The organism is Frigoribacterium sp. PvP121, assembly GCF_017833115.1.
In the GTDB taxonomy this organism is placed as follows: Bacteria; Actinomycetota; Actinomycetes; order Actinomycetales; family Microbacteriaceae; genus Frigoribacterium; species Frigoribacterium endophyticum.
Map to the genome: position 1 here is coordinate 1 of NZ_JAFIBR010000001.1, position 909698 is coordinate 909698.

Sequence of the window (909698 nt, forward strand, 5' to 3'; positions counted from 1 at the left end):
CGATCTCGGCGCGGCTGCGCCCCGCGGCGCGGATGAGGAAGACGCGGCCGAAGCGCTCCTCGTACGTGGCGTTGCCCTCGGCGAGCGCCTTGGCGAGCTGCGGGTCGTCGGTCTGCGCCGACGCCTCCTGCTCGCGCCGGCTGAACTCCTGCGCGGCGCCCTCGCCCGTCGGCGCCTCGCCGATGCGCGGGTGGTGCGCCATGGCCTCGTCGACCTCGGCCTCGCTGAGCGGGCTGCCGGCGGCCGTCGCGGCCCCGACGAGAGCGTCGACGTCGGCGAAGGGCCCGGCCGCGGCCACCTCGTCGACCCAGCGCTGCACGGACAATGCGGTGGCCAGCCGCTCGCGCAGCTCGCTCTCGGGGAGGTCGATCATGGTCGCCACTGTACTGACCGCGACCCGGGGGCGGGTGCCGTCGTGGACCTGATCACCGTGCGCGAGGTGCGCACCCCGACGACGCGGGCCGAGCTGCGGTTCGGCCCCGGTGAGCTGCCCCTCGGCGGCGGCACCTGGCTGTATTCCGAGCCGCAGCCGGGGCTGACCGGCCTCGTCGACCTGACCACCCTGGGCTGGGCCCCGCTCGAGGTCGTCGGCGACGCCCTCAGCGTCGCGGCCACGTGCACGCTGGCCGAGCTGACGCGGCTGCCGGCGGAGCCGGGCTGGGCGGCGCACCCGCTCGTGCGCCAGTGCGCCGAGAGCCTGCTCGCCTCGTTCAAGATCTGGAACACGGCGACGGTCGGCGGCAACGTCGCGACGAGCCTGCCGGCGGGCGCGATGACGTCGCTGCTCAGCACCCTCGACGCCGTGGCCGTCGTCTGGACCCCCGACGGCGGCGAGCGCCGCGAGCCCGTGGTCGAGCTGGTCACGGGCGTGCGCGAGAACACGCTCCGCCACGGCGAGGTGCTGCGGTCGCTCGAGGTGCCCCTCGCGTCGCTGCGCTCGCGCACCGGGTTCCGCCGCGTCGCCCTGAGCCCGCTGGGCCGCTCGGGCACGCTCGTCACGAGCCGCACCTCAGCCGACGGCGAGTGGGTGCTCACGGTCACGGCGGGCACGACGCGCCCCGAGCAGCTGCGCTTCGACGAGGTGCCCGGCGAGCGGGCGCTGGCCGACGCGCTCGCCCGCGTCGACACCTGGTACGACGACCCGCACGGCGCCCCCGACTGGCGACGGCACGTCAGCGCGCTCTTCGCGCACGAGCTGCGGGCCGAGGCCCTCTCGCCCGCCCCGACGCCGCCCGTGCGGCCCTTCGTCCACCGACCGGGCCCGGCCCGGTCGGCCGGCACCCCGACCCGAGGAGGCGCGGCATGAGCACCCCAGGAGAAGCCGACACCAGCACCCCCGGCGGCAGCAGCGCCCCCGGCGGTGCCCCCGGCGGGCGCGTGACCGGCCCGGCGACCGCCAGCGAGGCGGCCGTGCCGAGCCGCGCCTCCGGCAGGACCGTCTCGTTCGAGGTCGACGGGCGACCGGTCGACGCACCGGTGGCGCCCGGCCAGGTGCTGCGCACGGTGCTCCGCGAGGCCGGCGTGCACTCGGTGAAGAAGGGCTGCGACGCGGGCGACTGCGGCGCCTGCTCGGTGCTCGTCGACGGCGAGCCCGTGCACTCGTGCATCTGGCCGGCGCACCGCCTCGACGGCCACGCCGTCACCACGGCCGCCGGCCTCGGCACGGTCGAGCACCCGCACCCCGTGCAGCAGGCCTTCGTCGACGCCGCGGGCTTCCAGTGCGGCTTCTGCACCGCGGGCATGGTCGTGACCGCGTCGACCCTCACCGAGGCCGACCACGACGACCTGCCCCGGCTGCTCAAGGGCAACCTCTGCCGCTGCACCGGCTACCGGGCGATCGGCGACGCGATCTGCGGCGTCGCCAACACGACGACGCCGGCCGCGGGCACGGCCGTCGGGCAGTCGACGACGGCCCCGGCCGCCCTCCGGGTCGTGACCGGCGGCGAGGAGTACACCCTCGACTTCCGTTCGCCGACGAAGCTGCTGCACCTCGCCGTGCTCGGCAGCCCGCACCCGCACGCCCGCGTCGTGTCGATCGACGTCTCGGCCGCCGAGGCCATGCCGGGCGTCCACGCCGTCCTCACGCACCACGACTCCCCCGCCACGCTCTTCTCGACCGGTCGCCACGAAGACCGGGAGGACGACCCCGACGACTCGCTCGTGATCGACCCCGTGCTGCGGTTCCGCGGCCAGCGCGTCGCGGCCGTCGTCGCCGAGTCCGTGCGCGAGGCCCGCCTCGCCCTCGACGCCGTCGTCGTCGAGTACGAGCTGCTGCCCGCCGTCTTCGACCCCGAGCAGGCCCGGCGCCCGGGCGCCCCGCTGCTGCACGGCGAGAAGACGAGCGAGGTGTCGCGCATCGCCTTCCCCGAGCGCAACACCGTGGCCGCGATGCACGGCGAGACGGGCGACGTCGACGCGGCCCTGGCCGCCGCCGACGTCACGGTCGAGGGCACCTGGCGCACGCAGCGGGTCAGCCACGCGGCGCTCGAGACGCACGCGACGAGGGGCTGGCTCGACGACGACGGGCGGCTCGTGCTCCGCACGTCGAGCCAGGTGCCCTTCCTCGTCCGCGACGAGGTGGCCCACGTCTTCGGCCTGCCGCAGGAGTCCGTGCGCGTCTTCACCAAGCGGGTCGGCGGCGGCTTCGGCGGCAAGCAGGAGCTCCTGACCGAGGACCTCGTGACGCTCGCCGTGCAGCGCACCGGGCGCGCCGTGCAGTACGAGATGAGCCGCGACGACGAGTTCACCGTCGTGCCGACCCGGCACCCGATGCGCGTGCGCGTGCGGCTCGGGGCCACCCGCGACGGCGTCCTCACGGCGATGCACGTCGACCAGCTGATGGACACGGGCGCCTACGGCAACCACGGCATCGGCGTCATGTACCACTCGGTGCACGAGTCGACCTCCGTGTACCGCTGCGAGAACAAGAGGGTCGACGCCGAGAGCGTCTACACGAACAACCTGCCGTCGGGGGCGTTCCGCGGCTACGGCCTCGGCCAGGTCGTCTTCGGCGTCGAGTCGGCGATGGACGAGCTGGCCCGCGAGCTCGGCCTCGACCCGTTCGAGCTGCGCCGCCGCAACGTCGTCGTGCCGGGCGACCCCATGGTCGTCACCGACCCCGACGAGGAGACGGACCTGCTCTACGGCAGCTACGGCCTCGACCAGTGCCTCGACCTCGTCGAGCGGGCCCTGACGACCCCGAGCGACGACCCCGCGGTGGCCGCCGCCGACGTCGTGCCCGAGGGCCCGGGCTGGAGCGTCGGCACCGGCATGGCCCTCGCGATGATCGCGACCATGCCGCCCCGCGGCCACTTCGCCGACACGTCGGTCGCGCTGCGGCCCGACGGCGGGTACGACGTGGCCGTCGGCACGGCCGAGTTCGGCAACGGCACGACCACGGTGCACGGCCAGCTGGTCGCGACCGTGCTCGGCACCACGCCCGACCGTGTGACGATCCGGCAGAGCGACACCGACGTGGCGCGCTACGACACCGGCGCCTTCGGGTCGGCCGGGGTCGTCGTGGCCGGCAAGGCCCTGCTCGCCGCGGCGCAGAAGCTCAGGGCCGCGATGGTGGAGCGGGCGCTCGACCTCACCGGAGGCGCGGCGGCGGTCGTCGACGGAGGCCCGCTGCCCGAGGTGGTGACCGGGGGCGTCGTCGTGACCCGCGCCTCCCGCACCCCCGGGGGCGACCCCGAACGCGTCGTCGTCGACGCCGGGCAGCTGCTCGCCGACGGACCGCTCTCGGCCGACGGCAGCCACGACGGGACGCCGCGGTCGGTCGCGTTCAACGTGCACGCGTTCCGCGTGGCCGTCGACCGGTCGACCGGCGAGGTGCGCATGCTGCGCTCGATCCAGGCGGCCGACGCGGGCACGGTGCTGAACCCCGAGCAGCTGCGCGGGCAGGTCGAGGGCGGCACCGCGCAGGCGATCGGCACGGCGCTCTACGAGGAGGTCCTGCTCGACGAGGAGGGGCGGGTCACCACGACCGCGCTCCGCAACTACCGCGTGCCCAAGTTCTCGGACGTGCCGCGCACCGAGGTGCTCTTCGCGGCGACCCACGACGACCTCGGGCCGCTCGGGGCCAAGTCGATGAGCGAGGCGCCGTACAACCCGGTCGCCCCGGCGCTCGCCAACGCGATCCGCGACGCCCTGGGCGTCCGGCCGCACGAGCTGCCCATGTCGCGCGACCGGCTCTGGCGGCTCGCGCGGGGCTGAGCCCGCGCGGCCGCTGGCCTACAGTACGGAGCACCATGCGCATCGCCCTCGCCCAGATCACCAGCACCGCCGACCCGGCCGCGAACCTCCGCGAGCTGGAGCGGGTCGCCGAGCTCGCGGCGGCCGACCGCGCCGAGCTCGTCGTCTTCCCCGAGGCGACGCTCTGTGCCTTCGGCGGCCCCGACCTCGCCACGGTCGCCGAGCCGCTCGACGGCCCCTGGGCGTCGGCGGTGCGGGCCCTCGCCGCCCGGCTGGGCACGACGATCGTCGTGGGCACGTTCACGCCCGGCGACGACGGGCGGGTGCGCAACACCCTCCTGGTCGCGGGCCCCACGCCCGGCGACGGCGCGCACTACGACAAGGTGCACGTCTTCGACGCCTTCGGCTACGCCGAGTCGGAGTCGGTGCAGCCGGGCGATCGGGCCGTCACCGCCCGGGTGGCGGGCGAGACCGTCGGGCTGGCCACCTGCTACGACGTGCGCTTCCCCGCGCTGTTCCTCGCGACGGCCGCGGCGGGCGCGCGCGTCAGCCTCGTCTGCGCGTCGTGGGGAGCGGGCCCCGGCAAGGTCGAGCAGTGGCGGCTGCTGACCCGGGCCCGGGCCGTCGACACGACCACCGTCGTCGTGGCCGTGGGCCAGGGCGACCCCGCGACGCAGGGCGTCGAGCCCTCGGGCGGGGCGCCCACCGGGGTCGGGCACAGCGTCGTCGTGTCGCCGCTCGGCGAGGTGCTCGTCGAGCTCGGCGCGGCGCCCGAGCTCCGGGTCGTCGACGTCGACCTCGACCAGGTCGACGCCGCCCGCGGGTCGCTGCCCGTGCTGGCGAACCAGCGCTTCGCGGTCGCGAGCGGGCCGCAGGGCTGACCCGCGCCTCCGTCGCGCTGGGCCGCGCTACGGCGCGCTGGGCGACTCGACGACGAGCTCGCCGCTGACGATGCTCGCGCGCACCGCGTCGAGCTCGGCCTGCAGCTCGGCCGGCACCGACGACGCCAGGTCGTGGAAGGGCGCGAGGTCGACGCCGCCGTTGTCGAGCGTGCCGACGTAGGGCTCCGCCGTGAACGAGTCGTCGGTCGACGAGACGGCGATCTGCTGCACGGCCTGCTCGGTGTCCTTGATCACGGAGGTGAGCATGATCGGGCGGTACTCCTCGGGCAGCGTGTCGTAGCCGTCGTTGTCGACCCAGATCACCGAGACCCCGCCCGCGTCGAGGGCGGCCGAGGCCGCGCCCTCGCCGACCTGGCCGGCCACCGGCATGATCACGTCGGCGCCCTGGTCGATCAGCGCCTGCGCGAGCTGCTTGCCCTTGTTGACGTCCTCGAAGTCGCCGGTGAACGAGCCGTCCTGCGCCTCCTTCGACCAGCCGAGCAGCTCGACCGAGGTGCCGTGCGCGGCGTTGTAGGCGTCGACGCCGTCCGAGAAGCCGTCCATGAACAGGGTGACCGGGGGCTGGTTGCCGCCGCCGAACGTCGCGACCGCCCCGGTCTTGCTGACCCCGGCGGCGAGGTAGCCCGCGAGGTACGAGGCCTGGGCCGTGTCGAACAGGATCGGCTTGACGTTCTCGCCCTCGACGCTCTCGTCGACGATCGCGAAGTCGACGTCGGGGTTCGCGGCGGCCTGCTCCTGCGTCGCCGCGGCGAGCTCGTAGCCGACGGTCAGCACGAAGCCGCAGCCCGAGCCCACGGCCTGCTCGACGTTGGGGGCCAGGTCGGTCTCGCTCGTCGACACGAGCACCTTCGCCTCGATGCCGTCCTCGGCCTGGGCCGCCTGGAGGCCCGCCCAGCTCGACTGGTTGAACGACCGGTCGTCGAGGCCGCCCGAGTTCGTCACCATGCGCGCGCAGTGCGTGCTGTCGGTCGCGGCGACGTCGTCGCTCGGCGCGCTGGCGCAGGCGCTCAGCAGCACGAGGGCCGAGAGCCCGACGACGCCCCCGAGGAGGCGCGAGGGGCGACGAGAGGACGACGCACGAACGGGGGCGGCAGGGCGGGCAGGGCCGACGGGGCTGACGGTGCGGGCGGGGCGGACTGACACGACGGGGAGACCTCCGGGCTGGGGGATGCTGCAGGGGTGAGCAGCATCATGGCACCGATCGGCCGCGGTGCCGCCTCCGTGACGCCGGCGTGCGCGCCCGGCGACGGCGGGGCGCACGTCGTCAGCGCGCCCCGCCCACCCGGTGCACCAGCATCGCCAGGTCGACCCGCCCCTCCACCTCGAGCTTCTCGTAGACGTGGCCGACGTGCGTCTTCACCGTCGCGAGCGTGATGAAGAGGTCGGCCGCGACCTGCGCGTTCGTGAGGCCGCGCGCCACCGCCCGGGCGACCTCCGCCTCCCGCTCGGTCAGCCGCTCGAAGCGCTCGACCTCGCCGACGACCGCGGCGGCGGCGCCACCCGCGTCCGAGCCCGAGCCCGGGCCCGTGCCCTGCCCCGCGCCCTGCCCCGCTCCCCCGCCGCGCCCGGCCGCGACCTCGATGACCCGGTCGAGCACCGACGGCGAGAGCGTCGAGCGCCCCTCGGCGGCCGCGTGCACGGCGGCGACCAGCTCGGCCGGCGGCGTGTCCTTGAGCACGAAGCCGCGGGCACCGCTCCGCAGCGCCCCGAGCACCATCTCGTCGGCGTCGAAGGTCGTCAGCACGAGCACCGCGAGGTCGGGCCGTCGCCGCAGCTCGCGGGCGGTGGCGTCGAGGCCGTTGCAGCGCGGCATGCGGATGTCCATCAGCACGACGTCGGGCCGGGTGCGGGCGATGACGGCCTCGGCGGCCAGGCCGTCCTCCGCCTGGCCCACCACCTCGATGCCCGGGTCGCCGCCGAGCAGCAGGAGCAGGCCCTCGCGCACCAGGCGCTCGTCGTCGACCACGACGACGCGCACGGGGGCCGGCCCCGGGGAGTCGCGGGTCACCTCGTCCACGGCAGCCGCGCCTCCACCGCGTGCCGGCCGTCGACGTGCTCGACGGTCAGCGACCCGCCCGCCAGCCGGGCCCGCTCCTCGAGGCCCGTCAGGCCGTGCCCGCGCCCGGGCACGCCGAGGCCGCCGGCGTCGGCGGCTGCCGCCGTCGCCGCCGTCGTCGTCGCCGCGCTCGGGGCCGGGTTCTCGACCCGCACCCGCAGCTCACGCCCCGGCCGCCCCGAGAGCCCGACCGTCACCGGCTGCCCCGGCGCGTGGCGGCGCGCGTTCGTGAGGCACTCCTGCACGACGCGGAAGGCGTGGCGCGAGGTCGACGTCGGCAGCGCCTCCAGCCCCCGGCGCGTGTCGTCGTCGACCCGCAGCGTCACGACCGAGCCGGCCGCCCGGGCCTCGCCGAGCAGCCCGTCGAGGCCCGCCAGCGTGGGCTGCGGCGGCACGGCCGCGGGGTCGGCGGCGGCGCCGTCGCGCCCGGCACCGCCCACGCCGCCCTCCCCGGCGCCCTCCCCGGCGCCGTCCCGGTCGCCGTCGCCGTCGCCGTCACGCAGCACGCCGAGCACCTCGCGCAGCTCGGTGAGCGCCGCCCGGGCCGCGTCGCGGATGACCCCGGCCGTCGCCCGAGTCTCCGCCTCGCCGAGCCCCTCGCGGTACTCGAGCGCCCCGGCGTGCAGCGCCACGAGCGAGAGCCGGTGGGCGAGCACGTCGTGCATCTCGCGGGCGATCCGGGTGCGCTCGTGGTCGCGGGCCTGCGCGAGGCGGAGCGACTGCTCCTCCTCCGCGAGGCGGGCCCGCTCGCGGAGCGAGCGCAGCAGCTCGCGGCGACCCCCGACGTAGAGGCCCACGGCGACGAGCAGGGCGACGACGAGCACCGACACGGCGACGACCTGCCAGAGGGGCGTCGCCGCCGTGGCCTGCGTGACGATGCGGTCGCCGAGCACCGACGCCCCGACGAAGACGACCGACACGAGACCGATCTCGACGGGGCGGCGACGGGTCGCCAGCGAGACGGTGGCGAGCACCGCGGCGCCGATGCCGAGCGCGGAGGCCCCGCAGATCGTCACGACGACGAGGGCCACCACCAGGGGCGCGTGCCGTCGGAAGGGCACGAGCACGAGGGCGGCCAGCCCGAGCACGAGGTCGAGCAGCACCAGCATCGTGAAGCGGGGCTCGCCGAGGGCCTCGGGCACCGCGTCGTCCGAGAACCAGACGAGCACGAAGAGCAGGAGGCCGATGACCGCGGCGACGACCCAGCGCCAGGTCTCCGACCAGAGCCGCGCCGCGACGCCGGGGCGGTCGCCCTCGGCGGGGCGGCCGACGTCGGCGGGGCTCGGCGGCGGGCTCACGGGCCAGGCTGTCGCGGTCATGCGGCGAGCCTACGGAGCGGCCCTCGGGGCCCGGATCGACCGAAGGTCGGAGATCCGGGCCCCGCGACCGCGCCCGGGGTCATCCGGTGTTCTGCAGGCCCGCGGCGATCCCGTTGACGGTGAGCAGGAGGAGGCGGTGGTCGGCGTCGGCCGGGTCCTTCTCGACCGCGCGGCGGATGCCACGGAGCGCCCGCAGCTGCAGCAGCGACAGCGCGTCGACGTACGGGCTGCGGAGGCGCACCGAGCGCTTGAGCACCGGTCGCCCCTCGAGCACCTCGGCGTGGCCGCTCACGCGGAGCACCCACTCGCGGGTCAGCGCCATCTCGGCGAGCACCCGGTCGGCGAGGTCGGTGCGCTCGGCGAGGCCGAGGTACTCGCGGGCGATGTGGTCGTCGGTCTTGGCGAACGACAGCTCGACGTTCTTGATCATCGTCGTGAAGAGCGGCCACGAGGCGTACGCCTCGCGCAGCAGCTCGACGTCGCCCACCGCGGCGAGCGCGGAGCCGAGGCCGTACCAGCCGGCGAGGTTGATGCGCGCCTGGGTCCAGGCGAACACCCACGGGATCGCCCGGAGGTCCTCCAGCGACTCGACCGAGAGGCCGCGCCGCGCGGGGCGCGAGCCGAGCGCGAGCAGGCCCACCTCCTCCATCGGGGTGACCGTGGCGAACCACTGGGCGAAGCCGTCCGCCTTGACGAGGCCGAAGAAGGCGTCCTTCGAGGCGGCGTCCATCGCGGTCGCGAGCGGGGCGAAGCGCTCGGCCGCGGCGGCGTTGCGCGCGGCCGTGGCGGGGCTCGACGCCTGCAGGGTCGCGGCGGCCATCTGCTCGATGTGCCGGGCGGCGATGGTCTTGTTGCCGTAGTGCGCCAGGATCACCTCGCCCTGCTCCGTGATCTTGAACCGCCCCTCCACCGATCCGGGCGGCTGGGCGCGGACGGCCTCGTGGGCCGGCCCGCCGCCGCGGCCCATCGAGCCGCCGCGGCCGTGGAAGAGAGTCAGCACGATGTCGTTGCGCTCGGCCCACTCGGCGATGCGCGCCTGGGCGTCGTACAGCGCGAAGCTGGCGCTGACCGGCCCGACGTCCTTCGACGAGTCGGAGTAGCCGAGCATGACCTCGAGCCGGCGGCCGTTCGCCGCGAGGCGACGCTGGACGGGCTCCGTCTGCAGGGCCTCCTCGAGGATGCGCGTCGACGCCTCGAGGTCCGCGAACGTCTCGAAGAGCGGGATGACGTCGAGCACGGGCGCCGCCTCGGCCGAGCCGAGCGCGAGCTCGGCCAGCTCGACGACGTTCGCGAGGTCGGCCGACGACTGCGTGAACGAGACGATGTAGCGGGAGGCGGCCTGGCGCCCGAAGCGCTGCTGCAGCTCGGCGACCACGCGGAACACCTCCAGCACCTCGACGGTGGTGGGGCTCAGCTCGCCGCCGGCCCGCGCCTCCTCGAGGGCGGTGCGGTGCACCTGCGAGTGCTGGCGCACCTCGAGCTCGGCGAGGTGGAACCCGAAGGTCTCGACCTGCCACACGAGGTTCTGCAGCTCGCCGTTCGCGGCGCGGTCGGCCCCCGCGGCCCGCAGCGAGCGCTGCACGGTGCGGAGGTCGTCGAGCAGCTCGTCGGGGCGGCCGTAGGCGAGGGGCTCCTGGCCGAGGCGGGTCGCCTCGAGGCGCGCCGCGACGAAGAGCAGCACCCGGCGGTGGCTCTCGTTGGGCGAGCGGATGCCGATGCGCGAGGCGACGTCGGGCTCGAGCTGCCGCTGCTGCTCGGCGAGCGCCACCAGGCCCTCGTCGCCGGGGGTGTCGGCCTCGTCGAGCGTGAGGGTGCTGCCGATGCGCGTGGTCGCGCGCTGCAGGCCGATCAGCACGTGCTCGCTGGCGATCTCGGCCGCGGCCCGCGTCACCTCGGCGGTGACGTGCGGGTTGCCGTCGCGGTCGCCGCCGATCCAGCTGCTGAGGCGCATGAAGGCGGGGGCGCGCACCGGCTCGCGGCCGGCGCCGTCGCCCTGCAGGCGGTCGTCGAGCAGGCGGTAGACGGTCGGCACGACCTCGAAGAGCGTCTGGTCGAAGACGTTCATCGCGGTGCGGACCTCGTCGAGCGGGGTCGGGCGCGTCGTGCGGAGCGGCGAGGTGCGCCACAGCGTGTCGATCTCCTCCAGGAGGCGGCGCTGCGTCTCGGCGCCGGTCACCTCGTTGGCGGAGATGTCGCGCTCGGCGAGCAGGTCGCTGATGCGGCGGATGGTCGACGCCACGGCGCGGCGGCGGGCCTCCGTCGGGTGGGCCGTGAAGACGGGCTGGAAGCGCAGCTCGGCGAGGCGCCGCGACGCCTCGTCGGCACCGAGCTCGTCGACCAGCCGCTCGACGGCGGCCGGCAGGGAGTCGGGCCCCGAGCCGCGGCGCGTCAGCACGCGCACGCGGTGGTGCTCCTCCGCGAGGTTGCTGAGGTGGAAGTAGCAGGTGAAGGCGCGGGCGACCTGCTCGGCGCGCTCGTGGTCGAGCGACTCGACGAGGTCGCGGGCGCGGGCCCTCGCCACCTCGTCGGTGTCGCCTTCGTAGGCGCCGATCACGGCGGCGCGCAGGGCCTCGACGTCGGCGAGCAGCTCGGGGCCGCCGGCCTCGGTGAGCACGCGCCCGAGCAGGCTGCCGAGGAAGCTGACGTCGGCGCGGAGGGCCGCGTCGACCTCGCCCCGGACGTCGTCGCGGGAGGTGCCGTCAGGGCGTCGGGGGGTCTCGGTGTCCGTCACGCGACCATTCTGTGGCACGCGGGCGGAGTGTGACGAACATCGGGGCCCCGGGGGTCGGCCTAGGGTGGCGGCATGAGCCCCGAGCCCTCCGCGAAGACCGTCCAGCTGCGCCGCTACGACCTGGTGCCGGGGGTGCTCGACGAGTTCCTGGCGTGGTTCCACGCCGAGATCGTGCCCGTCCGCACCGCCCAGGGCTTCACGGTCGAGTTCGCCTACGCCGACCGCGAGGCCGAGCAGTTCACCTGGGCGGTCAGCGTGCCCGGCGACGCCGCGGCGTTCACCGCCCTCGAGCAGACGTACCTGTCCAGCGAGGGCCGGGCCGCGGCGTTCGCGGGCCAGCCGACCCGCGTCGCCGTCTCGCACGTGCGCCTCGTCGAGACCGTCGTCGAGGCCGGCAGCCGCGCGTAGCGCTGCGCCTGCGCCCGCGCCTGCGCCCGCCACCGGTCGGGGGCACGCGGGGCGGCAGGCGGCAGTGCGTCAGGCGGCGGAGACGCCGACCATCGCGGCGCTGCGCTCCCAGAGGCCGCGCGAGAGCTCGCGGTCGCCGGCCTGCGCCGCGACGCGGCCGGGCGCCTTGAGGCGGTCGAAGTAGTTGCCGCTCGGGGCGGGCACCGAGGCCGCCGCCGCGAGCCGGACGAGGGGCTCGGCGCCCTGCTCGGTGCTGATCGCGAGGTTCTTCGCGAGGCTGACGACGGGGCCGCCGCCGCCGAAGCTCGAGGCCACGAAGCCGGGGTGGAACGCGAACGCGTCGACCGCGGTGCCGCGGAGGCGGCGGGCCAGTTCGCGCGTGAACAGGACGTTCGCGAGCTTCGAGGTGCCGTAGGCCCGCATGCCGCCGAGCCACGGGCCGGTCGAGGTGTCGAGGTCGTCGAGGTCGACGCGGCCCATGAGGTTGCCGGCGCTCGAGGTCTGGATGATCCGGACGGCGCCCGGCGGGACGTCCTGCGCGGTCTCGGTGAGGCGCGGCAGCAGGATCGAGGTCAGCAGGAAGGCCGCGAGGTGGTTGCTCTGCAGCGTCGTCTCGAAGCCGTCGCCGGTGGTGCCGCGCTCGGGCATGAGGCCGCCGGCGTTGTTCGCCAGCACGTGGATGCGGGGGTGGTCGGCGAGCAGCTGCTCGCCGAGCGAGCGCACGGCGGCGAGGTCGGTGAAGTCGGCGAGGTAGGCCTGGCCGCCGACCTCGTCGGCGACGCGGCGGGTGCGCTCGGCGTTGCGCCCGACGACGGCGACGGTGGCGCCGAGGCCCGACAGCGCGACGGCCGCGGCACGGCCGATGCCCGAGCTCGCGCCGGTGATCACGACCGTGCGGTCGTCGAGTCGGGCGGGGGCGGGCAGCGTGACGGTCATGCCGTGCACGATAGCCGCGCGCCCCCCGCCCCGCCTGGGTGCGGGAGGAGGGGCGCGGGGCGGAGCGCGGGAGGCGCGGTGCGGCTAGCGGCGGCGCTTCCGGTCGCGCCAGGCCCCGGTCGACCAGAGCGCCCAGGCGATCAGCAGCGGCTGGCCGAGCAGGCGCAGGCCGCGCTTGGTGTCGGTGTCGAGCCCGAACGCGTCGCGGTGGTGGACGAGCTGCGCGATGTTGCCGGGGAAGATCACCGTGAAGAAGATCGCGGCGACCCAGCCGACCGTCACGCGACGGCCGCGCAGGGCGATCAGCGCGGCGCCGAGCGAGATCTCGGCGACGCCCGAGGCGAGCACCGTGACGTCCTCGCTGAGCGGCACGAACTCGGGCACCTGCGCGCGGAAGTCCTCGCGGCCGAAGGTGAGGTGGCTGGTGCCGGCGAAGACCAGCGCGGAGCCGAGCAGCACCCGGCCGATCGTGCGGGGCACGGAGGTGCGGGGGAGCTTGCGCGAGGTCATGGTCGGTCCGTTCGGTCGGTGCGGGGGGAGTCGGGGTGCGGGTCGGTGTCGCCCACGGCGCCGTCGAGCGGGGCGACGGGCGCCCCCGTGGCGAGGGCGGCGGCGGTGGCGGTCTCGCCGGCGGCGGACGTGGCGGCGGGCGCCCCTGCGGTGCGGCCCCGCGCCTCCGCCTCGAGCCGGTCGGCCTCCTCGCCCGTGACGGCCTCGCCGCGGGCGACCATGCCGGCCACGTCGCTGAGGGCGATCTGCGGCAGGAAGAGCGCGAGCACGAACGCCACGGCGATGAACGGGATGAGGTAGGCGAAGACCGGCGCCAGCGCGTCGGCGTAGCCTTCCACGACCTGGCGACGGATCGCCTCGGGCAGCTGGTTCAGCGTCGCGGGGTCGAGGGTCGCCGTCGACTGCGCGGCGTCGCCCGCCGAGGCCCCGGCACCGGTGAAGACGCTGGTGAGGTTCTCGGTGAGGCGGCTCGTGAAGAGCGCGCCGAAGATCGCGACGCCGAGCGCCGCGCCGACCTCGCGGAAGTAGTTGTTCGTGCTGGTCGCCGTGCCGACGTTCGCCGCGTCGACCGAGTTCTGCACGACGAGCACCACGACCTGCATGATGAGGCCGAGGCCGGCGCCGAAGATCAGCAGGAAGACGCAGATCAGCCAGAGGGGCGTGTCGGCCGTGAGCGTCGTGAAGAGCGCCATCGCGATGCCGGTGAGCACCGTGCCGACGATCGGGAACGCCTTGTAGCGGCCGGTCTTCGTGATCAGGTTGCCCGAGATGATCGAGGTGCCGATGAGGCCCGCCATCATCGGCAGCAGCAGCAGGCCGGAGACCGCCGCGGAGGCGCCCGACGACATCTGCAGGAAGGTCGGCACGAACGCGATGGCCGAGAACATGCCGATGCCGAGCACGAAGCCGACGGCCGTGGCGAGCACGAACACGCGGTTGCGGAAGAACGAGAGCGGGATGATCGGGTCGTCGGCCCGCGACTCGACGAGCACGAAGAGGCTGACCGCGACGAGCACGCCGGCGCCCCACAGCCAGGTCTCGGGGGCGCCCCAGCCGTGGTCGGCCTGGCCGCCGAACTCCGTGAAGAAGATGAGGCAGGTGGTGGCCGCGGAGAGCAGCACGACGCCGAGCCAGTCGACCTTCTTCGTGGCCTTCTTGCTGGGCAGGGTCAGGGCCATCCAGGCGATGACGAACGCGGCGACCCCGACGGGCACGTTGATGTAGAAGGCCCACTGCCAGGTCAGGTGGTCGACGAAGAAGCCGCCGAGCAGGGGCCCGCCGATGGCGGAGAGGCCGAAGACGGCGCCGAGCGGGCCGAGGTACTTGCCGCGCTCGGAGGCCGGCACGATGTCGGCGATGATCGCCTGCGACAGGATCATCAGGCCGCCGCCGCCGAGGCCCTGGATCGCCCGGAAGACCACGAACATCCAGAAGTCGGTCGCGAAGGCGCAGCCGATGCTCGCGAGGGTGAAGATCGCGATGGCGACGAGGAAGAGGCTGCGCCGCCCGAGCACGTCGCCGAACTTGCCGTAGATCGGCATGACGATCGTCGTCGCGAGCAGGTACGCCGTGGTGATCCAGGCCTGGTGCTCGACGCCGCCGAGCTCGCCGACGATGGTCGGCATGGCCGTCGAGACGATGGTCTGGTCGAGGCTCGACAGCAGCATGCCCGAGATCAGCGCCCCGAAGATGATCCAGATGCGCCTCTGGGTGAGCAGGAAGGGGGCGTCGGCCCGCTTCTCGGTGGTGGTCGTCATGCGGGTCGAGGCGCCTCTCGGTCGGTGGTGCGGAGCGGGGGTGTCACGGGGGCGGGCGTGTCGGCCGGAGCGCGGGCGCCGGCGGCCAGCAGCTCGCGGGCGAGCCGCAGCTGCTCGGCGAGCACCGCGTCGAAGCGCTGGGCCCCGTCGCCCTCGGCGGTGAAGAAGACGGCCATCGAACGCTGCGCGAGGCCGGTCATCAGGGTCACGACGACGTCGACGCGCGGGTCGGCGACGTCGAGCCCCTCGTGCGCGGCCACGGAGGCGGCGATGCGCCGCTGCTGCTCGTCGCCCTGGCGCATCACGCTGCCGAGCAGGCGCGGCTCGCGGTCGAGCGCGGCCTTGAACTCGGCGGCGCGGGCCCGGGTGAGGCCGACGTGCTGGATCCGCTCGACGAGCATCGTCGACAGGTCGTCGAAGGTCGTGGCGAACGGCGGCAGCGCGGGGTCGCGGCGGGTCGTGCCGTAGGCCACGAGCGGCGCGTCGCCGTCGTCGTCGAGGGCGACGCCGACGACGACGTCGTCCTTCGAGGCGAAGTGGTTGAAGAAGGTGCGGCGCGAGATGCCGACGGTCGCGCAGAGCTCGTCGATCGTGAAGCCGGCCAGGCCCTCCGCGGCGGTGAGCCGACGGGCCTCGGCCACGAGCTCGGAACGCACCCGCAGCCGCCGCAGCGCGGCCTTGCCGAGCGTCTCGGGCACGGACTCGGGCACGCGCTCCGGCGCGCTCTCGAGCGGGCTCTCGACGGGGCTGTCGGTCACGTCGCGCCTCCTCTCGATCGTCGCGGTGCGGGCCGGCGACGTCGCCGAGGGCGCGGTGCCCGACGAGAAGAATTGCACCCTGGGCCGCAGAGTGCAACTCTCAGCAGCTGAGAGATCGCCGAGACGGCCCGACCACGCACGGGAGGCGCGGTGCCGGTCAGACCGACACCGCGCCTCCCGCAGTCGCTCCCGGAAGAGCCTCTACTTCGAGGAGCCTTTGTCGCTCTCGTCCGGCCGCTCACGACCTGCGGGCACGGCACGCTTCACCGCGGCAGAAGTGACGTACCTGCCGGTGACCGCACTTCGATGCACTCCGACCACGCGGTAGACGCCGCCACCGAGCGCCTGATATGACGAGTGCTTCTGGGAATCTGCCATCACGCCTCCGAAGTCGTGTCAGAAGTGTAGGCCCCAGAGGGCCATTCGAGGCCGTCTGTGAGCCGAGTGCTCCAGGCGTCGCCGATGTCCGCCAACGGCCCCTTCCACCGGTAGCTGGATGACTCGTAGCGCCTCGCCTCGTCGGGGAGGCCGACGGTGATCACGGCACTGGTCATCGCGGGCAGGTGAGGATGGAGGACAGGGATCGGCAGGGCTATCACCGAGGACCAGCGTCGCAACCGATCGGGTGGGAGGTCCTTGACCAGCAGCTCGTCGCTGCCGAGGGCCCGCCCGGCGATCCACATGCTGTCGAAGCCCGTGTCGGCCCGTCTCAGAGCAGATGCCCCGTCATAGTGCCGATCTTGGGAGGCCCACCGCGCAAGGGTCCCATCGGCATCGCTCAGCCACAGTGACACGTTGAGGGTCTCGACATCGAGGACGCCCTGGAGGATCTCTGCATCTTCGCGCAGGAAGGCCACGTAAGCGTTCTGGAGGGCACGGAAGTCGTGCTCGTGGTGGCGCCAGACGCAAGCAGCCCGGTCGGCGGGCGAGAGGTACCCGTCACGGTCTATGTAGCGGAGCTCCCTGACGACCTGGGCAGCGTCGGCGTAGTCGTGGACGAGGACCGGGCGGATCCCGATGGCGGTCCACTGCAGGCTCAACGATCTCGCGAGGCTTCGGAATTCCTCCTTGGTGACTCCGAACCCCTCCCGAGCCAGGATGACGAAGACAGCGTGATGGCTCGGCGCCTCCGCCAGGGCGGCGTGGAACCACTGCCGGATGTCCGGGTCACGATAGGAGGTACCGGCGATGATCACCGCTCCGCGCTCTACTACCCGCCGCAGGAACACGAGCTGCCAGGGGCTCTCTTGCTCGACCAGCTCCAGGACGTCGGTGAGAGCGACGACGACGCCCTCGGAGGACGTGGGCGTGACGATGCCGTGCAGGTGATGCACCACGAATCCGTCATGCCCGTCGGGGGCGACACTGGTGGTCGCGGGGAGGGCCGCGGCGCCGACCTCGGCTTCCAGAGCACCCTCCAGCAGCGTGTCGAAGTTCAGCGTCGCCAAGGTGGTCCCGCCGGGGCCCGACTCGATGGCGTGGGCCGCCGTCGCCCTGTGGAGAGCCGAGAACTCCGCCGCGGTGACGCCCTCGTAGAGACTCGCCCTCAGCTTCCGCTCCCAGTCGCTCCCCAGGGCGGACCGCGCAGCCTCGACGACGATGAGGGGATCTTGACGAGTCAGGAGGAGCTGAGCCTCCTCCGGAGAGCCGACAGCCCCGCTCGCGACGAGGACCCGCTCGGCTAGCTGGTCCCACGTGGGGAGTCCAGAGGTCACGGAAGCACCCGCCCCGAGGAGCACCGTGGTGTGGGCCGTCAGGCCCGCGGATCGCAGCGCGCTGACGGTCTCCTCGCTCAGATCCGGTGCGCTCATGGCCAGATCATGCCAGCAGGGCCCGTCATCACGGATGCACCTGTGGACAACTCGTCGCGAACGTCGTCACGAGACTGGCCCGACCACGCACGGGAGGCGCGGTGCCGGTCAGACCGACACCGCGCCTCCCGCAGTCGCTCCCCCGCGCTCGCGGGGCCCGGGCTAGGCCCGGTGCGCGCCGTCGCCGTCGTGCGACGTCGCCGTCACCGGCGCGTCGACCTCGGCGTCGGGAGCGACGTGCGAGTGGTGCTGTTCGTCGGCCGTGTGCGCGGCCGCCGGGTGCGAGCGCTCGAGCGAGGCGCCCTCCACGTCGACGTCGGGCAGGATGCGGTCGAGCCACTTCGGGATCCACCACGCGGCGTCGCCGAGCAGGTGCATCACGGCCGGGATCAGCAGCAGGCGGACGACGAACGCGTCGACGAGCACGCCGAGGGCGAGGCCGAGCCCGATGGACTGGATCATCACCGAGTTCGAGAAGACGAAGCCGGAGAAGACCGCGGTCATGATCAACGCCGCCGCGATGACGACCGTCCGCCCGGCGTGCACGCCGCGCTGGACGGCGAGGCGGGCCGGGGCGCCGTGCGCGAACGACTCTCGCATGCCGCTGACGAGGAACAGCTGGTAGTCCATCGCGAGGCCGAAGAGCACGCCGACCATGAGGATCGGCAGGAAGCTCAGGATGGGCCCCGGGTCGTGCACGCCGAACACCGGCGCGAGCCAGCCCCACTGGAACACCGCGGTCACGCCGCCGAAGGCCGCGAACAGCGACAGCACGAAGCCGAGCGTCGCCGTGATCGGCACGAGGATCGACCGGAACACGAAGATCAGGATGATCAGCGACAGCCCGACGACCACGAGCAGGTAGAGCGGCAGCGCCGAGGCCAGCTTCTCGCTGACGTCGATGTTGCCCGAGGCGTTGCCCGCGACGCCGAGCGCTGCGACGCCCTCGACGTCGAGCCCGCGCAGGTCGCGCACGAGCTGCTCGGTCGACTCGCTCGACGGGCCGCCCTGCGGGATCACCTGGAAGGCGAGGGTGCGGTCGTCGTCGGAGGCGCCGATCGGCGCCACCGCCACGACGTCGTCCTCGCCCTTGATCTCGGTGCCGATGCGCACCTGCTCGGCGACGAGGTCGTCCTCCGAGACCGCCTGGTCGAGGTCGGCGACGACGATCAGCGGGCCGTTGACGCCGGCGCCGAACTTGTCGTCGATCAGCTTGTACGCCTTGTACGCGCTCGAGTCGACGGGCTCCGACGAGCCGGCCGGCAGGCCGAGGCGCATCGACAGCGCGGGGATCGCGACGATCAGCAGCACGGCGACGCCGGCGACCAGCGTGAGCACGGCACGGCCGGTGCGCATCGGCGAGGTGGGCACCTTCACCGGGCCGGTCTGGCCGACGCGGGCGCGCACCTTCTTGGTGAGGATGCGCATGCCGACCAGGCGCAGCAGCGCCGGGGTGAGCGTGACGGCGATGAGGATGGCGACGAAGACGCAGACCGCGCCGACGGTGCCCATCAGGCCGAGGAAGGGGATGCCCGTGAGGTTCAGCGCCAGGAGGGCGATGAGCACGGTCGAGCCGGCGAAGACGACGGCGTTGCCCGAGGTGCCGTTGGCGAGCCCGATCGACTCCTCGAGGGGAACCCCGTCGCGCAGTTGCTGCCGGTGGCGGTTGAGGATGAAGAGCGAGTAGTCGATGCCGACCGCCAGGCCGAGCATCACGCCCAGCACGGGGGTGACCGAGAGCATCTCGACGGTGCCCGAGAGGGCGAGCGAGGCGAGCACCCCGACGCCCACGCCGATCAGGGCGTTGACGAGCGGCAGGCCGGCGCCGATGAGGGTGCCGAGCATGACGAAGAGCACGATCGCGGCGATGACGACGCCGGCGACCTCGCCCGGGCCGAGGATCTCGGGGATGCTCGCAGCGATGTCGTTCGACACCTCGACGTCGACGCCGGCGATGTCGGCGCCCTGCATCTCCTCGACGAGGGCGTCCTTCGACTCCGTCGTCACGAGGTTGAGGGCCTTGTCGAACTGGATGCTGGCGACCGCGGTCGTCTCGTCCTTCGAGACCTGGCGGATCTCCTCCGCGAGGGCGAGCAGGTCGGCGCCGTCCTCCAGCGTGGTCGACTGCGTCTCGAGCTCGGTGCGGCTGGCGTCGAGCGTGGCCTGCTGCTCGTCGATCTGCTGCTGGCCCGCGGTGATCTGGGCCTGCTGCGCGTCGAGCTGCGCCTGGGCGGCGGCGAGCTGGCCCGCGGCCTCGGCCTGGGCCTTCGCCGCGTCGAGCTGCTGCTGGCCGGCGGTCAGCTGCGCCTGCGCGGCGTCGATCTGTGCCTGCCCGGCCTCGAGCTGCGCCGTTCCCGCGTCGATCTGGGCGCGCCCGTCGGTGACCTTCTGCGCCTGCTCCGCGAGCTGCGCCTGGGTGTCGAAGGGGTTCGTCGTGCCCTTGACGTCGTCGAGCTCCTCCGTGCGGGTGAGCAGGTCGGCGATCTCGGTCTTCTGCTCGTCGGTGAACGCCGAGTCGTCCGAGGTGGTGAAGACCACCGAGCCCGAGCCGCCGCTCGCCGCCGGGAACTTCTCGGAGAGCTCGTCGCTCACCGCCTGGGTCGCGGTGCCGGGGATGCTGACGGCGGAGGTCAGCGTGCCGCCGAACAGGGCGAAGGCGCCGCCGGCGAGGCCGAGCACGACGACCCACGCCACGATCACCAGCCAGGCGCGTCGGGCCGCGAGGCGGCCGAGTCGGTAGAGCAGTGTCGCCATGGTGGTGGTCCTCCAGGTGGGGCGGTGGTGGCCGTGCGGTGGTGGCCGGGGGCGGTGGGCCTCGCGTCGTCGGGAGGAGGGGCGGAGCAGCCGGGGTGCGGCGGGTCAGGGGTGGTGAGTCGGGGCGCCGGGTCGGGGCGCCGGGGGCGGTCGGGGCGGGTCAGGGCCCGTCGGGGCCGCGGGCCGCGGGGTAGCCCGTGCGCACCGTCTCGACGAGACGGTCGAGCAGCTCGCCCCAGACCGCGCGCGACGCGTCGTCGAGCGCGCCGTCCGTGCGACGGACCCAGTGCACCGCGATCACGGCGATGCCGTGCATCAGCGAGCTGACGAGCAGCTCGACGTCGAGGTCGTCGACCTCGGAGCTGCGGCGCGCCGCGTCGGCCGAGAGGTGCTCGGTCGCCCGCGAGAAGACGTCCTGCATGACGTTCGGCTCGCCCGGCCCCTCGCTGCCGCCCTCGAGCACGCGCCAGAGGTAGGCGATGACGGCCGGCAGGTCGATGCTGCGGAGGGCGAGGGTGACCTCGTCGAAGAGGGAGGCGCGGGTCAGCACCGCGGCGGGGGTCGCCACGGCCGCGGTGGCGGTCTGGAACTCCTCGACCGCGTTCGTGATGGCGACGGTGCCGAGGGTCAGCACGACCTGGTCGAGGCCGGAGAAGTGGTTGAAGATGGTGCGGCGCGACACGTCGGCGCGCTCTGCCAGCTCGTCGACGCTGAACCTCGGGGCGCCCCGCTCGGCGATGAGGGCGTCGGCCGCGTCGAGGATCGCCTGCCGGTGCCGCGCCTTCAGCGCGGCACGTCGGTCGAGGGCGGGAGCGGCGGTCACGGCGCTTACACTAAGTGCACCCACGCACTCGGTGCACCCAGTTCTGGGTGCATTCCCAGGCCCCCGAGCCCCGGGCCCTCGTCAGGGCCGGAGTCGCCGCGCGAGGTAGGGCGCCGTCCGGCTCGCCGGGCTCGCCGCCACCTCGCGCGGCGTGCCGCTCGCCACGACCTGCCCGCCCGCGTCGCCGCCGCCCGGCCCGAGGTCGATCACGTGGTCGGCCGCCGCGACGACGTCCATCGCGTGCTCGACGAGCACCACGGTGCCGCCGGCGTCGACGAGCCGCTGCAGCTGGGCGACGAGCAGCTCGACGTCGGCCGGGTGCAGCCCCGTCGTCGGCTCGTCGAGGAGGTAGAGGGTGCGGCCGCCGCGGGCGCGCTGCAGCTCGGTGGCCAGCTTGATGCGCTGCGCCTCGCCGCCCGACAGCTCGGGGGCCGGCTGCCCGAGGCGCAGGTAGCCGAGGCCCACCTGCCGCAGGGCCTCGAGCGCCCGGGCGGCGGCGGGCACCTCGGCGAGGAACCCCGCGGCCTCCTCGACGGTCATGCCGAGCACGTCGGCGACGGTGGCGCCGTGCCAGGTGACCTCGAGCGTCTCGGGCGCGTAGCGCGACCCGTGGCACTCGGGGCACGGCGCGTACGAGCCGGGCAGGAAGAGCAGCTCGACCGACACCGACCCCTCGCCCTGGCAGACCTCGCACCGGCCGCCCACGACGTTGAACGAGAAGCGGCCGGCGCCCCAGCCGCGGGCCCGCGCCTCGTCGGTCGCCGCGAAGGAGGCGCGGACCGCGTCGAAGAGGCCGGTGTACGTCGCGAGGTTCGAGCGCGGGGTCCGCCCGATCGGCTTCTGGTCGACCTGCACGACGCGGTCGACGCCGGGGTGCTCGACCGCCTGCTCGGCGACGACGTGGCCGACGAGGGTCGACTTGCCGGAGCCGGAGACGCCCGTGACCGCGGTCAGCACGCCGAGGGGCACGTCGACGTCGAGCGCTCGGAGGTTGTGCCGGGTGACGTCGCGCAGCTCCAGCCACGCGGTCGGCGTGCGCGGCTCGCGGTCGGCGGGGCGCGCCTCCTCGGCTCCCAGGAAGCGGCGGGTCACCGACGCCTCGACGTCGGCCAGCCCGGCGACCGGGCCGCTGTAGAGCACCTCGCCGCCCCCGGCCCCGGCGGCGGGCCCGACGTCGACGATCCAGTCGGCGCGGCGCACGACGTCCATGTCGTGCTCGACGACGAAGACGCTGTTGCCGCTCGCGACGAGCTGCTCGAGCACCTCGACGAGGGGCTCGGCGTCGGCGGGGTGCAGCCCGGCGCTCGGCTCGTCGAGCACGTAGACGACGCCGAACAGGCCCGAGCGCAGCTGCGTCGCGATGCGCAGCCGCTGCATCTCGCCGGGTGAGAGGGTCGGGGTCGCGCGGCCGAGGCTGAGGTAGCCGAGGCCGAGCTCGGTCAGCACCTCGACCCGGGCGAGCAGGTCGCGGCTGATCGCGACCGCGACCTCGGTGCGCTCGCCCGACGACGCGCGCGACGTCGCGACGCCGGCGTCGGTGATGGCCGCGATCGGCCGCAGCAGCTCGGCGACCTCGGTGAGCGGCAGCGCGTTCAGCTCGGCGACCGTGCGGCCGGCGACCGTCACGGCGAGCGCCGCCCGGGTGAGGCCGGTGCCGCCGCAGAGCGAGCACGGCCCCGACTCGACGAACTGCAGCACCTTCGTGCGCTGCGCCTCGCTCTGCGAGTCGGCGAGGGTGTGCAGCACGAACTGCCGTGCGCTCCAGAAGCGACCCTTGTACGGCTTGGCGACGCGGTCCCGCTGGGGCTGCACCTCGACGACCGGCTGCTCCTCGGTGAAGAGCAGCCAGTCGCGGTCCTCGCGTGACAGCTCCCGCCACGGCCGGTCGATGTCGTAGCCCAGCACGGCGGTGACGTCGCGGAGGTTCTTGCCCTGCCAGGCGCCCGGCCACGCCGCGATCGCGCCGTCGCGGATGCTCAGCGACCCGTCGCGGACGGCCGAGGCCTCGGTCACCTCGTGCGCGACGCCGAGGCCGTGGCACCGCGGGCACGCGCCGGCCACGGTGTTGGGCGAGAACGAGTCGGACTCGAGGCGGTCGGCGCCCTCGGGGTAGGTGCCCGCGCGCGACCAGAGCATGCGGACGGAGTTCGACAGCGTCGTCACCGTGCCGACCGACGAGCGCGAGCTGGGAGCGCCGCGGCGCTGCTGCAGCGCGACGGCGGGCGGCAGGCCCGTGATCGAGTCGACCCGGGGCGTCGACCCCTGCGCGATCAGCCGGCGGGCGTAAGGGGCCACCGACTCGAGGAACCTCCGCTGCGCCTCGGCGAAGACGGTGCCGAAGGCGAGCGACGACTTGCCCGACCCGGAGACCCCGGTGAACGCGACGATGCGGTCGCGGGGCACGTCGACGTCGACGGCCCTCAGGTTGTTCTCGCGGGCGCCCCGCACCCGCACGAAGCCGTCGACCGGGTCGGGGGCGGACGAGGAGGCGCGGGTGCGGTCGGCAGGCATCCGGTCGATGGTAGGCGGCGAGCCAGCGGCGGGGCCGGGGACGCTCCCCGGCAGACCACCTTGTCTGCCCGGGCGAGCGTGGCTAGCGTGGGGGGACGACGCCCGGGGGCGTCGGGGCGCGAGGCAGCACCGCTGCACACCGACTCGTCGCCGGCGACACCGGATCAGGGAGACGGCACGATGGCGGAGACGACGCAGGGCTGCCCGGGGCGGACGACGGCACGGGGCCGCAGCGGGCGGACGACCGCACGGGCCGCCGGAGCGACGTCGTGAACCCGGCCGCGCGCCTCCTCCTCTCCCCCGCCCTCGCGGCCCGGTACGCGTGGCTCTGCGCCCGGTCGACGACGACGCCGCGGCCCCGTGACGTGCCCTTCGGCGCCGGGGCGGGCCTCGACCCCGACCGGGTCCTCATCGTGGGCGCCGGGCCGGCCGTGGGCTGGGGCACGAGCTCGCACTCGGTCGCCCTGCCGGGCCGCCTGGCGCGGCGCCTGGCCCGCCGCACCGGCCGGGGCTCGCACGTCGCGGCCCTCGCCGACCCGACGCACCGGGTGCCGTCGCTGCACGCGGTGCTGGCCGACGCCTTCCTCGAGAACTGGGACGTCGTGGTGGTGACGCTCGGGGCCGCCGAGGCGATGACCCTGCGGTCGCCGCGCGCCTGCGCCCGCGACCTCGACGGCCTCGTGTCGACGCTGCTCGAGCGGACGAGGCCGTGCGCGCGGGTGGTCGTCGCCTCCACGCCCCTCGCCGACGCGCTCGGCACGTTCGGGGTGCAGCCGACGGCCGTCGCCGAGCGCCACTCGGCCCTGCTGGCTGAGGTCTCGGCGGGGGTCTGTGCCGAGCACGCCCGGGTCACCCACCTGACGCTGCCGACGGGGGGAGGCGCGGAGGCCGTCGACGACGACCGGTCGCCCGGGCGTGCCGAGGCCACGGCCGAGCTCTACGAGAGCTGGGCGGAGGCGCTCAGCGAGCACGTCGCGCCCCTGCTGCACGCGCAGCGGGCGCGGATCGACTCTCCGCAGCGGGCCCGCAGCCGCCCGCAGCCCGAGCCGACGCGGCTCGAGGCGATCGCCGCGTCGGGCGTCGTGCAGCCCGAGCCGGAGGCGGCCTTCCAGCAGATCACCGACCAGGCCAGGGCCCTGTTCGAGACCGACGGCGCCGCGTTCAACCTCGTGCTCGACGACCACCAGTGGAACGTCGTGAGCACCCTCGGCTCGAGCACGGCTGTGCCGCTCAGCGAGTCGTTCTGCGCGACGACGGTCGACGCCGACGAGCCCTTCGTCGTGGCGGACGCGTGGCAGACCACCCTGGCGGTGCCCCGCAACGACATCCGGTTCTACGCGGGCTACCCGGTGCACACGGCGGAGGGCGTCCGCATCGGGGCGCTCTGCGTCTTCGACCCGAGGCCGCGCGACGTGCGGGGGCTGCCCCTCGACGCGCTGCGGGAGCTGGCCCTCGACATCGAGCGGGAGCTCTGGCGCCGAGCCGCCTAGCGCGGCTGGTCGCCGGGGGCCTGCGACGTCACGCTCGACGGCACGGGCGACGGTGCGGGCGCGGCGGTCGCCGCGACCACCGGGGCGGCCACCGGGGCGGCCCCTGAGGCCTCGTCGGCCCCGGCGCCCTTCTCGGTCTCCTTCTTGAAGATGCTGATCGACTGGCCGAGGCCCTTGGCGAGGGCGGGCAGCTTCGTCGAGCCGAAGAGCAGCAGGACGATGCCGAGGATGATCAGCAGGTGCATTCCGCCGAGGTTGGCGAGCATGGGGACTCCTTGGGTCGTGGGCGCCCCGGAGGTCCCGGGTCGTGCCGCACCGTAGGCCGTGCCGCGCGGCCCGCGGGCGGGCGGGCCCCGTCGCCGTCGCCGTCCCGCCCCGCGATGCCACCTCCGCCTCCACCCTGCCCGTCGACCGGTCTCACGTCGGTGAGGAGGAGATCTCACCTCCGGCGTGATGAGTGTGATATTTTGTGTTCCTGCACTGGATATCTTCCACTCGAGAGGCCCCCATGTCACCCACGTCCACGCTCGCCGAGCACCGCTCCCCCGACCAGGGCCTCCGCGGTCGCCCTCGCACCCGCCGCCACGTGCTGCGCCGCGACGGCGTCTCGGAGGCCCTCGGCCGTGCGGCGGAGGCCTCGGTCGTCGTGGTGCGCGGGCCCGCCGGCGTCGGCAAGACGACCGCGGTCGCGGCCTGGCTCGACGAGGCGTCGGTCGGCGGCGCCTGGTGGACGGTGAGGGCCGACCAGGCCGTCGACGACGTCTGGGCCGGCGTGGCCCGCCTGCTCGACCCGACGGCCGACGACGTCGACGACGCCCCCCTGGCCGCGCTCGACGAGGTGCTGGGCGGCCTGGCCGCCCCGGTCACGGTGGTGCTCGACGACGTCGACCGCCTCGACGACCCCCGGCTCGCGGCCGACGTCGAACGCCTCGTGCTGCGCCACGACCACCTCCACGTCGTGCTGGTCGGCCGCGTGCGGACGGCCTTCGAGCGCGCCGCCGGGGCCGACCTCGACGTCGAGCTCGTCGCCCCCGACGTCTTCGAGCTCGACCGCGGCGAGGTCGCGGCGCTGCTCACGGCCCGCGGGGTCTGCTTCGACGACGCCGCGCTCTCGCTCGTCGACGAGGCGCTCGGCGGCTGGGCCGTCGCCGTGCAGCGCCTGGCGCACGAGCTGGCCCTGCAGCCGCGGCGCCTCTGGCGACGCCGTGACCTCGCCCCGCTGGTGGCCCGGCTCGAGGGCGAGCTGGCCCGCGACGTGTCGGCCGAGGCGGAGGCCCTCGTCGGGGCCGACGCGCTCCGGGCCGCCGCCGAGCTCCCCTTCCTCTCGCCCGAGCTGCTCGAGGCCGTCACCGGCGACCGCGACGCCGCGGCGGCGCTCCTCGACGTCGTCGAGCGGTCGGGCGTCGGCGGCTGGACGGTCGTCGGCAGCACCCGTCACCTCGTGCTCGTACCGGTCGTCCGGCGCCTCCTGCTCGAGCGCCGGGTCGACGAGGCCCAGCGGCAGGAGGCCCGGCGCGTCCAGGTGGCGGGCGCCCGTCAGCTGCTCGACGACGGCGACGCCCGGGAGGCCCTGGGGCTCGCCGCCGCGGCCCACGACTGGCCCCTGCTCGGCGAGGTGCTCGAGCGGCACCACGCCGAGCTGACCCGCGACCACGCCGACGAGGTCCTCGCCGTGCTCGAGACCGTGCCGGAGGCGCCCCTGCGCGCCGACCCCTGGCTGCTCTGCCTGCTCGGCAAGCTCTTGGCGTTCCGCGGTCGCAGCTGGCTGGCCGCCGCGGGCACCCTCGCCGCCGCCGACACGGCCGCGCGCGAGCTGCAGAAGGACGCAGGGCCCACCGGCGCCCTCCGGCTCGCCGCGGTGCGCATCGCCGCGCTCCGGCGCGCCGGCAGCGTCGGGCGGGCCGCGGCCCTCGCCCGGCGCACCCGGGAGTCGATGGCCCAGCTCCGCGTCCCGCGCACCCCCGAGCTCGCGCGGCGCCTGGCCGACGCCCACCTCCAGATCGGCCTCTCGCTCTTCCACGAGGGCGCGTACGACGAGGCGCTGCTCGAGTTCGGCGCCGTCGGCCGCCTCGACGAGGCGACCGACCCCGTGCGCCTGCGGGCCCTCGGCACGGCGGCCCTGGTGCACGCCCTGGACGGCCGGCTCGGAGAGGCCCGCGGGCTGATCGCCGCGGCGGAGGGCGACGAGCGCTGGTCGGACTGGCGGCACACGGTCTGGGCCCTGCCCGCCCACCTCGCGGCCGGCGTCGCCGCCCTCGACGCGGGCGACGACCGGGAGGCCCGGCGCCGCATCCGCACGGCGACGAGCATGCCGGCCTCGGTCGAGGAGTGGCCCGTCGTCGCCTGGCTCACGGCCCTGCGGCACCTGGCCCACGGCGACGGCGCCACGGGCTTCAGCGTCATCCGCGACGCCGAGGCCGCCCACCCGCAGGGCGTGGCGAGCAACCACCTGCACGGGCTCCTGACCGCCCTGAAGTCCGACTTCCTCCTGCTCTCGAAGCAGGCGCGCTCGGCCCTCGGCGCCCTGAGGCCCTTCGTCGACGGCCGCGAGTCGGTCGCCGGCGCCCACGCCCGGGCCCTGCTCTTCGCGGGCGCCGCGGCCGACGCCCGGGTCGTGGCGGACCGCATGGTCTGGCGGGGCCGGCTCGCGCCCCGTCCGCAGCTCGAGCTTCAGCTCGTGCGGGCGGTCGCCAGCGGCCGCGTCGGCGACCTCGACGTCGCACGGACGGCGCTCGAGCAGGCCGTCTCGGTGTCGGCCCACCACGACCTCCGCCTGCCGTGGTGGCTCGTCCCCGCCGAGGAGCTCCGCTCCCTCGCCCGGCAGGCGGGCGTCGACCTCGACCCGGTGCTCGCCGACGCTCCGCGCATCTACTCGAGCGGCCTCACCGTGCCGAAGCTCACGCGACGCGAGGCCGTCGTGCTCGCGCAGCTGCGCGGCGCCGGCTCCGTCGAGGACATCGCCCGCACCCTCGGGGTCTCCCACAACACCGTCAAGAGCCAGGTGCGGAGCCTCTACCGCAAGCTCGGCGTGAGCACGCGGCCGGCGGCCCTCCGCGTCTCCTACGAGTGGCGGCTCCTGGCCCCCGTCAGCCGCGAGCAGGCGGCCACCGCCTCCTAGGCCCGTTCCGCCCGCTCGACGAGCCCCTCGGCCACCAGCTGCGCGACGAAGGCCGAGACCTGCTCGCGCACCGCCGCGGGGTCGGCCCCGGGGTGGTCGCGGAGCGACGCGTCGACGAGGTCGTCGACCGCGGCGACGCCGTCGAGCCGCCCCCAGAGCTCGGCCGCCGTGCCCTCGAGCCGACGGAGCGTGCTGCGGTCGAGCTGCGCCACGACGAGCGCGTCGCCGTCACGGGCGACCGCCGCGCGCGGCGACACACGGACGACGAGGCCGCCGTCGACCCCCGAGCGCCCGGGGCCTCCGGTGCCTCCGCCGGGCGGTGTCGCACGCCCCTCGTCCGGCCCTCGGCCGGTCCCCTCGCCGTCGGTCATCCGGTCATCCTCCCACGCCGCCCCGGCCGGGGCACCCGGGGTGTCATGCGACATGTCACCCCGGTGAAGGACGGGGTGACATCTCGGGGGCCGGGGCCCGTCGCGCCGCCCGACCCGCGACTCCCGGGGGTGACGACGCTGCCTACGGTGCACGCCTCTGACACCGACCCCGAGGAGCTGATCACGGTGCCACGCCCCGAGACCCGACCCGCCGCCCACCGCCTGCCCTGGGCCACCGCGACCGAGCCCGCCGAGCCCGCCCGGGCGGACGGCCCGTTCGCGATCGTCGTCGTCTGCCGGGCCAACGAGGCCCGCTCGCCCCTGATCGAGAGGCTGCTCGGCGCGGAGCTCGAGCGCCTCGCCCCCGGCGACTTCCGGGTCACGAGCTGCGGCACCCGGGCGCGGGTCGGCGCCGGCGCCGCGCACGGCACCCTCGAGTTGCTCCGGTCGCACGGCATCGACGCGGCCGACCACCGCGCCCGGCAGCTGACCCCGGCCGAGCTCGACGACGTCGACCTCGTCGTCACGGCGGAGCGGAGCCACTCCGACCGCGTGCTGGACCTCGCGCCCGGGCTCCTCAAGCGCACCTTCACCTTCCTCGAGCTGGCCGGCCTCGCCGTGCACGCGGAGACCGGCGCCCTCGAGGGCCGGGCGTTCGTCGAGCGGGCCGCCGCCCTCCGCGCAGGCCTCGCCGACGTCGACGGCCACCGTGCCGACCTCGACGACCCGGTCTCGACGGTCCCCGGCGCGTTCGAGCTGCTCGACCTGCGCACGCAGGACGCGGTGTTCGTCATCGCCCGGGCCCTCGCGGGTGCGTCGTGACCGGCACCGTGCCGCCCCGCGACGACGCCGCCCCCGTGACGGACGGGCTGGCGATCGTCTTCCCGGAGAACGCCGGGGAGCCCGTGTCGCTGCCGCCGCGGCGTCGGCGCAGCCACCAGCCGCACGCCTCGTCGTCGCGCAGCGCCTCCCGCGCCGCCGGGGGCTCCCGCGCCGCCGGGCCGCGCGGCCGGTCGGCCGCACGCGGCCCCCGTCGCCGACGCGCCCTCCGCCGCCTGTCCGCCGTGCTCGTCGTCCTCGTCGGGCTGCCGCTGCTCGCCGGGGCTCTCGTGCAGCTCGGCTGGCGATCGGGGGTGACCACCTTCGAGGCCGATCCCTTCCCGTCCGGCAGCCGACCCGCGCCTCCGGCCGACGGGGCCCTGAACGTGCTGCTCATCGGCTCCGACAGCCGCGACGGCGACCTCGACCCGGTCGACGAGGCCGGCCCCACGGGCCAGCGCTCCGACACGATGATGCTCGTCAACGTGTCGGGCGACCGCCGCGAGGTGACGGTCGTCTCGATCATGCGCGACCTCTGGGTGGACGTGCCGGGGCACGGCGAGGCGAAGGTGAACGCGGCCTACGCCTGGGGCGGCGCCCCGCTGCTCGTGCAGACGGTCGAGCAGCTGCTCGACACCCGCGTCGCCCACGTGGCCCTGGTCGACTTCGAGGGCTTCGCGTCGATGTCGACCGCGCTCGGCGGCGTCGAGGTCGACTCCCCCGTCGCGTTCAGCAGCCGCAACGTGCCGGGCCACGACTTCAGCGCCGGGCCGAACACGGTCGCCGGCGAGCGGGCCCTGGCCTTCGTCCGCGAGCGCTACGCGTTCGCCGACGCCGACCACCAGCGCGTGCGGAACCAGCAGGCGTTCCTCCGCGGCGTCGTCGACGGTCTGCTCCGCGACGGCCTCGCCGACCCGGGTCGCCTGGCCTCCTTCGTCAGCACGACGAGCCGCTGGGTGACCGTCGACGCCGGGCTCGGCCCCGCCGAGACGACCCGTCTCGGCTACGAGCTGCGCGGCGTCCGGGCCGACGACGTCGCCTTCTTCACCCTCCCCACCGCCGGCGGCGGAGTGCGGGGCGGCGGCCAGTCCGTCGTCCTGCCCGACGAGGCGGCGACGACCGCCGTCGCCGAGGCCCTCGCCGACGACGACCTGCGCCGCTGGAGCGACGCGTCCGACCTGACCCCGGAGCGACCATGACCAGCACCCTCCCGGGCCCGACCACCACGGGCCCCGCCACGACCGACGCGACCACCACGGCCCGGGCCCGGCCCGCCGACCGGCCCGCCGAGCGACCGGCCGGGCGCCCCGACGACCGCACCGCGCCCCGGGGGCCGGCACCGCGCCTCCCCCGGCGTGCGCTGCCCGTCGTCCCGATGGCCGTCACCGAGGCGGCCGCCCTGCTCGTCGCGACGTCCGCCGCGCAGCTCGCCTGGTTCGGGCGCGGCCCCCAGGGGCTCGCGATCGGCGACGGCGGCGTGGGCTACGGCACCGTCTCGGTCGCGCTCACCGCGGCCTGGACGGTGCTCCTCCTCGTCGTCCGGGCCGACGTCCGACCCGACGACCTCTTCGCGACCGGCGCCGCGGCGTTCCGCGACGTGCTGCGCGCGACGGTCGTCGTGGCGGTCGGCGTGAGCCTCTTCTCGGCGGCGACCCAGACGCAGATCTCCCGCGGCTGGCTGCTCGTCGCCGTGCCCGCCGGGCTGGCCGTGCTGCTGCTGAACCGGCTCGCGTGGCGGGCGCACGTCCGGTCGCTGCGGGCCGCCCGGCGCATCGGCACCCGCACCGTGGTCGTCGGCACGGCCGCCGGCGTGGCCGGCCTCCGCCAGGTCCTCGCCCGCGACGCGTCGTCGGGGCTGGACGTCGTCGCCGAGGTCGTCCTGGACGACCTCGACGACGCCCCGGTGGCCCACGTCGCCCGCACGGCGGAGCTCGTCGCCCTCGTCGAGCGACGGCTGGCCGCCGAGGGGGCCGAGGGCGTCGTCGTCGTCGGCAGCGGGCTCGTCGGCGACGAGTTCGTGCGCCGCCTGTCGTGGGCGCTCGAGGGCACCGACGTGCAGCTGATCGTGTCGCCGCAGGTCGGCCCGGTGTCGAGCCGGCGCCTGCAGCCCGTCGCCGTCGGCGGGCACCAGCTCATCCGCGTCGACCGCGTGCAGCTCGGCGGGCGCCAGTCGGTGCTCAAGCGCCTGATGGACGTGGCGCTCTCCGCCGTGGGCCTCGTGGTGCTGGCGCCGCTGCTCGCCGGGGTGGCCGCCGCGATCCGCCTGACGTCGCCCGGCCCCGCGGTGTTCCGCCAGACCCGCGTCGGCGTCGACGGCGACGAGTTCACCCTCTACAAGTTCCGCAGCATGGTGACCGGGGCGGACGCCCTCGTCACCGACCTCGTCTCCGACGACGACGACGCCAGGGGCCCGCTCTTCAAGATGCGCGACGACCCCCGGGTGACGCGGGTCGGCCGCGTCATCCGCCGCTTCTCGGTCGACGAGCTGCCGCAGCTGGTCAACGTGCTGCGCGGCGACATGAGCCTCGTGGGCCCCCGCCCGCCGCTGCCGCGCGAGGTCGCCGCCTACGACCGGACGGCCCACCGTCGCCTGCTGACCCGCCCCGGCCTGACCGGGGCCTGGCAGGTCAGCGGCCGCGCCGACCTCGACTGGGAGGAGGGGCTCGTGATCGACCTCCTCTACGTCGAGAACTGGACCCTCGCGGGCGACCTCGCCATCCTCGGCCGCACCGTCGGCGCCGTCCTCCGCGCACGGGGGGCCTACTGATGTCGCTCCTCACCGCCCCCCTGCTGCGCGTCGGCGCACGGGGCACGCACCTCGACGGCCGGCCGCTCTTCCGCGGCGGCCCCGACGAGCTCCTCGACGAGATGGAGGCGCTGGTCGCCTCGGGCGGCCGTCACCTGGTCATGACCCCCAACGTCGACCAGGTGCTGGCCCTCCGCACCGATCCGCGCACGGCCGCGGCGCACCGCGCCGCCTCCCTGCTGATCGCCGACGGCGCCCCCCTCGTCGGCCTCGCCCGTCTGCTCGGCGACCAGCGCATCCAGCGGCTCACGGGCGCCGACCTCCTCGGCGACGTCGTGGCCCGGGCGGCACGGAACGGCTGGCGCGTCGCGATCGTCGGGGGCGCCGAGGGCGTCAGCGACGACGCGGCGGCGCGGCTGAGGGCCGGGTCGCCGGGCGTCCGGCTCGTCACCGTGCCCTTCCCGTTCGTGCACTCGGTCGACGACGCCGGGTGCGCCGCCGTCGCCGACGCCCTCCGCGCCGAGCGGCCCGACGTCGTCTTCGTGTGCCTCGGCTCGCCGAAGCAGGAGGCCTGGTTCCTCGAGTGGCGCGACCGCCTCCCCCCGGGCGTCTACGTCGGCGCCGGCGCCGCCGTCGAGTTCGCGGCCGGCGCCCGGGCGCGGGCCCCGCGCCTCGTGCAGCGCCTCGGCGGGGAGTGGCTCTGGCGCCTCGCCCAGGAGCCGCGCCGCCTGGCGCACCGCTACCTCGTCCGCGGGCCCGCGTTCGTCGGGGTCGTGCTGGGGTCGCTCGCCGCGGCCGGCGGGCGGCGCCCGTGAGCGCGCCCCGGGTCACCGTCGTCTCCGCCGTGCACCGGCCGGGCGCCCACCTGCCCGCCTTCCTCTCCCGCCTCGACGCCTGCCTCGCGGCGGGTGCGCAGGTCGTCGTCGTCGACGACGCCTCCGGCGACGGCACCGGGGAGGCGCTGGTCGCCTGGGCCGCGTCGCGCCCGTCCGCCGTCGTGGTCGTCGCCGACGAGAACGCGGGCGTCGCCCGCAGCCGCAACCGGGCGCTCCGCCACGCCGTCGGCGACTACGTGTGGTTCGTCGACCACGACGACGAGTGGGAGGACCACGCGCTCGCCGTCCTCACCGCCGCCACGGGCGACGACGACGACGACCCCGTCGACGTCGTGTGGTGCCGGGCCGACCACCGACGGGCCGCCGGGGTGCCGGGCAAGGTCGTCGACGGCCTCGCCGAGCGCCGCACGGTGCCCGGCGACGTCGCCCTCGCGCTCCTCCTCGACCGCCGGGTCGACGGGTTCCTCTGGTCGAAGCTGCTGCGACGCCGCCTGCTCGGCGACGCGCCCTTCCCCGAGCTCACCTCGCAGAGCGACGTGGCGGGGGCGGCGGCGGTGCTGGCCCGCGCCTCCCGGGTGCGGTTCGTGCCCGAGGTGCTCTACCACTGGACCCACCGCCCGGGGTCGATCACCCGCGTCTCGACCCCGCGCCTCGCCAACCTCGAGCGGGCCCACGACCTCGTGCTGGCGGCGGCCGGGGCCCGGGGCGGCGCGGCCGCGGACGAGCACGTGCGCCAGCGCTTCACCACGACCTTCCTCTGCCTCGCGCTCGTCGCCCTGCCCGTGCGCCTCGGCGCCCCCGCGGAGGTGCGGCGGGAGGGGCTCCGACGAGCCCGCCGGGCCCTCGGCGGCGTCGACCTCGCGGCGGTGCGACGCCGCGACCCGCTGGCCTGGGGCGTGCTCCGGGGCGCCCTCGTGGCGCCCGCCGCGACGACCGCCGCGCTCCGCGTGCTCTACGCCGCGCACGACGCGAGGGGCCGGGTCCGGCTCCGCTCCGGGCTCCGGCGCGGGCCCGCCGCGCCGGCACGCCGCGCGGTCCACCCGGGGTGAGACCCGGGGTGAAAGCCCCGACGGCTCCGGGGCCCGTCTGCCCCGTGCCCCCGGGGATCGGCGCGCTGCCAGCCCCCGGAGCCCCGCGCCGCGCGCGGTAGGAACGACCCGGCGCCCGCCTCCGGACGCCCTCCGGCCCCCGGCCGGCACCCGCCCCCCGCGACACCAGCAGCACCGCCACCGCGACAGGAGAAGCCCGTGGACCGACCCGACACCGAGCCCCGCCCCAGGACCCTCGACCTGCAGGACTACCTGCGCATCGTGCGGTCGTACTGGCTGGGCGCCTTCCTCATCGTGCTGCTCGGCGTGACCGCCGGCGCCGGCTGGACCCTCACCCAGACCCGCGTCTACGAGTCGAGCGCGTCCGGCGTCGTGCAGGTCGCGGCCGGCGGCGACGCCAACCTCGCCTTCGCCGCCGACCAGCTGGCCAAGTCGCAGGCCCTGTCGTACGTCGAGCTCGGCGGCTCGCTCGCCGTGGCCGAGTCGGCCGCGACGACGCTCGGCGGGTCGGCGTCGCCGACGTCGCTGCTCGGGCGGGTGACCACGGCGCTGCCGGAGGACACCGCCATCATCAGCGTGACCTCCCGCGGCGCGAGCCCGGCCGAGGCCGCGGCGCTGACCGACGCCTGGCTCGCCGCGATGGGCGAGCAGATCGCCGCGATGCAGGAGGAGAGCACCGACACGGGCGGCTCGGCCACCTCGTTCGTCCCGCTCTCGTCGGCGTCGGTGCCGACCTCTCCCGCGTCGCCGAACGTGGAGGTCGCCCTCCTGCTCGGCGGGCTCTCCGGCCTCATGCTCGCGGCCGTCTACCTGCTCGTCCGCAACACGCTCGACCGCCGCATCCGCTCCGCGGCCGAGGTGGAGTCGCGGTTCGGCGTGGGCGTGATCGGCACCATCCCGCAGAACGACGCGCTGGCCCAGCACGGCGGCCTCGTCGCGGCCCTGCCGAACGCCACCGCCGACGACCGCCACGTGAACTTCGCCATGTCGGAGGCGCTGCGCGAGCTCCGCACCAACCTCGCCTACGTCAAGGTCGACGCGCAGCCGCGGGTGATCGTGATGACCAGCCCGCAGCCGGGCGACGGCAAGTCGACGCTGGCGGCCAACCTCGCGGAGTCGCTCGCCGTCTCGTCGGACCAGCGCGTCGTCGTCATCGACTGCGACCTGCGCCGGCCGACCCTCTCGAAGGTGCTCGGGGTCTCCGAGGGCGCGGGCCTCACCGACGTGCTCTCCGGCCGGGCGCAGCTGCACCAGGTCATGCAGCAGACCGAGGCCGCGTCGAACCTCTGGGTGGTCGGGGCGGGGCGCATCCCCCCGAACCCGAGCGAGCTGCTCGGGTCGCAGACCTTCCAGGACCTCGTCTCGACCCTCGCCGAGCACGCGACCGTCATCCTCGACGCTCCCCCGGTGCTCGCCGTCACCGACGCCGTCGTGCTGGCGGCCAAGGCCGACGGCGTCCTGATGACCGCCTCGGCCGCGCGCACCACCTTCGACCAGCTCGACCGGGCGCTGCAGCTCGTCACGCGGGGCGGCGGCGACGTGCTCGGCGTCGTGCTGAACCGCGTGCCCACCAAGGGCCGCGACGCCCGCGAGTACGGCTACTTCGGCGGGAGCTAGTACTACTACGAGGGCGACGTCGGCACGGGCGGGGCCGTCGGCACGGGCGGGGCTGTCGGGCCCGGCGCGGGCTCCGGCACGGCGCCCGCCTCCCGCGAGGCCGTGACGGCCCCCGCGCCCGTGGTCGCCCCGACGCCTGCTGCGGCCCCGGCCCCGGCCCCGGCTGGTGCCGCGGCGGCTGCTGCTGGTGCCGCTGCTCCTGGTGCGGCGCCGGCTCCTGCCCGGGTCCCCGCCTCGCCCACGGCACCCGCCTCGCCCGCGGCGCCCACGTCCCCCGTCGAGGCCCCCGGCGGCGCGCTGACCCGCCGCGAGATCCGCGAGCGCGAGCGCACGCGGTGACCGGGCCGGCCGTCGTCGTGGCCGCCGCCCCCGTCGTCGAGCTGGCCCACGCCCTCGTCGCCGACGTGGCCGGCGGCGTCGGCCTGCGGGCCCTCGTCGTCAAGGGCGACGGCGCCTCCCACCACGGCCTCCGGCCGCCGCGCGTCAGCGCCGACGTCGACGTCCTGCTGCGCGACCGGGGCGACGCCCTCCGGTTCGGGGCGGAGCTGGCCCGGCGGGGCTGGCGCACCCGCCCCGCCGACGCCGACCTCACGGCCTTCCCCCGCCACTCCGACACCTGGTTCCACCCGGGCTGGAGCTGCGACCTCGACGTGCACCACCGCTTCCCGGGGCTCGACGACGACCCCGGCGCCGCGTTCGACGCCCTCTGGGCGCGCCACGAGGTGCTCGACCGGGGCGGCCGCGACGTCGCGGTCCCCTGCCGGGGCGACACGCTCCTCCTGCTGGCCCTGCACTGCCTGCGCAGCCCCTGGGTCGAGCGCCACGCCGACGAGCACGACCGCCTGGTCGAGCACGCGCGGGCGCTCCCCGTCGGGGAGCTCGTCGACGCCGCCCGGCGCCTCCGCGCCCTCGCCCCGCTGCGCCCCTTCGTCGAGGACGCCACGGGGCGGCTCGACCTCGACTGGGGCACGCCGTCGGCGGAGTGGCGGCTGCGCACCCTGTCGTCGTCGCCCCTCACGCGTCGGCTCGTGGCCTTCCGCGACGCCGGCGCCCGCGAGCGGCTGCACGCTGTGCGCCTCGCGCTGCTGCCGCCGCGGGAGACCCTCGTGAAGGACGGCCTCGGCGCCGATCTCCGGGGCGTCGACCTGCTGCGCGCCTACCTCGTGCGCTGGGCACGGGGCCTCCGCGGGCTGCCCGCGGCCTGGCGCGACGCGCGCCGCGGCTGAGGCCCCGCCCGTCGCCTCAGACGGCGAGCGCCGGGCGGCGGTCCTCGCGGGCCGGCTCGTCCTCGACGCTCGCGTCCTCGCGGTCCCGGCCCTGCTGCTCCGCGCGGTCCGACGCGGCCAGCGCCGCGGCGCCCGGCAGGGCGAAGAAGAGCGACATCAGCACCCCGACCCCGAGCCAGACGACGAGGTCGAAGGAGGCGCCCATGCCGAGGAAGAGCACGACCACGGCGCGGGTCAGGCGGTCGCCGCGGGCGAAGGTCACCACGGCCACGAGCAGGAAGGCCGACAGCCCGAGCACCCCCGTGGTGCCGAGCAGGTACACGTAGAAGTTGTCGACGACCTCGAGCCCGAAGGTCAGTCGGATGTGCCCGTCGCGGAAGAGGCCGACCTCGCTGCCGAAGCCGGTGCCCCAGAGCGACTCCGCGAGCGGCCGGGCCAGCAGGGCGGGCACCGCCTGCACCGACTCGAGGCGGTGCACCCACGAGCCCGAGGCGAGCAGGTCGTCGACGATCTCGGAGAGGCCGAGGTCGAGCAGCAGCACCCCGCTGCCCACCACCGCCGCGATCGCGACGTTGCGCAGCCAGGCGGCGAGCCGCGACCGGAGCAGCAGGTGGACGCCGACGGCCACGACGAGGCAGGCCGCGATGCTCCTCGTGCCCGAGAGCAGCACGCCGCCCGCGCACACGGCGAGCAGGGCCCACCGGGCCCGGCGGGAGAGCTGCCACGGGTCGGCCCAGACGAGCAGGACGGCGAGGCCCTCGAGCAGGCCGAGGATGATCGGGTGGCCGAGGGTGCCCTGCACGCGGTCGACGGCGTCGCCGAGGAAGGGGTTGAGGCGGATGCCGCCACGGAGGCCCCACAGCAGCGGCTCGCCGACCGCCAGCTCGGCCACGGCGAGGCCGACCTGCACCACCGCGACCGCGACCACCGCGCCGAGCACGAGGTGCACCTCACGACGGGTGAGCTGGCCGGCGACGAGCGCGACGACGACGGCGAGCCCGAAGTACACGACGAGGCGGGGCACGGAGTACGAGCCGGCGACGAGCGCGCCCACGGCGAGCCAGGCCCAGAGGCCGGAGACGAGCAGGAAGGGCACGCCGCCCACGCGACGCTCGAGGCCGCCGCGCGCCACGGCCACGAGGAGGAGCACGGCCGAGAAGACGAAGCCGGCCACCCACGCGGCGGGCGGTGCGCTGTTGTTGCCGACGGCCACGACGACGGCGACGGTCACGGCGAGCGCCGCCGCACGGACGCACCACGCGGGCACGACGAGGAGGAACACGGCGAGCACCAGCAGGCCGGCGCTCACGAGCAGGAGGAGGGTCATCAGCATGGGGGCGGTCTCCGTTCGGGAGGGCCCATCGCACCACGTGGCCCGGTCGCCGCCGGGCCCTCCGCCCGCCGCCGCGGGGCCGGGCGGCGCCCCTTCCACCCCGCGCTTCGCCCGGGGTGAGTCCCGGGATGAAGCGCCGTGCCCCCGCCCCCGTCAGAGCCCGGGGCGACGGGCGGAGGCGGTCGTCACGCCCCGCAGGATCACCGGGTGTCGATCTCCCGAGGAGGACCCGTGACCCGCTCCGTCGCACCCGCACCCGCACCCGCCCCCGCCGCCGCACCCGCCGCCCCGCGCCCCGCCCCGCACGCCGCGCCCCGCTTCCGCCCCGACGTCGAGGGGCTCCGGGCGCTGGCCGTGCTGCTGGTGCTCGCCGACCACCTCGTCGGCGCCCCGTCCGGCGGGTTCGTCGGCGTCGACGTCTTCTTCGTCCTCTCCGGCTTCCTCATCACCGGGCTCCTGCTCCGGGAGGCGGAGACCACCGGGCGCGTCGACCTCCTGGCCTTCTACCTGCGGCGCACCCGCCGGATCGTGCCGGCCGCGCTGCTGGTCGTCGTCGTGACCGTCGTCGCGTCGGCCCTCGTCCTCCACCGCGTCGGCGCCCTCCGCGTGCTCGGCGACGGGGTCGCGTCGGTGCTCATGGTGCAGAACTGGCACCTGGTGCGGCTCGGGGTGAGCTACTTCGGCGGCGACGGCACCGGCTCGCCCCTGCTGCACTACTGGTCGCTCGCCGTCGAGGAGCAGTTCTACGTGCTCTGGCCCTGGCTGTTCGTGGTCTGGGCCTGGTCGCGTCGGCGCTCGCGACGGCGCGCCCCGGCCGGGTCGACGACGCCCCGCCCGGGCTCCGGGCGCGAGGCGCTGCTGGTGGTCGTGCTCGCGGCGACCGCCGCCTCGTTCGGGGCCTCCGTCGCGGAGACCGAGCTGCGCCAGGGCTGGGCCTACTTCTCGTTCCAGTCGCGCGCCTGGGAGCTGGGCGTGGGGGCGGCCGTCGCCGTGGCGGCCCCCGCCCTCGCCCGGGCGGGCCGGGCCGGTCGCACCGTGCTCTGGTCGGGCGGCCTCCTCGCGATCGTCGCGTCGGCCGTGCTCGTCGGCCCCGAGCACGCCTTCCCCGGCGTCGCCGCGCTGCCGGTCGTGCTCGGCACCGCCGCCCTGCTCGCGTCGGGAGGCGCCTCCGGCGGGCGCCGGCTCGCCCCCGTCGTGCTGCTCGACAACCCGCCGATGCGCTGGCTCGGCCGCGTCTCGTACTCCCTCTACCTCTGGCACCTGCCCGTGTTCGTCCTGCTCTCGGCCGTGTGGCCGGGTCGCGGCCTCGCCGTCGCGGGGCTCTCGGCCACGCTGTCGGTCGGCCTCGCCGCCCTCACCCACCGGTTCGTCGAGCAGCCCCTCCGCCACGGCGCCGTCGGTCGGCGCGGCCGCTCGGCCGAGCCCCGGACGGAGTCGCGGGCCGAGTCGCGCGCGGAGGCCCGGACGGAGGCGCGGCGCCGGTCGCACGGCCTCCTCGCCGGAGCGACGGTGGCCGTGGCCGTGCTCGCGCTCTCCGCCGTGCAGCTCCTCGGCCCGGCGACCGTCCCCCTGCCGACGCGGGCCCCGGCGGAGCGCGCCGCCGCGGTGCCCTTCCCCGACGAGGCCGCCCTCCGCACCGCCGTGCGGGAGGCCGCGGACTCCGCGGGCTGGCCCGCCCTCTCGCCCTCCCCCGACGACGTGTCGCCGGCCGACGGCGCGGCCGCCTCGGCCGGCCCCGGCTGCCTCGTCGACCCGGTGGGCGCCTCCCCCCGGTCCGTGGCGGAGGCCGCGGCGGCCTGCACCACGGGCGCCGAGCACGCCGAGCGCACCGCCGTCGTGCTCGGCGACTCCATCGCGACCAGCTGGCTGCCGGGGATCACCGGCGCGCTGGTGCCGGAGGGCTGGAGGGTGGTCGGCCAGGGCCTGCAGAGCTGCCCCGCCGTCGACGTGCGCACCACCGACCGGCTGGAGCGCGTCTCCTTCGCCGACGACTGCGCGGCCGCCCGCGACGCGGCCGTGGAGCGCGTGGTGGCCGAGGCCCCCGACCTCGTCGTGCTGTCGAGCTCCCTCGGCGCGTACCAGCGGCTCACCGGGCGGGGCGACGAGGCCGACGCGGCGGGGGCCTGGCGGGAGGGCACGGCCCGCACGGCGGCCGAGCTCGCGGCGACCGGCGCGACCGTCGTCGTGCTCAGCTCGCCGCCCGAGTCCGCGCCCGCGGCGGAGTGCGCCGTGCGCCCCCGCGGGCCCGAGACGTGCCTCGGCACGCCCTCCCGCGCCTGGCTCGACAAGACGGCCGCGGAGCAGGAGGCCGTGGCCGGCCTCGCCGACGGCTCGACGCCCGGGGCGCCGCTGCGCGCCCGGTTCCTCGACACCGCGCCCTGGACGTGCACCGACGAGCTGCGCTGCCCGGCCTTCGTCGGCGACGCCCTGGTCAAGGTCGACGCCGGGCACCTCGCCGAGCGGTGGTCGGCCTCGCTGGCGCTCGTCCTCCGCGAGGCCCTGCTCGACGCAGCGGGTGACGCCCGGTGAGCGGGTCGACCAGGGCGGCCGACGCGGCTGGCCCGGCCGCCGCCGAGGAGCCCGGCGCACCGCTCCGAGTGGTCCACGTCCTCGACTCGTTCACGACCGGCGGGGCCCAGGCGGTCGCCGTGCAGCTGGGCCGCTGGCTGGCCGAGCGCGGCGTCGAGGTGCACCTGACCGGCGTCGACGGGCCGCTGGCCGCGGAGGCCCGACGGGCCCTCGCTCCGGCACGCGTGCACGTCCGCCCCGGGACGGTCGCCGTCGGGGGCTCCGTCGGGCGCTTCGTCGCAGGCCTGCGCGCGCTCGACCGGACCTGCCGCGAGGTCCGCCCCCACGTCCTCCACGCGCACCAGCGCCGCGAGGCCCTGCAGTGCCTCCTCGTCGGTGCCCGGCACGGCGTGCCCGTCGTCGAGCACGCCCACACGTTCCTGCCCCGCCCGGGCCTCCGGGCGCTCTCGTTCCGCGGCGCGGCGGTGTTCGCGGTGAGCGAGCACGTCGGCGCGATGGTCGCCGACCGCTTCGGCCGTCGCGACGGCGTCCTGGTGGTCGGCATCGCCCCGGCCCGGACGACCGACCGGCCCGTGCTGCCCGTCCCGCCGCCGGGCGGCCGCCCGCTGCGGATCGTCGGCCTGGGCCGGCTGGTCGAGCAGAAGGACCCGCTCCGCTTCGTCCGCGTGGTGGCGGCGGCGGCCCGGGTCGTCGACGTCGAGGCGGTGTGGCACGGCGAGGGGCCCCTCCTCGACGAGGCCCGGGCACTGGCCGCCCGCCTCCGGGCGCCCGTCGTCTTCGCCGGGCACGCCGACGACGTGCCCGCGAGGATCGACGCGGCCGACGCCCTGCTCATGACCTCGGCCTGGGAGGGGCTCCCCCTCGTGGTCCTCGAGGCCTTCGCCCGGCACCGGCCGGTCGTCGCCACGGCGGCCTCGGGCGCGCCCGGCGCGCTCGGCGGCGGCCGCGCGGTGGTCGTGCCCGACGACGCCGACGACGAGACGGCGGCGCGCCTGCTGACCACGGCCCTCGGCGACCGGGCGAGGACGACCGAGCAGGTCTCGCTCGCCGCCGCCTGGCTGGCCCGACGGGCGACCCCCGACGCCGTCTTCGGCCCCGTGCTGCGGACCTACGATGGACTGCGGCGCCGCGCCGCACCGAGAGGGCGACGACCGTGAGCCACCAGAGCGACCCCGCCGACCACGACGGCACCGACCCCGGGCGGGCCGCCCTCGACGCCCTCGCCGTCACGGCGATCGGCTGCCGGGTGGTGGTCGGGCTCGTGGGGCTCGACGCCGGGCAGCGCGCCGACCTGGCGGCGTCGTGGGCGTGGTGCGAGCCCGTCCTCGAGCGTCGACCCCGCTCGGAGTGCGACGCCGTGGCCGTGCTCGGCGGCGGCGCCGCCGACGACGCCGCCCCCGCCGACGCCGACGCGGACGCCGACGGCCCCGTGCTCGTCGTGGCCGACACGCTCGACCAGCTCGCGGAGACCGTCACCACCGTGGTCACGCAGCTCGCGATCGACCAGCGTCGCGACGACCTCCTCCTGCTGCACGCGGGCGGCGTCGCCGACCCCGTCACGGGCGCCGTCGTCGCGTACGTGGCACCGTCCGGGCACGGCAAGACGACGGCCTCCCGCGCCCTCGGCCGCAGCCTCGGCTACGTCACCGACGAGACCGTCGCCGTCGGCGACGACGGCGTGGTGGTGCGCTACCCCAAGCCCCTCTCGGTGCGCGGCCCGGCCGGGCCCGGGGCGTCACGGCCCAAGGCACAGGTCTCGCCCGACGCGGCGGGGCTCCGCCGGGCCCCCGACGGGCCCCTCACGCTCGCCCGGGTGGTGCTGCTCGACCGCGACCCCGCCGCGACCGAGGTGACGGTCGGCCCGATCGGCCTCGCCGAGGCCGCCGCCCGGCTCTTCCCGCAGATCAGCTACCTCGGCGCGCGCACCCGCCCGCTGCGGCGGCTGCAGGCGCTGCTCGAGCGCACCGGCGGCCTCCTCGTCGTCCGGTACGCCGAGGCCGCGACCCTCGAGCCGACCGTGCGCGCGCTGCTCGCCGCGCCGACGTCGGCCGCGACGCCGCGCGGCGAGGGCCCCGGGGAGGCGACGGTCGCGCTCGACGCGCACCGCGCCTCCTCGGGGGCACCGAGCGACGTGCCCGGCGGGGGCGCCCTCGTCGCGACGGCGGTGGACGACTGGGTGGCCGACGCCGGCTCGGTCGTGGTGCTGCACCGCGACTCCCTCCGGACGGTGTCGGGCATCGGCGTCGCCGTCTGGCACGCGGCCCGGGCCGGCCGCACGCTCGACGAGGCCGTGGCCGCCGTCGTCCGCGAGCACGGCCTGCCGGGCGCCGGGCCCGAGGCGGGGGCCCGGGCCCGTGAGCTCGTGCGGGCCGCCGTCGACGAGCTCGCCGCCGCCGGCCTCGTGCGTCAGCACTGAGGGGGCGGCCGCGAGCGCGGCCCCGTCAGCGAGCGGCGCCCCGTCAGCGAGCGGCGCGCGAGGCGTCAGCGGCGAGCGCCGCGGCGACGCCCGGCGGCCGCCGTCACGGCCTCGGCGAGCGCGTCGTCGAGCCCCCGGAACTCGGCGTGCACGTAGGCGTCCAGTCGTGCACGGGCCCCGCCGACCGCGCCCGGGCGTCGGTCGGCCAGCCCCTCGACCACCCGGGCCAGCGCCTCCGGGTCGGCGGCCGGCACCGTCACCAGCTGGCCCCCGACGAGGTCGCGGAGCTCGTCGAGCGCCGCGCTCTCGCGCGTGACGACGACGCGTCCGGCCGCGAGCCCCTGCCAGACCTTGTTCGCGATGACCGAGCCCGCCTTCTCGGAGTCGCCGAACAGGCCGAGCACGACGTCGTGCTCGCCGATCAGCTCGCCGAGGCGCTCCGGGCTCGTCGCCGGCAGGAAGGCGACGCGGTCGCCGACGCCGAGCTCCGCCGCGAGGGCCGCGGCGTCGGCCTCGCCCCCGGCCCGGTCGGCGCTGCCGACGACGGTCAGGGCGACGTCGGCCCGTCGGGTCGCCGCGAACCCGCGGACGATCGTCGGGACGCCGTGCAGGGGCAGGAACGACCCGTAGAAGAGCAGGCGGAGGCGCGGGTCGGGCGTGAGGGGCCGCTCCCGCGCCCAGGTCGGCGCTCCCACCGGCAGCGACAGGACGGTGGCGCGCGGGTGACGCCGGCCGAGGTGCTCGGCCCGCACCCGCGTGTCGACGAGCGCGACGTCGGCGGCGCGGACGGCGACCCGGTCGACGAGCGCCCAGAGCAGCGCGCGCGGGGACCACGGGGCCCGGAAGCCCTGGTCGCCCACGAGGGTCTCGTGCTTGCCGATGAACACGTCGACGACCAGGGGCAGGCGGCGCACCCGGGCGACGGCCCACGCCGCGGCGACGAAGTCGAGCGACATCTCGGAGACGAGCACGACGTCCGCCGCCCGCGAGCGCACGACGAGCGCCCGGAGGTCGACGAGGTGGCGTCGGGGGCCGTGCGCCCGCTCGTGGAGGTCGACGCGGTGGCCGCGGGCCTCGAGGTGCTCGCGCACCCTCACGTTGCGGGGGTAGCCCGGGTCGTGCACGCGCCACTGGAGCACCCGGAGCCCGGCGCCGGTCGCCGTGGCGTGCCCGTCGCCGCCCGCCCTGCCAGCCCCGAGCGCCTGTGCGGACACGCGCCCGCGCCGGTCCGCGACGGCCCGCCCGAGCGCCCGCAGCTGCACGACGAGCACGGCCGCCTCGGCGACGACCTCGCCCGCCAGGGCGCCGACGACGCCGCCCTGGTGGCCCAGCAGCAGGATGAGCGGAACGCCGACGAGCGCCCCGACGAGGGCGCTCCGCGCGAGCCCCCGCACCTCGCCCACCACGACGAGCGCGATGCCGCCGACCGCCCGCGACAGGCTCACGACCACGACGAGGGTCGCGCTGATCGCGGCCTCGCGGTGGCCGAGCGTCGCGACGCCGGAGAACACGACGGCCGACAGCCACGGGCCCGCCACGGTCAGCACGACGCCCGCCGCGGCCCCGACCAGGCCGTTCACGACGATCGCGACGCGGGCACGGTCGAGGCGGTGCTCGACGGCGGCCGGGGCCCCGACCCAGCCCTGGAGCGCGTTCGGCACGGCCTGCAGGCCGGAGAGCAGCATGCGCTGCAGCCGCTCCGCCGCGGCGAAGACGGCGGTCACCGAGGTGCCCGCCACCGCGCCGACGAGCACCACCGGGAGGGCGATGTACGCGGCGCTCAGCGCGCGGCCGGTGAGCGCGTGGCGCTGCCCGGCCAGGGCCCGGAGCACGCGCCGGGGCGTCAGCCCGGCGGTGTGCCGGGGCCGCACCCCGACGACGGCGAGCCCGACGACCGGGCAGACGACCGAGGGCAGCAGGCACGCGGCGACGAACCACCAGAGCGACCCGCCGAGCGACACGGCCCCCGCCGCGACCACCATCGCCGCGATGCGCGGCCCCGCCTCGACGGCGAGCACGAGCGACGGTCGCCCCGTGCCGATGAAGAGCCAGGTGGCGTTGAGGCTGCTGAGGGCGCCGCCCGCCGCGATCAGCAGCGCCTCCACGGGGTGGCGCGGCACGAGCAGGGCGACGGCGAGGGCGACCGCGGCCAGCGTCGGCAGCGCCGCGACCAGTTTCGTCGCCGTCACGAGCGCGAGGAGGCGGCGGCGCGCCTCCGGGCCCTGTCGCGCCGCCCGCTGGGTGCCGGTGAGGCCCCAGCCGAGCTCGACGACGACGGCCGCGGCGGCGCCGAGCGACTGGGCCACGGCGACGCTGACCCAGGCCCCCTGACCGAAGGCGGCCGTGATCGCGGGGAGGACGAGCAGCGGCGCGACGGCGGTGAGCAGCGGCAGGGCGACGAAGCCGCCGAGCCGCGCGGCGGCGGTCGCGACCGGGCCGCGTGCCCCTCCGCGCCCCGCGGCGGGCGCGGGAGGCGCGGCGGACGCGGCGGACGCGGGGCGGTCGTCGGTGGTCGGGTCGGGCATCGGGGGCACCTCGGTCGGGGACGGTCCTCGGCGGGACGGGACGGAGCAGGACTCCCAGGGTGCGACTCCCCGGTCACGCGCCTCCGGGGGCTCGGGTGTGGCCCGGCGGCCCCGGCCCCGCGACCTCACCCCGGCCTTCACCCCCGGACGACACGAGCCCCCCACCCGGGTCGGGCAGGGGGCTCGGGTCGCGCCGAGGCCGCGGTTGCGGCGGGTCGGCGGGGAGGGCGACCTACGCGGGCACGGTGCCCGCGAACAGGTGCGTGCTGCCGTCGGGGGCGCCGCCGATGGCCGTGGCCGGCACGACGGTCGGGTTCGCCCCGCTGCCGAGCTGCCACGCGCCGCGGTTGTCGGTCGCGATGTACGAGTGGCCCCAGACCTCGCCGGTCGCGGTCACCATCGTGTAGGCGATCTGCGGGTCCTCGCCGGCACGGTGGGCGCTGGCCGCCGAGATCCCCGCGACGGCGCCCGTCGCGCCCTCGGCCTTGCGCGCGATCGGGTCGAAGCCGTCGCCGTACGACCAGGCACGCCAGAGCTGGCCGCCCTTGGCGTAGTAGTGCACGCTGCCCGTGGCGTTGCCGCCGATCGCCGTGGCGGGCCGCACGGCGCCGTCGACGCCCGTGTCCTGGAGCTCCCAGGGCACCTCGTTCGCGAGCGTGCTCGCCGAGGCCCAGAGCTGACCGGTGCTGGTGATCGCCGTGGCCGCGAGCTGGCCCACCATCTCCGGGTGGTAGGCGTCGACGGCGTCGATCTGCACGACGGCGCCGTCGACGCCCTCGAGCTGGCGCTCGGGCGAGGCCGCGGACGCCGCGGTGTTGGAGACGAGCCAGAGCTGACCGTCCTTGACGTAGCGGTGCTGGCTCGTGCCGCCGGGGCCGCCGACCGTGGTGGCCGGGCGGACCGACGACGAGGCGCCGGTGTCGACGAGCCGCTGGCCCTGGCCGGTGTTGAACGACGCGAAGGCCCAGACCTGGCCCGTGCTCGTGACGGCCGTGAGGGCGAGGGGGGTCGACGCGCCGGAGAAGTGGCCGTTCGCGGCGGAGACCTGGGTCACCGAGCCGGTCGCGCCGGTGAGGAGGCGGTTCGGGCCCGCGCCGGTGCCGGCGCCGCCGTACCACCAGAGCTGGCCGTCCTTGACGTAGAGGTGGTAGCTCCAGCTGCCCGTGTAGCCGATGGCCGTGGCGCCCTCGACCGCGGGGTCGGCCCCGGTGTCGACGAGGCCCCAGCCGGCGGCGGCGCCCCGGGTCGCGCCCAGCGCCCAGACCTCGCCGGTCGTGGTGACCGCCGTGTAGGCGACCTGGCCCGGCTGGCCGGGCAGGGTCACGGTCGCGGCGGAGACGTGCGCGATGTTGCCCGTCGCGTCGGGGATCTGCCGGGCGGCCGGCTGGTCGCCCGTGCCCGCCGTGACGGGGACGAGGAAGAGGCCCTCCTGCACGACCGTGACGGTGGCGGTGACGGGCGCGACGCCCGCCACGGTGGCCGTGAGGGTGACGACGCCGCCCTCGGCGGCGCTCGCGACGAGGCCGGTGGCGACCGCGACTCCCGCGGCGTTCGTCACGGTCGTCCAGGTGGTCGAGCCGCCGAACGAGGCGGGGCCGGTGACGGTGAAGGTGACGGTCTCGTTCGCGAGCGGGACGCCGTTCTGCGAGAGCACGAGCACGCTGGCGTCCGACAGGTCGGAGCCGAGCGCCCGCGGCAGCTCGTTGGAGAAGCCGATGGTGGCGCGGGCGTTCGACGACGCGGCGTGGGCGGGGGTCGCGAGGGCGATGCTCACGACGGGCACGGCCCAGGCCGCGGCGGTGACGACGGCGCGGCGCGAGGGCCCTGCGTGCCCCTCGACGACGGACGGCGGGGCGGCCGGGTTCACGGGCAGGGAGCGATGACGATCGGTCACGGTGGGGGTCCTCTTCGTGTGGGGGGTCGACGACGACCAGACGTCTCCCGTCTGGCTCGTGTCGGCACCCTGGACCCTCCGTCGGGGCCGGTCACCGCGACTCCTGCGCCCCTGCGCCGTCGGCGCACCGACATTTCACCCGCTCCGTCACCTGGCGCCCCGGTGAGGGCAGGAGTCGCGGGGCCGCCGGCGGGGCGCGGTCAGGCGCGCGGCGGCCCCGCGCTCTCGCGGACGACGAGGTGGGTCGGCACGATGCGGTCGGCCGACGGCTCCTGGCCCTCGAGCATCTCGAGCAGCACGTGCATCGACCGCAGCCCGATCTCGCCGAAGTTCTGGTGCACGGTCGTGAGCGGCGGCCAGAACGAGCTGGACTCCTCCGAGTCGTCGAAGCCGACCACGCTGACGTCGCCGGGGATGGACCGGCCGAGCTCGTGGAGCGCGTGCATCACCCCGAGCGCCATCTGGTCGTTCGCCGCCACGACTCCGGTGACGTCGTCGCGACGACCGATCTCGAGGCCGATGCGGTAGCCGGAGGCGGTGGTCCAGTCCCCGCCGAGGGGCGCCTCCGGCTCGAGCCCCGCGTCGCGCATGGTGTCGAGCCACGACGTCGCGCGGCGCGAGGCGGAGTACGAGGTGGCCGGGCCGGCCACGTGCACGACGCGGGTGTGGCCGAGGTCGAGCAGGTGGCGGGTGGCCAGGCGCATGCCCTGCTCTTGGTCGGTGTCGACGACGACGTAGGGGTCGCCGGCGTCGGAGTCGATGATGACGACGGGCAGGCCCACCGGGACGATGAGGTCGGCGCGGTCGAGCATCTGCGCCTCGATGATGATGACGACGCCGTCGACCGCCTCCTCCTGCAGGCGGCTGAACGCGCCGGCGACCTCGCCCTCGGTGGGGTGCGCGACCGGCATGAGGGTGATCGTGTAGCCCGCGCCCGAGGCGGCCGTGACGATGGCGTCGAGGGTCTTCATGTTGCCGAGGGTCGAGAGCGTGAACATGATGACGCCGATGCTGCGGAAGCGACCGGTCTTCAGCGCCCGGGCGGCGCTGTTCGGCCGGTAGCCGAGCTCGGCCATCGCGTCGAGCACCCGCTGGCGCGTGCCGGCCTCGACGTTGGCGGCCCCGTTCGAGACGCGGGAGACCGTCTGCGACGACACCCCGGCGCGCGCCGCGACGTCCGCCATCGAGACGGTGTGCGTGCGGGAGGGGCGCCGGCTGCTCGACTTGACGATCGGCGTCGAAGGTGTCATGGTTGCGAGCATCCCAGATGTTTACGCAAACACCCAATCAGTGGCTGCGAGACGAACCCCGACGAAGTGGATGGACATGACGACGTTGTCGACACCGGCAGCCCGGCCGAAGGCCGACGCGGCCCCGAGCCCCGCGGGCGGCGGCGCCCCGATCCGTCGTGACAAGCGTCGCTGGACGGGCTGGGGCTTCGTCCTCCCCTTCCTCGCCGTCTTCCTCGTGGTGCTCGTCGCCCCGGTCGTCTACGCGATCTACCTCAGCCTGTTCCAGGAGAAGATGATCGGCGGCAACGCCTTCGTCGGCATCGCGAACTACGCGCAGGCCCTGAGCGACCCGAACTTCTGGGACGCCCTCGGCCGCGTCGCGCTCTTCCTGGTCGTGCAGGTGCCGATCATGCTGGTCATCGCCCTGGTCGCCGCGCTGGCCCTCGACTCGGCCCGGCTGCACCTCACGTCGTTCTTCCGCATCGCGATCTTCCTGCCCTACGCCGTCCCCGCCGTGGTCGCCGCCCTCATGTGGGGCTTCATCTACGGCAACCACTTCGGGCTCGTCGGCAACCTCGAGGACCTCACGGGGTGGGCCCTCCCCGACCTGCTCTCACAGGGCTGGATCCTCGCGTCGATCGGCAACATCGTCACCTGGGAGTTCGTCGGCTACAACATGCTGCTGTTCTACGCCGCCCTCCGCGTCATCTCGCCCGACCTCTACGAGGCCGCCGAGCTCGACGGCGCCGGCCCGCTCCGCATCGTGAAGAACATCAAGCTGCCCGCGATCCGCGGGGCCATCGTGATCGGCATCATCTTCTCGATCATCGGCAGCTTCCAGCTCTTCAACGAGCCGAACATCCTGCAGACGCTCGCGCCGAACTCGATCAGCACGTACTTCACCCCGAACATGTACGCCTACAACCTCTCGTTCGCAGGCCAGCAGTTCAACTACTCCGCCGCGATCGCGATCATCATGGGCGTCCTGACGATGGTCGTCGCCTACGTGGTCCAGCTCGTCGGCTCGCGGAAGGACGCCTGACCATGTCGACCCTCACCGGTTCCCCCCTCGCGGCGCCCGACGCCGGCACCCCGACCGTCACCCCCACGCGCGAGACGCGCGACCGCAAGCGCCGCGCCGGCGCCCCGCGCGACAAGCGCAGCGTGCTGCTCACGCTCGTCATGGCGCTGCTGCTCATCTACTCGGTGCTGCCCCTCTTCTGGCTCCTGGTCAACTCGACCAAGACGCAGGAGGCCCTCTTCAGCTCGTTCGGCCTCTGGTTCAGCGGCGACTTCGCCCTCTTCGACAACATCGCGGGCGTCTTCACCTACGGTGACGGCGAGTTCATCCGCTGGCTCGGCAACACGCTCCTCTACGTCGTCGTCGGCGCCGGCGGCGCCACGCTGCTGGCCACCCTGGCGGGCTACGGGCTGGCCAAGTTCGACTTCCCCGGCAAGAAGGCCGTCTTCGCCGTCGTGCTCGGCGCCGTGGCCATCCCCGGCACGGCCCTGGCCGTCCCGACGTTCCTCATGTTCAGCCAGATGGGCCTGACGAACACCCCGTGGGCGATCATCCTGCCCTCCCTGATCAGCCCCTTCGGCCTGTACCTGATCTGGACGTACGCGGTCGACTCCGTGCCGAACGAGATCCTCGAGGCCGCCCGGATGGACGGCTCCAGCGAGGTGCGCACCTTCTTCACGATCAGCCTGCGCCTCCTCAGCCCCGGCCTCATCACGGTGCTGCTGTTCTCGATCGTCGCGACCTGGAACAACTACTTCCTGCCGCTGATCATGCTGAGCGACTCGCGCTGGTACCCGCTGACGGTCGGCCTCAACCAGTGGAACGCCCAGTCGACCACCGTCGGCGGCGACCCGATCTACAACCTCGTCATCACCGGGTCGTTCCTCGCGATCATCCCGATCGTGATCGCGTTCCTCTTCCTCCAGCGCTACTGGCAGTCCGGCCTGTCGGCCGGCGGCGTCAAGGCCTGACGCCCCTCCGTCCCTCCCCCCCCTGCACCACCACCCGCACCGCCCCCACAGCACCACCTCCACGATGAAGTGAAAGGCACCACAATGTCCCGTTCCCTCTCCCGCCCCGCCGCGCGCGCCATCGCGCTCGGCCTGGGCGTCGTCCTCGCCGGCTCGCTCGCGGCCTGCTCCTCCGGCTCCGGCGGCGGCTCGAGCCCCGACACGGCGTCGGCCGACGAGCTCGCCGCGGCCCTGACGGAGAAGTCGACGATCACCGTCTGGGCCTGGGCCCCGGCCGTCGAGCCCATCGCCGAGGCCTTCGAGGCGAAGTACCCCGACATCACCGTCGACGTGCAGAACGTCGGCACCGGCGCCGACCAGTACACCAAGCTGCAGAACGCCATCAAGGCCGGCAAGGGCGCGCCCGACGTGGCCCAGGTCGAGTACTTCGCGATCCCGCAGTTCTCGCTCAGCGACTCCCTCGCCGACCTCAGCGGCTTCGGCTACGGCGACCTCGAGAGCGACTTCACCGCCTCGACCTGGAACGCGGTCTCCGACGGCGACGCCGTCTACGCGCTGCCCCAGGACTCCGGCCCCATGGCGATGTTCTACCGCCAGGACGTCTTCGACAAGTACGGCATCGCCGTGCCGACGACGTGGGACGAGTACGTCGCGGCCGCCGAGACCATGCACTCGGCCGACCCGAACCAGTTCATCACCAGCGACACCGGCGACGCCGGCTTCACCACCAGCATGATCTGGCAGGCCGGCGGTCAGCCGTACAAGGTCGACGGCGAGACGGTCTCGATCGACCTGCAGGACGAGGGCGCCAAGAAGTGGACCTCGACCTGGAACACGCTGGTCGAGAACGGCTCGCTCGCGCAGACCCCCGGCTGGACGGACGAGTGGTTCCGCGGCCTGAGCGACGGCTCGATCGCCACGCTCCTGACCGGCGCCTGGATGCCCGGCAACCTCGAGGGCCAGGCCGCCGAGGGCTCCGGCCAGTGGCGCGTCGCGCCCATGCCCCAGTACACCGAGGGCGACACCGCGACCGCCGAGAACGGCGGATCGTCGATCGCCGTCATGCAGCAGTCGGCGAACAAGCTCGTCGCCGCCGAGTTCACCCGCTTCGCCACGGCGGAGGACGAGGGCAAGCAGATCTCGTTCGACGAGGGCGGCTTCCCGTCGACCACGGCCGACCTGAACGACCCGGCCTTCCTCGCCGAGGCCCCCGAGTACTTCGGCGGCCAGAAGATCAACGAGGTCCTGTCGCAGGCCGCCGCCGACGTGGTGCCCGACTGGCAGTACCTGCCCTTCCAGGTCTACGCGAACAGCATCTACAGCGACAGCGCGTCGTCGGCCTACTCGAACGGCACCTCGCTCGACCCCGTCCTCGAGGCCTGGGGCAAGGCGTCCGCCGACTACGGCACGCAGCAGGGCTTCGACGTCACCACGAAGTAGCGCCCGCGCTCCCGGGCACCGGGCGGGGAGGCACGACGCAGGTCGCGCCTCCCCGCCGTGCGTCCGCCGCACCTCCCCGCACTCCACCGCCACCGACAGGACACGCCACATGTCGAGCCCCGTGCCCGCCTCCGCCGCCACCAGCCGCCGCTTCGTCGTCGGCCCCGAGCACTTCGAGCTCGACGGCGCCCCGCACCGCGTCCTCGCCGGTGCGCTGCACTACTTCCGCGTCCACCCCGACCAGTGGGCCGACCGCATCCACAAGGCGCGGCTGATGGGGCTGAACACCATCGAGACGTACGTCGCCTGGAACGCCCACTCGCCCCAGCGCGGCGACTTCGACGCGACCGGCGGCCTCGACCTCGGCCGGTTCCTGGACCTGGTGGCCGCCGAGGGCATGCACGCGATCGTGCGCCCCGGCCCGTACATCTGCGCGGAGTGGGACGGCGGCGGGCTGCCCGGCTGGCTCTTCGACGACCCGGCGGTCGGCGTCCGCCGCAGCGAGCCGCTGTACCTCGCCGCCGTCGACGAGTTCCTCACCCGCGTCTACGAGATCGTCGTGCCCCGGCAGATCGACGCGGGCGGCCCCGTCGTGCTCGTGCAGATCGAGAACGAGTACGGCGCGTACGGCGACGACGCCGAGTACCTGCGCCACCTCGTCGCCCTGACCCGCGCCTCCGGCGTGACCGTGCCCCTGACCACGGTCGACCAGCCCACCGACGAGATGCTCTCGCGCGGCAGCCTGCCCGACCTGCACCGCACGGGCTCCTTCGGCTCGCGCGCCGACGAGCGGCTCGCGACCCTGCGTCGCCACCAGCCGACGGGCCCGCTGATGTGCTCCGAGTTCTGGGACGGCTGGTTCGACCACTGGGGCGAGCACCACCACACGACCCCCGTCGCCGAGGCCTCGGCCGAGCTCGACGCGCTGCTCGCGGCCGGGGCGTCGGTGAACATCTACATGTTCCACGGCGGCACCAACTTCGGCTTCACCAACGGCGCGAACCACAAGGGCACGTACCAGTCGCACGTCACGTCGTACGACTACGACGCCCCCCTCGACGAGGCGGGCTTCCCGACCGACAAGTTCTTCGCGTTCCGCGACGTCATCGCCCGGTGGGCGCCGGTGCCCGACGAGCTGCCCGCCCGGCGCACGCCGGCGCCCGTGCTGCGGACCGACTTCGACGCCGTCGTGCCGCTCGACCAGCTGGTCGGCGACGCGGGCGAGCTCGGTGACGACGTCGGAGCGACCGCGCAGGAGTCGCGGGTCGACACGCACGCGTCGGTCGCGACCGCGACGCGTCGCCGTGCCGCCGTGGCCCCCGCCGCCGGGCAGTGGCACCGCACCGCGGCCGTGCCCACCATGGACGAGCTCAGCGCCTTCCGCGGGTTCTCGCTGCACCGCGTGGCACTGCCGGCCGGCGACGGCCCGCGGGCGCTGTCGTTCGCGGGGGTGCGCGACCGCGCCGTCGTCTCGGTCGACGGCCGCCGGGTCGGCGTGCTGCAGCGCGACCAGCACGAGCGCTCGGTCGTCGTGCCGCCCGGCGCGCGGCTCGAGGTGCTCGTCGAGGACCAGGGCCGCGTCAACTACGGCCGCCACATCGGCGAGGCCAAGGGGCTCGTGGGCCCCGCGCTGCTCGACGGCATGGAGCTGCTCGAGTGGGAGTCGCTGCCGCTCGATCTCGACGCGCTGGTGGCCGCCGTCACCCGCCGGGCCGACCGCGCGGCAGGCTCGGTGCGGTTCCTCGACGGGCCCGTGTTCGCGCACGCGACCGTCACGGTCGAGGAGCCCGCCGACCTCTACCTCGACACGCGCTCGTGGGGCAAGGGCGTGGCCTTCGTGAACGGCTTCGCGCTCGGCCGGTACTGGACGCGCGGCCCGCAGCACACGCTCTACGTGCCCGGCGAGCAGCTGCGCGCCGGCGACAACGACCTCGTCGTCTTCGAGACCGGCGCCGCGGCGCGGCCCGAGGTGTCGTTCGTGGCCGAGCCCGACCTGGGGCACCTGGAGTCGTAGCGGGGCGGCGAGCCCCCGAGGCGGGCCCGCGGGCTCCCGGAGGCGGGCCCTCACAGGGCCTGCCTCCGCCGCCGGCCCGCCCGTATCGTCGTCGGCATGGACCCCCGAGCTGACGTGCGCGACTTCCTCTCCAGCCGCCGGGCGCGCATCACCCCCGAGCAGGCCGGCCTCGGTCGCGGCGGCGGTCGCCGGCGCGTGCCGGGGCTGCGCCGCGACGAGGTCGCGACGCTCGCCGGGGTGAGCGTCGACTACTACACGCGCCTCGAGCGGGGCGACCTCGGCGGCGTCTCCGACAGCGTCCTCGACGCCATCGCCGGGGCCCTCGAGCTGACCCGCGCCGAGCACGACCACCTCTACGACCTCGCCCGCTCGTTCTCGCCCACCCGACGCCGCGGCCCCGTCGTCGAGGCACGCGGAGCCGCGTTGCAGGCGCCGGTGCAGCACCTCCTCGACGCGGTCACGGCCGCGCCCGCGTTCGTCACGAACACGCGCATGGACATGGTGGCCGCCAACGCCCTCGGCGTCGCCCTCTACTCCGAGATGTACCGCGGCGACGAGCGGCCTGCGAACCACTCCCGCTTCATCTTCCTCGACCCGCGGGCGCGGGAGTTCTACCCCGACTGGGAGCGCGCGGCCGCCGTCAACGTGGCCATCCTGCGCCGTGACGCCGGCCGCGACCCCCGAGACCGGGGCCTCGCCGAGCTGGTCGGCGAGCTCTCGGTGCGCAGCGACGAGTTCCGCGCGCGCTGGGCCGCCCACGAGGTGCGTCGGCACTACTCGGGAGCCAAGTCGTTCCGCCACCCGGTCGTGGGTCTGCTCGAGCTCGACTACCTGGTCATGGAGCTGCAGGACGCCCCGGGCCACTCGATGACCGTCTACCCGGCGGCGCCGGGCAGCCCGTCGGCCGAGGGGCTCGCCCTCCTGGCCTCGTGGGCGGCGACCGAGGGCGTCGGCGCCGTGCCGGGGCGCTCGTGAGCGCGACCCGCGCGACGGCCCCGGTCGCCCCGAGGCCGCCGGAGGGCGAGGTGACGCGCCTGCCGGTCGTCGCCCTCGTGCTGCTCGCCGCCATCGGCTTCGTGCTGGTCGCGATGGAGACCATGCCGGCCGGGCTCCTGCCGCAGATCGCGGCGGGCCTCGACACCGGCGAGGGCACGGTCGGCCTCCTGATCAGCGCGTACGCCCTCGGCACCGTCGTCGTGACCGTGCCGGCCATCACGCTGACCCGCGGCCTCCGCCGCAAGCCCCTGCTGCTCGGCGCGGTCGCGGGGCTCGTCGTCGCCAACGCGGTGACGGCGGGCTCGACCGAGGTGGCCCTGGCGCTCGCCTCCCGCTTCGTCGCCGGGGCCTTCTCCGGGGTCATCTGGGGCATGCTCGCGGCGTACGGCCGCCGGATCAGCCCGCCGTCGCGGGCGGGGCTGTCGCTCGCGATCGTCTCCACGGGCGCCCCGCTCGGCTTCGCGTTCGGCACGCCGCTCGGCTCGTGGATCGGCAGCACGCTCGACTGGCGCTGGTCGTTCGGCGGGCTGTCGCTCGTGGCCGCGGTGGTCGCGGTGCTCATCGCCCTCGTGGTGCCCGCCGCCACGGCGCCCGCGGCGACCGGCGACGCGGCGGCCCGCCGCCTCCCCCTGCTCCGCGTGGCCCGGCTGCCCGGCATCGCGGTCATCCTCGCGGTGATCGCGACCTGGATGCTCGGGCACAACACGATCTACACCTACGTCGCCCCGTACCTGCGGTCGACGAGCGCGGACTTCTCGGTCGAGCTCCTCCTGCTGCTCTACGGCGTCGCGTCGATCGGGGGCGTCGTGCTGACGGGGGCCCTGCTCGACCGCCACCCGCGGCCGCTGCTGCACGGCAGCCTCGCCGTCTTCGTGCTGGCCGGGGTCGTGCTGCTCGTCGGCCGCGACGTCACCGCCGCGGTCGTCGTCGCCGCCGTGCTCTGGGGCCTGACCTTCGGCGGCGCCTCGGCGCAGCTCCAGGCCGCCCTGACGACGGCGGGAGGCGCGGAGTCGGACGTCGCGAACTCGTTCCTGCCCGTGGCGTTCAACGTCGCGATCTTCGCGGCCGGCGTCGTCGGAGCGGTGCTGCTCCAGCACGCCGACGGGCTCGTGCTGCCCGTCGTCATGATCGTCGGGGGCTCGGCGGCGTTCGTGCTCACGCTGTGGGGGCGGCGCACTGCCTTCCCCGCCAGACTGGTCGGGTGACCACACCGCACGACCTCGCCATCGTCGCCCGCCCGTACGACCACCCCGACGTGCAGCAGCTCGTCGAGGGCCTGCAGCAGCTGTACGTCGAGATCTACGGCGGCCGCGACGAGAGCCCGATCGACGCCGCCGAGTTCGAGCCGCCGCGCGGGGCGTTCGCGGTGGCGTACCTGTCGGAGGGCCCGCAGCCAGCGGGCTCGGACGGCGAGGGCTCGCCGGCGGGGCAGCCCGTCGGCATGGGCGCCTGGCGGCTGCTGCCCGACGGGCGCGGCGAGCTCAAGCGGCTCTTCGTGCGGCCCGGGCACCGCGGTCGGGGCGTCTCGCGACGGCTGCTGGGCTGGCTCGAGGAGTCGGCCCGCGACTCCGGCGTGGCCTGGATGGTGCTCGAGACGAACACGGCGCACCCCGAGGCGATCCGGCTCTACCGCTCGGCCGGATACGAGCCGGTGCCCGACTACGGCCACTACGCCGACGAGCCGGAGACGGTGTCGCTCGGACGGGAGCTCTGAGACCGGCTCGTCGGCGGACGTCGGAGGGCCCGGCACCGCTCGGGTGCCGGGCCCTCCGGCGGCGCGGCGTCTCCGCCGTCGCGCTCGTCGCGCTCGTCGCTAGAGCTCGATCTTCTCGTTCTCGCCCTCGAGGGCCTCGCCGGTCACCTTCGACTTGACGAAGGAGAGCACCGAGGCGACCTTGCCGCCGGGGGTGTCCCAGTACTCGGCGCTGTCGGCGCTGAACTTCACCAGCCCGACGTTCGGGTCGGCGGGCCCGTCGGGGAACCACGCCTCGACGCGGCTGTTCCAGAGCTCCTCGAGCTTCGCGTGGTCGTCGACCACCGCGGCGGTGCCGGCGAGCGACACCCAGGAGTCGTTCGAGCTCAGCGTGACGCCGACCGTCCGCTCACGCGCCAGGTGGTGCACGGCCGAGGAGTCCTGCCCGACGATGAACCACAGGTCGCCGTCGAACTCGGCCTCCTGCACGGTCATCGGGTGGCCGACGAGGGCCCCCTCCTCGTCGATGGTGGTGAGCATCGCGAAGTCGAAGCCGCGGAGCAGCCGGGCGAGCTTCGCCACGTCGTCGTCGTGGGTGCTGGTGGTGTCGGTCACGGTGTGCTCCTTCGCGCAGGGCCGGGCACGGTGGGCGCCCGGGGTCGCTCCCACTCTGCTCTCCCCCGGGCTGGGCGCGCCCAGCCTTCCGACTACTCCGCGTCGAGGGGCAGCAGGATGCCCGCGACCCGCGGGTCGGTCGCGAGGAACTCCTGCACGGCCGGGTCGCGGAAGGCCTCGACGAGCTTCCGCACCGCCGCCTCGTCGGCGAAGTCGCTGCCGATCGTGAGCTGGCCCGCGAACTCGTCGGGCGCGGCGGGGGCGAAGATCTGCTGCTCGATCGGGACGCCGGCCGCGAGGTAGTACTCGGTGTAGCCGACGGCGGCGTCGAGGTCGGGCAGCGCCCGCGACTGGGCCGCGAAGTCGAGCAGGGTGAACCGGAGGCCCTTGGGGTTCGACGCGATGTCGTCCTGGGTGGCGTGGCCCACGTCGACGCCGTCCTTCAGCGTGATCAGGCCGGCGCGCTCCAGCACCGACAGCCCCTGCGCCTCGTTGGCCGGGTCCGAGTAGAGCGAGATGGTCGCCCCGTCGGGGATCTGGCTGACGTCGGTGTACTTCGACGACCAGAGGCCGAAGCCCCAGCGGAACACCGGCGTCGCCGCATCCTCGCGGAAGTCGGGGTTGGCCGCGAGCACCTGGTCGAGCCAGAGCGAGTGCTGGTAGACGGTGCCGGCGATCTCGCCCTCGCTGACCGCGCGGTTGATGGTGTTGCTGTCGCTCAGCCCCTCGAACTCGACCGAGATGCCGTACTTCGGGGCCACCTCGTCGGCGACGAACTGGACGAGCGCCTGCTCCGAGGCGTTGCCCTCGGCGGTCGCGACCGTCAGGGTCGCGCCCGCCTCGGCCACGGCCGGCACGTCGGGGCGGACGAGCGGCACGACGACGGCGACCGCGACGGCGACGACGACCGCCGCGCCGCCCGCGATCCAGGGCCAGCGACGACGACGCCGCAGCTCGAAGCCGTGGTCGTGGGCGGCGGCGTCCGGGGCGGTGGGGTCGGCGGCGGCGCGGGCGGAGTCGGCGGCGGGCGTGGTCTCGGGCATGAGCAGGGTCCTTCGGAGCGGGCAGCCGGGGCTGCGGAGGGCGTGACGGAGCACCGGTGACCGCGGCGGGGCCGGGTCCGGTGAGGAGGGGCGGGGCAGACGAAGTGGGGAGAGGAGCCAGGGCTGAGGGGCCGGAGGCGCGGTGCGCCCGCCGCCCCGGCCGGCGTCACACGGCGGTGACGGCGACCGGCGTCGGCCCGTCGGAGCGGCGACGCCACCAGCGTCGGCGCGGCACCGGCTCGGGGCTGGTGGCCCGGACGGCGGCGTCGCCGACCAGCTGCACCGCGGCGACGGTGGCCACGAGGAGGACGATCGTGACGATCATCACCGTGTGGTCGAAGCGCTGGTAGCCGTAGGTGACGGCGACGTAGCCGATGCCGCCCGCGCCGATGGTGCCCGCGATCGCCGAGTACTCGATCATGGCGATCGTGTTGATGGTGAGGCCGCCGATGAGGCTCGGCAGCGCCTCGGAGAGCTGGGCGGTGCGGACGATCTGCAGCGGGGAGGCCCCGCTCGCCGTCGCGACGCGCACCCGGTCGGAGGGGACGCTGCGGAGCGAGTTCTCGACGATCCTCGTGAAGAACGCGACGCCGGCGATCGACATCGGCACGACCGCCGCCGCGATGCCGATGTTCGTGCCCGTGACGAAGCGGGTGAACGGCACGATCGACGCCATCAGGATGAGGAAGGGCAGCGAGCGCCCGATGCTGACCACCCCGCTGAGCACGGTGTGCACCGCGGGGGCCGGGGCGAGGCCGGCCGGGCCGAGGTTGTGCACGAGGGCACCGAGGGGCACGCCCACCACGACGACGACCGCCATCACGATGCCGACCATGAGGAAGGTGTCGCCGAGCGCGGGCAGCACGAGCGCGGGGATCTCGGCGAGGGGCACCGAGTTGTCGTACGCCGCGGGCGCCCCGGCGGCGAGCAGGGCGCTCATCGGACCAGCTCCGCGCCGGCCACGGCAGCCGGGGCCGTCGCGGGGACGCTGCCCTGCCCGGCGCGGCGGGCCGCGAGGCCGAGCGCCGCGGCGACCCCGGGGAGGCGGTCGGCGACCGCCTCGGGGACGGCCACGGTCGCGTGGCCGACGGTGGCGCCTCCCAGGCTCTCGACGGAGGCGCCGAGCAGGGCCACCGGGGCGCCGAGCGCCTCGCCGAGCCGGGAGGGCCAGTCGGCCGGCACGTCGGCCGAGACGTAGTCGAGCCGCCACGGCCGGGCGCCGGGCGGGGCCTCGGCCGCCTGCCGGGCGGGGCGGAGCGCCGTGCCGAGGGGCGACGCGGGGTCGCGCAGCAGGTCGAGCAGACGGCCCCGGTCGACGACGCGGCCGTGGTCGAGAAGGGCGACGCTGTCGGCGATCTGCAGCACGGTGTCCATCTCGTGGGTGACGAAGAGGATCGACAGCCCGAGGTCGTCGCGCAGCTCGCGGAGCAGGCCGACGATCGACGCGGTCGAGGCGGGGTCGAGGCCGGACGTGGCCTCGTCGGCCAGCAGCACGCGGGGCCGGAGCGCGAGCGCCCGGGCGATGCCCACCCGCTGCCGCTGCCCGCCCGACAGCTCGTGCGGCCGGGCGTCGGCCCGGTGCCCGAGGCCGACGCGGTCGAGCAGCTCGGCGACCCGGCGTCGCGCCTCGACGCGCGTGACGCCGAGGTACTCGAGCGGCAGCGCGACGTTCTGGGCCGCCGTGCGACGCCCGAAGAGCCCGTCAGACTGGAAGACGGTGCCGATGCGGCGCCGGGCGACCCGCAGGTCGCGCTCGCCGAGGGCCGTGAGGTCGTCGCCGTTGACGACGACCCGACCCGAGGTGGGGCGCTGCAGCAGCGTGACGCACTCCGCCAACGTGCTCTTGCCCGCTCCGCTCGGGCCGACGACGGCCGCGATCTCGCCGGCGCCGACGGTGAAGTCGACGTGGTCGAGCACGGTGGTGCGTGTCGTGCCGGTCACGTGGACCTTGGTCAGCGCCTCGAGGCTGATCATGGCGTCCTCCTGGGTCGGTGGGGCGGGGGCCTCCCGCCGGGTGCCGCCGAGCATAGGGAGGCGCGGGTCGACCCGCGAGGGATCATCACGTCATGTGTCCCCCCGTGACCCCGTGCGTCGTCGCGCGTCCCCGTGCGTCGTCGCCGGTCCGTGCCGACCGGTCGCGCCCCTCGCGGGGCGGGTCGGCTCCGCCGGGCGGGCGCCGACGCGTAGGGTTGTCCGCACATGGGGGTCCGACGACCCGGAGGGGGGCACGATGACCGACGCCGTGACGACGCCCGGAGCGACGCCCGGGGCGGCCGAGCCGACCGCCACGTCCGCTCCCCCGGCCGAGCTGCCCGCGGACCTCTTCGCCGACCTGGACCGCGGGGGCCCGGTGCCGCTCTGGTACCAGATCTCCGTCCGCCTCGAGTCCGCCGTCCTCAGCGGTCAGCTGCCGGCCGGCTCACGCCTCGAGAACGAGGTCGGTCTGGGCGAGCGCCTGGGGCTCTCGCGCCCGACGATCCGGCGCGCCATCCAGGAGCTCGTCGACAAGGGGCTGGTCGTCCGGCGCCGCGGCATCGGCACCCAGGTCGTGCACGGCCCGGTGATGCGCGACGTCCAGCTGACGAGCCTCTACGAGGACCTCGCCGCGAGCGGGCAGACGCCGTCGACGCGGCTGCTGGGCCACGAGGTCGTGCCCGCCGACGGCAAGGTCGCGACCGCGCTCGGGCTGCCCCCGGGCACGGCCGTCGACCACATCCGGCGCCTCCGGCTCGCCGACGACGTGCCGGTCGCGGTGCTCGAGAACTACCTCCCTCGCGACCTCGCCGAGTTCGCCTCCGACGACCTGGCCGCCCACGGGCTGTACCAGCTGCTGCGGGCCCGCGGAGTGACCATGCGGGTGGCGAAGCAGCGGATCGGCGCCCGTGCAGCCACCCGCGGCGAGGCGGAGCTGCTCGAGATCGAGCCCGCCGGGCCGCTGCTCACCATGACCCGGACGGCCTACGACGCCTCCGGGCGGGCGGTCGAGGTCGGGTACCACTGCTATCGACCCGACCTCTACTCGTTCTCGGTCACCCTCGTCGACAAGTAGGGGCGACCGGCGCCACGGGTCCCCCGGAGCCCGCTCCCGTCAGCCGACCCGCGCCTCCGGGGCCCGCCGCAGGCCGACGAGCAGCCAGGCGACGGCGACGAGGGCCGCCGACAGGACGGCGAGGATCTGCCCGCCCCAGGCGATCACGACGCTGGCCTCGCCCAGCCACACGGGCGACGTGAAGAAGAGCTGCCGCACCACGGCGAGGGCGGCCCAGACGAGCAGCGACCACCCGGCGAGCGCCGGCACGACGCGCACCCGCACGACGACGACGGCGGCGAGCACGAGCGCGACCAGGCCGATGAACTCCACGGCGCTGGAGAGCACGGCGACCTGCCAGCCGATCAGCGAGCGCGCCGGCAGCACCGCGGTCAGGGCAGGCACCACGACGAGGGCCACGGCGGCGATGCGCAGCCCCAACCGGCCCGGGCGGCTGGGGCCCGCGATGCCCGGCTGGGACCCGCTGCCGCTCACCAGCCAGAGCGCGACCGACACGACGAGGGCGGCGGCGAAGAGCAGCACCGGCAGCACGGTGACGAAGACGAACGCCGACGACGCGGCCGCGACGACGACGAGCCGCAGGAGGACGAGGAGCGCCGCTCCGCCGAAGAGCGAGCCGGCGACGACCAGACGGGTGGACAGGGCCGGGGGCGTGGCGTCGGTCATCCCCCGACCGTACCGGCGCCCCGGCGGGCGCGGACGCCGCGTCGACGCTTTCCTGTGAGCGGGCGGCGGAAGGGGGCGTAGTGTCCATCGCTGTCCCCCGGAGGCACCTAGCCCTCGATGTACCCCGATCGATGTGCCCCACCGTCGGCTCGCTCCGACGGCGGACGGACGCCCCTCTCGGCCCGAACCGCGAGGGGCGTCACACCCTCTTCATGTCGAGGCATCGTCGTGCCCGTTCGCGCTCACAGCCTGTACTGTCTCTCTCATCGGGCGGCTCAGCCGTTCGCACGAGGTCGTGGGATTCGGGTCCCTGGCCTCGCGGTGGGGTCGCCGCGGAGGGGTCCGCGATGCCGGCCCCACCTCAGATCTCCTCCGGCCCCGGGGTGGTCTCCGTCGGGGCCGACCTCCCTGCTGCCGTCAGGTCGTGGGCCTCGCCGCTCAGATCGCCCGCACGGCGTCCAGCACGGCCTGCGCGACGACGCGCGGTGCGACCTCCGGCAGCCAGTGCCCCTCGTCGAGCTCCACGAACCGGTACGGCCCCGACACGTGACGCGTGGTGAGCTCCGCGGCGCGGCGCCCGAGGGCGGTGTCGTGGCGACCCCACAGGTACCGGGTGGGGACGGTGACGCGACCGGTCGCCAGCGACGGCCTCGCGCCTCCCCCCGGCAGCCAGAGGGCGCGGTACCAGGCGATCGCGCCGGTGAGGGCCCGGGAGTCGCGCATCGCGCCCGCGTACTCCTCCGCCCGCTCGGCGGGCAGCCCCGTGCCCCTCAGCACGGACGCCAGCCGGCGGCGCAGCAGCGCCTCGGGCAGCCACGGCAGCTGGAAGGCCACCATGTACCAGGAGCGCAGCGCCTGCAGCGACGACGTCAGCGAGGCGGCCAGGGCCGCGGGGTGCGGCGTCGACAGCACCGTGAGGCTGGCGACCCGGTCGGGGTGCTCGGCGGCGAGCTTCCACGCGACGGCCCCGCCCCAGTCGTGGCCGACGACGTGGGCGCGGTCGACGCCGGCCTCGTCGAGCAGGGCCACGACGTCGGCGACCAGCTCGGTCGACCGGTAGGCGCGCCTCCCCCGCGGTCGCGCACCCGGCGAGTAGCCGCGCTGCAGCGGCACCAGGCAGCGCAGCCCCGCCGCCTCGAGCCGGGGCACGACGTCGCGCCAGCTGGCCCGCGTGGCCGGGAAGCCGTGCAGCAGCACGATCACCTCGCCCTCCGCGGGGCCGGAGTCGGTGGTCTCGAACACGAGGCCGTCACGGTGGTGGCGGGTCAGGCGGTCCATCGGCTCAGCCTAGGCAGCGAGGGGCGGGCGCGCGCGCCCGTCACCCGAGCGCGGGCGCCGCGGCGGGGACCTTCAGCTCGCCGTTCATGTACTGCGCGACGCCGAAGCCGAACGACCAGTCCTGGGGGCCGTTCTCGACGTACCCGATGAAGACGTCCTCGCCGGCGACGCCCACGTCGTGGAGCCCCGCGGCGATGCGGGCGTAGAGAGCCTGCTTCGTGTCGTCGCTCCGCCCCCTCTGCGTGAAGATCTGGATCATGACGACCCCGTCGGTCCGCTCGAAGCCCAGCCCGGCGTCCTCGGCGACGATGCGGCCCGTGGGCAGCTCGGTGACGACCTGGAACCGGTCGCGGACGGGGATGCCGTAGACCTCGACGATCGAGGCGTGGATCGAGTCGGCGATGGCGGTGACCTGTTCCGGCGAACGGCCGGCCATGAGGTCGATGCGGACGAGGGGCATGAGGTGGGTCCTTCTGTCGGAGGGCTATGTCCTTACATACTAACAAATACGGGTCCGGTGTGCCACATCGAACGGGGGGAGGCGCGGTGTCCGTGACGGACACCGCGCCTCCCCCGCTGCGCCTCAGACGGCAGGGACGATGATGTCGCGCACCAGGGAGTCGAGCTGCGCATCGGCCTCGAGGAACTGCCGCAGCGTGAGGACGCACGCTCCGAAGCGCTCGAACTCGTCGATCGTCATGCCGTCGACGTCGTAGGCCCGGTGCCACTCCTCGGGGAGCTTCTCGCTCAGCGCGTCGAGGACGTCCTGGTCGACGGGCACGTCGATGCGGTGCTCGGCGGGCACCGCGTTCGCGTTGATGTCGACCTGCCACTGGAACGGAGGCGAGACGACGAGGTCTCCTCCGACGAGCTCGCTCCACTGCAGGTGGTTGCGGAACGCGGCCGAGAGGATGCGCGACCGGTAGCCGCGGGCCACGAACTCGTGGTGGGCCTTCTTGAGCGCCGCGACGCCGGCCCACTCGAGATGGCCGGGCTCAATCAGGACGTGGTCGCGCTTCGCCACGGCCTTGAGCCAGTCGTCCAGTCGACCGCCCATGATGGTGACGACCGAGCCGAACTCGTGGTTCTCGAGCCCGTCGGCCGTGCGGCGGTCGAGGCCGCGCTCGATGGCGGCGCCGACGGCGAGCGCCTGCGCCACCGTGAAGGAGACCGTCGCGTTGATGCTCACGCCGCGGTACGTGGCCTCCTCCATCGCCTCGATGCCGACCTTCGTCGCCGGGATCTTCACGATGATGTTGTCCGCGAGCCCCGAGAAGTGCACGGCCTGCTCGACGAGCGCGGCGGCGTCCCGGTGGAGGCGGGGATCGGTCTGCATCGACAGCCGACCGTCCCGACCGCCCGAAGCCCGGAAGGCGGGCTCGAGCAGCGTCGCCGCCTGGACGCTCAGTTCCTCGACGGCGAGCCAGCCCAGCTCGGACTCGCCGGCGGTGGGGTGCTCGTCGGCCATCTCGCGCAGACGAGGGCCCCAGGTGTCGATGGCGTTCTTGATCACCGTGTAGGCGATCACCGGGTTGCAGGTCGCACCGACGGCGCCGAACGCGATCGAGGCAGCCAGCTCGGCGGGGTCCGCCGAGTCGTTCCAGAGGCTGGTGGGGGTGTCCTGTGCGGCGCGGAGCAGGCTCGGCCGGTCGTCGGACGACGGCGCGGCGATGCCGGTGTCGGTGGCGGAGCTGGTGCCGGTGGCGGAGCTGGTGTCGGTGGTGGAGTTCATGGCTCTCCTCTGAGGTCGTCGAGCCCCCGTCGTGGCGGCTCTCTTCTGTGCTGCGGGGCTCAGGCCGCGGCGATGCGGGAGCGGATCTGCTCGAGCTGGTACCGGCTGACCTCGTCGACCGACTCGTCCTCGGCGAAGACGCTCGACACGGCGATCGTGTCCGACCGGTCGAGGAAGCCGATCCCCGACAGGCCCCCGAAGAAGCCGTCCCAGTCGACGTCGCCGTCGCCGATCTTGAGGTGCTGGTGCACCCGCGCCGCGGTGCCGGGCGGGTTGCTGATGTAGCGCAGGCCGTGCGAGCGGTTGTGGTCGAACGTGTCGGCGATGTGCACCAGCCCCAGCGACTGCCCGGCCGCCGCCATGATCCCGGCCATGTCGCCGCCGTAGTGGAACGTGTGGCAGGCCACGTAGGCCAGACCGACGCTCCGCGAGTTCAGTCCGCGGATGACCCGCAGCGCCTCGAGGCCGTCCTCGACGAAGTCGTCGGGATGGGGGTCGATGAACACCTGGATCCCCTCGCGCTCGATGATCGGCAGGAGCTCCTCCATCGACCAGTAGAACTGTCGCTCGGACTCCTCCTGCCGCTCGGGGCGCCCGCTGAACTCGGTGTTGATGACGCCGACGCCGAGACGAGCCGTGATCTCGATCACCCGCTTCCACTGCTTGACGGCCGCGCGTCGCGACTCCTCGTCCGGGCCGGACCAGCGCAGCACCGGCAGCACGGACGCGATCTGCACGCCTGCTTCCCTGCAGGCAGCCGCGAAGGCGTCGACGAGGTCGTCGTCGGCCTTCGGGTGCCGGAAGAACGGGATGAAGTCCGCGTGCGGGGTCAGCTGGAGGTGGTCGTAGCCGAGCTCGGCGACCTTGCGGGGCAGCTCCAGGAGAGAGTGGGTGTGGTGCAGCGGCGTCGGGTCGAGGGCGATCTTCACCATGCTCTACGCCCCCGCGAGGACGGAGGAGGCGGGCGAGACCTCGTAGAAGGCCGGCTTGTCGAGCGCGTACTGCACCGGCACCTTCTCGCCCGACGCCTGCGCGACGACGCCCGCGTCGGCGACGACGCTCGCGAGGTAGCCGTCCCACGCCGAGGGGCCGTCGATGGTGCCGGCGTGCGCGGCGTCGACCCAGCGCTGGACCTCGACGTCGTACGCCGCGCCGAAGCGCTCCTTGAACGACGGAGTGACGCCCTGGCCGGTGCTGCCCGCCGCGGCGACCTCGATGCCCTGCGGGCGGCCGATGGACGCCACGCCGCTCTCGAACACGGCGTCGGTCGTCACCTGGTAGCCGAACTGCACGTTCACGTTGATCTCGACGATCGCCAGCACGCCCGAGGCGGTCTCGAGGAGCACGAACTGCGGGTCGCGCAGCCCGTCGGGGGCGAGGGAGTTACGGCGGGGCTTCTTGACCTCGATCGAGACGATCGGCTCGCCCACGACGAACGGCACGACGTCGATCTCGTGGATGACCGAGTCGGTGATGAGGGCAGACTCGGAGAAGTGGGGAGGCGTCGACGGGTTCCGGTGGGCGCAGTGCAGGGCGAGCAGCGCGCCGTGGGCCCCCGACGCGACGAGCTCGCGCAGCTCGAGGTAGCCGGCGTCGAAGCGACGCATGAAGCCCACCTGGATGTGCGGACGGTCGAGCCTCTGCTCGGCCTCGATGATGCGGAGGCTCGACTCGACCGTGTCGGAGAGGGGCTTCTCGCTGAGGATCGCGAGTCCGGCCTCCAGGGCCGGCAGGATGACGGGCTCGTGCAGGAACCCCGGGGTCGCGATGATGACCGCGTCGAGCCGCGTGGCGGCGAGTGCCTCCTCGAACGACGCGAAGGTCTCGGCGCCGGGCGCGAGCTCCGCGGCTGCCGTGACGCGGGCGACGTCGGGGTCGACGACGGCGACGACCTCCGCCCCGCTGATGCGCTTCGTGATGCGCGACACGTGGTCGGCGCCCATCATGCCCGCGCCGACGACGGCGACGCGGAGGTTTCCGGTGCTGGGGATGCTCATGGGTGTTCTCCTTCGAACTGCGTGACGGGACGGCTAGTGGGTACGGACGCGACGCGAGCAGCTGAAGATGTGCTCCCGGGTCCGGGTGGCGATGCCGAGCGGCAGGTCGATCGACTCGACCGGGAACATGTCCTGTTCGACGATGGCGAAGATGTCGGGGTCGATGTCGCTGACCGCCTCGATGATCGGCGCCAGGTCGGGCACCCCCTTCGGGGGCTCGACCATCACGCCCATCGCGACGGCGTCGCCGAAGGGCACGTCGTTCTTCAGGACCGTGAAGCGGAGGTCGGAGTCGACCTGCTTGAGGTGCAGGTAGCCGATCCGGTCGGGATGGGTCTCGACGAGGCGGACGGCGTCGCCGCCGTAGTACGCGAAGTGGCCGGTGTCGAGGCAGAGGTTCGTGTAGCGCGCGTCGGTCTCGGCCAGGAACCGCTCGGTCTCCTGGTGGGTGCCCACGTGGCTGTCGGCGTGGGTGTGGAACTGCTGCTTCACCCCGAACTCCTCGAGCAGAGCCTTGCCGAGCTTGTCGTGGCCGGCGCCGAGCGCCCGCCACTGGTCGTCGGCGAGGGTGCGCGCCTCCAGGACCTCGCTCGTGGCGTCGCTGCGCCAGAGGTCGGGGATGACGACGAGGTGCTCGGCGCCGAGCGCCGAGGCGAGCCCCGCGACGGCGAGGGCCTGGTCCCAGGCGCGCTGCCACTGGTCGTCGCCCTTGTGGAAGCCGGTGAAGACCGTCCCGGCCGAGAGCATGAGGCCGCGCTGGCCGAGTTCGTCCTCGAGCTGGTGGGGGTCGGTGGGGAGGTAGCCGTACGGGCCGAGCTCGATCCACCGGTAGCCGGCCTGCTGCACCTCGTCGAGGAACCGCGGCCACGGGATCTGACTGGGGTGCTCCGGGAACCACACCCCCCACGAGTCGGGGGCCGTGCCGATGCGCAGCCCGCGGTCGGTCGTCGCGGAGGGGGTCTGGACGGGTGTGGCGTCGGGATCGGTGACGGTGTCGGTCATGGCGGCGGTGCCTTTCGTGAGCGTGTCGTGAGGTCGAGGGGAGGGAGTCAGCCGAGGAGCGGTCGCTGGGCCGACCGGTGCTCGCGGTAGTCGGCGAGGGCCGCCTCGGTGGCGTCGAGGGTCGAGACCTGGGCGACGGGGACGTCCCACCAGCCCTCGCCGTCGGGGGCGTAGACGAGGGGGTCGCTGTTGATGTGGATGAGGGTGGTCGTGGGCGACGCCTTGGCCGTGGCCAGCGCGGCGGTCAGGTCGGCGACGGCGTTCTCGGTCGGCTGCACCTCGATGACGGCGACCCCGTAGCTGCGGGCGTTCATCGCCAGGTCGACCGGGAGGACCTCGCTGCCCTGGAAGTCGAGGGAGTCGGGGTCGAGCCTGCGGTACAGGGTGCCGAAGCGGTCGGCACCGACCGTCTCGGACAGGTGCCCGATCGACGCGTAGCCGTGGTTCTGGATCAGCACGACGATGATCTTGACGCCCTCGGCGACGGCGGTGACGAGCTCGGTGTGGAGCATGAGGTACGAGCCGTCGCCGACCATGACGATGACGTCGCGATCAGGGGCGCCCCGCTTGACGCCGAGGCCGCCGGCGATCTCGTAGCCCATGCACGAGAACGCGTACTCGACGTGGTAGCCCAGCGGATCACGGACGCGCCAGAGCTTGTGCAGGTCGCCGGGGAGCGACCCCGCCGCCTGGACGACGACGTCGGTGGGGTCGCTGGCGGCCTGGACCGCGCCGATGATCTCGGGCTGGCCGGGCAGGGCGAGACCGGACGGCAGGAACGCCTCGTCGACCAGGTCGTCCCACGCGGCCTTCTCGGCGGCGACGCGCCTCGAGTGCTCGGCGGGGACCGTGTGCTCCGCGAGAGCTGCGCCGAGGGCGTCGAGCGCCTCGCGGGCGTCGGCCACGACGGGCAGCTGGGAGCCGTGCTTGTAGGCGTCGAAGGACGCGATGTTGACGTTCACGAACTGCACGCCCGCCTCCTGGAAGGCGGTGCGGGAGGCGGTGGTGAAGTCGCTGTAGCGGGTGCCGATGCCGATGACGACGTCCGCCTCGGCCGCGATGCGGTTCGCGGCGGTCGTGCCGGTGGCGCCGATGCCGCCGAGGTACAGGGGGTGGTCCCAGGCGAGCGCGCCGCCCCCGGCCTGCGTGGTCCCGACGGGGATCCCCGTCGACCGGGCGAAGGCGTCGAGCTGCTGCTCGGCGCCGGAGTAGAGCACTCCCCCGCCGGCGACGATGACGGGGCGCTTCGCGGACCGGACGGCGGCGACGGCCCGCTCGAGCGGTCCGCGCTCGGGGACGGGGCGACGGACGTGCCACTCCCGCGGCTGCAGGAACTCCTCGGGGACGTCGAGCCACTCGGCCTGGACGTCCTCCGGGAGGGCGATCGTGACGGCCCCGGTCTCGGCGGGGTCGGTCAGCACCCGCAGGGCGGCGAGGGCGATCGAGAACAGCTGCTCCGGCCGGTCGACCCGGTCGAAGAAGCGCGACAGCGGCCGGAAGGCGTCGGTCACCTGCAGGGAGGTGTCGTGCGGCATCTCGATCTGCTGCAGCACGGGGTCGCTGACCCGTGTCGCGAAGGTGTCGCTCGGCAGCAGCAGCGCGGGGAGGCGGTTGGTCGTCGCCAGGGCCGCTGCGGTGAGCATGTTGGCGGCGCCGGGGCCGACGGAGGCGGTGCTCGCGTAGGTGGCGCGCCTCCGGTGCATCCGGGCGTAGCCGACGGCCTCGTGGACCATGGCCTGTTCGTTGCGGGCCTGCAGGTACGGCATCAGGCCGGGGCGGTCGACGTGGTACTGCTTCAGGGCCTGGCCGACGCCGGCGACGTTGCCGTGGCCGAAGATCCCGAACATGCCGGGGATCGTGCGTTCCCGCACGTCGCCGTCGACGGTCCACTGGGCGGCGAGGAACTCGACCAGTGCCTGGCCGACGGTGAGTCGCTTCGTCGTCACGGGCGGTGTCCTTTCGGTGCTGCTGAGGGGAGGTAGGGAAGGCGCGGGTCCGGGTCCTGCGACTCCCACCGGGTGCGCACCCAGCCGTGGGCGGGGTCGTCGGTGATGAGCCACGCACGCTCGGGGTCGGGGCCCGCCATGACGTTGAGGTAGTAGAGGTCGTACCCGGGGGCGGCGACGGCCGGGCCGTGGTAGCCGTAGGGCACGAGGGCGACGTCCCCGGTGCGGACGAGCTGGTCGACGTGGATCTGCCCGGCAGGCGAGCTGTAGGTGGCGAACATCCCGAACGGGTCGGCCTGCGCCGGGGCGTCGAGACCGCGGCTGGCGGCGGACTCGAAGTAGTAGATCTCCTCGAGCCGGGACTCCGTCCCGGGCACCGATTCGTCGTGCTTGTGCGGCGGGTACGACGACCAGTTCTCGGCCGGGGTCACCACCTCGCAGACGATCAGCTTCTGGGCGTGCAGGCCCGCCGGTGTCCCGAAGTTGTGCACCTGTCGGGTGGAGCGGCCCGCGCCCCTGATCTCGACGGGGATGTCGGCGGCACGCAGCACCTGCAGGTCGAGCACCTGGTCGGCGGGCGCCTCGGCGACCGCGACGCGACCCGATCCGGTGAGGCGCGCCTCCGTGCCGACCCCGAGGTAGACGACGTCGGCCGGCCCTTCGAAGACGGAGGCCCGCCCGGCGAGCTCGACCGTCCCCGAGCCGCCTCGCGCGTCGCTCCACTCGACGACGACGTCGCCGGTCAGCGGCACGACCATGCGCTCCACCTGCCGGGGAGGCAGCCGCAGCTCGGCGGCGTCGGCGAGCTCGCCGACGCGCAGGCCGGTGTGCTGCCAGCCGTCGAGCTCGCCGTCGACCACGGTCTGCCAGTCGTCGTGGGCCAGGTCGCCGCGGGGGAAGAACCAGCGCGTCTCGTCGTCCATGTCGCGCACCCGTCAGTTCTGGGGGAACCCGAGGTCGACGCCGCCGTGGCTCGGGTCGAGCCAGCGCGACGTGATCGCCTTCTCGCGGGTGAAGAACTCGAAGCCCTGCATCCCGTACGCCTTGTCCGAGCCGAAGATGCTGTCCTTGAAGCCGCCGAACGAGTAGTAGGCGACGGGCACGGGGATCGGCACGTTGATGCCGATCATCCCGACCTCGATCTCGGCCTGGAAGCGCCGCGCCGCGCCTCCGTCGTTGGTGAAGATCGCGGTGCCGTTGCCGTACGCGCCAGCGTTGATGAGCGCGACGCCCTCCTCGTAGGAGGCGACCCTCACGACGGAGAGGACGGGCCCGAAGATCTCCTCCGTGTAGACACGGCTGGTCAGGGGCACCTGGTCGATCAGGGTGGGGCCGAGCCAGAAGCCGTCGGCCTCGCCGTCGACCTCGACTCCGCGGCCGTCGACGACGACGACGGCGCCGTCCTCGAGGGCGATGTCGATGTAGCTCGCGACCTTGTCCCGGTGCTGCTCGGTCACCAGGGGGCCCATGTCGCAGCTCCGCCGGCCGTCGCCGACCGTGAGGCCGGTCATGCGCTCGGTGATCTTCTCGATCAGCTCGTCGGCGACGGGCTCCACCGCGACGACGACGCTGATCGCCATGCAGCGTTCGCCCGCCGACCCGAAACCGGCGTTGATGGCGCTGTCGGCGACGAGGTCGAGGTCGGCGTCGGGCAGCACCAGCATGTGGTTCTTGGCGCCGCCGAGCGCCTGGACGCGCTTGCCGTGCTTCGCGGCGGTCTCGTAGATGTACTGCGCGATCGGGGTGGACCCGACGAACGAGATGCTCTTGACCTCGGGGTTGCTGAGCAGTCCGTCGACGGCCTCCTTGTCGCCGTGGAGGACGTTGAAGACGCCCTCGGGCAGACCGGCCTCGGCGAAGAGACGGGCGAGGAACATCGCACTGGACGGGTCCTTCTCGCTGGGCTTGAGGACGACGGTGTTCCCGACGGCGATCGCGATGGGGAAGAACCACATCGGCACCATCGCGGGGAAGTTGAAGGGGCTGATGATGCCGACGACGCCGAGCGGCGCCTTCGTCGAGTAGACGTCGACCCCGGTCGAGACCTGCTGCGAGAACTCGCCCTTGATCAGGTGCGGGAACCCCGTCGCCAGCTCGACGACCTCGAGGCCGCGCGTGATCTCGCCCAGGGCGTCGCTGAGCACCTTGCCGTGCTCCGACGTGAGGATCTCGGCGAGCTCGCCCTTGCGCTCGTTGAGCAGTTCGCGGAAGCGGAACATGATCTGCTGCCGCTTCGTGATCGACAGATCGCGCCAGGCGGGGAAGGCCCGAGCGGCGGAGGCGACGGCCGCGTCGATCTCGGACTGGTCGGCGAGCGAGACGTCCTTCGTGACCACGCCGAGGGCGGGGTCGTAGACGGGGGCGGTGCGGCCGCTCGTGCCGGGCACCTCGGCGTTGTCGATCCAGTGCGCGACGAGGGGGCGGCGGCCGTCGGCGACGGTGCCGTCGGCGGGCGTGGTGCTGGTGGTGGTGGTCATGGTGGTTCCGTTCCGGATCTCGAGAGGAGGCGCGGTCAGCGTCGGGCGGGCTCGGCCGTGTGCACGAGGCCGGCGGCCACGTCGACGGCCGCGGCGACGTCGCCGTCGGCGGGGTAGAGCAGGGTGCGCCCGACGACGAGCCCGCGGACCCCGGGGAGCGCGAGGGCCTCGCCCCAGCGGGCGTAGGTCTCATCGGGGTGACCAGTCGGGTCGCCCCCGAGCAGGAGGGTCGGCAGCGTCGTCGACGCCATCACCCGCTCCATCTCGTCGACGACGGGCAGCTTCAGCCAGCTGTAGGCCGACGACTCCCCCAGGCCGGAGGCGATGGCGACGGACTTGATGACGGCGTCGGCGGTGAGGTCGTTGACGACCCGTCCGTCGCGCCGGTCGCTCATGAAGGGCTCGAGCATGATCGGGAGGCGCAGCGCCGCGGACTCCGTGACGGCGCGGGCGGTCGCCTCGAGCGTCGCCGCGGTGCCCGGGTCGCCGAGGCCGATGCGCACGAGCAGCTTCGCGAAGTCGAGGCCCGAGGCCGCGATCGACGCCGCCGAGTAGGCGGTGAAGCGGTCGTCGAGCTCGAAGGAGGCGCCCTGCAGACCGCCCCGGTTCATGCTGCCGACGACGACCTTGCCGTCGAGGGCGCCGAGCAGGGCGAGGTCCTCGACGATGTCCGGCGTGCCGAGGACCCCGTCGACGCCCGGTCGACCCAGCGCCACGACGAGGCGGCGGAGGAGGTCGTAGCGGTCGGCCATCGCGGTCGCGTCGGCCCGGACGCCCAGGGCGCCCCGTGCCGGGTGGTCGGCCGCGACGATGAACAGCTTGCCGTCGCCCTCGAGCGGGAGGCGACGCGTGCGGGAGGCGAGCACGTCAGCGAGACGCTCCGGCTCGGTGGCCCGGATCTCGCGGAGGCGGTCGAACTGCGGGGCGGTGACCGCCTCGTCGACGCTGGCGGTCTGCTCAGGCACGGTGCGCCTCCTCGAGGACGGCCTCGACCTCGGCGGTCGTCGGCATGGCGGTGGAGCACTCGAAGCGGGTGGCGACGATGCCGCCGGCCGCGTTCGCGAAGCGGAGGGTGCGGTCGAGCGACCAGCCCTCGAGCAGGCCGTGGCAGAGGGCGCCGCCGAAGCCGTCGCCGGAGCCGAGGCCGTTGATGACCTCGACGAGGTGCGCGGGCACCTCGACCCGCTCGTCGCGGGTCTTGGCCAGCACGCCCTTCGGCCCCTGCTTCACGACGGCGAGCTCGACGCCCCGCTCGAGCAGCGCGTCGGCGGCCCGGTCGGGATCGGTCTCGCCGACGGCGACCTCGCACTCCTCGCGGTTGCCGACGGCGACCGTGACGTGCTCGAGGGCGCGCTCGACCTCGCGGTGGGCGACCTCGGGGCTGCTCCAGAACATCGGTCGGTAGTCGAGGTCGAGGATCGTCAGCGGCCGACGGGCCCGGGTCCGCCAGGCGACGTGGTGCGCCTGGCGGCTCGGCTCCTCGCTGAGGCCGGTGGCGGTCGCCCAGAAGACCCCTGCCTGCTCGATGGCCGCGAGGTCGAGGGTGCCCGCGCTGATCATCAGGTCGGGAGCCTTCGGCTGGCGGTAGAAGTAGAGCGGGAAGTCGTCGGGCGGGAAGATCTCGCAGAACGTCACGGGCGTGGCCAGGCCCTCGACCGTGGAGATCAGCCGGGTCGAGACGCCGAGTCTCTCCAGCTCCTGGACCGCGTAGCGGCCGAACGGGTCGTTGCCCGTCCGCGTCAGGACTGCTGCTCGGCGACCGTGCCGTGCCGCGGCGACGGCCACGTTGGTGGCGCTGCCCCCGACGGACTTGCTGAACGTCTCGACCTGCTCGAGGGGCACGCCGGACTGCTGCGGGTAGATGTCGACGCCGATGCGGCCCATGGTGAGGACGTCGAGCGGGCTCGTGCTGTTCTCGGTGGTCACTTGGCGTCCTTCACGACGTAGATGGCTCCGGTGCTGAAGTCCTCCTCGAGCTGCTCGAGCGAGCGCCCGTTCGTCTCGGGCACCCGGGTGGCGGCGAAGACGAGGGAGGCGGCGTTCAGCACCGCGAAGATGAAGAAGGTCGTCGAGATGCCGATGCCCGCCACGAGGATGGGGAACAGCAGGCTGACGGCGAAGTTGGTCAGCCAGAGGATGAGCACGGTCAGGCCCATCCCGACGCCGCGCAGCTTCAGCGGGAAGATCTCGGAGAGCATCAGCCAGACCAGCGGCCCGATGGTGCCCTGCATGGTGCCGACGAAGCAGATGACGAAGATCAGCACGACGACGGCGCGGCCGAGGCCCTCGGGGATGAGGAGCGACGACAGGCCGATCAGCAGGTGGAAGACGGTCACGCCGGCGAAGCCGAACATGAGCATGTTGCGTCGTCCGACCTTGTTGATGACGCGCAGGGCCACGAGCATCGCGACGACCGCGATGACGCCCGCGCCGACGTTGGCGATGAGGGCACCGCTCTGGGAGAAGCCGGACTGCTGGAGCACCTGGGTGCCGTAGTACATGATCGAGTTGATGCCGGTGAGCTGCTGGGCGACGGCCAGCCCGATCCCGATGAACAGGATCTTGCGGAGCCAGGGCTCCGCCACGAGGTCGGCGAGACGGGCGCTCTTGGCCTCCTTCTCCTCCGCGGCGAGGAGGCGGACCTCGGCCATCTCGGCGACGGCCCTGTCGTCGGCACGGATCTGCTTGAGCACGGCGAGCGCGTCGTCGTCACGGCCCTTGGCGATGAGCCAGCGCGGGCTCTCGGGGACCCGGAACATGCCGATGAAGAGGGCGATGGCGGGCAGGACGGCGACGGAGAGCATGTACCGCCACACGTTGTCGTGCTCGCCCCAGACGCTGCCGATGACGGCGTTGATGGTGAAGGCGGCCAGCTGGCCCGAGACGATCATGAGCTCGTTGCGGCTGACGAGCCCGCCGCGCTGCTCGGTCGGCGCGAGCTCGGCGAGGAAGACCGGGACGGTGACCGACGCCCCCCCGACCGCGATGCCGAGGAAGAACCGTGCGCCCGTCAGGAACTCCCACGTCGGGGCGAGGACGCAGGCCAGGGCGGCGAAGAAGAAGAGGATTGCGAGGGTGTTGATCGTGGGCTTGCGCCCGAACGCGTCGGAGATGCGGCCGATGAAGAACGCGCCCACCGCGGCGCCGACGAGGATGGCCGAGACCATGATCCCCTCGCTGGCGGGGGTCAGCCCGAGGCTCTCCTCCATCGAGTCGAGGGCACCGTTGATGACGCCGGTGTCGTAGCCGAAGAGGAGACCGCCGAAGGTGGCGATGACCGCCACCGTCCCCAGTCTCTTCGTGTGCGGCCCTGAGACCAGGGCGGGGAGCGCCGTGCGAGGGCTGCTCCCTGACGTGTTGGTGACCACGAGTCCTCCGTTGGTAGTGGTTGCTCTCCCCAGCTTCGTCGCTGCGGGGCCGCCCTGGACCTCGACGACGTGATGAGACTACGCATGTCCGTATGTCCTGTCAATGTCACGACCGAGAGATCAGCGGCTCGGGCGAGCACGCCCCTGACGACCCCACCTCGTCGCCAGTCCGGCGAACGGCACCGACGCTGGACGGCCGTCGAGGAGGAGGCCCCACGGCCGCAGGCGGCCCGACGACCACCGGGACGAGGAGCGGTCCTGCCGAGCCGGGCACGTCCCTCTCGGGTCACGTGCCCCTGGAGGGCGAGCTCCTCAGCGACCTCGTGACGAGGGCAGGAGTCGCTGCGGTGCCCCTGGAGGGACTCGAACCCCCAACCCTTTCCTTAGGACGGAACTGCTCTTCCATTGAGCTACAGAGGCTGACCCGGCGAGTCTACCGAACCCGCGCCCGCGCCTACGCGGCCGCGAGGAACGCGTCCCACTCCTCCTGCGGCCGCTCGACCCCGCGCACGACCCAGCCGACTCCGTGCGGTGCCTTCGGCTGCCAGCGCAGCGACCAGCCCATCTCGGCCGGGGTCCGGTCGCTCTTGACGTTGTTGCAGCGCAGGCAGCATGCGACGAGGTTCTCCCAGCTGTCGGCACCGCCGCGCGACCGCGGCTGCACGTGGTCGATGGTCGACGCCGTCGCACCGCAGTAGGCGCAGCGGTGGGCGTCGCGCCGCAGGACTCCGCGCCGCGACACCGGCACGGACCGCGAGTGCGGGATCTTCACGTAGCGCGTCAGCACGATCACCGACGGGCGGTCGTAGGCGAAGCCGGTGCTGACCACGGGGTGCTCGGCGTCGGCGGCGAGCACCGTCGCCTTCTGGGTCATGACGAGCACGAGGGCTCGTCGGAACGAGACGACCGCGAGGGGCTCGTAACCGGCGTTGAGGACGAGAGTGCGCATGCTTTCCCTTTCGAAGCACCCTGGACGGCTTCCAGGGATTCGACTGCCCTCGGTGAGAGCTGGGCCAGCAGTCCGCAGACGAGAAGAGCACCGTCACGCGTGACGGTGCTCTGGTCATCGGGCGGGGTGTCGTATGTGCTCGCTCGACGACGCACCCATGGTGCGGGCGGCGGTCGAACGGCTCATGTGACGCTCCTGGTCTCAGCAGTGCTCCGAGAGCGCCAGGTTAACCCGCGAGAGCCGCCCTGCCTAGAGGCGGGGCGGCTCTTCACAGTCCGTTCACGAGCGCGGGAGGCGCGGTGCCGGAGGCGCGGGTCGGGTCAGACCCCGAAGCGCACGTAGTGCACGGCGCTCGTCCACAGCGGGCGGACGCTGACCGAGCCGCCGGGCTTCGGCGCGTCGAGGATCATCCCGTTGCCGGCGTAGAAGCCGTCGTGCGACCCGTCGTTGAAGACGACGACGTCGCCGGGCTGGGCCTCGGAGGCCGAGATCGGCGTGCCGAGCGCGCCCTGGGCGGTCACCGAGTGCGGCATCGAGATGCCGTACTGCGCGTAGACGAACATGACGAAGCCCGAGCAGTCGAAGCCGGCCGGGGTCGCGCCGCCGAAGACGTAGGGCGTGCCGACGTACTGCAGCGCCGTCTGGTAGACGTTCGCGAGGCTGAACGCGCCGGGGGTCGCGGTCGCGCCCGTGGCGGTCGAGGTCGTCGCGGCGGCCGTGCCCGAGCCGGAGAGGTACTCCGACGCGGTGGGGCCGGTGTAGCTGTCGTACGACGCGGCGAGCTGGGCGCGCTCAGCCTCGCGCTGCGAGGCGAGGGCCACCGCGGCGGCCGCGGCGTCGAGCGACTCCTGCGAGGTGGCGGTGTAGCCGTCGCGCGACGCGTCGGCGGCGGCGACCGTGGCGTCGACCGCGACGGTCTGGCCGTCGGCCTGACGCGACGCCGTCTCGGCGGCGGCCTCGCTCGAGCCGGTCGAGGCCGGCGCGGTCTGGGCGAAGGCCGGCAGGGCCATCGTGCCGAAGAGGCCGGCGGTGAGGGTCATGACGGCGGCCGTCGCGACGGTGCGCCCGCCCCTCGACCGGCGGGTCGGCCGGGCGGCGGCGGCCTCGGCGGCCGCTGCCGCGAGGGCGGCGGCGCGGACGGAGGAGCGCGTCGGGAGGTCGCGGCGGGGCGCGAGGTCGGTCCGGGTCTGGAGGTCGGTGCGGGGAGTGCGGAGGGCGTCGGGTGCGCCTCCGGGCTGGGTGGGCTCGGTGAGGGTCAAGAGGGCGGGTCTCCTGCGTCTCGACAACCCTAGGGAAGTTGCCCCATCCGTTCGTCAGTTCACGACAAGCGGCAGGAGACGGGTGCACGAGACGTCCTGCCACGGGCCTCCACGCCGGCTTCCTGGCGCGGGGACTCAGCGACCATACCTGAGGGAGGCGGGGAAATCATCCTCGAGGAGGACTTTTGTAACGAATCGGTAAAGGACCGATGTGCCCGCCGTGCGCCTCCTGGGAGCCGGCCGGGCGCCTCCCCCGGTCAGGCCGTGACGTAGATGTGCTGCGCGACCTCGGTCGGCAGCTCGAGGCCCTCGTCGTGGCCCTCGACGCGGACGAGCACGTAGGTGCCCGACTTCGTCACCGTGGCGACGCCGCCCGGGGTGACGCCCGCGTCGTGCAGCTGCTGCAGCAGCTCCGGCTCGAACTGCACCGGCTCGGCGAGGCGCCGCACGGGGCGCGTGACGCCCTCCGGGTTCTCGGCGAGCACCGAGACGAGGTTGACGACGCCGTCGAGGAACCGCCCGGCCGGCGAGTCGCCGAGCTCGTCGAGCCCGGGGATCGGGTTGCCGTAGGGCGACTCGGTGGGGTGGTCGAGCATCTCGAGCAGACGGCGCTCGACCTGCTCGCTCATGACGTGCTCCCACCGGCAGGCCTCGTCGTGCACGTAGGCCCAGTCGAGCCCGATCACGTCGGCGAGCAGGCGCTCGGCCAGGCGGTGCTTGCGCATCACGTGGGTGGCCTTGCTGCGGCCCTCGGTCGTGAGCTCGAGGTGGCGGTCGCCGGAGACGACGACGAGCCCGTCGCGCTCCATGCGGGCGATGGTCTGCGAGACCGTCGGGCCGGAGTGGCCGAGGCGCTCGGAGATGCGCGCCCGGAGCGGCACGATGCCCTCTTCTTCGAGGTCGAGGATCGTGCGGAGGTACATCTCTGTGGTGTCGACGAGATCGGTCAACGGGGCCTCCCCAGGTGATGCGCGGACAACGTCGCAAGCTTACCCGGCCCGACGGGGAGCCTCGCGCGCCCCACTACGATCGACCCATGGCGGACATCTCCATTCCCACTGACCTGCTCCCCACCGACGGCCGCTTCGGCTGCGGCCCCTCGAAGATCCGCGGCGCTCAGCTCGAGCACCTCGTGACGGCCGGGGCCTCGCTGCTCGGCACGTCGCACCGCCAGGCCCCCGTCAAGCAGCTCGTGGGCCGCGTGCGCGCGGGCCTCGCCGAGCTCTTCGACCTGCCCGACGGCTACGAGGTCGTGCTCGGCAACGGCGGCTCGACCGCCTTCTGGGACGCCGCGGCGTTCGGCCTCGTCGAGCGCCGGGCCGAGAACCTCACGTTCGGCGAGTTCGGCTCGAAGTTCGCCGCCGCGACGGCGACGCCGTGGCTCGAGGCCCCGCACGTCGTCCGCGCCGAGCCCGGCTCGCGCGCCGAGGTCGAGGTGCTCGAGGGCGTCGACGTCTACGCCTGGCCGCACAACGAGACGTCGACCGGCGTCATGGCGCCCGTCACCCGGGTCGCCGGCGACGCCGGGGCCCTCACCGTCGTCGACGCCACCAGCGCGGCCGGCGGCGTCGACTTCGACGCCTCGCAGGCCGACGTCTACTACTTCGCGCCGCAGAAGAACTTCGCCTCCGACGGCGGCCTCTGGCTCGCGCTCTTCTCGCCGGCGGCGATCGAGCGCGTCGAGCGCATCGCGGCGAGCGGCCGGTACGTGCCCGAGTTCCTCAGCCTGAAGAACGCGATCGACAACTCGCGCCTCGACCAGACGCTGAACACCCCCGCCCTCACGACCCTGCTGCTCCTGGAGGACCAGACCCGCTGGATCCTCGACAACGGCGGCCTCGCCTGGGCCGACGCCCGCACCCGCGAGTCGTCGTCGGCGCTGTACGACTGGGCCACCGCCTCCGAGTACGCCACGCCCTTCGTCGTCGACCCGTCGCACCGGTCGCAGGTCGTCGCGACGATCGACTTCGCCGAGTCGATCGACGCCGCCGCCGTGGCCGCGGCGCTGCGGGCCAACGGCATCGTCGACACCGAGCCGTACCGCAAGCTCGGCCGCAACCAGCTCCGCGTCGCGACCTTCACGGCCATCGAGCCCGACGACGTGCGCCAGCTGATCCGCTCGATCGAGCACGTGGTGGGCGCCCTCTAGGCCCCACCTCGCCGAGACCACGAGACGCCCCCGTCACCGAGAGGTGGCGGGGGCGTCGTCGTGGGCCCAGGGCCCGAGGAGTCGCGGGTCGGGTCGACGGGGTCAGCGGCGGCGGCGACGACGGCGCGGTGCGCTCTCCTCGCGGGGCGCGGCCTCGGAGACGGCATCGTCGTCGTCGGAGTCGTCGTCGTCGTCGTCGGAGTCGTCGCCGTCGTCGTCCGAGCGGTCGTGGGCGTCGAGCCCGTCGATGTCGACGCCGTCGACGTCGCCCCCGTGCACGACCGCCTGGGGCTCGTCGTCGTCCGAGTCGTCGTCGTCGTCGTCGTCCGAGTCGTCGTCGTCGTCCGAGTCGTCGTCAGACTCGTCGTCGTCGTCAGACTCGTCGTCCTCGTCAGACTCGTCGTCCTCGTCCTCGTCGGACTCGTCGTCCGCCCCCTGGGCGGCGAGGCGGTCGGCCCACGGCACCCACTCGGGCGCGACGAGGGCGTCGTCGCCGGGCAGCAGCTCGACCTCGAGCACGGTGGGCTCCTCGCCCTCGACCTGCGCGACGCTGACCGTCCACGCCCAGCCCGGGTAGCCGGGCAGCAGCGTGGCGAAGCGCACGCTGACGACGCCGTCGACCTCGTCGACCGGCTCGAGCTCGGCGCCGATGGTGTCGGGCGGGGTGATCTCGGTGAGCGCCCGGCGAGCGAGCTCGGCGTGGGCCGACCCGGTCGGCTGCGCGGCGGCGTCAGACATCGAACGAGTCCGCGACGGTGCGGAGCAGCACGGCGATGCGGGCGCCGTTCTGCGGGTAGCGGCCGTGGCGCAGGTCGCCGCCGGCCTTGTCGAGCACCTTCACGAGGTCCTCGACGATGACGGCCATGTCGTCGGCGGAGCGACGGTTCATCTTGGCGAGGCTCGGGGCGGCCTCGAGCACCCGGACGGAGAGGGCCTGGGCACCGCGCTTGCCGTCGGCGATGCCGAACTCGAGGCGGGTGCCGGCCTTGACGCCAACGGTGCCGGCGGGCAGGGCCGACGCGTGCAGGAACACCTCGGCGCCGTCATCGCTGGTGATGAAGCCGAAGCCCTTCTCGTCGTCGTAGAACTTGACCTTGCCGGTGGGCATGACGTGACTCCTCGTCGGGGGTTGGTGTCGGTGCTCGGTGGGGGGTGCGCGGCCTCGGCCGCGGCTCCCGGGGGCTCCACCGCCCGGGTCTGCCGGACGGAGACCTCAGCTTAGGGCGCGCTCTCCGAGCACGCCCCACTATCCTGTGCACGTGGCAGAGATCAAAGACCCGACCGTGTCCGGCGGCGTCCATCGTACTGAACGCGTCCTGGTCTCCATGATCGCCGCCGTCGTGGGCCTCTCCGTGCTGGCCTTCCTGGCCCGCATCGTCGGCGCCCTCGTGGGCGTCTCCGACTACACGGCGGGTGTCTGGCCCGCGGTGACCGTCCTGCCGCTGGTCGGCTTCCCCGTCGCGATCCTGCTCATCATCGCCTTCGTCGTGGCCACCGTCGTCCGACGCGGTCGAGAGACCCGAGGCACCACACGCTAGCCGCAGCCGACGGCTGCGCGCCCCCAGGAGGACCCGCCCATGTCCAGTGCTCTCGACCTCGCCGGAGTCCTCCGCGACACCCCGCCCGACGAGCTGGTGCGGAGGCTCGCCCCGCGGCTCGTCCGCGCCTCCTCGGTGAACGACGCCTTCGACCTCGCCGACACGCTGCTCGACCCCTCGTCCGTCCGTGACGCGCTGACGCGCCTCGACCGGACGGAGCTGCTCGTGCTCCAGGCCGCGCGCGTCCCCGGCGACGTCGCCGCGCTGGCGGAACGGCTCGACACGGTCTTCGACGTCGACCGCGACGGCGTGCGGGCGGCCGGCGACCACCTCGTCGACCTCTTCCTCGCCGTCCGCACCGGCGACTCCCTCAGCACCCTCGACGCCGTGGGCGAGCGGCTCGACGACGACCCCGAGCTCTCCCCCGCGCGGCTCGGCGCCGTGCACCCGCCCGTCGTGCTCGAGAGCGTGGGCGACGTCGACCGCGCCGCCGTCGACGCCCGGTCGGCCGAGCGGCTCTACGCCGTGGTGATCGAGGTCGCCGAGATCCTGCGCGCCCTCGACCGCTCGCCGGCCCGCGAGCTCGCCAAGGGCGGGCTCGCCCTGCCCGAGACGCGCCGCCTGGCCGAGGCCGCCCACCTCGACGTCGACGACGTCCCCGTCGTGCTCGCGATCGCGGCACGGGCCGGGCTCGCCGCCTCGGGGCCGGACGGCTACGCGACCACCGCCGACGCCGTCGACTGGCTCGCCGCCTCCTGGCCCGACCGCTGGGAGCAGCTCACGCGGGCGTGGCTCGCGACGCTGCCGACCGAGATCCTCGCCGTGCTGTCGCAGCGGGTCGAGACCTCGTGGGGCGAGCCGCTGGCCGAGTTCACCGCGTGGGCCTACCCGGCCGGAGGCGCGTGGATCGGCGAGCGCCTCGCCTCCTTCGAGCGGGCGGCCCAGCTGCTCGGCCTCACCTCGGGCGGCTCGCCGACCTCCGCCGCCGTCGCGCTCTTCCGCGAGGGGCCCGAGGCCGCTCGGGCCCGCGTCGCCGAGCTCCTGCCCGACGCGATCGACGAGGTGTACCTGCAGCACGACCTCACCGTCGTCTCGCCCGGCCCGCTCGCGCCCGCGCTCGACGCCCGCCTCCGCGTCGTCGCCGACGTCGAGAGCGCCGGCCTCGCCGCCACCTACCGCATCACCGAGGGCGGCATCCAGCGGGCGCTGACCCGGGGCGAGACGGCCGACAGCCTGCGCGAGTTCCTCTCCGGCATCTCGCTCTCGGGCATCCCGCAGCCGCTCGAGTACCTCATCCAGCAGTCGGCCGAGCGGCACGGGCGCTTCCGCGTCGCCGCCGCCGACCCCGCGGCCACCGACCTGCCCGAGGGCACGGCCTCGGTCGTCAGCGCCGTCGAGCGCTCCGACGTCGACACCCTCGAGGTCGACCACGCCCTCTCGCCCCTCGGGCTGCAGCGGCTCGACGGCCAGCGCGTCGCCAGCCGCTTCGAGCGCGAGACCGTGTTCTGGGCGCTCAGCGACCAGCGCTACCCGGTCGTGCTGGTCGACCCCGACGGCGACGAGTCGGCGCCGCCGGTGCGCCGTCGCCCGCGGCGGCCGGCCCCGGTCGAGGCCCGCGACCCGCTCCGCGAGATGGTCGAGCGCCTCCGCGAGGCCGGCGCCGCGGCGGCGTCGGGCGGCAGCCCCGAGACGACCGACCGCGCCTGGATCGCCCGCCAGCTCGACGCCGCCGTGAAGGGCCGGCTCACGGTCACCGTGACGATCGCCATGCCCGACGGCAGCACCACCCACCTCGAGATGGAGCCCACCGGCATCGGCGGCGGTCGCGTCCGCGGTCGCGACAAGAAGTCCGACGTCGAGCGCACGCTGCCGCTGTCGCACGTCGTCGCGGTGTCGAGCGCGACCTGAGCCGGCACCTGGCCGCTCCCCGTCACCCTGTGAGCGGTGTCGGGGGCCCCGCCTAGACTCGATCCTCATGACCGGCCCCCTGATCGTGCAGAGCGATCGAACCGTCCTGCTCGAGGTCGCGCACCCCGACGCAGGCGACGCCCGCCACGACCTCGCGGTCTTCGCGGAGCTCGAGCGTGCCCCCGAGCACGTCCACACCTACCGCATCACCCGACTCGGCCTCTGGAACGCCCGGGCCGCCGGCCACACGGCCGACGACATGCTCGGCACGCTCGAGAAGTACTCCAAGTTCCCGGTGCCGCAGAGCGTCAGCGTCGACATCGCCGAGACGGTCGCGCGCTACGGCCGCATCGTCATCGAGCGCGACGACGAGGGCGCCCTCGTGCTGCGCGGCACCGACTCCTCGGTGCTCAGCGAGGTCACCCGGGCGAAGAAGGTCGGCGAGCTGCTCGGCGTCCGCCGCAGCGACACCGAGTGGGAGCTCCTGCCCTGGGCCCGCGGCGAGGTCAAGCAGCAGCTGGTCAAGCTCGGCTGGCCGGCGGAGGACCACGCCGGATACACCCCCGGCACCCCGCACGCGATCGAGCTCGACCCCGACGGCTGGGAGCTCCGCGGCTACCAGCAGCAGGCCATCGACAACTTCTTCGAGGGCGGCTCCGGCGTCGTGGTCCTCCCCTGCGGCGCGGGCAAGACCCTCGTCGGGGCGGGCGCGATGGCGAAGGCCGGCACGACGACGCTCATCCTCGTCACGAACACGGTGAGCGCGCGCCAGTGGCGTGACGAGCTCCTCAAGCGCACCTCGCTGACGGAGGACGAGATCGGCGAGTACTCGGGCTCCGTCAAGGAGGTCAAGCCGGTCACCATCGCGACGTACCAGATCCTGACCGCCCGACGCGGCGGCCAGTACACGCACCTCTCGCTGCTCGACGCCCTCGACTGGGGCCTCGTCGTCTACGACGAGGTGCACCTGCTCCCCGCGCCGGTCTTCAAGCTGACCGCCGAGCTGCAGGCGCGGCGGCGGCTCGGCCTCACCGCGACGCTGGTGCGCGAGGACGGCCGCGAGAGCGACGTCTTCAGCCTGATCGGCCCGAAGCGGTTCGACGCCCCGTGGAAGGAGATCGAGGCGCAGGGCTACATCTCGCCGGCCAGCTGCTACGAGGTGCGGGTCGATCTGCCCCAGCACGACCGGCTCGAGTACGCCGCCGCCCCCGACGACGAGCGCTACCGCCTCGCCGCCACGGCGCCCGCCAAGCTCGACGTCGTCTCGCACCTGGTGCACCGCCACGAGGGCGAGCAGATCCTCGTCATCGGCCAGTACCTCGACCAGCTCGACGAGCTCGCGGCCGTGCTCGACGCGCCGACGCTCACGGGAGCGACCCCGATCGACGAGCGCGAGCGGCTCTTCCAGGCCTTCCGCGACGGCGAGCTCAAGGTGCTCGTCGTGTCGAAGGTGGCGAACTTCTCCGTCGACCTGCCCGAGGCGACCGTCGCGATCCAGGTCAGCGGCTCCTTCGGCTCCCGGCAGGAGGAGGCCCAGCGTCTCGGTCGCCTGCTCCGCCCGAAGAAGTCCGGCCTGCCCGCGTCGTTCTACACGCTCGTGAGTCGCGACACGGTCGACCAGGAGTTCGCGCAGAACCGTCAGCGCTTCCTCGCCGAGCAGGGCTACAGCTACACGATCCTCGACTCCCCCGCGCTGGCGGCATGAGCGACGCGCACGACCTGTCGCTGGGCGACGACGAGCTCTGGCGCGACAGCCTGCGGCGGGTGTTCCTCGCCGACCAGTCGGCGACGGCGACCTTCGGGCCGCTGGTCGCCTCCCTCGACCACGACGCCCTCGCCTTCGTCGGCCAGCAGGCCCGCGTCGCGGAGTGGGACGCCTCGGTGGTCGTCTCGGTCGAGCGCAGCTACGAGGTGCAGGGCGGGCTGCACGCCGGCTCCGTGCTGAGCGTCGTCACCTGGAGCCCCGACCCCGAGGTGCTCGAGCGCTCCGACCTGCTGGCCGGCTCACCCGTGAAGGACCACCTCTTCGCCGGCCTGAGCGCCCTCGGCGAGCTGGACGACGCGGAGGAGGCGCGGGTCGTCTCAGCCCCGGTCGAGGCCTTCCCCGGGTGGCAGATCGCCCGCGCCTCCGGCTACACCGCCGTCCTCGAGCACCGCGACGGCGTGGCCTTCACCCTCGCCGTGCCCGACGAGCTGCTCGAGCTGACGACGCGCATCGCGCTCGTGCCCAACACCGACTGGCCCGGCGAGCACACGGCCCGGTGAGGGCGGGCACGCTGCGCTCACCCGGGTGACTCGCGCTCGGCTCACAGACAACACCGAGGAGGCGCGCAGATACTTGCGTGCATGAGTGACGGCCCCAAGATCCTGATCGTCGACGACGAGCCCAACATCCGCGACCTGCTGACCACGAGCCTGCGCTTCGCCGGCTTCGCGGTGCGGGCGGTCGGCAACGGCGCGCAGGCCATCTCGGCCGTGCTCGAGGAGGAGCCCGACCTGATCATCCTCGACGTGATGCTGCCCGACATGAACGGCTTCGGCGTGACCAAGCGCCTCCGCTCGTCGGGCTACACGTCGCCCATCCTCTTCCTCACCGCGAAGGACGACACGGAGGACAAGATCACCGGCCTCACGGTCGGCGGCGACGACTACGTGACGAAGCCGTTCAGCCTCGACGAGATCGTGGCCCGCATCAAGGCGATCCTCCGTCGCACCATGAACGAGGACGAGGACGCGATCATCCGCGCCGGCGAGCTCACCATGGACCAGGACACCCACGAGGTCACGATCGGCGACACCGCGATCGAGCTCAGCCCGACCGAGTTCAAGCTGCTCCGCTACCTGATGCTCAACCCCAACCGCGTGCTGTCGAAGGCCCAGATCCTCGACCACGTGTGGGAGTACGACTTCAACGGCGACGCCGGCATCGTCGAGAGCTACATCTCGTACCTGCGTCGCAAGCTCGACCAGTTCTCGGCCGAGCCGATCATCCAGACCAAGCGCGGCTTCGGCTACATGCTCAAGGCCGCCAAGGCCTGAGCCGCCCGCGCCCCGACATCGTCGGCGGCGCACTCCCCGCTCCAGCACTCTCCCGGGCGCCTGGGGGCCTCACCGGCTCCCAGGCGCCTCGCGCTAGATTGACCCCTCTATGCACGCACGCCTGTCGCAGTGGTGGAACGAGATCTCCATCCGCACGAAGATCACCGGCATCACGGTCACGCTGGTGACCCTCGGGCTGCTCGTCGCCGGCCTCGGCACGATGACCGTGCTGAGCACCTACCTCTACGGCCAGGTCGACATGTCGCTCGAGGCCGCGGCCAAGGGCTTCACCGGGGCGACGCCGAACACGACGAACGCGCAGTCGTGCACGGTCACGTTCGGCGACACGCGGAGCAGCTACGTCGCCCTCTACCGGGCCGACGGCACCCAGATCTGCGACAACAGCGACGAGCTGGCCGCGGGCACGGCGCCCGACCTCTCGTCGGTGCACATCCCCGCCGACGAGACCAACGACGAGGCCGAGAGCGTCTTCAACGAGGCCCACGACCAGCAGTGGCGGGTCTTCGCCTACAACACCACGCTGCAGACGACGTCGGGCGGGTCGGTCGAGCGCATCGACGCGACCATCGTCACCGGCACGAACCTCGCCGTCACGACGGCCCTGATCGGGCGGTTCAGCGGCATCTTCCTGGGCTTCGGCGTCTCGGTCGTCGTGCTCGGCGCCGCGCTCACCCGCCTGCTCGTCACCTCGACCTTCTCCCCGCTGCGCGACGTCGAGGCGACCGCGGCCCGGTTCGCCGACGGCGACTTCAGCCAGCGGCTCGACTCGACGACGCCCAACACCGAGGTCGGCCGCCTCAACCGCTCGCTGAACTCCATGCTGAGCCGGATCGACAGCGCGTTCGACGACCGGGCGCGCACCATCGACCAGATGCGCCGGTTCGTCGGCGACGCGAGCCACGAGCTGCGCACGCCCCTCGTCAGCCTCCGCGGCTACGCCGAGCTGTACCGGATGGGCGCCCTCACGAAGCCGGAGGACGTCGCCCAGGCGATGGACCGCATCGAGAAGGAGGCGATCCGCATGGGCGTGCTCGTCCAGGACCTCCTGGCGCTGGCGCGCCTCGACGAGTCGAAGCCGCTCGAGCTGGGCCCGGTCGACCTCGTGACCATCGCCCGCGACTCCGCCCTCGACACCATGGCGTCGAACCCCGACCGCGACATCGCGGTGATCGTGCACGACCCGGTTGTGTCGGAGACCGGCGAGGAGGCGCCCGTCGGCCCGGACGCGCCCGCCACCGTGCCCGAGACGGCCCTCGACCCCGGGGCGACGGGCCCCGTGTCGTTCGCGGGTGCGACCCTCGCCCGGCTGCGCAGCCTCCGCGCCCGCGCCACGCGGGCCGCCGACGAGGCCGCCGCCGGCACCGGCGACGGCACGGCTGGCCACGGCCCGGAGGCGCCCGCCGTCGTGCTCGGCGAGGAGAACAAGCTGCGCCAGGTGATCACGAACCTGATGGGCAACGCCATGCGCTTCACGGAGCACGACAGCCCGATCGAGCTCGTCGTGCAGTCCGACCCCGGCCGGGGCGTGGCGACGATCGACATCGTCGACCACGGCGAGGGCATCCCGCCGCAGATCCGCGAGAAGATCTTCCAGCGGTTCTGGCGCGCCGACTCGTCGCGCACCCGCGACACCGGCGGCTCGGGCCTCGGGCTCGCGATCGTGTCGGGCATCGTGGCGGCTCACCGGGGCAGCGTCGACGTCTTCGACACCCCCGGCGGCGGTGCCACCTTCCGCGTGGCCCTGCCGCTCTTCCCCGAGAACGGCGTCCCGCCCGAGACGCCGGCGACCGGCGTGCCCGGCCAGGCCCCCGCCTCCCCCGGCTCCGTCTCGCTCGCCTAGCCCGCGCCTCCCCCGCTCCGTCCCGATCGCGGCGCCGGCACGCCTCCGGCCTGCCCGACCCCGCCTCGCGGCTCGCGTCCCTCCGGCACGCCCGCCCGCTCACCCGACGTCCGCCCTGTCGTGATCTGAGAGCGATCGGGCGGTCGAACGCCGGGGATCCCCGTGATCTGGTCGACGGCGGACGGATCGCTCGCGTTCTTCAGCGACCCCGGGGACGCCGAAGGGCGGCTCCCCCGGAGGGGAACCGCCCTTGAGCGTGGAACCGTACGGACTAGAAGTCCATGCCACCCGTGGGGTCGCCGGCCGGGGCCGGGTTCTTCTCGGGCTTCTCGGCGACGACGGCCTCGGTGGTCAGGAACAGACCAGCGATGGAGGCGGCGTTCTGCAGGGCAGAGCGGGTCACCTTGGCCGGGTCGATGATGCCGGCGGCGATCATGTCGACGTACTCGCCGGTCGCGGCGTTGAGGCCGTGACCGATCGGGAGGCCGCGGACCTTGTCGGCGACGACGCCGGGCTCCATGCCCGCGTTGAAGGCGATCTGCTTCAGAGGAGCGTCGATCGCGACGCGGACGATGTTCGCCCCGGTCGCCTCGTCGCCCTCGAGCTGCAGCTCGGCGAGAGCGGTCTTGCCGGCCTGGATGAGCGCGACGCCACCACCGGCGACGATGCCCTCCTCGACGGCGGCCTTCGCGTTGCGGACGGCGTCCTCGATGCGGTGCTTGCGCTCCTTGAGCTCCACCTCGGTCGCGGCACCCGCCTTGATGACGGCGACGCCGCCGGCGAGCTTGGCGAGGCGCTCCTGGAGCTTCTCGCGGTCGTAGTCGCTGTCGGTCGCCTCGATCTCGCTGCGGATCTGACGCACGCGGCCGGCGATCTGCTCGGCGTCGCCGGCACCCTCGACGATCGTGGTCTCGTCCTTCGTGATGACGACCTTGCGGGCACGGCCGAGCAGGTCGAGCGTGGCGTTCTCGAGCTTGAGGCCGACCTCTTCCGCGATGACCTGGCCACCGGTGAGGATGGCGATGTCCTGCAGCTGCGCCTTGCGGCGGTCGCCGAAGCCGGGGGCCTTGACGGCGACCGACTTGAAGATGCCGCGGATCTTGTTCACGACGAGCGTGGCCAGGGCCTCGCCGTCGACGTCCTCCGCGATGATGAGGAGCTGCTTGCCCGACTGGATGACCTTGTCGACGATCGGCAGGAGGTCCTTGATGTTCGAGATCTTCGAGTTGACGATGAGCACGTAGGCGTCCTCGAAGACGGCCTCCTGGCGCTCGGGGTCGGTGACGAAGTACTGCGACAGGTAGCCCTTGTCGAAGCGCATGCCCTCGGTCAGCTCGAGCTCGGTGCCGAAGGTGTTCGACTCCTCGACGGTGACGACGCCCTCCTTGCCGACCTTGTCGATCGCCTCGGCGATGAGCGCACCGATGGTGGGGTCGGCGGCGGAGATCGAGGCGGTCGCCGCGATCTGCTCCTTGGTCTCGATGTCCTTCGCGTCGGCGAGCAGCTGAGCGGAGACCGCGGCGGCGGCCTTCTCGATGCCGCGCTTGAGCGAGATGGGGTCGGCGCCGGCGGCGACGTTGCGGAGGCCCTCACGGACGAGCGCCTGGGCGAGGACGGTGGCGGTGGTGGTGCCGTCGCCGGCGACGTCGTCGGTCTTCTTGGCGACCTCCTTGACGAGCTCGGCACCGATCTTCTCGAACGGGTCGTCGAGCTCGATCTCCTTGGCGATGGAGACGCCGTCGTTCGTGATGGTGGGGGCGCCCCACTTCTTCTCGAGGACGACGTTGCGGCCGCGGGGGCCGAGCGTGACCTTCACCGCGTCGGCCAGGATGTTCAGGCCACGCTCGAGGCCACGACGGGCCTCTTCGTCAAAAGCAATGATCTTAGCCATGTGTTACTCGTCCCTCCCGGACGTCATGAAGCAGAGGTACTTGGCACTCACCTGCGGCGAGTGCCAGAGCGATTCTGGCACTCCCACCTTGTGAGTGCAAGCCGTCCGGGCAGGCCCACGGCGAGCCCCCGGGCGCGACGACGCCGCCCGCCCCACGAGGGGCGGACGGCGTCGCGACGGAGGGGCCGGGCTCAGGCGAGCCGCACCGACTCCGCCTGCGGACCCTTGCTCCCGGTGCCCACCTCGAAGACGACCGCCTGGCCCTCCTCGAGCACCTTGTAGCCGCTCATGTCGATGGCCGAGTAGTGCACGAAGACGTCCTGCCCGCCTCCCTCGACCGTGATGAAGCCGAAGCCCTTCTCCGCGTTGAACCACTTGACGGTCCCGTGTGCCATGGTGCTGCTCCCCTTGCTGTGTTCGTACGGCGGCCGGTCGGTGCCGGGGCCGGGTCGACGCAGTGGCCTGCGCACCCGAACGGTGCAGCCTCGCTCGTTCGGGGCGGGGCGGCCGGGCCGTAGGGGGCGACCAAGACCAGATGCTAGTGCGGCCCCCGGCGCCGACGACAGCCCCGAAGGCCGCAGAACGAACCCGCGGGCGCCCGTCGGCCCGATCCTTTACACGCCCGAAACAGAAAGGGCACGAGGAGGCCCCCGAGGAGGCGCGGAGCGGGGCCCGGCCCCGGTCGCGTCGCCCCCCGCGCTCGCCCGCTACGACGAGAAGTCGGTGCCGAGCACGACGGTGATCGTCGCCCCCGGGAAGGCCGTGCTCTGCTGCGTCGCGTCGACGCCGAGCGACTCGGCGACGCCGAGCGCGGCCGCGCGGTCGGCCGCGGTCGCGTAGTAGACGGTGGAGGTGGCGGAGCGCTCGGGCGCGTTGCCCTGGCTGCCGACCGTCCAGCCGGCGGTGTCGAGCGTCGTCGCGGCCCGGCCCGCGAGGCCGCTGGTCGTGGTGGCGTTGAGCACGGCGATCGTCGTCGAGGCCGGCACGTCGGAGGGGTCGGCCGCGGTGGCCGTCGGGGTCGGCGTCACGGCGGGCGTCTCGCCGGCGGCCTCGGTGGCCCCGTCGGTCGCGCCCTGAGCGTCGTCGGTGGCCGCGTCGGCGGGCTCGGTCGCGCCGTCGCCGGCCTCGGCCGAGCTGGTCGCGCTGGGGGCGACGAACTGGAAGCTGTCGTTCAGGACGCCCAGGGCGACGACGCCGGCGCCGACGAGCAGCCCGGTGGCGAGGGCCGCCCAGGCGACGACCACCCAGCCGCGCCCCCGGCGGGGCTCGGAGCGGTGCGCCCCGACCCTCTCCAGGTCGCGGGGCACCTCGTCGAAACGGTCGCGGGGGTACTTCGGCATGGTCTCCGTGGTCTTCCGGGTCAGCGGGGCGTGGGCCCGAACGAGCGGTCGGCGCGGGCCCGGGCGCGCTGGTCGCGCAGTCGCTGCAGGCGACCGACCACCAGGGGCGCGTAGGCCAGTGCAGCAGGTCGGTCGATGAGGGAGTTGAGCAACTGCTGGTAGCGCGCGACGCCGAGCCCGAGCTCTCGTCGGATCAGCGCCTCCTTCTGCCCCGGCGTGGCCGGCGGCGACTGCTCCAGGTCGAGGATCGCGCGGTCGAGGGTCGACAGCGCGCCCGGTCGCACGCCGGTGCTCCTGCTGCCCTCGTCGGTCACGTCCTGCCCTCTCGATCCTCGTCACCATAACGTCGGCGCGGGCCGTGGCCGGGGAGGCGGGGCGCGGTTCGGCCCGTTCAGCCGACGGTCGCGAGGCGGGTGCCGTGGGCGTCGCCGACGGCGAGCGGCCGCCCGTCGAGGGCGAGGACCGCGAACGCCGACGTGCGCTCGACGACGCCTGGGTCGACGGGCCCGACGTCGTCGAGCAGGCCGATCCGCTCGTACGAGACCCAGGTGGCGCCGAGCCCCCTGACCGTGTCGACGAACTGCTGTCGTCGCCTGCCGGGCAGGTAGACGAGCGTGCCGGTCGAGACGACCACGAGGCGTGCGTCGGCGGGCGCCGTCGCCGCGAGGGCCTCGAGGTCGTCGACGGCGTCGCCGCGGGCGACCCGGGGAGGCGCGGTGCGGGCGAGCGCGACCGCTCGCTCGAGCAGGTCGGCCCGCTCCGTCGCCCCCGGCGGCAGCAGCGCACGCAGCCAGGCGACGGCCTCGTCGTCGCGGACGTCGACGGGGTCGAGGTCGAGCCCGGCACGCCAGACCACCTCCGGCAGCTCGACCGCGCCGAGACCGGTGCCCGCTCCGCCGGGTGCGGCGTCACCGCGGCCGTCCGTCACGTCCAGGGTCAGCTCGACCGGGCTGTGCGGGTCGCCCCAGCGGACGTCGCCCGCGCGGTACGAGACGAGGTCGGGCAGCAGGCAGAGACCGGCCGAGGCCCCCACCTCGAGAAGGGCGACCGGCTCGTCGAGGCGGGCCAGGGCGAGCGAGACCGGGCCGCTCCGGCGCACGTCGTTCGTCTGCACCGAGCGTCGGCCGAGCTCCGCGACCAGGGCGTCGGCGTGGTCGAGCAGCCAGCTCCGGAGGCGCGGCCAGGGCCCCGGGGGCGCGCCCAGCCACCGGCACGTCGCGAGCACCAGGACGGGCTGGCGCCGCGACTCCGGCGCCCTCTCGACGACGGCCCGCGCGGCGTCGTCGGAGGCGAGGCCCGCGGCCAGCTCGGCCCAGCCGGGCGACCCCTCGGCGGCGGCCTGCGCCGAGTAGGCGAGGAAGCGGTCGGCGAGCGTCACGGGCCCGAGTCTAGGGAGCGCCGCGGGGCGTCACCCGGGGAATGGGGCTCAGCGGGGCAGTGTTGGATGAGGAGTCCCCGAACGTGTCAGGAGTGCACCCATGACGAACGACAACAGCACCTACAAGGTCGAGAAGACCGACGAAGAATGGCGCCGCGAGCTCACCCCGGAGGAGTACTCGGTGCTCCGCCAGGCCGCGACGGAGCGCCCGTGGACGGGCGAGCTGCTCGACGAGGAGCGCGCCGGCACCTACGCCTGTGCCGCCTGCGGCGCCGAGCTCTTCAAGAGTGGCACCAAGTTCGACAGCGGCTGCGGCTGGCCGAGCTTCTACGAGTCCGTCCGGCCCGACGCCGTCGACCTGATCGAGGACTCCAGCCTCGGCATGGTCCGCACCGAGGTCCGCTGCGCGAACTGCGGCTCGCACCTCGGCCACGTCTTCCCCGACGGCTTCGGCACCCCGACCGGCGACCGCTACTGCATGAACTCGATCTCGCTGTCGTTCACCGAGGGCGACGCCGCCTCGACGGACTCGAAGTGACCGGCGTCGCCGACGCTGCCCGTCGGCGACGGTCACGGTCGAAGGTCACCGACGAGGCCCCGACGCGCGAGCAGCTGCTCAGCTACGTCGAGGCCGCGTCGACGGTGGCCGACCACTCCGGCCTGCACCCGTGGCGGCTCGTCGAGCTGCGCGGCGAGGACCGCCGCGTGATCGGCCGGTCGCTGTCGGCGGCGACCGGGGCCGACGAGAAGTCGACCCGCAAGGCGGAGGAGAAGTCGCTCCGCGCGCCGCTCGTCATCGCGGTGGTGTCGTCGCCGGTGGAGAGCCGGAAGGTGCCCGAGTGGGAGCAGGAGTCTGTCGCCTCGGGCGTCGCGCACCTGCTGTCGCTCGTGCTCGACGACGAGGGCTGGGGCGTGATCTGGAAGACCGGGTCGGAGACCCGTCACCCGGTCGTGCAGGCCGCCCACGGCCTCACGGGCGACGAGAAGCTCCTGGGATGGCTGTACGTCGGGGGCCACGGCGAGCGCGAGGCCAAGCCGCGCCGCCTGCTCGACCCGGCCGACTTCGTCAGGCCGCTGACCGCGGACTGACGGCGGCCGCTACCAGGTGCGGCGGCTGTTGCCCAGGACGGTCATCGGGATGCCGAACGACGCCGTCATCAGCACGATGCCGGCGAAGAAGACGAGCGCGTTGGGCTCGCCCGAGCCGAACGAGTAGGCGAAGAGCGCGAAGCTCACGAAGAGCAGCACGATCGATCCGATCGCGGTCAGGATGTTGGTCATGGTGGCTCCTCGTCGTCACGGGCGGTGGCGCGCGGCCGACGCCGCCCGTCTACTTCACCACGTCGCCGTCGCCCGCGCCAATCCTCGCCCGGGCCTCGGCGGCACGCCCCGCGACGGGCGCCGTGGTCGGTAGGATGGCGGAGCCCGCCGCCTTGGCGCAGTCCGGTAGCGCAGTGCTCTTGTAAAGCGAAGGTCGTCGGTTCGAATCCGACAGGCGGCTCCACCGGCCCCGTGCCCGCCTCCCCGGCGGCACGGGGCCTCTCCCGTCCCCGGCGCTGAGCCTCCCGACGCGCCGTCTCCGCGGCGACCGGGGTACACCGATGCCGACAGACCCCGTCGCGCACCCCCGCGCGAGGGCGACCCGAGCTGGGGCTGACGGCCGCCGGCGGCACGGAGCACGCTGGGAGCACGCCAGGGACCCGACCTCCCCGGCGTGAGCTCCTCCCCGGCCCGTCGTCGCGATCAACTCCTCCGAGCCCCGCGGCGCAGGCCACCCGCTCGACGCGCACCCGCTTGCCCTTCCCACACGCCACGGAAGGGTCCACCACGCCATGAACACCCGTCACCACCGCCGGGGCATCCCGGTCGTCGCCGCCGTCACGGCCGGCCTCGTCGTCGCCACCGGCCTCGTCGCGGCGAGCACGGCCAGCGCATCGGCCGCCACCACGACCCTCGACGCGGCCGCCGCCTCCACCACCCTCGTCACCGGCGACCTGCCCGGCTGGAAGCAGGTGCTGAAGGACGACTTCAGCACGCCGCTCGCCGCCGGTTCCTTCCCCGGGCCGTACGCGTCGCAGTGGATGACGTACGACGGGTTCCCCGACACCTGGAAGATCGGCGCCTACGACGCCGACACCCTCTCGGTCAGCGGCGGGCTGCTCGACATGCACCTGCACACGGGCGCCGACGGGGTGCCGCGCTCGGCCGCGCCCATCCCGCTGGTGAACGGGCAGTGGGGCGGCCAGACCTACGGGCGCTACTCCGTGCGCATGCGCGCCGACGCCCTCCCCGGCTACGGCACCGCCTTCCTGCTCTGGGACGACGAGAACGTGTGGGCCAACGGCGAGATCAACTTCCCCGAGGGCGGTCTCGAGGGCACGACGCACGCCTACAACCACCAGCTCGGCACCCCGTGGAACAACGACCTCGTGCACGACACGGGCGTCTCGTACCAGGCCTGGCACACGTACACGATCGACTGGACCCCCGGGCGCATCAGCTACCTGCTCGACGGCGTCACGGTCGCGACGACCACGACGAACGTCCCCCGCACGCCGATGCACTGGGTGCTGCAGACGGCCACCGACGGCACGAAGCCGGCGGCGTCGGTCGACGGCCACCTGCAGATCGACTGGGTGTCGCAGTACTCCTACGCACCGTCGACCGCGACCAGCGCGCCGGTGACCGCGCCGGCACCGACACCGGCACCGGCACCGGCACCGAAGCCCACGCCCACGCCCACGCCCACTCCCGCGCCCACCCCGACTCCCGCGCCCGCCCCGAAGCCGACCCCCGCTCCGGCGCCGGCCCCCAAGGCCCTGACGACCACGACCCCGACGGTCAGGGGCGACGTCAAGGTGGGCTCCACCCTGCGGGCGAGCGCCGACGGCTGGACCCCGGGCACGGCGGTCACCTGGTCGTGGCGGGTCGACGGCACCCCGGTGCCCGGCGCGACCGGCAGCACGTTCAGCGTCAGGGCGGGCGACGTCGATCGTCGCGTCACCGTCGTGGCGACGGGGTCGGCGGCCGGCTACACCACCGCCTCCCGCACCTCCGCGTCGCTGCTGGTGCTCCCGACGACGTACTTCAGCTGCGGCGCCCTGAACTCCGAGCACCCGGCCGGCGTCGCGAAGAGCACCAGTTCCCGCGACCAGGTGGGCACGCGGACCCTCGCCCAGCCCGCCGGCACGACCGTCTCGGCGACCGTCTACGCCGCGAACTCGAGGCTCGACGTCGACCGCGACGGCCTGGTCTGCGAGCGACGCTGACCGGCGCCCGCCCCGGGCGCTAGCCCTCGAGCTCGCGCAGCAGGGCCGGGAGGCCCCGCAGCAGGGCGTCCCGCTCGTCGCCGTCGAGGCCCGCGATCATCGCGGCCTCGGCGGCGACCTGCACGTCCAGGGCCTCGGCGAGCCGTCGGCGCCCCGGCTCCGTCGGCACGACCAGCCAGCCGCGGCCGTCGGCCGGGTTGGCCTCCCGCGCCACGAGGCCGGCGTCGAGCAGCACGCGGAGGCGCTTGGTGACGGCGGGCGCCGACAGCAGCGTCTCGTCGGCCAGGGCCGTCGGGGTCAGGGGCGCGTCGTGGCGCACGAGGGCGGCGAGCACGTCGAAGTCGGCCCGCCCGAGCCCGAGCTCGCGCAGCAGCTCGTCGCTGCGTCGCTGGATCAGGCGGCCCAGGCGCGTCACGCGGCCGACGACGAGCAGCGGCGACACGTCGAGGTCGGGCCGGAGGCGCCGCCAGCGGTCGTGGACGCGCTCGATCGCGTCGGGACCGGTGGCGGGGTCGGCGGGGCTCACGCGTCGAGGGTAGCGGTGGTTCACGGGTAAACTACCGACAACCATCTATTTCACCCGTGAAGCAGTTCGACGACGAACGCCCACCGTCGTCGAGAGGACACCCGTGGCACCGTCCCGCCCCGAACCCGCCGCCAGCTCGTCCGCCTCCGCTCCGACCGCCTCCTCCGCCGAGGCCCGGCCGACCGTGCTCCCCCGCCCTCGCGACTTCGTCCGCCTCGGCCCGCACGACGGCGCCCACGTGCCGGCGGCGCGGGTCGCCGTCAGCGTCGTGCTCCCGCTCGTCGTGCTCGCGGCCACGGGCCACCTCGCCTGGGCGCCCTACGCCGTGTTCGGCGCCTTCGCGTCGGCCTTCGGCCGCGGGCTGCCCGTGGGCCCGCGGCTGCGGATGCAGCTCGAGGCCGGGGCCGTCCTCGTCGCCTGCGTGGTGCTCGGCGCCGCGCTCTCGACGAGCGGGGCCGACGTCGTGCTCGTCGTGGTCGTCATCGCGGCGGTCGCGGGCGTCGGGTCGCTGATCGCCGACGTGCGGCGGTGGGCTCCCCCGGGGCCCCTCTTCCCCGTCTTCGGGCTCGGCGTGTGCGCGTTCCTGCCCGCCGCCTCCTCGTCCGTGGGCGTCGCCGCGGTGGTCGCCCCGGCGAGCCTGCTCGTGGCCCTCGTGGCGTCGGCGGCCGTGCTGCTGCTGCCCTCCGGGCGGCGGCGCGACCGGGCCGCCCGCGCCCGCACGGCCGCGCCCGCCCCGGCCCTCGACCGCCGTCGGGCGCTGCTGCACGCCGCGGTCTGCCTCGTCGGCAGCCTCGTGGCGGGCCTCGTGAGCGTCGGGTTGGGCTTCGAGAACCCGTACTGGGCGATGGTGTCGGCGGTCGTGCCGGTGGTCGGCCGGGCCACGTCGACCCAGCTCGTGCGGGCCGGCCACCGGCTCGTCGGCACGCTGCTCGGCGTAGGCGTCGCGGCCGCGCTGCTCGCGCTCCGCCCCGGGGAGGTCGGCCTGATCGTCGCCTTCGGCGTGCTGCAGTTCGCCGCGGAGCTCGTCGTCGCCCGCAACTACGGGCTGACCCTGCTGTTCATCACGCCGATGGCCCTCGGCATGCGGGCCCTGGCCGGGCCGGTCGACATCGCGCCGCTGGTGGTCTGGCGGGCGGTCGACACCGGCGTGGGCGTCGGCGTGGCGGTGCTGCTGCTGCTGGCGACGCACCGGCTGCGGCGGGCCGCCCTGCCGCCGGCGGCTGCGCCGGTCGGGGCGACGACGGCGGGGACGGCTGCTCCCGGCCCGGCGTCGAGTCGGGCGAGCTAGCCCTGGCGGACAGCCTCGCGGCGGCCGTCACGGCCCCACCAGACGAGGTCGGCGACGCCCTGGGCGATCAGCGCCACGGCGACCACCATGACGATCACGGTGGTGCCCGGTGTCTCCCGGTCGCTCGTGAGGGTCAGCACCTGCACGACCAGGCCGAGCAGCCCGACCGCGATCTCGAGCGCGGGCGGCAGCACCGACCCCGTCTTGGTCAGGGTGAACCAGGGTCGGCGCAGCTCGCTCATGCCGACGACCGTAGTCGACCCGACGGGCAGCAGAGCCCCTAAGGCGCGGGCCGGGTCGGCCCCGTAGCCTGGCCCCGTGAGACGGAAGACTGTCGAGATCGACCCCGACGTGCCGAACTGGCTGCTGACGAAGCAGGGCGGCCTGGTGCGCCCCGTCGTCACGATCGTCTGCGCGCTGCTCGTCGCGGCGAGCATCGTCGCCGCCCTGGCCGTCGGCGGTGGATCGGTGACCGTCGTCACGGTCGTCGTGCTGCTCGCCGTCGCCGGGGCCGTGGTGTGGGCGGTCGCCGACCTCGTGTGGTGGTCGCGCGACGACCGGCGCCGGGTCGTGAAGCTGCCCCGGGGTCCGCACGCCTGATCGACCCGGGCCGGCGCGGCTCAGCTCGGCTCGGCTCGGCTCGGCTCGGGCGAGGGCGCTCGACCGGGCCCGCCGTGGGGCGGTCCGGCATCGCTGATCCACTCCGGAGCGGAGGAGCACCATGTCACCGGCACGACTCGCGTCCGGCTGTTCCACTCCAGAGTGGAGGAGCGTTCTCGGCGACCACTTCTGCTCCGCCCGTCCGCCGAGCACCGGAGCGCAGACGTCGGCAGGGCCCGCGGGACGCGCCGTCGCGGTCGGCAGACCCACGCCTCCCGTGCCCCGTCCATGCCCTGATCGGCATGTCTGTGCCCCGGCAACCTGGCAACCGCCCAGCGACGACAGCCGTAAAGTAGGCGGGATGCACCCTCGCCGTGCACCCGACGCCCCGGCACCCGACAGCCCCTCGCTCGCTCGTGCCCGGACGACGGTCGGACGAGACGCGCGCGGTCGCGACACAGAACCAGCAACGAGCAGACCCAGCACGACCCAGACACAGCACGCCCAGACACAGCCAGCCCAGGCACAACTCGACAGGGAGCCCCGTTGACCGGAGACGCCACGAGCGGCAACGCCACGACCCGCCACAGCAACGTCGCCCTGCTCGCCGTCACGAGCACCATGGCCGACCGGGTCACGACCTCCGCGAGCATCGACGAGAAGCTCCGCCCCGTGCTGAAGCGCCTGAAGCTGCCCACGGGCCTGCTGCAGCGCGTCGCCGGCGTCCACGAGCGCCGCAACTGGGGCGCCGACCAGAGCTTCGACGACGCCGCCGTCGACGCGGGCAAGCGCGCCATGGCCGAGGCGGGCATCCGGCCCGACCAGGTGGGCCTCCTGATCAACACCTCCGTCACGCGCCCGCACCTCGAGCCCTCCGTCGCCGTGCGCCTGCACCACGGCCTCGGCCTGCCGTCGTCGGCCACCAACTTCGACATCGCGAACGCCTGCCTCGGCTTCGTCAACGGCATGACCCTCGCCGCGCAGCTGATCGACGCCGGCCAGATCGAGTACGCCGTGATCATCGACGGCGAGGACGCCGACGACGTCCAGGTCAACACGATCGAGCGCCTGCTCACCAAGGGCTACGGTCGCGACGACTTCATGAGCGAGTTCGCGAGCCTCACCCTGGGCTCCGGCGCTGCGGCCGCCGTGCTCGGCCGGGCCGACCGCCACCCCGAGGGCCACCGCATCGTCGGCGGCGTCACGCGCGCCGCGACCGAGAACTACGACCTCTGCGTCGGCAGCGTCGACGGCATGTTCACCGACGCGAAGGCCCTGCTCAAGCGCGGCATGGAGCTCGTCGTGAGCGCCTGGCGCGAGGCGAAGCGCGACTGGGAGTGGCAGGGGATGGACCGCTACATCATGCACCAGGTCAGCGACGTGCACACGGGCGCCTTCGTGAAGGCCGCGGGCATCGACCGCGGGCGCGTGCCGCTCACGTACCCGACCCTCGGGAACGTGGGCCCCGCCTCCATCCCCATCACCCTCGTCGAGGAGTCCAAGACCCTCTCGAAGGGCGACCGTGTGCTGCTGATGGGCGTGGGCTCGGGCATCAACACGGCGATGATGGAACTCGCCTGGTGAGTCGCCTCCCCCGCGCCGCCCGGGCGACGTCGCCCGCGACGCTGCCGCCCGCGGGGCTCGACGGGCTCGACCCGGCGTGGTCCCGTCTCGTGACGGTGCCCGCGGGCACCGCAGGCACCGGGGGCGAGGGCCGTGCCGGAGGCGCGGAGCCGGTCGACCGCACCTGGCACCTGCTCGACACGGCCGGCTCGCTCGAGGCGCTCGGCGTCGAGCCGGTCGGCACCGTGCTGTGCGTGCACGGCAACCCGACCTGGTCGTACCTCTGGCGCCGCCTCGCCGCCCGCACGCTCGCGACCGCGGCCGCCGGCGGCGCCGCCTGGCGCGTCGTCGCCGTCGACCAGCTCGACATGGGCTTCTCCGAGCGCACCGGGGTCGAGCGCGGGCTGCCGCAGCGCGTCGCCGACCTCTCGGCGCTCACCGATCACCTCGGCCTCGCCGGGCCAGTCGTCACGCTCGGCCACGACTGGGGCGGCGTCGTCTCGATGGGCTGGGCCGTCGACCACCCCGAGCTGCTCTCGGGCCTGATGCTGCTCAACACCGCGATCCACCAGCCCGCCGACGAGCCGATCCCGGCCCCGCTGCGGCTGACGCTCGCCCGGGGCGTGCTGGGGCGGGCGACCGTCGCCACGACCGGGTTCCTCGACGTGACGCTCGCGATCGCGCACCCGCGCCTCCCCCCGGAGGTCGCCGCGAGCTACCGCGCGCCCTACCGCGGCGCCGAGCGGCGCGGCGGGATCGGCGGCTTCGTCGCCGACATCCCCGTCGACCAGCGCCACCCGAGCCGGCTGGAGCTCGACCGGATCGCCGACGCCCTGACCCGCCTCGACGTGCCCGCGCTGATGCTCTGGGGCCCGCGCGACCCGATCTTCGGCGACCGCTACCTCGACGACCTCGTCGACCGCCTGCCGCACGCCGACGTGCACCGCTACGAGGGCGCCGGGCACCTCGTCGCCGAGGACGTGGACTACGCGGCCGCCGTCGAGACCTGGCTGGGCGACCGCATCCCGGGCGCCGCCGCCGCTCGTCCGGCCGGCGCCGCTCGTCCGGCCGCGGCCGCTCGTCCGGCCGCCGCCCCGCGGGACCCGCAGGAGGCGCCTCCCGCCCGGCAGGACCGCCCGCTCTGGCACCACCTCGACACGCTCGCCGAGAGCGACGACACCGCCCTGATCGAGATGGTGCCGCACGGCGGCGCCCGCGCCTCCGGCCCCCGTCGGGTGAGCTGGCGACTGCTGAGCCGTCGCGTCACCGAGATCGCCCTCGGGCTGCGGAAGCACGGCGTCCGCCCGGGCGACCGGGTGTCGCTGCTCGTGCAGCCCGGCGCCGACCTCACCGCCGTGCTCTACGCCTGCGTGCGCCTCGGCGCGGTCGTCGTCGTCGCCGACGCGGGCCTCGGCGTGACGGGGCTGACGCGGGCCGTGCGCGGCTCGTGGCCCGACCACGTCATCGGCCAGCTGCCCGGCCTCACCGCGGCGCGTGCGCTCGGCTGGCCCGGCCGGGTCGTCTCGACCCAGCGGCTGTCGCCGGCGGTCGCGGCCGCCCTCGGCGTCGAGACGTCGCTGCCCGAGATCGCCGCGCTGGGCCGTCGTGCCGGGCGGGCCCTCGCCGAGCTGCCGGAGGCCCCCGCGGCCGACGCGCCCGCGGCGATCCTGTTCACCTCGGGCTCGACCGGGCCCGCCAAGGGCGTCGTCTACACGCACGGCCAGCTGACCGCGCTGCGCGACGCCCTCGCCGACCAGTACGGCGTCGGCCCGGGCACCGGGCTCGTCGCCGGGTTCGCGCCGTTCGCGCTGCTCGGCCCGGCCCTCGGCGCGACGAGCGTGACGCCCGACATGGACGTCACCTCGCCCCGCACCCTGACGGCCCGCGCCGTCGCCGCGGCGGCGGCCGCGGTCGACGCCACCGTGGTCTTCCTCTCCCCCGCCGCCCTCACGAACGTCGTCGCGACGGCCGACGAGCTCGACGCCCGCGACCGCGCCGCCCTGGCCGGGGTCGAGACCTTCCTCTCGGCGGGCGCGCCCGTCTCCGAGCGCCTGCTCGCGGCCGCCGGCGAGCTCATGCCGGGGGCGACGCCGCACACGCCGTACGGCATGACCGAGGGTCTGCTGATGACCGACGTCACGCTCGACGGCGTGCGCGCGGCCGCGGCCGACCCCGCCGCGAACGGCGTGTGCGTCGGCGTGCCGGCGGCGACCACCCGCGTGCTGATCGCTCCCCTCGACGAGCGGGGGCGCGCCTCCGACACGCCCTCCGACGCCCCCGGCGTCACGGGCGAGATCGTCGTCTCGGCGCCGCACCTCAAGCGCGGCTACGACCGCCTGTGGCTCACCGACCGCGCGAGCGTGCGCGGGGTGCCCGGGGCCGCCGAGGGCGCGCCCGAGCGCTGGCACCGCACCGGCGACGTCGGGCACCTCGACGACCGGGGCCGCCTCTGGGTCGAGGGCCGGCTGCCGCACGTGCTCACCACCGCGTCCGGGCCGCTGACGCCCGTCGCCGCGGAGCAGGCGGTGGAGGCGCTGGTCGCCGTCGCCCGCGCCGCCGTCGTGGGCGTGGGGCCCGCGGGCACGCAGCAGGTCGTCGTGGTCGTCGAGTCCTCCGCCCGCTCGCGCCGCCCGGGGCTGGCCGCCGCGCCGCTCGCCGCCGCCGTGCGGGAGGCCGTGCACGCCGCCGTCGGGCACCGCGTCGCGGCCGTGCTGGTCGTGCCCGACCTGCCGACCGACGTGCGCCACAACAGCAAGATCGACCGCGCCCGGCTCGCGGCCTGGGCCGGCTCGGTGCTCTCGGGCGGACGCATGGTGCGCCCGTGAGGCCGACGGCGTCGGGCTCGCGCCCGGGCTCGGGCTCACGCTCTCGCGACGCTGCACGGGCGGGTTCGATCGCCTCGGGCGTCGACGCACGACCGTCGGCGTCGCACACGCCCGCCGTCACGGCCGCCCGTGCGGGGGCGACGCCGTGAGGGTGCTCGTCACCGGGGCGAGCGGGCTGCTCGGCGGTGCCGTCGCGCGTGCCGTGGCCGCCGCCGGGCACGAGGTCACCACGTTCCAGCGCCGGCCCTCGGGCGTGCCCGGAGCCCGCGACGTCGCCGGCTCGATGACCGACCCGGCCGCCGTCGCCGCCGCGGTCGAGGGGCAGGAGGCGGTGGTCCACCTGGCCGCGAAGGTCTCGTTGGCGGGCGCCCCCGCCGAGTTCGAGGCCGTCAACGTGCACGGCACGAGGTCGCTGACGGAGGCGATGCGCGCCTCCCACGTGCCCCGCCTGGTGTTCGTGTCGTCGCCGTCGGTCGCGCACGGCGGAGCCTCGATCGTCGGCGACGACGCGGAGCCCGCCTCGCCCGAGCACGCCCGTGGCCACTACGCCCGGACCAAGGCCGCGGCCGAGCGGCTCGCCCTCGCCGCCGCCGGCCCCGACCTGTGCGTCGTCGCCGTGCGCCCGCACCTCGTCTGGGGCCCCGGCGACACGCAGCTCGTCGAGCGCATCGTCGACCGCGCCCGCTCGGGCCGCCTGCCGCTGCTCGACCACGGCGCGGCGCTGATCGACTCGACCTACGTCGACAACGCCGCCTCCGGCATCGCCGCCGCGCTCGAGCGAGTCGACGCCGTGTCGGGCAGCGCCTACGTGCTGACGAACGGCGAGCCGCGCACGGTCTACGACCTGATGGGCGGCATCTGCGCCGCGGCCGGGGTGCCGGCACCGCGCCTCCGCGTCCCGGCCGGGGTGGCCCGGGCCGCAGGGTCGCTGGTCGAGCGCGCCTGGGCCGTGCGCCCGGGCAGCGACGAGCCGCCGATGACGAGGTTCCTCGCCGAGCAGCTGTCGACCGCGCACTGGTTCGATCAGCGCCGCACGCAGCACGACCTGCGCTGGGCGCCGGCCGTCGACCTCGACGAGGGCCTGCGCCGGCTCGCGGCCTGGTACGCCGCGGGGTCGCCCGCCATCTGACCGACGAGGTGCCCTGATCTGGGCCGTGAGCTGTGCCCAGGGCCCAGATCGGGGCACCTCGGTGCGAGCTAGATCACGCCCTCGCTCCACGCGTCGGGGTTGCCGAAGCGGTGCGCCGTGATCGACACGGCCTGCTCGCGGAGGAACGGCAGCAGCTCGAGCCGGCCCGACGGCGTCACCGGGGCCGCGAACACCGCGACGGCGGGGTCGCCGCCCAGCGCGGAGGCGAGCGCCGAGGAGGCGCCCCCCGCGTCGGCCGCCCCGGTCACGAGGCGCACGCGCTCGGTCTGCACCGCGCCCGCCCGCACCCGGTCGTGCCAGGTCGCGTCGTCCTCGACGACGAGCGAGCCCGCCGCGAGGCCGAGGGCCGGGGCCAGCCCGGCGGGCAGGCCGACCGACGTCGACACGGTGAGCGGCGACCCGGCGCGGAGCCCGGCGAGCAGCACCCGCACGGCGTCGGCGGGCGAGGCCCCCTCGGCGACGCGCACGGTCACCGGCAGGGCGCGGTAGCGCAGCAGGTCGCGCTCGAGGCCCAGGGCGCTCACGTCGCGGGCGACGCCGAACTCGTCGGCCCAGTGCTGCTCGTCGGAGGCGGCCGCCGCGGCCACCGCCGCCCGCTGCGAGGGGTCGGCGAGCAGGGGCGCCGCGGCCGAGAGGGCGGCGGAGACGGCCTGGCCGGGCCGCGCCTCCTGGGGGCCGGTCAGCTCGCCGGGCGTCCACGACCCGAGGTGCACGAGGTAGTTGGGCCCGCCGGCCTTGGCCCCGGCGCCGACCGACGACTTCTTCCAGCCGCCGAACGGCTGGCGGCGCACGATCGCCCCGGTGATGCCGCGGTTGACGTAGAGGTTGCCGGCGTCGACCCGGTCGAGCCAGGTGCCGAGCTCGGCGGCGTCGAGGGTGTGCAGGCCGGCCGTGAGGCCGTAGTCGGTCGCGTTCTGCAGCTCGATCGCCTCGTCGAGGGTCTCGGCCGTCATCACGCCGAGCACGGGCCCGAAGTACTCGGTGAGGTGGAACTCGCTGCCGGGGCGGACGCCGGCGCGGATGCCGGGCGTCCAGAGCCGGCCGGCGTCGTCGAGCTGCCGCGGCTCGACGAGCCACGACTCCCCCGCGCCGAGCGTCGTGAGGCCACCGAGCAGCTTGCCCGCGGCGGGCTCCACGATCGGGCCCATCTGCGTCGTGGGGTCGGTCGGGTAGCCGACGCGCATCGTCGAGGCCGCGTCGACGAGCTGACGGCGGAACCGCTCCGAGCTGCCGACCGACCCGACGAGGATCACCAGGCTCGCCGCCGAGCACTTCTGCCCCGCGTGGCCGAAGGCCGACTTGATGACGTCGCCCGCGGCGAGGTCGAGGTCGGCGCTCGGCGTGACGATGATGGCGTTCTTGCCGCTGGTCTCCGCGAGCAGCGGGAGGTCGTCGCGCCACGAGCGGAACAGGGCGGCGGTCTCGAAGGCCCCGGTCAGGACGACGCGGTCGACCGACGGGTGCGCGACGAGGTGCCGGCCGAGCTCGCCCTCCTCGACGTCGACGAGCCGCAGCACGTCGCGGGGCACGCCGGCCTCCCAGAGGGCCTCGACCATGACGGCGCCGCAGCGCTTCGCCTGGCCGGCCGGCTTGATGACGACGCTGCTGCCCGCGGCGAGCGCCGACAGCACCGAGCCGGCCGGGATCGCGACGGGGAAGTTCCACGGCGGGGTGACCACCGTGAGGCGCGCGGGCACGAACTGGGCGCCGTCGACCTCGTCGAGCTGCTCGGCGAGGTGGGCGTACCAGGTGGCGAAGTCGACGGCCTCGCTGACCTCGACGTCGCCCTCCGCGATCGTCTTGCCGGTCTCGCTCGCGGCGACCTCGATCAGGTCGGCGCGGTGGGCGCGGAGCGACGCGGCCGCACGGCGCAGCACCTCGGCGCGGCCGCGGCCGCCGAGCGCGGCCCAACCGGGCGCGGCGGCGACGGCGCCCGCGACGACCTCGTCCACCGTCGCGGCGTCCGTGACGCGGGCCGCCTCGATCGCGGCGGTGCCGAGCGTGCTGGTGCGGGCCCGGCCGAGGATCTCGCGGCCCCACGCCCGGTTCGCGGCGAGCGCGGGGTCGGTGTCGGGCTCGTTCTCGAAGGGGGCCGAGGCCGTGGCGACCCGTTCCGGGGAGGCGCCCCGCGCCTCCTCGAGGCGGCTCTGGACCCGGTGGGGCGCGGGCACGACGTCGTCGACCTCGGCGAGCGAGGCGAGGAACCGGCCCTCCTCCCGGGCGAACAGGGCCTCGTTCGAGGCGAGCTCGAAGACGGCCGACATGAAGTTCTCGCTCGACGCGTTCTCCTCCAGCCGTCGGATCAGGTAGCTGATCGCGACGTCGAACTCGCGGGGGTGCACGACGGGCGTGTAGAGCAGCAGCCCGCCGACGTCGGCCTTGACGAGCTCGGCCTGGCCCTCGGCCATGCCGAGCAGCATCTCGAACTCGACGCGTTCGTGCACGCCGCGCGCCGTCGCGAGCAGGTGCGCGAAGGCGATGTCGAAGAGGTTGTGGCCGGCGACGCCGACCTTCACGGCGCGCGTGCGCTCGGGCGTGAGCGCCCAGGCGAGCACTCGCTTGTAGTTCGTGTCGCTCTGCTGCTTCGTGCCGTAGGTCGCGAGCGGCCACTCGTGCAGGGTCGCGTCGACGGTCTCCATCGCGAGGTTGGCGCCCTTCACGACGCGCACCTTGATCGCGGCGCCGCCGGCGTCGACGCGGGCCGTGGCCCACTCGGTGAGGTGCTGCAGGGCGCCGAGCGCGTCGGGCAGGTAGGTCTGCAGCACGATGCCGGCCTCGAGCCCGCGCAGCCGCGGCTGGTCGAGGAGGCGCGTGAAGACCGCGATGGTCAGGTCGAGGTCGCGGTACTCCTCCATGTCGAGGTTGATGAACTTCGGCCGGGCGGAGCGGGCGGCGAGCTCGTAGAGCGGGGTGAGCTTCTCGACGACGCGCTCGACGGTCTCGTCGAACGCCCACATCGAGAGCTGGCTGACGATCGATGACACCTTGATCGAGACGTAGTCGACGTCGTCGCGGGCGAGCAGCGCGCGCGTGCCGGCCAGGCGGTGCTCGGCCTCGCCGTCGCCGAGCACGGCCTCGCCGAGCAGGTTGAGGTTCAGGCGGGTGCCCTCGCGCTTGATGCCCGCGATCGCGGCGCCGAGCTTCGCCGGGCGGGCGTCGGCGACGAGGTGGCCCACCATGCCGCGCAGCACGCGGCGGGCGACCGGCACGACCACGCCGGGCAGCACCGGGGCGAGCACGCCGCCGCACCGTACGGCGAGGCGCATGTACCAGGGCAGGAAGGCCGGCACGCGGTGCGCGAGGCCGGCGAGGTTGCGGGCGGCGACGCTGAGGTCCTCCGGGCGGACGACCCGGTCGACGAAGCCGATGGTGAACGCGAGGCCCGACTCGTCCTTGAGCACCTGCGCGAGAAGCTGGGCCGAGCCGGTGACGGGGGCGTGCGACGCCTCCTGCGCCCAGCGGCGGGCGAGGGCGACGGAGGCGGCGCCCAGGTCGGCGGGGAGCGTCGGCGACCCAGCGGGGGCGCTGCCCGCCGCGGGGGCGGCGCTGCCGGCCGCGGGGCTCGTCGTCGAGGGAGCGGAGGACGGCCCGGCCGTCTGGTCGAGGGAGGTCATGCGAGAACGGTACGACCAGAACTTGCCACCTGGCAAGGTTCGTCACGAGACCGTAACGTGGGGCGGCGACGAGCCGTCCACAGCCGACGGATCATCACTGGCGCCCGGCCCCGCGGGCTGATATTTTGCTGCCCAGCACGGGACCGCACCGAGGTGTTCGGTGACCGGCCCGGCGACCGGCGGAGGCCACCATGGCGATGATCGAGGCGCGGGGCCTGACGAAGACGTACCGCTCGAAGTCCGGGCCGGTGCACGCGCTCACCGGGCTCGACCTCGTCGTGCCCGAGGGCACGGTGAAGGCGCTGCTCGGCCCCAACGGCGCGGGCAAGACCACGACGGTGAAGATGCTCACCACCCTCGAGGTGCCCGACGCGGGCACGGCGACGATCGCGGGCATCGACGTCGTCGCCGACCCGCAGGCCACCCGCCGCACGATCGGCGTCTCGGGCCAGTACGCGGCGGTCGACGAGAACCTCACCGGCTTCGAGAACCTCGACATGATCGGCCGGCTCTACCACCTGGGCGCGAAGGTGTCGCGGCAGCGGGCCCGTGAGCTGATCGAGGTCTTCGACCTGAGCGCCGCCGGCGACCGCCCGGTCAAGGGGTTCTCCGGCGGCATGCGACGCCGCATCGACCTCGCCGGCGCCCTGGTCACCAACCCCCGCGTGCTCTTCCTCGACGAGCCGACGACGGGCCTCGACCCCCGCAGCCGCCTCGCCCTGTGGGAGATCATCACGTCGCTGGTCGAGGGCGGCACCACGGTGCTGCTGACCACCCAGTACCTGGAGGAGGCCGACCGCCTCGCCGACGACATCGCCGTCATCGACGAGGGCCGCGTCATCGCGGAGGGCACGGCCGACCACCTCAAGGCGCAGGTCGGCGGGCACCGGCTCGTCGTCGCGCTGGTCGACGAGGCCCGCTCCGGCCAGGCCGTCGAGGTGCTGCGGCGCCACGGCGACGCCGAGCCCACGGTCAGCAGCGACGGGCGACAGGTCGAGGTGGCCGTGACCGACGGCCCCACCGCGCTGCAGCGGTCGCTGGCCGACCTGGGCGCGGCGGGCATCGAGCTGCACGACGCCGGCATGCGGCGCCCCACGCTCGACGACGTCTTCCTGCAGCTGACCGGGCGGAAGGCCGTGGCCGACGACGACTCCCCCGACGACGCCGGCGCCCCGACCGGTCGGAAGGGCCGCTCGGCCCGGGAGAAGGAGGCCCGCCGATGACCGCCACGGCCCTCACCCAGACCCTCGTGCCGTCGTCGAGCGCCGGGCTCGGCACCTGGGCGTCCGACGGCTGGACGGTGACGAAGCGCAACCTGATCAAGGTGAAGCGCTCGCCCGACATGCTGATCTTCGCCGTGCTGCAGCCGATCATGTTCGTGCTGCTGTTCAGCCAGGTCTACGGCGGCGCCATCTCCGTCGAGGGCACCGACTACACGCAGTTCCTCATGGCGGGCATCTTCGCCCAGACCGTGGTCTTCGGCTCGACCTTCTCCGGCGCCGCCATGGCGCAGGACTTGAAGGAGGGCATCATCGACCGCTTCCGCACCCTGCCGATGAGCGCCTCCGCCGTCCTCATCGGGCGCACGAACAGCGACCTCGTGCTCAACAGCATCTCGATGGTGATCATGATGCTGACCGGGCTGGCCGTCGGCTGGCGGGTGAACGCCTCGCCGATGTCGTTCGTCGGCGGGGTGGCCCTGCTGCTGCTCTTCAGCTACTCGTTCAGCTGGGTGATGGCCCTGCTCGGCATGAGCGTGAAGACGCCGGAGACGATCAACAACGCGTCGTTCATGATCCTCTTCCCGCTCACGTTCATCTCGAACGCGTTCGTGCCGAGCGACACCCTGCCGACGGTGCTCCGCGTCTTCGCGGAGTGGAACCCCGTCTCGGCCCTCGTGCAGGCCGCGCGGCAGTCGTTCGGCAACGTCGGCAGCACCCCGGTGCCCGACATCTGGACGCTGCAGCACCCCTACCTCACGGTGCTCGTCGGCATCGGCGTGATGCTGGTCGTCTTCGTGCCGCTCGCGGTGCGGAAGTTCCAGCGGATCAGCTCGAAGTAGGGCTCAGGGCCGGGCAGGAGTCGCGGGCCGGGCGAGCGCGTCGCCCCCGTCGCGGTCGGCGACCTCGGCCCGCACGGCGGCGTCGAGCTCGTCGGTCGGCACGGTGAGCACGGTCGCCACGACCAGCCTCATCGTCTCGGCGACGTGCACCTCGTCGCGGCGGTACAGCCACTGCAGCTGCAGGCCGTCCTGCACGGCGAGGACGACGCGGGCCGCGGTCTCGGCGGTGAAGCCGTCGCGCAGCCAGCCCCGACGCTCGGCGACGCCGAGGTAGGCCGACGTCGACGACACGATGCGGTCGTAGTGGTCGGCGTAGTAGTCGTGGGCGGGGTGGTCGCTCGACGTGGCCTCGGCCGAGGCCGTGATGAAGAGGGAGATGACCGCGGGCACGTCGACGTTGTACTCGGCCAGCTCGACGAGCTCGGCGAGGCGCATGCCGCCGACGTCGTCGAAGTGCTGGCGCAGCCGCTCGTCGCGGCGGCGCAGCACCGCCATCAGCAGGGCGTCCTTCGTCGGGAAGTAGTGCATCAGCGACTGGTGCGAGACCCCGCACTGCCGGGCGACCTCGCGGAGCGACGCTCCGTGGAACCCCACCTTGCCGAACACCGGCAGGGCGGCGTCGAGGATCGCCTCCCGCTTGGCGATGCCCTTGCGGTAGCGGCCCGGCGTGCGGGCGACGGGGTCGTCGGTCTCGGCGCTCATCGCGCCCAGCCTAGGTCGGGCGCCCGCGGGGCGACGGCGTGTGACGTCGCGGGCGGGGTGAGCTCGCGGCCGCCGCGCGTAGAGTGCGCCGGGTGAGATGGTCGCTGCTGCGCATCCCGGCGTTCCGCGCCCTGTGGGTCGGGCGGCTGCTGTCGTGGGTCGGCAGCGGGCTCGCGCCCCTCGCCCTCGTCTTCGCGGCGATCGACCTGGGCGCCGACGCGGTGGGCGTCGGCCTCGTCGTCGCCGCCCGCTCCGTGCCGAACGTCGTGCTCGTCCTCGTGGGAGGCGCGGTGTCCGACCGCCTGCCCCGTCGCGTCGTGACCGTCGGCTCGTCGGTGCTCTCCGCGGCGTCGCTCACCGTGGCCGGCGTGCTCCTCCTCGCCGACCGCGAGACCATGGTCACGCTCGCCGTCGCCGCGGCGGTCAACGGAGCCGCCGCCGCGTTCTTCGGCCCCGCGACGAGCGCGCTGCTCCGCGACGTCGTGCCCGACGAGGCCGTGCGCGACGGGACGGTGCTGGCGCGCACGAGCATGAACGCCGGCCTCGTCGTCGGCACGGCCCTCGGCGGCGCCGTCGTCGGGGTGTTCGGCACGGGCACGGGGCTGATCGTCGGGGCCGTGCTGTTCGGGGCGGCGGCCGTCGTGTTCGTGCGCGTCCCCGGCGGGCCGTCCCGCGCCTCCGGCGGGGCCTCGCTGCTGCGCGACCTCGCCGCCGGCGTCGCGTTCGTCTCCCGCTCGCGCTGGCTCACCGCGACCGTCGTGCTGACGTTCGTCTACCAGTTCGCGTTCGCCGGCGGGGTGCACGTGCTCGGCCCGCTGATCGCCGACCAGTCGTTCGGGCGCGTCGCCTGGGGGTTCGCGGGCGCGGTGCAGACGGCCGGGCTCGTGGTCGGCGCCGTCTGGGCGGGGTCGCTGCGGGGGCGGCTGCGCCTGGCCACCGCGGCGCTCGGGGCCGTCGCGCTCGTCGCGCCGCTGATGCTGCTCGCGGGCACGCTGGTCGACCTGCCCTACGTGCTCGACCCGCCCCTGATCGACCCGCTGCACTGGTTCTTCTGGCTCTGCGTCGGGCTGTTCGTCGCGAGCGTGGGCCTCGAGGTCTTCACCGTGCCGCTCGACGTGGCCGTGCAGCTGCAGGTGCCGCGCTCGTACCTGGGGCGCGTCTTCGCCTGCCTGACGCTCGCCTCGCTCGCCGGGATGCCCGCGGGCGAGCTCGCCGTGGGGCCGCTGTCTCGGGTGATCGGCGAGCCGCTGACCCTCACCGCCCTCGCCGGGCTCGTCACGGTCGTCGCCCTCGCCGTGGCCGCGACGCCGCGGGTGCGTCGGGTCGACGCGCCGCACGTGCCGGCGGGCCGCTCGGGCCGGGCCGACCACGCGGGCCCCGCGGACGCGACGGGGGCGGCCCGACCCTGAGGTCGGGCCGCCCCCGTCGTGGCTCGGTCAGCGGTAGTCGCCGCGCACGATGGCCTCGGCGTACTTGCGCACGTCCGGGCCGGGCTCGTAGTCGATGAACCGGCCCTTGAGGCGCTCGTTGAGGGCCGCGAAGGCGTCCTCCCACGAGTCGCCCTCGCCGGTCTCGGCGGCCACGTCGCGGACGGCCTCCTGCAGCACGCGGTCGGCGTCGGTGAGGATCTTGTCGCGGGCCTCGTCGTTCCAGACGACGTCGGTGAGGTCTGCCATGGTGTTCGCTCCTACTTCTTCGCGGCGGTCAGGGCGGACTCCTTGTGGGCCGCCTCCGACCCGGACTTGTCGGACTCGACGATGAAGTACGGCTCGTCGCCCGAGGCCTTGAAGGTCTGGCCGTCGAACTCGAACTCCTTCACGCGCTTCTCCTTGACGGTGCCGTGGGTCTCGCCCTGCGGCGTGTTCCACGTCACGTGGTCGCCCTTGCTGAACGTCATCGTTGCCTCCTGGCTGGCGGCCCGGGGTCGAGCCGCGGGTCGGTGATGGTGCGGTGCCGTGCACGCTACGCCGCGCCTCCCCGGGGTTCTCGGCTCGTCGGGAGGAGGGGTACTTCAGGGCGCCCGGTGCCGACGACCCGAGCCCCTGGGCGGCGGCCCAGGCGGCCACTTCCCTGCGGACGCCTGCCGACACTGCCGACGGACGAACCCCGTTCCGTTCATCGCACCCCTGCAGGACGGGGTGCGATGAACGGAACGGGGTGCGCTGGCGCGCGGCGCGGCGCGCTAGCGGCTGCGGCGCGGGCGGCTGCGGCCGGTGCCGCGCTGGGGCCCGCCGCGGCCCTTGGCCGGCGTCTTCCGGGCGCCGGCGCCGCGCGGGTCGGGAGCCGACCCCTTGCGGGGCTTCGCCGGTGCGGGCTCGTCCTCGCGCCTCCTCGACCTGCTGCTGTTGGCGGTGCGGCCGCGCACGACGCCGATGAAGTCGTCGATGTCGTCGTCGAGCTGGCCGTCGGGCCAGACCAGCGCGATCGTCGTGGGGCCGAGGTCGGCGACGAAGCGGTGCGTGGTCCCCTTGACGCCGTGCAGGCGGGCGAGCGCCTGCGGCATGACGGCGACGCCCGCGCCCGTCGCGACGACGGCCACGGCCTCGGCGAGCGAGAGGGCGGGGTCGAGGTCGTGGCGGTGCTCGCCGTCGAGGTCGGCGAGCGCGACCTCCTCCTCCTTGCCGAGGGCGGCGATCGGGTGCTCCTTGTGCACGACGACGACGATCCGCTCCTCGTAGAGGGGGATCACCGAGAAGTCGTCGCCGGTCGGCAACGGCAGGCGGCCGAGCAGCATGACCACCGGGTCGTCGCCGTCGAAGGCCGTGAGGGGCTCGTCGCCGTCGACCTCGACGACGTCGAGGGGCAGGTCGCCGCGGCGCTCCTCCCACATCCGCGACCACTTCGCGAGCGTCACCCCGGGCACGAACCCCAGGCGGAAGGAGGCGCGGGTCGGCTCGGTCGTCATCGGCCCAGGCTACCGGTGCCCCCGCCGGGCCCCGCGGCCCCGCCTCCCCCGCCTCCCCCGCCGTGACGAACCACGTCCTCGCACGCGAACCCCGCCGCGGCGCGGTTCCGGTGCGAGGACGTGGTTCGTGGCCGCACGTCGCCGGGCCGGTACCCTGGGCGGATGAGCGACGAGACCCCCCGCGGCAAGGCCCCGCAGACCCTGAAGCCCTTCACGGCCGCGAAGAAGCTCGGGGTGCACCTGCCGGCGACGCCCGAGTCGTTCCAGTCGACCCCGATCACGCGCGACGAGTTCGCCGAGCTCACCGCGAACCCGCCCGAGTGGCTGGCCGAGCTGCGCCGCACCGGCCCGCACCCCCGCCCCGTCGTCGCGCAGAAGCTCGGCGTCACCATCTCGGGCCTCGCCCGGGGCGGGGTCGAGGAGGCGCTGACCACCGACGAGATCCACGCCCTGCTCGAGCAGATGCCGGCCTGGCTCGTCACCGAGCGCGCCAACATGGCCGAGGTGCGCGAAGAGGAGCAGCGCGTCAAGGACCGCGACGCCGGCCGCGCCGCCCTCCGCGCCGAGCGCGACGAGGCGGAGCGCCGCGAGGCCGAGCGCTCCGGCAAGTAGGCAGACCCCGCCCCGGCCTGCCCCGCCCCGGCCCGGCCACCGGCTGGCGGTCGGCGGGCGACGGGCTCCCCCGTCGCGTAGCTTCTGAGCCATGTCCTTCAACGACGACGCCCGCATCGACAGCAGCAAGGTCACGCGGCGAGGCCGCGGCCGCACGATCGGCGTCGCCGGCGGCGGGGTCGGCATCGTCGGCGTGATCATCGTCGTGCTGATCGGGCAGTTCACCGGCGTCGACGTCAGCGGCGTGCTCGGCGGCGGCACCGGCTCCGACGGCGGTGCGCAGTCCGGCGAGCAGGGCGTGGCGAACTGCACCACCGGTGCGCAGGCCAACGAGGACGTCCAGTGCCGCATGGCCGGCGCCGCCGACTCCCTCGACACCTACTGGGCCACCGCGGCCCCGCAGCTCGGCGCCCAGTACGTGACGCCCGAGTTCGCCCTCTTCACGGCCGCCGTCGACACGGGCTGCGGCTCGGCCTCGAGCGCGACCGGCCCGTTCTACTGCCCGCCCGACCAGACCCTCTACGTCGACACCGACTTCTTCGAGCAGCTGCGCGAGCAGTTCGGCGCGACGGGCGGCCCGCTCGCCCAGATGTACGTCGTGGGGCACGAGTGGGGCCACCACATCCAGCAGCTCACCGGGGCCTTCGACCGGGCCGACCGCAGCGCGACCGGGCCGGGCTCCGACACCATCCGGCTCGAGGTGCAGGCCGACTGCTACGCCGGCGCGTGGGTCGGCGCCGCCTCCACCATCCAGGACGACCAGGGCACGACCTTCCTCGAGCCGGTCACCGACGCCCAGGTCGCCGACGCCCTCGACGCGGCGGCCGCCGTGGGCGACGACCGCATCCAGGCGCAGAGCGGCCAGGTCGACCCCGACACGTGGACGCACGGCTCGGCCGAGCAGCGTCAGCGCTGGTTCGAGGCCGGGCGCGCCGGCGGGCCCGGGGCCTGCGACACGTTCAGCGTCCCCGCCGCCCAGCTGTAGGAGGCGCGGGCCGGCATCCGCGACCACGCTGCGGCCGTCCGCATCGCCCGCCGGTCGACGACCACTGGCCGCTCCGTGAGAACTCCCAGCCAGCTCCCGACCTGTCGTCCCCCACCGGGAGCAGACTCAGGGCACGCTGCGAGGAGGCACGACATGGCACGTTCGGGCAAGGCGGTCGAGTTCGACCGGTACGGAGACATCGACGAGCTGCACTTCGTCGCCCAGGAGCTCCCCGTCCCCGCCGACGACGAGGTCGTCGTCGAGGTCGTGGCGGCGGGGCTCAACCACATCGAGAACTTCATCCGGCAGGGCGACTTCGTCGACCGCCTCCCCCTCGAGTTCCCCGCCCGGCAGGGCTCCTGCTTCGCGGGCATCGTCAAGAAGCGCGGCTCCGCGGTGCGCGACCTCGCGGTCGGGGCCGAGGTGCTCGGCCACTCGATCGGCGGCGGGGCGCACGCGACCTGGGTCACCGTGCCCGCCACGGCGGTCGTCAAGAAGCCGATGAACGTCGAGTGGGAGGTCGCCGGCGGCCTCTACCTCGCCGGGGTCACCGCCTACGACATCGTCCGCGGGCTGCACCTCGGCGCGGAGGACGTCGTCGTCGTGACCGCCGCGGCCGGCGGCGTGGGGCACATCGAGTGCCAGCTCGCCAAGGCCGCGGGCGCGACCGTGATCGGCACCTGCAGTCCCCGCAACCACGACTACCTGCGGTCGATCGGCGTGATCCCGATCACGTACGGCGAGGGCATCCAGGAGCGCATCGAGGCGGCGGTGACGCGCCCCGTCACGGCGTTCATCGACAACCACGGCGGCGACAACCCGGAGCTCGCGACCGCCCTCGGCGTGCCGGCCAGCCGGTTCAGCTCGAGCGACGACCGCCTCGACGTCGAGGTGCGCTTCATCACGGCGGAGCGCGACGACGCCGAGCCGGCGATGATCCTCGGCGCCCTCGCCAAGCTGATCGCCGAGAACAAGGTGCGCGTGCTCATCTCGGGCTTCTACCCGTTCGACGCGGTGGCGCAGGCGTTCGACGACCTCGCCGAGAAGCACTCCCGCGGCAAGGTCGTCGTCGGCATGCAGCCGGTCGAGACCGGCGCGCGCTCGCACTGGTACCTGTCGGGCAAGGCCAGGGCCGTCGCGGAGGCGCGGGACTGACGCGCTCCTAGCTCACGTCGCCGGGGGGACGCAGCAGCGCCCCCGGCGCGCGCACCGTCGCCGCGGCGACCGCCATGGCGTCGGTCAGCGCGGCCGCCCAGTCGGTCGGGCCGGGCCCGCTCGTGCCGGCCAACAGGCTGGCCACGATCGACGCGAACGTCGCGTCGCCCGCGCCCATCGTGTCGACCACGTCTCCGGCCGAGACGGCGACGTCGCGGTGCAGCAGCGGGCCGTCGGCCAGCTGGAGGTCGGCCCCGTCGGCGCCCCGCGTGGCCAGCACGGCCCCGGCGCCCGACGCGAGCAGCGCCTCCTGCCAGCCCTCGAGCGAGGTGCCCGCCACGAGGTCGGCGTCGTCGGAGCCGATCTTGACGAGCAGCGAGACGGCGGCCGCACGGGCGAACCCGGCCCGGAAGTCGTCGACGTCGCGGAGGAACCCGGGCCGCGGGTTCGGGTCGACCACCAGCCGCGGCGGCTCGGCGCCGACGTGCTGCAGCAGGCGTTCGGTGAGCCAGGCGTCGTCGAACGGGTACGAGCTGACGGCGACGAGGGGCGCCACGGCGATCGCCGCGACCTGCTCGGGCGAGAAGTCGAGGCCCCGCGCGACGGCGGCCTCGGTGAACGAGTAGCTCGGCTCGCCGTCGACGCGCTCCGAGACCGCGCGGCCGGTGCCGAGCGGGTTGACCGTCGCGACCAGCTCGACGCCGTGCTCGGCGAGGTGCGCGCGGACGGCGGCGCCGTCGGCGTCGTCGCCCACCGAGGCGAGCAGGGTGGTCGGCACGCCGAGCCTGGCGAGGCCGACGGCGACGTTGAGGCCGGCGCCGCCGACGTGGTCGTCGGAGCCGGCGGGGGTGCGCATCTCGTCGATGAGGGCGTCGCCGACGACGACGACCCGGCCTGCGGTCTGGTCCATGCGGGCAGCCTACCGAGGCCCGCCGTCACCGGCGACGGGCCCCGGTACGCTGTCGCCGTGACTGACTACGCTCTCGCCGTCGACGTCGGCGGAACAAAGGTCGAGGCCGCCCTGGTGGCCGCCGACGGCACGCTCGCCCCGGGCAGCCGCGACCGTCGCCCGACCGGCCGCGCCTCGAGCAGCGACGAGCTGGCCGGGGCGGTGCGCGACGTCGTGGCGCACGCCCTCGCCGCCGTCGGCCCCGACGACGTCGTCGTCGGGGCGGGCATCGGCAGCGCCGGCCCGGTCGACCTCGTGCACGGCACGGTCTCGCCCATCAACCTGCCCTCCTGGCGCGGCTTCGCGCTCCGCGACCTGGTGGCCGAGTTCGTCGCGGGCGTCGTCGCCCCCGGCGCCCCGGTCACGCTGCGGCTCGACGGCGTCAGCCTCGCCCTGGCCGAGCACTGGGTCGGCGCGACGCAGGGGGCCGACAACGCCCTCGCGATCACGGTGTCGACCGGGGTCGGCGGCGGCCTCATCGTCAACGGCCGCCTGCTCTCGGGCGGCACCGGCAACGCCGGGCACATCGGCCAGATCCAGATCGCCGACCGCCCCGCGGGCCAGAACGCCTCCGCGGCGACGCTCGAGGTCATCGCCTCCGGCCCCAACGTCGTGGCGTGGGCCCGCGCGCAGGGCTGGCAGGGCGAGCGCGGGGAGGACCTCGCGGCCGGCTACCTCGAGGGCGACCCCCTCGCCGTCGCGGCGGTGCGCCGCTCGGCGAACGCCGTCGGCGAGGCCGTGTCGTCAGTCAGCACGCTGCTCGACCTCGACGTCGTCGCGATCGGCGGCGGGTTCTCCCGCGTCAGCGCCGACTACCTCGACCTCGTCCGCCGCACCGTTGACGAGGCCCCGGTCAACGACTACGCGCGGCGGGTGCGCGTCGTGCGCTCCGGGCTGAGCGACGAGAGCCCGCTCGTCGGGGCGGCCGCGCTCGTGTGGCAGGCCGGCCTGCTCGGCTGACCCGCGCCTCCCCCGACTCTGCCTGCCGCAGACCGCCCCGGTGGGCGAGTTCGACGCGAGCGGGCGCGCGTACTGGCCCGCGCGGGTCGAACTCGCCCGCGGTCGCGCGCCCGCGGCACCCAGCCCGTGAGAACGGTTCCCGGCAGGAGCAGCCCCCCAGGAGGCGCGCCTAGGCTCGTGTCGTCCCCCACAGCGTCGTCGGAGATCAGCGCGCCCACAGGCGCGCGAGACACCCGCAACCCCCGGAGGTAACCCCGTGCCCACCACCGTCCCCGCTCTCGTCGCCGCCTCGGCCGGCGCCTCGTTCGAGCGCAGCACCATCCAGCGTCGCGACGTCGGCGCCCACGACGTGCAGATCGACATCGCCTTCGCCGGCATCTGCCACAGCGACATCCACCAGGCCCGCGAGGAGTGGGGCAAGGCCATCTTCCCGATGGTGCCCGGCCACGAGATCGCCGGCGTCGTCACCGAGGTCGGCTCCGAGGTCACGAAGCACAAGGTCGGCGACCGCGTCGGCATCGGCTGCTTCGTGGACAGCTGCCGGGAGTGCGAGAACTGCCTCGCCGGCGAAGAGCAGTTCTGCGTCAAGGGCAACGTGCCCACCTACAACGGCCGCGAGTACACGGGCGAAGAGACCTACGGCGGCTACAGCAAGCAGATCGTCGCGAACGAGAACTACGTGCTGTCGATCCCCGAGGGCATCGCGCTCGACGAGGCCGCGCCGCTGCTCTGCGCCGGCATCACCACCTACTCGCCGCTGAAGCACTGGGGCACCGGCCCCGGCACGAAGGTCGCCGTCGTCGGCATGGGCGGGCTCGGCCACATGGCCGTCAAGATCGCGCACGCCATGGGCGCCGAGGTCACCGTCATCAGCCAGACGCTCTCCAAGCAGGAGGACGGCCTCAAGCTCGGCGCCGACCACTACTACGCGTCGAGCGACCCGTCGACCTTCGACGAGCTGAAGAGCTCGTTCGACCTGATCATCAACACGATCTCGGCCGACATGGACATCGACGCCTACGCCCGCACGCTGCGCCTCAACGGCACCATGGTCTTCGTCGGCCTGCCCGAGAACCCGCAGTCGTTCCGCGCCGGCTCGCTCATCATGGGCCGTCGCAGCCTCGCCGGCTCCAACATCGGCGGCATCCGCGAGACGCAGGAGATGCTCGACTTCTGCGCCGAGCACCAGATCGGTGCCGAGATCGAGACGATCAGCGCCGACCAGGTCGACGAGGCCTACGAGCGCGTCGTCGCCAGCAAGGTGCGCTACCGCTTCGTGATCGACACCGCCACGATCTAGTCGCCCCGCAGCACGACGACGGCCCCCTCCCGACCAGGGAGGGGGCCGTCGTCGTCCGCGGGCGGGTCCGCCGGGCCCGGGCGACGGCGTCGGCCCGTCGGCGTCGGTCTCGCCCGCCGTGGGCCCCGAGGAGTCGCGGGTCGCCTAGCGCGGGCCGGCGGGGGTGTTGAAGCGGTGCAGCCAGCCCGAGAACTGCCCGAGCTCGTCGTCCGTCCAGCCCTCGACGTGGCTGCGGAACACCGCGCGGTTCTCGTGGCGGACCTCGAGCATGCGCGCCTCGGCCCGCTCCGTGCTGCGCAGCGTCGAGACGCGGCCGTCGGAGGCGTCGGCCACGACGTCGACGAACCCGGCGTCGCGCAGCAGGGCGACCTGCCGGCTCACGGCGCTCTTGTCCATCGCCATCGCACGGACGATCTCGCCGGCCGTGCAGGGCTGGTGCTTCATCACGTAGCGCAGCACGTAGAACGCGGTCGGCGGCACGTCGGGGTCGAAGCGGGAGGCCGCGGCGGCGATGGTGCGCTTGGCCTCCACCATGAGCGAGCCGATCTCGTCGACCACGCTGGCCATCAGGCCCTCCCGGCCCTCGTCGTCGGCCTCGGGGAGGCGCGGGGCGTCGAGCACCGCGCCTCCCGGCTGGCCGTCATCGGTCGGCTGCGACATCTTTCTCCTCGACCAGGGACGAGAACACCGGGCTCTCGCTCAGCTCGTCGTCGGACACGGGGTGGCCCGCCACCTCGGCGGCCCCGGTCGCGATGATCGTATCGATGGTGCCGGTGCGCGGCTGTGCCTCGGCCGGGGCGCTCGAGACCGCGGGCGCGAGCCCGGCGGTCGCCGCGGCGCCCTTGGTCGCCGGGGAGGCGGCGGCTCCGTCGACCGGCGCCGCGCCTCCCTGGGGGCCGGCCGCGGCGGCGCGCTGGATGCCCGACTTCGTGCCGAGCTCGACGTTCGGCAGCAGGCAGACGAACACGATGGTGATGATGGCGAGCGGGGCCGCGATGAGGAAGACGTCGGCGACGCCCTGGCCGTAGGCCGACTCGATGATGGTGCGGATCGGGCCGGGCACGGTGCTGAGGTCGGGGATGCTCGTGGTCGACTCGCCGCTGCCGAGGGCGCTCGGGTCGACGCCCGCGTCGGTGAGGCCGTCGGTGATGTAGCCCGAGACCTTGGTGCCGAGCACGGCGCCCATGACCGAGACGCCGATCGTGCCGCCGAGGCTGCGGAAGAACGCGACGCTCGAGGAGGCGGCGCCGACGACGCTGACGTCGACGGAGTTCTGCACGACGAGCACGAGGTTCTGCATCACCATGCCGATGCCGAGCCCCATCATCGCCATGAAGACCGAGACGACGGCGAAGTTCGTGTCGTACTCGATGGTCGACATGAGGAAGAGGCCGGCGGCGAGGAGGATCGAGCCCACGATCATGTAGGGCTTCCACTTGCCGTACTTCGAGATGAGCGCACCGGCGACCATCGACGAGATGAGCAGGCCCAGCACCATCGGCAGGGTGAGGATGCCCGCCATGGTCGGCGACTGGCCGCGGGCCAGCTGCATGTACTGGCCGAGGAAGACGCTGGTGCCGAACATCGCGACGCCGACGCTCAGCGAGGCGATGACCGCGAAGGTGAACGTGCGGTTCTTGAAGAGCGTGAGCGGGATGATCGGCTCCTTCGAGCGGAACTCCACGACGACGGCGAGGGCGAGCAGCACGGCCGCGCCGAGGCCCATCAGCCAGCTGGTGGCCGAGGCCCACTCGAACTGCTTGCCGCCGAGCGACACCCAGATGAGCAGCAGCGAGACGCCGCCGGCGATCAGCCCGGCGCCCCAGTAGTCGACGACGACCTTCTTCTTGGGCTTGGCCGGCAGGTGCAGCGTGCGCTGGATGACGATCAGTGCGGCGATGCCGACGGGCACGCCGACGAAGAAGTTCCAGCGCCATCCGATGGTGTCGGTGAGCACGCCGCCGAGCAGCGGGCCGCCGATGGTGCCGACGCTCATCACGGCGCCGAGGTAGCCCATGTACCGGCCGCGCTCACGCGGGCTGATGATGTCGCTCATGACGACCTGCACCAGGGCGGTGAGGCCGCCGGCGCCGAGGCCCTGGAAGACGCGGAAGGTGATCAGCGTCGCGGTGTCCTGCGAGAAGCCGGCCGCGACCGACGCGAGCACGAACAGCACGAGGGCCACCTGCAGCAGCACCTTGCGGTTCGTCAGGTCGGAGAACTTGCCCCACAGGGGCGTGCTGACGGTCGTCGCGAGCAGCGTGGCGGTGATGACCCAGGTGTACGAGGTCTGGCTGCCGTTCAGGTCGCTGACGATGCGCGGCAGCGAGGTCGACACGACGGTCGACGAGAGGATCGCCACGAGCATGCCCATCAGCAGGCCCGACAGGGCCGTGAGGACTTCGCGGTGGCTCATGCCGGGCGCTTCGCCCGGTTCGTGGGGAGCCGCGGGCTTCGTGCCCGCGGCGGTGGTGGTCTGCGACAAGGTGCGCTCCGTGGTCGTTCTGAGATGGGGGGTCGCTGACCGCCGTTGGTCAGGTAGTTGCTGAACGTCAACCATACGCCCTAGTTGACGGAACGCAACCATCTCGCTGCAGATCGTGCAGACTTTTTCCCGAGATGCGTCCGCACACGACGGAGGCGCGGTGTGCGTCCTCCGCACACCGCGCCTCCGGCAGGCCCTCGCGGGCTAGCGCACTTCCTCCGGCCGTTTCTTCCGGAACATCTCCGCCGGCTGGTGCTCGCCGTTCCACACCTGCGTGATGCCCCAGACCACGGCCATCAGCGGCACGGCGATGACCGCGCCGACGACGCCGCCGAGGATGGTGCCGGCGGTCAGGGCGACCAGGATGACGAGGCCGTGCAGCTGCAGGGTGCGGCCCATCAGCACCGGCTGGAGGAAGTTGCCCTCGAGCTGGTTGACGAGCACGACGACGGCGATGACCCAGATGGCGGCCACGGGGCCGTTGGCCACGAGGGCGACGAGCGCCGCGAGGATGCCCGCGGCGGTGGCGCCGACGAGCGGGATGAAGGCGGTGAGGAAGACGACCACGGCCAGGGGCAGCGCCAGCGGCACGCCGATGATCGCGAGGCCGATTCCGATGCCGATCGCGTCGACGGCGGCGACGGTGGCCGTGCCGCGCACGTAGCCGCCGAGGGTGGCGACCGTCTTGTCGCCGATGCGGCGGGCCCGGGCGTACTGCTCGCCCTTGAACGGGCGGAGGAGGAACTCCCAGATGGCGGGGCCGTCCTTGAGGAAGAAGAACAGCACGACGATCATCAGCACGAGGCCGGTCGCGAAGCTGCCGATGGCGCTCGCGCCGGCGAGGGCGCCCGAGCCGAACTGCGCGCTCGTCACGAAGTCGACGACGGTGTTCCGCACGGACTCGATCTGGTCGTCGGTGATCGAGAACGGCAGGGTGGTGATCCAGTCCTGCAGCTGGTTGAAGCCCTCCGTCGCCGACTTGGCGAGCGTCGACGCCTGGTTCTCCACGGCCCAGACGAGCAGCCAGCCGACGAGGCCCAGCACGACCACGACGCCGAGCAGGGCGATGATCGTGGCGAGGAGGCTCGGCACCCGGTGCCGGCGCAGGAAGGCGATCAGCGGGTACATCGCCGAGGCGAAGATCAGCGCGAGCAGCACGGGCAGCGTGACGAGGCTCAGCGAGAGGAAGGTGTAGATCACGGCGATGCCGACGACGACGACGGCGATGATCTGCAGGCTGCGGATGGCCAGCCGGCCGAACGCGTCGGTCCAGATGCTGCTCTGGACGGCGGCGTTGTGCTCGACCACCTCGGCGTCCTTGGTGCGGAAGAGTCCCACGGTTCGTCCTCGTCGTTCTGTGTGGTGGTCATGGTGCGCGGCCGGAGGGCGTGCGACGACGTCGCGCGGTGCGCGACCGTCTCATCGAACTACCTGAGGGGCCCGGAGGGCCACCAGCCACGCGGGCGACGGGAGAGGAGCGCGCGGGCAGGGCCGCCGGGCGCCGTCAGGCGCGGGGCCGCAGACGACGCCAGACCGCCCTCGTGCGCAGCGGGTCGGCCCGCCACCAGCGGGTGAACGGCACCCCCGAGCGCCCGTGCACGGCGAAGACCCGCAGCGCGCGCCGCGTCCGCAGCCCCGGGTCGGCGCCCCGGTCGAACGGCCGCGCCGAGATGCCGGCCACGACGTCGCGCCGGTAGACGAAGCGACCGCCCCGTTCCTGCGCCAGGTCGCCGAGGTGGAGGGCGAGGTCCATGTCGTCGTGCAGCCCCGTGTCGCGGCGGTGCACGACGTCGCTCACGGCCGCCCACGCCGACCGGCGCATCATCATGGTCGACCCGAACAGCGGCCAGTGCGCCAGCGCCGAGCCCACCAGCCAGTGGTACGCGCCGACGTACGCCGCCGAGAGGAGCCTCTGGGCGCCCACGGGCGCGTCGTAGAAGCGGGCTCCCGTCGTGACCGCCAGCACGTCGTCGCCGGCCTCGAGGGTGCCGGCGAGCTCGGCGACCCAGGTGCGGGGCAGCACGCTGTCGGCGTCGCAGCGACCGATCAGGTCGCCGGTCGCGGCGTCGTACCCGGTGGAGGCGGCGGCCGCGATGCCGACCACGGGCTCGGCCACGACGCGCGCACCCGCCGCGGTCGCGACCGCCACGGTGTCGTCGGTGCTGCCGTTGTCGACCACGAGCACCTCGTCGGGCAGCCGCGTCTGGCGCGCGAGCGACCGGAGGCAGGCCTCGAGGTGCCGCGCGTCGTCACGGACCGGGATCACGACGGAGACTCGCACCGGCCCAGTCAACCGCGCCTAGCCTGGGCCGGTGACCACCACCGTCGTCGTCGTGTCCGACACCCACGTGCCGCAGAAGGCCCGGGCCGTGCCCGACGAGCTCTGGGCGGCGGTCGAGGCCGCCGACGTCGTCGTGCACGCGGGCGACTGGACGGGCACGGCGATCCTCGACGAGTTCGAGCGGCGCTCCCGACGCCTGGTCGGCGTCTGGGGCAACAACGACGGCGACGAGCTCCGCGCCCGGCTGCCCGAGGTGGCCCGCGAGACGATCGACGGCGTGCGCGTCGCCGTCGTCCACGAGACGGGACAGAAGGAGGCGCGGGAGGCCCGTGCGGACCGCCTCCACCCCGAGACCGACCTGCTGTTCTTCGGCCACAGCCACATCCCGTGGGACTCGACCACCGCCTCCGGCACGCGCCTGCTCAACCCCGGGTCGCCGACCGACAAGCGGCGACAGCCGCGGGCGACGTACCTCAGCGTCGTGCTGGACGCGGGCACCGTGCGCGACGTCGTGCTGCACGAGCTGCCGCTCCGGCCGACGACCCGGTCGCGCCGGGCCGACCTGCCCGCGGGGCCCGTGCGGGAGATCGACGTGATCGTGCCCCACCCGCGCCGCCGCGACTGACGGCGACGCGAGCCGGGGCTAGGAGGCGGGCGTCTCGGCCGGGGCGGGCGTCTCGGCCGGCGCCGACTCGGTGGGCTCGGGCGTCGGCGTGGCCGTCGACGTCGCCGAGTCGGAGTAGCTGTTGCCAGCCGCGGTCACGACGAAGTTGCGGAACTCCTCGTTGGTGAACGGCAGGCTCGGGTCGTACTGCTGGCCGTTGACCAGGACGGTGGGCGTGCCGCGGAAGGTCTCGACGTCGCTGTTCGGCAGCGGGCCGTCGAGCACGCGCTCGGTCGAGGCGCTGACCCACGAGGCGAACTCCTGGTCGTCGATGCAGGTCTCGATCGCCGAGGCCTGCTGCACGCCGTCGACGCCCGTCGCGATGTCGGCGAGCTGCGAGTCGTCGAGGCCGCGCGTGCCCTCCTCCGGCTGCTGGTCGAACATGGCCGTGTTGAAGTCGAAGAAGGAGTCGGGCGAGTAGTTCGCGACGCAGGCGGCGGCGTTCGCGGCCCGGTTCGAGTACTTCGTGCCCAGCGAGCTGTTGGTGAGGATCGCGATCGGGTGGTACTCGACCGTCGCGGCGCCCGACGACACGAGGCCGGCGATGTAGTCGTTGTTGGCCGCCTCGAACTGGCCGCAGATCGGGCAGAGGTAGTCGAGGTAGACGACGATGTCGACGGTGTCGGAGGCGGCCGTGGTCTCGGTCGCGACGGGCTCGTCGCCGGCCTCGAGCGCGGGGGTCGTCTGCGCGACGAAGTCCTGGCCGATGCGGATGCCGTCGCTCGCCATGTTGGCGGGGCCGGGGCCGGCGGGCTTGATGCTGTTCGTGATGACCAGCACGACGCCGACGACGATCGCCACGACGACGAGGCCGAGCCCGCCCTGCAGCACCCAGCGGCTCGTCCGCTGACGGCGCTTCTGCTTCCTGCGGGCGAGCTGCGCTTTCTCACGGGCGGCGGCCCGCCGCTGGTTCTTGGTCAGCGACTTGTCGTTCTCAGTCATGGGGGTGCGGTTCTCCGATGCGCGACGGGGGTCGGGGCGTCGCGTCGTTGAGGGGCAGACGGGTAGGGCGGAGCGGGTCGGGGAGCACGTGGCGCGCCTCCGGCCCCCCGTGATCTTAGGAGAGCGCGCTGGGAGATGTCCGGACACCATCCCCCGACCCCCCTCCGGCCACCCGTCCGGGGGCCCTGCACGGGGTGGTTCTGTGGCATGCTGAGGCACGGTGGTCATCGTCGATCAACACGGTTGATCACCGTCCATTCACAACGGATCGTCCGGCACGTACCTGCCGGTGAAGGAGAAACGAATCATGGCGTCCGTGACGTTCAGCAAGGCAACCCGTCTCTACCCCGGCTCGACCCGCGCAGCGGTCGACGCCATCGACCTCGAGGTCGCCGACGGCGAGTTCCTCGTCCTCGTGGGCCCCTCGGGCTGCGGCAAGTCGACCACCCTCCGCATGCTGGCCGGCCTCGAAGAGGTCAACAGCGGCGACATCTTCATCGGCGACCGCAACGTCACCGACGTGCCGCCGAAGGACCGCGACATCGCGATGGTGTTCCAGAACTACGCGCTGTACCCGCACATGACCGTCGCCGAGAACATGGGCTTCGCGCTCAAGATCGCCGGCGTCGGCAAGGAGGAGCGCGCGACCCGCGTCCTCGAGGCGGCGAAGCTGCTCGACCTCGAGCCCTACCTCTCGCGCAAGCCCAAGGCCCTCTCCGGCGGTCAGCGTCAGCGCGTCGCCATGGGCCGCGCCATCGTGCGCCAGCCCCAGGTCTTCCTCATGGACGAGCCGCTGTCGAACCTCGACGCCAAGCTCCGCGTCCAGACCCGCACGCAGATCGCCTCGCTGCAGCGTCGCCTCGGCGTCACCACGGTCTACGTCACCCACGACCAGACCGAGGCCCTGACCATGGGCGACCGCATCGCGGTCCTCAAGGACGGCGTCCTGCAGCAGGTCGGCACCCCCCGCGACCTGTACGAGAAGCCGCAGAACGTCTTCGTCGCCGGCTTCATCGGCTCCCCCGCCATGAACCTGCTGCCCGCCGACGTCGTCGACGGCGGCATCAAGTTCGGCACGGCCGTCACCTCGGTCGACCGCGACACCGTCGGCCAGGCCAACGGCAAGAGCGTCACCGTGGGCGTCCGCCCGGAGGACGTCGTGGTCAACACGACCGGCGAGGGCCTCGCGGTCACCGTCGACGTCGTCGAAGAGCTGGGTGCCGACGGCTACCTCTACGGCCACACCGAGGTCGACGGCGCGCGCGTCGACATCGTCGTGCGCGTCGACGGCCGCAACCACCCGGGCCTCGGCGACACGATCTACATCACGCCGCAGGCGCACCACGTGCACGTCTTCGACACCGAGAGCGGTCAGCGCCTCGGCGACAAGGCCGTCGTCAGCGCGTAGCCCCCGCACCCCCGATCGGCCCGTCGCGTCGCCAGGAGAACCTCTCCGAGCGACCCGGCGGGCCGATCGCCCGTTCCGCCCCCCGACCACACCCGATCGCCCGGCGCGCCCCGGCCGTCCGACCAGAGAAGACCCATGAGCGACTCCCTCAACATCACCTCGGCCACCGTCGACCCGGCGCTGCTCGACCTGCCGTGGTCCCTCCCCCTCGACGAGTGGCCCGACGAGGCCATCGCCGCCCTGCCGAAGGGCATCTCGCGGCACCTGGTGCGCTTCGCGCACCTCAGCGGCTACGTGATCGCGATCAAGGAGACCTCGGGCGAGATGGCCCGGGGCGAGTACGAGATGCTCCGCACCCTGCAGCGGATGGACATCCCCTGCGTCGACCCCCTGGCCGTCATCACGAACCGGCGCGACGTCGACGGCTCGCCCCTCAACCCCGTGCTCGTCACGCGGCACCTCAAGTTCTCGCTGCCCTACCGGGCGCTGTACTCGCAGACGCTCCGCCCCGACACCGCGAAGCGGCTCGTCGACGCGCTGGCCCTGCTGCTCGTGCGCCTGCACGTGATCGGCTTCTACTGGGGCGACGTCTCGCTCTCGAACACGCTCTTCCGGCGCGACGCGGGCGCCTTCGCGGCGTACCTGGTCGACGCCGAGACCGGCAAGCTCTACCCGGGCGGGCTCTCGAACGGCCAGCGCGAGAACGACCTCGAGGTCGCCCGCGTCAACATCGCCGGCGAGCTGCTCGACCTCGAGGCCGGCGGGCGCCTCGACGACAACCTCGACGCCGTCGACGTCAGCAACGGCATCGTCGCGAAGTACCGCAGCCTCTGGACGGAGCTGACCGGCAGCGAGACGTTCTCCAGCTCGGAGCGCTGGCGCATCACCGACCGGGTCGAGCGGCTCAACGACCTCGGCTTCGACATCGAGGAGCTCGCGATCAAGACGGCCGAGGGCGGCACCCAGGTGCGCATCCAGCCCAAGGTCGTCGACGCCGGCCACCACTCTCGCCGCCTGCTGCGCCTCACCGGCCTCGACGTGGAGGAGAACCAGGCCCGGCGCCTCCTCAACGACCTCGACGCCTACCGGCTGCGCACCGGCAACACGGACGCCGACGAGGAGATGGTGGCGCACGAGTGGGCCGCCCGGGTGTTCGAGCCGGTCGTCCGCTCCATCCCCCGCGACCTCCGCGGCCGCCTCGAGCCGGCGGAGGTCTTCCACCAGCTGCTCGAGCACCGCTGGTACCGCTCGCAGCAGGAGAACCGCGACGTGCCCATCGCCGAGGCGCTGACGTCGTACATCAACGACGTGCTGCGGCACCGCCGTGACGAGCGCACCGTCATCGACCCGGCCACCGAGTCGATCACCCTGCCCGACGCCGAGCTGCTCGAGGCCGAGGACGACGACGACTGGCGCTCCAAGGTCTGACCCCGACGCGGTCCCTTCCGCGACCACGCAGAGGAGGCGCGGTGCCGGTCGACCGGCACCGCGCCTCCTTCGTGGGGGCTGACGAGCGCTACGAGCGCTCGGCGCGCAGCTTCGAGATCTCGTAGAGCGTCACGCTCGCGGCCATGCCGGCGTTCAGCGACTCGACGGCGCCCGTGATCGGGATCGACACGATGGCGTCGCAGGTCTCGGCGACGATGCGCGAGAGGCCCTTGCCCTCGCTGCCCACGACGACCACCAGCGGGCGGTCGGCGAGCTCGAGGCCCGGCAGCATGACGTCGCCGTCGCCGTCGAGGCCCAGCACGAAGACGCCCTGGTCCTTGAACGACTTGAGGGTCTGCGTCAGGTTCGACGCCATGGCGACGGGGATGCGGGCCGCGGCGCCCGCCGAGGTCTTCCACGCCGAGGCGGTGAGGCCGACCGAGCGGCGCTGCGGGATGATGACGCCCTGGCCGCCGAACGCCGCGACCGAGCGGATGATCGCGCCCAGGTTGCGCGGGTCGGTGATGCCGTCGAGCGCGACGAAGAGCGGGTTCTGGCGACGCTTGATCGAGCCCTCGAGCAGGTCGACCGGGTGCGCGTACTCGTACGGCGGCACCTTGAGGGCGACGCCCTGGTGCACCGAGTCGGGGCCCGTGAGGCGGTCGAGCTCAGGGCGCATGACCTCGAGGATCGGCAGCCCGCGACGCGTCGCGAGGTTGAGGATCTCCTTCGTGCGGTCGTCCATCTCGATGCGCGCGGCGATGTAGAGCGTCGAGGCGGGGATGCGCGTGCGCAGGGCCTCGAGCACCGAGTTGCGGCCGGTGACCATCTCGCTGTCGTCCGAGCTCTTCGGCTTGCGACGGGGGGCGTCCTGCCCGCCGCGACCGGCGATCGGCGACCCGGCGCGGGGGCCGTTGCCGCCGCGCCCCCGGGCGGCGTCGAGGCGCTCGCGCGCCGCCTTCGCCTTGCCTGCGGGGTGGTACGGGCGGTCCTCCGCGGCGGGCGTGGGCTTCTTGCCCTCGAGCGCCTGGCGCCCCTGGCCGCCGCTGCCGACCTGCTTGCCCTTGCTGCCCTTGCGGACGGCGCTGCTGCTCGGCCGCCCCTTGTTCGCTCCGCTGGTGTTCTTCACTGTTCGAGGCTCCAATGCGACCCGCTGGGGGTGTCTTCGATGGTGACGCCGGCGGACGCCAGCATCTCGCGTACGCGGTCGGCCTGCGCGAAGTCGCGCGCGGCCCTGGCTTCCTGGCGGCTGGCGAGGAGGGTCTCGACGAGGGTGCCGAGCGCGCGGTGCGCGTCGCCCTCGTCGTCTCCGCGCCACTCGGGCGCCAGCGGGTCGATGCCCAGCACGGCCACCATGGCGGCGACGTGCTGGCGGTCGCGGGCGGCCGTGTCGAGGTCGCCGTCGTCGAGGGCGACGTTGCCCGACCGGACGGCGTCGTGCAGCACGGCGATCGCCTGCGGCACGTTGAGGTCGTCGTCCATCGCCTCGGCGAACTCGTCGGGCACGACGCGGGCGCCGACACCGGCGAAGCGGGTGTCGGCCAGGCGGCGCTCGGCGCGAGAGAGGAACGTCTCGACGCGGTCGAGCGCGGCCTCCGCCTCGACGAGCGCGCCGTCGTGGTAGTCGATGGTCGAGCGGTAGTGCGCCGCGCTGAGGAAGTAGCGGACGACGACCGGCCGCGCGAGGGCGAGGAAGTCGGCGGCGAAGATCGAGTTGCCGAGCGACTTCGACATCTTCTGGCCGTCGACGGCGACGAGGCCGTTGTGCAGCCAGTGGTGCGCGAAGGCGTCGCCGGCCGCGGTCGACTGGGCCAGCTCGTTCTCGTGGTGCGGGAACCGCAGGTCGAGGCCCCCGCCGTGGATGTCGAAGGCGCTGCCCAGGTACCGCTTCGACATCGCCGAGCACTCGATGTGCCAGCCCGGCCGGCCGTCGCCCCACTGCGACGACCAGCTCGCCGAGGTGGGCTCGTCGGCCTTCGCGCCCTTCCAGAGCGCGAAGTCGCGGGGGTCGCGCTTGCCGCGGGGGTCGGCGTCGGCCGCAGGGGCCATGTCGTCGAGGCCCTGGTTCGTCAGGGCGCCGTAGCTCGGCCAGCTCGCGGTGTCGAAGTACACGTCGCCCGAGCCGTCGGGCGCGGCGTAGGCGTGCCCGCGGTCGATCAGCGTCGCGACGATCTGCTGCATCTCGGTGACGCTCGCGGTCGCGCGCGGCTCGTAGGTCGGCGGCAGCACGCCGAGCGCCTGGTAGCCCGCGGTGAACTCGAGCTCGTAGCGGTAGGCGCGCGCCCACCACTCCTCGTCGGTGCCGCTCGAGAGCGCGAGGATCTTGTCGTCGATGTCGGTGACGTTGCGCACCAGGGTCACGTCGAGGCCGCGGTAGGTGAACCAGCGGCGCCACAGGTCGTAGACCAGCGCGCTGCGCAGGTGGCCGATGTGCGGCGACGACTGCACGGTGGGCCCGCAGACGTACAGCCCCACCCGGCCGGGCTCGAGGGGGACGAAGTCGACGAGCGCCTGCTCGCGGGAGTCGTAGAGGCGGATGGTCACGCGGTCAGCCTATTCAGTGATCGTCGGCGGACGGGTCGGACGACCCGTCGTCGGTGAGCGAGGTCGGGGCGACGGCGCCCCGTGCCGGGGCGGAGGCGGAGGCAGGGCCCCGGGGAGGCGCGGTGCGCGCCGCCGGGTCGACGACCGACACCAGCGCGGTCGCGATCGCCGTCAGCCCCTCGCCGCGGCCGGTGAAGCCGAGCCCGTCGGTGGTCGTGGCCGACACACTGACGGGGGCGCCGACGACCTGCATCAGCCGCTCCTCCATCTCGAGGCGGCGGGCGGAGAGCCGGGGCCGGTTGCCGACGACCTGGACGGCGACGTCGACGACGTCGACGCCCGCGTGCGTCAGGCGCTCGACGGCCGCGGTGAGGAAGACCTCGCCGCCCGCGCCGGCGAAGCGCGGGTCGTCGGTGCCGAACATCGAGCCGATGTCGCCGAGGCCGGCGGCCGAGAGGAGGGCGTCGACGACGGCGTGCGCGACGGCGTCGCCGTCGCTGTGGCCGGCGAGCCCCGCCTCGCCCTCGAAGTGCAGGAGGCCGAGGTGCAGCGGCGCGGCCGGGTCGAAGGCGTGGACGTCGATGCCGAGCCCGGTGCGGAGGGCGGGGTCGGGTCGGAGGCGCGGGTCGGGAGCGCCGACCGCCGCGGCCTGCTGCGCCGCGATCGTCTCGGCGCGTTGGAGGTCCCAGCGGGTGGTGATCTTGAACGCGACCGGGTCGCCCTCGACGACGACGACCTCGTGGCCGGCCGCCGCGAACAGGGCGGCGTCGTCGGTGTGCTCGGCCCGGGCCGCGGCGTAGGCGGCGTCGAGGGCCGCCCGCGGGAAGCCCTGGGGGGTCTGCATCGCGACCAGCTCGGAGCGGTCGACGGTGTCGAGCACCGTGCCGGCCGCGTCGACGCGCTTGATCGTGTCGCTGACGGGGAGCCCCGGCACGACGCCGCGGCCGGTCGCCTCGACCGTCGACGCGACGAGGTCGAACTGGGCCGTGGGGGTGAAGGGGCGCGCGCAGTCGTGCACCAGGACGGTCGCGACGTCGGGGGCGACCGCCCCGAGGCCGGCGGCGACGCTGGCCTGTCGGCTGGCGCCTCCCGCGACCACCGCGACGTGGTCGGCGACGTGGCCGGCCGCCGCGACGACGAGCTCCGTGGCGTCGGCGAGCAGCTCCTGCGGCACGACCACGACGATCTGGGTGGGCACCGCCGAGGCGAGCACGGCGTCGAGCGAGCGGGCCAGGATGCTGCGCCCGGCCACCTCGACGAAGGCCTTCGGCGTGCCGAGGCCGAGACGCGTGCCGCTCCCGGCCGCGACGACGACGACCGCCCGACCGACCCCCGTCAGGGAGCCGACCGTGCGGTCGTCGGTGGTGCTAGGACGCAAGAACCTCGTCGAGGACGCTCGACGCCTTCTCTTCGTCGGTCTTCTCCGCGAGGGCGAGCTCGCTGATCAGGATCTGGCGCGCCTTGGCGAGCATGCGCTTCTCGCCGGCGGACAGCCCGCGGTCCTGGTCGCGGCGCCACAGGTCGCGGACGACCTCGGACACCTTGATGACGTCGCCCGACGCGAGCTTCTCCAGGTTCGCCTTGTAGCGGCGGGACCAGTTGGTGGGTTCTTCCGTGAACGGCGCACGGAGGACGTCGAACACGCGGTCGAGCCCCTCTTTGCCGATGACGTCCCGGACGCCGACCAGGTCGACGTTGTCTGCGGGTACCTCGATGGTCAGATCACCCTGGGTGACGCGAAGCTTGAGGTACAGCTTCTCTTCGCCCTTGATGATCCGCTTCTTGACTTCAGAGATCGTCGCGGCCCCGTGATGGGGGTAGACGACGGTCTCTCCGACCTCGAACTGCATGAATCAGGCTCCATTCTGCGACGCCCAGGATAACATGGAAGGTCGGTGGTAAGGCTGCCCTGACGAACCGGCCCCCTCTGCCCTCGCTAAGCTGGGGCAGACCTTTGCCGTGAACTGGATCCTGGAGGCACTCGTGCGAGTCGCATCTGCAATTGACCGTCGAGGCGTCCGCGCCCTCGCCGCCGCCACCGTGGGTGCCGCCGTGCTCGTCGTCGCCGCCGGCTGCAACTTCATCAGCCCCCAGCGCACGACCCAGTTCTACGACGCCAGCGACGGCACGAGCGTGACGGTCGGCGACGTCAAGGTGCTCAACGCCCTGGCCCTCACCGACGACGGCGCCGAGGCCAGCCTCGTCATGTCGATCATCAACAGCGGCGACGACGCCGCGCAGGTGAGCTTCCAGTACGAGACCGAGTCGGGCGACGAGACGCAGACGGTCGACGTCGACGCGAACTCGCAGGTCGACCTCGGCACCGAGGTCGGCCAGGAGCAGTTCGTGATGAGCGACCTCGACGTCACCCCCGGGGCCCTGCTGCCCGTCTTCGTCCAGTACGGCACCGAGACGGGCAAGAGCCTGCAGGTCCCCGTGCTGACCGGCGAGCTCTCCGAGTACGCGACCCTCCTCCCGACGCCGGGCGAGACCACGGCCCCGTCGGCCGAGTCGACGACCCTCCCCTCGCCCGAGGACGGCACGCCCTCGGCCACGCCGACCCCGTAGCGGCACGCGGCGCCCGAGCGGCGCCGAGACGACCAGGGGCCCGGTCCGCGTCAGCGGAGCCGGGCCCCTCGTGCGTCGGCGGCCGGACGGGAGCCGCCGGCCGAGGTCGCCTCAGGCCTCGATGCGGTACCCGAGCCCGCGCACGGTCACGAGCGCCTTGGGCTCGGAGGGCACGGGCTCGATCTTCGAGCGGATGCGCTTGATGTGCACGTCGAGGGTCTTGGTGTCGCCGAAGTAGTCGGAGCCCCAGACCCGGTCGATCAGCTGGCCGCGCGTCAGCACGCGGCCGGCGTTGCGCATCAGCAGCTCGAGCAGCTCGAACTCCTTGAGCGGCATCGCGACGTCCTCGCCGCGCACCGTCACGACGTGGCGCTCGACGTCCATGCGGATGTCGCCCGCCTCGAGCATGCCGTCGGCGAGGTCGTCGCCGTCGTCGGCCCGGCGACGGAGCACCGCCCGGATGCGCGCCAGCAGCTCCCGCGTCGAGTACGGCTTGGTGACGTAGTCGTCGGCGCCGAGCTCGAGCCCCACGACGATGTCCACCTCGCTGTCCTTCGCGGTCAGCATGATGATGGGCACCTGCGACCTCGAGCGGAGCACCCGGCAGACCTCCGTGCCGGGGATGCCGGGCAGCATCAGGTCGAGCAGCACGAGGTCGGCGCCCGACTTGTCGAACAGGGCCAGGGCGGACGGGCCGTCGTCGGCGACCGTCACGCGGTAGCCCTCGCGCTCGAGGATGAAGGCCAGGGGCTCGCTCAGCGACTCCTCGTCCTCGACGATCAGGATGTGGGTGCTCATCGGGTATCGGTGTCTCCTCGTGTGGTGACCATGACAGGGACGGAACGGGTGTCGGGGCGGGCCTCGAACTCGGGCAGCCGGATCGTGAAGGTCGACCCGCTGCCGACCTGCGACCAGACGCGCACCTCGCCGCCGTGGTTCTGGACGACGTGCTTGACGATCGCGAGGCCCAGGCCGGTGCCGCCGGTGCGGCGAGACCGGGCCTGGTCGACGCGGTAGAAGCGCTCGAAGACGCGGTCGAGCTCGTGCTCGGGGATGCCGTAGCCCTGGTCGCTCACCGCGATCGAGACGCCGCCCTCGTCGTCGACGGTCGCGCCGATGCCGATGCGCGACCCGTCGGGCGAGTAGGCGATGGCGTTCGAGACGAGGTTGTCGACGGCGGTGACGAGCATCGTCTCGTCACCGAGCACCTGCGCCTTCTTGCCGCCGCGGACGACGAGGGAGATGCCCCGCGCGTCGGCCTCGACCCGGTTGCGGTCGACGGCGGTGTCGACGACCGACCGCACGTCGACCGGGTCGCTCGACTCGAGCGCGTCGGTGGCCTGCAGCCGCGAGAGCTCGATGATGTCCTGGGTGAGGCGGCCGAGCCGGTCGGCCTCGCGGGTCAGTCGGCCGGCGAAGTGGCGGACGCGCTCGGGGTCGGCCGAGGCCGCGTCGAGCGCCTCGGCGAGCAGGCCCACCGCACCGATCGGGGTCTTCAGCTCGTGGCTGATGTTGGCCACGAAGTCACGGCGCATGTCGTCGAGCCGGCGGCCCTCGGTGTGGTCCTCGGCGAGCACGAGCACGTATCGGCCGCCCAGCACCGCGGCCCGCACGCCGAGGGCGACGGTGGCCTCGGAACCGGGGAGGCGCGCCAGGGTGAGCTGCGCCTCCTGCGGGTCGTCGCTCCGCCGCGCCAGGTCGACGAGGGCCTCGATCTCGGGGTGCACCAGGTGCTCCTGCGCCGAGACCAGGCCGAGCTGGCGGGCGAACGGCGAGGCCTTCAGCACGTTGCCCGACGGGTCGACGACGAGCCCGGCCGACGAGAGGGCGTCGAGCACCGCGTCGATGCCGTCCGGCAGCGTCGTCTCGACGAGTGCCGCGACGCGGGCGGCCCGGCGCTGAGCCGACACCACCACCATCACGACCGCGGCGCCGACCACGACGCCGAAGAGCAGCGAGGCCGGCACCAACCAGGTTGGTTCCATGCAGGTCACGATAGTGAACGCCCGGGGCGGGAACGGACGAGAGCCAGCCGGAGCGCTGTACTTTGGGCACTGTTGGGCCTCCCGTCACCGACCGTTAACCTCCACCCGTGAGAGTCGACGGGACTGTGCGGGCGGCTCCGCCGGCACAGCACGGGGCGGTCGCCCCGAGACCCGGACACCCCCGGAACGACGAGAGGCCCAGACTCCCATGCGCGAGGTATTCCAGCAGGAACTGCAAGAGGTGCAGGAGCGCCTCGTCGAGATCGCGGGCCTCGTCGCCGTCTCGATCGAGAACGCCACCACGGCCTTCAACGACTCCGACGTGACGCTGGCCGAGAAGGTCATCGCCGACGACGACCGCATCGACGAGCGCGCGATCGCCCTCGACGAGCTCGCCATCGACATCCTGGCGCGCCAGAACCCCGTCGCCCGCGACCTCCGCATCGTGGTCAGCGCCCTGCGCATCAGCGCGTCGCTCGAGCGCATGGGCGACATGGCCGAGCACATCGCCCAGCTCGCCCGCTACCGCTTCCCCGAGAAGGTCGTGCCGAAGTCGCTGCGCCCGACCTTCCAGGAGCTCGGCCGGCTCGACGTCGCCATCGCGAAGAAGCTCACCGAGCTGCTCACGACGGAGGACGTCCGCCTCGCGGAGGAGATCCGCAACGACGACGACCGCATCGACGAGCTGCACCTCAGCGTCTTCGACAAGGTGCTCGGCGAGACCTGGAAGGGCGCGGCGGTCGACACCGTCGACTCGACCCTCGCGTCGCGCTACCACGAGCGCTTCGCCGACCACGCCGTCTCGATCGCCAAGAAGGTCCAGTACCTGGCGACCGGCGACTGGGTGGCCGCCGAGGTCTGACCCGCTGCGGGATGATGGGGGGATGGCTTCTGTCGCGATCCTCGTCAACGGTCTGCCCGGCTCGGGCAAGACCACCGTCTCGGCCACGCTGGCCGGCGTGCTCGGCTGCCCGCTGCTCGCGGTCGACCCCGTGCAGGAGGCGCTGGCCGACCTGGCCGGGCCGATGATCGCCCCGCAGGCGGTGCGGCGCATCGCCGTGGACGCCGTCTGGGCGATGGCCGGCGAGGTCGAGGCCGGCGTCGTCGTGGACGCGGGCTGGCGGCCCGACGACGACCTCGACGGCGTGCGCGCCGGCGTCGAGCAGGCCGGTTCGCCCCGCGTGCTCGAGGTGTGGTGCGAGGTGGCTCCCGAGCTCGCGCTCGCCCGCTCGGCGGCGCGCGTCGAGGGCGGCGGCCGCCACCCCGTGCACGGCACGGCCGACGAGCTGGCCGCCGGCTGGGCCGACCGGGTCGAGGGCGCGGGGCCGCTCGGCGCCTGGCCGGTCGTGCGCGTCGACACGAACGGCGAGGTAGACGTCGATTCCCTCGTGATGGAGATCAGCGCGCACTTCGTGTGACGGGACGGAGCCCGCCCCCGCACGACGGCGGGGGCGGGCTCCGATGGCGAGGACGCCCCTACAGGCCCTTTTTCTCCCCCTGCGCCGCGACGGCGGCCGCGCCGGCGGCGGCGGCCTGCGGGTCGAGGTAGCGGCCGGGGCCCGTGGGGCGGAAGTCGTCGTCGAGCTCGTAGACGAGCGGGATGCCGGTGGGGATGTTGAGCTCGGAGATCTCGTCGTCGCTGATGCCGTCGAGGTGCTTGACCAGCGCGCGCAGCGAGTTGCCGTGGGCGGTGACCAGCACGACCTTGCCCTCGGCGAGGCTCGCGGTGATGTCGCTCTCCCAGTAGGGGATCATGCGCTCGATCACGAGGGCGAGCGACTCGGTGCGCGGGGCGTCGACGCCGAGCTCGGCGTAGCGGACGTCGTGCGCCTGCGAGAACTCGCTGTCGTCGTCGAGGGGCGGCGGCGGCACGTCGAACGAGCGACGCCAGGTCTGGAACTGCTCGGGGCCGTACTGCTCGAGGGTCTGCGCCTTGTCCTTGCCCTGCAGGGCGCCGTAGTGGCGCTCGTTGAGCCGCCAGGAGCGCTTCACGTCGATCCAGAGGCGGTCGGCCTCCTCCAGGGCGATGTCGGCGGTCTGGATGGCGCGGGTGAGGCGCGAGGTGTACAGGATGTCGGGCTGCATCTGGTGCTCGACGAGGAGCTCGCCGGCGCGCTTCGCCTCGGCGCGCCCCTGCTCGCTGAGGCGGACGTCGACCCACCCCGTGAAGAGGTTCGCCTGGTTCCACTCGCTGTTGCCGTGACGGAGGAGGATGAGCGTCGAAGTCATGCCTCCAGCGTATCGCCGACGCCCCGGGCTGTCAGACTCGGAGCCATGCCCATCGGATCGATCACGCGCGGCACGACCGGCACCAACCGGCTCCGCCGCGTCGACCGGTGGATCGCCGCGCACCCCGTGCTGCGCCGTGCCGACGACCCGCTGGTCGTCGACCTCGGCTACGGGGCCAGCGCGACCACTCCCCTGGAGCTGCACCAGCGCCTCCGGAAGGTCCGGCCCGACGTCGAGGTGGTCGGCATCGAGATCGACCCGGAGCGGGTGCGGCTCGCGTCGCTGTCGGCGCGGCCGGGCGTGAGCTTCCGGCTCGGGGGCTTCGAGGTGCCGCTGGACGGTGGGCGACCACCGGCCGTCATCCGTGCGCTCAACGTGCTGCGGCAGTACGACGAGTCGCAGGTCGACGCGTCGTGGCGGCTGATGACGTCGCGGCTGCAGCCCGGCGGGGTGCTCGTCGAGGGCACCTGCAACGAGGTCGGCCGCGTCGCGAGCTGGGTCGACGTCACCGAGGCGGGGCCGCAGACGTTCACGGTCGCGCTGCACCTCGCCTCGCTCGAGGTGCCGTCGATCGTCGCCGAGCGGCTGCCCAAGGCGCTCATCCACCGCAACGTGCCGGGCGAGCGCGTGCACGACCTGCTGGTCGACCTCGACCGGCAGTGGGCGATCGCGGCCCCGCTCTCGGTCTACGGGCCGGTGCAGCGCTGGATCGCGACCGTGGAGGGGCTGCGGGCCGCCGGCTGGCCCGTGCGGCACGGCCGGACGCGCTGGCGGCTCGGCGAGCTGACCCTGCCGTGGAGCGCGGTGGCGCCCCGGGCCTGAGCCCGCGCGGGCGCCGCTCAGACGACGGCGAGGCGGCGGCGCGCCTCGTCGTGCGGGAGGCCCGTGGCCATCAGCAGGTCGATGACGAGCGGGCGCATCATCAGCACCACGATCGCCTCGGTGACCGGGGCGCCGGGCGCGACGACGGCCGGGTCGAGGCGCCGGCCCACCGCGCTGAGGGCCTCCCTCGCCGCGGGCAGGCGCTCGACGTCGTCGACCGAGCCGCCGAGCACGACGACCGCGCGGCCCGTGCTCTCGACGAGGTCGGCGAGGCCGAGCCGGTCGCGCCCGTCGCCGAGCGACGTGTCGACCCGGCGGGCGATCACCCGGAGGTTGCGCACCGCGAGGTCGACGTGGAGCCGCAGCGACTGCTGCTGACGGAGGTGCGGGAGGCGCGACCTCAGGAAGGGCGAGAGGCGCGAGATCGAGACGGCCGACTCGAGCGTCGACGCCCAGTCGTCGAGCAGCGGCTGCGTCGACCTCAGGCGCCGGAGGGCCTCGTCGGCCCGGCGGACGTCGTCGGTGCGGAGCGCAACGACGAGCGCCTCGAAGGCGGACCCGACCTCGGCGAAGAGGGCCCGCGCGTCGGCCCGCGCCAGCCCGACCGGGTCGCGCGGCACGATCGCCGTCACCGCGAGGGCGACGAGCCCGCCGACCGCTCCGTCGACGCTGCGCACGAACGGGCCGCCCTCCGGGTCGGGCAGCAGCATGACGAGCATCGACTGCGTGGCGGCGGCCGCGGCGAACGCGCTGCTCGGCGACGCGAAGCGGGCGACCGCGAGCACGACCAGCAGCACGGCCGCGACCTGCCAGAGCCCCTTGCCGAGCACGAGCAGCATGACCTCGCTGAGGGCGATGCCGATCAGCACGCCGACCGCGTTCTCGAGCACGACGCGGGGCCGGGCGTCGCGGGCCAGGCCGAGCGACGAGATCGTGATCGTGACGGCGAGCAGAGGCACCGCGTGGCCGAGCCCCAGGTGCGTGATCGCGTACGACGCGCTGGCGGCCACGACGATCTGCACGATCGCCGGCATCGACGTCACCGTGCGACGGGTCGCCGCCCGGGGGTCGAAGCCGCGGGAGGCGCGCGAGGCCGCCCGACGGACGGCACCCGGCTGCCGGGTCGCCACCCGGGCCGCCTAGCGGCGGACGGCTCCCAGGCGCGGCAGCCGGGGCACCCCGGCGGCGGCGCCCGCGGAGGCCGGCACGATCGTCTGCGGAGCGGCGGCGACGACGATGTCGGCCGAGAGCACCGCGAGGGGCGCGGTCTCGTCGGTGGTGCGCTTGACCACGGCGAGCGCGACGGGGCCGAGCTCGTGGTGGACGGCGGAGCTCGTGACGCGGCCCACGGGGGCCAGGTCGGCGAGCGGGGTGCCGGCGGCGGTCGCCTCGGCGACGGCCGCCACGGTGACGACGGGGTCGCCGGGGGCGGGCAGCACGGTGTCGGAGCCGTCGAGGTGGAGCATCACCAGGCGCCGCGGCGGGTGCCCGATGTTGTGCACCTTGGCGACGGTCTCCTGACCCCGGTAGCAGCCCTTGGCCAGGTGGACCGCGGAGCGGAGCCAGTCGAGCTCGTGCGGGATGCTGCGCTCGTCGACCTCGGTCGACAGGCGCGGGCGCCAGGCCTCGATGCGCAGGGCCTCCAGGGCGAGCGTGCCGGCAGCGGGCAGGTCGGACGCGGCGAGGGCGGCGAGGTCGGCCCGGTCGACGAGCACCTCGCGGTAGCTCCAGTCGCGGCCGGGGTGCGTCTCGGCGTCGGCGTAGCCGTGGCCGCCGGGGGCGACCTCGCGCCAGGGGTCGACCCAGACCACGGGCACGCCGGCGGGGGCGAGCACCGGGACGGGCAGCTCGACGTCGGCCAGGGCGCCGATCGTGGCGACGTCGGCCGTGCGGTCGGCGACCTCGACCCGCAGCATGAAGCGCATCCGGTCGAGCCAGGCGCGCAGGGGCTCGGCCTCGACGCGGTCGACGAGCAGCCAGGTGGTCTCGCCGTCGTCGACGACGCGGGCGGCGTGCTCGAGGCGGCCGTTGGCGTCGAGCAGGAGGGTCTCGGTCGACCGACCGGGCTCGAGCCCGAGCAGGGCCTGGCTCGTGAGCGAGTTCAGCCAGCTGAGGCGGTCGGGGCCGCTGACGGTGAGCACGCCGCGGTCGGAGAGGTCGACGACCGCCGCGCCGCGGACGAGCGCCCGCTGCTCGGTGAGGGGGTTGCCGTAGTGCGCGGCGACCCCGCTGCCGTCGTCGACGAAGCCGTCGCGCGCCGCGAACGGCGACACGACGACGGGGGCGGGGTCGGCGGCCGACGGGCCCGCGACTCCGGCGGCCGGGGCGTCAGTCAACGCGGGCCAGGCGCCCGGAGGCGTGGGTGCGGAGCTCCTGGCCGAGGGCCGCGATGTCCCAGGCCCAGAGCAGGTGGTTCTCGACGAGGCCGTACATGCGCGTGGCGGCCGAGTACTCCTTCGCGTTGCTCGAGCGGAGCACCGCGTCGGTCGACAGGTCGATGCGCGGGCCCTTGACCCGGCCCAGGTAGAGCTCGTTGACGCCCGTGGGGTGCACGAGCTGCACCTCGAGGCCGAACCCGTCGTCGGGGCGGCGGAGGATCTCGACGGTCTGCGCCGACCGGAAGGGCGCGACGCCCTGCCCGGGCAGCATGCCGGGCCCGCGGTCGCCCACCTCGGCGGGGCGCTCGAGGCGCCAGTAGCCGGTCTCGCTCGCCAGGGGCGTGCGCTCGTCGTCGAGCAGCCAGCTGAACGAGCTGTAGTTCAGGTAGGGCAGGCCGTCGTGGCTGAAGCTGACGCGCTGACCGAACTCGTGCGTGCGACGGACGGCCGGGGGCGCGCCGTCGACGGGGGCGTCGGGGTCGCCCTCGCCGATCTTGTAGTCGACGACGCCCGTGCCCTCCCACACGCCGATGAGCCAGGACAGCGGGACGAGCTCCGCAGGGAGGTCGGTGGGGATGTCGATCACGGGTCTAGCGCTGGCCCTTGAAGAGCTTGACGAGGACGACGACGGAGACGAAGGCGATGGCCAGCGACGCGAGGGCGAGGAGCCCCACGTAGAACATCTCGAGGGCGAGCAAGGAATCCATGCCGCAAGACTACCCGCGCGGCACCGTCGGCGGGAGGGGCGGGACGCGGCGCCCAGGGGCTGCCCAGCGGCGGCGGGGCACCGGGCTCAGTGGACGAGCGCGAGCACGCCCGTCGTCACGGCGAGGATGACGAGGCTGCCGCAGAGCGTGAGGACGCAGCGCGAGACCAGGCCGTCCTTCTCGCTGGCGGCGAGCTGCAGCACGAAGCTCAGGATGATGCTCGTGGCCAGCACGAGCGGCAGCCACACGTAGAAGTCGTCGCCGGGGGCGGCGATCGAGACGACCACCGCGACGATCAGCGTGAAGGCCCAGACGGGCACCACGGTCAGCGGCTTGAGGCGCACGCGGCGGCTGGTGGGCGGGACGGCCGGGGTGGTCACTGCGCAGTTCTCCGTTCGTGGCCCGAGCCCCGGGGGGCGTCGACACGTGGTCGAGCCGGGCATCACTCGTGTTTTAGACTGCCGACCATACATTCACTGGAGGTCCGTGTGGCGCAGCTGTTGGTCTTGACCTCTGCGGGCAGCCCTGACGTGCTCCCGGCTCTGGCTCTCCTCAGCCACCGTACCCGGCAGATCCCGGCCGAACCCGCACAGCTGGTGAACGCGCCCTCGAGCGACCTCATCTTCGTCGACGCCCGGGCCGACCTCGCCAGCGCCAAGTCGCTCTGCAAGATCCTCCGCACCACGGGCGTCACGGTGCCCCTCGTGCTCGTGCTCACCGAGGGCGGCCTGACGGCGGTCAACTCCGAGTGGGGCGTCGACGACGTCATCCTCGAGACGGCCGGGCCCGCCGAGGTCGACGCCCGCATCCGCCTCGTGACGGGCCGGCTGGCGCAGTCGCAGACCGGCTCGAAGATCCACGCCTCGGGCGTCGTCATCGACGAGGCGAGCTACTCGGCCAAGGTGCACGGCCGACCGCTCGACCTCACCTTCAAGGAGTTCGAGCTGCTCCGCTTCTTCGCGACGCACCCCTCCCGCGTCTTCACGCGCGAGCAGCTGCTCAGCGAGGTGTGGGGCTACGACTACTTCGGCGGCACCCGCACGGTCGACGTGCACGTGCGGCGCCTCCGCGCCAAGCTCGGCGACCTCGAGTCGCTGATCGGCACGGTGCGCAACGTCGGCTACCGCTTCAACGTGTACGACGACGACCTGCCGGGGCCGGGCGCGTGACCCCCGCCGACGTCGAGGCGCTCGCCCGCGCGGCCCAGGCGGTCGACGGCAGCCCGCCGGTCAACGACCAGGCGCTCGTCGAGGTGCGCTCGGGCGAGGCCCGGGTCGTCGAGGCGCCGCACGCGGCCGCGGTGCTGCGCTCCGTCGGCGGCGGCGACGACGGCCCGGCCGGCACCGAGGTCGAGCTGGTCGTGCACCCCGACCACCGTCGCGAGGGCCTCGGCGCCCTGCTCGCGCAGCGGGTCCTCGACGAGACGACAGGCCCGACCACGTTCTGGGCCCACGGCGACCACCCGGGCTCCCGCGTGCTCGCCGCGCGCTTCGGGCTCGACGAGACCCGGCGCCTGCTGCAGCAGCGCGCGCCGGTGGCCCCGCGCACCCCGCGCCTCCGCGAGGGCGACCGCGTCGCCGCGTTCCGCCCGGGCACCGACGACGCGGCCTGGCTCGACCTCAACGCCCACGCCTTCGCGAGCCACCCCGAGCAGGGCTCGATCGACCAGGCCGACCTCGACGCCCGACGGGCCGAGCCGTGGTTCGACGCGGGCGACCTGCTCCTGCTGTGGCGGGGCGACGAGCTGCTCGCGTCGTGCTGGCTGAAGCTCGAGGCGGGCCAGCCCGGCGAGTTCTACGCCGTCGCGGTCAGCCCCGACCACCAGGGCGAGGGCCTGGGAGGCGCGGTGGTCGACGCCGGGTTCGCGCGCCTCGCCGAGCGCGGCGCCGACACCGCCGCCCTCTACGTCGAGGGCGACAACGAGCCGGCGCTGAGGCTCTACGCCGGCCGGGGCTTCGTCGACCACGCGGTCGACGTGCAGTGGACCCTGCGGCGCTGACGCCGCCGGGCCAGGACGACTCCAGGGGGAGAGACATGAGCGAGACGCAGGGGACGCCGGGCGACGAGCACCGCGACGGCGGGCCGGGCGGCCGGGCCGAGGGAGTCGACGGAGTCACGGGAGTCGCGGACTCCCCCGCGGCGCCGCGGCGACGTCGTCGTCGCACCGTGCTGGTGGGCGCGGGCGTGCTGCTCTTCCTGCTCGCGGCGGCGGCCGCCGTCGGCGTCGGCCGGACGGCGGCGTCGCACCGCCCCGAGGCCGCCGTCGCGGCGTACCTCGAGGCCCTGCAGCAGGGCGACGCCGAGCGCGCCTTCGCCCTCGACGGCACCGAGGTCGGCGACGACGACGTCCTCCTCACCGACGAGGCCTACGCCGCGGCGAGCGACCGGGTGAGCGACTTCGACGTCGCCCCGGCGGTCGTGGACGACGAGTCGGCCACCGTCGAGGCGACCGTGCAGCAGGGCGGCGAGGCGGGCCCCCGGTGGCAGCAGTCGTTCGCCCTCGTGAGCGACGGCCGCGACCTCCTCTTCTTCCCGCGGTGGGAGCTGGAGCCGGTGGAGCTCGGCACGCTGACCGTCCAGGTCGGCGCGCCGTCGTCCGCGACCGTCTCGGTCGCCGGCGCCGAGCTGCCGCGGGGCGACTCCGCCACGGTGGAGCTCCGCGCCCTGCCGGGCAGCTACGACGTCGAGCTCGGCGGCGGCGGCGACCTCTGGGGCGCACCCGCCGCGACCGGCACCGCCTCGGGCGCCGGCAGCCGCGGCACCCCGGCCGTCCTCGTGGCCGAGCTGACCGAGCAGGGCGAGGCCTCGGCCCGGGCGGCCGTCGACGGCTGGGTCTCCGGCTGCGTCGGCAGCCCCGACCCCCGCCCCGAGGGGTGCAGCTTCGCCCTCCTCAACGGCGACGGCGGCTACGAGCTGTCGAACCAGAAGTGGACCCTCGAGACGGCCCCGACGTACGACGTGGGCGAGTGGGACGGCACCGGCTGGGACGTCACCTCGGTGACCGAGGGGGCCGCCTCCTACAGCGCCGACGCTCGCGACGCGTCGGGGGCGACGGGCACCTTCGGCTCGGTCTCGCCCGTGCCCGTCCGCGTGGCCGGGGTCGTCACGGACGTCACGCCGGAGGGCGCGGCGTTCGAGGCCGGCCCCTTCCTCTAGGGCCGGAGCACGTCGGGGTACGTCGGGGTACGTCGTCGACGCCTCCGGGGGCTACTCCGACCCGGCCTCCGGGCTGCCACCTGGCTCACAGCGCGACGGAGTGGATTGTGGGGACCGCACGATCCCCACGAGCTGCAGGAGAACACCATGAACCCCGTCCGTTTCCTCTCCGACCTCGGAGTCCAGAGCAAGCACGCCTACTGGGGCGGCTTCGCCTCCATCGTCATCGCCCTCGTGGCCTGGCTCGCGTCGCAGGGCAAGGACTCGAACGACAAGGCCCAGTCCGACCGCTGGGGCATCTTCATCGGCCACTGGGCGCCCACGTTCTTCGGCCTCGGCATCGCGCTGAAGCTCGAGGAGAAGAAGTAGCACCAGCGCGACCACCACGAACGCCCCCGCGACTCCGCGGGGGCGTTCGTCGTCTCAGCGGGGCGTCGTTCGACATGTGATATCTTCGATCTCAGTCCTGACCCGAGAACCCGCTCGGGCGACCGACCGAGGGGCCCCATGCGGATCGTCCACCTGACCGACACCATGTCGAACACCGCCAACGGCATCGTCAACGTCGTCGTCGACCTCGCCACGGCGCAGGCCGCCCGGGGCCACGAGGTCTGGGTCGTCTCGGCGGGGGGCGACTGGTACGACCTGCTCCACGCCCACGGCGTCTCGACGGCGGAGGTCGACTTCAGCCGGCGGGCGCCCCGTGAGCTGCCCGCCACCCTCCGACGCCTGCGGGGCCTGCTCCGCCGGCTCGGGCCCGACGTCGTCCACGCGCACACCCTGACGCCGGCCGTGCTCGTCGCCGTCGCCGCCCCCCGGGTGCCGTCGGTCGCGACGGTCCACAACGAGTTCCAGCGAGGAGTCGGGGTCATGGGCCTCGCCGACGCCGTGGTCTGCGTCAGCCGGGCCGTCGAGCTGTCGATGCGTCGACGGCCCCTCGCCCGCCGGAAGACCTGCACCGTCACGAACGCGACGATCGGCAGCCCCCGGCGCCCGGGGCGCCCGGCAGCCGCCGACCTCGGGCACCCCGCCGTCGTCGCCGTCGGCTCCGTCACCCGCCGCAAGGGCTCCGACGTGCTCGTGGCGGCGTTCGGCAGGGTCGCGGAGGCCCACCCCGACGCCCAGCTCTGGTTCGTCGGCAACGTCGACGAGCCCGACACCCTGGAGGCGGCGGCCGGCGCCCCGTGGAGCGACCGCGTGCACACGGTCGGCTCGGTCGCCGACCCGAGGCCGCACCTCTACGGCGCCGACATCGCGGTCACGGCCTCGCGGCGCGACCCGTTCCCCCTCGTCGTGGGCGAGCAGCGCGAGGCGGGCCTCGCCTGCGTCGTCAGCTCGGCGGACGGCCTCCCGGAGGCCGTCGACCACGGCGCGGCGGGCGTGGTCTTCCCGTCCGGGGACGTCGACGCCCTCGCGCGCACCCTCGACCGCCTGCTCGGCGACGAGGCGGCCCGGGCCGACCTCGGCGAGCGCGCCCGCCGCGGCCTCGAGCGCGCGCACGTGACCCGCATGACGGGCGAGTACCTCGCCGTCTACGACCGGCTGCTGAGCGAGGGGCGACGCCGATGACCACGACCCGCCCCGCCCCGGCCCCCGGCGTCGACGGCGCCTCCGCCTCGACCCGCTGGCGACTGGTCGACAGCCTGCGGGGGTTCGCCCTCTGCGGCATCCTGCTCGTCAACGTCCCCGACATCACCCGGCTGGGCAGCGCGGTGCCGTTCGACGCCGAGGCCCCCGCGAGCACCACGCAGACGCTGCTCGAGTTCGCCGTGCAGACCCGCTTCGTCCCGATCTTCGTCGTCCTCTTCGGCCTCAGCCTCCAGCTCGTCGTCGACTCGGCGCGGCGCCGCGGCACGGCCCCGTGGCTGCCGGTCGGCCTCCGCCTCCTCGCCCTCCTCGGCATCGGCTGCCTGCACGCGGTCGTCTACCCCGGCGAGGTCCTCCGCGAGTACGCGGTCGTCGGGCTGCTCGCGCTCCCGGTCGTGCTCTGGGCGCCCCGGTGGCTGACGCTCGCGCTCGGCGCCGTCGGCACCGTCGCGGCCTACGCCCTGTTCGGCGGCGGGCTCGCGTCGCTGCCCGGTCTGGTGCTGCTGGGTGCCGCCGGCGCCTCCTGGGGCCTCCCCCGCGCCCTCGAGCGCGGCGGCAGGCCGGTCGTGGCGACGCTGGGGGTCGCCGCCGTGGCGAGCGTGGCGGCCGTCGCCTGGCAGACCACCCAGCCCGGCGACCCCCGGTTCACGACCGCGGGCGGCGTCGCCGGGCTGGCCCTGGCCGTGACGTACACGGCGGCTCTGACCCTGTTGTGGTCCACGCGGGCGCGGGTCGTCGTCGCGGCGGCCTTCGAGCCCCTCGGCCGGATGGCCCTGTCGAACTACGTGAGCGCCTCGGTCGTCGTCGTCGCGCTCTCGGCGGTCGTGCCCGCCCTCGACTGGGCGCACATGACCTCGCCGCTCCCCGCCGTCCTCGTCGCGCTGGTCGTGCTGACGGTGCAGTCCGTCGTCAGCAGGGCCTGGCTCCGGCACTTCCGCTACGGCCCCGTCGAGTGGGCGTGGCGCACCGTCACGTGGCGTCGACGAGCCCCGTTCCGGGGCGGCGTGCTCTGACCACGGCCGTCACGCCGCCGGCGCAGCCTGAGCCGCCTCCAGCAGCGACCGCGCGACCGAGCGGGCGTGCTCGAGGGGCTGGTCGAAGGTCTCCATCCCGACCGTGACGATCGCCCCCTCGTGCACGAGCATGAGCGTCCGGGCCAGGTCGTCGGGGCGGGTGAGCCCCGCCTCGCGGCAGAGCTCGGCGAAGAGCGTGAGCAGCCAGCCCTTCTGTCGCGCCGCCTCGGGGAAGACCGCGTTGCCGTCGTGCCCGTCGCCGACCTCCGCCCGTGCGTTGATCGCGCTGCAGCCCTTGCCGCCGTGCTGCCGCGACCAGTCGACGGCGGCGTCGAACACGGCGAGGACGCGCGCGACCCCGGGCTCGGGCACCTGCGCCAGGTGGGCGGCGAGGTGCTCCCGCCACCGGGCGTCGCGGTGGCGGAGATACGACACGACCAGCGCCTCCTTCGAGCCGAAGCGGTCGTAGAGCGTCTTCTTCGTGACCCCGGCCGCCTCGGCGATCGTGTCGACGCCGACCGCGTGGATCCCCTGGTCGTAGAAGAGGTCGGAGGCGGCGTCGAGCACGCGACGGGCCCCCGGCGTGAGCGGGGGCGGGGCGGGGACGGCGAGGCCGCCGTCGGGGCTGTCGAGATCGACCATGCCTCGACTATACCGATGTGTATAGTCGACGCCATGAGTAAACCGATCAGTGTACCGAGCGGCGTCGTCGTGGTCGGCGGCGCGGTCGCCTTCGTCCTCGCCTGGAGCTCGGGCTTCACGCTCGCCGCCCTCGCGACCGTCGACGTGCCGGCGACGACCCTCCTGGCCTGGCGGTTCGCCCCGCTCGCCCTCGTGCTGCTCGTCGTCACCGGCCTGCGCGGCGGCCTGCGCGGCGTCGCGCGCGGCGACCTCGGGCAGCAGGCCGTCGTCGGGCTCCTGGCCCAGTTCGGCTACTGCGTCTTCGTCTACGCGGCCGTGGCCGCGGGGGTGGCGACGGGCACGACGGCGCTCGTCGACGCCGTGCAGCCGCTCGTCGTCGCGACCCTCGTCGGCCCGCTGCTCGGGCTCCGGGTGCGCGGCGGGCAGTGGGCGGGGCTCGCGCTCGGCGCGCTCGGCGTCGTGCTGGTCGTCGGCTCGCAGCTGGGGGCCTCCTCCGCCGCCCCCGCGGCGTACGCGCTGCCCGCCCTGGCGATGGCCTGCCTCGTCGCCGGCACGCTGGTGGAGCGCCGAGCGCCCGTGCGCCTCCCCGTCCTGACCACCCTGACGCTGCACGTCTCCGTCACGGCGCTCGCCCTCGTCGTGCTCGCCGTCGCCACGGGCACCCTGCGGCCGCCCCTCGACGCCTCGTTCTGGCTGGCCGCCCTCCTCGCCGCGGCGCTGCCGACCCTCGCCGCCTACGGCCTGTACTGGTGGCTGCTGCGGCGCCTCGGCGTGACGGCCGTCAACGCGCTCCTCTTCCTGGTCGCGCCGACGACGGCGCTCACCGGCGCCCTCCTGCTCGGCGAGCCGTTCTCGCTCGCCACCCTCGGGGGCTTCGCGCTCAGCGCCGCGGGCAGCGCCCTCGTGCTGGGCGGGGAGCGCGGGAGGCGCGGGGCAGCACCCGAGGAGCCCTCCCCCGGTGCCCGCCCGCCCCTGACGTCACCTGCCGTTCACCGTCGGTGACCCCGACCGGTCACCGCGGGTGGCACGATGGGGGGCATGGACAGCGAACCACGCGTCGACGGCGCCGGCGTCACCCCTGATTTCCTCGACGACTTCGACGAGATCGTCAGCTTCGAGGAGGGCACGTTGCCCGCCGAGCGGTACCTCGACCGCGAGCTGAGCTGGCTCGCGTTCAACCAGCGCGTGCTCGAGCTCGCGGAGGACCCGTCGACGCCGCTGCTCGAGCGGGCGAACTTCCTCGCCATCTTCGCGAGCAACCTCGACGAGTTCTTCATGGTCCGGGTGGCCGGCCTCAAGCGCCGCATCGCGACCGGCCTCGCCGTGCCGACCAACGTCGGCCGCGGCCCCAACGAGGTGCTCGCCGACATCAGCGCAGCGGCCCACGATCTGCAGGAGCGGCACGCCCGGGCCTTCCTCGACCTCGTGCGGCCCGCCCTCGACGACGCCGGCATCCACATCGAGAACTGGTCCGACCTCGAGGAGGCCGACCGGGTGCGCATGCGCGAGATCTTCACCGAGCAGATCTTCCCCGTGCTGATGCCGCTCGCCGTCGACCCGGCCCACCCCTTCCCGTACATCTCAGGGCTCTCGCTCAACCTCTCGGTCCGGGTGCGCAACCCCAAGACGATGCGCCAGGAGTTCGCGCGCCTCAAGGTGCCGCAGATGCTGCCGCGCTTCGTCCAGCTGCCCGACAACGACAGCGGTCGCGTGCGCTTCATCCCGCTGGAAGACCTGATCGCGAACCACCTGCAAGACCTCTTCCCGGGCATGGAGGTCGTCGAGCACCACGTCTTCCGCGTCACCCGCAACGAGGACGTCGAGGTCGACGAGGACGAGTCGGAGAACCTCATCCAGGCGCTCGAGCGCGAGCTGCTCCGCCGCCGCTTCGGCCCGCCGATCCGGCTCGAGATCACCGACGACATGGACCCGGTCACGCTCGAGCTGCTCGTGCGCGAGCTCGACGTCACCGACCAGGAGGTCTACCGCCTGCCGGCGCCGCTCGACCTCGCGGGCCTCTTCGAGATCACGAAGATGCCGCGGCCCGACCTCAAGTACCCCAAGCACCTGCCGACGACGGCCGTCCAGCTGCAGCCGACCGAGCCGAACATGAAGCCCGACATGTTCGCGAGCATCGCGCGCCGCGACATCCTCGTGCACCACCCCTACGAGTCGTTCGCGACGAGCGTCCAGGCCTTCCTCGAGCAGGCCGCGGCCGACCCGAACGTGCTCGCCATCAAGCAGACCCTGTACCGCACGAGCGGTGACAGCCCCATCATCGAGGCCCTGATCGACGCCGCCGAGGCCGGCAAGCAGGTGCTGGCCCTCGTCGAGGTGAAGGCGCGCTTCGACGAGCAGAACAACATCACCTGGGCCCGCAAGCTCGAGAAGGCCGGCGTCCACGTCGTCTACGGCCTGGTCGGCCTCAAGACCCACTGCAAGCTCGCCCTGGTGATCCGCCAGGAGAAGGGCACGCTGAAGCACTACACGCACATCGGCACGGGCAACTACAACCCGAAGACGAGCCGCATCTACGAAGACATGGGCCTGTTCACCGCCGACGACCAGGTCGGGAAGGACCTGACGCGGCTCTTCAACGAGCTCTCCGGCTACGCCATCGAGAAGAAGTTCAAGCGCCTGCTGGTCGCTCCGCGCTACCTGCGCCGCGGGCTGCTGAAGCAGATCCAGACCGAGATCGAGCACGCCCAGGCGGGCCGCGCCTCCGGCATCCGCATCAAGATCAACTCGATCGTCGACGAGCAGATCATCGACGCGCTCTACCGGGCGAGCCAGGCCGGGGTGCCGGTCGACGTGTGGGTGCGCGGCATCTGCACCATCAAGCCGGGGCAGCCCGGGCTCAGCGAGACCATCCGGGTGCGCTCGATCCTCGGGCGCTACCTCGAGCACTCGCGGCTGTTCTGGTTCGCGAACGACGGCGACCCGCAGGTCTTCATCGGCAGCGCCGACATGATGCACCGCAACCTCGACCGCCGGGTGGAGGCACTCGTGCGCCTCACCCAGCCCGACCACCTCGACGAGGTCGGCTCGCTCTTCGAGCGCGCGATGAGCGACGAGACGGCGTCGTGGTGGCTCGCCGCCGACGGCACCTGGACGCGCCACGCCCGCGACGAGGCGGACAAGCCGCTCGTCGACATGCAGAATTCGCTGATGAAGATGATCACGCAGCGGAAGAAGAGCAGCCGGTGACGGTGGCCTCCACGACGGTCGTCGCGGCGGGCGCCGTGTGCTTCCGGTACGTCGGGGGCGCCGTGCGCGTGCTGCTCATCCACCGTGACCACCACGGCGACGTCTCGCTGCCCAAGGGCAAGGTCGACCCCGGCGAGTCGACGCCGCAGACCGCGGTGCGCGAGATCCACGAAGAGACCGGGTACCGCGTCTCGCTCGGGGCGCCGCTCGGCACGGCCGAGTACGTGATGCCCGGCGGGCGCGACAAGGTCGTGCACTACTGGGCCGCCGAGGTCACCGACGAGTCGTTCGCCGCCGCGGGCACGTTCGTGCCCAACAGCGAGGTCGCGGCGATCCGCTGGGTGCCGCTCGCTGAGGCGCGGGCCGCCCTCACCTACGAGCGCGACGCCGAGGTGCTCGACCGGTTCGCCGACCGCGTCGAGCGCGGGGCGGCGCGCACCTTCGCCCTCGTGGCGCTGCGCCACGCCAAGACCACGTCGCCGGCCGAGTGGAGCGGCTCCGACGCGACCCGCCCGCTGCTGCCGCAGGGGCGCCGGCAGGCCAAGACCATCGCCCCCGCGATCGCCGCGTGGGCCCCGCAACGGCTCATCAGCAGCACCGCGGCCCGCTGCCTCGCGACCCTGGAGCCGCTCTCCGCCCTGACCCACGTGGGCGTCAAGCAGACCGACTCGCTCAGCCAGGACGCCTTCGAGCGCCACGACGACGACGTGGTCGGGGTCGTCGCGAAGAGGCTCAAGAAGAGGGTGCCGGCCGTGTTCTGCACGCACGCCCCGGTGCTGCCGGAGCTGCTGCGACAGATCGCCACGAGCACGAAGGGCGGCGAGCGGCTCGACCTGCGCCGCGCCTCCTCGCTGAGCCCCGCCGAGTTCACGGTGCTGCACGTCTCGGTCGAGGGCGGCGCCCTCGTCGCCGTCGAGACCCACGGGCCGGTGGGCTGAGGCCGCTGCCGCACCACGGCCCCCGGGGTCGGTGCCGAGCCCCCGGGGCCGCCGTCGAGGCGGTCGCCCCGGGGGCTCGGTCGTCGAAGGGCGGCAGCACGGCGCCCACGTCGCCGCGGCCCGTCGCGCCCGCGGCGGGCCGGATGCCCGGCCGATGTTCCCGCCTCGTTAACCTCCCGTTCACCGGCGCAGACGACCGTGGTCAACCTGCCGCCGTAGCGTCACGCACGGGCCGGCACCTGGCCCGCACACACAGCCAACACACTCCACGAAGGAACCTCTGTGAACTTCAAGCGCACCGGCAGCATCTTCGCGATCGCCGCGGTCGGCACCATGCTCCTCGCGTCCTGCGCCGGCAACGAGGGCGCAGCGGAGGCCGGCGACTCCGCCAGCGCCTCCGACCTCTCGGGCACCATCAACGGCATCGGCTCGTCCGCCCAGGGCACCGCCGAGACCACCTGGGCCGCGGGCTTCCAGACCGCCAACCCCGACGTCACCGTCAACTACGACCCGCAGGGCTCCGGCTCGGGCCGCACCAGCTTCATCTCGGGCGCCGCCGACTTCGCCGGCTCCGACGCCGCGCTCAAGGACGAGGAGCTCGCCAGCGAGTTCGCCGCCTGCGCTCCCGGCACGAAGGGCATCGACCTGCCCGTCTACATCTCGCCCATCGCCCTGGCCTACAACGTCGAGGGCGTCGACGACCTGACCCTCGACGCGGCGACCATCGCCGGCATCTTCAAGGGCACCATCACCACGTGGGACGACGACGCCATCGTCGCCCTGAACCCCGACGCCGACCTGCCGAGCGAGTCGATCACGGCCATCCACCGTTCCGACGACTCGGGCACGACGCAGAACTTCACCGAGTACGTCAAGGCGAACGCCGGCGACGTCTGGGACGCCGAGTCGGGCCAGACCTTCCCGTACAGCACCGGTGACGCCGCCAAGGGCACGTCGGGCGTCGTCGACGCGATCAACAACTCGACCAACTCGATCGGCTACGCCGACGAGTCGGGCATCGGCGACCTCTCGGCCGCCAAGCTCATGGTCGGCGGCGAGGCCAGCGAGCTGACCGCCGACGGCGCGTCGCAGGCCGTCGCCGCCTCGCCCCTCGCCGAGGGCCGCGAGTCGAACGACCTCGCGATCAAGCTCGACCGCACCTACGACGAGGCCGGCTCGTACCCGCTCGTCCTGGTCAGCTACCTGATCACCTGCTCCGAGTACGCCGACGCCGAGAAGGGCGCCGTCGTCAAGGCCTACGCCGAGTACGTCGCCAGCGACGAGGGCCAGGAGGCCGCTGCCGACCAGGCCGGCTCCGCGCCCCTGTCGAGCGACCTCGCCTCGAAGGTCGCCGACGCGATCGCCACCATCAAGTAGCACCTGCTGCACCCGGCCTGGGTCGCGCGCACCCCCGCGCGACCCAGGCCGCTCCCCTGCTGCGGCCCGCCGCAGCGCTCCGCCCCGGCGGTGGCCCACCCGAAGGCCCGCCGCCGAGAAACTCACCCGAGCAGGAAGAACCAGGGAATGACCGTCGCCGCCACCACCCCCACGACGAAGGCCACGGTGCGCCCCGGCGACCGCGTCTTCTCGGGGGCCACCCTCTTCTCCGGCATCCTCATCCTCGTGGTGCTCGCCGCCGTCGCGCTCTTCCTGGTCGTGCAGAGCCTGCCGGCGTTCGTCGCCGAGGCCGGCACCCTGCCGAACGACGCCACCAACTTCTGGTCGTACGTCGGGCCGCTCGTCTTCGGCACGGTGTGGGCGTCGCTGATCGCCCTGCTGATCGCCACGCCGCTCGCCCTCGGCATCGCGCTCTTCATCTCGCACTACGCGCCGCGCCGCATCAGCCAGGGCCTCGGCTACGTCATCGACCTGCTCGCCGCCGTGCCCAGCGTCGTCTTCGGCCTCTGGGGCGTCCTCGTGCTCGCTCCCTTCGTGCAGCCCTTCTACGCGAACCTCGTCGACTGGTTCGGCTGGCTGCCGCTCTTCGCCGGCCCCGTCTCCGGCACCGGCAAGACCATCCTCACCGCCGCCATCGTGCTCGCGGTCATGGTCCTGCCGATCATGACCGCCGTCATGCGCGAGATCTTCTTCCAGGCCCCCGTGCTGCACGAGGAGGCCGCGCTGGCGCTCGGCGCCACCCGGTGGGAGATGATCCGCCTCGCGGTGCTGCCCTTCGCCCGCTCCGGCATCGTCTCGGCGATCATGCTCGGCCTCGGCCGGGCCCTCGGCGAGACCCTCGCCATCGCCATCGTGCTCTCGCCCGCCATCGTCGTGAACTTCGCGCTGCTGGGCTCGCAGAACCCCAACACGATCGCCGCGAACATCGCCCTCCAGTTCAACGAGGCCGTCGGCGTCGGCGTCAATACGCTGATCGCCTCGGGCCTCGTCCTCTTCGTCATCACGCTGGCGGTCAACATGCTCGCCCGCTTCATCGTCAACCGCCGCAAGGCCTTCTCGGGAGCGAACTGATGTCGGTCGCCGCGCGCACCACCACGAACACCCTCACCGCGGGCAAGCTCCCCCGGGGCACCGCCTGGGGCCTGCTCGTCGGCAGCTGGGTCCTGTTCTCGGTCGTCTTCCTGCTGCTGCAGGCCGGGGGCATGACGGAGGACTTCAACATCGTCGGGGCCCTGTTCTTCGGGACGATCCTCTTCGACGTCCTGATCGTCGTCGTCTCCCGCATCGTCGAGGGCGGCCGCAAGGCCGTCGACCGGCTGATCACGTCGCTCGTGACGACGGCCTTCATCGTCGCCCTGCTGCCGCTCGTGTCGCTGCTCTACACGGTCGTCTCGCGGGGCCTGAACCGCTTCGACGGCGAGTTCTACACGTACTCGATGCGCAACATCATCGACTCGGGCGGCGGGGCGCTGCACGCCATCATCGGAACGCTCGAGATCACGGCCTTCGCCGCCCTGATCAGCATCCCGATCGGCCTGCTGACCTCGATCTACCTCGTCGAGTACGGCCGCGGCGCGCTGGCCCGCAGCATCACCTTCTTCGTCGACGTCATGACGGGCATCCCGTCGATCGTCGCCGGCCTCTTCGCCTACGCCCTGTTCTCGCTGTTCGCCGGCCCCGGCGTCCGCTCCGGCGCGATCGGCGCCGTCGCGCTGGCCGTCCTGATGATCCCCGTCGTCGTGCGCTCCAGCGAGGAGATCCTCAAGATCGTCCCGAACGAGCTGCGCGAGGCGAGCTACGCCCTCGGCGTGCCGAAGTGGCTGACGATCCTCAAGATCGTCCTGCCGACGTCGCTCGCCGGCATCACGACCGGCATCATGCTGTCGATCGCCCGCGTCATCGGCGAGACGGCTCCGCTGCTGCTCACCGCCGGGTTCACGGCCAGCATGAACTACGACCTGTTCGGCGACCGCATGATGACGCTGCCCGTCTTCGCGTACACCCAGTACGCGAACCAGGGCCCCAACTCCTCCGACTTCCTCGACCGCGCCTGGACGGCGGCCCTGACGCTCATCCTGATCGTCATGCTGCTGAACCTCCTGGCCCGCCTCGTGTCGAAGCTCTTCTCCCCCAAGCTCGGTCGCTAGACCCGAACCGGCCCGACCCCAGAAGGAAGCACCGTGTCCAAGCGCATCGAGGTCAACGACCTCAACGTCTACTACGGCAAGTTCAAGGCCGTCGAAGACGTCAACATCACCATCGAGCCCCGCACCGTCACGGCCTTCATCGGCCCCTCCGGCTGCGGCAAGTCGACCTTCCTCCGCACGCTCAACCGCATGCACGAGGTCATCCCCGGCGCGTACGTCGAGGGCGAGGTGCTGATCGACGGCAACGACCTCTACGGGCCCGGCGTCGACCCGGTGCTCGTCCGCCGCCAGGTCGGCATGGTCTTCCAGCGCCCCAACCCCTTCCCCACCATGAGCATCCGCGACAACGTGCTCGCCGGCGTCAAGCTGAACAACCGGCGCCTCTCGAAGGGCGACCAGGACTCCCTCGTCGAGAAGTCGCTCCAGGGCGCCAACCTCTGGAACGAGGTCAAGGACCGCCTCGACAAGCCCGGCTCCGGCCTCTCCGGCGGCCAGCAGCAGCGTCTCTGCATCGCCCGTGCGATCGCGGTCTCCCCCGACGTCGTGCTGATGGACGAGCCCTGCTCGGCCCTCGACCCGATCTCGACCCTCGCCATCGAGGACCTCATCGAGGAGCTCAAGCAGGAGTACACGATCGTGATCGTGACCCACAACATGCAGCAGGCGAGCCGCGTCAGCGACAAGACCGCCTTCTTCAACATCGCCGGCACCGGCAAGCCCGGCAAGCTCATCGAGTACGACGACACCGCGACGATGTTCTCGAAGCCCAGCGTCCAGGCCACCGAGGACTACGTCTCCGGCCGCTTCGGCTGATCGACGCCCGGCCCGCCGGGGCCGACCCTGCGACGACGGAGGCGGTCCACCGGTCTGGTGGGCCGCCTCCGACGTGCTGTGGGGGGAACACGACGGAGGCGGTCCACCGGTCTGGTGGGCCGCCTCCGTCGTGCTGTGGCAGGGTCGCGTCGCCGCGGCGGGCGCCTACGCGCTGCTGACCGCCATGATCGGCTCGCTGGTGGGGGCGTCGGAGCCGCCCGCCGGCTCGACCGTGAGGCCGATGGTGGCGCCGGGCGTCATCTCGCCCTTGAGCACCTGGGTGACCGTGGAGTCGGAGGCCGTGTCGAACGTGCCGGCCGGCACCGCTCCGCGGGCCTCGTCGATGTACCAGAGCTCGTAGGTCTGGTCGCCGGGCAGCGAGGTCAGGCCGTCGAAGACGACCGCCGAGCGCTTGAGGTCCTCCGACCACACCAGGGTCGCGGTGCCGCCGGTGCTGACGTCGGCCACCGAGCGCTGGAAGTCCTTCGCCGCGTAGATCTCGTCGAGGGCCGACGCGGTGGACTCGGTGCCCTGGCCGGGGCCGGAGACCTGCTGGATGATCGCGCCGCCGCCGAAGAACAGCGCGGCGGCCGCCGCGGCCACGCCGAGCACCGCCACGGGGCGGGTGAACCAGCGGGCACGGGCCGGGCCGGTCGCCTCGAGGAGGCGGCCCGCGGTCTCGGACTCGGAGGGCTCCATCTCGGGCACCGACCGGCGGACGGGAGCGACCTCGTGGTCGTCACCCGCGCCTCCTGCGGTGTCGGCGGCGACCGGGGCCTGCTGCGCCGGGAGCTGCGGCAGGGTGCGGATCGCGTCGAGGACGCTGGAGCGGAGGGCCGCCGAGGGGGCGACCGGCGTCGCCGCGTGGGCGAGCAGCAGGACGGTCTCGCTCATGCCGGTCACCTCCTTCCTGGTGGTCTCGGAGCGGCTCATCAGAGCCTCGAAGTCGTGTCGTTCGTCGTCGCTCAGCGCGTTGAGGACGTAGCTGCCCGCGAGGGCCGCCGTCTCGTCGTCGCCGGGCTGTCGGTCGGTGCCCGTGGGCTCGTCGTGGTCGGTCACGAGGCCACCCCCATCTCGTCGCGCAGCCGGATCATGCCGTCGCGCAGTCTCGTCTTGACGGTGCCGATCGGCACCCCCAGCATCGCGGCCACCTCGCTGTGGCTGTAGCCGCCGTAGTACGCCAGCCGGACGGCCTGGCGCTGCAGTTCGGTGAGGCGCCCCAGGGCGCGTTCGACCCGCTCGTGCTCGATGCGGATCTCGACCGACTCGGTGACCGAGTCGAAGTCGGTGTCGAGGTCTCGGACCCCGATGCGCAGGTCGCGGTCGCGGCCGGCCTGCGAGGCGCGGACCCGGTCGACGGCGCGGCGGTGGGCCATGGTGAGCATCCAGCTCGAGGCGCTGCCCCGGGCGGTGTCGAACCGGGTGGCCGTCTGCCAGATCTCGAGGAACACCTCCTGGGTGACCTCCTCGCTCTGCGCGTGGTCCTTCAGGAGGCGCTTGACGAGCCCGAGCACCCGAGGTGCGGTCTGGTCGTAGAGCTCGGCGAACGCGAGCTGGTCTCCGCCGGCGACCCTGGTCAGCAGCTCGTCGGGAGTCGACGGCCGGAGATCGTCCTCCGGAGTCTCGGTTTCACGGGTCACGAGTTTCAGCATATGTCAGGTCTCACCTCGATCCCCTGGTCGCTCGGGTCCGTCACGGGATCGTGACGGTGTGGGACCGCCCCTCCGCGAGGCCGTCTGGGATGGCGATGAGGCCCGGACCCGCGGAGGGAGCAGCCCGCCCGGCGGGCCGTAGGGGGCCGTGTCGGGCGGAGGATCTGCACGATCCCTCACGTCAATGGTTCGGCACCGGGGAGCACCCGGATTGGGCGAGTTTCGCCCGGCGGACGAGAGATGCACGACGACGGTCGCGGAGCGGGGACCTCGGCGGGAGGCGCGGTGGGCGTCGACCGAGACGCGCTGGACCTCGACGGGGCTTGCCCGGAGGAAGAGGGTGCCGGACCGCAGGAACGCCTCTCGGCGCGAGTCCGCTCGAAGCGGCTGAATTTGGAGCCCGGGGTTACTGCGGCCCGACTCGATGGAGTTTAGCCGCCCGAGCCGGGGCCCGTCACAGGGTTCGCCGGGTGCGAACGGCGGCGCGCCTCCTGGGCGGTCCTGCCGCGTCGCTACGCGAGGCCGCCGTCGCGCCAGAGCGCGGCACAGGCGGTGAGGTCGACGGCGAGCTCGGAGAAGCGCAGCGCCCGTCGGGTGAGGGTCGTGGCGAGGTCGGAGCCGATCGAGTCCTGGTCGTCGGCGACGCTCGTGGCGCCGGCGGCGGCGAGCCGGCAGAACGCGGCACCCCGCTCGAGGGCGAGGGCGAAGTCGCCGACGAAGACGCCGCGGAGGATGAGGTCGGCGAGCTCGACGACCTCCTCCGGGCTGGCCGGGGCCGGTGCGCCCGCGACGATCGGGTCGATGGTCGACGAGGCCGTGACGCCGCGGTCGAAGAGCAGGGCCACCTCGTCGGGTGCCTGACGGATGACGGCGCGGACGAGGTAGATGCGCCAGAGGGCCCCCGGCAGCGTGTGCGCGGCGGCGTGCGCCCAGAGCTCGGCGACCGCGTCGATGCCGTGCAGGTCGGTGAAGCTGACCAGGCGGTCGAGGATCTCGGGGCTCGGGTCGTCCTTCACCCGGGCCACGAGGGCCGCGGCCGACTCGTGGGCGACCCGGTTCAGCGTCGCCGGGTCGTCACCGCCCTGGTACGCCTCGAACTGGGCGCCGGAGAACTGGGTGGGACGGTGGAATTCGCGAGGCATCAGGCAGAGCTTAGGCGCGGTCGCCCAGTGACGTGCGGGCGGGCGCCGCCGCTTCGCTGAGGGCGGAGCGGGAGCCGGGGAGGCGCGGGCCGGCCGCCGAGGACGCGCGGCATCCCGTATCGTTGAGCGCGCAGGGGCCTCTAGCTCAGTTGGTAGAGCATCGGACTTTTAATCCGCGGGTCGTGGGTTCGAGCCCCACGGGGCCCACGACGCACGCGCGTGACGCACAGGAGGCCCTCCCCGACTCGGGGAGGGCCTCCGACGTGCGAGGGTGGGGCCGTCATCACGTACCCCTACGTGGCGGCCCCACCGCAGGGGCGCGGACCCGAATCCTGCCCCCGACACCGGGCGTCTGGTCACCGCCCGGTACCCGACGAGCGTACGCCATCGCGCGCTCCGACGGGAGGGGATCTCACCATCTCGAGGCCGTTCCGGGGGACACCACCCGGGTGGTCTCTGCGGGGCCGCCGCTGACCCGGTCCGTGACCAGCGGTTCTCCGTCGCGGGTCGTCGTGCTGACGAACCCGGAGGGGTTCAGGTGGCCCGACCCGAATCGGGCCACCTCGCGCGGGATCCGAGAGGATCTCCTGTCGCTTACCCGAGACCGATCAAACCATCGGCGGGAGGGGCCCCGCGTCCCCCATTCCGAGTGCCCCTCGCACGGGGACGACGCTCGACGGCAGCCAGGGGCAGCCCGCCCGTGGGCACGACGGAGCGCCGCCGATGAGGGCCCCGGGGAGGAAGAGGCGTGCCCCCGCCGAGCGCGGTGCGCGGGCGGGGGCACGTGCGCCGACGATGCAGGACGCCATTCGGATCAGGAAAAGAGCGGCCTGCGTCTACGTCGACGGCGTTCGTCCGGTAACCAGCCGGAACGAGTCGACACGCTACCCCGATTCACCGCCGCCGCAGAGTGATTCCCAGCAACTTGCGCATTTAGGACAAATTGCTGGTCACCCGACCCGCACCTCCGGACAGGGCCCGACAGGGCCCGGGGGGAGTCGCGGGTCGGCCCTGGTGCCGCACCCACGCCCGACGCCCGGTCAGCCCGCGACGTGGCGGATGCCCCAGGAGCCCGACCAGCGCTCGCCCGGCTCGAGGCGGAGGAGCCCCTCGCCGGTCGCGAGGGCGTTCGGCGGAGCCGTCATCGGCTCGGCGGCCACGGCCAGGCCGAGGACGCCGTCGCGGGGGAAGTTGCGCGGGGTGAAGACCTGCACGTAGCCGAACGAGGCGTCCTGCCAGAGCTCGGTCGCCGTGCCGTCGGGAGCCGTCAGCCGGGCGCGACGGACGCCGTCGTGGCCCGGTGCGACGTCACGGTACGGGGTGTCGAGGTCGAGGTCGCCGACCACCGGCGCTCCGCGGAGGTCGTAGGCGGTGCCCTCGACCGGCTCGGTGCCGGTGGGGACGCCCCGCTCGTCGACGACGAAGCGCGTCGCGGCGTCGAGCGACACGGTGAGGTCGGCCACGTCGACGTCGCCCACCCGGAGGAAGGGGTGCGCCCCGACCGCGAACGGCGCCGGCCGCGCGCCGACGTTCTCGACCTCGTAGCTGACCCGCAGCCCGTCGGCCACGAGTTCGTGCCGCACCGTGAGGTCGAGCTGCAGCGGCCAGCCGTGCTGCGGGTAGACCGTCGCCGCCTGGGTGACCGCGTGCTCGTCTCGCTCGACGAGGCGGTAGCTGGTGTACCGCAGGAGGCCGTGGCTGGCGTTGCCCTTCGAGGGCTCGGTGATGTCGAGCTGCTGCGCCTCGCCGTCGAGCGACCAGCGGCCGCCGTCGACGCGGTTCGGCCACGGGAAGAGCGTGATGCCGCACGCCGACGGCGGCACGACCGAGTCGGGGAAGGTCTCGGTCAGCGCGCGGCCGTCGACGGTCAGCGACCGCAGGCCGGCGGCGACGGAGGTCACCACGGCCTCGACGACGCGGCCGTCGACCTCTCGGCGCAGGTGCAGCTGGTCTCCGGTGGGTGAGCTCGTCACGGTCGTCCTCTCTCGTCGTCGTGGTCGGCCTCGACCACGGTCAGGCCCGCGGCGCGCAGGGCGGTGACCCGGTGCTCGTCGGCCCCGGCGGTCACGAGCCCCTCGAACACGTCGAGGGGGCCGATCACGCCGAGGTGCGCCTCCCCCAGCTTGCTCCCGTCGGCGACGATGTAGCTGCGTCGGGACGTCGTCGTCATGAGCCGCTTGAGGTCGGTCTCGGGCAGGTTGACGTTCGTGACGCCGTGGTCGGGGTGCACCCCCGTGCAGCCGATGAAGGCGATGTCGGCCGTGATGGCCGAGAAGACCGTGGTCGCGAGCGGGTTGACCAGGGAGTGCTGGAGCGGCCGGAGCGTGCCGCCCGAGACGATCACGGTGAAGCGCGGCACCGCCTGCTCGAGGGCGAGGGCGATCGTCAGGCTGTTGGTCACGACGACGACGCCCTCGAGCTCGTGCCGCTCGAGCAGCGCCAGCGCGATCTGGGTGGTCGTCGTGCCGACGTCGAGCACGACGCAGTCGCCCGACCGCACCAGGGCCGCGGCCCGCACGCCGATCGCGTGCTTGGCGTCGATGCCGACCGCGCTCTCCTCCTCGAAGGGGCGCTCGACCACAGGGCGGTCGACCGAGAGCGCGCCGCCGTGCACCCGCGAGACGAGGCCGTCGGCGGCGAGGCTCTCGAGGTCGGTGCGGATGGTGACCTCGGAGAGCCGGAACTCGCGGGCGAGCTCGGCGGTTCGGACGAAGCCCCGACGGCCGACGAGGTCGGCGATGCGGTCGCGCCGCCGCTCGCCCGGGAGGGGCTGGTCGGCGGATTTGGCGTTCACCCGGTCATCTTCGTATGCTTTCACCTGCTTTCGCAAATGCAGGCTGCAGCCGTGGGAGCGCCGACCCCGAGGAGGGACCATGGCACCCATCGCCGTCCGCACGTCGACCCTGGCCGACGGCCGCGAGCTGATCTGGTTCGACGACGCCGACACGACGCTCGGCAGCGAGCGCCGCGTCGACGCGCGCGTGCTCGACCCGCGGCCCGAGACCGCCTCGATGCGACAGGACCCGCTGACCGGCGACTGGGTGTCGATCGCGGCCTCGCGCCAGAACCGCGTCTTCCTGCCCCCGGCCGAGCTCGACCCGCTCGCGCCCGCCAGCGAGACGAACCCCAGCGAGATCCCCGACGTCTACGACGTCGCCGTGTTCGAGAACCGCTCGCCGTCGTTCGGCCCCGCGCTGACCGACCCCGACGCTCCGGCAGGGCTCGACGACCTCGCCGAGATCGGCCTCGGCCGCGTGCGCCGCAGCGTCGGCCGCTGCGAGGTCGTCTGCTTCAGCCCCGACACCGTCGGCTCGTTCGCGACCCTCAGCGACTCGCGCGCCCGCACAGTGGTCGAGGCGTGGGCCCATCGCACCGAGGCGCTCAGCGCGCTGCCCGGCGTCGAGCAGGTCTTCCCGTTCGAGAACCGCGGCCAGGCCATCGGCGTGACCCTGCACCACCCCCACGGCCAGATCTACGCCTACCCCTACGTCACCCCCCGCACCGCGTCGCTGCTGCGGAGCATCGAGGCCTACGGCCCCGACCTCTTCCACGACCTGCTCGAGAGCGAGCGCCAGGGGCCCCGCGTCGTGCTGGCCGGCGAGCACTTCACCGCCTTCGTGCCGTTCGCGGCGCGCTGGCCCATCGAGATCCACCTGCTGCCGCACCGCCACGTGCCCGACTTCGCCGGCCTCACGAGCGACGAGCGCGACGAGCTCGCGGTCATGTACAAGACGCTGCTGCGCGGCCTCGACGCGCTCTACGGCGACGAGACGCCCTACATCGCCGCCTGGCACCAGGCGCCGGTCTCGGTCGGCCGCGACACCGTGCGGCTCATGCTGCAGATCACCTCGCCCCGCCGGGCCGAGACGAGGCTGAAGTTCCTGGCCGGCTCCGAGGCCGCGATGGGAGCCTGGGTGGGCGACCTCGTGCCCGAGGCCCAGGCCGACCGACTGAGAGAGGCGATGACGCGCGCATGACCACCACCGACACCCCGGGAGGCGCGGGTCAGGCCCGCAGCTACGCCTCCGTCTTCGAGTCCCCCGTGGCCGGCACGTGGTCGGCGCCCGGCCGCGTGAACCTCATCGGCGAGCACACCGACTACAACGACGGCTTCGTGCTGCCCTTCGCGATCGACAAGCGGACCGTCGTCACGGTCGGCCGTCGCGACGACCGCCTCCTGCGCGTCGCGAGCTCGTTCGACGAGGGCGTCCACGAGATCTCGCTCGACGAGCTCGACCCCTCGGCCATGTCGGGCTGGTCGGCCTACGTCTTCGGCATCGCCTGGGCCCTCTCGGTCGCGCCGCAGCACGCCGACGCCCCCGCCTTCTCGGCGGCCGGCGGCGACCTGTCGTCGATCGACCTCTCGACGGCGCCCGGCCTCGACGTCTTCGTCGAGTCCGACGTGCCGATCGGCGCGGGGCTGTCGTCGTCGGCCGCCCTCGAGTGCTCCGTCGCCGTCGCCGTGACCGAGCTCTGGTCGCTCGAGGTGAACCGCCCCACGCTCGCCGCCGTCGGCCAGCTCGCCGAGAACGACGCCGTGGGCGCGCCCACCGGCATCATGGACCAGTCGGCGTCGCTGCTCGGCCGTGCCGACTCCGCGGTCTTCCTCGACTGCCGCAGCCTCGAGGCCGACGTCGTCGACCTGGGCTTCGCCGCGGCCGGGCTCGAGATCCTCGTGGTCGACACCCACGTCGAGCACGCCCACGCGACCGGCGGGTACGTCGACCGCCGGGCGTCGTGCGAGCGCGGAGCGGAGGCGCTCGGCGTCACCTCGCTGCGCGACCTCGACGTCGAGGACCTGCCCCGCGCCTCCGACGTGCTCGACGACGAGACCTACCGGCGCGTGCGCCACGTCGTCACCGAGAACCAGCGCGTGCTCGACACCGTGCGCACGCTGCGCACCGAGGGCCCGGCGGCGATCGGCGCCCTGCTCGACGCCTCGCACGTGTCGATGCGCGACGACTTCGAGATCTCGGTGCCGCAGCTCGACCTCGCGGTCGCGACGGCCCAGCGCTCCGGCGCCGTCGGGGCCCGGATGACGGGCGGCGGCTTCGGCGGGTCGGCGATCGCGCTCGTGCCGAGCGACCAGCGCGACGCCGTGGCCGACGCCGTCACGGCGGCCTTCGCGGAGGCGGGCTACACCGCCCCGACGATCTTCACCGTGCACCCTGCCGAGGGCGCGCGCCGCGAGAGCTAGGCGCCGGCGGCGGCCGGTCGGTCGGTCGGTCGGTCGGTCGGCTGGCCGGTCGGCCGGCTGGCCGGTCGGCTGGCCGGTCGGCTGGCCGGTGCCAGCCGGTGCCAGCGGCATCCGCCGGTGCCGACGGCACTCTCGATCACGGGCGACCACGACGAAGGCGGGCCACCGTGGTGGCCCGCCTTCGTCGTACTCGCCCGTTCGCGTCGGCGCGGATCTAGGCCGGCGGCGGCGGCCGCCGCGCAGCCGCAGCCGCCGCGCGGCCGTCAGGCGTCGCGCTCGGCGGCCTCCACGACGTTCTTCAGCAGCATCGCCCGGGTCATCGGGCCGACGCCCCCGGGCACCGGCGACAGGGCGCCCGCGACCTGCGCCACCGCCGGGTCGACGTCGCCCCGCAGCTTGTACTTGCCCGTCTCCTCGACGAGCACGCGCGTGATGCCGACGTCGATCACGGTCGCCCCGGGGGCGACCCAGTCGGGCTGCACGAGCCCGGCCACGCCCGCCGCCGCGACGACGATGTCGGCGCGGCGCACCTCGGCCGCGACGTCGACCGTCCGCGAGTGCGTCAGGGTGGCCGTCGCCTCGAGGCGGGTGAGCAGGAGGCCGAGCGGCCGCCCGACCGTGAGGCCCTGGCCGATGATCGTCACGTGACGCCCCGCGATCGGCACGTCGTAGGCGCGGAGCATCTCCACGATGCCGCGCGGCGTGCACGGCAGGGGCGTGTCGATCGAGCCCTTGCCGCCCGGCACGGCGAGCACGAGCTCGCCGAGGTTGACGGGGTGGAGGCCGTCCGCGTCCTTCGACGGGTCCATCAGCTCGAGCATCGCCGTCGGGTCGATGCCCTCGGGCAGGGGCAGCTGGATGATGAAGGCGGTGACGGAGGGGTCGGCGTTCATCGTCTCGATCGCCGCGCGGATCTCCGCCTCGCTGGCCGTGTCGGGCAGGTCGAGGCGGATCGACTCGATGCCGACCTCCGCGCAGTCGCGGTGCTTGCCGGCCACGTACGACAGCGACCCGGGGTTGGCCCCCACGAGGATCGTGCCGAGCCCGGGCACCACGCCGCGGGCGCGCAGTGCGTCGACCCGGGTGCGCAGGTCGGCCTTGACGGCGGCTGCGAGGGCCGTGCCGTCGATCTTCACCGCGCTGCCCGGCCCCGCGATGAGCGGGCGGTCAGCGGACTCGACGGGTGCCGTCGCGGGAGCGCCGGGGGCCACCTCGACGGCAGCCCCCGGGTCGACGCCGCCGCTCACGCGTAGAGCGGGAACGCGTCGGTGAGCGCCTTCACGCGCGCCGCGAGGGCCGCGATGTCGGGCTCGGGCATCAGTGCCAGGGCGATGACATCGGCCACCTCGGTGAACTCCTCGTCGTCGAAGCCGCGGGTCGCGAGCGCGGGCGTGCCGATGCGGACGCCCGAGGTGACCATCGGCGGGCGGGGATCCCACGGGACGGAGTTGCGGTTGACGGTGATGCCGACCTGGTGCAGCAGGTCCTCCGCCTGCTTGCCGTCGACCTCGCTGGCGCGCAGGTCGACGAGCACGAGGTGCACGTCGGTGCCGCCGGTGAGCACGTCGATGCCGGCCGCCTCGGCGTCGGGCGCCGTGAGGCGGGCGGCGAGCAGCTGGGCGCCGCGGATGGTGCGCTCCTGGCGGTCCTTGAACTCGGGCTCGGCCGCGAGCTTGAAGGCCGTCGCCTTGGCCGCGATGACGTGCATCAACGGGCCGCCCTGCTGGCCGGGGAAGACCGCCGAGTTGAGCTTCTTGAAGAGCGGCTCGTGGTTGGAGAGGATCACGCCCGAGCGCGGCCCGGCGAGGGTCTTGTGCACGGTCGACGAGACGACGTGGGCGTGGGGCAGCGGCGACGGGTGCAGGCCCGCGGCGACGAGCCCGGCGAAGTGCGCCATGTCGACCCAGAGGTACGCGCCGACCTCGTCGGCGATGACGCGGAAGGCGGCGAAGTCGAGCTGGCGCGGGTAGGCCGACCAGCCGGCGATGATGACCTTCGGCTTGTGCTCGAGCGCCTGGCGACGCACGGTCTCCATGTCGATGAGGTACGTCTCGGGGTCGACCTCGTAGGCCACGGCCTTGTACATCTTGCCGGAGAAGTTGAGCTTCATGCCGTGGGTCAGGTGGCCGCCGTGGGCGAGCTCGAGGCCGAGGATGGTGTCGCCGATGCTGGCGATCGCGGAGAGCACGGCGGCGTTCGCCTGCGCGCCCGAGTGCGGCTGGACGTTGGCGAAGTCGGCGCCGAACAGCGACTTCGCCCGCTCGATGGCGAGGTTCTCGGCGACGTCGACGAACTCGCAGCCGCCGTAGTACCGACGCCCCGGGTAGCCCTCGGCGTACTTGTTCGTCAGCACCGAGCCCTGCGACTCGAGCACGGCTCGGGGCACGAAGTTCTCGGAGGCGATCATCTCGAGGTAGTCGCGCTGACGACCGAGTTCCTGCTCGAGCACCGCGGCGATCTCGGGGTCGACCTCGCTGAGCGGGGCGTTGAAGGTCGAGGGCGTCTTCTGGGGGGTCATGGCAGGGCTCTCTCTACACGGTCACGGGACGAGGGCGGCACGGGGTGCCGGTTCTTCAGGTGGCGTGGTGGCCCAGGCGTACGGCCACGTACCGTGTGTGCGTCGCTCCCCGATGGTCGACCATCTGAACGCCAGTCGCGACCCGTCGAGCATACCTCCGCGGGCTGGGGCGCGGGAGGCGCGGCGGCGGTCGTGCGGACCGCCGCGGCGTGGCACGCTGGGGGGCGTGACGCAGACCCTGGACGACACGCGCGTCGGCACCGAGACCGACACGCGCCTCCTCGTCGCGCCCGACCGGCCGTGGGTCACCCTCGTCTGGGACGACCCGGTCAACCTGATGTCGTACGTGAGCTACGTCTTCCGCAGCTACTTCGGCTACTCGGCCCGGGAGTCCGAGCGCCTCATGATGCAGGTGCACACGACCGGCCGAGCCGTCGTCGCCACCGGCCCCCGCGAGGAGATGGAGCGGCACGTCGAGGCGATGCACGACTTCGGCCTCTGGGCGACCGTCTCGAAGGCCGACGAGTGATCCCCTTCCGTCGCGGCCGAGACGGGATGAAGCTCACCCTGCCGGAGCACGAACGCGCCCTGCTGGCCGACCTCGTCACGCAGCTCGTGAGCGTGCTCGAGGGCAGCGACCCCGGTGACCCGGCCGTCGCGCGCCTCCTGCCCTCCGCGTACCCGGACGACGAGGAGGCGGCGGCCGAGTTCCGCAGGTTCACCGCCGACGACCTGACCGCCCGCAAGGTCGCGAACGCCCGCCGGGTGCTCGACGACCTCGGCCCGCCGCCGACCTCGCGGCTCGACGAGGCCGCGCAGCAGTCGTGGCTGCGCACGCTCACCGACCTGCGGCTGGTGCTCGGCAGCCGGCTCGGCGTCACCGACGAGGGCCCGGCCCCGACGGACGACCCGCAGCTGCTCGTGATGCACGACGTGTTCGACTGGCTGGGCTACCTGCAGGAGAGCCTCGTCCAGGCGCTGACGCGCTGAGGCGCCGGGCCGGGCCCTCCCGGCCTCGTCGGCCGGTCGCGGGCCCGGGCCGCTAGCGCTCCTTCGGGAAGAGCACCCACAGCACCACGTAGAGCAGCACCTGCGGGCCGGGGAGCAGCAGCGACGCGACGAAGATGACGCGGACGAGGAACGGGCTGAGCCCGAAGCGGTTCGCCAGGGCGGCGCAGACGCCCGCGATCATCTTGCCGCGGCGGGGACGAGTGAGGGTGGCCATGCGCCCAGCGTGCCAGCCGAGGCTGGGGCGTGCCCGAGCGTCGGCGACGCCTCGGCCGCGGCCCGTCCCTCCCCAGGGCGTGGCCGTCAGCCGTGGCACGCCCGGCCCGGCGCCGACCTCGGGGCTCGCCCTGCGGCCTGGGATGATGGGGGGATGAGCGCATCACTCGTGGCCAAGGGCCTCGCCGGCGGCCACGGGCACCGCACGCTGTTCGACGACCTCGACCTCACGGTCGCGCCCGGCGACGTCGTGGGCGTGGTGGGCGTGAACGGGGCCGGCAAGTCGACGCTGCTGCGCCTCCTCGCGGGCGTCGACGAGCCGCAGGCCGGCAGCGTCACCCTCAGCCCGGGCGACGCCTTCGTCGGCTGGCTGCCGCAGGAGCACGAGCGCGTGCCCGGCGAGACGGTCGCCGGGTACATCGGGCGCCGCACCGGCAGCACGCAGGCCACGGCCGAGATGGACGCCGCCGCCGCGGCCCTCGGCGAGCTCGACGCGGCGCCCCGCGCCGACGGGCTCGACCCCGCCGACGTCTACTCGACCGCGCTCGACCGCTGGCTCGCGAGCGGCGCCGCCGACCTCGACGACCGACTCCCCCAGGTGCTCGCCGACCTCGGGCTCGACAGCGACGGCGACGGCGCGGTCGGCCCCGCGTCGCTGATGACCGCGCTGAGCGGCGGCCAGGCCGCCCGCGTCGGCCTCGCGGCCCTGCTGCTCAGCCGCTTCGACGTCGCCCTGCTCGACGAGCCCACCAACGACCTCGACCTCGACGGGCTCGAGCGGCTCGAGCGCTTCGTCGAGGGGCAGCGCGGCGGCATCGTGCTGGTCAGCCACGACCGCGAGTTCCTCGGCCGGTGCGTCACGAAGGTGCTCGAGCTCGACCTCGCCCAGTCGTCGAACCGGGTCTTCGGCGGCGGCTACGACTCGTACCTGGACGAGCGCGAGACCGCCCGGCGTCACGCGCGCGAGGCCTACGACGAGTTCGCCGACAAGAAGGCCGACCTCGTCGGCCGGGCCCGCACCCAGCGCGAGTGGTCGAGCCAGGGCGTGCGCAACGCGATGAAGAAGGCGCCCGACAACGACAAGATCCGTCGCAAGGCGTCGGCCGAGTCGAGCGAGAAGCAGGCGCAGAAGGTGCGCCAGATGGAGAGCCGCATCGCTCGGCTCGACGAGGTCGACGAACCCCGCAAGGAGTGGCAGCTCGAGTTCACCATCGGCTCGGCGCCGCGGTCGAGCGCGGTCGTGTCGACGCTCAGCGGCGCGGTGTTCCGCCAGGGCGACCCCGAGACGGGCGAGTTCGTGCTCGGGCCGGTGTCGCTGCAGGTGGCGGGCGGCGACCGCATCGGCATCACCGGGCCCAACGGCGCCGGCAAGTCGACGCTGCTGCGCGGCCTCCTCGGGCGGCAGGCGCCGACCGAGGGCGGCGCGAGCACCGGCACGAGCGTCGCCGTCGGCGAGATCGACCAGGCCCGCGCGCAGCTCGCCGGCACCGTGCCGCTGGCCGAGGCGTTCGAGGCGCTCGTGCCCGACTGGCCCCAGGCCGAGGTCCGCACGCTGCTCGCCAAGTTCGGGCTCAAGGCCGACCACGTGTCGCGCCCGGTCGACGAGCTCTCCCCCGGCGAGCGCACCCGCGCGGGCCTCGCCCTGCTGCAGGCCCGCGGCGTCAACGTGCTCGTGCTCGACGAGCCCACCAACCACCTCGACCTCGCGGCCATCGAGCAGCTCGAGCAGGCGCTCGAGACGTACGAGGGCACGCTCCTGCTCGTGACCCACGACCGCCGGATGCTCGAGACGGTCCGCCTCGACCGGCACTGGCGGGTCGAGGGCGGCAGGGTGACCGAGTCGTGAGGGCCGCACCGCGACTCCTCTCGCGCCTCGGCGTCGTCGCGGGCCTGGGGCTGCTCGGCCTCGGGCTGACGGCGTGCACGACGGGCGAGACGGCACCCGCCGCGGAGACGTCGGGCTCGGCGAGTTCCCCCGCGCCGAGCGCGACGGGGTCGGCGGGCTCCGACGGGTCCTCCTCGGCCGACGCCTGGGCGACCTGGGACGCGGCCCTGGCCGACATCGACGACGAGCCAGCCCGCTGGCTCGCCGTCGGCGACTCGATCACCGAGGGGCAGGGCGCCTCGTCGCTCGGCACCCGCTGGGTCGACCTGACGCGCGACGGCCTGCGGGCCGCGCACCCGGTCGAGGGAGTCACGGGCGGGGTCGGCTACCGCCCGGCCGCCTTCGCGACGTACGGCCCCGACTCCCCCTGGGCGCAGTGGGCCGCCGCCCGCGACGGCCGCACCACGACGGTCGGCGACGTCGCCGACCTGGGGCTCCGCGCCGTCGAGCTCGACCCGGGCGCCAGCCTCCGCTACGACACGGTGGGCACCGACCTCGACCTGTGGTGGTCGCCGGGCGAGGGCGCCTTCTCGTACCGGGTGGACGCGCAGGCGGAGGTGGTGGTCGACACGGCCGCCGGGGCCTCGGGCGGCTCTGACGGCTCGGGCGGCTCGGGCGATTCGGGCGACTCGGGCGTCGTCGGCGTGACCGAGGTCACGGGGCTCGCGGCCGGGCCGCACGTCGTCACGATCTCCGTCGCCGACGACGCCGCCGCGAGCGTGGTGCTGCAGGGCCTGGCCCAGTTCGACGGAGACCGGGGGCGCGGCGTCGCCCTCTACGACTCGGCCCGGTCGGGCGCGACGGTGTCGACGTTCACCGACGACCTCGACGGGTTCCTCGCCGCGGCCGGGACGGCGCAGCCCGACCTCGTGACGATCACGCTGGGCGCCAACGACGCCGTGACGACGAGCCCCGACGACCTCGCGGCCGGCTACACGACGCTGATCGAGGGGCTGCAGGGCCTCGACTCGTCCCCCTCGGTGCTGGTGGTCGACGAGTTCACGCCGGCGCTCAGCGTCGCCTCGGCCTGGAACGGCTCCGCCGCCGACTACCGGAGCGCGGTCGAGGAGGTCGCCCGGCGGACGGGCGCCGCGCGCGTGACGATCGACGAGGCCCTGGCCGGGTCGGGGGTCACCGACCTCGGCTCGCTGCTGTCGGCCGACGGGCTGCACCCGAACGACGCCGGGCAGCGCGTGCTGGCCGACTACATGACGGCGACGCTCGCGCGGCGCTGAGCCCCGGCGCTCCGCCTAGTCGAGCAGGGCGTACGTCAGCGCGAGCGTGTCGTCGGTCGAGAGCGGCTCGTCGCCCTCGCCGGCCGCGGTCGAGCCGACGATGACGAGGCCGTGCGGCGTGATGACGCTCGCCTGCGTGGTCGGCACGTCGGCCTGGTCGATCGTCGACACGAAGGCGCGGCCGCCGACCGCCGAGGCGAGGCCGTCGTCGACGGACTCGGTGCCCTCGGACGCGGAGATCTGCGAGACCTGCTCGTCGATGGCCGCGGCGTCGAGCTCCTGGGCGCTGGCGAGGGCGATGATCGCCGAGCCCTCCTGGGGCTCGACGCCCGGCGTCGACCAGATGCACTGGACGCTGGAGGCGCTGGTGCTGCCGCCGTCCTGCAGCTCGAGCCCGTCGATCGCCCCGCCGAGCGCGGTGCCCACCTCGTCGCACGAGGCGAAGGAGGTGAGCGTGCCGCTCTCGGGAGCCTCGGCCGCGGGCGCCGATCCGCCGGCGCCGCCGTCGCTGCTGTCGCTGCTGTCGCCGCTGCCGCCGTCGCTGCCCGCGCTGCTGCCGCCGCTCGCGTCGCCCGAGTCGTCGCCCCCGGCCGTGCAGCCCGTGAGCAGCAGCCCGAGCGCGAGGGCCCCGGTGGTGAGGGCGGTCAGCGCCGTCCTCGAGGTCGTCGTGGTCATGGGTCCCCCTGCTGTCGCCGGCGACGCTCGTCGTCGCCGGACCGGGCCACCCTACGCGGCGGGGCGACCGCTGGCCGCCGCCCGCTGGCCGCCGAGCGCGCCCGGCCGGACGGCTCCCGGCGACGGCGGGTACCGTCGACCGCCCACGACCACCACGAAGGAGACCCTCATGGCCTCGCTGCTCCGCCGCCTCGCCCCCCTGCTCATCCCGATCATCATCCGCCAGGTGCAGAAGCGCACCGGCAAGGGCGGCTCGACCGGCAAGGGCGGCGGCACGCGCCGTCGCTGACCGTCACCGCGGGCGACCCGTCACCTGAGGGAGGCGCGGTGCCGGCACCGGAGCAGGGGCGCGTCGAGCGCGACCCGGCTGCGGTCCCGGCACCGCGCCTCCCTCGTGTCCGGCTGTGCCTCCGTCGTGCCCGGCACCGCGCCTCCGTCGTCCGGCAGGGGCCCGACGTGCGTCAGCGCGGCGAACGCCTCATCAGGACGGCGTCGGTGACCAGCACGACGACGAGCATGACCGCGGCGACGACGACGTAGAGCAGCGGGAGCACGTCGAGCCCGGCTCCGTCGAGCACGAGGGCGCCGATCAGGGCACCGCCGCCGATGCCGGCGTTGAAGCCGGTCGTGTAGAACGCGCTGGCGATGTCTCGGAGGCGCGACGGGGCGACCTGCAGCATCTTCGTCTGGAACAGCGGCGGCAGGGCCCCGAAGGTGACGCCCCAGACGACGAACGCGACGAGCGACGGGCCGGGCTGACCCTCCAGCGCCACCATCGCGAGCACGGCGACGACGACCACGGCCATGCCGACCGGGATGGTGACGCGCGGCCGCTTGCCGAGGAACCAGCCGACGAGCAGCAGGCCGACTCCGCCCGCGATGCCGAAGGCGAAGAGCGCGAGGCTGAGCTGCGACTCCTCGATGCCGGTCGAGCGCACCAGGTACGGCGCGATGTAGGTGAAGAACGAGTAGTGGCCGACCATGAACACGGCGGTCACGACGCAGCTGAAGACGATGCCGAGCACCGACGGCGCGGGCGTGCGGCGGCGTGCCGTGGTCGTCGTCGACGGCGTGGTCGCGGAGGCTGCGGACGTCGAGTCAGCCGCGTCGACGGTCGGCACGGCCCCGGTGACGGTGCGGGGGTCGGGGGCGGGCACCGGCGGCAGCAGCCGCCAGACCAGAAGCGCGCCGAGCGCCATGGCTCCCGCGAGCACGCCGAAGGCCGCGCGCCAGCCGAGGGCCTGGCCGAGCGCGGTGCCGAGCGGCACGCCCAGCACGAAGGCGAGGGTGCCGCCGCTCATGGCGACGGCGAGCGCGCGGCCGACCTGCTCGCGGGGCACGAGGTGCGCCGCGTAGGCGCCGCCGATCGCCCAGAACATGCCGTGCGCGAGCCCGCCGAGGATGCGCGACGCGACGACCAGCTCGTAGGTCGGAGCGATCGCGGTGAGCGCGGCGCTCACGGCGAGCACGGCGATCAGTCCGACGACGAGAAGGTGCCGCGGCAGGCGGCGCGTGAGGTGGGTGAGGGTCGTGCTGGTGAGCACGACCGTGAACGCGAAGACGCTGACGAGCAGGCCGACGGCCGACTCGGTCACGCCGAGCTCGCTGCTCATCTCGGGCAGCAGGCCGGTCGGCAGCATCTCGCCGGAGATGGAGAGGAAGGTCGCCACGGCGAGCGCGAGCAGGCCGGCGAGGGGGAAGCGGGTGGAGCGTCCGTCACCGGCCGGGAGGCGCGGGGGACGCGGAGGTGCGAGGGTCATGAAGGGTCTCGGTCAGTCGGCGGGCGCCGTTCTCTCGACCCGTGCTGCACGGGGAGGATGGTGATCCCGACTGCGCGCTGTCGTGCACGCCCGGGGCCGCGCGTGACGCACGACCACCGTCGAGGGTACGCGACGCGGCCGCGAGGCGCCAGGGTGCGGAGCGGGTGCGGGCGGGCGGCCGGCGCTCGGGCGGCTCACGGAGGCGGGGAGCAGCATGGACGCATGCCCGAGCACGACGAGAAGACCTGCCGCTCGTGCGGCCGCCGCATCGAGTGGCGCAAGAAGTGGGCGGCGAACTGGGACGAGGTCGCGTACTGCAGCGACGCGTGCCGCAGGCGCAAGGTGTCGGCGCTCGACCGGGAGCTGGAGGAGCGCATCCGGTCGCTCCTCGCCAGCCGGGCCGCCGCCTCCACCATCTGCCCCTCCGACGTCGCCCGGTCGATCGCTCCCGACGACGAGGCCGCCTGGCGTGACCTGATGGAGCCGGTGCGCCGCGCCGCCCGCCGCCTGGTCGCCGCGGGCGAGGTCGACATCACCCAGGGCGGGTCGGTCGTCGACCCGTCGACGGCGAAGGGGCCGATCCGCATCCGTCGCCACCGCGGCTGACCCGCGCACGGCCCGGCGAGCCGGCCGAAGCGAGCCGGCCGCCGCGAGCCGGTCGCTGCGTCGGGCACCACGTCCTCGCACGCGAACCACGCCGCGGCGTGGTTCCCGGGCGGGAAAGTGGTTCGTCGCCCCGCGCGGCCGCCCGCAGTAGCGTGAGGGGGTGACCGCGCGCCGCTTCCCCTCGTCCGTCTACGGCGTGGGCAGCGAGCCCGACGTCCGCTTCACGCTGGCCAACGAGCGCACCTTCCTCGCGTGGATCCGCACCGCCCTCGCGCTGCTCGCCGGCGGCGTCGCCCTCGAGGCGCTCGGGCTGGGGCTCGAGCCGCACCTGCGCCTGGCCGCGTCGCTCGTGTTGATCGTCGCGGGCGTCGCCACCCCCGTGCAGGCCTGGTTCGGCTGGGCCCAGGCGGAGCGGGCGCTGCGGCTCGGCCGCCCGCTGCCCTCGGCCCGGTCGGCGCTGCCGATCGGCGTCGCCGTCGTGGTGGCCGGGGTGCTCGTGCTGCTCGCGGTGGTGCTCGCGTGAGCGGGGCTGTGCCTGGCAGGTGCCCGGTGGCGACCCCGCGCCGGGCTGTGGCTGGCAGGTGCCGAGTGGCGACCCCGCGCACCTCGGCAGGGACGCCGCACGGGTCGGCTGCGGTGGGCACGGGCGCGGCGGCGCACAGGTCGGCTGCGGCGTGAGCGAGGGAGGCGCGGGTCGGGTCGACCGCTCCGCCCGCCCGTTCGACCCGGGGCTGCAGCCCGAGCGCACCGCGCTCGCCTGGCGGCGGACGGCCCTCGCCCTCCTGGTCGGGTCGCTCGTCGGGCTCCGCGTGCTGCCCCTGCTGCTCGGCGACGGCGGCGTGACGTACGCGGTCGCGGGGCTCGGGGTCGCGGCGTCGGTCGCGGTGCTCGTGGGAGCGCACCGGCGGTACCGGCGGGTGCACCGCCTCCTGACCTCCGGGGCGAGCGACCGCGCGCCGATCGGCGGCGGGCTGCTGCCGGCGGCGGTCGCGCTGCTGACGTTCGCGGCGGGCGTCGCGGCGCTCGCGCTGGCGCTGGGCGGCGCCGTAGGGGCCGGGCGGGGCTGAGCCGCCGCCGCAGCCACCGCAGCGGTGGGGCACCCCTGCTGCGGGTCGGCGGGTCGGCGGGTCATCGCGACCCCGCGGCGGGGCCCGAGATCGAGTCGGCGGGCCCGTGTCGCTCTGGGCGGGTCAGCGCCCGCCCGCCCAGCGCGACACCGACCCGCCGCACCTCAGCGACGCACGTCGTGGAGGTGGTGCACCGGGTCGTGCACGAAGTAGCGCGCGAGCGACTCGACCGTGAAGGCCGAGCCGTCCGACCGGAGGCCGGTGCGACCGAGCTGCTCGTCGGCCACCGCGTCGAAGCGGGCGGCGACGACCTCGGCCGCGGCGACCAGCTCGGCGGCGACCGCGGCCGGCTCCTGCTCGGAGTAGCGGTCGGCCACGGCGGCGGCGTCCTGGTCCCAGTTCGCGAAGGCGGGCGCCTCCTCCCGGAGCATCAGCACGAGCCTCTCGTCGAACACCCGGAAGACGTCGCGCACGTGGGCGCCGTACTCGAGGGCCGACCAGGTGCGGTCGTCGGGGCGGACCGCCGCGTCGGGGGCCGCGAGCACCGCGGGCCACGCCGCCGCGTTCTCACGGACGAGGCGGGGCACCTCGCGGAACTCCGTCGTCGGCCCGTCGTACCCGCAGTCGCTGCAGGTCTCGTCGAGCACCCAGGTCCAGTTCTTCGTGTCGGGGACGATCGCCATGTCGCGACGCTACCGACGCCCCGGGGAGGCGCGCCACCGACATCCTGCCGACCAGCGACGAGCGCCTGCCGCGGCCGTGTGAGCGAGGCTCGTTCGCCTCCTCTGGCGCCGCAATTCCCGACCATCTGCACCCGAGGGCACACCTGGTACGGGAAAGATCACGTATTGCAGGCTCGGCGGTCGGCATTTGCGACCACCGGCACGCGAGCAGCGGCGGCGGCGCGGGTCGGACGGGCTGCAGCGGCGGCGGCGCGGGTCAGACGGGCTGCGGCGGCGGCGGCGCGGGTCAGACGGGCTGCAGCGGCAGCGGCTCGCCATCGGGCAGCTCGACGACGACCTCGTCGCCGGCACGCACGGTGCCGCCGACGAGCACGACCGACATGACGCCGGCGCGGCGCTCGACCTGGCCGTCGGGGCCGCGGCCGACCATCTGCTTCAGGAGCCCGGGCTCGAAGCCCTCGATCTGCGAGCAGGGGTTGCGCAGCCCGGTCACCTCGACGACGGCCTCCGCCCCGAGCCGCAGGCGGGTGCCGGTCGGCAGGCCGAGCAGGTCGACGCCCCGGGTGGTGACGTTCTCGCCCATCTCGCCGGGCGAGACGTCGAGTCCGGCCGAGCGCGCCTCCTCGAGGACCTCCTCGTGCATCAGGTGCACCTGCCGCAGGTTCGGCTGGCTCGGGTCGCGCCGCACGCGCGACCGGTGCTGCACCGTGGTGCCGGAGTGTGCGTCGCCCTCCACGCCGAGCCCCGCCACGAGCGTGATCTCGTCGACCACCGGCTTGCTGAAGCGGTGGGCTGGGTCGCGGCTGACGGAGACGACGGAGGCGCGGGTCATGACCACATCCTGCCCCCGGTCGACGACGGGGTCACCCCTTCTGCCCGATCTCAGCGCACCGCAGGGGTGACGAGGATCACGACCGACGCCAGCGGCCCCCAGCCGAGCGAGCCGTAGAGCAGCGCACCGTCGACCGAGGCCACGAGCAGTCCCCGGGTCGCGCCGCGGCGCCGGGACTCGGCGACGAGGGCGTGCACGACGGCCCCGCCGAGGCCGCGGCGGCGGTGCTCGTCGTCGGTCTCGACGCGGTCGAGCACGGCGGTGCCCGCGGGGGTCAGGGCCGCCCGGCCGGTGGCGGCGTCGTCGCCCTCGCCGGGGTGGCCCTCGCCGACCCAGGCGGTCGCCCGCAGGACGGGAGCGGGGGCGTCGGCGGTGACCCGGGCAGCTCCGACGGCCGCGCCGACCTCCTGGACGTCGAGCTCGTACGGCGCCGGCACCTCGCGCACGGCCTGCTGGTCGAGGGCGATGCCCATCAGCGACTCCTCGGCGCTCCGCACCTCGAAGCCGGAGCGCCGGCCGGCCGCGACGACGGCCTCGGGGTCGTGGCCGACCACGGTCACCCAGACGCGGTCGCCGAGGCGCCCGACCTCGGCGGCCTCGGCGAGCACGGCGGCGAGCTGCTCCGTGCGCGCGGTGCGGGAGGCGGCCGACGACGAGCCCGCCGTGGCGTCGCCCGCTCCGGGGCCGCCGTCGAGCGGCACGACGAACTCGGCCCAGCGGTCGGGGTGCCCGAACGGCACGCGCCACGAGCCGTCGCGCTCGACGGCGACGACCCCGCGCGAGGCCGTCCAGCCCTCGACCCACTCGGTCACGACCTCGCGGAGCGGACGGGCGGAGGCGGGGGTCGGCACGGCGGGGTCGGTCACCCCCCGAGTCTGCCGCAGCCGGGCGCCGGCCCGCGGCAGGCCCGCGCCCGGGCGCCGGGTACGATCGGCGGACCCGTCCGCGCGCCCCGCGCGCCCTCCCCCGAGGAGCCCCCGTGTTCGAGATCGCCGACCGCCTGCTCGCCCGCCTCGACGCGGGCGAGCGCGTCGCGGTCGCGACCGCCGTCTCGGTCGTGGGCAGCGCGCCCCGCACGGTCGGCACCTCGATGGTCGTCACGGCCGACGGCACCGTGATCGGCAGCATCTCCGGCGGCTGCGTCGAGGGGGCCCTCTACGAGGCCTGCGAGCAGGTGCTCGCCGACGGCGTGCCGGTGCTCGAGTCGTTCGGCTTCAGCGACGAGGCCGGCTTCGAGGTCGGCCTCAGCTGCGGCGGCACCATCGAGGTCGTCGTGCAGCGGCTCTCCGCCGACGACGACGAGGTCGTCCGCCAGCTGCGGGAGGCGCGGGCCGGCCGCCCGGCGTCGCTCACGCGGGTCGTCGGCGCGGCCGCCACGGCCGACGGGCGCGACGCCGTCGCCAGCATCGACCTGCGAGGCCCCGCCGGCGCGGACGGCACGGCCGACGCCCCGCGCCTCGGCGACGTCGTCGACCCGGCCGACCTCGACGCGTGCGCGGGGCTCCGCCTGGTGACCGAGCGCTCGGTGCCGGCCCCGCGACTCCTCGTGGTCGGGGCCGTGGAGTTCGCTGTCGCCCTCTGCGCCGCCGGCTCCGCCCTCGGCTACCGCGTGACCGTCTGCGACCCGCGCCCGGTGTTCCTGACCCCCGAGCGCTTCCCCTCCGCCGAGGAGGTCGTCGTCGCCTGGCCGCCCACCTGGCTCGCGAGCACCGAGATCGACGAGCGCACCGTCGTCGCCGTGCTCTCGCACGACGACCGCTTCGACGCCGAGCTGGTCGCGGCGGCGCTCGCCTCCCCCGCCGCGTACGTCGGCGCGATGGGGTCGCGCGGCACGCACGAGCGGCGCGTCCGTCAGCTGCGGGCCCTCGAGGTCGACGAGGAGTCGCTGGCCCGCCTGCACTCCCCCATCGGCCTCGACCTCGGGGCGAGCACCCCGGAGGAGACGGCCATCTCGGTGCTCGCCGAGGTGCTCGCGGTGCGCTCGGGCGCCACGGGCGTGCGGCTGCGCGATCGCTCCGACGCCATCCACCGCTGACGGGCGCCCCCGCTACCCTCGCAGCATGACCGAGCCGAGCCCCGCCGCGAGCACCGCGGCCGCCACCGCCGCGAGCACCGCCGCGAGCACCACCGCCGACGCCGCCGCGCAGCCCGGCTGGGACCACGTCGTCGTCGGGGCCGGCGTCGTCGGCGCCGCGACGGCCCGGGCCCTGGCCCGGTCGGGCGCCCGCGTGCTCGTGATCGAGCGCTTCGCGCGCGGCCACGAGGCCGGCTCGTCGCACGGCGCGACCCGGATCTTCCGCCGCGGCTACACCGCCGACGACTACGTCGCGATGACCGGCGCCGCCCTCGCCGAGTGGCGCGAGCTGGAGCGCGAGTCGGGCCGCGACCTGCTCGACCTCACCGGCGCCGTCGACCACGGCGACCCCGCCGTGCTCGACGCGATCCAGGCCGCGTTCGAGCGCGCCAGCGTCGCGCACGAGCGCCTCTCGCCCGCCGAGGCCGAGACCCGCTGGCCCGGGCTGCGCATCGACACGAGCGCGCTCGTCCACGCCGAAGCCGGCCGCCTGCGCTCCGCCGACGCGATCGAGGCGATGCTCGACTCCGCGGTCGCGCACGGCGCGGAGCTCCGCTTCGAGACCCGCCTCCGCGACCTCGACCTGACCGACGACGGGGCCGTGCTCCGCCTCGAGGGCGCAGGAGGCGCCTCCTCGGTGGTCCGCGTCGCCAGCGTCGTGCTCGCGGTCGGCTCGTGGGCCCACGACCTCGTCGCCGAGCACGCCGTCGCGGCGGGCACCCCGCTGCCCCCGGTGCGCGTGACGCAGGAGCAGCCGGCGCACTTCGCCTCCGCCCTGCCCGACGAGGCGTGGCCGAGCTTCGTGCACTACCCCTCCGACCCGGCCCTGCGCTCCGTGGTGAGCAGCGTCTACGGGCTGCTGACGCCGGGCGAGGGCGTCAAGGTCGGCACGCACGGCACGGGCCGCGAGGTGCACCCCGACGAGCGCGACTTCGCGCCGACCGCCGAGGGCACCGCGGTGCTGCGCGACTACGTCGCGCGGTGGGTGCCCGGCGTCGACGTCGACAGCCTCGCACCGATCAGCTGCCTGTACGACACCACCCCGACCGAGGACTTCGTGCTCGACCGGGTCGGTGCGGCGACCGTCGCGACCGGGTTCGCGGGGCACGGCTTCAAGTTCGGGCCGCTGCTCGGCACGCTGCTGGCGGGCGTCGCCACGGGCACTCCGGCGCCCGAGAGGTTCCGGCTCGGGGCGGTCGCCGCGAACTGAGGCACCGGGCCGCCCCGCGCGGGCAGACGGGCGCTCAGCTCAGCGCAGCTCAGCCCTGCGCCTGGCTCTCGCCGCCGCCCGGGCGCACCTTCGCGGTGTCGGCGACGTCGATGCGCGTGACGCCGTCGGGGCGCTCCTCGGTCGTGATGCGCGGAGCGGCGTCCGACTCGTCGGACTTCGGCGCCCGGGTCAGCTGGTCATGGCGTTTCTCGTCGGCAGTCATGCCCGTGGGGTCGTCGGCGGGGGCGTCGTGCTCGCTGTCGTGGCTCATGCTGCGACGCTACGCGACCCGCTCATGCCGCGGCCGGGGTACACCCTGGGACGACGCCCGGGCGGGCCGGGCGCAGGCTGGGGTCGACCGCGGGGAACGCCGCGGCGCCACCGACGCAGAAGGAGAACACCATGGCAGGCATCGCCGACAAGGCCGGAGACTTCCTGAACAGCGACAAGGGCGAGAAGGTCTCGGACGCCGGGCTCGACAAGGCCGGCGACGCGGCCGACAAGGCCACCGGCGGCGGCCACTCGGAGCAGATCGACAAGGCCACCGACGCTGCGGACGAGAAGGTCGGCGACTGATCCACGCCGTCCGTCACGAGACCCGTCGCCCCGCCTCGCGGGGCGACGGGTCTAGTCGTCTCGGCCCCCCGCACTGCATTGCGCTCAACCGAGTTGTGCGCGATGTGGTAGCGTCGCGACCATGACGACGACGAGCGCGACCCCGGTGGCGGCGGCGACCACCGCCTCCCCGGCGACCGCTCCCCTGCTCGACGAGCAGATCTGCTTCGCCCTCTACGCGGCGTCGCGCGCCCTCACCGCCCGGTACCGCGAGCTGCTCGAGCCGCTCGGCCTGACCTACCCGCAGTACCTCGTCATGCTCGTGCTCTGGGAGCAGGGCCCGATCGGCGTCTCCGCCCTCGGCGAGCGCCTGCACCTCGACTCGGGCACCCTCTCGCCGCTGCTCCGCCGCCTCGACGCCCAGGGCCTCGTGACCCGGGCGCGCGGCGGTCGCGACGAGCGCGCCGTGACGGTGTCGCTGACCGCGGCGGGCGACGACCTTCGCGGCCTCGCCGCACGCATCCCCGAGAGCATCTGCGCCGCGACCGGCCTCCGGCCCGCTGACATCGCCGACCTGACCGAGACCCTCGGCACGGTGGCCGACAGCGTGCGCGCGGCGCCTCGTAGGCCGCCCCGCGACTCCTCGGCCCCCTGACTCCTCCGACCACCCGCGACACCCGACCCACACCGACGAAAGAGAGACAGCATGCCCACTCGCACCGCTCGCACCGCCTGGAACGGAAGCCTCGAGACCGGCGAGGGCCAGGTCGAGATGACCAGCTCCGGCGTCGGCACCTACGACGTCTCGTTCCCGAAGCGCGCCGCTGACGAGGCGAACGGCTCGACCAGCCCCGAGGAGCTGCTCGCCGCGGCCCACTCCGCCTGCTACGCCATGCAGTTCAGCGCCGTGCTCGGCGCGGCCGGCGGCACGGTCGAGGCGCTCGACGTCAAGGCCGACGTCACGCTCGGCCCGGACTCGGCCGGCGGGTTCCGCCTCACGGGCATCGCCCTCACCGTCCGCGGCGAGGTCTCCGGCATCGACGAGGCCGCCTTCCAGGCCGCCGCGCAGGACGCCAAGGAGACCTGCCCGGTCAGCAAGGCCCTCACCGGCGTCGAGATCACGCTCGACGCGACCTTCGAGGGCTAGGCAGCCGCACCGCCTCCCTCCCGGGCGCCCCGTCACGCAGGTCGTGACGGGGCGCCCGTGCGTCGTCGGCGCGACCGCCCCGGAGGCGCCGGGTGCCGCGCCTGCACCGGCGCGGCACCCGGCGGCCGCCTCGGCACCCGGACTGGGGACGCCGCCGCACCCAACCCGGCGCGGCCGCGCCCCGAAGACTCCTCGACCGCCCGCCCCGACGACACCAGGAGGACACGATGACCCCGCGCGACTCCTCCCTCGACCGCCCCGCCCGTTGCGCCGAGTGCGGCGGCCCGGCCCGTCTCGTGCGGAACCCGTTCTTCGGCTCGGGCCTCTCGGTGCACCCCGAGCTGCTGACCTGCACCTCGTGCCGCTCGGTCACCTTCGTGCCCGCCCCGCCGCGTCGGGCCTGCACGCCGCCGGCCGGCCGACGCCGCGGCCTCGGTCGCGTCGCGCGCTGGCTCTGCCGCCGCTGACGCGCCGCCGCCCCGCTGAGACGCACCACGTCGTCGCAGACGAACCACGCCGCGGCCTGGTTCCGGTGCGACGACGTGGTTCGTCGCCGTCCGACCGCCGGCGCCGCCGCGGCGGGGCGGCGCTCAGGCGCCGAGCCGGCCGATCACGCTGTCGTCGAGGCCGCGCAGCAGCGCGGCGACGTCGTCGACGACCTCGGCCGCGCCGGCCTCGGTGAGCTCGGCGCGCGACATGCCGCCGGTCAGCACGCCGACGCAGGCGACGCCGGCGCGGCCGGCCGCCTCGACGTCCCACACCGCGTCGCCGACCATGACGGCGTGGTCGGCGTCGACCCCGGCCTCGTCGAGCGCGACCTGGACGATGCCGGGGTCGGGCTTGGCCGTCTCGGCGTCCTCCGACGAGGTGACGGCCCAGAGGGCGCCCTCGACGTCGAGCAGGGGGCGCAGCACCTCGAGCTCCTCCTCCGGGGCGCTGGTCGCGAGCACGACGCGGTGCCCGCGGCGGCCGATCTCGGCGAGCAGCTCGGGCACCTTGTGGAAGACGTGCAGGTCGGTGTCGCCGTGGGGAAGATAGTGGGCCGAGTGGCGCTCCTTCGCCTCGTCGCCCCGCTCCTCCGCGACGTCGTCGCCGAGGAGGGAGCTGAGCAGCAGCGAGCTGTCCTTCCCGATCGCGCGGTGGATCCGCCAGCTGTCGACGGGGTGCCCGATGTCGGCGAAGGCCTTCGACCAGGCGTCGACGTGCGCGTAGTTCGAGTCGACGAGCGTGCCGTCGATGTCGAAGAGGACGACCGTCGTCGGGGCGTCGGCCCCGGTGGAGTCGCGGGTCGGGTCGGCAAACGAGGAGGAGGAGTCGGAGGAGGAGGCCTGGTCGGAGGCGCGGGTCGAGTCGGTCATGCCCCCAGCCTGCGCCTGCAGACCGTGCACCGTTCGGGGCTGGACACGCGCCTCCCTTCGCCCTGTCGGGCTGGGCACACGGCTGGGCGCCGCCTCCGAGGTGGCTGGGAGCGGGAACACGCGGCCGCCCGACGGGCGTTGGCTGACGACATGACCACATACGGAATCATCGGAGCGGGCAACATCGGCAGCCAGGTCGCCCGGGCCCTCATCGCCCAGGGGCACGACGTCGTCATCAGCAACTCGCGCGGGCCCGAGACCCTCGGCGACCTCGTCGCCGACCTGGGCGAGAAGGCGCGCGCCGCGACGTCCGAGGAGGCGGCGGAGGCCGGGGAGGTCGTCGTCGTCACGGTGCCGCTGAAGAACTACGAGCAGGTGCCCGTCGCCCCGCTCGCGGGCAAGGTCGTCATCGACACCAACAACTACTACTTCGAGCGCGACGGCCAGATCCCCGCCCTCGACAACGGCCTCGACACCGTCTCGAGCATGCTGCAGCGCCACCTGCCGGAGAGCAAGGTCGCCAAGGGCTTCAACCACATCATGGCGAAGGACATCACGACCGACGGCAAGCCCGCGGGCGACCCCGACCGTCGTGCACTCGCCACCTCGAGCGACTTCGAGGAAGCCGCCGAGCTCGTGCAGCGCCTCTACGACGAGATCGGCTTCGACACCGTCAACGTCGGCCCGCTGAGCGAGAGCTGGCGCGTCGAGCGCGACCAGCCCGCCTACGTCGTCTCGCAGACCCGGTCGGAGCTCGTCGAGAACCTCGCGAAGGCCACCCGTGCCACCGCCACGACCGAGCCGGCGCCGCACCCCTCCGAGGCGTAGCCCCCGGCGCCGCCCGGCGCCCCCGCAGCGCGGCGCCCCGGCACCTCGCGAAGAACCCCGGATCGGACACCGCACCCCTGAGCACCAGGGTGCGATGTCCGATCCGGGGTTCTTCCGCGTCCGGCGGCCGGCTAGCGCGTCACGACGACGAACCCGCCGCCCTTGACGAGCACCACGCTGCGGCCCGACACGGCCTTCTCCGACACGAGCCGGCCGCGCGAGTCGAAGCTCGACACCGTCGACCGCGTGCCGGCCGCCCCGACCGTCGCCGGCAGCGGCAGCCGCGACGTCGACGACACCAGGTCGGTCGCCCGCCCGTCGGCCCCGGTCAGCGACAGCCGCTGCACGAGCGGCCGCACGATCAGCGCGTCGATCGTCACGGGCTGCGAGCCCCGGGCGGTCACGGTGACCGCGGTCGCCCCCGGGCCGACCGGCACGGGCAGCGTCTGCGGCAGCAGGGCCCCGGAGGCGCCGGTCACGCCCTGCGCGCCGACCCGCGTCGACAGCGTGCCGAGCGGCACCTTCCCGGCACGCCAGACCGAGGTCGAGACGACTCCCTCGGCCCCGAGCAGCACGGGCTCGACGTGGCGGAGCCCCGACCCGGCGGGCACCGTGATCGTCGCGGTCTGCCCGGGCCGGAGCGTGAGCGCCGAGCCGCCGCTGAGCTGCGACTCGCCCGTCCACGCCGACTCGGGCGTGACGACCGTGCCCGTGGTCGCCGTGGCGGCCTCGGCCTCGACCGTCGTGAGGCCGTCGCGGGCGGCGACCGTCGTCGACGCCTGCGCGAGCGCCGAGACGTCGGGCGCGCCGTCGAGCGCGATCATGGAGAGCAGGCCGTGGATGGTGCTCTCGGCCCCGCTGTTGCGGTTGACGCTGCCGTCGGCCTGCACGCCGTCGTTCGTCACGCCCGTCGCCCGGTCGTAGACCGGCTGCCCGGAGCGGTTCGTGCCGAAGTACCAGCTGGCGGCCACGGCGGCGACCTCCCGGAACCCGGCACCGCCCGAGGCGTCGGCCACGGCGAGCGCCGACTGCAGGCGCGAGTCGGCGCCGTAGGCGATCTGCGTCTGGTCGACCGGCGTCGGGTACCAGGCGTTGTCGGGGCCGCTCGCCGTCAGCAGGGTCGTCGTGAACGACGCCGTGTCGACGACGGCGGGCGCGAGCAGGTCGGCGCGGCCGAGCACCGTGGAGGCCCGCGCGAGCGCGGCCGGCATCTGCGACGCCCACGAGTGCCACATCGACCTCGAGTTCGTCCAGGGCAGCATGGCCCCGTATGGCCAGGTCTGCGGGTCGCCCGAGGCCATGCGGGCCACGCCCTCGGCGAGCTGCGTCGTGGCCGTCCGCACGACGGCGTCGTCGGGGGCCGCGGCGACGTACGCGCCCAGGCCGAGCACCGCCTCCGCCGTGGCGTCCGCGCCGTCGACGATCAGCCAGGCGGGCACCTGCACGCCGTCGGCGACGTCGTACTGCCCGTACCGCGAGAGCGTGTCGCGCTGCAGCGCCGCGACCCCGAGCTGGAGGCGCTGCTGCAGGAAGGCCGCGAACTCCGGGTCGTCGTCGCGGAAGGCCGCGAAGCCCTCGCCGAACGCCCAGAGGCTGCGGGCCAGCCAGTAGCTGTTGCCGCTGTCGGACGGGTCGGGCAGCTCGACCGGCACCGGGCTGCGGTTGAAGGTGCCGTCGGGCTGCATCCACAGCACGACGTTGCCCGCGGCCGGGCCGGTGGTGGTCTGGAAGTACGCGGTGGCCCGCAGCAGCTCGTACGCCTTCTCACGGCTCGCCTCGGCCCCGGTCAGCTGCCAGTCGCGCAGGTAGACGACGGCCGCCCGCGAGACGTCGTCGGAGTTGTACGCGCCCTGGCCCCAGTACCCCGTGGCCGGGTCGAGCGGCCCGCCGCCCACGCGGGCGAAGGCGCCTCCGTCGCGGGCGTCGGCGTACGTCCACGGCAGGGTCAGCGTCGGCTCGGAGTCGAGCCGGTAGGAGGTGTGGCCCTCCTCGGGCGCCGGCGTCGCCTGGTCGAGGAGGAAGTCGAGGTGGGCGAGGTTCGTCAGCGGTGCCGGGGCGGGCGCGGCCGAGCCGGCTGCCGGGGCCGCCGGAGCAGCCGGGGCGGGAGCGGCGGGAGGCGCGGCGGAGGCGGGCAGCGCCCCCGTCACCCCCAGCGCCAGCGCTGTCGTGGCGGCCAGGGCGAGCCCGGCCCATCGTGCGGTGCGTGCGGTCATCGTCGACCGCCTCCTTCTGTCTCGTCGTTCGGGGTGCTGCGGGGCGGCGGACGCGACGCGTCGAGCCGGGCACGGCGACGCCCCGCGGGGCGTCGACGGCGCCGCGTCAGGCGCGGTCGAGGCGGGCGACGCCGATCTTGGAGTCGGCCATGCCGTAGAAGACCCACGGCACCCCGTCGACCTCCTCGATCGCGGTCGGGAAGACGACGTTCGGCACGATGCCGGCGCGCTCGTCGTCGGTCTCGGCCTCGAGCAGCGGCTCGGCCGAGCGGGCGACCACCCGGGACGGGTCGTCGGCGTCGAGGATCATGCCGCCCGCGGCGTAGTTGACGTTCTGCTGCTGCGCGAAGGCGTCCTCGATGACGCCGGTGACCCCGTGGTGCAGCAGCAGCCAGCCCTCGGGCACGCGGCGCGGGGGCGGGCCGCCGCCGATCTTGAGCTCCTCGAACGGGGCCGCCGGCCCGGCGACCGGCCGGTGCTGCCCCCAGCGGGCGAGGGCGCGCAGGTCGCGCTCGACGGCGTCGACCGGCACGTAGCTGATCCAGATCGAGTGGCGGCCGTCGGTCACGCCGGCCGGCCGCGGGCTGCCCTCGCCCGGCACCGTGGCGCCGATGTGCCACATCGGCCGGTGCAGCACCGCGAAGCTGCGCACCCCGTCGGGCGCCGTCACCGGCTCGGGGAAGAACGTCGTGTCCTTGTTGTGGAAGAGGCCGAGGTCGGCGTCGAGCTCGTCGACGTAGTCGAACGTCACGGGCCCGAGCCGGCGCCACTCGCGCAGGTCGTCGCTGACGGCGACGGCGGTGCGGGGGCCGAGCGGCCCGTACGCGACGTAGGTCATCACGTGCAGGCCGAGCTCGTCGACCCGGGTGACGCGCGGGTCCTCCACGCCCGAGTGGGTCGCCCCGCGCTCCCAGCCGCGGTCGGGGGCGAGCACGACGCCCTGGCGCTCGACGCCGACGGGCACGCCGTCGTCGACGAGCACGCGGGCGAGGCCGACGCGCGAGACGTTGCCCGCGGCGACGAGCCGCGGCAGGAGGTACAGCTCGCCGTCGGGCCCGCGGCCCGAGCCGGGGTTGAGCACGCCCTCGGCCTCGAGGGGGTCGCCCGGGTCGGGGGTCATGACGACCCCGGCCCGGGTCAGCCGGTAGGGGAAGGGGCCGGGAGCGACGTCCGAGGCGGGGCTGCCCGCGGCGGGGCTGCCGGAGGCGGGGCTGCCGGAGGCGGTGGTGTCGGTGGCGGGGGATGCGGTGGTCACGGGGATCTCCTGTCAGCCCTTCACGCTCGAGCCGACGTCGGTCGAGATGAAGTAGCGCTGGAACACGATGAACAGCACGACCACCGGCGCCGCGAGCACGACGGCCCCGGCCAGGGTCGCGCCGAAGGGGTTGGCGGCGGTCGCGGCGACGTTCGAGATGTAGTTCGCCAGCGAGACCGCGAGCGGCTGCATCGACGCCTCCTTGGTGATGAGGAACGGCCAGAGGAACTCGTTCCACGGCCCGATGAAGGTGAGCAGCAGCGCGGTGACGAGGGCCGGCCGCACGAGCGGCAGCGCGATGTTCCACAGCAGCCGGAACTCGCCGGTGCCGTCGATGCGGGCCGCCTCGAACAGCTCCCTCGGCAGCTGGAGGAAGTACTGCCGGAAGATGATGACCGCCGTCGAGTTGATGGCGAACGGCAGGATCATGCCCAGGTAGCTGTCGCTGAGGCCGTAGTTGCGGGCGATCAGCACGTAGAGCGGGATGACGAGCAGCTGGAACGGCACGACCTGCACGAGCAGCGCGAGCGCGAACGTCACCCCTCGCCCCCGCCACTGCAGCACGGCCAGCGCGTAGCCGACGAGCACGCCGAAGACGACGGTGCAGACCAGCACGCCCCCGGTGAAGATGCCCGAGTTCACCAGCCCGGTGAGCAGCCCGATGCGGCTGTCGATGGCGGCGTAGTTCGCGCCCGTGAGGTTCGACGGGTGCGGGAAGGCCCCGGCGACGGTGGGGTCGGGCTTCGTCTGCAACGAGCCGATCACCATGTAGTAGAACGGGAACAGGAACGCGAGCGCTCCCACGGCGAGGACGACGCCCCGCAGCACGACCTGGTACCTCGACATGTCAGTCCTCCTTCCCGCCGGCGAAGCGGTTCTGCAGCAGCGCGATCACGAGCACGAGCACGACGAGCACGACGCCGACGGCGGCCGCCTGGTCGGGGTTCCCCTGCTCGATGCCCTTCTGGTACATCAGCAGGACGGGCGAGGTCGACGCGCCGTTCGGCCCGCCTCCCCCGGTCAGCAGGTACGGCTCGGTGAAGAGGTTCGCGCCCGTCACCGTCGAGACGAGCAGCACGAGCACCGTCGCGGGCCGGACGCCCGGCACGGTCACCGTGAAGAACGACCTGACCGCTCCGGCACCGTCGCTCGACGCCGCCTCGTAGAGCTCCTTCGGCACGTTCTGCAGCGCCGCGAGGTAGAGCAGGATGTAGAACCCCAGCTGCTTCCACGTGACGAACAGCGCGATCGAGGGCATCGCCCAGGCCGAGTTGATCAGCCACGACGGCGACGGCGCCAGCGGCCCGAGCACCTGGTTGACGAGCCCGTCGCCGTTGAAGAGGAAGAGCCACACCGCGACGACCGCGACGCTCGCGGTGAGGTACGGCACGTAGTAGGCCACGCGCAGGAAGCCCTTGAACCGCACGACCTTGTTGAGCGCCGTCGCGAGCACGATGCTCAGCACGACCGTGAGCGGCACGTTGATGACCAGGAAGACGCCGACGTTGGCGAACGACCGCAGCACGGCCGGGTCGGTGAAGGCGGTGACGAAGTTCTGCAGCCCGACGAACGGGCGCTCGACCTGGGCGCCGGGGGCCGTGAAGAAGTAGTCGTGGAAGGCGATGTACACCGCGTAGCCGAGCGGGTACGCGAAGACCGCGAGCACGAAGACCAGGTACGGCGCGCTGAAGAGCAGGCCGAGGGGGTTCTTGCCGAGCAGGCCGCCGCGGCCGCGACCTGCGGGGCCGCGACCGCCCGACCGGGCCCCGCCGGGGCGGGGGCGACCCGAGGAGGCGCGGGGCGCCTCCTCGGAGCCGCCGCCGGCCGCCGGCGTGGCCGACTCGGCGCTGAGCGTCGACACGGCCTAGCCCTGGGCCGCGAGCTCGTCGACCTTCGTGGCCGCGTCGCCGAGGGCCTGGTCGACGTCGCCCTCGCCGAAGATGACGCTCTTCGACCAGGCGTCGCGGAGGGCCTGCAGCTCGGCCACGGTGTTCGGGCCGGACGGCACCTCGATGGTGCGGGCCGCCTGGTCGCCGAAGAGCGCGTAGGCGGGGTTCGCCTCGAAGTAGTCGGCGTAGGTCGTCGCGAGGTCGGTGCGGATGGGCATCTGGCCGGTCGTCTCGAGCAGGGCGCGGTCCTGCTCCTCGCTGGTGGAGAACTTCAGGAACTCCCACGCGGTGCCCTGGTTCTCGCACGCCGTGTACATGCCGACGTTCTTGGCGTCGCTGAAGGTGTACGTCTCGTCGGCGGGCGTGCCGTCCTCGGTCGGGACGGGCACGGCGCCCCAGTTCACGTCGGAGTAGACGTTCACGGCCCACGGCCCGACGATCGACATCGCGGCCTCGCCGTCCGCGAAGGAGTCGCCGGTGTACTGCTCCTGGCCGGCGAGGCCCTGGTCGTAGAGGTCGCGCCAGAACCCGGCGACGGACTCGCCCTCGTCGTCGGCGAAGGTGGCCTTCCCGTCCTCGACGAGGCCGGTGCCGCCGGTCGCCGCGGCGTAGAGCGGCATGAAGTCGAACTGCGTCTGGAAGAACTCGCTGGTCGGCGCGGGGTGGATCGCGTAGTCGGAGACGCCCGCGTCGACGAGCGTCTTGCTCGTGGCCAGGAAGTCGTCGTAGGTCGAGAGCGCGGGGGCCTCGGCGTCGAGGCCGGCCTGCGTGAAGAGGTCCTTGTTGTAGAAGATCATCACGGGGTTCGACTTCCAGGGCAGCTGGTAGTACTTCCCGTCGGCGTCCTGGTACTGCTCGGCGAGGTCGCCGCTGCGCTCCTCGACGTAGTCGGCGCCGTCGTCGAAGCTCGACAGGTCGACGAGACCGCCCTGCTTCTGGAACTGGCCGACGGCGCTCGGAGCCGTGTTGTAGACGAGGCAGGGCGCGTTGCCGGCCGTGATGGCGGCGCCGATGACCTCCTCGCTCGACTTGCCGGCGGGGATCTCCTGCCCCTTCACCTGCTCGTCGGGGTGGTCGGCGTTCCAGGCCTCGACGGCGGCCTTGCCCCAGGCGACCTCGGACTCGTTGTTCGAGTACCAGATCGTGATCGGGCCCTTCGCGGTGAGGGCGTCGCCGCCGCCTCCCCCGCCGCCGGAGCAGGCGGTCAGGCCGAGGCCGGCGAGCAGGACGGTGGCGCCGATGAGTGTGGTGCGTCGTTGCACGGTGTTCTCCTTGATCGGGTGGTGCGCTGTGAGGGGGTGCCGCCACCGGCGAGCCGGCGCGGGCGGAGGTCAGGAGGCGCGGGTCGGGCCCGCCGCCTCGCGGTAGACGTAGAGCTCGCGGCGGCCGGGAGGCGCGTCCCAGCCCTGTGCGAAGGTCCAGCGGCCGTCGACCCGGCTGAGCCCGCCCCAGCTGAGCGAGCCGCCCGGCGTGAGGGCGAGCTGCTCGAACGGTCGGTCGACGTCGTAGCGGGCCTGGCACGCGGCGAAGCGGCCGTCGACGTCGTGGAAGACGTCGAGCACGAGGTGCCCGTCGCCCGTGACGATCGCCGCGGCGACCTCGTGCAGGTGGCCGCCGACGCTCGACAGGTCGAGGTAGTCGACCGGCTCGAAGGCCCAGGTGCGCATGTCATCGGAGCGGCCGACGTGCAGCACGCCGTCGAAGCCCTCGCTGACGAACATCAGGTACTCGCCGCCGAGGCGGACGGCCTCGCCGTGCTCGTCGCGGGGCACCACGGCGCCCTTCGCCCAGAGCCGCGTCTGCTCGGGCGGGGCGATCGGACCGAGGCGCTGCCAGGTCACCAGGTCGTCGCTGACCGCGAGCATCATCTCGCAGCCGACCGCCCCGACGGGGTAGCCCGTGCTCGGGAACGCGGCCCGCGCCTCCTCGGTGATCGGGTGGACGCCGTTGTAGAACAGCCACCAGCGGCCCTCGGCGCGGTAGACCTTCGGGTCCTCCGTGCCGAGCAGCTCGAGGTCGTCGGTCGGGCGGACGACCGGGTTGGCGGGGTCGTCGACCCACGAGGCGCCCGGGGCCGTGAGGTCGAGGGTCGCGTGGCCGATGCGGCTGCCGAGGCTCTCCTTGACGGGCGACGCCCGGTAGAAGAGGTGCAGCGTGCCGTCGTGCTCGACCATCGACGGGTTGTAGAGCGACGAGCTCGTCCAGCCGACGCCGTCGGGGTCGCCCCACTGGCCCTCGAGCGTGAAGGTCAGGGCGGGGTCGGGCTCGAACGGGCCGACGGCCCAGTCGGGGCGCTCGGGGCCGTAGGCGGCCGGGCCGGAGAAGGTCAGCTGCGCGAGCGCGCCGGTCTGCTCGTTCTCGTGCACCAGGGCGTCGTCGAGCACGGCGCGGAGGGCGTCGGGCGTGAGCGGCTCGAGGCGACGGGCTGCGCTGCTGCTGGTGCTGGTGCTGGTGCTGGCGGGGGTCATGGGGCTCCGACTTCGTCGTCGTGGCGGTCTGGCTGGCGTGGCTGATGAGTACCGAAACGTTTCGGTAGACAGGAAGCTAACACGGCCGGGCACCGAGCGGAAGGGGCCCGGCCGAGGAGGCGCCGGGCTCAGCGGGCGGCGGGGGCGGTGGAGTCGCGGACGAGCAGGCGCGCCGGCGCCACCGACGCGTCGGGCCCGGCCTGGCCCTCGACGGCCGCGAGCAGCAGCCGGGCGGCCTCGGCCCCGATCAGCCGGGGCGTCGTCGTGAGGGTCGTCAGCGCGGGGCGCACGTACGAGCCGAGCTCGATGCCGTCGAACCCGGCGACGCTGACGTCGTCGGGCACGCGGACGCCGAGCCGGTCGGCCTCGGCCATGAAGCCGATGGCGGCGAGGTCGTTCGCGCAGAAGACCGCGGTGGGCGGCTCCGGGCGCGACAGGAGGTCGGCCGCGGCCCGACGCCCGCCGTCGTAGGTGAAGTCGGCCTCGACGACGACGCCGGGGTCGTGGCCGGCGGCGACCAGCGACTCCTGCCAGGCCTCGACGCGGTGGACGGCGTGCACGAAGCGGGCGGGGCCGGCGACGTGCGCGAAGCGGCGGTGCCCGAGCCCGACGAGGTGGTCGACGAGCTCGCGGACACCGGCGGCGACGTCCTGCCGGACCGCCGGCAGGGGGAAGCCGGGGGCGGGGTTGACGCCGACGGCGGGCAGGCCGAGCTGCTGCACGAGCGGCACGCGCGGGTCGTCGACGACGAGCTCGTTGAGGAACACCCCGTCGACGCGGCGCCCGGCGGCGAGGCGGCGGTAGCGGTCGAGGGTCTCGTCGGCCGCGGAGCCCATCTGCAGGATGAGCGCCCAGCCGCGCGGGTCGAGCACCGACTCGAGGCCGCCGATGAAGCTGCCGAAGAACGGGTCGCTCTCGAGCACGGACGGGTCGCGGTGCACGACGAGGCCGACGGTGAACGCGCGGCCGGAGCTGAGCGAGCGGCCGCGCACGTTCGGCACGAAGCCGAGGTCGGCGGCGGCCTGCTTGATGCGCGCCCGGGTCTGGTCGGAGACCCCGGGGCGGTCGTTGAGGGCGCTCGACACCGAGCTGATCGCGACGCCGGCGCGGGCGGCGACCTCGACGATGGTGACCCGCTGGGTCATGCCGCGCCTCCTCGCCTCACCCGTGACGGCTCCGCCGCGGCGAGCGCCGCGGACCGGGACGATGCTACGGCAGGCGTCACGGCACCTCGCGGCCTGGCCGTTCAGCGCGCGTGCACGCGCGGGTCTGCGGACTCACAGCCGTTCCATCGGATCCCGACAAGAGACTGCACGACATGCACCTTCCCTGGCACCGCGGGCGCGCGGACGACGACGCGACCACCTCGACGGGCTCCGCCGACCTCGACGCCTCGACCGCGCCTCCCCGGGCTCCTTCCGTGACGGTCGTGCCGGAGGCGAAGGTCGCCTCCGCGGGCGCGGTCGTGCCGGAGGCGAAGGTCGCCTCCGCGGGCGCGGTCGTGCCGGAGGCGGCGGTCGCCTCCGCGGGCGCGGTCGCCCCGCCTGCCCCCTCGCCCCCGGCCGCCTCGGCCGTCCCGCCCGCGATGCAGCTCGCCGGCGCCTGGGGCTGGCGGCTGCTCGTCGTCGCCGGCTGCCTCGCGGTCGCGGGCTGGCTGATCGCGACGCTCGAGGAGATCGTGGTGCCGCTGCTCATCGCGATCCTCATCTGCGCCCTGCTGCAGCCGGTCGTGCGCCTGCTCACGCGCCGCCGCCTCCCCCACTGGCTCGCGATCGTCATCGCGCTTCTCGGCCTCGTCGTCGTGGTCGGCGGGCTGCTCGTGCTCGTCGTCACGCAGGTGCGGGCCGGCGCGGACGACCTGACGGCGAAGGGCGTGGCGTCGTACGACGCGCTGCGGGAGTTCCTCCGCACCTCGCCGCTGCAGCTCACCGACCGGGAGTTCGACCAGTACGTCGGCCAGGCCGGGCAGGCCCTGCAGGACGCCAGCCAGCAGATCCTCAGCGGGGTGGCGGCCATCGGCTCGGCGGCCGGGCACGTGCTCGCGGGCGGGCTGCTGACGCTGTTCGCGACGATCTTCCTGCTGATCGACGGCCGCGGGGTCTGGCACTGGATCGTGAGGCTCTTCCCGCGCGCAGCGCGGCCGGCCGTCGACGGCGCGGGCCTCGCCGGGTGGCAGACGCTCGCGTCGTTCGTGCGGGTGCAGGTGGTCGTGGCCGCGGCGAACGCGGTGGGCATCGGGCTGTTCGCGGCGTTCCTCGGGCTGCCGCTGGCCATCCCGATCGCGATCCTCGTCTTCCTCGCGTCGTTCATCCCCGTCATCGGCGCGATCGTGACCGGGGCCCTCGCGGTGCTGCTCGCGCTCGTCGTCGCAGGCCCGGTGCAGGCGCTCGTGATGCTCGGCGGGGTGCTGCTCGTGCACCTGCTCGAGGCGCACGTGCTGCAGCCGCTGGTGATGGGAGGCGCGGTGCGCGTGCACCCGCTCGCCGTCGTCTTCGCGGTGGCGACCGGGTCGCTCGTCGCGGGCATCCCCGGCGCGCTGTTCGCCGTGCCGACGGCGGCGACGGTGAACGTCATGGTGAAGCACGTCGCCTCGGGGCGGTGGCGGGCGGCGGTCGAGGGGCCGGCCCTGCCCGACGGCACGCCCGCGAAGGGCGCCTAGCGGCGAGCGGGCCCGCGGGCCGGCCAGGGGTCGACGGAGCGCGAGCCCGCACGGGAGCGCTGCTCGGAGCGGAGCAGCCAGCGGCCCAGGCGGCCCCGGAGGGTCGCCTTCTGCGCGGCGTCGCGCGCCCGTCGCTCATCCACCGACGCGAGGATGGCACGAGCCATCTCGATCGTCTCCGGGTGGTCGTGACGATCCCAGGTCATGGCCTTCCTCCCTCTCCGTGGAAGCGGTCGGCGTGCTCGATCTCCGATGAGATCACGGCTGCGATGTCATCATCCTCACTCGTCGCCCAGGGCAGCGCAAGCAGCACCCGCATCATGGCGACCCCGGCCCTCCGATCGTCAGCGTCCGGCCCCAGGCACCTCTCCAGCGTCCACGACCACCTCGTCCACCACTGCTCCCGGACGGTCGCCGCGTCGAGGCGGCGTCGTGACCGACGAGCGTCGGCCACGGTCACCCCGACGCTGACGACGGAGACGACCGCGGAGACGCAGGCCGCGAGGAAGACGGCGGCGGCGCCCGGCGGCCAGGCGGCGAGGTCGAGGAACGGCATGGCTCCAGGCTGACCCACCTCCAGGGGCGCACGGAGACGACACGGCTCCGCCTGTGGACGGCGGGACCTGTGGACGTGGAGGGAGCTCGAGGGCCGGGGCCGACCCGTGCGGCTCGTCGGCGTGCTTCGCTGGGCGGATGCGCATCGGAGTGTTCGTCTCGAGCCGGGAGCAGGGCTGCTGCGGCACGGCGGCCGGCGTCGGCGACGAGGTGACGTGGGAGCTGACCTGGGGCCGCGAGTGGATCGAGGCGTCGTACGGCCCGGAGGAGGCGGCCGGCGTCGACTTCGCCGAGACGCACCCCGGCGGCGACGATGCGCCCCGGGTCGCCGTGGCCGGGCGGATCCTCTCCGTCGCCGCCGTCCGACAGCGCTTCCACCGACCGGACCCCGGGGGCCCGTGGACGAACGTCGTCGGCGAGTCGACCAGCGTCGCCGTCGAGCGCCTCCCCGGCCACGGCGAGGGCGGGGACGAGGCCGGGTGGAGGGTCCAGCTCGACGTCGACGACGGTACGGCCCTGCCGGAGGCTCGCTGACTGGCGCTCGTCGACGTCGCGCCCCGGCACGGCCCAGACGACGACCGTCGGCGTACTCTCGAGCGGACGACGACACGCGTCGCGCAACTGCGTCGGTCGTCGTGACGTGCAGGACCCACATCGACGGCAAGGGAGCCACGACATGGAACGACTGACAGGCAAGATCGCCCTCATCAGCGGAGGCGCGCGGGGCATGGGCGCCTCGCACGCCCGAGCGATCGTGGCGGAGGGGGGCAGGGTCGTCGTGGGCGACCTGCTCGACGACGAGGGCCGAGCCCTCGCGGAGGAGCTGGGCGACGCGGCCCGCTACGTCCACCTCGACGTCACCTCGGAGGCGGACTGGGCCACGGCGGTGTCGACGGCCGTCGACGAGTTCGGCGGGCTGAACGTGCTCGTCAACAACGCGGGCATCGTCAACTTCGGCCGACTCGGCACGTACACGCTCGACCAGTGGAACCTCATCCTGAGCATCAACGTGACGGGGGCCTTCCTCGGCATCACGGCCGCCCGCGACGCACTCGTGGCGTCGGCACCCTCCTCGATCGTCAACATCTCGTCGACGGCGGGCCTGCAGGGCACCACGGCGCTGCACGGCTACGTCGCGTCGAAGTTCGCGATCCGTGGCCTGACGAAGTCGGTCGCGCTCGAGCTCGGTGCGGAGAACGTGCGCTCGAACTCGGTGCACCCGGGCGTCATCCGCACGCCGATGACCGACGGCCTCGAGCTCGGCTACCAGCTCGGCGCCCTGCACCGCATCGGCGAGCCGGCCGAGGTGTCGAACCTCGTCGTCTACCTCGCCAGCGACGAGTCGAGCTTCCAGACCGGAGCGGAGTTCGTCATCGACGGCGGCGAGCTCGCCGGCGAGAGCGACAGCGTCAGCGAGTGACCCGCCCGGGGCCGCGCCGCGTCGTCACGGCGCGGCCCCGGCCCGGCCTCAGCCCCGCCCCTCCCCCACCGGCAGCCACACGCGCATCGTCGACGGCCCGCGGTTGCCCCACGAGGCGTAGGGCACGAGGTCGACGCGGCCGAGCTGCTCGACCGTCGCCGCGACGGACTGGCCGTACGGCCAGGGCGCCGGCCGGGTCCAGCTGCGGGTCAGCGCCACCCGGGCGCCGGTCGGCGTCGTGACGGGGGCGACCCGGGTGTCGACGAGGACGTCGGCGACGCTGCCCGAGGGCAGGTCGACCGACTCGAGCGCCAGCACCAGGGGCCCCCGCTGCACGGCCACCTGGCCGCGCACCGCGTCGATCCGCGGGTCGGGGTGCACCCAGGAGGCGCGGGCCGGCAGGTCGAGGACGACCACGTCGCCCGCCGCGAACGCCTGCCGCACGACCACCGTCGAGGTCGCGTGCCGACTGACCTCGCCGTCGGGCGCGACCAGCGTGACGGCCGCGCCCTCCGTCCACGAGGGCACCCGGAGCGTCAGCTCGACCTCGCGGTCGGTGGCCTCCCGCCAGGTCACCTCGACACGGCCGTCGAACGGGTACCCGCTCGCGACCGAGAGGGCGACGGCCGTGCCGTCGGGCAGCTCGACGTCGACGTCGTAGCTGCCGTACTGGTGCAGCTGCACGCCGTCGTCGGTGCGGGTCGCGAAGTACTGCTCCACGCTCGCCAGGGTGCGGGCGACGTTCGTCGGGCAGCACGACACCTCGAACCACGGCGCTCGGAGGCTCGACAACGCGCGGGCGTTGACCTCGAGCTCGTCGGGCACGGTGCCCTCGGTGCGCTGGTGCAGCGTGTTCGTGTAGAAGAAGGCGCGCCCGTCCTCGCGGGGCGACGCCAGGACGACGTTGAGCAGCGTGCGCTCGATCAGGTCGGCGTACCGGGCGTCCCCGTCGGCCAGCAGCAGCCGCCACGACAGCATCGTGGAGGCGATGCCGGCACAGGTCTCGGAGTACGCGCGGTCGGGCGGAAGCTCGTGGTCGGCGCCGAACGCCTCGTCCTGGTGGTGGGAGCCCATGCCGCCGGTCACGTACGTGCGGTGCGCGACCGTCGCCTCCCACTGTCGGCGGACGGCGTCGGCCAGCTCGTCGTCGCGCGTCTCGACGGCGACGTCGAGGGCTCCCGCCGCGAGGTACAGCGCACGCACGGCGTGGCCGCGCAGCACGTCGGCCTCGCGCACGGGCCGGTCGTCCTGGAAGTACTCGGCGCCGTACTCGATCTCGGCGAGCAGGCCCCGGCCGCGACGGTCGACGAAGAGCCGGGCGAGCTCGACCCAGCGGGGCTCGTCGAGCGCGCGACCGAGCTCGGCCAGGGCCACCTCGATCTCGGGGTGACCGCAGATCGCGACCCGCCCCTCCGGCCCGAACTCACGCCACAGGTGCTCGGCCAGGCGGCGGCCGACCTCGACGAGGCGGGGCCCGGTGCCCGTCCGCTCCGCGGCGACGACGGCCTGCAGGAGGTGCCCCATCGAGTACAGCTCGTGGCCCCACTCGAGGTCGCTCCACCGGGCGCGCTGCCAGGGGCGGCCGAAGCTGGTGTGCAGGTAGCCGTCGTCGTCCTGCGCGCCCGAGACGCGCTCGACGAGGTCGTCGTAGCGACGCTGCAGGTCGGGGTCGTGCTGACGGCCGAGCTCCCACGCCATGCCCTCGAGCAGCTTGTACACCTCGCTGTCGACGAACTCGATGCCGGAGTGCGGCCACTCCTCGTCGGGCTGGTCGCGGCCCGCGGCGGCGAGGTCGAAGTTGCGGATCCAGCCGATGCGCTCCATCCAGTCCTCGCAGTGCCGCAGCACCACGTCGGCGTTCAGCTGCTGCTTCTCGGCCCAGAACCCGCCGGTCAGGCGCACCTGGGTCGCGTCGAGGGGGGTGAGCGTCGACGTGCGGGGGTCGACGGGCCCGGCGAACCGGCGCCGGTCGCCTGCGAGCGTGGTGGGGCGGGGGGAGGTGGTGGTCACGGTGGTGCTCCTGGTCTCGGGGGGTGCGGCGGGCTGCGCGGCGGCGGTCACGGTCAGTCCTTGACGGCGCCCGCGGTGACGCCCGCGGCGACGTACCGCTGGGCGACGACGAGCAGCACCGTCGCGGGGATCGAGGCGACGACCGCGGTCGCCATGATCGAGTTCCACTCCTGGTTGTTGTTGCCGATGTAGCGGTAGATGCCGAGCGTGATCGTCTGCGCGTCGCCGCCGCTGTTGAGGGTCGACGAGAAGACGAAGTCCGACCAGGCCCAGAGGAAGGCGAAGAGCCCCACGGTGACCGCCGAGTTGCGGCTGACCGGCAGCACGATCGAGACGAAGGTGCGCCAGGTGCCCGCCCCGTCGAGCTTCGCGGCCGCGAGCAGCTCGTCGGGGATGCCCTGCATGAACGCGGTGAAGATCAGCACGCCGAAGGGCACCGCGAGGGTCGAGTCGGCGATGACGAGGCCCCACCACTCGTTGAGGATCCCGAGGTTGAGGTAGATGGCGTAGAAGCCCATCGCCATGATCACCTGCGGGATCATCTGCGCGACGATCATCACGAAGCTCAGGGCTCCGCCGCCGACGGGGCGCAGCTTGGCGAGCGAGTAGGCCGCGGGGGCCGACAGCGCGATCGTCACCACGACGGTGCCGAGCCCGACGAGGAGGCTCGTGCCGAGGTACGGCAGCTGCTCGCTGACCACGGCGCGGTAGCCGTCGAGGGTCGGCTGCGCCGGGAACCACGACGGCGGGCTCTGCCGCATCTGCGCCGTCGGCGTCAGCGACACGTTGATCATCCAGTAGATCGGGAACAGCATCACGGCGGTCAGCGCGACGCCGACGACGGTGGTGCCGAGGCTGCGCCGGCCGAGGCGCCTCGAGGAGGCGCGGCGTGCGCCGCTGGGCGGGCTCGCTGCCCCGGTGGGCCGGGTGGTGGTGACGGCGGTCACGAGTTCGCCTGCTTCCTCTGCACGCGCAGGTAGACGAGGCCACAGATCAGGGCCATGACGATGAGGAGGTTGCCCACGGCGGCCGCGGGCCCGAAGGTGGGCAGCGTCGAGCCGAAGCCGAGCTGGTACGACCAGATGGCGAACGTGGTCGAGGCGTCGCCCGGCCCGCCGCGCGACATGATCCAGATGATGTCGAAGACCTTCAGCGTGTAGACGAGGCCGAGCAGGATCGTGATCGCCGAGACCGGCTTGAGGAGCGGGAAGGTGATGCGCCAGAAGGCCTGCCACGCGTTCGCGCCGTCGAGCGAGGCGGCCTCGTAGACGTCCGCCGAGATGTTCTGCAGCCCGCTGTAGAGGATGACGAGGTTGAACGGGATGCCGATCCAGATGTTCGCGATGATCACGCTCGTCAGCGCCCACTGCGGCGAGGTCAGCCAGTTGACCTGCTCGCCGCCGACGGCGCGGATGACGGAGTTGACGACGCCGCTCTCGCTGTTCAGCATCCACGACCAGGTCGACGCGCTGACGATGAGCGGCAGCAGCCACGGCACGAGGAAGAGCGCCCGGAGCGTCGAGGAGAGCGGGAACTTCTGGAAGAAGAAGACCGCGAGGGCCATGCCGATCGAGAACTGGAACGCGATCGAGATCGACGTGAAGAGGAGGGTGTTGACGAGAGCCGGGCCGAAGGTGGGGCTCTGGAAGACCTCGACGAAGTTCTGCAGGCCGATGAAGGGCGCGGTGCCGTCGATGAACGATCGCACCGTGTAGTCGCGGACCGAGAGGTCGACGTTCCGCAGCAGCGGGTAGACGTAGAAGACGGCTAGGTAGGCGACCACGGGGGCGAGGAACGCCCAGGCCGCGGCCTGGCCAGGCTCGACGCGTCGACGGCGGCGCGCCGCGGAGGGATCCGGCGGGGCTCCGGGGGCCGGCGGGGAGGCCGGCCGTGCTGCTCGGGTCGCCTCCGGGCGGGGGACGGTGTCGGTGGTCATCTGCTGCTGCTCCTCGTCGGGGGACGGTGCGGGGGTGCCGCGGGGGCCGGGGCGCCGTGCGCGCCCCGGCCGGGTGCCAGGCCGGGGCCTCGCTACTTCGTGGCGGACTCGGCGGCCTGCTGCGCCTCCTGCAGCGCCGCCTCCGGGGTCGACGACCCGCTCAGGCTGTTCTGCACGGCCTTCCAGAGCTGCTCCGAGATCTTCGGGTAGTCCGTGCCGAGGTCGTCGCTGGTGCGGCCCTTCGCGTCGGCGACCGCGTCGACCCAGGGCTGGAGGTCGGGGTCGGCGGCGACCTGCGCCTCCTGCGCCTCCGTCGTCGGCGCGACGTACGAGAGCGTCGTGTCGGTCGCGACGAGGTTGTCGGTGCTCGTCAGGCAGGCCTGGATCTTCTCGGAGACCGCGTAGCGCGCGTCGTCGGACTGCACGGGCACCGTCAGGAACTCGCCGCCGGTCGGGGCCGGGGCGGCGCCGCCGTCCTTCGAGGGGATGGAGATGATGCCGTAGTCGATGCCCGACTCCTTGACCCCGGCCAGCTGCCAGGTGCCGTTCTCGCCGAAGGCGTAGTCGCCGGTGAGGAACTCCTGCCAGCTGGTCGTCTGCGTGTTGCCGATCACCGAGTTGGGGGCGTAGCCGGCGTCGACCCAGTCGGTCCACAGGGCGAGGGCCGACTGCCCGTCGTCGGAGTCGAGCGTGGTCAGGTCGGCGCCCGAGCCCCAGAACCAGGGCAGGAACTGGAAGCTGCCCTCCTCGGTGCCGATGGCCGAGAAGGTGATGCCCTTCTTCCCCGCCGCGGTGACCGCCTCGAGGGCGGTGGTCAGGCTGTCCCAGTCGGTGATCGAGGCCGGGTCGACGCCGGCGGCGTCGAGGACGCTCTTGTTGTAGTAGAGAGCGAGGGTGTTGGCGCCGATCGGGACGCCGTAGGTCTTCCCGTCGAGCTGGCCGGCGGCGAGCAGGTTCGCCTCGACGGCGGAGGTGTCGGCTCCGGTCTCGTCGGTGTCGGTGAGCAGGCCGGCCTCGGCGAGCGTGGAGACGACGGGGTTGTCGACGAGCAGCAGGTCGGGGCTGTTGCCCTGCTGCCCCGCGAGGAGCGCCTTGCTGGTCAGGTCGGAGGTGTCGTAGCCCGTGCGCTCGATCGTGACGCCGGCGTCGGTGCCGCAGGAGCTGACGAGCTTCGCCCAGTCGCTGGAGTCGTCGAACTGGGGGTACGGGTCCCAGAAGGTGTAGGTGCCGGAGGCGGCGTCGGACGAGCCTCCGCCCGATCCGCCGGCACAGCCGGTGAGCGCGGCCGCGGTGGCGAGCCCGACGACGGTGACGATGGCGGCCTTGCGGCGAGTGTTCGTGTTCACGGTGATCCTCTCTGGTGATGCAGGGATCTCGCAGAGAGGCCGCGCGGTCCGCGCATCTCACCGTCGAGAAAGTAGGGGGTGTCGGCTCCGGTGCGGGGTGGACACCGAAACTGGTTTCGGGGATGAAGCTATGCCTGCTCGGCTTGCTTGTCAACACAGACATGAACTAATTTCGGGACATGGCCACGACAGGGGACAGGACGGGGTCGGCGACGGTCACCCTCGCCGACGTGGCGCGGGTCGCGGGGGTCTCGGTGGCGACGGCGTCGAAGGCCCTGAACGGCCGGGCACAGGTCGCGGCCAGCACGCGGCTCAAGGTCGAGGAGGCCGCCGCGGCCCTCTCGTTCACCCCGAACTTCTTCGCGCGGGCCCTCAACTCGGCTCGCACCGGCACCATCGGCATGGTGACGAGCGACCTCGACAACCGCTTCGTGCTGCCGATCCTCCTCGGGGCGGAGGACGCCTTCGGCTCCGGCTCGCTCTCGGTGCTGCTGGCCGACGCCCGCGACGACGCCCTCCGCGAGCAGCTGCAGATCGACTCCCTCCTGACCCGACGGGTCGACGGCCTCCTCATCGTCGGCCGGACCACGAACCCTCGACCGCCCGCCGCGGTGCCCGCCGACGTGCCGGTGGTCTACGTGTACGCGCCCTCGACCGGCGACGGCGACGTGTCGTTCACGCCCGACAACGTGCAGGCCGGCACCGCCGCGGCCGAGCACCTGCTCGGCCTCGGCCGCCGGCGCATCGCCCTCGTGAACGGCGAGGCGTCGTACGCCGCCGCTCGCGACCGCGCCGCCGGGGTCGCCGGGGCCCTGCGCGCCGCGGGGCTCGGCCTCGTCGGCGGCGACTCGCTCTACGGGCAGTGGGGCGAGGCCTGGGGCCGCGACTGCGCACGCCTGCTCGTGCGCGGCAGCGATCCCCTCGACGCCGTCGTCGCGGGCAGCGACCACATCGCCCGGGGCGTGCTCGACACGCTCCGCGACGAGGGCCTGCGGGTGCCCGACGACGTCGCGGTCGTGGGCTTCGACAACTGGGACCTGCTCGTGCGGGAGTCCCGCCCCCCGCTGACGAGCGTCGACATGGAGCTCGAGGTGCTCGGGCGCACGGCGGCGCAGCACCTGGTCGACATCATCGAGGGGACCGTCTCCGCCGGCGTGTTCCCGCAGCCGGTGCGGGTGCAGGCGCGGGCGTCGACCGTGCCGGGCACCGACTCCGGGGCGTGACGCCCGACGCGGGGCGCTGAGCCCTCGCGCCTCCTGAGCCCGGGCGCGCCGTGAGCTCGGCGACTCGGCGCCTCGGCGCCCGCACCGCAGGGTGCGGGCGAGCTCCGGCGGGCTCGCATGGGCCCCTCGTCACGCCCTCGACCCCGGCCGTTCTCGAAACCACTTCAGGGCACCTTCTTGTTTAATCCGCAGGCCTCTGCCAGTCTGAGCGAAAGCGGTTTCGGACAATGCCGTCCTACGCGGCGCCGCTCGTCCACGCGAAGGAGCACAGGATGAGAAAGACCAAGAAGACCATGGGGGCCGTCCTCGCCCTCGGCCTGAGCGCAGCCGTCGTCGCGGCGCTCGTCACCCCGGGGGCGACGGCCAGCGCCGCCGGGAACACGCTCGTCGTCGACGCGTCGAGCAGCATCCGGCCGGTCACCCACGTCGGGGCCGGCGGCCTGTACGCCGTCTCGAGCACCACGGAGCCGGCACCGGGCCTGCTGACCCCGCTGCGGCTCAAGCAGCACACCCAGCCGGCGCCGGGGGTGCAGCAGCTCGGCAACGGAGCCACCGTCCCCTCCGGCGACGTCCTCGTGACGGCGCCCGCGTTCACGCGCGACGGCGCGCAGTCGTACGCCCGCATGCCCGACGTGTACCCGGACTTCCCGTACCGCTGGATCAGCTGGGCCGACTGGACCCAGAAGATCGACACGATGGTGAAGGCGCGCGTCGACGCCACCGGCACGACGAACATCAACGGCTGGGAGCTCTGGAACGAGCCCGACGGCACCTGGGACACCGCGAAGGCCGGCCCCTTCCTCGACGGCTGGACCCGCACCTACCGCCAGGTGAAGCTGCAGGACACGACGACGCCCATCGTCGGCCCGAGCTACAGCCGCTACTACCCCGACCTGATGCGCGACTTCATGGCCCGGGCCAAGGCCGACGGCACGCTGCCCGACGTCGTGGTCTGGCACGAGCTGGAGGACGAGACCTACAACACGGTCGACGAGCACGTCGCCGACTACCGGGCCATCGAGCGCTCGCTGGGCATCAGCCCGCGGCCCATCTCGATCAACGAGTACGGCTCCCCGTCGCAGGTCGACACCCCCAGCGTCGCGGCGCACTACATCGCCCAGTTCGAGCGCACCGGCATCAACGACGCCGAGCGGGCGTACTGGTACGAGTCGGGCACCGTCGGCGGGCTCGTCTGGAACGGCGCCCCCACCGGCTCGTACTGGCTCTACAAGTGGTACGGCGAGATGGCCGGGAACATGCTCGCGGTCACGCCCTCGGGCGACCTCGACGGCTTCGCGTCGTACGACTCGACCCGCAAGATCGTCAACGTCGCCCTGGGCGGCACCTTCGGCGACAACGCCGTCCAGGTGAAGGGGCTCGCCTCGTTCGGCTCGCAGGTGAAGGTCACCGTGAACTACACGCCGCGCTCGGGCCGCATGACGAACGTCGCCGCCCCGACCCAGATCTCGAGCACGACGGCGACCGTCGTGGACGGAGCCGTGACGGTGCCGATCACGGACCAGGACTACCTGGGCGCCTACCAGGTCGTCGTCACGCCGGCCGCCGGGCCGACGACGTCGTACCAGCAGGTGTACGAGGCCGAGAACGCCACGGTCGTGAACGCCCAGCGCCTGTCGTCGGCCTCCGCGTCGAACGGCGGCTACGTCGGGCGCATCGACGGCCTCGGCGACGGCCGCTCGAACAGCTTCGTGGACTTCGTCGTCGAGGTCCCGACCGCGGGCGCCTACTCGCTGACGACCCGGTACGCCAACGGAGGCGCGGCCACGTCCACCCAGGGCCTCGCCTACAACGGGGGCGCGTTCTCGACGGTGTCGTACCCGACCACGGGCGGATGGGGCCGGTTCGCCGACTCCGCCGCCGCCCCGCTCACCCTGAAGGCCGGCTACAACGTCATCAGGCTCGCGAAGGGCTCGCCGAACTTCGCCGGCGGCAGCGGCTTCGCGGAGATCGACTCGATCACGGTCCGGCCCCGCTGACCCGGGCCGAGCAGAGCCGACGGCCACGTCACGGGAGCCCCGTGACGTGGCCGTCGGCCTGTGCGGTGGCCACCGTCGCGGCTGGTGCCCGGAAGGGGGCGTGAGCCCCGTCGAGGTCGTCGGCCCGAGGGCGTCCCCGACGCCTCGATTGGTCCTTCTGCCCCAAAAGTCAGAGAATTGCTCCTCATGTCAGGAAACCAGCAGGCCCCCCGACCTACCGATCCGCCCGGCGACCACCGCCACGACCGCACCGCCGGAGGCGCGCGACGCCTCGTCCGCGACTTCACCGAGCCGCCGCCGAGCGGGGTGCACCCGGCCCTGATCCCGGGCCTCGGCGTCGAGCAGACCGGCCGCGTGTTCCGCACCGACCGCACCGTCTTCGGCGTCGCCATCCTCTTCGCGGTCGCCTTCCTGGCGTGGGGCGTCCTCGGGGGCGGGAGCCTCGCCTCCACCGCCTCGGCCGTCCTCGCCTGGGTCATCGAGTACACCGGCTGGTTCTTCACGTCGATCGCGACCGTGATCATGGTCTTCATGCTCTGGGTCGGGTTCGGCCGCTTCGGGCGCATCCGCCTCGGGCGCGACGACGAGGCGCCCGAGTTCTCGATGTTCTCCTGGATCTCGATGCTCTTCGCCGCCGGCATGGGCATCGGCCTCGTGTTCTGGGGCGCGGCCGAGCCGCTGACCTTCTTCGAGACGCCTCCCCCCGGAACCGACGAGGCCGAGACGGTGGAGGCGATGCACACGGCCCTGACGCAGGTCCTGTATCACTGGGGCCCCCAGGCGTGGTCGTTCTACGCCCTCATCGGCGGGGCGATCGCCTACGGCGCGTACCGCCGCGGCCGCACCCCGCTGATCTCGTCGATCTTCGCGTCGCTGGTCGGCGAGGGCCGCACCCAGGGCCCCCTCGGCAAGACCATCGACATCTTCGCCATCATCGTGACGCTCTTCGGCACGGCGGCCTCGCTCGGCCTCGGAGCCCTGCAGATCGGCCACGGCGTCGAGCTCATCAGCGGCATCGGCCAGGCCGGCAACACGCTGCTGGTCGGCGTCATCACGGTGCTGACCATCGCCTTCATCATCTCCGCCGTGTCGGGGGTCTCGCGCGGCATCCAGGCCCTCTCGAACATCAACACGGTCGTGGCGCTCCTGCTGGCGCTCTTCGTGTTCTTCGTCGGCCCGTCGATGCTGATCCTCAACGTGATCCCGTCGGTCGCCGCCCAGTTCGTCGGCGACCTGCCGATGATGATCGGGCGCTCCGGCTCGCAGGGCGAGGAGGCCCAGGCCTTCCTGTCGAGCTGGACGATCTTCTACTGGGCGTGGTGGATCTCGTGGTCCCCCTTCGTCGGCATGTTCATCGCCAAGATCTCGCGCGGCCGCACGCTGCGCCAGTTCGTCTCCGTCGTCGTGGTCGTGCCGTCGATCGTGTCGTTCATCTGGTTCGCGATCTTCGGCGTCACCGCCATCGACCAGCGCATGAAGGACGCGCCGCTGCCCAGCAGCCCGCCCGAGGAGGTGCTGTTCGGCATGCTCGGCGGCCTCCCACTGGCGGGCGTCACGACGGTCATCGCCGCGATCCTCGTCGCGATCTTCTTCGTCACCGGCGCCGACTCGGCGTCGCTCGTGATGGGCACGCTGTCGCAGCAGGGCCGCCCCGAGCCGTCGCGCTGGGTCACCGTGACCTGGGGCGTGCTCGTCGGCGCGATCGCCGCGGTGCTGCTCGTCGCCGGCGGGGAGGACGGCGCCGGGCTGAGCGCGCTGCAGAACGTGACGATCATCGCGGCGCTGCCGTTCGCGATCATCATGGCGTTCATCATGATCGCGTTCCTCAAGGACCTCCGCCGCGATCCGCTCATCCTCCGCGACCAGTACGCCGAGCGCGTCGTGCGCCACAGCGTGCGCAACGGCCTCGAGGAGTTCGGCGACGACTTCGCCCTGGTGCCGGCTGCCTACGACCACTCGAAGGACGACCTCGCCTGGGTCGAGCACGACGCCGACGAGGGGCTGAGCGCCTCCTACGCGGCGGTCGAGGCCGACGCGGCCGCCGAGGCTTCGGAGGCTGCCGGGGCCTCCGGTGCGGACGAGACCCGGGGAGGCGCGGACGACGCCTCCGTCGCCGAGGGAGCCGTCCCCGGCAGCGGCGAGCAGCACCGCTCCTAGCCGCCCACCACCCCGAGGGCGCCCCGCACGACAGCCGTGCGGGGCGCCCTCCGTGCGCCCGGCGGCGGCGAGCGAGGTCGTGCCGGCTCGCCGGGCCCCCTTGTGGTGACCTGAGATGTCGCTAGCGTGTCGTGATGAACACCGCCACGGTCGTCGTGACCCTCATCGTCCTGGGCATCGTCGCGGCCACGGCCGTGGTCGTCCTCCGCGAGCGCCGGTCGCGCGCCCTCGCCGGGCGGCTCGACGCGCAGGAGCACGAGTCGGGCCTGCGCGCCCAGGCCGACGCCGAGCGACAGCAGGAGGGCCCGCGCGGCGAGGCCGGCGGCATGTCATGGTCGGCGGGCGGGCACAACTCGGCCTGAGGATGACTCGGCCTGAGATCGGGGGCGCGCGTCGCAGCTCGTCGTGCCTCGGGTGTTGACAACGGCGCTGAGTGAGTGTTCACTCAGTCACATGTCCTCCAGCATCCGGTCCACGGCCGACGCCCAGCGCGAGCGGGTCACCGCGGCCGCCGTCCGGGTCTTCGCGCACCGAGGCCTCTACGCCACCCCGGTGGCCGACGTGGCGGCGGAGGCCTCGGTCTCGCCCGCCTACGTCTTCCGTCTCTTCGGCGACAAGGAGGGCCTCTTCGTCGCCGCGGTCCGCAGCACCTACGCCAGGGTCGCCGACGCGATGACCCAGGCGGGCGAGCAGAGCTCCGCGACCGACCCGCGCGACCTGCTCGCGGCCATGACCGACGCCTACGTCGCGTTGATCGCCGATCGAGACCTCATCCTGATGCAGGCTCACGCGCAGGCCGCGTCGAACGCCCCCGCCGTCCGCGGCGCCGTCCGGGAGGGGCTCGCGGCCGTGGTGGCCGCGGTCTCCGACGGCTCCGGGGCCGGGCCGGCCGACGTGCAGCGGTTCATCGCCTACGGCCAGCTCTGCCACCTGATCGTGCAGACGGACCTCGACAGCGTCCCCGCGTCCTGGGCCGCGACCCTCACGGCCGGCATCAGCCACCCCTCCTAGTCGTGCCTCCGCGGCACGGCCATCTCTCTTTTCCCTGCCCACTCAATTGACTGACCAGTCACTCAGCAAGGAGACGCCCACCATGACCACGACACCGTCCCTCCCCACCACGACCACGCGCGTCGTCCTCCCCGGACTCGTCGAGCCCGACGGCCTCGTCGTCGACGACCGGGCACCGCTCTCCGGGCCCAGCGACGGTGAGCTCCTCGTGGCCGTCGAGGCGACCGGCATCTCGTTCGCCGAGCAGGCCATGCGCCGTGGCCGGTACTACGCCCAGCCGGCGTTCCCGTTCACGCCCGGGTACGACCTCGTCGGCACCGTCCTCGCGGTCGGCGGCGGGGTGGACGGGAGCCTGGTCGGTCGACGCGTGGCGACCATGACGAAGACGGGCGGCTGGGCCCGCCACGCCGTGGTCGCCGCCCGCGACAGCGTCCTCGTCCCCGACGGCGTCGATCCGGAGGCCGCCGAGGCGGTCACCGTCAACGGCGTCACGGCCTGGCAGATGCTCCACCGCGCGGCCCGGGTGGAGGCCGGCGAGACGATCCTCGTGTTCGGCGCCAACGGGGGCGTGGGCGGGCTGCTCGTCCAGCTCGCCCGGCACGCCGGCGTCGACGTCGTCGCGGTGGCCTCACCGCGCCACCACGACGCCCTCCGCGCCCCGGGGGTCACCCCCGTCGACCGCCACGACCCCGACCTGGCGGCGACCGTGCGGGCGCTCGCCCCGCGAGGCGTGGCCGCCGTGTTCGACAACGTCGGCGGGGCCACGACGCGCACGGCCTGGCAGCTGCTCGCCCCCGGCGGCACCCTCGTCGCCTACGCCGTCGCCGACGCCGTCAGCGGCACCGGGAGCGTCACCCGCGCGTTCGTGGCGCAGATCGCGCGCGTCCTCGCCTGGAAGGCGCTGCCCAACGGCAAGCGGGCCACCTTCTACGACCTGTGGGCCGGCCACACCGCTCGCAAGGCCCGGTACCGCGCCCACCTGGAGGCGGACCTCACGCACGTGCTCGAGCTCGTCCGCGACGGCGTCCTGACCGCCACCATCGCCGCGAGGTTCCCCCTCACCGAGGCCGCGGCGGCGCTCCGGCTGGCCGAGTCGCACACGCTGAACGGGAAGGTCGTCCTCCTGCCGTGACGCCCCCTCGTGGCCTAGCCTGACCAGATGTCGACGAAGAACGAGGGGGCGGCCGCACTCGCCGTGCTGGCCGTCGTCGGGGGCCTGCTCCTGACCAGCTGTGCGTCCGGGGCCACGGTGGCCGGGGCTCCGCCGCAGACGTCGTCGCCGGCACCCGCCAGCTCCGGAGCCGGCGACGACGACTGGCCCGACGGCGCCGACGCGAGCACGCCGTCTTGCCAGGCCGCCTCGGCCGCCACCCTGGCCGTCGTCAACACGTCGCTGCACGAGGCGTCCGTCGCGAACGGCACGGTCGAGTCCGTCCTGCCGTGGCTCAGTGCGCGACCCGACACCGACCTCGGCACGTGGACGCTGACCGGCCTCGTCGAGAACACGGAGACCGCGCAGGGCACGGAGGGCGGCTACTTCGTCGTCTTCGCGACCGGGTCGGACCCCACCTCACCGACCTTCGACGGCCAGATCTCGGCGGTCGGCGGCGCCACCGCCGCCGTGACGACGCTGCCTCCCCTCCAGCCGGCCTACGTCGGGCCGACCGACATGGACGACGTCCCGGCGGGCGCGCTCGCCTGCGGCACGCAGCGGTCGCGGGAGTCCTGACCGCGTCCCCCACGACGAACGACGTGCCGCACACCCCGAGGGGCGTGCGGCACGTCGTGTCTCCGGAGCTGACCTAGCGCGGGTCGCGCACCGCCTCGTCGGCGGCGTCCTGCGTCGCCGTCAGGGGCTCGAGACCACGGCGCCGGGCGACGACCGCTGCCGAGCCGAGGCCGAGCAGGGCGAGCGCCAGCATCGCCAGGACTCCGGTCGCGACGCCGGGGCCGGTGTACGCGAGGTCGGAGGCACCGGCACCGGAGCCCGGGCGGGCCGTGATCGGCGTGGCACCGGAGGCGGCGGGCACGACCGGCACCGCGCCTCCTGCACCCGCACCCGCGCCGGGCGCACCCGGGGCCGGCGCACCGGGCGTGCCCGGGTCGACCGGAGCCGGGTCGCCGGGCGTCGGCACGACGGCCTCGGCGCCCACGCGGTAGCTCGCCGTCGCGGTCAGGCCGGAGCCCGCCCCGAGCGCGCTCACCGTGCGGACCCCGTCGGGGGCGTCGGCCGCGATCGTGCTGACCAGCGCGAACGAGCCGGCCGAGTCGGCGATCACGGTCTCGACCAGGGGCTCGCCCTCGTCGACCACCGCGACGGTCGGCGCACCGGGGGCCGCGGCGGCCTCGGGGGCGATCGTCACCGCGACGGCCTCGCCGACCCGGAAGCCCGAGCCCGAGATCGTCAGCGACTGGCCCTGCTGCACGACGTCGTCCGACACCGTGAGAGTGCCGGCCTCGGCCTGCGCCTCGGCGCACGCGTCGCCCTGCACACCGACGGCCGGGGCCATCGGCAGCACCGTCGCGGGCACGGTCGCCGTCGGCACCGTCACCACCGCGTCGTCCTCACGCACGGTCACCCAGCCGAAGCTGTCGCCGATGGTCGAGCCCTCCTGCGTGTTCGAGATCGTCGCGCGGAACCGCGTGGTGGCCGTCGGGCTCGACAGGTCGTCGCCCGTCGTCGGCACGGTGACCACCTTGCAGGTCTCGCCGGGCGCGAAGGTCAGCGCCCGCATCGCGACGTCGACCTTGCCGCTCGGCGTGCCGATCGCGCTGAACCACGCGGTGGTCGGAGCGTCGGAGGCGCGGCTGAGCAGCACCGGGACGTCCACCGACCCGAGGCCGTCGCCCTCCTCGATCGCCACGTCGGGCACCGAGACGAACGGACGGGTCGAGATCGCGGCCGTGCCGACGCTCGGCGCCGCGAGGAACGACAGGTCGCTGAGCAGCGCACCGCCGGCGACGCGGGGAGCCGTGAAGCGCACCTCGCGCACGTCGGCCAGGTCGACGCCGGTGAACGAGGCGACCGGGATCTCCAGCTGCTGCAGCAGCAGCTTGCGGAGCGGCGCCTTCGTGCCGGGCAGCACCTGGAGGGCGTCGCCGAACTCCGAGGCGGGCAGGCTCGCCGAGCCGCCCTTCCCGTCGACCAGCGTGACGACGAGGTCGGTGCGGGCCGCGACGGTCTCGTCGGGGCTCACGCGCACCGACAGCCGCTCGTAGCCCGAGACGTCGGTCGAGCCGCCGGGCATCGGGACGCGCAGCTCGGCCGGGGCGGCGGTCGCCGACGCGGGCTCGGTCCAGGTGAACCGCAGCGACGGCGTGGTCGGCACCGACGGCGCGAAGTTCGCCGGGGTGAAGTCGGGCACCTGGGCCGACAGCAGCGAGGTGGCGCAGTAGGGCTGCGTGCCGGGCACCGGGCGGCCGGCGAGGCTGGCGCACCAGGCGTACGTGCCGGCGCCGGCCACGCGCACGGCGGGGTCGGGCACCGCGAACGTCTGCACGTCGAGGCGGGTCGAGGCGGGCTGCGAGGCGGTGACGCGCACGTCGGCGCGGCCGGCCGAGGCGGGCACCTCGTCGGAGCCGTCGAACATCGGCAGGAACTGCTGCTCGCCGCCCATCGTCAGACGGAAGAACCCGGTGAGGTACGCGGTGCCGACGTCGTACTGCTCGTCGTCGGTGAGGCGGGCGGGCGCCGTGCCGTAGCCGCAGTCGGGGTCGACCTGCTGGCGGTCCTGGGCGGCCCAGTCGTCGCTGGCCGAGTAGGCGTACTTGCTCGGCGTCCACGTCGTGTTGTAGAAGTTGTGGTTCGTGCCCATCACGAGCACCGACGAGCGCAGCACGTCGTCGCCGTAGGCGAGGCGCGAGTCGTCGAAGAAGTGCTGGCCCTGGAGGTTGGACACGTCGCCGTCGCAGTACGGCAGCACGACAGCCATCGGCACGTCGGGCAGCGTCATGCGGCCGAAGTCGGTCGGCGCGAGCGGCAGCACGGCCTCGATGCCGAAGGGCTCGGGCAGCTCGGCGTTCAGCAGCGCGGCGCGCACGGCGCCGTCACCGCCGCGCGAGTGGCCCATCAGCCCGACGTGGTCGAGGTCGAGGCGCCCGGCGAGGGCGGGGCTGAGGCCGACGGCCGTGCCGGAGTTCGCCTGCTCGAGCAGCGCGAGGTGGTCGAGGATCAGCTGGGCACGGGCGACCGCGCCGTTGTCGTCGGACAGCGTGCCGTCGAGGGCGTTGATCGCGTTGGCCGAGATCGAGACGACGGCGTAGCCCTGGCTCGCGAGCACGTCGGCGGACTCCTGGTACCCCAGGTAGCTCTCGACGTCGACCTGGTCGGGGCCGCAGGGCCAGGCGAGCGGGTTGCGGGTGCCGCCCGAGCACGAGGTGTGGCGCCCGTGCAGGAACATCACGACCGGACGCTCGCCGGTCGCCCCGACGGGCATCGTGACCGACGCACGCACCTCGCCGAGGCGCCCGAAGCCGCGGATCTCCTCCGCCTCGTCGCCGAGGTCGTAGTCGAGCCGCTCGGTGCCGTAGGCACCGGTCGTCGCGGGGTCGGCCGCGAGCAGGCGCTGCGCGTCGGCGACGCCGTCGTCGGGCACGGCGTCGGTGGTGGGCGCCGGCGCCGGCGCGGCCTGGCGCCGCTGGGCCTGGCCGCCGGAGGCGCGGGCCGGGTCGCCCTCGCCCGTCCAGCCCGCCTGCACCGAGGAGGCGGTGGCCGCGGCGGGCAGGGTGGTCACGACGGTGAGGGTGAGACCGTCGAGGCTCTCGGTCGCGACGCCGAGCTCGACGCCGTCGGCCCACAGGGTCGGGGCGGCGCTGCGCTGCTCGACGGGGGCGTCGAGCGTCTTGGTGACGACGTACCCGCCGGCGGCGGGCGTGACCGACCAGTCCGAGCCCTGGGCGAGGGTCGTGACCGTGGGAGGCGCGGCGGAGGCCGGGGCCCCGAGCGCGAGCGTGCCGGCGGCGACGCAGAGGGTGGTGGCGACGGCGACGCGTCGCCAGAGGCGGTCGAGCGGACGCGACGGGGCGCGACCGGCGGAGGGCCTGGGGGCAGGCCGAGGGGCAGACGAGGGCACGGGTCTCCTGGGTGAGGGGGCGATGACGGACGGTCGTCCGCCCCCGGGCTCCGTCGGCGGCGTGCTCTCCGACGCCCCGGCTCTGGGCGGATCCAGGGGAACCATAGAGCCGTTCCACAGGCCCTCACCCCGTTTCGTATACGTTCTTCACACAGCCGAAACGGGGCCGTAACACCGGGTGCCAGAAGGCGAACGGAGCCCCGCCCGCGAGGGAGGGGCCCTAGAGTCGGCCCCATGCTCATCGCCCTGATCGCCGGCTCCCTCGCCGCGCTGCTGCACGTCTACATCTTCGTCATGGAGTCCGTGCTCTGGACGACCCCGCGGGTCCGGGCGACGTTCGGCATCTCGAGCGACGCCCAGGCCGAGCACACGAAGCCGCTCGCCTACAACCAGGGCTTCTACAACCTCTTCCTCGCGATCGTCACCGTGGTCGGCGTCGTGCTGATCGCGTCCGACGACTCCGCGGGCGCCTCCCCCGCGGGCGTGGCCCTGCTCGTCGCGGGCACCGGCTCCATGCTCGCCGCCGCCCTCGTGCTCGTGCTGAGCGACCGCACGAAGGCCCGCGCGGCGACGCTGCAGGGCGTGTTCCCGCTGGTCTCGCTCGTGGCGCTGCTGATCGCCACGGTCGCGTAGCACGCCCGCCGCCCGCACTACCCTGGGCTGGTGACCGACCCGACCAACGACTCCCCCACCACCACGCACTGGACCTTGACGCTGGTCTGCGAAGACCAGCCCGGCATCGTGCACGCCGTCAGCGGGGCCGTGGTGGAGGCGGGGGGCAACATCACGGAGTCGGCCCAGTTCTCGAGCCACGACACCGGCACCTTCTTCATGCGCCTGCAGGTCGAGGCCCCCGGCGAGCGTTCCGCCTTCGAGGCGCAGCTCGCCCCGGTCGTCGAGCGCTACGGCATGCAGCACGCCCTCGACGTGGTCGGGCGCCCGACGCGCACCCTCGTGCTCGCGAGCAAGGCCGCGCACTGCGTCAACGACCTGCTCTTCCGGCAGCGGGCGGGGCAGCTGCCGATCGAGGTGCCGCTCATCCTCGCCAACCACGACGACCTGTCGGGCCTCGCCGAGTTCTACGGCAAGCGCTTCGAGCACCACCCGGTCACCGACGCCGCGTCGAAGGCCGCCTTCGAGGCCCGCGTGCTGCAGGTCGTCGACCGCTACGACATCGAGCTCGTCGTGCTCGCCCGCTACATGCAGATCCTCAGCCCCGAGCTGTGCGCGGCGCTCGAGGGGCGGGCGATCAACATCCACCACTCGTTCCTGCCCGGGTTCAAGGGCGCCAACCCGTACCGCCAGGCCCACGCCCGCGGCGTCAAGCTGATCGGCGCGACGGCCCACTTCGTCACGAGCGACCTCGACGAGGGGCCGATCATCGAGCAGAACGTCGTGCGCGTCGACCACACCCGCAGCGCCCCCGAGCTGATGGCGATCGGCCAGGACGAGGAGAGCCGCACGCTCACCCAGGCGGTGCGCTGGTTCGCGGAGGACCGCGTGCTGCTCGACGGGGCCCGCACGATCGTCTTCCGCTAGGAGCGGCGAGGGCGGGCGCCGGGGCGGGGGCGGCGCCGACGCTCGGGCCGTCCCGCCCGCGGTGCCGGGGCGGGCGCCGGGCCGCCGGACGTACGCTGGCCCGGTGACACCGACCTCCTCCGCGCCTCCCCCCGGCCCCTCGCGCACCGGGCCCGTCACGCCGCTCGGCGTGCTGCGCGTCGCGACGATGGCCTTCGGCCTGCTGAGCCTCGCGGCCTGGGGCTACCTGGCGTGGCCGTTCCCGTGGCCGGCGGTGCTGGCGATGGTCGCCGCGCCGCTGTTCGCCGTCGCCGTGTGGCTGCTGTTCCGGTCGCCGCGCTCGGTGGTGCGGACCGACCGGGTCGGCAAGACCCTGGTCGAGACGGCCGTCGTCGGCGCGGTCGTCGTCGTCTGGGTGCAGCTCGGCTACCCCGTGGTCGCGGTCGTCGTCGCGGTCGTCGCGCTCGTGACCGGCGTGCTGGTCGCGAGGCGGGAGGGCGGCTCCTGACCGTCCTGCTCCGCGGAGCCCACGCGGTCGACGCCTCGGGCGAGCGGCCCGGCACGTGGCTGCTCGTCGACGGCGACCGCATTGTCGCGACCGGTCGCGAGGGCGACGTCGACGTCGACGCGGAGCGACGGGCCTCGGCGCCCGGGCAGCCTGCAGGAGGCGCGGTGCCGGTCGCCGACGCCACCGTCGACCTCGGGGGCGCGCGCCTGACGCCGGGGTTGGTCGACCTGCACTCCCACGGGGCCGGAGGCGCCTCCTGGGACGACGACCTCGCCGACGTCGACAGCGGCCTGGCCGTGCACCGCGCGCACGGCACCACGCGCTCCGTCCTGAGCCTGGTCTCGGCGCCCCTGCCGCGCCTCCGACGGTCGCTCGAGCGGGTCGCCGCCCTCCGGGAACGCGATCCGCTGGTGCTCGGGGCGCACCTGGAGGGGCCGTTCCTCGCCCCCGGGCGACGGGGCGCCCACGACCCGCGGCACCTCGTCGCGCCCACCGCCGAGGCGGTCGACGCCCTGCTCGCCGCGGCGCCGGGCGTGCTGCGTCAGGTGACGGTCGCGCCCGAGCTGCCGGGCGGACTCGAGGCGATCGAGCGGCTCGTGGCGGCGGGCGTCGTCGCGGCCGTCGGGCACACGGAGGCCGACCACGCCCTCGCGGCCGAGGCGTTCGAGCGCGGAGCGACGGTGCTCACGCACGCCTTCAACGCGATGCCCGGGCTGCACCACCGGGAGCCGGGGCCCGTCGGGGCGGCGATCGCCGACGAGCGGGTGACCCTGGAGCTCGTGCTCGACGGGCGGCACGTGCACCCGCAGGTCGCGGCGCTGCTCTTCGCCGCCGCGCCCGGTCGGGTCGCGCTGGTGACCGACGCGATGGCCGCCGCGGGTGCGGGCGACGGCGAGCACCTGCTGGGCGGGCTCGCCGTGACCGTGACGGACGGGTGCGCCGTGCTGGCGGGCACCGCCACGCTGGCCGGGTCGACCCTCACGCAGGACGCTGCCCTCCGCCTCGCCCTCGGCCCGGCGCGGCAGTCGCCGGTCGCGGCCGTGACGGCGCTGACCCTGACGCCCGCGAGGGCACTCGGCCTCGCCGCGGCGTCCGGCGCTGCGTCGGGCGCGGCGCCTGGTGCGGCGTCGGGCACTGCGCCTGGTGCGGCGTCCGCCGCGGGAGCAGCCCCTCTCGGGCTGCTGGCACCCGGCCACGCCGCCGACCTCGTCGTCTGGACCGACGACTGGCACGTCGCCCGCGTCTGGGCCGCCGGGGTCGAGCTCGCGGCGGGCAGTGCCGCCGGGGCTCCGTGACCGAATCCCCACGCCGCCCGGCCGGCGGATGCCCGGCGGGGCGGAAGCGACGGTCCAGGACGCTCGATCCACTCCGGAGTGGAGCAGCCGCCCGCCCGGTCAGCCCGCGCAGATCCGCTCCTCAACTCCAGAGTGGAACAGCGATGCCCGGGGGTCGCTCCGGCGCGGGACACAGCCGTGGCGACGGGACGCACCACGTTCTCGCACGGGAACCACGCCGCGGCGTGGTTCGGCGGCGAAGACGTGGTGCGTCGTCATCAGCGGAGGCACACGATGCCCACGGGGCCGCCCCGCGCTAGAGCGTGCGGCCCGCGTTCGCGTCGAGCCAGGCCTTCGGGTCGACCTGCGTCGAGCCCCCGACGAGCACCTCGAAGTGCAGGTGCTCACCCGTCGCGACCCCGGTGCGACCGACGGCTCCGACGAGCTCACCGACCCCGACCGACTGGCCGGTGACGAGCGGGCTCGAGCCGAGGCGCATGTGCGCGTACAGCGTGCTGACCTTCTGGCCGTCGATGACGTGGTCGATGACGACGTACTGGCCGAACTGCGCGTGCAGGCCCGAGACCCGCACGACCCCGTCGGCGACGGCCCCGATGGGCGTCCCGCCGCCGGGCGTCATGTCGAGCCCCATGTGCATGCTCGAGCAGGCCGCGCACGGCGCCGCCCGCGGGCCGAAGCCCGAGCTGAGCACCACGGTGCCCGGGAACGGCCAGCGGATGTCGCCGGTGCCGCTGTTCACGATCGTGCCGCCGCCGGACGCCGCACCGCGCGGCGCCGCACCCGACGAGTCGCGCGCCGACGACCCGCCCTGCGTCGCGGTCGACGACTCGGCGGCCACCTCGACGGGCGGCGGCGGGGGCGGGGGCGGCGGGTCGGTGACGCCGAAGCCGTCGCGGTCGTCGACGGTCAGCACGACGAGCGAGGCCGCGAGGGTCTGGCCGGGCAGCGGCGCGGTGGCCGACGTCTGCACGCCCGAGCCGCCGAGCTCGGTCGCCGTCGCCGGCGTGACGTTGGAGGAGAAGAACAGGGTCACGGCGACCAGCGCGAGAGCGGGCACGGCGGCGTCGCGGACGCTCCGCAGCGCGCTCCGCACCGAGCGAGCCGGGCGAGTGGAACGAGCCGGAGCGGGAGTCGTGCTCGAAGCGGCAGCAGCCTGCGAGGCCACCACCGACCGCAGCGACGCCGGCTGCCGGAGGCGCGGTGCCGGTCGACCCGACGCCTCGCCCCGGGGCACCGAGACGGGGTGACGCGTGGTCACCGTGCGCCGAGCGGCGGTCGGCAGGGCCACGGGCCCCGCGGCGGGCGGGTCGACGGGCTGGACGATCGAGGGCACGACGGGCTCGAGACCGGACTCCGACGCGTCGCGCGCGGGCTCGACGACCCCGGCGGCGGCCGCCTCGGCGGCACGCTCGAGGGCCCTGGCCTCACGGCGCGTGAGCGGTGCGGACGACGATGCGGGGTCGGTCACGACAGGCCTCTCACCGGGCTCGCGCTGCTGATCACGGTTCTCCTCGTCGACGGACCTTTCGACCTTAGTCACCATCCTGCCCGCTGACCAGCAGCTCAGGCCGATCCGACGACACCGCCGACGCCCCCAGAGCGGGCGACGAACGGACGACGAACGGACGACGAGCGAGCGAGGGCCGCGCTCAGCGCACCCGCAGCCCCGGGAAGTCCTCGTCGCGCCACTCGCCGTCGAGGCGCTCGCCCGACCGGGCCGCCGCCTCCTCGCGCTCCCGCAGCTCGACCCGGCGGATCTTGCCCGAGATCGTCTTCGGCAGCTCGTCGGTGAACTCGACCCGGCGCACCCGCTCGTAGGCGGGCAGCCCGGTGCGGGCGTGGGCGAGCACGGCGCGCGCCGTCTCGGCGGTGGGCTCCCAGCCCGCGGAGAGCGTGACGTACGCCTTCACGACGGCGAGCCGCACGGGGTCGGGGGCGGGCACGACGGCCGACTCCGCGACGGCCGGGTGCTCGATCAGCACGCTCTCGACCTCGAACGGCGACACCTTGTAGTCGGAGGCCTTGAACACGTCGTCGGTGCGGCCGACGAAGGTGATCATGCCGTCGGCGTCGCGGGTGGCGACGTCGCCGGTGTGGAAGAGGCCGTCGCGGGTGGCCGCCGCCGTGCGGGCCTCGTCGCCGAGGTAGCCCGTCATGAGGTTGACGGGGCGCACCCGCAGGTCGAGGCAGATCTCGCCCTCGTCGCCGTGCTCGCCGGTGACCGGGTCGACGAGCACGACGTCGACGCCGGGCAGCGGGCGGCCCATCGACCCGGCGACGACGCGGCCGCCGGGCGGGTTGGCGATGATCGCCGTCGTCTCGGTCTGGCCGTAGCCGTCGCGGATGTCGAGCCCCCACGCCTGCTGCACGCGGTCGATGACCTCCGGGTTGAGGGGCTCCCCGGCCGACAGCGCCTCGCGGAGCGCGACCGGCGCCTCCCCCAGCGACGACTGGATCAGCATGCGCCAGACCGTCGGCGGCGCGCAGAACGAGGTCACGCGGGCCCGGTCGAGCTGCTCGCGCAGCGCCGACGCCGAGAACCGCGCCTGGTTGTGCACGAAGACGGTGGCCTCGGCGATCCACGGCGCGAAGAAGCAGCTCCAGGCGTGCTTGCCCCAGCCGGGCGACGAGATCGTGAGGTGCACGTCGCCGGGGCGCAGGCCCAGCCAGTAGGTCGTGCTGAGGTGCCCGACCGGGTACGAGGCGTGGGTGTGCACGACCATCTTCGGCTTGCTCGTCGTGCCCGAGGTGAAGTAGACGAGGCAGGGGTCGTCGGTCGCCGTCGCGACCTCCGGGCGGGCCGGGGAGGCGCGGTGCGAGTCCTCGAAGGAGGCCCACCCCTCGAGCTCCCCGCCCACCACGATGCGGCCGACGCCGGGGTCGACCCCGTCGAACTTGGCCGCGTCGGCGACGTTGACGAGCACGTGCCGCACGTCGCCGCGCACGACGCGGTCCTCGACGTCGTGGTCGGCGAGCACCACCGAGGTGGGCAGGATGACCGCACCGACCTTCATGACCGCGAGCATCGCCTCCCACAGCTCCACCTGGTTGCCGAGCATCAGCAGCACGTGGTCGCCCGGGCGCACGCCGCGCTCGCTGAACCAGCTCGCGACCTGGTCGGAGCGGCGGCGCATCTCGTCGAAGCTGACCCTCGTCTCGCGGCCGTCCTCCTCGACGATCCAGAGCGCGGTGCGGTCGTTGCCCTCGGCGACCACGTCGAACCAGTCGACGGCCCAGTTGAAGCGGTCGCCGACGTCGGGCCAGCGGAAGGAGTCGCGGGCCGCGTCGTGGTCGCCGGCGGCGGCCGCCGAGGCGAGCGAGTCGCGCGCCGCGCGGAACGCGTCGGTCGCGGCCGGGTCGCGCGGGGCGGCCCGCGGCGCGGGGGCCGGGCCGGGGGTCGAGCTCGGGTCCGGGATCGTGGTCGGGTCTGCATCGTCGAGGGGCACGCCCCCATGATGCTCGCTCGCCCATGCCGACGACGGAATGCGCCGCCCGCCGCTCAGAGCGTGACGACGAGCTTGGTCGCCGACACCCCCTCGCCCAGCCGGTCGAGGGCCGCCTGCACGTGCTCGAGCCCGTGCCCCACCACCTCGGCCCGGGGCGCCGGCACGAACCGGCCCTCGGCGAGCGCCGCGGGCAGGTAGCCGGCCCAGAGCATCGGGCCGACCTCGTCGTGCATCAGCGAGCTGCCCCACACGAAGGTCGCCCGCACCCCGCGGAGCCGGCTGCGCACCATCACCGCGGCGGTGCGGCTGCCGAGCGCGACCACGGTGCGCACGAGGCCGAGGCTGAGGCCCGGTCGCCGGGGCACGCCGCTGAACGAGACCGACGGGCTCGCCATGCTCACCCGGGGCGCGCCGGTGCGGGCGGCGATCGTGACGCAGGGGTCGGCCGACCCCGTCCCGATCGCGAGCACGCCCGCCACTCGCCGACCGCGCAGGGCGGCCACGACGTCGTCGACGACCCCGGCGTCGCGGTAGTCGAGGAGCTGCGAGGCCCCGAGCGCGCGCAGCCGGTCGTGGTTCGCGGGCGACGCCGTAGCGACGACGTCGTAGCCCGCGGCCACGGCGAGCTGGATCGCGGCGCTGCCGACGCTGGTCGTGCCGCCCCAGACGACGACGACCTCCCGGGCGCCCGCGGTCGGGGCGGGCCCGGCGCCGACGGGGTGCCGGAGCCCGAGCTGGCCGCCCTGGAAGAGCGCGCTGGCGGCGGTGCTCACCGCCAGGGGCAGGACCACCGCCTCCTCGAGCGCCGTGCCCGCGGGCACGGGGGCGGCGAGCGCCTCGCGCACGAGCACGAGCTGCTGGAAGCCGCCACCGGGGGCGTGCTCCTCGCCCTTCTCGACGCCCACAGCGAGCGCCACGACCCGGTCGCCGACGGCGAACCGGGTGACGGCCGAGCCGACCGCGACCACGTCGCCCGCGACGTCCTCGCCGAGCACGGCGGGGGCGGGCAGCCAGCGGTACATGAGGTCGCCGGTCGTCTGCTTGACCACGTCGACCGGGTTCACGGCGACGGCGCGGGCCCGCACGAGCAGCTCGTGCGGGCCGGGCGCGGTGACCGGGGCGGGGCGCACCGTGAGGTCGGCGAAGGGCGCGTCGAGCCAGGCGGCGGCGTTGGTGAGCCCCGCGAGGTCGGGGCCGGAGGCGCGGGCGGGGGTGGTGGCGTCGGTCACGGTGTCCTCCTGGACGTCGGCGAGGTGATGTCACCCCGTGTCGTCACTGTACACACGATGTCACTTCGTGTCATCACTAAGATGGGCGCATGAGCAGATGGCAGCCCGACGCCCGCGGGCGACTGGAGCAGGCCGCGCTCGAGCTCTTCCGCGACCGGGGCTTCGCCGAGACGACCGTGCCCGAGATCGCCGCGCGGGCGGGCCTGACCCCGCGCACCTTCTTCCGGCACTTCGCCGACAAGCGCGAGGTGCTGTTCGCCCGCCAGTCGGAGGTGCCCGCCCTCGCGCGGCGGATGATCGCCGAGGCGCCCGCGTCGCACTCGCCGATGCGGATCATCGCGGAGAACCTCGACGCCGTCGCCGCCGCGCAGTTCCCCGACGGGGTCGAGGCCGTGCTCGCCCGCAAGGTCGTCATCGACGGCGACGAGGGCCTGCGCGAGCGCGAGCTACACAAGATGTCGGCCCTCGGCGACGCGCTCCGCGAGGGCTTCGCCGAGCGCGGGGTCGACCCGCTCACGGCCGCGCTGACCGCCCAGGTGACCATGACGGTGTTCGGCGTCGCGATCGGCCGGTGGCTCGCGGGCGGCGACGACGACGCGCTGCCCGGGCTGCTGCACGACACGCTCGCGTCGTTGCGCGGGCTGCTCGCCGACGGGTAGCGCCCCGTCCGTCACGGGCCGGCACCGCGCCTCCGCCCGGCAGCCTCGTGGCTCGACCCGCGACTCCCCCCTGACCTCGGCCGCGCCACGCCGGGCGGGCGCGCCGCCGCCCCGCCGCGGGTGCACAGTGGAGCGATGACGCAGAAGACCCTCCTCGTGATCGGCGGCACCGGTCAGATCAGCGCCTCGTGCGTCCGGCTGGCCGTGCGCGACGGCTGGGCCGTGACGGTCGTGAACCGCGGAAGCACCTCGATCCGCGCGCTGCCCGCCGAGGTCGAGCACCTGACCGCCGACGTCCGCGACGAGGAGTCGCTGGCCGGCGCCCTGCGAGGCCGCCGGTTCGACAGCGTGGCCGACTTCCTGACCTTCACCCCCGAGCAGCTCGCGACGATGCTGCGCGTCGTGGCCGCCAGCACGGGGCAGTACGTCTTCGTCGGCTCGGCGTCGACCTACCAGAAGCCGCCCGCCGTGCTGCCGATCACGGAGGCGACGCCGCTCTTCAACCCGTGGTCGCAGTACGCCCGCGACAAGATCGCCTGCGAGCGCCTGCTGCGCGACGAGCACCTGGCCGGGCGGGTGCGCGCGACGGTCGTGCGCCCCTCGCACACCTACGACGAGACGCACGTGCCGCTGCTCGGCGGCTGGACGGTCATCGACCGGATGCGGCGCGGCGAGCCCGTCGTGCTGCACGGCGACGGCACCTCGATGTGGGCGATGACGCACTCCGGCGACTTCGCGCCCGCGTTCGTCGGGCTGCTCGGCCGCGACGAGGCGCTGGGCGAGGCCTACAACATCATGGGCCCCGAGCTGCTGACGTGGAACGGCATCGTCCGCTGCCTGGCCGACGCGGCGGGCGGGTCGCTGCAGCTGGTGCACCGCACCACCCACGACCTCGTCGAGCTCGCCCCGGAGTGGGACGCCGACCTGCGGGGCGACCGCAGCCACCCGGCCCTGTTCGACACGACGAAGATCCGCGCGCTGGTGCCCGACTGGGCGCCCCGGGTGCCGTTCGCCGAGGGCGCCCGCCAGATCGTGGCGTGGCACGACGCCGACGCGTCGCGCCGCGTGGTCGACCCCGCGGTCGACGCGCTGTACGACCGGCTCAGCGCGTAGCTCACGGCGGGGGCCGGGCTGGGACGGGCCCGGGCTCGTCGTCCCGGGCCGGCGTCCCCGGCGGCCGTCGACCTAGGCGCCGGTGACCACGGCCGTCCGGCGCACCCAGGCGTCGTCGCCGAGCTGGGCGAGCATGAAGCGGGCGACGTCGCCGCGGCTGATCGAGCCCGACGCCCCCTCGGGCAGCCGCTCGCCGACGGCCACCTCGCCGGTGGCGGGGCCGTCGAGCAGACGGGTCGGGTAGACGAGCGTCCAGTCGAGGTCGCTGGCGCGCACCTCGGCGTCGGCGACCTCCTTGGCCTCGTAGACCTTGCCGAGCACGGTGTGGAAGAACATCTTCTGGAAGGCGTTGGCGTCGCGCTCGGAGTCGCCGACGCCGAAGGCCGAGCAGACGACCAGGCGCCGCACGCCGGCGGCGGTCATCGCGGGCAGCAGCGCCCGGCCCACCTCGACCTCGACCGGGTGCCGCACCTGGCGCGATCCCACGGCGTTGACCACCGCCTCCTGCCCGGCGACCGCGGCGGCCACGTCGGAGGCCGAGGTCGCGTCGCCGACCACCACGCGCACGCCGTCGTCGACGTCGAGCTGCGACGCGTCGCGCACCAGCACCGTCACCTCGTGGCCGGCCGAGAGCGCGAGGCGCAGCACGTGCGACCCCACTCCCCCGGTCGCGCCCAGCAGCAAGACCTTCATGGTGCCTCCTCGTCGACGGCGGTCGGGCCCGCACGTCTCGCTCGTGTCGCTCGTGTCGCCACAGCGAACACCGTCGGGCCAGGAGCGGGCCGAGAGGCCGCTGCACGGTCGCCGACGGGCGGCGGGGCGGTGCCGGCCGGCGGGCGGGGTCAGCCCTCGAGCAGGTACGTCCGCACCGGCAGCCCGAGCAGCGGGTGCTCGTGCAGCTCGCCGTGGGGCCGCCAGCCGTGCGCCTCGTAGAGCCGCACCGCCGGAGCGTTGCTCGGCATGACGTGGAGCGCCAGGCGGGCGTGCCCGGCCGCCCGGGCGTCGGCGACCACCGCGTCGAGCAGCGCGCCGCCGAGGCCGCGGCGCGCGTGGCCCGGAGCGACGCCGAGCATCGACAGGTACGCCGCGTCGGGCGGGTCGGTCGGGTAGCCCGAGCCGGGCGCGGTGACCAGGGCGAAGCCGAGGAGTCGCGCCGCCGGCGAGCCCGCCGCCCCCGCACCCGGGGCGGTCGGGTCGTGCACCCCGCGGCCGGCGACCCACGGGGCGGCGAACTTCGCCGCCGCCCGCTCCGCGGTGCCCCGCGCCGGCTCCGCCCCGTCACGCTCGCGCAGCGCCGCGAGCCAGACCTCGACGCAGGCGGCGGCGTCGCCGCGCTCGAGGGGGACGGTGGGGAGGGGCTCGGTCACGGCAGGCACGCTCCCATGCTGCCAGGGCGACCCCCTCCCCCACGGCTGGTGCGCCGCCGGGACCGCCACTAGCCTGGGCCCATGACCGGCCTGCGCCTCGAAGAACTGTCCGCCTCCACCGTCGTGGCGGCCAACAACCTGACGCTCAAGCCCGGTCAGGAACAGTACGTCGCCCCCGTCTCGCACTCGATCGCCGAGGCCTACGTCAACCCGACGACGGCCTGGCCGCGCGTCGTGGTCGACGACGACGAGGTGGTCGGCTTCATCATGGGCAACTTCGACGCCGAGAGCGACGACGACACCCTCCGCAGCTGCATCTGGCGCATGAACGTCGCCGCAGACCAGCAGGGCCAGGGCATCGGCCGGTTCGCCGTGCACGCCCTCGCCGACGAGGCCCGGCTCCGGGGCTTCGACCGCCTCACCGTGGTCTACGAGCCCGGCGACGACGGCCCGGAGGAGTTCTTCCGCCACATCGGCTTCGAGGTCGTCGGCGAGACCCCCTACGGCGAGCACGTCGCCGCGCTGACGATCGCCCCCTCGCCGCACGCGGAGTGACCGCGGCGGCGGCGGAGGCGTCGGGCGGTGCGCCGTCGGGCGGTGCGCCGCCGTCGGGCGGTGCGCCGCCGTCGGGCGGTGCGCCGCCGTCGGGCGGTGCGCCGTCGGGCGGGGCGCCGTCGGACAGCGCGCCAGTCGGCGAGCTGACCGGCGAGCCGCCGGTCGGCGACGACTTCGCCTCGAGGGTGGTCAGCGTGGTCGAGGCCGTCCCCCCGGGCCACGTGATGACCTACGGCGGCGTCGCCGCGGCCGTGGGGTCCCGGTCCTCCCGCGGGGTCGGCCGGGTGATGGCGCACGCGGGGTCGGAGCTGCCGTGGTGGCGGGTCGTCCGCGCCTCGGGGCTGGCGCCGCAGGGGCACGAGCAGCGCGCCCTGGAGCAGTACCGGGTGGAGGGCACACCGCTGCGCTGGGCACGGTCTGGCACCTTCCGGGTCGACCTGACCCGCGCCTCCTGGTGGCCCGGCGGCTGACCGCCCCTCCGGGCGGCCCCGCCCTGGCCCCGTGGCTGCCCCCGTGCCCGCCTGCCCGCCTGCCCGGCCGCCCCTCCGGGAAACGGAGAGTGATCCGGTCGCCGGGACCCGGCGGAGCCTGGTTCTGGGGGCCCAGCAGCCGGATCACTCTCGAATTCGGAACGGGCGCGGGGCGTGGCCCGGCGCGAGGGGATCGCCGGCGCGACCGGCTCAGACCAGCGAGTCGCGCCAGGCGGCGTGCAGCTGGGCGAAGCGGCCCGTGCCGGCGATGAGGTCGGCGGGCGTACCGTCCTCGACGACGCGGCCGTGCTCCATGACGAGCACCCGGTCGGCGATCGCGACCGTCGACAGGCGGTGCGCGATGATCACCGCGGTTCGGTCGGCGAGAAGCGTCTGCAGCGCCTCCTGCACCATCCGCTCGGAGGGGATGTCGAGCGACGCGGTCGCCTCGTCGAGGATGAGCACCGCCGGGTCGGCGATGAACGCCCGCGCGAACGAGAGCAGCTGCCGCTGACCGGCCGAGACCCGACCGCCGCGCTTGGCGACGTCGGTGTCGTAGCCGTCGGGCAGCGCCATCACGAACTCGTGGGCGCCCACGGCCCGGGCGGCCCGCTCGATCTCCTGACGGGTCGCGTCGGGCTTGCCGAGGGCGATGTTGTCGGCGACGCTGCCCGAGAAGAGGTACGCCTCCTGCGTCACCATGACGATCGCGCGGCGGAGGTCCTTCGGGTGCAGGTCGCGCAGGTCGACGCCGTCGAGGGTCACCGCGCCGCGGGTGGGGTCGTAGAACCGTGACATCAGCTTGGCGAGGGTCGACTTCCCCGCTCCGGTCGAGCCGACCAGCGCGATGGTCTGCCCGGCCGGCACGTGCAGGTCGAACTGCGGCAGCACCACGGCGTCGGCCGAGTAGGCGAACTCGACGTCGTCGAAGTCGACGGCGCCCTTCGCGTGGAGCAGGTCGACCGGGCGCACGGGGTCGGGCACGCTCGGCTGCTCCTCGAGCACGCCCGAGATCTTCTCGAGCGCGGCGGAGGCCGACTGGTAGCTGTTGTAGAACATCGCCATCTCCTCCGCGGGGTCGAAGAAGCGCTTGGCGTAGAGGGCCACGGCGAGCAGCGCGCCGATCTCGAGCGTGCCGCCGATCACGCGGAAGCCGCCGAACAGCACCACGGCCGCCAGCGTCGCGTTGCCGATCAGCACGAGGCCCGGGTCGAAGGTGCCGAAGAGCGTGAACACCTTCGAGTTCGCACCGCGGTTGCCCTCGACCTCGCCGGCGTACTCGACCTCGTTGCGGGCCTCCTTGCGGAAGGCCTGCACCGCCCGCATGCCGGTCATCGTCTCGACGAAGTGCACGATCACCCGGGCGCTCGTGACGCGCGTCGCCCGGAAGAGACGCTGCGAGCGCACCTGGAACCACCGCGTCAGCGCGACCAGCGGCACGAGCGCGACGGCGAGCACGAGCCCGCTCGGGGCGTCCAGGCTGACGAGCGCGACGGCCGTGAACACCATGTAGAGCAGGCCCTGCACGAGCTGGTTGATGCCCGAGTCGAGCAGCTCGCGGATGGAGTCGAGGTCGCTGGTCTGCCGCGAGATGATGCGGCCGGACGTGTACGTCTCGTGGAACTCCAGGCTGAGCCGCTGGGTGTGGAGGAAGAGCCGCTTGCGCAGGTCGAACAGGATCGCCTGGCTGATCCGCGCCGAGAGCACGGTGTACTGCGCCATCAGCACCGCGCCGACGACGCCGGTCGCGAGGTAGACGCCGACGACGAGCAGCGCCGGCGCCCAGTCCTGCTCGTCCATCAGGGCGGGCAGGGCGCGGTCGATGCCGGCCGCGATCAGCGCCGGCCCGGCCACCTGGCACGCGGTGCTGACCACGACGACGAGCGCCATGACGACGAGGCGCCAGCGCAGCGGCCGGACCAGTGACCCGAGGAGGCGCAGCGAGCGGCCCCGGAGCCGCTTGCTCTCGGCCGCGGTGAAGTCGTCGCGCTCCTCGCCGCGGACCCCCTCGGTCGAGGAACCCTGCCCGATCCGCTTCTGCGCGGGCGTGCGGCCGTCGAGCTCGGCGTGCTCGGCGGGGGCGTCGGGGCGGTCGCCCGGGAGTGCCTGGTCGCTCACGCGAGCACCTCTTCTCGGCTGGGGACGTCGCCGTCGTCGAGCGACGAGATGACGTAGCGGTAGTGCTCGTTCGTGGCGAGCAGGTCGGAGTGGGTGCCGACCGCGGTGACGACGCCGTTCTCGAGCAGCGCGACGCGGTCGGCGAGGGTGACGGTCGACGGGCGGTGGGCGACGATCAGCGACGTGGTCGACGCGAGGACGCGGCGGAGCCCGGCCTCGACCCGGGCCTCCGTGTCGACGTCGAGGGCCGACAGCGGGTCGTCGAGCACGAGCACCGCGGGCCGTGCGGCGACGGCCCGCGCCAGGGCGAGCCGCTGACGCTGGCCGCCCGAGAGACTGAGGCCCTCCTCGCCGACGCGCGTGTCGACTCCGTCCGGCAGCTCGTCGACGAACTGAGCCTGCGCGATGTCGAGCGCCTCGCGCAGCACCCGCTCGGACTCGACCGGGTCGTCGGCCAGGTCGGGCCGGCCCAGCAGGACGTTCTCGCGCACCGACGCGCTGAACAGCGTGGCGTCCTCGAAGGCCATCCCGATGTGGCGGCGCAGCTCGGCCCGGGTGAGGTGGCGCACGTCGACGCCGTCGAGCAGCACGCGGCCGCCGGTGACGTCGTAGAGGCGCGGAACGAGGGCGAGCAGGGTGGTCTTGCCCGAGCCGGTCAGGCCGACCAGGGCCATCGTCTCGCCGGGCTCGACGACGAGGTCGACCCCGTTGACGAGGTCGTCGAACTGCGCCGGGCTGTCCTGGTAGCGGAAGTGCGCGGCCTCGAACTCGAGCCGGCCCTGGGGCTCGGCGATCGTCTCGGGGTGCTCGGGGTCGGTGACGGTGTTGACGCTGTCCATCACCTCGAAGAAGCGGTCCACCGCGGTGCGGGTGTCGAAGGTCATCGACAGCAGGAAACCGATCGACTCGACGGGCCAGCGCAGCACCGTCGCCGTGGCGAAGAACGCGAAGAGCTGGCCGACGGTCAGCTGCCCGTCGGCGGCGAGCCAGATGCCGCCGAGCAGGCAGAGCGCGAAGGCGACGTCGGGCACGAGCAGCAGCCAGAGCCAGAGCTGCGAGATGGCCTTCGCCTTCTCGATCTCGGTGCCGCGCAGGTCGTCGGCGCGCTTCGCGAACTCGCGCAGCGAGTGCTTCCCGCGCCCGAACGCCTTGAGCACGCGGATGCCGTGCACGCTCTCCTCCACGCTCGTGGCGAGGTCGCCGACCTGGTCCTGGCTGCGACGGGCCACGACCGAGTAGCGGTTCTCGAACGCGAGGCTGACGACGAAGACCGGGATCGACGCGACGACGAAGATCAGCGCGAGCACCCAACTGTAGAAGAAGAGCACGACGAAGCCGACGACGATCGTCAGGAGGTTGACGACGAGCAGCACGACGCCGAAGGCCAGCCAGCGACGGATGAGCGACAGGTCGCTGACCGACCGGCTGAGCAGCTGCCCGCTCTGCCACCGGTCGTGGAACGCCACCGGCAGGTCTTGCAGCTTGGCGTACAGCGCGTTGCGCATGGTGGCCTCGACGTGGGTGCTCGGGGTGAGCACGAGGCGGCGGCGCGCGGCGATCATGCCCGCCTCGACGACGCCGAGCACCAGCACGACGGCGAAGGCCGGCCACACCTGCGCGGTGTCGCCGCTCGAGAGCGGGCCGTCGACGAGCAGCTGCAGCACGGCGGGGATGACCAGGGCGACGACGGCGGCCAGCAGCGCGGCGACCATGCCGAGCACGATGCGCGGCAGGGCGGGCGCGACGTAGGGGCGGAGGCGCGCGAGCGACCGGACGGTCGACGGGCGACCCGGCTCGGTGCGCGCGGGGGCGGAGGGCTGGCGTGACATGGGTGATCCAAGTGTCGTGATCGGAGCGCGGCGCCGGGTCGCGGCGTCGCGGAGCGTGGAGCGGAGGGCCGCCGGGGCTCCTGGGGAGGAGCGGGGCGGGCGGCCGCCGGTGGTGCCGGTCGGCGCGGTGGAGGAGGGACGGGGGCGACGGTCGTCGGCTGCGGGCAGCCTCACAGACTATGTGATCCGTTGCGCACCCCGCAAGACCAGGTGGTTCGGACGCACGAGCCGGACGACGGACGACGGACGCCCCGCCACGACGGGTCGTGACGGGGCGGCCGGACGGCGACGCGGGCGGCGTCAGTGGAAGAAGTGGCGCTCCCCCGTGAAGTACATCGTCACGCCGGCGGCCGTCGCCGCGGCCACGACCTCCTCGTCGCGGATCGAGCCGCCGGGCTGCACGACGGCGCGCACGCCGGCCTCGAGCAGCACCTGCAGGCCGTCGGCGAACGGGAAGAACGCGTCGGAGGCGGCGACCGAGCCGGTGGCCCGCTCTCCCGCGCGCGTGACGGCGAGGTGGCACGAGTCGACCCGGTTGACCTGGCCCATGCCGACCCCGACGGAAGCGCCTCCGTCTGCCAGCAGGATCGCGTTCGACTTCACCGAGCGGCAGGCCCGCCAGGCGAACTCGAGGTCGGCGCGGGTGGCGGCGTCGGCCTCCGGCCCGGCGACCAGCGTCCAGCCCTCGGACGAGAAGGCGTCGAACGAGTCGACCTCCTGCACGAGCAGGCCACCGGAGACCTGGCGCACCTCCTGCGTCGGCCGGGCGAAGCCCTCCGGCAGCACCAGCAGGCGGATGTTCTTCTTCGTGGTGAGCACCTCGAGCGCCTCGGGCTCGAAGGCCGGCGCGATGACGACCTCGGTGAAGATGTCCTTCACGACCTCGGCCATGGCGCGCGTGACCGGGCGGTTCGCGGCGATGACGCCGCCGTAGGCCGACACCGGGTCGCAGGCGTGGGCGCGGCGGTGCGCGTCGGCGATCGCGTCGACGGCGTCGGGCGAGGCGACGGCGATGCCGCAGGGGTTCGCGTGCTTGATGATCGCGACGGCCGGCTCGGCGAAGTCGTACGCGGCGCGGAGGGCCGCGTCGGCGTCGACGTAGTTGTTGTAAGACATCTCCTTGCCGTGCAGCTGCTCGGCCTGCGCGATGCCCGTGCCCGCGGGCGAGGCGTAGAGGGCCGCCGCCTGGTGCGAGTTCTCGCCGTAGCGCAGGGTGGCGAGGCGGTCGCCCTCGAGGGCGACGTGCTCCGGGAAGTCGTCCCGCGACTCCTCGGCGCCCGCGTCGGTGCCCGCCTCGGTGCCGGTCTCGGTGCCCGCGGCGGCGTGGTCGGCGCGGACTCCGACGTTGTCGGCGAACCAGGCGGCGACCGCCGTGTCGTAGGCGGCCGTGTGCGCGAAGGCCTCGCCGGCGAGGCGCTGACGCTGCGCGAGGGTCGTGCCGCCGAGCGTCAGCGACTTCACGATCTGCGCGTAGCTGGCGGGCGAGACGGCGATCGCGACGTTGGCGTGGTTCTTCGCGGCGGCGCGCACCAGGGCGGGGCCGCCGATGTCGATGTTCTCGACGACGGTCGGGGCGGCGGCGCCCGAGGCCACGGTCTCGACGAACGGGTAGAGGTTGACGACGACGAGCTCGAACGCGGCGATGCCGAGCTCGGCGAGCTGCCGCTCGTGCGACTCGAGGCGGAGGTCGGCGAGCACCCCGGCGTGGATGCCCGGGTGCAGCGTCTTGACGCGGCCGTCGAGCGACTCGGGGAACCCGGTCACGGCGCTCACGTCGGTGACGGAGAAGCCCGCGTCGCGGATCGTGGAGGCGGTGGAGCCGGTCGAGACGATCTCGACCCCGGCGGCGGAGAGCGCCTCGGCGAGGTCGAGCAGGCCCGTCTTGTCGCTGACGCTGATCAGCGCCCGGCGCACCGGCACGGCGTCGCGGTCGCGGTAGAGGGCGGGGTCGATGGCGTGACCGCTCATGCGGTGGGCTCCTGTTCGAGGTCGATGGTCTTCGTGGCGATGTCGTGCACCGTGCGGACGAGCAGCTCGCGCTCGACGATCTTGATGCGGTCGTGCAGCGACGACTCGTCGTCGCCCGGCAGCACCGGGATGCGGCGCTGCGCGAGGATCGGCCCGCTGTCGACGCCGGCGTCGACGACGATCACGCTGGCGCCGGTCTGCTCGACCCCCGCCGCGATCGCGTCGCGCACGCCGTGGGCGCCGGGGAACTCGGGCAGGTAGGCGGGGTGCGTGTTGATCAGGTGCGGGCTGAGCGCCTCGACCACCCGCGGCGGCAGCAGCCGCATGAAGCCGCTGAGCACGACGAGGTCGGCGCCCCAGCCGGTCAGCTGCGCGAGCAGCTCGTCGCCCCAGCTCGCGCGGTCGGGGAACGCCGTGAACGGCACGGTGAAGGTCGGGATGCCGAACGCCTCCGCGTGCTCGAGCCCGTCGGCGTCGCGGTCGGCCCCGACGGCGACGACCCGCGCGGGGTAGTCGGCGTGCTGCGCGGCCTCGAGCAGGGCACGCAGGTTCGAGCCGCCACCGGAGATGAGCACCACGAGCTTCAGCACCCGGCAAGCCTAGCGGTGGCCCGACGGGGCCCCGGTCAGCGGGTCAGGCCGTCGATCTGCTCGGTGGCGTCGCCGTCGTCGCGGGCACCACGGGCGTCGCGAGCGCCGCGAGCGCCGCGGGCGGGGCCGGAGGGCTCGGGCGGAGTCGCGACCACGTCGATCGGCCCGGTCGCGTCGTCGTCGTGCTCGCGGCGGCGTCGCGACGGGATCGACGGCAGGCTCGGCAGCGACGGCAGGGAGGCGCGGGTCGGCAGCCGAGGGAGCCGGCGTCGCGAGGGCGTCGCCTCCGCGTCACCGTGGTCGTCGGTGGCCTCCGGCCCGACGGCATGCGCCTCGTCGCGGTCGCGGTCGCGCCCGGCTCCGGTGGCACGGAGGTCGTCCTCGCGCCGCGTGTGCTCGCGCCGCGCGTCCTCGCGCCTCGCGTCCTCGCGCCTCGCGTCCTCGCGTCGGTCTTCTTCGCGCCCGTCGTCGTCGTGCCCCTCGTCGTCGTGCCCCAGGAACTTGCGGATCGACACGGTCAGCGCCAGCGCCGCGGGCAGCCCGACCTCGAGCGCCGCGAAGGCCCCGACGAGCAGCGGGTCGGGGCCGACGTCGACGAGACGGCCGGGCCCGACCGAGCCGGAGGCGGCCCAGGCCAGCAGCCCGACCGCGAGGCCCGCGACGACGCCCGCGGCGACGCCGACCACGACGCGGCGCAGCAGGTCGTCTACGCCGGCCCGGCGCAGGGCGGCGTGCACCCGGCCGCGAAGCAGCGTGGCGACGACGAAGGAGGCGACCACGGGCACGAGCAGCCCGACGAAGCCGAACGGGAGGTCGGCCGTCGGCAGGGCGCCGAGGACGGGCACGGCGGGCAGCGGCCCGACGGTCGTGCCGAGCGGCGAGACGCCCGAGCCGGTGCCGAGCGCGAAGCCCGGCCCGACGAGCCACGACGCCGCCCAGACGACGAGGTCGGGCAGCAGCGCGAGCTGGCCGAGGGTGAGGGCGAGCCCGCCGAGGAAGCCGCCGTGGGCGCCCTCGTAGAGGGTGATGAGCTCGGCGTAGCTCGTGACGAGCAGCAGGCCGACGACGAGGCCCGAGACGGCGAGCAGCACGGCGGCGCTGCCGACGCCGATGCGCAGGGCGGCGGCCGTCACGACGCGGACGGCGTCCGGGAGCCGGCCGACGGTGCGGGCGACCCAGCCGGTGACCGGGTCGGGCTCGGCGTCACGGCGACGCCGCGTCACCTCTGCCATCGTGACGAGCGGCACGGCGTAGACGAGCGTGGGCAGCACGATCCCCTGCACGAACGACGGCGTCGCGAGCTCGTGCCGGGCGCTGGCGGCGAGGCCGGTGCTGAGCAGGGCGAAGGCCCCGATGCTGACGAGGACGCCCATGACGCGGTGCGGCGTCTCGGCGATCGCGCGGCCCGCCCGCACGGCGAGCAGCACGGTCAGCACGGAGAAGCCCAGGGCGGCGATCGTCACCGAGATGGGCGCGTCGGCGCCGGCGACCCCGGAGGCGGCCGCCGTGGCGGGGCTGAGCTGGAGGGTGAGGTCGACGCCGTGCCCGACGAGCCAGACGTCGACGGCGGCGCGCCAGAAGACGATCCAGTCGATCTGCAGGCCGTACTGGAAGGCCCAGAGCGAGCTGAGCACGACGACCGGCAGCCCGACGCCGATGCCGACGACGAGCAGGGCCTCGAGGGCCGCGAAGACGGCGGTGACTGGGCGGTTCATCGGGCTCGACTGTACCGGGGCCGCGCGGGGCCGCCGACCCGCCCCGCGGGCGCGCCGCGCCCCGGCCGGGGCACGACGAACGGGCGTGTGCGACGTCCGCGGGCGGTCGTGACCGCCCGCGGACGTCGCGCACGCCCGTCGCGCCGACCGGGGTCGGCGTGGCCGGAGACGGCCGGCCAGGGCGTCGCGCCTAGAGCGCGGCGTAGACCTCGCGCAGCAGGGCCGCGGTCTCGCTCGGCGTCTTGCCGACCTTGACCCCAGCGGCCTCGAGGGCCTCCTTCTTGGCCTGTGCGGTGCCGGCCGAGCCCGAGACGATGGCGCCGGCGTGGCCCATGGTCTTGCCCTCGGGCGCGGTGAAGCCGGCGACGTAGCCGACGACCGGCTTGGTCACGTGTGCCTTGATGTAGTCGGCCGCACGCTCCTCCGCGTCGCCCCCGATCTCGCCGATCATGACGATCGCCTTGGTGTCGGGGTCGGCCTCGAACGCCTCGAGGGCGTCGATGTGGGTCGTGCCGATGACGGGGTCGCCGCCGATGCCGATGGCGGTCGAGAAGCCCAGGTCGCGCAGCTCGAACATCATCTGGTAGGTCAGGGTGCCCGACTTCGAGACGAGGCCGATCGGGCCGCTGCCCGAGATGCTGGCCGGGGTGATGCCGACGAGCGACTCGCCCGGCGTGATGATGCCGGGGCAGTTCGGACCGATGATGCGCGTGGTGCCCTTCGCCTTGGCGAGCGACCAGAACTCCGCGGCGTCCTGCACGGGGATGCCCTCGGTGATGACGACGACGAGCGGCACCTCGGCCTCGATGGCCTCGATGACGGCGTCCTTCGCGAAGGCCGGGGGCACGAACACGATCGAGACGTCGGCGCCCGTCTTCTCGACGGCCTCGACGACGGTGCCGAAGACCGGCAGCTCGACGTCGCCGTGGGTGACGGTCGTGCCGGCCTTGCGGGCGTTGACTCCGCCGACGACCTGGGTGCCGGCCTTGAGCATCAGGGCGGTGTGCTTCGTGCCTTCGCCGCCGGTGATGCCCTGGACGATGACCTTGCTGTCGCGGGTGAGGAAGATCGACATTGTTCTCGGGTCCTTTACTTCGAAGCCAGCTCGGCGGCCTTGTCGGCCGCCTCGTCCATGGTCGCGACGACGGTGACGAGCGGGTGCGCCGCCTCCGCCAGGATGCGTCGGCCCTCGTCGACGGCGTTGCCGTCGAGGCGCACGACGAGGGGCTTGGTGGCCGAGTCGCCGAGGATGCCCAGGGCCGCCACGATGCCGTTCGCGACCGCGTCGCAGGCCGTGATGCCGCCGAAGACGTTGACGAACACGCTCTTGACCTGCTCGTCGCCGAGGATCACGTCGAGGCCCGCCGCCATGACCTCGGCGCTCGCTCCGCCGCCGATGTCGAGGAAGTTCGCGGGCTTGACGCCGCCGTGCGCCTCGCCGGCGTAGGCGACGACGTCGAGGGTCGACATGACGAGCCCGGCGCCGTTGCCGATGATGCCGACCTCGCCGTCGAGCTTCACGTAGTTGAGGCCCGACGCCGCGGCCTTGGCCTCGAGCGGGTCGGCCGCGTCGGCGTCCTCCAGCTCGGCGTGGGCCGGGTGGCGGAAGGCGGCGTTCTCGTCGAGCGAGACCTTGCCGTCGAGGGCGACGACGTCGCCCTGCTCGGTGAGCACCAGCGGGTTGACCTCGACGAGCGTCGCGTCCTCGCCCTCGTAGACGGCGTAGAGCTTGACGATGACCGGGGCCACCTTGCCGACCAGCTCGTAGGGGAAGCCGCCGGCGCGGGCGATCTCCTCCGCCTTGGCGAGGTCGATGCCGGCGCGCGGGTCGACCTCGACGCGGGCGAGGGCCTCGGGCTTCTCGACGGCGAGCTGCTCGATCTCCATGCCGCCCTCGACGCTGCAGAGCGACAGGTACGAGCGGTTCGCCCGGTCGAGCAGCACCGAGAAGTAGAACTCCTGGGCGATCTGGGCGCCGCCGGCGACCATCACGCGCTTGACGACGTGGCCCTTGATGTCGAGCCCGAGGATGGCCTCCGCCGCGGCCTGCGCCTCGTCGGGGGTCTTCGCGACCTTCACGCCGCCGGCCTTGCCGCGACCGCCGACCTTGACCTGGGCCTTCACCACGGTGACGCCGCCGAGCTGTTCGGCCGCCGCGCGCGCCTCCTCGGGGGTGTCGGCGACGATGCCCGGCAGGACGGGCACGCCGTAGGACTCGAACAAGTCCCTGGCCTGGTACTCGAAAAGATCCACGCTGTTCTTCCAATCCGCATCGCTGCGCCAGTGCTAGCTCGGTCGTGCCGCGGGGCGGCACCGGCCTCGTCACGGCTCAGCCGAAGTGTCTCGACGTCGTGACGAACAGGCCTCGGCCAGCCTAGCGCCTGGCCTGTGAGCCGCCCTCGGGAGCCGTGACGGGGGTACTCTCCCCGGCCGGGGTACGGATGGGGAGGGATCTCTGCCGATCGCCTGTGCAGCCCGAGCGTGTCGTGGGGGCCGGGCATCTCATGGTCACTCTCGGCGCACCACGGCGCCGCCCGCACCACGAGGAACGCCATGAGCCGCACCGCGAAGACGCCCGCCGACACCGCCCGCACCGCCCCCGACGCCGCCGCGATCGCGGAGGCCGCCGCCCGCCTGTTCGAGTGGGACGAGCTGCGCCCCGCCCAGGCCGAGGCGATCACCGCCGTGCTCTCGGGCCGCGACACGTTCGGCATCATGCCCACCGGCTCGGGCAAGAGCGCGATCTACCAGGTCGCCGGCGCGCTGCTCGACGGCCCCACCGTCGTCGTCTCGCCCCTCATCGCGCTGCAGGCCGACCAGGTCGCCGGGCTCGTGGGGCACCCGGACGCTCCCCCGGCCGCCGACATCAACTCCGGCCACTCCGACGCGGAGAACGACGAGAGCTGGCGCCGCATCGAGGCGGGCGAGATCACCTACGTCTTCCTCGCGCCGGAGCAGCTGGCCCGCGACGAGACGGTCGAGCGCCTGTCGCGCGCGGGCGTCGCCCTCTTCGTCGTCGACGAGGCGCACTGCGTGTCGTCGTGGGGCCACGACTTCCGCCCCGACTACCTGCACCTCGGCGAGGTCGTCGAGGCCCTGGGCCGCCCGCCGGTGCTCGCGCTCACCGCGACCGGCTCGGGCCCCGTGCGCGACGAGGTGATCGAGCGCCTCCGCCTCCGCGACCCGCTCGTCATCAGCCGCGGCTTCGACCGCCCCAACCTGTCGCTCTCGGTCGTGCGCCACGAGGACGACGCCGAGAAGCGCCGTGCCGTCGTCGAGCAGGTCGCGGAGCTCGTGACCCCCGGCATCGTCTACGTCGCGACCCGTTCCGAGAGCGAGCGCTACGCCGACGAGATCGGCGAGCGCTGCCCCGACCGCACCGTCGAGGCGTACCACGCGGGCCTCCGCTCGGCCGAGCGAGGTGCCCTGCACGAGCGCTTCCACGCCGGCGAGATCGACGTCGTCGTGGCGACGAGCGCCTTCGGCATGGGCATCGACAAGCCCGACGTCCGTTTCGTCGTGCACGCCGACGTGCCCGAGTCGCTCGACGAGTACTACCAGGAGATCGGGCGGGCCGGGCGTGACGGTGACCCCGCCGACGCGACGCTGCACTACCGGCCGGAGGACCTGGGGCTGCGGTCCTTCTTCGCGTCGGGGCTGCCCTCCCGAGCCGAGCTGCGGTCGGTGTACGAGGCGGTCCGCGCCTCCTCGGGTCCGGTGCGGCGGACGGCGATCGCCGAGGCGACCGACCTCAAGCCGCGGCAGGTGTCGCGCCTGGTCGACCTGCTGCTCGAGGCGGGCACCGTGCGGGAGGAGAAGAAGGGGTACACCGCTGCCTCCGGCGTCGACGCCGAGACGGCCGCCGAGCGGGCGAGGGAGACCGCGGAGGCGCGCGACCGGGTCGAGAAGTCGCGCATCGCGATGATGCGCAGCTACGCCGAGGGCCGGGGCTGCCGCCGACGCTTCCTGCTCGGCTACTTCGGCGAGGAGGCGCCCGAGCGCTGCGGCAACTGCGACGACTGCCGCGCGGCGGAGGAGGCTCCCGAGCTGCCGGCCGCCGAGGAGTCGCGGATCGGGTCGGATGCTCCGGCCCCTCTCTTCGACGCCGACACCCGCGTCACGCACCCCGCCTGGGGCGAGGGCACGGTCATGAGCACGGACGACGACCGGCTGACGGTCTTCTTCGAGAGCGAGGGCTACAAGGTGCTCGCCGTCGAGGCCGTCGTCGAGCACGACCTGCTCAAGGCCGTCTGACACCCCGGCGGAGTAGACGGGGAGCGACCCGAGCACCACCCCCGACCACCTCACCAGGACCACAAGGAGACACGCATGTCGAAGGACAAGAACCTCGCCGCCCAGCAGCTGATCGGCGAGATCCTCACCGCCCGGGAGGTCGACCGCCTCGGCGAGGGCTTCCACGCCGACGTCGTCGACCACGACCCGGCGCCGGGCGCGCCCGCGGGCGTCGAGGGCATCAAGGCGTTCTGGAGCGACTTCTTCACGGCCTTCCCCGACGTCGACCTCGCGGTCGAGACGCTCGTGGCCGACGACGAGAACGTGACGGCCGTGTTCACGATCTCGGGCACGCACACGGGGCCGTTCCAGGGCCACGAGGCGACCGGGAAGTCGTTCACCGTGCGCGGCATCCAGGTCGGTCGCTTCGACGACGACGGCCTGCTCGTCGAGCGCTGGGGCGCCACCGACGAGGCCGGCCTGATGAAGCAGCTCGGCCTGAGCTGAGCGGCTGCCTCTCCCTCACCACCCACCCCTGCCCCATCCATCCCTGACCCACCACCGGAAGGACGCACCATGAGCGACACCCACGTGCCCGCCGCCTCGGGCGACGAGCCCTACGACGAAGAGACCGAGTTCGAGGAGAGCCAGCAGATCGTCACGAACGACGCGGTCGCCGGCGAGACCGTGCTGCCGGGCCTCGGCGACGGCAACGACGGCCCCACCGGCGGGTCGCCGCGCGAGGCCGAGCCGGGCCTCGCCGACAACGACCTCGCGGGCGAGGACATCGACCTCGACGAGACCGACTGACGCCTCGCGCTGCACCACCCGACGGGCCGTCCGCCGCTGACCGCGGCGGGCGGCCCGTCGGGCGTCACGGCGCGTTCCGCTCCCTCCCCCGGTCGGGCTCCGCGGGCCCCGTCCACAGCGCGTCGGCCGCGGCACCGGCCAGGGGCGCCCGCCTCGACATCGTCGTCGCATGACCTCAGCTGACCGCCCCTCCGGGCCACCTCGTCCTGCTCTCCTCACCGCCCTCCTGATCGTCCTCGCCCTCGTGGCTGGGCCGCTCTGGCTCGCGGCGCCCGCCACGGCCGTCACGGGCGCGGGCCTCGGCACCGGCCACCTCTGGCGAGGCGACGGCGTCTCGTACCTCGGCACCTACCGGCTCGACGACGGGCGTCAGGCGTTCTGCCTCGAGGCCGGCAAGTCGTCGCCCGTCGGCAACCACTACGACACCGAGACCGGCACCGAGGTGGTCGGCGTCTCGACCGCCGACCACGCCCGCCTGGCCTACATCGCCCGCACCTGGGGCGACACCGCCGACGCCGACACGGCCGCCGCGGGGCAGCTCGCGGTCTGGACGATCACCGGCCTGAACGGCCACAGCCAGCGGTACTACGCCGGGCGCGCCAACGAGCGCTGGCCGATCGTGCTCGACCGCGCCAACGAGATGCTCGCCGAGGCCACCGCGGCCGCGTCGACCTCGGTCACCGCCTCGACGTCGGTCGACCTCCGCGACGACGGCACGGGCACCCTCCGCTCCGACCTGACCGTCGACCGGGTCGGCGGCGGGCCCGAGCTGCTCATGCCGCAGCACGACGGCACCGTCACCCTCACGGGCGGGGCGTTCGCCGACGGCTCGACGACGACGGTCGTGCAGAACGGCGTCGGTCTCGACTTCCGCGCGACCGGCGACCTCGCCCAGGTCGAGGTGTCGGCCGACACGCGCTTCGACGGGCTGCCCTACGGGCGCATCGTCACGGCCGGCACGAGCCCGGCCGGCTCGCAGCGCATCCTCTTCTCCGGCGGCACCAGCGTCGAGGCCTCGGGCACGGCGAGCGCCGAGGCCCTCTCGCCGCTGCCCTTCCGCCCCCGGGTCGCGACCCGCACCAGCGACGTCGTCGCCGAGCCCGGCACGACGGTCACCGACCAGCTCACCGTCGACGTGCTGCCGGGCGAGGGGCTCCTCTCGGAGTGGGGCCGCCACGACGTCGCGGGCACGTGGCAGCCCGTCCCGGTCACCGTCCGCAGCCGCCTCCTCGGCCCTTTCCGGGAGCCCGTCGCGCCGGCTGACGACTGGCCCTCCGACGCGCCCGTCGTCTGCGACGTGAGCGTCGTCGTCGACGAGGGCCCCGGCACCTACACGACGCCGGGCTGCGAGCTGCCGAGCGGCGGCTGGTTCACCTGGGTCGAGACGATCGACCCCTCCGACACCCCGGTCGACGCGGGGCGTGACCGTGTGCAGCGCTGGCGCTCTCCGTTCGGCACCGCCTCCGAGACGACCTTCGTCCCGTGGGCGCCCGAGGTCTCCACCACCGTCGTGGGGGCCGACCAGGTCGAGCCCGGCGCCTGCGTCAGCGACGAGCTGACCGTCACCGACTGGAACGCCCAGGCGCCGGAGGCGCGGGTCGACACCGTCCTCGTCGGTCCCTTCCCCGAGGCCCTCGCCGACGGTCACGACCTCGGCCCGATCGCGGAGATCGACGAGGCCCTGCTCGCCGGCCGCTCCGCCACCACCGTGAGCGGCGACGGCACGTACGAGTCGCCGTGCCTGCCCGTGGAGCGCGAGGGGCACTACGTGTTCCTGTTCACGTCGGAGGGCTCCGTGCCCGACGACGACGGCGTCCAGGTGGTGCCCGCGTTCGCCGACACGACCGTGCACCTCGCGGAGTCGTTCAGCGTGGTGGCGCCCGAGGCCCCCGACGAGACGCCCGCGCCGGCGGCGGCGCCGGCGGGCCTGGCGTTCACCGGGTCGGACGGCAGCCTGCAGGCGGGTGCGGCGGCGCTGGGCGTGACGCTGGCCGGGGCCGTGATGCTCGTGGCCTCCGTGGCGCTCCACGTCCGTCGGCGCCGACGTGGCCACGCAGACACCGCGGAGGGGCTGCTGGTGACGGACGCCCCCTGACGTCCTCACGGCGCATCCGCGGGACCGCGGGCCTCCTGGCCCGCGGTCCCGCTGGCCCGTGGGCCTGCGGGCCTGCGGGCCTGGGGGCACGCGGCTGCGAGGCACGGGCGGTCAGCCCGTCCTCGCCACCCCGGCCCGGACGTCAGCAGCGGGGCACCGTCACGGGCACGGTGAGGCCGTCGCCGAGGTGCACGTGGGCCCGCCCCGGCCGGGGTCGAGCCGACGTCGCGCTCCGGGCCAGCTGCGCCCCGACGAGCTCCCCGTCGGAGGTCGTCCTCGGGCTGAGGACCGCGCCGCACCGGTTCCGGCGCAGGTCGGCGTGCCAGCCCGTGAAGCCGACGCCGAGGTCCGCGGCCGACCCCGCGGCCACCAGGGCCCCCGGCCCGTCGCCGCACGCGCGGACGAAGTCGGCGAGCCACGCTGCCGCCGGGGCGTCCTTCACGAGCTCGGCGTCGTCGACGACCAGCACGCGCCCCGCCGGCGCCTCGCTGCCGAGGACGGCCTCCAGCGCGTCGGCGCGGAGGTCGGAGCCGCGCAGCACGGCCACCACCCCGGGCAGCCCCTCCAGGTCACGGAGGGGTGACGGCCGCGGCGTGACGACGACCACCTCGAGCCCCTGGGCGACGAGGGAGCGCACCACGCTCACGAGGACGGTGCTCCGACCGCTCCGCGGCGGGCCGCCGATCAGGAACGTCCCCGGAGCGTGAGCGAGGCGCGGGCCGACCGGCACGAGGTCGTCGCCGCCGATGCCCACCATCGCGAACGCTCCGCCGAGGGCCCGAGGATCGTGACGCGACCACGCGCCGTCGAAGGTCAGGTCGCCCTCCAGCCGGTCGAGCCGGAACGGCCTGCGGCCGGGGGGAAGGGCGTGGTCGCGGCGGGCCGCCTCGCCCGCCGCCGAGCGGAGGGCCTCGGCCTGGGCGCTCCCGGAGGGGTCGGCGCCGACGACGGCCACCTGGGTCTCCGCGCCGCTGACGGTGTCCGCTCCACGCCCGGGGCCGGGCTCTGCGGGCATCGACCTCGGGTCGAGGCCCGCCAGGCCGTAGTCGGCGCGGTCGGCCATGCGCAGGACGAGCTTGCGCTCGACGAGCGTCGCCATCCTGCCGCTGACGAGGAGCCGGTCCCCCGTGACGACGAGGTGCACGCCGACGGCCGCCCCCTCGCGGAGCAGGAGCGTGACGAGCTCCACGGGTTCGCCGAGGTCGAGGTCGCCGAGGCTCGCGACGAAGCCCTCCCACGGGTCGATCAGCAGCACGAGGTGGGGCAGGCGGTCCTCCTCCGGAGCTGCCCGGCGCTGCTCCGTGACGCTGGCCCAGCTGCCCGAGGCGAGCACGGTCTGCCGCCGGAGCGTCTCCTCCACGAAGCGTGCCAGCAGTCGGCGCGCCCGCTCGACCTCCGTGCGGCGGACGACGGCGCCGGTGTGGGGCGCCGACGCGAGCGGGAGCAGCGCCCCGCTGCCGCAGTCGATTCCGTAGAGGTGGACGTCGGCGCTCGACGTGTCGCGGACGATCGACGCCGCCAGGGTCCGCAGCACCTGCGACCTCCCGCTCCGGGCGGCGCCCGCGACGAAGAGGTGCCCGTCGACGTCGAGGTCGAGGGCTGCTGTCCGCCGGGCCTGTTCCCGGGGGTGGTCCTCCAGTCCGAAGGGCAGGGGCGGCAGGGTGCGCGGAGGTCCGAGCCCTCCGGTCTCCGGCTCGGGGAGGTGCTCCAGCTCGACGAGGGGAGGCAGGGCGTCCAGCCAGGGCCGGTGCGGCGGCCGGCCGCCGCGCAGCGCCTCGGCTTCCACCACGGCGGCGACGAACCGGACCAGGTCGGTCGCCTCGTCGTCCTCGGCGGCGGCGGTGGCGGGCGGCCGGGGCGCCGGCCCGGCGGCCCCGTCCCACGAGACCCGGGCCGACCAGGTGCCGTCCGGTCGAGACTCGCGGTCGGCGCGGCCGCCCACCCGGCCGGCCTGGAACGGCACGAGCGCCCCCGCGCCGAGGCGCACCAGGGCGCGCCCCGGTGCCGACCGGGGGATGCGGGAGGCGTCGGCGGCGTCGATGACGTCGGTGCTCTCGCCGGCGTCGGTGACGCGCAGGGCGATGCGCAGGTTGGTGTTGGCCCTGATCTCGGACGACACCACTCCCGACGGCCGCTGCGTCGCGAGCACGAGGTGGATGCCGAGGGAGCGCCCCCGCTGGGCGACGTTCACGAGCCCGGTGACGAAGTCGGGCAGCTCCCGGGCGAGGCTCGCGAACTCGTCGATGACGATGAGGAGGCGGGGCACGGTCGGCAGTGTTCCGCCCTCGGACCGGCGACGCGCCTCCTCGTAGTCCTCCAGGTCCTTGGCCTCGGCGAGCGCGAGCAGCTGCTCCCGACGGTGGAGCTCGGCGCCCAGGCTCGTCAGCGCCCGCTGGACGAGGTGCGGATCGAGATCGGTGACCATGCCCACGGTGTGGGGCAGCGGGCCGCAGTCGCGGAAGGCGGCGCCGCCCTTGTAGTCAACGAGCACGAAGGCCATGGAGTCGGGGGCGTTGGAGGCGGCGAGCGAGGCGACGACGCTCTGCAGCAGCTCCGACTTGCCCGAGCCCGTCGTGCCGGCGACCAGGGCGTGGGGGCCGTCCCGCCGCAGGTCGACCGAGAACGGGCCGTCGACGCCCTCGCCGAGCAACACCTCGGTGCTCGGCGCCCTCTCGGCCCAGCGCGCGAGGACGGCCCTGCCGCTGGGGCGGTCGAGGTCGAGCACGTCGAGGAGGCGGGACGACGCCGGCAGCCCGCCGGCGTCCCCTCCGTCGTCGACGTCGACGACCGGCGCGAGCGCCCGGGCGACGGCGTCGTGCCAGCCCGCGGGCAGGGCGTCGACCCGCACGTGCTGGACGTCGGCCTCCCGGTGGGCGGAGAGCTCGTGAGCGCTGCGCCCGGCCTGCACGACGGTGACGCACTCCTCGGGCAGGGATCGTCGGTCGGCGTCGAGGCAGAGGGCGACGACCCCGACGGCCGGTCCGTCTCGGAGGACGGTGACGAGGCCCGGCAGCGCTCGGAGCCGACGTGACCCGTCCACGACGACGAGCAGGTCGGGGGCGTCGAGCACGGCACCGCTCGATGCCCGGCGAGCTCGCTGTCGGCCGTCGACGACGGCGGCCAGCTCGGTGAGCCTCCGCGCGACGGACTCGGAGTCGTTGCCGAGGCGGACGCGGCTGTCCGCGGCCCCGTCGTCGGGGCGGGCGTGGGGCACCCAGGCGAGCCAGCCCCAGTGCTCCTCGGCGTCGCGGTCCGTCAGCACCACGACCGCGAGGTCTCGGGGGCTCTGGAGCACGCAGAGCTGGGCGACCATCCACGCGGCGAGCGCGCGACGTTCGGGCGTGCGCCCGTGCAGCCCCACGACGCCTCGGTCGGCGAGCGCCACGGTGACGGGCACGGCTCGGGCGGGGCTGGCGACGATGCGGCGGTGCTCGAGCAGGTCCGGGTCGTCGAGGGTGACGCCGGAGGGGAGGTCGGCGACGCCGATCCGCACGGTGAGGTGGTCGGGGTCGTCCCGGCGCCGTTCCCAGAGCCGGGCGCGACGCCGGACGGCGACGTCCAGGAGCGTCGCGGCGTCGGGGCAGCTCGACCGCAGCTCGTCCTGACGGCGGACGACCGCCTCCGCGGCGTCGGCGGCCACCGCCTGCCGGGTGGCCGCGTGCGAGGCGAGGGCGTCGCGGTGGTTCACCCGACCGTTGCGCCGGTCGTAGAGGTAGTTGCCGACGAGGATCACCGGCGAGAGCAGGCCGAAGACGAGGAAGGTCGGGTTGTCGAGCACGAGCACCATGACGCCGCCCATGACGAGCGGGGCGGCCGCGGCGACGATCGGCAGCGGGCGCCGAGGGGGCGCCTGCGGCTGCGCCGGGTACCGGAAGGCGGTCGTGGGGGGCTCGGGCAGGAGTCGCGGTGGGCGGGCGTGCTCCAGTCGCCCTCCCCCCTCGGCGAGGCCGATCGCGGCGGAGGGCGTGCCGGCGTCCGCGACGCCCAGCAGCACCTCCCCCAGCTCGACCACGGACGACGGCGTCAGTGCGACCGTCGTCGTCAGAGGCACGCCGTCGACGGTGACGGGCGGGACGTCGGGGTCGTCGCAGGCGACAGGAGTGATCGAGAAACGCGACGCTCCGTCGAGCTGCACGAGGGCCGCGACCGGGGCGACTCCTCGCTCGGCGAGGCGGACCGTCGCCTCGGGTGCCGACCCGACGACGACGGTGCCGGGGTCGACGTGGAAGACCGTGCCGGCCCCGGGGCCGCCCACGATGCGGATGCTGGGCAGGTCGGGCGGCAGGGCGGCGATGCCGGCAGGACCGCCGATCGTGACGATGCTGCCCTCGAGCACGGCCCCGTCGGCGATGCGCCCGCTCTCGGCGACGGGGACGCCGTCGACCGTGACGGTGGCGCCGGGAGCGCCCGCGGTCCGACCGGCGTCGGCGCCGACCAGGGGCGCTGCCTCCGTGACGAGCTCCCCCACCGTGGTGTCGGGCGAGGTATCGAAGACGACGTCGGCCGAGACGCCCGTCACTCCGTCGCGGACGGTGACCGTGAGCCTCACGACGCACGGACGACGCTGATGCCGTCGACGAAGGCTCGCGCCACCGGCACGTTCGCGGGGACGAGCTCGGCAGGGCCGACGTCGCACGTGACACGGAGGTCGAACGGGCCCGAGCGGAACGCGAAGATGCTGGTGACCGTGATGCCGCCGTCCAGCTCGGCGTAGCGCAGCCCGTACACGCCGAGGCCGAGGGAGTCGGTGGTCACGTCCTCGAGGACGGGCGGCTCGATCCCCGGCAGGTCGCTCTCGAGGACGAGCTCGCGGAGCGTCGACTCCCGGTCGCCGTGGACGAGGCCGAACTGGATCCGGAGCAGGCTGAGCTCGCTGTTCAGCGAGGGCAGGCACATGAACTTGAGCTCGTTCGGCGTCTGCCAGGTCGCGAGCCGGTCGAGCACCTTGACGAGCCACTTCTTGCCGGCCCGGGTCGGGGCCGCCGTCCGGGCGACGACGTCGCGCACGGTGGCGGCGATCCACGACCGGGCGGTGTCGTGCCCCTGGTGGGGCCACCGGGCGGGCAGGGCGATCCAGAGCCCGGGGTCGTGCTCGACGAGCACCTCCCACCCGTCGGCGGCGTGGGGGTCGAGGTCGTCGTCGCCCCTCGACTGGATGTCGTCGGAGGTGAGTTCGTGGTCCGTCATGGTCGTTCCTTCTCGAGAGGGGCGGGTAGGCGGCGGGTCATGTCGTGGGTCGATCGGTGATGACGCGCCCCTGGTCGTCGAGCCAGCGAACGGTGGTCATCATCGCGTCGAAGAGCTCGACCAGCGCGTCGGCCACCTCGATGGACTCCTCCTCGGGACGGCGTGGTCTCGGCTGCGATGCGAGGCCGAGGCCAGCAGCGGCCCGGCCGCTGACCACGGTGAGCGTGAACGACGCCATCAGACAGTCGCTCCCCGCGACACGTGCCAGCACCGTCCGACGGCGGAGCACGCGGTCATCGACGACCTCGGCGCGGGTGCCGTCTCGGTCCCCGTTCCACGCGACGGCTGCTTCATGCCCTACGACCGTCGCTTCGGCGCCCCGGGCGACTCGCGCGAGGAGCAGCCGGTCGAGGTCGGCCCCGGCACCGGCACCGGGAGCGATGGGCACGAGCGTCACCAAGATGCTCGCCGTGCCGTCCAGACCGGGGATCCGGCCGGCGGTCACGAAGGCATCGAGGACGAGCCCGTCCAGTCCTCGCTGCGGCGAGGACTTCGACAGTCGAGCGCGCATCTGCTCGAACTGAGCCCACTGTGCTGCCTCGAGATGGCTTCCGGGAGGTGTGACGATCTCCCCTGGAGTCGTCACGCGAACGAAGGTCCGGGGCACGGCCATCGCGTACGCGTCGGCGACGGGCCCTCCCGAGGCTGTCTCAGACATGAGCCCCCACAGTCGCCGACAACTCGGTCTGGCCACCTGCTTCGGTGCCCGGAGGGCTCGTCTCGGGGATGCGTCGCAGCCTTCGCACGAGGCAGATGCTCCCCACGACGGCCGCAGCGAGGAGAAGCACGGCAGCCGGGTAGATGCTGTCCCGGGGCCATCGTGCGGAATCCGGAGAGATCGCGCTGTAGCCCGCGGCGAAGAGACCTGACAACAGCAAGTACAGGGTCACGAACCCGGGCTCGAGTGGGTAGCCGTACTTGGCCGGTGTCCGAACGGTCTCGACTGCCAGGAAGATCAGGACCACACAGCTGATCCAGAAAGGCACGCTCGACCCCACTACGGGAGGCTCCCCCGAAGCACCCGACAGCAACCCGAGTCTCGGTGACTGCTCTCCGCCCGACATCAGGAGCACGAGGGGCACACTGGCGAGATAGAGCTGGACCCCCCAGTACCAGAGACCACAGGCCAGGAACGCGACCATGTAGATGGTCACACCAGGGCGCTGTGTCCCTCTGCTGTGTGCAGCCCGTCGGCGCCCGGTCGCGGATCGGCGCGAGGGAGCACTCACGATCTCGTCACCGCCCACGGAGCTCGTGTGGGTTCCACGATCTCCTCGACGACGGCCTTGACTTGCCCGAGACCGTTCAGGAGGCGGGCAGTGTCCAGCTGGCGGACGATCCGTGTCACGGTCTCGACGTCATCGGCCGCAGAGCCGGGCCGTCCCGACCGCAAGAACGACCTGATCTGGGCCGCGTCCACGTCGCCCAGCGAACGGGCGAGCATCTTGTCGCCGATGCCTGGCGCTCCCCGGGAGAACGACGCGCTCACCCATGCAGTAGCGAGGCGGGGCGGCACGCCCGTTCGCACGAGTTCAGCCGCGCGTGCCGCCTGGACGCCCTTGACCGCTGAACCAGCTCCCTTGACCAATGCCGCGCCCGTGCCCATCGTCGCCAACGAGAGTGCGCTGAGCCCGAGGTCCAAGAGGGTCGCGGTGCCTGCCGCAGCGCGGAGCGCCGTCAGGGCGAACGAGAAGACCAACGCGGCTGCCGCGAACGGCGCCAGGGCCGGGAACACCATGGCGGCCAGCCCCAGCGCCATCCCCAGACGGTCTGTCCAGGTGGCGATGACGTCGATCCACGCGTCGTTCTCCTCCATCCACGTCCGGAAGGCGTCGTAGGCGGTGCCTGCGGCCCCGCGGACGTCGTCCCACCACGAGTCGCCGAGACCGTCGGCAGACAGGTCGTCGAAGCGAGCGATGGCTGCCGTGGCGGCTGCCTCCAGGTCGGTGACGGCCTCGTCCACCTGACGGCCGTGCTTCACGACGCGTCCCCTTGCCTCCTCTTCGCGGAGGCGCTGCACGCGAGCGAGCTCCTGGTAGTCGAGCTGCGCCTCCTCGCTCGTCGCCAGGAGAGCCATGCCCTCGTATCGGCCGGCGAGCGTCGTGGCCGTGTCACGGTCGGCGGTGGCGGCCTCGTGCTCGCGGACCGCCGGACCTGCCTGTTCCTGCGCCCGCCGGAGGGCCTCGGAGTAGGTCCGGAGCGCCTCCGCCGCACCCACGTACCGCTCGTGCACCTTCCGCAGCTGCGCCTCGATCTCGCCCGCCTTGGCGAGGAACGCCGCGATCGCATCGCTCTGTCCAGCCTCCGCGTCGAGTGTGTGGAGCCCCTCAGCCGCGGACGCGATCAGCTCGGCGGTCTGCCCGAAGCGCGTCGCGGCCGCCGACACCATGTCGGGGTCACCCGCGACACCTGCCTTGGACAATGCGCCGTCCACCCTCATGAGGACGCCTCCTCGTCCGGCAACGCCGCGGCGAGGCCCTCGTCGGCCGCCGTGAACCCGTCAGCGATGGACGTCGCGGACGTGCTCAGTCCGCCGATCTCGTCGCTCAGGATCCGGCGGGTGTCGTCCCAGCTCCGGGTGAACGAGTCGATCCGCTGCGCGAGGCGGGGGTGGCCGAGGTGCTCGGCCGAGACGGTCGCCGCTCCGGGGGCGTCGAAGACGGTCTTGACGCCGCTCAGGGTCGTGGACAACCGCCGCAGCGCCTCAGCGTCGAACGACAGGGTCGCTCTGGTCATGTGTGCTCCTCCGGGAGGTGGCCGCGCCGTCGCCGACACGGCCACCGGGGTGGTCAGGGGTCAGGGGTCAGCGGAGGCTGGCGGCCAGCTGCTCGTCGGCCGCCTGCAGGGTCTCCGCCGCGTTCTCGAGGAACCGCGCCATGCTGTCCAGGGCAGCGATGGTCTTGCTCGCACCGGTGCTGAACTCGCCGTACGTCGTGCTGAACGCCTTCGAGGAGCTGTCGGTCACGTAGCCCGAGGCCACCAGGGCGTCGATCTGCCCCTTGAGGCGCGAGAGCTGCTCCTCGATCGAGGCCTGCCCGGTGCGCAGGTGGGTCGCCTGCGTGCGCAGGTCGTCGTAGGTCACGGTCACGTTGGCCATGGGTTCTCCTGTCTCGTCGAGCCGCCAGGAATGACGACTGCCATGAATATTCCACATGAGACAGACTGGTCGCACCACTTTCCACAGAATGGATGAGAAATGACCAGAAGAAGGAGCCTGGGGAGGCGCGGGGCACCACCCGAGGGCCCGATCGTCGTCGACGCCGCGGCCGTCGCTGCGCTGCGCGACCAGGGCCTGCTGTCACGGGTGCAGACGCTGCCTCCGCCGCCTCCCGAGGGTCTGGTCACAGCCGTTCCCGCGGCGGCCGCCGTCGTACCGTCTGGCCCCGCCGCCCCTCCACGACGGGACGCGCCCTCTCCCGCGCCCGACGCCCTCGACGACCTCGACGACCCCGACGTGACGGTCCTCCGACCTCGCTCCTACGAGCTCGTCCTCCCCGACGGAGGCGCCGTCCCGGTCGACCGCGACGGGGTCGTCGTGGGCCGCCGCCCGCGGCACGCCGCACCACCAGCCGCCGTCTCGACCACCGCCGAGACGGCCGTGACAGCCCCCGCGCCCGCCCACACCACCGAGACAGCTCCCTCTGCAGCCGTCACCGTCACGGACGAGACGCGTCAGCTGTCGCGCGCCCACTTCCGGGTCTGGGCCGACGACGAGGGCACCGTGTGGATCGACGACCTCCGCTCCGCGAACGGCACCACGATCTTCAGCGCCGACGGCAGACTGGTCTCGGTCGAGCCGGGGGCCGGCACGCAGCTGACGCCGTCCGACACGATCGTCGTGGGCGAGCACCGCTTCGCGCTGCGTCGAACACGCCCCGCCCCGTGACGACGACCACGACGACGAACCACGTCGTCGCACCGGAACCACGCCGCGGCGTGGTTCCCGTGCGAGAACGTGGTGCGTGGCGGGGAAGCGGCTAGATCTTCTCGATCGGCGCGACCTTGATCAGCAACTTCTTGCGGCCGGCGGTGTCGAACAGCACCTCGGCGATGCGCCGGGCGCCGACGCCGGTGACGGCCATCACTCGGCCCTCGCCGAAGTCGACGTGCGAGATGCGGTCGCCCTGCTCCAGCTCGAGGTCGCCGTTGTCGCGCACGGTGCCGGTGACCCGGTTCGACCACTCCGTCTTCGGCTTGGTCTTGGCCGCCGCGGTCGCGCGGTCGTAGCTGCCGCCGCCGTAGCCGCCGCTGGCGCGCGGGGTCGAGCCGAGACGGTCACCCGCACCGCCCTCGCGACGCGCGTTGAGCGCCCGCGGCTGCGTGCCTCCTCGGCTGTTGGCCATGCCGGGCGACTGCTTCCAGTCGATCAGCTCGACCGGGATCTCTTGCAGGTACCGCGACGGCATCGCCACGTTCACCTCACCGAACTGGGCCCGCGTCATCGCCAGTGACAGGAAGAGGTGCTTGCGCGCGCGCGTGATGCCGACGTAGAACAGCCGACGCTCCTCCGCCGGGCCGCCGGGCTCGCTCGCCGACATGCGGTGCGGCAGCAGGTCTTCTTCGACGCCGGTGAGGAAGACGGCCTCGTACTCGAGGCCCTTCGCCGTGTGCAGCGTCATCAGCGACACGGTGCCGCTCGTGTCGTCGAGGTCGTCGGCCGCGGCGACCAGCGTCACCTCGGTGAGGAAGTCGAGCAGGGTGCCGTCGGGGTTGTTGCGCTGGAACTCCTTCGTCACCGCCACGAGCTCGTCGATGTTCTCGGCGCGGGCCTCGTCTTGCGGGTCACGCGACGCCCGCAGCGCCTCGATGATGCCGCTGCCCTCGATCAGCGTGGTGAGGATCTCGTGCACCGGCGCCGTCGCGGCCGTGGTCTGCACGCCGTCGAGCAGCTGGCCGAGGCCCGTGATCGCCCCGGTCACCTTCGGGCCGAGACCCAGCTGGTCGGCGTTGCGCAGCGCCTCGCGCAGCGGCGCCTCGTGCTGGTCGGCCCAGCGCTGCATCGCCGTCTCGGTCGCCGGCCCGATGCCGCGCTTCGGCACGTTCATGATGCGGCGCAGCGCCATCGGGTCGAGCGGGTTCGCGACGGTGATCAGGTACGCCATGGCGTCCTTGATCTCGGCGCGCTCGTAGAACTTCGTGCCGCCGAGCACCCGGTACGGGATGGCCGAGCGGATGAAGATCTCCTCGAGCGCTCGGGTCTGCGAGTTGGTGCGGTAGAACACGGCCATGTCTTTGTAGGCCATGCCGCCCTCGCGCAGCTTGGCGATCTCGTCGGCGACGAACTGGGCCTCGTCGTGCCCGGTGTAGCCCGTGAACCCGGTGATCTTCTCGCCCGCGCCGACCGTCGTGAAGAGGTTCTTCGCCTGGCGGTCGAAGTTGTTCGAGATGACGGCGTTGGCCGCGTCGAGGATGTTCTGGGTCGAGCGGTAGTTCTGCTCGAGCAGGATGACCTTCGAGTTGGGGAAGTCACGCTCGAACTCGACGATGTTGCGGATGTCGGCGCCGCGGAAGGCGTAGATCGACTGGTCGGAGTCGCCGACCACGGTGAGGGAGGCGCCAGGGATCCGCCCGCTGCCGTCGCGCATCGACTGCACGTACTGCCCGCCGCGCTCGAGGTCGTCGACGAGCTCGGGGTCGACCGGTCGTGTCAGCTCGCGGATCAACGCGTACTGCGCGTGGTTGGTGTCTTGGTACTCGTCGACGAGTATGTGCCGGAACCGCCGCTGGTAGAGCGCGGCCACGTGAGGGAAGGCCCGGAAGAGGAAGACCGTCTGCGCGATCAGGTCGTCGAAGTCGAACGCGTTCGCCCGCTGCAGCTCGCGCGTGTACTGCCGGAAGATCTCGAGGAACATCACGTCTTGCGGGTCGCCCGCGTTGATCTGCCGCGAGTAGGTCTCGACGTCGGTCAGCTCGTTCTTGAGCTTCGAGATCTTGCCCGAGGCCTGGCTGACCGTGAAGCCGAGCGAGTCGGCGTCGAGCTCCTTCAGGATGCGCTTCAGCAGCGCGCGGGAGTCCGCCGAGTCGTAGATGGTGAAGCTCTTCGTGAAGCCGAACTGCTCGGCCTCGCGCCGGAGGATGCGCACGCAGGCGCTGTGGAACGTGCTGATCCACATGCCCTCGCCGGCCTGGCCGACGAGGTGGCCGACGCGCTCGCGCATCTCGGCCGCGGCCTTGTTCGTGAAGGTGATGGCGAGGATCTGGCTCGGCCAGGCCTCACGCGACGCGATGAGCCCGGCGATGCGCCGGGTCAGCACGCTCGTCTTGCCCGAGCCGGCACCGGCCACGATCAGCAGCGACTGCCCGCGGTACTCGACCGCTTCTTTCTGCTGGGGGTTCAGCCCCGCGGTCAGAGGGTCGCCGGAACCGCCGGCAGCGTCAGAGGGCTCGAGCACGATCGTCATGGCCGGCCCAGTCTAGGCGGGGCCCCCGACACCGGGCAGGGGGCCGGTCGCCGCCTCCTCAGAGCCCGTCGCGCACCGCGATCGCGAGGTCCGGCTGGTCGGCGAAGACCCCGTCGACGCCGAGCTCCATCAGCGCCTGGAACTCCGACTCGTAGTCGCCCGTCGCGGCCTTCCCCCCGGCCTGGCGGTTGGCCTTCGCGAGGAAGTGGTTCTCGATGCGCAGCGTCCAGGTGAAGACCTCGAGGCCCGCCGCGTGTCCGCGGTCGACGACCCGCGACTCCGTCGTGCCGTCCGGGGCGACCAGGGTCGACTTGTCGAGCGAGAGGCCGTGCAGCCCGGCCGCGGCGAAGCCCGCCAGCGACCCCTCGTCGAGCTGGTCGACGTACGGCGTCGCCGCCGAGCCGTCGCGGGCGACGAGGTCGGCCGCGGCGCCGGCTTTCTCGAGCAGGTAGACCTGACGACCGCCGACGCCCCGCTCGCGCAGCTGGCCGAGCACCGTCTGCTCGAAGCTCTCGACGGTGAGGCGCGGGTCGTCCGTCCAGCCCGCGGCGGCGAGCTCGGCGGCGAGCAGCTCGTCGAGCGGCAGCCCGATCGAGGCGAACCACGTCGCGTGCTTGACCTCGGCCACGAGCCCGACCGGGCGGTCGGCCCCGTCGAGGATCGCGAGGAGGTCGCTGAGGCGCTGCACGCGCCCCTCCCCGTCGTGCGCGGCGCTGCCGGGCCGGAGCTGCGGCAGGCGTTCGCGCACCCGGAGGGTCGACAGCTCGGGCCAGGTGAAGTCCTCGGTGAACCAGCCCTCGACGACCCGGCCCTCGATCTCCTTGGTCGTGCGGCGGTCGGCGAACTCGGGCCGGTCGGCGACGTCGGTCGTGCCCGAGACCTCGTTCTCGTGCCGGAGCACCAGCACGCCGTCGCGCGTCGCGACGAGGTCGGGCTCGATCGCGTCGGCGCCGAGCTCGACGGCCAGGCGGTACGCGGCCTCGCCGTGCTCGGGCCGGTAGCCGCTCGCGCCGCGGTGGGCGATCACGAGGGGCACGGCGGCGGGCGAGGAGTCGGTGGCCGATGCGGCGGGGGAGGTCACGTCGGCCACGCTAACCGCCCCCGCCCGGCGGACGCTGCCGCGGGGCCCGACGACCGCCCCCATCCGTGCAGACAGTGCACGTTCGCCCGTCGCGAATGTGGCTCTCATCAGGCAGATCCTCAGCCCGTGCCCGGCCGACACGCGTTAGCCTTTCCCCACGGCGACACGGGCGAGCGAGAGCGACCCCGCACCGGGCCACCTGGCCCGGCGGCGATCCGGCTGCACCGCTCCGGGCCGCCACGTCACCGTCGACAACGCGATCAGAAGAGGAACCCCTTGGCATTCTCGAATCCCGGCTTCAGTCAGTCGCCGGCCTTCTCGGAGAAGGGCGGGCCCGTCATCCGCCAGCAGCAGGCCGACGCCCGCACCGTCGCCTACGACGGCATGACGGCCGAACAGCTGCAGGAGCTCTACACGAAGCCCGCGGCCGGCCCCGACCAGACCGACCGCATGACCTACGAAGACACGATCACGAAGACGCTCATCGCGTTCGCCGTGGTCGTCGTCGGCGCGGCCGTCGGCTGGTTCATCCCCGCCCTGGCCTTCGTGGGCGCGATCGCCGGCTTCGTGCTGGCGCTCGTCAACATCTTCAAGAAGAAGCCGTCGCCCGGTCTCGTGCTCGCCTACTCGGCCGCGCAGGGCCTGTTCGTCGGTGGCATCTCGAGCATCTTCGAGGCCCAGTGGGACGGCATCGTCACCCAGGCCCTGATCGGCACCGTCTCGGTCTTCGTCGTCACGCTGCTGCTCTTCAAGAGCGGCAAGGTGCGCGAGTCGGCCCGGGCCACCAAGGTCTTCATGATCGCGATGATCGGCTACGCCGTCTTCTCGCTGCTCAACGTGGGCCTGATGCTCTTCGGCGCCAACACCAACCCGTGGGGCCTCCGCGGCGCCGAGATCTTCGGCATCCCGCTCGGCTTCATCATCGGCATCCTTGTCGTCGTCATGGCGGCTTACTCGCTGGTGCTCGACTTCACGCAGGTGAAGACCGGCGTCGAGCGCGGCGCCCCGCGCATCTACGGCTGGTCGGCCGCCTTCGGCATCGTCATGACCGTGATCTGGCTCTACGTCGAGATCCTGCGCATGCTCGCCATCCTGCGGGGCAACGACTAGCAGGCAGGGCTGCACCACATCGAGCGGGGCTCGTTCCGAGAGGAGCGGGCCCCGCTCTCGCGTGCGGGGAGGAGTCGGCCGCGCCGTTCGGGGGCCCGCGGCAGAGACCAGCCAGCGTGGCGTGCGCGGCGCGAGAACCTCTTTGTCACCGGACGACAGGGGTGAAGGAGGCGGCGGTCGCGTCGCGAGGAGGCCGCGGCAGGCGGCAGACACCCAGTTCTCGCAGCTGAACCCCGCCGCGGCGGGGTTCAGGTGCGAGGACGGGGTTCGGGACGGGACGGGACGGGTGCGCGCGGGCCGGGCCTGCGTCGTCGTAGGTACCGGGTGGGGACGCTACTAGGTGGGCACCGGGGGCGGGGGCGCCCCCGGAATGACCGGGGCTGAACGCTTCGCGTTCAGACCGCCCCGGTCATTCCCATTCGATCGTCCCCGGGGGCTTGCTGGTGACGTCGAGAACGACTCGGTTGACGCCGTCGACCTCGTTCGTGATGCGGTTCGAGATCTTGGCGAGCACGTCGTAGGGCAGGCGCGTCCAGTCCGCGGTCATGGCGTCCTCGGACGACACGGGGCGCAGCACGATCGGGTGACCGTAGGTGCGGCCGTCGCCCTGCACGCCGACCGAGCGGACGTCGGCGAGCAACACGACCGGGCACTGCCAGATCTCCTCGTCGAGGCCGGCCGCGGTGAGCTCGGCACGGGCGATCGCATCGGCCTTCCGCAGCAGCTCGAGGCGCTCGTGCGTGACCTCGCCGATGATGCGGATGCCCAGGCCGGGCCCGGGGAAGGGCTGACGGCCGACGATGACCTCGGGCAGGCCGAGCTCGCGGCCGATCGCACGCACCTCGTCCTTGAAGAGGGTGCGCAGCGGCTCGACGAGCTCGAACTGCAGGTCCTCCGGCAGGCCGCCCACGTTGTGGTGGCTCTTGATGTTCGCCGTTCCCGTGCCGCCGCCGCTCTCGACCACGTCGGGGTAGAGCGTGCCCTGCACCAGGAACTTCACCGACGCGTCGCCCTCGGCCGCAGCCTCGAGCACGAGCGCCTCGGCGGCGCCCTCGAAGCTGCGGATGAACTCGCGGCCGATGATCTTGCGCTTCTGCTCCGGGTCGGTCACGCCGGCCAGGGCGTCGAGGAACTGCTGCTCCGCGTCGACCGTCACGAGGCGGACGCCCGTCGAGGCGACGTAGTCCTCCTCCACCTGGCGACGCTCGTCGGCGCGCAGCAGGCCGTGGTCGACGAAGACGCAGACGAGCTGGTCGCCGACGGCCTCGTGCACGAGGGCGGCCGCGACCGCCGAGTCGACGCCGCCGGAGAGGCCGCAGATCACCCGCGACGAACCGACCTGCTCGCGGATGCGCGCCACCTGCTCGGCGATGACGTTGCCGCTGTTCCAGTCGGCGGGGATGCCGGCGGCGCGGTGGAGGAAGTTCTCGAGCACGGCCTGGCCGAACGACGAGTGCTTCACCTCGGGGTGCCACTGCACGCCGTAGAGCTTGCGGGCGTCGCTCGAGAACGCGGCGACGGGGGTCGCGGCGCTCGAGGCGAGCACGTCGAAGCCCTCGGGGGCCTTCGAGACCGAGTCGCCGTGGCTCATCCAGGTCGTCTGGGACGCCGGCTGGCCCGAGAGCAGGGTGCTGTCGCCGGCGGCGAGCGTGACGTCGGTGGCGCCGTACTCGCGCTGGCCCGTCTGCGAGACCTCGCCGCCGAGGGCCTTCGCCATCGCCTGGAAGCCGTAGCAGATGCCCAGCACGGGCACGTCGAGCTCGAGGATGGCCGGGTCGAGGGCGGGCGCACCCTCTTCGTAGACGCTGGACGGGCCGCCGCTCAGCACGATGCCGACCGGGTTCTTGGCCGCGATCTCGGCGGCGGTGATCGTGTGCGGCACGATCTCGGAGTAGACGTTGGCCTCACGCACGCGTCGGGCGATCAGCTGCGCGTACTGCGCGCCGAAATCGACGACGAGGACGGGGCTCTGCGCCGTCTCGGTGGCTTCTGTCACGCGGGGGCTCCCTGGGTGTTCGGGGTGGGCTCGGCGACCAGCTCCGCGTGCTCACGCAGGGCCAGCTTGGTCATGTGGCTCTCGACGAAGAACGAGAGGAAGGGCACGACGCCGCCGAGCGCGATGATGATGAACCGCGAGAACGGCCAGCGCATCAGGCTCCAGAGGCGGAAGTCGGCGAAGAGGTAGACGACGTAGAGCCAGCCGTGGGCGATGAGGATGGCCGTCGAGAGGTTGAAGCCCTCGGTGATGCTGTCTTTCGGGACGAGGAAGCCGCCCTGGCCGCCGAGCTGCATCTCGAGCTGCAGCGGGGTGTACTTGAACACCATCTCGAAGACGAGCAGCAACAGCATCACGCCCGTGACGTAGGCGGAGATCTTGTAGAACTTCACGGCACCCGGGATCTTCGGGATGTCGCGTTGCCGGGGCTTCAAGGGCATGGGGTCGATCCTACTCGGGGCGGGACGGGGGTCGAGCGCCGCGGCGGCGGGCGACCCGGGGGTCGGGAGGGGAGGCGGGAGGAGCGGGTCAGGAGGCGATCTCAGCCGCCAGCCGCGCCTCCTCGGCCTCGTCGATCTCGCGCTCGAACGCGTCACGGACGAGGCGGAACCAGAGGAAGACGGCGAAGCCGGCGAACACGACCCACTCGATCGCGTAGAACACGTTGAGCCAGTTCAGCGACACGTCGTCGACGGGCGCGGGCGAGTAGATGGCGTCGAGGCCGCCCCACGGCTCGGCGGCCACGACGTAGCCGGCGTAGACGTCGCCGCTGAAGTCGGACCACTCGTTGACCAGCGCCGCGACCGAGACGACCGTCTCACGGCCGTCCTGGTAGGCGCCGTCGGAGGGCGCGTCGCTCGGCGAGTACCGGCCGACCAGCGACACGTCGGAGCCGACCGGCACGGCGGCCTCGGCCGCGACGGCCTCGTCTTCGGTGGCGGCCCAGCCGACCGCGACGGCCACGGAGGCGCCGTCGGAGTCGTCGACCAGGCGGCCGATCAACCACCAGCCCCGGTCGCCGTCGTTGACGCGGTCGCCCACGACGCGGAAGTCGTCGGCGTCGAACTGGCCGGTGACGCTCACCATCTGACCGCCGACGCGGTCGAAGAACGGAGACTGCGGCTCGACGGTCTCGGAGAGCACCTTGACGGTCTCGGTCTCGGGGTTGACGACCTTGCCGCTCTCGATGCTGCGCTCGATCTGCCAGTGGCCCAGCCAGGCGAAGATGCCCGCGATGACGAGGGCGAGCGCGAGCATGGCGATCCAGCGCGGCCGGCGGGCCACCTGCCACATCGAGTCGGGGAGGTCGGAGCCGTCGGGAGCGCTCGTGACGGGATGGACCTCGAGGCGACTCACGAGGGCCATCGTACCGTCGGCCCCCGACGACCCCGCTGTGCGTCCGCTGCGCCCAGCCCGGCGCTCAGCGTCGGCCAGCACCCCCTTGGCACTCAGTACTCGGGGTCGCGCTGCCGAGTCGCCCGCTGGTCGGACTGCTGCCCGGCCTGCTCCGCCCACATCGCCCGCTCGGCCGCGCTCATGCCGTCGACCTCCGAGTCGTCGTCGAGGTCGCCGTCAGGGTCGCCGTCGCCACCGGCGGCGCCCGTGGGCGAGGTCGCCACGTCGAGCTCGTCCACGACAGGTCGTGCGTGGTCGAGCTCGTCGACCACCACGACGCGGCGGCGGCGCGGCACCGGCGGGTCGTCGAGGTCGGGGTCGTCGAACAGGCCGGAGTCGGGGTCGGGGTCGCGAGCGATCGTGTCAGCGGGCTCCTCGCCGGCGAGCGCCGCCTCCATCAGGGCGATCTCGTCGGCGTGACGCCCCTCGCGCTGCCGGCGCCGCGCCTCCGCCGCGGCCTTCTCGGCCCGGTGACGCGACCGGAAGAGCACGGCGCCGATGCGCTCGGAGTTGGCGGCCAGCAACGGGCCGATCACGGCCATGATCAGCACGTAGAGGCCCGCGAAGGGCTGCAGCAGCGGGTTCAGCCCGGCACCCGCCGAGAGCGTCGCGAGGATGAGCGCGAACTCGCCGCGGTTCTGCAGGATGAACGAGGTGTTGAGCCCCGCCTGCGGGCCGAGCTTGTTCAGCCAGGCGACGAACTGCCCCGCGATCAGGTTGAGGCCGATCGTGATGCCGACGGCCGCGGCCACCGGCCCGAGCACGCTCGGGAAGAGCGAGGGGTCGAGCCCGAGGCCGAAGTTGAGGAAGAAGAAGGCGCCGAAGACGTCGCGCATCGGCAGGGCGAACTGCTCGACCCGGTTGCGGTACTTGGTCGCCCCGATGATGAGGCCGATGAGGAAGGCCCCGATCGCGTCGGTGACGCCCAGCACCTCGCCGAGGCCCGCGAAGAGCACGGCGAGCCCGAAGAAGAGCACGGTGAACAGCTCGTCGTCGCGGGTCCGCATCAGCTTCGACACGACGCGGCCGCCCCAGCGCGCGACGCTGAACATCACCACGAGGAAGACGAAGGCGATGCCGAGCTTGAGGATGACGGGGCCGGGGTCGGTCTCACCGCTCAGCACGACGGAGACGATGGCGAGGTAGATCGCGATGAAGATGTCCTCGACGACGGTGACGCCGAGGATCATCGGCGTCTCGCGGTTCGCCAGGCGGTTCAGCTCGATGAGCAGCTTCGTGACGATCGCGCTCGACGACGTGGCGGTCATGCCCGCGACGATCAGCGCCTCGCGCGTGCCCCAGCCGAGCATGAAGCCGAAGGCCAGGCCGACGCCCATGTTGACGGCGATGTAGGTGCCGCCCGAGACGATCAGCCGGCCCGCGTTCGAGAAGAACTCGTCTTGATCGAACTCGAGGCCCAGGTTGAACAGGAGCAGGATCAGGCCGAAGATCGCGATCAGCTCGATGCTGTGCGCGTCGAAGCTCAGCGGGAACCAGCCCGTGTTCGTGCTGGCGAGCAGGCCGACGAGCATGTAGATCGGGATCGACGGCAGGCCGATCAGCTTGCCGAGGCGCCCGAGCACGTAGGCGAGCAGGAGGAGGATGCCGAGGACGATCAGCTCTTCACCCAGGTGCACCGGCGATCAGCTCCCGGGCGGCGAGTCGACCGGGGCGCGGTGCCCGAACGTGCCCGTGCGGTACCAGGAGAAGGCCTTCGCGACCTTCTCGGGCGACCCGGCGACGACGAGCGTGTCGCCCGGGAACACCTTGAAGTCGCCCGAGGGGGCGGGGTTCGCCGCGTCGCCGCGGACGACGGCCACGACCGTGAGGCCCACGACGCCCTTGGCGCCCAGGTCGCCGAGCGGCTGCCCGGCGATGTGGTCGTCGTAGTCGACGGTGAACCAGTCGATGCTGAGGCCGGGGATCTGGTCGAGCGCGGAGAGCGACTCGGTGATGCGGGTGCCGCCGAGCAGCTCGGCGAGGGTGTGCGCCTCGTCCTCGCTGAGGCGGAGGGAGACCTTCGTGACGTCGGCCCCGTCGGCGTCGTCGCTGAAGGTGATCAGGTCGCTGTGGCCCGAGCGGTGCGTGATGACGCCGCACTTGCCGCCGTCGTCGGTGATGAAGGTGTGCAGCACACCCACGCCGGGGAGCTTGACTCGACGCACGTCAACCATGGTTGGTCTCCAGGAGGATCGGGGGCAGTCGTCTCAGCCTAGCGGCGGGCTCCGTCGCGCTGGCCGGGCTGCTCATGGTGGGCACAACAGGGCCCCGGGCCCCGGTGTTCCCGCCTCGTGGCGGCGTTCTCGGCGGGCGGACCTGCGGGAGGCGCGGTGCCCGCCCCACGGGCACCGCGCCTCCTGCAGCCTGGTCGCGTCGCGACCCCGCCTCGCCCTCGGCTCAGCCCTCGCGGCCTCCCGGCTCGCTGGCGCGTGCCGGCTCGTCGGCGGGCGTGCCGGCCGGCTCCGCCACCGTCTCGCCCGGCTTCGGCGCGCCGCCCTGGTCGGCGCCCGGCACCTTCATGTCGTCCTCGTCGAAGCCGAACGTGATGTCGGGCGCCTCGAGGCGCACCCGGTCGGCCGAGGCGTCGTCGGGCTCGAGCTGGCTGGCCCGCTCGGCGGCGACGCGCTTGAGGTAGTTGCCGACCTCCTCCTCCGTCTCGGAGTCGGACCAGCCGTGCACCTCGGCCATCAGGCGGGCGGCCACGGGGGCGGCGGACTCGCCGCGGTCCCACGCCTCGATGGAGATGCGCGTGCGGCGGGCCAGGACGTCCTCGAGGTGCAGGGCGCTCTCGTGGCTGGCCGCGTAGACGACCTCGGCGGCGATGTAGTCGTCGGCGCCGGGCAGCGGCTCGGCGAGCTCGGGCCGCTCGCGGATGAGGTCGAGCAGCTCGTCGGTGAGCGTGCCGTAGCGGTTCAGCAGGTGCTCGATGCGGACCTTGTGCACGCCGAACGCCTTCGCGATCTTGCCGCGCTTGTTCCACGCGGCGTGGTAGCCCTCGGCGCCGAGCAGCGGGATCTCCATCGTCGTGCTCTCGGGGATGCGCCCGTCGAGCGCGGCGACGGCCTCGTCGATGGCGTCCTCCGCCATCACGCGGTAGGTCGTCCACTTGCCGCCGGCGACGACGACGAGGCCGGGCACGGTGTGCGCCACGATGTGCTCGCGCGACAGCTTCGACGTCTGGTCGGACTCGCCGGCCAGCAGCGGGCGGAGCCCGGCGTAGACGCCCTCGACGTCGTCGCGCGTGAGCGGCACGGCCATGACGCGGTTGACGTGCTCGAGGATGTAGTCGATGTCGGCGGCCGTCGCGGCGGGGTGCGCCTTGTCGAGGTCCCAGTCGGTGTCGGTCGTGCCGACGAGCCAGTGCCGGCCCCACGGGATGACGAACAGGACGCTCTTCTCCGTGCGGAAGATCATGCCCATGTCGGAGTGGATCCGGTCGCGGGGCACCACGAGGTGGACGCCCTTGGAGGCCCGCACCTTGAACTGGCCGCGCTCCCCCACCATCGCCTGCGTGTCGTCCGTCCAGACGCCGGTCGCGTTGACGACCTGCTTGGCGCGGATCTCGAAGTGCTCGCCCGTCTGGTAGTCGTGGGCCTTGACCCCGACCACGCGCTCACCGACCTTGACGAAGCCCTCGACGCGGACCCGGCTGGCCGCGTGGGCGCCGTAGCTCGACGCGGTGCGGACGAGCGACGAGACGTAGCGCGCGTCGTCGACCTGGGCGTCGTAGTAGGTGAGGCCGCCGACGACGGCGTCCTTCGAGAGGCTCGGGATCGCGCGCAGCACCTGCATCTTGCTGAGGTGCCGGTGGTGGGGCACCCCGGGCGGGCGCCCGCCCGTCCAGCTGAAGATGTCGTAGAGGGCCATGCCGGCGCCGATGTAGAACCGCTCGTAGACGGGCTTGCTCAGCGGGTAGAGGAAGCGCACGGGCTTCACGAGGTGCGGGGCCAGGCGCTGCAGCAGCAGGCCACGCTCGATCAGCGCCTCGCGGACGAGACGGAAGTTGAGCTGCTCGAGGTAGCGGATGCCGCCGTGCACGAGCTTCGACGAGCGGCTCGAGGTGCCCGAGCCCCAGTCTCGCGCCTCGACGATGCCCACGCTGAGGCCGCGGGTCACGGCGTCGAGCGCGGAGCCCGCCCCGACGATGCCACCCCCGATCACGAGGATGTCCAGCTCTTTCTCCTTGAGCGCCTCGATGGCGTCGGCCCGCTCCTGCGGACCGAGCTTCGAGGAGAGGGATGCGGACGCGGTCGTAGCCATGCGGGGCCTCCATCGTTGGATCGGCGCGGGCCTGAGCCCGCCTCATCGCCCATCCAACGCCCGTCAGCCTGACAACGGCGCGTGAGATCGCCCCGCTGGGGACGGATCGAGGTCTAGTGCGGCTGGTAGGGAGCCACGACGACCTCGCTGCGCTGGAACTCCTTGAGGTCGCTGTAGCCGGTCGTGGCCATCGCGCGGCGCAGGGCCCCGACCAGGTTGGCCTGGCCGTCGACCGTGGAGGCCGGGCCGTAGAGGATCTTCTCGAGCGGGCCGACCTGGCCGACGTGCACGCGACGGCCGCGGGGCAGCTCGGGGTGGTGCGCCTCGGCGCCCCAGTGGTAGCCGCCGCCGGGCACGTCGGTGGCCCGCGCGAGGGCGGCCCCCAGCATGATGGCGTCGGCGCCGCAGGCGACGGCCTTGACGATGTCGCCCGACGTGCCGAGCCCGCCGTCGGCGATGACGTGCACGTAGCGCCCGCCCGACTCGTCGAGGTAGTCGCGACGAGCGCCCGCCACGTCGGCGACCGCGGTCGCCATCGGCGCGTGGATCCCGAGGGAGGCGCGGGTCGTCGAGGCAGCGCCGCCCCCGAACCCGACGAGGACGCCGGCCGCGCCCGTGCGCATGAGGTGCAGCGCTGCCGTGTACGTGGAGGCGCCTCCCACGATCACCGGGACGTCCAGCTCGTAGATGAACTTCTTGAGGTTCAGGGGCTCGGTGCTCTTCGACACGTGCTCGGCCGAGACCGTCGTGCCGCGGATGAGGAACAGGTCGACGCCGGCGTCGACGACGGTCTGGTAGAGCTCCTGGGTGCGCTGCGGGCTGAGCGAGCCGGCGACGGTGACGCCGGCGGCGCGGATCTCGGCGATGCGCGCGGTGACGAGCTCGGGCTTGATCGGCTCGGCGTAGATCTGCTGCATGCGGGCGACGGTCTCGCCCTCCGGCAGGTCGCGGATCTCGGCGAGGACGGACGTGGGGTCGTCGTACCTCGTCCAGACGCCCTCGAGGTCGAGCACGCCGAGGCCGCCGAGCTGGCCGATGCGGATGGCCGTCTCGGGGCTGACGACGGAGTCCATCGGCGCCGCGATGATCGGCGAGTCGAACTGGAACGCGTCGATCGACCAGCTCACCGACACGTCTCGGGGGTCGCGGGTGCGCCGGCTCGGGACGATCGCGATGTCGTCGAACGCATAGGCGCGGCGCGCGCGCTTGGAGACGCCGATCTCTACCTCAGTCACCGTGCCACCCTACCGGGTGCCGCCCCGCGCCGACCCCGGCGCCCGCGGCGTCCGAGCACGGGCGAGTCCGACCCCGACGGTCTACGACGCTGGCCCGTGCCGGTCGGACTCGCCCGGACAGTGTCGACGGGGGGCGATGAGACCCGCCGCAGCCAGCCTCTCGGCGAGCCGACCGAGGTCGAGGGCGTCGTCCCATCCCCATCGGGCGAAGCCGTTCACCTCGGGCAGGCGTCGCACGGCGTTCTCGCGGTCCTTCTCGTCGAGGAGCGCCTCCTTCGACGAGCGCCCCGCCAACATGCCCTCGTCGTAGTACTTGTCGGTCCCGTCGGCTTCACCGGCCACTCCCTCGCTCGCCCACCAGAAGTCGAGGGTGGCGACGTGGCGACCCTCCTCGCGGAGGACGTGCTGGAGAGCCGGGTCGGCCAGCCCCAGGAGGCGGATGCCCACCCGGCTGACCGATTCGAGGGGCGATGCGGCGCGGGGATCGGCGAACTGGACGACCGCTCCGACCCGTCGTGCCCCGCGGCCCGTGCCTCGGGCCTCGAACTCCGCGAGGAGCTCGGCGCGCGTGACGAGACGGCGACGCAGGGCCTCGTCCGTCATGACGACGGCACGGAGGAACGTCTCGGTGAGGCAGACGTCGATCAGCGTCGTCGCCACGGAGGTCACGAGCACGCCCTGCACGACGTCGAGCCCGTCTCGGCCGACGGCCCGGGCGTGCTTGACGAAGCCGTGTTCACGGCGGCTGCCGCCCGCGGGCGGGACGAGGACGTGCACGGCGGCCCCGGGCGCTCCGACGACGGGGAGCCCGTGCAGCACGGCCGCGGACAGGTGGCTGACGACGACCTCCGAGCGGCACGAGGCCGCCGCCGCCACGGCGGTGGTCGCGTGGCGCTCCTCCACGCCCATCTCAGCCCAGACCGACGTCTCGACGTACGCCCCGCGGCGGACCCGCACGAGGACACCTCGGGCGTGGGACCGTCGGAGCATCGCCGGGTCGAGACCGAGCGAGGAGACGTCGCGACTGAGCAGGAGTCCGGGGCGGTGGACGGTGATGAGCATCCGCCCAGGATCGCCCGGGACGGCCAGCGGCTCCTCCCCCGGCGCCCCGCACGGGGACCGCGGGCCAGGCGCACCCCCTGGGAAGGGACGACCGCCCGGGACGACGACGGGCGAGTCCGAGCCGGGCGGGCGTCGACGGACGCCCGCTCGGGTCGAACTCGCCCGGGGTCGGCGAGGCGGGTGGGGGAGGCGGCGCGCTAGCGGCGGTAGTTGGGGGCCTCGACGACCATCTGCAGGTCGTGCGGGTGGCTCTCCTTGAGGCCGGCCGCGGTGATGCGGACGAACTTGCCCTTCATCTTCAGCTCGTCGACGGTGCGGCCGCCGACGTAGAACATCGACTGACGGAGGCCGCCGGTGAGCTGGTAGACCACGTTGCTCAGCGCGCCGCGGTAGGGCACCTGGCCCTCGACGCCCTCGGGGATGAGCTTGTCGTCGCTGGGGACGTCGGCCTGGAAGTACCTGTCCTTCGAGTACGACGTGTTCTTGCCGCGCGTCTGCATGGCGCCGAGCGAGCCCATGCCCCGGTACTTCTTGAACTGCTTGCCCGCGACGAAGACGAGGTCGCCGGGGCTCTCGTCGCAGCCGGCGAGCAGCGAGCCGAGCATGACCGTGTCGGCGCCGGCGACGAGCGCCTTCGCGATGTCGCCCGAGTACTGGAGGCCGCCGTCGGCGATGACCGGCACGCCGGCCTCGCGGGCCGCGAGCGACGCCTCGTAGACGGCGGTGACCTGCGGCACGCCGACGCCGGAGACGACGCGGGTCGTGCAGATCGACCCCGGCCCGACGCCGACCTTGATCGCGTCGGCACCGGCCTCGATGAGCGCCTCGGCGCCCGAGCGGGTCGCGACGTTGCCGCCGATGACGTCGACGGCGGCGAAGGTCGGGTCGGCCTTGATGCGCTTGATCATGTCGAGCTCGCCGGCGCTCTCGCCGTTGGCCGTGTCGACCACGAGCACGTCGACGCCGGCGTCGCGGAGGGCGCACGCGCGCTCCCACGCGTCGCCGAAGAAGCCGATCGCGGCGCCGACGCGGAGCCGGCCCTCGTCGTCCTTCGTGGCGTCGGGGTACTTCTCGCTCTTGTCGAAGTCCTTGACGGTGATCAGGCCGCGGAGCGCGCCCGCCTCGTCGACGAGCGGCAGCTTCTCGATCTTGTGCTGGGCGAAGATCGCGATCGCCGAGTCGGGGTCGACTCCCTCGGGGGCCGTGACGAGGGGGGCCTTCGTCATGACGTCGCGGACGAGCGTGGTCTCCATCTCGAAGGGCGAGACGAAGCGCATGTCGCGGTTGGTGATGATGCCGACGAGCGTGCCGTCCTCCTCGACGACCGGCAGGCCGGAGACGCGGAACTGGCCGCAGAGGGCGTCGACCTGGGCCACGGTGGCGTCGGGGGTGGTCGTCACCGGGTTGGTGATCATGCCCGACTCGCTGCGCTTGACCTTGTCGACGTGGGCCGCCTGGTCGGCGATCGAGAGGTTGCGGTGGATGATGCCGATGCCGCCCTGGCGCGCCATGGCGATGGCCATGCGCGACTCGGTCACGGTGTCCATCGCGGCGGAGAGGAGGGGGACGGCGACGCGGATGCGCTTCGTGAGGCGGGACGAGGTGTCGGCCTCGCTCGGGATCACGTCGGTGCGCCCCGGGAGGAGCATGACGTCGTCGTACGTGAGTCCGATGAATCCGAACGGATCCGGCTGGTCCATGAGTCCCCTTCGAAGGAGCGAGATGAGGTGGTCGGTGGCACCGGATCGCCGTCGACTCCGGTGCTCCATGTTAAGCCGCCCCGCGCCTCCCGAATTCCGCCCTCGGAGGACGCTTCCGTGCGTCGATGTCGCTATTTCGTAACGAATTGTCGTCATTGGCCTGTGTCCTGCACGAAACACGGCCGACACACAGCGAAAGTAGCGTCACCAACGACGGTCGCCAGCGGCACCCGGGGCATCGCCCCGACTGGCACCTGTCCAGGAGGTCCCGTGAAACCCGACACGACCATCGCAGGCAGAGCTCCGCTCCGCCCTGCCCTGATCGTCACCGTCCTCGCTCTGCTGCTCGGCCTCGCCGGCGCGTTCGTCTCGGTGACCCTGGCCCCCTCGGCCGCCCACGCGCAGGGCGGGGCCACGGCGTCCTGCCAGGCCGACGCGAGCACGGGCTGCATCCAGGGCAGCATCAGGACCTCCGACGGCGAGCCGGCCACCGGGGTCGTCGTCGACGTCACGGGCCCCGGGGGCTTCGAGGGCACGGCCGAGGTCGACGGCACCGGTCGCTGGGCCGTCCCCGTCACCGAGGCCGGCGAGTACGCCGTGCAGCTCGACGAGGAGTCGCTGCCCGACGGGCAGTTCCTCCGCAACGCCGAGACCGAGCGCAGCGTCGACGCGACGCTCGGCGCCAACAAGAGCGTGATCTTCCAGCTCACCCAGACCGAGGGAGAGGTCTCCGGCGCCGCCGCGTCCTCCTTCAACTGGGACCGCCTCGCGCAGCAGTTCGCCTCGGGCATCCGCCTCGGCCTGCTGCTCGCCCTCGCCGCGATCGGCCTCTCGCTGATCTACGGCACCACGGGCCTCAGCAGCTTCTCGCACGGCGAGCAGGTGACCCTCGGCGGGCTGCTCGCCTACGTCTTCGCCAACCAGCTCGGCATGAACATCTTCCTGGCCGCGACGATCACGGTGATCCTCTGCGCGGCCACCGGGTTCATCCAGGACTGGGCGATCTGGAAGCCGCTCCGACGGCGGGGCCTCAGCCTCACCCAGCTCATGATCGTCACGATCGGCCTGTCGATCGCCCTGCAGTACGCGTTCCAGTACTTCTTCGGCGCCGCGACCGTCCGCATCCAGACGGCCAACCCGACCACGGTCACCTTCGCGGGCGTCACGCTCACGGTGCAGTCGTACGTCGCGATGGGCATCTCGGTCGTCGTGCTCGTGCTCACCGGCCTCTTCCTCACGAAGACCCGCACCGGCCGCGCCACCCGCGCCGTCTCCGACAACCCCGCCCTCGCGGCGGCGTCGGGCATCGACGTCGACCGCATCATCCGCCTCGTCTGGACGGTCGCGGCGGGCCTCGCCGGGCTCTCCGGCGTCATGCTCGGCCTCGTGCTCAACGGCGTCAACTGGATGACCGGCCTGCAGATCCTGCTGCTCATGTTCGCGGCGGTCACGCTCGGCGGGCTCGGCACCTCGTTCGGCGCCCTGGCCGGCTCGCTCATCATCGGCGTCATCGTCGAGCTGACCAACCTGGTGCTGCCGGGTGACTTCAAGTACGCCACCGCGCTGCTGATCCTGATCGTGATCCTGCTGTTCCGTCCGCAGGGCATCTTCGGTCGCGCCGAGCGGATCGGTTAAGGGGACAACACATGGACTACGTCATCGACCTCATCCGCCAGCTCACCGGCGAGGCGCTCGCCCCGACCACGGCCGCGTTCGCGATCGCCGCGATCGGCCTCAACATCCACTTCGGCTTCACAGGCCTCATCAACATGGGCCAGGCGGCCTTCCTGCTGCTCGGCGCCTACGGCTTCGCCATCTCGCTGACCAGCGGCCTGCCCCTCGGGCTCGCGGTGCTGATCGGCATGGCCTGCGGCCTCGTCTTCGCGCTCATCCTCGGCGTCCCGACGCTGAAGCTGAGGGGCGACTACCTCGCCATCGTCACCATCTGCGCGGCGGAGATCATCCGCATGGTCGGCCGGTCGAGCATCCTCACCGACGTGACCGGCGGCTCGAACGGCATCACCGGCTCGTCGTACCGCGACCCCTTCACGGCGCTCTCCCCCCTGCCCGACGGGCAGACCACCGTGCTCTGGTTCACGTACGACAACAACGGCGTCAACGGCTGGTGGATCCGCATCGTGGCCTGGGCGCTCGTGGCCCTGCTCTGCGCCATCGTCTTCCTGCTCAGCCGCAGCCCCTGGGGCCGCGTGCTGAAGGGCATCCGCGAGGACGAGGACGCCGTGCGCAGCCTCGGCAAGAACGTCTTCTCGTACAAGATGCAGGCGCTCGTCTTCGGCGGCGTGATCGGGTCGTTGGCGGGCATCATCTACGTGCTGCCCTCGTCGGTGCAGCCCGACGCCCTCGGTCGCTCGACGACGTTCTTCATCTGGACGGCGCTCCTGCTCGGCGGCGCGGCAACGGTCTTCGGCCCGGTGCTCGGCGCGATCCTGTTCTTCGTCGTCCGCCTGCTCATCCGCACCCTGGCCGGCGACTTCATCCCCGCGAGCATCATGAGCAACCAGCAGGCCGACCAGTTCTCGTACGTGCTCGTCGGCGTCGCCCTGATGTGCCTGATCATCTTCCGACCGCAGGGAATCCTCGGCAACAAGAAGGAGCTGTCGTTCAGTGTCTGAGACCACGACCACCGGCACGGCCGGAGCCCCCGCGGGCCGAGACCGCAAGCCCGGCTACGACTACGACCGCGCCGTGCTGCGCCAGAAGCTCACGACCGTCGGGCGCACGCCCGGCTCGTCGAAGCCCGACCCCATCCTCACCGTCGACAACGTCGTGCGCCGCTTCGGCGGCATGACCGCCGTCGACGTCGGGCACGTCGAGGTGCAGCGCGGGGCGATCACCGCCCTGATCGGCCCGAACGGCGCCGGCAAGACGACGTTCTTCAACCTGCTCACCGGCTTCGACAAGGCGTCCTCCGCCCCGACCGCGTTCAAGCGCGGCGAGGGCACGGCGAAGTGGGTCTTCGACGGCAAGCCGATGGGCAACGTCGGCGCCGCCAAGGTGGCCAGGGCCGGCATGGTGCGCACCTTCCAGCTGACGAAGGCGCTCTCGCGCCTCACCGTGATGGAGAACATGCTGCTCGGCGCCCGCGACCAGCCGGGCGAGAACTTCTTCGTCGGCATCGTGCCCCCGCTCTGGAAGGCCCGCGAGCGTGAGATCACCGTCAAGGCGGAGGAGCTGCTCGCGCGCTTCAAGCTGCTCGAGAAGAAGGACGACTACGCCGGCAGCCTCTCCGGCGGCCAGCGCAAGCTGCTCGAGATGGCCCGCGCGCTGATGAGCGACCCCGAGATGATCATGCTCGACGAGCCGATGGCCGGCGTGAACCCGGCGCTGACGCAGTCGCTGCTCGGCCACATCCAGTCGCTGCGCGACGACGGCACGACCGTGCTCTTCGTCGAGCACGACATGCACATGGTGCGGCACATCAGCGACTGGGTGATCGTCATGGCAGAGGGCAAGGTCGTGGCCGAGGGCCCGGCCGACACCGTCATGGACGACCAGGCCGTCATCGACGCCTACCTCGGCGCGCACCACGACACCGACCTCGGCGACGACTCGCTGCTCACCGACGAGGCGTTCGACCAGATCGAGGAGGAGGTGGCGGCGGAGGACGCGGCCCGCGAGGGCGACCCGACCCGCGCCTCCTCGACCACCACCGCGGGCGGCGTCGCCGGGCGCGACCTGCCGGGCTCGCCCGACCCCTCCACCCCCACCGCGACGAACGCGGCCGACGACCAGCAGAGCGGAGACAGGGCATGAGCGCCTCGACGACGGAGATGCACCCCGGCACCGAGAAGTTCGCCGGCACCGAGCCGATCATGAACGCCAGCGGCCTCGTGGCCGGCTACCTGCCGGGGGTGAACATCCTCAACGGCTGCGACCTGGTCTGTTACCCGGGCGAGCTGATCGGCATCATCGGCCCGAACGGCGCCGGCAAGTCGACCCTGCTCAAGGCCCTGTTCGGCCTCGTGAAGATCCACGAGGGCAGCGTGACGCTCGGCGGCGAGGACATCACGAACCTCAAGGCCAACAAGCTCGTGCAGGCCGGCGTCGGCTTCGTGCCGCAGACGAACAACGTCTTCCCGTCGCTGACCATCGAGGAGAACCTGCAGATGGGCATGTTCCTCCGCCCGAAGGCCTTCGCGGAGCGGCTCGAGTACATCTACGACCTCTTCCCCGTGCTCGGCGACCGTCGGGGCCAGCGCGCTGGCTCGCTCTCGGGCGGAGAGCGCCAGTCGGTCGCCATGGCTCGGGCGCTGATGATGGACCCGAAGGTGCTGCTGCTCGACGAGCCGTCGGCGGGTCTCTCGCCGGTGCGCCAGGACGAGACCTTCATCCGGACCCGCCGCATCAACAAGGCCGGCGTCTCGGTGATCATGGTCGAGCAGAACGCCCGCCGCTGCCTGCAGATCTGCGACCGCGGCTACGTGCTCGACCAGGGCCGCAACGCCTACTCGGGCACCGGCCGCGAGCTCGCCGACGACCCGAAGGTGATCGAGCTGTACCTCGGCACGCTCGCGAAGGACGTCGACGAGACGCACTGAGCCCGGCGCCGAGCGCCCCGAGGGCCCCCACGCTGCGGCGTGGGGGCCCTCGGGCGTCGTGGGGGGGGCTCGTGTGACGGGAGGCTCGTGCGGCGGGGGGCGCTGGGCCTGCGGGAGGCGCGGTGCCGGTCCCGCGCACACCGCGCCTCCCTGCGGCCCTCGCTGCGGATCGTGGCCGGTGCGGCGGGTCGGCGTCACTCCCGGCGGGCCCGCGCCGGCCCGCCCCGGAGGACACCGACCCGCCGCACCCGGGGCTCTGCCGTGGAACGCGAGCGATCCGTCGGGCGCCGACGCAGGAAGGCGGGCCGCCGAACCGCCGCAGCACGGATCACGCTCAAATTCGAGAGCAGGGGGCTGGAGGAGGCGCGGAGTCCGTCCCGCGCACACCGCGCCTCCCGCAGCAGGCCCTCGGTGGTGGACCGTGGCCGAAGCGGCGGGTCCCCGTCACCCCCGGCGGGTCAGCGCCCACCCGCCCAGGAGGACACGGCCCGCCGCACACGCCTGCACCGCACCCCGGGCACCGCACACGGAGAAGGCCCCGACGCCGGAGCGTCGGGGCCTTCAGGGTGCAGCAGGTGCCGCGGTCGGGCTAGTCGCCCGCGGTGCCCTCGACGGCCGTCTGGTAGACGGGCTTGTTGTCGCCGTCGAACTGGTAGATGCCGATGAAGGCCGACGACGGGTCGTTCTTGTCGTCGAACGGGCCGATGCCGGAGGGGCCGGTGTAGTGGATGTCGCCGCCGCCGTCGAGCGCGGTGACGCACTCCTCGAAGGTCGAGCACTCCGTGCCGTCGGTCGCGCCGGAGACCCCGGCCATGTTGGCCTGGATCGTGCCGGCGTCGGTGCCGCCGCCCTTCACCGCGGCGAGCGCGGCGAGGATGGTGGCGTCGTAGGACTCCTGTGCGTACGAGTAGTCGGCGAGGGGGCTGCCGGCCGTGCGCTGGTAGAAGTCGCTGAAGCGGGCCTGCAGGTCGGTCGACGGGAACGCGCCGGGGATGGTGCCCTTGGCGCCCTCGAGGGTGCCCGGGTCGAAGTCCTCGCTGTAGTCGGCCGTGTTGCCGTCCGACATGTAGACCTTGCTCATGTCCCAGCCCTGCGAGACGAGCTCGGGCACGATCGACGCGGTCTCGTCGAAGGCGAGGATGACGATGGCGTCGGGGTCGGCGCCGATCGCCGCGGTCACCTCGGACGAGAACGTGGTCTGGCCGGGCGGGAACTCCTGGCCCTCGCCCTCGGCGCCGTAGACCACGGTGCCGCCGGAGGACTCGATCGAGGCCTGGGTCGAGTTGCGGAGGCCGGTGCCGTAGGTGTCGTTGAAGACGATGAACGCGACGTTGGCGTTGCCGTCGTCGACGATCTGCTGGCCGAGCGCCGAGCCCTGGACGGAGTCCGGCGGCGCGGTGCGGAAGTAGTACGACGAGTAGCCGCTGAGGTCGGTCGCCGTGTTGGCGGGCGAGATCTGCACGATGCAGGCCGCGGTGATCTGGTCGATGACGTTCAGCGTGACGCTGGAGGACTCCGCGCCGATGGCGACGGGCACCTTGGCGTCGATCAGCTGCGTCGCTGCGGCGCTCGAGACGGTGAGGTCGTTGCTGTCGCCCGAGTCGGTGCTGGGGTCGATCGTGACGTCCTGGCCGAGCACGCCGCCGGCGGCGTTGATGTCCTCGACGGCGAGGCCGACGCCGGACTCGGCGGGCGGGTTGAGGTACGCGAGGGTACCCGTGCTCGGCAGGATGGTGCCGATGCGGAGAGCGTCCTGGCTGGGGCTGCTGGGCGCCTCGCAGGCGGCAGCGGGGTCGGTCTTCGCCGACGCCGACGCGCTCGACGAGGAGGTGTCGTCGCTGGGCGTCGAGGTGGACGAACAAGCGGCGAGGAGGACGGAGGCGGCTCCTGCGAGCGCCAGAGCCTTCAGCCCTTTGGTGGATCGGATCATCCGTGGTCCCTTTCTGGAAGCGCGTGCAGCCGGACCGCCACTAGGCAGACGGTCCTCGCGATTGAGAAGAAACTAGGGCTCGATTGTTTCCGGCGCGTGTTCTGGTCGTCACTCAGGGGTTTCGTTAGCAATTCGTGACATGCCCTCAGGAGGCGCGGTGCGGGCCCCCGACGGGGGTCACGCCACAGCGGGCCTCGGTCGCGCCCGGCGGCTCGCCGACACCATGTCGACGGTCAGCACCACGAGGGCGACCCAGACGATCGCGAAGCCGACCCAGCGGCTGGTCGGCATCTGCTCGTGCAGCAGGACGACGCCGACGACGAACTGCAGCACCGGTGCGAGGTACTGGGTGAGCCCGATCGTCGCGAGGGGCAGCCGTCGGGCAGCGGCCGCGAAGAGCAGCAGCGGCACCGCGGTGACGACGCCCGAGCTGATCACCGTCAGCGTGTGCAGCACGCTCACCGAGCCGAACACGACGCCGCCGTCGACGCCGGTCGCGGCGATCACGACGAGGGCGACGGCCGCGACGGGCGCGACCGCGAGGGTCTCGAGGGTGAGGCCGCTGACGGCGTCGACCCGTCCGCCCATCTGCTTCTTGACGAGCCCGTAGGCGCCGAACGAGAAGGCCATGATCAGCGACGCCCACGGCACGCCGCCGGTGCCGAGGGCGATCACGACGACCGCGACGGCGCTGAGGCCGATGGCGGCCCACTGGGCGGGCCGGAGGCGCTCCCGCAGCACGACGACGGCGAGCAGCACGGTGACGATCGGGTTGATGAAGTAGCCGAGGGCCGCCTCGACCACGTGCCCGGCGAGCGTCGCGACGATGAAGGTCGTCCAGTTGACGACGATGAGCACGCCCGCGAGGGCCATCGGCGCGACGACGCGCCCCTGGCGCAGCAGCGCGAGGAAGGCCGGGAAGCCCCGTGTGACGGCGAGCAGCACCAGGCAGAACGCCAACGAGAAGAGGATGCGCCACGAGACGATCTCGAACGGACCGGACGGCGACATGAGCAGGAAGAAGATCGGCAGCACGCCCCACAGGCCGTAGGCGCTGACCGCGTAGGCGAGGCCGGAGCCGGCTCGCTCGACGGGGCTCGAGGCCCGGACCGGCCCGCCGGGCTCGACGGAGGCGGAGGAGGCGCGGGCACGGTCGTCGGTCACGTCACGACTCTAGGGCGAGCCCCCGTCGCCGACCGGCCCGGTGCTGCCGTCGACCGTGCCGCTCCTGCCGATCTCGCGCACGGCCCGGTCGTCGAGGCGCGCCCCGGGCACGACGAAGGCCCCCGCCGTGTGGCGGGGGCCTCCGGGTGGAGCAGGGTGTCGACCGACTAGCGGACGATGACGGCGAGCACGTCGCGGGCCGAGAGGACGAGGTAGTCCTGGCCGTCGTACTTGACCTCGGTTCCGCCGTACTTGCTGTAGATGACCTTGTCGCCGACGGCGACGTCGAGCGGGACGCGGTTGCCGTTGTCGTCGATGCGACCCGGCCCGACCGCCACGACCTCGCCCTCCTGGGGCTTCTCCTTGGCGGTGTCGGGGATCACGAGGCCGGAAGCCGTGGTCTGCTCGGCTTCGACCTGCTGGATGACGATGCGATCTTCGAGCGGCTTGATGGAGACCGACACGGTTGACCTCTGCTTTCTCGGAACTTCGTAGAACGTGGGGTGGCACTCACCACGTGCGAGTGCCAGGAACAACTGTAGGGGCCCGCTGGCACTCGGTCAACACGAGTGCCAGCGGCACGGCGCCGATGCGCGAGACTGGAGCCCATGGACACCACCGAGCTGCTCGAGATCCTCTCGCCCGAGGGGCTCCGGCTGCTCGACTCGCTGCCGGCGCGGCGGAGCGACGACGACGTCGTCGGCACGGTCGCGGCGCTCCGCAAGCAGGGCCACTCCCCCGCGCTCGTCGCCGCGGTGCTGAGCCAGGCGCGGCTCCGGGGGCGCGCCGTCGCCAAGTTCGGCGACTTCGCCAGCCGCATGCTCTTCACGGAGGCGGGCCTCGAACAGGCCACGCGCCTCCCCGTGGCCGCCCGGCACGCCGGCCGGTTCCGCGCCGCCGGGGCCCGGCGGGTCGCCGACCTGGGCTGCGGCATCGGGGGCGACGCGATGGCCCTGGCGGCCCTCGAGCTCGACGTGCTCGCGGTCGAGCGCGACGAGGTCACCGCCGCCGTCGCCGCCTACAACCTCGCCCCCTGGTCGGGCGCCCGCGTCGAGCACGCCGACGCCGCCGACGTCGACCTCGCGGGCGTCGACGCCGTCTTCCTCGACCCGGCCCGGCGCACGGCCGGGCACAGCGGCACGAAGCGCCTCGCCGACCCGGCCGACTGGTCGCCCTCGCTCGACGTCGCCTTCGGGCACGCCGAGCACCGCCCGACCGGAGTCAAGCTCGGCCCCGGCATCGACCGCGAGCTGCTGCCCGCCGACGCGGAGTGCCAGTGGATCTCCGTCGACCGCGAGGTCGTCGAGCTCGGCGTCTGGTTCGGGGCGCTCGCGCGGCCCGGCGTGGGGCGGTCCGCCCTCGTGGTCACCGCCTCCGGCACCGCCGAGCTCACCGCCCCCGCCGACTCCGACGACGTGGAGGTGGGCGATCTCGGCGAGTGGCTCTACGAGCCCGACGGCGCCGTCATCCGGGCCCGCCTGATCGGCGACCTCGCCCGGAGCCTCGGCGCCCGGACGGTGAGCCGCGACATCGCCTACCTCACCTCTGACACGCCGGTCGAGACGCCCTTCGCCCAGGTGTTCCGCGTGGTCGAGGCCCTGCCCCTCGACGAGAAGACCCTCAAGCGCGAGCTGCGCGCCCGGGGCGTCGGCCGCCTCGAGATCAAGAAGCGCGGGGTCGACGTCGACCCCGCCGCGTTCCGCAAGCGCCTCTCGCTGCAGGGCACGGGCTCGGCGACGCTGGTGCTGACGCGGGTCGCCGGGCGGCACACGGCCCTGCTCTGCGAGCGCGTCTGACCCGCACGACGACGGTCCCCGCACGACGACGGCCGCCGCACCGAGGTGCGACGGCCGAGGTCGTCAGGAGGCGCGGGCCGGGCGGTGAGCACCGCCTCCGGCCCGCCTCGGGTCAGTACCCGTAGTAGCTGCTGTCGGCGACGCTGCTGAAGAAGGTGGCCCAGCCGATCCAGACCACGATCGCGAGGCCGATGCCCGCGTAGCCGACGATCAGGCCGGTCAGCCAGAACCCGCGCGAGCGGGGCTCGCGCTTCTGGGCGATGTGGCCGAGCACGACGCCCGCGATCGAGAAGATGATCCCGGCGCCGAAGGTGACGACGAGGATCGTGATGAAGGCGCCGAAGATCGACCCGATCATCGCGAGCAGGCTGAGCACGCTCGACGGCTTGGTGGGGCCGGCCGAGGCGTAGGGGGCGTAGGGCGAGCCGTAGGGATGCTGCTGCGGGGCGCCGTAGGGCTGGCCGTACTGCTGCTGCGGCTGGCCGTACTGCTGCTGCGGCTGGCCGTAGGGGCCGGGCTGCTGCGGCTGACCGTACGGGCCCTGCTGCGGCGGCTGCTGCCCGTACTGCCCCTGCTGCGGCTGCTGCCCGTACTGCTGCGAGCCCGGCTGGCCGGGCGCCGCCGGGCCGGACGGCGCGGCGTAGCCGGGCCGCGGCGGCTGGGGAGCACCGTACGGCGCGGACGCGGGGGCCCCGTAGGGAGCCGACTGCGGGGCACCCTGCGCCGGCGCGCCGTAGGGCGCCGACTGCGGAGCACCCTGCGCCTGCGCCGGGGCACCGTAAGGCGCGGACTGCGGGGCACCCTGCGCCGGGGCACCGTCCGGCGCCGGCTGCGGGGCGCCGTACGGCGCCGACGGCGCACCGCCCTGCGCTGAGCCCGGCTGGGGCGCCGCGAACGGCGACCGCTGCGGGGCCGGCGTCTGCCCCGGGGCGACGAACGGGTCGTGGGCGGGGCGCGCGGCGGGCTGCGAGGCGGCGCCGGGGAAGGAGGTGGGGGGCAGCGGCGGCGACTGCTGGTCGCCCGCGGGTGCGGGCGGAGGCGTCGGTGCCGAGGCGGGCGTCGGCCCGGACTGCGGTGCGCGCCCGGACTGCTCGGGGGTGGTGTCGTCGGTGGCCATCAGGAGCCTTTCGCGTGCGGGCGGCGGAGCATCGGTGGAGTCGCGGTGCGGTGTCGCAGATCAGGTGCGGTGCCGTGCGGTGTCGCCGCGGACCAGGTGGACCGGACGGACGACGGGGCCCACGCCGTCGGCGTGGACCCCGTCATCGTATCGACGCCTCCGATGAGGCAGCCATGAAGCCCGTGGGCGTCGTCTCAGTACGTCGAGTAGTCGAGCTGGCCCGAGGTGGCGAGCGCTCCGAAGAGGACGGCCAGGCCGACGGCCAGCAGGATGTAGCCGACGAGCACGACGTAGCCGAGGATGGTGCCCCAGAGCGCCATGCCGCGCCCCTCCTCGCCCGTCTTCTTGATCTGGCTGAGCGAGATGTGCCCGACGATGATGGCGGGGATGCTCGTGATCGCCGTGAAGAACCCGGCGATGCCGAGGATGAGGGCGATCAGCGCGAGGGTGTTGCGGGGCGCCGGGCCGTAGCCCTGCCCGGTCGGGGCCCGGTAGCCCTGGCCGACGGGGGCTCCGTAGGCCGGCGGCTGCTGGCCCGAGGGCGTGCCGTAGCTGTCCTTCTGCGGCTGGCCCTGGGGGGCCGGGTACTGGTCGGTCATGTCCCGTGGTCTCCTCGTCGTGCGCCGGCTCGTGCCGGTGGTCTGGTCCGGACGATGCTACCGGCAGCGCCCCCGGCTCAGACCGCCTGCACCACGGTGACCGGCAGCGTCGAGTCGGCGCCGAAGTCGAGCGGCGAGGGCGCGTGGCCGCGGGCCACCAGCTGGGCCCCCAGGGCGGCGATCATCGCCCCGTTGTCGGTGCAGAGCGAGAGCGGGGGCACGCGCAGCTCGACGCCCGCCGCCGCGCAGCGCTCGGCCGCCAGCGCGCGGACCCGGGCGTTGGCCACGACCCCGCCGCCGAGCAGCAGCCGCGGCACGCCCCGGTCGGCGCAGGCGGCGAGCGCCTTCGTGAGGAGCACGTCGGCGACGGCCTCGCGGAAGCTCGCGGCCACGTCGGCGACGGGCACCTCGAGCCCCTCGTCGCGACGACGCTCGACCCAGCGGGCGACCGCGGTCTTCAGCCCCGAGAACGAGAAGTCGTACCGGTGCCGCACGAGGTCCTTCGGCAGCGTCAGCCCGCGCGGGAACCGGATCGCGGCGGGGTCGCCCTCGGCCGCCACCCGGTCGATCTGCGGCCCGCCGGGGTAGGGCAGGCCGAGCAGGCGGGCGACCTTGTCGAACGCCTCGCCCGCGGCGTCGTCGATGGTCTCGCCGAGCAGCTCGACGTCGTCGACGAGGTCGCGCACGTGCAGCAGCGAGGTGTGGCCCCCTGAGACGAGCAGCGCGATCGTCGGCAGCTCGAGGTCGCTGCCGTCCTCGCGCAGCACGTCGGCGCCGACGTGCCCCACGAGGTGGTTGACCGCGTAGAGGGGCGTGCCGGTGGCGAGCGCGAGGGCCTTCGCCGCGCCGACGCCGACCATCAGGGCCCCGGCGAGCCCGGGGCCGCTCGTGACCGCGATCGCGTCGAGCTCGGCGAGCGTGACGTCGGCCTCGGCGAGCGCGGCGCGCAGCGCCGGCTCCATCGCCTCGAGGTGGGCGCGGGCCGCGACCTCGGGCACGACGCCGCCGTACCGGGCGTGCTCGTCCATCGACGACGAGATGACGTTGGCGAGCAGGGTCGTGCCGCGCACGATGCCCACGCCGGTCTCGTCGCAGCTGGTCTCGATGCCGAGCACGAGCGGCCCGGCGTCGACGGACGCGGGCGCGGACGCGGCGGACGGTGCCGGGGAGGCGGTGGTGGCGGTCACGGGGTCGGCTCGCTCTCGGTCGCGGCCGGCCGGGTCTCGGTCGGCGGAACGGTCAGGCGCATCACGACGGCGTCGACGCCGTCGGGCATGTAGTAGCGGGGGCGGACGGCGATGGCCTCGAAGCCGGCGGTCTCGTAGAGGTGCTGCGCTCCCGGGTTGTCGGCCCGCACCTCCAGGAACACCTCGCGGGCGCCGCGCCGCCGGGCCTCGGCGACGAGCTGGGTCAGCAGGGTGCGCCCCAGGCCGCGGCCGCGCGCGCCGGGGACGACCGCGATGGTCTGCACGTCGGCGTCGGGGGCCCCGGGCAGCGAGAGCAGCCCGGCGTAACCCTCGACGACGGTGTCGTCGGCCTCGGGAGTGGCGACGAGGTAGTAGCCGTCGCGCGACGCGAGCTCGTGCGCCATGCCGCTCCGCGACCACGCGTCGGTGGCGAAGACCGACGTCTCGATCGCCATGACCGCGTCGAGGTCGTCGACGTCGGCCCGGCGCAGCTGCCAGCTCACCGGCCGACCGGCTTCGGCCCCGCCGAGGGCGTCACGTCGGGCTCGCGGAGGTAGAGCGGCTCGGGCGCCGCGAAGGCGCGGCCGTGCTCGAACAGGCGCTCGGCGAGCATGCCGAGGGCCGCCGCCGAGACCACGGTCGCGTCGGGGTCGGTGCGGGGCGACCCCGAGGAGGCGCCCGTCGCGTCGTCGAGGTCGGCCGGGCGCACCAGCGCGGGCCCGTCGAGCAGCACGGGCAGGCCGTCGTCGTCGAGCCCGGCCCACGCGCTCCAGGCCACCTCGCGGCGACGCGCGTCGGTGAGGACGACGAGGGGCGAGTCGAGGCGGCCGCCGGCCTCGGCGACGTCGCGCCCGGCCTCCGCGGAGAGCCTCTCGAAGGCGACCGCGTCGTGGCTGCCGACCGCGAGGCAGGGCACCCCGGCGCCGAAGGCGAAGGCCCGCGCGGCGACGATGCCGACGCGCAGCCCGGTGAACGGCCCGGGGCCGACGCCGGCAACGACCGCGCTGAGGCGGGAGGGCTCGACGCCCGCGACCCGGAGGGCCTCGTCGATCAGGGTGCCGATCACCTCGGCGTGCCGCCGGGTGTCGGCGACCGCGCACTCGGCGAGCACGCCGCCGTCACGGTCGACCACGGCGACGGCCGAGCCGGCGGAGGTGTCGATGGCCAGGATCACGCACCGATCGTACGCGGTCCCGGGGAGGCGGCCCGCGCCTCCCCGGGGCCCCGCCCGTCGACGACGTCGACGGCCTGCCAGCGCGTCGGACCGCCGGGCACCGGGCCCGGCGGCCCGAGCCGCGTCAGTGCGCGCTGAGCACGCGCAGCACGTCCGCGTGCCGCCCCTCCGCCTCGGCGTCGCGGAGGAAGCGGACGCGGTCGACCAGGACCTCCTCGACGTCGGGCTGCTCGGTGAGGATGCGCATCGTCTCGTCGAGGTACTCGTCGAGCGGCATCGCGGCCGGGTCGTCCGACTGGCCCATCAGCGTCGTCTGCACCGCGGGCGGCACGAGCTCGACGACCTGCAGCGGGGTGTCGGCCCACTGCACGCGGACGCTCTGCGTGAACGAGTGCACGGCCGCCTTCGTCGCCGAGTACGTCGGCGCGGCCGGCAGCGGCACGCTGGCGAGGCCCGACGAGACGGTCACGAGCACGCCGTCGGGCTTCGCGGCGAGGAAGGGGGCGAACGCGGTCGTCGTGCGGATCGTGCCGAGGAGGTTCGTCACCACCGTCGCCTCGGCGGTCTCGAGGTGGGCGGGGTCGCGGAGGTCCTCGGGCAGCATGATGCCGGCCATCGTCACGACGACGTCGAGGTCGGGGTGGTCGCGGGTGACGCTCTCGGCGGCGGCCGCGATCGAGGCGGGGTCGGCGACGTCGACGACGACCGACGACATGCCGGGGTTCGCGGCGACGATCTCGTCGAGCAGGGCGCGGCGGCGACCGCCGACGACGACGGTGTCGCCGCGGGCGTGCAGGCGCTCGGCCAGGCCGCGGCCGATGCCCGAGGTCGCGCCGGTGATCAGGACGGTGTTGCCGGTGGTCTTCACGGTGCCTCCAGGGCGGTGAGGGGGTTCTCGGGGTGACGGGCGCCGTCGGGGCGCCCACGACGACCCTCCTCCGTCGGGGCCGGCGCGGGAAGGGAGCGTCGGTCGGGGGAGCGGCGCTCCCTGGCTGGCGGGCGCCGACCACGGCAGGATGGCGGCATGGACCGCCCCGGGCTCGCCGACTTCCTCCGCCACCGCCGTGAGCACCTGCAGCCCGCCGACGTGGGGCTGCCCGCCGGGGCCCGGCGGCGCACCGCGGGGCTGCGTCGGGAGGAGATCGCGGGGCTCGTCGGCATGTCGACCGACTACTGGTCGCGGCTCGAGCAGCAGCGTGGCCCGCAGCCGAGCGACCAGATGCTCGCCGCCATCGCCCGGGGGCTCCGCCTCGGCCTCGACGAGCGCGACCACCTGTACCGCCTCGCCGGCCAGGCCGTGCCCCGCCGGGCCCGCCACACGCCGCACGTCAGCCCGGGGCTGATGCGGGTGCTCGACCGGCTCGACGACTCCCCCGCCCTGGTCATCACCGAGGCCGGCGAGACCCTCGCCCAGAACCGCCTGGCGACCTCGCTGTTCGGCGACCACACGGCCTGGGCGGGCCTCGACCGCAGCGCCGTCCACCGCTGGTTCGCCCGGCCGGAGGCGCGGCGCCCGTACCCGGAGCGCGAGCAGCCCCGGCAGGCCCGCCTCCAGGTCGCGCAGCTGCGGGTCGCGACCGCGTCGGCCGACCCCGACCCCCTGGCGGTGCGCGTCGTCGAGAGCCTGCTCCGGGTCAGCCCGGAGTTCGCGGAGCTCTGGCGCCTGCAGGAGGTCGTCACCCGCTTCGACGACCACAAGACGCTGTGGCACCCGGAGGTCGGCGAGATCGAGGTCGACTGCCAGGCGCTCTTCACCGAGAACCAGGCCCAGGTGCTGCTCGTGCTCACGCCGCGGGCCGGCACGACGGCGGCGGAGTCGCTCCGCCTGCTCGGGGTGCTCGGCGCGCAGGCCTTCAGCTCGTCGGGAGCGTGACCCCGGCCCAGCGCGGGCCGTGCGCGGTGATCGTGACGCGGCGGGGCTCGTCGTGCACGTCGTCGGCGGGCACCTCGTCGGCTGGCACGTCGTCGGCGTGCGCCTCCTCGGCCCGCGCGTCCTCGACGACCGGCACCGCGCCTCCGGCACCCGTCGGCCGCTCGATCACGACGTCGAGCCACGAGTCTGCGACCCCGTCGAGCAGCCCGGCGCCCCACTCGACGACGACGACCGAGCCCTCGTAGTCGAGGTCGAGGTCGTCGAGCTCGGCGGCGCCGCCGAGGCGGTACGCGTCGACGTGCACGAGGGGCACGCCCGACTCGCTCGGGTGCGTGCGCGCGAGCACGAAGGTGGGGCTGGCGACCTGGCCGCGCACGTGCAGACCCTCGCCGAGCCCGCGGGTCAACGTGGTCTTGCCGGCGCCGAGCGGCCCCGTCAGCACCAGCAGGTCGCCCGCGCCCAGGAGGCCGGCGAGGCGGCGGCCGAGCGACTCCATCGCGTCGGTGTCGGCGACGGGCCCCGCGAAGAGCTCTCGCCCGTCGTCGCCCGGCGTCGTGCCGTCGGTCACGCGCGACCGCCCGTGTACACCCGCTCGACCCGGGCGCCGATGCGGCACGAGACCTCCTCGGGCACGCTGCCCGTCAGGTCGGCCCACTCGCCGATGGTCAGCTCGCCGCGGTCGCCGGGGCCGAAGAGCACGACCTCGTCGCCCACCGCCACGTCGTGGTCGCCGACGTCGACGAGGAACTGGTCCATCGCGACCCGGCCGACGATCGGGTGGCGACGACCGGCGATGGTCACCTCGACGCCGTGCTGGGCCCGGCGGCTGACGCCGTCGGCGTAGCCGATCGGCACGAGGGCGAGGGTCGTGTCGCGCGGCGCTCGCCAGGTGTAGTCGTACGAGACGCCCGTGCCGGCGGGCACACGCTTGACGCGGACCACGCAGGCGCTCACGGTCAGCACGGGGCGGAGGCCCCGGTCGGCGGCCGTCACGCCCTCGGTGACCGGGTTGCCGTAGCCGTTCGAGCCCATGCGCACCATGTCGAAGCGGCGCTCGGGGTGCTCCATGCCCGCCGAGCTCGACGACATGTGGCGCTTCTCGAACGTCGCGCCGAGGGCGGCCGCGTCGTCGAGGGCACGGCGGAAGACGAGGGAGGCGGCGTGGTCGTCGGCCTCGCTGGTCTCCGACACGTGCGAGAAGCAGCCCCGGAGCCGCACGACGCCCTCGTCGCGCAGCTGGACGGCGCGGGTGACGAACGCCGCCCAGTCGGCGGGCAGGCAGCCCTCGCGGTGCAGGCCGGTGTCGATGGTGAGGTGCACCAGGGCCTCGTGGCCGGGGCCCGCGGCCCGGGCGGCGGCGGCGAACGCCTCGAGCTGCTCGAGGGTCGAGACGCCGAGGTCGACGCGCAGCCGCACCGCGGCGTCCCAGTCCTCGTCGGGGCCGAGCTGCCAGGCGAAGTACGAGGCGTCGTCGCCGACGCCCTCGCGGCGCAGGCGGTAGGCCGGCTCGGGCTCGACCGTGCCGAACCAGCGGATCCCCGCCGCGAGCGCCTCGGGCACCATCACGTCGACGCCGAGCGAGTACGCGTCGGCCTTGACGATCGCGAGCACCTCGACCGGGGCCATGCGCTCGATCAGCGAGCTGAGGTTCGCCCGGTAGGCGGCGAGGTCGATCGTCGCGCGGCGCAGGTACCCGGCTGCGGGGCGCGCCGCGACGGGCGCGGTGCCGGTCTCGGGGGCGGTGCCGGTCATGCGTAGCTCCTCGGGAGGCGGGCCGACAGCGACGCGACGACCTCGTAGGTGATGCCGTCGAAGGCCCGGGCCCAGTCCTCCGCGCCCTGGTGCCCGAGGGCGGGGTCGCCGAACAGCACGACCTCGTCGCCCACCTCGACCGGGTCGTCGCCGACGTCGATGACGAGGGCGTTCATCGCGATCCGGCCACGCACGCGGTAGGTGCGCTGCCCGATCGTGACGGAGGCGCGGTCGCTGGCGGCGCGGTCGACGCCGTCGGAGTACCCGACCGGCACGACGGCGATCGTCGTGTCGCGCTCGGGCCGGAAGACGTAGCCGTACGAGACCCCCTCCCCCGCGGGCACCCGCTTGACGCTCGTCACGGGCGCGCGCATCGTCAGGGCCGGGCGCAGCCCGAGATCGGCTGCGCGACGGTCGGGGAAGGGGCTGAGCCCGTAGGCGGCGAGCCCGAACCGCACCATGTCGACGGGGCCCTGGCCCACGTCGGCGAAGTGCAGGGCCGCGGCCGAGGCGGCGACGTGCCGGAGGCGCGGCTCGAGGCCCAGCCCCCCGAGCGTCTCGATCGCGGAGAGGAAGGCGGCGACCTGCGCGCCGTCTTCCTCCGGCGAGGCGTTCGACAGGTGGGTCATCACGCCCTCGACCGGCACGCGGTCGGCGAGGGCCGCGGCGCGGGCGAAGAACTCGGGCCACTCGGCGGCCACGGCGCCGTTGCGGCTCAGGCCGGTGTCGACGCAGAGGTGCACGGCCCGGACCCCGGCCGCCGCGGCCGCCTCGAGCTGCGCGACGTCGGAGACGGCGGGCGTGACGTCGTGCGCGGCGGCACGCTCGAACGTCTCGCCGGGGGCGTGCAGCCAGGCGAGCACCGGGGCCGTGACCCCGGCCTGCCGGAGCTCGACGGCCTCGTCGAGGTCGGCGACGCCGAGCCAGTCGACGCCGGCGTCGACGAAAGCACGGGCGCACTCGACCGCGCCGTGCCCGTAGGCGTTGGCCTTCACCACGGCCATCACGCGCGCCGGGGCCACCGCGGCCCGCAGGGTCGCGACGTTGTGCCGCAGGGCGGCGGTGTCGATGGTCACCCGGATGTCCTGCGTCACGCGTCGGCTCCTGTCTCGGCGGTCTGGGGCGGGCGGGGCTCGTGCTGCGGGGGCTGCGGGTCGGTCTCCGCCACGACGTAGGCCACGGCGACACCCCCGTCGTGGCTCAGCGAGAGGTGGAGGCGCGTGGCGCCCCGCGACTCCGCCAGCGACCGTGCTCCCCCGGTGAGGCGGAGCGAGGGGGCGCCGCTCTCGTCGGAGACGACCACGATGTCGTGCCAGCGCACGCCGGTCGACCCGCCGAGGGCCTTGATCAGCGCCTCCTTGGCGGCGAACCGGGCCGCGAGCGACCGCACCGGTCGAGGGCCGCCGTCGGCGAGCACCCTCTCGGAGTCGCCGAAGAGCCGGGCGGCGAGCGCACCGGTGCGCTCCAGCGAGCGCTCGAAGCGCTCGAGGTCGACGACGTCGACCCCGATGCCGACGATCACGGGCGGGCGCGGGTGCTCATGCGGCCGGGCTCCCTACTCGACCGTGACCGACTTGGCGAGGTTGCGCGGCTGGTCGACGTCGAGGCCCTTGGCCGCGGCGAGCTCCATGCCGAAGACGTGCAGCGGCACGACCGAGAGCAGCGGCTCGAAGAGCGGGGCCGCGAGCGGGATGTGCAGCACCTCGTCGGCGAAGGGCAGCACCGCGGCGTCGCCCTCCTCCGCGATCGCGATGACGCGGGCGCCTCGCGCACGGATCTCCTGGATGTTCGAGACGACCTTGGGGTGCAGCGACCGCGGGTCGCGGGGGCTCGGCACGATCACGAAGACGATCTGACCGGGCTCGATCAGGGCGATCGGCCCGTGCTTGAGCTCGCCGGCGGCGAACCCCTCGGCGTGGATGTACGCGAGCTCCTTGAGCTTGAGCGCGCCCTCGAGGGCGATCGGGTAGCCGACGTGGCGGCCCAGGAACAGGACGGAGCGCGTGTCGGCCATCCAGCGCGCGAGGGTCGCGATGCGCTCGGACGACTCGAGCACCTTGCGGATCTTGTCGGGCACGGCCTGGAGGTCGGTGACCTGCTCGGCGATCTGCTCGGCGGTCAGGGTGCCGCGGAGGGTCGCGAGGTGCAGGCCGAGGAGGAACAGCGCGGTGCCCTGGGCGACGAAGGCCTTCGTCGACGCCACGGCGACCTCCGGGCCGGCGTGCGTGTAGATGACGGCGTCGCTCTCGCGGGGGATGGTGGAGCCCTGCGTGTTGCAGATCGACAGCACCTGCGCGCCCTGCTCGCGGGCGTACTTGACGGCCATCAGCGTGTCCATCGTCTCGCCGGACTGGCTGATCGAGACGACGAGGGTCTTCTCGTCGAGCACCGGGTCGCGGTAGCGGAACTCGTGCGCGAGCTCGACCTCGACGGGCACGCGGGCCCACTGCTCGATGGCGTACTTGCCGAGGATCCCCGCGTAGGCGGCGGTGCCGCAGGCGATCACGATCACGCGGTCGACGGTGAGGAGGCGGTCGCGCACGCCGTCGAGGTCGGTGAGGGTGACGGCGCCGTCGTGCACGCGGCCGAGGAGGGTGTTGGCGACGGCCTCGGGCTCCTCGCTGATCTCCTTCGCCATGAAGCTCGACCAGCCGCCCTTCTCGGCGGCCGAGGCGTCCCAGTCGACCTCGAAGGTGCTGGTCTCGACGGGCGCGCCCTCGAAGTCGACGACGTCGACCGAGTCGGGGCGGATCGTGACGATCTGGTCCTGCCCGATCGACATGGCGCGGCGGGTGTGCGCGACGAAGGCGGCGACGTCGCTGCCGAGGAAGTTCTCGCCCTCGCCGAGCCCCACGACGAGCGGGCTGTTGCGACGGGCGCCGACGACGACCCCGGGCTGGTCGGCGTGCACGACGAGCAGCGTGAAGGCGCCGTCGAGCGTGTTGACGACCACGCGGAGCGCCTCGGTCAGGTCGCCGGAGGCGCGGTAGGCGCGGGCGACGAGGTGGGCCGCGACCTCGGAGTCGGTCTCGCTCGAGAACTCGACGCCCTCGGCGAGCAGCTCGGCCTTGAGGTCGGAGAAGTTCTCGATGATGCCGTTGTGGATGAGCGCGAGGCGCCCGCCGTCGGAGAGGTGCGGGTGCGCGTTCGCGTCGGTCGGGCCGCCGTGGGTGGCCCAGCGGGTGTGCCCGATGCCGGTGGCCCCGTCGGTCAGCGGGTCGGCCTCGAGGTCGTCGACCAGCACCTTCAGCTTGCCGGCGCGCTTGCGCGTGCTCAGCTGGCCCGCCGCGTCGACGACGGCCACGCCGGCCGAGTCGTAGCCGCGGTACTCGAGGCGCTTGAGCCCGCCCAGCAGGACCTCGATGCTCTTCTCGCCGACGCCCGAGGCGCCGACGTAACCCACGATTCCACACATGCGACCGATCCTATGCGGTCCCGTCCGCGCCTCCTGTGCGGTCGCCCCGCGCGCCCGACCGGGTAGCCTCGCCGTCATGGCCGAAGCTCCTCCGTCGACGACGACCCCCGCGCCGGGCCAGGCCGCGCACGCCCCCCACGCCTCCCCCGGCCCGACGCACGCCACCCCGTTCGTCGAGATCGGGCGCGACGCCTGGGCCGACCTGGCCCCCGCGACGCGGCTGCCGCTCACCGAGACCGAGATCGTGCAGCTGCGGGGCCTCGGCGACCGGCTCGACATGCGCGAGGTGCAGGACGTCTACGTGCCGCTCAGCCGCCTGCTCAACCTGTACGCCGCGGGCGCCCGCAACCTGCACCGGGCGACCAGCGACTTCCTCGGCGAGCGCGCCCAGCGCACGCCCTTCGTGATCGGCGTGGCCGGCTCGGTGGCCGTCGGCAAGTCGACCGTCGCGCGCCTGCTGCGCGAGCTGCTCAGCCGCTGGGACGACACCCCCCGCGTGGAGCTCGTCACGACCGACGGCTTCCTCTACCCGAACGCCGAGCTCGAGCGCCGCGGCCTCACCGACCGCAAGGGCTTCCCCGAGTCGTACGACCGCCGGCACCTGCTGCGCTTCGTCTCGCAGGTGAAGAGCGGGGCGGAGGAGGTGCGGGCGCCGTTCTACTCGCACACCAGCTACGACATCATGCCGGGCGCCGAGGTCGTCGTGCGGCGCCCCGACATCCTCATCGTCGAGGGCCTGAACGTGCTCCAGCCGCCGACGCCCGGCCGTCTCGCCCTCAGCGACCTCTTCGACTTCACGATCTACGTCGACGCCCGCACCAGCGACATCGAGTCGTGGTTCGTCGAGAGGTTCCTCGCCCTGCAGAAGGGCGCCTTCACCCAGGAGCGCTCGTTCTTCCACCGCTTCGCGGGCATGGACGAGCCCGAGGCACGCGCCTTCGCGTCCGGGGTGTGGCGGTCGGTGAACGAGCCGAACCTCGTCGAGAACGTGCTGCCGACGCGGTCGCGGGCGACGCTGGTGCTGCGCAAGGCGGCCGACCACGCGGTGAGCTCGGTGCTGCTCCGCAAGATCTGAGCGGGCCTGCGGTGCCGGCACCGCGACTCCCCGGGGGCCGCCGGCCGAGGAGGCGCGGGTCGGCTCACACGGGCAGCAGCGACCAGACGGCGGCCAGGCCGACCAGGGCGATGACGACCCCCACCGCCGCCGCGTTCAGCCGGCGGTGCTCGACCATGATCGCCACGTACTCGCGGAGGAACGCGCTCGGCACGTAGTACGCGGCCGTCGGCGACCCCACGACCTGGGCGTCGCTGCCGATCGAGCGGGCCAGCAGGGCGGCGCGCAGCACGTGGTAGTCGTTCGTCACCACGAGGGTGCTGCCGTCCCGCCCCGCGTCGCGCTGCACCTCCCGCGAGAAGAGAAGGTTCTCGCGGGTGCTCGTCGAGGCGGTCTCGGGCCGGACGTCGGCGGGGTCGGCCCCCTGCGCGAGCAGGTACTCGGCCATCGCGTCGCCCTCGGCGCGCGGCTCGTCGGAGCCCTGGCCGCCCGACGGCACGAGCAGCGGCCTCGCGGCCGTGCTCGGCACGGAGCGGTAGACCGAGAGCGCCTTGTCGAGGCGGCTGCGCAGGAGCGGCGGCACCTCGCCGCGGATCAGGCCGGAGCCGAGCACGACCACCGTCGCGGGCGTGCGCGTGTGGCGGTAGCGGCTGTAGACCAGCGAGTAGAGCCCGAACGCGGCGAAGGTCGCGGCCGCGTACCCCGCGACGAAGACGAGGAGGACGCCCAGGGCGACGAGCACGACCCCGACCGGACCCGGCAGCCGGGCGACGTCGGGCCCGAAGACCAGCGCGGCCGCCGCGACCGGCACGAGCAGGATGGCGACGCCCGCCAGCAGCGAGAGCAGGTTGCCGAGGCTGCGGCCCTCGGAGCGCAGCATGGTGACGCCGTTGCCGAGCAGGAAGAGCGCGAGCACCACGACGAGGAGGCCCGCGACCACGACGCCGAGCAGCACGGCGCTCTGCTGCGCGGGCCCGGTCGCGGCGACCTCGAGCACGCCCGCCACGAACGTGCAGCCGAGGGCCGCGACGAGGAAGACGCCGTTGCGCAGGCGGCGCGCGTCACGGCGCCGGCTGACGACGTAGAGCACGGCGAAGACGACGGCGGGCAGGAGGAGGAGCATCTGCCCATGGTGCCCGACGCGGGCACGGGGGCGGGGACGCCGGGCCTGCGGGAGGCGCGGGTCGGGCCCGCTAGAGCGCCAGTCGCTCGCGGACGACGTCGGCGAGCTCGTGCGCGACGCGGTCGGCGGTCGCCTGGTCGGCGGCCTCCACCATGACGCGCACGACGGGCTCGGTGCCCGACGGGCGGAGCAGCACGCGGCCGGTGTCGCCGAGCTCGGCCTCGAGGGCCGCCACGGCGTCGGCGACGCCCTGGTCGCCGTCGAGGCGCTCGCGGTCGACTCCCCCGACGTTGACGAGGATCTGCGGGAAGACCGTCATCACCCGGGCCAGCTCGGCCAGGCTCTTGCCGGTCTCGGCCATGCGCGCGACGAGCGACAGCCCGGTGAGGATGCCGTCGCCGGTGGTCGCGTGGTCGCTGAAGACGATATGGCCGGACTGCTCGCCGCCCAGCGTGTAGCCGCCGGCGCTCATGTCCTCCAGCACGTAGCGGTCGCCGACGCGGGTCTGGCGAACGGAGATGCCGTGCTGCTCCATGGCGCGGATGAGGCCGAGGTTGCTCATCACCGTCGCGACGAGGGTGTCGTGGGCGAGGCGACCGTGCTCCTTGTGGGCCACGGCGATGATCGCCATGATCTGGTCGCCGTCGACGACCGCGCCGGTCGCGTCCACGGCGAGGCAACGGTCGGCGTCGCCGTCGTGCGCGATGCCGACGTCGGCGCCGTGCTCGAGCACGGCGCGGGCGAGGTTGTCGAGGTGCGTCGAGCCGACGCCGTCGTTGATGTTGACGCCGTCGGGGTCGGCCCCGATCAGGGTGACCTTCGCGCCCGCGTCGGTGAAGACCTCGGGCGAGACGGCGGAGGCGGCGCCGTGGGCGCAGTCGAGCACGACGTGCAGGCCGCCGAGGCGGTGGGGCAGGGCCCCGAGGAGGTGCAGGACGTAGCGGTCCTCGGCGTCGGCGAACCGGCGGATGCGGCCGACGTCGCCCCCGACGGGCATCAGCTGCGGCTCGGCCATGGCGGCCTCGATGCGGTCCTCGACCTCGTCGGGCAGCTTCGTGCCGCCGAACGCGAAGAACTTGATGCCGTTGTCGGGCGCCGGGTTGTGCGAGGCGCTGATCATCACGCCGAAGTCGGCGCCGATGTCGTCGACGAGGAACGCCGCCGCGGGGGTCGGGATGACCCCGGCGTCGAGCACGTCGACGCCGGAGCTGGCCAGGCCCGCGCACACGGCGGCGGTGAGGAACTCCCCCGAGATGCGGGGGTCACGGGCGACCACGGCGACGGGTCGTCGCCCTTCAGCACGACGAGCGTCGGCGTGGTGGCCCTTCGTGAGCACCACCGCGCTCGCCTGGGCGAGGCCCAGGGCGAGCGCGGCGGTCAGCTCACGGTTGGCGAGGCCCCGAACACCGTCGGTACCGAAGAGACGCGACATCGCGAGACCTGCCTGTGGGGTGTGACTAGCGCTTCGAGAACTGCGAGGCCTTGCGGGCCTTCTTGAGACCGGCCTTCTTGCGCTCGATGACGCGGGCGTCACGGGTGAGGAAGCCGGCCTTCTTGAGCGTGGCGCGGTTGTTCTCGCGGTCGATCTCGTTCAGCGTGCGGGCGATGGCGAGGCGCAGGGCGCCCGCCTGGCCGGAGGGGCCGCCGCCGGTGACCTTGACCGTGACGTCGTAGGCGCCGAGGAGGTCGAGCACCTTGAACGGGTCGTTGATCAGCTGCTGGTGCAGCTTGTTGGGGAAGTACTCCTCGAGGGTGCGGCCGTTGACCACGAACGTGCCGGAGCCGGGGACGAGGCGGGCACGGGCGATGGCCTCCTTGCGACGTCCGACGGCGGAGCCGGAGACGTTGAGGACGGCGCGGGGGGTCGCCGAGGCCTCGGGAGCGGAGCTCTCCGTGGTGAAGCTCTCGGGAGCCTGGTCGATGGAATCTGCGATCTGAGCCACTGTGTGGGGGTCCTTAAGTCTGAAGGCGGACGCTACTGAGCGACCTGGTCGAGGGTGTGAACCGTGGGCTGCTGAGCAGCGTGGGGGTGCTCGGCACCCGCGTACACCTTCAGCTTCTTGATCTGGGCACGGCCCAGCGAGTTCTTCGGCAGCATGCCGCGGATCGCCTTCTCGACGGCGCGCGTGGGGTGCTTCTCCACCATCTCGGAGTACGTGGTGGCCGTCAGGCCGCCCGGGTAGCCGGAGTGGCGGTAGTAGAGCTTCTCGGCCAGCTTGGAGCCGGTCAGGGCCACCTTGTCGGCGTTGATGATGATGACGAAGTCGCCCATGTCCATGTGGGGGGCGAAGGTCGGCTTGTGCTTGCCGCGCAGCAGTGCTGCCGCGTGGCTGGCCAGACGGCCGAGGACGACGTCGTTGGCGTCGATGATCAGCCAGTTCGGCTGGACGTCAGCCGGCTTGGGGGAGAAAGTGCGCGTCACAGTAGTGCTGCTTCCTGGTCGAGGTGAGGTGTTCGTGGATCCCGCTCCGTTGCCGTTGTCGCCGAAGAGACGGCGAGAACGAGTCAGGTGGAGGGCTCAACTTCGGGCGCCGCGCGCAGTTGCGCAGACACCAAGGGTCGACCATACCCGACACGCCCGGGGGCGTCAAACGACGTCACGCGCCGCCGAGCACCGCCAGGGCCTGCCCGTCGAGCCGGAACGTGGTCCACTCGTCCATCGACGTCGCGCCGAGCGACCGGTAGAAGCCGATCGAGGGCTCGTTCCAGTCGAGCACGGCCCACTCGACGCGGGCGAGGCCGCGCGCCGTCGCCTCCTGCGCCAGGCGCGTCAGGAGGGCACGCCCGTGGCCGGCGCCCCGGTGCTGCGGCGCGACGTACAGGTCTTCCAGGTGGATGCCGTGGACGCCCTCCCAGGTCGAGAACGTCAGGAACCAGATCGCGAGCCCCGCGAGCTCGCCGGGCTCGTCGCCGTCGACGACGAACGCGAAGACGGCGGGGGCGTCGGCGAAGAGCGCCCGTCGGAGGTCGCCCTCGGTGGTCTTCACCGCCTCCGGCTCCTTCTCGTAGACCGCCAGCTCGACGATCAGGCGCAGCATCTCGGGGACGTCGGAGGGGGTCGCGGGGCGGGGAGCGGTCATCCGTCGAGGCTAGCGGCCGACCGCTTGACCTGGGTGAGCACGACCCGGGCCGCCACCTCGTCGTCGGGCGGGTAGCCGACCTCGACCATGGTCAGCCCCGTGGCGGGGACGACGCGGAACTCGCCGTTGCGCTCGGCCTCGCGGCGGACCCCGACGGCCCGGTGCTCCGGCATCGACCCCTCGCCCACGGCGACGCACGCGCCGACGAGGTTGCGGACGAGGTTGTGGCAGAAGGCGTCCGCCTGCACGGTGGCGACCAGCACGCCGTCGGCCTCGCGCCTCCACGTGAAGTGCTGCAGTTCACGGATCGTCGTCGCGTAGTCGCGATGGCGGCAGTACGCCGCCCAGTCGTGCAGGCCGACCAGGCCCGCGGCCGTCGCGTTCATCAGGTCGAGGTCGAGCAGGTGGTCGTACCAGAGCGTGTGGCGACGACGAGAGGGGTCGCGCTCGGCCCCGCGGTCGGCGATGCGGTACTCGTAGCGGCGCCACAGCGCGCCGAAGCGCGCGTGGAACCCGGGAGGCGCCACCCGCGCCCCGGAGACCACGATCTCGTCGGAGGCGCCCGCCAGCCCGTTCAGCCGGCGCGCGAGGACGGTGGGCGCGTCGAGCGGCGAGCGGTCGACCATGCCCCGGTGCGGCCGCTGCAGCTGGGCGACCTGCTCGGCGGTCAGGTCGAGGTGGACGACCTGGCCGCGGGCGTGGACGCCAGCGTCGGTGCGGCCGGCGACGGTCACGGTGGGCACGTGCTCGTGCCGGCCGAAGAGCACGCGGAGCGCGGCCTCGACCTCGCCCTGGACGGTGCGGCGGCCGGGCTGCTCGCTCCAGCCGGAGAAGTCGGTGCCGTCGTAGGCGACGGTGAGGCGCACCCGCGTCATGCCGGGGGCGAGGTCGGGCACGAGGCCGGAGGCGGGGGCCGGGGCCGGGGCCGGGTCGTCGCTCGTCACGTCGACCATCGTACGAGCCCCCGGGGCGCCGGGCTGCCGCCGTCGCCTGCACGGCAGCTCGCGGCGCACGACGACGGCGGCGGCGGCCGGGGCACGGTCTCCCGTGCCCCGGCCGCCGCCGTGGCCAGCTGGTGCGGGCTACTCCCCCGCGGCCAGGCGACGACGCTGCACGAGCACCGTGCCGCCGGCGGCCATCAGCGCCAGGGCGAGCACCGCCCAGCCGAGGACGCCGTCCGACCCGGTGTAGGCCAGGCCGCCCGGACGCGTCGGGGCGGAGGCGACCGGGGCGCTGCCGGCCGGGGCCGTGCCCGCCCCCGTGCCGGAGCCCGCGCCCGCGCCCGGCGTGACCGGCGTGGCCGGGTCGCTCGGCACCGGGGTCGGCGCGACCACGTCGGCGAGCAGGTCGACGCCGACGACGACGGGGTCGTGGTCGCTGGCGCGGAACTGGTCGAGCTGCAGCAGGTCGCGCACGTTGTAGTTGAAGCGGCTGTACTCGAGCCCGACCGACTCACCCGAGTTGATGTTCCAGATGTCGACGCCCGTGACGGCCTCGAGGGCGGCGGGCGAGGCCAGCACGTGGTCGAGCGAGCCGCTCAGGCCGCTGAACACGTAGCTGTACTCCTCGCCGTCCTCGGTCGAGCCGAGGTCGGTGAAGCCGGCGGTGCGCAGCACCTCGATCGGGTCCTCCTGCGAGTAGGCGTTGAAGTCGCCGAGCAGGAACACCTTGTCGGTGCCGACGGCGGCCTCGCGCTCGGCGGCGAAGGCCACGAGGGCGTTCGCCTGGTTCACGCGGGAGGCGTTCGAGCCGCCCTGGCCGTCGCCCAGGTCGGCGTCGGGGCCCGAGCCGCTGCCCTTCGACTTGAAGTGGTTCGCGATGGCGAGGATGGTCGAGTCGACGTCGCCGCCGACGGGGCGGAACGCCTGGGCCAGGGGCTGACGCGCGTTGCTGAACGCCGCCGAGCCGGTGAGGATGCTCGAGTCGCCGACGCTCTCGACCACGCCGGCCTTGTAGATGAACGCGAGGCGGATGACGTCCTCGTTGGCCGGCAGGGCGGTGGGCGACGGGACGAACTCCCAGACGTCCGACCCGGCGTCGGCGTTGAGGGCGTCGACCAGGATCGACAGGGCCGAGTCGCGGTCCTTGCCGAAACGGGCGGAGTTCTCGATCTCCTCCAGCGAGACGACGTCGGCGCCGAGGGCGTTGATCGCCGTGACGATCTTGGCCTGCTGCCGCTGCAGGTCGTCCTGGTTCGCCGCGCCGCGGGCGTCGCAGCCGCTGTTGACGGTGACGGGGTCGCCGGCACGGTCGCGGTAGTAGGTGCAGCCGGTCAGCGAGTCGCCGGTGGTCGGGAAGTAGTTCAGCACGTTGAAGCTGGCGAGCCTGACGTCGCCGCCGACCTCACGGGGAGCGTCGGTGCGGACGTTCTCGAAGGTGACGGGCAGGTCGGCGTACGCGACGTCGCCCGTGACGCGGCTGGTGGGCTGGTACTTCCAGGCCGAGTTGCGGAAGTCGAGGACCACCGGCTCGGTGAAGGCCACCGAGGCACCGACCGTGACCGGGTTCTCGTTCGACAGGTACGGCACCGGGATCGACTGGTTAGCCGCGGTGAGGAAGTTCGTGGTGGCACCGTCGTCGAGCGTCACGGCCCGAGCGGCGTTGTCGGCGATGGTCGCCGTGTACTCCGCGCTGCCGGGGCGGGCGACCTCGGTCGGCTGGATCAGCGGGGTGCTGCCCGACGCGAGCTTCACCTCGCCGTACTGGTTCGTCGTGTAGGTGTCCGCGACCGTGAACTCGCCCTGCGGCAGCAGGAGCATGCTCTCGAGCGACTCGCGCTGCGCGTCCGTGGCGGGGAACCCGACCGTGGCCGGCGCCGGGGCGACGACGGTGGAGGCGTCCAGCTGCGTGACCTGGTCGGTGCCGTCGACCGTCAGCTCGGTCAGCCCGAAGAACTCGGTGACCTCACCCACGAGCTCGACGTAGTCGCCGACCTCCACCGAGGAGGCGGTGGCCGAGGAGTACACGAAGACCGCGTCCGACGAGAGGTGCGTCGAGAGGTCCAGCGCGCCTCCGGTGCCCGGGGTCTGGACGACGTAGCCGTCCAGGCCGCCGGTCGGGTACGTCGCCGTGACGACGCCGCGGGTGGTGACGGTGCGGCCCGCGTAGGGGCTCGTGTCGGTGGCGCCCTGCAGCTGCGCCACGGTGACGTCCGCCTCCGACACCGGCGGGGTCGGCGGCACGGGCGGAGTGGGCGTCGTGCCGGTGCTGGCGGCGTTCTGCGGCGTGATCTGGCCCTGCTGGACGAAGTCGGCCGCGTTGACGTCGGTGTCGGAGAACGCCGTCCGGACGTACGAGGTCGGGACGGGGTTGGCCGAGCCCACCTCCGCCGCCGTCGTCTCGAACGTGTTCGACGTCCCGTAGCCGAGAGCGTCGACGACGCCGGGCGTCGCGGTGGAGATCGACCCCGCCGGGAGGGCCAGGGCGGTCGTCGTGCTCGCCAGCACGAGGGTGCCGCTGGCACCGCCGGGGTTCACGGTCGTGACGACGTCGGGCGTCGGCAGCGGCGCGCCCGTGGTCCCGTTGGACGACATCTGCACGAGCAGGTAGCCGCCGGGCGCGATCGACCCGCTCAGGGCTCCCACGCCGGTGAACGTGCCGCTCGACGTCGCCGAGCGGTACTGGATCGACCAGCCCGCGACGGAGACGGAGGCGGTGGTCGGGTTGTAGAGCTCGACGAACTTGTTCGCGAACGGAGCGTTCGCGCTGCCGCCCTTCAGGTAGGCCTCGTTGATGACGACGCCGGTGCCGCCGGGGGCGGCGGAGGCGGCGACGGGCACGAGCGGAGCGAGGCAGAGGGCGAGGCCGGCCGCGAGGGCGGCGGCCGTGACCGGGGTGTGGCGGGAGCGCGGGGACATGTGTTCCTTCAGCTGGCGGGAGGTGACCCACCGACGCTACGGTCCACAGCCTCCTCCAGGGTTTCTGCCGTGTGACGCGTAGGTGAACGACACCTGTTCGGGGGACGCGCCGGTCCGCCGAAGGACCCACACCCTCGCGATCGACGACGGGCGTCGCCCGCGGGCGGACGACGGAGGGCCCGTCACCTCGCGGTGACGGGCCCTCCGGGCGGTGCGGTGGAGCTCGCTGCTACTTGTCGTCCGACTTCGCGGCGGCGTCGGCCTCGACCTCGGCGGCGGGGGCCGTCTCGGTCTCGGACTCGACCGGAGCCGACTCCTCGACGGTCTCGGGCTCCTCGACGGGCGCCTCCTCGACGACGGGCTCCTCGACGGGCGCGGCGGCAGCGGCCGTCGTGCTCTTCGACGACTTGACCTTCGGGGTCACGGGCTCGAGGACGAGCTCCATCGACACCATCGACGCGTTGTCGCCCTTGCGGAAGCCGAGCTTCGTGATGCGGGTGTAGCCGCCCTCACGCTGGTCGACCAGGGGAGCGATCTCCGTGAAGAGGATGTGCGCGGCGTCCTTGTTGTTGCGCAGGGTCTGCATGACGCGACGACGCGAGTGCAGGTCTCCGCGCTTGGCGAAGGTCACCAGGCGCTCGGCGACGGGACGGAGGCGCTTGGCCCGCGTCTCGGTCGTCTTGATGCTCTTGTGCTCGAAGAGCGAGGCCGCGAGGTTGGCGAGCATGAGGCGCTCGTGCGCCGGTCCGCCTCCGAGACGGGGACCCTTGGTGGGCTTGGGCATGATTGATGGTTCCTAGCTGTCGAAGATGATCAGGGCGGGAGGGACGAGACCTAGTTGGTCTCTTCCTCGTCGTAGCCGCTGTAGAAGTGGGCTCCGTCGAACCCGGGGACCGTGTCCTTGAGCGAGAGGCCGAGCTCCACGAGCTTGTCCTTCACCTCGTCGACCGACTTCTGACCGAAGTTGCGGATGTTCATGAGCTGCGTCTCGGAGAGGGCGACGAGCTCGGACACCGTGTTGATGCCCTCGCGCTTCAGGCAGTTGTAGCTGCGCACCGAGAGATCGAGGTCCTCGATCGGGGTCTGCAGCTCGCTGGAGAGGACGGCGTCGACCGGCGCGGGGCCGATCTCGATGCCCTCGGCGGCGGTGTTGAGCTCGCGAGCCAGGCCGAACAGCTCGGTCAGCGTGCGACCGGCCGACGCGATGGCGTCGCGGGGCGAGATCGCGGGCTTGGTCTCGACGTCGACCACGAGGCGGTCGAAGTCGGTGCGCTCACCGGCACGGGTGGCCTCGACGCGGTACGTGACCTTGAGCACGGGCGAGTAGATCGAGTCGATCGGGATCTGACCGGCCTCGCTGAACTCGGAGCGGTTCTGCACGGCCGACACGTAGCCGCGGCCACGCTCGATCGTGAGCTCGAGCTCGAACTTCGCCTTGTCGTTGAGCGTCGCGATGACGAGCTCGGGGTTGTGGATCTCCACGCCGGCGGGGGCCGAGATGTCGGCCGCCGTGACCTGACCGGCACCCTGCTTGCGCAGGTACGCCGTGATGGGCTCGTCGTGCTCGCTCGAGACGACGAGCTGCTTGATGTTCAGGATGACCTCGGTGACGTCTTCCTTGACACCGGGGACCGTCGTGAACTCGTGCAGCACCCCGTCGATGCGGATGCTGGTGACAGCGGCTCCGGGGATCGACGAGAGCAGGGTGCGACGCAGCGAGTTGCCGAGGGTGTAGCCGAAGCCGGGCTCGAGGGGCTCGATGACGAACCGCGAGCGGAACTCCGAGATGTTCTCCTCGGTGAGGGTGGGGCGCTGTGCAATGAGCACTGGTGGATTCCTTTCGGCGAAGAGTCCGCTATATGACTCTTGGCGGTACGACAGGTGGCTGGCCCGTCGGGTCTGTTGAGTTGTGGGGGCTCCCGGCGAGGGAGCCGGAGGCGCGGTGAACGCGGGTGAGCCCGCCGCGCCTCCGAGCCCTGCGAGCAGGGCGGGGAGGCGCGACGGGCATCGACTCAGTTAGACGCGACGACGCTTCGGCGGGCGGCAGCCGTTGTGCGCCTGAGGGGTGACGTCGTTGATCGACCCGACCTCCAGGCCGGCGGCCTGGAGCGAGCGGATCGCCGTCTCGCGGCCGGAACCCGGCCCCTTGACGAAGACGTCGACCTTCTTGACGCCGTGCTCCTGCGCCTGGCGGGCGGCCGACTCGGCGGCCAGCTGTGCGGCGAAGGGCGTCGACTTGCGCGAGCCCTTGAAGCCGACGGCTCCCGAGGAGGCCCAGCTCAGCACGGCACCCGAGGGGTCCGTGATCGACACGATCGTGTTGTTGAACGTGCTCTTGATGTGGGCCTGGCCCACGGCGACGTTCTTCTTCTCTTTGCGGCGGGGCTTACGCGCGGCCGACTTCGGTGCTGCCAATTTTTTCTCCTACAACCTAGAGGCGAGTACGGCGGGAGCCGGGGCCTAGCGAGCCTTCTTCTTGCCGGCGACGGTGCGCTTCGGGCCCTTGCGGGTACGAGCGTTCGTCTTGGTGCGCTGGCCGCGCACAGGCAGGCCGCGGCGGTGGCGGATGCCCTCGTAGCTGCCGATCTCGACCTTGCGGCGGATGTCGGCGGCGACCTCGCGACGGAGGTCTCCCTCTACCTTGAAGTTGCCCTCGATGTGGTCGCGGAGAAGGACGAGCTGGTCGTCCGTGAGGTCCTTGACGCGGATGTTGCCGTCGATCTCGGTCTCGGCGAGAGTCTTGAGCGCGCGGGTGCGGCCGACTCCGTAGATGTAGGTCAGTGCGACCTCCACGCGCTTGTCGCGCGGGATGTCAACGCCTGCTAGACGTGCCATGGTGGCTTCTCCTCAGAGAGTGGTGGAGGTCTGTCACAGCGCCGGTGCCCGGGCCTCCGCCCCGGGGTGTCCCCCACGCCTCCTGCCTGGCTGCTGCCGGCGGTGCGGGTTCTGGTGCTGCTCTGTCTGGTGGTGCTGTGGAGCCCTCGAGGGGCTCCGGCCTCTGTCCGGCCGCGCTGGGCGACCGGTCAGATCAACCCTGGCGCTGCTTGTGGCGCGGGTTGCTCTTGCAGATGACCATGACGTTGCCCTTGCGGCGGATCACCTTGCAGTGCTCGCAGATGGGCTTGACGCTGGGGTTGACCTTCATCGTTGTTTCCTTGATCTCGCTGGCTTCGTGCCCCACGGGTGCGTGGGGCCGTTCCTTTCCAGCACGCCCTACTTGTAGCGGTAGACGATCCGGCCGCGGGTCAGGTCGTAGGGGCTGAGTTCGACGATCACCCGGTCTTCGGGGAGGATGCGGATGTAGTGCTGACGCATCTTGCCGGAGATGTGGGCGAGAACTTTGTGCCCGTTGCTGAGCTCAACGCGGAACATCGCGTTGGGCAGAGCTTCGACCACTGCGCCTTCGATTTCGATGACACCGTCTTTTTTGGCCATAGCCTCACTGTCGCTAAGAATTGGGAGTGTTGGTCGTGCGGGGATGCGGTGTCGCAGGCACAGAACTGACCTGGGAACACCAAAGATCGATCCTAGGTCCTCCCGCTACACTTCAGCAACCCGCCCGTCGACCCGACACGCCGAGTCGAGGGTGATGACGCCGACCCGTGGAGCCCCGATGCCCGATCAGACCCGACCGCGAGGCCGCCGTGGCCTGGCCCGCCACGGCCGACTCCGACGCCGCGGCCCCGCCGGGGCGCTCGTCACGATCGTCGCGAGCTCCCTCGCCGTGCTGCTCGTCAGCGGCGCCTCCCTCGCCGCCATCGCCGTCCGCGACGTGACCTCCTCGGTGTCGACGGTCTCGCTCGGCAACGAGGCGCAGGTGGAGGACGAGAGCATCGAGGCCATCACCGGCGGCGCCAACATCCTCCTCGTCGGCAGCGACGAGCGTGCCGACCAGTCGTCGGCCACCGCCGACACGTCGATCGAGGGCCAGCGCAACGACGTGACGATCCTGGTGCACCTCTCCCAGGACCACAGCCAGCTGACGGCCGTCAGCATCCCCCGCGACACCATGGTCGACCTGCCGGCCTGCACCGGCGAGGACGGCACCGCCTACCCCGCCGAGACGTACGTGCAGTTCAACACCAGCCTCGAGAACGGCGGGCTGTCGTGCACGGTGGCGACCGTGGAGGCCATGACCGGCCTCACCATCCCCTACGCGGGCAAGATCACCTTCGACGGGGTCATCGAGATGTCCAACGCCCTCGGCGGCGTCGACGTGTGCGTCGCCGAGCCGATCTCCGACCGTGACACCGGGCTCAGCCTCGACGCCGGCACGCACAGCCTCCAGGGCGGCCAGGCGCTGCAGTTCCTCCGCACCCGCTACGGGGTCGGCGACGGCAGCGACCTCGCCCGGATCAGCTCGCAGCAGGTCTTCCTCTCCGCGATGATGCGCAAGATCATCTCCGGGGGCACCCTCGGCAACGTCGCGACGCTCTACAAGCTCGCCTCCGCGGCGCTGAGCAACATGCAGCTGTCGTCGACGCTCAGCTCGCCCGACACGCTGGTGAAGCTGGCGCTCGCCCTCAAGGACCTGCAGCCCGCCGACATCGTCTTCGTGCAGTACCCCGTCGTCGACGACCCGCGGAACTCCGCCAAGGTCGTGCCCTCGACCGCCGACGCACAGCTGCTCAACGACGCCCTCGCGGCCGACACGCCCTTCACCCTCGGCGACGCCGCCACGGGCCGCGGGAGCGAGGCGGACCCGGCGGCCCCCGCAGCTCCGGCCCCCGCGCCGGCGGAGACGACCGCGCCCTCGACCGCGACCCCGGGCACGGGCTCGACCGCGGAGGCCACCGCCCCGGCCACGGCGCCAGGAGCACCGGCCGTGCTGCCGTCCACGATCACCGGCCAGTCCGCGGCCGAGGCGACCTGCTCCGTCGGCAACGGCTGAGCCGCCTCGCCGCGGGGCGGTGACGCCCTCGGGCGTCACGGACACGCGAGAGGCGCCGGAGGCGCGGGTCAGGCGATCGGGACGGGCACGACCCCGAGGGGGGCCAGCTGGGCCGCTCCCCCGTCGTGGGCGGTCAGCACCCAGATGCCGCCCTCGTGCACGGCGACGGAGTGCTCCCAGTGCGCCGCCGAGCTGCCGTCGACGGTCGTGACGGTCCAGTCGTCGTCCTCCGTGACGGTGTCGATCCCGCCGAGGGTGATCATGGGCTCGATGGCCACGACCAGGCCCGGCTTGACCGCGGGGCCGCGACCCTTGACGCGGTAGTTGAAGACCGGAGGGTCCTCGTGCATGGAGCGCCCGATGCCGTGGCCGACGTAGTCCTCGATGATGCCGAAGCTCCCGCGTGACTCCACGTAGTCCTCGACGGCGTCGCCGACCTCGTTGAGGTGACGAGCAGACGCCAGGGCGGCGATGCCGTGCCAGAGGGCCTGCTCCGTCACGTCGGAGAGCAGCCGTCGCTCGGCGACGAGCTCGGGGCGGCTCGGGTCGTCGAGCACGAACGATCGTGCGCTGTCGCCGTTCCAGCCGTCGACCTCCGCGCCGCTGTCGACGGAGACGAGGTCGCCGGGCTCGAGGGCACGGTTGCCGGGGATGCCGTGCACGACCTCGGCGTTCACGGAGGTGCACACGGTGTTCCGGTAGCCCGGCACGAGCATGAAGTTGGGCACGCCGCCGCCGTCACGGATGGTGCGCTCGGCGATCGCGTCGAGCTCGCCCGTGGTGATGCCGGGGCGCAGGGCGGCCGCGACCGCGTCGAGCGACCGGGCCGTCAGCACGCCGGGCGCCGCCATGGCGCGCAGTTCGTCCCGGGTCTTGTAGATGCCCGGCTTGCGGAACGCCACCCGGCTAGGAGGCGGCGGCCGTCGAGCGGAAGCCGCGCTCGGTCAGGGCGGCGTCGATGCGCTCCGCGACCTGCTCGATGCTGCCGAGGCCGTCGACCTCGACGACGAGGCCCCGCGACCGGTAGCTCTCGAGCAGAGGTGCGGTCTCGCGCAGGTAGACGTCCTGGCGGTGCCGGATGGCGTCCTCCGTGTCGTCGGAACGGCCCTGGTCGAGGGCGCGCTTGCGCAGCCGCTCGACGATCTCGTCGCGGTCGGCCACCAGCAGGATGACGGCCTCGAGCGCCTGCCCCTTGGCGGAGAGGTAGTCGTCGAGGAAACCGACCTGCTGCAGGGTGCGGGGGTACCCGTCGAGCAGGAACCCCTGCGCCGCGTCGCTCTGGTCGAGCCGGTCGGAGACGAGCTCGTTCGTCAGGCTGTCGGGGACGTAGTCACCGGCGTCCATGATCGTCTTGACCTTGACGCCCAGCTCGGTCTCGTCACGGACGTTGGCGCGGAAGATGTCGCCCGTCGAGATCGCCGGGACCCCGAGGGTCTCCGCGATCTGCGTCGCCTGCGTGCCCTTGCCGGCGCCGGGAGGGCCGACGATCAGGAGGCGCGGGCTGGGCCCGGTCTCGCTCCCCGTCACTTCAGGAGCCCCTCGTAGTGACGCTGCTGCAGCTGCGAGTCGATCTGCTTGACGGTCTCGAGACCGACGCCGACGATGATCAGGATGCTCGCGCCTCCGAACGGGAAGTTCTGGTTGGCGCCGACGGTGGCCAGGGCGATCAGCGGGATGAGCGCGATGATGCCGAGGTAGAGCGAGCCCGGCAGGGTGACGCGCGTCAGGACGTAGTCGAGGTACTCGGCGGTCGGGCGGCCGGCACGGATGCCGGGGATGAACCCGCCGTACTTCTTCATGTTGTCGGCGACCTCTTCGGGGTTGAAGGTGATCGCGACGTAGAAGTACGTGAAGCCGACGATGAGGGCGAAGTACAGCGCCATGTACAGCGGGTTGTCGCCGGACGTGAGGTTCGCCTGGACCCACGCGACCCACGCCGGAGGCGCGGTGCCGTCGGAGGGCTGGTTGAACTGAGCCACGAGCGCCGGGAGGTACAGCAGCGACGAGGCGAAGATGACGGGCACGACGCCGGCCATGTTGACCTTGATCGGGATGTACGTGTTGTTGCCGCCGTACGTCCGCCGCCCGACCATGCGCTTGGCGTACTGCACGGGGATCCGCCGCTGGGACTGCTCGACGAACACGACCGCGGCCATGATCACGAGCCCGACGGCGATCACCATGAGGAAGATCTCGAAGCTGCGCGCCTGCGCGATGCTCCAGAGGGCCGTGGGGAAGCGGGCCGCGATCGAGGTGAAGATCAGGAGGGACATGCCGTTGCCGATGCCGCGCTCGGTGATGAGCTCGCCCATCCACATGATGAGGCCCGTGCCGGCGGTCATGGTGATGACCATGAGCATGACGGCGTACCAGGCGTCGTTCGTGATGAGCTGCTGGCACTCGGCGGCGCCGGAGCCGGCGAACAGGGCGCCGGAGCGCGCCACGGTGATCAGCGTCGTCGACTGGAGGATGCCCAGCGCGATGGTGAGGTACCGGGTGTACTGCGTCAGCTTGGCCTGGCCCGACTGGCCCTCCTTGTAGAGGGTGTCGAAGTGCGGGATGACGACGCGGAGCAGCTGCACGATGATCGACGACGTGATGTAGGGCATGATGCCCAGCGCGAAGACCGAGAGCTGCAGCAGCGCACCGCCGCTGAAGAGGTTGACGAGCTCGTAGAGACCCGAGGTGCCCTGGTTGCCGGCGAGGCACAGCTGCACGTTCTGGTAGTCCACGAACGGCGAGGGGATGAACGACCCCAGCCGGAAGAGCGCGATGATGCCGAGAGTGAACCCGATCTTTCGGCGAAGGTCGGGCGTGCGCATGATGCGCGCGACAGCTCTGAACATGTGGGGCCTCCCGGCATGAAGGATAGACGACTGAAAGGGGTGGCCCTGTCGGACCACCCCCTCAGGTGATTACTTGGAGACGGTCCCGCCGGCGGCGACGATCTTCTCTTCGGCAGAGCCGGAGACCTTGTCGACCGCCACGGTGAGGGCGACGCTCAGGTCGCCCTGTCCGAGGACCTTGACCTTCTCGTTCTTGCGGACGGCACCCTTCGCGACCAGGTCGCTCACGGTGACCTCGCCGCCCTGCGGGTACAGCTCGCCGAGCTTCTCGAGGTTGACCACCTGGTACTCGACGCGGAACGGGTTCTTGAACCCGCGCAGCTTCGGAGTGCGCATGTGGAGCGGCATCTGGCCGCCCTCGAAGCCGACCTTGACCTGGTACCGGGCCTTCTGGCCCTTGGTGCCACGTCCGGCCGTCTTGCCCTTCGAGCCCTCACCGCGACCCACGCGGGTCTTGGCCGTCTTGGCACCGGGAGCCGGACGGAGGTGGTGGACCTTGAGGACCTGCGGGCGGGCGACGTCCGCCGACTGACCGGCCGAGGCCGACTTCGTCGAGGTCGTCGTCGAGGCGGCGGCCGAGGAGGCCGTCGACTTCTTGGTCGTCGCCTTGGGGGCGGCGGCCTTGGTGGTGGTCGCCTTGGCGGCGGCCTTCTTCGGAGCGGCCTTCTCGGCGGCGCCGTTCTTCTCGTCAGCCATTAGTCAATCTCCTCGACCTTCACGAGGTGGGCGACCGTGTTGACGTAGCCGCGGTTCTGCTTGGTGTCCTCGCGCACGACCGACTGGCCGATGCGCTTGAGGCCCAGGCTCCGCAGCGTGTCACGCTGGTTCTGCTTCTCGCTGATTACGGACTTGATCTGGGTCACCTTGAGCTGGGCCATCAGGCACCTGCCTTCTCGGTCGCAGCGGCCTTGGCCGCCTGCTCGGCGCGGGCCATGAAGGCCGGCATCACGGCGTCGATGTCGAGGCCGCGGCGAGCGGCGACGGCACGGGGCTCCTCGAGCTGCTTGAGGGCCTCGACGGTCGCGTGGACGATGTTGATGGTGTTCGACGAGCCGAGCGACTTGCTCAGCACGTCGTGGACACCGGCGCACTCGAGCACGGCGCGGACGGGACCACCGGCGATGACTCCGGTACCGGCCGAGGCCGGACGCAGCATGACGACGCCGGCAGCGGCCTCACCCTGGACGGGGTGCGGGATCGTGTTGCCGATGCGCGGGACGCGGAAGAAGTTCTTCTTCGCCTCCTCGACGCCCTTGCTGATGGCCGTCGGGACCTCGCGGGCCTTGCCGTAGCCGACACCGACGAGTCCGTTGCCGTCGCCGACCACGACGAGCGCGGTGAAGCTGAAGCGACGACCGCCCTTGACGACCTTCGACACGCGGTTGATGGTGACGACGCGCTCCAGGAACTGGCTCTTGTCGTCACGGTCGCCGCGGCCACGGCCGCCGGCGTTGCGGTCTCCGCGACCCTGGCCGCCACGGCGGTCGGTGCGACCGCCCTCGCGGTTGTTGGACTCCGAGCCGGCAGCCGTCTCGACGGGGCGCTCGACGACGGCCTCGGCCGGAGCCTTGACCGTCTCGGTCGCCGCGACCGCGTCGGTCTCTGCGGGGGGAGTGGTGTTCGTAGCGTCGCTCACAGGTTCAAACCAGCCTCTCGGGCGCCTTCGGCGATGGCCGCGACGCGTCCGGCGTACTTGTTGCCGCCGCGATCGAACACGACGGCCTCGATGCCCGCGGCCTTGGCGCGCTCGGCGACGAGCTCGCCGACCTTGCGGGACTTCGCGGTCTTGTCACCGTCGAAGGTGCGCATGTCGGCCTCGAGGGTCGATGCGCTGGCGACGGTGAAGCCCTTGCTGTCGTCGACGACCTGCACGAACACGTGCCGGGCCGAACGGGTGACGACGAGACGGGGGCGCTCTTCGGTGCCCACGACCTTCTTGCGCAGGCGGGTGTGACGGCGCTTGGTGGCGGCCGACTTGCTCTTTCCTCGTGTACCGAGACCCATGATTACTTACCTGACTTTCCGGCCTTGCGGCGGACGACCTCGCCGGCGTAGCGAACGCCCTTGCCCTTGTAGGGCTCGGGCTTGCGCAGCTTGCGGATGTTGGCAGCGACTTCGCCGACTGCCTGCTTGTCGATGCCGACGACGGTGAGCTTGTTGTTGCCCTCGACCGTGAAGCTGATGCCCGCGGGCGGCTCCACGGTGATCGGGTGCGAGTAGCCGAGAGCGAACTCGACGTTGGAGCCCTTGGCCTGCACGCGGTAACCGGTGCCGACGACCTCGAGGCCCTTGGTGTAGCCCTGGGTCACGCCGATGATCTGGTTGGCGATGAGGGTACGGGTGAGGCCGTGGAGCGACCGCGACTCGCGCTCGTCGTCGGGACGCGTCACGACGACGGTGCCCTCCTCGAGCGCAGCTTCGATGGGGCTCTTCACGACGAGCGACAGCTCACCCTTGGGGCCCTTGACGGTGACGGCCTGGCCGTCGATCTTCACGTCGACCCCGGCAGGGATCGAGATGGGGAGTCTTCCGATTCGAGACATGACGAATTACCACACGTAGGCGATGACTTCTCCGCCCACGCCCTTCTTCTCGGCCTCACGGTCGGTCAGCAGACCGGAGGAAGTCGACAGGATCGCGACGCCGAGGCCGCCGAAGACCTGCGGGATCTCGGTGGACTTCGCGTAGACGCGGAGGCCCGGCTTCGAGACGCGCTTGATGCCCTTGATCGAGCGCTGGCGCTCGGGACCGTACTTGAGGTCGATCGTGAGGGTCTGGCCGACGCGGGCGTCTTCGACCTTCCACGAGTCGATGAAGCCCTCACGCTGGAGGATCTCCGCGATGTGGGACTTGAGCTTGCTGCTGGGGAGCGACACGGTCTCGTGGAACGCCGAGTTCGCGTTGCGCAGTCTGGTCAGCAGGTCTGCGACCGGATCTGTCATCGTCATGCGGTGTACTTCTTCCTCATCGGGTTTCGCCATCCGGTACACCGGGTGTCGACCTTGATGATCGGGCGGTCGTGGAGCGGTTCTCCACGACCTCAGGGGAACGGTCGGCAACTCCGGTGAGGAGTTGCCGACCGAACGATCTTAGTTGGCCTGGTCGGCCGTGCGGAACGGGAATCCGAGAGCCTTGAGCAGAGCCCGGCCCTCGTCGTCGTTCTTCGCGGTGGTGACGACGGTGATGTCGAAGCCACGGACACGGTCGATGCGGTCCTGGTCGATCTCGTGGAACATGCTCTGCTCGTTGAGACCGAAGGTGTAGTTGCCGTTGCCGTCGAACTGACGGTCGCTCAGGCCGCGGAAGTCGCGGATGCGGGGCAGCGCGAGCGACAGCAGGCGGTCCAGGAACTCCCAGGCACGGTCGCCGCGCAGCGTGACGTGCGCGCCGATCGGCTGACCCTCGCGGAGCTTGAACTGCGCGATGGACTTGCGGGCCTTGGTGACCTGGGGCTTCTGGCCGGTGATCGCCGTGAGGTCCTTGATGGCCCCGTCGATGATCTTGCTGTCGCGGGCGGCCTCGCCGACACCGGTGTTCACGACGATCTTGACCAGGCCGGGGACCTGGTGGACGTTCGTGAAGCCGAAGTCGCTCTTGAGCTGCGGCAGGATCTCCGCGCGGTACTTCGCCTTGAGGCGCGGCAGGGCCGCGGGCGTGGTGGTGGTGGTGTCAGTCATCAGAGGTTCTCTCCCGACGCCTTGGCGTAACGGACGCGGACGGTCTTGGTGACGCCGCCCTTGGTGACCGTCTCTTCACGGAAGCCGACGCGGGTCGGCTTCTTGGTCTTGGGGTCGACGAGCGCGACGTTCGACACGTGGATCGGGGCCTCGAAGGTCTCGATGCCGCCGGTCTTGGTGCCACGCTGCGTCTGGCCGACGCGGACGTGCTTCGTGACGAAGTTCACGCCCTCGACGACCACGCGGTTGCGCTCGACGAGCACCTCGAGGACCTTGCCCTGCTTGCCGCGGTCTCCGCCGCGGGCCTGCGAGGCTCCGCTGATGACCTGCACGAGGTCACCCTTCTTGATGTTTGCCATGACTTAGATAACCTCCGGCGCCAGCGAGATGATCTTCATGAACTTCTTGTCGCGAAGCTCGCGACCGACCGGCCCGAAGATGCGGGTACCACGGGGGTCCCCGTCGGCCTTCAGGATCACTGCGGCGTTCTCGTCGAACTTGATGTAGGAGCCGTCCGGACGACGGACCTCCTTCTTGGTGCGGACGATGACCGCCTTGACGACGTCGCCCTTCTTCACGTTGCCACCGGGGATGGCATCCTTCACCGTGGCGACGATGACGTCGCCGAGGCCGGCGTAGCGACGGCCGGAGCCACCGAGCACGCGGATGGTGAGGATCTCCTTGGCACCGGTGTTGTCGGCGACCTTGAGGCGGGATTCCTGCTGGATCACTTCTGTCTCCTTCTGCTCAAGCAGGCCGCGAGGCCTACTTGGCCCTCTCGAGGATCTCGACCAGGCGCCAGCGCTTGGAGGCGCTGAGCGGACGGGTCTCGTTGATCACGACGAGGTCGCCGACGCCGGCCGCGTTGGCCTCGTCGTGGACCTTGACCTTGGAGGTGCGGCGGATGACCTTGCCGTACAGCGGGTGCTTCACGCGGTCCTCGACCTCGACGACGATGGTCTTGTCCATCTTGTCGCTGGTCACGTAGCCGCGACGGGTCTTGCGGTAGCCGCGGACCTCGACAGCTGCCGAGTCGACCTCGGTCTTGTTCTCGGTAGCCATTACTTCTCCTCGGCGGTCTCGGCGACGGGCGCCTCGTCGGCGGCGGCAGCCTTCTTGGTCGACTTCTTGGTCGCCTTGGGGGCGGCCTCGACCGGGGCGGGGGTGGCACGGATGCCGAGCTCGCGCTCACGCAGGACCGTGTAGATGCGAGCGATGTCGCGCTTCACGGCACGCAGGCGGCCGTGGCTCTCGAGCTGACCGGTGGCCGACTGGAAGCGCAGGTTGAACAGCTCTTCCTTGGCCTTCTTCAGCTCATCGACGAGACGCTCGTCTTCGAAAGTGTCGAGCTCGACAGGACGGAGCTCCTTGGAACCGATCGCCATTATGCGTCGCCCTCCTCGCGCTTGATGATGCGTGCCTTGAGGGGCAGCTTGTGGATTGCACGAGTGAGCGCCTCCTTGGCGACCTCCTCGCTGACGCCGCTGAGCTCGAAGAGCACGCGACCCGGCTTGACGTTCGCGACCCACCACTCGGGGGAGCCCTTACCGGAACCCATGCGGGTCTCGGCGGGCTTCTTCGTGAGGGGACGGTCGGGGTAGATGTTGATCCACACCTTGCCGCCACGCTTGATGTGACGCGTCATGGCGATACGAGCGGACTCGATCTGACGGTTGGTCACGTAAGCGGGCGTGAGGGCCTGGATGCCGTACTCACCGAAGCTGACCTTGGTGCCACCAGTGGCCTGGCCGCTACGGCCGGGGTGGTGCTGCTTGCGGTGCTTGACACGACGGGGGATAAGCATGGTTACGCCTCAGCTCCTGTGGTGGCGGGTGCCTTCTGCTCGCGGGGAGCGCGGTCGCCCCCGCCGCGGCGGGCGCCGTCACGGTCGTTGCGGCGCTCGGGGCGAGACGACTTCTGGTTCGCCTGCTCGCGCGCGAGCTCCTTGTTGGTGATGTCGCCCTTGTAGATCCAGACCTTGACACCGATGCGACCGAAGGTGGTCTTGGCCTCGTAGAAGCCGTAGTCGATGTTGGCGCGGAGCGTGTGCAGGGGCACGCGGCCCTCGCGGTAGAACTCCGAACGGCTCATCTCGGCGCCGCCGAGGCGACCCGAGACCTGGATCCGGACGCCCTTGGCGCCAGCGCGCTGGGCGCCCTGGAGGCCCTTGCGCATCGCACGACGGAACGCCACGCGAGCAGCGAGCTGCTCAGCGATGCCCTGGGCGACCAGCTGAGCCTCGGCCTCGGGGTTCTTGACCTCGAGGATGTTCAGCTGGATCTGCTTGCCGGTGAGCTTCTCGAGGTCGCCGCGGATGCGCTCGGCCTCGGCGCCACGGCGACCGATCACGATGCCCGGACGGGCGGTGTGGATGTCGACGCGGACGCGGTCACGGGTGCGCTCGATCTCGATCTTGGCCACGCCGGCGCGGTCGAGCGAGGTCTTGAGCAGGGTGCGGATCTTGATGTCCTCCGCGACGTAGTCGCTGTAACGCTGACCCGCCTTGGTGCTGTCGGTGAACCACCGCGACACGTGGTCGGTGGTGATGCCCAGACGGAAGCCGTACGGGTTGACCTTCTGGCCCATTACTTGCTCGCCTTCTTCGTAGCGTCTGCTGCCTCGACCTCATCCGGCGTCGCGAGGACGATCGTGATGTGGCTCGTGCGCTTCAGGATCTGGAAGGCACGACCCTGGGCACGCGGCTGGAACCGCTTGAGGGTTGCGCCCTGGTCGACGAATGCACGGCTCACGTAGAGGTCCTGCTCGTCGAGGTAGCTGTTGTCCTTGTCCGCCTTCACACGAGCGTTGGCCATGGCCGACGCGACGAGCTTGTAGACGGGCTCGCTCGCGCCCTGCGGCGCGAACTTCAGGATGGCCAGGGCCTCGAGGGCCTGCTTGCCGCGGATCAGGTTGACGACGCGACGGGCCTTCATGGGGGTGACGCGGATGTGACGCACGCGTGCGATCGACTCCACCATTTCTCTCCTCCTTACGTCGCCGCGTTAGCGGCGACGACCCTTCTTGTCGTCCTTCACGTGACCACGGAAGGTACGGGTGGGCGCGAACTCGCCGAGCTTGTGGCCGATCATGCTCTCGGTCACGAACACGGGGATGTGCTTGCGACCGTCGTGCACCGCGATGGTGTGGCCGAGCATGTTCGGGACGATCATCGACCGGCGGGACCAGGTCTTGATGACGTTCTTGGTGCTGGCCTCGTTCTGCGTGACGACCTTGCGAAGCAGGTGGTCATCGACGAAGGGGCCCTTCTTAAGACTGCGTGGCATCTTCTACAACTCCTACTTACGCTTCTTGCCAGCGTTACGACGGCGGACGATGAGCTTGTCGCTCTCCTTGTTGATGTGGCGGGTGCGGCCCTCTTTCTGGCCCCACGGGCTGACCGGGTGGCGACCACCGGAGGTCTTGCCCTCACCACCACCGTGCGGGTGGTCGACCGGGTTCATGGCGACACCACGGACGGTCGGGCGGACGCCCTTCCAGCGCATGCGGCCGGCCTTGCCCCAGTTGATGTTCGACTGCTCGGCGTTGCCGACCTCGCCGATGGTGGCGCGGCAGCGGGCGTCGACGTTGCGGACCTCGCCCGACGGCAGGCGGAGCTGCGCGTAGGGGCCGTCCTTGGCGACGAGACGCACCGAGGCGCCGGCCGAGCGGGCCATCTTCGCGCCGCCGCCGGGCTTGAGCTCGATGGCGTGGATGACGGTACCGACCGGGATGTTCTTCAGCGGCAGGTTGTTGCCGGGCTTGATGTCGGCGCCGGGACCCGACTCGACGATGTCGCCCTGCGACAGCTTGTTCGGAGCGATGATGTACCGCTTCGTGCCGTCGACGAAGTGCAGGAGCGCGATGCGCGCCGTGCGGTTGGGGTCGTACTCGATGTGAGCGACCTTGGCGTTGATGCCGTCCTTGTCGTTGCGACGGAAGTCGATCACGCGGTACTGGCGCTTGTGGCCACCACCGATGTGACGCGTCGTGATGCGGCCGGCGTTGTTGCGGCCACCGCTCTTGGACAGGGGACGCAGCAGCGACTTCTCGGGCGTCGAGCGCGTGATCTCCGCGAAGTCGGAGACCGACGAACCGCGACGACCAGGAGTCGTGGGCTTGTAGTTACGAATAGCCATTTTGTCTTCCCTCCGGGCCCTAGCCGACAGCCGTGAAGATGTCGATGGTGCCCGACTTGAGCGTCACGATGGCGCGCTTGGTGTCTTTGCGCTTGCCGGTGCCGAAGCGCGTGCGGCGGGTCTTGCCGACACGGTTCAGCGTGTTGATGCTGTCGACCTTGACGTTGAAGATCTTCTCGATGGCGAGCTTGATCTCGGTCTTGTTCGACCGCGGGTCCACCGTGAAGGTGTACTTGCCCTGATCGATCAGGGAGTAGCTCTTCTCGGAGACGACGGGCGCGATGATGACGTCGCGAGGGTCCTTGCCGTAGCCGCTCATGCGGTGGCCTCCTTCTGGCGCTTCGAGGCGACGAAGCCGTCGAAGGCGCTCTTCGTGAAGACGATGTCGTCGCTGACGAGCACGTCGTAGGCGTTGAGCTGGTCGTACGTGATCACGTGGACCGTGGGCACGTTGCGGACGCTCTTGCGGGTCAGCAGGTCGTCGCGGTCGATGACGACCAGGACGTGCTTGCTCGACGCGATGGTCGAGAGCAGCTCGAGGGCGACCTTGGTGGAGATCGTGTCGGCGACGAAGCTCTCGACGACGTGCACGCGGGCGCCGCGAGCACGGTCGGAGAGAGCACCGAGGAGGGCCGCGGCGATCATCTTCTTGGGGGTGCGCTGCGCGTAGTCACGCGGCTGCGGACCGTGGACGACGCCACCGCCGGTCATCTGGGGAGCACGGATCGAGCCCTGACGAGCCCGGCCGGTGCCCTTCTGCTTGAACGGCTTGCGGCCGGCGCCGGAGACCTCGCCGCGACGCTTGGTCTTGTGCGTGCCCTGACGAGCGGCGGCCTGCTGGGCGACGACGACCTGGTGGATGAGCGGGACGTTGGTGACGACGTCGAACAGCTCGGCGGGGAGCTCGACCGTGGTGCCGGTGGAGGCGCCCTTGGCGTCGATGACGTCGACCGTGGTGGCCGATGCGGTAGTGGTGGCCATGAGCTACTTCCCCTTCACGGCGGTGCGGACGAAGACGATGCGGCCACGAGCACCGGGGACGGCGCCCTTGACGAGCAGCAGACCCTTCTCGGCGTCGACGGCGTGCACCGTGAGGTTGAGGATGGTGACGCGCTCTCCACCCATGCGACCGGCCATGCGCATGCCCTTGAAGACACGGCTGGGGGTCGACGAAGCACCGATCGAGCCGGGCTTGCGGTGGTTGCGGTGGGCACCGTGCGAGGCGCTGACGCCCTTGAAGTTGTGACGCTTCATGACACCGGCGAAGCCCTTGCCCTTGGAGGTGCCGACGACGTCGACCTTCTGGCCGGCCTCGAAGGTGTCGACCGTGATCTCCTGGCCGAGTGCGTACTCGGCGGCGTCGGCGGTGCGGACCTCGGTGAGGTGGCGGCGGGGCGTGACGCCGGCGGCGTCGAAGTGGCCCGTGGAGGGCTTGTTCGACTTGCGGGGGTCGATCTGGCCGGCGGCGATCTGGACGGCGCTGTAGCCGTCCTTCTCGAGCGAGCGGATCTGGGTCACGACGTTGGGAGCGATCTCCACGACGGTGACGGGGACGAGCTTGTTGTTCTCGTCCCAGACCTGGGTCATGCCGAGCTTCTTGCCGAGCAGGCCCTTGACGTTCTTGGTGGCGCTGACAGTCATGGTCGCCCCCCTACAGCTTGATCTCGATGTTGACGTCGGCCGGGAGGTCGAGGCGCATGAGCGAGTCGACGGCCTTGGGGGTCGGGTCGACGATGTCGATCAGACGCTTGTGGGTGCGCTTCTCGAAGTGCTCGCGCGAGTCCTTGTACTTGTGGGGCGAACGGATCACGACGACCACGTTCTTCTCCGTCGGCAGCGGCACGGGGCCGACCACGGTGGCGCCCGCGCGGGTGACCGTGTCGACGATCTTGCGCGCGGAGGTGTCGATGACCTCGTGGTCGTACGACTTGAGTCGGATGCGGATCTTCTGTCCCGCCATGTGTGGCTCTCTCTCGTTCGGACGTCGCGCACCTCGGGGGCCGCCTGACGCTGTTTGCTGGGCAAACATCTGGCACGACGTGTGTCTCGCGTACCGCTGTTCTCGTGTGAAGCCATCTCGGACGCCCAGCGAGCCGTGGCTCGAGCGTGTCGGTGGCACGAGGGTGGCCCGGGGAGGGCAATCTTCGCTGTCACCGCCGCGCAGAGCTGTGCCCGAGGGCCAGCGCGCTGGAGATTCCGTTGTGAGATGTGTCCTGCTACCCGCGGCCCAGGCGACGAACGCCTGTGCACTGCCTGGCAGTGATCCGGGGCTCGGCGCTCGGCCGACCCGGAATGTTGAACTAGACGATTTTGCCACACGCGTGCATTTGCTGCAACCCGGGCGTGTCGCGGATCCGGGCGACCCCGGCGACGGGGCCGTGACGCACGGGAGGCGCGGTGCGAGCAGTCTCGCACCGCGCCTCCTCGGGGGCCGGCCGTCAGGCCGTCGCGACCTCCGCCGGGCGGAACCACGGCGGGTAGACGGCCACGCGCGGGGCGTGGTCGGACGAGTCGGCGAAGAGCTGCTTGACGCGGTCGCGCATCTTGTCGTTCGGGACGCCGACGAGCGTCACGGCCTCGAGCGACACTCCCCCGGGCACCAGCACCTCGGGCTCCAGCAGGTCGGGGTCGGCGAGCGAGAAGCGGCGCACCATCGAGGCCGCGTCGTCGAGGCCCACGGCCTGGCGGACGCCCTGGACGGCGGCGTCGCCCTCGGTGACCACGAAGCCGTCGTCGAGCGACGAGACCGGGACGACCAGCATGACGAAGTCGGTGGCCTTCGCGGCGCGCGCGGCGTCGGACCACTCGTAGCCGTCGGCGCCCGAGCGCAGGACGTCCCACGCGGAGGCGTGGGGCGACAGCGAGAACGGGACGTGCTCGGCGAGGACGACGCCGGAGGCGCTGGTCACCGAGGCGCGGAGGGCACGGGTCGCCTCCGAGCTCACGTCGAGCTCGGGCTCCGCCGCCGCGCCCGGGCGGAGGGCGCCGGCCGCGATGATGGCGGGCAGGTTCGTCACGTGGGTCCAGTGGTAGACGCGCTGCTGCGCGAAGACCGGGACGGGGGCCGCGGCCGACTGCGCCGCCACGGCGACGGCCGCGGAGTCGCGGGCGAGGGCCGGCGTGCTGCGCAGCGACTCGGGCTTGCGCGACGCGGCACGGCGCTTGGTCGTGAGGGTCCGGACCTCACCGTCGGCATCGAGCAGGGGCTCGCGCTTGCGGGGGGCGCAGATGTCGCAGAGCTCCCTCTCGAACCCGTGGATGCACTCGTCAGTCACTGCAGTAGTTCCTCTCGGGCGTCCGACTCGATCGGACGCAACCCTCTACGGTACGTCATGAGCCTGCGTGGCCGCGACTCAGCGATAGAGCAGCGAGCGCACCTCGGACTCCGCCGAGCCCAGGCGACGCGGGTCGATCGTCTCGCCGTGCTCGTACGCGTCGACGAGACGCGGGTCGACGTAGGACTTCCGCGCGATGCTCGGGGTGTTCCCCAGCACGTCCGACGCGTCGCGCATCGCCTGCGCGAGCGCCCGACGTCGCCGACCCACCGTGGGCTGCGGGCCGCTCTGCGCGAGGCTGACCGCGGCCGCGACGGTGCCGTGCAGGGTGCGGAAGTCCTTCGCGGTGAAGTCGTCGCCGGCCCGCAGCTTCACGTACTCGTTGATCTCCGACGCGTGGAGGGGCCGCCAGGGGCTCCCGGCCTCCGGTCGCCAAGCCAGGAGGCGTGAGCGGCCGCCCCGGGTCTTCAGGCTGCGCACGACCGCGGCGAGGTCGGGGTCGCGGATCTCGCTGTCCCACTCCTGGCCGCTCTTGCCGGGGAACGAGAGCGCGACCACGTCGCCGGAGACCTTCGCGTGCGAGCAGAGCAGCGTCGACAGGCCGTGGCTGCCGTGCTCCTCCGCGTAGCGCTCCGAGCCGACCCGGAGCGAACCGGTGTCGAGCATGCGGAAGGCCGCCCCGAGGGCGCGGTCGCGGACGGGCTCGTCGAGGCGGAGGTCCATCGTGACGAACCTGCGGGCCGTGGGCAGCGACTCCGCGAGGGAGAGCGCCCGGTCGAACTTGATCCGGTCCTTCTGCTCGCGCCAGGTCGGGTGGTAGATGTACTGGCGCCTTCCCGCGGCGTCCTTGCCCGTGGCCTGGACGTGCCCGTTGGGGTACGGCGCGATCCAGACGTCCGTCCACGCGGGCGGGATCCCGAGGTGGTCGAGCCGCTCCCGCACGACCGGGTCGGTGATGGTGGACCCGTCGGCGTCGCGGTAGGTGAAGCCCGTGCCCGAACGGCGGCGCGAGATGCCGGGGTGGGCCTGATCGGTGCGTCGGAGGCGCGGCATCGGTCGAGTGAACACCGTCCGGTCGAACGGTGGCCGGGTCGCCGGGGTACAGCGACGGCCCCCGGGCCCGAGGGGCTCCGAGGGCCGACGTGGGGCCGTGGGCCCTACTCGTTGCCGATCTTCTTGTCGGCGGCGTCCTTGGCCTGCTGGATCTTGTCGGAGTGCTTGCCCCCGGTGGCCTTGTCGGCAGCGCCGGCGACGGCGTCGAGGATGCGGTCGCTCACGCCCTCCGCCTTCTCGCTCTTGAGGGCGTCCTGCACCTTGCCGTCGTTGAGGAACGACTGAGCCTTGCGGGTGATGTCGTCGAAACCGGCCATGACGTCTCTCCTGTCTGCGCCGGCGCTTCCGGCGGCACCCCATGGTGACACGACCGACCCTGGTGACACGAGAGAGGGGGCCGGGCCCTCTCGGGCCCGACCCCCTCTCAGGAGATCAGCAGTGCTGGAGTGACCAGTACTTACTTGGCGATCTTGGTGACGGTGCCGGCACCGACCGTGCGACCACCCTCGCGGATGGCGAAGCGCAGGCCCTCTTCCATGGCGATGGGCTGGATCAGCTGGACGGTGATCTCAGTCGTGTCGCCGGGCATGACCATCTCGGTGCCCTCGGGCAGCGTGATGACACCCGTGACGTCGGTGGTGCGGAAGTAGAACTGCGGGCGGTAGTTCGCGTAGAACGGGTTGTGACGCCCACCCTCGTCCTTGGAGAGGATGTAGACGTTCGCCTCGAACTCGGTGTGGGGCGTGATCGAGCCGGGCTTGACCACGACCTGGCCGCGCTCGACGTCCTCGCGCTTGGTGCCGCGGAGGAGCAGGCCGACGTTCTCACCGGCGCGCGCGTCGTCGAGGGTCTTGCGGAACATCTCGATGGCGGTGACGGTCGTCTTCGACGACTTCTCCTTGATGCCGACGATCTCGACCTCGTCGTTCGGCTTCAGGATGCCGCGCTCGACACGACCGGTGATGACGGTTCCACGACCGGTGATCGTGAAGACGTCCTCGACGGGCATGAGGAAGGGCTGGTCGGTCGCGCGGACCGGCTCGGGCACGTTCTCGTCGACCTGGTCCATCAGGTCGGCGACCGTGGCGGCCCACTTCTCGTCGCCCTCGAGGGCCTTGAGAGCGGAGACCTGGACGACGGGGGCGTTGTCGCCGTCGAAGTCCTGGCTCGAGAGGAGCTCGCGCACCTCGATCTCGACGAGCTCGAGGATCTCCTCGTCGTCGACCATGTCGGACTTGTTCAGCGCCACGACGATGTAGGGAACGCCGACCTGGCGGGCGAGCAGGACGTGCTCACGCGTCTGGGGCATCGGGCCGTCGGTGGCGGCGACCACGAGGATCGCGCCGTCCATCTGAGCCGCACCGGTGATCATGTTCTTGATGTAGTCGGCGTGGCCGGGAGCGTCGACGTGAGCGTAGTGACGCTTCTCGGTCTGGTACTCGACGTGCGAGATGTTGATCGTGATGCCGCGCTGCTTCTCTTCGGGCGCGTTGTCGATCTGGTCGAAGGCCGACGCCTCGTTGAGGGTCGGGTACTTGTCGTGCAGGACCTTGGTGATCGCCGCGGTGAGCGTGGTCTTGCCGTGGTCGACGTGACCGATGGTTCCGATGTTGACGTGCGGCTTGGTCCGCTCGAACTTGGCCTTAGCCACTGTGGGTCCTCCTCAGGACTCGGTTGCAGTGGGGCCGGGGGCCGGGTCGATGACCCGGCCTACCGGACACTGCGGATTGGTGTGTGTACATGTTACGCGGTCGAGGAACGGCCGCGAGATTCGGGACTATTCGCCCTTGTTCTTCTGGATGATCTCCTCGGCCACGGCCGAGGGGACTTCCTGGTACGACTCGAACGTCATCGAGTAGACGGCACGACCCGAGGTCTTCGACCGCAGGTCTCCGACGTAGCCGAACATCTCCGACAGCGGCACGCTGGCCCGAACGACCTTCACACCACTGGCGTCTTCCATCGACGAGATCTGCCCGCGACGCGAGCTGAGGTCGCCGATGACGTCGCCCATGTACTCCTCGGGCGTACGCACCTCGACCGCCATGAGCGGCTCGAGGAGAACGGGCTGGGCCTTGCGAGCCGCCTCTTTGTAGGCGATCGACCCAGCGATCTTGAAGGCCATCTCGGACGAGTCGACGTCGTGCGCCGCACCGTCGAGGAGCAGGGCCCGGACGCCCACCGTCGGGTAGCCCGCGAGGACTCCGACCTGCATGGCGTCCTGGATGCCCGCGTCGACCGACGGGATGTACTCGCGCGGCACGCGGCCACCCGTGACCTTGTTGACGAACTCGTAGGTCGACTCGGCCGTGACCTCGAAGGGCTCCAGCGCGATCTGGACCTTGGCGAACTGGCCCGAGCCACCCGTCTGCTTCTTGTGGGTGTAGTCGTAGCGCTCGATGCCCTTCTTGAGGGTCTCGCGGTACGCGACCTGGGGCTTGCCGACGTTGGCCTCGACGTTGAACTCGCGCTTCATGCGGTCGACGAGGATGTCGAGGTGGAGCTCGCCCATGCCCTTGATGACCGTCTGGCCCGTCTCGGCGTTGAGCTCGACGCGGAACGTCGGGTCTTCTTCGGCGAGCTTCTGGATGGCCAGCGAGAGCTTCTCCTGGTCGGCCTTCGTCTTCGGCTCGATGGCGACCTCGATGACGGGCTCGGGGAAGGTCATCGACTCGAGGACGACCTGGTCCTGCGGGTCGCACAGGGTGTCGCCGGTGGTCGTGAACTTCAGGCCGATGACCGCGTAGATGTGGCCGGCGGTCACGCTGTCGACCGGGTTCTCCTTGTTGGAGTGCATCTGGAAGATCTTGCCGATGCGCTCCTTCTTGTCCTTCGTGGAGTTGACGACCTGGGCGCCCGACTCGATGGAGCCCGAGTAGACGCGGACGTAGGTGAGGCGACCGAAGAAGGGGTGCACCGCGACCTTGAAGGCGAGGGCCGAGAAGGGCTCCGTCGACTCCGGCTTGCGGATGATGACCTTCTCGGCGTCACGCACGTCGTGGCCCTCCATGGGGGGCACGTCGAGGGGCGAGGGGAGGTAGTCGATGACCGCGTCGAGCATCGGCTGCACGCCGCGGTTCTTGAAGGCCGAGCCACAGAAGATCGGGTAGACCTCGCTGTTGACCGTCAGCTTGCGGACGGCGGCCTTGATCTCGGCGACGGTGAAGTCGGTGTCGCCCTCGAGGTAGCGCTCCATGAGAGCGTCCTCCGCCTCGGCCACGCGCTCGATGAGCTTCTCGCGGTACTCGGCAGCGCGGTCGGCCAGGTCGGCCGGGATCTCCTCGATGTCGTACTTGGCACCCAGCTCGACGTCGCCCTTGGCGTCGCCGCGCCACGTCAGCGCACGCATCTCGACGAGGTCGATGACGCCCTCGAACGAGCTCTCGGCACCGATCGGCAGCTGCATGACCAGGGGCTCGGCGCCCAGGCGGTTGACGATGGTGTCGACCGTGAAGTAGAAGTCGGCGCCGAGCTTGTCCATCTTGTTGACGAAGCAGATGCGGGGCACGTCGTACTTGTCGGCCTGACGCCAGACGGTCTCCGACTGGGGCTCGACGCCCTCCTTGCCGTCGAAGACGGCGACGGCGCCGTCGAGGACGCGGAGCGAACGCTCGACCTCGACGGTGAAGTCGACGTGGCCGGGGGTGTCGATGATGTTGATCTGGTTCTTGTTCCAGAAGCACGTCGTGGCCGCCGACGTGATGGTGATGCCGCGCTCCTGCTCCTGCGCCATCCAGTCCATCGTGGCCGCACCGTCGTGGACCTCACCGATCTTGTGGGTGATGCCCGTGTAGTACAGGATGCGCTCGGTGGTCGTCGTCTTGCCAGCATCGATGTGAGCCATGATGCCGATGTTGCGGACCTTGTTCAGGTCGGTGAGCACGTCCTGTGCCACGGGTTCCTCCGAAGGGGTAGGTGGGGAGTTGTGGGAGCCGGGGAGGCGCGGTGCGGGGAGTGCCCGCACCGCACCTCATCGACTGGTTACCAGCGGTAGTGCGCGAAGGCCTTGTTGGCCTCGGCCATCTTGTGCGTGTCCTCGCGGCGCTTGACAGCGGCGCCGAGGCCGTTGGAGGCGTCGAGGATCTCGTTCATCAGGCGCTCGGTCATGGTCTTCTCACGACGAGCCTTGGCGTACGAGGTCAGCCAGCGGAGCGCCAGGGTGTTGGCGCGGTGCGGCTTGACCTCGACGGGGACCTGGTAGGTCGAGCCGCCGACGCGGCGCGAACGCACCTCGAGGGTCGGGCGCACGTTGTCGAGCGCCTTCTTCAGCGTGGCGACGGCGTCCTGGTCGTTCTTCGCGGCGACGCCGGCGAGGGCACCGTAGACGATGCGCTCGGCGAGGCCCTTCTTGCCGTCGAGGAGGATCTTGTTGACGAGCTGGCTGACGATCGGCGCCCCGTAAACGGGGTCGGCGACGACAGGGCGCTTGGGCGCGGGTCCTTTACGAGGCATTACTTCTTGTCCTTCTTCGCACCGTAGAGGCTACGAGCCTGCTTGCGGTTCTTCACGGCCTGGGTGTCGAGGGCGCCACGAACGATCTTGTAGCGCACGCCGGGGAGGTCCTTCACGCGACCGCCGCGGACGAGCACCATCGAGTGCTCCTGCAGGTTGTGGCCCTCGCCGGGGATGTAGGCGGTGACCTCGGTGCCGTTGGACAGCTTCACGCGGGCGACCTTGCGGAGCGCGGAGTTCGGCTTCTTGGGGGTGGTGGTGTACACACGGGTGCACACGCCACGCTGCTGGGGGTTGGACCGCAGGGCGGGGGCCTTGGTCTTGACGACCTTCGGCGTACGACCCTTGCGGACCAGCTGCTGGATGGTTGGCACTGGTTCTCCTAAGTTGCGCTCTGCTCGTGCAGGGCTCTGCTCTGTCCGACCGGACGGTCGGCATCCTCGTCGTGCCTCACGCCGGAGCGGCACCCGGGGGTGCTCGCCAGCGCTGAGCCCGACCGCGGCGCTGCTCGAGAGACGAGGCCGCTGGTCGTCGTGGACGGCCCAGAGGCCACCACGAGAGACGGTGCATCCGACCCCCACGACCGGGCGGACCCCGTCGTGGTGCGGATTTTTCAGGCGCGCCGTTGAGCGCACACCCGATAGAGCATAGCTTCCGGTAGGGGCTTAATCAAATGATCGTGGGCTGCCCCGGGACGGGTCGACCCGTGAGGCGGCCGCCACGCCGAGCACGACGAGCCCGGCCCACAGGGCGCTGCCGAGCAGGAACGGCGACAGGACGTACCGGCCCGCGAACAGGACGGCCGAGGCGCCGTCGTCGCGGACCAGCGCGTAGCCGACCGAGCCCACGACCAGCATGGCGGCCCAGACGAGGAGGGCGGTGACGAGGGCCGGGGGCAGGAGGCGCGGGGCCGGGGTGCGGGGCGCGCCCGCGCCGGGGCCGTCGGCGGTGCCCGTCGGGGCCGGACGGCCCGGGCCGGCAGCGTCGGCCGGCTGGGCGGGGAAGGTGCCCCGCGACTCCGGCGCCCTGCCCTCGGCCCGGTCGGCGACCGCGGCCGAGCGCATCAGCGCCAGCAGCACGACGAGCAGCGCCGCGGCCGCCATGGCGGGGCCGAGGAGCGTGCCGGCGTCGGGCTCGCTGATGACGTCACGGTCGAGGAGCAGGCTCTCGAAGCCGGCCGTCGCGATGAGGAGCGCGGCGTAGAGCACCGTGCCCATGAGTGCGTACACGGCCCTGGTCATCCCGCGAGCGTACGCCGCGCCTCCGACAGACAGGGCCCGGGACGGACGACGGGACCGCCCCGCCGCGCCTCCGGGGAGGGCGGCGGGGCGGTCCCGTCGAGCGGCGCGGCGCGCTGCGTCAGGCGCGGCGACGTGCCCGGCCGGCGCGACCGGCGGCCACGGCGGTCAGGGCGAGGCCCAGGCCGACCAGGACGGCGGCGATGCCGAGCGGCGTCGTCGTGTCGGAGCCCGTGAAGGCGAGCTCGCCGGAGGCCGGGTCCGCGGCGGCGCGGGTGGCCGTCGGGGTGAGGCGCGTCGGCGCGCCGGCGGCCGGCGTGGTCGCCGCGGGGGCGGCCGCGACGGGCGTGGACGGGGTGGTCGGCACGGCCGGCGTCACGGCTACCGGGGTCGTCGGGGTCGTCGGCGTGGTGGGCGTCGTCGGGGTGGTGGGCGTCGTCGGCGTGGTCGGGACGACGGCCGCCGCGGTGACGGTGAGGAACTGCAGGCGGTCGGTGTCGCTGTCGGCCACGACGACGGTGTCGCCGTCGACCGCGACGCCCCACGGGTTCGAGAAGGTGCAGGCGTCGGCCCCGCCGGCGCCCACGGTGGTCCAGGTGCCGCCCTCGCGGACGAGGAGGACGTCGCGGGCCTCGTCGGTCACGTAGAGGCGACCGGCGGCGTCGACGGCGATGCCCGCGGACTCGTCGAGGCGGAAGGGCACGGCGATGGTCGACACCGTGCCGTCGGCGGCGACCACGCGCACCTCGTCGGCGGGGCGGTCGATGACGTAGACGAGGCCGTCGGCGCCGACGGCGACGCCGATCGTGCCGTCGGTGGTCTGCGGGTCGCGGGCGGGCAGCACGACGGCCCACGTGGTCTCGCCGGGGGCGAGCGCGACGACCTGGTCGGTGTAGCCGGTCGTGGCGTAGACGGTGCCGTCGGCGGCGACCGCGACGCTGGTCACGCGGTCGAAGCCGGCGTAGGCGGGCAGGGCCGTCCAGACCTGGGTGTCGGGCTGGTAGCGCAGCACGCGGTCGGCCTCGGTGTCGGCGACGACGAGGCTGTCGGCGCCGGCGGCGCTGCCGTCGAACGCGAGGCCGAAGGCCTGGCCCACGGGGCCCAGGTCGGCGCCGGGCGCGGCAGCGTCGGTGTAGGTGCCGTCGGCCGCGCGCTGGTGCAGCACGCCGGTGGCCGAGTCGAGCACCCAGATGCTGTCGCGGGCCGTGTCGACCGCGACGCCCTTGGGGTAGTCGAGGCCGTCGGCGCGGCCGGGGACGTCCTCGGACGTCGTGCACGACAGCGTGGCCGGCGCGGTGGCGGCGAAGGCCGAGGGCGCGGGGAGGAGCACGACGGAGGCGGCGAGCAGGGCCGGGACGGCGACCGCGGCCAGGCGGGTGCGGCCGCGGAGCCCGCGCCTCCCGCTGTCGTCACGGGCGGAGGAGGGCAGGGCGGGGCGCGCGTCAGGGCGCGCCGACGAGGAGATCGACATTCGGGTGTGCGACTTTCGTGCGGAGTGGTTCGCGACCACGGGCGTTCGGGGCGCCCGGGACGTCGAGCTGGGTGGGCTCGGCGTCGTCGTGGTGGGTGGCCACGAGGGGCAGGTCGCGGGCACGCCCGGTCGGGATGGTCGGGCGGCTCTCCTGGAGACTACGGGCTCGGGCCCGGGAGGTCGATGTGGGCGGCGGGTGGTTCCCCCCGCCCGGGGGGCGTGGTCGCCCTCACCCGGGGTACACGGGGACCGGGCGGTCGGGCCGGTGGCGGGGGACACGGGGTCGCGGTCGTCGTCGCCGACGGGGCCGATCGGCCCCCGGACACGACGGTCGCCCGGACGACGAACGAGTGGTCACGACGTGCTCCTCCGCCGGGGCGGGAGGGCACGTCGTGACCACTCGAGGGTCGTGCAGGAGGAGGGCTACTCCCCCGCGGCCGTGCTGTCGTCGGCGTCGCCCTCGGCCTGCGCGGTCGGCGTCGTGGTGGCGTCGGTCGGGGTCGAGGCCGCGTCGAGCAGCACGTAGACGTTGCCCGAGACCGTCCAGCTGTCGGGGGCGGCGCCCTCGCTGCCGGCCTCCTCGCTGCCGGAGCTGCCGAAGGTCTCGAGGGCGAACAGCCGGCTGCCGCCCTGGAGGGCCGCGACGAAGTCGAGGGCGTCGGAGTACGAGCCCTCGACCGTGATCGAGACCGGCACGACGGAGAAGTTCGCCGCGGTGATGGCCGGGTCGCTCACGAGGTCGGGCGCCGCGGGGGCGACGGGCTCCGCGGCCGGAGCGGCCGTGGCGGCGTCGGTCGACTCGGCCGAGGCGTCCGTGGTCGCCGCGGCGTCGGCCGGGGCGGCGGCCGCCACGGGGGCGTACGCCTCGGCCTCGGTCGTCGTGATGTCGACCACGGTCGTGCTGGTCTCGTCGGAGAGCCGGCTGACCTCGCTGATGAACGTCGAGAGCGACGCCGTCGACGGGATCGCCGTCTGCAGCGTGCCGAGCTCGGACCGCAGCGCGGGCAGGGCGTCGTTGTCGGCCTGCAGCTGGGCGATCGCCGCCCGGATCTGCTCGTTCTGCGTCGTCACCGTCGTGATCTGCTCGCGCGACGCGGTGGCCGCCGAGAGCTGCGGCTGGACGCCGAGCAGGAAGCCGAGGGCGAGCACCACGACGGCGGTGCCCATCGCGGCGAACATCATGAGTCGGTTGCGGTCCACGTCAGTCGTCCTTCTCGTCGAACCGGCCCGAGAAGGCGTCGGCGGTGATGTGCATGGTGACGGTCGCCTCGTAGACGCCGTCGGAGAAGGCGACCGACCCGGGGGTCGCGTCGGCGAAGCCGGGCAGGGTCGCGAGGCCGTCGAGCCAGACCGGCACGGCGGGCAGGGTGGGGCTGGTCGCCGTGAAGACCACGGTCGCGACGCGCGAGCCCTCGAGCGGGGACGTGCCCTGAGCGTACGACTCGAGCGGCGAGGCCTGGTCGAGCGAGACGCTCGTCACGGTGACGCCGACGGGCAGGGTGCCCTGCACCGAGCGCAGGTAGGTCGCCCAGTCGATGTCGGTGGAGCCGCCGACGGCCTGGCCCGACTCGATCAGGTCGACCTGCGACTGCGTGTCGCGCACCTCGGAGAACTTCGCCTGCTGCGCGAGCAGCGTGCTCGTCTCGCTCTGGACCACGGTGAGGTCGTCGGCCGCGGAGAGCGAGCCGAGGGTGGCGGCTCCCGAGGCGACGACGGTCGCGGCCACGAGCACGACGACGCCGAGCCAGGTGCGGCGGGTGGTCGAGGCGGCGCGACGCTCGGCCCGCACCTCCGGGGGCAGCAGGTCGACGCGGGGGGCGCCTCCCACGGTGATGGCGGCGTCTCTCTTGGACGATCTCATGCGGCGCTCCCGAGGGCGAGGCCCAGGGCCACGGTCAGGTCGGAGGGGCGGGCCCGGAGGGCCTGCTCGTCGACGGTCTTGGCGACGGCGACCGTCGCGAGGGGGTCGCCGAGGGCGACGGGGAGGCGCGTGACCTCCGACAGGGCGTCGGAGAAGCCCGGCATGGCCGAGCCTCCCCCGGCGAGCAGGATGCCCGCGACGGGGTTGGCGGGCCGCGTGTTGACGAAGTACTGGACGGTGTTGCGCAGGCTGCCGAGCAGGTCGTTGGTCGACTCGAAGATGGCCGACGACGCCGCCTGCTCCTGCGGGGTGGTGACGACGGTCGAGAGGCCGCGGGCGTGCTTGAGCTGCTCGGCCGCGGCCGGGCCCGTCTCGAGCGCGGCGGCCACGGCCTGCGTGATGTCGTCGCCGCCCGAGGGGATGATGCGGACGAACTGCGGCACGCCGTCGGTCACCATGACGACCGAGGTCGTGTTGTGCCCGATCTCGACGACCGCCACCGTGCCGACCACCCGGGGGCGGTTCACGAGGAGGCGCACCGTCGCGAACGGGATGAGGTCGACGCCCAGCGTGGTCAGGCCCGCGAGCTTGCTGGCACGGACGTTGCCGAGCACGGCGTCCTTGACGGCGGCGATCAGCAGCCCGTTGACGACCGGCCCGTTGTCGCCCACTCCCTCGCTGTACGGGTAGAAGTCGAGGAGCGCGTCGGCCACCGGGACCGGCAGCATGTCCTGCACCTGGAAGGGCAGCGCCTCCTTGATCCGCTGCGGCGACATCTTCGCGACGGTGAGGTCGCGCGCCAGCACGCGCTGGTTGCCCATGCCGAGCACGACCCGCTTGCTCTTGAAGCCGCCGGCCGACCAGAGCTGCTTGAGCGACGCGGCGACCGTCTGCGGCTCGAGCACCTCGCCGCGGCTCGCCGCGCCCTCGGGCAGCTCGACCTCGGCGAAGCGGACCACGGTCGGCTTCGCCTTGTCGGCGTCGGCGACCTCGACGGCGCGCAGGGATCTGCTGCCGATGTCGATGCCCACGATGTTCTTGCCCATCAGTGCTGCTCTCTGTCAGGTCGCCTGGTCATGCCAGGCCGAGGAGGGTGAGGTAGCCGGTGGCGACGATGCCGCCGGCGAAGACGCCGACCCAGGCGCCCGCGAGCATCCAGGGTCCGAAGGGGATGCCGCCGCTGCGCTGCACCCGGCGGGTGGCCAGCAGGACGACCGAGAAGACGCCCCCGAGCAGGAAGGCCGCGAACGACCCGACGGCGAGCTCGGCCCAGCCGAGCCAGCCCAGGTAGAGGCCGAGCACGCCGGCGAGCTTGATGTCGCCGAGGGCCATGCCGCCCTTCCAGCCGAGGCCGAGGGCCAGGTAGAAGAGGAACATCGCGGCGAGGCCGACGCCGGCACGGAGGAGCGCCGCCCAGTCGCCGACCAGCGCGCTCGAGGCGGCGAGGAGGACGCCGCCGACCGCGTAGCTCGGCAGGACGATCGCGTCGGGCAGGCGGTGGTGCTCGACGTCGATGACCGCGAGCGCGACGCTCGCGCCGGCCAGCCAGAGGAAGGCGAGCAGCGCGAGGAGGCGCGACAGCAGCGGCAGGACCTCCGTCGGCACGTCGGTGAGCGGCCAGAGCCGCGCCGCGACGACGAGGAAGAAGACGCCCGTGGCGAGCTCGACGATCGGGTAGCGGGCCGAGATCGCGGCCGAGCAGTCGCGGCAGCGCCCGCGGAGGGCGAGCCAGCTGACGACGGGCACGTTGTCACGACGGCGGATCGGCGAGCTGCACGACGGGCAGGCGCTGGCCGGGCGTGCGATCGAGACGCCGGCCGGCACGCGGTGCACGACGACGTTGAGGAACGAGCCGATGAGGAGGCCGAGGCCGCCGGCGACGAACACGGCGACGAGCCAGGGGGCGGCGGCGGTCACGAGGCGGCTCCCGTCGAGCGGTAGGCGGGCAGGACCTCGGTCTGCGTGGTGATGCCGTACGACGTGGTCACCGGGCTGAGGAACTTCGGCGGCGCGAGGTAGCGCAGGCGGGTGTCGTACGCGTAGGCCTTGATGTAGCCGTTCGAGCCGTTGCGCACGACGCCACGGAAGGCCTGCGCGATCGAGCCCTTCACCGTGAGCGTGCCCCGGTCGCCGCCCCGCCCGTAGTTCTGCACGAGGAAGGAGTGGTTGACCGAGATGATCGCGGCGTCGATCTCGCGATCCGAGTCGCCGAGCAGCGAGGCACCGGTGGCGGCCGACACGGGGTTCCAGACCCACGCGACGCCGTCGGACGCCAGGCCGAGGACGTTCGTGCTCGCGTTCGTCTGCGAGTACACGACGTCACCGGTGACGTAGAGGTAGTTCTGGGCGGCCACCGTCAGCTGACCCTGGAAGGTGCCCTTGACGAAGACGTCGCCGCTGCGGGCGCCGTAGGCGCAGGCCCCGGTGCCGGGGCCGCCGGTGGTTGACGAGGTCGGGACGGACTCGCCTGCCCGGGGGTAGCCGACGTGGTTGTTGCCGCACGACGTCTCGGTGAGGTCGCCGACGGACGCGGCGGCGTTGACGTTCTGCTTCCCGGCGCCGGCGCCGGCGACGAGTACGGGGATGTTCTGCACGTAGACGATGTTGTTCGCGGGCACGGGGATCGTCGCGCCCTTGGCGGAGCCGAGCTGGCCGTCGGCCGTGCCGGGCAGCCCGCAGTCGGCGTCGGTCGTGCCCTCGGTCGCGGCGGCGTTCGAGATGCGGGTCTTCTTCGTGTACGGGGACTTCACCGTCATCTTGCCGTCGGCGGTGAAGACGATGTCGGTCGGCCCGGTGTACAGGCAGCCGGGGCGAGCGACCTCGCCGGGGATGTCGGTGCGCATCTCGCGGATCTTGTCGCCCAGGGTGTCGGGCATCAGGACGCTCGCCACCTGGTCGGGCCCAGCACCGGGGGCCCGCTCCTTGAGGAACCGCTGGCCCGAGCACGCGTAGCCGTTCGAATCGACCTGGGCGTACGAGCGGCCCGTGGTCGGGCTCGCCGTCGTGACGCCCTGCTCGAAGGTGGCCGAGCAGACGCGCATCGTGTCGTTCGAGTGCGCCGGACCGGCGATGACGTCGCCGCCGCTGAAGGCGATCTCACCGCAGGCGTCGCTCTGGGTGCGGCCCTCCCACGCGTGACGTTTGCAGTCGGCGCTCGTCTTGCCCGTGAGCGTCGGGTCCTGCGACTCGATGTCCGTGAAGTAGAGGTAGTCGATGAAGCCCTTCTGACGGAGCTCCGCGATCACCGATCGGGTCTCGCTGCCGACCTTCCCGGTCGCCCGCACGCGGAGCGCGCCCGCCGAGGCGAACTTCGAGTTGTCGACCTCGTAGCGGAACGACGCCCGGCCCGCGCTGAAGGGCACCGTGGCCCAGCTGCCGGCGGCTCCCGTGCCGAACGCGGGGTTGACCTGCGAACCGGTGGGCAGGCTCACGGGGCTCGCGGTGAGCTTGCTGAAGGGCGCGGCCGGGTTGCCGAACTGCTGGTAGCTGTTGTCGTTGGCGAGGCGCGCCTGATACTCCTCCACGCCCGCGTAGGCGGCGGAGAGGGCGGCGTTCCAGTCCTGGTCGCGGTCGGCCTTCTTCAGGCCGCTGGTCGCGACCGTCAAGGCGGTGGCCGCCATGATGATGAGCACCATGCCGAAGATCAGGGTGATGGCCATGGCCATCCCGCGGTCGTCGCGGAGACGGTCGAGGCGGAGCGCGCGGCGGAGTCGGATCACGAGACGGCCCCTCCGAGGAGGTTCGAGAGCGAGACGCTGTTCTGGAGGGTGACCGTCTGGGCGGTCTTGGCGCCGGTCCGGTCGACGGACAGGCTGATGCGCACCGAGGCGATCGTCGACATCTGGGTCGAGGAGAGGGCGCCGGAGGCGTCGGGCAGCAGCTGCTTGCCGCTGAAGTCGACGTAGCTGAAGAGCGGCGTGCCCGAGACCGCGGTCGTCAGCACGGAGCCCCCGACGACGCGCGTCGTCGCGGCTCTCGTGAATTCCCACGAGTCGGACCCGCTGGCGGTGCCGACGACGGTCGTCTCGACGAGGCTGCGGTCGGGACGGACGGTGAACGACACCTTCCGAGGGACGGTGCTGACGGAGTCCGCGGTGTTGACCGCCGAGGTCAGGGTCAGGGCCTCGGTCGAGGCCACGCTGAAGGACGGCGCCTCGGTGCCGCCGGGAGCGGGGATCGTGCGGGCGGCACGGATCGTGCGGGTGAGGTCGGCCAGGCCGGTCGACGCGACACGCGTGTTGAGATCGATCGAGCGGGCCTGGCTGGTGGCCTTGGCGAGCGAGACGAAGGTCGTCGACACCACCGTGATGACGATGCCGAAGACCATCATGGCGACGAGAAGCTCGGCGAGGCTCACGCCCGCGTCGTCGCGACGGCGGGCGAGCAGCGCGCGCAGCGCGGTCACGAGGCAGGCCTCGGGTCGAGGCTCACGACGTTCGACGACGTGCCGGAACCGCCGAGGATCGCGCCGAGCAGGGAGCCGATCAGGCCGCTCAGCGTCACGCCACGGAGGGTCGAGGTGCTGCCGCCGGAGGAGATGGCCCAGGTGCCGTAGGGCAGGGCGAGGGTGACCTCGCCTAAGTTCGTCTTGTTCTTCACCGTGAAGTTGTAGGTCTGGGGCACGGCGCAGCCTGGGTCGCCGTTGAGGGCAGCGGACGACGTCGCCCGGACGACCGAGTCGGTGCCGGCGGCCAGGCGGATGGTCACCACGCCCATGGGCAGCGGGTAGGCGGCCTTCCCGTCGGAGGCGGCCACGAAGGGCTGCACCGGAGCCGTCTTGCCCACGGCGTTGGCCGGCCAGAGCGACGGGTCGGGCGAGAGGCAGGTGCCGCCCGCCGTGCCGGTCGGTCGGTAGTCGCCTGCGACCATGCGGTAGCCGGTGGCCAGAGGGAAGAGGAAGACGTCGGACGGCGTGCCCGTGGTCGTCGTCGGAGCGGGCCCGCCGAGGACGGTCGTCTTGAGGTCGTCGGGAAGGAGGACGGAGGGACCGCTGTAGTTCGAGGCGTACTTGACGGCGTAGTCGTCGCCCGGGGCGTAGGTGAACGACACGCCTGCGGAGTCGCCCTTGACGACGACGATGCCGGTCTTGACCGGGGCCGCCGCCTGGGCGGCGTCCCGCCAGGGAGCGGCGTCAGAGCGGGAGATCGTGACCTTGTACGCCCCGGGGAGCACCTTGATGGCGACCGCGCAGCCATCAGCGTTCGTGGTGCCGGGCTTCGACGCAGCGGTGAGCGCCTTGCCGGGGCTCGACGTGGTCGTGTCGGGCTCGACGGTGACGACGAGGCCGGGGACGGGTGCGCCCTGGGCGTCCTTGACGCCGACGAGGATCGTGCCGGTGTCCTGGTCGTTGAGGCGACTGTTGGGGGCGAGGATCGTTTCGCTGCGCACGGGCGAGTCGGAGCTGCGCATGCCTTCCCACTTGACCTCGACGTGGACGTGCTTGTAGAAGAGGGATCCGTTGCCGCTCGCGGCAGCCGGGGTGCAGGTGGCGTCGACGCCGGAGGTCGTCTGCCACGACGCGGTCTGCTTGACGGTGTACATGACTCCGCCGACGCTCTTCTTCGTCTGGCCGCTGGCCACCTGGATGACGTCGGAGGTGCCGCGGGCGACGTCGACGGCCTCGGAGGCCAGGTTCGTCGCCACCTCGCGGCTACGGTTGTCGCCGGTGATCGAGAGGGTCAGGCCCACGGCCACGACGGAGCCGACGGTGATGATCGCGAAGACCAGGAGGGCGACGACCACCTCGACGAGCGAGAGGCCGGCGTCGCGGTCGGCCGGGTCGGCGGGCCGCAGCCGGTCGCTGAGGAACTGGAGCATGGTGGGTCACCTCCCGGTCGGGTCAGGGGTGGAGGAACGAGGCAGCGGGCTCGGTGGCCGGAACCTGGGTCAGGTTCCGGCCACCTTGGGGGGGGTCAGATCAGCAGGACTTCTCGGCGACGGCCGCAGTCTCGGTGATGCTGAAGATCTTCTTGGTCTTGCCGGTGCCCTGGATGCAGAAGGTCGTGCCGGCAGCCGTGGGCTGCGTGCCCGCGAAGACGAGGGTGTTGTCCGTGCTCTGCGTGTAGCCGTACTTCTGGAGGTCAGCCGCCACGAGGCTGGTGGGGAGGCTGCCCGTGTCGGTCTGGTAGGCGATGACCGCGGTCTTCGCGTTCGAGAGGTCGCTCTTCACGGAGGCGTCACGGGCGTTGTTCTGCACGCCGAGGTACACCGGGATGGCGATGGCGGCGAGGATGCCGATGATGATCACGACGACGAGGAGCTCGATGAGCGTGAAGCCCTTGTCCTTGTCGGCGGCGAGGTTCTGGCGGCGAGCGTTGAGCTTGCCCATGAGCGCGAAGTACATGAGGGAGTCCATTCCGGGTACGGGGTGCAGGGGGAGTGATCGGCAGCGGTCACTGATCACCGCCGGGAACGATGCTGCCAGCGGGCCGCCGCCCCCGGAATCCCTTGGACGGGGGGTTATGCCCTGCGACACGGCCCCAGTCCGGGGCTCCCCCGAACGGGACAGAACCCCTGGTCACGCCTCGTTCACACCCGTACGGGGCACACGCGCGGAGGACCCCCTCCGGGCGACAGGTGTCGCCCGGAGGGGGTCCGGGACAGGGCGGGCCGAGCGCTACTTGATCAGCGAGGTGATCTGGAAGATCGGCAGGTAGAGCGCGACGATCATGCCGCCGACCACGACGCCGAGGAAGGCGATCAGCAGCGGCTCGATCAGCGCGGTGAGCGACTCGGTGGTCGACTTGACCTCCTGGTCGTAGAAGTCCGCGACCTTCTCGAGCATGGTCTGCAGCGAGCCGCTGTCCTCCCCCACCGCGATCATCTGGGTCACCATCGACGGGAAGACGCCGGAGGCGGTGAGCGGGGCGGCGATGGACTCGCCCTGCCGGACCGACTCCGCGACCTCGACCAGCGCCTCCTCGAGCACGTAGTTGCCGGAGACCTCGCCCACGATCCGCAGGGCGGTGAGGATGGGGACGCCGGCGCCGATCATGTTCGAGAAGTTGCGGGCGAAGCGCGCGATCGCGATCTTGCGGAGCAGGACGCCGAAGACCGGCAGCTTGAGCTTCAGCGGGTCGAGGCGCGAGCGGACCTTGACGCTGTTCTTGTTCGTGCGCCACCAGATCGAGAACGCGATGCCGAGCACGAGGGCGACGGGCACCACGTAGGGCATCGCCTGCGACGCGTAGACGAGCATCATCGTCGGCAGCGGCAGCTTGCCGCCCAGGTTCGTGAACATGTCCTGGAAGATCGGCACGATGAAGAGCAGCATCACGACCACGGCGACGAGCGACATCACGAGCACGACGACCGGGTAGGTCATCGCCGACTTGATCGTGCCGCGGAGGGCGACCTCCTTCTCGAAGTTCTCGGCCGTCGACTCCAGCGCCTTGTCGAGGAACCCGCCGACCTCGCCCGCCTTGATCATGTTGATCATCAGGGGCGGGAAGTCCTTGTCGTGCTTGCCGACCGCGTCGGAGAACGAGACCCCGGTCTCGACGTCGTCACGCACCTCCCCCATGATCTTCGCCAGGCGCTTGCTCTCGACCTGGTCGGCGAGGATGGTCAGGGTGCGCAGCAGCGACAGGCCGGAGCCGATCATGGTCGCCATCTGGCGCGACATGACCGCGATGTCCTTCATCTTCACGGCCTTGTCGCCGAGGCCGGGGATCGACACCTCGCGCTGCAGGCCGGTGCCGGCCGCCGCCTCCGAGATCGAGATCGGCTGCACGCCCATCGTGCGCAGGCGCGTGATGACCGCGCCCTCGCTCGAGGCGTCGACCTTGCCCTTGACGACCTTGCCCGCCGTGTCGCGCCCCTTGTAGGCGTAGGCGACCGCGCCGGCCATCAGGCGTCGCCCCGCGAGAAGGCGTCGCCGAAGTCGATGCCGCTGTCGAGGCCCTGCGACTCGCTCTTGTTGATGACGCGCGTGACGAGGCGGTCGAAGCCCTCGCGGTCGTGCACCTTCTCCATCGCGGCCTTGTGCGTCACCACGCCGGTGTTGACGAGGTCGGCGAGCTTCTGGTCCATGGTGTGCATGCCGAGGTCACGGCCCGCCTGCATCGACGACGCGATCTGGTAGGTCTTGCCCTCGCGCACGAGGTTGCCGATGGCCGGCGTCATCATCATGATCTCCGTCGCGACGACCCGGCCGCGGCCGCTCGCCTTGGGCAGCAGGGTCTGGCAGACGACGCCGCGGAGCGTCGAGGCCAGCTGGGTGCGCACCTGGTCCTGCTGGTGCGGCGGGAAGACGTCGATCACGCGGTCGATCGTCTGCGCGGCGCTCTGCGTGTGCAGCGTCGCGAAGACGAGGTGGCCGGTCTCGGCGGCCGTGAGCGCCACCGAGATGGTCTCGAGGTCGCGGAGCTCGCCGATCAGGATCACGTCCGGGTCCTGGCGCAGCACGTGCTTGAGCGCGGCGGCGAAGCTGTGCGTGTCGTGCCCGACCTCGCGCTGGTTCACCAGCGAGCGCTTGTGCTGGTGCATGAACTCGATCGGGTCCTCGACCGTGACGATGTGGTCGGCCCGGGTGCGGTTCACCAGGTCGATCAGCGCGGCGAGGGTGGTCGACTTGCCGGAGCCCGTGGGGCCCGTGACGAGCACGAGGCCGCGGGGCAGCTTCGCGAAGGTCGACACCGACTCGGGCACCCCCAGCTCGTGCAGCGGCTTGATCTCGGTCGGGATGAGGCGGAACGCCGCCCCGAGCGAGCCGCGCTGCTGGTAGAAGTTCACGCGGAAGCGCGAGTCGTCGGAGAGCGACCAGGCGAAGTCGAGCTCGAGCTCGTCGTCGAAGCGCTCCTGCTGCTCGGGCGTCAGCAGGCTCGCGAGGGCCGCGGCGACCGTCTCGGCGTCCCACGGCTCGGGCGAGGTGTGCGTCGGCTGCAGGCCGCCGTCCACGCGCAGCGTGGGAGCGGCGTCGACCGTCACGTGCAGGTCGGAGGCGCCGCGCTGGACGACCTCGATCAGGGCGGCGACGAGGCCCGGGTGCGCCGTGGTGCGGGCGTGCTCGTGCAGCTCGATGCCGAGGTCGGTCGCCGAGACGACGGGCAGGGCGGCGGTGACCTGAGTCGCGGGCGAGGCCACCGGGGCGGCGTGCTGGGGCTGGGGCTGCGCCACGGCGGCGGCGACGGGGGGCACGGGGCGGGCAGCCGGAGTGGTCACGGGCGACGGGGCGGAGGCGGCGGCGTGCACGACGGGAGCCGGGGCCGGAGCCGGGGCAGCGGCCGGAGCGGCGGCCGGCTCCGCGACGGCCACCGGGGCGACGGCCACGGGCGCGACCGACGCCGGCGCGACCGACACCGTGGGCTCGTCGGCCATGTCCGCGATCGCGTCGAAGCGCGGGTCGCTCCAGCTCGGCGTGGCCGGGGCGCGCGTGAGCCCCGCCACCGCCGGCGACGACGGGGCGCGTCCGCTGCCGACCTCGGCCGCGGCGGACGCGACCGCCGCGCCGAGGGCCTCGGCGAGGCGCGCGGCCCGCCGGCTCGAGGGCGCGGGCGTCGGGGTCCAGCCCAGCACCGCCTCCTGGTCGCCCTCGAGCGCGTAGACGTGCTTCGTCGGGTCGACGGGGGGCGAGGCGGGCACGAGCGTCACCGGGGCCGGCGGCTCCCACGACGTCGCGGGCGTGTCGGTGCTGACCTCGCGGCCGGGTCGGCCGGGGGCCCACCCGTCGGCGACGTGGGGCTCGTCGGGGATGTCGTAGACGCTCATGCGGCGGCCTCCGGGGCGGTGGTGGCGGATCGGGTCTCGGGGGCGACGACGCGCGTCGCGGGAGCAGGTGCAGGTGCCGCAGCCCCGGCGGGGGCAGGGGCAGGGGCGGAGGAGGCGCGGGGCCGGGTCACGCGACCACCCGCAGGATCTCCTCGACGCTGGTGAGGCCGAGCTTCGCCTTCTCCCAGCCGTCCTGGCGGAGCGTGAGCATGCCCTGCTCGCGGGCGGTGCGGCCGATCTCGGCGCTCGAGGCGCGGGTCACGGCGAGGCGCTCGATCTCCTCCGAGACGCTCATCACCTCGTGCAGGGCGATGCGCCCGCGGTAGCCCGTGTTGGAGCACTGCTGGCAGCCGACGGGCTGGAACACCGTCGGGTCCTCGCCGTCGCGCAGCTCGAACTTCAGCGCGGCGAGCTGCCGCGGCGAGTAGTTCGTGGGCTGCTTGCAGCGGTCGCAGAGGCGCCGGGCGAGGCGCTGGGCCACGACGCAGTCGATGGCGCTGCCGACGAGGAAGGGCTCGATGCCCATCTCGGTGAGGCGCGTGATGGCGCTCGGGGCGTCGTTCGTGTGCAGCGTGCTGAGCACGAGATGGCCGGTCAGCGACGCCTCGATGGCGATCTGCGCGGTCTCGTGGTCGCGGATCTCGCCGAGCAGGACGACGTCGGGGTCGGAGCGCAGGATGCTGCGCAGCGCGCTCGCGAAGGTCAGGCCCGCCTTCGGGTTGACCTGCACCTGGTTGATGCCGCGCATCCGGTACTCGACCGGGTCCTCGACCGTGATGACGTTGATCTCGGGGCGGGCGACGGCGTTGAGCGTCGTGTAGAGCGTGGTCGACTTGCCCGAGCCCGTGGGGCCCGTGACGAGGATCATGCCGTAGGGCTTCGAGTACGACGCCGCGTAGACGTCGAAGTTGCGCTCGAGGAGGTTGAGGTCGCGGAGGCTCATCGACGTGTTCGAGTTGTCGAGGATCCGCATGACGACCTTCTCGCCCCACACCGTGGGCAGCGTCGCGACGCGGAGGTCGATCTGCCGACCGCCGTGGCGCACCGACATGCGGCCGTCCTGCGGCTTGCGGCGCTCGGCGATGTCGATCTCGCTCATGATCTTGAGGCGCGAGATGACGCCGTTCTGGATGGCCTTCGGGGCCGGCTGCATCTCGTGCAGCACGCCGTCGATGCGGTAGCGGATCCGGACGTCGGTCTCGCTCGGCTCGATGTGGATGTCGGAGGCGTGGTCGGTGATCGCCTGGCTCACGAGCAGGTTGACGAAGCGCACGATGGGCACGTCGTCGTCGGGGCCGTCGGTGATGTCGGCCGCCGACTCCTGCGCCTTCTCCTCCTCGAGCGTGCTCGTGAGGTCGTTGAGCTCGTCGTCGGCGCGGAGGTAGCGGTCGATCGCGGCGAGCAGGTCGCCCTTCTCGGCGACGACGGGGTCGACGCCGATGCGGAGGCCGGCGCGCACGTCGTCGATGGCGAAGACGTCGCCCGGGTCGGCCATCGCGAGCAGGAGGCCGCCGTCGCGCACGCCGATGGGCAGCACGCTGTGGCGGCGACAGACGGCGGCGGGCACCATCGTGACGGCGGCGCGGTCGACGGGGTAGTCGATCAGCTCGACGAAGTCCATGCCGGCGGCCTGCGCACGCGCGCGGGCCACCTGCGAGGTGGTGACGACGCCCTGCGACAGGAGCTCGCGGATGGAGGCCTCCTCGTCGGTGGAGCGGCGACCGACGCGGTCGAGGTACTCCATGGGCAGCAGGCCGTGCAGGATCAGGATCTCGGTCATGGAAGCCACGGGACGTACCTCCTCGGTACAGCCGCCGCGGGTGGTCGGGATCGCGTCGGCACGGTCGCCCGGGTCGGGAGTCCGAGCGGTGTCCACGCTAAGGCGAGCAGGCCTCGGGGGCACGTCCCAGAGCGGGTGCCCCCGCAAGGGGGCACAGGGCGTCACCCGTCGCCCGGGCAGGCGGGCCGCGGGCGGCCTGCGGGAGGCGCGGGCCGGCTACCCGAGGACCCGCTGGTACAGCACGTGGTCCTGCCACCGCCCCGCGATCCGGAGGTAGCTCGGCGCCGTGCCGATCAGCGTGAACCCCGACGCCTCGAGCACGCGCCGGGAGGGCACGTTGTGCGGCAGGGCGCTCGCCTCGAGGCGGTGCAGCCGCAGGCGCGTCGCGGCGAGGTCGGCCACGACCGCCACGGCCGCCCGGGCGAGGCCCCGGCCCGTCCGCTCCCGGTCGACCCAGTAGCCGACCGAGGCGGCCTGGACCGGGCCACGGACGATGTGGTTCAGCGAGATGCCGCCGACGACCCGGTCGCCGTCGGGGCCCCGCTCGACCAGGTGCAAGGGCAGGGCCTCCCCCGCGTCCGCCGCGGCGATCCGGGCGGTCAGCAGGGCCAGCTGGCCGGCCGGCTCGAAGAACGAGGGCGGGCGCTCAGGGTCCCACGGGGCGAGGTGGCCCCGGTTGCGCGCCTGCGCGGCCGCCAGCGACGCGGCGTCGCCGACCCGCGCCTCCCTCAGGGTGACGTCGTCGGTGAGGGCCTGCTCGAACTGCACCCCACCGAGCGTAGGCGCGGGCACGACGAAGGGCCCCGGCTCTCGCGGGTGCGAGAGCCGGGGCCCTTCGTGGTGCTGGGCCTCCTGGGGAGGCGGGGGTCAGGTCAGACCCTCACCGCGCCTCCCCGGGGGTGCTCAGTTGTAGGTGCCGGGCGTGAAGTCGTCCGACGAGAACGAGTCGAAGTCGACGAAGCTGAGGTCAGCCTCGTTGAACGACGCGTCGTCGGTGAAGACGCGGTTGGGGTACCGCTCGGCCTTCGCCTCCTCCGTCGCCTCGACCGACACGTCGCGGTAGCGCGACAGGCCGGTGCCCGCGGGGATCAGCTTCCCGATGATCACGTTCTCCTTGAGGCCGACCAGCGGGTCGCTCTTGCCCTCCATGGCGGCCTGCGTGAGCACGCGGGTCGTCTCCTGGAAGGACGCGGCGGACAGCCACGACTCGGTCGCGAGGGAGGCCTTGGTGATGCCCATGACCTCCTGGCGAGCCGACGCCGTGCGCTTGCCCTCGGTGAGCGCACCGCGGTTGATCTCGTTGTACTTCGACCGGTCGACCAGCTCGCCGGGGAGCAGGTCGGTGTCGCCGTGGTCGACGACGGTGACCTTGCGGAGCATCTGACGGACGATGACCTCGATGTGCTTGTCGTGGATCGGCACGCCCTGCGAGCGGTAGACGTCCTGGACGCCACCGACGAGGTGCTGCTGCACCGCACGGACGCCCTTGACTCGCAGGACCTCCTTCGGGTCGACCGCACCGGCGATGATCTGGGCACCGAGCTCGACGTGCTGACCGTCCTCCACGAGGAGGGTCGAGCGCTTGAGCACCGGGTAGATCACCGGCTCGTCGCCGTTGTCGAGGTTGAGGATGACGCGGCGTGCCTTGTCGGTGTCCTCGATCGTGATGCGACCCGCACCGTCGGCGATCGGGGACGCGCCCTTGGGGGTGCGCGCCTCGAACAGCTCCGTCACGCGGGGGAGGCCCTGCGTGATGTCGTCGGCCGAGGCCGAACCACCGGTGTGGAAGGTGCGCATCGTCAGCTGCGTGCCGGGCTCGCCGATCGACTGGGCCGCGATGATGCCGACGGCCTCGCCGATGTCGACCAGGTTGCCGGTGGCCAGCGAACGGCCGTAGCACTGGGCGCAGACGCCGACGGCGGCCTCACAGGTCAGCACGGAGCGGACCTTGATCGACTCGACGCCCGCGGCGACCAGCTGGTCGATGAGGACGTCGCCGACGTCCGCACCGGCCTCGGCCACGACGGTGCCCTGCGGGTCGACGGCGGCGGCCGCGAGCGACCGGGCGTAGACCGTGTTCTCGACCGTGGCGTCGCGCACCATGACGCCGTCGGCGTCGGGAGCGGCGATCGGCAGCTCGAGACCGCGCGAGGTGCCGCAGTCGTCCTCACGGATGATGACGTCCTGCGACACGTCGACGAGGCGACGGGTCAGGTACCCCGAGTCGGCCGTACGGAGGGCCGTGTCGGCCAGTCCCTTGCGGGCACCGTGCGTCGCGATGAAGTACTCGGCCACCGACAGGCCCTCGCGGTACGACGAGATGATCGGGCGGGGGATGATGTCGCCCTTCGGGTTGTTCACGAGGCCTCGCATGCCGGCGATGTTGCGCACCTGCAGCCAGTTACCACGAGCACCCGAGGTGACCATGCGGTTGATCGTGTTGTCGACCGGGAAGTTCGACCGCATCTCGGCGGCGACCTCGTTCGTGGCCTCCGTCCAGATCTTGATCAGGTCGGCACGACGCTCGGCGTCGGAGATGAGGCCCTTGTCGAACTCGGCCTGCACCGCCGCGGCCTGCTTCTCGTAGCCCGCCACGATCTCCGGCTTGCGCGGAGGCGTGAGGACGTCGGAGAGCGCGACCGTGACACCGGAGCGCGAGGCCCAGTAGAAGCCCGCGTCCTTGATGTTGTCGAGGGCCGCCGCGACGGCGACCTTCGGGTAGCGCTCGGCGAGGTCGTTGACGATCGTCGAGAGCATGCCCTTGTCGGTCACCTGCTGGACGAACGGGTAGTCCGCCGGCAGGTTCTCGTTGAAGAGCGCACGGCCGAGGGTCGTGTCGAGCAGGATGTCCTGGCCGACCTCGTAGCCCTCGGGGCCCTCGCCCTCGGCGAAGTGCACGCCGTTCATGCGGATCTTGACCATCGCGTTGAGGTCGAGCGAGCCCTGGTCCTTGGCGAGGATCGCCTCGGACACCGACGAGAAGGCACGGCCTTCGCCGGTGGCGCCCTCGGTGACCGTCGTCAGGTAGTGCAGGCCGATGATCATGTCCTGGGCGGGCAGGGTCACCGGTCGGCCGTCGGACGGCTTCAGGATGTTGTTCGACGCGAGCATCAGGATGCGCGCCTCGGCCTGGGCCTCGACGGACAGCGGCAGGTGCACGGCCATCTGGTCGCCGTCGAAGTCGGCGTTGAACGCCGCGCAGACGAGCGGGTGCAGCTGGATGGCCTTGCCCTCGACCAGCTGGGGCTCGAAGGCCTGGATGCCGAGACGGTGCAGGGTGGGCGCGCGGTTCAGCAGCACGGGGCGCTCGCGGATGATCTCCTCGAGGACGTCCCAGACCTGCGGGCGCGAACGCTCCACCATGCGCTTGGCCGACTTGATGTTCTGAGCGTGGCTCAGGTCGATCAGGCGCTTGATGACGAACGGCTTGAACAGCTCGAGAGCCATCTGCTTGGGCAGACCGCACTGGTGCAGCTTCAGCGTCGGGCCGACGATGATGACCGAACGACCCGAGTAGTCGACGCGCTTGCCGAGCAGGTTCTGGCGGAAGCGACCCTGCTTTCCCTTGAGCATGTCGCTCAGGGACTTCAGGGCGCGGTTGCCGGTGCCGGTGACGGGACGACCACGACGGCCGTTGTCGAACAGTGCGTCGACGGCCTCCTGCAGCATCCGCTTCTCGTTGTTGACGATGATCTCGGGGGCACCGAGGTCGAGCAGTCGACGGAGGCGGTTGTTGCGGTTGATGACGCGGCGGTACAGGTCGTTCAGGTCGCTGGTCGCGAAGCGGCCACCGTCGAGCTGCACCATCGGGCGCAGCTCCGGCGGGATGACCGGGACGACGTCGAGGACCATCGCGGCCGGCGAGTTGCCGGTGGCGAGGAAGGAGGAGACGACGCGCAGTCGCTTGATCGCGCGGATCTTCTTCTGGCCCTTGCCCTCCGAGATCTGCAGGTGCAGGTTCTCGGCCTCGGTCGCGAGGTCGAAGGCCTCGAGGCGCTTCTTGATGGCCTCGGCGCCCATGTGGGCCTCGAAGTACATGCCGAAGCGGTCCTGGAGCTCGTGGAAGACGGCGTCCTCGGGCTTGAGGTCGCCGACCTTGAGGGTGCGGAAGTCCTCCCACACGCGCTCGAGGCGGTTGATGTCCTCGTCGAAGGCCTTGCGGGTCTGGCCCATCTCCTTCTCGGCGACGTCCTTCGCGCGACGCTTCTGGTCGCTCTTGGCACCCTCCTCCTCGAGCACCGCGAGGTCGTCCTCGAGCTTCTTGAGGCGGTCGGCGATGCGCGTGTCGCGCTGCGACTCGAGCTGCTTGATCTCGAGGCGGAGCTCGTTCTCGAGGCCGGGCATGTCGGCGTGACGGCCCTCCTCGTCGATCGAGATCACCATGTAGGCCGCGAAGTAGATGACCTTCTCCAGGTCTTTCGGGGCCATGTCGAGCAGGTAGCCGAGGCGCGAGGGCACGCCCTTGAAGTACCAGATGTGCGTGACGGGGGCGGCGAGCTCGATGTGGCCCATGCGCTCACGGCGCACCGACGACTTCGTGACCTCGACGCCGCAGCGCTCACAGACGATGCCCTTGAAGCGGACTCGCTTGTACTTGCCGCAGGCGCACTCCCAGTCACGCGAGGGCCCGAAGATCTGCTCTCCGAAGAGGCCGTCCTTCTCGGGCTTCAGCGTGCGGTAGTTGATGGTCTCCGGCTTCTTGACCTCACCGTGCGACCAAGCACGGATGTTGTCGGCCGTCGCGAGGCCGATCCGCAGCTCATCGAAAGTTGTTGCTTCGATCAAAATTCAGTCCCTTGTCAGAAAGATTCGACGTGTCGTTGTGGGAGGGGGCTCAGATTTCGTCGACGTTCGACGACTCGAAGCGCGAGGAGATGTTGATGCCGAGCTCTTCGGCGGCACGGAAGACCTCGTCGTCCGTGTCGCGCAGGCTGACCGTCTGGCCGTCGGCCGAGAGGACCTCGACGTTCAGGCAGAGCGACTGCATCTCCTTGATGAGGACCTTGAAGCTCTCCGGGATGCCGGGCTCCTGGATGTTCTCGCCCTTGACGATCGCCTCGTAGACCTTCACGCGGCCGAGGATGTCGTCGGACTTGATCGTCAGGAGCTCCTGCAGCGCGTACGCGGCGCCGTAGGCCTCGAGGGCCCACACCTCCATCTCTCCGAAGCGCTGTCCGCCGAACTGCGCCTTACCACCCAGCGGCTGCTGCGTGATCATCGAGTAGGGGCCCGTCGAGCGAGCGTGGATCTTGTCGTCGACGAGGTGGTGCAGCTTCAGGATGTACATGTATCCGACCGAGATGGGGTTCGGGAACGGCTCACCCGAACGACCGTCGAACAGGCGCGCCTTGCCGGACGAGCCGATCAGGCGGTCGCCGTCACGGGTCGGCAGGGTCGAGTCGAGGAGGCCCTCGATCTCGCGCTCGGCGGCGCCGTCGAACACCGGGGTGGCGACCTTCGTGCCGGGAGCGGCGCTGAGCGCCTCCGGGGGCAGGTTCTTGGCCCACTCCTGGACGCCCTCGACGTTCCAGCCCTGCGCGGCGATCCACCCGAGGTGGATCTCGAGCACCTGGCCGAAGTTCATGCGACCGGGGACGCCGAGCGGGTTGAGGATGATGTCGACCGGCGTGCCGTCCTCGAGGAAGGGCATGTCCTCCACGGGGAGGATCGTCGAGATGACGCCCTTGTTGCCGTGGCGGCCGGCGAGCTTGTCGCCTGCGGTGATCTTGCGCTTCTGGGCGATGAACACGACCACGCGCTGGTTGACGCCCGAGCCGAGCTCGTCGTCGCCGTCCTGGGAGTCGAAGACCTTGACGCCGATGACCGTTCCCTGCTCGCCGTGGGGCACCTTCAGGGACGTGTCGCGGACCTCACGGCTCTTCTCGTTGAAGATCGCGCGCAGCAGGCGCTCCTCGGCGCTGAGCTCGGTCTCGCCCTTCGGCGTGACCTTGCCCACGAGGATGTCGCCGGGGCGGACCTCGGCGCCGATGCGGATGATGCCGCGCTCGTCGAGGTCGGCCAGCAGGTCGGGGCTGACGTTGGGGAGGTCACGGGTGATCTCCTCCTTGCCGAGCTTCGTGTCGCGGGCGTCGACCTCGTACTCCTCGATGTGGATCGAGGAGAGCGTGTCGTCCTTGATGAGGTTCTGCGACAGGATCATCGCGTCCTCGTAGTTGTAGCCCTCCCACGGCATGAACGCGACGAGGAGGTTCTTGCCGAGCGCGAGCTCGCCGTTCTCCGTCGCCGGGCCGTCGGCGATGACCTCGCCGACCTCGATGCGCTGACCGGCGTCGACGATCACGCGGTGGTTGTAGCTGGCGCCCTGGTTCGAGCGGTCGAACTTGCGCAGGTAGTACTCCTGCGTGCCGCCCTCGTCGAGCTGGACCACGACCACGTCGGCCGAGACCTCGGTGACGACGCCCGCGGCGTCGGCGGTGACGACGTCACCGGCGTCGATCGCGGTGTAGCCCTCCATGCCGGTGCCGACCAGGGGGCTCTCGCTGCGGACCAGCGGGACGGCCTGGCGCTGCATGTTGGCGCCCATGAGGGCGCGGTTCGCGTCGTCGTGCTCGAGGAACGGGATGAGCGAGGTCGCGACCGACACCATCTGGCGCGGCGAGACGTCCATGTAGTCGACCTCGTCCTTGGCGACGAGCTCCACCTCGCCGCCCTTCTTGCGGACGAGCACCTTGTCGTCGACGAAGTCGAAGCCGTCGGTGAGGGGGGCGTTCGCCTGGGCGACGACGTAGTCGTCCTCCTCCGACGCGGTGAGGTAGTCGATCGTCGCGGTGACGTGACCGGCCTCGACCCGGCGGTAGGGGGTCTCGATGAAGCCGAACGAGTTGATGCGGGCGAACGAGGCCAGCGAGCCGATCAGGCCGATGTTCGGGCCTTCCGGGGTCTCGATCGGGCACATGCGGCCGTAGTGCGAGGGGTGCACGTCTCGCACCTCGACGCCGGCGCGCTCACGGGAGAGACCGCCCGGCCCGAGGGCCGAGAGGCGACGCTTGTGCGTCAGGCCCGAGAGCGGGTTGTTCTGGTCCATGAACTGCGACAGCTGCGAGGTGCCGAAGAACTCCTTGATCGCGGCGACGACGGGGCGCACGTTGATCAGGGTCTGCGGGGTGATCGCTTCGATGTCCTGGGTGGTCATGCGCTCGCGGACGACGCGCTCCATGCGGGAGAGACCGGTGCGGACCTGGTTCTGGATCAGCTCGCCGACCGCGCGGATGCGACGGTTGCCGAAGTGGTCGATGTCGTCGACGTCGAGGCGGAGCTCGACGGCGTTGCCGTCGCGCGTGCCGTCGATGGTCTTCTCTTCCGCGTGCAGCGAGACGAGGTACTTGATCGTCGCGACGATGTCGTCGACGGTCAGGACCGAGTCGCCGAGGGGCGCGTCGATGCCGAGCTTGCGGTTGATCTTGTAGCGACCCACCTTCGCCAGGTCGTAGCGCTTCGGGTTGAAGTAGAAGTTGTCGAGGAGCGCACGCGCGGCCTCGGCCGCGACCTGCTCGCCGGGACGGAGCTTGCGGTAGATGTCCTTGAGGGCCTCTTCCTTGGTGAGGATGGCGTCCTTCTCGAGGGTGGCCTCGATGGACGCGAAGCCCTTGAACTTCTCCGTGATCTCTTCGCTCGTCAGGCCGAGGGCCTTGAGGAAGACGGTGACGCTCTGCTTGCGCTTGCGGTCGATGCGGACGCCGACCTGGTCGCGCTTGTCGATCTCGAACTCGAGCCAGGCACCGCGGCTCGGGATGACGCGGGCCGAGTAGATGTCCTTGTCGGAGGTCTTGTCGGAGGCGCGCTCGAAGTAGACGCCGGGGCTGCGGACCAGCTGCGACACGACGACGCGCTCGGTGCCGTTGATGATGAACGTGCCGCGCTCGGTCATGAGCGGGAAGTCGCCCATGAACACGGTCTGCGTCTTGATCTCACCGGTGAGGTGGTTCATGAACTCGGCGTTGACGTAGAGGGGGGCGGCGTAGGTCTTGCCGCGCTCCTTGCACTCGTCGATCGAGTACTTGGGGTCTTCGAGCTCGGGCGCGGTGAACGACAGCTGCATCGTCTCGCCCAGGTCCTCGATCGGGGAGATCTCCTCGAAGATCTCCTCCAGGCCGGAGTGGAGGGCGAGGTCGGTGCGACCCTGCTCGGTGGCCTCGGCGAGGCGCTGCTTCCAGATGTCGTTGCCGACGAGCCAGTCGAAGCTCTCGGTCTGGAGCGCCAGGAGGTCGGGGACCGTCAGCGTGTCGGTGATCTTGGCGAACGAGAGGCGCGATGCGCCACGGCCGTTCTTGGGTGAGTTGGTGTTTGCGGTGTTCGCAGCAGCCAAGGAAGTAACCTCCGTGGACCCCGTCGGGTCATCACTGTCGGACAGTATGAGTGAGTGGTTGAACGGCCCTCCCGGAGCCGTCGGGGCGTACAGTCCGAGGACCAGCCCGTTCCGACGACCGGACGCGCCCCCGCCGCAATATTCGGAGGCCGTCTCGAGGTGCGTCGTCGACCGCAATATGACGACGGGACGCACGGGGAGCGCAAAGGTCAATACTATGCAGCCGGGACACGCCTGGCAAGCCCTGTCGTTGACTCTCAGCGGAACCTTCGGTATAACGCGGGAGCGGCCCGTGTGTTCCCGCCCCCGAGGGGTGGGAAGCTGGGCCACATGGCTGCTGCGCACGACGACCCCTCCGGCGAGATCACCATCGGCGCCGGCCTCGCTCGCGTCGACGAGGACCGCCACCGACCCGGCGCGTTCACGCTCGTCGTCGACGGCACCCCGCAGTCGCACGTCGACCTCGACGACCCCACCCACCTCGCCTTCGAGTACGTGCGGCGCATCGGCCACGCCATCGACCTGCTGCCCGAGGGGCCGGTCACGGCGCTGCACCTCGGAGCCGGCGCGCTGACGCTGCCCCGCTACGTGGAGGCCACCCGCCCGGGGTCGCGACAGCAGGTGGTCGAGCTCGAGGCGGACCTCGTGGCGCTGGTGCGCGAGAAGCTGCCGCTGCCGAGGGGCGCCTCCATCAGGGTCCGCTACGGCGACGCCCGCGAGGTGATGCTGAAGCTCCCGGCCGGGCTGCGCGGCACGGTCGACCTGCTCGTCGTCGACGTCTTCGGCGGCTCGCGCATCCCCGCCCACGTGACCTCGCTCGAGTTCTACTCGGCCGCGGCGGAGTTCCTCTCCCCCACCGGCATGCTGATCGTCAACTCGGCCGACGGGGCCGGGCTCGCCTTCGCCCGCGGCCAGGCGTCGACGCTCTCGACCGTCTTCGACCACGTCGCCGCGGTCGCCGACCCGGCCACCCTCAAGGGCCGCCGCTTCGGCAACGTCGTGCTGATCGGCTCGCCGTCGCCGCTGCCGACCGACCGCATGCCGCGGCTCTACTCGTCGGACCCGCTGCCGGCCAAGGTCGTGCACGGCCGCGAGCTGCGCGACTTCGTCGCCGGCGCGCCCGTGGTCACCGACGCGACGGCCGTACCGTCGCCCGAGCCGTCGCGGAGCGTGTTCGGCGCGCGCTGACCGTCCGTCACGGCGGGGCACCATGTCTCCGCACGGCAACCACGCCGCGGCGAGGTTCGCGTGCGAGAACGTGGTGTCTCGCGGGCAGAGCGGGCGCGGGCGGGGGCGCAGGCGGGGGCGGCGCGGCTACTGGTCGGTGCGGGGCGCGGGGGCGCCGAGCGCGGCGCGGAGGCGCGCCTCGGCGTCGTCGGGGGCCGCTGCCGCCGCGACGTTGGCCTCGGAGACCGCCTGCACGACCTCCTCGCGCTGGATCTTCACGCCGCGCGGGGCGTCGATGCCGATGCGCACGCCCTCGCCCCGGGAGTCGAGGACGGTGATGACGATGTCGTCACCGATGAGGATCCGCTCCCCGACCTTGCGCGTCAACACCAGCATCGGGCCAGCTTAGCGACGTGAGGGTCGCTGGCTACTCGCGCCACCCCACGGGCACGCCGAGCAGGTGCACCGTGCCGGGGGTCGCGGTGTCCTGCGCGCCGACGACCGCGACGGCCGCGACGGGCTGCACCGCGCGGACGGCCTCGACCCAGCGCGCCGTGTCGTCGTGCTTGCGGCCGACGTCGACGGCGACCCAGAGCTGGTCGGCGCCGATCGAGCGGAGCGCCTCGGGGGCGTCGTCGTCCCACGCGAGCGCGGTGACGACCGACGAGCCCTCGTGCACGCCGGTGGCCCGGGCGAGGATGGCGCTGCGGCGGTCGGAGACGTCGACCGAGCGCAGCCCGAACGCCGACGCCATCTGCGCCGCGACCCGGAACGCGTCGCCCGGGCGGCCCACCACGACGACGAGGTCGCCGGCGCCGCGCAGCAGCCCCGGCGCGGCCGGCAGGTCGGCCTGCCCGGCCGCGACGAGCGCGGGCGACGTGGTGGCGGCGGCCGCGGCGAGGAACTCCGCGGCGGTGGTCAGCGGGCCCGGCCGGGCGTCGTCGGCGGCGGCGGGGGCGACGACGGGGTCGACCGCGATGCCGTTGAAGGTGAAGTCGTCCATGATGTCGGCGAACGCGTCGGTGCGGGTCGAGACGTCGGCCGGCGACGGGGCCGGCACCGCGCCTCCGGCGGTCGACGAGGAGGCGGTGGTCGCGGCCGCGGCCGAGGCGGCGGCCGCGGCGGCGCGGGCGGCGCGACGGGGGCTGTCGACGGCGCCCGCGTCGGCGGCGCGCGGCAGCACGACGACCTCGGGCGCCGGGCGCCGGGCGGCTCCCTGGCCGGCGAGCACCTCGTCGAAGGGGTCTCGCGAGGGGGCGGGGGCGGCGGCCGCACCCGCGGCGCCGGGGCGGGCCCCGTCGTCGAAGCCGTCCGCCGCGTCGGCGTCGGCGAGCAGCGCCGCGATGCCCGCCCGCGAGGCGGGCTGCGTGATGGTCACCCGGGCGACCGGGCGGTCGGTGGCGGGGTCGGGCACCTCGACGGTCACCTCGTAGTGCTTGCGGGCGAACAGCCCGCCCACTCCCCCGACCGTCACCTTCTGGGCCGCGACGACCCGGGCGCCGGGCCCGTGCACCGCGCGCGCCTCGGCGGCGAGCTGCTCGAGCGACTCCCCGCTCATCTGCACCCTGCGCGCCACGTCAGGCCGCCGTGATCGGGTCGGCGGCGCGCACGACGCCGACGGTCTCGATGGTCGAGCCGGCAGCCGTGGCCTCCTGGTACGACAGCACCGGCAGGCCGTTCTGCTGCGCCGACACGAGCCGGTGGATGGCGGGGCGGAGCGCGGGCGCGCAGACGAGCACGGCGCTGAGGCCCTGGGCCTCGACGCTCGCGACCGAGTCGCGCAGCGAGCCGAGCACCTGCTCGACCCGGTGGCCGTCGAGCAGGATCTGCGTGCCCTGGTCGCTCGGCCGCAGCCCCTCGAGCATCGACTGCTCGAGGCCGGGGTCGATCATGATGACGCGCAGCACGGCCCCGTCGAGGTAGCGCGCAGTGAGCGCGGGCCCGAGGGAGGCGCGGGCGGCCTCGATCAGCCCCTCCGGGTCGGTCGACAGCTTGGCGCGGAGCGTCAGCCCCTCGCAGATGCGCGCGAGGTCGTTGATCGGGATGCGCTCGGCGAGCAGCCCCTGAAGCACGCGCTGCAGCTCGGCCAGCGAGAGCATGCTCGGCACGAGGTCGTCGACGGCGGCGGCGTTGACCTGCTTGACGCCCTCGGTGAGCACGCGGACGTCCTCGCGGCTGAGGAGGCGGGCGGCGTTGTCGCCGATGATCGACGAGAGGTGGGTGACGAGCACCGAGACGCGGTCGATCACGGTGGCGCCGGTCATCTCGGCGCTGTGCCGCATCTCGGCCGGCACCCACTTGCCGGCGAGGCCGAAGACGGGCTCGATCGTGACCGTGCCGGGCAGCGAGTCGAGCTGGTCGCCGAGGGCGAGCACCGAGCGGGCGGGCGCCTGGCCGCGACCGGCCTCGACCCCGGCGATGCGGATCGAGTAGGTCGACGGCGGCAGGTCGACGCTGTCGCGCGTGCGGACGGGCGGCACGACGATGCCCATGTCGACGGCGATCTTGCGGCGCAGCGCCTTGACGCGGCCGAGCAGGTCGTCCGAGGCTCCGCTGACCATGTCGACGAGGTCGGGCGCGAGCAGGATCTCGAGGGCGTGGACGCGCATCTGCTCGAGGAGGTCCTCCGTGGTGTCGGTGGGGGCCGGGGGCGCGACCTCGGCCTCGAGGGCCGCCCGCGCCTCCTCGGCCTTCGCCTTCGTGCTGAGGCGCTGGGCGATGATCAGCAGCGTCGCGCCGATGACGAGGAAGGGGATGATCGGCATGCCGGGGATGAACCCCATGCCGATCGCCGCGACGCCCGCGATGGCGATCGCGATGCGCGACTGGCCGAGCTGCGCCGCCGCCTGCGAGCCCATGTCGCTGTCGGCGCCCGAGCGGGTGACGATCATGCCGGTGCTGACCGCCATCAGCAGCGCGGGGATCTGCGTGACGAGGCCGTCGCCGATGGTGAGCAGGCCGTAGTGGCCGAGGGCGTCGGCGGGCTCCATGCCGTTCTGCAGCACGCCGATGGCGATGCCGCCGATGAGGTTGATGACGATGATCAGGATGCCCGCGATCGCGTCGCCCTTGACGAACTTCGACGCGCCGTCCATCGCGCCGTAGAAGTCGGCCTCGGCGCTGACGTCGGCGCGGCGCTGCTTGGCGACCTCGTCGGTGATCAGGCCCGCGTTGAGGTCGGCGTCGATGGCCATCTGCTTGCCGGGCATCGCGTCGAGGGTGAATCGCGCGCCCACCTCGGCGACGCGCTCGGCGCCCTTGGTGACGACGACGAACTGGATGATGACGAGGATGCAGAAGATGACGGCGCCGATGATGATCGAGCCGCTCACCGCCACGTGGCCGAACGCCTCGATGACGTGGCCGGCGAAGCCCTCGCCGAGCACGAGGCGCGTCGACGCGACGTTGAGGCCGAGGCGGAACAGCGTCGCGACGAGCAGCAGCGACGGGAAGACCGAGAAGTCGAGCGGCTTCTTCACGAAGAGCGTCGTCAGCAGGATCACCAGCGCCAGCAGGATGTTGCAGATGATCAGCACGTCGAGCATCGGGGCCGGTACGGGCACGACGAGCAGCAGCACGATCGCGACCACGCCGACGGGCACGGCGAGCTTGGGGAGTGTCTTCTTCATCAGGCGGTTCCTCCGGTGACGGACGGACGGGGAGCAGTGGGGGCACCGGCCGGAGGCGCGGTGCGGGAGGCGGCGTCGCGAGCGACCCGCAGGCGGCGGGGCATCGCGTCGGCCTCGAGCGAGCCGGGCGTGAGCACGCCGGCGACCTCGTCGGGGGTGGTGGGTCGGGGGTTGGCGTGCGTGCCGGCGACGGCGGACGCCCCGCGGGCCTGGAGGGCCATCACGAAGGTCAGCACGCGCGCGACCGGCGTGTAGAGGTCGACCGGGATCTCGTCGCCGAGGCCGCAGGAGGCGTGCAGGGCACGGGTCAGGGGGACGTCGCGGACGAGCGGCACGCCCGACTCCTCGGCGCGGGCACGGATCGCGGCGGCGACGGCGCCGGCGCCCTTGGCGACGACGCGGGGCGCCGACTTGCCGGGCTCGTAGCGGAGCGCGACGGCGTAGTCGGTCGGGTTGACCATGACGACGTCGGCGTCGACGATCGCGCCCATCATGCGGTTGCGGCTCATGGCGAGCTGACGCGAGCGGCGCTGCGACTTGACCAGGGGGTCGCCGTCGCTGCTCTTGCTCTCGTCGCGCACCTCCTTCTTCGTCATGCGGGTCTTCTTGCGGTTGCGGCGCATCACGACGAAGACGTCGGCGGCGGCGAGCAGCAGCCCGGCCACGATGGCGGCGCGGAGCAGGATGCCCGTGCCGGCCTCGGCCTCGGCGAGCAGCGCGGAGACGCTGAGGCCGCCGCCGCTCATCAGGACGGGCATGAGGCCCTGGATGGCCATCCAGAGCACGACGCCGACGACGGCGGTCTTGATCAGGGCCTTCGCGCCGTTCCAGAGAGCCTGGGTGCCGAAGGTGTTCTTGATGCCGGCGAGCAGGTTGAACTGCTCGTAGTTGCCGGTCATCCGCTTGATGTGGACGCCGCCCTGCACGATCGCGGTGACGAGCACGGCGACGCCGACGACGGCCAGCATCGGCGCGATGGTCGCCCCGACGGAACCCACGCCGTCGCCGAGCAGGTCGACGACGGTGGTGTCGTCGGGGTGGCGGATGATCTCACCGAGGGAGAACAGCTGGTCGGTGCCGGCCTCGGCCCCGCGCTGGATGGTGCTCGGGATCATCACGGCGGCGGCACCGACGCCGATCCACGCGCTGAGGTCCTGCGAGCGCGACAGCTGGCCCTTGGAGTGCACCTCCTTCATCCGCTTGTCGGTCGCGGCCTCGGTCTTCTCCCCGGAGTCGTCGGCCACGGCTACCCCACCCCCAGGAGCATCTTCGAGGCGTCGCCGGTCAGCGAGCGCACGACGCCGGGCAGGGCGAGGAAGACGCCGCCCGCGAGCATCACGGTCATGAGGATCTTGAGCGGGAAGCCCATCGCGTAGGCGTTGAGGGCGGGCGCGACGCGGCTGAGGAGGCCGAGCCCGACGTCGGCGAGGAACAGCACGACGGCGAGGGGGCCGGCGATCTGCAGCGTCGCGAGGAACATCTGCGAGACGCCGTGGGCCATCATCTCGACCGGCCGCGAGAGGTCCATGCCGAGCCCGAGCGGGAACGCGTCGAACGAGCGGGTCAGCCCGCCGATCAGCAGCTGGTAGCCGCCGCTCGCGAACATCAGCGCCAGCGCCGTCATCTGGAAGAGGCGCGTGAACTGCGCGCCGTTCACCATCGACTGCGGGTCGAACGCCTGCGCGAGGGTGAAGCCGCCGAAGAGGTCGATCAGGCTGCCCGCGGCCTGCACGGCCGCGAAGGCGAGGAACACCAGGAAGCCCAGCACGGCGCCGACGACGACCTCGAGCACGAGCGCCACGACGAACTGCCCGGTGGCGAGCGACTCGTACCCGGGCGTCACGCGCGGCGCGACGGCGAGGCCGAGGCCCACGCCGAGCATCGCCTTCACGCGGCCGGGGAAGGCCTTGTAGGAGAACGGCGGCGCGATGACGATGAACGCGGTCATGCGCACGGCGGCCAGCATCGTGGCCTCCAGCCAGCTGAGGTCGAGGGTCACGGTCGGGCCTAGCCGCCGCTGAGGAGCTGCGGGATGCGGTCGAAGACGGCCGTCGTGAACGAGACCATCTCGGAGATCATCCAGTGCCCGCAGACGATGAGGGCGACTCCCACCGCCACGGCCTTCGGCACGAACGAGAGGGTGACCTCCTGGATCTGGGTGATCGACTGCAGGAGCGAGATCGCGAAGCCGACGACGAGGGAGGTGATCAGCACGGGGGCGGCGAGCTTGCCCGTGATGATCAGCGCCTGCATCGACAGGTCGAGGACGGCGTTGGAGTCCATCAGCTGCCCACCTGGTAGCTCTCGATCAGGCTCGTGATGATGAGGCCCCAGCCGTCGACGAGCACGAACAGCAGGATCTTGAAGGGCAGCGAGATCATCACCGGCGGGAGCATCATCATGCCCATCGACATCAGCGCGGCGCTGACGACGAGGTCGATGACGAGGAAGGGGATGAAGATGACGAACCCGATGATGAAGGCGGCGCGCAGCTCGCTGATCATGAACGACGGGATCAGCGTGAGCATCGGCACGTCGGCCTGGTCGGCGGGGTTCGGCTGGTCGGCCGAGCGGGTCATCAGCGCGAGGTCCTCCTCGCGGGTGTGCGCCAGCATGAACTCGCGGAGCGGCGCCGAGCCGGCGTCGATCGCGCCCTGCAGGTCGAGCTGGCCCGAGAGGTAGGGCTGCACGGCGTCGTCGTTGATGTGCCCCAGGATCGGCGCCATGATGAACAGGCTCAAGAAGAGCGCGAGGCCCGCGAGCACCTGGTTCGGCGGGATCGACGGCAGCGCGAGCGCGTTGCGGGTCATCGCCAGCACCACGAAGATCTTCGTGAACGACGTCATCATCAGCAGCAGCGCCGGGGCCACGCTCAGGAGCGTGATGCCGATCAGCGTGACGACCGCCTGGCTGGGCGTGCCGTCGGGGCCGGTGATGTCGATGTCGAGGCCGCCCGTGCCGGTGCCGTCGGTGACGGTCTGGTCGGTGTCGGTGTAGTCCGTCGGCGTGGTGCCGGCGGTGCCGCCCGTGCTGCCGACGGCGGGCGCGGTCGGGTCGACCGGCGCCGTCGGCGAGACCGGGGCGGGCGCCGGGGCGGCGCTGGCGCTCTGGCCGATCAGCATCAGCAGGGCCGAGGCGACGACCATCGCGAGCAGGCCGACGACGACCGTGCGGGCGAGGCGGGTGTCGGCGAAGCGCACGGGGGCGGCGTCGATCGAGACGAAGCTGCTGCGGCGGGTGGGGCCGCCGGCGAGGGCCCGGCCGCGGAGGCCGTCGCGGAGCGTCGGGGCGAGCCGCGCGACGAGCGCGGAGCCGAAGGAGGCGCGGGTCGGGCGGGCGAGGGAGGCGCGGGTCATCCGGCGCGTCCGGCCCGCAGGGCCGCGGCCGCCTGGCGCCACGTGCCAGGGGCGAGGATCGAGCCCTCGAGCGGGGTCGAGGCGCGGCCGCGGCGGCGCTCGCGCGGGTCGCGCGGGGCGCGGGCGGCGGTGGCCGACGCGGAGGCGACGGTCGCGGCGCGGCGGGCGGCGCCGCGGGGGCGGAGCAGCTCGGGGGCCGCGGCGACGGCGACGGGGGCGGGGGCGACGGCCGGGACGGCGGCCACGGGCAGCGGGGGCTGGGTGGCGAGGACGGCCTCGAACGACATCGGCGCGGGCGCGGGCACCACGGCGGGGGCCGGGGCGGCGACCGGGGCGATCGGGGTGACCCGCGCCTCCTGCGGGGCCGTCACGGGCACGACCGGGGCCGGCACCAGCGCCAGCGGCGCGGGGCCGGGCACCTCGGCGGCCGAGAGCACCGTGACCGACGACTCGGTGACGCCGAGCACGAGGCGCTCTCCCTCGACGTCGACGACGACGACGCTGGCCTTGGCGCCGAGGCCCTGGCGGGCGACGACGGTGACCGGGGCGGCCGACTTGCCGGAGCCCCGGACGCCCTTGACGAGGCGCTTCTGCAGCACCCACAGCAGGGCGAGCACGACGCCCAGCGAGAGGGCGACGCGCAGCGCGACGAAGAGCGTGTCCACCGGTCAGACCAGGCCGTCGGCGACGTCGAGGATCTTGGTGATGCGGACGGCGTAGTCCTGGTCGACGACGACGACCTCGCCGTGCGCGATCAGGCGGCCGTTGAGCAGCACGTCGGCGGGGGCGCCGGCCGAGCGGTCGAGCTCGATGACGGCGCCGGGCTCGAGGCCGAGCACGTCGCGCACCGACATGCGGGTGCGGCCGATCTCGACCGTGAGGGCCATCTCGACGTTGTTGATGCGGCCGAGGTTGCCGGCGACGGAGTCGAAGAGGGGCGACGAGGAGGCGCGGGTCGGGCCGGGGCCCACCGTGCCGCCTTCGCGGATGCGGATCGCGAACCAGCCGGCCGGCTGCCCCGCGGCGGTCAGGTCGAAGACCACCGTGTCGGGGTCGGCGAGCAGCGCGTCGGCGGGCTCGCGGCGGCTCTCGCCGAGCACGCCCACGCCGAGCACGGCGGTCGCGGCCTCGAGGGCCGGGCGGAGCACGTCGCCCACGGAGACCAGGGGCGAGTCGGTGCCGGCGGCGGCGGTCAGCTGCTCCATGTCGACGAGCACGAGCGCGGTGTCGGCCGAGACCGAGCCGACGAACGAGGTCATGACGACGCTCGACGCGGCCGTGCGGCGGCCCTGCGCGACGACGGCCTCGAGCGGCACGGCGCGGAGCGGCGACGGCGTCGGCAGCACGGAGACGAGCGCCTCCGCCGCGGCGGTGTGCAGGGTGATGGTCGTGCCGGTCATGAGGTTCCTTCTTCGGTGCCGGTCAGGGAGGTGGAGACGACGATGCCCGCGAGGCGGGAGCCGTTGGCCCCGACGGCGGCACGGCCGACGGACTGGCCGTCGACGGTGATCTCGAGCGGTCGCGAGCGCGGGTGCGGCAGGGGCAGCAGGTCGCCGACGGCGAGGCCCAGCACGACGCCGGGGCGGACGGAGGCGGGGGCCAGCTGGAGCGCGACGCCCACCGGCACGGCGGCCAGCTGCGCGCCGAGCAGGCGACGGGCGTCGGCGGCGCCGACGGTCGGGTTCGACTCGCCGAGCTGGGGCAGCAGCACCTCGGCCGGGATGGCCACGGTGCCGAGGGCGGTGCGCTCGCCGACGCGGATCTCGAACGTCGCGACGATCATCAGGTCGGACTTCTGCGCCGCCTGGGCGAACTGCGAGTTGTACTGGAAGCCGCCGACCGAGACCGCGTCGACCAGCAGCGAGCCGAACGAGTAGCGGAGGTCGTCGAGGGCGTCCTCCATGAGGCGGCGCACGAGCGCCTGCTCGACGGGCGAGAAGGTGCGGTCGGGCATCGCGTGCGGCTTCGAGGCGCCGAGCATGTGGCTGACCCAGCCGAGGGCGGCCGAGGTCGGGAACTGCACGACCGCCTTGGGGCCGACGCCCTCGAGCGGGCAGAGCACCATCGCGGTCGTCGCCGGCAGCGACGAGGCGTACTCGTCGTAGGTCAGCATCTGCACGTGCTCGCAGGTGACCTGCGAGAGCACGCGGACCTTGGCGGTCAGCTGCGTGCCCCACTGGCGCGCGAAGGTGTCGAAGGCGAGCTCGAGCACGCGCGAGTGCTCGCGGGCCAGCGTCGTCGGGCGGCGGAAGTCGTAGACGTCGACCTGACGCGCCGAGCGAGCGACCGGCCCGGGGGCGGGCGCGGGGGCGACGGGCGCCGACGCGGGCGCGCTCGTCACGGCGGGGTCGAGGAGGGTCACGGACGGACCTATCGGCCCGTGCCGTCACCGCGTTAGAGGTGCGTCGTCAGTGACCCCCGGACTGGGCCCCCTCGTCGTGAGACTCCTCCTTCTTCTCGGACTTCTTCTCGTCCTTCTTCTCCGCAGGGGCCGCGGCGGCCTCCGCGGGGGCCGCGGGCGCGACCGGCTCGGGGTTCCTGCCCGCGGTCACCGCGCCTCCCGCTGCCTCGGCCGCCTGCTCGAGCTTCGGCAGCAGGGCGCTGACGTCGTCGCTTTGGTTCGAGAGCACGACGATGTCGACCCGGCGGTTCGCCGCGAGGTCGGCGTCCGTGCTGCCCTGCACGAGCGGGCGCGACGAGCCGAAGCCGACGGCCTGGGCGTGCTCGACCGGCAGTCCGCCGCGCTCGACGAGGTCGCGGAGCACCTGCGTCGCCCGGGCCGACGAGAGCTCCCAGTTCGTCGCGAACGGCGCCGTCGAGCTGCGCTGGTCGGCGTGGCCCTCGACCGACACGTCGTGCGAGCTGTCGCGGAGCACGGGCGCGATCGCGTCCATCACCCGGGTCGCCTCGCCGCTGAGGTCGGCGCTGTTCGTGCCGAAGAACGTCTCGGAGCCGACGAGCCGGACGGTCAGGCCGCGGGCGTCGGTGGCGAACTGCACGTCGGCGCTGAGGCCGGAGCCCTCGAGGTTGCCGGCGATGGCCTCCTTGATCGCGGTGAGGTCGTCTAGCTCGGACTGCGCCAGGGCCTGGGCCGCGGCCGCCTGCTCGGCGGTCTGCGCCTCGCCCGACGCTGCGGCCTTGCTCATGTCGGTCTCGTCGCCCTCGGAGTAGCCCTTCCCCTCCTCCGTCACGTCGCTCGCCGGCACCACGGTGCCCGAGGCGCTGTCGACCTTGCCGACGTCGGTCTGGCCGAAGCCCGTCGCGAGCGAGTTGCGGAGCGCGATGTACTTGTCCTGGTCGACGCTCGACATCGCGAACAGCACGATGAACATGCACATCAGCACGGTGACCATGTCCATGTACGAGGCGAGCCAGCGCTCGTCGGGGTGCTCCTCCTCGGCGTGGGCCTTCTTCTTCCGCCCGCCGCGGCTGCCGCTCACGCCGCGAGCCCCTGGTCGTCAGCGCCGGCCTTCGCCGTCGCCCCCTTGCCGCCCTTGCCCTTGGCGTCGGTCAGGGCGTGGGTCGGCACCATGGCCTTGAGGCGCTCGCCGAGGAGGCGCGGCTGGCTGCCCGCCTGGACGGCCAGGACGCCCTCGATCAGCAGCGTCATGCGCGCCTCGTCGAGGTCGGCGAGCTTCTTGAGGCGGCCGGCGAACGGCAGCCAGAGGAAGTTCGCGCTGAGGAGGCCCCAGAGGGTCGCGACGAAGGCGGCCGCGATCAGCGGGCCGAGCTCGTCGGGCGACGCGAGGTTCTCGAGCACGTGGGTGAGGCTGACGACGGTGCCGATGATGCCGACGGTCGGGGCGTAGCCGCCGAGGCTGTTGAAGAACTTGCTCGCGGTGCGGTCGGCGGCGAGACGGGACTCCATCTCGTCCTCGAGCAGGATGCGGAGCTCTTCGCCGTCGGTGCCGTCGGCGATGTTCTGCAGCGCGCCCTTCATGAACTGGTCGGTCGACTTCTCGGCCTCGGCCTCGAGCGAGAGCAGGCCCTCGCTGCGCGCCTTCTCGGCGAGCGCCACGATCTCGTCGATGACCGACTGCGGCGGGATCACCTTGCCGGTGAACGCGTGCGGGATTTTCTTGAAGCTGAGCAGCGCGTCCTTGATCGTCGTGCCGGCGATGCCGACCGCGATGGTGGCGCCGAAGACGAGCAGCATCGGGGCCGGCAGCAGCAGGCCCTCGACGTGGACGCCCTCGAGCTTGATCATGCCGAAGAGGGCACCGAAGGCGAGCAGGATGCCGATTATGGTCGCGGGATCCACGTCAACGCTCCAGGGTGGTGGTCGCGGGGGCGGCCGTGGGAGTCGCGGCGGCGGCGGCCGTCGCGGTCGCGGTCGTCGGGAAGGGCGAGACGAGGCCGGAGCCGCTCGAGCCGCGGACGATGCCGAGCTGCGGGCCGGTCGACGTGCGCGAGCCGAGGGGCTGCGTCGCGGGGGCGGCGGCGTGCGGCTCGTCGTAGGCGATGGCGACGATGCGGGCGCGGTAGCGGGCGATCATCTCGATCACCTCGGCCATGGGCTCGGTGACGATGTACTTCGCCCCGTCGACCATGATCAGCGTCGTGTCGGGCGTCTCGTGGATCCGCTCGATCAGGTCTGGGTTGACAGCGAATCTGCTGTCGTTGAGTCGCGTGACGACGATCATCGGCCCGTCCTAGGTCTGTGTTCTCCCGCCACCGTCCGTGGGGCGAGCGAGCGCTCGTCCTGAGCTGCTCAGGGGGGACTATCGGCCGGGGGCGGGCCGCCGTTAGGTGGCGGCCGCCGCGGTGTCCGCACTTCGGCGGACGCGCGCCGGCGCGTCGGCGCGCCGGCGCGTCGGCGCGTCGGCGCGTCGAGGTGCCCCGTCCTGGGCCCTCCGAGGCGTCGAGGGCCCAGGACGGGGCACCTGGATGCCCGCGGTCGCGGCGAGGACCGACCGATCGGTATGGTGTGTGGCACATATCAGTCGTGATCCCTCGGAAGAAGGCAGCCGTGAGCCACTCGCACCCCTCCCCCACGCCCCCCGCCCCCGGCACGACGCCCGGCGTCGTCGTGCACCGGCCGACCTGGGCGGCGTTCTGGGTCTCGGCGAAGACGCGTGCCCTCATCTTCGGGGCCGCGATGCTGTTCGTGGCGGTGCGCTCGGGCCCGTCGGGCCTCGTCGCCGTGGCGGTCGCCCTCGTCGTGGCCGGGGCCGGCTTCGCGGCGTTCCTGCGGACCGCCACGGTCACGGTCACGCCGACGTCGGTGAGCTACCGCCGTCTCGGCCGCACGAGCACGGTGGCGCTCGACGGGCGGCAGCGCGGCCTGCTCTGCATGCTGACCCAGGGCGTCCAGGGCATCCCGTGGCTCGGGGTCGTCGGCCCGGGCGGCGAGCGCGTCGGCCTCAGCGGCGCCTACTTCGACGGGGCGGTGCTCGGCGACGTCGCCGCCCGCGCAGGCGTCACGGTCGTGCCGGCCGAGCAGCGCCTCACGGGGAAGGAGGCGCACGGCCTGGCACCGGGGTCGGTGCCCGCCCTGCTGCACCGCCCCGCCCTCGTGGCGCTGATCGCGACTCCTGTGGTCCTCGGGGTGATCGCCGTCATCGCGATCCTCACGATCTGACGCCCCTAGGCGGCGAGTGGTCACGAACCGCTGCTCGAGCCGGCCGGAGGAGCAGTTCGCGACCACTCACCCACGGACCGACGACCTAGCTGACCTTGCCGACCTCGGCCGAGGCGTCGATGCGGTCGAGTACCTGGAAGAGGTCGCGGACCACGGCAGTGTCGAAGAGCCCGTCCGGGCCGGTCGGGGCGTAGGCCGTGAAGGGAGGCTCGTAGAGGAGCGCCTTGCTGACCCGGCCGTGCTCGGTGAGACGGTCGACGATCATGGTGAGGAACGCCAGCTGGTTGCCCGTGAAGCGGGTCCCGGCCACGAAGGCGCTCAGCGCGTCGCTCACGGCCTCACGGTCCATCCCGACGACGGAACGGATGAAGTGACCGAGGCCCTGAGCCTCCTCGACGGCGAGGGCCAGGTGCTCTGGATCGACCTCGCCGCTCTCGAGGAGCAGCGCTTCCAGGCTGGTGACGTCCTGCTCGGTCAGCGGCGTGCCCTTCCGCAGCTTGGCGAGCACGAGGTGGTTCTCCTGAGCTCGGAGGAAGGCCAGGGTCTTCTCGCGGAAGCGCTGACGGTCGATGACCGACCCGGCACCGAGCACGACGTCGATGTCGTCCAGGACGTCGACCTCGTCGTCGAGGTCGGTGTAGACGACGCGCTGCTCGGACCGCGGAGCGAGCCGGACGAGACCGCGCAGGGAACGACGCATCTTCTCCAGCTGCGGCACGGTGACCCCGTCCCACCATTCGGCTGACGCGACCTGCTCGAGCAGGTCGCCCTGAGCGGCCACCACGGGGATGGTGCGCTGCCCCGCCAACGCCCTCGCGATCGACACGATGCGGGCCCGGGCGCTCTCGGAGCCGGGCGCACCCACGAGGACGCCCAACTGGGCCCTGAGGGCGAGGAGGTCGAAGCGTTTGGCGTCCTCGTCCGTGTCGCGCGCGTCCGCCGTCGAGGGAAGGTCGGCGAGCTCCACCACCGCCGCGACGGCGTTGTCGTCCAGTGAGGCCCACTCGCGGCCCTGGACGAATCTCTCCACGAGACGGCGGTGAGGCCGGACGAGGACGTTGTCGGCCGTCATGCCCTCGACTCGTCCGTGCAGCAGGGCGGCGAGGTCGGATCGGAGCTGGACCTCGCCGTCGCCCCGTGCCTCCTGGTGGTCGAGCCCCTGGAGGAGGCGGAGGCGAGCCAGGAAGAGCCGCGAGCGGAGCGAGCGCGTCGTACTGGTGGGGGCCTCCGGGACGTCGGCGTTGAAGTAGGCGATGTTGCCGCCGACGTCGAAGATGACGAAGTCCTTCTTGTCGCCGGCCCGGTCGGACGTGCCGTCCTCCTGTCTACCGCTCGGCCCGTAGAGCTCAGGGCGGAGGCGGGTGCCGCGACCGACCATCTGCCAGTACTTGGTCTTGGACCCCACGGGCTTGAAGAACACGAGGTTGACGACGTCGGGCACGTCGATGCCCGTGTCGAGCATGTCGACGGAGATCGCGATCTGGGGCATCCGGTCCGGGTTCGAGAACTCGTCGATGAAGTGCCCGGCGTTCGGCGTCTGGTGCGTGATGACCTGAGCCAGCTGACCGTTGAAGTGCGGGTAGCTCGCGTTGAACCGCTCCTCGATGAAGCGCGCGTGCGCCTGGTTGCGGGCGAAGACGATGGTCTTGCCGATGGTGTCACCACCCGAGACGGTGCGCCCCTCGGACATCAGCACCTTCAGCACGCCATCGACCGTGGCCCGGTTGAAGAGCCAGTCGTTCACCGCGGAGGCGTCGACGGCGTCGGGGATCTCTTCTCCCCAGTCCTCTTCCTCCCAGCGCTCCTTCTCCGCCTCGCTGAGGTCGTCGTAGCGGACACCCAGCCGCGTGAAGCGAGTCGCCACCACTCGCCCCACCGGCGGCACGAGGTAGCCCTCGGAGATCGCCCGTTCGAGGTCGTAGGAGTCGGTGGGCACGCCGGACTCCAGGCCGAAGAGCTCGTAGGTGTCGTGGTCGACGTCGTCTTTAGGAGTCGCGGTGAGTCCGACGACGAGGGCGTCGAACCAGTCGAAGAGGAACCGGTACTTCTGGTAGATCGAGCGGTGCGCCTCGTCGACGACGACGAGGTCGAAGTGGGCGGGCCCGAACCGACGAACTCCCTCAGCGTCCCGTTGCTCGAGCAGGCCGATCATCGTCTGGTAGGTCGACACGTAGACGCGACCGTTGGCGTGTCTCGCCTCCGTGAGGTTCACGACCGTCTCGTCCGGGAGGAACTCGACGAAGGCCCTGGCGGCCTGCCGCACCAGCGCGACACGATCGGCGAGGAACAGGACGCGCTTGACGCGGTTCGCTCGCATCAAGGAGTCAGCGAGCGCGACCACCGTCCGGGTCTTGCCCGTGCCGGTCGCCATCACGAGCAGCGCCCGCCGTTGGTGCGCGTCGAATGCCTCCGTGACGCGGGTGATCGCCCGCTGCTGGTAGAGCCTCTCGACGATGGTGTCGTCGATGCGAGGAGGCGAGAGGCGCGAGGCGGACTGCCGGCGCTGGACCAACCACTGGAGCTCATCACGGGTCGCGAAGCCCTGAACTCGACGCTGAGGGTAGGCCAGGTCGTCCCACAGCCAGGTCTCGAAGCCGTTCGTCACGTAGATGACCGGTCGCTGACCAAACTCCCGCTCGAGCGCGTCGGCGTAGAGACGCCCCTGCTGCTGACCCACGAGGGCGTCGGAGCTAGCCCGTTTGGCCTCGACGACTGCCAGCGGCTTGCCGTCCGTGCCCCAGAGCACGTAGTCGGCGCGACCGGTGGCTGTGTGACCTCCGTCCCGGTCGGGCAGACCGGTGACGGGGTACTCGCGGTCGCGAGCGTGGTCGAGCAGCCATCCTGACTCCCGCAGCAGCGGGTCGATCAGATCGGCACGGGTCTGCGCCTCCTGGAAGTCGTGCGGCACGGGGTGAGCCACGTTCGACGGCTTCGCGGCGGCGACCTGGGCCCTGAGCTGCTCCAGCTCGACCTCAAGGGCGGCGTTGGCCCGCGCAGCTCGCGCGAGCTCGCCGTCGGCGACACGGAGCTGGTCGGCCAGACGCTCGGCCTCAGCGCGTGTCGTCTGAGCGGCGGCCTGGCGAGGCCTCGGGATGAGGGACGCGTCGAAGCGCAGCCCGGCAGGAGGACGCGCCTCGGTCGTGAGGGCGAACGTCGACGAGAACCAGACGAAGACGTGGAAGAGCTCACGCACCGTCGCTTCGCTCTCGCGGACGGCCACGGGGGCGTCGCGGTGGACGGCCGCATTGCCCCGCTGACGGATGACGTGCATCTTGTCGAGCACAGCCGGGCCGGCGAGGTGCATGAAGGAGGCGTCGTGGAGCCTCGCGTTGAGGTCGTCGCGGTAGACAGGGCCGAGGGACGCGTCGGCCCGGAAGGCCCACTCCACCGCTGCCTCGAGCGCTCGGCGAGCGTAGAACGACGACGTGCGTGGATCGCCGACGACGTAGTGCTCGGCCCGGCGAGCCTGTTCGGCGAGCTCAGGCCAGCCCTGCCGGATGAAGTCGAAGTTGCTCATGACCGCCGCTGGCCCCCCTGGTGCGTGTGGCGTCAGCCTAGCGGTGGGTAACAGCCCGGCCAGGAATGTGGACGACGGTGCCAAGGCTTGTCGAATGGTGCCGATAGTGGCACCATTGCTGAGTGAGTTCCGTCGAGTCGATCATCGCCAGCATGCGGAGGAACCCTGCGAACGTCCGCTTCGCCGACCTTGAGAAGGTGTGCGATGACAGGTTCGGCGAACCGCGCCGGAGGGGCGGGAGCCACTCGGTGTACCGGATGCCGTGGCAGGGAGACCCACGGGTGAACATCCAGAACGACCACGGCAAGGCGAAGGCCTACCAGGTCAAGCAGGTCCTGGCAGCGATCAAAAAGTTGGAGGAACGATGAACCCCGTGCTCAGCACCCCCGATGTGCGGCACTACAGCTACGCCGTCGCCTGGTCGGCGGACGACCAGGAATACGCCGCCACCGTGGCGGAGTTCCCGTCGCTCTCGTGGCTCGACGCCGACCAGGACGCCGCGCTCGCAGGGATCCGGTCGCTCGTCGGCGAGGTCGTCAACGACCTCGTGGCCGATGGCGAACCCGTGCCGGCCTCGTTCGGCGAGCGTCGCTTCAGCGGCGAGTTCCGCCTGCGGACCACGCCCGACATGCACCGGTGGTTGACCATCGCCGCCGCGCGACAGGGAGTGAGCCTGAACCGCTACGTCAACTCGTTGCTGAGCCGGGGGTAGGAGGCGCGGGTCGGGCTGGCCCTGTCACCCGCGGTTCAGAGCTGGCCGGTGAAGGCGCGGTGCTGGAGGGACGCGAAGAGCTCGTCGAGGTGGGCGAGGTGTGCCTCCGCGGCAGCACGCAGAGCTTCGACCTCTTGAACCACGTCCGCGAAATCTGTTTGCTCAGCGGCCGACGCAACGGGGACGGTAATGCTGCGAATCATCGACAGATTAAGATTTTTCTGCCTGGCGCCTCGCCTCCGAGCGAGTACCGAGGCCCGCTGAGACCGAACGGCGAAGTAGAGGAATTCAGGACTTACCCCAGACGATGGGACACCAAAAGCGACAGCCTGATTACAAGCGATCCTTCCGACGCTGATGCTGGACTTCAGGGCGGCCGTGTCGTACATGCCGAGCAACAGCGATCCGTGGGGAATCATCTTGGCGGACGATCGTGCGACGGCCTCAGTGGTCAACATCTCATTCGACACCATGACACGAACAGGCCCCAGTTCTCCTGAGGTCATCCACGGAATGTCGCCACTGAAAAAGGCCGTCTGCGATCTCGATGGTGTCCCTCCGGACTGCCATGCCGCCAGATCCCCCAGAGGGTTAAGGGCACGGCCGACGTCGAGGAACCTCTCCGCAAAGATTCGTTCGGGCAGTTCGTCGAGGAGGGCGAGGGTGCGGCGGCGCTTGGCTCGCAGCTCGTCGGCCTGGTCGAGAATGGCGGCAATTCGACGCTGCTCGTCCAACGTGGGCAAGGGAACTCTAATGTCCTGCAAAGCAGCCTTATTCAGGGTCAGCCCCATCGTGGCCCGATTGCTGTCGGCAGCCAGCTCTTGCGCTTCCAGAGCTCTTCTTAAGTAAGAAGCCAGCACCCTCGTTTCATCACGGATGGGTAAAGCAGCAATCGCCTCGTTCGTATAGAGGGGCACAGCCGCTATTGCAGTTTTCCCAATGCTGAGCTTGAAACTGAAGAGAACTGTTCCTGGCGCCACTAGCTTCGGCCGGGTCATCTCGACAGCCATATTCGAGATGCATTCCTTCGTGCGGCGGAGATCAGGTCCAGCGTTCAAGTCCCGAATTGCCACCCACGGGTGGGTCCCGTGCCAGAAACTCGGCTCACTCCGGGAGGGCGTCTTACCAATGACGATGTCAACTAGATCGCCGAGGCGCGCATCCTCCACAGTCAACGCGCCAGGGCAAGGACAAGGGCCTGACTTTGCACCGCAATGTCCCGCTCGAGTACTTCGAGATCTCCGAGGATCTCTTCCGGGGAGCGGTGCACCGCCTCCTCGTGCTCGACCTCGCGGTAGCGGTTGATGCTGAGGTCGTAGCCCTCGGCGACGATCTCGTCGCGCGGCACGAAGAACGACTGGGCGGTGCGGGGGCGCTCCCGCTCGGGCGAGTCCGCGTCGCCGATCGTCTTCCAGCGCGCGAGCGCGTCCGGCAGGTCGTTCGCCTCGATCGGGGTGCGTTTGTCGTCGAGCGTGAAACCGTCGGCGCGGACGTCGTAGAACCAGACGTCGTCGGTGCCGCCGGAGCTCGTCTTGGTGAAGAAGAGGATCGCCGTCGAGACGCCGGTATAGGGCTTGAAGGTCCCGCTGGGCAGCTTGACCACGGCGTCGAGCTTGTGGTCGTCGACGAGCATCTTGCGGATGTCCTTGTGCGCCTTCGACGAGCCGAAGAGCACACCGTCGGGCACGATGACGGCCGCGCGGCCTCCGTTCTTGAGCAACCGCAGCATCAGCGCCAGGAACAGCAGCTCGGTCTTCTTCGTCTTGACCATGGACAGCAGGTCGGCGGCGGTGGAATCGTAGTCCAGGCTGCCCGCGAAAGGCGGGTTTGCGAGCACGACCGAGTAGCGCTCGTCAGCGTCCGCGTGGCCCTGCGCGAGGCTGTCGCGGCGCTCGATGACGGGGTTCTCGACCCCGTGCAGCAGCATGTTCATGCTGCCGATGCGCGACATGGACGCGTCGGAGTCGAAGCCCGTGAAGGCCTCTTGGTTGAAGTGCGCCATCGCGGCGGGGTCGCTGTATATCTCCGGGTGGTGCTGATCGAGATACTCCGCCGCTGCGACGAGGAACCCCGCGGTGCCCGCGGCCGGGTCGATGATCGTGTCCTTCGGGCCCGGCGCGATCATGTCGACCATGAGCTGGATGATGTGCCGCGAGGTGCGGAACTGCCCGTTCTGACCCGAGGTCGCGAGCTTGCTCAGCATGTACTCGTAGATGTCGCCCTTGGTGTCGCGCGCCTCCATCGGGATGCGGTCGAGCAGGTCGACCACCTTCGACAGGAGGGCCGGGGTCGGGATGCCGAACCGCGCATCCGCCATGTTCGCGGCGAACGACGACCCCTCGTCACCGAGTCGACGGATGAACGGGAAGACGTTCTGCTCCACGACGTCGAACATCTCGGCGGCGGTGAAGTTCTTGAATCGCGACCAACGCAGGTCGTCGTACGCCCGCGGTCGACGTGCGGTGTCGTCGATGCCCTCGGGGAACACCCTGTTGCGCATCGGCTGGCCCGTCGCATTGGACCGGTTCTCCTCGCGGGTATGCACCTCGTCGAGCCGTCGGATGAAGAGCAGGTAGGTCATCTGCTCGATGGCGTTCAGCGGGTTGGCGATGCCTCCCGACCAGATGGCCTTCCAGACCTGATCGACCTGTGTCTTGACGGTGGCGTCGATGGTGCTTCCCTCCCTGCGGGCGCTGCGAGGCGCCTCCGGGATTCTGCCATGCAGCTGCCGATACGCGCTGGCGGCACGGTGCTGGCAAGATGCTGCGGTGACCGACACCCCCGCTTACGACGGCACGCGCGACGCCACCCCTGTCGCCCGTCCCTCCTCCTCCCCCACCGCCGAGACCGCTGCCGACAGCGCGACCACGCCCACCGGTGCGACGCCGACCTGGTCGACGCCCGAGTCGACCGGGCCGGACGCCGCGCTGTCGCCCGACACGGCGACCCCGCTCGTCGACGACCCGGCCCTGACCGAGAACTCCGTGACGGTCGACGCCAACAAGCACACGCTCGCCGAGAACGTGATGGGGGTGGTGACGGGCGTCTTCATCGCCTCCTTCGGGCTGTTCCTGCTGAAGGAGAGCGGCTCGGTCTCGGGCGGCACCGCAGGCCTCGCCCTGCTGGTCAGCTACGCGACCGGGCTGTCGTTCGGCCTGCTCTTCCTGCTCGTCAACGTGCCGTTCTTCGCCCTCGCGCTCTGGAAGAAGGGCGTGGGCTTCACGCTGCGCACCGTGATGACCGTCGCGATGGTCTCGGCCTTCTCGTACCTGCACCCGGTCGCCCTCGGCATCGACCAGCTGAACCCCGTCTACGGCACCCTCGGCGGCAACCTGCTCGTGGGCGTCGGCCTGCTCATCCTCTTCCGGCACGGGGCGAGCCTCGGCGGCATCAACATCCTCGCGCTGATCCTCCAGGAGAAGGTCGGCTGGCGCGCGGGCTACGTGCAGATGGTGATCGACGTCGCCATCGTGCTCTTCTCGCTCACCGTCGTCTCGCCCTGGGTCGTGCTCGTCTCGGCCGCGGGCGCCGTCGTGCTCAACCTCGTTCTCGCGCTGAACCACAAGCAGGGGCGGTACCTCGGGCGGACGTGAGCCGCGGGGCGCCGAGAGGCGACGCGCGACGCACCGACGACCCCGCGGCGCGGCGCCGACCGACCGGGTCAGGCTCGCGTGAGGGGCACCTCGACCGAGACGGCGGGGATCGCACCGTCGTTCTGGGCGGCCCGGTCGTAGCTCAGCCAGAGGTCGTCGGCCGGGTGCTCGAGCTCGAACGCCAGCCAGCCCGCACCGTGCTGGCCGCGCGAGACCACGGTCAGGGGCTCGTGGCCGGCCGCGCCCATCGCCTCGGAGACGAGGTAGGTGTCGGGCGAGTTCGGCACCCCACCCGGAGAGGTGCGCAGGGTGAGGTCGGAGGCCGAGAGGCTCGTGTAGTACGCGCTGCCCGCGGTCGCGTCGACCCGCACCAGCACGACCTCGGGCGCCGACCCGCCGAACGACGGCAGGACCCCGTCGGGCACGGCGAAGTTCCGCACCACGTCGGTGATCGTGACCGAGTGGCCGAGCGGCTCGTCGGCGATGACCTGCTGCTGGACCGCGAACTGCTCCTGTTCGGGAACAGGCTCGGCGGTCGGCGTCGGCGTCGACCCGAGCAGTTCGTCGGAGGCGGCGGGCAGGCGGGAGTCGCGGTCACGATCGAGAGCGGGGACACCCGGCACGCAGCCGGCGAGGGCCAGCGGCGCGACGAGCGCGAGGGGGAGGACGAGGGCGGGCAGGGACGACGGACGACGCTTCATGGCAGGACCTTCTGACGAGTGATCGAGGACTGCGATCGGGGCGCTCCGCGAACATATCAGAACAGACATGTCGGTGGGGTCGTGCGGGGCGTGGAGGGGCCTACGGCGCCCAGAGCGTCCAGAGGAGGACGACCGCGACGGCCTGGAGCACGACGCTGGCGACGATCGTGACGACCACGCGCCTCCTCGTGCCCGACAGCTGTGCGTCGGCGAACAGCGGCGACAGCGGCAGCAGCATGCGGAAGCTGCTCTGCTGCGGCAGGAACACCGCCACCAGGTAGGCGACGTAGCCGATCGTGTACGTCTGCAGCTCGAGCCCCAGCCGGCCCGACCGCCGCGCCAGCCCGACGGCCAGGACCGCGATCAGCGCCGCCGCCGCGACCACCCCGAGCCACCCGCCCATCGCCGCCCCGAACCGGAACCACGGGGTGAACGGCACGAAGCCGTCCGACCCGATGTAGTCGCGCCACCACGACGACTCGGTCGCGAAGTAGCCGTCGCGCTCGCCCGTGACGAGGGCGACGACGACCGGCCAGGCGAAGCCGGCCGCCGTGACGACGAGGCCCGCCGCCCAGATGCGCACGTGCTCGGCGACCGGCTCCCGCTCACGGCGCACGAGCCGCACCAGCCAGGTCAGGCCGAGCGCCGCCGACAGCGCGAGGGCCCCCGGGTGCGCGAACGACGCCAGCACCCCGAAGACCGCGAACCAGAGCCACCGCCGGGCGGTCATCGCGAGCAGCGCCGCGAACATCAGCAGCAGGAACAGGCTCTCGGCGTAGGGCACCTGCAGCACGAACGACATCGGCGAGACCGTGAAGAAGACGGCGCCCCAGAAGGAGGCGCGGGCCCCGAAGCGCCGGAGCATCAGCCGGTGGAGCACCAGCGTCGCGCCCGCCCCGGCGAGCGTCGCGACGACGAGCGCGCCGACCAGCCAGCTGCCGCCGACCGCCGGCGTGACGAGCTTCACGACCGCGGGGAACAGCGGCATGAACGCCCAGGCGTTCTTGACGACCTGGCCCTCGTCGTTCCGTGGCAGCTCCGTCGGGTAGCCGCGCTCGGAGATCTCGGCGTAGAAGCGGGCGTCCCACGACGAGAGGTAGCCTGCGAAGCCGGGGCCGCCGTCGTGCTGCGCCCAGCTCGAGGTCGCGGTCAGGGCGTAGGTCGCCCCGAGCAGCACCGTGCTGAGCAGGCGCGCGAGGGCGTAGACGGCGAGGAGGCGGAGGGCCGTCGCGAGGGCGCCGGCGGTCGGCGAGGAGCGGGCCTCCGGGGCGGCGTCGAGGTTGAGGCCTGGGCCGGGGCCGGGGCCGGGGCCGGGACGGGGGGCGGGCGGGGTGCGGTGCGCCTCCGTCCCCGTGCTCATCTCCCTTGTCTACGCACCGGGCCCTGGGAGGCCCGCTCCCGCGTACCCCGCCGCCGGGGCATCGAGTGGTCACGATCTGCTGCTCGGCGACGCCCGGGGCAGCAGATCGTGACCACTCGGTGCGGGCCGCCGGGCGGCCGCGGGCGCTGCTCGTCATCCGCCGGGAGGAGGCGGTGCCGGACGCGGGGCCGCTACGGTGGCCGCGTGCGACGACGGGACGGCGAGGCGGGTGCTCCACGCGCTGGATCACCCTCTCCGGGGCTACCCCGGGGCACGCAGTTCGACCACGGCACCGCTCCCCGAGCCGATCACCGCGCTGCGCGCGGAGGCCGGCCCGGACCGACGCACGAGTCGCCGTCCCGTCGCCGCACGCCTCCGCACCCCGTCGTGGTCGGGCTGACCGCGGGCCCCCGTCTGCGCCCGAGGACCGGCGCGACGCCCCGGGGCCCCGGTGGACGTCAGGCCCGGGGAGTCACGTGACCGCCCGCGCAGACGCCGTCGCCACGGGGCTCGCCCACGCGATGCTCGCCGCCCCCGCCTGGACGGAGGCCGCCCTCGTCGCGGCCTGCGCGGCGGCGCTCGGGCCGGCCGCGGACGGGCCGACGGCCCTCCGCCCCGACACCGACCCCCGCGCGGGCGGACTGATGGACGACGGCCCGCGCGACGACGGACCCCACGACGGCGGCCCACCGCACCCGTGGCTGCCGGGGCTGGCCCACGAGGCGCTCCGCGCGTTCCCCCGGGCCCCGCACGACGAGCCCCGGCTGCTCGCGGAGGTGCTGCACACCTCCGGCGCCCTGGGCCGGGGGCGGGCCCGCGCGGCCGTGCAGGGCGCCTCGCTGCGGATCGTCCGGGTCGCGGTCGTGACGACGCCGACGCGGGCGGTCGACCCGCGACTCCGGCGCCTGGGGTCGGTGGCCGACCTCGCCGCCCTGCTGCACCTCACGGTCGGCGAGCTGGACTGGTTCGCCGACGTGCGGCACTGGAACCGCCGGCACGCCTCGGGCCCGCTGCAGCACCACCGGTACGAGTGGCGCACCCGCCCCGGCCGCACCCCGCGGCTGCTCGAGGTGCCGGGCCACCGCCTCCGCGACCTGCAGCGCGTCGTGCTCGACGAGGTGCTGGCCGCCGTGCCGCTGCACGACGCCGCCCACGGCTTCGTGCCGGGCCGCAGCGCCGTCACGGGCGCCGCCGTGCACACCGGCGCCGAGGTCGTCGTCGCGCTCGACCTGCGCTCGTTCTTCGCCCGCGTCGGCGCCGGCCGCGTGTACGGCGCGCTCCGCCGCGAGGGGCTGCCGGAGGCCGTCGCCCACGTGCTCACCGGGCTCACGACAACCTCGGTGCAGCCGGCCGTGCTCTCGGCGATGCCGCCGGGCGGCGACCCCTCCGAGCGCGCGGCGCTGCGCCGGGCCCTGGCCCTGCCGCACCTCGCCCAGGGCGCCCCGACCTCGCCCGCGCTCGCCAACGTCGCCTCCCGGAGGCTCGACTCACGGCTCGCGGGCTGGGCCGCTGCCGCGGGCGCCCGGTACACGCGCTACGCCGACGACCTGACGTTCAGCGGCGGCCGCGGGGTCGCCGCCCGGAGCGACGCCTTCGTGCGGGGCGTCGGCCGCGTCGTCGCCGACGAGGGGCACGAGCTGAACCCGCACAAGACGCGGGTGCGCGGGGCCGCGACACGGCAGACCGTCACCGGGATCGTCGTGAACGAGCACGTGACCGTGACCCGCGCCTCCTACGACGCCCTCCGGGCGCTGCTGCACAACGCGGAGCGCACGGGGCTCGAGGCGCAGAACAGGGCCGGCGGGCCGGAGTTCCGGGCCCACCTGGAGGGGCGGATCGGGTGGGTCGAGCAGCTGCACCCGGCGCGCGGGGCGCGGCTGCGCGAGCTGCTCGCGCGCGTGCCGCGCTGAGAGGGGGCGGTGCGGTGCGGTGCGGCTGGGCACCCGGCCCGCCGCCGCGCAGCCGACGTCCGCACGCGAAGAACCCCGTTCCGTTCACCGAACCCCGGCAGAACGGGGTGCGGTGAACGGAACGGGGTTCGTCCGGGCCGAGCAGGCGCGGCGCGGCGCGCGTCGAGCTAGCGCTTCAGGTTCGTCAGCTCCTGCAGCACCTCGTCGGAGGTGGTGATGATGCGGGCGTTCGCCTGGAAGCCGCGCTGCGCGACGATCAGGTTGGTGAACTCCTGCGAGAGGTCGACGTTGCTCATCTCGAGCGTGCCGCTCGAGAGCGAGCCGACGCCGGGCGAGCCGGGGATGCCGAGCGCGGCGCCGCCCGAGTTGGCCGTGGCGCGGTAGCCCGACGCCCCCGCCTTCTCGAGGCCGCCGGGGTTGGTGAAGGTGGCGAGCGCGATGCGGCCGAGGGCGAGCGACTCGCCGTTGCTGAACTGGCCGACCAGCGTGCCGTCCTTCGAGAGGGTGAAGCCCTGCAGCGTGCCCGCCTCGCGGCCGTTCTGGTCGGTGACCGCGACGGTGTTGAGCTGCGCGAAGCCGGTGATCTTCGACAGGTCGACGGTGATGCCGTCGACGACCATCGAGCCCGCGCCGACCTGCGCGCCGTCCTGGAAGGCGAGGGTCGTGTTGCCGCCCGCGCCCGAGCCGTCGGTGCCGACGACGTTCCAGCCGCCCGCCGTGCGCGTGAACGACAGCGTCAGGGTCTTCTCCGTGCCGAACGCGTCGTAGACCTTGGTGTCGCGCGTGAGCGTCGCGCCGACCGCCGTCTCGGAGGGGAGGTTGCCGGCCACGTTCGCGGCCGTGGTCGCCGTGGCGGGGGCCGCGCCGTTGAGCGGCAGCGTGATGTCGCCGATCGCGCCGCCGTCGTTCACGACGCCGTCCGCGGCCGAGTAGCCCTGCACGATCTTGCCGTCGGCCGACACGAGGCGGCCGTCGGCGTCGAAGTCGAAGGCGCCGGCGCGCGTGTAGAGGGTGTCGTTGCCGAGGCGGGTGACGAAGAAGCCGTCGCCCGAGATCATCAGGTCGGTCGCCTTGCCGGTGGCCTGGGCCGAGCCCTGCGCGAAGTTGGTCGAGATGCCCGCGACCTGCACGCCGAGGCCGACCTGGGCGGGGTTGGTGCCGCCGATGCCGGTCTGCGGCCCGCCGGCGCCCTGGGTCATCTGCGACAGGGTGTCCTGGAACTGCGTGGTCGAGGCCTTGAAGCCCGCGGTGTTGACGTTGGCGATGTTGTTGCCGGTCACGTCGAGCATCGTCTGGTGCGAACGGAGGCCCGAGATGCCGGAGTAGAGGGAGCGGAGCATGGCAGCTGCCTTTCAGGGAGCATGAGGGAGGCGCGTCCTGCGCGGGGAGACCGGTCGCGTCCTGCAGCCGGTGTGGTGCGGGGAGCTACGGGGCGGTGGGGACGGTCGGGGAGGTCGGCGCGGTGATGCCCGAGATGAGGTCGAGGGCGACCTCCTTCCCGGCGACGGTGACCTTGGGCACGGAGTCGGCGAACGAGACGCTGGTCGCGGTGCCGGTGACGCTCTTGCCGTCGGCTCCGGTGTAGCTGACCTGCTGGCCGACGAGGTTCGAGGCCGCGATGCGCATCTGCAGCGAGAAGCCCTCGTTCGCGGTGGTGGTCTGGTTCGTGACCTGCTCCATCATCGCGAGCTGGGTGGTCTGCGAGATCATCGCGTTCGTGTCCATCGGCGACGACGGGTCCTGGTTCTTCAGCTGCGTGACGAGCAGCTTCATGAAGATCTCGCTGTCCATGGTCTGCTTCGGGGCGCGGCCGGCGCTGGCGGCGGCCATCGCGGCGGCCTGCGTGGCCGGGTCGACGGTTCCGGAGATCTGGTCGATCGAGGGCATGTGACGGGACTTCCTGGTCGGGGTCGTGAGGTCGAGGGTGAGGCGGCGGCCGTGGCCGGCGCGGCGGTCAGGCGAGCACGTCGAGCGAGGTGACGGGCCCCGAGGAGGCGCGGTGCACGCCGTCCGCGCGGGCGGCGGCCCCGAGGCCGGTGCCGGAGCGCCGCAGCCGCTCGTCGTCGGGCGCCCGCCCGGCGGCGCCGTCGCCCCGGCCGTCGCGCTCGCCGGCGCCCGCGGCCGCGCCGCGGTCGTCGGAGGGGGCGTTCTGGCCGGAGAGGTCGATGCTCGTCGGCACCCCCGAACCGCCGAGGTCACGGCGTAGGTCGGGCAGGATCGCCCGGACCGCCTCGCGCCCGGCGTCGGACGCGGCGAACATCTCGACGTGCATGCCGTGCGCGCCCACGTGGGCACGGACGGTCACGGGCCCGAGGGCCTCCGGGCTGACGCTGACGGTCACGACGTGGGTGCCGGGGCCGGCGGCGGCCAGCGAGAAGAGCGGGCGGTGCAGCTGCGGGGCGAGGGACGGCGCCGGGGCCGGCGGGGCCGCGGCCGGGGCGGGCGTGGCCGCCGCGGTCGGGGCCGGGCCGGAGGCGGGGGCCACGACCGGCACGGCGACGAGGGCGGCGGGCCCGGTGCCCGCGCCGGGGTCGGCCGGGGCCGGGGCGGCCGTCACCGGCGTACCGGGCGCGGAGCCCGGGGCGGCCGTGCTGCCCGTCGCGGAGCTCGACGCGGCCGAGCCAGCCGTGGCCGCCGCGGGCGCCGCGAGGTCGGACGTCGTCGACGTCACGACGACGGGCGCGGAGGCGGTGGCCGCTCCGACGGGACCGCCCGCGGCCACGGGGTCGCCGGTCGTCACCGTGGAGGCGGGCGCCGACGCCGGTGCGACAGCCGTGGCGGACGCGGCCGCGGCCGCGCTCGTGCCCGCCGTCGGGGCGACAGGCGCCGACGCGACGAGGCCCGGCAGGGCCGTGGTCGACGCCGAGGCGGCGGGGGAAGGGACGGAGGCGGCGGCCGGTGCGGAGACGCCGGTCGCGTCGCCGAGGGAACCCGCGGTGACGCCGAGGGCGGCCCCGGGGCGACCAGCAGCGCCGGAGGTGTCCGGGACGACGGGGCTGGTGCGCTCCGACGTCGCCGTCGCCGCGGCGAGGACCGTCGCGGCGCCGGACAGCGTGCCGGGCAGCGCGCCGGCCACCGACGGCGCGACCGCGAGGGCGGGGTCGACGGCGGTGGTCGCGGGGGCGGCGGAGGCGGCGGTCGGCACGACCTCGGGCGACGGCGCACCGATCGTCGACGGTGCCGCGCCGAGCCACTGCGCGGCCGCGGCGAGGACGGCCGTCGGGAGCGGACCCGACGGGGCCGGGACGGCGGGGGCGCCGGCCGTCGGGTCGGCGGGGGCGGCCGGGACGGCTGCGCCGGTCGAGTCGCCCGAAGGGTCGACAGCGCCCGCGGCATCGTCGTCCGCCGCGGGAGCGGTCTCGCTCCGCGCTGATCCGCTCCGGACCGGATCAGCGACCACGGCGGGCGCCGCGCCCGTGCCGGGGGCGTCGCCGGTGCGCGTCGGGGCCGGTGCACGGTCGTCCGCGCCGGCGGGGCGAGCGGGGTGCGGCTGGACCCGCGACTCCCCCACGGCCTCGCGGGTCAGCCGCGCCGCGGCCGCCCGGGTGGCGACGACGTCACGGGAGGACCCGGCGTCGCGAGGGGCCGTCACGTCGCGGGGGGCGCCGGCGTCGCGCGACGACGCGGCGTCGCGGGCCGAGCTCATGGCCGCGCCGAAGGCGCCGAGCGCAGCAGCGCCCGAGGAGGGGACGGAACCCGCCCCGAGCCCGGCGGCGCGACCCGACGCGGGCAGCGCCGACGGCGCCGGCGGTGCGGACGGCAGCGTTCGGAGCCCGCTCACGAGGTCGCCCCCGACCGCATCAGCTGCTGCAGCTGCGCGGTCATCAGGTCGACGTTCTGCACGGAGCCGGCGGCGGCGGCCGCGGCGCCGACCGACGACACCGGCGCGGTGCCGGCCGTCGCGGGCACGACGCGCCGGATCGTCGCGAGGTCCGAGTCCTTGTACCAGTTGTTGACGATCTGCACGTCCTTGCCGGGGCGCGGGGCGTGCAGCACCTTGCCGTCGCCGAGCCAGATCACGATGTGCCCCTCGCCCTTCGGCACCAGCAGGTCGCCCGGCTTCGCCTCGGCGAGCGACGGCACCGCCGCGCCCATGTCGGCCTGGTCGGGCACGACGCGCGGCATGGCGACCCCGAGGTCGGCGAACACGCGCTGCACGAGCCCGGAGCAGTCCATGCCGCTCGCGTCCTCACCGCCGAAGACGTACGGCACGCCCAGGTACTTCTTCGCGGTCTCGACGACGTCGGGGCCGGTCGCCCCGCTGCCCGAGGCCACCGCGCCCTTCACGGCGTCGACGGAGGCGGTGGTCGAGAGCGAGCCCGCACCGGCGGCCGAGGAGGCGGCCGGGGTCGCACCGGTGCCGGCGAGCGCGTCGGCGAAGGCGCCGGCGGACGCGGCCGACGTGCCGGTGCCGGCGCCGGCCGCGGCGGCGCCGCCGAGCAGCGCGGCCGCCCCGCCGGTGCGGAGCTGGGCGATCTGGCTCTGGATGTCCTGGATGCGTGACAGGACCTCGGTCACGGGGCTCACGAGCGTCCTCCGGGAGGGGTCGAGGGGGAAGGAGGGAGGGTCGAGGGAGTCGCGGTGCCGGCGGTCGGGGCGGGCGGCGCCCACGACTGCGTCGCGATCTCGTCGAGGGCGACCTGCTCGTCGTGCAGGTCCTCGGCGGCGGAGAGCACCGCGTGCTTCTCCTCGAGCTTCTCGAGCCCGATGGCGGCACGGCGGGCCTCGCCGAACGCGGCCTGGGCCTCGGCGGCCTCGGCCTGGCGGCGCTGCGTCACGGCGTCGAGCTCGGCGAGCATGCCCCGGGTCGAGGCGCGCGACGCGGCGACCGCGCTGAGCATGGCCGCGTCGGTGATGGCCACGGGGCCGTCGTCGAGCGTGCGCCGCGCCGCGAGCCGGGCGTCGGCGGCCGTCCGCAGGCGGCCGTTCGCGTCGGCGAGGCGGCCGGCCGCGATGTCCTGCTGCGCGTGGCGGAGCCGGAGCAGGCCCACGAGGGAGAAGGAGCGGGCCATCAGGCACCTCCGAGTCGAGCGGTGAGCTGGGCCAGGCGGCCCCACGACTCGGCCGAGGGGGCCTGGTCGTCCATGGCCTGCTGGAGGAAGGCGTCGATGGATCCCTGGTGGTCGACGGCCGCGTCGACGAGCGGGTTCGTGCCGCGCTGGTACGCACCCACGTCGAGGAGGTCCTGCGCGGCCCGTCGGGCGGCCATGACCTTGCGGAGGCTCGTCGCCGCGGCGCGCTGGGCCGGGGTGGTGACCTTGGAGGCGACGCGCGAGACCGAGCCGAGGGCGTCGACGGACGGGAAGTGGCCGGTGACCGCGAGCTTCCGGTCGAGCACGACGTGCCCGTCGAGGATGCTCCGGGCGGCGTCGGCGATCGGCTCGTTGTGGTCGTCGCCGTCGACGAGCACCGTGTAGAGGCCCGTCACCGAGCCGACGCGGTCGGTGCCGGCGCGCTCGAGCAGCTCGGCGAGCACCGAGAAGGTCGACGGCGGGTAGCCGCGGGTGGCCGGGGGCTCGCCCACCGAGAGGCCGATCTCGCGCTGCGCCATGGCCACGCGGGTCAGCGAGTCCATCATCAGCACGACGTCGGCGCCCTCGTCGCGGAACGACTCGGCGATGCGGGTCGCGACGAACGCGGCGCGCAGGCGCATCAGGGCCGGCTCGTCGCTGGTCGAGACGACGACGATGGAGCGCGCCAGGCCTTCGGGCCCGAGGTCGTCCTCGAGGAACTCCCGCACCTCCCTGCCGCGCTCGCCGACCAGGGCGACGACGCTGACCTGGGCGTCGGTGCCGCGGGCGATCATCGAGAGCAGCGACGACTTGCCGACGCCCGAGCCCGCGAAGAGCCCGACGCGCTGGCCGCGGCCGACGGTGGTGAGGGTGTCGAGCACGCGCACGCCGAGCTGCAGGGGCGTGTCGATGCGGGCCCGGTGCATGGCCGAGGGGGTCTCGTGGTGCAGGCCGACGAGGTCGACCGGGCGGCCGTCGGGGCGGCGCAGCGGGCCCTTGCCGTCGATGGGGCGGCCGAGGCCGTCGAGCACGCGGCCGAAGAGGCCGGCGCCGGTCGGAACGAGCAGCGGTCGGCCCGTGGAGCGGGCGGGCGTGCCGGCGGTGACGCCGGTCAGCCGGCCGAGCGGCATGCAGCGGAGGCCCTCCGGCGTGGTCGCGACGACCTCGGCCAGGGTGGCGCCGGGAGCGCCCGGGCCGGCGGCGTCGCCGACGGTGACGACGTCGCCCACGGCGGCGTCGAGCCCCTGCACGGTCAGGCCGAGGCCGACGGCGCTGACGACGCGCCCCACGCGCTGCGGGCGGGCGGCGGCGCGGGCGGCCGCGACGCGGGCGCCGAGGTGGGCGGCGAACGGGTCGCCGGTGCGCTCCGCGGAGCGGTCGGGGGGAGTCGCGGTGAGGGTCACGGGGCCACCTCGTCGCCGTCGCCGAGCAGGGCCGTGCGCGCCCGGCCGAGCGCCGTCGACAGCCGGGCGTCGACCAGGCCGGTGGGCAGATCGGCCTCGGCGTCGCCGGGGCGGAGCGAGGGGTCGGCGACGACCTCGACGCCGGCCGAGCGTGCGGCGTCGGCGACGAGCGAGGCATCGGCCGGGTGCAGGCGCACCCGCACGACGACGGAGGGGTCGAGGCCGTCGAGGGCCCGGGCGAGGGCGGCGCGGGCGGTGCGGCCCACGCGCGGGTCGCCGTCGCGCGAGCGCTCGGAGGCGGCGACCTCGTAGCCGACCACCGCGGAGGCGAGGTCCAGCGCGGTCGCGACCAGCGCCTCCTCGGCCTCGTGCAGCACGGGCACGACGCGCTCCTCGAGGGCACGGCCGGCGGCCGCCAGGGCCGTGAGGGAGGCGGCGGTCGCCTGCTGCAGGCGCGCCAGGGCGTCGGCGTGCTCGGCCTCGAGCACGGCTCGACGGGCCGTCAGCTCGCGGTCGGCGGCCCGGAGCCCGGCGGCGTAGCCCGCGGCGTGGCCCGAGGCCTCGGCGCGCGTGCGGCGCTCGACGTCGGGGTCGGCCTGGTCGGTCGCACGGGCACCGGTGAGCGACGGGTACACGAGGCGCGAGAAGGCGTCCGGGGCGGACGGGGCGTCCGGTCGGGACATCACGGGATCGAGCACAGAGCAGCCGTTCGACGGTGGGGAGTGCGGCCGATCCGTGGCCAGGAAGGTGAGCGATCCGTGCTCAGCTGCGACTCTCGGCGGTCGCGCGGGGGGCGTTAGCGCTCGCCCCGAAGGGGGGCCGGGCGGCGGGCGGGCGGAGAACGAGAGGGATCCGGCGCGGAGCACCGGGGACGCCGCGATCCTCGGGCCGCCGACGGCAGATCACTCTCGAATTCGAGAGTGATCTGCCGTAGGCCGGGGCGGGGCTAGTCGACGAGGGCGTCCTCGTCGGCGCGGTGCACCGTGATGGCGCCCTGGGCCTCGAGCTCGCGGATGGCGCGCACGACCTCGGCCCGCGCCTCCTCGACCTGCGACTTGCGCACCGGGCCCATCGACTGCAGCTCGTCGTCGAGCAGCTCGCGGTTGCGCTCGGAGACGTTGCCGCGGATGACCTCGGTCACGGCGGCGAGCGCGCCCTTCATGGCGGTCGCCAGCACGGCGGCGTCGATGCCGCGCAGCACCTGCTGGATGTCGCGCGACTCGAGCTTGACGATGTCCTCGAAGGTCAGCATGCGCGAGCGGACCTCCTCGGCGAGCGCCGGGTCGCGCTCGTCGAGGCCGTCGAGCAGGGCGCGCTCGGTGGCGCTGTCGCTGCGGTTGATGATCTCGACCAGGGGCTGGATGCCGCCGACGACCTCGACCTGCTCGCGCGGCGCGACGACGGCGCCGGCCCGCACCTTGAGGGTGGTCGCGACGATGCCGACGGCCTCCGGGGTCGCGGTGCCCATCGTGGCGATGGCCTGGGCGACGTCGGCGCGCACCTCGACGTCGAGCCCGGCGAGCACGGCCGAGGCCTGCTGCGGCCGGAGGTGCGCGAGCACGAGGGCGATGGTCTGCGGCAGCTCGCCGTCGAGCAGGGTGATGACCTGGCCCGGGTCGGCCTCGTCGAGGAACTCGAAGCTCTTGCCCATCGCGTTCGAGGCGAGGCGCTCCATCACGCCGGCGGCGCGCTCCGAGCCGAACGAGGCCTCGAGCAGGCCGACGGCGACGTCGTGGCCGCCGCGGCGCTGGTAGCGCCCGCTGACGCTGAGGTCGTGGAACTCCGCGACGGCCGACTCGGCCACCGCGGGGTCGACGCGGCGCAGCCGGACGATCTCGGCGGTGATCTCCTCCGCCTCCTCCTCGCTGAACTGCTTCATCACGGTGGCTGCGCGGGTCTGCTCCATCTGCATGAGGATCACCGCGACCTTCTGCGCACCGGTCAGGGGGGCGCCGCCCGCGCCGGGGGCGGCGGTGCCGAGCCCGGCCAGGGGCACCAGGCTCACGAGCCGACCCGCTGGTCCATCAGGCCGCGCAGCAGCTCGGCGGTCTTCTCCGGGTCGCGCTCGGCGAGGGCGTCGATCTCGGCGCGCTTGCGCTCGGCCGACACGTGCTCGGGCGAGGGCTCGGGGGCGTCGACGCTGAGCAGCTGGGTGGGCGCGTCGTCGCCGAGCATGCGGCGGCCGGAGGCGCCGGCGTCGCCGAGGTCGAGCGGCACCGTGGCGTCCCAGGTCTGGGCCGGGGCGCCGGCGCTCAGCTCGCCGAGGTCGATCTCCTCGCGGGCCTGGCGGCGGCTGCGCTTCGCGAAGACGATCATCGCGACGATGAGGGCGAGCGCGATCGCGCTGATGATGCCCACGGTGCGGATCGTGTCCCACATCGCGGCGTCGGCGGCGGCGGCGTCGGCGGCGGCGAGCGCCTCCTTCGCGGCGTCGGCGCCCGAGGTGTCGAAGTCGACCAGGGCGACCTGCACGTCGTCGCCGCGGGCCGCGTCGATGCCGGCCGCGGCCGTGACGAGGTCGTTGATGCTCTGCAGGTTGACGTCCTTCGCCGCGTTCGCGTCGAGGGCGACCGACACGGTCTGCCGGCTGACGCCTCCCGAGGGCACGCTCATCGTCTCGGTGGTCTTGTCGACCGCGTTGTTCTTCGTCGCCGACTCGTTGACGTAGCCGTCGTCGCCCGCGGCGCCGCCGGCGGCCGTGCCGCCCGCGGTCGCGGTGTTGTTCGGCACCGCGATGTTGTCGGGGCCGAGCACGCCGGTCGCCCCGGTGCCGCCGGCCCCGGCGGCTCCCGCGCCGTACTGCTCGGTGGTGCTCGACTCGCTGAGCGCGATCGGGCCCGTGGTGGGCTGCGAGAACGACTCGGTGACGCGCGTGCCGGCGTCCTGGTCGAGGTCGGCGGCGACCACGACCGACGAGTTGCCGACGCCCACCACCTTGTCGAGCATCGCCTGCACCGACGACTGGACCTTGGTCTCGTAGTCGCCCGCCTGGTCGCCGGCGCCTCCCACGGCCCCGGTGCCGATCTGCGAGAGCACGGCCCCCGAGGCGTCGGTGACGGCGACGTCGGTGGTCTTCATGCCCTCGACGGAGGCGCTGGTCAGGTTCACGATCGCCTGCACCTGCTGGTCGGTGAGGGTCGCGCCGCCCTGCGTCTCGACGAAGACGGAGGCCGTCGGGTCCTTCTGCTCGGAGACGAAGACGCTCTCCTCCGGCACGGCGAGCTGCACGCTGGCGGTCTTCACGCCCTTCATCGCCATGATCGTCTTGGCGAGCTCGCCCTCGATGGCGCGCTTGTAGGTGACGTCCTGCTGGAACTCCGACGAGGTGACGCCCATGGTGTCGAGCAGCGAGTAGCCGCCCTCGCCGTTCGTCGACGGCAGGCCCGCCGCGGCCGCGGTGAGGCGCTCCTGGTAGACGCTCTCCTCCGGCACGAGGATCGTCTGGCCGCCGGCCGTCAGCTGGTACGGCACGCCGTCGGCCTTGAGCTGCTCGACGATCGCGCTCGCGTCGACCGGGTCGATGCCGCTGAACAGCGGGGTGTAGGTCGGCTTCGTGAGCCAGCTCGTCAGCGCGAACGCGCCGAGCGCGAGGGCCGCGACGAGGATGACGACGATGGTCTTCTGGGCGACCGAGAAGCCGGCCAGGGTGGCGCGCAGCTTGTCGAGCGTGCCCTTCAGTGCGGTGGGCATCAGGCCTGCATCCTCATGATCTCGGTGAAGGCGTCGACGGCCTTGTTGCGGACGGCGCTGACGAGCTCCAGGGTGACCTGGGCGCGCGTGGCGGCGATGGTGGCGTCGTGGATGTCGGTGAGGTCGCCGGTGACGGCCTTCACGGCGAGGGTCTTGGCCTCGCCCTGCAGCTGCTGGAGGCCCTCGACGGCGCCGACCATGCTCGCGCCGAAGGTCGCGCCGGAGGCGGTGGGCGCCCCGGCCACGCCGGTCACGTCGGCGACGCCGCCGACCCCGCCCGCGCCTCCCGCCTGCATCAGCGACGACACGTCGGCGTAGCCCGTCGGCTGAACGGCTCCGAGAGCCGGGATCCCTGCGACAGGCATCAGCCACGTCCGATCTGTAGTGCGGCCTCGTAGGCCGTCTTGGCACGGTCGACGACAGCGGCGTTGGCCTGGTAGCCGCGCTGCGCCATGATCAGGTCGCCCATCTGGGCGCCGAGGTCGATGTCGGGCATCCGGACGTAGCCCTCGGCGTCGGCCAGGGGGTGGTCGGGGAGGTACGTGACGCGGCCGGCCTCGCTGCCGTAGCGGTCGGCGCGGACGAAGACGCCGGAGGTGCCGGCGCCCTCCTGCACCTCGACGTAGCGGGCCTGGAAGGCGGTGTCGTCCATCGACTTGACGGTGTTGACGTTGGCGATGTTGTCGGAGACGGCGTCGAGCCACTTGCGGTGGACGGTGAGGCCGGTGCTCGCGATGCCGATCGCGTCGAAGGCGGGCATCAGCTCGTCCGGAACGCGGCGCGGACGGCCGTCAGCTCGGAGTTCATCGCCTGCGTGGCGAACTGGTAGCGGAGCACCGTGTCGACGTTCGAGAGCGTCTCGGTGTCGAGGTTGACGTTGTTGCCGTCGAGCCGCGTCGGCTCGAGCGACCGGCTCGTGGTCGCGCCGACGGCCCCGCTGCCCTGCGAGACGGAACGGCCGAGGGCCTCCTCGAAGGCCACCCGCTTGGCCTGGTAGCCGGGGGTGTTCACGTTCGCGATGTTGGCCGCGATGGTCTTCTGGCGCAGCGAGAGGCCGTCGAGGGCGCTCTGCAGGGCGGCCTGGGTCACGGATTCGAGGGGCATGCACGTTCCAGGGGTCTCGTGTCTCCGTGTCAGGGAGACGAGGGGCCGATCCGTGGCCGGGGTGTCGAGCGATCCGTGCTCAGGGCGCTCTATCGGCGGTGCCCGGTGGTGCGTAAGTGCACGCCCCCGGAGTGGGGGCTCCGCGGTGACGAACCACGTCCTCGCACGCGAACCACGCCGCGGCGTGGTTCGTCTGCGAGGACGTGGTTCTTCTCGACGGCGGGGAGGCGGGGAGCGCGGGAGGCGCGGGCCGGGTCAGGCGCGGAGGTAGCGGTGCTCGGGCCGGCCGGCCGACCCGTAGCGGAGCTGCATGGCGAGGTGGCCGTCGGCGGCGAGGGAGGCCAGGTACCGCTGGGCGGTCGCCCGGCTGACCCCGACCTGGTCGGCGACCTCGGCGGCGCTGAGCTCGGCGGCGGAGGCGACCACCGCCTCCAGCACGGCCTGCTCCGTCGCCGAGCGCGACCGCGACGACGCCCGCGCGTCGCCGGAGTGCAGGATGCGCTGCGCGCGCTCGACCGCCTCCTGGTCGACGCCTCCGCGCTCGCCGGCGCCCCGGCCGGCCGCGCCGCCGCCCTGCTCGGGCCCGTGGTCGTCGAGCACGTGCTCGAAGCGCCGGTAGGCCCGCAGCCGTTCGTCGAGCAGCTCGGCCGCGAAGGGCTTGATCAGGTAGGCGAGCGCCCCGCGGCGGAGGGCGGTGCGCACCGTCGACGGGTCGGAGGCGGCGCTGAGCACGAAGGCGTCCACGTCGAGCTCGCGCAGCAGGTCGAGCCCGCTGCCGTCGGGCAGGTAGAGGTCGAGCAGCACGAGGTCGACCGGCTGCTCGGCCAGCGCCCGGCGAGCGGCCGCGACCGTGCCGACCGGGGGCAGGGCCCGGAAGCCGTCCTGCGCGTCGACCCGCGCGCGGTGCACGTCGGCGACCCAGAAGTCGTCGTCGACGACGAGCACGGTGAGCGGGGAGGCGGAGGCGGGGGTCACGGGGTGCTCCTGGAGGGGTCGGGGCGGCCGGGGAGGTCGGCGGCGGGCGGCCCCGCGCCGACGGGCGGCACCGCGCCCGCGGGCTGCACCGCGCCGACGAGCCGGGCGCAGAACACGGCGCCGTGGCCGTCGCCGCCGGGCGAGCCGAGCCACACGTCTCCGCCGCGGCGACGGGCGGTGTCGCGCGACAGGGGCAGCCCGAAGCCGAGGCCGTGCACCGGGTCGTGCCCCGTGCCTCCCCCGGGCTCACCGTCGTCGGCCTCCGACGGGCCGGGCACGTCGCGGCGACGCTCGAAGAGCCGCTCGGGGCGCGCGACCCCGTCGCCGGAGTCCATCACCGAGAGGTGCAGGTCGGTGCCGTCGTCGAGCAGCTCGACCTCCACCCAGGCCGGCGTCGTGCGGCCCGCGACGGCGGCGCGCACCGCGTTGTCGATCAGGTTGCCGAGCACCGTCGTCACGTCTCCCGCCTCGACCACCTGCCCCGCGACGAGCGTCTCGGGGCCGAGCTGCAGCAGCACGCCGCGCTCCGCCGCCTCGACGCCCTTGGCGCCGACGAACGCCTGGAGGTACGGCTCGGCGAGCCGGTCGGCGTGCTTCACCGGGTAGCGCAGCGGCCCGTGCTCGAGCACGTCGGCGAGGTAGCCCTTGGCCTGCTCCACCCGCCCGATCTCGAGCAGGCCGGCGACGGCGTGCAGGCGGTTCGCGAACTCGTGGCGCTGCGCGCGCAGCGCCGTCGTCATCGCGCCCACCGCGTCGAGCCGGCGGGTCAGAGCCTCGACGGCCGTGCGGTCGCGCAGCACGGCGACGCGGCCGAGGTCGACGCCCTCGCGCGCCACCGGGCGCACGTCGACGATCAGCACCCGGGGGCCGACGACGAGGGTCGTGCCCGCGGGCCCGGCCGGCCCCGCCGAGGGCGACCCCGAGGAGGCGCGGGCCGGGTCGAGCAGGTCGGCCAGCTCCCCCGGCAGCTCGAGCTCCGCGAGCGCGTGCCCCACGACGTCGTCGCCCGCCGAGCCGAGCGCCAGCAGCTGCGCCGCCTGCTCGTTGCAGACGCTGACGCGGCCCTCCCGGTCGACCGCGAGCACCCCCTCCCCCACGCCGCCGAGCACGGCCTGCTGGTTCTGCACCAGGGTCGCGAGGTCGTCGGGCTGGAGGCCCAGCGTCAGGCGGTCGAGGCGACGGCGGATGAGCACCGACGCGACCACGCCGAGCAGGAGCGCGAGGGCCGCGACGCCGACCACCGGCAGGGAGTCGCGCGCGACGGTGTCGTAGACGCGGGCGGGCGCGTAGCCGACGCTGACCTCGCCGACGACGACCGGGCGCTCGCCGGAGGCCGCGTCGGGGGCGAAGACCGGCACCTTCGCGCGGGCGGAGTCGCCGAGCGTGCCGCGCTCCCACGACACGGTCTCCTCGCCGCGGAGCGCCGCGTCGGGGCTCGTGCTGACGCGCTCGCCGATGCGGTCCGGCTCGGGGTGGGCGAGGCGGACGCCGCGGTCGTCGGTGACGACGACGAAGAGCGCGCCGGTGCGCTGCTGCACCGACGAGGCCGTGAGCTGCAGCGGGCCCTCGGCGAGCGCCTCCTCGTCCAGGGCGGTGCCGTCGACGCTGAGGGCGGCGACCTCGCGGCGCACGTCGCCGTCGGCCGCGACGCTCTGCGCGACGGCGAGGGCGGTCGACTCGGCCTCGTGGGCCAGGCGCTGCACGGCGACGCCGACGAAGACGGCGGTGGTGAGCAGCACGACGGCGGTGACGACGGCCAGCTGCAGCAGCAGCACCTCGGTCGCGAACCGGCGCCGCGGCCGCGGCGGGCGGGCGCGGGCGCTCCGGGGTGAGCTGTCGTCGGTCACGAGCGTCAGCGTAACCGGGCCCGGGGAGGCGCGTGAGCAGAACGAGCAGAACGCCGACAACGTGCGGAACGGCTCCAACGCGCAGAAGCGCGACGTGCCTCCGACCTGGCCGCTAGCGTGCCCGGACGCGCCGCGCACCCGATCGGCCTGCCCCCTCGGGGGCGGTGACGCCGGGCCGGCCCACCGACACGCTCACGGACGAAGGAGTCCCGATGCTCGTACTGCTCGGCTATCTGATGATCCTCACCTTCATGGTGCTGATCATGACGAAGCGGCTCTCGCCGATGCTCGCGCTGATCATGGTCCCGACGATCTTCGGCCTCTTCGCCGGCGCGGGGCTCGGCATCGGCGACATGGTGATCGAGGCGGTCGGCGACCTCGCCCCGACCGCGGCCCTGCTGATGTTCGCGATCATGTACTTCGGGCTGATGATCGACGTCGGCCTGTTCGACCCGCTGGTGCGGCTCATCCTCCGCGCCACCGGCAACGACCCCGCGAAGGTCGTGCTCGGCACCGCCCTGCTGGCCGGGGCCGTCTCGCTCGACGGCGACGGCTCGACCACCTTCATCGTGACGACGGCGGCCATGCTGCCGATCTACCTGCGGCTCGGCATGAGCCCGGTCGTGCTGACCTGCGTCGCCGGCCTGATCAACGGCACGCTGAACATCGTGCCCTGGGGCGGGCCGACCGTCCGCGCCGCGGCGGCGCTGAACGTCTCGCCGTCCGAGATCTTCGTGCCCCTCGTGCCGTCGCTCGTCGCCGGCCTCGTCATCGCGTTCGCCTTCGCCTGGCTGCTCGGGCTGCGTGAGCGCAAGCGCCTCGGCGGCAGCGTCTCGCTCGACACCGCGGCGGTCGCGGTGCCGCTCTCGAAGGCGATGGCGAACGCCGGGGCCGGCGTCGCCGAGGGCCGCGGCGTGTCGATGTTCACCAGCCCGACCGTGGCGCTCGGGCTGCGCGGCGGCCGGGCCGACGGGTCGCGGGCCGACGCCCCCGGCGAGCGGGCCGTCGACAACGCGGGCACGGGCCTGTCGGAGAACGGCACCCCCGGCGTCGGCACGATGGCCGACACCATGCTCGACCCGACCCGCGAGACGCTGCGCCCGGGGCTGATCTGGTTCAACCTCGTGCTGACGGTCGCCGTGATGGTGCTGCTCGTGCTCGACCTCTTCCCGCTCGCCTACGTCTTCATGGTCGGCTCGGCGATCGCGCTGCTCGTCAACTTCCCGAAGGTGAAGCAGCAGACGGCCGAGATCGTCGCCCACGCGCCGAGCATCGTCGGCGTCGTCTCGATGGTGTTCGCCGCGGCGGTGCTGATCGGCGTGCTGAACGGCACCGGCATGGTCAGCGCCATGGCCGACTGGCTCGTCGACGTCATCCCCGACGCGATGGGGCCGTACCTCGCCGTCATCACGGGCCTGCTGAGCCTGCCGCTCACCTTCTTCATGAGCAACGACGCCTTCTACTTCGGCATCCTCCCCGTGCTCGCCGAGAGCGCCTCCGCGTTCGGCATCGAGCCCGTGGAGATGGCCCGAGCGTCGGTGATCGGCCAGCCGGTGCACCTGCAGAGCCCGCTCGTGCCGGCCATCCTGCTGCTCGTCAGCCTCGCGAACGTCAACCTCGGCGACCACCACAAGAAGGTGCTCTGGCGGGCGGCCGTGGTGTCGGTCGTGATGCTCGTCGTCGCGGTCGTCGTCGGCGTCATCCCCTGGGGCTGACGCGCCGGGCCCTCGACACGAGTGGTCACGAACTGCTGCTCCCGGCGACGGGAGGGGCAGTTCGTGACCACTCGGCCGTGGGGGCGGGGGTGGCAGCGAGGGCGCGTCAGCCCGTCGCGTCGAGGTAGACCGGGCGCTCGGGCTGGTGCGAGGCCTCGACGGTGCGCACGACGTCGAGGTGCCGCAGCACGACGAGGCGCGCGTCGTCGACCTGGGCCAGGGCGTCGCGCTGGGCCGCGGCGACGTCGGCCGCGCGGTCGGCGAGCTCCGCCGGCAGCGGCCCGAGGCCCGTCGGCGGCGTCCACGAGAGGAGGCGCGGGGCCGAGTCGTCGAGGTCCGCCCCGCCGGTCGCGTCGACGGTCAGCGCGAGGGCCTCGAGCTCGTCGAGGGCGGCGGCCCACCCGGCGTGCGCGAGCACGTCGGTGTCCGTCACGCACGCCGACGCCTCAGCGGGCAGCACGGTGGCGTCAGGCGACACCGAGCGCTCCTCCGAGCGACGACGAGGAGGCGATGGTGGCGCCGTAGCCGGAGGTGGTGCTGCCGAACGCGGCGACCCCCGCCGGCTGCGGCAGGCCGGCCCCGGGCACCGCGGCGCCCGGCGAGGCGGGAGCCGGCAGCGGGACGCCCGCCGCGCCTCCGGCCTGCAGCGACGCCGCGGCGTCGTGCCAGGCCTGGCGGAGCGGGTCGAGCAGGCCGACGACCTCGCGGGTCAGCTCGACGTCGTGGTGCACGTTCGCGTTGACGAGCGCGGTCGAGGTGTAGCCGTAGAGCGCGAGCAGCCCCTCGCCGCCGTCCCAGACGTCGACCTTGAGCGACGACGACAGCTCGGCGACGATCGCCTGCGCGTGCAGCAGCTGCTCGGCGGCGGTGCCCCAGTCGGCGACGAGCTGCGCCGCCTCGGCGCGGCCGAGGTCGAGCATGAGGCGGTCGTAGAGCATCGTGACGAGCTGCACGGGCGTCGCCGAGAGCACCGCCTCGGCGTTGTACTGGGCGCGCTGGCGCTGCGCGACGGCGGCGGGCCGGGGGGCGGCGGCGAAGGCCGCGAAGGAGGAGGCGTCCATGGTCACTTCGTCTGGGCGGTGAGGGAGGCGACCTGGCTGCTGAGCCAGGTCGACTGGGAGCTGAGGTTGCTGAGCGTGACCTCGAGGTTCGAGTACACCGTCTGCAGGGTCGCGCGGCGGGTGGCGAGCCGGAGGTCCCAGTCGGCGATGCGGCCGCCGAGGTCCTTGACGACCGACTGCTGGCCGGTGATCACGGTCGTGAGCGTGCCGGAGACCTTGTCGGAGGCGGTGGTCGCGGCCTTCGCGATGCGGTCGGCCAGCGTGCTCAGCATCGACTGGGTGCCGACGGGGTCGGCGGCGAGCGCCGCCGAGAACTTGTCGGCGTCGTACGAGAACGAGCCGTCCTTCTGGATCACGACGCCGATCGTCGAGGGCGACTTGCCGCCGATCGGCTGCGAGGCCGCCGACTGGAGCGCCTGCTGTACGGCCCGGACCGACGACTCGCCGGTGTAGGCCCCGCCCTTGACGGTGGTGTTGCCGGTCGCGCCCGTCGTCGACGTGGTGGCCTGCCCGGCGGTGATCGCGCCGAGCACGGCCGTGAGGCTCGAGACGAGCCCCGAGGCGACCTTGCCGGCGGCGGTCGCGTCGCGGCCGATCGTGATCGTGACCGGGGCGGCGGCCCCGACGGCGGCGGCGGTCACGTCGACGGAGACGCCGGGCAGCAGATCCGTGAACGTGTTGGAGGCGCTCGTCACCACCTGCTCGGCGGCGGTGCCCGCGTAGAGGGTGAGCGAGGCGTCGCGCGCCGTCTTGACGACGGCGGCGCCGGGCTCGGCGAGGAGGTCGGGGGCCGTGCCGGCCGTCGTCTCGGCCGCGGTGCCGCGGTGCACGGCGAAGTCGCCGGTCGCCCCCGAGGTGGCCGAGGTGAGCTGCAGCCGGTAGACGGCGGCGCCCGACGCGTCCTTGCCGACGGGCACCTTCACGGCCTTGACGCCGGCGGCGGAGTCGTTGACGGCCTTCACGACGTCGTCGAGGGACGAGGAGGCGGCGGTCACCTCGGTCTGCTTCCCGGCGCTCGAGGTGAAGGTCAGCGTCGCCGGGCTCGTGGGCCAGGCGGTCATCGCGGCCGTGACCGCGGTCTTCGCCTGCGCCGTGGCGCCGACGGTGAACTCGATGCTGCCCGAGGCGGCGGCGGCCGCGGCCTTCGCGGTGACGGCGGTCGAGCTGCTGGTGGCGGTGAAGAGGTCGATCGAGCCGGGCTTCGCGGCGGTCGTGGCCGTGGTCGCGAGCGCGGCGACCTGGGCGTTCAGCGTCTGCATCGACGTGACGAACGAGTTGGCCGCGGTGACCTTGTTCTTCAGCAGGGTCTGGGGCGTCGCCTCGATCGACATGAGCGAGTTGATCAGCGACGTGGTGTCGAGGCCGCTCGCGAGGCCGTCGATGCCGAGGTTCGCCATGGTGGTGCCTCTCGCGGTGGGGATCGGGCGGGTGGGGCGGGGTGGAGAGCGTCGGGTGCGCGACCAGGCGCGCTCGGGGGGAGAGGATCAGCTGCTCCCCCGTCGCGCACCCGTCACGCACCCGACCAGGGTGGTGCTCGGCGCCCGCTGGGATCAGGCGTCGTGCCGGTCGCCGACGAGTCGGCGACCGTGTCGCCCGCCGACTAGCGGAGGAGCGACAGGACGCCCTGGGTGCTCTGGTTCGCCTGCGCGAGCATCGCGGTGCCGGCCTGGCTGAGGATGTTCGAGCGGGTGTACTTGACCATCTCCTGCGCCATGTCGGTGTCGCGGATGCGCGACTCGGCCGCCGTCAGGTTCTCCTTCGCCACGTTCGTCACGTTGATGGCGTGCTCGAAGCGGTTCTGCACGGCACCGAGGTTCGAACGAGCCGTCGACACGTTGGTGATCTGCTGGTCGATGACCTTGATCGCGTTCTGCGCGGCGGAGGCCGAGTCGAACGAGATGCCCGTCGCGACGGTGCCGCTGTCGTCTCCGGCGTCGACGCCGTCGGCCGGAGCCGTGACGTCGACCTTGCCACCGTTGAGGGCGGTCACGGAGATGCCGGTCGCCGCACCGTCAGCGTTGCGCACCGTCGTGGCCTTGAAGTTGGCCGAGAAGGTCGCGTCCGCGTTCAGGGCCGTGGCGTACTCGTCGACGCTCTTGAAGGCGCCGGCGGTGCCGGAGCCCTTCAGCTTGCCCGTCTCGATCTCGGAGACGTCCGACGTGCCGACCGACGACTTGAAGGTCGCGGTCGCGTCGGCCACGAGGTCGGCCGTCGTGACGGCGAAGGTCGTGCCCGACGCGGTCGAGCCGGTGTTCAGCGCAGCGGTGATCTTCGTGACGTTGGCACCCGAGAGGTCGACCGAGATCTGGTCGTCGGTGGAGCCGTTGGCGCCGACCTGGAACTTGAGGGTCTCGTTGCTGTTCAGCAGGCTGGTCCCGTTGAACTTCGTCGAGGTCGAGATGCGGGTCAGCTCATCGGTCAGCGCCGTGACCTCGGTGCTGATCGCCTTGCGCGACTCGGCGTTGTTCGAGTCGTTGCCCGCCTGGACGGCCAGGTCGCGGACGCGCTGGAGGATGGAGTGCACCTCGGTGAGGCCACCCTCAGCGGTCTGGACGACGGAGATGCCGTCCTGGGCGTTGCGTGCGGCGACGGTCAGTCCGCCGACCTGCGAGCGCAGGCCCTCGGAGATCGCGAGGCCGGCCGCGTCGTCAGCGGCACGGTTGATGCGGAGGCCCGACGAGAGCTTCTCGAGGCTCTTCGACAGGTCGTTCTGCGTGGCGTTCAGGTTGCGGTACGTGTTGTTCGCAGCGAGGTTGGTGTTGATCTGCATGCCCATGGTGTTTCCTCTTCCGTGACTGGGTGGTGTTCGTCAGCCCGTCCGTGGGCTGACACCGGCTACTGTCGGCCGGCTGCCGGTGGTCGTTAGCGACCTCCGGAAGTTTTCTGGGGCCCGCCTAGACGGCGGCGCTGAAGCCGTCCGCGGCGGGCTCGCGCATGGCGCGGGCGATGCCGACGGCGGCGTTCGTGGCGACGCGCGACAGGTAGGCGCTGCGGCGCGCCGGCGCGGTCTTCGAGACCGGCACGAACTCGGCCGCCTCGTCGTCGGCGTAGTGAGCCGCCAGGGCGTCGCGCAGCAGGCGGACGGCCTCGGTGCGCTGCTGCGAGACGGCGCTGTGGGTGATGCCGAGCTCGTCGGCGATCTCGGTGACCGTGCGGTCGCCGAAGTAGACGCCCTCGACGATGAGGCGCATGCGCTCGGGCAGCGCCTCGACGGCGGCGCGCACGTACCGGCTGCGCTCGGCGGCGAGCAGCTGCTCACCGGGCAGGGGCACGTCGGCGGCGAGGTGGTCGGCGACGGTGTCGTCGAGGCTCGAGACGGTCCGCGCCGCGTCGGTGAGGGCCGCGGTCGCGGTCTGGCGGTCGACCCCGAGGGCACCGGCGATCTCGTCGACCGAGGGGGCGCGCCCCAGCGACGCGCTCAGCGCCTCCTGCACGGCCAGGGTCTCCTTGATGCGCTTGCGGGTGCCGCGGCTCGCCCAGTCGCCCGAGCGCATGTCGTCGGCGAACGCGCCGACGACGCGGGTGCGGGCGTAGGCGCCGAACGGGATGCCGAGCGTGGGGTCGAAGGCCTCGGCGGCCTGGACCAGGGCGACGGCGCCGACGCTGGCGAGGTCGTCTCGCGAGAGGTGCGTGGCCCGTGAGCAGACCTCGGAGACGAGGTAGCCGACGAGGGGCAGGTTCTCGACGACGAGGGCGTCGCGGGTGGCGCGGTCGGTGCGGTTCATTCACTTGCTCCCAGCAAGAGGGGCCTGCGGGGGCAGGCACGTCCGAGGTGTTCCAGGGCGCGACGAACAGCCCTCTGATCAGGGCTGTCTCGATCCGTCACGCTGCCTGCCCCGTGAGGGGCGCGGCGGTGGTGGTACGAGGTGGGGCGGGCGGTGCTGCAGGCCCCGGATCGAGTCCGTGGCCCGGCGTGTCGATGTGGCCCGCCGTGCACCAGCAACGCTATCGACGCGCGGGGAGCGGGTGGGGGCCGCGCTGTCCCCAGAGCGGGGGCGCGCCTGTCACGTCTCCGGGGGGGCCTCGCCGGAGGTGCCCCCCGGGCTGGGGTGGAACGCCCCTTCCGCCGACCCCCGCCGACCCTGTAGGGCCGACCGCACGACATCGTCCGGCCGTGCGCCTAACGCCCCGCCGGGGTGCGCCGATAGTCCCCGCTGAAGAGGACGTCACCGCTCCTCGACCACACCCGACCACAGGAGACCGACATGGGAGCGAACGAGCTGTCCGCTCTGCTCTGGCGAGAGCGCGAGCTCCTCGAGCTGCTCACCTTCAAGCTCGAGGAGGAGCAGCTGCTGCTCACCGCGGGCCGCACCCGCTGGGTCGACCACGCCACGCGCGAGGTCGAGCAGGTGCTCGACCGGCTCCGGGAGGCGGGGCTCGCCCGCAGCGTCGAGGTCTCGAGCGTCGCCCAGGAGTGGGGCACCGACGAGGAGGCGCCCCTGCGCGACATCATCGCCGCGGCTCCCGCAGGCCCCTGGGGCGAGATCTTCACGGCCCACCTCCGTTCCATGACCGACCTCACCGCGCGCATCGCGCAGCTGCGGGACGAGAACGAGCGCTTCCTCCGCGCCGCCGCCCGGGCCACGCAGGAGACCCTCGCCACGGCGGCCGACGCCGCCGCCGGCAGCATCTACGACGCGAGCGGCGCCGTGGGGGCCGGCGCCCCCGGTCGCCGTGGCGGTCCGGCCGGCGCGACCACCGCCTCCGGCGGGCACCTCTTCGACGGGAGGCTGTGACCGTGGCCAGCACCTTCGGCGGGCTCAGCGCCGCCTACACCGGCCTCGTCGCCGCCCGCACCGGGCTCGACGTCACCGGCCAGAACATCGCCAACGTCAACACCGAGGGCTACACGCGCCAGCGCGTGGGGCAGTCGTCGGTGGAGGCGCCGGCCCGCGTCGGGCTCTACAGCTCGGGCGTCGTCGCCGGCCAGGGCGTCTCGGTCGACGCGATCGCCCGCCTCGGCGACCAGGTGGTCGACGGCCAGGTGCGCGGCACCGCCGCCGCCGCCGGCTACCAGTCGGTGCGCGCCTCCGCCCTGTCGACCCTCGAGGAGTCGCTCGGGGAGCCCAGCAAGACCGGCATCGCCGCCCAGCTCGGCCAGTTCTGGAACGCCTGGAGCGACCTCGGCAACCACCCCGGCGAGACCGGCCCCGCAGCCGTGCTGCTCGGGCAGGCGACCACCCTGGCCGGCAGCATCGCCAGCGGCTGGAAGGCCGTCGACGACCAGTGGACCGCCGTGCGCGGCCAGGCCGACTCGCTCGCCGGGCAGATCAACAGCGCCGCGACCCAGGTCGCCGACCTCAACGACCGGATCCGCACCGCGACCCAGCAGGGCGTCAGCGCGAACGAGATGATCGACGCCCGCTCGCGCCTCACCGAGAAGATCGCGTCGCTCGCCGGCGGCACCGTCCGCGACGCGGGCGACGGCACGGTCGACGTGCTCCTCGGCGGCAACGCGCTCGTCAGCGGCACGACCGCCCGCAGCATCGTCGTCACCGGGGAGCACTCGATGACGACGGCCGTGGGCGGCGCAGCCGTGGGCCTCGCCTGGAGCCACCGCCCCGACGACGCGATCGCCCTCGACGGCGGCAGCCTCGCCGGCGCCGTCTCGCTGCTCGCCCCGGCCACCGGCGACGGCCGCGGCGGGGCGATCGCCCAGGCCGCGGCGTCGTACGACGCCCTCGCCAGCCAGCTCGCGACCCAGGTCAACGCCGTGCACGCCACGGGCGTCACGGCCGACGGCTCGCCCGGCGGCGCCTTCTTCGGCCAGACCGCGGGCGTCTCCGCGGCGCGCGGCCTCACCGTGCTGCCGACCAGCGCCGCGACCATCGCCTCGCGATCGGCCACCGGCGGCGCGCTCGACGGCTCGATCGCCCAGGCGGTCTCGCAGGTCGGCGTGGGCACCGGCTCGCCCGACCGCACCTGGTCGACGATCGTCGCCGGCGTCGGCGCCGCGTCGCAGACCGAGTCGGCGCAGTCGACGCTGACCGACCTCGCCGCGACGTCGGCGAAGTCGCGCCAGCTCAGCGGCGCCGGCGTCAGCCTCGACGAGGAGAACGTGAACCTGCTCAGCTACCAGCACGCCTACCAGGGAGCCGCCCGAGTGATGACCGCCATCGACGAGATGCTCGACACGCTGATCAACGGCATGGGCCGGGTCGGGAGGTAGGGGCGATGCTGACCCGTGTGACGAACCAGATGACCGCGCTGCGGTCGCAGGAGCACCTGCAGGCCGGGGCGACCCGCCTCGCCCAGATGCAGGACAGGGCGTCGAGCCTGAAGGCGATCTCCGTGCCCTCCGACGACCCCACCGGCACCGCCGAGGCCCTGCGCGTCAAGGCCCTCCAGTCGGCCGCCGCCCAGCACAGCCGCAACGTCGACGACGGCTCCGGCTGGCTGAACACCGCCGACAGCGCCCTCACCGCCGCCGACTCCGTGCTCGCCAAGGTGCGGCAGCTGACCGTGCAGGGCGCCAACGAGGGGGCGCTCTCCCAGGACGCCCGGAACGCCATCGCGACCGAGATCAGCGGCCTCCGTGCCGACCTCCTCGCCGACGCGAACGCCAGCTACGCCGGCCGCAGCGTCTTCGCCGGCACCTCCGACGCGGGGGTCGCGTTCCGGCCCGACGCCGCCTTCACGGGCGTCGCGGGCGCCGCGGTCACCCGCCGCGTCGGCCCCGAGACCACCGTCCGGGTCGACGCCGACGGCGCCGCCGCGTTCGGCTCCGGCGACGACTCGGTCTTCGCCCTCCTCGACCGCATCGCCACCGACCTCCGGGCCGGCACCACCGGCATCGCCGGCCACCTCACCGCCATCGACACCCGCGTCAGCGCGCTGCGCGGCGTCCAGTCGGACATCGGCGCCCGCCATTCCCAGCTGCTGAGAGCGCAGGACACACTCATGGACACCTCCGTCACGCTGGAGGCCCAGCGCTCCGGCCTCGAGGACCTCGACCTGGGGCGGGCCGTGCTCGACCTCAAGCTCCAGGACAACTCGTACCAGGCGGCCCTCGCGGTCACGGCCAAGGTGCTGCAGACGTCGCTGATGGACTTCCTCCGATGAGCGCCGTGACGACGACGGTGACCTTCACCGCGCCTCCCTTCGGGCTCGAGCCCGTCGTCGACTTCGTGCTCGACGAGATCGACGGGGCCGTCGGCCTCTACGCCCTCCGCGCCGTCGACCGCGCGACGAGCGAGATCGACCCCTCCGTGCGCCTCTTCGTGCTGGACGCGGCCGTGCACCTGCCCGACTACTCGCCGGTGCTGACCGACGAGCAGACGACCGCCCTCGACCTCCGCTCGGCCGACGAGGCCCTGCTGCTCGTCGTCGCGACGCCGGCCGAGACGGGCATGACCGTCAACCTGCTCGCGCCGGTCGTCGTCAACGGCCGCACGGGATCGGGCGCCCAGCTCATCCTCGAGGGCCAGGACTGGCCGCTGCGGGCGGAGCTCGCCGCGCGCTGACCCCGCCGCCGCCCGTGGGCGGGCCGTCGGCGGATGTCCGCGGGCTGTCCGCCGGCGGAGGCGACGATCCCTCGCTCGTCACGGTCGTGCAACGATGCGCCCCACGTGTCGCCTCCGTCGTGTCTGATGGAGCGATGGAGGCGCGGAGCACGACGACGAGGCGCCCCCGGCCCCGACGCCTCGCGCTCGGCGCCGCGGGGCTGGCGATCGTCGTCGCCGTGGGCCTGGCCGCCTGCACGGGCGGCGACTCCGGGGAGGGCTCGGCCGACGCCTCCCGCTCGGCCTCCGGAACCGCCTCGGCCCCCGTCACGACCGACCGCGGGCCCGCCCCGGCCGCGCGCGCCGCGACCACCGGCGCGGTGCGCGTCGCTCCGGGCGCCGAGCCCACCGACGTCGTCACGGGCCTCGACTCCCCCTGGTCGGTCGTCCGGCTCGACAGCGGCTCGTCGTTCGTCAGCCTGCGCGACACCGGCCGCGTGGTCGAGCTGACCGCCGACGGCGACGTGCGCGACGTCGCCGAGATCGACGGGGTCGTGCACCAGGGCGAGGGCGGCCTGCTCGGGCTCGCGGTGCTCGCGGGCTCGCCGTCGTACCTCTACGCCTACGCGACCACCGACTCCGACAACCGCGTGCTGCGGGCCCCGATCACCGGCACGGCGGGCTCCTACGGGCTCGGCCCGGTCGAGGAGGTGCTCACGGGCGTGCCGAAGGCGTCGAACCACGACGGCGGCCGCCTGGCCTTCGGCCCCGACGGCATGCTCTACGTCACGACCGGCGACGCGAACCGGGGCGACGAGGCGCGCGACCCCGACTCGCTCGCGGGCAAGATCCTGCGCCTGTCGCCCACCGGCGACGTGCCCACCGACAACCCGATGCCCGGGTCGCCCGTCTACACGCTCGGCCACCGCAACCCGCAGGGCGTCGCCTGGGACGGCTGGGGGTCGATGTGGGCCGCCGAGTTCGGCCAGGACCGCTGGGACGAGCTCAACGCCGTCAGCCCGGGCGGCGACTACGGCTGGCCCGACGTCGAGGGCACCTCGCCGTCGTCGGACACCCTCGCGCCCGTGCTGCAGTGGGGCACCGACGACGCGAGCCCGAGCGGCCTGACCGCCGTCGGCTCGACCCTCTTCCTCGCCGGGCTCGGCGGCGAGCGCCTGTTCGAGATCCAGGTGCCCGAGGCGGGCGTCGCCACCGCGACCGAGCGCTTCGCCGGCGACGACTCGCTCGGGCGCGTGCGCGACGTGCTGCCGGGGCCCGACGGAACGCTCTGGCTGGTCACGAACAACACCGACGGCCGCGGTGACCCGCGCGACGGCGACGACCGGATCGTCAGCGTGCCGCTCTCCGCGCTCGACTGAGCCGGGCCGACGAGGTCACCGACGGAGTCGCGTGTCGCGTGCGCGGCGGACGGCCAGTTCCGCGCACCGGCGGTTACCCTCGTACTCGATGAGCCAGCACGACCCCTCCCACGGATCAGCCTCCGGCAGCGCCCGCCCCGGCAGCGCCTCGGAGGGCCGCGCGCGCCCCGACAGCTCCGCCTCCGGCTTCGACCCGGTAAGCCTGCGCACGGCCGTCGACGTCGGCGCCGCCGAGGCCCGGCTCGCCGCCCTCGGGCAGAGCCGCAGCACCTCCGCCCTCGGCGAGCGGGCCGACCTGCTGCGCACGCTGGGCCGCCTCGACGAGGCCCTCGCGATCGCGGAGGAAGCGTTCCGCCTCGCCCACTTCACGGGCGACCGTGCCGACTCGACCGCCGCGCGCATCCGCCGCGCCCACATCTTCCGCGAGCAGGGCAAGCTCGAGCGCGCCCTGAACGACCTGCACACCAGCCGCATCACCGCCTCGACCGAGGAGTGGCGCGACCTCGAGACCGCCGCCGCCGAGCTCGAGGGCTACACGCTGTTCGACCTGGGCCGTCACGACGAGGCGCAGGAGGCCCTGCAGCAGGCCGTCGTCGCCTTCGAGGCCACCGGCGCCCCGCGCGACCGCGTCGAGGGTCTCCGCCGCGCGATCGAGGGCGTCCTCCGGGCGTACCTGTCGGGCACGGGCCCGGTCGAGCCGGTCAGCGCGGCCCCGCCGGCGAACGCACCTGCCGCGGCGGCTCCCGTGGTCGCCCCCGCGCCGGCTCCCGGGGCCGTCCCCGCGTCGGACCTCGAGGCCCGACCCGGCGACACGAACCCCGTCGACCTCTCCCGACCCTCCGACGCCCTGGTGCCGACCACGGCGCCGGCCGACGACGAGCGGCCCGCCGCCGTGGCCCCGGGCTCGGCCCCGGCCGGCTCGTGGCGCCCCAGCCAGCCCGCCCCGGCGGGCGACCCCCAGCCGGAGCTGCCGCCGCGCGCCGACGCCGGCCTGTGGAGCAAGATCTCGGGCCTCGCCGCCAACGCCTCGGCGCACCGTGAGCGCACGGAGCGGGCCGAGCGCGCCGCCCGCGGCGACGGGCGCGGCGACGCACGGGCCGACGGCTCGCGCGACGACGAGCCGCGCCGCGGCACCACCGGCGTGACCGGCGTGGTCGACGAGCTGCCCCGTGACGACCAGCCGACGACGTGGCCGTTCCCCCGCCGCTGACCCGCGCCTCCTGACCCTCCCGTGGCCGACCTCGACCGGGTGCGGCGCTGGGCCGACGCGCTCATCGCCCTGCACCTCGACCCCGCGGTGTGGAGCTTCGCCTTCGACGCGGCGAAGACCCGCGCGGGGCTCTGCAACTACACGGCGAAGCGCATCTCGGTGTCGCGGCACCTCGCCGGCCGCTACGACGACGACGAGATCCACCAGGTGCTGCTGCACGAGGTCGCCCACGCGATCGCCGGGGCGCGGGCGGGCCACGGGCCCCGCTGGCGGGCCACCGCCGCCGAGCTCGGCTACGTCGGCGGGCGGCTGCACGACGGCGCCGTCGCCACCGAGCTGGCGCCCTGGGTGGGGGTCTGCCCCGCGGGCCACGAGCACCACCGCTACCGTCGTCCGACGAAGGTGCTGACCTGCGGCCGGTGCGCGCGGAGCTACGACCCCGCACACGTGATCACCTGGACGAAGCGCGAGGTCTGAGCCGCGGCCGCGACACCGCCTAGGGTGGTCAGGTGACTGGTCAGTGGCTGCGCTCCGACACGGGCACCCCGTGGTTCTTCGACTCGGGGGCGCTCAGCCTCGACTTCGCGTACCTCGGCGGGTTCCGGGCGGGCTCGCGGCTCGGCCCGGAGTCGGGCTTCGCGCTGCCGGCCGACGGCTCGGTGCCGTGGGACGGCCTGCTGCTCACCGCCGACCTCGACGACTGGGTCGCCGAGCGCTGGCCCGGCGTGGGCGCCGCCGCCTCCGACCGCGAGCTGGCCGACGCGCGCGCCCTGCGCGACGCCGTCGCCCGCCTCGCCGTCGCCGCCACCGACGCCACCTCGCCCGACCCCGACGACGTCGACACCCTCAACCTCTTCGCGGCCACCCCCGACGTGCCGCCGACCCTCGCGGGCGGGAGGCGCCAGGCGGGTGCGGGGCGGCTGCGGCTGGGTCAGGCCCTGGCCTCCGTCGCGCGCGACGCCGTCCGCCTCCTCGACGAGGTGGGGTTCGGCGGCGGGGACGACTCGCGCCTCCGGCGCTGTTCCAACCCCGAGTGCGGCCTCGTCTACCGCGACGAGTCACGGGGCCGCAGCCGGCGGTGGTGCTCGATGCAGCGCTGCGGCAACCGCGCCAAGGTCCGGGCGCACCGGGCGCGCCTCGCCGCGGGCTGACGTCGCCCGGAGACAGCAGTGCGGCGGGTCGCCGTCCTCGCGGGCGGGCCATCGCTGACCCGCCGGGGAGGACGGCGACCCGCCGCACCCGTCAGACCGTCTACTCGACGACCTGCACGTCCTTCCAGAACGCGACGTAGCCCGAGTAGTCCCGGCCCACGCGCTCGAACGAGGTGGGGATCGGGGTCGGGTAGCTCCACGCGCGGTCCTGCAGCAGGGTGTCGCCCGACGTCACGCTGAAGTACTGGGTGTCGCCCTTCCACGGGCAGTGGTACTGCGTCGGGCTCTCGGTCAGCAGCTCCGTCTTCACGCTCGCAGGCGGGAAGTACCAGTTGCCCTCGATCGAGATCAGGTCGTCCTTCGGGGCCTCGGCCACCACGGTGCCGTCGCTCAGCACTGCCTTCATCGTTCCTCCTCTGGGGTCCGTCCGGGCCCGGCCGGCTCGGCCCGGCCCGTCGAGGTGAACGCTACGCCCGCGCGCGCTCTTCCCCGGCGACGTGCAGCGGCTGCTCAGGGGCCCGGGCGGCCGCGACGACGTCGGCCCGGCCGGCGCCGGCCAGCTCGGCGGCGGAGACGGAGGCGGTGAGCAGGTGGGCGGACGCGCGCCGCAGCGAGACGGCCGCGGCGCAGACGAGCGCGGCCTCGGGCGACGAGAAGTCGACGCCGGCCGCGGCGAGCGCGTCGACGACGGCCCCGGCGGCGAGCTGGTCCTCCACGGCGGGGCGGAACCCGTCGTCGTCCACCGACCCGGCCGCGACCACGGCGACGACCGCGCGGTCGCCTCGGCGGGACTGCCGGGCGAGCACGTGCCGGGCCACGTCGGCGGCGGCGGAGGCGGCGGTCACCAAGAGCAGGTCGGCCCCGTCGTCGACGAGGTCCGCCACGCGGTCGAGGACCTCGGCCCGCGCGAGGAGGCCGTGCCCGTCGAGCACGTCGACGACGACCACGACGTGGGCGCCCGCCACGACGCGGGCCGCGCCCGGGACGCCGTGGTCGAACCGGACCTGGTACTTCTGCTGCTGGGGCTCGCTCACCCGTCGAGGCTACGTCGGGGGCGCGCGCGGGTCGCGGGTGTTGCGGCGCGTTACGCGGCGGGGGGCCGGGCGGCGGGGCGCGGTGCGGGGCGGCGGGGCCGCGCGGTGCGGCGGGGCGCGGCGGGGCTCGCCCAGCACCGGGGGTGCACACTCGACCCATGCACGTGCAGCTCAAGATCCGCCTCGCCTGCCCCGTCGACGCCGCCGCCGACGCGCTGCGCGACCCCGCCGTCATGGTCGCGGTGACGAAGCCCCTCGTCGTCTACCGCTCGGAGGAGCCGGGCGGGTTCCCCCACCGCTGGGACGAGGAGGCGCACCCGGTCTCGGCGCGCATCCTCGGCCTGGTCTCGCTGGGGCACACGCACGTCGACCTCGACTGGCACGAGCGCGACGGGGCCTGGATCCAGCGCGACACCGGCCGCGGCACCTCGGGCCAGTTCGCCTCGATGCGCATCGACCACCGCATGGCCGTCTCCCCGATCGGCGACGGCGAGACGCTGCTGCGCGACCGCCTCGTCTTCCACGCCGGTCCGGTCGGCGTGCTGCTCTGGCCCGGCCTGTGGGCCGTCTGGCAGTGGCGGGCGCTGCGCATGAAGCAGCTGGCGCCGACCTGGCGCACGCCGGACGCGCACCCGCGCCACGCGGGCTGAACCTCGGCGGGCTGGCCCGGGCGCACGTTCCCGGTCGACGAGGAGGGCCCGGGTCTAGCGTCGAGCCGGTGACCGACCCGACCCTCGACTCCTCCGTGCCCTCCGCCTCCCCGGAGCTCGCCTCCCCCGTCTCGACCGTGGACTCGGGGCTCGACCTCGCGGCCTGGCGGCGGACGATCCACGGGCTCTACCGGCAGGTGCGCGAGGCGACCGACCTCGCGGCGGCCCACGACCTGTGGCGACGCACCCGCGACGAGCTGTTCGCGACGAACCCCGTGACGCCGCTCCTGCCGGAGGACCGCCCCGTCTTCACCGGGCTGCCGACCGCGCCGTACGACCCGGCCTGGCGGTTCGAGGTGCCGATCACGCCCGCCGAGCCGCACCGCATGACCGTCACCACCGGCACCGACGGCGACGTGCCCTTCGACCGCGTGGGCCTGGTCGACGTGCCCGGGGTCGGCAGCCTCGACGTCTGGCGCCTGCGCTCGTACGGCGGCGGCCTCTTCGTGCCCGTCGGCGACGCCCTGGCCGGGAAGCCCGGCGGCACCTACGGCGGCGGCCGCTACCTCGTCGACACCGTCAAGGGCGCCGACCTCGGCCCGGGCTCGGAGCCCGGCTCGATCGTGCTCGACTTCAACTTCGCCTACAACCCGAGCTGCGCGTACGACCCGGCCTGGGCCTGCCCGCTCGCCCAGCCGGGCAACCGCGTCGCCGTGGAGATCCCGGTGGGCGAGAGGTACCACGGGGCGCACTGACCGGGCGCGCGGGCGGGGCGCGCTGGGGGGGCGCGCGGGCCCGTCGCGCGGGCCCGTCGCGCTGGCCGGCCCCTCTCCGCACGAGGTGACCGTGCCTCGGCTATGCTCGCGTGCACGTACAGGTCGTCCCTGTTGCCGCCGGCGGGCGCGCGCGGGGGCGTGTGGACCGAGGGGGTCTCTTCCATGAGCAGGTACAGCATCTCTCCGGGCGGGGTGTCGAGCGTGACGTCGAGCGTCGCGGCCGAGGTCGAGGCGCTGCCCGACCTCCACGCGGCGATCCAGGGCGCCGCCGAGAGCGCCGTCGCGGCGTCGGGGGCCGGAGCGGTCAGCGCCGCGCTCACGACGTTCTTCGCCGAGCGCTTCGACAGCCTGCCCGCGCTGGCCCGACAAGCCGGGGCCTGCACCACGGCCGCCACCACCGCGACGGCCGCGTACGTCGCGGCCGACCTGGCGATGGCCCTGGTGGCCGAGGCCGGCTCGTCGGCGGCCCACGGCTTCCGGAGGTTCGGACTGTGAGCTCCCTGGTGGGGGCCGGGTCGCTGCCCACGATCGACGCCGACCCCGAGGCGCTGCGCGGAGCGGCCGCCACGCTCCGGTCGAGCGGTGGCGAGGTCTCCGCGGCCGCCGGCCGCATGCAGGCCAGCTGGCAGAGCCTCGGCCTCGCCTACGACGCCCCCGAGGTCGGCCAGCTCGTGACGGCGATGCTGGGCGTGCCGACCGCCGCGGAGGCGTACGACGCCGCCCTCGACTCCGTGGCCGGGGCCCTGGAGACCTACGCCGACGCGGTCGAGGCCGCGAAGGCCAAGCTGGCGACGCTCAGGAGCGACGTGTCGGCGCTCGGCTCCGACGTCGCCGCGGTGGACGACGGCGAGGACTGGGGCGACGACGACGGGCTCGCCGGCCGCAACGACGCCCTGGCCACCGAGATCGACGGCCTGGTCGCTGAGCTCGACGACGCCGAGGCCGCCGCGGCGGCCGCGATCTCGGGCATCGAGGGCGGCCGACCGATCGTCTCGGGCTCCGCCGACGCCTGGACCGGCACGACGGCGACCTCGTCGGCGACCTCCTCCGCCGACGGCACGTCGGGCTCGGCCGAGGCCGAGAGCTCGTGGGGCGCGGGGGCCGAGGCCGAGGGGCGGCTCGACTGGGGCAGCCTCGGCTCGATGGAGGGCTCGACCGACGTCTTCGCGGGCACGAAGGCCGACTCGTCGGCCTCGTACGCCGTGGGCCCCGAGGGCCTCTCGGCCAAGGCGGGCGCCCACGCGATGGCGGGCGGCGAGGCCCATGCGGAGGGCAAGGTCGACCTGGGCGGCCTCGGCGAGATGAGCGGCGACGCCGACGCGTTCGCGGGCGCGAAGGCCGGGGCGGACGCCGAGGCGAAGATCAACGGCACCGACGGCGTCGAGTTGTCGGCGGCGGCCACCGCGGTGGCGGGGGCGTCCGCGGCGGCGAAGGGCAAGTACGAGGTCGGCCCGGGGTCGGTCGGCGGCTCCGCCGACGCCTTCGCCGGGGCGAAGGCCGATGCGTCGGCGGCCGCCAGCGCAGGCCCGGACGGCATCTCGGCCAAGGCGGGGGTGGAGGCGTTCGCGGGCGCCAAGGCCGGAGCCAAGGCCGAGGCGGAGTTCTTCGGGATCTCCGCGGAGGTGGGCGCGGACGTGCGGGCCGGGGTGGGCGTGGAGGCCAAGGCCGAGACGTCGTTCACCTGGGACGACGTCAGCCTCCACCTCAAGGGCGGCGGAGCCCTGGGCGGCGGCGGCGGCGCCGAGCTGGGCGTCTCGTTCAGCCCCAAGGAGATGATCTCCGACATCAAGAAGAACTTCGGTTTCTGAGACCATGGACGACCACGAACGGACGGCAGGCATGACCACCATCTCCCACCCCAGCGCCGAGTTCCCGGCACGCCCCAGCGTCTCCCTCGAGGCCCCGGAGGGTTGGGGCCCCCTGCTCCTGCCCGAGGCGCTCGTCGCGGTCGCCGCGGACGCCCCCACGGCGGGCTACCGCCCCAACGTCTGCGTCACGGTCACCCGCGTCGCCGGCGAGGTCTCGCTCGAGGAGGCGGCGGCGGCGACCGCAGCCCGGCTCGAGGCCGCGCCCGAGTACGAGGAGCTCGGCCGCGAGCGCACCACGACGTTCGGCCTGGACGCCTTCCGTGTCGAGGCGGGCTTCGCCACGGACTACGCGGGCACGCTCTTCCAGGCCGCCCACGTCGCGGTCCTGCCGCGCGGCGCCTTCACGGACGTGCTCGAGATCGCCGGCACGTGCAACTCCGCGCAGGCGCTCGACCTGGTGCCCGTGCTGCGCCAGGTGATCGGCAGCGCGGCCCTGCAGCACGAACTCCTCTGAGGGTCGGCCCGGCGACGACGCCGAGAGCCCCGCACCCGGTCGACGGGTACGGGGCTCTCGGCGTCGTCGAGACGTGCCGCGGTCAGCTCTTCGGCTCGGAGTCGACCGTGACCGACACCGTGTAGTTCTCGCCGTCGTCGGTGTTCACGACCGAGACGGAGTCGTAGACCACGTCGTAGCCCGGGGTGTTGACGTCGCAGTGGACCTCTTCACCGTCGACGACGTCGATCGCGTCGTCGCCGCAGTCGACGTCGGGGCGGGTGCCGACCTGCTCCTCGAGGGCGTCCGCCACCGAGGTCGCGAACTTGTCGGCCGAGACCGTGCGGTTGGCGGAGGCGGAGGCGGTGCAGCCGGCGAGTGCTCCGGTGAGCACCACCGCGGTGAGCAGGGACGAGGCGGCGATGGATGCGCGCATGGGTTCCGGGCCTTCCGAGTGACGGGACACGACCCTCGCGCCCCCCGGCCAGTCAACCACGGTGCACCTCGCGGCAGGACGGTCGGTCCGCTACCGTGACCTCGTGACCTCGACGACGCCGCCCGCAGCCGCCTCCAGCCCGGAGGCCGTGACCCAGGCCCTGCTCGACCTGGGCCGCGACCCGCGGCACCCGTTCACCGTCGCCGTCGAGGGCGAGCGCATCGTCGCCCGATGGGTCTGGAAAGACGCACAGGGCATGGTCGGCAGCGCGAGGAGCAGCTACGCCCTCCGCATCACGCTGCTGCCCGAGACGCACGAGTACAAGCGCTCCGAGCTGAACACCGAGAGCAGCGCCGGGACGGTCAGCGGGACGTACACCTTCAGCTCGGCCAAGGTCGTCGGCCCGGTCAAGGAGACCCTCGAGGCCCACGGCTGGCACCGACGCCGGTCGGCCCTCGGCAAGGCCCTCGGCGGCCTCTTCTCCTGACCGTTCGTCCGACGCCTGTCGCGCTCGGTGGCCTCAGCCGCTAGACTGGGGCCACTTGTGGATCGATCCGTTCGGTCCCCTGCGTCGTAGCACGCCCCTCCCCGCCTCCCGACCTGGCACACACCCAGGCACCCAGCAGGCGCGCGAAGCTCACTCTGCGGCGAAACGATCGTGCACACCTGCACCGTCGCCACACCTCGAGCCCGGCTACGACAGCCGCTCTCCGGCTCTGCACCGCCCTGCCGTCCGCGCCCCGCGCAGACGTCGCGGCCGTCCGCAGCCCGGCCCGGCTCGACACCCTGCCCCTGAAAGGCACGCATGTCCACCACGCTCCCCGTCACCGACGCCACCGACGCCACCGACGTCGCCGACGCCCCCACCGCCTCCTTCGCCTCGCTCGGCGTCCCGGCCCCGATCGTCGCCGCCCTCGCGAAGGACGGCAAGGAGAACGCCTTCCCGATCCAGATCGACACGCTGCCCGACACCCTCGGCGGCCGTGACGTGCTCGGCCGCGGCAAGACCGGCTCGGGCAAGACCCTCGCCTTCTCCATCCCGATGGCCGCGCGCCTCGGCGGCGCGCTGGCCGGCGGCGCCCGTCGCGCCGGTCGCCCCCTGGGCCTCGTGCTCGCCCCGACCCGCGAGCTCGCCACCCAGATCGACGCCGTGCTGGCCCCGCTCGCCGCGGCCTACGGCATGCGCACCACCACGATCTTCGGCGGCGTCTCGCAGAACCGCCAGGTGCAGGCCCTCAAGGCCGGCGTCGACATCGTCATCGCGTGCCCCGGCCGCCTCGAGGACCTCATGAAGCAGGGCTTCATCAAGCTCGACGCCGTCGAGGTCACCGTGCTCGACGAGGCCGACCACATGGCCGACCTGGGCTTCCTGCCCGGCGTCACCCGCATCATGAAGGCCACCCCGAACGACGGCCAGCGCCTGCTGTTCAGCGCGACCCTCGACAACGGCGTCGACAAGCTGGTCAAGCAGTTCCTCCACAACGAGGTGCTGCACTCGGTCGACGAGGCGAACTCGCCCGTCGCCAAGATGACCCACCACGTCTTCGAGACCGAGTCGCTCGACACCAAGAAGGCGCTCGTCGAGAAGCTCGCCTCGGGCAAGGGCCGCCGCATCCTCTTCATGCGCACCAAGCACCACGCGAAGAAGCTCGCCAAGCAGCTCACCGACTCGGGCATCCCTGCCGTCGACCTGCACGGCAACCTCTCGCAGCCGCAGCGCGACCGCAACCTCGCCGCCTTCCAGGACGGCTCGGCCCGCGTGCTCGTCGCCACCGACGTCGCCGCCCGCGGCGTGCACGTCGACGACATCGAGCTCGTGATCCACGTCGACCCGCCGACCGAGCACAAGGCGTACCTGCACCGCTCGGGCCGCACCGCCCGCGCCGGCGCCGAGGGCGACGTCGTCACCCTCGTCATCCCCAGCCAGAAGCGCGACGTCGCCCAGCTGATGAAGAAGGCGGACATCCGCCCGACCATCACGTCGGTCACCCCGTCGTCGCCCGAGGTCGCCGCGCTCGTCGGCGAGGTCGCCGCGTACGTGAAGCCGGCCCCCCGTGCCGCCGTGCAGCAGCAGGGCGGCGGTGGCGGCGGTCGCTCGCAGGGCGCCAACGCCCAGCGCAAGCGTGCCGCCCGTCAGGACAGCCAGGGCAACCCGATCGCCCGCGCCGACCGCTCGGGTCGCCCCGCGGCGGCCGGTGCCGGTGCCGGCGGCGGACGGGCCGGAGGCGCGGGTCGCGGCTCCGAGGCCGGTCGCGGCGGTGCCGGTGCGGGTCGCTCCGGCGGCTCGCGTCAGGGCTCCGGCCAGGGCTCGCGCGACGGCGGCTCGCGCCGCGACGCCGCGCCCCGGGGCGGCGCCTCCACCTTCTACTCGACCGAGTCGGGCCGCGGCGCCGTGACGCCCGTGCGCGAGGACTCGCGCGACGAGGCTCGCGGCACCCGCCAGACCGGGCGCCGTGCGCAGAGCGACGGCGGCCAGAGCCGCACCAACGCGGTGCGCAACGACCAGGCCGACTTCGCCGCCTCGCAGGGGCAGCGCTCCGGCGGCGGTGCCGGCGGCGGCTCGCGCCGTGCCTCCTCCGACGGCGGTCGCCCCGGCGGCCTCAAGGTCGGCGGCCTCGTCGGCGGCAAGCCGCGCAGCGGCGGCGGCCAGCGCGGCGGTCGCTGAGCCAGCAGCTCGCTGCTCCGCTGACCCCGAGACACCCCGTTCTCGCATCGGAACCCTGCCGCGGCAGGGTTCCGGTGTGAAGGCGGGGTGTTTCATCGTCGGACGGGAGCGACACCAGCATCAGCCAGCACCGCTGCCAGCCGGCTCGGGTCGTTCGCCGTGGCCCAGTCCCACCGAGCGAAGCCGCGCACCTCAGGCAGGGCGCGGATGCGGTCTTCCCGCTTCTTCTCGTCGATCTTCACCTGATCGAGACTGCGCCCGGACCGCCGGGCGAGCTCGAGGTACTTCGTCAGGCCGTCGAACTCTCCGACGACGCCGAGGCCTGGCCACCAGAAGTCCACGCGGCCGATCAGACCCCACCTGTCCCAGAACTCTCGCTGCAGCACGGGCAGCGGCACCCCGATCTCGACCATGACGACGCGGCTGAGCGACTCACCCGGCGACTCCGCCAGCGCGTCGGCGAGGTCGAGGGCGATGAGCGCGCGTCGTCGGCCGACGCGAGGAGCACGTTCGACCGCGGCCTGGAGCGACCCACGGTCGAACGCTCCGAGACGGAGACCGTGGTCGAGCGCCATCACGGAGGACCGGAGGCTCTCGAGCCGGCTGACGTCCGACGCGGCCCGCACGGGTCTCACGACCTTGAGCCCGCCCACGTCGACGATCTCGGCGTCGGCCAGCGCGGCGCTGTGCCTGACCATCAGGCCCGTGGTCTTCGTCGCGCTCCGTGACCGGTCGATGACGTGCACCCGGGGCGGCATCGGAGAGGAGACCGGGAACCCGTGCACGGCGAGGGCCGACCGGTGCGACACGACGATGTCGGACGATGTCCTGGCGACGGTGGCGCGCACGATGAGGGCGTGCTGCTGCTCGGGAGACGCAGCGACCCACTCGGCAGCGGGGACGTACGTGCCCGGGGCGACCCGCACCAGCTCGCCCCGTCCGGCCGCCCGGCGGAGCGCTCGGTCGTCGCGACCCGACCGTACGAGCGACGAACGGTGGATCATCGAGCCGACGAGAGGCTCAGGCAGAGGTCGGTGGGGCGACTGAGGGGGTGGCGAGAGCAGAGGCATGACGACGATCCTGCGACCGTGATGCCGACGCGACGGGGCCACACGTCTTGCCCTGTGCAGTCGCGACCCGCGCCTCCCCCTGTGGAGGAATCGGGTCGCACCGCCGAGACGAACCCCGTCCTCGCTCACGAACCCCGCCGCGGCAGGGTTCCCGTGCGAAAACGGGGTTCCTCAGCGAGAAGCGGGCGCTAGTGCAGGGCGCCGACGGAGGCGAGGGCGGAGCGGAGCAGGGCGCCGCGGCCGCCCTCCATCTCGTCGGCGACCTCGGGGCTCGCGGCCTGGTGCGGGGTCAGCCAGGTGAGCTCGAGAGCGTCCTGGCGCGGCTCGCAGGTGCCCGTGACAGGCACGACGTAGGCGAGCGACACCGCGTGCTGGCGGGCGTCGGTGTACACCGACGAGCCCGGCAGCGGGAAGTACTCGGCGACCTGGAACGGCACCGGCGACGGCGGCAGCTGCGGGAACGCCATGGGCCCGAGGTCCTTCTCCAGGTGGCGGAACAGCGCGGTGCGCAGGCTCTCGCCGTACATCACGCGGCCCGACACGAGCATGCGCGACATCTCGCCCTCGGGCGACGCCCGCAGCAGCACGCCGACCTCGGTGACGATGCCCATGCCGTCGACCCGCACCGGCACGGCCTCGACGTAGAGGATCGGCAGCCGCTGGCGGATCGAGTGCAGCTCCTCCTCGGACAGCCAGCCGGGATTGGGGTCGGGGGTCTGCACGGAGCTCATGGCCCATGTCTACAGGCAGCGCGCGGCGCCCGGGCGACGAAACGCTAGGGGCGAACACGCCTGCGACCGCCGCCCCCGGGCGGGCACGCCCCGAGGCGAGCGCGCGGGCACGGCGCGAGGCGGCGGCAGCTCACGACGAGCAGAGCACGAGGAGGCGCGCCCCGCGACGCCCCGCTGGCTAGGCTCGGCCCATGGTCACCATCGATGCCGCCCTCGTCCGCTGGTCCACCGACGAGGCCGAGCGTGCCGGCCGCCCGTTGCTCGTGCTGCTGCACGGCGTCGGGTCGCACGAGGGCGACCTGATCGGGCTGGCTCCGTACCTGCCCCGGGACCTGGCGATCGCCTCCCTCCGGGCTCCGCTGCCGCACGGCGACGGGCACTCCTGGTACCCGCTCGCGCTGCCCGGCTCGCCCGAGCCCGGCCCGGTCGACGAGGCCGCGGAGGCGGTGCTCGCGTGGGTCGACTCGCTCGGCGACGCGCACCCGTCGGTGGCCCTGCTCGGCTTCTCGCAGGGCGGTTCGCTGACGCTGCAGCTGCTGCGCCACGCCCCCGAGCGCTTCGCCTGGGCGGCCGTGCTCGCGGGCTTCGTCGTTCCCGACGACTCGGAGGCCACGTCGCGTCGTGACGCCGAGCTCGCACGTGTCCGCCCCGACGTCTTCTGGGGCCGCGGCGACGTCGACGCGGTCATCCCCCTCGACGCCGTGCAGCGCACCGCCGACTGGCTCGCCGCGCACGCCGACGTCGAGGAGACCGTCTACCCCGGCCTCGCCCACGGCATCAGCCAGGAGGAGCTCGACGACCTCAACGCGTTCATCTCGCGCGTGACCAACCCGCTGGCCGGCCTCGACCCCGACACGCGCGACAGCGACACGCGCGACAGCGACAGCGACACCGACGTCGCGGCGGCCGACCGCGGCGCACCCGACCGTGCGGCTGCCCCCGCGGCCGCACCCGACGCCCCCGCGACCACCGACGCCGACGCCCTCGCCGTCGACGCCGGCCGGCGCATCGGCACCGTCGACGACCCCGCCGTCCGCTAGGCGGGAGCGCCCCGTGGTCACGATCTCCGTCACCGGCACGGCGACGCACCGGCACCGGGCCGAGCGCGGCACCGTGCGCCTCGGCCTCGCGAGGGAGGGCACCGACCGCGAGCAGGTGCTCCGCGACAGCGTCGCCCTGCACGACCGGGTCACCGCCGAGGCCACCGTGCACCGCCGTCAGGGCGCCGCGACCTGGTGGAGCGCCCACGACGTGACCGTGGGGCCCGTGCCCGGTGCCTGGCAGGAGGACGGCACCCGCGCCTCCACCGGGCTGGTCCGCTCGCGGTCGACGGTCGCCGTGCGGTTCTCCGACGTCGCCGTGCTCGCCCGCTGGGTCGCGGGGATCGCGGCCCTCGAGGGCGTCGCCGTCGAGGGCGTCGAGTGGTCGCTGAGCCACGACCGGCGACCCGAGGTCGACCGGGCGGCACGGGTCGCCGCGGTCGCCGACGCGGTCGTGCGCGCAGTCGACTACGCCGACGCCCTCGGCCTCGGCACGCCGACGCTGAAGTCGCTCTGGGAGCCGGGGCTGCGCCCGGGTGCCGGAGGCGCGGGCGCGGCGGGCGGGCCAGCCCTGTTCGCACGCGCCGCGTCCCCGTCCTCGGCCGACGACGGCTCGCTGGCGTTCGCGCTCGTGCCCGCCGACGTCGAGGTGCGCGCCGAGGTCAGCGCGGACTTCGTCGCGGAGGGCTGAGGCGGCCGCCCGCTACACGCTCCGCCAGCTGTCGCTCTGCAGGTGCGACCCCGCCTGCGGGCCCATCTGCAGCATGCCGCCGTCGACGGCCCAGGAGGCGCCCGTCACGTACCCGGCGGCGGGCGACGCCAGGAAGGTGATCACCGACGCGATCTCCCACGCGTCGCCGGGGCGCCCGAGCGGGATGCCCGGCCGGTCGACCCCCGTCGGGTCGACGTCGGTCTGGCCGGTCATCGGCGTCGCGATCTCGCCCGGGGCGACGGCGTTGACCGTGATGCCCGCCCGGCCGAGCTCGAGGGCCATCGTCTTCAGCAGCCCGCCGAGGCCGTGCTTGGCGGCGTCGTAGGCCGCCGACCCGACCCGCGGCTGGTGCTCGTGCACGCTCGTCACGCCGATCAGGCGGCCGCCCCGGCCCGCGGCGACCATGCGGCGCGCGGCCCGCTGCAGGCAGACGAAGGCGCCGTCGAGGTCGGCGGAGACGACCCGTCGCCACTCGGCCACCGACATGTCGACGACGAGCTCGGAGGCGCCGGTGCCGGCGTTGTTCACGAAGACGTCGAGGCCGCCGAGCCGGTCGGCCAACTCGTCGACCACGTCGCCGCAGCGCTCGAGGTCGGTCGTGTCGAGCTGCGCGACGTGGGCGGTGCGCCCGTGCGAGCGGACCTCCTCGGCCGTGGCCTCGGCCCCGGCCTCGTCGTCGAGCCAGGTGACGCCGACGTCGAGCCCGGCGACGGCGAGGGCCACGGCCGTCGCCCGGCCGATGCCGGAATCGGATCCGGTGACGATGGCGTGCTGCGGGGTGAAGGGGGGCACGGCGGTCCTCTCGACGTCGGTGGCGGTGAGGTGCCGGCGGGAGGCTGCCCCTCCCGCCGGCACCTCACGACGCTAGGCCGGAGTCGCGGGTCGGGTCGGGCCTTGACAGCCGCCTCCCCGAGGTGGCAGCGCGGGCACCGACCGACGGTCGTGGCCCCGGGGCCGGCACCGCGCCTCCCCGGGGGCCGCGGCGGTGCGCGCGGCCCGCCCCGCGCCTCCTACCGGGCCGGCAGCTGCTTGCTCCAGACTCCCTCGTGCTCGAGCGGGACGAAGCCCACGGCCTCGTTGACGTCGAGCATCGGACGGTTCTCCTCCGCGTTGAAGGTGATGACCGCGGGGTGGCCCGGGCGCTCGGCGGTGAGCAGGTCGGTGGTCGCGACCTTGAGCAGCCAGCCGAGCCGGTGCCCGCGGTGCTCGCGCAGCACCAGGGTGTCCTGCTGGAACGCGGGCGAGGCGAGGTCGGCCGGCGCCGCCAGCTGGCTGAAGCCGACCAGGTGCCCCGAGGGCACGTGCTCGACGACGGCCGTGAAGCGGGTGCGGGGGCCGGCGAGCGCGAGCTCCTCCTCGTCGCGGAACCGCTCGGCCGTCCAGACGTCCTCGGGCTCGGGCACGCCGCCCGCGGGGGCGTCGGTGCTCATGCGCGTCTCGAGCAGGGCCAGGTCGGCGAGCCAGCGCTCGGGCGAGCGCCCGACCCACGAGTGCAGCCGGTAGTCGTCACCGGCGGAGGCGCGGGCCCGGTCTCGGATCTCGCCCAGCGCCTCCTCGTCCGGCGGCAGCGCGAGGCGGCTGCAGCGCATCACCTGGCCGAGCTGCCACCCTCGCCCGCGCAGGAACCGCACCTCGACGTTCGTCGCGGGCACCGAGCCGGCACCGGTCGGCGGGGTCAGCCGGGGCTCGCCGTCGCCCCGCGACCGCACGTAGGCGATCAGCTGCGTGCGCCCTTCGGCGGCGGCGAGCGCCTCGAGGTGGTCGGCGAGCACGGTGCCGAAGCCGCGGCGCCCGACCTCGGGCAGCACGCAGAGGTCGAGCCAGGCGGTGCCGGCGGCGTCGCCGGAGCGCCGCGTCTCGTAGTCGCCGACCGCGACGACGACGCCGTTCTCGCGGAGGACGAACCGGCGCCGGTCGGACCACGTCGTGTCGAGGTAGCCGGTGAGCAGCTCGGCGGGGCTCCACGACAGCTCGTCGCTGCCGACCGCGGCGCGCCGGACGGCGTTCTCGACCGCGACCGACTCGACGAAGTCGGCGGCGTCGGGCGCGTCGATCGTCGCCGGGACGACGACCTGCTCGACGACGGCGCCGGTGACGGGGTGCGTGGTGCGGACGGTCGCCGCGGCGGTGCCGGCGGTGGTGCCGGCGGTGGTCGGGGCGGTGCCGCCGGTGCGGGGCTCGGTCGGCTCGGGGGTGCTGGTGCTGGGGGTCATGTCGGCCCTCGGCCGCAGGGGCGTGCGGCGGTGCGCGCCGCCCGGCGGGCAGCCGACCAGACTAACGCGTCTGGTGCGCGGAGTCGAGCACGGTGTTCGGGGGCGTGGGCGTGGTCGGCGGGTCCGCGTCCTCCTGGGCCACCGCCTCCCCGGGTGCGGCGGGTCCGCGTCCTCGCGGGCTGGCGGGCGCTGACCCGCCCAGGAGGACAGCGACCCGCCGCAGGGGTAGACCGGAGCGATGACCGACCACTCCGAGCTCCTCGCCCGCCACGACCTCGAGCGCTTCGTCGACGCCCAGGAGGCGGACGGCACCTTCGACCGCGCCCTCCGCGAGCTGCGGAACGGGAACAAGCGCACCCACTGGATGTGGTTCGTCTTCCCGCAGGCGGCCGGCCTGGGCACGAGCGAGACGTCCCGCCGCTACGCGATCGGCTCGATCGGCGAGGCCCGCGCCTACCTGGCGCACCCGCTGCTCGGCCCGCGGCTGCTCGACAGCGTCGACGCCCTGCTCGAGCTGCCCGGCGACGACGCCGTCGCGGTGCTCGGCGACGTCGACGCGACGAAGCTGCGCTCGTCGCTGACGCTCTTCGCCCAGGCGGACCCGTCCGAGCGACGCTTCTCGGACGCACTCGCGAAGTTCTTCGACGGGCAGCTCGACCCGGCGACGCTCGAGCACCTCTGAGCGCGGGCGCTCCGCGCGTCGCTGCCGCACGGCGGGCACGCGGCACGCCCAGCCTGCGCCGCTAGCCTCGACGGATGAGCGTCTACATCGCCGGCTGCGGAGACCTGGGCACCGAGGCAGGGCTGCGGTTCGCCGCCGCAGGGCACCGGGTGGTGGGCCTGAGGCGGCGCGCCGAGCTCGTGCCCGCGCCCCTCGAGGGCCGTGCCGTCGACCTGCGCACGGAGACCCCCGTCATCGACGACGACGCCACGGTGGTCGTCGTCGCCCTGGCCGCGGGCAGCCGTGATCCGGACGAGTACCGGGCGACGTACGTCGACGGGCTGCGCCGGGTGCTCGACGCGATCGAGTCCTCGGCGGCCGACCCGCGACTCCTCGTGGTGTCGTCGACCGCGGTCTACGACGTCGACGACGGCAGCGTGGTGACGGAGGAGACCCCCGCGACGGGCGCGAGCCCGACGGCGGCGGTGCTGGTGGAGGCGGAGGCGCTGCTCCGGGAGCGCGCACCGCACGCGACCCTGCTGCGGCTCTCGGGCATCTACGGCCCCGGCCGGGAGCGCCTGATCCAGCAGGTGCGCGGCGGCGACGCGACCCTCGCCGAGCAGCCCGGCACGTCGCCGCACACGAACCGCGTGCACCGTGACGACGCCGCGGCCGCCATCGTGCACCTGGCCGGGCTCGCCATGATCGGGCCGGTCTACCTCGTCACCGACGACGAGCCGGTGCGGCTCGACGACGTGCTGACCTTCCTCGCCGCGGAGCTGGGCGTCGCGGCCCCCGCGCCCGCGCCTCCCCGCGGTCGTCAGGCCGGCGGCGACAAGCGGCTGTCGAACGCACTGCTGCGCGGCACGGGCTTCACGTTCACGTACCCGACCTACCGCGAGGGCTACCGCGCGGTGCTGGCGGGCGAGGGCACCCGGCACGACTGACGATCGTGCCGCCGGGAGGTCACGAGACGCGGCCGGCGGACCCGCCGACGAGCGCGTCGTGACCGCTCGGCAGCGCGGTCACCAGCGGGGGTGCACCTGGTCGCGGAAGTACTGGTCGTAGATGCGGACGACCTCGGAGTCGAGGCCCTCCTCCAGCTCGACGTCGCCGGCGGCCGCGTTGGCCCGGGCCTGCTCGACGTTGCGGGCGCCGGGGATGACCGTGCTGACCCCGGGCTGGTCGACGATCCAGGCGAGGGCCGCCTGCGGCACCGTGACGCCCTCGGGCACCGACTCGGCGAACTCGCGCGCGGCGGCGACGCCCTGCGCGAAGTCGACGCCGCTGAAGGTCTCGCCCTGGTCGAAGGCCTCGCCGTGCCGGTTGAAGCTGCGGTGGTCGTTCTCGGCGAAGGTCGTCTCGGTCGTGTACTTGCCCGAGAGCAGGCCGCTGGCCAGGGGCACGCGGGCGATGATGCCGACCCCGGCGCGCTGGGCGGCGGGCAGCACCTCGTCGAGGGGCTTGAGCCGGAAGGCGTTGAGGATGATCTGGACGGTCGAGACGCCGGGGCGGGCGATGGCGGTCAGGGCCTGCGCCGTCTCTTCGACGCTGACGCCGTAGGCCGCGATCGCGCCGTTCGCCACGAGCTCGTCGAGGGCGTCGTAGACGGCGTCGTCGGAGTAGACGGCCGTCGGCGGGCAGTGCAGCTGGACCAGGTCGAGCGTGTCGACGCCGAGGTTGCGCCGCGAGCGGTCCGTCCACGCGATGAAGTTCTCGCGCACGTAGTTCGAGGGCACCTGGTCGACGCGGCGGCCCATCTTCGTGGCCACGGTCAGCGGCACGTCGGGGTTCGCGGCGCGGAACGTGCCGATGATCTGCTCGCTGCGGCCGTCGCCGTAGACGTCGGCGGTGTCGAAGAAGGTGACGCCGGACTCGACGGAGGCGCCGAGCACCTCGAGGGCGTCGCTCTCGGAGACGTCGCCCCAGTCGGCGCCGAGCTGCCAGGTGCCGAGGCCGATGACGGAGACTTCGCGGCCGGTGCGGCCCAGGGTGCGACTGTGCATGGGGACGAGCGTAGGCGTCGCCGCCGACATCGGTCCGCCCGGCCAGGCGGACCGGGCCGGAGCGGCCCTCCGTCCGGTCGCGCTCAGCGCCTCGTCGTCGCGCGCCCGGGCGCCGCGCGTCGGACGGCCGCCCGCACGATCGCCCAGGCGACCGCGACGAGCACGAACGCCGCGAAGAGGAGGACGACCCCGACGCCGACGCTGCCCTTGGCGAGCGAGACGAGGCCGACGACGGCGGCGATCGCCGACAGGAAGCCGAGCGCCCGGGCCGTCGCCGCCCGGGCGCGCCGCGCGAGGCGCGACCGCGAGGGGCTCGCCACCTCAGCCGAGACGACGCGCGGCGTCGCCCGCTGCCGTGAGGGCGGAGGCGAGCTCCTGCTCCGACCTCTCGCGCGCCTCCGCCGGCATCGCGAGCAGCTCGCTGAGCGTGAGGTCGGTCGTGATGACCTCCACGGCCATCCCGAGCGCCCCGCCGAGCACCTGCTGCAGCACGGGCACGGCGTGGTCCCAGCCGGCGGTCGGCGTGCCCGCGTCGTAGGCGCCGCCGCGGCTCGTGACGACGACGGCCGGGCGGCCCGCCATCGGCTGCTGGTCGTCGCCGTCGAGCGGCGCCGTGACGGAGGGCAGGTGGACGTTGTCGATCCAGGCCTTGAGCGTCGACGGCACCGTGTAGTTGTAGAGGGGAGCGCCGACGAGCACCACGTCGCTCGCGACCAGCTCGGCGATGAGCTCCTGCTGCAGGGCCTCCGCGGCCGGGTCGGGCGACGAGCCCGCCGGGCGGAGGCGCGGCGGCCAGTGCAGCGCGGCGTCGGCGAGGTGCGGCAGCGGGTCGGCGTGCAGGTCGCGACGGGTGACGGTGTGGTCGTCGCCGAGCGACCGCCACGCGGCGGCGAACGCGGCCGTGATCGCCCGCGAGCGCGAGGCCCCGAGGTCGGCGGACGAGTCGAGGTGCAGCAGGTTCGGCATGCGACCACCGTAGCCGCGCCCGCCCGGCCGGTTGTCGGGGGTGCAGGGCAGGATGGCCTGCACGATGACCGACGTGCTCGAGAAGTTCTCCCCCGCGACCCGCGAGTGGTTCCGCGGCGCCTTCCCGGCGCCGACGCTCGCCCAGGTCGGGGCCTGGGAGGCCATCAGCGCCGGCGACGACGCCCTCGTGATCGCGCCCACCGGGTCGGGCAAGACCCTCGCGTCGTTCCTCTGGTCGATCGACACGCTCGCCAGCGGGCCCGCCCCCGAGGCGCGCGAGCACCGCACGCGGGTGCTCTACATCTCGCCCCTCAAGGCCCTCGGCGTCGACGTCGAGCGCAACCTCCGCTCGCCCCTCGTCGGCATCACCCAGACCGCGCGACGCCTCGGCATCGAGGCGCCCGAGCTGACCGTGGGCGTGCGGTCGGGCGACACCTCGTCGGGCGACCGCCGCCTGCTGCAGCGCACCCCGCCCGACATCCTCATCACGACCCCCGAGTCGCTGTACCTGATGCTCACCTCCGCGGCCCGCGAGAACCTCAAGGGCGTGCACACCGTCATCGTCGACGAGGTGCACGCCGTCGCCGCCACCAAGCGCGGCGCCCACCTCGCGCTCTCGCTCGAGCGCCTCGACGGCCTGCTCGACAAGCCCGCCCAGCGCATCGGGCTCTCCGCCACGGTCCGCCCGCCGGAGGAGGTGGCGCGCTTCCTCTCCGGCCGCAAGCCCGTGACGATCGTGAACCCCCGGTCGGAGAAGACCTTCGACCTCAAGGTGGTCGTGCCGGTCGACGACATGACCGAGCTCGGCACGGCCGCGCCGCTCGAGGGCTCGGCCGCCGGGTCGGCCCCGCAGGGCTCGATCTGGCCGCACGTCGAGGAGGGCATCGTCGACCTGATCCTCGACCACCGGTCGACGATCGTCTTCTCGAACTCCCGCCGGCTGGCGGAGCGCCTCACGGCCCGCCTCAACGACATCTACCTCGAGCGCACGGGCGGCGACGAGGCCGTCGCCGAGTCGAGGTCGACCACGGTCGGCCGCGAGCTGGTCGCCGTGGGCGCGGCCGCCGGGGCGGTCGGCGACGAGGCCGACCTGGCCGTCGACCCCTTCGCGCCGGCCGCACCGGCTGGCCCGAAGCGGAACCCCGCGGTCGGAGGCGGCGCTCCCGCCCAGCTGATCGGCGGCAGCGGGCAGACCCAGGGCTCCGAGCCGCTCCTCGCCCGCGCGCACCACGGCAGCGTCTCGAAAGACCAGCGCGCCATCATCGAGGACGACCTGAAGAGCGGGCGCCTGCGCTGCGTCGTCGCCACCAGCTCGCTCGAGCTCGGCATCGACATGGGCGCCGTCGACCTCGTCATCCAGGTCGAGTCGCCGCCGTCGGTCGCCAGCGGCCTGCAGCGCATCGGCCGGGCCGGGCACCAGGTCGGCGAGACCTCGCGGGGCGTGATGTTCCCGAAGCACCGTGCCGACCTGATCCACTCGGCGGTCGCGGCCGAGCGCATGGTCGCCGGCCTGATCGAGGAGCTCCGGGTGCCGACGAACCCGCTCGACGTGCTCGCCCAGCAGACCGTCGCCGCGGTCGCGCTCGACGAGATCGACGCCGACGAGTGGTTCGACACCGTGCGCCGCAGCGCCCCCTTCGCGACCCTGCCCCGATCGGCCTACGACGCGACGCTCGACCTGCTCAGCGGCAAGTACCCGTCCGACGAGTTCGCCGAGCTGCGGCCCCGCATCGTCTGGGATCGTGTGCACGGCACGCTCACCGGCCGGCCCGGCGCGCAGCGGCTCGCCGTCACGAGCGGCGGCACGATCCCCGACCGCGGCCTCTTCGGGGTCTTCATGGTCGGCGAGAAGGCCGCCCGCGTCGGCGAGCTCGACGAGGAGATGGTCTACGAGTCGCGCGTCGGCGACGTCTTCGCGCTCGGCGCGACGAGCTGGCGCATCGAGGACATCACGCACGACCGCGTGCTCGTCTCCCCCGCCTACGGCCAGCCCGGTCGCGTGCCGTTCTGGAAGGGCGACGGCATCGGCCGCCCCGCCGAGCTCGGCCGCGCGATCGGCGGGTACCTCCGCGAGCTCGCGGGCTCGTCGGCCGACGACGCCGCGGCGCGGGTCGCGGCCGGCGGCCTCGACGAGCGGGCCGCCAAGAACCTCATCGCCTTCATCGCCGAGCAGCGCGAGGTCGCCGGCCACGTTCCCACCGACACGACCCTCGTCGTCGAGCGCTTCCGCGACGAGCTCGGCGACTGGCGCCTCATCCTCCACTCCCCCTACGGCATGCAGGTCCACGCGCCCTGGGCCCTCGCGGTGTCGGCCCGCATCCGCGACCAGCTCGGCGTCGACGGCGGCGCCATGGCGGCCGACGACGGCATCGTCGTGCGGATCCCCGACACCGACGCCGAGCCTCCCGGGGCCGAGCTCTTCCGCTTCGAGCCCGACGAGCTCGACGACATCGTCACCGAGGAGGTCGGCGGCTCGGCGCTCTTCTCCTCGCGCTTCCGCGAGTGCGCCGCCCGCGCCCTGCTCCTGCCCCGGTACAACCCGGGCCGCCGATCGCCGCTCTGGCAGCAGCGCCAGCGGGCCTCGCAGCTGCTCGACGTCGCGCGCAAGTACCCGCAGTTCCCGATCGTGCTGGAGGCGGTGCGCGAGGTCCTGCAAGACGTGTACGACCTGCCCGCCCTGATGAGCCTCACCCGCGAGCTCGAGACCCGGGCCGTGCGCGTCGTCGAGACCGAGACCGAGGTGCCGTCGCCCTTCGCGCGCTCGCTCCTCTTCGGCTACGTCGCGGCGTTCATGTACGAGGGCGACTCGCCCCTCGCCGAGCGCCGCGCGGCCGCGCTCTCGCTCGACTCCACCCTGCTGCAGGAGCTCCTCGGCCGCGCCGAGCTCCGCGAGCTGCTCGACGCCGACGTCATCGACCAGCACGAGCTCGAGCTGCAGCGCCTCGCGCCCGACCGCCGTGCCCGCGACGTCGAGGGCGTCGTCGACCTGCTCCGCCTGCTCGGGCCCCTCACCACCGCCGAGATCGTCGAGCGCAGCTGGCTGGCCGAGACCGCGGGGTCGGCGGCGGCGGAGCCCGACGACGAGGCCCTCGGCAAGCTCGAGGCCGCGCTGACCGACCTCGCGCGGTCGAACCGCGTGCTGCGGTTCACGCACGCCGGCGTCGAGCGCTGGGCCGGCATCGAGGACGCCTCGCGCCTCCGCGACGCCCTCGGGGTGGCCCTGCCGATCGGCGTGCCGACCGCGTTCGTCGAGCCCGTCGACGACCCGCTCGGCGACCTCGTCGGCCGCTTCGCCCGCACCCACGCCCCGTTCACGCCGCTCGCCGTCGCCGAGCGGCTCGGCCTCGGCACCGCCGTCGTGCTCGAGACCCTGCGTCGGCTCGGCGTGCAGCGGCGCGTCGTCGAGGGCGAGTTCCGCCCGAAGCACCAGGGCAGCGAGTGGTGCGACGCCGAGGTGCTGCGCCGCCTGCGCAGCCGCTCGCTCGCGGCGCTCCGCCACGAGGTCGAGCCCGTCGCTCCCGACACGCTCGGGCGCTTCCTGCCCGCCTGGCAGCACGTCGCCACGGGCACCAAGGGCAGCGGCCTGCGGGGGCTCGACGGCGTCGTCCAGGTCATCGACCAGCTCAGCGGGGTCGCGCTGCCGGCCTCCGCGTGGGAGTCGCTCATCCTGCCCGCCCGCGTCACCGACTACTCCAGCGGCATGCTCGACGAGCTGACCGCGACGGGCGAGGTCATCTGGTCGGGCTCCGGCAGCTTGGCCGGCAACGACGGCTGGGTCAGCCTGCACCTCGCCGACGGCGCCCAGGTCACCCTGCCCGAGCCGCTCGGCACCGACACCGACGAGCTGCAGCGCGAGGTGCTCGCCGCGCTGGCCGGCGGCGGCGCCTACTTCTTCCGCCAGCTCTCCGACGCGGTGGGCAGCACCGACGACGACGCCCTCGTCACCGCCATCTGGGATCTCGTCTGGGCCGGGCAGATCACGAACGACACCTTCGCGCCGCTCCGCACCCAGGTCGGCGGCAAGGCACCGCGGCCCCGCACGCCGACCCGCTCGCGCTCGTCGTACCGGAGCCGCGGGCGCGTCACGATGCCCCGGCAGGCGGGGCCGCCGACGGTCGGCGGGCGCTGGTCGCTGCTGCCGCTCGCCGAGCCCGACGCGACGGTGCGCGCCGCCGCGATGGCGGAGATCCTGCTCGAGCGGCACGGCGTGGTGACGCGCGGCGCGGTCGCCAACGAGGGCGTGCGCGGCGGGTTCTCGACGGTCTACAAGGTGCTGAGCGGCTTCGAGGAGTCGGGCCGGGCACGGCGCGGCTACTTCGTCGAGGGGCTCGGCGCGGCGCAGTTCGCCACCGGCCCGACCGTCGACCGGCTGCGCTCGTTCGTGCGCGACGAGACCGACCGCCGCGACGACGACGCCCTCGCCGCCGCGGGGCGGGGGCGCGAGATCCCCGTCGTGACGCTCGCGGCGACCGACCCCGCGAACCCCTACGGCGCGGCGCTGCCCTGGCCCGGGCAGGCGCCCGAGGGCGTGCTCGACCCGACCCCCGGGGGCCGGTCGTCGTCGACCGGTGGCGCGGCCGAGGCCGGGGCAGGCGGCGGCGGCACGGCCGACGCCACGACGAGCTCGGCGACCGCGACGGGCGGTGCCGGTGCCGGTGCCGGCGGCGCGACCACCGCCTCCGCAGCGTCGGCGCCCGCCGCCAAGAAGAAGGCCGGCCACCGGCCCGGGCGCAAGGCAGGGTCTCTCGTCGTGTTGGTCGACGGCCGTCTCACGATCTACGTCGAGCGCGGGGGCAAGACGATCCTCACCTTCGGCGAGCCCGACGACCGAGAGCTGGCCCTCGCGGCCGGGTCGCTCGCCTCGGTGGTGCGGTCCCGGCTCGGCAAGCTGGCGGTCGAGCGCGTCGACGGCGAGTTCGTGCTCGGCACCCCGTTCGGCGACGCCCTGCGCGACGCGGGGTTCGCCCCGACGCCCAGCGGCGTCCGGCTCAGGTCGTAGGGAGCGCCGATGCCCGAGGGAGACACCGTCTACCGCGCCGCCAAGAACCTCGACGCGGTGCTGCACGGCCAGACGCTCACCGCGAGCGACTTCCGGGTGCCCGCGTTCGCCACGGTCGACCTCAGCGGCGAGGTCGTCGACGACGTGATCAGCCGCGGCAAGCACCTGCTGCACCACATCGGCGGCCTGACCCTGCACACGCACCTCAAGATGGAGGGCTCCTGGCACATCTACCGCCGGGGCACCCGGTGGCGTCGCCCCGCCCACCAGGCGCGCGTCGTGCTCGAGACCGACGAGTGGGTGACCGTCGGATTCGACCTCGGCGTCGTCGAGCTCGTCGAGCGCGACCCGGAGGACAGCGTCACGGCGTACCTCGGCCCTGACCTCCTCGGCCCCGACTGGGACGCCGGGCGGGCCCTCGCGAACCTCGAGGCCGACCCGGCCCGCGAGGTGGGCCTCGCGCTGCTCGACCAGCGCGTGCTCGCCGGGGTGGGCAACGTGTACCGGGCCGAGATCTGCTTCCTCCGCGGGGTGCTGCCGACCCGGCCCGTGGGCGAGGTGGCGAACCGCGCGAAGATGATCGACCTGGCCCACCGCCTCATCGTCGCCAACAAGGACAGGGTGGAGCGCACCACGACCGGCACCCTCCGCGGCACCACCGACTGGGTCTACGGCCGGGCCGGCAAGCCCTGCCTCCGCTGCGGCACGAAGATCCTCCGCGGCGAGCTCGGCGAGTCCGAGCTCGAGCTGCGCGACACCTACTGGTGCCCGCGCTGCCAGACCTGAGCCGGCGACCATCGGTGCAGAGCGGGCGGGCCGCGCAGCGCCGCCCTGACCCGACCCGACCCGACCCCGCCGGGTCTTGCCGCCCCGACCGGGCCGACCCGCGACTCCTCGATCTTCGTGACGAACCGTGACGCTCACGCGGGTCACGCCGAGGAGGCGACCGTACAGTCGGCAGCACCCGGTCCGCACCCGACGCGGACCCGCCAGGAGGTCGTCATGACGTCATCGTCCATCGCCGAGCAGGTCAGCACCTTCAACGAGGGCTTCACCGCGCAGATCGGCCCCGAGCTCTCGGCCGTCTTCGACGCCGAGCAGCAGGCGCTCACCGCCGCCGGCCGCCCGGACGACGCCGTCGGGGTCGGCGACCAGCTGGTCGACGCGACGCTGCTCACCCCCGAGGGCGCCGAGGTGTCGCTCGCGACGGTCGTCGGCGAGGCCCCCGCGGTGCTCGTCTTCTACCGCGGCGCCTGGTGCCCGTACTGCAACCTCACGCTCAAGACCTACCAGGAGCAGCTGCTGCCGACCCTCCGCCACCGCGGCGTCGGCCTCGTCGCGATCAGCCCGCAGACGCCGGAGGGCTCCGAGCTCGCGACGAGCAACGGCAGCCTCGACTTCCCCGTGCTCTCCGACCCGGGCAACGTGCTCAGCCGCGCCCTGGGCATCGTCACCGAGCCGACCGCGGAGGCCCGCGCCGCCCACACCCAGCTGGGCTTCGACGTCGCCGACAGCAACGCCGACGCGACGGGCGACATCCCCTTCCCCACGGTGCTCGTGGTCGACGGCGACGGCCGCGTCGTGTTCGCCGACGTGCACGTCGACTACACGACCCGCACCGAGGTCGACGAGGTCGTCGCCGCGCTCGACCTGCTCCCGTAGCGCCGGGGCGCTCCCGTCATCGAGGTGCCCCGCCCTGGGCCCTGCCTCCGCTCGGGGGCCCAGGACGGGGCACCTCCATGCCGGGTGGAGCTCAGGAGGCGCGCTGCGGCACCCGGCGGAGCACCAGCTCCAGCCCGTCCACCTCGTCGACCTGCTCGCCCACCAGCACGAAGCCGTGCGACCGCACCAGCGCCAGCGAGGGCGCGTTGTCGGGGCTGACGCTCGCGCGCACCGACCGCACGGCGGGGGCGGCGTCGCAGAACGCGAGCACCGCCTCGAGCACCTGTGCCCCGACGCCCCGGCCGCGCAGCTCGGGCAGCACGGTGTACGACACCTCGACCTCTCCGTCGGCGTCGGGTCGGCCGTGGAAGCCGGTGTGGCCGACGACCTGCCCGTCGCGGGTGGCGACCCAGGCGACCCAGGGCTCGTCGCGCTCGTCGGCGAGGATCTGCTCGAGGCGGATCGCCCAGAGCCAGCCGTCGTCGAGGAAGGCCGCCGGCAGCTCGACGCCGATCGCCACCGACGCGAGCGCCAGGTCGCCCACGACGAGCGCGTCGACCGCGCGCAGGCCGAGGGGCCCCACGGCGACGGCGTGCTGCCGTGCTGCCGGGGGCCCCTCGGGTGTCGTCATGCGGTCAGCCTAGGGCGGGCCCGCTACTGCTCTCCGCGCCCCACTCGCGAGTGGCGACGGCCGTAGGCGAAGTAGACGACCACACCGATCACGAGCCACACCGCGAAGCGCGCCCAGGTGAGCGTCGTGAGGTTGAGCATCAGCCACACGCAGAGCGCGGCCGAGAGGATCGGCAGCACCGGCGACCACGGCACGCGGAACGCGCGCGGCAGGTCGGGGCGCTGGCGGCGCAGCACGATCACGCCGATGCTCACCAGCACGAAGGCCGAGAGGGTGCCGATGTTGATCATCTCCTCGAGCACGCCGACGTCGGTGAGCCCGGCGATCAGGGCGACGACGACGCCGGCCAGCACCTGCACGCGCACGGGCGTGCCGCGCTTGGCCGAGGTCTTGGCGAGGCCGCGGGGCAGCAGGCCGTCGCGGCTCATCGAGAAGACGATCCGGGCGAGGCCGAGCAGCAGCACCATGATGACGGTGGTGAGGCCGATCAGGGCGCCGACAGCGATGACCTTGGCGGCCCAGTCGACGCCGACCAGCTCGAAGGCCGTCGCGAGGTTGGGCGTCTCGCTGGCGGCGAGGTCGCGGTACGAGACCATGCCGGTCAGCACGATCGCGACGAGCACGTAGAGCAGCGTCACGATGCCGAGGCCGAGGAAGATGCCGCGGGGCAGCGTCTTCTGCGGGTCCTTGACCTCCTCGGCGCTCGTCGCGACGATGTCGAACCCGATGAAGGCGAAGAAGACGAGCGAGGCGCCGGCCAGGAGGCCGAAGACGCCGTACTGCGCGGGGGCCGCGCCGCTGAGGAAGGAGAACAGCGACTGCGTCCACGCGTCGGTGCTGCCCTCGCCCGTGCGGGGCTGCGAGGCGGGCACGAAGGGGGTGTAGTTCGAGGCCTTGACGAAGAAGAACCCGACGACGATCACGAACAGCACGATGCCGACCTTGATCACCGTGAAGACGCCGCCGACGCGCGAGCTGAGCTGCGTGCCGAGCACGAGCAGCACCGTGAAGACGGCGACGATGAGGAAGGGGCCCCAGCTGAGGTCGACCGGCCCGAGGGCGATCGTGTCGGGCAGCGGCACGCCGAACTGCTCGAACACCGTGCTGAGGTAGATGCCCCAGTACTTGGCGAGCACGGCGGCGCCGGTGAGCGTCTCGAGGATGAGGTCCCACCCGATGATCCAGGCGAGGAACTCGCCCATGGTCGCGTAGGTGAAGGTGTACGCGCTGCCCGCGACGGGGATGGTGGAGGCGAACTCGGCGTAGCACATGATCGCCAGGCCGCAGGTGACGGCGGCGAGGATGAACGAGATGATGACGCCCGGCCCGGCGAAGTTCGCGGCGGCGTTCGCGCCGACCGAGAAGATGCCGGCGCCGACGGCGACGGCGATGCCCATCAGGGTCAGGTCGGTGACGCCGAGCGAGCGCTTGAGCTTGCTCTCGCCCTCGAGCGAGTCCTGGATCGAGGCCTCGACCGACTTCGTGCGCCAGAGGCTGCGCGACCCGGGGCCGTGGGTGGGTGCGGTCATGTCGTCTCCTCGCTCGACCTGCGCCGCCCCGGCCGGAGCGACCCGCCATGCTACCCAGCAGACGGGCCCCGTGACGACGGGGCGGCCGGGCTGGGTCGGCTCCGTGGTGCGGGCTGCACCGCGACTCCTACGATGGCCGGGTGGACGACGACGAACGCGGGGCCTGGCAGCCGACCCCGCCGCCGCGCCCCGACGTCGCGTGGGAGTCGCGGGTCGGCCAGGGCGGCGGGCCCGCCCCCGCAGACGCCCCCGCCCGCACCGTCGGCCCCGAGCCGCACGCCGACGCCGACGCCGACGCCACCGGCACGCCCCCTCCCCCGCCCCCGTCGCGCCTCGCCGCCGCCGCGGCGTCCCTCGCCGCCGTCGCGCGCGCCGGCTGGGCCCGCCAGGGCCGCGCCCGCCGCGTCGGCCTCGCCGGAGTCGCCCTGGTCGCCGCGACCGTGCTCGTGACGACGGGCGGCGTGCTCGCCCGCCCGAGCTGGGCGCCCCTCGCCGCTCCCGGCGCCGCCGTCGACGAGCTGCGCGGCCCGCCCACCGACGGCCTCTGGCGCACCGACCTCGGCGCGGCCTTCGACCTCGACCTCTCCGACCAGTGCACCTCGCTCGAGGTGGTCGCCGACGTCGGCACCGACGACGTCGTGGTCGGCACGCGCTCCCAGGGCTACGGCGACGGCTCGCCCTGCGGCGGCACCGGCGGTCGACTGGTGCGGCTCGACACCCTCACCGGCGAGCTGCGCTGGGGGCTCGACCTCGGCGCCGAGCTCGGGCTGGCCGTCACGGGTGCCCGCGTCGCGGTCGCCGCCGACGGCGAGACGGCCCTCGTCTCGGCCGACGGCGCCTGGGGGCGGACCTCCGGCACGGTCGCCCGCGTCGACACGACCGACGGCCACGTGGTCGAGCGGCTCGACGACGAGGCCGCCGGGCTCGCCCCCGGCACCCTGCTCGAGGCGCTCGAGGTCGGGGGCGGCGCCGTGCTCACGTCGGCCACCGACCTCGACCGCTACGACCCGGGCGGGGGCCTCGAGCTCGGCCCGGGCGACGCCGACCGGCTCACGCTCTTCGCCGCCGACGACCTGTCGCACCCGGTCTGGTCGGGGCTCGGCGCGAGCGCCTCGCAGGCCTGGCTGGTCGGGGGCACGCTCGTGGCGCAGCTCGTCGACCCCGCGGCCTTCGCCGTCGACGCGGAGGAGGCGGTGGCCGACGCCGTCTGGTCGACCGTCGACGTGGGCACGGGCCAGGTGCAGCCGCTGCCCGGCGAGGCGCGCGACCTCGGCAGCGTGGAGGCCTGGGGCGACCGGCTGGTGCTCGGGCGGCAGGTCTCGTCGGCGGGCGACTCGGTCGTCTCGCTGGTCGACCCCGTCGAGGGCCCGGTCTGGTCGCGCGACCTGCCGCCCGGCACCTGGACCCGGCTCAGCGCCGGCTGCCTCGTCGTCTCGGACGACTCGGGCACCGTGACCTGCGTCGACCCCGACACCGGCCGCGCCCGCTGGAACCGGGAGCTCGAGACGGACGACGCGGGCTCGCCCGGCAGCTCCGGCCTGACGGTGAACGGCTGGGTGCTGCCCGGGTCGGGCACGCCCGAGGAGTCGCTGGTCGTCTCGTACGCACCCGGCCAGATCGAGGAGTCGTCCGAGGGCGAGACCGACCCCGTGTGGATCGTCGACCCGGCCACGGGCGAGACCCGCCTCGACCTGACGCTGCCGTCGGCGTCGGTGGTGGTCGCGGCCTCGCGGACGACCGGCTACGCCCTGCGCAGCTGGTGGAGCTCCGACTCCCCGCCCGCCGTCACGGCCTTCGACCTCGCCGACGGCCGGACCCTCTGGACGCAGGAGGTCGGCACGACCGGCTCGCTGTCGCCGTTCTGGCGCCGCACCCTCGTCACCGTCGACGACGGCGTCGCCCGGGGCCTCGCCGACGACGTGCGCCTGCCCGGCTGACCCCGCCCGCGCGAGCGCTCAGCGCACCAGCATCGGGAAGACGAACACCGCGAACAGGAAGAAGGCGGCCATCACCGCGAAGAGCACGTACGTGCCGCGGCCCACGGCGGCCTGCCCCTGGGCCTCGCGGCGGCGCATCACGCGGCGGCGGTAGACGACCTGGAGCACGATCAGGACGACCGCGGCGACGGCCAGGATCGTGACGACGAGGGCTTCGATGGGACTGCTCCGTTCGGGGGCGGCGGGCTGCCAGCCTACCGGCCGCGGCCCGGGCGACCGGTGGGCTCGTACGATGGCGCTGCACGAGGAGGCGCGGTGCGCGACCCCGAGGACGGAGGGCCAGGTGACCGAGGCTTCGTGGCGCCCGCCCCGCCCGCCCCGCGGCGACGACCCCTGGTCGGCCGGCGCCGACGACGCCCGCCGGGCCGAGCGGGCCGAGCGCGCCGAGTCGCCCCCCTCCGCCGACGAGGCCCCCGACGACGCCCACCCGACCGGCGCCGCCCGCCCCGATGACCGCGACGCGACCCGACGGCCCTGGCCGCGCCTCCTGCGGGGCCCGCACCGCGCCTCCCGGGGCCGTCGCCTGCTGCTCGCGGCCGGCGCGACCCTCCTCGCGACGACGCTCGTCGTCACGGCCGGGGTCGTCACGCAGCCGCGCTACCCCGTCGGGCGGCCGCTCGGCGGCGTCGTCGTCGACGAGCTGCGCCGGCTGCCGTCGCCCGAGGGCTGGGTGCTGACGCCCGACCGGCTGGGCGTCGAGGGGGTCGACACGGCCTGCCTCGACTACACCGTGATCGGCCGGGTCGGCGGCGGGTCGCCCGACCTGCTCGTCGCCACGAGCACGCAGCTGACCACCGTGCTCGGCGTCTGCGACGACCGCGACGGCCTCGGGGAGCGCGTCGCGCGGCTCGACCCCGGCACCGGCACGGTGCGCTGGTCGCTCGACTCGGACGCGGTGGGAGGCGGCGGCGGGGCCCTGCAGGTCTGGCCCAGCACCCGGCGCGGCGACCTGCTGCTCAGCACCGGTGCGTTCGGGGGCTTCGGCGTCTCGGAGTCCGGCTTCGCCCGCGTCGACCTCGACACCGGGGAGCTGCTCGAGGTGCAGGCGACCGACGCCGGGCTGCGCCGCGTCGTCGACGCGAACGACGACTGGGTGCTCGTCCGCACCGACCCCGACCGGAGGGGCGACCGGGGCACGTCGTTCGTCGACGGCGACTCGCGCAGCCGGCTCGAGCTCTTCGCCCGCGACGACCTCGACGCCCCGACCTGGTCGGGCTCGACCTCCGACCAGGAGGACGTCGTGCTGCTCGACGACGCCGTGCTCGTCTTCGCCCGCGGAGCGGCCGTGCGGGTGGACGCCGCGAGCGGCGAGACGAGCGCGTGGGGCGACCGCTGGCGCACCCCCGTGACGCCCGTGCGGCGGGGCGAGCTGCTGGCTGTCGACTCCCCCGGCTCGGACGGGCGCGTCGACACGGCCGAGCTCGTGGTCTACGACCTCGACGGCACGGAGCTCTGGCGCCGCCGCCACGACGCCGACCGCACGCCGGTGCTCGTGGGCGGCTGCGTCGTCTTCTCGGGGCGGGACGCGCTCGCGTGCGTCGACCACCTGACCGGCGACGAGCGCTGGAGCGTGCCGCGCGACGACGACGACCGGGGCGTGCCGATCGTGCTCGAGCCGCCGGTCGGCCAGAGCGGGCGCGACGCCTTCGTGCGGACGTTCGTCCGGGCCCCGTCGGGCGACGACGACGGCGACCGGGTCGTGGCGATGATCGACGACGCCACGGGCGAGCAGCTGCTCGAGGCGGCCGTGCCGAACGAGTCGACCATGGAGCGCGCGTCGGAGTCGGTCGGCTACGCCTTCTCGCTGCTGCGCTACGCGAACACCGGCGACCTCGTGGGCCGCTCGGTGACCGCGTTCGACCTCGGCGACGGGCGGCGGCTGTGGCGAGCGGAGCCCGACGAGCTCGGCGTCGACGACCTGCAGTTCTGGGGCGGGGTGCTCGTGGGCGTCTCGCGCGACGGCACCGTCCGCCGCTTCGGCGACCCCGTCCGCCTGGTCGGCTGACCGGGCGGACGGACCCCGCCCGCCTGACCGGGCGGACGGGGGGAGGCGCGGGTCAGCCCGCCGAGGCCGCCCCGGCGGCCAGGATGTACGCCATGGCGTACGACCGCGAGTTGCCGTTGTCGATCGCCGTGTCGGGCAGGGCGTCGAGGGTGGTCAGCGCCTTGGCAGCCGCGTCGGGCCCGGCCAGCGCCGAGTACATCAGGACGTAGTCGCCGAGGGCGCCCGTGAAGCCGTCGGGGGCAGCCTCCGCGACCAGCGCGTCGACCTTCTCCGCGCCTCCCGCGGGCTCCGACCCCAGGTAGCCGATCGAGGTCGGCGACAGAGGGATGAGCTGGATGCCGGCGATGGCCGAGGGCTCGGCCGAGAACCAGGTGGCGTAGTCGCGCTTGCCGCCCCAGTTGAGCGAGACGACCTCGTGGTCGAAGCCCTCGAAGACCGGGTCGGAGAGGTCGGGCGCGACGTAGTAGGCCAGGGCCGACTGCGTCTCCGCGCTGAGCATCCACGACGCCTCGTCGCCCAGGGCGGCGTCGCCGCTCGCGGCGGCCCAGAGGGCGAGGCCCGAGTAGGCCGTGACGGCCTCGGACGACGACTCCTGGTTGTTGCCGTCGGCGAAGGGCGAGTAGCCGCTCGCCCAGCTGTGCGACCAGTAGGGGTCGAACGCACGGCGGTCGGGGAACGAGCCGTTCTGCGCGCCGGAGGCGATGTCGGCGGCGAGCAGGTCCATCACGGGCTGCCAGCGCTCGGCGAGCTCGGGGTCGTCGGCGGCCATGACGCCGGCCGCGTAGAGGAAGTACCCGTAGTGGAAGTAGTGGTCGTTGAACTCCTCGGAGCCGAACGACACGGCCTTGCCGACGACGCCCTTCACCGCGGGGTCGTAGACGAAGCACTCCTGGTCGCGGGTCTCGCAGCCGGCCGGGTCGGTCCACAGGTCGAGCTCGTCGACGATGGCCTCCTTGAGGGTGGCCGCGGACTCGTCGTCGCCGAGCTGCACGGCGAGCTGCCAGAGCATCGAGGCCCGGTAGAGCGACTTGCCGCCGAAGTAGGTGTCGGCCGCGAAGGTGGGCAGGGCCGCGACGTCCTTCGTCAGCTGCTCGCCGACGGCGGTCTTCTGCTCGTCGGTGAGGCTGTCGAGGTCGAGGCTCGCGGCGGGCGCCGTGGTCGGCGCGTCGAAGGTCAGCGAGCTGCCGACCGCCAGGGGCACGGTGCCGTAGACGGTCTCGTAGCGGAGGCCGGTGTCGGTGCCGCCGGAGACCTTCGCGGTCTGCCCCTGGTGGGGCGCCGCGACGACGAGCGTGTCGCCGCCCGCGGCCGTGGCGTAGGCGAGCTCGGTGGTGGTGACCGCGTCGTCGCCCTCGCCGGAGGACGACCACGACGTCGCGACGCCGGTCAGCGGCGAGGCGGCCGCGTCGAGCACGGTCGAGACCTGCTCGGACGACGCGCCGGCTGGGATGGCGACGAGCACGACGCTGCCGCCCTCGTCGAGGTCGACGCTGGTGCCGTCGAGCGTGCCGCCGTCGACGACGACGCCCCAGGTGGAGTCGCCGACTTCGATCGTGCCGCGGCCGTCGCCGGCGGCCGTCACGGCGGCGCCGAGGGTGTCGGTCTGGGCCGAGGCCGCCGTGTACGACACGGTCGGCGAGCCCTGCGCGACCACGGTGTGGCCGAGCACGGCGTCGCCGTCGCGGTGCTCGACCGTGACGGAGACCTCGTCGTACGCGCTGACGACGGACTCGGTCGCGCCGAGGTCGAGCGTCACGTCCGGCAGGGCCGGCCCGACGATCGCCGTGGGCGAGGTGACCGGCTGCGGCATGCCGGCGGCGACGCCGTCGTCGGTCAGCTGGAACGAGATCGGGTACGGGAAGACCGGCATGGGGGCGTCGCCGAAGACGAGGCCGGAGAACCACTTGTTCGTCGGCGGCACGAGGCCGTCGGCGAGGCGCATCGTGGGCACGTCGCCGACCGACTCCTGCGGCAGGGCCTCGACCAGCGGGTCGACCTGCGACGCGGGGAACACGCCGCCCGTCGGGGGCGTGGAGTCGTCGGGCGTGGCCGTGCCGCCGTCGGGCGATGCGCTGCCGCTGGTGCAGCCGGCGAGCACGAGGGCTCCGGCGGCGGCGAGGGCGACGCCCGAGAGGAGGCGGGAGGCGGCGGGGCGGGGAGTGCGTGCGCTGATGGTCAGATGCCGATCTGTCGGAGGAAGCCCTGCACGGCGTCGGTCGGGCCCGCGAGGACGCCGTCGTCGCGGAGGTGGAGCTTGGCGGTGACGGGCGTGCCGGGGCTGACGAGCCCGCCGAAGGAGCCCTGGACGAGCTCGTCGCTGGCGACCTGGAGGGTCGTCTCGGCGCTGCCGTCCTGGGTCTCGACGGTCACCTCGGAGACGGTGCCGACCACCGAGGTCTGGTTCGGCAGCTGGAGGTCGACGACGGCGCCGGGCACGATGCGCTCGTAGTCACGGGGCGTCAGCACGAAGTCGGCGCGGACGAACAGGGTGTCGGACTTGTCGATGGTGGCGAGCGAGGCGCCGGCCTGCACGAAGCTGCCCTCCTTGAGGGTGACGTCGGCGACCGTGCCGTCGACGGCGGCCTTGAGGGTGAGCAGGCCGTCGGCCGCGACCGAGTAGGTGGCCGTGTCGTAGGTGACGAGGCCCTTGTCGATGTCCTGCAGCAGCGAGAGGCTCTGCACCTCGAAGAGGGTGTCGCCCTCCTTCACGGTGTCGCCGTTCTCGACGTACGACTGCGTGATGGTGCCGCTGTAGTCGGAGCCCACGGAGTACTCCTGCGCCGCGATCTCGGCGCTGGTGCTGATGGCCTGCTGCTGGCGCTGCGTGAAGATCATCGTCGAGCCGGCGACGAGCACCAGCACGACCAGGATCCCGGCGGTGAGCTTGAGTCGGTTCATCCAGGTCATGAGGTGACCTCCTGCTTCTGCTTCTCGGCGGTCGAGCCGTCGGTGTCGTCGGTGCGGCGGGCGGCCTCACGGCGGCCGCGTCGGGTGGCGAGCGCCTGGGCGCCGACGAGCATCGCGTGGCGCTCGTCGTCGCGGGCGGCCTGCTCGGGGTCGTCGCTGGGGGTCATGTCGGCGAGGTGGCGCAGCTCGCGCAGCTCCTGCAGCTCCTCCGCGGAGCGCGGGGCGGGCCGCGACACCTGGGTGCGGGTCGGGGCGGCGGAGGGCGCCTCGTCGTGGAGCACGAGGGCCTCGGGCTCGGGCAGTTCGCCGCGCTTCGCCGCACGGGCGTAGCGCTTGATGGCCCGGGCCTCGCGGCTCGCGGCGACCATGAAGGCGGTGAGGATGCCGGTGTTGAGGAGGTTCCACACCGTGGCCAGGGTCAGCACGCCGTTGTCGACGTCGCGCACGATGGCGACGAGGCTCGTCAGCGACAGGAAGACCCAGAACAGCACCTGCGGGATGATGAAGTTGAACGGCGACGAGACCTTGCCGGCCCGCCCCGTGACGCTCCACGCCTCGTCCTTGCCGCTCAGCACGTTCCAGAGGGCCTTGACGTAGATCGGGAACGACACCGACGCGAGCATCAGCACCTCCCAGCGGAACGACCCGAGCGTGTAGAACGCGAGCACGATCTGCATGAGGTAGAAGCCGGCGTAGAAGAGGAACCACTGCAGCACCGAGATGTGCAGGTTCATCGGGCGGAGGTCGAAGAAGATCTCCATCGGCGGCACGAGCAGCAGCAGCAGGGGCGCGATGCCGGTGAGGTAGTTCGTCGCGGTGACGAAGTACTGGAGGCGCTGGTCCATCGTGAGGCGGCGGCGCGGGCTGAGCGGGAAGTGGCGGAAGAGGATCTCGAAGCCGCCGGTCGCCCAGCGGAGCTGCTGCTTGCTGTAGGCCTCGATGGTCTCGGGGGCGTCGCCCACGGCGAGCGTCAGCGGGATGTAGATCGAGCGCCAGCCGGCCTCGTGGAGGTGCAGGCTCGTCCAGACGTCCTCCGACTTGGAGTCGGTGTCGATGCCGCCGACCTCGTCGATGGCCTCGCGGCGGAAGATGACGTTGGTGCCGACGCAGAACGCGGCGTTGAACCGGTTGCGGCCCGGCTGGATGAACTTGTAGAAGACCGTCTGCATGTAGCCCGCGCCGCGGCTGACGAGGCTCGTCAGGTTGCCGTAGGTCTGCGGGGTCTGGACGAAGGCGACCTTCTCGTCGACGAAGAACGGCACCGTCTCGAGCAGGAAGCCCTCCTTCGGCACGAAGTCGGCGTCGAAGATGGCGAAGTAGTCGCCCTTGGCGATGGCCAGCGCGTGGTTGACGTTGCCGGCCTTGGCGCCGTTGCTGCTCAGGCGGCGGATGTAGCGGGCGCCGAGGGCGGCGGCGAGGTCGCGGACCTCGTCGCTGCGGCCGTCGTCGAGGACCCACGTGCGGTGGGCGCCCCGGAGCGCCAGCGCGGCCTTGACCGTCGTGGCGATCTTGGAGAGCTCCTCGCCGTAGACGGTGATGAAGACGTCGACCGTGACCTCGCGGCCGTCGACGACCATCGGCCAGAGGTGCGGGGTGCCCTCGAGGCCGCGTCGCTCGATCTCGGCCTCGTCGAACAGGGTGTCCTGCGTGGCGTGGAAGTCGAAGTCCCGGGGGTCCTGACCGCCCGAGAGGATCGTCCACATGGCCAGCAGCGCCTGCACGACGAGGATCGCCTCGGCGACGATGATCATCGAGTAGGGCAGCAGGTCGCCGCGGTTGCTCGGGTTCAGCAGGAACTGCGCGTAGAGCAGGATGCCGAGGGTCGCGACCAGCACCAGCAGCACCATGACGGGGCTGTGGCTGCGCGTGCCCTCCGCCCGGGAGCGGACGGCCTCACGCTGCGCCGACACGGGTCGGCGGGTGCGGGCGACGGGCTCGACGACGTCGGGTGTCAGGTGCCGCACGACGGCTCGAGAGGCTGTGTCGTGCGTGTCGTCGGGCCCGCCGCCGTGGCGGGGGCTCTCGTCGGTCGTGCCGGGGGTGCGCGGGACGTCGCGCATGGTTCGGGACATGCGTGTGCTTCTCCAGGTTCGGGCTGGGGAGACCGGGCGACTGGAGCGGGGTGAGCGCGCCGGACGTCCGGTGAGGGGCGTCGGCGACTCCGGCGACGAGGGGCGACGGCCCCGGGGCGGGGGCACGTCGGACGGCCGGTCGTGCTGGTCGTCCGTGGGGGCACCAGGGGGTGTCGGCCGGAGGGGTGGTCCGGCTGCAGGGTGGCCCGGTCGTCGTGTGGGCCTTTCGGGGGACCGCACGTCGACTTCGATGAACAGTACAGGGGCGTTCGGAGCACACTAGCCCCCCGGACGGGGGGCATGTCCCCCGTCCGGGTGCCGACTGCCCCGGGTTGCCGGGCCTGACGCCCGCTCCGCTCGCCCGGATTGTCACCCGTCCGGGTGACGACGTCACCCCCTGCGGTGTCCCCCGGGCGAACCGGCGCCTCCCCGCGCGGATGCTCGACGGCGCGGCGGGTGCCTCAGGCGCTCGGGCCGCCGAGGCCGAAGAGGGCGACCACCTCGTCGAGGTCGCGGCCCAGGACGAGGTCGAGCGGCCCGACGTCGCCGGCGTCCGCCAGCTGCGCGACGGCCGCGCCCGACGAGCCCTCGACGGCACGGGCCCTGCCCGCGACCATGAGATCGACCGGCTCGGCCCCGGCTCGCACGGGCGCGTCGGGCAGCGGGTCGAGGCCGTCGGCGGCGCGCCGGTCGCCGGCGAGGGCCGCCAGCACCCAGCGTTCCGCGAGGCCGACCGGGCGCAGCGACGCGAGGGGCGACCGGTGCCCCCGGCCGAAGACGACCGTCATGGTGTCGCGGAGCTCGACATGCCAGGCGACGCCACCGACGTCGAACCGGCAGAGCTCGTCGGAGTGGAGGTCGACGACGGCCCCGAGGCGCTCCAGCGCCCGCACGGACGTCGGGCCCAGGAGGCGCGCGGTCGTCGAGGCCTCGCGCTCCCGACGCTCGCGCTCGAGCACCGCCCGGGCGGTCGGGGCGTACTCGGCGTCGAGCGCGTCCGGATCGAGCGGCGCGCCCTCGGCGAGGCGCGCGTGCAGCCACGCCGGGTCGAGCTGGCCGAGGTAGCGGAAGCGCACCTGGACGACCCCGGAGGGGTCCGGCGCGGTGAGGGGCCCGTCGGGGACGAGCAGGGCGACACCGTGGTCGACCGACCACACCGCGACGACGGTGCCGTCGACGACGGCCACCCACGACCAGCCCTGCGCGCGCACGTCGGGGCTGCTGCGCTCGACCACGTCGCTGACGAGCGACCCGGCCGGGACCCGCAGCTCGCGGCGGTGCGTCCGGGCGTCGTCGCCCATCGACACGCTCTCCCGGTCGACGACGACGACGAGCTCCGCGGGCACGTCGCTCGACGCCGCGCCGACGAGCCGAGACCAGATCCTCATGACCGTGACGCTACCGGCCGGTCGGTCCGGCCGCGCCCGGGGGCCTCCTGCCCCCGGGGGACGAGGCCCGGCGTGAGGCCACCATGCCGACGGCCGTGACGACTAGAGCGCGCCCGCCCACCCGGCGAGGAACTCCGCGCCCGCCTCGTCGTGGATCAGCCCGGAGGCGCTCGTCAGCACGGCGTACGGCTTCTCGGGGACGCCGTCGGCCGGCCGCACGTCGACGTGGGCGACGGAGTGGCCGTGCTCGTGCAGCCAGTCGGCCATCGCGTAGTCGCTCCGCGAGTCGCCGACCGTGCGCCAGGCGAGCGGCGCGGGGCCGTCGAGGGCGAGCAGCTCGAGGGCTCGCTCCGCACCCAGGTCCTTGCCGAGCCGCACGGACTCGATGTCGGTCGAGATGATCGTGGGGTCGACCCGCCACTGGACGGCGCCGGCGGCGTCGGGCCGCACGTCGTCGAGACGGCGCACCCCGGCGCCGCGGCGGGTCAGCGCCTCCATCGCCCTCTCGTCGAACTCGCGCTGGCGGGCCAGGTACGTGGCCGACTCGACGGTCGTCAGCTGCTCGATCGAGACCATCGCGCGCTTCGTGCGGTCGAAGAAGACGAGGTCGGCGTAGTCGCTCGCGACGAGCGCCTCCATCTCGTCGGCGAAGTCCGCGGGCATCGCGAGGCCCGGGTCGACCTGCACCTCGCTCATGCCCGTCACGCCGTGCTCGGGCCCGATCGAGAACCACGACGCGCCCTTCTCGCAGACCGCGTGCACGCGGGCCCCTGCGGGGAGGCCGGCCGCGATCATCTGACCGACGACCTCGTCGCGGATGAAGGCGTCGGAGCGGCCCGTGTTGAACACGACGGGCGTGCCCGCCGCGGCGAGCGCGACGAGGTCGCGCGTGATCTCGGGCAGCGCGATGCTGCGGGTGACGGGGCTGGCGATCGGCCCGTCGACGTCGAGGAGGAGACCGAGGGCGGGCTGCGGGGCGGCGTTCACCCGGTCATCTTCGCAGGCGCGGAGACCCGGGGAGTCGCGGGCCGGGTGACCGGGGTCAGGGAGCCGGGGTCAGCTCCGCCACCTGGGGCAGGAACTCGGCGAGCGCCACGCCCACGACGGCGACCGACACGGCGATGCTGACGACGGTCAGGACGAGGTAGACGACCATCGGCGCGACGCCCCGCCCGGTGCGGCGCTTGACCACGACGGCCCGGCCGATGACGTAGACGACGCTGAGGAACGCCCACGGCCACGCGAAGGGGCGGTCGACGCCGCGGCGCTTCAGCGTGCGCCAGTCGAAGAAGGCGAGCACGACGGTGAGCGCGTAGAGGCCCCAGCTGACGAGCTGGGCCACGAGCATGCCGGGAGACGACGGGACGGCCGTGCTGCCGGCCTCGGCGAGGCGGAGGCTCTCGTCGAGGTACGACGAGATGTCGACGAAGGCGAGGGTCAGCAGGCTGAGCAGCGGCGTGACGGCGATCGCCCACATGTACGGCGTCGACGGGTCGGCGTCAGTGCGCTGCGGCGCCGGCGGGCCGTACGCGTTCGGCTGGCCCGTCCACGGCTGCTGGCCGTACGCGGGCTGCTGGCCGAGGCCCTGGCGGGGGTCGTCGCTGCCGGGCTGGCCCGGGTAGGAGGGGAAGGTCATCGTCGGTCCGTCCGGTCGGGGCGCAGGGTCGTTCCACTGTAGCGACGAGGCGACCACCGCCTCCTCGGCCACGCGACGGAGACGCGGCCCCTCCCGGAGTGGGAGGATGGTCGCTCCGGACCTGAGGAGGACTCCCGTGGCGTTGCTCCCCGAGCCTGTCATCGCGGCGCTCGACGCGTTCGCGGCCCCCGACCGCCGCGACGACCTGCGGTCGCTCGCCGCCGGCGACACCGACCCGTCGCCCGACCGCCTCGCCGCGCTCACCGAGTCGACCGACTGGGTCGACATGGCGGCCGCCCACAGCGTCGCGCCCTCCCTCGGCGACCCCGAGGGCCTCCGGCGCCTGCTGACCGCCATGGGGGCGGAGGGCCGCTGCGCCGTCCTCTCCTCCGCCGGCTCGGAGGACGACCGCGACCTCGGCGGCGCCCTCGACAGCGTGCTGCACCAGTCCGGCGGCGCCCTGGTGGTCTGCCGACCGGGGCCGCTCGCCTTCCTGATCACCGCCTCCGGCGAGCACTGGCTGCTCAGCGACCGCGAGGTGCCCCAGCTCACCGGCCCGATCCCCGTCGTCAAGCCGTAGCCGTCACCCACCCGGGGCGTCGACACGACACCCGGGGCGGACAGGCCGCCGCCACGGGTGCAGTGTCGGAGCATGGCTGATGACGACGACCGGCAGACGACCTGGGACGACTTCCACGACGACGTGACGATGACCGCGTCGGAGTTGGAGGCGTGGCTCGAGACAGACGAGTCGAAGGAGGTCGGGCAGCACTCCGAGCCCGGCGGCGAGTCGGTCGGGCACGAGAGCGGTCGGCACATCGTGCGCATCCTGCACACGAAGAAGGCCGACCTCACCGACGACGACTGGGCCCACATGGCCAAGGTGCACGGCTACGTGGCGCGGCACTCGAAGCAGCGCCCGGACGGCGACGTGACCGACACGAAGTGGCGCTGGTCGCTGATGAACTGGGGCAACGACCCCCTGGGGTGAGGCGGAGCCAGTCTTCCTCGGATCCGAGATACCTTGCGATACCTTGCCTCAGGTATCCACTCGTATCCGGAAGGGAAGTTCGTGTCTCGACCCAGTCCCTACACACCCGGCGAGGTGGCGCACTCCATCGTCGGACGAGCCGCGCAGTTGAGCTACTTCGACGAACGCATCCAGGTGATCACGCAGTTGCGACGGTTCGTAGCCCGCGTCAGGGTGGATCACGCCTCCCTCGGGCTGGGCAAGACGACCCTGCTGCGGCAGGCCGAGCGGCGGATGCGCGCAGCGGGCATGCGTACGGTCTGGGTCACGGCGGACCCGGAGGAGTCACTGGTCGCGAGTGTCCTGGGCAAGCTGGCCAGCACAGTCCCTCCTGGTTCGTCCCGCTGGGATGCTCTCAAGGCGTCCGTGGACTCAGCGAGCCTGTCGCTCGGCATCCCCAGCATCGTTGAGGCCTCGGTGACGATGAGCCCGCAACGGACTGCCCCCACGGCGGGCGCGGCCGAGTCGTTCAAGCAGGCGATCGTCGCGGCGACCGATGCCATCGAGGCCGACGGCGGCACGGGCCTGGCCGTCCTCGTCGACGAGATCCAGGCTGCCGACGCGAGTGGGCTCCGTGCCATCGCCTACGCATGGCAAGAGTTGGCTAGCGAGCGACCCAGCACGCCGGCAGGCTTGTTCGCAGTCGGCCTGCCGAACACGTCCGAAGTGATCGGGAGAGCGGTGACGTTCAGCGAGCGTTTCGACTATCGCCCTCTCCTCGGTCTGGCCGATGAGGAGGTGGAACTGGCTCTGGCCGGTCCCGCCTCGAGTGCCGGGGTCCGGTGGACGACCGACGCTCTGCAGCTGGCGGTCCGTGAATCGGAGGGATACCCGCACAAGGTGCAACTCCTCGGCGACGAAGCATGGAAGGCAGCCGGGTACCCACCCGCGGGAAGCGTCATCACGGAGTCGATGGTCACAGCTGCTCTCTCAGGGGTCGATGAACAGATGGCGGAGCTCTTCCGAGCCCGATGGAGGAGCGCGTCGCCCGCTGAGCGTGCGATGTTGCTCGCGATCGCTCGTCTGGGAGGCACCCGGGTGAAGCGAGAGGAGATCGCCGACGCGCTAGGGAAGTCGACGAGGAGCATCAGCAGCGCACGTGACCGCCTGATGCAGAAGGGCATCGTCGAAGCCTCGGAATTCGGCTTCCTGAGCTTCACCGCGCCGGGTTTCCGTGAGTACATCCTCAGGATCGAGGAGAACTAGCGCGGATCAGGTCGCGGCGGGCCCGGCGTCGGGGGCCCGCGGCAGACTGGTCGCATGAAGACCGCCCTCGTCACCGGATCCACCCGCGGCATCGGCCTCGCCGTCGCCCGCGACCTCTCCCGCGACCACCACGTCGTCGTGCACGGCCGTGACGAGGAGGCGGTGCGCGCGGTCGTCGCGACGCTCCCGTCGGCCTCGGCCTGGGTCGCCGACCTCTCGGGGCCGGCCTTCGCCGCCCCCGAGCTCGACCGCCTCGACGTCGTGGTGCACGCCGCCGGCGTGATCGGCGGCGACACCGTCGACGCGACGACGCGCGACGACTGGCGCCGCGTCTTCGAGGTCAACGTCTTCGCCGTCGCCGAGCTGACCCGCCAGCTGCTGCCCGCGCTCCGGGCCGCCGAGGGCACGGTCGTCGCGATCAACAGCGGCTCCGGCTTCACGGCCGGCACCGGCGGCGGCACCTACGCCGCGAGCAAGTTCGCCCTGCGCGCCCTCACCGACGCCCTCCGCGAGGAGGAGCGCCCGCACGGCGTGCGCGTCAGCTCGGTCCACCCGGGCCGCGTCGACACCGACATGCAGCGCGAGCTCGTCGAGAAGGAGGGCGGGCGCTACGACACCGCGCTCTACCTCGAGCCGGGGTCGGTCGCCGACGCGGTGCGGCTCGTCGTCGACCTGCCGCACGGCGCCACCGCCGAGGTCGTCTCCGTGCGGCCGACGCGCCGCGCCTGACCCGGCGGTCTAGCGTGCACCCCATGACGACTGCGAACACCGAGACGGCCGCCAAGGCCGGCTCGTCGGCCCACGGCCCCGCGACCCTGCTGATCCTGGGGGCGAGCGGAGACCTCGCCTCGCGCCTCCTCATGCCCGGCCTCGGCGGGCTGCTCGCCCACGAGCCGCAGCGCCGCGTGCAGCTGATCGGCGCCGGCGTCGAGGAGTACACCGCCGAGGAGTGGACCCAGCGCGTCCGCGACTCGTTCGCGTCGGTCGACGCCTCGGGCCCCGCGGTCGACGCCCTGCTCGAGTCGACGCGGTACGTCACCGCCGACGTCACCGGCGCCGAGGGGCTGCGCACGCTCGTCGAGGCCTGCGACTCGCCGCCCTCGATCTACTTCGCCCTGCCGCCGGCGATCACCGAGAAGGCCTGCGCCGCGCTGCGGGAGGTCGACCTGCCCGACGGCACGGCCCTCGCCCTCGAGAAGCCGTTCGGCACCGACCTGGCGTCGGCGAAGGCGCTCAACCGCTCGGTGCTGAAGCTGGTTCCCGAGGACCAGGTGCACCGCGTCGACCACTTCCTCGGCCGGTCGACCGTGCTCAACCTGCTCGGGCTCCGCTTCGCGAACCGCCTCATCGAGCCGATGCTCAACAACCAGCACGTCGAGAGCGTCGAGATCGTCTACGACGAGGAGCTCGCCCTCGAGAACCGCGCCCGCTACTACGACCACGCCGGCGCGATGGTCGACATGATCCAGAGCCACCTGCTGCAGGTGATGGCCGTGCTGACGATGAACGCGCCCGCGACCCTCACCGCCGCCGACCTCCGCGACGAGAAGGAGCTCGTGCTGCGCGCCACCCGCATCTGGCAGGACGACGCGACGCGCCACACCCGCCGGGCCCGCTACGGCGCCGGCTCGGTCGACGGCCGCGAGCTGCCGGCGTACGCCGACGAGCAGGGCGTCGACCCGTCGCTCGAGACCGAGACGCTCGCCGAGGTCGTCGTCGAGGTGCAGAACTGGCGCTGGGCCGGCGTGCCGATCCTGCTCCGCTCGGGCAAGGCGCTGGCCTCGCGCCGCCGCGAGATCGTCATCACCTTCCGCCCGCCGGCGCACGTGCCGCGCGAGTTCGTCGGCGGCGGCGAGCCCGACCGGCTGCGCATCGCGATCAGCCCCGACGAGATGTCGCTCGAGCTGAACGTGAACGGGCCGGGCGACGCGTACGACCTCTCCCGCGCCTCCCTGAAGGCCGTCTTCGGCGCGTCGGACCTGACGGCCTACGGCGAGGTGCTCGAGGGCATCCTCGACGACGACCCGACGCTGTCGGTGCGCGGCGACTCCGCCGAGGAGGGCTGGCGCATCCTGACACCGGTCGTGCAGGCCTGGTCGAGCGGGGCCGTGGCCCTCGACGAGTACCCGGCCGGCTCGGCCGGGCCGTCGTCGTGGCCCGCGGGGCCCCTGCAGGACGAGCCCGCCGAGCGCTCCGAGGAGGGCGCCGAGCTCGCCCACGACGCCGACGACCCGCAGGCCGGGCGCGACTGAGCCGGCGGCCCGGGCGATCGACGGCTCTGGGCCGCCGGTGCTCCGGTGCTCCGGTGCGCGGACGCTGCCGCTGCCGCTGACGACCTGAGGGAGACGCGGGTCGGCCGCCGCGCTCAGCCGAGCGTCACGAAGGCGGTGACGTCGTCGCGCGGCAGCTCGTCGGCGACCGCGGTGACCGTCATCGACCGCAGCCCCACGTACGCGCCGTAGCTCGAGAGGAACGCGGTGTCGCTCGCGTCGCGGCCCGTCGCGATGCGCACGAGCGTCTGCCGCGGGGCGAGGGCCGTCGCGTCGACGACGTGCCACGCCCCGTCGACCCAGGCCTCGGCGACGGCGTGGAAGTCCATCGGCGCGAGGCCGGGCGCGTAGACCGACACGAGCCGGGCGGGCACGTCGAGCGCCCGCAGCAGGGCGACGACGAGGTGCGCGTAGTCGCGGCAGACGCCCCGCCGGTCGAGCAGCGTCTGGACGGCGCCGTCGGTCGGGGCGCTCGCGCCCGGGACGTACGCCAGCTGGGCGCCCACCCACGAGCTCACCGCGGAGAGGAGCCCGCGCCCGACGAGGCCCCGGAACTCGGCGCGGGCGGTCGGGGCGAGGGTGTCGGACTCGCAGTAGCGGCTCGGCCGCCGGTAGCGGACGAGGTCGATCTCGTCGCGCTCGGGGGCGTCGGCGTGGCCGGTCACGGTGGCCCGGTAGTCGACGACGACCGTGCCGGGGCCCACCTCGCAGAGGTGCAGCCGCGTGCCGTGGCGGTCGTCGACCTCGCGCACGTCGACGGGCTCGCCGTCGAGCGTGACGACGAGCTGCTCGTCGAGCTCCGTGCCCGGCAGGCGCGCGGCGGCGATCGAGAGGACGAGCTCGGCGGGGCCCGCCACGTCGAGGTCGAGGTGGGCGGTGGCGGTTCGGCGCATGCGCCGATGATGCCAGGCCGCGAGGTCGGGCACGTGTCGGCCCCGTCACGGGCTCGTGACACGACGGGTGCGGCACTAGCGCGGGGGTCTCGACGGTGTCAAGGGGTCGGGACCGGAGCCGTCCATGCCCGGGCGGGCATCTACCGTAGTGAGCTGAGGAGGAGCACGTTTTGGGGACACTGTTCTACGGGTCGGACCGCACGGCCGTCGACATCGACGACCGGACGCTCGCGCACCTCCAGCTCGCCGTCGTCGCGAAGCTGCGTCGGCACGAGAGCTTCTCCCTCACCTGGCGCGACGCCGACGGCTCGGGCCAGGGGCGCCACGTGCTCTGGGTGCACGAGTCCATCCCGCTCCGCTTCGTCTACGCCGGCAGCCGCATGGCCGCGATCAACCGCGCCTGGGTCGACGCGATGCTCGCGACGGCGACCACGACCACGGGCATGCGCGTCGTCCCCGAGCCTCCGCTCGGCAGCGCGGCCGTCGCTGCGGGGGACGCGGCCTCCGCGCTGGGCTGACCCGCGCCTCCCGGGCGCCGTGCGTCCGTGCTGGTGACGGCGCCGGTGATCGGCACCCCGCGGCTCGGCTGTCAGGGGTCGGCGGTTGGATCGGGGCATGCCCTCGTACCGCGTCGCCCTCTCCGTGGGCACCCTGCGCCCCGGTTCCCGCCCCGACGAGCTGCTGCCCCGGGCCGCCGACGCCGCGGCCGAGCTGACGACGGTGGAGGCGCGCGACATCCTGCTGAGCCGCGGTGAGCCCCAGCTCGTCGTGCGCTTCACCTCGCCCGACGACGACGTCGCGGTGGCCGTCGGCGCCGTGGTCGAGGCGACGGTCGGCGAGCTCGCCGACGTCCTCAGCGGCCGGGTGCTGCGCCGCGACGGCGGGGCCTGGACGCTGGTCGCGGCCGTCTGACGCGGGCCTGCGGGCGCGGGCTCGGGCTCGTCGGCGCTGGCCGGGGCCTGCGGGAGGCGCGGTGCGGGCCCGCGGGCTAGCCCACGCCGGGTGCGGCGCGGTCCGGGCGGACGAGCCGGCGCTCCCACGCGCCGGTCGGCACGTCGAGCTTGCGCGTGCCGTCGGCGACGAACCCGTGCCGGGCGTAGAACGCGAGGGCCCGGGCGTTGCGCTCGAAGGCCCAGAGGTACGCGGCCCCGTCGCCGAGCGCCTCCTGCAGGAGGGCGTCGGCGAGGCCGCTGCCGCGGTGCGCGGCGCCGACGTAGAGGGTGGTCAGCTCGACGAGGTCGAGGTCGAACGGGTCGTGGCGGAGGTCGCCGTGCGCCCAGCTGACGACGCCGGCCACCTCGCCGCGCGCGTCGTCGCCCGGGGCGTCACGTGCGTCGTCGCCCGGGGCGTCGCGTGCGTCGTCGTCCGACGTGCCGCTCGCGGCGTCGCGCACGCGGGCGACCACCACGTGCCGTGCCGGCGAGGCGATGCGCAGGCCCCACGAGGCGACCCTCTCGGGCACGCCCACGGCCGCGAGGTAGGCCGGGTCGACGACGTCGCGGTAGGCCTCCCGCCACGTCTCGGTCTGGAACACGGCGATGTCGTGCACGTCGGCGGCGCTGGCGGTCCGGAGCGTCCAGGGCCGGGGCGCCGCGGGAGTCACCGCAGGAGTCGCCGCGGCGTCGTCACGGGGCTCCGGCCGGGTCATGCGCCCATCCTGCCCAGGGCGACCGGACGGTGTCCGGGTGACCCGCGCCTCCTCGACCTCTCCCCCGTCGGGTGCGTAGGCTCGGCGCATGAGGGGACGGGCGAAGGTCACGACCGCGCTGCTGACGGCGGCGCTCGGTGCCGTCGTGCTCGCCGGCTGCGGCGACGACGACCCGGTCGTCGAGGTGACGCCGAGCCCCGTCAGCCCCACCGCGACTCCGGAGCCCGCGACGCCCGAGCCCACGCCCGCGCCGACCGTGACCGTGCCCGCCTCCCCCGGCGACGGCGCGTCGGAGCCCGGCCCGGCCCCGACCTCGCTCGTGCCCGTGCCGCGCGAGGAGGACGAGTACAAGACCATCCCGCCGCAGACCTGAGGGCCGACGCCCGGCGGGCGGGTGCGACCGGGGCGGGCCGTCACGGTCGCCCGCCGGGGTCGCAGTCGCCCGCCTGACCCCGAACGCCCAGCGGGAGCCGGGCGGGCGCCGGGCGGGAGCCGGGCGGGTGCCGGGCAGGCGCCGGGCGGGACGACGACGGCGGGGCGCCTCCCGAGGGAGGCGCCCCGCCGTGAGCGGGTCAGGCGACGCCGATCAGCAGGCGCCGATCAGTACCAGTTGACCGACTGGCTGTGGCCCCACGCGCTGCACGGGGTGCCGTACGCGCGCTTGATGTAGTCGAGGCCCCAGGCGACCTGCGTCGAGGCGTTGGTCGCCCAGTCGCTGCCGGCCGTGGCCATCTTGCTGCCCGGCAGGGCCTGCGGGATCCCCGTGGCGCCGCTCGGGTTGTAGGCCTGGTAGTTCCAGCCGGACTCCTTGGTCCAGAGGTTCACGAGGCAGCCGTACTGGTCGCTGCCCCAGCCGTACTTCGACGAGGCGAGGGACTGCGCGGTGGCCTTGGCACCGGCGGGCGTGTTCTGCGCGGCGAGGGCCGCGGCGGCGTCGGCAGCGGCCTTCGCGGCGGCGGCGGCCTGCGCCTCGGCCTCCGCCTGGGCGGCGGCCGCAGCGGCGGCGGCGGCCGCGGCGTCGGCCTGGCGGTCTGCCTCGGCGGCGGCCGACTGCACGGTGCGGGCGCTGTCGACGGTCGCGGCGACCCGGTCGGCGAGCGTGTCGGCGTCGAGCGACTCGTAGTCGGCCAGGGAGGCGACGCTGGTCTGCAGGGCCGAGGCGTCGACCTTGCCCTGCGACGACGCGACGACCTGCGACGCCGCGTCCATCGTGGCCTTGGCCTGGGCGTCGGCGAGGGCGGACGCGATGGCGTCCTCCTGCCGCTCGGTCTCGGCGGCGTGGGCGGCGGCGACGGCCTCGGCCGACGGCGCTCGGTTCACGAGGGCGAAGCCGGAGCCGGCCACGAGGGCGACCGCGGCGATCGAGCCGATCGCGACGGTGCGCCGACGGGCGGTGCGGCGGCGGGCGGAGGCGAGCTCGCGGCGGGTGGGGGCGGCCGCGGCGGGGGCCGCCGGCCTCGTGCCCTCGGCGGGCACGGTGCTGCTGGTGTTCTCGGGGGTCATGTCGTCCAATGCTCGGCCGACCCGCGCCTCCGGAGGGGGTCCGGGTGCTCCTCGAGGGAGCGGGCACGCGTCACGCGGGGGCGATCACCGCGCTGGCGGTGTCGGACGGTCCCTCCGGATCTCGGGGCACGGCGTCTCCGGCCTGCGGGGGCAGGCTCCCGGGGTTCGGGCGAGACGGCGCGAGGACGCGTCGGCGTGACGGGGTCGGTGTCGGTGGTGCGGCAGGGCTCGGAGCCCGTTGCTTCGTCCGCGCTCCCGCGGGGGACAGGGCGTACGCGGAGACGAAGCGGCAATCATGCACGCCCGGCCTGAGCATGACCGACCGGGTTCCTGGCAAACCACTGGGCACTCTCGACCTCGGCGCACATGCCCAGGGCGGCATGGGCTCGGGCAGCTCAGTGCAGGCGGGTGAAGCGGGGGCCGCCGTGGTCGCCCCGGGTCACGTACGCGACGAAGTCGGCGAGGGGGCGCACCCAGAACGAGTAGTCGTCGTAGAGCTTGCGGTAGAAGACCAGCCACTCCTCGGTCTCGCTGTGCCGGCCGGTGCCGACGACCTCGTAGAGGGCGCCCTTGAAGTGGCGGTAGATGCCGGGCTCGGGAGGCGCGGGCGGGGGCGCGGGGGCGGGCGTCGGCTCGGTCATGCGCCCAGGCTAGGACGCCTCCGGCCCGCGACGCACCACGTCCTCGCACGGGAACCACGCCGCGGCGTGGCTCCTCGGCGAGGACGTGGTGCGTCAGCGCGGAGGGGGCGCGAGTTACTTGATCGCGGCGCGGATCTCGGCGGCGGCGCCCGCCACGTCGTCGGCCGAGTAGATCGCGGCGCCGGCGACGGCGACCTGCGCACCGGCGTCCTGCACCGAGCCGACCGTCGCGGCCTTCACGCCGCCGGCGACGGAGAACGGCACGCCCGAGGCGCGGCCGGCCTCGAGCAGCTTCTCGAAGGTGAAGCCCTCCTCGGCCTGCTCGTCGAGACCGGCGTGCATCTCGACGAACTCGGCGCCGAGCGCGACGACCTCCTTGGCGCGGGCGGCCTTGTCGCTGACGCCGATCAGGTCGACGACGATGCCCTTGCCGTGCGCCTTCGCGGCCTTGACGGCACCGGCGATGGTGCTGTCGCCGGCGACGCCGAGCACGGTGACGAGGTCGGCACCGGCCTTGAAGGCCTCGTCGGCCTCGAGCTCGCCGGCGTCCATCGTCTTGAGGTCGGCGAACACGATCTTGTCGGGGTGCGCCTCCTTGATCGCGGTGATGGCGCGGAAGCCCTCGGCCTTGATCAGCGGGGTGCCGAGCTCGATGATGTCGACGCTCGGGGCGGCGGCGGCGGCCAGCTCGAGGGCGGCGTCGGTGGTCAGGGTGTCCATGGCGAACTGCAGCTTCATGTGGTGCTCCTTCTGTGGTGGGGTGAGGGGGTGTCGAGGAGGCGCGGCGCGGCTACTCGAGGTTGGCGTGGCGGGGCCACATGTCGTCGGCGCTCTGGCCCGACCGCTGCCAGAGGGCGTGGAACAGCGCGTCGCCGACCAGCACGACGACCTGCTCGAAGAGGCCGCCGGCGTACTGCGCCGACGCGGCCCCCGAGCGGTCGAGCTTGTCGGCGGCGGGCACGATCAGCACGGCCGTGGCGACCTCGGCCAGGGGCGACGAGTCGTCGGTGGTCACCGCGGCGACGCGGGCCCCGGCATCGACGGCCGACCGGGCCGCTCCGACGATGCCGCCGGTGGTGCCCGAGCCGCTCGCCGTGAGCAGCACGTCGCCCTCGCCGATCGCCGGCGCGGTCACCTCGCCCACGACGTGGACGGTCAGGCCCAGGTGCATGAGGCGCATGGCCGTCATGCGGAGCGCCAGGCCCGAGCGGCCGGCTCCGTGCACGAAGACGCGGCGCGCCCCCGAGAGCAGGTCGGCGACGGCGGCGAGGCCGTCGGGGTCGGTGTCGACGACGGCCCGGACGGCCCGGTCGACCTCGGCGCGCACGAGGTCGAGCGCGACGGCGGGGACGGCGGCGTCGGGGTGGTCGGCGGTGTCTGCGGGAGGCATGGCTCCTGGTCTACGCGCACCGCGCCTCCCCCGGGCCGTCCGTCCGGTGGGGGCCACCTGCCCGAACGGGTAGGTCGGGGAGGCGCGGGTAGGGTCGAGCAGGTGACCGACGACGACCTGCCGCTGCCCTCGCCCGCCAGCCGGGCCCTCGTCGTCGAGCACGCCCGGGCCGTGTCGGACCTCGTCGACCGGCAGGCCCTCACGCTCGAGTCGCTGCTCGCGACGCTCCGCTCGACCCGGCTCGACGACCGTGCCGCCCGGACGCTCGCGACCGAGATCGCGGCCTCGGCGATGGTCGAGATCCGCACCGAGACCGACCAGCAGCGCTCGCTGCTGCTCGAGCCGGTGGTCGGGGCCTTCGCGCGCCTCCGGAACGACCTGCGGCCCCTCGTGCGGTTCGGCGACCTCGACGTGCAGTTCGTCGAGCCGCCCGCGACCGGCCGCGCCCTGCCCGGCGAGGTGGCGCACGCCGCCCGCGCCATCGTGCGGAGCGCCGTGCTCGCCCTCGTCGACGCCGGGCGGTCGAGCCGGGTGCGGATCCAGTGGGACTGCGACGGGCTCAACCTGCTGATCGGGATCCGCGACGACGGGGCCGGCGAGCTGACGGTGCACGACGACTCGCTGCGGCCGATCGCCGAGCGGGTCGCGGCGCTCGACGGCTCGCTCGACGTGGCGTCGACGCCGGGGTGGGGCAGCGACGTGGCCGTGACGCTCCCGCTCGACCCGCCCGCGGAGCCGGGCAGCCTCGACGAGTCGGTCGCGCTCAGCCCGCGCGAGCGCGAGGTGCTGCGGCTCGTCGCGTCGGGGGCGCGCAACCGGTCGATCGCCCAGGCGCTCGGCATCAGCGAGAACACGGTGAAGTTCCACGTCTCGAACCTGCTGCGGAAGGCGGGGGCGGCGACCCGCGCCGAGCTCACCGCGCTCGCCCGGTAGTCGCTCTCTCGAATCCGAGAGGGATCAGGCGCGGACGAGCGCAGGGACGCGGGAGTCGCGGGTCGAGATCACAGATCCCTCTCGTTCTGCCCGGAGCGGCCCCCCGCCGGGCAGACTGGACGCACTGTGGACGAGACACCGGACGCGACGCCCCCCGCCCCGCACGGCCCCGACCGGCCGGCGGACGTCGGCACGCCCGCGGCCGCCCCCGCCCCCGACGCCGGCACCGACGCCGCACCCCGCCGCCGCCTCCCGCGCCGCGCCGCACTGCTCGCCGGCGCCGCCGCGCTCGTCCTCCTCGTCGCCGGCACCGTCGCCGTCGCCGTGACCCGTGGCGAGCCCGCCGCGGCACCGACCTCCGCGCCCGTCGCCGCCCCGACGCCGAGCCCGAGCCCCACCGCCACGGCCGAGCCGGCCCCGGCGGCCGTGCCCGCGCCTCCCTCGCCCGAGGCCCTGGCCGCGCTCCCGCTCGCGTTCTTCGACGCGGTCGTGCCCGAGCTGCTCGACGGCGGCGACCTCGCGCCGACCAACCAGTGGACGATCGCGACCCCGCGAGCCGCGCTCGTCGCCCTCTACGCCAGCCCCTCCGCCGACGCCGCCCCGGTCGCGACGTTCGGCGCCACCGTCCCGACGCTGAACCGTCCCGCCGCCACCGCGGTCTGGGGCACGAGCCCGGGCCTCGACGGCGGCATGGTGCTCGTGGCGACGCCCGCCCGCAACGCCACCCCCGGCGACGGCGGGGTCGCCGCCGCCCCGAGCGCGACGTTCGCGTGGGCCCGGGCGGCGGACTTCACGCTCAGCCCCGCGACGCAGTCGGTGCTCGTCGACAACGCCAGTTCGGTGATCTCGGTGCTCGGCCAGGACGGCGCCGTCTCGGCGCAGGAGGTCGCCCGCCTCGGCTCCCCCGACGACCCGACGCCGGCCGGCACGGCCACCTACATGGAGGCCAACTACGTCGACCCGAGCATCGGCTACACGCAGGGCCAGCCGATCGCGCTGACCGGCGCACACTCGCCGCTGCTGGCGGGCTACGGCGGCAACTCCGCGCTGACGGCGATCCACTACTACCCCGACCCCACCGGCTCCTCGCACGGGTGCGTCCGGGTGTCGGCGGCGATGACGCAGGCGCTGGCGACGCTGCCCGTGGGCACGCCGATCCAGTTCACCTGACCGCGGGAGGCGCGGGCGGGGCCGGGCGCGCACCGCGCCTCCCCCAGGGCCTGCCGAAGAGATCTGCACGAGTTCGTCAGGATCCGTCCTGCGGCGACATTCCTAGGTGAGGGGGGTGGACATGGACCTGACGACGGAGAACGACTCCGATCTCGTACGACGCACGGCGACGGGCGACCGACACGCGCTGTCGACGATCTTCGACCGCTACGCGCCGGCCGTGACCCGGTACGCGTGGGCACTGGTCGACAGCCGCATGGACGTCGAGGAGGTCGTGCAGGACACGCTCGTCACGATGTGGCGGCGGTCGGCCGAGATCGTGCTGCACGACGGGTCGCTGCTGCCCTGGCTGCTCGTCGCGTGCCGCAACCACGCCATGAACCTCCGTCGCAAGCGGGTCCGTGACTCCGCCGACGAGCTGCCGCTCGACCTCGCCGACCTCGACCAGGAGGACGCGGCCGAGGCGCGGGAGCGGCTCCGCTGGGTGCGCGCCGAGATCGACGCCCTCAGCCCCCTCGACCAGCAGGTCATCGAGCTGTGCCTCATCGAGGGACGCTCCTACGCCGAGGCCGCGAAGGCCCTCGGCATCAGCGTCGGCTCCCTCACCCAACGGGTGAGCCGGAGCCGCGCCCGACTCAGGAAGGCGGTGACGAACGATGGACGTTGAGCCCCCCGTCGGTGACGACCTGAACCGCATGCTCGTCTCGATGAAGCAGGAGGTGCTGCAGCGAGCGGCGGCCGAGCCCCCCGCGAAGCCCCGCCCGTGGGCCCGCCGGCACCTCGGCCTCACCCTCGGCCTCGTGGCCCTGCTCGGCATCGGCGGCGCCTCGGGCGCCCTGGCGCTCGTGCTGCCCTCGCCGTTCGAGGCGGCCGCTCCGGCCTCGCCGACGAGCACCCCGGAGCCCTCGGCGACGCCGCGCGCGACGGCGACCCCGACCTTCACGCCGACGGCGCCCGAGCAGGACCCGGTGCCGCGGCCCGCGTACGACGTGGACTGCGCGACGCTCGGTGACCAGATCGGGGTCGGCCAGCTGGTCGAGCGAGCCGGGGCCGTCGACCTCGGGCCGTCGTACTTCGACCCGGAGGACGCGGCGTATCGACAGGCCGGCGTGCAGCTCTGCAACTGGCGTCCTGACGGTGATCCGTTCAGCGAGCCGACCCTCTCCGTGGCCGTGTCCCCCGCCGGCGAGAGAGGCCGCGAGTGGATCTCCGGCCTCCGCCAGTCGGGGCTCGCGGACCTCGGGGCGGGCGACGTCTCCGCCGTGGTGTGCCCGCAGGACTCGTCCGGCTGCAACTCCTCGGTCGTGGTGGGCCCCTGGTGGGTCGAGGTGTCGCACTACGCGGAACCGGACCCTGTGACGTTCGAGTCGACCGTGACGCCCGACGTCATCCGTCCCCTCGTCCAGGCCCTCGCCGAGCAGCTGTCCACCGCCACACCACCGACGTCGTGGCGGGCACCGAGCCCGGCCTGGCAGCTCGGGGGCTGCGCCGACCTGCCCGACCCAGCTGTCGTCAGCGACGCGATCGGTGGGGGCGTCAGCTACGGACCGCCCGTGGACGCCGCGGAGGACCGTCCTGAGACGGGCATCCTCTCGACCCAGGTCGAGAGCCCGGAGTGCCGGTGGTCGTCGACGTCCGAGCGACTGTCCAGCGATTTCACCTTCGACAGCGTCTCCGTCAGCTGGGTCACCGGCGGAGCCTGGGCGGTCGGGACCGCGACCCTCCCCGGGACGGCCGTCGAGGTCGCCGGGGCGGACAGCGCAGTCGTGCAGTGCGTCTCGCTGGAGGGGTCAGCATGCTGGGTCGACGTCGCGGTGGGCGACAGTTGGCTCCGCGTCACCACGGGCGTGCCGCTCCCCGACGACGAGACACCGCGCCGCCTGATCCCCGTCGCGGAGGCGATCATCGCCGCGGGCACGCGCGGCTGACGAGACCCGGCTCGGCGCGGGGGCGCCGGGCCGTGGTCGGCCGCCGGGGGGCGGTCGACCCGGGGTCGGGGGCCGGTGCGGGGGCACCGGTCCACGACCTCGTCACACAGGAGGCGCGGGAGGCGCGGGAGGCCGCTGCAGGTCAGCTCCGGAAGAGGCGGATCGTCCCCTGCAGCCCCGCCCCCGCGTCCGCCGCGACCGTGCCGGTGCGGGCGAAGTCGGCCCAGATCTGGCGCACCCGCCGCCCGCGGCGGTCGACGTCGGCCCAGTCGGCGTCGCCGACGAGCATCGTGTGCCCCCAGCTGTCGACGCCGCCGAGCAGCAGCGGCACGTCGGTCACGTGCGCGGCGCCGAAGACGGCCCCCTCCGGGGCCCAGGTGAGCTCGTAGCGGACGGCCCGGCCGCCTGCCGCCCGGTGCCGCGCCGCGAACGCCCGGGCGTCGCGCCCGTAGATCGCGTGGGTGGTCGCACCGACGAGCAGGCGTCGGAACGCCCGCCCGACGACCGGCAGCCCGGCCAGGCGCTCCAGCGCCGGCACGAACGCGAAGAACAGGCCCGTCTCCTCGCTGGTCGACCCGATCAGCAGGTCGACGTCGGGCGCGACCTCGCGCCACGCGGCCTCCCGGTCGGCCTCGGCGGGCAGGGGCGCCTGGCCGTACTGCAGCCCGAACGCCATGCCCCCGCGGAGGCCGAACCGGCGGGCGGCCTTCTCGGCCGCGGCCTGGAGGGCGAGCACCTGCGCGACGGGGGCGTCGCGGGGCGGGGTGCCCACCGCCTCCACCATGGCTCGGTTCATGCGCGACCGGCCACGGGTGATGCCGAGCGGCGCGCTCTGCACGATGGCGCGGCGGAACAGGCCGCGGGCGCCCTCGCTGATCATCAGGTGGGCGACCGAGTCGCCGCCCGCCGACTGCCCGAAGAGCGTCACGCGGTCGGGGTCGCCGCCGAACGCCGCGACGTTCTCGTGCACCCAGCGCACGGCGGCCACCTGGTCGAGCAGCCCGAGGTTGGCGGGCACCGAGGCGCCGTCGCCGTAGAAGCCCAGCATGCCGAGGCGGTAGGTCACCGTCACGACGACGACGCGCTGCTCGGCCACGAGCGCCCGAGGGTCGTAGACGCCGAGGTCGCCGGCGCCCGTCACGTACGAGCCGCCGTGGATCCACACCATCACCGGCAGGGACTCCTCCGGCTCGAGGTCGGCGGGCAGCGTGATCGACAGCGCCTGGCAGCGCTCGGAGTCGACCATGCCGTCGCTCGCGCCCTCGATCAGGGCGCTGAGCGTGCGCGACGAGAGCTGCGGCGAGGCGGGCGAGCGCGAGAACGCCTCGTAGGGCACGGCCCGGCCGTCGGCGTCGACCGCAGGAGTCGCGGGTCGGGGAGCCTCGAAGCGCTCGGCCTCCGCGTACGGGACGCCGAGCACCCGCACCACGTCGCCGTCGACGAAGCCGACGACGGGCCCGCTCGGCGGGGCGAAGGAGCGGGTCTCACGGAGGGCTCGGGGCGGGGTCGGCGCGGTCACCGCCCCACGCTAGTCGCGCCTCCCCGGGGCCGGGCTCCGCGGTCTGCCTCCTGCGCACACGAGGCCTGCGCCTGTTCCTGGGGTCTCGCTGTGCAGTCGCGCCGTTGTCTTGAATGATTCAAAACTAGGGCTAGGGTAGAGGCAACGCCGACGGTGACGAGGAACGCCACCCGACCCGACGGTGCCGCCTCGCCGCCCCGCACGCCGAGGAGGCCCCCATGAGCACGAACCACACCCGCACCGCCGCCCCCGCCCAGCCCTTCCCGCTGGGCGGCCAGTACACCAGCACCGCACGCCGCGACGAGCCGGTCGGCAGCTACGTGTCGTCGACCCGCAGCGCCGAGCGCCTCGTCGGGTCGTACGTCTCGCCGTCGGTGCCGCGCACCTCGCTCGGCCGCTACGTCCGCGCGCAGTTCGGCCGCCTGGCCACCCACACCTCGACGATCCGGACGCAGACCGGGTCGATCGTCCTCGGCCGCTAGCCGAGCCCCTGCCGGCACCGCTCCCCCCGGCGGTGCCCCGGCGGCGTCGTCCCCCCGACGCTGCCCGACGCCCTGTCTCGCGACGTGCTCACGCTTCCCGCGAGGCAGGGCGTCGTTGCGTCCGCCTTCCGCCATCGAAGTGACCCGTTCCGGGCCCGGCGCGCACGCGGGCGCCCAGGACGCGTCACCTCGCTGCGGCGACACGCGCCGCGCGCCCCGCACGCCGACGAGGTGGCCCGCCCGCCGCCTCCACCACGGTGGCAGGGGCGGGGCGGGCCACCTCGTCCGCGGACCCGGGTCGCTACGCGCCCTGGATCGTGTCCTTCGACTGCTGCGCGCTGTCCTTGACGTCGCCCGCGGCCGACCGGGCCTCGTCCTTGACGGTGCCTGCCGCCTCCTGGGCGGTGTCCTTCACGCTGGCGAACGCGTCCTGCGCCGGCTCCTTCAGGTTCTGCGCGACGTCCTGCGCGGCGCCCTTGACGGCGTCGACGGCGGGGCCGGCCTGCTCCTTCGCCTGGGCGACGAGCTCCTGCTCCTTGTCCGAGGCGGGGATCAGCGACGACACGAGCCAGCCGGCGCCGAAGGCGATCAGCCCGACGGCGAGCGGGTTGCCCTTCGCCTTCTGGACGCCCTGGTGCACGGTGTCCTTCGTGGAGTCGACGGCACCCGACGCGGCGCCGGAGACGCTGCTCGTGCCGTGGTGCGCGGTGCCCATGACGGACTCCTTGACGCTGCTGAACCTGCCCTTCACCTTGTCGGTCTGGCGGTGGGCGATGCTCGTCGGGTTCACCTTGTCGGCGAGGGCGTCGACGTCGTAGCCGAGGCCCGCCCGGGTGCGCTCGATCTCGGCCCGGATCTGCTCCGGGGTCTTGTTCTCGTCATTGGTGCTCATCAGTGGCCTCCAGGCTTCACGGTCTCGGGGATCTTCTTGAGGGAGTCGGCCGTCTTCGGCGCCCCCGTGATGTCCTTGACTTCCTTGCGTCCGCGCGTGAACAGCACGAGCGCGACGACGGCGTAGACGACGGCGATGATCAGCGACGACCAGCCCAGGCCGATCAGCTCGCCGAGGCCCCACATCGCGGCCAGCGACAGGAAGAGCAGGGCGAACAGGCCGGTGAGGCCCGCTCCGCCGAACATGCCGGCGCCCTTGCCCGCCTTCTTCGCCGACTCGGTCAGCTCCGCCTTGGCGAGGTCGACCTCCTGGCGGAAGAGGGTGGAGATGTCGCTCGTGACGCTGCCGAGGAGGTCGCCCAGCGACGTCGTCGCCGCGCGGTCCTCCGGGTCCGGCACGCCGGGGGTCGGGCCGCCCGCGGGCACGGCTCCGCCGCCGAAGGTGGGGTCGGTCACGGGCGCGTCGCCCCCTCGCCCGGGAAGCTGCCCGGGGTGCTGGAGCTCGTGGTGGTGCCGAAGCCGGGCACGTCGCCCTCGGTGACGACGTCGTACTCGCCCGCGACGGGGCCGGTGATGGTCGCGTCGCCGGCCGGAGGCGCGGTGCGGCTCGTCACGCCCGCGGGCGTCGTCGAGGCGGTGCCGGTGCCCGTCGAGCTCGTGTCGCTCGCGTGCTCGCTCTTCGCCTCAGCCGTCAGCGCCTTGACGACGCGCCCGGCGAAGAGGCCGGAGACGGCGGCGATCGCGATGAAGGTGCCGGGCTTGCGCGCGGCGTACTGCTTGACGTCGTCGAGCAGGGTGCCGGGGTCGCGGCCCTCGAGCCAGCTGGCGACGCCGTGGGCGCGGCCGCTGAGGTTGCGGACGAGGTCCTGCGCGAGGCCGCTGTCGCTCGAGTCGGCCATGGAGGTCAGCTGCTGGCTGACGGCGTGGAGGCCCTCGGCCGCCTTCTGCTGCTGTGCGCCGGCCTGGTCCTTCAGCTCGGAGGTGGCCTGGCCGAAGAGCTGCTTCGCCTGGCCGGTCGCCTCGGAGGCGACCTTGCCGGCCTGCTCCTTCGTGGTGCCCGCGACCTGCTGGGCGGAGTCCGCCGCGTCGCCGGCGACGGCCTTCGCCTCGCCCTTGGCCGCGTCGACCCCGCCGGAGCCCGACGAGTCGGCGGAGCCGGAGCCGGAGCCCGTACCGGTCGTGGTGGCGCCCGGGGTGGACGTGCCCGCGACGACGGAGTCGAAGGGGTCGCCCTGACCGGTGACGTCGCCCAGGGACGACGTCGGACCGGCCGCCTGGTCGTACAGGGGGGTCGACGGGGTGCCGTCGGTGTGGTCAGTGTCGCTCATGTCGAGACCTCTCGGGATGGTCGGTCGGCCGCCGGGGGAGCGGCCGCTCTGTGGTTGCCGCCACTCTCGACCGGCCGCTCCCGTACGGCGCCCGGGTTCGCCCGGAGGGGTACATCCCGCCTCAAACGGTCTTGACAGCTCGACTCGACACCGTCGGTCGACGCCGTCCGCGCACGCGGAAGAGCCCCGCTGCGCAGTGCGCAGCGGGGCTCTTCCGGGAACCACCGGTCGGGTCGCCGACCGGGTGGGGTGCGTCGCCGGAGGGCGACGGAGGGTGCTACTTGGTGGCGACGGTGATCTTCGCGACGCCGACGAGCATCTCGTCCTGGACGGCGTCGGTGTTGAAGGTCTGGTTCAGCAGCGCGGCGGCGTCGGGGCTGATGTGCACCGTGGTGCCCTCGAGGATGGCGTTGTCGCCCTCGGTCTGCAGGGGCTTCAGCGAGCCGCCGTAGAGGTTGAAGAGGTAGGCGTCCTCGGCGGCGACGGTGCCGTTGGCGGTGACGGTGCCGTAGAGCTTCGACTCGCCCGGGTCGATCCGGAAGTCGGTGAGCTCGACGACGGTGTCGCCGGCCGTGAGGCTGAGGCCGGAGCCGTCGTGGTCGATCTCGCCCTGGACGTAGGGGCGCACGTCGCTGGCGGGGTCGTAGTAGTCGACGTTGCCGCCCGTGATCGGGAAGGAGAACGTGCCGGTGGCGGAGTCGAAGCCGGCGGTGCCGACGACGCCGGGGGTGAGGCCCAGGGTCGTGAGGGCCTCGACGAAGGACGCGTCGACGGTGACCTGCGTGTCGACGCCCTTGCTCAGGTCGGGCAGCGACGCCAGCGGCGTGGCCTCGGCCGTGGGCTCCGCGGCGGCGGAGGACGAGCTCGACGAGCCGGCGTCGGACGAGGTGTCGTCCATCGAGCAGGCGGCGAGCGAGAAGACGAGCGCGCCGGAGGCGACGAGGCCGAGGGCGGTCTTGGTGATGGTCTTGCGCGTGATGGTCACGATGCAGCTCCTTGTCTGTGGTTCCCGGTGGGGATGACAAGGGTTCGCCGCCCCTCCCGAGATCGACTGGTCTCGTTACCCGACCGTGACCTGCGGTCCTGCACCGCGGCTCCTGCCGGCCCGTCCCGAGGCAGCGCCGAGGCCGCGCCCCGGCCGTCAGCCCGCGATCGCGAAGAGCCCGCCGAGCCCCACGAGGTACAGCACGAGAACCACGAGCGAGTCGACGCCCATGCCCGCGATCCGCCGCCGGGGGCGGAAGAGCAGCCCCACCACGTAGACGAGCGTCAGCAGCGCCGCGAGCGCCGTCAGGTAGATGTCGGAGGCCTGCGCGGCGGGCAGCACCGCCTCGCCCGAGATGAGGGTCGCGACGAGGAAGAGCACGGGCAGGAAGGCGTTGCCGCCGAAGATGTCGCTCATCGCGAGGTTGTCGTCGCCCTGGCGCACGGCCTCCAGGCCGGTCGAGATCTCGGGCAGCGACGTGGCGAGCGCCAGCACGGTCGCGCCGAAGAGCACGCCCGACAGCCCCAGCTGCGACGACGCCGCGTCGCCCGCCCGCTCGAGCACGACGCCGGCCGCGAGCGTCGCGAGCGCCGACACGGCGAAGACGACGGAGGCGCGGGTCGTGCTCATGCGGGAGTGCGGCTCGGCGGGCTTGCGACGTCGGTGCCCCGTGGTGTGGGCCGACGCGTCGGGGGCCTTGCCGTCCTCGTGCCAGGGCAGCCCCTTCCCGGCGCGCTGCACCAGCAGCAGCCCGACCACCCACAGCACGGCGATCAGCACCACGTCGGGAGTGAGCCTCAGCAGCACGAGCCCGTCGGGCAGCTGGCTGCCGGCCACGACGACCGTGAGCACGGCGACCACGACGACCGCCTCGAGCACGAGCGTGAGCGACGCCGCCCGGTAGGTGAGGGGCGCGACGCCCTTCCCCCGGCGGCCGAAGACGTCGAGCACGACGAGCACGACCGTCTGGATCGCGATGCCGCCGAGGATGTTGCCCACCGCGACCGACACGTCGCCCGAGAGCGCCGCGCTGACCGTGATCGCGATCTCGGGCAGGTTCGTGGCGACGGCCAGCACGATCAGCCCGCCGAGCGCGCTGCCGATGTGCAGCCGGTCGTCGAGCACGTCGGTGGTCTTCGAGAGCTGGATGCCGGCGACCCAGGTCACGGCCGCCGCGGCGACGAAGACGACGATGAGGAGCCAGAGGGGGAGGGAGTCCACACGGCGAGGCAACTCCTCCCGACGGGCCGTGTCCGGCTCCGGGCCGCGCAGTTCCGCCGCCGCCCGGGAGCGGCGCGCGACCGCCGCCCCTAGCACCTGAGGAGGCGCGGTGCCCGATCCCGAGGGGGGCTCGACCCGGCGCCGGGGCCGGTCTAGGCAGGGTGCATGTCGTGTGCACCTCGTCACCGCCGGGTCGCCCGGGTCGCCCCGGCCGCCCGGCGCCCGCTCTCGGCGGCTCTCGTCGCGCTCGTGCTCGCCGGGCTCGCGTCCGGCTGCGCGGGCCCGTCCGACGGCCCCCGCGAGGTCGGCGAGGGCTTCGCCGCCGCCGTGGCCGACGGCCGGCTCGAGGACGCGTGCGCGCTGTTGACCCCGGCGGCGCGCGACGACCTCGGCGACGACTGCGCCGCCTCCCTCGGGAGCCTCGACGTCGCGCCGCCCGGGCCCGTCACCAACGTCGAGACCTACGGCCGCGCCGCGCTCGTCCGCTACGACGACACCGTCGCCTTCCTCGCCCGGACGGGCTCGACCTGGCAGGTGCGCGCCGCCGACTGCAGCCCGCCCGCCGAGGCCGCGCCGGCCGACTGCACCGTGGCGGGAGACTGACGTGAAGCCGCTCTTCGCGACCTACCTCGGCGGGATCGGGCTGGGGCTGCTCGCCTTCTTCGTGATCGGGGCGCTGGCACGGTGACCGGCATGCGCACGACGCGGCGTCGCCTCGTCGACCGGATCCGCGACTCCGGCCTGGGCCTGTTCTTCGGGGCGCTCTTCGCCGTCACGCTCGTCGCCCAGTCGTTCGCGGGCTGGGCGACCTTCACCGACGACCAGACGAGCGCCCGCCTGCAGCCGATCAGCTGGCTCGAGTACGTGACGTCGTCGAGCTTCGCCGCCGACGTCGCCGAGAACTGGCAGTCGGAGTACCTGCAGTTCGTCCTCTACATCGGAGCCACCGTCTGGCTCGTGCAGCGCGGCTCGACGGAGTCGGGCGAGCTCGACCAGGTCGGCCCGCAGAGCGACGAGCGGCAGCACGTGCGCGAGCACGCCCTGCCCGGCTCGCCCCGCTGGGCCGCGGCCTCGGGCTGGCGGCTGTGGCTCGCCTCCCACTCGCTCGGGCTCGTGATGGGGACGATCTTCGTCGCGTCGTGGGCGGCCCAGGCCGTCACCGGCCACGTCGCCCACGACGAGCAGCAGCTGCTCGACCTGGAAGCGCCCACAGGTCTCGCCGGCTACGTCGCGTCGGCCGACTTCTGGAACAGGACCCTGCAGAACTGGCAGTCGGAGTTCCTGGCGGTCGGCAGCATGGTCGTGCTGTCGATCTACCTGCGCGAGCGCGGCTCAGCCGAGTCGAAGCCCGTCGGCGCCGCCCACGACGACACCGGGGTCGAGGGCTGAGGCGCCGTCGGCGAAGAAGTCGGCGTAGCGCGCCTCGTCGACGGCCGGGGGCGCGTCGGCGGGGGCCGCCGCCGGCACGGCGCGGCGCTTCGGGTACGCGCCGATGTGGGCGCGGGGCACCGCGGAGTCGCTCGAGTAGGCCGTCACGGTGCTGACGCTAGGGGACGGGGGCGACGCCACAGGCCCCCGGAGACGGCGCACGAACACGGGCCCCGCCCCACCGCGCATGCCGGACAACCGGGGGCCGACCGCGGCCGTGCGCGGCCACTCCCGCTCGTTCTGCCGATCGTGCAACTAGTGTCGTGCAGGTCCCGACCAGACCCCACCGATCGATCCGAGCCCATGACCACAGCCGCCGTGAAGCCCCCGCCCCTCGACGTCACCGGGCGCCACGTCGTCGACGTCGCCGACGACCTCTTCAACTCCCGGGGCATCCGGTCGGTGCGCCTGCTCGAGGTGGCCACCGCCTCCGGCGTGGAGATCGACGAGATCCGCCGCCTCTTCCAGTCGAAGTCGGGGCTCGTCGAGGTCGTGCTCGAGGCCCGCCACGTCAGCTGGTCGCAGCACATCGCCGACGCGACCGTCGAGGTGCCCGACTCGCGCGACAAGCTGCTCGCCATCTTCGGCTACCTCGAGGAGTGGTTCGCGGAGGACTCCTTCCAGGGCTGCGTCTTCATCAACTCCTACGGCGAGCTCGGCCGCAACAACACGCGGATCGCCGAGATGGCCCAGCGCCACAAGGAGTCGTTCGTCGCCCTCGTCACCGATCTCGCGCTCGACGCCGGCCTGCCCCGCGAGCTCGGCTCGAGCATCGCCCTGCTGGCCGAGGGCGCCCAGGTCTCGGCCGCGATGACCCGCACGACCTCGCCGGCCCGCGACGCGCGCCAGGCGGCCGCGATGCTCATCGCGCTCTACCAGGACGACGACCGGAGCTGAGCTCGCGGGCCCGTCGGGCCGGGCCCGACGACGGCGTCCGGCCCTCCCGTGACGAGGGCCCCTCCCCTGCACTGGGGCCGCGCCCGGACGGTCGGTCTGTCCACCCCGCGCATCGTCGGGCCCCGGGGTACAGCGCTTCGTGCGACACTCAGCCAGTGCGCGCCCTCGAGAACACCCCCGTGAGGCTCGAGCTCACCTCGTCGGACCTCACCACGGCGCGCGAGACGCTGGAGGGCCCTTTCGCGTCCGGCCGCTTCGAGGCCCGGCCCGTCCGTGACCGCCCCTTCTCCTTCCGGCACGCGGCCGTCGGCGACACCGCGATGACCCTCCGCGAGACCCGGTTCGCCGGGCACCTCGGTGGCGGGCTCGCTCCGCACGACGAGTACGTGGTCGCGTGGATGCAGTCCGGCACCGGGTCGTTCACCGAGGGCCGTGACGAGACCGAGTTCACCTCCGGCATGCCGGTGCTGCTGCCGCTCGAGACCAACTACTCGTTCGCCTTCGACGACTTCGTGCAGAAGTGCGTGCACTTCCGCACCACCGACCTCGAGCGCGTCGCCGCCGAGCGGGAGGGCGCCGCCCCCGGCCGCCTGCACTTCGACCGCCGGGCCACGCCGACGCCCGCCGCGATCCGCGCCTGGTGGAACACCCTCGCCCTCGTCTCGCGCACGGTCACCGACCCCGAGGTCAGCCCGCTGCTCGCCTCCGAGATGTCACGGCTGGCGGCCGTCGCCCTGCTGCAGCTCTACCCGTACCGCAGCGCCGACCTGCCGCCGCAGCTGCAGGCGCCGCGCAACGCCCGCATGCGCACGGCGGTCGAGTACGTGCACGCCCACGCGCACCTGCCGATCACCTCGACCGACATCGCCAAGGCCGCCGACCTCAGCCTCCGGGCCCTGCAGGAGGGGTTCCAGCGCACCTTCGACCTCGCCCCCACGGCGTACCTCCGCCAGGTGCGGCTCGACCGCGCCCACGACGAGCTGCGGTCGGCCGCCCCGGGCGCGACCTCGGTCGCGACCGTCGCCCGCACCTGGGGCTTCGCGCACCTCGGCCGGTTCTCGGCGTCGTACATGGAGCGCTTCGGCGAGTACCCGCGCGAGACGCTGGCGAGCTGAGCTGAGCTGAGCTGCGCTGCGCTACGCCCGCTAGCGGCGGGCGGCGCGGGCCTGGCGCGCAGCGCGGTCGCTGCGGGGCGGCAGGCTGAAGAGCGGGATCACCGGGGCGAGCCCCTCCTCGGGCTGGGCCTCGACCGGGCGGGCGGGCTCGACCCGCGCCTCCCACGCTTCTCCCTCGTCGATGACGAGGCCGCCGAGCTCGGCGCCGACGGGCACGAGCTCCTCGAGCGAGGTGACGAGCGCCAGCCGGTCACGGGCCTCGCGGTCGTGCCGCAGGAAGGCCGACGCGGGGGTCGCGGGGCGGCGGTAGAGCACGTAGCCCTTCACGTCGTCTCCCGCCGTCGAGGTCGCCCGCGGCCTGGTCGGCGCGGGCCCGGCGAGGTCGTGGCCGGAGCCGGAGGAGGTGCCCCCGGATGCGCTGAGCCTACGCGGCGGCACGGTCGCTGTCCGCGGCCCGCGGACACGTGCCTCCTGAGGCTCGCTCAGTGGGTAGCCTGTCCTCCGGACGGGACACGATCCCGGCCATCCTCGGGGTCAAGGGCGACCACCGGCTCGCACCACACATCGCAGGAGTCAACTCATGGCTGAAGACAGTCGCCCCCACATCGTCATCGTCGGTGGAGGCTTCGCCGGCATCGCCGCCATGCGGGCGCTGCGCCACGCCGACGTGCGCATCACCCTCGTCGACCGCCACGTCTACAACATGTTCCAGCCGCTCATGTACCAGGTCGCCACGGGCGGCCTCAACGCGGGCGACGTGACGTACTTCCTCCGCAGCCTCCGCTCGAAGCAGTCGAACGCCGAGTTCCGCCACGGCCTGCTCACGACCGTCCGGGCCGACGAGCGCGTCATCACGCTGCGCGACGGGGAGGAGATCGCGTACGACGCCCTCGTGCTCGCGAACGGCGTCAACACCAGCTACTTCGGCACGAAGGGCGCGTACGAGTACGCCTACTCGATGTACTCCCGCTCGCAGGCGCTCCGCATCCGCGACGAGCTGTTCACGCAGCTCGAGAACGCCGCGGCCTCGGTCGGCAGCGGCGAGGTCCGGGTCGTCATCGTCGGCGGCGGCGCGACGGGCGTCGAGATGGCGGGCTCGCTCGCCGAGCTGCGCGACCAGGCCCTCAAGGACGCCTACCCCGAGATCGACGCCTCGAGCATCACGATCACCCTCGTGCACCGCAGCGGCGAGCTGCTCAAGCCGTTCTCGCCGCGCCTCCGCAAGTACGCCGCGAAGGTGCTGCGCAAGCGCGGCGTCGACCTGCGCCTCGACACCGGCGTCGAGGAGGTCCGACCCGACGGCGTCGTCGCGGCCGACGGCGAGTTCATCCCCGCCGAGCTCGTGATCTGGGCGACCGGCGTCGCCGCCCACGCCGAGGTGGCCGGCTGGGGCGTGCCGCAGACCCACGGCGGGCGGATCCAGGTCAACGACGACCTCACCGTCAAGGGCCTCGACCGCATCTTCGCCGCGGGCGACATCGCCGCGACCGACGACGCCCTCGCCCAGCTGGCGCAGCCGGCCATCCAGGGCGGCGAGCACATCGGCGAGCAGATCCAGCGGATGCTCGCGGGCAAGCCCCTCGAGAAGTTCAAGTACCACGACAAGGGCACCATGGCGACGGTCGGCACGAACGCCGCCGTCGTTCAGCTGCCGAACGGCTTCACCCTGACCGGCCCGCTCGCCTGGCTGCTGTGGGTGTTCGTCCACATCACGAGCCTGCTCGGCAACGGCAACCGCCTGTCGACGCTGACGCACTTCTTCGTGCGCTACCTCTGGGCGCTCCGCAAGCGGGCGATCCCGATCGTCGGCGACGTGCGCCCGGTGCGCCCGAACGGCGACCGCGCGCCCGAGAAGTGGCAGACCGAGAAGGCGGAGTAGCCGCCGGCCCGGTCCCGCCGCCTCCCCCGCTGCCGCGCCGCGCCTCCCCCGGCTGCACTGTCGCGAGCACCCCCTGAGAACCCAGTTTCGGACAAAGAACCCCCGAGCAACGGGGTTCTTTGTCCGAATCTGGGTTCCTTTGGGGGGCGGCGAGCTGCGGACATGCGGGAGGCGCGGTGCCGGACTGACCGACACCGCGCCTCCTGGGGGCTGCTGGAGGCTGCTCAGCCCATGTGCACCACGGGGCCGGAGGGGAGCAGGTCCTCCTTCGAGCCGCGGATCATCACGAACGAGATGACGGCGGCGACGAGCGTCGCGACGCCGGCGGCGACGAACGCGGCCGAGTAGCCGTCGACGAGGCTGCCTAGGCCGACGGCGGCGCTGCCGGCCACGGCCGACGCGTAGAGGTTCGTGTAGACCGCGAGGCCGATCGATCCGCCGATCTGCATCATGGCGTTCGAGGTGGCGCTGGCCGCGCCCGCCTCGTGCGGGGCCACGCCGGCGAGGGCGAGGTTCTGCATCGGCACGAAGACGCCGGCCAGGCCGACGCCCATCACGATCAGCGGGGGCAGCACGTGCGTGGCGTAGGCGCCGTCGACCGTCACGAGCGAGAGCCAGAAGAGGCCGGCTGCGGCGATGACCGGGCCGACGATCATGAGCACGCGCGGGCCGATCACGGGCAGCAGCTTGGTGAGGATCGGCGCCATCACCATGATGACGAGGGTCATCGGCAGGGTCGCGAGGCCGGCCTCGAGCGGGCCGAAGCCGAGCACGATCTGCAGGTGGAAGGTGAGGTAGAGCAGGGCGCCGATCATCACGCTGCCGACGATCAGCTGGACGAGGAAGGCCCCGCCGCGCACGCGGTTCGTCAGCACGCCGAGGGGCAGCAGCGGGTGGTCGGAGCGCTTCTGGAGCAGCACGAAGAGGGCGAGCAGGCCCGCCCCGAGCGCGATGAAGCCGATGACGACGGCGGAGCCCCAGCCGTCCTCCGCCTGCGTGAAGCCGTAGACGAGCGAGGCCAGGCCGAGGGCCACGACCACGGTGCCGGCGACGTCGAGGCGGTTGTCGCCCTCGGCCTTGCTCTCGCGGACGACGAGCGCGGCCGCCACGATGGCGACGATCACGATCGGCACGTTGACGAGGAGGCACCAGCGCCAGCTGACGAACTCGGTCAGGACGCCGCCGAGCACGAGGCCGACGGCGGCGCCGGCACCGGAGATGGCGCCGAAGACGGCGAAGGCGGTGTTGCGCTCGCGCCCGCGGTCGAAGGTCGTCGTGAGCACGGCGAGGGCCGCGGGGGCGAGCAGGGCCGCGAAGACGCCCTGCAGGGCGCGGGCGGTGACGAGCAGCTCGCCGGTCGACACGAGGCCGCCGAAGGCCGAAGCCGCGCCGAAGCCGACCATGCCGACGATGAAGGTGCGCTTGCGGCCCCAGAAGTCGGCGATGCGGCCGCCGAGCAGGAGGAGCGCGCCGAAGGCGAGGGCGTAGGCCGTGACGACCCACTGGCGGTTCTCGTCGGTGAGGCCGAGCTCGGCCTGCGCCTGGGGCAGGGCGATGTTGACGATGGTGCCGTCGAGCACGACGACGAGCTGGGCGAGGCCGACGATGACGAGCACCCACCAGCGGCGGCTCGGGTGGGCGGGGGCGGAGCCCGGCGTGCGCGACGCGGAGGGCGCGGTGGTCGGGACGGAGCCTGTCGATGAGGTGGTCACTGTTCTCCTGGGTAGGGCGGGTCCCGGCATGAGGACCGGGCAACACTACCAACCATTTGGTTGGTGTGCCAGCGTGAGCTAGGTTCTCGGCCATGGCCCACGACGCGAACGAGACCCGGCGACGCATCCTCGAGGCGGCGACGGCGGAGTTCTCGGCGCGCGGCCTCGCGGGCGCCCGGGTCGACCGCATCTCGGCCGCGGCCGGCTGCAGCAAGGAGCGCCTGTACGCGCACTTCGGCGACAAGGAGGCGCTGTTCACGACGGTGCTGAACCTCTCGTTCGCGGAGCTGGGCGCCGCGGCCGCCGTGCCCTACGCCAGCGCGGAGGAGTTCGCCGTCGCCCTCTTCGACCACCTGGCCGAGCACCCCGAGAACCACCGGCTGCTCAGCTGGGCCCGCCTGGAGGACACGCACGACTGGCAGGCCTCCTTCGCCGTGCTGCAGGAGACCCGCGACGCGTCGATCGACCAGCTCGATCGGGTCGGCGCGGTGCGCGCGACGCCCTGGGGCGGCGACGACCTGTTCGCGGTGCTGCTCTCGATCGCGTCGTCGTGGGTGCAGCTGCCCGGGCTGGAGGGGGCGCCGGCCGCGACGACGGGGCGCGACGAGCAGCGCGAGATCGTGCGGGAGGCGGTGCGGAGGTTGGTGCGGGGGTAGGGGGTGCGGGGGTGCCGGGGCGGCGTCGGTGGTCGGCCGTACGGTCCGGGCATGGACCTGACCGACGCCCTGCCCTGCACCGGCGGCGGCGACTGCCCGCACGCCGTGGAGCCGGGCGCGCCCGTGCCGCTCTGCCGGCGGCACCTCGAGCTGGCGGCGGACTGGTGGGGCGACGCGGAGCGGGGAGGCGCGGGCGTCGGCGTCGAGGACGCGCTGCCCACGCCGTGCCCGGCCTGCGGAGCGCGACTCGGGGTGCGCTGGCCCTCCGCCTGGCTCTGCGCAGTGTGCGAGTGGCGGCAGGGCGACGTGCCGGACGGCGAGCTGGCGCCTCCCCGGGTCGACGTCGTGTACTACCTCCGCTTCCGGGACAGGATCAAGATCGGCACGACCGGCAACCCCCGCCAGCGGCTCGCCGCGATCTGGCACGACGAGCTGCTGGCACTCGAGCGCGGCGACCGCGCCGTGGAGCGGGCGAGGCACGAGCAGTTCGCGGCCCAGCGGCACGGACGCACGGAGTGGTTCACCGCCGACGGCGAGCTGTTCGAGCACGTTCGCGCCCTCGCCGAGGGTCAGCCCGACCCGTGGGCGCTGCACGCCCGCTGGCGGAGCGAGGCGGTCGCGCGGCGCGTGTGAGCCGGGCGGGGCGGACGGGCGGGTCCGTGCGACCGGAAGACGCCCCCCAGAAGCTCCATCCACTCCAGAGTGGAGGAGCAGGAGCGAGGAGGAGCAGGAGCATGTCCGCCACCCGGCGCGGCTGCTCCACTCCGGAGTGGATCAGCGCGGAGCGGGACCGCCCTCAGGGCCCCGTCATCAGAGCCCCGTCGTCCGAGACCCGCCCCGGCCGGCACCCGGCGACCCGCGCCTCCGACGGAGCACCACGAGACGACCCAGCACCCCCACCGCGAAGACCCCCACCCCGGCGACCACCGACGCGACCGGCAGCGTGACCACGAGCGCCACGCACGCGACCGCCCCCAGCACCGGCAGCACGCGCGGCCAGCGACGGTGCTCCCCCGTCTGCGTCAGCGCCGCGAGGTTCGCCACGAGGTAGTAGACCAGCACCCCGAACGACGACGCCCCGATCACTCCCCGCAGGTCGACGGTCAGCACGAGCACGCCGACGACGGCGGCCAGCACCAGCTCCGCCCGCAGGGGCACTCCCCGCCGGGCGTCGACCACGGCGAGCGCCCGCGGCAGGTCGCCCTCGCGCGCCATCGCCAGGCTCGTGCGCCCGATGCCCGCGACCAGCGCCAGCAGGGCCCCGCTCGCCGCGACCCCCGTCGCGACCGCGACGACCGGCGCCAGCCACTCCGCGCCGGCCGCCTCGACGGCGTCGACGAGGGGACGCTCCGACGCGGCCGTCCCGGCCGACCCGAGCGCACGGAGCAGCACCAGCGCCACCGCCGCGTACACGACGAGCGCGGCCGACAACGCGATGACGACGGCCCGCGGGATCGTCACCGACGGGCGCCGCACCTCCTCCGCGAGGGTCGCTATCCGGGCGTACCCGGCGAAGGCGAAGAAGAGCAGGCCGGCCCCCTGCAGGACGGCGACCGGCGTCGGTCCCGCACTCGCGCCTCCCGCACTGCCGGCACCGGAGGCGGCGTCCACGACCGCCCCGACCCCGGGAGGCGCGCTGCCGACCACGACCACCACCAGCACCAGCACGGCCAGCACCGCGGCCACGATCACCGCGGTCGCCGCGGCGGTCCGGGTGATGCCGGCGGCGTTCAGCGCGGTCACGGCGACGACGAGCAGGAGGGCGGCGGGGCGGGTCCAGGGGTCGGGCACCAGCGCGACCGCGGCGGTGGTCGCCATCGCCGCGCAGCTCGCCGTCTTGCCGACGACGAAGCCCCAGCCCGCGACGAACCCGGGCCACTCGCCGAGCCGCTCGCGGCCGAACGCGTAGGCGCCGCCCGAGGTCGGGTGTTGGGCCGCGAGCTGCGCCGTCGACGTCGCGTTGCAGAACGCGACGACCCCGGCGATCAGCAGGCTCACGAGCAGCAGGTCGCCGGCCGCCGCGGCCGCGGGGGCGAAGGCCGAGAAGACTCCTGCGCCGATCATCGAGCCGAGCCCGATCACGACGGCGGCGCCGAGGCCGAGCCGCCGCTGCAGGCCCCCGGGCCCGGGCGACGAGGAGGAGGGCGAGGCCGAGGGAGGCGGGGCGGCGGTCACGCGCGGAGCATACCCACCGCGGGTGACGCGCCCGCGCTCAGGCCCGGCTGTCGTACTCCCGCTGCGAGTCGCTGACGTCGCCGAAGTGCTCGATCGACCAGCGCTCGAGGGCCTTGAGCGGGGCCCGGAGCGTCTGGCCCGCCTCCGTCAGCTCGTACTCGACGCGCGGCGGCACCTCGGCGTACACGGTGCGCGAGACGAGGCCGTCGCGCTCGAGCCCGCGCAGCGTCTGCGTGAGCATCTTCTGCGAGATGCCGTCGACCACCCGGCGGATCTCCGAGAAGCGCCGCGGCCCGTCGTCGAGGGTGCCGACGACCAGCACCGTCCAGCGGTCGCCGATGCGGTCGAGCACCCGACGCGTCGGGCAGCCCGCCTGGTAGGGGTCGAGCTCGTACGTCGAGGCGTCGAGTCCGCTGGTCTCGCTCGTCGACTCGTCGAGCTCGCTCGTGGCCGGATCGATGGTTACCAAAAAGTGCCTACTTCCCGATGGATACCAATGAACGTAGCGTAGCCCCGTACCGCCCCACCGCGACAGAAGGAGAACCACATGACCCGCATCACCGTCCTCGGAGGAACCGGCTACGCCGGCAGCGCGATCGTCGCCGAGGCCGCGCGCCGCGGCCACGAGGTGACCTCGGTCAGCCGCTCCGTGCCCGAGCAGCAGGTCGAGGGCGTGCGCTACGAGACCGGCTCGGTGCTCGACGCCGACGTCCGTGCCCGTGCGGTCGCCGGGGCCGACGTCGTCGTCTCCTCCCTCTCGCCCCGCGGCGAGCTCGACGGCCGGATCGTCGAGGCCGACCGCGAGATCGCGACCCTGGCCGCCGAGCACGGTGCCCGCCTCGTCGTCGTCGGCGGCTTCAGCTCGCTCCGCCTCGAGGAGGGCGCCGAGCGCCAGGCCGACACCGGCCAGCTGCCGCCCGAGTTCGCCGCCGAGGCCCTCCAGATGCACGCCGTGCTGCTCGAGCTGCTCGACCGCCCCGAGGGCCTGGACTGGACCTTCGTCTCGCCCGCCATGCTCTTCGGCGCCTACGCGCCCGGCGAGGCGCTCGGCCGCTACCGCGTCGGCGGCGACGTCGCCGTCTACGACGCCGAGGGGAACTCCGCGATCAGCGGGGCCGACTTCGCCCTCGCGATCGTCGACGAGGTCGAGACCCCGGCGCACGGCCGCGAGCACGTCAACGTCGCGTACTGAGCGACCACGGGGTCACACGGTGACCCACCGCGGGAGGCGCGGTGCCCGGTCGACGGGCACCGCGCCTCCGGCGTGTGGTGGGGTGGTGCGCTCGGCCCACGCCGCCCGGAGCGGCTCAGCCCCGGCGGCGGCCGATCGCGACCGCGAGCGCCAGGACGGCGACCGTGACGCTGCCGCCGACGGCGAGGAGGACGCGCTCCTGACGGCGACCCGCGAGCGCGAGCCGGTTCGTCGCGTCGCGGAGGGAGTCGGCGGCCGTCTCGGTGACGTCGCGGCTCGCCTGCGTCACGTCGGCCACGATGCGCTCGGCGGCTGCGGCGAGGTCGCGGCCCTCCTCGGCGGCGTCGTGCAGCAGGCCGCGGGCGTGCTCGGCCGCGTCGCGCCCGGTGGCGGCGGCTCCGTCGACGAGGCGGGCGGCACGGTCGGCCGCGTCGCGCCCGGTCGCGGCGCTCTCGCGCACCTTCTCGCCCGCCTTCGCGGCGAGGTCGCGGAGGGCGGCACGGTCGTCGGGCGAGACGACGCCGCTCTCGTCGAGGGCCGACAACGCACGGCGCGCTGCGGCGCGGAGGGAGTCGCGGGGCCTGTCGGGTTCGCTCATGTCGTCGCCTCTCGTTCGCGGTGCTGAGGCCCCGACGCTACCCCGCGCACATCCGGATGCCCCTAGGTGGGCCTCGGCGAGCGCGGAGGGGCCAGGACGGGGCATCTCGACGCCGCCGGGGCGCGTCGCGCCGCGGCGGGGCCAGCATGGGGGCATGACCCTCACCTTCCCCTCCTCCTCCGCCGCAGCGCTGCGCGGAGGGCCCGCCCTGCGCTGGGGCGTCGTCGGCGCCGGCGAGATCGCCGGCGACTTCACCGACGCCCTGCACTCGCTCACCGACCAGCGCGTCGTGGCGATCGCATCCCGCAGCCAGGAGCGCGCCGACGCCTTCGCCCGCCGCCACGGCGTCGAGCGCGGCCACGACGACGCCGCCGCGATGGTCGCCTCCCCCGACGTCGACGTGGTCTACGTCGCCACCCCGCACACCCGGCACCGGCCCGACGCCCTGCTCGCGATCTCGGCCGGCAAGCCGGTGCTGATCGAGAAGCCGATGGCCGTCAGCACCGCCGAGGCCGACGAGATCGCCGCGGCGGCCCGGGCGGCGGGCGTCTTCGCCGCCGAGGCGCTGTGGACCCGCTACCTCCCCCACATGACCGTGATGGCCCGGCTGCTCGCCGACGGCGCGATCGGCGACGTGCGGCTCGCGACCGCCGAGGTCGCCTGGGCGAACGACCTCTCCGCGCCCGGCCGCATGACCGACCCGGCCCTCGGCGGCGGCGCCCTGCTCGACATCGGCGTGTACGCCGCGTGGTTCACGCAGTTCGCCGTCGGGCACCCGGTCGAGGTGCGCGCCTCGGGCACCACCCGCGCCGACGGGGTCGACCTGGAGGCCGCGATCGTCACCCGCAGCGACCGCGGGGTGCTGGCGACGGCGGCGACCAGCCTGCTGGCGACCTCGCCCGGGCAGGGGACGATCAGCGGCTCGGCCGGCTCGGTGCGGACGCTCGAGAACCTGGTCTTCCCCGCCTCCTTCGAGCTCGCGACCGACGAGGGCACCGCCGTCTGGAGCGACCCCGCCGTGCCGACCGGCCGCCGCGGGCTCGCCTACGAGGCCGCGGCGGTCGCGGGCTTCGTCGTGGAGGGCGTCACCGACTCGCCGCTGCACTCGCTCGCCGACGCGCGGTCGGTGCTCGCGACGATCGAGGCGGCCCGGGCGCAGCTGACGGTGGTCTGAGCGCAGTCGGGGGCGGCCTGCGCGCGGTCGGCGGTGGCCTGCGCGGGGCGGGCGTCCCTCCCCAGGGGCCCGTACCCCACAGGGGCGAGCCCCGGGGAGGCGCGGTCAGGCACCACCTGACAGGATCAGCCCATGAGATGGCGCTCCGTGCTGAAGGCACTCCCCACCGTGGTGCTCGTCGTCGACATCGTGATCCGCGTGGTGTCGGTGGCGGCCGTGCCGCGCAACCGCAAGCCGAGCTCGGCGATGGCGTGGCTGACCGCGATCTTCGTCGCGCCCATCCCGGGCAGCCTGCTCTTCGGGCTGATCGGCTCGTCGAAGCTGCCGCGCGACCGGCGTGAGAAGCAGCGCGAGATCAACCAGCGCATCCTCGACGGCACCGCCAGCCTCGACACGAAGGCCGCGACGGTCGAGACCGAGCCGCCGTGGTTCGGCAGCGTCGTCAAGCTGAACCGCACCCTCGGCTCGATGCCCCTCAGCCCGGGCAACACCGCCGAGCTGCTGCCCGACTACCGCGCGTCGATCGAGGCGATGACGGCCGCCGTCGACGAGGCCGAGCGCTACGTGCACGTCGAGTTCTACATCTTCACCCGCGACGAGACGACCTTCCCCTTCTTCGACGCGCTGAAGCGGGCCCACGACCGCGGCGTGCAGGTGCGGGTGCTCTACGACCACTGGGCGACGATCCGCAACCCGCAGGGCCGGGTCACGCGCCGGTGGCTGCGCGAGGCGGGGCTGAACTTCGAGGAGATGCTGCCGTTCCACCCGACCAAGGGCATGTGGCGGCGCCCCGACCTGCGCAACCACCGCAAGATCGTCGTCGTCGACGGCGACGTCGCCTTCACGGGCTCGCAGAACATGACCGACCCGAGCTACAACAAGCGCGGCAACATCAAGCGCGGCCTGCAGTGGAAGGACTTGATGGTGCGGCTCGACGGGCCCGGCGCCGTCGGCCTCAACGCGCTCTTCCTCACCGACTGGTACTCGGAGACCGACGAGCTGCCGGTCGTCGACGACCTCGAGGCCCCCGTCGAGCGCCGCACCGGCCCCGACGCGATCGAGTGCCAGGTCGTGCCGAGCGGGCCCGGGTTCGACGGCGAGAACAACCTGCGGCTGTTCAACGCGCTCGTCTACGGCGCGCAGGAGAAGCTCATCATCGCGAGCCCCTACTTCGTGCCCGACGACTCGATGCTCTACGCGATCACCACGGCCGCCGAGCGCGGCGTCGACGTGCAGCTGTTCGCCTGCGAGGTGGCCGACCAGTTCCTCGTCTACCACGCCCAGCGGTCGTACTACGAGACGCTGCTGCGCTCGGGCGTCCGGATCTTCCTCTACGAGAAGCCGATCGTGCTGCACTCGAAGCACTTCACCGTCGACGACGACGTCGCCGTCGTCGGCTCGAGCAACATGGACATGCGCTCGTTCAGCCTCAACTTCGAGGTCTCGCTGCTCGTGCGCGGCGCCCACTTCGTCGAGCGCCTGCGCGCGGTGGAGGACGACTACCGCTCGAAGTCGCGCGAGGTCGCCCTCGACGAGTGGCTGACGCGGCCGGCGGCGATCCAGGTCGTCGACAACGTCGCGAGGCTGACCGCGGCGGTGCAGTAGGCGGGGGCAGCAGGCGGGGAGGCGCGGGAGGCGCGGGCCGGGCAGGAGGCGCGGGCCGGGCGGGAGGTGCGGGCCGGGCGGGAGGTGCGGGCCGGGCGGGAGGTGCGGGCCGGGCGGGAGGTGCGGGCCGGGCGCCCTGCCGGCCCCGTCGGGCTGACGGCTGCGTCATGGGATCGCTCCCTAGGGTGTGCCCGCCCCGCGACCCGTCGATGCCCGACCCCCGGCGGGGCTCGCCAGGAAGGCCCCGCGGTGTCGTTCTCCCTCGTCTCCGTCCTCACCCTCGCGCCGGTGTACGCCCTGGCGCTCGCGCTGGCCGTGGTGCTCGTGCGCCCGCCGGGCGGCCGGGTCAGGAGGCGGGACGCGCGGACCGCGCGGGACTCGGCCGGGCTCCGACCGCGCCTCCGGACCCGGACGGGCCGCCTGCGCCCCCGCCCCCGCACCCGCACCCGCCCCCGGCGCTGGTGGACGGCGCTCGGCGTCGCCGCCGCGGTCGGCGCCGGCGTCGGCGCGCTGGTGTCGTGGTGGGTCGGCGACGTGCAGGCCGCCCTCGACGTGCCGCCGACCTGGGTCGACCGGGCCTGGGTCTCCGCCCTCGGGGCGGGCCTGGCCGTGGCGGTCGTCGCCGCCGTGCGCGGCGGGGCCGGGCGTCGCGTCGTGGCCGGCCTCGGCGTGGTCGTCTTCGCCCTCTCGGCCGGCCTCGCCGTCAACCGTGACGCCGGGCTGTTCCCGACCGTGGGGGCGCTGCTCGGGGTGTCGCACGTCGCGCCGCTCGCGCTGCCGCCCGCCCAGCACGGGGCGTCGGCGGGCGAGGCGACCACCGCCTCCGGCACCCTCCCGGCACAGTGGACCCCGCCCGCCGACCTGCCCCGGCACGGCCGGCTCGGCAGCGTGGTGATCCCCGCGACCGACTCGCACTTCCGGGCCCGGCCCGCCCTGGTGTGGCTGCCGCCGGCCGCGCTGGCCGCCGACCCGCCCGCGCTGCCGGTCGTCGTGGCGCTGTCGGGCCAGGGGCCGGGCGCCGCGCCCGAGAACCTCGTCGACGCAGGCCACCTCGACGACCAGCTCGACGCCCTGGCGGCCCAGCACGGCGGCCTCGCGCCGATCGTCGTGATGCCCGACCAGCTCGGCAGGCCGACCTCCAACCCGATGTGCGTCGACGGCGAGCTGGGCGACAGCGCGACCTGGCTCACCCGGGACGTGCCCGCCTGGGTCACGGCCCACCTCGACGTGCAGCGCTCCCCCGCCGCGTGGGCGATCGCGGGCTTCTCGCAGGGCGGCACCTGCTCGGTGCAGCTGGCGACCGGGCACCCCGACGTCTTCGGCTCGTTCGTCGACGTGAGCGGGCAGCTCGGCCCGCTGCTCGACGGCGGCGTCGACCGCACGATCGCCCGCGGCTTCGACGGCTCGCGCGCCGCGTACGACGCCGCCCAGCCGGTCGCGGTGATGCGGGCGCACGGGCGGTACGCCGACCTCGGCGGCTTCTTCGCGGTGGGGGCCGACGACTCGCGCTACGGGCCCGTGCAGCCCGTCGTCTCGGCGGCGGCGCAGGCGGCGGGCATCGACGTGACCCGTCTCACGGTGCCCGGCAGCGGGCACGACTGGCACACCGCCTCCGTGGGTCTCGCTGCCGGCCTGCGCTGGCTCTGGCCGCGCCTCGGACTGGGCGCCGCGCACTGACGCACCCCGTGAGGAGGGCCGGCGCTCAGCGGGCAGCCGCGGCAGCGCTGCCGTAGATGCTGCTCAGCCAGACGTGCAGCAGGGTGTCGACGGGGTCGACGGCAGCCCCGGGCAGGCTGGGCTCGGTGAGCGCCGCCATGATCACCCGCTCGTTGAGCAGGTTGAGGCTGGTCGCGAGCACGCGCGGCTCGGGCCCGGCGACGGCGGCGCCGCGGGCGCGCTCGGCCTCGATCGCGCGGGCCGTCTCGTCGATCCAGCCCTGCAGCAGCCGCGACCACTGCGCGACGATCTCGGCGTCGGTGCCGCGCGCGCCGACCACGGCGGCGACGACGCCGGGGTGCGCCGCGAACGTCTCGAAGAAGGCCGAGATCGCGCGCCGCCAGGTCGCCGCGGGGTCGCCGGCGAGCCCGACGAACACCTCGGCCGAGCGCCGCGACGCCTCGTGCGCGACCCGGTCGAGGAGGGCCAGCAGCACGCTGCGCTTCGACGCGAAGTAGAAGTAGAACGTCGGTCGCGAGATGCCCGCCCCGCGGGCGAGGTCGTCGATCGTCAGGGCCGAGAAGTCCTTCTCGCCGAGGAGGCGGTCGGCCGTCGTGAGGATCGCCTGCTCGCGCTCGTCGCCCGACACCCGGGTCGCCCGCCGACCCCGGCCCCCGGGAGTCGCGGCGACGGCGTCGAGGTCACGGGACATGCGCTGATGGTACCGTCCCGCAGCGCTCGGCGGACACACCGTCGACACTCTCGACACTGTGTCGATACAGTGGGGCCCATGACCGATGAGACGACGACGTCCGCCCCGGCGAGCTCCGCGGCCGGCGCTGGCGGCGCGACCGACCCCGTCGAGCACCTCGACGTCGTGGTCGTCGGGGCCGGCCTCTCCGGCGTCGGAGCCGCCGCCCGGCTGCGCGCGGCGTTCCCCGGCCGGAGCATCGCCGTGCTCGAGGCCCGAGCCGTCAGCGGCGGCACGTGGGACCTCTTCCGCTACCCGGGCGTCCGCTCCGACAGCGACATGGCGACCCTCGGCTACTCGTTCCGACCCTGGGTCGACGAGCGGTCGATCGCGCCGGGCGCGGCGATCCTGCAGTACGTGCGCGACACGGCGGCCGAGACCGGCGTCGAGCAGCTCGTGCGGTACCGGCACCGCGTCGTCGGCGCCGACTGGTCGTCCGACGACGACCGCTGGACCCTGCGGATCGAGACGGGCGCCGCCGGCGCCACCACGACCACCACCCTCACGACCTCGTTCCTCTTCCTCGCCTCGGGCTACTACCGCTACGACCGGGGCCACCGCCCCGAGCTGCCCGGCGAGGCCGCCTACGAGGGCGAGTTCGTGCACCCGCAGCAGTGGCCCGAGGGCCTCGACACCGCCGGCCGCGACGTCGTCGTGATCGGCAGCGGCGCGACGGCGATGACCCTCGTGCCGGCGCTCGCGGCCGGGGGTGCCCGGGTGACCATGCTGCAGCGCTCGCCCACCTGGGTCGCGGCGCTGCCGAGCCGCGACCGTCGTCTGCTGCCGCGGGCGCGACGCATCGGGCTCCGCGCCTCCGCCCGGGTCTCGCGCTGGCGGAGCATCGCGACCGGCCTCGTCACGTACCGCTTCAGCCGGCGGGCGCCGGAGCGCACCGGGCGCCTCCTCCGCGAGCGCGTCGCCGCCCGCCTGCCGGAGGGCTTCGACGTCGACCGCCACTTCGTGCCGCGCTACGACCCGTGGGACGAGCGGCTCTGCGTCGTGCCCGACGGCGACCTGTTCCGGGCGATCCGCGAGGGGTCGGCCCGGGTCGTCACCGACACCATCGCGGGCTTCACGCCCCGGGGCGTGCAGCTGACCTCGGGCGAGGAGCTGCCCGCCGACGTCGTCGTGACCGCGACCGGCCTCACGCTGCAGCTGTTCGGCGGGGTCCGGATGACCGTCGACGGCCGCGAGGTCGACCCCGCCGAGCACGTGACCTACAAGGGCGCGATGCTCGACGGCGTGCCCAACATGGCCTTCGCCATCGGCTACACGAACGCGTCGTGGACCCTCAAGATCGACCTCGTCGTCGCGTTCGTCGAGCGGGTGCTGCGATCGATGGAGTCGCGGGGCGAGTCGCGCGTCGTGCCCACCGCCCCGACCGGGTCGCGCGGCCTCGGCGAGCTCACGCCCCTCATCGACCTGCGCTCCGGCTACGTCGCGCGCGGCGTGCACCTCATGCCGAGGCAGGGCGAGCGGACGCCGTGGCGGCTGCACCAGGACTACCTGCGCGACCTCGTGCTGTTCCGGCTCGGCCGCGTGCGCGGCGACGGGCTGACGTTCGGCTCGGCGCGCGGGCGGACGCCCGGGCCCGCGCCGGCTCCCGCCCCGATGACCACTGCCCCGACCACCACCCGACCGACCCGACCGAAGGACCGACCATGACCTCTCCCCTCGACCCGGCCACCGCCTCCCACAGTTCTGACGCCGCCTCCGCCTCCGCGACCCCGCTCTCGCGCGTGACCGTGCTCGGCACGGGCGTGCTGGGCGCGCAGATCGCCTTCCAGGCGGCGTACACCGGCAGCGACGTCGTCGCGTACGACATCGGCGACGAGCAGATGGCCGTCGCGCGGGCCCGGTTCGACGGCCTCGCCGCGACGTACCTGACGCCGCAGGGGCTGCGCGGCGCCACGGAGCAGACCACGCAGGAGGCGCTCCGTCGCGTTGCCTTCAGCACCGACCTGGCCGAGGCCGTCGCCGACGCCGACCTCGTGGTCGAGGCCGTGCCGGAGAGCCTCGAGCTCAAACGCGACCTCTACGCCCGGCTCGCGCCGCTGCTGCCCGAGCGCACCGTGCTCGCGACGAACTCGTCGACGCTGCTGCCGAGCGACCTCGTCGACGCGACCGGGCGGCCCGAGAAGTTCCTCGCGCTGCACTTCGCCAACCTCATCTGGGTCAACAACACCGCCGAGGTGATGGGCACGCCGGCCACCTCGCCCGCGGTGTTCCGCGCCGTCGTCGAGTTCGCCCGCGGCATGGGCATGGTGCCGATCGAGCTGAAGAAGGAGCAGCCCGGCTACGTGCTCAACTCGCTGCTCGTGCCGCTGCTGAACGCGGCCTCGGCGCTGCTCGTGAAGGGCGTCGCCGACCCCGAGACCGTCGACACGACCTGGCGCATCGGCACGGGGGCGCCGTTCGGGCCGTTCCAGATCATGGACGTCGTGGGGCTGCGCACCGTGCACGCGGTCTCGGTCGCCGGCGGGCCGGAGGGGCGAGCGTTCGCCGAGATGATCCAGCGCGACTACCTCGACCGCGGCGCCACCGGGCGCGAGAGCGGCGAGGGCTTCTACAGCTACCCGGCGCCGTCGGCCGAGTAGCGTCCGCGTCGTGGAGCTGAGTCGCGTGCTGTCGTCCGTCCGTCGTCGTGCCGCCGGGCGGGGGGCGGGGTCTCGCGGTGCCGGGGGCGGTGCCGGGTCTCGACCCGCGACTCCCCCAGGCCGCCCGGTGCACGAGCCGCTCGCCACGCGGCTGGTGCTGCCGCGGGCGCTGGCTCCCGTCTTCCTGCGGCTGACGCGGGCGAACCGCACCTTCACGACCGAGGCCGGGGCCCGGCGGCGGATCCGTGAGCGGTCACTGCGGCCCGCGCCCTACGGGCCGCCCGCGACCCTGCGCTCGGACGTGCGCGTCGACGTCGAGCAGCGCGGCGGCTGGCCGGTCTACCAGGTCTCCCGCCGCGACGGGGCCTCCGCCGGCACCGTCGTCTACGCCCACGGCGGCGGCTGGGTCGGCGAGATCGTGTCGCAGCACTGGCACCTCGCCGCCCAGGTCGCGGCCGAGGCCGGCACGACCGTGCTGCTGCCGATCTACCCGCTCGTGCCCTTCGGCACCGCCGAGGAGGCGCGGGTCGGCATCACCGACCTGGTCACGTCGGCCGCGGGCCCGGTGGTGCTCGCGGGGGACTCCGCGGGCGGTCAGATCGCCCTCTCCGCGGCGCAGTCGCTGCGCGACCAGGGCGTCGACGTGGCGCACGTGCTGATGATCTCGCCGGCGCTCGACCTCACGTGGAGCAACCCGCGCATCCCCCTCGTGCAGCCGACCGACCCCTGGCTCGGCACGCCCGGCGGGCGCGTGCTCGCGGAGCACTGGCGCGGTTCGCTCGACCTGCTCGACCCCGTCGTGAGCCCGCTGGCCGGCGAGCTCGCGGGGCTGCCGCCCCTGACGGTGTTCACCGGGACGCGCGACGTGCTCAACCCCGACGCCCACCTGCTGCGGACGCGGGCGGCCGCGGCGGGCGTCGCGCTCGACTGGCGCGAGGGGGTCGGCGAGCTGCACGTGTTCCCGCTGCTGCCGACGCGGGCCGGGCGCGCGGCGCGGACGCACATCGTGCGCACGCTGCGCGCGGCGCTGCGCGGCTGAGCGCGCCGCCGCGCGGCGCGCGGCGCGCCGCGCGCCGCGCAGCTCGCTCGAGGTGACCCGATCTGGGCCCCCACCCGCCCGCAGGGCCCACGACGAGTCGTCTCGATGAGGGGCCACCCACCCTCGCGTCAGTTGCCACTTTGGGGGCCCCACGACGTCGCTCAGCCCCCCAAAACGGCAACTCACGAGCAGACCCCGATCGAGGTGACCCGATCTGGGCCCCCACCCGCCCGCAGGGCCCACGACGAGTCGTCTCGATGAGGGCCCGGCGCTGCGCGCCGACCACACCCCCACGAGGCCAGCCATCTCTGGTGAGTTGCCACCTTGGGGGCCCCACGACGCCGCTCAACCCCTCAAAACGGCAACTCACGAGCGGGCACCGATCGAGATGACCCGATCTGGGCCCCAGCCCGCCCGCAGGGCCCACGACGAGTCGTCTCGATGAGGGCCCGGCGCTGCGCGCCGACCACTCCCCCACGAGACCACCCGCGTCGTCAGTTGCCGGTTTGGGGGCCCCACGACGTCGCTCAGCCCCCCAAAACGGCAACTCACGAGCGGGCACCGATCGAGGTGACCCGATCTGGGCCCCCACCCGCCCGCAGGGCCCACGAAGAGTCATCTCGATGAGGGCCCGGCGCTGCGCGCCGACCACACCCCCCACGAGGCCAGCCGTCTCTGGTGAGTTGCCACTTTGGGGGCCCCACAGAGCCGAACGACCCCTCAAAGTGGCAACTCACGAGCCGACACCGATCGAGGTGACCCGATCTGGGTCCCCACCTGCCCGCAGGGCCCACGAAGAGTCGTCTCGATGAGGGGCCCGGCGCTGCGCGCCGACCACACCCTCCACGAGGCCAGCCGTCTCTGGTGAGTTGCCGGTTTGGGGGCCCCACAGAGCCGAACGACCCCTCAAAGTGGCAACTCACGAGCCGACACCGATCAAGGTGACCCGATCTGGGTCCCCACCCGCCCGCAGGGCCCACGAAGAGTCACCTCGACGAGCACTCCCACGACGACGAAACGCCCCGCACACGGACCCCGCCGAAGCGGGGCCCGCGTGCGCGGCTCGCGCAGCCCGCAGCGCGCAGCTACAGCGTCGCGAGCGCCGCGTTGAACGCCGCCGACGGGCGCATCACGGCCGCCGTCTTCTCGGGGTCGGGGTGGAAGTACCCGCCGATGTCGACCGCCGTGCCCTGGGGCGCGATGAGCTCGTCGACGATCGTCTGCTCCTGCTCGCCGAGCGAGGCGGCGAGGGCGGCGAACGCCTCCGCCAGCTCCGTGTCGACGGTCTGCGCGGCCAGCTCGTCGGCCCAGTACTTGGCCAGGTAGAAGTGGCTGCCCCGGTTGTCGATCGAGCCGAGCTTGCGACCGGGCGACTTGTTCTCGGCGAGGAAGGTGCCGGTCGCGCGGTCGAGCGTGTCGGCGAGGATCTGCGCCCGCGGGTTGTCGGTCACCGTCGCGAGGTGCTCGAAGCTGACCGCGAGGGCGAGGAACTCGCCGAGGCTGTCCCAGCGGAGGTAGTCCTGGTCGACGAGCTGCTGCACGTGCTTCGGTGCCGAGCCGCCGGCGCCCGTCTCGAACAGGCCACCGCCGTTGATCAGCGGCACGACCGACAGCATCTTGGCCGAGGTGCCGAGCTCCATGATCGGGAAGAGGTCGGTGAGGTAGTCGCGCAGCACGTTGCCGGTCACCGAGATGGTGTCGGCGCCGCGACGGATGCGCTCGAGCGAGAACGCCATGGCCTCGACCGGCGACAGCACCTCGATCTGCAGCCCCTCGGTGTCGAGCTCGGCCAGGTACGAGCGCACGAGGCCGATCAGCGTGGCGTCGTGGGCGCGGCTCTCGTCGAGCCAGAAGACGGCGGGGGTCGCGCTGGCACGGGCACGGGTCACGGCGAGCTTCACCCAGTCGCGGATCGCGACGTCCTTCGTCTGGCAGGCCCGCCAGATGTCGCCCTCGGCGACCTCGTGCTCGATCAGCGACTCGCCAGCGGCGTCCACCACGCGGATCGTGCCCTCGGCCGGGGCCTGGAAGGTCTTGTCGTGCGAGCCGTACTCCTCCGCCGCCATGGCCATCAGGCCGACGTTCGGCACGGTGCCCATGGTCGCGGGGTCGAACGCGCCGTGGGCGCGGCAGTCGTCGAGCACGGCCTGGTAGATGCCGGCGTAGCTCGAGTCGGGGATCACCGCGAGGGTGTCGTGCTCGGCGCCGTCGGGCCCCCACATGTGGCCCGAGCTGCGGATCATCGCCGGCATCGAGGCGTCGACGATGACGTCGCTCGGCACGTGCAGGTTCGTGATGCCCTTGTCGGAGTCGACCATCGCGAGGTCGGGGCCGGAGGCGATGCCGGCCTCGAACGCCGCCCTGATCTCGGCGCCCTGGGGGAGGCGGTCGAGACCCTGCAGGATCGCGTTCAGCCCGTCGGCGGGGTCGAGCCCGGCGTCGGCCAGCGCCTCGCCGTGCTGCTCGAAGACGTCGGGGAAGAAGGCGCGGATGACGTGGCCGAAGATCAGCGGGTCCGAGACCTTCATCATCGTGGCCTTGAGGTGCACGGAGAACAGGACGCCCTCGGCCTCGGCCCGGGCGATCTGCGCGGCGAGGAACTCGCGGAGCGCGGCGACGTGCAGCACCGTGCCGTCGACGACCTCGCCCGCGAGAACGGGGATCGACTGACGGAGCACCCGCGTGCTGCCGTCGGCGCCGACGAACTCGATGGTGAGGGTGTCGTCGGCGGGCATGACGACCGACTTCTCGTTGCTGCGGAAGTCGTCGACGCCCATGGTGGCGACGTTCGTCGCCGAGTCGCTGCTCCACTCGCCCATGCGGTGCGGGTGGTTGCGCGCGTACTGCTTGACGCTCGCCGGGGCACGGCGGTCGGAGTTGCCCTGGCGCAGCACGGGGTTGACGGCGCTGCCCTTGACCTTGTCGTAGCGGGCCCGCGCCTCCTTCTCGGCGTCGGTCGAGGGGTCGTCGGGGTAGTCGGGCAGGTCGTAGCCCTGCGCCTGCAGCTCGCGCACGGCGGCCTTGATCTGCGGGATCGAGGCCGAGATGTTCGGCAGCTTGATGATGTTCGCCTCGGGCGTCGTCGCCAGGGCGCCGAGCTCGGCGAGCGCGTCGTCGACGCGCTGCGCCTCGGTGAGCCGCTCGGGGAACTGGCTGATGATGCGGCCGGCGAGCGAGATGTCGCGGGTCTCGACGTCGACCCCCGCGGTGCTCGCGTACGCCTCGATGACGGGAAGGAACGAGTAGGTCGCCAGCATCGGCGCCTCGTCGGTGAGCGTGTAGATGATCTTGGCCATGCCGCTGGTACTCCCTCGTGTGGCTCTGCGTTCGTGGGGCCCACGCTACTCGCGCAGGTCTCTCGACATGAAGATACAGGCGACGACCGACGGGCCGCGCCCGTCGCACGACGGAGGGAGCGCCGTGCGGCCGACCCGGACGGCGGAGGGAGCGCCGTGCGGCCGACCCGGACGACGGAGGCGCGGTGCACGTCGACCGCACACCGCGCCTCCCTGCACCGCGCCTCCCGCGGCGGCGGACCCCGCCTACCGGAGCCCGCGCACCGGCCCCGTCACCGGCCGGCGACGGCGGCCGAACAGCACCAGCCCGAGCCCGGCGAGCATCACCAGCAGCGCGACGCCGAGGTCGGCGGCCACGTGGCCCGCCCCCGTGAACGCCAGGCCGAGGACGGCCGGGAAGCGCAGCGTGATCAGGCCCTCGAGGGTCTCGGCCGAGGTGTCGGCGACCCGGTAGGCGATCGACGCGACGCCGGTGAACCCGTCGACCGGGGTGAACCGGACGCCGTCGGCGCCGACCGTCCAGGTGCCCTGGCCGGGCACCGTGACCGTGCTGCCCGCGACGCCGGTGGCCGGGTCGACGAGCACGAGCGTGCCGCGGTCGAGGGTCTGGCCGCCGCTCGCGACGTCGTTGGCGAGCGGGTCGATCGTGACCGGGCGGCCCGGCGTGGCGAGCTGCGTGTCGTCGGCGGCGACCGCGGCGCTGCGCACGGCGACGGTGACCGTCGCCGTGCTCGTGGCGCCGTCGGCCGACGTCACGAGGTACGTGAACGAGTCGGTGCCGGTGAAGCCCTCGGCGGGCTTGTAGGTCCACGAGCCGTCGGCCGAGACCGTGGCGGCGCCGTGGGCCGGCTGCGTCGCGATCGACGCGACCAGGCCGGTGCCGAGGTCGTTCGCGAGCAGGCCCGCGTCGGCCGGGACGCGCAGGGCGCGGCCCGCGACGGTGCTCGCCGCGTCGTCGACGGCGACCGGGTCGGTCACGATCGTGAGCGTGCTGCTCGCCGGCAGCCCCTCGGCGTCGACGACGTCGTAGGTCACCTCGTCGCTGCCCGACCAGCCCGCCGCCGGCGTGTAGACGACGGCGCCGTCCGAGCCGATCGACAGGGTGCCGTGTGCTGCGGCGCCGTGGCCGACGACGACCAGCTCGCGGCCGAGGTCGTTGCCGAGCACCGCGGGCGCGGCGACCGTGAGCGTGGTGCCCGCGGCGACGTGCGCCCGGTCGGCGGCCGCGGTCGGCGTGACGGTCACGGTCACGAGCCCGGTGGTGACGCTGCCGCGGTCGTCGGTGGCCGTGTAGGTGAAGGTGTCGGTGCCCGAGAACCCGGCGGCGGGCTCGTACGTGTACGACCCGTCGGCGGCGAGCGCCACCGTGCCGTGGCCCGGCTCGACGTCGAGGCGGGCGGTGAGGCCCGTGCCGGCGTCGTTCGCGAGCACGCCCTGGGCGGCGGCGACCTCGAGGCGTCCGCCGGCGACGACCGTCGCGGCGTCGGGCGTCGCGGTGGGGCCGACGAGCACGGTCACGACGGAGTCGGCGGTCAGGCCGTCGGCGTCGGTCACCGTGTAGTCGAAGGTCGCGGCGCCCGAGGTGCCGGGGGCCGGCACGAAGCGCACCGAGCCGTCGGGCAGCAGCGTGGCCGTGCCCGACGAGGGCGTGCCGACCCGGGTCACGGCGAGGCGCGAGCCGCGGTCGTTGCCGGTCAGCTGGGCGGCGCGCAGCACGAGCGGGGTGCCGGCGGGGGTGCTGGCGGAGTCGACCGTCGCGACGGGCGAGACGGTGACGGTGACGGTCGACTCGCGCTCCTGGCCCGAGTCGTCGGCCACCCGGTAGCTGAACGTGTCGACGCCCGAGAACCCGGCGTCGGGCACGTAGGTGACCCAGCCGTCGGTCGTCGACGTGGCGGTGCCGTGCGCCGGGGCTGAGACCGAGAGCAGGCGCAGGCCACGGCCGCGGACGTCGCCCATCAGGCTGAACACGGTCTGCTGGCCCGAGACGGTGCGGCGCGCGTCGGGCGACGCGGTCGGCGTGACGGTGACCGAGACGGTCGTGCTGCTGGTCTGCCCGGCGGCGTCGACGATCGTGTAGCCGAAGGTCTCGACGCCCGAGAAGCCGTCGGCCGGCGTGTAGACGACCCGGCCGTCGGTGCCGAGGCGCGTGGTGCCGCCCTGGTCGCCGGCGGTGACGGACTGGACTCGCAGCGCCTTCCCGTGGTCGTTCGCCAGGAGGTCGGCGATCGTCAGGGCGGTGTCGGCGGGGGTGCTCCGCACGTCGGCGACGGCGGTCGGCACGACGGTGACGGTGACGACGGCGTCGGCCGTGCGTCCGGCCGCGTCGGTCGCGGTGTACCCGAAGGAGTCGGTGCCCGAGAAGCCGGTGGCGGGCACGTACGTGACCTGGCCGGCCCGGTCGACCGACGCCGCGCCTCCCGCGGTGGTCGACCCGACGGCGGTGACGACGAGGGCCTTCCCGTGGTCGTCGGCGACGAGGTCGGTGAGCGACAGCGCCGTGTCGGCCGGCGTGCTGCGGGCGTCGTCGGCGGCGGTCGGGCGGATCGTCATGATGACGACCGACGAGACGACCTGGCCGGAGGCGTCGGTCGCCGTGTACCCGAAGGTCTCGGTTCCCGAGAAGCCGGGCGCTCCGGTGTGGGTGACGCGGCCGCGCTGGTCGACGGAGGTCGTGCCGCCCTGGTCGCCCGCGGTGACGGAGGTCACGACGAGGCGCTGGCCGCGGTCGTTGGCCGTGACGTCGACGAGGGTCGTCGCGGTCTCGGCCGGCACCTCGTAGGCGTCGGGCGCGGCGCGGGGCGTGACCGTGAGGGTGACGGTCGCGGTGCTCTCCTGCCCGTCGACGTCGGTGACGGTGTAGTCGAACTGCTCGGTGCCCGAGAAGCCGACGGCGGGGGTCACGACGACGGCGCCCGAGGCGTCGAGGGCCACGTCGACCCGGCCGCCCGTGCTGGCGGTGACCGCCGTGACGGTCAGGTCGCTGCCGCGGTCGTTCGCGAGCAGGTCGGCGAGCGTCGTCGCGGCCCCGGTCGGGACGCTGCGGGCGTCGTCGACGGCGGCCGGGGCGACGGTCATCGTCACGGTCGCGGAGCTCGTGCGCCCCGCGGCGTCGGTGACCGTGTACCCGAAGGTCTCGGCCCCGCTGAAGCGGGCGGCGGGGGTGTACGTGACGGTGCCGTCCTGCTCGAGGCGCACCGCGCCTCCTGCACTGCCCGCCGTGACGGCGGTGACGGTGAGGCCGCGACCGAGGTCGTTCGCCCGGAGGTCGGGCAGCGTGGTCGACTCGCCCGGCGTCGCCGTCGCGCGGTCGTCGCGGGCCTGGGGCGTGACGGTGACCGTGACGGTCGCGGTCGAGGTGCGGCCCGAGGCGTCCTTCGCCGTGTAGGTGAAGGTCTCGGTGCCCGAGAAGTCGTCGCGGCTCGTGTAGGTGACCGAGCCGTCGCGACCCAGCTCGACCTTCCCCCCGGCCGAGCCCTGGCTCACGCCGGTGACGGTCACGTCGGTGCCCACGTCGTTGCCGGCGAGGTCGGTGAAGGTGGTCGGCGTGCCCGCGACGACGGTCTTCGCGTCGGCGGCGGCGGCCGGGTCGACCGTGACGGTCAGCGTCGCGGATCGCTCGGTGCCCGAGGCGTCGCGGACGGTGTACGTCACCACGATCGTGCCCCCCGAGGAGGCGGTGGCCGGGTCGAGCACGACGCCCCCGTCGCGGTCGACGGAGACCTTCCCGCCGCCGGAGACGACCTTCGCGCCGACGACCGTGAGGCCCGTGCCGAGGTCGTTGGCCAGCAGGTCGGTGAAGGTGGTGGTCTGGCCGGCGGGGGCGCTGCGCGTGTCGTCGCCGGGGGTCGGGGCGACCGTCAGCGAGACCGTGGCGGTCGAGCGCACGCCGGCGGCGTCGGCGACCGTGTAGGTGATGCTCGCGGGGCCGGAGGTGCCGGGCTCGGGCGAGTAGACGAGGTCGCCGCCCGGGGCGACGGTGACGCTGCCGCCGCCGGAGACGACGGTGGCGTCGACGATCGTGAGGCCCGAGCCGGCGTCGTTGCCGAGCAGGTCGGCGGCCGGGACGGTGGTCGAGCTGCCGCTCGGCTGCGCGGGCACGGTGGCGTCGTCGTCGACGGCGCGCGGGGCCACGGTGACGGTGACGGTCGCCGTGGAGGAGGCGCCGCTCGCGTCGGTGACCGTGTAGGTGAAGGTCTCGGTGCCCGAGAAGCCGCGGTCGGCGGTGTAGCCGACGGTGCCGTCGGCGCGCAGCTCGACGACGCCGCGGGCGCTGCCCTGGGTGACGCCGGTGATCTTCAGGCCGGTGCCCGCGTCGTTCGCGCGCAGGTCGGTGAAGGTGGTGGCGACTCCGGAGACGGCCTCCTCGGCGTCGTCCTTCGCCGCGGCCGCGAGCACGTTGACGAAGGAGCAGGTGACCTCGGAGGAGGCCTCGCTCTTCGACGTCGGCTGGGTGTACGTGGCCTTGGTGCCCGTGCCCTCCGAGACGACCGTGCTGCCGTCGGCGCAGGTGTAGCTCGTGGCGTAGTCGGCGGGGAGCGTCGTCGAGTTGCCGGGCTTCTGCTCGACCGTGTACTGCGTGCCGCCGACCGCGAGGATCGGGCCCGCCGTGGCGGTGTCGGAGCCGGGCGCCGTCGTCGCGGTCGCGCTGGGGCTGCCGGCGGGGATGCCGCCGCCGGTGAGCGTGACGCCGAACTGGTCGGACGGCTTGGCGCGGTCGACGATCGTCGTGCTGGCCGAGGTCGTGTTGGGGTAGTTGCAGGTCGCGAGGTCGACGGTCGCGAAGCCGGGCAGCACCGTCTCCTTGATCGTCGCGCCGGAGGCCGGGTCGACCTCGGTCAGCGTCGTCTGCGGGGCCTGGGCCGTGCCGGTGCTGCGGGAGAGGAAGAGCGTGCCGTCGTGCGAGAACGCGATGCCGTTGTAGGCCGCGTTGGCGCCGCCGAGGGTCGCGATGTTCGTGGTCGGGATCGGCGTGTCGCCCGAGGTCGTCGGCACGGGCACGTCGGCGCGCTGCACGAGCGCGTTCGAGACGACGAACATGGTGCCGCTGCGGCTGAAGGCGAGGTCGCCGTTGCCCGTGGTGGTGTTGCCCGTGATGCCGATGGTGCCGACGCGGCCGAGGGCGACGCCGGGCTCGGGGGGCTTCGGCGGCACGTAGGCGCTGAGCTGCGGCTGCGCCTGGGCGGCCGCGTAGTAATAGCTGCCGCTCTGCGGGTTCACGCCGCCGCGGATGATGTTGAGGTTCGCCGCCTCCGGCCGGGTGGTCGGCGTCGAGGTCTCGCCCTCGCGGTCGTAGGTGATGATCTGCGGCACGCCGTTCGAGACGCCCGTGGCGTAGGCGCGGAGCCCGCCCGCGCCGATGCCGAGGCCGTTCGTCGCGCCGGTGAGCGTCGCGACCGAGGCGACGGTGCCCGTGGCCAGGTCGACCGAGCGGACCTGCCCGGTGTTCGTGATCGAGTACACGGTGTTCTGGTCGCAGGCGAGCGGGCTGGCGGCGAGCGCGGGGGCCGCAGGCGTGACGGTGGTGAGCACGCCCGCCGCGAGCAGGGCGGTGAGCCCGACGGCGACGGTGCGGCGCCCGAGCGAGCGGGCAGACAGGGAGGAGGGCATGGTGGGGGCCTTCAGGTGGGGTGAGCGCGGGTCAGGAGGCGCGGTGCGGGTGGGAGGGAGCCGATCCGGTCGCGCAGGTGGTGCTGTCGGGGGGTCGGGCTGCACGGTCGGGTCGCAGGGGTGTCGGGCGCCCTGCGGTCGGGCTCAGGTTATTGACAGGGAGGGGTCCCCCACATGCCCCACAACGGGCATCCCCCGCTCGGGTGCCACGGCACGAGCTGTCCTCTCGGCGCACCCTCGGCAGGGCGACTCGACCCGACGGCCGGTCTGTGGTCCACTGGTGGCCGACGCGCCGACGGAGGGCGCGAGCAGGGAGACGACCGTGACCGACGACCTCCTGCCGCCGACCCCCGCCAACCACCCCGACTCGATCAAGAAGCTCGCGGCCACGCTGCGACGGCTCGACGAGGCCCACCGGCGCTACCGGGTGCACGCCGCGAAGGTGGTCGGCATGGCCCCGACCGACCTCTCGGCCCTGCTCGTGGTGAGCGAGAACCCCGGCATCACCCCCGGCGCCCTCGCGAAGGAGCTCGTGCTCAGCACCGGCACCGTGACCGCCGTCGTCGACCGCCTCGAGGCGTCCGGCCGCGTGGCCCGGGTGGCCCACCCGGGCGACCGGCGCAGCCTCCACCTGCAGCTCACCGAGCAGGGCACGCAGATCGCCTCCGCGCTCGACGAGGCCTACTGGTACGTGCTGTCGACCACCGGCACCGACGAGACCATCGCGGGGGCGCTGCCCCAGCTCGACGGCATCACCGAGGCGCTCGACGCCGTCGCGAGCGAGGCCGTGGGCTGAACTGGCCTCGGGGGCGCGGGTGACGCTCGACGTGCGCCGCGCCTCCTCGGCGTCGCCTCGTCGTCATCGAGGTGCCCCTTCCTGGGCCCTCCCGGCTCGGCAGGCCCCAGATCGAGTCACTTCGACCTGCACGACGGGGGACACCGAGGAGGCGCGGGGCGCGCCGCGTGCCGACTCAGGGCGCGACGAAGGGGGCGAGCGCCGCGATCCAGGCGTCGTGAGCGTCGAGGTGCGCGTCGTGCGAGCCCCCGACGAGGTCGACCCTGGTCACGGCCCGGCCGTGGGCGACGAAGGCATCCTGCTGCTCGGCGGTGAACATGCCGCCCTCCGCCCACACGACGAGCGTGGGCGCCGTGACGCTCTCCCACTCCGCCCAGCGCGGCACCCCGACCGCCTCGATGGTGGTCTGGAGCACGTCGGCGTCGAAGCGGGGGCGCAGCCCGTCGGGCCCCTCCTCGAGGTCGTCGACCCACGCCCGCTCGAGCGGCCCGTCGCCGAGCGCGGCGAGCGCGGCCGCCCGGTCGGCGAACGGGACCGCCCACGACCGGAAGAAGTCGCCGAGGGCTCGGTGCGACTCCGGCGTCCCTCCGCCCTGGTCGCCCTCGAGCAGCACCAGCCGTCGCACGAGGTCGGGGCGTGACGCCGCGACGAGCATCGCCGTGTGGGCGCCCATCGACTGGCCCACGAGGTCGACCGGGCCGGTGGCCTCCGCCTCGACGACGCTGACGACGTCGGCCACGAAGGCCCGCCGCGAGAGGTCGACGGGGCGCCGCGTGCTGCGTCCGTGCCCGCGCTGGTCGACGAGCACCACGCGGCGCCCGACGAGCGCCCGAGCGGTCGGCAGCAGCTCGCGGCCACTGCCGGCGAGGCCGTGCAGGAGCACGACGGTCGGCTCGGCGCCCTCCTGCACCGCGTACGCGACGCGGGTGCCGTCGACGGCCGTCACGGCCGCCTCCCGCAGCTCGCCGGGCTCCGCGGAGGCGGTGGTCACGCCGCCGAGGCGACGGTGGCGGGGCCGCCGTCACGGAGCGCGGGGCAGTGCTCGGGCGTCGGGTGCAGCGAGACGTCGATGACGCGGTCGAGCTGGGCACGGGCGGCGGTGAGCTCGGCGATGCTCGCCGTGATGCGGTCGCGCTCGCGACGGAGCAGCGCGAGCGACTCGTGGGTGGCGACGCCCGCGTCGACGCAGGGCAGCAGCTCGACGATGGTGCGGCTCGCCAGGCCAGCGGCGAAGAGCTGCTGGATGAGCTGCACCCGCTCGACCGCGGCCTCGTCGTAGACGCGCTGGCCGCTGCCGGTGCGGTCGGCGGGCAGCAGCCCCTGTTCTTCGTAGTAGCGCAGGGCGCGGGGGCTGACCCCGGCGCGGGCAGCGACGTCTCCGATGCGCACGAGCGCTCCTCCCGGTGGGGCGTCGGGCGGGTGCTCGGCGCGGGTCTGGTGGTCGATCTGGGGCAGGACTTGCCCTTGACGTCTACGTGAGGTCCTAGCGTAGCCGCGCAGGCCCGGACGCACCGCCCGGCCGCCCCGAGAAGGAAGAACGAACACCATGGACATCACCGACCAGGTCGCCCTCGTCACCGGCGCCAACCGCGGCATCGGCCGCCGCTTCGTCGACGAGCTGCTCGCCCGCGGGGCCCGGAAGGTCTACGCGACCGCCCGTCGCGTCGACTCCCCCGAGGCCCTCGAGCTGGCCGCCCTCGACCGCGTCGAGGTGCTCGCCGTCGACATCACCGACCACGCGTCGGTCGTCGCCGCCGCCCGCGTCGCCACCGACGTCACGCTGCTGGTCAACAACGCCGGCATCGCGACCTCGACGCCGCTCGTCACGGGCGACCTCGCCGAGCTGCGGCGGGAGATGGACACGCACTACTGGGGCACGCTCGACGTGATCCGCGAGTTCGCACCGGCCCTCGCCGCGAACGGCGGCGGGGCGATCGTGAACGTGCTCAGCGCGCTGTCGTGGTTCGCGTACCCCGGCAACGGCGGCTACGGGGCCGCGAAGGCCGCCGAGTGGAACATGACCAACGGCGTCCGCCAGGACCTCGCCGCCCAGGGCACCCTCGTGCAGGGCGTCCACCTCGGCGCCGCCGACACCGACATCATGGCCGGCTACGACGGCCCCATGATCGACCCGGCGGACGTGCCCCGCGCCTCCTTCGACGGCCTCGCCGCCGGGGCCATCGAGGTCGTCGTCGACGACTGGAGCGCGATGGTCAAGGCCTCGCTCGCCCACGACCCCGCGCTGCTCTACGCGCAGATCAGCCCCGCGAGCTGAGGGCGGGCGGGCCGCTCGCGGGCAGGGAAGGGCGGGGCCGGACCCGGCGGGTCCGTGCCCTCGCGGGCTGCCCGGGGCCCGGGGTGCGGCGGGTCCCCGTCCTCGTGGGCGGGTCGGCGGCGACCCGCCCAGGAGGACACCGACCCGCCGCACCGCTCAGACGCCCCGGCGGGGGCCGGCCTGCCCGGGCTCGTCCGGCTCGCCGTCGGACCCGGCCCCGTCCGGCTCGCCGTCGCCGTCGCCGGGCTCCTCGTCCCAGACGATGCTGAGCGAGCTGCCCATCGCGGCCGAGCCGCTCGTCGACCACATCCCCTTCGTCATGACGACGTCCCCGCCGTGGTCGTGCTCGTGGTGCTCGTCGAAGCCGCCGTCGCCGAACCCGCCGGTCCCGTCGCCGTCGAAGCCGCCGTCGCCGTCGTCGCCGAAGCCGCCGCCGTCGAAGCCGCCGCCGTCGAACCCGTCGCCGTCGTCGCCGGCGCCCTCCTCCCCCGCGCCGCCCGCACCGCGCCCGCCGAGCAGCAGGCGGGTCAGCGCCTCGCCCGACGAGAGCAGCGTCTCGAGCGCCGCCGCGAGGTCGTCGTCGTCGGGCACCGTGCCGCGGAGGGCGGCACCGAGCACGCTGCGGCGCATCAGCTCCTTGGCGAAGGAGCCCGTGGTGCCTTCGGCCTGGTCGGCGGCCGCGTCGAGCGCCCCGTCGGTGAAGGGCAGCGCGGCCGCGTAGCGCCGGAAGAGACGGCGGCGCGCCTCGAGCCCCGGCAGCGGGATCTCGACCCCGAGGTCGACCCGGCCGGGCCGCGCGGCGAGGGCCCGCTCGAGCACCTGCACCCGGTTGGTCGTCATGACGAACGCCACGTCGGCGTCGCCGTCGAGCCCGTCCAGGGCGTCGAGCACCTCGAAGAGCAGGGGCTGGGGGCTGTAGCTGCGCTCCATCGCGACCAGGTCGATGTCCTCGAGCACGACGAGCGAGGGCTGGAAGGTGCGCGCGACCTCCGCCGCGGCCCGGACGAACTGGATGCTCGACCCGGTCAGCAGCACCGTCGTGACGCCCGGCGTCCGCGAGAGCAGGTGCCGCACGGTCAGCGTCTTGCCCGTGCCGGGAGGGCCGTAGAGCAGCAGCCCGCGCTTGAGGTGCTGCCCGGCCGCGAGCAGCTCGTCGCGGTGCTCGCCGATGCCGACCACGTGGTCGACGACGGCCTCGAGCACGCCCTCCTCGAGCACCACGTCGTCGGCGGAGACGGAGGGGCGGGGCAGGAAGGCGGCACCCGCCTCCTGCCCGTACTCGGTCGCGGTGAACGAGAGCACGTGGCCGCGCAGCACGCTGTGCTCGACCATGAGGGCCCTGAGGCGGTCGAGGAAAACAGGCACGGCCGACTCGTCGGCGGCGAGCACGTCGAGGCTCGCCGACGAGCGCCCGAACTGCGGCGCGGCGTCGCGCTGCAGGACGACGAAGGGCACCCCGTCGACCTGCAGGAGGCGCACCCCGAACGCGACGACCCGACGACTCGTGTCGGGCCCCGTGGCCCGGCTCGCGTACGAGACCGGCCCGGCCGCGAAGGGGGTGTGCGGGTTCGCGATCAGCTCGCTGACCGACGAGTGGAAGCGCTGCTCGCCGCCGCTGACGCCGACCACGCGACCGGCGGCCGGAGCGTCGAGGCCCGCGAGCACCTCGAGCGCGATGTCGGCGTCGACCAGCCGGTGCGGCGCGACCTCCTCGGTGATCGTCGCGAGGGTGGTCGCGTCGACCCCGAGGTGGTCGGTCATCAGGTCGCCGAGCGGGGTGCGCCGCCTCGCGTGCTCGGAGCTGGAGAGCTCCTCGACCCGGCGCAGGTAACGGGCGACGGCCCTCATCAGCTCGTGGTCGGTCTCGTCCAGCGGCACGGCGCCTCCTCAGCTCGCGCGGCGACCTGCCGCTCGCCAGACGCTAGCGGTGCGCGGCCTGCACGTCGACGACCCAGGTCACGCCGAAGCGGTCGGTGAGCATGCCGAAGCCGGGGCTCCAGGCCGACGCGGCGAGGGGCTCGACCACGTCGGCGCCCTCGGCGAGACGGTGCCAGAGGGCCACGACCTCCTCCAGCGTCTCGCCCTGGAGCGACTGGAAGAAGGTGCGGTCGGTGACGGTCGTGCCGTCGACGCGGCGGGTGGTGCCCGCGACGGCGGCGGTGTCGGTCGTGTCGAGCCCGGGCACGTCGTAGGCGAGCAGCCGGAACCCGTCGGCCGCGTCGACCCGGCCGAAGACGACCTTGTCGGCGCCCGGCAGGTCGCGGGGCATGCCGAAGTCGCCGTACGTGGCGGCCGCGGTCACCTCGCCGTCGAAGACCGAGGCGTAGAAGTCGAGGGCGGCCCGGGCCGTGCCGGGGAGGTTGAGGTGGGTGGTCGTGGTGATGGTCATGGAAGGGTCCTCCCGGTCGTGGTGGTGCGCGGCGACCTGCCGCACGCTCACCGTCCCGCACGATGCGGACAGTTACGGTCCGCTCCTCACGGCAGACTCGGGGCATGGTCGGGAACTCGTCGCGCATCCTGTCGCTCCTCTCGCTGCTGCAGACGCGGCGCGACTGGCCGGGGCCGCTGCTCGCCGACCGGCTCGGGGTCACCGCGCGCACCGTCCGGCGCGACGTCGACCGGCTCCGCGAGCTCGGCTACTCCGTCGTCGCCACGCGCGGGCCCGAGGGCGGCTACCGCCTCGCCCCCGGCACCGACCTGCCGCCGCTCCTCTTCGACGACGAGCAGGCGGTCGCGATCGCGGTCGCCCTGCAGGGCGTGACGGCGAGCGGCGTCGACCTCGACGAGGCCGCCGCGCGCGCGCTCGCGACGGTGCGGCAGGTGATGCCGTCGCGTCTGCGGCACCGGGTCGACGGGATCCGCTTCACCGCGCCTCCCCCCGTCGACCCGGTCGACCCGGCCGTGCTCGAGCTCGTCAGCGCCGCGACGCGGGACGCTCGGGTGCTGCGGTTCCGCTACGACCGGGTCGCGGTGCCCGGGGCCGACGCGACGACGGGCGACGAGACGGCCAGCCGGTCAGCCGGCGCCCTGCCCGCCCCGCCCCGCCGGGTCGAGCCGCACGGCGTCGTGCTGCGCGGCGGGCGCTGGTACCTGCTCGCCTGGGACCTCGACCGCGACGACTGGCGCGTCTTCCGCCTCGACCGCGTGCACCCCCGGAGCCCGGGAGGCGCCCCCTTCGCCCGCAGACCACTGCCGGGCCCCGACGCGGCCGCGGTCGTCGCCGCGCGCGCCAAGGGCTCGGCCGACGCCGACCGCTGGCCCTGCGAGGGCGTCGTCGACCTCGAGCTGCCGCCCCGCGAGGTCGCCCCCTGGGTCGCGGACGGCCTGCTGGAGGCGCGGGGCGAGCACCGCAGCCGCCTCACGATCGGCTCGTGGTCGTGGGCGGGGGTGCTCGCCGCGGCGCTGCGCTTCGACGCGCCGTTCACGGTGGTGGGCCCGCCGGAGCTGCGGTCGGCGGCCCAGGTCGCGGCGGCGCGGCTGACGACGTCGATCCGCGCCGGCCGTGAGCGAGTCCGAATAGAATAAAATGAATACGATTCGGAGGGCACGATGACCGAGACTCCGCCCAGCCCCTTCACCCCGGGGTACGGCAAGAAGCCTGCCATCTTCGGCGGGCACAGGGAAGAGCTCGCGGAGCTTCGAGCTGTCTTCTCGACCCTCGACTTCGGAGAGAACCACTCCGTCCTGGTGTCAGGCCTCCGAGGGGCCGGCAAGACCTCCTTCTTGACGACCCTCCAGGACGACGCTCGGAGCGCTGGCTGGGTCGTCATCAGTGACGACGCGAGCGCGGGCCTCATGGGGCGCGTCATGGACTCCACCATCCCTACTCTCATCAACGACATGGCCCCGGCTCGTCGTGCTCGCCTGACCTCGCTCGGGATCTGGCAGTTCAGCGCAGACATCGAGTACGTCGACCGAGACCGCACCGTGAAGCCTCAGCTCCGCACCGATCTCGTCGCACTGTCGTCAGCCGTCGGTCACGAGGGAGGCATCCTCATCACCATCGACGAGGTCTCCTCGGGCAAGGTCCGTCTGCGGGAACTGAGCCGATTCGCCTTGCAGGTATCACACGCACTCGAGGACGGGGCGCAGATCATGGTCGTCTTCGCGGGGGTGAAGGTCAGCCTCGACGCACTCTTGGCCGAGGAACACACCACGTTCCTCCGTCGCTCCCGTGAAGTCGGCTTCGAGCGACTGTCCGCACCGGAGACCCGTCGTGTCTTCGTGGAGACCGCCGGGCTGGGGGGTCGAGGCATCGACGAGGACGCGCTGGGAAGGCTGGTCTCCCTCTCTCAGGGCTATCCGTACCTCGTCCAGCTGGCGGGCGACTACGCCTGGCGCAACGATCCCGGTACCGCGACCATCACCCTCGCCGATGCCACCGTCGCTCATGACAGGGCCATCAGGGCTGTCGAGAGCCGGGTCATCAGCCGGGTGTACGGAGACCTCTCCGACGTCGACCAGAAGTTCCTCGACGCGATGGCGGCCGACGACGACCGGACGAAGGTCGCTGACATCGTCCGGCGGATGGACGTCTCTGATGCGTACGTCCAGGTGTACAAGAAGCGACTGATCGAGAGCGGGTACGTCCGCCCGGTGGGCCACGGCTACGTCCAGTTCTCGCTGCCGTATCTCGGTGCCTACATCCGTCGACAGCTGGCCGCTGAGTCTCGTGACGGCGGCGTAGGAGGCGGCTGGGACGCCTACCCGGCACCAGACCTGCCGTCGTGAGCGAGCACCTGATGGATCAGGGCCGACGGGTCGTCGTACCCGGACCATGAGCCTCACGGAGGGGGCGATGCTGACGATCAGCCGCAGGTCACCGTGCCGATGCCGGCGATCGACAGGACCGTGACCGGCACGGTGGTCGGCGAGGCCCTGGTCCAGGCGCCGACCAGCTGTGTCGTGACGGTGAGCGTCTGGGGGCCGAGAGCGAGCAGCCCCGCGGGTCGGAAGTCGACCGTCCTCGCGGTAGAGGTCGTGGTGGAGACCGAGACGGAGCCCGACGACACGCTGAAGCGCAACGTCGACGGCGTCTCGCCCGCGTAGGTCCAGCCGATGCGGACCCCGCCGCTGATGTTGGTGCAGGTCGGAGCGGTCGGTGCGTCCACCGTCCCCGCCGTCAACGACGCCGACGTCGCCGTCCAGGCGAAGAACGGCGCCGCCGCCGCCTCCGTGGGCAGCGTCGCGAGCGGGGCCGTGACGAGCATCGCGAGCGCGAGGGCGGACGACGCGGTGCGCAGGCGCCGCAGCCTCCGCGCCCGGTGGCGGATCGACCGCCGGGTCGGCCAGGCGACGAGGGCGGGCAGGCCCAGGCCGACCCGCGACTCCCCGGTGCCGGCCGCGGCCGCGGCCTCCGCCTTCGCCTCGGCGCAGATCCGCCGCTGCTCGCGGTCGACCGTCGTCAGCGCCAGCAGCACGAGCACCCCGAGGGCGACCATCGCGAGCGGCACCCAGCGGCCCTCTCGGGCCCAGACCACGGGCAGACCGACCGACGGCACGCGGAGGAACCCCACCCCGTGCACCGCCGACGCCCCGATCGGCGTCGAGTCGACGGCGGGGTTGGCGTCGCCCTTGGTCACCATCATGCCGCCGGCCAGCGCCTCCGCGTAGCGGTGCAGGCGCAGGTGCCCCGGCTGGTCGGGGTCGTCGGCGAGCAGCACGTGCCCGGTCTGGACGAGGTCCATCGGCACGGGCCGCGAGACGACGACGTCGCCGACGCGGATGCGCGGCTCCATCGAGCCGGTCACGACCGTCGTCGGGTGCCAGCCGAGCACCGCGGGCGCCGCGGCCCAGAAGGCGAGCCCCAGCAGGGCGACGATCACGCCGCGCGCGACCGTCGCGACGACGATGCGCGACCAGTCCTCGACGCCCGTCCGCGCCGTCGGCAGGGTCGACGAGGAGGCGCGGGTCGAGCCCTGCAGAGAGCTCGCGACGTGCTGTGCCGTCGCCGACATGGCGGCCTCCCCTCTCGACGTGGGGTCCGTGACGTGGGGCGGGCGGCGGCGCGACGCGGTGCGCGCCGCCGCCCGGGGACGGCTAGTTGTTCTGGGCTTCCCAGGTGAAGCCCTGCTTGACGTTCAGGCCCTGCGACGCGTTGAGGAGGTCTTGCCCGACCGTGTAGGTGAACTTGTAGACGCGGTTCTCGGCGGCGGAGTCGGCCCCCGTCGGGTTGCCGGTCGTGACCCACGCGTCGGCGCCGGTCGCGTAGCTGGAGCGCGCCGTCTGGAACGCGGCGAGGGTGCCGTCGTAGACCGTGCCGCCCGTGGTGGCCGCGACGAACGCGGCGCAGGTGCCGGAGCCCTGCTCGATCTTGAGCGACGTCTTCAGGCCGAGGTCGTTGCTGACGTTCACGGCACCGGTGCCGTAGAGCTTCACGGTCGAGGGCAGGCTGCCGGTCGAGGTGACGGTGATGCAGTTCGAGCCGGTCGAGCCGGGCTTGAGGTTCACGGCGGTGAAGAGGGCGACGTCGGAGTCGTTGTCGGTGAGCTTCACCGAGCCGGTGGTCCAGTTGCTCGTGGGGTTGCTCGTCTGCGCGCTGAACGCCGAGTACGACGCGTTCGAGACGACGAGCCCGGAGGCGACGAGGGCGAGCGGGACGCCGATGACGGCGGCGAGGCGGGCAGCACGGGGCGTGGCGGTGCGCATGGCGGGGTGTCCTGATCCTTGGGTGCAGCGTGTCCGGCCGACGGAGTGCCACGGAGGGGCGCGGGAGGCGGCTGGTGAGACCGCGGTGCGCCGACCGCACGGGCGTGGTGAGGGCCCGACGTCGTCCGGTTGTTACGGTCACCAAGATAAACCTGTGAGCGCCCCTCAGCAAGGCCGCGGGGCACCCCCCGAGGGAGGGGGCTCGCGCATCGGCCAGGCCCGGGCGGAGGCGCGTGCCTGGGCGTCGAGACCGCCCGCGTCGGTACCGTGGCGGGCATGCAGCAGCCCGACGCCCCCGCCCCGACCGACGCCGCGACCCCGGGTGACGCCTCGACCCCGGGCGGCGCCCCGGCCTGGACCGAGCACGTCGTGTGGTGGCACGTGTACCCCCTCGGGTTCGTGGGGGCCGACACGACCGGGGCGGACCGCTCGCCGGCACCGCGCCTCCTCGACCTCGTGCCGTGGCTCGACCACCTCGTCGCCCTCGGCGCCAACGGGCTCGCCCTCGGGCCCGTGTTCGCGTCGTCGACGCACGGCTACGACACCATCGACTGGATGCACGTCGACCCGCGGCTCGGCAGCGACGACGAACTCGTCACGCTGATCGACGCGGCGCACGAGAAGGGCGTCCGCGTGATGCTCGACGGCGTCTTCAACCACGTCGGCCCCGAGTTCCCGCCGCTGGTCGAGGCCCGCGCCGACCCGTCGTCGCCGGCGGCCGCGCTGTTCCGCCGCGACGGGTCGGGCGACCTGGCGACCTTCGAGGGGCACGGCGGGCTGATCGCCCTCGACCACTCGTCGCCCGAGGTGGCACGGCTCGTCACCGACGTGATGGTGCACTGGAGCGACCGCGGCGCCGACGCCTGGCGCCTCGACGCCGCCTACTCGGTGCCGACCGCGTTCTGGGCGCAGGTGCTGCCGGCCGTGCGCCAGCGGCACCCCGACGTGTGGGTGGTCGGCGAGGTGCTGCACGGCGACTACGCCGCGATCGTGCGCGAGGCCGGGCTCGACGCGGTGACCCAGTACGAGCTCTGGCAGGGCGTCTGGCACGGGCTGCAGAGCGTCAACCTGCACGAGCTGGCGTGGGCCCTCACCCGGCACGACGAGTTCCTCGACGCGTTCGTGCCCCTGACCTTCGTCGGCAACCACGACGTGACCCGCATCGCCAGCCAGGTCGACGACGAGCGCCACCACGCGCACGCGACCGTGCTGCTCTTCACCCTCGGCGGGGTGCCGTCGGTCTACTACGGCGACGAGCTCGGGCTGCGGGCCGTGAAGGAGGAGCGGGTCGGCGGCGACGACGCAGTGCGCCCGGCCTTCCCCCGCTGGTCGGGCGACGACGTCGTGTCGCTCGTGCCCGACGCCGACCCCGCCGCCCTGGCGCTGCACCAGCAGATGATCGGGCTCCGCCGCCGTCACCCGTGGCTGCACACGGCCCGGTCCCGGACGGTGTCGGTGACGAACGAGTTGCTCGTGCTCGAGCTTCGGCCGGGCGCGGGCGGGGACGCGGGCGACGTCGCGCTGGTCGTCGCCCTCTCGCTCGGCGACGAGCCGCTGCGGGTGGCCGACCCGGCGCCGGGCGAGTTCCTCGCCGGGCGCGACGCGGGGCTCGACGGCGACGAGCTCGTCGTCGGGGCCCACGGCTGGGCGGTCGTCGCCCGACGGTAGGCGTCGCGGGCCGAGTGGTCACGATCGGTCCGTCCTCCGCCCTGGGAGCAGCAGTTCGTGACCACTCGAGCCCCGTGCGCCGCAGCGGCGCGCGCGTGGTGGACTGGGGTCGTGCTCGACCCCTTCACCACGCCCCTGCCCGACCGGCACTTCGAGGACTACCCGCCCGGCCTCCACGCCGAGTACGGCCCGACCACGGTCACGGCCGACGAGATCGTCGCCTTCGCGACCGCCTTCGACCCGCAGCCGATGCACGTCGACGCCGGGTGGGCCGCCGCCGGCCCGTTCGGCGGGCTCATCGCCAGCGGCTGGCACACGACCGCGATCATGATGCGGCTGCTCGTCGACCACTGGCTGAACGGCGAGACGAGCCTGTCGTCGCCCGGCGTCGACGAGCTGCGCTGGCACCGGCCGGTGCGCCCGGGCGACCAGCTGACGGCCCGGTTCACGGTGCTCGAGGCGCGGCCGTCGGCGTCGCGGCCCGACCGGGGCATCCTCCGCACGCGCATCGAGCTGGTCGACGCCGACGAGCAGCTCGTCATGTCGCAGGTGATGACGAACTTCGTCCTGCGCCGCCCGTAGCGCGCGCCGCGCGCCCGCCGAGTGGTCACGATCTGCTCGCCCCCGAGCCGGGGAGGAGCAGATCGTGACCACTCGACGCCGTGCGAGCCCGGGCGTCAGCCCTGCAGGTCGCCCGCGTGCCGCACGACGTCGTCGGCGGTGAGCCGCTCGGCGTCCGACTCGGCGACCCCGGTCACCCGGAACGTCGCCGACTCCCCCGCGAGCAGCGTCACCATGCCCGTGTCGACCACGGCCCCGGGGTCGACCCGGTCGACGAGCAGGGTCACGTCGCGGGCGTAGCTGCGGGCGGTGACCGTGACCAGCGCGACGCCGGGAGCGGTCTCGGCGAGGGCGACCACCGCCTCCACCGCACCGGGGTCGAGGTGCTGGTCGACGACCTCGGCGGCGTCCCACCGGGCGCGGCCGGCGCCGAAGCCGGGCAGGTCGGCGACGAGCAGCTCGGCGGCGGGGTCGAGGCCGTCGACGAGCGCGGCCGGCAGCGCGACCGTGGTGCTGCCCCGCGCCTCCACCGTGACCGGCAGCGCGACCTCGTCGCGGCGCCCGCCGTCGAACGCGACGGCGGCGACCGTGGCGGTGCCGCTCCACGCCTCGTCGGTGTCGTTGAGCAGCACGAGGGCCAGGCCGGAGGCGCGGGGCTGGATCGTCGCCAGCCGCGCCTCGTAGACGGCCCGGAGCACGTGCCAGAGCGGCTTGCGGTGCCCCGCGAAGTCGACCGCCGCCCACGACACGACGGGCCAGTCGTCGTTCAGCTGCCAGACGACGACGCCGGTGTTCCGCGGCGCCAGCGAGCGGAAGTGCTCGACGCCGAACCGGATCGCCGCGGCCTGGTTGAGCTGGGTCGCCCAGTGCCAGTCCTCGATCGTCGAGGGCGCGGGCAGGTGGCCGTCGAGGCCCCGCTCCAGTTTGAGGTTGCCGTCCTCCGCCTTCTGGTGCACGAGCATCTCGTGGCCGTACGGGTCGAGCGGCTCGTCGTGAACGACCGAGGTCAGCGTCGACCAGGCGGGCGGCCCCTGGAAGCCGAACTCGGAGACGAAGCGCGGCTCGTGGTCGCGGTAGGCGGTGTAGTCGAGGCGGTTCCAGACGTCCCAGATGTGCATGGTGCCGTTGGCGGCGTCGTTCGGGTGCAGGTAGTCGCCGAACGACCACGGGCTGCCCGGCGAGTACGGCCGGGTGCCGTCGAGCTCGGCGACGACGCGCGGCAGCAGGTCGAAGTAGTAGCCCTCGCCCCAGGTGCGGCCGGCGAGCTGGCGGCGCCAGTCCCAGTCGACGTAGCCCCAGATGTTCTCGTTGTTCCCGTTCCAGATCACGAGGCTCGCGTGGCGGCTGAGGCGGGTGACGGCCTCGCGGGCCTCGGCCTCGACCTCGTCGGCGAGCCAGGGCTCCTCCGCGTAGGCGCCGCAGGCGAAGAGGAAGTCCTGCCAGACGAGCACGCCGGCCTCGTCGCACGCGTCGTAGAGGTCGTGCGACTCGTAGACGCCGCCGCCCCACACGCGCAGCAGGTTCATGTTGGCGTCGGTCGCGTCGGCGACGCGGAGGCGGTAGCGCTCGGGCGTCATCTCGGTGAGGAAGGCGTGGTCGGGGATCCAGTTCGCGCCCCGCACCTGCACCGGCTGGCCGTTGACGCTCAGCACGAAGGGGGCGCCGTGCTCGTCGGGGGCCGTGTCGAGGGCGACGGTGCGGAAGCCGACCCGCGCCTCCCACGGCTCGGTCTCGCTGCTGCTGCCGACCGTGACGGTGACGGGGTAGAGCGGCTGGGCGCCGTGGCCGCGGGGCCACCAGAGCTCGGCGTCCGGCACGACGACCGTGAGCTGCACCTGCGTCGTGCCGGGGGCGACCGCCGAGGAGGCGCGGTGCCCGTCGACGAGGACGGTCACCTCGATCTCGGCGGCGGTGGTGGTGCCGGCGCCGGCCGGGGCGCCCGGGGTCGCCCACTCGAGCTCGACGTGGGCGTCGAGCACCCCGCCCTCGTCGGTGACGTCGACGAGCGGCCGGACGGACGCGATCCGCACGCCCGACCAGCTGTCGAGCCCGATCGGTCGCCAGATGCCGCTGGTGGCGACGTCGACGCCCCAGTCCCAGCCGAAGTTGCTGGCGGACTTCCGCAGCATCGTGAAGGGGTGGTGGTTGACGTGCGGGAGCGCTCCGTGGCGCTCGACCCGCGACTCCACCTCGGGCACGGGCGCGGCGAACGTCACGACCAGGTGGTTGTCGCCGTCGGTCAGCGCGTGGCGCACGTCGACGCGGTACGAGCGGTGCTGGTTCTCGGTCTCGGCGACGACGACGCCGTTCAGCTCGACGCGGGCGACGGTGTCGAGCCCCTCGGCGACGAGGTCGTGACGCTCGGAGCCGTCGTCGTGCCACTCGAACGTCGTCCGCCAGCGCCAGACGGTGTCGCCGATCCACTGCTGGGCGGCCTCGGCGTCGCCGTCGAACGGGTCGGTGACCATCCCCGCGGCGAGCAGGTCGGTGTGGGCGACGCCGGGCACGGTGGCCGGGATGCGCCGGCCCGCGACCTCGGCGGGCACCGGGCCGCTCACGGCCTCGAGGGTCCAGTCGTCGTGGAGGGGTCGGAGAGCCATGCGTGCGTGTCCTCGTCGTCGAGATGCGGGTGGGCCTCGCACCACGCTAGCGGGAGGCGCGGGGCCGCGGGCGGCGGGCCGGAGTCGGCGGGTCGCCGTCCTCCCCGGTGCTCTCCCCGCCGGGTGCGGCGGGTTCCCGTCCTCCTGGGCGGGTCGGCGCCGGCCCGCCCAGGAGGACACGGACCCGCCGCACCGGCGCGACCTCCCCCGGCGGGCCGACCCGCGCCTCCCCGGGCCCTCAGAACTGGCGGGCGGCGACGTCCGCGCGGTGCGACGCGGCGACCAGCTCGCGGAGGCGCTCCGCCGTCACGGGCGCGCCCGGGTCGGCGAGGTGGTCGACGGCGAGGGCCGCTGCGTCGGCCGCGTAGATCGGGGTGTACGCGCCCGACTCGGGCTCGGTGCGCCACGACTCGGCGAGCGAGCCCGCGTCGACCGGCTCGAAGCCGAGCAGGTCGACGAGCTCCGAGACCCGGGCCTTGGCCGTCGCGTCGTCGCCCTGGACGGCGAGCGCCGTACGCGGGGTCGAGCCCGCGAGCGCCGGGATGTGGTGGGCGAGGATCCCGTTGAACGCCTTCACGACGAGCGCGCCGGGCAGCAGCCGCTGCTCGAGCTCGGCGGTGGCGAGCTCGAGGCTGTCGAGCTCGGCGATGCGCCCGTCGCGGTGCGGGTAGTAGTTGCCGGTGGAGAGCACGACGCGGCCCGCGAGGGCGTCGACGGGCAGCGCCGGGTAGGCGCCGAGCGGGACGGCGAGCACGACCAGGTCACCGGCTTCCGCCGCCTCGCGGGGAGTGGCGGCGCGGGCGCGGGGGCCGAGCTCCTCGACGAGGCCCGCGAGCGACTCCGGCCCGCGCGAGTTCGCGACGACGACGTCGAGGCCGGCCGCCACGGCGAGGCGGGCGAGACCGCTGCCGATGTCACCGCTGCCGATGACGCCGATGCGGGTGAGGGGTGCGGGGGTGGTGGTGTCGGTCATGGCGCCTCCTGGTCGTGGTCGTGTTCGGGGTTCGGGGTTCGTGGTTCGGGGCTGGGGGCTCGGAGCCGCCGTCAGGCGTCGTCGCCCGCGGCGACCGGACGTGCCTGCCACCCCCGGCGGGTGAGCGCCGCGAGTCCGTCGGCCGAGTCGTCGTCGGCGAGCGCGGCGCCCCGCACCCAGCTCGTGGCGAGGGCGGCGAGGAAGAGGTCGCGGGCGCGCACGTCGCTCCGGGCGGCGCCGTCGCGGCGGGCGGCGTCGAGGAACTCCTCGGTCACGGTGACGAAGCCCTGGCAGGTCGTCGCGAGGGGCGAGTCGCTCGTGAGCGTGGCGGCGCGGAGGGGCCCGGGCAGGCCGTCGAACGCCCCCGCCCAGTCGATCACCGCGTCGAGCCAGCCGTGCAGGGCGTCGCCCGCGTCAACGGTGCCGTCGTCGCGGCCGGCCCGGAGGGAGTCGCGGCGTGCGACGAGCGCGTCGTCGCGGGCCGTCAGCAGGGCCGCGAGCAGGGCCTCGCGGGTCGGGAAGTGGCGGTACAGGGTGCCGGCGCCGACGCCCGCCCGCTTCGCGATCGCGTCGAGGGAGCCGCCGACGCCGTGCTCGGCGAAGTGCTGCTCGGCGGTGGCGAGGAGGTGCTCGCGGTTGCGGAGCGCGTCGGCGCGGGGAGCCCTGGCTCCGCGGGTGGTCGTGTCGGGCACGGCGTCCTCCTCGTCGCGATGCGGAGGACCTCTCCGCATCGCGAAGAGGAGACTATCTCCGTTCGCGCGGGAGCGCACCCCGGAGCACGGTCAGCGCCCGGGCGCGGCTCAGCGCTCGTGCGGCTCAGCGCTGGCGCGGCGCGACGACGAAGGCCGCCGCGGCGTCGAGCACCGGGTCGGCGCGGTCGCTCACGACCGTGCAGACGCCGAGGCCGAACGAGCGGCAGAGCGAGACGACGCCGAACTTGCTGCTGTCGGCGAGCACGACGGTCTCGCGGCTGTGCGCCTGCACGAGGCGCTTCTTGTTGGCCTCGCGGATGTCGAACGTGGTGACGCCGGCCTCGGCGTCGATGCCGGTGACGCCGATGAAGGCCCGGTCGAAGTAGAGGTCCTCGAGCTGTCGGTCGGTCATCGTGCCGGCGACGGAGCCGATGTCGGGCAGGTAGTCGCCGCCGAGCGCCGTCACGGTCACCCGGGGCCGGGGCACCATGCCGAGCACCTGCGTGTTCGAGGTGATGACGTGCACGTCGATGTTCGGCAGAGCCACCATGAACTCGGTCAGCGACGTGCCCGAGTCGACGTAGATCGTCTCGCCCTCGACCACCATGGCGGCGGCGGCGCGGGCGATCGCGACCTTCTCGTCGCGGTTGATCTGCGACTTCATCGCCGCCGGCAGCTCGGCCGAGCGCTCCTCGGCACGGATCGCCCCTCCGCGCAGGCTCACGACGTGGCCGGACTGCTCCAGCTCACGGATGTCGCGGCGCACGGTCGAGGGCGACGCCCCCGTGGCCGTGACGAGGTCGTCGATCAGGATCGAGTCGCCCGAGGCGACACGGTCGAGGATCAGCTGGTGCCTGGCGAACGATCTCACGCCTCGAGGTCCTCCCGGGTCGGCATGCTGGACTGTGCCCCCATCCCCGCGACGGTGATCGAGGCGACGAGCGCGGCGGTGCGGGCGGCCGAGAACGGGTCGACCCCGTCGGCCAGCGCGACGGCGAAGGCCCCGATGAACGAGTCGCCGGCGCCGGTCGTGTCGACCGCGCGGGCGGGCACCGCCCCCACGAACTCCACCCGTCGGCCCTCGAGAACATAGCAGCCGCGACTGCCGAGGGTCAGGACGACGGAGTCGCAGAACGCCGCCAGCTCGGCGACCGCGGCCCGCATCGCCGCGTCGTCGGTGACGTCGCCGAGGGGGCGCCCGAGGTACTCGGCCGCCTCGTCCTCGTTGACGACGAACCAGGCGCAGGCGCGCGTCACCTCGAGCGGCACGGGCCGGGCGGGCGCGGCGTTGTAGACGACCGGGACGCCCGCGGCCGCGGCGAGCGCCACCGCCCGCTCGTTCGCCGACGCGGGCACCTCGTTCTGCAGCACGACGACGGCCGACGACGCGACGAGGTCGGCGTTCTCGTCGACCCACTCGCCGGTCACGACGGCGTTCGCCCCCTCGACGATCGTCGCGTGCACCTCGCCGTCGCCGACGACGTGCACGATGCCGAGGCCGGCCGCCGCGCCGGTGGGCCGCAGCCGGCACTCGACGCCCTCGCGCTCGAGGGCGGCGCGGCAGATCTCGCCGTGCTGGTCCGCCCCCGCGGCGCCGACGAAGCGGACGGAGGCGCCGAGGCGGGCTGCCTGGACGGCCTGGTTCGCGCCCTTGCCGCCGGGGTCGGCGCGGAACCCGGTGGAGACGAGCGTCTCGCCCCGCCGCGGCAGCCGCTCCTGGCTGACGATCAGGTCGTAGTTGATGCTGCCGACCACCAGGATGGCGTGCGCCGTCATGCGGTCCTCCACTTCGTCGTGTCGACGACGTGCCGCCGCCAGGGCCGACAGTAGGCGGCGATGACGACGGTTGTCAAAGAAGATCAGCATGCTGGTGCGGCGCACGCGCCCATCCGGCCAGTGAGCGTGACCAGGAATGACACTGCTTGACAATCCCGGTCATGGTCCGTACGGTCGCCACCATGAAGTTCGCCACGCGCCTCAACTCGTTCATCGCCGGTGGAGACACCGCCGCAGCCCTCCGCCGCATCAGCGCGACGAAGGGCATCGACCACGTCGACCTCAACTACCCCGAGCACTTCGTCGGCATCGAGCCCGCCGACATGAAGCCCCTCCTCGACGAGCTCGGGCTCTCGCTCAACAGCGTCGCCATGCGCTTCCGCAAGGACTTCGTCCACGGCGAGTACAGCAACCGCGACGAGGCGGTCCGCCGCGAGGCGATCGAGCTGACGAAGGCCGGCATCGACGCCGCGGCCCTCGGCGGCAGCGACCTCGTGACGGTCTGGCTCGGCTACGACGGCTTCGACTACACGTTCCAGAAGGACTACGCACGTGACCTCGGCCGCATCGTCGAGGCCTTCCAGGAGCTCGCCGACCACCGCCCCGACGTCCGCATCAGCATCGAGTACAAGCCCTACGAGGAGCGCGTGCACTCGGTCATCCGCAGCGTCGGGCAGACCCTGCACGTCCTCCAGCTGATCGACCGGCCCAACGTCGGCGCGACGCTCGACTTCGCGCACATGCTGATGGCCGGCGACGCGCCCGGCTTCGGCGCCGCGCTGCTGCTCGCCGAGGGCAAGCTGTGGGGCGTCCACCTCAACGACGGCAACAACGACCACGACGACGGGCTCATGATCGGCTCGATCCACCCCTTCGAGACGATCGAGTTCCTGTACTACCTGCTCCGCCACGACTACGACGGCGTCATCTACTTCGACACGTTCCCCATCCGGGAGGACGCGCAGGAGGAGGCGGAGACCAACCGGGCCACCGTCGAGCTGCTCATCGCGAAGATCGAGGCGGTCGGCGTCGACCACATCACCTCGGTCATCGACCAGGCCGACGGCATCGCCTCGCAGCGCCTCCGCAACGAGCTGATGAGCGTCGCCGTCCCCGCTCCCGGGGCCTGACCGGCCGACACGGCCTCCGGAGCGCCCCCGCTCCTGACCGGTGCCTCCCCGCGACCCCCGCGTGCGGAGGCACCGGGCCCGCGACTCCCCCCGGGCCTCCCGCACGACCCGCACCGCCCCGCACCGCCCCGCACGACGAACACCCCCCGACCCCTTCTCACACACAGGTGGACACGCAATGGCGCGATCTAGAACAGTCTTCTCCCTCTCCCTCGTGGCGACCATCGCCCTCGTCGCCCTCGTCGGCGGCGTCGTCGGCGGCAGGGCCACGGTCTCCGAGGCGGCATCGAGCGGAGGGGGTGAGGGAGGCGCGGCGTCCGGAGTCAAGGTCGACGTCATCATCCGGGCCAGCGACTCCGCCTACTGGCAGACCCTGCTCGCTGGCTCCGAGGCCGCCGCGGCCGACTACGGCATCGAGGTCGCGACCTTCGGCCCGACCTCCGAGACCGACATCGCCGGCCAGGTGCAGCTCGTCGAGAACTCCGTCTCGCGCGGCGCCGACGCCATCCTCATCGCGCCCAGCTCGAGCGAGGCCCTGAACGCCTCCATCGACCAGGCGCGGGCGGCCGGCATCAAGGTCATCACGGCCGACACGAAGGTCACCGCCGACATCGAGGGCCACATCGGCACGAACAACGTCCTCGCCGGCACGGCCGCCGGCGAGCGCATGTGCCAGCTGCTCACCGACGCCGGCACGACCACCGGCAAGGTGCTCGTCGAGGCCCCGATCGCGGGCATCGAGGCCAACCAGGACCGCGACGCGGGCTTCCGGGCCGGGCTCGCGACCGGCTGCCCCGACATCGACTCCAGCCTGCAGAGCTACAACAACAACGACATCGGCACGGCGGCCTCGCAGGTGAACGACGCCATCTCGGCGAACTCCGACCTCGTGGGCGTCTTCGCCGACAACAACAGCTCCGGCGTCGGCGCGGCCACCGCCATCAAGGACAACGACGCGTCCGACGACATCGTCGTCGTCGCCTTCGACTCCGACCCGGCGGAGAACGCCGCCCTGGCCGACGGCAGCATCGACGCACTGGTCGTGCAGAACCCCTGGTTCCTCGGCTACCAGGGCGTCGTCGAGGCCGCGATGGCGACGCAGGGGCGCATCCCGCCCGCGAGCCTCGACCCCGGCGTCGCCGTGGCCGACCGTGACAACATGGAGAGCCCCGAGATCAAGTCGCTCCTCGAGCCGCAGACTGCCGAGACCAACGGATGACCGTCCGCGAGCCCGAGGGCGCTGCCGTGCTGCAGCTCACCGACGTCTCGAAGGCGTTCGGCGCCGTCCAGGCCCTCAGCGGCGTCTCGCTAAAGCTCGTGGCGGGGCAGGTGCACTGCCTCGCCGGCGAGAACGGCGCCGGCAAGTCGACGCTGATCAAGGTGCTCACGGGGGCGCTGCCCCGCGACTCGGGCGACTACGACATCGACGGCCGCACGGTCACGACGGCCACCCCGGCCGCCCTCCGCGGCGCGGGCGTGCAGGCCGTCTACCAGGAGCTCAGCCTCCTGCCGCACCTCTCGGTGGGCGAGAACATGTTCATGGGCCGCCTGCCGGCGCGCTCGGGCGTGATCCGCTCCCGAGACCTGCACGACCGCTGCCGGTTCGTGCTCGACTCGCTCGGCCTCGCCGACGTCGACCCCGACGTCGTCGTCGAGCGGCTGCCCGCCGCGACGAAGCAGCTCGTCGAGGTCGCGAAGGTCGTCACCGCCGACTCCGTCAAGGTGATCGTCTTCGACGAGCCGACGACGGCGCTGACCGAAGCCGAGTCCGACCGGCTGCTCGACCAGATCCGCAAGTTCAAGGCGGAGGGCGTCGCGATCCTCTACGTCACCCACCGCCTGGAGGAGATGTTCGCCGTCGGCGACTGGGTCACGGTGCTCCGCGACGGCGAGCTGTCGCAGAGCGGGCCGATGAGCGACTACACGGAGGACACGCTGATCAACGCCATGGTCGGCCGTGAGGTGTCGAGCCTCTACCCGGACGAGGCGCGCGAGGTCCACCCGGCGCGCCTCAGCCTCCGGGGCCTGCGGCGGACGCCCGACAGCCCGACCATCGACCTCGAGGCCCGGGGCGGCGAGATCCTCGGCATCGGGGGCCTGCTCGGCTCGGGGCGCAGCGAGCTGCTGCTCAGCGTCTTCGGCTCGGAGCCGGTCGCGGAGGGCGAGATCCTCGTCGACGGCGTCGTCGTCCGGCCCGACGGGCCGCGCACGATGATGGACGCGGGCGTGGCCCTGCTCACCGAGGACCGCAAGGTGCTCGGCCTGCTGCCGGAGCTGTCCATCCGCGAGAACGTGACGATCGCGAGCCTGCGCGTCGGCTCCCGACGGGGGCTGCTGCCCGGCCGGGCACAGTCCGACGAGGCCGACGCCCTGCTCGACAGCCTCCGCATCCGCGCCGGCTCGTACGACCAGCCGGTCTCGACGCTCTCCGGGGGCAACCAGCAGAAGGTGCTGCTCGCCCGCTGGCTGCTGACGAAGCCCGGGGTCATCATGTTCGACGAGCCGACGAAGGGCATCGACGTCGGCGCCAAGGGCGAGCTCTACGACGTGATCAACGACCTGGCCCGCCGCGGCCTCGCGGTCGTCGTCGTCTCGTCGTACCTGCCCGAGCTGCTCGGCCTCGCCGATCGCGTGGTGGTGCTCCGCGAGGGCGCCGTCGCGGGCGAGCTGCCGGGCGGCGCCTCCGAGGAGGACGTGCTCCGCCTCGCCAGCGGCGGGGTCGACGACCCCGCCGACCACCTGCACGGCGTCCCGCCGCTCAGGCACGACCCCCGCACCGACCCGGTCACCCGACAGAACATCGAGGAAGTCCCCCATGCCTAAGTTGATGTGGCGCGAACCCATCGAGACGACGACCATCCGGGTGGTGCGGAACGGCGACGACGCCGCGGCCGCGGCCGCCCGGGCGTCGACCAAGCCGCGGGTCACGACCCTCGGCAGCATCGCCGGCCGCGAGAGCGGGGTGCTGATCGTCCTGCTCGTCGTGTTCGGAGCGCTGACGCTCGCGAGCGACGACTTCCTGACCGGCAACAACCTCGCGAACCTGGCCCGCCAGGTGTCGATCTTCGGGATCCTCGCCATCGGGCAGCTGATGGTCATCCTCACCGGGGGCATCGACCTCTCGGTCGGGTCGATCCTCGGCCTCGCCGGGGCGGTCACCGCGCAGCTGCTCGTCGCGGGGGTGCCGATCCCGCTCGCGCTGATCCTGGGCGCGCTCGTCGGGGCGGTGCTGGGCATCATCACGGGGCTGCTGGTGACGAGGTTCAAGCTCCCCCCGTTCATCGCGACGCTCGGCATGCTCGGCATCGCCCGGGGCGTGGTGCTCGTGATCACCGACGCGAACACGATCCAGGGCCTGCCCGAGGGCTTCCAGACGATCGCCAACGGCTCAGTGGTCGGCGTGCCGAACCTGCTGATCCTGTTCGTCGTCATCGCGGCGATCGCGGCCTTCGTGCTGAAGCGCACCGTCTTCGGCCGGTACGTCTACGCCGTCGGCTCGAACCCGGAGGCGGCGCGCCTGGCCGGAGTGCCGGTGCGGCTGGTGACCATCACGGTCTACGGCATCGCGGGGCTGCTGTCGGCGGTCGGCGGCGTGCTGCTGACCTCGCGGCTCGGGGCCGGCGTGCCCACGGCGGGCACCGGGTTCGAGCTGCAGGCGATCGCGGCGTGCGTGATCGGCGGCGCGAGCCTCTCCGGGGCACGGGGCAGCGCGATCGGCGCGGCCTGCGGGGCGCTGCTGATCGGCGTGCTGAACAACGGCGGCAACCTGCTGGCCGTGAACTCGTTCTACCTCCAGATCGCGATCGGCCTGCTGATCCTCGTGGCCGTCGCGTTCGACCAGCTGAACACCCGGGCCGCCGCCCGGGAGTGAGGCACGGCGACGGCCGGGCCGGTGCCTCCTGCGGGAGGTGGCCGGCCCGGCTGTCGTGCACCGCGACTCCCCCCGTCCCCTCCCCTCCAGAAGGAGCCCCCGTGCTCAAGGGCATCGACCCCGTCCTCACCGCCGAGCTGCTGTCGGTGCTCATGTCGATGGGGCACGGCGACCAGCTGCTGCTCTGCGACGTGAACCACCCGGCCGCGTCGATCGCGGCCCACACCACCCACGGCACGGTCGTCGACCTCGCCGGCTGCGACCTGCCGCGGGCCGTGGGCGCCGTGCTGTCGCTGATGCCGCTCGACACCTTCGTCGACGCGCCCGTGACGCGGATGTCGGTCGTGGGCGACCCCGACCGGCTCGTGCCGGTGCACGGCGCCGTGCAGGCCGCGGTCGACGCCGCCGTCGGCAGGGCCGTGCCGGTGGAGGCGCTCGAGCGGTTCGACTTCTACGCCGCGGCCCGTGGGGCGTTCGCGGTCGTGCGGACCAGCGACTGGGGGCCGTACGGGTGCTTCCTGCTGCGGAAGGGCGTGGTGGAGGGCGGGGCGTGGGCCCCCTCAGCGCACGGCTGAGGCGTCGGGCTCGGCGCTGCGAGCCGCGGCCAGGGCCTTCCAGAGGTCGTCGGCGACGAGGTGCGCCTCGGTGCTGACGACGGGCAGGGGCTCGCGCCCCATGATCTCGAGCACGACCCACCGACCGCCTCGGGCTCGCCGACGGTGGTCGACCGGCTGCACGCTGACGGTGCCCACGGCGTCGAGCGGCCACTCCTCCGGGCGGGAGCCCCGGAGCCGCGCGGAGGCGCGGGGCACCCACCGCAGGCGCGTGGTCGAGAGTGCGAGCACGCCGGTCAGCCCGGCACCGCCGGTCGGCCGGACGATCTGGGCCGTGGTGCCCCAGACCAGGCGCTCACCGGGATCGACCGGGAGGCGACGCCACGCCCCCGGAGCCCGCAGCTCGATGACGACGGCGACCAGCGCCAGCAGCCCGAGCACGACTCCGGCGATCAGCGTCGTGACCCAGACCCACCCGCGATCCCGGTCGTGATCGAGGAGCTGCAGGGCGACGACGCCGCCGAGGACGACCGGCGGCGCGGCACCCCACCACGCCCGCGAGCGCAGGGCTCGCTCGGAGGGAGAGGCGGGAGGGTCGAGGGCTGCGGCCATGCACCCCATCCTGGTCGAGGGTGGTCAGGTGAGGTGCGGTGCGGTCGCTGGCCGCGCGCTCGCGATGTTCCCCGGAGTGGGCGGGTCCGTGTCCTCCCCGGCGGGCGGGCGCCGGCACGCCGCGGAGGACAGGAACCCGCCGCACTCCCCCGAGCGCCCTCGGAGCCCCCCCGGAGGTACGGTCCAGCAGCGCTGATCCACTCCGGAGTGGATCAGCGATCCTGGCCCACGACTCCCGCCCCTGCCGCACCGAGGCGAGCCCCTCGACCTGCCGACCGCGGCGCTGCGTAGGCTCGCGGCGGGGGCGAGCTCACTGCCGTGCCCGAGGGGGGAAGCGCGATGGGGAAGACGACGACCGACGGAGGTCGCGATCCGGCGAGCGGCCAGGTGCGGGAGGCCCGTCGGCTGCTGGTCGTCGGGGCCGTGTGCGTGGTCGTCGCGATCGTGCTGCTGTTGCAGCCCCAGGACGAGCTGCCCGTGCTGGGCAACACGTCGTCCGCCGCGCGCATCATCGGCGGTCTCGGGGCTGTCTTCGTGATCCGAGCTGGCATCGGCCTCTGGCTCGCGCGCCGGGACCGACGGAGGCGCGGGGCCGACGAGCAGACCTGACCGGGATCGTGCGGAGCACTGGACCCGCGGGAAGTACGGCCCAGGAACGCTGATCCACTCCAGAGTGGAGGAGCGATCGTGGGGCGCACTCCCGGAGCCGCCCGCGGCTAGATCACATCGCGACCTGTCCCGACCCGACCCGACCCGAGGAGCACGACATGGACGCCCGAGACACGACGAAGCGCGGAGCACCCGGCGGCCTCCTCGGGGCGTGGTTCAACGTCGCCGTCTGCACCGCAATCGTGGTCGGCGCCATCGTCTACACCGTGACCGGCCCGGACGTCCTCTCCGACCGCCTCATCGGCGGAGGCGTCGCCCTCATCGGCGTCGGCATGCTCGTCTTCTTCATCTCGGTGCTCCGCCGCGAGCTCGCCCGCCGTCGGGACCGCTGAGGCCCCGACCCGCACGAGGCTGAGCCTGCACCGGCACGCGAGCCCGACGCCTGCCGTGAGCGTCGCGGGTGGCACGGTCGCCGTCGCGGCCGCTAGCGTGCCCGGATGAGCACCGACGAGTGGGAAGAGCGCGTGGCCGCCCTCTGGGCCGACGAGAGCGTCGACGACGAGCGGCGGATCGCACTGATGCGCGACCTCGCCGCCGACGCGCCGCACCCCGCCCTCGGCGCGTTCGAGCTCGGCGGCGCGCACGACTCCGGCGGGCGCGAGGCCGACGCCGACGTCTCGTACGCGGCCGCGACCACCGCCGGGCTCGCCGCGGTCGACCCCGACCGGGCGGCCCGCATGGTCGTGCAGCACGCCTCGACCCTCCGCAACCTCGGCCGCGTCGACGAGGCGATCACGATGCTCCGCGACGCCCCTCCGCACCCCGCGACCGGCGCAGCGCCGAGGGTCTTCCTCGCGCTCGCCCTGCACAGCGCCGACCGCGTCGACGAGGCGCTGCGCGTCGCGATCGAGGCCGTCGAGCCGACGCTGCCGCGGTACCACCGCTCCGTCCGCGCCTACGCGGCGGCCCTCACCGGCGACTGAGCGCGGGCGCGACCTCCCTCGCGGGCTCGCACCGCGACTCCTGCCTGCATCGGCGACGACGACTGGATCGGCCGGCGGAGGAGGCAGCGGAGAAAGACGCTCGCGGATCGCTGATCCACTCCGGAGTGGATCGAGCTCCTCAGCGACCGTCTCCCCAGCGACCGTCCCCTCAGCGACGACGTCACACCTCCGCACGGCGCGCATCTGGTGTTCACTGCAGAGATGCCCGTCGAACCGCTCGTCGTCATGACCACCTGGGCACCGCTGACGCCCGTCGGCATCATCGTCTTCAGCATCGCGTGCGTCGCCGTCATCGTCTCGTGGGTGCTGCAGTGGCGCAAGATGAACAAGGACTGACACCGCTGACCATGACATCGAGCCAGGTCGTCGCCCTCGTCATCTCCCCCTTCGTCGCCGTCTTCGGCGTCTTCTTCATCACCTCACGGCACCACATCTCGCGGGTGGCGCGCCAGCTGCGCCGCGAGCAGGAGCAGTACGTCGGCCCGTACACCCAGTCGCCGACCCTGATGCTCGTCGTCGGCATCGTCTTCGTCATCGCCGCAGCGCTGATCGCCGTCGGGGCCCTGACCGGCGTCATCGACTGATCAGCCGGCCCGAGCCACGAGCCACGAGCCACGAGCCCCGTGGCGGGCGCGACCGCGAGCGCCGCGCCGGCGACGCTCAGCCGCGCGGCAGCGCCACTCCCGTCTCGCGCTCGAGCGCCGCGAGCACCTCGCCCTGGAAGCCCTCGTCGCCGACGGAGGCGTGCGGCTGCCGCTGCTCCTCGTGGAACCAGTAGGCCCCGCTGACGTCGCCCAGCTCGCCGAGGGCGAGCAGCCGCTGCGTGCGGTGGCCGAGCTCGAAGTCGTCGGGCGCCCCCGCGCCTCCCATCTTCGTGGCGACCCAGCCCGGGTCGACCGCGTTGCTCCGCAGGTCGGGCCGGAGTCGCGCCACGGCCGCCGAGAACGCCGTCACGAACAGCTTGCTGTCGGAGTACGAGCCGGTCTCCCGCGACCCCGACCAGTCGACGTCGCCCAGCACGGAGGCCGAGCCGCTCTTGTGCATGCCGCTGCTGAGGTACACGTGCCGCGTCGGCGCCGTCACGAGCGCGGTGAGCAGGTACGGGGCGACGACGTTGACGGGCATCATCGCCGCGCCGCGGATCAGGCCCGCGTTGTGGATGACCGCGTCGAGCGGTGCCTCGAGCCCGTTCAGCTCGTCGGCGAGCGCCGTCACCGCGTCGCGGTCGCCGAGGTCGGCGACGACGAGCCGGGCACCGCGGTCGACGAGCGGCCGCAGCACCTCCCCGCGCGAGGCGCTGCGGGCGTGGACGACGACGTGGTGCCCCTGCTCGAGCAGGGCTTCGGCGGCGCCGCGGCCGAGGCCGTCGGTCGAGCCGGTGACGAGGATGTGTGCCATGCCCCGATCCTGGCCCCGAGGGCCTGTGACCGACCGCACCGCCCCTCTAGCGTGGAGGGCATGACCACCTCGCCCGCGACTCCCGCCCGACCCGAGCACCCCGCCGACCCCGCGCGCCCCGCCGACCCCGCCGACCCCTCCCAGCCCGGCGTCGACGTCCCCGACCACCGCGGCCGCACCGGCCTCGACCAGATCGGCCGCGACCTCGCGCGGAACCCGGACGTCGTCGTCCGCGACGTCGAGCTCACGAGCACCGGCTGGCACGTGCTGCGCCGCACGACCTTCGACCTGCGGGGCCGCGACGGGCGCTGGACGACCCAGCAGCGCGAGACGTACGACCGCGGCGACGGCGCGACCATCCTGCTCTACGACGCCGACCGCGGCACGGTGCTGCTGACGCGGCAGTTCCGCTTCCCCGCCTACGTCAACGGGCACCCCGACGGCATGCTCGTCGAGACGGGCGGCGGCCTGCTCGACCCCGACGACGCGGGCGACGCGACGGCGGCGGTCCGTCGCGAGGCCGAGGAGGAGCTCGGCGTCCGCGTCGGCGAGGTCACCCCCGTCTTCGCCGTCTACATGAGCCCCGGCTCGGTGACCGAGCTGGTGCACTTCTTCGCCGCGCCGTACACGGTCGACGACCGTGTCGGCCCGGGCGGCGGCCTCGAGGAGGAGGGCGAGGACATCGAGGTGCTCGAGGTCGACCACGAGGAGGCGCGCCAGATGATCCGTGACGGTCGCGTCGTCGACGGCAAGACGATCATGCTGCTGCAGTGGGCGGCCCTCGACGGCCCGTTCGCGCCGCGCGGCCCCGAGCGCGACACGCCCGCTGGGTAGGATCGCGCCGTGCCCACCTCCCTCTACGAGCAGATCGCCGACGACCTGCGCCGGCGGATCCTCGGCGGAGAGCTCTCGGTGGGCGACGACGTGCCGAGCGAGGGCGAGCTCGCCGAGCAGTGGCGCACCTCGCGGGGCCCCATCCGCAACGCCCTCGCCGCCCTCCGCTCGGAGGGCCTGGTCGAGACGCGGCGCGGCCGGCCCGCCCGGGTCGTGGCGCGCAAGGCGCACCACCCGGTCGACGTGTCGATCCCGTTCACGAAGTGGGTGCACGACGTCGGCGGCGAGCCCGGCGCCCGCACGCAGGAGGTCTCGCTGCGTCGCGCCGGCGAGGAGAAGGCGCGGTCGCTCGGCATCGAGCCCGGCGACCTCGTGGTCGACGTCGTGCGGCTGCGGCTCGTCGACGGGCGCCCGACGATGCTCGAGCGGCTCACCTTCATCGAGGAGGTCGGCCGCGTGCTCTTCGACGTCGACCTCGACACCGTGTCGATCACCGAGTACCTCGACTCGCGCGGCTTCGGCTACGCCGACGTCGACCACGAGATCGACGCCGTCGCGGCCGACGACCTCGACGCCGAGCTGCTCGACGTCGAGCCCGGCACCCCGATCCTGCGCCTGCACCGCGTGACGCGCGGCGCCGACGGGCGCACCTTCGAGGCCTCCGACGACCGCTACCGCAGCGACATCGTGCGCTTCACGGTCGCCGCGTCGGGGCGGGCCCGCGAGGGCGGGCACTTCATCCGGGCGCTCGGCGCCTGAGCCGCCGCGGCGAGCGTCCACGCCCCGCAGCCGATGAGCGCGGGAGGCGCGGAGGGCGCACGACGGGAGGCTCGGCGGGTGCAGCGCGGGAGGCGCGGGAGGCGCGGTCCAGGATCGCTGATCCACTCCGGAGTGGATCAGCGATGACGGCGTGCACTTCCCCGCCGGTCGACGTCCGGCCCGCCGCCCCTCGGTAGGCTCGCGCCGTGCCAGACGCCCCCAGCCCTCGCCCCCGCACCCCCCGCCGGCCCGACGTGACCGCCCTCGAGCTGGTCGGCGGCCCCGAGCGCGTCACCGTCACGCTGCACGAGCCCGACGAGGCCTGGGCGGCGACCTACCTCGAGCACCGGGCGCGCATCCTCGACGCGATCCGCGCCTCCCCGGCCGTCGGCTCCGACGACGGCGACGACGACGAGAACGCGGGCCACGAGAACCGCGGCACCGCCCCGTCCGTCGACGTCGAGCACATCGGCTCGACCTCGGTGCCCGGGCTCGCGGCGAAGCCGATCGTCGACGTCGTCGTCGCGGTCGACGACATCACCGCCGAGGAGGACCACGTCGAGCGCCTGATCGCCGCCGGCTACGAGCTGCGCGTCCGCGAGCCCGGGCACCGGCTCGTGCGCACGCCCGAGCGCGACGTGCACGTGCACCTCTACGAGCGCGGCCACCCCGCGGTCGACGACTACCTGCTGCTGCGTGACCGGCTCCGCTCCGACGACGCCGACCGCGCCCTCTACGAGAGCACCAAGCGCGAGCTGCTCGAGCGCGACTGGAGCGACATGAACGACTACGCCGACGCCAAGACCGCGGTCGTCGAGGCCATCAAGGCGCGAGCGCGAGAGGCACGAGAGGCGCAGGAGGCGCGGGCCGGGTCGTCCGCACCGGCCCCGCACCCCGGGGGCGCCGGGTAGCCGGTCCCCCAGCTCGGGGAAACCCCGGGCGCGACGTGACCCGACGCGTCTACCGTCGACGTCACCCGCACCGCACGACCGCCACCCGAGAGGCACCCGCATGGCCCTGCACGACCCGAACGTCGCCCTGACCGCTCCCATCCGTCCCGAGACGCGCCTCCCGCTGCCCGCGACCGAGAAGGTCGACATGGCCCCGCTGCTCGCCGAGCGCGACTGACCGACGCCCGGCCGACGCGCTGACCCGCCGACCGGTTGACGCGCGCGCTGACCCGCCGCCAGGCTGACCCGCCGACCGGGGCGGAGAGCCCGGGAGGCGCGGCTCAGCGCAGCCGGTGCCCCTCAGCGTCGAGGTGGTCGCGCCACGAGCGCGTGGCCGTCCAGCCCAGCAGGCGCCGGGCCTTCTCGGTCGAGATGCCGGAGGCGTCGACGCGGTCGATCGCCCGCAGCTCGACCTGGTCACCGTGGTGCGCGCGCAGCGTCGCCGCGAAGTCGTGGCCGCCGGCGTTGTCGGCGGCGGCGATGTAGAACACCTCGTGGCCGGGCAGGTCGCTCTCGGCGGCGAGCAGGAGCGCGTCGGCGAGGTCGTCGGAGTCGATGTAGCTGCCGAAGTTCGCGCTCGTCGGCGACGCCTCGCGCACCTGCGGCCCGAGGTTCTCCTCGTAGTTGCCCTCGTCGTGCACCGTGCTCGGGCGGATCGAGATCGCCCGAAGGTCGGAGCGGCGGACGGCCGCGTCCATCAGCTGCTCGCCGAAGGCCTTCGAGAGGGCGTACGGGTCCTGCGGGTGCAGGGGGTGCTCCTCGTCGACGGGGACGTAGTCGGGCAGGAAGGGCCGTTCGGGGAAGAAGTTGCCGACGATGCTCTCGCTCGACACGTTGACGAAGCGGGGCACGGCGAACCGGACCGCCGCCTCCACCAGGTTGAACGTCGACATCAGGTTCGTCTGGAAGACGACGTGCGCGGGGTTCGCGGTCGGCTGCGGGATGGCCGCGACGTGCACCACGGCGTCGGCCCCGGCCACCGCGGCGTACGCGGAGCCCGCGTCGGTGAGGTCGGCCATCATGTACCGGCCGGGCGCGACGGAGCCGGCGTCGAAGACGGGCCGCACGAGGTCGACGCCGAGCACGTCGTGCCCCGCGTCGACGAACCGGCGGACGGCGGCGCGGCCGACCTTGCCGCGTGACCCGGTGATGACGACCTTCATGCTGTGCTCCCTCGACGGGCGACGGTGTCGCCACCGGCCGTCAGGCCGACCAGCGCGACGCTACGCCGCCGTGGACCCGTGGGCATGCTCGCCGTGGCCCGGGCGGCGCCGTGGGTCAGGCGGGCGACCGGCCGAGGCCGCCCGCTAGCCCTCCGTGCGGGCCGCCGTCCCGAGGTGCGCGGCGAGCACGTCGCGCACGGTGGTCCACTCGTGCGCCCCGAAGCGGTCGTTGTCGACGTGCCGCAGCTGCGCCTGGCCGCTGAACATGTTGACGAAGTACTGCATGCCCTGCCACGCGGGGAAGGCCTCGTCCGGGTCCTTCGAGAGGCGCCGACCGACCTTGCTCATCGCCGACAGGGTGGCCGTCGTGCCGGCCCACTGCAGGCCGAAGGGCTCGCCGGTCAGCTCGGTCATCGTGCGGGCGATCTCGCGCGCGGTCATGCGTGACCCCGCGACCTCGACCACCCGCGGGGCGTCGGGGTCGAGGGCCACGAGGGCGGCGACGCGGGCGACGTCGTCCTTCGTGGTGAAGTCGAGGACCTGGTCGGGGCTCGACCAGTACAGGACCTTGTGGCGCCCGAACAGGATGAGCGGCGCGTCACCGGTGAGCAGCTCGGTGAACATGCCGTTCAGCACCGACGTCGCCCGCACGGGCGCCGCGTCGACGTCGGCGGCGAACTCGCGGCGGAGCTCGAAGTTGCGGTTGCTGCCCACGTCGATCGAGCGGTAGTCGGCCGACCAGTCCGAGGGCACGAAGCGGGGCACGCCGGCCGCCACGGTCGCGGCGAGCAGGGCACGCTGCGCGTCGACGATCACCGACCGGGTGCCGCTCACCGCCGAGACGACGACGTCGACGCCGCGGGCCGCCTCGGTGAGGGCGGCGTGGTCGCCGTACGCCGCGACGACGACGTCGACCCGGTCGTCGGCGTCGAGGGCCGCGGCGCTCCGACTGCCCGGGCGGGTCAGCACCCGCACGCGGGCGTCGTGCGTCAGGAGTTCACGGAGGATGCGCTGGCCGAGGTCGCCGGTGGCGCCGGCGAGGAGGACGGTGGTGGTCATGGCCTCGAGTCTCTCCCTGTTGCGGCGTGGCCGCGCACTCGCCCCGACCGGTCAGGGGCGGTGAGGGGGTGGTCCTGTCCGGAGCCGGTCGGTGGCGGCGGTCGCGGCCTCGACCATCCGCCGGCCCCTGACGGCGAAGCTCACCGCGGTCGCCGAGACCGACCGCAGCCTGCCGCCCCTCACCGTGCGCTGACGGGGTCGGAGATCGCCGAGGGCCGCGATCGAGAGGCCGACGGCGTCACTTGCTGTCGACGTGCCCGATCGGGTCGACGGCTCGGCGGAGGGCGTCCCGGGCCGCGGGCCAGGCGCCCCCGTCGACGCGGAGGGCCGTGCGGAGGTAGGCGGTGCTCAGGCGCTGGACGACGGCGACCCGTTCCGGGTCCTCGTCGGTCGTCTCGGCGACCTCGTAGCCGACGATCCCGCCCAGGGAGTGCTCCGCGCCGTGCAGGGTGAGGAGGTCGGTGGCGCCGGGGCTGTGCGTGTAGGCGTCGGTGAACCAGTCCGGTCCGCGGCTGGACATCCGCGACTGGTCGTGGTCGCCCGCGACGACGAGCGTCGGGGTGGCGAGCTCGCCGAACGAGGGGCGCATGAAGGGGAAGTTCGCCTGCGCGAAGGGGTGCAGGTCGTCACCGCCGAGGCCGGTGGCGGCGAAGAGGACGCCCGCGGTCACGCGGCCGTCGGACATGTCGCCTCCGACGTGGCCCTCCTCGTCGACGATGCGTGCACCGAGGAGCGCCTGCGCCGTCTGGCCGCCCCAGGAGTGGCCCGTCGCGGCGATGCGGTCGCGGTCGACGCGGCCGGCGAGACCCGGGACGGCCGCCACGACGGCGTCGAGCTGGTCGAGGACGCGGGTGAGGTCGGCGATGCGCTCGGTCCAGATCGAGGGGAAGACCGGGTGGTCGAACCCGAACCCGTTCCGCCTCGAGTCGAGGTGCGTGGGCTGGACGACGACGAAGCCGCGCGAGGCCCAGAACGCCGTCAGGGGCGCGTACCCGTCGAGGTTCCAGCCGTTGCCGTGCGAGAACACGACGACCGGCAGGTCGCCTCCCGTGGCGGGTGCCGACACGCGGACCTCGAGCGGGACGGCACGCCCCGGGGCCGACAGGGTCACCGGCGCGACGGAGACGACCGGGTCGCCGGCGCCGACGACGTCGTCCAGGGCGGTGACGAGTGATGAGGGCATAGAGGGTTCCTTCCTTCTGGGCTCGCGCTCTGCGATGCTGGTTATCGGAGCGCCGCTCCGCAACGTTACGGAACACTGTTCCGTTAAGCAAGCACCGGTTCGACCCGATCGAGGAGGCGCCATGCCCGACACGCAGGGAAGTGACGCCCCAGCAGCGCCGTCACGGCCGGTGGGCCGCCCCCGCCGCAGCCAGCAGGCTCTCCTGGACGCGGCGGCGGAGGTGTTCGTCGAGTCCGGCGTCGATGCCCCCGTGCGCGAGATCGCGGCGAGGGCGGGCGTGGGCGTCGGCACCGTCTACCGGCACTTCCCGACGCGGCCCGAGCTGGTCGTCGCCGTCTACCGCCACCAGGTCGAGGCCTGCGCCGAGGCCGGGCCGCGACTCCTCGTCGAGAGCTCGACACCGGAAGGAGCCCTCCGCGCGTGGGTGGCGCTGTTCGTGGACTTCCTCGTGACGAAGCACGGGCTCGCCACCGCCCTCCACGGTGACGCCGCCGGCTCCGACGCACTCCACGCGTACTTCGTGGGCCGGCTCGTGCCGGTCTGCGGGTCGCTCCTCGCCGCGGCCCGCGCCGATCTCGGCCCCTCGGGCGAGGAGGCGGCCCTGGACGGGTACAGCCTCCTGAAGGGCGTCGGCAACCTCTGCATCGGCGCTGCGAGCGACTCGAGCTACGACGCCGAGCGGCTGGTGCAGGCCCTCGTCTCCGGCGCGCTCGCCCCCGGCCGGTCCCCGGGCACGAGCCCCGGGTAGCGCGCCCCCGACCGGGCGACCGCATCGCCGGCAGCGCCCCCGGGCTTCCGTCCGGGGCGGCCCTCCGTGTACGGTGTCGATCACTGAGGTAAAAGGCGTCGCGCTCTGCGACGCACCCGCACGCGGCATCGAACGAGTCGCCACTTCTTCCCAGAAGGAGTGCGCCCCTCGTGCTACCCAGTCCCTCTCTCACCCGCGGTCGGCTGCGTGCCGGCGACGCGCCTCCCCAGCTCGCCGACGCGTGGATCGCCCTGGCCGGCCTCTCCGCGGTCTTCCTGTTCGAGATGCTCGACACCTCGGTGCTGAACGTCGCCCTGCCCACGATCGGTCGCGAGCTGGGCTCGTCGACGACGGGGCTGCAGTGGGTGTCCGGCGCCTACGCGGTCGCCTTCGGCGGGCTCATGCTGCTCTTCGGCGCCGTCGCCGACCGCGTGGGGCGCCGCCGCGTCATGCTCGCGGGCCTCGTGCTGCTGGCCGTGGCGAGCCTCGCCACCGCGGCGGTCACGACCACCGAGCAGCTCATCGCCGTCCGCGTGCTGACGGGCGTCGCCGCGGCGATGACCACCCCCGGGTCGATGGCGCTGGCGTTCCGGCTGTTCGACGACGAGGGCCTGCGCGTCCGGGCCCTCACGGTCATCTCGACCGCGGGGCTCGTCGGCCTGGCCGTCGGCCCGACCGTCGGCGGGTTCGTGCTCGCCGTCGCCCCGTGGCAGGTGCTGCTGCTGGCCGACGCGCCGATCGCGGTGCTGGCGTTCGTCGGCGTCCTCGTCGGCGTCGCCCGCGACGACGCCGCGGGGCTGCGGGGCGACCCGGTCGACGTGGGCGGAGCACTGCTCGGCACCGCGACCGTGGCGGGGCTGCTCGTGACGCCGACCGTCCTCGTCGGGCCGGCCACCGCCTCCTCGTGGGGGTGGGCGGCCGTCGCCCTGACCGTCGCCTGCGGCGCCGGGTTCGTCGTGCGCCTGCGGACGGCGCGGCACCCGGTGGTCGACCTGCACCTGCTCGCCCGCCCCCTGGTGTCGAGCGGCCTGGCGTTCAAGGCCGCGTCGGGCCTCGCCGTCGCCGGGCTGTCGTACCTCGTGACGCTGCAGCTGCAGTTCGCCTGGGGCTGGCCGCCCGCCCTCGCTGCCGTGGGCACGCTGCCGCAGGTCGTCGTGCTCCTGGCCGGGGGCCGCCTCGTGGGGCCGTTCGTGCAGCGGGTCGGCCTGGGCCGGGCGGCGTGGGTCAGCGCGGCCGCGGTCGTGTCGGGCCTCACGGTGTTCGGCGCCCTGAGCCGCCACGGGTACGTCTGGGTGCTCGTCGCCCTCGTGCTCGTGGCCGCCGGGATGCGCGTCGTCGGCGTCGTCGCGGGAGCCTCGGTGCTCACGGGCCTCCCGGCCGACCGCACCTCGGTCGGTGCGGCCCTCGTCGACACGTCGAGCGAGCTCGCGGGGGGAGCCGCGGTCGCCGCCGCGGGCACGATCGTCGCGGCCTTCGTCACCGGCAGCATCACGACCACCCCGTGGACGCCCCCGCGGCTCGCGGGGTTCGAGGACGCCCTCACCGTCGCCGGGCTCGGCCTCGCCGCCGTCGCCGCCGCGCTCGTCGTGGTCGGGATGCTCCGGGCACGAGCCGCCGACCCGGCCCCCGACGCCACCACGGCACCCGCCCCCTCGACCCCCCTCACCCCCACCGCCCCCACCACCCAGGAGCCCTCCCGTGCCTGACACCACCACCGCCCTGCCCCGCCCCCCGTTCGACCCCGAGTTCGTGCCCTTCCTGGAGGCGATGGACGCCCGCGGCCGCTTCCGCCTCGAGACCGCGATGCTGCCGCAGATGCGCCAGCTGGACACGACGGAGGCGCGGCTCGACGAAGGACTGCGCGCCCGCGGCCTCGAGAGGCGCAGCATCACCGTCCCCGGGCACCTCGGCGACCCGATCACGCTCGCGGTCGTCCAGCGCGTCGGCCGCACCGGGACGGCGGCCTGCGCCTACGCGATCCACGGCGGCGGGATGATGTTCGGCCACCACCTCGGCAACCTCGACGCGTACGACGACTGGCTGCTCGTGCACGACGTCGTCCTGGTCAGCCCCGACTACCGTCTCGCCCCCGAGCACCCCGACCCGTACCCGGTCGAGGACTGCTGGGCCGGCCTGGCCTGGGTCGCGGAGCACGCCGACGAGCTCGGCGTCGACCCCGGGCGGATCCTGCTCGTCGGCCAGAGCGCCGGGGCCGGGCTCGCGGCGGGCACGGCGCTCCTCGCCCGGGACCGGCAGGGGCCGGCCGTCATCGGGCAGGTGCTCGTCAGCCCCATGCTCGACGACCGTGACGCGACGCTCTCCGCGCGGCAGTTCGACGGGGTGGGCGTCGCCGACCGCGAGATGACCCGCTTCGGCTGGGACGCGTACCTCGGCGACCGTCGCGGCGGCGACGACGTGTCGATCTACGCGGCCCCCGGCCGGGCGACCGACCTGACCGGCCTGCCGCCCGCCTACGTCGACTGCGGCAGCACCGAGGTGTTCCGCGACGAGACCGTCGCCTACGCGAGCGCGCTCTGGGCGGCCGGCGTGCAGGCGGAGCTGCACGTGTGGCCGGGGGCCTTCCACGGGTCGACGAGCATGGTGCCGGGGGCGACGCTGTCGCGGCGGGCCGTCACCGCCCTGCGGGACTGGACCGGGCGCCTCCTCGACTCCACGCCCTGACGGCTAGTCGGCGGTCGGCGTGCTGAACAGGTTGACGACGTTGCCGTCGGGGTCACGGACGAGTGCGGAGCGGTTGCCCCAGGGCATCGTGGTCGGCTCGAGGACGACGTCCTCGCCGCGGAGAGCGAGCGTGCTCACGAGCTCGGCGAACTCGTGGTCGACGTCGGCGACCTCGAACTCGATCACCACGGAGCGGTTCGTCGCCGGGGCGAGGGCGCCGCCGAGCATCGCGACGGTCGCAGTGCTGGCGATCGCGAGGGTCGCGCCGGGGCCGCTGAACTGCGCGAAGACCGGGGCGGGGCGCTCGGCCTGCCGGCCGGTGACCTGCTCGTAGAACGCGACGAGGCCTTCGAGGTCGTCGGTGACGATGCGGACGGATGCGGACGACATGGGGCTCCTTCAGGGGCGCTCGTGACAGGGGAGCACCAGCGTCGCTGGTCACGGCGACAACGTCCTGTCGGTGTTCGCCGAAGACGTCGCCGATCAGTCGTCGACGACGGACCGGAGTCGCCCGTACGGAATCGCGAGGTCCTCGGCGCGGAGCACGCGTCGCGGGGGCCGTTCGTCGGTGACCCTGACCGCGAGCATCCGGTCGGCGCGGAACGCCCGGACGCCCTGTCGGAGGCGGCACCACGCGATCAGGTACCACTGGCCTCCGTTCTCGATCGACCCCAACGGCTCGACGTCCCGCACGGACTCCGCGCCGCCGGCGTCCTGGTAGCGCAGCTGCACGACGCGGTCCGCCCGCAGGGCCTCGGCGAAGTCGACCGAGGCGGGCACGCGGGCGGTGCGCTCGTCGCCCTCCGCGCCTCCCTCGCTCTCGTCGCTCTCGTCGCCCTCGTCGCTCTCGTCGCTCTCGTCGCTCTCGAGGAAGTGCACGCGGGAGGCGAAGGCGCTAGCCCGGGCGGCGTCCCGCTCGGGCATGACCGCGAGCAGCTTCCGGGCGGCGGTCTGGGCTGGCTGCCGGAACGGGCTGCGGCGGAGCCCGCCGAGCCCGATCAGCACCACGAGGGCCTCGTCGAGGGTGAACCCCGCCGGGCCGAGCGTCGCGGAGGCGTCGATGACGTACCCGCCGGCCCGGCCGGGCTCCGCCCAGATCGGCAGCCCCGACTGCTGCAGCGCCGCGAGATCCCGCTCGATGGTCCGCGCCGACACCTCGAAGCGCTCGGCGAGGCGGCGCGCGCTCCGCGGACGCGGTGACGCAGCTCGCAGTTCCTCCACGAGACCGTAGAGACGATCGGTCCGGTTCACCGACCCATCATGCGACACGTCGCCGCCCCGTCGCCGGGAGCGACCCGCGCTGCTGCCACCGCCTCCGAGGGACGACCCCCTAGCGGACGACCCGGACCACCTCGTTGAGCCGGTCCACGAGCTGAGCCGTGCGGGCGACGCCCAGGTGGAGGACGAGGGAGTCCGAGAACCGATGCATCCAGACGCCTTCGACGTCGCGCACCGTCACGGCGCCGTCCCGGAGGAGGATGCGGGAGATGTCGTCGGCTTCGATGTCGTACTCGTCGGCAGGGGCCCCCTCCGGGGCACCCGGCTCGAGGCCGTACGGGTCGACGTCGGTGAGGACCGCCAGCACCTGGGCGACAGCCTGACGGTGTGCGGGCGTCATTCCCTGCTCCGGAGCTCACTGAGCATCCGCGTGAGCCTCGCGGAGCTGCGTCGAGGGCCGATCATCGACGAGACCAGCGCGACGACGAAGAACAGGGAGACGACGAGCCAGATCCAACCGGTGGTGGAGGCGAGCCAGACGCTCAGTGCGAGGGAGCCCGTGAACGCGACAGGAGACAGCCACCGAGCTCTCCGGTTCTGGTTCTGCCACTTCTCGAGCATCGGGATCCACGTCGAGGGCTCGGCATCGGGCGGAACCGCGCCGGCCTTCGTGGCCGCCTGCATGCGGGAGAGCTCATCGACACCGCCCGCTGCGCGACGCGCCCGACTGATCACCACACCGAAGAAGACCGTCATCAGGCCCGCGTAGACGACCGTGCCGATCATGCGAGCCAGCAGGGGCTGATCAGCGGGCATCACGAGGACCCCGACGCCCAGCCACATGGCGGCCACGAGGACGAAGACGACAGGGAGGAGCGCTCGAAGCGGCAGGGAACGGAAGCGCGGCATGAGTGGAGTCCTTCGGGTCTTGGCACATCCTTCCCGAGTTCTCCCCCTCGCGGCTGCCTCGACCTGGCTCTGCGTCGCGGACGGACACGCGTCCTCTGACGGAGCTTCGTCGGGGCCCCTCCGCGCGTGGTCGAACTCCTTCAGCGGCGCCGGGTCTCGTCGTCACGCGACAGGAGCGCATCTCGCTCGGCCGCCTCGAGTCGGTCGAGTCGCCTGTTCCGCACCCCAGCACCGATGAAGCTGACCAGCAGGACGACGATGACGGCGAGCCACAGCATCCACGAGCCGGCCGTGGGAACCTCGAAGATGGCCCGGTAGAGGAACATGCCCTGGACGCCTGCGCCCGCTGCGGCGAGGCCAGCCATCCGCATGCCCCGAGCTGTCTTGCCAGGGAGTGGGTCGTACTTGTTCATGCGGCTCTTTCTACCGTGGCCACGCTAGCTGCCGTCGCGTCGGCGATCGATGCACTGACGCCCGAGCGACGACGGCCGGTGAGCAATCGCCCAGCGGACAGGGCCAGCTCGCCCCACTCTTCACTGCGGCGAGGTCGGCTCTTCCGGTCGGGGCCATTCCCACTCCGGCAGCAGATCACTGAGTGGCGCGGTCTTGCCGTGGCCGAGCACGATGGTCGCCCTGAGGTTGGAGTCGTCGATCTGTCTGATGAACTCGCGGCAGCGACCGCACGGCGGGAGGACGGTCACGCGGTCGTCGTCGTCCAGCCAGACAGCCACGATGCGTGCGATCTCGTACTCGCCGCTGGTGACCATGGAGGCGATGGCAGCGTGCTCAGCGCAGAAACCGGTCCCCGAACCGGTGTCGATGCAGACACCCGTGTGGATCGCGCCGGTGGTCGTCTCGAGAGCAGCGCCGACGTCACCGAAGAGACGATCGCCCACGCGGTGCGGGTTGACGGCAGCTCGGGCGACCTCGATGAGATCGGCGTGTTCGCTCATCGGCCAAGGATAGGCAGAGCTGCGCTCGCCGTCGTCCGCGGACGCAGTTCGCCGTGGAGCGCCGAGGTGTCGCCCATCGGGCCCGGGGTCGATCACCTGCTCACCTACCAGCCCGCGACCATCGGCCCGGGTGACGCCGGTGACCAGTTTCGTCAGCGCGGAGACGGCCGGAGCCCCGGACCGATCGGCCCGGGGCTCCGGCTGTGCCGACGGCGTCAGCGTCAGTACGTGACGGTGAGGGTGTTGGTCACCGACACGAGCGTCACCACCGCGGCGCTGATGAAGCCGCCGACGTACGGGTTCCCCGTCACGCGGTAGAGCTTGCGCGACAGGACGGCCGTGGCCGCGAGGATGACGATGACCGGGAACAGCCAGATGCTGAAGATGCCGCCGAAACCGGGGATCGTCTCGCCCGTGATGAAGAACGTCGTGTACTGAGCAACGACCAGCACGATCGGTGCTGACGCGTTCACGAGTGCCAGCACCGCCGTGTTGACCCATTCCCGACCTCGGAACGTGAACCGGTTGAAGACGTTGATCGCCACCGAGTTCGCGACGAAGTACACCAGGAAGAAGGGGAGGTAGAGCAGACCGACCCACAGCTTGTCGGGCTCGAAGTCCTTCACCGCGACCACCCAGAACCGGTAGTCGGTGTGGAGCAGCCAGTCGGACAGGAAGACCAGCCCGAACGCCGCAGCGACGGTGACCGCGGCGAGGCCGACGCTCTTCAGGAGCTTCCTCCCGCCGGGGAGCAACCCGAGCTCGCGCACCTCCACACCGTTCTTGCGACCGAAGAGCAGGTACGAGATCACCATGATCACGATCGCCGCGACACCGTTGACCGCCGCCCAGAAGGCGATGAAGAAGGTGGCGCCCTGCGTGAACGGGGTGGGTGCGGCGTTGAACGCGATGCTGTTGATCCACGGCGCCTGGCTGAGGGCGACGTAGCTGACGCCCGAGACGACGGCGGAGACGATCATGCCGCCCCAGAACCATCCGAGGCCCCTGCGGGTGTTCGCGGCGACCGGCACGGCGTCGGTGCGCAGCTCCGCGAACGCCCGCGTGGTGAGCAGTGCGCGAGCGAACGCGAGCAGGAAGATCATGAACCCGATCAGGCCGAGAGTGGTGAAGGCCTCCTTGACCTGCCAGATCTGCGAGCCGGAGTCGATGGGCTCGGGAGCGCCGAACGACGCCTCCCAGAACTCGAGCTGGTCGGACACCGTCTGCTTCGAGATCGTGCCCCACGGGTGGGTCTGCGCGGGGGTGTAGACCACGCGGAGGGAGTCGTCGTCGTAGAGGGTGTTCGCTTCCCGCACGTCGCCGTCCTCGGCCGGGTCGACCCCGTGGTTGAGGAACGACTGGGCGTTGGGCGTGCCGATGTAGTCGCGAGGCGCCGTCAGGGCGACACCGTCCGCGTCGTAGCTGCGGAAGAAGAACTCGTCGTACTGGTCGGCGACGAGGCCGGTGTCGCGGTCGCCGTAGATGTTCGTGTACGCGCCGTCCGCGTCGACGTAGACGGGGTCGTTGTCGACGAGGAAGACGGCGTCGATCAGCTGCTCGTCGGCCTCGTTGTCGAGGGCGACCGAGAAGTTGGCCGCGCGCGCACCGTTGGAGTGGCCCGAGACGCCGATCTTGTCGGGGTCGACGTAGGGCAGGTCGGCGACGAGCTTCACGGCGTCGTACATGCCGGTGCCGCCGAGCTCGAGGTTCGTCGCGGGCAGGTAGTCGGAGTCGCCGTGACCGTACATGTCGATCGACACCACGACGTAGCCGCGACGGGCCAGTTCGACGTAGTTGGCGTCCTGCATCTCCTTGTTGTTCCACCAGCCGTGGGAGACGACGATGGCCGGCGCCTGGTCGTCGGCGGAGACCCCGTTCGGCTTGTACAGCAGGGCGCTCATCGACTGGCCGGACGCCGTCTCCCAGTTCATGTCCTTGACGGACACGGCGTAGCCGGACGTCTGCACCGCAGACGACACGATCGACGACATCGCCATTAATACGAGCGATAAGGCGAGCCAGAAGCCATTGCGCCTGATCAGTGTCGGTTTCATCTTCACTCCTTCGTGAGAACGCAAGCCCAGTTACTGCGGTCGATCTAAGAGCGTAAACACACCAATAGCGCCGAACTGCAGTCAGTGCACGTATGCACACATGTGCAGAGCTAGGTGTTAATGTCGCCGACGGAATGCGGTAGCGGCGCGCAGATGTGCATGATCCTCATCGAGGCCGGTCGAGGCACACCCGCGTAATCACCGCTCGCCCCGTCCATCGTGACCCCGCCGCCCGGTGGAGGCGTCGACGACGATGAGGCGCCTAGGCCCGTCCTGCCATGGCCATCCAATAGCGCCTGTCGCCGCGCAGCGCCTCCTCGGTCGGGAAGCGATCCCCCCGGGGACGGTGCTCGTCGAGACCTAGAGACCGCGTTTGCGCTGCCAGCGATTGATGAAGAACACGGCCATCCCGAGAACAGCAAGACCCGAACCAACGTAGATGAGCAGGGGTTCACCACCACCTGCGACCCCTGCGACGGCACGTACGGCCATGAACACCCCGATGACGACAGCGACGATGGGCAAGGCGTCTCGCAGCGGGTTGAACTTCAGCTTCTGGAATCGCTTCGGAACTCCCGTGCCCTCGGGGCCATCTTCGGTCATGCGGACAGCGTTCCAGATCAGAAGGAACAACGACCGATGCCCGCTGATCGATCAGCTATCGGACAGCTCAACAGCAGAGCCCCACCCTTCGAGCATGAAGAACATCAAGCCGTGGCCGCGATGGTTCGCATGGTCGGCTCTCGTTGTCGCAAGCCACAGCCTTGTCCTTGCATTGGTCAATCTGGCCATCAACACGGAGCGTGTCGGATCGTGGCTCCCTTTGCTCGTGCTCATGCCTTGGCCCCTCATCCTGGAGCTGAGAAGCCTCCGAAGGCCCGACAAAACGAACCGTTTTCGCTGAGCGATCGTCTACCGGGCACTGCGTCTAGAGCTCGCGGACGATGCGGTTCGCGTAGTGGTCTGATCCACTTGCCTCATGACTAGTGACCACACTCGGGCCCGCATTTCCGCAGCCCTCCTGGTCGTAGGCACCCTGACGGGCGTCGTCCTCTCCGCTGGTCCGGTGTTGGTCGTACGAGAGGCCGTGGAGCAGCACGGTGTCAGCGTTGATGGGTCCGCTGTCGTTGCGCCTGCCTTCTAGTCTGCGGTCGCGGCGCTCCTGGTCTCGCTCGCTGGCTGGCACAGGTCGTTCGTCGGGATCGAGAGCTGGATGACGCGGACGAGAAGTCACCAGGTCGCCGGCCTCGCGGCGGTGACTCCCGTCATCGCGCTGATCCTCGCTGCGACCTGGTCCCTCTCGGCGAGCGGCGCCGAGTACCCCGCAGTGGCCCTGATCGCCGCAACAGTTCTGCCCCTCGTGCCCGGAGTCGCCGTAGTTGTTCTTGGGGTACTAATCGCCACGCTGTTGCGTGGGCCGCTGCCCGACGTCGGCGGCGCGGCCCTGCTGGGACTTGGACTGCTAGCGACAGTCGCCCTCGAACCAGCATTTCTCGGGTGGGCGCTTCTGTGCGAGTGCCTGTTCGTGACCAGCCAGACGCTGAGACCACGTCGGGACGCCAGCGCCGAACCGGCACAGGCCAAGGCCTGAGGTGGCCAGTAAACGATCGTCTACCGGTCACAAGGTGAATGCCGATCGGGACCGCCTCGCTGACTGGAGCCTGCTGGACCCAGTCAACGAGTCAGCCACGGAGGCAGCGTCAGGCCATGGCATCGCGGACGAGGGCAGTGTCGACGAACTGTTCGAATCGGACGATGAGCCCGCCCCTGACGACGAACGCGTGGGCGACGCGGGCATCGAGTGCCTTGCCCGTTGCGCCGTGGGTCGCGGTATAACGGGCGAGCACGACGACGTTCTCGCCGTCGACGACGTAGGTGTCGTCGTGAGCGGTCCAGTCGACCCAATCGGCACCCAGCTTCTCCATCACGGCTGCTGTGACGCCCTCGGGGGTGCGGTAGGTGCCGGCCAACGGGAATCCAGCCATCTCGGTCCACTCGACGTCGGGCGCGAGTGTCGCCCGCAAGGCGTCGAGATCCCCCGCGGCCGAGGCGAGGTACTGGCGTCGGACGACGGCGCGAGGCGAGTCGTCGAGTTCGTTCAGCCCCATGTCATCTCTCCCTTCGCGACGCGCGTACCTAGGTGCGCTGCGACACCCAGGCCAGCGCCGGGGTACTGCGCCTGCAGGGCTTTCTCGGCCTCCTCGGCGGTGTCGTTGTCGGCGATGGCCGCGTCGAAGGCAGCCAGGTAGTCGCGGGTGTGGCGGATCGCAGTGACATCGGCGGGGAACGCCGGGTCACGGTGGCCTGCCACGACGACTGTCGGGTCCAGGGCCTCGAACTCGTTCAGTGCGGCCGTCCACAGAGCGCGCTGCTCGACGGTCGCGGTGTCGGCGGTCCAGACGTGCAGGCCACCGAAGACGAGGATGCCGCCGAGCAGGGTGCGGCTGTCGGCGTCGAAGAGATACCAGCCGCGGTCGCCGGGATCGACGTCGGCGAATCGGACCTCGAGGGTGGCGTCGTCGATGGCGATGTGGTCGCCCTCGAACGCGGTCAGCTCGACCTTGCGGGTCGGCAGGTTCTCGCCGAGGCTCGCCCAAGCCTTGAGCTTGCCCTCGTAGCTGTGCTCGATGTGCTCGATCACGGAGGCGGGTGCGATGAAGCGCGCGTTCGGGAACGCATCCTGCACGACCTCGGCGCCGAAGTAGAAGTCGGGGTCGCCGGCACCGATGAAGACGGTGGTCAGGGTCTTGCCCGAGTCAAGGATCGCGGCGACGGCACGGTGGCCGGCGCTACGGGTGAACCCAGCGTCGACGAGGACGGCCTCGGTATCGCCCGTGACGAGCGTGAGGGTCTTCTCGAGGGCTGTGGAGCCCGAGTCGAGGACGGTGTAATCGAGGGTGGTCATGCGGTTCCTCTCGGTTGTGCTGATGGGTCAAGTCTCGGACGGGCGAGTTCGCCTGTCACGGTACTTCTGGGTGTCACACTGGTGAATATGGGACAGAACGAACCGCGTGGGGTGCGCTTCTCACTGCCGGCACCCGGGCCGTCGATCGAGCTGACCGGGCTGCGCGACATCATCCGGCGTGGCGGTCGGCGTGAATTCCTGTCGACGCAGCGCCTCGACTTCGAGCTGCTCTACCTGGTCGAGGGGGGCAGCACCGTCCACGAGGTCGATTTCGTCTCGCACGAGCTCGGCCCGGGCGACGCACTCTGGGTGCGACCCGGTCAGGTGCACCGTTGGGGCGATATCTCGACGCTGACCGGCCGCATTGCACTGTTCCCCTCGCACGCCATCCCGCCGGACGTGCAGGAGGCGCTGATCGAGTTGGGCTACGCCGGCTCGACCTCGCGATTCACCGCGTGGACGGCACCAACGCTTGAGCGCGCGGGGGTCACGGCGGCCTGGCGCGCCCTCCACGCCGGCGATGCCCCCGGCGACCACCGCGCCGTGCGGTCACTGCTGCGCGAGGTCGCGTTGTCGGCGGTCCTGCTGCGACTAGCGACCTCGTCATCCGATCACTCCCAGACGCCCTCCGGTGCGACGGACGACCGCGAAGGGATCTACGCCGCCTTCGTCGCCGAGGTCGAGGCGCATCACCGCGACTTCCACCGGGTGTCGGACTATGCCCGCCGTCTGGGTTGGTCGGCAAAGACTCTCGGACGCGCCACCGCACTGCACGGCATGACACCCAAGCAGGTCATCGACGACCGTCTCGTGCTCGAAGCCAGACGACTGCTCGTCCACACCACCCAGCCGATCGCGCAAGTGGGTGTGCACCTAGGTTTCGATGACCCCTCGAACTTCTCGAGCTTCTTCCAACTCCGCACCGGGTTGAGCCCCGGGAACGTTCGAGCCGACGCCTGGTTCGTCAGCAGCGAAGGAACGGACACCGCGACACCATCGAGCCTCGCATAAACGCTGTGCACGTCTAAGCCACTGGAAACGATCTCGATGCTGCGGTCGCAGAGCTCACCGCGACCACCCCACCTCGGATCGGGCCACGCAGACTCTCTCATAGGCGATCCCCTATCGGAACGGACCAAGCAGAAGACATTGCGTTGAGCTGAAGTCGTGTGCGTATGCTCGCAGCATCACCAGCCGCACTGTCGCGAAGGGTAGAACACGATGATCCGACGACGCGTCCTCGAAGCTTTTGCAGGAGCAGGCGTTCTCTGCTTACTGCTCTCAGGATGCAGCGGAACCGCTGCGGCGGGAACCGACGACCTGCCAACCTTCACGTCGATGGACCAACTCGTCTCCGCCGTTGATGAGCACCTTAGCTGCGACACCGACCCTGCCGGAGATCCTGTCACCCCGATGAACGGCGATGCCCTGCCCACGGACCAAGTGCTATGCCTGCCTCACGTGCAGATCGACCTCTATGGGGACCAGGCGGCACTGGACAAGGCTCTTGACCTGTGGAGCGATACCCAACAAGGTCCCGTGCCATTGGTGCATGGCGGCAACTGGATGGTGGTGGACCTCACCGGGGTGGCTACTGGTGAGCCGTCGGCCGTTGACCTAGAAGGGCTTGCATCAGAGATGGACGCCGAATACGAGACCGTCGCCTCCTGACGACGCGTCGGTGACCGGCGAGCGATCCCCTATCGGGCGCTTCGATTAGCTCGTCTCTCGGGCTGCCGTGGGCGATTTCACTGACCAAGCGCCTGTCCACTAGATTGCGATGAGGCAGCGTCCCCTTTTCTGATGCCGGTTGTGCCTGACGGCCAACGACTCAGAACGGACCGCCCTCGTGACTCTCTCTTCCCCTGATCCCCGGCGCACGGAGCCCACGTGCCGACCCGTCGAGTACCGGTCGTGAACTCGCAGCAGGCAGCGGAGAGCAAGGCCTTCCGCGCCACTCTCGTCGGAACTCTCGTCACGTCGATCGGACTCGGGCTCACCCTGCCGTTCACGTTCGTCTACTTCAACCGCATCCTGGGCCTACCGCTCCCCACCGTCGGACTCGTTGTCGCTGCGACGGCCGCCCTCGCCCTCTGCGCGACAGCGACGGGAGGAGTGCTGGCAGACAAGCTCGGCCTCGGCCGCGTCGCTGTTCTCGGCCTGAGCCTGCAAGCAGTCGGGACCATCGTCCTCGCGGTCGCACACGACCCTGTCCCCGGTGCCGTGGGGTTGGCCGTGCTCTCGATGGGCAACTCTCTCGTCTGGCCTAGCCTGAACGGGCTGGTCACCTACCAAGTGCCGGCTGCACGACGATCGCGGGCTTTTGCCTTCCGTTTCGGCCTGATGAACGTCGGCATCGGCGTCGGCTCGATCATCGCGGCAGCGACTGTGTCCGTGTCACGACCAGACAGCTTCCACGTGGTCTACGTCTGTGATGGCGCGTCGACAGCGATCTTCGCCGTGATCCTCTTCTTCGCCCTCCGGAACACCACCGGCTGGACCACTCACCCTCAGAAGGCTCGCGACGTTCGTCGATCCAGTTACCGGACTGTGCTTCGTGACCGGCACTTCGTCGCCTACCTCGGGGTCTTGTGGGCCTTGACGATCTTCGGCAGCGCCCAGACCGAGGGGCCGTGGGCGGCGTTCGTGGAGCTCACACCGGAAGGGTCCGCGCAGATCATCGGACTCAGCTTCGCCGCTAACACGGTGGCGATCATCCTCTTCCAGTTGCCCGTCGAACGCTGGACTCGAAGACTGCGTCGAAGCCGGCTCCTGGTCCTGTCGGCGCTCATCGGAGCCGTAGCGTGGGTGATGACCGGGATCGCCAGCATGCCGGGACTTCCGGCGGCGACGGCCGTGACCTTGTTCATCCTGGCCTTGGGCGTCTTCGGCATCGGGGAGACGTTCCTCAGCCCGGTGATCAACGCCATGCCCAATGCCCTGGCGCCTGATCACCTCAGGGGCCGTTACAACGCACTGAACTCAGCGACCTACCCCGTCTCCAAGCTCGTCGGGCCTCCCCTGGCCGGAGTTCTCATCGGAGGGAGCACGCCCAGTTCATGGGTGCTGACGATCACCCTGGGAATGCTCCTCACGGCGGGGGCCGCCATCCTGCTCGGCCGGCGACTTCCTTTAACAGTCGAGCTTCCGTAGCGTCCACCCAAGGATCCCTATCGGGCACCCTCAGAGCAGGCGTCGTCGGCGCAGAGTTAGGGTCATCGATCCGTAAGCGTGAAAGTCATTGCCGAGGTCTGCCCCAAGAAGGCGCCCAGTGAGTCACATTGAGCACCGAGCCGAGTGACTAACGGGCACCACTCACCTGACACGACGGGCCTTACCCGCCGGGGCAGTAGCCGCTCGTGCCGAAGCAGGGAGGCTGATCGTTGCGAGGCGCCTTGTTCACTCCGACGGATCTGCTGTCGAAGTATGCACGGTTGTACTCGATCCCCAGCACGTACGCGGCCCCCGTGGCACTTATCGCCGTTGCTAGTTCGTCTCCTTCCAACCCAGCCGTAGACGAAACGACGACGTCTGTTGGGTGGAAGTACGCGCGGTCTAAGAAAGCGTCAAGTGTCGCGACGACCAGGGTCGTCTCGTCCGTTCCGTGAGCTCTGGACGCGGGATGTGCTGTGAGAACGCCGAAGGCAGGATCGGCAAGCAAAGGGAGATCTTCTGAGTCTGCGAACGGGTCCACCGGAGAGATATCCGAGTCTTTGAGGGCGACAGCAGCTTGCTCGAGCGCCTGCTCAGAAGTGACGGCGTCGAGGAGGGCATAGACAGCTCGGCCCTGTTGCAGGCAACGGGTACCACTCGCGTCGTCGAACAGGCCAGACGGGTCATCGGCGAACGTGCAGGTGTCTTCTCGCGCAATGGTGATGCGGGGAGCCGATACCGAACCGGGCCACGCCAAGGCGTCGTCCGCTAGTTCTGTTGCCTCTGGCCGTACATGCTCGGCCAGCGAGGGATCAACCACCTCAGACGCGCAGCCCGTCAGAGTCAAACCCAGCACCAACAGGAGCGGACCTGTTCGTTTCCCTCTCACTGTTCCCCCTTGACGCGAGCGTAACGCCCCTCCTCGATCTCGAAGCATCTGCGACCGCAGGACGATCGGCTATCGGGACCATCGACAGGTCAACATCATGGCGATGGTGCGTCGTCGCCCGCTTGTCTCGGCGCCGCGACTGATGACGGATCGTCGATGTCCGAGGGGCGACTGAGCCAACCCGGGCCGTCGCGTCGAAGCTGTTTGAGCTCGAGACTCGGTTCGGAAGGGACCTCAAACTTTTGCCTCAGCAGACGCCACTGCAGAACAACCCCGACGATGACGCCCGATGTAAAGAAGGGCACCCCGACCAAGACCATCAGCCACAGCGGCCAACGCTTCAGGCCCCGACCCAACGGAGCCCACGGGTCCCACCCGACGGACACCCCGCCCCACACGATGAGCACGAGGAACCCGGCACTGACAACGGCTGCCACCCATGGATGTGCACGAAAGACCGATTCGACCCAGCCTGGGCTGCCGTTTCGCACCATGCACCAGATCCTACGGGTCTCCCCTGTCGCTGCTGCTGTCGACCTAATGCGGTGCATCTCTTTCGTTCTATAGGCGCAGTTGCTGTGCAGCGGTGCGAAGCTTGTCCTCCCAATCGCGATGAGCTCGGACGTCCGTCACAGGCCAAGGGCCGGCAGCTGCGCCCGCTCGGACAGCGCTTACCGGCATGGCCTTCAATGGCAGGCCGCTCCTCGTCACTGCGCAACTGGGGCCGAATCACCGCACCTCGCCCGCCTACGGATCGGCTAACAGGCAGATATGGGCGCGACTACTTACTGGTGTCGAGGTTGACGGACGGATCGTCGAGGAGCATGGCGTCCATCGGAACAACGGACACCGGAGCCGACATGATCAGGGGACGGCCCGGCTTTGCTTCAACCCGGCCGTAGGCAAGAACAGCCCGACCACTTCTGAACCAGTCGGCAGCGTCGAGGACGATGGCGTTTGAGACGGTGACGCGCACCTCCGCAGTCCGCCCAGACCGAACGGTCCTAATGGATATCTCACCGCTAGACGCATCGGGGATTTGGCGGATTTCCACGATCTGACCAGAGACAGATTCTTCAGGCCGTGGCGTGACCTGCCCGAGCCGCTGTTCAACTCGCCCGAGGAGAGGAGCGGCCGCTTCTGCAATCTTCACCGTCTGAGGTAAAGCACCTGGGGTCCCTGCGGAAGGCGCCCACGCAAAACCAACTTCAAAGGCATGGACACCTGAGTCAGTTGCAATAGCGCGCACGGCGTTCACAAGTTCCTTGCTGACTCCTCGTTCGACAAGCTCAAGTACGTCATCTGTGCTCGCCTCCCGATCAGGCCGTACGGCGATCAAATCCAGGGCGTTCAACGCCGATGCGAGCGTTCTAGTGACTCGCCGCTCAGCAGTTTCAAGAGTCACTTCCTCGAGCGATGCGAGGACGCGATCAGCGTCAGGATCAGGCACGGAGAGCGGAAGCACTACCGGGAGCACGAACGATCCAATACGCGTATGCGAAAGACGCGCTTTGTCTGCAATCTCATCTGCTGGCTTGCTGTACCCAGTCCTGATCGCAGCCTTTGGCTTCCGTGAAGTCGTAGCCGCAGCCCGAATGAGGCGCCGGGCGGAGGACAGGACCGTCGCGGCACTTTCCAGCATCACAGAACCGTCTGAAACGTAGGAATCAGCAATACGGAAATTTTGAATGTCTAGGTGTTGCCTTGCAATGTCGTAGCCGACTTCGGCAGCCGTCCGCCGCTCACGCTCAGCTAGGAGTGACACCAAAACGCGGTACTCGGGGGAAGCGGCGTCGACCCGCGAAGGAACGGCGAGACGCGCATCATCCTCCAAACCTGACGTCCAGAGCTCGCCGTAACGGCCCGGGCGACCAGGGGTCCAACCCGTGCGTGCGAGGTAGCTGACGAGGTCGCCTCGAAGATCCGTAGGTGTGATCATGCGCTGTACCCGTCGATGAGATCTTGTTGCCACTGCAGGAGAGCCGCAGCGTCGACACGCTGGCTCCGGAGCGCCGCGACGGCCATGTTCTGAGGGGAGAACGACGTCGGATCAACGCGACTCCAGAATGCAGCGGTGTCGACCATTCGAGTTCCGTCGATGGCGTGCTCCACCCAATCCGAAACATCGGGCACAACTACCACCACGAAGTAGACAGGGCACATCGCTACCGACCACCCATCGACCCAGTGCTGCTTGGCTGTATACGTAAGCCGTTCGTTTGTGGCAGCCAAGGCATAGCGAGAGGTCGTCTTGACCTGAATCCTCACTGCGCCTTCGGGGAAGGTAACAGTCATATCTGATGCCAGGAGGTCTGCACCCGGACGCGTTTCGCTCATGTCGTATCCGGATGCGGTGACCAACGCATCCAAATACGTGACGCCGTAACGCCCCTTTTCACTCGACAGATCAAGCTGCGGAGCCGCCGGCAGCCGTGTCGAGGAGGTCATGCGATCACCGTAGCGGGACGCACTGTCTTCGGGCACGACCTATCCAGCGCGCTGGATAGCGCGATAGACCGTTGAGCGGGCAACCCCGAAGAGCTCCGCGATCTCGCTCGTCGTGTGGGCGCCGGTGCGGTGCAGCTGCACCAGGTGCTTCTCCTGCGAAGCAGTCAGCTTGGGCTTGCGGCCGCGGAGCTTGCCGGCGGCCTTGGCGATCGCCATGCCCTCGCGGGTTCGGGCACGGATGAGGTCGGCCTCGAACTCGGCCACCATCCCGAGGACGTTGAACAGGAGGCGGCCGACGGGGTCGGTGGGGTCGTAGACCGCTCCCCCGAGGTTCAGGGCGACACCCTTCTTCGTCAGCTCATCCGCGATGTCGGTCGCGTCGCGCAGTGACCGGGCAAGACGGTCGAGCTTCGTGACGACGAGGACGTCGCCAGCACGACATGCCGCCAGCGCCTCGCGGAGGCCGGGCCGTGCTCGAGTCGTGCCCGAGAGTCCGTGGTCAACATGCACGTGTTGCTCGTCAACACCGAGTGCTGCAAGACCGTCACGTTGTGCTGCGAGATCTTGTCCAGAGGTCGAGACGCGGGCATATCCGATGAGCATCCGACGACTGTAGCGTTTAGACCCCCGTCACCGGGCATTTTTGCGGGACAGGCATACGCGAATACGCAGGCCAGACGCCACGTGACCTGAGCCGGCCCAAAACGGCCCGAGCAGGTGTCCCGATGAACGACCGCCTGTCGGACGGTCACCATTGACCTCGGGGACGTGGGCCCAACACTTAGAGCGCGGCTAGCTGCCACAGGAACACGCTCAAGTCTCCAGAACACGATGCGAGATGACCTACCGGAAGTACTCATCCCAGAGCACGTCCGCCTCCGGGCCCGGGGGCAGGAAGGTCAGGCCGGAGCTCGTCATCAGGTCGAGCACCTCCGCCGGGTCCTCCGTGGTGAGGAGGAGCTCGAGGCTGCCGACAGGGTTCGCGGGCAGGCCGCTCGCCACGACGTCGAACGTCGTCGGTCTCATCCAGCGCCTCTCGACGAGGAGGGCCACGAACAGGCCCGCCGCGATGCCGGAGCCTGCCGTCCCCACCCGGAACTCAGCCCTGAGGCCGCGGAGGTCGCGCTCGGTCAACGCAGAGGACGCCTCGCGGACGGCCGGCCACGACGGCACGGCGACCCCTCCGGTCGCACGCAGACGCGAAGGGCGGATCCTCCTGAGGATCACGGCCGCGACGCCGAGGACGATCGTGACGGCGACGGCAGCGACGACGGGCGCCCACTCGGAGTACAGCACCAGGTCACCATCTCCCCCGCGCGAGGCCGTCGAGGTCTGCCGCCAGCTCCCGGGCCCTGCGGGCCAGCTCGTCGAGGCCGGCCTCGCCCCGGAGGGCGCCTGGCTCAGGGGATGCGTCGGCGACGGGCACAGACGCCGGCACCGGCACCGCCTCGACCTCGGCCCGGCCGTCGTCCGTGACGACGTCGACGTCGAACACCACCCGGTCGGCGCGGTGCCACGTCCGGAAGGTCTCCACCGGCACCCCCAACCGGTCGAGGGTCGTGCCCTCGAGCAGCAGCACCGGCGACCCGTCCGGCACCTCGAGGGCCTCGGCGAGCGCACCGGACGCGCTCACGGCGCGCACCTGGCGCCTCCCCGACACGAGGCTCACCCCGTACGTGGAGCGCAGCACCGCGTGGAGGGACGTGTCGGTCAGCTGGGCCGTCGTGAGCCCCGCCCCGATGCTCTCGGGCAGCCAGGTGTGGATCAGGGCGATGGGCTCGCCCTCGGCCCGACGCAGACGACGGAGACCGACCACGGCACGGACGCCGAGACGCGCCTCCGCGGCCTCGTCGTGCTCCGGCCCGAGCGCGAGGACGCTGGTGGTGACGGCCGGCACCTGCGTCGACAAGCCCGACAGCCGCTGCACGAGGCGGTGGTGCTCGCCGCGCGGGGCGACCACGCTGCCGCGGCCCCGCCCGCGCCTCACGAGCCCCTCGGCGGTCAGCGACGACAGGGCCTGCCGCACGACCGACCGCGAGACCCCGAAGTGCGCCTGCAGCTCCGCCTCGGTGGGCAGGTCGGCGCCCACCGGCAGCGAGCCGTCCACGATGTGCGACCGCAGGAGCGCGCTCAGCTGCGCGTGCAGGGGCCCCGGGGCGGCGGGGCCGACCGCGTCGGCGTCGAGCTCGGTGAGCCAGGTCGACACGGTGGTCCCTTCGGTGGTGCGACAGGTCAGGGCACGGCGGGGTCCTGCTGCTGGGCGGTGCGCCACACGTGCTCCCAGCCGGGGGCGAGGGCGGCGGCGCGCTCCACCGAGAGTACAAGGCTCGCCTCGCGGGCGATGCCCTGCCCCGCGATGTCGAACGCGGTGCCGTGGTCGACCGAGACCCGCACGACGGGCAGCCCCACCGTGATGTTGACGCCGTCGTCGCCGTACACGGCCTTGAAGGGCGCGTGCCCCTGGTCGTGGTAGCAGACGACGATGATCTTGTACTTGCCGCGCACGGCCGCGGGGATGAGCGCGTCGCCGGGCACGGGGCCGACGACGTTCAGCCCGCGGGCCCGCGCGGCCTCGACGGCGGGGGCCAGGATGTCGGCGTCCTCGTCGCCGAAGAGCCGGTTCTCGCCCGCGTGCGGGTTCAGGCCCGCGAGGCCGATCAGCTCGTCGGGGGTGCCGAGGGAGGCGGCGAACGCGCCCGCGAGGTCGAGCACCTGGCCGGTGCGCTCGGGGGTGATGCCGTCGATCGCCTGGCGCATCGAGACGTGCGTCGTCAGGTGGAAGAACGACAGGTCGCCGGCCGACAGCACCAGCGAGAAGTTCTCGACGCCGAACTCGTGCGCGAGCAGCTCGGTGTGGCCGGGCCACTTGTGGCCTCCGGCGTGCATCGCAGCCTTGTTGAGGGGAGCCGTGACGATGCCGTCGACCTCTCCCTCACGGGCGAGACGGCACGCCTCCACCACGAAGCGGTAGGCGCCGTCACCCGCCTCGGGGCTCAGCTCGCCCACCGGCACGTCGGCGAGGGAGGAGCCCGTCTGCAGCAGATCGATCGTGCCGGGCTCGTTCGTCGCGTCGGCGACGGAGGCGATGACGCGCACGAGGTCGGGGTCGCCCCCGACGGCGACGACGCCGCGGCGCATGGCCGCCTCGTCGCCGATCACGACGGGCACGGCCCGCTCGCGGAGGTCGTCGTGGTGCAGCAGGGTCTTCGCGGTGATCTCGGGGCCGATGCCGGCCACGTCTCCGAGGGTCAGTGCGAGTCGCGGGAGGGTCATGAGGGGTCTCCTTCTTCAGTGTCGGATCGGTGGGGGATGTCGAGGAGGTCGGTGACGACCTCCGTGATCGTCGCGGCGGCGCCGAAGCCGCCGGCCTTCGTGACGACCGCCGTCCCGTGCAGGCGCCCGCCCTCCAGCGTGCCCCAGGGCACGCCCTCGCGGAGGGCCCCGCGGACGACGAGCGCCTCGGCCCCGGCCCGGCGGAGGACGGCGCGGGCGCCCTCGCCGCCGACGAGCACGAGGGCGACCTCGTCGACCCCGCCCCGCTCGTCGACGAGACCGTCGGTGAGCACGGCGAGCGCCTCGGCGATCCGCTGCGCGTCGGTCGGGCCACCCGGAACGTCGGGCGACGCGGGAGCCGAGGAGTCGCGGGGCGGCGCGAGCAGGACGGTCACCTCGGCCGCGGCGGAGTCAGCAGGGGACCAGGAGCGCGCGAGGGCGGGGGCGAGGTCGCCGGACCGGACCTCGTCGAGCGTCGGCGCGATCGTGCGCACGACCGGTCGCGGGGCGCCGCCGGGCTCCGGCGCGGACCGGAGGAGGTGCTCGCACTGGGTGCGGGACGCGTCGTGCAGGCTGCTCACGACCACGACGACGTGACCCACGCGGTCGACGACGACGGGCACCGGCACCGGCAGCCCGGCGCCCCACGCGCGGGAGACGGCGACGGCCAGCCCGGCCGAGCCGACGGGCACGGCCCGCGCACCCAGGCGCACGACGGCGTCGGCAGTCGTGCGGAGCTCGTCGTCGGTCGTGGCGTCGACGGTGACCACGTCGTGGCCGGAGGCCGCGGCCCCGGCGAGGAGCATGGCGGCGGCGGCACCGCCCGCGCCGGTCACGGTGACCGACGAGCTGCCGGGCAGCAGGGCGGAGAGATCGCTCGTCGCGACCGGCGTGACCGGGTCGCGACCGACGGCCGTCGTCTCGACGCGGGCGCCGTCGACGAGGAGGGCGCCCTGCACCACCGTGCGGCCCATGCCCGGGTACGCGGGGGTGGCGACGGCGAAGGCGTCGGGGCACCCGACCCGCCACGCCTCGAGGGCCCCGGCGACCTGCGCGGCGACGGACCCGCGCATGGTCGAGTCGATCTTCACGAAGACGAGCTCCGCGCCGTGCTCGGCCAGGTCGCGCACGGCGTCGGCGGTGACGGCGCGGGCCTCGCCCTCGGGGAGGGCCCGGGAGTCGGTGACGACGGCCGTCACGGAGCCGGGGCCCCCGAGGGGCGCTCCCCCGGCGCCGAGCACGAGCCGGCTCGTCCAGCCGTCGCGGGCGAACTGCACGGCGGAGTCGGCGGCGCCGGTCAGGTCGTCGGCGACGAGGCCGACCACGGGGCCCGCCGTCACGCGGCGCCTCCGTCGGTCGGGCGGCGACGACCCGCGGAGTCGCCACGGCCGGGATCGAGATCGCGATCGTGATCGGCGGCGGCGGCAGTGGCCGCGTCGTGGGCGAGCACCGCCTCGGCGTCGGCCTCGGCCGCGATCTCGTGGCTGCGGTCGCCGCCCTGGCGCTTGAGCACCCAGGCGGCCAGCAGCGGTGCCAGCACGGCGCTGACCAGAACGGCGGAGGCGACCTGGGCGGTGGCGACCTCGACGTACGGAGCGAAGCTGGGGTCCGCCGCGCCGACGATGGCCGGGGTGGCGATGGCGTTGCCGGCGGTCGTCGCCGAGGCGATGCCGATGCCCGACTCCTTCCCGCGGCGGAGCAGGAGGCGGAAGCCGAGGTACGTCGTGGTGCCCGTGAGCAGCACCGCGATCACGCCGACGACGATGCCCGACAGGCCGCCGGTGACGACGTTGCCGAGGTCGATGCCCGTGCCCAGGGCGAAGGCGAAGAACGGGATGACGATGTTGGGCACCGGGCGCATGACCTCCGTCCAGCGCGGGTCGAGGTTGCCGACGACGACGCCGAGCAGCAGCGGGATGACCGCGGCGAGCAGCAGCGTGTAGGGGATGTCGGCCAGGCCGGCCGCGCCGAGGAAGAGCAGGGAGAAGAAGGGACCGTCGTTGACGGCCGAGGCGATGTACGCGCCCCGGTCACGCTCGCGGCCGTAGCGGCCCGTGAACGCGAGCCAGATGCCGCCGTTGCTGTTGTCCATGCTGACGAGCAGGGCGAGGATCGAGACCCCGAGGATCCCCTCGATGCCCACGACGGTGCCGAGGACGACGACGAGGGTCGCCGGGATGATCGACTTGGTCAGCAGCAGCACGCCGCTGGTCGCGAGCACCGGCCCCGACGTGCGGAGCGTGATCTGCATGCCCGTGGCGAAGATCAGCACGCCGATCAGGGGCAGGGCGCTGTCGCGGAACAGCGCGGTCGTGAAGTTGCCGAGCTCGAGGAACCCCGGCGCGAACGTGCCGACGATCGACCCGATGATGAGCGGGATGAGCATGAGCCCACCCGGGATCTTGTTCATCCCGTCGAACAACGGGACGCGGCTGGTGATCTGTGGTCCGACGGCCATGGCGAACTCCTCTGCGGGTGGGGGCGGCGGTGCCCGAGCGCACTCCGCGAAGGAGTACGTACAAGGTGTACCGACACTACGTCGCGCTCCCGAGCGCGTCAAGGCCCCGTGGCCCGCGGTCAGCGCCGCGTCGGCCGCACCCCCACCCGCACCGCACCTGCCGACGCCGCCCGCTCGATCCCCGCGTCGAGGTCGGCGAGCGCCACCTCGTCGCCCACGAGCTCGGCGAGCGGCCAGGCGCCGTGCCGCCGCTCCACGAAGCGGGCCGCCTCCACGAGGTGCCGCGGCGCGTAGTTGTGCACGCCCCTCACGGTGACCAGCCGACGGACGACGCTCTCGGCGTCGAGCGCGACGGCCGGAGCCGGGAAGACGCTGCCGACGAGGACGGCCACGCCTCCCACGCCGAGCCTCGTCAGCGCCGAGGCGACGGCCGAGGGCGCACCGGAGGCCTCCACGGCCACGAGGGGGGCGCCTCCGGCGACCTCGAGGGCACGGTCGACGCTCTCCGCCGCACTGGGCGCGGCCACGGGGTCGGCCGTGGCGACGGCTCCGAAGCAGGCGGCGAGGGCACGGCGACCGGGGTCGGGGTCGACCACGACGACGCGGGCTCCGGCGTCGGTCGCCAGCGCCGCGACGGTCAGCCCGATCAGGCCGGCGCCGAGCACGAGCACCACCACGGGGCCGACGGCAGCGGCACCGGCACCTGCACCTGCGCCGAGGTCGACAACGCCGCCCAGCGGCACGATCGCCGACGCCGCGTCGAGCGCCGCCACCGCGGTCGCCGTGCCGCACGAGACCGGCGCGAGGAGCGCCGCGTCGAGGTCGTCGGCGACCGGCACGACGGCCGTCCCGGCCCGCACGTGCACGTGGGTCGCGAAGCCGCCGCTGAGCTCCCACCCGGTCTCGAGCCGCTCGTGCCCGTACTTGCGCACCCGCTCGCACTTCTGCGGCAGGCCCCGCCCGCAGGTCGCGCACACGCCGCAGCTCACCGTCAGCGACCAGACGACCCGCTGACCGACGACGACCGACGTGCCGTCGACCGCGACGGCCCCCGCGCCGACCGCGACCACGCGGCCGACCTGCTCGTGGCCGAGCACGAGCGGCGTCGGCGCTCCGCGGTCGCCGCGCGTGGTGTGCACGTCGGAGCCGCAGATCGTCGCCAGCTCGACCTCGACCAGCAGGTCGCCGGGCGCGAGCCTGACGCTCGGCACGGCGACGGCGTCGTGCGGGCGGCCGGGCTCCGTCCAGACCATCGCGGTGGGCGCAGGGTCGAGCCGCAGCTCGACGAGGCTCGCCGCCGTCCGGGTGCCGGCAGCGGCACCGACGACCAGGGCGGTGTCGACAGTCGTCACGCGACCGGCACGGCGACCGCGGCGGGCGCGGCGACCGGCGCAGCCGCCGGCACCGCGACTCCCGCGAACTGCGGCAGCCCCGCCAGCTCGCGCACCGAGTCGAGCACCACGTCGGCGCCCGCCGCGAGCAGCTGCTCGCGGGTGTGCGCCCCGGTCGTCACGCCGACGACGAGGCCAGCCCCGGCGGCACGGCCCGAGAGCACGTCGCTCGTCGTGTCGCCGACGACCGCGACGGCCGCGACCGACGAGGCCCCCGTGCGCAGCAGCGCGGCGAGCACGAGGTCCGGCGCGGGGCGGCCGCGACCGGCGTCGACCGGCGAGAGGGCCGCGTCGACCGACCAGCCGAGCGCGTCGAGCAGGCGGTCGCGCGTCGCGGGCGAGAACCCGGTCGTCAGCACGACCGACCGGCCGGAGGCGCGGAGCGCGTCGACGAGGTCGCCCGCGCCCGCGATCGGCTCGACCCCGAGCTCGTCGACCAGCTCGCCGTAGGCCACCTCGAACTGCTCGTTCGCCCGCTGCGCGAGCGGCTCGTCGCCGCCCGTCAGGTGCCGGAACACCTCGATCTTCGACTGCCCCATCGTGTCGCGCACGTGCTGCAGCGCCTCGTCGCGCGTCAGCGTCGGGCCCAGGTCGACCCGGTCGGCGACCCGCGCGAAGGCCTGCTCGACGACGCCGTCGTCGACGACGGTCGTGCCGGCCATGTCGAGCACGACGAGCTCGATCGGAGGGGCGACGGGAGCCGCGGCGGCAGCGGAGGCGGAGGCGGTGGAGAGGGTGCTCATGAGGCGGTGCTTCCTGTGAGGAGGGGGAGGTCGCGGCCGGAGGGAGCCGCGGCCCGCGACGTGGTGGCGGTGGGAGAAGAAGAGGAGGAGGAGGAGGGACCGGCCGACGACCCGCCCAGCGCCGCGTCGCGCCCTCCGTCGAGGTGCGCCCCGACGACGTGCTCGGCGAGCCCGAGCCCTGTGGTCATGCCGATGCCGGTCGCGACGACCGTGACGAGCACGCCCGGCTCGACCTCGTCGACGACGAACTCGTCGCGGCCCGAGGCGTAGACGCCCTGCCACCGCTCGGTGACGACCGGCTCCGCGCCGAACAGCACGCGGAACTCGTCGAGGAAGGCCGTCGCGGCCCGCTCGCTCTGGAACGGCGAGATCGCCGCGCCCTTCTGGTGGCTGTCGCCGACGATGACCGTGCCGTCGGGCAGCTGCGTGTACATCTGGTTCAGGTCGAGCGCGGCCAGGTCGGGGCGCTCGGCGTGCAGCCGCGCCCGCACGGCGTCGGCGGCGGTCGTGCCCGCGAACGCGCTGTAGCGGATCAGCGACCACCCCGTCAGCAGCGGCGCCACGAGCGGCCGCGCGAGGTCGGCCCGCACGCGCAGCATGTCGAGCCCGCAGCGCTCCAGCGCCGAGCGCTCGGCGAGGTCGGGCAGCAGCTGGTCGAGGTCGTGGTTGGTCGCGACGACCACCGTGCCCGCCTCGATCGGGCCGCGGCTCGTCTCGACGCGCCCCGAGGCGACCGAGCCGACGGAGGTGCGGGTCAGGAAGCGCACGCCTCGCGACTCGAGGTGCCTGCGGATCGCGTCCGCCGCCTCCCGCGGGTCGACCTGCAGGTCGTACGGCAGCAGGGCGCCGCCGAGCGTCGTGCCGGGAGCGACCGGGGCGAGCGCCGCGAGCGCGGCCTCGTCGAGGGGCTCGATCTCGGGCCGGTCGCCGAGCACCCGCGCGGTGCGGGCGGCGGCCAGCTCGTCGAGCAGGGCGAGCTCGTCGGCGTGCCGGGCGGCGACCAGGGTGCCGCGCTGCGAGACCCAGAAGCCGGCGTCGCGGGCGAGCCGCAGCCACAGCTCGCGGGCGGTGAGCGCGTGCCGACGGGCCTCGCCGCTCTGCGGCGTGAGGCAGAGGTGGCCGAAGTTGCGCACCGTCGAGCCGCCGATCGCGGCCGAGCGGTCGACGACGAGCACCGAGAGTCCGCGGTCGACGGCGGCGAGCGCCGCCCCGAGGCCGACGATGCCGGAGCCGACGACGACCACGTCGTGCCGGTCGGCGGCGGGGCGGCGGGCGGCGGCGGGTGCGGCAGCGGCAGCAGCAGCCGCGCCGGAGGCGGCGACCGGCCCGACCGTGCCGGCGACGGGCCAGTGCGACGGCACGACCCCGGCAGCCCCGGCGACGGCACCGGCAGCGGCACGGCCGCTGCCGCTGCGGGGCGTGTCCCCGCTCATCGGAAGACCCGCCGCATCCAGATCGCGAGCCCCTCGACGGCGAGCACCGTCACGAGGATCATCAGCACGATCGCCGTCACCGTCGCGTAGTTCGAGCCCTGGCTGGCGTTCAGCAGGTAGTAGCCGACGCCTCCCGCCCCGACGATGCCGAGCAGTGTCGCGGCGCGCAGGTTCGTGTCGAGCATGTAGAAGGTGTGGCCGATCAGCGCGCGGGTGCCCTGCGGCAGCGTCGCCGAGGCGTACACCTGGCCGCGCGAGGCGCCGGTCGCGGTGAGCGCGCGCTCCGGGCCCGGGTCGACCTCCTCGAACGAGTCGGCGATCAGCTTGCCGAGCAGCCCGACGCCGCCGAGGGCGAGGGCGAGCGTGCCGGCCTGGGTGCCGAGGCCGGTGACGACGATCAGCACGATGGCGAGGATCACCTCGGGCACCCCGCGGATGCCGACGAGCAGCAGGCGCATCCCGCCCCGCAGGCCGGGGCTCGGCGCGACGTTGCGGGCGGCGAGCGAGCCGATCAGCAGCGAGCCGCCGACGGTGAGCAGGGTCGCGGCGAGCGCGATCGAGATCGTCTCGCCCATGGCGGCGAGCATCGTCGACGCCTCGTAGCTGCCGAACGACGGCGGCCAGAACTGCACGGCGACGGCGGGCACGCCGCTCCACACGGTGAGCAGGTCCGACCAGGCGATGTCGCAGACGAGCACGCTGGCGACGACGACCGCGACGGCGGCCCAGCCCCACGAGACGCCGCGCACGCGGGCCCTGTCCCACGGGCGGCGCAGCGCGGCCTCGACGGCGGCGGAGGGCGTGCCGGAGGCGCGGGTCGGGTCGGTCGAGAGAGAGGCAGCGGCGGGGGCGGAGACCGGGCCAGCACCGGAGGCGCGGGTCGAGCCGGCAGCGGAGCCCGCCGTCTCGGGGGCGGCGGCCTCCTGCCGGCCGGCCCCGCGCCTCCTCGTGACCCCGCGCACCACGCGGTCGCCGAGGCCCCGCCCGGTCGGCGCGACGCCGAGCATGGCGGCGCGCACCGAGCTCGAGACGACCTCCATGACGACGCAGAGCACGAAGATGACGAGGGCGTAGCCGAGGCCGAGCCCGTACTGCAGCGACTTGAAGGCGAACGACATCTGCATGCCGAGGCCGACCACGCCGACGTAGCCGAGGATCACGCTGCCGCGCAGGTTGATGTCGTTGCGGTGCAGCACGGTCGCCACCCACGACGGCAGCACCTGGGGCAGCACGCCCGCCGTGAACTGCTGCAGGCGGGTGCCGCCGGCGGCGCGGACGGCGGTGCGCGGGCCCTCGTCGATCTGCTCGATCGCGTCGGCGAAGAGCTTCGAGATCATGCCGACCGAGTGCAGCCCGATGGCGAGGATGCCCGGCAAGGTGCCGAGCGTGAAGAGCAGCACGAAGACCATGGCGAGCACCACGTCGGGCACCGCGCGGGCGAGCACCGTGACGAAGCGGGCCGCGGCGCGCCAGACCGGCCCGGGCGTCGTGTTCGAGGCCGCGAGCACGGCCACCGGCACCGAGAGCACCGCGGCCAGCAGCGTGCCGCAGATCACGAGGCCGAGGGTGAGGGCCGTGAGCTGCAGCAGCTCGCCGAGGGGCGGGAACTCGATCGCGCCGACGCGGCCGAGGAAGCGCTGCGCGTTCGACCAGCTCTGCACCATGCGGGCCGGGTCGATGTCGACGCTGCGCAGCGCGAGCACGCTCGCGACGAGCAGGGCCAGCAGCGTGAGGCCCGCGGCGACGCGCTCCGGCGAGGTGCGGCGCCGGGGAGGCGCGGTGACGGGAGCCAGCGGAGCCCCGGTCGTGCGCGGGCGCTCGACGACGGCGCTCATCGGACGGCGTCCCCACGGAGGGGAGCGGTGCCGGGCGCGGTGCCGGTCGCGCTGCCGGTCGTGCCGCCGGCCCCGCCGCCGACCGTGCTCAGCTCGAGCTCGATCGCCTCGAACTGGTCGGTGCTCGTGGCGACGCGGCCGTAGATCTCCATCACCTGCGCCTTCGAGAGGCCCTCGGTCGCGGTGTCGAGCACGACCTGGCCGTGGCGCAGGCCGACGATGCGGTCGGCCCACGAGAGGGCGAGGTCGACCTGGTGCAGGCTGCAGATGACGGTGAGGCCCTCGTCGGCGGCGATCTCGCGGATCAGCGCCATCACCTGGTCGCTCGACTCGGGGTCGAGCGAGGCGACGGGCTCGTCGGCGAGCAGCACCTGGGGCCGCTGCATGAGGGCGCGGGCGATGGCGACGCGCTGCTGCTGGCCGCCCGAGAGGGTGTCGGCGCGCTGGTAGGCGCGGTCGAGCAGGCCGACGCGCTCGAGGCGGGCGAGGGCCTCGACCTTCGCGGCGCGGCCGTACGACCACAGGCCGAGGCGGGGCCCGCGCACGGCGGCGAGCGAGCCGGTCAGCACGTTCTCGAGCACGGTCAGCGACGGCACGAGCTCGAACTGCTGGAAGATGAAGCCGACCTCGCTGCGCAGCTCGCGGAGCGCCCGGCCGGTCAGGCGCGTGACCTCCCGCCCCAGCACGCGGACGGTGCCCGACGTGGGGCGCTCCAGCCCGTCGACGTGCCGCAGCAGCGTCGACTTGCCCGAGCCCGAGAGGCCGAGCAGCACGACGACCTCGCCGCGGGCGACGGTGAGCGACGCGTCGTCGAGCGCGACGGTGGAGCCGAAGTGCTTGGTGATGCCCTCGAGGGCGACGACGGTCGCGGCGGGGTCGGCGTGCGGGGTCATGGGTCTCTCCGGGGGCTCGGTGGGGCGTGCGCGGCGGGGCGGGCGGGTGCGGGAGGCGCGGGGTGCGGGAGGGGAGGGCCTGCGGGAGGCGCGGTGGCGGTGGCGACCGTCACCGCGCCTCCCTCAGGCGGAGGCCGTCAGGCCTGGCACTGCGTGGCGTTCGTCTTCTCGCAGATGTCGCGGATCTCGTCGTAGTACGCGTCGTCGACCGGCGTGGTCTCGTAGAACACGCTGCGGAAGCCCTCGCTGTCGGCGCTGTCGATGCCCGCGGCGACCATGTCGTCGGCGGTGACGTTCGAGAGGATGTCCTTCAGCTGTGCCTTGACGTCGTCGGGCAGCGAGTTCGACTCGACGATCGGGGCGCCGGGCACCATCTGCTGGTCGATGACCTCGACGGCGTCGCTCTTGGCGACCTCGCTGTCCTCCGCGAAGCCGGCGTCGCACTCGGTGCCCTCGCCGGTCTTCTGCACGCTGACGTCGTGCTTGCCGGCGAACACCGGCGTGATGTCCTTCTCCGGGTCGATGCCGGCCTGCAGCAGGGCGTAGCTGGGGAAGAGGTAGCCCGAGGTCGACGAGGGGTCGACGAAGCAGATCTTCTTTCCCTTCATGTCGGCGATGCTCGCGATGTCGCTGCCCTTGGGCACGATGGCCTGCGAGTAGTAGCCGGGCTCCTGGCCCTCGGCGGTGGTGATCGACGAGATCGGGGTGAGCTCGGCGCCGTTGTTCGTGGCGGTGACGTAGGTGAAGCCCGAGAACGAGGCGACGTCGATCTGGCCGGCGATCGAGGCCTCGATCAGCGCGGCGTAGTCGGTCGACTCGTGGTACTCGACGGTCTTGCCGGTCTCCTGCGCGATGTAGTCCATCAGCGGCTGGTAGTTGGTCTCGGTGTCGACCGAGTCGGGCACGACGCCGAAGACGAGCGTGCTGTCGTCGACCGCGTAGCCGCCGGCGGCGCCGTCGGCCGAGCCGGTGGACGAGGAGGCGGGGCTGGAGCAGGCGGAGAGCGTGGCGGCGAGCAGCGCGGCGCCGAGCAGGGCAGTCGCGGCGCGGGGACGGCGGAGGGGCATGACGGCCTTTCGGGGTGGGAGCGGGACGTCACGATGGTGACACGAGGTCGACCGACGTAGGAACCTACCTCCGGCCTTGTTCAGCCCGAGTTCACGTGTTGTATGCCCAACCCCCTCTTCGGGGGGCTGCTGCTGGGGGCGCGGGCGGCGCCTCCTCGGGATGCGCCCGCGAGATGCCCCTTCCCGGGCCCTCGCCCGCTCGGAGGGCCCAGAACGAGGCACCTCGACGACCCGCGCGGCGGCCGGGCGGCGGGGCGGCGCGCCGGCCGCTCGATGAGCCGCGCTACAGCGCGAGCAGCGCGATGCCGCCGAGCACCACGCCCGACGTGACGAGGCGCCCGCGCAGCGACCCCTCGCGCAGCACCAGCGCCCCGAAGACGGCGACCATGACGACGCTCGTCTCGCGCGCCGGCGCGACGAGGGCGACCGGGGCCGACTGGATCGCGACCAGCACGAGGATGTACGACAGCGGCGACAGCACCCCGAACGCCAGCACCTTCGCCCAGTGCGCGCGCACGACGGCGAGCAGCTCCCGACGCCGTCGACCGAGCGTCGCCGAGTAGAAGACGACCTCGACGAGGGTGACCCCGACCATGAACGACACGGGCGAGAGCTGCCAGGTGCGGATCGCGTGGGCGTCCCAGATCGTGTAGGAGGCGATGGCCAGGCCGGTCAGGAGGCCCCAGGCGATGCTGGGGTCGAGCCCGCGCCTCCTCGGCTCCCCCGGTGCGGCGGCCGCGGGTCGCGCCGCGGCCCCGGCCCGGTCGACGAGCCCGGTGGCGACGACCCCGACCACCACGACGGCGATGCCGACGACGGCGAGGGGCGAGAGCTGTTCGCCGAGCAGGGCCACGGCGAGCGCGGCGCTGACCGCCGGGCCGGTGCCGCGGGCGGTGGCGTAGACGGTCGAGAGGCTGCCGACCGCGTAGCCGCGCTGCAGCACGGTCATGTAGACGACGTGGAGGACTCCGGAGGCGGTGGCCCCGACGGCGAGGCCGGCCAGGCTGCCGCCCCACCCGCCGGTGAACGGCACGACCGGCAGCCACAGGACGGCGCTGGCGACCGCGCCCCACCAGAGGAAGGGCGTGCCGATGCGGCTGACGCCGTGGGCGACGACGTTCCACGAGGCGTGGCAGACGGCGGCGGCGAGCACGAGGAGGAGCGCGGTGGTGGACACGGAGGGACCCTTCGGGCCGGCGCGGGGCGCGCCGGTGGGGTCCTCCAGGCTTTTGTCCGTTCAGATGACGCCCGGGCGATGGCGCCCGGCCGTGGCGCCGCTCGGACCAGACGGGTGCTGAGACCCCGGAACCCTAGGCGCTGTCGGCGGGACTGTAGCAGGCGGGGGTGACGCGGCGGGGCGGGGCCGGGCGGGGCTGGGCGGGGTGCCGGAGTGGCGCTCTGCTCAGGCGTCGGGGGCCTGGGCGGGCGCCCGGCCGTGCGCCTCGTCGCGCTCGGCCGTTCGGACCCGCATGCCGCGCAGCCCCTTCGTCAGGTAGTACAGCCCCACGGCCACGAGCGGCAGGCTCGCCCAGGGGGTGTCGAGCGTCGACAGCAGGGTGACGCCGACGGCGAGGAAGACGACGCCGAGGGCGAGGTCGTTCGCCTTCGCGTCGGCGGCGGGGCGGGCGCCGCCGGTCGGGTCGGGCTTCGTCGCGGCGGGCTTCGTCGAGTCGGGCTTCGTCGAGTCGTCCATCCGTCGACGCTACGACGAGCGGGCGGGCGTCGCCTCCGTCGCGCGACGGAGCCTCGGCCTGCCGGGGCGGGCCCAGCCGCGCGAGCTACCCTCGACGGAGTCCCCGCCGCTCGACGGCGCCCTGCCCCGTGACGGAGGCCCCGCATGCCGACCGACGACACCGCCCCGACCGACCCGGCGAGCCCTCGCGACGACGACCTCGACGCCTGGTCGAGCGAGCGGCACCGCGAGCTCGAGCTGCTGGTCGCCCGCGACCGCGAGGTCGAGGCGGCCCGGCAGCACGAGGCCGAGCGCGCCGCTCGGGAGGCTCGGGCCGATCACGCGGCCCAGCTCGAGCGGGAGCGCCGCCGGCGCGACGCCGAGCTGCCGCCCGAGCTCCGCGACGCCGACGACGAGCCGTGGTCGGGCGGGCCGCGGCGGCGCCTCGTCATGGGGTCGTCGCGGGTGCTCGCGGCCGTGGCCCTGCTCGCGGCGGTCGCCGTCGCGGTGACCGGGTTCCTCTAGGCCGACCCGCGCCTCCCCCTGGTCCGCCGCATCGGCGTGCCTCAGCGACCGACGCCGGAGGCCCGGAAGTCGGTCGCGCGGCTGCGGTCGGCCCAGGCGTCGATGTCGGAGCGGAGGTCGTCGAGGGCGCCGGTGACGACGTCGACGGCGTCCGATCCGAGCAGCAGGAGGTAGGGCGCCTCGCCCGACTCGACCGCGTCGACCAGGAGGCGGGCGCCGGCGGCCGGATCGCCCGGCTGGGTGCCGTGGGAGCTGTCGACCCCGATGCGGCGCTTGCCGGCGGTCTCGGCGTAGTCGTCGATGACCGTCGCCGACTCGGTGAGCGAGCGGCCCGAGAAGTCGGTGCGGAACGAGCCGGGCTCGACGACGGTCGCGGTGACGCCGAGCGGCGCGAGCTCGGTGCGGAGCGCCATCGTCATCTGCTCGATCGCGGCCTTGACGGCGCCGTAGTAGCCCGAGCCGGGCCCCGTGCGGCGGGCGCCGATCGACGACAGGTTCACGATCGTGCCGCTGCGACGGGCGCGCATGCCGGGCAGGACGGCCTTGATCGTGCGGACCGAGCCGTGGAAGTGCGTGTCGAACAGGCGGGCGACGTCGGCGTCGTCGCCCTCCTCGACGGCCGCGCGGTAGCCGTAGCCGGCGTTGTTGACGAGCACGTCGACCCCGCCGAACCGCTCGCCGGCGAGCGCGACGGCCGCGGCCACCTGGTCGGCGTCGGTGACGTCGAGGGCGGTCGCCACGGCGTGGTCGGGGTGGGCGTCGGCGATGCCCTGCACGGTCGACGAGTCGCGGGCGGTGACGACGACGTCGTGCCCGCGGGCGAGGGCCTCCTCGGCGAAGGCTCGTCCGAGCCCCGTGGAGCATCCGGTGATCAACCAGGTCGACATGCGGTTCCTTCTCTCCGTGTGCGCGGGCACTCGTCGTGCCGACCTCGAGGCAACCAGGGAGGCGCGGTGCGCGTCACCCTCCTGGCCAGATCCGGGCACGCGCCTGCTCGACGGACGGCCCTCGCCCCACGGCGGGGGCCGTCTGTCGTGTGATGCGGGAGGGCTGGTCGATGCCCTAGCGTGGGCCGACCGACACCAGGGAGGCGCGACCGTGACCCGCTTCGTGATCGACGCGCGCACCTGCCTCGCGCTGCTCCGACGTGACGGACGGGTGGAGTCGCCCCACCAGCTGGTCGCCCCGGTCGCTCTCAAGTCGGAGGTCCTGGCCCTCCTCTACGCCGAGGTGCGGGCCGGTGCCCTGACCGACGCGGTGGGGCGTCGCCAGCTGGACCGCTTCGCGGAGCTGCCGGTGCGCCTCCTCGGTGACCGCGTCTCGCGGGCTCGCGCCTGGGCCCTCGCCCGCGACCTCGGCTGGGACGACCCCGGCCCGGCCGAGTACCTCGCCGTCGCCGTGCTGCAGGCGGACGCCGTCGTGACCGCCGACCCCCGGCTCGTCGAGGGGGCGCGCGGGCGGGTGCCCGTGGTGTCGCCGGCGGAGCTGCTCACCGAGCTCGGCGCGAGGCCCGACGCAGCGGCGGTCGCCGAGCGCTGACGCCGCCCCGCTCCGTGCGCGGCGGCACCGGGATCACCAGGGGCCGAGATCGCCGCCGGAGATGCCGTAGAGCGCGATGACCGCGATCGCGGCGATCGCCAGCAGGCCCACGCCGAGCGGAGCCCAGTCCATGAAGACGTCGAGGCGCGAGCGCGGGGGCTTCGCCGGGGAGGCGGGGGTCGCGTCGCCGGGGCCGGCGGCGGGGCCTGCGCCGCGGGTCGCGGGCCGGGCGGTGCTGCCGGTGCTGCCGGGGCTGCCGGCGCTGCCGCTCGCGGGCCGACGGCCGGTGGCGGCCTCGTCGGGCTCGGAGGCGCCGTCACCCTCGCGGTCTGCGGCCTCGAGGCTGCGGCGGAGCTCCTCCCGGAACCGGCGGTCGGCCTCGGAGCCGACGAACTCGTCGGGGTCGGTCATGGTGCTCCTGTCGCCTCGGCGGGGCAGATGCCCCGTCGGGTCGAATCGTACCGGCGGGCGCGCGGCACAGCAGCACGCCCGCGGTCCGCCGAGCACTCGTGGAGGTGGAGGAGCAGCGGGTCGTCTCAGGCGTCGTGCGAGAGCGACTCGGAGAGGGCCCGGGTCGCCTCGATCTGCTGCTGCACCAGGGCCTGCTTCTGCTCGAGGCCCGCCACGGCGTCGGCGCCCGCGACGAACCGCGCGGGCAGGGCGTCACCGTCGGAGAGCTGGACGAGGGCGTCGGCGAGCTTGGCCGGGTCGCCGCCCTGCTGACCGTTCATGCCGCGGAAGGCGGCCTGGGTCTGGTCGGTGCCCTCCGCGTAGTCGGCGATCTCCAGCTCCGGCCAGATCGTCGACGAGCCCTCGACCAGCAGCTCGGTGCGGAAGAAGCCCGGCACGACCGTCATCGACGCGATCCCGAAGGGCTCGAGCTCGGGGGCGAGCGACTCGGCCCAGCCCTCGAGCGCGAATTTCGACGCGGCGTAGGCGGAGGTGAAGGCCCCGCCGACGAAGGCGGCCGTCGAGGTGACGGTGATGACCTGGCCCGATCGCTGCTCGCGCAGCAGGGGGAGGACGGCCCGGGTGACGTTCAGGGGGCCGAAGAAGTTCGTCTCCATCTGCGCCCGGACCTGCTCGGGGCTCAGCGTCTCGAAGAACCCGGCGTAGAAGGCGCCCGCGTTGTTCACGAGGACGTCGACCCGGCCGAAGCGCTCCACGGCCGCAGCGACCGCGGCCTCGGCGGCGGCGGGGTCGGTGATGTCGAGGGCGAGGGCGAGGAGGTCGTCGTGGGCGCCGACGGCGGCCTCGACCTTCGAGGCGTCGCGCCCCGTCGCGACGACGGAGTGCCCCGCCGCGAGAGCTGCTCGCGCGATCTCGGTGCCGAGCCCGCGGCTCGCCCCGGTGATGAACCAGACGCTCTCGTCAGCCATGTCGATCTCCTCGTCGTCGAGCGGGCCGCTGTGGTGCGGGCCCGCGGTGGTGATGCCCTCAGTCAACGCAGCTGGTCGCTCCGGAGCCAGACCCCCTCGGAACGGGCCCCGCGAGGACCCCCCTCCCGACCACGACGCGCCCTAGGTTCGGAGCATGGACGCAGATCACGACGACATCGGGGGCTACCTCACGTCCCGCCGAGCACGGCTGTCGCCGGCCGAGGCCGGCCTGCCCGACTTCGGCGGTCGTCGACGAGTCCCCGGCCTGCGACGTGAGGAGGTCGCCCTGCTCGCCGGCGTGAGCCCCGAGTACTACCGCAAGCTCGAGCGCGGCACCGCACTCGGGGTCTCCGAGACGGTCCTCGAGGGCATCGTCCGAGCCCTGCAGCTCGACGAGACGGAGGCCGCCCACCTGTCCGACCTCGTGCGGGCGTCGGCGGTCGACCGCCGCCCCGTGAGGAGGCGCCCGGCACCCCGCAGGGACCAGATCCGCCCCGGTGTCCAGCAGATGCTCGCCGCGATGACGACCGTGCCCGTGTTCGTCCAGAACGGTCGCCTCGACGCCGTCGCCACCAACGCCCTCGGACGGGCGCTCTTCTCCGAGCTGTTCCGCGGCCAGGGCAGTCCGGTCAACGCGGCCCGCTTCGTGTTCCTCGACGCTCGGTCGAGGGAGTTCTACAGAGACTGGGACGCCGACGCGAGACAGATCGTGGCGCTCCTGCGGCGGGAGGCAGGCCGCTCGCCCCACGACGAGGAGCTGACCGCCCTCGTCGGTGAGCTGTCGACCCGCAGCGACCTGTTCCGCAGGCTGTGGGCCTCGCACGACGTTCGCGAGCACCGGACCGGCACGAAGTCCGTCCACCATCCCGTGGTCGGCGACCTGACGCTCTCGTTCGAGACGATGGACCTCACGTCCGAGCCCGGCCTGCAGATGCTCGTCTTCACGGCAGAGCCTGGCTCTCCCTCCGCTGACGGTCTCCAGCTGCTCGCCGACGCCGTGACCCGCTCGTCGGTGCCCGTCGACGCTCCTGGTGCCGCGCCCGTCCTCGAGGGACTCACCACGCGCCTCCCTTGACAGCATGGTTGAGGGCGCTCACCATTGAGCGTGCTCGGAAGAGCGCCCCGACCGAGCAGCCAGGAGCCCCCGCCATGCGAGCCTTCGCCTTCGACGCCTACAAGGGACCGCTGCACGAGGTCACGGTGCCCGAGCCGACCGTCGGCGCCCACGACGTCCTGATCGAGGTCCACGCTGCGGGGCTGAACGTCCTGGACGCGAAGATCCGACAGGGCGACTTCAAGCTCGTCCTCCCCTTCGAGCTGCCCATGACCCTCGGCCACGACCTCGCGGGCACGGTGGTCGAGGTCGGCGCGGCCGTCAGCACCCTGGCGCCCGGAGACGAGGTCTTCGCCCGCCCCCGTGACCCGCGCATCGGCACCTTCGCCGAGCGCATCGCCGTCGACGAGGCCGACGTCGCCCTCGCTCCGACCTCCGTCAGCACCGTCGAGGCGGCGTCGCTGCCCCTCGTCGCGCTGACCGCGTGGCAGGCGCTGGTCGAGCGCGGTGACGTGCAGCCCGGCCAGAAGGTCCTGATCCACGCCGGAGCCGGCGGTGTCGGCACCATCGCGATCCAGCTCGCCGCGCACCTCGGCGCGCACGTCGCCACGACCGCGTCGGCGCGCGACGCCGACTTCCTCCGCGAGCTCGGGGCCGACGTCGTCCTCGACTACCGGACCCAGGACTTCGAGGAGGAGCTGTCCGGCTACGACCTCGTGCTCGACAGCCTCGGCGGAGAGAACCTGTCGAAGTCGCTCCGAGTGCTCGCGCCGGGCGGCCTCGCCATCGGCATCCAGGGGCCGCCGGACCCCGCGTTCGCGAAGTCCGCCGGCCTGAACCCCGTGCTGCGCCTGGCGATCGCGGGCCTGAGTCGCAAGGTCAGGGCCCAGGCGCGCAAGCTCGGCGTCTCGTACCAGTTCCTCTTCATGCGGGCCGACGGCCGTCAGCTGGCCGAGATCGCGGCCCTGGTCGACGCGGGCGTCGTCCGACCCGTCGTCGGGAAGGTCGAGCCCTTCACCGAGACCGCGGCGGCCCTCGCCCGCCTGGGCAAAGAGAGCGTCCGGGGCAAGGTCGTCGTCACCGTCCCGTAGCAGCCGGTCACGTCGACGCTGCGGGGGTCGCTCCGGTTGCTCACGCTGGTAGCGCTGAGCGAGGCGAGGGCGACGGGCAGCTCGTAGGCTCGTCACATGACGAACACGTGGCCAGCCGTCCAGATCGCCTTGTCCGCCGTCGTCCTCGCGTGCGCGATCGTCCTCATCGCTGGCGACAGCCAGCTGGTCGGCGTGCTGATGTCGATCAGCGCTGTGGCCTCGATCGCCGTAGCCGCGTGGACAATCGTGGTGAACCGTCGCATCGAGCGGCAGCACGCGGCCCTCGAGGCGAGCGACGCGTAGGCGACGGGGCGGCCTCTCGACTACGTCGGACATCTGCCCGTCGTCCGGCTGCCTCACCGCGTCGCCTCCGAGAGGGAAGAGAAAAGCCCCGAGCCCCTCGGCGATGCGAGGTTCTCAGGGCTTCTGCTCTGGCGGTACCGGTGGGATTTGAACCCACGGTGGAGTCTCCCCCACACATGTTTTCGAGACATGATCCTTCGGCCGCTCGGACACGGTACCGGGGGAGAGTTTAGTACATCCCGCGGCCATGTCGGAAATCGGGGTGGCGGGGGCGGCCGACCCGCGCCTCCTGCACTCGCTCGGCTCCGCGATGAACCCGCGATCGGACATCGCACCCGGGCACGCCGGGGCGTTCTGTCCGATCGCGGGTTCATCGCCGCGGGGCGACGACGGTGAGCAGCCGCCGAACTGCCCGGCGTAGCGTCCAGGGATGCCCACACGCCACACCGCCGCCGCCTTCTTCTCGGGCGTCGGCGTCACCCTCGCCGCCACCGCAGCCGCCGGAGCCGGCGTCCGCAGCTTCCTCCGCCACCGGAACGCCGCCGCCGCCGACCTCAACGCCCTGCTGCCCGTCCACTCGGCCTGGTGGCGTGCCCGGTTCGACCGCGGGGGCGCGCTGCTCTACGTCGCGATGGGCGACTCCGCCGCGCAGGGCATCGGCGCCTCGAGCCCCGCACGCAGCTACGTCGGCCGCCTCTCGGCGTACATCCGCCGCCAGGGCCACACCTCGCTGCGCGTCGTCAACCTCAGCGTCAGCGGCTCGACCACCTGGCTCTGCCGGAAGGACCAGCTGCCGAAGTTCGAGAAGTACGAGCCCGACGTCGTCACCGTGGCCATCGGCGCCAACGACATCATCGCCTTCGACCCCGAGTCGTTCGAGAAGAACATCCGCGTCATCTACGGAGCCCTGCCGTCGCACGCCATCGTCGGCGACCTGCCCGCCATGTGGATCCCCGACCGCGAGAAGAAGCTCGTCGAGGCCAACCGCATCGTCCGCCGCGTCGCCGACGAGTTCGGCCTCACCGTCGCCCCGCTGTACGCCACGACGCGGAAGCAGGGCTTCTTCCGCACCTACCGCAACTCGGCCGGCGACCTCTTCCACCCCAACGACCGCGGCTACCGCGTCTGGGCCTCCGCCTTCGAGCCGGCCGTCGCCGCCCGCGTCGCCCGCATCGCCGCCGACCGCGCGGTCACCGACAGCACCGCCACCGTGCACGACGCCGCCGCCGCGGGGGCCGTCGCCCGCTCCGCCGAGCGTCGCGCCGGACGCGCCGCCCAGCGCGGCACGGACGCCCTCGGCAGCTGAGCGCGCCGAGTGGTCGCGAACGCCTCGCACTCACGCGAGGGGGAGGCGGTCGTGGCCTCTCGACCCGCGCATCCTCCCTCCCCCGGGCCGAGCCGGGCAGCTCTCTCCCCAGGAGCCCCGAGGAGGCGCCCCCGCTGTCGGTGGACCCACCTAGGCTGACCGCATGGCCCGCTCCACCTCCCCCTCCTTCCGCTGCACAGAGTGCGGCTGGACCAGCCTCAAGTGGGTCGGTCGCTGCGGGGAGTGCCAGCGCTGGGGCACCGTCGTCGACGTCACCTCAGCCCTGGTCAGCGCCCGCGGCACGGCCCCGGTCACCGTCGGCGGCGACCGCGTCGCCCGCCCCATCACGCAGGTCGAAGCGAACAGCGTCGCGTACTGGCCGAGCGGCATCCACGAGTTCGACCGCGTGCTCGGCGGCGGCATCGTGCCCGGCGCGGCGATCCTGCTCAGCGGCGAGCCCGGCGTCGGCAAGTCGACCCTCCTGCTCGAGGTCGCCTCCCGCGCCGCCGCCACCGGTGCCCGCGTGCTCTACGTCACCGCAGAAGAGAGCGCGGCGCAGGTCCGCCTCCGCGCCCAGCGCACCGGCGCCATGCACGACAACCTGTTCCTCGCCGCCGAGGTCGACCTCTCCGTCATCCTCGGCCAGATCGACCAGGTCGACCCGCAGCTCGTCATCGTCGACTCCGTGCAGACGGTCTCGTCGTCGTCCATCGACGGCATCGCAGGCGGCACGTCGCAGGTCCGCGAGGTCGCCTCGACCCTGATCCGCGTCAGCAAGGACCGCAACCTGCCGGTGCTGCTGGTGGGGCACGTGACGAAAGACGGGACGATCGCCGGCCCGCGCCTCCTCGAGCACCTGGTCGACGTCGTCTGCCAGTTCGAGGGCGACCGGCAGACCGCGCTGCGGTTCATCCGCGCCCACAAGAACCGCTTCGGCCCGACCGACGAGGTCGGCTGCTTCGAGATGACCGGCGACGGCATCGCCGAGGTCGCCGACCCCAGCGGCCTCTTCATGTCACGCGGAGGGTCGCCGGTCAGCGGCACCTGCATCACCGTCGCGATGGAGGGGCGGCGTGCGCTCCCGGTGGAGGTCCAGGCCCTCATCGTCGCCAGCAGCACCCCGCAGCCCCGCCGCGTCGTGAACGGCGTCGACTCTTCCCGGGTGGCGATGCTGCTCGCCGTGCTCGAACGGCGCGCGGGCATCCGGCTCGGCGACGCCGACGTCTACGTCTCGACCGTCGGCGGGATCAAGATCACCGAGCCCGGCGCCGACCTCGCCATCGCCCTGGCCCTCGCGAGCGCCAGCCGCGACGCGAGCTTCCCACACACCCTCGCGGCCGTCGGCGAGATCAGCCTCGCGGGCGAGATCCGGCCCGTGTCGTCGCCGAAGCAGCGCGCGTCGGAGGCGCGGCGGCTCGGCTTCACGCAGCTCGTCGACTCGGAGTCGGGCAACCTGCGCGAGGCGCTGCGCCGCGCGTTCAGCGCCGCGGCGACCCCGCGCGAGCGCGAGCTCGACGCCGCGTTCTAGCGCGCGTCGCGCGCGTCGCGAGGCACCCCGTTCTCGCACGCGAACCCTGCCGCGGCGGGGTGCCGGTGCGAAGACGGGGTGCGGCACGCTGCGCGCGGCCGGGCGCGGCCCACCCGACTCGCGAGACACCACGTTCTCGCACGCGAACCACGCCGCGGCGTGGTTCCGAGGCGAGAACGTGGTGCGGCACGCTCCGCGCCACCCGACTCGCCTCGGGAGGCACCCCGTTCTCGCACGCGAACCCCGCCGCGGCAGGGTTCCGTCGCGAAGAGGGGGTGCGGCACGCTGCGCGCCGCCCGGCCGGGCCCGGCCCGACCGGGCGCAGCCTGCGCGGCCTGCGCGGCACCACGTCCTCGCACGGGAACCACGCCGCGGCGTGGTTCGCGTGCGAAGACGTGGTGCGGCACGGCGTGCCCCACCCCGGGCGGCTAGCGCAGGGCCTTGAGCAGGTCCTCGGGGGTCGCGGCCATCGTGTGCGGCCCGGCGATGTCGAAGAAGACCTGCTCGAGCACGTCGAGGTGCACGTCGAGGAAGGCCCGCAGCGCGTCCGCGTCGTAGAGCATCACCTCGCGGTGCGGGTCGTCCGGCACCATCGCCGCGTAGGCGTCGGCCGACGAGAAGAGCAGCAGGATCCGCTTGTCGGTGTTCTCACGGCCGAAGACGCGCACCTGCTCGGCCGCCCCGAAGACGGGACCGTCGTCGGCGGGCTCGTCCGCGCCTCCCTCGGTTCCGTCGGCCGACGAGGCCCCCGCAGCACCGGCACCGGCACCAGCACCAGCACCCGAACTCGCACCGCCAGCCGCACCCACGGGCGCCACCAGCTTCGGCACCACGACCACGTCGTGACGCAGGGCGAACGCGACGGCGGCGACGTCCTGCGACGCCAGCGCCAGCTCGAGGGCCTCGGAACGGGGAGAAGGATCGGTCATGCGCTCAGTTCAGGATCATGGGGGCGGTGTCGGCCGAGACGATGTCTCCGACGCTGACGGTCAGACGGTAGGTCGCGCCTCCCGCAGGCACCGGAGTGCGCGTGCCCTCGCAGGTGTCGGGGGTGGAGCGGGTGCGGTCCCACGCGATCGCCGGCGTCGTGAGGGTCTGGCCGGCCTGGATCGTGACGACCTGGTCGGTCGGGTTCACCTGGCAGTCCTTCGACGACCACCACTGCTCCTGGCCGCTGGTGACGACGAGGGCCTGCTGGCTCGACCCGAGGTTCAGCGAGCAGTCGACCGAGCCGGTGTTCGTGATCGACATCGAGATCTGCGGCAGCTGCGTCGACGCGTACGTCGCCGCGTCGGTGATCGGCACGAGATCGACCACGCCGGCCGCGCAGGTGGCGTCGTCGCCCGCGGCGGGCGCGTCGGTGGCGGGAGCGGTCGCGTCGGCGGCGGGAGCCGCACCCGTGGCGGGCGCCGACGCCTCGGGCGTCTCCTCGGCCGCGGCCGGGGGCGTGCTCGTCGCGGCGGCACCGGGCTCGGCGGCGCCGGAGCCGGGTCGCACGACGATCAGCACGATGACGATGACGACGACGACGAGACCGAGGGCGACCATCGCACGCCGACGCCAGTACACCGAGGGCGGCTGCGGCCCGGTCGGATCCATGAACGTCGACATGAGCAGAGGTTAAGCGCTGGTCACCGCCGTGACCGGGAGGGCGGCGGCGTGTGCGCTGAGAATGGGCCGAGCGTACGCCGAGCCGCCGGCCGTCGAGCCGGACGAGCCGGACGAACCCCGCGAGCCACCCGCGCCGAGCCGTCGACCTACGGCCGCGGCGGCAGCGCCTTCAGCATGCGCGAGTTGCCGAGGGTGTTCGGCTTCACGCGTGCGAGGTCGAGGAACTCCGCGACGCCCTCGTCGGTCGACCGCACGAGCTCCGCGTACACCTCGGGCGGCACGAGCCCCTCGTCGCCGACGTTGAGGTAGTCGTGCTTCTCGAAGAAGTCGACCTCGAACGTCAGGCAGAACAGGCGACCGATCTCGAGACGACGGGCCGCCTCCTCCAGGCCGTCGAGGAGGCGATGGCCGACTCCCCTGCGGATCCACGCGGGGTCGAGGGCGAGGGTCCGGATCTCGGCCAGGTCGTCCCACATGACGTGCAGCGCACCACAGCCGACGGGCACCCCGTCGGGGCCGACCGCGATCTGGAACTCCTGGACGTCGCCGTACAGCGTCACCAGGTCCTTGCCGAGCAGGATGCGTCGCTGCACGAAGGGCTCGCAGAGCCTCTGGATGTGCGGCACGTCGCTGACGACGGCATCGCGCACGGTGATGCCGTGCTGGTCGGCGGAGGTCATCGGGCCAGCCTACCCACGCGCCCCGCGCCTCCGGCGGGCGGGGACAGCCGAGGAGGCGCGGGTCGGCGGGCCAGCGTCCCTCCCGGCGGGCAGGCGCCCACCCGCCCACAGGGACGGTGACCCGCCCCACCCCTCCGTGCCAGCACCGGACCACGGGAGCTCGCGGACGCACGAACGCCCGAGGGCGGCCCGGCCGGAGCCGGACCGCCCTCGGGCGTCACTGCGGGTCAGACCCGCACGGGGTGCTGCCTAGTCGTCGCTCTTCTCGAGCACGAGCACCTCGTCGCGGCCCTGCTGGCGGGTCGTGGTGAACACGAACTCGCCGTCGACGTAGTCGACCACGACGTGGTCGCCGGCCGTCAGGTCGCCCGTGAGGATGCGCTCGGAGAGGCGGTCCTCCACCTCGTGCTGGATCGCACGACGCAGCGGGCGAGCACCGAGGGCCGGGTCGAAGCCGACCTGGATGAGGCGCTCCTTGGCGGGCACCGTCAGCATGGCCGTCATGTCGCGGTCGAGCAGACGCTCGCTGAGGCGCTTGACGAACAGGTCGACGATCTGGAGCAGCTCGGGGCCCGACAGCTGCGGGAAGACGATGGTGTCGTCCACGCGGTTGAGGAACTCGGGCTTGAAGTGCTTCTTGAGCTCCTCGTTGACCTTGGCGCGCATGCGGTCGTAGCCGGTCGCGGTGTCGCCCTCGATCTGGAAGCCGACGGGGCCGCCGGCGATGCCCTTCGAGCCCAGGTTGGTCGTCATGATGATGACCGTGTTCTTGAAGTCGACGACACGACCCTGGCCGTCGGTCAGACGACCCTCCTCGAGCACCTGCAGCAGGCTGTTGAAGATGTCGGGGTGCGCCTTCTCGATCTCGTCGAACAGCACCACGGAGAACGGCTTGCGACGCACCTTCTCGGTGAGCTGGCCGCCCTCCTCGAAGCCGACGAACCCGGGAGGGGCACCGAAGAGGCGCGAGACGGTGTGCTTCTCGCCGAACTCCGACATGTCGAGGCTGATCAGCGCGCCCTCGTCGTCGAAGAGGAACTCGGCGAGCGCCTTGGCCAGCTCGGTCTTGCCGACGCCCGTGGGCCCCGCGAAGATGAACGAGCCGGAGGGGCGGTTCGGGTCCTTCAGGCCGGCACGCGTGCGGCGGATGGTCTTGGAGAGCGCCGCGATGGCCTCCTCCTGACCGATGACGCGCTGGTGCAGCGCCTGCTCCATGAAGACGAGACGCGAGGTCTCCTCCTCGGTGAGCTTGAAGACGGGGATGCCCGTCGCCTGGGCCAGCACCTCGGCGATGATGCCCTCGTCGACGGTGCCGCCGGCGCCGGCCTCGCCCGAACGCCACTGCTTCTCGAGGCGGAGGCGCTCACCGAGCAGCTTCTTCTCCTCGTCGCGGAGCGACGCGGCCTTCTCGAAGTCCTGGTCCTCGATCGCGGCTTCCTTCTGGGCGCGCACGCCGGCGATGCGGTCGTCGAACTCGCGCAGCTCCGGCGGGGCCGACAGGATCGACAGGCGCAGGCGGGCGCCGGCCTCGTCGATCAGGTCGATGGCCTTGTCGGGCAGGAAGCGGTCGCTCACGTAGCGGTCGGCGAGGTTCGCCGCCGAGACGATCGCGCCGTCGGTGATGGAGACCTTGTGGAAGGCCTCGTACTTGTCGCGGAGGCCCTTGAGGATGTTGATCGTGTGGGGCAGCGACGGCTCGTTGACCTGCACGGACTGGAAGCGGCGCTCGAGGGCGGCGTCCTTCTCGAAGTGCTTGCGGTACTCGTCGAGCGTCGTGGCGCCGATGGTCTGCAGCTCGCCGCGGGCCAGCAGCGGCTTGAGGATCGACGCGGCGTCGATCGCGCCCTCGGCGGCGCCCGCACCCACGAGGGTGTGGATCTCGTCGATGAAGACGATGATGTCGCCGCGCGTGCGGATCTCCTTGGTGACCTTCTTCAGGCGCTCCTCGAAGTCACCGCGGTAGCGGCTGCCGGCGATGAGCGAGCCGAGGTCGAGCGAGTAGAGCTGCTTGTCCTTGAGGGTCTCGGGCACCTCGCCCTTGACGATGGCCTGCGCGAGGCCCTCGACGACGGCGGTCTTGCCGACTCCGGGCTCGCCGATCAGCACGGGGTTGTTCTTCGAGCGGCGGGAGAGGATCTGCATGACCCGCTCCATCTCCTTCTCGCGACCGATGACCGGGTCGAGCTTGTTGTCGCGCGCGGCCTGGGTCAGGTTGCGGCCGAACTGGTCGAGGACCTGGCTGCCGCCCTGCGTGCCCTGCTGCTGCTCGCCTCCCACGGCCACCGCCTCCTTGCCCTGGTAGCCGGACAGGAGCTGGATGACCTGCTGGCGGACCCGGTTGAGGTCGGCGCCGAGCTTCACGAGGACCTGGGCGGCGACGCCCTCGCCCTCGCGGATCAGGCCGAGCAGGATGTGCTCGGTGCCGATGTAGTTGTGCCCGAGCTGGAGGGCCTCGCGGAGGCTGAGCTCGAGGACCTTCTTCGCACGCGGCGTGAAGGGGATGTGGCCGGTCGGCTGCTGCTGGCCCTGGCCGATGATGTCCTGGACCTGCTCGCGCACGGCGTCGAGCGAGATGCCCAGCGACTCGAGGGCCTTGGCGGCGACGCCCTCGCCCTCGTGGATGAGCCCGAGCAGGATGTGCTCGGTACCGATGTAGTTGTGGTTGAGCATCTTCGCCTCTTCCTGGGCGAGGACGACGACGCGACGGGCACGGTCGGTGAATCTCTCGAACATCTTCTCTTGCTCCCTCGGTGGCGGGGTGGGAGTGGCGCCACCGCTCATGCAGTCGGTGCCAACTGGGGGCAGCACCGGTGTCTGTTGTCGAGAGTAACCACGGGCCCCTGGGTTCGCAGCCCCTGTTCGCTGGGGGCGTGACGGAGGTGCAGCGACCTGTCGGAGGGCGCCGGTACGGTCGCTCCATGGGCACCTTCACCGTCGGTCTCGTGCCGCACCCCACCAAGTCCGTGGCCGAGTCGGTCGCGATCCTCTGCGCCTGGAAGCAGGACGGCCTGCCCGGCAAGGGCGACGTGCTGCTGATCGCGCTGCAGAGCGACGAGCACCGGGTCGCGGGCGCGGTCGAGCTGGTCGACGAGCGGTCGTTCCGCGACCGGGTCGACGTCGTGGTCGCCCTCGGCGGCGACGGCACGATGCTCGGCGCGATGCGCCTCGTGGCCGACCGCCCGGTGCCGGTGCTCGGCGTGAACTACGGCAACCTGGGCTTCCTCGTCGAGGTCGAGCCCGCCGACCTGCCCGACGCGCTCGAGCGCCTCGCCGCGAAGCGCTTCTCTCTCGAGCCGCACCACGCCGTCGAGGTCGTGCACTCCACCTCCACCGACGAGCACACCTTCCTCGCCTTCAACGACGTCTCGATCGCGCGCCGCCCGGGCGAGGGCGTCGTCACCGCCGACCTCGTCGTCGACGGCACGCCCTACGGCCACTACAAGGCCGACGCGATCATCGTCGCGACGAGCGCCGGCTCGACCGCCTACAACTACGCCGCGGGCGGGCCGGTCATGTCGCCGGCCGTCGCGGCGACGCTCATCACGCCGGTCGCGCCGATGTCGGGCATCGACCGCTCGGTGGTGCTCGGGCCGGGAGAGGCCCTGCGGTTCCAGGTCGGCGCGGGCACCCGGTCGGCGGCGCTCGAGGTCGACGGCCGCGTGGTCGCCGACGTCAGCGAGGGCTGCGTCGTGTCGATGCGGCTGCAGCGCGAGGCCGGGCAGGTGATCCGCTTCGACGCCGGGCGGCACGCGACGAAGGGGCGGCTGAAGCTCAGCCTGCTCGACCTGCCGCTCCGCGAGGACCAGCTGCTCGAGCTCGTGCCGAGCGACGTCCGCGCCAAGTTCAAGGCGCGCACGGCCCACCGCCGCGGCGGGCTCGTCTCCGCGGCGCAGCTCGAGGCCGAGGCGGCGGAGGTCGTGGCGAGCGTCGAGGCCGAGGACGAGGCGGGCGACGCCGCCTCCTGACGCCGGCGGTCGCGACGCGCGGAGGCGCGGGGCGGCAGACAACGGAGGGCCGCCTCCCCGGGGCGGGGAGGCGGCCCTCTCGTGGTCGTGCCGGTGCAGCGGACGCTGCCGCCGGACTACTGCAGGTACAGCTGCAGGTCCTGGCTGACGGCCTTGGCGAACATGCGCAGGCGGGCGCGGCTCTCGACGCGCGAGACGGCCTGGCGCGAGCTGTGCACGCGCTTGCTGATCTCGTCGAGGGTCATCGGCTGGTCGTCGTCGAGGCCGAAGCGCATGCGGATCACGCGGGCCTCGTCCTCCGGCAGCGTCGCCACGAGGGCGTGCATGTCGCGGTTCAGCAGCGAGTTCTCGGTGGCGGCCGTCGGCGACGGCGTCTCCTCGTCCTCGATGAAGTCGCCCAGCTCGCTGTCTTCCGCGTCGCCGACGACGGTGTGGATCGAGACGGGCTCGTGCGAGCGCGACTTGAGCTCGACGAGGTCGGCGACCTCCATCGCGACCTCGGCGGCGACCTCCTCGACGGTGGGCGCACGGCCCAGGTCGACGGTCAGGTCGCGCTCGGCGCGCGAGATGCGGTTGATGCGCTCCACCGTGTGCACGGGGATGCGGATGGCACGCGCCTTGTCGGCGAGGCCGCGGGCGATGGCCTGACGGATCCACCAGGTGGCGTAGGTCGAGAACTTGTAGCCCTGCGTGTAGTCGAACTTCTCGACCGCGCGCACCAGGCCGAGGTTGCCCTCCTGGATGACGTCCATGAAGGGGAGGCCGCGCTGCGTGTAGCGCTTGGCGATGCTGACGACGAGGCGGAGGTTCGCGGTGATCATGCGGTCCTTCGCACGCTCGCCGTCGTGCTGCAGCCAGCGGAGGTCGCGCATCGTCTCGGCGTGCGCCTTCGTGCGGACCTTCTTGACGGCGTCGGCGGCCTGGAGCTCCTTGAGCTTCTCGCCGGCGAAGAGGCCGACCTCGATGCGGCGGGCGATCTCGGTCTCCTCCGCGGCGTCGAGGAGGGGCATGCGGCCGATGTGGCGGAGATAGTCGCCCACCTGGTCGGTGGAGGCGCCTCGCACCTGCGAGAGGACCTCGACCTCGGTGTCGTCGGTGGTGTCCGTGGTGGTGTTGCGCGTGGTGACGGTAGTCATCGTTTCTCTCCCTGCTCGAATTCAGACCGTGGTGTCGTGTCGAATAGTTCGTGAAGCTCTTCGGCGTACTTCGAGTCTGGTGCCAGCACGAAATGACACTGGTGTCATTCAGGCAGTTCACAAGGTTGTTCGGAGGGCACGTACAGGGTTTCGAGTGCTTCGGGGGACGAACGGGGTGCGGCTTTGACTCGGGGCACATCGCGGGTGTAGGCACGGTCGGGGTCGCACGGGGTACGGCTTCCTGGGCGCGACCCCCGTGCATCCCCATGAACACGCGGATCGCGGGGTGTCAAGCGAACACTGCGCGACTGTCCGCCGAACGCGGAGGGGTACGCGGAGACCGGCTGACCGTGCCCCCGCGGAGGGGGACACCGAGGCCTGCAGGAGGCGCCCTCCAGCCCCCCCCAGACCACCCGGGTGAGCAGGCGGTCGGGCATGCGATCACGGGCGTGCCGTCGCCCGTCGCGGGCGGGCTCGCCGTCGGAGGGGTAGTGGAGGTGACGACGACGAACGAGGTGACTCGTCCGGGGCCCCCCACGAGGGAGGGGACCCAGGACGAGTCACCTCGTCGGAGTTCGTCGCTGCACGGGGCAGCGAGTCAGCGTTCGGCCCGGCACGGCCCGGCTCAGCGGCCGGCGCGCTCCTCAGCCTCGGCGCGGGCGCGCTCCTCGGCCTCGATCTGCGAGTACACGGTGCGCTCGGTGCGGTCGGCTCGGAGCAGCGACCGGACGGCGAACCAGAAGATCAGCCCGACGACGATGGTCGGGGTCACGGCGAAGAGCGCGGCTCCCCAGAAGGTCTCAGGCACTCCACAAGGGTAAGCGATGGTGCCCGGGAGTCCACCGGGTACCGCAGCCGGCCCTCACGGGCCGACCCGCGCCTCCGTCACTTGACGAGCGGGAAGAGGATCGTCTCGCGGATGCCGAGGCCGGTGATCGCCATCAGCAGGCGGTCGATGCCCATGCCCATGCCGCCGCTCGGCGGCATGCCGTGCTCGAGCGCGCGGAGGAAGTCCTCGTCGAGGCGCATCGCCTCCGCGTCGCCGCGGGCCGACAGCGCGGCCTGCTCGACGAAGCGCTCGCGCTGGATCACCGGGTCGACGAGCTCCGAGTACGCCGTCGCCAGCTCGAAGCCGCGCACGTAGAGGTCCCACTTCTCGACCACGCCGGCCTTCGACCGGTGCTGGCGCACGAGCGGGCTCGTGTCGACCGGGAAGTCGACGACGAAGGTGGGGCGGTCGAGCGACGGCTTGACGAAGTGCTCCCAGAGCTCCTCGACCAGCTTGCCGTGCGTCTCGTGCGGCACGACGAGCTCGACCGAGTCGGCGAGCTCCCGCAGCTCGGCGACCGTCGTCTCGGGCGTGATCTCGCGGCCCGCGGCCTCGCTGAGCGACTCGTACATCGGCACGCGGGCCCACTCGCCGCCGAGGTCGTACTCCGAGCCGTCGGCGAGGGTGACGAGGTGCGAGCCGGCCACGGCGTGCGCGGCGTTCTGCACGAGCTCCTGCGTGAGGCGGGCCATCTGCTCGTAGTCGCCGTACGCCTGGTAGGCCTCGACCATCGCGAACTCGGGCGAGTGGGTGGAGTCGGCGCCCTCGTTGCGGAAGTTGCGGTTGATCTCGAAGACGCGGTCGATGCCGCCGACCACCGCGCGCTTGAGGAACAGCTCGGGCGCGATGCGGAGGAAGAGCTCGGTGTCGAAGGCGTTGCTGTGCGTCTGGAACGGACGCGCCGCGGCGCCGCCGTGCATCGTCTGGAGCATCGGGGTCTCGACCTCGAGGTACTCGTACGAGTCGAAGGTGCGGCGCAGCGACGAGACGGCCGCGGCGCGGGCCCGCACGGTCACGCGAGCCTGGTCGCGCACGATCAGGTCGAGGTAGCGCTGACGCACGCGCGTCTCTTCGCTGAGCTCGGAGTGCAGGTTCGGCAGCGGCAGGATCGCCTTCGCGGCGATGCTCCACTCGGCGACCATGATCGACAGCTCACCCCGCCGCGACGAGATGACCTCGCCCCTCACGAAGACGTGGTCGCCGAGGTCGACGAGCTCCTTCCAGTCGGCGAGCGCCTGCTCGCCGACGGCCGCGAGCGAGACCATCGCCTGGATGCGCGTGCCGTCGCCGGCCTGCAGCGCGGCGAAGCAGAGCTTGCCGGTGTTGCGCGCGTGCACGACGCGGCCGGCCAGGCCGACGACGTCGCCGGTCTCGGCGCCGGGCTCGAGGTCGGCGTGGCGGGCACGGACGGCGGCGATCGTGTCGGTCACCGGCACGCCCACGGGGTAGGCCTCGCGGCCCGACTCGAGCAGGCGGGCGCGCTTCTCGAGGCGCACCTGCTTCTGCTCCGACGCCTCACGGGCCGCCTCGGCCTCGGCGGCCGCCTCGTCGGTGGGGGTGCTGGTGTCGGGGGCGTCGGTCATGTGCGAGGGGCTCCTGCAGGGGACGAGGGGTGGAGGCGGTGGAGACGGTGCGGGCCCGGGGCGGGCGCGGAGGGGCTGGCGGGGGGCGTGCGGGAGGCGCGGTGCGGGTCGAGCCCGGACCTCACGCCCCGTGCCGCGGTGACGGCCCGTCGTCGGCCGACGGGCGCCCGAACGGCGCAGTGTCGATGGTACCGGGGCCCACCGACCCCTCGGCGACGGCGAGGGCGCGGTCCATGGCCGAGTGGACGAGGGGCGCGATCACGCGTCCGGGGTCGGGCACGCCGAGCTCGGCGAGCATGCCGACCGACTGGGTGACGATCGCCGCCGAGAACTCGGAGGCGGTGGCGACGGCCTCGGCGTAGCGCGGACGGTCGGCCTCCGCGACGAGCACCGGCTCGGCGCCCATCTCGACGACGAGCGCCTGGCCGATCGGCTGCACCGGCACGGGCGCGGTGACCGCGCAGTACGCCTCCCGCAGGCGCACCAGGTCGATGGTCGTGCCGGTGAAGGTCAGGGCGGGGTGGATGGCGAGCGGGATGGCGCCCGCCTGCAGCGCGGGGCGGAGCACCTCGAGCCCGTGCACGGGCGACGTGTGCACCACGAGCTGGCCGGCCTGCCAGGCACCGGTCGCGGCGAGGCCCGTCACGAGGTCGGCGAGCTGGTCGTCGGGCACCGCGAGCAGCACGAGCTCGGAGCGCTCGACGATCTGCTGCACGGTCAGCACCGGGGCGCCGGGCAGGATCGCCTCGGCCCGGTCGCGACTGCGCTCGGAGACGGCCGAGATGCCGACGATCGCGTGGCCGGCCGCGGCGAGCGCGGCGCCGAGCACCGGACCGACCCGGCCGGCACCGACGATGCCGATGCCGAGACGTCCGCTCTGCTGGGGGCTCATCGGGGGTCGTCCTCTCGGTGGCGGGCGGGTGTGGGTGCGGGTGCCGGGGCCGGGGCGGATGCGCGTGGCGGTGCCGGGGCGGGTGCGGGCGTGGCGTCCGGGGGCGTGACGGGCGTCGGCGACCCGACCCGCGACTCCTCGGGGGTGATCCGAGAGGGATCCGACGCAGCGAGCCCGTTCTCCGCGGCTGCGTCGTCGCCCGCGGCCGGATCACTCGCAAATTCGAGAAGAGGGCCGACAGGGGGCGGGGTAGGAGGAGCAGGAGCAGAGGCGGGAGCGGCGGCAGGGCCCGGGGAGGCGGCGGGCACGAGGCCAGGAGCGGTGACAGGAGCCGAGGCGGCGGCGGGGACCGGGGAGGCGGGGGGCTCGGCCGCCGAGGCGACGGCGAGCCAGCGGTGGGTGCGGTCGGCCCGGGCGGCCTCGACGCCGTCGCGGGCGGCCCCGGTGAAGAAGGCAAGGGCGTCGGCCTCGTCGAGGGCGCCGATCTGGGCGGTGATGGGGCCGGCGACCGTGTGCAGGTGCACGGCGGCGAGTCGGAGCCGCCGCAGCAGGGGGCCCTGGTGCAGGCTGACGCTCTGCACCCGGGGCAGCGGCACGATGACCAGCTCGCGCCAGATCGCGCCCTTCCGCAGCAGCAGCGCCCCGGGCGCCGCCCGGAAGCCGTTGCGCCGCCACGAGAACCAGCGCAGCACCGCGGCCCGGCGCGGCGACGTCGTGAAGCCGCCGTCGGAGCCGCGCGACGTGAGGCCGTCCTCGACGAGCCGCAGCGTGTGCGAGGCGTGCTCGTCGGCCGCGGCGCGCAGGTCGTCGGGGGGCGAGGCCGCCGGAGCGGGCCCTGCCGGGCCGTCGGCGACCGCCGCCGGCGCCCCGTCCGCCTCCGGCGCCCCGTCCGCCTCGGCCTCGGCCGCCGCCGCGAGCCCGACGAGCTCGGGCAGCACCAGCTCGAGCACCCGGCGCACGTCGCCCTCGTCGCCCACGGGCAGCAGCACGCTCGCGCCCTGCTGCCCCGTCGACGACGCCGCCGCCGTGCTCGACCGCGAGGCGCGGTTGATGCTGATCTCCCACCAGCCGAACGGGCGCCAGAGCAGCGGCTGGCTCACGCGCACCGAGTGGATGCGCCCGGGCGGCAGCGTCTCGTTCGTCGTCGAGAACAGGCCGTAGCCGATGCGGACGCCGTCACGGGTGCCGGCGATGCTGTAGCGCAGCGACTTCGAGACCCGGTTGACGTAGTAGCCGCTCGAGCCGAGCACGGCCGGCAGCAGCGCGAAGAGCAGGAACCACTCCCCCGTCAGCCGCACCGTGACGACGACGGCGATCGCGGCGGCGACGATGAACAGCGTGTAGCCGCTGAGCACGACGGAGCCGACCAGCCTGCCCAGGTCGACCCGCACGACCGACTCGGGGGGCGCCTCCTCGGTGCCGTCCGCGAGGAACTCCGCGGCGCGCTGCTCGACGAGGCCGACGAAGCCCGGCCGCCCGGCCGGCCCCTTCGCGAGCGAGACCCCCTCGGCGCGCTGGGCCCCGGAGGCGCGGCGCAGGATCTCGCGCCGGAGGTCGTCGGCCGAGGCGGAGCGCAGGTACGCGAGGCTGACGTTGGCGTCGTCGCCCGCCTGGCTGACCTCGAGCTTGGCCGCGCCGAACAGCCGCGCGAGGACGGGCCGCTGCACGGCGATGCCCTGCACCCGGTCGAGGCGCGCCCGACGCTCGGTGCGGAAGACGATGCCGCTGCGCACCTCCACGGTCTCTTCGGTGACGCGGAACGTGTTCATCCGCCAGGCCAGCCAGAAGAAGGTCGAGAGCACGGCCACGACGACGACGAGCCCGAGCAGCACCCAGCCGAGCAGGCCGTGGTCGACGACGAAGCCGAAGGGGTCGCCCTCGTCTCCCCCTCGGCGCCCGCTGACGATGCCGGCGACGAGCTGGACGACCCAGTCGCGCGCGTTGTAGACGATGATGCCGAGCGCGACGATCAGCGCGGTGCCGCCGCGGAGCAGGGGCGTCGCCGGGTGCAGCCGGTGCCACTCGCCGTCCGTGAGGGCCGCGACCTCGGCGGGGGCCGGCGGGCCGACGGGGCCAGCGGGGTCGGCAGCCGGCGGGCCGGCGGGCCCCTCGGGCCCCGGAGCCGGCGACCCGACGTCGGTCACAGCCCCGCCCGCCTCGACTCGGCGAGCTCGACCAGGCGGTCGCGCAGCGCCTCCGCCTCGGCCTCGGGCACCCCGGGGATGGTCACGGCCGACGACGCGGCCGCCGTCACGAACTTGAGGTCGCTGAGCCCGAGGGCCCGCACGACCGGCCCGCGGTTGATGTCGATCAGCTGCATGCGGCCGTAGGGCACGGCGACGACGCGGGTGAACAGGACGCCCTTGCGCAGCAGCAGGTCGTCGTCGCGCAGCTGGTAGCCGATGGCCCGCACTCGCCGCGGCACGAACGCGCAGACGAGCAGCGTCACGACGACCAGCCCGGCCGTCAGGAGGCGCCACCACAGCGAGTCGAGGAACCACAGCGGCAGGGTGGCCGCCGCCACGACGAGACCGGTGACGAGCCAGCCGATCACCTCGGGCCAGACGTACCGCGGCGAGACGCCCGTCCAGGTCGCGTCGGCGACGTCGAGTCGGCTCATGGCGGTCCTCCGGGGCGGTGCGGTCGGCGGGCGTGCTCTCAGGCGGCCTGGGCCCCCGGCCCGCCGTCGTCGTCGTCGCCGGGCGGCACGGTGCACATGTGCTCGGCGACGATCCCCCCGACGAGGAGGCCGAGGCCCCCCACGACGGCCACGACCGCGGGCACGACGGAGCCTACTGCCACCCCCACGCCGCGCGTCGTCATGAACAGCAGCACCCCGCCGGCGCCGCCGCCGAAGAGAGCCCCGGCCAGGCTGCTGGCCTTCGCGAGCAGCAGCACCCGGGTGGCGTAGTACGGGTCGACGCGCTCGGTGCGCGAGCCGCGTGCGACGCGACGCACCGGCATCGCCATCGTCACGACGATGCCCCCGATGGCGAGCAGCACGAGCCCGAGCACCACGGGCGGCACGATCGACGGCCGACCGGTCGCGACGAGCGCCGCGTCGAGCACGAAGCCGACCACGAGGGCGACGACGGCGAGGCCGATCAGGGTGGCGGGGCGGGTGTGTCTCACGCGACGGCTCCGGGGGTGTGGGCGGGGGCGGGGGCGGCGGGCGGCCAGAGGGGCCCGGCTCCGGGCACCGGCCGGGTGCGGTCGGGCAGCGCGGCGAGCAGGTCGGCGACGCGCCCTGCCCGGCCGAGCCGCGCCTCCGGCTCGACCTGCAGCCAGGGCTCGAGCACGAAGGCCCGCTCAGCGGCGCGGGGGTGGGGCAGCGTGAGGCGCGGGTCGTCGCTCTCGTCGTCGCCGAGCACGACGACGTCGAGGTCGAGGGTGCGGTCTCCCCAGCGCTCGGCGCGCACCCGGCCCCGGTCGGACTCGATCGACTGCAGGGCCGCCAGGAGGTCGAGACCCCCGAGGGTGGTGTCGACGAGGGCGACGGCGTTGAGGTAGTCGGGCTTGCTCGCGTCGGGCCCGTCGAGCGTGACGGCCACCGACGAGACGGGGGCGGACGCGGCGACGACGCGCACGCCGTCGACGGCGTCGAGGGCCGCGACGGCGTCGCGGAGCAGCCCGTCGCGGTCGCCGAGGTTGGAGCCGAGCGCGATCACCGCACGGCGGGCGCCGGGCCCGGGAGGCGCGGTGCCGGAGCCGGGGCCGGGGCGCGCGGGCCCGGCCGTGCTCACGCGCGCTCCCGCACGACGGTGATCGACACGTCGCCGAACGGCACCGTGATCGGCGCGTGGGGCTTGTGCACCGTGACCTCGGCCCGCACCGCGGCGGGGAAGGCCAGCACGACGTGCGCGAGCCGCTCGGCGAGGGTCTCGACGAGGTCGACCGGGTCGTGCTCGACGGCGGCGACGAGCTGCTCGGCGAGGACGCCGTAGTGGACGGTCTGCGCGAGGTCGTCGCCCTCGGCGGCCGGGGCGGCGTCGAGGTGCACGACGACGTCGACCACGAACTCCTGGCCGTCGCGCCGCTCGTGCTCGAAGACGCCGTGGTGGCCGGTGGCCCGCACGCCGGTCAGGCGCAGCACGTCGAGGCCGCGCGGCACGAGGCGGAGCGCCGGGGCCGGGGCAGCAGCAGGGGCAGCGGCAGCGGCAGGGCGAGCGGCCTCGGGGGCGTCGCCCGCCGGCACCTCGGCGCTCACGCGTGCCTCGCCGGTCGCGCGGGCACGGCGGCGGCCTGCCAGGCGTGCAGCACGTCGAGGGCCACGCGGGTGCCGGCCGCGTCGTGCACGCGCACCGCCCACACGCCGGCCTGGGCCGCGAGCACGCTCACCACGGCGGTGGGGAGGTCGCGCTGCTCGGGCGGGGCGCCGTCGGGCAGCAGCTCGCCGAGGAACCTCTTGCGCGACGCCCCCACGAGCAGCGGCTGGCCGAGGCGGGCCAGCTCGGGCAGGGCGGCGAGCACGCGCCAGTTCTGGGCGGCGTCCTTCGAGAAGCCGACGCCGGGGTCGAGCACGAGGCGGTCGAGGCGCACGCCCCGGCCCGCGAGGGCGTCGACGCGGGCGGCGAGCTCGTCACGGACGCGGCGGGCGACGTCGCCGCCGTAGTCGGGCGCGCTGCGGCCGTGCTCGAGGTGACCGCGCCAGTGCATGGCGACGAAGAGCCGCTCGGTCTCGGCGGCCACGTCGGCCATCGCGTCGTCGGCGAGGCCGCCCGACACGTCGTTGATGACGTCGGCGCCGGCCTCGACGGCCGCGCGTGCCGTGGAGGCGTTCATCGTGTCGACGCTGACCCGCACGCCCTCGGACGCCAGCTCGCGGACGACGGGCAGCACCCGGCGCTGCTCCTCGACCGGGTCGACCCGCGACGCCCCGGGGCGCGTCGACTCGCCGCCGACGTCGACGAGGTCGGCACCGGCGGCGACCAGCTCGCGCGCGTGGTCGAGAGCCGCGCCGAGGCCGACCCAGCGACCGCCGTCGCTGAACGAGTCGGGGGTCACGTTGAGGATGCCCATCACCAGGGCGCGCCCGCCGTCGGACGGCAGCAGGTCGAGCGGCACGGCCGGGCGGGACCGGACGACGACGGGCGCCGCGTCGGCTCCGCGACGTCGCGCGCGCTCACCGCGAGGCCGACCGGGCTCGACCGAGGAGCGCGGCGGGCCGTCGACCAGCCCGGGGGCGGCGTGCGACCCGACCCGGGTGCGCTCGGCGCCGACGGGCAGCGGGCCGTCGAAGCGGCCCCCCGCGACGAGACGACGGCCGGAGGCGCGGGTCGGCTCGGCCTCGCCGCCCGCCTGCACGGGGGTCGAGACCGCGCGTCGCGACACGGCGTCGCGCGCCGGCGTCGGCTGCGCGGGCGCCGGCGTGGGCTGCACGGGCGTGGGCTCCACGGGGGACGGCGTCGGCTGCGCGGGGGTCCGGGCCGGGGGGACCCGGATCACCGCGGGGGCCTCCGCCGCTGCCCGCGTCGCCGGCGTGTGCGTGACGGGAGGCAGCTGGGCGGGCGGCCGGACGGCGGCCGTCTCGTCGAGGGCGAGCGCGAGGCGTCGCTCCGTGCCGGAGGCCGGGGCCGACGTCGGCGGGGCGTCGACCTCGACCGGGTCGGGGTACCGCTCGCGACCCCGGGGCCGCCGCCACGCCGGAGCGTCGGGCACGGCGGCCGGGTCGCGGCGGGAGCCGCCGGTCGGCGAGTCGGTCACGAGGTGCTCCTTGCCATCTGGCCTACGGTTCGACTGACCAGGCTACCGACCGGGGCGGGAGCTCCACACCGCCCCGGTCGGGTGGCCCGCTCAGGCCGTGGCGATGCCGGGAGCGGTGCGCGGCGGGCGCTTGCGGGTCGTGAGGCCCTCGGGCTCCGGCTCGGAGCCGACCCCGCCGTCGACGGCGTCGGCGTCGACGGGTGCCTTCGTCGGCATCGGGATCGCGGGGCGGTCCGACACGGGGCGCTTGTCGCTGGAGAGCCACTGCGGGCGCTCGGGCAGCTTCTTGACGTCCTTGAAGATCTCCGCCAGCTCGTCGTGGTCGAGCGTCTCCTTCTCGAGGAGCTCGGCGGCGAGGTGGTCGAGGATGTCGCGGTTGTCGTTGATGACGGCCCAGGCCTCGTCGTGCGCCTGCTCGAGCAGCACGCGCACCTCGGCGTCGACGGTCTCGGCGATCGTCTCCGAGTAGTCGCGCTGGCCCATGTCGCGGCCCATGAACTGCTCGCCCGAGCCCTGGCCGAGCTTGACCGAGCCCACCTTGTTGCTCATGCCGAACTCGGTGACCATCTTGCGGGCGGTGCCCGTGGCCTTCTCGATGTCGTTCGAGGCGCCGGTGGTCGGGTCGTGGAAGACGAGCTCCTCCGCGACGCGGCCGCCCATGGCGTAGGTGAGCTGGTCGAGCAGCTCGTTGCGGGTCACGCTGTACTTGTCCTCCAGGGGAAGCACCATCGTGTAGCCCAGGGCACGGCCGCGCGGCAGGATCGTGATCTTCGTGACCGGGTCGGTGTGGCGCATCGCCGCGGCGGCGAGGGCGTGGCCGCCCTCGTGGTAGGCGGTGATGAGCTTCTCGTGGTCGTTCATGATGCGGCTGCGGCGCTGCGGGCCGGCCATGACGCGGTCGACGGCCTCGTCGAGGGCGCGGTTGTCGATCAGCTGCGCGTTCGAGCGAGCCGTCAGGAGAGCGGCCTCGTTGAGCACGTTGGCCAGGTCGGCACCGGTGAAGCCCGGCGTCTTGCGGGCCAGCACCTCGAGGTTGACGGAGGCGGCGAGGGGCTTGCCCTTGCCGTGCACCTCGAGGATCTGCTTGCGGCCGTCGAGGCCCGGGGCGTCGACGCCGATCTGGCGGTCGAAGCGGCCGGGGCGCAGGAGGGCGGGGTCGAGGACGTCGGGACGGTTGGTCGCCGCGATGAGGATGACGTTCGTCTTGACGTCGAAGCCGTCCATCTCGACGAGCAGCTGGTTCAGGGTCTGCTCGCGCTCGTCGTTGCCGCCGCCGACGCCGGCTCCGCGGTGGCGGCCGACGGCGTCGATCTCGTCGACGAAGATGATGGCGGGCGAGTTCTGCTTGGCCTGCTCGAAGAGGTCACGCACGCGGCTGGCGCCGACGCCGACGAACATCTCGACGAAGTCCGAGCCGGAGATCGAGAAGAACGGCACGCCGGCCTCGCCGGCGACGGCGCGGGCCAGCAGGGTCTTGCCGGTGCCGGGAGGGCCGTAGAGCAGCACGCCCTTGGGGATGCGCGCGCCGACGGCCTGGAACTTCGCGGGCTCCTTGAGGAACTCCTTGATCTCCTCGAGCTCCTCGATGGCCTCGTCGGCACCGGCCACGTCGGTGAACATGACCTGCGGCGTCTCCTTCGACGCGAGCTTGGCCTTGGACTTGCCGAACTGCATGACCTTGCTGCCGCCGCCCTGCATCGACGAGAGCAGGAACCAGAAGATGGCGCCGATGATCACGAAGGGCAGGAGGACGCTCAGCAGCGACAGGAACCAGTTGCCCTGGCTGACGTTGTCGTCGAAGCTCTCGAGCTTCGCGTCGTCGACCGCCTGGACGACCTCGTCGCCGCGGGGGGTGGCGTAGTAGAACTGCTGCTGCTCGTCGCCGTCCTTCAGGACGAGGTCGACGCGCTGCTCGTTGCTGAAGATGGTCGCCGAGGCGACCTTGTCGTCGTTCAGAGCCTCGAGGCCCTTCTGGGTCGACACGCGCGTCGAGCCGGAGGCGCTGATGACGCTCCAGCCGATCCCGATGCCGAGCACCGCGATCACGACGTAGATGATCGGTCCGCGGAAGAGTTTCTTGAGGTCCATGTCAGTACGGGCGGAGCCCGACACCTTTCTGCAGGGAGAACGTGAGGGAGAGGTTACCTCGCGTCCCCTCGGGGGCTGGTGGGTGTTCGCTCTGAGCGGTCGGGGAGCCCCTCACTGGGGCCACGGCCCCCGTCGGGCCCTCACCACGGCCCGGGGCGGGCTCAGCTGTAGACGTGGGGCGCCAGCACCCCGACGCCGCGCAGGTTGCGGTACTTCTCGTCGAAGTCGAGGCCGTACCCCACGACGAAGTCGTTGGGGATCTCGTAGCCGACGTACTTGACGTCGACCTGCACCTTGGCGGCGGCCGGCTTGCGGAGCAGGGCGAAGATCTCGACGGAGGCGGCGCCGCGGCTCTTGAGGTTCTCGAGCAGCCACGAGAGGGTCAGGCCCGAGTCGATGATGTCCTCGACGATGATGACGTCGCGACCGTGCAGGTCGGTGTCGAGGTCCTTCAGGATGCGCACGACGCCGGACGACTTCGTCCCCGAGCCGTACGACGACACGGCCATCCAGTCCATCGGCGCGTTGAGCTTGAGCTCGCGCGCGAAGTCGGCCATCACCATGACGGCGCCCTTGAGCACGCCCACGAGCAGCGGGTCACGGCCGGCGTAGTCGGCCTCGACCTGGCGGGCGACCTCCGCGATCTTCGCGTGGATCTGCTCCTCGGTGTAGAGGACGCTGGTGAGGTCGCCGTCGATGTCGCTGAGTTCCATGGGCGCGCGTTCTCCTGAGGGGTCGGGGATGACGGGGTGGGGGCGACGACGTCAGAGGTGACGACGTCGGGGGCGAGGGGCGGCGGCGCTGGTCGAGCGGCCGGGCCTCAGGCGGTGCCGGCGGCGCTGAAGTGCAGCACGCCCCCGGTGCGCTCCACTGTAACGCCCGGCAACGAGACGGCTCCCTGGCCGTGCCAGTCGGTCACGAGGCGCGCGACCTCGAGGGTCTGCGAGCGGCTGAGGACGACGCCGAACTCGCCCTCGACGGCCAGCCGGATCAGGCGCTGCCGCAGCGCGGCCGGGTCGGCCGCGAGCGCGCGGACGTCGAGCGAGATGCCGGCCTCGGCGTGGTCGGCGACCTCCTCGGCCTGCTCCTCGGCGAAGTGGTCGAGCGCCTCGGAGTCCTCGCGCAGCTGCGCCGCGGTGCGGACGAGCGCCTCCGCGACTCCGGGTCCGAGCTCGCGCTCGAGCACCGGCAGCACGATCTGGCGGACGCGCACGCGGGCGTACGACGGGTCGTCGTTGTCCGGGTCGAGCCAGGGGCTCAGCCCGAGGTCGGCGCAGGAGGCGCGGGTCGCCTCCCGCCGGACGGCCAGCAGCGGCCGTCGCCACGGCCCCCGCACCGCATCCATCCCGTGCAGGCTGGTGGGCCCGCTCCCCCGCGCGAGGCCGAGCAGGACGGTCTCGGCCTGGTCGTCGAGGGTGTGGCCGAGGAGCACCGCGACCGCACCGGTCTCGGCGGTGACCTCGCGCAGGGCCCGGTAGCGCGCCTCCCGGGCTGCCCCCTCCGGCCCGCCCTCGACGCCGACGGCGACGCGTCGGACGACCACCGGGTCGAGCCCGAGCGCCGTCGCCTGGGCAGCGGCCGCGGCGGCCACCTCGGCCGACCCGGCCTGCAGCCCGTGGTCGACGACGACGGCGCCGGCGCGCAGCCCCGCCCGGGGCGCCTCGAACGCGGTCGCCGCGGCGAGCGCCAGCGAGTCGGGGCCGCCGCTCAGGGCGACGAGCACGAGGGAGTCGGCAGCCAGGTCGCCGAGGGAGCCTCGGACGGCCCGGCGGACGTCGGCCATGGCGGGGGTCAGACGTGGTCTGTCGGGCATCTTGTAACGTTACCGGCAGCCGCCGACCGGTCTGGTCGGCACCCCCCACGACTGAACCAGGAGCACCCATGGCCGCGTACGACGCCGTGATCGAGATCCCCAAGGGAAGCCGCAACAAGTACGAGGTCGACCACGAGACCGGTCGCGTCTACCTCGACCGCGTGCTCTTCACCGGCTTCGTGTACCCGACCGACTACGGGTTCTTCGAGAACACCCTCGGCCTCGACGGCGACCCCGTCGACGTGCTCGTGCTGCTCGACTACCCGCTCTTCCCGGGCGTGGGCGTGAAGGTCCGCCCCGTGGGCGTCTTCAACATGACCGACGACGGCGGCAGCGACGCCAAGGTCATCGCGGTGCCCGCGAAGGACCCGCGCTGGGAGCACATCCAGGACGTCACCGACGTGCCCGAGTACCTCCGCAAGGAGATCGAGCACTTCTTCGAGCACTACAAGGACCTCGAGCCCGGCAAGTGGGTCAAGACCGAGGGCTGGGGCGACGCCGCCGAGGCCGAGGCCATCGTCGAGGCCGGCATCGTGAAGCTGGCGGCCGAGGGCCACTGACCCGCACCCGCCGACCGCGCGACGGAGGGCCCGACACCTGCAGGTGTCGGGCCCTCCGTCGTCGTGGCGCTAGAGGCGGATGCCGCGCTGCGCCATGAAGTCGACCGGGTTCTGGGGCGTGCCGCCGACGCGCGTCTCGAAGTGCAGGTGGCAGCCGGTCGAGTTGCCGGTCGAGCCGACGTGGCCGATCTGCTGGCCGACCTCGACGTGCTGGCCGACGCTCACCGTGATGCCGCCGTTCGGCTGGTGGCCGTAGCCGGTGGTGACGCCGCCGCCGTTGTCGAGCAGGACGAAGTTGCCGTAGCCGCCGTACCAGCCGGCGTAGCTGACCGTGCCGCTCGTCGCCGCGAAGATGGGCGTGCCGCAGGCCGCGGCGAGGTCGGTGCCCGCGTGCAGGATGTAGGCGTGCGTGACCGGGTTGACCCGCATGCCGAAGCCGCTCGAGATGTTCCCGCCCGAGGGGCGCGTCCAGCCCGAGCTCGAGACGACGCCGGTGGGCGTGCCGTTCGTGGGGCTGCCGAGGCGGGCGGCCTCCGCGGCGGCGGCGGCCTCCGCGGCCTTGCGCTCGGCCTCGCCCTTCTCGAACTCCTCCTTGGTCGTGGTCAGGTCGGACTGCAGCACCGCGAGCTGCGCCTCGAGGGCGTAGCGGTTCGTCTCCTGCTCGTCGAAGGCGTCGGCCGCCGCCTGGGCGGCCTCGTTGGCGGCGGCGAGGGCGTCCTCGGCCTCCGCGGCGAGCACCTTGAGGGCCGCGGCCGCGACGTCGGCCTGGTCGCTGAGCGACTGCGCCGTGTTGCGGTCCTGCGTCGCCTGCGAGTAGATGCCGTCGGCCTGCTCGGTGAGCTTCGACATCGCACCGATCCGGTACAGGAGCTGGCCGGCGTCGCCCGGGTCGGCGATCAGGCTGCTGCTGATGTCGTTGCCGCCCGACGACCGCCCGAGCTGCGCGGCGAGCTGGCCGGCGCGCTCCTCGCTGGCGGCGGCGACGGCGTCCGCGGCGTCGGCCTGGTCCTGCAGCTGGCCGAGCTTGAACTCGGCCTGGTCGTAGGCGGTCTGCGCCTCCTCGTAGGCGGTGCCCTTGGTGACCGCGTCGGCGTTCTTCGTGTCGAGGTCGGTCTGCAGCTGCTCGAGGAGGCCCTGCACCACGACGATCTCGGCGGCCTTCGCGTTCGCGTCGCCCTGGGCGGCCTGGACGTCCTCCCACGACGGGTAGTCGGCGGCCCGCGCGGGGGCGGGGACGGCCATGACGCCGCCCGTGACCACGAGCGAGAGGGCGGCCACGACGAGGGCGAGGCGGACGGCCCGGCGGTCGCCGCTCATCACGGGGCGACGGCGGGCACGCAGCCGACGGGGGGAGATCTGGATCATGGGACTTCACCGGTTCGTCGTGGTCGAGGCGCCGTGCGGCTCCGCCCGGCCGGGCGCAGGGCCGTCGCGACCAAGCATCAAGGACAGGTCGAACCTAGCTCCCGCTCCCCGCTCCGAGCGAGACCCCCGTCGGTGTGGCGACGGCGCGTCGGGGTCGTGAGGGACCCTCCGGACCGGGGAGGCGCCTCCCCGGTTTGCATCGCGGCCGCGGGTTGCGTATGCTCCTTCTTCGGTTGCTCTGTGATCTTCCGAGATCACTCGGCCCCATCGTTTAGTGGCCTAGGACACCGCCCTTTCACGGCGGCAGCACGGGTTCGAATCCCGTTGGGGTCACGGTTCCAGCAATGGCTCCGAGTCCGGTAGCATCGTCCACGGAGACACCACGCACCACAAGTTTGGCCCTGTAGCGCAGTTGGTTAGCGCGCCGCCCTGTCACGGCGGAGGTCGCCGGTTCAAGTCCGGTCAGGGTCGCAGAGACGGGTCACCCCGTCCGAGAGGCACCGCCTCTCAGTAGGAGCTCCGGCTCCCTCGGCTGGGTAGCTCAGTTGGTAGAGCGTTCGACTGAAAATCGAAAGGTCCGCGGATCGACGCCGCGTCCAGCCACCACGAAGCCCCCGGCCCCGCCGGGGGCTTTCTCGTTCTCCCCGGGGCCGTCGCGGCTCCTGCTGCGCTCTCTCGCGGCTCCTCCCGCGCCCGCTCTCGGCCCGCGCTCGCTCGCGGCGCGACGTGCCGGAGGGGCACCCGGTAGCATCGGACGACCGTCCCCGCGCCCGACGAACCGAGAGGTCCACGGATCGATGCCGTGCCCAGCCGCCGAGAGCCACGCCGAGGGCCTCGCCGCCGCGGGGCCCGGCTCCGCTGACCTCCGGGCCGCCGTCGCGTGAGCATCGGGCACGACCCCGCGGTCGCACACCCCCGCAGCCGCTGGCTCGACCCCGTGGTCGCCGGCCTGGCGGCGTTGCTGGTGGGCGTCGCGGCGGCGTGGGTGCCGTCGTACTGGAGCGACGAGGCGACCACCCTGCAGGCCGCCCGCCTGCCCCTCGGCGCGCTGCTCGAGTTCACCCACCAGCGCGACGCCGTTCACACCGCCTACTACGTGGCGATGCACGCCTGGACGGGCCTGTTCGGCGAGAGCACCCTGTCGACCCGCCTGCCGAGCGCCCTCGCGGCGGGGGCCGGCGCGGCAGGCCTGCTCGTGCTCGTGCGGATGCTGACGACGCGCACGACGGCCGTCCTCGCCGCCGGCATCTACGCGGTGCTGCCCCGGCTGACCCTCGAGGCGGCGGAGGCCCGGCCCTACGCCCTCACCGCCGCGCTGGCCGTCTGGGCGACCGTCCTCGTGCTGGTCGCCTCACGGCGGCAGAGCCGGTGGTGGTGGGTCGCCTACGGCGCCGGCCTCGCGGCGTGCATCGCCGTGTTCGTGCCGATGGCGTCGATCGTGCTCGTGCACGGCGCCTTCCTGCTGCTCGCCCCGGCTCAGCGACGTCGCCGGGGAGCCCGCCACCGCCTCCTCGGCTGGTCCATCTCGACCGGCGCCGCGCTGCTCGTCACCGCCCCCGTGATCGGCACGGTGATCCGCGAGCGCACGCGGCTGCTGGGCGACGGCGACCCCGCGACCGGCTCCGAGATCACCTGGTACTCGGTGCTCGTCGAGCCCTGGTTCGCGACCTCGGTGGCCTACGCCGTGCTGGGCGCCGGGCTGCTCATCCTGCTCGGCACGCGCCTCCGCGACCGCTCGCGGACCCCCGGCAGCGTCGTGCTGCTCGGCGCCCTCTGGGTCGTGGTGCCGACCGGCCTGATGCTGCTGGTCGGCCTCGCGATCGCCCCGCTCTTCCAGGCGCGGCTGGTGGCGTGGTCGGCGCCGGGCATGTGCCTGCTGCTGGCGGTCGCCATCACGGGGTTCCGGCGGCGGTGGGTCAGCATCGCCCTGATCGCCCTGCTCGTCGCGGCGTCGGCGCCGACCTACGTGCTGCAGCGCCTGCCCACCGGGAAGGGCGGCGGCGCCGACCTCGCCCAGGTCGCCAGCTACGTCGAGCAGCAGGCGCGCCCGGGCGACGCCTTCCTGCTCGACGCGACCGGGATCGTCTCGACCCGGCCCCGCCAGGCCCTCTACGCCTACCCGCAGCGCTTCTCGGGGCTCGACGACGTGGCCTTCGTCAGCTCGGGCATCGCCGCCGGCCGGTTCACCGACGAGACCCTCCAGCTCGACGACGCCGACGACCGCGCCGAGCTCTCCGAGCGCCTCGCCGCCACCGACCGGGTCTGGATCGTGCGACGCCAGGTCGACGTGCTGACCGACGGCGACCGCGAGCTGCTCGAGGGGCTCGGCTTCGCGAACGCCCAGGAGCACCGCACGGGGCGGAGCGTCGTCTACCTCTTCGTCAAGCCCGAGGGGCGCGCGGGCGGCTGAGGCCGGGCCTGACGGGCCCGGGCGGGCTGACCGGGCCCGGGCGGGCCCAGCCCACCGGCCCGCCCGGCGACCCGCTCAGGCGCGGAGGTCGCGCAGCACGGCCCCGAGCGTCGACACGAGCTCGTCGACCTCGGCCTCCGTGATCACCAGGGGCGGGGCGAGTCGGATGGTCGAGCCGTGGGTGTCCTTCGCGAGGACGCCCCGGCGCATGAGCTCCTCGCAGACCGCCCGCCCGGTGCCGACCGCGGGGTCGATGTCGACGCCCATCCACAGCCCGGCCCCGCGCACGGTGACGACGCCCTGGCCGACGAGCGCGTCGAGGCCCTCGCGCAGGCGGGCGCCGAGCCGCGCGGCGCGCTCCTGCCACTCGCCGGTCGCGAGCATCCGCACGACGGCGAGGCCCACGGCCGCCGCGAGCGGGTTGCCGCCGAACGTCGAGCCGTGCTCGCCGGGCCGCAGCACGCCGAGCACGTCGCGGTCGCCGACGACCGCGCTGACCGGCACGACGCCGCCGCCGAGGGCCTTGCCGAGCAGGTAGAGGTCAGGCACGACGTCGACGAGGTCGCAGCTGACGGTCGCTCCGGTGCGGCCGAGGCCCGACTGGATCTCGTCGGCGATGAACAGCACCCGGCGCTCGCGCGTGATGCGGCGCACCTCGGGCAGGTAGTCGGCCGGCGGCACGACGACGCCCGCCTCGCCCTGGATCGGCTCGAGCAGCACGGCCACCGTGTCGTCGTCGATCGCGGCCTCGAGCGCGGCGGAGTCGCCGTAGGGCACCGTGACGAAACCGGGCGTGTAGGGGCCGAAGTCGGCCCGCGCCTCCTCGTCGTCCGAGAAGCTGATGATCGTCGTGGTGCGGCCGTGGAAGTTGCCCGACGCCACGATGATCTTCGCGGCCCCCGGCCGCACGCCCTTGACGCGGTAGCCCCAGGCGCGGGCGACCTTGACGCCCGACTCGACGGCCTCGGCGCCGGTGTTCATCGGCAGGACCATCTGCTTGCCGAGCAGGGCGGCGAGCTCGGCCGCGAACGGTCCGAGCTGGTCGTTGTGGAAGGCCCGGCTGGTGAGCGTCACGCGGTCGAGCTGGTCGCGGGCAGCCGCGACGAGGGTCGGGTGGCCGTGGCCGAAGTTCACGGCCGAGTAGGCGGCGAGGCAGTCGAGGTAGCGGCGGCCGTCGACGTCGGTGACCCAGGCGCCCTCGGCGGTCGCGACGACCACGGGCAGCGGGTGGTAGTTGTGGGCCAGCGCGGCGTCCTCGACGGCGATGGCCGCCTCGGTGGGGCCGGAGGCGCGGGTCGTGTCGATCGTCATCGTCGCAGCTCCAGGGTGCAGCACTTCACGCCGCCCCCGCCGAGCAGCAGCTCGGAGAGGTCGACGCCGACCGGCTCGTAGCCCCGCTCGCGCAGCTGTCGCGCGAAGCCCGTGGCCTTCTCGGCGATCACCACGTGGAGGCCGTCGCTGTAGCTGTTGAGGCCGAGGATCGTCGCGTCGTCGTCGCTGACCAGGACGGCGTCGGGGAACCGCTCGCGCAGCACGGCCAGGGAGGGCTCGTCGAAGGCGCTCTCGAGGTAGGCGATGTTCTGGTCGCCGCCCTCGACGGGCTCCGGGTCGAGCACGGCCACCGCCGTGTCGAGGTGGTAGAACCGCGGGTCGACCAGGGTCAGGCCGACGACCTCGCGGCCCGTGACCCGGGCGAGCTCGGCGTGCGAGTCGGACGCGGTGCGGAAGCCCGTGCCGGCGAGGATGACGTCGCCGACGAGGAGGAAGTCGCCCTCGCCCTCGTTGACCTCGACGGGCTCGGCCACGCGGAGGCCGGCCTGCCGGAACCACTCCATGTAGGCGGGGCCCTCGGGCTGGCGCTCGGGGTAGGTGAACTTGGCGCCGTAGGCGACGCCGTCGAGCACGAAGCCGCCGTTGGCCGAGTAGACCATGTCGGGCAGCCCGGGGAGCGGGTCGATCAGCTCGACCTCGAAGCCGAGCCGGAGGTAGGTCTCGTACAGTGACTCCCACTGCCGGACGGCGAGCGACGTGGAGGTCGGCTTCGAGGGGTCCATCCACGGGTTGATGCGGTAGCTGACCGTGAAGTGGTCGGGCCGGCACATCAGCACCGTGCGGCGGGAGGCCCGTCGCGTCGGCGCGGGCGAGGCGGCTGCGGAGGGCTGGGCGGTGGGGGCTGCGATGCTCACGCCAGCCAGTGTCACACGCAGCCTGCGCATCATGGACGCTCAGTACGCACTTAAGTTGCGCACGCACGGCCCGCCGCGCAACTTTCTGGCGTAGGATGCCCGATGTGGACAACCTCGACTACGGCATCATCGACCTGCTGCGCCAGAACGCCCGCGCGGGCTACGGCGACATCGGCTCGTCGGTCGGCCTCAGCGCCTCCGCCGTGAAGCGGCGCGTCGACCGGCTGGTGGCCGACGGGGTGATCAAGGGGTTCACGGTGCAGGTCGACCCCGCCGTCGACGGCCTCGGCACGGAGGCGTTCGTCGAGCTCTTCTGCCGGGGCACCGTGTCGCCCGCCGAGCTGCAGCGCATCCTCAGCACCGTGCCCGAGGTGGTCGACGCGGGCACCGTCACCGGGAGCGCCGACGCGATCGTGCACATGCGCAGCCGCGACATCCCGTCGCTCGAGGAGGCCCTCGAGCGCGTGCGCAACGCGCCGAACGTCGACCACACCCGCAGCGCCATCGTGCTGTCGAAGCTGATCAGCCGCCAGCCCGCGTAGGGCGCCGCGCCTAGAGGCGCAGGTCGCGGAACGCGGGGTCGACGTGGCCGGCGCGGTGGGTGACGACCGCGACCGCCTGCTCGCGCACGAAGGGCAGCAGCTCGACCCGCCCCTCCTCCGTGACGTCGCCCGCGTGCACGACGACGTCGAGGCTGCCGCCGACGGCCGCGGCGAGCGCCCGCGGGTCGCCGCCGACCAGCCGGACGACAAGGTCGCGGTAGCGAGCCACGGCGTCGGGGTCGGCGGCGGGCAGGTGCCCGTCTCCCCGGGCGTCGCGCGCGACGGCGCCCGCGGCCCCGGCGTCGACCTCGTCGGGGCCGCCCTCCGCCGCGTCGGGCTCCGCCGCCCGGGCGAGCAGCTCGAGGTCGTCGAGGGGGTCGGGCCGGCCGCCGCCGCGCTGCAGCAGGCCGGCGGCCGCGCGGGCGCGGAACGCGTCGTCGCCCTCGACGACGATCTCGCCCACGCGGAGCGGGGCCCCGGGCGCCCGCACGAGCTGGACGAGCGCGGCCGGCAGGGGCACGGGCGAGCTCACGTCGACCGGGGCGCCCGCCCGCGCCGCCGCCACGAGGAGGCGCACCAGGTCGGCGAGGTCGCCGTCGGACGAGAGGCGGACGACGACCGGGCGGGCCCGGTGCCGCAGCACGACCCTCTCGACGCCGGCCCCGGCGGCCTCCCGCGGGGCGAAGACCGCCTGCCAGGCCTGCTCGTCGGAGACGGCGCCCGACCGCACGCGGTCGAACTGCTCGAACGACAGCCCCGAGCGGGCGGCCTCGATCACCGCCACCACCGCCTCCGACAGGCCGGTGAGGCGCAGCGACGCCTGCGGCTCGCGCGGCACGCTCCACCACCGGCCCTGCGCCACCACGGCGTCGGCCCCGGTCGGCGAGACCATGCCCACCGACGAACGGCCCCAGCCCGCCGCCGGCTGCCGACGGGCGGCGACGTCGGCGGTGCTGCCGTTCACGACGAGGGCACCGGCGTCGGTGCGCCGCACCCACCGGGCCACCTCGTCGACGTCGCGCGAGGCGACGGCGGCCACGTGGCCGCCGCCGAGGGCGGTCTGGTGGGCGAGGGCCTCGTCGAGCGTGGCGACCCGCACGACGCGCAGCAGCGGGCCCCGGACGGCCGCGTCGACGACCCCCGGCTCGCCGACGCCCTCGACGACGCCGAGCGACCACAGCGCGCCCTCGTCGTCGAGCTGACGGGGCTCGACCAGCCAGCGGTCGCCCTCGCGCAGCGTCGTGAGCGCGGCCCGCAGAGCCGGCCCGGCGGGCTCGACGAGCGGGCCGAGGCGGGTCGAGAGGTCGTCGGCCCGCCCGACCTGGAGGCTCGAGACGGCGTCGACGAGCTGACGGCGCAGGCGGGGGTCGTCGCCGGCCGAGCCGACGAGCAGCACGTGGCTGGTCGCGACGCGCGAGCGGCCCGCGCCGGCGACGGCGCCGCGCACGATCGCGTCGACGGCGAGGTCGACGTCGGCGCTCGGCGTGACGACGACGACCCCGGGGGCGTCGAGCCGGGCCGTGAGCGGCAGGTCGGGCCGCCACGACCGGAACAGCCGGGCCGTCTCGACCGAGCCGGAGAACACGACGCGGTCGACGGCGGGGTGCACCACGAGGTCACGACCGAGGTCGTCCTCGTCGAGCTCGGCGAGCGCCAGCAGCTCGGGGGGCACGCCGGCCGCCCAGAGCACCTCGCAGAGCACGGCGGAGGTGCGCCGTGCGCGGGGGTCGGGCTTCAGCACGACGCCGCTGCCGGCGGCGAGCGCCGCGGTCGCGCCCTCCGCGGGCGCCGCGAGGGCGGCGGCGGCGTCCGAGACCACGACCGTGAGCCGAGGAGGCGCCCAGCGCGCCCCGGTCACGCCCTCGAGGCCGCGCGCGAGGGCCGCGTGCCGGCGCGCCGCGTCGACCACCTCGCTGACCTGGTGGTCGGCCTCGCCGACCGTGGTGCCCGTCTCGGCGACCAGCACCTCGACCAGGGTCGTGCGGGCGGCGGCGAGGGCCGCGGCGGCGCGGTCGAGCAGCTGGGCCCGCGTGGCCGGCTCGGCGTGGCCCCACAGGACGCCGGCCTGGGCGGTGCGGGAGACGACCTCCTCGAGGGCGTCGTGGTCGAGCACGCGCGAGCGGCCCACCGTCTCCACGCCCGCGTGCGACGTCGCGGTGCGGGCCAGGACGCGACGCGCGGCCCGTCGGCTGCGCTCGAGGGCGGGGTCGGTGTCGCCGACCCCGCCGTGCCCCGGCGCGGCGGGCCGGGTGACGAGGTCGTCGCCCCGGGCGGCGAGCGCCGCCGCCGCGAGCCAGCGCTCGACGGCCGTGTCGAGGTCGGCGCCAGCGGCCTGCGACGACTCGCTGAGCCGGTGCAGCAGCCACGGGACGGCCGCGTCGGGCTCGGCGTGCGGCGCGACGGGCACGTGCAGCACGAGCCCGCCGGCCTCGGCCAGCACGGCGTCGGCCTCGGGTTCGCCGAGCTCCGCCTCCAGGTCGAGCAGGTGCGTGACCTCGCGGGCGCGGGCGAGGGTCCAGGCGTGGGCGAGGTCGAGCCGGCCCCGGGCGGCGACCGCGACGTGGGCGACCTCGGCGTGGGCGGGGCGGAGCGCCCAGTCGAGCACGCGGTGGTGGGCGGCGTCGGCCTCGACCGGGGCCGGCGGCGTGGCGGCGGCCCAGCCGTGGCGGTCCGCCTCGGCGACGGCGGACGACGGGTCGCCGCCGGCCGAGAGCCGGACCCGGATCGGGGCGCCGCCCCGGGCGACCCGGCCGCGGGCCCAGTCGGTGAGCAGCTGCAGCGAGGGCAGCGAGTCGGGCAGGCCGGTGGGCAGCGCGACGCCGGCGACGAGGTCGTGCAGGTGGGGCTGGTCGAGGATGCGCGTGAACACGTCGATGGTGAGGTCGAGGTCGGCCGAGCTGGTCACCTCGAGGGTCACGAGCCGGGCGGGCTCGGCGGCCAGGGCCCGCTCGTACAGCGGCGTCAGCCGCTCGACCGCGAGCGCGCTGGTCTCGTCGACGGCCCACGGCGAGGTCGGGCCGACGACGGCGTCGACGGTCGTGCGGACGCCCGCGACGTCGTCACGGCCGAGGACGGCGGTCAGCTCGGCCAGCCGCCGGTCGGCGCCGGCCCGGCCGAGCACCGCGGGCCCCAGCACGCTGACGTCGAGGCTGACGCCCTCGCGGGCCCGCAGCGCGGCCAGGGCGGCGCCCAGCTTGTCGGGGGCGGCGTCGACGACCAGGTGCTGCAGCGTGCGGCGGAGCGCCTTCCGCGCCACGCCGATGACCGACCGGGGAGCCAACGGCCCGAACCCGCCCGCGGCCGAGACGGCGGCGCGGAGGTGCCAGGGCAGCGTCGACGGCATCGAGCGGCTCAGCGCGTCGAGCGTGCGGGCCGCGACGGCGGGGTCGGCGGCACCCAGGACGCCGTCGACGACCGCGATGCTGAAGGCGAGCCCGTCGGGGTCGCGGACGACCGCGGTGAGGCGCGCCGCGTCACGGTCGGCGGGGGACGCGGCGGCGGCCGCGGCCCAGCGACGCGCCGTCTCGACGGTCTGCTGCGGGAGGTCGGCGGCGCGCAGATCGGACATGAGCAGAGGATATGCCGCGCCGCCGACCCTGCCCTGGCACGCGTCCCTATGCTGGGCCCATGCCCGACCCGCTCACCGACGACGACTGGGCCGTCTGGGACGAGTTCTACGCGATGCGGCGCCGTCTCGACCGGGCCCTCGAGCTCCGGCTCCACCACGACTCCGGCGTCTCCGCCCCCGAGTACGAGATCCTCGTCGGGCTCGGCCGCAGCTCCGACCGTCGGCTGCGCGTGCGCGACATCGCCGAGCAGATCGGCTGGGAGAAGAGCCGCGTGAGCCACCAGGTCACCCGCATGGAGAGGCGCGGCCTCGTGCGGCGCTCCGACTGCTCGTCGGACGCCCGCGGCACGTGGGTCGAGCTCACCGCGGACGGCCGCCGGGCCATGCTCGCCGCGACCCGTGGCCACACCGAGGCGATCCGCCGCTACTTCGTCGAGGTGCTCGACGACGACGCGCCCGTCGTCCGCGGGTTCTCGCAGCGCGTCCTCGCGGCGATCGGCGACGACGCCTCCCCCGACGCCCCCGCGCCCGGGGCGGCCGACGCGCAGCCCTGCTGAGCTGAGCCCTCGCTCGCCCCTCGCCCCTCGCTCGCCCCTCCCTCGCCGGGCCTGCCGGCTCAGTGCGAGCGGTGGTCCTGGATCGTCATCCGCGGGCCGAACTTCGGCTTCGAGAAGCCGCTGCCCGTGATCAGGCGCACCACCCGGCCCCGGTGCCCCCGCCAGGGCTCGAGCAGCTCGAGCATGCCGTCGTCGTCGACCGGGCTCCCGACGAGGGCCCAGCCCACGAGGGCGGCCAGGTGGTAGTCGCCGACGCTGGGCGCGTCGGGGTCGCCGTGCGCGCGCTGCATCGTCTCGGCGGCCGTCCACACGCCGACGCCCGGCACGGAGCGGAGCCGGCGCTCGACATCGGCGCCGCCGCGACCCAGCGCGACGGTGCGCTCGAGCGACGCGGCGACCGCGCAGACCCGCATCACGGTGTCGGAGCGCTGCGGGCCGACGCCGGCCCGGTGCCACTCCCAGCTGGGCACCCGACGCCAGGTGGCCGCGTCGGGCGGGACGGTGAGGCCCTCGGGCGCCGGCCCGGGCGCGGGGTCGCCGTGGCGGCGCACGAGCTCGCGCCAGGCCCGCCAGGCCTCGCGGCTCGTCACCTTCTGCTCGAGCACCGCGGGCACGAGCGACTCGACGACCAGGCCGGTGCGGGAGAGCCGCAGGCCCGGGGCCCGGTGCCGCGCGGCGGCGAGGAAGGCGACCCCCGACACGTCGAGCCCCGACCAGTCGTCGCCCTCGCCGAGCATCTCGGGCACGGAGGCCAGCAGCCACTCGGCGCCGGGCCCCCAGGTCGCCGCGTGCACGCCGTCACGGCCGGAGGTGAGGCAGAGGGTGGCCGCGCCCGCCGGGGTGCGGACGGCCCGCCACAGCTGCTCGCCGACCACGCGCCACGCCGGGTCGCCCGCGCCGCGCGCGAGCGGCCGGAGGGTGGCCCGGACGTCGACGGGGGCCTCGGGCGACCAGGTGCTCTCGAGCGGTGCGGCGCCGTCGCCCGGCCCGGCGCCGGGGGCGTCGAGGGCCGGTGAGAGCGTCATGCGGCGATGGTAGGCGACGGCGCCGACATCTCACCCGCGACACGGCCGACCATGAGACGTATGATGTTCCACGTGTCCGACGACGGAGGAGCCATGCCTGTACCTGAGCGACCCACGCGCGGCCCGCGCCGACTCCTCCGCGACCTGACCTTCGAGTCGGTCCTCGGCGCGATCGTCGACGGCACGCTGCGGCCCGGCGAGCGCCTCTTCGAGGACGACATCGCGACCTGGCTGGGCGTGTCGAAGACCCCGGTGAAGGAGGCGCTGGCCCGGTTGGCCAACCAGGGCCTGGTCGAGATCGAGGCGAACCGCTTCACGCGCGTCGCGCCGGCCACGGCCGCCGACCTGCTCGACTCGCTCGAGCTGCTCGGGCTCCTGCACGGCGTGGCCCTGAGGTCCGCGGGCGACGCCGACCCGGGCGAGGTGTCGCGTCTCGCCGCCACGGTCGTCCGGGTGCTCGACCGACCCGGGGCCACGTGCTCCGACCTGCTGGCCGCGACGGGGGCCTTCCTCCCCGTCTCGGGCAACCCGCTCGCCCGGCAGGCCTCAGAGCCGCTGCAGAACCGCACGGCCTTCCTCTCGCGCCACCTCGCGCTGCCCCTCGGCTCCCCCTCGCTCGCCGCTCCCGTGGCCGAGCTGCGCCGCGCCCTCGACCACCGCGAGTGGTGCGCCGCGGGCGACGCGGTCGTGACGCTGCTCAGCCGTCGCACGCTCGAGCCGCTGCTCGGCAGCGTGCCCGCCCCCGAGCTCGTCGCCACCGGCCGCCACCGCACCTCCCGGTGACGCGGGCACGGGCGCTCGCGCCGGCGGCCCCTCGGGCGGGCCGCTCGGGCAGACCGCTCAGGCGGGCAGCCCGGGCAGGCCGCTCGCTCAGACGGCCGCTCGGGCAGCCCGGTCAGCCCGCTCGTACAGCCCGGTCAGGCCGCCAGGGACGCGACCGCGCGGTCGTCGAGCCGCTCGAGGGCCGCGCCCCAGGCTCCGAGCTCCCCCGCCTCGACGGCGCCCCGGGCGGCCGAGAGCCCCGGCACGAGACGGCCCGCGTCGGCCTCGCCCGGGGCCCTCGAGGAGTGGTGTCGCAGCAGCAGGCCGAGGTGCTCGAGCACCGCGCCGAGCGACCGGTTCGCCGAGAACGCGGCGAGCGCGGCGCCCACCTCGCACAGGGTGGTCGTGACCGCGGCCGCCGCCTCGGGGGCGTCGGCGCGCACCTCCCGACACCGCGCCTCCCCCGCCTCGAGGGCTCGGAGCAGCCCGGCCCGGCCGACGGGCTCGGCCGCGGCGACGTCGGCGTCGGCGAGGGCCCAGAGCCCCCAGGTGGTGCGCACGAGGTCGGCCAGCAGCTCGGGGCGGGCCGGCGCGATGCGCGTCATCCGGTTCGAAGTGGTCTCGACCAGCCCCAGGTCGCCCAGCCGCGCGAGCGCCATGCGGATCGGGGTGCGCGAGACGCAGAGCCAGGCCGAGAGGTCGTGGTCGCGGATGCGCTCCGCCGGCTCGAACGTGCCGTCGAGGATGGCCTCGAGCAGCCGGTCGTACACCTCGTCTCGGTGCAGGCGGCGGGGGATGCGCATGGTCGTCGTGGTGGGGACCGGCACGGGGACCTCCTCGATGTACAGAACTGGAGTTCCACGGTAGGGCATGTATGCCCTCCGGCGCGAGGGGGAGGGCCGAGCCGACCGGATCGGCGCCGCTCCGGGGTACGACGCGGCGGTCCCTGGGAGGGGCGGCGCGCCTCCCCGGGTACCTTCGGCGCCATGACCGAGACCAACGACATCCGCCGCGTCGCCGAGGTGCTCGACGCCGCCCGCATCGGGATCCTCACCACCCAGAGCGCGCGCCAGCGCCTCGTCAGCCGCCCGCTCGCCGTCGTCGACCGCGAGTTCGACGGCAAGGTGTACTTCTTCACCCCCGACCCCTCGCCCAAGGTCGACGACATCAAGGCGCACCCCCACGTCAACGTCGCCGTCGAGACGGGCAAGGGCTGGCTCTCGCTCGCCGGCGAGGCCTCGATCGTCAAGGACCGCGCCCTGATCGACGAGTTCTGGAGCGCGGGCACCGAGGCCTGGTTCGACCAGGGCAAGGACGACCCGACCGTCGCCCTCATCGAGGTCGACGTCGAGACGGCCGAGTACTGGGTCAGCAACGAGCCGAAGGCCGTGACCTTCCTCAAGTACGCCAAGGCCGCCGTGACCGGCGGGCACCCGCAGAACATCGCCGACACGGGCACCGTCGCCCTGTAGGAGGCGCGGCGGGGGTCGACAGGGCCGGCCCGGTCAGTCGCAGGTGACGCCGCGGCCCTGGCCGTCGACGTACTCGCCCGGCCCGAGCTGGGCGCAGGTGGACGAGAGCCGGGCCACGTAGTCGAGGGCGGAGACGCCCGCGACGAGGCCGACCACGATCATGACGCTCGAGACGACGAGGCCGACGCGGGCCAGGGCGGCCGACGCCCCCGCCGCCGCGGCCCGACGGGCGGCCACGAGGCCGAAGACGAGGCCGAGCGGGGCCGCGAAGACCCCGAAGACGACCGAGGCGACGGCGAGCCCGCGACCCTCGTCGGCGCCGTCGCGCGGCCGCGCCGGCGGGGGCCACTCGTCGTCGCCGACGGCGAAGTACGAGCCGACCCCGGGGGCGGCGGGGGCCGGCCAGGTGAGGGCGTCCTGGGCGGACGAGGCCTGCGGCGCGGCGGCCTGCGGGGGCGCGGCCTGCGGGGGCGCGGCCTGCGGGGCCCACTGCGCCGCCGGGGTCGTCGCGGCGGGCTGCGGGAACGGCTGCGCGTACTGCTGCTGTTGCGGGAACGGCTGCCCGCCCCAGGCCTGCCCGCCCCCGCCCTGCCCGGGCGCCCCCTGCCGCGCGGGCGGCGGCTGCACCTCGGCGCGCGGCCGCTGCTCGCCGGGCGCCGGGCGGGCGAAGCGGGCCCAGGGCGACGGGGGCCGCGGGGCGGGCTGGTCGGTCATGGGCACGAGGCTAGCAACCGCGGCCGACGACCACCCCGGCCGTCGGGGCTGCCGTCGGGCCGCGGGTGCGCCATGATGGGACCGATCTCGGCCGGCCCGACGGGCCCGACATGCGACGGAGCAGCGCGATGCGAATCGGTATCCTCACCAGCGGCGGCGACTGCCCCGGCCTGAACGCGGTCATCCGCGGGGCCGTGCTCAAGGGCACGACGATCCACGGGCAGGAGTTCGTCGGCTTCCGCGACGGCTGGCGCGGCGTCGTCGACGGCGACGTCATGCCGCTCACGCGGAAGGAGATCCAGGGCATCGCCAAGCAGGGCGGCACCATCCTGGGCACGAGCCGCACCAACCCGTTCGAGGGCGACGGCGGCGTCGCGCGCATCAGCGAGGTGATGGACCGCTTCGGCATCGACGCCATCATGGCGATCGGCGGCGAGGGCACCCTCGCGGCGGCGAAGCGCCTCACCGACGAGGGCCTGAAGATCGTCGGCGTGCCGAAGACCGTCGACAACGACCTCGGCGCCACCGACTACACGTTCGGCTTCGACACGGCCGTGCAGGTCGCCACCGACGCCATGGACCGCCTGCGCACCACGGGCGACTCGCACAGCCGCTGCATGGTGGCCGAGGTGATGGGCCGGCACGTCGGCTGGATCGCGCTGCACTCGGGCATGGCCGCCGGCGCGCACGCCATCCTCATCCCCGAGCAGGCCACGAGCATGGACCAGATCGTCGCCTGGGTGAAGGCGGCCTACGACCGCGGCCGGGCGCCGCTCGTCGTCGTCGCCGAGGGATTCGTGCCCGACCACGAGAGCGACGCGCACTCCGAGCGGGGCCTCGACGCGTTCGGGCGCCCGCGCCTCGGCGGCATCGGCGAGCGCCTCGCTCCGGTGATCGAGGAGCGCACCGGGATCGAGACCCGCGCGACGACGCTCGGCCACATCCAGCGCGGCGGCACCCCCACCTCCTACGACCGCGTGCTGGCGACCCGTCTCGGCATGGCCGCGAGCGACAGCGTCGTGGAGGGCCGCTGGGGCCGCATGGTGGCGCTCCGCGGCACCGACATCGTCCACGTCTCGTTCGAGGAGGCCCTCGACAGCCTCAAGACGGTGCCGCAGCACCGCTACGACGAGGCCGCCATCCTCTTCGGCTGAGCGACCGCCCGGGAGGCGCCCCGTCGCCGGGCGGGGAGGGCCGCGCCCCAGCCCGCGCGCGTAGCGTGTCGCCATGCGCGCCGTCGTCGTCGAGAGTGACCGCCCCGCCTCCGTGCGGGAGATCGAGCAGGAGTTCCTGGGCACGGGCGACGTCGTCGTCGACGTGGCCTGGTCGAGCCTGAACTACAAGGACGGCATGGCCCTGGCGGGCGACCCCGGCGTCGCCCGCACCCTGCCGCTCGTGCCGGGCATCGACCTCGTGGGCACCGTCGTGACCACCGCCTCCCCCGCCGTGTCGCCGGGCGACCTGGTCGTGCTGAACGGCGCGGGCATCGGCGAGAGCCGGCACGGCGGCTTCGCCGAGCGGGCCGTGGTCGACGCGGGCTCGCTCGTGCTCGTGCCCGAGGGCGTCTCCGCCCGGCAGGCGGCCGCCATCGGCACCGCGGGCTTCACCGCGATGCTCAGCGTGCTGCGGCTCGAGCGCGACGTCCGCCCCGGCGACGGCGAGATCGTCGTGACCGGGGCCGCGGGAGGCGTGGGCTCGGTGGCGATCGCGCTGCTGAGCCGTCTCGGGTACTCGGTCACCGCCTCCTCGGGTCGCGTCGACGAGCTGGGCGGGTACCTGCGCGGCCTCGGCGCCACGACGGTCGTCGACCGCTCCGAGCTCGCCGAGGGCGGCCGCCCCGTGCAGCGCGCCCGCTGGGCCGGCGGGATCGACTCGGTGGGCAGCACGACCCTCGCCTCCGTGCTCGCGCAGACGCGGTGGGGCGGCACCGTGACCGCCTGCGGGCTCGCGCAGGGCGCCGACCTGCCGACCTCGGTGCTGCCGTTCATCCTCCGCGCGGTGTCGCTCGCGGGCGTCAACTCGGTCGACGCCCCGGTCGAGCTGCGGCGCGAGGCGTGGGCGAGGCTCGCGACCGACCTCGACCTCGACCTGCTCGACTCGATGACGACCGAGGTGGGCCTCTCGGAGGTCGTCGAGCTCGGCCCCCGGATCGTGGCCGGGTCGGTGCGCGGCCGGACCGTCGTCGACGTGCGGCGCTGAGCGCTCGTCACGAACTCGCGGCGTGGGGTCGCACGACGGGCCCGACCGCGCTAAGGTCGTGTGAAGTACCGGATACCCGATACGTCCTCGTACATGGTGGTGCGACATGCGCCTCGACCGGAGCCCCCGGCCCCGGCAGGGGCCACGAGCCCGTCGCACCGCCACTCCCGCCCCCGAACAGGAGCACCCGGATGCCGATCCCCACCCTGACCGACCAGCCGCCCGCCCCCCGCCGCCTGCTGCGCGACGTCGTCTACGACAAGATGTTCGACGCGATCATCGACGGCACCCTCGAGTTCGGCGAGCGCCTCAACGACGACCAGCTGGTCGCCTGGCTCGGCGTCTCGCGCACGCCCGTGCGCGAGGCCATCGCCAAGCTCGCCGACCAGGCCCTCGTCGACATCGAGGCGAACCGGTACACGCGCATCGTCGCGCCGACCTTCGCCGAGTTCACCGACACCGTCGAGACCGGGTACCAGGTCTGGGCCCTCGTCGCCGAGCGCGGCGTGCCCGCCCTCACGAAGGAGCAGCGCAAGGAGGTGACGGCGATCCTCGACCGCCGCCTCACCGCGTTCTCGAAGCGCAAGCCCGAGGACGTCGCCGACCTCGTCCGCATGAACGAGCTCCTGCTCGACGCCTCCGGCAGCTCGTCGCTCCGTCGCCTCTGGGCGGCGACCGGGCCGCGCCTCCTGCTCGTCCTCCGCCGCCCCGCGACCGACGGGCTCTACCCGTGGGAGCAGGCCACCGAGCTGACCCGCGGCCTGCGCGACGCGGTCGCGGCCGGCGACGGCGAGGCCGCGGCCCGCCTCGTCCGCGAGCAGCCGGCCTCGTTCGGCGCGTACTTCGACGAGGTCTCGGGCAGCGGCATCTACGCTGCGTGACCTCCGGGGCGGCCCCGCGACGAGCAGGGCCGCCCGACCGGCGCCGACCCGCGCCTCCCCCGCACCACCAGCACCCTGCAGGAGCGAGACCCGATGCCCATCCCCGTGCCCGACGCCGTCCCCACCCCCCGACGCCTGCTGCGCGACGTCGTCTTCGACCGCCTCGTCACCGCGATCGGCGACGGCACGCTCGAGTTCGGCGAGCGGCTCAACGACGACCAGCTCGTCGCGTGGCTCGGCGTCAGCCGCACCCCCGTGCGCGAGGCGATCGCGAAGCTGGCCGAGCTCGGGCTGGTCGAGATCGAGGCCAACCGGTACACCCGCGTGGTGACGCCGACGGCGGAGCTCTTCGAGGACTGCTCGACCACCATCCTGGGCCTCTGGTCGCTCGCGGCGACCCGGGGCGTCGCGACGATGAGCGACGCCGACGTCGCCGAGATCACGCGCCTCGCCGAGCTGCGCCTGAGCGACGGCGTCGTCGAGACGCCCGAGTCGATCGACGCCATGTTCGCGCTCTTCGACGTGCTCATGCGCGCGGCCGGGAGCCCGACGCTGCTCGCCTGCGCCGAGCCCGTCTCACGCCTCACCACGGTGATGTTCCGCCGTCTCGCCGAGAACTCGGCCTACCCCTGGCAGCTCGGCGCCTCGACGACGACCTCCGTGGCCGAGGGCGTCGCCCGGCGCGACGCCGAGGCGGTCGCCGGCCTGCTGCAGCGGCAGTCGACCGCCCTGGCCCCGTTCTTCGCGGCGGTACGGGAGACCGGCTTCTACGCCGCGCAGGCGTGACCGAGGGCCTCGCCGGCGCACGCCCCGGGCCGGTCGGCGCAGCCCCGCTCGTCCTCGCCGTCGAGCACGTCCGCGTCACGCGTCAGGGCCGCGACCTGCTCGACGACGTCTCGCTGCACGTGCGGGCCGGTGAGCACTGGGCGCTGATCGGCCCGAACGGCGCCGGCAAGACGACGCTGCTGACGCTCGCGGGCGCCCTCGGGCACCCCACGAGCGGCACCGTCGATGTGCTCGGCCACCGGCTCGGGCGCGTCGACCTGCGCGAGCTCCGGCAGCACGTGGGCCACGTCGACCCGCGCCACCGCATGCTCGGCGACGCGACCGTGCGCGAGGTCGTGCTCACGGGGCTGACGGGCAGCAGCGACCCCGTGGCGCGGTGGCGGCCCACCCCGGAGCAGGAGGCGCGCGCCGACCTGCTCACCGCCTCCGTCGGGCTGGAGTCGCGGCGCGAGGGGCTCTGGAGCGTCCTCTCGCAGGGTGAACGCGGCCGGGCCCTCATCGCCCGCGCGCTGCTCGTCGAGCCGGCCCTGCTCCTCCTCGACGAACCGGCGACCGGCCTCGACGTCGCCGCGCGCGAGCACCTGCTCGACACCGTCGACGCCCTGCGCACCGCGCACCCGGAGGTCGCGTCGGTCACCGTGACCCACCACCTCGAGGACCTGCCGGCGAGCACCACCCACGCGCTGCTGCTGCGCGACGGCCGAGTGGCGGCGTCGGGCCCGGCCGACGAGGTGCTCACGTCGGATCTCGTCTCGGCGGCCTTCGACCACCCGCTGGCGATCGACCGCGTCGACGGGCGCTGGCGGGCGCGCTCCCGGCCGCGGGCCGCGACGAGGTGACCCGACCTGGGCCCTCGACCGGGGTCGGGGCGCAGATCGGGTCACTTCGGTGAGCGCGGCGTCCGCGGCGCGCGCGGCGCGCGCCGCGGACGCCGCGGCGCGCTACGCGGTCGCGGCGGCGGCCGCCCGCGCGGCGGCGGGCAGCGCGTCGACGATGCGCGACACGGCGGCCTCGTCGTGCGCCGCCGTCACGAACCACGCCTCGTAGACCGACGGCGGCAGCGAGACCCCCGCGTCGAGCATCGCGTGGAAGAACGGCGGGTAGCGCCAGGTGTCCTGCGCGCGCATGTCGTCGTAGTCGACCGGCGTCGTGTCGGTGAAGGCGAACGAGAAGAGCGACCCGGCGCGCTGCACCGTGTGCGCCACGCCCTCCGCCGACAGGGCCGACGAGACCTCGGCCGACAGCTGGTCGGCGAGCGAGTCGAGCTTCGCGTAGACCTCGGGGGTCGCGAGCCGCAGCGTCGCGATGCCCGCGGCCACGGCGACGGGGTTCCCGCTCAGGGTGCCCGCCTGGTAGACCGGCCCCAGCGGGGCGAGGAAGTCCATCACCTCGGCGCGGCCGCCGAGCGCGGCGAGCGGCAGGCCGCCGCCGATGACCTTGCCGAAGGTGACGAGGTCGGGCTCCCAGCCCGCGCCGTCGGGCACGACCTGGGCGGCCTCGAGGCCCCACCAGCCAGCGGGCCCGACCCGGAACCCGGTGAGCACCTCGTCGACGATCAGCAGCGCGCCGTGGCGCTTCGTGATCTCCGACAGGCCGCGGTTGAAGCCGCGCACCGGGGGCAGCACGCCCATGTTCGCCGAGGCCGCCTCGACGATGACGGCCGCGATGCGCGGGCCGTGCTCGTCGAACACGGCGCGCACGGCGTCGAGGTCGTTGTAGGGCACGACGAGGGTCTGGGCGGCCGTCTCGGCGGTGATGCCCGCCGAGCCCGGCAGCGACAGGGTCGCGACGCCCGAGCCGGCCTCGGCCAGCAGCGAGTCGGAGTGCCCGTGGTAGTGCCCGGCGAACTTCACGAGCAGGTCGCGCCCGGTGTAGCCGCGGGCCAGGCGGATCGCCGTCATGGTCGCCTCGGTGCCGGTCGACACCATGCGGATCTTGCCGATCGGGTGCGCGTCGCCGACGGCCACGCGCTCGCGCACGAGCTCGGCCAGCTCGGTCTCGCCCGGGGTCGACGCCCCGAACGACAGGCCGCGCGCCGCCGCCTCCTGCACGGCCCGCACCACCTCGGGGTGCGCGTGGCCGAGGATGGCCGGGCCCCACGAGGCGACGAGGTCGACGTACTCGCGCCCCTCGGCGTCGATCACGTGGGGGCCGCGGGCTCCGACGAGGAAGCGGGGCGTGCCTCCCACGCTGCCGTAGGCGCGAACCGGCGAGTTGACCCCGCCCGGGATGGACTGCTTGGCGCGGGTGAAGTAGTGGTCGTTGCTGTGGTCGCTCATCAGAGGTGCCCCTTCCGGAGGCGCGTGGCCAGGTCGGTCGCCCAGTACGTCAGGATCGTGTCGGCTCCCGCGCGCTTGATCGACAGGACGCTCTCGTACGAGGCGGCGTCCGCGTCGATCCAGCCGTTCGCGGCGGCGGCCTGGATCATCGCGTACTCGCCGCTGATCTGGTACGCCCAGACCGGCACGGGGCTCATCGCCGCGGTCTCGGCGAGCACGTCGAGGTAGCTCATCGCGGGCTTGACCATCACGATGTCGGCCCCCTCGGCGAGGTCGAGCTCGACCTCGCGGATGCCCTCGCGGCCGTTCGCCGCGTCCTGCTGGTAGGTGCGACGGTCGCCGACGAGGGTCGACTGCACGGCCTCGCGGAACGGGCCGTAGAACGCCGAGGCGTACTTGGCGGCGTAGGCGAGCAGCGCGGTGCCGCCGTGGCCGGCGTCGTCGAGGGCCTCGCGGGCCGAGCCGATCTGGCCGTCCATCATGCCGCTCATGCCGATCAGCTCGCTGCCGGCGTCGGCCTGCACGACCGCCATCTCGTCGTAGCGCGCGAGCGTGGCGTCGTTGTCGACCGAGCCGTCGTCGGCGAGCACGCCGCAGTGGCCGTGGTCGGTGAACTCGTCGAGGCAGAGGTCGGTCTGCACGACGAGGGCGCCGCCGGCCGCGTCGGCGGCGACGCGGGTCGCGACGTTGAGGATGCCCCGCGGGTCGGTCGCCCCCGACCCTGTGGCGTCCTTCTCGAGCGGCACGCCGAAGAGCATGACGCCGCCGACGCCGGCCTCGGCGGCCTCCTCGACGGCCCGGGGGAGGCTCGCGAGGCTGTGGTGCACGACGCCCGGCATCGAGCTGATCGGCTGGGGCTCGTCGATGCCCTCGCGCACGAACATCGGCAGCACGAGGTCGGCGGGGTGCAGCCGGGTCTCGGCGACCAGGCGGCGCATGGCGGGGGTCGCGCGGAGGCGACGGGGGCGGACTCGGGGGAACTGCGACATGGTCCTTCTCGGGTGATCAGGTGCGGGGGCCGGTGCCGCGCTCGTGGCGCGGACGGACGGAGGGGCGGGAGGCGCGGGGCACGTCGTGCGCGCCCCGCGCCTCAGAGCGCCTCGTCGAGGCGCGGGGCCTCGGGCGGGGCGTCGGCCGCGAGCGCGCTCGCGTGGTCGACGACGGCCTCGACGAGCGAGGCGGCGGAGCGGGTCTCGGCGATCAGGTGCACGGGCAGCCCCGCGGCACGGGCGTCGAAGGCGGTGCGGGGGCCGATGCACGCGACGAGCGTCGACTCGGGCAGGGGCGCGAGCTGGGCCGCGATCTGCCGGGCGACGCTGCCGGAGGTGACGAGCACCACCGAGATCGAGCCGGAGGCGACGTCGGCGGCGACCTCGTCGCTGACCGGCACGCCCACGGTGCGGTAGGCCGCGACGAACTCGGCGTCGAAGCCGCGGGCGGAGAGGCCGGCGACGAGGGTCGGCTCGGCGATGTCGGACTGCGGCACGAGCACGCGGCCCGTGACGTCGGAGCCCGGCCACTCCTTGACGAGGCCACGGGCGGAGTTGTCGCCCTCGGGCACGAAGTCGACGCGGTACCCCGACAGGGTCAGGGCCGCCGCGGTCGTCTCGCCGACGGCGGCGATGCGCGTCTCGGCCGGCGGGCGGATGCCGTGGCCGACGAGCACGTCGACGGTGGTGGCGCTGGTGACGACGAGCCACTCGTAGACACCGGCCTGCAGCCGGGCGAGGGCCGCGGCGAGCAGCTCGGGGGTCTCGGCCGGGGCGAAGTTGATCAGCGGCGCGATGACCGGCGAGGCGCCGAACGACCGCAGCGACGCCGAGACGCCGTCGCCCCACTTGCCGCCGCGCGGCACGAGCACGCGGGCGCCCTTGAGCGGCTTGCCGGCCGTCACGAGGCGCTCCCGACCGGGTCGCCGCCGCCGGGGCCCTCGCCAAGCGGGGCGAGGTCGGCGGCGCCGAGCTCGAGCAGCTCGGTGACGACGCGACCGGCGACCTCGTGCACGTCGACGAGCTGGTCGGCGAGCGAGCCGCCCTCGAGCGAGACGGCGTGTGAGGCGCTGACGTGGGCGCCGCCGTCGGGCTGGTACACCGTGGCGCTGAGCAGCAGGAGGCCGGCGTCGACGACCGCGGTGGCTCCGATGGGCGCCGAGCAGCCGGCCTCGAGGGCGGCGAGCACCTGGCGCTCGGCCGTGACGACGAGGCGCGTCTCGCGGTGGTCGACGGCCCGGAGCGCGCGGGCGAGGTCCTGGTCGGGGTCGCCCTCGCGCACCTCGACGGCGAGCGCGCCCTGGCCGGGGGCGCTCGGCCACGGGCCGAGGCCGAGGTAGTCGGTCACCTGGCCGAGGCGGCCGAGACGGCCGAGGCCGGCGGCGGAGAGCACGACGGCGTCGAGGTCGTCGGTGACCCGGCGGAGGCGCGTGTCGACGTTGCCGCGGATGGGCACGACCTCGAGGTCGGGCCGTGCCGACAGCAGCTGCGCGACCCGGCGGGGCGAGCCCGTGCCGACCCGGGCGCCCTGCGGCAGGGTCTCTAGGGTCAGGCCGTCGCGGGCGCAGAGCGCGTCGCGGGCGTCGGCGCGACCCGGGATCGCCCCGATCACGAGGCCCGGGTGGGAGGCGGTGGGCAGGTCCTTGAGGGAGTGCACCAGCACGTCGCACTCGTCGGCGAGCAGCGCGGCGCGCAGGGCACTGGCGAAGACGCCGGTGCCGCCGAGCGACAGCGACTCGCCCGTCGCCTGCGTGCGGTCGCCCTCGGTGTGCACGCGCACGAGCTCGACGTCGTGGCCGGTGGCCTCCGCGAGCCGCTCGGCGATCGTCGTCGACTGCGCGACGGCGAGGGCGCTGGCCCGCGTTCCTACTCGGAGGGTCGTCACGTCGCTACGGCACCAATCCCGAGACGGCGGGCTTGAAGCCGAGGCGCACGTTCTCGCAGCAGCCCGGGCGGCAGACGTCGTACCAGGGGCCGATGTCGGTGAGGTGCGGGCGGTCCTCCGCCGGGACGCCCTCGACGCGCTCGAGCACGAGGTCGACGAGGCCGGTGACGTAGTTCGGGTCGATGCCGGGGGTGGGAGTGCGCGTGGCCCAGAAGCCGTTCTTCTCGCTCGTCTCCAGCGCCTCCTCGTCGAGGTCCCACATGACCTCCATGTGGTCGCTCACGAAGCCGAGCGGCACGATGACGACGGCCCGCGTCGGGCCGCCGGCGAGGTCGTCGATCGCGTCGTTGATGTCGGGCTCCAGCCACGGCATCGACGGCGGGCCGCTGCGCGACTGGTAGACGAGCTGCCAGGGGACGGTCGTGCCTCCCTCGGCGGGGGCCTCGAGGCCCAGGCCGGCCTCGGCGGCGGCCATGACGACCTCGGCCACGGCCTTGTGCTGGGCGGCGTAGGCGCCCTCCTCGTCGAAGCCGCGCGCCTGCGGGCCGCTCTTCGCGGCGTCGGTCGACGGGATGGAGTGCGTGGCGAACAGCACCTGCACCTCGGTCGCGAGGTCGAGGCCCTCGTTCTCGGCCCGGGCCTTCTCGAGGCCCTCGCGCACGCCGTCGATGAAGGGCTGGACGAAGCCGGGGTGGTCGAAGAACTGACGCACCTTGTCGATCATGACCTTGCCCTCGAGGCCGGTCGCCTCGAGCGCCATCGCGAAGTCCTCGCGGTACTGGCGGCACGAGCTGTACGACGAGTAGGCGCTGGTGGCGACGGCGATCAGCTTCGTGAAGCCGCGCTCGTCGGCCTCGCGCACGGCGTCGGCCATGTAGGGATCCCAGTTGCGGTTGCCCCAGATCACGGGCAGGTCGACGCCGCGGCGGGCCAGCTCGCCCTCGAGCGCGACCTTCAGCTCGCGGTTGTGCTGGTTGATCGGGCTCACGCCGCCGAAGTGGCGGTAGTGGGTCGCGACCTCCTCGAGGCGCTCCTCGGGGATGCCCCGGCCGCGCGTGACGTTGCGGAGGAAGGGGATGACGTCGTCCTGGCCTTCGGGCCCGCCGAAGCCGGCGAGGAGGATGGCGTCGTAGGCGGTGGGCTCGCTCACGTGCTCGGGGCCCTGGGCGGCCGCGGGGGTGGCGGCGCGCACGAGCTGGCCGTTGGTGATGCCGGTGGTGTCAGTCACGACAGGACCTCGATGATCTCGGTGGTGGTGAGGCGGCGGCCCGTGTAGAACGGCACCTCTTCGCGGACGTGGCGGCGGGCCTCGGTGTAGCGGAGGTCGCGCATGAGGTCGACGAGCTGCACGAGCTCGGGCGCCTCGAGCGCGAGGATCCACTCGTAGTCGCCGAGCGAGAAGCTCGCCACGGTGTTGGTGAGGACGGCGCGGTGGGCGGCGCCCTGCTTGCCGTGGTCGGCGAGCATCTGGCGACGCTCCTCCTCCGGCAGCAGGTACCACTCGTAGCTGCGCACGAACGGGTAGACGGTGAGCCAGGCCTCGGGCTCCGCGCCCCGCATGAAGGCGGGGCTGTGGCTGCGCGAGAACTCCGCCTGGCGGTGCATGCCCATGGCGTTCCAGGTCGGCAGCAGGCCGCCCAGCACGTCGGTGCGGAGGAGGCGGCGGTACGCCGACTGGATCGCCTCGGGGACCTCGCCGTGCAGCCAGATCATCAGGTCGGCGTCGGCGCGGAGCGCGCTGACGTCGTAGAAGCCGCGCACGACGACGCCCTCGCCGGCGAGCTCGGCCACGAGCTCGTCGAGCTGCGGGACGTCGTCGAGGTCGGGGGCGTAGGGGTTCTGCGGGTCGCGACGCAGCACGGCCCAGAGCGTGTAGCCGAGGGTGTCGGCGGGCTGGTCGCCGGGGGTGCCCTCGGGCGACGAGGCCGGGCCGGAGTCGGCGGTGCGGGGGTGGGTCGGCTCGCCCGTGAGGGCGGCGGGGGAATCAGACGTCGGCAGCTCGGGGACTGGCGCGTCGGCGCTGGGACTCATGCTCATCATTCTCCTCCCGCCACGGCTGGGAACCCAACCAGGTAGCAGCACGTCGAGGCATCTGCGGCGACGCCCCCGGCCCGGGGGCGGAGGGCGTCGCGGCCGGCGCTGCCGGCGGGGAGGGCGGAGGGGCTCAGCGGCGCTTCACCGCGGCGACGACGACGCCCGCGAGGGCCAGGGCGGCGGCGCCGGCCCCGGCGAGCCACGGCGTGCGGTCGCGCTCGTACGACGCCTTGGCACGGTGACCGGCGGCCCCGAGCTGCTTCGGCACGTTGAGCTTGTCCTCCAGCTCGTTGAGCGTCGCGGCGAGCTCGGCGCGGGTGCGGTCGACGCGGGCCTGGATGTCGTCCGCGTCGGTGCGGTCGGCCTTGCTGCTGTCGTTCTTGCTGTCGCTCACGAGGACTCCGTTCGGTGCGGGCGGTGCGGGGGTGCGGTGCAGGTGCTGGTGCTGGTGCGGTGCGGGCGGGGCCCGGCCGGGTCAGCGGTCGGTGAGGTCGGCGCGCGGGATGGAGCCCACGCCCTTGATCGCCTTGAGGTCGCGCTTGAGGCTCGCGATCGTCTTCTCGGGCACCGCCGGCAGGCCCTTCTTGATGCTCTTGTAGCCGAGGAAGGCCAGGAGCGCGGCGACGAGCAGCAGCACGAACGCGACGATGAGCGCCGAGAGCCAGCCCGGCAGCCAGATGGCGATGAGCAGCACGATGCCGGTCAGCAGCACGCCGAGCATGGCGAACACGAAGACGAGGGCGCCGACGAGGAAGCCGGCACCGATGCCGAAGGCCTTCAGCGTGCCGATGACCTCGTACTTGAGGAGGGCGAGCTCGCCCTTGACGAGGTCGGTGACCAGCGTCGGGACGTCCTGCACGAGGGCGAAGAACGACCGCTTGGACGCCTTGCCCCCGTGCCGCACCCCGTCGCTCCGGGCGGAGTCGGTCACTTCTTCTTCTTCCCGCCGCCGAAGGCGCGCGTGACGAGGAACTTGACCCCCTCGACGACCGCGTCGACGGCGTCGGCGGCCTTCGCGCCCGCGAAGTCCTCCGCCTTGACGACCTGGCGCTGCACGGCGCGGCTGTGCCACACCTTCGACGTCTTGTCGGCGATCTGGTCGTAGCGGTCGTGCCCGGCGCGCGCGCCCAGCACGAACCCGAGTGCTGCTCCGGCGACGAAGATCAGTTTGCCTCGCATGTCGCTCCATTCGATGTCGTCCGCGCGCGGACGAGTGCCCGGCGCGTGGGTCCAATGTAGCCCGGGGCCGCACGGAGATGCCCGGACGGGCATGCCGACCCGCCGGGCGGGGACAGCGCGTCCGCGGTGGAGGGAGCGCCCGGCCGCGCTCCCGGTCGTCAGGCCTCGAGCAGCTCGGCGGCGGCGCGACGCGACCGGGCGATCACGGCGGCGAGCCCTCGACCGGCCACGGCACCGCCGACGCGCACGACGCCGTCGAGGGGAGAGGGGGAGGCGGGGGGCGCCTCCTGGGGGAGGGGAGCGTCCCAGACGACCCGGGCGGTGCCCTCGACCGAGCGCTCGTCGAGGTCGACGCCGAGCAGCGCCGACGCGTCGGCCAGCACCGTGCGGCGCAGCTCGTCGTCGGGGGTGCCCGCGTCGACCACGGGCGAGTCGTAGCTGAGCCGGAGGACGTGGCGGCCCTCCGCGGCCTCGGCGAGCCAGGGCCACTTGACGGTGCCGTGGGTGAGCGCCTTCGCGCGCACCCCGACGGCGCCCGGCGCGACGAGCACGCCGGTGCCCCGCGGCCCGACGTCGAGCCGGCCGTCGCGCAGCACGATCGTGGCGAGGGTGATCAGGCCGGGCTCGGGGGCGCGGCGGCCGGCGAGCGCCCGGGCGGCGCCGTCGCCGACGGCGAGCAGCACGTGGGGGGCGTCGAGGCGCTCGCCCGTGGCCAGGGTCACCGAGCGGGAGTCGACCGCGGCGACGGGGGCGTCGAGGCGGACGTCGACGCCGAGGCGGTCGAGGTCGGCGACGAGGGCGTCGACGAGGCGGGCCATGCCGCCCCGGAGGCCGGCCACGGCCGAGCCCGCCGGCGCGAGGGCCCGGACGCTGCGGACGGCGGCGGCCAGCGAGCCCTCGTCGCGCAGCGCGCGGCGCAGGGCCGGCGCGACCCGGTCGACCGGCAGCGCGTCGGGGTGGACGGAGTGGACGCCGCCGACGATCGGCGCGACGAGCCGGTCGAGCACCGCGCTGCCCATCCGGGCGCGCACGAAGGGCCCGACCATCACCTCGTCGGCCCCGACCTCGCCGGGGGCGGAGTCGAGCCGGGCGGCCTCCGCCGCGGCCTCCTCGCCGATGACGGCCACGACGTCGGCCGCGCCGAGGTCGCCGGGCACGCCGAGCAGACCGGTGCGCGGCAGCGGGAACGCCTCGCCCGCGCCGTGCTGCACCCAGGCGCCGCGGGGGTCGGGCAGCACGACGTCGTCGCCGAGGCCGAGCTCGTCGAGGAACGCCGCGACCGTGCCGCCCTTGGTCGCGAAGCTCTCCGCGCCGGCGTCGAGGTCGATGCCCGCGACCGTGTGGCGCGCGACCTCGCCGCCGAGGCGGGGGCCGCCCTCGACCAGCACGACCCGTCGGCCCGCGAGCGCGAGGTCACGGGCGGCGACCAGGCCGGCCACTCCCCCGCCGACCACGACGACGTCGACCACGGCCGGTGCCTCCGAGGAGGCGCGGGTCGCGGCCCCGGAGCCGCCGGCCCCGGGTGCGCTGGTCGCGTCGGTCACGGTCTCGCGCCTCCTCAGAGGGTGTGGGCCAGCTCGACGATGCGCGTCAGCACGTCGGGGTCGGTGTCGGGGTTCACCCCGTGGCCGAGGTTGAGCACGTGGGCGGGGGCGGCGCGGCCGCGGCGGACGACGTCGCGGACGTGGGCCTCGAGCACCGGCCAGGGGGCCTGCAGCATCGCGGGGTCGATGTTGCCCTGCACGGGCACGTCGCCGCCGAGGCGCCGCGACGCCTCGTCGAGCGGGATCCGCCAGTCGACGCCGACGGCCCCGACGCCGATGCCGTGCATCGCGCTGAGCACCTCGCCGCTGCCGACGCCGAAGTGGATGGTCGGCACGTCGAGGTCGGCGACGTGCGAGAGGGCCCGGGCCGAGAAGGGGGCCACGCGCTGCTCGTAGTCCGCGAGCGAGAGGCTGCCCACCCACGAGTCGAAGAGCTGGGCGGCGCTGGCGCCGGCGAGCACCTGGGCGCGGAGGAAGGCCCCCGTGACGTCCGCCGCCCAGGTGAGCAGCGCCTCCCACGTCTCCGGGTCGCTGTGCATGAGGGTGCGGGCGCGGATGTGGTCCTTCGAGGGGCCGCCCTCGACGAGGTAGGCCGCGAGCGTGAAGGGCGCCCCGGCGAAACCGATCAGGGGGGTGTCACCCAGCTCGGCGACGGTGCGGGCGACGCCCTCGGCGATCGACGACAGGGCGTCGGGCTCGAGGGGGCGGAGGGCCGCGACGTCGGCCGGGGTGCGGATCGGCGACTCGAGCACCGGGCCGCGGCCGGGCACGATGTCGACCGCGACGCCCGCGAGCTTGATCGGCACGACGATGTCGCTGAAGAAGATGCCGGCGTCGACGCCGTGGCGGCGGACGGGCTGGAGCGTGATCTCGCTCGACAGCGCCGGGTCGAGGCAGGCGTCGAGCATCGCCGTGCCGACGCGCAGCTCGCGGTACTCGGGCAGCGACCGGCCGGCCTGGCGCATGAACCAGACGGGGAGGCGGTCGGGGCGGTCGCCGCGGAGGGCGCGCACCAGCGGCGAGCCGCTCGTGAGGCCGGAGCTGAGGGGGTGCTGGTCGGGCAGGGTCACGTGCTCCATCCTCCCACCCGGGCGCTGGGCGGCCGGCGGGGGCCGCTCGACGTCGAGGCGCCGCCGACGGACCCGACGCCGACGAGGTGACCCGATCGGGGCCCCGGCGAGCGCCGAGGCCCCGGATCGCGTCACCTCGACGGCCGGAGGCGCGGGTCAGCCGACGCGGACCACCATCTTGCCGACGTTCTCGCCCCGCATCAGTCCGGTGAACGCGTCGAACGCGGAGTCGATGCCGTCGACGACGGTCTCGTCGTGGACGACCTCCCCGTCGGCCAGCCACGGGCCCATCTCGGCCTGGAAGGCGGGGGCGACGTGGCGGTAGTTGCCCAGCGTGAAGCCCTGCATCGTGAGCCCGCGCGTGACCATGTTGGTCATGTTCGTGATGCCGACGGGGGCGCCGGTCGCGTTGTAGTTCGCGATCGAGCCGCAGAGCGCTGCCCGGCCGCCGTCCTTGAAGGCGCCCAGCGCGGCCGACAGGTGGTCGCCTCCCACGTTGTCGAAGTAGACGTCGATGCCCTCGGGCGCGGCCTCGGCCAGCAGCTCGGCGACGTCGCCCGTCTTGTAGTTGAAGGCCGCGTCGAAGCCGTACTTCGAGGTGAGCAGCGCCACCTTCTCGTCGCTGCCCGCGCTGCCGACGACGCGCGAGGCGCCCTTGAGCCGGGCGATCTGGCCCACCATCGTGCCGACGGCGCCGGCCGCGCCGGAGACGAACACGACGTCGCCCTCGCGGATGTGGGCGATCTCGGTGAGGCCGACGTAGGCGGTCAGGCCGGTGAGCCCGAGCACGCCGAGGTACGCCGAGAGCGAGACGCCCTCGGTCGGCTGCACGGCGCGGAAGCCCGCGGCCGGGCCCTGGGCGACGTCGCGCCAGCCGAGGTCGTGCAGCACGACGGTGCCGACGGGGAGGTCGTCGCTGCGCGACTCGACGACCTCGCCGACGGCGCCGCCGGTCATGGTCTCGTCGAGCGCGAAGGGCGGCACGTACGACTTCACGTCGTTCATGCGGCCGCGCATGTAGGGGTCGACCGAGAGGAAGGCGTTCTGCACGCGGACCTCGCCGTCGGCGAGCTCGGGCAGCTCGACCTCGACGCGGCGGACGTCGTCGGCGGTGGGCTCCCCGACCGGGCGGGCGGCGAGCTGCCACTGGGTGCTGGTGGTGGTGGTCATGGTCCTCCTCGTGGTGCACTGTGTTGCATTCGGCAACGATCATGGCCCCCGAACCCGAGCATCTTCTCGACGTCGAGTCAACGCCCAGCCGAAACAGCCGATCAGAGTTAGGATCGCTCAGTGCTCATCTGCCTCACGGCGTCCCACCAGAACGCCAGTTTCGACTTCCTCGAGAAGCTGAGCATCGGCGCACCCTCGGCGGCGAGCACCCTGGTCGACGGCAGCGACTTCGTCAGCGGGGCCGTCGTGCTCGCGACGTGCAACCGCTTCGAGGCCTACCTCGACGTCGACGAGCCCCTCACCGCCGCCAGCGCCGTGGCCGTCGAGGCCACGATCAGCACGATGAGCGAGGCCAGCGGCGTCGACCCCGACGAGATGCGCGACACCGTGCGCGTCATCACCGGCGACGAGGTCGTCGAGCACCTCTTCGCCGTCTCGAGCGGCCTCGAGTCGGTCGTCATCGGCGAGGACGAGATCTCCGGCCAGGTGCGCCGCGCGCTCGAGCGCGCCCGTGAGGTCGGCACGACGTCGTCCGACCTCGAGCGCCTCTTCCAGAAGGCCTCGCACACGTCGCGCGGCGTCAAGAACCGCACGAACGTCGGAGGCGCGGGTCGCTCGCTCGTGCGCCTCGCCCTCGAGCTGGCCTCCTCCCGCGTCACGGACTGGGCCCACGCCCGCGTGCTCATCGTGGGCACCGGCCAGTACGCCGCCACCACCGTCACCGCGCTCCGCGACCGCGGCGCCGACGACCTCGCCGTGTTCTCGTCGTCGGGCCGCGCCTCCTGGTTCGGGCTCAAGCACGACCTCCGCCCCTTCGACGACCTGGCCGAGGCCATCGCCTGGAGCGACGTGCTCGTCACCTGCACGACCACGACGACCCCGGTCGTCGTGCCCGAGGTCGTCGACGCCTCACGGCGCCTCGTCATCGACCTCGGCCTGCCGCGCAACGTCGACCCGCTGGTCGCCACGCTGCCGGGGGTCGAGCTGCTCGACCTCGAGACCATCAGCCTGCACGCCCCGCTGACCCAGCTCACCGCCGCCGACGACGCCCGCGCCATGGTCTCCGACGCCGCCGCCGAGTTCCAGGCCGTCGCCGCCGAGCAGTCGCTGACCCCGGCCGTCGTGGCGCTGCGCAAGCACGTCTTCGACCTGCTCGACTCCGAGATCGAGCGTGCCCGGTCGCGCGGCGACTCCTCCGACCGCACCGAGGCGGCCCTGCGCCACCTGGCCGGCGTGCTGCTGCACACCCCGTCCGTGCGGGCCCGTGAGCTCGCCCGCGAGGGCCGCGGCGAGGAATTCCGCGACGGCCTCGAGGCCCTGTTCGGCCTGACCGACACGCGGGCGGCCGCCGCGCCGCGCCCGTTGCGGTCCGTCGACGACGTGCCCCGCGCCTCCGCCGGCTGACCTGCGGGCCTCGCGCCGCACCTCCGTCCGCTGCCCTGCGGCGGGTTCCCGTCCCTGCGGGCGGGCTCGTGTCTGTGACGGCACCGCTGTGGCGGGTTCCCGTCCCTGCGGGCGGGCCAGCGCCGACCCGCCCGGGCGGACGGCGACCCGCCGCACCGGTCCTCGCACGCCGCTCGTGGACCCCGCCCCGCCGCACCCCGCCGCGCCTCCCCGCCCCGCCGCGCCGGGCCCCGCCCCGCAGCGCGAGATGATGGGGCACCATGGAGCCCCTCGTCGTCAGCGCGCTGGTGCTGGTCCGTGACCGCCGCCTCCTCATGGTCACCGCCCGGGGGCGCGACGTGCTCTACCTGCCCGGCGGCAAGCGGGAGGCGGGCGAGACCGGCGAGGACGCCCTCGCCCGCGAGACCCGCGAGGAGGTCGGCCTCGAGCTCGACCCCGCGAGCGTGCGCGAGCTGACGACGGTCAGCACCCAGGCGCACGGCGAGCCCGACGGGCGCCTCGTGCACATGACTCTCTTCACGGCCGAGCCGCTGGCGAGCAGCCCGCCCGCGACTCCCTCGGCCGAGGTGGGCTCGATGCACTGGGTCACGACGGCCGACGCCGACCGCTGCCCGCCCGCCGGAGTCGAGACGCTGCGCGTGGTCGCCGGGCTCGGGCTCATCGACTGACGGTCGTCGGTCGAGCGGTCACGAACTGCTGCTCGTCGGCGCGGGGCGAGCAGATCGTGACCACCCGGAGGCGAGCGCGGGTTCCAGGCGGGCGCGCGCGGCGGGCTCAGTGCACGTGCTCCAGCAGGTCGGTGCCGAGGGCGCGCAGTGCGTCCACCACGCGGAGGCGGCGAGCCAGCGTCAGGTCGTCGAACGCCACGGTCACGGCGTACGCCACCCCGCGGGCCGGGCCGCGCAGCACCCCGAGCTCGGAGCGCGTCCCCGGTGAGACCCCCACCGTGTTGACGAGCTGCAGACCGTGGTCGAGGCGGCGGTGCGACACCGGGTCGAGGCCGAACGACCCGGCCACGAGCGAGAGGTCGACGCCGAGCGACAGCCAGCCGAGCACGCGGCTGGAGACCGCCTCGTCGACGACCTCGCCGTGCGTCAGTCGGGTCATCAGCCCGACGAGCTCGACCGCCGTGCCGACGGCGAGGGCCGGGGCGTCGTCGGGGCCGCGCTCGGCGCGCACCTCGTCGAGCAGGGCCGTGCGCACCAGCCCGAGGCCGTCGGCGCGGGCGCGGACGGCGTCGAGGCCGACCCTCCCCACGAGGGCGTTCACGGCCGCGGGGTCGCGCAGCGCGCCGACCAACGCCGCCGCGTCGGTCACGGCCAGGGCCCGCCGCTGGAGGTACGACCAGACCCCGCCGCCGCCGAGCGCGGCCCGGTCGCCGGGGCCCGCCAGGCGCTCGAGCTCGTCGAGGGCGCCGAGACGGCCCGACTCGATCTGCGCGCTGACCTCGACGAGCAGCAGCAGTGCGCCGACCTGGGCGACCGGCAGGGCCACCGTCTCGTCGATGCTCAGCAGGTCGTCGCCGCCGTCGAGGTCGCGCACGGCCACGGAGACCGACGCGCCCTCCACGGCGAGCTCGCCGAGCGTCGTGAACGACCGGCCGAACGACTCGGGCGCACGGGAGCCTCCGTGACGCGCACCGGCGCCACGGTCGCCTCCCCGGCGGTCGCGACGACCGCCTCCTGCACCCTCGGTCACCCGCGGGGGGGCTACCAGATCGTGACGCGCTCGGCCTCGGGCAGCCAGAGGCGGTCGCCCTCGGTGACGCCGAACGCCGCGTAGAACTCGTCGATGTTGCGGACGATCTGGTTGCAGCGGAACTCGTTCGGCGAGTGCGGGTCGATCGACAGGAGGCGGATCGCCTCCTCGTCGCGGATGGCGATCTGCCAGGCCTGGGCCCAGCTGAGGAAGAAGCGCTGCGCGCCGGTCAGGCCGTCGACGACCGGCGCCTCCTGGCCGCCCAGCGAGAGCAGGTACGCGTCGTAGGCGATCGACAGGCCGCCGAGGTCGCCGATGTTCTCGCCGATGGTGAGGGCGCCGTTGACGTGGTGGCCGGGCACCTGTGCGGGCTCGAGCGCGTCGTACTGCGCGATCAGCGACGAGGTGAGGGCCTCGAAGGCCTCGCGGTCGGCGGCCGTCCACCAGTCGGTCAGGCGGCCGTCGCCGTCGTACTTCGAGCCCTGGTCGTCGAAGCCGTGGCCGATCTCGTGGCCGATCACCGCACCGATCGCACCGTAGTTCGCGGCGGCGTCGCGGGTCTCGTCGAAGAACGGGAACTGCAGGATCGCGGCCGGGAAGACGATCTCGTTGAAGCCGGGGTTGTAGTACGCGTTGATCGTCTGGGGCGTCATGAACCACTCGTCGCGGTCGATCGGCGAGCCGATCTTGGCCAGCTCGCGGTCGAACCCGACGACGGCCTGCGAGCGCACGTTGCCGATCAGGTCGCTCGCGTCGACCTCGAGGGCCGAGTAGTCGCGCCACTTCACCGGGTAGCCGATCTTCGGGGTGAACTTGTCGAGCTTCTCGAGCGCGCGCTGTCGGGTCTCGTCGGTCATCCACGAGAGCTGCGTGATGCTCTGGCGGTAGGCCTCGACGAGGTTCGCGACCAGGTCGTCCATCGCGGTCTTCGCCGCCGGCGCGAAGTGCCGCTCGACGTAGATGCGGCCGACGGCCTCGCCCATCGCACCCTCGACGAACGAGACGCCGCGCTTCCAGCGCGCCCGCTGGACGGGGGTGCCGGTCAGCGTGCGGCCGTAGAAGTCGAAGTTCGCCTCGACGAAGTCGGACGAGAGGTACGCGGCGAACGAGCGGACGACCTGCCAGCTCAGCCAGTCGCGCCACTCGGGCAGCCGCTCGTCGACGAGCAGGCTGGCGAGGCCGGAGACGAACGAGGGCTCGCGCACGACGACCTCGTCGAAGGTGCCGGCCGGCGCCTGCACCGCGTCGCGCCAGACCGCCAGGTCGACCCCCGCCGCCGAGGCCGCGAGCTCCGACCACGGCTGCAGGTTGTAGGTGGCGTCGCTGTCGCGGGTCGCGACGTTGCTCCAGTGGTGCGTGGCCAGCTCGGTCTCGAGCGCCACGACGCGGGCGGCACGGCCGGCGGCGTCGTCGAGCCCGGCCAGGCCGAGCATGGTCTCGACGAAGGCGACGTACGCCGTGCGGACGGACTCGAACTTCTCCTCCCGGTAGTACGACTCGTCGGGCAGGCCGAGGCCGCCCTGCTCCAGGAAGACGACGTAGCGCTCGGGGTCGCCCGGGTCGTTGTCGACGAAGAGCTGCACGAAGCTCGCGACGCCCTGCTTCTCGAAGCTGCCGACCAGGCGCAGCAGGTCGGGCACGTCGCCGACCTGCTCGACCTGCTCGAGCAGCGGGCGGAGCGGGGCCGCGCCCAGCGCCTCCACCCGGCCCTCGTCGAGGAAGCTCGTGAACAGGTCGCCGACCTTGCGGGCCTCGGTGCCCGGCTCGGCCTCCTGCGACTCGTGGATGATGTCGCGGACGGCCGCCTCGGCCTCCTCGGCCAGGACGAGGAAGGAGCCGTAGCGCGCCTTGTCGTCGGGGATCTCGGTGCGGGCGATCCAGCGGCCGTTCACGTGGCGGAACAGGTCGTCCTGCGGGCGCACCGCGGGGTCGAGGTCGTCGGTGGTGATGCCGGAGGTCAGCGCGTCGCTCGTCATGCCCGTCAGCCTAGGTGAGGCCCCCGACGGCCGTCCGGGGAGGGCCCGGGAGACGCCGCACGGCCCGAACGACCGGCTCTGCGGCCGCCGTCCCCAGGAAACACGGAGGAAACCGCTTCCTCGCTACAGTTCTCGGCATGGCACTCCCCTGGGCACTGCACGGCGACGGCAAGACCGTCGACTCGACCGAGATCGTCGCCCCGGAGGAACGCCTCACCTGGCCCCGCACCGTCGGCCTCGGTGGCCAGCACGTCGTCGCGATGTTCGGCGCGACCTTCCTCGTGCCGATCATCACGGGCTTCCCGCCGAGCACGACCCTGCTCTTCTCCGGCATCGGCACGCTGCTCTTCCTCCTCATCACGAAGAACCGGCTGCCCAGCTACCTCGGCTCGTCGTTCGCCTTCCTCGCGCCGATCGCCGCCGCGACCGACGTGGGCGGCATCCCCCTCGCGCTGAGCGGCATCATCGTCGTCGGGGCGCTGCTCGCCCTGGTGGGCGTGCTCGTGCACCTCGCCGGCACGCGGTGGATCGACGCCCTCCTGCCGCCGGTCGTCAGCGGCTCGATCGTCGCCCTGATCGGCTTCAACCTCGCCCCGGCCGCCCGCGACAACTTCGCCCTCTCGCCGGGCATCGCGCTGATCACGCTCGCCGCGGTCGTGCTCAGCGCCGTCCTGTTCAAGGGCCTCCTCGGGCGCCTCTCGATCTTCGTCGGGGTGGTCGTCGGCTACGTCGCCGCGGTGATCGCGGGCGCCGTCGACTACAGCGCCGTCGCGGCCGCGCCGTGGGTGGGCCTGCCGACGTTCACCGCCCCCGCCTTCGACCTCGGGCAGCTGCCGATCTACCTCGGCTTCCTGCCCGTCGTGCTCGCGCTCATCGCCGAGAACGTGGGGCACGTCAAGGGCGTCGGCCAGCTGACGAAGCGCGACCTCGACCCGCTGACCGGTCGCGCGCTCTTCGCCGACGGCCTCAGCACCGTGATCGCGGGCCTCGGCGGCGGCTCGGCCACGACGACCTACGGCGAGAACATCGGCGTGATGAGCGCGACCCGCGTCTTCTCCACCGCGGCCTACTGGGTCGCCGGCGTCGTGGCGATCCTGCTCGGCCTCTCGCCCAAGATCGGCGCCGTCATCTTCACCATCCCGCCGGGGGTGCTGGGCGGCGTGACCACCGCTCTCTACGGCCTCATCGGGGTCATCGGCATCCGCATCTGGGTCGAGAACAAGGTGGACTTCAGCCGCCCGAAGAACCAGCTCACCGCCGGCGTCGCGCTCATCATGGGCATCGCCGACTTCACCCTGGTGCTCGGCGGTGCCAGCTTCGGCGGCATCATCCTGGGCACGGTCGCGGCGATCGTCGTGTTCCACGTGATGAGCGTGCTGGGTCGGCTCCGGGGCACCGACTGAGCGTGCGCCTCCGCTCGCCCCTCGACCGCGAGATCGTCCGCCTGGCCGTGCCGGCGCTGGGGGCCCTCGTCGCCGAGCCGCTCTTCCTGCTCACCGACACCGCCCTCGTCGGCCACCTCGGCTCGGTGCCGCTGGCCGGCCTCGGCGTGGCCAGCGTCGTCCTGCAGACGGCCCTCGGGCTGCTGATCTTCCTGGCCTACGCGACCACCCCGACGGTGGCGCGACGGCTGGGAGCCGGCGACCAGCGCGGGGCGATCCGCGCGGGCGTCGACGGCATGTGGTTCGCGCTGCTGGTCGGCGTGGTCGTCGCGGGCGTCGGCGCGGTGACGGCCGAGCCGCTCGTGGGCCTCTTCGGCGTGGCCGACGACGTCGCGGCGGCCGCCACGACCTACCTCTCGGTCTCGCTGCTCGGGCTGCCCGGCATGCTGCTCGTGATCGCCGCGACCGGACTGCTCCGCGGGCTGCAGGACACCCGTACCCCGCTCGTCGTCGCCACCGTCGGCTTCGCGGCGAACGCCGGGCTCAACGCGCTCTTCCTCTACGGCCTCGGCTGGGGCATCGCCGGCTCGGCGGCCGGCACCGTCGTCGCGCAGTGGGGCATGGCGGCGGTCTACGTCGTCATCGCCGTGCGGGCGGCCCGAGCCGTCGGCGCCGACCTCCGCCCGGGGCTCGCCGGGGTCGGACGCACCGCCCAGGCGGGGGGCTGGCTGCTCGTGCGGAACGCGGGGCTCCGGGCCGCGCTCATCGCGACCGTCGCGGCCGCCGCCTCCTCGGGGGTGACCGGCCTGGCCACGATCCAGGTCGCGCTCACGCTCTTCAGCACCCTCGCGTTCGCCCTCGACGCCCTCGCGATCGCCGGCCAGGCGATGATCGGGCACGCCCTCGGCCGGGGCGACCGCGAGCGCGTGCGGGCGGTCACGCGGCGGCTGATGCTCTTCGGCGTCGGTGGAGGGGTGCTGCTCGGCGGCGTGCTGGCCCTGCTCGCGCCGGTGCTCGCGCCGGTCTTCAGCCCCGACCCGGGCGTGCAGGCGGTGTTGCCGTCGGTGGTGGTGGCGATGGCTGTCGGCGTCCCGCTCGCGGGCTTCGTGTTCGTGCTCGACGGGGTGCTGCTCGGCGCGGGCGACGCCCGCTACCTCGCGATCGCGTCGGTCGTCAGCCTCGCGGCCTACCTCGCGGTGCTGCTCCCGGTGGAGTCGCGGGTCGGGTCGACGACGTCGGGCGCGGTCGCGCTCTGGCTCGCGTTCGGCCTCGGGTACATCGGGGCCCGGGCGGTCACGCTCGGGCTGCGCGCGCGCAGCGACCGGTGGATGGTCGTCGGGGCGCGCTGAGCGTCGCGGGGCGTCGGCTGCCTCGCTCGGGGTGCGCGCGCTGAGTCTCGCCGGCCGTCGGCAACGTCGCTCAGGGGGCAAATGCCGACCAGATCGGCCCCGAGCGCGCTCTGGCGACCGGATATCCAGTCGTTCTGGGCTCCGTGGTCGGCAATTGCAGCCAGAGGTCGCGAGGGGAGGCGCGGGTGACGGGAGCAGAGGAGGGGCGGGGTGCGGGGTGCGGGGGCAGCGGAGCGGCGGGAGGCGGGAGGCGGGAGGCGGGAGGCGGGGGCAGCGGAGCAGCGGGAGGCGCGGTGGGGCGTCAGCCCGGCGGCGGCGTCAGCGCTGCGGCGAGCGGGCGTCGCCGGGGAACGACGCGGCCCAGACCTGCGGCAGCCGCGTGCGGAGGTGGTCGGCGAGCAGGTCGTGGTTCAGCTCGAGCCCGTCCGAGATGAAGAGCTTGCTGCCGTCGGCCGCCCTGGCGACGACGCCGCCGTACTGGCTCGCGTACGGGGTCAGCCGCGCGACGTCGGAGAGCAGCACCAGGCGCTCTGCCCGGAATCCGCGGCGGGCGAGGAGGCGGTCCTCCCAGACCTGGAGCCGGGTGCGCCCGAGGGCGCTGGCCATCATCACGAGCCAGACGCCGAAGGCGAGGATGAGCACCGCGGCGATCCAGAACCCGAACGGCAGGGCCTCGTCAGGGTCGGTGAACCCGACGACGGCCCCGATGAAGGTCATGAACGCGCCCACGATCGCCATGACGTAGCCGATCACCCGCAGCAGCACGCGCTGCCAACGACGGGTGCGCACCTCGAACAGCACCCCGGTGACGGCGTCGGGCATCGGGAACGTCTTGCCCCGCGCCGCGTCGCCGCGACGGACCAGGGCGGCGACGACGATCGGCACGACGATGCCGATCACGAGGGCGACGGAGACAGACAGGACTGTGATGTGCACACGGCGACGCTAGGTGCCGAAGGCGCGGGTCGGCCCACGCGGGCCCCGCGAGTCGCGAGAACGGCTCACTCCTGCGGCGGCGTCCCCGCGGGCTCGCCGCACCGAGGTGCCTCGTCGTGGGCCCTCCCGGGCACCGACGGCCCAGGACGAGGCATCTCGTCGGCCCGCGGGCATCTCGCCGGCCCGCAGCCGACGCCGACGGCACCGGCCGTCGCGGGTCAGCGCGCCGGGGGCGCCGTCGTCGAGCCCGCGCGGAACACGCTGGTGAAGGTCGTGCCCACCGCGGGCTCCCCCGCGAGCAGCGCGAGCACGGCCCGCCCCGCGGCACGGCCCTTCTCGACCGCGGGCTGCACGACCGTGGTGAGGTCGGCGGCGCGCGGGTCGTCGAGCCGCACCCCGTCGTAGCCGACGACGCTGAGGTCGCGCGGCACCGAGAGCCCCAGCTCGGCCGCCGCGGCGATGACGCCCGAGGCCAGCAGGTCGCTCTGCGCGATGATCGCGGTCGGCCGCTCGCGCTCGGGCACGTCGAGCAGCTGCAGCCCGGCCCGGTGCCCCTCGCTCGTCCAGCTGCCGTAGGTGACGAGGCCGCCGACGCCCGGGTAGACGCGGCGGGTGCCGCGCAGCCGCTCGAGCGTGGGCCACGAGGTGCCGAGGGCGACGCGCTCGTCGGTGAGGGGCCCGACCCAGCGCGTGGGGCCCAGCTCGAGGGCCACGACGGCGACGCGACGGTGGCCGAGGTCGTGCAGGTGGCGGGCGAGCAGCTCGGAGGCCCCGACGTTGTCCTCGCCGATGTCGAGCACGCCCTCCATCGGCTTCGCCTCGATCGAGACGAGCGGGATGCCGCGGCGCCGCACGGCCTCGACCGACTCGTCGAGCCGCGTGCTGCAGCCGAAGAGCACGGCCGCGTCGAGGGGCGCGTCGAGCAGGCGCGAGTGCTCGCCCTCGTTCTCGGTCAGCAGCAGCAGCGAGTTGTCGGCGGGGCCGGTCACGTCGGCGATGCCGTCGAGCATCGCGACGTTGATCGGGTCGCGGAAGGCGTTGCTCAGGGTGTCCTCGAGCACGGCTCCGACGATGCCCGAGCGGCCGCGGCGCAGCGAGCGCGCCCGGGGGTCGGGCCCGCCGTAGCCGAGCTCGGCGGCGGCCGCGAGCACGCGCGTGCGGGTCTCGTCGCTGACGGGGCCGGCTCCGCTGAACGCCAGGGAGGCGGTGCTCGCGCTGACCCCGGCCGCCCGCGCGACCGCGGCGAGGGTCGGCCTCGCGGCGACGTCGCCCTCTGCCCGGCTCATGGTGCCGCAGCCTAGCTGACCGGCCCGGACGCCCCCGCAGGGCCGGTCCACGCCGCCGCAGCACCGGTCCGTGCCGCCGCGCCCTCCGGGGCAGCCGCCGCGCCCCCGGGGCAGCCGCCGCGGGCACGCGGGCGCCGCTCAGTTCGCGGCGAACCGCTCGTCGGTCGCGGCGAGCACGCGCAGGACGTTGCCGCCGGCCAGGGCGCGCAGGTCTGCGGGGCCCCACCCGCGACTCCTCAGCTCGTCGGCCAGCACCGGGTAGCGCGACACGTCGCGGAGGTCGTCGGGCAGCGTCGGCGTGCCGTCGTAGTCGCCGCCGAGGCCGACGTGGGCCGCCCCCGCGAGGTCACGGGCGTGCTCGACGTGGTCGGCGACGTCGCCCACGGTGACCGGCGGCGCGGCCTCGCCCGGCTCGCCCTCGGCCCGGGCGACGTCGGCGGCGAGCCAGTCGGCGTAGCGCCGCGAGACGAACTGGGGCACGAAGGTGACCATCACGACGCCGCCGACGTCGGGCAGTCGCCGCAGCACGTCGTCGGGCACGTTGCGCGGGTGGTCGGCCACGCCGACGGTCGACGAGTGGCTGAAGACCACCGGCGCCGTCGCGACGTCGAGCGCGTCGCGCATCGTGTCGGGGCTGACGTGCGAGAGGTCGACGAGCACGCCGAGCCGCTCCATCTCGGCGACGACCTCGCGGCCGCGGTCGGTGAGCCCGCCGTGCGGGCGGCTGCCGGTGGCCGAGTCGGCCCAGGGGGTGTCGTCGTTGTGCGTCAGCGTCATGTACCGGACGCCGAGGCGCGCGAAGCTGCGCAGCACGGCCAGGTCGTCGCCGATCGAGTGGCCGCCCTCGGCCCCGAGCAGCGACGCGACGCGACCCTGCTCCACGGCCCGGACCACGTCGGAGGCGGTGCGCGCGAGGGCGAGCGACTCCGGGTAGCGGGCGACCATCCGGTGGACGAGGTCGATCTGCTGCAGGGTCGCCCGCACCGGGTCGGGCTCGGTCGTCTCGACGAACACCGACCAGAACTGGCCGACGACGCCGCCCGCCCGGAGCTTCGGCAGGTCGGTGTGCAGCGTCAGCATCGTGTCGTCGACGCCCTCGACGCTCGAGCCGCGGGCGACACGGCACTCCCAGGGCAGGTCGTTGTGGCCGTCGATCACCGGGAAGGGCAGGTCGGCGGGCAGCGCGAGCGTCGTCATGGGCCGACCCTACCCACGAGGCGGCGCCCGGCAGCCGCCCGGCAGCCGCCCGGTCGCCGCCCAGTCGCCACCCGGTCGTCGCTCGATCGCTGCCCGGTCGCCGCCGGTCCGCCGTCCGCCCGGCCCGCCCTCGACAGCGGGCCGGGCGACCCCCTAGGCTGACGGTCGAATCGATTCGACCCGCACCGCACCAGGCCCGAGGAGGCGCGGTGCCGGCCGGTCGGAGCGCTCCCGCCCGCCGAACACCGACGCTCGAGGTGACACCGCCATGACCAGCCCCACCGCCGAGACGCGCCGCTACGACGGCGACCTCACCCGCCAGCAGGTCGTCCGGTGGCGGAACGCGCTCTTCGTGGTCTTCGGGCTCAGCGGGCTGGCCGTCGCCACGTGGCTGGGCCGCGTTCCCGCCGTCCGCGACGTGCTCGGCGCGACGACGCTCGAGATGGGCCTGCTCGTCACGGGCCTCAGCGTCGGCTCGATCGTCGGCATCACCTTCTCGAGCCACCTCATCGCCGCGCTCGGCGCCCGCCGCACGGTGCTCGCCTCGCTCGGCACGGTCGCCGTCGGCCTCACGATCGCCGGCCTCAGCACCGACCTCGGCGTCGGCTTCGTCGGCATCGTGCTCGGCCTCGCCGTCTTCGGCCTCGGCAACGGGCTCTGCGACGTCGGCATGAACGTCTCGGGCGCCGCCGCCGAGCGCGTGCTCGGCAAGACCGTGATGCCCCTCTTCCACGCCGCCTTCAGCCTGGGCACCATGGTCGGCGCGCTCCTCAGCGCGGGGGCAGAGGCGCTCGACGTGCCGGTGTCCGTGCACGTGACCGTGCTCGCGGTCGCGATCGCCGCCACGGCGCTCGTGGTCACGCGGTGGATGCAGTCCGAGGACCTCGGGCACGCGCCCGTCGAGGGCGACGCGGCCGGTGCCTCCGGCACCACCGGTGGCTGGCGCTCGCGCCTCGCGGTGTGGCGCACCCCCGGCACCGTGCTGATCGGCCTCATCGTGCTCGGCATGGCGACCGCCGAGGGCTCGGCCAACGACTGGCTCGCCCTCGCCATGGTCGACGGCCACGGGCTCGAGAACGCCGCCGGCACCGTCGTCTTCTTCGTCTTCGTCACGGCCATGACGATCACCCGCGTCGCGGGCTCGCCGCTGCTCGACCGCTTCGGCCGGGTGCCCATGCTGCGCTTCTCGGCGGTCTCGGCCGCGCTCGGCCTGCTGCTCGTGATCGTCGCGCCCGAGCCGTGGCTCGCGATCGTCGGCGTCGTGTTCTGGGGCGCCGGGTCGGCGCTCGGGTTCCCGGTCGGGCTGTCGGCCGCGGCCGACGACTCGCGGAACGCCGCGGCGCGCGTCAGCGCGGTGGCGACGATCGGCTACGTGGCGTTCCTGGCGATGCCGCCGGTGATCGGGTTCCTCGGCGAGCACGTCGGGCTGCTCAACGGGCTCTGGGTGGTGCTGGTGCTGATCGCCGTGGCCGGGCTCGCCTCGGGCGCCGCGCGGGAGCCCTCCCGCCGCTGACCCGCGCGACCCGCGCGACGCGACCCGCGCCTCCTGGGCTCTCCAGCCCGGACGAACCACGTCGTCGCAGGGACACCACGCCGCGGCGTGGTTCGCCCGCGAAGACGTGGTGCCTCGCGGTACACCAGTGCGCCCGCGCCGGTCAGGCGGGCTCGCCGGGCGAGCGCGGCTCGTCGACGCCGAGCGCGACCGTGTAGTCGGAGACGAGCCCCGGCACGTCGGCCCAGTCGCCGTAGTGCGCGGCCGCCTCGACGAGGTCGACGATCGCCCCGCGCACGCCCTCGGGAAGCGCCGGCACCACGCCGTGCACGTGCAGGGCCGTGGTCGTCGAGAGCACGGTGAGCGGCAGCAGCAGCTCCGAGTGCACGCGGACGCGCTCGTCGGTCGGCAGCGTGTCGACCATCGTGCGGGCCAGGTCGAGGAAGTGCTCGACGTCGGCGGGCAGCGCGAGGCCGTGCCGCACGAGCAGGTCGGCGGCGGGCAGCCGGGTCTCGGCGGGCTCGGGAAGGGCCTCGAGCACGGGCGAGGCGGCGGCGACGCCCGCCAGCACGCGGCCGAGGCGACGCATCAGCGCCTCGTTCGTGCGACGGTGCCAGACGACGACGCGGGTGCCGCTGAACGGCACGCCGGTGACGAGGCCGGCCCGGCGCAGGTCGTAGAGGGCGATGCGCACGTCGACGGGGCGGAGCCCGTGCTCACGGGCGACGACCGGGGCGTCGATCTCGTCGCCGGGCAGGTACCGGCCGGTCGCGATGTCGACGAGCATCAGGCCCGCCGGGTCGGCGCCCGGGCGGGGAGCGTGGGAGTCGCGGGTGCGGTGCGGCTGGGCGGGGCGGGTCGGGCGGGGCAGGGTCGCGCTCACGGCGGGGCCTCTCGATCGGGTGTCGGTCGGGGCACGGCCCCTCGGTCACCCCGACGGTATTTCGCATCTCGCATTCTGTCAAGGAGATATCGATGGATCGTCACGAGCCGGGCGGCCCGCTCGGCACCTAGGATCGTCGGGTGCGTCTCGTCATTGCCCGCTGCTCGGTCGACTACGCCGGCCGACTCAGCGCCCACCTCCCCCTCGCCACCCGCCTGCTGATGGTCAAGCGCGACGGCAGCCTCCTGGTGCACTCCGACGGCGGCAGCTACAAGCCGCTGAACTGGATGAGCCCGCCCTGCACCGTCCGCGTGGTCGAGCCCGACGACGACCAGAGGGAGGCGGGGGTCACCGAGCTCTGGAAGGTCACGCAGCCGAAGACGGCCGACGTGCTCGTCGTCTCGATCCACGAGGTGCTCCACGACTCGAGCCACGAGATGGGCGTCGACCCGGGCCTCACGAAGGACGGCGTCGAGGCCGACCTGCAGAAGCTCCTGGCCGAGCAGATCGAGCTGCTCGGCGAGGGCCACACCCTCGTGCGGCGCGAGTACATGACGGCCATCGGGCCGGTCGACATCCTCGCCCGGGACGCCTCGGGAGGCGCGGTGGCGGTCGAGCTGAAACGTCGCGGCGACATCGACGGCGTCGAGCAGCTGACGCGCTACCTCGAGCTGATGAACCGTGACCCTCACCTCGCGCCCGTGACCGGCGTCTTCGCGGCGCAGGAGATCAAGCCGCAGGCCCGCACGCTCGCCCACGACCGGGGCATCCGCACGCTGCTGCTCGACTACGACGCCATGCGCGGGCTGGACGACTCGCACTCGCGGCTGTTCTGAGCCCCCGCGTCACGCCCGTCGGTCCGGGTTGCGAAATGTGAATATCAGCGTAGTATTCCGGAAGGCGTCCGGGCAGGCCGGCGTCGACCCGCAGGAGGACCCGCATGACCTCGCCCATCTTCGACGCCATCGTCGCCCGTCGTGACGCGACCCCGATCTTCGAGTCGATCGTGGTCACCCGCCCCCTCGACCGGCCCGTCGAGCGCGTGGCGTCGAGGGCCGAGCCCGCGCTCGTGTCGGCGACGCCCGCCGTCGTGCTCGAGCCCGCGACGACGACCTGGCCGCTGCGCCGCGTCGGCTGACGACCCGGCGGCGCCGTCCGCTCCTAAGCTGAGGGCGATGACTCTCCCCTACACCGCCGTCCTCTACGACCTCGACGGCACGATCGCCGACTCCGCGCCCGCCATCACGGCGAGCCTCGCGTTCACCATCGAGCAGCTCGGGCTGCCCGTCCCCCCGCAGGCCGAGATGCTCGCCTGGGTGGGCCCGCCCCTGCCGCAGAGCTTCGAGGTGCGCCTGGGCCTCTCGGGCGACCGCCTCGTCGAGGCGATGAGGGTCTACCGGGCCCACTACCTCGCGCACGGGGCGCTCGACAGCCCGATCTTCCCGGGCGTACGAGAGCTCATGACCGCCGTGCACGCGGCCGGGCTGCCGACCTCGACGGCGACCTCGAAGCCGGAGACCCCGGCCACGCGCATCCTCGAGACCCACGACCTGCTGCAGTACCTCGACCTCGTGACGGGCGCCTCCGACGACGAGGTCCGCAACACGAAGGCCGACGTCGTCGCCGAGGCCCTCCGCCGCCTCGGCGAGCGCGGCGTCGACCTGTCGCGGCCCGTGCTGATCGGCGACCGCCACCACGACGTCGAGGGCGCCGCGGTGCACGGCGTGCCGACGATCATGGCGGGCTGGGGCTACGGCGACGAGGCCGAGCACGCCGGGGCCGTCGCGGTCGCGGCCACGCCCGCCGACGTCGCGGTGCTGCTCGGCGTCCCGCTGCGCGGCGCGGCGTGACGAAGGTCGGCGGGGCGGCCGTCCGCTCCGCGCCGATCTGGCTGACGACGCTCGCGATCGTGCTGATCGCGCTCAACCTGCGCGGGCCGATCGTGGCCACGGCGCCGGTGCTCGACCAGATGATCGGCGACCTGCAGCTGTCGGCGGTCGTCGCGGGGCTGCTCACGAGCATCCCGGTGCTCTGCTTCGCGCTGGCGAGCCCGCTGGCCTCGGGCCTGATCGTGAAGCTCGGCCCCGAGCGCGCGGTGTCGATCGGCCTCGCCGGCGTGCTCGTGGGCACGCTGCTGCGTGCGCTCGGCACGTCGTCGTGGCTGTACGTCGGCACGATCGTGATCGGCGTCGCCATCACCGTGGGCAACGTGGTGCTGCCGGTGATCATCCGCCGCGACTTCAGCCCCGAGCGCGTGGGCTTCGTCACGGGCATCTACACGTCGGCGCTCAACGTCGGGTCGATGATCACGTCGCTCGCGACGGCGCCGATCGCCGCGGCGGTGGGCTGGCCGCTCGCGCTGATCACCTGGGGCGTGCTCGCCGTGGTGGCGGCGGTCGTCTGGTCGATCGCGGTCGGGCCGCGGGTCGCCTTCGGCCGCGGTCGCCCGGCCGGAGTCGCGGCCGGGGTCGGCGACGCCGCCCGCGCACCCGGGGCGGCCGGCCCCGACGACGCGACCCGCGCCTCCTCGCCGGGTGCCGCGTCGGCGTCGGACGTGCTCACCGGCGGGATCTCGGTCGTCGACGAGGCGTCGGCGGCGCGCGACGCGGCCGAGCGCCGGCGCCCGCTGCTGCGCCGGGCGACCACGTGGGGCCTGATGCTGGCCTTCTCGGGGCAGGCGTTCGCGTACTACGGGCTGACGGCCTGGATGCCGACGCTGCTGCGCGACGAGGTCGGGCTGACGCGGGAGGCGGCGGGCGCGAGCTCGTCGATCTTCCAGATCCTGGCGGTCGTGGGGGCGCTCGGGGTGCCGCTGCTCGCGCTGCGGGTGCGCCCGGCGGTCGTCATCGCGATGATCGCGATCTGCTGGACGGCGATGCCGCTCGGCCTGCTCTTCGCGCCGGAGATGTGGTTCGTCTGGTCGCTCTTCGGCGGCGCCGCCCAGGGCGGCGGGATCACCATCGTGTTCATCGTGATCGTGCGGATGGCCTCGACCGACGACGACGCCCGCCGGCTCTCGGCCCTGGTGCAGGGCGGCGGGTACGCGATCGCGTCGCTCGGGCCGCTCGCGATCGGGGCGCTGCACGACGTGTCGGGCGGCTGGCAGCTGCCGATGGTCGGGGTGTTCCTGTCGACGGTGGTGCTGGGCGTCAGCGGGGTGCTGTCGTCGCGTCGCGTGCGCTGAGCCCCGGTCGGGTGCGACGGTGCGGGGCCCGGGGCCCCGGGCCCCCGGGCCCCCTGGCTCCCAGGCTGCCGGGCCCCCTGGCCCGCTCCGGCTCGGCCCGTGGCGGGAAGTGCCCGCCAGGAAGGCTGATCCAATCCGGAGCGGAACGGCCCCGCCTCAGGACAGCGCACCCCGTCCCGCTCCTCCACCCCAGAGTGGAGCACCCTCCCGCTCCTCCACTCCAGAGTGGATCAGTCTTCTCGGCGGGCATCTCCGGGACGAACCGATCCGCCCGGCACCGGCACCCGACCCCGACCCCGACGACTCAGCGCCCCCCGAACAGCCCCTCGATCGACAGCGGCGCGTGCCCCGTGAGCGTCCGCACGTCGTCGGTCACGCGCGACACCTCCCCCGACGCGATCGACGTGTAGGTGCTCACCCACGCGTCGGCCTGCCACGGCTCCGGCTGCCAGCGCTGCCGCGACTCGTACGCCTCCACGACCGTCTCCGGGTGGTAGGTGAACGGGCGGCCGAGCACGGCGCTCAGCCGGGCCACGACCTCCGAGAGGGTGAGCGCCTCGGGGCCCGTCAGCTCGTAGACCTTCCCGGCGTGCGCCTCCGGGGCCTGCAGCACCGCGGCGGCCGCGTCCGCGACGTCGGCACGCGCGACGGCCGCGACGCGCCCCTCGCCGGCCGGGCCGCGCAGCACCCCCGACTCGTCGGCGAACTCCGGCAGCACGTCGAGGTAGAAGCTGTCGCGCAGCACGGTCGTCGCGAGCCCGGACGCCGCCAGGTGCTCCTCGGTCGCCGCGTGGTCGCGGGCGAGCGTGAAGACCGCGTCGGGCCCCGCGCCCTGGAACGACGTGTAGACGACGTGGCGCACGCCCGCCTCGACCGCGGCGTCGACGAAGCCCCGGTGCTGGGCGAGGCGGTCGACCGCCTCCGCCGCGGAGACCATGAAGAGCACCTCGGCCCCGCGCAGCGCCGCCACCGACGCCTCGTGGTCGCCGTACGTCGCGACGGCGACCTCGACGTCGGCGGCGCCGAGGTCGGGAGCGCGCGAGGCGTCCCGGACGACGAGCCGCAGCGGCACGCCGGCCGCGGCGAGCGTGCGCGCGACGCGCCCGCCGACGGCGCCGGTCGCGCCCGTGACGGCCACGCGGCGGCGCAGCGTGGGCTCGGCGGACGGAGAGGACGAGGAGGCAGTGGTGTCGGTCATGCGCCCAGCCTGGCCCTCCCCCGGGTGCGGTGGTGGCGCCTCCCGCAGTTCCTGACACCGAGAATCGTCATCGACTGGGCCGCGGGCATGGTGCTGCGCGGTGCGCGCGGGTAGGTTCGTCCGCGGCGACCGCTGACGACCCCGCCCGGGCCGGCGGCTCGGGCCCCACGAGAGAGCACGAGATGGCGCACGACCACACGCACGGGCACATGGCCGCCGACGGCCGACGCCTGCGCCTCGCGATCGCCGTCGTCGCCCTCGGGCTCGTGGCCCAGGCGGTCGGCGCCGTGCTCTCGGGCTCCCTCGCGCTGCTCGCCGACAGCGGGCACATGGCCTCCGACCTGATCGGCCTCGTCGTCGCGCTCGTCGCCACGGTGGTCGCCGCCCGCCCCGCGAGCGGGCGACAGACCTACGGCTACCGGAGGGTCGAGGTCTTCGCCGCCCTCGTCAACGGGCTGCTGCTGCTCGCGGTCGCCGCCTCGGTCGCCGTCTCGGCGGTCGGCCGGCTGCTCGACCCCGGGCAGCACGAGGTGCTCGGCGTGCCGATGCTCGTCGTCGGCGTGGTCGGCGGCGCGACCAACGTCGTGGCGCTGCTCGTGCTCCGCGGCGGGGCGAGCCACTCGATCAACATGCGCGGCGCCTACCTCGAGGTGCTGGGCGACCTGCTGGGCTCGGTCGCCGTCGTCGTCGCCTCGGTCGTGGTGCTGACGACGGGCTTCGCCCAGGCCGACTCGATCGGCTCGCTCGTCATCACGGCGATGATCGTGCCGCGCGCCTGGGCGCTGCTGCGCGAGGCCGTGCGGGTGCTCTTCGGCTCGGCGCCGGGCGACATCGACCTCGACGACGTGCGCAGCCACATCGCGGGCACGCCCGGGGTCGTCTCGGCCCACGACGTGCACGCGTGGCAGATCACGAGCGGCGCGACGGTCTTCTCGGCGCACGTGGTCGTCGAGCGCGACGTGTTCTGCGACATGAAGGTCGACGAGACGCTCGACGCGCTCGACCGCTGCCTCGCCGCCCACTTCGAGGTCGAGCACGCGACCTTCCAGCTCGAGCCGGCCGACCACGCCGAGCACGAGCGCTCCACGCACGTCTGAGCCGGGGTGCGCCGCGCGCCCCGCGGGGCCGCAGTGCGCCGCCCGCGCCGTCGCGCGCCCCCCGCGCCGTCAGGCGGAGGCGACCAGCGACCCGAGCCAGAGCCCGAGCCCCGCGGCCGCCACGCCCGCGACCAGGAGGCCGAGGGCGGACGCGGCACCGGCACCGCGCCTCCCCGCGGCGAGCAGGCGGACGGTGTCGACGCTCGCCGTGCTGAAGGTCGTGTAGCCGCCCAGCAGCCCGGTGCCGAGCACCGCCCGCCAGGTCGGCGAGACGACGGCCCCTAGCGCGAGCGCGGTGAGGAGCCCGAGCAGCAGCGACCCGCTCACGTTGATCACGGCCGTGCCCCACGGGTAGGGCGAGGGGGCACCGGCACCGGCGCCAGCACCGGCACCACCGCGGCGCGAGCGACGAGCCGCGAGCGCGTCGCCCACCGCGCCGTCGACCCAGAAGCGCGCGCCCGCCCCCACCCCGCCGGCGAGGGCCGTCGCGGCGACCAGCAGCGGCGTCACCGGGAGCCCCGGGCCCCGCGGGCGCCGACGGCGATCCCCGCGGCCGCCGCGAGCACCCCGAGCAGCACCGACGCGAGCCCGTAGACCGACGCCGTCAGCACGTCGCCCGCGGCCCCGAGGGTCGCCGTCTCGGTCGCGAGCGAGCTGTAGGTCGTGAAGCCGCCGAGCACGCCCGTGCCGAGGCCGAGCCGCAGCACCCGGCGACGGCCCTCGTCGGGCCCGCCGCGGAGCAGGCGCTCCAGCAGCAGGCCGAGCACGAACGCCCCGACGACGTTGATCACGAAGATCGGCGTGTCGAAGGAGCCCGCGGGAGGCACGGCCAGCGTCACGAGGACCCGCAGCGCCGTGCCCACGGCCCCGCCCGCGACGACAAGCAGGACGAGCGGGAGGCGGCGACGGAGCGGGGTCGACGGGTCGCGCGGCGGGGTCGACGGGCTGACGGGCGGGGTCGGCGGCGTCACAGGTCGTCGTCCCACGGCAGCGCCTCGGAGCGCGCGACCGGGGCGAGCGGGACGACCACGACGGGCCGGTGCTGGCGGTGGCTGAGGTGGAGCGCGACCGACCCGGCGAAGAACTCGCGGACGCTGCCGCGGAGGCCCGCCTCGCGGCTGCCGACGACCACGAGCGGGGCGTCGACGCGGTCGGCGAGCGCGCCGAGCACGTGGGCCGGCTCGCCGGTGAGGCAGGTGGCGACCAGGTCGACTCCGCGGGCCTCCGCGATCGGCCGCAGCCGCGCCTCCAGCGCCGGGTCGAACTCGAGCTCGGCGGCCCAGCTCTGCGGGTCGAGCGGGTACGAGAGGACGGTGCCGTCGATGCCCTCGGCGAACGCCATCCGGTCGGGCTCGACGCTGACGCAGGCGAGGCCGGTGCCGAACCGCGCCGCGAGGTCGACGGCGGTCGCGACGACCCGCTCGGCGGTCGACGGCACGACCCCGACGACGACGTAGCCGCGGATGCTGCGCTCGGTGCTCTCCATGCCGCCAGTGTTCCACCGCGGGGGGCCGGGCGCGAGCACCGGGGCCGGGTCGGGCCGACCCCTGGCGCGGTGCGGCCCGGAGGCGGAGACTGGGTGGCATGTGTGGTCGCTACGTCGTCTCCCGGGCGACCTCGGAGCTGTTGCCCGACCTGCTGGCCGGGCTGCCCGACCTGCCCGACGACTTCAACGTCGCGCCGACGACCGCGGTGCCGGTGGTGCGGCAGCGCCACGGCGAGCGCGAGCTGCCCCGGGCCCGGTGGGGCCTGACGCCGTCGTGGTACCCCGACCTGAAGAAGAGGCCGCAGCCGATCAACGCGCGCATCGAGACGGTGGCGACGAACGGCATGTTCCGGCGGCCGTTCGCGCAGGCGCGCTGCATCGTGCCGGCGCTGGGCTACTACGAGTGGGTGGTGACGGAGACGGGCAAGCAGCCGCACTTCGTCCACCAGCCGGGGGCGGCCCTCGCGATGGCGGGCGTGATGAGCGCCTGGCCCGACCCCACGAAAGCCGACGACGACCCCGACAAGTGGGTGCTGTCGATGTCGATCATCACGCGCGACGCGCACGTGGCGCCCGGCGAGGTGCACGACCGCATGCCGGCCTGCCTCGCGCCCGACTCGTACGACGACTGGCTGGGCGACCACCTCGGCACGGCCGAGCTGCTGGAGCTGCTCGACCGCGACTCGCACGAGCTCGCCCACGACCTGACGCACCACCCGGTCAGCCGCGACGCCAACTCGGTGCGCAACACCGGCCCGCAGCTGATCGAGCCGGTCACGCTGGGCTGAGGAGCCGGGCGGCCTCCCCGCATCGCTCCTCCACTCCGGAGTGGATCAGCGGATCCGGCCCGTGCCTCCGGGAGCGCGCAGCACCGACCGCGGCCGTCGCCGCGCACCGGAGCGGGCGGTCCCCACGGCTCAGCCCGCGCCTCCCCCGTGGCTCGTCAGCCGCTCGCGGAGGTACGACGCCAGCGTGTCCTGGGCGCGCCGCGACTCGCCCGTCACGCGGTTCAGCGGCACGCGGCCGCCCGCGGCGAGCGCCGGGTCGCGCGGGATGACCACGAGCGACCGACGGCCGAACTCGTTCTGCAGCGACTCCTCGGCGCGGGCCGTGCGGTGCTGGCCGAAGACCCCGACGACCACGACGAGCACGCGACGGAGGCCGCCGCTCCCGTGCCGCTCGCGCACCGCCTCCAGCACGCGCCGGGCGTCGGCGGTGCCCGCGCTCGTCGTCGGCGCGACCACGACCCCGAACACGTCGGGGTCGGCGAGCAGGTCGAGCAGGGCGCCGTCGGCGTGCGGGCCGAGGTCGTGCAGCGTCAGCGACGAGTCGACCGTGCCCGCGTCGTCGCCGCCGGTCAGCCGGGCCCCGAGGTCGCCGCCCGTGTGGTCGACGAGCCGCGGCACCGAGCGGTCGCTGAGCTTCGTGAACAGGAGCGCGGTCACCGTCGTGGTGCCGACTCCCCCCGCGGTGCCCGCGACGACGACGCGCCGGCCGCTCACGACGCGCCCCCGGCGGCCGCGTCGGCACCCGCGGCGCCCGCACCCGCGGCACCAGCACCCGCCGTACCCGCGACCGGCCCCGCCTCGAACTGCGCCACCTGCACGATGCGCGGCGCCTGCCCGCGCCGCACGAGGCGACCGCGCCCCGCCGTCATCTGCTCGGCGTACACCTGCGGCAGGATCTGCCCCTCGCTCCGCTCGCCCGACATCACGAACGACGACCCGCCCGTGTCGCGCAGCGTCTGCAGCGCCGGGTCGTACATCGCCCGGGCCGACCCGGCGACCGGCCGGCTCAGCAGCACGTGCAGCCGCAGGTCGCGGGCGGACGGCAGGTACGGCAGCAGCGGCTTGAGCGGCTCGGTGCCGCCCGACGCCACGATGTCGTAGTCGTCGATCACGACGACGATGCGCGGGCCCGAGTCGCGGTCGCCGGCCTGGCGCTTCGCGAGCTCGCCCGCGACCGCCGTCGCGAGCGCCCGGGCGTCCGTCGACGTCGAGGCGTGGCCGCCGAGGTAGTCGTCGGGCACCTCGGCGACGAGGTCGCCGCGGAGGTCCATCAGGGCGACGACGAGCTCGTCGGGCGAGGCACGGTCGACGAACCCGCGCACGAGGCCGCGCAGCAGCGTCGACTTGCCCGACCGTGAGTCGCCGAAGACGAGCAGGTGCTGGTCGACCGACGGGTCGAGCAGCACGGGCTGCATGGTGTCCTGGCGCAGTCCGAAGGGCACGGCGACCGGCTCGTCGAGCGCGTCGGGCAGCTCGTCGGGCGACAGCTCGGTGGGCAGGAGGCGGATGGGCGCCGCGGCCGGGCCGTTCCAGCTCGTCGCGGAGCGCCGGGCGAGGGCCTCGAGCGCGACGCCGATGTCGTCGTCGTCGGTGTCGTCGAGCACCGGCAGCGCGACCTGCGCGAACAGGTGGTCGTCAGTCAGCACCCGCCCCGGCTGGTCGGAGCGGATGGTCTGCGCGAGCTTCCGCCCGATCACCGAGTCGGCGGGGTCGTTGAGCCGCAGCTCCACCCGGGTGCCGACCAGCGGCTGCTGGGCCATGCGCAGCTCGTTCCAGCGGGTCATGCCGAGCACGACGTGCAGACCGTAGCTGCCGCCGCGCTGCAGCAGCTCGCCGAAGGGCCCCTCGAGCTCGACGAAGTCGCTGCGCAGCTGGCCCGTGCCGTCGACGACGAGGACGACGTCGGCCGAGATCAGCTCGGGCACCTCCCCGGCGGCGTGCACACGGCGCAGCATCGCGAGCGAGTCGATGCCGTGGTCGCGGAAGACGCGCTCGCGCACGACGAGCATCGCGGCGAGCTCCTCGAGCAGGCGCAGCAGGCGGTCCTTGCTGGCGCGCGTGGCGACTCCGCCGACGTGGGGGAACCCCTCGATGCGCGACAGGCCGCCCCCGGTGAGGTCCATGCCGTAGACGGTCACCTCGCGGGGGGTGTGCGTGAGGGCGATCGAGGCGACCATCGTGCGGAGGAAGGTGCTGCGCCCGGTCTGCGGCGCCCCGATCACGGCGACGTGCCCGCCGGCGCGCGACAGGTCGAGCAGCCACGGGTCCTGCCGCTGGTGCACCGGGTCGTCGAGCAGGCCCATCGGCACGCTCAGCCCGCCCGCCCCGGGCTCGCCGACGACGCGCGAGAGCGCGAGGCGCGGCGGCAGCGGCGGCAGCCAGACCGGGTCGACGGCGGCCGGCCCCGCCATCAGGCGGTCGACGGCCTCGTCGATGACGGCGCGGCCGACGTCGGGGCGCTTGAGCTCCTCCTCGCGGTCGTCGTCGTCGGTGGAGCCGATGCCGTTGTAGGTCGGCAGCAGCAGCGGCACCGGTCGCACGTCGGCCGTCGAGAGGGCGCGCGCCGCCTCGGTGGGCAGCGGCCCGGAGACGAACCCGGCCCGGAACCTCCGGTACACCGAGGTGTCGACCTTGAGGTACCCGTAGCCGGGCACGGCGGGCAGGTGGAAGGCGTCGGGCCGGTCGAGCACGATCGAGCTCTCGGCCTCGGAGAAGGTGCGGAGGCCGATCCGGTACGAGAGGTACGTGTCGAGGCCGCGCAGCTTGCCGGCCTCGATGCGCTGGCTCGACAGCAGCAGGTGCACGCCGATCGAGCGGCCGATGCGGCCGATGGTCAGCAGCAGGTCGACGAACTCGGGCTCGGCGGTGAGCAGCTCGCCGAACTCGTCGATGACGACGAAGAGGTGCGGCATCGGCGGCAGCTCCGGCCGCTCGGCCCGCATCTCGCGGTAGTGGCTGATCGACGCGGCGCCGCCCGCGTCGCGCAGCTGCTCCTGCCGGCGCACGACCTCGCCCTGGATGCTCACGCGGGCCCGCTCGGTGAGCTGGGCGTCGTCGGCGAGGTTGTCGATCAGGCCGGCGACGTGCGGCAGGCCCTGGAACGGCGCGAACGCCGCGCCTCCCTTGTAGTCGACGAGCACCATGCTGAGGTCCTCGGGCGAGTGCGAGAGGGCGAGGCCGAGCACGAGCGTGCGGAGCAGCTCGCTCTTGCCCGAGCCGGTCGCGCCGATGCAGATGCCGTGCGGGCCCATGCCGAGCTGCGCCGACTCCTTGAGGTCGAGCAGCACCGGGGCGCCGAAGTCGTCGAGGCCGATCGGCACGCGGAGGAAGTCGCGCGGTGAGCGCGGCGTCCAGGCCGAGGCGGGCGTGAGCGTCGTGATGTCGTCGATGCCGAGCAGCTCGGTGACGCCGATCGAGCGCGCCGAGTCGACCTCGTCCTGCCGGCTGAGGCTGAGGCGCAGCGGCGTCAGGGTGCGGGCGACGGCCTCGAAGAGCTGCGGGGTGGTGGCGTCGACCGTGGCGGTCTGCACGCGCACCTGGCCGTCGTCCTCGATCCGGGCGTCGGTCACGACGGCCTGGTCGCCCTCGACGGTGATGCGCAGCGTCACGTCGGAGGGCTCGTGGAGGCGGTCGCTGAGCAGGTGCACCGTGGTCACCCCGAGGTCGGTCAGCGACAGGTCGGCGTCGGGCACCGGGATGCTCGACGCGACGTGCCCCCAGTCGTCGACGAACACCACGAGGCGCGACCCCTCGGTGCGCGCGGTGGTGCCGATCGAGCGCTTCGTGGTCGCCGCCTCCTGCGCGCGGTCGCCCAGCTCGCCGCCGATCACGGAGAGCAACGCGGAGGCGCTGCTCGCGACGCGTCGCGCCGGCACCGGTCCGTCGAGGAGGGCGTCGTCGACCGCGTGCGGCAGCAGGTCGACGCCGCGCCAGTCGGCCGCGGCGCCCTCGGGGAAGGCCGCGGCGACGTGCACGTCGTCGGGCGAGTGCAGGGCGGCGAGCTGCAGGATCATCGACCGGGCGACGCGGAGCGCCCCCTCGCGGTCGCCGAGCACGGCGACGGAGCCGGCCCGGTCGAGGTCGACCGTGATCGGCATGCCCCGCACGGTCGAGAGGTGGTCGACGACCGACTGGGCCTCGCTCACCATGATCGGGTCGAAGGGCTGCACCGGGTTCGGGTCCTCCGGCACCGACATCGGGAACCACGCGAGGTCGCCCTCGCCGATGCGGACGGAGAGGAAGTCGTCGTGCTGGCGACGGCGCTCCCAGAGGCGGGCCGGGTCGCGGACGAGCTCGAGCAGGGCGGCGGGCTCCGGGTCGAGCACGGCGGCGGTCGCGCGGACGGCGCGGGCCTTCGTGCGCATCCGGCTGCGCAGCCGCTCGAGGAAGTCGAGGTAGCGCTCGCGCTGCACCCGGCGCTGGCGCACGGCGTTGCCCCGCTGGCTCAGGGTGACCGCGAGGCCGCCGATCAGCGCGACGACGAGCAGCACGCCGCCGACGAGCAGGAAGAGCGGGTTCGAGCTGCCGCGGTAGACCACGATCATCACGACCGACGAGAGGGCGCCGACGACGGGCAGCAGGGCCTGGACGGGCACGCCGCCGACCTTGCCGTCGGCGAGCTGCGGCGGCGGGGTGACGTCCTCGTGCTCGGCGGGCTGCACCGGGCGGGTGATGCGGGTCGGGCGGTGGACGAGCCGGACGGTCATCGTCGTCCCTCCTGTCGGCGCGGGGCGGCCGCGGGGTCGGCGGCGTCGGCGGCGCGGCGGGCGCTCCGTCGCTCGGAGCCCGCCGAGCGGTCGACGTCGGGGGCGGGCCCGGGGTCGGGGCGAGCGCCGGAGGCGCGGGTCGGGCCGCCGCCGGAGCGACCGGCCCCCGGGGCGCCCACGACCGCGGCCCCGTCGGGCATCAGCGCCGCGGCGAGGCGGGCGTACGCGATGCGGGTGCGCGTGCCGAGGGCCGCGCTCCCGACCGGGCGCGACGAGCCCCGGCGCGGGTCGTGCGGGATGCGCACGACCGGCACCGTCGGGTCGTCGCCGACGGTGGTGGGCGCGGCTCGGCCGGCGCCGCCGACGTCGACGAGGGCGATGACGACGTCGGGGCGGTCGGGGTGGTCCTTGACGGCCGGCACGAGGGCGGCGGCCTCCTCCGCGGCGTGGCGGTCGGCCCGCGCCACGATGCAGACGGTGCGGCTGGCCGAGACGACCTCGCCGAGGTCGGCCCGCCAGTCGCGGACGCCCCAGTCGGTGACGACCAGCTCGAAGAAGCGGCTGATCGGGGTGACCTCGTCGAACCACGCCGCGGCGGGAGCGACCGCCCGTGACTCGTCGCGGGGGTCGAGGTCGAGGGCCCAGAGGCCCGAGGGCGTGCGCGGCAGCCCGTCGACGGCGTCGGCGGAGCGCCGGGCCGTGCGGCGTCGGCTGCTGGGCGTCGCGCCCGCGCCGGCGGGCACCCCGGCGTGCCAGAGCATGTCGCGGGTGCCCCGGGAGGCGTCGACGCCGAGCACGAGGCCCGGGCGTCGGCGAGCGAGGAGGGCCGCGACGTAGCCGGCCGTGGTGCTCGCGCCCGCCCCGCCGCGCGCCTGGACGACGCCGATGCGCCGCGACACGGGCATCGGTCGGCGCAGCACCTCGTCGACGCGGCTCAGCTCGTGCACGCGGGCCGAGACGCTGCCGACCAGGGCGAGGGGCGCCGAGCGGACGAACGCGTCGAAGGCGGTCACGAGAACGCCGCCAGCAGCTCGGCGTAGAACCCGAAGACGCCGACGAGCACCGGCAGCAGCGCGACGACGCTGAGCGCCTCGACGGTGTTGCCGAAGCGGCGGAGCGAGGCCCTCTGGTGCGCGACCGGGTCGACCGCCCCCGCGACGACGGCGACCACGACGCCCGCGGCGAGGACGACGACGAGCAGCCAGGTGGGCGCGAGGGCCTGCGCCAGCGCGCCGCCGAGCAGGCCGACGAGGGCGGCGCCCCAGAGCGCCCAGCCCTGGACGGCGATCGGCAGGGCCCGGGTCCGGGCGGCGACGACGAGCACGACGGCGACGCCGAGGCCGACCTGCCAGAGGTCGTCGGCCCCGATGAGGGCGACGGCCGTGACCGCGATCGGGCCCGCCACGGCGAAGGTGGCCCAGGTGAGGGTGCGGTAGGCGTCCGTGACGGTGACGAGCACCTCGTCGCGGCGGCCGCGGCGGCCGTCGACGACCTGGTCGTCGAGGCCCGTGAGGCCGGAGGCGCTCATCGCGTACCAGGGCAGCAGGCCGCAGACGACGACCGCGAGCACCGCGCCGACGCCGACCGCCCCCGGGTCGTCGACGCCGAGCAGGCGCAGGGCGACCGGCACGGCCGCGAGCACGACGCCGAGCACCGCTCCCCACCACGCCGTGCGGAGGCCGAGGCCGGCGCCGGCGCCGAGCCCCAGGGCGGCCCAGACGAGCACGAGGGCGATCAGCGGCAGGTCGACCGCGGGCACGAGCAGGCCGGAGGCGTCGGTCGCCACGAGCACGACCGCCAGCGGCACCGAGGCCCCCAGCGACACCGCGGTCGCGGCGGTGGCGAGCCAGCGGCCGCCGACGCGGCCGGCGACCACCGCGACCAGCACGCCGAGCAGCCAGGTGCCGCCGATCGAGGCGAGCGGCTCGACCTCGTCGAGCCGAGTGGCCACGGTCGCGAGCACGGCCGAGAGCAGGCCGATCGAGACGGCGGCCGTCGCGGTGCGAGAACGGCGGGTCCAGAGGCCGGGCCGCGACGCCAGCGACTCGGCGAGCACGTCGGTGACGTCGGCGACCTCGGGCGGCGGCGGCGCGGCGTCCTCGCGGAGCAGGCGCAGCAGCTCGCCGTCGACGACGCGCTGCTCGGCGACCGAGAGCGAGGTGTCGAGCTGCTCGCCCGTCGAGCGCACCAGTGTCAGGGGCCGCGAGACCGCTCCGGGGCGCTCGTCGAGCAGCTCCATCAGGCGCGGGATCAGCCCGCCGATCGGCTCGTCGGCCGGCACCACGAGCTCGGCCTTGCGCGTCGACCCGACGATGGTCAGGCGGGTGTAGTCGGTCATCGGGGCTCCGTGGTCGGCGTGGGGCGGGGGTCGGCGTCGCCGGTCTGCGGGGCGGAGGGGGCGTCGGTGGCCGGCACCGCGCCTCCGGAGCCGCCCGTGCCGACCTGCTGCGACTGCTGCTGCTGCACCTTCGCGGCCTCCTGGTCGGCGAGCACCGAGAGCACGAACGACGTGCCGGCGCAGCCCGCGCAGGCCACGGCGGCGATCACCAGGCTGACGACGAGGCGGCGCACGTTGTCGGTGACGACACGGCGCTCGTCGAGCTCGCCGAAGAGCAGGGCCGAGACCAGGCGCGCCCGGTGGGTCTTGACGGTCTCGAGCAGGACGACGTCGCGGTCACCGCTCACGGTGCACCTCTCCTCGGGGGTCGGGGGCCGGGCGGGAGTCGCGGGCCGGGTCGCCGGCACCGCTCGCGACGCCGACGGGGCCGGTCACGGGCGCGGGCGCCCGCTGGTCGTCGACGACGCCGGAGGGCTGCACGGCGAGGGTCCGCTCGCCCAGCTCGATCGTCCAGCCGGGCGCCGCCGGGCCGCGGAGCCCGGGCACGAGCGGCTGGCGCGTGCCGTCGGGGGCGACGAGCGACGAGCCGTTGGTCGAGCCGAGATCGGTGACCCAGAGCACGGAGCCCTGCCACTCGAGCAGCGCGTGGGTCTTCGTCAGGCTGCGGCCGAGGTCGGCCCAGGCGAACACGGGGTGCTCGTCGCCGTCGCGGAGGGCCGGGGCCCGGCCGATGACGAGGGTCGACTCGAGGTCGAGGCGTTCGCCGCTGTCGAGCACGAGCACGACCGACGCGGCGGTGGGCGCCGGGCGCCCCGAGCCGGTGCGGCCGAGGGTCGCCTCGTCGGGTCGCCACGACGACTCGGCCGGGTCGACGGCCCTCGCGGGGCCGGTCAGGGCCTCCGGAGGCGCGAGCACGGGCCGGCGGAGGACCGGCGACGAGGAGGTGAGCGGGTCGCGACCGCGGCGCAGGTCGACCGTGACCGTCTGTCGCCGCACCGAGAACCGGCCGCGGCGGTCGACGCGCAGCACCGCCGGCGGGCGCCCCGTGAGGTCGTCGACCGTGCGGAGGCGGAGGGCGAGGCGGCCGAGCGACCGGCCCCGGCCGACGAAGAGCACGACGTCGAGGGCGACGACGGCGACGGCGAGCGCCGCCGCGGCGATCTGCAGCCCGAGCGGCACGAGGGGGCCGTCGGGGCTCGTGGCCGAGGCGGAGGGAGCGGAGGAGGCGCCGGTCACGACGCCGACGACCGCCACCGCCAGCAGCACCAGCGGCACGCCCCAGTCGATCGCCACGGCGCTGCGGCGGCGGGACGGCGCGGCCGTCTGCACGCCGGCGAGCAGGCCCGAGTACGTGCCGACGGCGCTGCCCGGGGCGGCCGCGACGATCCGGACCCCGCACCAGTGGCACCACGTGGTCGCCTGCTCGAGCGGTTCGCCGCAGCGGCCGCAGCTGCGTGCGCCGACGAGGGCTCCCACCGTGGTCCTCCTGACACGGGGACGACACGAGGTCGGACGACGAGGCCCGGGGCGACCGCCCGCGTCCCCTGAGCCGGTGGTCGGGTGCCAGGCTAGTCGACCCCCCGCGTCGTAGGTCCGTCTCCGCCACGAACGGGGGCAGACCGATCTGTCGACGGCCACGGGCCGCGCAGATGTACCCCTCCGACGGGTGGCAGACCGGTCGATATCGTGATTTCCTCATGAGTCGACCACCAGGTCGACAGAGTCCGACGTTCAGGAGAAGACGATGATGAAGTTCGCCATGGGGAGCGAGACCCTCACGCAGCTGAGCCAGAAGACGAGCGGGGCCGGCGACGACCTCGGCGCCCTCGTGCGCCAGCTCGCCGACGCCGCCGAGCCGCTCGAGGGGCGCTTCAACGGTGCCGGCCGAGCCGCGTTCGACCGTTTCAAGGGCGAGGTCGACGGCATCTCCGTCGAGCTGAACGCCGCCCTGTCGTCGGTGCTCACCGGCATCACCGGCCAGAACCGCGCCTTCCTCGAGGGCGAGCAGCAGATCGCCGACGAGACCACGTCGGCACAGGCGGGCGCCGGCTTCGAGGCCGCCCGATTCGGCACGCAGGCATAGGGGGAGAGACAGATGGCCAACGCAACGGACCGCCGGGACTTCGACCTCGGCGCATCGGGCAACGCCCAGGACAACTTCAACGCGGTCGCGAGCCGCCTCGAGGCGCTCATCACGCAGCGCGACGCCGACGTGAAGACCGCCATGGCGGACTACCAGGCCGACGGCTCCAGCGAGGAGTACGCGGGCAAGGAGCAGCGCTGGAACCGCGTCGCCACCGAGGTGCGCACGATCATCAACACGCTGCGCACCTCCCTGCAGTCGAACGACGAGTCCGCCCAGACCGCGATGCAGCGCGCCAAGGCCGCGGTCGACGGCATCTAGCCCGCCCGTGGGCGAGTTCGACTCACCCGGGCCGTCACGGACGCCCGACCCCGTCGAACCCGCCCGCCCGCGTCCCCGCAGAACGGCTCACCCAGAGGGTGAGCCGTTCCGCTCTGCGCCGCAGCGGCGGCGGCGCAGCCGACAAGCACCGAGAACGAGAAAAGGCCTCCCACTGGGAGGCCTTTTCGTGTTCGTGCGCGAGGGGGGACTTGAACCCCCACGCCCTTTCGAGCACTGGCACCTGAAGCCAGCGCGTCTGCCAATTCCGCCACTCGCGCGAACTCAGCAACTCTAGCACGGTGGAGGGGCCCAGATGAGCGTCCCCAGGCCGGCCGACACCGACCTCGCACGCGACCCGGCTAAGATCGGGCGACCAGTGACCCCCGACCTGGAGACGCATGGGACTGCTCGACAACTTCGAACGTGGGCTGGAGCGCGCCGTCAACGGCGCCTTCGCCAAGACGTTCCGTTCGGGCGTCCAGCCGCTGGAGATCACGAACGCCCTGCGTCGTGAGCTCGACACGAAGGCCGCCGTCGTCTCGCGCGACCGCATCCTCGTGCCCAACGACCTCGTCGTCCGGCTGTCGGCGACGGACCACGCGAAGATGTCGGCGATCGGCCCGACCCTGATCGACGAGCTCACGCAGCTGACCCAGCGCCACGCGACCGCTCAGGGCTACGCCTTCGCCGGCCCGCTCAGCGTGCGGCTGCAGGAGGACGACTCGCTCAGCGTCGGCATCATGTCGATCGAGTCGAGCAACGTCCGCGGCGAGGTCAAGTGGCGGCCGTTCGTCGAGATCGACGGGGTGCGCCACCCGCTGGTGGGCCAGCGCACGGTCATCGGTCGCGGCAGCGACGCCGACATCACGGTGAGCGACACCGGCACGAGCCGTCAGCACGTCGAGGTCCTGTGGGACGGCCAGCACGCACAGGTCCGTGACCTGGGGTCGACGAACGGCTCGAAGCTGAACGGGTCGCCGCTCAAGAAGTCGCCCCTGCTGCCCGACTCCACGATCGAGATCGGTCGTACGCGTATCGTGTTCCGCGTGCTCCCCCTGTCCTCGACGCCCGACCCCTTCGCCGGGCCCGACTCCCGGGAGGCCCGTCGATGACCAGCGAGCTCACCCTCCTCGCCCTCCGGTTCGGCTTCCTGGCCGTGCTGTGGCTCTTCGTCTTCGCGATCGTGTTCGCGCTCCGCTCCGACCTCTTCGGCCAGCGGGCGCGCAAGCTGCCCACCGACGGCGGGGCGGGGCAGGCGCAGTCGACCGCCACCGCGCCTCCGGCACCCGCGGCTCCGCGAGCACCGGTGACGCCCGCCCCCGCAGGAGGCGCGGGTCGGCCCGCTCCCGCCGGTGACGGCCCCGCGTCCCGCCTGGTCATCACGAAGGGCGCGAAGGCCGGCCTCGAGATGCCGCTCGGCGACGGGCCGCTCACGATCGGTCGCTCGCAGGAGAGCGCCCTCGTGATCCGCGACGACTACACCTCCACGCACCACGCCCGTCTGATGCTCTGGAACGGCCGCTGGGTCGTCCAGGACCTCGACAGCACGAACGGCACCTTCCTCGCGGGCGAGCGAGTGACCGTTCCCACACCGGTGCCGGTCGGCGCCACCGTGACGATCGGGCAGACGAGCTTCGAGCTGCGACGGTAGCGCCCGTGACGCACCCCAAGAGCGCCGCGCTGTCCCACGTGGGCAAGATCCGGTCCAACAACCAGGACAGCGGCTACGCCGGCACGCAGCTGTTCGTCGTCGCCGACGGCATGGGCGGGCACGCCGGCGGCGACGTCGCCTCGGCGATCGCGATCCGCCGCATCCGCGAGACCGACAAGCAGTACACCTCGCCCGGCGACGCCGAGTTCGCGCTGCAGTCGTCGCTGATCGCCGCGAACCAGCTGCTCGCCGAGACGGTCTTCGAGCACCAGGAGCTCACCGGCATGGGCACGACCGTCAGCGCTCTGCTGCGGGTCGGCGACAGCATGACCGTCGCGCACATCGGCGACTCGCGCATCTACCTGTGGCGCGAGGGCGAGCTCAGCCAGATCACCGCCGACCACACGTTCGTGCAGCGCCTCGTCGACAGCGGCCGGATCACCGCCGAGGAGGCGGCGGTCCACCCCCGCAGGAGCGTCCTGATGCGCGTGCTCGGCGACGTCGACGCGGCGCCCGAGATCGACACCGCGACCCTCGGCACCCTGCCGGGCGACCGCTGGCTGATCTGCTCCGACGGCCTCAGCAGCTACCTGGCGGAGGACCGCATCAAGAAGGCCCTCGCGGCCGGCCTCGACCCCGAGCAGACCTGCCGTCGCCTGGTGAAGGAGACCCTCGACCACGGCGCCCCCGACAACGTCACGGTCGTCATCGTCGACGTCGACGAGTCGGGCGACTCGTCGGTCGAGCCCGCCGTGACGGTCGGCTCGGCCTCCGAGCCCCTGACCTTCGAGGGCGAGGCCGGGCGCAAGTCGCTGCGCCTGCCGAGCATCCTGCTGCACCCGCTCAAGGTCGCGACCACGCCGGAGGACAGCCACTTCGAGCCCGAGAGCGACGAGTACCTCGCCGAGCTCATCGCCGAGGACCGCCGTCGGCGTCGCCGTCGGCGCGTCACCTGGCTGGTCGCCCTCGTCGTCGCGATCGCGGCCCTGGCCGCCGGCCTCGTGCTGGCCTACCAGTGGACCCAAGACCACTACTACGTGGGCGAGCGCGAGGGCACCGTCGTCATCTACAAGGGCGTGCAGCAGAGCCTCGGGCCGATCAGCCTCAGCGAGGTCTACGAAGAGACCCCCGTCCAGGTCGACGACCTCCCCAACTACACGCAGCTGACCGTGCGCGACACGATCAACGCCGACTCGCTGAGCGACGCGCGCGCCATCGTCGAGAGGCTGACCGATGCCGCCGAGTGACGACGCGTCGACCGAGCTGATCGGCCAGTCCCGAGGAGGCGCGGGAGGCTCCCGCGGGCCCGTCACGTCGTCCGCCGCCTCCGCTCCCCCGGAGAACTTCACGCAGGCGATCACCATCCGCCTGCGTCAGCCGGCTCGGCTCCGCAACCTCGAGCTGCTGCTGCTCGTCGCCGCGGCGGGCATCTGCGCCGGCGCGATCGTGCTGGTGCAGCTGGGGGCCACGGGGGCGATCGACCCGAGCGTCCTCGTGTCGGGCTCGAGCATCCTCGGCCTGGCCCTGGTCTTCCACCTCGTCCTGCGGGTCGTCGCCCGCGAGGCCGACCCGTTCATCATGCCGATCGCGCTGACGCTCAACGGCATCGGCATCGCCGAGATCTACCGCCTCGACCTGGCCCGCGGCACCGCCGGGTGGGACGCCCTCGGCATCAAGCAGATCGCCTGGACGGCCATGGCGATGGCGATCGCCCTCGTCGCGCTGCTCGTCATCCGCAACTACCGCGTGCTGTCGCGCTACCGCTACATCGCGATGTTCGTCTCGATCGTGCTGCTGATGCTGCCGCTGGTGCCGGGCATCGGCCGCGAGGGCCTCAACGCCCGCGTCTGGATCGACCTCGGGCCCTTCTCGTTCCAGCCCGGCGAGATCGCGAAGATCACGCTCGCCGTGTTCTTCGCCGGCTACCTCGTGACCGCTCGCGACAACCTGTCGCTGATGGGCCCGAAGATCCTCGGCATGCGGTTCCCCCGCGCCCGTGACCTCGGCCCGATCCTCATCGTCTGGCTCGTGGCGATGGGCGTGCTGATCTTCCAGCGCGACCTCGGCACCTCGCTGCTCTACTTCGGCCTCTTCCTCGTGATGATCTACATCGGCACGGGGCGCGCGAGCTGGATCGTGCTCGGCCTCACGCTCTTCCTCGGCGGGGCCCTCGTCGCCAGCACCTTCCTCAGCTACGTGCAGGGCCGCTTCGCCGCCTGGCTCAACCCGTTCGACCCGGTCGAGTACAACGCCGACGGCGGGTCGTTCCAGCTCGTGACCGGCCTGTTCGGCTTCGCGAACGGAGGCCTGCTCGGCACCGGCCTCGGCCAGGGCCGCCCGCAGACGACCCCGCTGGCCGAGAGCGACTACATCTTCGCCGCCCTCGGCGAGGAGCTCGGCCTCGCCGGCATCTTCGCGATCCTCGCGCTCTACATGCTGCTGGTGTCGCGCGGCTTCCGCATCGGCTTCGTCGGCCAGGACGACTTCGGCCGCATGCTCGGCGTCGGCGTCTCGTTCGTCATCGCCCTGCAGGTCTTCGTCGTCCTCGGCGGCGTCACCCGCGTCATCCCCCTGACCGGCCTCACCGCGCCCTTCCTCGCGGCGGGCGGGTCGTCGCTCGTGGCGAACTGGATCATCGTGGCCCTGCTGCTGCGCCTGTCCGATTCGGTGCGCTCCCAACCGAGGCTGGTGGTCGGCTGATGAACAAGGAACTCAGACGCGTGAGCTTCGTCGTGCTGGCGATGTTCGTCGCGCTGCTCGTCTCGAGCACGTACATCACGGCCTTCCAGGCCGACTCGCTGCGGGCGGACAGCCGCAACTACCGCACCCTGCTCGCGAGCTACTCGGCGCAGCGCGGGCCCATCCTCGTCGACGGCCAGCCGGTCGCGCAGTCCGTGCCCGTCGACGACGTGTACGAGTTCCAGCGCACCTACCCGTCGGCCGAGCTCTACGCCCCCGTCACCGGCTACTACACGCTGGGCCAGGGGTCGCGGGGCATCGAGGACTCGATGAACGACTACCTCACCGGCAACGCGAACGCCCAGTTCTTCGACCAGGTCAACTCCGTGCTCACGGGGCAGGACCCTGAGGGCGCCACGGTCAACCTCACGATCGACCCGGCCGTGCAGCAGGCCGCGTGGGACGCCCTGGGCGAGAACTCGGGCGCCGTCGTCGCCGTCGACCCCTCGACCGGCGCGATCCTCGCGATGGTGTCGAAGGAGAGCTACGACCCGAACCTCCTCGCCAGCCACGACCGCGACGCCGTCAAGGCCTCCTACGACCAGCTCGTGGCCGACCCGGGCGACCCGCTGCAGAACAGGGCCATCCAGGGCGACCTCTACGCCCCCGGGTCGACGTTCAAGCTCGTCACGACCGCGGCGGCGCTGGAGAGCGGCGACTACACGCCCGACAGCGAGTTCCCCAACCCGGCCACGCTGACCCTGCCCGGCACCTCGACGAACATCAACAACGCCGAGGGCGGCAGCTGCGGCGGCGGCGAGACGGCGACGCTGGCGACGGCCCTGCGCCTCTCGTGCAACATCCCGATGGCCCAGCTCGGCCAGCAGCTCGGCGCCGACGCGCTGCAGGAGCAGGCGGAGGCGTTCGGCTTCGGCGACGACTCGATCGCCATCCCGCAGGCCGTGACGCCCAGCCAGTTCCCGATCACCGACGAGGACGGCGACCCCATCAGCGACGCCTCCCTCATGCTCCAGTCGTTCGGCCAGGGCTCGGACCGCGTCACGCCGCTCCAGATGGCCATGGTCTCGGCGGCGATCGCCAACGGCGGCACGCAGATGGACCCCACGCTCGTCGAGAGCGTCCTGAACCCCGACCTGAGCCCGGTCCGCGACTTCTCGCCGACCGAGTACGGCGAGCCGATCAGCGCCGACACGGCGGCCACGATGACCGACATGATGGTGCAGGACGTCGCGGACGGCGCCGCCAGCAATGCGAGAATCAGTGGTGTCGACGTGGCCGGCAAGACCGGCACGGCGGAGAACGGCCCGGGCGACCCCTACACGCTCTGGTTCACCGGCTTCGCCCCCGCGGTCGACCCCCAGGTCGCGGTGGCCGTCGTCGTCGAGAACGGCGGAGGACAGGGCCAGTCGGCCTTCGGCAACAGTGTCGCGTCACCAATCGCGAAGAAAGTACTAGAGGCGGTGCTGAACAGATGAGACCTTCCGGCGGAATCACCTTCGGTGGGCGATACCAGTTGTCGACCCGCGTCGCCATCGGCGGCATGGGCGAGGTCTGGGAAGCCACCGACCTCGTCATCGGCCGCACGGTCGCGATCAAGATCCTGAAGGACGAGTACCTGGGCGACCCCGGGTTCCTCGAGCGCTTCCGGGCCGAGGCGCGGCACGCGGCCCTCGTCAACCACGAGGGCATCGCCAACGTCTTCGACTACGGCGAGGAGGAGGGCAGCGCCTACCTCGTGATGGAGCTCGTGCCCGGCGAGGCCATGTCGACGGTGCTCGAGCGCGACCGCGTTCTCCCCACCGACAAGGTGCTCGACATCGTCGCGCAGACCGCGTCGGCCCTGCAGGCCGCCCACGCGGCGGGCCTCGTGCACCGCGACATCAAGCCGGGCAACCTGCTCGTCACGCCCGACGGGCGCGTCAAGATCACCGACTTCGGCATCGCCCGCATCGCCGACCAGGTGCCGCTGACCGCCACCGGCCAGGTGATGGGCACCGTCCAGTACCTCTCGCCCGAGCAGGCCAGCGGCCACCCCGCGTCGCCGAGCACCGACATCTACTCGCTCGGCATCGTCGCCTACGAGGCCCTCGCCGGTCGTCGCCCCTTCACGGGCGAGTCGCAGGTCGCCATCGCCATGGCCCAGATCAACGAGCAGCCGCCGGACCTCCCGGCCTCCGTCCCGGAGCCCGTCCGTCGCCTCGTGCTCTCGTGCATCGCCAAGAAGCCGGCCGACCGCCCCGCGTCCGCGTCGGCGCTCGCGCAGGCCGCCCGTGCGCTCCGCCGCGGCGACGTCGCGGCCGCCACGGTCGCCGTGCCCGCCATCGGGGTCGCCGCCGGCGCCGCCGGCGCCGAGGCCGCCACCCAGCTCTTCTCCGCACAGGACGACAGCACCCGCGCCTTCGCGCCCGCCGGCGCCGCCGCGACCACGGCCTACGTGCCCGGCTCGGCCGACCCCGACGCCCTCCGCGGCGACGAGCTCGACGACGACGAGAAGAAGAAGCGCAGCCCCTGGTTCTGGCCGCTGATCGTCCTCGGCGTGCTCGTGCTCGCCGGCGTGGTCGCCCTCGCCGCGTTCGCGCTGAACGGTGACGAGCCGGATCCCGCGCCCACGACGTCGAGCGCCCCCTCGACGACGCCGAGCCCCGAGCCGACCACCCCGACCCCCACGCCGAGCGCGACCCCCACCACGGTGCAGGTCGACTCGAGCGACTACGTCGGCCTGGCCGAGGGCGACGCCCGCTCGCAGCTGGAGGACCTGGGCCTCGTCGTCCTGTCGCAGGACAGCTCGACCCCCGCACCCGACCCTGCGGCCGACGGCACCGTCGCGAGCCTGAACCCGACCGGCAACGTGACCAAGGGCAGCACCATCACGCTCTCGATCTACCGTGCCGCGCCCCAGCCGACGCAGCCCACGGCTCCGACGGCCTCGCCGAGCACCATCCCCGCCGACGGTGCGACGACGGCGACCGTCTCGTGGCAGCCCTACCAGAACTGCCCCTCGGGGTACTCGCTGACGGGCTACACGTACACGATCACCGAGCCCGGCACGGACGCCGCCGGTGCGACCAGCGGCGGGCTGGGCACCAACGTGACGCAGGTGCAGGTGAAGTCGAGCACGGCCGGCAACGTCACGGTGTCCTACGTCGCCAACTGCGGCTCGCTGCAGAGCGCCGCCTCCGCCGGGGTGACGATCACGGCCACCACGCCCACCGACCCGGGCGCCGGCGAGTCGGACGAGCCCTCGGTCCCGGTGCCGTCCCGCTAGTCCCTCATCCGCTCCACGACGACGGCCGCGACCCCTTCCGGGGCCGCGGCCGTCGTCACGTCACGGGAGCATCACGAAGCCCTGACAATCATCCTCCCGGCGTACCGCGCGACCCGGATGGGGGGCGGGGCGACAAGTACACTTGCGAGGACCGCTGATCCGACCTGCGGTCGCGACGGGAGTGCAGGGCGTGGTTGAAGGCGTGAGAGAGGGCATCCACCTCCTCGCCAACCGGTATCAGATCGGCGATCTCATCGGTCGGGGCGGGATGGCGGACGTCCACGTCGGCACCGACGCCCGGCTGGGGCGCAAGGTCGCGATCAAGCTGATGAAGCCCTCGCTGGCGCTCGACCCGGCCTTCCGCACCCGCTTCCGCCAGGAGGCCCAGGCGGCCGCCCGCATGGCGCACCCCACCATCGTCCGCGTCTTCGACGCCGGCGAGGAGTCCGCCCGCGACGCGCGCGGCCAGGAGGTGCAGGTGCCCTTCATCATCATGGAGTACGTCGAGGGCCGCCTGCTCAAGGACATCGTCGCCGAGGGCCCGCTCGAGCCCGCCGAGGCGGCGCGCCTCACGGAGGGCGTGCTGACCGCCCTCGAGTACTCGCACCGCGCCGGCATCGTGCACCGCGACATCAAGCCCGGCAACGTCATGGTCACCCACTCGGGCCAGGTGAAGGTGATGGACTTCGGCATCGCCCGGGCCATCTCCGACTCGGCCGCCACGGTGGCGCAGACGACGGCGATCCTCGGCACCGCCCAGTACTTCAGCCCTGAACAGGCACGCGGCGAGACCGTCGACGCCCGCTCCGACCTCTACTCGACCGGCGTCATGCTCTTCGAGCTGCTCACCGGCCGGCCGCCCTTCCGGGGCTCGTCGCCGGTCGCCGTCGCCTACCAGCACGTCAGCGAGGCCCCGGTCCCGCCGAGCACGATCGTCCCGGCGGTCTCGCCGGGCCTCGACGCCGTCGTGCTCCGGGCCCTCGCGAAGGACCGCTTCGAGCGGTTCCAGACCGCGGCCGAGTTCCGTGACGACGTCGCCGCGGCCGCCGCGGGGCGCGCTCCGGCCCGTCGGCAGCCCGTGCACGACGCGAACGCGACCATGTTCGGCGTCGACGCGCTCTCCGCGGTCGGCAGCGACGCCGCCTTGAAAGAGCTCTCCTCCGACGACAACGACCGGCCGCAGCGCACGCAGACGCGACCGCCGGTCGCCTGGATCTGGGCCGGCATCGTGCTCGTGGCCATCGTCGTGCTCGCCGTCGTCTTCTGGGTCGCCAACATCAAGCCCCCCGAGATCGCGACGGCCTCGGGCTCGACCGTGCCCGCCGTCGTGGGCATGAGCTACGACGACGCCGCGGCGGCGCTGGAGGACGTCGGGCTGGTGGCCGTCCGCGCCGACGTGCCCAGCGACTCCGTCCCGGTCGACCAGGTCATCGGCGCCTCCCCCGCCGAGGGCACGACGGAGGTGCCGGAGGAGACCGAGGTGACCCTGCAGGTCTCGTCGGGGCCGACCATGGTCGCCGTGCCGGCCCTGAAGGGGCTCGACGTCGCGGCCGCGTGGGCCGCCGTCACCGGCGCCGGGCTGACCGAGGGCACGCAGACCACCGACTACTCGACCGACGTCCCCGCGGGCGGCGTCCTCGAGGCCGACCCGGCCGAGGCGGAGCAGGTGGCCGAGGGCACGACCGTCGACCTCGTCGTCTCCAACGGCCTCGTGCAGGTGCCCGACGTCACGCGCCAGTCGGTGACGGCGGCGATGAGCGTGCTGGGCGACGAGCTGGGCCTGGTGGTCGGCACCTACCCCGACGCCGGCTGCTCGGGCCAGAGCGTCTCGACGCAGTCCCTGCCGCCGGGCGACCAGCCGCAGGGCTCCGCGATCCAGCTGGGCGTCTGCAGCGCCGAGTAGCCCCGGCGCCCCGAGCAGCCCCGGCGCCCCGGGGAGCCCCGGTGCGCCCTGCCGTCAGCGGCGGCCCGTCAACGGGTCGAGCCCGCGGGCGGTGACCGCCGCCTCCGGCAGGCCTGCCACTCCGAGCCAGTTGCCGATCATTCGGTAACCACCCTGGGTCAGTACCGACTCGGGGTGGAACTGCACGCCGTACACGGGCGCCGAGCGGTGCTGCAGGCCCATGATCACGCCGCCGTCCGTCCGCGAGGTGACCTCGAGGTCGGTCGGCACGGTCTCGTCGACGACGGCCAGCGAGTGGTAGCGCGTGGCCGTGAAGGGCTGCGGGACGCCGTCGTAGATGACGCTCGCGTCGTGGCTGACCTGCGAGGTCTTGCCGTGCATGAGCTCCTCGGCGTGGGTCACGGTCGCGCCCATCGCCTCCGCGATCGCCTGGTGGCCGAGGCACACGCCGAGCAGGGGCAGGTCGGCCTCGAGCGCGGCGTGCACGACGTCGATCGAGACCCCCGCGGCGGCGGGGGTGCCCGGGCCGGGCGAGAGCAGGACGGCGTCGTACTCGGCGATGCGCGCCGCGACGTCGGCGGGGGCGAAGGCGTCGTTGCGCACGACGTCGGTCTCGGCGCCCAGCTGCTGCAGGTAGCCGTTCAGGGTGTAGACGAAGCTGTCGTAGTTGTCGACGACGAGTACTCGGGTCACGGGGTCTCCACGGTGACGTCAGGGGCGGGGATGATCTCGTTCACGAACGGGAAGACCCACTCGACGAGGGCGAACAGGACGGCTGCGAGCAGCACGAGGACGAGGAACAGCCGCACCCACCAGGGGCCGGGCAGGACGCGCCAGAGGCTCGAGTACATGGTCAGGCTCCTACTCCGGCCGCGGCCAGCTCGGCCGGCACCTCGGTGAGGGGCGACCATCCGTCGAAGACCCCGTACGCCACGATGCGCTCCTGCGCCGTGAACATCGGGTTGCAGCTGGTCAGCGTGATGAGACGCTCGCCGGAGGCGGCGCTCACGTCGGGTGCGTCGGGCACCGGCTGCAGCACGGAGACCTGGGTCGCCGGCACGTACTGCAGGTTGCGGAACGTGTAGGTGTACCAGCCGTCCTGCGTCTGCACGTAGATCTTGTCGCCGGGCTGCAGGTCCGCGATCTTGTTGAACGGCGCTCCGTACGTCGTGCGGTGCGCGGCGATGCCGAAGTTGCCGACCTGGCCGGGCATCTGCGTCTCGTCGTAGTGGCCGATGCCGATCTTGTTGAGGGTGCGCACCGTGCTCGTGCCGCCGGCGATGGGCACGGCGTAGTCGGCGCCGAAGCGGGGCACGTAGAAGTTCGCGAAGGTCTGCGCCTCGGCCGGCGCGGCCGTCACCGGCGGGTCGGCGCCCTCGGGCACCTCGGTGGGCGCCGCGGTGGCCTGCTGCTCGAACTGCTCGCTGAGCTGCGACGCCTGGTCTCGGTGCTCGTCGGCGACGACGAGGTCGTTGAACCACTGCTGCCACCCGATGAACAGCAGCACGAGCACGCCGGCCGTGATCAGCAGTTCGCCGAGGACCCCCACGACGGAGACGCGTCGTCGGGGCCGGCGGGGCCGTGGCGGCGTCGGCGCAGCGGCACGGCGTCGGCCACGGGACCGGCGGGAGTCGTCATCCATGGCTCGATCCTACGTGCTGCACCCGTGCGGGAAAGCGGCCGTCACGCGCCGTTCACCGAGGGCAGGGCCAGGGCTCCTCCAGGACCCGGGACGCTAGTATGTGCGCCATGGCCACTGACAAGAACCGAACGACGAAGCCCGCCCGCGCCCGCGAGGCCCGCTCCGGCGAGGCTCAGTCCTCCGCCGAGGCGCCGAACCCGGTCTGGTTCAAGCCGGTCATGTTCGGCTTCATGCTGGTCGGCCTCGCCTGGATCGTGGTCTTCTACGTCAGCCAGAGCACCCTGCCCGTGCAGTCGCTCGGCTCGTGGAACATCCTGATCGGCTTCGGCATCATGTTCGTCGGCTTCCTGATGACCACCCGCTGGCGCTGACGCGGGCTCTCCGCGTCGCGGCCCGCTCGAACGGGTCTTCGGAACTACCCGCGCGTAGTTCTCCCCAGTGTTAATAAGCCTGTGGATAACTCCCTGTGGAGAACACTGGAGAGAAAGTCCAGGTCACGGCGGCACGGCACAGACGAGAAGAGGCGGCTCCCCACAGGGGAGCCGCCTCTTCTGTCGTTCAGGCGTTCGAGCCGGGACGGCGCTCGGCGCTCAGAGCAGACCGATCAGCTGGGCCGACCTCAGCAGGGTGATCGCGACCACCGCGACGCCGAGGGCGACCAGCACGCCGGTCTGCAGCACGTGCTTCGACCGGTGACGAGTCTTGGAGTACAGGAACGCCACCGCGCCTCCGGCGATCAGGCCACCGACGTGGGCCTGCCAGGCGACGCTCGGCAGGATGAAACCGAGGGCGAGGTTGATCGCGACGAGCACCAGCAGCTGGATGCTGCGGCTGCCGAGGCTGCGGGCGATCACGAAGAACGCGGCCATGAGGCCGAAGACCGCACCGGAGGCGCCCAGCACCACCGAGGACGGCGCCAGGACCGCGACCGCCGCCGACCCGCCGATGCCGGCGATGAAGTACAGCGCCGCGTACCGGGCCCGCCCGAGCTGCCGTTCGAGCTCCGCTCCGAAGATGTACAGGGAGTACATGTTGAAGAGGATGTGCCAGAAGCTGCCGTGGACGAACATGGTCGTGACCATGCGCAAGGGCTGCTGGATCTCGACCGGGGCGTAGAAGACGAGCGCCTGCGTGACGACGCCGTTGCCGACGCCGGTGAGCAGCTGCAGCAGGAAGACGACCGCGGTGACGGCCATGATGCTGTACGTCACGACGGGCTTCCCCGCCGCAGCGGCCCCGCGGAAACGGGTCACGACGGCCGGCTTCACGCGCGGCGCGGAGCCGCGCGCCTCACGGACGCACTCGGGGCAGTGCACGCCGACCGCGGCCGGGGTCTGGCACTCGCCGCAGATCGTGCGCCCGCACCGCTGGCAGAGCACGAAGCTCTGCCGGTCGGGGTGGCGGTAGCAGTAGTTCGCGGCGTTCCGGGGAGCGTCGGTCACCTAGACCTCGTCGATGGTGACGCTCTCGAGCACGACGTCGTCGATCGGCTTGTCGCGGGCGTCGGTCTTGACGGCCTCGATCGCGTCGACGACCTTCTTCGACTCGTCGTCGGAGACGACGCCGAAGATGGTGTGCTTGCCCTGCAGCCAGGGGGTGGGCACGGTCGTGATGAAGAACTGCGAGCCGTTGGTGCCCTTGCCGCCGCGGGTGCCGGCGTTGGCCATGGCGAGGACATAGGGGGCGTTGAAGTTCAGCTCGGGGTGGATCTCGTCGTCGAACTGGTAGCCGGGGCCGCCGACGCCCTGGCCGAGCGGGTCGCCGCCCTGGAGCATGAAGTCCTTGATGATGCGGTGGAAGACGACGCCGTCGTAGAGCTTGTCGGTGCTGACCTTGCCCGTGGCGGGGTGGGTCCACTCGATCGTTCCGGTGGCGAGGCCGACGAAGTTGGCGACGGTCTTGGGGGCGTGGTCGCCGAAGAGGTCGACCTTGATCGTGCCGAGGTTGGTGGTGAGGGTGGCGACAGCAGTGTGCGTGGACATGAGCGCCATTCTCCCACAGGGCCCGGACCCCCCAGCGGGTGCCCAGCGATCGCGGTGTTACCTGCCAGGATGCCTCGTGCCACACTGGGAGGCCAGCATCGTACTCACCCGTTGCCTACTAGTCGTTGGAGGAACACTGTGGCCCTGTCACGCAAGCAGAAGAAAGAACTGAAGAAGTTCAAGAAGCACGCGGTCGACGTGTGGTCGGAGCAGCGTGAGGTCCTCGGCCACGCCGGCAAGGTCATCGGCGACGCCCGTGACCACGGCGTGAAGTACGCGAACAAGACGGTCGTGCCGCGCGTCAAGGGCGCCGTCGACTCGAACGTGCGCCCGGCCGTCTCCTCCGGCCTCGCCGCGAGCTCGCACGCCGCGGCCGTCGCACAGGACCGCTGGAAGCACGACGTCTACCCGGCCGTCGCCTCCTACCTCTCGGGCCTCGACCTGGTCAACGACCCCAAGGTGAAGAAGGCCGTCAAGAACGCCAAGAAGCAGGGCTCGAAGGTCGCGGCCAAGTACGTGCCCTCGAAGAAGAAGTCGGGCCCCGGCGTCGGCGGCGTGCTGCTGATCGGCCTCGGTGTGATCGCCCTCGGCGGCATCGTGTTCGCCGCCGTGCAGACCCTCCGAGCCGACGACGAGCTCTGGGTCGCCGACGACGACGCCGACACCAAGGCCTAGTCGCCCCCGCACCACCCCCGAGAGGGCCCGCTCCCCCCGGAGCGGGCCCTCTCGCACGTCCGCCCCCCCGTGGCGACGAGCGAAGCGACGTCGCCCGGCAGGTGACGAGCGAAGCGACGTCACCCGCAACGAGCGAAGCGACGTTGCGCCTCCCCCTTCGGGGACTGGATCTGCGGCGCGCTGCGCCGCAGGAGCGGCGGCGCAGCCAACGAGCACGAACGAAAAATCCCCGCGAGTTTCCCCGAAGGGAAACGAGCAGGGAAAGGCCAATTTTTCGTGGAGCCTAGGAGAATCGAACTCCTGACATCCTGCTTGCAAAGCAGGCGCTCTACCAACTGAGCTAAGGCCCCGTTCGGCGGGGTGAACCGCACCGGGGAACCCGTCGGTGGTTCTCACGGGAGTGGGGCTAACAGGACTTGAACCTGTGACCTCTTCGTTATCAGCGAAGCGCTCTAACCGCCTGAGCTATAGCCCCCGGACCGTCGTAAAGCCTACAGCACGACGACGGAGTTCACGAATCGAGCGTCTGCTCGGCCCGTGAGCCGGTTCAGTTGTTTGTGAATCCCACGAGCAGGCCGCCGGTGACGCGGACGCTCAGGTTGTACAGCACGGCGACGATGGCGCCGATGACGGTGCCGACGACGACGTTGAGCACGGCGACGACGATGCTGAAGAGCATGATCTGGGCGATCGAGAAGGTGTCCTGGAGGGAGAAGTTCTGGTCGCCGAGGATGTCGCGCAGCAGGGTGTCGAGGTCGTTGAAGATCCCGGTCTGGTTGAGGATCAGCCAGATCAGGAAGGTCGCGACGATGGTGATGATGCCGAGGGCCACCGCGATGAGGAACGACAGCTTCACGACCGACCAGAAGTCGATGTAGACGAGCTTGAGTCGGACCTGCTTGGTGCCGGAGGGCTTCTTGGCCTTGCTCTGGAGTCTGTCAGCGACGCTACTCATTGATCGGTTCCTCTTCCGTGCTGTCGTCAGCGGGCTCGACGGCGGGCTCCGGAGCGTTCTCGACGGTGTCGATCACGTCGCCGGGGCTCACGGCGGGCACAGCTTCGTTGTCACCGACCGCGTCGATGACGGCCTCGTCGGACTGTGCCACGAGATTCCGTTCGGTGTTGCGCGCCACGGCGATGATTCGGTCATCAGCGGCGAAGCGGGCGAACACCACGCCCATGGTGTCACGGCCCTTGGCCGGCACCTCGGCCACGGCAGACCGTACCACCTTGCCGCTCGAGAGCACGACGAGCACCTCGTCGTCCTCGCCGACGATGAGGGCGCCGGCCAGGTCGCCCCGCGCCTCCGCCAGCTTGGCGACCTTGATGCCGAGGCCGCCGCGGTTCTGCACGCGGTACTGGTCGGCGGCGGTGCGCTTCGCGTAGCCGCCCTCGGTGACGACGAACACGTAGCCCGTGTCGTCGGCGACCGACGCCGACAGGAGGGTGTCGCCCTCGCGGAAGGTCATGCCCTTCACGCCCGAGGTCGAGCGCCCCATCGGGCGGAGGGAGTCGTTGGTCGCGGTGAAGCGCAGCGACATGCCGTGGCGGGACACCAGCAGCAGGTCGTCGCTCTCGTCGACGAGCAGCGCCGAGACGAGCTCGTCGTCGTCGCGGAGGTTGATCGCGATGATGCCGCCGGTGCGGTTGGTGTCGTACTCGGTGAGCGCCGTCTTCTTGATCAGGCCGTCACGGGTGGCGAGCACGAGGTACTGGGCGACCTCGTAGTCACGGATGTCGAGCACCTGCGAGATCGACTCGTCGGGCTGCATCGCGAGCAGGTTCGCCACGTGCTGGCCCTTGGCGTCGCGCCCGGCCTCCTGCAGCTCGTAGGTCTTGGCGCGGTAGACGCGGCCCTTGTTCGTGAGGAAGAGCAGCCAGTGGTGCGTCGTCGTCACGAAGAAGTGGTCGACGACGTCGTCGGCGCGCAGCTGGGCGCCGCGCACCCCCTTGCCGCCGCGGTGCTGGCTGCGGTAGTTGTCGCTCCGCGTGCGCTTGACGTACCCGCCGCGGGTGATGGTGACGACCATCTCCTCCTCGGGGATGAGGTCCTCGACGCTCATGTCGCCGTCGAAGCCGAACATGATCTCGGTGCGGCGGTCGTCGCCGTACTTGTCGGTGATCTCCTGGAGCTCGTCGCTGACGATGCTGCGCTGGCGCTCGGGCTTGGCGAGGATGTCCTTGTAGTCGGCGATCTCGCGCTCGAGCTTGTCGGCGTCGTCCTGGATCTTCTGGCGCTCGAGGGCCGCCAGGCGGCGCAGCTGGAGGTTGAGGATGGCGGAGGCCTGGATCTCGTCGACGTCGAGCAGCTCCATCAGGCCGCCCCGCGCCTCCTCGACCGTCGGCGAGCGGCGGATGAGCGCGATGACCTCGTCGAGGGCGTCGAGCGCCTTGAGGTAGCCGCGGAGGATGTGCGCGTCGGCCTCGGCCTTCTTGAGCCGGAACTGGGTCCGACGGACGATGACCTCGATCTGGTGGTCGACCCACGCCGAGATGAAGCCGTCGATCGCCAGCGTGCGGGGCACGCCGTCGACGATGGCGAGCATGTTCGCGCCGAAGTTCTCCTGCAGGCTGGTGTGCTTGTAGAGGTTGTTCAGCACCACCTTGGCGACGGCGTCGCGCTTGAGCACGATGACGAGGCGCTGGCCGGTGCGGCCGGAGGTCTCGTCGCGGATGTCGGCGATGCCGCCGATGCGGCCGTCCTTGACGAGCTCGGCGATCTTGATCGCGAGGTTGTCGGGGTTGACCTGGTACGGCAGCTCGGTGACGACGAGGCAGGTGCGCCCCTGGATCTCCTCCACCGAGACGACCGCGCGCATCGTGATCGAGCCGCGGCCCGTGCGGTAGGCGTCCTGGATGCCCTTGACGCCGAGGATCTGCGCGCCGGTCGGGAAGTCGGGGCCCTTGACGCGCTGGATCAGCGCCTCGAGCAGCTCTTCGCGGGTGGCCTCGGGGTTCTGCAGGTACCACTGCGCGCCCGCCGCGACCTCGCGGAGGTTGTGCGGCGGGATGTTCGTCGCCATGCCGACGGCGATGCCGACCGAGCCGTTGACGAGGAGGTTCGGGAACCGGCTCGGCAGGATCGCGGGCTCCTGCGTGCGGCCGTCGTAGTTGTCCTGGAAGTCGACGGTGTCCTCGTCGATGTCGCGGACCATCTCGAGGGCGAGCGGGGCCATCTTCGTCTCGGTGTACCGGGGGGCGGCGGCGCCGTCGTTGCCGGGCGAGCCGAAGTTGCCCTGGCCGAGGGCGAGCGGGTAGCGGAGGCTCCACGGCTGGACGAGGCGGACGAGCGCGTCGTAGATCGCCGTGTCGCCGTGCGGGTGGAACTGGCCCATGACGTCGCCGACGACGCGCGAGCACTTCGAGAACGCGCGGTCGGGGCGGTAGCCGCCGTCGTACATCGCGTAGATCACGCGGCGGTGGACGGGCTTGAGGCCGTCACGCACCTCCGGCAGGGCACGCCCGACGATGACGCTCATCGCGTAGTCGAGGTACGAGCGCTGCATCTCGAGCTGCAGGTCGACCTGCTCGATGCTGTCGCGCTTGATCGCCGGGGCGAAGGTGGGGGTGCCCTCGGCGTCGTCGCCCTCGGGGGTCTGGGTCGGCTCGTCGGCCATGATTCTCCGTCTGTCGTGGTGTGCCCCGGTCGTCTCCGCGGGGCGCGGGCGTGCTCCGGCTCAGCCGGAGGCGCGCATCAGATGTCGAGGAAGCGCACGTCTTTCGCGTTCTGCTGGATGAAGGCACGGCGCGACTCGACGTTCTCGCCCATCAGCGTGTCGAAGATCGTGTCGGCGGCCGCGGCGTCCTCGAGGGTGACCTGGAGGAGGGTGCGCGTGTCCGGGTCCATGGTCGTCTCCCACAGCTCCTTGTAGTCCATCTCGCCGAGGCCCTTGTAGCGCTGGATCCCGTTGTCCTTCGGGATGCGCTTGCCGGCGGCGCGGCCCTGCACGAGCATGGCGTCGCGCTCGGCGTCGCTGTAGACGTACTCGTGGGGCGCGTTGCTCCACTTGAGCTTGAACAGAGGCGGCTGCGCGAGGTACACGTAGCCGAGGTCGATGAGCGGGCGCATGTAGCGGAAGAGCAGCGTCAGCAGGAGGGTCGTGATGTGCTGGCCGTCGACGTCGGCGTCGGCCATCAGGACGATCTTGTGGTACCTCGCCTTGTCGGGGTCGAAGTCCTCGCCGATGTCGGCGCCGAACGCCTTGATCATCGCCTGCACCTCGTTGTTGCCGAGCGCGCGGTCGAGGCGCGCCTTCTCGACGTTGAGGATCTTGCCGCGGAGCGGGAGGATCGCCTGCGTCTCGGGGTTGCGCCCCTGGACGGCCGAGCCGCCGGCCGAGTCGCCCTCGACGATGAAGATCTCGGAGAGCGAGGGGTCCTTGCTCTGGCAGTCCTTGAGCTTGCCGGGCATGCCGTTCGACTCGAGGACGCCCTTGCGACGGGTCTGCTCGCGCGCCTTGCGAGCGGCGAGGCGGGCCTGCGACGCGAGGATGCCCTTGCGGACGATCTCGGCGGCCTGCTTCGGGTTGCGGTCGAACCAGTCGTTGAGCTGCGAGCCGGCGACCTTCTGCACGAACGACTTGGCCTCGGTGTTGCCGAGCTTGGTCTTCGTCTGGCCCTCGAACTGCGGCTCGCCGAGCTTGATCGAGATGACGGCGGTGAGCCCCTCGCGGACGTCGTCGCCCGACAGGTTGTCGTCCTTCTCCTTGAGCAGGTTCTTCTCGCGCGCGTAGCGGTTGATCAGCGTCGTCAGCGCGGCGCGGAAGCCCTCTTCGTGGGTGCCGCCCTCGTGCGTGTTGATCGTGTTCGCGTAGGTGTGGACGCTCTCCTGGTAGGAGGTGTTCCACTGCATGGCGACCTCGAGCGAGATCTTGCGCTCGACGTCCTCCTGCTCGAAGGCGATGATGTCGTCGTGGACGGTCTCGACCTTCTTCACGGTGTTGAGGTACTCGACGTAGTCGACGAGGCCCTTCTCGTAGTGGAAGACGTCGTGGCGGGCCTCGACGCCCTCCTCCTGCACGCGCTCGTCGCTGAGCTCGATGCGGAGGCCCTTGTTGAGGAAGGCCATCTGCTGGAACCGGGTGCGGAGGGTCTCGTAGTCGAAGTCGACCGTCTCGAAGATCTCGGCGTTGGGCCAGAAGGTGATCGTGGTGCCGGTGGTGTCGTCGGCCTCGCCCTTGGCGAGCGGCGCGACGGGCACGCCGTCGGTGAAGCTCTGGCGGTAGACGTTGCCCTGGCGGCGGACCTCGACGTCGAGCTCGCTCGAGAGGGCGTTGACCACGGAGCTGCCGACGCCGTGGAGGCCGCCGGAGACGGCGTAGCCGCCGCCGCCGAACTTGCCGCCGGCGTGCAGGACGGTCAGCACGACCTCGACGGTCGACCGGCCCTCGATCGGGTGGACGTCGACCGGGATGCCACGGCCGTTGTCGACGACGCGCACGCCGCCGTCTTCACGCATGGTGATCTCGATGTGGTCGCAGTGGCCGGCCAGGGCCTCGTCGACCGAGTTGTCGACGATCTCGTAGACCAGGTGGTGCAGACCGCGGGGCCCCGTCGAGCCGATGTACATGCCGGGCCGCTTGCGCACGGCCTCGAGGCCCTCGAGAACCTGGATCGCACTGGCGCCGTAGGAGTCGTCGGGCTGGGCGTCGGTGGGGTTCGGTGACATGTGCGTGGGGGCTCCTGCCGGACGGGACGAGGGGTGTCGCCCCGCTGCGACACGCGGGCGCGCAGAGCGGTCAGACGACCCTCAGAGTCTACCGCAGGCGTGTCCCCCGTAGGGCGAGATCCGCCCACAGACGGATTTTCACGAGCCGGTTGGACGATTCACCCTCCCTAGCCGTAAGTATCGCGAGGACCACGCCCTGGAACCGATCTGGGGCCGCGTTTCCAGGACGGGGCGTTGGGTGCCAGGAAACGCACCGACTGGATCCCCGCGTCGGGGTACCTCTGGACGATGGTCGTCGTGACCGTCCCGCGCATGAGCCGCAGCTGCGTCGCCCACGCCGTGGAGTCGCACTGCACGGTCAGCGTGCCGTCGTCGATCGACACCGGGTCGGAGTGCGCGGCGAGCTCCTCGCCCACCATGTCGGGCCACGCGGTCATCAGCTCGGACTGCGCCAGCGGCGAGCTCCAGCCCATCTCGGTCGTGACGGTCGCGAGCACGTCGGCGATGCCGCGGGGCTCCCGGCCGGTGCCGAACGGCTGGCTCGGCGAGCCGAGCTTGATGGCCTTGCGGCGACGGCCGTCGCGCGACCGGCCGTTCGGGTCGCCGAACACGCGCCGGAAGCGGAGGTACACGCGCTGCGCCTCGTTGTCGCCCCGGGGAGGCGCGGGCTCGGCCGCCGGGGCAGGCTCGGTCGCCGGGGTGGTCGGGTCGTCGCTCACGGGGTCGCCGCCTCCTCGGCCGGCGCCGCCGACTCCGCCGGCGCCGCCTCGCCGGCCGCAGCGGGCTGCTCGACGATCGTGCCCTTCGCGATGCGCACCGTGTGCGCCTTGAGGCGGGCGGGCACGTCGCCCTCGACCGCGGCGGTGATGAGCACCTGCTCGTAGTCGGCGACGGCGTCGGCGAGGCGCTCGCGCCGTGACCCGTCGAGCTCGGCGAACACGTCGTCGAGCACGATCACCGGGTCGCCCGTCGCGGAGTCCGTACGGATGACGGCGGCCGACGCGAGCTTGAGCGCGAGGGCGAACGACCACGACTCCCCGTGGCTGGCGTACCCGCGGGCCGGCAGCGCGTTGAGCGAGAGGAAGAGGTCGTCGCGGTGCGGGCCGACGAGGGTGAGGCCGCGGTCGAGCTCGGACGGCCGCACCCGCGCGAGCGCCTGGCGGAAGACCTCGGGGACCTCCGCCGGCGGGATCGACTCGCTCGGCGCCTCCGCCGCGGTGGTCTCGTCGTCGGGCACGGAGCCCCGGATGCTGAGGACGGTCGAGAGCCGGGCGGCGTGGTCCTCGCCGGCGACGGCGGCGTACGACCGGGCGACCTCGGGGGCGAGGTCGGCGACGAGCTGGTCGCGGGCGACGACGATCTCGCTGCCGAGCGCGACGAGCCGTTCGTCCCAGATGTCGAGGGTGCCGAGCTGGTTCGGCTTGACGCCGGAGGCGCGGGCCGACTTGAGGAGCGTGTTGCGCTGCTTGAGCACCCGCTCGTAGTCGGCCTGGACGCCCGCGAGGCGGGGCGAGCGGGTCACGAGCAGCTCGTCGAGGAAGCGGCGGCGGCCCGAGGGCTCGCCCCGGACGAGCGCGAGGTCCTCCGGCGCGAAGAGGACGCTGGTGAAGTAGCGCGGCAGCTCGCGGGGCTTGATCGCTCCGCGGTTGACCTGCGCCCGGTTGGGCGACGACCGGTTGATCTGGACCTCGGCGAGGAGCTCGCGGTCGCCCGCCTCGAGGCGGGCCCGCACGATGGCCGAGTCGGTGCCCTGCCGGATCAGCGCGGCGTCGGACGACACCCGGTGCGAACCGAGGCTCGCCAGGTAGCCGAGCGACTCGACCAGGTTCGTCTTGCCCTGGCCGTTGCTGCCGACGAAGAGGTTGGGCCCGCGCGCGAGCGCGACTTCAGCGGACGCGTAGTTCCGGAAGTCGGTCAGGCTGAGATGCAGTACTCGCACGCGGGCCGGTGAGGCGACTAGGCCTTCTTGACCGCGTGGCCGCCGAACTGGTTGCGCAGGGCAGCCACGGCCTTCATGGTCGGCGAGCCCTCGCCCTGGCGCGACACGAAGCGCGCGAAGATCGAGGCGCTCAGCGCGGGCATCGGGACGGCGTGGGCGATGCCCTCCTCGAGGGTCCAGCGACCCTCTCCGCTGTCTTCGACGTAGCCGGACAGCGTCTCGAGCTTGGGGTCGGCCTCGAGGGCCAGGACCATGAGCTCGAGCAGCCAGGAGCGCACGACCGTGCCGCGCTGCCACGCCTTGAACACCGCGGGGACGTCCTCGACGAGGCCCTTGGCCTCGAGGAGCTCGTAGCCCTCGCCGTAGGCCTGCATGATCGCGTACTCGATGCCGTTGTGGACCATCTTCGCGTAGTGGCCCGCGCCGACGCCGCCGGCGTGGCTGAAGCCCTCGGCGCGGGGGCCCTCGGGGCGCAGCGCGTCGAAGACGGGCATGGCGCGCTCGACGTCGGCGGCGTCGCCGCCGACCATCAGGCCGTAGCCGTTCTCGAGGCCCCAGACGCCGCCCGAGACGCCGGCGTCCATGTAGCGGATGCCCTTCGCGTCGAGGAGGGTCGCGTGGACCTCGTCGTCGAGCCACTTCGAGTTGCCGCCGTCGATGACCAGGTCACCAGGCTCGAGCACCTCGCCGAGGTCCTTGATGACCGCGTCGGTGATCTGGCCGTGCGGCACCATCACCCAGACGAGGCGGGGCGACGGCAGAGCCGCCGCCAGCGCGCCGAGGTCCGCGACGTCGGAGACGGCGGGGTTGGCGTCGTAGCCGGTGACCTCGATGCCCGCGTTGCGCAGGCGAGCGCGCATGTTGTTGCCCATTTTGCCGAGACCGACGAGGCCGATGTGCATGAGATTCCTTCGTTCAGTGGAGGCGCCGTCTGAGCGCCTTCGTCGTGGTGCGCGTCAGCGCAGGAGGAGGTTGGGCTGCAGCAGGTACTTGTAGCTGTCAGCGCCGGCCTGGTCCCTCGAGGACTGACTGGTGATCAGCACGGGACCGGGCTTGTTCGGGTTCTCCGTCTTGGTGAAGGAGATCCGCACGAACTCGGAGTGGACCGCTCCGAGGCCGTCGAGGAGGAACTGAGGCTTCAACGAGACCACCGTGTCCTCCCCCGTCAACAACGCGTCGATCGACTCTGATGCCTGCGCCTGCTCACTGCCGATGGCCTCGAGCGTGAGCCCGTCGATCGTGAACGTGAACCTGAGGGCCGCCTCGCGCTCGAGCACGAGCGAGACGCGGCGGACGGACTCGACGAGCTCGGCCGTGTTGATCACGGCGTAGTTCTCGACGGTCTCGGGGAAGAGCCGCTTGACGGGGGGGAAGTTGCCCTTGATCAGCAGCGACGTGACGGTCTTGTCACCGGCCTGGAACGCGATCAGCTCACGGTCGTCGCTGCCCGTGATCGAGACGGCGACGGTCGTGGCGCTGCCGAAGGTCTTGCCGACCTCCTGCAGGGTGCGGGCCGGGACGAGCGCGGTGGTCGTCTCGGCGCCGCCGGTCGTGCCCGCGTCGAACTCGATGCCGCGGACGGCGACGCGGTAGCGGTCGGTGGCCACGAGCGAGAGCGAGTTCTCGGAGACCTCGAGCTGCACGCCGGTGATGACCGGGGTGACGTCGTCGCGGGACGCGGCGACGGCGACCTGCGAGATGGCGAGCGAGAAGGCGTCGCCGGGGACGACGCCCGACTGCGCGCCCACGGTGGGGAGGGTCGGGTACTCCTCGACGGGCATGCTCAGCAGCGAGAAGTTGGCGGAGCCACAGCTGACGGCGATGCGGTTCTCGTCGGTGGCGAAGGTGACCGGGGCGTTGGGGAGGCGGCTGGCGATGTCGGCGAGGAGGCGGCCGGAGACGAGGATCGTGCCCGGTTCGTCGACCTCCGCCGCGATGCTCGTCTGGGCCGAGACCTCGTAGTCGAACGACGAGAGCGTGAGCCCGTCGGCGTCGGCCTCGATCAGGACTCCGCTGAGGATCGGGAGCGTCGTGCGCTGCGGGAGGAGCTTCACCGCGAACGAGACGGCATCGCTGAAGACGTCACGGTTGACCTGGAACTTCACGCGGGGACCCCTGTTCGACTACGCACCGGTGGATTGCCCGCCAATACTGCCACAGCGATGAGGCAGGTGGTCCCGGGGCTCCGGAGGGCAGCCCGCTGTCCACAAGGTTGTCTCTCGATCAATTTCTTGTAATCCAGGATTAACAGTCTTAACCGTTGTGCACAGTGTGGATAACCTGTTTAAAACCCCGCGGCCAGAGGGAACTACACGTTTGTGACTTGTGCACGGAGTGTGGAAGTCGGAGGGGGAACCCGGGGCGTCCGACCTCGCTCCCCAGGGCCGTTCCCACAGGTCGAGGCGATCTCCCCACAACGAGCCCCCGAGTTGTCCACGAGTTTCCACAGGTTATCCACACTGTGGGATCGTCCCCGGTCCTGGCGTGGCGCGGGGCGCCTCCCACCGGCCCACGGGACGACGAACGGGCGTCGACACGAGGTCGACGCCCGTCGGGGCGGTCCGTCGGGGAGGCGCGCAGCAGCGGCCTCGACTCCCCTACTTGTAGCGGGTGTCCTGCTTGATCCGGCTCGTCAGCTCGGTCACCTGGTTGTAGATCGAGCGGCGCTCCTTCATGAGCTCGCTGATCTTCTTGTTCGCGTACATGACGGTGGTGTGGTCGCGGTTGCCGAAGAGCTGCCCGATCTTCGGCAGGGAGAGGCTGGTCAGCTCGCGGCAGAGGTACATCGCGATCTGCCGGGCGGTCGCGATCGCCTGCGAACGGGACGACCCGTAGAGGTCGTCGACCGAGAGCTTGAAGTAGTCCGCGGTGTGGTTGATGATGTCGACCGGCGCGATGACGTTGTCCTCGTCGAGGGTGATGAGGTCCTTGAGCACGGTCTGCACGAGCGAGAGGTCGACCGCCGTCCGGTTCAGGCTCGCGAAGGCCGTGACCCTGATCAGGGTGCCCTCGAGCTCGCGGATGTTGCTCGACACCTTCGTGGCGATGAACTCGAGCACCTCGTCGCGGATCTGGAGCTTCTCGCTCTGCGCCTTCTTGCGGAGGATGGCGATGCGGGTCTCGAGGTCGGGCGCCTGCACGTCGGTGATCAGGCCCCACTCGAAGCGCGACCGCATGCGGTCCTCGAAGCCGGTGAGGTGCTTCGGCGGCAGGTCGCTCGTGATGACCAGCTGCTTGTCGTGGTCGTGCAGGGTGTTGAAGGTGTGGAAGAAGGCCTCCTGCGTGGAGTCCTTCCCCTGCAGGAACTGGATGTCGTCGATCAGGAGGATGTCGATCTCGCGGTACCGCTGCTGGAAGAGGTTCGAGCGGTTGTTGGCGATCGAGTTGATGAAGTCGTTCGTGAACTCCTCGCTGCTGACGTAGCGGACCCGGATCCCCGGGTACATCGTCTCGGCGTAGTGGCCGATGGCGTGGAGGAGGTGCGTCTTGCCCAGCCCGGACGAGCCGTAGATGAAGAGCGGGTTGTACGCCTTGGCCGGCGCCTCGGCCACGGCGACCGCCGCCGCGTGGGCGAACCGGTTCGACGCCCCGATCACGAAGTTGTCGAAGCTGTACTTCGGGTTCAGGCGCGAGTCGTTCCGCTTGCCCGAGGAGGGGGACTCGACCGGGGTGGGGACGAACGGCGCCTCGATGTAGTGGACGGGCTCCGACTCCTCGGGCTGCTGCGTCAGGGTGTCGGGCGTGATGTCGGGGTTCACCGTGATGGCGAAGCTCGCGACCGAGGTGTCGCCCAGGGCGGCGATGGACTCGAGCAGGGGGGTGCGGATGCGCTGCTCGAGCATGCCGCGGGTCAGGTCGTTCGGCACCTCGAGGTAGAGGGTGCCGCCGAGCACGCCCTTGGGCTCGACCAGGCTGATGAAGCCGTGGAGCTGGGGGGTGATCCGGTCGTCGGTCGTGAGGGTGGCGAGGACGGACCGCCAGAGGTCCTGGACCGGATCGACGGTGTTCGCCACGGGTCATCACTTCCTGTCGGGTGCGCGAGGGGGCCCCGGCTGTCGTTCGGCGCGGCCCGGTCGGGCCCGCACGAGGATCTCTCCTGCACCAAGTTATGCACAGCTTTCTCCACCGGTGGACGATCGTCGTCTGAGCCGGGAGAGCCGCGAATTCCCCGTGGTTACAGGGATCTGGAGCAGGAAGTACCCACCTTAGTTCGGATGAGTATGACCCCCGCAATCGAAGTTCTCAACAGTGTGGACAAATGCCCGGAGCCCGGTCGTTTGACCGCAGGGCGGATGCCGCGTACTTTTAATCAGTTGATTTCAGCCGATTGGGCTGTGACAAGACTTCTTCGGACACGGCAGCAGGCCAGGTCCGCTTCCCCCACGGAGAGAACACCATGAGCAAGAGAACGTTCCAGCCGAACAACCGCCGCCGCGCCAAGAAGCACGGCTTCCGTGCCCGCATGCGCACCCGCGCCGGCCGCGCGATCCTGGCCGCTCGTCGTGGCAAGGGCCGCACCGAGCTCTCCGCGTAGCTAGTCCTTGTTGGCCCGCGCCAACCGGATCGTCCGCGCAGACGACTACCGCAACACAGTGCGCCGTGGCCGCAAGTCGGGCACGGCGCACTCGGTCGTCTACGTGCGACGTCGTCGAGACGACGACGCGATCCGGTTCGGCTTCATCGTGGCCAAGACGGTCGGCAACGCCGTGGCGCGCAACACCGTCCGACGGCGACTCAAGCACGTGTGCCACGAGCTGCTCCCGACGATGAGCCCGGGCACCGACGTGGTCATCCGCGCCTTGCCAGGCAGTCTCGACGTTCCGTGGTCTACCCTGCTCACGGACATCTCGGGGGTCGTCGACGAGAGCGTGAGGTCATGACCGGTGCACTGCAGTTCGTGGCTCTCCTGCCGCGCAACGTCTGCGTCGTGGTCCTCCGCGCCTACCGCGCCGTGGTGTCCCCTCTCTACGGGGAGGTCTGCCGCTACCACCCGTCGTGCTCGCGGTACGCCCTCGAGGCGATCCAGCAGCACGGGGTCGTCCGCGGGGTCGCCCTCGGCACGTGGCGCATCGGTCGCTGCAACCCCTGGTCGGCAGGGGGCGTCGACGACGTCCCGGAGCCCCGTCGGCAGAAGCACTCCCTCACCGCCTTCGGGTTCGTGGTCCCTCGACGGGCCGACTCCGCCCCGCAGACTCCCCCGCGCCTCCTCGCACAGACCCACTGGAAGGGCTGACCCGCCACCATGGACCTCCTCGGTACCGTTCTCTGGCCGCTGAAGTGGATCGTCGAAGCGATCCTCGTCAGCTTCCACACCGTCCTCACGGGCGCCGGCATGGGCACCGACTGGGGCAGCACCTGGGTGCTCTCCATCGTCGGCCTCGTCCTCGTCGTCCGGGCCTGCCTCATCCCGATCTTCGTCCGGCAGATCAAGAGCCAGCGTCGGATGATGGAGATCGCCCCGCGCCTGAAGAAGATCCAGGACAAGTACAAGGGCAAGCGCGACCAGTTCAGCCGCGAGGCCATGTCGCGCGAGACGATGGCGCTCTACAAGGAGACCGGCACGAACCCGCTGAGCTCCTGCCTCCCCCTGCTGATCCAGATGCCGATCTTCTTCAGCCTGTACTCGGTGCTGCACAACGCCCAGCAAGACAAGGTGGGCATCGGCTTGCTCAACCAGGCCCTCTCGACGTCGTTCGGCGAGTCGACCCTGTGGGGCGCTCCGCTGAAGGAGACCTTCCTCGGCGCCACCACGTGGGAGGTCCGCCTCCTCGCCGGCGCGATGGTCGTCGTCATGACCGCGTCGCAGTTCATCACGCAGCTGCAGATCGTCTCGAAGAACATGTCGCCCGAGACCAAGGCGAGCCCCATGTTCAAGCAGCAGCGCATGCTCCTCTACTTCCTCCCCCTGGTGTTCGTCTTCTCGGGCCTCTCCTTCCCCCTCGGCGTGATGTTCTACTGGCTGACCTCGAACATCTGGACCATGGCCCAGCAGTTCCTCGTCATCCGCAACATGCCGACGCCCGGCAGCGAGGCCGCCCTGGCCCGCGAGGAGCGCCTGGCGAAGAAGGCCCAGCGCAAGGGGCTCTCGCTCGGCGACATCACGGTCACCGAGATCGAGCCGGCCCCGGCCGTCGCCAAGCCGACCCAGCGCGTGCAGCCCGTCGGCAAGAACCGCTCCAAGAAGCAGAACGGCGCGAAGAAGTAGCGCGTCGGCCCTCCCCGGGCCGACGCTTCCGCCCTGCAGTGCCGCAGCACCTTCCCCGCCGTGATCCCGACCGACCCGGAGAGACGACCGACATGAACGACATCGACAGCCCGAGCGCCGACCACGAGGCCACGCCGGAGGCGCGGGTCGAGACCCACGCGCCGGTCGCCTCCCCCGCTCCCGCCGTCGACGCCGTCCCCGGGCCCCCGGCCCGACGCGAGCCCGTCGGCGACGCTGCCGCGGCCTCGCCGGTGCCGTCCGCCCAGTCGATCATCGACGAGGGCGAGATCGCCGCCGACTACATCGAGGAGCTCCTCGACATCTGCGACTTCGACGGCGACATCGACATCGAGGTCCGTGCCGGTCGGTCGTACATCTCCATCGACTCGACCGGGGGCGAGGGGTCGCTCCGCCTGCTCTCGAAGCCCGACACGGTCAACGCCCTCCAGGAGCTGACCCGCATCGCCGTGCAGGCGAAGACCGGGGAGTTCTCCCGGCTCATCCTCGACATCGGCGGCTCGCGCGCGACGCGCGAGCAGGAGCTCGGCGCCATGGTCGACCGCGCCGTCGAGAAGATCGAGGAGGGCGCCGCGGCGGCCTCGCTGCCGCCCATGTCGTCGTACGAGCGCAAGCTCGTCCACGACATCGTCGCCGCCCGCGGCTTCACCTCGGAGTCCGAGGGCGAAGGCCGCGACCGCCACACGGTCATCACGCGCGCCTAGTCGTGCTGCGCCGGCACCCTGCCCGGCGACCTGACCTCCCTGCCCCACCCGACCGGATGACCTGCTGACGCCATGACCGACACCGCCGAGCTCGAGACCGAACCCGCCGTCGCCGCCGAGATCTTCGGCGACCGCCTCGAGGTGGTCCGTCGCTACACGGCCGACCTCGCTCAGTACGGCGAGGAGCTCGGCCTGATCGGGCCGCTCGAGCTGCCGCGCCTGTGGACGCGGCACGTCGTCAACTCGGGCCTCGTCGCGCCGCTGCTCACGGCCGGTCGCGTCGGCGACGTCGGCTCGGGTGCCGGCCTGCCCGGTCTCGTCCTGGCCGCGGCGAGACCCGACGCGACGCTCGTGCTGATCGAGCCGATGGAGCGCCGGGTCGACTGGCTGATCGCCGAGGCGGAGCGCATGGGGCTCACGAACGTGGAGGTCGTCCGCGCCCGCGCCGAGGAGGTCGAGCTCGACGGCTGGCTCGACCAGGTCACGGCACGCGCCGTGTCGGCGCTGTCGAAGCTCATCCCGCTCACCGCACCGCTCGTCAAGACCGGTGGCCAGCTGCTCCTGATGAAGGGGGCACGCGTGCAGCAGGAGATGGACGCGGCCCGGAAGGCCATCGCCAAGGCTCACCTCGTCGACGTCGAGGTGCTCGAACTGGGCGTCGGCCTGGTCGACCCGGCCGAGGTCACCCGCGTCTTCCGCGCGACCCTCGACTGACGGTCGGGGCCGTCTCCACAGGAGGCGATCTGAGCGGGAGCGAGGTGGCTCGTGTCGCGCGGTCGGCTGAGCTCGAGTCCTGTGTGGCCCCAGACTGCCGAGACCCGGATCGTACCTCCTAAAAACCGTTTGACGAGGGCTTTATCTGAGATGCGCGTCGGTGCCTGTCGTCACGACCGGTTCCGGCCGAGGTAGTTACCAACATGTTGGTGAGCCTGTGTAGAAAGTCGTCCACAGGCCCCGTCGATCTCTCGACACCTGGCCTGTGGATGCCGCGCCGGACCCTGGGGACACCCCGCTCGGGACCTCCGTCGGGTGGGATCGACGAGCTAGAGTTGACCGTGGTCGACGGCGGTGCTGCTCGACCGGGGGCCGACACGAGTCGCTGTTCCCACCCGCGACCGGAGGCGTCGACCGTCTCGAGTCGACCACCGTTCCACGTGAAACATGGCGAGCAGGAGATCAGATCGGTGAGTTCCTCCACGGAGTTCGACAACAGCACTCCCCTCGCCCGGGAACTCGCTGACCTCAACCGGCGGAAGCGAGCGCTCTCCAAGGAGCCTCTTCCCGCACCGGCCAAGACCAGGGTCCTGACGGTCTCCAACCAGAAGGGCGGAGTCGGCAAGACGACGACGACCGTGAACCTGGCAGCCGCGCTGGCCCGCAGCGGGGCACGTGTGCTCGTCATCGACCTGGACCCGCAGGGCAACGCCTCGACGGCGCTCGGGGTCGAGCATCGGGCAGAGACCCCCAGCGTCTACGACGTCATCGTCGGCGAGGGCGACGTCGCCGACGTCGTGCAGAAGACCCCGGAGTTCGAGGCGCTGTACTGCATCCCTGCCACCATCCACCTCGCCGGTGCGGAGATCGAGCTCGTCTCCCTCGTCGCCCGCGAGCAGCGGCTCCGTCGGGCTCTCGACACGTACCTCGAGCAGACCGAGGCGGCTGGTGAGCGCTTCGACTACGTCTTCATCGACTGCCCGCCGTCGCTGGGCCTGCTCACGATCAACGCGTTCGTGGCTGCCAGTGAGGTCCTCATCCCCATCCAGTGCGAGTACTACGCGCTGGAGGGCCTGAGCCAGCTCCTCCGGAACATCCAGTTGATCGAGAAGCACCTCAACCCGGCCCTCAAGGTCTCCAGCATCCTGCTGACGATGTACGACGGCCGGACGAACCTGGCGCAGCAGGTCGTCGCCGACGTGCGCGAGCACTTCCCCGCCGAGGCCCTGCAGACGCTCATCCCCCGTTCGGTCCGCATCAGCGAGGCACCCGGCTACGGGCAGACCGTCATCAGCTACGACACCAACTCACCGGGCTCCATCTCGTACCTCGAGGCGGCAGCCGAACTAGCGCGCCGAGGAGCACCCCAGTAGTGGCAACCAAGAGAACAGGGCTCGGCCGTGGCATCGGCGCCCTCATCCCCGTCGCCGACGAGTCACAGGACCGGCCCGTCGACGTGTTCTTCCCGACCGCGCAGCAGACGGCCGAGGAGCTCGTCGCCGTCCCCGGTGCTCGGCTGGCGAACCTCAACCCACTCGACATCCTGCCCAACGCGCAGCAGCCCCGGACGGAGTTCCGCGAGGAGGAGCTCGCGGAGCTGGTCACGAGCATCCGCGAGGTGGGCGTCCTGCAGCCCATCGTCGTCCGGCCTCTGCCGGCGGCTCCGCGCGGCAAGGGCAAGGGCGCTTCCCGCGAGACGACGGACGTGCAGTACGAGCTCGTCATGGGCGAGCGCAGGCTCCGGGCGACGAAGCAGCTCGGCCTGGCCACCATCCCCGCCATCGTCAAGGACACCGCGGACGAGTCGATGCTGCGGGACGCGCTGCTCGAGAACCTGCACCGCGCCGAGCTGAACCCGCTCGAAGAAGCGTCCGCCTATCAGCAACTCCTCGCGGATTTCGGCATCACGCAGGACGAGCTCGCCAACCGCATCGGTCGGAGCCGACCGCAGATCAGCAACACTCTCCGCCTGCTGCGCCTGCCGGCGTCGGTGCAGCGTCGGGTCGCGTCGGGCGTCCTCTCGGCCGGCCACGCGCGGGCCATCCTGTCGACCGGCGACTCGCTCCTGATGGAGCGTCTCGCAGACAAGATCGTGAACGAGGACCTGTCTGTTCGAGCTGCCGAGGCGATCGCGGCGGGTGGGAGCAGCAAGCCCCGGTCCACGCGCGCCGCGGTCGGCAAGCACCAGGCCCACCTCGACGAGGTGGCGGAGAACCTCGGCGATGCGCTCGACACGAAGGTCAAGGTGCGACTCGGGGCCCGCAAGGGTTCGATCTCCATCGACTTCGCCTCCATGCAGGATCTGAATCGCATCCTCGCTGCGCTGGGGCAAGATCCGTTCGCCCAGGAATAGTCGGTTCTGGTCTGTGTGACGCCCCTCTCGTCGAGAGGGGCGTTTCACGTGGAACGCTGGGTGGGGGTGTGGGGGTGAGCGGGGCGGTCTTGCTCTCGTAAGCCGTCGGGTGAGGAGAGAGCGGGGGGTTGCAGCTCTTAATCCACGTCTCGCAGCGTGGGCGATGATGAGGTTTCACGTGGAACGGGCACGGTTCCCCGCAGAACCGATGTCGGCGGCAGAAGTACGGTCCACTATGAGGCCGCGGCATCGGCGTGCGGTCGGACTCCCCGGCATTGCGTCGCCGGGCCGTCACGCCCACGTCGATCTACGCCGCGTGCGGACGCACGGACACGGATCAGTCCCGACGCCCAGGTCGATTTCCGCCGCATGCGGACGCGCAGACACACATGAGCCCGGACCGTGGCGATCGCGGACCACAGGTCGTACTCTCGTGCAGGACTGCGTCATGAGGCTATTCACCACACAGGTCGTTCGCCCTCCCCAGCTGTCGATGCCCGCCAGGATGAGCACGGCGACGCGTGTCTCGCTGACGGCTGTCCGGATTGATCTACACTTTGTGACGTAGACAGCATGGACGGCGGCCAGCGCGTCACCTTGTTCATGGGCTGATCTGAGGGCTCACCGTTCACCCGCTCGACCGGGGCCGCGCGGAAGCACCGTGTTCCACGTGAAACGACCCGCACCCTGAAGCAGGCTGCGGGCCGTTCATGGGTGACGGTCAGCCGTGGTCGCGGACGGCCTTCTCGGCGAGGGCCGCGTAGACGAGCCCGAGTTCGTAACCCGCTGCGTCCAGGGCCATCGGTACGAGTGACGTCTCGGTGAGCCCGGGGAGGACGTTCACCTCGAGGAACCACGGGGTGCCCGTGGCGTCGACGATGAGGTCGACCCGGGAGAGGTGGCGGAGGCCCAGTGCTTCGTGGACCGCGACGGCTGCCGCAGCGGCCGCCTCCCCCGCTGCCGCGTCCAGCCGGGCCGGCGTGTAGAACGTCGTCTCCCCTGCGTTGTAGCGCGCCTCGAACCCGTATGTCCCTGATCGGGGCACGATCTCCACGGCAGGGAGGGCGACGGGGCCGTCGCCGGTGTCGATCACCCCGACGGCGATCTCGGTGCCGGTGATCTTCTGCTCGACGATGACGTCGTCGCAGTACGTGTACGCGTCGACCATGGCGCGGGGGAGGCCGCCGGGCTCATCGACCACCGTGACTCCCTGCGCCGACCCGCCGCGGGCGGGCTTCACGACCACCGGCACCGGGTGCTCCTCGGCGATGGCGGCCAGGACGCCGGCCGCCCCGAGCTCCCGGAAGGCGTCGTGCGAGAGGGTGATGCCGCGGGGAGTCCTGACCCCGACGCGACGCGCGAGCTCCTTGGCGGTCGGCTTGTCCCAGGCGAGACGGGCGGCGGCCGAGGTGCTGCCGACGAAGGGGATGTCGAGGGCCTCGAGGAGGCCCCGCAGGGCGCCGTCCTCGCCGGAGGCACCGTGCAGGGCCGGCCAGATCACGTCGGGACGGTCGGACGTGAGGTGCGCGAGGAGGGAGGCGTCGGGGTCGCGGAGCTCCACCTCGATGCCGTTGGCGGCGAGGCTGTCGACCACGCGCCTCCCCGACCTCAGGCTCACGTCGCGCTCGTGCGAGATGCCGCCGGCGAGGACGGTCACGGTGTGGATGGCGTTGGTGGTCATGGGTTCTCCCCTGGGGTCGTGCGTGAGGTCGTGGCTCGGTGAGGACGTGACGGCGTGGCTGACGGGGTCGAGGCGCTCAGGCCCAAGCCGGTGGGATGGCCTTCACGGCCCACGGCGCAATCATCGATTAAATCCCTGGTCAGGAGATGTTGGGGGGCGGCATCGTGACGCCCTGGCGCAGCACCGAGGGCGCCCCGAGCGAGGCCGAGGAGAACGTCGCGAGCAGGTCGAGCTCGCCGTTCACCACGGTGGCGAGCCGGGCCACGCCCGTGCGGATCGCCTCGGGCGTCGGGTAGCAGAAGGAGAGGCGGATGTTCTGGCGACCGCCCCCGTCGGCGAAGAACGCGGTGCCGGGCGTGTACGCGACGAGCTCCTTGACCGCACGGGGCAGCATGGCCTTCGAGTCGAGCTGCTCGGGCAGGGTGACCCAGACGAAGAAGCCGCCGTCGGGCTCCGTCCAGCTGAGCTGGGGGAGGTACTCCCCCAGAGCCGAGAGCATGGCGTCGCGACGCTCCCGGTAGAGACCGCGGAACGTCTCGATCTGGGCCCTCCAGTCGGCCTGGTCGAGGTACTCCGTGATGACGAACTGCCCGAACGAGTTGGGCGAGAGCGTCGCCGACTCGTTGGCGAGGATGAGCTTCTCGCGGATGGCGTGCGGCGCGAGGGCCCAGCCGACCCGGAAGCCGGGGGCGAGGGTCTTCGAGAACGACCCGAGGTAGATGACGCCCTCGTCGTCGACCGAGCGCATCGCCTGCGGCGCCGGCTGGTCGAAGTACAGGAGGCCGTAGGGGTTGTCCTCCAGCACGAGGATGCCGGCGTCGCGGCAGATCTCGAGGATCTCGAGCCGCCGCGCCCACGTGAGCGTGACGCCCGCCGGGTTGTGGAAGTTCGGGATCGTGTAGAGGAACTTGATGGTGCGCCCCTGGGACCGCACCGCGGCGATCGTCTCCCGCAGCGCCTCCGGCACGAGGCCCTCCGAGTCGGTCGCCACGTGCGCGACGTCGGCCTGGTAGGCCTTGAAGACGCCCAGGGCGCCCACGTAGCTCGGCGACTCGGCGAGCACGACGTCGCCCGGGTTGACGAAGAGCCGCGTGACGAGGTCGAGCGCCTGCTGCGAGCCGGTCGTCACGACGACGTCGTCGGCGCTGCCGCGGATGCCCTCCATCGCCATGATCTGCATGATGTGCTCGCGGATCGCCGGGGTGCCCTGGCCCGAGCCGTACTGCAGGGCCATGGCCCCGCCGTTCTGCGACATGACGCGGTCGATGGCGCCTGTGACGAGCTCACGGGGCAGCGCGGAGACGAAGGGCATGCCGCCGGCCAGGGAGACCACCTCGGGGCGGCTGGCGACGGCGAACAGGGCTCGGACCTCGGAGGCGCTCAGGCCGGCCGTACGGTCGGCGTACGAGTCGTACCACGGGTCGAGGTTGGTGCCCTTGTTCGTCATCTGCGTCCCTGTCTGTCGGGGGTGGTGCGGTTCAGGATATGCCCGGAGGCCGCCGGGTACGGCGAGAGCCCGCCCAGCGGGTGTGCTGGGCGGGCTCTCGGGGTGCTGTCGAGGGTGTCGACTACGCGAGGAACTCCGCCAGGTCGGCCTCGAGGGCCGGCTTGGGCTTGGCGCCGATGACGGTCTTGACGACCTGGCCGCCCTGGTAGACCTTCATCGCCGGGATCGACGTGATCTGGTACTGCATGGCGGTCTGCGGGTTGTCGTCGACGTTGAGCTTGACGATCTCGATCTTGCCCGAGTTCTCGGCCGCGATCTGGTCGAGGATGGGCGAGACCGCGCGGCACGGGCCGCACCACTCGGCCCAGAAGTCGACCAGGATCGTCTTGTCGGACTTGAGGACGTCGGCCTCGAAGGACGCGTCGGTGACTGCCTTGGCGGTGCTCATGGTGGTTCCTTTCGTCGTGTGGTTCAGGGGGGTGCGCGAGGGTCAGACGGCCACGGACTCGGCCGTGTCGATCCCCTCGGCGGCGCCGTCGGTGTGCTCGGCTAGAAAGGTCTGGTCGAGGCTGGCGAGGAAGTGCTCGGCGTCGAGCGCCGCGACGACGCCCGACCCGGCGGCGGTGGCCGCCTGGCGGTACGTCGCGTCGATGACGTCGCCCGCGGCGAAGACGCCGCGCAGGTTGGTCTTCGAGCTGCGGCCCTCGACGGCGATGGTGCCGTCGCTGGTCAGGTCGAGCTGGCCGTGCACGAGGTGCACGCGCGGGTCGTTGCCGATCGCGATGAACAGGCCGTCGAGCTCGAGCTCGCTGGTGCCGCCCTCGACGGTGTCGGTGAGCTGCACGCCGGTGGCCTTCTCGCCGCCGAGGATGGCCGTGACCTGCTTGTTGAACAGGAACTCGATCTTCGGGTTGTCGAGGGCACGCTGCTGCATGATCTTCGAGGCGCGCAGCGACTCGGAGCGGTGGATGACGTACACCTTGCTCGCGAAGCGCGTGAGGAAGGTCGCCTCCTCCATCGCGGAGTCGCCGCCGCCGACGACCGCGATCTCCTTCTGCTTGAAGAAGAAGCCGTCGCACGTGGCGCACCAGCTGACGCCGCGGCCGCTCAGGCGCTCCTCGTCGGCGAGGCCGAGCTTGCGGTAGGCGCTGCCCGTGGCGAAGATGACCGACACGGCCTCCTCGACGGCGCCGCTGCCGAGCGTGACCCTCTTGACGTCGCCCGTCAGGTCGACGCTGGTGACGTCGTCGAGCAGCACCTCGGCGCCGAACTTCTCGGCCTGTTCCTGCAGCTTGAACATGAGCTCGGGGCCCTGGATGCCGTCGGGGAACCCGGGGAAGTTCTCGACCTCGGTGGTCTTCATGAGCTCACCGCCCGCCTCGACGGAACTGGCGACGATGAGGGGCTCGAGACCGGCACGGGCCGCGTAGATGCCGGCCGTGTAGCCGGCGGGGCCGGAGCCGATGATGATGATCTGGCGCATGAGCACCTTCCTCGAGGAACGTTCTGGATGGGGTGGGATCGAACCGTCGGGGCCGCGGGGCCCCTGCTGTCTCCCTGGACCGTCTGATCAAACGCATCCTAGCGGCGGGGCATTCCCCGCCCCGGGCCCCCTCCCAGAGGGCGTCCAGGAGGCGCGGCGGAGTCCTCCGGAGAGGGCTCCGGGGAGGCGCGGTGCAGCCCCCGGGGAGGGTCCGCGTCAGCGTCGGCGCAGCTTGCCGGCGAGCGGCGCGAGGCGACGCAGCACCGGCGACAGCAGCTCGACGAGCTCGGGCAGGCGGATCAGCGCGAGCAGGCCGAAGTAGACGAGCGCCATGACGCCCGCGGCCACCACGACGGTGGCCAGCCCGGCGATCCGGCTCGAGTGAGCGAAGCCGTCGGCGACGAAACCCCCGAGGCCGGTGACGACGAGGAGGCCGACGACGCCGGCGAGGAGCGAGAAGAACGCGTACTGGACGTAGCGGCGCAGCACCCACCGGCCGTCGATGCCGCCGAGGCGCCGCTTGACGAGCACGAGCGCGACGACGGTCTGCGCCGAGCCCGCGATCGAGGTCGTGACCGCGATGGCGACGGCGATCCGGTCGTCGGGCACGACGGCCGAGGCGACGAGCGTGCCGACGACGAAGATGCCCGACTGCACGAGCTGCATGAAGAACGGCGTGCGCTGGTCGTGGAGGGCGTAGAAGACCCGCTGCACGACGAACAGCACGCTGAACAGCACGAGCCCCGGCATGAATCCGACGATGACCTGGGCCATCTGGCCGGCGCCGCGGAAGGTGCTCTCGAAGAAGCTCGCGAAGGGGTAGGCAACCACGCACATCGCGACCGTCGCGAACACCATGAACATGCCGATGGTGCGGAGCGACTGCGAGAGGTCGACGCGCACCGAGCGGAGGTCGCCGCGCGAGGCGTGGCCGCTCATGCGGGTGAAGTACGCGGTCGCGATCGACACCGCGACGATGCCGTGCGGGAGCATGAAGAGCAGCCACGCGTTCGCGAGGACGGCGTTGGAGGCGCCGGTGCCGCTGCCCTCGGAGGCCACGCGGCTCTGCACCAGGCCGGCCAGCTGCGTCACGAGCACCATGCCGAAGAGCCAGCCCGCGGCCTTGCCCGTGGCGCCGAGGCCCACCCCGCGCCAACGGAAGTCGGGGCGGTACGTCAGCCCTGCGCGGCGCCAGAACAGCAGCAGGAACCCGGCCTGGGCGAGCACGCCGAGGGTGGCCGTGCCGGCGAGGAGGGTGATGCGCCCCGGGGTCCAGACGTCGACCAGCGAGTTCTCACCGGCGCCGCCGAAGGCGACCATGAAGACGACGAGGCCCGCGATGGCCACGACGTTGTTGATCACGGGCGCCCAGGTGAAGGGGCCGAACACCTGGCGGGCGTTGAGCACCTCGCTGAGCAGCGAGTACATCGCGTAGAAGAAGATCTGGGGGAGGCACCAGTACGCGAACGCGGTCGCCAGCGCCAGCGAGTCGGAGGTGTAACCCCCCTGGCCGGACGAGTTGGCCTGCTGCGCGTAGATCCGCACGAGCACGGGCGCGAGGAGGGTGCCGAGCAGGCCGACCACGGCGAAGAGCATCGTGCCGAGCGTGACCACCTTGTTGATGAAGCGCTGGCCCCCGTCGTCGTCGTGGGTCGCGGCCCGGACGATCTGGGGCACCAGGACGGCGCTGAGCAGGCCGCCGGCGATCAGCGCGTAGATGTTGTTGGGCAGCTGGTTCGCCAGGGCGAAGGAGTCGGCGGCCCGGCTGGCGGTCTGCCCGATCGCGGCCGCGAGCACCGCGGTCTTCACGAAGCCGAGGACGCGCGACACCATCGTGCCGGAGGCCAGGAGCACGCTCGCGCGCCCGAGGCCGGCCTGCCCGCTCACGAGCGGCCCGCCCGTCCGTCGGCGGGGTCGGCGGAGGCGGGGCCGTCGGCCGTGACGGGCTCGAGGCCCTCAGCGCCGTCCGCCCCGCCGAGCCCCTCACGGGCGCGGCGGCGCTTCCGGAAGGTGCGGTACAGCCCGCCGCCGAAGAGCAGCACGAAGCCGACCGCGAAGACCCACGTCAACGCGGTCTCCCACCCGGCCTGCACGTTGACCTGGACGGTGCTCGGGGCGCCGATGACGGCGCCGGTGGCGCTGGCGAGCGTGATGCTGGCCGAGACGGTGCCGTTGGCCACCGACTGCACGGGCACGCGCACGCGGACCTGCGACTGGGCCTGGACGGTGACCGGGATGCCGACCTCCTCGACGGACAGGATGGAGTTCGAGGGCCTCACCGTGACGTAGACGGTCGCCGTGGAGGTCGTGCCGTTCTCGACGTACAACGGCATCGACGAGCGGTCGCCGAGGATGAGCTGGTCGCTGCCCCGCACGACGGAGACGAGCCCGGCGGTCGTGCTCGCCTCCGAGTCGGCCACCGCGACCTCGCTGGCGAGGCCCTCGGTGTTGTCGCGCCACGACTGCGAGGCGAGGCCGAGCAGGCGCAGGCGGACGGCGGCCGTGACGGTCTCCGGCTGCTCGAGTGCGGTGCCGAGGTCGACGACGCGCTGGTCGGCGGCGAGCAGGGTGCGCATCTGCGTGACCCGCGTGGCGTCCTCCGCGCGGTCGACGACGACGGCGCCCGTCTGCGGTGCGTCGAGGGCGTCGCCGAGGCCGACCGTCGTCGTCCAGGGCAGGCCGGCCAGGGCGACGAGCGTCTGGTGCAGGTAGGGGCCCTGGGCCGCCCAGTCGCGGTCGAGGGCGGTGAGCAGGGTGCGCGCGTCGCTCGGCCGCTCACGGGCGACGGTCGCGACGCTCGCCGAGAGCTCGGCCACGGCGGCGGCCCAGGTGGCGTCGTCGGAGGCGCCCGCGGCCTGGCCGACCAGCGCGGTGAGGGAGTCGTCGGAGACGAGGCCCGTCCGCCCGCCGAGGTCGACCGCCGCGTTCTCGGTCGAGTCGGTCGAGCCGTCGACGTTCGAGCTCGACAGGATCGTGCTGGTGGCGCCCGACGCCGTCCAGACGTCGAGGTCGGCCGCGACGGCGGAGTCGTCGACCGGCCAGACGACGCCGGTGTGGCTCCACGGCCAGCTCAGCAGCGACTCCGTGGTCGGGAGGGGCGGGGCCGTCGTGCCGTCGCCCGGCTGCTCGCCGGCACCGGGAGCCTGCCCGCCGGGGTCGGTGCCGGCCCCGGCGTCGTCACCCGCGCCTCCGTGGCCGGCGTCGCCCTGGCCCGCGTCGCCCTCGGTCGGGGTCGACGGGTCGCCCGCGCTCGAGGGCGCGGTCTCGACCTCGGTCGTGGGCGCGGGGGCGGGAGACCCGGTGTCGTCGCCCTCGGCGAAGAGCGACGGGTCGATCAGCGGGTCGAGCGAGAGGGGCACGGGCAGGGAGGCGGCGCCCGCCTGGCTGAGGGCGGCGACGTCGGCGTCGGCCCAGGTGAGGGGGAACGACTCGAGCCCCGACGACTGCAGCTGGTCGAGCCAGGAGAGGGCCGAGGGAGGCGCGGAGCTGCCGAGCAGGCGGATCGACGCGATGATCATCGGGTCGACGGCCACCACGGCGCCCGTGCCCTGGACGGCCCGGAGCTGCCGCGTGAGCGTGCCGTCGACGGACGTGTACGAGGCGAGGGCCGCGGCGTCGAGCACGCCGTTCTCGGTCTCGGGCGTCGTGATCGGCACGGCGACCGCGAGGCGGGTGGGCTGGAACGACTCGCCGGGGAACCACACGACGCTGCTGCGCGTCTGGGCGACCTCCTCGCCGTCGTCGTCGAGCAGCCGGGCCCCCAGGGCGCGGGCGCCCCAGGTGAAGCCGTCGAGGCCGACGTCGGCGGCCGCGACGGTGACCGAGGCCACGGTCTGGGTCGAGCCCGCCGCCACCGCGGGCACGTCGACGCGGGTGAGGTACGAGCCGAGGTAGTCGGAGCCGGAGGTCGAGTCGGGCCGCAGCCAGCTGGCGAGCTTGCCGCGCGTCGCGAAGGCGCCGCGGTCGAGGTAGACGCGGGCGACCCCGGCCGCGACGTCGGTGTCGCTCGCGTTGCGCACGGTGACGTCGAACGTGAGGTCGCGGCCGGGCACGAGGACGCCGTCGGCGGCCGGAGAGAGGGTCAGCGTGACGCCGTCGACGGCCTCGCCCTCGTCGGCGGCCGCGGCCGAGCTGCTCGCTGAGGGGCTCGACGAGCCGGAGGGCGCGGCGGTCGCGGCGGACGGCAGGCCGACGACCACGACGAAGACGGCCGTCAGTGCGGCGAGGAGGGCGTGGAGAGGTCTCATAGGCAGTGTGCCCGCCGAGCACGAGGCGGCCGGTGGGCATGGCGAGTCTAGGGAACCGAGCCCGGGGGCACGCGGTGCGGCACCCGGGAACCCGCCCACCGGAGGGCGAGGACCATCCCTGGGGAGGAGGCGCGCGGCCGGGCCCGGGGAGGTCCCTGTGGCAAAGTGGTGCGTCATGGACACCGTCGCCTCCGCCCTCCAGCGACTGGACCTCCTGGCCGCCACCCCCCGCGTCTCCGCGCTCGCCTCCGCCTTCGCCGCGGCCGGCCACGAGCTGGCGCTCGTCGGCGGCCCCGTCCGCGACGCGTTCCTCGGCCGGCCGGTCAACGACCTCGACTTCACGACCAGCGCCTCCCCCGACGAGATCCTCGCGATCGTCGTGCCGCTCGCCGAGGCCCACTGGGACGTCGGCCGGGCCTTCGGCACGATCGCCGCGCGCGTCGACGGCGAGGTCGTCGAGATCACGACCTACCGCAGCGACGTCTACGACGGCGAGACCCGCAAGCCCGTCGTCGAGTTCGGCGACACCCTCGAGGGCGACCTCGTGCGGCGCGACTTCACCGTCAACTCGATGGCGCTGCGGCTGCCCGAGAAGGTGCTCGTCGACCCGTCCGGCGGCGTCGAGGACCTCCTGGCCCGCCGACTCGCGACGCCGGGCACGGCGGTCGACTCGTTCCGTGACGACCCGCTGCGCATGATGCGGGCCGCACGGTTCACCGCGCAGCTCGGCTTCGAGGTCTCGGAGGAGGTGCGGGAGGCGATGACGACCCGCGCCTCCACCCTCTCCATCGTGTCGGTCGAGCGCGTCGCCGACGAGCTCTCGAAGCTGCTGCGCACCGACACCCCCCGAGACGGTGTCCGCCTGCTGGTCGACACGGGGCTCGCCGACCACGTCGTGCCCGAGCTCGCCGCGATGCGGCTCGAGGTCGACGAGCACCACCACCACAAGGACGTCTACGAGCACAGCCTCACCGTGCTCGACCAGGCCATCGGCTACGAGCGGGAGCGCCACCCGGGCGAGGCCCCCGACCTCACGCTGCGCCTCGCCGCCCTGCTGCACGACTGCGGCAAGCCCGCCACGCGCCGCCTCGAGGCAGGCGGAGTCGTCACCTTCCACCACCACGACGTGGTGGGCGCCAAGCTCGCGAAGAAGAGGCTGAAGGCCCTCCGCTTCGACAACGACACGATCGCCGCCGTCTCGCGCCTGATCGAGCTGCACCTGCGCTTCTTCGGCTACACCGAGGGCGCCTGGACGGACTCGGCCGTCCGCCGCTACGTGCGCGACGCCGGCGACCAGCTGGAGCGGCTGCACATGCTCACCCGCGCCGACGTCACGACCCGCAACCGGCGGAAGGCCGACCGGCTCGGCTTCGCCTACGACGACCTCGAGGCCCGCATCGCCGAGCTGCGCGACCGCGAGGAGCTCGACTCGCTGCGGCCCGACCTCGACGGCGACGAGATCCAGCGCGTGCTCGGCATCTCGCCGAGCCGCGAGGTGGGCGAGGCCTACCGCTTCCTGCTCGAGCTGCGCACCGAGGAGGGGCCGCTGGGCGCCGAGGTCGCCACCGAGCGCCTGCTCGCGTGGTGGGCGGCGCGGCAGGGCTGAGCCCGACCGCGGGTGCCGAACGGGCGCCGGGCCGCTGACCGGCCGCACTGTCCTGTCCGGGGTACGCGGCCCTGCAGACGGGCACCGCGACTCCCCCGGTAGCCTGCTCGCGTGCGCAGCAGACCCCGAGCCGATTCCACCTTCGTCGCGACGTCGGTGGGCGTGCTGATCGTCGCCGCCAGCGCCGTCGGCATCGCCGCCTTCGGGGCGTCGACGGCCCCCGCCCCGGGCACCCGGCTGACGCCGTCGGAGCAGGGCGAGACCACCGTCACCGTCCGCCTCTGGGACGAGACCGTCGCCGCCGGTTACGAGAAGTCGTTCACGGCCTTCGAGCGCGACAACCCCGACATCGACGTCGAGGTCGAGGTCGTGCCCTACGCCGACTACTTCGACCAGCTCGCCGACGACGTCGACGACGGCGACGCGCCCGACGTCTACTGGCTGAACAGCTCGCACTACGACGGCTACGCCGACGCGGGCGACCTCGTCGACGTCGACGCCGTGCTCGGCGACAGCGCCCGCCGCGCCTGGAGCCCGGCCGTCGTCGACCAGTTCACGCACGACGGGTCGCTCTGGGGCGTGCCGCAGCTCAGCGACGGCGGCATCGCGCTCTACTACAACGCCGACCTGCTGGCCGCGGCGGGCGTCGACCCGGCCTCGCTCGACGACCTCACCTGGGCACCCGGCGGCGGCGCCGACGACACCCTGCTGCCGCTGCTCCAGCGCCTCACGCTCGACGACCAGGGCCGGAACGCCGCCGACCCCGCCTTCGACGGCACCGTGACGCAGTACGGCTACAACGCGGGCAACGACCTGCAGGCGATCTGGTACGACTACCTGGGCTCGGCCGGGGGCCGTCTCGAGGACCCGGAGGGCGCCTCCTTCGAGCTGGACACGCCGGAGGCGCAGGCCGCGTTCCAGTACCTGGTCGACCTCGTCGGCGTGCACCGCGTCGCGCCCCCGGCCGCCGCCACGAACGCCGACCCGGACTACAGCCGCGACCAGTTCACGTCGGGCCACATGGCCCTGTTCCAGTCGGGTCTCTACAGCCTCTCGACGGTCGAGAGCCAGGCGCAGTTCGACTGGGGCGTCGCGATGATGCCCGCGGGCCCGGCCGGCCGCGTGAGCGTCTCGAACGGGATCGTGGCCGCGGGCGACGCCCACACCGCGCACCTCGACGACACCGCGAAGGTGCTGGCCTGGCTCGGCTCGACCGACGGCGCCGAGTACATCGGCCGCGACGGGGCCGCCGTGCCCGCGGTCACCGGCGCGCAGGAGCCGTACTACGCGTACTGGGCCTCCCGGGGCGTCGACGTCTCGCCGTTCTTCGACGTGATCGCGTCGGGCGACACCATCCCGGCCCCGACCTCGCTGTACGGCACGGCGCAGCCGGCCCTCGACCCGCTGCTCGACCAGGTGTTCGCGGGCTCGCTGCCGGTGCCCGAGGGGCTGGCGGCGGCGCAGGCCGCGGCGGAGGCGGCGGTCGCGGCCGCGGAACAGGTCAGCGACCCGTCGGCGACGCCCGCGCCGTAGGGCCCTGGACCCGGCCGTCTCGGGGGCCGTGACGGGCCCGCCGGGCTCGACCCGCGCCTCCGGCGTTGTGGCAGGAGGCGTCAGCAGCTACGCTGGGAAGGTTGCGTCTGCCTCTCTGGCCGACTCAGCGTCATGAACACCCTCCTGTCACAGACCGTCTGTGGCCGTCAAGTCCGAAGGAGGTGGGTTAGTCATGCACCAGTACGAACTGATGGTCATCCTGGACCCCGAGATCGATGAGCGCACCGTCGCCCCGAGCTTGGACAAGTTCCTCAACGTCATCCGCGCCGATGGCGGCACCGTCGACAACGTCGACATCTGGGGCCGTCGTCGCCTCGCCTACGAGATCAACAAGAAGTCCGAGGGCATCTACGCCGTCGTCAACCTGACGGCGAACCCGTCGGCCACGGTCGAGCTCGACCGCCAGCTGGGTCTCTCCGAGGCCGTGCTGCGCACGAAGGTCCTCCGCGCCGAGGAGGCCATCGCGATGGTCGCCGCCGCGAAGAAGCTCTCCGACGAGAAGGCCGCCCGCAAGGCCGCCAACGCTGCCGCCGCCCCGGCCGCCGCTGCTGCTCCGGCCGCCGCGGTCGCCGGTGCGTCGCCCGCTGCCCCGTCCGCTCCCGCGAAGGCTGCCGAGTAACCGATGGCAGGCGAGACCGTCATCACAGTGGTGGGCAACCTCACCAGTGACCCCGAGCTGCGCTACACGCAGAACGGGCTCGCGGTCGCGAACTTCACCATCGCGTCGACCCCCCGCACGTTGGACCGCGCGTCCAACGAGTGGAAGGACGGCGAGGCGCTCTTCCTGCGTGCCAGCGTCTGGCGCGAGTTCGCCGAGCACGTGGCCTCCTCTCTGACGAAGGGCTCGCGCGTCATCGTGCAGGGCCGTCTGAAGCAGCGGAGCTACGAGACGAAGGAGGGCGAGAAGCGCACCAGCTTCGAGCTCGACGTCGATGAGATCGGCCCTTCGCTGCGCTACGCGACCGCTCAGGTCACCCGTGCGGCCTCCTCCCGCGAGGGCGGCGGCGGCGGTGGCTCCTTCGGGGGCAACCGCGGCGGCGGCCAGCAGGGCCAGGTCGGCGGCGGCCAGCAGTCCGAGCCGTGGGGCCAGCCCGCGCCGGCCCAGGGGGGCAACTCCCAGGGCGGCGGCGACGTCTGGAACACGCCCGGCGGCGGCGGCACCTACAACGACGAGACCCCCTTCTAGGTCGTCACCGACCTCCCAGGTCGTCTCGTCAGGGGCCTCCCGCCCCACCCCCTCAGAACTTCACCATCACTCGAAAGCAGAACAACAATGGCTGGAAAGAGCAGCGGCGACCGTCGCAAGCCCCTCCGCGGCAAGGGCGGCAAGAACGCCGCTCCCGCGAAGGCGATCCGCGTCGGCGTCATCGACTACAAGGACGTCGCGACCCTCCGCAAGTTCATCTCGGAGCGTGGAAAGATCCGCGCCCGTCGCATCACCGGCGTCTCCGTCCAGGAGCAGCGCCTCATCGCCCGTGCCGTGAAGAACGCCCGCGAGATGGCGCTCCTCCCCTACGCCGGCTCCGGCCGCTGATCCAGCGCCGACTGAAGGAGAAGCACCATGTCGAAAGTAATCCTCACGCACGAGGTCTCCGGCCTCGGCTCGGCCGGTGACGTCGTCGACGTCAAGAACGGCTACGCGCGCAACTACCTCGTCCCCCAGGGCTTCGCCGTGGCGTGGAGCCGCGGTGGCGAGAAGCAGGTCGCGCAGATCCGCACGGCCCGCGAGACCCGCGAGCTCAAGACGATCGAGGAGGCCCACGACCTCAAGCAGCGTCTCGAGGCCCAGAAGATCCGTCTCACCGTCAAGACCGGTGCCGACGGCCGCCTCTTCGGCTCCGTCCGCCCCGGCGACGTGGCCGACGCCGTGACCGCCCAGGGCGTCGCGACGATCGACAAGCGCAAGGTCGAGATCCCCTCGGCGATCAAGGTGACGGGTGAGCACGAAGCCACCCTCCGCCTGCGCGAGGACGTCATCGCCACGATCACCCTCACGGTGGTCTCCGCGAAGTAGCTCCACCCGCAGCACCTGCACCGTCACGAGAGCGGCGGCCCCCTCGGGGGTCGCCGCTCTCGTGCGTCGTGGGGGCGGGTGCGGGTGCGGGGGGCGTGGGGCGCCCCGCGCCCGCGTCGAACCCGCGATCGGACATCGCACCCCGGTGCGCCCGGGTGCGATGTCCGATCGCGGGTTCTTCGTGGGGGTCGCCCCCGGGAGGCGCGGTCGGCACAGCCAGGGAGGCGCGGGTTGACAGGGCGGGGAGGCGCGGGTTGACAGGGCGGGAACGCTCGCGTACGGTCATGGAATCGATTCCATGGAATCGATTCCACAGCCCCACTACGACGAGGTAGAGCCCGATGAACGCCGTCACGATCAAGGACGTCGCCACGCGCGCCGGAGTGTCCCCGGCCACCGCGTCGCGGGTGCTGTCGGGCAACCCGTCGACCTCCGCCGAGTCGCGCGAACTCGTCGAGCGGGCCGTCCGCGAGCTCGACTTCCGGCCCAACGCGCAGGCCAGGGCCCTCCGCTCGACGCGCTCCGACACCGTGGGCCTGCTCGTCTCCGACGTGCGCAACCCGTTCTTCGCCGACCTGGCCCACACCATCGAGCAGGCGCTGCTCGAGCTCGGCTACGTCACGCTGCTCGGCAACGCCAACGAGAACCAGCAGCAGCAGGACCGCTACCTCGACACCCTCATCTCGCGCCGCGTCGACGGCGTCGTCGTCGCCCCGCAGGGCACCGACTCCGCCAGCATCGAGGCGCTGCTCGCCCGTGAGGTGCCGACCGTCTTCGTCGACCGCACGGTGCCCGGCCTCGACGTGCCGAGCGTCACGACCGACAGCGGCCCCGGCATCCGCGCCGCGGTGCGCCACCTCGCCGAGCTCGGCCACACCCGCGTCGGCTACATCGCCGGCCCGCAGAGCGTCTCGACCGGCCGTGAGCGGCTCGAGTCGTGGACGGCCGCGATCGCCGAGCAGGGCCTCAGCGACGACCCGGCGCTCGTGCACGTCGGCGACTTCCAGTCGGCCAGCGGCTCGGCGGCGGTGCACGCTTTCCTCAGCCTCGACGAGCCGCCGACCGCCATCCTCGCCGCCGACAGCCTGATGGCAGTCGGAGCCATCGCGATGCTGCACCGCCTCGACCTGCGCATCGGCCGCGACGTCGCGGTCGTCGCCTTCGACGACATCGAGTGGTTCTCGCTCATCGACCCCGCGCTCACCGTCATCTCGCACAGCGTGGAGGACATGGGCGCCACCGCCGTCGCACTGCTCCAGGAGGTCATCTCCGGGGGGCGACCGGAGTCGGTGACGCTCGTGAGCGAACTGGTGATCCGCGCCTCCTCGTCCTCCCCCGTCCCGACACCGCCCCGATCCCTCGGCAGGAACTGACCATGACCCCCACGATCGACGACGATCGCCCGCTGCTCACCCTCGACCACGTCAGCAAGTCGTTCGGCCCGGTGACGGTGATCGACGACGTCACCGTGCACGTCCGTGCCGGGAAGGTGCAGGTGCTGCTCGGCGAGAACGGCGCGGGCAAGTCCACGCTGATCAAGATGATGTCGGGCGTCTACCAGCCCGACGGCGGCCGCGTGCTCGTCGACGGTGAGCCCGTCTCGCTGCCCGGCACGCTCGCGGCCGAGAAGCTCGGCATCGCGACGATCCACCAGGAGCTCAACCTCGTCGCCTCGCTCAGCGTCGCCGAGAACGTGATGATGGGCCGCTTCCCGCGCAGGTTCGGCATCGTCGACCGCCGCGAGCTCAAGCGCCGCGCCCGCGCCGCCCTCGAGATGATCGGCCTCGACGTCGACGTCGACACGAAGGTCGGCACGCTCGGCATCGCCCGCCAGCAGCTCGTCGAGATCGCGAAGGCGCTGAGCATCGACGCGCGCATCCTCATCCTCGACGAGCCGACCGCGGCCCTGACCCGCCACGAGACCGAGCAGCTCTTCTCCGTCGTCGCGCAGCTGCGGGCCCGCGGCGTCGGCATGCTCTTCATCAGCCACCACCTCGACGAGATCGCCGAGATCGGCGACACCGTTGCCGTGCTGCGCGACGGCAAGTTCGTCGCCGAGGTGCCCGCGAGCACCGCCGAGGCCGAGCTCGTGCGCCTGATGGTCGGCCGCGACATCGACGAGCAGTACCCGCGCGGCACGGGCCCGGCCGACTCGGCCGAGGAGGTGCTGCGCGTCGAGGGCCTCACCTCGAGCGTCTTCCGCGACGTCAGCTTCACGGTGCACGCCGGCGAGGTGCTCGGCATCGCCGGGCTCGTCGGCGCCGGCCGCACCGAGGTGGTCCGGGCGATCGCGGGAGTCGACAAGTACGACTCCGGCACCGTCAGCGTCCGCGGCGTGGTGCTGAAGAAGGGCGACGTCGCCGGCGCGATCGCCGCGGGCGTCGGCCACGTGCCCGAGGACAGGAAGGCGCAGGGCCTCGTGCTGGGCGCCTCCGTCAACGACAACCTCGGCTACGCGACGTTGGCCCGAAGCGCGAGGGCCGGGCTGGTCGACTTCGCCGGGCAGCGCTCGGCGGCCGAGGCGGTCGCGTCGCGCCTCCGCATCAGGATGCGCGACATCGACCAGGAGATCGGCTCACTCTCCGGGGGCAACCAGCAGAAGGTCGTCTTCGGCCGCTGGATCATCGCCGGCTCGACCGTGCTGCTGCTCGACGAGCCCACCCGCGGCGTCGACGTGGGAGCGAAGGTCGAGATCTACGAGCTCGTCAACGCCATCACGGCCGCCGGCGGAGCCGTCGTCATGGTCAGCAGCGAGCTGCCCGAGGTGATGGGCATGAGCGACCGGATCCTCGTCATGCGCGACGGCGTCGTCGCCGGCGAGGTCGCCGCGGCCGACGCCACGCAGGACGCCCTGATGACGCTCGCCGCCCGCGACGTCGCCCCCACGAACTGACCCCGACAGACGAACCCAGGAAGACGACCCAGATGACCACCACCACCGTGAAGGCGCAGCGACGCTCCTTCGACATCAAGGCGTTCCTCGCCGCCAACGGCGCCCTCGTCGGGCTCGTCGTGCTCTGCCTCGCGCTGTTCATCGCGACGCCGGACTTCCTCACCGGGCGCAACCTGCTCAACATCGGCATCCAGGTGTCGACGGTCGCCGTGCTGGCCTTCGGCATGACCTTCGTCATCGTCGCCGGCGGCATCGACCTCTCGGTCGGGTCGGTCGCGGCCCTCTCGGCCATGGTGTCGGGCTGGTTCTTCGCCACGGCGGGGCTGCCCGGCGGGCTGGCGCTCGTGCTGGGGCTCGGCACGGGCCTCCTCGCCGGCGTCGTCAACGGCCTGGCGAGCGCGTACGGCAAGCTGCCGTCGTTCATCGCGACGCTCGCGATGCTCAGCGTGGCGCGGGGGCTCACCCTCGTGGTCTCCGACGGTCGCCCGATCGCGACTCCCCCGGCCGTCTCCTTCCTCGGCGGCAACGTCGGGCCGGTGCCCGTGCCGATCATCGTGCTGGTGATCGCGGCCGCGATCGCGTCGTTCATCCTCAACCGAACCGTCATCGGCCGCTCGATGTACGCCGTCGGCGGCAACGCCGAGGCCGCGCGCCTGTCGGGCCTGCCCGTCAAGCGCATCGTCGTGGTCGTCTTCGGCCTCGCCGGGCTGTTCGCCGCGCTGGCGGGCCTGCTGCTCGCCGGCCGCCTCGACTCGGCGCAGCCGCAGGCGGCCTCGGGCTACGAGCTCGACGCGATCGCCGCCGTCGTCATCGGCGGCGCGAGCCTGGCCGGCGGCGTCGGGCGCATCTCGGGCACGATCATCGGCGCGCTCGTGCTCGTCGTGATCCGCAACGGGCTCAACCTGCTGAACGTCACGTCGTTCTGGCAGCAGGTCGTCATCGGCGTCGTCATCGCGCTGGCGGTCGGCGTCGACGTGCTGCGGCGAAAGACGCGCAACGCCTGACGCTCGGCGCCAGGGCACTCGGGGCGAGCGCGCCCCGGGTGCCGGCACCGCGCCTCCCGCGCTCCCCTTCCTCTTCTCCCCCACCCCCACCCCCACCCGCACCCCACGAAGGACCCACGATGAAGTCGACCTCGTTCCGCAAGACCGCCACGATCGCGGCGATCGCCGCCCTGATCACGACCGGCGCCGCCGGCTGCAACCGCACACCCGCGGGTGAAGCTGACAAGCCCACCGTCGTGCTCTCGCTCAGCACCCTCAACAACCCGTTCTTCGTCGAGCTGCGCGACGGCGCCGTCGCCGAGGCGAAGAAGCAGGGCGTCGACCTCGAGGTGGTCGACGCGCAGAACGACTCCGCCACGCAGGCGAACCAGCTCGCGACGGCCGCCTCGAGCGCCGACGCGGTCATCCTCAACGCGGTCGACAGCGACGCCGCCGGCCCCGCCGCGAAGCAGCTCAACGACTCGTCGGTCCCGATCGTCGCCGTCGACCGGGCCGTCAACGGCGCCGACGTCGCGTCGTTCGTCGCGAGCGACAACGTGGCCGGCGGCAAGCAGGCCGCCGACGCCCTCGCCGCCGCCATCGGTGAGAAGGGCGAGGTGATCGTGCTGCAGGGCGTCGCGGGCACCTCGGCCAGCCGTGACCGCGGCCAGGGCTTCGCCGACGGCATCGCCGCCTACCCGGGCATCACCGTGGTCGGCCAGCAGACGGCGAACTTCGACCGCGCCACCGCGCTCGACGTGACCACCAACCTGCTGCAGGCGCACCCCGACGCGGTCGGCGTCTTCGCCGAGAACGACGAGATGGGCCTCGGAGCGATCCAGGCGCTCGGCTCGCGCGCCGGCACCGACGTGAAGGTCGCGGCCTTCGACGGCACCGAGGACGGCCTGAAGGCGGTCGAGGCCGGCACCCTGTCGAGCACGATCGCCCAGCAGCCCGCCAAGCTGGGTGCACTGGCCGTCGACCAGGCCGTCAAGGCGATCGACGACGACGGGGCGGCCGACGAGGCCGTCGACGTCATCACGGTGACGAAGGAGAACGTGGGTGACTTCAGCTGATGAGCAGTGCGGATGAGGCGGGTGCGGGTGCGGCGGCTGCCGGGCAGGTCGGTGCGGGCGGCGACGCCGGCGCGGCCGGTGCCGGGCAGGTCGGGACCGAGGGAGGCGCGGGGTACGGCCTCGAGGCCGGGATCGTCGGTGACGTGACCGGCTCGGGGGAGCCGCGCCGCGCCTCCGGCGGGCCTGCGGCGGGTGATGAGGCCGGGGCCGACGCCCAGGACTCCCCCGCCGACGGCGCCCGCTCGGGCTCGGACGCCGGCACCGGCACCGGCACCGGCACGGTCGTCGTGGTCGGGTCGATCAACGTCGACCAGGTCGTGACCGTGGCGCGCCTGCCTCGTCCGGGCGAGACGCTCATCGGCACCGGCATGGTGCTGCTGCCCGGCGGCAAGGGCGCGAACCAGGCCGTCGCGGCCGCGCGTCGCGGGGCGTCGACCGTCATGGTCGGGGCCGTCGGCGACGACGTGCACGCGGCGGCGGCGACCCCGCTGCTGACCGAGAGCGGTGTCGACACCTCGCGCGTCGAGGTCGTGGCCGGCCCCACCGGGCTGGCCGTGGTCAGCGTCGGCGACGACGCCGAGAACACGATCGTCGTCGTGCCGGGCGCGAACGCGTCGGTCGGGCACGACGCCGTGGAGCGTCACGCCGACGTGCTGCGCTCGGCGGCGGTGGTCGTGCTGCAGGGCGAGATCCCGGCCGACGGCATCGAGCACGCGGCGCGGCTCGCGACCGGGCGGGTGCTGCTGAACCTGGCGCCCGTGGTCGCGGTCGACGCGGAGGTCGTGCGGCTGGCCGACCCGCTGGTGCTCAACGAGCACGAGGGGCGCCTGCTGCTGGCGGCGCTCGAGGGCTCGGCGTCGGTCGCCGACGCCGCTGAGCTCGGTGAGGACGCCGTCTCGTCGGTCTCGCTCTTCTCCGACTCGCCCGAGGGCGGACCCACCGACGGCTCGGACGGCCTGGGGGAGGCGCGCGACGCGGACGCCGCGGTCGTCACCGCCCTGCGCCAGCACGGGGTGCCCTCGGTGGTGCTCACGCGCGGGAGTGCGGGTGCGATCGTCTCGGACGCAACCGGCCTGCACCACGTCGCGTCGCCGCGCGTGGCGGCGGTCGACTCGTCGGGGGCCGGGGACGCGTTCGTCGGGGCCCTGGCGGCCCGGCTCGCGGCGGGGGCGACCCTGCTCGAGGCGGCGCACGAGGCCGTGCGGGTGGGGGCGTACTCGGTGACGGGTGCGGGGACGCAGCCGTCGTACCCGGGGCTGGGGGACGAGCTGCCGTCTGTGGAGTCTGTGGACTCCGACCTGGACGGTGACGCTGCTGCTCCTGGGGACGGTGGGGGCGCCTCCTCGGGGGCCGGCTCTGCTGCTGAGGGCCGCGCGTGAAGCGCGGCGGACTGCTCAACGCGCAGCTGAACGAGGCGATCAGCCGGCTCGGGCACGGCGACCTGGTGGTCGTGGCCGACTGCGGGCTGCCACAGCCGGTCGGCGTGCCGGTCGTCGATCTGGCGGTGGTGCACGGGCTGCCGAGCTTCGCCGGGGTGCTGGACGCGCTGCTGGGCGACCTGGTCGTCGAGGGCGTGACGGCGGCGTCGGAGAGCCGCGGGGCTGCTGCCGGTGAGGTGATCGACGCGCGGTTCGGGGCGGGCGGCGGCGACGGGCTCGGGCTCGGGCTCGAGGTGGCGCACGTGTCGCACGAGGAGCTCAAGCGGCTCAGCGGCACCGCGCGGCTGTTCGTGCGCACCGGCGAGGCGACCCCGTTCGCGAACGTGGTGCTGCGCTGCGGGGTGCCGTTCTAGCTGCCGGCTCGCCCCGCCGTTGAACCCGGCATCGGACATCGCACCCTGGTGTGCCGGGGTTCGATGTCCGATCGCGGGTTCTTCGCGGGGCGGCACGCGTCAGAACGTGACCCACGACGAGGCCCGGTCGCCGTCGAGCTCGGCGAGGGCCCGGCGGCGGTCGCGGGCGGCGCGTCGGCGGTCGCGGGCGGCCGCAGAGCGCTCGGCGAGGAGCGGCCCCAGCGCGCCGAACACGACGCCCGGCAGCACCCAGCCGGGCCACGGCAGCACGAACCCGCCCACGAGCACCATGGCCGTCGTCGACAGCGCCGCCGAGATCGAGCCCAGCACCAGGACGCGGAGGCGCGGTGAGGCCCCCGCGAGGACGGGCCGGAAGAGCGACACCAGCGCCCCGAGCAGCGCCCCGGCGACGAGGCCGACCGGGACGGCGAGGCAGGCGAAGAGCAGCCACGCGATGACGAGGCCGGGGACGGCAGCCCACGAGCTGCTCAGGAGGTCGCCGTCGGTGGTGAGCGTGAGGGCGGAGGCGGTCACGGGGGAGACGAGCCCGGCGGCGGCGCCGACGAGCAGCCCGGTGAGGGCGTAGGTGCCGGTGCGGGTCGAGGCGTCGCGCAGCGCGAGGGTGGAGGGGCCGTCGGTCATGCCCGCCTCCCTGCCGTCCGGTCTCCGGGCGTGGTCGCCCGTGCTGACTCCATCCAGGCCCACGCGGGCCTCGCGCGCAACCCCACGAACCGCGTTCCGAACGATGAACCGCGTTCTGCCGCGGTTCATGGTTCGGAACGCGGTTCTTCGCTGTGCGGGCGGCGGACCCGGGGGAGTCGCGGGTCGGCTCGGGCGCCCGCCACCCCCGAACGAGGGGGTTGCCGGAAGCTGAACACGAGCCGTGCCCGTACAGGTCCGCGAGCCCCCGTGTCAAATCTCTCGTCCACAGGCAGTTGTCAAATCGGGAGTCTCAACTCCTGGTTCAGACTATTTTCTGCACACAGGGTGGGGAAACGGAAAACCCAGGTCAAAGCCGGTAGATCGGCCGGAATCCCCATTTTCTCCACAGGTCGATCCACAGTTGTCCCCAACCGCCTCCGGCGTTTCTCACCGGTTCTCCCCAGAGTTATCCACAGGGCTGTTTGCTGTGGAGAACTAGGTGTCCATAAGGTGTACCAGCGCTCGTCAGGGTGGGTCGCGACGGTCTGGTCAGGGGTTGTCGGGGGTCTGCCGTAGAACGGTCTCGAGCGCCTCCCGTGCTGCCCGGCACGGCCCCGAACACCGTCTCTTCTCCTCCGGAGGTCCCATGTCGATCGCCCACCTCGGTCTCGCCAGCGACACCAGCGACCGCGACCGGAAGGGCGGCGGCGACCGCGGCAACATGATGGACCGCGTGCCCCCGCACGACCTCCTCGCCGAGCAGAGCACCATCGGCGGCATGCTGCTCAGCAAGGACGCCGTGGCCGACGTCATCGAGACGGTGCGCGGCATGGACTTCTACGTGCCGAAGCACGAGGTCATCTACGACGCCATCCTCGGCCTGTACTCGCACGGCGAGCCCACCGACGTCATCACGGTCAGCGACGAGCTGATGAAGTCGGGCGACCTGTCGAGGGCCGGAGGCGCGGAGTACCTCCACACGCTGACCGGCGTCGTGCCCACGGCCGCGAACGCCGGCTACTACGCCTCGATCGTGGCGGAGAAGGCGGTGCTGCGGCGCCTCGTCGAGGCCGGCACGCGCATCGTGCAGATGGGCTACGCGAGCGAGGGCGAGGTCGTCGACCTGGTCAACAACGCGCAGGCCGAGGTCTACAACGTGGCCGGGGGAGTCCAGACCGAGGACTACGTGCCGCTGAACGAGGCCGTGACGGTCGCGATCGACGAGATCGAGGCGGCGAAGGGCCGTGACGGTCAGATGACCGGCGTTCCGACCGGCTTCGCGCAGCTCGATGCCCTGACGAACGGGTTCCACCCCGGGCAGCTGATCATCGTGGCGGCGCGACCGGCGCTCGGCAAGTCGACGTTGGCGCTCGACCTGGCGCGGGCGGCGTCGATCAAGCACGGGCAGGCGTCGGTGTTCTTCTCGCTCGAGATGGGGCGCAGTGAGATCGCGATGCGTCTGATGTCGGCGGAGTCGAGCGTGCCGCTGCAGAACATGCGCAAGGGAACGGTGGATGCGCGTGACTGGACGAACATCGCCCAGGTGCGAGGTCGGATCAACGACGCCCCGCTCTTCATCGATGACTCGCCGAACATGACGCTGGTCGAGATCCGGGCGAAGTGCCGTCGTCTGAAGCAGCAGCACAACTTGAAGCTGGTCGTGATCGACTACCTGCAGCTGATGACGTCGGGCAAGCGGGTGGAGAGCCGTCAGCAGGAGGTCTCGGAGTTCTCGCGAGCCCTGAAGCTGATGGCGAAGGAGCTGCAGGTGCCGGTGATCGCGCTGTCGCAGCTGAACCGTGGCCCCGAGCAGCGTGCCGACAAGAAGCCCGCGATCAGCGACCTCCGTGAGTCGGGGTCGCTCGAGCAGGACGCCGACATGGTCATCCTGCTTCACCGTGAGTCCGCCTACGAGAAGGACAACCCGCGCCAGGGCGAGGCCGACTTCATCGTCGCGAAGCACCGCAACGGGCCGACGGACACGATCACGGTGGCGTTCCACGGGATGTTCTCGCGGTTCGTTGATATGCCTAGCTAGGATACTGGCGCCTCACGAACACGATGTCTCCTTTGCGTCCGATAGACGTCAGAGATTCTTGTCACGTTAGCCACCATCTGACCGCACGGGGAGACCTGTGTATCCCGTGTTGAGGTGTCCAGTTCCAAAACTTGGTCTCTTCTCGGGGCCCATACGTACCTAAGCCGACAGATGATTTACTCCGACCCTCACGGGGGTAACGGGCGCGATCAGCCGCCGTCGCTTGCCGAATCAACTTGTCCGCCTGCCGGTTGACGAGCCCGAAAACTGAGCTGCTCCTGTCAGCTGGCAGTACCGGCACACGTATGTCCAAGGCGGATCGATTGACAGCTATCTGGTCGCGAGTCGTTGGTACGGCTTGACCTATTGCGAAGACCGCGGGGACAACCCAGGCGAGACAGTGGCAGCGTCGTTAAGATCGCGGGAGGGGACATGGATAGACACGTAAGCCGGTTATCGAACGACCGACGCACGGGATGCGCGCGAGAGGCCATATCGTAAGTTCGTGTCTCGAGTCAACCTCATTGCCGACCCGTCGCAAGTCTATCCTGCAGTTATTGCGCAGCATTCGGATGGAAAGCGGTTGGCGCTAGGCCAAATCAAATTTTGGCGGTCAATATATGCTGAACCGCGTTGCCTAAGGAGGTGATTCCCACGCCACGGAAGGTGCCGAACCAGACCACGGTCCCGCGCGGACCTGAGAGCTTTGCAGACTCCGTGGCCGACAGCAGGAAAGGTGATCGATTCCACTACGTCTGGGCGGCCATTCAGTCACTGAAGCTATTGGATCAGCGCTCGGGGCTTACTCAAGTTTATGTGGAGGGTGCAGCCGGGGAACCTGTGCCAGGCGACGAGATCATCGATCTCGCCGAGTACTACGCTCAAGACAGTGCGGCGCATCGGGTCGTCGTTCGGCAGTTGAAGTACTCGACTAGACGGTCGACGAAGCCCCTTGGGCTTTCCGACCTCGGTCCGACGTTTCGGAAGTTCTCGCAGATCGATCGTCGAAGGTACGACGCGCTCCGTATCGCAGCGACTTCGAGTGCTGAGTACGTGATTACCTCTAACCGCCCGGTGGCGGCGTCGCTGCAAAACGCGATTAAGCGGATTGTCATGGGCGAGACCGTCACCGCAAACTCGATCGCCGCAAAACTGCTCACATGGTTGGAGACAGACCAACGTCGGGGGGCGAACCTGCTTCGCCGCCTGTCCTTCGACGGGAGCGGCTCACAACTTGCGGCCCTTCGGGCTCAGCTAGAGGTGTCGACCGCAGAGCTGACTGGCGATGCGGATAGCACCGTCCATACCGTCCTTCTAGACCAGGTTATCCGTCGTGCAAGTGGCGAGCTTCGAGGACCGATCGACCTCTCGACCGTCGCGTTTTCGTTCGCTGTAACTCCCGATGATCTCGTACCCGCGCCAAACCTGATCCCGACCTTCGACCCAGCAGTCGATAGAACGGTCTACAGAGAATTGGCTGACGCCGTGATCGCGAGCACCGAGCCGACCGTCATCTCTGCGGCGGGCGGTGTTGGCAAGACGACCTTCGCCGCAGCACTGCCGGCGCTTCTGGAGGAGCGAGCGGTCGTTATCATCTACGACTGTTTCGGGAACGGTAGCTATCGAGCTCCTGACAAGCCACGACACCGGCACCGGGATGCATTGGTTCAGATTGCGTCAGAACTGGCGGCAAAAGCGCTGAGCGTACCCCTGATACCTCGCCCGGGCACCGGCTCCCACGAGTACGTGAAGGCATTCGTACATCGTGTGCGGGAGGCGCGACTCCGCCTCGAACAGAAGTCGCCCGGCGTTGACTTAGTGATCGTTGTGGATGCAGGAGACAACGCGGTGATCGCCGCCGAGGCGCGAGGTGACCAAGCATTTGTGCACGACCTGTTACAGATCGATCCGATCGAAGGGGTGCGCATAGTCGTTACGGCGCGTCCGTACCGAGTAGATAACTTACGCGCTCCGTCGAACGTCACCGTCCTGCACTTGCCGGAGTTCGCCATTGATGAGACGGCGTCCATGCTTCGATCGGTGCACCCCGACGCGACCGAAAACGACGTTGCTGAATTTCACCGCAGGACTTCGGCTAACCCCCGCATCCAAGCGCTCGTGTTGAGTGAAACCGCTACGCTCCGCGAGTGCCTCAACTCCCTCACCGGGCTTCCCCAAGCCGAGGATGACCCGGTGGCCCACTTACTTGAAAGACAGCTAGAGACGGTCCTCGAGGCTGCCGGGGGTGATCGCAGCTCTCTCGACTTCGCAGGGCAACTCCTTGCAACGCTACGGCCACGCATTCCAATCAGCGTGATCGCTTCGCTTACCGGCCGTGACGGAAGCCTCATCCGCAGCTTTGTTTCCGATCTAGGCCGTGGCCTCGTGATCGGGGAAGATACGGTGCAGTTCCTTGACGAGCCAACGGAAACGTTTTTCCGTCGCCGCTACCCGCTGGCGAAGAACCACGCCGATCGAGTAGTCCAGGAACTCACTTCGCTGTCATCCTCGAACGGCTACGCGGCCGCATCGCTGCCCCAGGTTCTGTGGGAGGCGGAACGCTTCGCTGATCTGGCTGCCCTCGCCCTGTCCGATTCAGGCCTACCAGTAACGAGCGAGGTCGAGCGGCGTCAAATTGCCCAGCTGCGGACATCGTTTGCGCTCCGTGCGGCAATAAAGATAAAAGACCCGGCCGCGATAGTACAACTGGCGATGCTCGCCGGTGCCGCCGCTGCAAGCGCGGAGCGCCGCTACACCCTCCTTCGTGACAATGCCGACCTAACCGGGGAAGTAATTGACGGCGCCACACTCGACGAGATTCGTGCAGCGCACCTACTCCCGAGTGAATGGCCGGGGTCCGTGCTCAATGCCGAGGCGGTCATGCTCGCGGTGAACGAAGACCGGAAGGGAGACGCCCTTAACCGACTCCGCGGCGCCCACGCAGCGCTGCTCAACCGAGTGCAAGGACCTGCTGAGGACCGCGAAGGCAAGCTTGAACCCAAACACGGGGCAAACATTGCGCTCGCTATGACATGGCTGAAAGACGAGAAGTTCGCTGCTCGCTATCTCGAGGACTGGGAGCCACCTCGGTGGGTATTTGAACAGGCGACGGTGACGGCAAGAGTCCTGTTGGCTCGAGGCGAACAGGACTACCTAGCTCGTATTGGCACAAGTGCCCGAACCTCTGCGCTAACTCTCGCTATTGCTGCCGAATTGCAGAAGCTTGGGCTTCTTCAGTCGCGTGAACACGCTTATCGTGCGTGGCGCACGTTACGTGGCCCGCGCGTCGGACTCAATGAAGATGATTATGCAATGAATAACGTTGGCGATGGTGTACTTCGTGGTGTTGCCTGGATCACCGCGAATAGTGTCCGCCACGGCGTCGCTACAGCTCGCCAGGGTGTTAACTTGCTAACAAAGTACTTGCCGGAAACTACTCCGCCCAGGCTCGGCGATTACCGTGGGCGCGATAACGCTGGACTCCTTTGTGCCTATGCGCTGCGTGCTTCCCTTCGTGGCGACACCCTCACCGTCGCTGATCTTCAGCCCTTGTCGGATGGCTCGCACCGCAACAGCCGGGATGATGAGAAAAGTCAACTCGATGCTTTGCTGCCCTGGCTGCAAGGGTGGTCTGAATGGGCCTTGGGACGCTCGACAGAAACAGATATTCAGAAGCTTCTAAACGGCTATCCACGGACTCGTTCCTCCTACCGGGACCCAGTCCTCCTGCGCCGGATTGCCGGTCCTTGGTCTGCTCAGTTCGCTCACTCTTCGCATTCGGCGGAAGTCGTGAGCGCGTTCCGAGACATTCTGGGTGCAGCGCAAGGCCACTCAGGCTTGTTCGTGGCAACCGACATGATCGCCTCGCTGCAGGGGGATGAACGGTTTGTGGATTCGGCATATGCGTGCGCGCTCGCATCGGCAGCTAGCGCCGAGGCGGAACCCCAGGCCGCTGACCAGATTGCTGACGACCTCGTCCGCGTCGCCCGTGCGACGTACATGTTCGACAAGGCAGAAGCGCACGCCTACTTCGCTAAAGCGGTGGGAATCGTGTCGCGAGTCGGCGACGACGCATGGGAGCAATGGGAGTCCATCGTCTCGCTAGCACGGGAGGCAACCGTTGACGATGACGCAGAGGCGTTCCTACTTGCGAAGCGACTAGCCGATGCGGCGGAGCGGCTTGAACCGTACATGTACAGCGGGTTCGACATGGCGAAGCTCCTCGCCGCCTTGCAGCGAATCACGGGACCGAGAACTTTTGCGATTGTTAGTCAATGGCGTGATCGCGGCTTTGGGTCTTTTGGTTCGCACATTGGTGTCCTCCGCGATCAAGCCAATGCATCTTTCGCTGACCGCGCCGAACTCAGCATTGGACTTTCCGCATTCGCAGATGAAGGTGGTCTCGAAACCGAGCTCGCTGCGCTCACGGAGTCCCGCTCCATGACGGACGAACGGTTCAGCGCGATCCAGCACATCGCCTGGGCGCGAGGGGGCGAGCTTGCAGCGGATGACGTAGATCCTGACTGGGCAGTGAGATTCAATCTCAAGAAGCGCCGGCGCGCCCCTGAGTCCGACTATCTTGGCGTGAGCCACGATGACGCCGAATGGCAAGCGAAACGAGAGAGCCAGCTGGAGTCGCTGCGCGAGGCGTTACGAAGTTTCGACCTTGGTTCTTCCTCTGGCATGGCGGACGCGGCGGCGGCCATTCGCGACAACCACCTTGGCTCGAATATCGACGTGCTGACCTTTGAACTCGACCGCCGTCCGAGTAACACCTGGGCATCGATACTGAGGGCTTTCGCAAGCGAGGACTCATTCAGCGCTTGGCAACGTTTTGCCTTTATCCGTGGCGTTAGCAAGCTGCGGTCCACTAGCCAGGCATTCCGAAGTGCACTCAGAGAACTGGGCGAAGACTACCTCCGTCGCTATGCCTCCGATGTGATGGCGGGTTTCTCTCGGGACCATGAGCCAAGCGTCCTCGCCGCTGTCCTGCAAACAGACGAGCGGTCGATTCTGCTGCAAGCCCTCGCGATGACCGATGCGGAGGTCGTCGTTAGCTCAGCGGGATCTTGCTACCGATTAGCCAGTGGTGTCGCGCCGCTGTTGACTGCCCCGGACGCCGTCAGGGCGCTAACAGGCGCCCTCGGCGCGCTCGAAACTGCGCTCGAGCTCGACCCCTGGACCTCGGCAGGTGTGGCAATTCCGGGCACCGCTGACCCGGACTCAGCTATTGCCGCGTGCGTTTGGTCCGCGCTCGGGGACCCGCGCGCATCTACGAGGTGGCGAGCAACTCACGCAGCACGTTTCCTTATTGCATTTGGGGCCGAGGAAGCCGTTCTTGCGCTGGCGGCGATGGTGCTGGCAGGACCACCGGCTGGCTACTTGGATCCCCGGTTCCCGTTTTACGAATGGCATGCCGTCGAGGGGTTCCTGGTGGCCGTCGAGCGCGTGGCAGTTGACGACCCGTCAATGGTCGCCCCGCTTTTGGCATCGATCACCGCCTTGAGCGCAGCAAATCCCGACCACGCACACATGCAGCACATCTGTAAGAAAATCGCACAACATTGCCGCGACGCCGATCTTGACCGGTCGGCGACCATGCAGAGAGCATCAATCGCCGATGTCCATACATTCGAGCGGCCGCGCGCGCCTAAGCCGTTTGGGCATGACGCCGTCAAGTCAGAATTCTTGTTCCACTTCGATTTCGAGGAGTATGCGATCGCCCCCCTCAGCGAGTCGTTCCGCACGACCCACGAGGAAGTTCTGCGTTCGATGAGCGGGTTGATTCTCGATGAATGGGGCTACGGGAAGTCCCCGGAAGTCGCCGATGACCCTCGCCTTAAGGCTCGAGCGTATGACAGTGAGGAGACCTACTTCTACAAATGCGACGTCCCTAAAGCGGAGGATTTTAAATACTACCTCAGTTACCACGCGATGATGACTACTGCCGGGCGCATGCTCACTACGACTACACGGTTCCGTGACCCAGATGAGCAAACGGACGCATTTGACGAGTGGTTCGCGCGCTTTGATCTAGGACGGGAAGATCGCAGGTGGACCGCAGACGCGAGGAGGCCGGTTCCCGAGGGGCACGAGCGCCGTCAGCATAATTACGGAGATGGGTGGCTATGGCGAATCTCAGCAAATGATTTTACTCGGGAGTTTGTTCACACTGACGGATGGATTACCGTCTGGTCCGCCGCTCAACAATCCGAAACCCGTTCTTGGGACAACACGTCGGTGGCAAGCGCACTCGTGGCGAGGGACACCGCTGGGGCACTACTTACAGCCTTGCAATCCGCCTCAACGTTTACTGCTCACCGTCTCCCGCTGACGGATGACGAAGATTTCACCTTCGATATCGGTTCATTTCAGCTACGCGGTTGGATCGACAGTCCTCACAACGAGACCGGGATCGACCGCAAGGACGAATTTGCCCGCGACGTTCAGTTTCCAACACCGCGCCCGAGCACGTGGATAACCGACACCTTGCAACTGTCGCAGAGTGACGACGGTATGAATTGGAACTCATCCGACGGGGCACTGGTAGGAACAGCGGAGTCTTGGTCGTCTAAGTCCTGGGGTCGCGATTCGCAGGGGCCGCACGGAACACGTCTGCGGGTATCGACCGACCTGCTCGCTGAAGTGGCCACGCGCACCGGCATGGCCGTTATTCTCGAGGTCCGAATCGATCGCCACGACGAATCAATCCGCCATGGCTCAAACGACGACTACTTGGGGTACCTCGATGACTACGTCAAGTTCTTCCTCTTCGCACCCGATCTTGGGTGGCGAGATGCAGGCGGCCGTCCTGTCGCTGGGCCAGCAGATTGCGGACAACCTCGATAAGCGCGACTTGCTATCACGATGGATGGCTCACCACCTCGCCGATCGTCTGGTTGCCCTTGAGGCAATGGATATCGATACCCGACAGGCGGCAGAACGCGAGGTCTCCGACCTGATTATCCAGATTTGGACGCGTCGCCAGGAAGTCGGTTTCGACAAGACACCGCTACCAGCGACTGACAGCGTGGCGCGAGCGCTTGAGCGTTTAGATCCAGAGCGCAGGAGCCCCTTCTCATATTTCCGTCCCTTCGATGAGGAGCCAGGTCCTTCGGAGGAAGAGATTGAGACCAATGCGGCGCTGAAGCTTGCGTTGGCCGTGGACGAGAGCGCGGCGGACTTGATCCAAGCCCTCATCGCCCATGCTGCGACGATCGCAATTGACCACGACGCAGGGTGGGTGCGGGCAGCCGAGCCCGTCGATGGCAAGCTCCGAGAACTTCGGCGTTTGATGAGCCACCTGGGTGTGAATGATGAGGACCCGGAGCCGCGGTCCCTCTCGGTTGAGCAAATTTCGAAGACAGCGCGCGCTCTGGTTTCAATTGCGCAACGAGCATCGCGGCTTAGCTCATCAAGTCACTGACGATCTGCGCTCCCTGTTCCGGCACTTAATTCTCCGGCCCGGCCCGGCCCAGCCCATGGTTCACCACAAGAGACGTTTACTCGCGACAGCGACAACACAAACGTCGATCGGGACGTTGTCGCGCTCTACGGTTTTCAGCGCTTGCCGGGTCCGCATCAAATCTAAGTCGAGGGTTGCGTAGGGCAAGCGTGCAATGACTGACGTGAGCAGCGGGACCCCTACGCCCTTGTGTGCGGGGGATGGGGCTGCGCTAAGTCCGTGGCTGAGAGGGTGGCCGTTGCCAAGGTGCATAGGCACGTACGTCCTATGCGTGCCTCTCTCCTACTTCTTGCGCGTGCACAGCAAACTTCGGAGGGCAGCGCGCATCACTGCCAAGCTGACCTCATGGATCCCGTCGTCATCATCGGCACGCGCTCAGAGGGAGTGACCGTCCTCGACGTCGAGCGCTTGCCGCACGAGGAGGGTGAACAGGTGCTGGTCGAGATCAGTCGCGGGGGCCTCACCGCCGCACGCTGGGTCTTCTTCTTCGGCGACGCGCCTGAGCTCGTTCGCTACTTCTCCTACCTCTCCCGGCACTGGCGCGGGTGGCAGGGCACGAAGGAGTGGCAGAGCCTGGAAGGCGATCTCGAGATCCAGGCGACCCACACCGGGTCGCACGTCGACTTCGTCGTCTCGCTCCGCTCCGAGCCGTTCTGGCGGTCCGAGATCAGCCTCACCGTCGCGGCTGGCGCTGACCTCGAGCGGATCGTCGACGTCCTGGCGACGACCCTGCCGACCTGAGCGGGCGGCGACGTGACGGGTGTGGGGGAGTGGGCCCGCGACTCCTCGGGTCAGCCCTGGTCGTGGACGCAGGGGGCGTCGTCGCCGAAGGCCTCGGTGACGCGGCGCACGGCCTCGGGGGTGCCCCACTGCTCGACGTGCTCGCAGGCGCGGTCGGCTCGGGAGGCGTACATGCCGAAGACGCCGACGTCGACGTAGGTGTAGTCGTGGACTCCGACGGAGCGGGCACCGGTGCCGGGCTCGTCGGGCAGGTCGATCACGGCTCCGTCGGGGAAGCGCATCTCGACGCCGTGCGGCGCACAGGTGGGCAGGGCGTCGGTCGAGAGGTCGGCCACGATCACCGGCTCGTCCGTGCTGCACCACGGGATGTCCGTCTCGGCGGCCGTGAGGGTGAGCGGCACATCGGGGTCGGCCCTCACCGCGAGCACCAGCAGGCCCAGGGCGAGGAGGAGCGCCGCCGTGATCCCTGCGAGGAGCTTCATGAGGCGAACCTACTGCTGGGCCGGGGGCCGAGGGAGGCGCTGGGCACCTGATCGGCGCCTCCTGCGCCCTGGGCGATCGCCGGTCAGGGCGCTCGGTCGACGACCGTCCTCGTGACCGAGGTCTGGGCGGTGACGGTGCCGGCCGGAGCGCCGTAGCCCGCCTCGAGCTGCACGACGCGCTCGCCGATCAGCTCGCCGGTGGTCGGGTCGATCACGATGTCCTGGCGCTCGGACCTCGTCGGCTCCTCCCGACCGAGGGCAACTCCCGTCGCGCCGTCGATCGTCACGTGCTCATCGACGATCTCGATGCCGGGCACGAGCGCCGCCGCCCCGTAGAGAGCCGAGCGCAGGTCCGCCGGCGCCGTGCCCGTCCGGAGGAGGTCGGTGATCGCGACCCAGGTGGCCTCGTCGCGGCTGTTCGACCCGCCGCCGTAGCTCGCCACCAGGTGGTCATAGAGCTCCTGTGGGTCGCGCGGCAGGTCGGCCGTCGCCGGGTCCGCGGCGGGCGTGCCGTAGAAGGCGCCGTCGCGCGCGCGCCACGTCCCGTTCGTCTCCGGGCTCTCGACCCGGTTCTCCTCCGCGACCTGTTCGGCGTCGTCACCGTAGAAGGTCGTGGGCTCCTGGTCCTCCCGGACGAGGGTCCACTCGGCGGCGGGGTCGCCCGGCTCGTACACGGTCGACGTCGACGGCACGAGGTACGTGACCATGTCGCCGGCCCTGTTCTGCCCGACGGTGGCGTAGACGGCCTCGGTCGTCGTGCGGAGGAACTGACCAGGTGCGACCACAGGATCGGAGGCGGTGACCGTCAGTGCCGCCGCCTCCCGCAGCAGGGTGGCGGCCTGTGCCTCGTCGCCGGTGCGGGGGAGGACGACGCCCCCGACGACGACCGCGGCGACGACGGCCGTCACCGCCGCGGCGTAGACGGGGCTGCGGCGCTGACGCCGTGCTCGCGCCGCACCTCTCTCCGCCTCGAGGGTCGCGACGGGGATGCCGTCCAGGACGCGGCGGCGCATGGTGGTGATCTGCTCGTCGGTGGGGCCGAGGGTCGTGGTCATCGGAGTCCTTCAGTGTGCGGTGTCAGGGTGCTTCGGAGTGCCTGGCGGAGGCGGCTGAGACGGTTCCGGACGGCGCCGTGCGTCGCGCCCAGCGACTCGGCGGCCTGCTGGTAGCTCAGCCCCTCGACGACGCAGAGGCGGTAGAGCTCCTGGTCGACAGGGGTGAGCAGCTCGACGGCGTCCTGGATCGACCGGGCCAGCTCACGGTCGATCGCGGAGGCCTCGGGGCCTCGGGCCTGGTCCGACGCGTCGTCGAGCAGGGCCGTGGTCCGTGATCGCTGCCTCGACCTGGCGAGGCTGAGGTTGCGGGTCACGACCAGCAGCCAGGGCAGCATCGACGTGTCGAGGATCTGCAGGTCGTCGCGCTTCTTCCAGGCCAGCGCGAACGCCTCCTGGGTGATGTCCTCCGCATCGGCCGTGTTCCGCACGATGCGGAACGCGTACCGGTAGACCGGGCGGACGTGGTCGTCGTAGATCCGGCCGAACGCCTCGCGATCGCCGCTGCGCGCAGCTGCGAGGCGCGCCCTGTCGGCGCTGGGTGGCGCAGCCCCCTGTGTGTTCCTCATGACTCGTAGTGTCGGCGGGGGCGGGATCGTCTCATGATCGGCTCCGGGCGGACTCGTGGCACTCGTTCGCCCTTGCGTGGAGGTGCCTTCCCGGGCTTCCTAGGCGGTGACCGCTCCGGACCGGTGAGTCTCGGGCCAGCGCCCGACGGACTGGAAGAACTCCGTGGCGTCGGCAGAGTCCTTGAACTCCAGCAGGTTGCCGACCTTGCTCGCGAGGACATCCCTCACTTCCCCTGGCGTCGCGAAGAAGAACTCCTTGCGGCTGTTCGCCTGGTTGAGGGCCCGACCGGCGAAGTGCCGGTGCAGCTCGGTCTCGAGCGTGACGGCGTCCTCGGAGAAATAGATGGTGTGGATGTCGAAGCGGAACGGGACGGACGCCCCGCCGAGCTCGTGGACACGGTCCGTCGGCTCCAGTCGTCGCGTGAGACCGATCTTCACGACGCCCTCTCCGAACGCTCCACGGTTCGAGATGACGTAGACGTAACCCGCCCGGATGTTGGCGGCGCGGTAGTCGTTGTCGACGATGGCCTGGTCGATCGCCGCGAGCCGCGACTCGAGATCCCCGTCCGGCGTCCCGGTCGCCTGGAGCTGCGCGATCGTCTGCATGAGGAGCGTGCGCTCCTTGTCGAGCTGCGCCCTCTGCTCCTTGAGCTCCTTCTCGACCCGCGCCTCCTCACGGAGTCGCGCTCGTTCTTCGCGCTGCTCTTCCTTCTCCTCCTGCTTCTTCATCAGCCAGTCCGCGGTCAGCTCGATCTCCTCGAGACGCAGCGCGTGGTAGCTGTCGCTGATGAACATCGCCATCATCACGCCGAGCTTGGCGATGGCGTCACGAGATGCCTCGAGGCGCTTCTTGGCGGTGTGCACGTTGCCGAGCTTCAGGGTGCGGATGCTGTTCTCCGCCTCCGCGTTGTAGGCGCGCAGCATGAGCTTTGACAGGTCGTCGGTCATCTTGCGACCCTTGGCGAGCGAGTTGTCGAACGAGAAGAGGTTGGACTTCTCGATCGCGTGGCCCTCGCGGACCAGTGCGGCGTACCGAGCCTCGACGTCCTTGAGCCTCGGCAGGTAGGCGGCCGCGTCCTCCAGGGGGTGGTGGTAGCGGTAGATGCCGACTTCCTGCAGCACCTGCGCGTCGTTCAGCTCGACTGCCTCGGAGACGACCACCGGAGCCGGAGCCGGAGCCGGAGCCGGAGCAGCGGCAGCTGCCGGAGGCGCGGGGGAGCTAGAGCGCGTCACCTGCTCCATCATCTTCAGCTGCCGGCGCAGGACGACGTTCTCGGCCTCGAGCTGCCGAGCGCGAGCCTCGGCTCCCGACTCGTCACTACCGCGGCCATCCGCAGTGGACGGCGGCACCGGCGAGTGCGCGGGTGCCGGTGTCGGTGCAGGCGGCGCCACGACGGGCACCGACCCGCCGTCCTCGATCCACAACTGCCATCCACTCGGGACAGCCGGCCAGTTGCTGGGAGGAGTCCACCCGGCCGGCGGGCTCCACCCCGACGGGACAGGAGGCCAGCCGGGCGGAGGGTTGAACCGTCGCTCTCCGACCGTCATGACCGACGGACGCCGGAGCCGTCGACGGCCACGAGCGCGGACGGGTTCTTCGCGACGGCCGCGCCGAGGTGCTGGAGAGTCGCGAGCGGGACGACGCCGCTGAGGTCGATCTCCATGAAGCTCTCGCGAGGGGCCGCGACGGCGATCAGGGGGATGAACGTCGGGCGACCGGTCGCCGGGTCGTTGGTCTCCGGGCCGATCTCGGCCGAGATGGTCTGGATGATGCCCCGGCGGTCAGCCTCGAAGATCTCGTGGAGCGACCGCAGGGCCACCTGGTGGAGGGCCCCGGCGTAGCGCTCCTTGGCCGCCGTCTGGGTGAGCGGGGTCTCGGTGATCTCGTCGCTCGCCTTCACGTACCGAAAAGCCTTGATGGTGCGCAGTGCGTCGGGCGCCGGCACCGTCACGCGCAGCCGGAGCTCCGCGGTCTCCGGGTCGAAATCGGCGTCGTGCTCGACCGGGAACGAGTCGGGGTAGACGGAGTTGGCGAGCACGATGCCCACGTACTCCTTGACCGCGTCCACGGCTCCGTAGGCGAGGCCGGCAATCAGGTCGTCGATCGAGGAGTTCTGCCCGGACGCCTTGGACTCACGGAACCGGCACGACGCTTCGTAGCGCTCGCGCTCGACCGCGAGCAGCTGGACTCGACCGGCCTCGAGCTCTGCGTGCTCACGGGCGGCCTCGGCGTCGCGGCCCGGGATCCAGTCCCGGTACGCCTCCCACTGGCTCCATGCCTGCGCGAACTCGGCCTGCGCCCTCTGCTGCGCCTCGTCGAACTTCTTCTTCTTGCCGAACATGCCGGTGGGCACGGGAGGCTCGACGTAGACCGGGGCCGGGGGGACCGGCGTCGGCAGCGGTGGGACGAGAGGTGTCTCGAGGTCCCAACGGGGGAAGGGCGGGTGCTCCACTCGCACCTTCAAGCTCTCGAGGTCGACGAAGTCGTCCACCTCGAGGGTGGCGGCGAGGAGGCCGTCGATCTCGGCGTACTCCATCGCCAGGTCCTCGTTGAGCTCGTCGACCTCCGCCGATCGCAGTTCGACGTAGGCCGCCTTGGCTTCGCGCTCGTACCGCTTGCGCTCCGCCTCACTGGCCCGGTCCGCGGCGGCGTTCGCTCGCTCCTGCGCGGCTCTGGCGCGCTGTGCCTGAGCGCGGGCCTGGGTCTGTGCCCGGGCCGCCGCGTTGGCGCGTGCCTGCGAGAGGCGCTGTTGGTGCTGCATCTCCGCGAGGATCCCGCGTCGTCGTGCCATGCCCTGATCTCCATCGCTCGTGAACGAAGCTCACTGTACTGAACAATGCCGACCAGTATGGAACGCCCGTTCGGGGGTCGGCGACCCGCCCGCGAGGTCGGCTCTGTTCGGCCCGACGGCCGAGATCACCAGGTCGAGGTGGGCCAGGCCGCCGGGGCACGCCCCCTCGCTCAGCCCTGCGGGCAACGCATGTCCGCAGGCAAACGACTCATGCGCCGGAGGCCCCAGCGCCCAGTTGCCACTTTGAGGGGTCGTGGGCTCCTCCTAGGCCCTCAAAGTGGCAACTGAGGCTGGCCCGGGGGAGGTGACCCGCGCCTCCTCGGGTCTCGGGGGGTGCGGACGGGAGGCCTGCCGGCCCGATCGCTGCGATGATCGAGGCGGGGGTGTTCGCGCGCGGGCACGGGGGCGACGTCCGTCTCGGCCCCACCGCGCCGAGGAGGACCGTGTCGAAGCCTGGAACGACCCGCGAGCCGCCGAAGCCGTTCACGGCGCAGCAGAAGCGCGACCTCCGGACGTCGCTGATCATCATCGGCGTGGCCGTCGCCGGGTTCGCCGTGCTGATCGTCGGGGCCCTCTTCTGGGACCACGCGGCGTTCCCGCGCGAGCTCGCGGAGTCCACGCCGCACAGCGTGCTCCAGGAGGAGCGCTCGGACCCCGCCACCTGGTCGTACGTCGACGACGACCTCGTGACGCGGCCCCTGGGGGAGTGCGTCCGCATCGACGGCTGGCGGCTGCAGCGCCCCTGGCAGTGCACCTCGGCCGACGGCAGCCACGTCCTCACCTTCCTGTACTCGACAGGGCGCCACGGAAGCGGTCTCCATGACCAGACCCTCACCGTCCGCGGCGAGGACGTCCCGATCGAGTGCACCCGCGGCGGCGAGTGGCACGCGGCCTACTACTGCGTGCCGGAGTCGGTGCTCCCGGCGGACGCGGAGTAGCGGCGCCGGACCACCGGCCACGTGCCTCGGGGGAGGCGCTGGTCACCTGACCCGCGCCTCCGTCAGTTGCCGGTGGCGTCGAGCAGGGCGGCGACGGCCTCGTCGACGGTGTCGTGGGTCGTCAGCGTCGTGGTGGGGGTGGCAGCCTGCCAGCCCTCGCCGGGGCGCCCGCGGAGGGAGCCGACGTGGCCGGTGTAGCGACCACGGTCGTCGGTGGCCGACGACGAGAAGACGGCGAACTCCACGAGGAGGCCGGGACCCGTGGGGACAGGACTGACGACCGACCCCCGCGGGCCGGGGAACGGCTCTGTGGCGCCCACGGCTGTCATGTCGGCCACGTACGAAGCGTGCCGGTCGGCCCTGATGATCTCGAGGTCGCGACCTGCCCGCCCCCGCGCGAGGCCGTCGTCGAGGGCGTCCGACTCGGAGTCGTAGACGGTCGTCCGCCCCCACGGTGACGCACGTTCGCCGGTCGCCCAGACCCGGTAGCCACCGGTGTCGCCCGTCGTGACCACGACCATGTCGGTGTCGTTGAGGTGCGGCTCGAAGATCTTCATGCGCAGGCCCTCCGCGTCGCGCAGGGCGCGGGCCTCGTCGACGGTCGTCATGCGTCAGGCCCGGAGGTCGTTCGTGTCGGTCATCTCTGTCCCCCCGTCGGTGACGCCGTCAGGAGCGGCGGCTCGTCGTCGATCTTGGCACCGCCTCCCTCGGCTCGGGCTCGGGCTCGGGCTCGGGCTTGACGCTGCCGGTGGGAGGCGACAGCCTGAGCAGGACTCGGTCACGAGGCAGCGCGACGTCGCACCGCAGGGCGCCCGCCTCCTCACCGGCCACCCCACGGAACGGACGAGGGACCATGGCGACGCTCACCACACGCGCCCTGGCCTGCGCGGCCACGGGCGCCGTCGCGCTCGTCCTCTCCGGCTGCGCCTCGAGCGCCGCCGAGCAGAGCCCGCCGCCCGCGCCGACGTCGACGTCAGCGGCCGCCGCCGCCGCCGCCCAGGAGCTGACCACCCGCACGACCGTCCTCAGCCGCGACGGCAGCGCGGCCCCGGTGCTCTGCCTCGACGTCGTCCTCGAGTCGTACCCGCCGATCTGCGACGGACCGGCCGTGCAGGGCTGGGACTGGTCGGGCCTCGAGGGCGCCGAGACCGCCGCGGGCACGACCTGGGGCCGCTACGAGGTCACCGGCACGTGGGACGGGACGGCGCTGACCGTGACCTCCCCGGCCCGACCGTGGGACGGCGTGGCCGTCGACCTCCTCACGCCCGGCTCGTCCGACACCGCAGGCGCGGCAGCGTCACCGGCCGTGACCGCTGCCGTCGAGGACTACCGCGCGGCGATCGGCACCGACGACGGCACCGTGCTCGGCGTCGAGGAGCTCGACGGTCGGGCCCGCGTCCACGTCATCGTCGACGACGGCACCCTGCAGCGGTCGGCGGACGAGCGCTACGGCCCCGGCGTCGTCGTGATCGACCCGGCGCTCGAACCGGCCGCCGACCCCGCGAGCTGAGCCCGCGAGCTGGCCCGGCAAGCGCGCAGGGGCGGAGGGGGCGCTGGTGTCGGAACCAGCGCCTCCCCCTGTTCTGATCACCATCGGCACCTACGTTTTTCCGTGGCGTCTCGTGAGCGAGCGTCAGTGGTCGATGCCCGCACCTCGCATCCCTCTGTGACCCGATCGTTACAATGAGGAATTCTGACATGTCGTACGTTGGCAGAGGCTCGCACAGGGCGGGCTCTGACCAAGGGAGTGACGATGACGAAGTCGAAGCAGGCCACTGGCATCGGGGTCGCGGCAGCCGTGACCGTGGGGCTCGTCTTCGGCGGTGGGTCGCCGGTATCGGCCAGCACGACACAGGCTGAGATCGAGGGGCAGACGATGGCCCCGCTGACGGCTGAAGTCACCGCAGGCAGCCTCGAGCCCCAGGAGGGTTCTGTCCCGGACGAGAAGCAAGCTCGAGTCGCCGTCGTCCCGATCATCACGGCGGTCATCCTGGCTGGAGGCGCCGTCTACGCCATGGGCGAGAAGGCGGGGGAGAGGTCGTACCACGCTGGCCTTCGCCGAGCCGGGTGGCAGAACGTCAAGTGGCAGGCGCGGGCGACAGCCCTGAGCATGCTCGGGCCCGTCGGTGGAACTGTCTTCATCACGGGGTTCGAGAACAAGTTCTACTCGATGGCCTGAGGCAGATCATGTCCCGCTATGCACTGCAATGGGTCGTCGCTCTGAACTCAGTCGTCATTGCGATGTTCGCCATCGCACATGCGATCGACATCAATGGATCGGTCTTCTGGGGCCTCCTCGTCGTCGTCGCGATGGCTGGGCAGATCTGGTCAGCGACACGGCCCGAGCCCCTGCCGGAACCTGTCCCGCAGGGGCCTGAGATCCGGCCATGACGGGGACGAGGAACGTTCCGTCACGCAAATGACTGGTCCGTAGGTCACGAAGGAGGACCGACCCTACGGCGCGAGGCCCGTGGGGCCGGTCCTCCGCTCCGCACACCGCGCCTCCCGCCCGTCAGTCCGCGAGCCGCCCGCGCAGCACGATCGCGATCTCCGAGGCGTCGAGGTTCGCGAGGGCGTCGGCCAGCACGTCGGCGTCGAACAACCCGTTGTCGCGGGCGTCGAGCAGGGCCTCCCGCTGCGCTGCCAGCATCACGCGGGCGTGCGCCACCGACGCGTCGAACGCCTCGTTCGAGCGCTCAAGCACCGGCGCCTCGGGGCGAGCGTCGCGGCCGCGATCACGAGCAGCGCGGTCATGAGCACCGCGAGCAGCTCGGCGACCTCCATCAGGCCTCGAGCAGGATGCGCAGCGCTGCGACGAGCGCCTTCACGTCGGCCCGGAGCGCGGCGGCCTCGGCCTCGAGGGCGGCGGCACGGCCGGCGGGGGCGGGGGGAGCGGACCCGGACGCGGCCTCGGCGGCGGTCGAGCGGGTAGCGGGGGAGGCGGGGTGTGGGTCGCGTGCCGGCTCTGCGTCGGCGGCGGTGTCGGGGTCGTCCTCGTCGTCGACGTCGTCCTGGTCCAGCTCGTCGTCCGCCGGCTCCAGATCGGGCTCGGGCTCGTCCGTGTCCTCCGACGTGGGCGTCGGCTCGGCGTCGTCCTCCGTCACCACCGACTCCTCAGCGGTCGGCTCTTCCGCGTCGGTCGGCTCCGCCACGGCGTCCGTCTCGTCGGCGACCGCCTCGTCGTCGTCAGCGTCCTCGCCTGCGGGGGGCGCCTCCTCGAAGGCCGGGGCCGGCTTCGACGTGCGGACGACCTGCGAGAACTTGGGGCGCGGCTTCTTGGGCGCGGCCGCGGACTCGGGCGACGCCTCCTCGACCCAGTCGGCGAGGGTCTGGCGGGGCACGCTGAACTCGTCGGAGACCACCGTGAGCACGTTGCGGTCGCCCGGGTTGGTCATCCTGCGCTGGAGGACCCGCGCGGTCGCGGCCTCCTTCGTGGCGTCGTCGTACCACTCGTCGAAAGGCATGCGCTGATTCTAGGGACGCTCCTGCGGTCGGTCCGCGCGATCCCCGCACCACACACCTAGAGGGCCCCGCTGATGCACCGAGGCCCTCCGGTCGTGCGCCGGGCGGGGCTCACGGGGCCGAGGCCCCTGCCCGCCCGGCAGGTCGGTGCAGCGCGGTCAGCGCGCCGCCGTCACGGCGCCGCCGTCACTCGCCGCCGCCGTCGCGCGCGGCCCGGCGGCGGGCGCCGACCAGCAGCGCCGTGCCGAGGGTCAGCATCAGCGCCGAGCCCAGCAGCACGCCGCCCGTGCCGTCCGAGCCCGTGTAGGCCAGGCCGGAGGCGCGGGTGCTGCCGACGGGGCGGGGAACGACGCGGTCGCCCCCGGCCGGGACGATGGCCGCGGGCGCGACGTAGGTGAACGGCAGCGCGTCGGACGCGCCTCCCGCCGTCGTGACCACGATCGTCGTGGCGCCGGCCACGCAGGCCGGGGTGACGAACGTCAGGCGCGTGCCGTCAGCGGAGACCGTCACCGCGGTGGCCGGGATCGTGACTCCGCAGATCGTCACCGTCGTCGCCCCGGGCACGAACGGGCCGCCGATAACCGTGACGGTGTCGCCGCCGGTCGTCGAGCCCGAGCCGGGGTCGACCGAGGCCGCGCCGGGCTCCGCGAGGTACGTGTAGCCGTCCTCGAGCACCGTGGCCCCGTCAGCGCCGTCCAGGACGACGTCGACCGGGCCCGCGACCCCCGCCGGGGTCACCACCGTGACGCGCGTGTCGGTGGGGGTCCCGACGATCGTCGCCGCGACTCCGCCGAAGGTCACGTCCGTCACGCCGGCGAGGCCGGTGCCCGAGACGACCACCGTCTGGCCGCCCGCCGTGGGGCCGGCCGTCGGCGAGATCGAGACGACGGCGGGGCCGCCGGGGCTCACGTAGACGAAGGGGCTCGGTGCGGTCGTCGTCACTCCCGCGGGGGCGGTGAGCACGACCTCGGCGACCCCGGTGCCGGCCGGGCTGGTCACCACGACCTGCGTGCCGTCGGGCGAGACCGAGACGACCGTGCCGGGGGTGCCGTCGAACGTGACGCCCGTGGTCGTGTCGAGGCCGGTGCCCGTCAGGGTCACCGTCGTGCCCCCGACGGCCGGGCCCTGCGTCGGGTCGATCGCCGTGATCGCCGGCGCGACGTACGTGTAGGCGAGCTCAGCCGCGCCCGCCGTCGGCTCGGTGACCGTGACGGTCACGGGGCCCGCGGGGGAGGCGGGGGTCGTCGCCGTGAGGGAGGCCCCGTCGGCCGCCACGGTCACGGCGGTCGCCGGCAGCGTGCCGAACGTCACGGTCGTGTCGGGCGTGAAGCCGGTGCCCGTGATCGTGACGACCTGGCCGCCGCTCGTCGGGCCGACGACCGGCGTGATGCCCGTCGCCGTGATCTGCGCGGCCGCACCCGCGGTCGGCGACTCGCACGCGGCCGACGCGAGGGTGACCGTGCCGAGGGGCACGTCGACGATCGTCGTGGCGCCGACGGTGCCGCTGAGGGTGAGGGCGGCGACGACCGAGGTGGCGGTCGCGCTGCCGAAGCGGGCCTGCTCGACGCGGCTGACGTCGACGGTCAGCGTCGCTCCGAGCAGGTCGCCCGCCAGCGCGGCGCTCGCCGAGACGGTCGGGGTGGTCGCGTCGAGGGTCGCCGCGGTGCCGAAGAGGGTGAGGCCGACCAGGCCGGCGTCCGCGGTCGTGCCGCCGCCGCCGACCGGGCAGGTCACGTCGGCCGTGACGGCGTCGGCCGTCAGCACGTCGATGCCGAGCAGCGACACCGCCGCGCCCGCGACGTCGGACGACGCCGACGAGCCGGTGGTCGTGCTGGAGGCGCGGGTGCTGACCGCGCCCACGGTCACCTCCCCGCCCTGGACCGTCGCGAGGGTCGACCCCTGGCTGTCGAAGGCCCCGGGCGCGCCGCCCGTGCCGGCGGTGACGAGGCCGACGGCTGCCGTCGCGTCGAGGGCGACGAGGCCGGGGACGGTGCCGGTCAGCGCGACGCCGGCGCCGAGGGCCGAGGCGTCGCTCGGAGCGGCGGAGGCTGGTGAGGCCAGGAGGACGGACGAGCCGAGGACGAGACCGGCGGTGACGCCGATCGCCGCGGTCCGCGAACGCAGGACAGATCGCATGTGTTGCTCCTTCGCAACAGGGTGCCCCTGATCGGCACCGGTCCGCCGAATCTAAGCTTTTCTCACGGTGTCGTCACCCCCAGTGCGAGGGTGACCGGTGCGGTCTCGTTTCCGCCGATGCGCGGTCGCGCTGGCCGGGGGGCGAGTGCCGGGACGGCCGAAGCTGGGAGGGGGCCGGAGGCGCGTGACCGGTGGCGAGCGGGACGCGTCATGTAGGGGAGTCCTGCACCGCGCCTCCTGAGGGGAGGGCGGGCGAGCAGGGCCGCGACTCCGGAGGAACCCATGTCTGACGACGACACCCGCGAGGCCCCGCGCCTGCGCGACCAGCTGAGCAGCCGGGCGATCGAGCCGATCGTCCGCGCCGTCCGCACCGAGATCGGGAAGGCGCAGCGGGAGGTCGCCGACCGCGCCCGCAGCGCCCGCACCGGCCTCGTGCTCGTGGGCGTCGGCGCCGTGCTCGCCGTCGTGACCGTCGGGCTGCTCGCGGCCGTCGTCGTCACCGCGATCGCCGTCGCCCTGCCGCTCTGGGCCGCGACGCTCATCGCCTTCGGGGCGTTCGCCGTCGTGTCGGCGATCGTCGTCCGCGTGGGGGTCTCGGCGATCAGCCGCGGCGTGCCGCCGGTGCCGAAGGACACGATCGCCGAGCTCGGCGGGCGCCGCGGGGCGGAGCGCGACGACGGTGACCGCGACCGCGACCGCGACCGCGAGCGCGACGGCGCTGCTGCGCGCGACTAGCGCGGCTGCTCCTCGCCCGGCGGCCCCCGCCTCCCCCCGACCTCTCCCCGACCTCTCCCCGACCCCCGAACACAGGAAGCAGCACGCCATGGCACGCCAGGACCAGAACCCGAAGCCCGTCAGCCGATCCACCTCCGAGCAGCGCACGCAGCACGCCGAGACCTGGTCGAGCGGGGCGCGGTACGCCTCGGAGGCGTTCGGCGCCTTCCTGCTCGTGCTCGGCGGGGTGGGCACGGCCGTGCTCGCGTCGTCGTTCCCCGACGACGGCAACGCGCTGGGCGTCGGGTTCGTCGGCGTCGCCCTCGCCTTCGGGCTCAGCGTGATGGGCGGCATCTACGCCGTCGGCCACATCTCGGGCGGGCACTTCAACCCGGCCGTCACGGTCGGCGCCGCCGTCGCGGGGCGCACCGAGTGGCGCCACGTGCCCGGCTACGTCGTCGCGCAGATCGTCGGCGGCGTCGCCGGTGCGGCGGTCGTCGCGGGAGTCGTCGCCGACGGCCCCGCCGGCGCGTTCGCCGCGGCGCGCGAGTCGGGCTTCGCCTCGAACGGCTGGGGCGAGCACTCGCCCGGCGGCTTCGGCCTCGGCGCCGTGCTGCTAATCGAGGTCGTGCTGACGGCCGTGTTCGTCGGGGTCATCCTCTCGGTGACCGCCAAGAAGGAGTACGCGGCCCTCGCGCCGCTCGCGATCGGCCTCACGCTGACGCTGGTCCACCTCGTGAGCATCCCGGTCAGCAACACCTCGGTGAACCCGGCCCGCTCGATCGCCGCCGCGGTCTTCGCGGGGCCGGACGCGCTCGGCCAGGTCTGGGCGTTCATCGTCGCCCCGCTCGTCGGCGCGGTCGTCGCCGGGGTCGCGCACCGGGTGCTGCGCCGCGCGGCGTGAGGTGAGCTGCGGCTCCCGCCCGGCCGGCTGGCCTCGCCGGGGGCGGGGCGGGGCGGGGCGGGGCGGCGCAGGGTCAGGTCAGGAGTCGCGGTGCCGGTCGGGCCCCGGGGTCGGCCGGTCGTGCGCGAACCAGCGGGCGAGCAGCCGCGCGCTGGCCAGCAGCAGGGCCGCGAAGGCCGTCTGGTTCACCGCACCCCACACCGGGATGCCACCGACCACCGCGATCACCGACCAGTTCACGGCGATGTCGGTGAGGATCACGACGAGCCCGAGCACGACCCCCGCGCGTCGCCGGAGCAGCAGCAGCACGATGACGAGCGGGTCCCACAGCGTGAGCGAGACCCAGAAGGCCCGGAGAGCAGGGTGGAAGTCGGCGTAGACGTCGGCTCCTCCGACGACGAGGTCGGTCACGTGCGTCGTGGTGCCGACGGCGAAGCCCGCGATCCAGAGCCAGCGGAGGAGCCGGGCGGCACGGTGCGGTGGTGCGGCGATCCCCTCGGGCGCGGGGCCGGGAGGCGGGGTGACCGGCTGCACGGCGTGAGCCTAGCGGGGGTCTCGACCCGCGCCTCCTCGGGGCCTCGGGCTAGGCAGCGACGTCGAAGACGACGATGCGGGCCGCGGACTCCTGCAGGAACGTCGCGACCTCGACGTGCTGGGGGTGGGGCAGGTAGCCGTCGAGGGCCGCCTTGTCGCGGAAGTGCACCGCGAGCATCCAGTCGAACCCGCCCTGCAGGTCCTCGTCGCCGATGTTCGGGCCGCTCGTCACCGACAGCACGCCGTCGATCGACGTGAGCTTCTCGGTCGACCGCGCGCTCGCCTGCTCGGCGGTGCCTGCTCCGGCGGACTCCGCCCACTCGACCAGCACCACGTGCACCACTTCTCCTGCTCCGAACGCCATGGGTCTTCCTCTCGTCTGCGGCGCCGACTCGCTCGGCGCCTCCGTCGATCCTGCGCCTCCCGCCCGGACGGCGGCAGGGAGCGCGCGTCCCCCCGCCCCCGCACCTGCACCTGCCGGCCGGCGGGAGTCGCGGGTCGGCCCGTGCAGGTGAACCACGTCCTCGCACCCGAACCAGGCCGCGGCGTGGTTCGGGTGCGACGACGTGGTGCCTCTCGGGTGGCTGCGGCGGCGACGGGCGGCGGGTGGCGGGCGTCGCGCAGGATGACCCGATCTGACGTGTCAGCGGGGGACGGTCCAGATCCGCTCCTCCACTCCGGAGTGGATCAGCGGATCTGGAGGGTGCCGTCTCCTGGCGCGTGCCGCGTACGGCAGCTGGGCCCGGTCGAGGAACCACGTCCTCGCCGGCGAACCAGGCCGCGGCGTGGTTCGCGTGCGACGACGTGGTGCCTCTCGAGCCGGGCACCCCGTTCTCGCACGGGCACCCTGCCGCGGCGGGGTTCGGGGGCGAGGACGGGGTGTGCGACGGGGCGGGAGGCGCCCGGCCCGACTACGGTGGGCCCGGATGAGCGACGACGACGTCACCCGCCCCGGCGACCCCGGCGACCCGCCCGGCCCGCGCGACCCCGCCGCCGGCGCCCCCGCACCGCGCTGGGCGCCCCGCCGCGGCGCCGTCCTCACGATCGGCCTCATCGTCGGCATCTCGCCCTTCGCGACCGACATGTACATCCCCGGCCTCCCGGCGATCGCGGCCGACCTCGACGCGTCGACGGCGCAGGTGCAGCTCAGCCTCACCGCCTTCCTCGTGGCGTTCGCCGTCGGCCAGATCGTCGTCGGGCCGCTCAGCGACGGATCCGGCCGGAGGCGCGTCCTCCTCGCCGGGACCGCCCTCTTCGCCCTCGCCTCCCTCGCCTGCGCCCTGGCCCCGGACTCCACCACCCTCGTGCTCGCCCGCGTCGTGCAGGGCCTCGGCGGCGCCGCCGGCAGCGTCGCCGCCCGCGCCATGGTGGGTGACTCGACCACCGGGGTCGCCCGCAGCCGCCTCTTCGCGACCCTCGCCGCGATCAACTCGGTCGGGCCCGTCGTCGCCCCGCTCATCGGCGGGCTCGTGCTCGCCGCGGGGTCGTGGCGCGCCACGTTCGCGCTGCTCGCCGTGCTGGGCACCGGGCTGACCGTCGCGGCGTGGCGACAGCTGCCGGAGACCCTCACCGCGCCTCCCCCCGGCGGAGCCTCGCTCGGCGCCTCGCTGCGCCGCATGGGCGGGCTGCTCGGGATCCCGCGCTTCCGCTGGTACCTCGTCACCGGCTGCGCCGCGACGATCGGCTTCTTCTCGTACATCTCGACGTCGTCGTTCGTCTTCCAGCAGCAGTACGGGTTCAGCGAGGGGCTCTACACGCTCGTCTTCGCCTCGAACGCGTCGTGCATGATCGCGTCGACCCTCGTGTTCCGCCGCCTCGTCGGCCGCTTCGCCGAGGACCGCCTCTTCACGATCGGCCTCGCCACCTGCACCGTCGGGTCGGCGCTCGTGCTCGTCGGAGCCGTCTCGGGGGCCGGGCCGGCGCTGATCTGGCCGGCGCTCGCGCTCGTGACGGCGGGGTGGGGCTGGGTGATCCCGGGCTCGATCACGCTGACGCAGGCGCTCGGGCACCGGGCCCCCGGCACGGCGGCGGCCCTGGTCGGCGGGCTGCAGTTCGGCCTCGGCGGCGCGGCCACCCCGCTCGCCGGCGCGCTGGGCGGCACGGCGGTCGCGATGGGCGGGCTGATGCTCGGCTTCATCGCCGTCGGGCTCGCGGTGCAGCTGTGGGCGTCACGGCCCGGCGCGCCGCAGGGCGACCGAGGGTAGGAGTCGCGGGTCGGGACGCAGAGGAGGCGGGACCCACCCCTCGCGGGGCCGAGTGGTCACGATGTGCTGCTCCCGGGGTCGCTGAGGCGCAGATCGTGACCACTCGGCGGCATGCCCGGCACGCCCGGCACGACGGAGGGCCCGGCGTCTGCGACGACGCCGGGCCCTCCGGGCATCCGGTGCGCGAGCACCGGGGGAGCGGGACTAGTGGTCCGTCGCGTCCTTGGCCTTCTCGGTCTCCATGCGGGCCTCGCTCATGGCCTGGTCCTTCTGGCCCTGGTGCGTGAGCTCGGCGTCGTCGGTCTTCTTGCCGACGGCCTCCTCGGCGTGTCCGGCGACCTTCTGAACTGCGTCCTTTGCCTTGTCTCCGAGCGACATGACGTCTCCTTCGTGAAGTGGGTGCCGACGAACGTCGACTGAACTGGACGCTAGGCCGGGCGGAGTCGCGGGGCCTGTCTGCCCGGCAGGTTCACAGCCCGGGTGCGTCCGGTGGCCATGAGCGGGGCCCGGGCCGCCTGGTGAGCCCGAGCCGGCGGGCGGCGGTGCCGAGTGGTCACGAACTGCTGCTCCGCGGGCGCGGGAGGAGCAGATCGTGACCACTCGGCGTGCGCGGCGGGGGCGGGTCAGGCGGGGGCGATCTCCGCGACGAGCTGCTCGACGCGGCGACGGATGTCGTCCCGGATCGGACGCACCTCGTCGAGGCCACGGCCGGCCGGGTCGGTGAGCTCCCAGTCCTCGTAGCGCTTGCCCGGGAAGACCGGGCACGCGTCGCCGCAGCCCATCGTGACCACGACGTCGCTGTCGCGCACCGCCTCCGTCGTCAGCACCTTCGGCTGCGCCCCGGCGATGTCGACCCCGACCTCGGCCATGGCGGCGACGGCGACGGGGTTGATCTGGTCCTTCGGCTCGCTGCCGGCCGACAGCACCTCGACGCGGTCGCCCGCGAGGTGCCGCAGCCAACCGGCGGCCATCTGCGAGCGGCCGGCGTTGTGCACGCAGACGAAGAGCACGGCGGGGCGGGCGACGGGGGCGGGGGCGGGGGAGTCGGCGGTGTCGGTCATGGTGGTCTCCGGGGTCGGGTCGGGTCGGGCTCGGGGGTGGGCCGATGATACGGGGCGCGGGTGTCTCGCCGGCTCGAGCTCGCGCCTCCCTGCCCGGCTCGGCCCGCGCCTCCCCGGGGTGGCGCTCCCGGGCGAGAGGGCGCACCATGGCGTGATGCGATCCGACCGAGACCTCACCTCCGTGTCCGAGCCCGCTCGCCCCGCCGTCGTCGACCGGGTGCGCGAGACCCTCGACGAGGCGGCCGCCCGTCACGGCGGGCGCGTCCGCGTCACCCACAGCTACGTCGCGGCCCCGCAGCCGGGAGGCGCGGGTCGCGTCGCCGGCTGGCAGTCACGCGTGCAGGTGGCCGGCGTGCGTCGTCGCCCCGTCGACCTCTGGTGCGCCGTCGACGCCCGCGACCTGATGGTGCTCGGCGGGGCCGACCTCGCCGGCTGGCGCCTCGACGACCCCACCGCGGAGCGCGAGTGCCGCGCAGCCCTGGGGCAGCTCGTCGACGACTTCGTCGCTGGACGCCTGCCCGTCGACCGCACGTCGGAGCTCGCCCGCACGGGCGCCGTCGTCACCCTGCTCGCGACGGCGGCCGCCGCGACGGCGCTCGCCGTGGCGTCGGTGATCGCGGGGCGCGGCAAGCGCTGAGCTGAGCCGATCGGGGTCGAGTGGTCGCGATCGGCTGCTCCCGGGGGCCCCGACGAGCAGTTCGTGACCACTCGCCGCCGCGCCGCGCCGCCGCCCCTCGGCCGCCCGGCCGCCCGCTCGCCCTACGACGCGAACGCGTGCAGCCCGAGCTCCCGGCTCAGCAGCGAGCTCGCGGCGGCCCCGCGCACGCTCGTGCCCTGCGCGTCGAGGGGCGGGCTGAAGACCGCGGCGCCGAGCACGCGGGGGGACGACAGGACGATCGCTCCCGAGACGCTCGACTTGGCGGGCACGCCGACCTCGCGCATCCACCGCCCCGATCCGTCGTAGACGCCGCACGTCGCCATCACCGACACCACGTCGCGGGCGACGCCCGGGTCGACGACCTGGACGCCGGTCACCGGGTTGCGCCCGCCGAGCGCGAGCGTCGCGCCCATCACGGCGAGGCACCCGGCGTCGACCAGCACCGCGCACGAGCGGGCGTAGGCCTCGACGGCGTCGTCGGCGGTGACGTGCAGCGTGCCCTCGGAGCGCATCAGGTGCGCGAGCGCGTGGTTGCGGTCGCCGAGCAGCTGCTCGGAGCGGCTCACCTCCTCGTCGACCTCGAGGTCGCGCCCCGCGAAGGCGCTGAGGCCTCGGAGGATGCGCGCGGCACGCCCGTCGGCGTCGCCGCCGTCGACGAGGGCGGCGGTGAGCAGGGCCCCCGCGTTGACCATGGGGTTCGGCGGGCGGCCCGTGCCCGCCTCGAGCTCGAGCGCGTCGAAGGCCTCGCCGGTCGGCTCGATGCCGACCCGGTCGAGGGCGTCGCCGCCGGTGTCGGCGAGGGCCAGCGCGAACAGGAACGGCTTGACCGCCGACTGCACCGAGAACGGGGTGCCCGCGTCGCCCGCGGAGCGCACGGCGCCGTCGGGCAGCGCGAGCGCGACTCCGAGCAGGTCGGGGTCGGCGTCGGCCAGCTGCGGGATGCTGTCGTCGACCTCGCCGCCGCTCGTCGCCCGCACGCGGCGGAGCAGGTCGTCGAGGTCGAGGTCGTGGTCACGACGCCGGACGTCGTCGGGGGTGGGCATGCGACCAGCCTGTCAGCGCGGCCCCGTGGCGGCCCGGCCGGGCGAGGGGCGGGAGGCGCGGCCCGGGTCGGCCGGATCCCGAGAGGAGGCGCGGAGCGGGCCGGCAGGGGCGCCGTGCGGGAGGCGCGGGGCGGGCCCGCGGGACCACGTGCGGGAGGCGCGGTGCCGGCCTGGGCCGACCCGCGCCTCCCGGGGCTGCGTGCGGTGCGTGCGTGCGGTGCGGGTGCGCACCGTCGCGTCGTCAGTGGCGGCCGGCGCCTCCGTCGGCGTGGTCGTCGTGCGCGTGGGTGATGGGCTCGCCCTCGACGCGCTCGCGCTCCTTCTTCTCGGCGTCGCCACGGGTCTTGGCGAGGCTCGCCACGGTGGCGACGGCGATCGTGAGGCCGATGAACATCAGCGAGAACCAGATCGGGATCTCGGGCACCCAGAGCAGCGGCTCGCCGCCGTTGATGAAGGGGACCTCGTTGACGTGCAGCGCGTGGAAGACGAGCTTGAGGCCGATGAAGGCGAGGATGACCGCGAGGCCCTGCGACAGGTAGACGAGGCGCTCGAGCAGGCCGCCGATGAGGAAGAACAGCTGGCGGAGGCCCATCAGCGCGAAGGCGTTCGCGGTGAAGACGATGTAGGGCTCCTCGGTCAGGCCGTAGATGGCCGGGATCGAGTCGAGCGCGAAGACCAGGTCGACGAAGCCGATGGCGATGACGCAGAGCAGCAGCGGGGTGACGAAGCGCTTGCCGTCGATCTTGGTCGTGAACTTGTCGCCGGCGAACTCGTCGTGCACCGGCAGCACCCGCCGGGCGATCTTGACGAAGGCGTTGTCGGCCGCGTTCCCCCCGTGGCTGCCCTTGATCTGCTGGTACGCCAGCACGAAGAGCAGGGCGCCGAAGATATAGAAGACCCAGGAGAAGTTCTCGATCAGCGCGGCGCCCGCGGCGATGAAGCCGGCGCGCATGATGAGGGCGATGACGATGCCGATCATCAGCACCTTCTGCTGGTAGATGCGCGGCACGGCGAAGCCGGTCATGATCAGCAGGAAGACGAAGAGGTTGTCGATCGACAGCGCCTTCTCGGTGAGGTAGCCCGCGAAGTACTCGCCGCCGTAGCCCCAGCCGCTCGTGAACCCGATGCCGACGCCGAACAGCAGCGCGAGGCCGATGTAGAAGGCCGACCAGCGGGCGGACTCGCCGATCGTGGGCTCGTGCGGCTTGCGCACGTGGGTGAAGAACTCGTAGACGAAGAAGGCGATCGTGACGCCGATCGTGATGAGCCAGGTGGTCAGGGTGATGTTCACGGGGTGCTCCGCGGGTCTCGGGCAGGGTGCGGGTCGACGTCCGTGCGGGCGCGCGGACGGGGAAGGGCGGGTGTTCTGCTCCTCGACAGTAGGTCGGAGGCGCTGTCAGCCTGCTCGCAGGCAGCCCCCAGCCTCCTGAGAAGCTGCAGTGCCTGCACGGGCGTGTCCCCTACCGTGGCCTCGTGACCACCGCACCCGGGCCCGTGCCGAACAGCCGCGGCGTGCGCCGTCGGAAGGACATCCTCGACGGAGCCCGCGCCGTGTTCGCCGAGGTCGGCTTCCGCGGAGCGACGATGGCCGCGATCGCCGCCCGCGCCGAGGTCACCCACGCCGGGCTGCTCTACCACTTCGCCACGAAGGAGGACGTGCTCGAGGCCGTCCTCGCCGACGGCAGCGAGCGGGGCCGCTCGATCGTCGAGGCCGGGCGGGAGGGGGCGGACCACCTCGAGGCGCTCGAGCAGCTCGTGGCGCTGAACGCCTCCGACCCGGGGTGGTCGCGCCTCTTCTCGGTGCTGCTCGGCGAGAGCGTGTCGCCCGGGCACCCGCTGCGCGACCGCATGGCCGAGCGGTACGACGGGATCTCGGCGTCGCTCGCGGCGCACCTCCGGTCGCTGCGCACGGAGGGCGGCGCCTGGTCGGACGACGACCTCGACGGGCTCGCCCGCGTGCTGCTCGCCGTGATGGACGGGCTGCAGTTCCAGCAGCTGACGGGCGCCCGGTCACAGATGAGCGCCGACTTCGGGCTGCTCGTCGAGGCGGTGCGCCGCTCGCTCTGAGGGCTGTGCGCCGTGCGCCGTGCGCCGAGCGCCGAGCGCCGTGCGCCGCTCGCTCTGAGCGTTGAGCGCTGAGCGCTGAGCGCTGCCCGCCGTGCGCCGTGCGCCGTGCGCTCCGCACCCGCGGACGACCGACGCCGACCGTGCCCGAGGGCAGCGGCCGGCGTCGGCGGTGGTGAGCTGGGGCCGGAGGCGGCCCCGGCTGCCTAGCTCGCGCCTCCGGCAGCCCTGCGGCGGCGGATCACCACGAGTCCGAGACCGAGCAGCACGAGCAGCGCTCCGCCGACGATGCCGGGCAGGGCGTCGCTGCCGGTGAAGGCGAGCGGGGTGCCGTCGGCGGCGGTCGCTCCCGCGACGACGCGGAGGTCGTCCCAGCCGTACAGCGACCCGTCGGCGGCCTGCACCACGACGCGGTGCGTGCCCAGGGCCGTGCCGGCCGGGATGGTGACCTGCACGCTCCCGTCGACCGAGGCCGTGGCCCGGGCGAGCACGACGGGCTCCGAGTGCAGCCAGACCGCCACGTCACGCCCGGCCCCGGCGGCGCCGAGGTCGACCGTGATGCGCTGCCCGCGCTGAGCCGTCGCCGGCACCGACACGGAGCCGCGGGCGGCGTCGGTCAGCTGCGCGTCGGGCACCGGGACGGTCGTCCCCGTGCCGGGCGCGGGCGAGGGCGACGGAGCGGGCGTGCCGGGGCCGCCGGGCGTGCCGGGCGTGCCGGGCTCGCCGGGGCCGGGCGTGGGCTCCTCGCCCGCGTCGCCGTAGCTGAGGCCGAAGCCGTACGCGAAGAGCGGCGTCGCCGTGTCGTTCGGCACGTCGGACAGCTGCGCGTCGACCTCCGCCATCGACGAGGGCAGCTCGAAGGGCAGGCGCCCCTCGGGCTCGGCGGCTCCTGTGACCACGGCGAGCAGCGCCTCGTCCGAGACGCCGTACGCGCCCAGGACGGCGTCGCTCGACTCCACGACGTTCCCCAGCACGAGCGGGCGCGACAGCTGCGGCACGGCGATCGTCAGGGCGCCGGCGGCGTGCGCCGCCTGCAGGGCCTGGAAGTCGGCCTCAGCGCCGGTGAAGTCGAGGTCGGTGAGGTCGTCGCCTCCGCGCGGGTCGGTGAGGCGCACGATGGCGACGTCCGCCTCCTCGGGGGTCGCGACGGGCGTCAGGCCGGCCGCGGTCGCGGCCTCGGCGGAGACCCCGGAGAGGTACGCGGTCGTGCCGGGCGCGACGGTGCCGTCGGCGTCGCCGAGCGGCAGGGCCGCGGCGCCGGTCGCGGGCACGACGTCGTTCGACAGCAGCGTCAGCGACCGGGCCTGGTCGTCGAGGGCGACCGCGCGGGAGGCGGCGCTCCCGACGATCTCGTCGGCGGCGGCCGGGTCGACGTACGGGTCCTCGAAGAGGCCCAGCTGGAACTTCTGCGAGAGCACGCGCTGGGCGGCCTCGGAGACGCGCTCGTCGCTGAGCAGCCCGGTCTGGACGGCCTCGACGATGTACTGCGGCTTGTCGCTGCCGCCGATGATGTCGACGCCCGCGTTGATCGCGCTGGCGTAGCGCGCCGGGAGGCTCAGGCCCTCGACGCCCCACGGCATGCCGGCGCCCCAGGGGCCCACGAAGGAGGCGGGGGGACGGTTGTCGAGGCACGCCTGCGGGCAGTCGTTGGCGATGCCCCAGTCGCTCGTCACGACGCCGTCGAAGCCGTACGTGCCGCGCAGCAGGTCCTGCAGCAGGAACTCGTTGTGGCCGGCGCCGACCTGCTCGATCGGGCCCTGGCCGGGGACGACCTCGAGGTCCTTGAGGATCGAGTACGTCGGCATGATGCCCGCCGCGTCGACGTCGAACGCGCCCTCGTAGGGCACGACGTGCTCGGCGAAGTCGCCGCCGGGGAAGGCCGCGTAGCGGCCGTAGTAGTAGTGGCTGTCGTAGCCGTCGACCTGGGCGCCGTAGCCGACCCAGTGCTTGACGACCGTGGCGACGCCCTCGTCGGTGATGCCGTCGGTGCCGCCCTGGAGGCCCTGGACGTACGCGCCGACGTGGTCCTTCACGGTCTCGCCGACGGAGCCGAAGGTGCCGTTCTGGCGGGTCCAGCGCGGCTCGGTGCTGAGGTCGGCCTGGGGCGAGAGCGCCTCGGTGATGCCGACGGCGCGGTACTCGTCGCCGATGATCTCGCCCATCGCGAGCGTCGCGGCGGGGTCGCCCACGGCGCCCATCCCGATCGCGTCCGGGAAGGGCGTGAAGTCGGCGTTCGAGACCGTCTGGCCCTCGGTGACGCTGAAGCCGTTGCGGGGGTCGGTGCTGATCTTGAGCGGGATGCCGAAGGGCTCCGCCTCCGCGGCCTCCTGCAGCTGGTTGTGCTGCTCGGCCAGGGCGCCCGCGCCGATGCTGAGGCGGGAGATGTAGGTCGAGATGTGGCGGTCGCGCAGCAGCGGGTCGAAGGCGGCCCGGTCGTACGTGCCGCGACCGGTGAGGCTGGCGTGCATGAGCAGGCCGGCGCGCTGGTCGAGGTCGAGGCGGGCGACGAGGTCGGCGGCGCGCTCGTCGGCGGTGAGCCGCCAGTCCTCGTAGGGCGTGAGGTCGCCGCTGCGGTCGAGGTCGCGGAACTGCAGCCCGTCGACGGTGATGATCTCGGTCGAGCGCGACTCGAGGGTCGGCTGGGCAGCGGCTGCTGCCCCCGGGCCGGCGGCCGGGTCGGCGGCGAGGGCGGCGGGTGCCGGCGTCGCGGCCAGGGCGAGCGAGGCGACGAGCGCCCCTCCCGCCGTCACGCCGAGTGCCCGGCCCCTGCGGCCGGCACCGTGCGTCAGTGATCGCATGTCTACTCCTTCGTAGGCTCGCCCCTCCCCCATCGGAGGGGCACAGCTGAGCTAAAGCCCCCGTTCGGATTAAGTCAAGCCGACTTCAGGAACTCGCGCGGGGCGGGGGCGCGAGAGGGGAAGGGACTGCCGTTCCGCTCTGAAGTGGATCAGCGATCCTGGACTGCCGACAGTGAGGGCGGGAGTGCGGGCGAGAGCGACCCGGACGGGCGGTCACGAGCGCCCGTCCGGCTCGGACTCGCCCGTCGTCACAGCTGCCCCCGCGAAGGGCTGCAGGGCCGCGGGCCCGGCAGGCGCCCTCAGCCTCGGCGGTCGAGCTCGTGCGCGATGCCGCGCAGCACCCTCGCCATGTACGGCCCCCAGAGCAGCCCGACGATCAGCCGCACGACGAGCCCGGCCCCCCACCGCGCCCGGAACGTGTACCGCCACGAGATGCGCGTGCCGCGCCCGCGGGTCGAGCCGTCGCTCGCTCCTCCCGCGCTGTACCACCACTCCGCCCGCCCGCTGCGGACGAGCAGCCGCAGCGGCCCGCGGAAGTCGCTCAGCTCGTACGTGAACGCCCCGACGCGGTCCGCCGGCCCGGGGCCGGGCGGGTCGACCTCGACGATCGTCTCGGTGACCGAGCCGCCGTCCGACAGCTGCAGCCGACGCGTCTGGCCGGGCGTGCCCCAGCCGCCCGTCTGGTCGTGCACGGCGACGACGCCCGGCAGCGGGCCCGACCGGGGGTAGAACCCCACGGGCGTCAGGGGAGTGCCGATGTCGAACGCCCGGTCGACCGGTGCGGTGGTGACGGCCTCACGGGTCGCGCTGACTGTCGTCGTCATGGGCAGGGATTCGGAGTCGCGGGCCCGGTCGACTGGTCGGTCTCGCCCCCGAGAGGGTCACGTCCCGCCGCGCCCGGCTCCGCGGCCGCCCGCCGACCCGACCCGCGCCTCCTCGGGGGTAGGCCCCGCGCCTCCTGATCCTGCCGATCAGACGACGACTTTTGCATGTCGGTCGACAGAAGTAGCAGAATGAGCACGGGCCGCCGCACCGTGACGCGCCGCAGACCACCGGATACGAAGGAGCATCCCCATGAGCACACCGTCCGTCCAGCTCTACAGCGTGCGCGACGCCGTCGCGGAGGACCTCGACGGGGCCGTCGCGCGCCTCGCCGAGATCGGCTTCACGAAGGTCGAGCCCTACGGCTTCGCCGAGCGCCCCGCCGAGATCGCCGCCGCGCTCAGCGCCGCCGGCGTCACCGCGCCCTCCGGCCACGCGGCCGTCATCGACTCCGACGACGCCGAGCAGATCTTCGCCGCCGCCGAGCAGATCGGCCTCGAGACCGTCATCGACCCGTTCATCCCGAGCGACCGCTGGCAGACCGCCGACGACGCCGCCCGCATCGCCGAGCGCGTCAACGAGCTCACCGCCCAGGCGGCCTCGCACGGCCTCCGCTTCGGCTACCACAACCACCAGTGGGAGTTCACGAACGAGGTCGACGGGCGCCCGATCTACCACTCGTTCGTCGAGCAGCTCTCGCCCGAGGTCGTCCTCGAGCTCGACACCTTCTGGGCCACCGTCGGCGGCCAGGACACCCCCGCGCTGCTCCGCCAGCTCGGCGACCGCGTGCAGTTCCTGCACATCAAGGACGGCAAGGTCAGCGGCGACATCGCCACCGCCCTGCCCAGCAGCGAGAGCGCGCTCGTCGTGCCCGACGCCCTCAAGGCCGCGTTCGAGAACCAGACGCCGGCCGGCCAGGGCGACGTCGACGTCCGCGCCATCCTCGAGGCCGCGCCGCACGCGCTGCGCGTCGTCGAGTTCGACGCCTACTCGGGCGACGTCTTCGCCGGCATCGCCGAGTCGTTCGCCTGGCTGAAGGAGAACGACACCACGCAGCTCGACGGCACCGACGGGGTCACCGCGTGAGCGGGGGCAGCACGGGCCGCACGGGCGTGGTCGGCGTCGGCGTCATCGGGGCCGGCAACATCAGCTCGCAGTACCTCGAGAACCTCACGAAGTTCCGCGACGTCGAGGTGCGCATGGTCGCCGACCTCGACCTCGCGCGGGCCGAGTCGCAGGCGACGACGTACGGCGTCGCCGCCCACGGCACCGTCGACGAGCTGCTGTCGCGCGACGACATCGAGATCGTCGTCAACCTGACGATCCCGGCCGTGCACACCGAGGTCGGTCGCCAGATCGTGGCCGCGGGCAAGAACGTCTGGAGCGAGAAGCCCCTCGCCCTCGACGCCGAGTCGGGCGCCGAGCTGCTGTCGGCCGCGCGGGAGGCGGGCCTGCGCGTCGCGTGCGCCCCCGACACCGTGCTCAGCGGCGGCATCCAGTCGGCCCTCCGCGCCATCGGCCGCGGCGACATCGGCGAGCCGCTCACGGCGACGACGATGTTCCACGTGCCCGGCCCCGACGCGTGGCACCCGGACCCGGACTTCCTCTTCGCGGTCGGTGCCGGCCCGCTCTTCGACATGGGCCCGTACTACGTGACGACCCTCGTGCACGCGTTCGGGTCGGCCTCGCGGGTGTCGGCCGTCTCGTCGAAGTCGTTCGAGCGCCGCACGATCGGCAGCGGCCCCCGCGCCGGCGAGACCTTCCCCGTCGAGGTGCCGACGCACCACGCGGCGCTGATCAGCTTCGAGGGCGGACAGTCGGCGCAGTCGACGTTCAGCTTCCAGAACGCGCTGCCCCGCATGGGCTTCGTCGAGATCAGCGGCACCGAGGGCACCATCGTGCTGCCCGACCCCAACATGTTCGACGGCGACTCGACCCTCTGGCGGTTCGGCCAGGAGGAGCCCGAGACGCTCACCGCCTCCGGCTCGTTCTGGGGCCGCGGCTCCGGCGTCGTCGACCTGGCGCGGGCGATCCGCGGCGGCGACGACGAGAAGGCCAGCGGCGCGGTCGCGGCGCACGTCCTCGACGTGCTGCTCGCGGTCTCGACCGCGGCGGAGCAGGGGTCGCCCGTCGACGTCACCTCGTCGGTGCCGAAGCCGACACCGCTGCCCGAGGGCTGGGACCCGGCCGCGGCGACGCTGTAGGGAGCTGGCGGAGGGCGGCCGAGGCCGCCCCGGAGCCGAGGAGGCGCGGTGTCGGGACGACCGGCACCGCGCCTTCTCGGCGTCCTCCGTCCCGTGCGTCGTGCCTCCCTCGTGCGTCCGTGCGCTGTCGAGTGGTCACGACCTGTCGTCGCCGGGCCCCCGGAGCAGCAGTTCGTGACCACTCGGCGGGCTCCGGACGGGCCCCGGACGACGTCGGAGGCGCGGCGTACCCTCGTCGGCATGGCCAGCGAGAAGTCGGACCCGCGCCTGGACGCGGCGCGCTACCGCGCCGGGGGCGAGGCCCCGGCGGAGGACGCCCCCCGCGACACCCGCACCGCCGCCGAGATGCGCGCGTGGGCCCGCACCGCGATCGACGTCGCCGTCGCGCGCGGCGACTTCGACGACCTGCCCCTGGCGGGCAAGCCGCTGCCCGGCCTCGCGGGCGACACGGTCGACCCCGACTGGTGGATCCGCGGCCTGATCGAGCGGGAGGGCCTCACCGGGCTGGCGCCTCCTGCCCTGTCGCTCCGCACCGAGCACGCCGAGTTCGACGACACCCTCGACCGGCTCGGCAGCGAGGCCGCCGTGCGTGCCCACGTCGACGACTACAACGCCCGGATCGTCGAGGCCCGCCGCCAGCTGACCGGCGGACCGCCCGTCGTGACCCCCACGCGCGACGTCGACGACGAGGTGCTGCGCTGGCACGAGCGTCGTCGTGCGCGCCGCGCGGCCGCCGCCGCCGAGGCCGCCGCGGCGCCGCCGCCGCCGAGCTGGCGCGAGCGCCGGGCCCTCCGTCGCGAGCTGCGTCGTCGCCGTGAGGAGTCGCGGGTCGAGCCCCCGGAGCGGCCTCCCGCGAGCGGGTGAGGAGGGTGAGCCATCGACGGCTCACCCGCGTGAGCGCGGAGCCCGGTGTGCCCTGGGGACTCGTGCGGAGGGCGCTCCGGCGATAGGGTCGAGTGTTCCCGACGAGTGACCGAGAGGACCGACCGCGTGACGAGCACCGCCTCCGCCGACCTGTCGGGCCCCGAGAACTCGGATCGCGACGTGTCGACCACCGGAGGCGGAGACGCCCCGCTGCTGCGGCCTCGAGGCCGTCGTCGGGCCCAGGCCGCCGTGCTGCCGACCACCTGCCGGGCCTCGTTCGTGCAGTCCGACGCCCTCGTCGCCGCCTCCGAGGCGGCCACCGGCCCCCTGCTCCGCGGTCGCCGTTCGGCCGCCCGTGCCGACGCCGTCGCCGCCGAGGCGGCGGAGCTCGCTGGCGAGCCGGTCGCGGCCCCCACTGCAGGCGTGAGCCGCAAGGTCGTGTCGGCCAGGGCGGCGTCGGCGAGCCGCGCCGCGGACTCGACCCGCGCCTCCGGCCGGCGCGCTCCGGTGCCGAGCGCGGCGTCCGTGCCTGCTGCTGCCGCTCGTGCCGCTGCCGCCCCTGCTCCTGCCGCCCCTGCTCCTGCTGCTGTTGCTCCTGCCGCTCGCGGGCGACGCGCTGCTGTGGTCCCTCCCGCTGCGGCGCCGACGGCTGCCCCTGCCGCTCGTCGTCTCGGCGCCGTGGTGAAGAAGGTCTCGGTGGTCGCGGCGCTGATCGGCTTCGCCGCGAGCGGCACGCTGCCCCTGCTCGCGAGCGCCGACCAGGGAGCGCAGGCCGTCGCGGCCGGCCCCGGGGCGTCGGCGGTGCGGGGAGCGTCGCAGAGCCTCTCCGTCGACGGCGACGTGGTCGACGCCGACATGAGCCGTGACGCGTACTCGGCGACGTCGTTGGTCGACCTGGCGACGCAGGTGAAGTTGAACTCCGCCGCTGCGAGCACCTCGGTGTGGGACGGCCGCACGACCGAGAGCTACCTCGCCGACCCGCTCTACCCGACGCTCGACCGCGACCAGGTGCTGGCCGTGGCGATGCAGTACATCGGCACCCCGTACGTGCACGGCGGCGAGGACCCGACGAAGTTCGACTGCTCGGGCCTGATCACGTTCGTCTACTCGCAGTTCGGCATCTCGCTGACGCACTACGTGCCCACGCAGGACACGGAGGGCACCCGGGTCTCGGCCGAGGACGCCGTGCCCGGCGACCTCGTGGTGTTCGACAACCTCGCGCACGACGGGATCTACGCGGGGAACGGGATGATCCTCGACGCGCCGAAGCCCGGCGGCTTCGTCGCGGTGCGCCCCATCTGGGACCAGCCGCACCACTTCGTGCGCATCGGCGCCTAGGCCCGACCCCGGTCCCGGTGCACTCTGGCGCATCGAGCGCGTCGGGTGCGGAAGTGACTCCCCAGATTCGTCGATCCACTCTGGAGTGGAGCAGCCCCGCCGCGGACGCGCGTTCTGCCGAGCGCTGTCGCGGTCGGTTCGGCGGGTCCGTGTCCTCCTGGGCGGGCCGGCGCCGACCCGCCCAGGAGGACGAGGACCCGCCGCACCCCGCCGCGGCACCGTCCCCGCAGGTCACCGGGCTCGCTCCTCCACTCTGGAGTGGATCAGCGATCCCAGAGACCACTTCTCCGCGAGCCAGCAGAGCGAGCCCGCCCGGCAGCCCGCGCCGACGAGCCCCCGACCTGCCTACAGCCCCGCGACCTACTCCCCGAACTGCCCGGTCAACCTCGACCGGAACGCGTGGCTGCGGTCGTCGAGCCCGACGAACTCCACCGCCACGTCGTGGGCCGCGAACTTCGTCTCGACCGAGTCGAGGGCGGCGACGCTCGAGGCGTCCCACACCTGGGCCCGGCTCAGGTCGACGACGACCGAGGCCGGGTCGTCGCGGTACGCGAAGTGCTCGACCAGGTCGTTGCTGCTGCCGAAGAACAGCGGCCCGACCACGTCGTAGCGCACGGCACCGGTCGCCGCGTCGACCGTCCGCTCCACCCGGATGACGTGCGCGATGCGCCGCGCGAACAGCACCATCGCCAGCAGCACGCCGACCGCGACGCCGATCGCGAGGTTGCCGGTCGCGACGACCACGACGACCGTCACCACCATCACGAGCGTCTCGGGCAGCGGCATCCGCCGCAGCGTCGACGGCCTGACGCTGTGCCAGTCGACCGTCGAGATCGCCACGATCATCATGACCGCGGCCAGCGCGACCATCGGGATCCGCGCCATCACCGAGCTCAGCCCCGTCACCAGCAGCAGCAGGAAGAGCCCGGCCACCACGGTCGACACCCTCGTGCGGGCCCGTCCGATCTTCACGTTCACGACGGTCTGCCCGATCATCGCGCAGCCCGCGATGCCGCCGTAGAAGCCGGCGGCGATGTTCGCGACGCCGAGGGCCCACGACTCCTTGCCCTTGTGCGACGGCGTCTCGGTGATGTCGTCGACCAGCTTGGCCGTCAGCAGCGTCTCCATCAGGCCCACGAACGCCACGCTGAGCGCCGTCGGCAGGATGATCACGAGCGTGTCGAGCGACACCGGCACGAGCCACGGCGTGAGCCCGGGCAGCCCGCCGCCCATCGGGCCCTCGTCGCCGACGGTGTGCACGTCGTTCAGGCCGGCGAACACCACGATCGCCGTCACGACCACGATCGCGATCAGCGGTGCGGGCACCGCCTTCGTCAGCCGCGGCAGCAGCACCACGATCGCGATCGTCAGCGCGAACAGCGGGTAGACCACCCACGGCACGTCGACCACGTGGGGCACCTGCGCGACGAAGATCAGGATGCCGAGCGCGTTGACGAACCCGATCATCACCGACCGTGGGATGAACCGCATCAGCCGCGCCAGCCCCGCCGTGCCGAACGCGACCTGGATCACGCCGGCCAGCAGCACCGCCGGCAGCACGTACTCCACGCCGTGCTGCTGCACGAGCGGCGCCACGACGAGCGCGACCGAGCCGGCCGCCGCCGTCACCATCGCCGGGCGACCGCCGAGCAGCGACATGACGACGGCGAGCACGACCGACGAGACCAGGCTGACCATCGGGTCGACGCCCGCGATGACCGAGAACGAGATCACCTCGGGCACGAGGGCGAGCGTGGTGACGATGCCGGCCAGCGCCTCCCTCGTGAGCAGGCGCGGCGAGCGGAGCACGCCGAGCACGGTGTCGTCGGCGTGCACGGGCACGACGGAGGAGGGGGAGGCGGGAGACGTCACGGGGCTCCTGAGGAGAGTCTGGAAGAGTGGGGGAGCACGGCGACCCTGCCGTACGATCAACCCTACCCTCACGTGAGGGTAGAGATGGGCCACGCATGAGCGACGTCGACCAGCCGATGATGCAGATCGGCGAGCTGGCGGAGCGCGCCGACATGTCGCTGCGTACCATCCGCCACTACGACGAGGTCGGCCTGCTCGCCCCCACGGGCCGCACCGAGGGCGGCTTCCGGCTCTACACCGAGGCCGACTTCCAGCGCCTCATGGTGATCCGTCGCATGAAGCCGCTCGGCTTCTCCCTCGACGAGATGGCCGAGCTGCTGCGCGTCGTCGCCGACCTCGAGTCCGCGACCGCGGCAGGCCCTGAAGGAGGCGCGGAGGGCTCCCCGGAGCACGTCGCCGCCGTCCGCGCCCGCCTCGACTCCTTCATCGAGCAGACCGTCGAGCGACGAGCCCGCCTCGAGCGCCAGCTCGGCATGGCCGACGAGTTCCTGGAGCTGCTGCGCAGCCGCTGACGCCGGTGCGGCGGGCCCGACCCGCGACTCCCGATGTCCCGGCCGGCCCCGCTACTGCTGCGAGCCCTCGTCCTCGACGCGGCGGGTGACGAGGCCCTCCGCGAACGACGGCCACCAGGTGCCCGCCGCGGGCCCGCCGTTGCAGGTGCCGTCGCTGATGCCGGGCGTCTTGACCCAGAGCAGGGCGTCGAGCCCCCCGCTGCCCCCGGCGACGTGCGGGTCCTGGCCGAGCGCCGCCCCGTCGGGGTTGCACCAGGTGCCCTGCCAGCCGCGGCCGTTGCGCGAGACGTCGATCACGAAGTGGCTGTCGCCGGTGAGGGCGGAGAGGCGCTCGGCGTAGGCGCGCTCCTCGTCGACCCGGTAGAAGCCCGACACGTTCGTGAAGAAGCCGCGGGCGTCCTCGACCCCGGCGGCGAGCAGGCGCTCCGACATCGTCTGCGCGTCGACCCAGTTCGAGTTGCCCCCGTCGAGGTAGGCGGGCACGCCCGCCGCCGCGAAGTCCTCGACGGCCTGGCGCAGCAGCGGCAGCCTCTCCTCGACGAGGTCGGGGCAGCGGCTGAGGATGCCGAGCGAGTCGGGCTCGACGATCACCACGGCGTCGTGGCCGCGGATCGTCTCGGCGATGGTGCGGTTCCACGCCGGGTACTCGTCGACCGTGAGCCCGCCCGCCGAGTAGTTGCCGCAGTCGCGGTCGGGGATGGCGTACGTGACGAAGACCGCCGTCGCGCCCTGGGCGTCGGCCGCGTCGAGGAAGTCGGTGACCACCTTCACCAGCTGCTCGTCGTCGTAGCCGTCGCCGATCCACATCGCGACGGGCTGCGCCGCGATCACGCCCGCCGCGTCGGCCTGGCCGGGCTGGCCCGCCGCGTCGAGCTCGGCCTGCGCCCGCGACGCGAGCGAGCCCGGCTCGACGGCGAGCCCGCCGGGGAAGACGAGGTCGGTGGGGGCGGTGCGCATCGTCTCGCGCGTCACGCGGTCGGGCGCGGCGGTCGGCGTGGCCGAGGCGGAGTCGCGGTCGGAGTCGCGGTCACCGTCGCCGTGGTCGGCGGACGACGTGCAGCCGACGAGGGCGAGCAGAGCGGCGGCGACGACCGCGCCGAGGGCGGCCCGGGCCGCACGGGGGCCGAGGGCGGCGCGGGGAGTGGTCGACATCGGAGCCTGTTCCCGGGCACGCTCGTCGACGGCCCGACGCTGGTGGACCCCCATGACAGCACGGCGGGGCCCTCCGGCACAGGCAGCCGAACGGGGGACCACCGGCGTCCCCCGGGCCCGGGCCGGGCCCGCCGGCGCGGTCGGGAGGGGCCTGCCGGAGGCGCGGTGCGAGCACCCGGCACCGCTCGCGACACCGCCGGGGCAGGGCCGCCCGTCGACCGGTGGCCTGCTCGGCCGGATCGCCAGCGCGTCGGCTGGTGCCCCCGCCCCCCGCTCGGCCAGGCTGGCGTCATGACGCCCCGCGACCGCCTCCTCGCCCTCGTCGTCGCGGTCTGCTGGGGCGTGAACTTCCCGATGACGGCGCTGGCGCTCGAGCACTTCCCGCCGATCTTCCTCGTCGCGCTGCGCTTCTCGCTGCTGGCCGTCCCGACGCTGCTGTTCGTGCCGCGCCCGGCCATCCCGTGGCGCAGCCTGCTGCTCGTGGGCCTCGGGCTGGGGATCCTCCAGTTCGGCTTCCTCTACCTCGGCATGGCGGCGGGCATGCCCTCCGGCCTCGCGTCGCTCGTGCTCCAGGCGTCGGCCCCGGCGACCGTCGTGATCGCGGCGTTCTGGCTGCGCGAGCGCATCACCCGGCGCCAGGCGATCGGCATCGGCGTCGCGGTGCTCGCGCTCGCCGTGATCGCGGTGCACCGGGCGCAGGTGGCCGCGCTGCTGCCCGTCGTGCTCGTGCTCTGCGGCACCCTCGGCTGGGGCCTCGGCAACGTGGCGGTGCGGCGGGCGGCCGCCCCCGACCCGCTCCGGCTCACGCTCTGGATGTCGGTCGTGCCGCCGATCCCGATGCTCGCCCTCTCGCTCGCGGTCGAGGGCCCCGGGCGCATCGGCCGCAGCATGGCGACCGTCGGCACGCTCGACGCCCTGCCGAGCGTCGTCGGCCTGCTGTACGTCGTGCTGGTCGCGACGGTGCTCGGCTACGGCCTCTGGACCCGCCTGCTCGCGGCCTACCCGTCGAGCACGGTCGCGCCGTTCTCGATGCTCGTGCCCGTGGTCGGGGTGCTCGCGTCGTGGGCGGCCTTCGACGAGGTGCCCGACGTGGTCGAGGTCGTCGCGGGCGTGGCCGTCGTGGGGGGCGTGCTGTACGCCAGCCGGGCTCCGCGCCCGGGCCGACCCGCGACTCCTGCCCTGCCGGTGACGCCCGCGGCCTGACCGGGGGCGGGCGTCACACCCCGGGCCCGCCGGTACTGTGTCTCTCCGTGCCCCAGCAAGAGCGTGCCCGAGCGACGCGCGCGGCGATCCTCCACGCCGCCGCCGAGGTCTTCGACGAGCGCGGCTACGGCTCGACGTCGCTCGACGTCGTCGCCGACACGGCGGGCGTGACCAAGGGCGCCCTGTACTTCCACTTCCCGTCGAAGGCCGCGCTGGCCGACGCGGTCATCGCCGAGCAGCACCGCCTGGCGCGCGCCTACGCCGACCGGGTCTCGGCCGAGGCCGGCTCGTGCGCGGAGGCGATCGTGCTGTCGTGCGCGTCGCTCGCGACCCAGCTGACCTGCGAGGTGGCGGTCACGGCGGGCATCCGCCTCACCACCGAGGTGCCCGACCGCGCGCTCACCGTCGCGCCGCCGTACCTCGACTGGCTCGACCAGATGGGCCGGCTCATCCGCGGAGCGGTCGACGAGGGCGCCTTCCGCGCCGACCTCGACGTCGACGCCGCGACGCACCTGCTCGTCGGGGCCTACACGGGCGTGCAGACCCTCTCCGGGGCGACGACCGGGCGGGCCGACGTGTTCGAGCGGCTCGCGCAGCTGCTCTCGGTGCTGCTGCCGTGGATGGCGGCCCCCGGGTCCGAGGGCCTGACCACGTCGCTCGTCGCGCTGGTCAGGCCCACGGACCTCCCCTCGGCCCCCTAGGCGCCCCCCGGCGCCGCGGTCCCTCTGTCCTCCAGGGTACATACCCGCGGGACGGTTTCGGCAGGCCCCCGGCCGGGGGGCGAGGGGCGGGCAGGAGGCGCGGGCCGGCAGGTCAGGGAGCCGGCGGCGTCAGCCGGGCCAGCGCGTAGGCGACGGTCCGCTTCGCCGCCGCGACCGCGCCCGTGTCGACCTGCGAGAGGCGTTCGCCGTAGTCGTGGGGAACGGTGAGCTGGTGCTCCCACTCGGCGTCGTAGAGGGCGTCGAGGTACCCCGACGACTCGCGGCAGGCGGCGTCGGCGGTGGCGACGTCGAGCTCGGCCTCGGTGACCGGCGTCGTCGGGTCGGACGACGCGAACGCGCCGGCCATCGCGTCGGTCGGCATGCCCGCCGGGGTGGGCGGCAGCTCCCAGCCGGCCGCGGCGACGGGCTGCAGGCACTCGAGCCAGGCGGGGACGGTGTCGAGCACCGCGTCGTCGTCGCGGGCGTCGCGGAAGGCGGCGTCGCTGAGGCGCGTGGCGATGTCGCCGACCGTCCCGGTGCCCGTCCCGAGGTAGCCGGAGAGCAGCTCGGGGTGCTCCGAGTACAGCTTGTCGACGCAGCGGTCCCTCGCGGCGCTCTCGGCGGCCGAGACCGGCCTCAGGACGAACTCCCGCCAGGCAGCCTCGCCCGGGTCGTCGGTCGGCGGCACGTGGTAGCCCCGAGCCTCGGCCTGGTCGAGGTCGAAGGCCCGGGTCGGCTGGCGTTCGGCCGCGGTGGTCGCCGCGTCCACGTCTCGCCAGGGCACCCGCGAGCCGTCACCGCCCTCGTCGGTACGGCACTTCTCGATCATCAGCTCCTGTGCGTAGCCGACGCGGATGTCGCCGACGCCGATGTACTGGTCGAGCGGCATGACCCAGGAGGAGCGGTCCTGCGTGGCGGTCGTCGGCAGGCGCCACGATCGCGTCGACGGCAGCCCCGCCACGACGACCCCGGCCACGACGAGGGCGACGGCGACGGCGGTGACCCTCTTGGCGACCCGCTCGCGGTCTCGCTCCGTCACCCGCGCCTCCGCTCGGCCCCGGAGACGAGGCCGTTCTCGTAGGCGAACACGACGATCTGCACGCGGCTGCGCAGGGCCAGCTTCTGCAGCACGGCGCGCACGTGGCTCTTCACCGTGGCCTCGCTGAGGAAGGCCTCGGCGGCGATCTCGGTGTTGCTCAGGCCGCGGGCGATGAGCAGCGTCATCTCGCGCTCGCGCGGCGAGAGCGGGGCCAGCGGGTCGACGGGCGGCGTGGGGGCGGGCACGGCGTACCGGTGCACGACGTCGAGCGCGGCGTCGGCGGTCGAGACGGGCTCGCCCGCGAACGCGGCCCTGATGGTGCCGAGCACCTCGTCGGGCGTGGCGTCCTTCGTGAGGAAGGCGTACGCCCCGGCCTTGAGCGCCCCGTACACGGCCTCGTCACGCTGGATCGTCGTCAGCGCGACCACCCGCGGCAGCTCGTCGGGCGAGACGCCCTCGAGCAGCCGGGCGGTGGCCTCGAGGCCGTTCATGACCGGCATGCGCAGGTCCATCAGCACGACGTCGGGGCTCGTGCGCGCCGCCAGCTCGAGCGCCTGCCGCCCGTCGACGGCGGTGCCGACGCAGGCCATGTCGGGCTGCGCCTCGATCAGCATCTCGAGCCCGCTGGCGAACAGCGGCTGGTCGTCGACGACGGCGACGCGGATCATGGGGTGCTCTTCTCGGTCAGGTCGGGCGGGGTCAGGTCGCGGGAGGTCGGGGCGCGCTCGCCCCGTGACGGCACGAAGGCGGTCACCTCGAACGAGGCGCCGTCGTCGGCGGGGCCGGCCGTCAGCCAGCCGCCGGCCAGGCGCGCCCGCTCGGTCATGCCGCGGATGCCGGCCCCGCCCTCGCGGCCCTCGCGGGCGGCGACGAGTGGGGAGCCGCGCCCCCGCGAGCGGACGGAGAGCGACAGCCCCTCGCCGCGGTGGTCGAGCACGACCGCGACCGTGCTCGTGGTGCCGGCGTGCTTCAGGGCGTTGGTGAGGCTCTCCTGCACGATGCGGTAGACCGCGAGCTCCTGCGAGGGGGCGAGGGCGGGCGTGCCCTCGACGACGACGTCGAGCTGCATGCCGGCCTCGCGCATCGCGGCGGCCAGCACCCCGAGGTCGGCGAGGGTCTGGCGCGGGGCGGTCACGTCGTCGTCGTGCGTGATGCGCTCGACCAGCCGCCGCACGTCGAGCAGCGCCGTGCGGCCGACCTCGGCGATCGTGGCGAGCGAGGCGTCGGCGGCCTCGGGGCGTGTGGCCCGCAGCGCGATCGCCCCCTGGGCCTGCGACACGACGACGGCGAGCGAGTGCGCGAGGGCGTCGTGCACGTCGCGCGAGATGCGCGCGCGCTCCTGCTCGAGCCGCAGCTCGAGGTCGGCCGCCTCGAAGCGGGTCTCGGTGGCCTCGAGCGCCGCGCGGATGACGACCACCCGGCGGATGCTCGCGAAGGCCACCCCGATCGCCCACGCCCCGGCGAACACGCCGAAGAGGGCGGCCATCAGCAGCGAGAACTCGATGCGGAGGCCCGCGGTGCCGGCACCGACCCAGGTGCTCCAGCTCTGCGGCCGCGTCAGCGTCGGCACGGTGAGCAGCCAGGCGGCGAGCCCGGCCGTCACCCCGGCGACCAGCAGCGCGGCGAGGCGCAGCCACGGCGAGGGCCGGACGGCGACGAACGCCATCACCAGCGCGACGGCGACGTAGGCCGTCCAGGTGTCCTGCCCGGGGGCCTCGGCGAGGCCGAGCAGCTGCAGCACGGGCACGACCACCACGAGCGCGAGGGCGGTCGACGGCATCCACCACGAGAGGCCGATCGCGAGGGCGAACAGCCCGAAGACGACGCTGTTGTCGGCGACGCCGCCGCGGCCCCACGAGGCCGCCACCCAGAACACGAAGTAGACGGTCGCCGCGGTCGGGGCGACCGCGTGCCGTCCCCACCGCCTGACGTCGATCATGTGAACGAGGCTAGGTGAGGGGCGGGCCGCACCGCGCCTCCCGGGGGTCAGGTTCATCCCGGAGGCGCATGCCCGGGGGGGTGGGGAGGGACGGAGAGGGGAGGTCGTCCCCAGAGTCGGACGCGACAGGGCCGCGCCTCCGGCCCGTCGTGACGGGGGAGGCGCAGCCCTGGCGAGGCAGCGGGTGCGACTAGAAGGTCAGCAGGCCCTGCGTCTTGGTGGTCGCGGCGGCGTAGCGCTGCGCGACGTTCTCCCAGTTCACGATGTTCCAGAAGGCCTTCACGTAGTCGGCGCGGACGTTCTGGTAGTCGAGGTAGTAGGCGTGCTCCCAGACGTCGAGCATCAGCAGCGGAACGAGGCCGAACGGCACGTTGCCCTGCTGGTCGAAGAGCTGGAAGACGCTGAGGCGCTGACCGATGACGTCGTACGCGAGCACCGACCAGCCGGAGCCCTGCACGCCGAGCGCGGTGGCCGTGAAGTGCGCCTTGAACTTCTCGAGGTCGCCGAAGTCGCGGCCGATGGCCTCGAGCAGGTCGCCGACGGGCTCGCTGGTCTCGGGGGTCAGGTTCGTCCAGAAGATCGAGTGGTTGACGTGGCCGCCGAGGTTGAACGCGAGGTCCTTCTCGAGCTTGTTGACGTTGGCGAGGTCGCCCTTGTCGCGCGCCTCGGCGAGGGCGGCGTTGGCCGTGTTCGCCCCGGTCACGTACGTGTTGTGGTGCTTGGAGTGGTGCAGCTCCATGATCTGCGCGCTGATGTGCGGCGCGAGAGCGGAGTAGTCGTAGGGGAGGTCGGGCAGGGTGTACTCAGCCATGGGGGAGTCCTTTCGCTGGGGGTCTCCCACCACCGTACGACCCCCGTGCACCTGCAGGTCAACCGCCTCCCAGGCCAGTCCCAGGCTGGTGGTCTCGCCGGGCGTCGGGGGGCCCCGCTACTGTGGGCCGGGTCGGGGCGCACGAGCCCCGCGCGACGCCGCCGCACGGCGTCGCCCCAGGGTGCAGGAGGCGCGCGATGGCAGGGTTCACCGGCTTCGGCCGACGTCGGGAGGCCGACCCGCGCCTCCCCCCGGGGCAGCACCTCGAGCAGGGCTTCCCCGTGCTCTCGGCCGGCCCGACCCCGAACATCAAGCGGTGGGAGCTGCAGGTCGGCACCGAGCAGGGCCAGCGCTCGCTCACCTGGGCCGACTTCCAGGCCCTGCCGCACGAGGCGATCGAGACCGACATCCACTGCGTCACGAGCTGGAGCAAGCTCGGCACCCACTGGTCGGGCGTCTCGCTCGACACCCTCTTCGACGGCCTCGAGACCGACCACGGCTACGCGATGGCGACGAGCTACGGCGGCTACACGACCAACCTCCCGCTCGACGAGCTGCTCGGCGGCAAGGCGTGGGTCGTCGACACCTACGAGGGCGAGCCCCTGCACGCCGAGCACGGCGGGCCCGCACGGCTCTTCGTGCCCGGGCTCTACTTCTGGAAGAGCGCGAAGTGGCTGCAGGGCGTCCAGACCATGGCGACCGACCGCCGCGGCTTCTGGGAGAGCATGGGCTACCACGGCCACGGAGACCCCTGGCGCGAAGAACGCTACGCGTGAGCGGTGACGACCCTTATGCCTGGCGGCCCGGCACGGTCGCGTCGACGACCCCGCTGAGCGGCACCGGCCGGTCGATCACCCTCGCCGTGCCGGGGCTGCGGGCGGCGCGCGCCGGTCAGCACGTCGACCTCCGGCTGACCGCCGACGACGGTTACCAGGCCGTCAGGTCGTACTCGCTCTCCGACGTGCGGGGCACCCACGGTGATCCGCTCGCCGCCGCCCTCGAGATCTCGGTCGAGCAGCTGCCCGACGGCGAGGTCTCGCCGTACCTGGTCGAGGCCGCCGAGCCGGGCGACCCCGTCGAGGTGCGCGGCCCGATCGGCGGCTGGTTCGTGTGGCCGCCGACGGAGTTCGACCCCGACTCGGCCGTGCACGCGGTGCTGCCCGAGCCCGCGGGGGCCCCGGCGCCGACGCGGTCGCCCGTGCAGCTGATCGGCGGAGGGTCGGGAGTCGCGCCCCTGGTCGCGATGATCCGCTCGCGGTCGGAGCGCGACGACGCGCCCCCGATGCGCCTGATCTGCTCGGTGCGGACGCCCGACGACCAGTGGTTCGCACCGGAGCTCGACGAGCTCGCCGCCGCCGCGAGGCCCGACCTCACGGTCGACTGGGTCTTCACGCGCGGAGCGCCGGAGGGAGCGGCCCGGCCCGCCGGGCGCCTGACCCGAGAGCGACTGCTCGAGCTGGCGCTGCCCGCCGAGCAGCACCCGCTCGTCTACGTCTGCGGCACGAACGGCTTCGTCGAGACGATCGCGGGCTGGCTCGTCGACGCCGGGCACGACCCGACCCGGGTGCGCACGGAGCGGTTCGGCGGGGCGTAGCGGGGGCGGCGCGGCCGTGGGGCTGCCGAGCCGCGGGGGCTGCCGTGGTGCGCCGGGCCCGGGACGAGCACGCGGCACCGCCTCGGTGACCACAGGGGGGTCTCCGCGACGATGCCGCTCGTGTGCTGATCCGGTGCTGTGCGTGACGCTACGCCGCCTGCCTCCGTGCCGGGCTCAGGCTCCCCGCTCCCTTGCCGAGTGGTCGCGAACTGCTCTTCCTGACCCGCACGAGCAGCACTTCGTGACCACTCGCCCCCGTCGCTGCGTCGACGCGCGAGCGGCGCAGGCTCGAGTGGTCGCGATCTGCTCTTCCCGCCCCGCGCGAGCAGCAGTTCGTGACCACTCGCCGGCCGCGTGGGCGCCGAGCCGACGCCTCAGTCGGCGCTGACCTGCTCCCGGAAGGTGTCGCGCCGGGTGTGGAGCCCCCAGAGCCGTTCGGCCAGCGCCTCCGGCGTCTTCTCCGGGTCGTCGGGCGTGATCGCCCCGCCGATGATCAGCTGCGACACCTGGATGCCCTCGTCGGCCAGCTCGTCGTGCAGCAGCTGCGCGTACGCGGCCTGGCCGGCGAAGGCGATCGACGTGCCGGTGACGGTGCGCCCGGGCGTGACGGCCGAGCCGCCGTTGACGAAGAGGATCGTGCCGCCGTGGCCGTCCGGCCCCCGCCCGAGGAAGCGCATGCCCGGCAGCACCTGGTGCACGGCCGCGACCGACCCGTAGATCGAGAACTCGACGGGCCCGACGAGGTCGGCGGGCGTCGTCTCGAGCACGGGCCGCATGAAGTCCTTCTGCGGCAGCGGGCTGTACTGCAGCACCTGGATGGGCCCGAGCGCCTCGGTCGCCGCCTCGAGCGCCCGGGCCACGGAGGCGGGGTCGCGCACGTCGGAGACGAAGCCCTGCGCGGTGACGCCGTCGGCCTCGAGCTCGGCCGCGAGGGCGTCGAGCCGCCCCTGGTGACGGGAGATCAGCGCGACGCTGAACCCCTCCCGCCCGAATCGACGGGCAACGGCAGCGCCGAGCCCCTTGCCGGCACCGATGATCGCGAGAGTAGTCATGCCCCCCAGCCAAGCAAGGAGGCGCGGGTCGGCACCCAGGGAGCGCCGGGCCTCAGCGCGGGTCGTCGCCCTGCCACACGGGCGGGCCCGGGCGCGGATGCCGGATCGTCTGCACCAGGCCGGTGATCGCGACCGCGAGGGCGGCGAGCACGGCGATCGTGAGGACGACGCCGAACGGGGTGACCGGGTCGCCGCGACCGAGGTGCCGTCCGACCAGGACGAGGTCGAGCAGCAGCGGGAAGGCCAGGATCCCCCAGCCGACGGGCGAGCCGCGGAAGGTGGGCCAGGTGAGGCGGAGGCGGCCCGGGGCGGCGTCGCTCGGGGCGTCGTGCCGTGCCGTGTCGTGCTTCTCGTGGTCGCTCATGGAGTCCCCTCGTCGTCGTCGCTGACCTGACCAGGGTACGCTGCGCCTCCTGAGGATCCTTCGGAACAGAAGGGGCACCTCCTGCTGGGTGCGTGGTGTGCACGACGGGAGGCGCCGCCCAGCGGCGGCCTGCGACCATGAGCGGAGTCCCGTCGACCCCCCTGGAGCCCCCGTGTCGCCTCGCACCCTCTTCCGTTCGTTCGCCGTCGCCGAGGTGGTCACCTGGGCCCTGCTCATCGGCGGCATGCTGCTCAAGTACGTCGCCCGGGTCGGCGACTGGCCGGTCAGCGTCGCCGGGCCGATCCACGGCTTCGTCTTCCTCGCGTACCTGGTGGCCGGCGTGGTCGTCGCGGTCAACCAGCGCTGGAGCCTCGGCGTGACGGCCGCCGCCCTCGCCAGCGCCGTCGTGCCGTTCGCCTCGCTGCCCGTCGAGCGCTGGATCGACCGCCGCGGCGGCCTCCGCGGCGACTGGCGCCGCACCGCGACCGACGACCCGCGTGACCGGAGGCCGGCCGACCGCCTCCTCCGCTGGCTCCTCGGGCACCTGGCGCTCGCAGTGGCCCTGCTCGCGGCCGCGGTGGTCGTGGTCTTCGTCGTGCTGCTGATCGTCGGGCCGCCCGTCGGGGGCTGATCCCGGGCGGCCGGGCGGCCGCCGCGAGACCGTCGGCCGGTGACCGCGAGGAGTCGCGGGTCGGCAGATCTGGACGGCGAGACCGATACCCCCCTAGGGTATGCAGCATGACTCCCCGGCACGACGACTCCGCGCACGACGACCACGGCGACCACGGCGACCACTCGGACCTCGCGACGGCGGCGCACGGGCAGGAGGCGCACGGCGTCGGGGACGACCACTCCGAGCACGACGCGCACGCGGGCCACGGCGGACACGACGCGCACGGCGGACACGACGCGCACGGCGGACACGACGCGCACGCGGGCCACCACGGCCACGGCGGCCACGGCGACCACGCCGCCCAGTTCCGCGACAAGTTCTGGGTGAGCCTCGTCGTCGCGATCCCGGTCGTGGTCTTCAGCTCGATGTTCGCGGGGCTGCTCGGCTACGACGTGCCCTCCTTCCCCGGCGCCGAGTGGATCTCGCCCGTGCTCGGCACCTTCCTCTTCGTCTGGGGCGGCTGGCCGTTCCTCTCCGGCGGCGTCGCCGAGGCGCGGGCGAAGCAGCCCGGCATGATGCTGCTCATCGCGATGGCCATCACCGTCGCCTTCGTCGCGAGCTGGGCGACGACGCTCGGCATCGGCGGCCTCGACCTCGACTTCTGGTGGGAGCTCGCCCTCCTCGTCGTGATCATGCTGCTCGGCCACTGGATCGAGATGCGCGCCCTCGGCGCCGCCTCCGGCGCCCTCGACGCGCTCGCCGCGCTGCTGCCCGACACGGCCGACCGCGTCGACGAGACCGGCCCGGACGGCTCGACCCGCGACTCCGGCACGACCGAGGTGGCGATCGCGGACCTCGTGGCCGGCGACGTCGTGCTCGTCCGCTCGGGCGCGCGCGTGCCGGCCGACGGCACGATCGTCGACGGCTCCGCCGAGATGGACGAGTCGATGATCACCGGCGAGAGCCGCACCGTCTCGCGCTCCGAGGGCGACCGCGTCGTGGCGGGCACCGTCGCGACCGACGGCGCGCTGCGGGTGCGCGTCACGGCGGTCGGCGACGACACGGCGCTCGCGGGCATCCAGCGGCTGGTGGCCGAGGCGCAGTCGTCGTCGTCGCGGGCGCAGGCGCTCGCCGACCGCGCCGCCGCGCTGCTCTTCTGGTTCGCCGCGGGGGCGGGCGTCGTCACGTTCGTCGTGTGGCTGCTGCTCGGCGACCTCGACCAGGCGATCACGCGCACCGTGACCGTGCTGGTCATCGCCTGCCCGCACGCCCTCGGCCTGGCCATCCCGCTGGTGATCGCGATCTCGACCGAGCGCGCCGCGAAGGCCGGTGTGCTGGTCAAGGACCGCCTGGCCCTCGAGCGCATGCGCACCGTCGACACCGTGCTGTTCGACAAGACGGGCACCCTCACGAAGGGCGAGCCCGCGGTGACGGACGTGGCCCGCGCCTCCTCGTCCGACCTCGTCGACCACGACGCGGCCGTCCGCCTCGCGGCGGCGGTCGAGCGCGACAGCGAGCACCCGGTCGCCCGGGCGCTGGTGCGCGCGGCGGAGGCCGCTGCGGGGCAGGGCGGGGCGCCGGAGTCGCGGGTCGAGTCGTTCCGCTCGCTCACGGGCAGCGGCGTCACGGCTCGTGTCGACGGGGTCGAGGTGAGCGTCGGGGGCCCCGGCCTGCTCCGCGACCAGGGCCTCGAGGTGCCCGGCGACCTGGCGACGGCGACCGAGCCGTGGCGGGCCGACGGCGCCGCCGTGCTGTACCTCGTGCGCGCCGGAGCGGTGGAGGCGGCGTACGCGCTGCGCGACGAGGTCCGGCCGGAGTCGGCGGAGGCCGTGCGACGCCTGCACGACGCGGGCGTGCGGGTCGCGATGGTGACCGGTGACGCGCAGCAGGTCGCCGACGCGGTCGGGCGCGAGCTGGGCATCGACGAGGTGTTCGCCGAGGTGCGCCCGGACGAGAAGGACGCGCGCGTCGCCGAGCTGCAGCAGGGCGGCCAGCGGGTCGCGATGGTCGGCGACGGCGTCAACGACGCTCCCGCGCTGGCCCGGGCCGACGTCGGCGTCGCGATCGGCGCGGGCACCGACGTGGCGGTCGAGTCGGCGGGCGTCGTGCTCGCGTCGAACGACCCGCGGGCGGTGCTGTCGGTGATCTCGCTGTCGCGGGTGGGGTACCGCAAGATGATCCAGAACCTCGTCTGGGGCGCGGGCTACAACGTGCTGTCGGTGCCGCTCGCGGCGGGCGTCCTGGCGCCGGTCGGCTTCGTTCTGTCGCCCGCGGCGGGGGCGGTGCTGATGAGCCTGTCGACGGTGATCGTGGCCCTGAACGCGCAGCTGCTGCGCCGCTGGCGGCCCGCCGCCTGAGCGGGGTGCGCCGGCCCCGCGCCCGCGTCGGTCAGTTGCCAATTTGGGGGCCTCTCGGGCCGCCGTAGGCCCTCAATGTGGCAACTGACTGACGCTCGCGCACGCGCGAGGCGCACGTGGCCCAGCGCTGGGTCCTCGGGTCGGCGGGCGGGGCTGGGGGCTGCCCCGCGACTCCTCGGGGCCCGGTCGCTGAGGCTGGGAAGCGCCTGATGATTCAGCAGCTAAGACATCTCGGCGGCGTACCGTCACCGACATGAGCACAGCCACGCGAGCCGAACCGCACCCTCCCCAGCCGAGCGACGTCGTCCGTCAGATCGTGGTGGTGGTCGCGGCCGTGCTGGCCGTCGTCCTCGCCGCGGTGGGGTCGGGCGCCTTCGGCGGCACCTCCGTCTCCGGAGCCTCCGGCGGGGCGCTCAGCGCCGACGCCACCCCGATCGCCCCCGCGACCACCGCCTTCTCGATCTGGTCGGTCATCTACCTCGGCCTCGTCGCCTACGCCGTCTACCAGGCGCTGCCCGGCCAGCGCAGCGTCGACCGCCACCGTCGCCTCGGGTACTGGGTCGCCGCCTCCATGCTGCTCAACGCGGCCTGGCTCTTCGCCGCCGTGCAGCTCGGCAACGTGTGGCTCAGCGTCGTCGTGATCGTCGCCCTGCTCGCCGTGCTGGTGCGGATCTTCGTCACCCTCTTCCGCACCCCGACGCACGGCTGGGTCGACGCGCTCGTCACCGACGGCACGATGGGCCTCTACCTCGGCTGGGTCTCGGTCGCGACCGCCGCCAACATCGCCGCGGCGCTGGTCGAGTCGGGCTTCGACGGCCTCGGGGCCCCGAGCAGCGTCTGGTCGACCGTCGTGCTCGCGGTCGCCGGCCTGTCGGGCGTGGCCGTCGCCCTCGCCGGCCGCGGTCGCCTCGCGCCCATGCTCTCGCTGGTCTGGGGCCTCTCGTGGGTCGCCGTCGGACGCTTCACCGGCCAGCCGCTCGACACCGCCGCCGGGGTCACGGCACTGGTCGCGGCGGTCGTCGTGCTGCTCGTGGCCGTCGCCGTCCGGGTGCGCCACGGCCGCGTCGGCGCGACGGCCGACCTGCACCGCTGACGCGCGGAGTGGTCACGATCTGCTCCCCCCTCGCGCCGGGAGCAGCAGATCGTGACCACTCGAGCACGTGCGGGAGGCGCGGTGCCGGTCTGACCGACACCGCGCCTCCCACGGTCGCACCGTGCGGTGCCAGTCTGAGCCCGGGGGTCAGCGACCGCCGTCGATGCGGCGGCCGCGCTGGGCGACCCCGGCGGCGCCGTAGGGGTAGTCGTCGATGCGCGGGGCGCTCGCGTCGCCGAGGCGCGTGAGCTCGTCGGCGGTGAGCACGAGGCCCGACGCACCGAGGTTGTCGTCGAGCTGCTCGACCGTCCGGGCACCGAGGATCACCGAGGTCACGGCCGGCTGCGCCAGCAGCCAGGCGAGCGCGACCTGCGAGGCCGAGGCGCCGTGGGCGTCGGCAATCGCGGTGACCGCGTCGATGACCGTCCAGGTGCGCTCGTCCGCGTTGCGCGCCTCCCACGCCTCCATGCCCCGCGTCGGGTCCTCACCGAGACGGGTCGAGCCGGTGGGCGCCTGGTCGCGCCGGTACTTGCCGCTCAGCCAGCCGCCGGCCAGCGGCGACCAGGGCAGCAGGCCGATGCCGGCGTCGAGCGAGGCCGGCACGACCTCGTGCTCGATGTCGCGCACGAGCAGGTTGTACTGCGGCTGCAGCGTGACGGGCGGCGCGAAGCCGAGGGCGTCGGCGCGGCCGACGGCCTTCGTGACCTGCCAGCCGAGGTAGTTCGAGAAGCCGTAGTAGCCGATCTTGCCTGCGCTGATCGCGTCGTCGAGGAACCGCAGGGTCTCGTCGATCGGCGTCAGGGCGTCCCACGCGTGCATCTGGTAGAGGTCGACGTGCTCGGTGCCGAGGCGCCGGAGCGAGTCGTCGAGGGCGCGGGCGAGGTGCCGCCGCGAGAGCCCGACGTCGTTCGGGCCGTCGCCCATGGGGAAGCGGCCCTTCGTCGCGAGCACGACCTGCGCCGCGTCGGTGGGGCGGGCGGCGAGCCAGCGCCCGATGATCTCTTCGGAGACCCCGGCGCTGTAGACGTCGGCGGTGTCGACGAGCGTGCCGCCGCCCGCGACGAACGCGTCGAGGATCTGGTGAGAGGTGGTCTCGTCGGCTTCTGCGCCGAACGTCATGGTGCCCAGTGTCAGCTCCGACACGGAGGCACCGCTGTTGCCGAGGGTCCTGTAGTCCATGGCCGCGACGCTACGCCGTGCGTCGGCGGCAGGACTGCGGGAGGCGCGGGGCGGGGGACAGCCCCGCCTCACGGACCCCTGGGGAGGACTCCCCGGAAATATTCTGAGACTTTCTCCAAACCGTTCCGACCGGTGCTCCGAAGACTGCACACCACGGCGGTTCGGGCTGGCCGTGGTGAGCACCGAGTCGGGACCCTGGCGGGTCCCCCGACGTCGGTGTGCGAGCCGGGGTGTGGGTTGGTTCAGGTCTCCACCCCGGCTCGTCCCTCCCCGGCTCGTCCCTCCCCACCGCGGCCCGCCTCCGGGGCACATCGGCGTCCGCCGAAGGGGGGGCAACTCCGGAGGCGTCGCACTATGCTGACGCCGTCGGGGGATCAGCCCGACGCTCCGACGCCGTTCCCTGACCCCGAGCGGCCCGGCGCCCACCTCGACGAGAGGCGTGACCGATGCCGTCGCCCCCGTACCCGTCGCAGCCCGTGACGCCGTCGCCCTTCGACGACCCGCGCATCCGCGGCCTGGAGACCACCGACCCCGACGTCGCCCACGAGGCGATGCGGCGCACCTTCCGCATGCGCGAGCTCGTGCCGGGCGACGCCCACGAGTTCTACTACCGCCGAGCGGTGTCGGGCGAGCACCGCTTCGCCGTCGGCGAGATGCGGTACACCGGCACGCTGCGTGCCGAGAGCGAGCCGCTGCCCTTCTTCGGCATCTGCCGTCTGCTCGGCGGGGGCTTCCGGGTGCAGGCGGGCGACGCCGACCACCGGGCGGAGCTGCTGAAGCCGTTCGCGTTCCCCACCACCACGAACAAGCGGACCGAGTGGGACGACGTCCACCTCGCCCAGCTCATGCTCGACCGGGCCGCCGTGGAGGCCGAGCTGGTGGGGCTGTCGCTCACCGCGCCTCCCGCAGGCCTGCACGTGATCGGCATGGAGCCCCAGAGCGAGGCCCTCGGCCGGTACTGGCGCGGGCACATGCGGCACCTCTACCAGGACGTCGTGCGCAACGACGCGGCGATGGCGAGCCCGTTGATCAGGGGGCAGGCGTTCCGGTCGCTGGTGGCGGCGTTCGTGACGACCTTCCCGACGACGGCGGTCGGCACGAGCGAGGCGTCGAGCGCCCGGCCCGTGCCGTCGACGGTGCGGCGCGCGCTCGCCTACGTCGAGGAGCACGCCCACGACGACATCGGCGTCGTCGAGATCGCCGAGGCGGCCCGGCTGACGCCGCGGGGGCTGCAGCTGGCGTTCCGCCGGCACCTCGACACGACGCCCATGGCGGTGCTGCGGGCGGCGCGGCTGCGCGGGGCGCACCACGACCTTCAGGTCGCTGACCCGACGCGCGGGCACACCGTGGCGGGGATCGCCCAGAGCTGGGGCTTCGCGAACGCGGGGCGCTTCACGGCGGCGTACGTGGCGCACTACGGGCGGTCGCCGCGCGAGACGCTGGAGTCGTAGGGGCGAATGTGGGTGCGGGTGCCGGGACGCGCCCGGAGGTAGTTCTGGGGAGACTCCTCCACTCTGGAGTGGAGGAGCGTGCGCGGGGGTGGGGCACCGGGGCAGGCGTCCTCCACTCCGGAGTGGATCAGCGCTCAGGGCGCACAGCACCGGACGGCGAGCAGCGGGCGAGGCGCCGCCGCGACGAGGAATGGAAGGGGGTGCGGGCGAGAGACCCGACATCGCCGCCCGCACCCAGCAACTCGCAGTCCTGAACCCGTACCGCGAGGCCATCCCAGTGTGATACGAAGGCGAGCTTTCTGCAGGTCGACCGGACACGGAGCGAATGCCTTGCCCTCCGGGCGAAGCCCCCCGAGACGCGTGTCCCCCGACGGGCGGACCGAGCCCGCGCTCAGGCGCCCGCCGTCTCCGCCCCGCCCGACACGTCGGTGTGCACGAACCCCTGGAACGACCGGCTCGCCGTCGGCCCGCGCTGCCCCTGGTAGCGCGATCCGTACTCCTGCGACCCGTAGGGGTGCTCGGCCGGCGAGCTGAGGCGGAAGAAGCAGAGCTGCCCGATCTTCATGCCGGGCCACAGCTTGATCGGCAGCGTCGCGACGTTCGACAGCTCGAGCGTCACGTGCCCCGTGAAGCCCGGGTCGATGAACCCCGCCGTCGAGTGCGTCAGCAGGCCGAGGCGGCCGAGCGAGCTCTTGCCCTCCAGCCGGGCGGCGACGTCGTCGGGCAGGGTGACGCGCTCATAGGTGCTGCCCAGCACGAACTCGCCCGGGTGCAGGATGAACGGCTCGTCGGCCGGCGTCTCGACCAGGCGCGTCAGCTCGGGCTGGTCGGCCGCGGGGTCGATGAACGGGTACTTGTGGTTGTCGAACAGCCGGAACAGCCGGTCGAGCCGCACGTCGATGCTCGACGGCTGGATCAGCGTCGGCTCGTAGGGGTCGAGGCCGATGCGCCCGGCGTCGAGCTCGAGCTTGATGTCGTGGTCGGAGAGCAGCACGCGGCCAGCCTAGACGGCGGGCAGGTCGGGCCCCGGTGCGGGCCCGACGGAGGGCCTGGGGGAGTCGCGGGCCCCGCCCCGGGGAGGGGGCGCCTCCCCGGGTCGTCCCCAGGTCGCCCGGCTCGCGCTCGGCCCGGACGGGGCAGGATGGCCCCATGCGTGCCGTCACCGTCCCCGTTCCCGGAGGGCCCCGTGCCCTCGTCGTCAGCGAGGTCCCGGAGCCCGTGCCCGGCCCCCGCGAGGTCGTCGTCGACGTCGCCGCCGCCGGCGTGAACCGCGCCGACGTGAACCAGCGCGAGGGGCACTACCCGTCGCCCGCCGGGGCCCCGTCGTGGCCCGGGCTCGAGGTCAGCGGCACGGTCGTGGCCCTGGGCAGCGAGGTGACCACCGCCTCCCTCGGCGACCACGTCGTCGCCCTGCTCAGCGGCGGCGGCTACGCCGACCGCGTGGCCGTCGACGAGGGCCTGCTGCTGCCCTACCTCAAGGGGCTCGACCTCGTCGAGGCCGCCGGGCTGCCCGAGGCCGTCGCCACCGTCTGGTCGAACCTCGTCATGTCGGCGCAGCTGCAGGCCGGCGAGACGCTGCTCGTGCACGGCGGGTCGAGCGGGGTCGGGTCGATCGCGATCCAGATCGGGAAGGCGCTCGGCGCCACCGTCTACGCCACCGCCGGCACCCCCGCGAAGGTCGAGTTCTGCGAGCAGCTCGGCGCCGACCGCGGCATCGACTACCGGGCGGAGGACTTCGTCGCCGTCACCCAGGAGCTCACCGGCGGCCGCGGCGTCGACGTCGTGCTCGACCTCGTCGGCGGCGACTACCTGGCGCGCGACGTCGACGCGCTCGCCGTGGGCGGCCGCGTCATGGTGATCGCGTCGCAGGGCGGCTCGTCGGCCACGATCGACGTCGCCCGCCTGATGGGCAAGCGGGGCCGCATCTGGGGCACCACGCTGCGCGCCCGCCCGCTCGAGGAGCGCCGCGCGATCATGGCCGAGGTGCGCGAGCACGTCTGGCCGATGGTCGCGTCGGGGGCCGTGCGCCCGGTGCTCGACAGCGTGTTCCCGCTCGAGTTCGCCGCGACGGCGCACGAGCGCATGGAGTCCGGCGAGCACTCGGGGAAGATCCTGCTCGCGGTGCGCTGAGCCCCGCGCTGTACCCGCGCTGGGCTGCGCTCGCGCGCCGCTGAGTCGGCGCTGCGCAGGCGCCGCCGCCGCCGCCGCCGCTGAACCTGCTGCCGCCCGGGCCTCAGCCACCCGGTCGAACCACCGACTGATCAAAGAACCACGTTTCTCAGTGGTTCTTTGATCAGTCGATGGTTCTGGGGCGGGTGCGGGCGCCGCGCGGCAGGCGCGGCTAGGCGACGCGCGGGTCGCTGCCGCGCTTCACGAGCGACGCGCCGACCACCTCGACGAGCACCGGCACCTCCTCGCCGAGCACCCGGTCGAGACCGCGCACCACGTCGCTCGCCGCCGCGACGACGGGCGCCGGGGCCGCGCCCGCGGTCACCCGCACGCGCACCTTGAGCGCCGGGCGGCCGCGGACCGTCCACGCCGACACGTGCACCGAGGTCACGTCGCGTCGGGCCGAGAGCGCGTCGGCCACGGCCGTCTCGGCGAAGGCGGCCGAGATCGCGATGGACCCGGCCGGCTCGTCGTGCACCACCAGGCGGCCGGTGCGTCCGCCGCCGTGGGCGACCGCGGCCACGACGAACACGATCACGAGCAGCAGGCAGAGCGCCGCGAGGGCCACCGCGAGCCAGCTGCCCGCTCCGCCCGCGCCGCCCGCGCCGCCCATGCTGTCCGCGCCGCCCGCGCCGGACGGGTCGAGCGGCGTCGCCGCGACGGCGTCCGCGACCGCCGAGGAGGCGTCGGCCAGCCAGCCGCGGACGGTCCCGCCCAGGGAGCCCGAGCCCCCGGGCAGCGTCGCCACGATCAGGAACGCCCCGACGGCGAGGGCGACGACGCCCACGACGACGAGCAGCAGGCGGTTGAGGAACCGGTTCGACGAGGTCACGCGTCCAGCCTCCCGTGGTCGGCGACGCGCGAGGTCACGCGGAGGGCGGGCTCCACGGGCCGGCTCTCGAGCTCCGAGCGGACGGCGGCGAGCACGCCCTGCTCGTCGACCGTCACCCCGGAGGCGGGGGTCAGCTCGACGCGCGCCTCCCGTCGCGAGACCCAGACGGTCACCTGCCCGGCGCCGAGGCGCCCGGCCGTGCGGGCGACCCGCGCGAGCGACGCCGCCAGCACCGTGTCGTCGACGACCGCGGCGACGCGCTCGTCGGCGACCTCGTGGCGCCCGCGGTGGCCGGCGGTCAGGCCGAGCAGCACCAGCACGACGCCGACGACCGCCGAGGCGACGCCGGCGGCGACGACGAGCCCGGGGGCCCGGGCCAGGGCGGTCGTGAGGGTGCCGAGCACGTCGACGGGCGACGCGAGCAGCGCGGGGCGGCCGAGGGCGGCGAGCACGGCCTCCGTGCCGAGCCAGGCGGCGGCGAGGGCGGCGACGACCAGCACGACGACGGCGCTGGCCGAGCGGCTCGCGCGGCTCTCGCGGCGGACGAGCCGCCGGTAGGGCGCCGTGACGTCCGAGTCGGGGCCCGAGCGGCCGTCGGCGTCGGGCGCGGTGACGACAGACGCGGTGCCGTCGAGCCCGGTGGCGCCGGCCCCCGTGGTGTCGGAGGCGGTGCTCACGCGACCCTCCCGGTGCGGTCGAGCAGGGAACGGCTGACGGTCACGTCGACGCGCGAGACGGTGCGCCCGGTGATCTCGGAGACCCGCCTCGTCAACGTCGACTGGAGCTCGCGCACGAGGCCGACGACGCCTCCCGCCGGCATCTGCACCGACCCGGAGAGCGCGGGCACCCGCACGGGCGTGGTGACGCGGAGCGCCAGGTGGCCGGCGTCGTCGGAGGCGTCGATGCGCACCTCGGTGCGGTCGACGCGCAGCTGCTCGGCGACGACGGAGGCGGCGACCCGGGTGAGCACGCGGGCCGCGAGGCTCACGTGCCCGGGCACGACGGGCCCGCGCCCGGCGGCGTCGCCGTACGCGTCACGGAGCGTCGACGGGCCCGATGCGCCCGGCGACGCCGGCGACGCCGACGCCGCGGCCGACCCGGCCCCGGCGCTCACGACGACGAGCGCCGGCCGCGCAGCGCGTCGAGCAGCCCGCCCAGGTCGGTGCGGCCGGAGACCACGCGGCCGACGAGCCCGCCGACCGCGATGCAGAGAGCGACGACCAGCAGGGCGACGAAGCCCCACTCGAGGCCGACGACCGCGAGCACGGCGCCGACCGCCATGCCGACGACGGTGGCGCTCACGAGACGCGGCCCGGGGCGGCGGCGCCGGCCGCCTCGTCGTCGTCCTCGCCGGGGATGTGGACGTCGGCGATCGCCACGTTGACCTCGGCGACCTGCATGCCGACGAGGTCCTCGACGGCCCGGGCCACGGCGGCGCGCACCTGCTCGGCGACGAGGGTCATCGGCTGCGGGTACTCGACGACGATCGTGACGTCGGCGGCGACCTGGGTCTCGCCGACCTCGACGCGCACGCCCTGGCTGAGGTCGCTGCTGCCGATCGCGTCGCGGAGGGCGCCGAACGCCCGGGCCGCTCCGCCGCCGAGGGCGTGCACGCCGGGCACCTCGCGGGCCGCGATGCCGGCCACCTTCGCGATGACGCCGTCGGCGATGACGGTCTTGCCGGGCGAGGCGACGCCCGCGGTGCCGACGCCGCTCACCGGGGTCGTGGAGGCGACGGGCGCCTTGTCGACACGGCTGGCGCCGGCGGCGGGGATCGTCGCGCCCGACGGCGTGGTGCCGACGGTGGCGGGGGCGGCGGCGGTGCTCGGGGTCTTGTCGGTGGCGGCCATGGGCTGCTCCTTCTCGTCGGTGCGTGGGTGGTGCCGGGTGCGGTCCAGGGGCGCCCGGCGGTACGGTCGTCAGTGAGACGGACGCCGAGGCCCGGGTGTCACGGTCCCCGTCCCCTTCCATTTCCTACACGGCCCGGCTCTGCCGGGCCCGGTGACCGAGGAGGCGCGATGGCGGTCGACCTGTCCGGTGCAGCTGACGGGGTGCTCGCGACCCGTGCCGCCGAGGGCGACGAGCGCGCCTTCGAGGTGCTGCTGCGCCGCCACCTGGGCCTGATGACCGCCTACGCGACGCGCCTGACGCGCTCCCGGGCCGACGCCTCCGACGCCGTCCAGGAGGCCTCGGTCGTGATCTGGCGCGAGCTGCCGCGGCTGCAGACGCCCGACGCGGTGCGCGGCTGGATGATGACGATCGTGTCGCGCAAGGCCTACGACCTGATCCGCAGCCGCCGCGTCGCCGACGACGTCGACGAGCTCGAGGTGCCCTCGCAGAGCGGCGCGGTCGACGACCCCGAGCGCGTCGCCGCCTCCACCGACGCCATGGGCGCCCTGCGCACGGCGCTCGCCCGGCTGCCCGCCTCGCAGCGCGAGGTGTGGACCCTGCGCGAGGTGGGAGGCGAGTCGTACGCTGACATCGCCGAGCGCACCGGCACCAGCGTGACCGCCGTCCGGGGCCTGCTCGCGCGGGCCCGTGAGACCCTGACCCGAGAGATGGAGGCCTGGCGATGAGCGACGACCCGACGCGCACACCGCTGACGCCCGCCGGCGCGGCCCCGAGCGACCCGCCGGTCGACCCGCCGGTCGACCCGGCCGACGTCGACCCCGCCGCCGAGCTGGAGGTCGTCGACGACGGCCCGATCTCGATGGAGCGGCTCAGCGACTACCTCGACGCCGGGCGCGAGCCGTACGACCCCGAGATCGAGTCCGACCCGTCGGCGCTGGCGCAGCTGGCGGCCCTCGCGCGCCTCCGCTCGATGACCGCGGGCCTCCTGGCGGAGGACGCCGCCGCCGAGCCCGCCCCCGACCCCTCCTGGATCGCCGGCGTCATGAGCCGGGTGCGGCTCGAGTCGCGCACCGGCCGCGAGATCCCGCTCTCGTCGCCCGACCCGCGGAGCACCCTGCACGTGACCGAGGGCGCGGTGCGCTCGCTGATCCGCGAGGCCGGCGACTCGGTGCCCGGCTCCGTCGTCATCTCGTGCGGCATCGTCGGCGACGTCGACCGGCCCGACGCGGTCGTCAGCGTCGAGGTCGCGATCAGCGCGCTCTTCGGCACGACCGTGCCCGACGTGGCCGACGCCGTGCGCGAGGCGGTCGCCGCGCACCTGGTGGCGCAGACGGAGCTCGTCGTCGAGGCCGTCGACGTGACCGTGCGCGACGTGCACCTGCTCGACACCGACGGAGGACTCTGATGGCCGACCCGCTCGACGACGACCACCTCTCGCTGCTCGCGGCCGAGCTCGGCGCGCTCGCGGCCGCCTGCCCGGGCGTGCAGCGCGTGCAGGCGAGGCCCGGCTTCGGGTCGCTCGTGCGCCAGGCCGTCGAGGGCCTCGGCGCCGTCGTCGGCGGCGGGCCGGGGGGAGGCGCGGACGCGTCGTCGTCGGCCGCAGCGCTCGAGGGCGGTCGCCCGGTGCCCCTCGTGGGCATCGCCGTCGCGGAGGCGGAGACCCGCGTCACTCTCGACATCGCCGTGGGCGAGGGCGCGCAGGGCCCGGCGGTGGCCCGCGAGGTGGCCGCGCGCCTCCTCGAGCGGGTCGCGGCGGAGCCGCTGCCGCCCGCCTCCGTCGACGTGCGGATCGTCGGCCTCACCTAGCGCGCCGTGGCGGGTGCCGCGCGCGTACCGAGGTGCCGCTTGCCGGGGCCTGCGAGGCACCGAGGGCCCAGGACGGGGCACCTCGAGGGAGTCGCGACGCCGGGCGAGCCCCGCGCGCGGCGTCGGCCTACCGTGGACGGAACGCGGCCGCCCCGGCCGCCGCACCCCGACACGAGGAGGACAGCATGAGCGACGAGCCCCTGGAGTTCCAGAGCAGCAGCGCGGACCCCGACGACGGCGGGAAGTGGGACCAGGCGCTGAAGGGCGAGGACTACGACCTCGACGCGGACGGCGACGTCGACGCCGACGTCGAGACCGACCCGGACGCGGCCGAGGCCCCGGCCCCCGGCACGACCCCCTCGCCCGACCAGGTCTGACCCGCCCGACCAGGTCTGACCCGCCCGGTCTGACCTGACCGCGGCCCCCGCACCCCGTTCCGTTCAACGAACCCCGATGCTTCAGGGTTCGGTGAACGGAACGGGGTGCGCTGCATGCGGCGGGGTACGGGAGGCGCGGGCCGGGCTGCGCGGGAGGCGAGCGCGGCTAGGCGGTGCCGCCGAGGTCGGCGGCGAGGCAGGTCGCGTCGACGAAGCGGTCGCAGCGCATCCGGCTGCCGGGCCCCGGCACCTGCTCGGTGCCGAGCACGACGACCGCGTCGCCGCGCCGCAGCCGCCGCGCGACCTCGCGGTCGAGCGCGCCGTGCACCCGCACGAGGTGCACCTGAGCGTCACCGAGGTCGGCGGCGTCGAGGAGGTGGCGGCCGGTCGTCATCCGCGACTCGGGCAGCGCGGCCACCCGCACGACGCTGGCCGAGAGCGGGCCCTCCTGCAGGGTGAGCGCCTCGTCGAGCACGACGCCGACGATCGTCAGCGGTGCCCCCGTGCGGGTCGTCGGCCAGTGCGCGGCCCGCGCGGCCGGCAGGGCCCGGGCGAGACGGGTCGGGGCGGAGGCGACCCGCGTCAGCAGCGACACGGCTCAGCCCTCACTCGGGTCGAGGTCCGCCGAGCGGGCGTCGTCGTCGGTCGCCGCGTCGTCGTCGGGGTCGTCGAGTGCCGGGTCGGCCTCGATGTCGCGGACGGCGTCCGCGTCGAGCGGGCTGTCCGGGCCCCCGGGGTCGGGAGCGCGGCCCACCCCGCTGTCCGTGGTCCCCGTGCTCGTGTCGTCCTCGTCGGCCATGTCGTCCCCTCCGGTCGTGCACCGCGCCCCGGCCCAGCGCCGGGGGAGGTGCGGCCCCTCCTGTCGTCGAGACAACCACCGCCGCGAGCCGCCCCGCAGGCCCTTGACACCAGGTCGGGGGGCGTGCGTGACGGCTCGCGGCGGCGGGCGTCACTCGTCGGCGACGCCCTTGCTGACCGCGGTCGGCGCGTCGAACGAGTCGCCCTCGAGCGCCTGCAGCGCGTCGATGACGTCGTCGGGCGCGCCCTGCTCCTTCGCGGTGGCGACCAGGTCGTCCTTCGACACGGGGTAGTCGACCCCGCTGAGGTACTTCTGCATCTGGATCGGGTTCGGGGTGTCGGCCATGGCGGTCTCTCCTTCATCTCGGACGCGGGGTCCGGCCGCAGCCGGGCCGCCCCGTCATCTCGGGGTCGGCCGGTCGGGGCGACCGGCCGGGCGGCCGGCCACCTCGACCGGCCGGGGGACCCCGTCTGCACCGACCGGCTGGTCCGGCCGGTCGGGGCCGACGGGGCGGTCGAGGTCGACCACGTCGGTCGCCTCGACGTCTCGGCGGGGCACCGTGGTGGGCGCCTCGAGGTGGACGGCTCCGCTGGGGACGATGCCCGCGCCTCCTCGTCGCTCCATCACGCGCCACTGGGCGGCGACGTCCTCGCCCGCGTGCTCGGCGGGCAGCTCGCCCCAGAACGCGAAGCCGCCGGCCTCGAGCAGCGCCTCGCGCCGGTACAGCGCGCAGCCGCCGACCCAGGCGACCCGGTAGGCGGCCCAGTCGCCCGGCTCGAGGTCGAGGGTCGCGGCCTCGTGGGCGAGGTTCGCGGCGTTGTGCAGCGACCAGCGCTCGAAGCCGGGGGCGCCGCGGCGGATCCGCTCGGGCTGCACGCCGCCCTCCCAGAGCTCGAAGGCGATCCGCTCGTGGGGGCGCACGTCGTCGAGGTACGAGAGCCCCTGCACGGCCGAGCCGACGAACCCGCAGCCGAGCCGCTCGAGGGCGTCGTGCATCCGCGCCAGCGTGCCGGGCTCGAGCCAGACGTCGTCGTCGAGGAAGAGCACGGCCGGCGCCGTCGCCCGCTCGAGCAGCGACTGCCGGTGCTCGGCGAGCCCGCGCCGCGGGTGGTGCACGTGGGTCGAGACGGCGCGGCCCTGCGCCCGCAGCACGCGGACCATCGCCTGCGCGGCGGGGGCCGTCCAGTCGGGGTCGCCGGTCGACTGGTCGCTGATCACGACCGAGAACGGCGGGTCGTCCTGCGCGGCGAGCCCGGCGAGCGTCACCGCGAGCTCGGCCGGCCGGTCGGCGGTGGGCACGAGCACGTCGACGGCGGGGGGCGCGGGAGTCGCGGTGCCCTCCCCGAGGACGGCCGACGCCGCCCAGGCCCCCGACCAGAGCCGGCTGCCGCTCACGGCGCCGCCCCGCGGATGCGGTCGACGATGCCGGTCGTCGAGTGGTCGGAGACGTAGTCGAGGATGCGGACCTCGCCGCCGCCCTCGACCACCGCCGCGGTCTCCTCGAGCATCTGCGGCGTGTAGTCGCCGCCCTTCGCGTAGAGGTCGGGCCGGAGGCGCCGGATCAGCGGCACCGCCGTGTCGGTGCCGAACGACGTCACGTAGTCGACGCAGCTCAGCGCCGAGAGCACCCCCGCCCGGTCGGCCAGGTCGTTGATCGGCCGGCCCGGGCCCTTCAGCCGGCGGGTCGAGGAGTCGTCGTTGAGGGCCACCACGAGCACGTCGCCGAGCTGCTTCGCCTGGGTGAGGTAGGTCGTGTGGCCGCGGTGCAGCACGTCGAAGCAGCCGTTCGTGAGCACGACGGTGCGCCCGGCGGCGCGCTCGTCGTCGAGGCGGCGGACGAGGTCGTCGACCCCGAGCATCAGGTCGCCGGTTCGGTCGAGGTGCCCGACGAGGTCGTCGGTCGAGCAGACGGAGGTGCCGAAGCGCTGCACCACGATGTCGGCGGCGGCCTGCGCGAGGTCGACGCTCGTGGTCAGCGGCAGGCCGGCCGCGCGGCCCACGGTGAGCGCCGCGACGAAGGAGTCGCCGGCGCCGGAGGCCTGCCGCTCCCTCGCCCGCCGGGCCCAGGTACGGTGCCGGACCCGCGCCTCCGCCCGGCCTGCGGGGTCGTCGGCGCCCGCGCTCGTGCCGGGGCCCGCGCCCGCGTCGGCGCCCGTGCCGGCACCCGCGCCCGTGCCCGCGTCGGCGACCGCGCCCCCGTCGCCCGGCTCGCGCACCAGCGTCATCGTGCCGTCGTGGTCGAGCGTGACGACGACGACCTGCGACCCGGTCGCCGCGAGCACCCGGTCGGCGGCGTCGGCGACCCGCTCGACGCGCACGTCGGTCGGCAGCGCGTCGCCGACCGCGAGGCCGACGAGCGCGGCGACCTCGCCGGCGTTCGGCGTGACGAGGTCGGGGCGGAGGCGCGCCCACGGAGCGAGGTCGTGCGCGTCGACCACCACCAGCGGCGGGCGCTCGGCGGCGGGCCGCGCGACCAGCGCGTCGAGCACCGGGCCGGTCAGCGCGCCCGTGCCGTAGTCGCAGACGAGCTCGGCGTCGGCCCCGGTCGCCTGGGCCGTCGCGGCCGCGGCGAGCTGCGCGAGGGCCGTGGGAGGCGCGGGCGCGGCCCCGAGGTCGTCGAGCCGGATGAGCACCTGGTCGTCGACCATCACCCGGTTCTTCGCGACGGTGACGAGGCCGCGCACCCGCACCACTCCGGAGGTGTCGACCCCGTGCCCCGCGAGCAGCTCGGTGAGCCGTCGACCGGCCTCGTCGTCGCCGACCAGCCCGGCGAGGCGCACGCGGGCCCCGAGCGCGGCGAGGTTGACGGCCGTGTTGGCCGCGCCGCCCGGCACGTAGCGGCGGGTCGCGACCTCGACGACGGGGGCGGGGGCCTCGCGCGTCATGCGCTCGGTCGTGCCCTGCCACCAGCCGTCGAGCACGAGGTCGCCGACGACGCTGACGACGGGCGCCGCCTCGCGGAGGGCCCGGGCGACCTCGGGGCTGAGGCCGCTCACGGCGGAGAGGTCGGGGCGTGCCACGTCAGTCGCCCTCGGCGGGCTGGGCGGGGTGGACGCGGGGCTGCTCGTCGGGCGAGCCGGTGCCCTCGCTCCCGGTGCCCTCGCCGTCGGTGCCCTCGCTCTGCGTGCCGTCGTCGGGGTCGCCGCCCTCGGCCGGGTCCTGCGGGTGGGGCGTGCGCCCGGTGGAGGCGGTGGTCGCTGCGTCGGAGTCGGCCTCGGCCGACGGGGAGGGGGCGGAGGCGCGGGGCGCGGAGGCGGAGGCCGCGGCCTCGGCCGGCGCGGCCGCGGCGGGGCTCGCCTCGGGCGACGGGCGGCTCGCCGAGGCGGCGGTGTCGGCGGAGCCTGCGGTGCGGGCGGTCCCGGCGGTCTCGTCCGCGCCTCCTGCGCTCGCCGTCGGGGTCGCCCGGCGCTCGCCCGCGAGCACGGGCGTGCCGTAGTGCACGACCTTCGTGAGGGTCATCTCGTCGAGCAGCTCGGGGCCGTAGCCGAAGCCGGCGCCGCTCTCTCCGCGCGGCTGCGCCGACCCGCCGGGAGCCCCGCCGAAGACCGCGTTGATCTTGACCGTGCCGACCGGCAGCTCGGCCATCGCGCGGTTCGCGTGGCCGATCGAGCCCGTGAGCACCGTCGCCGCGAGCCCGTAGCGCCCGGCGCAGGCCAGGCGGAGGCCCTCGTCGAAGTCGTCGACGACCTGCACGGGGGCGACGGGGCCGAAGGTCTCCTCCTGCACCACGGTCATGTGCGGCGTGCAGTCGACGAGCACCGTCGCCGGGTACCAGGAGCCCGGCCCGGTCGGCACGGCCCCGCCGACGAGCGCCCGCGCTCCGCTCGCCAGCGCGTCGTCGACCTGGCGCTGGACCTCGTCACGGAGGCGCCCGTCGACCAGCGGGCCCAGCTCGCCCCGGTCGTTGCGTCGCGTGGCCTCGACGACCAGCGCCTCGACGAACGCGTCGGCGACGTCGCGGTGCACGTAGATGCGCTCGACGCTCGTGCAGATCTGCCCCGCGTTGGCGAAGGCGCCGATCGCGGCCTGCTCGGCGGCCCACGCGGGGTCGACGTCGGCGTCGACGACCAGGGCGTCGTCGCCGCCGTTCTCGAGCACGACGTGGGCGCCGGTCAGCGCGGCGACGCGGGCGATGCGGCGGCCGGTGGCGGTGGAGCCGACGTGCGCGACGACGTCGACGTCAGGCTGCTCGGTGAGCGCCGCCCCGACGGCGGCCCCGCCCGAGACGGTGACGAGCACGTCGGGCGGCAGCACCGCGGAGACGATCTCGCCGAGCAGCTGGCCGACGTGGGGCGATCGCTCGCTCGGCTTGTGGACGACGGCGTTGCCCGTCACCAGGGCGGCGCCGATCAGGCCGCAGGCGACGGCGACCGGGTCGTTCCAGGGGGTGACGGCGGCGACCACGCCGCGCGGCTGGTCGATCGTGAAGTCGGCGGCCTCGCGGGCGCCGACGAGGCTGAGGCCCCGGTGCAGCGGACCGAGCTCGGCGTACTGGCGCAGCGTGTCGGCACCCGCGAGCACCCCGCCGCGGGAGTCGTCGAACGGCTTGCCCGTCTCGCGCTGGTTCAGCGCGGCGAGCTCGTCGGCCCGCTCGCGGAGCGCGGCGGCGGCGTCGTGCAGCAGCTCGCCGCGGGCGGCGGCGGGGGTGCGCATCCAGGCGCCCTGCGCGGCGCGGGCCCGACGGACGGCGTCGACCAGGGCCTCGCGGTCGGCCTCGGCGACGTCGCCGACGAGCGTGCCGTCGCGCGGGTCGAGCACGGTGAGGGTGCCGGGGGCGTGGTGCTCGTGCTCGGTGGGCTGGGCGGGCTGGTGGCCGGCGTCGGGCTGCCCGGCGGCGTCGCGGGGGGTGGTGGGCGCGCTCGCCGTCGGCTCCGGGGTGCGGGAGCCGGGGGTGCTCGGGGCGAAGGTGGTCATGCGGGCCGTCCTCTCGTGTCGGTCGCCCCTGCCCTACCCCGGCTCGGGCGACCTCACACGTGCGTCCGGCGACCCCGCGACGAGGTGGCCCGTCCCGGGCCCTCGGCGGGCGGGAGGGCCCAGGGGGAGGCGCCTCGGGGGCAGGTCGTCGTCGCGCGACCCTGCCCGCGCCTCCCGCGCTCCCCGTGGCGGTCAGTTGCCGTTCTGGGGGGTTCCGGGAGCGCGGGAGCCCCTCAAAGTGGCAACTGACCCGCAGGGTCGCGACGAGGTGACTCGTTCTGGGCTCTCGGGGCGCGGGAGGGCCCAGGAGGGGGCGCCTCGGGGGCGCGGCGCGCGCGCGCGTCAGGCGGCGGGGCGCCCGGCGGGCTGGCAGCGGGGGCACCACCACGCGCGGCGGGGCCGCTCCGACGTGCTGCCCGGGTCGTCGCGCGCGAGCACCGTCGTGCCGCATCGGAGGCACGGCCGCCCGGCCCGCCCGACCACCCAGTGGCTCTCGCCGCGCCGCGTGCTGCCGGTCGTCACCTGGTAGCCCGCGGCCCCCGACGCCGAGGCCCGCAGCAGCCGCGCCGCGAGCGCCAGCAGCGGCGGCAGGTCGACGTCGCCCACGGGCGTCGCCGGGTGCACCCCGCGCAGGAACCCCACCTCGTTCACCCACAGGTTGCCGAGCCCGGCCAGGGTGCGCTGGTCGAGCAGCGCGGCGCGGATCGGCCGGCCGGGGTCGGCGAGGAGTCGCGTGGCGGCCTCCGTAGCGCTCCAGTCGTCGCGCAGGGGGTCGGGCCCGAGGTGCCCCACCGCCGTGTGCTCGTCACGCGTCGGCAGCAGCTCCACCACGGGCAGGTCGACGCCCCAGAGCGCGTGGCCGTCGCCGAGCAGGAGGCGCACCCGGACCTGGGGCTGGACGCGACGGGGCACGACACGGCCGGGCCGCGTCACCGTCCACGAGCCCTGCATGCGGAGGTGCGTGTGGAGCGTGGTCGCGTCGTCGAGCCGGGTCAGCAGGTGCTTGCCGTGGGTGACGTGCTCGACCACGCGCCGGCCGTCGAGCCGGGTGCCGGCCGCGGCGCCCGAGCGCAGCTCACCGCGCTCGACGAGCTCGCCGTCGGCCACGGCTCGGAGCCGCGCCGCCAGCCGGTGGACGCTGTCGCCTTCGGGCACTCCTGGAACCTAGCCCGCGCCTCCGACACTCCCGGCGGTGTGGATCGAGGTGACGCGACCTGGGCCGTCGCCTCGCCCGAGGGCCCGGGAAGCGTCACGTCGAGGCGAGCTGCGCGTCACGCGGGGAAGCGCAGCGTCAGCCGGTGCGACCCGTCGTCGTGCGTCTCGCTCGTGACGGTGCCGCCGAGCAGCTCGGCGCGCTCGCCGAGCCCGGTCAGCCCGTGGTGGGCGCTCGGCAGGTCGAGCAGCGGCAGCGTCGCCGCCCCCGCGTCGACGTGCAGCACGACCTGGCCCGCGTCGACGAGCCCGGTGATCACGACCGCCGCCCCGGTCGAGTGCTTGCGGGCGTTCGTGAGCCCCTCCTGCACGGTGCGGTAGACGGCGCGCTGCTGCGACGGCGAGAGCGCGGCCGGCAGGTCGAGCCGGCAGGAGACGTCGATCCCGCTGTCGGCGACGAGCCGGTCGACGTCGTCGAGCGTCGGCTGCGGCGCGAGCTCACGGCGGTGGCCGCCCGCGGCCCGCAGCACCTCGACCATCGAGCGCAGCTCGTCGAGGGTCGTGACGCTGAGCCCGCGGATGGTCCGGGCGACGTCGCGCGCCTGCTCGTCGGGCGACGCCATCTGCAGGGCCCCGGCCTGCACCGCGATCAGGCTCACCTGGTGCGACACGACGTCGTGCATCTCGCGGGCGAGCACCGCCCGCTCGCGCGCGAGTGCGACCTGGGCGGCCTGCCGACGCTCGAGCCCCTGCGCCTCGCGCAGCTCGACCAGCTGCGCCGCGAGCAGGCGCCGTGCGCGCAGGAACGCCCCGAGCAGCGCCGGCACCGCCGTGTAGAGCGCGGCGTAGACGAGGGTCTCGGTGAGGAAGGTGAGGTAGTCCCACGCGTCCATCGAGACGAGGTAGACGAGGGCGGCCGCGGCGACGCCGATCGTCGTCTCCCACCGCCGGGTGCGCTGCACCCCCAGCGTGAAGAGGGCGACCATCACCGGCAGGAAGGTGCCGCCCCACCAGAATCCGGGCAGCGCCAGCACCAGGCTGACCCACGGCCAGCGCCGGCGCACGAGCAGGCCCGCGCAGGCGAGCACGCCGAGCGCGATCGTCCACGGGTCCGAGCCGTAGAGCACGAAGCCGGAGCCCGCCGCGGCGACCAGGCAGATCAGCACGTCGAGGGCGACGCGCTGCCAGCGACGCCGCAGGTGCAGGCCCGACGGCGGCAGCCCCGGCCCCGGGGGCAGGCCCGGCCCGGGGAGCCGGCCCGCGCCTCCCGCGCTCCGCTCCTCCGCGGGCGACGTCACGGCCGCGGCACCAGCCCCGCGCGGTCGGCGACGATGGCCGCCTCGACGCGCGAGCCGACGCCGAGGGCGGCGACGACCGAGCTGACCGTGTCCTTGACGGTGCCGAGGGTGAGCCCGCACTCCGTGCCGATCTCGGTGTTCGAGAGGCCGCGGGCCAGGGCGCGCAGCACGACGGTCTCGCGCTCGCTGAGCCGGGCGACGACCGCGACCTGCGCCTCGTCCTCGGCCGAGCGGAACAGGCGCTCGCGCCGCAGCCCCGGCGCCAGCACGACCCCGCCCGACGCGAGGGTGAGCACGTGGCGGGCGAGCTGTTCGGGGTCGGTGTCCTTGAGCAGGAACCCCGAGGCGCCCCGGTGCAGCGCCTCCAGCACCTGGTCGTCGGTGTCGAAGGTCGTCAGCATCGCCACGACCGGGGGCGCGGCGTCGGCCATCAGCTCGGAGAGCACGGTCAGCCCGTCGGGCTCGGGCATGCGGATGTCGAGCAGCACGACGTCGGGGGCGAGCTCGCGCACGGTCTCGACGGCGACGGGGCTGGCGACGGCCGCGAGCACCGTGATGCCGGGCGAGGCGCCGAGCACGAGGGCGATGCCGGAGCGCACGAGCCCCTCGTCGTCGACGACCACGACGGAGACGGGGGTGTCGGTCATCGGTGCGGGCCTCTCGGTCGGGTGCGCGGGCGCCGGGGCCCGCGCTGCGAGGCTAGCGCTGCCGCGGCAGCCCCCGGGGAGTCGCGGGCCGACCCCCCCAGGCAGCTCCCGGCCGGTCACGAGCCGCCGTGGCTCGCCGCGGGCGTCGCCGTCGCTGCCGGGGGCGTGCCCGGGTCGGCCGGTGACAGCGCGCTCGCCGAGAGGCCCCACCGCGGGTACAGGTCGCCGATGCCCACCGCGAACCCTCGGGTCGCGGTCGTCCAGTCGTGCGCCGTGCCCGGCGAGACCCAGCGGGTGACGTGCATGCCCGCGGCCTCGGCGGCGGCCGAGTTCGCGGTCATGGCGGCCCCGAAGGTCGGGTCGTCGGCCCCCACGGCGAAGAACGCGGCCGTGTCGGAGTAGGGGGCGTGCGCCGCCATGATCGCCTGCGGCTGGGCGGCGTCGTACGCCGCGCGGTCGCCCGCGAAGCCGTCGGTGACGGTCTGCTCGACCGAGCCGAGCGACGGCCCGACCTCGCCCGAGACGTCGATCAGCGAGCCGAACAGGTCGGGCCGCGCCGACCCGAACTGGATCGCACAGGTGCCGCCCTGCGAGAACCCGCCGATCGTCCAGGCCCGGGGGCCGGTCGCCACCCGGTAGTGCGCGGTCACGTAGTCGACCACGTCGGTCGTGACGTAGGTCGCGCTGTTCCCGAGGGCCCCGTCGACGCACATCGGGTTGTGCTCGTCGGCGCTCAGCTGGTCGGGCACCACGGCGATCGGCGCGAGCCCGTGGTCGGCCGCGGCGTCGGCCTCGAGGGTCGTGACGAGTCCGCCCGAGGTGACCACCGACTCCGGCGAGGCGGGCTGGCCCGACATCATCACCACGACGGGCAGGGGCGGCGGGTCGGCGACGAGCGCCGCCGGGGGCAGCCAGACGACGGCGTCGCGGGCGGGGAAGCCGGAGACCGTGCCGGGGATGTGCACGGTGCCGTAGCGGCCGTGGGCCGGCATGTCGGCGGGCGGGGTCCACGACGCGTACAGCGTCGGGTCGAAGGCGCCCGGTCCGGAGCCCGCCGCGCCGTCGGCGCCCACCGAGGAGGGCAGCGCGGCGATCGTGCTCTGGCCGAGGGCCTCGGCGAGGGTCGGGTACGCGCCCGCGTCGCGGTTGATCGCGAGGGCCCCCGCGGTGACGAACACGACGACGCCGAGGGCGGCCACGACCCGCTTCGCCGCCGAGGTGCGGACGAGCGCGACGACGGCGACCGCGACGGCCGCGAGCACGCCCGAGAACCAGGTGCGGTCGACCCAGGTCGGGGGCACGCCGGCGACGTCGAGGAGGTCGCCGAGCACCCAGGAACCGAGGGCGCCGAGCGCGGCGCCGGCGACGGCCGCCAGGAGGATGCGCCGCGACCACGGGCGGCGCGGACGCCGCCGCGGCGGCCACGCCACGAGCACCGCCAGCACGAGCGCGACGCCGTAGACCACGGCGAGCAGCGGGGTCGAGGTGAGGGGCAGGGTCAGGAGGTCCTCCGTCATCGGGCACCGCGCATCCGACGGTCCGCCGCCGTGCCGCGGGCGGCCCGCACCGCGGCCACCACCTGTCGGGCCCGGAGGGTCGGCACGTACGCCGTCGCGAGGGCGCGGCCGACCGGCGCGAGGTCCGCCGGGCTCGGGCAGGCGAGCCAGAGGGTCTCGTGGGCGGGGTCGAACTTGGCCTTGAAGCGCCGCAGCGACGTGAAGCCGTACGACGGCTCGAGCACCCGGCCGGTCGTGGCGAGCAGGCGCCCGACGAGCCGGTCGACCAGGGTCGACGGCACCGTGCCGTCGGCGCTCGCGAGCGGGGTGCCCGAGAGGCTCAGCGTCTCGAGCCCCTCGCTGCGGAACGTCTGCGCGGCGGTCGCGATGAGGAACTCCACGACGCCCGGCATCGGGTCGTGCCCGCGGCGCATCACGTCGAGCGTGCGCCCGACGAGCCGGCCGTCGCGCCAGGAGGGCAGCCAGCTCGTCACCCCGTGCACGGCCCCGTCGGCGTCGACCGCGACGAGCAGCCTGACCTCCGGGTCGTCGAGCTCGCGGAGGCCGCCGAGGGTGAAGCCCATCTCGGGCAGCGCCTTGGCGGCCACCCAGTCGTCGCTGAGCGCGTCGACCTGGCGGCGCAGCTCCTCGTCGAGGCCGCGGTAGGTGCTCCACACGGCGCGCACGCCGTCGCGGGCCGCGCGGTTGGTGGCGGTGCGGAGGTCCTGCCGCTTCTTGCCCGACGTGGTGAACGTCGCCAGCTCGACCACCGACTCCTCGGCGACCGGGGTGACGCTCCAGCCGAGCTCGGCGAAGACGTCGAGGTGACGACCGTGCACGCTGTAGAACGCCGGCACGAGGCCCCGCGTCGAGCAGTGGCGGGCGAAGCCGCGGATCGTCTCGGCGGCGTCGTCGGGGGCGCTGATCGGGTCGGAGACGGTGAGGGCGACGCCGTGCGCGACCCGGTAGGCGACCGCGCCGCGGCCGTCGTCGGTGAACCAGTGGCCGTTGCCGGCCCAGGTCGCCATGAAGCCCAGCGAGCCCGCGTCGGAGCGGCGCAGCTGTGCCAGCACCCGGTCGCGGCCGGCCACCCGGAGGTCGGCGGCCGTGCGGCGGTCGAAGGCGCGGCGGCGGCGCAGCAGCACGATCGTCGCCGTGGCCGGGGCGACCCAGATCAGGAGGAGCAGCACCTGCCACTCGACCTCGCCCGAGCTGAGGCCCGACCAGGTGAACCAGTCGTCGGCGAGCGGGATCACCGTGAAGTACCAGGCCAGCAGGCCCGTCATCAGCACGAGGGCGCCGACGGCGACGACGAGCCCGAGGCGTCGGCCGCGCAGCAGCAGGCCGACGGCGAGGGCGAGCACGCCGACGGCGACGACCGTCACCTCGGGGCCCGCCAGCTCGGAGATCGGCGACAGCACGCCGACCGCGTCGCGGGCGACGGCGGCGATGGTCCAGCCGAGGGCGACGGTGGCGAGAGCGGTGGCGGCGACGGTGCGGGCGCGACGGCTCGGCTCGTCGTGCCAGGGGGCGTGCGCCGAGAGCGGCACGAGTGCCCGGCCGAGCGGCAGGCCGGCGAGCAGGGCGAGGGCCCGGGCGAGGTCGATCCCGTGCCCGCCGAAGAGCAGCCCCGCGAGGGCGACGGCGAGCACCGCGGCGCGCAGGCCCTGCCGGCGGGCCGGGGCGAGCCCGCGGCTGACGGCGACGAGCACGACGATCAGCGTCACGGAGGGGCCCCAGACCCGGTCGCCGTCGGCGATCTGCGAGAACTCCTCGCCGACGGCGGAGCCGACCAGGAGCACGAGGGAGGCGGCGGCCGCGGCCCCGAGGGAGCCCACGACCGCGACGGTGCCGGTCCGCACCGCGCCGACCCGCGCCTCCGCCCAGGCCACCGTCACGAGCGCGGCGGCCGCCGCGAGGGAGGGCCCGACGACGTGGCGGAGGTCGCCGTCGGCGTGCGCGACGGCGATCCAGGTCGCCGCGGCGAGGAGGGCGAGGAGGGTGAGGGGGCGGGCGCGGAGGGCGGTGGCGGCGGCGCGGGCGGCCGCGGTGGTGCGTGCGGCGGCGGTGCGTGCGGCGGTGGTGGCTCGCGTGCTGGGGATGCCGGGGGTGCCGGGGCTGCCCGGGCGGGCGCTCGTGCTCGTGCTCGGGGTGGCGCTGGTGTCCGCCGGGTCGCCGTGGGGGCTGCCGGCGGGGGGCGGGGCGAGGGTCGTGTTCTCCACGGCCTCAGTCTCGGGCGGGGCCGTGCCCGGCGCGTCGGCCTCGGGGAGCGCCCCGCCCGCCGTCCGGCTGGTGCGGGACCGCCGGACGGCTGGGCGGGGCGAGCCGGGCGGGTCGGCCCCGGCTCCGCCGCTCGACCGGGCCCGGCGCCCCCGGTCGGCTACGCCTCGCGGCCGGCCGGCATCTGGGTCTTGCGGGGGTCGGTCTCGGCGAGTCCCTCGAAGATCGACTCGATCTTCGCGAGCACGTCGGCCTCGAGCACCACGCCCGACGCCTTCGCGTTCGACTCCACCTGCTCGGGGCGCGAGGCGCCGATGATGGCCGAGGCGACGTTCTCGTTCGAGAGCACCCAGGCCAGCGAGAGCTGGGCCTGCGTGAGCCCGAGCTCGTCGGCGACGGGCTTCAGCTGGGCGACCGCGTCGAGCACGTCGTCGCGCATCCAGCGCTCGATCATCGACGCGCCGCCCTTCTGGTCGGTCGCGCGGCTGCCCTCGGGCAGGGCGGCGCCCTTCTGGTACTTGCCCGTGAGCACGCCCTGCGCGATGGGCGACCAGACGATCTGCGAGATGCCGAGCTCCTTCGAGGCCGGGACGACCTCCTCCTCGATGACCCGCCAGAGCAGCGAGTACTCGGGCTGGTTCGAGACGAGCTGGATCTTCAGCTCGCGGGCGAGGGCGTGCGCCTCGCGCAGCTGCTCGGCGTTCCACTCCGAGACGCCGATGTAGAGCACCTTGCCCTGGCGCACGAGGTCGGCGAAGGTCTCCATCGTCTCCTCGAGGGGAGTCTCGACGTCGTAGCGGTGGGCCTGGTAGAGGTCGACGTAGTCGGTCTGCAGGCGCTTCAGCGAGCCGTTGATCGACTCGGTGATGTGCTTCCGGCTGAGGCCGGTGTCGTTGTGGCCCTTGGGGCCGGTCGGGCCGTAGACCTTGGTGAAGATCTCGACCGACTCGCGGCGCTCGCCCGCCAGCGCCTCGCCGAGGACGACCTCGGCCTGGGTGTTCGCGTAGACGTCGGCCGTGTCGAAGGTCGAGATGCCGACGTCGAGGGACTTGCGGACGCAGGCGGTCGCGGTGTCGTTCTCGACCTGCGAGCCGTGGGTGAGCCAGTTGCCGAAGGTCAGCTCCGAGACCTTGAGGCCAGAGTTTCCGAGGTACCTGAATTCCATGGGGTGTGCTCCTTGTCGGGCACGCTCCGGTGCGCGCCGCCGTGCACGGTAGTCCGCGCGCTGCGCGGGCGCTGCCTCCGCCGGCACCCCGTTCTCGCCCCGGAACCCCGCCGCGGCGGGGTTCGCGTGCGACGACGGGGTGTCTCGCGCCGGGTGCGGGCGGCCGCCCGGTGACGCACCACGTCTTCGCCGGGGAACCACGCCGCGGCGTGGTTCGGGTGCGAGGACGTGGTTCCTCGGCCGAGCGATCGCGCGAGTGAGCGCGCGGGCGCGCGTGGCTCGGCTCAGGCGTCCTCGTCGAGGATGCGGGTCAGCTCGGGGGCGAGCGCGGCCGCCCAGAGCTGGTGCACCCGCGCCCACGAGTAGAGCTCGTCGCCGAGGCGCGCGTCGCCGACGTCGGGGTCGGGGAAGGGCACGAAGACGCAGTCGCCGCGGTCGCGGACGAGCCTCACGCTCGCCTCGTTCAGCCGCTGCACCTGGTGCCGGATCCGCTCACGGCCCCAGCGCGGCGTCTGCCGGAACCGGTCCATCGGCGGGATGCCGCCGACGATCACGGGGCTGAGCACGGTGCCGGTGCGGCGGGCCCGGTCGAGCAGCACGTCGAGACCGGTCGTCCAGTCACGCACCGACGTCATCAGCAGCACGTCGCTGAAGCCCAGCGCCACCACCGTCGCGTCGACGTCGGCGGACTCCGCCGCGCAGCGCGCCGCCGCCTCGCCGACCGTCAGCACCCCTCCGCCGCCGTCGACCCAGGCGAAGGGCCGCCCGCGGGCCGCCGACACGGTCGCAGCCAGGCGGCTCAGGGTCGTGAGGGCCTCGTCGACGACTCCGAACCGGGGGGAGGCGGTGCTCCCGACCCAGGCGACGCGGTCGGCCGAGACGTCGGTGACGGCGTTCACCGTGGGGTCGGGCCCGGCCGGGAAGGTCCCGGCGCGGATCGCCCGCCGGAACTGCTCGAGCTGCAGCCGGAGCACGGGCCGCGCGGCCGACCAGAAGAGCTCGGAGGCGCCGCGCCGCGGGGGCGGGGTGGTGGTCGACCGCGTCATCAGGGCCTCCGTGTCGGCGCGGGCGCTGCCCGGTCGGGTTCGGGCCCCCGCCGTCGGGCCCCGTGACCGGGGCGCCTGCGACTCGAACCTAGCGGCGACCGGCGGCCCCGCGGGGCTCCGCAGGCGCACAGCGCGCAGATCGGACAGGAAGAGCGACGAGCGGCGAGCGGCGAGCGACCAGCAGCCAGCGACGAGCGACGAGCGACGAGCGACGAGCCAGGCTCGGCGCGGGCTCAGTCCGCCCGGGGCAGCCAGCCGCGCTCGAGGGCGAGCGTCACCGCGCGCGTCCGGTCGGCGACCCCCAGCTTCTCGAACACGTGGAGGAGGTGCGTCTTGACCGTCGCCTCCCCGATGAAGAGCCGGCGACCGATCTCCGGGTTCGAGCAGCCGGCCGCGACGAGGTCGAGCACCTGCGTCTCGCGGGCGGTGAGGGGGCTCGCGGCGGGGCCGGCGCCGGGGGCGGGGGCCCTGGCCCGGGTGACGAGCAGCGCCGCCATCGACGGAGCGAGGGCGACCTGCCCGGCGACCACGGCACGGAGGCCCGCGAGCAGCTCCGCCTCGGGCGCCGCCTTGAGCAGGTAGCCGCTCGCGCCGGCCTCGATCGCCGAGAGGATCGAGTCGTCGGTCTCGTAGGTCGTCAGCACGACGACGCGCGCCTGCGGCCGGTCGAGCAGCACCTGGCGGGTGGCGGCGACCCCGTCGACGCCGGGCATCCGCAGGTCCATGACGACGAGGTCGGGGGCGAGCTCCGCCGAGAGCCGCACGGCCTCGGCGCCGTCGGCCGCCTGGCCCACGACCGCGAAGTCGTCGGCCCCCGCGAGCAGGGCGACGATGCCCTGGCGCACGATCGGGTGGTCGTCGACGACGAGCGTCCGGGTGGCGGGGCGGGCGTCGGGGGCGGTCTCGGCTGCTGCGCCCGCGCCTCCGCCCGGTGCCGCGCTCACGACGTCACCGCCGCGAGCGGCAGCCGGGCCGTCAGGGTCGTGCCGCCCGCGCCGCTGCTGAGGTCGAGCGAGCCCCCGGCGAGGGCGAGGCGCTCGGCCAGCCCCTCCAGCCCGAACCCGTCGCGGGCGAGGGCCGGGTCGAAGCCCGTGCCGCCGTCGACGACCGTGAGCACCGCGTCGTCGCCGTCGCGCCGCAGCACGACGCGCGCGCTCGCGGAGCCGCTGTGTCGACGCACGTTCGAGAGCGCCTCCTGGGCGCAGCGCACGACGACGACCTCGTGCTCACGGGCGAGGGCCCCGGCGGCGCCGGCGGCGAGCTCGACCCGCACGTCGACGTCGATGCCCGTCTCGCGGGCGAAGCGCGCGCCGAGCCGCTGCAGCGTCGTGCCGAGGTCGGTCGCGGTGGGGCCGGGGGAGGCGGTGGCCGCGACCAGTGCACGCGTCTCGGTCAGCGCCTCCCGGGCTGCCTCCTCGACCACGTCGAGCCGTTCGCCGGCCGTCGTCACGTCACCGGCGACGAGCGCGCTGCGCGCCTGCTGGGCCAGCAGCACCACGCCCGTCAGGCTCTGCGCCACGGTGTCGTGCAGGTCGCGGGAGAGCCGCTCGCGCTCGGCGCTGGTGCCGACGTCGCGGGCGCGGGCCGCGAGCTCGCCCTGCGCGTCCTCGAGCTCGGCGAGCAGCCGGGCCCGCTCGGCGCCGGCGTGGGCGATGCTGGTGATCCAGAGGCCGAGCGCGATGCTGAACGCGAGCGAGAGCAGCTCGCTCGTGGCCGCGGTGCGGACCGTCTCGGCCGTCGGGCCCAGGGCGAGCACGAAGCCGCCCGTCACGGCGGCGACCAGGGCGACGTTGCCGACGATCGCGCTCCGCACGGTCGGCAGCAGCGCCCAGAGCACGGGCATGAGGAAGGCCTGCGCCGTGGCGAGCTGGGGGGAGGCGGCGGTCAGGGCCCCGGCGACCAGCACGACGAGCGCGGCGGCGACGAGGGCCCGCGGGCCCGGACGGTCGGAGGGCGCGGGGTGCCCGGCGCGGGCCTGGTGCTCAGAGCCGCCGCGGCCCCCGGCGCCCAGCGGGTCGCGAGCGGCGACCCGCGCCGCGAGCACGGGCCGCACCGCCCCGATCCAGACGCCGACGAAGGCGCCGAGTGCCGGGCCCGCCGACCCGGGCACACGCGAGACGTCCTCCGACACGAGGGCGAGCACGGCCAGGGCGACGAGCGTGAGCGCGGCCCCGGCGTCCCAGCCGCGGAGGGCGCCGCCCCGCACCCGCGGCCCCGCGGGCGTCACGGCGGTCGACCCGGCGGGCACCCCCGCGGACGCCCCCGTCGGGGTCGTGTCGCCGGTGTCGTCGTTCACGCGGCCCCCTCGGGTCGGTCGGGTCGGCGGGCCCGGCGTGGTCGGCCGGGTCGGTCGTCAGTCATCCTGCCGGATCCAGCGGAAGGTCACGAGCGTGACCCCGAGCCCGACCACCAGCCAGACGCCGAGCCACAGCACCACCGACGGCAGGTCCCAGCTGCCCGACGGCTCCGCCGCCGCGAACTCCGGCGGCAGGAACACGCTGCGGGCGCCCTGCGCCAGCCAGCGCAGCGGGAAGGCCGAGGCCACCGACTGCAGCCAGCCGGGCAGCTGCGAGAAGGGCAGGTAGACGCCTGACACGAACTGCAGCACGACGGTGATCGGCACGATGACGGCGGTCGCGCTGCGACCGGAGCGGGGGAGGCGCGAGAGGGCGACGCCGAGCAGCGACGTCGTGGCCAGCCCGAGCAGCCAGATGCCGGCGAACCGGGCCCAGGTGCCCGGGTCGGTCGGCAGGTCGACGCCGAACGCCAGCGCGGCGACCGCGAGCAGCAGGGCCAGCTGGAGCGCACCGGTGACGAGCACCTGCCCGATCTTGCCGAGGAACCACGACGCGACCGGCAGCGGCGTGCTCGCCAGCCGCTTCATCGTGCCGTCGGCGCGCTCGCCCGCGATGTCGACCGCGAGCGACTGGACGCCGATCAGCAGCACGCCCGAGGCGATCATGCCGGGCAGGTAGTAGGTCGCGGCGTTCACGACCGAGCCGTCGGGCGCCTCACCGAAGTCGGACAGCTCGCTGAACGCCGTCGAGAAGACGAGCAGCATGATCACCGGGAAGGCGAAGGTGAACAGGACGGTGTCGCCGGCCCGGAAGAAGGTGCGCACCTCGGTGCGGGCACGGTCGAGGCCCAGCGTCAGGACGGTCATCGCGCCTCCTCCGTGACGATCGGGGCGGGGCGCGCGGCAGGCGGGGCGGCGGGGGCGTGCACATCACCGGGCTCGCCGGTCTGGCCGGGCTCGGCGACGAGCCCGAGGTAGACGTCCTCCAGGGTCGGCCGGACGACCTCGAGCCCCGCGGGCTCGCCCCCGTCGGCCACCAGCCCGGCGACCAGCGCACCGGGCTCCGCCGTCGTGACGTCGTGCACCCGGCCGTCGGCGCTCGTCCAGCGCACGTGCGGCGTGCGCGCACCGGGCCCGCCCAGCGTCTCGGGCGTGCCCTCGGCGACCACGCGGCCGGCCGCGACCACGACGACCCGGTCGCTGAGCTGCGCCGCCTCGTCGAGGTAGTGGGTGGTGAGCACGATGCTCGTGCCCGTGTCGGAGAGCGACCGGACCACGCCCCAGAAGGCCCTCCGCGCCTCCGGGTCGAAGCCCGTGGTCGGCTCGTCGAGGAACAGCACCTCGGGCCGGCCGACGATGCCGAGCGCGACGTCGACGCGTCGACGCTGACCGCCCGAGAGGCTCCGGAGGCGCTGGCCGGCCTGGGCGGTCAGGCCCACCGCCGCGATCACCTCGTCGGCGTCGCGCGGCGCGGGGTACGCGAGGGCGGTGCTGCGGACGATCTCGCGCACCGTCGAGCTGCCGTCGCCGCCGCTGGACTGCAGCACGACGCCGACGCGGGCGCGCCAGGCGCGGTCGGCCCGGGCCGGGTCGACGCCGAGCACGGCGACCTCGCCCCCGGTGCGGCGACGGTGCCCCTCGAGGATCTCGACGGTGGTCGATTTGCCGGCGCCGTTCGGGCCGAGCACGGCGACGGTCTCGCCGGCCTGCACGTCGAACGAGAGGCCGTGCAGCACGGGCCGGTCGCCGTACGACTTGGTGAGGCCGCGCACGCGCACGGCGGGTTCTGTGGTCATGACCCCAGCCTCGCCGGGCGCCGACCCGGTCGGCACGACCGGTCGGAGGACGGTGCATCCACCGACCGGTGGACGCCCTGGGGAGGGACGGCGCGCGCCCCTTCCCCTCGCCTCCGAGGGCCGGCCGCGCCGCCCCCTCAGACCCGCCGGCCGCCGTTGCTCTCAAATTTGAGAGGGATCCGCCACGGGCGAGCCAGGGCAGGCGGGAGTCGCGGGTCGAGAAGTCGGATCGCTCTCGCATTCCGTCCGGCGAGCCGCGCCGTCGCCCAGCCGCACCCGCACCCGCACCCGCACCCGCGCCCCGCGCCTACGCCCGCGGCGCGACCCGAGCGTCGACGATGGCGAGCACCGCGGCCTCGTCCGCCGGGTCGAGCCCGGCGTGGCGGGGGCGGTCGCGCCCCCGGGCCAGCTCGTCGGCGAGCACCCGCTCGACGGTCTCGCGCAGCGGCCGCCGTGCCCCGCCCGCCGCGACGTACGCCGCCCCGCTCCGCCGCACGAAGCCCCCGGCGTCGAGCGGCAGCCAGAGCGGCAGCGACCGCGGCCCGGCCCACCACGAGACGCCCGCGGCGAGCAGGGTGGCGTCGTCGACGGTCACGAGCTCGAGCGCCGGCCCGGCGGCGACCGCCCCGGAGACCGCAGCCTCCGAGGCGACCGCGACCCGCGCCTCCCGCAGGAACTCCTCGAGCGGCACCGGCTCGCCCACCGCGTCGACGGTGCCGACGACCCCCTCGCGCCCCGCCCGCTCGACGAACGTAGCCAGGTCGGCGACGTCGACGGCCTGCACCCAGCGCCCCTCGGTGGTCGGCACGACGACGCGGCCGCCGCGGTGCATCCGCCCGGGCCACCAGCCGAACCGGTCGCTGGGGTCACCGGGCCCCACGACGAGGCCGGGCCGCACGACGAGGAGGCGGTCGCCCACCAGCCCCGCCGACTCCCGCTCGGCCGCGACCTTCGCGTCGGCGTAGCGGGAGGTGTCGACCGACTCGACGAGCTCGGCGGACTCGTCGGCCCCCGGGGTCGCGGTGTCGGCGTAGACCGAGACGCTCGAGACGAGGGTCCAGTGGGAGGCGCGGCCGGCCAGCGCACGGAGGGCCGGCCCCGCGAGGGCCGGGTCGGACGACAGCTCGACCACCTCGTCCCAGCCGCCGACGAGTTCGTCGTAGCCGGTCGGGTCGCGGCGGTCGGCCCGGACGAGCCGGGCGCCCTCGGCGACGGGGCCGGCCTCCCCGCGGGCGAGGCACACGACCTCGCCGCCCCGCGCGACGGCGGCCGCCGCGATCTCGCGGCCCAGCCAGGCCGTCCCGCCGAGGATGAGGGTGCGCGTCATGCCCCGAGCCAACCAGCCTCCGGCCCCTCCCCGTCACCGACGAGGCGCGGAGGTGCAAATGCCGACCGGCTGCCCCGATCCGTCTGTCTGATGACGGGGAATCCGGTGCCCAGGGCCTCCGTGGTCGGCATGTGCAGGTCAGGAGAGAGCAGAGAGGGGGCCCGCGGGGAGGAGGGGGCCCGCGGGGCGGGGTCAGCCGGGGAGGGCAGCCCGCGCGGAGGCGCGGTGCGGCCTAGCGGCGCGCGCCGCTGCCCTGCGTCGTGCGGGCGCGGCTCGTGCCGGCCGTGAGCCCGGGCACCAGCAGCCGCGCACGGAGCACGGCCACGAGCTGCTCGGGCTGGAGGGCGGCGAGCTCGGCGCGGCTGGGGGTGCGGGCGCGGCCGGCGGCGTCGTCGACGGGGCGGGTCACGCGGCGTCGGCGAGCTGCGCGAGCACGGCGACCATGTCGATCGGCTCGGTGACGGGCATGTCGGTGAAGGAGACGGGGATGCTCATGGGGGTCCGTTCGGTGCGTGGCCGGGCGAGGAGCCGGGCGGGGATCGGGGTGCGACGGCCGAGTGCTCGATGAGCGGGGGCTCGACGTGCCTGCGGGAGGCGCCGCCCGGAGTCGGGGACCGGTCCGCCGAGACTACGGCGCGCGGGCCCCTCGACCTCCCCCCTCGACCGCGGCCCGACGGCGGCGTCGCAAACCGGACGCCCGGGCGGGCCGCGGTGACCGTGACCGGACAGTCACGGCGACCCCTGACCGCACGGTCACCGACCCCGCCTACAGTGAGGGCTCCCCCGCGAACCCCGGAAAGCGTGATGTCCTGACATCCACCGACACCCTCCTCGACCATCCCGAGACCGACGCGCACGCCGTCTGGCTCCGGGCGATGGAGACGTTCAGCGGCACCGTGCCCGACCCGCGCGACCGGGTCCTCTCACTCTTCAGCTTCATCGCCTCCGACCACACGGCCGCGCCGCCCTGCGCGTGCCTCCACGCCGGGGGCGACGTCGAGACCGCCGAGCGGCACGTCCTCGAGCTCTCCCGTCTCGTCGACCGCCTCTGCCGTGAGGGCGGCTACCCGCCGCCGCTCGGCCACGCGATCGTGCTCATGATCGAGGGCGCCCTCGTCGAGGCCCCGGTCATGGGGCCGGACGGGCCGACGCGCGACGCCAGGACGGCCGCCGCGATGCTGCTCGCCGTCTACGAGACGGGCGTCGGCGCGACCGACTTCTGAGGCGACTCCCCGGGGCCCGGCCGCACCGCCTCCCGTGCCCGGCGGAGAGTTCCCCCAGTGCGCTATCCGGACAGCGCCCCGGCAGTGTCGGTGGCTCGTGGCACGATCTCCCGCGGATGACAGACGACTACGACGAGCGACGCTTCCGCGTCGACGCCCACGGTGACGACCTCGACGAAGCCCGCGACACCCTCGCTCACGCGTACGAGGGGATCGAGTGGCGCGCCGAGCGTTCGGACGCGCCCTTCTCGTACCGGTACTCGTCGGCCGGCGACCAGTTCATGAGCCTCCGCGCGGTGCGCTTCGAGGGCCGCATCGAGGGCGAGATGCCGCCCGGCGACGACTACGTCATGCAGTGGATCACCCGTGGCCAGGGCACGCTCGACGTCGGGCCCGACGAGATCCGGCTCGAGGCCGGGCAGCCCCGGCTCTGGCCGTCGGTGCCGTTCCGCTTCGCGTTCTCCGACTACGACCAGCGCCTGGTGCAGATCAACCGCCAGACCGTGCACGACCTCGCGGCCGAGCGCGGCTTCACGCCCGCCCAGCTCCGCTTCGACCACGCCGTCGAGCCGCGACAGCAGGCGATGGCGCTCTGGCGCAACAGCGTCACGCTGATCTCGCGCAGCGTGCTCGACGGCGAGGCGAGCCCGCTGCTGCAGGCCGAGATGGGCCGCCTCGGCGCGATCGCCCTGATGGAGCTCTACCCGCAGCAGGGCTCGCCCCTGCCCGACGAGCTGCTCCTGCCGCGCAACGCCCACGTGCGCGCCGCCATCGAGCACGTGCACGCCCACGTGCAGCTGCCGCTGACCTCGGTCGACCTCGCCGAGGTGGCCCACGTCAGCGTGCGGGCGCTGCAGCAGGCGTTCCAGAAGCACGTCGGCACGACGCCGAACGGCTACATCCGCTCCCTCCGGCTCGACCGCATCCGCGAGGAGCTCCTCGTCAGCGACCCGCACCGCACCTCGGTGGCCGAGGTCGCGAAGCACTGGGGCTTCGCGCACGCCGGCCGGTTCGCGGCGGCCTACGCCGAGAAGTTCGGCGAGTACCCCAGCGAGACGCTCGAGCGGGCGCGCTAGCGCCGCTGCCGCGGTGCCGGCGTGACGAGGTGCCTCCACCTGGCCCCTCGACGGCGTGCAGGGCCCAGGACGAGTCGTCTCGACGACCCTCCGCGCCCGGCGGCGACGCGTCGGCGGCGGCGCGCCCGGCGCCCCGCCCGTTTGAGCCCGGGCGCGCCCGGGCAGGGAGCAGCCACCAGAGAGAGGACCCTCGTGAGCCCCGACCGACGCCAGACGATCCCCGGACTCCCGCCCCTCGGCGAGCCCTTCCCCGACGTGCGGCGCATCGCCGTGCTGCGCGGCGGCGGGCTCGGCGACCTCGTCTTCGCGCTGCCGGCGATCGCCGCGCTGAGGGCGAGCTACCCGGGCGCCTCGGTGACCCTGCTCGGGTCGCCCGTGCACCGCGCGCTGCTGGGAGGGCGGCCCGACGTCGTCGACGAGGTCGACGTGCTGCCGGTCGTGCCGGGCGTGGGCGACGCGTCGGGCACCGAGGTCGACGACGCCGCCACCGAGCGCTTCGTCGCGCGGCACCGCGCCCGGGGCTACGACCTCGCGGTGCAGGTGCACGGCGGCGGGCGCAACTCGAACCCCTTCCTGCTGCGGCTCGGGGCACGGCACACGGTCGGCACCCGCACCTCCGACGCGGTGCCCCTCGAGCGCACGATCCCCTACGTCTACTACCAGCACGAGGTGCTGCGGGCCCTCGAGGTCGTCGCGCTCGCCGGGGCCGCCCCTGCGGGAGGCGCGGTGCTGACCCCGACCCCGGCCGAGCTCGAGCGCGGCGCCGAGCTGCTCGGCCGCTCGGGCGCCGGCGGTGACGGTCGCCCGGTGGTCGCCCTCCATCCCGGGGCGAGCGACCCGAGGAGGCGCTGGTCGCCCGACCGCTTCGGTCACCTCGCGTCCCGGCTCGCGCACCACGGCGTGCGGGTCGTCGTCGTCGGCGACGGGGAGGACGTGGCCCTGGCCGACCACGTCGTGGCGGCGGCCCGCGCGCGGGAGCCGCGCCGCGCCTCCCTGGTGGGCTCGCTCGCCGGTCAGCTGAGCCTCTCCGACCTCGTGGGGGTGCTCGCGTCGGTCGACGTCGTCGTCGCCGACGACAGCGGGCCCCGGCACGTGGCCGAGGCGGTGGGCACGGCGACGAGCGCCGTCTTCTGGTTCGGCAACGTGATCAACGCGGGCGCCCTGGGGCGGACGCGGCACCGCGTCGCCATGGCCTACACGACGGCCTGCCCGGTGTGCGGCGCCGACGTGACGCAGGTGGGGTGGACGGCGGAGCGCTGCGAGCACGACGTCAGCGTCGTCGACTCCGTCACGGTCGACGAGGTGTGGGAGAACACGCGGGAGCTGCTCGACGGGGTGCTCGACGGGGTGCTCGCCGAGCGCGGCGAGCGGATCGGGCGCGACCTCGACGAGCGCGACCTGGTCGACGGGGTGCAGGTCGACTCCCGCTGAGGCCTGCACGTCTGACCCGGCCACGACACCTCCTCGTCGCACCGGCACCCCTTCCTCGCACGGGAACCCCGCCGCGGCAGGGTCCCCGTGCGAGAAGAGGGTTCTCGGGAGCAGCGCGCCGAGGGTCAGCGAGCGTCGATCGAGAACTGCACCGGCTCGGGCAGGTCGCCGATGCTGAGCGTGTAGGTCGTCACGACACCTGCCGGGGCGGCCAGGTCGAGCGTGATCGACGTGCCCCGCAGCCAGCTCCCCGTCACGAAGCGGCCCCGCGCGTCGGTGATCATGAAGCTCGCGAACGACGAGCCGTGGACGGTCACCGAGGCTCGGCCGTCGACGACGTCGCCCACGACGACGTCGCCGGGAGCGGGCGTCCCCGGCTCGACGGGGTCGACGGGGTCGACAGGGTCGATCGGCACGACGGGCTCGACGGGGTCGATCGGGTCGACCGGCGCGACCGGGCCGGTCCCGGTGCGGTCCAGGACGACCTCGTGGGTCTCGACGACCGTGGTGCCCTGGCGGACGTTCAGCGTGTACGACGTCGAGGCGCCGTCCGCCGCCTCGAGGGAGGCCCGCGACGTGCCGTCGGTGCCGAAGCTGCCGCTGAACGCGACGCGGCCGTCCGCGTCGTAGATGCCGAAGGTGTGGCCGGCGGGGCCGGTGAGGGCCAGCTGGGCCCAGCCGCCCTGGAAGGCCGACACCGACCACGAGGCGAGGTCGTCGCCGGGCGCCTCGGGCTGCTCCGGGTCGACGGGCTGCTCCGGGTCGACGGGCAGCTCCGGGTCGACCGGCAGCTCCGGGTCGGCGGGGGTCCCGGGGTCGACGTCGGCCCGCGGGTCGACGGTCCACTGCGAGAGGTACGGCACGCCCCCGACGACGGAGCGCACCTCGAAGAGGTTCTCCCGGTCGTTCGCGATGCGGATGGAGACGGTGCCGCGGCCCGTGCCGTCGAGCCGGACGCGGGTCTCGACCCCTCGCTCGTTCGTGAACACGACGAAGGCGTCCGGTGCGCCCTCGACGGCGACGTCGACGGCGCCGTCGCTGATGGACAGGACGGTGACGGCCGGGCGCTCGGCCGTCCCGGTGGTGGTGGAGCTGACGGACGGCGCGGCGGCGCCGGCGGTCGGCGCGGGCGCCGCGAACGCGGGGCCGGCGACGAGGGAGGCGAGGACGACGCCGGTGGCGCCGATCGTCGCGAGGCAGGCTTTCTTCGGGGGCATGGTGCTCCTTGGGTCAGGCGTGCCGAGGCGGCACGCTGACCGGAATGCTACACATCGGATATACCGGAGGCTGAGCGCCCGCTCTGTCTCGTCCACGACCGCCCGCACGTGAGGAACGCCCTCCTCCGCCACGGGTGGGGCAGGGGAGGGCGTTCCGGCCGCGAGGGTCCAGGTCTCGCAGCGACGCGTCGACGGGCCGTCGTTCGGGCTCGGGCCTGCCGGGGCGACCGGGGTTCGGGTCCCTGATCGCCTGCGTGACGTCAACGGTAGACGCGACCCCCGTCCGGGGCGAGGGGGTGGACCGGATGCCCGCGATCGTGTAAAGCGAGCCTTGCTCAGGGCCAGCTGTCCTCCTCGGGGTGGGTCACCACGAGCTCGCGGATCTCGCTCCGCGCCGGCATCCCGAGCACGTAGAGCACCGCGTCGGCGACGTCCGCCGGGTCCTGCAGGCGCGAGTCGTCCTGCGGCTTGTACTGCTCGTCGCGGGCGTCGAAGAACCGCGTCGCCATGCCCGAGGGGATGAGCGTCGTCACCCCGACCACGCCCTTCAGCTCGGCCGCCAGCGACCGCGTGAAGCCGACCACGCCGAACTTCGACGCGCAGTACGCGGTCGCGTCGCCCACGGCCTTGATGCCGAGCGACGAGGCGACGGTCACGACCTTGCCGTGCGACGCCTTGAGGTGCGGCAGCGCGGCGCGCACGGTCGAGACGGTGCCGAACAGGTTGACGCCGACGATCTTCTCCCACGACGCCGTGCTGAGGCCGTCGAGGGGCGCCGGGGTGTCGACGCCGGCCGCGGTGACCACGGCGTCGAGGCCGTCGTGAGCCTCCGCGGCGGCCGTGACCGCCGCCTCCACCGCGGTCGAGTCCGAGACGTCGACGCGGTGCGACTCGATGCCCTCGGGCACGCGCGAGACGTCGAGGTCGAGCACGATCGGCGTGCCGCCGGCCTGCTGCACGGCGTGCGCGACGGCGGCGCCGAGGCCGCTCGCGCCGCCCGTGACGACCACGCGCCCGGGGCCGCGCCGGCCGCTCGGGTCGCTCGTGCTGCTGGTGGTGTCGGTCATGGGGTTCCTTCCGTCGGGGTGGTGGTCAGGGCCGTCTCAGCCCACGCGCTCCAGCGCCGAGGCGAGACGGGTGGTCGACCGCCCGGGGTGGAACGGCACCGTCACGGTGCGCCCTCCCCAGCCGGCCACGAGGGAGGCCTCGGGCAGGGCCTCGGCGGAGTAGTCGCCGCCCTTCACCCAGAGGTCGGGGCGCACGCGGTCGAGCACCGCGTGCGGGGTGTCCTCGTCGAAGACGACGACGGCGTCGACGCACTCGAGGGCGAGCAGCAGGTCGACGCGGTCGCCCTGCGACATGATCGGCCGCTCGGGGCCTTTGAGGCGCGTCACCGAGGCGTCGCTGTTGAGGCAGACGACGAGGCAGTCGCCGAGCGCGCGGGCCGCGGCGAGGGTGCGGGCGTGCCCGGCGTGCAGCAGGTCGAAGCAGCCGCCGGTCGCGACGACCGTGCCGCCCGCGGCGCGCACGCGCTGGGCGACGGCGAGGGCGTCGGTGCCGGGCAGGGCCACGGGCGCCGGAGGCGCGGGGTCGGCCCCGGCACCGCTCCCGCCCCGCAGCGCCTCCAGGTCGAGCGCCGCGACCCCGCCCCCGCCGAGGAACGCCGCCGCCGAGCGCACCGCGGTCGCGAGCGCCTCGTCGACGGGCGCCCCGCCGAGCAGGGCGACCGCGAGGGCGGAGGCGAGCCGGTCGCCGGCGCCGCACGGGTCGGCGGCGTCGACGGTCGGCGCCGGGACGTGCGCGGGCACGTCGCCGGCGCCCTCGGCGGCGAGCACGGCGCCGCGGCCGCCGAGCGTGACGGCGACGGAGCGGACGCCCCAGCGGTCGCGCAGCTCGGCCGCCGCCCGGCCGGCGGAGGCGACGTCGGCCACGGCCGAGCTGTGCAGCGCCGACGCCTCGCCCTGGTTCGGCGTGACCACCGTGCAGCCGGCGACCGGCGCGGACCCCGCGGGGTGCGGGTCCCAGACGACGGGCGTGCCGCGCCGGGCGACGGTGCGGAGTGCCTCGCGCAGCCGCTCGACGCCCGTGACGCCCCGGCCGTAGTCGGCGACGACGACCGCGTCGGCGGCGAGCACGGCGGCGAGCATCTCGTCGGTGACGAGCGGGGCGGGCGCGGGCCCGCAGGCGTCGTCGACGCGGGCGATCGCGTGGCCCGCGTCGGTGCGCACCCGGGTCTTGGTCGGGGTGCCGGCGCGCAGGTCGCCCGCGACGACGGGCAGGTCGCCGAGGGCGCGACGCACCTCGTCGGCGCCGGCGTCGTCCGACAGGGCCGTGACGAGCTGCACGGGCACGCCGTCGAGCGCGAGCAGCGCGGCCACGAGCCCCGCGCCTCCCGCCCGGGTGCTGCGGGTCGCGACGTCGAGCACGGGCACCGGCCCGTCGGGGCTGAGCCGCGTCGCGGAGCCCACCACGTCGACGTCGAGCAGGGTGTCGCCGACGACCACGACGCCGCTCACGCGCGGCCGCCGCGGTCGGGGCCGGTCGAGCCGGTGCGCGCCACCTCGGCGTCGAACACGAGGCAGAGGGAGTGCACCGCGATCAGCTGCGCCTCCTGCACGTTCGACGACGGGCCGGGCAGCGTGATCGCGTCGTCGCAGACCGACGACAGCGGGTTCGGCCCGGGGCCGGTCAGCGCCCAGGTGGTCACGCCGACCTCGCGCGCGGCCTCGGCGGCCTCGATCAGGTTGGTGCTGGCGCCGCTCGTCGAGAGCAGCACGAGCACGTCGCCCGCGCGGCCGTGGCCGCGCACCTGGCGGGCGAAGACCTGGTCGAAGCCGTAGTCGTTGCCGATCGCGGTGACGGCGCTCGACTCGGCGTGCAGCGAGATCGCCGAGAACGAGGGGCGGTCGGCGGCGAAGCGCCCGACGAACTCGCTCGTGAGGTGCTGGGCCTCGGCCGCCGAGCCCCCGTTGCCGGCCGCGAGCAGGCGGGCGCCGCCGCCGAGCCGGGCCGCGAGCTCGACGCCCCAGTCGCGCAGGTGCTCGGCCTCGTCGCCGAGGGCGCGCAGCACCGGGTCGAGCGTCACGAGGTGCTCGCGCACGAGCGCGGCGTGGTCGACCGGCGCCGCGACGGCGGGCACGGGCGCGGTCGCCGTCGTGGCCGACGTCGACGTCGCGGGCGGCGCCGGCGGGGCGGGAGGCGCCGGAGGCGCGGGGGCGGGAGGCGCGTCGGTCGCCCGCGGCCCCGGGGCCGACGTGCCGGCGAGGTCGCGCTCGGCGCGCTCCGCCGGGCTCGTCGCCGTCCGGACGATCGTGAGCGGTCGCGTGCGGATGGTCGAGCTCACAGGGAGGCTCCCTTCGTCGTGGCGAGTTCGCGGCGGGCCTCCGCCGTCGAGCGGGCGATGGTCGAGCGGTAGCTCGCGGAGGTGCCGGCCGCGATGCGGTCCCACGAGTAGCGGCTGCGGGCCCGGCGGCGGCCCTCCCGGCCGAGCTGGCGCGTGGCCTCGGGGGCGTCGAGCATCGTGGCGAGGGCGCTGGCGACGGCCTCGGGGTCGCGCGGCGGCACCAGCCGGCCGGTGACGCCGTCGACGACCGTGTCGATCAGGCCGCCGACCGAGGCCGCGACGACGGGCACGCCGCAGGCCATCGCCTCGAGCGGCACGATGCCGAACGGCTCGTACCAGGGCGCGCAGACCAGGGCGTCGAGCGAGCGCAGCACGGTCGGCAGCTCGGACTGCGCGACCTGGCCGCGGAAGTCGACGCGGTCGCGCACGCCGAGCTCGTCGGCGAGGGCCGAGAGCGCCCGGTACGTCTCGTCCCCGGCGAGCTGGTCGCGCGGCGGGCCGCCGACGACGAGCAGCTCGACGTCGCGGCCCTCGTCGACGAGGCGGGCCAGGGCGCTGATCGCGGTGCCGTGGCCCTTGCGGGCGACCAGGCGGCCGACGGTGGCGATCCTCGTCGGCCGGCCCCGCGACTCCCGCGGGCCCTCCGGGGTGAAGAGGCCGGAGTCGACGCCGCAGGGCGCCACGTCGATCCGGTCGGCGGCGACGCCGATCGACCGGAGCTCGAACACCTCGTCGGAGCAGGTGGCGATGACGGTGTCGGCGCTGCGGCCGACCTGCGGCTCGAGCTCTGCGCGCTCTTCGGGGCTCGTGTCGAGCGTGCCCTGGTGGCGGCGCTTGACGTGCCCGAGCGCGTGGAAGGTCTGCACCACGGGGATCGCCGGGCCGCCCCGGGCGTCGCGCACCGCGGGCCGGCGGGCCGCGTCGACGGCGGCGAGGCCGCTCATCCAGAAGTGGCCGTGCACGACGTCGGGGCGCGCGGCGAGCCAGGCCCGCTCGAGCCCGTCGGCGAGCGCCGGCACGTGGGGCAGCAGCTCGTCCTTCGGCACGTGCTCGGCCGGCCCCGCCGTGACGTGCACGACGTCGACGCCCGACGGCATCGTCACCCGGTCGGGCAGCTCGGCGTCGTCGCGGCGCGTGAACACCGTGACCTCGTGCCCGCGGCGGACGAGCGCGGCCGACAGCTCGGCGACGTGCACGTTCTGGCCGCCGGCGTCGACGCCGCCGAGCACTGCCAGCGGGCTGGCGTGCTCCGAGACCATCGCGATCCTCATGCGGGAGTCCTCTCTCTCGGGGGCGGGGCCGCCCCGGTCGGCAGGTCGGCGTGCAGCGAGCCCGACGGCAGCGCGGCCGCGGCCCGCGGGCCCTCCGTGACCACCGCCTCCAGCACGGCGTCCCACTCGTCGAGGAACCGCCGCAGCCCGTACCGCTCGAGCGCGTGCGCCCGGGCGACCTCGCCGGCCGCGCGGGCGGCGTCGGGGTCGGCCACGAGCCCGCGCGCGGCGCGGACGAGCAGGTCGAGGTCGGTCGAGACGGCCCCGGCGCCCGCGGGCACGGCCCGGTACGCCTCGGTCGTCGCGAGCGCGACCACGGGCATGCCGGCCTGCATCGCCTCGATCAGCGAGAGCCCGAGGCTCGTCCAGCGGATCGGGTGCAGGTAGACGCGGCAGCGGGCGAGCCGCCGGTGCAGCTGCCGGGTGGGCAGGTCGCCGACGACGGCCATCCGGTCGGGGCCGAGGCCGAGCGCGTCGGGCAGGCCGTCGGCGCCCATGCCGAAGACGTCGAGCGGGGCGGCCTCGGCGAACCGGGGCAGCAGGTCGCTGCCCGTGACGCGCCAGCGCCGCACGGGCTCGTTGACGACGACGCCCAGCCGGGCGAGCTCGCCGGTGTAGAGGGGGCCCGGGTCGACGACCCCGTGCTCGATCGTCACGGTCGGGGCGTCGCCGGAGTCCCAGAAGAGCGAGTTGAACGCCGTCACGTGGGCGACGAGCACGTCGTCGCGCCCGGCGAGCGGGTGCACCGAGTTCGGCACGGCCTCGCGCGGGGTGTTGTGCTCGACGAACACGGCGGGCACGCGGCCTCGGCCCGTGCCGAGCGGGCGGCCGAGCAGTCGCTCCGCCTCGGCGAGCTCCTCGGTGCGCTGCAGCACGACGAGGTCGACGTCGGCGTCGCGCAGGGAGCCGGGGTCGACCTCGCGCACGGCCTCCGGCCAGTCGCGACCGGCACGGCCGAGGCCCCACGCGCCTCCCTCGGGCGTCGTCGGAAGCAGGTACTCGTGGGCGCCGCGCACGAACGCGTCGGTCCAGCCGCCGTGCACGTGCCAGAGCAGGATCTTCATCGGACGGCCTCCACGGTGCTGCTCGGGGCGGTGCTGCTCGGGGTCGTGCTGGTCGGAGCGGTGCCGGTCGCGGCGGTGCCGATGGCGGCGGTGCCGGCCGCCGCGGTCGTGCGGGAGTCGCGGGCCGGGTCGTCGACACCGCTCCCGACCCGGCGGGGCCGCCCCACGAGCCCGGTCAGCGCGGCCACGACGTCGTCGGCCGAGACGCCGGTGAGGCAGGGGTGGCCGGCGACCGGGCACTCGCGGGCCCGGGTGCCGCGGCAGGCGGCGCCCTGATCGCCGAGCAGCGCCACCGGGACGCCGTACGGCGCCCAGCGGACGGCCGGCACGACCGGCGAGAAGAGGCTGACCACCGGGGTGCCGACCGCGGCGGAGAGGTGGGCGGGACCGGTGTTGCCCGTCACCGTCGCCGCCGCGCCGGCGAGCAGGGCCGCCATCGTCGCCAGGTCGGTGCGGCTGCCGAGGTCGACGCCGTCGCGGCCGGCGACGCGGCGGGTCAGCTCGGCCTCGGCGGACGAGCCCGTGACGAGCACCCGCCAGCCGACGGCCGCGAGGGCCGTGACGGCCTCGGCGTTCCGCTCGGGCGACCACGCCCGCGCGGGCACGGCGGCCCCGGGGTGCACGACGACGTACGGGGCGTCGCCCGCGACGTCGCGGACGAGGTCGGCGGCCGTGCGGCGGGCGTCGTCGTCGAGGTCGACGGCGAGGCGCCCGTCGTCGCCGGCGGGCAGGGCGAACCCGGCCGCCGCCGCGATGCCGAGGGCCCGCTCGGGCTCGGGCTGGTCGTCGTCGAGGGTCTCGCCGGGCCGCAGGCGGACGTCGAGCAGGCTGCCCGCGTAGTCGGTGCTGACGCCGGTGATCCGGCCGACGCCGGCGAGCCGCAGCAGCAGCGCGAGCGGCAACGGCGACTGGTGGAACGAGGTGAGCACGACCGCCTCGTCGGGCCGCGCCTCGGCGACGAGGGCCGCGAGGTCGGCGACGTGCTCGGGGGTCGCGGCGGGTGCGGGGTCGACGATCCAGGGCGCGGCCCAGGTGAGCACGCGGTCGACGCCGGGCAGCAGGCGCCCGGCCGCGGCGCCCTGCGGGCCGCAGAGCAGCGTGACCTCGACGTCGGGGGCGGCGGCGACGGCCCGGACGGCGGGCCCGGAGACGAGCACGTCACCGGCGCTGTCGAGGCGGGCGACGAGCACGCGGCGGGTCACGCGCGGGCCTCCGCCGGGGCAGAGCCAGGGGCCGAGGCAGGGGCAGGGGCGAGCGTCGGCGCGGCCGGCCCCAGGCGCTCCGCGAGGTGCTCCAGGGCCAGGGCCACCGCCTCCCGCAGGCTCCCGGCGACGGCGCTGCCGGGCCCGGCGGCCGCGTCGGCGACCTCCTCGGGCAGGGTCACGGGGGTCGGCACGAGCACGCCGAACGCCCCGGCCGCGCGGGCGGCCCCGACGTCGGTGCCGATGTCGCCGACCACGACGCAGTCGGCGGGGTCGGCGCCGACCGCGGCCGCCGCCTCCCGCACGAGCCCCGCCGCCGGCTTGCGGCAGGCGCAGCCGGCGTCCACGGCGTGCGGGCAGACCGCCCAGACGTCGAACGGGCCGGCGAGCTCGTCGACCCGCGCGTCGACCGCGTCGACCTGCGCGCGGGTCAGCACGCCCTCGCCGATCGCCGACTGGTTGGTGACCACCCCGACGGCGCGGCCGGCCGCGCGGACCGCGGCCACCGCCTCCCGCGCCCCGTCGACGAGGCGCACCCGGCCCGGGTCGCCGTTCTGCGGCACGTCGACGACGAGCGTGCCGTCGCGGTCGAGGAGCACCGCGCCGACCCGTCCGGAGGCGCGGCTCGAGCTGGTCATGCCAGCGCCCTTCCCCCTCGCGGCGCCCCCCAAACGTCCTGGACCGCCTTTCCTGCATGCCCTCCTCCTGGTGCCCTCCTGCTCCGAGCGCAAGCCCTGGTCGTCGGGCCGCCCGCCGTGGCACGGTGGCCGCATGCGACGACTCCCCGAGCCCGACGGCACCCCCGAGTTCCTCGCGCTGCGCGCGCTGAAGCTCGGCGACCTGCTCGTGGCGGTGCCCGCCCTGCACGCGATCCGGCGCGAGCGGCCCGACCACCGCCTCGTGCTCGCGGTGCCCGGTTGGCTCGAGCCGATCGCCGACCTCGTCGGGGGCCTCGACGTGCTCTGGCCGACGCCTGGCCTCGACCACCCGCTCGGCATCGAGCCCGGCCGCCTCGACACGGTCATGAACCTGCACGGGAACGGCCCCGAGAGCCGCGGGGTGCTCGAGCAGCTGGAGGCGCGGGTGCGGCTCGGCCACGAGAGCCCCGGCTGGGCGGGCCCCGCCTGGCAGGACGGCGTGCTCGAGCGCCACCGCTGGGCCCGGCTCGCGACCGAGCACGGCATGCCCGCCGACCAGGACGACGTCCGGATCGACCAGCCCGCCGTGCCGAGCCCGGCACCGGGGGCCGTCGTCGTGCACGTCGGCGCGTTCTACGCGTCGCGGCACTGGCCGGTGGACCGCTTCGCGGCGGTCGTGCGGGCGTTCCGCGACGACGGCCACCGCGTCGTGCTGACCGGCAGCGCCGCCGAGCGGCCGCGCGCCCTCGAGGTCGCCGCGGCCGCGCACCTCGGCGACGACGAGGTGCGCGAGCTCGTGCTCGCCGGCCGGATCGACCTCGCCGAGATGGCCGCCCTCGTCGCCGAGGCGGCCCTCGTCGTCAGCGTCGACACCGGGGCCGCGCACCTCGCCTCCGCCTACGGCACGCCCTCGGTCGTGCTCTTCGGGCCCGCGCCCGTCGAGGAGTGGGGGCCGCCCGAGGCCGGCCCGCACGTGGTGCTCACCGACGCGCGCCTCCGGGTGGGCGACACCTTCGGCGCCGAGCCCGACCCGGCGCTGCTCGCCGTCACCGCGGCGGACGTCGTCGCGGCGGGCCGCGGCGTGCTGCGGGTCGTGCCCGCGGCCGTCGCCGCGCCGGGCGTCGCCGGGGCCGGGCCGGCCGGCGCCGGGGCCGGGCCGGGCGTCGCCGGGGCCGGGGCCGACCGGTGAGCACCGAGGAGGACTTCTTCGCCTCGCTCGCCGCCGACCTCCAGTCCGAGCCCGACCTGCGGGTCACCGTGCAGCGCGCCGTCGGCTACGTGCGGGCCCTCACCCGGTGCGACGAGGTCTCGGTGCGGCTCGACCACGTGACGGGCGACGGCACGCCCTTCGTGGCGGCGACCTCGGCGCGCGGCGAACGGCTCGACGCCCTGCGCGACCGGCACGCCTCGCCGTGGCCGACGCTCCGGGCCCGGGCCGGGGCCGCCCCGGACGACGGAGGCGCGGTGCTCGTCGACGACACCGCCCGCGACCCCCGCTGGCCCGCCTGGTGCGCCGCGCTCGCCGCCGAGGGCGTCGGCACGACCCTCACCGTGGGCCTGGCGGCGCGGGGCGTCGACCTCGGCGTGCTGACCCTGAGCGCGGCGACGGCGGGGTCGCTCCGACGCCACGTCGGCGACGAGCCGCTCGGTCTCCTGCTGCGCCAGGTCGCCGTGGCGCTCGCCGACCTCCGGGCCGCGGCCGACCTCGAGTCCGTGCGTGAGGCCCGCACGGTCGTGGGTCAGGCGCAGGGCATCCTCATGGAGCGGTTCGACCTCGACGCCGACGCCGCCTTCTCGGTGCTGCGGCGCTGGTCGCAGCAGGGCAACGTCAAGCTGAGAGAGGTGGCCGCACAGCTGGTCGAGACGCGGCGGGTGCCGGAGCAGCCGCGTCGGGCTCGTCCTCGCCCAGCTCCCGGCGCAGCCGCGCGAGCAGCTTCGTCAGCAGGCGGGAGACCTGCATCTGCGTGACCCCGAGCACCCGGCCGATCTCGGCCTGGCTCATCTCCTCGACGAAGCGCAGCTGCACCAGCTGACGGTCGCGTCGCCCGAGGCCGGCGAGCAGGCGGCCCAGCTCGCACCGCGCCTCCGCCCGGGGCAGGAGGTCGTCGGCGGCGAGGGCGTCGCCGAGGCTCGTGCCGCGGCCCTCGCCCTCGGCGTCGCCGACGGGCACGTCGAGCGACGTCGCCCAGCGGTCGCGGCGGGCCAGCAGGGCCTCGCGCACCTCGGCGACCGGCTGGCCGAGGTGGTCGGCGAGCTCGTCGTCGGTGGGCTCGCGGCCGAGCTCCTGCTCGAGGGAGGCGCGGGCCACGACGGCCGCGGCGCACAGCTCCTGCAGGCGGCGCGGCGGCCGCACCGACCACCCCGTGTCGCGGAGGTGCCGCTTGATCTCGCCCGAGACGGTCGGCGCGGCGAAGGCGACGAAGTCCTCGCCCTTGCCGTGGTCGAAGCGGAGGGCGGCCTTGACCAGCCCCACGCAGGCGACCTGGCGGATGTCGGCCCACTCGTCGCCCGACGACGAGTAGCGGCGGGCGACGGCGTCGGCGACGTCGAGGTGGCGCTCGACGACGTGGGCGACGAGCCGGCGGCGGTCGCGCTCGTCGTCGGCGGTGCCCGCACGGGCGGCGGCGGCGTAGAGCTCGAGCGTCTCGAGGCGGCGGCGCTCCTCGCGGGGCGTGCGGGCCGAGGAGGCGCGGTGGCCGTGGTCGCGCACCCCCCGCGCCTCGGCGAGGGGCGTGACGGTGGCGGTCGCCGAGCGCTCGGCGGTCACGGGGCGGTCGGTGGTGGTCGTGGTGGCGGGTCGGTCGGTGGTGGTCGTGTGCACGGCGTTCTGCCTCATCCCAGCTGAGGTGGGGCGGCTCCTTGCTCGGCCGCCGTCGTGGTGGGTCCGACCGAACCACGGCCCACGACGACCCGTGCCCCCCTTGTCAGGGTCACGGGTCGTCGGTTACCTTCCCCGGCCGAGGGAGCGCCGCTCAGGTCCCGGGGTACACCGGGGGCGCCTCCCCGGGGCCTCGGCAGACCCGCCGGGCGCCCGCGTCAGCCGACCCCGTTGCCGCGTGCGCCCCGGCCGCTCGGGGGCTCGGCCTGCTCCTCCCAGAGGGCGAGCTGCGGGTGGGGGAAGAGCGCGATCGCGAGGGCGGCGCCGCCGTTGGCGAAGAAGACCAGCTGGTCCATCAGGGTGAGGCCGGTGTGCGCGGCGCCGTAGAGGTGCTGGTCGGTGAGCCCGGCGAAGCCCAGCACGAGCTGCGAGACGGCGACGACGCCGAGCAGGATCCTGAAGGTGACCGGCGACACGTCGACCACCGCCGCCACGATCAGCAGGGCGGCCGAGCCGAGGTAGATCAGGTCGAGCGTGATGTCGACGCTGAAGATGCCGAGCAGGTGCTCGCCCTCGATGAACAGGCCGAGCAGCCCGTGGCCGCCGATGACCATCGCGAGCAGCAGGGCGAGGGACTTCGCCATGGTGGTGCCTCCTCCTGGGGCGGCGCTCGCCGCCCGTCGTGCGCACCCCGTACCCACTCGGGCGCGGATCATGCCTGCCCCGGCCGAGCGCGTCGTGCCCGACGCGTGTCGGGGTACAGCGCGCCTCCGAGGGTGCCGAGTGCGCGAGCTCGCGGCGGGGTGCTGCTGCTTGGGTCGGGGCATGGGGAGAGCGGGGAGTCGACGGGGTGCGGGCGCGCCGGCGACCGCGGCGACGCGGCTCGGCGCGCGGCCGCTCGGCGGGGTGCTGATCGGCGGGGTGCTGACCGGCGCCGGGGCGACCGGCCGTGCGCCGCTCGGCGTCGCGACGGCCGCGTACCTCGCGACCTGCGGCGTGGGGCTCGGGGTGCGCACGGGGGTGCTGCGCACCGAGCGCGTCCGCGGGGTGCACCACGCGCTCTTCGTCGTGACCGCCGTCTCCGCCGGTGCTGCCGTCCTCGCGCTCGGCGTCGCGGGTCACCGGCCCGCCGCCGCGTCGCTGCTCGCCTCGGCCGTGCCGTTCGCCGCCCTGACCCGGAGCTCGCCGCGCGCCGGCCCGCACGCCCGCCTCGCGCTCGCCGCCGCGCCCGCCTACGCCGCCGCCTGGCTCCTGCGCGGCGCGCCCCGCGCCTCCGCCCGCGCTGCCTCCTTCCGCAGCAAATGCCGACCAGGCGGCTCAGAACAACGGATCTTCCGGTCACCAGAGCGGGCCGCGGGCCCCCGCGGTCGGCATGTGCTGCACATCGGCCCCGTGCGAGGCGACTCCGGGTGCGCGCCCCGCGCCTCCGCTCGCTCCCTGCGCGGCGCGCCCCGCGCCTCCGCCCGCTCCCTGCGCGGCCTGCCCCGCGCCTCCGCCCGGCGGGAGGGCTGATGGACTTCGTCGAGGCCGTCCGTCGTCGCCGCACCACCAACGGCCACTTCACGAGCGAGTCGGTCAGCGCGGCCGACCAGCGCCTCCTCATGGAGCTCGCCGGCCGCGCCCCCAGCCAGCTGAACAGCCAGCCGTGGCGGTTCGTCCTGGTGGAGTCGCGGGAGACCATCGAGGAGGTCGCGCGGATCAGCGGCGAGAGCATGACCGAGTCGATGTCGGACGGCACCTTCTTCGAGCGCTACAAGCCGTTCTTCCGGTTCAGCCGCGCCGAGATGGAGCGTAGCCGCGACGGCATGCTCTTCGACAAGCTGCCCGCGCCGCTGCGTCCGTTCACGGGGCAGGTGTTCACGAAGCGCGGCCAGGTGCTGATGAACGCGCTGCGGGTGCCGCAGACGCTCGGCGCCGAGAACCGCGCCCTCGTCGCCGGCTCGCCGCTGCTGCTCGGCGCGATGCTCGACCGGTCGACGTACCGGCCCGACTCGCTGACGTCGTTCTACTCGACCTTCAGCCTCGGGGCCGCGATGGAGAACCTCTGGCTGGCGACCGGCACGCTGGGGCTCGGCATCCAGTTCGTGTCGTTCCCGATGGAGCGGCCCGAGCGCTGGGCGCAGGTCGAGCGGCTGCTGGCGGTGCCCGACGACCTCGAGCTGATGGCGGTGTACCGGATCGGGCACGTGCCTCCCGAGCGGGTCAGGCCGGCGATCGACTGGGTCAGCGACGAGCGGCGGCGGATCTCGCAGTACGTCTTCCGCGAGGACTGCCGCAGGCCGCAGACGGGGTGGGACGAGCCACCCGGGCCGTGACCGCCGCGGTCACGAACCACGTCCTCGCCCCCGAACCACGCCGCGGCGGGGTTCCGCTGCGAGAACGTGGTTCGTCACGAGCAGCCGAGCGCGCGAGAGCGGCGCCGCCCTCGTCGGGGCGACGCCGCTCGGGCGTGGTGCTGCGGAGTCCGACTACTTGTCGGTCGACTCCGAGTCCTTGTCGTCGTCGACGAGCCCGGCCTTCTTGCCGTCGGGGAGCTCCTCGGTGTACTTCGCCTGCTCGTCGGTGATCTCGGTCGATCCGTCGGGGGCGGTGGACGGGGTGGTGTCGTCGGTTGCGCTCATGCCCCCGACGATACGCCCGAGCCCGCGCGAGCGACCTGATCCGCGCCTCCCAGCTCGACGACCACGTCGCACCACTCCGCGACGACCGGGTCGTGGGTCGCGACGACCACGACGGTGCCCTCCCGGCGCAGTTCGTCGAGGGCGTCGAGCACGAGCTCGCGCCCCGCGGGGTCGAGCGCCGAGGTCGGTTCGTCGGCCACCACGAGCGCGGGGCGGTGGACGAGGAGGCGCGCGGCGGCCACCCGCTGCTGCTCACCGCCGCTGAGGTGGCCGGTGACGTCGTCGCCCCGTCCGTCGAGCTCCAGTCGACGCAGCGCGTCCTGCCCCCGCGCCCGCCTCACCGCCCGGCTGACCCCGGGCGGGCGTACGACGTCGACGTTCTCGTGGACGGTCCACTCCGGCACGAGGCTGCCGTGCTGCAGCAGGACGCCGCACGTCTCACGGAGGTGTCGGCGCAGGGCGCGGCTCCCCGCCGTGCCGACGTCGGTGCCCGCGACCGTCACGGTCCCCGTGGTCGGGGCCCGGAGCCCCGCGATGCACGCCAGGAGGGACGATTTCCCGCTGCCGTTCGGCCCCGTCACCGCCACCGCGGCACCCGGCTCGGCCGTCAGGTCGAGGCCGCGCCACAGGTCCCGACGCCCCGTCCGCAGACCGAGGCCCGCCACGACGAGGGGGGCGGTCGGCCCTCGGGACGGTGCGGGAGGCCCGGGAGGCGCGGTGGCGGTCGTCGGCACCGGCGTCGGCCGGCCTCGGTGCGGGTGGGTCACGGGGTCTCCTCGGAGGGCAGGGCGGCGGCGGTGGGGGACGGGCGCGCAGGGCGGCGACGTCGGGCGGCGAGGAGCGCCGCGCCCGCTAGGGCGACGTGCAGCCCGACGGCCGCGCCGGTGACGACGAGGGCGTCGGCAGGGCCGTCGGCCCGCGCGACCGTGAGACCGAGCGCGCAGGCGACGGTGGTGAGGCCGGCGCCGACGACGACGTGGGGGAGGTCGACCGACCAGTCCGAGCGTCCGACGGTCGCGAGGAGCAGCCGACGCCGACGGGTGCGCGTGACGTGCGCCGTCGTCGCCACGACGAGCCCGGCCGCGAGAGCGAGCCCGCCGAGCCCGGCCGCGAGGACGACCAGGCGCTGCTCGGCGAGCACCTCGCGGGCGGCGCGGGCATAGCCGTCACCGACGGTCTCCCACCCGTGGACGAGGGGCAGCACGCCGACGTCGTCGAGGGCCGCCTCCACGGAGGTGCGGTCGTCGAAGACCACTCGGCCGTTGAAGGCGGCGGTCGCCAGCACGTCGTCGGGCAGGTGCACCAGGGGCACCTCGACGATCACGGTCGGCGGCCCGTCGACGGGGGAGAGGCGCAGGGTCGCGGGGTCGGGCACGACGACGCCGGGCGGCAGGGTCTCGAGGCGAGCGCCGAGCGGAGGCAGCACGTCGTCGGTCGTGGTCCAGACCATCCGGAGGTAGGCGACGACGTCGGCGGCGAGGGCCCGTGCCGCCTCGGGGTCGCCCGCGGTCCGCACGACGACGACGTCGTCCCCGTCGCCGTGAGGCTCGCCGGTGCCGGTGCCGACCCGGGCGGTGACGAGCGCACCGGGAACGGTGTCGGGGTCGGTCATCGTCGCCCTGCCGGCGGCGATCTCGTCACGGGCCACCCGGGCGAGCGCCCGGTCGAGCTCGCGGTCGTCCGCGCCGGCGAGGCCGACGCTGAGCACGGACCCCTCGTGCAGGTCGAGCTGCGCCGCGGACGAGGTCGCGACACGGTCGGCGGCGTCGGCGGCGCGCTGGCCGAGGGCGACCTCGCCCGCCACGACCGCGACGAGGGCGACGTGCAGCGCGATCGGCACGACGAGCGCACGCCGGCGGCCCCCTGCTCCGGTGCTGGCTGAGAGCAGCCTCGACGGCCGCGGTCCGTGCGCCGCCGTCGCTCGACACAGGAGCAGCCACGCTGTCGTCCCGCCCCAGATCAGAGCCATCACGGGCAGGACGAACTCGGGTCTCCGGAGCCCGCCGACGCTCCACCAGAGAGCCAGCACGACCAGCACCGAGCCGAGGGCCGCTCCTGCCAGGGGCGATGCTGCCTCCCGGAGCTCGGCGATGAGGGCGCGTCGTCTGGTCCACCCGACGAGCGCGCAGACCAGGCGGCGTCGGCGGCCGCGCTCGGCCTCGACGCCGGCCGCCCCGAGGGCGACGAGCATGACCGTCACGAGCAGCCCGGCGACGGAGGGCACCGTGACCAGCGCCCGGAGCTCGTCGAGAGGCCCCACCGTCGCGTCCGCCGCGGCGAAGCCGGCGCTGTCGAGAGCGGCGAGGAGGGGGCTCGGGTCGTCGGCGTCGGTCACGTAGAAGCCGCGGGGGTCGAGGTCGAGCCAGGAGTCGTGGTCGGCGACGGTCCACCGCACCCAGGGGCCCAGGGGCTGCCCCGCTCCGCCGGTCAGGGGATGGACGAGCGAGTCGCCGACACCAGCGCCGGGCGAGTCGTCCGGGGTCATGCGGGCGACCTGGTCGCCCGTCGACGTCACCGCCCGGAGGAGTTGCTGCCGTGTCGCGTCGTGCCCGAGGCCCGGCGGTGTCTCCAGGACGACGACCCCGGTGCCCCGCCCGCCGCTCCCGCCGCTCCCCCAGGTGTCCTGGCCCTCGGCGGCGGCCAGGGCGACGCCCGCGGCGAGGGCGTAGGCCGCCACGACGGCGATCACCGTCGTGGCGGCCGTGCGCCGACGGGTCAGAGGACCGCCCACCACGCCGTGTTGTTGCTCTTGCTCTTCGCCCGCACCGCGCTGGCGAGGTAGGACGGCGCGGCGTTGCCCGAGCGCAGGCACTGCGTCTGCCCGTTCGCGCAGGCCGTGGCCCGGTGCGTCCTCGAGTAGTGCTGGTACTTGGCGTACACGGTGGAGGACGTCACGCCCCACTCGAAGTACCCGCCGCCCACGTACGTCGATCCGAGGGTGGAGAACTCGCCGGCCGGCATCATGCCGGACTCCGCCTCCGCGCCGGTGGTCGCGGCCGTGGTGGCCGACTCCGAGGTCGACGTCGATGTCGATGTCGAGGTCGCGGTCGGGGTCGACGCCGGGGCGGGAGCGGCGACCGCAGGTGCGAGCCCCGCGCCGAGCACGAGCGCTCCCGTGGTCGCGAGGGTGGCCAGGCTCCGCCCGACGGTCGTCCCGATGCTGCTGACACTGGTCATGATCACCCGTTTCTGTCTGCTCGACCGACCCTCGATCGTGCATACATACCCTGACATTAAAACCAGGAACGTCACAAGGTCGGCGGCTGTCTGATGCAGGGACACGGGGAATGCGAGAGAGATCCGTCGTCGAGGAGCCGGGTGGCGCGGCTCCGGCCTCGTCAACCGGCGGATCACGCTCGAATTTGAGAAGAGAGCGCGAGAGCAGGGTCACGGCGGCGGACGCAGGGAGGCGCGGTGCCGGTCAGACCGACACCGCGCCTCCCGCAGTGACCTCGCGGCTACGCCGCAGCCGCAGTCCCGCAGCCGCAGCCGCGACCGCAGCCGCGGCCGCTGCCGCCCGTCGGCTACGCCGCGCTCGCGACCTCCGCCGCGAGGGGGCGGGCGACGAGCTCGCCGTCGTCGCCGACGCTGACCAGCACGCGCCCGCCGGCCGCGACCGCGCCGGAGACCATCAGGTCGGCGAGCCGGTCGTCGACCTCGCGCTGGATCGTGCGGCGCAGCGGCCGGGCGCCGAACTCGGGCTCGTAGCCGTGGTCGACGATCCAGTCGGTGGCCGCGTCGTCGACCTCGACCGCGATGCCCTGGGCCTCGAGGCGACGCGAGGTCGCCCCGAGCAGCAGGCGCACGATGTCGCGCAGCTGCTCACGGTCGAGCTTGCGGAACAGCACGATCTCGTCGATGCGGTTGAGGAACTCGGGCCGCATCGCCTCCCGCAGCTTGCCCATGACGCGGTCGCGGAGCGCCTTCTCCGACCCGAAGCCGTTCCCGGCCGCGGGGTCGGAGCCGACGGGCCCGGTCGGCGTGAAGCCGAGGGCTCCGCCGCGCGAGGCGAGGAACTCCGAGCCCAGGTTCGACGTCATCACGACGACCGTGTTGCGGAAGTCGACCGTGCGGCCCTGGCCGTCGGTCAGCCGCCCGTCGTCGAGCACCTGCAGCAGCAGGTTGAACACGTCGGGGTGCGCCTTCTCGATCTCGTCGAGCAGGATCACCGAGTACGGGCTCCGCCGCACGCGCTCGGTCAGCTGGCCGGCCTCGTCGTAGCCGACGTAGCCGGGAGGGGAGCCGACCAGACGGCTCACCGTGTGGCGCTCGCCGTACTCGCTCATGTCGAGCCGGATCATCGCGCCCTCGTCGCCGAAGAGCGACTCGCCCAGGGCCTTCGCCAGCTCGGTCTTGCCGACGCCGGTCGGGCCGAGGAAGAGGAACGAGCCGGTCGGGCGGGCGGGGTCGCCGAGGCCCGTCCGGCTGCGCCGCACCGACTTGGCGATCGCGGTGACCGCGTCGTCCTGGCCGACCACCCGGGCGTGCAGCTCCTGCTCGAGCAGGGCGAGCCGCGAGCGGTCGCCGTCGGTGAGGCGCGCGACCGGGATGCCCGTGGCGCGCGCGACCATCTCGGCGACGTCCGCCGCGGTGATCTCCGTGCCGACCGCCTCCGTGCCGACCGCCGCCGTGCTGTCGGCGTGACCGCTCCCGACCGCCGCGGCCAGCGACTCCTGCACGGCCTCGATCTCGTCGCGCAGGTGCGACGCCTCCTCGTAGCGCTCCGCGGAGACCGCGGCGTGCTTCGACGACTCGAGCTCGGCGAGCCGGGCCTGGAGCGCCGCGGTGTCGACCCGGCCGCCGAGGCGCAGGCGACGACGGGCGCCGGCCTGGTCGATGAGGTCGATCGCCTTGTCGGGCAGGAACCTGTCGCTGACGTAGCGCGCCGACAGCTCGACGGCCGCGCGCAGGGCCTCGGGCGCGTACGCGACGCCGTGGTGCTCCTCGTAGCGCGGGGCGAGCCCGGTGAGGATGAGCACGGCGTCGTCGATGCTCGGCTCGGGCACCGTGACGGGCTGGAAGCGGCGCTCGAGGGCGGCGTCCTTCTCGATCGTGCGGTACTCCTTCAGCGTCGTCGCGCCGATGAGGTGCAGCTCGCCGCGGGCGAGGCGGGGCTTGAGGATGTTCCCGGCGTCCATGGTGCCGTCGCCGTTGCCGCCGGCCCCGACGACCGTGTGGATCTCGTCGAGGAAGACGATCAGCTCGCCCTGGTGCGCGGCGATCTCGTTGACGACCGTGGTGAGGCGCTCCTCGAAGTCGCCGCGGTAGCGGGTGCCGCTGACCATGCCGGCCAGGTCGAGCGTGACGACGCGCTTGCCCTGCAGCAGCTCGGGCACGTCGCCGTCGACGATGCGCTGGGCGAGGCCCTCGACGATGGCGGTCTTGCCGACGCCGGGCTCGCCGATCAGCACCGGGTTGTTCTTCGTGCGGCGCAGCAGGATCTCGACGGTCTGCTCGACCTCGTCGGCCCGGCCGATCACGGGGTCGATCTCGCCGCGGCGGGCGCGGGCCGTGAGGTCGCTGCCGTACTGGTCGAGGGTGGGGGTGCCGGAGTCGCGGGCCGGGTCGCCGGCACCGGTCGCGTCGGTGCCCGTGCCGGCTCCGCTCCCGGCCGCGCCTGCGGCGCTTCCCGCGGTCGACCCGCCCGTCGGCGACCCGTCGCGGACGTACGCCTGGAGCGCCTGCGGGGTGATGCCCGCGGCGGCGAGCAGCTGCCCGCTGACCGACTGCTGGTCGACCACCAGCGAGAAGAAGACGTGCTCGGGGTCGACGTAGGTCGAGCCGAACGCGCGGGCGGCCTGCGCGGCCTGGAGCAGGACGCGCTGGGCGGCCGGGGTGAGGGCGACGGTGCTGGGGGTGTCGGACGAGGGGCCGGGGAGGCGGCTGTCGACGGCTCGGAGCAGGGCGTCGCGGTCGACGCCCGCGTGGCGGACCACGTCGGCGGCGGGCGACTCGTCGAGCAGCACCCGGAGGACGTGGAGGGAGTCGACCTCGGCGTGGCCACGGCCGGTGGCGAACTCGCCGGCCCGGGTGACGAGCCCGTGGGCGGCGCTGCTGAGCAGGCGCGAGATGTCGACGGGGCGTCCGGTCTGACCCGACCGGGCGCCGTTCATGAGGCGGGCGAGGAACTCGTCGAACGAGCCGCCGTCGCCGGAGCCGAACTGTGCAGGCATGGGACCTCCTGGGGAAACTTGAGTGGCTGCGACTCAAGTCAACGCAGGGAGGCCCTGGTCATTCCCGGTCGGTGGAGAAAGTTGAGCGGAGGGGGCTCAACCCGCCACGTCAGGTCCCCGGGTGGCTCACCTCGCCGCCCCCGCGCCTCCGGCCCCTCCGCCCTCTCGACCGCTCCGTGTCGCAAATGCCGACCATCGGCGCGGCAATACGGGGTTTTCCCCGTGTTGCGACCCGACCGAGCCTGCGATGGTCGGCATTTGCTACGAGGAGCAGGGTCAGGAGCCGGTGCGGGACCCGGCGAGGTGCTCGTCCGTGGCGCCGTCGGGCCCGGCGGCGGCCTCGGCGCCGCTGGTGTGCGCGCTCGCCTTGCCCTGGTCGTCGCCCTCGTCGCCCTCGGCGTCGGCGCCCGGCGCGTTCGCGAACTCGGCGCCGTAGCTCTCGCTGTCGAGGTCGGGGATGTCGAGCATCTCCTGCGGCCAGGCCGGCCGGGAGGGCTGGAGGCGCAGCGTCGCCTCCTCGAGGTCGCGGATGACGTCCTCGTCGACGGGCTCGTCCTGGCTGTTCTCGACCGGGGTGGAGAACACCTGGCTCGCCGGGCCGATCAGCAGGTGCGCGTAGGCCTTGCTGCCGCCCTCGGTCACGACGGGCACCGACACGATGTCAGAGGTGTCGGCCTCGGCGAGGGCCCTCGCGTAGCGCAGCACGGCCTTGCAGGTGCGGTCACCGACCAGCATGTAGCTGCCGGAGTAGTGGAGTCGTCTCATGACCTCGACGGAACCACGAGGGGCCCGGCCGTGCTCGCCCTTGCTCGCCGAGCGTCCGTGCACTACGCGCACCGCGCCTCCGGCGGGCTCCCACCGCCCCGGAGCGGGAGCGAGGGCCTGCCGGAGGCGCGGGTCGGCCGGGCGGTCAGCCCGCGTCGGGCAGCCGCACCTCCACCGTGCCGTCGACGACGCGGGTGTCGAACCGCGGCTGCGGCGACGTCGCCGGCCCGTGCACGACCTCGCCGGTGCGCATCGAGAAGACGCTGTCGTGCCAGGGGCACGAGACGCAGGCCTCGCCGGGCTTCCCCGCGTCGGTGACGAGCTCGCCCTCGGAGAGCGGGCCGGAGAGGTGGCTGCAGACGCTCGAGAGCACCTCCACCTCGTCGCCGCGACGCAGTGCGACGAGCGGCTGCCCGTCGAGGTCGAGGCCGGTCAGCTCGCCCTCGGGCAGGGCGTCGAGACGAGTGACCTCGTGCCAGCCGGGGGAGACGAGGTGCGGCACGTCCTCCGCGTGGTTCGCGCCGACGGCCTGGCGGTAGGCGAGGTGCCCCCCGATGAAGCCGCCGAGGCCCACCGCTCCGAGGCCCGCGAACGAGAGCACCTTGGCGCTCGTCTGCTTGCCGCGCAGCCGCTGGAGGTATGAGGCGCCGTAGAGGGCGGTGCCAGCCAGGTTGGCCGCGGAGTGCACGAGGCCGGTGCGCTTCTGCTGCTCGTGCGTCGCCGACCAGTCGGCGAAGCCGGCCAGGGCCGACGGGGCGACCGCGAGCACGCCGGCGCCGACGAGCGTGCGGGCGGGGCGCTCCTGACCGGGCATGAGGTCGAGCAGGGCCGCGCTGATCCACGCGCCGGTCGGCACGAGCACCATCACGGGGTGGAGCGGGTGGCCGGCGGGCACGCCGTGCAGCAGGTCGCGCAGCGCGCGCGGCTGCAGCACGGCGTCGACGACGCCGGCGACCTTCTCGACGAGCGGGTCGAGCCGCTTCTCGCGCTCGACCGCCTCGAGTGCCTTGACGATCCTGAGTTCGCGCATGGTGCCTCCTCCGCCCTCGCGGGCTGTCGTGCGCCGCGGCTGCTGTGCCGCGGGCGGTCGTGGGGTCGTGGGGTCGTGTGGTCCTGCGGTCGACGGTGCGGTCGTCGTGCCGTGCCCCGAGTCGACACCGGCGGGGCGCCGGGTGCCCGGCCCGGGCGGGAACTGTTCGCGTCGCGGACGACGCGTGGTCGGTGCGGTCCGGGGCGCGTCAGGCCCGGTCGGTGCCGGTGCCGGTGCCGGTGCCCGTGCCCTTGCCGGCCTCCGCGCCGCGGTGGCTGCCGAGCTTCGCGAGCAGGTAGAGCACGACGCCCGCGGCGAGCATGATCGCGCCGAACAGCCACACCTGCGCGCTCTGCTGGGTGAGCAGCAGGACGCAGGAGGCGACGCCCAGCACGGGCACGGCCGTCCAGACCCGGAAGTGGTCGTGCTCGACGCGGTCCTTCCGCAGCACGAGCACGGCGACGTTCGTGCTGATGAACACGAAGAGCAGCAGCAGCACGACCGTCTCGGCGAGCGTGCCGATGTCGCCGACGAGGGTGAGGCCCATCGCGACGGCCGTGGTGACGAGGATGGCGGCCCACGGGGTGCGGCGCTTCTCGAGCACGGCGCCGAGCGGGCGGGGCAGCAGCCCCTGCTCGGCCATGCCGTAGGTGACGCGGCTCGACATGATCATGGTGAGCAGGGCGCCGTTGGCGACCGCGATCAGCGCGATGAGGCTGAACAGCCACGACGGCACGGCGACGCCGCTGGCCGCGACGACGTCGAGCAGCGGGCCGGTCGAGCCGCTGAGCTCGTCGGCGGGCAGGGCGATCGCGCTGGCGAGGCCGACGAGCACGTAGACGACGCCGGCGGTGGCGAGGGCGCCGAACAGCGCGCGGGGGTAGACGCGGCGGGGCTCGCGCACCTCCTCGGCGACGTTGGCGCTCGTCTCGAAGCCGACGAACGAGTAGTAGGCGATGATCGCGGCGCCGAGCGTCGCGATCGCCGGGTTCGCGTCCGCCGGGAACTCGCCGACGCGGCCGACGTCGCCGCCCCCGCTGCCGAGCATCACGGCGACGACGACGATCACGATGACGAGGCCGCTCACCTCGATCACGGTCATCACGACGTTGCCCTTGAGCGACTCGCTGATGCCGCGGGCGTTGAGGCACGCGACGAGGGCGAGGAAGGCGATGGCGGTCGGCACGGTCGGCAGGTCGACGAAGGTCGACAGGTAGTCGCCGGCGAACGCGAGCGAGAGGCCCGCGGCGCTGACGACGCCGGCGGCGAGCATGCTGAAGCCGACCAGGAACGAGATCACCGGCTGACGGAACGCCCTCTCGGCGAAGATCGCCGCGCCTCCGGCCTTCGGGTACTTGGTGACGAGCTCGGCGTACGAGCCCGCGGTCAGCAGCGCGAGCAGCAGGGCGAGCAGCAGCGGGGCCCAGAGTGCCCCGCCGACCTCGGCCGAGAGCGTGCCCATGAGGGCGTAGATGCCGGCGCCGAGCACGTCGCCGAGGATGAAGAGGTACAGCAGCGGGCCGGTGATCGCCTGCTTGAGCTTCGAGCCGCCGGCGGCGCCGTCGGCGCCCGGGGCTCCGGAGTCGCGGGTCGAGCCCCCGGGACGGGCCGGCTCCGAGGAGGCGGCGGCGGGTCGGGCGGGCGTGGTCATGTGTCCTCCTGGCAGCGGGCGTCGTCCGGCGCGGCCGTCCTGTCGGTCGCGCCCCGGCGCCCACCGAGGCAACCACCGGCCCTGCACGCGGGGCCTCATCGCGGGAGGGGCTTGCGCCGCGCCGGTCGCGTATGCTGCGCCCGGGCGGGGTGCACGGTTCTGTCGCCGCCCGTCTCGCGTGGGACCGGGGGGTGTGGGCAGTGCGGCGGGTCGGTGTCCTCCTGGGCGGGTCGGCGCCGACCCGCCCAGGAGGACACGGACCCGCCCGCTCGCGAAGAGCTCGGCCCGAGTGCGGCAGGGCGGGCTGGCCGCTGCACCGCTCAGCCGGGCGGCAGCAACGCCCCGGCGGCGCCGGCCCGGACGGCCGCGGAGACGCGGTCGAGCAGGGGGGAGGCCAGCGTCCAACGCTGCCACCAGAGCTCGACGTCGACGACGTCGCCCGGCGACAGCTCGACGAGCCGGCCGTCGGCGAGGTCGCCGGCGCTCTGCTGGTCGGGCAGCAGCGCCCAGCCGAGGCCGAGCCCGACGGCCCGGACGAAGTCCGACGACGAGGGCACGTAGTGCCGCGGCGGGCGCGGGTCGTAGCCCAGTGCCCGTCGGAGGAACCCTCGCTGCAGGTCGTCGTTGCGGTCGAACGAGAGCATCGGCGTCGCGTCGACCCGCCCGATGGACGGCACTCCGCCGAGCCAGCGGTCGACGTAGCCGGGGCTCGCCACCGCGCGGTACCGCATCGTGCCGAGCGCCTCCGAGGTGCAGCCCTGGATCGGCTCCCTCGTCGACGTCACCGCCGCCAGCACGTCGCCCTGGCGCAGCAGGGTCGTCGTCCGCTCCTCGTCCTCCCGCCGGATGTCGAACACCACGGGTGCCTCCGGCGGCAACGCGGCCAGCGCGTCGAGGAACCAGGTGGCGAGCGAGTCGGCGTTGACGGCCAGGGCCAGCGACGGGGGCGGCGCACCCGCGTCGGAGGCGCCTCCTCGTGCTCCGTGCCCCAGCTCGGCCGCCGTGTCGGCGGCGAGCAGCTGCACCTGGCGGGCGTAGCGCAGCACGACGTCGCCGGCCGCGGTCGGCACGACCGGGGTCGTGCGCTGCAGCAGCACCTGGCCCGCCGTGCGCTCGAGCGCCTTGATGCGCTGCGAGACGGCCGACTGCGTCATGTGCAGCCGCTGGGCCGCGGCCTCGAAGGTGCCCTCGTCGACGATGGCGCGCAGGGTCTCGAGGTGGTCGAGCGCGAACGGCGTCACGCGAACGGCTCCGGGATCGTCATCAGCACAGCTTATGCCGCATGACGATCTGTAGCTGGAGAGATGCACGGCGCGGACGTAGCGTCGCCGGGTGACCACTTCCACGCTGCTGCTGACCTCCCTCACCGGCCTGGGCACCGGCCTCGCCCTGATCGTCGCGATCGGCGCCCAGAACGCCTACGTGCTGAAGCTCGGGCTGCAGGGAGTGAACCGCGTCATCGTGCCGGTCATCGTCATCTGCGCCCTCAGCGACGCCGTGCTCATCACCGCGGGGGTCGCCGGGGTCGGCGCGGTGGTCGCCGCTGCTCCGCAGGCTCTCGTCGTCGTGCGGGTCGTGGGCGCGGCGTTCCTCCTCGTCTACGCCGCGTTCGCCGCCCGCCGGGCGCTCCGGCCGGTCGGCGGGCTCACGGTCGACGGCCCCGACGAGGCTCCCGCGCTCGCCGTGCCCGGAGTCGGCCCCGGCTCCGCGGCCCCCGAGCCGGTCGCCGCCGCCGGCCCCGTCGCGGGCCCCACCACCGGCTCGGTCGCGACGGTCGCCGCCCCGGCGCCCGCCCGCGCCTCCGCCCCCGGCCGTGCGCCCGGCTCCGCCCCGGTCCGCCGCCGCACGGCCGTCCTCACCGTCCTCGCCCTCACCTGGCTCAACCCGCACACCTACCTCGACACGATCGTCTTCCTCGGCTCCGTGGCCAACCAGCAGGAGGGCGACCTGCGCTGGTGGTTCGCCGGGGGAGCGATCGCGGGCAGCCTCGCGTGGTTCGCGGCGCTGGGCCTCGGCTCGCGCCTCCTGCGCCCCTTCTTCGCGCGGCCATCGTCGTGGCGGATCCTCGACGGGCTCATCGCGGTCGTCATGACCGTGCTCGGCCTCGAGCTGCTGCTCGGCGCCTGACGCTGCCGGCCGGGTGCGCGGCCCGGGGCGCTGGGCCCGGGAGGCGCCAGCCCGGTCGGTAGGCTCGTGGCGGGGGGCACATGGACTGGCTGGGCGTGGCGGTGCTGCTCGTCGTCGCCGTCGGCGCCGCGTGCCAGGTGGCCTCGGGGCTCGGCTTCGCGCTCGTCTGCTCGCCGTTGCTGGTGCTGGTGCTCGGTCACGGCCCCGGCGTGCGCGTGGTGCTGGTCATGTCGATCGTGCTCAACCTCGTGGTGCTCGCGCGCTCGTGGCGGCACGTGCGCCTCGGCGACGCGCTGCGGCTGCTCGTGCCCGCCGCCCTCTTCGTCGTGCCGACCGCCCTGTTGGCGCAGTCGGTGCGCACCCCGCTGCTCTCGCTGCTCGCGGGGTCGGTCGTGGTCGTCGCGACCGTGCTCGTCATCGCGCGCCGCGAGCTGCGCTGGCTCGACGGCACCCGCGGAGCGGTCGCGGCCGGGGCCGCCAGCGGCGTCTTCAACACGCTCGCCGCGGCCTCGGGCCCGCCGGTCGCGATCTTCGCCGCGCAGCGTCGGTGGGAGCCGCGCGTGATGAGCGCCACCCTCCAGGCCTTCTCGCTGCCGCTCAACCTCGTGACGCTCGCCGTGCTGGTGCTCGTCGGCGACGGCGCTGGCGGTGGCGCCGCCACCGCCGCCACCTCCGCGGGCGCGGGCGCGGGCGCGGGCGCCCCGGCAGGCCTGCCCCTGGCCCCGCTCGCCTGGGCCGTGGTCGGCCTCCTGGCCGGAGCCGCCGCGGGAGTCGCGCTGGGCCACCGCGTCCCCGCCCCCGTCGTGCGGGCGGTCGCCCTGGGCGTCGCGCTGCTCGGCGGCGCGACGCTGGTGACCACCGGGCTCACCGGGCTCCTCTGAGGGGCCGCGCCCGCGCCTCCTCGACGTCGCTACGGGCGGAACACCGCCCGCACGCAGCCGTCCTCCTTCTCCTTGAACATCTCGTAGCCCCGCGGCGCCTCGTCGAGCGGCATCACGTGGGTCGCCAGGTGCTCGGTGGTCAGCTCGCCGGCGGCCATGCGCTCGAGCAGCATCGGCGTGTACCGCTGCCCGTGCATCTGGGCCCCGCGCATGGTCAGCCCCTTGTTCATCAGCGCCCCGAGCGGGAACTTGTCGACCACCCCGCCGAAGACGCCGAGCACGAACACGCTGCCGCCCTTGCGGGCCGCCGTCACGGCCTCGCGAACGGCCGTGGGCCGGTCGGTCTGCAGCCTCAGCTGCTGCTTGACCATGTCGTAGCCGAAGTCGGGCCGGTCGCGGTGGGCCTCCATGCCGACGGCCTCGATGCAGACGTCGGGGCCCCGGCCGCCGGTGAGCTCGCGCAGCTCGGGCAGCACCTCGACCTGCGTGTAGTCCATCGTCTCGGCGCCGATCACGTCACGCACCTGGGCGAGCCGCTCGGGCAGCCGGTCGATGACGACGACGCGCTCCGCGCCGAGCAGCAGGGAGGCGCGGGCCGCCATCTGCCCGACGCCGCCGGCACCCCAGACGGCCACCGTCGACCCCGGCCCGACGCCGCCGAGGTCGGCGCCCATCCAGCCGGTCGGGGCCGCGTCGGAGGCGAAGAGCGCACGCTCGTCGCTCACCGACTCGGGCACGGCGAAGGCCCCGACGTCGGCGTACGGCACCCGGATGTACTCCGCGTGGCTGCCCGCCCAGCCGCCGACCGCGTGCGAGTAGCCGAAGCAGCCGCCGGGCGACTGGCCCCAGAGGCCCTCGGCGATGCCCGCGTTCGGGTTGCCGTTGTCGCAGAGCGAGTACTGCTCCTGCCGGCAGTACCAGCAGCGGCCGCAGGCGATGAACGAGTTGACGACGACCCGGTCGCCGACGGCGTGCCGGCGCACGGCCGAGCCGACCTCGACGACCTCGCCGACGAACTCGTGGCCGAGCACGTCGCCGGAGCGCATCGTCGGCACGTAGCCGCCGAGCAGGTGCAGGTCGCTGCCGCACGAGGTCGTCAGCGACACCTTCACGATCGCGTCGTGGGCGTTGAGCAGCCTCGGCTCGTCGACCTGCTCGACCCGGAGGTCGTTCACCCCGTTCCAGACGAGCGCCCTCACAGCGCACCCGCCCCGAACGCGCGACGCTCGGCGCCGTCGACGAGGGCACCCGCGACCGTGTGCTTCCGGTGCCCCTCGGGCCGCGGCAGCTGCTGCAGCACCTCGCCCGTCTCGACGCGCGTCTTGAGCTCGCGGAGGGCCCGGCGCAGCGTGTCGGATGGGTCGCCGCCGAGCTGCCGGCGGACGACCGCCTCGGCCCGGCTGCCCGGCAGCACCCGCGCGTGCAGCTCGGTGCCGCGGTCGCCGGGGGCCGGCAGGAGGCGCGTCTCGACGACCTCCGCGAGCCGGTCGAACGGCGGCCCGACGACGCCGCCCGGGGCGATGTCGTCCGGCGTCGCCAGGACGGTCACGGACTTCCAGCCGTCGGCGACGGGCTGCTTCTCCGCGTGGCGCCGGGCCAGGGCCGCGGCGGTCGCCGCCGCGGAGGCGGCGACGCCGGCTCCGAGCAGGGCGAGGGTGCTCTTGTTCATGGTGGTCTCCTTCGGGGGCGGGCGGGTGCGGACGAGCCGACCCGCGACTCCTTCGTCATCAGGGTGGGGGATGCACGAGGACCCCGCCCCGGGCGGGCGTCCCGGGCGGGGAAGCTCGTCCGGGACGGGGTCCTGGTGAGGGAGGGCCTGGTCAGCCCTTGTGGAGGGCGTCCTTGACGGCGCCCTTCGTCTTCTCGACGAGCGGCGACTTGCCGGTCGTGCCGTGGAAGCGCTCGTCGGGCGTCGTCGGCGCGGGCATCGGCGCCGTCGTGGTGGGGCCGTCGTGGTAGCTGAACTCGCCCTTGCCGTCGGGGGTGGGGCCGCTGGCCCACGAGCCCTCCTTCGCGTGCTCGCCGTCGGAGAAGTTGAGGTACTGGTAGTTCACCGTCTGGTCCTCCTTCGACTGCGGGAAGGTGCTCGGCACCGGGAACTGCTCGATGCCGTCGTCCTGCAGCTCCTGGATCGCGGCGAGCCACTGGTTCTGGTGCATGGTGTCGCGGGCGATGAGGAAGCTCAGGAGGTCCTTCACGCCCTTGTCGTCGGTCATGTGGTAGAGCCGGGCGGCCTGGAGGCGGCCCTGCATCTCGCCGTTCGCGTTGGCCGTGAAGTCGGCGAGCAGGTTGCCGCTCGAGGTGATGAACGCGCCCTGCCACGGGTTGCCCATGCTGTCGACGGGGCGGGCGCCGGCACCGGCGACGATGGCCTGCTGCACGTCGGTGCCGCCGATCACGGCCGCCATGACGGGGTCGTTCTGCACGGCCTCGTCGGTGAGGCCGACGGGGGCCTTCTCCAGCAGCTGCGAGATCATGATCGCGAGCATCTCGACGTGGCCGAACTCCTCGGCGGCGATGCCGAAGAGCAGGTCGCGGTACTTGCCGGGGATGTGGGTGTTCCAGGCCTGGAAGCCGTACTGCATGGCGATCGTGATCTCGCCGTACTGGCCGCCGAGCACCTCCTGCAGCTTGCGGGCGTAGACGGCGTCGGGGGCGTCGGGGGTCGCGCTGTGCTGCAGCTCTTGCTTGTGGAAGAACATGGGGGTCCTCTCGTCGAGTGGATGGACCTCCACACCACGCCGGGAGGCGCGGCTCGACACCCAGGGGAGCGCTCGCCGGGGCACGCATCGCCAAACGGGCTTGACGGGAGGCGCGGGGTGCGGGACCCTGCGCAGGCTCCACGGGGCTAGACGGGACTAGGCGCCCTTCGCCCCGGTCGCGATGGACGTCGTCGGGGTCGCCTCGCCCGCGGCGTCGCGGGGCGGCTCGGGGAGGAGCTGGAGGCCCTGTCCGCTGTTGGCCGACTCGGTGAGCACGGCGATCCAGCGCGGGTTGATGGTCGGCGGTCGGCTGCCCGCGACCGAGAAGCGCAGGCTCACGGTCGGGTGGATCCACACGCTGCTGCGGCCGTCGCCGGCCGAGGCGGGCTCCTTCCAGGAGAAGACGAAGCTCTCCTGGCGGCGGATCTTGGTGATGATCACGATCTGGAGGTGGGCCAGCACGCGGTCGTCCAGCTGCACCTCGGCGGTGCCGCCGTCGTAGGTCAGGTAGCCCACGGTGCCTCCCGTCTCCTCGTCACGAGGAGCGCGCACGCCCCCCGACCCATGGTGCCAGGAGGCCGCGCGCCGCGCACCGGGGTGGCCGGAAGGCGCACTCGCGGCGGCGTGCGACCGCCCGCGGTGCCGGCGGCGTGCGCGGTGCCCGGCCTCCCGGCGGTGCGGGGCTCAGCGGGCCGTGTCGTCGGCGTCCTCGATGCACGAGAGCGCCTGCTCGGCGGCGTCGGAGTCGTCGTCGGCGTCGGTCGCGCGGGTGAACGACGAGTTCTCGGCGGCGTCGTCGTTGGCCGACTCGAAGGTCGCGTCGAAGTCGTCCGCCTCGACGTCGCCCGTCGTGGTCCAGAGGCCGATGGTGTCGCTGAGCACGTTGTTCTCGCCGAGGGGCGCCGCGACGTACCAGGTGTCGCCTTCCTGGACGGCGTAGCCGAGCAGCACGTCGTCGGTGGCGCCGTCGGCGAGGGTCGAGAGGGCGGTCGCGCCGATGCGGGTGCACGCGGCGTCGTTGGCCTGGCCCGGGTCGGTGCGGGTGGCGGACGAGCCGGGCACGTCGCCGGCGGGGTCCGTGTTCTGCGCGCCTCCGGTGCAGCCCGCGAGCGGCAGCATCAGCAGGGCGGCGAGGGGCAGCAGGGTCTTCTTCGTGATCATGAGGCCGACGCTAGGAGGACGGCCCCCGCTCCGCCCGTATTCACAGGCCCCCTTGCCCTTGGGCCCGTCGCGTCCCCCGGTGGGCGGGCCCCGCGCGGCCCGGTCGTCGTTTCCCGCAGCGCCCCGTCGTCGTCCCCGGCGCGGTCTGCGGGTCTCTCCGCTCCGCCGTCCCTGCCGAACCCGCGAGTGATCCGTGCCTCGGATCCGCGACTCCCGCCTGACACGGCCGCGGCGGGCCGGATCCCTCTCGGAGTCCCCGGGGAGTCGCGGTCAGGTCGCGAGGACCGGCCTGCCTCCCGGGTCAGGCTGCCGAGCGGATCGGGCGGGCCGAGCGAGCTGGGCGGTCCGAGGTCGGTCGCCCACATCGCTGCTCCACTCCGGAGTGGATCGGCGGATGTGGCTCGTGCTCCTGGCGTGCAGAACCACCGGCACGTCCCCGGAGCGCCCGCACCGACGAGGGCGCACGGCTCAGCCCAGCTCGACCCCGTGCTCGACGAACGTCAGCGCGGCGCAGCGCAGGTCGGGGCACGGCACGTGCTCGCGCGGCCGCCCCATCAGCGTGACCTCGTAGAGGCCCCCGGTGCGCTCGACGAAGCCGAGCAGCGCGGCGACGTCGTCGGAGGGCAGGCGCCGGTCGAGCACCCGCCACTGGCCGTCGTCGATCCGGTGCAGGTGCACGTCGGAGACGTCGGTCAGCGGCACGCGCACCAGCTGCTGCGCGGTCGACGTCTGACCGGCGGGGGTCATCAGGCCACCCCGCTCGCGGCGGGCTCGGTGACGAAGAAGTCGCCGTAGCGGACCTCGTCGCGGCGGGTGGAGCGCTGGCCCGGCGCGGTGCGGCGTCGCGGCCGCGGCGGGTAGGTGGTGATCTTGACCGGTCGGGCGTCAGGATCGCTGACGTAGTGGCTCATGAGGTTCTCCTCTGTCGCCCGGGTCCGCCCAGTCGGCCCCGGTGGTCCCCTCGACGCTAAGCGGGTGGACGGATCGGTGCAGGCCCTTGACAACCGGCCCCCGACCGGGGGACACCGGGTGGAACGGGGGACGCGACGTCGTGAGCGGGCCGTCGGGCAGGCCGTCGGGCGGTCGCACAGACCGAGGAGTCGCGGGTCGCTATAGTGGGGGAGTCCGCCTCACCGCGGCGCGCGAGTGTAGTTCAATGGTAGAACTCCAGCTTCCCAAGCTGGTAGCGCGGGTTCGATTCCCGTCACTCGCTCTCCTGGATCGTCCGGCGCCGTGCTCGCCTCCCCGGCGCGAGTGGTCGCGAACTGCTCGTCACGAGCCCGGCAGCAGCAGTTCGTGACCACTCGGCCTCACCGCCCCGCCGCCGCCGCCCCCGCGCCCAGCCGCTGCACCAGCGCGACCGCCGCCGCGCGGCCCGCCCGGTTGGCGCCGACGGTCGACTGCGACGGCCCGTAGCCGATCAGGTGCACCCGCTCGTCGGCCCGGGCCCGCGTGCCGACGAGCGGCACCCCGCCGAGCGGCCCGCGCAGCCGCAGCGGGTCGAGGTGGTCGAGGTCGGCCCGGAACCCGGTGGCCCAGATGACCGCGTCGACGCTCGTGCTCGATCCGTCGGCCTCGACCACGTGGTGCGGGCGCAGCGCCGTGAACATCGGGCGACGGGTCAGGACCCCTCGGCGCCGCGCCTCCACGGCGTAGCTCGTCCAGCCCAGCCCGGTGTACGAGACGATGCTCGCGGGCGGGCGGCCCTCCGCCGCGTCGGCCGCGACACGGCGCTCGACGTCGACGCCGTCGAGGCTCTGCGTGAAGTCGTGGTCGAGGAAGACGGGCTCGCGCCGGGTGTACCAGAGGGTCGTCGCGACCCGGCTGACCTCCTCGAGCAGCTGCACCGCCGAGATGCCGCCGCCGACGATCGCGACGCGCCGGCCCGCGAAGTCCGAGGCCCGTCGGTAGTCGCGGCTGTGCCGCTGCAGGCCGGCGAACAGCTCGCGGCCCGGCAGGTCGGGCACGACGGGCGTGTTCCACGTGCCGGTGGCGTTGACGACCGCACGCGTCAGCCAGGTGCCCGCCGACGTCTCGACGAGCAGGTCGCCGCCCGGGTCGTCGTCGACCGCCCGGACCGCCGTCACGCGCACGGGCCGCACGATCGGCAGCCGCTCACGCTCCTCGTACGCGGCGAAGTAGCGCGGCACCGCGTCGCGGCTCGGCTCGTCGGGGTCGACGGGCGGCAGGGGCATGCCCGGCAGGTCGAAGATGCCGTTGACGGTGCCCATGTGCAGCGACTCCCAGCGGTGCTGCCACGCGCCTCCCGGGTGGTCGTCGGCGTCGAGCACGACGAGCGAGCGCTCGGCGGCGGCGGCGGCCTCGGGGTCGGGGTCGGGGTCGTCGAGCGCGGAGCCGAACCCGCGCCGCGCCAGGTGGTGCGCCGCCGAGAGGCCGGCCTGGCCGGCACCGACCACGACGACGGTCGCGCGTCGGGCCGTCGGCGACCGCCTGCGGGCCGGGGCCGGGGTCGCGTCGCTCATCCGCGCCTCCTCGTGCCTCGGTGCGGGCGTGCCCGTCGACACGTCGACGGTACCGGAGCCGCGGTGGTCGCCACGTCGAGGGGCAGATCAGCGCCCTCAGGCCCTCGATCCGGCACGTGACGAGCCCCGCCTCGTCGAGGTGACCCGATCTGGGGCCCGCGCGCCGCGGAGGGCCCAGGACGGGGCACCTCGAGGCGCCAGCCTCAGCGCGGGACGCGCTCCGCCTGCGAGGCGATCACGGTGCTCAGCTCGTCGAGGAACGCGCTGATCACCTCGGCCTGCTCCGGGGGCACCTGCATGAGGAACTCCTGCACCGGCGGCACCGTCGTGGTGGTCTCGCAGGCGTCGCGCCCCTCCGGCGTGGTGTGCACGGTCTTGCGGCGACGGTCGCTCGGGTCGGCCTCGCAGAGCACGAGCCCGGCGTCCTGCAACCGGTGCAGCAAGTTCGAGACAGCGGGGGTGGTGAAGCCCAGGGTCGCGGCGAGGGCGCCCGGCGTCATCGGCTGCTCGGTGGCCTCCGCGGCGAGGATGAGCGCGAGGGCGTCCCGCTCCGTCCGCGGCAGGGGCGACGACCCAGCCGTCCGGTCGAGACGCTGCTCGGTGATCCGGTAGCTCTCGAGGGAGGCGTGCAGGCGGGCTGCCTGGATTCGCTGGGGCATCGCGGGGTCCTCTGGGTGATCAGGCCGTCGGGGGTGACGGTGTTCGGTGTGACGCCCGTCGGGCGTCGCCCGCGCGCTGCCGGCCCTGGTGGAGGCGGTGGTCGAGCGGGGTCGTGCGGTCGTCGTCATGCTGTCGTGCGGTCGTCCTGTGTTGCTGTCGTGCGGGTGGTGCCGTGCGGGTGGTGCCGTGTGCCTCGGGGGAGGCGTCAGTCGAGGTCGTCGTCGTCGATCGACGTGTCGAAGTACGAGACGTGCTCGAGCTCGGGAGCGAGGGCGCGGGCGGAGAAGGGCATCAGGCGGCCTCCATCCTCGCGTGCTCGGGGCGGGCCGAGGGGGCATCGACGGGGCTGGCGGAGAACGCCTGCACCTCGGCGGCCGAGAGCGACTGGGGGCCGACCAGGCGACCCGAGACGGCGGCGACGAGCGCCTCGTGGGTGAGCGACCGGAGGTCCATCAGGCGGCCTCCGCCCGGAAGAGGTCGGCGAGGTCGAGGGGCTCCGTCGCGGGGAGCGCGAGGTCCGACCAGGTGGCTGCGGCGCCGGCGGCGTTCACGCGGCGACCCCGAGGGCGACGAGCATGCCGGCGACGACGGTGCCGCACGCGGCGACCGCCGAGGTCGCGATGACGAAGAGGGTGGCCTGGCGCTCGGTGGCTCGGATCTCCGTGAACGGAGACTGGCTCGTGATGCTCATGTCGTTCTCGTTCCTGACGGCCCTGCGCCGTCGTCGTTGCGGGTGGCCCGCCGTGAAGTCGGGCCGTACCGCCGTGAACCGGTACGGGAGAGATGCTGACATGATTTAGCTAGTCCAGCTAGTTAGTCCTCCTAGACACTTCGCTTTCCGGACAACTGCGTCGCGGAGCGCGCCGAACGGACGGGATGAGCGCCTGACGGGCCCCGCCCCGGAGGAGGACACTGGAGGAGGCGACAGCCCCGTCCCGCACCCGACGAACGGACCGAGCACCATGGCCATCTCCAACCTGCCCTACGACGACGGCGTCATCGTGCGTGCGGTCGAGGGCGTCCCGGCGCGTGACCAGTCGGTCTCCGACGTCCGGGTCGACTTCCTCAGCGACGACATCGGGGCCGGCGGCAGCGCCACGGTCACGGCGACCATCACCTGGTCGATCTCGGCGGCGGACGCCGTCGCGATCCTCGACCAGGCGCGCCTGCCGCAGGGCGCCTCCGGGCCCGCCACCGAGAACGGCGCCCACGACCCGCACGCCGCGCCCGACCAGCACCACGACCACGACCACGACCAGCACGCCGACCACGCCCCGCACGACACCGCCGTCGACGACGCGGCCGTGCCCGGCGCCTGAGCGGGGCGCGACCGTGGGGCACCTGATCTACGACCGCGGCACCGCCGAGGTGCAGATGGACGACCGTGTGCTGGCGCACCTCCAGATCGTCATGGTCGCCAAGCTGCGCCGCCACGAGAGCTTCGCCTTCTCGTGGAAGGAGCCCGCGGCGTCCGGCGACGGGCGCAGCACCATCTGGGTCTTCCCGACCGTGAGCCTGCGCTTCCGCTTCGCCGGCAGCCGCCCCCCGGCGATCAACCCCGCCTGGCTGAGGGCGCTCGCCGCCTCCGCCGACAGCGGCCCCGGCCTGCACGTGCTGCCCGAGCCGGCCTCGGCCACCGGGGCCTCGGCGCCGGAGGTCAGAGGCTGAGCTCGCGACGCACCACGCCCTCGGCGACCTCGCGGAGGCGCACCCGGTGGCGCCGGGCGTGGTCACGGATCAGCGCGAAGGCCTGGTCCACCCCCGTCTCGTGCTGGTAGGCGAGGAACCCCTTCGCCTGCTCGATCGTGACGCGGGCGTCGAGCGCCCGCTGCAGCTGGTCGGCGAGCTCGTCGCGGGCGTCGGAGTCGCGCTGCTGGAGCACGCTGATCGTCGCCACGTGGGTCATCGCCTGCAGCAGCACCAGCTCGACGTCGCTCAGGCGCCCCGCCTCGCGCAGGAAGACGTTCATGCCGCCGACGGTCCGGTCGCGCACCGTGAGCGGGATGGCGAGGGCGGCGCGCAGGCCCGACGCCTCGGCCGTCTCGACGAACTCCGGCCAGCGGTCGACGACCCCGTGCACGTCGGGCACCTCGAGCAGGTGGCCGTCCGCGTAGGCGGCGACGCAGGGGCCCGACGCTGTGCCGATCTGCGCCTCCTCGACGTCGACGGAGCGCTCCGAGGTCGACGCGACGACGTGGAGGGAGCCGCCGGCGTCCGCCAGCACGACCGCCGCCTCGGAGGCGCGGGTGTGCGTGACGGTCGCCTGCACGAGCACGTCCATCGTGTCGATGACGTCGTGCCCTCCCCGGAGCGAGTCCGCCAGGTCGACGAACACGCGGGCCAGGTCGATCTCCCTCTGATCAGCGCTCATGCACCGACCCTACGAACGGAGACGGCGGCTCGCTCGCCGATGTCCGGTCACCGAACCGCGAGCTCCTGCAGCTTCGCCACCAGCGCGGTCTTCGTCAGGCGCGAGTACCCCGTGAGCCCCGCGGCGCGGGCGAGGCCGCGCAGGTGCACGAGGGTCTGGGCGTGCAGGTCCTCGCGGGCCTCGCTGCCGTCCTCGCGCGTCACCGTCGTCTCGTCGCTCGGGGGGAGCGGCAGGGCGTAGTCGACGGGAGCGGAGTCGACCGCGGCGGTGGCTGCCGGAGTCGCGGTGCCGGCGGGCGCCCCGGTCGCGTCGGCCGCCGGGCCGGACGTCGGCGTCGACGAGGCGCCGGGTGCCGTGGCCGCCGTGCTTCGCGACGCCTTCGCGGCGGCCTTCTCGGCGCGGCGGGCGGCCTTCGCGGCGGCCTTCTCGGCCGCGGCGACCTCCTCGCGGGCGGCGTCGGCCTTCGCGGCCTTCTTCTCGGCGCGGGCACGGGCCTTCCGGGCGGCGGCGCGGCGCTCCTCGAGCTCGGCGCGCTGGGCGTCGGCCTTCTCGGCCCGACGGGTCGCGGCCTTGATCTCGCCCTTGACGACGACGAGCTGCTGCGCGAGGTCGTCGAGGCCCGGCCGCGTGACGGTGGTCAGCGCCGCCGACCGGGCGCGAGCCTCGGCCACGGCGGCCTTCGCGGCGCGCAGGGCCTCGCGAGCACGGGTCTCGGCCTCGGCGACCTTCGAGGCGCCCCTCGCGGAGCCCTTCTTCGTGGCCCCATTCGCGGAGCCCTTCTTGGTGGCCCCCTTCGAGTCGGGGTTCTTCGGGGTCTTGTCGTCCTTGGGCACGGCGGTCCTTCCTCGGGTGGACGGCGCCGCGAGCACGGGCGCCGTGAGATCGCTGCGGCGAGTCTGGCACCGCGACCTGCGACCGGCCTCAGGTCGCACCTACCGCATCCGTCCCCCTCCCGCGATGTGGACAAGTCGAGCGTGAGATCGAGAGTTATCCACAGGGCTAGACCCTGCCGAAAATGCTGGTCACAGAGCTATGGGCGAATTACACCGATGTGATTTCCACACGTTTGTCCCCAGTTGTCCCCAGTTCTCCACCGGGCGGGCGGCGTGTCGGCACAGGTTCTCCACACGGCATCCACACCCTGTGACAACCCGTGACCCGCACGAGATGCCCTGTGCTGGGCGGTCGCCGACCACGAGGGCCCGGATCGAGTCGCCCGGAGCGAGCTGCGGCGCCGCGTCAGTCGTAGACGCGGCCCAGCACCCACCGGCCCGCGGCGTCGCGCAGCACCTCGAACATGTGGGTCGTGCCGACCCCGTCGGTGGCCTGGAACCGCCACCCGACGAACTGTCGCGGCGGGTGCGTGATGAGCGCGTGCACGAACGTCGGCTCGTCGAAGAGCTTCGTCGGCATGTCGGAGACGCGGTACCGCACCCCGTCGTGCACGAGCCGGTCGGGCACCTCGTCGACGAACCAGAGCGCGACGTCGGATCGGGTCGTGGAGATGTTCATCAGGGCCGCCTCTCTCGAACACGTGTTCGAACAGGGGTCGAGTGTAGGCAGCCCCTCCGACGCTCCGCAAGCGCTCCGGCGCGTCGCCCGCCGACACCGGCGCGTCGCGCCGAGACGCGCCGGCGCGCCCTGCGGCGCGCCCTCCGGCACCTACCCCAGCGGCAGCCCGAGCGCCGACGCGACCCCCGCGTTCGTGACGCGTCCGCCGACGACGTTGAGGCCGAGCGCGAGCGCCGGGTCGGCCTCCGTCGCGGCGCGCCACCCGTGGTCGGCGAGCGCCGCCACGTAGGGCAGCGTCGCCGCCGTGAGCGCCCGCGTCGACGTCTCCGGCACGGCGCCGGGCATGTTGGCGACGCAGTAGTAGACGGCCTCGTGCACCGCGAAGGTGGGGTCGTCGTGCGTGGTCGGGCGCGACCCCTCGAAGCAGCCGCCCTGGTCGATCGCGATGTCGACGAGCACCGCACCGGCCTTCATGCCGGCGACCATCTCGTCGGTCACGAGCTTCGGCGCCGCGGCTCCGGGCACGAGCACCGACCCGATCACGAGGTCGGCGTCGCGCACCTGCGCCGCGATCTCCCACGGCGACGAGTGCCGCGTGGCGACGCGCCCGTCGAAGCGCGCCTCGAGGCTCCGGAGGCGCGGCAGCGACAGGTCGACCACGGTCACGTCGGCGCCCAGGCCGACGGCGGCGGCCGCCGCGTGCTCGCCGGCGACGCCCCCGCCGATCACGACGACCTTCGCGCGCGGGGTGCCCGGGACGCCGCCGAGCAGGGTCCCGCGACCGCCGGAGGCGCGCATCAGGTGGTACGCCCCCACCGTGATCGACAGCCGCCCGGCCACCTCGCTCATCGGCTGCAGCAGCGGCAGCGAGCGGTCGGCCAGCTGCACCGTCTCGTAGGCGATCGCGGTCGTGCCCGAGGCGACCAGCGCCTCCGTCAGGGCCCGGTCGGCCGCGAGGTGCAGGTACGTGAAGAGCACCTGGTCGGCGCGGAGGCGGGCGTGCTCCTCGGCGACCGGCTCCTTGACCTTGACGAGCAGGTCGGCGGCGTCCCACACGGCCGCGGGGCCGTCGACGACCGTCGCGCCCGCCGCGGCGAAGTCGGCGTCGGAGAGACGCGAGCCGAGGCCCGCCCCCGACTGCACGAGCACCTCGTGGCCCCGGCGCACCAGGGTGTCGACCCCGGCGGGCGTGATCGCCACGCGGGCCTCGTTGTTCTTGATCTCGGTGGGCACGCCGACGCGCATGGGGGCTCCGTCCGTCTCGCGGTCGTGTCGACGTCTCTGTCGGGTGACCGGGTGCCTCCATCGTGGCCCGTCGGCGCCGCGGGGGCTACCAGGCGTACTCGTCGAAGTCGATGGCGGCGTCGATGCGCGCCCACTCCGTGGCTTCCTCCGGCTCGTGGGCCGCGTCGACGGGCTCGGTCGGCACCGACTGGAGGCGCACGACGCTCGACGCCGTGACGAGCACCGAGACCAGGCCGTGCGCGACCGTCGAGAAGTCGACGAAGTCCGCTCCCTGTCGGGCGACGGCCGAGATGCGGGCCTTGAGGGCGCCCACGTCGACCGAGGGGTCGAGGTGGTAGAGCTGGCCGTCGATGCTCAGGCTGGTGACGTTCACGGTGACCTCGTCCGGTAGAGCGGCCGAGGCCGCGTGTCCGCCGCTCCCGGGGTCCGGGGGAACGATCTCTCGTGCTCCGATGGTCGCACGTCACGGGGCCCCGGCGACAGGGTCGGCGGTACGGTTGACTCCGAGACCGGAGTGTGCAGGGAGCAGCGACGTGGACGACGAGATGGTGACGGCCGTGGCCGAGCTGCGCCGCGCCTCCTCGACCGGGGGCGACCTGGCTCGTCCGTTGCTCGGCGCCCTGCCCGTGACGGGCCTCTCCATCGCGACGATGGGCGACCTGCTGCCCACCGGGACGGTCGCCGCCACCGACGACCAGGCCGCGCGGCTCGACGAGCTGCAGTTCGACCTCGGCGAGGGCCCCTGCTGGGACGCCGTCGCCGCCCGCCGACCGGTGCTCGAGCCCGACGTCGCGGGCTCGCCCGTGCGCGTCTGGCCCGCGTTCTCGCGGGCGCTCGCCGACGAGCCGATCGGTGCCCTCTTCGCCTTCCCCCTGCTGCTCGGCCCGCTCGCTCTCGGCGCCATGGACCTCTGGTGCGACCACGCGCACGACCTGAGCGACGAGCACGCCCTCCGCGCCTCCGCCCTGGCCCGCGAGGTCAGCCGCCACCTGCTGCGCGCCGCCGTCCGCGAGATCGCCGACGAGCAGCACGACGACGCCGTGACCGACCGCTTCTCGCGCCGGCACGTCCACCAGGCCACCGGCATGGTGCTCGCCCAGGTCGGCGTCTCGCCCGAGGACGCCGAGCTGCTGCTGCAGGGCCACGCCTTCGCCACCGGGACGTCGATGCGCGAGGTCGCCGACGACGTCCTGGCCGGTCGCCTCAGCTTCGCCACACGCCCCACGGGCATCGAGGAGTCATCATGACGGAATCCACACGGGAGGCCGCTCTCGTCGACGCCTTCACCACCCTGGCCGACTCGCTCGTCGCGGGCTTCGACGTCATCGAGCTGCTGCAGTCGCTCGTCGAGACCTGCCACGACCTGCTCGACGTCTCGGAGGGGGGCATCCTGCTCGCCGACGACTCGGGCGAGCTCGAGGTCGTCGCCTCGACGAGCGAGGCGACCTCGCTCGTCGAGACCATGCAGCTCGACGCGGAGGAGGGGCCCTGCTGGGAGTGCTTCCGCACCGGCAAGGTCGTCTCGGTCACCTCGCTCGACGAGGGCGACGCCCGCTGGCCGCGCTTCGCCCGCGTCGCGCGCGAGCAGGGCTTCCGCTCGGTGCACGCCGTGCCCCTGCGCCTCCGCGAGACCGTGATCGGCACGCTCAACCTGCTGCGGCACGAGCCCGGCGAGCTCAACGAGCGCGACGTGCGCGTGGCGCAGGCGCTCGCCGACGTCGCGACCATCGGCATCGTGCAGGAGAGGACGCTGCGCGAGAGCACCGCCGTCCGGGCCCAGCTGCAGTCGGCGCTGACCACCCGCGTCGTCATCGAGCAGGCGAAGGGCGTGCTCGCGCACACCCACGACGTCAGCACCGACCAGGCCTTCGAGCTGATGCGGTCGCACGCGCGGCGCACCCGCACGCGCCTCGCCGACGTCGCCCGCGGGCTCGTGGAGCGGCGGCTGACGCTCTAGCCGTCGGCTCCTCCCTCCGGCCGACGACAGCGTCGGCGGCGCGCCCTACGCTGGCCGTCGTGGCTCCCTTCGACGACGACTTCGACATCCGTTCCTTCCCCGCCGCGCTCGAGCCGACCCCGGTCGCCGATGCGGGCGACGCCGCTGACGGTGCCGCCGGCGACGCCGCGGGCGACGGCGCCGCGCCCGCCGAGCCGCGCGCCGACGCCGACTCGACGGCCTGGACGCGGGCGGTCACCCTCGGCTTCCACAACGCTGAGCCGGACGCCGGCACGATCGGCCGCGAGACGCAGCGCGGCGTCGTCGACGGCCGGCTCTACACGGGCGTCTACGCGAAGGAGGCGCGGGAGGGCTCCCTCGCCGCCTCCGGAGTGCCCGTGGGCACCTTCGTCAGCCTCACCCGCTCGATCAACGTCGGCGGCGGGCGCCTCCTCGACGCGCACCTCGTCTCGGGCGTGACCGTGCAGCCGACCTACCGCCGTCGGGGCATCCTCCGCCGGCTGATGACCGACGACCTGGCCGCCGCGAAGGGCGCGGGCCTCGCGGTGGCCGCGCTGACCGCCAGCGAGGGCGTGATCTACCGCCGGTTCGGGTTCGGGCCTGCCACCCGCGAACGCAAGGTCGAGGTCGACCGGCGCCGCGCCTCCGGCCTGCTCTCCGAGCCCGCGGGCAGCGTCGACCTGGTCGCCCGCGACGAGGCGTTCGAGGCGACGGCCCGCGAGGTCTTCGCCCGGTTCCACCGCCGCAGCCCGGGGTCGATCGACCGGCACGAGGGCGTCTGGTCGCACCGGCTGCACGGCGGCCGGCCGGGCGGCGTCTCCGACCCCGCGATCCGCGCCGCGGTGCACCGCGACCCCGCGGGCGCGGTCGACGGCTACGTCACCTACAAGCTCGACGAGGGCGCGACGACCGTGCTGATCGTCACCGACCTCGTGGCGGCGAGCGACGACGCGTACCTCGGCCTCTGGCAGCTGCTGCTCGAGGTCGACCTCGTCGACACCGTCCGCTACGAGCAGGCTCCCCAGGCCGACCCGCTGCTGCACGCGCTGGTCGACCCCCGCGCGATGCGCATCACCCACGACGAGGACCACGTCTGGCTGCGCGTGCTCGACCCCGTGGCGGCGCTGCAGGCGCGGCCGTGGTCGGCCGACGGGGTCGTCACGCTCGCGGTCGCCGACGCCCTGGGGCACGCGGCCGGCACCTTCCGGGTCACGAGCGAGGGCGGCTCGGCGACCGTCAAGCGCGCGGGCGTCCGCCGGGCCGACCTCGACCTCGACGTCGCCACGCTGGGCTCGCTCTGGCTCGGCGGCGTCGACCCCGTGACGCTCGCCGGGGCCGGGCTCGTCCGCGAGCGCCGCGCGGGCGCGGTGCAGTCGCTCCGGGCGATGCTCGCGCCCGACCGGCCGCTGCACGGCATCACCTCGTTCTGACGGCGGGCCCGGCCGCTCGGGCGGCCAGGGCCGCACACGCCGCCGTGCCCTCTGTGGGGGACAACGCTGGGTGCAGGCCGTGCACGCCCCGTACGGTCGGAGCATGCACTTGTCGCGCGCCGTCCCGCCAGGGTCGACGACCTCCTTCGTCCGTGCTCACCTGCCGGCCTCCGTCGCGGAGGCCCTGGGCCTCGCCGCGAGCCTGACCGACCCCGGAGCGCAGGGAGGCGCGGTGCCCGCCCCCGGCACCGGCCAGACCGCGGATCTCTGGCGCGCGCTGGCCACGCTCGCCGCCCACGACCTCTCCGCGGCGCGGGCCGTCGAGCCGCACCTCGACGCGGTCGCCGTCCTCGAGCAGGCGCGGGAGGCCGGCCAGGTGGCGCCGACCGCTACGGACGCCGCTGGCTCGGGTGGCCGGGCCTCCGCGGCCGGGCCGCTCTGGGGCGTCTTCGCCGCCGAGGGCCCGGGGGTGCGGCTCGACGCCACGCGCGCCCCGGCCGTCGCGGTCGACCCCGCCGACCCCGGTGCCCCCGCTGCCGACGGCGCTGCGACCGCCGCCCCCGAGCGCTGGACGCTCACCGGCGTCAAGCCGTGGTGCTCCCTCGCCGACCAGCTCGACGCGGCCCTCGTCACCGCCTGGGCGGGCGACGAGCGCCGTCTCTTCGCGGTCGACCTGCACCAGCCCGGCGTCGAGGTCGTGCCCGGCACGTGGCACGCCCGCGGCCTGGTCGAAATCCCCTCCGGCCCCGTCCGCTTCGACGACGTCGCGGCGAGCCCGGTCGGCGAGCCCGGCTGGTACCTCCGCCGACCCGGCTTCGAGTGGGGCGGCATCGGCGTCGCCGCCTGCTGGTACGGCGGAGCGGTCGGCGTCGCCCGCACCCTCCACGCCGCGACGGTCGGCCGCGAGCCCGACCCCTGGCGGCTCCGCGCCCTCGGGGTGGTCGACGAGCGCCTCGGCGACGCGCGGCGTGCGCTCGCCGAGGCCGCCGACCTCGTCGACGCGGGCGAGGCCACCGGGCGGGAGGGGCGCCTCCTCGCCAAGCGGGTGCGGGGAACGGTCGCCCGCGCGGCCGACGACGTGCTGCGTGTCGTCGGCCGGGCCCTCGGGCCCGCGCCCCTGGCGCTCGACGCGGCCCACGCCGCGCGGGTCGCCGACCTCGAGCTGTACCTCCGCCAGCACCACGCGGAGAAGGACGAGGCGTCGCTCGGCGGCGCCGTCCGCGAGCTCGCCCTCGGCGACGGGGCCGACGCCCCGGGGGAGGGGGTGGACCCGTGGTGAGCTTCGACGCCCGCGAGCCCGGCACCTCCGCCGCCACGTGGGAGGCCGACCCGCGTCTGGCGGCGCTGCCGGCCGCACCGCGCCTCCCCGGCTCCCTGCTCGTGCTCGCGGCACACGCCGACGACGAGACGCTCGGCGCCGGCTCGCTGATCGCCGCCGCGTCACGGCGGGGGCAGCCCGTCACCGTCGTCGTCGTGACGGACGGCACCGCCTCGCACCCCGCGTCGGAGACGACGACGAGCGCCGAGCTCGGCGAGGTCCGGCGCCGCGAGGCCCGGGCGGCCCTCGACGAGCTCGGCCCCGGGGTCCGGCTCGTGATGCTCGGCGTGCCCGACGGGGCCGTGCGTGAGCACCGCGAGGCCGTGCGCGACCGGCTCGTCGACCTCGTCGACGAGCTCGCTCCCTCCGCCGTCGTGTCGACCTGGCGCGGTGACGGGCACCGCGACCACCGCGTGCTCGGCGAGCTGGCGGCCGAGGTCGTCGCCGGCGCCGAGCCGGAGCCCGAGCTGCTCGAGTACCCGGTCTGGATGTGGCACTGGGGCTCGCCCGGCCACCCCGACGTGCCGTGGGCGCAGCTGGTGCAGCTGACGGTGGACGAGGAGGCGCGGGTCGCCCGCCAGCACGCCCTCGCCCGCTACGTCAGCCAGGTCAGGCCGCTCTCCGCGCGACCGGGCGACGAGGCGGTGCTGCGGCCGGAGTTCCTCGCCCACTTCGCCGCCGGGCGCGACGTGTTCGTGCGCTCGGCGCCCGCGGTCGCGGTGCCCGCCGGCGCGCCCACCGCCGATGACGCTCGGGCCGACGACGCCTCCCGCTTCGACGGGACGCACGCCGCCCGCGACGACCCGTGGGGCGTCACGACGCGCTGGTACGAGCGCCGCAAGCGAGCCCTCGTGCTCGGGGCCCTGCCCGACGAGCGGTACGGCGCGGTGCTCGAGGTCGGCTGCTCGATCGGCGTCGTCACGGGCGAGCTCGCCGCCCGGGCCGACCGGGTGCTCGCGCTCGACGTCTCGCCGGTGGCCGTCGAGCGTGCCCGCGAGCGGCTCGCCGACCAGCCGCACGTGCGGGTGGAGCGGGCCGACGCCTCCGAGGGGCTGCCCGAGGGGCGCTGGGACCTCGTCGTGCTCGGCGAGGTCGGCTACTACCTCGAGCCCGGTGCGCTGGCCGCCCTGCTCGACGGCGTCGCCGCCGCGCTCACGACGACCGGGACGCTCGTGGCCTGCCACTGGCGGCACGGGGCCGACGACTTCGCGCAGGGAGGCGACGAGGTGCACGCCGCGCTGGCCGCCTGGGCCGAGCGCGCCGGGCTGCGCCGCGTGGTGCAGCACGTCGAGGCCGACTTCCTGCTCGACGTGTTCTCGCTCGACGGCCGGTCCGTCGCCGAGCGGACGGGTCTCCGGTGAGCGCGCCCGCGCCCTGCGCCGTGCCCGCCGACGACGCGCGCGACCGGGCCTCCGTCGCGGAGCCGGCGCGCGACTCCTCGCCGGCCCCGGTCATCGGGGTCGCCGTCGTCGTGCCGGCCCGTGACGAGCAGGAGCTGATCGAGCGCTGCCTCGCCTCCGTCGCCGAGGCGCGCCGTCGGCTCGCCGAGGAGCGCCCGGAGGCGCGGGTCGTCATCGTCGTCGTGGCCGACGGCTGCACGGACGACACCGTGCGGCTAGCCCGGGCCGTGCCCGGCGTCACCGTGCTCGAGACCAGCGTCCACAACGTCGGGCTCGCGCGGTCGGCCGGCGTCGAGTGGGCGCTCGCGGAGCTGGGCCGGGGCGAGGGCACGGGCGGGCCCGCGACCGTCGCGGACCGCGTCTGGATCGCCAACACCGACGCCGACTCGCAGGTGCCGCCGGGCTGGCTGACGTCGCAGCTCGACGAGGCCGACTCCGGGGCGGACGTCGTGGTCGGCACCGTCCGGCCCGACTTCGCCGACCTCAGCCGGGAGCAGGTCGCCGCCTGGACGGCACGCCACACCCCCGGGCGGCCGAACGGGCACGTGCACGGGGCGAACCTCGGGGTGCGGGCGTCGCGGTACGCGGAGGCGGGGGGCTTCGGCGACCTCGACCTGCACGAGGACGTGACGCTCGTCGGGCGGCTGCGCGCGGCCGGGGCGACCCTGCTGGCGTCGGAGGCGGGCGAGGTGCTGACCTCGGGGCGTCGCGTCGGGCGCACGCGCGGCGGCTACGCGGGCTACCTCGCGAACGACCTGCTCGCCTGAGCGCCCGCGCGGCGCCGGCGCGGGCGCCCGCGCCGCGCCGCGCCGCGCATCGAGGTGCCCCTTCCTGGGCCCTCCTCCGCGCGCAGCCCACAGGAGGCGTCACCTCGACGTCGTCGACCGTCGCGGCGCGGCGGGGACGCGACCCGACTACTCGGCGGGCAGCGCCCCGTTGCGGTCCAGCGCGGCGCCGAAGTCGAGGAAGGCGTCCGCCATGCCCCGGTACTGCGGCGCGCTGAAGACCTCGGTGAACGAGCGACGGTAGACGCCCGCGATCTCGACCGCCGCCGCGCGGCCCTCGTCGGTGAGGCTGACGATCACGCTGCGACGGTCGCCCGGGTTCGGGCGACGGTCGAGGTGCCCGCTGTCGATCAGCCGGTCGACGAGGTTCGTCATGGCGCCGCTCGACAGCTCGAGGTACTCGGCGGCGCGCTTCGGCGTGACCGCGTCGCCCGCGGCCGACACGTAGAACAGGAACCGCAGGTCGGTGAGCCCGAGCCCGTGCTGACCGCCCTGGTGGTTGAGCACCCGCGAGTGGTGCAGCATCAGCAGCCGGAACGAGTTCAGCAGGCGGTCGAGGTCGAGCTCCGCGTCGACCTCGGAGAAGGGCGGCCGGTCGAGGGCCGCGAGCGGGTCCTCGTCGACCTCGGAGTCGAGCTCGGGGTCGTGCCCGAGCTCCATCTCGTCGACGGGCGAGGCGGCGTCGGGCGCCGGCAGGGTGGTCGAGGTGGGGCCGTCCGTGGCCGTGGTCATCGTCATGGTGCTCCGGTCTGGGGGCGGCCTGTCGCCGCCCGGTCGGGGTGGGGACGCCGTCCGTGGCCTCCCCGTGCCTCTCATGTTCCGTGAATCTCGACCGTCGAGATACCCCCACTACTGGGCGGCACGCCGCAGGGCCCGCCCCGAGGGGCGCACGAGCGAGCGCCGCAGACCGAGAGGAGTCGCGGTGCCGGCAGGGGGGACAACCCCCGTCCCGCTCCGGGTGGTGCCGTCATGTCGGCCGCCCCCGCCCCACGGCGACGATGGATCCCATGCAGAAGACCTCCGCCGCCGGCCCCGCCGCACGCCCCGTCCGCCCCGCCCGCCGCGCCGCGCGCCTCGCCCTCGTCGCCTCCGCCGCCCTCTCCGTCGTCGCCCTCACCGGCTGCTCCGCGATCACCGACGCCGCGCTCGCCGCCGTCGGCTCCGCCCCGGTCCAGGAGCGTCACTTCGACACCGCCGTGGAGGCGCCCCGCCCGTCGAACTCCGACGACGTCGCCTGGTTCCTGCCCGAGTGGGTGCCCTCCGACGCCCGCGACATCGACGTGCGCCTGCACACCTCGCAGCCGGGCTACGAGATCAGCTTCACCAGCGCCGACGGCGTCGACCTCGCCGCCTGCGAGCCCGTCGACGGCGACCTCGGCGGCCCCGCCCTCGAGCCCGAGGTGCTGCCCGACGACCTGCCGACCACGGGCCTCGTCAGCTGCGGCGACGGCCGCGTCACCGCCCAGGTCGGCGACCGCTGGCTCGGCTGGACCACCGTCGAGCCCGTCCCCGGCGACGACGGCTCGGGCACGCTCCGCGGCTGACCCGCCCGCCCCGCGCACCCGCCCCGCCCCCGACTCCCCTCCCACCTCCTCCCCGGAAGGCCCCCTCGTGACGCACCCCACCGCCGCCCGCCCCGCTCAGCCGGCCCGCGCCTCCTCTGCTCCGTCCGCCCCCGTCGGAGGCGCGGCGCCGGTCGCCCGCCTCGCCGACGTCTCGAAGACCTACGGCCGGGGCGACGGCCGCGTCGAGGCGCTCCGAGGCGTGTCGCTCGAGCTCCGCGCCGGCGAGTTCACCGCCGTGATGGGGCCGAGCGGGTCGGGCAAGTCGACCCTCATGCACCTCGCCGCCGGCCTCGACACGGCCACCTCGGGGCAGGTGCTGCTCGGCGACACCGACATCACGCACCTCGACGACACGGCTCTCACCCTGCTCCGTCGCCGCCGCGTCGGCTTCGTCTTCCAGGCGTTCAACCTCGTGCCGACCCTCGACGTGACGGGCAACGTCGAGCTGCCCTTCCGCCTCGACGGGCGCCGCCCCGACGCCGACGAGCGCGCCTGGATCGACCGGCTCGTCGAGACCCTCGGCCTCGGTCAGCGCCTCGGCCACCGGCCCCACCAGCTCTCGGGCGGGCAGCAGCAGCGCGTCGCCATCGTGCGCGCCCTCGCCACGCGGCCCGACCTCGTCTTCGCCGACGAGCCCACCGGCAACCTCGACTCGCGCACCGGTCGCGCCGTGCTCGAGGTGCTCGCCGCCGCGTCGCGCGACCACGGCCAGAGCATCGCGATGGTCACCCACGACCCGGTGGCCGCGAGCTACGCCGACCGCGTCGTCTTCCTCGCCGACGGCCGCGTCGTGCACGAGGTCGGCCGCAGCACGCCCGCCGAGGTCTCCGCCGTCATGCTCGAGCTCGAGGCCGCCGCGTGAGCGCCCGCGAGCTCCTGCGCGAGCACCGCCCGAGCATCCTCGTCACGACCCTCGCCACCACGTTCGGCGTCGCCCTCGTCGGCGCGACCCGGGTGCTCGACCAGGCACTCCGCGCCGACCCCGTCGCCGGCGACAGCGCCACCGTGGGCCAGATGCTCGGGGTCGTCGCCGTCGTGGTGATCGGGATCGCCCTGTACGTCGGCGCCGTCGTCACCGCGAACACCTTCGCGACCATCGTCGCGGGCCGCACCTCCACCATCGCGCTGATGCGCCTCCTCGGCTCCTCCTCCCGCCAGCAGCGCCGGGCGGTGGCGGGCGAGGGCCTCGTCGTCGGCCTCGTCGGCGCCGCCCTCGGCGCCCTGCTCGGCAGCGTGCTCGTCGTCGTCGCGGTGGCCGTGCTGGTCGGCCGGGGCACGCTGCCCGACCTGCCGTACTCCGTGGTGTCGGCCACCACCCTGGCCCCGGCCGTCGTGGTCGTCGCCACCACCCTCGCCGCCGCCTGGGTCGGCTCGCGGAAGGTGCTCGCGGTCACGCCGCTGCAGGCGATCGGCACCGCGCAGGAGGCGCCGGCCCACGAGGCCCCGCGCCGCGTGCTGCGCACCGTCGCCAGCGCCGCCCTCGTCGTCGGCGGCGGGGCGCTGCTCGCCGCCGGCGTCGTGACCGGCCTCGCCGACGCGACCGGGGTCGTCGTCGCCTTCCTCGGCGGGGTCGTGTCGTTCACCGGGGTCGTCGTCGGCGCGCACCTCGTGATGCCCCTCGCGCTGCGCGGCGTCGGCCGGCTCGCCGGCGGCGGCGCCGTGGCCCGGCTCGCCGCGGAGAACGCGGTGCGCCACCCCGAGCGGAGCACCCGGGCCACGGTCGGCATCGTGATCGGCGTCACGCTCGTCTCGACCCTCGCGGTCGCGCTCGGCACGCTGCGGGCCTTCATCGAGAGCATGACGGCCGCCGACCCGGAGTACTTCGCCGAGCTCGACGCGCTGTTCAGCACGACCCTGCTCGTCGTCACGGCGCTCGTCGGTTTCTCGGCCCTCATCGCCGCCGTCGGCCTCGTCAACGACGTGTCGCTCAGCGTGCTGCAGCGTCGCCGCGAGCTCGGCCTGCTGCGCACCCTCGGCGCCACGGCCCGCCAGGTGCGGCTGATGGTGCTGCTCGAGGCCGCCCAGATGACCGTCGCCGCGGTGCTGCTCGGGCTGCTGCTCGGCGTCGTCTACGGCTGGGCGGGCGCGCAGTCGCTGCTCGGCTCGGCCGCGGGCGAGCTCGTGGTGCCGCAGGTGCCCGTCGGGCTGGTCGTCGCGCTCGTGCTCGCCGCCGCGGCCCTCGCGCTCGTGTCGTCGGCGGTGCCCGCCCGCCGGGCGACGTCGGTGCCCCCGGTCGTGGCGACCGCGGTCGCCTGACCGGAGGCCGGGCCCGTGCCTACGCCGGGGCGGGAGTCGGCAGCGCCGCCTCGATCACCGCGACGACCGCCGGGTCGTCGGGCTCGGTGGTCGGGCGGAAGCGGTGCACCGCCCCGTCGGGGGTGACGACGAACTTCTCGAAGTTCCACTTCACCTTGCCGGCCTTGCCCGCCGCGTCGGGCGTCTTCTTCAGCTCCGTGTAGAGCGGGTGCTCCGACTTGCCGTTCACGCGCACCTTCTCCATCATCGGGAAGGTCACGCCCCAGGTCGCCGAGCAGTACTCGTCGATCGCCTCGGCCGAGCCGAGCTCCTGCAGGAACTGGTTGCTGGGGAAGCCCACGACCGTGAAGCCGCGCTCGCCGTAGGTGCGCTGCAGCTGCTCGAGCTTCTCGTACTGCGGCGCCAGGCCGCAGCGGGAGGCGACGTTCACGACCAGCACGACCTTGTCGGTGAAGGCCCCGAAGCGGGTGTGCTCGCCGCGGAGGGTGGTCAGGTCGATGTCGTCCAAGGTGCTCATGTGCTGACCGTACGCCCGGCCGCCGGGTGCCACCGGAGGGCTCGCTGCGACCGGGCTGTGCGGCATGCACGGCGCGGCCCCCTCGGTCAAGCCCCCCTCCCCGAGTTGTCACCCGCGCCTCCCTCGCTGTTCACTCGTGTCTGATGGGTGACGAGGGCGAGGACCGCGTCCGCATCGAAGCGGCCGGCACCGACCTCGACGAGGCCGCGGCCGTCTTCGAGCAGGGCTACAACGGCACGGGGCTCGTCGCGCGTGCGACGGAGCTCGATTTCTCGTACCGCCACTCCGCCACCGGCGACCCCGACCTCACCCTCCGCACCTCGAGGTTCTACGGCGAGATCACCGGCACGATCGAGCCGCCCGGCGAGCACATCGTCCAGTGGCTGAGCCGCGGCCGCGCCGTGATGGACCTCGGGCGCGACGAGGTCCAGGTCGAGGTGGGGGTGCCGGTCGTCTTCCCGCACGGGCGGCCGTTCTCGTTCCGCTACGCCGACTTCGAGCAGAACCTCGTCCACGTCGACGACGTGCTGCTGCACGAGGTCGCCGCCGAACGGGAGGGCGCGGCCCCCGGCTCGCTCCGCTTCGACCACTCGGTGCCGCCCTCGCCGGCGGCGCTCGGCAGCTGGAACAGCACGGTCCGGCTCATCGCCCAGACCTACCTCGGCGGCGAGATCGCGCCGATGATGCGCGCCGAGATGGCCCGGCTCGCCGCCGTCGCGATGCTCGACACCTTCAGCCACTCGTCGACGAGCCTGCCGGAGGCGCTGCTCGCGCCCCGGAACGCCTCGCTGCGGAGCGCGGTCGAGTACGTGCACGCCCACGCCCACCTGCCCATCACGGCCGCCGACGTCGCCCAGCACGCCGGCCTCACGGCGCGGGGGCTGCAGCAGTCGTTCAGCCGTCACCTCGAGACGACCCCCACGGAGTACCTGCGGGGGGTGCGCCTCGAGCGCGTCCACGAGGAGCTGCGGGCCGGGTCGCCCGACCGCCTCACGGTGTCCGAGGTGGCCCGCCGCTGGGCGTTCGCGCACCTCGGGCGGTTCAGCGCGGCGTACGTGAAGCGCTTCGGGGAGTACCCGCGCGACACGCTGCAGCGCCCGTAGGCCCTACGCGCCGGCGTCGACCGAGCCGCCCGCCGCCGCGGCGGGGGCGTCGGCCGGGGCGAAGAAGTCGCCGTACGTCGGCCCGGTCGTGACCGAGCGGCGTCGGCCCAGGGGAGGCACCACCGCGAGGCCGGCGTCGCGCGCCGGCCGGCGCTTCGGGTAGCCCTGGATGCGCACCGGGCGCGTCAGGGGGTCGGAGACGTAGCTGCTCGCGGCCTCGTCGGCCCCGGCGGCGGCGGTCGTGGCCGGGGCGGCCGTCTCGGCGGCCGGGTCGGTCGTGGTCGTCGTCGTGCTCACGTCTCCTCGTTCCTCGAGGATCGGCCAGCCTCGTCGTGTCGTGCGCGACGCTCTGCGACCGCGCCTCCTCAACCTAGGGAGGCGCCCCCGGGGTGGGCAGGCGGGTCGTCCCCGATGCGAACAGGGTGTGCCGTCGTCGGACGGCCGGGGGCTCGGGCCCCGCCGCGCGTAGCGTGAGGGGCATGCAGACGAACCAGGTCGTGGCCCAACCGTGAAGCGCCTCCACTACGTCGAGGGCCACGTGGTCACGGGCGACGACATCGCGGAGGCGGTGGTCGCCTACGCGCGCGCCCTCGCCCTGCGCGGGCGGTCCGACTCGGTCGACCTGCCCGGCATCGACGTCGACGGCGAGGAGCGGCGCTTCCAGCTGCTGCTCGGCCCCTCGAGCCAGATGCTCGTCTCGCACGAGCCGTGGCACGGGGACGAGCTGACGGACGCGGAGCTGGTCGCCGACGTGGGCCGGCGTGGCCTGCTGATCTCGGGCCCCGACCCCGTCACCACGCCGAGCGGCGGCAGCCCGGTCGCGCTCGTGCCCCTCGAGGCCGACGAGTTCACGCCGGTCGAGATCAGCTCGCCCGAGAGCTGAGCACGCCGGAGCTGAGCGCCCGGGAGCTGAGCGTCCGGGAGCTGAGCGTCCGGGAGCTGAGCGTCCGGGACGACGGAAGGCCCGCCCTGCGTGAGCAGGGCGGGCCTTCCGTCGTCGGGGCGCGAACCCCAGGGTGTTACTTGGTGGCGACGGTGATCTTCGCGACGCCGACAAGCATCTCGTCCTGGACGGCGTCGGTCTTGAAGGTCTGGTTCAGCAGCGCGGCAGCGTCGGGGCTGATGTGCACCGTGGTGCCCTCGAGGATGGCGTTGTCGCCCTCGGTCTGCAGGGGCTTCAGCGAGCCGCCGTAGAGGTTGAAGAGGTAGGCGTCCTCGGCGGCGACGGTGCCGTTGGCGGTGACGGTGCCGTAGAGCTTCGACTCGCCCGGGTCGATCCGGAAGTCGGTGAGCTCGACGACGGTGCCGTCGGCGGCGGTCAGCGACAGGCCGGAGCCGTCGTGGTCGATCTCGCCCTGGACGTAGGGGCGCACGTCGCTGGCGGGGTCGTAGTAGTCGACGTTGCCGCCCGTGATCGGGAAGGAGAACGTGCCGGTGGCGGAGTCGAAGCCGGCGGTGCCGACGACGCCGGGGGTGAGGCCGAGGCTGGTGAGGGCCTCGACGAAGGACGCGTCGACGGCGACCTGCGTGTCGACGCCCTTGCTCAGGTCGGGCAGCGAGGCGACGGGGGTCGCGGCGGCGCTGGGCTCGGACGAGGCCGAGGAGGACGACGAGCTCGACGAGCCGGCGTCGGACGAGGTGTCGTCCATCGAGCAGGCGGCGAGCGAGAAGACGAGGGCGCCGGAGGCGACGAGGCCGAGGCCGACCTTGGTGATGCGCTTGCGAGTGAAGGCGTTCATGATCAGGTCCTTTTCTGTGGTTCCCGGTGGGGTGCAAGGGATTCGCCACCGGTCCCGACACGGATTGGTCCCGCTCGTCGCTCTCAGGAGACGGTCAGGTGCGGCAGTCCGCACCGCACGCGTCACCGCCTCAGAGGCCGGGCCCGCCGTAGACGCGGAGCGCCCCGGGCGCGACCTCGACCGTGACGGGCAGCGCTCCGATCCGCTCACCGTCGGCGTAGGCCACGACGTCGTCCGACTCGATCACCACCCGCCGGGCACGGTGCACGTGCACCCGCGGGTCGTCGAGGTGCGTCCCGGCGGCGACCCGGGCGAAGAGCCTGACGAACTGCAGGCGGGTGAGCCGCTCGACGACGAGCACGTCGAGCATCCCGTCGTCGAGCCGCGCGTGCGGCAGCACCCGCATGCCGCCGCCGAACGACTGGCCGTTGCCGACGCTGACCAGGGTGCCCCGCACCTCCGACGCGACGCCGTCGATCTCGAGCCGGTACGAGAGGTGGCGCAGCGCGAGCAGCTCCAGCGCGAGCGCGAGGTCGTAGCGCCGACGGCCCCTCGGCCAGCGCAGGCGGTTCGCCCGCTCGTTGACCACGGCGTCGAACCCGGCCGAGAGCATGCAGCCGAACCAGGTCGACTCGTCGCCGCGCGTCACCCGGCCGGCGTCGATGACGGTCGCGGGTCGCTCGAGGCGGTGGACGAGGAGGCGCGTGGCGGCCGCCACGTCGTCGTGGGGCAGCCCGAGGGCCCGGGCCATGTCGTTGCCGGTGCCGGTGGGCACGACCCCCAGCCCGACCGGCGTCCCGGCCACGAGGTCGACGCCGAGGGCGACCATGCCGTCCCCGCCGACGACGACCAGGGCGTCGGCGCCCCGGTCGAGCTCGCGGCGGACGGCGTCGACGAGGGCCGCGTGCGACTCCTCCTGCAGGGGCGTCACGGCGTGGCCCGCGTCGCGGAGGGCGGCCACGACCCCGTCGCCGACCCCCCGGCGGCGCCCGGTCGAGGCGGAGGGGTTGACGGCGACCACGAGGCGGAGCGGGGGCATGCCCCTGATCATGGCACCGCGCCTCCCGCGGGCCCCCGCGCCGTGCGCGGCCCCCGGCCCACCTGGCATGATCGAGGGATGACGACCACGACGACGCCCGCCGCCTACGAGCCCACGATCCGCGAGTCCCCGAACCGCGCGCTGGGCCTGACGATCGGCACGGTCGTGCTGCTGCTCGGCGCCGTCGGCTTCTTCGCGGAAGACATGGGCTCGTTCGTCAGCACCGAGGGCGCGCCCCTCGGGCCGTGGAACGTCAACCCCGCCCTGATCGTCATCTGGGTGCTGACCGGTGCCGCCCTGATCATCGCCGGCGCCTCGGGCCGTGCCGCCGCCCGCTCGATCAACCTCGCGGTCGGCCTGCTCTTCGTCGTCTTCGGCGTCGCCGGGTTCCTCGTCCGCGACACCGAGGCGAACTACCTCGCGCTCAACCTCGGCGACGACATCACGCACCTCGTCGCCGGTGCGCTGCTCGTGCTGACCGCGGTCGGCGCCGAGCGTCGTCGTCGCCGCTGAGCCGCCGCCGCTGAGCGGCGCGTTCACGGTGGACTCCAGGGCGCGGCCCTGGCCGACCCGCGCCTCCCCCGCTATGGTTAGGCTCACCTAACCGGCCTCGTGCCGGGTCGCCGACCGGATCGGAGGTGGGAGCGATGTCCGTCGTCATCCCCTTCTCGCAGGCCCTCCGTGAGCGCACCTCGGCCAGCGCCTCCGGCGTCGACGCGGGCTGCTCGTTCATGACCGACCTGATGACCGGCCGCGGCACCCGCGACGACTACGTGCAGATGCTCGCGCAGCACCACTTCGTCTACGAGGCGCTGGAGCGCGTCGCCGAGCGTTGGGCGGGCGACCCGGTCGCCCGGCCGTTCCTGTCGCCGGCGCTGACGCGGCTGCCCGCCATCCGCGCCGACCTCGAGTTCCTGCTGGGCGAGGGGTGGAGGCGCCGCATCGAGCCCCTGCCCGTGACGGCCCGGTACGTGGCCCGCATCGAGAGCGCCTCCGGGTGGGTGGGCGGGTTCATCGCGCACCACTACACGCGCTACCTCGGCGACCTGTCGGGGTGCCAGATCATCCGCACGCTGATGCAGCGGCAGTTCGGCTTCGAGACGAACGGCGTGGGGTTCTTCCTCTTCGCCGAGATCGCCCGCCCGAAGGAGTTCAAGGGCACCTACCGTCAGCAGCTCGACGCGGTCGACTGGACCGCCGACGAGCGCGAGCGCGTGATCGACGAGGTCGTGGTCGCCTACCGCTTCAGCACGGAGCTCTTCGTCGATCTCGCCGCCGCGAAGGCCGCCGCCGCCGCGTAGCGCGCCGGCGCCCCTCCTCGCTCACGAACCCCGTTCTCGCACGCGAACCCCGCCGCGGCGGGGTTCCCGTGCGAGAACGGGGTGTCTCCGGGAGCGGGGTGCCGCGCGGACGCGGGCGCGCGCGGGAGTGCGCAGGCGCGGGCGCGACGCGCTACGCGGTCGCGGCGTCCTCGGCGGCGCGGATCGCGGGCACGCGCGTCGACTGGCTCATGAAGCGCCGCACGTCGAGGTCGACGATGATGTCGGCCGGGCGCAGCGGCCGCGTCAGGTAGAGGCCCTCGAGGGTCGTGATGCGGCTCAGCGCGACGTAGGTCTGCCCCGCGCTGAACACCCGCGACCCGAGGTCGACGACCGCGCTGTCGTACGTCTTGCCCTGCGACTTGTGGATCGTCACGGCCCAGGCCAGCCGCAGCGGGAACTGCGTGAACTCCGCCACGACGTCCTTCTTCAGCTGCTTCGTCGTCGCCGACCACGAGTACGCGAACTTCTCCCACACCGCCGGCTGCACCTCGTGCTCCTCGCCGTCGACCTCGACGAAGACCGTGTCTCGCACCTTGGTCACCGTGCCGGTGGTGCCGTTCACCCAGCGCTGGTCGGGGTCGTTGCGCAGGAACATCACGCGCGCCCCCGGCTTCAGCTCGAGCGCGTCGTCGGCGGGGTAGGCCCGGCCGCCGAACTCGCCGCTCACCTCGGCGCGCGCGGTCAGCACGCGCCCGGGCAGCCGCTCGAGCTCGACCTTGTTGATGCGGGTCACGGTGTCGTTGCGCGTGGCGAGCGTGATGGCCGAGCCGTCGGTCGGAGCGGGCCGCGCCCCGGCCGCGTTCAGCGCCCCGGCGATCTCGGCCGTCACGCGCCCGTGCCGCACGGCGTTCAGCATCTCCTTGAAGTCGCCCGCCGTCTGCCGGTGGATGAACGCCAGCTCGTAGATGCGCAGCGAGGCCTCCTGCCAGACGTGCGCGTCGAAGAACCACATCGAGCGGTAGTTGTCGCGGAAGTACGACTTCTCCTCCAGGTCGCCCGGCACCGGGGGCAGCTGGTACGGGTCGCCGAACAGCACGACCTGCACGCCGCCGAAGGGCTCCGAGCGGCGCTGGCGCGCCTGGCGCAGCGAGCGGTCGATCGCGTCCATCAGGTCGGCGTTGACCATGGAGACCTCGTCGATGACGAGCGTGTCGATCGTGTTGAGCAGCTTGCGCAGCTCGCTCTTCTGCTCGATGTCGTGGTCGGCGATCAGCCCGATCGAGAGGCGGAAGAGCGAGTGTATCGTCTGCCCGCCGACGTTCAGCGCCGCGACGCCGGTGGGCGCGCAGATGACGATCTGCTTCGAGGTGTTCCACGACAGGTGGTTGAGCAGCGTCGACTTGCCGGTGCCCGCGCGGCCCGTCACGAAGACGTTCTCGCGCGAGTTCTCGATCGCGTCGAAGACCGCCTGCTGCTCGGCGGAGAGGGCGACTGGCACGGGCGGGACGACCTTCCGGGGGCGGGGCTGATCAGGGGCGAGGGGGAGGCGCGGCGAGGCCGGGGCGACCGGCCCCGGTGACCGCGGCCGGAGCACCCAATCTACCCGCGACTCCTCTCGGGCACGGCTCGCCGTGACCTGCTCCGACCTATGCTGTGGACATGTCTTCTGCTGTGGGGGAGAGGAGACCCGCCCTGCGCCGGTGGCCCTTCGTCGCGATCTGGGGCGGGGCCGCCCTCCTCGTCGTGATCGGGTTCGTCGTGACCGTGTCGGCGCTCAACGCGACCCTCTACGGCGCCGCCGGCTTCGCGCGCGGCTACCTCGACGCCGTCGACCGCGGCGACACCTCGAGCGCCCTCACCCTCGCGGGCGTCGAGCAGACCGACGAGCTCGAGGACTCCCTGCTCGACGTGCCCTCGCTCGGCGGCCTGGAGGACGTGCACGAGGTCTCGCAGCTCTCGCTCGGCGACGGCACGCGCACGGTCACCCTCGGCTACACGCTCGACGGCGTCGAGGGGCAGTCGCAGTTCGTGCTCACCCGGGCGGGCACGCGGTTCGGCGTCTTCCAGGCCTGGCGCTTCGCGCAGCCGCCGACGGCCATCCTCAGCGTGACGCCCGAGCACGACCCCCGCTTCACGGTCGACGGCCGCGTCGTCACGACCGCCGGCGGCGACGTCGCGACGCGCTTCACCGTGCTCGCCCCCGCGCGCTTCGAGCTGTCGCACGAGAGCACCTGGCTCGAGGCGCCGACGGTCGAGGCGAGCGTGCTCGGCGTGGGCTCGACCTCGTCGGCGACGGTGGCGACCGTGGCCCGCGCCTCCTTCGCGGAGGAGCTGCAGGGCCAGCTCGACGACCAGCTCGACGACACCTGCGTCACGCAGTCGGTGCTGCTGCCCGCCGGCTGCCCGTTCGGTCGCCAGGTCGACGACCGCGTCACGAGCGACCCCGTCTGGTCGATGGTCGAGCACCCGCAGCTGGCCGTCGTGCCGTCGGCGACGCCCGGCCAGTGGCTCGTGCAGGAGACCCCCGGCACCGCCCACCTCGTCGTCGAGGCCCAGTCGCTCTTCGACGGCCGCCGCTACACGATCGACGAGGACGTCCCCTTCACCGTCAGCTACCAGATGACCATCGGCACGGACGACCAGATCACCTTCCAGTAGCGCTCCGCGGCCGCAGGGAGTCGCGGGTCGGCCGCCCGGCAGGGCGCGCGCCCCGGTCCCGGCGAACGCCCCGGGTCCGCATCGGCCGCGCTGCCATACTGTGCCGATGATCCCGGGCGACGAGCACGCTGGTGCGCCGACGGGGGCCTCCGCGGCCCCCCGAGCGGCCGTGACGCTCGTCGACGTCGCCGCCCGCGCCGGCGTCAGCCTCAAGACCGCGTCGCGCGCCGTGAACGGCGAGCCGCACGTCGCGGAGGAGACCAGGAGGCGCGTGGTCGAGGCCGCCGACGCCCTCGGCTTCCGCCTGAACAGCATGGCCAGCATGCTGCGCCGAGGCATCCGCTCCAGCGTGGTCGGCTTCGTCACCGGCGACCTCGCCAACCCGTTCTACGCGGCGATCGCGTCCGGGATCGAGCAGGAGCTGCGGGGCCACGGCATGCAGCTCGTCGTGGCCAGCACCGACGAGGACCCGGTGCGGGAGCGCGAGCTGGTCGACGAGCTCGTCTCGCGCCAGGTGCGGGCGCTCGTCGTGGTCTCGACCCGCGCCTCCCACGCGGAGCTCGCCTCGGTGCAGGAGCGCGGCGTCCGCGTCGTGCTCGTCGACCGCCCGCCGGTCGGGCTCGAGGCCGACACCGTGCTGCTCGACAGCGTCGCCGGGGCCCGCACGGCCGTCGAGCACCTGCTCGCCCACGGGCACCGGCGGATCGGCTTCGTCGGCGACTTCTCGCGGCTCTCGACGCACCACGAGCGCCTCACCGGCTTCGGCGAGGCGATGACCGCGGCGGGCGTCGACGACTGGCGCCGCTTCGTGCGCGAGGACCGGCACGACGCGGCCTCGGCCCGCTCGGGCGTGAGCGACCTGCTCGCGCTGCCCGAGCCCCCCACGGCCCTCTTCGCCAGCAACAACCGCGTCACGACGGGCACCCTCTCGGCGCTGCGCGGCCTCGCGGTGCCGCCGGCGCTCGTCGGCTTCGACGACTTCGACCTCGCCGACGTGCTCGGCGTGACGGTCGTCGCGCACGACACCGTCGAGATGGGGCGCCAGGCGGCGCGGCTCGCCCTCGCGGCGGGGGAGCCCCCGCGGTGCGTCGTGGTGCCGACCCGGCTCGTGCCGCGCGGCTCGGGCGAGGTCGCGCCCGGCGTCAGCTGGCGCTGACGCGTCGCCGCGCCGCCGCGCTGCCCGCCGCCGCACGCCGCTGCCCGCACTGACGAACCACGTCCTCGCAGCCGAACCACGCCGCGGCCTGGTTCGGCGGCGAGGACGTGGTTCTTTTCCGGGCGCGCGGTCGGCGCGACGCGGCGGGTCGACAGAGACCCCCGTGCGGGCACGGGGGTCTCTGCGGTCAGGGCGAGCCGGGCGAGCGGGGCGGCGGGGCCGCCCCGCCGCCCCGGCCGCTAGGCGTCGTCGCCGACGGCCAGCAGGTGGCGGCGCCGACGTCGCGCCGCCTCGATCGCCAGGGCGAGCGCCCCGGCGGCGAGCAGCACTCCGGCGACGAGCCCGCCGTCGACCGGCGACTCCGGCCGTCCGCCCGTGTAGGCGAGCGACCCGTCGTACGAGCCCGGACGCAGCGGGGCCACGCCGGTCGCGGACGGTGCCGTGTCGACCACCGAGAAGGCGACGCGGACGGCTGCCCGCGACGTGCCTCCCAGGGCCTCGACCTCGTGGGCGCCGGTCGCCGCGCCGGCCGGCACGGTGAACGAGCCGCTGACGAGGCCGTCGGCGCCCGCGGTGAGGGTGCCGAGCGCGATCGGGTCGCTGAACAGCGTCAGCGAGACGGTCTCGCCGGGCGCGAAGCCCGCGCCCTCGACCGGCACCACCGTGCCGCGCGTGGCGGAGTCGGCGAGCACCCGCAGCGACGGCGTCCACGCGCCGGGGCCGCCGGGGTTGCCGGGCTCGCCCGGGTTGCCGGGGTTCCCGGGGTTGCCCGGGTTCCCGGGGTTGCCGGGGTTCCCGGGCTCGCCCGGGTTGCCGGGGTTCCCGGGGTTGCCGGGGTTCCCCGGGGTGCCGGGGTCGCCCGGCTCCTCCGGCTCGACCGGCGCCGCCGCGACCGTGACGGTCGTCGTCGCCGAGGCGCTCGACCGCCCGTCGTCGGCCGTGACCGTCACCGTGTAGGTGCCCGGCAGCGCGTAGGTGTGCGCTCCCGAGACGACCCCGCCCGAGACCGTGCCCGCGGTGACGGCCGTGCCGTCGCCCCAGTTCACGGTCGCCGTGACGGTGCCGTCGGCCGCGTCGCCGACGCCGCCCGCGATCGTCGCGAGCTCGCCCGCGACCTCGACGCCCGCCGTGCCCGTGAGGCCCGCGGCCGTCCCGGTCACCACGAGGTCGGCCGGGGGCGCGAGGCGCGTGCCGTCCGTCGCCAGCGCGAACACGTGGATGCGGCCGGCGGCCCGCGGGTCGCCTGTCTGCACCGGCAGGGTCAGCGAGACCGCCGTCTTGCCGGTCGGCAGCGTGACCGGTGCCGTGGCGTAGACGCCCGCCACCGCGCCGTCCGAGCCGTTCGCCCCGTTCGTGCGGCCGTCCGAGGTCGCGACGACGACGTTGCCGAACGCCGGGGCGGTGACCCCGGCCGTCCAGTCGCCGAACTCGATCGGGAAGGGCTGGGTCGAGCCGTCGTCGAAGGTCAGCGTGCCGACCGTCTGCTGGGCCCGCTCGTTCGCCGTGCCGATCACCGACAGCTGGGTGACGTCGTCGCCGAGCTCGAGCGGCAGCACCTGGCCGGCGCCGGTCGCGTTGTCGGGCTCGCCCGCCGGGATCGCCGGCAGGTCGAACGTCAGCGCGGTGCCGGGCACGGCGACCGTGGTGCCCTGCACGAAGCCCTTCTCCGTGAGCGACTGCCGCTTCAGCCCGTTCTGCAGGTAGTCGCAGTTCGCGGCCTGGCCCGGCTCGCCGAGGCAGACGCTGTCGAAGGCGCCGACCAGCGAGGGAGCGGTGCGGGTCACCACGACGTCGGCCGTGGTCGAGGCCGCCTCCGTGCCGTCGGTCGCCGTGACGATCGCCGTGTAGGTGCCCGGCGCGTCGAACACGTGCGCCGGGGCCGTGACGTCCCAGCCGCCGAGGGCGGTGGGCGTGAGGGTCGCGCCCTGCGGGCCCTCGCCGTCGAGCCAGTCGACCGTCGCAGTGAGGCCCTCGGGGACGTCACCCGCGCCTCCTGCACCGCCGGAGGCGCGGGTCACGGTCGCGACGGAGCCCGAGAACTCGGCCCCCGCCTCGCTCGTCAGGCCCGGCTTGCCGGTCAGCGTGAACTCCCCGGCGGGCGCCGTGGTGTCGGCCATCAGCTCGAGCTCGGAGAGCGTCATCGCGCGCCCGTCGGTCGTGCCGGTGGCCGTGAGGCGGTACCAGGTGAACGGCCGCGGGTCGGTGACCGTGAACGGCCTCGTCTGCAGCGCCGACGGGAACGTCTGCGCGGTGCGCTCGTCGAGCGGCAGCCAGGTGGTGCCGTCGGTCGAGCCCTCGAGGGCCCAGCCGGTCGGCGCCGTCGAGCCGTCGGGGCCGTTCGTCAGCGTGTAGCGCGAGATCGTGACCGGCCCCGACGCCGAGCGCCAGGTGACCGCCGCGTCGGGCGCGTCGAAGGCGACCGCGGTGCGGGCCGAGTCGTCGGCGAGGCGGTCGACGACCGTCCCGTCGCTCGAGCTCAGCACGCCCTGGCCGGCCGTCGTCGCGTCGACGAGGGGCACCGGCACGTCGACGGGCTCGGGGGCGTGCGCCGCCCACGTGCTCGGCTGGGTGCCCATGGTCAGGTCGAGCACGCCGCCGGCTTCGACGTCGTCCTGGCTGAGCGAGACGGTGTCGATCGCCGCTCCGTTCAGCCGGGCCGACTGCACGTACACGGCGTCGTTCGAGTTGCCCTCGGCGCGCACCGTGAACTCCCGGCCCGACCCGAGGTGGATCGTCGCCTCGTCGAACAGCGGGGAGCCGATCGTGTACGAGTCGGTGCCCATCGCGAGCGGGTAGAAGCCGAGCGCCGAGAAGAGGTACCACGACGACATCTCGCCGTTGTCCTCGTCGCCGGGGTAGCCCTGGCCGATGTCGCTGCCGACGAAGAGCCGCTGCGTGATCTCGCGGACGACGCGCTGCGTGGTCGCGGGGTCGCCGTTCGCCGCCGAGACGTAGGGGATGTGGTGCGAGACCTGGTTGCTCATGCCGAGCTGCCCGATCCGGACGTCCCGTGCCTCCAGCATCTCGTGGATCACGCCGCCGTACCCGCCGGGCTTGTCGGCGTCCTCCGGGGTCGCGTAGAACTCGGCCAGCTTGGCGTCGAGCCCGTCCGAGCCGCCGTAGAGCGCGGCCAGGCCGGCCACGTCGAACGGGGCGTGGAAGGCGAAGTTCCAGCCGTTCGTCTCCGTGTACGCGCCTCCCCACGACTCGGGGTCGAAGGTGTCGGGCGACTCGGCGAAGGTGCCGTCGGCGCCGCGGGCCTGGAAGAAGCCGACCGCGGGGTCGAACAGGTCCACGTAGTCGCGCGACCGGTCGAGCAGCCAGGCCGACTCCTCCCTCAGCTGCCCACGCCGCGCCTCCGGGGTGGCCGGGTCGTCGGCGAGCGCCGCCGCCATCTGGCCGAGCCCGAAGTCGTTGATGTTGCCCTCGAGGCCCCACGAGACGCTCTCGCCGGTGCTCGACGGCGTGTAGCCGAGGAAGAGCGACTGGTCGAGGCCCTTCCGGCCGACGCCGCTCTCGGTGGGCTGCACCGACGCGTTCTTGAGCGCGGCGTCGTAGGCCTCGAGCGCGAGGTCGCCGCTGACGGCGCCCTTCAGGTAGGAGTCGGCGAACGCGACGTCCGAGCTGGTGCCGGTCATGAGGTCGGCGTAGCCGGGGCTCGACCAGCGCGCGATCCAGCCGGAGTCGCGGTACTGCTGCACGAAGCCGTCCATGAGCTCGCTCGCGACCTCCGGGTAGAGCATCGAGTAGGCGGGCCAGACGGTGCGGTAGGTGTCCCAGAAGCCGTTGTTGACGTAGATCTTGCCGGCCTTCACCTGCGCGTTCGTCGTCGTGTCCGTCGCCGCGCCCTCCTTCGGCGCGACGGGGCTGGCGTACCGGTAGTCGGGCGCCGAGGCCGTGCCCGTGTTCTCGAACTGCGAGTTCGGGTACATGTTGAGGCGGTACAGGCTGCCGTAGAGGGTGGCCAGCTGGTCGTCGCGGGCCCCCTCGACGGTGATGACGCCGAGGCGGTCGTTCCAGAGCTGCTCGGCGGCGCCGCGCACCTCGTCGAAGCTGCGGCCGGTGACCTCGAGGTCGAGGTTGCGCGTCGCCTGGGCGGCCGAGATGAACGACGTCGCGAGGCGCAGCTCGACGACGCCGGCGGGGCTGTCGCCGCTCGGCGCCGTGGCGTCGAACGAGGCGTAGCGGGCGCCGTCGCGGTCGCCCGCCGCGGTGCCGACCGAGGTGGGCGTGCGGTCGAACGTGCCGGAGACGAACATGCGGCTGGCGCCGGCCGAGAGGCCGGAGCCGTTCTCGACCCAGCCGCTGACGCGGCCGTCGGCCGAGACCGTGAGGCCCGAGCTGCCGGCGACGCGGTCGACGATGACGCTGCCGGCCCGGGCCGTGCTGCCGGGGTCGGTGCCCGCGGTCTCGGGGAAGGCGAAGCGCAGCACCGCGCCGTGGTCGGTCGGTGTGACGGCGGCCTCGAGGCCGCTCGTGGTGGCGACGCTGTAGAGGTCCGGTCGCGCGACCTCGGCCCCGTGGTCGAACTGCAGGGCCCGTGTGGCGAGCGAGGCGTCGGGCGCCCCCGCGCCTCCCGCACCCGCGACGGTGGTCGACGGGAGGATCGCGAGCTGGTTCCGGTCGCCCATCCACGGGCTCGGCTCGTGCGAGACGCCGAGGCCCTGCAGGCGGGGGAGGTTCTGCGCGTCGTTGCCGCGGGCGTAGTCGTACAGCCACGACTGGCTCGACGCGTTCGTCATCGGGGTCCAGAAGTTGAAGCCGTTCGGCACGGTGGTCGCCGGGACGTTGTTGCCGCGCGAGAAGCCACCGGTCGCGTTGGTGCCGCGGCGCGTGTCGACGTGCGCGACGAGGCTGCTGCCGTCGACGCGGGCGGGCGCCGGGTCGAGGTCGAGGTCGTCGACCCAGCCCTGGAAGCGCGTGTCGGCCGTGCCGCCGTCGTTGTCGTAGGTGAACAGCACGCGCTCGACGGTCTGGCCGGCGAGGTCGCCCAGGGGCACGCGGACCGAGTTCCACTGGTCGGCGTAGAGGATCTTCGCGGCGCCCTGGTCGGCGGCGGAGGTGCCGCCGCCCTGGCCGTCGACGACGCCGTCGGCCGCGCTGACGAGTGAGCCGTCGCTGAGCTGCAGGTCGACCGCGGCGTAGGTGGCCGGGTACTGCAGATCGCCGCCGAGCTCGGGGAAGACCTTGTACGAGAAGACGGAGTCGTCGCCGATGAGCAGGTCGAGGTCGTCGTAGAGCACGTTCGTCGCACGGGCGGGGCCGTCGGCGGTGTGCTCGCCCGCGTAGCGCAGCGAGCGGGTGCCGCTGAAGCCGGCGCCCGGCTTCATGTTCGGGCCGCTGACCGGGCCGGTGCCGACGACGGTCACCATCGGGCCGGCCGGAGGCGCGGTGTCGGTCCCGTCGCCCAGGCTCCAGTCCGCGAGCTGGGTCAGCCCCGCACCGGCGTTGGCCGTGATGTCGAGGCGGTACGCGTCGTACGCCCCGGGCGTGGTGACGGCGTACTCGTTCGTGGCGCCGCGGCTCGCGAAGGCGATGCCGGTGAGGGTCGTGATCGGGGTCCAGGTGGCTCCGCCGTCGGCCGAGCCCTGGAGGGTCACGTCACGCGGGTCGCGGGTGGGGGCGTCGCCGCCGCTGGTGAGCGAGAACTCGGCCGCGGTCTGCGGTGAGTCGAGCAGGTAGGTGATCGAGGCGGTGCGCTCGAAGGCGAGCCACTTGCTCGCCGCGTTGCCGTCGGTGAGGTTGATCGCGACCTCGCCGGGGGCGTTCTCGGCGGTGGCGGTGACCTCGGTCACGTGGCCGAGCAGGCTGCCGGCGGGGAGGCCGGTCGAGCCGGAGACGTTCTCGCTCGGGGCGACCGAGGCCGACCCGGGGTCGACGTCGGTGAGGGGCGTGCTGGCGAGCGGCTGCGCGTCGGCGGCCTCGAAGCTCGTCCGCCAGTCGCTGCCCGCGACCGCGGCGGCGCGCGCGTCGGCGCCGCGGGCGTCGCCGGAGCCGCTCGCGCTGCCGGAGCCGCCCGGTGCGGCGGCCGCGGGCCCGGCGCCGGTGAGGGCGCCCGTGACGGCCAGGGCGATCGCGGTGGTGATCACCCCCGCCCGTCGTGCCTGCTGCTTCGCGGAACTCCGTCTCCAGCCCGCGCCCCTGCGCTGCTGCTCGTCCGTGCGGACACGACCTGACGCCATCGTCACTCTCCTGGTGTTGATCCCGTGATCGGGGGTGCGGCGGCCGGGGGGCCTGCCGCCGGCCGCTGGTACAGCCGAGCACGACGACGACGCCTGTCATCGATGACAGCGTTGTCATGCACGTGCCCTTTCTACCCCCGCCCGGGGGTGGTGGTCAAGGCCGCCGCCGCGGGCGTCGCCGCCTGACGCACCACGTCTTCGCACCGGAACCACGCCGCGGCGTGGTTCGCAGGCGAGAACGTGGTTCGTCCCGCGCTGCCGCCCGGCACCCCGCACCCGCCCGGAGTCGGTCGCACCCGCTACCGTCAGCCCATGGTCAGCGTCGCCGACAAGCCCGCCCTGCACCTCACCGAGCCGCAGTGGGTGCACTACCTCGAGACGGTCGCCCACCCCGACGGCGTCCGGCTGCTGCTGCGCAAGAAGTCGTCCGCCCGGGTCGGCATGACGTGGTCCGAGGCCCTCGACGTCGCCCTCTGCCACGGCTGGATCGACGGCCAGTCGCAGCGCGTCGACGACGACTTCCTGCTGACGGCCTTCCAGCCGCGGCGCCGTGCGAGCCCGTGGTCGCAGGTCAACCGCGAGCACGTCGCGCGCCTCGTGGCGGAGGGGCGGATGCTCCCCGCGGGCCAGGCCGAGGTCGACCGTGCGAAGGCCGACGGCCGGTGGGAGGCGGCCTACCGTCAGAAGGACGCGGTCGCCCCGCCAGACCTGCAGGCCGCCCTCGACGCCGACCCCGCGGCCGCCGCCCACTGGGCGACGCTCACGAAGACGGTGCGCTTCCGCACCTACTTCCGCCTTGCGGCCCTCAAGCGACCCGAGACCCGTGCCGCGCGCGTCGCCGACGTGGTCGCCGCCGCTGCCCGCGGCGAGCAGCACTACCGCTGACGCGCGCACCGCGCCCTGCGCCTCGCGCCTCGTGCCCCCGCGCCCAGCGCCCCCGCGCTCCGCGCCCCCGCGCCCCGCGCAGACGACGAACCCCGTCCTCGCACTCGAACCCCGCCGCGGCGAGGTTCCCGTGCGAGGACGGGGTGTCGGGCGCTCGGGCGGGCCGGCCCCGAGCGCGGGCGGGCCGGCCCCGGGGGGCCGACCCGCGCCTCCTACCGGCGGCGCCGCTTGCTGTAGACGTCGAACGCGACGGCCAGCAGCAGCACGAGCCCCTTGATGACCTGCTGCCACGCGGCGTCGACCGAGAGGATCGACAGCCCCTGGTTCAGCACGCCCATCACGAGCCCGCCGATGACGGCCCCGACGACGGTGCCGATGCCCCCCTGCACGGCCGCGCCGCCGATGAACACCGCGGCGATCGCGTCGAGCTCGAAGCTCTGACCGGCCGACGCGACGGCGCTGCCGGCGCGGGCGGTGCTGACGACGCCGGCGAGCCCGGCGAGCAGGCCCATGTTGACGAAGATGCCGAACGTGACCCACTTCGTCTTGACGCCCGACATCATCGCGGCGAACAGGTTGCCGCCCATGGCGTAGACGTGACGACCGAACACGGTTCGCGTCAGCAGGAACGAGTACAGCAGCACCAGCGTCGCCAGGATGATGAGGATGATCGGCGTCCCGCGGTTGTACGCCAGCAGGTAGCAGAGGTACATGATCGCGGCGACGGCGATGGCGATCTTCAGCACGAACGACACCGCGCGCTCGCGGGGCAGCTCGAGGCGGCGGAGGTTCGCGCGGGCCCGCAGCTGCTGGGCGATCAGCCCTGCGGAGGCGAGCAGGCCGATGCCGAGCGTGAACAGGTCGGGCTGGCCCGTGGTGGGCAGCGTGCCCGACCCGATCGAGTTGAACGCGCGGGGCAGGCCGCTGATCGTGCCGCCGGTGAGCAGCACGAGGGCGACGCCGCGGAAGACGAGCATGCCGGCGAGCGTGACGATGAACGCCGGGATCCCGACGAACGCGACCCAGAAGCCCTGCCACGCGCCGATCAGCGCGCCGACGAGCAGCGAGAGCGCGACGGCGGCGCCCCAGGGCAGGCCCCAGTCGTTCATGGCGAGCGCGGCGACGGCGCCGACGGTCGCGACGACCGAGCCGACCGAGAGGTCGATGTGCCCGGCGATGATCACGATCACCATGCCGATCGCGAGGATCAGCACGTAGGCGTTCTGCTGGATGAGGTTGCTGACGTTGCCGGGGTAGAGCAGCCGGCCCTCGGTCAGCACCTGGAAGAGCAGCACGATCACGAGCAGCGCGGCGAGGATCCCGTACTGGCGCATGTCGATCCGGAGGCGGCGCTTGGCGCCCGGCACCGGCGCGGGTGCCGGCGGCGGAGCGGAGGGGCGAGGAGGTGCGGTGGTGGTCACGAGGCTTCTGCTCCTAGGGTCCTGGTCGCGGTCATGTGGCGCATCAGCTCTTCCTGGCTGGCGTCGGCGCGCGAGAGCTCGGCCGTGAGGCGGCCCTCGGCGATGGTGTAGATCCGGTCGGAGAGGCCGATCAGCTCGGGCAGCTCGCTCGAGATGACGATGACGGCCTTCCCCTGGGCCGCCATCTCGGCGATGATCCCGTAGATCTCGTACTTCGCCCCGACGTCGATGCCCCGGGTGGGCTCGTCGAGGATGAGCACGTCGGGGCCCGAGTAGATCCACTTGCTCAGGACGACCTTCTGCTGGTTGCCGCCCGACAGGTTGCCGACGACCGCCGAGACCGTGGGGGTCTTGATGTTCATCTGCTTCCGGTAGTCGTCGGCGACGGCGTACTCGCGGTTGCGGTCGATCACGCCGAGCTTGGCGAGCTTGCCGAGGGCGGCGGCCGAGACGTTCACCGTGATGCTGCCGATGAGGTTCAGGCCGTAGCGCTTGCGGTCCTCCGTGACGTAGGCGATGCCGTTCTTGATCGCCTCGCCGACGGTGCGGGTCTGGATCTCCTTGCCGTCCTTGTAGACGCGGCCCGAGATGTCGGTGCCGTACGACCGGCCGAAGAGGCTCATCGCCAGCTCGGTGCGCCCGGCGCCCATCAGGCCGGCGAACCCGACGACCTCGCCCGCCCGCACGTGGAACGACGCGTGGTCGACGACGAGCCGCTCGGAGTCGACCGGGTGGTGCACCGTCCAGTCCTCGACGCGGAGCTTCTCGGCTCCGATGTCGGGCACCCGGGGCGGGAACTGGCTGTCGAGCGGGCGCCCGACCATCGCGCGGATGATGCGGGTCTCGATCTCGGGGGTGTCGTCGACGGGGAACGACTCGATGGTCTTGCCGTCGCGGATGACCGTGACGGTGTCGGCGATCGCCCGGATCTCGCCGAGCTTGTGGCTGATGATGATCGACGTGATGCCCTGCTCGCGCAGCTGGTCGATCAGGCCGAGCAGGTGGGCCGAGTCGTCGTCGTTGAGGGCCGCGGTCGGCTCGTCGAGGATGAGGAGCGTCACCTCCTTCGAGAGCGCCTTCGCGATCTCGACGAGCTGCTGCTTGCCGACGCCCAGCTCGAGCACCTTGGTGACCGGGCTCTCGGCGAGGCCGACCCTGGCCAGCAGCTTCGAGGCCTCGAGGTTGGTGCGGTTCCAGTCGATGACGCCGCCGCGCTGCACCTCGTTGCCGAGGAAGATGTTCTCGGCGATGGAGAGGTACGGGCTGAGCGCGAGCTCCTGGTGGATGATCACCACGCCGTCGCGCTCGGAGTCGTTGATGGACGAGTAGCGGACGGGGCTGCCGTCGATCTCGATCGTGCCGTCGAAGCTGCCGTGCGGGTAGACGCCCGAGAGCACCTTCATCAGGGTCGACTTGCCGGCCCCGTTCTCGCCGCAGATCGCGTGCACCTCGCCGCGCTGCACGCTCACCGAGACGCCGTCGAGGGCCCGGACGGCGCCGAACTCCTTGACGATGTCGGTCATCTGCAGGATGACGTCGTTCATGTCTTCTCGCTTCGGGTCGAGGGAGCCGGCGGCGGCCCCGAGGGGCCGCCGCCGGCTGCCGGGGGTGGGGTCAGAGACCGACGTCGGAGGCGTCGACGAAGCCCGAGTCGACGAGCGTGCCCTGCACGTCGTCCTTCGTGACGACCACGGGGTCGAGCAGGTACGCCGGGACGACCTTCTCGCCGTTGTCGTACGTGTCGGTGTCGTTCGTCTCGACCTCGTCGCCCGCGACGATGGCCGCCACCATCGCCTGCACCTGGGTGCCGAGCTCGCGGGTGTCCTTCCAGACCGTCATCGACTGCTGGTCGGCGAGGATCGCCTTCACGTTCGCGACGTCGGCGTCCTGGCCGGTGATGATCGGCCAGTCCGAGCCCGGCTGGTAGCCGGCGGCGTCGAGGGAGGCCTCGATGCCGAGCGCCAGGCTGTCGTTCGGCGACAGGACCACGTCGACCTTCTCGCCGCCCGTGTAGAACGACTGCAGCCGGTTGTCCATCTCGGCCTGGGCGTCGTCCGAGCCCCAGCCGAGGATGCCGATGGCCTTCCAGCCGTCGTCGTCGGCGGGCGCCTTGCCGCTCGGCACGACGAGCACGCCGCTCTCGACGTAGGGCTGCAGGACGTCCCACGCGCCGGCGAAGAAGAAGCCGGCGTTGTTGTCGTCGGGGCTGCCGGCGAAGGGCTCCATCGTGAAGGGGCCCTTCTCGCCGTCGGCGAGGCCGAGCTGCTCCTCGATGTACTGGCCCTGCAGCTGGCCGACCTTGTAGTTGTCGAAGGTGGCGTAGTAGTCGACGGCCTCGGTGCCGTTGATCAGGCGGTCGTACGCGATGACGGTGGCGTCCTGCGACTTCGCGTCCTCGAGCGCCGGGCCGAGGGTCTGCCCGTCGATGGCGGCGACGACGAGGATCTTCGCGCCCCCGGCGACCTGGTTCTGGATCTGGCTGATCTGCTGGTCGGTCTTGTTGTCGGCGTACTGCAGGTCGACGGTGCAGCCGTCGCCCTCGAGCTTCTCCTTGAGGCCCTCGCCGTCGTTGATCCAGCGCTCGAGGCTGCGGGTGGGCATGCTGATGCCGACGTTGCAGTCGGTGCCGGAGGCGTCGTCGCCCCCGCCGCCGCCGCCGGAGGAGCCGGCGGGTGCGCAGGCCGCGAGGCCGGCCACGAGGCCGACCGTGAGGGCCGCGACGGAGAGCTTCCTTGCTGTGGTCATGGTGCGGATCCTTTCGGTGGGATCTGCCCGGGCGACGCCGCCCCGGCCGCCTCGTCGAGGGCGTGCCGGGCGGTGGTTCGTCGTCGAACCGGACCAGATCGAGCGGGTACTTCGCTGTAGTGCTCGAACCGACGTGGGTGGCGTCGGGGTATTTGTTGGCTCTCGGAACATATACGCGCCCTGATCGTCGGCGCAAGGGCCTCGGAGACCGTTACCGGATCGAGATGAGCGAGGCTCACCGCGGCTATGCTCGCCGTCGTGCCCGCCGACGTGCCCCTCGCTGCCGACCCGACCACCGCCTCCGCCCGGCCCCGCGCGACGCCCGTGCTGCCGGGCTTCCACCCCGACCCGAGCGTCTGTCGGGCGCCCGGCGACGACGTGGTCTGGCTCGCGACGTCGACGTTCGAGTACTGGCCCTCCGTCGCGCTCTCCTCCTCGACCGACCTGCTGACCTGGGAGGCGCGGGGCGCCGTCGTCACCCGGCCCGGCGCCCTCGACCTGGCCGGCGTGCCCGACAGCGGCGGGGTCTACGCGCCCACCCTGCGGCACGGCCTCGGGCGGTGGTGGCTGGTCAGCACGGTGGTCGGCGGCGACCGCCCGGGGTCGTTCGCCTGCACGGCCGACGACCCGTCGGGGCCGTGGTCGGACCCCGTCGTCGTCGAGGGCGCCGAGGGCATCGACCCGGCGCTCTTCTTCGAGGCGCGGCCGGGCGGCCGACGCGACCGGGTCTGGTGGCTCGGCACGCGCCTCCGCGACCCCGGCTCGTACGAGGGCGAGACCGAGATCTGGCTGCGCGAGCTCGACCCCGACACGCTGCGGCTGACGGGGCCCGAGCACGTCGTCTGGACGGCCGCGCAGCGCGGTGCCGTCTGGAGCGAGGGGCCGCACCTCGTCGAGCGCGACGGCTGGTTCCACCTCCTCACCGCCGAGGGCGGCACCGAGCGCGCGCACGCCGTCGTCGCCGCCCGCTCGCGCGCCGTCACCGGGCCGTACGAGGTCGACCCACGCGGCCCGCTGCTCACCCACCGGCACCTCGGGCAGGGCCACCCGGTCGTCGCCGTCGGCCACGCCGACCTCGTCGAGCTGCCGGACGGCGAGTGGCGCGCCACGGTGCTCGGCATGCGCCCGGTCGGCGGCCACACGGTGCTCGGCCGCGAGACCTTCGTCGCCCGGGTCACGTGGGAGGACGACCGCCCCGTCGTCAACGCCGGCGTCGGCCAGCTCGACGACGCCGTCGTCGGCCACGGGCCCCGGGTGCCGGAGGCGCGGGTCGACGACCTGAGGGGCTCCCGGCCCCTCGACGCGGCGTGGCTCTCGGTGCGCGGGGCGCCCTCCTCCACGGAGCCGGGCCCCGACGGCCTGGTGCTCGACGGCGCCGGCGCCGCCCGGCTGCACGACCCGACGGGGGTGCCCGCCTTCGTCGGGGCGCGGCAGCGCGACCACCACGAGACGCTCGAGCTGGCGGTCACGGCGAGGCCGGGGGCGGGCGGCGCGGCGGGCCTCGTCGTGCGGCAGTCCGGCGCGGCCGACCTCCGCGTCGAGGTCGTGCGCGGGCTCGACGGCGGCGGCCTCCGCGGGCGGATCGTGGCGCGCGAGGCCGGCGTCGACCGCGAGATCGCGGGCGCCACGGTGCAGGAGGCCGGCCTGGGCGGTGTCGAGATGCTGCTCCGCGCTTCCTGCCGGGGCGACGCCTACGACCTCGTCGCGCTCGTCGTCGACCCCGCCGGAGGGCCACCGACCGAGCTGCTGCGGGCCCGGGCGGAGGCGCGGGTCGTCAGCACCGAGACGGCCGGCGGCTTCGTCGGCGTGGTCTGGGGCGCCGCGGTCGACGGGCCCGGTCAGCTCGTGCTGCACCGCGCCTCCCGCACCGTCGGCTGACCGGGCGGTCCGCTCCGGGCGCGGCCCCCACAGACGTGGGCAGACCTCAGGTTGGACAAATCGTCAGCCGTTGCGCATGATGACCTCGCCGCCGATCGCACAGTCGTGCACCGGGGGAGCGCCTGCGTCGCCGCTCCTGTCCTGCGACGCACGACCGATCGAGGTGGATGCCGTGGGTGCGACCCGTGACGACGTGGCGCGCCTCGCCGGGGTCTCGTCGAGCACCGTCTCGTACGCGATCAGCGGTCGGCGCACCATCTCGGAGGCGACCCGGCAGCGCGTCGAGCGCGCCATGGCCGAGCTCGACTACACCCCGAACGCCTTCGCCCGCGGCCTCGCCGGCTCGCGCGGCGGGATCCTCGCCCTGCACTACCCGTCCAGCCCCCGCGGCGTCACGTCGTCCGAGTTCGAGTACGTCGCCGCCGCCACCGAGCGCGCCCGGTCGTGCGGCTACCACCTGCTGCTCTGGTCGAACCCGATCGGCGACGTCGAGGGGCTCGGCAGCCTCGTCAGCGAGCGGCTCGTCGACGGCGTGATCCTGATGGAGCTGACCTCGACCGACGCCCGCGTCGAGGTGCTCGAGCGGGCCGGGGTGCCCTTCACCAACATCGGTCGGCCCGACGACGCGGGCCGCCTCTGGTTCGTCGACGCCGACTACGAGGCCATGGGCCGCCTCGCCGTCGACCACGTGGCCGACCTCGGGCACGAGCACCTGTTCTTCCTCAGCCAGGGCCTCGGCGCCCTCGAGCGGGGCTCGGGCCCGCTGACGCGGACGACGCGGGCGCTCGCGGGGCCGGTCCGCGACCGCGGCCTGCGGGTCGAGGTGGTCCACGCCGACACCTCCGTGCGCGGCGGGCGGGAGGCCTTCGCCGCCTTCGCCGCGCTGCTGCCGCGCCCGACGGCCGTGCTCGCCTTCAACGAGATGGCGCTCGCCGGGTTCGTCCAGGCCGCGGCGCTCGCCGGCTGCCGCGTGCCCGACGACGTCACCGTCGTCGCGCTGAGCATCGGCGACCTGGCCGCCGACATGACCTCCCCGCCCCTGACGACGGTGTCGCCGCCGGGCGACGAGATCGCCGCCGCGGCCGTCGACGACCTCGTCGCCGCCATCGAGGACCGCCGCGGCGAGGCGCCGCACCTGCTCGTCGCGCCGCGGCTCACGGTGCGCGGCAGCTCCGCTCCCCCGACACGCTCCTAGGTGCGGTTGCGCGCCTCCGGCCGGTGTGTGACACTCATCGTCGACGCGCGTCGATGACGACACGTCGACGGTCCGCTCGACAGCACGAGCGATCGCCCGCCGCACCACTCAATGAGGAGAATCCCATGCGAGCACCCCTGACCCGCCGCGTCACCGGCGGGATGGCCTTCCTGGCCGCCACGAGCCTCCTGCTGGTCGGCTGCTCCGGCAGCTCCGACCCCAACGACCCCAACGCCGGCGGCGGAGCCGGCGGCACGGTCGGCACCGCCGACGGCGTCGTGAACATCTACGGCACGATCAACGGCGACGAAGCGACCCTCCTCGAGCAGTCCTGGGCGGACTGGGAGAAGGAGAACGACATCGACATCAAGTACACGGGCGACAAGGAGTTCGAGAAGCAGATCGGCATCAAGGTCCAGGGCGGCGACACCCCCGACCTCGCGATCTTCCCGCAGCCCGGCCTGCTGGCCGACACGGTGAAGTCCGGCAAGGTGCAGGAGCTCCCCGCCGACGCCCTCGCCAACGTCAAGGAGGGCTGGTCGGAGGACTGGCAGAAGTACGGCCAGGTCGACGGCACCCAGTACGGCGCGCCCCTCATGGCCAGCGTCAAGGGCTACGTCTGGTACTCGCCGGCGAAGTTCGAGGAGTGGGGCGTCGAGGTCCCGAAGACGTACGACGACCTCGTCGCGCTGTCGAAGACCATCCAGGAGAAGACCGGCGGCCCGTCGTGGTGCGCCGGCTTCAACTCGGGCGAGGCCTCGGGCTGGCCCGGCACCGACTGGGTCGAGGACCTCGTGCTGCGCGAGGCCGGCCCTGACGCCTACGACGCGTGGGTCGCCGGCGACACGAAGTTCACCGACCCCGAGATCAAGTCGGCCTTCGACGCGGTGGGCGAGATCCTCCAGGATCCCTCCCTCGTCAACGCCGGCTACGGCGACGTGAAGTCGATCAACTCCACCGCCTTCGGCGACGTCGCGACCAACGTCGCGAACGGCAGCTGCGCCCTGACCCACCAGGCCTCGTTCTTCGAGGGCTTCCTGACCGCGGCGAACAACGCCGAGGGCCAGCCCGCCACCGTCGCCGAGGACGGCGACGTCTGGGCCTTCCTCACCCCGCCGATGGAGGAGGGCGACCCCGCCGCCGTCACCGGTGGCGGCGAGTTCGTCGCCGCGTTCTCGAACGACGACGACACCGCGAAGGTGCAGGCGTACCTCGCCAGCGCCGACTGGGCCAACAGCCGCGTCTCGCTCGGCGGCGTCATCTCCGCCAACCAGGGCCTCGACCCCGAGAACGCCGGCAGCGACCTGCTGAAGAGCGCCGTGGAGATCCTCCAGGGCACCGACACCACCTTCCGCTTCGACGGCTCCGACCTGATGCCCAAGTCGGTCGGCTCCGACAGCTTCTGGAAGGGCATGGTCGACTGGATCGACGGCACCGACACCGACTCGGTCCTCGAGGAGATCCAGGCCGGCTACACCTCCTAGTCGTCCTTCCGTCAGGGGCCGTCGTTCGTCGGCGGCCCCTGACCCGTCCCCGAAAGGACAGCGATGTCCAGCTTCTTCCAGTGGTTGGCGGGTGTCCCGCCCCTGGCGCAGATCCCCCTGATCCTGATCGCCTTCACCGCGCTCGTCGGCATCGTGCTCGTCTTCGTCGAGTTCGCCCCGCGTCGCGGCCTCCAGTACACGATCCTCCGGCTCGCGGTCTGCGTGCTCGTCCCGGTCGTGGTGCTCCTCGCCTTCGGCCTCTACAACTCCGTCATGTGGGTCGCGGTCGTCGCGGCCGTGCTCGGCGGCGGGCTGTTCCTGCTCGACTACCGCTCGAAGCGCGGCTCCGGCTACTCGCTCCAGCTGATCGCCTTCATGGCCCCCGCGGTCTTCTTCCTCATCATCGGCCTGATCTACCCGACCATCACCACGGCCGGCCAGGCCTTCATGAAGAACGACGGCTCCGGCTTCGCCGGCATCGACAACTTCATCTGGGTCTTCACGAGCCCCGACGGCCTCACCGCCTTCGGCAACACGCTGATCTGGGTGCTGCTCGCCCCGATCACGGCGACGGCCATCGGCCTCGCCTACGCCGTGTTCATCGACAAGAGCCGCGGCGAGAAGGTCCTCAAGCTGCTGGTCTTCATGCCGATGGCGATCTCGTTCGTCGGTGCGTCGATCATCTTCAAGTTCTTCTACGACATCCGGCAGGGCGAGCAGATCGGCCTCCTCAACGGCGTGCTGGTCGCGTTCGGCGGCCAGCCCGTCGACTGGCTGGGGCTCGAGCCCTGGAACACCCTGCTGCTCGTGATCGTGCTGATCTGGACCCAGGCCGGCTTCGCGATGACGGTGCTCTCCGCCGCCATCAAGGGCGTCCCGGCCGAGCAGCTCGAGGCGGCGTCGCTCGACGGCACCAACGGCTTCCAGGCCTTCCGCCACATCACGGTGCCGGGCATCCGCACGACGATCATCGTGGTGCTCACGACGATCTCGATCGCCTCGCTCAAGGTCTACGACATCGTCTCGGCGATGACCGGCGGCCGCAACGACACGACCATCCTCGCGTTCGAGATGGTGCGCCAGTTCCAGCTCGGCAGCCGCACCGGCTACAGCTCGGCGCTGGCCGTCATCCTGTTCGTCCTGGTGCTGCCGATCGTGATCTACAACGCCCGCCAGATCCAGAAGCAGAGGGAGATCCGATGACCGCCACGCCCACCCCGGTCGGGGTCGCCGTCCCCCCTCGCACCGAGAGCCAGCTGAAGCGCGGCGTCGCGAAGATCGAGAACTCCAGCGGCAAGCTGAAGAAGGGCACGACGAGCCGCGGGGCGACCATCGCCGCGCTGATCATCGCCGTGATCTGGACCCTGCCCACCGCCGGCCTCTTCATCTCGTCGTTCCGCCCCGCGACCGACATCAAGACGACGGGCTGGTGGACGGTCTTCGCCAACCCCGGCTTCACGCTCGACAACTACGTCAACGCGCTGAACTCGGGCGACAGCCTGACCCTCGGCAAGGCCTTCCTCAACTCGCTCGTCATCACGCTGCCCGCGGCGCTGATCCCGATCACGATCGCGAGCCTCGCGGCCTACGCGTTCGCCTGGATCGACTTCAAGGGCCGCAACACGATGTTCGTGCTGGTGTTCGCCCTGCAGATCGTGCCGATCCAGATGGCCCTCGTGCCGCTGCTGCGCCTGTTCTCGGACGGCCTCGTCATCGGCGGCCTGTACATCCTCCCCGGCCTCGGGGTGAACGGGCTCGACGGCTCGTTCGCCAAGGTGTGGATCGCGCACACGATCTTCGCCCTGCCGCTGGCCATCTTCATGCTGCACAACTTCATCAGCGAGATCCCGGCCGAGGTCATCGAGGCCGCGCGCATGGACGGCGCGGGGCACGGCCAGGTCTTCTTCCGCATCGTGCTGCCGCTGTCGATGCCGGCCATCGCCTCCTTCGGCATCTTCCAGTTCTTGTGGGTCTGGAACGACCTGCTCGTCGCGACGGTGTTCACGTCCGGGCAGGGGCTGCCGATCACGAAGGCCCTGCAAGACCTGTCGGGCTCGTACGGCCAGTCGTGGGAGCTGCTCACGGCCGGCGCGTTCATCTCGATCATCGTGCCGCTGATCGTGTTCTTCGCCCTGCAGCGCTTCTTCGTGCGCGGCCTGCTGGCCGGCGCCACGAAGGGCTGACCCCGAGGAGTCGCGGGTCGGCCCCGCAGGCTGCCTCACCACGGACGCCGGTCCGGTGCACCCGCACCGGGCCGGCGTCCGTCGTCCGCCCCGGGTCGCGCTCGTCGCCCGGGTCGCTCGCGCGGCCGCGAGATGACGCGACCTGGGCCCTCGACGGTACCGAGGGCCCGGGTCGGGTCACCTCGATGAGGCCTGCGGGGAGGCGCGGGTCGCCTCCCCGGGGAGCGCACACGCCGGAGGGGGCGGCGCCTCCACAGCACCGCCCCCTCCGTCCCCTCGCCCCCGCGCACCACGGCAGGGGCCCGGTGCCTCAGCGCACCGTCACCACCGAGGTCAGGCGGCGGGTGTGGTCGACGACCCGCGCCTCCCCGGTCACCTCGACGTCGACCGCGGCGACGACGTCGCTGCTCGAGCGGGCGACGCGCAGCTGCAGGGCGCCCGTCTCGATGCGCCGGAGGCCGTCGCGACCGGTCGCCGAGGCGAGGTCGACCGGCACCACGATCTCGAGCACGGCCTTCTCGCCGGGCGCGAGCTGCGGGGTGCGCCCGTAGGCGACCAGCCGCTGCCCCGGCCGCACCGTCTCGGCCACGGGGTCGTGCAGGTAGACCTGCACGACATCGGCCCCGATCCGGTCGCCGGTGTTGTGCACGGTCACCTCGAGCGCGACCTCGCCGACGGTCGGCACGCGCAGCGGCTGGTCGCCGCCGCCGGGAACGACGACGTCCCAGTCGAAGGTCGTGTACGACAGCCCGTGCCCGAAGCCGAAGGCCGGGGTGGGGTCGACGTCCGACACGGCCGACCGCGCCGCCAGCGGGCTCTGCAGGTAGGTCGAGGGCTGGGCGCCCGGGTGGGCGGGCACGCTCACGGGCAGCCGGCCCGAGGGCGTGACCGCGCCGGTGAGCACGTCGACGACCGCCGCCGCGCCCTCCTCGCCGGGGAAGAACGCCTGCACGACCGCGGCCGCCTCCGTCGCGGCACGGCCGAGCGCGTAGGGGCGCCCGGTGAACAGCACGACGACCGTGGGCGTGCCCGTGTCGAGCACGGCGTCGAGCAGCTGCTGCTGCACGCCGGGCAGCGTGAGGTCGACGGCGTCGCAGCCCTCGCCGCTCGTGCCGCGGCCGAAGAGGCCGGCGCGGTCGCCGAGCACGACGAGCGCGACGTCGGCGTCGCGGGCGGCGTCGACGGCGGCGGGGACGCCGGAGGCGTCCGTCCCGTCCACGTCGCAGCCCGCGACGACCGCGCCGAGGCCGGGCACCGCCTCCCGCAGGCGCTCCGCGAAGGTGGGCAGCTCGATGCCGACCGCGACGTCGGGGTGCTGCGACCCCACGTGCGCCGGGAACGAGTAGCAGCCGAGCAGCGCCGCGGAGGTGTCGGCGTTCGGGCCGACCACGGCGAGGCGCGGGGCGGTGCCCTGGCCGGCACCGCCCCGTGCCCCGTCGCCGGGCACCCCGGCGAGCGGCAGCACCCCGTCGTTGCGCAGCAGCACGACGGCCTCGTCGGCGAGCCGCCGGGCGAGGGCGCGGTTGCCGGCCGTGTCGAGGTCGATCTCGTCGGCGCGGGCGAGGGGCGCCTCCGGGTCCCACCCGGGGTCGAGCAGCCCGAGCTCGGCCTTCTGGGTCAGCACGCGGAGCGCGGCCCGGTCGATCAGGGCCTCGTCGACCTCGCCGGCGCGCACGGCGGCGACGAGGGCCGGCCCGAACGCGTCGACCGTGGGCAGCTCGACGTCGACGCCGGCGGCGAGGGCCAGCCCCGCCGCCTCGGCCCGCGAGCCCGCGACGCCGTGCAGCGTCTCGAGGAAGGCGACGCCGAAGTAGTCGGCGACGACGGTGCCGTCGAAGCCCCAGTTGTCGCGCAGCAGCCCGGTCAGCAGCGACTCGTCGGCGGCCGAGGGCACCCCGTCGATGTCGGTGTAGGCGTGCATGACGCTCCGCACGCCGCCGAGGGCCACGGCCATCTCGAACGGCGGCAGCACGACGTCGGCGAGCTCGCGCCGCCCCATCGAGACGGGGGCGAGGTTGCGGCCCGCGCGCGACGCCGAGTAGCCGGCGAAGTGCTTGAGCGTCGCGACGACGCCGGCGCTCTCGAGCCCCTGTACATAGGCGGTGGCGACGGTGCCCACGAGGTGCGGGTCTTCTCCGATGGTCTCCTCGACGCGGCCCCAGCGGGCGTCGCGGACGACGTCGAGCACGGGGGCGAGCCCCTGGTGCACGCCGACCGAGCGCAGGTCGTCGCCGATGCGCGCGGCCATCTCGCGGACGAGCTCCGGGTCGAAGGAGGCGCCCCACGAGAGCGGCACCGGGTACGCGGTGGCGCCCCAGGCTGCGAAGCCCGCGAGGCACTCCTCGTGCGCGAGGGCCGGCACGCCGAAGCGGCCGCTCTCGACGATGGTGCGCTGGGTGCGGGCCAGCGAACGGGCGCCGGCCACGGCCTCGACCGGGGCCGTGCCGAACGGGCGCGTCAGCTGCCCGAGGCCCGTCGGCAGCAGCTCGTCGAGCGAGACGGGCTCGGCCATGTCGTGCTGGTGGGGCGCGACCTCGGCGCCGTCGGCTGAGGCGCCGACCCAGATGCCGAACAGCTGGGCGGTCTTCTCCTCGAGGGTCATCGCCGCGACGAGGGCCGCGGCGCGCTCCGCGGCCGGCAGGGCCGGGTCGCGCCAGGGGCCGTCGAGGGGGCCCGACGAGGAGGCGCGGGTCGGCTCCGCCGCCGCCCCTCCCGCCGCCGGTGCGCCGCTGCCGCTGGTGCTGGTGCTGGTGCTGGTGGTGCTGGTCATGTCACTTGCCGCCTACTCCGATGAGGCCCTGCACCAGCGCGCGACGCGCGAAGAGGTAGAGCACGAGGATCGGGATCATCGAGAGCACCACCGCGGCCAGGAGGCCGGGGATGTTCACGCCGTACTGGGTCTGGAAGTTGAAGAGTCCGAGGGTGACGACCCGGGTGTCGTCGGACTGCGTGAGGATCAGGGGGAAGAGGAAGCCGTTCCACGCCTGGAGCGCCGAGAAGACGACGATCGTCGCGAGGCCGCCCTTCGAGAGCGGCAGCACGAGCCGGAAGAACGCGCGGAACGGCGTCGCGCCGTCCATCGACATCGCCTCGTACAGCTCGGGCGAGATGTCGCGCATGACGCCCGACAGGATGAGCGTGCAGACCGGCAGCGCGAAGGCGGCGGTCGGCAGGATGACCCCGAGGAGGTTGTCGTACAGCCCGGCGACCGAGATCAGGTAGAAGATCGGCACGATCACGGCCTGCGCGGGCACTGCGAGCCCGAGCAGGAAGACGCGGAAGACGCCCCGCACGAGCGGCGAGGTGCTGCGCACGATCGCGTAGGCGAGCGGCGGCACGAGCAGCAGCACGACGAGCACCACGGCGACCGTGACGAACAGCGTGTTGAGGAAGTACTGGGCGAAGCCGGTGTCGAAGGCGTCGACGTAGTTCGAGAACGTGAAGTCGCCGAACGGCAGCGAGAGCGGGCCGTTCGCGGCGTAGCCGGTGCGGGTCTGCAGGGTGGCCGTGACCATCGCGTAGAGCGGCAGGGCCACGACGGCGAGCCAGATCGCGGCGAGGGTGCCGGCGATCCAGTTGGGTCGGGTGGTCATCAGACTCCTTCTGCCTGGGAGCGCATCTCGCCGTAGCCCGAGGCCTTGACGACGATCAGCGAGATCGCCGTCGCGACGACCACGAGCGCGACCGCGATGACGCTGGCGCCGCCGAAGTCGAACGACGAGAAGGCCTTCTGGTACATGTACAGCGGCGAGACGAGCGTGTCGGTGCCGGGGCCGCCGTTGGTGAGGATCAGCACGGTCTCGAAGGTGGTGAGCCCGCCGACGAGCATCAGGATGAGCGAGGTGACCACGGTGTTCTTGAGCTGCGGCAGCGTGATGCTGAAGAACTGGCGCACCATGCCAGCGCCGTCGAGCGAGGCTGCCTGGTAGAGCACGGCGGGGACGCCGCGGGCGCCGCCCTGGTAGATCAGCGTGTGGAACGGCGTGTACTGCCAGGTGCTGACGAACACGAGCACCGCGATCGCCGTGCCCTGGTGGCCGAAGAGGTTGCCGTCGCCGAAGAGCCAGGGCGCGCTGCCGGGGATGCCGAAGTTGGGGTCGAGCAGCGCTCGCCAGAGCACCGAGATGGCGGCCGACGAGAGCAGCAGGGGGATGAACCAGATCGCGACGACGGCGGCGCGGGCGCGCTGCTGGCCGGCGGCCCAGACCCCGAGGAGGAGCGAGACCGGGGTCTGCACCGCGATCGAGAGCAGCACGAGCACGACGGTCAGCCCGATGCTCTTGAGCAGCAGGGAGTCCTGGCCGATGCGGGCCCAGTTGTCGAGGCCGACGAACCGGGGGTCGCCGATGCCGCCCCAGGTGACGAACGACATCCAGACCGTGGCGACGAGCGGCACGAGGGCGAAGAGCCCGAAGAAGACGGTGGCGGGCAGCGCCCAGACGGAGCCGGGCCGGCCGACGGCGGCCTGCCCCGTCCGGGGCCGACCGGCACGGCGAGCCGTGCCGGTCGACCCGAGCGCCCCGCGACGAGCGGTGGCGGACGACATCACGGAGCCTGCAGCGCCTGCATGGCGGCGATGAAGCCGTCCTCGTCGAGGGTGCCGCTGAAGTACTGTGCGACGGCGGTGTGGATCGGCGTCATCGCGGCGGGCGGGTAGGCCTGGTCCCACGAGAGCTGGAACGACGGGGCGTCGGCCACGAGGTCGAACTGGTACTGCGAGTAGGCCGGGTCGGCCGCCGTCGACAGGAAGTCGGGCGTGTTCGTCGTGGTCGGCAGGTTGCCGATCGCGAGCTGCTGCTGCACGAACTCGTCGCTGTACATGATCTTCAGGAAGTCCTCGACGGCGTCGGGGTACCGCGTGCCCTTGATGACCGAGTAGAAGTTGTTCGTGTTGCCCGCCAGGTTGGCCGGGTCGCCCTTGCCGCCCTCGACGGTCGGGAAGGTCGTGTAGCCGAGGTCGGTCGCGGCGAACTCCGGGTCCTCGTTCTGCTGCGTCGAGTACTCCCACGAGCCCATCAGCTCGAACCCGGCCTTGCCGGTGCGGAGCAGGGCGGGCGAGCCGCCGTCGGTGAACTTCACCGAGTCGAAGTTCGTGCCGAAGCCGCCGGCGTCGACGAGGTCGCGCAGCATGCCGAGCGCCTCCCTGCTGTCGTCGCTGGCCCAGGCGTCGGCGTCGCCGTCGAGGGCCGACTGGAACAGCTCGGGCCCGGCGACGCGGTCGTACGCGTACTGGAACCACATCTGGGTCGGCCACTGGTCGCCGCCGCCGAGCGCGATCGGGGTGACCCCGGCGCCCTTCAGCGTCTCGACGGCCGCCATCAGGTCGTCCCAGGTCTCGGGCACGGCGATGCCGGCGTCGGCGAGGACCTTCTTGTTGTAGAAGAGCATCACGGGCTGCGTGCCGCGCATCGGCACCCCGTACGCCTTCTCGTCGAAGCGGGCCGTGTCGAAGACCGAGGGCAGGAAGGCCTCCTCGAGCTGCGGGTCGTCGGCGATCATGTCGTCGAGCGGCAGCAGCAGGTCGGCGTCGACGAACGGCTTGATGCTGCCGCCGCCCCAGTTGAAGAAGACGTCGGGCGCGCTGTCCGTGTCGATGATCGTCTGCAGCTTCTGCTGGTAGTTCGCGCCGGGGATGACGTCCAGCACGGCCTTGACGTCGCTGGTCTCGTTGAACTTCGCGACCACCGCCTCCTCGACCTTGTTGGTGGCGTCGCCGTAGACCGCGACGTGGATCTCGTTCTCGGGGCGGCTCTCGGCGCCGGAGCCGCCGGAGCAGCCGGCGAGCAGCGCGCCGGTGGCGAGCGTCGCGACGACCGCGAGCGATCGCCGCAGTCGCCGGGAGCGGGGGGATGAACTGTTCATCGTTGAACACCTTCCGAAAGTTTCGGTGATTCGCCCGAAATGAGTGCCGGACGGTCGAAGCATAGGCAGGAGGCGCCCCCGAGGTCAATAGGTTGTCACAGACCACAAATGGCGGGCGCCGCCGACCGCCAGCTACGATCACCGGATGGACGAGCTTGACGCCGCACCCCGGACGACGCTGGCCGAGGTGGCCGACGAGGCCGGCGTCTCGCTGTCCACGATCTCGAAAGTGTTGAACGCGCGGACGGATGTATCGGCCAGCACCCGCGCCCGCGTGGAGGCCCTGCTCGAGGACCGCGGCTACCGCCGACGCGCCTCGCCCTCGCGGTCGTCGACCCTCGTCGAGCTGGTGTTCCACGAGCTCGACTCGGCCTGGGCGCTCGAGATCATCCGCGGCGTGGAGGACGTCGCCCGTGCCCGCGGGCTCAGCGTCGTGCTCACCCAGAGCGGCGACCGCCACTCGCCCGACGCGGGCTGGGTCGACGGGGTGCTGCGCCGACGACCGGCCGGGGTGGTGCTGGTCTTCTCCGACCTGGGGGAGTCGCAGACCGCCCAGCTGCGCTCGCGCGACATCCCCTTCGTGATCGTCGACCCCGCCGGCGACCCCGCGCCCGACGTGCCCTCGGTGGGCTCGGCCAACTGGTCGGGGGGCATGGCCGCCACCCGGCACCTGCTCGAGCTCGGCCACCGGCGGATCGCCGCGATCACGGGCCCCGACGACATGATGTGCTCGCTCGCCCGGCTCGACGGGTACCGCTCGGCGATGGGCGCCGCGGGCGTCGCCGTCGACGAGCGGCACGTCGCGTTCGGCGACTTCCAGGTCGGCGGCGGCCGTGAGGCGGCCATGCGGATGCTGCGGCTGCCCGAGCCCCCCACCGCGATCTTCGCGGGCAGCGACCTGCAGGCGCTGGGCGTCTTCGACGCGGCGCGCTCGCTCGGCCTCGCCGTGCCCGACGACCTCTCGGTGGTCGGCTACGACGACCTGCCGCTCGCGGAGTGGACGAGCCCCCGCCTCACCACCGTGCACCAGCCGCTGCGCGAGATGGCGCAGGAGGCGACCCGGCTCGTGCTCGGCGGCACCGCGGGGCGGCCGACCCGGCTCGACCTCGCGACGTACCTGGTGCGGCGCGAGAGCACGGCGGCGCCGGCGGCTCCCGTCGCCGCCTAGCCCGCCCGGCGGCCCGGACGGCCGCCTAGCCGGCCTGCCGCAGCGGCGCGCGCCCGGCGAACGTCGCCCGGTACGCCCGCGGCGTCGTGCCGAGCACGCGGCCGAAGTGGTGCCGCAGCACCGCCGACGAGCCGAAGCCGACGCTCGCCGCGATCGCGTCGAGCCCGAGCGACGTCGTCTCGAGCAGCTGCTGGGCCCGCAGGAGGCGCTGCCTCGTCACCCAGGCCGCCGGCGTCGTGCCCCGCTCGGCCCGGAAGCGCCGGGCGAACGTCCGCGGCGACATGTGCACCCGCGCGGCCAGCGCCTCCACCGGGAGCTCCTCGTCGAGGTGCTCGAGCACCCACGCCGTGAGGGGAGCGAGCGAGGTGTCGGGCTCGGCCGGCAGCGGGGTCTCGATGAACTGGCTCTGGCCGCCGTCGCGGTGCGGGGGCACCACCATGCGGCGGGCGACGACGTTCGCGGCCGCCGCGCCGGCCACCCGACGGACGAAGTGCAGGCAGGCGTCGATGCCCGCCGCGGTGCCGGCCCCGGTGATGACGCGGCGGTCCTCCACGAAGAGCACGTCGGGGTCGACCGTGACGGCGGGGTGCTCGGCGGCGAGGCGGTCGGCGTACATCCAGTGCGTGGTGGCGCGGCGGCCGTCGAGCACGCCCGCGGCGGCGAGCACGAAGGCGCCGCTGCAGACGCTGATCAGCCACGCGCCGCGAGCCTCGGCACGACGGATCAGGTCGAGCGCCGCGGGGGAGAGCGCGTCGGGGCCCGTGCCGAGGGCGGGCACGCAGAGGACGTCGGCGCCCTCGGCGGCGTCGAGCCCGAGCTCGACCGTGATCGAGAAGCCCTGGTTCGTCCGTACGAGGCCCGGCCGCTCGGCGACGACCCGGTGCTCGAAGGCGGGGCCGCCGGCGGCGCGGCGGTCGAGGCCGAAGACCTCGCAGAGCACCCCGAACTCGAAGGGGGCGACGCCGTCGGCGACGAGGGTGGCGACGATCAGGGGCTCGACGGGGCGGGGCTCGACGGGGCTGGGCTCCACGGGTCTCCTCGAGGTGGGCGTGCTTGGCAGGAACAGTGCGTCTCGTGGCGATGCTGCCACTCGTCGGCGCCCGTGTCCACTCGTAGGGTCGCTGCATGACCTCCGCCTCCCCCTCCGACGCCGCCGCCCGTGTCGAGCAGCTGCTCGCGCCTCCCACCGTCGTGGCCGCGCGCTCGCGCGCCGTGGCGGCCGCCCACGCCTCCGCCGCCCTGCTCGGCCACAGCGAGCGGTCGTGGGTGCTCGCGGCCGAGCTCGGGCGCCGCGAGGGCGTCGCGTTCGACCCGGAGCTGCTCTACGCCGCGGCGCTGCTGCACGACCTCGGCCTCGTCGCGTCGTTCGACAGCCACGAGGTCGCGTTCGAGCGTGCGGGCGGCGACGTGGCGCGCGTCTTCGCCGCCGGCGCCGGCTGGGACGACGACCGCCAGCGGCGCCTCGGCGAGGTCGTCGTGCGCCACATGTGGCCGGCGGTGTCGGCCGAGCTCGACGCCGAGGGGCACCTGCTCGAGCGGGCGACGAGCCTCGACGTCAGCGGGGTGGGCGGCGGCGACTGGGAGCCGGCGTTCGTCGCGGCCCTCGTCGAGCGGGTGCCGCGCACGGGCTTCGCGGCGGAGTTCGGCGTCGCGATCGCCGCCCAGGCGCACCGCAAGCCGGCGACGGAGGCGGGCCGCGCCGTCCGCTCCGGCATCACTCGCCGGCTCGCGGAGAACCCGCTCGACCGGCTCGCGGAGGTCCCCCTCGACCGGCTCGGGGGTTGACCGCGCTCCGTCGGAATGGGGAGGCGCCTCCCCGGGTTGCCCCGCTAGCATGATGCAAACGCATGGAAATGGAGCGCACCCCATGGCACACCCCCTCGAGTTCGGACTCGACACCTTCGGCGACGTCACCGAGCGCCCCGCCGGCGCCGCCGACGCCGGCCAGCTGATCTCGCACGCGCAGTCGATCCGCGACCTGGTCGACCAGGCCGTGCTCGCCGACCAGGTCGGCCTCGACTTCATCGGCGTCGGCGAGCACCACCGCGTCGACTTCGCCGTCAGCGCCCCCGAGGTCGTGCTCGCGGCCATCGCCGCGCGCACCGAGACGATCCGGATGGGCTCGGCCGTGACCGTGCTCAGCAGCGACGACCCCGTCCGCGTCTACGAGCGCTTCGCGACCGTCGACGCCCTCTCGAACGGTCGCGCCGAGGTCATCCTCGGGCGCGGCTCGTTCACCGAGTCGTTCCCGCTCTTCGGCCTCGACCTGCAGGACTACGAGGTGCTCTTCGAGGAGAAGATCCAGCTCTTCGCCGAGCTGCTGAAGGACGAGCCCGTCACCTGGACGGGCACGAAGCGCGGCGCCCTCGCCGAGCAGTGGGTCTACCCGCGCCCCGAGAGCGGCACCCTGAAGACCTGGGTGGGCGTCGGCGGCTCGCCGCAGTCGGTCATCCGTGCCGCGCACTACGGCCTGCCGCTCTTCCTCGCCATCATCGGCGGGCAGCCCGCCCAGTTCGCGCCCTACGCCGACCTCTACCGCCGGGCCCTCGCCGAGTTCGGCAAGGAGCCGCAGCCCATCGCGATGCACTCGCCCGGCTTCGTGCTCGAGACCGACGACGAGGCGAAGGAGCTGCTCTACCCGTACCAGGAGGCGCAGACGAACCAGCTCGGTCGCGAGCGCGGCTGGCCCCCCTACTCGCGCGCGCAGTACGAGCAGAGCGCCGGCCCCGACGGCGCCCTGTACGTCGGCTCGCCCGAGACGGTCGCGGCGAAGATCGCGAAGAACATGGCGCTGCTCGGCGCGACGCGCTTCGACATGCGCTACAGCATGGGGCGCCTGCCCCACGAGGCGATGATGCGCAGCATCGAGCTGTACGGCACGAAGGTGGTGCCCCTGGTGCGCGAGATGCTCGCCTAGCGAGCACCGCGCCTCCGGAAGGCCCCGGCGCCGCGCCGCGAGAGGCTCCAGCACAGCGCCGCCGAGCCGGCGAGAGGGCCGGGCGGAGGCGCGGTGCCGGCCCGCAGGGAGCGCTCAGCCCCGGCGGTCGCTCCGTGCCAGCGCCCCGAGCTGCTCGTTGTACGCGTCGAGCTCGGCGTCGCCGTCGCGCTCGGCCTGGCGGTCCTTGCGCTTGGCCTCGCGGCTGTCGCTGCGGCTCCACATGATCGCGACCGCGATCGCGAGCGAGACGGTGGGGATCTCGCCGACGCTCCAGGCGATGCCGCCCGCCGCGTACTGGTCCGCCATCGGCGTCGCGCCCCAGGTGCGGCCCATGGCGCCGTACCAGTCGGCCAGGAAGAGCGACGTGCTCGTCATGATGCTCAGCCCGAAGAAGGCGTGGAACGCCATCGTCGCGAGCAGCACCAGCAGCCGCATCGGGTACGGCAGGCGGCCCTTGACCGGGTCGATGCCGATCATCGACTGCACGAAGAGGTACCCGACGATCAGGAAGTGCACGATCATCCAGTAGTGCCCGAGGTGGGTCGTCGTGGCCCAGCTGAACAGCGACGTGTAGTAGAAGACGAACAGCGAGCCGGCGAAGAGCACGGCCGAGACGATCGGGTTGCTGATGACGTGGGCGTACGTCGAGTGCACCAGGACCATGATCCACTCGCGCGGGCCCCGCGTGCCGTCCTGGCGCTTGCGGATCGCCCGCAGCGCCAGGGTGACGGGCGCGCCCGGCACGAGCAGCACCGGCACGACCATGCCGAGCGCCATGTGCGCCAGCATGTGCATGCTGAAGAGGTACTCCTCGTAGACGTTCGGGGCGCCGCAGGTGATGTAGAAGAGCACGACGAGGCCGGCGATCCACGACACGGTGCGGCCGAGCGACCACGTGTCGCCGCGGCGCCGCAGCCGGACGACGCCGGCCACGTAGAAGAAGATGCCGAACGCGCAGAGCAGGGCCCAGAGCAGGTCGGGGTTCCACTCCGTGAGGTACCGCAGCGGCGTCAGCTCGCGCGGCAGCACCTCCTCGGTGAGGATCTCGGCGGGCGTCGGGTCGGCGAGGTCGGTCGCGACGACCTGCTCGACGGGCGTGGCCGTGCGGCCGAGGGCCGCGGCGACGCCCGAGGCGAGGCCCATGAACGCGAGCTCGGCCGAGACGAACCACCAGAAGAAGCGGTTCGTCGCCGCGGGGTGCGTCGACATGCGCGCGACGAGCCAGCGGCGCTGGACGACGCCGAACAGGCCGAGGGCCACGAGGGCGAGCGTCTTGACGAGCACCAGCACGCCGTAGCCGGTGGTCAGGGCCGCCCAGTCGCCGAGGCGGAGGGCGGCGCTGCCGACGCCGGAGACCGCGACCACCACGAAGCAGATGATCGCGACGGTCGAGTATCGGGCGAGGACGACGCCGATGCGGCCCTTCTCGAGCGTAGGGCGCAGCAGCACCAGGGCGACGAGCCCGCCGAGCCAGACCGAGGCGCCCTCGAGGTGCAGCGCGAGGTCGGTCACGGCGGCGTCGTGCCCGCTGGCGCCGGCGGCGTGCCCCTGCTGGGCGATGGGGATGAGGCCGCCCATGGCGAGCAGCGTCAGGGCGACGAGCGACCAGATGTTGCGCAGCGCGAAGGCGAGCACGGTGACGCCGGCGGCGATGAGGGTCGTGGTCAGCCAGGCGACGCCGAGCTCGGTGTTCGTGAGGAAGAAGGCGAGCGTGCGGCCGAACTGGTCGTCGAAGGTCACCGGCACGTTGGCGACGCTGAGGAAGGTGAAGAAGGCGGTGGCGGCGGAGGCGACGGTCCAGGCCCCGGCAGCGCCGGCGGCGATGTCCATGGCCCGTTCGAACTCGGCCTCCTTCCGCGACAGGGCGAAGCAGGTGAGGAACAGCGTGCCGATGGTGACCGCGGCGGTGACGTTGTTCAGCATCTTCGCGACGGGGAGGCCCCACCGCACGGCCTCGCCGGGGTCGACGACGAGCGGCGCGTCTGCCGCGCCGCCGAACTGCAGGGCCGCCAGCAGCGAGAGGAACGCCACCAGCACGAGCAGTGCGGGACCGGAGGCGCGGGTGATCCTGGTCATCGGGGCCTAGCTTAGGTCGGGTCGTCTGGGAGTCGGCGGCCGATCGCTCGGCGACGAGCGACCCGCCGCCGGACGCACGGAAGGGGCGGCGACCGAGGTCGCCGCCCCTTCCGGGGTGCTCCGTGAGGAGCGGAGGACTACTTGACCGCAGCCTTGAGCTTGCTGCCGGCGCTGACCTTGACCGAGTCGCTCGCGGCGATCTCGAGGGCCTCGCCCGTCTGCGGGTTGCGGCCCGTGCGGGCGGCGCGGTGCGTCTTCTCGAAGGCGATCCAGCCGGGGATGGTCACCTTGGTGCCGTCGGCGACCGACTTCGAGACGACGGAGAAGAACGCGTCGACGACGCCGCTGACGGCGGCCTGGCTCTGGCCGGACTCGGAAGCGACAGCTGCGACGAGCTCGGTGCGGTTCAGTGACTTGTCAGCCATGTGGTGTCCTCCTCGGACTTCGTTCGGTGAGACGAGGCACGGTGTCCACCGTGCCCGTGGAGTTCGGGCCCCCCGGGGCCGAGGCCCCGGGGAAACGGCTCGAACCTACCAGGAAGACTTCGTGATGCCCGGAAGCTCGCCTCGGTGTGCCATGTCGCGGAAGCGGACACGGCTGATGCCGTACTCCTTGAGGTGGCCACGGGGGCGACCGTCGATCGCGTCGCGGTTGCGGAGGCGGACCGGCGACGCGTCGCGGGGCAGCTTCTGCAGGCCGAGACGAGCGGCCTCGCGGCTCTCGTCGGTGCCGGCGGGGTCGACGAGGGCCTTCTTCAGCTCGAGACGCTTCTCGGCGTAGCGAGCGACGATGACGGCGCGCTGGTCGTTCTTGGCGATCTTGCTCTTCTTGGCCATGGTTAGCGCTCCTCGCGGAATTCGACGTGCTTGCGGATCACCGGGTCGTACTTCTTCAGCACGAGGCGATCGGGGTTGTTGCGACGGTTCTTCTTGGTCACGTACGTGAAGCCGGTGCCCGCCGTCGAGCGGAGCTTGATGATGGGACGAACGTCCTGCTGACGTGCCATCAGATCTTCTCCCCACGAGCGAGGAGGTCCTTGACGACCCTCTCGATGCCACGAGCGTCGATCACCTTGATGCCCTTGGCGCTGAGCTGCAGGGTGACGTTACGACGAAGCGACGGCACGTAGTACGTCTTCTTCTGGATGTTGGGGTCGAAACGACGCTTGGTGCGTCGGTGCGAGTGCGAGATGTTGTGGCCGAAACCGGGGATGGCTCCGGTCACCTGGCAGGTTGCTGCCATGGTTTCCTCCGTAGGTACCGTAGGAGCCGGAGCCCCTACCCAAGGTCACTTGTCGGCGCGCCGGTCCCCCTGCTCGGTCGTGAGAGCGAGCACTGCTCGGTCGTGAGACCGGGCGGATGGTGCTGGGGGGCGGTGCACATGGGCGCAGATAGCGCCCAACCAAAGGGAGAGCCTACGCGACACGCCCGGCCGGGGTCAACTGCGGAGACCGCCCCGCGTCACGACGGGGTCGCGCCCGGCGGCCTTCTCGGCCGAGCACGCCGAGCAGAGGCCGAAGACGTCGACGATGTGCTGCGCCTCGGTGAAGCCGTGCTGCGCGGCGACCTGACGCGCCCAGGTCTCGACCGCGTCGGCCTCGATCTCGACGGTGGTGCCGCAGACGCGGCAGATCAGGTGGTGGTGGTGGGTGCCCGGCGTGCAGGCGCGGTAGAGGCTCTCGCCCTCCTGCTGCAGGGAGTCGGCCGAGCCGTCGGCGGCCAGGTCGGAGAGGGCGCGGTAGACGGTGGCCAGCCCGATCGGGGAGCCGGAGTCGCGGAGCTGGGTGTGCAGGGACTGCGCGCTGACGAAGCCCTCGCTGCTGCCGAGCGCCGTGCGCACGGCCTCCCGCTGCCAGGTGTTGCGCTTCACGACCACGTCAGGCCTCCTTCGTCGGTGTCGAGGGTACCGGCGTGCCTCGGCGTCGGCTGGGCGTCGCCCCGCCGCGCGACCCGCCGCGCTCCCGGCCCCGCCCGACGACGCGGCAGACGAGCCAGATGGCGAACGAGATCGTGGTCACGTAGGGACTGATCGGCAGCCCGCCGCCGAGGGCGAGCAGGATCCCGCCGACGACCGAGGTCACGGCGAAGGCGACGCTGAGCAGCGGCACGAGCCGCGGGTTCACCGTCACCCGCAGGGCGGCCGCGGCGGGGGTGACCAGCAGCGAGAGCACGAGCAGCGCGCCGATCACCTGCACCGACACGGCGACGGCGAGCCCGAGCACGAGCATGAACAGCAGCCCGAGCGCGCGCACCGGCACGCCGGCGGCGGCCGCGACGTCGGGGTCGACGCTCGCGAAGGTCAGGGGCCGCCAGATGACGAGCAGCACGACGATCACCACGGCCGAGATGCCGACGAGCCAGCCGAGCTGGGGATTGTCGACCGACACGATCTGCCCGGTGAGCAGGCCGAACTTGTTGGCCGAGCGGCCCTTGTAGAGCGCGAGGAAGAGGATTCCGAGGCCCAGCCCGAACGGCATCAGCACCGCGATGATCGAGTTCCGCTCCCGGGCGCGGGCGCCGAGCAGCCCGATCAGCATCGCCGCGACGACGCTGCCGACGAGGGAGCCCCCGACGACGTTCGCGCCGAGCAGCAGCGCCGCGGAGGCGCCGGCGAACGACAGCTCGCTGATGCCGTGCACCGCGAAGGGCAGGTTGCGCGTCACGACGAACGGGCCGATGAGGCCGCCGACGAGGCCGAGCACGGCCCCGGCGATGATCGAGTTGCGCACGAGCACGACGAGCTCGCCGAAGTCCTGGAACGAGAACAGCTGCGACCAGAGGTCTGTCATCGGGAGCCTCCCTCGTCGTCGGCGGGCTCGTCGACGTGGTGGTCGTCGTGGCCGTGGCCGCCGACGATCACGATGCGGCCCATGGTGCGGATCACGTCGACCGGCGTGCCGTACAGCTCCGACAGCACGTCGGCGCGCAGCACCTCGTCGGGCGTGCCGACGCGGAACGAGCCGCCGGCGAGGTAGAGCACCCGGTCGACCACGTCGAGGATGGGGTTGACGTCGTGGGTGACGAAGACGACCGCGGCGTCGCGGGCCCGGCGCTGGCGGTCGATCAGCTCGGTGACGCCGCGCTGGTGGCGCAGGTCGAGCGAGATCAGCGGCTCGTCGCAGAGCAGCAGGGCGGGGTCGGCGGCGAGGGCCTGGCCGACGCGGGCGCGCTGCTGCTCGCCGCCCGACAGGGTCGCGACCGGCGCGGAGGCGAAGGAGGCGGCGCCCACCTCCTCGACGAGGCGGTCGACGGCGGCGCGCTCGGCCGCCGACTCGCGGCGGAGCCCCCAGCGGTGGCCCGTGACGCCGAGCGCGATCATGTCGCGGGTGCGGAGGGGCGTGCCCGACTCCATCAGGCGCTGCTGCGGTACATAGCCGATGCGGCGGTGGCCGCGGCCGACGGGCTGCCCGAGGAACTCGATGCTGCCGCTGGTGAGCTGCTGCTGGCCGAGGATCGTCCGGAGCATGGTGGTCTTGCCCGCGCCGTTCGGCCCGAGCACGGCGACGAACTCGCCCGGCGCGACGTCGAGGTCGAGTCCCTGCCACAGCACGCGGTCGCCGAACCGCACGCCCGCGTCGCGGAGGCGCAGCACGGCGTCGCCGCCGCCCGTGCCCGAGGGGGCGGGGGCGGCGGCGACGGGGGAGTCGGTGGGGCCGGGTGTCACTGGTCGAGTGCCGCCTTGATCGCGTCGATGTTGCTCTGCTGCCACGAGACGTAATCATCCCCCGACGGGAGCAGCTCCGTGACCGGCACGATCGCGACGCCGGCGTCGGTGGCCGCCGTCTCGACCTGCTCGGTCTCGGGGCTCGAGGTCTGCTCGTTGTAGGCGAGGAGGTCGACGCCGCCGCCCGAGAAGAGCTGCAGGGTCTCGTTGAGCACGGCGGGGGAGACGTCGGTGCCCTCCTCGATCGCCTCGGAGAAGGCCTCCGGGGTCACGTTCTCGAGCCCCATGGCGTCGAAGAGGTAGCCGGGCACGGGCTCGGTGTAGGCGACCGACTCGCCGCCGTGGGCGGTCTCGACCTCCGCCGCCTGCGCCTCCAGGTCGGCGATCTGCGCGCCGAACGACTCGGCGTTCGCGGTGTACGTGTCGGCGTTCGAGGGGTCGAGGCTGCCCAGCTCGTCGGCGATCGCCGTGGCGAGCGCGGCCATGCTCGGCAGGCTGTAGAAGACGTGCTCGTTGAACTCGCCGTGGTCGTGCCCGTGGTCGTCGCCCTCGGCCTCGGTGGCTTCGTCGCTCGCCTCGTCGCCGTGCTCGTCGTCGGAGTGGCCGGCCTCGTCGTCGGGGTCGAGCCCCGAGATCTCGACCGCGTTCAGCACGGTCGCGCTCGTTCCGCTCGCGTCGACGAGCGTGTCGACGAAGTCGTCGTAGCCGCCGCCGTTCTCGATCACGACGTCGGCCTTCGAGACGGCGAGCTGGGTGCGGGCGTCGGCCTCGAACGAGTGCGGGTCCTGCGAGGCGTCGCTGATCACGCTCGTGACGTCGACGTCGTCGCCGCCCACGGTCTGCGCGATGTCGCCGTAGGCGTTCGTCGAGGCGACGATCGAGATGCCGTCGTCGGCGGTCGGCGCACCTGCGCCCTGGTCGCCGCCCGAGCAGCCGGCGAGCACGAGGGCCGCGGCGGCGGGCAGGGCGAGCAGGGGCAGGGCGCGTCGCGAGGTCATGACCGCCACGCTATTGCTACTGATAATGATTGTCAAAACGAGGAGGCGCGGGTCGCCTCCCCGGCGTCCGTCCCGTCAGGGCCGGGGCACCTGTCGGACCTCCCCCGGGTACTGGACGGTCGCGCGCGACACCTTCCCCATCAAGCCGTTCTTGTAGTACTTCGTCAGCACCCTCACCCCGGGGACGGTGGTCGCGGTCGGGTCGAGGGCGACCCGGGGGCCGGAGGGCACGGTGGTCTCCCAGTGCACGAAGTCGTCCCCCCGACCGCCCTTCGGGTCGTCGAACACCTGGAGGTCCGTGCCGAGGGGCAGGTTCTCGAACCTGACGGAGTAGATGTCGTCGTTGGGGCAGGTCGAGAAGATGTGCTTCATGTCGAGGGTCTGGCTGAACTCGCCTCGGTAGCCCGGTTCCTCCAGCGCGGAGAGGCGCACGGTGCACAGGACGTCGCGTTCGCCCCCGCTGCCGTGGAAGGCGACGGTCGCGGGGCGGGGGGCGCGCACGGTGACCCGGACGATCGAGATCGGGTCGAAGCACGTGTCGCACCCGGTCGTGGAGGCCTGGCGGGGCGTGTAGGTCGTCACCGTCGCCGCCCCGTCCTCCCCGGCGAGGGGCAGGTTGACGTAGCCCTGCTCCTTCCACGGGTGCTCTGTGCTCCAGGCGCGGAGGGCGCCCGACGAGACCGCGACCTTCCCCGAGCGGAGGTCGATCCGTCGCCCGTCCCGGGAGAGGACGAGGTCGAGCCGGGCGAGGCCCAGGGCGTCCTCCCAGTCGCGGGGCACCTCGAGGTCGCCCGGGGTGCCGACGACGGGGAGGTCTGCACCGCTGCGCGTGTTCCAGGTCGTCTCCGCCATGCGGACGGCGCCGAGGTCGAACACGGCCACGTCGTCGAACTTCAGGCGGCCGAGGAAGTAGGCCGCGGAGTCGGCGGCCGTGAACTCGAGGTAGGCGCGTGCCCACGCCGAGCTCGGCGGTCGCTCGGACCGGTCGAGCATGGTGCCGTCGCTCGCGTGCAGCCAGACGGACGTGGCGTCGCCGTGGCGCGAGTGCCCGGTCGCGAAGCGGACCGCGTAGCGGTGCCCGGGGGTGAGCCCCGGCAGGTCGCGTCGTGCCGTCGTGCCGCGGCTGGCGGGCTCGACGAAGCCGTCCGCCGGCGCGTGGGCGCTCCAGCCGGAGTGGTCGCCGTCGTCGAAGCCCTGGAAGGAGGTCGCCGGGACGAGGGCGATGCGCATGCCGCGACGCAGCTCGAGGTCGAACAGCGAGGCGCCCGGCCTCGCGGTGCGCTGCTCGGCGAGCAGACGGTCGGTCACCTCGTCGACGTTGGTCATCAGGGCCGCCTCGTCGATCAGGACCGGCTCCGAGAACGAGGGCTCGCCGCGGGAGCTGCTGCTGTACCAGCGCCGACCGTCGCGCTGCTCGAGGTCGAACGCGCGGTCGAGGGCCTCGCCGATGGTCAGCGTGGGCGTGCGGCTGTCCGGGTCGGACGGGTCGGGCGTCGCGACCCACCGCTCGGCGGTCTCCCCGTCGCCGTCGAGCATCAGCAGGGCCCCCGTGGCTCGGATGTCGGCGAGGTACGGGTCCCACTCGCCCGCGGGGGCGACGGGGCGCCCCTCCGTCACGACTCCGAACCGGCCCGCGGTCTGCGGCGTCTGCACCTCGATCTCGCTCGACCGGCGCAGGCGGTCCATCTCGTCGGTCGTGATCGAGAGGTCGGCCGTCGCCATGTCGTTGACGGTCTCGACCGACAGGGGGTCGAGGCCGGGCGCCGGGTAGGCCTCGCCGGCGCCGAGCGCGTTGGCCAGGTGGGACGGGCCGACCCGGAACGTCGCGAAGGAGCGGTCGTCGATGAGCCAGTTCGTCGTGGGCTGCGCCAGGTAGACCGGAGCCGTCCCGGCGTTGCGGTAGCGCACCGCGCCGTTGACGGACGCCGTGTCGTGGTTCATGTACGAGACGGCCTGCTGCCACGTCGTCGACGAGCCCTCGGTGATCGAGTGGGTGCGCGAGTTCGAGACGGTGAAGTCGAGGGAGACCTTGCCCGAGGGCCCCTGGGAGTCCTTGCCCGCCTCCACGCCGGCACCGCCGCCGAACGACAGCGTCGTCGACTGCGTCGACGAGAACGAGAACGTCGTGCCGACGGAGTCGGACCACGTGTACTTCGGGGTCACGGAGAACTCCTCCAGCCCCACCCCGACGGCCGGCGCCGCAGCGACGAGGGGGTCGCGGGCCTCGGGCGCCGACGCCGCCGGCATGAGCCCGAGCGCCTTCTCGCGATCGGTGTAGGGGTCGTGCGCGCTGCGGCACCGCAGGGGGTCGGACACCCAGCGTCGGTGGCCGCGCTCGCCGAGCTCCGTCGACCAGGCGGTCAGCGTCGTGCCCGCCACCGTGTAGCCGCCGACCTCCCAGGCGTCGGGCACGCCGTCGGCGTCGGAGTCGGTGGGGCTCGGCGTGCCGCAGACGGAGCGCCGGCCCTCGGCCGCCCTGGTGGGCCCGCCCTCCCGTGCCACGGCTGTGTCGGAGGTCGGCGCGGTGAGGGAGGTGACCGGGAGGGGCGTCCGCGCCTCCTCGCCGGGCGACAGCCACCACGGCACGGAGTCGCCCGGCGACGTGGCGGTGAGGCGGACCTGGACGGGCTGACCGGCCGTGAGGGCCGCCCTGCCGTCGGCGCGGGGCACGCCGTCGACCTCGAGGGCGCCGTCGGGCCCGAGCCCGATCTCGTGGTCGCCCGTCGCCGCGGGGTGCAGGGTGCCCTCGACGACGACCTTCCCGGCCGTCGGGTCGGGGGCGAGGTCGTCGCCGTGGTGCACGGCGAGGGGGAGCTCGTCGTCGGCGGCGGCGAACACGGTGACGCGGGGCGCCGCCGAGAGCCGACGTGCCCGGTCGTCGGCGGCGCGGTGCTCCGCTGCCGTCTCGGCCTCGGCGACGGGGTCGGGCCCGGGCGCCGCCGCCGCGTCGGCCGCCGGGGCGTCGCCGCCCGGCGGGCTCGAGCCCGCGTGCGCCGGCGTCGGTGCGGCGAGCTCGGAGAAGAGGAGGCAGGCGGCGAGCGCCGCCGCGGCGGGGAGGCGGCGGTCGCCCCCGGGTCGTCGAACGTCATCGGTCATGCCGAGACGCTACACCGGAATGAGCAATGTGTCACTGATGTTCTAGTGAACCGGGGGAGGCGCAGGTCGCCTCCCCCGGGACCGCGCTCAGTCGAGCAGCAGCGCCGGCTCCTCGAGCACGCTCGCGACGTCCGCCACGAAGCGGCTGGCGACGTCGCCGTCGACCACGCGGTGGTCGAAGCTCGCGCCGATCGTCGTGACCATGCGCGAGCGCACCTCGCCGTCGACGACCCAGGCCTTGGGCTTGATGGTGCCGAGCGCGACGATCGCCACCTCGCCGGGGTTGAGGATGGGGGTGCCGGTGTCCATGCCGAAGACGCCGATGTTCGTGATGGTGATCGTGCCGTCGCGCATGTCGGCCGGGGTCGTCTTGCCGTCGCGGGCCGTCAGCGTCAGCTGCTCGAGGGCCTGGGCCAGCTCGAGCAGGCTCATCGACTGGGCCTCCTTGACGTTCGGCACGATCAGCCCGCGCGGCGTGGCCGCGGCGATGCCGAGGTTGACGAAGTGCCGCACCAGGATCTCGCGGTCGGTCCACGCCGAGTTGACCATCGGGTTGCGGCGCACGGCCCAGATGATCGCCTTCGCCATGATCAGCAGCGGCGAGACCTTGACGCCGGCGAACTGCGGCGAGGCCTTGAGGCGCTTGACGAACTCCATCGTGCGGGTGGCGTCGACGTCGACGAACAGGCTGACGTGCGGGGCCGTGTAGGCCGACGACGTCATCGCGGCGGCGATCGCCTTGCGGACGCCCTTCACGGGGATCCTCTCGACGCGCTCCTCGCCCCACTCGGGCGTCTCGATGTTGCGGAAGACGCTCGCCTGCTTGGCGTGGCGGATGACGTCGTCGCGGGTCACCTCGCCGGCGAGGCCGGTGGGCTGGACGAGCGTGAGGTCGACCTCGAGGTCCTTCGCGAGCTTGCGGATCGGGGGCTTGGCGATGATCGGCAGCGCCTGGGCGGCCGGCACCGAGGTGGCCGGGCGGCGGCGGCCCTGCTCGGCGATGCGCAGCTGGCGCGCGTCGACCTGCCCCTTGCTGGGCTGGCGGCGACGCGTCTGGCCGTGGCCGCCGGCGGCGCCGTAGCCCACGAGCACGGCGCCCGAGCCGCTGTCGTCGGACACGGGGGCGGAGGCCGCGGGGGCGGCGGGGGCCGCGGGGGCGGCGCCCGGGGCCGCGGGGGCGGGGGCGGCGGAGGCGACCGGCGCCGGGGCCTGCACCGCGACTCCTGCCGGCGCTGCGGGAGCGGGAGCGGCCGGAGGCGCGCTGACGGCGACCGGGTCGACCGCGTTCTCGAGGTGGCGGGCCCGCTGCTCGGAGAGGGCCTCCTCCTCCTGCGCGATGATCTGCGCGGTGCGGGCCATGCCGCCCGACTCGAGCGACTCGGCCTGGGCGGCGCGGTCGCCGGGGGTGGTCGGTGCGGTGCCGTCGCCGATGGTGATGATCGGGGTGCCGACGTCGACGGTGTCGCCCGAGCTGACGAGGATGCTCTCGACCACGCCGGCGAACGGCGAGGGCAGCTCGACGAGCGACTTGGCGGTCTCGATCTCGACCAGCACCTGGTTGATCGCCACGGTGTCGCCCGCGGCGACCTTCCACTCGACGATCTCGGCCTCGGTGAGGCCCTCGCCGACGTCGGGGAGGGCGAACTCTGAACTCATGCGGGGTGACTCCTCGTGACGCGGTGGGGCCGGGGCCCGGGGTGCGGAGCGGCGCGCGGCGGGCGCGCCGGGGGGCGGACGCTCAGTACGCGAGCGCCCGGTCGACGGCCTCGAGGACCCGGTCGGCGTCGGGCAGGTACAGGGTCTCGAGCTTGGCGGGCGGGAAGGGCGTGTCGAAGCCGCTGACGCGCAGCACCGGGGCCTCGAGTGAGTAGAAGGCCTTCTCGGCGACGGTCGCGGCGATCTCGGAGCCGACGCTGACGAACCCGGGGGCCTCCTGCGCGACGACGAGGCGGCCGGTCTTGCGCACCGACTCGAGGATCGGGCCGTAGTCGACGGGCGACAGCGAGCGCAGGTCGACGACCTCGACCGAGATGCCCTCGGCGGCGGCGATCTCGGCGGCCTGCAGCAGCACGCTCACCATGGCGCCGTGGCCCAGCAGGGTCACCTCGGTGCCGGTCCGCACGACGCGGCTGGCGTGCAGCGGCGCCTGCGGGTCGCTGAGGTCGACCTCGCCCTTGGGCCAGTAGCGGCTCTTCGGCTCGAAGAACATCACCGGGTCGTTCGAGGCGACGGCCTCCTGGATCATCCAGTAGGCGTCGTGCGGCGTGCTCGGGCTGACGACCCGGAGTCCCGCGGTGTGCGCGAAGTACGCCTCGGGGCTCTCCTGGTGGTGCTCGACCGCGCCGATGTGCCCGCCGTAGGGCACGCGGATGACGACGGGCATCTGCAGGTCGCCCTCGTGCCGGTTGGTCATCTTCGCGAGCTGCGAGGTGATCTGGTCGAAGCCCGGGTAGATGAAGCCGTCGAACTGGATCTCGCAGACGGGGCGGAACCCGCCCATCGCGAGGCCGATCGCGGTGCCGACGATGCCCGACTCGGCGAGCGGGGTGTCGATGACCCGGTTCGCCCCGAACTCGGCCTGCAGCCCCTCGGTGACGCGGAAGACGCCGCCGAGCGTGCCGATGTCCTCGCCCATGAGCAGCACGCGCGGGTCGTCGGCCATCGCCTTGCGGAGGCCGGCGGTGATCGCCTTGCCGAGCGGCATGGACACGCGGGAGTCGCGGGTCGGGTCCTCGACGCCGGCCGCGGTCGCGGTGCGGTCAGCGGTGTCGGTGCGGTCAGCGGTGTCGGTCATGAACGTGCTCCGTCGGTGGGTGCGTCGGCGGCCGGGCCGAACGACTGCTCGTAGCGGGCCAGCCACTCCTTCTGCTCGGCCATCAGCGGGTGCGGCTCGCTGTAGACGTGGTCGAACATCAGGCCGATCTCGGGCTTCGGCAGCGTGGTCGTGCGGCGGCGGACGTCCGCGCCCAGGTCGTCGCACTCGACGGCGAGCTCGGCGAGGAAGGCGTCGGTCTCGCCGAGGCCCTTCAGGTAGGCCTCGAAGCGGGCGATCGGGTCGCGGGCGATCCAGCCCTGCAGCTCGTCGTCGGTGCGGTACTTCGTGGGGTCGTCGGAGGAGGTGTGCGCCCCGACGCGGTAGGTCATCGCCTCGATGAAGCGGGGGCCGCCGCCGGTGCGGGCAGCGTCGAGGTCGCGGCGGCTGACGGCGTACGAGGCGAGCACGTCGTTGCCGTCGATCTGGGTGCCGGGGATGCCGAAGCCGCCGGCGCGGTGCACGAGCGGGGTGCGCGACTGGCGCGAGACCGGCACGCTGATGGCCCACTGGTTGTTCTGCAGGAAGAAGAGCTCGGGCGTCTGGAAGCTCGCGGCGAAGACCAGCGCCTCGCTGACGTCGCCCTGGCTGGTCGCGCCGTCGCCGAAGAAGGTGACGACGGCCTGGTCGGTCTCGACGTCGCCGGTGCCGGCCTTGCCGTCGAGGGTCAGGCCCATCGCGTAGCCCGTGGCGTGCAGGGTCTGCGAGCCGATCACGAGCGTGTACACGTGGAAGTTGTGGTGCTCGGCGGGGTTCCAGCCGCCGTGCGTGTGGCCGCGCAGCAGGCGCAGGATGTCGACCGGGTCGACGCCGCGGCTGAGCGCGACGGCGTGCTCACGGTACGACGGGAAGAGGTGGTCCTGCGGGCGGGTGGCGTGCGCGAGCCCGATCTGGGCGCCCTCCTGGCCGTGGCTCGGCACCCAGAGGGCGAGCTGGCCCTGGCGGGCGAGGGCGGCGGCCTCGACGTCGAAGCGCCGGGTCAGCACCATGTCGCGGTGGAACGCGCGCAGCTGGTCGTCGGTGAGCGCGTCGACGTAGGGCTGGAACTCGGCCGAGGCGTCGGACTCGACCCGCTCGCCCGTGGGGCTCAGCAGCTGGATCGTCGTCACGTCGCGGCCCGCTTCGGTGGAGGACATGGCGTCCAATCTACTCAGGCGCACATGCCGTCAGGAGGATGTGTCGCCGCGCAGCTCGCGCGCCGCGCGGAGCAGGCCGTCGACCGAGGCGGGCTCGCCGATGGTGATGCGGACGCCCTCGGGGGCGAAGGCGCGCACGACGATGCCGTGCCGCTCGAACACCTCGGCCGCCCGGGCGGTGTCGTCGCCGGTGGCGAGCCAGACGAAGTTGCCCTGGGCGTCGGGCACCGACCAGCCCTGGTCGAGCAGGGCCTGTCGCACCTGGTCGCGGAGGGTCGCGAGGCGGGCGACCCGGCCGAGCAGCTCGCCCTCGAGCTCGAGCGAGGCGAGCGCGGCCGCCTGGCCCTGCTCGGTCACCGAGAGGGGGATGGCGGTCGCGCGGGCGGCGTCGAGCACCGAGGAGGCGCCGATCGCGTACCCGACGCGGAGGGCCGCCAGCCCGTACGCCTTCGAGAAGGTGCGCAGCACGACGAGGTTGGGGTGGCGCTCGGTGAGCGACCCGCCGCGGACGGCGTCGTCGGCCGTGACGAACTCCGCGTAGGCCTCGTCGAGCACGACGAGGAGGTCGCCCGGCACCGCGGCCATGAACGTCTCGAAGTCGTGCGTGCTCACGGTCGTGCCGGTCGGGTTGTTGGGCGAGCAGACGATCACGAGGCGCGTGCGGTCGGTGACGGCGGCGGCCATGGCGTCGAGGTCGTGGCTGCCGTCGGCCCGCAGCGGCACCGGCACGCTCGTCGCGCTCGAGACGGTGACGATGCCCGGGTAGGCCTCGAACGAGCGCCAGGCGTAGACGACCTCGTCGCCGGGCGCCGCGGCGGCGAGCACGAACTGGTTGAGCAGCGACACCGAGCCGGCGCCGACGTGCACCTCGTCGGTGGTGACGCCCCACTTGTCGGCCAGGGCTGCGCGCAGGGCGGAGGCGCTGGCGTCGGGGTACCGGTTGACGGCGACCGCGCCGCGCAGGGCCTCGACGACGCCGGGCAGCGGCTCGAACGGGTTCTCGTTCGACGACAGCTTGAACGCGTCGGCGGCGGCCTGCTTCCCCTGGCGGTAGGGCGGCAGCGCCGCGATCTCGGGGCGGAGGCGCACGGGACTGGTCACCCGGCCACCTTAGGGCGGGCGGAGGCGGTCGGCGACTACCGCGCGCGGGGCGGGGTCGGCATGATGGGGCCATGACCCGATTCGTCGTGCGGCTGCTGATCAACGCCCTCGCCCTCTGGGCGACCACGTCACTGGTCTCGGGGGTGAGCGTCGACGCGTACGGGTCGGAGGGCACGACCGAGACGGTGCTCACCTACCTCCTCGTCGCCCTGATCTTCGGCGTCGTCAACGGCGTCGTCGGCACCGTCATCCGCGTGGTCGCCTTCCCCCTCTACGTGCTCACGCTCGGCCTGCTCTCGCTGATCGTCAACGGGCTCCTGCTGGTGATCGTCGCCGCGGTCTCCGACGTCATCGGGTTCGGCCTGCAGGTCGACGGCTTCTGGTGGGGCGTGCTCGGTGCCCTCGTCCTCGCGATCGTCGCCTGGTTGATCGGCATCGTCGTCCGGCCCGTCGTCGAGCCGCGCGACCGCCGGCGGTGAACCGCTTCCGCGTCTGCTTCGTCTGCACCGGCAACATCTGCCGGTCGCCCATGGCGGAGATCGTGCTGCGCGAGGTCGCGCGCCGGGCCGGGCTGGGCGACGCCCTCGAGGTGACCTCGGCCGGCACGGGCGACTGGCACGTCGGCGAGGGCGCCGACCCGCGCACCGTGAGGGCCCTCGCGGCTCGCGGCTACGATGGTGAGCGGCACCGGGCGAGGCAGTTCGAGACCGCCGACTTCGCGCGCTACGACCTCGTGGTCGCGTTGGATCGCGGTCACGAGCGGGTGCTGCGGTCGTGGGCGACGAACGAGGCCGACCGGTCGAAGGTGCAGCTGCTGCTGTCGTTCGACCGGGCGAGCGGAGGCGAGCCCGTCGGCACCGACGTGCCCGACCCCTACTACTCCGACCCCGCGATGTTCGACAGCGTGCTCGCCATGGTCGAGCGTGCCTGCACCGCCCTCTTCCGCCAGATCGAACCCGCACTCCGCAAGGGACCCTCATGACGTTGCCCCCTCAGCCCCTCAGCCCCCTCGACGGCCGGTACCGCGCCTCCGTCGGCCTGCTCGGCGACCACCTCAGCGAGGCCGGCCTCAACCGGGCGCGGGTGCACGTCGAGGTCGAGTGGCTGATCGCGCAGACCGACCGCCGCGCGTTCGGCTCGTCGCCGCTCGACGAGGGGCAGAAGGCCGCGCTGCGCGCCGTCGTCACCGACTTCGGGCAGGAGGCCATCGACGAGCTCGCCGGCCTCGAGGCCACCACCCGTCACGACGTGAAGGCCGTCGAGTACTACGTCCGCGCCCGTCTCGCCGACCTCGGCCTCGACGGCATCGCCGAGCTGACGCACTTCGCGTGCACCAGCGAGGACATCAACAACCTCTCGTACGCGCTCACCGTGAAGCAGGCCGTGACCGAGGTCTGGCTCCCGGCGTTCGACGCCGTGCAGGAGGCGCTCGCCGGCTGGGCGACGGAGGCCCGCGACGTGCCCATGCTGGCCCACACCCACGGCCAGCCCGCGACCCCGACGACCGTCGGCAAGGAGTTCGCGGTCTTCGTGCACCGCCTCCGGCGCCTCCGCGCGCAGATCGAGGGCACCGAGTACCTCGGCAAGTTCAGCGGCGCCACCGGCACCTTCTCCGCCCACGTCGTCGCCGACCCCTCGGCCGACTGGCCCGAGGTCTCGCGCGAGTTCGTCGAGGAGCGCCTCGGCCTCACCTGGAACCCGCTGACCACCCAGATCGAGTCTCACGACTGGCAGGCCGAGCTCTACTCGCGGGTGGCTCACGTCAACCGGGTGCTGCACAACCTCGCGACCGACATCTGGTCCTACATCTCGATGGGGTACTTCACCCAGATCCCGATCGCGGGCTCGACCGGCTCGTCGACGATGCCGCACAAGATCAACCCGATCCGGTTCGAGAACGCCGAGGCCAACCTCGAGCTCTCGTGCGCCCTGCTCGACTCGCTCGCCGCGACGCTCGTCACCTCGCGCCAGCAGCGCGACCTCACCGACTCGTCGACCCAGCGCAACATCGGCGTGGCCTTCGGGCACTCGATGCTCGCGCTCGACAACCTGCGCCGCGGGCTCGGCGAGATCGCCGTCGGCACCGCCGCGCTCGAGGCCGACCTCGAGGGCAACTGGGAGGTGCTCGGCGAGGCGATCCAGACGGTCGTCCGCGCCGAGGTCGTCGCCGGCCGCTCGTCGATCGCCGACCCCTACGCGATGCTCAAGGAGCTCACCCGCGGCCGCCGGGTCGGCCAGGCCGAGCTCGTGGCCTTCGTCGAGGGGCTCGACATCGGCGCCGAGGCGAAGGCACGCCTCGTGGCGCTGACCCCCGCCGGCTACACCGGCATCGCGTCGCAGCTCGTCGACCGCCTGGCGTAGCCCGCGGCCCGCGAGCGCGCCCGCGAGGACTCCGGCCCGCCGACCCCCTCGGGCTCCGGGGTGCGGCGGGTTCTTGTCCTCCTGGGCGGGCCTGCGCGGGCCCGCCGGTGAGGACTCCGACCCGCCGACTTCGGCTCTGCTCAGGGGGAGAGCTGGGCGCGTGCGGGGGCTCAGGGGCCGCTGGGGCTCAGTGGCCGCGCGACCCGCCGCTCTCGTCGATCTCGTGCTGCTCGTCGTCGTTCGGCTTGGCCGCGAGGGCGAGCATCGCGATGACGACGAGGGCGACGATGAAGCCGATGCAGAGGAAGATCAGCGCGAGGTCGAGCTCGCGGGTCGTCATCAGCACGACGACCCCGACGAACACCGCGAAGACGGCGCTGAGGCCGAGGAACTCGGCGGGGCGGACGCGGTCGCGCCAGCTGGGCTGTGTCATGGGTGGTGTACTCCGTCTGCACTGGTCTGGGGGGCGGCGTCGGTCGCCGCGTCGGTGCCCGTCTGCCACTTGAGCGAGAGGCCGGCGATGACGAGGTAGACCCCGACCACCGCTCCCCACGCGCCGAGCAGGCCCACGAGCACGGTCGACGACGTGAGCACGCCCTCGATCTGCTCCACGCCGCCGAGCTGCTCGGCGTAGTCGGGCGGGACGACGAGGAAGGCGAGGGCCAGCAGGAGCGTCATCGCGCCGACGGTGGTCCAGTCGCGAGCCAGGGGGGTGCGTCGACGGCGACGCAGCCCGGTGACGAGCTCGAGCGCGCCCGTGACGAGCGCGAAGGTGGTGACGAGGGCGACGAGCACCGGCAGGCCGCCGCCCGAGGACGCGAGGGCCAGGGCGCCGACGACGAGGCTGACGAGGCCCTGCACGAGGCCGAGGGTGCGGCTCGACGGGTCGTCGAGCCGGCGGAGCGACCCGAGGGCGAGCACGAGGCCGCCGACGACGCCCGCGACGCCGAGGGCGAGCAGGCCCACGCGCGGCGAGTGGTCGGGCGAGAACGTGATGGCGACGCCGAGGGCGATCGCCGGGACGGCCCGGAGGATCGGCACGGGCCAGTAGCGGGGCGCCGAGGCGGCGAGGTCGACCCGGGTCGCGGCTCGGTCACGGCCGTGAGCGCGGGCCTCGCGCGCACGGGCCTCGTGCTCGGTGGTCGCGGGGTCGCTCGGCCGGGGCTCGGTCGGCCCGGGAGAGGGCGCGGCAGCAGCAGGCACGGGAGACCTTCTTCGACGGGGGCGGGCCCGGCGACGCCGAGCAGACGGCCCGAGTTTACCGCCCCTCGCTGACAGCCCACCTCCGCGCGGCGCCCACGACCGGCGCCGGGGCGGAGCCGGCGCGGCCGGCGGGGTGCCCGGCCACGCCCCCGACCCGGCCGGGCCGCCGCGCCTGCAGCATCCCGGTCGAGACGAAGCTGAGCGAGACGAGCGGCCCGGCGAGCAGGCGCAGGCAGTCGTCGACGCCGTCCGGCCCCGGTTCGTCGATCGCGACGCCCTGCGGCAGGGCGCTGAGGCGCACGGCGGCGACGGAGGCGGCCCGCCAGCCCCGGGACGGGTCGCGACGCAGGTCGCTGAGGAGCTCCAGCACGAGGGGCACGTCGGAGCGCCCGCGGACGAGGAGGCGGTGGTGGAGCTGCGGCGACCCCGCGCCTCCCGCAGTCCCCCGCCGGGCCTCGACGAGGGTGACGAGACCGTGCCGCACCGGCCCGTCGTGCTCGGCGGAGAGCCCGTCGACGCGGGCGCCGGGCGGCACGGCCACGGTGTGCGCGCCGGGGAGGCGCGGCGCCCACCCGTCGAGGCCCCAGCCGCCGAGCCCCCGCACCTCGAGCGTCGTGGCCCCGTCGCACGGCCCGCCGCAGGGCGCCGCGACGAGCTCCCGGATGCCCGCCCCGACACCCGCCGCGCCCGCCTCGTCGAGCGCGGGCAGGGCGAGGGGAGCCGGCGGGCAGCCGTGCACGAGGCCGACGAGCGGGGCGGGGGAGTCACGGAGGGAGGCCGTCATCCGTCCATGGTGACATGCCGGATGTCAGTATCACCAGGGGGCCGCGCCCCGGGAGGCGAGGATCACCTGGGCGGTCGAGGCCAGGACCACCCGGAGGGGACGGGGGGACACGCGGCGATCTCCCTACCGATGCCCAGCCCCGGCCCCTACGGTCGTCACATCCGAGGGCGCATGCTCACCACCACTGGCTGGGAAGTCCACCATCGCGGGAGCTGCATGACCTCCATCGCCCCCTCGGCTCCGGCCGGGTTCCGTCCGACCGTGCCCGGATCGGCCAGCAAGCCGACCAGCACCTACTCGACGCTCCTCGCGTCGGTGCGCGAAGCAGGGCTGCTCCGCCGTCGGACCGGGTTCTACGTCACCGTCTTCGTCGTGCTCGTCGTCTGCCTGCTCGGCGCGGCGACCGGCTTCGTCCTGCTCGGCTCGAGCTGGTTCCAGCTGCTCATCGCGGCCGCGCTCGGCGTCATCCTCACCCAGTTCGCCTTCCTCACCCACGAGGCCGCGCACCGCCAGGTCTTCGACTCGGGCACGCGCAACGACAAGGTGGGCCGCGTGCTCGCCGCCGGCGTCGTCGGCATGAGCTACGCGTGGTGGATGTCGAAGCACACGCGCCACCACGCCAACCCGAACACCAAGGGCAAGGACCCGGACATCGCGTTCGACACGGTCTCCTTCCTGGAGGAGGACGCGGCGAAGCAGACCGGCCTGATGCGCCAGCTGACGCGCCGCCAGGGCTGGTTCTTCTTCCCCCTGCTGCTCGGCGAGGGCGTCAACCTCCACGTGCACTCGATCAAGGTGCTGCTGACGAAGGAGAAGGTCGAGGGCCGCGCCCTCGAGGTGTCGCTGATCGCCGGCCGCATGATCGCCTACTTCGCCGTCGTCTTCGCCTTCCTGCCGGTCGGCATGGCGTTCGCCTTCATCGGCGTGCAGATGGCCGTCTTCGGCCTCTACATGGGCTCGTCGTTCGCCCCGAACCACAAGGGCATGCCGATCATCCCCGAGGGTGCGAAGGTCGACTTCCTCAGCAAGCAGGTGCTCACCTCGCGCAACATCACCGGTCGTTTCTCGACCGCCTTCATGGGCGGCCTGAACTTCCAGATCGAGCACCACCTCTTCCCGAGCATGGCCCGGCCGCACCTGCGCGCCGCGAGCCTGCTCGTCAAGGAGCACTGCGCGAAGCACGACATCCCCTACGCCGAGACCACCGCGATCAAGTCGTACGGGATCGTCATCCGCTACCTCAACCGCGTCGGCCTCGCCGCCCGCGACCCCTTCGACTGCCCCGCCGCGGCGACGCTCCGCCCCCGCTGAGCTCAGCCCCGCGCACGACGACGGCGCCGTCACCTCGCAGGAGGTGGCGGCGCCGTCGTCGTGCGGCCCTGGTCGGGCCCGGAGCCTCGAGGGAGGCGCGGGTCGGCCCGGTCAGGCCGCGGCGGCCGGCCAGGCGGCCAGCTGCCAGCCCAGCCACGGGCTGAAGGCGAAGGGAGCCGCCTCGACGGCCCCGCGGAGCGCCTCGGGCTCGAGCCAGGCCCACTCGGCGACCTCGTCGGGCGAGGGGTCGGGCACGCCGACCGCGCGGGCGGTGAACACCGGGCAGATCTCGTTCTCGACGATGCCGGAGGCGTCGGTCGCGACGTACCGGAACTCCGGCAGGATCACGCTGACGTCGGCCACCTCGATGCCGAGCTCCTGCGACGCGCGACGGTAGACCGCCTCCTCGGGGGTCTCGCCGGGCGCGGGGTGGCCGCAGAACGAGTTGGTCCAGACGCCGGGCCAGGTCTTCTTCGAGAGGGCGCGGCGGGTGACGAGCACGCGGCCCCGCTCGTCGACGACGTGGCAGCTGAAGGCGAGGTGCAGCGGAGTCGCCGTCGTGTGCACGGTGGCCTTCGGGGTGCTGCCGACCGGCTCGCCGGTCTCGTCGAGGAGGACCACCATCTCCTGATCAGACCCTGCAGGAGGGCTGTCGAGAGGCTGAGCATGAGCGCGTTCGCCGAGTTCCATGGGAGGTAGTCTGCCCTCTGTGGACGCTCAACAGCTGCGCGGCGGTGCGCGCGCCCGACACGAGCGTGTCGAGGTCGTCCTCGACGACTTCTTCCGGCTCGCCGAACGCCGGGCCGCCCTCGTGGGGCGTCGCTACGTCGAGCTCTGGTCGGTGCTCGAGCGCAACACGGTCGGCGGCAAGCGCTTCCGCCCCCGCATGGTCTTCACCGCCTACGACGCCCTGGGCGGCACCGACGACGAGGCCGTCGCCGGCGTCGCGGCCTCCTTCGAGCTGCTGCACACGGCCCTGATCGTCCACGACGACGTCATCGACCGCGACTTCTCGCGCCGTGGCATCCCCAACGTCTCCGGCAGCTACCGCGACACCGCCACGACGGCCGGCATCCCCACCCCCGCCGCCGAGCACCGCGGCATGTCGGCCGCCGTCATCGCGGGCGACCTCGCGCTCGCCGGGGCCAGCCGGCTGCTGCTCGACGTCCGGTGCGAGGGCGGAGTGCGGGCGCGCCTCCTCGACATCCTCGACGAGGCGATCTTCGTCAGCGCGGGCGGCGAGATGGTCGACGTCGAGCTGTCGCTCTCGCCCGAGGTGCCGACGGTCGCCGAGATCCTCGACATGGAGCGCGCCAAGACCGCCGTCTACTCGTTCGAGGCCCCGCTGCAGGCCGGCGCGGTGCTGGCCGGCGCCCCCGACGCCGTCGTCGACGCGGTCGGCGAGTTCGGCCGCGAGGTCGGCGTCGCCTACCAGGTGGTCGACGACCTGCTCGGCGTCTTCGGCCTCGAGTCCGACACCGGCAAGACCACGCTCGGCGACCTCCGCGAGGGCAAGCGCACCGTCATCGTCGCCCACGCGGCCACGACCGAGGAGTGGTTCGCCATCCGCCCGTTCATCGGCAAGGCCGACCTCACCGAGGCCGAGGCCGAGCACGTGCGCGCCCGGCTCGAGGCCTGCGGCGCCCGGGCGTTCGCCGAGTCGCTCGTCGAGCAGCACGCGCGCCGCGCGCTCGCCGTGCTCGACGGCCCGGCGGTGGGCGACGCGCTCCGCGAGGCCCTGACCCCCGTCGTGGCGACCGTCCTGGAGCGCGTGCGGTGACCGGCCTCTCGCTCTACGACGCCGTGGCCGACCAGACCGCGGCCGGCGTGATCCGCCGGTACTCGACCTCCTTCGGGCTGGCCTCGCGCCTCCTCGGCCCCGACGTCCGCCAGCACGTCGAGAACGTCTACGCGCTCGTGCGCGTCGCCGACGAGATCGTCGACGGGCCCGCCGCCGAGGCGGGCCTCGACGTCGAGGCCGCGGGGCGCTGCCTCGACGACTACGAGGCCGCGACCGAGCGGGCGATCGAGTCCGGCTTCAGCTCCGACCTCGTCGTGCACGCCTTCGCGCGCACGGCCCGGGCCACGGGCTTCGGCACCGAGCTCACGCGCCCCTTCTTCGCCTCCATGCGGGCCGACCTCAGCGCCCGCGAGCACGACGACGAGTCGTTCCGTCGGTACGTCCACGGCTCGGCCGAGGTCGTCGGCCTGATGTGCCTCCGCGCCTTCCTCGTCGGGCACGGCTACCCGGCCAGCACGCGCGCCGCCCTCGACGAGGGCGCCTGCCGCCTCGGCGCCGCCTTCCAGAAGGTCAACTTCCTCCGCGACCTCGCGGCGGACTTCGAGCACCTGGGCCGCAGCTACTTCCCCGGCGTCGACGTCGACACCTTCGACGAGGCGACCAAGCGGCGGCTCGTCGACGACATCGACGACGACCTGCGGGTCGCCGGCGAGATCATCCCCGTGCTGCCCGCGTCGTCGCGGCGCGCGGTGGCGCTGGCCCACGGCCTGTTCGCCGAGCTGAACCGACGGCTCGAGGCGACCCCCGCCTCCTCGCTGATCCGGGCGCGCGTCCGCGTGCCGAACCCGGTGAAGCTGCGCATCGCGGCCGGCGCCGCGGTCGGCCGCGTCGTGGCCGTGCCGCCCGCCCGCACCCCGAGCACCACCCCGACCGACGGAGCCCCTTCGTGAGCACACCCTGGCTGAAGTCCACCACCGGCGCGACGACGGTCGAGCGGCACGGCCGCCGCGTGGTCGTGATCGGCGGCGGCATCAGCGGCCTCGCCTCGGCGGCGCTCCTCGCCCGCGAGGGCCACGACGTCACGGTTCTCGAGAAGAACGACGCCGTCGGCGGCCGTGCGGGCAGCTGGGCGAGCGAGGGCTTCCGCTTCGACCTCGGCCCGAGCTGGTACCTCATGCCCGAGGTCTTCGACCACTTCTTCAAGCTGATGGGCACGAGCGCCGACGAGCAGCTCGACCTCGTCGCGCTCGACCCCGGCTACCGCGTCTTCTTCGAGCCGGGCGCCGAGCCCGGCGACGACGACCCGGCGCCGATCGACGTGCCGCTCGGCCTCGAGCGCAACGTCGCCCTGTTCGAGAGCGTGGAGCCCGGCAGCGGCGAGCGGATGCGCCGCTACCTCCGCTCGGCCCGCGACACGTACGAGATGGCGAAGCAGCGGTTCCTCTACACGAGCTTCGAGAGCGTCTCGCCCCTCCTCCGCGGCGACGTCGTCGTGCGGCTGCCGAAGCTCGCGCGGCTCCTCCTGCAGGACCTCGACACCTTCGCGTCGAGGACAGTCAGCGAGCCGCGCCTCAAGCAGATCCTCGACTACCCCGCGGTCTTCCTCGGCTCGTCGCCGTTCCGAACGCCGAGCATGTACCACCTGATGAGCACCCTCGACCTCGACGACGGCGTGCTGTACCCGCAGGGCGGGCTGACGACGGTCATCGAGCGCATCGCCACGGTCGCCCGCGACGCCGGGGTCACGATCGTCACCGGCGCCGCCGTCACGCGCATCACGACGGCCGTCGAGGCCGACCCCACGCCCCGACGGGGCCGCCCCCGCGTGCCGACGGCGCGGGCCACGGGCGTCGAGTACACCGACGCCGGAGGCGCGGAGCACGTCCTCGAGGCCGACACCGTCGTCAGCGCGGCCGACCTGCACCACACCGAGACGCGCCTCCTGCCCCGCTCGCTGCGCACCTACGACGAGAAGTACTGGCACGGCCGCGACCCCGGCCCGAGCGCCCTGCTCGTCTACCTCGGCGTCGAGGGCGAGCTGCCCGAGCTCGAGCACCACTCCCTGTTCTTCGCCCGCGACTGGCACGAGAACTTCGAGCGCATCTTCGGCGACGACAAGCGGATCCCCGAGCCGCCGTCGCTCTACGTCTGCAAGCCGAGCACGATCGACCCGTCGACGGCGCCCGAGGGGCAGACCAACCTCTTCGTGCTCGTGCCGCTGCCCGCCGACCCCGCGCTCGGGCGCGGCGACGTCGACGGCGACGGCGACCCGATGGTCGAGCGCCTCGCCGACCAGGTGATCGACCAGATCAGCCGCTGGGCGGGCGTGCCCGACCTCGCGTCACGCGTCGTGCTGCGCCGCACCCGCGGGCCGCGCGACTTCGTCGACGACGTCAACGCCTGGCAGGGCAGCATGCTCGGCCCGGCGCACACGCTCGACCAGAGCGCGATGTTCCGCGCCGGCAACACCTCCGAGCACGTGCGGAACCTGTTCTACGTCGGAGGCTCGTCGCGGCCCGGCATCGGCCTGCCGATGTGCCTGATCAGCGCCGAGGTGCTGCTCAAGAACATGCGCGGCGACACGAGCACCGAGCCGCTGCCCGAGCCCGCCGCCGAGGCCGGGGCACCGGCCGCGCCGGCCGCCGCCGGAACGGCCTGATGGGCGCCGCCTACCTCGTCGCGCTGCTGATCTCGATCGCCGGCATGGCGGCGCTCGACCGCCGCTTCACGTTGTTCTTCTGGCGCGACGGCTGGCGTGCGGCGGTGACGCTGCTCGTCGGCGTCGCCTTCTTCCTGGTCTGGGACGTCGTCGGCATCGACCTCGGCATCTTCTTCCGCGGCGAGACGTCGTTCATGACGGGCGTGCAGCTGGCGCCCGAGCTGCCGCTCGAGGAGGTCTTCTTCCTCGTGCTGCTCTGCTGGCTGACGATGAACCTCCACTCCGGGGCGCGCCTCGCGCTCGGGGTGCTCGCCGCCCGCCGCGACGGGGTGCGCGCGTGACGTACTGGGCGGTCAACGCCGTCTTCCTCGGGCTCGTGGCCGTGACCGCGGCCGCGGCGCTGCTGCTGCACCGGCTCCGGGCACGGGGGCGCGCCTCCTCGGGGGCCCGTGACCGCGCCGAGGTCGTCCGCGCCGCCGGGCTCACGACCGTCGTGCTGCTCGTGATGACCGCCGTCTTCGACAACGTCATGATCGGCGTCGGCTTGGTCGGCTACGACGAGTCCCGCATCAGCGGCGCGAAGCTCGGCGTCGCCCCGCTCGAGGACTTCGCGTACTCCGTCGCGGCGCTCGTGCTGCTGCCGAGCGTCTGGACCCTGCTCGGCGGCCGCCGGCCGGCCCGCGAGCCCTCGCTCGAGCGCCCGGCCCGACGGGCGCGTCCGACCCGGCCCGCGGGTCGACAGGGGGAACCACGGTGATCGCCACCCTGCGGGCCCTGGCCTGGTCGTCCCGCCCGCTCAGCTGGATCAACACCGCGTTCCCGTTCGCGGCCGCCTACCTGCTGAGCGCCGCGAGCGGCAGCACGCCCGACGGCGGCACGAGCTACGACTTCACCGCGGTGCCGTGGCTCGTCGCGATCGTCGGCACCGTCTACTTCCTCGTGCCGTACAACCTCGCGATGTACGGCATCAACGACGTCTTCGACTACGAGAGCGACCTGCGCAACCCCCGCAAGGGCGGCGTCGAGGGGGCCCTGCTCGACCGCAGCATGCACCGGCCCACGCTGATCGCGGCGCTCGTCACGAACGTCCCGTTCCTGGTCTTCCTCGTCGCCGTCGGCAGCCCGCTGAGCTGGCTCGTGCTGGCGGTCAGCGTCTTCGCCGTCGTCGCCTACTCGGCCCCGCGCCTGCGCTTCAAGGAGCGCCCGGTCGTCGACTCGGTCACCTCGAGCACGCACTTCGTGAGCCCCGCCGTCTACGGCCTCGTGCTCGCCGGCGCCGACCCCACCCCCGCGCTGTGCGCCCTGCTCGCCGCGTTCTTCCTCTGGGGCACGGCCAGCCACGCCTTCGGCGCCGTGCAGGACGTCATCGCCGACCGGGAGGGCGGCATCGCCTCGATCGCGACCGTCTTCGGCGCCCGCACCACGGTGCGGCTCTCGGTCGTCGCGTACTTGCTCTCGGCGCTGCTGATGACCTTCACCGACACCCCCGGCCCGTTCGCCGCGCTCATCCCGGTGGCCTACGCGATCAGCTGCGCCCCGTGGTGGAACGTCGCCGACGCCGACGCGGAGGGGGTCAACCGGGGGTGGAAGCGGTTCCTGACGCTGAACTTCGTGTCGGGGTTCGTGGTGACCATGCTGCTGATCTGGTGGGTCGCGCTCGGCTGACCCGCGACTCCCCGGGGGCTCGAGCGACCGGCCTCGCCGGCCGACCCGCGGGGCCGGGCGGCCGATCGGCGGGGGCCCGCTCCGTCGCGGGGATGAGATCGGCCCGATGTGGCCCCGAGTTCACCCCGGCGAAAGGTCCGGGCCGTATCTTCGGCCCGTGAGCACGCAGACCTCCCGCAGCCCCGAGCGCCCGCGGTCGACGCGCGCCCTCCGCGACCTGACCGGTCGGCTGGGGTCGCGCTGGCGGTGGGTCCGCCAGCACCCGCACGGGCTGTGGTGGACCTTCGCGGCCCTGCACGCCGCGCTCTTCCTGGCCCTGACCCCCCTCATGCTCTCCGGCGGCGTCAGCGGCGACCTGCCGCTGTACCGCACCTGGGCCAGCGACGCACTCAGCTCGGGGTCGTGGCCGGTGCTCGACTTCACCTGGGTCTACCCGGCGGGGGCCCTGCTGCCCATCGTGCTGCCGAACGTGCTCGGCGAGTCGATGTACCAGTTCGTCTGGCTGGTGATGCTGACGCTCCTGAACGGCGTCTCGCTCTGGGTGCTGACCGACCGGGGCCGCCGCACCGTCGAGACCCCGGCCGCCTGGTGGTGGCTGCTCGTGCTCTTCCTGCTCAGCCCGGTGGCCTTCCTCCGCCTCGAGGGGTTCAGCGCGCCCATGGTGCTCATGGCCCTCGTGCTGCTCGCCCGGCGCCCCCGCGTCGCGGGCCTGCTGCTCGCCGGCGCCACCTGGATCAAGGTCTGGCCGGCCGCCGTCATCGCGGCGGTCATGGTCGCCTCACGGCGCCGCTCGACGGTCGTGCGCTCGGCCCTCCTGGTGACGGCGGGCGTCGCCGCGGCCGTCGCGCTCGGCGGCGGCCTCAGCCGGATCGACACGTTCATCAGCACCCAGTCGAGCCGCGGCCTGCAGCTCGAGGCGCCGCTCTCGACCCCGTGGGTGTGGATGGCCATGCTCCGCGTGCCGGGGGCGTCGGTCTACCAGAACGTGGCCCTCGCGACCCGGGAGGTCATGGGGCCGGGCGACACCTGGGCGATCAACAGCAGCACCGAGCTCATGCTCGGCGTGGTGCTGGCGCTGCTCGCCCTGCTCGCCGTCGCCGCGTTCGGGCTGCCGGGGGCCCGCCGCCCGACCTCGGGCGACGAGGTCCAGCTCGTGCTGCTCGGCGCCCTGACCCTGACGACGACCTTCGTCGTGTTCAACAAGGTCGGCTCGCCGCAGTACATGCTCTGGATCGCCCCGGTGGTCGCGGTCGGCCTCGCGCAGCGCCCCGACCTGTTCCGTGTGCCGGCCCGCCTCACCGCGTGGGCGGCAGGCCTCACGACCCTCGTGTTCCCGGTCATGTACCGCGAGCTGATCGACCTGCAGCCCGCCGCCGTGCTCGCGCTCGCGGCCCGCAACGTCATCGTCGTCGCGCTGTTCGGCTGGTGCGTCGTCCGGCTGATGGAGGCGGCGCTCGCCGCGGTGGGGCTGCCGGGCTGGACGCTCCGGCGCGCCCTCGGCCTCCTCGCGCCCGACCGGGGCGTCGCCGCGACCGTCGCGACCGAGGCCCGGGTGCTCGACCACGAGCGGTAGGAGTCGCGGATCTGGTCGGCCCGGGCGCGAACGTGCCAGCGTGGTGCCCAGACATCTCGACACCCGCCGTGAGCGGGTCTGACCCAAGGAGCACTCATGAAGGGCAAGATCCTCTTCGTCGCCGGAGCGGCAGTCGGCTACGTCCTCGGCGCCCGCGCGGGCCGTGGCGCGTACGTCAAGATCAAGTCGCAGGCCGAGAGCCTGTGGGAGAACCCGAACGTGCAGAAGACCGTCCAGCAGGCGGAGGGCTTCGTCAAGGAGAACGCCCCCGTGGTCGGCAAGAAGATCCAGGAGGTCGCGGGCGACGCGGCCGCCAAGGCCAAGTCGGTCGCCTCGAAGTCGGGCGACTCCGACGTCGCGGACAAGGTCGGCCAGCTGGCCGACAAGGCCGAGTCCAAGGCCTCGGACGCCGCCGACGCCGTCAAGGACGCCGGTCGTGGCGCCAAGGGCAAGGGCGAGCCCGGCTCGGGCCCGCTCCCGGGCGTGAACGCCGGTGAGTGACCTCAAGGCACCTGACCAGAGCACCAAGCGGTCGCTCGGGTCGCTCCTCGGCAGCCTGCCCGACCTCATCTCGCGGTTGATCCGCGGCGAGATCGCGCTGGCCAAGAAGGAGCTCGCCACCAAGCTCAAGGAGGCCGGCGTCGGCGCGGGCCTGCTGGTCGGGGCCGCGCTGTTCGGCTTCTTCCTGCTGGCCGTGCTCATCACCGCGGGCGTCCTCGGCCTCGCGACGGTCGTCGCCCCGTGGCTCGCCGCGCTGATCGTGGCCGGCGTGCTGCTGATCGTCACGGCCGTCCTCGCGCTCCTCGGCGTGAAGGCGCTGAAGAAGGGCGTGCCGCCCGTGCCGGAGAAGGCCGTCGAGAACGTGAAGGCGGACGTCGCCGCGCTCAAGGGAACCGGCTCGTGAGCCGGGACGACTCCGGCGACCGCCGCGACGCTCGCCCCGGCGACGGCGACGGTGCGGGTTCCGACGAGTCCGCCCCGAGCATCCCCGAGCTCGAGCTCGACGTGGCGCGCACCCGCGAGGAGTTCGCCCGCACCCTCGACGCGATCGAGGACAAGCTGAGCGTGCCGGCGCACGCCCGCCGCCTCCGCGACAGCGTCTCCCGCCGCTGGCACGACGACCCCCGGCCCGTGGTGGCCGCGGGCGTCGCCGGGGTCGTCGGACTCGCCTCGGTCGTGGCCGGCGTCGTGCGCATCGCCCGACGCTAGGGCCCCGGGTGCGGGAGGGGCGGCGCTGACCGGCGCCGCGACTCCCGCACCCCCTCTCCACCCACCCCACTTCCAGCCCCCCGCCTGACGGCTGCCCCGTCGCGCTGGTGGGCACCCCTCACCCAGGGCGTCCCCCAGAACGAAGGACAACACCATGGCGCAGAGCAGCACCGAGCGCGAGCAGCAGGCTCCCGACCCCGACGACGCGCGCAAGCCCGACAGCCCGGACGACCTGCACAAGCCCTCCTGGGGCTACGTGCTCAAGAAGACCCTCCGCGAGTTCACCTCCGACCAGTGCACCGACCTGGCGGCGGCCCTGACCTACTACGCCGTGCTCGCCCTCTTCCCGGCGCTGCTCGCGATCGTGTCGGTGCTCGGCCTCTTCGGGCAGGCCCAGCAGACCACGGACACCGTGCTCCAGCTGCTCACGCAGCTCGGCGGCGGCTCGGTCGCCGAGACGCTCCGCGAACCGATCCGCGAGGTGACCATGTCGCCCGCGGCGGGCATCACCTTCGTCGTCGGCGTGCTCGGTGCCCTCTGGTCGGCGTCCGGCTACGTCGGGGCCTTCGGCCGCGCCATGAACCGGGTGTACGAGATCGACGAGGGCCGCCCGATCTGGAAGCTGCGCCCCACGAACCTCGCGATCACGGCCGTCACGGTCGTGCTCGTCGTCGTCGCGGGCCTCATCCTCGTGCTGAGCGGCGACGTGGCCCAGGCCGTGGGCGACGTGATCGGCCTCGGCTCGACGGCGGTCTTCGTCTGGGGCATCGTCAAGTGGCCGGTGCTGCTGGTCATCATCGTGGTCGTCGTCGCGGTGCTCTTCTACTTCTCGCCGAACGTCAAGCAGCCCAAGTTCCGCTGGATCAGCATGGGCTCGCTGCTCGCCATCGCCATCTGGATGATCGCCAGCGTCGGCTTCGGCTTCTACGTGAGCAACTTCTCGAACTACAACAAGACGTACGGCTCGCTCGGTGCCGTCATCGTCTTCCTGCTCTGGCTCTGGATCACGAACAACGCCCTGCTCTTCGGCGCCGAGTTCGACGCCGAGATCGAGCGCGGCCGTGAGCTGCAGGCCGGCATGGAGGCGGAGAAGGACATCCTGCTGCCGCCGCGCGACACGAAGCAGAGCGACAAGAAGAAGGCCCAGGAGGCGCAGGACGAGCTCGACGGGATGCGCCTGCGGCAGGCCGCGGCCGCGTCGATCGCCGAGCAGGAGGCGCGGGAGCGTCGTGAGGGCCGCGAGCGCCCCGCAGACGACGACCGGCCCGACGCCGACGCCGACGACCTGCCCGACGGGAAGGAGCGCCGCGAGCGGCGCTGAGTCGTCGGGGCTGGTGTGACCGGTTCCTGATCTCCCGTGACCGAGGGCCCCTGCGCGACAGCTGTCGCGCAGGGGCCCTCGGTCGTCGTCCGTCCCGGGCGCCTCCCGGGCGGGTCGACCTAGCATCGACGTGACCTGGACCGACCTGACATGACCTGACTGCGTCACACCGAGGGGGCACCGTGCTCGAGCGCCTGGCCGGCCTGCCGTTCGGCGGGCTCGTGGCGGCGCTCTTCGCGATCGTCTTCTGCCGGGCCCAGGCGACCTACTGGCTCGCGCGGGGCGCCCGACGGGGCGCGGCCGCGACGAGGTGGGGCCGCTGGGTCGACGGGCCGGGCGTCGAGAGGGCGTCGCGGGCGCTCACCCGATGGGGGCCTCCCGCGGTCACGGTGAGCTTCCTCACCGTGGGGCTGCAGACCGTGATGAACGCGGCCGCGGGGGCGTCGAGGATGCGGTGGTCCGTGTACCTCGTCGCGATGCTGCCCGGGTGCGCGGCGTGGGCGCTGATCTACGCCACCGTCGGGTTCGCGGTGCTCTGGGCGGTGGTCGGCTCGGTGGCGGGGTCGCGGGCGGGCGTGGCGGTGCTGGTGCTGCTCGGGGTCGTGGCCGCGGTCGTGGTCACGGTGCTCGCGGTGCGACGGCGTCGCGCCCGGGAGGGCTGATCCACTCCGGAGTGGATCAGCCCGCCCGGGCCGCGCCCCGCCCGGGCCGGTCCTCGACTGGCGGCGGGGGCGAGCCGACGGCCGGTCCGGGCGCGGCTCAGAACGAGAAGCCGAGCTCCGCCGGGTACTCCTCGCGGGCCGTGAGGCGGGTCGCCGCGTCGCGGAGGTGCGACAGCGTCAGCCCCATCGACATCGGCCCGAAGCTCACGCGCGAGACGCCGAGCTCGGCGAGGCGGGCGAGCGGCACCGACGTCGGCCCCGAGATCACGCTGATCTTGCCGTGGATCTCGTCGAGGGCGCGCTTCACGAGGTCTTCCGTGCCGAGGCCCAGCACGAAGGCGCAGTCGGCCCCCGCGTCGAGGTAGGCGTTGGCGCGCGTGACCGCGTCGTCGAAGCTGTCGGGGTCGCCGGCCAGAGCGTCGACCCGGGCGTTGACGACGATCGGCACGCCTGCGCGGTCGCCGGCGCGGCGGGCCGCGGCGACCTTCGACACCTGGGTGTCGATGTCGTAGAGCGGGGCCTTGGCCTGGCCGATGCTGTCTTCCAGGTTGAGGCCGGCGGCGCCCTCCTCGATGAGGCGGAACACGTTGTCGAACGTGCCCGAGGCGTCGGTCGCGTAGGCCTTCTCGAAGTCGACCGAGACGGGCAGGTCGACCGAGCGGACGATGATGCGGGAGGCGGCGAGCATCTCGTCGACGTCGAGCCCCTCGCCGTCCTCGACGCCGTGCGCCTCGGAGATCGAGTGGGAGGCGGTGGCCAGGGCCTTCACGCCCGGTGCGCCGGCCACGACGCGGGCGGTGATGCTGTCCCAGACGTTCGTGACGATGAGCGGGTCGCCCGGCACGTGCAGCGAGCGGAGGAGTTCGGCCTTCTCGGCCGTGGTGGAGATGGACATGCCCCCAGCCAAGCAGCCCCGGCTGGGCGGCACCAGCCCCCGGCCGGGCGCCGGGGCCGCCCGGCCGCGCCCACGAACCACGTCGTCGCACGCGAACCACGCCGCGGCGTGGTTCGCCGGCGACTTCGTGGTTCGCAGCAACGACGGCGCGACGGCGGCGACCCCCGACGGGCGATCAGGAGGCGCGCAGCACCTCCGCGCGGACGGCCGCGACGCGGTCGGGCACCGTCGAGTCCTGCAGGCTCGTCGTGTCGCCGAGCGGTCGGCCGTCGACGATGTCGCCGAGCAGTCGGCGCATGATCTTGCCCGAGCGGGTCTTCGGCAGGTCGGGCACGACGACGACGGTCGCGGGCTTCGCGATCGGGCCGATCTGGTCGGCGACGTGCGCTCGCAGCGCGGCGGACAGCGACCCCGAGAGCGGGGCCCACACCTGCGGTTCGTCGGCAGAGCCGGCGTCGCGCACCGCGCCTCCCTCGGGCCGTGCCGCGGGCACGACGAACGCGGCGATCGCCTGGCCGGTGCGCTCGTCGGCGACCCCGACGACGGCGGCCTCCGCGACGAGGGGGTGGGCGACGAGCGACGACTCGACCTCGATCGTCGACAGCCGGTGGCCCGACACGTTGATGACGTCGTCGACGCGGCCGAGCACCCAGATGTCGCCGTCGGCGTCGTACTTGGCCCCGTCGCCGCTCGCGAACCAGCCCTGCTCGCGGAACTGCGTCCAGTAGCTGTCGCGGTACCGCTCGGGGTCGCCCCAGACCGTCCTGGCCAGCGACGGCGGCGCCTGCTGCACGACGAGGTAGCCGCCCGAGCCGTTCGGCACGCGCTGGCCGTGCTCGTCGACGACCGCGGTCGCGACGCCCGGCAGCGCCCGCAGCGACGACCCCGGCTTGAGCGTGTCGACGCCCGGCAGCGGGGCCATCACGGCCGCGCCGGTCTCGGACTGCCACCAGGTGTCGACGATCGGGCACTCGCCCCGGCCGAGCTGCTCGTGGAACCAGACCCACGCCTCCGGGTTGATCGCCTCGCCGACGGTGCCGAGGAGGCGCAGGGTGCTGAGGTCCCACGTGTCGGGCAGGCCGTCGGGGAACCACGACGACAGCGTCCGCACGAGCGTCGGGGCCGTGTAGTAGGTGGTGACGCCGTAGCGCTCGATGATCTCGAGGTGCCGGCCGGGGTGCGGGGTGTCGGGGGTGCCCTCGTAGATCACCTGCGTGAGCCCGTTCGACAGCGGGCCGTAGATCTCGTAGGTGTGGGCGGTGACCCAGGCGAGGTCGGCGGTGCACCAGTGCACGTCGTCGGCCTTCGCGTCGAAGACGGCCCAGTGGGTCCAGCTCGCGGCGGTGAGGTAGCCGCCGCTCGTGTGGACGAGGCCCTTCGGCTTCCCCGTCGTGCCGCTCGTGTACATGATGAAGAGCGGGGTCTCGGCGTCGAAGGCCTCCGGCTCGTCGGTGTCGGGCTGCGGGTCGACGAGGTCGTGCCACCAGAGGTCGCGGCCCTCCGTCCACGGCACGTCGGGGGTCTGGTCGCCCGTGCGCCGCACGACGAGCACGTGCTCGACCTGGTTCTCGCCGCTCACCGCGTGGTCGGCCGCGGCCTTGACCGGCACCGCGCCTCCCCGGCGGAACTGCCCGTCGGTGGTCACGAGCAGCTTCGCCCCGGTGTCCTCCACGCGGAACTTCAGCGCCTCGCCCGAGAACCCGCCGAAGACGAGCGAGTGGATCGCCCCGATCCGCGCGATCGCGAGCGTCACGACGATGGTCTCGGCGATCACGGGCAGGTAGACGACGACGCGGTCGCCCTTCCCGACGCCGAGGCTGCGCAGCCCGTTCGCCGCCTTCACGACCTCGCGCTGCAGCTGCGCGTAGGTGACGTCGCGGCGGTCGCCGGGCTCGCCCTCGACGTGCAGCGCGACCTTGTCGCCGCGGCCGGCCGCGACGTGCCGGTCGACGCAGTTCACGGCGACGTTGAGGCGGCCGCCGGCGAACCAGGTCGCCTCGGGCACGGTGAGGCCGCCGTCGGGCAGCTCCTCGACCGGGCGCCAGGTGTGGGCCGTGTGCCACGGGGTCTCCCAGTCGAGGCGGTGCGCCTGCTCCTCCCAGAAGGCGACCGGGTCGGCGGCGGCGCGCGCGTGCTCGGCGCTCGTCACGTTCGCCGTCGCCGCGAGGGCCGCCGGGGCGGGGAAGGTGCGTCGTTCGTCGAGCAGGTTCGAGATCGTGTCGCCGGTGGCCATGCGACGAGCGTACGGAGGCGCGGCGTGCGTCGTCGGGGCGCCCGTCACGCCGCGTAACCGGCCGGGCCGGCGCCGTCGTCGGGGCGGACGCCCAGCGACCTCGGAGGGTCGCGGGGCGATCCCCGGGGAGGCGCGGATCGGCCTGTGGAGAACCGCCCGCGCCCCCGGGGCAGACCGCCCCGTCGGAGTTGGACCCCGTCGTGGGCGTGGCTACCGTGGGCGACCGTCCCGCTCAGGGGCACGTGGTGCGTCGGCCCGATCGGGCGGCGCAGGCCACACGGCGCCGCTCGTCACCCCCGCTGCCCTACGAGCGGACGCCGCCGACGGACCTGATCTGACCAGAGGCGGGCAGCGGCGGCCGTGTTCGCGCGGCCGTGCCGGGGTGACCTCGACCGGAGCAACGACATGACACGCACGACCCGCAGCACCCGCGCCTCCCGCACCACCTCGACCTCGCCCGGCGACCCCGCCGCCGTGGCGGGCCCCGCCGCCGTGGCGGGCCCCGCCGCCGTGGCGGGTCCCGCCGCCCGTGCGCCGCGTCGCGTCGGCCGGGCCCGCGCCCTGCTCGGCGGGGCGGCCCTCGTCGCCCTGACCGGGGGCGGGGTCGGCCTCGCCGCCGCACCCGCGAGCGCCGCCGACGTCTCCACCTGGGACGCGATCGCCGCCTGCGAGAGCGGGGGCGACTGGTCGATCGACACCGGCAACGGCTACTCGGGCGGGCTGCAGTTCAGCCCGAGCACCTGGTCCGCCTACGGCGGCTCGGGCAGCGCCGCCTCCGCCAGCAAGGGCGAGCAGATCGCCGTCGCCGAGCGTGTGCTCGCCTCCCAGGGCTGGGGCGCCTGGCCCTCCTGCTCGGCGAAGCTCGGGCTCAGCGGCACGAGCGGCGCCGCCCCGCAGGCCGCGGCACCCGCACCCGCGCCCGCACCGAGGGCCGCGGCGGCTGCGCCGTCGTCGGGCTCGTCGTCGGGCAGCAGCTCGTCGCGCCCCGCCGCCCCCGCGGTGCCCGCGCCGCCGCCCGCCCCGACGATAGAGGCCGTGCCGACGAGCGGCGAGACCTACACGGTGGCGGCGGGCCAGAGCCTCGACTCCATCGCGACCGAGCGGGCGATCCCCGGCGGCTGGGTGACCCTCGCCGGCGCCAACCTCGACACGGTGCCCGACCCCGACCGCATCGAGGTGGGGCAGGTGCTGCAGCTCCCCGCCGTCTGACGCCGCGCCTCCCGCCCGGGCCCGACGAGACGACTCGTCCCGGGGCCAGGCGGTGGGGCAGGCCCCGGAGGCGTCGCCTCGCCGAGCGAGCGAGCAGGACGGGCGGAGGCGCGGGCCCGGCCCCGGGGCCCGCCCCCGACCTAGGATGGTCCGGTGCCCGCCACCGTCGGAAGGACTCCGTGACCAAGGCCCCGACCGTCTACGACGTGGCCGCCCACGCGGGCGTGTCGATCGCGACGGTCTCGCGGGTGCTGCGGCGGCCGGACGACGTCCGCCCGGAGACCCGCACCCGCGTGCTCGAGTCCGTCCGCAGCCTCGGCTACGTGCCGAGCGGCGCCGCCCGCGGCCTGGCCGGTCGGCGGCACGGCGTGCTGGGCCTCTTCCTGCCCGGGCACGACGGCATCGACGAGCCCGAGCCCGACTGGGCTCGCGTGGTCGACCCCGGCCGCATCCCGCTGGTCGACGACTCGGCCGCCCGGGGCGCGCGTCGCGTCGGCGCCCCGACGTCGTCCACGCCCAGCCCGGCGACCCTCTACTTCGACGAGGTGCTGCGCGGGGCCGAGGTCGAGTCGTGGCGACGCGGCTTCGCCCTGATGGTCGCGGCCGGTCGGGGCTCGAGCCGCGAGGTGATGCTCAACGACATCGCCGGCCGGGTCGACGGCCTCGCCGTCCTGGCGCAGACCGTGCCCGACGACCTCCTGGCGCACGTCTCGCGGCGCATCCCCGTGGTCGTGCTCGCCGACTCCCGCCCGGGCGACGAGCTCGACCACGTCAGCGTCGACAACGTGGCGGGCATGCGGGCCCTCACCTCCTTCGTGCTCGAGGGCCACCGGGTGCGCGACGTCGCCTACGTCACCGGGCCCACCGACTCGCCCGACGAGGCCGACCGCCACCGCGGCTTCGACGAGGCCGTCGCGGCCGTGCCGGGGCCCGTGGCCGTCCGCGTCGAGCGGGGCGACTTCTCGCGCGACGGGGGGCGACGGGCGGGGGAGTCGCTGCTCGCGTCGGGCGCACCGCTGCCGCGGGCGGTCGTGTGCGCCAACGACCAGACCGCGCTCGGCCTGCTCGACGTGCTCGCCGAGCACGGGGTGGCGGTGCCGGGGCAGGTACTCGTCACCGGCTTCGACGGCATCGA

Annotated in this window: 859 protein-coding genes, 11 tRNA genes, 2 pseudogenes and 1 riboswitch (1 of these 873 running past the window's edge); of the genes and pseudogenes, 348 read left to right on the forward strand and 524 right to left on the reverse strand. The window is 73.6% G+C overall.

Going from position 1 to position 909698, the window contains the following annotated elements:
* A partial coding sequence (locus tag JOE43_RS00005; RefSeq protein WP_209513666.1) for a 2-oxo-4-hydroxy-4-carboxy-5-ureidoimidazoline decarboxylase occupies positions 1-373 on the reverse strand: 373 nt, incomplete at its 3' end.
* Between the two features lie 42 nt (positions 374-415).
* Between JOE43_RS00005 and JOE43_RS00010 the strand changes: the two genes are divergently transcribed.
* The 3 genes from JOE43_RS00010 to JOE43_RS00020 are packed head-to-tail and all read left to right on the forward strand — an operon-like array spanning position 416 to position 5075.
* Positions 416-1306, forward strand: a complete 891-nt coding sequence (locus JOE43_RS00010) for an FAD binding domain-containing protein (protein WP_209513667.1) — start codon at positions 416-418, stop codon at positions 1304-1306.
* The gene (locus tag JOE43_RS00015; RefSeq protein ID WP_209513669.1) at positions 1303-4215 is read left to right on the forward strand and encodes a molybdopterin-dependent oxidoreductase; all 2913 of its coding nucleotides are present in this window, start codon (positions 1303-1305) and stop codon (positions 4213-4215) included. The genes JOE43_RS00010 and JOE43_RS00015 overlap by 4 nt, the downstream gene beginning before the upstream one ends.
* 35 nt (positions 4216-4250) lie before the next feature.
* Positions 4251-5075: a nitrilase-related carbon-nitrogen hydrolase gene (locus JOE43_RS00020; RefSeq protein ID WP_209513677.1), complete on the forward strand. Its 825-nt coding sequence runs from the start codon at positions 4251-4253 to the stop codon at positions 5073-5075.
* 27 nt (positions 5076-5102) lie between these two features.
* On the opposite strand, the gene JOE43_RS00025 is transcribed toward JOE43_RS00020, so the two are convergent.
* From JOE43_RS00025 to JOE43_RS00040, 4 genes are all read right to left on the reverse strand, one after another.
* Entirely contained in the window at positions 5103-6113 is a 1011-nt protein-coding gene (locus tag JOE43_RS00025) for a BMP family protein (protein WP_374073161.1), read from the reverse strand.
* A gap of 247 nt (positions 6114-6360) precedes the next feature.
* Complete coding sequence (locus tag JOE43_RS00030) at positions 6361-7113, reverse strand: response regulator transcription factor (RefSeq protein ID WP_307803171.1); 753 nt, start codon at positions 7111-7113, stop codon at positions 6361-6363.
* Positions 7101-8471: a sensor histidine kinase gene (locus JOE43_RS00035; protein WP_209513679.1), complete on the reverse strand. Its 1371-nt coding sequence runs from the start codon at positions 8469-8471 to the stop codon at positions 7101-7103. Before JOE43_RS00035 ends, JOE43_RS00030 begins: the two co-directional genes overlap by 13 nt.
* Before the next feature lie 79 nt (positions 8472-8550).
* Positions 8551-11202, reverse strand: coding sequence for a phosphoenolpyruvate carboxylase (locus JOE43_RS00040; RefSeq protein WP_209513681.1), 2652 nt, complete (start codon positions 11200-11202; stop codon positions 8551-8553).
* Positions 11203-11274: 72 nt separating this feature from the next.
* On the opposite strand from JOE43_RS00040, the gene JOE43_RS00045 reads away from it, so the two are divergent.
* A complete protein-coding gene (locus JOE43_RS00045; protein WP_209513683.1) occupies positions 11275-11610 on the forward strand; it encodes a hypothetical protein in 336 nt (111 codons plus the stop codon).
* A gap of 69 nt (positions 11611-11679) precedes the next feature.
* Here JOE43_RS00045 and JOE43_RS00050 read toward each other — a convergent pair whose 3' ends face one another.
* The 8 genes from JOE43_RS00050 to JOE43_RS00085 form a co-directional block, all read right to left on the reverse strand.
* Positions 11680-12546, reverse strand: a complete 867-nt coding sequence (locus tag JOE43_RS00050) for an SDR family NAD(P)-dependent oxidoreductase (protein WP_209513685.1) — start codon at positions 12544-12546, stop codon at positions 11680-11682.
* A gap of 84 nt (positions 12547-12630) precedes the next feature.
* Positions 12631-13056, reverse strand: coding sequence for a DoxX family membrane protein (locus JOE43_RS00055; protein WP_209513694.1), 426 nt, complete (start codon positions 13054-13056; stop codon positions 12631-12633).
* A complete protein-coding gene (locus tag JOE43_RS00060) occupies positions 13053-14813 on the reverse strand; it encodes an MDR family MFS transporter (RefSeq protein ID WP_209513695.1) in 1761 nt (586 codons plus the stop codon). The genes JOE43_RS00055 and JOE43_RS00060 overlap by 4 nt, the downstream gene beginning before the upstream one ends.
* Positions 14810-15571 carry a TetR/AcrR family transcriptional regulator gene (locus tag JOE43_RS00065; protein WP_307803172.1) on the reverse strand — a complete coding sequence of 254 codons (762 nt, stop codon included), beginning with the start codon at positions 15569-15571 and terminating at the stop codon, positions 14810-14812. The genes JOE43_RS00060 and JOE43_RS00065 overlap by 4 nt, the downstream gene beginning before the upstream one ends.
* A gap of 377 nt (positions 15572-15948) precedes the next feature.
* Positions 15949-17382: an SIR2 family protein gene (locus JOE43_RS00070; protein ID WP_209513697.1), complete on the reverse strand. Its 1434-nt coding sequence runs from the start codon at positions 17380-17382 to the stop codon at positions 15949-15951.
* Between the two features lie 162 nt (positions 17383-17544).
* On the reverse strand, positions 17545-20136 hold the full coding sequence (locus JOE43_RS00075) for an MMPL family transporter (protein ID WP_209513699.1): 2592 nt from the start codon (positions 20134-20136) through the stop codon (positions 17545-17547).
* A 160-nt stretch (positions 20137-20296) separates the two neighbouring features.
* A complete protein-coding gene (locus tag JOE43_RS00080) occupies positions 20297-20959 on the reverse strand; it encodes a TetR/AcrR family transcriptional regulator (RefSeq protein WP_056056879.1) in 663 nt (220 codons plus the stop codon).
* An 81-nt stretch (positions 20960-21040) separates the two neighbouring features.
* A complete protein-coding gene (locus tag JOE43_RS00085) occupies positions 21041-23470 on the reverse strand; it encodes an excinuclease ABC subunit UvrA (RefSeq protein ID WP_209513701.1) in 2430 nt (809 codons plus the stop codon).
* A 269-nt stretch (positions 23471-23739) separates the two neighbouring features.
* On the opposite strand from JOE43_RS00085, the gene JOE43_RS00090 reads away from it, so the two are divergent.
* The gene (locus tag JOE43_RS00090; protein ID WP_209513703.1) at positions 23740-24960 is read left to right on the forward strand and encodes a GDSL-type esterase/lipase family protein; all 1221 of its coding nucleotides are present in this window, start codon (positions 23740-23742) and stop codon (positions 24958-24960) included.
* Here the strand turns inward: JOE43_RS00090 and tatA are convergent.
* Positions 24957-25226, reverse strand: a complete 270-nt coding sequence (gene tatA, locus JOE43_RS00095; RefSeq protein ID WP_209513705.1) for a twin-arginine translocase TatA/TatE family subunit — start codon at positions 25224-25226, stop codon at positions 24957-24959. The two genes, JOE43_RS00090 and tatA, sit on opposite strands and share 4 nt — an antisense overlap.
* Positions 25227-25468: 242 nt before the next feature.
* Here tatA and JOE43_RS00100 point away from each other — a divergent pair, with 242 nt between their 5' ends.
* Positions 25469-28078, forward strand: a complete 2610-nt coding sequence (locus JOE43_RS00100) for a LuxR family transcriptional regulator (RefSeq protein WP_209513706.1) — start codon at positions 25469-25471, stop codon at positions 28076-28078.
* On the opposite strand, the gene JOE43_RS00105 is transcribed toward JOE43_RS00100, so the two are convergent.
* Positions 28075-28449: a PqqD family protein gene (locus JOE43_RS00105; protein WP_209513708.1), complete on the reverse strand. Its 375-nt coding sequence runs from the start codon at positions 28447-28449 to the stop codon at positions 28075-28077. The two genes, JOE43_RS00100 and JOE43_RS00105, sit on opposite strands and share 4 nt — an antisense overlap.
* A 147-nt stretch (positions 28450-28596) precedes the next feature.
* On the opposite strand from JOE43_RS00105, the gene JOE43_RS00110 reads away from it, so the two are divergent.
* The 7 genes from JOE43_RS00110 (at position 28597) to JOE43_RS00140 (ending at position 36742) form a co-directional block, all read left to right on the forward strand.
* The gene (locus tag JOE43_RS00110; protein ID WP_209513710.1) at positions 28597-29271 is read left to right on the forward strand and encodes a hypothetical protein; all 675 of its coding nucleotides are present in this window, start codon (positions 28597-28599) and stop codon (positions 29269-29271) included.
* A complete protein-coding gene (locus JOE43_RS16025; protein WP_209513712.1) occupies positions 29268-30467 on the forward strand; it encodes an LCP family protein in 1200 nt (399 codons plus the stop codon). The genes JOE43_RS00110 and JOE43_RS16025 overlap by 4 nt, the downstream gene beginning before the upstream one ends.
* Entirely contained in the window at positions 30464-32035 is a 1572-nt protein-coding gene (locus JOE43_RS00120) for a sugar transferase (RefSeq protein ID WP_209513713.1), read from the forward strand. Before JOE43_RS16025 ends, JOE43_RS00120 begins: the two co-directional genes overlap by 4 nt.
* Positions 32035-32829, forward strand: coding sequence for a WecB/TagA/CpsF family glycosyltransferase (locus tag JOE43_RS00125; protein WP_209513715.1), 795 nt, complete (start codon positions 32035-32037; stop codon positions 32827-32829). The genes JOE43_RS00120 and JOE43_RS00125 overlap by 1 nt, the downstream gene beginning before the upstream one ends.
* Positions 32826-33899, forward strand: a complete 1074-nt coding sequence (locus JOE43_RS00130; RefSeq protein WP_209513718.1) for a glycosyltransferase family A protein — start codon at positions 32826-32828, stop codon at positions 33897-33899. Before JOE43_RS00125 ends, JOE43_RS00130 begins: the two co-directional genes overlap by 4 nt.
* 198 nt (positions 33900-34097) lie before the next feature.
* Positions 34098-35516: a polysaccharide biosynthesis tyrosine autokinase gene (locus JOE43_RS16030; RefSeq protein WP_209513727.1), complete on the forward strand. Its 1419-nt coding sequence runs from the start codon at positions 34098-34100 to the stop codon at positions 35514-35516.
* 335 nt (positions 35517-35851) lie between these two features.
* Positions 35852-36742 carry a nucleotidyltransferase family protein gene (locus JOE43_RS00140; RefSeq protein ID WP_209513729.1) on the forward strand — a complete coding sequence of 297 codons (891 nt, stop codon included), beginning with the start codon at positions 35852-35854 and terminating at the stop codon, positions 36740-36742.
* Between the two features lie 16 nt (positions 36743-36758).
* On the opposite strand, the gene JOE43_RS00145 is transcribed toward JOE43_RS00140, so the two are convergent.
* Positions 36759-38075, reverse strand: coding sequence for an O-antigen ligase (locus tag JOE43_RS00145; protein WP_209513731.1), 1317 nt, complete (start codon positions 38073-38075; stop codon positions 36759-36761).
* 231 nt (positions 38076-38306) lie between these two features.
* Here JOE43_RS00145 and JOE43_RS16035 point away from each other — a divergent pair, with 231 nt between their 5' ends.
* Genes JOE43_RS16035 through JOE43_RS00160 form a run of 3 tightly spaced genes read left to right on the forward strand, consistent with a single transcriptional unit; the run spans position 38307 to position 43020 of the window.
* Entirely contained in the window at positions 38307-40604 is a 2298-nt protein-coding gene (locus tag JOE43_RS16035) for an acyltransferase (protein WP_209513733.1), read from the forward strand.
* Complete coding sequence (locus tag JOE43_RS16040) at positions 40601-41761, forward strand: glycosyltransferase family 4 protein (RefSeq protein WP_209513735.1); 1161 nt, start codon at positions 40601-40603, stop codon at positions 41759-41761. Before JOE43_RS16035 ends, JOE43_RS16040 begins: the two co-directional genes overlap by 4 nt.
* Entirely contained in the window at positions 41758-43020 is a 1263-nt protein-coding gene (locus tag JOE43_RS00160; protein WP_209513736.1) for a hypothetical protein, read from the forward strand. Before JOE43_RS16040 ends, JOE43_RS00160 begins: the two co-directional genes overlap by 4 nt.
* A gap of 65 nt (positions 43021-43085) precedes the next feature.
* Here JOE43_RS00160 and JOE43_RS00165 read toward each other — a convergent pair whose 3' ends face one another.
* From JOE43_RS00165 to JOE43_RS00175, 3 genes are all read right to left on the reverse strand, one after another.
* Entirely contained in the window at positions 43086-45545 is a 2460-nt protein-coding gene (locus tag JOE43_RS00165) for a polysaccharide biosynthesis C-terminal domain-containing protein (protein ID WP_209513738.1), read from the reverse strand.
* Positions 45546-45777: 232 nt separating this feature from the next.
* Entirely contained in the window at positions 45778-47439 is a 1662-nt protein-coding gene (locus JOE43_RS00170) for a hypothetical protein (protein ID WP_209513740.1), read from the reverse strand.
* Positions 47440-47639: 200 nt separating this feature from the next.
* Entirely contained in the window at positions 47640-48689 is a 1050-nt protein-coding gene (locus JOE43_RS00175) for a LacI family DNA-binding transcriptional regulator (protein WP_209513742.1), read from the reverse strand.
* A 76-nt stretch (positions 48690-48765) separates the two neighbouring features.
* Here JOE43_RS00175 and JOE43_RS00180 point away from each other — a divergent pair, with 76 nt between their 5' ends.
* The 7 genes from JOE43_RS00180 (at position 48766) to JOE43_RS00210 (ending at position 56827) form a co-directional block, all read left to right on the forward strand.
* Positions 48766-49713, forward strand: coding sequence for a carbohydrate ABC transporter permease (locus JOE43_RS00180; RefSeq protein WP_209513744.1), 948 nt, complete (start codon positions 48766-48768; stop codon positions 49711-49713).
* Between the two features lie 2 nt (positions 49714-49715).
* On the forward strand, positions 49716-50663 hold the full coding sequence (locus JOE43_RS00185) for a carbohydrate ABC transporter permease (protein WP_209513745.1): 948 nt from the start codon (positions 49716-49718) through the stop codon (positions 50661-50663).
* Between the two features lie 84 nt (positions 50664-50747).
* A complete protein-coding gene (locus JOE43_RS00190; protein ID WP_209513747.1) occupies positions 50748-52103 on the forward strand; it encodes an ABC transporter substrate-binding protein in 1356 nt (451 codons plus the stop codon).
* Between the two features lie 109 nt (positions 52104-52212).
* A complete protein-coding gene (locus tag JOE43_RS00195; protein WP_209513749.1) occupies positions 52213-54117 on the forward strand; it encodes a beta-galactosidase family protein in 1905 nt (634 codons plus the stop codon).
* A 96-nt stretch (positions 54118-54213) separates the two neighbouring features.
* Positions 54214-55092: a helix-turn-helix transcriptional regulator gene (locus JOE43_RS00200; protein ID WP_209513751.1), complete on the forward strand. Its 879-nt coding sequence runs from the start codon at positions 54214-54216 to the stop codon at positions 55090-55092.
* On the forward strand, positions 55089-56318 hold the full coding sequence (locus JOE43_RS00205; protein ID WP_307803173.1) for an MFS transporter: 1230 nt from the start codon (positions 55089-55091) through the stop codon (positions 56316-56318). The genes JOE43_RS00200 and JOE43_RS00205 overlap by 4 nt, the downstream gene beginning before the upstream one ends.
* Positions 56315-56827, forward strand: coding sequence for a GNAT family N-acetyltransferase (locus JOE43_RS00210; RefSeq protein ID WP_209513753.1), 513 nt, complete (start codon positions 56315-56317; stop codon positions 56825-56827). Before JOE43_RS00205 ends, JOE43_RS00210 begins: the two co-directional genes overlap by 4 nt.
* 99 nt (positions 56828-56926) lie before the next feature.
* Here the strand turns inward: JOE43_RS00210 and JOE43_RS00215 are convergent, their stop codons facing one another.
* The 4 genes from JOE43_RS00215 to JOE43_RS00230 all read right to left on the reverse strand — a co-directional run bounded on the left by JOE43_RS00215 (position 56927) and on the right by JOE43_RS00230 (position 60438).
* Complete coding sequence (locus JOE43_RS00215; protein ID WP_374072497.1) at positions 56927-57421, reverse strand: pyridoxamine 5'-phosphate oxidase family protein; 495 nt, start codon at positions 57419-57421, stop codon at positions 56927-56929.
* 92 nt (positions 57422-57513) lie between these two features.
* Positions 57514-58464: a MetQ/NlpA family ABC transporter substrate-binding protein gene (locus JOE43_RS00220; protein WP_209513754.1), complete on the reverse strand. Its 951-nt coding sequence runs from the start codon at positions 58462-58464 to the stop codon at positions 57514-57516.
* Positions 58465-58630: 166 nt separating this feature from the next.
* Positions 58631-59404: a methionine ABC transporter permease gene (locus JOE43_RS00225; RefSeq protein WP_209513756.1), complete on the reverse strand. Its 774-nt coding sequence runs from the start codon at positions 59402-59404 to the stop codon at positions 58631-58633.
* Positions 59401-60438: a methionine ABC transporter ATP-binding protein gene (locus JOE43_RS00230; RefSeq protein WP_209513758.1), complete on the reverse strand. Its 1038-nt coding sequence runs from the start codon at positions 60436-60438 to the stop codon at positions 59401-59403. The genes JOE43_RS00225 and JOE43_RS00230 overlap by 4 nt, the downstream gene beginning before the upstream one ends.
* 256 nt (positions 60439-60694) lie before the next feature.
* On the opposite strand from JOE43_RS00230, the gene JOE43_RS00235 reads away from it, so the two are divergent.
* Positions 60695-61513, forward strand: coding sequence for a GntR family transcriptional regulator (locus tag JOE43_RS00235; protein ID WP_209513760.1), 819 nt, complete (start codon positions 60695-60697; stop codon positions 61511-61513).
* A 39-nt stretch (positions 61514-61552) separates the two neighbouring features.
* Here the strand turns inward: JOE43_RS00235 and JOE43_RS00240 are convergent, their stop codons facing one another.
* The 17 genes from JOE43_RS00240 to JOE43_RS00320 form a co-directional block, all read right to left on the reverse strand.
* A complete protein-coding gene (locus JOE43_RS00240) occupies positions 61553-62179 on the reverse strand; it encodes a hypothetical protein (RefSeq protein ID WP_209513762.1) in 627 nt (208 codons plus the stop codon).
* 438 nt (positions 62180-62617) lie between these two features.
* Positions 62618-63457, reverse strand: a complete 840-nt coding sequence (locus tag JOE43_RS00245; RefSeq protein WP_209513764.1) for an alpha/beta fold hydrolase — start codon at positions 63455-63457, stop codon at positions 62618-62620.
* Between the two features lie 40 nt (positions 63458-63497).
* On the reverse strand, positions 63498-63917 hold the full coding sequence (locus JOE43_RS00250; RefSeq protein WP_209513766.1) for a tautomerase family protein: 420 nt from the start codon (positions 63915-63917) through the stop codon (positions 63498-63500).
* A 123-nt stretch (positions 63918-64040) separates the two neighbouring features.
* Positions 64041-65189: a transaldolase family protein gene (locus JOE43_RS00255; protein WP_209513769.1), complete on the reverse strand. Its 1149-nt coding sequence runs from the start codon at positions 65187-65189 to the stop codon at positions 64041-64043.
* Between the two features lie 59 nt (positions 65190-65248).
* A complete protein-coding gene (locus JOE43_RS00260) occupies positions 65249-66118 on the reverse strand; it encodes a sugar phosphate isomerase/epimerase family protein (protein ID WP_209518915.1) in 870 nt (289 codons plus the stop codon).
* A 6-nt stretch (positions 66119-66124) separates the two neighbouring features.
* On the reverse strand, positions 66125-67186 hold the full coding sequence (locus JOE43_RS00265) for a Gfo/Idh/MocA family protein (protein WP_209513771.1): 1062 nt from the start codon (positions 67184-67186) through the stop codon (positions 66125-66127).
* A gap of 33 nt (positions 67187-67219) precedes the next feature.
* Positions 67220-68188 carry a sugar phosphate isomerase/epimerase gene (locus JOE43_RS00270; RefSeq protein ID WP_209513773.1) on the reverse strand — a complete coding sequence of 323 codons (969 nt, stop codon included), beginning with the start codon at positions 68186-68188 and terminating at the stop codon, positions 67220-67222.
* A 47-nt stretch (positions 68189-68235) separates the two neighbouring features.
* Positions 68236-70134: a 3D-(3,5/4)-trihydroxycyclohexane-1,2-dione acylhydrolase (decyclizing) gene (iolD, locus tag JOE43_RS00275; RefSeq protein ID WP_209513775.1), complete on the reverse strand. Its 1899-nt coding sequence runs from the start codon at positions 70132-70134 to the stop codon at positions 68236-68238.
* Positions 70131-71057, reverse strand: a complete 927-nt coding sequence (iolB, locus tag JOE43_RS00280) for a 5-deoxy-glucuronate isomerase (RefSeq protein WP_209513777.1) — start codon at positions 71055-71057, stop codon at positions 70131-70133. The genes iolD and iolB overlap by 4 nt, the downstream gene beginning before the upstream one ends.
* A gap of 12 nt (positions 71058-71069) precedes the next feature.
* Positions 71070-72611: a CoA-acylating methylmalonate-semialdehyde dehydrogenase gene (locus JOE43_RS00285; protein ID WP_209513779.1), complete on the reverse strand. Its 1542-nt coding sequence runs from the start codon at positions 72609-72611 to the stop codon at positions 71070-71072.
* A 35-nt stretch (positions 72612-72646) separates the two neighbouring features.
* Entirely contained in the window at positions 72647-73576 is a 930-nt protein-coding gene (locus JOE43_RS00290) for a deoxyribose-phosphate aldolase (RefSeq protein ID WP_307803174.1), read from the reverse strand.
* Positions 73569-74537 (reverse strand): 5-dehydro-2-deoxygluconokinase, encoded by a 969-nt coding sequence (gene iolC / locus JOE43_RS00295; RefSeq protein ID WP_307803175.1) that lies wholly within the window; start codon positions 74535-74537, stop codon positions 73569-73571. Before iolC ends, JOE43_RS00290 begins: the two co-directional genes overlap by 8 nt.
* A complete protein-coding gene (locus JOE43_RS00300) occupies positions 74534-75979 on the reverse strand; it encodes a sugar porter family MFS transporter (protein WP_307803176.1) in 1446 nt (481 codons plus the stop codon). Before JOE43_RS00300 ends, iolC begins: the two co-directional genes overlap by 4 nt.
* Before the next feature lie 348 nt (positions 75980-76327).
* Positions 76328-76399 (reverse strand) — tRNA-Arg (locus JOE43_RS00305).
* A 34-nt stretch (positions 76400-76433) separates the two neighbouring features.
* Positions 76434-76928, reverse strand: a complete 495-nt coding sequence (locus tag JOE43_RS00310; RefSeq protein WP_056056958.1) for an HNH endonuclease — start codon at positions 76926-76928, stop codon at positions 76434-76436.
* A 320-nt stretch (positions 76929-77248) separates the two neighbouring features.
* The gene (locus JOE43_RS00315; protein WP_209513781.1) at positions 77249-78187 is read right to left on the reverse strand and encodes a C40 family peptidase; all 939 of its coding nucleotides are present in this window, start codon (positions 78185-78187) and stop codon (positions 77249-77251) included.
* Positions 78188-78444: 257 nt separating this feature from the next.
* Entirely contained in the window at positions 78445-79137 is a 693-nt protein-coding gene (locus tag JOE43_RS00320; RefSeq protein WP_056056961.1) for a metal-dependent transcriptional regulator, read from the reverse strand.
* An 86-nt stretch (positions 79138-79223) separates the two neighbouring features.
* On the opposite strand from JOE43_RS00320, the gene serC reads away from it, so the two are divergent.
* Positions 79224-80336, forward strand: coding sequence for a phosphoserine transaminase (gene serC / locus JOE43_RS00325; protein ID WP_056056963.1), 1113 nt, complete (start codon positions 79224-79226; stop codon positions 80334-80336).
* Positions 80337-80438: 102 nt separating this feature from the next.
* On the opposite strand, the gene JOE43_RS00330 is transcribed toward serC, so the two are convergent.
* Both JOE43_RS00330 and JOE43_RS00335 read right to left on the reverse strand, forming a co-directional pair.
* Positions 80439-81074, reverse strand: coding sequence for a DUF3027 domain-containing protein (locus tag JOE43_RS00330; RefSeq protein WP_209513783.1), 636 nt, complete (start codon positions 81072-81074; stop codon positions 80439-80441).
* Positions 81067-81444: a cold-shock protein gene (locus JOE43_RS00335; RefSeq protein WP_056056967.1), complete on the reverse strand. Its 378-nt coding sequence runs from the start codon at positions 81442-81444 to the stop codon at positions 81067-81069. The genes JOE43_RS00330 and JOE43_RS00335 overlap by 8 nt, the downstream gene beginning before the upstream one ends.
* Before the next feature lie 151 nt (positions 81445-81595).
* On the opposite strand from JOE43_RS00335, the gene JOE43_RS00340 reads away from it, so the two are divergent.
* From JOE43_RS00340 to JOE43_RS00365, 6 genes are all read left to right on the forward strand, one after another.
* Positions 81596-81874: a hypothetical protein gene (locus JOE43_RS00340; RefSeq protein WP_209513790.1), complete on the forward strand. Its 279-nt coding sequence runs from the start codon at positions 81596-81598 to the stop codon at positions 81872-81874.
* A 39-nt stretch (positions 81875-81913) separates the two neighbouring features.
* A complete protein-coding gene (locus JOE43_RS00345; RefSeq protein WP_209513793.1) occupies positions 81914-83782 on the forward strand; it encodes a helicase-associated domain-containing protein in 1869 nt (622 codons plus the stop codon).
* 67 nt (positions 83783-83849) lie between these two features.
* Complete coding sequence (locus JOE43_RS00350) at positions 83850-85487, forward strand: DNA repair helicase XPB (RefSeq protein ID WP_056056974.1); 1638 nt, start codon at positions 83850-83852, stop codon at positions 85485-85487.
* Positions 85484-86047, forward strand: coding sequence for a hypothetical protein (locus tag JOE43_RS00355; RefSeq protein ID WP_056056976.1), 564 nt, complete (start codon positions 85484-85486; stop codon positions 86045-86047). Before JOE43_RS00350 ends, JOE43_RS00355 begins: the two co-directional genes overlap by 4 nt.
* A gap of 81 nt (positions 86048-86128) precedes the next feature.
* A complete protein-coding gene (locus JOE43_RS00360) occupies positions 86129-86821 on the forward strand; it encodes a response regulator transcription factor (RefSeq protein WP_056056979.1) in 693 nt (230 codons plus the stop codon).
* 109 nt (positions 86822-86930) lie between these two features.
* Positions 86931-88682, forward strand: a complete 1752-nt coding sequence (locus tag JOE43_RS00365) for a cell wall metabolism sensor histidine kinase WalK (RefSeq protein WP_209513795.1) — start codon at positions 86931-86933, stop codon at positions 88680-88682.
* Positions 88683-88953: 271 nt separating this feature from the next.
* Here JOE43_RS00365 and groL read toward each other — a convergent pair whose 3' ends face one another.
* The 5 genes from groL to JOE43_RS00390 all read right to left on the reverse strand — a co-directional run bounded on the left by groL (position 88954) and on the right by JOE43_RS00390 (position 93291).
* Positions 88954-90573 (reverse strand): chaperonin GroEL, encoded by a 1620-nt coding sequence (gene groL / locus JOE43_RS00370; RefSeq protein ID WP_056056983.1) that lies wholly within the window; start codon positions 90571-90573, stop codon positions 88954-88956.
* A gap of 191 nt (positions 90574-90764) precedes the next feature.
* Complete coding sequence (locus JOE43_RS00375; RefSeq protein ID WP_056056985.1) at positions 90765-90968, reverse strand: cold-shock protein; 204 nt, start codon at positions 90966-90968, stop codon at positions 90765-90767.
* Positions 90969-91280: 312 nt separating this feature from the next.
* Positions 91281-91913 carry a LytR C-terminal domain-containing protein gene (locus tag JOE43_RS00380; protein ID WP_209513797.1) on the reverse strand — a complete coding sequence of 211 codons (633 nt, stop codon included), beginning with the start codon at positions 91911-91913 and terminating at the stop codon, positions 91281-91283.
* 20 nt (positions 91914-91933) lie between these two features.
* Positions 91934-92227 carry a DUF3263 domain-containing protein gene (locus tag JOE43_RS00385; RefSeq protein WP_209513799.1) on the reverse strand — a complete coding sequence of 98 codons (294 nt, stop codon included), beginning with the start codon at positions 92225-92227 and terminating at the stop codon, positions 91934-91936.
* 77 nt (positions 92228-92304) lie between these two features.
* Positions 92305-93291, reverse strand: coding sequence for a DUF2332 domain-containing protein (locus tag JOE43_RS00390; protein ID WP_209513801.1), 987 nt, complete (start codon positions 93289-93291; stop codon positions 92305-92307).
* 100 nt (positions 93292-93391) lie between these two features.
* Between JOE43_RS00390 and msrB the strand changes: the two genes are divergently transcribed.
* Together msrB and JOE43_RS00400 are read left to right on the forward strand one after the other, a co-directional pair.
* Positions 93392-93829: a peptide-methionine (R)-S-oxide reductase MsrB gene (msrB, locus tag JOE43_RS00395; protein WP_056056991.1), complete on the forward strand. Its 438-nt coding sequence runs from the start codon at positions 93392-93394 to the stop codon at positions 93827-93829.
* Complete coding sequence (locus JOE43_RS00400) at positions 93826-94380, forward strand: nitroreductase family protein (RefSeq protein WP_209513803.1); 555 nt, start codon at positions 93826-93828, stop codon at positions 94378-94380. The genes msrB and JOE43_RS00400 overlap by 4 nt, the downstream gene beginning before the upstream one ends.
* 9 nt (positions 94381-94389) lie before the next feature.
* On the opposite strand, the gene JOE43_RS00405 is transcribed toward JOE43_RS00400, so the two are convergent.
* Positions 94390-94572: a hypothetical protein gene (locus tag JOE43_RS00405; protein ID WP_056056995.1), complete on the reverse strand. Its 183-nt coding sequence runs from the start codon at positions 94570-94572 to the stop codon at positions 94390-94392.
* A gap of 146 nt (positions 94573-94718) precedes the next feature.
* On the opposite strand from JOE43_RS00405, the gene JOE43_RS00410 reads away from it, so the two are divergent.
* Together JOE43_RS00410 and JOE43_RS00415 are read left to right on the forward strand one after the other, a co-directional pair.
* Positions 94719-94795, forward strand: a tRNA-Thr gene (locus tag JOE43_RS00410).
* A gap of 328 nt (positions 94796-95123) precedes the next feature.
* Positions 95124-96560 carry a family 16 glycosylhydrolase gene (locus JOE43_RS00415; RefSeq protein ID WP_209513805.1) on the forward strand — a complete coding sequence of 479 codons (1437 nt, stop codon included), beginning with the start codon at positions 95124-95126 and terminating at the stop codon, positions 96558-96560.
* A gap of 19 nt (positions 96561-96579) precedes the next feature.
* On the opposite strand, the gene JOE43_RS00420 is transcribed toward JOE43_RS00415, so the two are convergent.
* Positions 96580-97086, reverse strand: a complete 507-nt coding sequence (locus JOE43_RS00420; protein WP_209513812.1) for a MarR family winged helix-turn-helix transcriptional regulator — start codon at positions 97084-97086, stop codon at positions 96580-96582.
* Between the two features lie 103 nt (positions 97087-97189).
* On the opposite strand from JOE43_RS00420, the gene JOE43_RS15790 reads away from it, so the two are divergent.
* Positions 97190-98374: an FUSC family protein gene (locus tag JOE43_RS15790; protein ID WP_209513814.1), complete on the forward strand. Its 1185-nt coding sequence runs from the start codon at positions 97190-97192 to the stop codon at positions 98372-98374.
* Here the strand turns inward: JOE43_RS15790 and JOE43_RS00430 are convergent.
* Positions 98371-98616 carry a hypothetical protein gene (locus JOE43_RS00430; protein ID WP_209513815.1) on the reverse strand — a complete coding sequence of 82 codons (246 nt, stop codon included), beginning with the start codon at positions 98614-98616 and terminating at the stop codon, positions 98371-98373. The two genes, JOE43_RS15790 and JOE43_RS00430, sit on opposite strands and share 4 nt — an antisense overlap.
* Positions 98617-98692: 76 nt before the next feature.
* On the opposite strand from JOE43_RS00430, the gene JOE43_RS00435 reads away from it, so the two are divergent.
* The 4 genes from JOE43_RS00435 to JOE43_RS00450 all read left to right on the forward strand — a co-directional run bounded on the left by JOE43_RS00435 (position 98693) and on the right by JOE43_RS00450 (position 104491).
* On the forward strand, positions 98693-98974 hold the full coding sequence (locus JOE43_RS00435; protein ID WP_209513817.1) for a hypothetical protein: 282 nt from the start codon (positions 98693-98695) through the stop codon (positions 98972-98974).
* Positions 98975-99595: 621 nt separating this feature from the next.
* Complete coding sequence (locus JOE43_RS00440) at positions 99596-100558, forward strand: 3-oxoacyl-ACP synthase III (RefSeq protein WP_156370250.1); 963 nt, start codon at positions 99596-99598, stop codon at positions 100556-100558.
* Positions 100555-103362 carry an alpha/beta fold hydrolase gene (locus JOE43_RS00445; protein WP_307803177.1) on the forward strand — a complete coding sequence of 936 codons (2808 nt, stop codon included), beginning with the start codon at positions 100555-100557 and terminating at the stop codon, positions 103360-103362. The genes JOE43_RS00440 and JOE43_RS00445 overlap by 4 nt, the downstream gene beginning before the upstream one ends.
* Before the next feature lie 145 nt (positions 103363-103507).
* On the forward strand, positions 103508-104491 hold the full coding sequence (locus JOE43_RS00450; RefSeq protein WP_209513819.1) for an NAD-dependent epimerase/dehydratase family protein: 984 nt from the start codon (positions 103508-103510) through the stop codon (positions 104489-104491).
* Positions 104492-104559: 68 nt separating this feature from the next.
* Here the strand turns inward: JOE43_RS00450 and JOE43_RS00455 are convergent, their stop codons facing one another.
* On the reverse strand, positions 104560-108126 hold the full coding sequence (locus tag JOE43_RS00455) for a proline dehydrogenase family protein (RefSeq protein ID WP_209513821.1): 3567 nt from the start codon (positions 108124-108126) through the stop codon (positions 104560-104562).
* Between the two features lie 191 nt (positions 108127-108317).
* Between JOE43_RS00455 and JOE43_RS00460 the strand changes: the two genes are divergently transcribed.
* Positions 108318-109349 carry an ATP-binding cassette domain-containing protein gene (locus tag JOE43_RS00460; protein ID WP_209513823.1) on the forward strand — a complete coding sequence of 344 codons (1032 nt, stop codon included), beginning with the start codon at positions 108318-108320 and terminating at the stop codon, positions 109347-109349.
* Entirely contained in the window at positions 109346-110188 is an 843-nt protein-coding gene (locus JOE43_RS00465) for an ABC transporter permease (protein WP_209513825.1), read from the forward strand. The genes JOE43_RS00460 and JOE43_RS00465 overlap by 4 nt, the downstream gene beginning before the upstream one ends.
* Positions 110189-110191: 3 nt before the next feature.
* Here the strand turns inward: JOE43_RS00465 and JOE43_RS00470 are convergent, their stop codons facing one another.
* Positions 110192-110890, reverse strand: a complete 699-nt coding sequence (locus JOE43_RS00470; protein ID WP_209513827.1) for a TetR/AcrR family transcriptional regulator — start codon at positions 110888-110890, stop codon at positions 110192-110194.
* Between the two features lie 92 nt (positions 110891-110982).
* Here JOE43_RS00470 and JOE43_RS00475 point away from each other — a divergent pair, with 92 nt between their 5' ends.
* Positions 110983-112299, forward strand: a complete 1317-nt coding sequence (locus JOE43_RS00475; protein WP_209513835.1) for an MFS transporter — start codon at positions 110983-110985, stop codon at positions 112297-112299.
* A gap of 27 nt (positions 112300-112326) precedes the next feature.
* Here JOE43_RS00475 and JOE43_RS00480 read toward each other — a convergent pair whose 3' ends face one another.
* From JOE43_RS00480 to JOE43_RS00490, 3 genes are all read right to left on the reverse strand, one after another.
* Positions 112327-112566 carry a hypothetical protein gene (locus tag JOE43_RS00480; RefSeq protein WP_056057020.1) on the reverse strand — a complete coding sequence of 80 codons (240 nt, stop codon included), beginning with the start codon at positions 112564-112566 and terminating at the stop codon, positions 112327-112329.
* Positions 112567-112577: 11 nt separating this feature from the next.
* A complete protein-coding gene (locus JOE43_RS00485) occupies positions 112578-112787 on the reverse strand; it encodes a DUF2945 domain-containing protein (RefSeq protein WP_056057022.1) in 210 nt (69 codons plus the stop codon).
* Positions 112788-113072: 285 nt separating this feature from the next.
* Positions 113073-113795, reverse strand: a complete 723-nt coding sequence (locus JOE43_RS00490; RefSeq protein WP_209513838.1) for a LysR substrate-binding domain-containing protein — start codon at positions 113793-113795, stop codon at positions 113073-113075.
* Positions 113796-113957: 162 nt separating this feature from the next.
* On the opposite strand from JOE43_RS00490, the gene JOE43_RS00495 reads away from it, so the two are divergent.
* From JOE43_RS00495 to JOE43_RS00505, 3 genes are all read left to right on the forward strand, one after another.
* Positions 113958-114407 carry a DUF5997 family protein gene (locus JOE43_RS00495; protein ID WP_056057024.1) on the forward strand — a complete coding sequence of 150 codons (450 nt, stop codon included), beginning with the start codon at positions 113958-113960 and terminating at the stop codon, positions 114405-114407.
* Between the two features lie 91 nt (positions 114408-114498).
* Positions 114499-115392: a neutral zinc metallopeptidase gene (locus JOE43_RS00500; protein WP_056057026.1), complete on the forward strand. Its 894-nt coding sequence runs from the start codon at positions 114499-114501 to the stop codon at positions 115390-115392.
* Positions 115393-115545: 153 nt separating this feature from the next.
* A complete protein-coding gene (locus JOE43_RS00505) occupies positions 115546-116547 on the forward strand; it encodes an NADP-dependent oxidoreductase (protein ID WP_209513840.1) in 1002 nt (333 codons plus the stop codon).
* A 7-nt stretch (positions 116548-116554) separates the two neighbouring features.
* Here the strand turns inward: JOE43_RS00505 and JOE43_RS00510 are convergent, their stop codons facing one another.
* Positions 116555-117457: a carbohydrate kinase family protein gene (locus tag JOE43_RS00510; protein WP_209513842.1), complete on the reverse strand. Its 903-nt coding sequence runs from the start codon at positions 117455-117457 to the stop codon at positions 116555-116557.
* 57 nt (positions 117458-117514) lie between these two features.
* Between JOE43_RS00510 and JOE43_RS00515 the strand changes: the two genes are divergently transcribed.
* Together JOE43_RS00515 and JOE43_RS00520 are read left to right on the forward strand one after the other, a co-directional pair.
* Positions 117515-118456 (forward strand): ROK family protein, encoded by a 942-nt coding sequence (locus JOE43_RS00515; protein WP_209513843.1) that lies wholly within the window; start codon positions 117515-117517, stop codon positions 118454-118456.
* Positions 118457-118712: 256 nt separating this feature from the next.
* Positions 118713-119756: an NAD(P)-dependent alcohol dehydrogenase gene (locus tag JOE43_RS00520; protein ID WP_209513845.1), complete on the forward strand. Its 1044-nt coding sequence runs from the start codon at positions 118713-118715 to the stop codon at positions 119754-119756.
* A 144-nt stretch (positions 119757-119900) separates the two neighbouring features.
* On the opposite strand, the gene JOE43_RS00525 is transcribed toward JOE43_RS00520, so the two are convergent.
* The 4 genes from JOE43_RS00525 to JOE43_RS00540 form a co-directional block, all read right to left on the reverse strand.
* Positions 119901-120416 carry a MarR family winged helix-turn-helix transcriptional regulator gene (locus JOE43_RS00525; RefSeq protein ID WP_209513847.1) on the reverse strand — a complete coding sequence of 172 codons (516 nt, stop codon included), beginning with the start codon at positions 120414-120416 and terminating at the stop codon, positions 119901-119903.
* Positions 120397-122172, reverse strand: coding sequence for an MDR family MFS transporter (locus JOE43_RS00530; protein ID WP_209518925.1), 1776 nt, complete (start codon positions 122170-122172; stop codon positions 120397-120399). Before JOE43_RS00530 ends, JOE43_RS00525 begins: the two co-directional genes overlap by 20 nt.
* A gap of 273 nt (positions 122173-122445) precedes the next feature.
* Entirely contained in the window at positions 122446-123579 is a 1134-nt protein-coding gene (locus tag JOE43_RS00535; protein WP_185233682.1) for an AI-2E family transporter, read from the reverse strand.
* Between the two features lie 166 nt (positions 123580-123745).
* Positions 123746-124522 (reverse strand): glycosyltransferase, encoded by a 777-nt coding sequence (locus JOE43_RS00540; RefSeq protein ID WP_307803178.1) that lies wholly within the window; start codon positions 124520-124522, stop codon positions 123746-123748.
* Between the two features lie 31 nt (positions 124523-124553).
* Here JOE43_RS00540 and JOE43_RS00545 point away from each other — a divergent pair, with 31 nt between their 5' ends.
* Positions 124554-125147 carry a metallophosphoesterase gene (locus tag JOE43_RS00545; protein WP_209513851.1) on the forward strand — a complete coding sequence of 198 codons (594 nt, stop codon included), beginning with the start codon at positions 124554-124556 and terminating at the stop codon, positions 125145-125147.
* 18 nt (positions 125148-125165) lie between these two features.
* Here JOE43_RS00545 and JOE43_RS00550 read toward each other — a convergent pair whose 3' ends face one another.
* The gene (locus tag JOE43_RS00550; RefSeq protein WP_209513853.1) at positions 125166-126128 is read right to left on the reverse strand and encodes a thioredoxin domain-containing protein; all 963 of its coding nucleotides are present in this window, start codon (positions 126126-126128) and stop codon (positions 125166-125168) included.
* Positions 126129-126435: 307 nt separating this feature from the next.
* Between JOE43_RS00550 and JOE43_RS00555 the strand changes: the two genes are divergently transcribed.
* Both JOE43_RS00555 and JOE43_RS00560 read left to right on the forward strand, forming a co-directional pair.
* On the forward strand, positions 126436-127536 hold the full coding sequence (locus JOE43_RS00555; protein WP_056057042.1) for an ABC transporter ATP-binding protein: 1101 nt from the start codon (positions 126436-126438) through the stop codon (positions 127534-127536).
* Between the two features lie 135 nt (positions 127537-127671).
* Positions 127672-128964 carry a DUF4032 domain-containing protein gene (locus JOE43_RS00560; protein WP_192046268.1) on the forward strand — a complete coding sequence of 431 codons (1293 nt, stop codon included), beginning with the start codon at positions 127672-127674 and terminating at the stop codon, positions 128962-128964.
* Between the two features lie 88 nt (positions 128965-129052).
* Here the strand turns inward: JOE43_RS00560 and rlmB are convergent, their stop codons facing one another.
* The 4 genes and pseudogenes from rlmB to JOE43_RS00580 all read right to left on the reverse strand — a co-directional run bounded on the left by rlmB (position 129053) and on the right by JOE43_RS00580 (position 133358).
* Complete coding sequence (gene rlmB / locus JOE43_RS00565; protein ID WP_056057046.1) at positions 129053-130093, reverse strand: 23S rRNA (guanosine(2251)-2'-O)-methyltransferase RlmB; 1041 nt, start codon at positions 130091-130093, stop codon at positions 129053-129055.
* A complete protein-coding gene (cysS, locus tag JOE43_RS00570) occupies positions 130090-131508 on the reverse strand; it encodes a cysteine--tRNA ligase (RefSeq protein ID WP_209513855.1) in 1419 nt (472 codons plus the stop codon). Before cysS ends, rlmB begins: the two co-directional genes overlap by 4 nt.
* Positions 131509-131656: 148 nt before the next feature.
* A pseudogene (ispD, locus tag JOE43_RS00575) lies at positions 131657-132886 on the reverse strand (2-C-methyl-D-erythritol 4-phosphate cytidylyltransferase); the annotation flags it as partial.
* Positions 132876-133358: a CarD family transcriptional regulator gene (locus JOE43_RS00580; RefSeq protein ID WP_043597211.1), complete on the reverse strand. Its 483-nt coding sequence runs from the start codon at positions 133356-133358 to the stop codon at positions 132876-132878. The pseudogene ispD and the gene JOE43_RS00580, both read right to left, overlap by 11 nt.
* A gap of 109 nt (positions 133359-133467) precedes the next feature.
* On the opposite strand from JOE43_RS00580, the gene JOE43_RS00585 reads away from it, so the two are divergent.
* Entirely contained in the window at positions 133468-134076 is a 609-nt protein-coding gene (locus tag JOE43_RS00585; RefSeq protein WP_209513859.1) for a hypothetical protein, read from the forward strand.
* Between the two features lie 111 nt (positions 134077-134187).
* On the opposite strand, the gene JOE43_RS00590 is transcribed toward JOE43_RS00585, so the two are convergent.
* Together JOE43_RS00590 and JOE43_RS00595 are read right to left on the reverse strand one after the other, a co-directional pair.
* Positions 134188-134874 carry a response regulator transcription factor gene (locus JOE43_RS00590; protein ID WP_209513861.1) on the reverse strand — a complete coding sequence of 229 codons (687 nt, stop codon included), beginning with the start codon at positions 134872-134874 and terminating at the stop codon, positions 134188-134190.
* Positions 134871-136061 carry a cell wall metabolism sensor histidine kinase WalK gene (locus JOE43_RS00595; RefSeq protein WP_209513863.1) on the reverse strand — a complete coding sequence of 397 codons (1191 nt, stop codon included), beginning with the start codon at positions 136059-136061 and terminating at the stop codon, positions 134871-134873. Before JOE43_RS00595 ends, JOE43_RS00590 begins: the two co-directional genes overlap by 4 nt.
* A gap of 208 nt (positions 136062-136269) precedes the next feature.
* On the opposite strand from JOE43_RS00595, the gene phoU reads away from it, so the two are divergent.
* Both phoU and JOE43_RS00605 read left to right on the forward strand, forming a co-directional pair.
* On the forward strand, positions 136270-136923 hold the full coding sequence (gene phoU / locus JOE43_RS00600) for a phosphate signaling complex protein PhoU (protein ID WP_056057055.1): 654 nt from the start codon (positions 136270-136272) through the stop codon (positions 136921-136923).
* Between the two features lie 22 nt (positions 136924-136945).
* Positions 136946-137479: an AAA family ATPase gene (locus JOE43_RS00605; RefSeq protein WP_209513865.1), complete on the forward strand. Its 534-nt coding sequence runs from the start codon at positions 136946-136948 to the stop codon at positions 137477-137479.
* A 58-nt stretch (positions 137480-137537) separates the two neighbouring features.
* Here the strand turns inward: JOE43_RS00605 and JOE43_RS00610 are convergent, their stop codons facing one another.
* Positions 137538-138290 (reverse strand): phosphoglyceromutase, encoded by a 753-nt coding sequence (locus JOE43_RS00610; protein WP_056057060.1) that lies wholly within the window; start codon positions 138288-138290, stop codon positions 137538-137540.
* Between the two features lie 45 nt (positions 138291-138335).
* Between JOE43_RS00610 and JOE43_RS00615 the strand changes: the two genes are divergently transcribed.
* A complete protein-coding gene (locus JOE43_RS00615) occupies positions 138336-139112 on the forward strand; it encodes a class I SAM-dependent methyltransferase (RefSeq protein ID WP_209513867.1) in 777 nt (258 codons plus the stop codon).
* Positions 139113-139129: 17 nt separating this feature from the next.
* On the opposite strand, the gene JOE43_RS00620 is transcribed toward JOE43_RS00615, so the two are convergent.
* The 4 genes from JOE43_RS00620 to JOE43_RS00635 form a co-directional block, all read right to left on the reverse strand.
* Positions 139130-140242: an aromatic acid exporter family protein gene (locus JOE43_RS00620; RefSeq protein WP_209513869.1), complete on the reverse strand. Its 1113-nt coding sequence runs from the start codon at positions 140240-140242 to the stop codon at positions 139130-139132.
* A 9-nt stretch (positions 140243-140251) separates the two neighbouring features.
* Positions 140252-141385 carry a folate-binding protein YgfZ gene (locus tag JOE43_RS00625; protein ID WP_209518927.1) on the reverse strand — a complete coding sequence of 378 codons (1134 nt, stop codon included), beginning with the start codon at positions 141383-141385 and terminating at the stop codon, positions 140252-140254.
* Positions 141386-141440: 55 nt separating this feature from the next.
* Positions 141441-142076: an FABP family protein gene (locus tag JOE43_RS00630; protein ID WP_056057068.1), complete on the reverse strand. Its 636-nt coding sequence runs from the start codon at positions 142074-142076 to the stop codon at positions 141441-141443.
* 207 nt (positions 142077-142283) lie between these two features.
* Positions 142284-142577 carry a hypothetical protein gene (locus JOE43_RS00635; protein WP_167260190.1) on the reverse strand — a complete coding sequence of 98 codons (294 nt, stop codon included), beginning with the start codon at positions 142575-142577 and terminating at the stop codon, positions 142284-142286.
* 108 nt (positions 142578-142685) lie between these two features.
* Between JOE43_RS00635 and JOE43_RS00640 the strand changes: the two genes are divergently transcribed.
* From JOE43_RS00640 to JOE43_RS00665, 6 genes are all read left to right on the forward strand, one after another.
* Complete coding sequence (locus JOE43_RS00640; RefSeq protein ID WP_056057071.1) at positions 142686-143366, forward strand: winged helix-turn-helix domain-containing protein; 681 nt, start codon at positions 142686-142688, stop codon at positions 143364-143366.
* Positions 143363-144196: a mycothiol synthase gene (mshD, locus tag JOE43_RS00645; protein WP_209513871.1), complete on the forward strand. Its 834-nt coding sequence runs from the start codon at positions 143363-143365 to the stop codon at positions 144194-144196. The genes JOE43_RS00640 and mshD overlap by 4 nt, the downstream gene beginning before the upstream one ends.
* 35 nt (positions 144197-144231) lie before the next feature.
* Positions 144232-145353 (forward strand): hypothetical protein, encoded by a 1122-nt coding sequence (locus JOE43_RS00650; RefSeq protein ID WP_209513873.1) that lies wholly within the window; start codon positions 144232-144234, stop codon positions 145351-145353.
* 147 nt (positions 145354-145500) lie between these two features.
* A complete protein-coding gene (locus JOE43_RS00655) occupies positions 145501-145722 on the forward strand; it encodes a hypothetical protein (RefSeq protein ID WP_209513875.1) in 222 nt (73 codons plus the stop codon).
* Between the two features lie 138 nt (positions 145723-145860).
* A complete protein-coding gene (locus JOE43_RS00660) occupies positions 145861-146922 on the forward strand; it encodes a glycosyltransferase family 4 protein (protein ID WP_209513877.1) in 1062 nt (353 codons plus the stop codon).
* Positions 146919-147953, forward strand: coding sequence for a DUF418 domain-containing protein (locus JOE43_RS00665; RefSeq protein WP_209513879.1), 1035 nt, complete (start codon positions 146919-146921; stop codon positions 147951-147953). Before JOE43_RS00660 ends, JOE43_RS00665 begins: the two co-directional genes overlap by 4 nt.
* Before the next feature lie 9 nt (positions 147954-147962).
* Here the strand turns inward: JOE43_RS00665 and JOE43_RS00670 are convergent, their stop codons facing one another.
* Positions 147963-148595: a TetR/AcrR family transcriptional regulator gene (locus JOE43_RS00670; protein ID WP_209513881.1), complete on the reverse strand. Its 633-nt coding sequence runs from the start codon at positions 148593-148595 to the stop codon at positions 147963-147965.
* 33 nt (positions 148596-148628) lie between these two features.
* Here JOE43_RS00670 and JOE43_RS00675 point away from each other — a divergent pair, with 33 nt between their 5' ends.
* The 7 genes from JOE43_RS00675 to pstB all read left to right on the forward strand — a co-directional run bounded on the left by JOE43_RS00675 (position 148629) and on the right by pstB (position 157098).
* On the forward strand, positions 148629-149597 hold the full coding sequence (locus JOE43_RS00675; protein ID WP_209513883.1) for a DMT family transporter: 969 nt from the start codon (positions 148629-148631) through the stop codon (positions 149595-149597).
* Positions 149598-149633: 36 nt separating this feature from the next.
* Complete coding sequence (locus tag JOE43_RS00680) at positions 149634-151802, forward strand: RNA degradosome polyphosphate kinase (protein WP_056057086.1); 2169 nt, start codon at positions 149634-149636, stop codon at positions 151800-151802.
* Positions 151799-152740: an NUDIX hydrolase gene (locus tag JOE43_RS15795; protein WP_167260204.1), complete on the forward strand. Its 942-nt coding sequence runs from the start codon at positions 151799-151801 to the stop codon at positions 152738-152740. The genes JOE43_RS00680 and JOE43_RS15795 overlap by 4 nt, the downstream gene beginning before the upstream one ends.
* Before the next feature lie 282 nt (positions 152741-153022).
* Positions 153023-154117, forward strand: a complete 1095-nt coding sequence (pstS, locus tag JOE43_RS00690; RefSeq protein ID WP_209513886.1) for a phosphate ABC transporter substrate-binding protein PstS — start codon at positions 153023-153025, stop codon at positions 154115-154117.
* A gap of 147 nt (positions 154118-154264) precedes the next feature.
* Complete coding sequence (gene pstC, locus JOE43_RS00695) at positions 154265-155209, forward strand: phosphate ABC transporter permease subunit PstC (RefSeq protein ID WP_209513888.1); 945 nt, start codon at positions 154265-154267, stop codon at positions 155207-155209.
* Complete coding sequence (gene pstA, locus JOE43_RS00700) at positions 155209-156285, forward strand: phosphate ABC transporter permease PstA (protein WP_185233710.1); 1077 nt, start codon at positions 155209-155211, stop codon at positions 156283-156285. Before pstC ends, pstA begins: the two co-directional genes overlap by 1 nt.
* A 33-nt stretch (positions 156286-156318) precedes the next feature.
* Complete coding sequence (pstB, locus tag JOE43_RS00705; protein WP_209513889.1) at positions 156319-157098, forward strand: phosphate ABC transporter ATP-binding protein PstB; 780 nt, start codon at positions 156319-156321, stop codon at positions 157096-157098.
* A gap of 165 nt (positions 157099-157263) precedes the next feature.
* Here pstB and JOE43_RS00710 read toward each other — a convergent pair whose 3' ends face one another.
* From JOE43_RS00710 to JOE43_RS00720, 3 genes are all read right to left on the reverse strand, one after another.
* Positions 157264-158157: an anti-sigma factor domain-containing protein gene (locus tag JOE43_RS00710; RefSeq protein WP_209513891.1), complete on the reverse strand. Its 894-nt coding sequence runs from the start codon at positions 158155-158157 to the stop codon at positions 157264-157266.
* Complete coding sequence (locus JOE43_RS00715) at positions 158154-158750, reverse strand: sigma-70 family RNA polymerase sigma factor (RefSeq protein WP_082514589.1); 597 nt, start codon at positions 158748-158750, stop codon at positions 158154-158156. The genes JOE43_RS00710 and JOE43_RS00715 overlap by 4 nt, the downstream gene beginning before the upstream one ends.
* Before the next feature lie 512 nt (positions 158751-159262).
* Complete coding sequence (locus JOE43_RS00720) at positions 159263-159892, reverse strand: DNA-directed RNA polymerase subunit beta (protein ID WP_209513892.1); 630 nt, start codon at positions 159890-159892, stop codon at positions 159263-159265.
* 134 nt (positions 159893-160026) lie between these two features.
* Here JOE43_RS00720 and JOE43_RS00725 point away from each other — a divergent pair.
* Positions 160027-160099: transfer RNA gene (locus tag JOE43_RS00725), tRNA-Lys, on the forward strand.
* A gap of 833 nt (positions 160100-160932) precedes the next feature.
* Here JOE43_RS00725 and JOE43_RS00730 read toward each other — a convergent pair.
* On the reverse strand, positions 160933-161865 hold the full coding sequence (locus tag JOE43_RS00730; RefSeq protein WP_209513894.1) for an aldose 1-epimerase family protein: 933 nt from the start codon (positions 161863-161865) through the stop codon (positions 160933-160935).
* Positions 161862-162686, reverse strand: coding sequence for a DeoR/GlpR family DNA-binding transcription regulator (locus tag JOE43_RS00735; RefSeq protein WP_255465524.1), 825 nt, complete (start codon positions 162684-162686; stop codon positions 161862-161864). The genes JOE43_RS00730 and JOE43_RS00735 overlap by 4 nt, the downstream gene beginning before the upstream one ends.
* 79 nt (positions 162687-162765) lie before the next feature.
* Here JOE43_RS00735 and galT point away from each other — a divergent pair, with 79 nt between their 5' ends.
* Positions 162766-163869, forward strand: coding sequence for a galactose-1-phosphate uridylyltransferase (gene galT / locus JOE43_RS00740; protein WP_056057103.1), 1104 nt, complete (start codon positions 162766-162768; stop codon positions 163867-163869).
* The gene (gene galK, locus JOE43_RS00745) at positions 163866-165089 is read left to right on the forward strand and encodes a galactokinase (RefSeq protein ID WP_209513898.1); all 1224 of its coding nucleotides are present in this window, start codon (positions 163866-163868) and stop codon (positions 165087-165089) included. The genes galT and galK overlap by 4 nt, the downstream gene beginning before the upstream one ends.
* 263 nt (positions 165090-165352) lie before the next feature.
* Here galK and JOE43_RS00750 read toward each other — a convergent pair whose 3' ends face one another.
* Complete coding sequence (locus JOE43_RS00750; protein ID WP_209518928.1) at positions 165353-166246, reverse strand: bifunctional methylenetetrahydrofolate dehydrogenase/methenyltetrahydrofolate cyclohydrolase; 894 nt, start codon at positions 166244-166246, stop codon at positions 165353-165355.
* An 86-nt stretch (positions 166247-166332) separates the two neighbouring features.
* Positions 166333-167607, reverse strand: coding sequence for a serine hydroxymethyltransferase (gene glyA / locus JOE43_RS00755; RefSeq protein WP_209513900.1), 1275 nt, complete (start codon positions 167605-167607; stop codon positions 166333-166335).
* Positions 167608-167670: 63 nt separating this feature from the next.
* Positions 167671-167756: riboswitch (ZMP/ZTP riboswitch) on the reverse strand.
* Positions 167757-167833: 77 nt separating this feature from the next.
* On the opposite strand from glyA, the gene clpS reads away from it, so the two are divergent.
* Together clpS and JOE43_RS00765 are read left to right on the forward strand one after the other, a co-directional pair.
* Positions 167834-168136, forward strand: coding sequence for an ATP-dependent Clp protease adapter ClpS (gene clpS, locus JOE43_RS00760; protein WP_374072522.1), 303 nt, complete (start codon positions 167834-167836; stop codon positions 168134-168136).
* 26 nt (positions 168137-168162) lie between these two features.
* On the forward strand, positions 168163-168597 hold the full coding sequence (locus tag JOE43_RS00765; protein WP_209513909.1) for a DUF2017 domain-containing protein: 435 nt from the start codon (positions 168163-168165) through the stop codon (positions 168595-168597).
* 52 nt (positions 168598-168649) lie between these two features.
* On the opposite strand, the gene JOE43_RS00770 is transcribed toward JOE43_RS00765, so the two are convergent.
* Positions 168650-168832: a PspC domain-containing protein gene (locus JOE43_RS00770; protein ID WP_167260230.1), complete on the reverse strand. Its 183-nt coding sequence runs from the start codon at positions 168830-168832 to the stop codon at positions 168650-168652.
* A 153-nt stretch (positions 168833-168985) separates the two neighbouring features.
* Between JOE43_RS00770 and JOE43_RS00775 the strand changes: the two genes are divergently transcribed.
* Positions 168986-170677, forward strand: coding sequence for an ABC-F family ATP-binding cassette domain-containing protein (locus JOE43_RS00775; RefSeq protein ID WP_209513912.1), 1692 nt, complete (start codon positions 168986-168988; stop codon positions 170675-170677).
* Complete coding sequence (locus tag JOE43_RS16045; protein ID WP_209513913.1) at positions 170674-171951, forward strand: SGNH/GDSL hydrolase family protein; 1278 nt, start codon at positions 170674-170676, stop codon at positions 171949-171951. Before JOE43_RS00775 ends, JOE43_RS16045 begins: the two co-directional genes overlap by 4 nt.
* 15 nt (positions 171952-171966) lie before the next feature.
* Here JOE43_RS16045 and JOE43_RS00785 read toward each other — a convergent pair whose 3' ends face one another.
* Positions 171967-172626, reverse strand: a complete 660-nt coding sequence (locus tag JOE43_RS00785; protein WP_209513915.1) for a hypothetical protein — start codon at positions 172624-172626, stop codon at positions 171967-171969.
* Positions 172627-173087: 461 nt separating this feature from the next.
* Positions 173088-174386 carry an MFS transporter gene (locus JOE43_RS00790; protein WP_209513916.1) on the reverse strand — a complete coding sequence of 433 codons (1299 nt, stop codon included), beginning with the start codon at positions 174384-174386 and terminating at the stop codon, positions 173088-173090.
* A 222-nt stretch (positions 174387-174608) separates the two neighbouring features.
* On the opposite strand from JOE43_RS00790, the gene JOE43_RS00795 reads away from it, so the two are divergent.
* The 3 genes from JOE43_RS00795 (at position 174609) to JOE43_RS00805 (ending at position 176059) form a co-directional block, all read left to right on the forward strand.
* Positions 174609-174992, forward strand: coding sequence for a DUF2256 and DUF3253 domain-containing protein (locus JOE43_RS00795; RefSeq protein ID WP_209513918.1), 384 nt, complete (start codon positions 174609-174611; stop codon positions 174990-174992).
* Between the two features lie 160 nt (positions 174993-175152).
* On the forward strand, positions 175153-175515 hold the full coding sequence (locus tag JOE43_RS00800) for a DUF202 domain-containing protein (protein WP_209513920.1): 363 nt from the start codon (positions 175153-175155) through the stop codon (positions 175513-175515).
* A gap of 151 nt (positions 175516-175666) precedes the next feature.
* Positions 175667-176059: a DUF202 domain-containing protein gene (locus tag JOE43_RS00805; protein WP_209513922.1), complete on the forward strand. Its 393-nt coding sequence runs from the start codon at positions 175667-175669 to the stop codon at positions 176057-176059.
* A 164-nt stretch (positions 176060-176223) separates the two neighbouring features.
* On the opposite strand, the gene JOE43_RS00810 is transcribed toward JOE43_RS00805, so the two are convergent.
* The 3 genes from JOE43_RS00810 to JOE43_RS16050 form a co-directional block, all read right to left on the reverse strand.
* Positions 176224-176742, reverse strand: a complete 519-nt coding sequence (locus JOE43_RS00810; protein ID WP_209513924.1) for a DinB family protein — start codon at positions 176740-176742, stop codon at positions 176224-176226.
* A gap of 286 nt (positions 176743-177028) precedes the next feature.
* Complete coding sequence (locus tag JOE43_RS00815; protein ID WP_209513926.1) at positions 177029-177574, reverse strand: MOSC domain-containing protein; 546 nt, start codon at positions 177572-177574, stop codon at positions 177029-177031.
* A 50-nt stretch (positions 177575-177624) separates the two neighbouring features.
* Positions 177625-178440, reverse strand: coding sequence for a GNAT family N-acetyltransferase (locus JOE43_RS16050; RefSeq protein WP_209513928.1), 816 nt, complete (start codon positions 178438-178440; stop codon positions 177625-177627).
* A gap of 113 nt (positions 178441-178553) precedes the next feature.
* Here JOE43_RS16050 and JOE43_RS00825 point away from each other — a divergent pair, with 113 nt between their 5' ends.
* Together JOE43_RS00825 and JOE43_RS00830 are read left to right on the forward strand one after the other, a co-directional pair.
* A complete protein-coding gene (locus tag JOE43_RS00825; protein ID WP_209513930.1) occupies positions 178554-179609 on the forward strand; it encodes an XdhC family protein in 1056 nt (351 codons plus the stop codon).
* Positions 179610-179634: 25 nt separating this feature from the next.
* Positions 179635-180858: an FAD-dependent oxidoreductase gene (locus JOE43_RS00830; protein ID WP_209513932.1), complete on the forward strand. Its 1224-nt coding sequence runs from the start codon at positions 179635-179637 to the stop codon at positions 180856-180858.
* A gap of 49 nt (positions 180859-180907) precedes the next feature.
* On the opposite strand, the gene JOE43_RS00835 is transcribed toward JOE43_RS00830, so the two are convergent.
* Positions 180908-181129 carry a hypothetical protein gene (locus tag JOE43_RS00835; protein ID WP_209513934.1) on the reverse strand — a complete coding sequence of 74 codons (222 nt, stop codon included), beginning with the start codon at positions 181127-181129 and terminating at the stop codon, positions 180908-180910.
* 131 nt (positions 181130-181260) lie between these two features.
* On the opposite strand from JOE43_RS00835, the gene JOE43_RS00840 reads away from it, so the two are divergent.
* The 4 genes from JOE43_RS00840 (at position 181261) to JOE43_RS00855 (ending at position 183027) form a co-directional block, all read left to right on the forward strand.
* Positions 181261-181434 carry an antitoxin gene (locus tag JOE43_RS00840; RefSeq protein ID WP_192126591.1) on the forward strand — a complete coding sequence of 58 codons (174 nt, stop codon included), beginning with the start codon at positions 181261-181263 and terminating at the stop codon, positions 181432-181434.
* Positions 181435-181555: 121 nt separating this feature from the next.
* Positions 181556-182068 carry a MarR family winged helix-turn-helix transcriptional regulator gene (locus tag JOE43_RS00845; RefSeq protein WP_209513936.1) on the forward strand — a complete coding sequence of 171 codons (513 nt, stop codon included), beginning with the start codon at positions 181556-181558 and terminating at the stop codon, positions 182066-182068.
* 51 nt (positions 182069-182119) lie between these two features.
* A complete protein-coding gene (locus JOE43_RS00850) occupies positions 182120-182560 on the forward strand; it encodes an OsmC family peroxiredoxin (protein WP_056057151.1) in 441 nt (146 codons plus the stop codon).
* Positions 182561-182787: 227 nt separating this feature from the next.
* Entirely contained in the window at positions 182788-183027 is a 240-nt protein-coding gene (locus JOE43_RS00855; RefSeq protein WP_209513938.1) for a hypothetical protein, read from the forward strand.
* 123 nt (positions 183028-183150) lie between these two features.
* Here JOE43_RS00855 and JOE43_RS00860 read toward each other — a convergent pair whose 3' ends face one another.
* Positions 183151-183918, reverse strand: a complete 768-nt coding sequence (locus tag JOE43_RS00860) for an HAD family hydrolase (RefSeq protein ID WP_209513940.1) — start codon at positions 183916-183918, stop codon at positions 183151-183153.
* Between the two features lie 24 nt (positions 183919-183942).
* Here JOE43_RS00860 and JOE43_RS00865 point away from each other — a divergent pair, with 24 nt between their 5' ends.
* Positions 183943-184746, forward strand: a complete 804-nt coding sequence (locus JOE43_RS00865; RefSeq protein ID WP_307803179.1) for an NAD(P)-binding domain-containing protein — start codon at positions 183943-183945, stop codon at positions 184744-184746.
* Positions 184747-184877: 131 nt separating this feature from the next.
* On the opposite strand, the gene JOE43_RS00870 is transcribed toward JOE43_RS00865, so the two are convergent.
* From JOE43_RS00870 to JOE43_RS00900, 7 genes are all read right to left on the reverse strand, one after another.
* Positions 184878-186959 carry a hypothetical protein gene (locus tag JOE43_RS00870; protein ID WP_209513942.1) on the reverse strand — a complete coding sequence of 694 codons (2082 nt, stop codon included), beginning with the start codon at positions 186957-186959 and terminating at the stop codon, positions 184878-184880.
* A 106-nt stretch (positions 186960-187065) separates the two neighbouring features.
* Complete coding sequence (locus tag JOE43_RS00875) at positions 187066-188079, reverse strand: glycosidase (protein ID WP_209518930.1); 1014 nt, start codon at positions 188077-188079, stop codon at positions 187066-187068.
* A 147-nt stretch (positions 188080-188226) separates the two neighbouring features.
* On the reverse strand, positions 188227-189060 hold the full coding sequence (locus JOE43_RS00880) for a carbohydrate ABC transporter permease (RefSeq protein WP_209513943.1): 834 nt from the start codon (positions 189058-189060) through the stop codon (positions 188227-188229).
* A gap of 1 nt (position 189061) precedes the next feature.
* On the reverse strand, positions 189062-190075 hold the full coding sequence (locus JOE43_RS00885; RefSeq protein WP_374072539.1) for a carbohydrate ABC transporter permease: 1014 nt from the start codon (positions 190073-190075) through the stop codon (positions 189062-189064).
* 3 nt (positions 190076-190078) lie between these two features.
* On the reverse strand, positions 190079-191365 hold the full coding sequence (locus JOE43_RS00890; protein WP_307803180.1) for a sugar ABC transporter substrate-binding protein: 1287 nt from the start codon (positions 191363-191365) through the stop codon (positions 190079-190081).
* Positions 191366-191434: 69 nt separating this feature from the next.
* Positions 191435-192571, reverse strand: coding sequence for a hypothetical protein (locus JOE43_RS00895; RefSeq protein WP_209513945.1), 1137 nt, complete (start codon positions 192569-192571; stop codon positions 191435-191437).
* A gap of 128 nt (positions 192572-192699) precedes the next feature.
* Positions 192700-193716: a LacI family DNA-binding transcriptional regulator gene (locus JOE43_RS00900; RefSeq protein WP_209513947.1), complete on the reverse strand. Its 1017-nt coding sequence runs from the start codon at positions 193714-193716 to the stop codon at positions 192700-192702.
* 173 nt (positions 193717-193889) lie between these two features.
* On the opposite strand from JOE43_RS00900, the gene JOE43_RS00905 reads away from it, so the two are divergent.
* Positions 193890-195230 carry an AI-2E family transporter gene (locus tag JOE43_RS00905; RefSeq protein ID WP_245187091.1) on the forward strand — a complete coding sequence of 447 codons (1341 nt, stop codon included), beginning with the start codon at positions 193890-193892 and terminating at the stop codon, positions 195228-195230.
* Here JOE43_RS00905 and JOE43_RS00910 read toward each other — a convergent pair.
* Together JOE43_RS00910 and JOE43_RS00915 are read right to left on the reverse strand one after the other, a co-directional pair.
* Complete coding sequence (locus JOE43_RS00910; protein WP_167260271.1) at positions 195227-195436, reverse strand: hypothetical protein; 210 nt, start codon at positions 195434-195436, stop codon at positions 195227-195229. The two genes, JOE43_RS00905 and JOE43_RS00910, sit on opposite strands and share 4 nt — an antisense overlap.
* Positions 195433-195786 (reverse strand): hypothetical protein, encoded by a 354-nt coding sequence (locus tag JOE43_RS00915; RefSeq protein WP_209513949.1) that lies wholly within the window; start codon positions 195784-195786, stop codon positions 195433-195435. Before JOE43_RS00915 ends, JOE43_RS00910 begins: the two co-directional genes overlap by 4 nt.
* A 137-nt stretch (positions 195787-195923) precedes the next feature.
* On the opposite strand from JOE43_RS00915, the gene JOE43_RS00920 reads away from it, so the two are divergent.
* Together JOE43_RS00920 and JOE43_RS00925 are read left to right on the forward strand one after the other, a co-directional pair.
* Positions 195924-196319, forward strand: coding sequence for a DUF6578 domain-containing protein (locus tag JOE43_RS00920; RefSeq protein ID WP_209513956.1), 396 nt, complete (start codon positions 195924-195926; stop codon positions 196317-196319).
* 142 nt (positions 196320-196461) lie between these two features.
* A complete protein-coding gene (locus JOE43_RS00925) occupies positions 196462-197205 on the forward strand; it encodes an SDR family oxidoreductase (RefSeq protein WP_209513958.1) in 744 nt (247 codons plus the stop codon).
* 48 nt (positions 197206-197253) lie between these two features.
* Here JOE43_RS00925 and JOE43_RS00930 read toward each other — a convergent pair whose 3' ends face one another.
* The 4 genes from JOE43_RS00930 to JOE43_RS00945 form a co-directional block, all read right to left on the reverse strand.
* Positions 197254-199215: a beta-L-arabinofuranosidase domain-containing protein gene (locus tag JOE43_RS00930; RefSeq protein ID WP_209513960.1), complete on the reverse strand. Its 1962-nt coding sequence runs from the start codon at positions 199213-199215 to the stop codon at positions 197254-197256.
* A 53-nt stretch (positions 199216-199268) separates the two neighbouring features.
* Positions 199269-200030 carry a carbohydrate ABC transporter permease gene (locus tag JOE43_RS00935; RefSeq protein ID WP_209518934.1) on the reverse strand — a complete coding sequence of 254 codons (762 nt, stop codon included), beginning with the start codon at positions 200028-200030 and terminating at the stop codon, positions 199269-199271.
* Between the two features lie 128 nt (positions 200031-200158).
* Positions 200159-201151: a carbohydrate ABC transporter permease gene (locus JOE43_RS00940; protein ID WP_209513962.1), complete on the reverse strand. Its 993-nt coding sequence runs from the start codon at positions 201149-201151 to the stop codon at positions 200159-200161.
* A 92-nt stretch (positions 201152-201243) separates the two neighbouring features.
* A complete protein-coding gene (locus JOE43_RS00945) occupies positions 201244-202497 on the reverse strand; it encodes an extracellular solute-binding protein (protein ID WP_209513964.1) in 1254 nt (417 codons plus the stop codon).
* Between the two features lie 179 nt (positions 202498-202676).
* Here JOE43_RS00945 and JOE43_RS00950 point away from each other — a divergent pair, with 179 nt between their 5' ends.
* From JOE43_RS00950 to JOE43_RS00980, 7 genes are all read left to right on the forward strand, one after another.
* Positions 202677-203720 carry a LacI family DNA-binding transcriptional regulator gene (locus tag JOE43_RS00950; RefSeq protein ID WP_209513966.1) on the forward strand — a complete coding sequence of 348 codons (1044 nt, stop codon included), beginning with the start codon at positions 202677-202679 and terminating at the stop codon, positions 203718-203720.
* Between the two features lie 272 nt (positions 203721-203992).
* On the forward strand, positions 203993-205717 hold the full coding sequence (locus tag JOE43_RS00955) for a CBM35 domain-containing protein (RefSeq protein ID WP_245187092.1): 1725 nt from the start codon (positions 203993-203995) through the stop codon (positions 205715-205717).
* Positions 205718-205903: 186 nt separating this feature from the next.
* Entirely contained in the window at positions 205904-207874 is a 1971-nt protein-coding gene (locus tag JOE43_RS00960) for a BCCT family transporter (RefSeq protein ID WP_209513968.1), read from the forward strand.
* 134 nt (positions 207875-208008) lie between these two features.
* Positions 208009-208236, forward strand: coding sequence for a hypothetical protein (locus tag JOE43_RS00965; protein ID WP_209513970.1), 228 nt, complete (start codon positions 208009-208011; stop codon positions 208234-208236).
* 91 nt (positions 208237-208327) lie between these two features.
* Positions 208328-208885 (forward strand): TetR/AcrR family transcriptional regulator, encoded by a 558-nt coding sequence (locus JOE43_RS00970; RefSeq protein WP_209513972.1) that lies wholly within the window; start codon positions 208328-208330, stop codon positions 208883-208885.
* A gap of 82 nt (positions 208886-208967) precedes the next feature.
* Positions 208968-210017, forward strand: a complete 1050-nt coding sequence (locus JOE43_RS00975; protein WP_209513974.1) for a zinc-binding dehydrogenase — start codon at positions 208968-208970, stop codon at positions 210015-210017.
* A gap of 27 nt (positions 210018-210044) precedes the next feature.
* Positions 210045-210614 (forward strand): hypothetical protein, encoded by a 570-nt coding sequence (locus JOE43_RS00980; RefSeq protein WP_209513976.1) that lies wholly within the window; start codon positions 210045-210047, stop codon positions 210612-210614.
* A 73-nt stretch (positions 210615-210687) separates the two neighbouring features.
* On the opposite strand, the gene JOE43_RS00985 is transcribed toward JOE43_RS00980, so the two are convergent.
* Positions 210688-213957: a hypothetical protein gene (locus tag JOE43_RS00985; RefSeq protein ID WP_209513978.1), complete on the reverse strand. Its 3270-nt coding sequence runs from the start codon at positions 213955-213957 to the stop codon at positions 210688-210690.
* A gap of 234 nt (positions 213958-214191) precedes the next feature.
* On the opposite strand from JOE43_RS00985, the gene JOE43_RS00990 reads away from it, so the two are divergent.
* The 4 genes from JOE43_RS00990 (at position 214192) to JOE43_RS01005 (ending at position 217278) form a co-directional block, all read left to right on the forward strand.
* Positions 214192-214590: a DUF1304 domain-containing protein gene (locus JOE43_RS00990; protein WP_209513979.1), complete on the forward strand. Its 399-nt coding sequence runs from the start codon at positions 214192-214194 to the stop codon at positions 214588-214590.
* A gap of 30 nt (positions 214591-214620) precedes the next feature.
* Complete coding sequence (gene purU / locus JOE43_RS00995) at positions 214621-215496, forward strand: formyltetrahydrofolate deformylase (protein WP_209513981.1); 876 nt, start codon at positions 214621-214623, stop codon at positions 215494-215496.
* 103 nt (positions 215497-215599) lie between these two features.
* A complete protein-coding gene (locus tag JOE43_RS01000; RefSeq protein WP_056057190.1) occupies positions 215600-215983 on the forward strand; it encodes a DUF2568 domain-containing protein in 384 nt (127 codons plus the stop codon).
* On the forward strand, positions 215980-217278 hold the full coding sequence (locus JOE43_RS01005) for an N-acetylglucosamine-6-phosphate deacetylase (protein WP_374073164.1): 1299 nt from the start codon (positions 215980-215982) through the stop codon (positions 217276-217278). The genes JOE43_RS01000 and JOE43_RS01005 overlap by 4 nt, the downstream gene beginning before the upstream one ends.
* Positions 217279-217573: 295 nt before the next feature.
* On the opposite strand, the gene JOE43_RS16055 is transcribed toward JOE43_RS01005, so the two are convergent.
* The 3 genes from JOE43_RS16055 to JOE43_RS01020 all read right to left on the reverse strand — a co-directional run bounded on the left by JOE43_RS16055 (position 217574) and on the right by JOE43_RS01020 (position 221953).
* A complete protein-coding gene (locus JOE43_RS16055) occupies positions 217574-218746 on the reverse strand; it encodes a M23 family metallopeptidase (protein WP_209513983.1) in 1173 nt (390 codons plus the stop codon).
* A gap of 181 nt (positions 218747-218927) precedes the next feature.
* Complete coding sequence (locus JOE43_RS01015) at positions 218928-220724, reverse strand: AMP-binding protein (RefSeq protein ID WP_307803183.1); 1797 nt, start codon at positions 220722-220724, stop codon at positions 218928-218930.
* Positions 220725-220777: 53 nt separating this feature from the next.
* Positions 220778-221953, reverse strand: a complete 1176-nt coding sequence (locus JOE43_RS01020; protein ID WP_209513985.1) for a zinc-binding alcohol dehydrogenase family protein — start codon at positions 221951-221953, stop codon at positions 220778-220780.
* A gap of 89 nt (positions 221954-222042) precedes the next feature.
* On the opposite strand from JOE43_RS01020, the gene JOE43_RS01025 reads away from it, so the two are divergent.
* Together JOE43_RS01025 and JOE43_RS01030 are read left to right on the forward strand one after the other, a co-directional pair.
* Positions 222043-222612, forward strand: coding sequence for a TetR family transcriptional regulator (locus JOE43_RS01025; protein ID WP_209513987.1), 570 nt, complete (start codon positions 222043-222045; stop codon positions 222610-222612).
* 135 nt (positions 222613-222747) lie between these two features.
* Entirely contained in the window at positions 222748-223725 is a 978-nt protein-coding gene (locus JOE43_RS01030) for an NAD-dependent epimerase/dehydratase family protein (RefSeq protein WP_209513989.1), read from the forward strand.
* 72 nt (positions 223726-223797) lie between these two features.
* On the opposite strand, the gene JOE43_RS01035 is transcribed toward JOE43_RS01030, so the two are convergent.
* Together JOE43_RS01035 and JOE43_RS15800 are read right to left on the reverse strand one after the other, a co-directional pair.
* Positions 223798-224418 (reverse strand): NAD(P)-dependent oxidoreductase, encoded by a 621-nt coding sequence (locus tag JOE43_RS01035; protein WP_209513991.1) that lies wholly within the window; start codon positions 224416-224418, stop codon positions 223798-223800.
* A gap of 149 nt (positions 224419-224567) precedes the next feature.
* The gene (locus tag JOE43_RS15800) at positions 224568-225092 is read right to left on the reverse strand and encodes an N-acetyltransferase (RefSeq protein WP_209513993.1); all 525 of its coding nucleotides are present in this window, start codon (positions 225090-225092) and stop codon (positions 224568-224570) included.
* Positions 225093-225173: 81 nt separating this feature from the next.
* Here JOE43_RS15800 and JOE43_RS01045 point away from each other — a divergent pair, with 81 nt between their 5' ends.
* Positions 225174-225647, forward strand: coding sequence for an N-acetyltransferase (locus JOE43_RS01045; RefSeq protein ID WP_056057201.1), 474 nt, complete (start codon positions 225174-225176; stop codon positions 225645-225647).
* A gap of 143 nt (positions 225648-225790) precedes the next feature.
* Positions 225791-226117 (forward strand): MGMT family protein, encoded by a 327-nt coding sequence (locus JOE43_RS01050; protein ID WP_209518942.1) that lies wholly within the window; start codon positions 225791-225793, stop codon positions 226115-226117.
* 210 nt (positions 226118-226327) lie between these two features.
* Here the strand turns inward: JOE43_RS01050 and JOE43_RS01055 are convergent, their stop codons facing one another.
* From JOE43_RS01055 to sucC, 7 genes are all read right to left on the reverse strand, one after another.
* A complete protein-coding gene (locus JOE43_RS01055; RefSeq protein WP_209518944.1) occupies positions 226328-228148 on the reverse strand; it encodes an ABC transporter ATP-binding protein in 1821 nt (606 codons plus the stop codon).
* Between the two features lie 83 nt (positions 228149-228231).
* Positions 228232-230064: an ABC transporter ATP-binding protein gene (locus tag JOE43_RS01060; protein ID WP_209513995.1), complete on the reverse strand. Its 1833-nt coding sequence runs from the start codon at positions 230062-230064 to the stop codon at positions 228232-228234.
* 300 nt (positions 230065-230364) lie between these two features.
* Positions 230365-232032, reverse strand: a complete 1668-nt coding sequence (purH, locus tag JOE43_RS01065; RefSeq protein WP_209513997.1) for a bifunctional phosphoribosylaminoimidazolecarboxamide formyltransferase/IMP cyclohydrolase — start codon at positions 232030-232032, stop codon at positions 230365-230367.
* A complete protein-coding gene (purN, locus tag JOE43_RS01070) occupies positions 232029-232622 on the reverse strand; it encodes a phosphoribosylglycinamide formyltransferase (RefSeq protein ID WP_056057207.1) in 594 nt (197 codons plus the stop codon). Before purN ends, purH begins: the two co-directional genes overlap by 4 nt.
* Before the next feature lie 35 nt (positions 232623-232657).
* Positions 232658-234337: a DUF6350 family protein gene (locus JOE43_RS01075; protein ID WP_209513999.1), complete on the reverse strand. Its 1680-nt coding sequence runs from the start codon at positions 234335-234337 to the stop codon at positions 232658-232660.
* Positions 234338-234527: 190 nt separating this feature from the next.
* Positions 234528-235412: a succinate--CoA ligase subunit alpha gene (gene sucD, locus JOE43_RS01080; RefSeq protein WP_209514001.1), complete on the reverse strand. Its 885-nt coding sequence runs from the start codon at positions 235410-235412 to the stop codon at positions 234528-234530.
* 14 nt (positions 235413-235426) lie between these two features.
* Positions 235427-236590, reverse strand: coding sequence for an ADP-forming succinate--CoA ligase subunit beta (gene sucC / locus JOE43_RS01085; protein ID WP_209514004.1), 1164 nt, complete (start codon positions 236588-236590; stop codon positions 235427-235429).
* A 300-nt stretch (positions 236591-236890) separates the two neighbouring features.
* Between sucC and JOE43_RS01090 the strand changes: the two genes are divergently transcribed.
* From JOE43_RS01090 to JOE43_RS01105, 4 genes are all read left to right on the forward strand, one after another.
* Positions 236891-238591 (forward strand): RecQ family ATP-dependent DNA helicase, encoded by a 1701-nt coding sequence (locus JOE43_RS01090; RefSeq protein ID WP_209514005.1) that lies wholly within the window; start codon positions 236891-236893, stop codon positions 238589-238591.
* Between the two features lie 75 nt (positions 238592-238666).
* Positions 238667-239077 carry an ester cyclase gene (locus JOE43_RS01095; RefSeq protein WP_209514007.1) on the forward strand — a complete coding sequence of 137 codons (411 nt, stop codon included), beginning with the start codon at positions 238667-238669 and terminating at the stop codon, positions 239075-239077.
* Between the two features lie 69 nt (positions 239078-239146).
* A complete protein-coding gene (locus tag JOE43_RS01100; RefSeq protein WP_167260319.1) occupies positions 239147-239380 on the forward strand; it encodes a hypothetical protein in 234 nt (77 codons plus the stop codon).
* Between the two features lie 169 nt (positions 239381-239549).
* A complete protein-coding gene (locus JOE43_RS01105) occupies positions 239550-241475 on the forward strand; it encodes a hypothetical protein (protein WP_209514010.1) in 1926 nt (641 codons plus the stop codon).
* 142 nt (positions 241476-241617) lie between these two features.
* Here JOE43_RS01105 and JOE43_RS01110 read toward each other — a convergent pair whose 3' ends face one another.
* The 7 genes from JOE43_RS01110 to JOE43_RS01140 all read right to left on the reverse strand — a co-directional run bounded on the left by JOE43_RS01110 (position 241618) and on the right by JOE43_RS01140 (position 249819).
* Positions 241618-246024, reverse strand: coding sequence for an FtsK/SpoIIIE domain-containing protein (locus JOE43_RS01110; protein ID WP_209514012.1), 4407 nt, complete (start codon positions 246022-246024; stop codon positions 241618-241620).
* Complete coding sequence (locus tag JOE43_RS01115) at positions 246021-246662, reverse strand: hypothetical protein (RefSeq protein ID WP_209514014.1); 642 nt, start codon at positions 246660-246662, stop codon at positions 246021-246023. The genes JOE43_RS01110 and JOE43_RS01115 overlap by 4 nt, the downstream gene beginning before the upstream one ends.
* Before the next feature lie 37 nt (positions 246663-246699).
* Positions 246700-247329 carry a hypothetical protein gene (locus tag JOE43_RS01120; RefSeq protein WP_209514015.1) on the reverse strand — a complete coding sequence of 210 codons (630 nt, stop codon included), beginning with the start codon at positions 247327-247329 and terminating at the stop codon, positions 246700-246702.
* 43 nt (positions 247330-247372) lie between these two features.
* Complete coding sequence (locus JOE43_RS01125) at positions 247373-247876, reverse strand: hypothetical protein (RefSeq protein ID WP_209514017.1); 504 nt, start codon at positions 247874-247876, stop codon at positions 247373-247375.
* 71 nt (positions 247877-247947) lie between these two features.
* Positions 247948-249162 (reverse strand): hypothetical protein, encoded by a 1215-nt coding sequence (locus JOE43_RS01130; protein WP_209514019.1) that lies wholly within the window; start codon positions 249160-249162, stop codon positions 247948-247950.
* Positions 249159-249458 carry a hypothetical protein gene (locus JOE43_RS01135; RefSeq protein WP_209514021.1) on the reverse strand — a complete coding sequence of 100 codons (300 nt, stop codon included), beginning with the start codon at positions 249456-249458 and terminating at the stop codon, positions 249159-249161. The genes JOE43_RS01130 and JOE43_RS01135 overlap by 4 nt, the downstream gene beginning before the upstream one ends.
* Before the next feature lie 67 nt (positions 249459-249525).
* The gene (locus tag JOE43_RS01140; protein WP_209514023.1) at positions 249526-249819 is read right to left on the reverse strand and encodes a WXG100 family type VII secretion target; all 294 of its coding nucleotides are present in this window, start codon (positions 249817-249819) and stop codon (positions 249526-249528) included.
* A 99-nt stretch (positions 249820-249918) separates the two neighbouring features.
* Here JOE43_RS01140 and JOE43_RS01145 point away from each other — a divergent pair, with 99 nt between their 5' ends.
* Positions 249919-250608: an FHA domain-containing protein gene (locus JOE43_RS01145; protein WP_209514025.1), complete on the forward strand. Its 690-nt coding sequence runs from the start codon at positions 249919-249921 to the stop codon at positions 250606-250608.
* A gap of 91 nt (positions 250609-250699) precedes the next feature.
* Here JOE43_RS01145 and JOE43_RS01150 read toward each other — a convergent pair whose 3' ends face one another.
* Together JOE43_RS01150 and JOE43_RS01155 are read right to left on the reverse strand one after the other, a co-directional pair.
* Positions 250700-253123, reverse strand: a complete 2424-nt coding sequence (locus tag JOE43_RS01150) for an ATP-dependent helicase (RefSeq protein WP_209514027.1) — start codon at positions 253121-253123, stop codon at positions 250700-250702.
* A gap of 58 nt (positions 253124-253181) precedes the next feature.
* On the reverse strand, positions 253182-254204 hold the full coding sequence (locus JOE43_RS01155; protein WP_307803185.1) for a glycerophosphodiester phosphodiesterase family protein: 1023 nt from the start codon (positions 254202-254204) through the stop codon (positions 253182-253184).
* A gap of 276 nt (positions 254205-254480) precedes the next feature.
* Between JOE43_RS01155 and JOE43_RS01160 the strand changes: the two genes are divergently transcribed.
* Positions 254481-255314, forward strand: a complete 834-nt coding sequence (locus JOE43_RS01160) for a Bax inhibitor-1/YccA family protein (protein ID WP_056057249.1) — start codon at positions 254481-254483, stop codon at positions 255312-255314.
* A 409-nt stretch (positions 255315-255723) separates the two neighbouring features.
* On the opposite strand, the gene guaA is transcribed toward JOE43_RS01160, so the two are convergent.
* From guaA to guaB, 9 genes are all read right to left on the reverse strand, one after another.
* Complete coding sequence (gene guaA, locus JOE43_RS01165; protein WP_209514041.1) at positions 255724-257310, reverse strand: glutamine-hydrolyzing GMP synthase; 1587 nt, start codon at positions 257308-257310, stop codon at positions 255724-255726.
* Positions 257307-257750: a DUF3817 domain-containing protein gene (locus JOE43_RS01170; RefSeq protein ID WP_209514043.1), complete on the reverse strand. Its 444-nt coding sequence runs from the start codon at positions 257748-257750 to the stop codon at positions 257307-257309. Before JOE43_RS01170 ends, guaA begins: the two co-directional genes overlap by 4 nt.
* A gap of 88 nt (positions 257751-257838) precedes the next feature.
* Entirely contained in the window at positions 257839-258666 is an 828-nt protein-coding gene (locus JOE43_RS01175; RefSeq protein ID WP_209514045.1) for an SURF1 family protein, read from the reverse strand.
* Positions 258667-258758: 92 nt separating this feature from the next.
* Entirely contained in the window at positions 258759-260342 is a 1584-nt protein-coding gene (locus tag JOE43_RS01180) for a cation:proton antiporter (RefSeq protein ID WP_209514047.1), read from the reverse strand.
* A 6-nt stretch (positions 260343-260348) separates the two neighbouring features.
* Positions 260349-260879, reverse strand: a complete 531-nt coding sequence (locus tag JOE43_RS01185; RefSeq protein WP_056057274.1) for a cation:proton antiporter regulatory subunit — start codon at positions 260877-260879, stop codon at positions 260349-260351.
* 223 nt (positions 260880-261102) lie between these two features.
* Positions 261103-262965, reverse strand: a complete 1863-nt coding sequence (locus tag JOE43_RS01190; RefSeq protein WP_209514049.1) for a glycerol-3-phosphate dehydrogenase/oxidase — start codon at positions 262963-262965, stop codon at positions 261103-261105.
* Positions 262966-263078: 113 nt separating this feature from the next.
* Positions 263079-264200, reverse strand: a complete 1122-nt coding sequence (locus JOE43_RS01195) for a GuaB3 family IMP dehydrogenase-related protein (RefSeq protein WP_209514052.1) — start codon at positions 264198-264200, stop codon at positions 263079-263081.
* A gap of 81 nt (positions 264201-264281) precedes the next feature.
* Positions 264282-265262: a type IV toxin-antitoxin system AbiEi family antitoxin domain-containing protein gene (locus JOE43_RS01200; RefSeq protein ID WP_209514054.1), complete on the reverse strand. Its 981-nt coding sequence runs from the start codon at positions 265260-265262 to the stop codon at positions 264282-264284.
* 197 nt (positions 265263-265459) lie between these two features.
* A complete protein-coding gene (guaB, locus tag JOE43_RS01205) occupies positions 265460-266962 on the reverse strand; it encodes an IMP dehydrogenase (protein ID WP_209514055.1) in 1503 nt (500 codons plus the stop codon).
* A 270-nt stretch (positions 266963-267232) separates the two neighbouring features.
* On the opposite strand from guaB, the gene JOE43_RS01210 reads away from it, so the two are divergent.
* From JOE43_RS01210 to JOE43_RS01225, 4 genes are all read left to right on the forward strand, one after another.
* A complete protein-coding gene (locus JOE43_RS01210; protein WP_307803186.1) occupies positions 267233-268597 on the forward strand; it encodes a branched-chain amino acid ABC transporter permease in 1365 nt (454 codons plus the stop codon).
* 11 nt (positions 268598-268608) lie between these two features.
* The gene (locus JOE43_RS01215) at positions 268609-269595 is read left to right on the forward strand and encodes a branched-chain amino acid ABC transporter permease (RefSeq protein WP_209514057.1); all 987 of its coding nucleotides are present in this window, start codon (positions 268609-268611) and stop codon (positions 269593-269595) included.
* Between the two features lie 73 nt (positions 269596-269668).
* Positions 269669-270736 (forward strand): ABC transporter ATP-binding protein, encoded by a 1068-nt coding sequence (locus tag JOE43_RS01220; RefSeq protein ID WP_167261366.1) that lies wholly within the window; start codon positions 269669-269671, stop codon positions 270734-270736.
* Positions 270737-270753: 17 nt separating this feature from the next.
* Positions 270754-271521, forward strand: a complete 768-nt coding sequence (locus JOE43_RS01225; RefSeq protein ID WP_374073166.1) for an ABC transporter ATP-binding protein — start codon at positions 270754-270756, stop codon at positions 271519-271521.
* A gap of 589 nt (positions 271522-272110) precedes the next feature.
* Here JOE43_RS01225 and JOE43_RS01230 read toward each other — a convergent pair.
* From JOE43_RS01230 to groES, 3 genes are all read right to left on the reverse strand, one after another.
* The gene (locus tag JOE43_RS01230; RefSeq protein WP_209514061.1) at positions 272111-273451 is read right to left on the reverse strand and encodes an ABC transporter substrate-binding protein; all 1341 of its coding nucleotides are present in this window, start codon (positions 273449-273451) and stop codon (positions 272111-272113) included.
* A gap of 177 nt (positions 273452-273628) precedes the next feature.
* Entirely contained in the window at positions 273629-274615 is a 987-nt protein-coding gene (gene rarD / locus JOE43_RS01235; protein WP_209514062.1) for an EamA family transporter RarD, read from the reverse strand.
* Positions 274616-274782: 167 nt separating this feature from the next.
* A complete protein-coding gene (groES, locus tag JOE43_RS01240) occupies positions 274783-275079 on the reverse strand; it encodes a co-chaperone GroES (protein WP_056057293.1) in 297 nt (98 codons plus the stop codon).
* Between the two features lie 144 nt (positions 275080-275223).
* Here groES and JOE43_RS01245 point away from each other — a divergent pair, with 144 nt between their 5' ends.
* Positions 275224-276411 carry a class I SAM-dependent methyltransferase gene (locus JOE43_RS01245; protein ID WP_192126639.1) on the forward strand — a complete coding sequence of 396 codons (1188 nt, stop codon included), beginning with the start codon at positions 275224-275226 and terminating at the stop codon, positions 276409-276411.
* A gap of 112 nt (positions 276412-276523) precedes the next feature.
* Here the strand turns inward: JOE43_RS01245 and JOE43_RS01250 are convergent, their stop codons facing one another.
* The 6 genes from JOE43_RS01250 to JOE43_RS01275 form a co-directional block, all read right to left on the reverse strand.
* Positions 276524-277528 (reverse strand): DUF4190 domain-containing protein, encoded by a 1005-nt coding sequence (locus JOE43_RS01250; protein WP_209514064.1) that lies wholly within the window; start codon positions 277526-277528, stop codon positions 276524-276526.
* Between the two features lie 194 nt (positions 277529-277722).
* On the reverse strand, positions 277723-278127 hold the full coding sequence (locus tag JOE43_RS01255; protein ID WP_209514066.1) for a DUF4190 domain-containing protein: 405 nt from the start codon (positions 278125-278127) through the stop codon (positions 277723-277725).
* Positions 278128-278204: 77 nt separating this feature from the next.
* On the reverse strand, positions 278205-279242 hold the full coding sequence (gene tsaD / locus JOE43_RS01260) for a tRNA (adenosine(37)-N6)-threonylcarbamoyltransferase complex transferase subunit TsaD (RefSeq protein ID WP_209518949.1): 1038 nt from the start codon (positions 279240-279242) through the stop codon (positions 278205-278207).
* A gap of 68 nt (positions 279243-279310) precedes the next feature.
* Positions 279311-279817: a ribosomal protein S18-alanine N-acetyltransferase gene (rimI, locus tag JOE43_RS01265; RefSeq protein ID WP_307803187.1), complete on the reverse strand. Its 507-nt coding sequence runs from the start codon at positions 279815-279817 to the stop codon at positions 279311-279313.
* Complete coding sequence (gene tsaB, locus JOE43_RS01270; protein WP_209514069.1) at positions 279814-280488, reverse strand: tRNA (adenosine(37)-N6)-threonylcarbamoyltransferase complex dimerization subunit type 1 TsaB; 675 nt, start codon at positions 280486-280488, stop codon at positions 279814-279816. The genes rimI and tsaB overlap by 4 nt, the downstream gene beginning before the upstream one ends.
* 124 nt (positions 280489-280612) lie before the next feature.
* Positions 280613-281356, reverse strand: a complete 744-nt coding sequence (locus tag JOE43_RS01275) for an SDR family oxidoreductase (RefSeq protein WP_209514071.1) — start codon at positions 281354-281356, stop codon at positions 280613-280615.
* A gap of 156 nt (positions 281357-281512) precedes the next feature.
* Here JOE43_RS01275 and JOE43_RS01280 point away from each other — a divergent pair, with 156 nt between their 5' ends.
* Entirely contained in the window at positions 281513-282361 is an 849-nt protein-coding gene (locus tag JOE43_RS01280; RefSeq protein WP_209514073.1) for a helix-turn-helix transcriptional regulator, read from the forward strand.
* On the opposite strand, the gene tsaE is transcribed toward JOE43_RS01280, so the two are convergent.
* The 5 genes from tsaE to glmS all read right to left on the reverse strand — a co-directional run bounded on the left by tsaE (position 282342) and on the right by glmS (position 287528).
* Entirely contained in the window at positions 282342-282857 is a 516-nt protein-coding gene (gene tsaE / locus JOE43_RS01285) for a tRNA (adenosine(37)-N6)-threonylcarbamoyltransferase complex ATPase subunit type 1 TsaE (protein ID WP_209518951.1), read from the reverse strand. The two genes, JOE43_RS01280 and tsaE, sit on opposite strands and share 20 nt — an antisense overlap.
* A gap of 68 nt (positions 282858-282925) precedes the next feature.
* Positions 282926-284113, reverse strand: a complete 1188-nt coding sequence (gene alr, locus JOE43_RS01290) for an alanine racemase (RefSeq protein WP_209514075.1) — start codon at positions 284111-284113, stop codon at positions 282926-282928.
* On the reverse strand, positions 284110-285207 hold the full coding sequence (gene alr, locus JOE43_RS01295) for an alanine racemase (protein ID WP_209514078.1): 1098 nt from the start codon (positions 285205-285207) through the stop codon (positions 284110-284112). The genes alr (JOE43_RS01290) and alr (JOE43_RS01295) overlap by 4 nt, the downstream gene beginning before the upstream one ends.
* Positions 285204-285635, reverse strand: a complete 432-nt coding sequence (locus JOE43_RS01300; protein WP_209514080.1) for a holo-ACP synthase — start codon at positions 285633-285635, stop codon at positions 285204-285206. The genes alr (JOE43_RS01295) and JOE43_RS01300 overlap by 4 nt, the downstream gene beginning before the upstream one ends.
* A gap of 33 nt (positions 285636-285668) precedes the next feature.
* Entirely contained in the window at positions 285669-287528 is a 1860-nt protein-coding gene (glmS, locus tag JOE43_RS01305) for a glutamine--fructose-6-phosphate transaminase (isomerizing) (protein ID WP_209514082.1), read from the reverse strand.
* Between the two features lie 76 nt (positions 287529-287604).
* On the opposite strand from glmS, the gene coaA reads away from it, so the two are divergent.
* On the forward strand, positions 287605-288603 hold the full coding sequence (coaA, locus tag JOE43_RS01310) for a type I pantothenate kinase (RefSeq protein WP_209514084.1): 999 nt from the start codon (positions 287605-287607) through the stop codon (positions 288601-288603).
* Between the two features lie 64 nt (positions 288604-288667).
* Here the strand turns inward: coaA and JOE43_RS01315 are convergent, their stop codons facing one another.
* The 13 genes from JOE43_RS01315 to infA all read right to left on the reverse strand — a co-directional run bounded on the left by JOE43_RS01315 (position 288668) and on the right by infA (position 300077).
* Positions 288668-289705, reverse strand: coding sequence for a YdcF family protein (locus tag JOE43_RS01315; RefSeq protein WP_209514086.1), 1038 nt, complete (start codon positions 289703-289705; stop codon positions 288668-288670).
* Positions 289706-289775: 70 nt separating this feature from the next.
* Entirely contained in the window at positions 289776-291137 is a 1362-nt protein-coding gene (gene glmM / locus JOE43_RS01320; RefSeq protein WP_209514087.1) for a phosphoglucosamine mutase, read from the reverse strand.
* 25 nt (positions 291138-291162) lie between these two features.
* Entirely contained in the window at positions 291163-291648 is a 486-nt protein-coding gene (gene rpsI / locus JOE43_RS01325) for a 30S ribosomal protein S9 (RefSeq protein ID WP_082514606.1), read from the reverse strand.
* A 32-nt stretch (positions 291649-291680) separates the two neighbouring features.
* A complete protein-coding gene (gene rplM / locus JOE43_RS01330) occupies positions 291681-292127 on the reverse strand; it encodes a 50S ribosomal protein L13 (protein WP_056057329.1) in 447 nt (148 codons plus the stop codon).
* Positions 292128-292302: 175 nt separating this feature from the next.
* Positions 292303-292785 (reverse strand): GNAT family N-acetyltransferase, encoded by a 483-nt coding sequence (locus JOE43_RS01335; protein WP_167260380.1) that lies wholly within the window; start codon positions 292783-292785, stop codon positions 292303-292305.
* A complete protein-coding gene (locus tag JOE43_RS01340; protein WP_374072582.1) occupies positions 292782-293738 on the reverse strand; it encodes a tRNA pseudouridine(38-40) synthase TruA in 957 nt (318 codons plus the stop codon). Before JOE43_RS01340 ends, JOE43_RS01335 begins: the two co-directional genes overlap by 4 nt.
* A gap of 129 nt (positions 293739-293867) precedes the next feature.
* A complete protein-coding gene (locus JOE43_RS01345; protein ID WP_209514089.1) occupies positions 293868-296642 on the reverse strand; it encodes an ExeM/NucH family extracellular endonuclease in 2775 nt (924 codons plus the stop codon).
* Between the two features lie 229 nt (positions 296643-296871).
* A complete protein-coding gene (gene rplQ, locus JOE43_RS01350; RefSeq protein ID WP_167260384.1) occupies positions 296872-297426 on the reverse strand; it encodes a 50S ribosomal protein L17 in 555 nt (184 codons plus the stop codon).
* A gap of 50 nt (positions 297427-297476) precedes the next feature.
* Positions 297477-298469 (reverse strand): DNA-directed RNA polymerase subunit alpha, encoded by a 993-nt coding sequence (locus tag JOE43_RS01355; RefSeq protein WP_055799947.1) that lies wholly within the window; start codon positions 298467-298469, stop codon positions 297477-297479.
* A gap of 189 nt (positions 298470-298658) precedes the next feature.
* A complete protein-coding gene (gene rpsK, locus JOE43_RS01360) occupies positions 298659-299057 on the reverse strand; it encodes a 30S ribosomal protein S11 (protein WP_055799944.1) in 399 nt (132 codons plus the stop codon).
* 45 nt (positions 299058-299102) lie between these two features.
* Positions 299103-299477 (reverse strand): 30S ribosomal protein S13, encoded by a 375-nt coding sequence (rpsM, locus tag JOE43_RS01365; RefSeq protein WP_056057338.1) that lies wholly within the window; start codon positions 299475-299477, stop codon positions 299103-299105.
* A gap of 193 nt (positions 299478-299670) precedes the next feature.
* Complete coding sequence (rpmJ, locus tag JOE43_RS01370; RefSeq protein WP_043593327.1) at positions 299671-299787, reverse strand: 50S ribosomal protein L36; 117 nt, start codon at positions 299785-299787, stop codon at positions 299671-299673.
* A 68-nt stretch (positions 299788-299855) separates the two neighbouring features.
* A complete protein-coding gene (gene infA / locus JOE43_RS01375) occupies positions 299856-300077 on the reverse strand; it encodes a translation initiation factor IF-1 (RefSeq protein ID WP_055965022.1) in 222 nt (73 codons plus the stop codon).
* 178 nt (positions 300078-300255) lie between these two features.
* Here infA and JOE43_RS01380 point away from each other — a divergent pair, with 178 nt between their 5' ends.
* Positions 300256-301533: an LCP family protein gene (locus tag JOE43_RS01380; protein ID WP_209514091.1), complete on the forward strand. Its 1278-nt coding sequence runs from the start codon at positions 300256-300258 to the stop codon at positions 301531-301533.
* Between the two features lie 68 nt (positions 301534-301601).
* Here JOE43_RS01380 and map read toward each other — a convergent pair whose 3' ends face one another.
* From map to rpoB, 46 genes are all read right to left on the reverse strand, one after another.
* Positions 301602-302435 carry a type I methionyl aminopeptidase gene (map, locus tag JOE43_RS01385; RefSeq protein ID WP_209514093.1) on the reverse strand — a complete coding sequence of 278 codons (834 nt, stop codon included), beginning with the start codon at positions 302433-302435 and terminating at the stop codon, positions 301602-301604.
* Positions 302436-302439: 4 nt separating this feature from the next.
* On the reverse strand, positions 302440-303060 hold the full coding sequence (locus JOE43_RS01390) for an adenylate kinase (RefSeq protein ID WP_167260388.1): 621 nt from the start codon (positions 303058-303060) through the stop codon (positions 302440-302442).
* The gene (gene secY, locus JOE43_RS01395) at positions 303057-304379 is read right to left on the reverse strand and encodes a preprotein translocase subunit SecY (protein WP_056057350.1); all 1323 of its coding nucleotides are present in this window, start codon (positions 304377-304379) and stop codon (positions 303057-303059) included. The genes JOE43_RS01390 and secY overlap by 4 nt, the downstream gene beginning before the upstream one ends.
* Positions 304380-304448: 69 nt before the next feature.
* Complete coding sequence (rplO, locus tag JOE43_RS01400) at positions 304449-305075, reverse strand: 50S ribosomal protein L15 (RefSeq protein ID WP_167260390.1); 627 nt, start codon at positions 305073-305075, stop codon at positions 304449-304451.
* Positions 305075-305257, reverse strand: a complete 183-nt coding sequence (gene rpmD, locus JOE43_RS01405; protein ID WP_082514610.1) for a 50S ribosomal protein L30 — start codon at positions 305255-305257, stop codon at positions 305075-305077. The genes rplO and rpmD overlap by 1 nt, the downstream gene beginning before the upstream one ends.
* On the reverse strand, positions 305257-306015 hold the full coding sequence (gene rpsE / locus JOE43_RS01410; protein WP_056057353.1) for a 30S ribosomal protein S5: 759 nt from the start codon (positions 306013-306015) through the stop codon (positions 305257-305259). Before rpsE ends, rpmD begins: the two co-directional genes overlap by 1 nt.
* Positions 306012-306383: a 50S ribosomal protein L18 gene (gene rplR / locus JOE43_RS01415; protein WP_056057355.1), complete on the reverse strand. Its 372-nt coding sequence runs from the start codon at positions 306381-306383 to the stop codon at positions 306012-306014. Before rplR ends, rpsE begins: the two co-directional genes overlap by 4 nt.
* A 2-nt stretch (positions 306384-306385) precedes the next feature.
* The gene (gene rplF / locus JOE43_RS01420; protein WP_167260392.1) at positions 306386-306922 is read right to left on the reverse strand and encodes a 50S ribosomal protein L6; all 537 of its coding nucleotides are present in this window, start codon (positions 306920-306922) and stop codon (positions 306386-306388) included.
* 6 nt (positions 306923-306928) lie between these two features.
* Positions 306929-307327, reverse strand: a complete 399-nt coding sequence (gene rpsH / locus JOE43_RS01425) for a 30S ribosomal protein S8 (protein ID WP_056057362.1) — start codon at positions 307325-307327, stop codon at positions 306929-306931.
* 141 nt (positions 307328-307468) lie between these two features.
* On the reverse strand, positions 307469-308056 hold the full coding sequence (gene rplE, locus JOE43_RS01430; RefSeq protein WP_056057365.1) for a 50S ribosomal protein L5: 588 nt from the start codon (positions 308054-308056) through the stop codon (positions 307469-307471).
* A complete protein-coding gene (rplX, locus tag JOE43_RS01435) occupies positions 308056-308415 on the reverse strand; it encodes a 50S ribosomal protein L24 (protein ID WP_056057368.1) in 360 nt (119 codons plus the stop codon). The genes rplE and rplX overlap by 1 nt, the downstream gene beginning before the upstream one ends.
* A gap of 3 nt (positions 308416-308418) precedes the next feature.
* Positions 308419-308787: a 50S ribosomal protein L14 gene (rplN, locus tag JOE43_RS01440; protein ID WP_056057371.1), complete on the reverse strand. Its 369-nt coding sequence runs from the start codon at positions 308785-308787 to the stop codon at positions 308419-308421.
* Between the two features lie 34 nt (positions 308788-308821).
* Positions 308822-309118 (reverse strand): 30S ribosomal protein S17, encoded by a 297-nt coding sequence (gene rpsQ / locus JOE43_RS01445; RefSeq protein WP_056057373.1) that lies wholly within the window; start codon positions 309116-309118, stop codon positions 308822-308824.
* The gene (gene rpmC, locus JOE43_RS01450) at positions 309118-309441 is read right to left on the reverse strand and encodes a 50S ribosomal protein L29 (RefSeq protein WP_056057376.1); all 324 of its coding nucleotides are present in this window, start codon (positions 309439-309441) and stop codon (positions 309118-309120) included. The genes rpsQ and rpmC overlap by 1 nt, the downstream gene beginning before the upstream one ends.
* Complete coding sequence (rplP, locus tag JOE43_RS01455) at positions 309441-309860, reverse strand: 50S ribosomal protein L16 (RefSeq protein ID WP_056057379.1); 420 nt, start codon at positions 309858-309860, stop codon at positions 309441-309443. The genes rpmC and rplP overlap by 1 nt, the downstream gene beginning before the upstream one ends.
* 2 nt (positions 309861-309862) lie before the next feature.
* The gene (gene rpsC, locus JOE43_RS01460) at positions 309863-310642 is read right to left on the reverse strand and encodes a 30S ribosomal protein S3 (protein WP_056057382.1); all 780 of its coding nucleotides are present in this window, start codon (positions 310640-310642) and stop codon (positions 309863-309865) included.
* Positions 310642-311034: a 50S ribosomal protein L22 gene (rplV, locus tag JOE43_RS01465; RefSeq protein WP_055799894.1), complete on the reverse strand. Its 393-nt coding sequence runs from the start codon at positions 311032-311034 to the stop codon at positions 310642-310644. Before rplV ends, rpsC begins: the two co-directional genes overlap by 1 nt.
* A 24-nt stretch (positions 311035-311058) precedes the next feature.
* Positions 311059-311340, reverse strand: a complete 282-nt coding sequence (gene rpsS / locus JOE43_RS01470; protein ID WP_056057385.1) for a 30S ribosomal protein S19 — start codon at positions 311338-311340, stop codon at positions 311059-311061.
* 12 nt (positions 311341-311352) lie between these two features.
* The gene (rplB, locus tag JOE43_RS01475) at positions 311353-312192 is read right to left on the reverse strand and encodes a 50S ribosomal protein L2 (RefSeq protein WP_056057388.1); all 840 of its coding nucleotides are present in this window, start codon (positions 312190-312192) and stop codon (positions 311353-311355) included.
* Between the two features lie 19 nt (positions 312193-312211).
* The gene (rplW, locus tag JOE43_RS01480) at positions 312212-312511 is read right to left on the reverse strand and encodes a 50S ribosomal protein L23 (protein ID WP_056057391.1); all 300 of its coding nucleotides are present in this window, start codon (positions 312509-312511) and stop codon (positions 312212-312214) included.
* Positions 312508-313173, reverse strand: coding sequence for a 50S ribosomal protein L4 (gene rplD, locus JOE43_RS01485; RefSeq protein ID WP_209514095.1), 666 nt, complete (start codon positions 313171-313173; stop codon positions 312508-312510). The genes rplW and rplD overlap by 4 nt, the downstream gene beginning before the upstream one ends.
* A 3-nt stretch (positions 313174-313176) precedes the next feature.
* Positions 313177-313833 carry a 50S ribosomal protein L3 gene (rplC, locus tag JOE43_RS01490; protein ID WP_056057397.1) on the reverse strand — a complete coding sequence of 219 codons (657 nt, stop codon included), beginning with the start codon at positions 313831-313833 and terminating at the stop codon, positions 313177-313179.
* Positions 313834-313843: 10 nt separating this feature from the next.
* Positions 313844-314152, reverse strand: a complete 309-nt coding sequence (rpsJ, locus tag JOE43_RS01495) for a 30S ribosomal protein S10 (protein ID WP_043593369.1) — start codon at positions 314150-314152, stop codon at positions 313844-313846.
* A gap of 478 nt (positions 314153-314630) precedes the next feature.
* The gene (locus JOE43_RS01500) at positions 314631-315467 is read right to left on the reverse strand and encodes a DarT ssDNA thymidine ADP-ribosyltransferase family protein (RefSeq protein ID WP_209514097.1); all 837 of its coding nucleotides are present in this window, start codon (positions 315465-315467) and stop codon (positions 314631-314633) included.
* Positions 315468-315545: 78 nt separating this feature from the next.
* Entirely contained in the window at positions 315546-316520 is a 975-nt protein-coding gene (locus tag JOE43_RS01505) for a DNA topoisomerase IB (protein ID WP_209514099.1), read from the reverse strand.
* Between the two features lie 104 nt (positions 316521-316624).
* Entirely contained in the window at positions 316625-316837 is a 213-nt protein-coding gene (locus tag JOE43_RS01510) for an Rv0909 family putative TA system antitoxin (RefSeq protein ID WP_209514101.1), read from the reverse strand.
* Positions 316838-316977: 140 nt separating this feature from the next.
* Complete coding sequence (gene tuf, locus JOE43_RS01515) at positions 316978-318171, reverse strand: elongation factor Tu (RefSeq protein ID WP_185233884.1); 1194 nt, start codon at positions 318169-318171, stop codon at positions 316978-316980.
* Between the two features lie 126 nt (positions 318172-318297).
* Positions 318298-320415 (reverse strand): elongation factor G, encoded by a 2118-nt coding sequence (gene fusA, locus JOE43_RS01520; RefSeq protein ID WP_056057409.1) that lies wholly within the window; start codon positions 320413-320415, stop codon positions 318298-318300.
* Between the two features lie 86 nt (positions 320416-320501).
* The gene (rpsG, locus tag JOE43_RS01525; RefSeq protein WP_056057412.1) at positions 320502-320972 is read right to left on the reverse strand and encodes a 30S ribosomal protein S7; all 471 of its coding nucleotides are present in this window, start codon (positions 320970-320972) and stop codon (positions 320502-320504) included.
* Positions 320972-321346, reverse strand: coding sequence for a 30S ribosomal protein S12 (gene rpsL, locus JOE43_RS01530; RefSeq protein ID WP_043593380.1), 375 nt, complete (start codon positions 321344-321346; stop codon positions 320972-320974). The genes rpsG and rpsL overlap by 1 nt, the downstream gene beginning before the upstream one ends.
* Positions 321347-321637: 291 nt before the next feature.
* Positions 321638-322213 (reverse strand): DUF6121 family protein, encoded by a 576-nt coding sequence (locus JOE43_RS01535; protein WP_209514102.1) that lies wholly within the window; start codon positions 322211-322213, stop codon positions 321638-321640.
* Between the two features lie 118 nt (positions 322214-322331).
* Positions 322332-323681 carry an NHL repeat-containing protein gene (locus tag JOE43_RS01540; protein WP_209514104.1) on the reverse strand — a complete coding sequence of 450 codons (1350 nt, stop codon included), beginning with the start codon at positions 323679-323681 and terminating at the stop codon, positions 322332-322334.
* 423 nt (positions 323682-324104) lie between these two features.
* A complete protein-coding gene (locus JOE43_RS01545) occupies positions 324105-324881 on the reverse strand; it encodes a hypothetical protein (protein WP_209514106.1) in 777 nt (258 codons plus the stop codon).
* A 1-nt stretch (position 324882) separates the two neighbouring features.
* Complete coding sequence (locus JOE43_RS01550) at positions 324883-325542, reverse strand: hypothetical protein (RefSeq protein WP_156370125.1); 660 nt, start codon at positions 325540-325542, stop codon at positions 324883-324885.
* A complete protein-coding gene (gene pilM / locus JOE43_RS01555) occupies positions 325539-326588 on the reverse strand; it encodes a type IV pilus assembly protein PilM (protein ID WP_209514108.1) in 1050 nt (349 codons plus the stop codon). Before pilM ends, JOE43_RS01550 begins: the two co-directional genes overlap by 4 nt.
* A gap of 28 nt (positions 326589-326616) precedes the next feature.
* Complete coding sequence (locus tag JOE43_RS01560; RefSeq protein WP_209514109.1) at positions 326617-327459, reverse strand: A24 family peptidase; 843 nt, start codon at positions 327457-327459, stop codon at positions 326617-326619.
* Positions 327456-329261: a hypothetical protein gene (locus JOE43_RS01565; protein WP_209514111.1), complete on the reverse strand. Its 1806-nt coding sequence runs from the start codon at positions 329259-329261 to the stop codon at positions 327456-327458. The genes JOE43_RS01560 and JOE43_RS01565 overlap by 4 nt, the downstream gene beginning before the upstream one ends.
* Entirely contained in the window at positions 329258-329947 is a 690-nt protein-coding gene (locus JOE43_RS01570) for a type II secretion system protein J (RefSeq protein WP_209514113.1), read from the reverse strand. The genes JOE43_RS01565 and JOE43_RS01570 overlap by 4 nt, the downstream gene beginning before the upstream one ends.
* Positions 329944-331359, reverse strand: a complete 1416-nt coding sequence (locus JOE43_RS01575) for a carboxypeptidase-like regulatory domain-containing protein (protein WP_209514115.1) — start codon at positions 331357-331359, stop codon at positions 329944-329946. The genes JOE43_RS01570 and JOE43_RS01575 overlap by 4 nt, the downstream gene beginning before the upstream one ends.
* A 100-nt stretch (positions 331360-331459) precedes the next feature.
* Complete coding sequence (locus JOE43_RS16060) at positions 331460-331897, reverse strand: prepilin-type N-terminal cleavage/methylation domain-containing protein (RefSeq protein ID WP_354555175.1); 438 nt, start codon at positions 331895-331897, stop codon at positions 331460-331462.
* A 261-nt stretch (positions 331898-332158) separates the two neighbouring features.
* The gene (locus JOE43_RS01585; protein ID WP_209514117.1) at positions 332159-333391 is read right to left on the reverse strand and encodes a type II secretion system F family protein; all 1233 of its coding nucleotides are present in this window, start codon (positions 333389-333391) and stop codon (positions 332159-332161) included.
* Positions 333391-335250, reverse strand: a complete 1860-nt coding sequence (locus JOE43_RS15805; protein WP_280921560.1) for a type IV pilus twitching motility protein PilT — start codon at positions 335248-335250, stop codon at positions 333391-333393. The genes JOE43_RS01585 and JOE43_RS15805 overlap by 1 nt, the downstream gene beginning before the upstream one ends.
* A gap of 127 nt (positions 335251-335377) precedes the next feature.
* A complete protein-coding gene (locus tag JOE43_RS01595; protein ID WP_167260414.1) occupies positions 335378-337039 on the reverse strand; it encodes a GspE/PulE family protein in 1662 nt (553 codons plus the stop codon).
* 207 nt (positions 337040-337246) lie between these two features.
* Positions 337247-337798, reverse strand: a complete 552-nt coding sequence (locus tag JOE43_RS01600; protein WP_209514119.1) for a GNAT family N-acetyltransferase — start codon at positions 337796-337798, stop codon at positions 337247-337249.
* A gap of 135 nt (positions 337799-337933) precedes the next feature.
* Complete coding sequence (locus JOE43_RS01605; RefSeq protein ID WP_056057458.1) at positions 337934-341815, reverse strand: DNA-directed RNA polymerase subunit beta'; 3882 nt, start codon at positions 341813-341815, stop codon at positions 337934-337936.
* A 49-nt stretch (positions 341816-341864) separates the two neighbouring features.
* Positions 341865-345356, reverse strand: a complete 3492-nt coding sequence (gene rpoB, locus JOE43_RS01610; protein ID WP_056057461.1) for a DNA-directed RNA polymerase subunit beta — start codon at positions 345354-345356, stop codon at positions 341865-341867.
* 330 nt (positions 345357-345686) lie between these two features.
* On the opposite strand from rpoB, the gene JOE43_RS01615 reads away from it, so the two are divergent.
* A complete protein-coding gene (locus JOE43_RS01615) occupies positions 345687-346544 on the forward strand; it encodes a spermidine synthase (RefSeq protein WP_056057464.1) in 858 nt (285 codons plus the stop codon).
* 126 nt (positions 346545-346670) lie between these two features.
* Here the strand turns inward: JOE43_RS01615 and csrA are convergent, their stop codons facing one another.
* From csrA to JOE43_RS01680, 13 genes are all read right to left on the reverse strand, one after another.
* Positions 346671-346919: a carbon storage regulator CsrA gene (csrA, locus tag JOE43_RS01620; RefSeq protein ID WP_167260420.1), complete on the reverse strand. Its 249-nt coding sequence runs from the start codon at positions 346917-346919 to the stop codon at positions 346671-346673.
* A gap of 31 nt (positions 346920-346950) precedes the next feature.
* A complete protein-coding gene (locus tag JOE43_RS01625; RefSeq protein ID WP_209514121.1) occupies positions 346951-348081 on the reverse strand; it encodes a hypothetical protein in 1131 nt (376 codons plus the stop codon).
* Positions 348082-348100: 19 nt separating this feature from the next.
* Positions 348101-350152 carry a flagellar biosynthesis protein FlhA gene (locus JOE43_RS01630; RefSeq protein WP_209514123.1) on the reverse strand — a complete coding sequence of 684 codons (2052 nt, stop codon included), beginning with the start codon at positions 350150-350152 and terminating at the stop codon, positions 348101-348103.
* A complete protein-coding gene (locus tag JOE43_RS01635; RefSeq protein WP_209518957.1) occupies positions 350152-351348 on the reverse strand; it encodes an EscU/YscU/HrcU family type III secretion system export apparatus switch protein in 1197 nt (398 codons plus the stop codon). Before JOE43_RS01635 ends, JOE43_RS01630 begins: the two co-directional genes overlap by 1 nt.
* A gap of 50 nt (positions 351349-351398) precedes the next feature.
* A complete protein-coding gene (locus JOE43_RS01640; protein ID WP_209518958.1) occupies positions 351399-352118 on the reverse strand; it encodes a flagellar biosynthetic protein FliR in 720 nt (239 codons plus the stop codon).
* A gap of 41 nt (positions 352119-352159) precedes the next feature.
* Entirely contained in the window at positions 352160-352435 is a 276-nt protein-coding gene (gene fliQ, locus JOE43_RS01645; protein WP_056057474.1) for a flagellar biosynthesis protein FliQ, read from the reverse strand.
* Positions 352435-353298, reverse strand: coding sequence for a flagellar type III secretion system pore protein FliP (gene fliP / locus JOE43_RS01650; protein WP_245187228.1), 864 nt, complete (start codon positions 353296-353298; stop codon positions 352435-352437). Before fliP ends, fliQ begins: the two co-directional genes overlap by 1 nt.
* 206 nt (positions 353299-353504) lie before the next feature.
* Positions 353505-354173 carry a flagellar biosynthetic protein FliO gene (locus JOE43_RS15370; RefSeq protein WP_307803190.1) on the reverse strand — a complete coding sequence of 223 codons (669 nt, stop codon included), beginning with the start codon at positions 354171-354173 and terminating at the stop codon, positions 353505-353507.
* A gap of 3 nt (positions 354174-354176) precedes the next feature.
* A complete protein-coding gene (gene fliN / locus JOE43_RS01660; RefSeq protein ID WP_209514125.1) occupies positions 354177-354908 on the reverse strand; it encodes a flagellar motor switch protein FliN in 732 nt (243 codons plus the stop codon).
* Positions 354905-355870: a flagellar motor switch protein FliM gene (locus JOE43_RS16065; protein WP_307803191.1), complete on the reverse strand. Its 966-nt coding sequence runs from the start codon at positions 355868-355870 to the stop codon at positions 354905-354907. The genes fliN and JOE43_RS16065 overlap by 4 nt, the downstream gene beginning before the upstream one ends.
* A gap of 46 nt (positions 355871-355916) precedes the next feature.
* Positions 355917-356948, reverse strand: a complete 1032-nt coding sequence (locus JOE43_RS01670) for a flagellar motor protein MotB (RefSeq protein WP_209514127.1) — start codon at positions 356946-356948, stop codon at positions 355917-355919.
* A complete protein-coding gene (locus JOE43_RS01675) occupies positions 356945-357769 on the reverse strand; it encodes a motility protein A (protein WP_209514129.1) in 825 nt (274 codons plus the stop codon). The genes JOE43_RS01670 and JOE43_RS01675 overlap by 4 nt, the downstream gene beginning before the upstream one ends.
* Position 357770: 1 nt before the next feature.
* Complete coding sequence (locus JOE43_RS01680; protein ID WP_209514131.1) at positions 357771-358151, reverse strand: flagellar FlbD family protein; 381 nt, start codon at positions 358149-358151, stop codon at positions 357771-357773.
* A gap of 326 nt (positions 358152-358477) precedes the next feature.
* Between JOE43_RS01680 and JOE43_RS01685 the strand changes: the two genes are divergently transcribed.
* Positions 358478-359089 carry a hypothetical protein gene (locus JOE43_RS01685; protein WP_209514133.1) on the forward strand — a complete coding sequence of 204 codons (612 nt, stop codon included), beginning with the start codon at positions 358478-358480 and terminating at the stop codon, positions 359087-359089.
* Between the two features lie 85 nt (positions 359090-359174).
* On the opposite strand, the gene JOE43_RS01690 is transcribed toward JOE43_RS01685, so the two are convergent.
* Positions 359175-362606 carry a DEAD/DEAH box helicase family protein gene (locus JOE43_RS01690; protein WP_209514134.1) on the reverse strand — a complete coding sequence of 1144 codons (3432 nt, stop codon included), beginning with the start codon at positions 362604-362606 and terminating at the stop codon, positions 359175-359177.
* A 122-nt stretch (positions 362607-362728) separates the two neighbouring features.
* On the opposite strand from JOE43_RS01690, the gene JOE43_RS01695 reads away from it, so the two are divergent.
* Positions 362729-362974, forward strand: coding sequence for a toxin HicA (locus tag JOE43_RS01695; RefSeq protein ID WP_307803192.1), 246 nt, complete (start codon positions 362729-362731; stop codon positions 362972-362974).
* 5 nt (positions 362975-362979) lie between these two features.
* Complete coding sequence (locus JOE43_RS15820; protein WP_307803193.1) at positions 362980-363318, forward strand: toxin-antitoxin system HicB family antitoxin; 339 nt, start codon at positions 362980-362982, stop codon at positions 363316-363318.
* Positions 363319-363353: 35 nt separating this feature from the next.
* Here the strand turns inward: JOE43_RS15820 and JOE43_RS01705 are convergent, their stop codons facing one another.
* Positions 363354-364487, reverse strand: coding sequence for a restriction endonuclease subunit S (locus JOE43_RS01705; protein WP_307803415.1), 1134 nt, complete (start codon positions 364485-364487; stop codon positions 363354-363356).
* A 2-nt stretch (positions 364488-364489) separates the two neighbouring features.
* Entirely contained in the window at positions 364490-366097 is a 1608-nt protein-coding gene (locus JOE43_RS01710; protein WP_307803194.1) for a class I SAM-dependent DNA methyltransferase, read from the reverse strand.
* A gap of 190 nt (positions 366098-366287) precedes the next feature.
* Between JOE43_RS01710 and JOE43_RS01715 the strand changes: the two genes are divergently transcribed.
* On the forward strand, positions 366288-366911 hold the full coding sequence (locus JOE43_RS01715; RefSeq protein WP_243861871.1) for a YitT family protein: 624 nt from the start codon (positions 366288-366290) through the stop codon (positions 366909-366911).
* A gap of 68 nt (positions 366912-366979) precedes the next feature.
* Here JOE43_RS01715 and JOE43_RS01720 read toward each other — a convergent pair whose 3' ends face one another.
* Positions 366980-367612, reverse strand: coding sequence for a hypothetical protein (locus JOE43_RS01720; protein WP_209514140.1), 633 nt, complete (start codon positions 367610-367612; stop codon positions 366980-366982).
* Positions 367613-367712: 100 nt separating this feature from the next.
* On the reverse strand, positions 367713-368972 hold the full coding sequence (locus tag JOE43_RS01725) for a mannosyltransferase family protein (RefSeq protein ID WP_209514142.1): 1260 nt from the start codon (positions 368970-368972) through the stop codon (positions 367713-367715).
* A 476-nt stretch (positions 368973-369448) separates the two neighbouring features.
* Here JOE43_RS01725 and JOE43_RS01730 point away from each other — a divergent pair, with 476 nt between their 5' ends.
* Positions 369449-370882, forward strand: coding sequence for a reverse transcriptase family protein (locus tag JOE43_RS01730; RefSeq protein ID WP_209514144.1), 1434 nt, complete (start codon positions 369449-369451; stop codon positions 370880-370882).
* 167 nt (positions 370883-371049) lie between these two features.
* Here JOE43_RS01730 and JOE43_RS01735 read toward each other — a convergent pair whose 3' ends face one another.
* The 14 genes from JOE43_RS01735 to JOE43_RS01800 all read right to left on the reverse strand — a co-directional run bounded on the left by JOE43_RS01735 (position 371050) and on the right by JOE43_RS01800 (position 384913).
* Positions 371050-372222, reverse strand: coding sequence for a flagellar hook protein FlgE (locus JOE43_RS01735; protein ID WP_209514146.1), 1173 nt, complete (start codon positions 372220-372222; stop codon positions 371050-371052).
* Between the two features lie 85 nt (positions 372223-372307).
* A complete protein-coding gene (locus tag JOE43_RS01740; RefSeq protein WP_209514148.1) occupies positions 372308-372769 on the reverse strand; it encodes a flagellar hook assembly protein FlgD in 462 nt (153 codons plus the stop codon).
* Positions 372770-372836: 67 nt separating this feature from the next.
* Positions 372837-374663, reverse strand: a complete 1827-nt coding sequence (locus JOE43_RS01745) for a flagellar hook-length control protein FliK (protein WP_209514150.1) — start codon at positions 374661-374663, stop codon at positions 372837-372839.
* Complete coding sequence (locus JOE43_RS16070) at positions 374660-375409, reverse strand: C40 family peptidase (protein WP_307803195.1); 750 nt, start codon at positions 375407-375409, stop codon at positions 374660-374662. Before JOE43_RS16070 ends, JOE43_RS01745 begins: the two co-directional genes overlap by 4 nt.
* Positions 375406-375894, reverse strand: coding sequence for a flagellar export protein FliJ (locus tag JOE43_RS01755; protein WP_209514152.1), 489 nt, complete (start codon positions 375892-375894; stop codon positions 375406-375408). Before JOE43_RS01755 ends, JOE43_RS16070 begins: the two co-directional genes overlap by 4 nt.
* Entirely contained in the window at positions 375894-377183 is a 1290-nt protein-coding gene (locus JOE43_RS01760) for a FliI/YscN family ATPase (RefSeq protein ID WP_307803416.1), read from the reverse strand. The genes JOE43_RS01755 and JOE43_RS01760 overlap by 1 nt, the downstream gene beginning before the upstream one ends.
* A gap of 110 nt (positions 377184-377293) precedes the next feature.
* Positions 377294-377980, reverse strand: a complete 687-nt coding sequence (locus JOE43_RS01765) for a FliH/SctL family protein (RefSeq protein ID WP_209514156.1) — start codon at positions 377978-377980, stop codon at positions 377294-377296.
* A 263-nt stretch (positions 377981-378243) separates the two neighbouring features.
* On the reverse strand, positions 378244-379302 hold the full coding sequence (fliG, locus tag JOE43_RS01770) for a flagellar motor switch protein FliG (RefSeq protein WP_341777342.1): 1059 nt from the start codon (positions 379300-379302) through the stop codon (positions 378244-378246).
* Entirely contained in the window at positions 379299-380987 is a 1689-nt protein-coding gene (fliF, locus tag JOE43_RS01775) for a flagellar basal-body MS-ring/collar protein FliF (RefSeq protein WP_209514158.1), read from the reverse strand. Before fliF ends, fliG begins: the two co-directional genes overlap by 4 nt.
* Entirely contained in the window at positions 380987-381352 is a 366-nt protein-coding gene (fliE, locus tag JOE43_RS01780) for a flagellar hook-basal body complex protein FliE (RefSeq protein ID WP_245187093.1), read from the reverse strand. Before fliE ends, fliF begins: the two co-directional genes overlap by 1 nt.
* On the reverse strand, positions 381352-381747 hold the full coding sequence (locus tag JOE43_RS01785) for a flagellar basal body rod protein FlgC (RefSeq protein ID WP_056057516.1): 396 nt from the start codon (positions 381745-381747) through the stop codon (positions 381352-381354). Before JOE43_RS01785 ends, fliE begins: the two co-directional genes overlap by 1 nt.
* On the reverse strand, positions 381747-382091 hold the full coding sequence (gene flgB / locus JOE43_RS01790; RefSeq protein WP_167260450.1) for a flagellar basal body rod protein FlgB: 345 nt from the start codon (positions 382089-382091) through the stop codon (positions 381747-381749). Before flgB ends, JOE43_RS01785 begins: the two co-directional genes overlap by 1 nt.
* Before the next feature lie 255 nt (positions 382092-382346).
* Positions 382347-383066, reverse strand: coding sequence for a response regulator (locus tag JOE43_RS01795; protein WP_209514160.1), 720 nt, complete (start codon positions 383064-383066; stop codon positions 382347-382349).
* Positions 383063-384913, reverse strand: coding sequence for a sensor histidine kinase (locus JOE43_RS01800; protein WP_209514162.1), 1851 nt, complete (start codon positions 384911-384913; stop codon positions 383063-383065). The genes JOE43_RS01795 and JOE43_RS01800 overlap by 4 nt, the downstream gene beginning before the upstream one ends.
* 212 nt (positions 384914-385125) lie before the next feature.
* On the opposite strand from JOE43_RS01800, the gene JOE43_RS01805 reads away from it, so the two are divergent.
* Positions 385126-386628: a CitMHS family transporter gene (locus JOE43_RS01805; protein ID WP_209514164.1), complete on the forward strand. Its 1503-nt coding sequence runs from the start codon at positions 385126-385128 to the stop codon at positions 386626-386628.
* 106 nt (positions 386629-386734) lie between these two features.
* Here the strand turns inward: JOE43_RS01805 and JOE43_RS01810 are convergent, their stop codons facing one another.
* The 5 genes from JOE43_RS01810 to JOE43_RS01830 form a co-directional block, all read right to left on the reverse strand.
* A complete protein-coding gene (locus JOE43_RS01810) occupies positions 386735-387106 on the reverse strand; it encodes a hypothetical protein (protein WP_209514166.1) in 372 nt (123 codons plus the stop codon).
* On the reverse strand, positions 387096-387689 hold the full coding sequence (gene fliS, locus JOE43_RS01815; RefSeq protein WP_209514168.1) for a flagellar export chaperone FliS: 594 nt from the start codon (positions 387687-387689) through the stop codon (positions 387096-387098). Before fliS ends, JOE43_RS01810 begins: the two co-directional genes overlap by 11 nt.
* A 2-nt stretch (positions 387690-387691) precedes the next feature.
* Positions 387692-389086: a flagellar filament capping protein FliD gene (gene fliD, locus JOE43_RS01820; protein ID WP_209514170.1), complete on the reverse strand. Its 1395-nt coding sequence runs from the start codon at positions 389084-389086 to the stop codon at positions 387692-387694.
* 203 nt (positions 389087-389289) lie between these two features.
* On the reverse strand, positions 389290-390465 hold the full coding sequence (locus tag JOE43_RS01825; protein WP_209514172.1) for a flagellin: 1176 nt from the start codon (positions 390463-390465) through the stop codon (positions 389290-389292).
* 118 nt (positions 390466-390583) lie between these two features.
* Complete coding sequence (locus JOE43_RS01830) at positions 390584-391414, reverse strand: sigma-70 family RNA polymerase sigma factor (RefSeq protein ID WP_056057539.1); 831 nt, start codon at positions 391412-391414, stop codon at positions 390584-390586.
* A 480-nt stretch (positions 391415-391894) separates the two neighbouring features.
* Here JOE43_RS01830 and JOE43_RS01835 point away from each other — a divergent pair, with 480 nt between their 5' ends.
* The 8 genes from JOE43_RS01835 to JOE43_RS01870 all read left to right on the forward strand — a co-directional run bounded on the left by JOE43_RS01835 (position 391895) and on the right by JOE43_RS01870 (position 398871).
* Positions 391895-392425, forward strand: a complete 531-nt coding sequence (locus JOE43_RS01835; protein WP_209514175.1) for a flagellar protein FlgN — start codon at positions 391895-391897, stop codon at positions 392423-392425.
* Positions 392426-392427: 2 nt separating this feature from the next.
* Positions 392428-393858 (forward strand): flagellar hook-associated protein FlgK, encoded by a 1431-nt coding sequence (gene flgK / locus JOE43_RS01840; protein WP_209514177.1) that lies wholly within the window; start codon positions 392428-392430, stop codon positions 393856-393858.
* Between the two features lie 5 nt (positions 393859-393863).
* Entirely contained in the window at positions 393864-394751 is an 888-nt protein-coding gene (locus JOE43_RS01845) for a flagellin (RefSeq protein ID WP_192128979.1), read from the forward strand.
* Complete coding sequence (locus JOE43_RS01850; RefSeq protein ID WP_245187094.1) at positions 394748-395152, forward strand: flagellar assembly protein FliW; 405 nt, start codon at positions 394748-394750, stop codon at positions 395150-395152. The genes JOE43_RS01845 and JOE43_RS01850 overlap by 4 nt, the downstream gene beginning before the upstream one ends.
* Positions 395153-395271: 119 nt before the next feature.
* Positions 395272-396510, forward strand: a complete 1239-nt coding sequence (locus JOE43_RS01855; RefSeq protein WP_307803196.1) for a PQQ-dependent sugar dehydrogenase — start codon at positions 395272-395274, stop codon at positions 396508-396510.
* 88 nt (positions 396511-396598) lie between these two features.
* Positions 396599-397720 carry a hypothetical protein gene (locus JOE43_RS01860; protein ID WP_209514179.1) on the forward strand — a complete coding sequence of 374 codons (1122 nt, stop codon included), beginning with the start codon at positions 396599-396601 and terminating at the stop codon, positions 397718-397720.
* Between the two features lie 21 nt (positions 397721-397741).
* Positions 397742-398197 carry a SprT-like domain-containing protein gene (locus JOE43_RS01865; RefSeq protein WP_209514180.1) on the forward strand — a complete coding sequence of 152 codons (456 nt, stop codon included), beginning with the start codon at positions 397742-397744 and terminating at the stop codon, positions 398195-398197.
* A gap of 32 nt (positions 398198-398229) precedes the next feature.
* Positions 398230-398871, forward strand: a complete 642-nt coding sequence (locus JOE43_RS01870) for a CGNR zinc finger domain-containing protein (protein WP_307803197.1) — start codon at positions 398230-398232, stop codon at positions 398869-398871.
* Between the two features lie 100 nt (positions 398872-398971).
* Here JOE43_RS01870 and JOE43_RS01875 read toward each other — a convergent pair whose 3' ends face one another.
* Together JOE43_RS01875 and JOE43_RS01880 are read right to left on the reverse strand one after the other, a co-directional pair.
* Positions 398972-399277, reverse strand: coding sequence for a DUF427 domain-containing protein (locus tag JOE43_RS01875; RefSeq protein WP_209514182.1), 306 nt, complete (start codon positions 399275-399277; stop codon positions 398972-398974).
* A gap of 61 nt (positions 399278-399338) precedes the next feature.
* Complete coding sequence (locus tag JOE43_RS01880; protein ID WP_209514184.1) at positions 399339-399905, reverse strand: hypothetical protein; 567 nt, start codon at positions 399903-399905, stop codon at positions 399339-399341.
* A gap of 158 nt (positions 399906-400063) precedes the next feature.
* Between JOE43_RS01880 and JOE43_RS01885 the strand changes: the two genes are divergently transcribed.
* The 5 genes from JOE43_RS01885 (at position 400064) to JOE43_RS01905 (ending at position 403653) form a co-directional block, all read left to right on the forward strand.
* On the forward strand, positions 400064-400555 hold the full coding sequence (locus JOE43_RS01885; RefSeq protein WP_209514186.1) for a hypothetical protein: 492 nt from the start codon (positions 400064-400066) through the stop codon (positions 400553-400555).
* 95 nt (positions 400556-400650) lie between these two features.
* Positions 400651-401310, forward strand: coding sequence for a DUF1684 domain-containing protein (locus JOE43_RS01890; RefSeq protein ID WP_056059140.1), 660 nt, complete (start codon positions 400651-400653; stop codon positions 401308-401310).
* 183 nt (positions 401311-401493) lie between these two features.
* Complete coding sequence (locus tag JOE43_RS01895; RefSeq protein ID WP_209514188.1) at positions 401494-401826, forward strand: DUF6507 family protein; 333 nt, start codon at positions 401494-401496, stop codon at positions 401824-401826.
* Complete coding sequence (locus tag JOE43_RS01900) at positions 401823-403139, forward strand: hypothetical protein (protein ID WP_209514189.1); 1317 nt, start codon at positions 401823-401825, stop codon at positions 403137-403139. The genes JOE43_RS01895 and JOE43_RS01900 overlap by 4 nt, the downstream gene beginning before the upstream one ends.
* Before the next feature lie 4 nt (positions 403140-403143).
* The gene (locus JOE43_RS01905) at positions 403144-403653 is read left to right on the forward strand and encodes an LpqN/LpqT family lipoprotein (protein ID WP_374072619.1); all 510 of its coding nucleotides are present in this window, start codon (positions 403144-403146) and stop codon (positions 403651-403653) included.
* A gap of 82 nt (positions 403654-403735) precedes the next feature.
* Here the strand turns inward: JOE43_RS01905 and JOE43_RS01910 are convergent, their stop codons facing one another.
* Positions 403736-404068, reverse strand: coding sequence for a DUF4333 domain-containing protein (locus JOE43_RS01910; RefSeq protein ID WP_209514193.1), 333 nt, complete (start codon positions 404066-404068; stop codon positions 403736-403738).
* A 103-nt stretch (positions 404069-404171) separates the two neighbouring features.
* On the opposite strand from JOE43_RS01910, the gene JOE43_RS01915 reads away from it, so the two are divergent.
* Both JOE43_RS01915 and JOE43_RS01920 read left to right on the forward strand, forming a co-directional pair.
* Positions 404172-404555: a hypothetical protein gene (locus JOE43_RS01915; protein WP_209514194.1), complete on the forward strand. Its 384-nt coding sequence runs from the start codon at positions 404172-404174 to the stop codon at positions 404553-404555.
* A gap of 318 nt (positions 404556-404873) precedes the next feature.
* Positions 404874-406733 carry a DEAD/DEAH box helicase gene (locus JOE43_RS01920; RefSeq protein ID WP_209514196.1) on the forward strand — a complete coding sequence of 620 codons (1860 nt, stop codon included), beginning with the start codon at positions 404874-404876 and terminating at the stop codon, positions 406731-406733.
* Positions 406734-406825: 92 nt separating this feature from the next.
* Here JOE43_RS01920 and JOE43_RS01925 read toward each other — a convergent pair whose 3' ends face one another.
* Positions 406826-407737 (reverse strand): type IV toxin-antitoxin system AbiEi family antitoxin domain-containing protein, encoded by a 912-nt coding sequence (locus JOE43_RS01925; protein WP_209514198.1) that lies wholly within the window; start codon positions 407735-407737, stop codon positions 406826-406828.
* A gap of 254 nt (positions 407738-407991) precedes the next feature.
* Positions 407992-408534: an NUDIX hydrolase family protein gene (locus tag JOE43_RS01930; protein WP_056057579.1), complete on the reverse strand. Its 543-nt coding sequence runs from the start codon at positions 408532-408534 to the stop codon at positions 407992-407994.
* 191 nt (positions 408535-408725) lie between these two features.
* Here JOE43_RS01930 and JOE43_RS01935 point away from each other — a divergent pair, with 191 nt between their 5' ends.
* A complete protein-coding gene (locus JOE43_RS01935) occupies positions 408726-409574 on the forward strand; it encodes an alpha/beta hydrolase (RefSeq protein ID WP_209514205.1) in 849 nt (282 codons plus the stop codon).
* A gap of 13 nt (positions 409575-409587) precedes the next feature.
* Positions 409588-410265: an SIMPL domain-containing protein gene (locus JOE43_RS01940; protein ID WP_209514207.1), complete on the forward strand. Its 678-nt coding sequence runs from the start codon at positions 409588-409590 to the stop codon at positions 410263-410265.
* Positions 410266-410277: 12 nt separating this feature from the next.
* Here JOE43_RS01940 and JOE43_RS01945 read toward each other — a convergent pair whose 3' ends face one another.
* Positions 410278-411078 carry an SDR family oxidoreductase gene (locus JOE43_RS01945; protein WP_209514209.1) on the reverse strand — a complete coding sequence of 267 codons (801 nt, stop codon included), beginning with the start codon at positions 411076-411078 and terminating at the stop codon, positions 410278-410280.
* A gap of 218 nt (positions 411079-411296) precedes the next feature.
* Positions 411297-412499: a GNAT family N-acetyltransferase gene (locus JOE43_RS01950; RefSeq protein ID WP_209514211.1), complete on the reverse strand. Its 1203-nt coding sequence runs from the start codon at positions 412497-412499 to the stop codon at positions 411297-411299.
* 238 nt (positions 412500-412737) lie between these two features.
* On the opposite strand from JOE43_RS01950, the gene JOE43_RS01955 reads away from it, so the two are divergent.
* The gene (locus tag JOE43_RS01955; protein WP_209514213.1) at positions 412738-413181 is read left to right on the forward strand and encodes a DUF1810 domain-containing protein; all 444 of its coding nucleotides are present in this window, start codon (positions 412738-412740) and stop codon (positions 413179-413181) included.
* A gap of 74 nt (positions 413182-413255) precedes the next feature.
* Positions 413256-414107 (forward strand): NAD-dependent epimerase/dehydratase family protein, encoded by an 852-nt coding sequence (locus JOE43_RS01960; RefSeq protein WP_209514215.1) that lies wholly within the window; start codon positions 413256-413258, stop codon positions 414105-414107.
* A gap of 78 nt (positions 414108-414185) precedes the next feature.
* On the opposite strand, the gene JOE43_RS01965 is transcribed toward JOE43_RS01960, so the two are convergent.
* The 3 genes from JOE43_RS01965 to JOE43_RS01975 all read right to left on the reverse strand — a co-directional run bounded on the left by JOE43_RS01965 (position 414186) and on the right by JOE43_RS01975 (position 416132).
* Positions 414186-415166 carry an aldo/keto reductase gene (locus JOE43_RS01965; protein ID WP_209514217.1) on the reverse strand — a complete coding sequence of 327 codons (981 nt, stop codon included), beginning with the start codon at positions 415164-415166 and terminating at the stop codon, positions 414186-414188.
* 83 nt (positions 415167-415249) lie between these two features.
* A complete protein-coding gene (locus JOE43_RS01970) occupies positions 415250-415486 on the reverse strand; it encodes a hypothetical protein (RefSeq protein ID WP_209514219.1) in 237 nt (78 codons plus the stop codon).
* Between the two features lies 1 nt (position 415487).
* Positions 415488-416132, reverse strand: a complete 645-nt coding sequence (locus JOE43_RS01975) for an FMN-dependent NADH-azoreductase (protein WP_209514221.1) — start codon at positions 416130-416132, stop codon at positions 415488-415490.
* 64 nt (positions 416133-416196) lie between these two features.
* Here JOE43_RS01975 and JOE43_RS01980 point away from each other — a divergent pair, with 64 nt between their 5' ends.
* The 3 genes from JOE43_RS01980 to JOE43_RS01990 all read left to right on the forward strand — a co-directional run bounded on the left by JOE43_RS01980 (position 416197) and on the right by JOE43_RS01990 (position 422793).
* Complete coding sequence (locus tag JOE43_RS01980; protein WP_209514223.1) at positions 416197-421131, forward strand: DEAD/DEAH box helicase; 4935 nt, start codon at positions 416197-416199, stop codon at positions 421129-421131.
* A gap of 9 nt (positions 421132-421140) precedes the next feature.
* Positions 421141-421917 (forward strand): DNA-formamidopyrimidine glycosylase family protein, encoded by a 777-nt coding sequence (locus tag JOE43_RS01985; protein WP_056057604.1) that lies wholly within the window; start codon positions 421141-421143, stop codon positions 421915-421917.
* Between the two features lie 216 nt (positions 421918-422133).
* Positions 422134-422793 (forward strand): peroxiredoxin-like family protein, encoded by a 660-nt coding sequence (locus tag JOE43_RS01990; RefSeq protein WP_209514225.1) that lies wholly within the window; start codon positions 422134-422136, stop codon positions 422791-422793.
* 91 nt (positions 422794-422884) lie between these two features.
* Here JOE43_RS01990 and JOE43_RS01995 read toward each other — a convergent pair whose 3' ends face one another.
* Both JOE43_RS01995 and JOE43_RS02000 read right to left on the reverse strand, forming a co-directional pair.
* Positions 422885-423424: a GNAT family N-acetyltransferase gene (locus JOE43_RS01995; RefSeq protein WP_209514227.1), complete on the reverse strand. Its 540-nt coding sequence runs from the start codon at positions 423422-423424 to the stop codon at positions 422885-422887.
* Positions 423425-423447: 23 nt separating this feature from the next.
* A complete protein-coding gene (locus JOE43_RS02000; RefSeq protein ID WP_056057609.1) occupies positions 423448-424953 on the reverse strand; it encodes an APC family permease in 1506 nt (501 codons plus the stop codon).
* A 140-nt stretch (positions 424954-425093) separates the two neighbouring features.
* Here JOE43_RS02000 and JOE43_RS16075 point away from each other — a divergent pair, with 140 nt between their 5' ends.
* Positions 425094-426890 carry a PQQ-binding-like beta-propeller repeat protein gene (locus JOE43_RS16075; RefSeq protein WP_209514229.1) on the forward strand — a complete coding sequence of 599 codons (1797 nt, stop codon included), beginning with the start codon at positions 425094-425096 and terminating at the stop codon, positions 426888-426890.
* A gap of 18 nt (positions 426891-426908) precedes the next feature.
* Here the strand turns inward: JOE43_RS16075 and JOE43_RS02010 are convergent, their stop codons facing one another.
* Positions 426909-427058: a hypothetical protein gene (locus tag JOE43_RS02010; RefSeq protein ID WP_185230473.1), complete on the reverse strand. Its 150-nt coding sequence runs from the start codon at positions 427056-427058 to the stop codon at positions 426909-426911.
* Between the two features lie 175 nt (positions 427059-427233).
* Here JOE43_RS02010 and JOE43_RS02015 point away from each other — a divergent pair, with 175 nt between their 5' ends.
* Positions 427234-428955 (forward strand): PQQ-binding-like beta-propeller repeat protein, encoded by a 1722-nt coding sequence (locus tag JOE43_RS02015; protein ID WP_209514231.1) that lies wholly within the window; start codon positions 427234-427236, stop codon positions 428953-428955.
* A 52-nt stretch (positions 428956-429007) separates the two neighbouring features.
* Here JOE43_RS02015 and JOE43_RS02020 read toward each other — a convergent pair whose 3' ends face one another.
* From JOE43_RS02020 to JOE43_RS02045, 6 genes are all read right to left on the reverse strand, one after another.
* Positions 429008-431053, reverse strand: a complete 2046-nt coding sequence (locus JOE43_RS02020; RefSeq protein ID WP_209514233.1) for a glycosyl hydrolase — start codon at positions 431051-431053, stop codon at positions 429008-429010.
* Positions 431054-431130: 77 nt separating this feature from the next.
* A complete protein-coding gene (locus tag JOE43_RS02025) occupies positions 431131-431862 on the reverse strand; it encodes an HlyD family secretion protein (protein WP_056057626.1) in 732 nt (243 codons plus the stop codon).
* Positions 431859-433934, reverse strand: coding sequence for a glycosyltransferase family 2 protein (locus JOE43_RS02030; protein WP_245187096.1), 2076 nt, complete (start codon positions 433932-433934; stop codon positions 431859-431861). The genes JOE43_RS02025 and JOE43_RS02030 overlap by 4 nt, the downstream gene beginning before the upstream one ends.
* 461 nt (positions 433935-434395) lie before the next feature.
* Complete coding sequence (locus JOE43_RS02035) at positions 434396-435322, reverse strand: hypothetical protein (RefSeq protein WP_209514235.1); 927 nt, start codon at positions 435320-435322, stop codon at positions 434396-434398.
* A gap of 102 nt (positions 435323-435424) precedes the next feature.
* A complete protein-coding gene (locus JOE43_RS02040; protein ID WP_209514237.1) occupies positions 435425-436309 on the reverse strand; it encodes a hypothetical protein in 885 nt (294 codons plus the stop codon).
* A gap of 55 nt (positions 436310-436364) precedes the next feature.
* A complete protein-coding gene (locus JOE43_RS02045; protein WP_209514238.1) occupies positions 436365-436958 on the reverse strand; it encodes a hypothetical protein in 594 nt (197 codons plus the stop codon).
* Between the two features lie 136 nt (positions 436959-437094).
* On the opposite strand from JOE43_RS02045, the gene JOE43_RS02050 reads away from it, so the two are divergent.
* From JOE43_RS02050 to JOE43_RS02070, 5 genes are all read left to right on the forward strand, one after another.
* Positions 437095-437538 carry a hypothetical protein gene (locus tag JOE43_RS02050; protein WP_167260517.1) on the forward strand — a complete coding sequence of 148 codons (444 nt, stop codon included), beginning with the start codon at positions 437095-437097 and terminating at the stop codon, positions 437536-437538.
* 72 nt (positions 437539-437610) lie between these two features.
* On the forward strand, positions 437611-437949 hold the full coding sequence (locus tag JOE43_RS02055; protein ID WP_167260519.1) for a DUF3140 domain-containing protein: 339 nt from the start codon (positions 437611-437613) through the stop codon (positions 437947-437949).
* A 114-nt stretch (positions 437950-438063) separates the two neighbouring features.
* Entirely contained in the window at positions 438064-439194 is a 1131-nt protein-coding gene (locus tag JOE43_RS02060; RefSeq protein ID WP_209514240.1) for a hypothetical protein, read from the forward strand.
* A gap of 54 nt (positions 439195-439248) precedes the next feature.
* The gene (locus JOE43_RS02065) at positions 439249-439923 is read left to right on the forward strand and encodes an SDR family oxidoreductase (protein WP_209514242.1); all 675 of its coding nucleotides are present in this window, start codon (positions 439249-439251) and stop codon (positions 439921-439923) included.
* Between the two features lie 23 nt (positions 439924-439946).
* On the forward strand, positions 439947-441446 hold the full coding sequence (locus tag JOE43_RS02070) for a glucose-6-phosphate dehydrogenase (RefSeq protein WP_209514244.1): 1500 nt from the start codon (positions 439947-439949) through the stop codon (positions 441444-441446).
* A gap of 113 nt (positions 441447-441559) precedes the next feature.
* On the opposite strand, the gene JOE43_RS02075 is transcribed toward JOE43_RS02070, so the two are convergent.
* Positions 441560-442357 (reverse strand): transglutaminase family protein, encoded by a 798-nt coding sequence (locus JOE43_RS02075; RefSeq protein WP_209514246.1) that lies wholly within the window; start codon positions 442355-442357, stop codon positions 441560-441562.
* 170 nt (positions 442358-442527) lie between these two features.
* Between JOE43_RS02075 and JOE43_RS02080 the strand changes: the two genes are divergently transcribed.
* Both JOE43_RS02080 and JOE43_RS02085 read left to right on the forward strand, forming a co-directional pair.
* Complete coding sequence (locus JOE43_RS02080; RefSeq protein WP_209514248.1) at positions 442528-442875, forward strand: ATP-dependent DNA ligase; 348 nt, start codon at positions 442528-442530, stop codon at positions 442873-442875.
* A gap of 97 nt (positions 442876-442972) precedes the next feature.
* Entirely contained in the window at positions 442973-443269 is a 297-nt protein-coding gene (locus JOE43_RS02085) for a hypothetical protein (protein ID WP_209514249.1), read from the forward strand.
* Between the two features lie 76 nt (positions 443270-443345).
* On the opposite strand, the gene JOE43_RS02090 is transcribed toward JOE43_RS02085, so the two are convergent.
* The gene (locus JOE43_RS02090) at positions 443346-444005 is read right to left on the reverse strand and encodes a GNAT family N-acetyltransferase (RefSeq protein WP_209514251.1); all 660 of its coding nucleotides are present in this window, start codon (positions 444003-444005) and stop codon (positions 443346-443348) included.
* Between the two features lie 88 nt (positions 444006-444093).
* Here JOE43_RS02090 and JOE43_RS02095 point away from each other — a divergent pair, with 88 nt between their 5' ends.
* Positions 444094-444378, forward strand: coding sequence for a hypothetical protein (locus JOE43_RS02095; RefSeq protein ID WP_209514252.1), 285 nt, complete (start codon positions 444094-444096; stop codon positions 444376-444378).
* A 227-nt stretch (positions 444379-444605) separates the two neighbouring features.
* Here the strand turns inward: JOE43_RS02095 and JOE43_RS02100 are convergent, their stop codons facing one another.
* The 4 genes from JOE43_RS02100 to hxlB form a co-directional block, all read right to left on the reverse strand.
* Entirely contained in the window at positions 444606-445508 is a 903-nt protein-coding gene (locus JOE43_RS02100; RefSeq protein WP_245187097.1) for a hypothetical protein, read from the reverse strand.
* Positions 445509-445903: 395 nt separating this feature from the next.
* On the reverse strand, positions 445904-446149 hold the full coding sequence (locus JOE43_RS02105; protein ID WP_209514254.1) for a DUF1653 domain-containing protein: 246 nt from the start codon (positions 446147-446149) through the stop codon (positions 445904-445906).
* Between the two features lie 114 nt (positions 446150-446263).
* Positions 446264-446887 carry a 3-hexulose-6-phosphate synthase gene (hxlA, locus tag JOE43_RS02110; protein WP_167260538.1) on the reverse strand — a complete coding sequence of 208 codons (624 nt, stop codon included), beginning with the start codon at positions 446885-446887 and terminating at the stop codon, positions 446264-446266.
* Between the two features lie 52 nt (positions 446888-446939).
* Complete coding sequence (gene hxlB / locus JOE43_RS02115; RefSeq protein WP_209514257.1) at positions 446940-447539, reverse strand: 6-phospho-3-hexuloisomerase; 600 nt, start codon at positions 447537-447539, stop codon at positions 446940-446942.
* Positions 447540-447641: 102 nt separating this feature from the next.
* Between hxlB and JOE43_RS02120 the strand changes: the two genes are divergently transcribed.
* The 4 genes from JOE43_RS02120 to JOE43_RS02135 all read left to right on the forward strand — a co-directional run bounded on the left by JOE43_RS02120 (position 447642) and on the right by JOE43_RS02135 (position 451570).
* Positions 447642-448472 carry a LuxR C-terminal-related transcriptional regulator gene (locus tag JOE43_RS02120; RefSeq protein WP_209514259.1) on the forward strand — a complete coding sequence of 277 codons (831 nt, stop codon included), beginning with the start codon at positions 447642-447644 and terminating at the stop codon, positions 448470-448472.
* Positions 448473-448598: 126 nt separating this feature from the next.
* Positions 448599-449642 (forward strand): L,D-transpeptidase, encoded by a 1044-nt coding sequence (locus JOE43_RS16080; RefSeq protein ID WP_209514261.1) that lies wholly within the window; start codon positions 448599-448601, stop codon positions 449640-449642.
* A 121-nt stretch (positions 449643-449763) separates the two neighbouring features.
* The gene (locus JOE43_RS02130) at positions 449764-450309 is read left to right on the forward strand and encodes an RNA polymerase sigma factor (RefSeq protein WP_209514263.1); all 546 of its coding nucleotides are present in this window, start codon (positions 449764-449766) and stop codon (positions 450307-450309) included.
* The gene (locus JOE43_RS02135; protein ID WP_209514265.1) at positions 450299-451570 is read left to right on the forward strand and encodes a hypothetical protein; all 1272 of its coding nucleotides are present in this window, start codon (positions 450299-450301) and stop codon (positions 451568-451570) included. The genes JOE43_RS02130 and JOE43_RS02135 overlap by 11 nt, the downstream gene beginning before the upstream one ends.
* A gap of 142 nt (positions 451571-451712) precedes the next feature.
* Here the strand turns inward: JOE43_RS02135 and JOE43_RS02140 are convergent, their stop codons facing one another.
* On the reverse strand, positions 451713-453089 hold the full coding sequence (locus JOE43_RS02140; protein WP_209514267.1) for a carboxylesterase family protein: 1377 nt from the start codon (positions 453087-453089) through the stop codon (positions 451713-451715).
* A 218-nt stretch (positions 453090-453307) separates the two neighbouring features.
* On the opposite strand from JOE43_RS02140, the gene JOE43_RS02145 reads away from it, so the two are divergent.
* Positions 453308-453571 carry a hypothetical protein gene (locus JOE43_RS02145; protein ID WP_209514269.1) on the forward strand — a complete coding sequence of 88 codons (264 nt, stop codon included), beginning with the start codon at positions 453308-453310 and terminating at the stop codon, positions 453569-453571.
* 301 nt (positions 453572-453872) lie between these two features.
* On the opposite strand, the gene JOE43_RS02150 is transcribed toward JOE43_RS02145, so the two are convergent.
* The 5 genes from JOE43_RS02150 to JOE43_RS02170 all read right to left on the reverse strand — a co-directional run bounded on the left by JOE43_RS02150 (position 453873) and on the right by JOE43_RS02170 (position 457996).
* Positions 453873-454463, reverse strand: coding sequence for a DUF3618 domain-containing protein (locus tag JOE43_RS02150; protein WP_209514272.1), 591 nt, complete (start codon positions 454461-454463; stop codon positions 453873-453875).
* A complete protein-coding gene (locus JOE43_RS02155; RefSeq protein ID WP_374072625.1) occupies positions 454463-454918 on the reverse strand; it encodes a phage holin family protein in 456 nt (151 codons plus the stop codon). Before JOE43_RS02155 ends, JOE43_RS02150 begins: the two co-directional genes overlap by 1 nt.
* Entirely contained in the window at positions 454915-455790 is an 876-nt protein-coding gene (locus JOE43_RS02160; RefSeq protein ID WP_209514274.1) for a hypothetical protein, read from the reverse strand. Before JOE43_RS02160 ends, JOE43_RS02155 begins: the two co-directional genes overlap by 4 nt.
* Positions 455791-456067: 277 nt before the next feature.
* The gene (locus JOE43_RS02165; protein ID WP_245187098.1) at positions 456068-456775 is read right to left on the reverse strand and encodes a hypothetical protein; all 708 of its coding nucleotides are present in this window, start codon (positions 456773-456775) and stop codon (positions 456068-456070) included.
* Positions 456776-456931: 156 nt separating this feature from the next.
* Positions 456932-457996 (reverse strand): sodium:calcium antiporter, encoded by a 1065-nt coding sequence (locus tag JOE43_RS02170; protein WP_209514275.1) that lies wholly within the window; start codon positions 457994-457996, stop codon positions 456932-456934.
* A gap of 165 nt (positions 457997-458161) precedes the next feature.
* On the opposite strand from JOE43_RS02170, the gene JOE43_RS02175 reads away from it, so the two are divergent.
* Both JOE43_RS02175 and JOE43_RS02180 read left to right on the forward strand, forming a co-directional pair.
* Positions 458162-458599 carry a hypothetical protein gene (locus tag JOE43_RS02175; RefSeq protein ID WP_209514278.1) on the forward strand — a complete coding sequence of 146 codons (438 nt, stop codon included), beginning with the start codon at positions 458162-458164 and terminating at the stop codon, positions 458597-458599.
* 90 nt (positions 458600-458689) lie between these two features.
* Positions 458690-459385 (forward strand): DUF6766 family protein, encoded by a 696-nt coding sequence (locus JOE43_RS02180; protein WP_209514280.1) that lies wholly within the window; start codon positions 458690-458692, stop codon positions 459383-459385.
* On the opposite strand, the gene JOE43_RS02185 is transcribed toward JOE43_RS02180, so the two are convergent.
* Entirely contained in the window at positions 459329-459532 is a 204-nt protein-coding gene (locus JOE43_RS02185) for a hypothetical protein (protein ID WP_209514281.1), read from the reverse strand. The genes JOE43_RS02180 and JOE43_RS02185 overlap by 57 nt on opposite strands.
* Positions 459533-459727: 195 nt before the next feature.
* On the opposite strand from JOE43_RS02185, the gene JOE43_RS02190 reads away from it, so the two are divergent.
* Positions 459728-460321 carry a TetR/AcrR family transcriptional regulator gene (locus JOE43_RS02190; RefSeq protein WP_209514283.1) on the forward strand — a complete coding sequence of 198 codons (594 nt, stop codon included), beginning with the start codon at positions 459728-459730 and terminating at the stop codon, positions 460319-460321.
* A gap of 155 nt (positions 460322-460476) precedes the next feature.
* Positions 460477-461436, forward strand: a complete 960-nt coding sequence (locus JOE43_RS02195) for a helix-turn-helix transcriptional regulator (RefSeq protein WP_209514285.1) — start codon at positions 460477-460479, stop codon at positions 461434-461436.
* 30 nt (positions 461437-461466) lie between these two features.
* Here the strand turns inward: JOE43_RS02195 and JOE43_RS02200 are convergent, their stop codons facing one another.
* Positions 461467-461763: a hypothetical protein gene (locus JOE43_RS02200; protein ID WP_167260573.1), complete on the reverse strand. Its 297-nt coding sequence runs from the start codon at positions 461761-461763 to the stop codon at positions 461467-461469.
* Between the two features lie 253 nt (positions 461764-462016).
* Between JOE43_RS02200 and JOE43_RS02205 the strand changes: the two genes are divergently transcribed.
* Complete coding sequence (locus tag JOE43_RS02205) at positions 462017-463315, forward strand: NAD(P)/FAD-dependent oxidoreductase (protein ID WP_209514291.1); 1299 nt, start codon at positions 462017-462019, stop codon at positions 463313-463315.
* Positions 463316-463539: 224 nt separating this feature from the next.
* On the opposite strand, the gene JOE43_RS02210 is transcribed toward JOE43_RS02205, so the two are convergent.
* A complete protein-coding gene (locus JOE43_RS02210; RefSeq protein ID WP_307803198.1) occupies positions 463540-465027 on the reverse strand; it encodes an MFS transporter in 1488 nt (495 codons plus the stop codon).
* Between the two features lie 92 nt (positions 465028-465119).
* Here JOE43_RS02210 and JOE43_RS02215 point away from each other — a divergent pair, with 92 nt between their 5' ends.
* Positions 465120-465683 carry a TetR family transcriptional regulator gene (locus JOE43_RS02215; RefSeq protein ID WP_167260577.1) on the forward strand — a complete coding sequence of 188 codons (564 nt, stop codon included), beginning with the start codon at positions 465120-465122 and terminating at the stop codon, positions 465681-465683.
* 51 nt (positions 465684-465734) lie between these two features.
* Entirely contained in the window at positions 465735-466316 is a 582-nt protein-coding gene (locus tag JOE43_RS02220; RefSeq protein ID WP_209514294.1) for a GIY-YIG nuclease family protein, read from the forward strand.
* Between the two features lie 177 nt (positions 466317-466493).
* On the opposite strand, the gene JOE43_RS02225 is transcribed toward JOE43_RS02220, so the two are convergent.
* Together JOE43_RS02225 and JOE43_RS02230 are read right to left on the reverse strand one after the other, a co-directional pair.
* The gene (locus JOE43_RS02225; RefSeq protein ID WP_209514296.1) at positions 466494-467858 is read right to left on the reverse strand and encodes an APC family permease; all 1365 of its coding nucleotides are present in this window, start codon (positions 467856-467858) and stop codon (positions 466494-466496) included.
* A gap of 37 nt (positions 467859-467895) precedes the next feature.
* A complete protein-coding gene (locus JOE43_RS02230) occupies positions 467896-468210 on the reverse strand; it encodes a helix-turn-helix domain-containing protein (RefSeq protein WP_056059166.1) in 315 nt (104 codons plus the stop codon).
* A gap of 195 nt (positions 468211-468405) precedes the next feature.
* Here JOE43_RS02230 and JOE43_RS02235 point away from each other — a divergent pair, with 195 nt between their 5' ends.
* Positions 468406-469050 carry an NAD(P)-dependent oxidoreductase gene (locus JOE43_RS02235; RefSeq protein WP_209514298.1) on the forward strand — a complete coding sequence of 215 codons (645 nt, stop codon included), beginning with the start codon at positions 468406-468408 and terminating at the stop codon, positions 469048-469050.
* A 115-nt stretch (positions 469051-469165) separates the two neighbouring features.
* Here JOE43_RS02235 and JOE43_RS02240 read toward each other — a convergent pair whose 3' ends face one another.
* Positions 469166-469648: a hypothetical protein gene (locus JOE43_RS02240; protein ID WP_056057729.1), complete on the reverse strand. Its 483-nt coding sequence runs from the start codon at positions 469646-469648 to the stop codon at positions 469166-469168.
* A gap of 154 nt (positions 469649-469802) precedes the next feature.
* On the opposite strand from JOE43_RS02240, the gene JOE43_RS02245 reads away from it, so the two are divergent.
* From JOE43_RS02245 to JOE43_RS16085, 3 genes are all read left to right on the forward strand, one after another.
* Positions 469803-470822, forward strand: a complete 1020-nt coding sequence (locus JOE43_RS02245; RefSeq protein WP_209514299.1) for a Gfo/Idh/MocA family protein — start codon at positions 469803-469805, stop codon at positions 470820-470822.
* Positions 470823-470954: 132 nt separating this feature from the next.
* Positions 470955-472427 carry a cardiolipin synthase gene (gene cls / locus JOE43_RS02250; protein WP_209514301.1) on the forward strand — a complete coding sequence of 491 codons (1473 nt, stop codon included), beginning with the start codon at positions 470955-470957 and terminating at the stop codon, positions 472425-472427.
* Positions 472428-472676: 249 nt separating this feature from the next.
* Positions 472677-474104 carry an esterase family protein gene (locus JOE43_RS16085; protein ID WP_209514303.1) on the forward strand — a complete coding sequence of 476 codons (1428 nt, stop codon included), beginning with the start codon at positions 472677-472679 and terminating at the stop codon, positions 474102-474104.
* A 25-nt stretch (positions 474105-474129) separates the two neighbouring features.
* Here JOE43_RS16085 and JOE43_RS02260 read toward each other — a convergent pair whose 3' ends face one another.
* On the reverse strand, positions 474130-474795 hold the full coding sequence (locus JOE43_RS02260) for a TetR/AcrR family transcriptional regulator (RefSeq protein ID WP_209514305.1): 666 nt from the start codon (positions 474793-474795) through the stop codon (positions 474130-474132).
* Between the two features lie 78 nt (positions 474796-474873).
* Here JOE43_RS02260 and JOE43_RS02265 point away from each other — a divergent pair, with 78 nt between their 5' ends.
* The 3 genes from JOE43_RS02265 to JOE43_RS02275 all read left to right on the forward strand — a co-directional run bounded on the left by JOE43_RS02265 (position 474874) and on the right by JOE43_RS02275 (position 478470).
* Positions 474874-476499 (forward strand): NAD(P)/FAD-dependent oxidoreductase, encoded by a 1626-nt coding sequence (locus JOE43_RS02265; RefSeq protein ID WP_209514307.1) that lies wholly within the window; start codon positions 474874-474876, stop codon positions 476497-476499.
* Positions 476496-477431, forward strand: a complete 936-nt coding sequence (locus tag JOE43_RS02270) for a 3-hydroxyacyl-CoA dehydrogenase (RefSeq protein WP_209514309.1) — start codon at positions 476496-476498, stop codon at positions 477429-477431. Before JOE43_RS02265 ends, JOE43_RS02270 begins: the two co-directional genes overlap by 4 nt.
* A gap of 127 nt (positions 477432-477558) precedes the next feature.
* Positions 477559-478470, forward strand: coding sequence for an alpha/beta hydrolase fold domain-containing protein (locus JOE43_RS02275; protein ID WP_209514317.1), 912 nt, complete (start codon positions 477559-477561; stop codon positions 478468-478470).
* 1085 nt (positions 478471-479555) lie between these two features.
* Here JOE43_RS02275 and JOE43_RS02280 read toward each other — a convergent pair.
* Both JOE43_RS02280 and JOE43_RS02285 read right to left on the reverse strand, forming a co-directional pair.
* Complete coding sequence (locus JOE43_RS02280) at positions 479556-481766, reverse strand: NADP-dependent isocitrate dehydrogenase (RefSeq protein ID WP_209514319.1); 2211 nt, start codon at positions 481764-481766, stop codon at positions 479556-479558.
* A gap of 246 nt (positions 481767-482012) precedes the next feature.
* On the reverse strand, positions 482013-487376 hold the full coding sequence (locus JOE43_RS02285) for an S-layer family protein (protein ID WP_209514321.1): 5364 nt from the start codon (positions 487374-487376) through the stop codon (positions 482013-482015).
* Between the two features lie 322 nt (positions 487377-487698).
* On the opposite strand from JOE43_RS02285, the gene JOE43_RS02290 reads away from it, so the two are divergent.
* Positions 487699-488172, forward strand: a complete 474-nt coding sequence (locus JOE43_RS02290) for a MarR family winged helix-turn-helix transcriptional regulator (RefSeq protein WP_156370141.1) — start codon at positions 487699-487701, stop codon at positions 488170-488172.
* A 175-nt stretch (positions 488173-488347) separates the two neighbouring features.
* Here JOE43_RS02290 and JOE43_RS02295 read toward each other — a convergent pair whose 3' ends face one another.
* The gene (locus JOE43_RS02295) at positions 488348-489163 is read right to left on the reverse strand and encodes an alpha/beta hydrolase (RefSeq protein WP_307803199.1); all 816 of its coding nucleotides are present in this window, start codon (positions 489161-489163) and stop codon (positions 488348-488350) included.
* Positions 489160-489561, reverse strand: a complete 402-nt coding sequence (locus tag JOE43_RS15825) for a MerR family transcriptional regulator (protein WP_307803200.1) — start codon at positions 489559-489561, stop codon at positions 489160-489162. The genes JOE43_RS02295 and JOE43_RS15825 overlap by 4 nt, the downstream gene beginning before the upstream one ends.
* Positions 489562-489718: 157 nt before the next feature.
* Between JOE43_RS15825 and JOE43_RS02305 the strand changes: the two genes are divergently transcribed.
* A complete protein-coding gene (locus JOE43_RS02305; protein WP_167260602.1) occupies positions 489719-490447 on the forward strand; it encodes an SDR family oxidoreductase in 729 nt (242 codons plus the stop codon).
* A gap of 156 nt (positions 490448-490603) precedes the next feature.
* Here the strand turns inward: JOE43_RS02305 and JOE43_RS02310 are convergent, their stop codons facing one another.
* Both JOE43_RS02310 and JOE43_RS02315 read right to left on the reverse strand, forming a co-directional pair.
* Positions 490604-492325, reverse strand: a complete 1722-nt coding sequence (locus tag JOE43_RS02310) for an ATP-binding protein (RefSeq protein WP_307803201.1) — start codon at positions 492323-492325, stop codon at positions 490604-490606.
* Between the two features lie 43 nt (positions 492326-492368).
* A complete protein-coding gene (locus tag JOE43_RS02315) occupies positions 492369-492836 on the reverse strand; it encodes a VOC family protein (RefSeq protein WP_209514324.1) in 468 nt (155 codons plus the stop codon).
* A 104-nt stretch (positions 492837-492940) separates the two neighbouring features.
* Here JOE43_RS02315 and JOE43_RS02320 point away from each other — a divergent pair, with 104 nt between their 5' ends.
* Both JOE43_RS02320 and JOE43_RS02325 read left to right on the forward strand, forming a co-directional pair.
* On the forward strand, positions 492941-493972 hold the full coding sequence (locus tag JOE43_RS02320) for a YafY family protein (protein WP_209514326.1): 1032 nt from the start codon (positions 492941-492943) through the stop codon (positions 493970-493972).
* Between the two features lie 24 nt (positions 493973-493996).
* Positions 493997-495178: an ATP-binding protein gene (locus JOE43_RS02325; protein ID WP_209514328.1), complete on the forward strand. Its 1182-nt coding sequence runs from the start codon at positions 493997-493999 to the stop codon at positions 495176-495178.
* Positions 495179-495255: 77 nt separating this feature from the next.
* Here the strand turns inward: JOE43_RS02325 and JOE43_RS02330 are convergent, their stop codons facing one another.
* The gene (locus JOE43_RS02330; RefSeq protein WP_209514330.1) at positions 495256-496404 is read right to left on the reverse strand and encodes a hypothetical protein; all 1149 of its coding nucleotides are present in this window, start codon (positions 496402-496404) and stop codon (positions 495256-495258) included.
* 82 nt (positions 496405-496486) lie between these two features.
* Positions 496487-497095 carry a hypothetical protein gene (locus JOE43_RS02335; RefSeq protein ID WP_209514332.1) on the reverse strand — a complete coding sequence of 203 codons (609 nt, stop codon included), beginning with the start codon at positions 497093-497095 and terminating at the stop codon, positions 496487-496489.
* Between the two features lie 276 nt (positions 497096-497371).
* Between JOE43_RS02335 and JOE43_RS02340 the strand changes: the two genes are divergently transcribed.
* Positions 497372-498763 carry an alpha-amylase family glycosyl hydrolase gene (locus JOE43_RS02340; RefSeq protein WP_209514334.1) on the forward strand — a complete coding sequence of 464 codons (1392 nt, stop codon included), beginning with the start codon at positions 497372-497374 and terminating at the stop codon, positions 498761-498763.
* 111 nt (positions 498764-498874) lie between these two features.
* The gene (locus tag JOE43_RS02345; protein ID WP_209514336.1) at positions 498875-499345 is read left to right on the forward strand and encodes a MaoC family dehydratase; all 471 of its coding nucleotides are present in this window, start codon (positions 498875-498877) and stop codon (positions 499343-499345) included.
* Between the two features lie 95 nt (positions 499346-499440).
* Here JOE43_RS02345 and JOE43_RS02350 read toward each other — a convergent pair whose 3' ends face one another.
* The 5 genes from JOE43_RS02350 to JOE43_RS02370 all read right to left on the reverse strand — a co-directional run bounded on the left by JOE43_RS02350 (position 499441) and on the right by JOE43_RS02370 (position 505470).
* A complete protein-coding gene (locus JOE43_RS02350) occupies positions 499441-501924 on the reverse strand; it encodes a glycoside hydrolase family 2 protein (protein ID WP_209514338.1) in 2484 nt (827 codons plus the stop codon).
* A gap of 238 nt (positions 501925-502162) precedes the next feature.
* Positions 502163-502897 carry an NADPH-dependent F420 reductase gene (locus JOE43_RS02355; protein ID WP_209514339.1) on the reverse strand — a complete coding sequence of 245 codons (735 nt, stop codon included), beginning with the start codon at positions 502895-502897 and terminating at the stop codon, positions 502163-502165.
* Between the two features lie 71 nt (positions 502898-502968).
* On the reverse strand, positions 502969-503589 hold the full coding sequence (locus JOE43_RS02360; protein ID WP_307803202.1) for a TetR family transcriptional regulator: 621 nt from the start codon (positions 503587-503589) through the stop codon (positions 502969-502971).
* Between the two features lie 124 nt (positions 503590-503713).
* On the reverse strand, positions 503714-504460 hold the full coding sequence (locus JOE43_RS02365) for a DeoR/GlpR family DNA-binding transcription regulator (protein ID WP_167260621.1): 747 nt from the start codon (positions 504458-504460) through the stop codon (positions 503714-503716).
* Positions 504457-505470 carry a ribokinase gene (locus tag JOE43_RS02370; protein ID WP_209514343.1) on the reverse strand — a complete coding sequence of 338 codons (1014 nt, stop codon included), beginning with the start codon at positions 505468-505470 and terminating at the stop codon, positions 504457-504459. Before JOE43_RS02370 ends, JOE43_RS02365 begins: the two co-directional genes overlap by 4 nt.
* Positions 505471-505547: 77 nt before the next feature.
* On the opposite strand from JOE43_RS02370, the gene JOE43_RS02375 reads away from it, so the two are divergent.
* From JOE43_RS02375 to JOE43_RS02395, 5 genes are all read left to right on the forward strand, one after another.
* Positions 505548-506495: a sugar phosphate isomerase/epimerase gene (locus tag JOE43_RS02375; RefSeq protein ID WP_056059192.1), complete on the forward strand. Its 948-nt coding sequence runs from the start codon at positions 505548-505550 to the stop codon at positions 506493-506495.
* 214 nt (positions 506496-506709) lie between these two features.
* Positions 506710-507714, forward strand: coding sequence for an ABC transporter substrate-binding protein (locus JOE43_RS02380; RefSeq protein WP_209514346.1), 1005 nt, complete (start codon positions 506710-506712; stop codon positions 507712-507714).
* A complete protein-coding gene (locus JOE43_RS02385) occupies positions 507711-509318 on the forward strand; it encodes a sugar ABC transporter ATP-binding protein (RefSeq protein WP_167260625.1) in 1608 nt (535 codons plus the stop codon). The genes JOE43_RS02380 and JOE43_RS02385 overlap by 4 nt, the downstream gene beginning before the upstream one ends.
* On the forward strand, positions 509311-510366 hold the full coding sequence (locus tag JOE43_RS02390) for an ABC transporter permease (RefSeq protein ID WP_056057786.1): 1056 nt from the start codon (positions 509311-509313) through the stop codon (positions 510364-510366). Before JOE43_RS02385 ends, JOE43_RS02390 begins: the two co-directional genes overlap by 8 nt.
* A gap of 101 nt (positions 510367-510467) precedes the next feature.
* Complete coding sequence (locus JOE43_RS02395; protein ID WP_209514348.1) at positions 510468-510941, forward strand: RbsD/FucU family protein; 474 nt, start codon at positions 510468-510470, stop codon at positions 510939-510941.
* On the opposite strand, the gene JOE43_RS02400 is transcribed toward JOE43_RS02395, so the two are convergent.
* Positions 510927-511532 (reverse strand): hypothetical protein, encoded by a 606-nt coding sequence (locus JOE43_RS02400; RefSeq protein ID WP_209514350.1) that lies wholly within the window; start codon positions 511530-511532, stop codon positions 510927-510929. The genes JOE43_RS02395 and JOE43_RS02400 overlap by 15 nt on opposite strands.
* A 339-nt stretch (positions 511533-511871) precedes the next feature.
* On the opposite strand from JOE43_RS02400, the gene JOE43_RS02405 reads away from it, so the two are divergent.
* The 5 genes from JOE43_RS02405 to JOE43_RS02420 all read left to right on the forward strand — a co-directional run bounded on the left by JOE43_RS02405 (position 511872) and on the right by JOE43_RS02420 (position 513729).
* Entirely contained in the window at positions 511872-512141 is a 270-nt protein-coding gene (locus JOE43_RS02405; RefSeq protein ID WP_209514352.1) for a hypothetical protein, read from the forward strand.
* Between the two features lie 158 nt (positions 512142-512299).
* Positions 512300-512533 (forward strand): hypothetical protein, encoded by a 234-nt coding sequence (locus JOE43_RS02410; RefSeq protein ID WP_209514354.1) that lies wholly within the window; start codon positions 512300-512302, stop codon positions 512531-512533.
* A gap of 105 nt (positions 512534-512638) precedes the next feature.
* Positions 512639-513124, forward strand: a complete 486-nt coding sequence (locus tag JOE43_RS02415; protein ID WP_209514355.1) for a tetratricopeptide repeat protein — start codon at positions 512639-512641, stop codon at positions 513122-513124.
* A gap of 222 nt (positions 513125-513346) precedes the next feature.
* On the forward strand, positions 513347-513481 hold the full coding sequence (locus JOE43_RS15830) for a hypothetical protein (protein WP_280921564.1): 135 nt from the start codon (positions 513347-513349) through the stop codon (positions 513479-513481).
* Between the two features lie 11 nt (positions 513482-513492).
* A complete protein-coding gene (locus tag JOE43_RS02420; protein WP_209514357.1) occupies positions 513493-513729 on the forward strand; it encodes a hypothetical protein in 237 nt (78 codons plus the stop codon).
* Positions 513730-513805: 76 nt separating this feature from the next.
* Here JOE43_RS02420 and JOE43_RS02425 read toward each other — a convergent pair whose 3' ends face one another.
* On the reverse strand, positions 513806-514543 hold the full coding sequence (locus JOE43_RS02425) for an SDR family NAD(P)-dependent oxidoreductase (protein WP_209514359.1): 738 nt from the start codon (positions 514541-514543) through the stop codon (positions 513806-513808).
* Between the two features lie 60 nt (positions 514544-514603).
* Here JOE43_RS02425 and JOE43_RS02430 point away from each other — a divergent pair, with 60 nt between their 5' ends.
* The 3 genes from JOE43_RS02430 (at position 514604) to JOE43_RS02440 (ending at position 517047) form a co-directional block, all read left to right on the forward strand.
* A complete protein-coding gene (locus tag JOE43_RS02430) occupies positions 514604-515377 on the forward strand; it encodes an NUDIX domain-containing protein (RefSeq protein ID WP_209514361.1) in 774 nt (257 codons plus the stop codon).
* A gap of 9 nt (positions 515378-515386) precedes the next feature.
* On the forward strand, positions 515387-516136 hold the full coding sequence (locus tag JOE43_RS02435) for a GntR family transcriptional regulator (protein WP_167260647.1): 750 nt from the start codon (positions 515387-515389) through the stop codon (positions 516134-516136).
* Between the two features lie 206 nt (positions 516137-516342).
* Positions 516343-517047: a GrpB family protein gene (locus tag JOE43_RS02440; RefSeq protein ID WP_209514363.1), complete on the forward strand. Its 705-nt coding sequence runs from the start codon at positions 516343-516345 to the stop codon at positions 517045-517047.
* Positions 517048-517367: 320 nt separating this feature from the next.
* On the opposite strand, the gene JOE43_RS02445 is transcribed toward JOE43_RS02440, so the two are convergent.
* The 3 genes from JOE43_RS02445 to JOE43_RS02455 all read right to left on the reverse strand — a co-directional run bounded on the left by JOE43_RS02445 (position 517368) and on the right by JOE43_RS02455 (position 520491).
* Entirely contained in the window at positions 517368-518249 is an 882-nt protein-coding gene (locus tag JOE43_RS02445) for an NAD(P)-dependent oxidoreductase (RefSeq protein ID WP_209514366.1), read from the reverse strand.
* Between the two features lie 144 nt (positions 518250-518393).
* On the reverse strand, positions 518394-519308 hold the full coding sequence (locus tag JOE43_RS02450; protein ID WP_209514367.1) for an NmrA family NAD(P)-binding protein: 915 nt from the start codon (positions 519306-519308) through the stop codon (positions 518394-518396).
* 238 nt (positions 519309-519546) lie between these two features.
* Positions 519547-520491 (reverse strand): chlorophyllase, encoded by a 945-nt coding sequence (locus JOE43_RS02455; protein WP_209514369.1) that lies wholly within the window; start codon positions 520489-520491, stop codon positions 519547-519549.
* A 121-nt stretch (positions 520492-520612) separates the two neighbouring features.
* Here JOE43_RS02455 and JOE43_RS02460 point away from each other — a divergent pair, with 121 nt between their 5' ends.
* From JOE43_RS02460 to JOE43_RS02470, 3 genes are all read left to right on the forward strand, one after another.
* Complete coding sequence (locus JOE43_RS02460) at positions 520613-521239, forward strand: TetR/AcrR family transcriptional regulator (protein WP_209514371.1); 627 nt, start codon at positions 520613-520615, stop codon at positions 521237-521239.
* A 170-nt stretch (positions 521240-521409) separates the two neighbouring features.
* On the forward strand, positions 521410-522945 hold the full coding sequence (locus tag JOE43_RS02465) for an MFS transporter (RefSeq protein ID WP_307803203.1): 1536 nt from the start codon (positions 521410-521412) through the stop codon (positions 522943-522945).
* The gene (locus JOE43_RS02470; RefSeq protein WP_307803204.1) at positions 522938-523921 is read left to right on the forward strand and encodes an alpha/beta hydrolase; all 984 of its coding nucleotides are present in this window, start codon (positions 522938-522940) and stop codon (positions 523919-523921) included. The genes JOE43_RS02465 and JOE43_RS02470 overlap by 8 nt, the downstream gene beginning before the upstream one ends.
* A 3-nt stretch (positions 523922-523924) precedes the next feature.
* Here the strand turns inward: JOE43_RS02470 and JOE43_RS02475 are convergent, their stop codons facing one another.
* From JOE43_RS02475 to JOE43_RS02510, 8 genes are all read right to left on the reverse strand, one after another.
* Positions 523925-524311 carry a VOC family protein gene (locus tag JOE43_RS02475; protein WP_209514373.1) on the reverse strand — a complete coding sequence of 129 codons (387 nt, stop codon included), beginning with the start codon at positions 524309-524311 and terminating at the stop codon, positions 523925-523927.
* Positions 524312-524404: 93 nt separating this feature from the next.
* Entirely contained in the window at positions 524405-525172 is a 768-nt protein-coding gene (locus JOE43_RS02480) for a YafY family protein (protein ID WP_209514383.1), read from the reverse strand.
* A gap of 79 nt (positions 525173-525251) precedes the next feature.
* A complete protein-coding gene (locus JOE43_RS02485; RefSeq protein ID WP_209514384.1) occupies positions 525252-525539 on the reverse strand; it encodes a hypothetical protein in 288 nt (95 codons plus the stop codon).
* The gene (locus tag JOE43_RS02490) at positions 525536-526048 is read right to left on the reverse strand and encodes a hypothetical protein (RefSeq protein WP_209514386.1); all 513 of its coding nucleotides are present in this window, start codon (positions 526046-526048) and stop codon (positions 525536-525538) included. The genes JOE43_RS02485 and JOE43_RS02490 overlap by 4 nt, the downstream gene beginning before the upstream one ends.
* Before the next feature lie 140 nt (positions 526049-526188).
* The gene (locus JOE43_RS02495; protein ID WP_209514388.1) at positions 526189-526461 is read right to left on the reverse strand and encodes a hypothetical protein; all 273 of its coding nucleotides are present in this window, start codon (positions 526459-526461) and stop codon (positions 526189-526191) included.
* A gap of 120 nt (positions 526462-526581) precedes the next feature.
* Positions 526582-527001 (reverse strand): cytidine deaminase, encoded by a 420-nt coding sequence (locus tag JOE43_RS02500; RefSeq protein WP_209514390.1) that lies wholly within the window; start codon positions 526999-527001, stop codon positions 526582-526584.
* A gap of 221 nt (positions 527002-527222) precedes the next feature.
* Positions 527223-529055: a S9 family peptidase gene (locus tag JOE43_RS02505; protein WP_209514392.1), complete on the reverse strand. Its 1833-nt coding sequence runs from the start codon at positions 529053-529055 to the stop codon at positions 527223-527225.
* A 360-nt stretch (positions 529056-529415) separates the two neighbouring features.
* Positions 529416-529658, reverse strand: a complete 243-nt coding sequence (locus JOE43_RS02510; protein WP_209514394.1) for a hypothetical protein — start codon at positions 529656-529658, stop codon at positions 529416-529418.
* Between the two features lie 94 nt (positions 529659-529752).
* Here JOE43_RS02510 and JOE43_RS02515 point away from each other — a divergent pair, with 94 nt between their 5' ends.
* Positions 529753-529959, forward strand: coding sequence for a hypothetical protein (locus JOE43_RS02515; RefSeq protein ID WP_209514396.1), 207 nt, complete (start codon positions 529753-529755; stop codon positions 529957-529959).
* A gap of 796 nt (positions 529960-530755) precedes the next feature.
* Here the strand turns inward: JOE43_RS02515 and JOE43_RS02520 are convergent.
* Together JOE43_RS02520 and JOE43_RS02525 are read right to left on the reverse strand one after the other, a co-directional pair.
* The gene (locus JOE43_RS02520) at positions 530756-531163 is read right to left on the reverse strand and encodes a nuclear transport factor 2 family protein (protein WP_056052360.1); all 408 of its coding nucleotides are present in this window, start codon (positions 531161-531163) and stop codon (positions 530756-530758) included.
* Positions 531154-531960 carry an MBL fold metallo-hydrolase gene (locus tag JOE43_RS02525; protein WP_209514403.1) on the reverse strand — a complete coding sequence of 269 codons (807 nt, stop codon included), beginning with the start codon at positions 531958-531960 and terminating at the stop codon, positions 531154-531156. Before JOE43_RS02525 ends, JOE43_RS02520 begins: the two co-directional genes overlap by 10 nt.
* An 87-nt stretch (positions 531961-532047) precedes the next feature.
* Here JOE43_RS02525 and JOE43_RS02530 point away from each other — a divergent pair, with 87 nt between their 5' ends.
* The 3 genes from JOE43_RS02530 (at position 532048) to JOE43_RS16090 (ending at position 535113) form a co-directional block, all read left to right on the forward strand.
* Positions 532048-532971, forward strand: a complete 924-nt coding sequence (locus JOE43_RS02530) for a helix-turn-helix transcriptional regulator (protein ID WP_209514404.1) — start codon at positions 532048-532050, stop codon at positions 532969-532971.
* 210 nt (positions 532972-533181) lie between these two features.
* Positions 533182-533631: a hypothetical protein gene (locus JOE43_RS02535; protein ID WP_209514406.1), complete on the forward strand. Its 450-nt coding sequence runs from the start codon at positions 533182-533184 to the stop codon at positions 533629-533631.
* Between the two features lie 243 nt (positions 533632-533874).
* Positions 533875-535113: an MFS transporter gene (locus JOE43_RS16090; RefSeq protein ID WP_209514408.1), complete on the forward strand. Its 1239-nt coding sequence runs from the start codon at positions 533875-533877 to the stop codon at positions 535111-535113.
* 1670 nt (positions 535114-536783) lie between these two features.
* On the opposite strand, the gene JOE43_RS02545 is transcribed toward JOE43_RS16090, so the two are convergent.
* The 16 genes from JOE43_RS02545 to JOE43_RS02620 all read right to left on the reverse strand — a co-directional run bounded on the left by JOE43_RS02545 (position 536784) and on the right by JOE43_RS02620 (position 553236).
* Positions 536784-537941, reverse strand: coding sequence for a hypothetical protein (locus tag JOE43_RS02545; protein WP_209514410.1), 1158 nt, complete (start codon positions 537939-537941; stop codon positions 536784-536786).
* Positions 537938-538450: a DUF4365 domain-containing protein gene (locus tag JOE43_RS02550; protein ID WP_209514413.1), complete on the reverse strand. Its 513-nt coding sequence runs from the start codon at positions 538448-538450 to the stop codon at positions 537938-537940. The genes JOE43_RS02545 and JOE43_RS02550 overlap by 4 nt, the downstream gene beginning before the upstream one ends.
* Before the next feature lie 39 nt (positions 538451-538489).
* Complete coding sequence (locus tag JOE43_RS02555) at positions 538490-539053, reverse strand: recombinase family protein (RefSeq protein WP_209514415.1); 564 nt, start codon at positions 539051-539053, stop codon at positions 538490-538492.
* 240 nt (positions 539054-539293) lie between these two features.
* On the reverse strand, positions 539294-539746 hold the full coding sequence (locus tag JOE43_RS02560; protein ID WP_209514416.1) for a hypothetical protein: 453 nt from the start codon (positions 539744-539746) through the stop codon (positions 539294-539296).
* Positions 539747-539750: 4 nt separating this feature from the next.
* On the reverse strand, positions 539751-540656 hold the full coding sequence (locus JOE43_RS02565) for a GntR family transcriptional regulator (RefSeq protein WP_209514418.1): 906 nt from the start codon (positions 540654-540656) through the stop codon (positions 539751-539753).
* Positions 540657-540682: 26 nt separating this feature from the next.
* Entirely contained in the window at positions 540683-541723 is a 1041-nt protein-coding gene (pdxA, locus tag JOE43_RS02570) for a 4-hydroxythreonine-4-phosphate dehydrogenase PdxA (protein WP_209514420.1), read from the reverse strand.
* Positions 541720-543063 carry a four-carbon acid sugar kinase family protein gene (locus JOE43_RS16095; RefSeq protein ID WP_209514422.1) on the reverse strand — a complete coding sequence of 448 codons (1344 nt, stop codon included), beginning with the start codon at positions 543061-543063 and terminating at the stop codon, positions 541720-541722. The genes pdxA and JOE43_RS16095 overlap by 4 nt, the downstream gene beginning before the upstream one ends.
* Positions 543060-544181 carry a 2-keto-3-deoxygluconate permease gene (locus JOE43_RS02580; protein WP_209514424.1) on the reverse strand — a complete coding sequence of 374 codons (1122 nt, stop codon included), beginning with the start codon at positions 544179-544181 and terminating at the stop codon, positions 543060-543062. Before JOE43_RS02580 ends, JOE43_RS16095 begins: the two co-directional genes overlap by 4 nt.
* Before the next feature lie 119 nt (positions 544182-544300).
* On the reverse strand, positions 544301-545533 hold the full coding sequence (locus tag JOE43_RS02585; RefSeq protein WP_307803205.1) for an alcohol dehydrogenase catalytic domain-containing protein: 1233 nt from the start codon (positions 545531-545533) through the stop codon (positions 544301-544303).
* Positions 545530-546315 carry an HAD family hydrolase gene (locus JOE43_RS02590; RefSeq protein ID WP_209514433.1) on the reverse strand — a complete coding sequence of 262 codons (786 nt, stop codon included), beginning with the start codon at positions 546313-546315 and terminating at the stop codon, positions 545530-545532. The genes JOE43_RS02585 and JOE43_RS02590 overlap by 4 nt, the downstream gene beginning before the upstream one ends.
* The gene (locus JOE43_RS02595) at positions 546312-547748 is read right to left on the reverse strand and encodes a TIGR03364 family FAD-dependent oxidoreductase (protein ID WP_209514442.1); all 1437 of its coding nucleotides are present in this window, start codon (positions 547746-547748) and stop codon (positions 546312-546314) included. Before JOE43_RS02595 ends, JOE43_RS02590 begins: the two co-directional genes overlap by 4 nt.
* The gene (gene phnE, locus JOE43_RS02600; RefSeq protein WP_209514444.1) at positions 547745-549583 is read right to left on the reverse strand and encodes a phosphonate ABC transporter, permease protein PhnE; all 1839 of its coding nucleotides are present in this window, start codon (positions 549581-549583) and stop codon (positions 547745-547747) included. The genes JOE43_RS02595 and phnE overlap by 4 nt, the downstream gene beginning before the upstream one ends.
* Complete coding sequence (phnC, locus tag JOE43_RS02605; RefSeq protein ID WP_209514446.1) at positions 549580-550476, reverse strand: phosphonate ABC transporter ATP-binding protein; 897 nt, start codon at positions 550474-550476, stop codon at positions 549580-549582. Before phnC ends, phnE begins: the two co-directional genes overlap by 4 nt.
* 137 nt (positions 550477-550613) lie before the next feature.
* Positions 550614-551543 carry a phosphate/phosphite/phosphonate ABC transporter substrate-binding protein gene (locus JOE43_RS02610; protein ID WP_209514448.1) on the reverse strand — a complete coding sequence of 310 codons (930 nt, stop codon included), beginning with the start codon at positions 551541-551543 and terminating at the stop codon, positions 550614-550616.
* Positions 551544-551826: 283 nt separating this feature from the next.
* Entirely contained in the window at positions 551827-552720 is an 894-nt protein-coding gene (locus tag JOE43_RS02615) for an EamA family transporter (RefSeq protein WP_209514450.1), read from the reverse strand.
* 225 nt (positions 552721-552945) lie between these two features.
* Positions 552946-553236, reverse strand: coding sequence for a hypothetical protein (locus JOE43_RS02620; protein ID WP_185230623.1), 291 nt, complete (start codon positions 553234-553236; stop codon positions 552946-552948).
* Positions 553237-553380: 144 nt separating this feature from the next.
* Here JOE43_RS02620 and JOE43_RS02625 point away from each other — a divergent pair, with 144 nt between their 5' ends.
* Entirely contained in the window at positions 553381-553740 is a 360-nt protein-coding gene (locus JOE43_RS02625) for a hypothetical protein (protein ID WP_209514452.1), read from the forward strand.
* Positions 553741-553781: 41 nt separating this feature from the next.
* On the opposite strand, the gene JOE43_RS02630 is transcribed toward JOE43_RS02625, so the two are convergent.
* On the reverse strand, positions 553782-554627 hold the full coding sequence (locus JOE43_RS02630) for an oxidoreductase (RefSeq protein ID WP_209514454.1): 846 nt from the start codon (positions 554625-554627) through the stop codon (positions 553782-553784).
* 211 nt (positions 554628-554838) lie between these two features.
* On the opposite strand from JOE43_RS02630, the gene JOE43_RS02635 reads away from it, so the two are divergent.
* Entirely contained in the window at positions 554839-555279 is a 441-nt protein-coding gene (locus JOE43_RS02635) for a type II toxin-antitoxin system VapC family toxin (protein ID WP_209514456.1), read from the forward strand.
* 33 nt (positions 555280-555312) lie between these two features.
* Here the strand turns inward: JOE43_RS02635 and JOE43_RS02640 are convergent, their stop codons facing one another.
* Positions 555313-555690 (reverse strand): hypothetical protein, encoded by a 378-nt coding sequence (locus tag JOE43_RS02640; RefSeq protein ID WP_209514458.1) that lies wholly within the window; start codon positions 555688-555690, stop codon positions 555313-555315.
* Between the two features lie 125 nt (positions 555691-555815).
* Positions 555816-556658 carry an SDR family oxidoreductase gene (locus JOE43_RS02645; RefSeq protein ID WP_209514460.1) on the reverse strand — a complete coding sequence of 281 codons (843 nt, stop codon included), beginning with the start codon at positions 556656-556658 and terminating at the stop codon, positions 555816-555818.
* 154 nt (positions 556659-556812) lie between these two features.
* On the opposite strand from JOE43_RS02645, the gene JOE43_RS02650 reads away from it, so the two are divergent.
* From JOE43_RS02650 to JOE43_RS02660, 3 genes are all read left to right on the forward strand, one after another.
* Positions 556813-557733, forward strand: coding sequence for a helix-turn-helix transcriptional regulator (locus tag JOE43_RS02650; RefSeq protein WP_209514462.1), 921 nt, complete (start codon positions 556813-556815; stop codon positions 557731-557733).
* Between the two features lie 74 nt (positions 557734-557807).
* On the forward strand, positions 557808-558803 hold the full coding sequence (locus tag JOE43_RS02655; RefSeq protein WP_209514465.1) for an NADP-dependent oxidoreductase: 996 nt from the start codon (positions 557808-557810) through the stop codon (positions 558801-558803).
* A gap of 96 nt (positions 558804-558899) precedes the next feature.
* The gene (locus tag JOE43_RS02660; protein WP_209514467.1) at positions 558900-559106 is read left to right on the forward strand and encodes a hypothetical protein; all 207 of its coding nucleotides are present in this window, start codon (positions 558900-558902) and stop codon (positions 559104-559106) included.
* A gap of 129 nt (positions 559107-559235) precedes the next feature.
* Here JOE43_RS02660 and JOE43_RS02665 read toward each other — a convergent pair.
* Positions 559236-559325 (reverse strand) — tRNA-Ser (locus tag JOE43_RS02665).
* Between the two features lie 211 nt (positions 559326-559536).
* Between JOE43_RS02665 and JOE43_RS02670 the strand changes: the two genes are divergently transcribed.
* Entirely contained in the window at positions 559537-560412 is an 876-nt protein-coding gene (locus JOE43_RS02670) for an SGNH/GDSL hydrolase family protein (protein ID WP_209514474.1), read from the forward strand.
* Between the two features lie 163 nt (positions 560413-560575).
* Positions 560576-561940, forward strand: a complete 1365-nt coding sequence (radA, locus tag JOE43_RS02675; protein ID WP_209514477.1) for a DNA repair protein RadA — start codon at positions 560576-560578, stop codon at positions 561938-561940.
* Between the two features lie 428 nt (positions 561941-562368).
* On the opposite strand, the gene JOE43_RS02680 is transcribed toward radA, so the two are convergent.
* From JOE43_RS02680 to JOE43_RS02695, 4 genes are all read right to left on the reverse strand, one after another.
* Entirely contained in the window at positions 562369-562869 is a 501-nt protein-coding gene (locus tag JOE43_RS02680; protein ID WP_209514478.1) for a dehydrogenase, read from the reverse strand.
* A gap of 4 nt (positions 562870-562873) precedes the next feature.
* Positions 562874-563551 (reverse strand): hypothetical protein, encoded by a 678-nt coding sequence (locus JOE43_RS02685; protein ID WP_209514481.1) that lies wholly within the window; start codon positions 563549-563551, stop codon positions 562874-562876.
* Positions 563552-563697: 146 nt separating this feature from the next.
* Entirely contained in the window at positions 563698-564231 is a 534-nt protein-coding gene (locus JOE43_RS02690) for an amino-acid N-acetyltransferase (RefSeq protein ID WP_209514483.1), read from the reverse strand.
* A 249-nt stretch (positions 564232-564480) separates the two neighbouring features.
* The gene (locus tag JOE43_RS02695) at positions 564481-566964 is read right to left on the reverse strand and encodes an ATP-dependent Clp protease ATP-binding subunit (RefSeq protein WP_056057913.1); all 2484 of its coding nucleotides are present in this window, start codon (positions 566962-566964) and stop codon (positions 564481-564483) included.
* A gap of 185 nt (positions 566965-567149) precedes the next feature.
* Between JOE43_RS02695 and JOE43_RS02700 the strand changes: the two genes are divergently transcribed.
* A complete protein-coding gene (locus JOE43_RS02700; RefSeq protein ID WP_192046414.1) occupies positions 567150-568196 on the forward strand; it encodes an NAD(+)/NADH kinase in 1047 nt (348 codons plus the stop codon).
* A 116-nt stretch (positions 568197-568312) separates the two neighbouring features.
* Here JOE43_RS02700 and JOE43_RS02705 read toward each other — a convergent pair whose 3' ends face one another.
* The 13 genes from JOE43_RS02705 to tilS all read right to left on the reverse strand — a co-directional run bounded on the left by JOE43_RS02705 (position 568313) and on the right by tilS (position 582240).
* Positions 568313-569332, reverse strand: coding sequence for a sigma-70 family RNA polymerase sigma factor (locus JOE43_RS02705; RefSeq protein ID WP_056057917.1), 1020 nt, complete (start codon positions 569330-569332; stop codon positions 568313-568315).
* Between the two features lie 625 nt (positions 569333-569957).
* Entirely contained in the window at positions 569958-570140 is a 183-nt protein-coding gene (locus JOE43_RS02710) for a hypothetical protein (RefSeq protein WP_209514485.1), read from the reverse strand.
* A 77-nt stretch (positions 570141-570217) separates the two neighbouring features.
* Complete coding sequence (gene lysS, locus JOE43_RS02715) at positions 570218-571744, reverse strand: lysine--tRNA ligase (RefSeq protein ID WP_209514487.1); 1527 nt, start codon at positions 571742-571744, stop codon at positions 570218-570220.
* 121 nt (positions 571745-571865) lie between these two features.
* On the reverse strand, positions 571866-572636 hold the full coding sequence (locus tag JOE43_RS02720) for a Rossmann-like and DUF2520 domain-containing protein (RefSeq protein WP_209514489.1): 771 nt from the start codon (positions 572634-572636) through the stop codon (positions 571866-571868).
* Positions 572633-574780 (reverse strand): PH domain-containing protein, encoded by a 2148-nt coding sequence (locus JOE43_RS02725; RefSeq protein WP_209514496.1) that lies wholly within the window; start codon positions 574778-574780, stop codon positions 572633-572635. Before JOE43_RS02725 ends, JOE43_RS02720 begins: the two co-directional genes overlap by 4 nt.
* On the reverse strand, positions 574777-575256 hold the full coding sequence (locus JOE43_RS02730; protein WP_192046418.1) for a PH domain-containing protein: 480 nt from the start codon (positions 575254-575256) through the stop codon (positions 574777-574779). Before JOE43_RS02730 ends, JOE43_RS02725 begins: the two co-directional genes overlap by 4 nt.
* Positions 575257-575294: 38 nt before the next feature.
* Positions 575295-575768: a DUF3180 family protein gene (locus tag JOE43_RS02735; RefSeq protein ID WP_167260846.1), complete on the reverse strand. Its 474-nt coding sequence runs from the start codon at positions 575766-575768 to the stop codon at positions 575295-575297.
* Positions 575765-576379, reverse strand: a complete 615-nt coding sequence (gene folK, locus JOE43_RS02740) for a 2-amino-4-hydroxy-6-hydroxymethyldihydropteridine diphosphokinase (RefSeq protein WP_209514498.1) — start codon at positions 576377-576379, stop codon at positions 575765-575767. Before folK ends, JOE43_RS02735 begins: the two co-directional genes overlap by 4 nt.
* Positions 576376-576843, reverse strand: a complete 468-nt coding sequence (gene folB, locus JOE43_RS02745) for a dihydroneopterin aldolase (RefSeq protein WP_307803206.1) — start codon at positions 576841-576843, stop codon at positions 576376-576378. The genes folK and folB overlap by 4 nt, the downstream gene beginning before the upstream one ends.
* Positions 576840-578339, reverse strand: a complete 1500-nt coding sequence (gene folP / locus JOE43_RS16250) for a dihydropteroate synthase (protein ID WP_374072643.1) — start codon at positions 578337-578339, stop codon at positions 576840-576842. Before folP ends, folB begins: the two co-directional genes overlap by 4 nt.
* Before the next feature lie 90 nt (positions 578340-578429).
* Positions 578430-580427, reverse strand: coding sequence for an ATP-dependent zinc metalloprotease FtsH (gene ftsH / locus JOE43_RS02755; RefSeq protein ID WP_209514500.1), 1998 nt, complete (start codon positions 580425-580427; stop codon positions 578430-578432).
* 161 nt (positions 580428-580588) lie between these two features.
* Positions 580589-581140, reverse strand: a complete 552-nt coding sequence (hpt, locus tag JOE43_RS02760; RefSeq protein ID WP_209514502.1) for a hypoxanthine phosphoribosyltransferase — start codon at positions 581138-581140, stop codon at positions 580589-580591.
* A gap of 107 nt (positions 581141-581247) precedes the next feature.
* A complete protein-coding gene (tilS, locus tag JOE43_RS02765) occupies positions 581248-582240 on the reverse strand; it encodes a tRNA lysidine(34) synthetase TilS (protein ID WP_209514503.1) in 993 nt (330 codons plus the stop codon).
* Positions 582241-582308: 68 nt separating this feature from the next.
* Between tilS and ppa the strand changes: the two genes are divergently transcribed.
* The gene (gene ppa, locus JOE43_RS02770; protein WP_192040539.1) at positions 582309-582800 is read left to right on the forward strand and encodes an inorganic diphosphatase; all 492 of its coding nucleotides are present in this window, start codon (positions 582309-582311) and stop codon (positions 582798-582800) included.
* A 69-nt stretch (positions 582801-582869) separates the two neighbouring features.
* On the opposite strand, the gene JOE43_RS02775 is transcribed toward ppa, so the two are convergent.
* Positions 582870-584165: a M23 family metallopeptidase gene (locus tag JOE43_RS02775; protein ID WP_209514505.1), complete on the reverse strand. Its 1296-nt coding sequence runs from the start codon at positions 584163-584165 to the stop codon at positions 582870-582872.
* A 260-nt stretch (positions 584166-584425) separates the two neighbouring features.
* On the opposite strand from JOE43_RS02775, the gene JOE43_RS02780 reads away from it, so the two are divergent.
* The 4 genes from JOE43_RS02780 (at position 584426) to JOE43_RS02795 (ending at position 586575) form a co-directional block, all read left to right on the forward strand.
* Positions 584426-584498, forward strand: a tRNA-Glu gene (locus JOE43_RS02780).
* A gap of 64 nt (positions 584499-584562) precedes the next feature.
* Positions 584563-584636 (forward strand) — tRNA-Asp (locus JOE43_RS02785).
* A 59-nt stretch (positions 584637-584695) separates the two neighbouring features.
* Positions 584696-584771: transfer RNA gene (locus JOE43_RS02790), tRNA-Phe, on the forward strand.
* A gap of 274 nt (positions 584772-585045) precedes the next feature.
* The gene (locus tag JOE43_RS02795; protein ID WP_209514507.1) at positions 585046-586575 is read left to right on the forward strand and encodes a glycosyltransferase family 39 protein; all 1530 of its coding nucleotides are present in this window, start codon (positions 585046-585048) and stop codon (positions 586573-586575) included.
* 75 nt (positions 586576-586650) lie between these two features.
* On the opposite strand, the gene rocD is transcribed toward JOE43_RS02795, so the two are convergent.
* Positions 586651-587886 carry an ornithine--oxo-acid transaminase gene (gene rocD / locus JOE43_RS02800; RefSeq protein WP_209514509.1) on the reverse strand — a complete coding sequence of 412 codons (1236 nt, stop codon included), beginning with the start codon at positions 587884-587886 and terminating at the stop codon, positions 586651-586653.
* Entirely contained in the window at positions 587883-588761 is an 879-nt protein-coding gene (ddaH, locus tag JOE43_RS02805; protein WP_374072644.1) for a dimethylargininase, read from the reverse strand. The genes rocD and ddaH overlap by 4 nt, the downstream gene beginning before the upstream one ends.
* 104 nt (positions 588762-588865) lie before the next feature.
* On the opposite strand from ddaH, the gene JOE43_RS02810 reads away from it, so the two are divergent.
* Entirely contained in the window at positions 588866-589303 is a 438-nt protein-coding gene (locus tag JOE43_RS02810; protein WP_056057962.1) for an Lrp/AsnC family transcriptional regulator, read from the forward strand.
* A 10-nt stretch (positions 589304-589313) separates the two neighbouring features.
* Here JOE43_RS02810 and JOE43_RS02815 read toward each other — a convergent pair whose 3' ends face one another.
* Positions 589314-592871: a proline dehydrogenase family protein gene (locus JOE43_RS02815; RefSeq protein ID WP_209514511.1), complete on the reverse strand. Its 3558-nt coding sequence runs from the start codon at positions 592869-592871 to the stop codon at positions 589314-589316.
* Positions 592872-592930: 59 nt separating this feature from the next.
* Here JOE43_RS02815 and JOE43_RS02820 point away from each other — a divergent pair, with 59 nt between their 5' ends.
* Complete coding sequence (locus tag JOE43_RS02820) at positions 592931-593428, forward strand: MarR family winged helix-turn-helix transcriptional regulator (protein WP_209514513.1); 498 nt, start codon at positions 592931-592933, stop codon at positions 593426-593428.
* A 59-nt stretch (positions 593429-593487) separates the two neighbouring features.
* On the opposite strand, the gene JOE43_RS02825 is transcribed toward JOE43_RS02820, so the two are convergent.
* The gene (locus JOE43_RS02825; protein WP_209514515.1) at positions 593488-594453 is read right to left on the reverse strand and encodes a DNA-3-methyladenine glycosylase; all 966 of its coding nucleotides are present in this window, start codon (positions 594451-594453) and stop codon (positions 593488-593490) included.
* A 72-nt stretch (positions 594454-594525) separates the two neighbouring features.
* Between JOE43_RS02825 and JOE43_RS02830 the strand changes: the two genes are divergently transcribed.
* Positions 594526-595236, forward strand: a complete 711-nt coding sequence (locus tag JOE43_RS02830) for a GntR family transcriptional regulator (protein WP_307803207.1) — start codon at positions 594526-594528, stop codon at positions 595234-595236.
* Between the two features lie 134 nt (positions 595237-595370).
* Here the strand turns inward: JOE43_RS02830 and JOE43_RS15405 are convergent, their stop codons facing one another.
* Positions 595371-596042 carry a GntR family transcriptional regulator gene (locus tag JOE43_RS15405; protein ID WP_307803208.1) on the reverse strand — a complete coding sequence of 224 codons (672 nt, stop codon included), beginning with the start codon at positions 596040-596042 and terminating at the stop codon, positions 595371-595373.
* Positions 596043-596201: 159 nt separating this feature from the next.
* Between JOE43_RS15405 and JOE43_RS02840 the strand changes: the two genes are divergently transcribed.
* Complete coding sequence (locus JOE43_RS02840) at positions 596202-596687, forward strand: pyridoxamine 5'-phosphate oxidase family protein (RefSeq protein ID WP_056057979.1); 486 nt, start codon at positions 596202-596204, stop codon at positions 596685-596687.
* A gap of 33 nt (positions 596688-596720) precedes the next feature.
* Here JOE43_RS02840 and JOE43_RS02845 read toward each other — a convergent pair whose 3' ends face one another.
* Complete coding sequence (locus JOE43_RS02845) at positions 596721-597401, reverse strand: hypothetical protein (protein WP_209514516.1); 681 nt, start codon at positions 597399-597401, stop codon at positions 596721-596723.
* Positions 597402-597529: 128 nt separating this feature from the next.
* Here JOE43_RS02845 and JOE43_RS02850 point away from each other — a divergent pair, with 128 nt between their 5' ends.
* From JOE43_RS02850 to JOE43_RS02870, 5 genes are all read left to right on the forward strand, one after another.
* On the forward strand, positions 597530-598555 hold the full coding sequence (locus tag JOE43_RS02850) for a 6-phosphofructokinase (protein WP_056057987.1): 1026 nt from the start codon (positions 597530-597532) through the stop codon (positions 598553-598555).
* 73 nt (positions 598556-598628) lie between these two features.
* Entirely contained in the window at positions 598629-599600 is a 972-nt protein-coding gene (locus JOE43_RS02855) for an MDR family oxidoreductase (RefSeq protein WP_209514518.1), read from the forward strand.
* 191 nt (positions 599601-599791) lie between these two features.
* Positions 599792-600481 carry a GntR family transcriptional regulator gene (locus JOE43_RS02860; RefSeq protein WP_209514520.1) on the forward strand — a complete coding sequence of 230 codons (690 nt, stop codon included), beginning with the start codon at positions 599792-599794 and terminating at the stop codon, positions 600479-600481.
* A gap of 93 nt (positions 600482-600574) precedes the next feature.
* A complete protein-coding gene (locus JOE43_RS02865; protein ID WP_209514522.1) occupies positions 600575-601267 on the forward strand; it encodes a GntR family transcriptional regulator in 693 nt (230 codons plus the stop codon).
* The gene (locus JOE43_RS02870) at positions 601264-602106 is read left to right on the forward strand and encodes an ABC transporter ATP-binding protein (protein WP_209514524.1); all 843 of its coding nucleotides are present in this window, start codon (positions 601264-601266) and stop codon (positions 602104-602106) included. The genes JOE43_RS02865 and JOE43_RS02870 overlap by 4 nt, the downstream gene beginning before the upstream one ends.
* 102 nt (positions 602107-602208) lie before the next feature.
* On the opposite strand, the gene hemL is transcribed toward JOE43_RS02870, so the two are convergent.
* The 12 genes from hemL to JOE43_RS02930 all read right to left on the reverse strand — a co-directional run bounded on the left by hemL (position 602209) and on the right by JOE43_RS02930 (position 613417).
* Positions 602209-603546, reverse strand: a complete 1338-nt coding sequence (hemL, locus tag JOE43_RS02875) for a glutamate-1-semialdehyde 2,1-aminomutase (protein WP_056058004.1) — start codon at positions 603544-603546, stop codon at positions 602209-602211.
* Positions 603546-604535, reverse strand: a complete 990-nt coding sequence (gene hemB / locus JOE43_RS02880; RefSeq protein ID WP_209514527.1) for a porphobilinogen synthase — start codon at positions 604533-604535, stop codon at positions 603546-603548. Before hemB ends, hemL begins: the two co-directional genes overlap by 1 nt.
* A 101-nt stretch (positions 604536-604636) precedes the next feature.
* Entirely contained in the window at positions 604637-605440 is an 804-nt protein-coding gene (locus JOE43_RS02885) for a uroporphyrinogen-III synthase (RefSeq protein WP_056058011.1), read from the reverse strand.
* On the reverse strand, positions 605437-606420 hold the full coding sequence (gene hemC, locus JOE43_RS02890; RefSeq protein ID WP_209514529.1) for a hydroxymethylbilane synthase: 984 nt from the start codon (positions 606418-606420) through the stop codon (positions 605437-605439). The genes JOE43_RS02885 and hemC overlap by 4 nt, the downstream gene beginning before the upstream one ends.
* Before the next feature lie 4 nt (positions 606421-606424).
* Positions 606425-607648: a ferrochelatase gene (locus tag JOE43_RS02895; protein WP_307803209.1), complete on the reverse strand. Its 1224-nt coding sequence runs from the start codon at positions 607646-607648 to the stop codon at positions 606425-606427.
* Entirely contained in the window at positions 607645-608451 is an 807-nt protein-coding gene (hemQ, locus tag JOE43_RS02900) for a hydrogen peroxide-dependent heme synthase (RefSeq protein WP_374072649.1), read from the reverse strand. The genes JOE43_RS02895 and hemQ overlap by 4 nt, the downstream gene beginning before the upstream one ends.
* 133 nt (positions 608452-608584) lie before the next feature.
* Entirely contained in the window at positions 608585-608848 is a 264-nt protein-coding gene (locus tag JOE43_RS02905; RefSeq protein ID WP_209514533.1) for a DUF3618 domain-containing protein, read from the reverse strand.
* Between the two features lie 81 nt (positions 608849-608929).
* Positions 608930-609385, reverse strand: coding sequence for a phage holin family protein (locus JOE43_RS02910; RefSeq protein ID WP_307803210.1), 456 nt, complete (start codon positions 609383-609385; stop codon positions 608930-608932).
* Positions 609382-609633, reverse strand: coding sequence for a hypothetical protein (locus JOE43_RS02915; RefSeq protein WP_056058020.1), 252 nt, complete (start codon positions 609631-609633; stop codon positions 609382-609384). The genes JOE43_RS02910 and JOE43_RS02915 overlap by 4 nt, the downstream gene beginning before the upstream one ends.
* A 158-nt stretch (positions 609634-609791) precedes the next feature.
* A complete protein-coding gene (locus JOE43_RS02920; protein ID WP_307803211.1) occupies positions 609792-611177 on the reverse strand; it encodes an FAD-dependent oxidoreductase in 1386 nt (461 codons plus the stop codon).
* Between the two features lie 14 nt (positions 611178-611191).
* Positions 611192-612256, reverse strand: a complete 1065-nt coding sequence (gene hemE / locus JOE43_RS02925) for a uroporphyrinogen decarboxylase (protein ID WP_209514535.1) — start codon at positions 612254-612256, stop codon at positions 611192-611194.
* Between the two features lie 147 nt (positions 612257-612403).
* Positions 612404-613417, reverse strand: coding sequence for an NADP-dependent oxidoreductase (locus tag JOE43_RS02930; RefSeq protein ID WP_185230666.1), 1014 nt, complete (start codon positions 613415-613417; stop codon positions 612404-612406).
* A 120-nt stretch (positions 613418-613537) separates the two neighbouring features.
* Between JOE43_RS02930 and JOE43_RS02935 the strand changes: the two genes are divergently transcribed.
* Positions 613538-614821, forward strand: coding sequence for a glutamyl-tRNA reductase (locus JOE43_RS02935; protein ID WP_209514536.1), 1284 nt, complete (start codon positions 613538-613540; stop codon positions 614819-614821).
* Between the two features lie 260 nt (positions 614822-615081).
* Entirely contained in the window at positions 615082-615489 is a 408-nt protein-coding gene (locus JOE43_RS02940; RefSeq protein WP_209514538.1) for an NUDIX domain-containing protein, read from the forward strand.
* A 106-nt stretch (positions 615490-615595) separates the two neighbouring features.
* Here the strand turns inward: JOE43_RS02940 and JOE43_RS02945 are convergent, their stop codons facing one another.
* Both JOE43_RS02945 and JOE43_RS02950 read right to left on the reverse strand, forming a co-directional pair.
* Positions 615596-616519, reverse strand: a complete 924-nt coding sequence (locus tag JOE43_RS02945; RefSeq protein WP_209514543.1) for a serine hydrolase — start codon at positions 616517-616519, stop codon at positions 615596-615598.
* Positions 616520-616530: 11 nt separating this feature from the next.
* Entirely contained in the window at positions 616531-618495 is a 1965-nt protein-coding gene (locus JOE43_RS02950; RefSeq protein ID WP_209514545.1) for a M13 family metallopeptidase, read from the reverse strand.
* Positions 618496-618632: 137 nt separating this feature from the next.
* Between JOE43_RS02950 and JOE43_RS02955 the strand changes: the two genes are divergently transcribed.
* Positions 618633-619898 carry a uracil-xanthine permease family protein gene (locus JOE43_RS02955; RefSeq protein ID WP_056058038.1) on the forward strand — a complete coding sequence of 422 codons (1266 nt, stop codon included), beginning with the start codon at positions 618633-618635 and terminating at the stop codon, positions 619896-619898.
* Positions 619895-621226 (forward strand): MATE family efflux transporter, encoded by a 1332-nt coding sequence (locus tag JOE43_RS02960; RefSeq protein ID WP_374073169.1) that lies wholly within the window; start codon positions 619895-619897, stop codon positions 621224-621226. Before JOE43_RS02955 ends, JOE43_RS02960 begins: the two co-directional genes overlap by 4 nt.
* 318 nt (positions 621227-621544) lie before the next feature.
* Here JOE43_RS02960 and JOE43_RS02965 read toward each other — a convergent pair whose 3' ends face one another.
* The 3 genes from JOE43_RS02965 to JOE43_RS02975 form a co-directional block, all read right to left on the reverse strand.
* Positions 621545-622162 (reverse strand): hypothetical protein, encoded by a 618-nt coding sequence (locus tag JOE43_RS02965; RefSeq protein WP_209514547.1) that lies wholly within the window; start codon positions 622160-622162, stop codon positions 621545-621547.
* 218 nt (positions 622163-622380) lie between these two features.
* Positions 622381-623448, reverse strand: coding sequence for a LacI family DNA-binding transcriptional regulator (locus tag JOE43_RS02970; RefSeq protein WP_209514549.1), 1068 nt, complete (start codon positions 623446-623448; stop codon positions 622381-622383).
* 138 nt (positions 623449-623586) lie between these two features.
* Complete coding sequence (locus JOE43_RS02975) at positions 623587-624645, reverse strand: dipeptidase (protein ID WP_245187101.1); 1059 nt, start codon at positions 624643-624645, stop codon at positions 623587-623589.
* 268 nt (positions 624646-624913) lie between these two features.
* Here JOE43_RS02975 and JOE43_RS02980 point away from each other — a divergent pair, with 268 nt between their 5' ends.
* On the forward strand, positions 624914-626158 hold the full coding sequence (locus tag JOE43_RS02980; protein ID WP_209514552.1) for an MFS transporter: 1245 nt from the start codon (positions 624914-624916) through the stop codon (positions 626156-626158).
* Positions 626159-626300: 142 nt separating this feature from the next.
* Here JOE43_RS02980 and JOE43_RS02985 read toward each other — a convergent pair whose 3' ends face one another.
* Positions 626301-627020 (reverse strand): hypothetical protein, encoded by a 720-nt coding sequence (locus JOE43_RS02985; RefSeq protein WP_209514554.1) that lies wholly within the window; start codon positions 627018-627020, stop codon positions 626301-626303.
* 140 nt (positions 627021-627160) lie between these two features.
* Here JOE43_RS02985 and nucS point away from each other — a divergent pair, with 140 nt between their 5' ends.
* The 4 genes from nucS to JOE43_RS03005 all read left to right on the forward strand — a co-directional run bounded on the left by nucS (position 627161) and on the right by JOE43_RS03005 (position 630204).
* Positions 627161-627856, forward strand: a complete 696-nt coding sequence (nucS, locus tag JOE43_RS02990; protein WP_209514556.1) for an endonuclease NucS — start codon at positions 627161-627163, stop codon at positions 627854-627856.
* 104 nt (positions 627857-627960) lie between these two features.
* Positions 627961-628158 carry a hypothetical protein gene (locus JOE43_RS02995; RefSeq protein ID WP_209514558.1) on the forward strand — a complete coding sequence of 66 codons (198 nt, stop codon included), beginning with the start codon at positions 627961-627963 and terminating at the stop codon, positions 628156-628158.
* A gap of 37 nt (positions 628159-628195) precedes the next feature.
* Positions 628196-628870 carry an HAD hydrolase-like protein gene (locus JOE43_RS03000; RefSeq protein WP_209514559.1) on the forward strand — a complete coding sequence of 225 codons (675 nt, stop codon included), beginning with the start codon at positions 628196-628198 and terminating at the stop codon, positions 628868-628870.
* Positions 628867-630204 carry an MFS transporter gene (locus JOE43_RS03005; protein WP_307803214.1) on the forward strand — a complete coding sequence of 446 codons (1338 nt, stop codon included), beginning with the start codon at positions 628867-628869 and terminating at the stop codon, positions 630202-630204. Before JOE43_RS03000 ends, JOE43_RS03005 begins: the two co-directional genes overlap by 4 nt.
* Before the next feature lie 304 nt (positions 630205-630508).
* On the opposite strand, the gene JOE43_RS03010 is transcribed toward JOE43_RS03005, so the two are convergent.
* The gene (locus JOE43_RS03010) at positions 630509-631402 is read right to left on the reverse strand and encodes an SDR family oxidoreductase (protein WP_209514561.1); all 894 of its coding nucleotides are present in this window, start codon (positions 631400-631402) and stop codon (positions 630509-630511) included.
* A gap of 182 nt (positions 631403-631584) precedes the next feature.
* Between JOE43_RS03010 and JOE43_RS03015 the strand changes: the two genes are divergently transcribed.
* Positions 631585-632499: a cation diffusion facilitator family transporter gene (locus tag JOE43_RS03015; RefSeq protein WP_209514564.1), complete on the forward strand. Its 915-nt coding sequence runs from the start codon at positions 631585-631587 to the stop codon at positions 632497-632499.
* 69 nt (positions 632500-632568) lie between these two features.
* Here JOE43_RS03015 and JOE43_RS03020 read toward each other — a convergent pair whose 3' ends face one another.
* From JOE43_RS03020 to JOE43_RS15415, 3 genes are read right to left on the reverse strand one after another with little or no spacing between them, the layout of a single operon-like run.
* Positions 632569-633009 (reverse strand): CrcB family protein, encoded by a 441-nt coding sequence (locus tag JOE43_RS03020; RefSeq protein WP_209514566.1) that lies wholly within the window; start codon positions 633007-633009, stop codon positions 632569-632571.
* Entirely contained in the window at positions 633006-633485 is a 480-nt protein-coding gene (locus JOE43_RS15410; RefSeq protein WP_307803215.1) for a CrcB family protein, read from the reverse strand. Before JOE43_RS15410 ends, JOE43_RS03020 begins: the two co-directional genes overlap by 4 nt.
* A complete protein-coding gene (locus JOE43_RS15415; protein WP_056058075.1) occupies positions 633467-633985 on the reverse strand; it encodes a universal stress protein in 519 nt (172 codons plus the stop codon). Before JOE43_RS15415 ends, JOE43_RS15410 begins: the two co-directional genes overlap by 19 nt.
* A 98-nt stretch (positions 633986-634083) precedes the next feature.
* On the opposite strand from JOE43_RS15415, the gene JOE43_RS03030 reads away from it, so the two are divergent.
* Positions 634084-634773 carry an SOS response-associated peptidase gene (locus JOE43_RS03030; RefSeq protein WP_209514568.1) on the forward strand — a complete coding sequence of 230 codons (690 nt, stop codon included), beginning with the start codon at positions 634084-634086 and terminating at the stop codon, positions 634771-634773.
* Positions 634774-634902: 129 nt separating this feature from the next.
* Here JOE43_RS03030 and JOE43_RS03035 read toward each other — a convergent pair whose 3' ends face one another.
* Genes JOE43_RS03035 through JOE43_RS03060 form a run of 6 tightly spaced genes read right to left on the reverse strand, consistent with a single transcriptional unit; the run spans position 634903 to position 643293 of the window.
* Positions 634903-635487 carry a hypothetical protein gene (locus JOE43_RS03035; RefSeq protein WP_209514570.1) on the reverse strand — a complete coding sequence of 195 codons (585 nt, stop codon included), beginning with the start codon at positions 635485-635487 and terminating at the stop codon, positions 634903-634905.
* Complete coding sequence (gene eccCa / locus JOE43_RS03040) at positions 635484-639479, reverse strand: type VII secretion protein EccCa (protein ID WP_209514572.1); 3996 nt, start codon at positions 639477-639479, stop codon at positions 635484-635486. The genes JOE43_RS03035 and eccCa overlap by 4 nt, the downstream gene beginning before the upstream one ends.
* Positions 639476-640492 (reverse strand): hypothetical protein, encoded by a 1017-nt coding sequence (locus JOE43_RS03045; protein WP_209514574.1) that lies wholly within the window; start codon positions 640490-640492, stop codon positions 639476-639478. The genes eccCa and JOE43_RS03045 overlap by 4 nt, the downstream gene beginning before the upstream one ends.
* Complete coding sequence (locus tag JOE43_RS03050; RefSeq protein ID WP_209514582.1) at positions 640489-641817, reverse strand: EsaB/YukD family protein; 1329 nt, start codon at positions 641815-641817, stop codon at positions 640489-640491. Before JOE43_RS03050 ends, JOE43_RS03045 begins: the two co-directional genes overlap by 4 nt.
* On the reverse strand, positions 641814-642164 hold the full coding sequence (locus tag JOE43_RS03055; RefSeq protein WP_209514584.1) for a hypothetical protein: 351 nt from the start codon (positions 642162-642164) through the stop codon (positions 641814-641816). The genes JOE43_RS03050 and JOE43_RS03055 overlap by 4 nt, the downstream gene beginning before the upstream one ends.
* On the reverse strand, positions 642154-643293 hold the full coding sequence (locus JOE43_RS03060; RefSeq protein ID WP_209514586.1) for an FHA domain-containing protein: 1140 nt from the start codon (positions 643291-643293) through the stop codon (positions 642154-642156). Before JOE43_RS03060 ends, JOE43_RS03055 begins: the two co-directional genes overlap by 11 nt.
* Before the next feature lie 268 nt (positions 643294-643561).
* Between JOE43_RS03060 and JOE43_RS03065 the strand changes: the two genes are divergently transcribed.
* Positions 643562-643900, forward strand: coding sequence for a hypothetical protein (locus tag JOE43_RS03065; protein WP_307803216.1), 339 nt, complete (start codon positions 643562-643564; stop codon positions 643898-643900).
* A gap of 12 nt (positions 643901-643912) precedes the next feature.
* Positions 643913-644221 carry a pore-forming ESAT-6 family protein gene (locus JOE43_RS03070; RefSeq protein ID WP_209514588.1) on the forward strand — a complete coding sequence of 103 codons (309 nt, stop codon included), beginning with the start codon at positions 643913-643915 and terminating at the stop codon, positions 644219-644221.
* A 194-nt stretch (positions 644222-644415) separates the two neighbouring features.
* Here the strand turns inward: JOE43_RS03070 and JOE43_RS03075 are convergent.
* Positions 644416-644499 (reverse strand) — tRNA-Leu (locus JOE43_RS03075).
* Between the two features lie 120 nt (positions 644500-644619).
* Here JOE43_RS03075 and JOE43_RS03080 point away from each other — a divergent pair.
* The 7 genes from JOE43_RS03080 to pknB all read left to right on the forward strand — a co-directional run bounded on the left by JOE43_RS03080 (position 644620) and on the right by pknB (position 653740).
* A complete protein-coding gene (locus JOE43_RS03080) occupies positions 644620-645333 on the forward strand; it encodes a DUF3662 and FHA domain-containing protein (protein ID WP_209514596.1) in 714 nt (237 codons plus the stop codon).
* On the forward strand, positions 645330-645872 hold the full coding sequence (locus JOE43_RS03085) for an FHA domain-containing protein (RefSeq protein ID WP_209514598.1): 543 nt from the start codon (positions 645330-645332) through the stop codon (positions 645870-645872). The genes JOE43_RS03080 and JOE43_RS03085 overlap by 4 nt, the downstream gene beginning before the upstream one ends.
* A 5-nt stretch (positions 645873-645877) precedes the next feature.
* Positions 645878-647119, forward strand: a complete 1242-nt coding sequence (locus JOE43_RS03090) for a PP2C family serine/threonine-protein phosphatase (RefSeq protein WP_209514600.1) — start codon at positions 645878-645880, stop codon at positions 647117-647119.
* Entirely contained in the window at positions 647106-648572 is a 1467-nt protein-coding gene (locus JOE43_RS03095) for an FtsW/RodA/SpoVE family cell cycle protein (protein WP_209514602.1), read from the forward strand. The genes JOE43_RS03090 and JOE43_RS03095 overlap by 14 nt, the downstream gene beginning before the upstream one ends.
* Entirely contained in the window at positions 648572-650047 is a 1476-nt protein-coding gene (locus tag JOE43_RS03100; protein WP_209514603.1) for a penicillin-binding protein 2, read from the forward strand. The genes JOE43_RS03095 and JOE43_RS03100 overlap by 1 nt, the downstream gene beginning before the upstream one ends.
* Positions 650044-651837, forward strand: coding sequence for a protein kinase (locus JOE43_RS03105; RefSeq protein ID WP_209514617.1), 1794 nt, complete (start codon positions 650044-650046; stop codon positions 651835-651837). The genes JOE43_RS03100 and JOE43_RS03105 overlap by 4 nt, the downstream gene beginning before the upstream one ends.
* Positions 651838-652039: 202 nt before the next feature.
* Positions 652040-653740: a Stk1 family PASTA domain-containing Ser/Thr kinase gene (pknB, locus tag JOE43_RS03110; RefSeq protein WP_209514619.1), complete on the forward strand. Its 1701-nt coding sequence runs from the start codon at positions 652040-652042 to the stop codon at positions 653738-653740.
* Between the two features lie 54 nt (positions 653741-653794).
* Here pknB and JOE43_RS03115 read toward each other — a convergent pair whose 3' ends face one another.
* The 3 genes from JOE43_RS03115 to JOE43_RS03125 are packed head-to-tail and all read right to left on the reverse strand — an operon-like array spanning position 653795 to position 655382.
* Positions 653795-654433, reverse strand: a complete 639-nt coding sequence (locus tag JOE43_RS03115; protein WP_209514622.1) for a gamma-glutamyl-gamma-aminobutyrate hydrolase family protein — start codon at positions 654431-654433, stop codon at positions 653795-653797.
* A complete protein-coding gene (locus tag JOE43_RS03120; protein WP_167260938.1) occupies positions 654430-654591 on the reverse strand; it encodes a hypothetical protein in 162 nt (53 codons plus the stop codon). Before JOE43_RS03120 ends, JOE43_RS03115 begins: the two co-directional genes overlap by 4 nt.
* A gap of 2 nt (positions 654592-654593) precedes the next feature.
* Complete coding sequence (locus JOE43_RS03125) at positions 654594-655382, reverse strand: class E sortase (RefSeq protein ID WP_209514624.1); 789 nt, start codon at positions 655380-655382, stop codon at positions 654594-654596.
* A 107-nt stretch (positions 655383-655489) separates the two neighbouring features.
* Here JOE43_RS03125 and JOE43_RS03130 point away from each other — a divergent pair, with 107 nt between their 5' ends.
* On the forward strand, positions 655490-655753 hold the full coding sequence (locus tag JOE43_RS03130; protein WP_209514625.1) for a cell division protein CrgA: 264 nt from the start codon (positions 655490-655492) through the stop codon (positions 655751-655753).
* A 219-nt stretch (positions 655754-655972) separates the two neighbouring features.
* On the opposite strand, the gene JOE43_RS15420 is transcribed toward JOE43_RS03130, so the two are convergent.
* Together JOE43_RS15420 and JOE43_RS03140 are read right to left on the reverse strand one after the other, a co-directional pair.
* Positions 655973-656824, reverse strand: coding sequence for a rhomboid family intramembrane serine protease (locus JOE43_RS15420; protein WP_209514627.1), 852 nt, complete (start codon positions 656822-656824; stop codon positions 655973-655975).
* Positions 656825-657364, reverse strand: coding sequence for a peptidylprolyl isomerase (locus JOE43_RS03140; protein ID WP_056059244.1), 540 nt, complete (start codon positions 657362-657364; stop codon positions 656825-656827). It lies immediately after the preceding gene.
* A gap of 138 nt (positions 657365-657502) precedes the next feature.
* Here JOE43_RS03140 and JOE43_RS03145 point away from each other — a divergent pair, with 138 nt between their 5' ends.
* The gene (locus JOE43_RS03145) at positions 657503-658039 is read left to right on the forward strand and encodes a hypothetical protein (protein ID WP_209514629.1); all 537 of its coding nucleotides are present in this window, start codon (positions 657503-657505) and stop codon (positions 658037-658039) included.
* Positions 658040-658316: 277 nt separating this feature from the next.
* On the opposite strand, the gene JOE43_RS03150 is transcribed toward JOE43_RS03145, so the two are convergent.
* From JOE43_RS03150 to dnaA, 10 genes are all read right to left on the reverse strand, one after another.
* Positions 658317-658389: transfer RNA gene (locus JOE43_RS03150), tRNA-Ala, on the reverse strand.
* Positions 658390-658440: 51 nt separating this feature from the next.
* Positions 658441-658514, reverse strand: a tRNA-Ile gene (locus JOE43_RS03155).
* A 72-nt stretch (positions 658515-658586) separates the two neighbouring features.
* The gene (locus JOE43_RS03160) at positions 658587-658994 is read right to left on the reverse strand and encodes a DUF3566 domain-containing protein (protein WP_167260946.1); all 408 of its coding nucleotides are present in this window, start codon (positions 658992-658994) and stop codon (positions 658587-658589) included.
* Positions 658987-661656 (reverse strand): DNA gyrase subunit A, encoded by a 2670-nt coding sequence (gyrA, locus tag JOE43_RS03165; RefSeq protein ID WP_209514631.1) that lies wholly within the window; start codon positions 661654-661656, stop codon positions 658987-658989. Before gyrA ends, JOE43_RS03160 begins: the two co-directional genes overlap by 8 nt.
* 77 nt (positions 661657-661733) lie before the next feature.
* Positions 661734-663707 carry a DNA topoisomerase (ATP-hydrolyzing) subunit B gene (gene gyrB, locus JOE43_RS03170; RefSeq protein WP_056058114.1) on the reverse strand — a complete coding sequence of 658 codons (1974 nt, stop codon included), beginning with the start codon at positions 663705-663707 and terminating at the stop codon, positions 661734-661736.
* Positions 663708-663874: 167 nt separating this feature from the next.
* A complete protein-coding gene (locus JOE43_RS03175; RefSeq protein WP_209514633.1) occupies positions 663875-664426 on the reverse strand; it encodes a DUF721 domain-containing protein in 552 nt (183 codons plus the stop codon).
* Positions 664423-665646, reverse strand: a complete 1224-nt coding sequence (gene recF / locus JOE43_RS03180) for a DNA replication/repair protein RecF (RefSeq protein WP_209514635.1) — start codon at positions 665644-665646, stop codon at positions 664423-664425. The genes JOE43_RS03175 and recF overlap by 4 nt, the downstream gene beginning before the upstream one ends.
* A gap of 17 nt (positions 665647-665663) precedes the next feature.
* Positions 665664-666548, reverse strand: coding sequence for a phosphogluconate dehydrogenase (NAD(+)-dependent, decarboxylating) (gene gnd / locus JOE43_RS03185; RefSeq protein WP_209514638.1), 885 nt, complete (start codon positions 666546-666548; stop codon positions 665664-665666).
* Between the two features lie 54 nt (positions 666549-666602).
* The gene (gene dnaN, locus JOE43_RS03190; protein ID WP_185230697.1) at positions 666603-667751 is read right to left on the reverse strand and encodes a DNA polymerase III subunit beta; all 1149 of its coding nucleotides are present in this window, start codon (positions 667749-667751) and stop codon (positions 666603-666605) included.
* Positions 667752-668243: 492 nt separating this feature from the next.
* Positions 668244-669659, reverse strand: coding sequence for a chromosomal replication initiator protein DnaA (gene dnaA / locus JOE43_RS03195; RefSeq protein WP_209514640.1), 1416 nt, complete (start codon positions 669657-669659; stop codon positions 668244-668246).
* 383 nt (positions 669660-670042) lie between these two features.
* Between dnaA and rpmH the strand changes: the two genes are divergently transcribed.
* The 8 genes from rpmH to JOE43_RS03235 all read left to right on the forward strand — a co-directional run bounded on the left by rpmH (position 670043) and on the right by JOE43_RS03235 (position 675640).
* Complete coding sequence (rpmH, locus tag JOE43_RS03200; protein WP_043595303.1) at positions 670043-670180, forward strand: 50S ribosomal protein L34; 138 nt, start codon at positions 670043-670045, stop codon at positions 670178-670180.
* 10 nt (positions 670181-670190) lie between these two features.
* Positions 670191-670526 (forward strand): ribonuclease P protein component, encoded by a 336-nt coding sequence (gene rnpA / locus JOE43_RS03205; protein ID WP_235491293.1) that lies wholly within the window; start codon positions 670191-670193, stop codon positions 670524-670526.
* Positions 670523-670879: a membrane protein insertion efficiency factor YidD gene (yidD, locus tag JOE43_RS03210; RefSeq protein WP_209514641.1), complete on the forward strand. Its 357-nt coding sequence runs from the start codon at positions 670523-670525 to the stop codon at positions 670877-670879. Before rnpA ends, yidD begins: the two co-directional genes overlap by 4 nt.
* A gap of 9 nt (positions 670880-670888) precedes the next feature.
* Positions 670889-671851 carry a membrane protein insertase YidC gene (gene yidC, locus JOE43_RS03215; RefSeq protein WP_209514643.1) on the forward strand — a complete coding sequence of 321 codons (963 nt, stop codon included), beginning with the start codon at positions 670889-670891 and terminating at the stop codon, positions 671849-671851.
* Positions 671852-671943: 92 nt separating this feature from the next.
* Positions 671944-672573, forward strand: coding sequence for a R3H domain-containing nucleic acid-binding protein (locus JOE43_RS03220; protein ID WP_209514645.1), 630 nt, complete (start codon positions 671944-671946; stop codon positions 672571-672573).
* A 72-nt stretch (positions 672574-672645) separates the two neighbouring features.
* On the forward strand, positions 672646-673287 hold the full coding sequence (gene rsmG / locus JOE43_RS03225) for a 16S rRNA (guanine(527)-N(7))-methyltransferase RsmG (protein ID WP_209514648.1): 642 nt from the start codon (positions 672646-672648) through the stop codon (positions 673285-673287).
* A gap of 470 nt (positions 673288-673757) precedes the next feature.
* Positions 673758-674660 carry a ParA family protein gene (locus JOE43_RS03230; protein ID WP_307803217.1) on the forward strand — a complete coding sequence of 301 codons (903 nt, stop codon included), beginning with the start codon at positions 673758-673760 and terminating at the stop codon, positions 674658-674660.
* Entirely contained in the window at positions 674660-675640 is a 981-nt protein-coding gene (locus tag JOE43_RS03235) for a ParB/RepB/Spo0J family partition protein (RefSeq protein ID WP_056058147.1), read from the forward strand. Before JOE43_RS03230 ends, JOE43_RS03235 begins: the two co-directional genes overlap by 1 nt.
* Before the next feature lie 721 nt (positions 675641-676361).
* Here the strand turns inward: JOE43_RS03235 and JOE43_RS03240 are convergent.
* From JOE43_RS03240 to JOE43_RS03265, 6 genes are all read right to left on the reverse strand, one after another.
* Positions 676362-677321, reverse strand: a complete 960-nt coding sequence (locus JOE43_RS03240; RefSeq protein ID WP_209514650.1) for a D-alanine--D-alanine ligase — start codon at positions 677319-677321, stop codon at positions 676362-676364.
* A 139-nt stretch (positions 677322-677460) separates the two neighbouring features.
* Complete coding sequence (locus JOE43_RS03245; protein ID WP_209514652.1) at positions 677461-678768, reverse strand: PLP-dependent aminotransferase family protein; 1308 nt, start codon at positions 678766-678768, stop codon at positions 677461-677463.
* Positions 678769-678889: 121 nt separating this feature from the next.
* Entirely contained in the window at positions 678890-679216 is a 327-nt protein-coding gene (gene trxA / locus JOE43_RS03250) for a thioredoxin (RefSeq protein WP_209514654.1), read from the reverse strand.
* A 42-nt stretch (positions 679217-679258) separates the two neighbouring features.
* The gene (gene trxB, locus JOE43_RS03255) at positions 679259-680251 is read right to left on the reverse strand and encodes a thioredoxin-disulfide reductase (RefSeq protein ID WP_209514656.1); all 993 of its coding nucleotides are present in this window, start codon (positions 680249-680251) and stop codon (positions 679259-679261) included.
* Between the two features lie 216 nt (positions 680252-680467).
* Positions 680468-682138, reverse strand: coding sequence for a murein biosynthesis integral membrane protein MurJ (gene murJ / locus JOE43_RS03260; protein WP_307803218.1), 1671 nt, complete (start codon positions 682136-682138; stop codon positions 680468-680470).
* On the reverse strand, positions 682135-684498 hold the full coding sequence (locus JOE43_RS03265; RefSeq protein ID WP_209514658.1) for a DUF6049 family protein: 2364 nt from the start codon (positions 684496-684498) through the stop codon (positions 682135-682137). The genes murJ and JOE43_RS03265 overlap by 4 nt, the downstream gene beginning before the upstream one ends.
* A gap of 175 nt (positions 684499-684673) precedes the next feature.
* On the opposite strand from JOE43_RS03265, the gene JOE43_RS03270 reads away from it, so the two are divergent.
* From JOE43_RS03270 to rbsD, 12 genes and pseudogenes are all read left to right on the forward strand, one after another.
* On the forward strand, positions 684674-686104 hold the full coding sequence (locus tag JOE43_RS03270) for a CCA tRNA nucleotidyltransferase (protein ID WP_209514660.1): 1431 nt from the start codon (positions 684674-684676) through the stop codon (positions 686102-686104).
* Between the two features lie 111 nt (positions 686105-686215).
* Positions 686216-687637 (forward strand): extracellular solute-binding protein, encoded by a 1422-nt coding sequence (locus JOE43_RS03275; RefSeq protein WP_209514663.1) that lies wholly within the window; start codon positions 686216-686218, stop codon positions 687635-687637.
* Between the two features lie 193 nt (positions 687638-687830).
* Positions 687831-688193: pseudogene (gene rpsF / locus JOE43_RS03280) on the forward strand (30S ribosomal protein S6); the annotation flags it as partial.
* Positions 688194-688280: 87 nt separating this feature from the next.
* Positions 688281-688844, forward strand: coding sequence for a single-stranded DNA-binding protein (locus JOE43_RS03285; protein ID WP_167260982.1), 564 nt, complete (start codon positions 688281-688283; stop codon positions 688842-688844).
* 87 nt (positions 688845-688931) lie between these two features.
* A complete protein-coding gene (rpsR, locus tag JOE43_RS03290) occupies positions 688932-689192 on the forward strand; it encodes a 30S ribosomal protein S18 (protein WP_055964231.1) in 261 nt (86 codons plus the stop codon).
* 27 nt (positions 689193-689219) lie between these two features.
* Entirely contained in the window at positions 689220-689672 is a 453-nt protein-coding gene (rplI, locus tag JOE43_RS03295) for a 50S ribosomal protein L9 (protein WP_056058172.1), read from the forward strand.
* Positions 689673-690013: 341 nt separating this feature from the next.
* Positions 690014-691045: a LacI family DNA-binding transcriptional regulator gene (locus JOE43_RS03300; protein ID WP_167260984.1), complete on the forward strand. Its 1032-nt coding sequence runs from the start codon at positions 690014-690016 to the stop codon at positions 691043-691045.
* Positions 691046-691047: 2 nt separating this feature from the next.
* On the forward strand, positions 691048-692565 hold the full coding sequence (locus JOE43_RS03305) for a sugar ABC transporter ATP-binding protein (protein ID WP_209514665.1): 1518 nt from the start codon (positions 691048-691050) through the stop codon (positions 692563-692565).
* A 32-nt stretch (positions 692566-692597) separates the two neighbouring features.
* A complete protein-coding gene (locus JOE43_RS03310; protein WP_056058181.1) occupies positions 692598-693569 on the forward strand; it encodes an ABC transporter permease in 972 nt (323 codons plus the stop codon).
* Between the two features lie 119 nt (positions 693570-693688).
* A complete protein-coding gene (locus tag JOE43_RS03315) occupies positions 693689-694624 on the forward strand; it encodes a substrate-binding domain-containing protein (protein ID WP_209514667.1) in 936 nt (311 codons plus the stop codon).
* On the forward strand, positions 694624-696003 hold the full coding sequence (locus JOE43_RS03320; RefSeq protein ID WP_209514669.1) for a ribokinase: 1380 nt from the start codon (positions 694624-694626) through the stop codon (positions 696001-696003). The genes JOE43_RS03315 and JOE43_RS03320 overlap by 1 nt, the downstream gene beginning before the upstream one ends.
* Complete coding sequence (gene rbsD / locus JOE43_RS03325) at positions 696000-696416, forward strand: D-ribose pyranase (RefSeq protein ID WP_209514672.1); 417 nt, start codon at positions 696000-696002, stop codon at positions 696414-696416. Before JOE43_RS03320 ends, rbsD begins: the two co-directional genes overlap by 4 nt.
* Before the next feature lie 99 nt (positions 696417-696515).
* Here the strand turns inward: rbsD and JOE43_RS03330 are convergent, their stop codons facing one another.
* A complete protein-coding gene (locus JOE43_RS03330) occupies positions 696516-697058 on the reverse strand; it encodes a hypothetical protein (protein ID WP_209514674.1) in 543 nt (180 codons plus the stop codon).
* 646 nt (positions 697059-697704) lie between these two features.
* On the opposite strand from JOE43_RS03330, the gene dnaB reads away from it, so the two are divergent.
* From dnaB to JOE43_RS03350, 4 genes are all read left to right on the forward strand, one after another.
* A complete protein-coding gene (gene dnaB, locus JOE43_RS03335; protein ID WP_185230720.1) occupies positions 697705-699096 on the forward strand; it encodes a replicative DNA helicase in 1392 nt (463 codons plus the stop codon).
* A gap of 717 nt (positions 699097-699813) precedes the next feature.
* Positions 699814-705945: a hypothetical protein gene (locus tag JOE43_RS03340; RefSeq protein ID WP_209514676.1), complete on the forward strand. Its 6132-nt coding sequence runs from the start codon at positions 699814-699816 to the stop codon at positions 705943-705945.
* Positions 705893-706522 carry a hypothetical protein gene (locus JOE43_RS03345; protein WP_209514678.1) on the forward strand — a complete coding sequence of 210 codons (630 nt, stop codon included), beginning with the start codon at positions 705893-705895 and terminating at the stop codon, positions 706520-706522. Before JOE43_RS03340 ends, JOE43_RS03345 begins: the two co-directional genes overlap by 53 nt.
* A gap of 384 nt (positions 706523-706906) precedes the next feature.
* On the forward strand, positions 706907-707302 hold the full coding sequence (locus tag JOE43_RS03350) for a DUF6228 family protein (protein WP_209514679.1): 396 nt from the start codon (positions 706907-706909) through the stop codon (positions 707300-707302).
* 50 nt (positions 707303-707352) lie between these two features.
* Here the strand turns inward: JOE43_RS03350 and JOE43_RS03355 are convergent, their stop codons facing one another.
* The 5 genes from JOE43_RS03355 to JOE43_RS03375 all read right to left on the reverse strand — a co-directional run bounded on the left by JOE43_RS03355 (position 707353) and on the right by JOE43_RS03375 (position 712197).
* A complete protein-coding gene (locus JOE43_RS03355; RefSeq protein WP_209514681.1) occupies positions 707353-707784 on the reverse strand; it encodes a hypothetical protein in 432 nt (143 codons plus the stop codon).
* A gap of 83 nt (positions 707785-707867) precedes the next feature.
* Positions 707868-708839, reverse strand: coding sequence for a CU044_5270 family protein (locus JOE43_RS03360; RefSeq protein ID WP_209514682.1), 972 nt, complete (start codon positions 708837-708839; stop codon positions 707868-707870).
* Positions 708836-709405, reverse strand: a complete 570-nt coding sequence (locus JOE43_RS03365) for an RNA polymerase sigma factor (RefSeq protein ID WP_209514684.1) — start codon at positions 709403-709405, stop codon at positions 708836-708838. Before JOE43_RS03365 ends, JOE43_RS03360 begins: the two co-directional genes overlap by 4 nt.
* A gap of 99 nt (positions 709406-709504) precedes the next feature.
* Positions 709505-710638: a DUF4041 domain-containing protein gene (locus JOE43_RS03370; protein WP_307803219.1), complete on the reverse strand. Its 1134-nt coding sequence runs from the start codon at positions 710636-710638 to the stop codon at positions 709505-709507.
* Between the two features lie 311 nt (positions 710639-710949).
* Complete coding sequence (locus tag JOE43_RS03375) at positions 710950-712197, reverse strand: hypothetical protein (protein ID WP_209514688.1); 1248 nt, start codon at positions 712195-712197, stop codon at positions 710950-710952.
* Between the two features lie 443 nt (positions 712198-712640).
* On the opposite strand from JOE43_RS03375, the gene JOE43_RS03380 reads away from it, so the two are divergent.
* Positions 712641-713135: a hypothetical protein gene (locus JOE43_RS03380; protein WP_209514690.1), complete on the forward strand. Its 495-nt coding sequence runs from the start codon at positions 712641-712643 to the stop codon at positions 713133-713135.
* 62 nt (positions 713136-713197) lie between these two features.
* Here the strand turns inward: JOE43_RS03380 and JOE43_RS03385 are convergent, their stop codons facing one another.
* On the reverse strand, positions 713198-713743 hold the full coding sequence (locus JOE43_RS03385; protein WP_209514691.1) for a hypothetical protein: 546 nt from the start codon (positions 713741-713743) through the stop codon (positions 713198-713200).
* Positions 713744-713988: 245 nt separating this feature from the next.
* On the opposite strand from JOE43_RS03385, the gene JOE43_RS03390 reads away from it, so the two are divergent.
* On the forward strand, positions 713989-714645 hold the full coding sequence (locus JOE43_RS03390) for a hypothetical protein (protein ID WP_209514693.1): 657 nt from the start codon (positions 713989-713991) through the stop codon (positions 714643-714645).
* A gap of 243 nt (positions 714646-714888) precedes the next feature.
* The gene (locus JOE43_RS03395; RefSeq protein WP_209514695.1) at positions 714889-715314 is read left to right on the forward strand and encodes a hypothetical protein; all 426 of its coding nucleotides are present in this window, start codon (positions 714889-714891) and stop codon (positions 715312-715314) included.
* A gap of 333 nt (positions 715315-715647) precedes the next feature.
* Here the strand turns inward: JOE43_RS03395 and JOE43_RS03400 are convergent, their stop codons facing one another.
* The 3 genes from JOE43_RS03400 to JOE43_RS03410 form a co-directional block, all read right to left on the reverse strand.
* Entirely contained in the window at positions 715648-715839 is a 192-nt protein-coding gene (locus JOE43_RS03400) for a hypothetical protein (protein WP_209519293.1), read from the reverse strand.
* 79 nt (positions 715840-715918) lie between these two features.
* The gene (locus JOE43_RS03405; protein WP_209514697.1) at positions 715919-716599 is read right to left on the reverse strand and encodes a hypothetical protein; all 681 of its coding nucleotides are present in this window, start codon (positions 716597-716599) and stop codon (positions 715919-715921) included.
* A 184-nt stretch (positions 716600-716783) separates the two neighbouring features.
* Positions 716784-718733, reverse strand: a complete 1950-nt coding sequence (locus tag JOE43_RS03410) for an IPT/TIG domain-containing protein (RefSeq protein WP_209514699.1) — start codon at positions 718731-718733, stop codon at positions 716784-716786.
* A gap of 282 nt (positions 718734-719015) precedes the next feature.
* Between JOE43_RS03410 and JOE43_RS03415 the strand changes: the two genes are divergently transcribed.
* Together JOE43_RS03415 and aqpZ are read left to right on the forward strand one after the other, a co-directional pair.
* A complete protein-coding gene (locus JOE43_RS03415) occupies positions 719016-719468 on the forward strand; it encodes a phage holin family protein (protein ID WP_209514700.1) in 453 nt (150 codons plus the stop codon).
* Positions 719469-719556: 88 nt separating this feature from the next.
* A complete protein-coding gene (gene aqpZ, locus JOE43_RS03420) occupies positions 719557-720351 on the forward strand; it encodes an aquaporin Z (RefSeq protein WP_209514702.1) in 795 nt (264 codons plus the stop codon).
* A 78-nt stretch (positions 720352-720429) separates the two neighbouring features.
* Here aqpZ and JOE43_RS03425 read toward each other — a convergent pair whose 3' ends face one another.
* Both JOE43_RS03425 and JOE43_RS03430 read right to left on the reverse strand, forming a co-directional pair.
* Positions 720430-720885 carry a hypothetical protein gene (locus JOE43_RS03425; RefSeq protein WP_209514704.1) on the reverse strand — a complete coding sequence of 152 codons (456 nt, stop codon included), beginning with the start codon at positions 720883-720885 and terminating at the stop codon, positions 720430-720432.
* A gap of 49 nt (positions 720886-720934) precedes the next feature.
* Positions 720935-721249: a Dabb family protein gene (locus tag JOE43_RS03430; protein ID WP_209514706.1), complete on the reverse strand. Its 315-nt coding sequence runs from the start codon at positions 721247-721249 to the stop codon at positions 720935-720937.
* Positions 721250-721811: 562 nt separating this feature from the next.
* Between JOE43_RS03430 and JOE43_RS03435 the strand changes: the two genes are divergently transcribed.
* Positions 721812-723089: a multidrug effflux MFS transporter gene (locus JOE43_RS03435; protein ID WP_209514708.1), complete on the forward strand. Its 1278-nt coding sequence runs from the start codon at positions 721812-721814 to the stop codon at positions 723087-723089.
* 204 nt (positions 723090-723293) lie between these two features.
* Here the strand turns inward: JOE43_RS03435 and JOE43_RS03440 are convergent, their stop codons facing one another.
* Together JOE43_RS03440 and JOE43_RS03445 are read right to left on the reverse strand one after the other, a co-directional pair.
* The gene (locus JOE43_RS03440) at positions 723294-723467 is read right to left on the reverse strand and encodes a CsbD family protein (RefSeq protein ID WP_156370161.1); all 174 of its coding nucleotides are present in this window, start codon (positions 723465-723467) and stop codon (positions 723294-723296) included.
* Positions 723468-723712: 245 nt separating this feature from the next.
* Positions 723713-724150 (reverse strand): arsenate reductase ArsC, encoded by a 438-nt coding sequence (locus tag JOE43_RS03445; RefSeq protein WP_209514710.1) that lies wholly within the window; start codon positions 724148-724150, stop codon positions 723713-723715.
* 154 nt (positions 724151-724304) lie between these two features.
* On the opposite strand from JOE43_RS03445, the gene JOE43_RS03450 reads away from it, so the two are divergent.
* Entirely contained in the window at positions 724305-724787 is a 483-nt protein-coding gene (locus tag JOE43_RS03450; protein ID WP_209514712.1) for a hypothetical protein, read from the forward strand.
* A 122-nt stretch (positions 724788-724909) separates the two neighbouring features.
* Here JOE43_RS03450 and glsA read toward each other — a convergent pair whose 3' ends face one another.
* Both glsA and JOE43_RS03460 read right to left on the reverse strand, forming a co-directional pair.
* Positions 724910-725851, reverse strand: a complete 942-nt coding sequence (gene glsA, locus JOE43_RS03455; RefSeq protein WP_209514714.1) for a glutaminase A — start codon at positions 725849-725851, stop codon at positions 724910-724912.
* 241 nt (positions 725852-726092) lie between these two features.
* Positions 726093-727142 carry a TerC family protein gene (locus JOE43_RS03460; protein WP_209514715.1) on the reverse strand — a complete coding sequence of 350 codons (1050 nt, stop codon included), beginning with the start codon at positions 727140-727142 and terminating at the stop codon, positions 726093-726095.
* 182 nt (positions 727143-727324) lie between these two features.
* On the opposite strand from JOE43_RS03460, the gene JOE43_RS03465 reads away from it, so the two are divergent.
* Positions 727325-727918 (forward strand): TetR/AcrR family transcriptional regulator, encoded by a 594-nt coding sequence (locus JOE43_RS03465; protein WP_209514717.1) that lies wholly within the window; start codon positions 727325-727327, stop codon positions 727916-727918.
* A gap of 203 nt (positions 727919-728121) precedes the next feature.
* Here JOE43_RS03465 and JOE43_RS03470 read toward each other — a convergent pair whose 3' ends face one another.
* Entirely contained in the window at positions 728122-730713 is a 2592-nt protein-coding gene (locus tag JOE43_RS03470; RefSeq protein ID WP_209514719.1) for a glycoside hydrolase family 3 protein, read from the reverse strand.
* A gap of 299 nt (positions 730714-731012) precedes the next feature.
* Complete coding sequence (locus JOE43_RS03475) at positions 731013-731537, reverse strand: SRPBCC family protein (RefSeq protein ID WP_209514721.1); 525 nt, start codon at positions 731535-731537, stop codon at positions 731013-731015.
* A 250-nt stretch (positions 731538-731787) separates the two neighbouring features.
* Between JOE43_RS03475 and JOE43_RS03480 the strand changes: the two genes are divergently transcribed.
* From JOE43_RS03480 to JOE43_RS16100, 4 genes are all read left to right on the forward strand, one after another.
* Entirely contained in the window at positions 731788-732621 is an 834-nt protein-coding gene (locus JOE43_RS03480) for a sugar phosphate isomerase/epimerase (RefSeq protein WP_209514723.1), read from the forward strand.
* Positions 732618-733739 carry a Gfo/Idh/MocA family protein gene (locus JOE43_RS03485; RefSeq protein ID WP_209514726.1) on the forward strand — a complete coding sequence of 374 codons (1122 nt, stop codon included), beginning with the start codon at positions 732618-732620 and terminating at the stop codon, positions 733737-733739. The genes JOE43_RS03480 and JOE43_RS03485 overlap by 4 nt, the downstream gene beginning before the upstream one ends.
* 240 nt (positions 733740-733979) lie before the next feature.
* On the forward strand, positions 733980-734603 hold the full coding sequence (locus tag JOE43_RS03490; protein WP_209514728.1) for a DUF1992 domain-containing protein: 624 nt from the start codon (positions 733980-733982) through the stop codon (positions 734601-734603).
* Between the two features lie 126 nt (positions 734604-734729).
* Entirely contained in the window at positions 734730-735941 is a 1212-nt protein-coding gene (locus tag JOE43_RS16100; protein WP_209514730.1) for a C40 family peptidase, read from the forward strand.
* Positions 735942-736301: 360 nt separating this feature from the next.
* Here the strand turns inward: JOE43_RS16100 and JOE43_RS03500 are convergent, their stop codons facing one another.
* Positions 736302-737813, reverse strand: coding sequence for a SulP family inorganic anion transporter (locus JOE43_RS03500; RefSeq protein WP_307803220.1), 1512 nt, complete (start codon positions 737811-737813; stop codon positions 736302-736304).
* Between the two features lie 95 nt (positions 737814-737908).
* On the opposite strand from JOE43_RS03500, the gene JOE43_RS03505 reads away from it, so the two are divergent.
* Entirely contained in the window at positions 737909-738325 is a 417-nt protein-coding gene (locus JOE43_RS03505; RefSeq protein ID WP_209514732.1) for a MerR family transcriptional regulator, read from the forward strand.
* Positions 738326-738376: 51 nt separating this feature from the next.
* On the opposite strand, the gene JOE43_RS03510 is transcribed toward JOE43_RS03505, so the two are convergent.
* Complete coding sequence (locus JOE43_RS03510; protein ID WP_209514734.1) at positions 738377-739477, reverse strand: glycoside hydrolase family 6 protein; 1101 nt, start codon at positions 739475-739477, stop codon at positions 738377-738379.
* 291 nt (positions 739478-739768) lie between these two features.
* Here JOE43_RS03510 and JOE43_RS03515 point away from each other — a divergent pair, with 291 nt between their 5' ends.
* A complete protein-coding gene (locus JOE43_RS03515; protein ID WP_209514736.1) occupies positions 739769-740680 on the forward strand; it encodes an EamA family transporter in 912 nt (303 codons plus the stop codon).
* 47 nt (positions 740681-740727) lie between these two features.
* A complete protein-coding gene (locus JOE43_RS03520) occupies positions 740728-741381 on the forward strand; it encodes a ScbR family autoregulator-binding transcription factor (protein ID WP_209514737.1) in 654 nt (217 codons plus the stop codon).
* A 112-nt stretch (positions 741382-741493) separates the two neighbouring features.
* Here the strand turns inward: JOE43_RS03520 and JOE43_RS03525 are convergent, their stop codons facing one another.
* The 4 genes from JOE43_RS03525 to JOE43_RS03540 all read right to left on the reverse strand — a co-directional run bounded on the left by JOE43_RS03525 (position 741494) and on the right by JOE43_RS03540 (position 745170).
* Positions 741494-742420, reverse strand: coding sequence for a hypothetical protein (locus JOE43_RS03525; RefSeq protein ID WP_209514739.1), 927 nt, complete (start codon positions 742418-742420; stop codon positions 741494-741496).
* A complete protein-coding gene (locus tag JOE43_RS03530) occupies positions 742417-743088 on the reverse strand; it encodes a response regulator transcription factor (protein ID WP_167261061.1) in 672 nt (223 codons plus the stop codon). Before JOE43_RS03530 ends, JOE43_RS03525 begins: the two co-directional genes overlap by 4 nt.
* The gene (locus JOE43_RS03535; RefSeq protein WP_209514741.1) at positions 743085-744359 is read right to left on the reverse strand and encodes a sensor histidine kinase; all 1275 of its coding nucleotides are present in this window, start codon (positions 744357-744359) and stop codon (positions 743085-743087) included. The genes JOE43_RS03530 and JOE43_RS03535 overlap by 4 nt, the downstream gene beginning before the upstream one ends.
* A gap of 190 nt (positions 744360-744549) precedes the next feature.
* Positions 744550-745170 carry a superoxide dismutase gene (locus JOE43_RS03540; protein ID WP_056058344.1) on the reverse strand — a complete coding sequence of 207 codons (621 nt, stop codon included), beginning with the start codon at positions 745168-745170 and terminating at the stop codon, positions 744550-744552.
* Between the two features lie 197 nt (positions 745171-745367).
* On the opposite strand from JOE43_RS03540, the gene JOE43_RS03545 reads away from it, so the two are divergent.
* Both JOE43_RS03545 and JOE43_RS03550 read left to right on the forward strand, forming a co-directional pair.
* On the forward strand, positions 745368-745946 hold the full coding sequence (locus JOE43_RS03545) for a molybdopterin-dependent oxidoreductase (RefSeq protein ID WP_209514743.1): 579 nt from the start codon (positions 745368-745370) through the stop codon (positions 745944-745946).
* Entirely contained in the window at positions 745943-746764 is an 822-nt protein-coding gene (locus JOE43_RS03550) for an FAD-binding oxidoreductase (protein WP_209514745.1), read from the forward strand. Before JOE43_RS03545 ends, JOE43_RS03550 begins: the two co-directional genes overlap by 4 nt.
* 374 nt (positions 746765-747138) lie before the next feature.
* Here the strand turns inward: JOE43_RS03550 and JOE43_RS03555 are convergent, their stop codons facing one another.
* Positions 747139-747816, reverse strand: coding sequence for an SDR family NAD(P)-dependent oxidoreductase (locus JOE43_RS03555; RefSeq protein WP_209514747.1), 678 nt, complete (start codon positions 747814-747816; stop codon positions 747139-747141).
* Between the two features lie 52 nt (positions 747817-747868).
* Positions 747869-748180 (reverse strand): hypothetical protein, encoded by a 312-nt coding sequence (locus JOE43_RS03560; protein ID WP_209514748.1) that lies wholly within the window; start codon positions 748178-748180, stop codon positions 747869-747871.
* Positions 748181-748352: 172 nt separating this feature from the next.
* Here JOE43_RS03560 and JOE43_RS03565 point away from each other — a divergent pair, with 172 nt between their 5' ends.
* From JOE43_RS03565 to JOE43_RS03575, 3 genes are all read left to right on the forward strand, one after another.
* Complete coding sequence (locus JOE43_RS03565; protein WP_209514750.1) at positions 748353-748811, forward strand: DUF3817 domain-containing protein; 459 nt, start codon at positions 748353-748355, stop codon at positions 748809-748811.
* 107 nt (positions 748812-748918) lie between these two features.
* Positions 748919-751150 carry a heavy metal translocating P-type ATPase gene (locus JOE43_RS03570; RefSeq protein ID WP_209514752.1) on the forward strand — a complete coding sequence of 744 codons (2232 nt, stop codon included), beginning with the start codon at positions 748919-748921 and terminating at the stop codon, positions 751148-751150.
* Between the two features lie 253 nt (positions 751151-751403).
* Positions 751404-752243 (forward strand): tryptophan-rich sensory protein, encoded by an 840-nt coding sequence (locus tag JOE43_RS03575; protein ID WP_209514754.1) that lies wholly within the window; start codon positions 751404-751406, stop codon positions 752241-752243.
* A 147-nt stretch (positions 752244-752390) separates the two neighbouring features.
* Here the strand turns inward: JOE43_RS03575 and JOE43_RS03580 are convergent, their stop codons facing one another.
* Positions 752391-753422: an aldo/keto reductase gene (locus tag JOE43_RS03580; RefSeq protein WP_209514756.1), complete on the reverse strand. Its 1032-nt coding sequence runs from the start codon at positions 753420-753422 to the stop codon at positions 752391-752393.
* A gap of 446 nt (positions 753423-753868) precedes the next feature.
* On the opposite strand from JOE43_RS03580, the gene JOE43_RS03585 reads away from it, so the two are divergent.
* Entirely contained in the window at positions 753869-754873 is a 1005-nt protein-coding gene (locus tag JOE43_RS03585; RefSeq protein ID WP_056058374.1) for an AraC family transcriptional regulator, read from the forward strand.
* 391 nt (positions 754874-755264) lie between these two features.
* Here JOE43_RS03585 and dcd read toward each other — a convergent pair whose 3' ends face one another.
* Positions 755265-755867, reverse strand: coding sequence for a dCTP deaminase (dcd, locus tag JOE43_RS03590; protein ID WP_209514758.1), 603 nt, complete (start codon positions 755865-755867; stop codon positions 755265-755267).
* 155 nt (positions 755868-756022) lie between these two features.
* Here dcd and JOE43_RS03595 point away from each other — a divergent pair, with 155 nt between their 5' ends.
* Positions 756023-757003 carry an NAD(P)H-quinone oxidoreductase gene (locus JOE43_RS03595; RefSeq protein WP_185230815.1) on the forward strand — a complete coding sequence of 327 codons (981 nt, stop codon included), beginning with the start codon at positions 756023-756025 and terminating at the stop codon, positions 757001-757003.
* Between the two features lie 211 nt (positions 757004-757214).
* On the opposite strand, the gene JOE43_RS03600 is transcribed toward JOE43_RS03595, so the two are convergent.
* Genes JOE43_RS03600 through JOE43_RS03620 form a run of 5 tightly spaced genes read right to left on the reverse strand, consistent with a single transcriptional unit; the run spans position 757215 to position 759724 of the window.
* Positions 757215-757874, reverse strand: a complete 660-nt coding sequence (locus JOE43_RS03600) for a hypothetical protein (protein ID WP_209514760.1) — start codon at positions 757872-757874, stop codon at positions 757215-757217.
* Positions 757871-758551: a hypothetical protein gene (locus tag JOE43_RS03605; RefSeq protein ID WP_209514762.1), complete on the reverse strand. Its 681-nt coding sequence runs from the start codon at positions 758549-758551 to the stop codon at positions 757871-757873. Before JOE43_RS03605 ends, JOE43_RS03600 begins: the two co-directional genes overlap by 4 nt.
* Positions 758548-758988: a hypothetical protein gene (locus JOE43_RS03610; protein WP_209514764.1), complete on the reverse strand. Its 441-nt coding sequence runs from the start codon at positions 758986-758988 to the stop codon at positions 758548-758550. Before JOE43_RS03610 ends, JOE43_RS03605 begins: the two co-directional genes overlap by 4 nt.
* On the reverse strand, positions 758985-759176 hold the full coding sequence (locus JOE43_RS03615) for a hypothetical protein (RefSeq protein ID WP_209514765.1): 192 nt from the start codon (positions 759174-759176) through the stop codon (positions 758985-758987). Before JOE43_RS03615 ends, JOE43_RS03610 begins: the two co-directional genes overlap by 4 nt.
* Positions 759173-759724, reverse strand: coding sequence for an Asp23/Gls24 family envelope stress response protein (locus JOE43_RS03620; RefSeq protein ID WP_209514766.1), 552 nt, complete (start codon positions 759722-759724; stop codon positions 759173-759175). Before JOE43_RS03620 ends, JOE43_RS03615 begins: the two co-directional genes overlap by 4 nt.
* Before the next feature lie 168 nt (positions 759725-759892).
* Here JOE43_RS03620 and JOE43_RS03625 point away from each other — a divergent pair, with 168 nt between their 5' ends.
* The 4 genes from JOE43_RS03625 (at position 759893) to JOE43_RS03640 (ending at position 761908) form a co-directional block, all read left to right on the forward strand.
* Positions 759893-760450 carry an RNA polymerase sigma factor gene (locus JOE43_RS03625; RefSeq protein ID WP_209514768.1) on the forward strand — a complete coding sequence of 186 codons (558 nt, stop codon included), beginning with the start codon at positions 759893-759895 and terminating at the stop codon, positions 760448-760450.
* Positions 760447-761130 (forward strand): Asp23/Gls24 family envelope stress response protein, encoded by a 684-nt coding sequence (locus JOE43_RS03630; RefSeq protein WP_209514770.1) that lies wholly within the window; start codon positions 760447-760449, stop codon positions 761128-761130. Before JOE43_RS03625 ends, JOE43_RS03630 begins: the two co-directional genes overlap by 4 nt.
* Complete coding sequence (locus JOE43_RS03635; protein WP_209514772.1) at positions 761130-761531, forward strand: hypothetical protein; 402 nt, start codon at positions 761130-761132, stop codon at positions 761529-761531. Before JOE43_RS03630 ends, JOE43_RS03635 begins: the two co-directional genes overlap by 1 nt.
* 185 nt (positions 761532-761716) lie before the next feature.
* Complete coding sequence (locus tag JOE43_RS03640; protein ID WP_185230828.1) at positions 761717-761908, forward strand: hypothetical protein; 192 nt, start codon at positions 761717-761719, stop codon at positions 761906-761908.
* Between the two features lie 166 nt (positions 761909-762074).
* Here JOE43_RS03640 and JOE43_RS03645 read toward each other — a convergent pair whose 3' ends face one another.
* The 19 genes from JOE43_RS03645 to JOE43_RS03735 all read right to left on the reverse strand — a co-directional run bounded on the left by JOE43_RS03645 (position 762075) and on the right by JOE43_RS03735 (position 782473).
* Positions 762075-762503 (reverse strand): hypothetical protein, encoded by a 429-nt coding sequence (locus JOE43_RS03645; RefSeq protein WP_209514773.1) that lies wholly within the window; start codon positions 762501-762503, stop codon positions 762075-762077.
* Between the two features lie 3 nt (positions 762504-762506).
* Positions 762507-762707, reverse strand: a complete 201-nt coding sequence (locus tag JOE43_RS03650; protein WP_209514775.1) for a hypothetical protein — start codon at positions 762705-762707, stop codon at positions 762507-762509.
* Positions 762708-762857: 150 nt separating this feature from the next.
* Positions 762858-763052, reverse strand: coding sequence for a DUF2795 domain-containing protein (locus JOE43_RS03655; RefSeq protein WP_192046514.1), 195 nt, complete (start codon positions 763050-763052; stop codon positions 762858-762860).
* Between the two features lie 54 nt (positions 763053-763106).
* Positions 763107-764102: a glycosyltransferase family A protein gene (locus JOE43_RS03660; protein WP_209514777.1), complete on the reverse strand. Its 996-nt coding sequence runs from the start codon at positions 764100-764102 to the stop codon at positions 763107-763109.
* The gene (rfaE2, locus tag JOE43_RS03665) at positions 764099-765727 is read right to left on the reverse strand and encodes a D-glycero-beta-D-manno-heptose 1-phosphate adenylyltransferase (protein ID WP_307803221.1); all 1629 of its coding nucleotides are present in this window, start codon (positions 765725-765727) and stop codon (positions 764099-764101) included. The genes JOE43_RS03660 and rfaE2 overlap by 4 nt, the downstream gene beginning before the upstream one ends.
* A 1-nt stretch (position 765728) precedes the next feature.
* On the reverse strand, positions 765729-767621 hold the full coding sequence (locus tag JOE43_RS03670; protein WP_209514779.1) for an aldehyde dehydrogenase: 1893 nt from the start codon (positions 767619-767621) through the stop codon (positions 765729-765731).
* Positions 767622-767963: 342 nt separating this feature from the next.
* Positions 767964-768776 carry a DNA-formamidopyrimidine glycosylase family protein gene (locus JOE43_RS03675; protein WP_209514781.1) on the reverse strand — a complete coding sequence of 271 codons (813 nt, stop codon included), beginning with the start codon at positions 768774-768776 and terminating at the stop codon, positions 767964-767966.
* Between the two features lie 116 nt (positions 768777-768892).
* Positions 768893-770071: a histidine kinase gene (locus tag JOE43_RS03680; protein ID WP_307803222.1), complete on the reverse strand. Its 1179-nt coding sequence runs from the start codon at positions 770069-770071 to the stop codon at positions 768893-768895.
* Positions 770068-770718 (reverse strand): response regulator transcription factor, encoded by a 651-nt coding sequence (locus JOE43_RS03685; protein WP_209514789.1) that lies wholly within the window; start codon positions 770716-770718, stop codon positions 770068-770070. The genes JOE43_RS03680 and JOE43_RS03685 overlap by 4 nt, the downstream gene beginning before the upstream one ends.
* Before the next feature lie 116 nt (positions 770719-770834).
* Positions 770835-772235, reverse strand: coding sequence for an esterase family protein (locus JOE43_RS03690; RefSeq protein ID WP_209514791.1), 1401 nt, complete (start codon positions 772233-772235; stop codon positions 770835-770837).
* The gene (locus JOE43_RS16105) at positions 772232-774436 is read right to left on the reverse strand and encodes a DUF2156 domain-containing protein (protein WP_307803223.1); all 2205 of its coding nucleotides are present in this window, start codon (positions 774434-774436) and stop codon (positions 772232-772234) included. The genes JOE43_RS03690 and JOE43_RS16105 overlap by 4 nt, the downstream gene beginning before the upstream one ends.
* A gap of 158 nt (positions 774437-774594) precedes the next feature.
* On the reverse strand, positions 774595-775599 hold the full coding sequence (locus tag JOE43_RS03700) for an aldo/keto reductase family protein (RefSeq protein ID WP_209514792.1): 1005 nt from the start codon (positions 775597-775599) through the stop codon (positions 774595-774597).
* Positions 775600-775883: 284 nt separating this feature from the next.
* Complete coding sequence (locus JOE43_RS03705; RefSeq protein WP_209514794.1) at positions 775884-776645, reverse strand: hypothetical protein; 762 nt, start codon at positions 776643-776645, stop codon at positions 775884-775886.
* A gap of 233 nt (positions 776646-776878) precedes the next feature.
* On the reverse strand, positions 776879-777589 hold the full coding sequence (locus JOE43_RS03710) for a response regulator transcription factor (protein ID WP_209514796.1): 711 nt from the start codon (positions 777587-777589) through the stop codon (positions 776879-776881).
* Positions 777586-778941, reverse strand: coding sequence for a sensor histidine kinase (locus tag JOE43_RS03715; protein WP_209514798.1), 1356 nt, complete (start codon positions 778939-778941; stop codon positions 777586-777588). Before JOE43_RS03715 ends, JOE43_RS03710 begins: the two co-directional genes overlap by 4 nt.
* A gap of 57 nt (positions 778942-778998) precedes the next feature.
* A complete protein-coding gene (locus JOE43_RS03720) occupies positions 778999-779808 on the reverse strand; it encodes an ABC transporter permease (protein WP_209514800.1) in 810 nt (269 codons plus the stop codon).
* Complete coding sequence (locus tag JOE43_RS03725; RefSeq protein ID WP_209514801.1) at positions 779805-780737, reverse strand: ABC transporter ATP-binding protein; 933 nt, start codon at positions 780735-780737, stop codon at positions 779805-779807. Before JOE43_RS03725 ends, JOE43_RS03720 begins: the two co-directional genes overlap by 4 nt.
* A 307-nt stretch (positions 780738-781044) precedes the next feature.
* Positions 781045-782064, reverse strand: coding sequence for an NAD-dependent epimerase/dehydratase family protein (locus JOE43_RS03730; RefSeq protein WP_209514803.1), 1020 nt, complete (start codon positions 782062-782064; stop codon positions 781045-781047).
* A 232-nt stretch (positions 782065-782296) separates the two neighbouring features.
* A complete protein-coding gene (locus tag JOE43_RS03735) occupies positions 782297-782473 on the reverse strand; it encodes a hypothetical protein (RefSeq protein ID WP_209514805.1) in 177 nt (58 codons plus the stop codon).
* Positions 782474-782939: 466 nt separating this feature from the next.
* Between JOE43_RS03735 and JOE43_RS03740 the strand changes: the two genes are divergently transcribed.
* From JOE43_RS03740 to JOE43_RS03750, 3 genes are all read left to right on the forward strand, one after another.
* Positions 782940-783287: a hypothetical protein gene (locus JOE43_RS03740; protein WP_209514807.1), complete on the forward strand. Its 348-nt coding sequence runs from the start codon at positions 782940-782942 to the stop codon at positions 783285-783287.
* Positions 783288-783403: 116 nt separating this feature from the next.
* Positions 783404-784363: an AraC family transcriptional regulator gene (locus tag JOE43_RS03745; RefSeq protein WP_209514809.1), complete on the forward strand. Its 960-nt coding sequence runs from the start codon at positions 783404-783406 to the stop codon at positions 784361-784363.
* A gap of 192 nt (positions 784364-784555) precedes the next feature.
* Positions 784556-785794 (forward strand): glycosyltransferase family 9 protein, encoded by a 1239-nt coding sequence (locus JOE43_RS03750; protein ID WP_307803224.1) that lies wholly within the window; start codon positions 784556-784558, stop codon positions 785792-785794.
* Between the two features lie 125 nt (positions 785795-785919).
* Here JOE43_RS03750 and JOE43_RS15865 read toward each other — a convergent pair whose 3' ends face one another.
* From JOE43_RS15865 to JOE43_RS15445, 8 genes are all read right to left on the reverse strand, one after another.
* Complete coding sequence (locus JOE43_RS15865) at positions 785920-787011, reverse strand: hypothetical protein (protein WP_209519294.1); 1092 nt, start codon at positions 787009-787011, stop codon at positions 785920-785922.
* 335 nt (positions 787012-787346) lie between these two features.
* Complete coding sequence (locus JOE43_RS03760; protein WP_209514811.1) at positions 787347-788078, reverse strand: SDR family oxidoreductase; 732 nt, start codon at positions 788076-788078, stop codon at positions 787347-787349.
* Positions 788079-788114: 36 nt separating this feature from the next.
* Complete coding sequence (locus JOE43_RS03765; RefSeq protein WP_209514812.1) at positions 788115-789527, reverse strand: PfkB family carbohydrate kinase; 1413 nt, start codon at positions 789525-789527, stop codon at positions 788115-788117.
* Entirely contained in the window at positions 789524-790354 is an 831-nt protein-coding gene (locus JOE43_RS03770; protein WP_307803225.1) for an SIS domain-containing protein, read from the reverse strand. The genes JOE43_RS03765 and JOE43_RS03770 overlap by 4 nt, the downstream gene beginning before the upstream one ends.
* A complete protein-coding gene (locus tag JOE43_RS03775) occupies positions 790351-791625 on the reverse strand; it encodes a glycosyltransferase (protein ID WP_209514813.1) in 1275 nt (424 codons plus the stop codon). Before JOE43_RS03775 ends, JOE43_RS03770 begins: the two co-directional genes overlap by 4 nt.
* A complete protein-coding gene (locus JOE43_RS03780) occupies positions 791622-792689 on the reverse strand; it encodes a glycosyltransferase (protein WP_209514815.1) in 1068 nt (355 codons plus the stop codon). Before JOE43_RS03780 ends, JOE43_RS03775 begins: the two co-directional genes overlap by 4 nt.
* The gene (locus JOE43_RS15440) at positions 792686-793891 is read right to left on the reverse strand and encodes a glycosyltransferase family 9 protein (protein ID WP_307803226.1); all 1206 of its coding nucleotides are present in this window, start codon (positions 793889-793891) and stop codon (positions 792686-792688) included. Before JOE43_RS15440 ends, JOE43_RS03780 begins: the two co-directional genes overlap by 4 nt.
* A complete protein-coding gene (locus tag JOE43_RS15445) occupies positions 793888-794529 on the reverse strand; it encodes an HAD family hydrolase (protein ID WP_245187102.1) in 642 nt (213 codons plus the stop codon). Before JOE43_RS15445 ends, JOE43_RS15440 begins: the two co-directional genes overlap by 4 nt.
* 133 nt (positions 794530-794662) lie before the next feature.
* Between JOE43_RS15445 and JOE43_RS03790 the strand changes: the two genes are divergently transcribed.
* Positions 794663-795718: a glycosyltransferase family 9 protein gene (locus tag JOE43_RS03790; RefSeq protein WP_209514819.1), complete on the forward strand. Its 1056-nt coding sequence runs from the start codon at positions 794663-794665 to the stop codon at positions 795716-795718.
* Positions 795719-796357: 639 nt separating this feature from the next.
* Here the strand turns inward: JOE43_RS03790 and JOE43_RS15450 are convergent.
* Positions 796358-797350 carry a sigma-70 family RNA polymerase sigma factor gene (locus JOE43_RS15450; RefSeq protein WP_374072689.1) on the reverse strand — a complete coding sequence of 331 codons (993 nt, stop codon included), beginning with the start codon at positions 797348-797350 and terminating at the stop codon, positions 796358-796360.
* A gap of 215 nt (positions 797351-797565) precedes the next feature.
* Positions 797566-797991, reverse strand: coding sequence for a hypothetical protein (locus JOE43_RS03800; RefSeq protein WP_209514821.1), 426 nt, complete (start codon positions 797989-797991; stop codon positions 797566-797568).
* A gap of 181 nt (positions 797992-798172) precedes the next feature.
* Between JOE43_RS03800 and JOE43_RS03805 the strand changes: the two genes are divergently transcribed.
* Entirely contained in the window at positions 798173-798859 is a 687-nt protein-coding gene (locus tag JOE43_RS03805) for a hypothetical protein (protein ID WP_209514824.1), read from the forward strand.
* Positions 798859-799662: a nitroreductase family protein gene (locus JOE43_RS03810; protein WP_209514826.1), complete on the forward strand. Its 804-nt coding sequence runs from the start codon at positions 798859-798861 to the stop codon at positions 799660-799662. Before JOE43_RS03805 ends, JOE43_RS03810 begins: the two co-directional genes overlap by 1 nt.
* Before the next feature lie 153 nt (positions 799663-799815).
* On the opposite strand, the gene JOE43_RS03815 is transcribed toward JOE43_RS03810, so the two are convergent.
* The 9 genes from JOE43_RS03815 to JOE43_RS03855 form a co-directional block, all read right to left on the reverse strand.
* Positions 799816-799968 carry a hypothetical protein gene (locus tag JOE43_RS03815; RefSeq protein WP_209514828.1) on the reverse strand — a complete coding sequence of 51 codons (153 nt, stop codon included), beginning with the start codon at positions 799966-799968 and terminating at the stop codon, positions 799816-799818.
* Positions 799965-800735, reverse strand: coding sequence for an ABC transporter ATP-binding protein (locus tag JOE43_RS03820; protein ID WP_209514830.1), 771 nt, complete (start codon positions 800733-800735; stop codon positions 799965-799967). The genes JOE43_RS03815 and JOE43_RS03820 overlap by 4 nt, the downstream gene beginning before the upstream one ends.
* Positions 800732-802702 carry a hypothetical protein gene (locus JOE43_RS03825; protein WP_209514832.1) on the reverse strand — a complete coding sequence of 657 codons (1971 nt, stop codon included), beginning with the start codon at positions 802700-802702 and terminating at the stop codon, positions 800732-800734. The genes JOE43_RS03820 and JOE43_RS03825 overlap by 4 nt, the downstream gene beginning before the upstream one ends.
* Positions 802684-803145: a lactococcin 972 family bacteriocin gene (locus tag JOE43_RS03830; protein ID WP_209514834.1), complete on the reverse strand. Its 462-nt coding sequence runs from the start codon at positions 803143-803145 to the stop codon at positions 802684-802686. The genes JOE43_RS03825 and JOE43_RS03830 overlap by 19 nt, the downstream gene beginning before the upstream one ends.
* A 347-nt stretch (positions 803146-803492) precedes the next feature.
* Positions 803493-806141 (reverse strand): ATP-dependent Clp protease ATP-binding subunit, encoded by a 2649-nt coding sequence (locus tag JOE43_RS03835; protein ID WP_209514836.1) that lies wholly within the window; start codon positions 806139-806141, stop codon positions 803493-803495.
* Positions 806142-806417: 276 nt separating this feature from the next.
* Positions 806418-806906: a hypothetical protein gene (locus JOE43_RS03840; protein ID WP_209514838.1), complete on the reverse strand. Its 489-nt coding sequence runs from the start codon at positions 806904-806906 to the stop codon at positions 806418-806420.
* A gap of 145 nt (positions 806907-807051) precedes the next feature.
* On the reverse strand, positions 807052-807936 hold the full coding sequence (locus tag JOE43_RS03845; protein WP_209514840.1) for a Rieske (2Fe-2S) protein: 885 nt from the start codon (positions 807934-807936) through the stop codon (positions 807052-807054).
* A gap of 208 nt (positions 807937-808144) precedes the next feature.
* Positions 808145-809587 (reverse strand): APC family permease, encoded by a 1443-nt coding sequence (locus tag JOE43_RS03850; protein ID WP_209514842.1) that lies wholly within the window; start codon positions 809585-809587, stop codon positions 808145-808147.
* A gap of 320 nt (positions 809588-809907) precedes the next feature.
* The gene (locus JOE43_RS03855; RefSeq protein ID WP_209514844.1) at positions 809908-810828 is read right to left on the reverse strand and encodes a LysR family transcriptional regulator ArgP; all 921 of its coding nucleotides are present in this window, start codon (positions 810826-810828) and stop codon (positions 809908-809910) included.
* A 91-nt stretch (positions 810829-810919) separates the two neighbouring features.
* On the opposite strand from JOE43_RS03855, the gene JOE43_RS03860 reads away from it, so the two are divergent.
* Positions 810920-811714 (forward strand): LysE family transporter, encoded by a 795-nt coding sequence (locus JOE43_RS03860; protein WP_307803228.1) that lies wholly within the window; start codon positions 810920-810922, stop codon positions 811712-811714.
* A gap of 80 nt (positions 811715-811794) precedes the next feature.
* Complete coding sequence (locus JOE43_RS03865; RefSeq protein ID WP_209514853.1) at positions 811795-812595, forward strand: TSUP family transporter; 801 nt, start codon at positions 811795-811797, stop codon at positions 812593-812595.
* 29 nt (positions 812596-812624) lie between these two features.
* On the opposite strand, the gene JOE43_RS03870 is transcribed toward JOE43_RS03865, so the two are convergent.
* From JOE43_RS03870 to JOE43_RS03900, 7 genes are all read right to left on the reverse strand, one after another.
* Complete coding sequence (locus JOE43_RS03870; RefSeq protein WP_209514855.1) at positions 812625-813794, reverse strand: zinc-dependent alcohol dehydrogenase; 1170 nt, start codon at positions 813792-813794, stop codon at positions 812625-812627.
* A complete protein-coding gene (locus JOE43_RS03875) occupies positions 813791-814264 on the reverse strand; it encodes a hypothetical protein (RefSeq protein ID WP_209514857.1) in 474 nt (157 codons plus the stop codon). The genes JOE43_RS03870 and JOE43_RS03875 overlap by 4 nt, the downstream gene beginning before the upstream one ends.
* A 151-nt stretch (positions 814265-814415) precedes the next feature.
* Positions 814416-815297, reverse strand: a complete 882-nt coding sequence (locus tag JOE43_RS03880; protein WP_209514859.1) for a manganese catalase family protein — start codon at positions 815295-815297, stop codon at positions 814416-814418.
* A gap of 156 nt (positions 815298-815453) precedes the next feature.
* Positions 815454-815849, reverse strand: coding sequence for an ATP-dependent DNA ligase (locus JOE43_RS03885; RefSeq protein ID WP_307803229.1), 396 nt, complete (start codon positions 815847-815849; stop codon positions 815454-815456).
* Positions 815850-815981: 132 nt separating this feature from the next.
* Positions 815982-816458: a hypothetical protein gene (locus JOE43_RS03890; RefSeq protein WP_209514873.1), complete on the reverse strand. Its 477-nt coding sequence runs from the start codon at positions 816456-816458 to the stop codon at positions 815982-815984.
* Positions 816459-816926: 468 nt separating this feature from the next.
* On the reverse strand, positions 816927-817205 hold the full coding sequence (locus JOE43_RS03895; protein WP_209514875.1) for a hypothetical protein: 279 nt from the start codon (positions 817203-817205) through the stop codon (positions 816927-816929).
* On the reverse strand, positions 817205-817369 hold the full coding sequence (locus JOE43_RS03900; RefSeq protein ID WP_209514877.1) for a hypothetical protein: 165 nt from the start codon (positions 817367-817369) through the stop codon (positions 817205-817207). The genes JOE43_RS03895 and JOE43_RS03900 overlap by 1 nt, the downstream gene beginning before the upstream one ends.
* A gap of 231 nt (positions 817370-817600) precedes the next feature.
* Here JOE43_RS03900 and JOE43_RS03905 point away from each other — a divergent pair.
* Positions 817601-817671, forward strand: a tRNA-Gly gene (locus JOE43_RS03905).
* Positions 817672-817768: 97 nt separating this feature from the next.
* On the opposite strand, the gene JOE43_RS03910 is transcribed toward JOE43_RS03905, so the two are convergent.
* The 4 genes from JOE43_RS03910 to JOE43_RS03925 form a co-directional block, all read right to left on the reverse strand.
* A complete protein-coding gene (locus JOE43_RS03910) occupies positions 817769-818941 on the reverse strand; it encodes an NAD(P)-binding domain-containing protein (protein ID WP_209514879.1) in 1173 nt (390 codons plus the stop codon).
* 203 nt (positions 818942-819144) lie between these two features.
* Positions 819145-819600 carry a MarR family winged helix-turn-helix transcriptional regulator gene (locus JOE43_RS03915; protein WP_056058516.1) on the reverse strand — a complete coding sequence of 152 codons (456 nt, stop codon included), beginning with the start codon at positions 819598-819600 and terminating at the stop codon, positions 819145-819147.
* 292 nt (positions 819601-819892) lie between these two features.
* Complete coding sequence (locus tag JOE43_RS03920) at positions 819893-820054, reverse strand: hypothetical protein (protein WP_209514881.1); 162 nt, start codon at positions 820052-820054, stop codon at positions 819893-819895.
* 94 nt (positions 820055-820148) lie between these two features.
* Positions 820149-820292 carry a hypothetical protein gene (locus tag JOE43_RS03925; RefSeq protein WP_156370189.1) on the reverse strand — a complete coding sequence of 48 codons (144 nt, stop codon included), beginning with the start codon at positions 820290-820292 and terminating at the stop codon, positions 820149-820151.
* Between the two features lie 271 nt (positions 820293-820563).
* Here JOE43_RS03925 and JOE43_RS03930 point away from each other — a divergent pair, with 271 nt between their 5' ends.
* Together JOE43_RS03930 and JOE43_RS03935 are read left to right on the forward strand one after the other, a co-directional pair.
* Positions 820564-820920, forward strand: coding sequence for a hypothetical protein (locus tag JOE43_RS03930; protein WP_209514883.1), 357 nt, complete (start codon positions 820564-820566; stop codon positions 820918-820920).
* Between the two features lie 13 nt (positions 820921-820933).
* Positions 820934-821269, forward strand: coding sequence for a hypothetical protein (locus tag JOE43_RS03935; protein WP_056058522.1), 336 nt, complete (start codon positions 820934-820936; stop codon positions 821267-821269).
* On the opposite strand, the gene JOE43_RS03940 is transcribed toward JOE43_RS03935, so the two are convergent.
* The 5 genes from JOE43_RS03940 to JOE43_RS03960 all read right to left on the reverse strand — a co-directional run bounded on the left by JOE43_RS03940 (position 821259) and on the right by JOE43_RS03960 (position 825102).
* On the reverse strand, positions 821259-821972 hold the full coding sequence (locus tag JOE43_RS03940) for a GAF and ANTAR domain-containing protein (protein ID WP_209514885.1): 714 nt from the start codon (positions 821970-821972) through the stop codon (positions 821259-821261). The genes JOE43_RS03935 and JOE43_RS03940 overlap by 11 nt on opposite strands.
* 47 nt (positions 821973-822019) lie before the next feature.
* Positions 822020-822805, reverse strand: coding sequence for a hypothetical protein (locus JOE43_RS03945; protein WP_209514887.1), 786 nt, complete (start codon positions 822803-822805; stop codon positions 822020-822022).
* Positions 822806-823211: 406 nt separating this feature from the next.
* The gene (locus tag JOE43_RS03950; protein WP_056058532.1) at positions 823212-823484 is read right to left on the reverse strand and encodes a hypothetical protein; all 273 of its coding nucleotides are present in this window, start codon (positions 823482-823484) and stop codon (positions 823212-823214) included.
* 150 nt (positions 823485-823634) lie between these two features.
* Entirely contained in the window at positions 823635-824729 is a 1095-nt protein-coding gene (ald, locus tag JOE43_RS03955; protein WP_209514888.1) for an alanine dehydrogenase, read from the reverse strand.
* 85 nt (positions 824730-824814) lie between these two features.
* Positions 824815-825102 (reverse strand): hypothetical protein, encoded by a 288-nt coding sequence (locus JOE43_RS03960; RefSeq protein WP_056058539.1) that lies wholly within the window; start codon positions 825100-825102, stop codon positions 824815-824817.
* Between the two features lie 160 nt (positions 825103-825262).
* On the opposite strand from JOE43_RS03960, the gene JOE43_RS03965 reads away from it, so the two are divergent.
* From JOE43_RS03965 to JOE43_RS03990, 6 genes are all read left to right on the forward strand, one after another.
* Positions 825263-825976 carry an ANTAR domain-containing protein gene (locus JOE43_RS03965; RefSeq protein WP_307803230.1) on the forward strand — a complete coding sequence of 238 codons (714 nt, stop codon included), beginning with the start codon at positions 825263-825265 and terminating at the stop codon, positions 825974-825976.
* On the forward strand, positions 825973-826686 hold the full coding sequence (locus tag JOE43_RS03970; protein ID WP_209514890.1) for a GAF and ANTAR domain-containing protein: 714 nt from the start codon (positions 825973-825975) through the stop codon (positions 826684-826686). Before JOE43_RS03965 ends, JOE43_RS03970 begins: the two co-directional genes overlap by 4 nt.
* A gap of 59 nt (positions 826687-826745) precedes the next feature.
* Positions 826746-828116 carry a GNAT family N-acetyltransferase gene (locus tag JOE43_RS03975; RefSeq protein WP_209514893.1) on the forward strand — a complete coding sequence of 457 codons (1371 nt, stop codon included), beginning with the start codon at positions 826746-826748 and terminating at the stop codon, positions 828114-828116.
* A gap of 103 nt (positions 828117-828219) precedes the next feature.
* Complete coding sequence (locus JOE43_RS03980; RefSeq protein WP_209514894.1) at positions 828220-829395, forward strand: acyl-CoA dehydrogenase; 1176 nt, start codon at positions 828220-828222, stop codon at positions 829393-829395.
* Entirely contained in the window at positions 829389-830795 is a 1407-nt protein-coding gene (locus tag JOE43_RS03985; protein WP_209514896.1) for a bifunctional PIG-L family deacetylase/class I SAM-dependent methyltransferase, read from the forward strand. Before JOE43_RS03980 ends, JOE43_RS03985 begins: the two co-directional genes overlap by 7 nt.
* Entirely contained in the window at positions 830792-831601 is an 810-nt protein-coding gene (locus JOE43_RS03990; protein ID WP_307803231.1) for a glycosyltransferase family 2 protein, read from the forward strand. The genes JOE43_RS03985 and JOE43_RS03990 overlap by 4 nt, the downstream gene beginning before the upstream one ends.
* Before the next feature lie 147 nt (positions 831602-831748).
* On the opposite strand, the gene JOE43_RS03995 is transcribed toward JOE43_RS03990, so the two are convergent.
* Positions 831749-832357 carry a MarR family winged helix-turn-helix transcriptional regulator gene (locus tag JOE43_RS03995; RefSeq protein WP_209514898.1) on the reverse strand — a complete coding sequence of 203 codons (609 nt, stop codon included), beginning with the start codon at positions 832355-832357 and terminating at the stop codon, positions 831749-831751.
* A 269-nt stretch (positions 832358-832626) separates the two neighbouring features.
* On the opposite strand from JOE43_RS03995, the gene JOE43_RS15455 reads away from it, so the two are divergent.
* The 3 genes from JOE43_RS15455 (at position 832627) to JOE43_RS04005 (ending at position 835440) form a co-directional block, all read left to right on the forward strand.
* Entirely contained in the window at positions 832627-833163 is a 537-nt protein-coding gene (locus JOE43_RS15455) for a hypothetical protein (RefSeq protein ID WP_245187103.1), read from the forward strand.
* Positions 833164-833230: 67 nt separating this feature from the next.
* Positions 833231-834046, forward strand: a complete 816-nt coding sequence (locus tag JOE43_RS15460) for an ABC transporter ATP-binding protein (RefSeq protein ID WP_307803232.1) — start codon at positions 833231-833233, stop codon at positions 834044-834046.
* Positions 834043-835440, forward strand: a complete 1398-nt coding sequence (locus tag JOE43_RS04005) for an ABC transporter permease (RefSeq protein ID WP_209514902.1) — start codon at positions 834043-834045, stop codon at positions 835438-835440. The genes JOE43_RS15460 and JOE43_RS04005 overlap by 4 nt, the downstream gene beginning before the upstream one ends.
* Positions 835441-835459: 19 nt before the next feature.
* Here the strand turns inward: JOE43_RS04005 and JOE43_RS04010 are convergent, their stop codons facing one another.
* Positions 835460-835957 carry a glutathione peroxidase gene (locus tag JOE43_RS04010; RefSeq protein ID WP_209514904.1) on the reverse strand — a complete coding sequence of 166 codons (498 nt, stop codon included), beginning with the start codon at positions 835955-835957 and terminating at the stop codon, positions 835460-835462.
* Positions 835958-836100: 143 nt separating this feature from the next.
* On the opposite strand from JOE43_RS04010, the gene JOE43_RS04015 reads away from it, so the two are divergent.
* Complete coding sequence (locus JOE43_RS04015) at positions 836101-837060, forward strand: helix-turn-helix transcriptional regulator (protein ID WP_209514906.1); 960 nt, start codon at positions 836101-836103, stop codon at positions 837058-837060.
* Positions 837061-837063: 3 nt separating this feature from the next.
* Here JOE43_RS04015 and JOE43_RS04020 read toward each other — a convergent pair whose 3' ends face one another.
* Positions 837064-837357, reverse strand: a complete 294-nt coding sequence (locus tag JOE43_RS04020; protein ID WP_209514908.1) for a hypothetical protein — start codon at positions 837355-837357, stop codon at positions 837064-837066.
* A gap of 211 nt (positions 837358-837568) precedes the next feature.
* Here JOE43_RS04020 and JOE43_RS04025 point away from each other — a divergent pair, with 211 nt between their 5' ends.
* Entirely contained in the window at positions 837569-837943 is a 375-nt protein-coding gene (locus JOE43_RS04025; RefSeq protein ID WP_209514910.1) for a hypothetical protein, read from the forward strand.
* A gap of 136 nt (positions 837944-838079) precedes the next feature.
* Here the strand turns inward: JOE43_RS04025 and JOE43_RS04030 are convergent, their stop codons facing one another.
* A complete protein-coding gene (locus JOE43_RS04030) occupies positions 838080-838799 on the reverse strand; it encodes a hypothetical protein (RefSeq protein ID WP_209514912.1) in 720 nt (239 codons plus the stop codon).
* 130 nt (positions 838800-838929) lie between these two features.
* Positions 838930-839838, reverse strand: a complete 909-nt coding sequence (locus JOE43_RS04035; protein ID WP_209514914.1) for a diacylglycerol kinase family protein — start codon at positions 839836-839838, stop codon at positions 838930-838932.
* 78 nt (positions 839839-839916) lie between these two features.
* Between JOE43_RS04035 and JOE43_RS04040 the strand changes: the two genes are divergently transcribed.
* The gene (locus JOE43_RS04040; RefSeq protein WP_209514916.1) at positions 839917-840351 is read left to right on the forward strand and encodes a DUF4383 domain-containing protein; all 435 of its coding nucleotides are present in this window, start codon (positions 839917-839919) and stop codon (positions 840349-840351) included.
* A gap of 134 nt (positions 840352-840485) precedes the next feature.
* Positions 840486-841139, forward strand: coding sequence for a heme oxygenase (biliverdin-producing) (locus JOE43_RS04045; RefSeq protein WP_209514918.1), 654 nt, complete (start codon positions 840486-840488; stop codon positions 841137-841139).
* 151 nt (positions 841140-841290) lie between these two features.
* Here JOE43_RS04045 and JOE43_RS04050 read toward each other — a convergent pair whose 3' ends face one another.
* Complete coding sequence (locus JOE43_RS04050) at positions 841291-842598, reverse strand: ATP-dependent RecD-like DNA helicase (RefSeq protein ID WP_167261487.1); 1308 nt, start codon at positions 842596-842598, stop codon at positions 841291-841293.
* A 161-nt stretch (positions 842599-842759) separates the two neighbouring features.
* Between JOE43_RS04050 and JOE43_RS04055 the strand changes: the two genes are divergently transcribed.
* Positions 842760-843758: a hypothetical protein gene (locus tag JOE43_RS04055; RefSeq protein ID WP_209514920.1), complete on the forward strand. Its 999-nt coding sequence runs from the start codon at positions 842760-842762 to the stop codon at positions 843756-843758.
* 106 nt (positions 843759-843864) lie between these two features.
* Complete coding sequence (locus JOE43_RS04060) at positions 843865-844914, forward strand: LacI family DNA-binding transcriptional regulator (RefSeq protein ID WP_209514922.1); 1050 nt, start codon at positions 843865-843867, stop codon at positions 844912-844914.
* Positions 844915-845153: 239 nt separating this feature from the next.
* On the opposite strand, the gene JOE43_RS15465 is transcribed toward JOE43_RS04060, so the two are convergent.
* Positions 845154-851003, reverse strand: coding sequence for a GH92 family glycosyl hydrolase (locus JOE43_RS15465; protein ID WP_307803233.1), 5850 nt, complete (start codon positions 851001-851003; stop codon positions 845154-845156).
* Positions 851004-851408: 405 nt separating this feature from the next.
* On the opposite strand from JOE43_RS15465, the gene JOE43_RS04075 reads away from it, so the two are divergent.
* The gene (locus JOE43_RS04075; protein WP_209514925.1) at positions 851409-851981 is read left to right on the forward strand and encodes a YdeI family protein; all 573 of its coding nucleotides are present in this window, start codon (positions 851409-851411) and stop codon (positions 851979-851981) included.
* A 212-nt stretch (positions 851982-852193) separates the two neighbouring features.
* On the opposite strand, the gene mmsB is transcribed toward JOE43_RS04075, so the two are convergent.
* The 3 genes from mmsB to chvE all read right to left on the reverse strand — a co-directional run bounded on the left by mmsB (position 852194) and on the right by chvE (position 856147).
* The gene (mmsB, locus tag JOE43_RS04080; protein ID WP_208381079.1) at positions 852194-853315 is read right to left on the reverse strand and encodes a multiple monosaccharide ABC transporter permease; all 1122 of its coding nucleotides are present in this window, start codon (positions 853313-853315) and stop codon (positions 852194-852196) included.
* A gap of 83 nt (positions 853316-853398) precedes the next feature.
* Positions 853399-854946 (reverse strand): multiple monosaccharide ABC transporter ATP-binding protein, encoded by a 1548-nt coding sequence (gene mmsA / locus JOE43_RS04085; protein WP_209514927.1) that lies wholly within the window; start codon positions 854944-854946, stop codon positions 853399-853401.
* A 70-nt stretch (positions 854947-855016) separates the two neighbouring features.
* Complete coding sequence (gene chvE / locus JOE43_RS04090) at positions 855017-856147, reverse strand: multiple monosaccharide ABC transporter substrate-binding protein (protein WP_209514928.1); 1131 nt, start codon at positions 856145-856147, stop codon at positions 855017-855019.
* Positions 856148-856405: 258 nt separating this feature from the next.
* Between chvE and JOE43_RS04095 the strand changes: the two genes are divergently transcribed.
* The 5 genes from JOE43_RS04095 to JOE43_RS04115 all read left to right on the forward strand — a co-directional run bounded on the left by JOE43_RS04095 (position 856406) and on the right by JOE43_RS04115 (position 862887).
* Positions 856406-858025 (forward strand): glycoside hydrolase family 43 protein, encoded by a 1620-nt coding sequence (locus tag JOE43_RS04095; protein ID WP_209514930.1) that lies wholly within the window; start codon positions 856406-856408, stop codon positions 858023-858025.
* Positions 858026-858197: 172 nt separating this feature from the next.
* Entirely contained in the window at positions 858198-859220 is a 1023-nt protein-coding gene (locus tag JOE43_RS04100; RefSeq protein ID WP_209514938.1) for a LacI family DNA-binding transcriptional regulator, read from the forward strand.
* 125 nt (positions 859221-859345) lie between these two features.
* On the forward strand, positions 859346-860704 hold the full coding sequence (locus tag JOE43_RS04105) for an ABC transporter substrate-binding protein (RefSeq protein ID WP_245187105.1): 1359 nt from the start codon (positions 859346-859348) through the stop codon (positions 860702-860704).
* 63 nt (positions 860705-860767) lie between these two features.
* Positions 860768-861907 (forward strand): carbohydrate ABC transporter permease, encoded by a 1140-nt coding sequence (locus JOE43_RS04110; protein ID WP_209514940.1) that lies wholly within the window; start codon positions 860768-860770, stop codon positions 861905-861907.
* Complete coding sequence (locus JOE43_RS04115; RefSeq protein ID WP_209514943.1) at positions 861904-862887, forward strand: carbohydrate ABC transporter permease; 984 nt, start codon at positions 861904-861906, stop codon at positions 862885-862887. Before JOE43_RS04110 ends, JOE43_RS04115 begins: the two co-directional genes overlap by 4 nt.
* Before the next feature lie 310 nt (positions 862888-863197).
* Here JOE43_RS04115 and JOE43_RS04120 read toward each other — a convergent pair whose 3' ends face one another.
* From JOE43_RS04120 to JOE43_RS04135, 4 genes are read right to left on the reverse strand one after another with little or no spacing between them, the layout of a single operon-like run.
* Positions 863198-865657: a beta-glucosidase gene (locus JOE43_RS04120; RefSeq protein WP_209514945.1), complete on the reverse strand. Its 2460-nt coding sequence runs from the start codon at positions 865655-865657 to the stop codon at positions 863198-863200.
* A 1-nt stretch (position 865658) separates the two neighbouring features.
* On the reverse strand, positions 865659-866480 hold the full coding sequence (locus JOE43_RS04125) for a carbohydrate ABC transporter permease (RefSeq protein ID WP_245187106.1): 822 nt from the start codon (positions 866478-866480) through the stop codon (positions 865659-865661).
* Positions 866480-867433 (reverse strand): carbohydrate ABC transporter permease, encoded by a 954-nt coding sequence (locus JOE43_RS04130; protein ID WP_209514947.1) that lies wholly within the window; start codon positions 867431-867433, stop codon positions 866480-866482. Before JOE43_RS04130 ends, JOE43_RS04125 begins: the two co-directional genes overlap by 1 nt.
* Positions 867433-868749, reverse strand: a complete 1317-nt coding sequence (locus JOE43_RS04135; protein WP_209514949.1) for an ABC transporter substrate-binding protein — start codon at positions 868747-868749, stop codon at positions 867433-867435. Before JOE43_RS04135 ends, JOE43_RS04130 begins: the two co-directional genes overlap by 1 nt.
* Positions 868750-868894: 145 nt before the next feature.
* Between JOE43_RS04135 and JOE43_RS04140 the strand changes: the two genes are divergently transcribed.
* A complete protein-coding gene (locus JOE43_RS04140; RefSeq protein WP_209514952.1) occupies positions 868895-869917 on the forward strand; it encodes a LacI family DNA-binding transcriptional regulator in 1023 nt (340 codons plus the stop codon).
* Positions 869918-869942: 25 nt separating this feature from the next.
* On the opposite strand, the gene JOE43_RS04145 is transcribed toward JOE43_RS04140, so the two are convergent.
* A complete protein-coding gene (locus tag JOE43_RS04145) occupies positions 869943-870947 on the reverse strand; it encodes a GlxA family transcriptional regulator (RefSeq protein ID WP_374072705.1) in 1005 nt (334 codons plus the stop codon).
* 95 nt (positions 870948-871042) lie between these two features.
* Between JOE43_RS04145 and JOE43_RS04150 the strand changes: the two genes are divergently transcribed.
* Both JOE43_RS04150 and JOE43_RS04155 read left to right on the forward strand, forming a co-directional pair.
* Complete coding sequence (locus JOE43_RS04150; RefSeq protein WP_209514954.1) at positions 871043-871702, forward strand: HD domain-containing protein; 660 nt, start codon at positions 871043-871045, stop codon at positions 871700-871702.
* Positions 871703-871784: 82 nt separating this feature from the next.
* A complete protein-coding gene (locus tag JOE43_RS04155) occupies positions 871785-872834 on the forward strand; it encodes an LLM class flavin-dependent oxidoreductase (protein WP_209514956.1) in 1050 nt (349 codons plus the stop codon).
* Positions 872835-872948: 114 nt separating this feature from the next.
* Here the strand turns inward: JOE43_RS04155 and JOE43_RS04160 are convergent, their stop codons facing one another.
* The 14 genes from JOE43_RS04160 to JOE43_RS04225 form a co-directional block, all read right to left on the reverse strand.
* Positions 872949-874931, reverse strand: a complete 1983-nt coding sequence (locus tag JOE43_RS04160) for a cytochrome c oxidase assembly protein (protein WP_209514963.1) — start codon at positions 874929-874931, stop codon at positions 872949-872951.
* Between the two features lie 137 nt (positions 874932-875068).
* Complete coding sequence (locus JOE43_RS04165; protein ID WP_043595940.1) at positions 875069-875356, reverse strand: HU family DNA-binding protein; 288 nt, start codon at positions 875354-875356, stop codon at positions 875069-875071.
* Positions 875357-875461: 105 nt separating this feature from the next.
* Complete coding sequence (gene rpsN, locus JOE43_RS04170; protein WP_056058637.1) at positions 875462-875767, reverse strand: 30S ribosomal protein S14; 306 nt, start codon at positions 875765-875767, stop codon at positions 875462-875464.
* A gap of 2 nt (positions 875768-875769) precedes the next feature.
* Positions 875770-875937 (reverse strand): 50S ribosomal protein L33, encoded by a 168-nt coding sequence (gene rpmG, locus JOE43_RS04175; protein ID WP_043595944.1) that lies wholly within the window; start codon positions 875935-875937, stop codon positions 875770-875772.
* Positions 875937-876173, reverse strand: a complete 237-nt coding sequence (gene rpmB, locus JOE43_RS04180; protein WP_209514965.1) for a 50S ribosomal protein L28 — start codon at positions 876171-876173, stop codon at positions 875937-875939. Before rpmB ends, rpmG begins: the two co-directional genes overlap by 1 nt.
* A gap of 195 nt (positions 876174-876368) precedes the next feature.
* On the reverse strand, positions 876369-876800 hold the full coding sequence (locus JOE43_RS04185; protein ID WP_209519048.1) for a Fur family transcriptional regulator: 432 nt from the start codon (positions 876798-876800) through the stop codon (positions 876369-876371).
* 7 nt (positions 876801-876807) lie between these two features.
* Positions 876808-877719 carry a metal ABC transporter permease gene (locus JOE43_RS04190; RefSeq protein ID WP_209514967.1) on the reverse strand — a complete coding sequence of 304 codons (912 nt, stop codon included), beginning with the start codon at positions 877717-877719 and terminating at the stop codon, positions 876808-876810.
* Entirely contained in the window at positions 877716-878594 is an 879-nt protein-coding gene (locus JOE43_RS04195) for an ATP-binding cassette domain-containing protein (protein WP_209514969.1), read from the reverse strand. The genes JOE43_RS04190 and JOE43_RS04195 overlap by 4 nt, the downstream gene beginning before the upstream one ends.
* The gene (locus tag JOE43_RS04200; protein ID WP_209514977.1) at positions 878591-879592 is read right to left on the reverse strand and encodes a metal ABC transporter solute-binding protein, Zn/Mn family; all 1002 of its coding nucleotides are present in this window, start codon (positions 879590-879592) and stop codon (positions 878591-878593) included. Before JOE43_RS04200 ends, JOE43_RS04195 begins: the two co-directional genes overlap by 4 nt.
* 75 nt (positions 879593-879667) lie before the next feature.
* Positions 879668-882688: a binary toxin-like calcium binding domain-containing protein gene (locus JOE43_RS04205; RefSeq protein WP_209514986.1), complete on the reverse strand. Its 3021-nt coding sequence runs from the start codon at positions 882686-882688 to the stop codon at positions 879668-879670.
* 87 nt (positions 882689-882775) lie between these two features.
* A complete protein-coding gene (locus JOE43_RS04210; protein WP_209514988.1) occupies positions 882776-884344 on the reverse strand; it encodes a dihydrolipoamide acetyltransferase family protein in 1569 nt (522 codons plus the stop codon).
* Between the two features lie 82 nt (positions 884345-884426).
* Complete coding sequence (locus tag JOE43_RS04215) at positions 884427-885392, reverse strand: alpha-ketoacid dehydrogenase subunit beta (RefSeq protein ID WP_244638045.1); 966 nt, start codon at positions 885390-885392, stop codon at positions 884427-884429.
* 86 nt (positions 885393-885478) lie between these two features.
* Positions 885479-886636: a thiamine pyrophosphate-dependent dehydrogenase E1 component subunit alpha gene (locus JOE43_RS04220; protein WP_209514992.1), complete on the reverse strand. Its 1158-nt coding sequence runs from the start codon at positions 886634-886636 to the stop codon at positions 885479-885481.
* A gap of 30 nt (positions 886637-886666) precedes the next feature.
* The gene (locus JOE43_RS04225; protein ID WP_307803234.1) at positions 886667-887737 is read right to left on the reverse strand and encodes a histidinol-phosphate transaminase; all 1071 of its coding nucleotides are present in this window, start codon (positions 887735-887737) and stop codon (positions 886667-886669) included.
* Positions 887738-887808: 71 nt separating this feature from the next.
* Between JOE43_RS04225 and JOE43_RS04230 the strand changes: the two genes are divergently transcribed.
* The 3 genes from JOE43_RS04230 to purB are packed head-to-tail and all read left to right on the forward strand — an operon-like array spanning position 887809 to position 890098.
* On the forward strand, positions 887809-888216 hold the full coding sequence (locus JOE43_RS04230) for a phage holin family protein (RefSeq protein ID WP_056058658.1): 408 nt from the start codon (positions 887809-887811) through the stop codon (positions 888214-888216).
* A complete protein-coding gene (locus JOE43_RS04235) occupies positions 888213-888719 on the forward strand; it encodes a low molecular weight protein-tyrosine-phosphatase (RefSeq protein WP_307803235.1) in 507 nt (168 codons plus the stop codon). The genes JOE43_RS04230 and JOE43_RS04235 overlap by 4 nt, the downstream gene beginning before the upstream one ends.
* The gene (gene purB, locus JOE43_RS04240; protein ID WP_209514994.1) at positions 888716-890098 is read left to right on the forward strand and encodes an adenylosuccinate lyase; all 1383 of its coding nucleotides are present in this window, start codon (positions 888716-888718) and stop codon (positions 890096-890098) included. The genes JOE43_RS04235 and purB overlap by 4 nt, the downstream gene beginning before the upstream one ends.
* Positions 890099-890285: 187 nt before the next feature.
* Here the strand turns inward: purB and JOE43_RS04245 are convergent, their stop codons facing one another.
* The 3 genes from JOE43_RS04245 to JOE43_RS04255 are packed head-to-tail and all read right to left on the reverse strand — an operon-like array spanning position 890286 to position 892085.
* On the reverse strand, positions 890286-890531 hold the full coding sequence (locus JOE43_RS04245; RefSeq protein WP_056058669.1) for a hypothetical protein: 246 nt from the start codon (positions 890529-890531) through the stop codon (positions 890286-890288).
* Positions 890528-891301, reverse strand: a complete 774-nt coding sequence (locus JOE43_RS04250) for a DUF308 domain-containing protein (protein WP_307803236.1) — start codon at positions 891299-891301, stop codon at positions 890528-890530. The genes JOE43_RS04245 and JOE43_RS04250 overlap by 4 nt, the downstream gene beginning before the upstream one ends.
* A 55-nt stretch (positions 891302-891356) precedes the next feature.
* Positions 891357-892085, reverse strand: a complete 729-nt coding sequence (locus tag JOE43_RS04255; RefSeq protein ID WP_209514996.1) for a hypothetical protein — start codon at positions 892083-892085, stop codon at positions 891357-891359.
* Between the two features lie 216 nt (positions 892086-892301).
* Between JOE43_RS04255 and JOE43_RS04260 the strand changes: the two genes are divergently transcribed.
* A complete protein-coding gene (locus JOE43_RS04260) occupies positions 892302-893396 on the forward strand; it encodes an acyl-CoA desaturase (RefSeq protein ID WP_056058675.1) in 1095 nt (364 codons plus the stop codon).
* Between the two features lie 111 nt (positions 893397-893507).
* Here the strand turns inward: JOE43_RS04260 and idi are convergent, their stop codons facing one another.
* Entirely contained in the window at positions 893508-894020 is a 513-nt protein-coding gene (idi, locus tag JOE43_RS04265) for an isopentenyl-diphosphate Delta-isomerase (protein WP_245187107.1), read from the reverse strand.
* Between the two features lie 85 nt (positions 894021-894105).
* On the opposite strand from idi, the gene JOE43_RS04270 reads away from it, so the two are divergent.
* The 12 genes from JOE43_RS04270 (at position 894106) to JOE43_RS04325 (ending at position 904226) form a co-directional block, all read left to right on the forward strand.
* Entirely contained in the window at positions 894106-895176 is a 1071-nt protein-coding gene (locus JOE43_RS04270) for a polyprenyl synthetase family protein (protein ID WP_307803237.1), read from the forward strand.
* Positions 895173-896087 carry a phytoene/squalene synthase family protein gene (locus JOE43_RS04275; RefSeq protein WP_209515003.1) on the forward strand — a complete coding sequence of 305 codons (915 nt, stop codon included), beginning with the start codon at positions 895173-895175 and terminating at the stop codon, positions 896085-896087. The genes JOE43_RS04270 and JOE43_RS04275 overlap by 4 nt, the downstream gene beginning before the upstream one ends.
* Entirely contained in the window at positions 896084-897796 is a 1713-nt protein-coding gene (gene crtI / locus JOE43_RS04280; RefSeq protein ID WP_307803238.1) for a phytoene desaturase family protein, read from the forward strand. The genes JOE43_RS04275 and crtI overlap by 4 nt, the downstream gene beginning before the upstream one ends.
* Positions 897796-898137, forward strand: a complete 342-nt coding sequence (locus JOE43_RS04285; protein ID WP_209515005.1) for a lycopene cyclase domain-containing protein — start codon at positions 897796-897798, stop codon at positions 898135-898137. The genes crtI and JOE43_RS04285 overlap by 1 nt, the downstream gene beginning before the upstream one ends.
* Complete coding sequence (locus tag JOE43_RS04290) at positions 898134-898553, forward strand: lycopene cyclase domain-containing protein (RefSeq protein ID WP_209515007.1); 420 nt, start codon at positions 898134-898136, stop codon at positions 898551-898553. The genes JOE43_RS04285 and JOE43_RS04290 overlap by 4 nt, the downstream gene beginning before the upstream one ends.
* Positions 898550-899461, forward strand: a complete 912-nt coding sequence (locus JOE43_RS04295) for a prenyltransferase (protein WP_209515009.1) — start codon at positions 898550-898552, stop codon at positions 899459-899461. Before JOE43_RS04290 ends, JOE43_RS04295 begins: the two co-directional genes overlap by 4 nt.
* 157 nt (positions 899462-899618) lie before the next feature.
* Complete coding sequence (locus JOE43_RS04300; RefSeq protein WP_209515011.1) at positions 899619-901034, forward strand: glycosyltransferase 87 family protein; 1416 nt, start codon at positions 899619-899621, stop codon at positions 901032-901034.
* Between the two features lie 96 nt (positions 901035-901130).
* Complete coding sequence (locus JOE43_RS04305; protein ID WP_209515013.1) at positions 901131-901535, forward strand: YtxH domain-containing protein; 405 nt, start codon at positions 901131-901133, stop codon at positions 901533-901535.
* Positions 901528-901938 carry a phage holin family protein gene (locus JOE43_RS04310; protein WP_209515015.1) on the forward strand — a complete coding sequence of 137 codons (411 nt, stop codon included), beginning with the start codon at positions 901528-901530 and terminating at the stop codon, positions 901936-901938. Before JOE43_RS04305 ends, JOE43_RS04310 begins: the two co-directional genes overlap by 8 nt.
* Positions 901935-902243 carry a DUF3618 domain-containing protein gene (locus tag JOE43_RS15470; protein WP_209515017.1) on the forward strand — a complete coding sequence of 103 codons (309 nt, stop codon included), beginning with the start codon at positions 901935-901937 and terminating at the stop codon, positions 902241-902243. The genes JOE43_RS04310 and JOE43_RS15470 overlap by 4 nt, the downstream gene beginning before the upstream one ends.
* 154 nt (positions 902244-902397) lie before the next feature.
* Complete coding sequence (locus JOE43_RS04320; RefSeq protein WP_209515019.1) at positions 902398-903564, forward strand: YihY/virulence factor BrkB family protein; 1167 nt, start codon at positions 902398-902400, stop codon at positions 903562-903564.
* Between the two features lie 182 nt (positions 903565-903746).
* A complete protein-coding gene (locus JOE43_RS04325; protein WP_209515021.1) occupies positions 903747-904226 on the forward strand; it encodes a DedA family protein in 480 nt (159 codons plus the stop codon).
* A 97-nt stretch (positions 904227-904323) separates the two neighbouring features.
* Here the strand turns inward: JOE43_RS04325 and JOE43_RS04330 are convergent, their stop codons facing one another.
* Both JOE43_RS04330 and acs read right to left on the reverse strand, forming a co-directional pair.
* Positions 904324-905121: an isocitrate lyase/phosphoenolpyruvate mutase family protein gene (locus JOE43_RS04330; RefSeq protein ID WP_209515023.1), complete on the reverse strand. Its 798-nt coding sequence runs from the start codon at positions 905119-905121 to the stop codon at positions 904324-904326.
* Between the two features lie 175 nt (positions 905122-905296).
* Entirely contained in the window at positions 905297-907354 is a 2058-nt protein-coding gene (acs, locus tag JOE43_RS04335; RefSeq protein ID WP_209515025.1) for an acetate--CoA ligase, read from the reverse strand.
* A gap of 405 nt (positions 907355-907759) precedes the next feature.
* Here acs and JOE43_RS04340 point away from each other — a divergent pair, with 405 nt between their 5' ends.
* Together JOE43_RS04340 and JOE43_RS04345 are read left to right on the forward strand one after the other, a co-directional pair.
* Positions 907760-908563 (forward strand): transglycosylase family protein, encoded by an 804-nt coding sequence (locus tag JOE43_RS04340; protein WP_209515027.1) that lies wholly within the window; start codon positions 907760-907762, stop codon positions 908561-908563.
* A gap of 179 nt (positions 908564-908742) precedes the next feature.
* A protein-coding gene (locus JOE43_RS04345; protein WP_209515030.1) for a LacI family DNA-binding transcriptional regulator crosses the window boundary here: on the forward strand, positions 908743-909698 show its 5' portion. Its footprint extends 172 nt past the window's final position; the window shows 956 of its 1128 coding nt (coding positions 1-956); it begins with the start codon at positions 908743-908745; its stop codon lies off the right edge, out of view.

What these genes read in the sequence shown, in the direction of transcription:
- JOE43_RS00015 (WP_209513669.1), top strand. Translation starts at nt 1,303, where the DNA reads ATGAGCACCCCAGGAGAAGCCGACACCAGCACCCCCGGCGGCAGCAGC.
- JOE43_RS00020 (WP_209513677.1), top strand. Translation starts at nt 4,251, where the DNA reads ATGCGCATCGCCCTCGCCCAGATCACCAGCACCGCCGACCCGGCCGCG.
- JOE43_RS00035 (WP_209513679.1), bottom strand. Translation starts at nt 8,471, where the DNA reads ATGACCGCGACAGCCTGGCCCGTGAGCCCGCCGCCGAGCCCCGCCGAC.
- JOE43_RS00045 (WP_209513683.1), top strand. Translation starts at nt 11,275, where the DNA reads ATGAGCCCCGAGCCCTCCGCGAAGACCGTCCAGCTGCGCCGCTACGAC.
- JOE43_RS00050 (WP_209513685.1), bottom strand. Translation starts at nt 12,546, where the DNA reads ATGACCGTCACGCTGCCCGCCCCCGCCCGACTCGACGACCGCACGGTC.
- JOE43_RS00055 (WP_209513694.1), bottom strand. Translation starts at nt 13,056, where the DNA reads ATGACCTCGCGCAAGCTCCCCCGCACCTCCGTGCCCCGCACGATCGGC.
- JOE43_RS00060 (WP_209513695.1), bottom strand. Translation starts at nt 14,813, where the DNA reads ATGACGACCACCACCGAGAAGCGGGCCGACGCCCCCTTCCTGCTCACC.
- JOE43_RS00070 (WP_209513697.1), bottom strand. Translation starts at nt 17,382, where the DNA reads ATGAGCGCACCGGATCTGAGCGAGGAGACCGTCAGCGCGCTGCGATCC.
- JOE43_RS00075 (WP_209513699.1), bottom strand. Translation starts at nt 20,136, where the DNA reads ATGGCGACACTGCTCTACCGACTCGGCCGCCTCGCGGCCCGACGCGCC.
- JOE43_RS00085 (WP_209513701.1), bottom strand. Translation starts at nt 23,470, where the DNA reads ATGCCTGCCGACCGCACCCGCGCCTCCTCGTCCGCCCCCGACCCGGTC.
- tatA (WP_209513705.1), bottom strand. Translation starts at nt 25,226, where the DNA reads ATGCTCGCCAACCTCGGCGGAATGCACCTGCTGATCATCCTCGGCATC.
- JOE43_RS00100 (WP_209513706.1), top strand. Translation starts at nt 25,469, where the DNA reads ATGTCACCCACGTCCACGCTCGCCGAGCACCGCTCCCCCGACCAGGGC.
- JOE43_RS00105 (WP_209513708.1), bottom strand. Translation starts at nt 28,449, where the DNA reads ATGACCGACGGCGAGGGGACCGGCCGAGGGCCGGACGAGGGGCGTGCG.
- JOE43_RS00120 (WP_209513713.1), top strand. Translation starts at nt 30,464, where the DNA reads ATGACCAGCACCCTCCCGGGCCCGACCACCACGGGCCCCGCCACGACC.
- JOE43_RS00125 (WP_209513715.1), top strand. Translation starts at nt 32,035, where the DNA reads ATGTCGCTCCTCACCGCCCCCCTGCTGCGCGTCGGCGCACGGGGCACG.
- JOE43_RS00145 (WP_209513731.1), bottom strand. Translation starts at nt 38,075, where the DNA reads ATGCTGATGACCCTCCTCCTGCTCGTGAGCGCCGGCCTGCTGGTGCTC.
- JOE43_RS00165 (WP_209513738.1), bottom strand. Translation starts at nt 45,545, where the DNA reads ATGCCCGACCCGACCACCGACGACCGCCCCGCGTCCGCCGCGTCCGCC.
- JOE43_RS00175 (WP_209513742.1), bottom strand. Translation starts at nt 48,689, where the DNA reads ATGACACCTTCGACGCCGATCGTCAAGTCGAGCAGCCGGCGCCCCTCC.
- JOE43_RS00180 (WP_209513744.1), top strand. Translation starts at nt 48,766, where the DNA reads ATGACGACGTTGTCGACACCGGCAGCCCGGCCGAAGGCCGACGCGGCC.
- JOE43_RS00185 (WP_209513745.1), top strand. Translation starts at nt 49,716, where the DNA reads ATGTCGACCCTCACCGGTTCCCCCCTCGCGGCGCCCGACGCCGGCACC.
- JOE43_RS00190 (WP_209513747.1), top strand. Translation starts at nt 50,748, where the DNA reads ATGTCCCGTTCCCTCTCCCGCCCCGCCGCGCGCGCCATCGCGCTCGGC.
- JOE43_RS00195 (WP_209513749.1), top strand. Translation starts at nt 52,213, where the DNA reads ATGTCGAGCCCCGTGCCCGCCTCCGCCGCCACCAGCCGCCGCTTCGTC.
- JOE43_RS00200 (WP_209513751.1), top strand. Translation starts at nt 54,214, where the DNA reads ATGGACCCCCGAGCTGACGTGCGCGACTTCCTCTCCAGCCGCCGGGCG.
- JOE43_RS00220 (WP_209513754.1), bottom strand. Translation starts at nt 58,464, where the DNA reads ATGCCCGAGACCACGCCCGCCGCCGACTCCGCCCGCGCCGCCGCCGAC.
- JOE43_RS00225 (WP_209513756.1), bottom strand. Translation starts at nt 59,404, where the DNA reads ATGAGCGCCCTGCTCGCCGCCGGGGCGCCCGCGGCGTACGACAACTCG.
- JOE43_RS00230 (WP_209513758.1), bottom strand. Translation starts at nt 60,438, where the DNA reads ATGATCAGCCTCGAGGCGCTGACCAAGGTCCACGTGACCGGCACGACA.
- JOE43_RS00235 (WP_209513760.1), top strand. Translation starts at nt 60,695, where the DNA reads ATGACCGACGCCGTGACGACGCCCGGAGCGACGCCCGGGGCGGCCGAG.
- JOE43_RS00240 (WP_209513762.1), bottom strand. Translation starts at nt 62,179, where the DNA reads ATGACCGACGCCACGCCCCCGGCCCTGTCCACCCGTCTGGTCGTCGCC.
- JOE43_RS00245 (WP_209513764.1), bottom strand. Translation starts at nt 63,457, where the DNA reads ATGGACCGCCTGACCCGCCACCACCGTGACGGCCTCGTGTTCGAGACC.
- JOE43_RS00250 (WP_209513766.1), bottom strand. Translation starts at nt 63,917, where the DNA reads ATGCCCCTCGTCCGCATCGACCTCATGGCCGGCCGTTCGCCGGAACAG.
- JOE43_RS00255 (WP_209513769.1), bottom strand. Translation starts at nt 65,189, where the DNA reads ATGAACTCCACCACCGACACCAGCTCCGCCACCGGCACCAGCTCCGCC.
- JOE43_RS00265 (WP_209513771.1), bottom strand. Translation starts at nt 67,186, where the DNA reads ATGAGCATCCCCAGCACCGGAAACCTCCGCGTCGCCGTCGTCGGCGCG.
- JOE43_RS00270 (WP_209513773.1), bottom strand. Translation starts at nt 68,188, where the DNA reads ATGACCGACACCGTCACCGATCCCGACGCCACACCCGTCCAGACCCCC.
- iolB (WP_209513777.1), bottom strand. Translation starts at nt 71,057, where the DNA reads ATGGACGACGAGACGCGCTGGTTCTTCCCCCGCGGCGACCTGGCCCAC.
- JOE43_RS00285 (WP_209513779.1), bottom strand. Translation starts at nt 72,611, where the DNA reads ATGACCACCACCACCAGCACCACGCCCGCCGACGGCACCGTCGCCGAC.
- JOE43_RS00310 (WP_056056958.1), bottom strand. Translation starts at nt 76,928, where the DNA reads ATGCGCACTCTCGTCCTCAACGCCGGTTACGAGCCCCTCGCGGTCGTC.
- serC (WP_056056963.1), top strand. Translation starts at nt 79,224, where the DNA reads ATGGCGGACATCTCCATTCCCACTGACCTGCTCCCCACCGACGGCCGC.
- JOE43_RS00330 (WP_209513783.1), bottom strand. Translation starts at nt 81,074, where the DNA reads ATGTCTGACGCCGCCGCGCAGCCGACCGGGTCGGCCCACGCCGAGCTC.
- JOE43_RS00335 (WP_056056967.1), bottom strand. Translation starts at nt 81,444, where the DNA reads ATGCCCACCGGCAAGGTCAAGTTCTACGACGACGAGAAGGGCTTCGGC.
- JOE43_RS00345 (WP_209513793.1), top strand. Translation starts at nt 81,914, where the DNA reads ATGTCCAGTGCTCTCGACCTCGCCGGAGTCCTCCGCGACACCCCGCCC.
- JOE43_RS00350 (WP_056056974.1), top strand. Translation starts at nt 83,850, where the DNA reads ATGACCGGCCCCCTGATCGTGCAGAGCGATCGAACCGTCCTGCTCGAG.
- JOE43_RS00355 (WP_056056976.1), top strand. Translation starts at nt 85,484, where the DNA reads ATGAGCGACGCGCACGACCTGTCGCTGGGCGACGACGAGCTCTGGCGC.
- JOE43_RS00360 (WP_056056979.1), top strand. Translation starts at nt 86,129, where the DNA reads ATGAGTGACGGCCCCAAGATCCTGATCGTCGACGACGAGCCCAACATC.
- JOE43_RS00365 (WP_209513795.1), top strand. Translation starts at nt 86,931, where the DNA reads ATGCACGCACGCCTGTCGCAGTGGTGGAACGAGATCTCCATCCGCACG.
- groL (WP_056056983.1), bottom strand. Translation starts at nt 90,573, where the DNA reads ATGGCTAAGATCATTGCTTTTGACGAAGAGGCCCGTCGTGGCCTCGAG.
- JOE43_RS00375 (WP_056056985.1), bottom strand. Translation starts at nt 90,968, where the DNA reads ATGGCACACGGGACCGTCAAGTGGTTCAACGCGGAGAAGGGCTTCGGC.
- JOE43_RS00380 (WP_209513797.1), bottom strand. Translation starts at nt 91,913, where the DNA reads ATGCCGAAGTACCCCCGCGACCGTTTCGACGAGGTGCCCCGCGACCTG.
- msrB (WP_056056991.1), top strand. Translation starts at nt 93,392, where the DNA reads ATGACGAACGACAACAGCACCTACAAGGTCGAGAAGACCGACGAAGAA.
- JOE43_RS00405 (WP_056056995.1), bottom strand. Translation starts at nt 94,572, where the DNA reads ATGACCAACATCCTGACCGCGATCGGATCGATCGTGCTGCTCTTCGTG.
- JOE43_RS00415 (WP_209513805.1), top strand. Translation starts at nt 95,124, where the DNA reads ATGAACACCCGTCACCACCGCCGGGGCATCCCGGTCGTCGCCGCCGTC.
- JOE43_RS00430 (WP_209513815.1), bottom strand. Translation starts at nt 98,616, where the DNA reads ATGAGCGAGCTGCGCCGACCCTGGTTCACCCTGACCAAGACGGGGTCG.
- JOE43_RS00440 (WP_156370250.1), top strand. Translation starts at nt 99,596, where the DNA reads ATGGCCGACCGGGTCACGACCTCCGCGAGCATCGACGAGAAGCTCCGC.
- JOE43_RS00455 (WP_209513821.1), bottom strand. Translation starts at nt 108,126, where the DNA reads ATGACCTCCCTCGACCAGACGGCCGGGCCGTCCTCCGCTCCCTCGACG.
- JOE43_RS00460 (WP_209513823.1), top strand. Translation starts at nt 108,318, where the DNA reads ATGGCGATGATCGAGGCGCGGGGCCTGACGAAGACGTACCGCTCGAAG.
- JOE43_RS00465 (WP_209513825.1), top strand. Translation starts at nt 109,346, where the DNA reads ATGACCGCCACGGCCCTCACCCAGACCCTCGTGCCGTCGTCGAGCGCC.
- JOE43_RS00470 (WP_209513827.1), bottom strand. Translation starts at nt 110,890, where the DNA reads ATGAGCGCCGAGACCGACGACCCCGTCGCCCGCACGCCGGGCCGCTAC.
- JOE43_RS00480 (WP_056057020.1), bottom strand. Translation starts at nt 112,566, where the DNA reads ATGGCAGACCTCACCGACGTCGTCTGGAACGACGAGGCCCGCGACAAG.
- JOE43_RS00485 (WP_056057022.1), bottom strand. Translation starts at nt 112,787, where the DNA reads ATGACGTTCAGCAAGGGCGACCACGTGACGTGGAACACGCCGCAGGGC.
- JOE43_RS00490 (WP_209513838.1), bottom strand. Translation starts at nt 113,795, where the DNA reads ATGACGACCGAGCCGACCCGCGCCTCCTTCCGCCTGGGGTTCGTGCCC.
- JOE43_RS00495 (WP_056057024.1), top strand. Translation starts at nt 113,958, where the DNA reads ATGAGCGACGAGACCCCCCGCGGCAAGGCCCCGCAGACCCTGAAGCCC.
- JOE43_RS00500 (WP_056057026.1), top strand. Translation starts at nt 114,499, where the DNA reads ATGTCCTTCAACGACGACGCCCGCATCGACAGCAGCAAGGTCACGCGG.
- JOE43_RS00505 (WP_209513840.1), top strand. Translation starts at nt 115,546, where the DNA reads ATGGCACGTTCGGGCAAGGCGGTCGAGTTCGACCGGTACGGAGACATC.
- JOE43_RS00510 (WP_209513842.1), bottom strand. Translation starts at nt 117,457, where the DNA reads ATGGACCAGACCGCAGGCCGGGTCGTCGTCGTCGGCGACGCCCTCATC.
- JOE43_RS00525 (WP_209513847.1), bottom strand. Translation starts at nt 120,416, where the DNA reads ATGTCGCAGCCGACCGATGACGGCCAGCCGGGAGGCGCGGTGCTCGAC.
- JOE43_RS00530 (WP_209518925.1), bottom strand. Translation starts at nt 122,172, where the DNA reads ATGAGCCACCGCGAAGTCCTCACGGCCCTGTCGGGCCTGCTGATGGGC.
- JOE43_RS00550 (WP_209513853.1), bottom strand. Translation starts at nt 126,128, where the DNA reads ATGACTGAGAACGACAAGTCGCTGACCAAGAACCAGCGGCGGGCCGCC.
- JOE43_RS00555 (WP_056057042.1), top strand. Translation starts at nt 126,436, where the DNA reads ATGGCGTCCGTGACGTTCAGCAAGGCAACCCGTCTCTACCCCGGCTCG.
- JOE43_RS00560 (WP_192046268.1), top strand. Translation starts at nt 127,672, where the DNA reads ATGAGCGACTCCCTCAACATCACCTCGGCCACCGTCGACCCGGCGCTG.
- JOE43_RS00580 (WP_043597211.1), bottom strand. Translation starts at nt 133,358, where the DNA reads ATGCAGTTCGAGGTCGGAGAGACCGTCGTCTACCCCCATCACGGGGCC.
- JOE43_RS00590 (WP_209513861.1), bottom strand. Translation starts at nt 134,874, where the DNA reads ATGAGCACCCACATCCTGATCGTCGAGGACGAGGAGTCGCTGAGCGAG.
- JOE43_RS00595 (WP_209513863.1), bottom strand. Translation starts at nt 136,061, where the DNA reads ATGGAACCAACCTGGTTGGTGCCGGCCTCGCTGCTCTTCGGCGTCGTG.
- phoU (WP_056057055.1), top strand. Translation starts at nt 136,270, where the DNA reads ATGCGCGAGGTATTCCAGCAGGAACTGCAAGAGGTGCAGGAGCGCCTC.
- JOE43_RS00605 (WP_209513865.1), top strand. Translation starts at nt 136,946, where the DNA reads ATGGCTTCTGTCGCGATCCTCGTCAACGGTCTGCCCGGCTCGGGCAAG.
- JOE43_RS00610 (WP_056057060.1), bottom strand. Translation starts at nt 138,290, where the DNA reads ATGACTTCGACGCTCATCCTCCTCCGTCACGGCAACAGCGAGTGGAAC.
- JOE43_RS00615 (WP_209513867.1), top strand. Translation starts at nt 138,336, where the DNA reads ATGCCCATCGGATCGATCACGCGCGGCACGACCGGCACCAACCGGCTC.
- JOE43_RS00650 (WP_209513873.1), top strand. Translation starts at nt 144,232, where the DNA reads ATGAGCGAGACGCAGGGGACGCCGGGCGACGAGCACCGCGACGGCGGG.
- JOE43_RS00655 (WP_209513875.1), top strand. Translation starts at nt 145,501, where the DNA reads ATGAACCCCGTCCGTTTCCTCTCCGACCTCGGAGTCCAGAGCAAGCAC.
- JOE43_RS00660 (WP_209513877.1), top strand. Translation starts at nt 145,861, where the DNA reads ATGCGGATCGTCCACCTGACCGACACCATGTCGAACACCGCCAACGGC.
- JOE43_RS00665 (WP_209513879.1), top strand. Translation starts at nt 146,919, where the DNA reads ATGACCACGACCCGCCCCGCCCCGGCCCCCGGCGTCGACGGCGCCTCC.
- JOE43_RS00670 (WP_209513881.1), bottom strand. Translation starts at nt 148,595, where the DNA reads ATGGTCGATCTCGACAGCCCCGACGGCGGCCTCGCCGTCCCCGCCCCG.
- JOE43_RS00675 (WP_209513883.1), top strand. Translation starts at nt 148,629, where the DNA reads ATGAGTAAACCGATCAGTGTACCGAGCGGCGTCGTCGTGGTCGGCGGC.
- JOE43_RS00680 (WP_056057086.1), top strand. Translation starts at nt 149,634, where the DNA reads ATGGACAGCGAACCACGCGTCGACGGCGCCGGCGTCACCCCTGATTTC.
- pstC (WP_209513888.1), top strand. Translation starts at nt 154,265, where the DNA reads ATGACCGTCGCCGCCACCACCCCCACGACGAAGGCCACGGTGCGCCCC.
- pstA (WP_185233710.1), top strand. Translation starts at nt 155,209, where the DNA reads ATGTCGGTCGCCGCGCGCACCACCACGAACACCCTCACCGCGGGCAAG.
- JOE43_RS00715 (WP_082514589.1), bottom strand. Translation starts at nt 158,750, where the DNA reads ATGCTGAAACTCGTGACCCGTGAAACCGAGACTCCGGAGGACGATCTC.
- JOE43_RS00720 (WP_209513892.1), bottom strand. Translation starts at nt 159,892, where the DNA reads ATGCCTCGCGAATTCCACCGTCCCACCCAGTTCTCCGGCGCCCAGTTC.
- galT (WP_056057103.1), top strand. Translation starts at nt 162,766, where the DNA reads ATGGCACCCATCGCCGTCCGCACGTCGACCCTGGCCGACGGCCGCGAG.
- galK (WP_209513898.1), top strand. Translation starts at nt 163,866, where the DNA reads ATGACCACCACCGACACCCCGGGAGGCGCGGGTCAGGCCCGCAGCTAC.
- glyA (WP_209513900.1), bottom strand. Translation starts at nt 167,607, where the DNA reads ATGACCCCCCAGAAGACGCCCTCGACCTTCAACGCCCCGCTCAGCGAG.
- JOE43_RS00765 (WP_209513909.1), top strand. Translation starts at nt 168,163, where the DNA reads ATGAAGCTCACCCTGCCGGAGCACGAACGCGCCCTGCTGGCCGACCTC.
- JOE43_RS00770 (WP_167260230.1), bottom strand. Translation starts at nt 168,832, where the DNA reads ATGGCCACCCTCACTCGTCCCCGCCGCGGCAAGATGATCGCGGGCGTC.
- JOE43_RS00775 (WP_209513912.1), top strand. Translation starts at nt 168,986, where the DNA reads ATGAGCGCATCACTCGTGGCCAAGGGCCTCGCCGGCGGCCACGGGCAC.
- JOE43_RS00785 (WP_209513915.1), bottom strand. Translation starts at nt 172,626, where the DNA reads ATGACCACGACGACCTCGAGGACGGCGCTGACCGCCCTCACCACCGGG.
- JOE43_RS00790 (WP_209513916.1), bottom strand. Translation starts at nt 174,386, where the DNA reads ATGACCCTCGCACCTCCGCGTCCCCCGCGCCTCCCGGCCGGTGACGGA.
- JOE43_RS00795 (WP_209513918.1), top strand. Translation starts at nt 174,609, where the DNA reads ATGCCCGAGCACGACGAGAAGACCTGCCGCTCGTGCGGCCGCCGCATC.
- JOE43_RS00810 (WP_209513924.1), bottom strand. Translation starts at nt 176,742, where the DNA reads ATGGCGATCGTCCCCGACACGAAGAACTGGACCTGGGTGCTCGACGAG.
- JOE43_RS00815 (WP_209513926.1), bottom strand. Translation starts at nt 177,574, where the DNA reads ATGACCCGCGCCTCCGTCGTCTCCGTCAGCCGCGACCCAGCCCACCGC.
- JOE43_RS00830 (WP_209513932.1), top strand. Translation starts at nt 179,635, where the DNA reads ATGACCGAGCCGAGCCCCGCCGCGAGCACCGCGGCCGCCACCGCCGCG.
- JOE43_RS00835 (WP_209513934.1), bottom strand. Translation starts at nt 181,129, where the DNA reads ATGAGCCACGACAGCGAGCACGACGCCCCCGCCGACGACCCCACGGGC.
- JOE43_RS00840 (WP_192126591.1), top strand. Translation starts at nt 181,261, where the DNA reads ATGGCAGGCATCGCCGACAAGGCCGGAGACTTCCTGAACAGCGACAAG.
- JOE43_RS00845 (WP_209513936.1), top strand. Translation starts at nt 181,556, where the DNA reads ATGACGACGACGAGCGCGACCCCGGTGGCGGCGGCGACCACCGCCTCC.
- JOE43_RS00850 (WP_056057151.1), top strand. Translation starts at nt 182,120, where the DNA reads ATGCCCACTCGCACCGCTCGCACCGCCTGGAACGGAAGCCTCGAGACC.
- JOE43_RS00855 (WP_209513938.1), top strand. Translation starts at nt 182,788, where the DNA reads ATGACCCCGCGCGACTCCTCCCTCGACCGCCCCGCCCGTTGCGCCGAG.
- JOE43_RS00860 (WP_209513940.1), bottom strand. Translation starts at nt 183,918, where the DNA reads ATGACCGACTCGACCCGCGCCTCCGACCAGGCCTCCTCCTCCGACTCC.
- JOE43_RS00870 (WP_209513942.1), bottom strand. Translation starts at nt 186,959, where the DNA reads ATGACCGCACGCACCGCACGATGGGCCGGGCTCGCCCTGGCCGCCACG.
- JOE43_RS00875 (WP_209518930.1), bottom strand. Translation starts at nt 188,079, where the DNA reads ATGACCCCCGACCCGGGCGACCCCCTCGAGGCCGAGGGCGTGCTCAAC.
- JOE43_RS00880 (WP_209513943.1), bottom strand. Translation starts at nt 189,060, where the DNA reads ATGTCGAGGTACCAGGTCGTGCTGCGGGGCGTCGTCCTCGCCGTGGGA.
- JOE43_RS00895 (WP_209513945.1), bottom strand. Translation starts at nt 192,571, where the DNA reads ATGACCCCCGCCAGCACCAGCACCAGCACCAGCAGCAGCGCAGCCCGT.
- JOE43_RS00900 (WP_209513947.1), bottom strand. Translation starts at nt 193,716, where the DNA reads ATGACCCAGCGGGTCACCATCGTCGAGGTCGCCGCCCGCGCCGGCGTC.
- JOE43_RS00905 (WP_245187091.1), top strand. Translation starts at nt 193,890, where the DNA reads ATGCACCTTCCCTGGCACCGCGGGCGCGCGGACGACGACGCGACCACC.
- JOE43_RS00910 (WP_167260271.1), bottom strand. Translation starts at nt 195,436, where the DNA reads ATGACCTGGGATCGTCACGACCACCCGGAGACGATCGAGATGGCTCGT.
- JOE43_RS00915 (WP_209513949.1), bottom strand. Translation starts at nt 195,786, where the DNA reads ATGCCGTTCCTCGACCTCGCCGCCTGGCCGCCGGGCGCCGCCGCCGTC.
- JOE43_RS00920 (WP_209513956.1), top strand. Translation starts at nt 195,924, where the DNA reads ATGCGCATCGGAGTGTTCGTCTCGAGCCGGGAGCAGGGCTGCTGCGGC.
- JOE43_RS00925 (WP_209513958.1), top strand. Translation starts at nt 196,462, where the DNA reads ATGGAACGACTGACAGGCAAGATCGCCCTCATCAGCGGAGGCGCGCGG.
- JOE43_RS00935 (WP_209518934.1), bottom strand. Translation starts at nt 200,030, where the DNA reads ATGCTGTTCCCGATCTACTGGATGATCAACGTGTCGCTGACGCCGACG.
- JOE43_RS00940 (WP_209513962.1), bottom strand. Translation starts at nt 201,151, where the DNA reads ATGACCACCGACACCGTCCCCCGCCCGGAGGCGACCCGAGCAGCACGG.
- JOE43_RS00950 (WP_209513966.1), top strand. Translation starts at nt 202,677, where the DNA reads ATGGCCACGACAGGGGACAGGACGGGGTCGGCGACGGTCACCCTCGCC.
- JOE43_RS00955 (WP_245187092.1), top strand. Translation starts at nt 203,993, where the DNA reads ATGAGAAAGACCAAGAAGACCATGGGGGCCGTCCTCGCCCTCGGCCTG.
- JOE43_RS00960 (WP_209513968.1), top strand. Translation starts at nt 205,904, where the DNA reads ATGTCAGGAAACCAGCAGGCCCCCCGACCTACCGATCCGCCCGGCGAC.
- JOE43_RS00965 (WP_209513970.1), top strand. Translation starts at nt 208,009, where the DNA reads ATGAACACCGCCACGGTCGTCGTGACCCTCATCGTCCTGGGCATCGTC.
- JOE43_RS00970 (WP_209513972.1), top strand. Translation starts at nt 208,328, where the DNA reads ATGTCCTCCAGCATCCGGTCCACGGCCGACGCCCAGCGCGAGCGGGTC.
- JOE43_RS00975 (WP_209513974.1), top strand. Translation starts at nt 208,968, where the DNA reads ATGACCACGACACCGTCCCTCCCCACCACGACCACGCGCGTCGTCCTC.
- JOE43_RS00980 (WP_209513976.1), top strand. Translation starts at nt 210,045, where the DNA reads ATGTCGACGAAGAACGAGGGGGCGGCCGCACTCGCCGTGCTGGCCGTC.
- JOE43_RS00990 (WP_209513979.1), top strand. Translation starts at nt 214,192, where the DNA reads ATGCTCATCGCCCTGATCGCCGGCTCCCTCGCCGCGCTGCTGCACGTC.
- JOE43_RS01025 (WP_209513987.1), top strand. Translation starts at nt 222,043, where the DNA reads ATGAGCAGATGGCAGCCCGACGCCCGCGGGCGACTGGAGCAGGCCGCG.
- JOE43_RS01030 (WP_209513989.1), top strand. Translation starts at nt 222,748, where the DNA reads ATGACGCAGAAGACCCTCCTCGTGATCGGCGGCACCGGTCAGATCAGC.
- JOE43_RS01035 (WP_209513991.1), bottom strand. Translation starts at nt 224,418, where the DNA reads ATGAAGGTCTTGCTGCTGGGCGCGACCGGGGGAGTGGGGTCGCACGTG.
- JOE43_RS01045 (WP_056057201.1), top strand. Translation starts at nt 225,174, where the DNA reads ATGACCGGCCTGCGCCTCGAAGAACTGTCCGCCTCCACCGTCGTGGCG.
- JOE43_RS01060 (WP_209513995.1), bottom strand. Translation starts at nt 230,064, where the DNA reads ATGTCACGCCAGCCCTCCGCCCCCGCGCGCACCGAGCCGGGTCGCCCG.
- purH (WP_209513997.1), bottom strand. Translation starts at nt 232,032, where the DNA reads ATGAGCGGTCACGCCATCGACCCCGCCCTCTACCGCGACCGCGACGCC.
- JOE43_RS01075 (WP_209513999.1), bottom strand. Translation starts at nt 234,337, where the DNA reads ATGAACCGCCCAGTCACCGCCGTCTTCGCGGCCCTCGAGGCCCTGCTC.
- sucD (WP_209514001.1), bottom strand. Translation starts at nt 235,412, where the DNA reads ATGTCGATCTTCCTCACCCGCGACAGCAAGGTCATCGTCCAGGGCATC.
- JOE43_RS01090 (WP_209514005.1), top strand. Translation starts at nt 236,891, where the DNA reads ATGAGCCGCACCGCGAAGACGCCCGCCGACACCGCCCGCACCGCCCCC.
- JOE43_RS01095 (WP_209514007.1), top strand. Translation starts at nt 238,667, where the DNA reads ATGTCGAAGGACAAGAACCTCGCCGCCCAGCAGCTGATCGGCGAGATC.
- JOE43_RS01100 (WP_167260319.1), top strand. Translation starts at nt 239,147, where the DNA reads ATGAGCGACACCCACGTGCCCGCCGCCTCGGGCGACGAGCCCTACGAC.
- JOE43_RS01105 (WP_209514010.1), top strand. Translation starts at nt 239,550, where the DNA reads ATGACCTCAGCTGACCGCCCCTCCGGGCCACCTCGTCCTGCTCTCCTC.
- JOE43_RS01115 (WP_209514014.1), bottom strand. Translation starts at nt 246,662, where the DNA reads ATGACGGACCACGAACTCACCTCCGACGACATCCAGTCGAGGGGCGAC.
- JOE43_RS01130 (WP_209514019.1), bottom strand. Translation starts at nt 249,162, where the DNA reads ATGAGGGTGGACGGCGCATTGTCCAAGGCAGGTGTCGCGGGTGACCCC.
- JOE43_RS01135 (WP_209514021.1), bottom strand. Translation starts at nt 249,458, where the DNA reads ATGACCAGAGCGACCCTGTCGTTCGACGCTGAGGCGCTGCGGCGGTTG.
- JOE43_RS01140 (WP_209514023.1), bottom strand. Translation starts at nt 249,819, where the DNA reads ATGGCCAACGTGACCGTGACCTACGACGACCTGCGCACGCAGGCGACC.
- JOE43_RS01145 (WP_209514025.1), top strand. Translation starts at nt 249,919, where the DNA reads ATGACCAGAAGAAGGAGCCTGGGGAGGCGCGGGGCACCACCCGAGGGC.
- JOE43_RS01150 (WP_209514027.1), bottom strand. Translation starts at nt 253,123, where the DNA reads ATGACGATCGTGCTCGAGCCCTCTGACGCTGCCGGCGGTTCCGGCGAC.
- JOE43_RS01170 (WP_209514043.1), bottom strand. Translation starts at nt 257,750, where the DNA reads ATGCCCTTGAAGCCCCGGCAACGCGACATCCCGAAGATCCCGGGTGCC.
- JOE43_RS01185 (WP_056057274.1), bottom strand. Translation starts at nt 260,879, where the DNA reads ATGGTTGACGTGCGTCGAGTCAAGCTCCCCGGCGTGGGTGTGCTGCAC.
- JOE43_RS01190 (WP_209514049.1), bottom strand. Translation starts at nt 262,965, where the DNA reads ATGGCTACGACCGCGTCCGCATCCCTCTCCTCGAAGCTCGGTCCGCAG.
- JOE43_RS01200 (WP_209514054.1), bottom strand. Translation starts at nt 265,262, where the DNA reads ATGCTCATCACCGTCCACCGCCCCGGACTCCTGCTCAGTCGCGACGTC.
- guaB (WP_209514055.1), bottom strand. Translation starts at nt 266,962, where the DNA reads ATGGACCAGCCGGATCCGTTCGGATTCATCGGACTCACGTACGACGAC.
- JOE43_RS01215 (WP_209514057.1), top strand. Translation starts at nt 268,609, where the DNA reads ATGGACTACGTCATCGACCTCATCCGCCAGCTCACCGGCGAGGCGCTC.
- JOE43_RS01225 (WP_374073166.1), top strand. Translation starts at nt 270,754, where the DNA reads ATGCACCCCGGCACCGAGAAGTTCGCCGGCACCGAGCCGATCATGAAC.
- JOE43_RS01230 (WP_209514061.1), bottom strand. Translation starts at nt 273,451, where the DNA reads ATGATCCGATCCACCAAAGGGCTGAAGGCTCTGGCGCTCGCAGGAGCC.
- JOE43_RS01245 (WP_192126639.1), top strand. Translation starts at nt 275,224, where the DNA reads ATGGACACCACCGAGCTGCTCGAGATCCTCTCGCCCGAGGGGCTCCGG.
- JOE43_RS01250 (WP_209514064.1), bottom strand. Translation starts at nt 277,528, where the DNA reads ATGGCCACCGACGACACCACCCCCGAGCAGTCCGGGCGCGCACCGCAG.
- JOE43_RS01255 (WP_209514066.1), bottom strand. Translation starts at nt 278,127, where the DNA reads ATGACCGACCAGTACCCGGCCCCCCAGGGCCAGCCGCAGAAGGACAGC.
- JOE43_RS01280 (WP_209514073.1), top strand. Translation starts at nt 281,513, where the DNA reads ATGGACCGCCCCGGGCTCGCCGACTTCCTCCGCCACCGCCGTGAGCAC.
- tsaE (WP_209518951.1), bottom strand. Translation starts at nt 282,857, where the DNA reads ATGGAGTCGCTCGGCCGCCGCCTCGCCGGCCTCCTGGGCGCGGGCGAC.
- alr (WP_209514075.1), bottom strand. Translation starts at nt 284,113, where the DNA reads ATGACCGGCACCGCCCCCGAGACCGGCACCGCGCCCGTCGCGGCGCGC.
- glmS (WP_209514082.1), bottom strand. Translation starts at nt 287,528, where the DNA reads ATGTGTGGAATCGTGGGTTACGTCGGCGCCTCGGGCGTCGGCGAGAAG.
- coaA (WP_209514084.1), top strand. Translation starts at nt 287,605, where the DNA reads ATGGCCGAAGCTCCTCCGTCGACGACGACCCCCGCGCCGGGCCAGGCC.
- JOE43_RS01315 (WP_209514086.1), bottom strand. Translation starts at nt 289,705, where the DNA reads ATGCTCCTCCTCCTGCCCGCCGTCGTCTTCGCCGTGCTCTACGTCGTC.
- glmM (WP_209514087.1), bottom strand. Translation starts at nt 291,137, where the DNA reads ATGTCGCGTCTCTTCGGTACCGACGGTGTTCGGGGCCTCGCCAACCGT.
- JOE43_RS01335 (WP_167260380.1), bottom strand. Translation starts at nt 292,785, where the DNA reads ATGACCGCTCCCCGCCCCGCGACCCCCTCCGACGTCCCCGAGATGCTG.
- JOE43_RS01340 (WP_374072582.1), bottom strand. Translation starts at nt 293,738, where the DNA reads ATGGTCGACGTGACGAGCGACGACCCGGCCCCGGCCCCGGCCCCCGCC.
- JOE43_RS01345 (WP_209514089.1), bottom strand. Translation starts at nt 296,642, where the DNA reads ATGTCCCCGCGCTCCCGCCACACCCCGGTCACGGCCGCCGCCCTCGCG.
- rplQ (WP_167260384.1), bottom strand. Translation starts at nt 297,426, where the DNA reads ATGCCCAAGCCCACCAAGGGTCCCCGTCTCGGAGGCGGACCGGCGCAC.
- rpsM (WP_056057338.1), bottom strand. Translation starts at nt 299,477, where the DNA reads ATGGCACGTCTAGCAGGCGTTGACATCCCGCGCGACAAGCGCGTGGAG.
- rpmJ (WP_043593327.1), bottom strand. Translation starts at nt 299,787, where the DNA reads ATGAAGGTCAACCCCAGCGTCAAGCCCATCTGCGAGCACTGCAAGGTG.
- infA (WP_055965022.1), bottom strand. Translation starts at nt 300,077, where the DNA reads ATGGCCAAAAAAGACGGTGTCATCGAAATCGAAGGCGCAGTGGTCGAA.
- JOE43_RS01380 (WP_209514091.1), top strand. Translation starts at nt 300,256, where the DNA reads ATGCCCGATCAGACCCGACCGCGAGGCCGCCGTGGCCTGGCCCGCCAC.
- secY (WP_056057350.1), bottom strand. Translation starts at nt 304,379, where the DNA reads ATGTTCAGAGCTGTCGCGCGCATCATGCGCACGCCCGACCTTCGCCGA.
- rplO (WP_167260390.1), bottom strand. Translation starts at nt 305,075, where the DNA reads ATGGCTGACGAGAAGAACGGCGCCGCCGAGAAGGCCGCTCCGAAGAAG.
- rpmD (WP_082514610.1), bottom strand. Translation starts at nt 305,257, where the DNA reads ATGGCCCAGCTCAAGGTGACCCAGATCAAGTCCGTAATCAGCGAGAAG.
- rplR (WP_056057355.1), bottom strand. Translation starts at nt 306,383, where the DNA reads ATGGGTCTCGGTACACGAGGAAAGAGCAAGTCGGCCGCCACCAAGCGC.
- rplF (WP_167260392.1), bottom strand. Translation starts at nt 306,922, where the DNA reads ATGTCTCGAATCGGAAGACTCCCCATCTCGATCCCTGCCGGGGTCGAC.
- rpsH (WP_056057362.1), bottom strand. Translation starts at nt 307,327, where the DNA reads ATGACGATGACAGATCCGGTCGCAGACCTGCTGACCAGACTGCGCAAC.
- rplE (WP_056057365.1), bottom strand. Translation starts at nt 308,056, where the DNA reads ATGACTGACACCACCACCACCACGCCCGCGGCCCTGCCGCGCCTCAAG.
- rplX (WP_056057368.1), bottom strand. Translation starts at nt 308,415, where the DNA reads ATGGCAAACATCAAGAAGGGTGACCTCGTGCAGGTCATCAGCGGAGCC.
- rpsQ (WP_056057373.1), bottom strand. Translation starts at nt 309,118, where the DNA reads ATGGCTACCGAGAACAAGACCGAGGTCGACTCGGCAGCTGTCGAGGTC.
- rpmC (WP_056057376.1), bottom strand. Translation starts at nt 309,441, where the DNA reads ATGGCGATCGGTTCCAAGGAGCTCCGTCCTGTCGAGCTCGACACTTTC.
- rplP (WP_056057379.1), bottom strand. Translation starts at nt 309,860, where the DNA reads ATGCTTATCCCCCGTCGTGTCAAGCACCGCAAGCAGCACCACCCCGGC.
- rpsC (WP_056057382.1), bottom strand. Translation starts at nt 310,642, where the DNA reads ATGGGCCAGAAGGTCAACCCGTACGGCTTCCGTCTGGGCATCACCACC.
- rplV (WP_055799894.1), bottom strand. Translation starts at nt 311,034, where the DNA reads ATGGTGGAGTCGATCGCACGCGTGCGTCACATCCGCGTCACCCCCATG.
- rpsS (WP_056057385.1), bottom strand. Translation starts at nt 311,340, where the DNA reads ATGCCACGCAGTCTTAAGAAGGGCCCCTTCGTCGATGACCACCTGCTT.
- rplB (WP_056057388.1), bottom strand. Translation starts at nt 312,192, where the DNA reads ATGGCTATTCGTAACTACAAGCCCACGACTCCTGGTCGTCGCGGTTCG.
- rplW (WP_056057391.1), bottom strand. Translation starts at nt 312,511, where the DNA reads ATGAGCGGCTACGGCAAGGACCCTCGCGACGTCATCATCGCGCCCGTC.
- rplD (WP_209514095.1), bottom strand. Translation starts at nt 313,173, where the DNA reads ATGGCCACCACTACCGCATCGGCCACCACGGTCGACGTCATCGACGCC.
- rplC (WP_056057397.1), bottom strand. Translation starts at nt 313,833, where the DNA reads ATGACTGTCAGCGCCACCAAGAACGTCAAGGGCCTGCTCGGCAAGAAG.
- rpsJ (WP_043593369.1), bottom strand. Translation starts at nt 314,152, where the DNA reads ATGGCGGGACAGAAGATCCGCATCCGACTCAAGTCGTACGACCACGAG.
- JOE43_RS01505 (WP_209514099.1), bottom strand. Translation starts at nt 316,520, where the DNA reads ATGCCGCGCCTCCGACGCACCGATCAGGCCCACCCCGGCATCTCGCGC.
- JOE43_RS01510 (WP_209514101.1), bottom strand. Translation starts at nt 316,837, where the DNA reads ATGGCCGGTTTCGACGACATCACCCGCAAGGCTCAGTCGTTCCTCAAC.
- rpsG (WP_056057412.1), bottom strand. Translation starts at nt 320,972, where the DNA reads ATGCCTCGTAAAGGACCCGCGCCCAAGCGCCCTGTCGTCGCCGACCCC.
- JOE43_RS01535 (WP_209514102.1), bottom strand. Translation starts at nt 322,213, where the DNA reads ATGACCAGGGCCGTGTACGCACTCATGGGCACGGTGCTCTACGCCGCG.
- JOE43_RS01540 (WP_209514104.1), bottom strand. Translation starts at nt 323,681, where the DNA reads ATGTCGATCTCCTCGTCGGCGCGCCCTGACGCGCGCCCCGCCCTGCCC.
- JOE43_RS01550 (WP_156370125.1), bottom strand. Translation starts at nt 325,542, where the DNA reads ATGAGATCGTCCAAGAGAGACGCCGCCATCACCGTGGGAGGCGCCCCC.
- pilM (WP_209514108.1), bottom strand. Translation starts at nt 326,588, where the DNA reads ATGGGCAAGAACATCGTGGGCATCGACATCGGCAGCAGATCCCTGCGC.
- JOE43_RS01575 (WP_209514115.1), bottom strand. Translation starts at nt 331,359, where the DNA reads ATGCTCCAGTTCCTCAGCGACCGGCTGCGGCCCGCCGACCCGGCCGAC.
- JOE43_RS16060 (WP_354555175.1), bottom strand. Translation starts at nt 331,897, where the DNA reads ATGGACTCCCTCATGTACTTCGCGCTCATGGGCAAGCTCAACGCTCGC.
- JOE43_RS01585 (WP_209514117.1), bottom strand. Translation starts at nt 333,391, where the DNA reads ATGGCCGGCGCGGTCGCCTACGCCTACAAGGGGCGCGACACGGCGGGC.
- JOE43_RS15805 (WP_280921560.1), bottom strand. Translation starts at nt 335,250, where the DNA reads ATGAGCGTCTACGACATCCCCGACGAGCCCCACGTCGCCGACGGGTGG.
- JOE43_RS01615 (WP_056057464.1), top strand. Translation starts at nt 345,687, where the DNA reads ATGGCTGCTGCGCACGACGACCCCTCCGGCGAGATCACCATCGGCGCC.
- csrA (WP_167260420.1), bottom strand. Translation starts at nt 346,919, where the DNA reads ATGCTGGTGTTGACGCGCAAGGTCGGGGAGCGGATCCTCATCGGTGAC.
- JOE43_RS01625 (WP_209514121.1), bottom strand. Translation starts at nt 348,081, where the DNA reads ATGAGCGGGGAGTCGCTCGAGCAGCTCGCCGCCGAGGCGCGCGCGGTG.
- JOE43_RS01630 (WP_209514123.1), bottom strand. Translation starts at nt 350,152, where the DNA reads ATGAAGAAGACACTCCCCAAGCTCGCCGTGCCCGTCGGCGTGGTCGCG.
- JOE43_RS01635 (WP_209518957.1), bottom strand. Translation starts at nt 351,348, where the DNA reads ATGAAGGAGGTGCACTCCAAGGGCCAGCTGTCGCGCTCGCAGGACCTC.
- JOE43_RS01640 (WP_209518958.1), bottom strand. Translation starts at nt 352,118, where the DNA reads ATGCTGGCCGCCGTGCGCATGACCGCGTTCATCGTCATCGCGCCGCCG.
- fliQ (WP_056057474.1), bottom strand. Translation starts at nt 352,435, where the DNA reads ATGGACTCCAACGCCGTCCTCGACCTGTCGATGCAGGCGCTGATCATC.
- fliP (WP_245187228.1), bottom strand. Translation starts at nt 353,298, where the DNA reads ATGGTCGTCGCCTCGGCCCTGCTGATGCTGATCGGCCAGAGCGCCAGC.
- fliN (WP_209514125.1), bottom strand. Translation starts at nt 354,908, where the DNA reads ATGACCGGCACGACCATCACCCTGCACACCGCCGCGGCGGAGGCGCTC.
- JOE43_RS01680 (WP_209514131.1), bottom strand. Translation starts at nt 358,151, where the DNA reads ATGATCGTCGTCACGCGACTCAACGACAGCAGATTCGCTGTCAACCCA.
- JOE43_RS01690 (WP_209514134.1), bottom strand. Translation starts at nt 362,606, where the DNA reads ATGAGCAACTTCGACTTCATCCGGCAGGGCTGGCCTGAGCTCGCCGAA.
- JOE43_RS01720 (WP_209514140.1), bottom strand. Translation starts at nt 367,612, where the DNA reads ATGAAGCGTCGTCCGTCGTCCCTGCCCGCCCTCGTCCTCCCCCTCGCG.
- JOE43_RS01725 (WP_209514142.1), bottom strand. Translation starts at nt 368,972, where the DNA reads ATGAGCACGGGGACGGAGGCGCACCGCACCCCGCCCGCCCCCCGTCCC.
- JOE43_RS01735 (WP_209514146.1), bottom strand. Translation starts at nt 372,222, where the DNA reads ATGCTCCGCTCCCTCTACTCCGGCATCTCGGGCCTCCGTTCGCACCAG.
- JOE43_RS01740 (WP_209514148.1), bottom strand. Translation starts at nt 372,769, where the DNA reads ATGCCCTCGATCGACCAGATCTCCGGAACCGTCGACCCGGCCACGCAG.
- JOE43_RS01755 (WP_209514152.1), bottom strand. Translation starts at nt 375,894, where the DNA reads ATGGCCCGCTCCTTCTCCCTCGTGGGCCTGCTCCGGCTCCGCCACGCG.
- JOE43_RS01765 (WP_209514156.1), bottom strand. Translation starts at nt 377,980, where the DNA reads ATGTCCCGACCGGACGCCCCGTCCGCCCCGGACGCCTTCTCGCGCCTC.
- fliF (WP_209514158.1), bottom strand. Translation starts at nt 380,987, where the DNA reads ATGCCCACCGCACTGAAGGGCACGCTCGACAAGCTGCGCGCCACCCTG.
- fliE (WP_245187093.1), bottom strand. Translation starts at nt 381,352, where the DNA reads ATGCCTGTCGCAGGGATCCCGGCTCTCGGAGCCGTTCAGCCGACGGGC.
- JOE43_RS01785 (WP_056057516.1), bottom strand. Translation starts at nt 381,747, where the DNA reads ATGCCCGCCTTCGACGCGATCGGCATCGCGAGCACCGGCCTCACCGTC.
- flgB (WP_167260450.1), bottom strand. Translation starts at nt 382,091, where the DNA reads ATGCCCCTCGAATCCGTGACCCAGGCCGCCCTGCAGAGCGCCCTCGAC.
- JOE43_RS01805 (WP_209514164.1), top strand. Translation starts at nt 385,126, where the DNA reads ATGCTCGTACTGCTCGGCTATCTGATGATCCTCACCTTCATGGTGCTG.
- fliS (WP_209514168.1), bottom strand. Translation starts at nt 387,689, where the DNA reads ATGGACGCCTCCTCCTTCGCGGCCTTCGCCGCCGCCCCCCGGCCCGCC.
- fliD (WP_209514170.1), bottom strand. Translation starts at nt 389,086, where the DNA reads ATGGCGAACCTCGGCATCGACGGCCTCGCGAGCGGCCTCGACACCACG.
- JOE43_RS01825 (WP_209514172.1), bottom strand. Translation starts at nt 390,465, where the DNA reads ATGGGCATGCAGATCAACACCAACCTCGCTGCGAACAACACGTACCGC.
- JOE43_RS01830 (WP_056057539.1), bottom strand. Translation starts at nt 391,414, where the DNA reads ATGAACCGCACCGACCGCGCCACCCGCGACGCCCTCGTCGTCGAGAAC.
- JOE43_RS01835 (WP_209514175.1), top strand. Translation starts at nt 391,895, where the DNA reads ATGGGAGCGAACGAGCTGTCCGCTCTGCTCTGGCGAGAGCGCGAGCTC.
- JOE43_RS01845 (WP_192128979.1), top strand. Translation starts at nt 393,864, where the DNA reads ATGCTGACCCGTGTGACGAACCAGATGACCGCGCTGCGGTCGCAGGAG.
- JOE43_RS01850 (WP_245187094.1), top strand. Translation starts at nt 394,748, where the DNA reads ATGAGCGCCGTGACGACGACGGTGACCTTCACCGCGCCTCCCTTCGGG.
- JOE43_RS01860 (WP_209514179.1), top strand. Translation starts at nt 396,599, where the DNA reads ATGAGCCAGCACGACCCCTCCCACGGATCAGCCTCCGGCAGCGCCCGC.
- JOE43_RS01875 (WP_209514182.1), bottom strand. Translation starts at nt 399,277, where the DNA reads ATGAAGGCAGTGCTGAGCGACGGCACCGTGGTGGCCGAGGCCCCGAAG.
- JOE43_RS01885 (WP_209514186.1), top strand. Translation starts at nt 400,064, where the DNA reads ATGCACGTGCAGCTCAAGATCCGCCTCGCCTGCCCCGTCGACGCCGCC.
- JOE43_RS01895 (WP_209514188.1), top strand. Translation starts at nt 401,494, where the DNA reads ATGAGCAGGTACAGCATCTCTCCGGGCGGGGTGTCGAGCGTGACGTCG.
- JOE43_RS01905 (WP_374072619.1), top strand. Translation starts at nt 403,144, where the DNA reads ATGGACGACCACGAACGGACGGCAGGCATGACCACCATCTCCCACCCC.
- JOE43_RS01910 (WP_209514193.1), bottom strand. Translation starts at nt 404,068, where the DNA reads ATGCGCGCATCCATCGCCGCCTCGTCCCTGCTCACCGCGGTGGTGCTC.
- JOE43_RS01920 (WP_209514196.1), top strand. Translation starts at nt 404,874, where the DNA reads ATGTCCACCACGCTCCCCGTCACCGACGCCACCGACGCCACCGACGTC.
- JOE43_RS01925 (WP_209514198.1), bottom strand. Translation starts at nt 407,737, where the DNA reads ATGATCCACCGTTCGTCGCTCGTACGGTCGGGTCGCGACGACCGAGCG.
- JOE43_RS01930 (WP_056057579.1), bottom strand. Translation starts at nt 408,534, where the DNA reads ATGAGCTCCGTGCAGACCCCCGACCCCAATCCCGGCTGGCTGTCCGAG.
- JOE43_RS01935 (WP_209514205.1), top strand. Translation starts at nt 408,726, where the DNA reads ATGGTCACCATCGATGCCGCCCTCGTCCGCTGGTCCACCGACGAGGCC.
- JOE43_RS01950 (WP_209514211.1), bottom strand. Translation starts at nt 412,499, where the DNA reads ATGACCCCCAGCACCAGCACCCCCGAGCCGACCGAGCCCCGCACCGGC.
- JOE43_RS01955 (WP_209514213.1), top strand. Translation starts at nt 412,738, where the DNA reads ATGACCGACCACTCCGAGCTCCTCGCCCGCCACGACCTCGAGCGCTTC.
- JOE43_RS01960 (WP_209514215.1), top strand. Translation starts at nt 413,256, where the DNA reads ATGAGCGTCTACATCGCCGGCTGCGGAGACCTGGGCACCGAGGCAGGG.
- JOE43_RS01965 (WP_209514217.1), bottom strand. Translation starts at nt 415,166, where the DNA reads ATGCACAGTCGCACCCTGGGCCGCACCGGCCGCGAAGTCTCCGTCATC.
- JOE43_RS01975 (WP_209514221.1), bottom strand. Translation starts at nt 416,132, where the DNA reads ATGCCGAACCTGCTGCACCTCGACTCGTCCGCCGACCTCGGGGCCTCG.
- JOE43_RS01980 (WP_209514223.1), top strand. Translation starts at nt 416,197, where the DNA reads ATGACCGACGTGCTCGAGAAGTTCTCCCCCGCGACCCGCGAGTGGTTC.
- JOE43_RS01985 (WP_056057604.1), top strand. Translation starts at nt 421,141, where the DNA reads ATGCCCGAGGGAGACACCGTCTACCGCGCCGCCAAGAACCTCGACGCG.
- JOE43_RS01990 (WP_209514225.1), top strand. Translation starts at nt 422,134, where the DNA reads ATGACGTCATCGTCCATCGCCGAGCAGGTCAGCACCTTCAACGAGGGC.
- JOE43_RS01995 (WP_209514227.1), bottom strand. Translation starts at nt 423,424, where the DNA reads ATGACGACACCCGAGGGGCCCCCGGCAGCACGGCAGCACGCCGTCGCC.
- JOE43_RS02000 (WP_056057609.1), bottom strand. Translation starts at nt 424,953, where the DNA reads ATGACCGCACCCACCCACGGCCCCGGGTCGCGCAGCCTCTGGCGCACG.
- JOE43_RS02025 (WP_056057626.1), bottom strand. Translation starts at nt 431,862, where the DNA reads ATGACCTGGATGAACCGACTCAAGCTCACCGCCGGGATCCTGGTCGTG.
- JOE43_RS02030 (WP_245187096.1), bottom strand. Translation starts at nt 433,934, where the DNA reads ATGTCCCGAACCATGCGCGACGTCCCGCGCACCCCCGGCACGACCGAC.
- JOE43_RS02035 (WP_209514235.1), bottom strand. Translation starts at nt 435,322, where the DNA reads ATGAGGATCTGGTCTCGGCTCGTCGGCGCGGCGTCGAGCGACGTGCCC.
- JOE43_RS02045 (WP_209514238.1), bottom strand. Translation starts at nt 436,958, where the DNA reads ATGACCTTCCCCTCCTACCCGGGCCAGCCCGGCAGCGACGACCCCCGC.
- JOE43_RS02055 (WP_167260519.1), top strand. Translation starts at nt 437,611, where the DNA reads ATGGCTGATGACGACGACCGGCAGACGACCTGGGACGACTTCCACGAC.
- JOE43_RS02065 (WP_209514242.1), top strand. Translation starts at nt 439,249, where the DNA reads ATGAAGACCGCCCTCGTCACCGGATCCACCCGCGGCATCGGCCTCGCC.
- JOE43_RS02070 (WP_209514244.1), top strand. Translation starts at nt 439,947, where the DNA reads ATGACGACTGCGAACACCGAGACGGCCGCCAAGGCCGGCTCGTCGGCC.
- JOE43_RS02075 (WP_209514246.1), bottom strand. Translation starts at nt 442,357, where the DNA reads ATGCGCCGAACCGCCACCGCCCACCTCGACCTCGACGTGGCGGGCCCC.
- JOE43_RS02085 (WP_209514249.1), top strand. Translation starts at nt 442,973, where the DNA reads ATGCCCTCGTACCGCGTCGCCCTCTCCGTGGGCACCCTGCGCCCCGGT.
- JOE43_RS02090 (WP_209514251.1), bottom strand. Translation starts at nt 444,005, where the DNA reads ATGACCCGGCCGGAGCCCCGTGACGACGCCGCGGCGACTCCTGCGGTG.
- JOE43_RS02095 (WP_209514252.1), top strand. Translation starts at nt 444,094, where the DNA reads ATGAGGGGACGGGCGAAGGTCACGACCGCGCTGCTGACGGCGGCGCTC.
- JOE43_RS02100 (WP_245187097.1), bottom strand. Translation starts at nt 445,508, where the DNA reads ATGACCCCCGAGAACACCAGCAGCACCGTGCCCGCCGAGGGCACGAGG.
- JOE43_RS02105 (WP_209514254.1), bottom strand. Translation starts at nt 446,149, where the DNA reads ATGACCGAGCCGACGCCCGCCCCCGCGCCCCCGCCCGCGCCTCCCGAG.
- hxlA (WP_167260538.1), bottom strand. Translation starts at nt 446,887, where the DNA reads ATGAAGCTGCAGTTCGCCATGGACACCCTGACCACCGACGCCGCCCTC.
- hxlB (WP_209514257.1), bottom strand. Translation starts at nt 447,539, where the DNA reads ATGCCTCCCGCAGACACCGCCGACCACCCCGACGCCGCCGTCCCCGCC.
- JOE43_RS02130 (WP_209514263.1), top strand. Translation starts at nt 449,764, where the DNA reads ATGGACCTGACGACGGAGAACGACTCCGATCTCGTACGACGCACGGCG.
- JOE43_RS02135 (WP_209514265.1), top strand. Translation starts at nt 450,299, where the DNA reads ATGGACGTTGAGCCCCCCGTCGGTGACGACCTGAACCGCATGCTCGTC.
- JOE43_RS02145 (WP_209514269.1), top strand. Translation starts at nt 453,308, where the DNA reads ATGAGCACGAACCACACCCGCACCGCCGCCCCCGCCCAGCCCTTCCCG.
- JOE43_RS02150 (WP_209514272.1), bottom strand. Translation starts at nt 454,463, where the DNA reads ATGAGCACCAATGACGAGAACAAGACCCCGGAGCAGATCCGGGCCGAG.
- JOE43_RS02160 (WP_209514274.1), bottom strand. Translation starts at nt 455,790, where the DNA reads ATGAGCGACACTGACCACACCGACGGCACCCCGTCGACCCCCCTGTAC.
- JOE43_RS02175 (WP_209514278.1), top strand. Translation starts at nt 458,162, where the DNA reads ATGTCGTGTGCACCTCGTCACCGCCGGGTCGCCCGGGTCGCCCCGGCC.
- JOE43_RS02180 (WP_209514280.1), top strand. Translation starts at nt 458,690, where the DNA reads ATGCGCACGACGCGGCGTCGCCTCGTCGACCGGATCCGCGACTCCGGC.
- JOE43_RS02190 (WP_209514283.1), top strand. Translation starts at nt 459,728, where the DNA reads ATGACCACAGCCGCCGTGAAGCCCCCGCCCCTCGACGTCACCGGGCGC.
- JOE43_RS02205 (WP_209514291.1), top strand. Translation starts at nt 462,017, where the DNA reads ATGGCTGAAGACAGTCGCCCCCACATCGTCATCGTCGGTGGAGGCTTC.
- JOE43_RS02215 (WP_167260577.1), top strand. Translation starts at nt 465,120, where the DNA reads ATGGCCCACGACGCGAACGAGACCCGGCGACGCATCCTCGAGGCGGCG.
- JOE43_RS02220 (WP_209514294.1), top strand. Translation starts at nt 465,735, where the DNA reads ATGGACCTGACCGACGCCCTGCCCTGCACCGGCGGCGGCGACTGCCCG.
- JOE43_RS02235 (WP_209514298.1), top strand. Translation starts at nt 468,406, where the DNA reads ATGACCCGCATCACCGTCCTCGGAGGAACCGGCTACGCCGGCAGCGCG.
- JOE43_RS02240 (WP_056057729.1), bottom strand. Translation starts at nt 469,648, where the DNA reads ATGAGCGAACCCGACAGGCCCCGCGACTCCCTCCGCGCCGCAGCGCGC.
- JOE43_RS02245 (WP_209514299.1), top strand. Translation starts at nt 469,803, where the DNA reads ATGACCCTCACCTTCCCCTCCTCCTCCGCCGCAGCGCTGCGCGGAGGG.
- cls (WP_209514301.1), top strand. Translation starts at nt 470,955, where the DNA reads ATGAGATGGCGCTCCGTGCTGAAGGCACTCCCCACCGTGGTGCTCGTC.
- JOE43_RS02260 (WP_209514305.1), bottom strand. Translation starts at nt 474,795, where the DNA reads ATGTCCCGTGACCTCGACGCCGTCGCCGCGACTCCCGGGGGCCGGGGT.
- JOE43_RS02265 (WP_209514307.1), top strand. Translation starts at nt 474,874, where the DNA reads ATGACCGATGAGACGACGACGTCCGCCCCGGCGAGCTCCGCGGCCGGC.
- JOE43_RS02270 (WP_209514309.1), top strand. Translation starts at nt 476,496, where the DNA reads ATGACCTCTCCCCTCGACCCGGCCACCGCCTCCCACAGTTCTGACGCC.
- JOE43_RS02280 (WP_209514319.1), bottom strand. Translation starts at nt 481,766, where the DNA reads ATGGCCAAGATCATCTACACGCTCACCGACGAGGCGCCGATGCTGGCG.
- JOE43_RS02285 (WP_209514321.1), bottom strand. Translation starts at nt 487,376, where the DNA reads ATGCCCTCCTCCCTGTCTGCCCGCTCGCTCGGGCGCCGCACCGTCGCC.
- JOE43_RS02305 (WP_167260602.1), top strand. Translation starts at nt 489,719, where the DNA reads ATGGACATCACCGACCAGGTCGCCCTCGTCACCGGCGCCAACCGCGGC.
- JOE43_RS02315 (WP_209514324.1), bottom strand. Translation starts at nt 492,836, where the DNA reads ATGACCATCACCACGACCACCCACCTCAACCTCCCCGGCACGGCCCGG.
- JOE43_RS02320 (WP_209514326.1), top strand. Translation starts at nt 492,941, where the DNA reads ATGGTCGGGAACTCGTCGCGCATCCTGTCGCTCCTCTCGCTGCTGCAG.
- JOE43_RS02325 (WP_209514328.1), top strand. Translation starts at nt 493,997, where the DNA reads ATGACCGAGACTCCGCCCAGCCCCTTCACCCCGGGGTACGGCAAGAAG.
- JOE43_RS02330 (WP_209514330.1), bottom strand. Translation starts at nt 496,404, where the DNA reads ATGTCGGCGACGGCACAGCACGTCGCGAGCTCTCTGCAGGGCTCGACC.
- JOE43_RS02335 (WP_209514332.1), bottom strand. Translation starts at nt 497,095, where the DNA reads ATGCGCACCGCCACGCCCCGTGCTGCCCGCCTCGCCGCCGTCATCGGC.
- JOE43_RS02340 (WP_209514334.1), top strand. Translation starts at nt 497,372, where the DNA reads ATGCAGCAGCCCGACGCCCCCGCCCCGACCGACGCCGCGACCCCGGGT.
- JOE43_RS02350 (WP_209514338.1), bottom strand. Translation starts at nt 501,924, where the DNA reads ATGGCTCTCCGACCCCTCCACGACGACTGGACCCTCGAGGCCGTGAGC.
- JOE43_RS02355 (WP_209514339.1), bottom strand. Translation starts at nt 502,897, where the DNA reads ATGACCGACACCACCACCCCCGCACCCCTCACCCGCATCGGCGTCATC.
- JOE43_RS02375 (WP_056059192.1), top strand. Translation starts at nt 505,548, where the DNA reads ATGAAGTTCGCCACGCGCCTCAACTCGTTCATCGCCGGTGGAGACACC.
- JOE43_RS02385 (WP_167260625.1), top strand. Translation starts at nt 507,711, where the DNA reads ATGACCGTCCGCGAGCCCGAGGGCGCTGCCGTGCTGCAGCTCACCGAC.
- JOE43_RS02390 (WP_056057786.1), top strand. Translation starts at nt 509,311, where the DNA reads ATGCCTAAGTTGATGTGGCGCGAACCCATCGAGACGACGACCATCCGG.
- JOE43_RS02400 (WP_209514350.1), bottom strand. Translation starts at nt 511,532, where the DNA reads ATGGCCGCAGCCCTCGACCCTCCCGCCTCTCCCTCCGAGCGAGCCCTG.
- JOE43_RS02405 (WP_209514352.1), top strand. Translation starts at nt 511,872, where the DNA reads ATGGGGAAGACGACGACCGACGGAGGTCGCGATCCGGCGAGCGGCCAG.
- JOE43_RS02410 (WP_209514354.1), top strand. Translation starts at nt 512,300, where the DNA reads ATGGACGCCCGAGACACGACGAAGCGCGGAGCACCCGGCGGCCTCCTC.
- JOE43_RS02415 (WP_209514355.1), top strand. Translation starts at nt 512,639, where the DNA reads ATGAGCACCGACGAGTGGGAAGAGCGCGTGGCCGCCCTCTGGGCCGAC.
- JOE43_RS15830 (WP_280921564.1), top strand. Translation starts at nt 513,347, where the DNA reads ATGCCCGTCGAACCGCTCGTCGTCATGACCACCTGGGCACCGCTGACG.
- JOE43_RS02420 (WP_209514357.1), top strand. Translation starts at nt 513,493, where the DNA reads ATGACATCGAGCCAGGTCGTCGCCCTCGTCATCTCCCCCTTCGTCGCC.
- JOE43_RS02425 (WP_209514359.1), bottom strand. Translation starts at nt 514,543, where the DNA reads ATGGCACACATCCTCGTCACCGGCTCGACCGACGGCCTCGGCCGCGGC.
- JOE43_RS02430 (WP_209514361.1), top strand. Translation starts at nt 514,604, where the DNA reads ATGACCACCTCGCCCGCGACTCCCGCCCGACCCGAGCACCCCGCCGAC.
- JOE43_RS02445 (WP_209514366.1), bottom strand. Translation starts at nt 518,249, where the DNA reads ATGAAGGTCGTCATCACCGGGTCACGCGGCAAGGTCGGCCGCGCCGCC.
- JOE43_RS02450 (WP_209514367.1), bottom strand. Translation starts at nt 519,308, where the DNA reads ATGACCACCACCGTCCTCCTCGCCGGCGCCACCGGCGACCTCGGCCAG.
- JOE43_RS02455 (WP_209514369.1), bottom strand. Translation starts at nt 520,491, where the DNA reads ATGCCCTCATCACTCGTCACCGCCCTGGACGACGTCGTCGGCGCCGGC.
- JOE43_RS02460 (WP_209514371.1), top strand. Translation starts at nt 520,613, where the DNA reads ATGCCCGACACGCAGGGAAGTGACGCCCCAGCAGCGCCGTCACGGCCG.
- JOE43_RS02475 (WP_209514373.1), bottom strand. Translation starts at nt 524,311, where the DNA reads ATGTCGTCCGCATCCGTCCGCATCGTCACCGACGACCTCGAAGGCCTC.
- JOE43_RS02485 (WP_209514384.1), bottom strand. Translation starts at nt 525,539, where the DNA reads ATGACGCCCGCACACCGTCAGGCTGTCGCCCAGGTGCTGGCGGTCCTC.
- JOE43_RS02490 (WP_209514386.1), bottom strand. Translation starts at nt 526,048, where the DNA reads ATGCCGCGCTTCCGTTCCCTGCCGCTTCGAGCGCTCCTCCCTGTCGTC.
- JOE43_RS02495 (WP_209514388.1), bottom strand. Translation starts at nt 526,461, where the DNA reads ATGAACAAGTACGACCCACTCCCTGGCAAGACAGCTCGGGGCATGCGG.
- JOE43_RS02500 (WP_209514390.1), bottom strand. Translation starts at nt 527,001, where the DNA reads ATGAGCGAACACGCCGATCTCATCGAGGTCGCCCGAGCTGCCGTCAAC.
- JOE43_RS02505 (WP_209514392.1), bottom strand. Translation starts at nt 529,055, where the DNA reads ATGAAACCGACACTGATCAGGCGCAATGGCTTCTGGCTCGCCTTATCG.
- JOE43_RS02510 (WP_209514394.1), bottom strand. Translation starts at nt 529,658, where the DNA reads ATGACCGAAGATGGCCCCGAGGGCACGGGAGTTCCGAAGCGATTCCAG.
- JOE43_RS02515 (WP_209514396.1), top strand. Translation starts at nt 529,753, where the DNA reads ATGAAGAACATCAAGCCGTGGCCGCGATGGTTCGCATGGTCGGCTCTC.
- JOE43_RS02520 (WP_056052360.1), bottom strand. Translation starts at nt 531,163, where the DNA reads ATGGGGCTGAACGAACTCGACGACTCGCCTCGCGCCGTCGTCCGACGC.
- JOE43_RS02525 (WP_209514403.1), bottom strand. Translation starts at nt 531,960, where the DNA reads ATGACCACCCTCGATTACACCGTCCTCGACTCGGGCTCCACAGCCCTC.
- JOE43_RS02530 (WP_209514404.1), top strand. Translation starts at nt 532,048, where the DNA reads ATGGGACAGAACGAACCGCGTGGGGTGCGCTTCTCACTGCCGGCACCC.
- JOE43_RS02535 (WP_209514406.1), top strand. Translation starts at nt 533,182, where the DNA reads ATGATCCGACGACGCGTCCTCGAAGCTTTTGCAGGAGCAGGCGTTCTC.
- JOE43_RS02545 (WP_209514410.1), bottom strand. Translation starts at nt 537,941, where the DNA reads ATGATCACACCTACGGATCTTCGAGGCGACCTCGTCAGCTACCTCGCA.
- JOE43_RS02550 (WP_209514413.1), bottom strand. Translation starts at nt 538,450, where the DNA reads ATGACCTCCTCGACACGGCTGCCGGCGGCTCCGCAGCTTGATCTGTCG.
- JOE43_RS02555 (WP_209514415.1), bottom strand. Translation starts at nt 539,053, where the DNA reads ATGCTCATCGGATATGCCCGCGTCTCGACCTCTGGACAAGATCTCGCA.
- pdxA (WP_209514420.1), bottom strand. Translation starts at nt 541,723, where the DNA reads ATGACCCTCCCGCGACTCGCACTGACCCTCGGAGACGTGGCCGGCATC.
- JOE43_RS02580 (WP_209514424.1), bottom strand. Translation starts at nt 544,181, where the DNA reads ATGGCCGTCGGACCACAGATCACCAGCCGCGTCCCGTTGTTCGACGGG.
- JOE43_RS02590 (WP_209514433.1), bottom strand. Translation starts at nt 546,315, where the DNA reads ATGAGCACCCTCTCCACCGCCTCCGCCTCCGCTGCCGCCGCGGCTCCC.
- JOE43_RS02595 (WP_209514442.1), bottom strand. Translation starts at nt 547,748, where the DNA reads ATGAGCGGGGACACGCCCCGCAGCGGCAGCGGCCGTGCCGCTGCCGGT.
- phnE (WP_209514444.1), bottom strand. Translation starts at nt 549,583, where the DNA reads ATGAGCGCCGTCGTCGAGCGCCCGCGCACGACCGGGGCTCCGCTGGCT.
- phnC (WP_209514446.1), bottom strand. Translation starts at nt 550,476, where the DNA reads ATGACCCCGCACGCCGACCCCGCCGCGACCGTCGTCGCCCTCGAGGGC.
- JOE43_RS02610 (WP_209514448.1), bottom strand. Translation starts at nt 551,543, where the DNA reads ATGCCCCTCCGCCGTCCCCGCGCCGCGACTGCCCTGCTCGGCGCCGCG.
- JOE43_RS02620 (WP_185230623.1), bottom strand. Translation starts at nt 553,236, where the DNA reads ATGGACGACTCGACGAAGCCCGACTCGACGAAGCCCGCCGCGACGAAG.
- JOE43_RS02625 (WP_209514452.1), top strand. Translation starts at nt 553,381, where the DNA reads ATGCCGACCGACGACACCGCCCCGACCGACCCGGCGAGCCCTCGCGAC.
- JOE43_RS02630 (WP_209514454.1), bottom strand. Translation starts at nt 554,627, where the DNA reads ATGTCGACCTGGTTGATCACCGGATGCTCCACGGGGCTCGGACGAGCC.
- JOE43_RS02640 (WP_209514458.1), bottom strand. Translation starts at nt 555,690, where the DNA reads ATGACCGACCCCGACGAGTTCGTCGGCTCCGAGGCCGACCGCCGGTTC.
- JOE43_RS02645 (WP_209514460.1), bottom strand. Translation starts at nt 556,658, where the DNA reads ATGGCTGACGAGAGCGTCTGGTTCATCACCGGGGCGAGCCGCGGGCTC.
- JOE43_RS02650 (WP_209514462.1), top strand. Translation starts at nt 556,813, where the DNA reads ATGGACGCAGATCACGACGACATCGGGGGCTACCTCACGTCCCGCCGA.
- JOE43_RS02655 (WP_209514465.1), top strand. Translation starts at nt 557,808, where the DNA reads ATGCGAGCCTTCGCCTTCGACGCCTACAAGGGACCGCTGCACGAGGTC.
- JOE43_RS02660 (WP_209514467.1), top strand. Translation starts at nt 558,900, where the DNA reads ATGACGAACACGTGGCCAGCCGTCCAGATCGCCTTGTCCGCCGTCGTC.
- JOE43_RS02670 (WP_209514474.1), top strand. Translation starts at nt 559,537, where the DNA reads ATGCCCACACGCCACACCGCCGCCGCCTTCTTCTCGGGCGTCGGCGTC.
- radA (WP_209514477.1), top strand. Translation starts at nt 560,576, where the DNA reads ATGGCCCGCTCCACCTCCCCCTCCTTCCGCTGCACAGAGTGCGGCTGG.
- JOE43_RS02680 (WP_209514478.1), bottom strand. Translation starts at nt 562,869, where the DNA reads ATGACCGATCCTTCTCCCCGTTCCGAGGCCCTCGAGCTGGCGCTGGCG.
- JOE43_RS02685 (WP_209514481.1), bottom strand. Translation starts at nt 563,551, where the DNA reads ATGTCGACGTTCATGGATCCGACCGGGCCGCAGCCGCCCTCGGTGTAC.
- JOE43_RS02690 (WP_209514483.1), bottom strand. Translation starts at nt 564,231, where the DNA reads ATGACCTCCGCCGACCAGCACGGCATCACCGTGCGCGATGCCGTCGTC.
- JOE43_RS02695 (WP_056057913.1), bottom strand. Translation starts at nt 566,964, where the DNA reads ATGTTCGAGAGATTCACCGACCGTGCCCGTCGCGTCGTCGTCCTCGCC.
- JOE43_RS02700 (WP_192046414.1), top strand. Translation starts at nt 567,150, where the DNA reads ATGGGCACCTTCACCGTCGGTCTCGTGCCGCACCCCACCAAGTCCGTG.
- JOE43_RS02705 (WP_056057917.1), bottom strand. Translation starts at nt 569,332, where the DNA reads ATGACTACCGTCACCACGCGCAACACCACCACGGACACCACCGACGAC.
- lysS (WP_209514487.1), bottom strand. Translation starts at nt 571,744, where the DNA reads ATGACCGACGCCCCCGACACCAGCACCCCCACCGACGAGGCGGCCGCC.
- JOE43_RS02720 (WP_209514489.1), bottom strand. Translation starts at nt 572,636, where the DNA reads ATGAGCCCCCAGCAGAGCGGACGTCTCGGCATCGGCATCGTCGGTGCC.
- JOE43_RS02730 (WP_192046418.1), bottom strand. Translation starts at nt 575,256, where the DNA reads ATGAGCCGACTCGACGTCGCCGACGCGACCTGGACGGGCGTCTCGCCG.
- ftsH (WP_209514500.1), bottom strand. Translation starts at nt 580,427, where the DNA reads ATGGACCTCAAGAAACTCTTCCGCGGACCGATCATCTACGTCGTGATC.
- hpt (WP_209514502.1), bottom strand. Translation starts at nt 581,140, where the DNA reads ATGGAACTCAGCGACATCGACGGCGACCTCACCAGCGTCCTCTACACC.
- tilS (WP_209514503.1), bottom strand. Translation starts at nt 582,240, where the DNA reads ATGCCCGACAGACCACGTCTGACCCCCGCCATGGCCGACGTCCGCCGG.
- ppa (WP_192040539.1), top strand. Translation starts at nt 582,309, where the DNA reads ATGGCCGCGTACGACGCCGTGATCGAGATCCCCAAGGGAAGCCGCAAC.
- JOE43_RS02775 (WP_209514505.1), bottom strand. Translation starts at nt 584,165, where the DNA reads ATGATCCAGATCTCCCCCCGTCGGCTGCGTGCCCGCCGTCGCCCCGTG.
- rocD (WP_209514509.1), bottom strand. Translation starts at nt 587,886, where the DNA reads ATGACGATCGACACGACCCGCGCCTCCGGCCCCACCGAGGCGGCCATC.
- JOE43_RS02815 (WP_209514511.1), bottom strand. Translation starts at nt 592,871, where the DNA reads ATGTCCGATCTGCGCGCCGCCGACCTCCCGCAGCAGACCGTCGAGACG.
- JOE43_RS02820 (WP_209514513.1), top strand. Translation starts at nt 592,931, where the DNA reads ATGCCCGACCCGCTCACCGACGACGACTGGGCCGTCTGGGACGAGTTC.
- JOE43_RS02825 (WP_209514515.1), bottom strand. Translation starts at nt 594,453, where the DNA reads ATGACGCTCTCACCGGCCCTCGACGCCCCCGGCGCCGGGCCGGGCGAC.
- JOE43_RS02840 (WP_056057979.1), top strand. Translation starts at nt 596,202, where the DNA reads ATGACCGAGACCAACGACATCCGCCGCGTCGCCGAGGTGCTCGACGCC.
- JOE43_RS02845 (WP_209514516.1), bottom strand. Translation starts at nt 597,401, where the DNA reads ATGACCGACCAGCCCGCCCCGCGGCCCCCGTCGCCCTGGGCCCGCTTC.
- JOE43_RS02850 (WP_056057987.1), top strand. Translation starts at nt 597,530, where the DNA reads ATGCGAATCGGTATCCTCACCAGCGGCGGCGACTGCCCCGGCCTGAAC.
- JOE43_RS02855 (WP_209514518.1), top strand. Translation starts at nt 598,629, where the DNA reads ATGCGCGCCGTCGTCGTCGAGAGTGACCGCCCCGCCTCCGTGCGGGAG.
- JOE43_RS02860 (WP_209514520.1), top strand. Translation starts at nt 599,792, where the DNA reads ATGCCGATCCCCACCCTGACCGACCAGCCGCCCGCCCCCCGCCGCCTG.
- JOE43_RS02865 (WP_209514522.1), top strand. Translation starts at nt 600,575, where the DNA reads ATGCCCATCCCCGTGCCCGACGCCGTCCCCACCCCCCGACGCCTGCTG.
- hemL (WP_056058004.1), bottom strand. Translation starts at nt 603,546, where the DNA reads ATGAGCGACCACAGCAACGACCACTACTTCACCCGCGCCAAGCAGTCC.
- hemB (WP_209514527.1), bottom strand. Translation starts at nt 604,535, where the DNA reads ATGTCGCAGTTCCCCCGAGTCCGCCCCCGTCGCCTCCGCGCGACCCCC.
- hemQ (WP_374072649.1), bottom strand. Translation starts at nt 608,451, where the DNA reads ATGAGTCCCAGCGCCGACGCGCCAGTCCCCGAGCTGCCGACGTCTGAT.
- JOE43_RS02915 (WP_056058020.1), bottom strand. Translation starts at nt 609,633, where the DNA reads ATGCGAGGCAAACTGATCTTCGTCGCCGGAGCAGCACTCGGGTTCGTG.
- hemE (WP_209514535.1), bottom strand. Translation starts at nt 612,256, where the DNA reads ATGGAGCACGTGACCCTGCCCGACCAGCACCCCCTCAGCTCCGGCCTC.
- JOE43_RS02930 (WP_185230666.1), bottom strand. Translation starts at nt 613,417, where the DNA reads ATGACCACCACCACCAGCACCCAGTGGCAGCTCGCCGCCCGCCCGGTC.
- JOE43_RS02940 (WP_209514538.1), top strand. Translation starts at nt 615,082, where the DNA reads ATGGAGCCCCTCGTCGTCAGCGCGCTGGTGCTGGTCCGTGACCGCCGC.
- JOE43_RS02950 (WP_209514545.1), bottom strand. Translation starts at nt 618,495, where the DNA reads ATGACGAGCGACGCGCTGACCTCCGGCATCACCACCGACGACCTCGAC.
- JOE43_RS02955 (WP_056058038.1), top strand. Translation starts at nt 618,633, where the DNA reads ATGGCACTCCCCTGGGCACTGCACGGCGACGGCAAGACCGTCGACTCG.
- JOE43_RS02970 (WP_209514549.1), bottom strand. Translation starts at nt 623,448, where the DNA reads ATGAGCCGGGCAGAGGGCGACGTCGCCGCGAGGCCGACCCTCGCCGCG.
- JOE43_RS02975 (WP_245187101.1), bottom strand. Translation starts at nt 624,645, where the DNA reads ATGACGACGCTCGCGCTGCCCGCCGACCTGCCCTTCCCGGTGATCGAC.
- JOE43_RS02980 (WP_209514552.1), top strand. Translation starts at nt 624,914, where the DNA reads ATGACCAGCCCCACCGCCGAGACGCGCCGCTACGACGGCGACCTCACC.
- JOE43_RS02995 (WP_209514558.1), top strand. Translation starts at nt 627,961, where the DNA reads ATGACCTCGCCCATCTTCGACGCCATCGTCGCCCGTCGTGACGCGACC.
- JOE43_RS03000 (WP_209514559.1), top strand. Translation starts at nt 628,196, where the DNA reads ATGACTCTCCCCTACACCGCCGTCCTCTACGACCTCGACGGCACGATC.
- JOE43_RS03010 (WP_209514561.1), bottom strand. Translation starts at nt 631,402, where the DNA reads ATGACCGACACCACTGCCTCCTCGTCCTCTCCGTCCGCCGAGCCCACG.
- JOE43_RS03015 (WP_209514564.1), top strand. Translation starts at nt 631,585, where the DNA reads ATGGCGCACGACCACACGCACGGGCACATGGCCGCCGACGGCCGACGC.
- JOE43_RS15415 (WP_056058075.1), bottom strand. Translation starts at nt 633,985, where the DNA reads ATGGAGAGCACCGAGCGCAGCATCCGCGGCTACGTCGTCGTCGGGGTC.
- JOE43_RS03030 (WP_209514568.1), top strand. Translation starts at nt 634,084, where the DNA reads ATGTGTGGTCGCTACGTCGTCTCCCGGGCGACCTCGGAGCTGTTGCCC.
- eccCa (WP_209514572.1), bottom strand. Translation starts at nt 639,479, where the DNA reads ATGACCGTCCGGCTCGTCCACCGCCCGACCCGCATCACCCGCCCGGTG.
- JOE43_RS03050 (WP_209514582.1), bottom strand. Translation starts at nt 641,817, where the DNA reads ATGACCGACTACACCCGCCTGACCATCGTCGGGTCGACGCGCAAGGCC.
- JOE43_RS03065 (WP_307803216.1), top strand. Translation starts at nt 643,562, where the DNA reads ATGATGAAGTTCGCCATGGGGAGCGAGACCCTCACGCAGCTGAGCCAG.
- JOE43_RS03070 (WP_209514588.1), top strand. Translation starts at nt 643,913, where the DNA reads ATGGCCAACGCAACGGACCGCCGGGACTTCGACCTCGGCGCATCGGGC.
- JOE43_RS03080 (WP_209514596.1), top strand. Translation starts at nt 644,620, where the DNA reads ATGGGACTGCTCGACAACTTCGAACGTGGGCTGGAGCGCGCCGTCAAC.
- JOE43_RS03085 (WP_209514598.1), top strand. Translation starts at nt 645,330, where the DNA reads ATGACCAGCGAGCTCACCCTCCTCGCCCTCCGGTTCGGCTTCCTGGCC.
- JOE43_RS03095 (WP_209514602.1), top strand. Translation starts at nt 647,106, where the DNA reads ATGCCGCCGAGTGACGACGCGTCGACCGAGCTGATCGGCCAGTCCCGA.
- JOE43_RS03100 (WP_209514603.1), top strand. Translation starts at nt 648,572, where the DNA reads ATGAACAAGGAACTCAGACGCGTGAGCTTCGTCGTGCTGGCGATGTTC.
- JOE43_RS03105 (WP_209514617.1), top strand. Translation starts at nt 650,044, where the DNA reads ATGAGACCTTCCGGCGGAATCACCTTCGGTGGGCGATACCAGTTGTCG.
- JOE43_RS03120 (WP_167260938.1), bottom strand. Translation starts at nt 654,591, where the DNA reads ATGTACTCGAGCCTCTGGCGCGTCCTGCCCGGCCCCTGGTGGGTGCGG.
- JOE43_RS03125 (WP_209514624.1), bottom strand. Translation starts at nt 655,382, where the DNA reads ATGGATGACGACTCCCGCCGGTCCCGTGGCCGACGCCGTGCCGCTGCG.
- JOE43_RS03130 (WP_209514625.1), top strand. Translation starts at nt 655,490, where the DNA reads ATGGCCACTGACAAGAACCGAACGACGAAGCCCGCCCGCGCCCGCGAG.
- JOE43_RS03140 (WP_056059244.1), bottom strand. Translation starts at nt 657,364, where the DNA reads ATGTCCACGCACACTGCTGTCGCCACCCTCACCACCAACCTCGGCACG.
- JOE43_RS03160 (WP_167260946.1), bottom strand. Translation starts at nt 658,994, where the DNA reads ATGAGTAGCGTCGCTGACAGACTCCAGAGCAAGGCCAAGAAGCCCTCC.
- gyrA (WP_209514631.1), bottom strand. Translation starts at nt 661,656, where the DNA reads ATGGCCGACGAGCCGACCCAGACCCCCGAGGGCGACGACGCCGAGGGC.
- gyrB (WP_056058114.1), bottom strand. Translation starts at nt 663,707, where the DNA reads ATGTCACCGAACCCCACCGACGCCCAGCCCGACGACTCCTACGGCGCC.
- gnd (WP_209514638.1), bottom strand. Translation starts at nt 666,548, where the DNA reads ATGCACATCGGCCTCGTCGGTCTCGGCAAAATGGGCAACAACATGCGC.
- rpmH (WP_043595303.1), top strand. Translation starts at nt 670,043, where the DNA reads ATGAGCAAGAGAACGTTCCAGCCGAACAACCGCCGCCGCGCCAAGAAG.
- yidD (WP_209514641.1), top strand. Translation starts at nt 670,523, where the DNA reads ATGACCGGTGCACTGCAGTTCGTGGCTCTCCTGCCGCGCAACGTCTGC.
- yidC (WP_209514643.1), top strand. Translation starts at nt 670,889, where the DNA reads ATGGACCTCCTCGGTACCGTTCTCTGGCCGCTGAAGTGGATCGTCGAA.
- JOE43_RS03220 (WP_209514645.1), top strand. Translation starts at nt 671,944, where the DNA reads ATGAACGACATCGACAGCCCGAGCGCCGACCACGAGGCCACGCCGGAG.
- rsmG (WP_209514648.1), top strand. Translation starts at nt 672,646, where the DNA reads ATGACCGACACCGCCGAGCTCGAGACCGAACCCGCCGTCGCCGCCGAG.
- JOE43_RS03240 (WP_209514650.1), bottom strand. Translation starts at nt 677,321, where the DNA reads ATGACCACCAACGCCATCCACACCGTGACCGTCCTCGCCGGCGGCATC.
- JOE43_RS03245 (WP_209514652.1), bottom strand. Translation starts at nt 678,768, where the DNA reads ATGACGAACAAGGGCACCAACCTCGACCCGTGGTACGACTCGTACGCC.
- trxA (WP_209514654.1), bottom strand. Translation starts at nt 679,216, where the DNA reads ATGAGCACCGCCAAGGCAGTCACCGACGCGTCCTTCGAGGCCGACGTC.
- trxB (WP_209514656.1), bottom strand. Translation starts at nt 680,251, where the DNA reads ATGCGCCAGATCATCATCATCGGCTCCGGCCCCGCCGGCTACACGGCC.
- JOE43_RS03265 (WP_209514658.1), bottom strand. Translation starts at nt 684,498, where the DNA reads ATGAGACCTCTCCACGCCCTCCTCGCCGCACTGACGGCCGTCTTCGTC.
- JOE43_RS03270 (WP_209514660.1), top strand. Translation starts at nt 684,674, where the DNA reads ATGGACACCGTCGCCTCCGCCCTCCAGCGACTGGACCTCCTGGCCGCC.
- JOE43_RS03285 (WP_167260982.1), top strand. Translation starts at nt 688,281, where the DNA reads ATGGCAGGCGAGACCGTCATCACAGTGGTGGGCAACCTCACCAGTGAC.
- rpsR (WP_055964231.1), top strand. Translation starts at nt 688,932, where the DNA reads ATGGCTGGAAAGAGCAGCGGCGACCGTCGCAAGCCCCTCCGCGGCAAG.
- rplI (WP_056058172.1), top strand. Translation starts at nt 689,220, where the DNA reads ATGTCGAAAGTAATCCTCACGCACGAGGTCTCCGGCCTCGGCTCGGCC.
- JOE43_RS03300 (WP_167260984.1), top strand. Translation starts at nt 690,014, where the DNA reads ATGAACGCCGTCACGATCAAGGACGTCGCCACGCGCGCCGGAGTGTCC.
- JOE43_RS03305 (WP_209514665.1), top strand. Translation starts at nt 691,048, where the DNA reads ATGACCCCCACGATCGACGACGATCGCCCGCTGCTCACCCTCGACCAC.
- JOE43_RS03310 (WP_056058181.1), top strand. Translation starts at nt 692,598, where the DNA reads ATGACCACCACCACCGTGAAGGCGCAGCGACGCTCCTTCGACATCAAG.
- JOE43_RS03315 (WP_209514667.1), top strand. Translation starts at nt 693,689, where the DNA reads ATGAAGTCGACCTCGTTCCGCAAGACCGCCACGATCGCGGCGATCGCC.
- JOE43_RS03320 (WP_209514669.1), top strand. Translation starts at nt 694,624, where the DNA reads ATGAGCAGTGCGGATGAGGCGGGTGCGGGTGCGGCGGCTGCCGGGCAG.
- JOE43_RS03330 (WP_209514674.1), bottom strand. Translation starts at nt 697,058, where the DNA reads ATGACCGACGGCCCCTCCACCCTCGCGCTGCGCGACGCCTCGACCCGC.
- dnaB (WP_185230720.1), top strand. Translation starts at nt 697,705, where the DNA reads ATGTCGATCGCCCACCTCGGTCTCGCCAGCGACACCAGCGACCGCGAC.
- JOE43_RS03345 (WP_209514678.1), top strand. Translation starts at nt 705,893, where the DNA reads ATGCAGGCGGCCGTCCTGTCGCTGGGCCAGCAGATTGCGGACAACCTC.
- JOE43_RS03350 (WP_209514679.1), top strand. Translation starts at nt 706,907, where the DNA reads ATGGATCCCGTCGTCATCATCGGCACGCGCTCAGAGGGAGTGACCGTC.
- JOE43_RS03355 (WP_209514681.1), bottom strand. Translation starts at nt 707,784, where the DNA reads ATGAAGCTCCTCGCAGGGATCACGGCGGCGCTCCTCCTCGCCCTGGGC.
- JOE43_RS03360 (WP_209514682.1), bottom strand. Translation starts at nt 708,839, where the DNA reads ATGACCACGACCCTCGGCCCCACCGACGAGCAGATCACCACCATGCGC.
- JOE43_RS03365 (WP_209514684.1), bottom strand. Translation starts at nt 709,405, where the DNA reads ATGAGGAACACACAGGGGGCTGCGCCACCCAGCGCCGACAGGGCGCGC.
- JOE43_RS03375 (WP_209514688.1), bottom strand. Translation starts at nt 712,197, where the DNA reads ATGGCACGACGACGCGGGATCCTCGCGGAGATGCAGCACCAACAGCGC.
- JOE43_RS03385 (WP_209514691.1), bottom strand. Translation starts at nt 713,743, where the DNA reads ATGACGACCGTCGACGAGGCCCGCGCCCTGCGCGACGCGGAGGGCCTG.
- JOE43_RS03390 (WP_209514693.1), top strand. Translation starts at nt 713,989, where the DNA reads ATGGCGACGCTCACCACACGCGCCCTGGCCTGCGCGGCCACGGGCGCC.
- JOE43_RS03395 (WP_209514695.1), top strand. Translation starts at nt 714,889, where the DNA reads ATGACGAAGTCGAAGCAGGCCACTGGCATCGGGGTCGCGGCAGCCGTG.
- JOE43_RS03405 (WP_209514697.1), bottom strand. Translation starts at nt 716,599, where the DNA reads ATGCCTTTCGACGAGTGGTACGACGACGCCACGAAGGAGGCCGCGACC.
- JOE43_RS03410 (WP_209514699.1), bottom strand. Translation starts at nt 718,733, where the DNA reads ATGCGATCTGTCCTGCGTTCGCGGACCGCGGCGATCGGCGTCACCGCC.
- JOE43_RS03415 (WP_209514700.1), top strand. Translation starts at nt 719,016, where the DNA reads ATGTCTGACGACGACACCCGCGAGGCCCCGCGCCTGCGCGACCAGCTG.
- aqpZ (WP_209514702.1), top strand. Translation starts at nt 719,557, where the DNA reads ATGGCACGCCAGGACCAGAACCCGAAGCCCGTCAGCCGATCCACCTCC.
- JOE43_RS03430 (WP_209514706.1), bottom strand. Translation starts at nt 721,249, where the DNA reads ATGGCGTTCGGAGCAGGAGAAGTGGTGCACGTGGTGCTGGTCGAGTGG.
- JOE43_RS03435 (WP_209514708.1), top strand. Translation starts at nt 721,812, where the DNA reads ATGAGCGACGACGACGTCACCCGCCCCGGCGACCCCGGCGACCCGCCC.
- JOE43_RS03440 (WP_156370161.1), bottom strand. Translation starts at nt 723,467, where the DNA reads ATGTCGCTCGGAGACAAGGCAAAGGACGCAGTTCAGAAGGTCGCCGGA.
- JOE43_RS03445 (WP_209514710.1), bottom strand. Translation starts at nt 724,150, where the DNA reads ATGACCGACACCGCCGACTCCCCCGCCCCCGCCCCCGTCGCCCGCCCC.
- JOE43_RS03450 (WP_209514712.1), top strand. Translation starts at nt 724,305, where the DNA reads ATGCGATCCGACCGAGACCTCACCTCCGTGTCCGAGCCCGCTCGCCCC.
- glsA (WP_209514714.1), bottom strand. Translation starts at nt 725,851, where the DNA reads ATGCCCACCCCCGACGACGTCCGGCGTCGTGACCACGACCTCGACCTC.
- JOE43_RS03470 (WP_209514719.1), bottom strand. Translation starts at nt 730,713, where the DNA reads ATGCGATCACTGACGCACGGTGCCGGCCGCAGGGGCCGGGCACTCGGC.
- JOE43_RS03475 (WP_209514721.1), bottom strand. Translation starts at nt 731,537, where the DNA reads ATGACGACGACAGTCAGCGCGACCCGTGAGGCCGTCACCACCGCACCG.
- JOE43_RS03480 (WP_209514723.1), top strand. Translation starts at nt 731,788, where the DNA reads ATGAGCACACCGTCCGTCCAGCTCTACAGCGTGCGCGACGCCGTCGCG.
- JOE43_RS03490 (WP_209514728.1), top strand. Translation starts at nt 733,980, where the DNA reads ATGGCCAGCGAGAAGTCGGACCCGCGCCTGGACGCGGCGCGCTACCGC.
- JOE43_RS03505 (WP_209514732.1), top strand. Translation starts at nt 737,909, where the DNA reads ATGAGCGACGTCGACCAGCCGATGATGCAGATCGGCGAGCTGGCGGAG.
- JOE43_RS03510 (WP_209514734.1), bottom strand. Translation starts at nt 739,477, where the DNA reads ATGTCGACCACTCCCCGCGCCGCCCTCGGCCCCCGTGCGGCCCGGGCC.
- JOE43_RS03515 (WP_209514736.1), top strand. Translation starts at nt 739,769, where the DNA reads ATGACGCCCCGCGACCGCCTCCTCGCCCTCGTCGTCGCGGTCTGCTGG.
- JOE43_RS03530 (WP_167261061.1), bottom strand. Translation starts at nt 743,088, where the DNA reads ATGATCCGCGTCGCCGTCGTCGACGACCAGCCGCTGTTCGCCAGCGGG.
- JOE43_RS03535 (WP_209514741.1), bottom strand. Translation starts at nt 744,359, where the DNA reads ATGATCGACGTCAGGCGGTGGGGACGGCACGCGGTCGCCCCGACCGCG.
- JOE43_RS03540 (WP_056058344.1), bottom strand. Translation starts at nt 745,170, where the DNA reads ATGGCTGAGTACACCCTGCCCGACCTCCCCTACGACTACTCCGCTCTC.
- JOE43_RS03545 (WP_209514743.1), top strand. Translation starts at nt 745,368, where the DNA reads ATGGCAGGGTTCACCGGCTTCGGCCGACGTCGGGAGGCCGACCCGCGC.
- JOE43_RS03555 (WP_209514747.1), bottom strand. Translation starts at nt 747,816, where the DNA reads ATGACTACTCTCGCGATCATCGGTGCCGGCAAGGGGCTCGGCGCTGCC.
- JOE43_RS03560 (WP_209514748.1), bottom strand. Translation starts at nt 748,180, where the DNA reads ATGAGCGACCACGAGAAGCACGACACGGCACGGCACGACGCCCCGAGC.
- JOE43_RS03570 (WP_209514752.1), top strand. Translation starts at nt 748,919, where the DNA reads ATGACTCCCCGGCACGACGACTCCGCGCACGACGACCACGGCGACCAC.
- JOE43_RS03575 (WP_209514754.1), top strand. Translation starts at nt 751,404, where the DNA reads ATGAGCACAGCCACGCGAGCCGAACCGCACCCTCCCCAGCCGAGCGAC.
- JOE43_RS03580 (WP_209514756.1), bottom strand. Translation starts at nt 753,422, where the DNA reads ATGGACTACAGGACCCTCGGCAACAGCGGTGCCTCCGTGTCGGAGCTG.
- JOE43_RS03585 (WP_056058374.1), top strand. Translation starts at nt 753,869, where the DNA reads ATGCCGTCGCCCCCGTACCCGTCGCAGCCCGTGACGCCGTCGCCCTTC.
- JOE43_RS03595 (WP_185230815.1), top strand. Translation starts at nt 756,023, where the DNA reads ATGCGTGCCGTCACCGTCCCCGTTCCCGGAGGGCCCCGTGCCCTCGTC.
- JOE43_RS03620 (WP_209514766.1), bottom strand. Translation starts at nt 759,724, where the DNA reads ATGGCCGCCACCGACAAGACCCCGAGCACCGCCGCCGCCCCCGCCACC.
- JOE43_RS03625 (WP_209514768.1), top strand. Translation starts at nt 759,893, where the DNA reads ATGGCGGTCGACCTGTCCGGTGCAGCTGACGGGGTGCTCGCGACCCGT.
- JOE43_RS03630 (WP_209514770.1), top strand. Translation starts at nt 760,447, where the DNA reads ATGAGCGACGACCCGACGCGCACACCGCTGACGCCCGCCGGCGCGGCC.
- JOE43_RS03635 (WP_209514772.1), top strand. Translation starts at nt 761,130, where the DNA reads ATGGCCGACCCGCTCGACGACGACCACCTCTCGCTGCTCGCGGCCGAG.
- JOE43_RS03640 (WP_185230828.1), top strand. Translation starts at nt 761,717, where the DNA reads ATGAGCGACGAGCCCCTGGAGTTCCAGAGCAGCAGCGCGGACCCCGAC.
- JOE43_RS03650 (WP_209514775.1), bottom strand. Translation starts at nt 762,707, where the DNA reads ATGGCCGACGAGGACGACACGAGCACGGGGACCACGGACAGCGGGGTG.
- JOE43_RS03655 (WP_192046514.1), bottom strand. Translation starts at nt 763,052, where the DNA reads ATGGCCGACACCCCGAACCCGATCCAGATGCAGAAGTACCTCAGCGGG.
- JOE43_RS03670 (WP_209514779.1), bottom strand. Translation starts at nt 767,621, where the DNA reads ATGACCACCTTCGCCCCGAGCACCCCCGGCTCCCGCACCCCGGAGCCG.
- JOE43_RS03685 (WP_209514789.1), bottom strand. Translation starts at nt 770,718, where the DNA reads ATGACCGACACCCCCGTCTCCGTCGTGGTCGTCGACGACGAGGGGCTC.
- JOE43_RS03690 (WP_209514791.1), bottom strand. Translation starts at nt 772,235, where the DNA reads ATGACGGAGGACCTCCTGACCCTGCCCCTCACCTCGACCCCGCTGCTC.
- JOE43_RS03700 (WP_209514792.1), bottom strand. Translation starts at nt 775,599, where the DNA reads ATGGAATTCAGGTACCTCGGAAACTCTGGCCTCAAGGTCTCGGAGCTG.
- JOE43_RS03705 (WP_209514794.1), bottom strand. Translation starts at nt 776,645, where the DNA reads ATGACGCGGTCGACCACCACCCCGCCCCCGCGGCGCGGCGCCTCCGAG.
- JOE43_RS03720 (WP_209514800.1), bottom strand. Translation starts at nt 779,808, where the DNA reads ATGACCGTCCTGACGCTGGGCCTCGACCGTGCCCGCACCGAGGTGCGC.
- JOE43_RS03725 (WP_209514801.1), bottom strand. Translation starts at nt 780,737, where the DNA reads ATGACCACAGAACCCGCCGTGCGCGTGCGCGGCCTCACCAAGTCGTAC.
- JOE43_RS03730 (WP_209514803.1), bottom strand. Translation starts at nt 782,064, where the DNA reads ATGACGCGCACCCTCATCCTCGGCGGGACGGCCTGGCTGGGCCGCGAG.
- JOE43_RS03740 (WP_209514807.1), top strand. Translation starts at nt 782,940, where the DNA reads ATGGAGACGTTCAGCGGCACCGTGCCCGACCCGCGCGACCGGGTCCTC.
- JOE43_RS03745 (WP_209514809.1), top strand. Translation starts at nt 783,404, where the DNA reads ATGACAGACGACTACGACGAGCGACGCTTCCGCGTCGACGCCCACGGT.
- JOE43_RS15865 (WP_209519294.1), bottom strand. Translation starts at nt 787,011, where the DNA reads ATGCCCCCGAAGAAAGCCTGCCTCGCGACGATCGGCGCCACCGGCGTC.
- JOE43_RS03760 (WP_209514811.1), bottom strand. Translation starts at nt 788,078, where the DNA reads ATGACCGACACCACCAGCAGCACGAGCGACCCGAGCGGCCGGCGCGGC.
- JOE43_RS03775 (WP_209514813.1), bottom strand. Translation starts at nt 791,625, where the DNA reads ATGAGGATCGCGATGGTCTCGGAGCACGCCAGCCCGCTGGCAGTGCTC.
- JOE43_RS03780 (WP_209514815.1), bottom strand. Translation starts at nt 792,689, where the DNA reads ATGAAGATCCTGCTCTGGCACGTGCACGGCGGCTGGACCGACGCGTTC.
- JOE43_RS15445 (WP_245187102.1), bottom strand. Translation starts at nt 794,529, where the DNA reads ATGACCAGCTCGAGCCGCGCCTCCGGACGGGTCGGCGCGGTGCTCCTC.
- JOE43_RS03790 (WP_209514819.1), top strand. Translation starts at nt 794,663, where the DNA reads ATGCGACGACTCCCCGAGCCCGACGGCACCCCCGAGTTCCTCGCGCTG.
- JOE43_RS03800 (WP_209514821.1), bottom strand. Translation starts at nt 797,991, where the DNA reads ATGGCGAAGTCCCTCGCCCTGCTGCTCGCGATGGTCATCGGCGGCCAC.
- JOE43_RS03805 (WP_209514824.1), top strand. Translation starts at nt 798,173, where the DNA reads ATGGGGAGAGCGGGGAGTCGACGGGGTGCGGGCGCGCCGGCGACCGCG.
- JOE43_RS03810 (WP_209514826.1), top strand. Translation starts at nt 798,859, where the DNA reads ATGGACTTCGTCGAGGCCGTCCGTCGTCGCCGCACCACCAACGGCCAC.
- JOE43_RS03815 (WP_209514828.1), bottom strand. Translation starts at nt 799,968, where the DNA reads ATGAGCGCAACCGACGACACCACCCCGTCCACCGCCCCCGACGGATCG.
- JOE43_RS03830 (WP_209514834.1), bottom strand. Translation starts at nt 803,145, where the DNA reads ATGACCAGTGTCAGCAGCATCGGGACGACCGTCGGGCGGAGCCTGGCC.
- JOE43_RS03835 (WP_209514836.1), bottom strand. Translation starts at nt 806,141, where the DNA reads ATGCCTGCACAGTTCGGCTCCGGCGACGGCGGCTCGTTCGACGAGTTC.
- JOE43_RS03840 (WP_209514838.1), bottom strand. Translation starts at nt 806,906, where the DNA reads ATGAGACGACTCCACTACTCCGGCAGCTACATGCTGGTCGGTGACCGC.
- JOE43_RS03845 (WP_209514840.1), bottom strand. Translation starts at nt 807,936, where the DNA reads ATGCGCGAACTCAGGATCGTCAAGGCACTCGAGGCGGTCGAGCGCGAG.
- JOE43_RS03850 (WP_209514842.1), bottom strand. Translation starts at nt 809,587, where the DNA reads ATGACCACGCCCGCCCGACCCGCCGCCGCCTCCTCGGAGCCGGCCCGT.
- JOE43_RS03865 (WP_209514853.1), top strand. Translation starts at nt 811,795, where the DNA reads ATGGACTGGCTGGGCGTGGCGGTGCTGCTCGTCGTCGCCGTCGGCGCC.
- JOE43_RS03875 (WP_209514857.1), bottom strand. Translation starts at nt 814,264, where the DNA reads ATGAACAAGAGCACCCTCGCCCTGCTCGGAGCCGGCGTCGCCGCCTCC.
- JOE43_RS03880 (WP_209514859.1), bottom strand. Translation starts at nt 815,297, where the DNA reads ATGTTCTTCCACAAGCAAGAGCTGCAGCACAGCGCGACCCCCGACGCC.
- JOE43_RS03890 (WP_209514873.1), bottom strand. Translation starts at nt 816,458, where the DNA reads ATGATCACGAAGAAGACCCTGCTGCCCCTCGCCGCCCTGCTGATGCTG.
- JOE43_RS03895 (WP_209514875.1), bottom strand. Translation starts at nt 817,205, where the DNA reads ATGACCCCCGCCGGTCAGACGTCGACCGCGCAGCAGCTGGTGCGCGTG.
- JOE43_RS03900 (WP_209514877.1), bottom strand. Translation starts at nt 817,369, where the DNA reads ATGAGCCACTACGTCAGCGATCCTGACGCCCGACCGGTCAAGATCACC.
- JOE43_RS03910 (WP_209514879.1), bottom strand. Translation starts at nt 818,941, where the DNA reads ATGAGCGACGCGACCCCGGCCCCGGCCCGCAGGCGGTCGCCGACGGCC.
- JOE43_RS03915 (WP_056058516.1), bottom strand. Translation starts at nt 819,600, where the DNA reads ATGCCCCAGCGAATCCAGGCAGCCCGCCTGCACGCCTCCCTCGAGAGC.
- JOE43_RS03920 (WP_209514881.1), bottom strand. Translation starts at nt 820,054, where the DNA reads ATGGACCTCCGGTCGCTCACCCACGAGGCGCTCGTCGCCGCCGTCTCG.
- JOE43_RS03925 (WP_156370189.1), bottom strand. Translation starts at nt 820,292, where the DNA reads ATGAGCATCACGAGCCAGTCTCCGTTCACGGAGATCCGAGCCACCGAG.
- JOE43_RS03930 (WP_209514883.1), top strand. Translation starts at nt 820,564, where the DNA reads ATGGCCATCTCCAACCTGCCCTACGACGACGGCGTCATCGTGCGTGCG.
- JOE43_RS03940 (WP_209514885.1), bottom strand. Translation starts at nt 821,972, where the DNA reads ATGAGCGCTGATCAGAGGGAGATCGACCTGGCCCGCGTGTTCGTCGAC.
- JOE43_RS03950 (WP_056058532.1), bottom strand. Translation starts at nt 823,484, where the DNA reads ATGAACATCTCCACGACCCGATCCGACGTCGCGCTCTGGTTCGTCGAC.
- ald (WP_209514888.1), bottom strand. Translation starts at nt 824,729, where the DNA reads ATGCGCGTCGGCGTGCCCACCGAGATCAAGAACAACGAGGCCCGCGTG.
- JOE43_RS03970 (WP_209514890.1), top strand. Translation starts at nt 825,973, where the DNA reads ATGACGGAATCCACACGGGAGGCCGCTCTCGTCGACGCCTTCACCACC.
- JOE43_RS03980 (WP_209514894.1), top strand. Translation starts at nt 828,220, where the DNA reads ATGCACTTGTCGCGCGCCGTCCCGCCAGGGTCGACGACCTCCTTCGTC.
- JOE43_RS03995 (WP_209514898.1), bottom strand. Translation starts at nt 832,357, where the DNA reads ATGACGATGACCACGGCCACGGACGGCCCCACCTCGACCACCCTGCCG.
- JOE43_RS15455 (WP_245187103.1), top strand. Translation starts at nt 832,627, where the DNA reads ATGCAGAAGACCTCCGCCGCCGGCCCCGCCGCACGCCCCGTCCGCCCC.
- JOE43_RS04010 (WP_209514904.1), bottom strand. Translation starts at nt 835,957, where the DNA reads ATGAGCACCTTGGACGACATCGACCTGACCACCCTCCGCGGCGAGCAC.
- JOE43_RS04015 (WP_209514906.1), top strand. Translation starts at nt 836,101, where the DNA reads ATGGGTGACGAGGGCGAGGACCGCGTCCGCATCGAAGCGGCCGGCACC.
- JOE43_RS04030 (WP_209514912.1), bottom strand. Translation starts at nt 838,799, where the DNA reads ATGAACGCCTTCACTCGCAAGCGCATCACCAAGGTCGGCCTCGGCCTC.
- JOE43_RS04035 (WP_209514914.1), bottom strand. Translation starts at nt 839,838, where the DNA reads ATGCCCCCGCTCCGCCTCGTGGTCGCCGTCAACCCCTCCGCCTCGACC.
- JOE43_RS04040 (WP_209514916.1), top strand. Translation starts at nt 839,917, where the DNA reads ATGACGACCACGACGACGCCCGCCGCCTACGAGCCCACGATCCGCGAG.
- JOE43_RS04045 (WP_209514918.1), top strand. Translation starts at nt 840,486, where the DNA reads ATGTCCGTCGTCATCCCCTTCTCGCAGGCCCTCCGTGAGCGCACCTCG.
- JOE43_RS04055 (WP_209514920.1), top strand. Translation starts at nt 842,760, where the DNA reads ATGTCTTCTGCTGTGGGGGAGAGGAGACCCGCCCTGCGCCGGTGGCCC.
- JOE43_RS04060 (WP_209514922.1), top strand. Translation starts at nt 843,865, where the DNA reads ATGATCCCGGGCGACGAGCACGCTGGTGCGCCGACGGGGGCCTCCGCG.
- JOE43_RS04075 (WP_209514925.1), top strand. Translation starts at nt 851,409, where the DNA reads ATGGTCAGCGTCGCCGACAAGCCCGCCCTGCACCTCACCGAGCCGCAG.
- mmsB (WP_208381079.1), bottom strand. Translation starts at nt 853,315, where the DNA reads ATGCGCCAGTACGGGATCCTCGCCGCGCTGCTCGTGATCGTGCTGCTC.
- mmsA (WP_209514927.1), bottom strand. Translation starts at nt 854,946, where the DNA reads ATGAACGACGTCATCCTGCAGATGACCGACATCGTCAAGGAGTTCGGC.
- chvE (WP_209514928.1), bottom strand. Translation starts at nt 856,147, where the DNA reads ATGACCACAGCAAGGAAGCTCTCCGTCGCGGCCCTCACGGTCGGCCTC.
- JOE43_RS04105 (WP_245187105.1), top strand. Translation starts at nt 859,346, where the DNA reads ATGCGAGCACCCCTGACCCGCCGCGTCACCGGCGGGATGGCCTTCCTG.
- JOE43_RS04110 (WP_209514940.1), top strand. Translation starts at nt 860,768, where the DNA reads ATGTCCAGCTTCTTCCAGTGGTTGGCGGGTGTCCCGCCCCTGGCGCAG.
- JOE43_RS04115 (WP_209514943.1), top strand. Translation starts at nt 861,904, where the DNA reads ATGACCGCCACGCCCACCCCGGTCGGGGTCGCCGTCCCCCCTCGCACC.
- JOE43_RS04120 (WP_209514945.1), bottom strand. Translation starts at nt 865,657, where the DNA reads ATGACCAGCACCACCAGCACCAGCACCAGCACCAGCGGCAGCGGCGCA.
- JOE43_RS04125 (WP_245187106.1), bottom strand. Translation starts at nt 866,480, where the DNA reads ATGACCACCCGACCCAACTGGATCGCCGGCACCCTCGCCGCGATCTGG.
- JOE43_RS04130 (WP_209514947.1), bottom strand. Translation starts at nt 867,433, where the DNA reads ATGTCGTCCGCCACCGCTCGTCGCGGGGCGCTCGGGTCGACCGGCACG.
- JOE43_RS04135 (WP_209514949.1), bottom strand. Translation starts at nt 868,749, where the DNA reads ATGAACAGTTCATCCCCCCGCTCCCGGCGACTGCGGCGATCGCTCGCG.
- JOE43_RS04140 (WP_209514952.1), top strand. Translation starts at nt 868,895, where the DNA reads ATGGACGAGCTTGACGCCGCACCCCGGACGACGCTGGCCGAGGTGGCC.
- JOE43_RS04150 (WP_209514954.1), top strand. Translation starts at nt 871,043, where the DNA reads ATGACCTCCGCCTCCCCCTCCGACGCCGCCGCCCGTGTCGAGCAGCTG.
- JOE43_RS04155 (WP_209514956.1), top strand. Translation starts at nt 871,785, where the DNA reads ATGGCACACCCCCTCGAGTTCGGACTCGACACCTTCGGCGACGTCACC.
- JOE43_RS04160 (WP_209514963.1), bottom strand. Translation starts at nt 874,931, where the DNA reads ATGACCAGGATCACCCGCGCCTCCGGTCCCGCACTGCTCGTGCTGGTG.
- JOE43_RS04165 (WP_043595940.1), bottom strand. Translation starts at nt 875,356, where the DNA reads ATGGCTGACAAGTCACTGAACCGCACCGAGCTCGTCGCAGCTGTCGCT.
- rpsN (WP_056058637.1), bottom strand. Translation starts at nt 875,767, where the DNA reads ATGGCCAAGAAGAGCAAGATCGCCAAGAACGACCAGCGCGCCGTCATC.
- rpmG (WP_043595944.1), bottom strand. Translation starts at nt 875,937, where the DNA reads ATGGCACGTCAGCAGGACGTTCGTCCCATCATCAAGCTCCGCTCGACG.
- rpmB (WP_209514965.1), bottom strand. Translation starts at nt 876,173, where the DNA reads ATGGCAGCAACCTGCCAGGTGACCGGAGCCATCCCCGGTTTCGGCCAC.
- JOE43_RS04190 (WP_209514967.1), bottom strand. Translation starts at nt 877,719, where the DNA reads ATGACAGACCTCTGGTCGCAGCTGTTCTCGTTCCAGGACTTCGGCGAG.
- JOE43_RS04200 (WP_209514977.1), bottom strand. Translation starts at nt 879,592, where the DNA reads ATGACCTCGCGACGCGCCCTGCCCCTGCTCGCCCTGCCCGCCGCCGCG.
- JOE43_RS04205 (WP_209514986.1), bottom strand. Translation starts at nt 882,688, where the DNA reads ATGACCGATGACGTTCGACGACCCGGGGGCGACCGCCGCCTCCCCGCC.
- JOE43_RS04210 (WP_209514988.1), bottom strand. Translation starts at nt 884,344, where the DNA reads ATGAGTTCAGAGTTCGCCCTCCCCGACGTCGGCGAGGGCCTCACCGAG.
- JOE43_RS04215 (WP_244638045.1), bottom strand. Translation starts at nt 885,392, where the DNA reads ATGCCGCTCGGCAAGGCGATCACCGCCGGCCTCCGCAAGGCGATGGCC.
- JOE43_RS04220 (WP_209514992.1), bottom strand. Translation starts at nt 886,636, where the DNA reads ATGTCCTCCACCGAAGCGGGCCGCGACGTGACGACGATCCAGCTGCTG.
- JOE43_RS04230 (WP_056058658.1), top strand. Translation starts at nt 887,809, where the DNA reads ATGACCCGATTCGTCGTGCGGCTGCTGATCAACGCCCTCGCCCTCTGG.
- purB (WP_209514994.1), top strand. Translation starts at nt 888,716, where the DNA reads ATGACGTTGCCCCCTCAGCCCCTCAGCCCCCTCGACGGCCGGTACCGC.
- JOE43_RS04245 (WP_056058669.1), bottom strand. Translation starts at nt 890,531, where the DNA reads ATGACACAGCCCAGCTGGCGCGACCGCGTCCGCCCCGCCGAGTTCCTC.
- JOE43_RS04255 (WP_209514996.1), bottom strand. Translation starts at nt 892,085, where the DNA reads ATGACGGCCTCCCTCCGTGACTCCCCCGCCCCGCTCGTCGGCCTCGTG.
- JOE43_RS04260 (WP_056058675.1), top strand. Translation starts at nt 892,302, where the DNA reads ATGACCTCCATCGCCCCCTCGGCTCCGGCCGGGTTCCGTCCGACCGTG.
- idi (WP_245187107.1), bottom strand. Translation starts at nt 894,020, where the DNA reads ATGGTGGTCCTCCTCGACGAGACCGGCGAGCCGGTCGGCAGCACCCCG.
- JOE43_RS04285 (WP_209515005.1), top strand. Translation starts at nt 897,796, where the DNA reads ATGGGCGCCGCCTACCTCGTCGCGCTGCTGATCTCGATCGCCGGCATG.
- JOE43_RS04305 (WP_209515013.1), top strand. Translation starts at nt 901,131, where the DNA reads ATGAAGGGCAAGATCCTCTTCGTCGCCGGAGCGGCAGTCGGCTACGTC.
- JOE43_RS04320 (WP_209515019.1), top strand. Translation starts at nt 902,398, where the DNA reads ATGGCGCAGAGCAGCACCGAGCGCGAGCAGCAGGCTCCCGACCCCGAC.
- JOE43_RS04330 (WP_209515023.1), bottom strand. Translation starts at nt 905,121, where the DNA reads ATGTCCATCTCCACCACGGCCGAGAAGGCCGAACTCCTCCGCTCGCTG.
- acs (WP_209515025.1), bottom strand. Translation starts at nt 907,354, where the DNA reads ATGGCCACCGGCGACACGATCTCGAACCTGCTCGACGAACGACGCACC.
- JOE43_RS04340 (WP_209515027.1), top strand. Translation starts at nt 907,760, where the DNA reads ATGACACGCACGACCCGCAGCACCCGCGCCTCCCGCACCACCTCGACC.